This window comes from Pseudoalteromonas sp. SCSIO 43101 (genome assembly GCF_023650775.1).
GTDB classification, from domain to species: Bacteria; Pseudomonadota; Gammaproteobacteria; order Enterobacterales; family Alteromonadaceae; genus Pseudoalteromonas; species Pseudoalteromonas apostichopi.
Map to the genome: position 1 here is coordinate 2,790,293 of NZ_CP072673.1, position 922,746 is coordinate 3,713,038.

General features: G+C 41.5%; 820 protein-coding genes, 6 tRNA genes, 3 rRNA genes, 1 other RNA gene, 8 pseudogenes and 2 riboswitches (2 of these 840 only partly in view). Of the genes and pseudogenes, 297 read left to right on the forward strand and 541 right to left on the reverse strand.

What is annotated here, in order from left to right:
• From pdsS to J8Z25_RS12960, 3 genes are all read left to right on the forward strand, one after another.
• Positions 1-764: the final stretch of a proteobacterial dedicated sortase system histidine kinase gene (gene pdsS / locus J8Z25_RS12950; RefSeq protein ID WP_250661168.1), read on the forward strand. The gene continues 1,363 nt to the left of window position 1, outside the view; 764 of the gene's 2,127 nt are visible here — the last part of the coding sequence; its start codon lies beyond the left edge, outside the window; it ends in the stop codon at positions 762-764.
• Between the two features lie 111 nt (positions 765-875).
• A complete protein-coding gene (locus J8Z25_RS12955) occupies positions 876-1,046 on the forward strand; it encodes a hypothetical protein (protein ID WP_167658756.1) in 171 nt (56 codons plus the stop codon).
• Between the two features lie 50 nt (positions 1,047-1,096).
• On the forward strand, positions 1,097-1,306 hold the full coding sequence (locus tag J8Z25_RS12960; protein ID WP_054551195.1) for a hypothetical protein: 210 nt from the start codon (positions 1,097-1,099) through the stop codon (positions 1,304-1,306).
• Positions 1,307-1,348: 42 nt separating this feature from the next.
• Here the strand turns inward: J8Z25_RS12960 and J8Z25_RS12965 are convergent, their stop codons facing one another.
• From J8Z25_RS12965 to J8Z25_RS12980, 4 genes are read right to left on the reverse strand one after another with little or no spacing between them, the layout of a single operon-like run.
• Positions 1,349-1,849: a DUF1543 domain-containing protein gene (locus J8Z25_RS12965; protein ID WP_130050746.1), complete on the reverse strand. Its 501-nt coding sequence runs from the start codon at positions 1,847-1,849 to the stop codon at positions 1,349-1,351.
• A gap of 8 nt (positions 1,850-1,857) precedes the next feature.
• Positions 1,858-3,201 (reverse strand): sigma 54-interacting transcriptional regulator, encoded by a 1,344-nt coding sequence (locus tag J8Z25_RS12970; RefSeq protein ID WP_167658755.1) that lies wholly within the window; start codon positions 3,199-3,201, stop codon positions 1,858-1,860.
• A 2-nt stretch (positions 3,202-3,203) separates the two neighbouring features.
• Positions 3,204-3,731, reverse strand: a complete 528-nt coding sequence (locus tag J8Z25_RS12975; RefSeq protein ID WP_130050744.1) for a hypothetical protein — start codon at positions 3,729-3,731, stop codon at positions 3,204-3,206.
• Between the two features lies 1 nt (position 3,732).
• Entirely contained in the window at positions 3,733-5,190 is a 1,458-nt protein-coding gene (locus J8Z25_RS12980) for a HAMP domain-containing sensor histidine kinase (RefSeq protein ID WP_250661169.1), read from the reverse strand.
• A gap of 312 nt (positions 5,191-5,502) precedes the next feature.
• Between J8Z25_RS12980 and J8Z25_RS12985 the strand changes: the two genes are divergently transcribed.
• From J8Z25_RS12985 to J8Z25_RS13005, 5 genes are all read left to right on the forward strand, one after another.
• Entirely contained in the window at positions 5,503-5,730 is a 228-nt protein-coding gene (locus tag J8Z25_RS12985) for an EF-hand domain-containing protein (RefSeq protein WP_130050742.1), read from the forward strand.
• A gap of 9 nt (positions 5,731-5,739) precedes the next feature.
• The gene (locus J8Z25_RS12990; protein ID WP_130050741.1) at positions 5,740-5,967 is read left to right on the forward strand and encodes a PLC family EF-hand domain-containing protein; all 228 of its coding nucleotides are present in this window, start codon (positions 5,740-5,742) and stop codon (positions 5,965-5,967) included.
• A 103-nt stretch (positions 5,968-6,070) separates the two neighbouring features.
• Positions 6,071-6,304 carry an EF-hand domain-containing protein gene (locus J8Z25_RS12995; protein ID WP_130050740.1) on the forward strand — a complete coding sequence of 78 codons (234 nt, stop codon included), beginning with the start codon at positions 6,071-6,073 and terminating at the stop codon, positions 6,302-6,304.
• A gap of 4 nt (positions 6,305-6,308) precedes the next feature.
• Positions 6,309-6,542, forward strand: a complete 234-nt coding sequence (locus tag J8Z25_RS13000; RefSeq protein ID WP_130050739.1) for an EF-hand domain-containing protein — start codon at positions 6,309-6,311, stop codon at positions 6,540-6,542.
• Between the two features lie 93 nt (positions 6,543-6,635).
• On the forward strand, positions 6,636-8,276 hold the full coding sequence (locus tag J8Z25_RS13005; RefSeq protein WP_130050738.1) for an amidohydrolase: 1,641 nt from the start codon (positions 6,636-6,638) through the stop codon (positions 8,274-8,276).
• Positions 8,277-8,288: 12 nt separating this feature from the next.
• Here J8Z25_RS13005 and J8Z25_RS13010 read toward each other — a convergent pair whose 3' ends face one another.
• A complete protein-coding gene (locus J8Z25_RS13010; RefSeq protein ID WP_130050737.1) occupies positions 8,289-8,519 on the reverse strand; it encodes a YgjV family protein in 231 nt (76 codons plus the stop codon).
• Positions 8,520-8,787: 268 nt separating this feature from the next.
• Between J8Z25_RS13010 and J8Z25_RS13015 the strand changes: the two genes are divergently transcribed.
• A complete protein-coding gene (locus J8Z25_RS13015) occupies positions 8,788-9,444 on the forward strand; it encodes a Crp/Fnr family transcriptional regulator (protein ID WP_130050736.1) in 657 nt (218 codons plus the stop codon).
• 35 nt (positions 9,445-9,479) lie between these two features.
• Here the strand turns inward: J8Z25_RS13015 and J8Z25_RS13020 are convergent, their stop codons facing one another.
• The gene (locus J8Z25_RS13020) at positions 9,480-10,046 is read right to left on the reverse strand and encodes a phosphoribosyltransferase (protein ID WP_130050735.1); all 567 of its coding nucleotides are present in this window, start codon (positions 10,044-10,046) and stop codon (positions 9,480-9,482) included.
• Positions 10,047-10,243: 197 nt separating this feature from the next.
• Positions 10,244-11,539, reverse strand: coding sequence for an aminopeptidase PepB (pepB, locus tag J8Z25_RS13025; RefSeq protein ID WP_250661170.1), 1,296 nt, complete (start codon positions 11,537-11,539; stop codon positions 10,244-10,246).
• A 149-nt stretch (positions 11,540-11,688) separates the two neighbouring features.
• On the opposite strand from pepB, the gene sfsA reads away from it, so the two are divergent.
• The 10 genes from sfsA to mdoH all read left to right on the forward strand — a co-directional run bounded on the left by sfsA (position 11,689) and on the right by mdoH (position 22,143).
• Positions 11,689-12,408: a DNA/RNA nuclease SfsA gene (gene sfsA, locus J8Z25_RS13030; RefSeq protein ID WP_178927350.1), complete on the forward strand. Its 720-nt coding sequence runs from the start codon at positions 11,689-11,691 to the stop codon at positions 12,406-12,408.
• 254 nt (positions 12,409-12,662) lie between these two features.
• Positions 12,663-13,106, forward strand: a complete 444-nt coding sequence (gene dksA, locus J8Z25_RS13035; protein WP_130050732.1) for an RNA polymerase-binding protein DksA — start codon at positions 12,663-12,665, stop codon at positions 13,104-13,106.
• 17 nt (positions 13,107-13,123) lie between these two features.
• On the forward strand, positions 13,124-14,068 hold the full coding sequence (gluQRS, locus tag J8Z25_RS13040) for a tRNA glutamyl-Q(34) synthetase GluQRS (RefSeq protein ID WP_250661171.1): 945 nt from the start codon (positions 13,124-13,126) through the stop codon (positions 14,066-14,068).
• A gap of 292 nt (positions 14,069-14,360) precedes the next feature.
• Positions 14,361-15,647, forward strand: coding sequence for a polynucleotide adenylyltransferase PcnB (pcnB, locus tag J8Z25_RS13045; protein WP_233786756.1), 1,287 nt, complete (start codon positions 14,361-14,363; stop codon positions 15,645-15,647).
• Positions 15,648-15,649: 2 nt separating this feature from the next.
• The gene (folK, locus tag J8Z25_RS13050) at positions 15,650-16,138 is read left to right on the forward strand and encodes a 2-amino-4-hydroxy-6-hydroxymethyldihydropteridine diphosphokinase (RefSeq protein WP_130050729.1); all 489 of its coding nucleotides are present in this window, start codon (positions 15,650-15,652) and stop codon (positions 16,136-16,138) included.
• Positions 16,139-16,167: 29 nt separating this feature from the next.
• Complete coding sequence (gene panB / locus J8Z25_RS13055) at positions 16,168-16,962, forward strand: 3-methyl-2-oxobutanoate hydroxymethyltransferase (protein ID WP_130050728.1); 795 nt, start codon at positions 16,168-16,170, stop codon at positions 16,960-16,962.
• Positions 16,963-17,814 (forward strand): pantoate--beta-alanine ligase, encoded by an 852-nt coding sequence (panC, locus tag J8Z25_RS13060; protein ID WP_167658748.1) that lies wholly within the window; start codon positions 16,963-16,965, stop codon positions 17,812-17,814.
• Positions 17,815-17,910: 96 nt separating this feature from the next.
• Entirely contained in the window at positions 17,911-18,111 is a 201-nt protein-coding gene (locus J8Z25_RS13065; protein ID WP_372799652.1) for a hypothetical protein, read from the forward strand.
• Between the two features lie 359 nt (positions 18,112-18,470).
• The gene (locus J8Z25_RS13070) at positions 18,471-20,189 is read left to right on the forward strand and encodes an OpgD/OpgG family glucan biosynthesis protein (RefSeq protein WP_250661172.1); all 1,719 of its coding nucleotides are present in this window, start codon (positions 18,471-18,473) and stop codon (positions 20,187-20,189) included.
• Positions 20,161-22,143, forward strand: coding sequence for a glucans biosynthesis glucosyltransferase MdoH (gene mdoH, locus J8Z25_RS13075; protein WP_130050725.1), 1,983 nt, complete (start codon positions 20,161-20,163; stop codon positions 22,141-22,143). Before J8Z25_RS13070 ends, mdoH begins: the two co-directional genes overlap by 29 nt.
• A 51-nt stretch (positions 22,144-22,194) precedes the next feature.
• Here mdoH and J8Z25_RS13080 read toward each other — a convergent pair whose 3' ends face one another.
• From J8Z25_RS13080 to J8Z25_RS13135, 12 genes are all read right to left on the reverse strand, one after another.
• Positions 22,195-23,163 (reverse strand): PstS family phosphate ABC transporter substrate-binding protein, encoded by a 969-nt coding sequence (locus J8Z25_RS13080; protein WP_130050724.1) that lies wholly within the window; start codon positions 23,161-23,163, stop codon positions 22,195-22,197.
• Positions 23,164-23,254: 91 nt separating this feature from the next.
• The gene (gene phoR / locus J8Z25_RS13085) at positions 23,255-24,595 is read right to left on the reverse strand and encodes a phosphate regulon sensor histidine kinase PhoR (protein ID WP_130050723.1); all 1,341 of its coding nucleotides are present in this window, start codon (positions 24,593-24,595) and stop codon (positions 23,255-23,257) included.
• Positions 24,596-24,651: 56 nt separating this feature from the next.
• Complete coding sequence (gene phoB / locus J8Z25_RS13090) at positions 24,652-25,341, reverse strand: phosphate regulon transcriptional regulator PhoB (protein ID WP_036970740.1); 690 nt, start codon at positions 25,339-25,341, stop codon at positions 24,652-24,654.
• A gap of 146 nt (positions 25,342-25,487) precedes the next feature.
• Positions 25,488-26,438: a porin gene (locus J8Z25_RS13095; RefSeq protein ID WP_130050722.1), complete on the reverse strand. Its 951-nt coding sequence runs from the start codon at positions 26,436-26,438 to the stop codon at positions 25,488-25,490.
• 401 nt (positions 26,439-26,839) lie between these two features.
• A complete protein-coding gene (gene fba, locus J8Z25_RS13100; protein WP_250661173.1) occupies positions 26,840-27,904 on the reverse strand; it encodes a class II fructose-bisphosphate aldolase in 1,065 nt (354 codons plus the stop codon).
• 195 nt (positions 27,905-28,099) lie between these two features.
• On the reverse strand, positions 28,100-29,275 hold the full coding sequence (locus J8Z25_RS13105) for a phosphoglycerate kinase (RefSeq protein ID WP_130050721.1): 1,176 nt from the start codon (positions 29,273-29,275) through the stop codon (positions 28,100-28,102).
• A gap of 42 nt (positions 29,276-29,317) precedes the next feature.
• Complete coding sequence (gene epd, locus J8Z25_RS13110; RefSeq protein WP_167658744.1) at positions 29,318-30,334, reverse strand: erythrose-4-phosphate dehydrogenase; 1,017 nt, start codon at positions 30,332-30,334, stop codon at positions 29,318-29,320.
• 532 nt (positions 30,335-30,866) lie between these two features.
• On the reverse strand, positions 30,867-31,328 hold the full coding sequence (locus J8Z25_RS13115) for a methyltransferase family protein (protein WP_239976523.1): 462 nt from the start codon (positions 31,326-31,328) through the stop codon (positions 30,867-30,869).
• A complete protein-coding gene (locus tag J8Z25_RS13120; protein ID WP_130050718.1) occupies positions 31,325-31,948 on the reverse strand; it encodes a 3'-5' exonuclease in 624 nt (207 codons plus the stop codon). Before J8Z25_RS13120 ends, J8Z25_RS13115 begins: the two co-directional genes overlap by 4 nt.
• Before the next feature lie 8 nt (positions 31,949-31,956).
• Positions 31,957-33,795 (reverse strand): DUF294 nucleotidyltransferase-like domain-containing protein, encoded by a 1,839-nt coding sequence (locus J8Z25_RS13125; protein WP_167658570.1) that lies wholly within the window; start codon positions 33,793-33,795, stop codon positions 31,957-31,959.
• A 119-nt stretch (positions 33,796-33,914) separates the two neighbouring features.
• Positions 33,915-35,639, reverse strand: coding sequence for a sodium:solute symporter family protein (locus tag J8Z25_RS13130; protein WP_167658569.1), 1,725 nt, complete (start codon positions 35,637-35,639; stop codon positions 33,915-33,917).
• Positions 35,640-35,649: 10 nt separating this feature from the next.
• A complete protein-coding gene (locus J8Z25_RS13135; protein WP_130050715.1) occupies positions 35,650-35,913 on the reverse strand; it encodes a DUF4212 domain-containing protein in 264 nt (87 codons plus the stop codon).
• A gap of 387 nt (positions 35,914-36,300) precedes the next feature.
• Here J8Z25_RS13135 and J8Z25_RS13140 point away from each other — a divergent pair, with 387 nt between their 5' ends.
• Positions 36,301-39,741, forward strand: a complete 3,441-nt coding sequence (locus J8Z25_RS13140; protein WP_250661174.1) for a PAS domain-containing hybrid sensor histidine kinase/response regulator — start codon at positions 36,301-36,303, stop codon at positions 39,739-39,741.
• 23 nt (positions 39,742-39,764) lie between these two features.
• Here the strand turns inward: J8Z25_RS13140 and J8Z25_RS13145 are convergent, their stop codons facing one another.
• Positions 39,765-42,368 (reverse strand): DUF2339 domain-containing protein, encoded by a 2,604-nt coding sequence (locus J8Z25_RS13145; RefSeq protein ID WP_250661175.1) that lies wholly within the window; start codon positions 42,366-42,368, stop codon positions 39,765-39,767.
• 105 nt (positions 42,369-42,473) lie between these two features.
• Positions 42,474-43,835 carry a hypothetical protein gene (locus J8Z25_RS13150; RefSeq protein WP_167658566.1) on the reverse strand — a complete coding sequence of 454 codons (1,362 nt, stop codon included), beginning with the start codon at positions 43,833-43,835 and terminating at the stop codon, positions 42,474-42,476.
• Between the two features lie 341 nt (positions 43,836-44,176).
• Between J8Z25_RS13150 and purU the strand changes: the two genes are divergently transcribed.
• On the forward strand, positions 44,177-45,007 hold the full coding sequence (gene purU / locus J8Z25_RS13155) for a formyltetrahydrofolate deformylase (RefSeq protein WP_130050711.1): 831 nt from the start codon (positions 44,177-44,179) through the stop codon (positions 45,005-45,007).
• Positions 45,008-45,062: 55 nt separating this feature from the next.
• On the opposite strand, the gene J8Z25_RS13160 is transcribed toward purU, so the two are convergent.
• Positions 45,063-45,713, reverse strand: coding sequence for a response regulator transcription factor (locus J8Z25_RS13160; RefSeq protein ID WP_130050710.1), 651 nt, complete (start codon positions 45,711-45,713; stop codon positions 45,063-45,065).
• Positions 45,714-45,809: 96 nt separating this feature from the next.
• Positions 45,810-47,750: an acetate--CoA ligase gene (gene acs / locus J8Z25_RS13165; protein WP_130050709.1), complete on the reverse strand. Its 1,941-nt coding sequence runs from the start codon at positions 47,748-47,750 to the stop codon at positions 45,810-45,812.
• Positions 47,751-48,032: 282 nt separating this feature from the next.
• Between acs and J8Z25_RS13170 the strand changes: the two genes are divergently transcribed.
• Positions 48,033-49,199, forward strand: coding sequence for a DcaP family trimeric outer membrane transporter (locus tag J8Z25_RS13170; RefSeq protein ID WP_130050708.1), 1,167 nt, complete (start codon positions 48,033-48,035; stop codon positions 49,197-49,199).
• 191 nt (positions 49,200-49,390) lie between these two features.
• Entirely contained in the window at positions 49,391-51,514 is a 2,124-nt protein-coding gene (locus tag J8Z25_RS13175; protein ID WP_250661176.1) for a TonB-dependent siderophore receptor, read from the forward strand.
• 206 nt (positions 51,515-51,720) lie between these two features.
• Here J8Z25_RS13175 and recA read toward each other — a convergent pair whose 3' ends face one another.
• Positions 51,721-52,767: a recombinase RecA gene (gene recA / locus J8Z25_RS13180; RefSeq protein ID WP_130050706.1), complete on the reverse strand. Its 1,047-nt coding sequence runs from the start codon at positions 52,765-52,767 to the stop codon at positions 51,721-51,723.
• Positions 52,768-52,825: 58 nt separating this feature from the next.
• On the reverse strand, positions 52,826-53,323 hold the full coding sequence (locus tag J8Z25_RS13185; protein WP_130050705.1) for a nicotinamide-nucleotide amidohydrolase family protein: 498 nt from the start codon (positions 53,321-53,323) through the stop codon (positions 52,826-52,828).
• Between the two features lie 21 nt (positions 53,324-53,344).
• Between J8Z25_RS13185 and mutS the strand changes: the two genes are divergently transcribed.
• Positions 53,345-55,918 carry a DNA mismatch repair protein MutS gene (gene mutS / locus J8Z25_RS13190; protein ID WP_178927360.1) on the forward strand — a complete coding sequence of 858 codons (2,574 nt, stop codon included), beginning with the start codon at positions 53,345-53,347 and terminating at the stop codon, positions 55,916-55,918.
• A gap of 84 nt (positions 55,919-56,002) precedes the next feature.
• On the opposite strand, the gene rpoS is transcribed toward mutS, so the two are convergent.
• Genes rpoS through J8Z25_RS13245 form a run of 11 tightly spaced genes read right to left on the reverse strand, consistent with a single transcriptional unit; the run spans position 56,003 to position 63,579 of the window.
• Positions 56,003-56,986, reverse strand: a complete 984-nt coding sequence (rpoS, locus tag J8Z25_RS13195) for an RNA polymerase sigma factor RpoS (protein ID WP_250661177.1) — start codon at positions 56,984-56,986, stop codon at positions 56,003-56,005.
• 60 nt (positions 56,987-57,046) lie between these two features.
• Positions 57,047-57,871: a peptidoglycan DD-metalloendopeptidase family protein gene (locus tag J8Z25_RS13200; protein WP_130050702.1), complete on the reverse strand. Its 825-nt coding sequence runs from the start codon at positions 57,869-57,871 to the stop codon at positions 57,047-57,049.
• A 42-nt stretch (positions 57,872-57,913) separates the two neighbouring features.
• The gene (locus tag J8Z25_RS13205) at positions 57,914-58,492 is read right to left on the reverse strand and encodes a YqaA family protein (RefSeq protein WP_250661178.1); all 579 of its coding nucleotides are present in this window, start codon (positions 58,490-58,492) and stop codon (positions 57,914-57,916) included.
• Between the two features lie 11 nt (positions 58,493-58,503).
• Positions 58,504-59,142: a protein-L-isoaspartate(D-aspartate) O-methyltransferase gene (locus tag J8Z25_RS13210; protein ID WP_054551144.1), complete on the reverse strand. Its 639-nt coding sequence runs from the start codon at positions 59,140-59,142 to the stop codon at positions 58,504-58,506.
• Complete coding sequence (gene surE / locus J8Z25_RS13215; protein WP_130050700.1) at positions 59,132-59,896, reverse strand: 5'/3'-nucleotidase SurE; 765 nt, start codon at positions 59,894-59,896, stop codon at positions 59,132-59,134. Before surE ends, J8Z25_RS13210 begins: the two co-directional genes overlap by 11 nt.
• A complete protein-coding gene (gene truD, locus J8Z25_RS13220) occupies positions 59,897-60,925 on the reverse strand; it encodes a tRNA pseudouridine(13) synthase TruD (RefSeq protein WP_167658563.1) in 1,029 nt (342 codons plus the stop codon).
• Positions 60,922-61,404 (reverse strand): 2-C-methyl-D-erythritol 2,4-cyclodiphosphate synthase, encoded by a 483-nt coding sequence (gene ispF / locus J8Z25_RS13225; RefSeq protein ID WP_130050698.1) that lies wholly within the window; start codon positions 61,402-61,404, stop codon positions 60,922-60,924. Before ispF ends, truD begins: the two co-directional genes overlap by 4 nt.
• Complete coding sequence (gene ispD, locus J8Z25_RS13230) at positions 61,401-62,102, reverse strand: 2-C-methyl-D-erythritol 4-phosphate cytidylyltransferase (protein ID WP_130050697.1); 702 nt, start codon at positions 62,100-62,102, stop codon at positions 61,401-61,403. The genes ispF and ispD overlap by 4 nt, the downstream gene beginning before the upstream one ends.
• Positions 62,092-62,382, reverse strand: a complete 291-nt coding sequence (gene ftsB / locus J8Z25_RS13235; protein ID WP_167658562.1) for a cell division protein FtsB — start codon at positions 62,380-62,382, stop codon at positions 62,092-62,094. Before ftsB ends, ispD begins: the two co-directional genes overlap by 11 nt.
• Before the next feature lie 22 nt (positions 62,383-62,404).
• The gene (locus J8Z25_RS13240) at positions 62,405-63,037 is read right to left on the reverse strand and encodes a hypothetical protein (protein WP_250661179.1); all 633 of its coding nucleotides are present in this window, start codon (positions 63,035-63,037) and stop codon (positions 62,405-62,407) included.
• A 59-nt stretch (positions 63,038-63,096) separates the two neighbouring features.
• A complete protein-coding gene (locus J8Z25_RS13245) occupies positions 63,097-63,579 on the reverse strand; it encodes a DUF2947 domain-containing protein (RefSeq protein ID WP_130050694.1) in 483 nt (160 codons plus the stop codon).
• 78 nt (positions 63,580-63,657) lie between these two features.
• Here J8Z25_RS13245 and J8Z25_RS13250 point away from each other — a divergent pair, with 78 nt between their 5' ends.
• From J8Z25_RS13250 to J8Z25_RS13260, 3 genes are read left to right on the forward strand one after another with little or no spacing between them, the layout of a single operon-like run.
• Positions 63,658-63,876 (forward strand): DUF1653 domain-containing protein, encoded by a 219-nt coding sequence (locus J8Z25_RS13250; protein WP_130052252.1) that lies wholly within the window; start codon positions 63,658-63,660, stop codon positions 63,874-63,876.
• Positions 63,877-63,928: 52 nt separating this feature from the next.
• On the forward strand, positions 63,929-64,777 hold the full coding sequence (locus tag J8Z25_RS13255; protein WP_063703233.1) for an AAA family ATPase: 849 nt from the start codon (positions 63,929-63,931) through the stop codon (positions 64,775-64,777).
• Position 64,778: 1 nt separating this feature from the next.
• Positions 64,779-65,966 (forward strand): vWA domain-containing protein, encoded by a 1,188-nt coding sequence (locus J8Z25_RS13260; RefSeq protein ID WP_054551134.1) that lies wholly within the window; start codon positions 64,779-64,781, stop codon positions 65,964-65,966.
• Between the two features lie 78 nt (positions 65,967-66,044).
• On the opposite strand, the gene J8Z25_RS13265 is transcribed toward J8Z25_RS13260, so the two are convergent.
• The 3 genes from J8Z25_RS13265 to ppnP form a co-directional block, all read right to left on the reverse strand.
• Complete coding sequence (locus J8Z25_RS13265; RefSeq protein WP_239976509.1) at positions 66,045-67,232, reverse strand: NRAMP family divalent metal transporter; 1,188 nt, start codon at positions 67,230-67,232, stop codon at positions 66,045-66,047.
• 563 nt (positions 67,233-67,795) lie between these two features.
• Positions 67,796-68,152: a ribosome hibernation-promoting factor, HPF/YfiA family gene (hpf, locus tag J8Z25_RS13270; RefSeq protein WP_130050692.1), complete on the reverse strand. Its 357-nt coding sequence runs from the start codon at positions 68,150-68,152 to the stop codon at positions 67,796-67,798.
• Positions 68,153-68,334: 182 nt separating this feature from the next.
• Complete coding sequence (gene ppnP / locus J8Z25_RS13275; protein ID WP_130050691.1) at positions 68,335-68,646, reverse strand: pyrimidine/purine nucleoside phosphorylase; 312 nt, start codon at positions 68,644-68,646, stop codon at positions 68,335-68,337.
• A 282-nt stretch (positions 68,647-68,928) separates the two neighbouring features.
• On the opposite strand from ppnP, the gene J8Z25_RS13280 reads away from it, so the two are divergent.
• A complete protein-coding gene (locus tag J8Z25_RS13280; RefSeq protein WP_205987941.1) occupies positions 68,929-69,153 on the forward strand; it encodes a type II toxin-antitoxin system ParD family antitoxin in 225 nt (74 codons plus the stop codon).
• A 50-nt stretch (positions 69,154-69,203) separates the two neighbouring features.
• Positions 69,204-69,461 (forward strand): type II toxin-antitoxin system RelE/ParE family toxin, encoded by a 258-nt coding sequence (locus J8Z25_RS13285; protein ID WP_350338345.1) that lies wholly within the window; start codon positions 69,204-69,206, stop codon positions 69,459-69,461.
• A 220-nt stretch (positions 69,462-69,681) separates the two neighbouring features.
• Here the strand turns inward: J8Z25_RS13285 and tkt (J8Z25_RS13290) are convergent, their stop codons facing one another.
• Entirely contained in the window at positions 69,682-71,673 is a 1,992-nt protein-coding gene (tkt, locus tag J8Z25_RS13290; RefSeq protein ID WP_250661181.1) for a transketolase, read from the reverse strand.
• A 266-nt stretch (positions 71,674-71,939) separates the two neighbouring features.
• On the opposite strand from tkt (J8Z25_RS13290), the gene metK reads away from it, so the two are divergent.
• The gene (gene metK / locus J8Z25_RS13295) at positions 71,940-73,091 is read left to right on the forward strand and encodes a methionine adenosyltransferase (protein WP_130050688.1); all 1,152 of its coding nucleotides are present in this window, start codon (positions 71,940-71,942) and stop codon (positions 73,089-73,091) included.
• A gap of 58 nt (positions 73,092-73,149) precedes the next feature.
• Here metK and J8Z25_RS13300 read toward each other — a convergent pair whose 3' ends face one another.
• The 4 genes from J8Z25_RS13300 to J8Z25_RS13315 all read right to left on the reverse strand — a co-directional run bounded on the left by J8Z25_RS13300 (position 73,150) and on the right by J8Z25_RS13315 (position 77,821).
• A complete protein-coding gene (locus J8Z25_RS13300; RefSeq protein WP_130050687.1) occupies positions 73,150-73,554 on the reverse strand; it encodes a diacylglycerol kinase in 405 nt (134 codons plus the stop codon).
• 7 nt (positions 73,555-73,561) lie between these two features.
• Positions 73,562-75,544, reverse strand: a complete 1,983-nt coding sequence (locus J8Z25_RS13305) for an LTA synthase family protein (RefSeq protein ID WP_250661182.1) — start codon at positions 75,542-75,544, stop codon at positions 73,562-73,564.
• A 98-nt stretch (positions 75,545-75,642) separates the two neighbouring features.
• Complete coding sequence (locus tag J8Z25_RS13310; protein ID WP_130050685.1) at positions 75,643-76,296, reverse strand: START domain-containing protein; 654 nt, start codon at positions 76,294-76,296, stop codon at positions 75,643-75,645.
• A 4-nt stretch (positions 76,297-76,300) separates the two neighbouring features.
• Entirely contained in the window at positions 76,301-77,821 is a 1,521-nt protein-coding gene (locus tag J8Z25_RS13315; RefSeq protein WP_167658545.1) for a CYTH and CHAD domain-containing protein, read from the reverse strand.
• Positions 77,822-78,034: 213 nt separating this feature from the next.
• Here J8Z25_RS13315 and J8Z25_RS13320 point away from each other — a divergent pair, with 213 nt between their 5' ends.
• On the forward strand, positions 78,035-78,634 hold the full coding sequence (locus tag J8Z25_RS13320) for a TIGR04211 family SH3 domain-containing protein (protein ID WP_130050683.1): 600 nt from the start codon (positions 78,035-78,037) through the stop codon (positions 78,632-78,634).
• 44 nt (positions 78,635-78,678) lie between these two features.
• On the opposite strand, the gene J8Z25_RS13325 is transcribed toward J8Z25_RS13320, so the two are convergent.
• Positions 78,679-79,161: a winged helix-turn-helix transcriptional regulator gene (locus J8Z25_RS13325; RefSeq protein WP_130050682.1), complete on the reverse strand. Its 483-nt coding sequence runs from the start codon at positions 79,159-79,161 to the stop codon at positions 78,679-78,681.
• A gap of 167 nt (positions 79,162-79,328) precedes the next feature.
• Here J8Z25_RS13325 and putA point away from each other — a divergent pair, with 167 nt between their 5' ends.
• A complete protein-coding gene (putA, locus tag J8Z25_RS13330) occupies positions 79,329-83,132 on the forward strand; it encodes a bifunctional proline dehydrogenase/L-glutamate gamma-semialdehyde dehydrogenase PutA (RefSeq protein ID WP_250661183.1) in 3,804 nt (1,267 codons plus the stop codon).
• 162 nt (positions 83,133-83,294) lie between these two features.
• Positions 83,295-84,503: a cyclic di-GMP phosphodiesterase gene (locus J8Z25_RS13335; RefSeq protein WP_130050680.1), complete on the forward strand. Its 1,209-nt coding sequence runs from the start codon at positions 83,295-83,297 to the stop codon at positions 84,501-84,503.
• Between the two features lie 16 nt (positions 84,504-84,519).
• On the opposite strand, the gene J8Z25_RS13340 is transcribed toward J8Z25_RS13335, so the two are convergent.
• Both J8Z25_RS13340 and J8Z25_RS13345 read right to left on the reverse strand, forming a co-directional pair.
• Positions 84,520-85,575 (reverse strand): general secretion pathway protein GspB, encoded by a 1,056-nt coding sequence (locus tag J8Z25_RS13340; RefSeq protein WP_167658543.1) that lies wholly within the window; start codon positions 85,573-85,575, stop codon positions 84,520-84,522.
• A gap of 13 nt (positions 85,576-85,588) precedes the next feature.
• Complete coding sequence (locus J8Z25_RS13345; protein ID WP_130050678.1) at positions 85,589-86,509, reverse strand: ExeA family protein; 921 nt, start codon at positions 86,507-86,509, stop codon at positions 85,589-85,591.
• A gap of 125 nt (positions 86,510-86,634) precedes the next feature.
• On the opposite strand from J8Z25_RS13345, the gene J8Z25_RS13350 reads away from it, so the two are divergent.
• Positions 86,635-87,744 (forward strand): tRNA nucleotidyltransferase/poly(A) polymerase-related protein, encoded by a 1,110-nt coding sequence (locus tag J8Z25_RS13350; protein ID WP_130050677.1) that lies wholly within the window; start codon positions 86,635-86,637, stop codon positions 87,742-87,744.
• On the opposite strand, the gene J8Z25_RS13355 is transcribed toward J8Z25_RS13350, so the two are convergent.
• The 4 genes from J8Z25_RS13355 to J8Z25_RS13370 form a co-directional block, all read right to left on the reverse strand.
• Positions 87,732-88,253 carry an Lcl C-terminal domain-containing protein gene (locus J8Z25_RS13355; protein ID WP_130050676.1) on the reverse strand — a complete coding sequence of 174 codons (522 nt, stop codon included), beginning with the start codon at positions 88,251-88,253 and terminating at the stop codon, positions 87,732-87,734. The two genes, J8Z25_RS13350 and J8Z25_RS13355, sit on opposite strands and share 13 nt — an antisense overlap.
• Position 88,254: 1 nt before the next feature.
• Positions 88,255-89,931, reverse strand: coding sequence for an Lcl C-terminal domain-containing protein (locus J8Z25_RS13360; RefSeq protein ID WP_250661184.1), 1,677 nt, complete (start codon positions 89,929-89,931; stop codon positions 88,255-88,257).
• An 83-nt stretch (positions 89,932-90,014) separates the two neighbouring features.
• Positions 90,015-90,347, reverse strand: coding sequence for a hypothetical protein (locus tag J8Z25_RS13365; RefSeq protein ID WP_130050674.1), 333 nt, complete (start codon positions 90,345-90,347; stop codon positions 90,015-90,017).
• 33 nt (positions 90,348-90,380) lie between these two features.
• On the reverse strand, positions 90,381-91,088 hold the full coding sequence (locus J8Z25_RS13370) for a DUF2982 domain-containing protein (protein WP_250661185.1): 708 nt from the start codon (positions 91,086-91,088) through the stop codon (positions 90,381-90,383).
• A gap of 241 nt (positions 91,089-91,329) precedes the next feature.
• On the opposite strand from J8Z25_RS13370, the gene J8Z25_RS13375 reads away from it, so the two are divergent.
• The 3 genes from J8Z25_RS13375 (at position 91,330) to msrA (ending at position 96,102) form a co-directional block, all read left to right on the forward strand.
• On the forward strand, positions 91,330-92,382 hold the full coding sequence (locus J8Z25_RS13375; protein ID WP_130052251.1) for an efflux RND transporter periplasmic adaptor subunit: 1,053 nt from the start codon (positions 91,330-91,332) through the stop codon (positions 92,380-92,382).
• A gap of 3 nt (positions 92,383-92,385) precedes the next feature.
• Positions 92,386-95,484 (forward strand): efflux RND transporter permease subunit, encoded by a 3,099-nt coding sequence (locus J8Z25_RS13380; protein WP_130050672.1) that lies wholly within the window; start codon positions 92,386-92,388, stop codon positions 95,482-95,484.
• An 84-nt stretch (positions 95,485-95,568) separates the two neighbouring features.
• Complete coding sequence (gene msrA, locus J8Z25_RS13385) at positions 95,569-96,102, forward strand: peptide-methionine (S)-S-oxide reductase MsrA (RefSeq protein WP_130050671.1); 534 nt, start codon at positions 95,569-95,571, stop codon at positions 96,100-96,102.
• A 147-nt stretch (positions 96,103-96,249) separates the two neighbouring features.
• Here the strand turns inward: msrA and J8Z25_RS13390 are convergent, their stop codons facing one another.
• The 3 genes from J8Z25_RS13390 to J8Z25_RS13400 form a co-directional block, all read right to left on the reverse strand.
• A complete protein-coding gene (locus J8Z25_RS13390) occupies positions 96,250-98,103 on the reverse strand; it encodes a TonB-dependent receptor domain-containing protein (protein ID WP_250661186.1) in 1,854 nt (617 codons plus the stop codon).
• 34 nt (positions 98,104-98,137) lie between these two features.
• A riboswitch (cobalamin riboswitch) is annotated at positions 98,138-98,293 on the reverse strand.
• Positions 98,294-98,466: 173 nt separating this feature from the next.
• Positions 98,467-98,706, reverse strand: coding sequence for a hypothetical protein (locus J8Z25_RS13395; protein ID WP_130050669.1), 240 nt, complete (start codon positions 98,704-98,706; stop codon positions 98,467-98,469).
• Between the two features lie 143 nt (positions 98,707-98,849).
• Positions 98,850-99,332, reverse strand: a complete 483-nt coding sequence (locus J8Z25_RS13400) for a YajQ family cyclic di-GMP-binding protein (RefSeq protein ID WP_063703177.1) — start codon at positions 99,330-99,332, stop codon at positions 98,850-98,852.
• Positions 99,333-99,489: 157 nt separating this feature from the next.
• Here J8Z25_RS13400 and J8Z25_RS13405 point away from each other — a divergent pair, with 157 nt between their 5' ends.
• Both J8Z25_RS13405 and J8Z25_RS13410 read left to right on the forward strand, forming a co-directional pair.
• Positions 99,490-99,840 (forward strand): VanZ family protein, encoded by a 351-nt coding sequence (locus J8Z25_RS13405; RefSeq protein WP_130050668.1) that lies wholly within the window; start codon positions 99,490-99,492, stop codon positions 99,838-99,840.
• The gene (locus J8Z25_RS13410; RefSeq protein ID WP_250661187.1) at positions 99,833-100,726 is read left to right on the forward strand and encodes a ketopantoate reductase family protein; all 894 of its coding nucleotides are present in this window, start codon (positions 99,833-99,835) and stop codon (positions 100,724-100,726) included. The genes J8Z25_RS13405 and J8Z25_RS13410 overlap by 8 nt, the downstream gene beginning before the upstream one ends.
• Positions 100,727-100,819: 93 nt before the next feature.
• Here J8Z25_RS13410 and thiI read toward each other — a convergent pair whose 3' ends face one another.
• Both thiI and J8Z25_RS13420 read right to left on the reverse strand, forming a co-directional pair.
• Complete coding sequence (gene thiI, locus J8Z25_RS13415) at positions 100,820-102,277, reverse strand: tRNA uracil 4-sulfurtransferase ThiI (RefSeq protein ID WP_130050666.1); 1,458 nt, start codon at positions 102,275-102,277, stop codon at positions 100,820-100,822.
• Between the two features lie 108 nt (positions 102,278-102,385).
• Positions 102,386-103,039 (reverse strand): TetR/AcrR family transcriptional regulator, encoded by a 654-nt coding sequence (locus J8Z25_RS13420; RefSeq protein ID WP_130050665.1) that lies wholly within the window; start codon positions 103,037-103,039, stop codon positions 102,386-102,388.
• Positions 103,040-103,256: 217 nt separating this feature from the next.
• Between J8Z25_RS13420 and coaD the strand changes: the two genes are divergently transcribed.
• Positions 103,257-103,739 (forward strand): pantetheine-phosphate adenylyltransferase, encoded by a 483-nt coding sequence (gene coaD / locus J8Z25_RS13425; protein ID WP_130050664.1) that lies wholly within the window; start codon positions 103,257-103,259, stop codon positions 103,737-103,739.
• A complete protein-coding gene (locus tag J8Z25_RS13430; RefSeq protein ID WP_250661188.1) occupies positions 103,736-105,112 on the forward strand; it encodes a capsule assembly Wzi family protein in 1,377 nt (458 codons plus the stop codon). The genes coaD and J8Z25_RS13430 overlap by 4 nt, the downstream gene beginning before the upstream one ends.
• 10 nt (positions 105,113-105,122) lie before the next feature.
• Here the strand turns inward: J8Z25_RS13430 and J8Z25_RS13435 are convergent, their stop codons facing one another.
• From J8Z25_RS13435 to argC, 9 genes and pseudogenes are all read right to left on the reverse strand, one after another.
• Complete coding sequence (locus tag J8Z25_RS13435) at positions 105,123-105,656, reverse strand: hypothetical protein (protein ID WP_250661189.1); 534 nt, start codon at positions 105,654-105,656, stop codon at positions 105,123-105,125.
• Between the two features lie 48 nt (positions 105,657-105,704).
• Entirely contained in the window at positions 105,705-106,106 is a 402-nt protein-coding gene (locus J8Z25_RS13440) for a hypothetical protein (protein ID WP_250661190.1), read from the reverse strand.
• A 144-nt stretch (positions 106,107-106,250) separates the two neighbouring features.
• Positions 106,251-106,778, reverse strand: a complete 528-nt coding sequence (locus tag J8Z25_RS13445) for a hypothetical protein (protein WP_250661191.1) — start codon at positions 106,776-106,778, stop codon at positions 106,251-106,253.
• A gap of 7 nt (positions 106,779-106,785) precedes the next feature.
• On the reverse strand, positions 106,786-106,992 hold the full coding sequence (locus J8Z25_RS13450; RefSeq protein ID WP_130050659.1) for a hypothetical protein: 207 nt from the start codon (positions 106,990-106,992) through the stop codon (positions 106,786-106,788).
• Between the two features lie 251 nt (positions 106,993-107,243).
• Positions 107,244-109,108 (reverse strand): annotated as a pseudogene (argH, locus tag J8Z25_RS13455) (argininosuccinate lyase).
• A gap of 52 nt (positions 109,109-109,160) precedes the next feature.
• A complete protein-coding gene (locus J8Z25_RS13460) occupies positions 109,161-110,363 on the reverse strand; it encodes an argininosuccinate synthase (RefSeq protein ID WP_130050658.1) in 1,203 nt (400 codons plus the stop codon).
• A 9-nt stretch (positions 110,364-110,372) separates the two neighbouring features.
• Positions 110,373-111,293, reverse strand: coding sequence for an ornithine carbamoyltransferase (locus J8Z25_RS13465; protein ID WP_130050657.1), 921 nt, complete (start codon positions 111,291-111,293; stop codon positions 110,373-110,375).
• 7 nt (positions 111,294-111,300) lie between these two features.
• Positions 111,301-112,062, reverse strand: coding sequence for an acetylglutamate kinase (gene argB / locus J8Z25_RS13470; protein WP_130050656.1), 762 nt, complete (start codon positions 112,060-112,062; stop codon positions 111,301-111,303).
• Positions 112,062-113,072 (reverse strand): N-acetyl-gamma-glutamyl-phosphate reductase, encoded by a 1,011-nt coding sequence (gene argC / locus J8Z25_RS13475; RefSeq protein ID WP_130050655.1) that lies wholly within the window; start codon positions 113,070-113,072, stop codon positions 112,062-112,064. The genes argB and argC overlap by 1 nt, the downstream gene beginning before the upstream one ends.
• A gap of 221 nt (positions 113,073-113,293) precedes the next feature.
• On the opposite strand from argC, the gene argE reads away from it, so the two are divergent.
• Positions 113,294-114,445, forward strand: coding sequence for an acetylornithine deacetylase (gene argE, locus J8Z25_RS13480; RefSeq protein ID WP_130050654.1), 1,152 nt, complete (start codon positions 113,294-113,296; stop codon positions 114,443-114,445).
• 33 nt (positions 114,446-114,478) lie between these two features.
• On the opposite strand, the gene panP is transcribed toward argE, so the two are convergent.
• Complete coding sequence (gene panP, locus J8Z25_RS13485) at positions 114,479-116,107, reverse strand: pyridoxal-dependent aspartate 1-decarboxylase PanP (protein WP_130050653.1); 1,629 nt, start codon at positions 116,105-116,107, stop codon at positions 114,479-114,481.
• A 248-nt stretch (positions 116,108-116,355) separates the two neighbouring features.
• Here panP and J8Z25_RS13490 point away from each other — a divergent pair, with 248 nt between their 5' ends.
• Positions 116,356-118,206, forward strand: a complete 1,851-nt coding sequence (locus tag J8Z25_RS13490; protein ID WP_167658532.1) for a bifunctional diguanylate cyclase/phosphodiesterase — start codon at positions 116,356-116,358, stop codon at positions 118,204-118,206.
• On the opposite strand, the gene trmB is transcribed toward J8Z25_RS13490, so the two are convergent.
• The 8 genes from trmB to folB form a co-directional block, all read right to left on the reverse strand.
• A complete protein-coding gene (gene trmB / locus J8Z25_RS13495) occupies positions 118,203-118,868 on the reverse strand; it encodes a tRNA (guanine(46)-N(7))-methyltransferase TrmB (protein ID WP_130050651.1) in 666 nt (221 codons plus the stop codon). The genes J8Z25_RS13490 and trmB overlap by 4 nt on opposite strands.
• On the reverse strand, positions 118,868-119,635 hold the full coding sequence (locus J8Z25_RS13500) for an ABC transporter permease (RefSeq protein WP_130050650.1): 768 nt from the start codon (positions 119,633-119,635) through the stop codon (positions 118,868-118,870). The genes trmB and J8Z25_RS13500 overlap by 1 nt, the downstream gene beginning before the upstream one ends.
• Positions 119,635-120,564, reverse strand: a complete 930-nt coding sequence (locus J8Z25_RS13505; RefSeq protein ID WP_130050649.1) for an ABC transporter ATP-binding protein — start codon at positions 120,562-120,564, stop codon at positions 119,635-119,637. Before J8Z25_RS13505 ends, J8Z25_RS13500 begins: the two co-directional genes overlap by 1 nt.
• Complete coding sequence (locus tag J8Z25_RS13510) at positions 120,561-121,184, reverse strand: flavin prenyltransferase UbiX (protein ID WP_250661192.1); 624 nt, start codon at positions 121,182-121,184, stop codon at positions 120,561-120,563. The genes J8Z25_RS13505 and J8Z25_RS13510 overlap by 4 nt, the downstream gene beginning before the upstream one ends.
• 22 nt (positions 121,185-121,206) lie before the next feature.
• The gene (gene mpl, locus J8Z25_RS13515) at positions 121,207-122,550 is read right to left on the reverse strand and encodes a UDP-N-acetylmuramate:L-alanyl-gamma-D-glutamyl-meso-diaminopimelate ligase (protein ID WP_250661193.1); all 1,344 of its coding nucleotides are present in this window, start codon (positions 122,548-122,550) and stop codon (positions 121,207-121,209) included.
• A gap of 160 nt (positions 122,551-122,710) precedes the next feature.
• Entirely contained in the window at positions 122,711-123,514 is an 804-nt protein-coding gene (locus tag J8Z25_RS13520) for an undecaprenyl-diphosphate phosphatase (RefSeq protein ID WP_130050646.1), read from the reverse strand.
• On the reverse strand, positions 123,511-123,999 hold the full coding sequence (gene folK, locus J8Z25_RS13525; protein ID WP_130050645.1) for a 2-amino-4-hydroxy-6-hydroxymethyldihydropteridine diphosphokinase: 489 nt from the start codon (positions 123,997-123,999) through the stop codon (positions 123,511-123,513). The genes J8Z25_RS13520 and folK (J8Z25_RS13525) overlap by 4 nt, the downstream gene beginning before the upstream one ends.
• A 2-nt stretch (positions 124,000-124,001) precedes the next feature.
• A complete protein-coding gene (gene folB / locus J8Z25_RS13530) occupies positions 124,002-124,358 on the reverse strand; it encodes a dihydroneopterin aldolase (RefSeq protein ID WP_167658529.1) in 357 nt (118 codons plus the stop codon).
• A 229-nt stretch (positions 124,359-124,587) separates the two neighbouring features.
• On the opposite strand from folB, the gene plsY reads away from it, so the two are divergent.
• On the forward strand, positions 124,588-125,190 hold the full coding sequence (gene plsY, locus J8Z25_RS13535) for a glycerol-3-phosphate 1-O-acyltransferase PlsY (RefSeq protein WP_130050643.1): 603 nt from the start codon (positions 124,588-124,590) through the stop codon (positions 125,188-125,190).
• 9 nt (positions 125,191-125,199) lie between these two features.
• Here plsY and tsaD read toward each other — a convergent pair whose 3' ends face one another.
• The 3 genes from tsaD to J8Z25_RS13550 all read right to left on the reverse strand — a co-directional run bounded on the left by tsaD (position 125,200) and on the right by J8Z25_RS13550 (position 127,215).
• Positions 125,200-126,213 carry a tRNA (adenosine(37)-N6)-threonylcarbamoyltransferase complex transferase subunit TsaD gene (gene tsaD / locus J8Z25_RS13540; RefSeq protein ID WP_054560954.1) on the reverse strand — a complete coding sequence of 338 codons (1,014 nt, stop codon included), beginning with the start codon at positions 126,211-126,213 and terminating at the stop codon, positions 125,200-125,202.
• A 62-nt stretch (positions 126,214-126,275) separates the two neighbouring features.
• Positions 126,276-126,866: a YjaG family protein gene (locus J8Z25_RS13545; RefSeq protein WP_130050642.1), complete on the reverse strand. Its 591-nt coding sequence runs from the start codon at positions 126,864-126,866 to the stop codon at positions 126,276-126,278.
• The gene (locus tag J8Z25_RS13550; RefSeq protein WP_130050641.1) at positions 126,850-127,215 is read right to left on the reverse strand and encodes a putative signal transducing protein; all 366 of its coding nucleotides are present in this window, start codon (positions 127,213-127,215) and stop codon (positions 126,850-126,852) included. The genes J8Z25_RS13545 and J8Z25_RS13550 overlap by 17 nt, the downstream gene beginning before the upstream one ends.
• Before the next feature lie 86 nt (positions 127,216-127,301).
• Here J8Z25_RS13550 and J8Z25_RS13555 point away from each other — a divergent pair, with 86 nt between their 5' ends.
• From J8Z25_RS13555 to J8Z25_RS13570, 4 genes are all read left to right on the forward strand, one after another.
• Positions 127,302-127,709 carry a DUF2721 domain-containing protein gene (locus J8Z25_RS13555; protein ID WP_130050640.1) on the forward strand — a complete coding sequence of 136 codons (408 nt, stop codon included), beginning with the start codon at positions 127,302-127,304 and terminating at the stop codon, positions 127,707-127,709.
• 51 nt (positions 127,710-127,760) lie between these two features.
• Positions 127,761-129,287 carry a response regulator gene (locus J8Z25_RS13560; protein ID WP_250661194.1) on the forward strand — a complete coding sequence of 509 codons (1,527 nt, stop codon included), beginning with the start codon at positions 127,761-127,763 and terminating at the stop codon, positions 129,285-129,287.
• 119 nt (positions 129,288-129,406) lie between these two features.
• Complete coding sequence (locus tag J8Z25_RS13565) at positions 129,407-130,294, forward strand: LysR family transcriptional regulator (RefSeq protein ID WP_130050638.1); 888 nt, start codon at positions 129,407-129,409, stop codon at positions 130,292-130,294.
• A gap of 130 nt (positions 130,295-130,424) precedes the next feature.
• Positions 130,425-131,045 (forward strand): 2OG-Fe(II) oxygenase, encoded by a 621-nt coding sequence (locus tag J8Z25_RS13570; RefSeq protein ID WP_130050637.1) that lies wholly within the window; start codon positions 130,425-130,427, stop codon positions 131,043-131,045.
• On the opposite strand, the gene ubiA is transcribed toward J8Z25_RS13570, so the two are convergent.
• Together ubiA and J8Z25_RS13580 are read right to left on the reverse strand one after the other, a co-directional pair.
• Positions 131,046-131,924: a 4-hydroxybenzoate octaprenyltransferase gene (gene ubiA, locus J8Z25_RS13575; RefSeq protein WP_130050636.1), complete on the reverse strand. Its 879-nt coding sequence runs from the start codon at positions 131,922-131,924 to the stop codon at positions 131,046-131,048.
• The gene (locus J8Z25_RS13580; RefSeq protein ID WP_130050635.1) at positions 131,921-132,466 is read right to left on the reverse strand and encodes a chorismate--pyruvate lyase family protein; all 546 of its coding nucleotides are present in this window, start codon (positions 132,464-132,466) and stop codon (positions 131,921-131,923) included. Before J8Z25_RS13580 ends, ubiA begins: the two co-directional genes overlap by 4 nt.
• A gap of 201 nt (positions 132,467-132,667) precedes the next feature.
• Between J8Z25_RS13580 and J8Z25_RS13585 the strand changes: the two genes are divergently transcribed.
• Entirely contained in the window at positions 132,668-133,039 is a 372-nt protein-coding gene (locus J8Z25_RS13585) for a flagellar basal body-associated protein FliL (protein WP_372799653.1), read from the forward strand.
• A 192-nt stretch (positions 133,040-133,231) separates the two neighbouring features.
• On the opposite strand, the gene glpG is transcribed toward J8Z25_RS13585, so the two are convergent.
• The 6 genes from glpG to J8Z25_RS13615 form a co-directional block, all read right to left on the reverse strand.
• Entirely contained in the window at positions 133,232-134,047 is an 816-nt protein-coding gene (glpG, locus tag J8Z25_RS13590; RefSeq protein ID WP_130050633.1) for a rhomboid family intramembrane serine protease GlpG, read from the reverse strand.
• Complete coding sequence (glpE, locus tag J8Z25_RS13595; protein ID WP_130050632.1) at positions 134,044-134,361, reverse strand: thiosulfate sulfurtransferase GlpE; 318 nt, start codon at positions 134,359-134,361, stop codon at positions 134,044-134,046. Before glpE ends, glpG begins: the two co-directional genes overlap by 4 nt.
• Before the next feature lie 54 nt (positions 134,362-134,415).
• Positions 134,416-135,441, reverse strand: coding sequence for an L-threonine 3-dehydrogenase (gene tdh, locus J8Z25_RS13600; protein WP_130050631.1), 1,026 nt, complete (start codon positions 135,439-135,441; stop codon positions 134,416-134,418).
• 55 nt (positions 135,442-135,496) lie between these two features.
• Positions 135,497-136,693 (reverse strand): glycine C-acetyltransferase, encoded by a 1,197-nt coding sequence (locus tag J8Z25_RS13605; protein WP_054560964.1) that lies wholly within the window; start codon positions 136,691-136,693, stop codon positions 135,497-135,499.
• Between the two features lie 149 nt (positions 136,694-136,842).
• Positions 136,843-137,394 (reverse strand): D-glycero-beta-D-manno-heptose 1,7-bisphosphate 7-phosphatase, encoded by a 552-nt coding sequence (gene gmhB, locus J8Z25_RS13610; RefSeq protein WP_130050630.1) that lies wholly within the window; start codon positions 137,392-137,394, stop codon positions 136,843-136,845.
• On the reverse strand, positions 137,394-138,452 hold the full coding sequence (locus J8Z25_RS13615) for a glycosyltransferase family 9 protein (RefSeq protein ID WP_250661195.1): 1,059 nt from the start codon (positions 138,450-138,452) through the stop codon (positions 137,394-137,396). The genes gmhB and J8Z25_RS13615 overlap by 1 nt, the downstream gene beginning before the upstream one ends.
• 124 nt (positions 138,453-138,576) lie before the next feature.
• Here J8Z25_RS13615 and J8Z25_RS13620 point away from each other — a divergent pair, with 124 nt between their 5' ends.
• Positions 138,577-139,299 carry a 3-deoxy-D-manno-octulosonic acid kinase gene (locus tag J8Z25_RS13620; protein WP_178927387.1) on the forward strand — a complete coding sequence of 241 codons (723 nt, stop codon included), beginning with the start codon at positions 138,577-138,579 and terminating at the stop codon, positions 139,297-139,299.
• Here J8Z25_RS13620 and hldE read toward each other — a convergent pair.
• Genes hldE through J8Z25_RS13635 form a run of 3 tightly spaced genes read right to left on the reverse strand, consistent with a single transcriptional unit; the run spans position 139,289 to position 142,838 of the window.
• The gene (gene hldE, locus J8Z25_RS13625) at positions 139,289-140,728 is read right to left on the reverse strand and encodes a bifunctional D-glycero-beta-D-manno-heptose-7-phosphate kinase/D-glycero-beta-D-manno-heptose 1-phosphate adenylyltransferase HldE (protein WP_130050627.1); all 1,440 of its coding nucleotides are present in this window, start codon (positions 140,726-140,728) and stop codon (positions 139,289-139,291) included. The two genes, J8Z25_RS13620 and hldE, sit on opposite strands and share 11 nt — an antisense overlap.
• Entirely contained in the window at positions 140,728-141,318 is a 591-nt protein-coding gene (locus J8Z25_RS13630) for a D-sedoheptulose-7-phosphate isomerase (protein WP_054560969.1), read from the reverse strand. The genes hldE and J8Z25_RS13630 overlap by 1 nt, the downstream gene beginning before the upstream one ends.
• Before the next feature lie 32 nt (positions 141,319-141,350).
• Positions 141,351-142,838 (reverse strand): capsule assembly Wzi family protein, encoded by a 1,488-nt coding sequence (locus J8Z25_RS13635; RefSeq protein WP_130050626.1) that lies wholly within the window; start codon positions 142,836-142,838, stop codon positions 141,351-141,353.
• Positions 142,839-142,991: 153 nt separating this feature from the next.
• On the opposite strand from J8Z25_RS13635, the gene waaA reads away from it, so the two are divergent.
• Both waaA and J8Z25_RS13645 read left to right on the forward strand, forming a co-directional pair.
• Positions 142,992-144,251 carry a lipid IV(A) 3-deoxy-D-manno-octulosonic acid transferase gene (gene waaA / locus J8Z25_RS13640; protein ID WP_250661196.1) on the forward strand — a complete coding sequence of 420 codons (1,260 nt, stop codon included), beginning with the start codon at positions 142,992-142,994 and terminating at the stop codon, positions 144,249-144,251.
• Positions 144,252-144,296: 45 nt separating this feature from the next.
• A complete protein-coding gene (locus J8Z25_RS13645) occupies positions 144,297-144,839 on the forward strand; it encodes a DUF1415 domain-containing protein (RefSeq protein ID WP_130052249.1) in 543 nt (180 codons plus the stop codon).
• A gap of 80 nt (positions 144,840-144,919) precedes the next feature.
• On the opposite strand, the gene J8Z25_RS13650 is transcribed toward J8Z25_RS13645, so the two are convergent.
• The 4 genes from J8Z25_RS13650 to purL form a co-directional block, all read right to left on the reverse strand.
• The gene (locus J8Z25_RS13650) at positions 144,920-145,255 is read right to left on the reverse strand and encodes a YdbL family probable chaperone protein (RefSeq protein WP_130050624.1); all 336 of its coding nucleotides are present in this window, start codon (positions 145,253-145,255) and stop codon (positions 144,920-144,922) included.
• A 9-nt stretch (positions 145,256-145,264) separates the two neighbouring features.
• Entirely contained in the window at positions 145,265-145,447 is a 183-nt protein-coding gene (locus J8Z25_RS13655; protein WP_054551055.1) for a YnbE family lipoprotein, read from the reverse strand.
• Positions 145,440-148,130, reverse strand: a complete 2,691-nt coding sequence (locus tag J8Z25_RS13660; protein ID WP_250661197.1) for an intermembrane phospholipid transport protein YdbH family protein — start codon at positions 148,128-148,130, stop codon at positions 145,440-145,442. Before J8Z25_RS13660 ends, J8Z25_RS13655 begins: the two co-directional genes overlap by 8 nt.
• 71 nt (positions 148,131-148,201) lie before the next feature.
• On the reverse strand, positions 148,202-152,086 hold the full coding sequence (gene purL, locus J8Z25_RS13665; protein WP_250661198.1) for a phosphoribosylformylglycinamidine synthase: 3,885 nt from the start codon (positions 152,084-152,086) through the stop codon (positions 148,202-148,204).
• Positions 152,087-152,396: 310 nt separating this feature from the next.
• On the opposite strand from purL, the gene mltF reads away from it, so the two are divergent.
• Both mltF and J8Z25_RS13675 read left to right on the forward strand, forming a co-directional pair.
• Positions 152,397-153,866 (forward strand): membrane-bound lytic murein transglycosylase MltF, encoded by a 1,470-nt coding sequence (mltF, locus tag J8Z25_RS13670; protein WP_130050621.1) that lies wholly within the window; start codon positions 152,397-152,399, stop codon positions 153,864-153,866.
• Positions 153,867-153,960: 94 nt separating this feature from the next.
• Positions 153,961-154,131 (forward strand): hypothetical protein, encoded by a 171-nt coding sequence (locus tag J8Z25_RS13675; protein WP_167658517.1) that lies wholly within the window; start codon positions 153,961-153,963, stop codon positions 154,129-154,131.
• Here J8Z25_RS13675 and tadA read toward each other — a convergent pair whose 3' ends face one another.
• Entirely contained in the window at positions 154,132-154,629 is a 498-nt protein-coding gene (tadA, locus tag J8Z25_RS13680) for a tRNA adenosine(34) deaminase TadA (protein ID WP_130050620.1), read from the reverse strand.
• Between the two features lie 180 nt (positions 154,630-154,809).
• Between tadA and J8Z25_RS13685 the strand changes: the two genes are divergently transcribed.
• On the forward strand, positions 154,810-156,114 hold the full coding sequence (locus tag J8Z25_RS13685) for an inosine/guanosine kinase (RefSeq protein WP_130050619.1): 1,305 nt from the start codon (positions 154,810-154,812) through the stop codon (positions 156,112-156,114).
• A 6-nt stretch (positions 156,115-156,120) separates the two neighbouring features.
• Here the strand turns inward: J8Z25_RS13685 and glsB are convergent, their stop codons facing one another.
• From glsB to ftsY, 5 genes are all read right to left on the reverse strand, one after another.
• The gene (glsB, locus tag J8Z25_RS13690; RefSeq protein WP_130050618.1) at positions 156,121-157,041 is read right to left on the reverse strand and encodes a glutaminase B; all 921 of its coding nucleotides are present in this window, start codon (positions 157,039-157,041) and stop codon (positions 156,121-156,123) included.
• Between the two features lie 80 nt (positions 157,042-157,121).
• A complete protein-coding gene (rpoH, locus tag J8Z25_RS13695; RefSeq protein ID WP_054551048.1) occupies positions 157,122-157,985 on the reverse strand; it encodes an RNA polymerase sigma factor RpoH in 864 nt (287 codons plus the stop codon).
• 224 nt (positions 157,986-158,209) lie between these two features.
• Positions 158,210-159,196, reverse strand: a complete 987-nt coding sequence (gene ftsX / locus J8Z25_RS13700; RefSeq protein WP_130050617.1) for a permease-like cell division protein FtsX — start codon at positions 159,194-159,196, stop codon at positions 158,210-158,212.
• Positions 159,193-159,870 carry a cell division ATP-binding protein FtsE gene (ftsE, locus tag J8Z25_RS13705; protein WP_130050616.1) on the reverse strand — a complete coding sequence of 226 codons (678 nt, stop codon included), beginning with the start codon at positions 159,868-159,870 and terminating at the stop codon, positions 159,193-159,195. The genes ftsX and ftsE overlap by 4 nt, the downstream gene beginning before the upstream one ends.
• A gap of 54 nt (positions 159,871-159,924) precedes the next feature.
• Positions 159,925-162,243: a signal recognition particle-docking protein FtsY gene (ftsY, locus tag J8Z25_RS13710; RefSeq protein ID WP_250662035.1), complete on the reverse strand. Its 2,319-nt coding sequence runs from the start codon at positions 162,241-162,243 to the stop codon at positions 159,925-159,927.
• Positions 162,244-162,452: 209 nt separating this feature from the next.
• Between ftsY and rsmD the strand changes: the two genes are divergently transcribed.
• The 13 genes from rsmD (at position 162,453) to J8Z25_RS13775 (ending at position 177,752) form a co-directional block, all read left to right on the forward strand.
• A complete protein-coding gene (gene rsmD, locus J8Z25_RS13715; RefSeq protein ID WP_130050615.1) occupies positions 162,453-163,070 on the forward strand; it encodes a 16S rRNA (guanine(966)-N(2))-methyltransferase RsmD in 618 nt (205 codons plus the stop codon).
• Between the two features lie 145 nt (positions 163,071-163,215).
• Positions 163,216-163,431, forward strand: a complete 216-nt coding sequence (gene rpsU, locus J8Z25_RS13720; RefSeq protein ID WP_002957797.1) for a 30S ribosomal protein S21 — start codon at positions 163,216-163,218, stop codon at positions 163,429-163,431.
• Positions 163,432-163,452: 21 nt separating this feature from the next.
• On the forward strand, positions 163,453-163,899 hold the full coding sequence (locus J8Z25_RS13725; protein WP_054551044.1) for a GatB/YqeY domain-containing protein: 447 nt from the start codon (positions 163,453-163,455) through the stop codon (positions 163,897-163,899).
• A 135-nt stretch (positions 163,900-164,034) separates the two neighbouring features.
• A complete protein-coding gene (gene dnaG, locus J8Z25_RS13730) occupies positions 164,035-165,786 on the forward strand; it encodes a DNA primase (protein ID WP_250661199.1) in 1,752 nt (583 codons plus the stop codon).
• A 123-nt stretch (positions 165,787-165,909) separates the two neighbouring features.
• Positions 165,910-167,763, forward strand: coding sequence for an RNA polymerase sigma factor RpoD (gene rpoD, locus J8Z25_RS13735; RefSeq protein ID WP_130050613.1), 1,854 nt, complete (start codon positions 165,910-165,912; stop codon positions 167,761-167,763).
• A 64-nt stretch (positions 167,764-167,827) separates the two neighbouring features.
• Positions 167,828-168,709 carry a 50S ribosomal protein L11 methyltransferase gene (gene prmA, locus J8Z25_RS13740; protein ID WP_130050612.1) on the forward strand — a complete coding sequence of 294 codons (882 nt, stop codon included), beginning with the start codon at positions 167,828-167,830 and terminating at the stop codon, positions 168,707-168,709.
• Positions 168,710-168,979: 270 nt separating this feature from the next.
• Positions 168,980-169,951 (forward strand): tRNA dihydrouridine synthase DusB, encoded by a 972-nt coding sequence (dusB, locus tag J8Z25_RS13745; RefSeq protein WP_054560983.1) that lies wholly within the window; start codon positions 168,980-168,982, stop codon positions 169,949-169,951.
• A 21-nt stretch (positions 169,952-169,972) separates the two neighbouring features.
• A complete protein-coding gene (gene fis / locus J8Z25_RS13750; RefSeq protein WP_002957804.1) occupies positions 169,973-170,263 on the forward strand; it encodes a DNA-binding transcriptional regulator Fis in 291 nt (96 codons plus the stop codon).
• A 228-nt stretch (positions 170,264-170,491) separates the two neighbouring features.
• Entirely contained in the window at positions 170,492-172,078 is a 1,587-nt protein-coding gene (gene purH, locus J8Z25_RS13755) for a bifunctional phosphoribosylaminoimidazolecarboxamide formyltransferase/IMP cyclohydrolase (RefSeq protein ID WP_130050611.1), read from the forward strand.
• A 102-nt stretch (positions 172,079-172,180) separates the two neighbouring features.
• A complete protein-coding gene (locus J8Z25_RS13760) occupies positions 172,181-173,002 on the forward strand; it encodes a class I SAM-dependent methyltransferase (protein WP_130052247.1) in 822 nt (273 codons plus the stop codon).
• Positions 173,003-173,017: 15 nt separating this feature from the next.
• The gene (gene purD / locus J8Z25_RS13765; RefSeq protein ID WP_130050610.1) at positions 173,018-174,304 is read left to right on the forward strand and encodes a phosphoribosylamine--glycine ligase; all 1,287 of its coding nucleotides are present in this window, start codon (positions 173,018-173,020) and stop codon (positions 174,302-174,304) included.
• A gap of 93 nt (positions 174,305-174,397) precedes the next feature.
• Complete coding sequence (locus tag J8Z25_RS13770; RefSeq protein ID WP_250661200.1) at positions 174,398-176,896, forward strand: EAL domain-containing protein; 2,499 nt, start codon at positions 174,398-174,400, stop codon at positions 176,894-176,896.
• 46 nt (positions 176,897-176,942) lie between these two features.
• Positions 176,943-177,752: a DUF2797 domain-containing protein gene (locus J8Z25_RS13775; RefSeq protein WP_250661201.1), complete on the forward strand. Its 810-nt coding sequence runs from the start codon at positions 176,943-176,945 to the stop codon at positions 177,750-177,752.
• On the opposite strand, the gene J8Z25_RS13780 is transcribed toward J8Z25_RS13775, so the two are convergent.
• On the reverse strand, positions 177,749-180,253 hold the full coding sequence (locus J8Z25_RS13780) for an EAL domain-containing protein (RefSeq protein ID WP_250661202.1): 2,505 nt from the start codon (positions 180,251-180,253) through the stop codon (positions 177,749-177,751). The two genes, J8Z25_RS13775 and J8Z25_RS13780, sit on opposite strands and share 4 nt — an antisense overlap.
• Positions 180,254-180,331: 78 nt before the next feature.
• On the opposite strand from J8Z25_RS13780, the gene J8Z25_RS13785 reads away from it, so the two are divergent.
• Entirely contained in the window at positions 180,332-180,625 is a 294-nt protein-coding gene (locus J8Z25_RS13785) for a DUF4144 family protein (protein ID WP_250661203.1), read from the forward strand.
• On the opposite strand, the gene J8Z25_RS13790 is transcribed toward J8Z25_RS13785, so the two are convergent.
• The 6 genes from J8Z25_RS13790 to J8Z25_RS13815 all read right to left on the reverse strand — a co-directional run bounded on the left by J8Z25_RS13790 (position 180,622) and on the right by J8Z25_RS13815 (position 185,561).
• On the reverse strand, positions 180,622-181,542 hold the full coding sequence (locus J8Z25_RS13790; RefSeq protein WP_167659186.1) for a histone deacetylase family protein: 921 nt from the start codon (positions 181,540-181,542) through the stop codon (positions 180,622-180,624). The genes J8Z25_RS13785 and J8Z25_RS13790 overlap by 4 nt on opposite strands.
• Before the next feature lie 68 nt (positions 181,543-181,610).
• Positions 181,611-183,158, reverse strand: coding sequence for a serine hydrolase (locus tag J8Z25_RS13795; RefSeq protein ID WP_167659185.1), 1,548 nt, complete (start codon positions 183,156-183,158; stop codon positions 181,611-181,613).
• Positions 183,155-183,670 (reverse strand): gamma-glutamylcyclotransferase family protein, encoded by a 516-nt coding sequence (locus J8Z25_RS13800; RefSeq protein WP_167659184.1) that lies wholly within the window; start codon positions 183,668-183,670, stop codon positions 183,155-183,157. Before J8Z25_RS13800 ends, J8Z25_RS13795 begins: the two co-directional genes overlap by 4 nt.
• A gap of 7 nt (positions 183,671-183,677) precedes the next feature.
• Positions 183,678-184,298 (reverse strand): LysE family translocator, encoded by a 621-nt coding sequence (locus J8Z25_RS13805; RefSeq protein WP_130050602.1) that lies wholly within the window; start codon positions 184,296-184,298, stop codon positions 183,678-183,680.
• Between the two features lie 6 nt (positions 184,299-184,304).
• Positions 184,305-185,087 carry a hypothetical protein gene (locus tag J8Z25_RS13810; RefSeq protein ID WP_239976835.1) on the reverse strand — a complete coding sequence of 261 codons (783 nt, stop codon included), beginning with the start codon at positions 185,085-185,087 and terminating at the stop codon, positions 184,305-184,307.
• Positions 185,088-185,090: 3 nt separating this feature from the next.
• Positions 185,091-185,561, reverse strand: coding sequence for a CreA family protein (locus J8Z25_RS13815; protein ID WP_167659182.1), 471 nt, complete (start codon positions 185,559-185,561; stop codon positions 185,091-185,093).
• Between the two features lie 103 nt (positions 185,562-185,664).
• On the opposite strand from J8Z25_RS13815, the gene J8Z25_RS13820 reads away from it, so the two are divergent.
• Both J8Z25_RS13820 and J8Z25_RS13825 read left to right on the forward strand, forming a co-directional pair.
• A complete protein-coding gene (locus J8Z25_RS13820; protein ID WP_167659181.1) occupies positions 185,665-186,252 on the forward strand; it encodes an outer membrane beta-barrel protein in 588 nt (195 codons plus the stop codon).
• Positions 186,253-186,262: 10 nt separating this feature from the next.
• A complete protein-coding gene (locus tag J8Z25_RS13825) occupies positions 186,263-186,592 on the forward strand; it encodes a 5-carboxymethyl-2-hydroxymuconate Delta-isomerase (protein ID WP_130050598.1) in 330 nt (109 codons plus the stop codon).
• 1 nt (position 186,593) lies between these two features.
• On the opposite strand, the gene J8Z25_RS13830 is transcribed toward J8Z25_RS13825, so the two are convergent.
• Positions 186,594-188,723 carry a winged helix-turn-helix domain-containing protein gene (locus J8Z25_RS13830; protein ID WP_250661204.1) on the reverse strand — a complete coding sequence of 710 codons (2,130 nt, stop codon included), beginning with the start codon at positions 188,721-188,723 and terminating at the stop codon, positions 186,594-186,596.
• A gap of 330 nt (positions 188,724-189,053) precedes the next feature.
• On the opposite strand from J8Z25_RS13830, the gene J8Z25_RS13835 reads away from it, so the two are divergent.
• Positions 189,054-192,074, forward strand: a complete 3,021-nt coding sequence (locus J8Z25_RS13835; protein WP_250661205.1) for a TonB-dependent receptor domain-containing protein — start codon at positions 189,054-189,056, stop codon at positions 192,072-192,074.
• A gap of 60 nt (positions 192,075-192,134) precedes the next feature.
• Here the strand turns inward: J8Z25_RS13835 and zapE are convergent, their stop codons facing one another.
• Positions 192,135-193,247 (reverse strand): cell division protein ZapE, encoded by a 1,113-nt coding sequence (gene zapE, locus J8Z25_RS13840; RefSeq protein WP_250661206.1) that lies wholly within the window; start codon positions 193,245-193,247, stop codon positions 192,135-192,137.
• A gap of 58 nt (positions 193,248-193,305) precedes the next feature.
• On the opposite strand from zapE, the gene rsuA reads away from it, so the two are divergent.
• The gene (gene rsuA / locus J8Z25_RS13845) at positions 193,306-194,004 is read left to right on the forward strand and encodes a 16S rRNA pseudouridine(516) synthase RsuA (protein WP_178927402.1); all 699 of its coding nucleotides are present in this window, start codon (positions 193,306-193,308) and stop codon (positions 194,002-194,004) included.
• A 154-nt stretch (positions 194,005-194,158) separates the two neighbouring features.
• Positions 194,159-195,733 (forward strand): methyl-accepting chemotaxis protein, encoded by a 1,575-nt coding sequence (locus J8Z25_RS13850; RefSeq protein ID WP_130052246.1) that lies wholly within the window; start codon positions 194,159-194,161, stop codon positions 195,731-195,733.
• Between the two features lie 62 nt (positions 195,734-195,795).
• Here J8Z25_RS13850 and J8Z25_RS13855 read toward each other — a convergent pair whose 3' ends face one another.
• A complete protein-coding gene (locus tag J8Z25_RS13855; protein ID WP_063702994.1) occupies positions 195,796-196,578 on the reverse strand; it encodes a YggN family protein in 783 nt (260 codons plus the stop codon).
• Positions 196,579-196,683: 105 nt separating this feature from the next.
• Complete coding sequence (locus J8Z25_RS13860; protein ID WP_167658686.1) at positions 196,684-199,113, reverse strand: zinc-dependent metalloprotease; 2,430 nt, start codon at positions 199,111-199,113, stop codon at positions 196,684-196,686.
• Positions 199,114-199,273: 160 nt separating this feature from the next.
• Here J8Z25_RS13860 and J8Z25_RS13865 point away from each other — a divergent pair, with 160 nt between their 5' ends.
• Positions 199,274-200,242, forward strand: coding sequence for a class 1 fructose-bisphosphatase (locus J8Z25_RS13865; RefSeq protein WP_167658685.1), 969 nt, complete (start codon positions 199,274-199,276; stop codon positions 200,240-200,242).
• Positions 200,243-200,288: 46 nt separating this feature from the next.
• Here the strand turns inward: J8Z25_RS13865 and J8Z25_RS13870 are convergent, their stop codons facing one another.
• A complete protein-coding gene (locus J8Z25_RS13870; RefSeq protein WP_250661207.1) occupies positions 200,289-200,609 on the reverse strand; it encodes a hypothetical protein in 321 nt (106 codons plus the stop codon).
• A 42-nt stretch (positions 200,610-200,651) separates the two neighbouring features.
• On the opposite strand from J8Z25_RS13870, the gene J8Z25_RS13875 reads away from it, so the two are divergent.
• The 3 genes from J8Z25_RS13875 to J8Z25_RS13885 all read left to right on the forward strand — a co-directional run bounded on the left by J8Z25_RS13875 (position 200,652) and on the right by J8Z25_RS13885 (position 205,214).
• A complete protein-coding gene (locus J8Z25_RS13875) occupies positions 200,652-201,008 on the forward strand; it encodes a DUF5522 domain-containing protein (protein WP_239976829.1) in 357 nt (118 codons plus the stop codon).
• A gap of 181 nt (positions 201,009-201,189) precedes the next feature.
• Positions 201,190-203,622, forward strand: a complete 2,433-nt coding sequence (locus J8Z25_RS13880) for a TonB-dependent receptor (RefSeq protein ID WP_130050588.1) — start codon at positions 201,190-201,192, stop codon at positions 203,620-203,622.
• Between the two features lie 56 nt (positions 203,623-203,678).
• Positions 203,679-205,214 carry a tetratricopeptide repeat-containing sulfotransferase family protein gene (locus tag J8Z25_RS13885; RefSeq protein ID WP_250661208.1) on the forward strand — a complete coding sequence of 512 codons (1,536 nt, stop codon included), beginning with the start codon at positions 203,679-203,681 and terminating at the stop codon, positions 205,212-205,214.
• Here J8Z25_RS13885 and J8Z25_RS13890 read toward each other — a convergent pair.
• From J8Z25_RS13890 to J8Z25_RS13930, 9 genes are all read right to left on the reverse strand, one after another.
• Complete coding sequence (locus tag J8Z25_RS13890) at positions 205,189-206,028, reverse strand: sulfurtransferase (RefSeq protein ID WP_250661209.1); 840 nt, start codon at positions 206,026-206,028, stop codon at positions 205,189-205,191. The two genes, J8Z25_RS13885 and J8Z25_RS13890, sit on opposite strands and share 26 nt — an antisense overlap.
• Positions 206,028-207,098 (reverse strand): capsular polysaccharide export protein, LipB/KpsS family, encoded by a 1,071-nt coding sequence (locus J8Z25_RS13895; protein WP_250661210.1) that lies wholly within the window; start codon positions 207,096-207,098, stop codon positions 206,028-206,030. Before J8Z25_RS13895 ends, J8Z25_RS13890 begins: the two co-directional genes overlap by 1 nt.
• Positions 207,099-207,242: 144 nt before the next feature.
• Positions 207,243-207,650, reverse strand: a complete 408-nt coding sequence (locus J8Z25_RS13900; protein ID WP_130050584.1) for an FAD synthase family protein — start codon at positions 207,648-207,650, stop codon at positions 207,243-207,245.
• Positions 207,647-208,714 carry a CDP-glycerol glycerophosphotransferase family protein gene (locus J8Z25_RS13905; protein WP_250661211.1) on the reverse strand — a complete coding sequence of 356 codons (1,068 nt, stop codon included), beginning with the start codon at positions 208,712-208,714 and terminating at the stop codon, positions 207,647-207,649. The genes J8Z25_RS13900 and J8Z25_RS13905 overlap by 4 nt, the downstream gene beginning before the upstream one ends.
• An 84-nt stretch (positions 208,715-208,798) precedes the next feature.
• Positions 208,799-209,218, reverse strand: a complete 420-nt coding sequence (locus J8Z25_RS13910; protein WP_484581217.1) for a group I truncated hemoglobin — start codon at positions 209,216-209,218, stop codon at positions 208,799-208,801.
• Positions 209,218-210,051: a DUF3034 family protein gene (locus J8Z25_RS13915; RefSeq protein WP_130050582.1), complete on the reverse strand. Its 834-nt coding sequence runs from the start codon at positions 210,049-210,051 to the stop codon at positions 209,218-209,220. The genes J8Z25_RS13910 and J8Z25_RS13915 overlap by 1 nt, the downstream gene beginning before the upstream one ends.
• Positions 210,038-212,353 (reverse strand): bifunctional diguanylate cyclase/phosphodiesterase, encoded by a 2,316-nt coding sequence (locus J8Z25_RS13920; RefSeq protein ID WP_250661212.1) that lies wholly within the window; start codon positions 212,351-212,353, stop codon positions 210,038-210,040. Before J8Z25_RS13920 ends, J8Z25_RS13915 begins: the two co-directional genes overlap by 14 nt.
• Positions 212,343-212,993: a methylamine utilization protein gene (locus J8Z25_RS13925; protein WP_240701301.1), complete on the reverse strand. Its 651-nt coding sequence runs from the start codon at positions 212,991-212,993 to the stop codon at positions 212,343-212,345. Before J8Z25_RS13925 ends, J8Z25_RS13920 begins: the two co-directional genes overlap by 11 nt.
• A gap of 165 nt (positions 212,994-213,158) precedes the next feature.
• Positions 213,159-214,265: a phosphoribosylaminoimidazolesuccinocarboxamide synthase gene (locus J8Z25_RS13930; protein WP_130050580.1), complete on the reverse strand. Its 1,107-nt coding sequence runs from the start codon at positions 214,263-214,265 to the stop codon at positions 213,159-213,161.
• 217 nt (positions 214,266-214,482) lie between these two features.
• On the opposite strand from J8Z25_RS13930, the gene J8Z25_RS13935 reads away from it, so the two are divergent.
• Genes J8Z25_RS13935 through J8Z25_RS13950 form a run of 4 tightly spaced genes read left to right on the forward strand, consistent with a single transcriptional unit; the run spans position 214,483 to position 218,089 of the window.
• Positions 214,483-215,556, forward strand: a complete 1,074-nt coding sequence (locus J8Z25_RS13935) for a CDP-glycerol glycerophosphotransferase family protein (protein WP_250661213.1) — start codon at positions 214,483-214,485, stop codon at positions 215,554-215,556.
• Between the two features lie 16 nt (positions 215,557-215,572).
• Positions 215,573-216,271, forward strand: coding sequence for an ABC transporter ATP-binding protein (locus tag J8Z25_RS13940; RefSeq protein ID WP_250661214.1), 699 nt, complete (start codon positions 215,573-215,575; stop codon positions 216,269-216,271).
• A complete protein-coding gene (locus tag J8Z25_RS13945) occupies positions 216,258-217,592 on the forward strand; it encodes an ABC transporter permease (protein WP_250661215.1) in 1,335 nt (444 codons plus the stop codon). Before J8Z25_RS13940 ends, J8Z25_RS13945 begins: the two co-directional genes overlap by 14 nt.
• An 8-nt stretch (positions 217,593-217,600) precedes the next feature.
• Positions 217,601-218,089 carry a DUF3299 domain-containing protein gene (locus tag J8Z25_RS13950; protein WP_250661216.1) on the forward strand — a complete coding sequence of 163 codons (489 nt, stop codon included), beginning with the start codon at positions 217,601-217,603 and terminating at the stop codon, positions 218,087-218,089.
• 34 nt (positions 218,090-218,123) lie between these two features.
• Here the strand turns inward: J8Z25_RS13950 and J8Z25_RS13955 are convergent, their stop codons facing one another.
• From J8Z25_RS13955 to J8Z25_RS13975, 5 genes are all read right to left on the reverse strand, one after another.
• Positions 218,124-219,521, reverse strand: a complete 1,398-nt coding sequence (locus tag J8Z25_RS13955; protein WP_250661217.1) for an efflux transporter outer membrane subunit — start codon at positions 219,519-219,521, stop codon at positions 218,124-218,126.
• Positions 219,514-222,654 carry an efflux RND transporter permease subunit gene (locus J8Z25_RS13960; RefSeq protein WP_250661218.1) on the reverse strand — a complete coding sequence of 1,047 codons (3,141 nt, stop codon included), beginning with the start codon at positions 222,652-222,654 and terminating at the stop codon, positions 219,514-219,516. Before J8Z25_RS13960 ends, J8Z25_RS13955 begins: the two co-directional genes overlap by 8 nt.
• Before the next feature lie 2 nt (positions 222,655-222,656).
• Positions 222,657-223,883 (reverse strand): efflux RND transporter periplasmic adaptor subunit, encoded by a 1,227-nt coding sequence (locus tag J8Z25_RS13965; RefSeq protein WP_178927412.1) that lies wholly within the window; start codon positions 223,881-223,883, stop codon positions 222,657-222,659.
• Between the two features lie 74 nt (positions 223,884-223,957).
• Positions 223,958-224,767, reverse strand: a complete 810-nt coding sequence (gene mutM, locus J8Z25_RS13970) for a bifunctional DNA-formamidopyrimidine glycosylase/DNA-(apurinic or apyrimidinic site) lyase (RefSeq protein WP_130050573.1) — start codon at positions 224,765-224,767, stop codon at positions 223,958-223,960.
• An 11-nt stretch (positions 224,768-224,778) separates the two neighbouring features.
• Positions 224,779-225,270 carry a hypothetical protein gene (locus J8Z25_RS13975; protein WP_250661219.1) on the reverse strand — a complete coding sequence of 164 codons (492 nt, stop codon included), beginning with the start codon at positions 225,268-225,270 and terminating at the stop codon, positions 224,779-224,781.
• Positions 225,271-225,421: 151 nt separating this feature from the next.
• On the opposite strand from J8Z25_RS13975, the gene J8Z25_RS13980 reads away from it, so the two are divergent.
• Positions 225,422-226,348: a manganese-dependent inorganic pyrophosphatase gene (locus J8Z25_RS13980; RefSeq protein ID WP_130050571.1), complete on the forward strand. Its 927-nt coding sequence runs from the start codon at positions 225,422-225,424 to the stop codon at positions 226,346-226,348.
• 70 nt (positions 226,349-226,418) lie between these two features.
• Here the strand turns inward: J8Z25_RS13980 and rlmB are convergent, their stop codons facing one another.
• Positions 226,419-227,165: a 23S rRNA (guanosine(2251)-2'-O)-methyltransferase RlmB gene (gene rlmB / locus J8Z25_RS13985; protein ID WP_054561023.1), complete on the reverse strand. Its 747-nt coding sequence runs from the start codon at positions 227,163-227,165 to the stop codon at positions 226,419-226,421.
• Positions 227,162-229,642 carry a ribonuclease R gene (gene rnr / locus J8Z25_RS13990; RefSeq protein ID WP_130050570.1) on the reverse strand — a complete coding sequence of 827 codons (2,481 nt, stop codon included), beginning with the start codon at positions 229,640-229,642 and terminating at the stop codon, positions 227,162-227,164. Before rnr ends, rlmB begins: the two co-directional genes overlap by 4 nt.
• 181 nt (positions 229,643-229,823) lie before the next feature.
• Here rnr and J8Z25_RS13995 point away from each other — a divergent pair, with 181 nt between their 5' ends.
• The 8 genes from J8Z25_RS13995 to queG all read left to right on the forward strand — a co-directional run bounded on the left by J8Z25_RS13995 (position 229,824) and on the right by queG (position 237,904).
• On the forward strand, positions 229,824-230,672 hold the full coding sequence (locus J8Z25_RS13995; protein ID WP_250661220.1) for a DUF350 domain-containing protein: 849 nt from the start codon (positions 229,824-229,826) through the stop codon (positions 230,670-230,672).
• Positions 230,673-230,692: 20 nt separating this feature from the next.
• Entirely contained in the window at positions 230,693-231,511 is an 819-nt protein-coding gene (locus J8Z25_RS14000) for a hypothetical protein (protein WP_250661221.1), read from the forward strand.
• Complete coding sequence (locus J8Z25_RS14005) at positions 231,501-233,027, forward strand: polyamine aminopropyltransferase (protein WP_250661222.1); 1,527 nt, start codon at positions 231,501-231,503, stop codon at positions 233,025-233,027. Before J8Z25_RS14000 ends, J8Z25_RS14005 begins: the two co-directional genes overlap by 11 nt.
• A gap of 87 nt (positions 233,028-233,114) precedes the next feature.
• A complete protein-coding gene (locus J8Z25_RS14010) occupies positions 233,115-233,981 on the forward strand; it encodes a DMT family transporter (RefSeq protein ID WP_250661223.1) in 867 nt (288 codons plus the stop codon).
• Positions 233,978-234,676, forward strand: a complete 699-nt coding sequence (locus J8Z25_RS14015; RefSeq protein WP_250661224.1) for a glycerophosphodiester phosphodiesterase — start codon at positions 233,978-233,980, stop codon at positions 234,674-234,676. The genes J8Z25_RS14010 and J8Z25_RS14015 overlap by 4 nt, the downstream gene beginning before the upstream one ends.
• An 84-nt stretch (positions 234,677-234,760) precedes the next feature.
• Positions 234,761-235,978 (forward strand): methyl-accepting chemotaxis protein, encoded by a 1,218-nt coding sequence (locus tag J8Z25_RS14020; RefSeq protein ID WP_167658690.1) that lies wholly within the window; start codon positions 234,761-234,763, stop codon positions 235,976-235,978.
• 60 nt (positions 235,979-236,038) lie between these two features.
• Positions 236,039-236,701, forward strand: coding sequence for a hypothetical protein (locus J8Z25_RS14025; RefSeq protein WP_250661225.1), 663 nt, complete (start codon positions 236,039-236,041; stop codon positions 236,699-236,701).
• Between the two features lie 69 nt (positions 236,702-236,770).
• On the forward strand, positions 236,771-237,904 hold the full coding sequence (gene queG / locus J8Z25_RS14030) for a tRNA epoxyqueuosine(34) reductase QueG (protein WP_250662036.1): 1,134 nt from the start codon (positions 236,771-236,773) through the stop codon (positions 237,902-237,904).
• Positions 237,905-237,918: 14 nt separating this feature from the next.
• On the opposite strand, the gene J8Z25_RS14035 is transcribed toward queG, so the two are convergent.
• The 3 genes and pseudogenes from J8Z25_RS14035 to J8Z25_RS14045 form a co-directional block, all read right to left on the reverse strand.
• Positions 237,919-239,046 carry a response regulator gene (locus tag J8Z25_RS14035; protein ID WP_178927420.1) on the reverse strand — a complete coding sequence of 376 codons (1,128 nt, stop codon included), beginning with the start codon at positions 239,044-239,046 and terminating at the stop codon, positions 237,919-237,921.
• A gap of 19 nt (positions 239,047-239,065) precedes the next feature.
• A pseudogene (locus J8Z25_RS14040) lies at positions 239,066-241,015 on the reverse strand (PAS domain-containing sensor histidine kinase).
• 142 nt (positions 241,016-241,157) lie between these two features.
• Positions 241,158-241,649 (reverse strand): GNAT family N-acetyltransferase, encoded by a 492-nt coding sequence (locus J8Z25_RS14045; protein WP_167658671.1) that lies wholly within the window; start codon positions 241,647-241,649, stop codon positions 241,158-241,160.
• A gap of 75 nt (positions 241,650-241,724) precedes the next feature.
• On the opposite strand from J8Z25_RS14045, the gene J8Z25_RS14050 reads away from it, so the two are divergent.
• From J8Z25_RS14050 to J8Z25_RS14080, 7 genes are all read left to right on the forward strand, one after another.
• Positions 241,725-242,300, forward strand: a complete 576-nt coding sequence (locus J8Z25_RS14050) for a glutathione peroxidase (protein ID WP_130050563.1) — start codon at positions 241,725-241,727, stop codon at positions 242,298-242,300.
• A gap of 72 nt (positions 242,301-242,372) precedes the next feature.
• The gene (locus tag J8Z25_RS14055; RefSeq protein ID WP_054552716.1) at positions 242,373-242,654 is read left to right on the forward strand and encodes a peptidylprolyl isomerase; all 282 of its coding nucleotides are present in this window, start codon (positions 242,373-242,375) and stop codon (positions 242,652-242,654) included.
• A 135-nt stretch (positions 242,655-242,789) separates the two neighbouring features.
• Positions 242,790-244,115, forward strand: coding sequence for an IS4 family transposase (locus tag J8Z25_RS14060; RefSeq protein ID WP_250660967.1), 1,326 nt, complete (start codon positions 242,790-242,792; stop codon positions 244,113-244,115).
• A 49-nt stretch (positions 244,116-244,164) separates the two neighbouring features.
• Positions 244,165-244,743, forward strand: a complete 579-nt coding sequence (locus J8Z25_RS14065) for a glutathione S-transferase family protein (protein ID WP_130050562.1) — start codon at positions 244,165-244,167, stop codon at positions 244,741-244,743.
• Between the two features lie 17 nt (positions 244,744-244,760).
• The gene (locus J8Z25_RS14070; RefSeq protein ID WP_054552718.1) at positions 244,761-245,111 is read left to right on the forward strand and encodes a DUF2750 domain-containing protein; all 351 of its coding nucleotides are present in this window, start codon (positions 244,761-244,763) and stop codon (positions 245,109-245,111) included.
• Positions 245,112-245,489: 378 nt separating this feature from the next.
• Positions 245,490-246,167 carry a site-specific integrase gene (locus J8Z25_RS14075; RefSeq protein WP_167658670.1) on the forward strand — a complete coding sequence of 226 codons (678 nt, stop codon included), beginning with the start codon at positions 245,490-245,492 and terminating at the stop codon, positions 246,165-246,167.
• 112 nt (positions 246,168-246,279) lie between these two features.
• Entirely contained in the window at positions 246,280-248,850 is a 2,571-nt protein-coding gene (locus J8Z25_RS14080) for a M1 family metallopeptidase (RefSeq protein WP_250661226.1), read from the forward strand.
• 39 nt (positions 248,851-248,889) lie between these two features.
• Here J8Z25_RS14080 and J8Z25_RS14085 read toward each other — a convergent pair whose 3' ends face one another.
• Complete coding sequence (locus J8Z25_RS14085; RefSeq protein ID WP_130050559.1) at positions 248,890-249,255, reverse strand: hypothetical protein; 366 nt, start codon at positions 249,253-249,255, stop codon at positions 248,890-248,892.
• A gap of 65 nt (positions 249,256-249,320) precedes the next feature.
• Positions 249,321-250,190 carry a hypothetical protein gene (locus J8Z25_RS14090; protein ID WP_167658668.1) on the reverse strand — a complete coding sequence of 290 codons (870 nt, stop codon included), beginning with the start codon at positions 250,188-250,190 and terminating at the stop codon, positions 249,321-249,323.
• Positions 250,191-250,420: 230 nt separating this feature from the next.
• Here J8Z25_RS14090 and J8Z25_RS14095 point away from each other — a divergent pair, with 230 nt between their 5' ends.
• From J8Z25_RS14095 to yjjG, 3 genes are read left to right on the forward strand one after another with little or no spacing between them, the layout of a single operon-like run.
• A complete protein-coding gene (locus J8Z25_RS14095; RefSeq protein ID WP_054561042.1) occupies positions 250,421-251,320 on the forward strand; it encodes a phosphoribulokinase in 900 nt (299 codons plus the stop codon).
• A 49-nt stretch (positions 251,321-251,369) separates the two neighbouring features.
• Entirely contained in the window at positions 251,370-251,909 is a 540-nt protein-coding gene (yjjX, locus tag J8Z25_RS14100) for an inosine/xanthosine triphosphatase (RefSeq protein WP_130050557.1), read from the forward strand.
• Between the two features lie 11 nt (positions 251,910-251,920).
• The gene (gene yjjG, locus J8Z25_RS14105) at positions 251,921-252,595 is read left to right on the forward strand and encodes a pyrimidine 5'-nucleotidase (RefSeq protein ID WP_250661227.1); all 675 of its coding nucleotides are present in this window, start codon (positions 251,921-251,923) and stop codon (positions 252,593-252,595) included.
• A 72-nt stretch (positions 252,596-252,667) separates the two neighbouring features.
• Here the strand turns inward: yjjG and lpxC are convergent, their stop codons facing one another.
• The 16 genes from lpxC to mraZ form a co-directional block, all read right to left on the reverse strand.
• Positions 252,668-253,579: a UDP-3-O-acyl-N-acetylglucosamine deacetylase gene (gene lpxC / locus J8Z25_RS14110; protein WP_036971181.1), complete on the reverse strand. Its 912-nt coding sequence runs from the start codon at positions 253,577-253,579 to the stop codon at positions 252,668-252,670.
• 104 nt (positions 253,580-253,683) lie between these two features.
• Positions 253,684-254,931 carry a cell division protein FtsZ gene (ftsZ, locus tag J8Z25_RS14115; RefSeq protein WP_054561045.1) on the reverse strand — a complete coding sequence of 416 codons (1,248 nt, stop codon included), beginning with the start codon at positions 254,929-254,931 and terminating at the stop codon, positions 253,684-253,686.
• A gap of 21 nt (positions 254,932-254,952) precedes the next feature.
• Positions 254,953-256,185 carry a cell division protein FtsA gene (gene ftsA / locus J8Z25_RS14120; RefSeq protein ID WP_130050554.1) on the reverse strand — a complete coding sequence of 411 codons (1,233 nt, stop codon included), beginning with the start codon at positions 256,183-256,185 and terminating at the stop codon, positions 254,953-254,955.
• Positions 256,182-256,961, reverse strand: coding sequence for a cell division protein FtsQ/DivIB (locus J8Z25_RS14125; protein ID WP_130050553.1), 780 nt, complete (start codon positions 256,959-256,961; stop codon positions 256,182-256,184). Before J8Z25_RS14125 ends, ftsA begins: the two co-directional genes overlap by 4 nt.
• 1 nt (position 256,962) lies before the next feature.
• Entirely contained in the window at positions 256,963-257,883 is a 921-nt protein-coding gene (locus J8Z25_RS14130) for a D-alanine--D-alanine ligase (protein WP_250661228.1), read from the reverse strand.
• Positions 257,880-259,316 carry a UDP-N-acetylmuramate--L-alanine ligase gene (gene murC / locus J8Z25_RS14135; RefSeq protein WP_502934604.1) on the reverse strand — a complete coding sequence of 479 codons (1,437 nt, stop codon included), beginning with the start codon at positions 259,314-259,316 and terminating at the stop codon, positions 257,880-257,882. Before murC ends, J8Z25_RS14130 begins: the two co-directional genes overlap by 4 nt.
• Positions 259,317-259,333: 17 nt before the next feature.
• Positions 259,334-260,407, reverse strand: a complete 1,074-nt coding sequence (gene murG, locus J8Z25_RS14140) for an undecaprenyldiphospho-muramoylpentapeptide beta-N-acetylglucosaminyltransferase (RefSeq protein WP_250661230.1) — start codon at positions 260,405-260,407, stop codon at positions 259,334-259,336.
• Positions 260,404-261,579 (reverse strand): cell division protein FtsW, encoded by a 1,176-nt coding sequence (gene ftsW, locus J8Z25_RS14145; protein WP_130050549.1) that lies wholly within the window; start codon positions 261,577-261,579, stop codon positions 260,404-260,406. The genes murG and ftsW overlap by 4 nt, the downstream gene beginning before the upstream one ends.
• Positions 261,576-262,901 (reverse strand): UDP-N-acetylmuramoyl-L-alanine--D-glutamate ligase, encoded by a 1,326-nt coding sequence (murD, locus tag J8Z25_RS14150; protein ID WP_250661231.1) that lies wholly within the window; start codon positions 262,899-262,901, stop codon positions 261,576-261,578. The genes ftsW and murD overlap by 4 nt, the downstream gene beginning before the upstream one ends.
• Positions 262,902-263,984: a phospho-N-acetylmuramoyl-pentapeptide-transferase gene (gene mraY, locus J8Z25_RS14155; RefSeq protein ID WP_130050547.1), complete on the reverse strand. Its 1,083-nt coding sequence runs from the start codon at positions 263,982-263,984 to the stop codon at positions 262,902-262,904. It abuts the gene before it with no gap.
• Positions 263,978-265,366: a UDP-N-acetylmuramoyl-tripeptide--D-alanyl-D-alanine ligase gene (locus J8Z25_RS14160; protein WP_250661232.1), complete on the reverse strand. Its 1,389-nt coding sequence runs from the start codon at positions 265,364-265,366 to the stop codon at positions 263,978-263,980. Before J8Z25_RS14160 ends, mraY begins: the two co-directional genes overlap by 7 nt.
• The gene (gene murE, locus J8Z25_RS14165) at positions 265,363-266,841 is read right to left on the reverse strand and encodes a UDP-N-acetylmuramoyl-L-alanyl-D-glutamate--2,6-diaminopimelate ligase (protein WP_178927426.1); all 1,479 of its coding nucleotides are present in this window, start codon (positions 266,839-266,841) and stop codon (positions 265,363-265,365) included. The genes J8Z25_RS14160 and murE overlap by 4 nt, the downstream gene beginning before the upstream one ends.
• On the reverse strand, positions 266,834-268,651 hold the full coding sequence (locus J8Z25_RS14170; protein WP_250661233.1) for a penicillin-binding transpeptidase domain-containing protein: 1,818 nt from the start codon (positions 268,649-268,651) through the stop codon (positions 266,834-266,836). Before J8Z25_RS14170 ends, murE begins: the two co-directional genes overlap by 8 nt.
• The gene (ftsL, locus tag J8Z25_RS14175) at positions 268,648-268,974 is read right to left on the reverse strand and encodes a cell division protein FtsL (protein WP_130050543.1); all 327 of its coding nucleotides are present in this window, start codon (positions 268,972-268,974) and stop codon (positions 268,648-268,650) included. Before ftsL ends, J8Z25_RS14170 begins: the two co-directional genes overlap by 4 nt.
• Positions 268,974-269,909 (reverse strand): 16S rRNA (cytosine(1402)-N(4))-methyltransferase RsmH, encoded by a 936-nt coding sequence (gene rsmH, locus J8Z25_RS14180; RefSeq protein ID WP_130050542.1) that lies wholly within the window; start codon positions 269,907-269,909, stop codon positions 268,974-268,976. The genes ftsL and rsmH overlap by 1 nt, the downstream gene beginning before the upstream one ends.
• 30 nt (positions 269,910-269,939) lie before the next feature.
• Entirely contained in the window at positions 269,940-270,398 is a 459-nt protein-coding gene (gene mraZ, locus J8Z25_RS14185; protein WP_130050541.1) for a division/cell wall cluster transcriptional repressor MraZ, read from the reverse strand.
• Between the two features lie 461 nt (positions 270,399-270,859).
• Here mraZ and J8Z25_RS14190 point away from each other — a divergent pair, with 461 nt between their 5' ends.
• The 4 genes from J8Z25_RS14190 to J8Z25_RS14205 all read left to right on the forward strand — a co-directional run bounded on the left by J8Z25_RS14190 (position 270,860) and on the right by J8Z25_RS14205 (position 272,576).
• Positions 270,860-271,201, forward strand: coding sequence for a DUF883 domain-containing protein (locus tag J8Z25_RS14190; RefSeq protein WP_130050540.1), 342 nt, complete (start codon positions 270,860-270,862; stop codon positions 271,199-271,201).
• Positions 271,202-271,206: 5 nt separating this feature from the next.
• The gene (locus tag J8Z25_RS14195; RefSeq protein WP_130050539.1) at positions 271,207-271,644 is read left to right on the forward strand and encodes a hypothetical protein; all 438 of its coding nucleotides are present in this window, start codon (positions 271,207-271,209) and stop codon (positions 271,642-271,644) included.
• Between the two features lie 9 nt (positions 271,645-271,653).
• Positions 271,654-271,911, forward strand: coding sequence for a hypothetical protein (locus J8Z25_RS14200; protein ID WP_250661234.1), 258 nt, complete (start codon positions 271,654-271,656; stop codon positions 271,909-271,911).
• 89 nt (positions 271,912-272,000) lie between these two features.
• On the forward strand, positions 272,001-272,576 hold the full coding sequence (locus tag J8Z25_RS14205; protein WP_233786762.1) for an AAA family ATPase: 576 nt from the start codon (positions 272,001-272,003) through the stop codon (positions 272,574-272,576).
• A gap of 41 nt (positions 272,577-272,617) precedes the next feature.
• Here the strand turns inward: J8Z25_RS14205 and J8Z25_RS14210 are convergent, their stop codons facing one another.
• From J8Z25_RS14210 to J8Z25_RS14220, 3 genes are all read right to left on the reverse strand, one after another.
• Positions 272,618-273,589, reverse strand: coding sequence for a glutathione S-transferase family protein (locus tag J8Z25_RS14210; RefSeq protein WP_250661235.1), 972 nt, complete (start codon positions 273,587-273,589; stop codon positions 272,618-272,620).
• 9 nt (positions 273,590-273,598) lie between these two features.
• Positions 273,599-274,441 (reverse strand): pirin family protein, encoded by an 843-nt coding sequence (locus tag J8Z25_RS14215; RefSeq protein ID WP_130050535.1) that lies wholly within the window; start codon positions 274,439-274,441, stop codon positions 273,599-273,601.
• Between the two features lie 73 nt (positions 274,442-274,514).
• Positions 274,515-275,492 carry a YihY/virulence factor BrkB family protein gene (locus tag J8Z25_RS14220; RefSeq protein WP_167658656.1) on the reverse strand — a complete coding sequence of 326 codons (978 nt, stop codon included), beginning with the start codon at positions 275,490-275,492 and terminating at the stop codon, positions 274,515-274,517.
• Positions 275,493-275,614: 122 nt separating this feature from the next.
• Between J8Z25_RS14220 and J8Z25_RS14225 the strand changes: the two genes are divergently transcribed.
• On the forward strand, positions 275,615-276,694 hold the full coding sequence (locus J8Z25_RS14225; protein ID WP_250661236.1) for a mechanosensitive ion channel family protein: 1,080 nt from the start codon (positions 275,615-275,617) through the stop codon (positions 276,692-276,694).
• A gap of 13 nt (positions 276,695-276,707) precedes the next feature.
• Here J8Z25_RS14225 and tatA (J8Z25_RS14230) read toward each other — a convergent pair whose 3' ends face one another.
• The 3 genes from tatA (J8Z25_RS14230) to agaR all read right to left on the reverse strand — a co-directional run bounded on the left by tatA (J8Z25_RS14230) (position 276,708) and on the right by agaR (position 280,831).
• The gene (gene tatA / locus J8Z25_RS14230; protein ID WP_130050532.1) at positions 276,708-276,863 is read right to left on the reverse strand and encodes a twin-arginine translocase TatA/TatE family subunit; all 156 of its coding nucleotides are present in this window, start codon (positions 276,861-276,863) and stop codon (positions 276,708-276,710) included.
• A 71-nt stretch (positions 276,864-276,934) separates the two neighbouring features.
• Positions 276,935-279,751, reverse strand: coding sequence for a TonB-dependent receptor (locus J8Z25_RS14235; protein WP_250661237.1), 2,817 nt, complete (start codon positions 279,749-279,751; stop codon positions 276,935-276,937).
• Positions 279,752-280,066: 315 nt separating this feature from the next.
• A complete protein-coding gene (gene agaR, locus J8Z25_RS14240; protein ID WP_130050530.1) occupies positions 280,067-280,831 on the reverse strand; it encodes a transcriptional repressor AgaR in 765 nt (254 codons plus the stop codon).
• Positions 280,832-280,991: 160 nt separating this feature from the next.
• Between agaR and J8Z25_RS14245 the strand changes: the two genes are divergently transcribed.
• On the forward strand, positions 280,992-282,320 hold the full coding sequence (locus tag J8Z25_RS14245) for a sugar MFS transporter (protein ID WP_205987922.1): 1,329 nt from the start codon (positions 280,992-280,994) through the stop codon (positions 282,318-282,320).
• Between the two features lie 32 nt (positions 282,321-282,352).
• On the opposite strand, the gene J8Z25_RS14250 is transcribed toward J8Z25_RS14245, so the two are convergent.
• Genes J8Z25_RS14250 through J8Z25_RS14275 form a run of 6 tightly spaced genes read right to left on the reverse strand, consistent with a single transcriptional unit; the run spans position 282,353 to position 289,053 of the window.
• Entirely contained in the window at positions 282,353-282,865 is a 513-nt protein-coding gene (locus J8Z25_RS14250; protein WP_250661238.1) for a hypothetical protein, read from the reverse strand.
• Positions 282,858-284,552, reverse strand: a complete 1,695-nt coding sequence (locus tag J8Z25_RS14255; RefSeq protein ID WP_250661239.1) for a GMC oxidoreductase — start codon at positions 284,550-284,552, stop codon at positions 282,858-282,860. The genes J8Z25_RS14250 and J8Z25_RS14255 overlap by 8 nt, the downstream gene beginning before the upstream one ends.
• 13 nt (positions 284,553-284,565) lie before the next feature.
• Positions 284,566-285,729 carry an N-acetylglucosamine-6-phosphate deacetylase gene (nagA, locus tag J8Z25_RS14260; RefSeq protein ID WP_250661240.1) on the reverse strand — a complete coding sequence of 388 codons (1,164 nt, stop codon included), beginning with the start codon at positions 285,727-285,729 and terminating at the stop codon, positions 284,566-284,568.
• Entirely contained in the window at positions 285,707-286,630 is a 924-nt protein-coding gene (locus tag J8Z25_RS14265) for an ROK family protein (RefSeq protein WP_250661241.1), read from the reverse strand. The genes nagA and J8Z25_RS14265 overlap by 23 nt, the downstream gene beginning before the upstream one ends.
• Before the next feature lie 17 nt (positions 286,631-286,647).
• Entirely contained in the window at positions 286,648-287,766 is a 1,119-nt protein-coding gene (locus J8Z25_RS14270) for an SIS domain-containing protein (RefSeq protein WP_250661242.1), read from the reverse strand.
• 21 nt (positions 287,767-287,787) lie between these two features.
• Complete coding sequence (locus J8Z25_RS14275; protein ID WP_250661243.1) at positions 287,788-289,053, reverse strand: D-tagatose-bisphosphate aldolase, class II, non-catalytic subunit; 1,266 nt, start codon at positions 289,051-289,053, stop codon at positions 287,788-287,790.
• A gap of 273 nt (positions 289,054-289,326) precedes the next feature.
• Here J8Z25_RS14275 and J8Z25_RS14280 point away from each other — a divergent pair, with 273 nt between their 5' ends.
• Positions 289,327-290,787, forward strand: coding sequence for a Gfo/Idh/MocA family protein (locus J8Z25_RS14280; RefSeq protein WP_250661244.1), 1,461 nt, complete (start codon positions 289,327-289,329; stop codon positions 290,785-290,787).
• Positions 290,788-290,936: 149 nt separating this feature from the next.
• On the opposite strand, the gene J8Z25_RS14285 is transcribed toward J8Z25_RS14280, so the two are convergent.
• The 3 genes from J8Z25_RS14285 to J8Z25_RS14295 all read right to left on the reverse strand — a co-directional run bounded on the left by J8Z25_RS14285 (position 290,937) and on the right by J8Z25_RS14295 (position 296,425).
• Entirely contained in the window at positions 290,937-293,615 is a 2,679-nt protein-coding gene (locus J8Z25_RS14285; protein ID WP_250661245.1) for a M14 family metallopeptidase, read from the reverse strand.
• A 139-nt stretch (positions 293,616-293,754) separates the two neighbouring features.
• Positions 293,755-296,001, reverse strand: coding sequence for a S46 family peptidase (locus J8Z25_RS14290; protein WP_130050522.1), 2,247 nt, complete (start codon positions 295,999-296,001; stop codon positions 293,755-293,757).
• A gap of 181 nt (positions 296,002-296,182) precedes the next feature.
• The gene (locus J8Z25_RS14295; protein WP_130050521.1) at positions 296,183-296,425 is read right to left on the reverse strand and encodes an HP1242/YdcH family protein; all 243 of its coding nucleotides are present in this window, start codon (positions 296,423-296,425) and stop codon (positions 296,183-296,185) included.
• A 246-nt stretch (positions 296,426-296,671) separates the two neighbouring features.
• On the opposite strand from J8Z25_RS14295, the gene J8Z25_RS14300 reads away from it, so the two are divergent.
• Both J8Z25_RS14300 and J8Z25_RS14305 read left to right on the forward strand, forming a co-directional pair.
• Entirely contained in the window at positions 296,672-297,301 is a 630-nt protein-coding gene (locus J8Z25_RS14300; protein WP_239977529.1) for a response regulator transcription factor, read from the forward strand.
• Positions 297,288-298,853, forward strand: a complete 1,566-nt coding sequence (locus J8Z25_RS14305; RefSeq protein ID WP_250661246.1) for an MASE1 domain-containing protein — start codon at positions 297,288-297,290, stop codon at positions 298,851-298,853. Before J8Z25_RS14300 ends, J8Z25_RS14305 begins: the two co-directional genes overlap by 14 nt.
• A 10-nt stretch (positions 298,854-298,863) precedes the next feature.
• Here J8Z25_RS14305 and J8Z25_RS14310 read toward each other — a convergent pair whose 3' ends face one another.
• Entirely contained in the window at positions 298,864-299,385 is a 522-nt protein-coding gene (locus tag J8Z25_RS14310; protein WP_250661247.1) for a hypothetical protein, read from the reverse strand.
• A gap of 195 nt (positions 299,386-299,580) precedes the next feature.
• Positions 299,581-300,219 (reverse strand): response regulator transcription factor, encoded by a 639-nt coding sequence (locus J8Z25_RS14315; RefSeq protein ID WP_250661248.1) that lies wholly within the window; start codon positions 300,217-300,219, stop codon positions 299,581-299,583.
• Positions 300,220-300,363: 144 nt separating this feature from the next.
• On the opposite strand from J8Z25_RS14315, the gene J8Z25_RS14320 reads away from it, so the two are divergent.
• Entirely contained in the window at positions 300,364-300,909 is a 546-nt protein-coding gene (locus J8Z25_RS14320) for a hypothetical protein (protein ID WP_250661249.1), read from the forward strand.
• A 17-nt stretch (positions 300,910-300,926) separates the two neighbouring features.
• Complete coding sequence (locus J8Z25_RS14325) at positions 300,927-302,606, forward strand: MASE1 domain-containing protein (protein WP_250661250.1); 1,680 nt, start codon at positions 300,927-300,929, stop codon at positions 302,604-302,606.
• Between the two features lie 347 nt (positions 302,607-302,953).
• On the opposite strand, the gene rnpB is transcribed toward J8Z25_RS14325, so the two are convergent.
• Together rnpB and rsmI are read right to left on the reverse strand one after the other, a co-directional pair.
• Positions 302,954-303,305: RNase P RNA component class A (gene rnpB / locus J8Z25_RS14330), an RNA gene on the reverse strand.
• A 42-nt stretch (positions 303,306-303,347) separates the two neighbouring features.
• Positions 303,348-304,205, reverse strand: a complete 858-nt coding sequence (gene rsmI / locus J8Z25_RS14335) for a 16S rRNA (cytidine(1402)-2'-O)-methyltransferase (protein ID WP_167658643.1) — start codon at positions 304,203-304,205, stop codon at positions 303,348-303,350.
• A gap of 61 nt (positions 304,206-304,266) precedes the next feature.
• Between rsmI and J8Z25_RS14340 the strand changes: the two genes are divergently transcribed.
• From J8Z25_RS14340 to dolP, 4 genes are read left to right on the forward strand one after another with little or no spacing between them, the layout of a single operon-like run.
• The gene (locus J8Z25_RS14340; RefSeq protein ID WP_250661251.1) at positions 304,267-306,144 is read left to right on the forward strand and encodes a penicillin-binding protein activator; all 1,878 of its coding nucleotides are present in this window, start codon (positions 304,267-304,269) and stop codon (positions 306,142-306,144) included.
• 39 nt (positions 306,145-306,183) lie between these two features.
• A complete protein-coding gene (locus tag J8Z25_RS14345) occupies positions 306,184-306,555 on the forward strand; it encodes a YraN family protein (RefSeq protein ID WP_250661252.1) in 372 nt (123 codons plus the stop codon).
• 32 nt (positions 306,556-306,587) lie between these two features.
• Positions 306,588-307,175, forward strand: coding sequence for an SIS domain-containing protein (locus J8Z25_RS14350; protein WP_130050515.1), 588 nt, complete (start codon positions 306,588-306,590; stop codon positions 307,173-307,175).
• Positions 307,175-307,741 (forward strand): division/outer membrane stress-associated lipid-binding lipoprotein, encoded by a 567-nt coding sequence (gene dolP, locus J8Z25_RS14355; RefSeq protein WP_130050514.1) that lies wholly within the window; start codon positions 307,175-307,177, stop codon positions 307,739-307,741. Before J8Z25_RS14350 ends, dolP begins: the two co-directional genes overlap by 1 nt.
• Before the next feature lie 64 nt (positions 307,742-307,805).
• Here the strand turns inward: dolP and J8Z25_RS14360 are convergent, their stop codons facing one another.
• The 6 genes from J8Z25_RS14360 to J8Z25_RS14385 all read right to left on the reverse strand — a co-directional run bounded on the left by J8Z25_RS14360 (position 307,806) and on the right by J8Z25_RS14385 (position 312,630).
• On the reverse strand, positions 307,806-308,246 hold the full coding sequence (locus tag J8Z25_RS14360) for a ClpXP protease specificity-enhancing factor (protein WP_130050513.1): 441 nt from the start codon (positions 308,244-308,246) through the stop codon (positions 307,806-307,808).
• Positions 308,246-308,872, reverse strand: coding sequence for a stringent starvation protein SspA (sspA, locus tag J8Z25_RS14365; protein WP_054554181.1), 627 nt, complete (start codon positions 308,870-308,872; stop codon positions 308,246-308,248). The genes J8Z25_RS14360 and sspA overlap by 1 nt, the downstream gene beginning before the upstream one ends.
• A gap of 79 nt (positions 308,873-308,951) precedes the next feature.
• Entirely contained in the window at positions 308,952-309,689 is a 738-nt protein-coding gene (locus tag J8Z25_RS14370; RefSeq protein ID WP_130050512.1) for a cytochrome c1, read from the reverse strand.
• Entirely contained in the window at positions 309,686-310,951 is a 1,266-nt protein-coding gene (locus J8Z25_RS14375; RefSeq protein ID WP_130050511.1) for a cytochrome b, read from the reverse strand. The genes J8Z25_RS14370 and J8Z25_RS14375 overlap by 4 nt, the downstream gene beginning before the upstream one ends.
• A complete protein-coding gene (petA, locus tag J8Z25_RS14380; RefSeq protein ID WP_063702692.1) occupies positions 310,951-311,541 on the reverse strand; it encodes a ubiquinol-cytochrome c reductase iron-sulfur subunit in 591 nt (196 codons plus the stop codon). The genes J8Z25_RS14375 and petA overlap by 1 nt, the downstream gene beginning before the upstream one ends.
• A gap of 672 nt (positions 311,542-312,213) precedes the next feature.
• The gene (locus tag J8Z25_RS14385; RefSeq protein ID WP_250661253.1) at positions 312,214-312,630 is read right to left on the reverse strand and encodes a VOC family protein; all 417 of its coding nucleotides are present in this window, start codon (positions 312,628-312,630) and stop codon (positions 312,214-312,216) included.
• A gap of 200 nt (positions 312,631-312,830) precedes the next feature.
• Here J8Z25_RS14385 and J8Z25_RS14390 point away from each other — a divergent pair, with 200 nt between their 5' ends.
• The gene (locus J8Z25_RS14390) at positions 312,831-314,156 is read left to right on the forward strand and encodes an IS4 family transposase (RefSeq protein WP_250661254.1); all 1,326 of its coding nucleotides are present in this window, start codon (positions 312,831-312,833) and stop codon (positions 314,154-314,156) included.
• Positions 314,157-314,211: 55 nt separating this feature from the next.
• Here the strand turns inward: J8Z25_RS14390 and pmbA are convergent, their stop codons facing one another.
• The gene (gene pmbA / locus J8Z25_RS14395; protein WP_130050509.1) at positions 314,212-315,549 is read right to left on the reverse strand and encodes a metalloprotease PmbA; all 1,338 of its coding nucleotides are present in this window, start codon (positions 315,547-315,549) and stop codon (positions 314,212-314,214) included.
• Positions 315,550-315,686: 137 nt separating this feature from the next.
• On the opposite strand from pmbA, the gene yjgA reads away from it, so the two are divergent.
• The gene (gene yjgA, locus J8Z25_RS14400) at positions 315,687-316,208 is read left to right on the forward strand and encodes a ribosome biogenesis factor YjgA (protein ID WP_130050508.1); all 522 of its coding nucleotides are present in this window, start codon (positions 315,687-315,689) and stop codon (positions 316,206-316,208) included.
• 198 nt (positions 316,209-316,406) lie between these two features.
• On the opposite strand, the gene J8Z25_RS14405 is transcribed toward yjgA, so the two are convergent.
• The 7 genes and pseudogenes from J8Z25_RS14405 to secA all read right to left on the reverse strand — a co-directional run bounded on the left by J8Z25_RS14405 (position 316,407) and on the right by secA (position 326,532).
• Positions 316,407-316,853, reverse strand: a complete 447-nt coding sequence (locus J8Z25_RS14405; RefSeq protein ID WP_250661255.1) for an REP-associated tyrosine transposase — start codon at positions 316,851-316,853, stop codon at positions 316,407-316,409.
• Between the two features lie 372 nt (positions 316,854-317,225).
• Entirely contained in the window at positions 317,226-319,298 is a 2,073-nt protein-coding gene (locus tag J8Z25_RS14410) for a M13 family metallopeptidase (RefSeq protein WP_130050506.1), read from the reverse strand.
• A 326-nt stretch (positions 319,299-319,624) separates the two neighbouring features.
• Positions 319,625-321,171 (reverse strand): IS3 family transposase gene (locus J8Z25_RS14415; protein WP_250661090.1). Its coding sequence is split into 2 segments (ribosomal slippage): positions 319,625-320,691 and positions 320,691-321,171, totalling 1,548 coding nucleotides; the frame shifts between segments, so codons are not numbered across the junction.
• Positions 321,172-321,785: 614 nt separating this feature from the next.
• Positions 321,786-321,944, reverse strand: a pseudogene (locus J8Z25_RS14420) (IS110 family transposase); the annotation flags it as partial.
• Positions 321,945-322,185: 241 nt separating this feature from the next.
• The gene (locus J8Z25_RS14425) at positions 322,186-323,220 is read right to left on the reverse strand and encodes an IS110 family RNA-guided transposase (protein WP_250661256.1); all 1,035 of its coding nucleotides are present in this window, start codon (positions 323,218-323,220) and stop codon (positions 322,186-322,188) included.
• Between the two features lie 139 nt (positions 323,221-323,359).
• Positions 323,360-323,761: an 8-oxo-dGTP diphosphatase MutT gene (gene mutT, locus J8Z25_RS14430; RefSeq protein WP_250661257.1), complete on the reverse strand. Its 402-nt coding sequence runs from the start codon at positions 323,759-323,761 to the stop codon at positions 323,360-323,362.
• 62 nt (positions 323,762-323,823) lie between these two features.
• Positions 323,824-326,532, reverse strand: coding sequence for a preprotein translocase subunit SecA (secA, locus tag J8Z25_RS14435; protein WP_130050504.1), 2,709 nt, complete (start codon positions 326,530-326,532; stop codon positions 323,824-323,826).
• Positions 326,533-327,231: 699 nt separating this feature from the next.
• On the opposite strand from secA, the gene J8Z25_RS14440 reads away from it, so the two are divergent.
• Positions 327,232-328,778 (forward strand): IS3 family transposase gene (locus J8Z25_RS14440; protein ID WP_250661090.1). Its coding sequence is split into 2 segments (ribosomal slippage): positions 327,232-327,712 and positions 327,712-328,778, totalling 1,548 coding nucleotides; the frame shifts between segments, so codons are not numbered across the junction.
• Between the two features lie 534 nt (positions 328,779-329,312).
• Positions 329,313-330,722 (forward strand): MBL fold metallo-hydrolase RNA specificity domain-containing protein, encoded by a 1,410-nt coding sequence (locus J8Z25_RS14445; RefSeq protein WP_250661258.1) that lies wholly within the window; start codon positions 329,313-329,315, stop codon positions 330,720-330,722.
• Positions 330,723-330,954: 232 nt separating this feature from the next.
• Here the strand turns inward: J8Z25_RS14445 and J8Z25_RS14450 are convergent, their stop codons facing one another.
• The 5 genes and pseudogenes from J8Z25_RS14450 to J8Z25_RS14470 form a co-directional block, all read right to left on the reverse strand.
• Positions 330,955-331,326 (reverse strand): GxxExxY protein, encoded by a 372-nt coding sequence (locus J8Z25_RS14450; RefSeq protein WP_250661259.1) that lies wholly within the window; start codon positions 331,324-331,326, stop codon positions 330,955-330,957.
• 792 nt (positions 331,327-332,118) lie between these two features.
• Positions 332,119-333,027 carry a UTP--glucose-1-phosphate uridylyltransferase GalU gene (galU, locus tag J8Z25_RS14455; protein ID WP_250661260.1) on the reverse strand — a complete coding sequence of 303 codons (909 nt, stop codon included), beginning with the start codon at positions 333,025-333,027 and terminating at the stop codon, positions 332,119-332,121.
• A gap of 364 nt (positions 333,028-333,391) precedes the next feature.
• On the reverse strand, positions 333,392-334,558 hold the full coding sequence (locus tag J8Z25_RS14460) for a nucleotide sugar dehydrogenase (RefSeq protein ID WP_250661261.1): 1,167 nt from the start codon (positions 334,556-334,558) through the stop codon (positions 333,392-333,394).
• Between the two features lie 142 nt (positions 334,559-334,700).
• Entirely contained in the window at positions 334,701-336,665 is a 1,965-nt protein-coding gene (locus J8Z25_RS14465) for a polysaccharide biosynthesis protein (RefSeq protein ID WP_250661262.1), read from the reverse strand.
• Positions 336,666-336,877: 212 nt separating this feature from the next.
• A pseudogene (locus tag J8Z25_RS14470) lies at positions 336,878-337,150 on the reverse strand (four helix bundle protein); the annotation flags it as partial.
• Between the two features lie 74 nt (positions 337,151-337,224).
• On the opposite strand from J8Z25_RS14470, the gene J8Z25_RS14475 reads away from it, so the two are divergent.
• On the forward strand, positions 337,225-338,124 hold the full coding sequence (locus J8Z25_RS14475; protein WP_250661049.1) for an IS5 family transposase: 900 nt from the start codon (positions 337,225-337,227) through the stop codon (positions 338,122-338,124).
• 1 nt (position 338,125) lies between these two features.
• On the opposite strand, the gene J8Z25_RS20810 is transcribed toward J8Z25_RS14475, so the two are convergent.
• Both J8Z25_RS20810 and J8Z25_RS14480 read right to left on the reverse strand, forming a co-directional pair.
• Positions 338,126-338,257, reverse strand: coding sequence for a four helix bundle protein (locus J8Z25_RS20810; RefSeq protein WP_284693402.1), 132 nt, complete (start codon positions 338,255-338,257; stop codon positions 338,126-338,128).
• Positions 338,258-338,422: 165 nt separating this feature from the next.
• Positions 338,423-338,920: a sugar transferase gene (locus J8Z25_RS14480; RefSeq protein ID WP_250662038.1), complete on the reverse strand. Its 498-nt coding sequence runs from the start codon at positions 338,918-338,920 to the stop codon at positions 338,423-338,425.
• 106 nt (positions 338,921-339,026) lie between these two features.
• Between J8Z25_RS14480 and J8Z25_RS14485 the strand changes: the two genes are divergently transcribed.
• A complete protein-coding gene (locus J8Z25_RS14485) occupies positions 339,027-339,974 on the forward strand; it encodes an IS30 family transposase (protein WP_074989424.1) in 948 nt (315 codons plus the stop codon).
• Between the two features lie 255 nt (positions 339,975-340,229).
• Here the strand turns inward: J8Z25_RS14485 and J8Z25_RS14490 are convergent, their stop codons facing one another.
• The 35 genes from J8Z25_RS14490 to J8Z25_RS14660 form a co-directional block, all read right to left on the reverse strand.
• Entirely contained in the window at positions 340,230-340,412 is a 183-nt protein-coding gene (locus J8Z25_RS14490) for a hypothetical protein (protein WP_250661263.1), read from the reverse strand.
• Between the two features lie 35 nt (positions 340,413-340,447).
• Positions 340,448-342,673, reverse strand: coding sequence for a polysaccharide biosynthesis tyrosine autokinase (locus J8Z25_RS14495; protein WP_250661264.1), 2,226 nt, complete (start codon positions 342,671-342,673; stop codon positions 340,448-340,450).
• Between the two features lie 13 nt (positions 342,674-342,686).
• The gene (locus J8Z25_RS14500) at positions 342,687-343,121 is read right to left on the reverse strand and encodes a low molecular weight protein-tyrosine-phosphatase (RefSeq protein ID WP_130050477.1); all 435 of its coding nucleotides are present in this window, start codon (positions 343,119-343,121) and stop codon (positions 342,687-342,689) included.
• Between the two features lie 8 nt (positions 343,122-343,129).
• Positions 343,130-344,245, reverse strand: a complete 1,116-nt coding sequence (locus J8Z25_RS14505; RefSeq protein WP_250661265.1) for a polysaccharide export protein — start codon at positions 344,243-344,245, stop codon at positions 343,130-343,132.
• Between the two features lie 494 nt (positions 344,246-344,739).
• Positions 344,740-345,855: a non-hydrolyzing UDP-N-acetylglucosamine 2-epimerase gene (wecB, locus tag J8Z25_RS14510; RefSeq protein ID WP_250661266.1), complete on the reverse strand. Its 1,116-nt coding sequence runs from the start codon at positions 345,853-345,855 to the stop codon at positions 344,740-344,742.
• Positions 345,856-345,916: 61 nt separating this feature from the next.
• Complete coding sequence (wecC, locus tag J8Z25_RS14515) at positions 345,917-347,155, reverse strand: UDP-N-acetyl-D-mannosamine dehydrogenase (protein ID WP_250661267.1); 1,239 nt, start codon at positions 347,153-347,155, stop codon at positions 345,917-345,919.
• 51 nt (positions 347,156-347,206) lie between these two features.
• Positions 347,207-347,926, reverse strand: a complete 720-nt coding sequence (locus J8Z25_RS14520; protein WP_250661268.1) for a WecB/TagA/CpsF family glycosyltransferase — start codon at positions 347,924-347,926, stop codon at positions 347,207-347,209.
• Positions 347,919-348,971: a glycosyltransferase family 4 protein gene (locus tag J8Z25_RS14525; RefSeq protein ID WP_250661269.1), complete on the reverse strand. Its 1,053-nt coding sequence runs from the start codon at positions 348,969-348,971 to the stop codon at positions 347,919-347,921. The genes J8Z25_RS14520 and J8Z25_RS14525 overlap by 8 nt, the downstream gene beginning before the upstream one ends.
• Positions 348,968-350,470, reverse strand: coding sequence for a hypothetical protein (locus J8Z25_RS14530; protein WP_250661270.1), 1,503 nt, complete (start codon positions 350,468-350,470; stop codon positions 348,968-348,970). The genes J8Z25_RS14525 and J8Z25_RS14530 overlap by 4 nt, the downstream gene beginning before the upstream one ends.
• Before the next feature lie 11 nt (positions 350,471-350,481).
• The gene (locus tag J8Z25_RS14535; protein WP_250661271.1) at positions 350,482-351,423 is read right to left on the reverse strand and encodes a glycosyltransferase family 2 protein; all 942 of its coding nucleotides are present in this window, start codon (positions 351,421-351,423) and stop codon (positions 350,482-350,484) included.
• A gap of 27 nt (positions 351,424-351,450) precedes the next feature.
• Positions 351,451-352,743 (reverse strand): EpsG family protein, encoded by a 1,293-nt coding sequence (locus J8Z25_RS14540; protein WP_178926276.1) that lies wholly within the window; start codon positions 352,741-352,743, stop codon positions 351,451-351,453.
• A 22-nt stretch (positions 352,744-352,765) separates the two neighbouring features.
• Positions 352,766-353,707: a Wzz/FepE/Etk N-terminal domain-containing protein gene (locus J8Z25_RS14545; protein WP_130050468.1), complete on the reverse strand. Its 942-nt coding sequence runs from the start codon at positions 353,705-353,707 to the stop codon at positions 352,766-352,768.
• Entirely contained in the window at positions 353,704-354,624 is a 921-nt protein-coding gene (rfbA, locus tag J8Z25_RS14550) for a glucose-1-phosphate thymidylyltransferase RfbA (RefSeq protein WP_233786764.1), read from the reverse strand. Before rfbA ends, J8Z25_RS14545 begins: the two co-directional genes overlap by 4 nt.
• A gap of 103 nt (positions 354,625-354,727) precedes the next feature.
• Positions 354,728-355,819: a dTDP-glucose 4,6-dehydratase gene (gene rfbB / locus J8Z25_RS14555; RefSeq protein ID WP_250661272.1), complete on the reverse strand. Its 1,092-nt coding sequence runs from the start codon at positions 355,817-355,819 to the stop codon at positions 354,728-354,730.
• Positions 355,820-355,883: 64 nt separating this feature from the next.
• Positions 355,884-357,662, reverse strand: a complete 1,779-nt coding sequence (locus J8Z25_RS14560; RefSeq protein WP_250661273.1) for an asparagine synthetase B family protein — start codon at positions 357,660-357,662, stop codon at positions 355,884-355,886.
• 1 nt (position 357,663) lies between these two features.
• Positions 357,664-359,082: an MOP flippase family protein gene (locus tag J8Z25_RS14565; RefSeq protein WP_250661274.1), complete on the reverse strand. Its 1,419-nt coding sequence runs from the start codon at positions 359,080-359,082 to the stop codon at positions 357,664-357,666.
• Between the two features lie 6 nt (positions 359,083-359,088).
• On the reverse strand, positions 359,089-360,135 hold the full coding sequence (locus J8Z25_RS14570; RefSeq protein WP_250661275.1) for a TDP-N-acetylfucosamine:lipid II N-acetylfucosaminyltransferase family protein: 1,047 nt from the start codon (positions 360,133-360,135) through the stop codon (positions 359,089-359,091).
• A gap of 5 nt (positions 360,136-360,140) precedes the next feature.
• Positions 360,141-360,713 (reverse strand): acyltransferase, encoded by a 573-nt coding sequence (locus J8Z25_RS14575; protein WP_130050463.1) that lies wholly within the window; start codon positions 360,711-360,713, stop codon positions 360,141-360,143.
• An 11-nt stretch (positions 360,714-360,724) separates the two neighbouring features.
• The gene (locus tag J8Z25_RS14580) at positions 360,725-361,843 is read right to left on the reverse strand and encodes a DegT/DnrJ/EryC1/StrS family aminotransferase (protein WP_250661276.1); all 1,119 of its coding nucleotides are present in this window, start codon (positions 361,841-361,843) and stop codon (positions 360,725-360,727) included.
• A 159-nt stretch (positions 361,844-362,002) separates the two neighbouring features.
• Positions 362,003-363,388, reverse strand: a complete 1,386-nt coding sequence (locus tag J8Z25_RS14585; RefSeq protein WP_250661277.1) for a Slr4 family S-layer protein — start codon at positions 363,386-363,388, stop codon at positions 362,003-362,005.
• A 415-nt stretch (positions 363,389-363,803) separates the two neighbouring features.
• Positions 363,804-365,885 (reverse strand): secretin GspD/PilQ domain-containing protein, encoded by a 2,082-nt coding sequence (locus tag J8Z25_RS14590; RefSeq protein WP_250661278.1) that lies wholly within the window; start codon positions 365,883-365,885, stop codon positions 363,804-363,806.
• Positions 365,886-365,916: 31 nt separating this feature from the next.
• On the reverse strand, positions 365,917-366,414 hold the full coding sequence (locus tag J8Z25_RS14595) for a hypothetical protein (protein ID WP_250661279.1): 498 nt from the start codon (positions 366,412-366,414) through the stop codon (positions 365,917-365,919).
• Entirely contained in the window at positions 366,407-366,973 is a 567-nt protein-coding gene (locus tag J8Z25_RS14600; protein ID WP_250661280.1) for a GspMb/PilO family protein, read from the reverse strand. Before J8Z25_RS14600 ends, J8Z25_RS14595 begins: the two co-directional genes overlap by 8 nt.
• The gene (locus J8Z25_RS14605) at positions 366,970-368,112 is read right to left on the reverse strand and encodes a hypothetical protein (RefSeq protein ID WP_250661281.1); all 1,143 of its coding nucleotides are present in this window, start codon (positions 368,110-368,112) and stop codon (positions 366,970-366,972) included. The genes J8Z25_RS14600 and J8Z25_RS14605 overlap by 4 nt, the downstream gene beginning before the upstream one ends.
• Before the next feature lie 8 nt (positions 368,113-368,120).
• Positions 368,121-368,978, reverse strand: coding sequence for a type II secretion system protein GspK (locus tag J8Z25_RS14610; protein WP_250661282.1), 858 nt, complete (start codon positions 368,976-368,978; stop codon positions 368,121-368,123).
• Positions 368,975-369,655, reverse strand: coding sequence for a PulJ/GspJ family protein (locus J8Z25_RS14615; RefSeq protein WP_250661283.1), 681 nt, complete (start codon positions 369,653-369,655; stop codon positions 368,975-368,977). The genes J8Z25_RS14610 and J8Z25_RS14615 overlap by 4 nt, the downstream gene beginning before the upstream one ends.
• Positions 369,648-370,079: a PulJ/GspJ family protein gene (locus J8Z25_RS14620; RefSeq protein WP_250661284.1), complete on the reverse strand. Its 432-nt coding sequence runs from the start codon at positions 370,077-370,079 to the stop codon at positions 369,648-369,650. The genes J8Z25_RS14615 and J8Z25_RS14620 overlap by 8 nt, the downstream gene beginning before the upstream one ends.
• A complete protein-coding gene (locus J8Z25_RS14625) occupies positions 370,076-370,483 on the reverse strand; it encodes a type IV pilin protein (protein WP_250661285.1) in 408 nt (135 codons plus the stop codon). The genes J8Z25_RS14620 and J8Z25_RS14625 overlap by 4 nt, the downstream gene beginning before the upstream one ends.
• Positions 370,483-371,685 carry a type II secretion system F family protein gene (locus J8Z25_RS14630; RefSeq protein WP_130050453.1) on the reverse strand — a complete coding sequence of 401 codons (1,203 nt, stop codon included), beginning with the start codon at positions 371,683-371,685 and terminating at the stop codon, positions 370,483-370,485. The genes J8Z25_RS14625 and J8Z25_RS14630 overlap by 1 nt, the downstream gene beginning before the upstream one ends.
• Complete coding sequence (locus J8Z25_RS14635; RefSeq protein WP_250661286.1) at positions 371,685-373,334, reverse strand: GspE/PulE family protein; 1,650 nt, start codon at positions 373,332-373,334, stop codon at positions 371,685-371,687. Before J8Z25_RS14635 ends, J8Z25_RS14630 begins: the two co-directional genes overlap by 1 nt.
• A complete protein-coding gene (gspG, locus tag J8Z25_RS14640) occupies positions 373,334-373,729 on the reverse strand; it encodes a type II secretion system major pseudopilin GspG (protein ID WP_130050451.1) in 396 nt (131 codons plus the stop codon). Before gspG ends, J8Z25_RS14635 begins: the two co-directional genes overlap by 1 nt.
• 34 nt (positions 373,730-373,763) lie before the next feature.
• The gene (wecA, locus tag J8Z25_RS14645) at positions 373,764-374,816 is read right to left on the reverse strand and encodes a UDP-N-acetylglucosamine--undecaprenyl-phosphate N-acetylglucosaminephosphotransferase (protein ID WP_250661287.1); all 1,053 of its coding nucleotides are present in this window, start codon (positions 374,814-374,816) and stop codon (positions 373,764-373,766) included.
• Positions 374,817-374,849: 33 nt separating this feature from the next.
• Positions 374,850-377,531, reverse strand: coding sequence for an SLBB domain-containing protein (locus J8Z25_RS14650; protein ID WP_178926292.1), 2,682 nt, complete (start codon positions 377,529-377,531; stop codon positions 374,850-374,852).
• Positions 377,532-377,638: 107 nt separating this feature from the next.
• On the reverse strand, positions 377,639-378,418 hold the full coding sequence (locus tag J8Z25_RS14655; protein WP_130050448.1) for a DUF481 domain-containing protein: 780 nt from the start codon (positions 378,416-378,418) through the stop codon (positions 377,639-377,641).
• A gap of 36 nt (positions 378,419-378,454) precedes the next feature.
• Entirely contained in the window at positions 378,455-379,273 is an 819-nt protein-coding gene (locus tag J8Z25_RS14660) for a mechanosensitive ion channel family protein (protein ID WP_054563554.1), read from the reverse strand.
• Between the two features lie 279 nt (positions 379,274-379,552).
• Here J8Z25_RS14660 and J8Z25_RS14665 point away from each other — a divergent pair.
• Positions 379,553-379,628: transfer RNA gene (locus J8Z25_RS14665), tRNA-His, on the forward strand.
• A gap of 489 nt (positions 379,629-380,117) precedes the next feature.
• Here the strand turns inward: J8Z25_RS14665 and J8Z25_RS14670 are convergent.
• Positions 380,118-381,659 carry a hypothetical protein gene (locus J8Z25_RS14670; RefSeq protein ID WP_250661288.1) on the reverse strand — a complete coding sequence of 514 codons (1,542 nt, stop codon included), beginning with the start codon at positions 381,657-381,659 and terminating at the stop codon, positions 380,118-380,120.
• A 320-nt stretch (positions 381,660-381,979) separates the two neighbouring features.
• The gene (locus J8Z25_RS14675; protein WP_250661289.1) at positions 381,980-382,126 is read right to left on the reverse strand and encodes a hypothetical protein; all 147 of its coding nucleotides are present in this window, start codon (positions 382,124-382,126) and stop codon (positions 381,980-381,982) included.
• Positions 382,127-382,233: 107 nt separating this feature from the next.
• Here J8Z25_RS14675 and J8Z25_RS14680 point away from each other — a divergent pair, with 107 nt between their 5' ends.
• A complete protein-coding gene (locus J8Z25_RS14680; RefSeq protein WP_250661049.1) occupies positions 382,234-383,133 on the forward strand; it encodes an IS5 family transposase in 900 nt (299 codons plus the stop codon).
• Between the two features lies 1 nt (position 383,134).
• Here J8Z25_RS14680 and J8Z25_RS14685 read toward each other — a convergent pair whose 3' ends face one another.
• Positions 383,135-383,935 (reverse strand): hypothetical protein, encoded by an 801-nt coding sequence (locus tag J8Z25_RS14685; protein ID WP_250662051.1) that lies wholly within the window; start codon positions 383,933-383,935, stop codon positions 383,135-383,137.
• Here J8Z25_RS14685 and J8Z25_RS14690 point away from each other — a divergent pair.
• Positions 383,871-384,154 (forward strand): annotated as a pseudogene (locus J8Z25_RS14690) (iron-sulfur binding domain-containing protein); the annotation flags it as partial. The gene J8Z25_RS14685 and the pseudogene J8Z25_RS14690 sit on opposite strands and share 65 nt — an antisense overlap.
• Before the next feature lie 258 nt (positions 384,155-384,412).
• Here J8Z25_RS14690 and J8Z25_RS14695 read toward each other — a convergent pair.
• Genes J8Z25_RS14695 through J8Z25_RS14705 form a run of 3 tightly spaced genes read right to left on the reverse strand, consistent with a single transcriptional unit; the run spans position 384,413 to position 385,812 of the window.
• Complete coding sequence (locus J8Z25_RS14695; RefSeq protein ID WP_203984057.1) at positions 384,413-384,676, reverse strand: hypothetical protein; 264 nt, start codon at positions 384,674-384,676, stop codon at positions 384,413-384,415.
• Between the two features lie 26 nt (positions 384,677-384,702).
• Positions 384,703-385,413 (reverse strand): EAL domain-containing protein, encoded by a 711-nt coding sequence (locus J8Z25_RS14700; RefSeq protein WP_250661290.1) that lies wholly within the window; start codon positions 385,411-385,413, stop codon positions 384,703-384,705.
• A gap of 15 nt (positions 385,414-385,428) precedes the next feature.
• Complete coding sequence (locus J8Z25_RS14705) at positions 385,429-385,812, reverse strand: winged helix-turn-helix domain-containing protein (protein WP_250661291.1); 384 nt, start codon at positions 385,810-385,812, stop codon at positions 385,429-385,431.
• Between the two features lie 613 nt (positions 385,813-386,425).
• Between J8Z25_RS14705 and J8Z25_RS14710 the strand changes: the two genes are divergently transcribed.
• On the forward strand, positions 386,426-387,334 hold the full coding sequence (locus J8Z25_RS14710; protein ID WP_250662039.1) for an IS30 family transposase: 909 nt from the start codon (positions 386,426-386,428) through the stop codon (positions 387,332-387,334).
• 245 nt (positions 387,335-387,579) lie between these two features.
• Here the strand turns inward: J8Z25_RS14710 and J8Z25_RS14715 are convergent, their stop codons facing one another.
• The 3 genes from J8Z25_RS14715 to J8Z25_RS14725 form a co-directional block, all read right to left on the reverse strand.
• Positions 387,580-387,978: a winged helix-turn-helix domain-containing protein gene (locus tag J8Z25_RS14715; RefSeq protein WP_203984074.1), complete on the reverse strand. Its 399-nt coding sequence runs from the start codon at positions 387,976-387,978 to the stop codon at positions 387,580-387,582.
• On the reverse strand, positions 387,971-389,017 hold the full coding sequence (locus tag J8Z25_RS14720; protein WP_250661292.1) for an HD-GYP domain-containing protein: 1,047 nt from the start codon (positions 389,015-389,017) through the stop codon (positions 387,971-387,973). Before J8Z25_RS14720 ends, J8Z25_RS14715 begins: the two co-directional genes overlap by 8 nt.
• A 291-nt stretch (positions 389,018-389,308) precedes the next feature.
• Entirely contained in the window at positions 389,309-390,256 is a 948-nt protein-coding gene (locus tag J8Z25_RS14725) for an IS30 family transposase (RefSeq protein WP_074989424.1), read from the reverse strand.
• 539 nt (positions 390,257-390,795) lie between these two features.
• Between J8Z25_RS14725 and J8Z25_RS14730 the strand changes: the two genes are divergently transcribed.
• The 5 genes from J8Z25_RS14730 to J8Z25_RS14750 all read left to right on the forward strand — a co-directional run bounded on the left by J8Z25_RS14730 (position 390,796) and on the right by J8Z25_RS14750 (position 394,148).
• Positions 390,796-391,971 (forward strand): site-specific integrase, encoded by a 1,176-nt coding sequence (locus J8Z25_RS14730; protein ID WP_250661293.1) that lies wholly within the window; start codon positions 390,796-390,798, stop codon positions 391,969-391,971.
• A 108-nt stretch (positions 391,972-392,079) separates the two neighbouring features.
• Complete coding sequence (locus J8Z25_RS14735) at positions 392,080-392,439, forward strand: hypothetical protein (RefSeq protein WP_250661294.1); 360 nt, start codon at positions 392,080-392,082, stop codon at positions 392,437-392,439.
• 101 nt (positions 392,440-392,540) lie between these two features.
• Positions 392,541-393,047, forward strand: coding sequence for a hypothetical protein (locus J8Z25_RS14740; protein WP_250661295.1), 507 nt, complete (start codon positions 392,541-392,543; stop codon positions 393,045-393,047).
• 80 nt (positions 393,048-393,127) lie between these two features.
• On the forward strand, positions 393,128-393,532 hold the full coding sequence (locus J8Z25_RS14745) for a DUF2787 family protein (protein ID WP_250661296.1): 405 nt from the start codon (positions 393,128-393,130) through the stop codon (positions 393,530-393,532).
• A 169-nt stretch (positions 393,533-393,701) separates the two neighbouring features.
• A complete protein-coding gene (locus J8Z25_RS14750) occupies positions 393,702-394,148 on the forward strand; it encodes a lecithin retinol acyltransferase family protein (protein WP_250661297.1) in 447 nt (148 codons plus the stop codon).
• A 199-nt stretch (positions 394,149-394,347) separates the two neighbouring features.
• Here J8Z25_RS14750 and J8Z25_RS14755 read toward each other — a convergent pair whose 3' ends face one another.
• On the reverse strand, positions 394,348-395,079 hold the full coding sequence (locus tag J8Z25_RS14755; RefSeq protein WP_250661298.1) for a helix-turn-helix domain-containing protein: 732 nt from the start codon (positions 395,077-395,079) through the stop codon (positions 394,348-394,350).
• A gap of 453 nt (positions 395,080-395,532) precedes the next feature.
• Between J8Z25_RS14755 and J8Z25_RS14760 the strand changes: the two genes are divergently transcribed.
• Positions 395,533-397,338 carry an AAA family ATPase gene (locus tag J8Z25_RS14760; RefSeq protein WP_250661299.1) on the forward strand — a complete coding sequence of 602 codons (1,806 nt, stop codon included), beginning with the start codon at positions 395,533-395,535 and terminating at the stop codon, positions 397,336-397,338.
• Positions 397,339-397,425: 87 nt separating this feature from the next.
• Positions 397,426-398,040: a hypothetical protein gene (locus tag J8Z25_RS14765; RefSeq protein ID WP_250661300.1), complete on the forward strand. Its 615-nt coding sequence runs from the start codon at positions 397,426-397,428 to the stop codon at positions 398,038-398,040.
• A 124-nt stretch (positions 398,041-398,164) separates the two neighbouring features.
• Here the strand turns inward: J8Z25_RS14765 and J8Z25_RS14770 are convergent, their stop codons facing one another.
• The 4 genes from J8Z25_RS14770 to J8Z25_RS14785 all read right to left on the reverse strand — a co-directional run bounded on the left by J8Z25_RS14770 (position 398,165) and on the right by J8Z25_RS14785 (position 403,566).
• Positions 398,165-398,950, reverse strand: a complete 786-nt coding sequence (locus tag J8Z25_RS14770) for an endonuclease (protein WP_250661301.1) — start codon at positions 398,948-398,950, stop codon at positions 398,165-398,167.
• A 24-nt stretch (positions 398,951-398,974) separates the two neighbouring features.
• Complete coding sequence (locus J8Z25_RS14775) at positions 398,975-400,018, reverse strand: HNH endonuclease (protein ID WP_250661302.1); 1,044 nt, start codon at positions 400,016-400,018, stop codon at positions 398,975-398,977.
• A gap of 826 nt (positions 400,019-400,844) precedes the next feature.
• Complete coding sequence (locus J8Z25_RS14780) at positions 400,845-402,569, reverse strand: DUF927 domain-containing protein (RefSeq protein WP_250661303.1); 1,725 nt, start codon at positions 402,567-402,569, stop codon at positions 400,845-400,847.
• A gap of 22 nt (positions 402,570-402,591) precedes the next feature.
• On the reverse strand, positions 402,592-403,566 hold the full coding sequence (locus J8Z25_RS14785) for a tyrosine-type recombinase/integrase (RefSeq protein ID WP_250661304.1): 975 nt from the start codon (positions 403,564-403,566) through the stop codon (positions 402,592-402,594).
• A gap of 248 nt (positions 403,567-403,814) precedes the next feature.
• On the opposite strand from J8Z25_RS14785, the gene J8Z25_RS14790 reads away from it, so the two are divergent.
• The 3 genes from J8Z25_RS14790 (at position 403,815) to J8Z25_RS14800 (ending at position 406,277) form a co-directional block, all read left to right on the forward strand.
• Positions 403,815-404,348, forward strand: a complete 534-nt coding sequence (locus J8Z25_RS14790; RefSeq protein ID WP_250661305.1) for a hypothetical protein — start codon at positions 403,815-403,817, stop codon at positions 404,346-404,348.
• A 60-nt stretch (positions 404,349-404,408) separates the two neighbouring features.
• On the forward strand, positions 404,409-405,356 hold the full coding sequence (locus J8Z25_RS14795) for an IS30 family transposase (RefSeq protein ID WP_074989424.1): 948 nt from the start codon (positions 404,409-404,411) through the stop codon (positions 405,354-405,356).
• Positions 405,357-405,461: 105 nt separating this feature from the next.
• Positions 405,462-406,277, forward strand: coding sequence for a hypothetical protein (locus J8Z25_RS14800; RefSeq protein WP_250661306.1), 816 nt, complete (start codon positions 405,462-405,464; stop codon positions 406,275-406,277).
• A 610-nt stretch (positions 406,278-406,887) separates the two neighbouring features.
• Here the strand turns inward: J8Z25_RS14800 and nagP are convergent.
• From nagP to J8Z25_RS14860, 12 genes are all read right to left on the reverse strand, one after another.
• Positions 406,888-408,171 (reverse strand): N-acetylglucosamine MFS transporter NagP, encoded by a 1,284-nt coding sequence (gene nagP / locus J8Z25_RS14805; protein ID WP_250661307.1) that lies wholly within the window; start codon positions 408,169-408,171, stop codon positions 406,888-406,890.
• Positions 408,172-408,719: 548 nt separating this feature from the next.
• Positions 408,720-411,368, reverse strand: a complete 2,649-nt coding sequence (locus J8Z25_RS14810) for a family 20 glycosylhydrolase (RefSeq protein ID WP_130050446.1) — start codon at positions 411,366-411,368, stop codon at positions 408,720-408,722.
• Positions 411,369-411,578: 210 nt separating this feature from the next.
• A complete protein-coding gene (locus J8Z25_RS14815; RefSeq protein ID WP_250661308.1) occupies positions 411,579-413,006 on the reverse strand; it encodes an NAD-dependent succinate-semialdehyde dehydrogenase in 1,428 nt (475 codons plus the stop codon).
• A 104-nt stretch (positions 413,007-413,110) separates the two neighbouring features.
• Positions 413,111-413,449: an ISC system 2Fe-2S type ferredoxin gene (fdx, locus tag J8Z25_RS14820; RefSeq protein ID WP_130050444.1), complete on the reverse strand. Its 339-nt coding sequence runs from the start codon at positions 413,447-413,449 to the stop codon at positions 413,111-413,113.
• 11 nt (positions 413,450-413,460) lie between these two features.
• A complete protein-coding gene (hscA, locus tag J8Z25_RS14825; protein WP_130050443.1) occupies positions 413,461-415,323 on the reverse strand; it encodes a Fe-S protein assembly chaperone HscA in 1,863 nt (620 codons plus the stop codon).
• 47 nt (positions 415,324-415,370) lie between these two features.
• Entirely contained in the window at positions 415,371-415,898 is a 528-nt protein-coding gene (hscB, locus tag J8Z25_RS14830; protein ID WP_250661309.1) for a co-chaperone HscB, read from the reverse strand.
• Positions 415,899-415,976: 78 nt separating this feature from the next.
• A complete protein-coding gene (iscA, locus tag J8Z25_RS14835) occupies positions 415,977-416,300 on the reverse strand; it encodes an iron-sulfur cluster assembly protein IscA (RefSeq protein ID WP_054552502.1) in 324 nt (107 codons plus the stop codon).
• An 11-nt stretch (positions 416,301-416,311) separates the two neighbouring features.
• Complete coding sequence (gene iscU, locus J8Z25_RS14840) at positions 416,312-416,695, reverse strand: Fe-S cluster assembly scaffold IscU (RefSeq protein WP_054552501.1); 384 nt, start codon at positions 416,693-416,695, stop codon at positions 416,312-416,314.
• A gap of 40 nt (positions 416,696-416,735) precedes the next feature.
• Positions 416,736-417,953 (reverse strand): IscS subfamily cysteine desulfurase, encoded by a 1,218-nt coding sequence (locus J8Z25_RS14845; RefSeq protein ID WP_036973293.1) that lies wholly within the window; start codon positions 417,951-417,953, stop codon positions 416,736-416,738.
• 22 nt (positions 417,954-417,975) lie between these two features.
• Positions 417,976-418,467, reverse strand: coding sequence for a Fe-S cluster assembly transcriptional regulator IscR (iscR, locus tag J8Z25_RS14850; RefSeq protein ID WP_250661310.1), 492 nt, complete (start codon positions 418,465-418,467; stop codon positions 417,976-417,978).
• Between the two features lie 192 nt (positions 418,468-418,659).
• Positions 418,660-419,382 (reverse strand): tRNA (cytosine(32)/uridine(32)-2'-O)-methyltransferase TrmJ, encoded by a 723-nt coding sequence (gene trmJ / locus J8Z25_RS14855; protein ID WP_130050440.1) that lies wholly within the window; start codon positions 419,380-419,382, stop codon positions 418,660-418,662.
• Positions 419,383-419,622: 240 nt separating this feature from the next.
• The gene (locus J8Z25_RS14860) at positions 419,623-419,970 is read right to left on the reverse strand and encodes a four helix bundle protein (RefSeq protein ID WP_250661311.1); all 348 of its coding nucleotides are present in this window, start codon (positions 419,968-419,970) and stop codon (positions 419,623-419,625) included.
• Positions 419,971-420,211: 241 nt separating this feature from the next.
• On the opposite strand from J8Z25_RS14860, the gene suhB reads away from it, so the two are divergent.
• Entirely contained in the window at positions 420,212-421,015 is an 804-nt protein-coding gene (gene suhB, locus J8Z25_RS14865) for an inositol-1-monophosphatase (protein ID WP_130050439.1), read from the forward strand.
• Positions 421,016-421,051: 36 nt separating this feature from the next.
• Here suhB and J8Z25_RS14870 read toward each other — a convergent pair whose 3' ends face one another.
• The 9 genes from J8Z25_RS14870 to queA form a co-directional block, all read right to left on the reverse strand.
• The gene (locus J8Z25_RS14870) at positions 421,052-421,882 is read right to left on the reverse strand and encodes a substrate-binding periplasmic protein (protein WP_250661312.1); all 831 of its coding nucleotides are present in this window, start codon (positions 421,880-421,882) and stop codon (positions 421,052-421,054) included.
• A gap of 83 nt (positions 421,883-421,965) precedes the next feature.
• Entirely contained in the window at positions 421,966-423,756 is a 1,791-nt protein-coding gene (locus J8Z25_RS14875) for a GGDEF domain-containing protein (protein WP_250661313.1), read from the reverse strand.
• Between the two features lie 87 nt (positions 423,757-423,843).
• Positions 423,844-424,395, reverse strand: a complete 552-nt coding sequence (locus J8Z25_RS14880; protein ID WP_250661314.1) for a hypothetical protein — start codon at positions 424,393-424,395, stop codon at positions 423,844-423,846.
• Positions 424,396-424,439: 44 nt separating this feature from the next.
• Positions 424,440-425,765, reverse strand: coding sequence for an IS4 family transposase (locus J8Z25_RS14885; RefSeq protein WP_250661315.1), 1,326 nt, complete (start codon positions 425,763-425,765; stop codon positions 424,440-424,442).
• A 132-nt stretch (positions 425,766-425,897) separates the two neighbouring features.
• On the reverse strand, positions 425,898-426,845 hold the full coding sequence (gene secF, locus J8Z25_RS14890) for a protein translocase subunit SecF (RefSeq protein ID WP_130050431.1): 948 nt from the start codon (positions 426,843-426,845) through the stop codon (positions 425,898-425,900).
• Between the two features lie 8 nt (positions 426,846-426,853).
• Positions 426,854-428,713 carry a protein translocase subunit SecD gene (secD, locus tag J8Z25_RS14895; protein WP_167658393.1) on the reverse strand — a complete coding sequence of 620 codons (1,860 nt, stop codon included), beginning with the start codon at positions 428,711-428,713 and terminating at the stop codon, positions 426,854-426,856.
• 22 nt (positions 428,714-428,735) lie between these two features.
• A complete protein-coding gene (gene yajC / locus J8Z25_RS14900) occupies positions 428,736-429,074 on the reverse strand; it encodes a preprotein translocase subunit YajC (protein WP_036973302.1) in 339 nt (112 codons plus the stop codon).
• 29 nt (positions 429,075-429,103) lie between these two features.
• A complete protein-coding gene (gene tgt / locus J8Z25_RS14905) occupies positions 429,104-430,231 on the reverse strand; it encodes a tRNA guanosine(34) transglycosylase Tgt (protein ID WP_058583935.1) in 1,128 nt (375 codons plus the stop codon).
• A 138-nt stretch (positions 430,232-430,369) separates the two neighbouring features.
• Entirely contained in the window at positions 430,370-431,401 is a 1,032-nt protein-coding gene (gene queA / locus J8Z25_RS14910; RefSeq protein ID WP_130050429.1) for a tRNA preQ1(34) S-adenosylmethionine ribosyltransferase-isomerase QueA, read from the reverse strand.
• Positions 431,402-431,616: 215 nt separating this feature from the next.
• Here queA and J8Z25_RS14915 point away from each other — a divergent pair, with 215 nt between their 5' ends.
• Both J8Z25_RS14915 and J8Z25_RS14920 read left to right on the forward strand, forming a co-directional pair.
• On the forward strand, positions 431,617-434,127 hold the full coding sequence (locus tag J8Z25_RS14915; RefSeq protein WP_250661316.1) for a two-component system response regulator: 2,511 nt from the start codon (positions 431,617-431,619) through the stop codon (positions 434,125-434,127).
• 232 nt (positions 434,128-434,359) lie between these two features.
• Positions 434,360-434,563, forward strand: coding sequence for a hypothetical protein (locus tag J8Z25_RS14920; protein ID WP_054563535.1), 204 nt, complete (start codon positions 434,360-434,362; stop codon positions 434,561-434,563).
• Positions 434,564-434,592: 29 nt separating this feature from the next.
• Here the strand turns inward: J8Z25_RS14920 and J8Z25_RS14925 are convergent, their stop codons facing one another.
• From J8Z25_RS14925 to J8Z25_RS14970, 10 genes are all read right to left on the reverse strand, one after another.
• On the reverse strand, positions 434,593-435,501 hold the full coding sequence (locus J8Z25_RS14925) for a hypothetical protein (protein WP_250661317.1): 909 nt from the start codon (positions 435,499-435,501) through the stop codon (positions 434,593-434,595).
• Between the two features lies 1 nt (position 435,502).
• The gene (locus J8Z25_RS14930) at positions 435,503-436,102 is read right to left on the reverse strand and encodes a hypothetical protein (RefSeq protein ID WP_250661318.1); all 600 of its coding nucleotides are present in this window, start codon (positions 436,100-436,102) and stop codon (positions 435,503-435,505) included.
• Entirely contained in the window at positions 436,095-436,637 is a 543-nt protein-coding gene (locus tag J8Z25_RS14935) for an RNA polymerase sigma factor (protein WP_250661319.1), read from the reverse strand. The genes J8Z25_RS14930 and J8Z25_RS14935 overlap by 8 nt, the downstream gene beginning before the upstream one ends.
• A 132-nt stretch (positions 436,638-436,769) precedes the next feature.
• The gene (locus tag J8Z25_RS14940; RefSeq protein WP_130050424.1) at positions 436,770-437,699 is read right to left on the reverse strand and encodes a hydrogen peroxide-inducible genes activator; all 930 of its coding nucleotides are present in this window, start codon (positions 437,697-437,699) and stop codon (positions 436,770-436,772) included.
• A gap of 76 nt (positions 437,700-437,775) precedes the next feature.
• Positions 437,776-439,044, reverse strand: coding sequence for an inorganic phosphate transporter (locus J8Z25_RS14945; RefSeq protein WP_130050423.1), 1,269 nt, complete (start codon positions 439,042-439,044; stop codon positions 437,776-437,778).
• A 42-nt stretch (positions 439,045-439,086) separates the two neighbouring features.
• Complete coding sequence (locus J8Z25_RS14950; RefSeq protein ID WP_130050422.1) at positions 439,087-439,764, reverse strand: TIGR00153 family protein; 678 nt, start codon at positions 439,762-439,764, stop codon at positions 439,087-439,089.
• Positions 439,765-439,915: 151 nt separating this feature from the next.
• A complete protein-coding gene (gene phoU, locus J8Z25_RS14955; RefSeq protein WP_130050421.1) occupies positions 439,916-440,617 on the reverse strand; it encodes a phosphate signaling complex protein PhoU in 702 nt (233 codons plus the stop codon).
• A gap of 47 nt (positions 440,618-440,664) precedes the next feature.
• Positions 440,665-441,492 carry a phosphate ABC transporter ATP-binding protein PstB gene (gene pstB, locus J8Z25_RS14960; RefSeq protein WP_130050420.1) on the reverse strand — a complete coding sequence of 276 codons (828 nt, stop codon included), beginning with the start codon at positions 441,490-441,492 and terminating at the stop codon, positions 440,665-440,667.
• Between the two features lie 26 nt (positions 441,493-441,518).
• Complete coding sequence (gene pstA / locus J8Z25_RS14965; RefSeq protein WP_250661320.1) at positions 441,519-443,168, reverse strand: phosphate ABC transporter permease PstA; 1,650 nt, start codon at positions 443,166-443,168, stop codon at positions 441,519-441,521.
• Positions 443,169-443,183: 15 nt separating this feature from the next.
• Entirely contained in the window at positions 443,184-445,418 is a 2,235-nt protein-coding gene (locus tag J8Z25_RS14970) for an ABC transporter permease subunit (protein WP_130050418.1), read from the reverse strand.
• Positions 445,419-445,766: 348 nt separating this feature from the next.
• Between J8Z25_RS14970 and J8Z25_RS14975 the strand changes: the two genes are divergently transcribed.
• From J8Z25_RS14975 to ppx, 3 genes are all read left to right on the forward strand, one after another.
• A complete protein-coding gene (locus J8Z25_RS14975) occupies positions 445,767-446,273 on the forward strand; it encodes a glycine cleavage system transcriptional repressor (protein WP_130050417.1) in 507 nt (168 codons plus the stop codon).
• A 404-nt stretch (positions 446,274-446,677) separates the two neighbouring features.
• On the forward strand, positions 446,678-448,759 hold the full coding sequence (gene ppk1, locus J8Z25_RS14980; RefSeq protein WP_250661321.1) for a polyphosphate kinase 1: 2,082 nt from the start codon (positions 446,678-446,680) through the stop codon (positions 448,757-448,759).
• Entirely contained in the window at positions 448,752-450,239 is a 1,488-nt protein-coding gene (gene ppx, locus J8Z25_RS14985) for an exopolyphosphatase (RefSeq protein ID WP_250661322.1), read from the forward strand. The genes ppk1 and ppx overlap by 8 nt, the downstream gene beginning before the upstream one ends.
• A 5-nt stretch (positions 450,240-450,244) precedes the next feature.
• Here the strand turns inward: ppx and J8Z25_RS14990 are convergent, their stop codons facing one another.
• The 7 genes from J8Z25_RS14990 to J8Z25_RS15020 all read right to left on the reverse strand — a co-directional run bounded on the left by J8Z25_RS14990 (position 450,245) and on the right by J8Z25_RS15020 (position 459,167).
• A complete protein-coding gene (locus J8Z25_RS14990; RefSeq protein WP_250661323.1) occupies positions 450,245-450,703 on the reverse strand; it encodes a hypothetical protein in 459 nt (152 codons plus the stop codon).
• A gap of 142 nt (positions 450,704-450,845) precedes the next feature.
• Complete coding sequence (locus J8Z25_RS14995) at positions 450,846-453,950, reverse strand: efflux RND transporter permease subunit (RefSeq protein WP_250661324.1); 3,105 nt, start codon at positions 453,948-453,950, stop codon at positions 450,846-450,848.
• Positions 453,947-455,404, reverse strand: a complete 1,458-nt coding sequence (locus J8Z25_RS15000) for an efflux RND transporter periplasmic adaptor subunit (RefSeq protein ID WP_178926318.1) — start codon at positions 455,402-455,404, stop codon at positions 453,947-453,949. The genes J8Z25_RS14995 and J8Z25_RS15000 overlap by 4 nt, the downstream gene beginning before the upstream one ends.
• Positions 455,397-456,719, reverse strand: coding sequence for a TolC family protein (locus J8Z25_RS15005; RefSeq protein ID WP_250661325.1), 1,323 nt, complete (start codon positions 456,717-456,719; stop codon positions 455,397-455,399). The genes J8Z25_RS15000 and J8Z25_RS15005 overlap by 8 nt, the downstream gene beginning before the upstream one ends.
• A 104-nt stretch (positions 456,720-456,823) precedes the next feature.
• Positions 456,824-457,177 (reverse strand): hypothetical protein, encoded by a 354-nt coding sequence (locus J8Z25_RS15010; protein ID WP_250661326.1) that lies wholly within the window; start codon positions 457,175-457,177, stop codon positions 456,824-456,826.
• A gap of 43 nt (positions 457,178-457,220) precedes the next feature.
• Positions 457,221-457,835 (reverse strand): paraquat-inducible protein A, encoded by a 615-nt coding sequence (locus J8Z25_RS15015; protein WP_130050409.1) that lies wholly within the window; start codon positions 457,833-457,835, stop codon positions 457,221-457,223.
• Positions 457,836-457,889: 54 nt separating this feature from the next.
• Complete coding sequence (locus tag J8Z25_RS15020; protein WP_130050408.1) at positions 457,890-459,167, reverse strand: EAL and HDOD domain-containing protein; 1,278 nt, start codon at positions 459,165-459,167, stop codon at positions 457,890-457,892.
• A 104-nt stretch (positions 459,168-459,271) separates the two neighbouring features.
• On the opposite strand from J8Z25_RS15020, the gene J8Z25_RS15025 reads away from it, so the two are divergent.
• The 3 genes from J8Z25_RS15025 (at position 459,272) to J8Z25_RS15035 (ending at position 461,650) form a co-directional block, all read left to right on the forward strand.
• A complete protein-coding gene (locus J8Z25_RS15025; protein WP_250661327.1) occupies positions 459,272-460,036 on the forward strand; it encodes a substrate-binding periplasmic protein in 765 nt (254 codons plus the stop codon).
• Between the two features lie 80 nt (positions 460,037-460,116).
• Positions 460,117-460,683, forward strand: coding sequence for a PhnA domain-containing protein (locus tag J8Z25_RS15030; protein WP_130050406.1), 567 nt, complete (start codon positions 460,117-460,119; stop codon positions 460,681-460,683).
• Between the two features lie 157 nt (positions 460,684-460,840).
• The gene (locus tag J8Z25_RS15035; protein WP_130050405.1) at positions 460,841-461,650 is read left to right on the forward strand and encodes an META domain-containing protein; all 810 of its coding nucleotides are present in this window, start codon (positions 460,841-460,843) and stop codon (positions 461,648-461,650) included.
• 57 nt (positions 461,651-461,707) lie between these two features.
• Here the strand turns inward: J8Z25_RS15035 and J8Z25_RS15040 are convergent, their stop codons facing one another.
• The gene (locus tag J8Z25_RS15040) at positions 461,708-462,547 is read right to left on the reverse strand and encodes a 23S rRNA (adenine(2030)-N(6))-methyltransferase RlmJ (protein ID WP_250661328.1); all 840 of its coding nucleotides are present in this window, start codon (positions 462,545-462,547) and stop codon (positions 461,708-461,710) included.
• A 239-nt stretch (positions 462,548-462,786) separates the two neighbouring features.
• Here J8Z25_RS15040 and J8Z25_RS15045 point away from each other — a divergent pair, with 239 nt between their 5' ends.
• The 8 genes from J8Z25_RS15045 (at position 462,787) to J8Z25_RS15080 (ending at position 468,464) form a co-directional block, all read left to right on the forward strand.
• Entirely contained in the window at positions 462,787-463,017 is a 231-nt protein-coding gene (locus J8Z25_RS15045; protein ID WP_130050403.1) for a DUF904 domain-containing protein, read from the forward strand.
• On the forward strand, positions 463,017-463,304 hold the full coding sequence (locus J8Z25_RS15050) for a cell division protein ZapA (protein ID WP_130050402.1): 288 nt from the start codon (positions 463,017-463,019) through the stop codon (positions 463,302-463,304). Before J8Z25_RS15045 ends, J8Z25_RS15050 begins: the two co-directional genes overlap by 1 nt.
• Positions 463,305-463,372: 68 nt before the next feature.
• Positions 463,373-464,359, forward strand: a complete 987-nt coding sequence (locus J8Z25_RS15055; RefSeq protein WP_250661329.1) for an MBL fold metallo-hydrolase — start codon at positions 463,373-463,375, stop codon at positions 464,357-464,359.
• A gap of 28 nt (positions 464,360-464,387) precedes the next feature.
• The gene (locus tag J8Z25_RS15060) at positions 464,388-465,881 is read left to right on the forward strand and encodes a LysM peptidoglycan-binding domain-containing protein (protein ID WP_250661330.1); all 1,494 of its coding nucleotides are present in this window, start codon (positions 464,388-464,390) and stop codon (positions 465,879-465,881) included.
• A 64-nt stretch (positions 465,882-465,945) separates the two neighbouring features.
• On the forward strand, positions 465,946-466,434 hold the full coding sequence (locus J8Z25_RS15065; RefSeq protein ID WP_130050399.1) for an FKBP-type peptidyl-prolyl cis-trans isomerase: 489 nt from the start codon (positions 465,946-465,948) through the stop codon (positions 466,432-466,434).
• 9 nt (positions 466,435-466,443) lie between these two features.
• Positions 466,444-467,169 carry an SDR family NAD(P)-dependent oxidoreductase gene (locus tag J8Z25_RS15070; RefSeq protein WP_250662040.1) on the forward strand — a complete coding sequence of 242 codons (726 nt, stop codon included), beginning with the start codon at positions 466,444-466,446 and terminating at the stop codon, positions 467,167-467,169.
• Entirely contained in the window at positions 467,166-468,008 is an 843-nt protein-coding gene (locus tag J8Z25_RS15075) for an amidohydrolase family protein (RefSeq protein WP_250661331.1), read from the forward strand. Before J8Z25_RS15070 ends, J8Z25_RS15075 begins: the two co-directional genes overlap by 4 nt.
• 84 nt (positions 468,009-468,092) lie before the next feature.
• Positions 468,093-468,464 carry a hypothetical protein gene (locus J8Z25_RS15080; RefSeq protein ID WP_250661332.1) on the forward strand — a complete coding sequence of 124 codons (372 nt, stop codon included), beginning with the start codon at positions 468,093-468,095 and terminating at the stop codon, positions 468,462-468,464.
• Positions 468,465-468,545: 81 nt separating this feature from the next.
• On the opposite strand, the gene J8Z25_RS15085 is transcribed toward J8Z25_RS15080, so the two are convergent.
• From J8Z25_RS15085 to J8Z25_RS15105, 5 genes are all read right to left on the reverse strand, one after another.
• A complete protein-coding gene (locus tag J8Z25_RS15085) occupies positions 468,546-471,566 on the reverse strand; it encodes a TonB-dependent receptor (protein WP_250661333.1) in 3,021 nt (1,006 codons plus the stop codon).
• A gap of 413 nt (positions 471,567-471,979) precedes the next feature.
• Entirely contained in the window at positions 471,980-473,155 is a 1,176-nt protein-coding gene (locus J8Z25_RS15090) for a mandelate racemase/muconate lactonizing enzyme family protein (protein WP_130050396.1), read from the reverse strand.
• Between the two features lie 9 nt (positions 473,156-473,164).
• Positions 473,165-473,932, reverse strand: a complete 768-nt coding sequence (locus J8Z25_RS15095; RefSeq protein ID WP_130050395.1) for a class II aldolase/adducin family protein — start codon at positions 473,930-473,932, stop codon at positions 473,165-473,167.
• Positions 473,933-474,060: 128 nt separating this feature from the next.
• Positions 474,061-474,384 carry a c-type cytochrome gene (locus J8Z25_RS15100; protein ID WP_130050394.1) on the reverse strand — a complete coding sequence of 108 codons (324 nt, stop codon included), beginning with the start codon at positions 474,382-474,384 and terminating at the stop codon, positions 474,061-474,063.
• A gap of 103 nt (positions 474,385-474,487) precedes the next feature.
• The gene (locus tag J8Z25_RS15105; RefSeq protein ID WP_130050393.1) at positions 474,488-475,027 is read right to left on the reverse strand and encodes a DUF2058 domain-containing protein; all 540 of its coding nucleotides are present in this window, start codon (positions 475,025-475,027) and stop codon (positions 474,488-474,490) included.
• Positions 475,028-475,259: 232 nt separating this feature from the next.
• On the opposite strand from J8Z25_RS15105, the gene J8Z25_RS15110 reads away from it, so the two are divergent.
• Positions 475,260-476,396 (forward strand): MFS transporter, encoded by a 1,137-nt coding sequence (locus J8Z25_RS15110; protein WP_130050392.1) that lies wholly within the window; start codon positions 475,260-475,262, stop codon positions 476,394-476,396.
• On the opposite strand, the gene J8Z25_RS15115 is transcribed toward J8Z25_RS15110, so the two are convergent.
• Complete coding sequence (locus J8Z25_RS15115) at positions 476,363-476,863, reverse strand: prolyl-tRNA synthetase associated domain-containing protein (protein ID WP_130050391.1); 501 nt, start codon at positions 476,861-476,863, stop codon at positions 476,363-476,365. The genes J8Z25_RS15110 and J8Z25_RS15115 overlap by 34 nt on opposite strands.
• Positions 476,864-477,250: a putative periplasmic lipoprotein gene (locus J8Z25_RS15120; RefSeq protein ID WP_130050390.1), complete on the reverse strand. Its 387-nt coding sequence runs from the start codon at positions 477,248-477,250 to the stop codon at positions 476,864-476,866.
• 166 nt (positions 477,251-477,416) lie between these two features.
• Between J8Z25_RS15120 and J8Z25_RS15125 the strand changes: the two genes are divergently transcribed.
• A tRNA-Ala gene (locus J8Z25_RS15125) sits at positions 477,417-477,492 on the forward strand.
• 171 nt (positions 477,493-477,663) lie between these two features.
• Here J8Z25_RS15125 and J8Z25_RS15130 read toward each other — a convergent pair.
• Together J8Z25_RS15130 and proB are read right to left on the reverse strand one after the other, a co-directional pair.
• Positions 477,664-478,911: a glutamate-5-semialdehyde dehydrogenase gene (locus tag J8Z25_RS15130; RefSeq protein ID WP_130050389.1), complete on the reverse strand. Its 1,248-nt coding sequence runs from the start codon at positions 478,909-478,911 to the stop codon at positions 477,664-477,666.
• Complete coding sequence (gene proB, locus J8Z25_RS15135) at positions 478,908-480,014, reverse strand: glutamate 5-kinase (RefSeq protein WP_130050388.1); 1,107 nt, start codon at positions 480,012-480,014, stop codon at positions 478,908-478,910. Before proB ends, J8Z25_RS15130 begins: the two co-directional genes overlap by 4 nt.
• A 918-nt stretch (positions 480,015-480,932) precedes the next feature.
• Between proB and J8Z25_RS15140 the strand changes: the two genes are divergently transcribed.
• Positions 480,933-482,792, forward strand: coding sequence for a cation:proton antiporter (locus J8Z25_RS15140; protein ID WP_250661334.1), 1,860 nt, complete (start codon positions 480,933-480,935; stop codon positions 482,790-482,792).
• 203 nt (positions 482,793-482,995) lie between these two features.
• On the opposite strand, the gene J8Z25_RS15145 is transcribed toward J8Z25_RS15140, so the two are convergent.
• The 15 genes from J8Z25_RS15145 to cutA all read right to left on the reverse strand — a co-directional run bounded on the left by J8Z25_RS15145 (position 482,996) and on the right by cutA (position 498,646).
• Positions 482,996-483,604, reverse strand: coding sequence for a tetratricopeptide repeat protein (locus tag J8Z25_RS15145; RefSeq protein WP_130050386.1), 609 nt, complete (start codon positions 483,602-483,604; stop codon positions 482,996-482,998).
• A gap of 112 nt (positions 483,605-483,716) precedes the next feature.
• Positions 483,717-485,030 carry an adenylosuccinate synthase gene (locus J8Z25_RS15150; protein ID WP_130050385.1) on the reverse strand — a complete coding sequence of 438 codons (1,314 nt, stop codon included), beginning with the start codon at positions 485,028-485,030 and terminating at the stop codon, positions 483,717-483,719.
• Between the two features lie 225 nt (positions 485,031-485,255).
• On the reverse strand, positions 485,256-486,134 hold the full coding sequence (gene hflC, locus J8Z25_RS15155) for a protease modulator HflC (protein ID WP_130050384.1): 879 nt from the start codon (positions 486,132-486,134) through the stop codon (positions 485,256-485,258).
• A 5-nt stretch (positions 486,135-486,139) separates the two neighbouring features.
• A complete protein-coding gene (gene hflK / locus J8Z25_RS15160; RefSeq protein ID WP_130050383.1) occupies positions 486,140-487,306 on the reverse strand; it encodes an FtsH protease activity modulator HflK in 1,167 nt (388 codons plus the stop codon).
• A 91-nt stretch (positions 487,307-487,397) separates the two neighbouring features.
• Positions 487,398-488,687 carry a ribosome rescue GTPase HflX gene (hflX, locus tag J8Z25_RS15165; protein ID WP_130050382.1) on the reverse strand — a complete coding sequence of 430 codons (1,290 nt, stop codon included), beginning with the start codon at positions 488,685-488,687 and terminating at the stop codon, positions 487,398-487,400.
• Positions 488,688-488,704: 17 nt separating this feature from the next.
• Positions 488,705-488,968, reverse strand: coding sequence for an RNA chaperone Hfq (hfq, locus tag J8Z25_RS15170; protein WP_130050381.1), 264 nt, complete (start codon positions 488,966-488,968; stop codon positions 488,705-488,707).
• Between the two features lie 80 nt (positions 488,969-489,048).
• Positions 489,049-489,966, reverse strand: a complete 918-nt coding sequence (gene miaA, locus J8Z25_RS15175) for a tRNA (adenosine(37)-N6)-dimethylallyltransferase MiaA (RefSeq protein ID WP_250661335.1) — start codon at positions 489,964-489,966, stop codon at positions 489,049-489,051.
• A 15-nt stretch (positions 489,967-489,981) separates the two neighbouring features.
• A complete protein-coding gene (gene mutL, locus J8Z25_RS15180) occupies positions 489,982-491,826 on the reverse strand; it encodes a DNA mismatch repair endonuclease MutL (RefSeq protein ID WP_250661336.1) in 1,845 nt (614 codons plus the stop codon).
• 23 nt (positions 491,827-491,849) lie between these two features.
• Positions 491,850-493,157 (reverse strand): N-acetylmuramoyl-L-alanine amidase, encoded by a 1,308-nt coding sequence (locus tag J8Z25_RS15185; RefSeq protein ID WP_250662041.1) that lies wholly within the window; start codon positions 493,155-493,157, stop codon positions 491,850-491,852.
• A gap of 66 nt (positions 493,158-493,223) precedes the next feature.
• Complete coding sequence (gene tsaE / locus J8Z25_RS15190) at positions 493,224-493,697, reverse strand: tRNA (adenosine(37)-N6)-threonylcarbamoyltransferase complex ATPase subunit type 1 TsaE (RefSeq protein WP_054563487.1); 474 nt, start codon at positions 493,695-493,697, stop codon at positions 493,224-493,226.
• Positions 493,698-493,839: 142 nt separating this feature from the next.
• Positions 493,840-495,180, reverse strand: a complete 1,341-nt coding sequence (gene accC, locus J8Z25_RS15195) for an acetyl-CoA carboxylase biotin carboxylase subunit (protein WP_250661337.1) — start codon at positions 495,178-495,180, stop codon at positions 493,840-493,842.
• Between the two features lie 23 nt (positions 495,181-495,203).
• Positions 495,204-495,668: an acetyl-CoA carboxylase biotin carboxyl carrier protein gene (gene accB, locus J8Z25_RS15200; protein WP_250661338.1), complete on the reverse strand. Its 465-nt coding sequence runs from the start codon at positions 495,666-495,668 to the stop codon at positions 495,204-495,206.
• Between the two features lie 30 nt (positions 495,669-495,698).
• Entirely contained in the window at positions 495,699-496,151 is a 453-nt protein-coding gene (gene aroQ / locus J8Z25_RS15205; protein ID WP_250661339.1) for a type II 3-dehydroquinate dehydratase, read from the reverse strand.
• A gap of 348 nt (positions 496,152-496,499) precedes the next feature.
• Positions 496,500-498,326, reverse strand: coding sequence for a protein-disulfide reductase DsbD (locus J8Z25_RS15210; protein ID WP_250661340.1), 1,827 nt, complete (start codon positions 498,324-498,326; stop codon positions 496,500-496,502).
• Positions 498,326-498,646: a divalent-cation tolerance protein CutA gene (gene cutA / locus J8Z25_RS15215; RefSeq protein WP_054552426.1), complete on the reverse strand. Its 321-nt coding sequence runs from the start codon at positions 498,644-498,646 to the stop codon at positions 498,326-498,328. The genes J8Z25_RS15210 and cutA overlap by 1 nt, the downstream gene beginning before the upstream one ends.
• 162 nt (positions 498,647-498,808) lie before the next feature.
• On the opposite strand from cutA, the gene J8Z25_RS15220 reads away from it, so the two are divergent.
• The 3 genes from J8Z25_RS15220 (at position 498,809) to groL (ending at position 501,414) form a co-directional block, all read left to right on the forward strand.
• Positions 498,809-499,285: an FxsA family protein gene (locus tag J8Z25_RS15220; protein WP_054552425.1), complete on the forward strand. Its 477-nt coding sequence runs from the start codon at positions 498,809-498,811 to the stop codon at positions 499,283-499,285.
• 143 nt (positions 499,286-499,428) lie between these two features.
• The gene (locus J8Z25_RS15225; RefSeq protein WP_036973362.1) at positions 499,429-499,716 is read left to right on the forward strand and encodes a co-chaperone GroES; all 288 of its coding nucleotides are present in this window, start codon (positions 499,429-499,431) and stop codon (positions 499,714-499,716) included.
• 51 nt (positions 499,717-499,767) lie between these two features.
• Positions 499,768-501,414 carry a chaperonin GroEL gene (gene groL / locus J8Z25_RS15230; protein WP_217875189.1) on the forward strand — a complete coding sequence of 549 codons (1,647 nt, stop codon included), beginning with the start codon at positions 499,768-499,770 and terminating at the stop codon, positions 501,412-501,414.
• 289 nt (positions 501,415-501,703) lie between these two features.
• Here the strand turns inward: groL and J8Z25_RS15235 are convergent, their stop codons facing one another.
• The 13 genes from J8Z25_RS15235 to J8Z25_RS15295 form a co-directional block, all read right to left on the reverse strand.
• Positions 501,704-502,585: a toll/interleukin-1 receptor domain-containing protein gene (locus J8Z25_RS15235; protein WP_250661341.1), complete on the reverse strand. Its 882-nt coding sequence runs from the start codon at positions 502,583-502,585 to the stop codon at positions 501,704-501,706.
• The gene (locus J8Z25_RS15240) at positions 502,578-504,854 is read right to left on the reverse strand and encodes a WD40 repeat domain-containing protein (protein WP_250661342.1); all 2,277 of its coding nucleotides are present in this window, start codon (positions 504,852-504,854) and stop codon (positions 502,578-502,580) included. The genes J8Z25_RS15235 and J8Z25_RS15240 overlap by 8 nt, the downstream gene beginning before the upstream one ends.
• A 28-nt stretch (positions 504,855-504,882) precedes the next feature.
• Positions 504,883-506,721 carry an LOG family protein gene (locus J8Z25_RS15245; RefSeq protein ID WP_250661343.1) on the reverse strand — a complete coding sequence of 613 codons (1,839 nt, stop codon included), beginning with the start codon at positions 506,719-506,721 and terminating at the stop codon, positions 504,883-504,885.
• Positions 506,722-507,029: 308 nt separating this feature from the next.
• A complete protein-coding gene (locus J8Z25_RS15250; protein ID WP_250661344.1) occupies positions 507,030-508,523 on the reverse strand; it encodes an NAD(P)H-hydrate dehydratase in 1,494 nt (497 codons plus the stop codon).
• Between the two features lie 128 nt (positions 508,524-508,651).
• On the reverse strand, positions 508,652-509,464 hold the full coding sequence (gene speD, locus J8Z25_RS15255; RefSeq protein WP_130050349.1) for an adenosylmethionine decarboxylase: 813 nt from the start codon (positions 509,462-509,464) through the stop codon (positions 508,652-508,654).
• 87 nt (positions 509,465-509,551) lie between these two features.
• Entirely contained in the window at positions 509,552-509,965 is a 414-nt protein-coding gene (locus J8Z25_RS15260) for an OsmC family protein (protein WP_250661345.1), read from the reverse strand.
• Positions 509,966-510,107: 142 nt separating this feature from the next.
• A complete protein-coding gene (locus tag J8Z25_RS15265) occupies positions 510,108-510,455 on the reverse strand; it encodes a DUF3802 family protein (protein WP_054563480.1) in 348 nt (115 codons plus the stop codon).
• Between the two features lie 128 nt (positions 510,456-510,583).
• Positions 510,584-512,053 carry a succinylglutamate-semialdehyde dehydrogenase gene (astD, locus tag J8Z25_RS15270; RefSeq protein ID WP_250661346.1) on the reverse strand — a complete coding sequence of 490 codons (1,470 nt, stop codon included), beginning with the start codon at positions 512,051-512,053 and terminating at the stop codon, positions 510,584-510,586.
• 18 nt (positions 512,054-512,071) lie between these two features.
• Positions 512,072-513,088: an arginine N-succinyltransferase gene (astA, locus tag J8Z25_RS15275; RefSeq protein ID WP_130050346.1), complete on the reverse strand. Its 1,017-nt coding sequence runs from the start codon at positions 513,086-513,088 to the stop codon at positions 512,072-512,074.
• Between the two features lie 80 nt (positions 513,089-513,168).
• On the reverse strand, positions 513,169-514,374 hold the full coding sequence (locus J8Z25_RS15280; RefSeq protein ID WP_054552417.1) for an aspartate aminotransferase family protein: 1,206 nt from the start codon (positions 514,372-514,374) through the stop codon (positions 513,169-513,171).
• A gap of 369 nt (positions 514,375-514,743) precedes the next feature.
• Positions 514,744-515,904, reverse strand: coding sequence for an HDOD domain-containing protein (locus tag J8Z25_RS15285; RefSeq protein ID WP_130052232.1), 1,161 nt, complete (start codon positions 515,902-515,904; stop codon positions 514,744-514,746).
• Between the two features lie 48 nt (positions 515,905-515,952).
• Positions 515,953-516,531 (reverse strand): anthranilate synthase component II, encoded by a 579-nt coding sequence (locus J8Z25_RS15290; protein WP_250661347.1) that lies wholly within the window; start codon positions 516,529-516,531, stop codon positions 515,953-515,955.
• A gap of 194 nt (positions 516,532-516,725) precedes the next feature.
• The gene (locus J8Z25_RS15295; RefSeq protein ID WP_250661348.1) at positions 516,726-517,373 is read right to left on the reverse strand and encodes a LexA family protein; all 648 of its coding nucleotides are present in this window, start codon (positions 517,371-517,373) and stop codon (positions 516,726-516,728) included.
• A 117-nt stretch (positions 517,374-517,490) separates the two neighbouring features.
• Between J8Z25_RS15295 and J8Z25_RS15300 the strand changes: the two genes are divergently transcribed.
• From J8Z25_RS15300 to eexS, 7 genes are read left to right on the forward strand one after another with little or no spacing between them, the layout of a single operon-like run.
• Complete coding sequence (locus J8Z25_RS15300; RefSeq protein ID WP_000451746.1) at positions 517,491-517,742, forward strand: helix-turn-helix domain-containing protein; 252 nt, start codon at positions 517,491-517,493, stop codon at positions 517,740-517,742.
• 55 nt (positions 517,743-517,797) lie between these two features.
• The gene (locus J8Z25_RS15305; RefSeq protein WP_188727000.1) at positions 517,798-518,667 is read left to right on the forward strand and encodes a hypothetical protein; all 870 of its coding nucleotides are present in this window, start codon (positions 517,798-517,800) and stop codon (positions 518,665-518,667) included.
• Positions 518,654-519,316, forward strand: a complete 663-nt coding sequence (locus J8Z25_RS15310) for a DUF6475 domain-containing protein (RefSeq protein WP_001158521.1) — start codon at positions 518,654-518,656, stop codon at positions 519,314-519,316. The genes J8Z25_RS15305 and J8Z25_RS15310 overlap by 14 nt, the downstream gene beginning before the upstream one ends.
• Complete coding sequence (locus tag J8Z25_RS15315; protein ID WP_217875195.1) at positions 519,303-519,851, forward strand: lytic transglycosylase domain-containing protein; 549 nt, start codon at positions 519,303-519,305, stop codon at positions 519,849-519,851. Before J8Z25_RS15310 ends, J8Z25_RS15315 begins: the two co-directional genes overlap by 14 nt.
• Complete coding sequence (locus J8Z25_RS15320; RefSeq protein WP_250661349.1) at positions 519,848-520,147, forward strand: flagellar transcriptional regulator FlhD; 300 nt, start codon at positions 519,848-519,850, stop codon at positions 520,145-520,147. Before J8Z25_RS15315 ends, J8Z25_RS15320 begins: the two co-directional genes overlap by 4 nt.
• Positions 520,144-520,677 (forward strand): FlhC family transcriptional regulator, encoded by a 534-nt coding sequence (locus J8Z25_RS15325; protein ID WP_188727006.1) that lies wholly within the window; start codon positions 520,144-520,146, stop codon positions 520,675-520,677. The genes J8Z25_RS15320 and J8Z25_RS15325 overlap by 4 nt, the downstream gene beginning before the upstream one ends.
• Positions 520,678-520,733: 56 nt before the next feature.
• Positions 520,734-521,165: an entry exclusion protein EexS gene (gene eexS, locus J8Z25_RS15330; protein WP_250661350.1), complete on the forward strand. Its 432-nt coding sequence runs from the start codon at positions 520,734-520,736 to the stop codon at positions 521,163-521,165.
• Positions 521,166-521,197: 32 nt separating this feature from the next.
• Here the strand turns inward: eexS and J8Z25_RS15335 are convergent, their stop codons facing one another.
• The 19 genes from J8Z25_RS15335 to J8Z25_RS15425 form a co-directional block, all read right to left on the reverse strand.
• Positions 521,198-524,767 carry a conjugal transfer protein TraG N-terminal domain-containing protein gene (locus J8Z25_RS15335; protein WP_250661351.1) on the reverse strand — a complete coding sequence of 1,190 codons (3,570 nt, stop codon included), beginning with the start codon at positions 524,765-524,767 and terminating at the stop codon, positions 521,198-521,200.
• 3 nt (positions 524,768-524,770) lie between these two features.
• A complete protein-coding gene (locus tag J8Z25_RS15340) occupies positions 524,771-526,159 on the reverse strand; it encodes a conjugal transfer protein TraH (protein WP_022614439.1) in 1,389 nt (462 codons plus the stop codon).
• A gap of 2 nt (positions 526,160-526,161) precedes the next feature.
• Positions 526,162-527,106 (reverse strand): thioredoxin family protein, encoded by a 945-nt coding sequence (locus tag J8Z25_RS15345; RefSeq protein WP_250661352.1) that lies wholly within the window; start codon positions 527,104-527,106, stop codon positions 526,162-526,164.
• Positions 527,107-527,344: 238 nt separating this feature from the next.
• Entirely contained in the window at positions 527,345-528,772 is a 1,428-nt protein-coding gene (locus tag J8Z25_RS15350) for a 5-methylcytosine restriction system specificity protein McrC (protein ID WP_250661353.1), read from the reverse strand.
• Between the two features lie 3 nt (positions 528,773-528,775).
• Entirely contained in the window at positions 528,776-530,419 is a 1,644-nt protein-coding gene (locus J8Z25_RS15355; RefSeq protein WP_222779019.1) for an McrB family protein, read from the reverse strand.
• Between the two features lie 55 nt (positions 530,420-530,474).
• Positions 530,475-531,191, reverse strand: coding sequence for a hypothetical protein (locus J8Z25_RS15360; RefSeq protein WP_250661354.1), 717 nt, complete (start codon positions 531,189-531,191; stop codon positions 530,475-530,477).
• Between the two features lie 88 nt (positions 531,192-531,279).
• The gene (locus J8Z25_RS15365; protein WP_250661355.1) at positions 531,280-532,347 is read right to left on the reverse strand and encodes a DUF7146 domain-containing protein; all 1,068 of its coding nucleotides are present in this window, start codon (positions 532,345-532,347) and stop codon (positions 531,280-531,282) included.
• 90 nt (positions 532,348-532,437) lie between these two features.
• Positions 532,438-532,779 (reverse strand): plasmid-related protein, encoded by a 342-nt coding sequence (locus J8Z25_RS15370; RefSeq protein WP_250661356.1) that lies wholly within the window; start codon positions 532,777-532,779, stop codon positions 532,438-532,440.
• The gene (gene radC, locus J8Z25_RS15375) at positions 532,779-533,276 is read right to left on the reverse strand and encodes a RadC family protein (RefSeq protein WP_000797298.1); all 498 of its coding nucleotides are present in this window, start codon (positions 533,274-533,276) and stop codon (positions 532,779-532,781) included. Before radC ends, J8Z25_RS15370 begins: the two co-directional genes overlap by 1 nt.
• A gap of 84 nt (positions 533,277-533,360) precedes the next feature.
• Positions 533,361-534,998, reverse strand: a complete 1,638-nt coding sequence (locus J8Z25_RS15380) for a VWA domain-containing protein (RefSeq protein ID WP_250661357.1) — start codon at positions 534,996-534,998, stop codon at positions 533,361-533,363.
• Positions 534,999-535,067: 69 nt separating this feature from the next.
• A complete protein-coding gene (locus J8Z25_RS15385; RefSeq protein ID WP_250661358.1) occupies positions 535,068-535,508 on the reverse strand; it encodes a hypothetical protein in 441 nt (146 codons plus the stop codon).
• Positions 535,509-535,569: 61 nt separating this feature from the next.
• Positions 535,570-536,523: a DUF3150 domain-containing protein gene (locus tag J8Z25_RS15390; RefSeq protein WP_033931126.1), complete on the reverse strand. Its 954-nt coding sequence runs from the start codon at positions 536,521-536,523 to the stop codon at positions 535,570-535,572.
• A 98-nt stretch (positions 536,524-536,621) separates the two neighbouring features.
• A complete protein-coding gene (locus J8Z25_RS15395) occupies positions 536,622-537,386 on the reverse strand; it encodes a hypothetical protein (RefSeq protein ID WP_502934605.1) in 765 nt (254 codons plus the stop codon).
• A 2-nt stretch (positions 537,387-537,388) separates the two neighbouring features.
• Positions 537,389-538,348, reverse strand: coding sequence for an AAA family ATPase (locus J8Z25_RS15400; RefSeq protein WP_250661360.1), 960 nt, complete (start codon positions 538,346-538,348; stop codon positions 537,389-537,391).
• 209 nt (positions 538,349-538,557) lie between these two features.
• A complete protein-coding gene (locus J8Z25_RS15405) occupies positions 538,558-539,574 on the reverse strand; it encodes a YqaJ viral recombinase family nuclease (protein WP_250661361.1) in 1,017 nt (338 codons plus the stop codon).
• Positions 539,575-539,634: 60 nt separating this feature from the next.
• Positions 539,635-539,778, reverse strand: a complete 144-nt coding sequence (locus J8Z25_RS15410) for a hypothetical protein (RefSeq protein WP_250661362.1) — start codon at positions 539,776-539,778, stop codon at positions 539,635-539,637.
• Positions 539,779-539,859: 81 nt separating this feature from the next.
• A complete protein-coding gene (gene bet / locus J8Z25_RS15415) occupies positions 539,860-540,678 on the reverse strand; it encodes a phage recombination protein Bet (RefSeq protein WP_000414662.1) in 819 nt (272 codons plus the stop codon).
• A gap of 79 nt (positions 540,679-540,757) precedes the next feature.
• Entirely contained in the window at positions 540,758-541,177 is a 420-nt protein-coding gene (locus J8Z25_RS15420; RefSeq protein ID WP_250661363.1) for a single-stranded DNA-binding protein, read from the reverse strand.
• 15 nt (positions 541,178-541,192) lie between these two features.
• On the reverse strand, positions 541,193-541,519 hold the full coding sequence (locus J8Z25_RS15425; RefSeq protein ID WP_250661364.1) for a plasmid-related protein: 327 nt from the start codon (positions 541,517-541,519) through the stop codon (positions 541,193-541,195).
• A 367-nt stretch (positions 541,520-541,886) separates the two neighbouring features.
• Between J8Z25_RS15425 and J8Z25_RS15430 the strand changes: the two genes are divergently transcribed.
• On the forward strand, positions 541,887-542,489 hold the full coding sequence (locus J8Z25_RS15430; RefSeq protein WP_250661365.1) for a hypothetical protein: 603 nt from the start codon (positions 541,887-541,889) through the stop codon (positions 542,487-542,489).
• 261 nt (positions 542,490-542,750) lie between these two features.
• Here J8Z25_RS15430 and tnpA read toward each other — a convergent pair.
• A pseudogene (gene tnpA / locus J8Z25_RS15435) lies at positions 542,751-542,969 on the reverse strand (IS200/IS605 family transposase); the annotation flags it as partial.
• Between the two features lie 1,425 nt (positions 542,970-544,394).
• Here tnpA and J8Z25_RS15440 point away from each other — a divergent pair.
• The 8 genes from J8Z25_RS15440 (at position 544,395) to J8Z25_RS15475 (ending at position 554,063) form a co-directional block, all read left to right on the forward strand.
• Entirely contained in the window at positions 544,395-544,868 is a 474-nt protein-coding gene (locus J8Z25_RS15440; RefSeq protein ID WP_250661366.1) for a hypothetical protein, read from the forward strand.
• Positions 544,869-544,881: 13 nt separating this feature from the next.
• Positions 544,882-545,331 carry a hypothetical protein gene (locus J8Z25_RS15445; protein ID WP_250661367.1) on the forward strand — a complete coding sequence of 150 codons (450 nt, stop codon included), beginning with the start codon at positions 544,882-544,884 and terminating at the stop codon, positions 545,329-545,331.
• A gap of 57 nt (positions 545,332-545,388) precedes the next feature.
• The gene (locus tag J8Z25_RS15450) at positions 545,389-546,288 is read left to right on the forward strand and encodes an IS5 family transposase (RefSeq protein ID WP_250661049.1); all 900 of its coding nucleotides are present in this window, start codon (positions 545,389-545,391) and stop codon (positions 546,286-546,288) included.
• A 75-nt stretch (positions 546,289-546,363) separates the two neighbouring features.
• Positions 546,364-547,491: a hypothetical protein gene (locus J8Z25_RS15455; RefSeq protein WP_250661368.1), complete on the forward strand. Its 1,128-nt coding sequence runs from the start codon at positions 546,364-546,366 to the stop codon at positions 547,489-547,491.
• A complete protein-coding gene (locus J8Z25_RS15460) occupies positions 547,484-550,150 on the forward strand; it encodes a site-specific integrase (RefSeq protein WP_250661369.1) in 2,667 nt (888 codons plus the stop codon). The genes J8Z25_RS15455 and J8Z25_RS15460 overlap by 8 nt, the downstream gene beginning before the upstream one ends.
• A 177-nt stretch (positions 550,151-550,327) precedes the next feature.
• Positions 550,328-551,278 (forward strand): IS30 family transposase, encoded by a 951-nt coding sequence (locus J8Z25_RS15465; RefSeq protein ID WP_063528617.1) that lies wholly within the window; start codon positions 550,328-550,330, stop codon positions 551,276-551,278.
• Positions 551,279-551,367: 89 nt separating this feature from the next.
• Entirely contained in the window at positions 551,368-552,654 is a 1,287-nt protein-coding gene (locus tag J8Z25_RS15470; RefSeq protein ID WP_250661370.1) for a hypothetical protein, read from the forward strand.
• Between the two features lie 254 nt (positions 552,655-552,908).
• Entirely contained in the window at positions 552,909-554,063 is a 1,155-nt protein-coding gene (locus tag J8Z25_RS15475) for an Arm DNA-binding domain-containing protein (protein ID WP_250661371.1), read from the forward strand.
• Positions 554,064-554,163: 100 nt separating this feature from the next.
• Here the strand turns inward: J8Z25_RS15475 and J8Z25_RS15480 are convergent.
• The 22 genes and pseudogenes from J8Z25_RS15480 to J8Z25_RS15585 all read right to left on the reverse strand — a co-directional run.
• Positions 554,164-554,334, reverse strand: a pseudogene (locus J8Z25_RS15480) (four helix bundle protein); the annotation flags it as partial.
• A 72-nt stretch (positions 554,335-554,406) separates the two neighbouring features.
• Positions 554,407-555,762, reverse strand: a complete 1,356-nt coding sequence (glmM, locus tag J8Z25_RS15485; RefSeq protein WP_250661373.1) for a phosphoglucosamine mutase — start codon at positions 555,760-555,762, stop codon at positions 554,407-554,409.
• Positions 555,763-556,245: 483 nt separating this feature from the next.
• A complete protein-coding gene (locus J8Z25_RS15490) occupies positions 556,246-558,147 on the reverse strand; it encodes a polysaccharide biosynthesis protein (RefSeq protein ID WP_250662042.1) in 1,902 nt (633 codons plus the stop codon).
• A 66-nt stretch (positions 558,148-558,213) separates the two neighbouring features.
• Entirely contained in the window at positions 558,214-559,113 is a 900-nt protein-coding gene (locus J8Z25_RS15495) for an IS5 family transposase (RefSeq protein WP_250661049.1), read from the reverse strand.
• Between the two features lie 304 nt (positions 559,114-559,417).
• Positions 559,418-559,801 carry a GxxExxY protein gene (locus J8Z25_RS15500; RefSeq protein WP_250661374.1) on the reverse strand — a complete coding sequence of 128 codons (384 nt, stop codon included), beginning with the start codon at positions 559,799-559,801 and terminating at the stop codon, positions 559,418-559,420.
• A 403-nt stretch (positions 559,802-560,204) separates the two neighbouring features.
• A complete protein-coding gene (locus tag J8Z25_RS15505) occupies positions 560,205-561,380 on the reverse strand; it encodes a DegT/DnrJ/EryC1/StrS family aminotransferase (RefSeq protein WP_250661375.1) in 1,176 nt (391 codons plus the stop codon).
• 3 nt (positions 561,381-561,383) lie between these two features.
• On the reverse strand, positions 561,384-562,229 hold the full coding sequence (locus J8Z25_RS15510) for a 3-hydroxyacyl-CoA dehydrogenase family protein (RefSeq protein ID WP_250661376.1): 846 nt from the start codon (positions 562,227-562,229) through the stop codon (positions 561,384-561,386).
• Positions 562,229-562,861 carry an acetyltransferase gene (locus tag J8Z25_RS15515; protein WP_250661377.1) on the reverse strand — a complete coding sequence of 211 codons (633 nt, stop codon included), beginning with the start codon at positions 562,859-562,861 and terminating at the stop codon, positions 562,229-562,231. The genes J8Z25_RS15510 and J8Z25_RS15515 overlap by 1 nt, the downstream gene beginning before the upstream one ends.
• Positions 562,858-563,454 (reverse strand): sugar transferase, encoded by a 597-nt coding sequence (locus J8Z25_RS15520; RefSeq protein ID WP_250661378.1) that lies wholly within the window; start codon positions 563,452-563,454, stop codon positions 562,858-562,860. The genes J8Z25_RS15515 and J8Z25_RS15520 overlap by 4 nt, the downstream gene beginning before the upstream one ends.
• Positions 563,451-564,668, reverse strand: coding sequence for a glycosyltransferase family 4 protein (locus tag J8Z25_RS15525; RefSeq protein ID WP_250661379.1), 1,218 nt, complete (start codon positions 564,666-564,668; stop codon positions 563,451-563,453). The genes J8Z25_RS15520 and J8Z25_RS15525 overlap by 4 nt, the downstream gene beginning before the upstream one ends.
• Before the next feature lie 2 nt (positions 564,669-564,670).
• Positions 564,671-566,485, reverse strand: coding sequence for a heparinase II/III family protein (locus J8Z25_RS15530; protein ID WP_250661380.1), 1,815 nt, complete (start codon positions 566,483-566,485; stop codon positions 564,671-564,673).
• Positions 566,482-568,623, reverse strand: a complete 2,142-nt coding sequence (locus J8Z25_RS15535) for a bi-domain-containing oxidoreductase (RefSeq protein WP_250661381.1) — start codon at positions 568,621-568,623, stop codon at positions 566,482-566,484. The genes J8Z25_RS15530 and J8Z25_RS15535 overlap by 4 nt, the downstream gene beginning before the upstream one ends.
• A gap of 4 nt (positions 568,624-568,627) precedes the next feature.
• Positions 568,628-569,752 carry a glycosyltransferase gene (locus tag J8Z25_RS15540; RefSeq protein ID WP_250661382.1) on the reverse strand — a complete coding sequence of 375 codons (1,125 nt, stop codon included), beginning with the start codon at positions 569,750-569,752 and terminating at the stop codon, positions 568,628-568,630.
• A 1-nt stretch (position 569,753) separates the two neighbouring features.
• Positions 569,754-570,536: a polysaccharide deacetylase family protein gene (locus tag J8Z25_RS15545; RefSeq protein ID WP_250661383.1), complete on the reverse strand. Its 783-nt coding sequence runs from the start codon at positions 570,534-570,536 to the stop codon at positions 569,754-569,756.
• Entirely contained in the window at positions 570,536-571,339 is an 804-nt protein-coding gene (locus J8Z25_RS15550; protein WP_250661384.1) for a GNAT family N-acetyltransferase, read from the reverse strand. Before J8Z25_RS15550 ends, J8Z25_RS15545 begins: the two co-directional genes overlap by 1 nt.
• Positions 571,329-572,444: a glycosyltransferase gene (locus J8Z25_RS15555; protein ID WP_250661385.1), complete on the reverse strand. Its 1,116-nt coding sequence runs from the start codon at positions 572,442-572,444 to the stop codon at positions 571,329-571,331. The genes J8Z25_RS15550 and J8Z25_RS15555 overlap by 11 nt, the downstream gene beginning before the upstream one ends.
• 3 nt (positions 572,445-572,447) lie before the next feature.
• A complete protein-coding gene (locus tag J8Z25_RS15560) occupies positions 572,448-573,644 on the reverse strand; it encodes a hypothetical protein (protein WP_250661386.1) in 1,197 nt (398 codons plus the stop codon).
• Positions 573,631-574,872, reverse strand: a complete 1,242-nt coding sequence (locus J8Z25_RS15565; protein WP_250661387.1) for an oligosaccharide flippase family protein — start codon at positions 574,870-574,872, stop codon at positions 573,631-573,633. The genes J8Z25_RS15560 and J8Z25_RS15565 overlap by 14 nt, the downstream gene beginning before the upstream one ends.
• Positions 574,873-576,144, reverse strand: a complete 1,272-nt coding sequence (gene wecC, locus J8Z25_RS15570; protein ID WP_250661388.1) for a UDP-N-acetyl-D-mannosamine dehydrogenase — start codon at positions 576,142-576,144, stop codon at positions 574,873-574,875. It lies immediately after the preceding gene.
• A 288-nt stretch (positions 576,145-576,432) separates the two neighbouring features.
• A complete protein-coding gene (wecB, locus tag J8Z25_RS15575) occupies positions 576,433-577,554 on the reverse strand; it encodes a non-hydrolyzing UDP-N-acetylglucosamine 2-epimerase (protein WP_284693403.1) in 1,122 nt (373 codons plus the stop codon).
• Positions 577,555-578,051: 497 nt separating this feature from the next.
• The gene (gene rfaH, locus J8Z25_RS15580; protein WP_250661389.1) at positions 578,052-578,537 is read right to left on the reverse strand and encodes a transcription/translation regulatory transformer protein RfaH; all 486 of its coding nucleotides are present in this window, start codon (positions 578,535-578,537) and stop codon (positions 578,052-578,054) included.
• A 490-nt stretch (positions 578,538-579,027) separates the two neighbouring features.
• Positions 579,028-580,053 (reverse strand): IS110 family RNA-guided transposase, encoded by a 1,026-nt coding sequence (locus tag J8Z25_RS15585; RefSeq protein WP_250659740.1) that lies wholly within the window; start codon positions 580,051-580,053, stop codon positions 579,028-579,030.
• A gap of 166 nt (positions 580,054-580,219) precedes the next feature.
• Here J8Z25_RS15585 and J8Z25_RS15590 point away from each other — a divergent pair.
• A protein-coding gene (locus tag J8Z25_RS15590; RefSeq protein WP_502934589.1) for an IS5 family transposase occupies positions 580,220-580,980 on the forward strand; the annotation gives its coding sequence in 2 pieces (ribosomal slippage) (positions 580,220-580,298 and positions 580,298-580,980; 762 coding nt in all).
• 27 nt (positions 580,981-581,007) lie between these two features.
• Here the strand turns inward: J8Z25_RS15590 and traN are convergent.
• From traN to J8Z25_RS15625, 7 genes are read right to left on the reverse strand one after another with little or no spacing between them, the layout of a single operon-like run.
• Positions 581,008-584,700, reverse strand: coding sequence for a conjugal transfer protein TraN (gene traN / locus J8Z25_RS15595; RefSeq protein ID WP_250661390.1), 3,693 nt, complete (start codon positions 584,698-584,700; stop codon positions 581,008-581,010).
• A gap of 2 nt (positions 584,701-584,702) precedes the next feature.
• On the reverse strand, positions 584,703-585,731 hold the full coding sequence (locus J8Z25_RS15600) for a TraU family protein (RefSeq protein WP_250661391.1): 1,029 nt from the start codon (positions 585,729-585,731) through the stop codon (positions 584,703-584,705).
• A complete protein-coding gene (locus J8Z25_RS15605) occupies positions 585,715-586,842 on the reverse strand; it encodes a TrbC family F-type conjugative pilus assembly protein (protein ID WP_502934590.1) in 1,128 nt (375 codons plus the stop codon). Before J8Z25_RS15605 ends, J8Z25_RS15600 begins: the two co-directional genes overlap by 17 nt.
• Positions 586,843-586,849: 7 nt before the next feature.
• On the reverse strand, positions 586,850-587,362 hold the full coding sequence (locus J8Z25_RS15610) for a S26 family signal peptidase (protein ID WP_250661392.1): 513 nt from the start codon (positions 587,360-587,362) through the stop codon (positions 586,850-586,852).
• The gene (locus J8Z25_RS15615) at positions 587,346-587,693 is read right to left on the reverse strand and encodes a plasmid-related protein (protein ID WP_250661393.1); all 348 of its coding nucleotides are present in this window, start codon (positions 587,691-587,693) and stop codon (positions 587,346-587,348) included. The genes J8Z25_RS15610 and J8Z25_RS15615 overlap by 17 nt, the downstream gene beginning before the upstream one ends.
• Positions 587,686-590,085 carry a type IV secretion system protein TraC gene (traC, locus tag J8Z25_RS15620; protein ID WP_250661394.1) on the reverse strand — a complete coding sequence of 800 codons (2,400 nt, stop codon included), beginning with the start codon at positions 590,083-590,085 and terminating at the stop codon, positions 587,686-587,688. Before traC ends, J8Z25_RS15615 begins: the two co-directional genes overlap by 8 nt.
• Positions 590,085-590,777, reverse strand: a complete 693-nt coding sequence (locus tag J8Z25_RS15625) for a DsbC family protein (RefSeq protein WP_250661395.1) — start codon at positions 590,775-590,777, stop codon at positions 590,085-590,087. The genes traC and J8Z25_RS15625 overlap by 1 nt, the downstream gene beginning before the upstream one ends.
• A 374-nt stretch (positions 590,778-591,151) precedes the next feature.
• On the opposite strand from J8Z25_RS15625, the gene abiEi reads away from it, so the two are divergent.
• Complete coding sequence (abiEi, locus tag J8Z25_RS15630; RefSeq protein WP_007105006.1) at positions 591,152-591,688, forward strand: type IV toxin-antitoxin system AbiEi family antitoxin; 537 nt, start codon at positions 591,152-591,154, stop codon at positions 591,686-591,688.
• Positions 591,678-592,598: a nucleotidyl transferase AbiEii/AbiGii toxin family protein gene (locus tag J8Z25_RS15635; protein WP_175080733.1), complete on the forward strand. Its 921-nt coding sequence runs from the start codon at positions 591,678-591,680 to the stop codon at positions 592,596-592,598. The genes abiEi and J8Z25_RS15635 overlap by 11 nt, the downstream gene beginning before the upstream one ends.
• Positions 592,599-592,662: 64 nt before the next feature.
• On the opposite strand, the gene traA is transcribed toward J8Z25_RS15635, so the two are convergent.
• The 6 genes from traA to traL form a co-directional block, all read right to left on the reverse strand.
• Complete coding sequence (gene traA, locus J8Z25_RS15640) at positions 592,663-593,049, reverse strand: TraA family conjugative transfer protein (RefSeq protein ID WP_143692912.1); 387 nt, start codon at positions 593,047-593,049, stop codon at positions 592,663-592,665.
• Complete coding sequence (gene traV, locus J8Z25_RS15645) at positions 593,046-593,618, reverse strand: type IV conjugative transfer system lipoprotein TraV (protein WP_217875230.1); 573 nt, start codon at positions 593,616-593,618, stop codon at positions 593,046-593,048. The genes traA and traV overlap by 4 nt, the downstream gene beginning before the upstream one ends.
• Before the next feature lie 74 nt (positions 593,619-593,692).
• Positions 593,693-594,982 (reverse strand): TraB/VirB10 family protein, encoded by a 1,290-nt coding sequence (locus J8Z25_RS15650; RefSeq protein ID WP_250661396.1) that lies wholly within the window; start codon positions 594,980-594,982, stop codon positions 593,693-593,695.
• A gap of 2 nt (positions 594,983-594,984) precedes the next feature.
• Positions 594,985-595,881, reverse strand: a complete 897-nt coding sequence (locus J8Z25_RS15655) for a TraK domain-containing protein (protein WP_250662045.1) — start codon at positions 595,879-595,881, stop codon at positions 594,985-594,987.
• Positions 595,865-596,491 (reverse strand): TraE/TraK family type IV conjugative transfer system protein, encoded by a 627-nt coding sequence (locus J8Z25_RS15660; protein ID WP_217875232.1) that lies wholly within the window; start codon positions 596,489-596,491, stop codon positions 595,865-595,867. The genes J8Z25_RS15655 and J8Z25_RS15660 overlap by 17 nt, the downstream gene beginning before the upstream one ends.
• Positions 596,488-596,769 (reverse strand): type IV conjugative transfer system protein TraL, encoded by a 282-nt coding sequence (gene traL / locus J8Z25_RS15665; protein WP_040132784.1) that lies wholly within the window; start codon positions 596,767-596,769, stop codon positions 596,488-596,490. Before traL ends, J8Z25_RS15660 begins: the two co-directional genes overlap by 4 nt.
• A 239-nt stretch (positions 596,770-597,008) precedes the next feature.
• On the opposite strand from traL, the gene J8Z25_RS15670 reads away from it, so the two are divergent.
• Positions 597,009-597,293, forward strand: coding sequence for a HigA family addiction module antitoxin (locus tag J8Z25_RS15670; RefSeq protein ID WP_350338346.1), 285 nt, complete (start codon positions 597,009-597,011; stop codon positions 597,291-597,293).
• 201 nt (positions 597,294-597,494) lie between these two features.
• Here J8Z25_RS15670 and J8Z25_RS15675 read toward each other — a convergent pair whose 3' ends face one another.
• From J8Z25_RS15675 to J8Z25_RS15710, 8 genes are all read right to left on the reverse strand, one after another.
• Positions 597,495-598,601 (reverse strand): Fic family protein, encoded by a 1,107-nt coding sequence (locus J8Z25_RS15675; RefSeq protein WP_250661397.1) that lies wholly within the window; start codon positions 598,599-598,601, stop codon positions 597,495-597,497.
• A gap of 152 nt (positions 598,602-598,753) precedes the next feature.
• Positions 598,754-599,389: an IncC plasmid conjugative DNA transfer DtrJ family protein gene (locus J8Z25_RS15680; RefSeq protein WP_250661398.1), complete on the reverse strand. Its 636-nt coding sequence runs from the start codon at positions 599,387-599,389 to the stop codon at positions 598,754-598,756.
• Positions 599,376-599,936: a conjugative transfer protein gene (locus tag J8Z25_RS15685; protein ID WP_153644082.1), complete on the reverse strand. Its 561-nt coding sequence runs from the start codon at positions 599,934-599,936 to the stop codon at positions 599,376-599,378. Before J8Z25_RS15685 ends, J8Z25_RS15680 begins: the two co-directional genes overlap by 14 nt.
• 9 nt (positions 599,937-599,945) lie before the next feature.
• On the reverse strand, positions 599,946-601,766 hold the full coding sequence (traD, locus tag J8Z25_RS15690) for a conjugative transfer system coupling protein TraD (protein ID WP_250661399.1): 1,821 nt from the start codon (positions 601,764-601,766) through the stop codon (positions 599,946-599,948).
• Positions 601,767-601,814: 48 nt separating this feature from the next.
• The gene (gene mobH, locus J8Z25_RS15695; RefSeq protein WP_250661400.1) at positions 601,815-603,965 is read right to left on the reverse strand and encodes a MobH family relaxase; all 2,151 of its coding nucleotides are present in this window, start codon (positions 603,963-603,965) and stop codon (positions 601,815-601,817) included.
• Positions 603,966-604,099: 134 nt separating this feature from the next.
• A complete protein-coding gene (locus tag J8Z25_RS15700; RefSeq protein WP_250661401.1) occupies positions 604,100-604,732 on the reverse strand; it encodes a hypothetical protein in 633 nt (210 codons plus the stop codon).
• On the reverse strand, positions 604,710-604,877 hold the full coding sequence (locus tag J8Z25_RS15705) for a hypothetical protein (RefSeq protein ID WP_250662052.1): 168 nt from the start codon (positions 604,875-604,877) through the stop codon (positions 604,710-604,712). Before J8Z25_RS15705 ends, J8Z25_RS15700 begins: the two co-directional genes overlap by 23 nt.
• A gap of 73 nt (positions 604,878-604,950) precedes the next feature.
• Positions 604,951-605,859 carry a 3'-5' exonuclease gene (locus tag J8Z25_RS15710; RefSeq protein WP_250659728.1) on the reverse strand — a complete coding sequence of 303 codons (909 nt, stop codon included), beginning with the start codon at positions 605,857-605,859 and terminating at the stop codon, positions 604,951-604,953.
• A gap of 645 nt (positions 605,860-606,504) precedes the next feature.
• Between J8Z25_RS15710 and umuD the strand changes: the two genes are divergently transcribed.
• Together umuD and umuC are read left to right on the forward strand one after the other, a co-directional pair.
• On the forward strand, positions 606,505-606,954 hold the full coding sequence (gene umuD / locus J8Z25_RS15715) for a translesion error-prone DNA polymerase V autoproteolytic subunit (protein WP_250661402.1): 450 nt from the start codon (positions 606,505-606,507) through the stop codon (positions 606,952-606,954).
• Positions 606,955-606,961: 7 nt separating this feature from the next.
• Positions 606,962-608,230, forward strand: coding sequence for a translesion error-prone DNA polymerase V subunit UmuC (gene umuC, locus J8Z25_RS15720; protein WP_217875241.1), 1,269 nt, complete (start codon positions 606,962-606,964; stop codon positions 608,228-608,230).
• Between the two features lie 10 nt (positions 608,231-608,240).
• Here the strand turns inward: umuC and mobI are convergent, their stop codons facing one another.
• Positions 608,241-608,666 carry a conjugative transfer protein MobI(A/C) gene (gene mobI, locus J8Z25_RS15725; RefSeq protein ID WP_440590086.1) on the reverse strand — a complete coding sequence of 142 codons (426 nt, stop codon included), beginning with the start codon at positions 608,664-608,666 and terminating at the stop codon, positions 608,241-608,243.
• Between the two features lie 482 nt (positions 608,667-609,148).
• On the opposite strand from mobI, the gene J8Z25_RS15730 reads away from it, so the two are divergent.
• The 4 genes from J8Z25_RS15730 to J8Z25_RS15745 all read left to right on the forward strand — a co-directional run bounded on the left by J8Z25_RS15730 (position 609,149) and on the right by J8Z25_RS15745 (position 611,925).
• Positions 609,149-610,123 (forward strand): ParM/StbA family protein, encoded by a 975-nt coding sequence (locus tag J8Z25_RS15730; RefSeq protein ID WP_217875243.1) that lies wholly within the window; start codon positions 609,149-609,151, stop codon positions 610,121-610,123.
• A 2-nt stretch (positions 610,124-610,125) separates the two neighbouring features.
• Positions 610,126-610,392 carry a hypothetical protein gene (locus tag J8Z25_RS15735; RefSeq protein ID WP_064663272.1) on the forward strand — a complete coding sequence of 89 codons (267 nt, stop codon included), beginning with the start codon at positions 610,126-610,128 and terminating at the stop codon, positions 610,390-610,392.
• Positions 610,393-610,406: 14 nt separating this feature from the next.
• Complete coding sequence (locus J8Z25_RS15740) at positions 610,407-611,633, forward strand: tyrosine-type recombinase/integrase (protein WP_250661403.1); 1,227 nt, start codon at positions 610,407-610,409, stop codon at positions 611,631-611,633.
• 88 nt (positions 611,634-611,721) lie between these two features.
• Positions 611,722-611,925 carry a helix-turn-helix transcriptional regulator gene (locus J8Z25_RS15745; protein ID WP_217875245.1) on the forward strand — a complete coding sequence of 68 codons (204 nt, stop codon included), beginning with the start codon at positions 611,722-611,724 and terminating at the stop codon, positions 611,923-611,925.
• A gap of 288 nt (positions 611,926-612,213) precedes the next feature.
• On the opposite strand, the gene J8Z25_RS15750 is transcribed toward J8Z25_RS15745, so the two are convergent.
• Positions 612,214-612,612, reverse strand: coding sequence for an acyl-CoA thioesterase (locus J8Z25_RS15750; protein WP_130050344.1), 399 nt, complete (start codon positions 612,610-612,612; stop codon positions 612,214-612,216).
• 36 nt (positions 612,613-612,648) lie between these two features.
• Between J8Z25_RS15750 and J8Z25_RS15755 the strand changes: the two genes are divergently transcribed.
• A complete protein-coding gene (locus tag J8Z25_RS15755) occupies positions 612,649-613,353 on the forward strand; it encodes a 2OG-Fe(II) oxygenase (protein WP_054563475.1) in 705 nt (234 codons plus the stop codon).
• Positions 613,354-613,674: 321 nt separating this feature from the next.
• Here the strand turns inward: J8Z25_RS15755 and envZ are convergent, their stop codons facing one another.
• Complete coding sequence (gene envZ, locus J8Z25_RS15760; protein WP_054562852.1) at positions 613,675-614,970, reverse strand: two-component system sensor histidine kinase EnvZ; 1,296 nt, start codon at positions 614,968-614,970, stop codon at positions 613,675-613,677.
• Positions 614,971-614,975: 5 nt separating this feature from the next.
• Positions 614,976-615,695 carry an osmolarity response regulator transcription factor OmpR gene (ompR, locus tag J8Z25_RS15765; RefSeq protein WP_130050343.1) on the reverse strand — a complete coding sequence of 240 codons (720 nt, stop codon included), beginning with the start codon at positions 615,693-615,695 and terminating at the stop codon, positions 614,976-614,978.
• A gap of 157 nt (positions 615,696-615,852) precedes the next feature.
• Between ompR and greB the strand changes: the two genes are divergently transcribed.
• The 4 genes from greB to J8Z25_RS15785 all read left to right on the forward strand — a co-directional run bounded on the left by greB (position 615,853) and on the right by J8Z25_RS15785 (position 619,837).
• A complete protein-coding gene (gene greB, locus J8Z25_RS15770; protein WP_130050342.1) occupies positions 615,853-616,335 on the forward strand; it encodes a transcription elongation factor GreB in 483 nt (160 codons plus the stop codon).
• Positions 616,336-616,449: 114 nt separating this feature from the next.
• Positions 616,450-616,758 (forward strand): hypothetical protein, encoded by a 309-nt coding sequence (locus J8Z25_RS15775; RefSeq protein ID WP_130050341.1) that lies wholly within the window; start codon positions 616,450-616,452, stop codon positions 616,756-616,758.
• Between the two features lie 45 nt (positions 616,759-616,803).
• Positions 616,804-617,385: a CBS domain-containing protein gene (locus J8Z25_RS15780; RefSeq protein WP_130050340.1), complete on the forward strand. Its 582-nt coding sequence runs from the start codon at positions 616,804-616,806 to the stop codon at positions 617,383-617,385.
• Between the two features lie 136 nt (positions 617,386-617,521).
• On the forward strand, positions 617,522-619,837 hold the full coding sequence (locus tag J8Z25_RS15785; RefSeq protein WP_178926340.1) for a Tex family protein: 2,316 nt from the start codon (positions 617,522-617,524) through the stop codon (positions 619,835-619,837).
• 85 nt (positions 619,838-619,922) lie between these two features.
• Here J8Z25_RS15785 and J8Z25_RS15790 read toward each other — a convergent pair whose 3' ends face one another.
• The 3 genes from J8Z25_RS15790 to bioH all read right to left on the reverse strand — a co-directional run bounded on the left by J8Z25_RS15790 (position 619,923) and on the right by bioH (position 621,942).
• Complete coding sequence (locus tag J8Z25_RS15790) at positions 619,923-620,789, reverse strand: putative metalloprotease CJM1_0395 family protein (protein WP_250661404.1); 867 nt, start codon at positions 620,787-620,789, stop codon at positions 619,923-619,925.
• Positions 620,790-620,794: 5 nt separating this feature from the next.
• Positions 620,795-621,103, reverse strand: coding sequence for a hypothetical protein (locus J8Z25_RS15795; RefSeq protein ID WP_130050337.1), 309 nt, complete (start codon positions 621,101-621,103; stop codon positions 620,795-620,797).
• A 101-nt stretch (positions 621,104-621,204) separates the two neighbouring features.
• Positions 621,205-621,942 carry a pimeloyl-ACP methyl ester esterase BioH gene (gene bioH / locus J8Z25_RS15800; protein ID WP_130050336.1) on the reverse strand — a complete coding sequence of 246 codons (738 nt, stop codon included), beginning with the start codon at positions 621,940-621,942 and terminating at the stop codon, positions 621,205-621,207.
• Positions 621,943-622,000: 58 nt separating this feature from the next.
• Here bioH and J8Z25_RS15805 point away from each other — a divergent pair, with 58 nt between their 5' ends.
• Positions 622,001-622,711 carry a ComF family protein gene (locus tag J8Z25_RS15805; RefSeq protein ID WP_130050335.1) on the forward strand — a complete coding sequence of 237 codons (711 nt, stop codon included), beginning with the start codon at positions 622,001-622,003 and terminating at the stop codon, positions 622,709-622,711.
• 12 nt (positions 622,712-622,723) lie between these two features.
• On the opposite strand, the gene J8Z25_RS15810 is transcribed toward J8Z25_RS15805, so the two are convergent.
• The gene (locus J8Z25_RS15810; protein ID WP_130050334.1) at positions 622,724-625,276 is read right to left on the reverse strand and encodes a M14 metallopeptidase family protein; all 2,553 of its coding nucleotides are present in this window, start codon (positions 625,274-625,276) and stop codon (positions 622,724-622,726) included.
• 144 nt (positions 625,277-625,420) lie between these two features.
• Here J8Z25_RS15810 and nfuA point away from each other — a divergent pair, with 144 nt between their 5' ends.
• Positions 625,421-625,996: a Fe-S biogenesis protein NfuA gene (gene nfuA, locus J8Z25_RS15815; RefSeq protein ID WP_054554437.1), complete on the forward strand. Its 576-nt coding sequence runs from the start codon at positions 625,421-625,423 to the stop codon at positions 625,994-625,996.
• A gap of 14 nt (positions 625,997-626,010) precedes the next feature.
• Positions 626,011-626,280, forward strand: coding sequence for a hypothetical protein (locus tag J8Z25_RS15820; RefSeq protein WP_167658426.1), 270 nt, complete (start codon positions 626,011-626,013; stop codon positions 626,278-626,280).
• Between the two features lies 1 nt (position 626,281).
• Here the strand turns inward: J8Z25_RS15820 and dinF are convergent, their stop codons facing one another.
• Complete coding sequence (gene dinF / locus J8Z25_RS15825; RefSeq protein ID WP_130050332.1) at positions 626,282-627,616, reverse strand: MATE family efflux transporter DinF; 1,335 nt, start codon at positions 627,614-627,616, stop codon at positions 626,282-626,284.
• Between dinF and J8Z25_RS15830 the strand changes: the two genes are divergently transcribed.
• Entirely contained in the window at positions 627,593-628,624 is a 1,032-nt protein-coding gene (locus tag J8Z25_RS15830; RefSeq protein ID WP_250661405.1) for a polysaccharide deacetylase family protein, read from the forward strand. The genes dinF and J8Z25_RS15830 overlap by 24 nt on opposite strands.
• On the opposite strand, the gene J8Z25_RS15835 is transcribed toward J8Z25_RS15830, so the two are convergent.
• The 13 genes from J8Z25_RS15835 to J8Z25_RS15895 all read right to left on the reverse strand — a co-directional run bounded on the left by J8Z25_RS15835 (position 628,611) and on the right by J8Z25_RS15895 (position 640,668).
• Positions 628,611-629,645, reverse strand: coding sequence for a protein-glutamate methylesterase/protein-glutamine glutaminase (locus tag J8Z25_RS15835; protein ID WP_250661406.1), 1,035 nt, complete (start codon positions 629,643-629,645; stop codon positions 628,611-628,613). The two genes, J8Z25_RS15830 and J8Z25_RS15835, sit on opposite strands and share 14 nt — an antisense overlap.
• Before the next feature lie 8 nt (positions 629,646-629,653).
• A complete protein-coding gene (gene cheD / locus J8Z25_RS15840; protein ID WP_130050330.1) occupies positions 629,654-630,271 on the reverse strand; it encodes a chemoreceptor glutamine deamidase CheD in 618 nt (205 codons plus the stop codon).
• Positions 630,268-631,086, reverse strand: coding sequence for a CheR family methyltransferase (locus J8Z25_RS15845; RefSeq protein ID WP_130050329.1), 819 nt, complete (start codon positions 631,084-631,086; stop codon positions 630,268-630,270). Before J8Z25_RS15845 ends, cheD begins: the two co-directional genes overlap by 4 nt.
• A 65-nt stretch (positions 631,087-631,151) precedes the next feature.
• Positions 631,152-633,479 (reverse strand): methyl-accepting chemotaxis protein, encoded by a 2,328-nt coding sequence (locus J8Z25_RS15850; RefSeq protein ID WP_250661407.1) that lies wholly within the window; start codon positions 633,477-633,479, stop codon positions 631,152-631,154.
• A gap of 29 nt (positions 633,480-633,508) precedes the next feature.
• On the reverse strand, positions 633,509-633,994 hold the full coding sequence (locus J8Z25_RS15855; protein WP_130050327.1) for a chemotaxis protein CheW: 486 nt from the start codon (positions 633,992-633,994) through the stop codon (positions 633,509-633,511).
• Positions 633,991-636,072 (reverse strand): chemotaxis protein CheA, encoded by a 2,082-nt coding sequence (locus J8Z25_RS15860; RefSeq protein ID WP_250661408.1) that lies wholly within the window; start codon positions 636,070-636,072, stop codon positions 633,991-633,993. The genes J8Z25_RS15855 and J8Z25_RS15860 overlap by 4 nt, the downstream gene beginning before the upstream one ends.
• A gap of 15 nt (positions 636,073-636,087) precedes the next feature.
• Positions 636,088-636,450, reverse strand: coding sequence for a response regulator (locus J8Z25_RS15865; protein ID WP_054562870.1), 363 nt, complete (start codon positions 636,448-636,450; stop codon positions 636,088-636,090).
• Between the two features lie 9 nt (positions 636,451-636,459).
• Entirely contained in the window at positions 636,460-636,759 is a 300-nt protein-coding gene (locus J8Z25_RS15870; RefSeq protein WP_502508692.1) for an STAS domain-containing protein, read from the reverse strand.
• A gap of 142 nt (positions 636,760-636,901) precedes the next feature.
• A complete protein-coding gene (locus J8Z25_RS15875) occupies positions 636,902-637,519 on the reverse strand; it encodes an SCO family protein (protein ID WP_233786766.1) in 618 nt (205 codons plus the stop codon).
• The gene (cyoE, locus tag J8Z25_RS15880; protein ID WP_130050323.1) at positions 637,516-638,424 is read right to left on the reverse strand and encodes a heme o synthase; all 909 of its coding nucleotides are present in this window, start codon (positions 638,422-638,424) and stop codon (positions 637,516-637,518) included. The genes J8Z25_RS15875 and cyoE overlap by 4 nt, the downstream gene beginning before the upstream one ends.
• Positions 638,425-638,433: 9 nt before the next feature.
• The gene (locus J8Z25_RS15885) at positions 638,434-639,423 is read right to left on the reverse strand and encodes a COX15/CtaA family protein (protein WP_130050322.1); all 990 of its coding nucleotides are present in this window, start codon (positions 639,421-639,423) and stop codon (positions 638,434-638,436) included.
• A gap of 20 nt (positions 639,424-639,443) precedes the next feature.
• Complete coding sequence (locus tag J8Z25_RS15890; RefSeq protein ID WP_167658432.1) at positions 639,444-639,938, reverse strand: redox-active disulfide-containing membrane protein; 495 nt, start codon at positions 639,936-639,938, stop codon at positions 639,444-639,446.
• Positions 639,919-640,668, reverse strand: coding sequence for an SURF1 family protein (locus J8Z25_RS15895; RefSeq protein ID WP_130050320.1), 750 nt, complete (start codon positions 640,666-640,668; stop codon positions 639,919-639,921). The genes J8Z25_RS15890 and J8Z25_RS15895 overlap by 20 nt, the downstream gene beginning before the upstream one ends.
• Before the next feature lie 14 nt (positions 640,669-640,682).
• Here J8Z25_RS15895 and J8Z25_RS20865 point away from each other — a divergent pair, with 14 nt between their 5' ends.
• On the forward strand, positions 640,683-640,994 hold the full coding sequence (locus tag J8Z25_RS20865) for a DUF2909 domain-containing protein (protein ID WP_350338347.1): 312 nt from the start codon (positions 640,683-640,685) through the stop codon (positions 640,992-640,994).
• Here the strand turns inward: J8Z25_RS20865 and J8Z25_RS15905 are convergent.
• The 5 genes from J8Z25_RS15905 to lexA all read right to left on the reverse strand — a co-directional run bounded on the left by J8Z25_RS15905 (position 640,894) and on the right by lexA (position 646,129).
• On the reverse strand, positions 640,894-641,769 hold the full coding sequence (locus J8Z25_RS15905) for a cytochrome c oxidase subunit 3 (RefSeq protein ID WP_130050318.1): 876 nt from the start codon (positions 641,767-641,769) through the stop codon (positions 640,894-640,896). The two genes, J8Z25_RS20865 and J8Z25_RS15905, sit on opposite strands and share 101 nt — an antisense overlap.
• Before the next feature lie 37 nt (positions 641,770-641,806).
• A complete protein-coding gene (locus tag J8Z25_RS15910) occupies positions 641,807-642,337 on the reverse strand; it encodes a cytochrome c oxidase assembly protein (RefSeq protein ID WP_054554454.1) in 531 nt (176 codons plus the stop codon).
• Positions 642,337-643,932 carry a cytochrome c oxidase subunit I gene (gene ctaD / locus J8Z25_RS15915; RefSeq protein WP_130050317.1) on the reverse strand — a complete coding sequence of 532 codons (1,596 nt, stop codon included), beginning with the start codon at positions 643,930-643,932 and terminating at the stop codon, positions 642,337-642,339. Before ctaD ends, J8Z25_RS15910 begins: the two co-directional genes overlap by 1 nt.
• Positions 643,932-645,074: a cytochrome c oxidase subunit II gene (gene coxB, locus J8Z25_RS15920; RefSeq protein WP_167658435.1), complete on the reverse strand. Its 1,143-nt coding sequence runs from the start codon at positions 645,072-645,074 to the stop codon at positions 643,932-643,934. The genes ctaD and coxB overlap by 1 nt, the downstream gene beginning before the upstream one ends.
• Positions 645,075-645,511: 437 nt before the next feature.
• The gene (gene lexA / locus J8Z25_RS15925; protein WP_130050315.1) at positions 645,512-646,129 is read right to left on the reverse strand and encodes a transcriptional repressor LexA; all 618 of its coding nucleotides are present in this window, start codon (positions 646,127-646,129) and stop codon (positions 645,512-645,514) included.
• Between the two features lie 161 nt (positions 646,130-646,290).
• Here lexA and J8Z25_RS15930 point away from each other — a divergent pair, with 161 nt between their 5' ends.
• A complete protein-coding gene (locus tag J8Z25_RS15930) occupies positions 646,291-646,728 on the forward strand; it encodes a PaaI family thioesterase (RefSeq protein WP_239977545.1) in 438 nt (145 codons plus the stop codon).
• Between the two features lie 7 nt (positions 646,729-646,735).
• Here J8Z25_RS15930 and J8Z25_RS15935 read toward each other — a convergent pair whose 3' ends face one another.
• On the reverse strand, positions 646,736-647,116 hold the full coding sequence (locus J8Z25_RS15935; RefSeq protein WP_130050313.1) for a hypothetical protein: 381 nt from the start codon (positions 647,114-647,116) through the stop codon (positions 646,736-646,738).
• Positions 647,117-647,274: 158 nt separating this feature from the next.
• Here J8Z25_RS15935 and J8Z25_RS15940 point away from each other — a divergent pair, with 158 nt between their 5' ends.
• Entirely contained in the window at positions 647,275-648,000 is a 726-nt protein-coding gene (locus tag J8Z25_RS15940; protein ID WP_130050312.1) for a PepSY-associated transmembrane domain-containing protein, read from the forward strand.
• On the opposite strand, the gene J8Z25_RS15945 is transcribed toward J8Z25_RS15940, so the two are convergent.
• Entirely contained in the window at positions 647,975-648,328 is a 354-nt protein-coding gene (locus tag J8Z25_RS15945) for a VOC family protein (protein ID WP_130050311.1), read from the reverse strand. The two genes, J8Z25_RS15940 and J8Z25_RS15945, sit on opposite strands and share 26 nt — an antisense overlap.
• Before the next feature lie 114 nt (positions 648,329-648,442).
• On the opposite strand from J8Z25_RS15945, the gene J8Z25_RS15950 reads away from it, so the two are divergent.
• From J8Z25_RS15950 to J8Z25_RS15960, 3 genes are all read left to right on the forward strand, one after another.
• Positions 648,443-649,096, forward strand: a complete 654-nt coding sequence (locus tag J8Z25_RS15950; RefSeq protein WP_372799670.1) for an endonuclease — start codon at positions 648,443-648,445, stop codon at positions 649,094-649,096.
• A 99-nt stretch (positions 649,097-649,195) separates the two neighbouring features.
• Complete coding sequence (locus J8Z25_RS15955; RefSeq protein WP_250661409.1) at positions 649,196-650,821, forward strand: S41 family peptidase; 1,626 nt, start codon at positions 649,196-649,198, stop codon at positions 650,819-650,821.
• Positions 650,814-651,188 carry a hypothetical protein gene (locus tag J8Z25_RS15960; protein WP_130050309.1) on the forward strand — a complete coding sequence of 125 codons (375 nt, stop codon included), beginning with the start codon at positions 650,814-650,816 and terminating at the stop codon, positions 651,186-651,188. Before J8Z25_RS15955 ends, J8Z25_RS15960 begins: the two co-directional genes overlap by 8 nt.
• A 33-nt stretch (positions 651,189-651,221) precedes the next feature.
• On the opposite strand, the gene hmpA is transcribed toward J8Z25_RS15960, so the two are convergent.
• Both hmpA and J8Z25_RS15970 read right to left on the reverse strand, forming a co-directional pair.
• Complete coding sequence (gene hmpA, locus J8Z25_RS15965) at positions 651,222-652,385, reverse strand: NO-inducible flavohemoprotein (RefSeq protein ID WP_250661410.1); 1,164 nt, start codon at positions 652,383-652,385, stop codon at positions 651,222-651,224.
• 20 nt (positions 652,386-652,405) lie between these two features.
• Entirely contained in the window at positions 652,406-653,638 is a 1,233-nt protein-coding gene (locus tag J8Z25_RS15970) for an NnrS family protein (RefSeq protein ID WP_130050307.1), read from the reverse strand.
• A 156-nt stretch (positions 653,639-653,794) separates the two neighbouring features.
• Here J8Z25_RS15970 and norR point away from each other — a divergent pair, with 156 nt between their 5' ends.
• Complete coding sequence (gene norR, locus J8Z25_RS15975) at positions 653,795-655,357, forward strand: nitric oxide reductase transcriptional regulator NorR (RefSeq protein WP_250661411.1); 1,563 nt, start codon at positions 653,795-653,797, stop codon at positions 655,355-655,357.
• On the opposite strand, the gene J8Z25_RS15980 is transcribed toward norR, so the two are convergent.
• Positions 655,354-656,247 (reverse strand): LysR family transcriptional regulator, encoded by an 894-nt coding sequence (locus J8Z25_RS15980; RefSeq protein ID WP_130050305.1) that lies wholly within the window; start codon positions 656,245-656,247, stop codon positions 655,354-655,356. The genes norR and J8Z25_RS15980 overlap by 4 nt on opposite strands.
• A 133-nt stretch (positions 656,248-656,380) precedes the next feature.
• On the opposite strand from J8Z25_RS15980, the gene J8Z25_RS15985 reads away from it, so the two are divergent.
• The gene (locus J8Z25_RS15985; RefSeq protein ID WP_130050304.1) at positions 656,381-656,950 is read left to right on the forward strand and encodes an NADPH-dependent FMN reductase; all 570 of its coding nucleotides are present in this window, start codon (positions 656,381-656,383) and stop codon (positions 656,948-656,950) included.
• A gap of 3 nt (positions 656,951-656,953) precedes the next feature.
• Here J8Z25_RS15985 and J8Z25_RS15990 read toward each other — a convergent pair whose 3' ends face one another.
• Complete coding sequence (locus tag J8Z25_RS15990) at positions 656,954-657,400, reverse strand: tellurite resistance TerB family protein (protein WP_250661412.1); 447 nt, start codon at positions 657,398-657,400, stop codon at positions 656,954-656,956.
• 127 nt (positions 657,401-657,527) lie between these two features.
• On the opposite strand from J8Z25_RS15990, the gene J8Z25_RS15995 reads away from it, so the two are divergent.
• Complete coding sequence (locus J8Z25_RS15995; RefSeq protein ID WP_130050302.1) at positions 657,528-657,893, forward strand: hypothetical protein; 366 nt, start codon at positions 657,528-657,530, stop codon at positions 657,891-657,893.
• Positions 657,894-657,895: 2 nt separating this feature from the next.
• Here J8Z25_RS15995 and J8Z25_RS16000 read toward each other — a convergent pair whose 3' ends face one another.
• The 6 genes from J8Z25_RS16000 to fabR form a co-directional block, all read right to left on the reverse strand.
• A complete protein-coding gene (locus tag J8Z25_RS16000) occupies positions 657,896-658,489 on the reverse strand; it encodes a hypothetical protein (protein ID WP_054562892.1) in 594 nt (197 codons plus the stop codon).
• Between the two features lie 122 nt (positions 658,490-658,611).
• Positions 658,612-659,211, reverse strand: a complete 600-nt coding sequence (gene leuD / locus J8Z25_RS16005) for a 3-isopropylmalate dehydratase small subunit (RefSeq protein ID WP_250661413.1) — start codon at positions 659,209-659,211, stop codon at positions 658,612-658,614.
• On the reverse strand, positions 659,211-660,611 hold the full coding sequence (gene leuC / locus J8Z25_RS16010) for a 3-isopropylmalate dehydratase large subunit (protein WP_130050299.1): 1,401 nt from the start codon (positions 660,609-660,611) through the stop codon (positions 659,211-659,213). Before leuC ends, leuD begins: the two co-directional genes overlap by 1 nt.
• A 58-nt stretch (positions 660,612-660,669) precedes the next feature.
• Positions 660,670-661,746, reverse strand: coding sequence for a 3-isopropylmalate dehydrogenase (gene leuB / locus J8Z25_RS16015; RefSeq protein ID WP_130050298.1), 1,077 nt, complete (start codon positions 661,744-661,746; stop codon positions 660,670-660,672).
• The gene (gene leuA, locus J8Z25_RS16020) at positions 661,743-663,290 is read right to left on the reverse strand and encodes a 2-isopropylmalate synthase (protein WP_250661414.1); all 1,548 of its coding nucleotides are present in this window, start codon (positions 663,288-663,290) and stop codon (positions 661,743-661,745) included. Before leuA ends, leuB begins: the two co-directional genes overlap by 4 nt.
• Before the next feature lie 357 nt (positions 663,291-663,647).
• The gene (gene fabR / locus J8Z25_RS16025; protein ID WP_130050297.1) at positions 663,648-664,277 is read right to left on the reverse strand and encodes an HTH-type transcriptional repressor FabR; all 630 of its coding nucleotides are present in this window, start codon (positions 664,275-664,277) and stop codon (positions 663,648-663,650) included.
• A gap of 117 nt (positions 664,278-664,394) precedes the next feature.
• Here fabR and J8Z25_RS16030 point away from each other — a divergent pair, with 117 nt between their 5' ends.
• Both J8Z25_RS16030 and sthA read left to right on the forward strand, forming a co-directional pair.
• Positions 664,395-665,528 carry an acyl-CoA desaturase gene (locus J8Z25_RS16030; RefSeq protein WP_130050296.1) on the forward strand — a complete coding sequence of 378 codons (1,134 nt, stop codon included), beginning with the start codon at positions 664,395-664,397 and terminating at the stop codon, positions 665,526-665,528.
• Positions 665,529-665,541: 13 nt separating this feature from the next.
• Positions 665,542-666,972 (forward strand): Si-specific NAD(P)(+) transhydrogenase, encoded by a 1,431-nt coding sequence (gene sthA, locus J8Z25_RS16035; protein ID WP_062564769.1) that lies wholly within the window; start codon positions 665,542-665,544, stop codon positions 666,970-666,972.
• A 45-nt stretch (positions 666,973-667,017) separates the two neighbouring features.
• Here sthA and hemE read toward each other — a convergent pair whose 3' ends face one another.
• Positions 667,018-668,082: a uroporphyrinogen decarboxylase gene (gene hemE, locus J8Z25_RS16040; RefSeq protein ID WP_130050295.1), complete on the reverse strand. Its 1,065-nt coding sequence runs from the start codon at positions 668,080-668,082 to the stop codon at positions 667,018-667,020.
• Between the two features lie 612 nt (positions 668,083-668,694).
• Here hemE and rsd point away from each other — a divergent pair.
• Together rsd and J8Z25_RS16050 are read left to right on the forward strand one after the other, a co-directional pair.
• On the forward strand, positions 668,695-669,165 hold the full coding sequence (gene rsd, locus J8Z25_RS16045) for a sigma D regulator (RefSeq protein WP_130050294.1): 471 nt from the start codon (positions 668,695-668,697) through the stop codon (positions 669,163-669,165).
• 143 nt (positions 669,166-669,308) lie between these two features.
• A complete protein-coding gene (locus tag J8Z25_RS16050; protein ID WP_250661415.1) occupies positions 669,309-670,355 on the forward strand; it encodes a S66 peptidase family protein in 1,047 nt (348 codons plus the stop codon).
• A gap of 54 nt (positions 670,356-670,409) precedes the next feature.
• On the opposite strand, the gene fkpA is transcribed toward J8Z25_RS16050, so the two are convergent.
• The gene (gene fkpA / locus J8Z25_RS16055) at positions 670,410-671,165 is read right to left on the reverse strand and encodes an FKBP-type peptidyl-prolyl cis-trans isomerase (protein ID WP_130050293.1); all 756 of its coding nucleotides are present in this window, start codon (positions 671,163-671,165) and stop codon (positions 670,410-670,412) included.
• Between the two features lie 200 nt (positions 671,166-671,365).
• Between fkpA and J8Z25_RS16060 the strand changes: the two genes are divergently transcribed.
• Together J8Z25_RS16060 and J8Z25_RS16065 are read left to right on the forward strand one after the other, a co-directional pair.
• A complete protein-coding gene (locus J8Z25_RS16060) occupies positions 671,366-672,364 on the forward strand; it encodes a WD40 repeat domain-containing protein (protein ID WP_130050292.1) in 999 nt (332 codons plus the stop codon).
• Positions 672,351-672,563 (forward strand): SlyX family protein, encoded by a 213-nt coding sequence (locus tag J8Z25_RS16065; RefSeq protein ID WP_130050291.1) that lies wholly within the window; start codon positions 672,351-672,353, stop codon positions 672,561-672,563. Before J8Z25_RS16060 ends, J8Z25_RS16065 begins: the two co-directional genes overlap by 14 nt.
• A 22-nt stretch (positions 672,564-672,585) precedes the next feature.
• Here J8Z25_RS16065 and J8Z25_RS16070 read toward each other — a convergent pair whose 3' ends face one another.
• Entirely contained in the window at positions 672,586-672,789 is a 204-nt protein-coding gene (locus J8Z25_RS16070; RefSeq protein ID WP_054562906.1) for a YheV family putative zinc ribbon protein, read from the reverse strand.
• Between the two features lie 129 nt (positions 672,790-672,918).
• Here J8Z25_RS16070 and J8Z25_RS16075 point away from each other — a divergent pair, with 129 nt between their 5' ends.
• From J8Z25_RS16075 to J8Z25_RS16105, 7 genes are all read left to right on the forward strand, one after another.
• Positions 672,919-674,838 carry an ATP-binding cassette domain-containing protein gene (locus J8Z25_RS16075; protein ID WP_167658445.1) on the forward strand — a complete coding sequence of 640 codons (1,920 nt, stop codon included), beginning with the start codon at positions 672,919-672,921 and terminating at the stop codon, positions 674,836-674,838.
• Positions 674,825-675,250, forward strand: coding sequence for a TIGR02444 family protein (locus J8Z25_RS16080; protein ID WP_130050289.1), 426 nt, complete (start codon positions 674,825-674,827; stop codon positions 675,248-675,250). The genes J8Z25_RS16075 and J8Z25_RS16080 overlap by 14 nt, the downstream gene beginning before the upstream one ends.
• 245 nt (positions 675,251-675,495) lie before the next feature.
• Positions 675,496-675,636, forward strand: coding sequence for a DUF3149 domain-containing protein (locus tag J8Z25_RS16085; RefSeq protein WP_074989877.1), 141 nt, complete (start codon positions 675,496-675,498; stop codon positions 675,634-675,636).
• A 142-nt stretch (positions 675,637-675,778) separates the two neighbouring features.
• A complete protein-coding gene (locus J8Z25_RS16090; protein ID WP_130050288.1) occupies positions 675,779-676,759 on the forward strand; it encodes a hydrolase in 981 nt (326 codons plus the stop codon).
• On the forward strand, positions 676,756-677,013 hold the full coding sequence (locus J8Z25_RS16095) for a YheU family protein (RefSeq protein WP_167658447.1): 258 nt from the start codon (positions 676,756-676,758) through the stop codon (positions 677,011-677,013). The genes J8Z25_RS16090 and J8Z25_RS16095 overlap by 4 nt, the downstream gene beginning before the upstream one ends.
• 59 nt (positions 677,014-677,072) lie before the next feature.
• Positions 677,073-678,266 carry a dipeptidase gene (locus tag J8Z25_RS16100; RefSeq protein ID WP_167658448.1) on the forward strand — a complete coding sequence of 398 codons (1,194 nt, stop codon included), beginning with the start codon at positions 677,073-677,075 and terminating at the stop codon, positions 678,264-678,266.
• Positions 678,267-678,390: 124 nt separating this feature from the next.
• Positions 678,391-679,275, forward strand: coding sequence for a hypothetical protein (locus J8Z25_RS16105; RefSeq protein WP_250661416.1), 885 nt, complete (start codon positions 678,391-678,393; stop codon positions 679,273-679,275).
• Between the two features lie 101 nt (positions 679,276-679,376).
• Here J8Z25_RS16105 and tuf read toward each other — a convergent pair whose 3' ends face one another.
• The 8 genes from tuf to murB form a co-directional block, all read right to left on the reverse strand.
• Positions 679,377-680,561, reverse strand: a complete 1,185-nt coding sequence (tuf, locus tag J8Z25_RS16110) for an elongation factor Tu (RefSeq protein WP_054564107.1) — start codon at positions 680,559-680,561, stop codon at positions 679,377-679,379.
• 136 nt (positions 680,562-680,697) lie between these two features.
• Positions 680,698-680,773: transfer RNA gene (locus J8Z25_RS16115), tRNA-Thr, on the reverse strand.
• 13 nt (positions 680,774-680,786) lie between these two features.
• Positions 680,787-680,861: transfer RNA gene (locus J8Z25_RS16120), tRNA-Gly, on the reverse strand.
• A gap of 44 nt (positions 680,862-680,905) precedes the next feature.
• A tRNA-Tyr gene (locus J8Z25_RS16125) sits at positions 680,906-680,990 on the reverse strand.
• A gap of 40 nt (positions 680,991-681,030) precedes the next feature.
• Positions 681,031-681,106: transfer RNA gene (locus J8Z25_RS16130), tRNA-Thr, on the reverse strand.
• 120 nt (positions 681,107-681,226) lie between these two features.
• Positions 681,227-681,922 carry a type III pantothenate kinase gene (locus J8Z25_RS16135; RefSeq protein ID WP_250661417.1) on the reverse strand — a complete coding sequence of 232 codons (696 nt, stop codon included), beginning with the start codon at positions 681,920-681,922 and terminating at the stop codon, positions 681,227-681,229.
• Complete coding sequence (gene birA / locus J8Z25_RS16140) at positions 681,919-682,911, reverse strand: bifunctional biotin--[acetyl-CoA-carboxylase] ligase/biotin operon repressor BirA (protein ID WP_250661418.1); 993 nt, start codon at positions 682,909-682,911, stop codon at positions 681,919-681,921. The genes J8Z25_RS16135 and birA overlap by 4 nt, the downstream gene beginning before the upstream one ends.
• Positions 682,908-683,918: a UDP-N-acetylmuramate dehydrogenase gene (gene murB, locus J8Z25_RS16145; RefSeq protein ID WP_130050282.1), complete on the reverse strand. Its 1,011-nt coding sequence runs from the start codon at positions 683,916-683,918 to the stop codon at positions 682,908-682,910. The genes birA and murB overlap by 4 nt, the downstream gene beginning before the upstream one ends.
• Before the next feature lie 145 nt (positions 683,919-684,063).
• Between murB and J8Z25_RS16150 the strand changes: the two genes are divergently transcribed.
• On the forward strand, positions 684,064-685,908 hold the full coding sequence (locus tag J8Z25_RS16150) for a M1 family metallopeptidase (RefSeq protein WP_130050281.1): 1,845 nt from the start codon (positions 684,064-684,066) through the stop codon (positions 685,906-685,908).
• A gap of 53 nt (positions 685,909-685,961) precedes the next feature.
• On the opposite strand, the gene J8Z25_RS16155 is transcribed toward J8Z25_RS16150, so the two are convergent.
• Positions 685,962-686,585 (reverse strand): DUF2057 domain-containing protein, encoded by a 624-nt coding sequence (locus tag J8Z25_RS16155; protein WP_250661419.1) that lies wholly within the window; start codon positions 686,583-686,585, stop codon positions 685,962-685,964.
• Positions 686,586-686,690: 105 nt separating this feature from the next.
• Here J8Z25_RS16155 and J8Z25_RS16160 point away from each other — a divergent pair, with 105 nt between their 5' ends.
• From J8Z25_RS16160 to J8Z25_RS16170, 3 genes are all read left to right on the forward strand, one after another.
• Complete coding sequence (locus J8Z25_RS16160) at positions 686,691-687,062, forward strand: histidine triad nucleotide-binding protein (RefSeq protein WP_130050279.1); 372 nt, start codon at positions 686,691-686,693, stop codon at positions 687,060-687,062.
• A gap of 230 nt (positions 687,063-687,292) precedes the next feature.
• Complete coding sequence (locus tag J8Z25_RS16165; RefSeq protein ID WP_063701100.1) at positions 687,293-687,949, forward strand: helix-turn-helix transcriptional regulator; 657 nt, start codon at positions 687,293-687,295, stop codon at positions 687,947-687,949.
• A 112-nt stretch (positions 687,950-688,061) separates the two neighbouring features.
• Complete coding sequence (locus J8Z25_RS16170) at positions 688,062-690,218, forward strand: ATP-binding protein (protein ID WP_250661420.1); 2,157 nt, start codon at positions 688,062-688,064, stop codon at positions 690,216-690,218.
• Between the two features lie 128 nt (positions 690,219-690,346).
• On the opposite strand, the gene rpsQ is transcribed toward J8Z25_RS16170, so the two are convergent.
• From rpsQ to rpsJ, 11 genes are read right to left on the reverse strand one after another with little or no spacing between them, the layout of a single operon-like run.
• Positions 690,347-690,604, reverse strand: coding sequence for a 30S ribosomal protein S17 (gene rpsQ, locus J8Z25_RS16175; protein WP_054552372.1), 258 nt, complete (start codon positions 690,602-690,604; stop codon positions 690,347-690,349).
• Positions 690,604-690,795 (reverse strand): 50S ribosomal protein L29, encoded by a 192-nt coding sequence (rpmC, locus tag J8Z25_RS16180; RefSeq protein ID WP_054552371.1) that lies wholly within the window; start codon positions 690,793-690,795, stop codon positions 690,604-690,606. The genes rpsQ and rpmC overlap by 1 nt, the downstream gene beginning before the upstream one ends.
• Entirely contained in the window at positions 690,795-691,208 is a 414-nt protein-coding gene (gene rplP, locus J8Z25_RS16185) for a 50S ribosomal protein L16 (protein WP_036974208.1), read from the reverse strand. The genes rpmC and rplP overlap by 1 nt, the downstream gene beginning before the upstream one ends.
• A gap of 12 nt (positions 691,209-691,220) precedes the next feature.
• The gene (gene rpsC / locus J8Z25_RS16190; RefSeq protein ID WP_054552370.1) at positions 691,221-691,922 is read right to left on the reverse strand and encodes a 30S ribosomal protein S3; all 702 of its coding nucleotides are present in this window, start codon (positions 691,920-691,922) and stop codon (positions 691,221-691,223) included.
• An 11-nt stretch (positions 691,923-691,933) separates the two neighbouring features.
• On the reverse strand, positions 691,934-692,266 hold the full coding sequence (rplV, locus tag J8Z25_RS16195; protein WP_004588690.1) for a 50S ribosomal protein L22: 333 nt from the start codon (positions 692,264-692,266) through the stop codon (positions 691,934-691,936).
• Positions 692,267-692,280: 14 nt separating this feature from the next.
• Entirely contained in the window at positions 692,281-692,559 is a 279-nt protein-coding gene (rpsS, locus tag J8Z25_RS16200) for a 30S ribosomal protein S19 (protein ID WP_010376377.1), read from the reverse strand.
• A 16-nt stretch (positions 692,560-692,575) separates the two neighbouring features.
• Positions 692,576-693,400, reverse strand: a complete 825-nt coding sequence (rplB, locus tag J8Z25_RS16205) for a 50S ribosomal protein L2 (protein WP_130050277.1) — start codon at positions 693,398-693,400, stop codon at positions 692,576-692,578.
• Between the two features lie 17 nt (positions 693,401-693,417).
• Positions 693,418-693,720 (reverse strand): 50S ribosomal protein L23, encoded by a 303-nt coding sequence (gene rplW / locus J8Z25_RS16210; protein WP_054552368.1) that lies wholly within the window; start codon positions 693,718-693,720, stop codon positions 693,418-693,420.
• Positions 693,717-694,322, reverse strand: coding sequence for a 50S ribosomal protein L4 (gene rplD / locus J8Z25_RS16215; protein ID WP_062568199.1), 606 nt, complete (start codon positions 694,320-694,322; stop codon positions 693,717-693,719). The genes rplW and rplD overlap by 4 nt, the downstream gene beginning before the upstream one ends.
• A 17-nt stretch (positions 694,323-694,339) precedes the next feature.
• Positions 694,340-694,975 carry a 50S ribosomal protein L3 gene (rplC, locus tag J8Z25_RS16220; protein WP_036974218.1) on the reverse strand — a complete coding sequence of 212 codons (636 nt, stop codon included), beginning with the start codon at positions 694,973-694,975 and terminating at the stop codon, positions 694,340-694,342.
• A 27-nt stretch (positions 694,976-695,002) separates the two neighbouring features.
• Positions 695,003-695,314, reverse strand: coding sequence for a 30S ribosomal protein S10 (rpsJ, locus tag J8Z25_RS16225; RefSeq protein WP_002957900.1), 312 nt, complete (start codon positions 695,312-695,314; stop codon positions 695,003-695,005).
• A 431-nt stretch (positions 695,315-695,745) separates the two neighbouring features.
• On the opposite strand from rpsJ, the gene plsB reads away from it, so the two are divergent.
• On the forward strand, positions 695,746-698,196 hold the full coding sequence (plsB, locus tag J8Z25_RS16230; RefSeq protein WP_167658234.1) for a glycerol-3-phosphate 1-O-acyltransferase PlsB: 2,451 nt from the start codon (positions 695,746-695,748) through the stop codon (positions 698,194-698,196).
• On the opposite strand, the gene tesB is transcribed toward plsB, so the two are convergent.
• A complete protein-coding gene (gene tesB / locus J8Z25_RS16235; RefSeq protein WP_130050275.1) occupies positions 698,193-699,050 on the reverse strand; it encodes an acyl-CoA thioesterase II in 858 nt (285 codons plus the stop codon). The two genes, plsB and tesB, sit on opposite strands and share 4 nt — an antisense overlap.
• A gap of 79 nt (positions 699,051-699,129) precedes the next feature.
• On the opposite strand from tesB, the gene J8Z25_RS16240 reads away from it, so the two are divergent.
• Both J8Z25_RS16240 and J8Z25_RS16245 read left to right on the forward strand, forming a co-directional pair.
• Positions 699,130-699,588 carry an EVE domain-containing protein gene (locus tag J8Z25_RS16240; RefSeq protein ID WP_130050274.1) on the forward strand — a complete coding sequence of 153 codons (459 nt, stop codon included), beginning with the start codon at positions 699,130-699,132 and terminating at the stop codon, positions 699,586-699,588.
• 77 nt (positions 699,589-699,665) lie between these two features.
• Positions 699,666-700,697: a cytosolic protein gene (locus J8Z25_RS16245; protein WP_239977045.1), complete on the forward strand. Its 1,032-nt coding sequence runs from the start codon at positions 699,666-699,668 to the stop codon at positions 700,695-700,697.
• 29 nt (positions 700,698-700,726) lie between these two features.
• Here the strand turns inward: J8Z25_RS16245 and J8Z25_RS16250 are convergent, their stop codons facing one another.
• Together J8Z25_RS16250 and J8Z25_RS16255 are read right to left on the reverse strand one after the other, a co-directional pair.
• On the reverse strand, positions 700,727-700,939 hold the full coding sequence (locus tag J8Z25_RS16250) for a hypothetical protein (RefSeq protein ID WP_130050272.1): 213 nt from the start codon (positions 700,937-700,939) through the stop codon (positions 700,727-700,729).
• A gap of 163 nt (positions 700,940-701,102) precedes the next feature.
• Positions 701,103-702,167, reverse strand: a complete 1,065-nt coding sequence (locus J8Z25_RS16255; protein WP_054563927.1) for a potassium channel family protein — start codon at positions 702,165-702,167, stop codon at positions 701,103-701,105.
• Positions 702,168-702,312: 145 nt separating this feature from the next.
• Between J8Z25_RS16255 and J8Z25_RS16260 the strand changes: the two genes are divergently transcribed.
• Both J8Z25_RS16260 and J8Z25_RS16265 read left to right on the forward strand, forming a co-directional pair.
• Positions 702,313-703,266 (forward strand): chemotaxis protein CheV, encoded by a 954-nt coding sequence (locus tag J8Z25_RS16260; protein WP_130050271.1) that lies wholly within the window; start codon positions 702,313-702,315, stop codon positions 703,264-703,266.
• Positions 703,267-703,380: 114 nt separating this feature from the next.
• A complete protein-coding gene (locus tag J8Z25_RS16265; protein WP_130050270.1) occupies positions 703,381-704,694 on the forward strand; it encodes a short-chain fatty acid transporter in 1,314 nt (437 codons plus the stop codon).
• A 54-nt stretch (positions 704,695-704,748) separates the two neighbouring features.
• Here J8Z25_RS16265 and J8Z25_RS16270 read toward each other — a convergent pair whose 3' ends face one another.
• Positions 704,749-705,765, reverse strand: a complete 1,017-nt coding sequence (locus J8Z25_RS16270) for a metalloprotease (protein WP_130050269.1) — start codon at positions 705,763-705,765, stop codon at positions 704,749-704,751.
• Positions 705,766-705,940: 175 nt separating this feature from the next.
• On the opposite strand from J8Z25_RS16270, the gene J8Z25_RS16275 reads away from it, so the two are divergent.
• Positions 705,941-707,161, forward strand: coding sequence for an EAL domain-containing response regulator (locus J8Z25_RS16275; protein ID WP_130050268.1), 1,221 nt, complete (start codon positions 705,941-705,943; stop codon positions 707,159-707,161).
• On the opposite strand, the gene J8Z25_RS16280 is transcribed toward J8Z25_RS16275, so the two are convergent.
• Positions 707,158-708,222, reverse strand: coding sequence for a hemolysin family protein (locus tag J8Z25_RS16280; RefSeq protein WP_130050267.1), 1,065 nt, complete (start codon positions 708,220-708,222; stop codon positions 707,158-707,160). The genes J8Z25_RS16275 and J8Z25_RS16280 overlap by 4 nt on opposite strands.
• A gap of 144 nt (positions 708,223-708,366) precedes the next feature.
• Between J8Z25_RS16280 and J8Z25_RS16285 the strand changes: the two genes are divergently transcribed.
• Positions 708,367-710,862, forward strand: coding sequence for an alpha/beta hydrolase family protein (locus tag J8Z25_RS16285; protein WP_250661421.1), 2,496 nt, complete (start codon positions 708,367-708,369; stop codon positions 710,860-710,862).
• 165 nt (positions 710,863-711,027) lie between these two features.
• Positions 711,028-711,732 carry a response regulator transcription factor gene (locus tag J8Z25_RS16290; protein WP_130050265.1) on the forward strand — a complete coding sequence of 235 codons (705 nt, stop codon included), beginning with the start codon at positions 711,028-711,030 and terminating at the stop codon, positions 711,730-711,732.
• Positions 711,733-711,740: 8 nt separating this feature from the next.
• Here J8Z25_RS16290 and J8Z25_RS16295 read toward each other — a convergent pair whose 3' ends face one another.
• From J8Z25_RS16295 to J8Z25_RS16315, 5 genes are all read right to left on the reverse strand, one after another.
• Positions 711,741-713,252, reverse strand: a complete 1,512-nt coding sequence (locus J8Z25_RS16295; RefSeq protein WP_250662046.1) for a YifB family Mg chelatase-like AAA ATPase — start codon at positions 713,250-713,252, stop codon at positions 711,741-711,743.
• A 39-nt stretch (positions 713,253-713,291) separates the two neighbouring features.
• Positions 713,292-713,906, reverse strand: a complete 615-nt coding sequence (locus J8Z25_RS16300; RefSeq protein ID WP_250661422.1) for a trimeric intracellular cation channel family protein — start codon at positions 713,904-713,906, stop codon at positions 713,292-713,294.
• 437 nt (positions 713,907-714,343) lie between these two features.
• Positions 714,344-715,759, reverse strand: a complete 1,416-nt coding sequence (locus J8Z25_RS16305; protein ID WP_250661423.1) for a mannose-1-phosphate guanylyltransferase/mannose-6-phosphate isomerase — start codon at positions 715,757-715,759, stop codon at positions 714,344-714,346.
• A 65-nt stretch (positions 715,760-715,824) separates the two neighbouring features.
• Complete coding sequence (locus J8Z25_RS16310; RefSeq protein ID WP_130050263.1) at positions 715,825-716,598, reverse strand: amidohydrolase; 774 nt, start codon at positions 716,596-716,598, stop codon at positions 715,825-715,827.
• Positions 716,586-717,728: a methionine aminotransferase gene (locus tag J8Z25_RS16315; protein WP_284693404.1), complete on the reverse strand. Its 1,143-nt coding sequence runs from the start codon at positions 717,726-717,728 to the stop codon at positions 716,586-716,588. The genes J8Z25_RS16310 and J8Z25_RS16315 overlap by 13 nt, the downstream gene beginning before the upstream one ends.
• A 99-nt stretch (positions 717,729-717,827) precedes the next feature.
• Here J8Z25_RS16315 and J8Z25_RS16320 point away from each other — a divergent pair, with 99 nt between their 5' ends.
• From J8Z25_RS16320 to J8Z25_RS16340, 5 genes are all read left to right on the forward strand, one after another.
• The gene (locus J8Z25_RS16320; RefSeq protein WP_130050261.1) at positions 717,828-718,457 is read left to right on the forward strand and encodes a methylthioribulose 1-phosphate dehydratase; all 630 of its coding nucleotides are present in this window, start codon (positions 717,828-717,830) and stop codon (positions 718,455-718,457) included.
• Entirely contained in the window at positions 718,454-719,140 is a 687-nt protein-coding gene (gene mtnC / locus J8Z25_RS16325) for an acireductone synthase (protein WP_130050260.1), read from the forward strand. Before J8Z25_RS16320 ends, mtnC begins: the two co-directional genes overlap by 4 nt.
• Positions 719,137-719,679, forward strand: coding sequence for a 1,2-dihydroxy-3-keto-5-methylthiopentene dioxygenase (locus J8Z25_RS16330; protein WP_130050259.1), 543 nt, complete (start codon positions 719,137-719,139; stop codon positions 719,677-719,679). Before mtnC ends, J8Z25_RS16330 begins: the two co-directional genes overlap by 4 nt.
• Before the next feature lies 1 nt (position 719,680).
• Positions 719,681-720,022, forward strand: a complete 342-nt coding sequence (locus J8Z25_RS16335; protein ID WP_130050258.1) for a gamma-glutamylcyclotransferase family protein — start codon at positions 719,681-719,683, stop codon at positions 720,020-720,022.
• A 98-nt stretch (positions 720,023-720,120) separates the two neighbouring features.
• Complete coding sequence (locus J8Z25_RS16340) at positions 720,121-722,289, forward strand: winged helix-turn-helix domain-containing protein (protein WP_130050257.1); 2,169 nt, start codon at positions 720,121-720,123, stop codon at positions 722,287-722,289.
• Between the two features lie 5 nt (positions 722,290-722,294).
• Here J8Z25_RS16340 and mtnA read toward each other — a convergent pair whose 3' ends face one another.
• Positions 722,295-723,320, reverse strand: coding sequence for an S-methyl-5-thioribose-1-phosphate isomerase (mtnA, locus tag J8Z25_RS16345; protein WP_178926375.1), 1,026 nt, complete (start codon positions 723,318-723,320; stop codon positions 722,295-722,297).
• Positions 723,321-723,454: 134 nt separating this feature from the next.
• Here mtnA and mtnK point away from each other — a divergent pair, with 134 nt between their 5' ends.
• Positions 723,455-724,672 carry an S-methyl-5-thioribose kinase gene (mtnK, locus tag J8Z25_RS16350; RefSeq protein ID WP_130050255.1) on the forward strand — a complete coding sequence of 406 codons (1,218 nt, stop codon included), beginning with the start codon at positions 723,455-723,457 and terminating at the stop codon, positions 724,670-724,672.
• 57 nt (positions 724,673-724,729) lie between these two features.
• On the opposite strand, the gene J8Z25_RS16355 is transcribed toward mtnK, so the two are convergent.
• Complete coding sequence (locus J8Z25_RS16355) at positions 724,730-726,214, reverse strand: FMN-binding glutamate synthase family protein (RefSeq protein WP_130050254.1); 1,485 nt, start codon at positions 726,212-726,214, stop codon at positions 724,730-724,732.
• A 112-nt stretch (positions 726,215-726,326) separates the two neighbouring features.
• The gene (locus J8Z25_RS16360; protein WP_130050253.1) at positions 726,327-728,105 is read right to left on the reverse strand and encodes a DUF885 domain-containing protein; all 1,779 of its coding nucleotides are present in this window, start codon (positions 728,103-728,105) and stop codon (positions 726,327-726,329) included.
• Between the two features lie 359 nt (positions 728,106-728,464).
• On the opposite strand from J8Z25_RS16360, the gene J8Z25_RS16365 reads away from it, so the two are divergent.
• The 12 genes from J8Z25_RS16365 to J8Z25_RS16420 all read left to right on the forward strand — a co-directional run bounded on the left by J8Z25_RS16365 (position 728,465) and on the right by J8Z25_RS16420 (position 741,126).
• Complete coding sequence (locus tag J8Z25_RS16365; protein WP_250662048.1) at positions 728,465-729,451, forward strand: GGDEF domain-containing protein; 987 nt, start codon at positions 728,465-728,467, stop codon at positions 729,449-729,451.
• A gap of 121 nt (positions 729,452-729,572) precedes the next feature.
• A complete protein-coding gene (ubiE, locus tag J8Z25_RS16370; protein WP_239977036.1) occupies positions 729,573-730,328 on the forward strand; it encodes a bifunctional demethylmenaquinone methyltransferase/2-methoxy-6-polyprenyl-1,4-benzoquinol methylase UbiE in 756 nt (251 codons plus the stop codon).
• Positions 730,329-730,356: 28 nt separating this feature from the next.
• Positions 730,357-730,962: a ubiquinone biosynthesis accessory factor UbiJ gene (locus J8Z25_RS16375; protein ID WP_130050251.1), complete on the forward strand. Its 606-nt coding sequence runs from the start codon at positions 730,357-730,359 to the stop codon at positions 730,960-730,962.
• Between the two features lie 17 nt (positions 730,963-730,979).
• On the forward strand, positions 730,980-732,581 hold the full coding sequence (gene ubiB, locus J8Z25_RS16380; protein WP_130050250.1) for a ubiquinone biosynthesis regulatory protein kinase UbiB: 1,602 nt from the start codon (positions 730,980-730,982) through the stop codon (positions 732,579-732,581).
• Positions 732,582-732,658: 77 nt separating this feature from the next.
• Positions 732,659-732,898 (forward strand): Sec-independent protein translocase subunit TatA, encoded by a 240-nt coding sequence (gene tatA, locus J8Z25_RS16385; protein WP_130050249.1) that lies wholly within the window; start codon positions 732,659-732,661, stop codon positions 732,896-732,898.
• A 5-nt stretch (positions 732,899-732,903) separates the two neighbouring features.
• Positions 732,904-733,236, forward strand: coding sequence for a Sec-independent protein translocase protein TatB (tatB, locus tag J8Z25_RS16390; RefSeq protein ID WP_130050248.1), 333 nt, complete (start codon positions 732,904-732,906; stop codon positions 733,234-733,236).
• A 50-nt stretch (positions 733,237-733,286) separates the two neighbouring features.
• Positions 733,287-734,027, forward strand: a complete 741-nt coding sequence (gene tatC, locus J8Z25_RS16395) for a twin-arginine translocase subunit TatC (protein ID WP_130050247.1) — start codon at positions 733,287-733,289, stop codon at positions 734,025-734,027.
• Position 734,028: 1 nt separating this feature from the next.
• Entirely contained in the window at positions 734,029-734,562 is a 534-nt protein-coding gene (locus J8Z25_RS16400; protein WP_130050246.1) for a hypothetical protein, read from the forward strand.
• Complete coding sequence (locus tag J8Z25_RS16405; RefSeq protein WP_250661424.1) at positions 734,562-735,344, forward strand: TatD family hydrolase; 783 nt, start codon at positions 734,562-734,564, stop codon at positions 735,342-735,344. The genes J8Z25_RS16400 and J8Z25_RS16405 overlap by 1 nt, the downstream gene beginning before the upstream one ends.
• A 1-nt stretch (position 735,345) precedes the next feature.
• On the forward strand, positions 735,346-737,202 hold the full coding sequence (locus J8Z25_RS16410) for a sensor domain-containing diguanylate cyclase (RefSeq protein WP_250661425.1): 1,857 nt from the start codon (positions 735,346-735,348) through the stop codon (positions 737,200-737,202).
• A 12-nt stretch (positions 737,203-737,214) separates the two neighbouring features.
• Positions 737,215-738,225 (forward strand): porphobilinogen synthase, encoded by a 1,011-nt coding sequence (gene hemB, locus J8Z25_RS16415; RefSeq protein WP_130050243.1) that lies wholly within the window; start codon positions 737,215-737,217, stop codon positions 738,223-738,225.
• 132 nt (positions 738,226-738,357) lie between these two features.
• The gene (locus tag J8Z25_RS16420; protein ID WP_250661426.1) at positions 738,358-741,126 is read left to right on the forward strand and encodes an ExeM/NucH family extracellular endonuclease; all 2,769 of its coding nucleotides are present in this window, start codon (positions 738,358-738,360) and stop codon (positions 741,124-741,126) included.
• A 51-nt stretch (positions 741,127-741,177) separates the two neighbouring features.
• On the opposite strand, the gene J8Z25_RS16425 is transcribed toward J8Z25_RS16420, so the two are convergent.
• The 13 genes from J8Z25_RS16425 to J8Z25_RS16485 form a co-directional block, all read right to left on the reverse strand.
• Positions 741,178-741,576 (reverse strand): hypothetical protein, encoded by a 399-nt coding sequence (locus J8Z25_RS16425; RefSeq protein WP_130050241.1) that lies wholly within the window; start codon positions 741,574-741,576, stop codon positions 741,178-741,180.
• A gap of 566 nt (positions 741,577-742,142) precedes the next feature.
• Complete coding sequence (fusA, locus tag J8Z25_RS16430; protein WP_130050239.1) at positions 742,143-744,230, reverse strand: elongation factor G; 2,088 nt, start codon at positions 744,228-744,230, stop codon at positions 742,143-742,145.
• A gap of 210 nt (positions 744,231-744,440) precedes the next feature.
• A complete protein-coding gene (locus J8Z25_RS16435; RefSeq protein ID WP_130050238.1) occupies positions 744,441-745,169 on the reverse strand; it encodes a response regulator in 729 nt (242 codons plus the stop codon).
• A 36-nt stretch (positions 745,170-745,205) separates the two neighbouring features.
• On the reverse strand, positions 745,206-746,828 hold the full coding sequence (locus J8Z25_RS16440) for an ATP-binding protein (RefSeq protein ID WP_250661427.1): 1,623 nt from the start codon (positions 746,826-746,828) through the stop codon (positions 745,206-745,208).
• A 14-nt stretch (positions 746,829-746,842) separates the two neighbouring features.
• A complete protein-coding gene (locus J8Z25_RS16445; RefSeq protein ID WP_167658247.1) occupies positions 746,843-748,381 on the reverse strand; it encodes a tripartite tricarboxylate transporter permease in 1,539 nt (512 codons plus the stop codon).
• A gap of 3 nt (positions 748,382-748,384) precedes the next feature.
• Positions 748,385-748,849 carry a tripartite tricarboxylate transporter TctB family protein gene (locus J8Z25_RS16450; protein WP_063700962.1) on the reverse strand — a complete coding sequence of 155 codons (465 nt, stop codon included), beginning with the start codon at positions 748,847-748,849 and terminating at the stop codon, positions 748,385-748,387.
• A gap of 9 nt (positions 748,850-748,858) precedes the next feature.
• Complete coding sequence (locus J8Z25_RS16455) at positions 748,859-749,824, reverse strand: Bug family tripartite tricarboxylate transporter substrate binding protein (RefSeq protein WP_130050235.1); 966 nt, start codon at positions 749,822-749,824, stop codon at positions 748,859-748,861.
• Between the two features lie 12 nt (positions 749,825-749,836).
• Positions 749,837-751,078 carry an OprO/OprP family phosphate-selective porin gene (locus tag J8Z25_RS16460; protein WP_178926384.1) on the reverse strand — a complete coding sequence of 414 codons (1,242 nt, stop codon included), beginning with the start codon at positions 751,076-751,078 and terminating at the stop codon, positions 749,837-749,839.
• Between the two features lie 226 nt (positions 751,079-751,304).
• Positions 751,305-751,964 carry a 3-oxoacid CoA-transferase subunit B gene (locus J8Z25_RS16465; protein ID WP_250661428.1) on the reverse strand — a complete coding sequence of 220 codons (660 nt, stop codon included), beginning with the start codon at positions 751,962-751,964 and terminating at the stop codon, positions 751,305-751,307.
• An 11-nt stretch (positions 751,965-751,975) separates the two neighbouring features.
• Positions 751,976-752,683, reverse strand: coding sequence for a CoA transferase subunit A (locus tag J8Z25_RS16470; protein WP_130050232.1), 708 nt, complete (start codon positions 752,681-752,683; stop codon positions 751,976-751,978).
• Positions 752,684-752,692: 9 nt separating this feature from the next.
• On the reverse strand, positions 752,693-753,454 hold the full coding sequence (locus tag J8Z25_RS16475; RefSeq protein ID WP_130050231.1) for a 3-hydroxybutyrate dehydrogenase: 762 nt from the start codon (positions 753,452-753,454) through the stop codon (positions 752,693-752,695).
• A 4-nt stretch (positions 753,455-753,458) separates the two neighbouring features.
• The gene (locus J8Z25_RS16480; protein WP_250661429.1) at positions 753,459-754,646 is read right to left on the reverse strand and encodes an E22 family MetX-like putative esterase; all 1,188 of its coding nucleotides are present in this window, start codon (positions 754,644-754,646) and stop codon (positions 753,459-753,461) included.
• Between the two features lie 9 nt (positions 754,647-754,655).
• Complete coding sequence (locus J8Z25_RS16485) at positions 754,656-755,957, reverse strand: GntP family permease (protein WP_130050229.1); 1,302 nt, start codon at positions 755,955-755,957, stop codon at positions 754,656-754,658.
• A 294-nt stretch (positions 755,958-756,251) separates the two neighbouring features.
• Here J8Z25_RS16485 and J8Z25_RS16490 point away from each other — a divergent pair, with 294 nt between their 5' ends.
• From J8Z25_RS16490 to J8Z25_RS16540, 11 genes are all read left to right on the forward strand, one after another.
• A complete protein-coding gene (locus J8Z25_RS16490; protein ID WP_130050228.1) occupies positions 756,252-758,543 on the forward strand; it encodes a TonB-dependent receptor in 2,292 nt (763 codons plus the stop codon).
• 112 nt (positions 758,544-758,655) lie between these two features.
• Positions 758,656-759,318, forward strand: coding sequence for a response regulator transcription factor (locus J8Z25_RS16495; protein ID WP_130050227.1), 663 nt, complete (start codon positions 758,656-758,658; stop codon positions 759,316-759,318).
• Positions 759,319-759,501: 183 nt separating this feature from the next.
• Entirely contained in the window at positions 759,502-760,986 is a 1,485-nt protein-coding gene (locus J8Z25_RS16500) for a serine hydrolase domain-containing protein (protein WP_502934606.1), read from the forward strand.
• Between the two features lie 160 nt (positions 760,987-761,146).
• Entirely contained in the window at positions 761,147-762,424 is a 1,278-nt protein-coding gene (locus tag J8Z25_RS16505; RefSeq protein ID WP_178926386.1) for an efflux RND transporter periplasmic adaptor subunit, read from the forward strand.
• Complete coding sequence (locus tag J8Z25_RS16510) at positions 762,421-763,173, forward strand: ABC transporter ATP-binding protein (RefSeq protein ID WP_130050224.1); 753 nt, start codon at positions 762,421-762,423, stop codon at positions 763,171-763,173. Before J8Z25_RS16505 ends, J8Z25_RS16510 begins: the two co-directional genes overlap by 4 nt.
• The gene (locus J8Z25_RS16515) at positions 763,173-765,623 is read left to right on the forward strand and encodes an ABC transporter permease (protein WP_250661431.1); all 2,451 of its coding nucleotides are present in this window, start codon (positions 763,173-763,175) and stop codon (positions 765,621-765,623) included. Before J8Z25_RS16510 ends, J8Z25_RS16515 begins: the two co-directional genes overlap by 1 nt.
• Before the next feature lie 57 nt (positions 765,624-765,680).
• Positions 765,681-767,057 carry a sigma-54-dependent transcriptional regulator gene (locus tag J8Z25_RS16520; protein WP_250661432.1) on the forward strand — a complete coding sequence of 459 codons (1,377 nt, stop codon included), beginning with the start codon at positions 765,681-765,683 and terminating at the stop codon, positions 767,055-767,057.
• Positions 767,058-768,338: a sensor histidine kinase gene (locus J8Z25_RS16525; protein WP_250661433.1), complete on the forward strand. Its 1,281-nt coding sequence runs from the start codon at positions 767,058-767,060 to the stop codon at positions 768,336-768,338.
• Between the two features lie 100 nt (positions 768,339-768,438).
• Positions 768,439-769,608: a DUF547 domain-containing protein gene (locus J8Z25_RS16530; RefSeq protein ID WP_167658255.1), complete on the forward strand. Its 1,170-nt coding sequence runs from the start codon at positions 768,439-768,441 to the stop codon at positions 769,606-769,608.
• 144 nt (positions 769,609-769,752) lie between these two features.
• Positions 769,753-771,627, forward strand: coding sequence for a DUF3857 domain-containing transglutaminase family protein (locus J8Z25_RS16535; protein WP_250661434.1), 1,875 nt, complete (start codon positions 769,753-769,755; stop codon positions 771,625-771,627).
• A 134-nt stretch (positions 771,628-771,761) separates the two neighbouring features.
• Complete coding sequence (locus tag J8Z25_RS16540) at positions 771,762-772,724, forward strand: hypothetical protein (protein ID WP_250661435.1); 963 nt, start codon at positions 771,762-771,764, stop codon at positions 772,722-772,724.
• Here J8Z25_RS16540 and J8Z25_RS16545 read toward each other — a convergent pair.
• The 5 genes from J8Z25_RS16545 to J8Z25_RS16565 form a co-directional block, all read right to left on the reverse strand.
• Positions 772,721-776,167 (reverse strand): PAS domain-containing hybrid sensor histidine kinase/response regulator, encoded by a 3,447-nt coding sequence (locus J8Z25_RS16545; protein ID WP_250661436.1) that lies wholly within the window; start codon positions 776,165-776,167, stop codon positions 772,721-772,723. The two genes, J8Z25_RS16540 and J8Z25_RS16545, sit on opposite strands and share 4 nt — an antisense overlap.
• Positions 776,168-776,583: 416 nt before the next feature.
• Positions 776,584-777,537 carry a ribosome biogenesis GTPase YlqF gene (ylqF, locus tag J8Z25_RS16550; RefSeq protein ID WP_138558098.1) on the reverse strand — a complete coding sequence of 318 codons (954 nt, stop codon included), beginning with the start codon at positions 777,535-777,537 and terminating at the stop codon, positions 776,584-776,586.
• 108 nt (positions 777,538-777,645) lie between these two features.
• A complete protein-coding gene (locus J8Z25_RS16555) occupies positions 777,646-778,872 on the reverse strand; it encodes a sensor histidine kinase (RefSeq protein WP_233786769.1) in 1,227 nt (408 codons plus the stop codon).
• A complete protein-coding gene (locus J8Z25_RS16560; RefSeq protein ID WP_130050215.1) occupies positions 778,872-779,576 on the reverse strand; it encodes a response regulator transcription factor in 705 nt (234 codons plus the stop codon). Before J8Z25_RS16560 ends, J8Z25_RS16555 begins: the two co-directional genes overlap by 1 nt.
• A gap of 9 nt (positions 779,577-779,585) precedes the next feature.
• The gene (locus tag J8Z25_RS16565) at positions 779,586-781,970 is read right to left on the reverse strand and encodes a TonB-dependent receptor (protein ID WP_250661437.1); all 2,385 of its coding nucleotides are present in this window, start codon (positions 781,968-781,970) and stop codon (positions 779,586-779,588) included.
• Positions 781,971-782,242: 272 nt separating this feature from the next.
• Between J8Z25_RS16565 and J8Z25_RS16570 the strand changes: the two genes are divergently transcribed.
• Together J8Z25_RS16570 and J8Z25_RS16575 are read left to right on the forward strand one after the other, a co-directional pair.
• The gene (locus J8Z25_RS16570) at positions 782,243-782,779 is read left to right on the forward strand and encodes a YaeQ family protein (RefSeq protein ID WP_138558096.1); all 537 of its coding nucleotides are present in this window, start codon (positions 782,243-782,245) and stop codon (positions 782,777-782,779) included.
• A gap of 8 nt (positions 782,780-782,787) precedes the next feature.
• Entirely contained in the window at positions 782,788-783,393 is a 606-nt protein-coding gene (locus J8Z25_RS16575) for a PGAP1-like alpha/beta domain-containing protein (protein ID WP_130050212.1), read from the forward strand.
• 4 nt (positions 783,394-783,397) lie between these two features.
• Here the strand turns inward: J8Z25_RS16575 and J8Z25_RS16580 are convergent, their stop codons facing one another.
• The gene (locus J8Z25_RS16580; RefSeq protein WP_054562952.1) at positions 783,398-783,607 is read right to left on the reverse strand and encodes a hypothetical protein; all 210 of its coding nucleotides are present in this window, start codon (positions 783,605-783,607) and stop codon (positions 783,398-783,400) included.
• Between the two features lie 364 nt (positions 783,608-783,971).
• Between J8Z25_RS16580 and J8Z25_RS16585 the strand changes: the two genes are divergently transcribed.
• Positions 783,972-784,445, forward strand: coding sequence for a Dps family protein (locus J8Z25_RS16585; RefSeq protein WP_167658259.1), 474 nt, complete (start codon positions 783,972-783,974; stop codon positions 784,443-784,445).
• Between the two features lie 58 nt (positions 784,446-784,503).
• Here J8Z25_RS16585 and J8Z25_RS16590 read toward each other — a convergent pair whose 3' ends face one another.
• From J8Z25_RS16590 to J8Z25_RS16610, 5 genes are all read right to left on the reverse strand, one after another.
• The gene (locus tag J8Z25_RS16590) at positions 784,504-784,905 is read right to left on the reverse strand and encodes a hypothetical protein (RefSeq protein ID WP_130050210.1); all 402 of its coding nucleotides are present in this window, start codon (positions 784,903-784,905) and stop codon (positions 784,504-784,506) included.
• Positions 784,906-784,972: 67 nt separating this feature from the next.
• Positions 784,973-787,051: a S9 family peptidase gene (locus J8Z25_RS16595; protein ID WP_250661438.1), complete on the reverse strand. Its 2,079-nt coding sequence runs from the start codon at positions 787,049-787,051 to the stop codon at positions 784,973-784,975.
• A gap of 289 nt (positions 787,052-787,340) precedes the next feature.
• Positions 787,341-787,910: a chitin-binding protein gene (locus J8Z25_RS16600; protein ID WP_250661439.1), complete on the reverse strand. Its 570-nt coding sequence runs from the start codon at positions 787,908-787,910 to the stop codon at positions 787,341-787,343.
• Between the two features lie 105 nt (positions 787,911-788,015).
• A riboswitch (cyclic di-GMP riboswitch) is annotated at positions 788,016-788,099 on the reverse strand.
• A gap of 135 nt (positions 788,100-788,234) precedes the next feature.
• The gene (locus tag J8Z25_RS16605) at positions 788,235-791,372 is read right to left on the reverse strand and encodes an efflux RND transporter permease subunit (protein WP_250661440.1); all 3,138 of its coding nucleotides are present in this window, start codon (positions 791,370-791,372) and stop codon (positions 788,235-788,237) included.
• 9 nt (positions 791,373-791,381) lie between these two features.
• Entirely contained in the window at positions 791,382-792,554 is a 1,173-nt protein-coding gene (locus tag J8Z25_RS16610; protein ID WP_130050206.1) for an efflux RND transporter periplasmic adaptor subunit, read from the reverse strand.
• A 265-nt stretch (positions 792,555-792,819) separates the two neighbouring features.
• Between J8Z25_RS16610 and J8Z25_RS16615 the strand changes: the two genes are divergently transcribed.
• Positions 792,820-795,330, forward strand: a complete 2,511-nt coding sequence (locus tag J8Z25_RS16615; RefSeq protein WP_250661441.1) for a zinc-dependent metalloprotease — start codon at positions 792,820-792,822, stop codon at positions 795,328-795,330.
• Positions 795,331-795,381: 51 nt separating this feature from the next.
• On the opposite strand, the gene J8Z25_RS16620 is transcribed toward J8Z25_RS16615, so the two are convergent.
• From J8Z25_RS16620 to J8Z25_RS16630, 3 genes are all read right to left on the reverse strand, one after another.
• Positions 795,382-795,864 carry a pilin gene (locus J8Z25_RS16620; protein WP_250661442.1) on the reverse strand — a complete coding sequence of 161 codons (483 nt, stop codon included), beginning with the start codon at positions 795,862-795,864 and terminating at the stop codon, positions 795,382-795,384.
• Positions 795,861-796,682, reverse strand: coding sequence for a hypothetical protein (locus tag J8Z25_RS16625; protein ID WP_250661443.1), 822 nt, complete (start codon positions 796,680-796,682; stop codon positions 795,861-795,863). Before J8Z25_RS16625 ends, J8Z25_RS16620 begins: the two co-directional genes overlap by 4 nt.
• A gap of 76 nt (positions 796,683-796,758) precedes the next feature.
• Positions 796,759-797,373, reverse strand: a complete 615-nt coding sequence (locus J8Z25_RS16630; protein WP_130050202.1) for a PQ-loop domain-containing transporter — start codon at positions 797,371-797,373, stop codon at positions 796,759-796,761.
• Positions 797,374-797,644: 271 nt separating this feature from the next.
• Between J8Z25_RS16630 and J8Z25_RS16635 the strand changes: the two genes are divergently transcribed.
• Positions 797,645-798,781 (forward strand): tetratricopeptide repeat protein, encoded by a 1,137-nt coding sequence (locus J8Z25_RS16635; RefSeq protein ID WP_250661444.1) that lies wholly within the window; start codon positions 797,645-797,647, stop codon positions 798,779-798,781.
• 1 nt (position 798,782) lies between these two features.
• On the opposite strand, the gene J8Z25_RS16640 is transcribed toward J8Z25_RS16635, so the two are convergent.
• The 5 genes from J8Z25_RS16640 to J8Z25_RS16660 all read right to left on the reverse strand — a co-directional run bounded on the left by J8Z25_RS16640 (position 798,783) and on the right by J8Z25_RS16660 (position 804,990).
• Positions 798,783-801,605 (reverse strand): TolB family protein, encoded by a 2,823-nt coding sequence (locus tag J8Z25_RS16640; protein WP_250661445.1) that lies wholly within the window; start codon positions 801,603-801,605, stop codon positions 798,783-798,785.
• 85 nt (positions 801,606-801,690) lie between these two features.
• A complete protein-coding gene (locus J8Z25_RS16645; protein ID WP_250661446.1) occupies positions 801,691-801,933 on the reverse strand; it encodes a hypothetical protein in 243 nt (80 codons plus the stop codon).
• Between the two features lie 78 nt (positions 801,934-802,011).
• Positions 802,012-803,544 carry a PH domain-containing protein gene (locus J8Z25_RS16650; protein WP_250661447.1) on the reverse strand — a complete coding sequence of 511 codons (1,533 nt, stop codon included), beginning with the start codon at positions 803,542-803,544 and terminating at the stop codon, positions 802,012-802,014.
• A complete protein-coding gene (locus J8Z25_RS16655) occupies positions 803,537-804,070 on the reverse strand; it encodes a PH domain-containing protein (protein WP_250661448.1) in 534 nt (177 codons plus the stop codon). The genes J8Z25_RS16650 and J8Z25_RS16655 overlap by 8 nt, the downstream gene beginning before the upstream one ends.
• 68 nt (positions 804,071-804,138) lie before the next feature.
• Positions 804,139-804,990 (reverse strand): D-hexose-6-phosphate mutarotase, encoded by an 852-nt coding sequence (locus tag J8Z25_RS16660; RefSeq protein WP_250661449.1) that lies wholly within the window; start codon positions 804,988-804,990, stop codon positions 804,139-804,141.
• A gap of 328 nt (positions 804,991-805,318) precedes the next feature.
• Here J8Z25_RS16660 and J8Z25_RS16665 point away from each other — a divergent pair, with 328 nt between their 5' ends.
• The 6 genes and pseudogenes from J8Z25_RS16665 to J8Z25_RS16690 all read left to right on the forward strand — a co-directional run bounded on the left by J8Z25_RS16665 (position 805,319) and on the right by J8Z25_RS16690 (position 810,311).
• A complete protein-coding gene (locus J8Z25_RS16665; protein ID WP_130050195.1) occupies positions 805,319-805,804 on the forward strand; it encodes a MarR family winged helix-turn-helix transcriptional regulator in 486 nt (161 codons plus the stop codon).
• 105 nt (positions 805,805-805,909) lie between these two features.
• Positions 805,910-807,229 carry a porin gene (locus J8Z25_RS16670; protein WP_130050194.1) on the forward strand — a complete coding sequence of 440 codons (1,320 nt, stop codon included), beginning with the start codon at positions 805,910-805,912 and terminating at the stop codon, positions 807,227-807,229.
• A 511-nt stretch (positions 807,230-807,740) separates the two neighbouring features.
• A pseudogene (locus tag J8Z25_RS16675) lies at positions 807,741-808,130 on the forward strand (YbaN family protein); the annotation flags it as partial.
• 196 nt (positions 808,131-808,326) lie between these two features.
• Positions 808,327-808,959 (forward strand): PepSY-associated TM helix domain-containing protein, encoded by a 633-nt coding sequence (locus J8Z25_RS16680; RefSeq protein ID WP_250661450.1) that lies wholly within the window; start codon positions 808,327-808,329, stop codon positions 808,957-808,959.
• Positions 808,959-809,459, forward strand: a complete 501-nt coding sequence (locus J8Z25_RS16685) for a DUF2271 domain-containing protein (RefSeq protein WP_167658269.1) — start codon at positions 808,959-808,961, stop codon at positions 809,457-809,459. The genes J8Z25_RS16680 and J8Z25_RS16685 overlap by 1 nt, the downstream gene beginning before the upstream one ends.
• Positions 809,460-809,468: 9 nt before the next feature.
• On the forward strand, positions 809,469-810,311 hold the full coding sequence (locus J8Z25_RS16690) for a DUF4198 domain-containing protein (RefSeq protein WP_250661451.1): 843 nt from the start codon (positions 809,469-809,471) through the stop codon (positions 810,309-810,311).
• A 26-nt stretch (positions 810,312-810,337) separates the two neighbouring features.
• Here J8Z25_RS16690 and J8Z25_RS16695 read toward each other — a convergent pair whose 3' ends face one another.
• Positions 810,338-810,874, reverse strand: coding sequence for a hypothetical protein (locus J8Z25_RS16695; RefSeq protein ID WP_130050190.1), 537 nt, complete (start codon positions 810,872-810,874; stop codon positions 810,338-810,340).
• A 128-nt stretch (positions 810,875-811,002) separates the two neighbouring features.
• Here J8Z25_RS16695 and J8Z25_RS16700 point away from each other — a divergent pair, with 128 nt between their 5' ends.
• From J8Z25_RS16700 to J8Z25_RS16710, 3 genes are read left to right on the forward strand one after another with little or no spacing between them, the layout of a single operon-like run.
• Positions 811,003-811,428 (forward strand): DoxX family protein, encoded by a 426-nt coding sequence (locus tag J8Z25_RS16700; RefSeq protein WP_105173868.1) that lies wholly within the window; start codon positions 811,003-811,005, stop codon positions 811,426-811,428.
• 60 nt (positions 811,429-811,488) lie between these two features.
• Positions 811,489-812,355: a pirin family protein gene (locus J8Z25_RS16705; RefSeq protein ID WP_130050189.1), complete on the forward strand. Its 867-nt coding sequence runs from the start codon at positions 811,489-811,491 to the stop codon at positions 812,353-812,355.
• A gap of 54 nt (positions 812,356-812,409) precedes the next feature.
• Positions 812,410-813,297, forward strand: coding sequence for a LysR family transcriptional regulator (locus J8Z25_RS16710; protein ID WP_130050188.1), 888 nt, complete (start codon positions 812,410-812,412; stop codon positions 813,295-813,297).
• Here the strand turns inward: J8Z25_RS16710 and J8Z25_RS16715 are convergent.
• The 4 genes from J8Z25_RS16715 to J8Z25_RS16730 form a co-directional block, all read right to left on the reverse strand.
• Complete coding sequence (locus J8Z25_RS16715) at positions 813,292-814,167, reverse strand: SMP-30/gluconolactonase/LRE family protein (protein ID WP_167658314.1); 876 nt, start codon at positions 814,165-814,167, stop codon at positions 813,292-813,294. The genes J8Z25_RS16710 and J8Z25_RS16715 overlap by 6 nt on opposite strands.
• Positions 814,168-814,203: 36 nt before the next feature.
• A complete protein-coding gene (locus J8Z25_RS16720) occupies positions 814,204-814,911 on the reverse strand; it encodes a sulfite exporter TauE/SafE family protein (RefSeq protein ID WP_130050187.1) in 708 nt (235 codons plus the stop codon).
• 127 nt (positions 814,912-815,038) lie between these two features.
• Positions 815,039-815,818: an SDR family NAD(P)-dependent oxidoreductase gene (locus J8Z25_RS16725; RefSeq protein WP_167658272.1), complete on the reverse strand. Its 780-nt coding sequence runs from the start codon at positions 815,816-815,818 to the stop codon at positions 815,039-815,041.
• Positions 815,819-815,864: 46 nt separating this feature from the next.
• On the reverse strand, positions 815,865-816,587 hold the full coding sequence (locus tag J8Z25_RS16730) for a FadR/GntR family transcriptional regulator (protein ID WP_054552285.1): 723 nt from the start codon (positions 816,585-816,587) through the stop codon (positions 815,865-815,867).
• A 261-nt stretch (positions 816,588-816,848) separates the two neighbouring features.
• Between J8Z25_RS16730 and J8Z25_RS16735 the strand changes: the two genes are divergently transcribed.
• On the forward strand, positions 816,849-818,477 hold the full coding sequence (locus J8Z25_RS16735) for a sodium:solute symporter (RefSeq protein ID WP_167658273.1): 1,629 nt from the start codon (positions 816,849-816,851) through the stop codon (positions 818,475-818,477).
• Positions 818,478-818,531: 54 nt separating this feature from the next.
• On the opposite strand, the gene J8Z25_RS16740 is transcribed toward J8Z25_RS16735, so the two are convergent.
• Positions 818,532-819,560: a glycoside hydrolase family 43 protein gene (locus J8Z25_RS16740; protein ID WP_250661452.1), complete on the reverse strand. Its 1,029-nt coding sequence runs from the start codon at positions 819,558-819,560 to the stop codon at positions 818,532-818,534.
• A 103-nt stretch (positions 819,561-819,663) separates the two neighbouring features.
• On the opposite strand from J8Z25_RS16740, the gene J8Z25_RS16745 reads away from it, so the two are divergent.
• The gene (locus J8Z25_RS16745) at positions 819,664-820,668 is read left to right on the forward strand and encodes an arabinan endo-1,5-alpha-L-arabinosidase (protein ID WP_502934591.1); all 1,005 of its coding nucleotides are present in this window, start codon (positions 819,664-819,666) and stop codon (positions 820,666-820,668) included.
• An 82-nt stretch (positions 820,669-820,750) separates the two neighbouring features.
• Here the strand turns inward: J8Z25_RS16745 and J8Z25_RS16750 are convergent, their stop codons facing one another.
• The 4 genes from J8Z25_RS16750 to J8Z25_RS16765 form a co-directional block, all read right to left on the reverse strand.
• Positions 820,751-821,176, reverse strand: a complete 426-nt coding sequence (locus J8Z25_RS16750; protein ID WP_250661453.1) for an FKBP-type peptidyl-prolyl cis-trans isomerase — start codon at positions 821,174-821,176, stop codon at positions 820,751-820,753.
• Between the two features lie 10 nt (positions 821,177-821,186).
• A complete protein-coding gene (locus J8Z25_RS16755; RefSeq protein ID WP_250661454.1) occupies positions 821,187-823,631 on the reverse strand; it encodes a glycoside hydrolase family 127 protein in 2,445 nt (814 codons plus the stop codon).
• A 77-nt stretch (positions 823,632-823,708) separates the two neighbouring features.
• A complete protein-coding gene (locus J8Z25_RS16760; RefSeq protein ID WP_130050180.1) occupies positions 823,709-825,046 on the reverse strand; it encodes an MFS transporter in 1,338 nt (445 codons plus the stop codon).
• A 270-nt stretch (positions 825,047-825,316) separates the two neighbouring features.
• Entirely contained in the window at positions 825,317-828,133 is a 2,817-nt protein-coding gene (locus J8Z25_RS16765) for a TonB-dependent receptor (protein WP_130050179.1), read from the reverse strand.
• Between the two features lie 598 nt (positions 828,134-828,731).
• On the opposite strand from J8Z25_RS16765, the gene J8Z25_RS16770 reads away from it, so the two are divergent.
• From J8Z25_RS16770 to J8Z25_RS16790, 5 genes are all read left to right on the forward strand, one after another.
• A complete protein-coding gene (locus tag J8Z25_RS16770) occupies positions 828,732-829,694 on the forward strand; it encodes a glycoside hydrolase family 43 protein (RefSeq protein ID WP_054562986.1) in 963 nt (320 codons plus the stop codon).
• A gap of 354 nt (positions 829,695-830,048) precedes the next feature.
• Complete coding sequence (locus tag J8Z25_RS16775; RefSeq protein WP_250661455.1) at positions 830,049-833,474, forward strand: LamG-like jellyroll fold domain-containing protein; 3,426 nt, start codon at positions 830,049-830,051, stop codon at positions 833,472-833,474.
• Positions 833,475-833,526: 52 nt separating this feature from the next.
• Positions 833,527-834,024, forward strand: a complete 498-nt coding sequence (locus tag J8Z25_RS16780; RefSeq protein ID WP_250661456.1) for a hypothetical protein — start codon at positions 833,527-833,529, stop codon at positions 834,022-834,024.
• A 421-nt stretch (positions 834,025-834,445) separates the two neighbouring features.
• Positions 834,446-834,880 (forward strand): DUF4019 domain-containing protein, encoded by a 435-nt coding sequence (locus tag J8Z25_RS16785; RefSeq protein ID WP_130050177.1) that lies wholly within the window; start codon positions 834,446-834,448, stop codon positions 834,878-834,880.
• 173 nt (positions 834,881-835,053) lie between these two features.
• Positions 835,054-835,449, forward strand: coding sequence for a DUF4019 domain-containing protein (locus J8Z25_RS16790; protein WP_250661457.1), 396 nt, complete (start codon positions 835,054-835,056; stop codon positions 835,447-835,449).
• Positions 835,450-835,504: 55 nt separating this feature from the next.
• On the opposite strand, the gene J8Z25_RS16795 is transcribed toward J8Z25_RS16790, so the two are convergent.
• From J8Z25_RS16795 to J8Z25_RS16825, 7 genes are all read right to left on the reverse strand, one after another.
• The gene (locus tag J8Z25_RS16795; protein WP_250661458.1) at positions 835,505-835,651 is read right to left on the reverse strand and encodes a hypothetical protein; all 147 of its coding nucleotides are present in this window, start codon (positions 835,649-835,651) and stop codon (positions 835,505-835,507) included.
• Between the two features lie 57 nt (positions 835,652-835,708).
• Entirely contained in the window at positions 835,709-837,655 is a 1,947-nt protein-coding gene (locus tag J8Z25_RS16800; RefSeq protein WP_250661459.1) for a family 43 glycosylhydrolase, read from the reverse strand.
• Positions 837,656-837,667: 12 nt separating this feature from the next.
• Entirely contained in the window at positions 837,668-838,735 is a 1,068-nt protein-coding gene (locus tag J8Z25_RS16805) for an aldose epimerase family protein (protein ID WP_250661460.1), read from the reverse strand.
• 215 nt (positions 838,736-838,950) lie between these two features.
• On the reverse strand, positions 838,951-839,535 hold the full coding sequence (locus J8Z25_RS16810) for an HAD family hydrolase (protein WP_130050173.1): 585 nt from the start codon (positions 839,533-839,535) through the stop codon (positions 838,951-838,953).
• A gap of 136 nt (positions 839,536-839,671) precedes the next feature.
• Positions 839,672-841,171, reverse strand: a complete 1,500-nt coding sequence (gene araA, locus J8Z25_RS16815; RefSeq protein WP_130050172.1) for an L-arabinose isomerase — start codon at positions 841,169-841,171, stop codon at positions 839,672-839,674.
• Positions 841,172-841,194: 23 nt separating this feature from the next.
• Complete coding sequence (locus tag J8Z25_RS16820; protein WP_063528078.1) at positions 841,195-841,890, reverse strand: L-ribulose-5-phosphate 4-epimerase; 696 nt, start codon at positions 841,888-841,890, stop codon at positions 841,195-841,197.
• Complete coding sequence (locus tag J8Z25_RS16825; RefSeq protein ID WP_250661461.1) at positions 841,887-843,539, reverse strand: ribulokinase; 1,653 nt, start codon at positions 843,537-843,539, stop codon at positions 841,887-841,889. The genes J8Z25_RS16820 and J8Z25_RS16825 overlap by 4 nt, the downstream gene beginning before the upstream one ends.
• A gap of 231 nt (positions 843,540-843,770) precedes the next feature.
• On the opposite strand from J8Z25_RS16825, the gene tal reads away from it, so the two are divergent.
• The gene (gene tal, locus J8Z25_RS16830) at positions 843,771-844,724 is read left to right on the forward strand and encodes a transaldolase (RefSeq protein WP_250661462.1); all 954 of its coding nucleotides are present in this window, start codon (positions 843,771-843,773) and stop codon (positions 844,722-844,724) included.
• A 121-nt stretch (positions 844,725-844,845) separates the two neighbouring features.
• Here tal and tkt (J8Z25_RS16835) read toward each other — a convergent pair whose 3' ends face one another.
• The 3 genes from tkt (J8Z25_RS16835) to J8Z25_RS16845 form a co-directional block, all read right to left on the reverse strand.
• On the reverse strand, positions 844,846-846,846 hold the full coding sequence (gene tkt / locus J8Z25_RS16835; RefSeq protein ID WP_178926412.1) for a transketolase: 2,001 nt from the start codon (positions 846,844-846,846) through the stop codon (positions 844,846-844,848).
• A gap of 118 nt (positions 846,847-846,964) precedes the next feature.
• Positions 846,965-848,110, reverse strand: a complete 1,146-nt coding sequence (locus tag J8Z25_RS16840) for an acetyltransferase domain-containing protein (RefSeq protein WP_250661463.1) — start codon at positions 848,108-848,110, stop codon at positions 846,965-846,967.
• Positions 848,100-850,184 (reverse strand): TonB-dependent siderophore receptor, encoded by a 2,085-nt coding sequence (locus tag J8Z25_RS16845; RefSeq protein ID WP_250661464.1) that lies wholly within the window; start codon positions 850,182-850,184, stop codon positions 848,100-848,102. The genes J8Z25_RS16840 and J8Z25_RS16845 overlap by 11 nt, the downstream gene beginning before the upstream one ends.
• A gap of 181 nt (positions 850,185-850,365) precedes the next feature.
• Between J8Z25_RS16845 and J8Z25_RS16850 the strand changes: the two genes are divergently transcribed.
• Positions 850,366-850,830 carry an energy transducer TonB family protein gene (locus tag J8Z25_RS16850; protein WP_130050166.1) on the forward strand — a complete coding sequence of 155 codons (465 nt, stop codon included), beginning with the start codon at positions 850,366-850,368 and terminating at the stop codon, positions 850,828-850,830.
• An 85-nt stretch (positions 850,831-850,915) separates the two neighbouring features.
• On the forward strand, positions 850,916-851,161 hold the full coding sequence (locus J8Z25_RS16855; protein ID WP_175580416.1) for a DUF3297 family protein: 246 nt from the start codon (positions 850,916-850,918) through the stop codon (positions 851,159-851,161).
• Positions 851,162-851,221: 60 nt separating this feature from the next.
• Here J8Z25_RS16855 and J8Z25_RS16860 read toward each other — a convergent pair whose 3' ends face one another.
• Genes J8Z25_RS16860 through J8Z25_RS16870 form a run of 3 tightly spaced genes read right to left on the reverse strand, consistent with a single transcriptional unit; the run spans position 851,222 to position 852,636 of the window.
• Positions 851,222-851,623: a MerC domain-containing protein gene (locus J8Z25_RS16860; RefSeq protein WP_130050164.1), complete on the reverse strand. Its 402-nt coding sequence runs from the start codon at positions 851,621-851,623 to the stop codon at positions 851,222-851,224.
• A gap of 45 nt (positions 851,624-851,668) precedes the next feature.
• Positions 851,669-852,136 carry a Fur family transcriptional regulator gene (locus J8Z25_RS16865; RefSeq protein ID WP_130050163.1) on the reverse strand — a complete coding sequence of 156 codons (468 nt, stop codon included), beginning with the start codon at positions 852,134-852,136 and terminating at the stop codon, positions 851,669-851,671.
• Complete coding sequence (locus J8Z25_RS16870; RefSeq protein ID WP_130050162.1) at positions 852,133-852,636, reverse strand: ZrgA family zinc uptake protein; 504 nt, start codon at positions 852,634-852,636, stop codon at positions 852,133-852,135. The genes J8Z25_RS16865 and J8Z25_RS16870 overlap by 4 nt, the downstream gene beginning before the upstream one ends.
• A 139-nt stretch (positions 852,637-852,775) precedes the next feature.
• Here J8Z25_RS16870 and J8Z25_RS16875 point away from each other — a divergent pair, with 139 nt between their 5' ends.
• The 3 genes from J8Z25_RS16875 (at position 852,776) to J8Z25_RS16885 (ending at position 859,994) form a co-directional block, all read left to right on the forward strand.
• Entirely contained in the window at positions 852,776-855,202 is a 2,427-nt protein-coding gene (locus tag J8Z25_RS16875) for a TonB-dependent receptor (protein WP_250661465.1), read from the forward strand.
• 28 nt (positions 855,203-855,230) lie between these two features.
• The gene (locus J8Z25_RS16880; RefSeq protein ID WP_250661466.1) at positions 855,231-856,622 is read left to right on the forward strand and encodes a 5-methyltetrahydrofolate--homocysteine methyltransferase; all 1,392 of its coding nucleotides are present in this window, start codon (positions 855,231-855,233) and stop codon (positions 856,620-856,622) included.
• A 156-nt stretch (positions 856,623-856,778) separates the two neighbouring features.
• Positions 856,779-859,994 (forward strand): S41 family peptidase, encoded by a 3,216-nt coding sequence (locus tag J8Z25_RS16885; protein WP_250661467.1) that lies wholly within the window; start codon positions 856,779-856,781, stop codon positions 859,992-859,994.
• Positions 859,995-860,053: 59 nt separating this feature from the next.
• Here the strand turns inward: J8Z25_RS16885 and J8Z25_RS16890 are convergent, their stop codons facing one another.
• From J8Z25_RS16890 to J8Z25_RS16925, 8 genes are all read right to left on the reverse strand, one after another.
• Positions 860,054-861,355: a DEAD/DEAH box helicase gene (locus J8Z25_RS16890; RefSeq protein ID WP_250661468.1), complete on the reverse strand. Its 1,302-nt coding sequence runs from the start codon at positions 861,353-861,355 to the stop codon at positions 860,054-860,056.
• A 169-nt stretch (positions 861,356-861,524) separates the two neighbouring features.
• Positions 861,525-862,652, reverse strand: a complete 1,128-nt coding sequence (locus J8Z25_RS16895; protein ID WP_250662050.1) for an alpha/beta hydrolase — start codon at positions 862,650-862,652, stop codon at positions 861,525-861,527.
• A gap of 169 nt (positions 862,653-862,821) precedes the next feature.
• Positions 862,822-864,408, reverse strand: a complete 1,587-nt coding sequence (locus J8Z25_RS16900; protein WP_250661469.1) for an N-acyl-D-amino-acid deacylase family protein — start codon at positions 864,406-864,408, stop codon at positions 862,822-862,824.
• Positions 864,409-864,728: 320 nt separating this feature from the next.
• Positions 864,729-865,238, reverse strand: coding sequence for a GGDEF domain-containing protein (locus J8Z25_RS16905; RefSeq protein ID WP_250661470.1), 510 nt, complete (start codon positions 865,236-865,238; stop codon positions 864,729-864,731).
• A 27-nt stretch (positions 865,239-865,265) separates the two neighbouring features.
• Complete coding sequence (locus J8Z25_RS16910; RefSeq protein WP_250661471.1) at positions 865,266-866,672, reverse strand: hypothetical protein; 1,407 nt, start codon at positions 866,670-866,672, stop codon at positions 865,266-865,268.
• Between the two features lie 577 nt (positions 866,673-867,249).
• Positions 867,250-869,070 carry a glutamine--fructose-6-phosphate transaminase (isomerizing) gene (gene glmS / locus J8Z25_RS16915; RefSeq protein ID WP_130050154.1) on the reverse strand — a complete coding sequence of 607 codons (1,821 nt, stop codon included), beginning with the start codon at positions 869,068-869,070 and terminating at the stop codon, positions 867,250-867,252.
• Positions 869,071-869,165: 95 nt separating this feature from the next.
• Positions 869,166-869,936, reverse strand: coding sequence for a DeoR/GlpR family DNA-binding transcription regulator (locus J8Z25_RS16920; RefSeq protein WP_054552250.1), 771 nt, complete (start codon positions 869,934-869,936; stop codon positions 869,166-869,168).
• 120 nt (positions 869,937-870,056) lie between these two features.
• A complete protein-coding gene (locus J8Z25_RS16925; RefSeq protein WP_250661472.1) occupies positions 870,057-872,090 on the reverse strand; it encodes a winged helix-turn-helix domain-containing protein in 2,034 nt (677 codons plus the stop codon).
• A gap of 284 nt (positions 872,091-872,374) precedes the next feature.
• Between J8Z25_RS16925 and J8Z25_RS16930 the strand changes: the two genes are divergently transcribed.
• The 5 genes from J8Z25_RS16930 to J8Z25_RS16950 all read left to right on the forward strand — a co-directional run bounded on the left by J8Z25_RS16930 (position 872,375) and on the right by J8Z25_RS16950 (position 877,698).
• Positions 872,375-873,601: an efflux RND transporter periplasmic adaptor subunit gene (locus J8Z25_RS16930; protein ID WP_250661473.1), complete on the forward strand. Its 1,227-nt coding sequence runs from the start codon at positions 872,375-872,377 to the stop codon at positions 873,599-873,601.
• A 4-nt stretch (positions 873,602-873,605) separates the two neighbouring features.
• Positions 873,606-874,334: an ABC transporter ATP-binding protein gene (locus J8Z25_RS16935; RefSeq protein WP_130050151.1), complete on the forward strand. Its 729-nt coding sequence runs from the start codon at positions 873,606-873,608 to the stop codon at positions 874,332-874,334.
• Positions 874,328-876,718 carry an ABC transporter permease gene (locus tag J8Z25_RS16940; RefSeq protein ID WP_250661474.1) on the forward strand — a complete coding sequence of 797 codons (2,391 nt, stop codon included), beginning with the start codon at positions 874,328-874,330 and terminating at the stop codon, positions 876,716-876,718. The genes J8Z25_RS16935 and J8Z25_RS16940 overlap by 7 nt, the downstream gene beginning before the upstream one ends.
• 18 nt (positions 876,719-876,736) lie before the next feature.
• Positions 876,737-877,093: an alpha/beta hydrolase family protein gene (locus J8Z25_RS16945; protein ID WP_284693414.1), complete on the forward strand. Its 357-nt coding sequence runs from the start codon at positions 876,737-876,739 to the stop codon at positions 877,091-877,093.
• A 77-nt stretch (positions 877,094-877,170) separates the two neighbouring features.
• On the forward strand, positions 877,171-877,698 hold the full coding sequence (locus tag J8Z25_RS16950; RefSeq protein WP_250661476.1) for a sugar O-acetyltransferase: 528 nt from the start codon (positions 877,171-877,173) through the stop codon (positions 877,696-877,698).
• Between the two features lie 82 nt (positions 877,699-877,780).
• On the opposite strand, the gene J8Z25_RS16955 is transcribed toward J8Z25_RS16950, so the two are convergent.
• A complete protein-coding gene (locus J8Z25_RS16955) occupies positions 877,781-879,061 on the reverse strand; it encodes an acyltransferase family protein (protein ID WP_250661477.1) in 1,281 nt (426 codons plus the stop codon).
• 181 nt (positions 879,062-879,242) lie between these two features.
• Here J8Z25_RS16955 and J8Z25_RS16960 point away from each other — a divergent pair, with 181 nt between their 5' ends.
• Complete coding sequence (locus J8Z25_RS16960; protein WP_130052221.1) at positions 879,243-880,106, forward strand: LytR/AlgR family response regulator transcription factor; 864 nt, start codon at positions 879,243-879,245, stop codon at positions 880,104-880,106.
• Between the two features lie 114 nt (positions 880,107-880,220).
• On the opposite strand, the gene J8Z25_RS16965 is transcribed toward J8Z25_RS16960, so the two are convergent.
• The 4 genes from J8Z25_RS16965 to J8Z25_RS16980 form a co-directional block, all read right to left on the reverse strand.
• Positions 880,221-882,635, reverse strand: a complete 2,415-nt coding sequence (locus J8Z25_RS16965; RefSeq protein ID WP_250661478.1) for an ABC transporter permease — start codon at positions 882,633-882,635, stop codon at positions 880,221-880,223.
• An 85-nt stretch (positions 882,636-882,720) separates the two neighbouring features.
• Positions 882,721-885,117, reverse strand: a complete 2,397-nt coding sequence (locus J8Z25_RS16970) for an ABC transporter permease (RefSeq protein ID WP_250661479.1) — start codon at positions 885,115-885,117, stop codon at positions 882,721-882,723.
• Between the two features lies 1 nt (position 885,118).
• Positions 885,119-885,820: an ABC transporter ATP-binding protein gene (locus J8Z25_RS16975; RefSeq protein ID WP_062566384.1), complete on the reverse strand. Its 702-nt coding sequence runs from the start codon at positions 885,818-885,820 to the stop codon at positions 885,119-885,121.
• A gap of 11 nt (positions 885,821-885,831) precedes the next feature.
• Positions 885,832-887,085, reverse strand: a complete 1,254-nt coding sequence (locus J8Z25_RS16980; protein WP_250661480.1) for an efflux RND transporter periplasmic adaptor subunit — start codon at positions 887,083-887,085, stop codon at positions 885,832-885,834.
• A 229-nt stretch (positions 887,086-887,314) separates the two neighbouring features.
• On the opposite strand from J8Z25_RS16980, the gene J8Z25_RS16985 reads away from it, so the two are divergent.
• The 5 genes from J8Z25_RS16985 to J8Z25_RS17005 all read left to right on the forward strand — a co-directional run bounded on the left by J8Z25_RS16985 (position 887,315) and on the right by J8Z25_RS17005 (position 892,855).
• Positions 887,315-888,718 carry a sigma-54-dependent transcriptional regulator gene (locus tag J8Z25_RS16985; protein ID WP_250661481.1) on the forward strand — a complete coding sequence of 468 codons (1,404 nt, stop codon included), beginning with the start codon at positions 887,315-887,317 and terminating at the stop codon, positions 888,716-888,718.
• A 3-nt stretch (positions 888,719-888,721) separates the two neighbouring features.
• On the forward strand, positions 888,722-890,026 hold the full coding sequence (locus tag J8Z25_RS16990; RefSeq protein WP_250661482.1) for a sensor histidine kinase: 1,305 nt from the start codon (positions 888,722-888,724) through the stop codon (positions 890,024-890,026).
• A gap of 85 nt (positions 890,027-890,111) precedes the next feature.
• A complete protein-coding gene (locus J8Z25_RS16995; RefSeq protein ID WP_178926430.1) occupies positions 890,112-890,651 on the forward strand; it encodes a hypothetical protein in 540 nt (179 codons plus the stop codon).
• Positions 890,652-890,769: 118 nt separating this feature from the next.
• Entirely contained in the window at positions 890,770-892,047 is a 1,278-nt protein-coding gene (locus J8Z25_RS17000; protein ID WP_250661483.1) for a LysM peptidoglycan-binding domain-containing protein, read from the forward strand.
• Positions 892,048-892,138: 91 nt separating this feature from the next.
• On the forward strand, positions 892,139-892,855 hold the full coding sequence (locus J8Z25_RS17005) for a hypothetical protein (protein WP_178926431.1): 717 nt from the start codon (positions 892,139-892,141) through the stop codon (positions 892,853-892,855).
• 323 nt (positions 892,856-893,178) lie between these two features.
• Here J8Z25_RS17005 and rrf read toward each other — a convergent pair.
• The 21 genes from rrf to mnmE all read right to left on the reverse strand — a co-directional run bounded on the left by rrf (position 893,179) and on the right by mnmE (position 917,387).
• Positions 893,179-893,293 (reverse strand): 5S ribosomal RNA (gene rrf, locus J8Z25_RS17010).
• A 124-nt stretch (positions 893,294-893,417) separates the two neighbouring features.
• Positions 893,418-896,300: ribosomal RNA gene (locus J8Z25_RS17015) — 23S ribosomal RNA — on the reverse strand.
• 278 nt (positions 896,301-896,578) lie between these two features.
• Positions 896,579-898,119 (reverse strand): 16S ribosomal RNA (locus J8Z25_RS17020).
• The 16S, 23S and 5S rRNA genes sit together here, the layout of an rRNA operon.
• 586 nt (positions 898,120-898,705) lie before the next feature.
• On the reverse strand, positions 898,706-900,544 hold the full coding sequence (locus J8Z25_RS17025) for a choice-of-anchor I family protein (RefSeq protein WP_250661484.1): 1,839 nt from the start codon (positions 900,542-900,544) through the stop codon (positions 898,706-898,708).
• Between the two features lie 142 nt (positions 900,545-900,686).
• Positions 900,687-902,045 (reverse strand): bifunctional UDP-N-acetylglucosamine diphosphorylase/glucosamine-1-phosphate N-acetyltransferase GlmU, encoded by a 1,359-nt coding sequence (gene glmU, locus J8Z25_RS17030; protein ID WP_130050138.1) that lies wholly within the window; start codon positions 902,043-902,045, stop codon positions 900,687-900,689.
• A 272-nt stretch (positions 902,046-902,317) separates the two neighbouring features.
• A complete protein-coding gene (locus J8Z25_RS17035) occupies positions 902,318-902,740 on the reverse strand; it encodes a F0F1 ATP synthase subunit epsilon (protein ID WP_054554812.1) in 423 nt (140 codons plus the stop codon).
• A gap of 13 nt (positions 902,741-902,753) precedes the next feature.
• Entirely contained in the window at positions 902,754-904,139 is a 1,386-nt protein-coding gene (gene atpD, locus J8Z25_RS17040; protein ID WP_054554811.1) for a F0F1 ATP synthase subunit beta, read from the reverse strand.
• 32 nt (positions 904,140-904,171) lie between these two features.
• Positions 904,172-905,032 carry a F0F1 ATP synthase subunit gamma gene (atpG, locus tag J8Z25_RS17045; RefSeq protein WP_062568484.1) on the reverse strand — a complete coding sequence of 287 codons (861 nt, stop codon included), beginning with the start codon at positions 905,030-905,032 and terminating at the stop codon, positions 904,172-904,174.
• A 59-nt stretch (positions 905,033-905,091) separates the two neighbouring features.
• On the reverse strand, positions 905,092-906,633 hold the full coding sequence (gene atpA, locus J8Z25_RS17050; RefSeq protein WP_054554809.1) for a F0F1 ATP synthase subunit alpha: 1,542 nt from the start codon (positions 906,631-906,633) through the stop codon (positions 905,092-905,094).
• 14 nt (positions 906,634-906,647) lie between these two features.
• Positions 906,648-907,181 (reverse strand): F0F1 ATP synthase subunit delta, encoded by a 534-nt coding sequence (gene atpH, locus J8Z25_RS17055; protein WP_167659027.1) that lies wholly within the window; start codon positions 907,179-907,181, stop codon positions 906,648-906,650.
• Between the two features lie 16 nt (positions 907,182-907,197).
• Positions 907,198-907,668 carry a F0F1 ATP synthase subunit B gene (gene atpF, locus J8Z25_RS17060; protein ID WP_054554807.1) on the reverse strand — a complete coding sequence of 157 codons (471 nt, stop codon included), beginning with the start codon at positions 907,666-907,668 and terminating at the stop codon, positions 907,198-907,200.
• 42 nt (positions 907,669-907,710) lie between these two features.
• Positions 907,711-907,944, reverse strand: a complete 234-nt coding sequence (atpE, locus tag J8Z25_RS17065; protein ID WP_010561330.1) for a F0F1 ATP synthase subunit C — start codon at positions 907,942-907,944, stop codon at positions 907,711-907,713.
• A gap of 56 nt (positions 907,945-908,000) precedes the next feature.
• Positions 908,001-908,858, reverse strand: coding sequence for a F0F1 ATP synthase subunit A (atpB, locus tag J8Z25_RS17070; protein WP_130050136.1), 858 nt, complete (start codon positions 908,856-908,858; stop codon positions 908,001-908,003).
• 15 nt (positions 908,859-908,873) lie between these two features.
• Entirely contained in the window at positions 908,874-909,254 is a 381-nt protein-coding gene (locus J8Z25_RS17075; RefSeq protein ID WP_239977147.1) for an ATP synthase subunit I, read from the reverse strand.
• A 159-nt stretch (positions 909,255-909,413) separates the two neighbouring features.
• Positions 909,414-910,325 (reverse strand): ParB/RepB/Spo0J family partition protein, encoded by a 912-nt coding sequence (locus J8Z25_RS17080; protein ID WP_250661485.1) that lies wholly within the window; start codon positions 910,323-910,325, stop codon positions 909,414-909,416.
• A gap of 20 nt (positions 910,326-910,345) precedes the next feature.
• Positions 910,346-911,131 (reverse strand): ParA family protein, encoded by a 786-nt coding sequence (locus J8Z25_RS17085; RefSeq protein WP_250661486.1) that lies wholly within the window; start codon positions 911,129-911,131, stop codon positions 910,346-910,348.
• Between the two features lie 13 nt (positions 911,132-911,144).
• The gene (rsmG, locus tag J8Z25_RS17090) at positions 911,145-911,765 is read right to left on the reverse strand and encodes a 16S rRNA (guanine(527)-N(7))-methyltransferase RsmG (protein WP_054554802.1); all 621 of its coding nucleotides are present in this window, start codon (positions 911,763-911,765) and stop codon (positions 911,145-911,147) included.
• A 15-nt stretch (positions 911,766-911,780) separates the two neighbouring features.
• Positions 911,781-913,670 carry a tRNA uridine-5-carboxymethylaminomethyl(34) synthesis enzyme MnmG gene (gene mnmG, locus J8Z25_RS17095; RefSeq protein WP_130050133.1) on the reverse strand — a complete coding sequence of 630 codons (1,890 nt, stop codon included), beginning with the start codon at positions 913,668-913,670 and terminating at the stop codon, positions 911,781-911,783.
• A 428-nt stretch (positions 913,671-914,098) separates the two neighbouring features.
• A complete protein-coding gene (mioC, locus tag J8Z25_RS17100; RefSeq protein ID WP_250661487.1) occupies positions 914,099-914,548 on the reverse strand; it encodes an FMN-binding protein MioC in 450 nt (149 codons plus the stop codon).
• Between the two features lie 586 nt (positions 914,549-915,134).
• Positions 915,135-915,875, reverse strand: a complete 741-nt coding sequence (locus J8Z25_RS17105) for an isocitrate lyase/PEP mutase family protein (RefSeq protein ID WP_250661488.1) — start codon at positions 915,873-915,875, stop codon at positions 915,135-915,137.
• A 147-nt stretch (positions 915,876-916,022) separates the two neighbouring features.
• Positions 916,023-917,387: a tRNA uridine-5-carboxymethylaminomethyl(34) synthesis GTPase MnmE gene (mnmE, locus tag J8Z25_RS17110; RefSeq protein WP_130050130.1), complete on the reverse strand. Its 1,365-nt coding sequence runs from the start codon at positions 917,385-917,387 to the stop codon at positions 916,023-916,025.
• A 207-nt stretch (positions 917,388-917,594) separates the two neighbouring features.
• On the opposite strand from mnmE, the gene J8Z25_RS17115 reads away from it, so the two are divergent.
• Both J8Z25_RS17115 and J8Z25_RS17120 read left to right on the forward strand, forming a co-directional pair.
• Positions 917,595-919,742: a TonB-dependent siderophore receptor gene (locus J8Z25_RS17115; RefSeq protein WP_250661489.1), complete on the forward strand. Its 2,148-nt coding sequence runs from the start codon at positions 917,595-917,597 to the stop codon at positions 919,740-919,742.
• 9 nt (positions 919,743-919,751) lie between these two features.
• Positions 919,752-920,957, forward strand: a complete 1,206-nt coding sequence (locus tag J8Z25_RS17120; RefSeq protein ID WP_250661490.1) for a PepSY-associated TM helix domain-containing protein — start codon at positions 919,752-919,754, stop codon at positions 920,955-920,957.
• 55 nt (positions 920,958-921,012) lie between these two features.
• Here the strand turns inward: J8Z25_RS17120 and yidC are convergent, their stop codons facing one another.
• Positions 921,013-922,644: a membrane protein insertase YidC gene (gene yidC / locus J8Z25_RS17125; RefSeq protein WP_167659032.1), complete on the reverse strand. Its 1,632-nt coding sequence runs from the start codon at positions 922,642-922,644 to the stop codon at positions 921,013-921,015.
• 8 nt (positions 922,645-922,652) lie between these two features.
• Positions 922,653-922,746, reverse strand: partial view of a membrane protein insertion efficiency factor YidD gene (gene yidD / locus J8Z25_RS17130; RefSeq protein ID WP_054563758.1) — the 3' portion only. 179 nt of this gene lie beyond the right edge of the window; only the last 94 of its 273 coding nucleotides appear in the window; its start codon lies beyond the right edge, outside the window; it ends in the stop codon at positions 922,653-922,655.

Below are 922,746 nucleotides of genomic sequence, written 5' to 3' on the forward strand. Positions count from 1 at the left end.
CTGGCAACATAACCTATGCCGACTCTAATGATGAAATTGGCGACCTTTCTCGCAGCTTTGCCAATATTGTTAGTCGCTTAAGTGGTTATACTGATTATTTAGAAAATATGTCATCACGACTCTCCCATGAACTTCGTACGCCCGTGGCTGTTGTGCGCTCATCACTTGAAAATTTACAAATGCAGCCGCAATCTGAACTGAGTCAAAAATACCTCGACCGTGCCAGTGAAGGGGTTGAGCGGTTAGGTAAAATTATTACCACCATGAGTGAAGCAACGCGCCTTGAACAAAGTATTCAAAATGCCGAGGCAGAAGAGTTTGACCTGACCAAGGTGATCACCGGCTGCATGCAGGGCTATCAAATAACCTATGGTGAAAGCCTATTTACTCTATCGCTTGATAAAGAACCATTGAATGTCAGTGGAGCACCAGAGTTTATTGCCCAATTACTCGATAAACTTATCAACAATGCACTTGAATTTAAAACCCCACAAAGCACAATTTCAGTTAGCTTAACCAAGCAAGATCAACATGCGCTATTAACGATTAGCAACCAAGGGCCTTTGTTACCCGATGGTTTAGTTGAACACATTTTTGACTCAATGGTATCTGTGAGGAGCCAACAACATCAGCAGCAGCCTCATTTAGGCTTAGGTCTATACATTGTAAGGCTTATTTGCGATTACCATCACGGTAAGGTATTGGCAGAAAATTTAGATGATGGCACAGGTGTTGTGTTTACTGTGAAGCTGCCTATTAAATAAGCACATTTGCGTTACATATGATTACAGTTTAGAGACGTTATATTCACCAATAATTCAGATTACAGAACGTAATATTTGTATTACAAAAGGAAAATATTTTTGGAGAGCATCATGCGATCTGGATTACAACGTGAAGAGATTGAATTCATTATGGGGCTATTTAACCATAATGAAGTAACAGATAAACAAGCGGCTCCAAAAAAGCAGCCAGTAAAAACTGACACAAAAAAAGTTGATACAGCGCAATATAAAGCAAACTACAAAGCAACTTATTTGACCTGACTAAGCTGACATCATTACAATGGCGCACTTTCTAAAGATGGCATTCTGTAATGAAAAAACACTCACCTAAAAAAGAACTGATTTTACTGCCCGTTTTGTTCGTGGCTATTTTACTTTGTGTTGCAGGTCACTTCCTACTTCAGCCTAACTATCAAGACAGCCACACCGTTGAGTATTTACTCGCTGCACTGCCATTTGCCTTGTTTGGATTGGTGATTATCGCCTTTAAAGTTGCCAGCAAAAACGATAATCAAGAATAGTTAATACCAACTCGCTTAATTAAGTATTATTGAGCATAGATATCACAATACATGATAACCGAACCAGTCGGGCTTCATGGCTTGTGCCTGCCCACTTGGCGTTAATTTGATTGATAAGTTGCTATCAAGCAAATCAATCGCAAAACAATCGTCCACATCGTGTAAATCATCTTTATGAAGATGAGTCATTCCAGCCAATAAAGACTCTTTAGCGCGTTGCTTTGCTTCTTCACTGCTACGCGCAACGTACAAGGCAAAATCATGTTGCTCAGCAAGGCTATCTGCTCGATAGGCACCTAAATTCACAAAATACAGTTTTTCAGCTTGGCTATGTTGAGTATCAACTACTTCAACCTGATAGCCATCGATATGCTGAATTTGCATGTAGCTATCCATATGTACTTTGCTTTTATCACCCACCCACTGTGCTTTAAGCTTTGAATAGGTTTGTTCAATGTTATCGCCTACGACAAATCTAACATCGTGCATTTCAATGTGGCATCCTTGAATACGACCGCCCAAATAGACTAAAAAAAGTGCCATGTTTTTCCTTATATTAAGCTTTCAACATTAATATTGTGCTTTTTAATTAATTTATAAAAATCTGAGCGATTACGTTTCGCAAGCTTAGCGGCTTCGGCAACATTACCCGCTGACATTTTCAGCGTATTAATTAAATAATCTCGCTCAAATTCTTTTTTTGCATCATTTAAAGAAAGCGGCTCAGCAATACTAGCATTGCTGTTTAATGCACTTTCTACGAGCTGAGCTGCAATCACTTTACCGGGTGTTAGGGCTACTACCTGCTCTATCACATTCTGTAATTGACGAATATTACCCGGCCAGTCATAGCGAACCAAGGCATGCATCGCATCATTAGCAAATTGCTTTTGCTCTTGTCCCATACGTTTAGCAATTAAACCTGCAAAATGCTGTGCTAGCAAACTAATATCTTCTCTGCGCTCACAAAGAGGAGGGAGTTTTAAGTTCACCACATTTAATCGGTAATATAAATCTTCACGGAATTGCTGGTTGCTGATTGCCTCAGGGAGGTTCTTGTGAGTCGCTGACACCACCCTCACATCAATTGGGATTTCTTCTTGAAAGCCCACAGGGCGAATGGTTTTCTCTTGTAAAACCCTTAGCAGCTTTACTTGTAAATTTAGCGGCATATCACCTATTTCGTCTAGAAAAAGGGTACCACCTTGGGCTTGTTGAAACAAACCTTGGTGGTCTTTTACCGCGCCTGTAAACGCGCCTTTTTTATGACCAAACAATTCAGACTCTAAAAGCTCCCCCGGCACAGCGCCGCAGTTAATAGCAACAAATGGCCCTTCACTAACATGGCTATGTTGATGTATCGCTTGTGCTAGCAGCTCTTTACCTGTTCCGCTGGCACCGGAAATCAACACATTCACTTGCGTTGGGCCAAGCAATTTAACTTGCTCAAGTAAATGCAACATCGCGCCGCTGCGGGTGACAATATTTGTTTGTGTCGGTGTTTCATCACCATGTACACCATGGATCTCGATAGCTTTAGCAAGGCTGTCGAACAGCTCATCTTTATCAACCGGCTTGGTAATAAACGCAAATATACCTTGTTTAGTTGCTTCAACTGCATCAGGAATCGAACCATGCGCTGTCATCATAATCACCGGCATCGAAGGATAACGACTTTGCAGTTGGCGATGCAGGGCCATGCCGTCCATTTCATCCATTCTTAAGTCAGTGATCACCGCATCATAGGTTTGGCTTTTTAGCGCTTGTAATGCCTCAATGCCACTTTCAACAGTACTTACCAAGTAGCCTTTAGACTCAATTCTAATCGCCAATAACTTTAATAAACTAGCATCGTCATCAACTAATAAAACTCGTGGTTTTGTTACTTCATTCATGGTTACTGCTCCTTGGTTTCTTCACGTAGCAGAAGTTGTTGTTCGATAGTCGCAAGCGACGATAAGGTTTTTTCCATTTCATCACTCAGCGCTTGCTTTGCTTGTTTTGCCGCTAAACTTTGCTGTAAATATTGCTTTTGTAACCAAAGATACTGCTTAATATCATCTGGCCAATAATAAGCACGGTCGCTTTTATCAAGCAGGTTAAGGGCCTTTTCAGGTTCTGAAGCAGCGAATAAACATATCGACTCAAAAAGACGTTTTAGTTCATTCTCACCAACATAATTTACTTTGTCAGATTTTGCTTTAAAGCCACCACACTTGGCAGCATGCCATGCAATAACGGTACTTGCGGACGGATACAAAGGCTCACTTTTTGGTCGAGGTTTAGGGTTAGGTTGCCCATCAGGTTTAACCTCTGCTTTCGGCTCTACTTGTTCTGGCTCAACATTCTTTTGCGTGAGCGTGCACCCAGTTATAAAAAACGTGCCTATAACAAGCATAAAACTGGCTTTATTAGCTAAGCCCATATCAGTTAACTCCTTGGGTTAATTGAATTGGTAAAATGGCTGTAAATACACACCCTTGAGGGTCATTATCAGTAATAGAGAGCTTACCGTTTAATTGCTCAACGGTTTCTTTGACTATGGTTAAACCCAGTCCGCTGCTCATTTCAGTATGTTGTTTTGCATTCTTGCCTTGGTAAAAAGCCCCGAACACAGCGGCTTTTTCAGTATCATCAATGCCTTCGCCTAAGTCGCTTACACTCAAAATTAATTGCCCCTGCTTTAAGCTTGCCTTGATTATCACTGACTCATGTTCTGGCGAAAACTTTAACGCATTTGAGGTCAGCTGAATAAGCACCATTTCAAGTAGTTCTATTGATATAAACAAGGCTTTATTTGGTAACTCGTTAACCCAAACAATGGATAAGTCACGCGCAGATAATCGGTGCTCAAAATGACGCTCAATTTTATTCATCATCACGTTAAAATTAAGCTCGCTCAGGCTTTGCTTACTAGTGCGGATAGCGTTGTAACTCAATAAGCTTTCAATCATGACTCTAAGTCGCACCATACTTTGTGTTATTAGCTCAAGGACTGCTTGTTGCTCGCTATTGATTGGGCCAACAATTTCATCTGCAAGTAAATCTGTGCCTTCAACCATAGAAGCTAGGGGGGTTTTCAACTCATGTGTCACATGACGCAAAAAAGTATCTTTTTGCTGCTCAAGCATATGTAACTGTGCTTGTACCCATTCAAGTTTATTGCCTAATTCAACTAACTCTGAAGAACCACGGACATGAATTTTTTGCTGCCAGTGCCCTTGCCCTAATTTATCAATAACATTGGTAAGCTCTCGTAGGCGTCCGCTTATCCGCCATAGAAATCCACCACCTACCAATAGCGTGAGTGGAATTAATGCTATTAACCAATTAATAAATGAAGCTTGTAATGCTTTTAATTGCTGTTGGTTTTTTGTGATCCGTAATTCATTTTGCTCTTTAAGCCAGTTTGTTTGTTCACTGATAAGCTTGCTAGCAGGAGCAAACAGCTCACCATCTTGCTTTTGTTCAACTAGCAAGTGCTGCTCTGCAAATTGTAATACCTCAGCAAGCTGACGCCACTGCGACACATAATCAGCTGTAGGGCTCAAAAAAATAAGCTCATCAACACTTTGCAAAGAAGATTGCCACTTGTTAGCAATCAGGCTATCGAGAGATTCACTCTTAAGCACCCAATTTTGTCGAGTCGCCCTTTCTAAACTATTTAAGTCTTGTTTAAGATTATTGAATGCTTTGGTAAGTTCGTAATTGTCACCGACGATTTCTTGGGTCAGCGCAAGCTGCTTATTAAGGGCATTTAAAAACAAAATCACCACTAAAGATAACGGCAGTAAAGACAGCAAAATACTACAAACGAACTGACCAATAAGACTAGGCCGCCAGTTGACTAACTGTTTCATTTTTATCGCTACTTTATTTTGCATATTCACTCTCAACATAATTGATGATGCTGATTATTAGTGAATAAACTTAGACACTCGCTGAATCCGACCTTAAAAAGTACTGACTTTTACCCAAAAACTGATACATAGTTGCTATTTAGCAACACGCTAACTCATTGAAACAAGGTGAATAAAGCTTAGTCGCCTAAAAAGCGTTGCAAAAAAGACACAATACTCTGTAACTATTTCGCATTAAAAACCACGCAAAAGATATAACCCACTGATAATTAACACATTTAAAAACTGGCACCAATTTTGATAACTACAAAGTAAATTAGTCATTTAGGACACAAAATGAAGATTACGGCCATTTCAGCCGCAGTGTTGATAAACCTAGTTACGGTAGACTGTTATGCATTCGATCTGCAAACGACTTTTAACGAGCTAGATAAAGACAGTAACGGCTTTTTGAGTGAAGCAGAGGCATCTGAAGATGCATTATTACATAGCAACTTTACTCAAATAGATAGTAACCAAGATGGTCAAATTTCATTTTCTGAGTTTCAGTCGTTTATTCAATAGGAGATTGTAATGAAACAACTTTTAGCAGCGTTTTCACTCATGTTTTTGGTTATCAGCGCTACCGTTTTAGCATCACAAATGGATGTTCGATTTGCTAAATTTGATACAAACGCCGACGGTGAGATTTCTTTAGCTGAAGCGACTAAGCACGATAACTTACTTAAGCAATTTGCCGACCTAGATGAAAACGGCGATCAAGTTTTGTCTGAACAAGAGTTTGAAAAATTCAAACCTTAACGGCTTAAAGTGCTTGCCATAATCCCAGAGGGAATGTGTAAACGGATTTAAATTATGGGAGTTAAATTATGGCAAGCACTTTTATTTATAAAGGAGTGTAATTATGAGAATTTTCTGGCTTGCTTCATGTACCTTAATTACAATAAGCTTCAATAGCTTAGCATTGGATGTAAAACAAAGATTTGATCACCTAGATAAAGACAAAAATGGCTTTTTGTCTTTGCAAGAACTGTCATCCCAACCACACTTGCAAAAACGCATGGCAGAGTGGGATACAGATAAAGATCAACAAATTTCGCTCCTAGAATTTAAACACTATTTAACAAACAAGAGTTAAAGTAATGTCAAAATTAACCTTTGCCAGCCTAATTTTATGTTGTGGATTTAGCACATTGGGTTTTGCTGCAGATAGTATTGGTGAAAAATTTAAACAACTTGACCGTAATGACGATGGCTACCTTACTCGCTCAGAGTCTGCAAGAGATCCTGCTCTATGGTCACGTTTTAAAAATTACGACAGCGATAAAGATAATAAATTATCGCTGAGTGAATTTAAGGTCTACGCAAGTAAATAAAAATGTCTATTTGATTATTTAATTGCTGCTGAGTTGCAGTTTACTGCAACTCTGATAATGTTTTCATAATTCAATAAAAACTATTAGAAGATTATGAAACTCATCATCAGCTTACTGGCAACAGCTTCGATAAGTTGTTTTGCCAATACCACAGTAATTTACAATGTAAATGGTTACACACCAACCTACAAAGGTGAAACTCAACACTTTTCAACACTGGTTTTTAAAGACGGTAAAGTTGTAAAAACCGGTAATGATTCAATCAAAAAAAGCTTTCCTGATGCCACCACGATTGATGGCCAACAAGCCACGTTATTGCCTGGTTTGATTGATGCCCATGGCCATGTGATTGGTTTAGGTAATAACCTTTCACAACTTGATGTTAGAAGTACTCGCTCGGCAGATGAAGTTGGCAAAATGCTAGCTGAGTTTGCTAAAGATAAACAAGGCTGGATCATTGGTCGAGGTTGGAACCAAGAGCAGTGGCCTGGTGGACAGTTCCCAAATGCTGCTGATTTAGACAAGTATTTAAAAGATAAACCCGTAGTGCTTTCTCGAGTTGATGGCCATGCTGTGTGGGTAAATTCAAAAGCAATGGAGCTTGCAGGTATCACCAAAGAAACTCGCTCTCCTGCCGGTGGTGAAATTATAAAACTGGATTCTGGTTTACCTTCAGGGGTATTCATTGATAAAGCCGAAACGCTTATTACTCAGCATGTACCAAAAGCAAGCCATGCCAGCATTAATACTGCATTAGATAATGCAGGTAAACATCTACTTAGTTTAGGGATTACATCAACCCATGATGCCGGTATCGATTATGATACCTGGCAAGTGTATAAGCAGCGCTCTGAACAAAGCACCCTTCCCGTTAGAATAGTAGCCATGCTAAGTGCTGCTGATCCTCAGCTAGAAACAATGCTTAAAGCGGGCCGATATAAAGATATGAATGACATGCTGTCGATTCGTAGTGTCAAAGTGTATGCTGATGGTGCGCTAGGAAGTCGTGGTGCAGCCCTAATCGAGGAATACGCAGATCGAAAAAATCACCATGGCTTAATGCTTGAAACCCAAGAAAAGCTTGAGCAACTATTCAACTTAAGCTTTACCCATGGCTTTAGTGCTAACACCCATGCAATTGGTGATAAAGCCAATCACGTAGTGCTAGATGCCTATGAAAATGTGTTTAAAAAAACCGGTGGAATTTTACTTCGTAACCGAATTGAACATGCACAAATTGTTACTCCTGAAGACATTCCTCGTTTTAAAACGTTAAAAATCATTCCATCAATGCAGCCTGTTCATGCAACATCTGATATGCATATGGCAGAGCAACGTCTAACTGAAAAACAACTTGAAGGGGCTTACGCTTGGAAAACCTTTTTAGCGCAAGGCTCAGTGATTGCGGCGGGTTCTGATTTTCCAGTAGAGCTTGCTGATCCGTTTGACGGCTTATATTCAGCCATTACTCGCATGGATCATAATCAGCTGCCAGAAGGCGGCTGGCGACCACAAGAGCTACTATCGCGTGATGAAGCTTTACGTGCTTTTACTTTAGGTGGTGCATATGCTGCACATCAAGAGTTTAAACTTGGCAGTTTAGAGCAAGGAAAGTGGGCTGACTTTATCTTGATTGATAAAGACTATTACAAAGCGCCAGTCTCAGAGATCCACGATATAAACGTGACACAAACTTGGATTGCGGGTCAGCTTAAGTATAAAAAAGAAGATTAGTATTACTAAGTGTTACTTAGCGTCAGCTTTTTGCTGACGCTTTAATTTTATGATGTGGTAAATATTCACAAATGCTAGTAAACCATTGGTAAAGGCCACAGGAACAGCACCAATTGCCAGCCCGTAGAAGGTAAATGCAATACATCCTGCTAGGTTAAGCCAACGTAGCTTAACAACATCACTCATTGTCAAAGAAGCAACCAAAAGTGCTGACGCTAAATAGCCTAAATATTCCCAACTCAATTGTTCTCTCCTAGGCTTTAGGTTAGCATTGGAGCTTGTCATTTTTTTTGACGCACTCAGTGCTACTTTGACAATAAAATAAAAAAGCTAACTTACTAAAAACCTTGTAAAGCTGCAGAAAAATCTTGGCTTTAAAATCATTACACGGGAAATGAAGGTATCAGTAACGTGAAACACCTTACTAGCAAGTTAGCGTAAATTCTTAGAATCTTAATGCTAACGTCATTAAGATGTAATAAATAGGACAATTGTCCGAAGAGCGGCGTTAATGTTTCAATATCATTTTTCAAGCTATCTTGTTGACCAATTACTGACATTTGCTGGCAGCAGTTTTCAACAAGCTAAAAAAGAAGTGCTGATCCATCAGGATCAACCTTTATCAAAACTCGTATTAGTTAGAAGCGGCACGGTGTCATTCAGCTATGACGTGGGTAACGGCCGACGCCTTCTTTTAGGTCAACTTGACTGTAATAACACCCTGATTGGTGAGATTGAAGCACTGAATAATTATCCCTGTATTTACACAGTAACGTGCTTTAGTGATGTAAGTTATAACCTAATTGAGCTTAAACATTGGCGTGCACTACTATTAGAAAAACCAGAGCTAAGCTTATACACAGCGCAAACAATCGCTGCTAAATTCCAAGAAAACCAAAAAATAAATTTAGATAAGCTGCTATTACCACTTAGCTACAACATAGCTAAAGATTGCTTATTAAGAGCTGAGAATAATAACCCAACATTACTGCGTGCCTACCCTACCGTAAATGCAGAAGCTGAGCGCTTTGCCACCACCGAAAGAGCTTATAGACGCGTTGTAACAGAATTAGTTGAAAAAGGCTTAGTAAAGAGAAGTACTCAAGGCTTACAAGTGGTAGATATCGACAAGCTTAGTGACTACGTCGAAAGTTTTGCGCAGTTATGAGTGTAAGAACACTCATAACTTTGTAAAAATGATGCTTATTTTTCTAAAAGTATGTCGTGAATATTAGCTAAATCAGACTTTCCTTCGATGATTTCGTCTGGCGTTAAGCCTGAAAGTTCATGAGGGAATACTAACCACTCTTCAGACTCATGAATATAATAATCTGGCACCATGTCTACTTTTGAGTTCTTTGGCTTGTAGTATGGACATGCAACACGAATATCACGTGGTAAGTTCAAACGCATTAATTCAGAAAGCTTTTCTTTCAATGCAAAAATACTGCGGCCAGAATCGAACACGTCATCAACGATTAATAATGAGTTATCTGCATTCGCATTTTCAATGATGTAATGCAAACCGTGAACTTTGATCTCTTTTGACTGCTGGTTAATACCGTAATACGAAGAAGTACGCACTGCAATATGGTCAGTTTCGATACCTTTGTAGTCGTAATATTCTTGAACTGCGATACCAATTGGAGCACCACCACGCCAAATACCAATGATGAAATCAGGACGGAAACCATCTTCATAAACTTGTGCCGCAACACGAAATGAATCTTCAAGAAGCTGCTGCGCAGTGATATAGCACTTATCTGACATAAATAGAGACCCCAGTGTGAATGATCATTCAAGTGTAGCTAATTTAATAATAACTAACCACAGGATGAGAAAATGTGGGGCGGGATTTTATACTAATTTACTCAAAAAAGCTTGTATCAGTTTGTGAATTTACAAAAAAAGCGCCTTAACTTCATCTAAGTTAGGCGCTTTTTATTAATCACAGAAAAGTAAATTACTTATGCTTTTTCTAGTAAGGTTCTTGCAACTGTTCGCATACCTTGTGTTGTCGCACCAGCAGCCCACTCACTTGTACTACCCATGTTAAATGCTGCTGCCAGGTCAATGTGTACCCAACCTTTGCCTTCATTTGGCACAAAGCGAGATAAGAAACCAGCCGCATTAGATGCACCACCATAGCCACCACCCTTTTGAGGACGGCTATTTGCGGTATCTGCATATGGTGATGGACAGTTTTGTTGATGCCATTTTTCAAGTGGTAATGGCCAAGCAGCTTCCATTTCCTGCTCTGCAAAGTCTTGTACGTCACGTACAAGCTCTTTATCAAGACCAAATAATGCGTTGTACTCTTGACCAACAGCTACCAGTGCAGCGCCTGTTAGTGTTGCCGCATCAATAATTAATGGCGCACCCGAATCACCTGCAGCCATTAAACCGTCAGCAAGTACTAAACGGCCTTCAGCATCAGTATTAACGATTTCAACCGTTGTACCATTCTTATAGGTTAGGATATCGCCAAGTTTATATGCATGGCCTGAAATAAGGTTTTCCGCACAGCATAAGAATAATTTAATGCGTTTGTTGATACCACGGTTAATAGCAAGTGCTAAGCCTGCAGTTACTGTAGCAGCACCACCCATATCGCACTTCATGCCTAGCATGCCTTCACTTGCTTTGATTGAGTAACCTCCTGAATCAAAGGTAATGCCTTTACCAACCAAAGCGGCAGCAACAGGGGCATTTTCGTCACCAGTTGGGTTGTAATCTAATGCTAATAATACCGGTGGGCGTTCACTACCACGACCTACCGCGTGGATACCAATCCATTGTTGCTCTAATAAAGCATCACCTTTAATGATTTGATAGCTTACGTGTTCAGGCGCTAATGACTGAATGAATTCTGCCGCTTTACCAGCTAGGCTCTCAGGGAAAATATCATCAGCTGTGCCATTGATCATTTGACGAGCCCAAGTCGCAGCTTGCTTTAAAGAAGCCAGTTCTTTGCTGTCTGTTTTTGCATTTTCAACAAACTCAATTGCATCTAAATTTTTTGGTGAAACAAAGCCTTGATAAAAAGCCCATTGTGTTTCTGTACACCAAACATCGCCCACTAAAGCAATATTTTTTAAGCCTTGATTAGCTAACGTACGTGCTGCTTTTTGTACGTTTTTAAGTGTATCTTGCTCAGTTAAATGAACAGTTGCGCCTTGTTCAGTAAAAGAAAGAGCGGCTTTTTCGCCCCAGTGTGCGGCAGCGCCCTGCTCGCTAAGTTGAACTAAAAATTTTTCTGACATGTTAGAATACTCTTTGCGCTAAAAATGTTGCCTGAGTTTACTACAGCCAACGTAAGTTCCCAACAGCTTGCGATAAATAGCATTATGTTGAGTGGTTCAATCCTCGTAATGAATGACATACAATAAAGAAAAACGAAATTATTAGAGCCATGAAGTTCACTCCCGCATTACAATCAGCCACCTTAATAAAACGCTACAAACGCTTTTTAGCCGACTTAAAAACGGCTGAAGGCGAGCAGTTTACAGCGCATTGCGCCAATACAGGAAAGATGACGGGCTGTGCTGAGCCAGGGTTTAACGCTTTTTATTCAACCAGTGATAACACCAAACGCAAATACCCCCATTCACTGCAACTAACAGAGAATCAATTTAATCATTTAATTTGTGTCAATACCGCTATTGCAAACAGAATTGTGCAAGAGGCTCTCAATGCTGGCACTATTGCTGAACTAGCTGATTACCAAACAATTACAGCAGAAGTAAAATACGGCCAAGAAAATAGCCGTATCGATTTTTTATTAACAGATGAAAACAAGCCCCATTGTTATATTGAAGTAAAATCAGTGACTTTACTCTCGCAATTAGAGCCGCAGTCTGGGCAAGGTTATTTTCCAGATGCAAAAACTGAACGAGGTCAAAAGCACCTAAGGGAACTAGTAGAAATGGTGCAACAAGGGCATCGTGCAGTCTTACTGTTTGCAGTTTTACATGAAGGTATTAATCAAGTAAGTGCTGCAGCTCATATCGATCCCAAATATGCGCAACTTTTAGCTCATGCAATAGAGCAAGGAGTTGAAGTGATTGCTTATAAAGCAAAAATTTCAGCCAACGAGATTCAATTGCAGGAAAAGTGTAGTTTTCAGCCTTAAACAACTCTTTTCTTAAAACAGCAGTAAATAACACGATTTAAGTTGTATTATTTTTTTTTGCCCATATAACTATGCAAATTTTAAAAAATTAACGGATAGTTAAGGGCTTACAAAACCGCCCATAATTATTTGAGCAATCATCAGCTCGAGGCCTATAGGATTAATTAAAAATAAATTTGCCTCAACCTAATGATTCTGCTATTTATAGCCGCCGGCTAATGCTGGGCAAAATATTAAGGATTTAGGAGAAAGTTATGCCAGACCAAAAAAGACTAGGGTTATTGGCTCAAGCCGGGTTGGATCCATATCAAGAAAAACCAGGTGAAGAGTATATGAATGAAGCACAACGTGCTCATTTCAAAACAATTTTAGAAGCTTGGCGTAACGATTTACGTAACGAAGTAGACCGTACTAAATCGCATATGCAAGACGAAGCAGCTAACTTTCCAGATCCAGTAGACCGTGCAGCACAAGAAGAAGAATTCTCATTAGAACTTCGTACTCGTGACCGCGAGCGTAAACTGATCAAGAAAATAGAAAAAACGATTCAATTAATCAAAGAAGACGATTTTGGTTTCTGTGAATCATGTGGTATTGAAATTGGTATCCGCCGTTTAGAAGCGCGTCCTACAGCTGATTTATGTGTAGACTGCAAAACGCTTGCGGAAATTAAAGAAAAGCAATCTGGACGCGGTTAATATCCTTTAATTAGCCCATGTCTACCACAGCCGTTAACACGCCAATGCGTGAATATCGTGGCCGCTTTGCGCCATCCCCTTCAGGGCCATTACATTTTGGCTCACTTATAGCGGCTGTGGGTAGCTTCCTTGATGCAAAAGCCAATCAAGGAAAATGGTTAGTACGCATTGAAGATATCGACACAACGCGTGTTGTAAGCGGTGCTAGCGACGATATATTACATACCCTAGAGGCTTATGGCCTATACTGGGACGAGCCCGTCATTTACCAAACCCAGCGTCATGAGCAATACCAAGCAATTGTTGATGAGCTAATTTCACAAAACCTTGTTTATGCATGTCATTGCACCCGTAAAGAAATTAAAGCTATCGGGGGAATTTACCAAGGCCATTGCCGAGATAAAAACCACTCTTTAGCTGATTCAGCACTGCGTTTAACCCAGCAATATGCAACAAGTCACTATCATGATTTAATTCAAGGTGAGGTTAGTGTAAATAGCAAACTTGCCAAAGAAGACTACTTAATAAAGCGAAGTGATGGTTTATTTGCTTACCAACTGGTCGTGGTCGTTGATGATATTGCACAAGATATAACACGAGTAGTTCGCGGCGCTGATTTAATTGAGCCAACTGCACGACAACTCAGTTTGTTTAAGCAACTCAATAAACCTACTCCACAATATGCACATCTACCGTTAGCGGTTGCTAAACCTGGTTTTAAGCTATCGAAACAGAATTACGCGCCAGCAATAGCGAAATCAGATCCAAAACCGGCCTTGTTCGATGCCTTTCGCTTTTTAGGTTTAAAGCCAGAAGTCTCTCTACTGTCATTAGATATAGAACAAATGCTAGCATGGGCAGTCGAAACTTACCGTCTTGAATACATTCCAAAGGTACAAGAAATACAAGTTAACGAGGATTCGAACTCTACTTTTTGTGACTTTGTTCCTATTGAAAAATAAATTGCCAATTTTAAAGGCCGAGTAACTTAATTTTTCAGCCCTGCTGGTATATGATAGCGACCCAAAGTGTGCGAATCATCAACACCTTAATTTAGCGTCATTTAAAACACATTGATTACACGTCAATCTCACATCGGCGAAGTAACAAACAAACGCTATACTTGATGAGTCGCAAAGTCCGCGTCGTAGGAGACAGATTATTATTTCCAAGCTTTTTCAATTTTGTCGGCAAATTATTGGCCCAAATGCCACGACATCAAGTGATGCTTTATCAACGAGCGAATTACCTTTGGTGATCGAGCGCAGTGAACATGGTATTTCACGCAAACAATTTAGCCCAAATGCAATCAAAGTATTATACCGCCTTAAAGAAGGTGGTTTTGATGCCTACCTTGTTGGTGGTTGTATTCGAGATATATTGTTAGGTCAACAACCTAAAGACTTCGATGTTGTAACAAACGCAACGCCTGAACAGATCAAAAAGCTATTTCGCAACTGTCGCCTAATCGGTCGTCGTTTTCGTTTAGCCCATATTGTATTTGGCCGAGAAGTGATTGAAGTGGCGACCATGCGAGGTCACCATGAAGCTGACGAAAGTAAAAATCAAATTAGCCAATCAAGCGAACACGGACAACTACTTCGCGATAATGTCTATGGCAGCATCGAAGAAGATGCCGAGCGACGCGATTTTTCTATTAATGCACTTTATTACTCAATTAACGATTTTTGTATCTATGACTATGCCAACGGTATTAGTGCTATAAAAGCAAAACAAATTGAGCTTATTGGCGACCCTGAAACACGCTACAGGGAAGACCCTGTGCGCATGCTGCGTGCTGTTCGTTTTGCAACAAAACTGGGCATGAGCATTGCACCAGGCACCGAAAAGCCAATTAAAGGCCTTGCTAATTTACTTGACCATATTCCGCCTGCTCGTTTATTTGAAGAATCACTTAAGTTGTTCTTAAACGGCAAAGCTGAAGAAAACTACTTAATGCTGCGCCAGTATGGGTTATTCAAAGCATTATTCCCAGCGCTTGATAAAATCTTAGATGCAAACCCTGATGGCCTAGAACATGCGTTTATCCTGCAAATGTTTAAAAACACCGATAAACGTATTAACGCAGATAAAAAAGTCACCCCAGCATTTATTTTTGCAGCCTTGTTGTGGTTCCCATTACTGAGTATTGCTAAGAAGTTACAACTACGTGATCAACTTTCAGAGTACGATGCATTTGCACAAGCGATGAATAAAGTACTGAGTGAAAACGCACAACATGTCGCAGTACCCAAACGCTTCACACTTGGTGCACGCGATATTTGGCATATTCAACAACGCCTTGATAAACGAGGTGGTCAGCGCGCTTACAGGCTCACTCAACAGCCTCGCTTCAAAGCCGCCTATGACTTCTTACTACTTCGTGTGCAGGCAGGTGAAGAACAGCTGAAAGAGCTAGCAGATTGGTGGACAGCCTACCTAAGCCAAGACATCAATGGCCAAAAAGAGATGGTTAAAAATTTAGGGCACCAAGGCGGTCCTAAACGCCGCCGTCGTCCGCGCAAGAAAAAAGTAGACTAAGCATGCATACCGTTTATTTAGGTTTAGGCGCTAATTTAAACGCGCCACGTAAACAAATTCATGCTGCTGTCGCTGCCCTAAAAGCATTAAAAGATGTTGAGTTTGTTTGTGTATCGCATGACTACGCAAGCAAACCTATGGGGCCTCAAGATCAACCCGATTATGTAAATGCGGTCGCTTGTGTTAAAACTGCACTTGAGCCAGAACAATTGCTTGATTTAACTCAAGCTATCGAACTTGAACATGGCCGTGTTAGAAAAGAAGAACGCTGGGGTCCTCGCACCCTTGATATAGATATTCTATTGTTTGGTAATGACGTGATAGACACCCCTCGCTTGACCGTGCCTCATTATGGCCTAACACAGCGAGAATTTGTTGTTTATCCATTGTTGGAAATTGCGCCAACGCTTGTACTACCGAGTAATCAATCACTTGCTGATATAACAAAAACGTTACCTTTAAACGGTTTACAACAACTCCCTCAGCAGTAATCAACCAAGGCTAAGCCTTAGAGGAAATTATGTCTAAAATCACCGTTTCAACACTTAATAAAATGAAACATGAACAACAAAAAATCACCGCATTAACGGCCTACGATGCCAGTTTTGCTAAATTGTTTCATGATAATGGCGTCGAAGTGATTTTAGTGGGTGACTCGTTAGGTATGGTTTTGCAAGGTGCTGATGATACATTAGCGGTAACCAACACAGATATTGCTTATCATACGCGATGCGTACGAGCAGGTAGCCGTGAGTTATTTGTTATTGCAGACTTACCATTTATGACTTATGCCAACCCAACTGATGCTTGTAAAAATGCTGCTGAACTTATGCGTGCAGGGGCAAACATGGTCAAGCTTGAAGGTGGTGAATGGCTTCACGACAGCATCCGTGCGATGACCCAGCAAGGTATTCCTGTTTGTGGTCACTTAGGCCTAACACCACAATCAGTACACGTATTTGGCGGTTTTAAAATTCAAGGCCGAGAGCAATCTCAAGCAGACAAAATGGTTAGCGATGCTAAAGCACTTGAGGCTGCTGGTGCACAATTACTTGTTTTAGAGTGTATTCCTAGTGAGCTTGCTAAGCGTATTACAGATGAGCTGAGCATTCCTACGATCGGTATTGGGGCAGGTAATCAGACCGATGGTCAAATCTTAGTAATGCACGACCTAGTAGGTATTTCTGCAGGCTATATTCCAAAGTTTTCAAAGAACTTTTTGTTAGAAACCGGCAATATGCCAGCTGCAGTGCAAAAGTATTGTGAAGATGTAAAAAGTGGTGCTTTCCCAAGTGCCGAACACGAGTTTAAATAAATGCAATCAATCACTGAAATAAAATCCTTACGCAGTCAAATCAAGGCTTGGCGTCAAGCAGGCTTAAGCATTGCGCTAGTGCCTACTATGGGCAATTTACATCAAGGCCACTTTTCACTTGTTGAAAAAGCCAAGACACTCGCTGATAAAGTAGTCGTGAGTATATTTGTTAACCCGATGCAGTTTGGGAAAAATGAAGATCTTGATAGCTATCCGCGTACATTAAACGAAGATAAACAAGGTTTAGCTGATCTTGGTACTGATATTGTATTTACACCATCCGTTGAGACCATTTATCCAAATGGTTTAGGCGAGCAAAGTTTTGTCGATGTACCAGGTGTCTCTATGGGTTACTGTGGTGGCTCACGTCCTGGTCACTTCAAAGGTGTCGCAACGGTTGTCACTAAGTTATTCAACCTAGTTCAACCTGATTTTGCCTGTTTTGGTGAAAAAGATTTTCAGCAGCTGCAAGTCATTAAAACCATGACGCGCGACTTATCTATCCCTGTTGAAATTGTTGGCGTTCCAACTTGCCGTGAAATATCAGGCCTAGCGATGAGCTCTCGTAATGGTTACTTATCTGACGAGCAAAAAGACACAGCAAAAGTTCTGTTTGCCACTCTAAACAATACTGCAGCGGCACTTAAAAAAGGTAACGATGACATTGCTGCACTCGAAGCTGCTGCAAAAGCACAGCTTGAAGCTGCAGGGCTAAAGCCTGACTACTACGCTATAGCAGATCGTTCAACACTAAAAGCTGCCACTGCGGCTGACAAACAACTTGTTATTTTAGCTGCCGCCTATTTAGGCTCAGTGCGTTTAATTGACAATTTACAAGTTGAGCTGGATTAAATAGCTGTAATCTGGGTAAGATGGATTGCAAAGAAAAGACATAAACTAGGGATAAGCATGAAAAAACTACCAGCAATTGCAGCTACATTGTTTGCAATGACATTACTGTCTGCCTGCTCAAACAAAATTGACAATCCAGAAATGCAGCAATGTGCTCAACAAAACTATCAATGTGAAGCAAGTTGTGAACAACAAAGTACCGCTGATGGCTTAGTTCATAAAGTCTGTAGCAATAAGTGCATTGAAGCTTACAATCAATGTAAAGCAAATGCAGAAAAATTAGGCGAAGTTAAATAATACCATTGATTCGTTTAGATTAATTTTGAGGCACTGAAAGCCTGTTCAGTGCCTATACTCCCCCCTTCCTCGATTACAATTTCGCTTTCATAATTAAGCCTCTGGTAATTTTGTTCATATTTTTATTTACCCATTAAGCTATTCATATTAGGGCAAGCTTTCGTTCATTAAACTTCTCCATATTGGTGACGAATAAACAACTGCAACCATGTAATTGTTTCTCACTAATTTCAAAATTTTACTCTTCGCATTTAGCTGTACCAACTCAAAGTCATTGAGAATATTATTTTTTATTTGGGTTCAGGAATTGCTAAGGGGTATGAATGAATTAACGTGATTTACGGCTAAAGGAAAATTGAATGAGACCAGAAACCCGAACTAAGCTCTTCAGCGCTGTCAAAAAGAAGACCTTCTTGGGCGTATTATTAGCCATGAGTGCAGGTCATAGTTACGCTGTTGAAGAACCAGACCAGCCAAAAGCGACTAAAACAGAACAAACAGCCGCAGAGGTTCAAGCTACCGAAAATGAAAAACAGCAAGTAAAGGATAATGCTGCTGTTGAGCTTAAGCCTGCAATGATCACTATACCTCAAGAAAAGTTATTTGAAGTTATCACCGCGCGTGCGAAAAAATTAGCATCTGAGCCGTATGTTGCGCCTAAAGAATTAGAACTTGAAGCATTAACTAGCATTGGTTATCAGGACTATCGTGCAATCCGTTTTCGTACTGAGCAAGCAATTTGGAAAGATCAAAGCCTTTATGAAGTGCAGTTATTCCACCCAGGTTTTTTATATCGCTCACCAGTTGCAATAAATACCCTTGAGCAAAATGCTGAAGTAAAAAGTTTACCGTTTAAAACCGATTACTATCGTTACGATGCAACCGCAGCCCCGTTAGAGCAAGAGATCAATACTGCCATTGCTAATACGCAACTGGGCCACGCGGGTTTTCGTTTGCATTTTCCACTGAATAACAACGAATATAAAGATGAAGTAGCTGTATTCCAAGGTGCTTCGTATTTTCGCTTAGTTGGCCCGCATCAAGTATATGGTCTGTCAGCTCGTGGTCTTGCAGTTGATACAGCACTCAGCTCAGGTGAAGAGTTTCCCGTTTTCAAAGAGTTCTGGTTAGTAAAACCGGCACCAGAAGACACAACTATCGTGCTCTATGCACTACTCGATAGCCCATCAGTTTCAGGCGCATATCGTTTTGAGTTAACACCTTCAACGAATACTGAAGTGAAAACACAGATGCAAATTTTTGCACGCAAAGACATCAAAAAGCTCGGTATTGCCCCGTTAACAAGCATGTTCTATCACGGCGAAAACAGTACCAAGTTCTTTGATGATTACCGTCCTGAAGTACATGACTCTGATGGCCTTTTAATGCAATCAGAACAAGGCCAATGGGTTTGGCGTGCATTGAATAATCCGAAGAAATTGAGCGTTACTTCGTTTAGCTACGACAACCCGAAAGGGTTTGGTCTAGCACAGCGAGATCGTGACTTTAATAACTACCTTGATACCGAAGCGCATTATCACAACCGTCCAAGCATGTGGATTGAGCCAGTGGGTAATTGGGGTAAAGGTCGTGTTGAGCTAGTAGAAATCCCTACAGATACAGAAACCAACGACAATATTGTTAGCTACTGGGTGCCCGAGCAGCCAATGAAAGCTGGTGACAGCTTAAGTTTTAGTTACAATCTTTCGACTTTCAATGCCACGCTTGCAGCTCAAGATAAAGCGAGTGTTTTAAGAACCCGAATTGGCAGTGCAGCACTTCCGGGTGAGAAGAACCCACCACCTAAAAGCCATCGCCAATTTACCGTCGACTTTAGTGGGGAAACTATTAACAAATTATCTGCTAATTTCGCCATGCAAGCGGATCTTACACTCTCTGCAGGGCAAATAAGTGATAAAACGGTACAACAGTTACCAAACAATCAAGGATGGCGCGTAGCCTTTAAAGTGGCGCCAGAGGGAGATAAGCCTGTTGATATGCGCTTATCGTTAAAACTACGTGATAAAGAAATCAGCGAGGTATGGAGCTATGTCTGGTATCCAAACGACGTCCAATAGTAAAGAATTAAAGGCAACAGCAATGCCATTTAAGAAAACCCGCGCTTGGCTTTTTTCGAGCCTAGCGCTCACCATTACCGCTTACGGCGTGTGGATCATGTTCGATATTTTAAATTCTAACGGCATGACACCGCTTGAGTACGCTTTACTAGCATTATTTACAGTTACCTTCGCGTGGATCGTTACAGCTTTTTGTAGTGGCTGCATGGGCTTCATCCTGCAATTATTTCGTATTGACCCTTTAACCTTAAAACGTCAAAAGCCAATCGAAATTAATCAGCATGCCTTGAGCCAAACTAAAACAGCCATTGTTATGCCTATCTACAACGAGGATACAGAGCGTGTAATCGCAGGTTTTGAGGTAAGTTTACGCTCGCTGGCTAAAACAGGGCAAATGCCACATTATGATTTTTACTTGCTCAGTGACACCCAAAACCCTGAAATTGCACGTAATGAACTTAAAGCGTGGAATGCACTCACTGAGCGCTTAGGTGATTTAGCTAAGCACACTTTTTATCGTCGCCGTGAAGACAATAAACACCGTAAAGTAGGTAATTTAACTGACTTTTGCGAACGTTGGGGCAGCCAATACGATCACATGATTGTACTTGATGCCGATAGCATTATGACGGGTCAATGTATGCTTGAGCTGACTTCTAGTATGATCAGTAATCCAAAATCAGGTTTGATCCAAACTATTCCCATCCCAGTTCGCCAAGACACTTTTTTTGGTCGCTTTTTACAGTTTGCATCCATTTTATATAGCCCAATGTTGGCAACAGGGTCTGCTTTTTGGCAAACAAACCAAGCAAATTACTGGGGTCACAATGCGATTATTCGCGTTGAAGCATTCACTAAATGCTGCGGTTTGCCTGTTCTAAAAGGCAATGCCCCATTTGGTGGTGAAATCTTAAGCCATGACTTCGTAGAAGCTTCACTTCTACATCGTAGTGGTTGGGATGTGTTACTGCTTAGTGATATTGAAGGTAGCTACGAAGAAGTACCAAGTAACATTCTCGATTACGCAATCCGTGATAGACGTTGGGTGCAAGGTAATATCCAGCATTTAGGTTTATTGCCTAAATCGGGTCTTAAGCTAATGAGTAAAATGCATTTTTTATTTGGTGCCACAGCATATATCTCATCGTTAATTTGGTTATCTATGCTGGCATTAAGCACATTAGATGCGGTGACTCGTGCACTTAATAGCGACGTGTACTTTAACCATGCTTATCAGCTTTTCCCAACTTGGCAAATTGCCAAAACTGACTTAATTGATTCGTTGTTATTTATTACTGCAGTGCTGTTATTACTACCTAAATTAATGGGTGTTATTGTGACTTTAGTTCACCGTAATAAGGCCTTTGGTGGCACTATGAAGCTAATTGCAGGTTCACTAATCGAAACGATTTTTGCGATAGTGATTGCACCGCTAATGATGGTATTTCATAGCTATTTTGTAGTGTGCGTATTTTTAGGTAAAAAAGTAAGTTGGGATGCACAGCCTCGGGAAGGCAGAATGGTGCCGTGGAAAGAAGCGATTGGTTATACATTATTTTCGACTATTACGGCGATTATTTGGGGCTCGGTTGCTTACTATTACACACCGACTTTCTTTTGGTGGTTATCACCGATTTTAGTGGGCCTTATTTTGGCAGCACCAATTGTGCGCTACTCAAGCAGCATCGGCTTAGGTGTTAAAATGCGTAAAATGGGTTTATTTTTATGCCCAAGCGAAGTTGAAAACGATGATACCTTAGCGGCACTTCGTGTACACCAACAAGAAATTGCTTTGCCTAAAGATGAACACGCTAACTTTAGTGTGCCTACATTACCCAATGAATACCCAACGGTAATGCCAATTCAAAGCTTTAAGGCACCATCAGGTAAAAAGCGTAAACAAGTACGCCTCGCTCAAAAGCGAATAAAAGCCAAGCTATTTGCCAAAAGCTAAACAAAAAAAACCGCTCAATGAGCGGTTTTTTCATCTATGTCTGTATGGTTGTTACAGAAGGCCTAGCTTTTTAAGTTCAGCCATTGCCATTTTGCCTGAAAGTGGCACATAACCATCTTTCTCAACAATTTTTTGACCGTCTACAGAAAGAACCATTTTTAAGAACTCTGCATCGATTGGTGAAAGCGGTTTGTTAGGGTGCTTGTTCACATAAACGTATAAGAAACGAGATAGTGGGTATTTACCTTTTGCAACGTTTTCTAATGTTGCATCAACAAAGTTATCGCCTTTCTTAGAAAGTGGAACTGTACGTACACCTGACGTTTTATAACCGATACCTGAGTAACCAATCGCATTCACAGAAGAAGAGATTGACTGTACTACAGATGCAGAACCTGGTTGTTCGTTTACGTTGTTACGGAAGTCACCTTTACACAGTGCTTTCTTCTTGAAGTAACCGTAAGTACCCGATACTGAGTTACGACCGTAAAGCTGGATATCTTTTGCAGCCCAATCACCCTCAAGACCTACTTCGCTCCAACGATTAACTTGTGCATCAGCACCACATTTACGTGTAGAAGAGAAAATCGCATCAACTTGGTCAATACGTAAACCTTTGATTGGGTTATCTTTGTGTACGAATACAGCTAGAGCATCGATTGCAACGCGTACTTCAGTTGGCTTGTAGCCGTAACGCTTTTCGAATGCTTCGATTTCTTTTGACTTCATACGACGGCTCATTGGGCCGAAGTTTGCTGTACCTTCAGTTAATGCTGGAGGAGCAGTTGAAGAACCCGCTGCTTGGATTTGAATGTTTACGTTTGGATAGAAGCGCTTGTACTCTTCTGCCCAGAACGTCATCATGTTAGCAAGAGTGTCAGAACCTACAGATGAGAAGTTACCAGAGATACCACTTGTTTTAGTGTACTCAGGCATATCTTTATCAACTGCAGCTGCTTGTGCTGATACAAATGTTGTTACAGCCACACCCATTGCGGCAACGAGATTTTTGAATTTCATAGGGGTTACTCCGATTTGTTCGTCCCATTTCCTAACTGCGGTCTACTCTAATGACACTAGATGACAGTTAGATTACCCTTAAATGACATTTTTATGACTTTGCCGTTTTTTCGGTTTTTTCCGTTTTATTTGCAATACGCACGATTTTATCGCTACCGAATGCGAACGCAAAGGTCGAGCCTTGTCCTAACTTACTGCTGATATCTAAGCGACTGTCATGCCTTGTAAGTACATGTTTTGTAATAGCTAAACCTAAACCAGAACCACCTGTAGTGCGGCTACGAGCCTTATCAACACGATAAAAGCGCTCGGTTAAACGATTAATATGCTCAGCGGCAATACCATCACCATTATCGGTCACACTAAACGCGGCTTGGTTATTTTTAAACTGCCAATCAACCACAATCTTGCCACCTGGCTTTGTGTAGTGAATGGCATTAAATACTAAGTTAGAAAAGGCACTCCTTAATTCGTCTTCGGCCCCTTTAATATCTAAACTTGCATCAACATTAAAAATAAGCTCATGGCCTTTCTCTTGGTTTAATGACTTTGCTTCGGTTTGAATATAAGTAAGTAGCTGAGGCACATTTACTGGCTTGTCGTTATCTTGCCGACGCGCTCCTTCAATTCGCGATAACGACAGTAATTGATTAACCAAGCTATCCATACGCTGACATTGCTCAAGCATGGTTGTTTGTGCTTTTTGCCACATAGCAGGGGGAGGTAAGCTGTCTGAATCAAGCATTTCTAAGTAGCCTGTCACCACAGTAAGCGGTGTTCTCAGCTCATGAGAAACATTGGCCACAAAGTCTTTTCGCATCTGCTCAAGTTGCTTTAAACGTGTAACATCACGTACCACCATCATCAATTGTGAACTTGCATAGGGCATAACACGAAACTCTAACGTTTGATCGTAGCTATGGCCGCCATCAAGCTCAAGTGGTTCATCAAAACATGCTTTATGCATATACTTTGCAAATTTAGGATCGCGAATGAGATTATCTAAGCGTTGTCCATGATCAGTTGGCCACTGTAAACCTAAAACTTTTAAAGCCAGTTGGTTACACCAAATGATGCTTAGATCTTTTTGTAGTACTACAACCGCATCAGGTACGGCTTCTGCACCATCTCGAAAGCGGCGAATTAAATCTGCCAGCTCATTGCGCTTTTTACGGTTACGATGTTGTAAATGATAAATTCCTTCAAAGACCTGCTCCCAAGCCCCCTCCCCTTCAGGTGGGTTAAAGCTACGTTGATTTAGAAGCCAATCACTAAGGCGATATAATTGATGATAATGCCAAATTAAAAGTGCAAAAGAACCTAAAAATAAAAGCAAAAAAGGCGCACCTACAAGTACGCCAACTAATAACAAGGGTAAGAAATACATAAACAGACGTTTTGCTAACGCCTGTTTATTCACTACTCGATACATACACTCACTTTACCTTAAGTATGTAAATTAGCTTGTTAAGGTCATTCCTATGACACTTATAATTTACTTGAAAAACGATAGCCTGCACCGCGAACGGTTTGCACTAAACGGTCATGCCCCAATGGTGCAATAGCTTTACGTAGACGACGAATATGCACATCAACAGTACGGTCTTCTACGTATACATTTGTACCCCATACATGATCAAGTAATTGTTCACGGCTGTAAACACGTTCAGGATGAGTCATGAAAAAATGCAGTAGTCTAAATTCAGTAGGCCCCATATCTAATTCACTACCTTCTGATGTTACACGGTGTGAAATAGGATCAAGACGTAAACCATGTACTTCAATGGCTTCTTCTAATGAGGTTGGTGAAACGCGTCGAATAACCGCTTTAATACGCGCCATTAATTCTTTTGGCGAAAATGGTTTTGTTACGTAGTCATCAGCGCCAACTTCAAGACCGCGTACTTTGTCTTCTTCTTCGCCGCGTGCTGTCAGCATAATGATAGGAATTTGACGAGTATATTCGCTTTGCTTAAATTTTTTCGCAATTTGAATACCGCTACCACCTGGTAACATCCAATCTAATAAAACCATATCTGGGTATGGCTCTACCATTGCTTCAATTGCAGAGTCATAATCTTCTGCTTCAATTGCTTGAAAACCATTTTGCTCTAAAACAAAAACCAGCATCTCTCTGATAGGTGCTTCGTCATCGACGACTAGTACTTTACGTGACATTCCAATTTATCTCTTTCGTTAGCGAACTGGTTTCATTATTATGACTAAGTATGACATTTTTATGAAAGTCTAACGAGTAATTGAAAAAGCGCAAAAGAATCAATGCAAAAATAGCCATTTTTTACGCTTAAAAGATGAATTCGAGATTAAAAGTCATACCTTAAAGTGACCGCCACATGATCTTCATCAGCATTATTATCTAGTGAGAATTGCGTATACCACATATACATACGTGCTTGTTTTGACAGGCTTCGTTCAACACCAACAGAGGTACCGCTACCCGAGTCTTTCAACTTTCCAAAGCTGCCATCAGTATCTTGATACTGCGCTAGTAACTTATATTTATCGATTTTGTAAGATGCGCTCACTAAAAAACCATCTTCTTTGTCAGAACCTGTTACTTTTTCACTTTGTTGATACATACCGCCTAAAGTTAAATCACCTAATTTACCTTGCGCCGTAAACCGTGTTGTATCGTAGCCGGCTACTTTACTATCGTGGGCAACACTTACGAAGTAAGGCGCTTTTTTAAATTTACTATCGCCATACATAAATGCCGCAGAAACGCCGGTTTCTTCATCTTGTTTGGAATTATCTTCAGCAATATAAGTGACCACAAATTGCATATTGCCGACAACGGGCGAACTATAATGAACCACGTCGCCAAGACGATTTTCACCATTAAACAAGGCTTTAACATCTCCATTAAAGTCGTTCATTAAATCAATTTTACCCTGCGATACCTTTAACGCGGTATCGTGACGACCAAGCACTACCTGCCCATAACTGCCTTGAAGGCCAACATATTGATTACGAGCGGTAATATTCTCTTCAGTTTTACCATCACTATCTTGATCAGCCGCATTTACTGCAAATTCAAACTTATATACAGCTTTTAAACCATCACTTATTTCACCGCTACCCTTGATCCCCATACGTGAGTTATAGCTCTCAATGGAAGTTTCACTGCCATCGCCAGTATCGCTATTAGCAACCCCTAAATGGGCCCGACCATACACATCTACGGCTTCAGCAGCACTATGAAATGAAATAAAGCACATTGCAAAGCTCGACAACATCATGGCAGGTTTATTCATTGTAGCGATCCTTAATTTAAGCAGTAACTTAAAAATCGAACATAAAGGGCTTTTGGTCAAGGCAAGGGGGAAATATTTCGCCTAAAAATTACGGATCACTGATCTACTAACTTAACCAGATCAGGATCAGGTTTTTACTAAGTTGATCAATCTCAGATCAGTTTTTTACTTAGAGAATAAGATAACTTGTTGATTTAATGTTAAGGTGATCTGTAATTCGTTTAAAAGGTGAACAATAAAAAGTCATTGATCAGTATCCAACTAGTAAAATAATGATCTGTGAAAGCCAAGGTTAGTAAAACATTGATCCTGAAATGTACGAGTAAGTATATCGTTGATCCGGCTTGAGCAAGGCATAAAAAAACCGGCATCAGAAGCCGGTTTTTTCAATTTACTATCAATTATTTGATTTGTGGATCAAGTTCACCCGATAAGTATTTAAGGTGCATATCATCTAAAGAGATAGGCTTGATCTTAGCTGCTTGACCCGCAGTACCAAAGGCTTCGTAACGAGCAACACAGATCTCTGTCATTGCTTTCGTTGCTTCAGCTAGGTATTTACGTGGATCGAAGTTAGCTGGATTTAAAGCCAAGTGACGACGAATAGCACCTGTTGACGCTAAACGAAGATCAGTATCGATATTTACTTTACGAACACCGTATTTAATACCTTCAATGATCTGCTCTACTGGCACACCATAGGTCTCAGGGATTTCACCACCGTATTGGTTGATCACTTCTAACCACTCTTGTGGTACTGAAGACGACCCATGCATTACTAGGTGAGTGTTAGGGATACGTGCGTGGATCTCTTTGATGCGATCAATTGCTAAGATATCGTCTGTTGGTGGACGAGTGAATTTATACGCACCATGTGAAGTACCACAAGCGATAGCAAGTGCATCAACTTTAGTTTTACTAACAAAATCAGCTGCTTCTTCAGGATCTGTTAGCATTTGATCAGTAGAAAGTTTACCTTCTGCACCAACACCGTCTTCTTCACCTGCTTCTCCTGTTTCAAGTGAACCTAGAACACCTAGCTCGCCTTCAACAGATACACCACACGCATGGGCCATTTCAACGGTTTGACGAGTCACATCAACATTGTATTCGTAGCTTGAAGGGGTTTTACCATCAGACATTAATGAGCCATCCATCATAACTGATGAAAAGCCTAACTGGATTGAGCGCTGACATACACCTGGTGAAGTACCGTGGTCTTGGTGCATTACAACTGGAATATGAGGCCATTCTTCAACGGCTGCTAAAATCATATGACGAATAAAAGGGGCACCAGCATAGGCACGTGCGCCTGCTGAGCCTTGTACAATTACAGGGCTGTTTGTTTTATCAGCCGCTTCCATAATTGCACGCATTTGCTCTTGGTTATTAACGTTAAAAGCAGGTACGCCGTAACCATTTTCAGCTGCATGATCAAGAAGTTGTCGCATACTGATTAAAGCCATTTGGTATTCTCCAAATTGTATCGACAGTAGTTCCCTACTATCTAGTTTGAACGGATAAGTTATTTTTGATGCATCACTGCATCACGAAAAGCTTGCGCTAACCGTAACAGCTGTAAATAAAACGAGGGTGAGAGGTATTTTATAAACAGCTAAACCAGCGTAATTACTTAATAATTACGCTGGTATACGCACTAATTACTTAGCGCGTTCTTCAAGCATAGCAACTGCTGGTAATTTTTTCCCTTCTAAAAATTCAAGGAAAGCACCACCACCGGTTGAAATGTAAGAAACTTTATCGGCAATGCCGTATTTATCAATCGCTGCAAGCGTATCACCGCCACCAGCAATCGAGAATGCATTTGAGTTAGCAATGGCATCAGCAATAGCACGAGTGCCGTTACCAAATTGATCAAATTCAAATACACCTACTGGACCATTCCATACAACGGTACCTGCATTAGCAATGATTTTTGCTAATTGGTTTGCTGTATCTGGACCAATATCGAAGATCATATCTTCGTCTGTTACTTCATTCACATCTTTTAATGTTGCCACTGCAGATTCAGAGAACTCATTACCTACAACAACATCAGTTGGTACCGGGATTTCACCGTTATTGGCTTTTGCCGCCGCACTTAATTTGTTTGCTTCATCAATTAAATCAGCTTCAAATAAAGACTTACCTACCGGGTGACCTGCCGCTGCAATGAAGGTATTAGCAATACCACCACCGGTTACAAGTTGATCAACCACTTTAGAAAGTGAATCAAGTACAGTTAACTTAGTCGATACTTTAGAGCCACCAACGATAGCTACTAAAGGACGAGCTGGTTTATCAAGTGCTTTACCTAGTGCGTCTAACTCTGCTGCAAGTAGTGGGCCTGCACATGCAACGTCAGCAAATAAACCCACACCGTGAGTAGATGCTTGTGCACGGTGAGCCGTACCAAATGCGTCCATTACGTAAACATCACATAATGCAGCTAGTTTTTTAGACAGAGCTTCGTCGTTTTTCTTTTCGCCAGCGTTAAAACGGACGTTTTCGAAAACAACTACTTCGTTATCAGCAACGTCTACGCCCTCTAGGTAGTCTTTTTCAAGACGAACAGTTTGCTCAAGTGCGTCATTTAAATAATTAACTACAGGGGCAAGTGAAAAGGCTTCATCATATTCCCCTTCCGTAGGGCGGCCAAGGTGTGACATTACCATTACTTTAGCGCCTTTTTCTAACGCTAATTTGATTGTAGGTAATGCTGCACGAATACGTGCGTCAGAGGTCACTTTACCTTCTTTTACAGGCACATTTAAATCTTCACGAATTAACACGCGTTTGCCGTTTAAATCTAAATCTGCCATTTTAATGACCGACATGGACTTCTCCTTTGTTAACGATACTAATATTATATTTATAAATTATTGACTTACAGCCATCATCGCACGCGCGGTATCGAGCATACGATTCGCAAAGCCCCACTCATTATCACACCATACTAACAACTTTATCAGTCGTTTATGACTAACACGTGTCTGAGTGCCATCTATGATACAAGAATGTGGGTCATGATTAAAATCTACTGATACCAATGGCTCTTCTGTGTAGCTTAATATACCCTCAAGACGATCTTTGGCTGCTAACTTAAGTGCTTGATTGACAGTCGCTAAATTGACATCTGTATTCACTGTTACACTTAAATCCATCGCCGTAACATTGATAGTTGGTACACGAACAGCGATAGCTTCAAAGCGGCTATGAAACTTAGGTAAAATACGCTCAATACCTCGAGCAAGCTTAGTATCTACCGGAATGATAGACTGGCTTGCAGCACGAGTACGACGTAAATCATGATGATAGGCATCAATCACTTGCTGATCATGCATCGAGGCATGAATCGTCGTAATTGCTCCAGATTCAATCGAAAATGCGTCATCTAACACTTTAATCACTGGCACAATACAATTCGTGGTGCATGAGCCATTAGAAACAATGGTATGTTCTGCTTTTAATTCATCATCGTTAATACCATACACAATCGTGGCATCAACATCAGCATCTGCAGGCTGTGAAAACAATACTTTTTTTGCACCAGCAGTTATGTGTAGCTCTGCATGTTCACGAGAGTGATACACCCCAGTGCATTCAAGAACCACGTCAACATCAAGTGTTTTCCAAGGCAGTTCTACAGGGTTTTCTTCTGCAAACAAAGCAATAGAATCATTAGCAACCGTTAAAGTATCTTCACCAAGATTAACAGGGAAAGAAAAGCGGCCGTGAGATGTATCGTATTTAAGGAGATGGGCAATGCCCTTAGGGTCGGCTAATTCGTTAATAGCGACAATTTTGATTTGATCTTCAAGCCCAGATTCATACAGAGCACGGACGATATTGCGCCCGATTCGACCAAAACCATTAATTGCAAGTTTGATTGCCATGAAGAAGAAAATCCACTCTATTTGCTTGCAGATAAAGGCAGCTGCCTTTTAGATGGCGGTATTGTAATCGACCTTTGAAGTTTTTATAAGAGGTCAGGTGAAATAAAAGTTGCTTAGCATGTTTTAGATGGCGCAGTTTTGGTAATCGACCTTAGACATTTTTATAAGAGGTCAGGTGAAATAAAAGTTGCTTAGCATGTTTTAGATGGCGCAGTTTTGGTAATCGACCTTAGACATTTTATAAGAGGTCAGGTGAAATAAAAGTTGCTTAGCATGTTTTAGATGGCGCAGTTTTGGTAACCGACCTTTGAAGTTTTTATAAGAGGTCAGGTGAAATAAAAGTTGCTTAGCATGTTTTAGATGGCGCAGTTTTGGTAATCGACCTTTGAAGTTTTTATAAGAGGTCAGGTGAAATAAAAGTTGCTTAGCATGTTTTAGATGGCGCAGTTTTGGTAATCGACCTTTTAAGTTTTTATAAGAGGTCAAGATAAGTCAAACTGCTTCAGCGACCTCATTCTCTTACTTTTTTCCTTTATAGCCAACGACGAACAGATTTTATGTATTGCTGGTAAGCTAATCCAAACTTCTCTGCCATAAACGTTTCTTCTGGCATAATTTGAAATCGATTCATATAGAGAATAAATACCGGCAGCATTAAAAAACTCGCAATATTGCCAAGATAAATTCCCCAACCAACTAGCATTAATAACATACCAACATACATTGGGTTACGGCTAAACTGATAAACACCACTTGTAACAAGACTCGCTGACTGTTCTGGAATTCGAGGATCAACGGTCGTGCCTTGCATGCGAAATTGATAAACACCTAATAAAGCAAACACCACACCTAAAAATGCAATGAGTAGTGCTACAAAAGATGATGCGAAAAACGAGAAGCTAAAACTCATAAACAAGTCTGCTATGCCCCACATCATCAACGCAATGATCAGCAGCAGCGCGACAGGAGGAATTTTTAATTCTAACTGATTCACACTAGCTCCCCTACTTTCAATGCCTTACCACGACTAATTTGATGACACTGGGCTAAGAATAACTCGGCCGTTGCCATGGCATCAGTGAGGGCGTGGTGTGAACTATAATGCGGTAAGCTGTATCGCTTGCGGCATTCACTAAGAGTTAAATCATCGTGGCCTATTTCGTGCCCTTGCTGGTGCAGGCGTTTTTTTTCTATAACAAAGGTATCAAGAATTAAACGCGCTTTAGCATCTAAGCCAAGCGTTCTGCATGCCTGTTTTAAAAATCCCCAGTCTAGCGCCGCGTTATGAAACACTAAAATACACTCATCAAAATGCTCATGCAGCTTGCCAAGGATCATTGCTAAGCTTTCGCCTGTATCTATGTCTTGTTTTGCAATACCGTGATAAATCGGGCTTTGCTCTAAACTTTGCACATCTTTATTTATTAAATGCTTTGCGCCGCTGAGCTTAATGCACTGATCTTCTATCATCACCCACGCCACCGAGACAATTTCGTGCTGGCGAGGGTCAAGGCCTGTTAATTCCATGTCTATCACTACATAGCGCTCTTTATAAGCATCGGCTGCCAAAAGTTGCTTGCGCGCTAAATACCGACTTAACCAGCGTTTAACCATAACGCCTCCTATAAACTACCGCGAGCAAACTTAAATGCGGCGGCTTGCTGCGCCTGTTTAACCAAATAAAATGCTTCTTTTAATTGATGTCGTTCCAATGAATTCAAAGCATTTGGGTTAATGCAGTTGCTAGGCAACCCCTCTTCGTTAATTTGTGTACCTAAACGCAACTGAGTTAAAAAGCGCCAACAATCTTTTAAGTTATAAAGGTCATCTTTATTAAGTAGTGAAAACTTCATTAATGCATCAATACGCTCTTGGGTATTAGCGCGCTGAATACCTGCTTTGAGAGAATATAAACGTACTATGTCGTTGATTATCACCACACCGCGTTTTTTTAAGTCGAGATACTTATGCTGCTTTTCGTCTTTCTCTAATTTAAATTGATTAAACAAACCAATAGGCACAGGGGTATTTTTAATGTCGCTCGCCATGGCCGCATAGAATAAGTCATTTTTAGAAATGCGCTTTAACTGCTCACAAAAGCGCTCATACAAAGTAGTTGAGCCTTCAATAAAACGTAAGTCAAAAAATATCTTACAATTAAGCATCGCCTCTGGAGTCGGTGAGGTGATCCACTTATAAAATTTATTGCTCCACGCGCTTATTCCCATTCGACACTCAGAGTTGCTCGCCATAATATTGCCAGGACAACGCTTTATACCGCACTCGATTAAATGCTCACAAACATATTCGCCCATGCGTTTAAAGTACGCTTGTTGCTCTTCAGTTAAATCATCTGGTAGCAACAGACCATTATCTTGGTCTGAATGGAGTGTCTGCTCTTCTCGTGCTTGAGAGCCAAAACAGATAAAGCTAAAGCTGGTTGGTGCAGCACCATTATCTTCTTGAAACAAACGAATCAAGCGCGAAGTCAGCGCATCGGTTAAGCCACTTAATAACTTACCAATTAAGGAGATGTCATCAATATTGTTCGAAAAGCCTTTTAATAAACCGGGTATCTCTTGCGAATAACGTTTTAAATCAACCACGCTATGTGCTTTATAAATTCGCCCAATCAATTGCACTGGGTCGCTTTTTTGCTGCCGCAGCAAATCGGTACTGGTGAGCATACCAAGTGGTTTGTGATATTCATCAAGCACTGGTAGATGGTGAATATTGTGTTTAAGCATTAAGTGTAAAGCAGAAAACACGCGATTATTTTCAAAAATAAACTTGGGCTTACAAGTCATGATACTGCTAACAGGCTCTTGTGGGTCAACCTCATCTGCCAATACGCGGTTACGTAAGTCTCTGTCGGTGACAACCCCAACGAGGCGATCATGTTCAGTTAACATAATCGACGAAACCCCCTGTTGTTTCATTTTTTTAGCAGTTTGACGGATACTTGCATCTGGCGCCAAGGTAACGGCCTTACGATTCATCAATTCGCAGATTTTTTTCTCGGACCAACTTTCGTTTTGACTCTTATAATGGGACGACAATAAACGATTTTTATGGGCGCGAACAAAGTACTGCTCAAATACCTTGTACTCACGGCGTAAATAATCAAATGCCGCTTGGTTTAACATGTAAACAATGCCTTCCTTTTGCACTGAAATGCTATTTTGAATCGCTTCGCCAGTTAACAGTGAAGGAAAACCAAAGTAATCGCCACTCGATAACTTAGTGATCACATCTCCTTTTGGGTCAACTAAATCGTAATCGCCAGAACGAATTAAAAATAATCTTAAGTTATCTGAACTTAACCACTGGTTTTGATTTTCTCGGGTCAGATAAATAATATCGAGATGGTTAACAAAGTACTCGCATGCAGCGCTATCAAGCTGATTAAATGGCGTTTGTTGCATCACAAATTGGGCGACTTCCTGTTGCTCGGTATTCATGGTCATTCTCGCTATAGAATAGAGACAATATCTACACTACCCCTGTTTGAAATAAATAAAAAGCCCGACTTAAGTCGGGCTTTTGAACTTCAAGAGTGTGTTCTCATAAAATGGTTTTATTAGTGCGCGTGTGCTGCGCTCGAACCTTTAGGGTTACGGATACCTTCAACCATTTCTTGGATTTCAACCGGTGTTTCAGCTGTTAGTTTAAGTACGATACCTGCAACTACAAAGTTAACAATCATACCAACTAGACCGATACCCTCAGGTGAGATACCAAATAACCAGTGTGCCGGTGCATTCAATTCAGGGCTTACGAACTTGAAGTAGATAATATAAGCCGCTGTGAATGTAATACCTGTCACCATACCCGCAATCGCACCTTCTTTATTCATCTTCTTAGAGAAGATACCCATAATGATTGCAGGGAAGAAGCTCGCCGCTGCTAAGCCGAAGGCAAAGGCAACAACCGAGGCCACGAACCCTGGCGGGTTAATACCAAAGTAAGCTGAAATAACAATCGCTATCATCGCTGCTAAGCGCGCAGCAAGTAGCTCTTGTTTGTCGCTAATATCTGGTTTTAAGGTACGTTTTAATAAATCGTGTGATACCGAGGTCGAGATTACCAATAGTAAGCCTGCGGTTGTTGATAGCGCTGCTGCGATACCACCTGCTGCTACTAATGCAATCACCCATGCTGGTAAGTCTGCAATCTCAGGGTTTGCAAGTACCATGATGTCGCGGTCAACTTTAACTTCGTTTGCGCTGTTTGGATCATCAATCTTACCTGCTGAGTAGAACATTTTGCCGTCACCATTTTTATCGTTAAAGGTGATTAAGCCTGTTCTTTCCCAATTTTTAACCCATGCTGGTGCTTCAGCGTACTCTGTACCGCTACCGTCTTTACCGTTAATTGTATCAATCATGTTTACACGAGCGAATGACGCTACAGCAGGTGCTGTTGTATAAACAATTGCAATGAAAACAAGTGTCCAAGCAGCTGAGATACGCGTGTCTTTAACACGAGGAACAGTGAAGAAACGAACGATTACATGCGGTAAACCTGCAGTACCAACCATTAACGCGCCAGTGATTGCGAATACATCAATCATGCTCTTCGAGCCTTCAGTGTATTGCGCAAAGCCAAGCTCAGTGCTGAGTCCATCTAGTTTATCGAGTACAAACTGTCCTGAGCCATCGCTAAGCGTTGCACCAAAACCTGTTTGTGGGAAGAAGTGACCTGTCATCATCATTGAAATGAAGATTGCTGGAACAAGATAAGCAAATACTAATACACAGTACTGAGCTACTTGCGTGTAAGTAATTCCCTTCATACCGCCTAATACAGCGTAGAAGAATACAATCACCATACCAATGTAAACACCGGTCTCAATATCTACTTCTAAGAAGCGAGAGAAAACCACACCTACACCACGCATTTGACCTGCGATGTATGTGAAACAAATAAAGATGGCACATAAAATTGCAACAACACGTGCAGCTTGTGAGTAGTAACGGTCACCAATGAAATCTGGTACCGTGAACTTACCAAACTTACGTAGGTAAGGAGCTAAACAAAGTGCAAGTAGTACATAACCACCTGTCCAACCCATTAGATATACACCACCGTCATAACCCGCAAACGAGATAATACCCGCCATTGAGATAAACGATGCCGCACTCATCCAGTCAGCAGCGGTTGCCATACCATTTGCCAGCGGCGGTACACCACCCCCTGCAACATAGAATTCATTTGTTGACCCAGCACGAGCCCAGATTGCGATGCCGATATAAAGCGCGAAGCTTAAACCGACGATAATAAACGTGAGTGTTTGAACATCCATTGCTTAGCTCCTATTCGTCTACGCCGTATTTTTTATCTAACGTATTCATTTTGAAAACGTAAACAAAAATCAAAGCAACAAAGGTGTAAATAGCGCCTTGCTGGGAGAACCAGAAGCCGAGTTTAAACCCAAAGAAACGTACCTCGTTAAGTACGTCTACCAGTAAAATGCCGAAGCCAAATGACACGACAAACCAAATTGCTAATAATTTAAATAGCAGTGCGAGGTTTTCCGCCCAATAAGCTTTTGCTTGTTCTTCATCTTTAAAAGCCATTTTTTATCCCCTTATGCATTACAAAAAAGTAATGAGTGGTATTAGTTGTCATTAACTAAGTTAGCAAGGGTTCTGATTTATGGAATTGAGACCATAGTCGTAACAGCTAATTTACGTTTACGTAAACTGCAGAACGCCATTTGTTAACAAACAGTAAAAAACAATATTTAACAACGACTTAACCTACAAAGATAAATTTACGAAATAGCGAAAATAGTAAAAACGAATGATCTGCGACATTAGTCTAATAACAACACAAAAAACAACACTATTTATTAAATATCAATAACTTGTATTTTATTAATAATTATTGCAAAAAATCTTGCCATCGAAATCGCTCATAATTCTGGTAAGGTAGTGTTATTACAATAATTACTGAATTTAAACATGACAGCTGCGCTTTTATTTGTTGCACTCGCCTATATTGGCGTGTTGTTTTGGTTGGCAAATTGGGGAGACAAAACCACTCCTCTTGCAAAAAGAATTAGTCACCACCCATTTGTTTATTCTTTTTCATTAGGAATTTACTGTACATCTTGGACTTATTACGGTTCGGTCGGAACAGCAGCCACCAGCAGTTGGAATTACTTACCTATATTAATTGGCCCTGCGCTGTTATTTTTCTTCGGCCAAGGATTTTTACGCAAATTAGTACTAGTAAGTAAAAAGCAAAATATCACCACCATCGCCGACTTTATTTCAGCTCGCTATGGTAAGCGGCAAACCACCGCCATTATGGTGACGATTATCGCTTTATTAGCGACGATTCCGTATATCGCACTCCAATTAAAAGCACTTAGCAGCAGCTTCTTGCTGTTACAAAACGACAATCGTATCTCCGGCTCTATGCTGGCACTTTCAGCAACACTCATCATGGCAATGTTTGCGATATTCTTTGGTACTCGTAAGGTGGATGTAACCGAATATCGCTCAGGGCTGATGCTTGCTGTTGCCTTTGAATCTATGATTAAACTGCTGGCTTTAGTGGCCGTTGCTGGGCTTGCCTTATACACATTATTTAATTTAAGTACGGTGCAAACCGAGCAGCTAACGGGCTCTATTTGGCAGCACTGGCAGAACTTCGACTTTTTTAGTTTTAACTTTATTGGCCAATCACTAATGGCGGCAGCAGCGATTATCTGTTTACCAAGGCAATTCCACGTTACGGTGGTCGATAACCAAGATAAACGCCACCTTTATACTGCCCGCTGGGCATTCCCACTTTATTTGTTGCTTACAGCAGCAATGATTTTTCCTATTGCCACTGCAGCTATACACCCAGGCATTGGCAGTGGTTTTTCACCTGATAGCTTTGTGTTAGCACTGCCGCTAATGCACGAGAACGCCTTTTTAACGACCTTTGTATTTATTGGTGGTCTATCAGCGGCGACGGCGATGATTGTAGTAGCCACACTCACACTCAGCACCATGATCTCAAATGATGTGGTGCTGCCGTTAATGCTGCGTCGTAAGTTTAAACGTAACCTCATCACCAGCAGCTATAAGTCACAAATTCTCTTAGTAAGACGCTTCACAATTGCTGGTATTTTGATTTTGTCGTATTTCTACCAGCAATGGTTTGGCCATGGTAAAGCACTCGCTAGTATGGGTTTAGTCGCCTTTTCTTTGGTATCACAATTACTCCCAGCCATTGTTGGTGGCTTATATTGGCGAAAAGGTCATGCTTATGGAGTTTATGCCGGATTATTAGCAGGCTTCATTTGTTGGGTCTTGTTCTTAATGCTGCCTATTTTAGATGCGGGTAATAGCCTAAACGCAGAGCTGCAACAAACACTTATTACTCGTGGCACCCTAATCGCTTTATTTGCAAATATAGGTTGTTACATTAGTTTTTCGCTCGGAGCGGATGAACGTTTAATTGATAAAATTCAAGCAGCTGCTTTTGTTAATCCTAAAGAGCAAGCAGTATTCGCAAGACGCTTAAATAAAAACGTTAAAGCCACTGTTTATGACTTTAAAGTGCTGCTACAAACCTTCTTAGGTGTGCAGCGCTCACAACAAGTATTGGCTCACTTTGCGTTATCCAATAACTTAGATGATAACAACGCACACCCAGAGCCTGAGTTTATCGCTTATTGTGAACGTGCCTTAACCGGTGTGCTTGGTGCATCTTCAGCACAAGCGCTGATCCACACGGTTGCTTCTGGTAAACGCATGGCCTTTGAAGAAGTCGTTAACTTTTTTGATGAAACCACGCAAGCTCTGCAATTTAACCAAAACTTACTATTTACCTCTCTTGAAAACCTCAGTCATGGTATTTCGGTTGTTGATAAAGAACTGAATTTGGTGGCATGGAATAAACGCTACGCAGAGATGTTTGCCTACCCAGATGACTTTCTCGAAGTCGGCCAACCTATTGAAGACGTGCTCAGATACAATGCCGAGCGCGGCGAATGTGGCCCAGGTGAAGTTGAGCGTCATGTAGAAAAACGTGTACAGCACCTTAAAAATGGCACGCCCCATCACTTTATTCGCCATCGCCGCAATGGCCAAGTGTTCGAAATGATAGGTAACCCACTGCCAGATGGCGGCTTTGTAACAAGTTTCTCTGATATCACCACGCATATCGAAACACAAAATGCACTTGAAGAAGTAAACATGGATCTTGAAAACCGCATTGAAGCGCGTACTCAAGAAATTCGTACTATCAATAAAGATTTACAAGCACAAATCGATAGCCGGGTACAAACTGAGCAAGCACTTACTTTAGCTAAAAAAGAGGCAGAGCAAGCCAATGATAGTAAAACGCGCTTTCTGGCCTTAGCTAGCCACGATATTTTACAACCGCTGAATGCGGCGCGCCTGTACCTTGCCGCTATAGATGATAAAACCCTTTCGAGTAACAACCTAAACAACTTTGAAAAGCTGGGTGCTAGTTTAGATTCGACGGTGCATTTAATGTCGGCACTTTTAGAAATCGCTAAGCTAGAGCAAGGGGCAATGACCCCTACCCCGCGTCACTTTAGTATTGATGACATACTTGCCCCGCTGAAAAATGAATACGCTATTATGTCGAGCGAAAAAGGTTTAAAACTGACAATACGTTCACAGGGGATTATCGTTCACAGTGATATCACTTACCTACGCCGAATTATTCAAAACTTGGTTTCAAATGCAGTTAAATACACCGAGAGTGGTCGAGTTTTAATTGCTTGTCGCAAACGTAAACATCATTTACGCATTGAAGTATGGGATACAGGTCCTGGTATTAGTGAGGTAGAGCAAGCAAAAATCTTCAATGACTTTTATCGTATTGAAGCCGGTGATAACAAAGGAGTTGGTCTTGGCTTAGGGGTAGTAAAACGAATGGCTGACTTACTCTCTTTACGTTTAGATGTAAGCTCAACACCAGGAAAAGGTAGCCGCTTTAGTATTGAAGTGCCTTATGGTGAAAGCCAATTTATCCAACAAAAAGATACTCCTAAGAAAGGTGTTGAGAATCGCAGCGCAATGAACATTATTGCGGTTGATGATGACCCGGAAAACCTTAATGCTATGGCAAGCCTATTACAAAAATGGCAGGCAAATTATCAACTATTTGATCAAGTTGAGACCGTGATGGCCTATGCCAAAGAGCACCGTGCGCCAGATGTGATTTTAATGGATTATCAGCTTGCCCATGATTGCGATGGTATTACGCTTATTAAAACTCTAAGAGAAATCTGGCAAAGCCCAGTACCGGCAATTTTAATCACAGCAGTACGTGATGAAGCGCTAAAGCAGCAAACCAAAAAAGAGCAAATTCATTACCTTAGTAAGCCTGTTAAGCCCGCTAAACTAAAGGCACTGCTTAACCACAGTGCTTAACCAAAGTTTTTAACAACATCGATTTAAGGCAAAGCTGAGGGCTTTGCCTTAAATTTTTGGAACAACCAACTAAGTGCAACTAGCGATAAGCCTAAACCGATAAACGAAATAGCACGCAGTAACCCGGTTAAGTTTGCCATATCAACCAAGAACACTTTTAATACCACCAGCGCCAATATCCCTAGGCCGAACTTTTGTAATACCGTAATGGTTTTTAACTGCCCTACCACGACTACCAAAGCACCGATGATAAGCCAAGCTAAAGAATAACTGTAAAGCTCTGCATCTGAGGTCGGCAAAGCAAGATTTATAAATTCTCCTTGCCAGTTGTGGCGAATTTCCGCATTGATGTATAACACACTCAACACACCTGAAAATACTGTAAACAGCTTATGCAAATAGCGCTGAGATTTTGTCAGTTGGCTTGCCCAAATTGCAATACTAGCAGGAACTAACCAGAGTAAGAGTAACCAGTTAACAATCGGCCAACTGCCTATATTTATCGGCTCAAAAAACGGATTTACAGCGGTAAAGCTTTTCAGTACGAGCAAGCCACTCAATGTTAATAAAGCAAAACCTGCAACTTCATAAAGTTTACCTAATTGCTCAGTAAATCGTGAACGCATTAGGTAGACACATCCCAATATTCCCCAGTTACAAGTCAGCAAAATATATTCATACACAGACAAATCCGCAAAGTCAGGATAGTGCCCTACCAACTGATAGCTCGTCTCTGTGGTAATAAATAAAGCGATACAATGAAGCATGGCACCTTCTAGCCAAACGCGAACAGTTTGCTGCTGCCAGTGCCTTGCTGCCATGTAAAATAAGCCTGCACATACAGGGTACACAACTAAACTCCAATGCATCCCGAGCAACAGCGCATCACTGTAGTCAGCTGACCAAGGAGCAAAGCTTAACCTAACAAGTAAAGCGCCAACTAAGCCTTTAAGGGGCCAAGTAGGAATACTGAGTTTATGTTTATTGACATAAAAACTGACTAACAACACTTGCGCAGCAAGCGCTAAGGTTAAGCTGCTACCCTCTAATAGCATGGTTAACGCTAAACTAATGTTGGCATTACCACCAAGCCAGTAACTAAATACCTGCATTGGATTTGTACTATTGATTGATAACTTAAATAGCCAAGCAGATAGTGCCAATAATACAAAGCACCAAACCGGATACGCCGTCATCAAGGCATGATCGGGAGTAATGACATATAAGCAACTAATAATCACAAAGCCTGAAAGTGAAGCGAGTAAAGCAAAACCTAAGCGTTTAGGGTATTTTCGACCAAACAAAAACCCATAACCAGCAAACAAAGCAATAAAAAATAGCCCTGCTCCATAATTTTTTCTAAAAACAAAAAGCGGCTCAGAATAATCTACTGCATTGTATTGCCCTGTAAGCAAGCACACCACACTCACTACAGCTATTATCAGCCAGTGATCCCATACACTGTTTTTTAATACCAAAAACAACAGTAAAGCCACTAACGACAACATACTAAGCTGCCAGGTTAGTAGCTGGTTACTGCTTATGAGTAAAAGATAAAGTGGCATGACAACAGCTAATAACAGAAGGTTATCGGGCAGTTGTTTCAGTAGCGTTTTAAAGCGGTGTGGGCGGTATTCAACTTGTTTAATAGTCAGCCCTAAGCGTGGAATCGCAATTAACAATACAATGCTAAACAGCGCATAAAGATTAATAAACCAGTGCAGGTTTTTCGCTGCACTCATTGCAACCAAGCAATACCAGCCTAAATGCCCCGCCCATAACAGATACCACAACCAATGCCGTTTTACGTAATGTGCGACTAGCGAAGCTGATACACTGACAAAAGCAACATAAGTAAGGAGTGCAACAAAGTCATTACTCCCAGTATCTACCCATACAGGCACACTGTAAGCGCCAATAATACCAATTACAGCCAGCACGGGGCCAAAACGTAATGCCATCCAGCTTGCAGCCAAAGAGACCAAGGTTAAAATGCTAAATGCTGGTAAGGCTTGTAGTAAGCCATAATGGCTGTAGGCTAGTAAGGTCAATGCAAAACAACTAATAAAGCCGCCACTTGCCAGCGCCGCGGGAATATAGTTGCTAAACCCATCAAAGATAATACCTTTACGATGTAAAACCTCAGCCGCGACAATTAAGCTCAAACCAAAAATAGCGCCAAGTATGAGTCGCATGGTTTCGGATAATAAACCGGCTTCAAGTGAATAGCGGGCCAAAAAGATACCACCAAAGGCAAGAGCAACCGCTCCTACCCAAGTTAGCCAATTGGCTTTAATTTGTGTAACGAGTTGGCTAACTAGCGGATTAAAAGTTGCAGGCTTGGGTTTCGTTTGCTGTGGCTTTTTAGCCATTGCCTCACTTGGCTTATTAATGGCTTCAGGCTTTGGTTCTAGTTTTGAAGTGTCGGTCAGATCTTCGTTTAAACTATCAAACGAATTTACAGTATTTGCTTGTGAATTATGAATATATGGCGCGTTAAGTTTTATTCGAAGAGCAGCCACTTCTCGCTTCAAACTAGACAGTTGAAAAAAGGCAATAATGCCAGCAATTGAGCCACCTACAACAACTAATGCTAGTAATATTAGTAACGCAATACCGTCGTCCATACTCACTCCATGTGTACGCTTTAAACAAAAAAGCAAAAACCTTAATTGTTTATATAATAAACACTTAGCAAGAGTAAAGAAACAACGATATTGCGTTCAAGCCGGTTAAGACTGTTCAGTCACCGTACGCTCTAAGGTCATTTTATAACCTGAATAAGTAGTTTCATCGTGTTCAATCACCAAGATATAGTTACCTTCTTCAGTAAAATCCATATCGCTCTGTTGTAATAGCACAATCTGTTGGCCGTTATCTTCAAACACCACATAGGTTGTATAAACTTCGTTATCAACCACCTGCTCTTTTTGGTCGTATTGATCTAAACCTTCAACGACATTACTAGTATCATCAACGGTTTCACCATTGAGAGTGAAATACACATCGACTTCATCAATCTGTTGCCCTACATAGTTATCAATTAAATTAACCACAGTAACTGTGTGGCTATAGCTGCTAGGTGTTAGGTTTTCTTCAATGGTCATCATACGAGGGCCGTAATCTTTGTCATTGTAGAATAGACCAACCGCACTTTGCTCACGCTCTAATGTCATTAAGAAGTTATCAACAATCTTGTCGCCAGCCTCATCTAACATGGCTACGCTATAACTATTTGGTGACATACTCATGTATTCAGAGTAATTATCGTTGCTTACAACTTCGGTATTGGTAGACGTTGTTCCTCTTGTTACTTTAAATTGGGTTTGTGTGTAATCATCAATAGTATTAATAAATCGCAACTGGCCTTGTGCGTCTTGGTGGTTTAGTTGAGTCACCGAGCTACTTGCCGTCACTACATCAAGGGTAATGCCGTCTTCTTCTGTTGCATAACTTGGGCGGATCATCGCCATGTAAGTTGCTTCATCATTAAAGTACAATTTTGGTGATTCAAAAATCACATCAGTGCTACCACTGGCAGTGACATAAATAGTGTAATAACCTTCCTCAAGCGTAGATAGTTCTGGCTCTACCAGGTACTGCGAAGTCATCAGTAACTCTGCGGTATCAAATAAACCGTCATCAGTGGCAATGTAAACATCGTAAATCTTGTCTTCGCCGACGATATTAAAAAAGCCAACATTAAACTCATCCTCTTCGCTTGAAGATGGCACACTGAGCTCAGTAAACGTTGGCTCAGCAAAATCACCATTCATTACTAGCAACTGGGTTTGATCGTCTTTAATTTTAATGGCTTCTTCATCAATAGTGATATAGCTATCGTTGACATCAACATACTTAAAACTTAGCTCATACTCACCCGAGCTGTAATTATGGCGGGTTGATACATCACCAAAATCTGCGCCCGAACGTTCAGTGTCATCAACAAATAAACGTGTATAGGGGCTATTATAAGAGCCATTGTACAGTTGCACATAGCCGCTGTTGCTATTGCTGCTGTCGTCACTAGAACAGGCAGCCAGCACCGAAAGCAAACTTGTGACAACAATTGTTTTAAGCAGAGTACTTTTCATGGAGTTTATTCCTTATTGTTTGTAATAATCTACTTTGACTCAACTAAAGCAATAAAATTCTATATTTTACAAACGATTACCTTCACTTACAGTTACTTACGTTAAGGTTAAAAAGTGTAGAAAATGATGTAGAAAAGCACTTAATTAATCATAATTATGGACAGAAAATCACATTTATAATGAAAGAAGCCTACTTTTACACAAAAAGTAAATAATGGTTACATTTTAGGCGCCTAAGCAATCAAATAAGATAAATTATTAGATAGTTCAATTTGCGCTATGCAGCGCTAAAAAAATTAGCAAATAATGGTGTTCACACAAACGGGATTAGAATGAGGACTATGAACACTATTTTAACCACACAATGCGATGATGATGTTGGTCTAATTGCCAAGATCACCGGTCTTTGTCATCAGCATAATTTAAACATTACACGTAATAACGAATTTGTAGATAAAGACGCTAAACGCTTTTTTATGCGTACAGAGTTAAGCGGCGTTATTTCAGATGATTTTTTACCAAGCCTTGCTGAGCTACTGCCTGATGGCGCAGAGCTTGCCCTGCATAGCAACGAAAAAACCAAAGTAGTATTGCTTGCCACCAAAGAAGCCCATTGTTTAGGCGGTGTATTACTTAAGCAATTCGAAAAAGCATTAAATATCGAAGTACTGGCTGTGATTGCCAACTATGCAGATTTAGCTCCGCTAGCTGCAGGCTTTGGCGTACCATTTCATGTGGTGTCGCACGAAGGTTTAAGCCGTGCAGAGCATGATCAACAAGTAGGTGATTTAATTGCCAGCTATCAGCCAGATATTATTGGTCTAGCTAAATATATGCGTATTTTAAGCCCCGAATTTGTGGCGCGCTTTGAAGGTAAAATTATTAATATCCACCATTCATTTTTACCCGCCTTTATTGGTGCAAAGCCTTACCATCAAGCATTTGAACGCGGCGTGAAAATTATCGGTGCTACCGCACACTTTGTTAATAACGAGCTTGATGAAGGACCGATTATTTTACAGGATGTGACGCATGTCAGTCATGCTGATACCGCAGAGATGATGGCAAAAATGGGTAAAGATGTAGAGAAAACGGTGTTCTGCAAAGCACTGCAACTAGCATCTGAGCATAAACTGTTTATTAATGGTAATCGAACAGTGGTGTTCGCTTAAGCTATAAAATGAAGAGGCTGTATGGCCTCTTTATTATTTTTGTTATCAGTAATTTTTATGCCGACTCAATAGGCTCTAATTGTAATTTAGAAGCAATTAATACCGCTTGAGTACGATTATACACACCTAGCTTTCTAAAAATTGCTGTAATGTGTGCTTTAACTGTTGCTTCAGAAATATGTAATTCGTAAGCAATTTGTTTGTTTAACAAGCCTTCATGTAAGTATTGTAAAACCTTATATTGTTGTGGCGTAAGTGAGGCCACTTGCGCTGCAATTTCTTTGTCTTCGCCATCAACAGCAGCCACTTTGTCTTTAAGTTCAAGTGGAAGCCAAACATCGCCTTCAAGAATGTGGTTGATTGCCAATGCAATATCATCTGATGAAGATGACTTAGGAATAAATCCCATCGCACCATACCCCATTACTTTAGAAACTACATTGATGTCTTCGCTGCCAGAAACAACAGCTATTGGTAAGCTTGGATAGTCTTCGCGAATGCGAATAAGGCCGTATAAATCGCCATTGCCTGGCATGTGAAGGTCTAGTAGTAAGATATCAAGATCTTCTTGTTCGCTTAGCACCTGCAAAGTGGTCTCAAAGTTTTCTGATTCAAACACTTCTAAATCAGCGAACTTAGCACTCAATGCCCCTTTCAGCGCTTCACGAAATAACGGATGATCGTCCGCTATTAAAAACTGACTCATGGTTCACTCCTAATAAATTCGGCTGACACCTATTTCTAAGTGACAGCCGATATACTACGTTTAGAATCAACTTCTAATCAAGTTTTTAACGCGATTTTAACGATTTAATCGGTTTTCGATTAGCTCATCAACAACACTTGGATCGGCTAGTGTAGACGTATCACCAAGCTGTTGGTGCTCGTTTGCCGCAATTTTACGTAAAATTCGACGCATGATCTTACCAGAACGTGTTTTTGGTAGACCAGGAGACCATTGGATCATATCTGGTGAAGCGATTGGGCTTAATTCTTTACGAACCCAGTTACGTACCTCTTTCGTTAGTTCATCGCTCACTACAACACCTTCATTTGGTGTGATGTAAACATAGATGCCCTGACCTTTAATATCATGCGGGTAACCGACTACAGCAGCTTCTGCCACCGCTTCGTGAGCTACAAGTGCACTTTCGATTTCTGCAGTACCTAGGCGGTGACCTGATACGTTAAGCACGTCATCTACACGGCCAGTGATCCAGTAGTAGCCATCTTCATCACGACGACAACCGTCACCTGTGAAGTACACACCTGGGTATGCTGAGAAATAGGTTTGTTCAAAGCGTTCATGGTCGCCATAAACTGTACGTGCTTGTGATGGCCAGCTGTCTAAAATAACAAGATTACCATCAACCGCGCCTTCTAGTGTATTCCCTTCAGCATCAAATAGTGCAGGGGCAATACCAAAGAACGGACGTGTTGCTGAGCCTGGTTTCATATCTGTCGCACCTGGTAATGGTGTGATCATGATGCCACCAGTCTCTGTTTGCCACCAAGTATCTACGATTGGGCAATTTTCGTTACCAATATGCTCGTAATACCACGCCCAAGCTTCTGGGTTAATTGGCTCACCCACTGACCCCATTACGCGCAAGCTTTTGCGTGTTGAGGTAGCTGTTGGTTCATCACCTTTTGCCATTAGAGCACGAATAGCCGTTGGTGCTGTATATAGGATAGTCACGTTGTGCTTATCAATCACTTCACCCATACGGCCCGCTGTTGGGTAGGTTGGTACACCTTCAAATACCACTTGCGTGCAGCCATTCACTAATGGGCCATAAGCAATGTAGCTGTGACCTGTGATCCAGCCCACATCAGCACTACACCAGAAAATATCATCTTCTTTTAGATCAAACACGTATTCATGTGTCATCGATGCATAAACGAGATAACCCCCGGTTGTATGAACTACACCTTTTGGTTGACCCGTTGAGCCTGAGGTATAAAGAATGAAAAGCGGATCTTCTGCATTCATTGGCTCTGGTTCACACTCAGCAGGTAAGTCAGCGACAAGTTCATGCCACCAAATATCATGGCTATTCCACTCAACTTCACCACCGGTTAACTGATGCACAATAACGTGCTCAACCGTGGTAACTGAATCTTGTGATACCGCTTCATCAACATTTGCCTTAAGTGGTACGCAATTGCCAGCACGACGACCTTCGTCTGAAGTAATTACCACTTTAGCGCCTGAATCATTAATTCGGTCAGCAATCGCTGATGGAGAGAAACCACCAAATACCACAGAGTGAATCGCACCAATACGTGCACAAGCTTGCATAGCGTAAATAGCCTGTGGTGTCATTGGCATGTAAATAGCGACACGGTCACCTTTTGATACGCCTAATTTTTTAAGGCCATTGGCTAGTTTAGCTACTTCGTCATGAAGCTGTTGGTAGCTAATATTTTCGTTGTGTTCAGGGTTGTCGCCTTCCCAAATGAGGGCTGTTTTATCGGCTTTAGTGGCAAGGTGGCGGTCAATACAGTTATAAGATGCGTTAAGTTGGCCGTCTTCATACCAGCGAATGCTGATGTGGCCTTTGTCGAATGAGGTGTTCTTTACTTTATTATAAGGAGTTGACCAATCAAGACGTTTACCGTGCTCTCGCCAAAATCCTTCAGGGTCATCAATAGATTGCTTGTACAGTGTATTATATTTATCGTTATCAACTAGTGCTGCATTCTTGATATGCGCTGGTACTGGATAGATACTTTCTGACATTGTTGTCGTCTCCATTTTAATTACTTGCCTACGGCCTGCTTCAAGGATCACTCAGCAAAGCCCCTGAAAGTATTAGACCTTAGTTGTATATCTTGCCATTTAACAAAAAACTTCGAAATTGCCTTCTATAATCTAGTCCAATGTTAGGTTGGATGCGATTTAACGACCCATTCCACCTTAGTCTAATAGACCAATAGATAATTGAGAGAAGTCATTTCTTAAACAACAGTGATACAACAACATTAATGCAATCAACAAGTAGCTTCGACAGGAATACACATTATGACAACAACAAAAGTAACCGCATTAAAAACACTCACAGCTTCAGCTGTTTTATGTGCACTTGCAGGTACCGCTAACGCCGCAACCATTGGCAACACTGACGTTTCTTATGGTGGCTATGTAAAACTTGATGCCATGTGGAGTGATTACTCTGCAGGCGTACCAGCTGGCGGCAGTATTGGCCGTGACTTTTACGTACCGGGTACAACACCGGTAGGCGCAGACAGCGACAGCGATGCTGTGTTTGACATGCATGCACGCCAATCTCGCTTTAACCTAGGCACAGCAACAAAGTTAGACGATGGTAAAACCATTAAAACTAAAATTGAAATCGACTTTATTGCTTCAGCGCCAGGCGGTAATGAACGTGTTAGTAACTCTTACGCGCCTCGTATTCGTCAAGCATTTGTGACTTATGATGGTTGGTTATTTGGTCAAGCTTGGTCAAACTTCCAAAACGTAGGCGCATTACCTGAAACGCTCGACTTCGTTGGTCCTGCTGAAGGTACTGTGTTCGTCCGTCAAGCACAGGCACGCTACACCACAGGTAATTGGTCATTCTCTATCGAAAACCCAGAGAGTACAGTCACTGTTGGCGGAGCACGCGTAGCTACCGATGATGCATCAATGCCAGACTTTACAGCACGTTACGCACATAAAGCTGATTGGGGTGAATTAGTATTTACCGGTCTTGCTCGCCAGCTAACTTATAAACAAAATGGTATTGATGCTGATACATCATCGTTTGGTATCAGTGCCTCAGGTAAAGTTAATTTTGGCCAAAATAACCTTAAATTTATGCTTACTCAGGGTTCAGGTTTAGGCCGCTACATTGGTCTAAATGTAGCTAATGGTGCTGTTCTTGACGGTGATGATCTAGATGCAATTGATTCAACATCAGGCTTTATTGCCTACCAACAACACTGGAACAGCCAATGGCGCTCAACTTTCCTTTACTCATTCTTCTCAGCAGATAACAACACAGATTTACTTGCTGTGACTGGCGATCCTACAGAAATGAGCCAAAGCTATAGTGCCAACCTTTTATATTCGCCTGTTAAAAAGCTTACATTTGGTGTTGAATTTAAACATGCTGAGCGTGAGTTAGAAAGCGGTGCAGACGGCGATATGGATCGTCTGCAATTCTCTGCAAAATATGTGTTTTAAGATTTAAACTCGTTTTACTTCCTGAAGCGGCTTCGGCCGCTTTTTTTATATCTCCTTTTTATATTTCTATGCCCTTTAAACTTTTTTACAAACAATTATTCACTAAAACAAAAACCCTAATTGCAAATTATTTTCATTTAGATTAAATTACGCATTAATCTCACTATTCATTGAACTAATTGGAACTTTGCATGTCATCAACAAAATTTTTGCGCTTATCTCAATTAAGCCTTGTGACCTCAGCACTTTTAAGTGGCCACGCTTTTGCAGAACAACAAAAAGAAGAACAAGCAATTGAAAAAATTGCCGTTTATGGCCAGCATCATAAAAACTACATCACTGAAGAAGCACAGTCGGCAACCAAATTAGGGCTAACAATTAAAGAAACACCGCAGTCAATCTCTGTTGTTTCACGTGCTTTAATGGATGACTTCTCACTTGATAACATCAATGCAGTGTTAGAAAGTACGCCAGGTGTGACTGTTGAGCAAATCGAAACTGACCGTACTTATTTTAAAGCCCGCGGTTTTGAGATCACCAACTTCCAAGTTAATGGCATGGGTATGCCACAAGACAACGGTTCAATCCAAGGTACTCTTGATACTTCTATTTTCGATAGTGTTGAAATTGTGCGTGGTGCCAATGGTTTAATGACAGGTGCTGGTAACCCATCAGCAACTGTGAACATGGTTCTAAAGCGCCCTACTAACCAAACACAAGTCAATGCGTCTGTATCCTATGGCTCTTGGAACAACAAGCGTTTAGAGCTTGACGCTTCAACTGCTATTAACGAAAACCATGCTGTACGCGCTGTATTCACTAAGCACAAAACTGAGTCATACCTTGACCGCTACGAGCAAGATAAAACAATTTATTACCTAGCCTACGAAGGTCAGCTAACTGATAGTACAGTAGTAACTGCAAACTACGTAAATCAAAAGAAAGATGCTGACAGCCCACTTTGGGGTGCCTTACCGCTTTATTACAGCGATGGTTCAGCAACAAACTTTGATGCTTCAACCAGCACAGCATCTGACTGGTCATACTGGAATAACACGACAGAGCAGCTGTTCTTATCAATTGAGCAAGCAATCACCAATACTTGGTTCTTAAAAGCAAGCTACGCGCACTTAGAAAATGAGCAAGACTCGGAGCTTTTCTATGTTTATGGCACACCAGATAGAGAAACTGGCCTTGGCTTAACGGGTTATGCGAGTGAATATGACCACAAAGATAAGCACGACATTTTAGATATCTACGCAACAGGTAAATTTAATTTATTTGGTATGGAGCATGACCTGTCATTTGGTGTAAACCAAGCAGATATGGATTACAAAGATAAATCATTGTATGACTACACTACCGGTAATGGTTTCCCAGCAATGCCTGAACTAGGTGGCTGGGATGGTGTTGCGCCAGTTCCAACACTTACTGATGGTTTAACAGGTGCTGATATCACTAGCCGTCAACGCTCTGCATATATTTCAACGCGCATCCGTGCCACTGACGCATTTAGTGTTTTAGCTGGCGTGAGCCAGGTAAACTGGGAAACTGAGGGCGAATCGTACGGCGTCGCAAAAGATAAAGACAGTGACCAAACAGTGCCTTACTTCGGTGCTGTGTATGATATCAACGAGCGCTTTTCAACTTACGCAAGCTACACAGAAACATTTGTGCCGCAAACAGAACGTGACATTAATGGCGATTACTTAGACCCTATCACAGGAAAAAGCAGCGAAATTGGTGTAAAAGCACAGCTACTTGATGACGACTTGTTTGTAACAGTTGCTTACTTTGATGCTAAACAAGTTGGCCTTGCTGTAGCTATCCCTGATTCATTACCTGATGACACGCGCTACTATGGCGCAGATGGCATTAACAGCGATGGCATTGAAGTAGAACTTAGTGGTCAAATCAACGAAACACTAAGTGCTAGCTTCAGCTACAGCAATCTAAACATTGATGGTGATGAGTTAGTAAAAGACTACACACCTGAAAACCAGTTCAAACTTGCTGTAACTCATAAAGTGCCTGAGATTGATGGTTTAACCTTTGGCTTAAACTATCGTTGGCAAGACGATACAAAACGCGTACAAGTTCGTGATGCGGCAACAAATGCTGCACTTATCACTACTACGCAAGATGCGTATGGTCTTTTAAACCTAATGGCAACGTACGATATTAATGACAATATGAGCGTTAACTTGAATATTAATAACGTGACCAACGAAAAGTACATCCACAGTCTTTTCTGGGCGCAAGGCTATTACGGTGCACCGCGTAACTACTCAGTGTCTTTCAACTGGCAGCTTTAAGTTTTAAGCTGTAAGTGCATGAAAAGCCGCATTATATGCGGCTTTTCATGAAAGAGTTACAAGAGTAAAGTTAGAAAGGAGAAAGTGATTGAACGCGATATAAAATCGCTGCTACAAGCACCCATAAAAAAACCGCTAACAATGTAGCGGTCTTTTTGTGTTAAGTGCGGGTCAAATCACGCTTAACTGTACTTTTTTAGCGGTACTTATAGCTCGTCTTCAGCTATTAGGCCTGCATCTTCACCATCTTCAGGTTGCACAGTTGCTTGAAGTAATAGCATCTCACGTAACTTACCTTCGATCTCATCTGCGATCTCAGGGTTGTCTTTTAAGAACTTAATTGAGTTTGCTTTACCTTGACCAACTTTGTTGCCATTGTAGCTATACCAAGCACCTGATTTTTCAACAATCTTATGCTTAACACCTAGGTCTATTAACTCGCCTTGTTTAGAAATACCTTCACCATACATAATGATGAACTCAGCTTGTTTAAACGGCGGAGCAACCTTATTCTTAACTACTTTAACGCGGGTTTCATTACCTACAACCTCATCGCCTTCTTTCACTGAACCAATACGACGAATATCGATACGTACTGAAGCATAGAACTTAAGTGCGTTACCACCCGTTGTTGTTTCAGGGTTACCAAACATAACACCAATTTTCATACGGATTTGGTTGATGAAAATACATAGCGTGTTTGAACGCTTGATGTTACCTGTAAGCTTACGTAATGCTTGTGACATTAAGCGAGCTTGAAGACCCATGTGTGAGTCACCCATGTCGCCTTCGATTTCAGCTTTAGGTGTTAAAGCTGCTACCGAGTCAACAATCACAACATCAACAGCACTTGAACGAACTAACATGTCACAGATTTCTAATGCTTGCTCACCAGTATCTGGCTGAGAAACAAGTAAGTCATCGATGTTTACACCCAATTTTTGTGCGTATACAGGATCTAGAGCGTGCTCAGCATCTACGAATGCACAGGTTTTACCTTGCTTTTGAGCTTCAGCGATAACTTGTAAAGTAAGCGTTGTTTTACCTGATGATTCAGGACCATACACTTCAACAATACGACCCGTAGGTAAACCACCAATACCTAATGCGATATCGATACCCAGTGAACCTGTTGAGATTGCTTCAATATCTAGGGCTTTGTTGTCGCCCAGTTTCATAATTGAGCCTTTACCAAATTGACGCTCAATTTGTGATAAAGCAGCGTCTAAGGCTTTTTGTTTGTTATCGTTCATTCTGTTCTCCAAATCCGGCTAATGCAGACAGTATACTGTATGAAATCACAGTATCAAGCTAATTTTCAGATTTTATCAGTTCAATTATACTTTTTAATGAATAAACAATAGCTTGCAGCCTAACTTCAGCTCTATCGCCAGAGAAAACCTGCTGGCTTGGGTAGTTTTTACCTGAAAAATGAATACAAAACCATACTAAGCCCACAGGCTTATCCAGTGTTCCACCACCGGGGCCTGCAATACCAGAAATAGCTATTGCGATATCTGCGTTTGCAGCTTTAGCAGCACCCGATGCCATTTCAACAACTGTTTGTTCACTAACCGCACCGAAACTGTTTAAAGTTTGCTCATTTACGCCAATTAGCTCTTGTTTTGCTTGATTACTATAAGTGACAAACGCTCGATCAATATAGTTAGAACTACCAGGGGTATCAGTTAAGGCATAACTAACGCCACCACCGGTGCATGATTCTGCGGTAGTGATCCATAAGCGTTTATCCGTTAAAATAGATCCTAATTTCGCAGCAAGTGTTTTAATCTCTTGATGTAATTTCATATTCAGCCTTTGGGTAAATACATGTCGTTTGATCTTTATGCACCGCACACTATAAAACAACAAACCCCTATGATGCAGCAGTATCTAAAAATAAAAGCCGAGCATCGGGACATTTTATTGTTTTATCGTATGGGCGACTTTTACGAACTTTTCTTTGATGATGCCAAGCGTGCAGCACAACTTCTTGATATTTCTCAAACACATCGTGGTAAAGCCGGTGGTGATCCAATACCAATGGCAGGCGTACCCTATCACGCAGTCGAAAACTACTTAGCTCGCCTTGTACAAATGGGTGAATCAGTGGCTATTTGTGAACAAGTTGGTGATCCTGCTACCAGCAAAGGCCCTGTTGAACGTAAAGTAGTACGTATTGTTACGCCGGGCACGATTTCAGACGAAGCGCTGTTACAAGAACGCCAAGACAACCTGCTAACCAGTGTTTGGCAAAATAAACAAGGCGCTTATGGTATTGCTTATTTAGATATTAACTCTGGCCGATTCAATGTATTAGAAGTTAATACGGATGAAGCGTTTAGTTCAACATTACAGCGTTTAGCCCCTGCTGAACTGCTTTATAGTGAAACATTTGCAAATGTTCACCTAATTGAGCATATCAAAGGGGCGCGTCGCCGCCCAGAATGGGAGTTTGATTTAGATACTGCTCAGCATTTACTATGCGACCAATTTGGCACCAAAGATTTAGTAGGTTTTGGTGTAGAAAAAGCACACGCGGCTTTAGTTGCTGCAGGCTGCTTAATGCAATACGTAAAAGATACTCAGCGCATTGCCTTACCGCATATTCGTGCTATTACCCTTGAGCAAAATGAACACGCGGTGATCTTAGATGCAGCAACCCGTAAAAACCTTGAACTAACAGTTAATTTATCGGGTGGTTACGAGAATACACTTGCACAAGTACTTGATAAAACAGCGACTGCAATGGGTTCTCGCTTATTAAAACGCCGTATTCATACCCCAGTGCGCAGCAAAACAGAGCTCAATTCGCGACTAAACGCTATCAGCGCAATTATCGATGCTCAATTATGTGGTGAGCTACAAGAATCGTTAAAGCAAATTGGCGATATTGAACGTGTTATTGCACGTTTAGCGCTTTGCACAGCAAGGCCGCGTGATTTAACGCGCCTTCGAAGTGCACTGCAGGCTCTAGCGCCACTACACGAATTACTTATGGATGCTAACGATCCGCGTATTAGCCAAATTATTGCAAAGTCGCAACAGTTACCTGAACTACAAGATTTACTAGAACGTGCTGTAATCGAAACCCCACCAGTGCTTATCCGTGATGGCGGTGTAATTGCACCAGGTTATAACAGCGAACTTGATGAGTGGCGTGCGCTAAGCCAAGGTGCAACAGATATTCTTGAAAAGCTTGAAGAACGTGAGCGTGAGCGTACAGGCATTAGCACCTTAAAAATTGGCTATAACAAGGTCCACGGCTTTTTTATTGAAGTAAGCCGCGCTAATTCACATTTAGTTCCTGCGGATTATATTCGCCGCCAAACGCTAAAAAATAATGAGCGCTATATCATCCCTGAGCTTAAAGAGCACGAAGATAAAGTACTTGGTAGCCAATCAAAAGCCCTCGCGCTTGAAAAACAGCTATATGAGCAATTATTTGAGTTTATCGCTCCGCACATTGAGCAGCTACAAACAATGGCAGCCGTACTGGCAGACTTAGATGTACTGAACAATTTAGCAGAACGAGCGCAGGCGCTTAATTATGCTAAGCCAATACTGTGCGATAACGATAACATCAGTATTAAACAAGGTCGCCACCCGGTGGTAGAGCAGGTTATGAAAGACCCGTTTATTGCCAATCCAGTAGAGCTTAATAACGACCGTAAAATGTTGATTATCACAGGTCCAAATATGGGTGGTAAATCAACCTACATGCGTCAAACTGCGCTTATTGTTCTGATGGCCCACATTGGCTGTTACGTTCCTGCTGATAGTGCAGAAATCGGTAATATTGACCGTATCTTTACGCGTATTGGCGCAAGTGATGACTTAGCATCAGGGCGCTCAACCTTCATGGTTGAAATGACAGAAACTGCAACGATTTTAAATAATGCTACAGCACAATCACTGGTGCTGATGGATGAAATTGGTCGCGGCACCTCAACCTATGATGGGTTATCGCTTGCCTATGCAACAGCTGACTATTTAGCATCAAAAATTGCCGCCAAAACCTTATTTGCGACCCATTATTTTGAGTTGACAGAACTCGCCGAGCAAAAAACAGGACTGGTGAATGTGCACCTAGATGCCATTGAGCATAACGACACAATTGCCTTTATGCATACCGTTCTTGAAGGCGCTGCAAGCAAGAGCTTTGGCTTACAAGTTGCAGCCCTAGCAGGTGTGCCAAAGGCGGTAATCCAACAAGCAAAACAGAAACTTAAAATGCTCGAAAATCACCAACCTGTTACAGCCCCAATTGAGCAGCAACAACAAACATTAAGTTTTGATGATGAACCTTCCGAGCTTGAATTAACCTTAGAACAGCTTGACCCAGATAGCTTAACGCCAAGGCAAGCTCACCAACTACTGTATCAATTAAAAGATTTACTGTAGGTATAAAGTTGATATAAAAAAAGCTGACATTACGTCAGCTTTTTTGTGTGTTCTAGACCCAAAGGCCTATGTATTGTTGTCAAATTAGGTGAATTGATCGAATAGGCTGTCTGTGCTTAAGCCTTCGTGTTGCAAAATATCTTTTAAGCGACGTAATGCTTCCACTTGAATTTGTCTAACTCGTTCACGTGTTAAACCAATTTCACGACCAACATCTTCAAGTGTTGATGGCTCGTAGCCTAGCAAACCAAAACGACGAGCAAGTACTTCACGTTGTTTTGGATTTAATTCCCCAAGCCAATCAACAATGTGTTTATTAATGTCGTTGTTTTGTACTTCGCCCTCAGGACCATAGTCTTTTTCATCGGCGATTATATCTAATAGCGCTTTGTCATTTTCACCACCAATAGGTGTGTCTACAGAGGTGATTTTTTCATTTAAACGCAGCATCTTAGTAACATCTTCAAACGGCTTATCTAAGCACTCTGCAATTTCTTCTGCGGTTGGTTCATGATCAAGTTTTTGCGTCAATTCACGGGCAGTTCTTAAATAAACATTAAGCTCTTTTACCACATGAATAGGTAATCGGATCGTACGTGTTTGGTTCATGATGGCACGTTCAATGGTTTGACGTATCCACCAAGTAGCGTAAGTTGAAAAACGGAATCCTCGTTCAGGGTCAAATTTCTCAACGGCTCTGATAAGGCCTAAATTACCTTCTTCGATAAGGTCAAGTAGCGCAAGGCCACGGTTGTTGTAGCGGCGGGCAATTTTTACCACTAAACGTAAATTACTTTCGATCATTCGCTTGCGAGAGGCTTCGCAGCCTTTCAGTGCTTTTCGAGCAAAATAGACTTCTTCTTCTGCACTTAGCAGCGGAGAAAAACCAATCTCACCTAGATACAGTTGTGTAGCATCTAGATTTTTGGCAACTTCTTCTTTTGCAAAAATTTCATCTTCGTTGTCGACTTCTTCTAATAATTCAGAAGATTCTTCTTCGACTACCGTGTCTTCAAATTTATCGTCAATCGTGTCAGTTTTTTTCTCAAGTTTTGCTGTGTGACCCATAAGCGTCCTCCCGAGCAAATATGTGATTGAGCTAAATCACTTTATCAATACCCTAAATGGCTAAGGTAGATACTTAGCAGGATTGACTGCTTGACCCCGATAACGAATTTCAAATCTCAAAGCCGTAACCGAAGAGTCTGAACTGCCCATTTCTGCTATTTTCTGCCCCGCCTTTACTTCCTGTTTTTCCTTTACAAGCAACTTTGAATTGTGCGCATAAGCACTTAGGTAATCATCATTATGTTTCAGAATAATTAAATTACCATACCCCCTCAATGCGTTGCCCGCGTATACCACAGTTCCATGTGCAGCAGCTAAAACAGAAGCCCCTTGTTTATTAGTAATTTGTAATCCTTTAAAGCCATTCTCTTTATTAGAGAATCGTTGTGTTACTTTACCTTTTGCAGGCCAGCTCCATACAACTTTTGCATTAGAATTACTGTTTTTATCACTAATTATTTTGTTGGCTTGTTTCTGAACATACTCTCGTTGTTTTGGCTGATCAAGCTCTTTCTTTAATTTTTTGTTATTTTTTTGTGTATAAACAGTAGACTTTTTACTCAAATTCGTATATTTTTTCGTCTTTTTTGGTTTTTGTGCCGATTTTTTAAGCAGCACTCTCTGCCCCGGGAAGATAGTATAAGGTGCTGGAATATCGTTTATTTTTGCAAGAGTGCGAAAATCTTGCTGAGCGCTGAAGGCAATTGAGTACAAAGTATCTCCCTTTTTGACTACATATTTTGAGCCAGAGATATTTACTTTGCGAGTGGCTGGTTTAACTTTATTATCTAAACTACTGACAGGTGCCGGTGCTTCGCGAGAAGTACAACCAAAGAGCAAAATACTAAGAAACAAAGTAACATAGACTGTTAACTGCCTGCTCATCGTAAAATGCTCCTTATCGTACTAATTTAATGGTTTTGCGGGTTATCGCAGTAAAAAGTACGCAACCACGACTAAAACAACTAATCCCCAGCCAAGCGCTTCAACATATTGACGTAATTTTTGTTCCATTTTAACCCCCCCCCACTTCATTAAAGCCGACACTAAGAAGAAGCGTGCACCACGGCCTATTGTCGAGGCAATTAAAAACGGCAAGAATGCCATTTGCATCAAGCCTGCACCTATGGTGAAAACCTTATAAGGTATAGGTGAAAAGCCCGCTAAGAAAACAACCCATACACCATAGTTGTCGAACCAGCTTAATGCAGTATCAAATTTAGCTTGCCAACCCATTTGTGTGATGAGTGGTTCAACCACAGGTTCAAATAACCAAAAACCAAGTAAGTAACCTAAAATACCACCGATTACAGAAGCTATGGTGGTAAAGCTGGCAAAGCGCCACGCTTTATCTGGTTGGGCTAGCGACATAGGCGCTAGCATGACATCCGGCGGCACCGGGAAAAAAACGGATTCAGCAAAGCTCATCCCTGCTAAATAGCGCTCTGCATGGCGGTGTTTAGCCCATATAAGCGCCATATCATATAACTTAGTAAACAACTTCAAAGTTTAACGTCCTATTCAATATCACCAGGTACCAAAGGTACAAATCGTACTGGTGCAACTTTATGTTCTGTAAATGTGTCGCCATTTCTAACGACCATCATTAATTGCTGATCTTGCTCACCAATAGGTGCAATCATAACGCCCCCATCAGCAAGTTGTGCAAGTAGCCCTTGCGGCATAGTGGCAGCTGCAGCTGTAACAATAATTCCTTCAAAAGGTGCTTGTGACTGCCAGCCCTGCCAACCGTCTCCGTGTTTCATGGTGACATTGTATAAATCGAGCTTGTGTAAACGGCGCTTTGCTTGCCATTGCAGTGCTTTGATACGCTCCACCGAGCACACTTTAGTAAAGGTTTTTGCCAATATTGCGGTTTGATAGCCGGACCCAGTACCAATTTCAAGCACTTTGTCACGTACCCCAGCTAAGCGAAGTAATTCTGTCATGCGCGCCACAATATAGGGCTGCGAAATCGTTTGTCCTTGACCAATTGGCAATGCGGTATTCTGATAAGCTTTGTGCTGTAAAACATCATCGATGAAAATATGTCTGGGTGTCGAGGCAATCGCTTCAAGCACAGTGCTATCTTCTACACCCTCGCGTTTTAATAATTCAGCTAATGCGAGTGCGCTGCGATTATAATTAGTCAGCACTATTAATCTCCATATTTGCTAACCAGCTATCAACGGCTTGTAAGCTTTCTTTCGCCGTCATATCAACACTGAGAGGTGTGACTGATGCGAAACCATTATTAATGGCGTAAAAATCAGTACCTTCACCAGCATCACTTTCAGCACCTAAAGTCCCATACCAATAAATATCACGACCCCATGGATCTTGTTGTTTAGTCATGGTTTCAGCTTTATGGCGCGAACCTAAACGGGTTACCTTTACGCCTTTTAGCTCAGTTAGCGGAATATCTGGCACGTTTAAGTTGATGATTTGATCTTTCGGTAATGGGTGCGAGGCCAACTCTTTAATAATGCTTACAGCAACGGCCGCAGCAGTCTCAAAATGATTTCCTTCTTTAGAGCATAACGAAACAGCAATAGCAGGTAGTCCTAGATGGCGTCCTTCGGTAGCAGCTGCAACAGTACCTGAATACAAAGTATCATCACCTAAATTTGCACCGTGGTTTATACCGGCTACAACTAGATCTGGCTGCTGTTCAACTAATTCATTAACCCCTAAATGCACACAGTCAGTCGGCGTGCCATTAATCGAAATAAAGCCATTATCAAGCGTGGTTGCACGCAATGGATTCATTAGCGTTAATGAATTACTTGCGCCACTACAATTGCGATCTGGAGCCACTAAGGTCACATCAGCAATTTGCGTTAACGCATGATACAAAACCGCAATCCCTTTAGCATGCACGCCATCATCATTGCTTAGTAAGATTTTCATTTACGCATCCTTTTGTTTTTGTTCTTTAGGGCTAGCGTCTTGATACTCCACCAGCTCTCTTAACAAGGCTGTAGCAAAACAACCTTTTGGCAAACCAAAACTTAACTTTAAAGTGCTTTCGTCAATGGTTTCAACTGCCAATGAGTCTGGAATAAGACGTAACATTCTACGTTCGTTCTTAAGGCCTAACTCGCTTAGCCCATCTATCCAAGATTGATAAGGTTCGAGCCACATTTTTTCGGTCTTGGTCAAACCCTTTTCGCCTTTACCAACCATAGGGGCCGACATCATAATATCGCCAGACGCTAAACGCGCTATATTGTCATCACTTATATTGTCTTCAAAAAACGCATTACTTCCGCTAAGCATAAACACTTCGCGGTGCATTGTTTTAGCAAGGCCATGCTCGGCAACACGCTTGCTTACTATTTCATTAAAGACATAAGAGCGTGCGGCTGAAATAACTAAACCACGCAATTTTTTATCACGGATACGCTCTCCAGCAAACATTCGCTTTGCCATTTCAAGGTTGTGGCCACCATGACCAAAGCGCTGCTCACCAAAGTAATTAGGCACCCCTGCGCGAACCGCATTAATACGACACAAAATATCCAGTGGCTCAGTCACATTTCGTAAAGTAATGCTAAAGCGATTGCCTTTATGGCAGCCGGTTCGAAGCTTGCGATTATGACGCTGTTGCGATACAACAAAAAACTGCTCGTTATTTAACTCACTAAATTCAATGTGCTTTTTAATCGGTACTGGCACACTAAACCATTGTGTACACACACCATGGCGGTCTTTTAAACCCGCATAACTTACATCACGTGGGGATACGCCAGCTTTTTCGGCAATGCGTTTAGCAACAAACTGAGTATTTTCGCCTTTTTTTACAACCTGTAAGCAAACATGCTCACCAGAGCCTGTAAACTCAATACCTAAATCTTCATCAACCATGAAGTCTTCGGCGTGGGTTTTAAAATCAGCCTTAGAAAGGGGTTTACCGTATAAGTAGTTTAACTCACTCATGCGTTTTGTTTGCTCATAATCACTACAGCGTGGCTAGAGATACCTTCTTTACGGCCTTCAAACCCTAACTTTTCTGTGGTTGTTGCCTTCACATTTACTTGAGAAATATCAGCTTCAAGGTCTTGGCATAAGTTTTCACGCATAGCTTGAATATGCGGCAACATTTTTGGCGCTTGAGCAACAATCGTGACATCGGCATTGCCAAGTACGTAACCTTGCTCTTTAGCAAGACCAACCACGTGGCGTAGCAAAATTCGGCTATCAATATTTTCGTATTCGCTGGCGGTATCAGGGAAATGTTTGCCAATATCACCCATTGCTAATGCACCTAAAATGGCATCACATAATGCGTGGATTGCTACATCACCGTCTGAATGAGCTAAGAAACCTTGCGGATAATCTATTTTTTCACCACAAATTACCAGCGGTCCTTCGCCGCCAAATTTGTGTACATCAAAGCCATGGCCAATTCGAATCATGAGGTACTCTCGTTTTGTTGTTTTTGCAGTAAAAATGTTGCTAAATCTAAATCTTCTGGGGTGGTGATTTTAATATTATCACTACGACCAACAACCAGCTTAACAGGCTGCTTAGCCCATTCAATTGCCGATGCCTCATCGGTGATAGTCACACCACTTTTAAGAGCTTGTGATAGCGCATCTGTCAGCGCCTGATAAGGGAAAAATTGAGGGGTTAAAGCCAGCCATAAATCATCACGTGGCACCGTTTGCTCACTGTGCGAATGGCCGCGCTTGATGGTGTCTTTTACTTTTGACGCTAAAATACCGCCTTCATTATCTTTTATACATTCAGTTATTAAACGCTGAATATCAGCCAAACACACTAATGGTCTTGCTGCATCGTGAACAAGCACCCAATCTGGCGGGTTGTCGGCAAGTGATACCAAGGCATTTAGCACAGAATCAGCGCGCTCTTTGCCACCTGAAACGCGTTCAATACGCTTATCAATATGAGGTAAATCAGCAAAATAACCATCATCATCGCTGATTGCTACTTTAATAGTATGTAAATCGTTCAGTTCGGCAAGCTTACTCAGGGTATGTTCTAAAATAGTCTTACCCGCAAGTTCAATATACTGTTTTGGCGCCGAATGCTGCATTCGACTCCCTACTCCCGCAGCGGGAACAATGGCGGTTATAATTTGCTTAGTGTTCATTTTGCTGTTGACCTGGTAATACACGAATAAAGGTTTCGCCAGGTTTGATCATTCCTAATTCATTGCGCGCTCGCTCTTCGATTCCCTCTTGACCGAGTTTTAAATCTTGGATATCGGCTTTGAGGACCTTGTTGCGCTTTAATAATTTTGCATTAGTGTCTTGATGAGAGGTAACCGCCTGTTTTAAACGAGTGTAATCTTGCACTCCATTATGGCCAAACCATAAGCGATACTGAATAAATAAAGCCAAACATAACAAGGCGAATTGAAAAACCCGCATTGAACACTCCTTCGCGGTTAAATTAAGTCAAAGGGCGTTTTAAATTACGCCAATTTATATTGCTTGCAAGTAGCATTTCTCTTAATGACAAACGCTTAGGTGTAGTGCGTTTATTAAATTGCCATTGATGGCCACAGCACGCAGCTGCCATCACCCCTTTTGCAGGCTTTAACAGGTGTACATGTGCGTGCTCTAACGATTCACCTGAATTATCAAACCAACCAAGCTCGTTGCAATGTACCTTATTGTCGCTTACTTGATCTAAGCTGTCTATGCGCACCGTAGTACATTGTTCGTCATTAATTAGCACGGGAACAATTAACCCGCGCTTAGCATGGTGACTATAAAACTCTTCTGAGTCTTTTTTATTATAAACTGGCGGCGTTGTTTTTTGTTTTTCAAGCCAACTACCGTTTTGTGAATCTAGCTGCAATGGCGCATCACCACTCACAATACGCATAGCCAAACGCTCTATGTAGTAGGGCAAGCTTGCTAATAAGCGTTTTAGCCTTGCAGCATCTGGTTCATCAACCAAACGTGGGATCTCACGAGCATAAAATGCGTTGCATAACTGCGCATACAAAGCACGATCGGCATCAGTCTGCCAAATTTCGGCTTGTTGCGAGTGTTCGCTCTGTGAAGTTGGTTTAGACAATGCGCGCTCTTATAAAACAAATGCTTGACTGTTTTATAGCATAGAGCGTTTATTGAGCGCTACTTTACTGCGCCTTTTTTACCCAATTTTGCGTTGCCAGTTTCTAAAAACTGCACCACTGCATCACGCTTTTTACCTAATAACAAACTACCATCAGCTAAAAACATAAAGTTTTGCCAACAACGTTTAAAAACCGCAAAACTGGTTTCAATAATATTGTCGCGAGCCATACAAAAATACACAGTGGTGTTTGCTTCCCACGCTAAGTGGTTAAGGATCTCTTCTGGTAACTGCTCATCACCAGCTTCCCACGCATTTTCCCAGTTAATGGTTTCTGAAAAGCTGTCTTCTTTGCCACACCAATCTGTTTTATCAAAAAAGTCCGGGTGGTCATGCTCACGGCTTACCATAGTGGTCCATAAAACCGCAGCGCGTTCAGCACTCATAGGTTTAATTTGCGCTGCGTCTTCGTTGCTTATAGGCATATCTTTATGACGGAAAACCCAGGCTTTTTTGTATTCATCTAACGAAATATAATTCATAGTTTAGGCAGTTTGTTTCAGCGTATAATGTGCAAACTGCAATTATACCCAAATGACTCCAAGATGCGAGATAAACACATGACAATCAAACCTGGTATTTACCAACATTACAAAGGCCCAAAATATAAAGTTGAATATGTTGCTACTCATAGCGAAAACAATGAGCCACTGGTAATTTACCAAGCGCTATACGGAGAATTTGGTATGTGGGCACGCCCGCTCAGTATGTTTACAGAAACAGTCATTGTAGAGGGGAAAACTGTACCGCGTTTTGCATACCTTTCAGACGTCGTCTAACTGTGGCATCATGACGTTATTAATCACTGCTCAGACCAGATAAGGTGACATCGTGCTTTTTAATTCAACCGATAACTACATTGCCAGTAACTCATTAAAACAAGCGGTTAACGCAGCAATCTTGCTCGAAAAACCCCTGCTTATAAAAGGTGAGCCAGGCACAGGCAAGACCATGCTGGCGGAAGAGCTTGCGAAAAGCTTAGACACCACACTGATTCAATGGCACATCAAATCAACCACTAAAGCGCAGCAAGGCCTTTATGAATATGATGCGGTATCACGCCTGCGCGACAGTCAGTTAGGTGATGAGCGTGTGCACGATATCAGCAACTACATTGTAAAAGGCAAATTATGGCAAGCCTTTACCTATGGAGAGCAACATAATAAACGCCCAGTGCTATTGATTGATGAAATCGACAAAGCCGATATCGAATTTCCAAACGACTTGCTATTAGAACTCGATAAAATGGAGTTTCATGTTTATGAAACCGGCGAGCGAGTGATTGCTAAGCAACGTCCGATTGTGATCATTACCTCGAATAACGAAAAAGAGCTGCCAGATGCCTTTTTACGTCGTTGTTTTTTCCATTACATTGATTTTCCAAGTAGCGAAGAAATGGCACAGATTATCGATGTACACCACCCTCACGTTAAACAAGATTTAGTTCGCCAAGCACTTGAGGTGTTCTTTAATCTACGTGAAGTAAACGGCATTAAGAAAAAGCCATCAACCAGCGAATTGCTTGATTGGTTAAAGCTACTGATGGCTGAAGATATAGACGCTAAAACACTGCATGATAAAAGCCAAAAAGGTGGCTTAATGCCGATGTTTGGGGCGTTATTAAAGAACGAGCAAGACATTAGCTTAATCGAAAAACTTGCTTTTATGAGCCGCCGTTAAGATGTTAATTGCGTTTTTCTTTAAGCTTCGCGAATACCGCTTACCAGTTAGTTTGCGAGAGCTACTTGATTTGATCAATGCGCTCAAGCAAGGGGTTATTTTTGCAGACGTTGACGCGTTTTATTACTTAGCGCGTACCATCATGGTTAAAGATGAAACCCATTTTGACCGTTTTGATAAAGCCTTTGCTGATTACTTTAGTGGAGTCGCTGACCTTGATCTTCTCGAAAGCTTAAAACAACAACATGCCTTGCCTGATGATTGGCTGCGTAAAGAGTTTGAAAAGCATTTAAGCGAAGAAGAAAAAGCGCAATTACAAGCCATGGGCGGCCTTGATAAACTCATGGAGACCCTCAAGCAACGCCTTGAAGAGCAACAAAAGCGCCATGCTGGGGGTAATAAGTGGGTGGGTACTGGTGGCACTTCGCCATTTGGCGCCTATGGTTATAACCCAGAAGGTGTGCGAATAGGTCAAGACGGTAATCGACATCGCCGTGCAGTGAAAGTATGGGATAAACGCAGCTACCGAAACCTTGATAGCGACCGTGAAATAGGTTCTCGCACCATTAAACTTGCTCTTAAAAAACTGCGTAAATTTGCCCGCACTGGTGCCAGCGATACACTCGATCTAACCGAAACTATCCGCGCAACGGCAAAGCAAGGCGGCATGCTAGATGTAAAAATGGCTCCAGAGCGCCACAATGCAGTAAAAGTATTGATGCTGTTTGATATCGGCGGTTCAATGGATGATTACATTCATACCTGTGAAGAGTTATTTAGCGCTGCACACAGCGAGTTTAAACACCTTGAGTTTTACTATTTTCACAACTGTTTATATGAACATGTTTGGCAAGACAACGAACGTCGCCACTCAAATGTGATTGATACCATGACCTTGATTAACAAGTTCACCAGCGACTACAAGGTGATCTTTGTTGGCGATGCCACTATGGGGCCCTACGAAATAGCCTACCCCGGTGGCAGCGTAGAACATTGGAATGAAGAGCCTGGCAGTGCCTGGCTAAATCGCATAACTAATCACTTTGATAAAGTCGCTTGGCTCAACCCACAACCTGTTGAACACTGGCGCTATTATCAATCGATTGATTTTATAAAGCAGCTAATGGACAACCGCATGTACCCACTCACGCTAGACGGGATTAGTAATGCCATTAGGGAGTTGAGTTAGAGCCGTCAGCCGTCAGCCGTCAGCCGTCAGCCGTCAGCTGACGGCTGACGGCTGACGGCTGACGGCTGAAAGCTCCCTTTACATTACCTTCCAAACCAAAAACACCAGTGCAAAGCCAACTAAATAAAGCAAACCCAGCCAGCTTAGGGTACGTAATAAGGGTGAGTGATGAATGCTAGGTTCTGAGCGCACTAAACTAAAGTTCAGCCATGCAAATACGGGAGTCGTTACAAAAGCGAGGGTCATTGCAAAAGTAAGCATTGGCCCAAGGGCTGATTTAAAAAATAAAATCACTGCCATGCCAGCAAATGCTTGCAGTAATAACCACATATTTAAACTATGTTTAGATTGTTTAATCGATAGCAGTTTATGCGACTCATTTAATGTTCTGGCGTAGCCGTCAAGCACTGTTAGCGTGGTACCAAACATACATAAAAAAGCGATACCCGAAACCAGCGGCCTTGCCCACTCGCCCATAGTGAGGGCATACATATCAATTAGCTGCTTAGCAAAGGCCACGCCACCTAATTGCACAGCTTGTGCTTGGCCATATTGCACTAATACACCTAGTGAGAAAAACACGAGCGCCAGTGCTGCGGTAAGCCAGTAACCCAAATTAAAATCAAACAAGCCTTGTTGTTTTGTCACCGCTTGTTGCTGCTGCTTTTCTTTTAGCCACAGTGAGCTAATTGCTGATATTTCGATAGGTGCAGGCATCCAGCCCATCAAAGCAACCATAAAGCCAAGCATGGCAAGTTCATAAGGCGACGGGCCCACATAGTCAACAGACGCCGCTGTTCCATTATTCATAACGCCATTATTAATCGCTACTATCAACGCAGCTACTGTTGTAACCGTTAGCAGCCCCATAATTAGCTTAGAAACATTATCGAGCGCTTTAAAGTGCCCCAATAACAAAATAAGCAAACATACAGCCAAAATCAGCCAGCATAATAAGGTTACAGAAATAGTAATAGGTAATGCGTAGTGCAGCAGGCTAGCCGTTAATAATAAAACCCCTGCAGTGTTCACCACAGCGGCAACAATATTAAGCGCAATAAAACTATAGAAATACCCAGGCCCTTTTTGCTTATAGCCCTCAACTAAACTTTGCTTAGTCGCGAGTGTGTACTCCATGCCAAATCGAAAGAATGGGTACTTCAATACGTTTACTACAATGATTAGCCAAAATAGCTGCCAGCCGAATAACGACCCTGCTTGTGTTGAGGCTACTAGATGTGAGCCACCAATGGCGGCTGTAGCCATTAAAATACCCGGCCCTAGAGCATTTAATTTAGATTGCCAATTTGATACTGCTGATTGCATACGCTTTGTGTATTTTATTCTTAGTTACAAGCAACTTACAGCGTTTTAGGTGAGATTGGAAGCAGAGTAAGTTAGCAAGTTAGCAAGTTAGCAAGTTAGCAAGTTAGCAAGTTAGCAAGTTAGCAAGTTAGCAAGTTAGCAAGTTAGCAAGTTAGCAAGTTAGCAAGTTAGCAAGTTAGCAACACTAGACTACCTTCCACTTGTGTCAAGTAACTCGCTACTCGTTGGTTTTTTTTATCTGACTTCTAACGACTGATATCTAATATCTCCATTTTTGTTCGGCGTTAAAACGTCTCGTATCTCGCCAACTTTACTCTTTCCCCTAGCAACTCGCTAATTTTTGGAACTTCAATCTGACGGCTGACGGCTGACGGCTGACGGCTGAAGGCTGAAGGCTGAAGGCTGAAGGCTGAATAATAAAACTAAAAAAGCCAAGCGTTTCGCAACGGTTGGCTTTTTTAGGTTAAGTTTTAAGGCTAGTCACTTGGACTGGCGAATTATAATTAGCTCAGATTCATTTCCTGAATGATTTCGTGGGCAATTTCCGGTGTAGTACTGACCGGCTTTTCGTGTAGTTTGGCTTTCATTTGCCCTTTACGATGCTTCAGAGATGCATCTAGTTTTTTTGCGGCACTTGCAATTGCTGGGTACATCACATCATCCTCAGCTTTTACTGATAAACTTGCACCTTCATAGGTTGTGCTGATCTCAGCTTGATGTTTGTGATGTTCTTTTGAAAGAATAATATCAAGAGATATTAGTGATGGAAAATGGCTTGCAATTTTCGAGAACTTCTCGTTGATGTGCTCTCTTACAGAGTCAGTAACGTCAACATGATGACCAGAAATATTAATCTTCATAGGGTATCCTTTTTTATTGTTACCTCACAGTTAGTATTGGGGGCGAATTGAATTAACACAAGCGAAAATTGCAGATAATTAGTAATTGATTGTAACCACTGATGATTTAGATCATGCGTTGCGGATAAAGTATGCAAAAGCCCGCACCACACGGGCTGTTCAGAGAGGTTAACATCTGCTCATTAAGTGTACGAGCAACAATAATCTGCGAAATCAGTTACCTTGACGCGGAAGGTAACGTTCGCGTCTACATTAAATGAATCTCCCGCCTTCATGGTTTGCCACTGTGTTTCGCCTGGCAGTAATACTTGCCACTCTCCCGCTAGCAGCTCCATGTGCTCTTTTTGATTTGTGCCAAACTCAAATTCTCCTGGCTGCATAAAGCCCAATGTTTTAGTGCTGCCATCGGCAAATAGCACAACACGGCTCGAAACTTTTCCATCGAAATAGACATTCGCTTTTTTTACAACACTTACACTGTCAAACTGAGTCATACTTACTCCTGAGATGTTTTGTTATTAACGTATAAACATTGCCAGTTGTCGGTTTAGTATTCAAGTAGGGCTGGGTGAGAAATAATCAAGCCGGATTAGCTGTAAGATCGTACAATTGTTGTAGGACAGGCTTTAGCGCGAGTATTTGAATGGATCGTTATAATGGAACCTCAAAGAATATGGCTTTAACGCTTTGTAACGCGCCTTGCATCCAAGCTCAAACCGATACCATATTTAGGTATCTATTGGTATTAAGGGCTATATCATGGCTAAAACACTAGCATTACTTTGGGTGACCATTTTGACAGTTTTATTGCTAATCAACTCCAAAGCGGCCGCTATGGCTCAGCAAGTGAAGTCATACGCGCCGCTTTACGTTTACTTGAAAGCCAAAAAACGAAAATGAACACTTTACGCCAATTACTTATTGAAGGTGAAAATAGTGGAGTTGCGGATTATGACCTTGATTCGTTTATCAATGAATTAGATAAAAATGAAATAAAATGAGGCCATTTTAGTTAACTAACAAGGCAAAATCTGATTTAAAAGATGCAGCCTTGTTTACATCTCGACGCAGGGGTCGTAAACAGCGAAATATTTATCTAAAACAGTTTGATGACATATTCTGGCTATTAGCCGAAAACCCTGAAATTGATAAAGACTGTGACGAAATTCGCGATAGCTACAGAAAATTTCCACAAGGAAGCCACGTAATCTTTTATCGTCAAATCGGCAGTCAAAATATTGAGATTATCCGTATTCTCCACAAAAATTATGGATGTGAATCCAATTTTTGGCGCATAGCCTTCATTTAAAAGGCGAAAGTAGCAAACTCAAATCTGACTTCTGGTATTTAACTTAGAAACATGACTTTTCCCGCCAAATAAATTTCACGCCTACGGTGAGGAATTTTTAAAGCTGACGGCTGAAAGCTGAGAGCTAAACCCTTAGGTTTCACTTTGCTCTAGCTAACCGCAATAAAAAACCCGCGCTGTGGTTATACAGGGCGGGCTTTTAAATTTTAGCGGCTAAAGCTTAGAACAAAGCGTTTGCTTTGTTTACGATGTTTTCAACAGTGAAACCAAAGTGCTTGAATAGTTCGCCTGCCGGTGCTGACTCACCGAATGATGTCATACCTACTACTGCGCCATTTAGGCCTACGTATTTGTACCAGTAGTCTGCGATGCCCGCTTCGATTGCTACGCGGCGTGTTACGCTTACTGGTAGTACGCTTTCTTTATATGCAGCGTCTTGCTCATCAAATAGATCAGTTGAAGGCATAGATACCACGCGTACTTTTTTACCTTGTGAACGAAGTTCTGCAGCGGCATCTTGTGCAAGCTGTACTTCAGAGCCCGTTGCGATAAGGATAAGTTCTGGCTCACCGTCACAGCTAAGTACGTAACCACCTTTTTTCACATCAGCTAACTGCTGTGCAGTTCGCGTTTGTTGCTCAAGGCCTTGGCGAGTGAAAATCAGTGACGTTGGGCCATCTTTACGTTCAATAGCTTGTTGCCACGCAATTGCAGACTCAACTTGGTCACATGGGCGCCAGTTCACTAAGTTTGGCGTTAAACGCATGCTAGCAATTTGCTCTACTGGTTGGTGCGTTGGACCATCTTCACCTAAACCAATTGAATCGTGCGTGTATACGAAGATGCTCGGCTGCTTCATTAATGCCGCCATACGTACTGCGTTACGAGCGTATTCCATGAACATTAAGAAAGTAGCACCGTAAGGAATAAAGCCTTTGTGCAGTGCAATACCATTCATGATCGCTGACATACCAAATTCACGTACACCGTAGAAAATATAGTTACCGCTTGCATCGTTTGCTTCTAAGCCTTTTGAACCATCCCAAAGTGTTAAGTTTGAACCAGCAAGGTCAGCAGAGCCACCCATGAATTCTGGTAATAATGGACCAAACGCGTTTAATGCATTTTGTGATGCTTTACGAGTTGCTGGGTTTGCTGGGTTTGCTTGTAACTCTTCGATGTAAGCTTGTGACTTTTCAGCCCAATCAGCTGGTAACTCACCATTTGTACGGCGTTTAAACTCAGCAGCAAGTTCAGGGTATGCGCTTGCGTAAGCGGCAAATTTTTCGTCCCAGCTTGCTTCTAGTTGCTTACCTTTTTCTTTGCCATCCCACTCGCTGTAAATATCAGCAGGGATCTCAAATGCATCGCCAGTCCAACCTAGGAACTCACGAGATGCTTTAATTTCGTCTTCGCCTAGTGGTGCACCGTGACAGTCATGGCTACCTGATTTGTTAGGTGAACCGTAACCAATCACTGTTTTACAACAAATGAGTGATGGCTTATCAGTAATGCTGCGAGCTTCTTCGATTGCGGCGCGAATTGCATCTGGGTTATGACCATCTACATCGCTTACTACGTGCCAGCCGTATGCTTTGAAGCGTGCTGGTGTGTCATCGCTGAACCAACCTTCTACTTCACCATCAATTGAGATGCCATTGTCATCCCAAAACGCAACTAGTTTACCTAGGCCTAATGTACCCGCCAATGAACAGGCTTCGTGAGAAATACCTTCCATTAAGCAGCCATCGCCCATGAATGCGTACGTGAAGTGATCAACAATATCGTGGCCTTCACGGTTAAACTGTGCAGCTAGCGCTTTTTCGGCGATTGCCATGCCCACTGCATTTGTGATCCCTTGACCTAATGGGCCCGTAGTAGTCTCAATACCAGGAGCGTAACCATACTCTGGGTGACCTGGTGTTTTTGAGTGCATTTGACGGAAGTTTTTAATTTCTTCTAGTGGTAAGTCATAGCCACTTAAGTGCAGTAGAGAATAGATCAGCATTGAACCGTGACCATTCGAAAGAATAAATCGATCGCGGTCTGCCCACTCTGGATTCGTAGGGTTGTGCTTTAGATAATCGCGCCATAGTACTTCCGCGATATCTGCCATGCCCATAGGGGCGCCAGGGTGGCCAGATTTGGCCTGTTGTACTGCGTCCATTGATAAGACGCGAATAGCATTTGCAAGTTCTTTGCGTGATGGCATGAATTCTCCTACCTTTATGTATTTGCGCTGGTTGTTTATGAAGCCCCATTCTTACTTATTGTAAGGGTACAGTGCAATTAAAAATCCGCATTAAATGCACCAATTATGGGCGTTTATTAAGAACAATACGTTATTAGTAATTTTAAATGGACGTCTAGGCGTAAAATTACTATGCAAACATATTTGTTTTAGATAAAATACGCCCCTTAATTTTTTAGCGCTATTACCGACGTTTGTGAAGCGCAATATTTGTGAGCAGAAATACAATGGCAAAACATTTATTTACTTCTGAATCTGTTTCTGAAGGTCATCCGGATAAAATCGCGGACCAAATCTCTGACGCGGTTCTAGATGCTATCTTAGAGCAAGATTCTCATGCCCGTGTTGCATGTGAGACTTACGTTAAAACTGGTATGGTGATGGTTGGTGGTGAAATCACAACTAGCGCTTGGGTTGATATCGAAGAAATCACACGTAAAACAGTACGTGAAATCGGTTACACGCACTCTGACATGGGTTTCGATGCTGACTCTTGTGCAATCCTAAACACTATCGGTAAGCAATCTCCAGACATCAACCAAGGTGTTGACCGTGCTCGTCCTGAAGAGCAAGGTGCTGGTGACCAAGGTCTAATGTTCGGTTATGCATGTAACGAAACTGACGTTTTAATGCCTGCACCAATCACTTATTCACACCGTCTAGTTCAGCGTCAAGCTGAAGTTCGTAAAAGCGGTGAGCTTAACTGGTTACGCCCAGATGCAAAATCTCAAGTAACGTTTGCATACGAAAATGGCAAGCCTGTTGGCATTGATGCAGTTGTTCTTTCAACTCAACACTGTGATTCAATCTCACAAAACGACTTAGTTGAAGCGGTAATGGAAACTATCATTAAACCGGTTCTTCCTGCTGAGCTTATCTCAAGCGCAACTAAGTTCTTCATCAACCCAACTGGCCGTTTCGTAATCGGTGGCCCAATGGGTGACTGTGGTCTTACAGGTCGTAAAATCATCGTTGATACATACGGTGGTATGGCTCGTCACGGTGGTGGTGCATTCTCTGGTAAAGATCCATCAAAAGTTGACCGCAGCGCTGCATACGCTGCACGTTACGTTGCTAAAAACGTGGTTGCTGCTGGCCTTGCTGATAAATGTGAGCTACAAGTTTCTTACGCTATCGGTGTTGCAGAGCCAACATCAATCAGTATCGAGACATTTGGTACAGGTAAATTAGAAGAAGCGCGTCTAATCGAATTAGTACGTGAGCACTTTGATCTTCGCCCTTACGGCTTAATCCATATGCTTGATCTTGAGCGTCCTATCTATCAACCGACTGCGGCTTACGGTCACTTCGGTCGTGAAGAGTTCCCTTGGGAGCGCACAGACAAAGCAGACGCACTTCGCGCAGCAGCTGGTCTGTAATAGGTTAGATAAAATAAAAAAGCGCTTCGGCGCTTTTTTTATTTCTGGCTTATCTGATTTAAAGATAACTTATAATTTTTTCGTAAACTGCCACACCCCAGACTAAGGCTAGAATTAGCAACGCCAATGTCACTGCCGCTGAAGCCATATCTTTAGCACGCCCTGATAATACATGATACTCAATCCCTACTCGGTCAGTCAGTGCTTCTATTGACGAGTTAAGTAACTCGACGATTAATAGTAATAAGTAAGGAATAAACAGCACTAACCAATGATTCAAAGACTGTGCAAGCACGACTGATAAAGGTAATAAACACACCCCTAGGTAGATTTCAGAGCGAAATGCGGACTCTTCTTTAAATGCCGCTTTAAATCCTTTAACTGAACATTTAGTTGCTTTAAAAATGCGTCCAATACCAATACCATTTGGCTTATTAACCAAGGGAATTTTTGGTTCTTTCATGCTTTTCCTACTGCTCGCCTTTTAGCAACAAGTGCCACGCTATGCCCATATATTGGTTATATGCGTTGAATGTTGCGTCATCTATTTTTGCAAAAGGTGTGCTTTGTTTGTTGTAACGCACATCATATCGCTGCTTTTCGTTGATCAAATGATATTCATAAATCCCCGAAAAGTCACCTCGCCATAATTGTTGTCCTTTGCGAGCTGTCTGAAAGCCAAAAATTGTCCGGTCTGTTGTTGGTGATAATAGTGATTTACCAACGCTATAGAATGCACTATTTGGCTTTGCCACCAAATTCAAAATTGTAGGAGCAATATCCATATGGCTGGCCAGCTGCGGTTCTGCCTTTAGTTGCTGTATAGCTTGACCATAAAAAACAATGGGTACATGAGTGAGTTCATATAAATTAGGCTGGTCATGAATGTAACGACGGCTGTAATGATCGCCAGTAATAACAAAAAGTGCATCTGGGTATTGCGACTCCATCTTATCAACAAACTCTCCAAGCATATGGTCCGCATACCAAAGGTGGCCAAGTGTATAGGGCGACAAAAGTTCTGAGTTTAACTCTCGTAATGCTGAAGGGTAATCATCAATAGACTCCAAGGGGTAGCCATACTGTTTTAAATTTAAATTAAAAGGTCCGTGATAACTGGTTGTCATTACAACATTAAAGGTATTTTCTTTCGCTTTATTAGCAACCAGTTCGAATAGTTGTTGATCATCTATACCCCACACACCAGCTGAACCTTTACCTCCCATGTCTGCTGCTGAATATAATCTATCAACACCTTGTGATTTTGCGTATGTCCCAATATTCTGCCAAGACAATAACCCCCCATAAAAAAACTGGCTGCGATAGCCTTGCTGTTCCAATTGCTCGAATAACGACATTGGACTAGCTGGTTTTTGTGGGCCAATCTTGCTCATATTAACGCCTGCATAAGGAATGCCGGATAAGATGCTTGAAAGCGAGTTCATTGTGCTACTCGCTGCAGGCAATGCATCTGGGAAATACAAACCTTTTTCAGCCAGTTTTTGTAACTGTGTTGTAAGACCTAGCCCAAAATACTTTTCTTGCAATGGCCACGAATCATAACTTTCCATTATGATAAGAAATATTCTCGATGGCTGCGTAGTAAGTACGCCAGTTGTAGTATGCTTTAAATTAATTAGCGGTTCGCTAATTAATTGATCATTAGCTAAATAAGGATTCTTGGAGTTAGCGCCATGACTCTGAAGTTCATTATAATCTCTGATTGCGTATATAAAGCTTCTCAACGGATTTATGACTAAGTTATTGGCGAAAGGATCTGGTGTCACTGCAGACCATTTGCGCATTGCAGGGCGAGATTCAAAAGACCCTCTTACAGCACAAATTGTTAAAACAACCATGATTATAACAAGCACTGTGCGCTTGACTTTACAATCCGTAAACAAATTACTCAGTACATGAAGCTGATGCCGATTAATCCAATTGCAAATGTTAAATGAAAAATACAATAAAACACATAATGTAATGACACTACCCCATGGTTTATATTGCATAGCGACTGTCTTGAGAATTGCGGCCTGATCGTCATGCAGCCCTTCAAACATGAAGTAATTAAACTGACTACCATACTCAGCTATGTAGGTCACACTAACAACACATAGTAACACGCTTAAACTAAGATATATCTGAGCACTGTAATGACGAACACTAGCAACCCAATGCGATTTTCGAATTGGTTGTAAGAAACAGTTAAAAATAAATGGAATTGCTAAGCAAACACCAGCAGCAGCAGAATCAAAGGCAAAGCCTGCTTTAAATGTCGTTGCAAATGTATCGAGTGTTAAAGGACTACTAAGATGGTCATAAAAATAGAATAAGAAAAACACTCTAAATGCCATAAATAAAGTGACACCAGCTAGCCATAACATTGCCAACCGAGTATTTTCCTCAACAAAGGCATACCACCGACTTGTAGCAAACGGCTTAAGTTCCATAAATACAATATCCCTGTAATAAAAACGAAACAGAGTGTATTTAAAAAAGGAACAGTTTCAATCAATCTTTTGTAATTATATGTAATATTTTTGTATTACTACTCAAAATGAGGGCATGAACCGATACGGCTGGGTGATTTGATACGAGAAAATTGATTATTAGCTAATTGTTCTCGGAGTGCTTCTAGAGTTTTATAGACGCTTTTTAACGACACTTTATTACTTAACCAGCGGGGAATTGAGCCACTTGGATCTGCATAGGCTTGATGGCGTACCAACAAATTGCTTTGTTGCTCTTCTAAACGCCAATAAGCGGTAAGGTCTTTAATACGCACAATGCCTGCAACTTCGGCTTTTGCATATGGTTGGCTTTTGATTTGTAACTCTGTTTTGTGTTCATCCAAAGCATGATAACAAGAGTAACTCACTAAATCTCGGTCTGACACCGGCCAAGGCGAATTAAAATGGGTGTAAACAAGCGTTTCCGAGGGGCTTAAGCGCTCCATTAAGGTCACGCTTTTTACATTTTCAAGCCAATTTGGTGCATTGTCGGTATCACTTAACAACGCCATAAAGTCACTTGCTTTGGCATTTTTAACCAGCACAGAGGCATTAATTTCTACAATGCCAGTGTCGTGTTTTTTATAGCTAACTTTAATATCGTCTTGCTGTTTGTAAGTTTTCCATTCGATAGGATTAGCAAATGCCGATAAACTCAACCATGCTAACCCAATCCATAGGCCAAAGCGCATTGATTTACAGCCAGTAAGGGTCTGTATTAAATGAAGCGTGGCGACTTTGCTCCATTGCACTCACTAAAAATTCAGACTTTTGATCAAGCCATGATTGAATTTTTGTCAGCTCTAAGTCGTCTTGTCCTGCACATAATTGCTTTAAGTACTCAAGGGTACTTAACTCATAAATACCATGCGAGATATCGACCCACGGCATACGAAACTCATTTCGATCTTCTCTATCGAACAAAGCCCCTAAGCAGTTGCCGCTAAGTAATGAGTTTTCAAGACGCGTGCGCAGTGCCAAATAATCTTTATCTGTAAACACTTGCTGCTCAGGAATGAGCTCGTGCATGTCGTGCCAATCTTTAGCAAATAAACGCTTAGCAATATCGGCAACCGGTTTTTCCGCAGCCTGAAACTCAGCTTGCCCCCATGATTTGCGCCATTGCTTTTCAATTAACCACGTCGTTAGCTGTAATAGCAAGCGGTTGTATCGGGTGCTATGGAATAGTGTTTCAATATCGTCAATGCTTGGCTGTAGTTCTTTTAAGTCATTAATAACCTGTGTGAGCTCTGGCGCACTGTTGATCTTTTTGTAGTATGCATGGCGCTTTGAAGTGTACGTTTTTAGCTGAATTGCATTTTCAACCCAAGCTAATTCACTTAATAACCACTTTAACTCAGTGCGCAATGATTCAGTGTCGTCTTTGCTAACAATGTCGTCAAAAAGCCAAAATGTATGACGAATTAAACGAATACCGTCGGTCACACGCTTAAGCGTTTTTAAACTCGGTTTAATGAAGTAACACGCTTCATGTTTTTGTACAAAACGAATCGCGTAGTTGATACTTTCGATTAATGCTTGCTCTTGCGTAGCATCACGTTTTAACGGCACAAAGCCGATTGATTTACTTGCTTTTAATGGCTTGTCATCGGCAAGCCCATAACCACGTGCAGCTTTAGAATAAAGACCTAAGCGAACATGACTCTCACTAACTAATTTATCCGCTAATGCAAACAGTTCATTGCGGCTACCTTCGATAAGTTCGATTTCAAGTTCAGAAATTGGCTCAACCTGACCCGATGCAGCAACTTCACCTTTATCTAACACCACTTCAATTTTTGCACCATTTTCGGTTTCGAGTAACCATGTACGGCGAATGAAATTTGTACTAAAAATTGGGTATAGATTCTCAGCAATGGCAGACACTTGCATTCCATGCGGCCAAATAGCGGCATCAAAAGCAAGTAAATCAGGGCGATTACCTGTGAGTGGCAAGTTGTATTCAGGGCGCTGATGAAGACCACCAACCACTTCGCCGGCAAGTTTGATGGTTTGCTCACAATCACTATCGCAACAACGAGTACGTAGGCCAATATCTAAAGCACGTAATTCTCGGCTTGGCGTATCGTAATAAGCATTTTGTAAGCTTCGCGACGGTTTATTAGTAACGGTTTTTGCAAATTGGGTAATTAATGCGGGGATCAGTGGAACAACGGCATCTGACACCAAAAACTTCAGTTCTATCTCAGTATCCATTCGTTTTGCGGAGTACATTTAAAATAAATAAGTGCTCAAAATAAACAAAGCAGCTACTTAATGCAAATTTTTTCCTGATTTTTGCGACCAAGTCTAATCACGGATTACAATATCAGCCTTGCTATTGATAGTTGAAATCCCTACTATCTCTATACTTAAAGAAATTATAAATTTAGCCACTTCTAGGCAAGATCACATTAACAAGGTAGATTGATGTTAAAACAGTGTATTTTTGGGTTGCTCCTTGCGGCCACCTCTTTTATTAGTTACGCAGAAGAAGCGCCAAGCAGCGACAGCCAAAACACCGCCTATATAGTCGATAACCTGTACACCTTTATGCACTCTGGTCCAAGCAAAAACTACCGTATACTGGGCTCAGTCGATGCAGGTACACAAGTTATGTTGTTATCGGATGAAGATAATGGTTACTTTAAAATTCGTGATGATAAAGATCGTGAAGGCTGGGTAGAAGCAAAATTCGTAACCGAAAATGCAGGTATCCAACAACAATTTCAAGCCCTAAATAATGATATGACGTTAATGCAAGAGCAACTTCGTCAAGCAGAGATTGAGCTGCCGCAATTACAAGAACAAAATAGAGCACTGACAGATCAAAACCTAGCACTTAGCAAGCAAATCGAAACCCTTAAGAACACCATCGAGTCTGAGCGTAATGCAAAACAAACCGCAAGTGCTAAAGAGAAACGCCAGCTATTAACTTATGGCGGTGCCATTGCATTTATTGGTTTACTGTTAGGCATTATCCTAACTGTAGTGTTATCTCGCCGTAAACGCTATGACGGCTGGGCATAACCGGTAAAACTGCAAAAAAGCACCTATTGGTGCTTTTTTTGTATCTATATATCGAATCTAAGTCCGGTATCTTGTTTAATTTTTTCGATAACCATATAAGTATGATGTGTACCAACCCCCGGAATATCAACTAAATCGCCAAGCACTTGGCGGTATTCATCCATATCTGAGACTCGCACTTTTAATAAATAGTCATAGCCACCAGCAACCATGTCACATTCAACGACTTGAGGAATATTTAAAATATACTCGCGAAACACTTTAAAAACAGATGTATTAGATGTCACCAAGGATACTTGCACGTGTGCTAACAAGCTCTGGTTAAGTTTACCTTCGCTAAGCTTTGCGTAGTAGCCTTCGATGTAGCCTTCTTGCTCTAAACGTTTTACACGGTCTAGACACGGGCTTGGGCTCAGGTTTACCTGTTTTGCGAGGTTTACGTTCGATATTCTGCCATTTTTTTGCAGAGCGTCTAAAATTGCTAAATCGATGCGATCTAACATGCGTAATCTATTCGGACTGGTCATAACAGAATTTTATGCGGCTAAGTTAACGGTATGCCCTGTAAATTATCGTAAATCGAAAAATTTAACCAGCATATTCTGCTGGATTTTAATTAGAATGCACGAATTATATCAATGGTAAGAAATGCAATTAGTTCATTTTTTAGACTCCACACACCAGAGGGTTACATATGCTATTTAATGGCGATTTGACAACTGAATGTCCAATTAGACAAAAGATCCGTGATTTCTACCGTATTGACGAAAATGCGGTTATTGATCACATTTTGCCTTTGGCTGAAGTAGGCGTGAAAGCGCGTAGCCGAGCGTGGGAACGTGCTCGTCAAATGGTTTTAAATATCCGTCGCGATCAGGATGGTCAAAGCGGTGTAGATGCACTATTAAATGAGTTTTCACTTTCAAGTGAAGAAGGCGTTGTTTTAATGTGTCTTGCAGAAGCACTATTACGCGTTCCAGATAAAGCGACGCAAGAGTCACTAATTCGTGACAAACTTGCTAAAGGTGACTGGAGCTCTCATTTAGGTAGCAGCGATTCTTTATTTGTAAACGCCTCATCTTGGGGTCTGTTAGTAACCGGTAAAATGGTTAATTACAGCGACAAATCGAAAGAGCAACAGTTCGGTGTGCTTAAGAAAACAATAGGTCGTCTAGGTGAGCCTGTTATTCGTAAATCTGTGAACTTCGCGATGAAGATCATGGGTAAGCAATTCGTTATGGGTCGTACTATTGACGAAGCAATTGAACGTGCAGCGGATAAAGAGCAAAAAGGCTACGTATATTCATACGATATGCTAGGTGAAGGCGCGCGCACCATGAAAGATGCTGAGCGTTACTTCCAAAGCTATATGACTGCTATCCACGCAATTGGTAAAGCGGCAAATGGCCGTGGTCCAATCAAAAGCCCGGGTATCTCAGTTAAGATATCTGCAATTCACCCGCGCTATGAATTCACTCATCGCGAGCGTGTTATCGCTGAAATCATACCTAAGTTAAAAGAGCTTGCGCTTGCAGCGAAAAGCTACGATATCGGCTTTACTGTTGATGCTGAAGAAGCTGACCGTTTAGATATCTCACTAGATGTGATTGAAGCAGTATTTAGCGATGACGATTTAGGTAACTGGAACGGCTTTGGTTTAGCAGTTCAAGCATATCAAAAACGCGCTATTTTTGTGGTTGAGTGGGTTGCAGAACTTGCTCGTCGCGTTGGTCGTAAATTAATGGTTCGCCTTGTAAAAGGCGCATACTGGGATACCGAAATCAAAACGACTCAGCAAGATGGTTTAGATCACTACCCTGTATTCACACGTAAAGCGACCACTGACGTTTCTTACAAAGCGTGTGCTATCAAACTACTTGAAGCTCGTGATGTTCTGTATCCGCAATTTGCTACTCACAACGCATATACTGCAGCAACAATTTTAGAAGTCGCGAAAGGCGACAACGAAGGTTTTGAGTTCCAACGCTTGCACGGTATGGGCGAGTCATTATTTGATCAAATCGTTGAGAAAGAAAAAATTCAATGTCGTGTTTACGCACCAGTTGGTCAGCACGAAGACTTACTTGCGTACTTAGTACGTCGTTTATTAGAAAACGGTGCTAATTCATCATTCGTAAATGCGATAGTTGATACCACTAAGCCTGTTGAATCACTATTACCTGATCCTGTCGAAACGCTGCAAGGTTTACGTAATAAATACAATACGCAAATTAAAATGCCAATTGATTTATATGGTGAAGAACGTGCTAACTCAAAAGGCATGGACTTGACTGACATCAATGTAATCACACCATTTAAAGAAAACCTTGATACGTGGTTTGAAGAGCATCGTATTGAATTAAGCGATGTGCCTGAAGGTTCTATCCCTGTGAAGAACCCTGCAAACCATAAAGAAATCATTGGTCATGTGAAATTACAATCATCAGAAGAGATGACTGCACTTTTAGAAAATGCAGAGAAAGCATTTGAATCATGGTCACAGACACCTGTTAAAGAGCGCGCAAACTTACTACGCCGCGTTGCTGATATCCTAGAGCGTCACCACGATGAACTTGTCGCTATTTGTATTAAAGAAGCAGGTAAAATTACCCAAGATGGTATCGATGAAGTTCGTGAAGCAGTGGATTTCTGCCGCTACTACGCAGCACGCGCTGAGGAACTATCAGAAGATGAACGCTTTGAAGCGCGTGGTGTGATCTTATGTATCAGCCCATGGAACTTCCCGCTTGCTATCTTCTTAGGTCAAGTTGCCGCAGCAATCGTAACTGGTAACACAGTTATTGCTAAACCTGCTGAGCAAACCAGCCTAATTGCTCTTCGTACCATTGAACTTATGCTATCTGTAGGTTTACCAGAGCATGTTGTACAACCTGTTATTGCTCGTGGTAGCGAAGTAGGTAAAACTATCGTTCCTGATGAGCGAATTCAAGCTGTTATGTTCACAGGTTCTACAGAAACAGGGACTCTCATTTCGCAAACACTTGCTGCGCGTAACGATATTCAAGTACCGCTTATCGCTGAAACCGGTGGTCAAAACTGTATGATCGTTGACTCAACAGCTCTACCAGAACAAGTTGTTGATGATGTGATCAGTTCAGGTTTCCAAAGTGCTGGTCAACGCTGTTCTGCACTACGTGTATTATTCTTACAAGAAGATGTTGCTGATGGCATCATTGAGATGCTTAAAGGCGCTTTAAAAGAGCTTCACGTTGGCGACCCTTCATTACTTTCAACGGATATCGGTCCTGTTATCGACGAAAAAGCACTTAAAAACTTAACTGACCACGTTGAGTACTTAAAAGGTAATGCAACACTTCACTATGAATGTGCAATTCCTGATAACAGCGAAAACGGTGCTTATTTCTTTGCACCTCGTTTATACGAGATCAAAGATTTATCGGTGCTTAAACGCGAAGTTTTTGGCCCGTGTGTACATATCATCCGCTTCAAAGGCACAGAGCTTGATAATGTGATTGATCAAATCAATGGCACTGGCTTTGGCTTAACCATGGGTGTGCACTCACGTATCGAAGAGCGCTGCGAGTACTTAGCGAAAATGTCACGTGCAGGTAACGTTTACATCAACCGTAATATGATCGGTGCGATTGTTGGCGTACAACCTTTCGGTGGCCGTGGTTTATCTGGTACAGGCCCTAAAGCCGGTGGCCCTAACTACTTACAACGTCTTGTGAAAGAAAAAGCATCACCAGATAACGTACAAATGACAAATCTAACACCTGATGAGTTAGATACTCACCACTACTCAGGTGCTGCTGAGCAAGTTGCTAAGCTGATGGATAATTCATTACGTGATGAAAAAATCTGGCGTGCAACACCACTTAACGACCGAGTTTCTGCTGTTCGTCAATTACTTGCAAAAGTAGCGACTGTTGAAATCATTGATGAACTTGCTGATGACTTAGCGTTAACCTTAGCTGATGCACGTGCACAGCTTAACCGTCTTGAAAAACACATGCGTAAACACACTGTGTTGCCTGGGCCAACGGGTGAGTCTAATACGCTGCACTTAGAGCCTCGTGGTTGTGTAGTTTGTTATGCCGACAAGAGCACATCGTTTAACTTCTGGGCAATTTCAATTATCACAGCATTAGCTGCTGGTAACACAGTAATCACGGTTGCTTCTGAGTTATTCTTTGATGAAGCAGTTGCATTTAGAGATAAGTTTATTTCAACAGGTATTGCTGAGGGTGTATTCCAAGTTGCTAAACCTAATCAGTTACAAGCAATTTTAGCACATCCTCACCTTGCTGGTGCTGTTGTAGCTGCACGCTCATCACGTTTAGGCTACTTCAGCCAGCAGCTAGCACAGCGTAAAGGTGCGATTCTGCCAGTGATCAGCTCAGAGTACTACGACACGCTAATCAAGCGTTTATTAACTGAGAAAACAATTAGTGTTGATACAACCGCATCTGGTGGTAACACATCACTAATGACATTGGTTGAAGACGACGAGTAATCGTATTGATTAAAGGAAATTAACCCCTCCTGAGCTAAATAAAAGCCCTCGCAATTGCGAGGGCTTTTTGATTTTTAAAGATACCTTTTCATTATTCTTGTTTACCGAGATACAGATTTTCTGCTAGTTTTATAGTATTGAACTCGATTAGAAGTAAAGGCCTTGAAAACACTCCCTATCAATCAACTTAAGCCGGGCATGTTTGTCCAAAGTGTAACGAAACAGACTGGCAAGATCCGTATTAAAAACCAAGGTTGGGTAAAAACACAGGGAAGCATAGACAAGCTGATCAAGGCTGGCATATTAGAAATAGCTATCGACCCAAACAAAACACTGACTTTAGACAGTGAGAATAAAGTGGTTGAGCAGCAAAATAATCCACAACCTGCTGACGACACCACTGCTTTTGATCCCTGGCACACCACTCATAGTGTGTCGGCAGAAATGAGTAAGGCAAATAGCTTATATAACGAAGCAAAGTCATTACAAAACAAAGCCTTTGACGATATACGTGATGGTAATAAAATTGATATAGCTCCTTTTAAAGACCTAGCAAACGGTTTTATTGATTCGGTTTTTCGTAATCAAGACGCCCTCGCCTGTATCACTCGTATGCGTGAGAAAGATGCTTATCTACTTGAGCATTCAATCAACGTATCAATTTTAATGAGTATTTTTGCCAAACATTTAGGGATAGAAAGATCGATAATCCAAGAAATTGCCACAGGTGCATTACTGCACGACATCGGCAAAATTAATATTCCGGATGAAATTCTCAATAAGCCAGGCAAGTTAACAGATGACGAATATAAAACCATTCAAGATCATGCTCGCTTTAGTAAAGAGATTTTAGAGCAAGCAGGCTTGAGCGGGATTGCTGTTGATATAGCTGGCTTCCACCATGAGCGCCTAGATGGCAGTGGCTACCCATTTGGTAAAAGCGCTGATGAAATAAGCTTGTACGTACGTATGGCTTCAATTGTTGATGTGTATGATGCATTAACCGCTGAGCGGGTCTATAAAGCTGGTATGGAGCCAATAAAGGCGTTTAAGATACTTAAAGATGGCTGCCCAGATAGCTTTGATGGAGACCTAGTAACCAAATTTATACAGTGTATCGGTATTCACCCTGTTGGCACCTTGGTAAAACTTGAAAGCCAAAAATTAGGAGTGGTAACACGTAGTAACCCTACCAGCCCATTGAAGCCCTCTGTAAAGGTTTTTTATAATGCCAAACATGCACACTATACCGAAGTACAAGATATCGATTTAGCAAACAGCCGCTGTCACGATAGCTTAGAAGCAGCTGTCAGACCGACTGACTTTAATATCGATCTGATCCGCTTCTTTAAGAACTCTATTTTACCTTAGCCCTTGGTAAGACTGGCTATTCAGGCCAGTCTTGTAATGCTTTTAATGTAAACTCATAACCATCGTAGCTTAATAAAGTTTGCTCTGGGGTGATTTCAACCACAGATAACACGCCGATGTTATCTCCTTCATATAACTCTCGGCCATTAAGCTTTATCCAACGCTTAGACGTTTCTGAAGCATAGATGTGTGCTTGGTATTTAATTGTTGGAATAAGGCTTTGTAATGCATCTGGCAAGAGTTCAATAGGCTCTGCATAGGACGTGTTTTTAGTACTTCGAGTAATATCGACACTACGTTTGCTGTCAACATCTTCAACAGCCTTAGCAAAAGCGTCTTTCAATGTATCTGGCACATCTCTTAACTCATCATTGGCTGATGATGTAGAAACAGGTTGAACTGGCTGACTACCGAGTGGTTTACCAAGCACCTTATATTTACTTAAATCGACACCGTTACTACTCATTTGTTGAGGATTAATTTGCTGCATTGGTTGCGAGAACTGTGGCTGTGATTGATACGCAGGCTGATTTTGGTATACCGGTTGCTGGTACTGAGGTTGTACTTGATAGCCTTGATTGGCGTACACAGGAGCTGAATTAACTGGCACTTGCACCCATTGATATTGCTGACCTTGCACCGGAACTTGCTGCATCATTTGTTGCTGTACCGCTGCTTGTTGCATTACTTGACCTTGCTGAATCGCAGCTGCTTGTCCTGCATTATTTGTAGCTTGCTGAGGTTGAATTTGTGCTACTTGCTCTTGTTTAGCAGGCTGCTCGTTTTCAGGGCTTGTCTTAATCTCAGTCGGGGTGCTTTTGGTCACTTCATTGTTGTTATTAACGACCTTTGGTTGCTCGGCAAATGGTTTAGTTTTCTGTAACCATTTACCAATCGAAAATCCAGCCATAAGCGTTAATATTGCCGCTAGTAATAGGCCAAATAAAAAAGCTAATCGACGATAACGTTTAAGTTCTTGCTGTTGTTTGAGCGCTAGTGCAGCTTGATCGTGATCAACCGCGGTTTGTTCGTGCTGACCTGACTGTTTAATTGCATCTAATAATAATGACATAAATGTAAACTCGTTATATTAGGTAGGATAAACCAATACCCATCCCTAATACGGCTAAAAATGAAACTGGGTAAAGCCAAACATAACTCGGCTCTTTATTTTCTACTGCAGCAACAGGAGTGCTGGTTGGCGGTAGTGCTTCGGCGGCAGAGCGCATCACAAGCTCACTGTCAATACTCAGCTTTTGTTGAGAAAACGCGCCAACTAGGCAACGCTCACACAGTAAATTGATTAACCTTGGAACGCCTTGAGTAACTTGATAAATCGCTTTTAATGCATCACCCGAGAATAAAGCTTGTTCTGTCCCCGCTTTAAACAAACGATGCTTAACATAGGCAAACACTTGCCCTTCAGTTAGTGGCAATAAGTGATAACGCGCAGTGATTCGCTGAGCAAGTTGTCTTAATTCAGTGCGTTTTAGTAGCTCTTGAAGCTCCGGTTGCCCTACTAACACAATTTGCAGCAGCTTCTTATGATCTGTTTCGATATTGGTTAACAGCCGCAACTGTTCTAACACATCTGGCGCGAGTAGTTGTGCTTCATCAATAATTAAGATGGTATGGCCGCCTGCTTGATTATTTGCCTCAAGGTGTTTTTTGATTACATCAGTGAGAGTCTTTAAGGTCGCATTAGTGCTGTCATAGTCGATATTCAATTCATCACAAATACTGGCAAGCAGTTCAAGCTGTGACAAAGCAGGGTTATGAATTTGTGCTACTTGAGTATTTTCAGGCAGCTGCTCTTGCAGGCTTCTCGTTAGTGTTGTTTTACCTGTACCGACTTCACCTGTTAATAAAACGAAGCCACCCGCTTCACCTAATCCATAGGTAAGGTGTGCTAATGCCTCTTTATGACGCTCACTAAGAAATAAATACTCAGGATTTGGGGCAATTGAAAAGGGTTTTTCTGACAAGCCAAAATAGCTTAAATACACCGTGTTATTCCTTGCGTTTAAAATCACGGTCTATAATGGCAAAAAACCTCGCTACTTAAAACCTTGTTTACATTTTATTGGTTAAATAACGTAAAATAGCCAAAAGGCAAAATTAGAGGTGTTTTATGCAGGTTTATTTAGTCGGTGGCGCAGTCAGAGATGCCCTACTTGGTCGTGACATTAAAGAGCGTGACTATGTGGTGGTTGGCGCAACGCCTGAGCAACTTATTAGTCAAGGCTATCAACAAGTTGGTAAAGACTTCCCGGTATTTTTACATCCTCAAAGTAAAGAAGAATACGCGCTAGCTCGCACCGAGCGAAAACAAGGCCAAGGCTATAACGGCTTTATTTGTGATTTCGCGCCGGATGTGACACTAGAGCAAGACTTAATTCGCCGAGATCTCACTGTAAATGCCATTGCACAAGCTGAAGATGGCAGCTTAATTGACCCTTTTTCTGGCCAACAAGACTTAGAAAATCGCTTACTTCGTCATGTTTCTGATGCCTTTAGTGAAGATCCATTGAGAATATTACGGGTAGCCCGTTTTGCAGCTCGTTATCATTACCTAGGTTTTACTATTGCTCCAGAAACCAAAGCTCTTTTAATTGATATGGTGAAGGCGGGTGAACTTAACACTCTCACCGCTGAACGAGTGTGGTTAGAGTGCGAAAAGTCTCTCAGTGACGGTGCATTTAGCGAGTTTCTAAATGTGCTTGCTAGTATTGGCGGTCTGCATGTCGTAAGCGCGGAGCTTGAAGAAAAGTGGTGCGATGAGCTTTACAACACGCTACAAGCACGCTTTGCCTATGCTAATAAACTGCAAATTAATGACATTGCAGTGTTATTCAGTCAAGTCACCTTATCGCTTTCAAGTGACGAGATAAAGATCATTGCAACTAGCATACGCTTACCTAATGAAGTACGTGATTTAGCGCTATTTAGTCAAATACATCAAACAACGTTAAGCGCAGAAAAACCGACTAGCGAGGCTATTTTTAGCAGCTTTAATCAACTTGATTTATGGCGTCGCCCAGAACGCTTTGAACAGGTATTAAAGGTTTTAGAGGTTAGTCATCAACAGTCAGTTGCCTGCTATGAGTCAATAATAAAAGCAGCAGCGCAAGCGCGTGCAGTTAATCCGCAGCAGTTTATTGCGCAAGGTATTAAAGGGGCAGAAATAAAAACCGCGCTTGAGCAAGCGCGGTTAGAGGTTATTAAAAATTACTTTTCGTAGCGCACCAAACGCAAATAAACATCAGATGTTTTTGCATGAAGGCTATTTATGCCTTTATCAAATTGATACACCCAAGCAAGATCAGTGCGACTGATCCCTGAAGTGCTACTCCAATAGTTTTGCAGCTTAGTTGATAAAAACGCCGTTTCGTTAATACTAGGCTGCACACAACTGTGCTCTAAAATGCTTGCTAACTCCTTAACATTTGGCACATGCCAATCGCTGTAATCAGCAAAGGTTGCATTTTCAGCCCCGCGCAGTGCCTCACCCCAGGTAAGTTGCTGGCTGGTCCCTTCACAGGTATCCGTTTCACTATTATAGCTTTGACCAAATGTACAACGTTGCCACATAAGGCCCGTTGCGCTGTCGCTGACTGTACCATCTTCGTTAATCACAAAACGGCTATCAGGGGTGGTCTCTGTGACGGCGTTATAACATACTTGCGCTGCGACATAACCCGATTGCAAAGCAATAACGGTAAGTGCGGTAATTAAAGGTAACTTTCGCATATTACTCTCCCGGCGTTCTGACTAAGCGCACAAAGGCGGTGTTATTTTTGGGGTACGCTAAATCATTAGCACTACTCATATCAATAATATAGGCCTGCGATAGACTTGTACCATCTGCCGCTGTTTGTGAGGTCCAATATGGCATAAACGAACTGCTACTAGTACTTAGCTGAGTATCACTAGGCTGATTAGGGAAAAAGTCTGTATTAAGTAACGTAGACTCACCTTGTTTGGCATAATCTAATAGCCCTAATAATTCAGTGTAAGTGGGCACACGCCAGTTTGTACCACCGCAAAAGTCGCGGCTATTTACATCATCAATATAAGTTTGCAAGCCACAGTTACTAGTACTTGGGCATGAAGAGCCCGCAGCCCCTTGCACACTGCCAGTTTGCACTCCAGTTGAACCATTTAGATACCAAGTATAATGATTTGATCCAGCACGCTCGGTGGTTGACGGTGGCAATGTTGAACTTGCTTCTTTCACTTCCCATATTAGCCCTGTCACGTTATCGCGTACGCAGCTAAAGCGAGTAGCATCATCAGGTAGTTCATCGGCAAATTCATTCATTTTCGTAAAATCAAACGCCAAGTCACCCTGACCAACTTTATCGAGTTGATTTGCGACGCTGTCACGACCTATATCAGCATCTTGGCTTGGAAAGTCTTCGCTGTCACAATTAATTTTTTGTGAGTTGTTGTAGCAATCACTCATGCCGGTATCATTAATTAAACCCAGAGGTTTTGGACTTATATCTATAATCACAATATCCGTGTCGCTACGTGATTTACTGTCTGTCACGGTAACTTCAAAGCTCAGCTCTGAATCGGTATCAACATCAGGAGCGACGAAAGTTATGATACATTGGTTCTGGTTTGCCAAAGTCACTGTTTCGCCTGTTAATTGCTGCCAAAAACATGATTTTGTTGCCGTCACGATTTCACTATTGCTAGCATCAAGCGTCACGGTATCAAACTCAATAACTTGTTGATCAACGCCCGCATCAGCAATAATTACTTCAACCGTTTTATTTAATGTAAACGACGCTTCAGTACTTGCTGAACCACCTTCATCGTCAGTTACAGTCAAGCGCCAAGTCATCGCTGTATTTGATTCAAGTAGTGGGTGAGTGAAACTAATGGTTTGCTTGTCGTAACTATCAGCCGTTAATTCAGGACCATCAAGTTGAGTCCATAAGTAGCTATCAACCGAACCATTTTCATCGATATCAGCAGACTCTTCGCCACTTAATGTAATCACATCATTGTATTGTGATGGTAACTCTTCTGGCGCGGTTTGAGTAATCACTGCAACAGGCAGTTGATTATTAGAGGTAATAAAAATACTAACTTGATCGGAAACAAGTTGCCCATCAGTTTGATAATTTACTTTTAAAACAAGTTCAGAGTCGAGTTTAATATCAGGAGCGGTAATGGTTTGTTCTGCGCCTTCAGCTGGAAAACCTTCTACTGCTGGGCCACTGACTCGCTCCCAGGTAAAAGTGCCATCTGCTGGAGAGCCTTTGGCAGAGACAGTAAATTCACTTTTTTCAATAATTTGCTGATCTGAGCCTGCATTAACTGTTGCTGCGACTGGATTCGAATCACTCGAACCACCACCGCCGCCACAGGCTGTTAATGTCGTTAATGCAACTAGGGTAAGAGGCACTAATCTCATGTTTACCACCTTAAAATGCAAAGTCGGTCATGGCCGACTGCCAAATAAGCTAATAACAAGCAATTAAAGTGCCAGACTCGGGTTTATAAATAACTTTCTTGATGGATACGAACGAAAAGCTTTGTACCTACTTTACTGTAATCGACTTTGTATTCTCTGCCATCGAGGGCTTGGATAAACAACAAACGTTTTTCTTCTGCAAATACATCAGGGCTTGCTACATACACCATCTCTAAGTAGCGCTCTTTGGCTTCACGACGGTTTTTTGGCAGGTCGTCTTTAAACGGCTCTAAACCATTTTGAGTAACTTTAATGCGTGGGTGATTCTCACCATTCACAACCACTAAGTCGAGTTTTTTATCTTTGTGTATTATTGTGTTTCGACCGCTTTTAATAAAAGAACGTTCTTGACTCATAGTCTTATCCTGCTACTTACTGCACCTAACTGCTTACTTTTTCTGTAAACGCGCCTCAATAAACTCATTAGGATTCAGTTTCCAACGATTTAAATCAGCACTAAATTGCCAAATATCAACATCAAGAACATTGGCTGGCAACAATAAATCGTATCCTGTTAATTGCCTTAAATGCTGCGTACGATTAGCAAACATGGCAATCAATCCTTTGTAAAGCTGACCACTAGGGGCAGTGTAGTCCGTCTCTTCTATTAACCATTCTGATGGGCACTCACCATTTTTGCAATATTTTTGAATGACTTGCATAAATAAATGACGTTGCTCTATCAGTAATCGTCCAGCAATTCTCGGGGAAATCTGAGTTAAAAATTCATCTATGTTATTGAGTTTAATACCAACTGCGTTTAACTCAAGGTATTCTAAGCCTTGTTCCACTTTTGGTATACCACTATGATGAAAATTAGCACGATTTAGCTGCCAATTCCCAATTTTGTGATGATAAATAAGTAAATTCTGAGTAAATGTTAGGCTAAAGTATGGTTCTTGAGTTTTTAAAAAGCCAATAAAAATTGCGGCAATACAGGTTGTTGCTAAAAAAATCTCAACAATGCTAATTTCACCGGGCCTCAATAAGTTAACCAACATAATAATGATTAACCCAATACCGCCAACAATTAAAAACTCGCTGCCATGGCGAGATGCTTGAGCACGCACTTTGAGTGCAGGAAGTTTCTTATCCATATACTGAAAAGTAAAAAATAAACATCACAATTGTGACCAAAACTATCTTTCTAAGCGTTAAACAATAATTACACTTTGGTTCTTTACCCATACTAAAACCTCTCTTTTAGTCACAATAAAGGAACAAATTAGCCGAACTTTTAACTTTTACGCCAAATGCACAAATTTATGAGATACCTGACATACGGGGCACGTACTAATTTTGTACACTACACTCAACTAATTTTCTGGTAACACGATGATGTATTCTACACAATCTGGTAAAGCACTTTTTCCTTTTATTATTACCCTTTTACTTGGGTTATGTATTTATTTGTATTTACCTTCAAGCCAAGGGGAGCAAAGCAACTTTGGCAACCGTGCAACACAAGTAACAGCGCACACTGTTACAGCCGAGGAAAATGCAGTACTCATTGAAGCAATTGGTAGCGCTCGTGCTAACCAAGCGATTTATATTCGCAGCGCGCAAAACGATTATGTTACCGATATCTTTTTCAATGATGGCGACTTAGTGAGTAAAGGTCAAAAACTAGTTCAATTGCAATCTCAAGAAGAAGAATTAGCAGTAAAAGAGCTAAGTATTAATTTACGCGAAGAACGCCGCCAACTTGAGCGCCTCACTGAGTTATCTCGCTCACAAGCGACTGCTAAATCATTACTTGAAGAGCAATTATCGCGGGTTGACGCAACCGAAGCACAACTTGAAAGTGCTAAAACAAAGCTGGCAGAAATGACCATCAAAGCGCCATTTTCTGGCTTGCTAGGCAAGCGCGAAATTTCAATTGGTACTTATGTTAGCAATACAACAAACATTACCACACTTGATGATATCAGCATTATTAAGGTCGACTTTAAAGTGCCAGAAAAATACCTAGCTCAGTTGCAGCTTGGTATGAAAGTGATGACGCAAAATGATGCCTACCCAGAAAAAACCTTTAACGGTAAAGTGACCCACATTAGTTCTCGTATTGATTCTATAACACGTAGCGTTGAAGTAACTGCAAGCTTTATTAATAAAAGTGGTTTATTGCGACCAGGCATGTTGCTGAACACGGCGTTAGAGTTAAGTTCAAACCAAGCGCTAATGGTGCCAGAGAAAGCCGTAATCCCTCAGCAAGACAAACACTATGTGTTCCAAATTGAAGATGGCGTTGCTAACAAAGTAGAAGTACATGTGGCAGGTCGTCACAATGGCTGGGTAGCCATTGATAAAGGCCTTGAAAGTGGTCAGCAAGTTGTGACTGAAGGCATTATTAAGATCCGTACTGGCAGCAAAGTAAGTATCAAGGGCTAAACCATGAAAATTACTGATACTAGCGTTAAACGCCCGGTCTTTGCGATCGTAATCAACCTGTTATTACTTACCTTTGGTTTGGTGGCATTTTCTATGCTCCCACTGCGAGAATACCCGGATATTGAAACACCGATTGTCAGCGTTAGCACTGATTACACTGGTGCCAGCGCAGAGATTATTGAAACCAAAATCACCCAAGTACTCGAAAACCGCATTTCGGGTATCGAAGGCATCAAAAGTATTAATTCATCGAGCCGTAATGGTCGCTCAAATATCACCATTGAGTTTAATATCAGCCGTGATATCGATGCTGCATCAAACGATGTACGCGAACGTGTAGCCCGTGCCCTAGATAGCTTACCTGAGCAAGTTCGCCCGCCAGAGGTATCTAAATCAAACAGCGATGAAAGCCCAATTGCATGGTTCGTACTAAACAGTACTACCATGGATTCATTACAGTTATCTGATTATGCACAACGCTTTATTGTTGACCGATTAGCCGTTGTTGACGGTGTCTCAAACGTGCGTGTTGGTGGTGAACGTAAATACGCAATGAAAATCTGGTTAAACCGTAAAGCGATGGCTGCACGCGGTATAACCAGTAGCGATATCGAAAACACGTTACGAACTGAAAACGTTGAATTACCCGCTGGAGAAATCGAGTCTATCGACCGTGATTTTACAGTACGTACCGCCCGTAGTTATAAAGATCAGCGAGACTTTAGAAACTTGGTTATTAAACGTGGTGAAGATGGCTATTTAGTACGTTTAGGTGAAGTGGCTGATGTTCACTTAGAAGCCGCTGACGACGAAAGTCTGTTTCGCGGTAATGGCAGAAATATGATTGGCTTAGGCATTGTAAAGCAGGCCAAAGCCAATACTCTTACCGTCGTTGATAATGCCCGCGCAGAACTTGAAAAAATCAAGCGTAACCTGCCAGAAGGCACAACCATTCAAGACAGCTATGACTCATCTATTTTTATCAAAGAATCAATTGATGAAGTATATAGAACGCTTGGGATTTCAATGGCACTGGTTGTATTGGTTATCTACCTATTCTTAGGTAATATTCGTGCAACACTCGTACCTGCAGTCACGGTACCAGTAGCGCTAGTTGGTAGCTTTATGTTCTTGCTTGCTATGGGTTACTCAATCAACTTACTGACTCTATTAGCTCTCGTTCTTGCGATAGGTTTAGTCGTAGATGACGCAATTGTAATGCTTGAAAATATTCACCGCCGAATAGAATTAGGTGAACCGCCTCTTCTTGCTGCGTTTCGTGGTGCCCGTGAAGTTGGCTTTGCGATTATCGCCACTACGCTCGTACTAATTGCGGTCTTCGTACCACTGGTGTTTATGGATGGCCGTATCGGCGCACTATTCACCGAATTTGCTATGGCAGTAAGCGCCGCAGTGTTCTTCTCTAGTATTACAGCCTTAACCCTTTCTCCGGCACTTTGCTCAAAAGTACTGAAGCCATCAGAAAAAGAAAGTAAGTTTAGCCAGTGGATGGATAGAACATTTAACAAAATTGAAAACGCCTATCGTAATTCACTTACTTCAAATATGAGTCGTAAGTGGAGCTTACTACTAATGATGATTTTGGCTGGTGTTGCCAGCTTTATGCTATTTCAAAAAGTGCCATCAGAGCTGACGCCAAAAGAAGACCGTGGAACATTCTTTATCATGATGAGCGGCCCAGAAGGCGCTAGTTATGAGAATAATGCGGCTAACATGGCAAAAATTGAAGAGCGTTTGATGCCTTACTCTGAATCTGGTGAATTAAGTCGCGTGCTTATTCGAGTCCCGGGTTGGGGTGGTCAAGGTGGCGTGGCTATCATAGGAATGGCTGATTGGGATAAACGCAAGCGCTCAACTTGGGAAGTAATGGATGAAATTAGCGGTAAGATGACGGAAGTGACCGACGTACGGGCTTTTGCGATTATGCGCCGTGGTATCGGTGGCGGTGGTTCATCACGCCCAATTGAGTTTGTATTGCAAGGTAACGATTACGATCAACTAGCTGATTGGCGAGACCGTATTATCCAGCGTGCAGAGAAAAACCCTGGTTTGGTGAGAATCGACCATGATTACAAAGAAACCTTCCCGCAGTTTTTAATCAACATTGATAAAAACAAAGCTGCAGATTTAGGTGTTTCTGTATCTGATGTAGGTCGCACGCTAGAAACCATGTTAGGCCAACGTCGCGTAACGACCTTTATCGACCGCGGTGAAGAATACGATGTAATTTTAAAAGGGACCAAAGAAGATTTTGCTAACCCGACTGATATTTCAAATATCTACTTAAAATCACGCAGTGGCGAATTGGTTCCGCTAGATAGCTTAATTAGTTTAAAAGAAGAAGCCACAGCGTCTCGTTTGAACCGCTATAACCGTATGCGCGCAATTACGTTAAGTGCGAATTTAGCAGATGGCTATACCTTAGAAGAAGCGCTGAACTTCTTAAATCAAGTTGCGGCTGAAGAAAATGACATAGACGGTGCAATTGACTACAAAGGTGAATCGCAACTATTCTATGAAGGCGCATCAGCAATGACCTATGTGTTCATTCTTGCACTAACTGTAACTTTCTTAGTACTTGCAGCCCAGTTTGAAAGCTTCATTCACCCGTTTGTGATCATGCTTACCGTTCCGCTTGGTTTAGTCGGCGCATTATTTGGCTTATGGTACACAGATCTCACTCTGAATATTTACAGCCAAATTGGTATCGTAATGCTAATTGGTTTGAGTGCGAAAAACGGTATTTTGATTGTTGAGTTTGCTAACCAACTACGCGATAAAGGCGTTGAGTTTGACGAAGCGATAACTCAAGCAGCTACGCAGCGTTTACGCCCCATTATCATGACCTCACTGACCACTGTAATGAGCTCGGTACCGCTAGTACTTGCAAGTGGCCCAGGTGCAGAAAGCCGTATGGTAATTGGTGTGGTGGTATTTACTGGTGTTATTGTTGCAACCTTACTTACCTTATTCGTAGTACCTGCAGCATACAGTGCGCTAGCCAGAAATACCCAGTCGCCTGAGTACTTACAAAGCAAGTTAGAACAACAGGCAAAAGATAAGCCGTTAGAAGAAATTTAAACGAGTTTAAGATGTTACAAAACGCCGTCTTTACGGCGTTTTGTTTTTTCAGCTATAGTCAGCAAAAAGGTAAGGAAGTTAAATATGGATAACAACATACAAATAGCTACTTTTGGCGGCGGCTGCTTTTGGTGTATTGATGCAGCATTTAGACGTGTGAAAGGAGTACTTAATGTCAGCTCTGGCTATGCTGGCGGCGAGATTGAAAACCCAAGTTATCAGCAAATTTGTACTGGCTTAACAGGTCATGCCGAGGTTGTTCAGCTTGATTTCGACAGCAGTGTTGTGAGCTATAACACCCTACTTGAAATGTTCTTCACTTTACATGATGCCACACAGTTAAACCGTCAAGGTAATGATGTCGGCACGCAGTATCGCAGTGTGATTTATTATCATGATGAACAACAAAAAACTGAGTCACAAGCCATGATTGATGCTTTACAAAAGCAAATTCGTGAACCCATTGTGACTGAACTCAGCCCTCTATCAAACTTTTATCCTGCAGAGCAGTACCACCAAGACTATTACAATGAAAACCCGAATCAAGGTTATTGCAGCATACTTATTGCCCCAAAGCTTGCTAAGTTCGAGCAATATTTCGCTGATAAACTAAAATGAAAAAAGCCCGCTAAGTAGGTAGCGAGCTTTTAGACGCAGAACTAATAATGAAGCTGAGCTTGTTTTTACTTATACAAATGACATGAATGGGCAAATTAATGTCAATTACTCGCTTTAAGCAAACAGCTCAGCTGGCCTTAATAACTATTAGAACTGATATCGGGCACCTACAAACAAGCGGCGCTCAGCCGTGTTGTAGTAGTAATATTCATCGTTGATGAAGTCACCATCTAAGTCAGTGCCATAAGCATCAACGGCGTTGTACTCTTTATCGAATAGGTTTTCTATTCGTAGTGACACAGTTAAGTTGTCAGTCGCTTGGTAGTGACCTACTAAATTCCATAATGTATATGAAGGTAAGTGCGTTAACTTACCATCACGATCACCACGGTATTGCATATCGATACCGGCATCAAAATCACCCCATGCTTTGTGCAATGACCAATTCACACTGTGATTTGACACATAGGTGAGTGACTGACCTGTTTGTGTATCTTCCGCTGAAAGGTAGGTAAAGTTAAAGCTATGATCAAAGCCAAATACTTGGTTTTTAAAACTAAACTCAACACCTTCGTGGCGAGCTTCGTTTATATTGGTTGGGATCCATTGCCCTGATGCATTTGGTGCCCAAGCGATTTTATTGTCGATTTCGCTGCGGAAAATCGCAATATCAAGACTAATATCATTCACATTGAGTGATAAACCAAGCTCTTGGTTATCTGATGTTTCAGGGTTTAACTCTGGATTACCTGAGCCTGGGTAATATAGATCATTAAATGTTGGAGATTTAAAACCAGTACTTTGACTAACACGGAATGTGGCGATGTCATTTAAGTGATAGCCTACAGCTGCAGTGTATGTTGTTTCATCACCAAACTGCTGATCATCATCTTGGCGAACTGTCAGGTTAGCGAGTACTTGTTCGTCATCATAATATGCGCCAACAAACACAGCGAATACTTCACGGCTGTCTTTTAAGTATGTACCTGAGTTAGTGTTCACTTCATCTTTATACCAATTCAAACCGCCACTAAGAGTCAGTGCTTGATTGAAAAAGTATTGGCCATTGTAATCGATTTGCTCACGCTCAGTTTCAAACTTATCAACCACCGTTGCACCAGTGTAATCAATACGTGAGTCATCTGAACTATCACTTGATATGGCAATATCGATGGCATGGCTGTGTTTTTCGAAGGCTTTTTTCCAACCTAATGAAGCTTGGTAATTTTCGAACTCGCCTTTTTCTACGGTACTGTTTGCTGGGCTATAAGCACTGTCGTATTTGGCTTCGCCTTCTGAGTACTGTGCTTGAGCTAAAAATTCACCTAATTGCTCATTTTGATAACCTAGATTAAAGCCAAGGTTTTTGTTTTCGTAGCCGTCTTCATCTGGCGCTAGACCTTGAAGAACATCAAAACCATCTGTTTTTTCATAACCAGCATTAACAGCAACATCAACACCCGCAAACTGACCACCCGTCGCTACTTGGTACTCTTGATAAGAGTCTGAGCCAAAAGTCACGTCTAAGGTCGTGTTTTGTGCTTTACGCGTAATGATATTAATCACACCTGCTAGCGCATCAGAGCCATATACAGCAGCACGTGAGCCTTTAATTACTTCAACACGCTCAATACTGTTTAAAGGAATATTGCTAATACTTTTATAACCAAGTGTTGCAGAGCCTGTACGTACACCATCAATTAAAATAAGCGTATGACGAGAGCTTGCACCACGTAAAGAAACACCTGAGCTTTGCCCAAAACCACCATTAGCATTAATTTGAAAGCCTGCTTGAGTCGCCAGTAAGCTTGGTAAGTCACGCACATAGCTTGCTTCAATATCAGCACGGTCAATAACAGTGACACTGGCTAATACATCATTAATTGATTGTTCGAATTTATTGGCAGTAACTGTGATGTGCTCTATTGATTGCTCGTCAGCAGATACAGAAAAAGATAACGCAGCAGCAACCGCTACGCATAACGCAGATTTATTTAGCATGATATCCCCTAGCCTGTGCCCACCGCACACGCGAATAGTAAGTTAATTCAAGGCCGGTCTCCGGACTCTGTACATGCATGGCATATACATTACCGTTGCGGGGGCAGTGTTGGCATTGTTTTCTCCCTGAAAACGCACCGACTTCCCGATTATCTTGCGACTATTTCACCCTTTGAAATATAACGTATCTGAAGATACAGCAAGCACCTCGAAAATAGGCCGTTATTGTGATGATTTTGGGGAAGAAAGTCAATGGACGGCTATACTTCTAAAGCAAAGCTTTAAGCCTAAAGCTTCAAACTGTAAGTGGAGTCAGATCAAAAAAGCCAATCAGCATGGTGATTGGCTTTTATAAAACAATGATTACCAGAAGTACTCGTGAGGTTTTGAATTTCCTAATGGAAAAACAATTCCTTCTGGGTCAGCACCATTCAGCACAAGCTTGCAAAGAGCTTTATTTAAGCGTCTTCTTGGCTTGGTCATCGTCATTTTCACCCACCAACTTGGTGTTTGTTGGTAAAAATAAGTACTGTGTGGGCCTGTGTATTTTCTGTTTATTTTACCGTGTTTATTACGGTCAATTGTTTTGTTCTTTACTGACATAAATATCCTCTAGCTGAAAATAGCTAGAAGATATCTTTTTCTCTGTAACCTAATATTCGTCTCAAAATACGCTCCTTGTAAAGTTCAGAAACTTGCAGGTTTATAGCTTAAAACCTACAGCTCAAAGCTATAAACACAGAGTATTAATCGCGGAAGTTTTTGAACTGGAATGGTTGACCTAAATCAGCAGTACGAACAACTTGCATTGCTTCTTGTAAATCATCACGTTTTTTACCTGTTACACGTAATTCTTCACCTTGAATAGCGGCTTGTACTTTGATTTTTGAGTCCTTGATTAATTTAACGATTTTCTTCGCTACGTCTTTTTCAATACCTTGCTTAAGCGCAACGTCACGCATTACGTATTTACCACTACGCGACTCATCTCTTAATTCTAAGCTAGATACATCTAAGCCACGCTTTGAAATTTTCGCAGCAAGAATGTCAAAAAGTTGCATAACTTGTTGTGGTGCTTCTGCTTTTAACTTGATTACTTTATCACTTAGTTCGATTGATGCATCAACACCACGAAAATCAAAACGCGTCTCTAGTTCACGCTTTGCATTATCTACTGCATTCTGCGCTTCGTTCATTTCTACTTCAGAAACAATATCAAATGAAGGCATGGGGTTCTCCTAACATAGTCTTTTTTAAATTCATTTATGGTTGGCAATTATAACGCTTATTTGTCGATTCTTTCTATTTTTATCCGATTTGTTCAGGTGCGATGCAAAAATTGTTTGATATACTGACCATTCAATTTCGGCATTTTTAGGGTTTATTGTGACAAGGCGTGTTTACCAAGTTATCTTTTTAGCCAGCATTATTGGCTTTACAATTTTATTTGCCAAAGAAATTAAAGGGGTGAGCAACCTCTTTCCACACGTAGATAAAGTGGCGCATTTTGGTATTTTCTTTGTACTGGCTATGGTGATGGACAAAGCCTTTAAATTGCCTCTTTTGGTGCAAATTTTACTATTAGCCGGATATGGTGCGGCCATAGAGTTTATGCAAGATATGCTGCCTTACCGTCAAGCTTCGGTTGGGGATTTTGTCGCTGATTTTATCGGTGCTGTAAGCTATTTTATTATAAAACTTGGTTTTCATGTAGGTAGTAAGCAACGTAATGGCTAACATATTAATTGTTGGCGACGGTGCGATTGGCTTGTTGTTTAGCCATTTTTTATCTGCACAACATGACATTACATTACTGACCCGTAAGCCAACCCTGACCACGCGCTTTTATCAAGCCAGTAATGGTAAATCACATCCAATTAAAGCTCGCCTTATTCACCACAAAGAGCTTAGTCAATCCGCCCCCTTTGACTTAGTATTAATCACAGTTAAAGCATTTCAGGTGCAAGCTGCCTTTGGACAAGTAAAACCTTACCTTAGTAAAAAATGCCAAATCGTTATTTCTCATAATGGTATGGGTAATGTTGATGAAGTTAATGTCCAGTTGTTAGACTCTCAAGGATTAGCGTTTTTAACAACGCGTTTAGCTGGCTTTAAAACAACGCCTTATAGTGTGAGCCATACTGGTAATGGCGAAAGCGTGCTGGGTGCTTGCAATAACGCTGCTAGTGGAAAGCTCAATGAGCTAAAGCAGCTGTTTAGCTACTTACCACACTTTTCTGTTAGTGATGATATCCACTCATTGCGTTGGCAAAAGCTGTTAGTGAATATTGCCATAAACCCGTTAACAGCGATTCACAACATTAAAAATGGCCAATTACGTGCACCGCAATTTAGTACTCGTATCATTAACTTGCTCAATGAAGCATGCCTTGTTGCCAATAAACAAGGTGTTGACGTAAAGCTTAGCGAGGCACTGGACCAAGCCTATTCAGTGATGACGGCAACCGCTGAAAACTTTTCTTCTATGCAGCAAGACATCAGCCATAATCGAGAGTCTGAAATTGATGCAATTTGTGGTTATGTGTGTGAACAAGGCGCTAAATTAGGCGTAAAAACACCTTATAATCAAGCAATGCTTAGCATGATAAAAATAAAAAGTTAGCTAAGGGAAAGAGTAAAGTTACTAGCTTTCGTTTCTCGCAATTATTTTCGGCATTAAAAAAGCGCGAACATGTCGCGCTTTTATCACTATCCCTTACGGGCGATACACTTTTACGTTGCTGTAGCCTTCTTCGTGAAGGATCAGCGCTTGTAGCTGGCTCATCACACCTTTAGCACAATATAAGTAATATTCTTTATCTTTTGGTAAGTCACCAAATTTAGTCGCTAAGCGGAAGAAAGGTAAATGAACAACTTCAATACCTTCAAGCTCTAATGGATTTGCATCTTCTTCTTCAGGTGAGCGAATATCAACAACAACTGCCCCCTCTGGTAAGTCAGATACAGACTCAGCTTCTTTCACTTCTTCTTTTGCTTCGGTGTCGATATCGCGAATATCCATCACACGGGCATTCTCAACAACCGTATTTAGCACGTCGAAGTCAAACTTAGCTTCTTCAGCAAGAATCGTTTTGATTTTTGCTTTAACTGTTGGCTTCTTAGAAATAACACCACAGTACTCAGGCATGCTTTCTGCCATTTCAGCCGTACCAATTTGACGTGCAATATTAATAATATCTTGTTTATCGTGTTGGATTAACGGACGAATAATTAAGGTTTCAGTTACACGGTCAATAACACTTAAATTAGCAAGCGTTTGGCTCGATACCTGACCAATGCTTTCACCAGTTACCAGTGCTTGTACACCTAGCTTTTCTGCAACTTGGCTACCTGCACGCATCATCATACGTTTAAGAACAACACCCATTTGGCTGTTTTCAACGTTTTCTAAAATTTCAGCGACTACAGGTTCAAAATCAACCGTAACGAACTTCACTTTATGAGTAGAGCTAAACTGCTTCCAGATGTAGTAACTCGCTTGCTTAACACCGATTTCGTGAGCCGCACCACCTAGGTTAAAGAACAAGAAGTGAGTACGTGCACCTTTACGGATCATTTGATAGCTTGCAACACCTGAGTCAAAGCCACCCGACATTAGCGATAGTACATCTTCTTGTGTTGGTAGCGGGAAGCCTGCCATACCGTAGTGAGTTTGAGTAACGATATAAGCTTTATCATCACGCACTTCTAAACGAACTGTCACCTCTGGGTGAGATAATTTAACGCGTGCACCTTCAACATGCTGGTTTAAGCCACCACCTACGTAGCGCTCTACATCGCTTGAGGTGAAATCATGCTTACCTGAACGTTTACAACGCACACAGAATGTTTTGCCTGCAATGGTATGACCGATTAGTTCAAGTGCTTTTTGGTAAATATCGTCGATTGAGTCGAAGTCTGTTTCTGTTACTTCAATAAACTGTACGATACCTGGAATGCGTTTTAAGCCATCGATAATATCTAAGCGAACTTGCTCAGAGTCTAGCAAACTGACAACAGAGATATTATCCCAGTTGTTTCTTACCTGAACTTTTTCGTCAACGCGACGCAAAACGATCTTAATATTATTTTCTAATAACTTGGTAAAACGTTTACGAACAGATTTACTCTTGATCGCGATTTCAGGGTGTAGTTTGACGATAAATTTAAGCATAGTTCACTCTTAGACTGTGGATTTCACACGCCCCAAGGTTAAGCAACCTCAAGGGCGCGCGATTATAACAAAAATTATAGCGTCTAGGAAATAAACTGCTTTGCGGGATTATTGTTCGCTTTGCTCTGTTTCAGCAAGGGCTAAATACTTAGCTCTTAATTGGTTAACTTGCTCTAGATGTTGCTCTGTGCAATGAGCTTTTAATAGCAGTAATACTTTTAAAATACCGTTATAAATATCAGCTCTGGCAAGTTCACCACTTAAGCGGCGAGCTTTGATATAAGGCGTCCAAAAGCTCACAGTCATTTTAAGCATATGCGCAAGCTCTGTAACATCTTCGTCTGCAATGCAAATAACACCGCCTTCACGTAATGCAAAAAGTACATCTTTAACTTGCTCTAAAAGCTCAGTTTGAAACGCAATGTAGCCTTTTTTCAGCTCTTCATCACGAGATAAAATATCGCCTAAGTTGTCGTAGAAAAACTGAAAGCGCCACATTTGTTCAAACAACGAATCAAGATAACCCGCTAGGTTTTCAAGCGCATCGTCATCAGGAGTCAGTGGCTTGAAATGAGTGTGTAGATGGTCGCTGTACAAAGCAAATATGTGACGAATAATATCTTCTTTATTTTTAAAGTGATAATACAAGTTTCCTGGGCTTATCCCCATATGCGAGGCGATATGGTTGGTTGTTATGGCACGCTCACCGTGGCGATTAAATAACTCAATGCTGGTGTGTATGATTTTGTCCTTTGTGCTCATAGCCTATTTACTCTGTTTTTTATGATTATTACGTTCCCCAGCCAAGCAGTATAAACAAATGCGTGGCAATTAAATACTACCTTGAAAAATAATAACCTCAATCGGTTTACTACCTTATATAGGTGAAGGTTCCTAATCCGATACGCGTATTTTCTAAGCTGCATAGTCGAGAAAACACTGTTAATATAGCAGGCAAATTTATAAATCGCTGATAGTTATGAACGTTACTGCAATCTATCCGGGTACCTTCGACCCCCTTACAAATGGCCATACCGACTTAATTCATCGAGCTGCAAAAATGTTCGAAAAAGTTATTGTTGCTATTGCACATAACCCTAGTAAGCAGCCGTGCTTTACACTCGATGAGCGTGTTGAGCTTGCCAATAAAATCTTAGCGCATCTTGATAATGTAAGTGTGATTGGCTTTTCTGGCTTATTAGCTGATTTAGCTCGCGAGCATAAAGCCGAAGTACTTATTCGAGGTATTCGTGCAGTGTCTGACTTTGATTATGAATTTCAGTTAGCAAATATGAATCGTCGACTAAATCCAGATCTAGAAAGTGTATTTTTGACACCTGCAGAAAAAAATTCATTTATTTCATCTACTCTAGTCAAAGAAGTAGCACGCCACAATGGTGATGTAAGCGAGTTTGTTGACCCTATCGTAGCCAAAGCACTACAGGAAAAAATTCACGGATGAAATTAAAAAAGTTCATTAGCTTAACTGCATTACTAATGTGCTCTGCGCCAAGTCTTGCAGAACCATGGATAGAAAGCGACGACCCTTTACTTCGCGCTTCAATCGAAATGCTATTTAACCAAGGTGTCATAAAACAACCTATTAATAGTTACCCCTTAATGTGGCAAGGTATTGCACGTGATCTAAACATTGCAGATACCAGTCAACTTGATGAGCAGAGCTTATTTGCTTATCAGCATGTTAAGCATGCCCTTGATAATGCAAAACAAAAGTCGAGCTCAGGCATTCGCCTGAATTACAACAGCGAACCACTCACCCAGCAAGGGTTTGGTAAACGCCACCAGCAAGAAAGTGGCATAAATAGCTATGGTTCTATCACAGGGAAGCGCGTAAGTGCTAAGGTCAGTGTTAATTACGCCGATGATGCACTTGATAAACAACATGTGACCTATCAAGATAGCTATTTAGCAGTTTTACTAGGTAATTGGTCAATCAGTGCTGAACAAGTAAGTCATTGGTGGGGGCCAAGTAACGATAACGCCCTACTGCTATCAAATAATGCCGCGCCAATGAAAGGCCTGCGCTTTACGAGAGCGAATACGCAATATGTAGGCCCAAGTTGGTTATCGTTTATCGGTAACTGGCAGTTAACGGGTATTTACGCCAAACAAAAGCCATTTCTTAATAATTCCGAAGACGGTGACTTTTGGGCGTTAAGGTTTGCAAGTACACCATTAACAGGGCTTGAAGTTGCTATTAATAGTGCAGGCTCTGACTATTTAACTAACCTAAAAATTGACCCTGTTACCCTTGAGAGCATCGAATCAAAACACCGATTAACCAGTTTAGATGTAAAGTATTCTACAACTCTAATGACGCAGCCTGTTGCCTTTTATGCTGAAGTTATGGGTCGAAATAAAAGCGGTTTAGCACCGAGCGAGCCATTCTATACGCTGGGTATTGAAAGCTACTTTGGTTCAACAGAGGATTTACTAAAGAGTTATTTTGAATACTCAAATACAGAGCAAACTTGTGAGCAAATTAGCGATTGCGTATATGGCTCTGGCAGCTATACACAACGCTCACGTTTACTTGGCAGCTCAACACCACTGCAAAGTAAATCTGCTATCCTTGGTGCCTATTACCACACTTTAAATGGCTATGGTGGCCATGCAAAGTTACGTTGGATTGAAAGCGAAACCACACACGCTGAGGTCGCATCTGAGATGAGTCAGTTGCAGTTAGAGCTCGGTTATCAACAATCTATGTTTAATGGTTTGTGGAAAGTGACAGGGCTTATTTCAAAAGATGAAATAGGTGATGAGTCAGAAACAAACACAGCCCTTAGAACCAGCTGGGAATACCGTTTCTAACGAATTGAGGTCAAGCTGCTCCAGCTTGGCCTTGAACTTTCCGATAAAGCTTAACAAAACCCAGAAAATCTTTATTACTGAAAAGTGCAATGAGCATCATAATGTCCATCAGGTTCACTGTGATACTATAGACATTCCAAAACCACCAGCTTCCTGTATAGGCATAGTTAATATCAAAATACATGCCTAAAAACAGTGATGAGTTAACTAAAAGCCCAATGTATACATAAAGCTTTGCAGGAGCCTGAGTAAGATTTCGCTTTCGAGTAATTACCCACACAACTAATAGTATTGTTAAATCAGATAGCGCCCAAATCACATAGGCAAAACTTGAATCTAAAATATTATAGCCAAGCGCTATATTGAGTAATGGGTCACTCATCATGTAAGAAATAAACAGTGCAAGTGAGATCCACATCACTGTTTTGTCACCATTTGGCGCAGATGATTTCTTTACCATGTTATAAAGAAAGGACATCAAGAAACCCCACATGATAAATGCTGCGAGGTACACTCCAAAATTGTCTTGGATTAGTTTAAGCATGAAGTAAGTCTTAAAATTCAGATACTCTTAAAAATAAAACGAGTTTCATTAAGCGTTGGTGGGCTTTTCAGATTCATCTATAAACCACGGCTTAAATTTTTTACCTTTCACAAACCGGCATAGTTTATGAAGTAGTAAAAAGTCGCGATTAGTAATTAATGCTATTAGCATCATCATATCAATAGTATTTACTCCAAACGAATAGATACTCCATAGTGCCCAAGGAGTTCTATTTTCGATAACCACAATATCTACAAATATGCTAAGCATCAAAAGAGCGTTTGAGAACAATCCCAATACAATGTAGTAAATTGCACTACAAGAGCCTATTTTTGCAACGTAAATCCACGCCAAAACAGTTGTTATGGTTAGTAGATCAAAATAAAACCAGTTTAGATAGATATAGATAGATAAGTTAAAAATGCCACTTAGGAAGTATGAAACCATCATTATAAATGCCAAGATTACCAAGCGTTTATCAGGTTTATTAATATGTGTCACTAAATTAAAAAGAAAAACCATTAAGAACCCCCATTCGATGAAGGCTCCTATCAAACTTCCAACAACATCACTTATGTACATAGCTTTGAATTATTAAGCTAATTTATGGTTATTTGCAGAAGACACTACAAAGCTTTTGAGTTTGTTCAATAATAGAAAATCACGATCAACAATTAAAGCAATGATCATTGTAAAATCAACGATATTGACTCCAATCGAATATATGTCCCATAAAATCCAATGGGTTGTATTTTTATAGACTTCCACATCTAAATAAACGGCAAGAAACAATACTGTGTTAATTATCAAGCCTACAATAAGATATATAAATGAAGGTGTAGTTCGTTTTACAAAATAAAAAGAAACAGCTAAAAATGTAAGTGTCGCTAGATCATAAAGAGCCCAATCTAGGAATGTTGTAGCTGTGTAAGTTAACCAATTAAAAAAATAATCCCCTCCTAGATAAGAGAGCATCATAATAAATGAACTTAAGAGCAACGTGGTTTTTCTTTTATTTTCATCTATACAATAAACAAAAATATTAAAAAAGAACGCCATTAAAAATCCCCATGCACTCATTGCGGATAGGGAAAAAAAACCTAGTTGCTCTATAAAAGACATTCAGTTCCTAATACTCTTTCTTGCTAGGTGGAAGCATTGCACCACCGCCACGTTGAATCTCTGCACCGCCTGATAAAGCCAGCGCTTCACTTGATAAAGTTACTGTATCAGATTGCAGGGTTTTATTACTAGTAGTTTGTTCCAAAGCAGGCTTTGTTTGTTGCATTTGGCTGTATGCTTGCATTTGCAACTGGCTATTGTTTGAAATTTGCATGAGTTAATTCCTTTAAGTTAATTGTTTTTTCAGTACAGCTTACAATAGCTTGCAAGCTGAGTTAAGCGTTCTCATTTTTTTGACGCTTTTTTATACTTTAACGCGACATTGTCGCCGCGTCGATAATAAAAGCAATTAACGATCCAACTTTTCTAAAAGTGATCTTTTTTGATCATAAAAGTTAATAAACCAAAATTTCAGGCATAAAAAAACGCACAGGGGTAACCGTGCGTTTTTCTTATCCAGGGAAATTAAGCCACGTGTTTACACGGGATCACCGCGCTATTACTTGGCTTTAAAATATATTCCATCGCTACTTCATCGCAATTACCTTTGCGAAGACAAAGCTCGCAATCTTTGATCACTTTTTCTGGCAAACTATCTTTACTACAAAAGATAAAGCCTTGGCTTGCAAAGAACTCTGGCACCCGCGTCAGAACAATTACGCGACTAAGCGCCAAGCTTTTAGCTTTTTTAAGCAAATGTTCAACAAGTCGACGCCCCTGCCCAGCAATACGTGATTCAGGGCTCACACCAAGCGAACGAATTTCAGCAAGACCTGTATCGTAAATATATAGCGAGGCACAGCCAGCAACTTGGTTTTCAACTTCAGTGACAGCAAACTCATTAATTGAGTGAATCATATCGCTCTTAGCCCGTGGTAGATTTTCACCTACCGTTGCCCAATGCTGAATTAGCTTAGCAATAGACTCAACATCATTTAAGGTTGCGTCACGTACCGCTATCTGCTGTTTTTTTTTGCGTATTTAATGGCACTCGTTACTTGCTCGATAGAGGTGCCACCCTGTGCTTGTCTTGCTTTAATGCAGGCGTCTATTTCTAATACAGCATATACATCTGACTCGAAAATGCTATGCACAGACTTAAATTGCTCTAAACTTAAATCTTCTAAGTTATTCCCTTGTGCAATAGCCATTTGCACGAGCGTACCAACAATATGATGACCTTCTCTAAATGGAATACCTTTAGCCACTAAATAGTCAGCAAGTTCAGTCGCATTTGAGTGACCACCTTTTGCTGCTGCTAATGTTTTATCAGCATTAACTTTGATGCCTTTGATACACGCCTGTGCCATATGAATACATGCCAACCAGGTCGGCATTGCATCAAATAAGCCTTCTTTGTCCTCTTGCATATCTTTGTTATAAGCAAGTGGTAGCGCTTTAAGTGTCATCATCATGGCACTGAATGCACCAAAAACACGGCCTGTTTTACCACGGATTAACTCAAGAGCATCTGGGTTTTTCTTCTGCGGCATAAGTGAAGAGCCTGATGTTACCCCATCAGAAAGCTCAATAAAGCCTGCTTCACCAGAGTTATAGAAAATTAAGTCTTCTGCCATACGCGATAAGTGAATCATTGAAATTGATGCGCAGCTTAGTAGCTCAACCACAAAGTCACGATCAGATACTGCATCAAGGCTATTACGTGTTGCACCGGTAAAACCTAACCCTTCGGCAAGAATTTGCCTATCAATTGGGTACGCCGTTCCAGCTAAAGCACCACTACCAAGAGGGCAATAATTCATACGATTTTTAGCATCGGTTAAACGGCTTTCATCACGTTCAAGCATTTCAACATAGGCCATGCACCAGTGGCTAAATAATACAGGTTGTGCACGCTGTAGGTGTGTGTAACCTGGTAAGATAGTGCCTAGTTCACGCTCAGCCAAGGCAATAAACTCACCTTTCAGCTCTGCGATTGCTTCAAGAATATGCTCAGCTGTATCACGACACCATAAGCGGAAATCGGTCGCGACTTGGTCATTACGACTACGACCTGTATGTAACTTTTTAGCTAGGTCGCCCACTTTATCAATTAGCGCTGACTCAACATAAGAATGAATGTCTTCATGCCCTGCGACAGCTACTGCTTGTGGATTTGCTTTAACCTCATCTAGCAGCTTATTAAGTGCTGCAACTAGGTCATCGTATTCTTGCTGATTAAGTACGTTAACTTGTTTTAACGCTCCTGCCCAAGCAACTGAACCAATAATGTCTTGCTCTGCAAGTTGATAATCAAAAGGAAGTGAATCGTTGAATTGTTTAAACGCTTCATCTGGACCCGTAGAAAAACGTCCGCCCCATAGTGCCATTGAACTGTCTCCAAATTCGGCTATTGCCCTGCCGTGCAGGGCAATAATTAAATTACTTTTTCGTTAGTGCTGAGATTCTGCTTGATAGCGAGAATAAACGAATGAAGCCTTCTGCATGTGATTGATCATATACATCATCTTCACCGAAGGTTGCGAAATCTTCACTGTATAAGCTATTCGGTGATTTTTTCTGTACCGCAGTTACTTGGCCTTTATAAAGCTTAAGCACCACTTCACCGGTTGCTAACTTAGACAGTGATTCAGCACCAGCTAGAATCGAGTCTTTTAATGGTGTAAACCAACGACCGTCGTAGACTAAGTGAGAAAACTCACCACCAAGTACTTCTTTCCACTTACGGCTTGATTTGTCTAATACTAGCTCGTCAATCGCTTGAAGAGCTGCCATGATCACTGTGCCCCCTGGTGTTTCATAACAGCCACGAGACTTCATACCGACTAAACGGTTTTCTACAATATCAACACGACCTACACCATGTGGCGCAGCAATGTCGTTTAATTTAACTAAGCAGTCATATGGTTTAAGTGACTCGCCATTTACAGCAACCACTTCACCTTCAACAACATTTAATGTCACATATTCTGCTTCATTAGGCGCTTGCTCAGGTGAGTTTGTCCAAGTCCATACTTGCTCACTTGGTTGACACCATGGATCTTCAAGCTCTCCACCTTCGTGAGAAATGTGCCATGCGTTAGCATCACGACTATAGATTTTTGTCGCAGATGCAGAGCACGGAATATTACGCTCTGCTAAGTAATCAAGTAATGATTCACGACTTGATAAGTCCCACTCACGCCATGGTGCAATGACTTTTAGATCTGGTGCAAGGGCTGCGAAACATGATTCAAAACGTACCTGATCATTACCTTTACCTGTACAACCATGCGAAAGCGCATCAGCACCTACTTTACGGGCAATTTCAACCTGTGCTTTAGCAATAATCGGACGTGCCATAGACGTACCTAGTAAATAAGTGCCTTCGTAAATAGAACCCGTTTTTAATGTTGGGTAAATATAGTCACTTACCATTTCGTCTTTTAAGTCAACGATGTGGCACTCTGAGGCACCCGAAGCAATTGCTTTTTCTTCAACGCCTTCAAGCTCTTCAGCACCTTGGCCTACATCAGCAACAAACGCGATTACTTCACAGCCGTAGTTTTCTTTTAACCATGGCACAATTGCCGATGTATCAAGACCACCAGAATAGGCTAATACGACTTTTTTAATTGAACTCATTGGTGTTCCTTAAACAAAATTTGGATTTAATAATGTGACAAGTAGAGCATTTTGCGCGTGCATACGATTCTCTGCTTGTTGAATAATTTTTGATGCTGGGCCATCCATTACCTCAGAGGTAATTTCAAACTCACGATGCGCTGGCTGACAATGCAGTACAGTTTGCGCACCCGTTTTCTCTAATAGGGCTTGATTGAGCTGATAAGGCATATATTTAGCTTTCACCTGCTCAAGCGGTGTTTTATCACCCATTGAAACCCAGGTATCAGCATAGACTGCATTTGCTCCGACTGCCGCCTCAATTCTGTCACTGACCATTACCGAAGCACCATTCATCGCTGCAATTTGCTCTGCTTGCTTAAGAATTTGTGAATCCGGTGAGCTACCTTTAGGACAAACAGCTACAAAATCAGTGCCTAACGTGGCAGCTAATAACATTAGAGAGTGTGTTACGTTGTTACCTTCACCTAAGTAAGCAAGCTTAAGCTTACTTACGTCGCCATGTACTTCTTGTAGCGTCAAAAAGTCTGCAAGTGCTTGGCATGGGTGATATAAATCACATAAGCTATTCACTACAGGCACAGATGAATACTCAGCAAGCGTAGTCAATGTTTTGTGTGCATACACGCGAGCAACAATGCCATCAGCCCAAGCTGACATATTGAGAGCAAAGTCTTTAACCGATTCACGACCACCCATAGCACCGTTTTGTGAATCTAGATAAACCGCGTGACCACCCAGTTTATTAATACCTATATCAAATGATAAACGAGTACGTAAACTTGGTTTTTCAAAAAGTGTAACGACAGATTTGCCTGCTAATGCTTGGCTAAAGTCTGCTGGATTTGCTTTAATTTTTTGCGCTAAATTAAGTAATTTAAGAGCGCCCTTTTGGTCTAATTCAAGACCGTTTAAGAAATTTTTTAACATGAAATACCTATGGTGTAATTTTTGTTCCTACATGCTCGCCTTTTAATAAGGCGACTAAATTTTCTGGCTTTAGCCAGCTGGAGATATACACACCACGTCGTAAATGTTGGGCAGCAAGAAGGCTGGTCTTTACTTTGACCTCCATCCCGCCCTGAATAACTCCTTCAAGGATTAGTGTTTCGATTTGCTGCGTATTAAGGTGATGTAGTGGCTGCTTATTTGCATCAAGCACAGCTTCTACGTCAGTCATAAAAATAAGTTCTGCATCTAGTTCTTTAGCAATAGCAGCCGCGGCTTCATCCGCATTGACGTTGTACCATTGACCATCTTCGCCAAAGCCAATAGAGCTCACCAGTGGTAAACGACCTTGCCCAAGTAAGCTTGGCAATACGCTGTCACAACTACCTGAACACTGGCCAACTTGCGCCAATACTTTAAGTTTTTCAGATACCAGTACACCCGCTTCATAAAGGCTTAAACCCACAGGTTTGTGGCCAGCGCTGATTGCTTGACTCATCAATTGTTTATTGGCACAACCTGCCAGGGCGCCAACAATATAAGGCATTTGCTCATTTGGGCTAATACGTAAGCCTTGATGTTTTGCTGTTACAAAGCCTGCGTCTTTAAGCCAAGCATCAACCAAGGCCCCACCACCATGCACAATGACAAAGTTATCTTGTTGCTCAGTGGCTAAAACATCAAAAAGAGCTTTTGCAGCATCAGCGCTATTTAGCACAGCACCACCGACTTTAATGATCCAAGTTTTCATTACAGCGCTCCTACTAAACCAGTGTGGTGAGGTTCACCCATAGCTAAATTAATACACTGTAATGCTTGCCCAGCCGCGCCTTTTAATAGGTTATCAATTGCTGACATAACAATGAGTTGTTCACCTTTTTGTTGCCATGCAATATCAACAAATGGTTGTTTAGCCACGCCTTTAATACTTGGAACTTTATTTCCAAGTAAACGGATTAAAGGCTCATTAGCTAACACTTGATATGCTGCATCCACTTGCTCTGCTGTCACACCTGGCTTTAATTGCACATAAATAGTTTCTAAAATTCCACGGGGGAAATTACCTAAATGAGGGGTGAATAACACAGGGTGACCAAGGTGCTGCTCAATCTCAGGTGTGTGTCTGTGATTAAATAAACCATAAGGGGCAAGTGATACTTCACAAAAATGCGTATTAACACTGGCTTTTCTACCTGCGCCAGTAACTCCAGACACAGCATTAACAATAATGGCTTGCTCAGCTAATAAACCAGCTTCTTTAAGTGGTTTTAAAGAATTGAGTGCTGCTGTTGGGTAACAACCTGCTACAGCAACAAGCTTTGCTTTACTTATAGCATCGCTATTCCATTCAGCTAAGCCATAAGCCGCTTGCTCTAAAAGCTCAGGGTGTTCATGTGCGAAACCGTAATAAGTTAGGTAATCCTCATTCCCAGCTAAACGGAAACCACCAGACAGGTCGAATACTTTTTTACCCATGGCTAAAAATTGTGGTGCAAGGTCAACGCTTACCTTGTGATCTGTACATAGACATACATAGTCCGCATTACTTTCGATATCCTTATACGCTTGGGCAGTCAGAGGCTGTAGTGGATACTCTAACAATCCAAGGTGCTCTGGATATAAATCGCTTAATAATTTGCCTTTATCTAAGCTTCCTTCAGATACATAACATGCTTTCAGGGTCAGTTTTGGGTGCTTAGCAACTAAACTTGCTAGCTCTGCGCCGCTATAACCACTTGCGCCAATAATCACTACATTCATTGCTTACTTTTACCTATTCAATCTATTTATCGATACGCCTAAAAATACTCGCTCAAATGCGAATAAAAACACTGTCTAAAGTAATGAAATCAGGTTATCGTCGTTTCGTGTTCATCGTAAAGCTTTACTAATATTTATGCTTAAAAAGTGAATTGATATTCATCATAAATACTTTTACATTGTTATGCAATTAGATTGAATAATTATTTTTGGATTTTTTTATGTCGCTACCCTCTTTTTTATCTATGTATCAGCAGCTAATTGCTGCTCCTTCAATTAGCGCGATTGAAGATTCTTTGTGCATGAGCAATAAAGGGGTTATTACCTTGCTCGCACAGTGGTGCGAAAGCCTTGGGTTTACATGTGAAATCACAGAGCTTGAAAACGGTAAAGGGCGTTACAACTTATTAGCTAGACGTGGTGAAGGAGACGGCGGTTTAATGCTTGCCGGCCATACTGACACTGTACCATTTGATGATAGTCGTTGGAATTATGATCCGTTCAAACTCAGCGAAGATAACAATAAACTTTATGGTTTAGGTAGTATTGATATGAAAGGCTTTTTTGCTTTCGTACTGCAAGCTATTAGCGAACTTGATGCAAGCAAGCAAACTGAGCCTCTATTAATTCTAGCCACAGCCGATGAAGAAACTACAATGGCGGGTGCACAGCAAATCTGCCGTCACCCGAACTTAAAACCTGCACGCTGTATTATTGGTGAGCCAACAGATATGACTCCGGTATTTACACATAAAGGTCATATGAGTACAGCTATTCGCGTAATTGGTCGCTCGGGCCATAGCTCAGATCCTGAACGAGGTTTGAACGCCATCGAAGTCATGCATAAAATGATTACAAAATTGTTAATCATAAAAGAAGAATTAAAGAATAAATATTCAGTAGAACACTTTGAAATTCCGTACCCTACTTTGAACCTTGGCCATATTCATGGCGGTGATAATGCCAACCGCATTTGCGGCTGCTGTGAAATGCATATTGATATGCGACCGTTACCTGGTTTAAGTGTACAAGAACTACAAGCGATTTTGCTTAGTGCCGCAGAGGAAATAAATACTCAATACCCCAACGCAGTGAGTGTTATCGATATGCATGAACCAATCCCTGCGTTTAGCGGAAGTACAGATACTGCACTTGTGAAACTGGCCGAAAAAGTCTCCGGTCAGCCAGCTGTCGCTGTAAACTATTGTACAGAAGCCCCTTTTATTCAACAACTTGGCTGCGAAACAATTGTCATGGGGCCAGGCTCAATTAACCAAGCTCACCAACCCGATGAGTTTTTAGCGATGGAAAAAATCAAACCTTCGCAAGCGATTATCAGTAACATGATCAAAGCTAGCTGCTTTAACGACTAATTAAAAAAGGAGCATCATGCTCCTTTTTTATCACTAACTCATATATTTACTTAAGTACTTTTTAAATACTGGGTCAGTTTTCGCTAGCTCTTTTTGCTCCGCTAAAATATCTTTTAGAATAGCTTTTGAGGTTAATGGATTGGCTAATACGACACGAAAAACCACGGTGGGTTGATGGTCATATTTTGCTGGTGTTAAACGAGTACGAGATACAAAAGAGCGTCCAGCTTCACGCTGGCGCTTTTGCATACTTGCAGTGAAGCGATTCAACGAAGCGTAAATATCTAATTTAGTTTCTTCGTTAGCACCTTTGAGCTTAGCTTGAATTTCTTTTGGAACGTAACGATATGTTAATAGGCACAGCTCAGGTTCAGAGATTAATTCAAAATCTTCATCTTGTTTGATCATTTCGGCAAAAGTGCGCGCTTTAACAATACTACGGTCAATCAACATCTCGTAGCCTTTACGGCCAATAACACGTAAGCAAGCATGCACTAACATTGCCATACCTGGGCGGCTTCCCTCTAATGTATGACTACCTAAATCTTTAGAGCCTTTACGAAGAATATATTCAGCATGATGCTCAATAGCATCTGTCGCAGCGGGGTCTTTAAATAACACAAGACCCGCGCCCATTGGCACATACATTTGTTTATGCGCATCAATAGTAATTGAGTCAGCACGTTCAATACCGCTTAAAAGATGGCGATAGTTTGAAGAAAGTAAGGTTGACCCACCCCATGCGGCGTCCACATGAAAATGACAGCCAAGCTCTTCGCTTAAATCAGCCATTTCATTTAGCGGGTCTATGCTGCCAGTTTCTGTCGTCCCAGCAACACCAACGAGTGCCATTACCTTTATACCAGACGCTTCCAGTTCATGGGCTTTTTTGCGCATAGCATCGACATCAACTTTATTATTTTCGCCTGTCGCAATTGCGACAATGTTATCGCGACCAATACCTAGCAAATCAACAGTCTTGCCTAATGAATAGTGACCTCGCTCAGAAACCAGTACCGCTAAGCCTTTGTAACCATAGTGCAGCATCCCAGCGATTAATCCCTGTGCTGCAATACCTTTATAATCGCCATCGGCTTTCAATAAGCGGTTGCGAGCAATCCATAACGCAGTAATGTTAGCTACGGTTCCGCCTGAGCAAAATGCGCCTAAAGAGGTTTTTGCACTGTGCATCCACTTGCTATAAAAACTCTCAGCTTCGCCATAAGCAAGGTGATGCATCATCCCTAAGACTTGTCTTTCAAGTGGTGTGAATGCCTTTGAAGTTTCAATTTTTACTAAATTTTGGTTAAGACCTACCATTAACTTAGAAAGCGGTAATACAAAATGCGGTAACGCAGAGGTCATATGACCAATGAAGCTTGGTGCAGCCGTATGAACAGAATGAGCAACTAACTGCTCCATAATGTCTTGAGCATAATCAGAAACAAAAGTTGGCTCTTCTGGAATAGTGGCCGTTTGAAAGTCTTTTTCAATTTCGTGCAAAGGCTTTTCAATTGCAGCTATGTTCTCATTCAAGAACCCAGCTAAATTACTAGAAATTTCAGATTCGATTTTACTTAATGTCGAGTCTGGTGCTTCTGGCACCGTAAAAATACGAATCAAGCTTTCTTTAGAGGCGACGGCACAACGCTTTTGATCCATCCTAATACCCATAATTAGCAGCTAAAAATGCACCCGATGATGGAACACCTAAGAGAGCACTTTTGCGGCACTGTTTCTACGAAATTGGCTAACTTTACTGGAATATCACGAAAATGTCTCGTATAAAGCAAAAAAGCCCTAATTTCGATGACAAAAAAGTGAACCGTTAATGAAATTTACGGTTATTTTCTACTATCAGACAAATGTTTTTTTAGTATAATCAAGTGATAACTGCTAAGGGAACGTCTATGCCCAAAGGATTGCAAAAAACCAGTTGGCTACTATATGGCTTCGCCGCATTTTTTATTAGCTTATTTGGTTATATCTATTACACCTATGAAACTTCGCGTAGCGAGATCATGGCGAATATCGATAGTAAATTGTTCAATGCCGCGGTCAGTGTCAGACATATCCTCGGTGATGACTACCACAATATAGTCAATGCAGGTTTACCTATCTCCGCATCAATGTATAAAGAAAAAAGTCGTGCCCTTTCTGAATATGCAAAACAAATGCAACTTGCCTATGTTTACGCCATGGTACTTCGTGATGACAAAGTGTACTTTAGTGCATCTAGTTACACACAAAAAGATCAAAATAATGGTCGTGTTACACAATTTTTAGATGCCTATCCTGAAGCGACTGAACTTAACAAAGAGGCATTTTTTTCTACTGAGCCTGTATTCGAAATTTCAAAAGATCAATGGGGCTATTTTAAAAGTATCTTTGTGACTTTTGTCGATAATAATGGTCACACCTATATCACCGGGGCCGATATAACTATTAGCGATTTAAACCAGCAACTGCAGCAAAGTGTTTCACGAGCGATGATTACCGGCTGCTTTTTTTTCTTTATTGCAGCACTAATTGCAGGGCTCTATTTTTTACAGTTAAAACGCTCGCTCTCAACTGATGCGCGTACAGGTTTTGCAAATCATGTAGCACTTGAATACTACATAAAAAGAACCACCAAGCATCGCATGGAGCTGGCAGTAATTGTTATTAACGAACTAGAAGATATTAGCAGCTTTTATGGCAGTGAAGTTAGCGACAAAGTGATGGCTAACTTGCTTGGCTATTTTCAATTAAGGATACCTAGCGAAGGAGTTGTCTATCGTTTAGCAACCAATAAAATTGCGTTATTGCAAACTCATAGTGATGAACGCAATATAGATGATGTAATTAATGCCTTTAACTATGCTATTCCAGCGTTAAAAGAGCCTTATATCTACGTGAGCTTGTATGCGGGAATTGCCACAGGTAATAAATCAATGCTTATAGAGAACGCCCACGTTGCATTACAGCAAGCAAAACTGAATAATCAACGTATTGTGCGTTATGAAAATATCTTTAAACAAGTTGAAGAGCAATTTAGAAATAACGTTACGCTTGCCAAAGAAGTGAAAGAAGCCTTCGATAACAATCGCATCGTGCCTTATTTTCAAGCAGTCTATGACAGCCAAAGGAAACATATTAATCATTACCAGTGCCTAGCCAGAATGGCCAGTGCCACAGGTCGTATCCATACACCTGATTACTTTATGATGGTGCTGAAACGCTCACGTATGGATGGTCTTTTAAGGCGTACTATGTTTACCCGATGCATTGAGCAGTTTAGAAAAACCAATGTGTGCTGGAGTATCAATATTACCGCACAAGATATTCTTGATCCAAGTTTAAGCGAGTTTTTAGAACTTCAGCTAAGGCGCTACCCGCAGCCCCACAATATTATTTTTCAGTTTTATGAGCGTGATGCCATTGCTTACTTTAGTGAAGTAAAAACCTTTATTAATATTCTAAAAAATAAAGGGGCTCAGGTTATTATCAATGAATTCGGCACGGGCTTTTCAAGCTTGCCACACATCAGAAAGCTCGAAATTGATGGTTTAAAACTTGATAAAGGGTTAGTGAGCCAAATTCATACTAATACAGATAACTATCTGTTTATTGAGAACTTGGTAAAATATGCTCAGCAACTAAAGTTAGATGTGATTGCTGAGCAAGTTGATAACGAGCAAATAGCACAGGCACTTGCTCGAGCAGGTGTTACTTTAATGCAAGGGAGCCACTTTGCACCGCCGACTCCTTACATTCATTAAAGATTAATCACTAAACGATGACTTTGTTGACCACTAGCCCAATATTTACGTTCAAACGGAGTAATTGCAGTATCGCTTTCATACTGCTGGACATCGCACTTATGCCCTGCAAGTTCAAGTGAGCGAGCAAACTCCTTTACGTAAATATCCCAGTTACTCCTAAGCTCTAAACGACCACCTAGTTTAATGATAAACGGGAAGATAGCAGCGCCGTGCCATCTTCTTTGCAAGTGTTTTGCTTTCGGCCATGGATTTGGATACAACAGGTAATGATGGCTTGGTTGCCAGTTTGCAGCGACCGCTAAACGCCAAAAGTCGTTTAAGTCAGCTTGCACTAAAATATACTGCCCTGCATCAGTTTGCTTATATTCGATATCATGTTTATCTAAACGATGTGATGATTTATCAATTCCAATCACTAACGCATCAGGGTGATGTTTTGCTAAGTTAGCGGTACTTTCACCAACACCACAACACGAGTCAAGAATGATAGGTCCGCTAAACGCTTGCACCTTTTCATTGACCTGATCAAAAGCCGCTTGCGTATGCTCTGCAATCGGCTTTTTAAATTCAGCACTTAAGTGCTTTAAAACTATTTCGTCTAGCTTTTCATGTAAGCCAGGTTGATTCGATACAATACTTCTCGAATTTGCATCCGTCATTAGTGTCTAAGCCCCACACCACGTTTAATAAGGGTTAATGCTAAAGTAAATAAACCCACAATAAATAAAGCAAGTACACCAAATGCTACCGATAAGTCGACATCCGACACACCTAAGAAGCCATATCTAAATGCATTTACCATGTAAATAATTGGGTTTACTTGCGATACACCTTGCCAAAATTCTGGCAACAGGCTGATAGAGTAAAACACCCCACCTAGATAGGTCAGCGGCGTTAAAATGAAGGTCGGGATAATACTAATATCATCGAAGCTGTTAGCATAAATTGCGTTAATAAGTCCGCCTAACGCAAACACAGCCGACGTTAAAATAACCGTAGCCATAATCACAAAAATATTATGAATTTGAATATCAACAAATAGCAAAGAGACACAGCTAACAATTAAACCAACCAGCATGCCACGCGTCATACCACCACCCATGTAGCCTAGTACGATAATGTAATTCGGCACTGGCGCAACTAAGAGCTCTTCAATGCTTTTTTGGAATTTAGTCGAATAAAAACTCGAGGCAACATTTGAGTACGAATTGGTGATCACCGACATCATTATCAGACCCGGTACAATAAACTCCATATAAGTAAAGCCACCCATATCACCAATACGAGAACCGATCAGATTACCAAAAATCACAAAATACAGGCTCATCGTGATTGCAGGCGGAACTAGGGTTTGCACCCAAATACGTAAAAAGCGAATACACTCTTTGATCCAAATACTTTTTAGCGCTACTCCATATTTAAACATTATTCGCCTCGCCCTTGTTCTAATAATCCTACAAACAACTCTTCTAAACGGTTTGCTTTATTTCGCATACTAAGCACTGTGTTACCTTGCTCACTCAGTGCACTAAATACATGGTTTAAGCCCTGAGACTTCGCCACTTCAACTTCTAAAGTGTGGTCATCAGTCAGTGTATATTTGTAACCTGCAATGCTAATAGGCTGCACAGGCTGCTTTAAGTCAAGTACGAAGGTTTCTTTATCAAGCTTGGCAAGTAAGGCTTTAATGGTGGTGTTTTCAACAATCACGCCGCTGTCGATAATCGCGATGTTTCTACATAACAGCTCAGCTTCTTCTAGATAGTGGGTAGTCAAGATGATGGTGACACCTTGCTTATTAATCTCGCGAAGAAAATCCCACATAGAGCGGCGTAGCTCAATATCAACACCTGCTGTTGGTTCATCTAAAATAAGCAATTTAGGTTCATGCATCAGTGCACGAGCAATCATTAAACGGCGTTTCATACCACCTGAAAGGGTGCGCGCTTGCTTATCTTTTTTCTCAAATAAACCTAGCTGCTTTAAGTACTTTTCAGCTCGCTCATGGGCCAGCTTTCTTGGTACACCGTAATAACCTGCTTGGTTAACCAAAATTTGGTTAAGTGTTTCAAATTGACTAAAGTTAAACTCTTGCGGCACTAAGCCAAGTTCAGACTTAGCGGCTTCCAAATCTGTATCAATGTCGTGACCAAACACCTGTACACGACCGGCACTTTTGTTCACTAAAGATGAGATAACACCAATGGTGGTTGATTTACCGGCACCGTTTGGGCCAAGTAAGGCAAAGAAATCACCTTGCTGAACTTGTAAATCAATACCTTTTACAGCTTCAACACCATTTTTATAAACCTTTTTTAGGCCTTCAATATTTAATGCGATCGTTTTTTCGCTCACTGTTTGCCCTCTCCATAACCCCAACGCTTCGTCAAAGTATGTTCAATGTTTAAATGATCTAAAATTCGCGCCACCATAAAATCGACCAAATCTGAAACCTGCTCAGGTTGGTGATAAAAACCAGGTGCCGCCGGCATAATCGTTACGCCTAGTCGCGCTAGCTTCAACATATTTTCAAGATGAATTTCGCTAAATGGTGTTTCGCGCGGGACTAAAATTAGCTGACCACGCTCTTTAATAACTACATCTGCCGCACGTTCAAGTAAGTTATCTGATGCTCCCACTGCAATTGCAGAGACAGACCCTGCGCTACAAGGGCAAACCACCATTTTTTTAGGCGCTGCTGAGCCAGACGCAACAGGACTAAACCAATTATCTTTGCCAAATACTTTAAGTTGCTCAGGGGCTGCTTTAAAAAGCGTGCTGAGTTGTTCTGTCGCTTTCTCTTCGTTACCCGAAAGTTTGATATTTGACTCTGTATCAAGCACTACTCGTGCTGCACTTGAGATCAGTACATATACCTGAAACTGCTGTTCAAGTAATACTTCTAACAACCTTAAGCCATAGGGAGCACCTGAAGCACCACTAAAAGCTAATGTTATTTTATCTTTAAATTGCATACAGTTAAGCTCCTGATACTGATTAGTTTTGTTCAAGTGCTGTGATTAAACGCTGATGAATACCTTCAAAACCACCATTACTCATAATTAACACATGTTGTGAAGGCGCGATACTAGCGATGACTTGAGCAATTATATCCTCAGTGCTTGAGCTACAATGCATCCCAGCTTTATCTGCGTATTCTTTTAGCGACCAGCTTAAATTTTCTGGCTCAAATAAATACACTTCATCGGCCGCTTTCAGTGAATCAATCAAGGTTTGTTGATGCACGCCCATTTTCATGGTGTTTGAGCGAGGCTCTAAAATAGCAATGATCTTCTCTGTGCCCACTTTTGCACGAAGCCCTGCTAAGGTTGTTTCAATTGCCGTTGGGTGATGGGCAAAATCGTCGTACACTTTAATCGAGTTGATGTCAGCTTTGAGCTCCATGCGGCGCTTAGGAGAAATGAACTCAGCTAGGCCTGCAATGCTGACAGATACGGCAATGCCTACATGCCTTGCAGCTGCTATCGCCATAATGGCATTTTTCACATTGTGCTCACCCATGGCTTGCCAGCTGACAACGCCTTGAACTTGTGAATTTAATAACACTTCAAATTCACTACCATCTGCTTTAAGTAAACGGTAATCCCAATCGCCAAAGAGTGTTTCACTCTCGCTCCAAAGGCCTCGTTCAATCACATCTTGTAGAGCTTCGTCTTGGCTAGGCCAAATAACTTTGCCACTACTAGGTAGTGTACGCATCAAGTGGTGAAATTGTTTTTTAATCGCGTTTAAATCTTCAAAAATATCAGCATGATCAAATTCGAGATTATTTAGAATTAATGTGCGCGGTAAGTAGTGCACAAACTTACTACGTTTATCGAAAAAAGCAGTGTCGTATTCGTCGGCTTCAATAACAAAAAATGGTGTTTCGCCAATACGAGCAGACACACCAAAGTTTTGAACGATACCACCAATCAAAAATCCCGGCTTCATTCCCGCATATTCTAATAACCATGCCAGCATACTGGCTGTGGTTGTTTTGCCATGGGTACCCGCTACGGCTAAGACCCAGGAGTTTTGCAATAAATTATGTTTTAACCATTCAGGACCTGACGTGTAAGGCAAGCCTTTATCAAGCACGTATTCAACACAAGGGTTGCCACGGCTCATAGCATTACCAATTACTACCATATCGGGCGCGGGATCTAGTTGGCTAATGTCATAACCTTGGGTTAGGGTGATACCTAGCTCTTCTAATTGTGTACTCATCGGCGGGTACACATTTTGATCAGAGCCTGTCACGGTATGACCTAACGATTTAGCGATTGCGGCAATACCACCCATAAAGGTGCCACAAATTCCAAGAATATGAATATGCATCTACTGTCCTGAGCAAAATGAATGAGAGTTAAAATAAAGCGTTATAATGCCAAATATAAGCTTTACTTACCATTACTACACGGCAATAGACTTTTGCCAAATAGCCAACATAAAAAACACCTCAATTTGAGGTGTTTTTTAATTGAAGTGAGCGCCTATTTTACAGCATTAAGAATGCAAACAAACCAACGCCTAATAGTAAGCGGTAGATAACAAATGGCATCATGCCCATGCGCTCAATTACTTTTAAGAAAAAGAAAATACATGCATACGCTGATACAAATGATAATGCAGCGCCTAATAAAATAGCATGCCAATCAATCGCTTCACCCGCTGTTGCCAATTGATACACATAATATGAACCTGCAGCTGCAATAACCGGAATCGACATTAAAAACGAGAAACGCGCAGCACTTTGCTTGTTAAGACCCAGCATTAAACCCACTGTAATGGTAATACCAGAACGCGATGTCCCCGGAAATACCATCGCTAGCACTTGCGAAAAACCCAGTAATAACGCACTAAAAAAGTTTACTTGGTAAATATTCTTAACTTGTTTTGCTTTAGCATCGGCATACCAAAGCAGTAAACCAAATACGATAGTCGAGGTTGCAATAACCCAGGCATTACGTGAGTAGCTTTCTACAAAGTCTTTAAATAGGTAACCGATTAATAATGCAGGAATAGTCGCAACAATAATCCACCAACCTAAACGGCTGTCATCAGTTGCGCCTTGTGATCCAAACGATTTAAACCAAGCGCCAAGAATATCCACTACTTCTTTACGAAAATACAGTACCACGGCACCTAAAGTACCAACGTGAACCGCCACATCAAATGCTAAGCCTTGGTCGTGCCAGCCTAAAACTTGTGAGGGTAAAATTAAATGTGCTGAGCTCGAAATAGGTAAAAACTCAGTCAATCCTTGAATTAAGGCTAGAACAATTATCTCAATAATACTCATGGGTTAGAAAACTCCACCTTCCATAGTTTTTGTTGCGGATTGTTATAATTTTTCCATAGTTCAGCTAAAGTTAGCTTAGCTACGGGATGAAAAAAGTTAGGGGCTACTTCAGCTAATGGCTGTAGTACAAACGCATTTTTGGTAATTTCGTCACGAGGTAACTGCGCAGGCGAGTCGCAGATAATGTCATCATAAAACAATAAATCTAGATCTAAAGTGCGCGGGCTAAATTTTTTATCCTCGCGGGTGCGACCGTTATCAAGTTCAATCTTCTTCAGAAGTTTACACAGTTCGGTTAATGGCATATCTGTTTGAGCAGCAATCACAGAGTTATAAAAATTGTTCCCTGCAAAGCCAACTGCCTCACTCTCATAAACTGACGAGTGTTTATAGTCAGGAAAGTAAGGCTTTAGGGCAATAAGCGCCTGTCTCAGGTAGTGCTCTTTATTAACATTAGAGCCAAGACTTATAAAAATTTGCGCCATAATCAGTTAGCCTTACGACGGGTGATTTCGACTCCCACCGTTTTAGCTTGTGGTACCGCAGCCGGCTTACTCACACGAATAGTCACTTGACTGGTCGCAAACTCACTAAGGATCATTGCAGCCAATTGCTCAACTAAGGTCTCAAGTAACTCAACAGGCTTTGCCGTAGTATGCTCAATAACTCGCTCGCTCACTTTGGCATAATCAAGTGCTAAATTTATATCATCCGTCGCCGCAGCGGCTGAAATATCACATAACATTTCGATATCAAAATACAGGCTTTGTTTACTTTCTTTTTCAAAATCATACACGCCAATGATGGTGTCTACATGTAGTTGTGATATATATACCTTGTCCATTGATACTCCAAGTGACATAAATATTTTAAAACAATACTCATCCTAAACGCTTATTGATTTCAATAATGCGCTATATAAGCTGTCATACTGTTTTAATATATAAAAATTACCCCTACAATAACGGATAGATGCATTGCAATATGGTGCGTACATTCTACTCGATGAGAGCGGCAGATGGTTTTGCCGCCAATGATAGCCCAAAAGTGCAGATTAAAAAATAAGGAAGCGCGTGTTAGAAGTTTTAATGTTAGTTTTAGCTTACATACTGGGATCGGTCTCTTCCGCTATCCTTGTATCACGGCTGTTTAAACTACCAGACCCACGCAGTCATGGATCGAATAACCCTGGTGCAACAAATGTTTATCGCCTAGGCGGAAAAGTCCCCGCTGTTTTAGTTCTTGTCTTTGATATTTTAAAAGGGACGATCCCAGTTTGGGGTGCCTACTTTTTAAAAATAGATCCTCTAATGTTAGGTCTAATTGGTGTAGCAGCCTGTCTAGGGCATATGTACCCACTGTTTTTTAGTTTTAAAGGCGGTAAAGCGGTTGCAACTGCCTTTGGTACTTTATTACCTATTGGTTTATCGCTAGGTGGGATGTTAATTGCAACCTGGATCTTAATTGTTGCTATCACGCGTTATTCATCACTTGCGGCACTGGTAACAGTTTCATTAGCGCCTCTTTATACCTGGTGGATAAAGCCCTTGTATACTTTGCCTGTTACCTTTCTAACCGTACTGATAATTTTCCGCCACAGAGCAAATATTACTCGCTTGATGGCTGGGGAAGAACCTAAAATAGGGGCTAAGAAAAAAGCCCCTGAACAAGAGTAGTGCTATAAATTAAAGCGCTTCGAGTGAATCAATAGGCCAGCGTGGCTTAGTTTTCATATCGAGGCTCGCGAATTGACCTGCTTTCAAACGCTGCATACCTGCATAAGCAATCATTGCACCGTTATCTGTACAAAACTCTGTGCGCGGGTAATACACTCGCCCTTTCATACCTTGCATAACTCGTTCTAGTTGAGCACGTAATTGCACGTTAGCACTCACGCCACCAGCAATAACTAAACGTTTGATACCTGTTTGTTTTAAAGCTCGTTTACATTTAATAATTAGGGTATCAATAACAGCTGTTTGAAATGCATGGGCAATATCTGCTTTAGTTTGCTCATCGTCATCGCTATCACGAATAGCGAGCGACGCTGCTGTTTTTAAACCACTAAAACTAAAATCTAAGCCAGGTTTATCGGTCATCGGACGCGGGAACACAAAACGCTCTGGTGTGCCTTGCTCAGCAAGCTTTGCTAAACGTGGACCACCTGGATAATCAAGGCCTAACAACTTCGCTGTTTTATCGAATGCTTCACCTGCAGCGTCATCAACTGACTCACCTAATACTTCATACTCACCAATACCAGATACTTTAACCATCATGGTATGACCACCAGACACTAAAAGCGCGATAAACGGAAACTCTGGTTTGTCTTCTTCTAGCATTGGCGCAAGTAGGTGGCCTTCCATATGATGCACAGCGACTGCTGGAATATTCCAGCCATAAGCCAGTGAGCGACCAATTGAGGTTCCCACCAAGAGTGCACCAACAAGTCCGGGCCCTGCGGTGTAAGCAATACCATCTAAGTCTTCTGGACCACAGCCAGCTTGCGCAAATGCCGCATCAATTAAAGGTAAAGTTTTACGTACGTGATCGCGTGAAGCTAGTTCAGGGACCACGCCACCGTAATCGGCATGCACTTTTACTTGGCTATACAGTTGATGTGCTAATAAGCCTTGTTCATCATCATAAATGGCAATACCCGTTTCATCACATGATGATTCAATACCTAAAATTCGCATCAATTACTCCGCCAAGAAAAAACAAATGCGCATTTTACAGTGAAAATACGCATTACTGAATATTAAATTGCAATACCAATGTTGGTTTGGCCATCAGAAACCGCTAGTTGTTTAAGCTCTTTTACGTTCTCTGAAGTAATTCGGCCCATTTGCTCTACAAAATCAATAAGCTCTGCAAGCACATCAATTTCATATTGCATTAAAGGGTGTTCACGGACAGCTTTGTTGTCTGCCACTTCACCATCTACTGTTAGTTGGTACTCAATAAAGCGAGCCACTGAAGCCTGTGAAATTTTACTAATATTCAAAAACTCTTGTTCATCTTTAGCTATTAAACCGTGCAGCATACCAAGCAGAGCTGTAGCAGTATCAATTGCCGGATAAGCCCCAAACATATCAAAGTCAGTGAGCTCTGGCACATTCGGTTCTATTTTTTCAATTTGCTTTTCAAGGCTGATCTTACTTTTTGGCAGTAATATTTTTTCCCAGCAGACACTAAGTGCGCTTCGAAAAACCGCTGCATCACCAAACCCTGTTGCTTCACTAAATAAGCTGTAATTAGGCAGCATACGCTCAAGTAAAGCTCCACCTAACACTGCTTTTTGCAAATAGTTTAATTCTCTAATACGTTGAAAATTATTCGCTTTCGTCATTCTTTACAGTCCCACAAGACCAACATATTTCAAATGTTGCTCCGTTAAGCTCAAGACACTTAGGGCATACCCAGTCAGGAGCCGATTGTTTTAATTGTCGGTAGTTTAGCAATATTTCTTGCGCCTGGCGCTCTTTTAATGCGTAAACAAGTATATCAACCCCCGTTTGTTCAAATGGGATCTCCCCAAGTGCTCCCTGTAAAAGCTCACCTTGTAATTGAGATTCTATCCCCTTACTTTGTAAAAGCCCTTTAATAATATTTGCTTCTAAGCCATTTTCAGCTTGAAATACTTTCACCCAAGAAAATGGGTCCGGCTTGTTTGGTTGATTTAAATTCTTGTTTTGCAAATCACTTCTCTTTTACTTTTTTATCTTTAAATCCTAAACTACGCTAGCAATTGACTTCGCTGCAACGCTTATTTCAAGGTAACCATATGACTTTAACAACACCGGGATTGTTATTCCCTGCAATTTCTTTACTGTTACTTGCTTATACCAACCGCTTTTTGGTGCTTGCTCAGCTTATTCGAGAACTCAATGCACGTGAAGGGGAAAGTATCCGCCCACTGGTTGTTGCACAAATTACCAACTTAAGAAAACGTATCAAACTCATTCGGGTGATGCAGGTCTATGGCGTTGCCTCTTTTCTCATGTGTACTTTATCGATGTTTGCATTATTTATAGAGTTTAATACCACTGGAATCATTTTATTTGGGAGCAGCCTCGCTTGCTTAGCCTTGTCTCTTCTAACCTCTTTGTATGAGATCCACATCTCCTGCCACGCTATCGAAATCGAATTGAAGAATATCGAAAAAAAACCAGTTTCAGATAAGGCAGAGTAAATTTCTGCCTCTATACTTATTGTATGAGATACAACAATAAGTGGTGTTTTTGTGGATGATTTCTTATTTTCTGAAGAACAGTTAGAAGAAAATAATATAGAAACTGAAGAACCTGAATACTGGCATATTCTTGTTGTTGATGATGAAGAAGATATTCACCAAGTTACGAAACTAGTATTAGCTGGGTTCAGTTTTGAAAATAAAGGTCTGCGCTTTTATGACGCCTATTCTGCGGCCGAAGCAAAAGAGTTTTTAAAAAAAGATATTCCCTTTTCTGTTGCCCTAGTTGATGTGGTAATGGAAACCAACCATGCTGGTCTTGAGCTTATTCAATTCATTCGCGATGAAATAGAAAACCACGATATTCGTTTAATACTGCGCACAGGCCAGCCCGGTGAAGCCCCTGAAGAAGCCATTATCCGCGATTACGACATCAACGATTACAAAAATAAAACAGAGCTCACCGCGATTAAAATTAAAACCCTGCTCTACTCAGCCTTAAGGGCACATCGTGATATTCAAATTATTGACCGCCATAAGCATGGTCTTGAACAAATAATTAATGCTTCAGCAAATTTTTTAAAATGTGACAGTGTTCATGAGTTCGCCTCAACAATTTTAAGCCATGTCACTAACGTGATGGGAATTAATGATGCGCAAATCTATTGTGCTGCGGCTGTTAACTTACAATCGTCTCCAGCAAAAGATTTCCAGCTTCTTGCTGCCTCAGGCGTAGGTCCTACACCACAGCAAAATACCATTCCAGATGAGGTAAAAAACTTATTTATAGATGCACATGAGCGTAAGTCATCACTAAAAACAAGCAATGATTACATTGGTTACTTTCCTACCAAAGCTGGCCTAGAAACCATGCTTTATGTACATAAAGGTAGTAAGTTGCAAGCAACAGAGCATCAACTGTTAGAGTTTTATGCCAATAATATCGCGCTTGCTTACGATAATTTAAAACTCAGAGAAATGGTAAAAGAATCACAAAAAGAATTGTCGTACATTCTCGGTGAGGCTGTAGAAAAACGCTCTAAAGAAACTGGTTCCCACGTTAAACGTGTTGCTTTATATAGTGAACTGCTTGCTCAGCTTTCAGAACTAAACCCATTTCAATGCGAAATCATTAAACTTGCCTCACCTTTACATGACATAGGTAAGATCAGCATTCCCGATAACATTTTAAACAAGCCTGGTAAACTCACTGATGATGAGTGGGAAGTAATGAAAACCCATGCAGAAATCGGCTACGAAATATTAAAAAATTCAAGTAACGAGATATTGACATGTGGTGCTTTAATTTCCTACCAGCATCATGAAAAGTGGGATGGTTCAGGATATCCGCAAGGTTTAATAGCAGACGATATCAATATAGTTGGCCGTATCACCGCCCTAGCAGATGTATTTGACGCGCTTTGCAGCGACCGTTGTTATAAGAAAGCATGGCCATTGGATGAGGCTTTAACGCTTATAAAAGATCAACGCGGGAAACATTTTGATCCAATTCTTGTCGACTTATTACTTGAAAATTTACCACTTTTCTTAGAGATTAAAGATCGTTACCCTGATTAGATGTAACTTTTCTGTAAAACACTTCCCAAAAAAGGTACAATAATTTACTATGCCTTCCGTGAAGTATAATAATACCGCCTATATGTAAAAAGGCTTACTTATAACAAGGGACTATTAAAGTGAGATTTGAACAACTTGAACAATTTGTGGCACTAGGCGTGCTGAGGCATTTTCGCCAAGCTGCAGAAAAAACCCAAATCAGCACTTCAGCGTTAACTCGCAGTATTCAGACGCTTGAAGATGAAATTGGCTATGAGCTAGTTACCCGCTCTACACGCTCAGTTAAGCTAACCAAAGAAGGTGAACTTTTCCTTGAGTACGCTAAACAAACCCTCGACAACCTTGAAGAGACCAAAAAACGTTTATTCGAATCTTTAAACGGTTGCACTAACGAAAAATTAGTTATCGGTTATACCAATAAAGCTAGCACGGTTGTTCCTGTTTCTTGCGGCCAATTTTTAGCGCAGTATCCACATGTAAAAATCGAGATGCAGTTACAAGAACAAAGCGAGCTTGTGCGTAAACTGCAGTTAGGTGAAATTGATATCAGCGTATGCTCGCAAGCAATGAACAGCATTGGCAGCGATATTCATTTACCCGATCAACTCATTATTTTTGTGGCTAAGAACCACCCACTTGCCAATAAAAGCGATATCAGTAAACGCGACTTTGCTGACTACCCAATGTACAGCTGCTTTTCTCAATCAAAACAGGTTCAATCTATGCTGAATGATGCAATTGAATCTTTTGATAAAACATCAAGTATAAAAGTAGGTAGCATTGAGCAAGTAATGGATGGCCTTAAAAAGTCAAACCACATCGCAATAGCCAGTATTGAACACACAAGTATTGTCTCTTCAGACCCAGATTTACTGTTATTGAAAACCAATAAAGGTATCGCACACGAGCAGCTGGTGATCCAAACTAACCAACAAATCAATGAAAATTCTCATGTTAGTCATTTACTTGACCTCATTGAAAAAACGGCGTTAGCAAGCCAAAGCTAAAAGCTATTTTATATGCTGTTAGCCTGTAATGAATCAGGCTAGCCCCCCCCCTTTTTTTTATTGCATAAAAAGCGTGCATCGCACATTTTTTCATATACACTTACTCACCTTTTTTTGATTGTGCATATGAATGACCGCACCACTAATTTCCGACTCTTATTTAGATGCCATCGAACAGGCTGGCTATGCTGTTGTTGAAAACGCCATTGATGAAAACCTAATCGCTGATTTAATTGCTGATTGCTATCGAATTAACCCACATTTTCATACTGCTGGTATTGGCCGTTTAACCGACCAACAAATAGATAAAACCGTGCGAAAAGATAAAACTTTTTGGTTCGATAGTTCAAGCCAAGCACAAATTACCTATCTGGCGACCATGGAAGCGATAAAAACACAGTTAAACCGTAGCTTTTATTTAGGGTTATTCGACTATGAATGCCACTATGCAAAGTATCAGCAAGGTGACTTTTATAAAAAGCATTTTGATGCTTTCAAAGGCCGTTCGAATCGAATTTTCACAACGGTTTGTTACTTGAACACGCCAGAATCAGGTGGTGAATTGGTAATTTACAAGCCAAAAAGTAAAGACATTGAAATTGTCATAAAGCCTCAAGCTGGTTTGCTGGTTATGTTTGAAAGTGAGCGCTTTATGCATGAAGTATTACCGGCACACGATGTTCGCTATTCCATTGCTGGTTGGTTCAGGAAAAATGCCTCAATCAGCGGTATTATCGACCCACCAAGGTAATTAAAATGGCAGTGGCAAGGATGCTGCTAAACCAATAAAAACCACCAACCCGACATAGTGGTTATTCAAAAATGCTTTAAAGCAAGGGTCTCTCTCTCGATTATGAATAAGCGTTTGTTGATAGAGTAAAAAACCAATCGCTGCAATTAACCCTAGCCAATAAGGCAAAGCAAGGTTGTTACTCTTACCAATGTAAGCAAGAATCATAATAAACAAAACATTGAGTAAAAAGATGATATGTCTGTCATAGCTGGCAAACAATATTGCCGTTGATTTAACACCAATTTTTAAATCATCATCTCTATCAACCATGGCATACATGGTGTCATAAGCCACAGTCCATACAAGATTAGCTGTAAATAATAACCAAGCTTCTAATGGTACAGAGCCAATTGATGCCATATAGGCCATTGGAATAGCCCAGCTGAATGCAGCACCAAGCACAACTTGCGGTAATTGGGTGTAACGCTTCATAAATGGATAACAAAACGCCAGAGCTAAAGCACCAAACGACAGTAAAATGGTTGGCAATCCGAGTGTTAACACTAAACCAAACGCTACCACGATAAGCAATACAAACAAGCTCAAAGCTTCACCACTTGATACCAAACCTGCTGCCAGCGGTCGCTGGGCTGTGCGCTTAACTGAGCCATCTATTTTACGATCGGCAAAGTCATTAATTACACAGCCGGCACTGCGCATCACAAAGACACCCAAACTAAATACCACAAAATTTAATAAGCTCGGTGTGCCAAGCTCAGCAAGCCACAGCGCCCAATAAGTTGGCCACAACAATAGTAAAGTGCCAATTGGCTTATCGGTACGCATTAACTGTTTATAGTAAGGTATATGTGCGACCTTAAGTGCAGCTAGCTTCATAGGTAAATATACGCTCCAGGTAAGAATACTTCAGCCACGAGAAAATGAGCATTAGATAAGCTAAATACACTGCGTCTTCCCCACAATGGTTGTGAAGAGTAGCCGATTTCAGCTGTTAAAGCTTGAATAGCGTGCTGCTGTGAAAACTCAGCAACTTCGATTTCAGTTCGCGATAAGCTTGGGTCTTGAAAAATAACATCGCCAAGCGGTCTTGTTCCCATACTTAGCAACTGTTGCTTTTTTAATGTATCATCCGCTGGCAACCAGCTTTGAGCATAAACCATTGGTTTACCATCACACAGAAGTAAAACTTCACGGTTTAATGCCTGACTTAAAGAAGTATTTAATAACGCTTGTTGCTCGCAGGTTAAGTCAAAAGGTGCTTCGTTTAAAACTTCAACTGAAAAAGCCTGACAATGACTTTTAAGCTTAGCCGTTAATGACCCAGCTTCAAGCAGCCAACCTTGCTGTTGTTGCGTCAAATCTGGAAATGCTGAAGCAGGCTGCCAATTTGCAGCTAGTGAAACTGGGAATGTGATCACAACGACTCATTATTTAAAAAAAACATGCAAATGATATCATCGCTGCACGTTTCGAAAAAGTCATGATTTAATCTCAAGCAAGGTTAAAAAACACAGAACAGCCTGTATCTTAGGTGAATTTGGGTATAGACTAAAAGTCATTGAAAGGGTGGAATATTCTTAACTATGAAAAAGTCATTGTTATCAATTTACTTGATAAGCATGCTGCTTGTTAGTGCAATAACAAGTTGCTCTGTGCGGGCTGAATCAAATGTTGGCTACTTTGGTTTTGAGCCTGACATCATCACCAACTACATAGGCCAAGGTAATAAAAAGCTTGGATATGTACGTATTACGGTGGATCTGATGCTTAATGATATGTCAGATATTGCTGTGGTAGAACACCACACTCCGCTATTGCGTGATGCGATTGTTGAAATACTCTCTAAAGAGCCAGAAGAAAATATTAAATCGCTTACCGGCCGCGAAGAAATCAGAAAGCGCTGTACCGAGAAGCTAAAATCACTACTAAAACAAGAAACAGGACAAGAGATTGTCCGAGAAGTGTTATTTACTAAGTATTTATATCATTAATTGTAAAATGGCGGCATTAGCCGCCATTTTTATACCAATCCGCTTAATTAAGTAGTCTATTTTGAGGCAATAAAACCTCGTTGATAACAAGGCAAAAATTTCGTTATTTAGTTGTTCTAAATGAGAAATTTTTAACGCAGTTAGCGACAGGTTTAATCCCTCAAAATGATTAAGTATTATTGCGGGTTGGTATTATTTACGCGATAGCAGCTTGTCAGACACGGCGTAAGCCATTCCAGCTAATAACCCCGCCAAATGTGCCCAATTAGCCATACTCACGGGCAACAATTCAACAAAGCCTAAAATAAGCCAAACCAGCATAAAACCGACGATGCTATTACTTACTAATGACGGCTCTGATGGCCTCATTACGCTGTAAATCCAACAAAAACCCAGTAAGCCATAAACAACGCCACTTAAACCACCAAAGTTCGGCCCTACAACTAAAAACTGTGCCCAGTTACTAATGAATGCAGTAACTAAAAATAAACCAACTAAAGTTAACTTACCGCTACGTTTTTCTATATCGTTACCCAGTGTCATCCACCAGATCAAATTAAAAATAAGATGGATAGCGCTAAAATGCACAATGGCAGGTGTAAACCAAGTTAGAGGCTGTGCAGGATTAAACTGCAACATACTATAAATAGTTTCAAAACCACCTAATAAGAAGGCTACAAATATAACAATCGACACTAATGTAACAGTACGATTTAGCCAACTTAATGCTTTAAAGCGAGCTTTTAAGTTAAGTGACTGACCTTGATATAATAGTGGCGATTGAGTGCTTCCTACCTGCCATGAAGCTTGCTGGTATTTTTCGTCATGTGGATTAGCAGCAAACTCCTGCCAAAGTGGTTGAGCTTGATGAAAGTGCTCTGGGGCAACACAAATAATCACGGTTTGTCCATCTTGTGAGCGCAACTCGCCATGTAACCCCTTACTTTTGATGTAATCTATAAAGCCTTGTGCGGCGCGAGGATTATTTATGCTGCCCAACTCAATCATCGTTCAATATGCTCCGGAAGTTGTGTCTGCCAAGCAGTAAAACCACCATCCATACTATAAACGTCTTCAAACCCCTGCTCTACTAAGTAGCTCGCAGCACCTTGAGAGCTCACACCATGATAACAAACGATGATAATTGGCTGATCAAACTCTTTATGCATCATAAAATCACTGATGTTGGCATTTGATAAATGCTCAGCGCCTGGAATATGCCCAGTTTGAAATGAGTTAGGATCGCGAATATCAGCAATCACAACATCTTCTTTATCTAACAGGGCAAAAGTTTCGCTCACTGAAATATGTTTATACGACATAGTACTCTCTAAACTAAAAAGGCGGCCAAAGCCGCCTTATCAAACAACTTGGTATCAATCCCAGTTAAGGATCACTTTACCTGATTGGCCTGAAATCATTGTATCAAAGCCAGCTTGGAAGTCATCCACAGAGAACTGGTGAGTGATAATTGGCTTCAGATCAAGACCTGATTGGATTAAGCTCGCCATCTTGTACCAAGTTTCAAACATTTCACGGCCGTAAATACCTTTAATGATTAGACCTTTGAAAATAACTTGGTTCCAATCAACCGCCATATCTGAAGGTGGAATACCTAGCATGGCGATTTTACCACCGTGATTCATGTTGTTTAACATGCTGTTAAATGCAACTGGCACACCCGACATTTCAAGGCCAATATCAAAGCCTTCTGTCATTCCGAGCTCTTTCATAACATCTTCAAGGTTATCAGTAGCCACGTTTACAGCACGGGTAGCACCCATTTTACGCGCTAAATCTAGGCGGTATTCATTTACATCAGTGATAACCACATGACGCGCACCAACATGTTTAGCAACAGCTGCAGCCATGATGCCAATTGGGCCTGCACCTGTGATTAATACGTCTTCACCCACTAAATCAAACGACAGCGCAGTGTGTACAGCATTACCGAATGGGTCAAAGATAGATGCTAACTCATCAGAAATGTTATCTGGAATTTTAAATGCGTTGAAAGCTGGGATCACAAGGTATTCAGCAAATGCGCCTTCGCGGTTAACACCCACACCAGTTGTGTTACGACATAAATGTACGCGTCCGGCACGACAGTTACGACAGTGACCACATGTGATATGTCCTTCACCAGAAACACGGTCACCTACTTGGAAACCACGTACCTCCTGGCCCATATCAACCACTTCACCTACATATTCGTGGCCAACAACCATTGGCGTAGGAATTGTATTTTGTGCCCACTCATCCCATTTATAAATATGGACATCAGTTCCACAAATTGCTGTTTTGCGGATTTTAATAAGCAGATCGTTATGGCCAACTTCAGGCTTTGGCGCATCAGTCATCCAGATCCCTGGTTCTGCTTTTAATTTAGATAATGCTTTCATGATTCACACTCAATTAAACAAAACCGAAGCAATAGCTTCGGTTTAAGAAATAAAATTAGATAACACCCATTTCTTTACCAATACGGGTAAAGGCAGCAATAGCGGTATCTAATTGCTCTTTTGTATGCGCCGCAGAAATTTGCGTACGGATACGTGCTTGGCCTTTAGGTACTACAGGGAATGAGAAACCTGTTACGTAAATACCTTCAGCAAGTAATTTGTCAGCCATGGCTGAGGCAACTTTAGCATCGCCTAACATAACAGGGATAATGGCATGGTCTTTACCTGCACAAGTAAATCCTGCTGCTTCCATTTGTTCGCGGAAATATTTTGCGTTATCCCATAGTTTTGCGCGTAACTCGCCACCATTGCTAAGCATTTCAAGTACTTTAATTGATGCTGTAACAATTGATGGTGCAAGTGAATTTGAGAAAAGATAAGGACGAGAACGTTGACGTAACCACTCTACAATCTCTTTTTTACCTGATGTGTAACCGCCCGATGCGCCACCAAGTGCTTTACCGAGCGTACCTGTAATGATATCAACGCGATCTAGTACACCACAGTACTCCGGCGTACCTTTACCATTTTCACCAACAAAACCAACAGCGTGTGAGTCATCAACCATTACTAATGCATCATATTTATCTGCAAGGTCACAAACCGCTTCAAGATTACAAATAACACCGTCCATTGAGAAAACGCCGTCAGTTGCGATTAGTTTTGTTTTAGCACCCGCTTCATCAGCAGCAATAAGTTGCTTTTCAAGGTCGCTCATGTCGTTATTTGCGTAGCGGAAACGTTTTGCTTTACAAAGGCGCACACCATCAATAATCGAAGCATGGTTTAGAGCGTCAGAGATAATTGCATCATCTGGGCCTAAGATTGTTTCGAATAAACCTGCGTTTGCATCAAAACATGATGAGTAAAGAATAGTATCTTCTGTTTCTAAGAACTCAGAGATCTTTTGCTCTAAGGTTTTATGAATATCTTGAGTACCACAAATAAAGCGTACAGAAGCAACACCAAAACCGTGGTCGTCAAGGCCTTGTTGAGCTGCTTTAATTAACTCTGGGCTATTTGCTAAGCCAAGGTAATTATTAGCACAAAAGTTAATGACCTTATCACCAGAAGCAACCTCAATTTGAGCCTGTTGCTGTGACGTGATAACACGCTCGCTTTTGTATAAGCCTTCAGCTTTCACTTCATCAATTTGCTGCTGCAACTGATTAAAAAACGCAGATGCTCTCATCTGTAATCTCCACATATTCTTGTACCTAACCAGGAATGATTAGCATGACTTTAAATTTTGCGCCTATTGTAAAAGCTTAGGCGAACAATTGCACTGTTTGCAGTTCGTCGCACACCTTGAGGCGTGCGAAATAAAACTGGTCTTACCTGCTAAGATTGTAAAATCAAAGTAGGTAAATCAGCTAAAGACTCACAGACAATATCGGCATGTTGCTCTGTTGATTCTGCATAACTTTGCCCTGAACGAACTAAAACACGCGTAGCGATATTGGCTCTCTCAGCGGCAATAAGGTCGCCAAGCTTATCACCCACCATTATACTTTGTGATGGGTCGATTTGATGTTCTTTGATAGCTTGTAAAAGCATACCCGGAGCAGGCTTTCGACAGTTACATTCTTGCAAATAGGCAGGTTCCGCTTTGGTTGGGTGATGCGGGCAAAAATACACATCAAGAATAGCAACGCCATGACGTAAAAATTCACCTTTCATCCACTCAGTGAGCTTAGAAAAATCTTGTTCTGAATAATAACCGCGACCAATACCCGACTGGTTAGTAACTATCACAATTTTATAACCCGCATCCGCAAAGGCTTTGCACGCCTCAAATACACCGGGTACAAATTCAAATTCTTGTGGTTTGTATACATAACCATGATCAATATTGACCACACCATCTCGGTCTAAAAATAAAACGTTGCTCATTACAGTTGCTCTTTGTGTATCACGTAGTCAAACATCGAAATTACCTTTTCGACACTTATTTGCGCCATTAAATCAGCCCCTTTAACGCGTACTCCCCAAGGTAGCTCTTGCGCCGTTTTGCCAGTTTGTTCAAGTAAATTTTGGTGATAAACCTCAACAACATAATCTTGATACAAATAAGGTCCTGTGCGTTTTGGGTTTGAATGGGCATACAAACCTATAACAGGTGTTCCTACCGTTACAGCCATATGCGCAGGCCCAGTATCAGGAGCTAACACTAACGCCGAACGTTTCAAAACACATAGCAGTTCTTTTAGTTGGGTTTTCCCTACTAAGTTAAGCACAGGAGCAGAACTATGTGCGATAATTTGATCTGCTAGTTCGTTCTCTAAAGGCGTTGGACCGCCGGTGATAACCACCGAAAAGCCTTGTTGATAAGCATGTTCAGCAAGTGCAGCATAACGTTCGGGTAACCAGTTACGCTCTTTTTTACTTGCCGCAGGTGAGATAACAAAAATACGCCCGGTTAAACGCTCTTCACCTAATAGCGCATCGGCTGCTTGTTGGTGCTGCTCGGTAATTGGCATTTGCCATTGAGGTTTGTAATCAGGCGTACCAATAGCTTGAGCAAAGCCTTTAAAGCCTTCTAATACATGAGCCTCTGATTGCGGGGCAATACGTTTATTAATAAACAAGCTATGTAACTCTTTTGAACGAGCCCAATCAAACCCCACTTTGACTTTTGCTGGAATACAACGGGCTGCTAAATTCGCTCTTAGTGCTACCTGCATATGTAATAGCACATCAAATTTACGACCTTTGAAAGTCTCTTTTAGTTGCTGATAAGCCTGTTTACCCTGCTTTTTATCGAATACAACAAACTCAACACCAGGTAAATCGGCCAATAACATAGCCTCAACTTTACCTATCACCCAGGTAATTTTTGCCTTCGGGTGTGCCTTTTGAATTGCTTGCACTGCTGATACGGCATGACATACATCACCAATAGCTGAAAGCCTTAAAATACAAATATCTGAATAGGAGGTTGATTGAGTCACGTGCGCCCTTAGCTACAGCAAATAATATGCGATCTTAAATTAACTTGATGCTAATGCAAGCACTTATGCGAAAAGCTAAAAATACGGTAAGATAGGGCTAATTTTATTTAATCTTGAAGTTGTTATGTTCGAAACTCAGCATCTACAAAACACCACACTTTTGTGTCACCCAGCCTATAAAGATGAGCTCACGCAACAGTGGTTTGATGCCAGTTATTGGCAACAACAAGAGAAAATAGTCGGAGCTAAAAAAGGCCGCGCAACAGCGTGGTTTTTTAAGCATCAACAGCTTACAGGTGTTCTGCGCCACTATTGGCGTGGTGGTTTAGTAGGTAAGTTGCTGAGCGACCAGTATTTATATTTTGGTTTAGAGCAAACCCGTGTCTATAAAGAATTCGCGCTGATGATGCGTTTGCGTGAGCTTGGTCTAAATGTGCCAAACCCTATTGCGGCAAAAATTACCACCAGTGGCTTTATCTATCGCGGCGATATCATCACCGAGGCGGTGACAGGGGCAAAAAGTGTGTTAGATATTTTAATCAGTCGCTCTCTCAGCCAACCTGAACTCAAAGCGATTGCTGTGACTCTCAGCGAGTTTCATAATCACGGGGTATATCACGCAGACTTAAACATCAATAACATCTTATTCGATGATACAGGAAAGGTGTTTATCATCGACTTTGACCGGGGCGAAATAAAACAGCCGCACGCCAGTTGGCAAAAAGAAAACATTAAACGCCTTGCCCGTTCATTTGCAAAAGAGCAAGGCCGTAACGAAGTGATGCATTGGCATCAAAGTGATTGGCAATCACTGCTGTGTGACTACCAAGCTTTGCTTAAGACTTAATTTTGCTAATAACGTTAGATGTTGAGCACCCATTAAGAAACTCAAGTACTTCGACTTTTCCGCCATGGCGTAGAACATGATCAGCACCTGCAATTTGATCTACGGTGTAATCGCCGCCTTTGACTAGCACATCAGGGCTAATTTGCTCGATTAGCTTTGCTGGTGTGTCATTTTCTTCAATGCTGCCAAACGGAATAACCCAATCAACTGATGCTAGCGCACTTAATACCATGGCACGTTCATCCAGTGGATTAATTGGTCTTTCTGGGCCTTTTAAGCGAGAGATTGATTCGTCATTATTTAAGCCAACAACAAGCCTATCACCACGCGCTTTAGCCTGAGCAAGGTAACGCACATGACCAGCGTGAAGAATATCAAAGCAACCATTAGTGAAAACTATTTTTTCACCATTTTGTTTTGCAAACTCAATGTGCTGAAGCACATCTTCAAATGGTGTTTGATAATGCTCACCGGTTTGCTGTAAATATTGACCAAGCTTACGACTCAACTCTTCTGGCGATACTGTTGCTGCGCCAAGTTTACTTACCGCAATACCTGCAGCAAGATTGGCAATTTCAACCGCATCTTTTGCTGCCATACCCGCACCAAGCATCACTGCAAGCGTCGCGATTACGGTATCACCAGCGCCGGTTACATCACTGACTTCAAGCTGCTGGGCCGCAAAGTCGAATTTATCTGTCTGACTGATTAACGACATACCATGCTCTGAACGAGTTAATAGCATAGCGGCAATACCCGCTTCACTAATTAGCTTACGAGCACTATCAGTTAAGCTTTGCTCAGAATCAGTTTTACCACCAGCAAGCTTAAACTCATTTAAGTTAGGGGTAATGTAATCAGCACCGCAATATAAGCTTAAGTCGGATGATTTAGGGTCGATAAGTACCGTTTTACCTGCTTTCTTTGCAACCTGAACCATTTGTTGAATTAAGCTAAGAGAGCCTTTGTTGTAATCAGAAAACAACACAAAATCGTAGTCATCTAACACCAGCTCTAAACGGTTTAGTAACAATTGGCTGTGTTGCTCAGTAAAGGTCTCTTCAAGATCAAGACGTACAACTTGTTGATGACGGCTAATAACACGCATTTTGGAAATAGTTGGTAAATCGCAAACACTGACTAATTGCGAATCAATTTTTTCTGAACTTAAAATTGTTTCAAGAATTTGCCCGCTTTCGTCTTCACCAACTAAGCCTAACAAGCCCACTTTACCATCTAAACGTGCAATATTTTTTGCTACGTTGGCTGCGCCACCTGCTTTGTCTTCAAACTTACTGACTTTTACAACAGGTACTGGAGCTTCAGGCGAAATACGCCCTGAATCGCCATGCCAGTATCTATCTAGCATGACATCACCAACGACTAAAATACGTGCCTTTGAAAGGTTTTTTAGTAACGCTAAATCCATTACTTTTGCTCCGCTACAACCATATCGATGGCTTCGCATAACCAATGACCGATGAACATATGCGCTTCTTGAATACGCGCTGTTTCATCATTTTTAATGATAATTGGTAACTTAGCGATGTCTTTTACCTTACCACCATCTCGGCCTGTTAATGCGACTGTAAAAGCGCCGATTTCATTTGCAGCTGCCAGGGCGAGGTTGATGTTAGGGCTAGTACCAGAGGTAGTTAAACCAATCACTAAATCTTCTGGCTTACATAACGCCTGCACTTGACGCTCAAATACAGTATCAAAATGATAGTCATTACTGTGAGCGGTTAAAATTGAGGTGTCCGTTGTCAATGCAATAGAAGCTAATGGACCTCGTTCCAATTTATAACGCACAACAAACTCAGCAGCTAAGTGCTGAGCATCTGCCGCGCTACCACCATTACCAAACCAAATTACCTTACCACCCGCTTGCAAAGCACTGTGGCATGCTTCAAGTAATTGCATCACTTCAGGGTGGTAGGTTTCCATCGTCTCAAACAACATTTGATGACGATTTAAACTTTCGAGGTAGCTTGCCGCTACTGAATCAAGATTTGACATAGATATTCCTTAAAAAGTATTAACGGCTTTGCTTACCAAAAATATGCAACAGATAACCAAGTATAGTTATCTCCAAATACATCTTCACCATAAGTAAGAGTTGTCTCTAATGTATGCTCATTTAATTGGCGTGTGTTACTTAGTTGAAGCTCAACGGCGCGTTCATAATCGCCAGTCGTTTGACCCCACTCATTTAGATAGTTACTTTCATTTTCTATCAATGTTAGCTTACTGCGCCAGAATGAGCGGTAGCTTTCACTATAAGTTAACTCCATGCTGTGCACCTGTGTAGGAGGTGCATCTGCGTAAACTCTCGCAACGCCATTGGCATGCAAGTCAGTATATCGCTGATCAGCCGCATAATGTCCCGTTACAAAACCACTAACCGTATTACCATATACTGGGTATATCTCATTGACGTACCACAGACTATGCATATTGGTATATTCGTACCTAAGCGACATTTTATTACTCAGCTTTGGTAAGAAGAAGCCAAAATTACTAACAGTATTACCAAATTGGTAGTTCTTATGATTTTTTGTATCTTCACCACCATATTCAAAGTAAAGTTCAACGGGCATTCCCCAATTAAAATTTACAGTGCTGGTAATTGTTACGTATTGGTCACCTAACTCATTATCTTTACTACCAGTGAGGCCTGAGTTGTCATTACCTGCGGGATCAAAAAATGCGTCAACCACATCACCAGCATCTACTTTACGGGGCCCACCGCCAAACTGCATCATTCTATTAAGGCCAATCTTCCAACCATCAAGCGGCTCAATACTAAAATGCGTTCCAGCAAGCTTTGGTGTGCCACTATGAAGCTCATTTTGATAAAGAATGCCATTATCGACATGTTCAAGTTCAGAATAATAAAGCTCAAAGTCAAAATTCCACCAGTTATGAGCTGGTTTTACCATTCCCAAAGAAATCGAAGGTGCAGTTTTAGCATTGGTAGAAATAATTTGTGCAGAGTGCTTAAAAGGTGAAAACCAGTGCTCTTTATAGCCAAGGTTTAACTGTAAATCTCTCCCTGCGAAGCTGATAAAGGAATTGTAATTTACAAACTTATTTGCTTTTGCTCGATAATCAACACCAACTTGTACTAAAGTGTAATCATTGGCACGCCAAATACCTTCGAAGAAGCCTTGCCCCCATTCATCAGAACTAAGTCCGCGTTGATTAGCTATTTTCTTGGTATTATCTGTATCTACTTGTAATTTTACACCGACACGAGTGATTGCATCATCACTTTGATACGGCTTTATTTTTGAACGAATAACAGCAGCTAACCCCGGCTCGTCCTTTGCTAGTAAAAGAAGTGCTTTTTCGACTTCTGCTAAACGATATGGCTTAGCCATAGGAGTGCCAATTGTTAGTGCAAACAAAGTATCTAATTGATGATCAAGCTGTGCATCCATACCAATAGGTAAATAAGCAGTTGGCGTTGCTAATAAAGGCATTGAGCAACTTAGTAAGGCACCTATTACCGAGGCTTTTATCATTTTAAATTTCATAATTGCTTCGTTGATTTGTTAAGTAACCGAAATACTACCAAATAAGCCAATAGTAAACACTTAAAACTCTCATTGATAACCGTTTTTAACATTTTATATTTAGATCGCGTAGGTTCCACGCTATCATAACGTTTTATCCATATAGGCTAGGCAATGGCGCGCATTTTATACTCTTTACTTTTATACCTACTAAGCCCACTGGTTATTTTCTACCTGTATGTTTTACGTGGTAAAAAGAATAAGGGTTACCGTGAGCACTTTGCTGAGCGCTTTGGCTTTTCGAATTTATCGCATCACGATGTTGTTTTTCATTGTGCCTCTGTAGGTGAAGTGCTAGCGGCAACCCCGCTTATCAAGGCCGTTCAATCAGAAAATCCAGAGCTTACTATTTTAGTAACCTGTAACACCCCTACAGGCCGCGAACAAATAAAAAATAACTTTAAAGACTCTGTTAGCAGCTGTTATTTACCGATTGATTTTTTCTTTGCTACGCGTCGATTTTTAAAACGTATCAAGCCAAAGGTACTGTGTATTTTAGAAACTGAACTTTGGCCTAACCTTATGGCTCAAAGCAACAGCTACGGCACAAAAGTTCTTGTGTTAAATGCCAGACTTTCAGCCAAATCACAGCAGGGCTACCAAAAGGTAATACCTTTAACTAAAGTGATAATGCAGTCTATTAGCGACCTTGCCAGTCATAATCAAGATGATGCCAAACGTTTTATTGAGCTTGGTTTAAAGCCTGAAAAGGCACGCGTATTTGGCTCAATTAAATTTGATATTACGCCAACAAATGAGCAATTAAATAAAGTCGCAGCACTTAAAAACAAATATAACAACGAGCGATTTATCTGGGTTGCAGGCTCCACTCACCCTGTTGAACATGAGCTTATTTTAAGTGCTCATGAAAAGCTGTTAAAAGCCTTACCCAACGCTCTTTTGATTATTGCTCCGCGTCACCCAGAGCAATTTGATAAAGTCGCAGAGATATTAAAAAGCTCAACGATGAACTTTAGTCGTCGTAGTGAAGATAACTATGACAACCAACAAGTTGTGCTAGCTGATACTTTAGGCGAGTTACAATGCTTATATGGTGTGGCAAACATCAGTTATGTTGGCGGAAGTTTAATAGAGCGAGGCGGCCATAATCCATTAGAGTCAGCAGCGTTTTCTGTTGGGGTATTAGCAGGTCCTCATACCTATAACTTTGACCATATTTATCCTGAGCTGATTAGTGCTCAAGGAGCTAAAATTGTCATCGATGAAAACCAACTAGCTGACACACTTATCTCTTTGAGTGCTAATCCACAAAAGACGATTAAGCTTGGTCAACAAGCTGCAAAATGCGTTGCTAATAATCAAGGTGCTATCAGTAAAACGGTCAATTTAATTGAGCTTTACTTAGAAAAGTAATTTAGAGAAATAGAATAGAGAAAGAATGTGACTGCAAAACAAGCGATGAATCGCCCAGAAAAACAAATGCGCGAATGGGTATCAAGCGTAATCGTAAAATACAATTTCTGCCCCTTTGCCCGTAAAGAAGTTGAAAGCAATTGCATTCATTATCAAATCAGTCAGTCTATTACACTTGATGATGCAGTAATGGACATGCTTGAGCAGTGTAGCGAGTTAGATCAGCAAGCACAGCGCGAAACAACCCTTTTGATGTTTGAACAAGGCTTTAAGGACTTTGAAGAGTTCTTAGATTTAGTCGATTTAGCCAATGCGCTTTTAGCAGCGCAAGGTTATGAAGGTAAATATCAAATAGCCAACTTTCATCCTGACTATGTCTTTGCTGACAGTGATGACAGCGATGCTGCAAATTATACCAACCGTGCACCTTACCCGACACTGCATTTGATCCGTGAAGCCAGTATGAGCGAAGCGTTAGATAACTACAATGAACCAGAGTCTATTCCGGAGCACAATATTAAACTTGCAAGGCGCAAAGGCATCGACTTTTGGCAGCAATTGTTACAAAACTGCATCGATAAACGCTAATGTTTGTCAATCGTGTAAATGTAAAAAAGCCAGCAGTGCTGGCTTTTTCTGTTTTGTACTGATTCGTTTAATAAAGTGAGTTATTTTTTTACCCACTGACCGTTCACTTCAATGTAGTGACCCGGCTTAGTTTTCTCGATAGTTTTAGCGGCTGCAAGTGCTTCAACTTGCGCTAAAGAGAGGTTGTTCTTTTTCGCCAGTTTTAAATATTGCTCTTTGCGCTTTGCATTTATTTCTTCAACCACCGCTTTTGCTTCACTGTTATTAACCACTAAACCCAAATAGCCTGAGCTGTTTTCACCCACTAGCCCTTGGCTCTTTGCATCATCAAGGCTGATAGCCCATACAGAGAAAGATAAACAAACAGCACTGATCATGGTGATCACATTTAGTTTTTTAAGTTGTAATTTACGCATGTTTGCTCCTTAGAATAATTCACTATCATCACTGAATAAGGTATCAAGTTCTTTATCCACTTTTACGCGGATCTCATGATCAACTTTTACATTTAAGTTGATTGTAATCGGCTCTTTTGCTGCCACCTCTACACGGTGAGTACAGGCACTCAACATGCCTACAGCCGTCAGCATTACTAACCACTTAGCCATCATTGCTTCCTTTTTTTGCATACTCTTTCTCAACTCTTTGAGTAATTTCATCACTTAAACGCAGTGCCCTAAGTAAAGTAAATACATTCTCTTCATGATTATAATTAAAGTTCACCGCTTGTTGCTGCGCTTCATTATAACCCTCTAAATTGACACCTAAATGTAACCAACCATCTGGTTTGAGATTAACACTACTACGTAGTTTTTTAATATCTAAATTTTCAAGTAAACTCAGCGTTGTGCTCAGTTCCTGCTGCTGTGCCTTTACAGCTTCAAAACCTGCATTATTGGTGATCAGTAATTTACCGTCACCTTGATTAACCAGCTGCCCTTGCTTTACTTCTACCCCCTGCTTGCTTATTACAACAGGTAAGGTGCCCGCTAAGCGGCCACTTAAACTAATTCCAGACTCAGCATCAAGGGTGACCAGTTTGCTGGCATCAATATTTTCAAACTTAACAGTCGCGGTTTGGTTATCACTCAGTGGACAGTAGCTATTCACCACAAATTCCCCCCCCATAACCTGACCGGTTAGATTAGCTGCGCAAGGCTGGTTAGCCGTTACCTGCAACTGACCCTGTATATTTTTCACCACTGCACCTGCACGCAGTTCATTAAGTGTAAATTTAGTCGCTGCAATATTAAGCTGCCCTGAATTAAACTTCCCGTTTAGATCCACAGCAAAATCGTTCGCGAGGTAATCGTTGTAAAGCGCACTGAATTTATCTATGTGCAAACTACCCTGTGCTTGTTGAAGATTTACATCACCTTTAATAATGCCCGAAACAACCCCATCAGTGACAGTAGCAAGGGGCTCAAACTGATAAATTATAGGGTTAAGCTTAGCAATTGTCTGCTCTGGTATCACGAGTTCAAATGGGTGCGCAACCTCAGACATATGGTGGCTAATTAGCACTTCAAAGCCATCTGCAAACACATGATGCGTTGCCTGTAAGGCGCGACTTTGTAGTGCCTTTGTAACGACGGACAACTTATTTAAGGTAAGCTCCGGAGTTGTTAATTTGGCGGCAGAGGTTTTGGCATCAATATCAGCAAATAACTCCCCCACACTTAGGTCTGTTCTGAGAGTTAGCTCATTACTGATTTTTGCTGCGTTAATATCATTATAATTTAATGATTTAACATTGCTGTTAGCTTTAACAATTAAGTGCTGCTGGGCATTATGCTCAGCGTCAATAGTGCTAGTAAAGTCAGCTATCGTTGCATCCGATATAAGCGCGTTTTTAACACTTACATTTGCATTCAATTGAGCAACTATTGGACTCGCAAATAACTCATCAATGTTTAGCTTTCCTTTAGCCTGAATCCCGTCAGCCTGTAAATCTAAAAATGCTGGTAATGAATTCAATGACAGCTGAAAACCTGATTTAACAGTTCCATCATTTAAATGAGCATCAAGCTTAAATTCACTTATATCTTCACTGTTAAAATGAATGCCAACTTGGCTTTTAAGTGATGTGAGCGGGTTCTGTAAAGAAAGTGACGTATTACTTACTTTTATCTCGCTTTGCCCCTCATTTGCTTGCAGCTTAACTATAGGGACTGATAGCAACTCACCATCAACACTTAACGGTTCTGCAATTTGCAACTGCCAAGCAAGCGGCAGCTGCGCTCTAATAAATGATTGGTACTGTTGGTTTGCTATATAGGTAAAACAATCTTGGTGTGCACTAAATTGATTCCGTAAAGCTGATAAATCCGCGTTTAGATGCTGTTGATTTAGTTGGTACTTTGCACTCAGGCTCCCTTCAGTAGCAAAACTTAAGTCACATTGCTCTAAAGCGTGCTGATAATTTACATTTACCATGCTTTCAATAGCAACCGTAATACCATCAAACTTAACCTGTGACTGAGTAGTAAAATGGCTGTTTTTAGGCAGTTTGATGAATCGTTCAAGCACTTTCTCATCAAGGGTGAGATTGGCTTTCACTTCATAATTTGATATTTCAACGTCTGCACTGATATCACGTGAAATCGTAAAGTGATTTAAGCGTTTTTCCTGTATCGCCAACCTAACAGGATTGTCGGTAAACGGTGAGACTACATCAAGCTGCTGAATGCTAATTAGCGGTCTTTGCTCTGGTAATACTAAAGCGAGCTTTGTGAATTCTGTTTGTGAAGAGTCAGGTTGTTTACTTACCTGATTGCTAAGAGTGAGATTAGCGCGAGAAACTGTTATCTGCTGCTTATTAGCAATAATACCAGCCAACTCAATTTGCTGTCCTTGGTAGGTTAAACATAATTTCTCGATATTTAAATCAAGCTTGCTGGTTAATGACCAATCAATACAATGAAGCGCAACGCCATTTTTACTGAGCATAGGTGTTAAGTACCACGATGTCAGTGGCAATCTGAACAGATACGCCAAAAGCACCATGCTTAGCACGATACCTAGCAACCCTACGCTTATCCGTTTAAAACTCAAAAAACTCTCCTTGCTTCTCGCTTCTCGCTTCTCGCTTCTCGCTTCTCGCTTCTCGCTTCTCGCTTCTCGCTTCTCGCTTCTCGCTTCTCGCTTCTCGCTTCTCGCTTCTCGCTTCTCGCTTCTCGCTTCTCGCTTCTCGCTTCTCGCTTCTCGCTTCTCGCTTCTCGCTTCTCGCTTCTCGCTTCTCGCTTCTCGCTTCTCGCTTCTCAGATCATTATAAACAAAAAGGCCACACATGATAGTGCAGCCTTTTTAGTTTAAACGGTTTGTATGAACCTAGCTTGTATAGCTAGGTACATAGCTAAGTTCTAGCCAACGTTTTTGCGTGCGTTGCGGAACATACGCATCCATGGGCTATCTTCACGCCATTCATCTGGGTGCCATGAGTTAGCAACCGTACGGAATACACGCTCTGGGTGCGGCATCATAACCGTTGCACGACCATCTGTAGAAGTAATACCTGTGATACCCTCTGGTGAACCGTTCGGGTTAGCTGGGTATTGCGTAGTTGGGTTACCGTAGTTATCAACAAACTTCACTGCCACAGTACCTGACTCAAGCGCTGCTTTAACTGCATCAGTGTTTGCGAACTCAGCATGGCCTTCACCGTGAGAAACAGCGATAGGCATACGTGAACCTGCCATACCATTAAAGAATACTGATGGGTTTTCTTGCACTTCTACAAGGCTAAAGCGAGCTTCAAAGCGCTCTGACTTATTCGTCACGAAACGTGGCCAGTGCTCAGTACCTGGGATCAATTCTTTCAATGTTGAAAGCATTTGACAGCCATTACACACACCTAAGCTGAATGTATCTTCGCGGTGGAAGAAGCTTTGGAACTGCTCACGAGCCATCTCATTAAATAAGATTGACTTAGCCCAGCCTTCACCTGCACCTAGAACGTCACCGTAAGAGAAGCCACCACATGCCACTAAGCCTTTAAATTGCTCAAGTGTTAAACGACCTTCAAGGATATCGCTCATGTGAACGTCAACCGCAGCAAAGCCTGCACGATTAAATGCAGCAGCCATTTCTAAGTGAGAGTTAACACCTTGCTCACGAAGTATCGCCATTTTCGGCTTCGCACCTGTAGCAATGTAAGGCGCTGCAACATCTTCGTTTAGGTCAAAGTTTAGTTTTACGTTAAGACCTGGGTCTTTTGCATCAAACTTAGCATCAAACTCTTGCTTAGCACATTCTGGGTTGTCACGGCGTGCTTGCATTTGGTAAGTTGTTTCAGCCCAAATAGTACGAAGCTCAGTACGCGTGTGGTTAAGTACTACATCATCACCACGAGTGAATACCACGCGGTCATCAGCGTTTAATGTACCAATTTCATGACTGATAGCAGCTAGACCGTGGTCGGCAAGAACCGCTTTAACTGCGTCTAAATCGTCATTAGCTACTTGAATCACTGCACCTAACTCTTCATTATAAAGCGCTTCGATGTCTGAACCTGTTAAGCCTGCAAGGTCAACAGTTACACCCGTGTGGCCAGCAAATGCCATTTCAGCAACCGTAGTGAATAAGCCACCGTCAGAACGGTCATGGTAAGCAAGTAACTTATTATCAGCTACAAGTGCTTGCATTGCGTCATAGAAACCTTTTAATAATGCTGGGTTATCAACATCAGGTGTCACATCACCTAGTTGCTTATAAACCTGTGCAAGGCTTGATGCACCCATACGGTTTTGACCAGCACCTAAATCAACTAATAATAGTGATGAGTCACCTTTATCAGTGCGTAGTTGTGGGGTTACTGTTTTACGAACATCTTCAACACGACCAAATGCAGTGATGATCAGCGATAATGGTGCAGTAACAGATTTTTGTTCACCGTCTTCATCCCATTGAGTTTTCATAGACATTGAGTCTTTACCCACAGGGATTGTTAAACCAAGTGCAGGACAAAGCTCTTCACCTACAGCTTTAACTGCTTCATAAAGACCCGCATCTTCGCCAGGGTGACCAGCTGCAGCCATCCAGTTTGCAGATAGCTTGATATTTTCAAGGCCACCGATGTTAGCACAAGCGATGTTAGTTAGAGACTCAGCCACAGCTAAGCGAGCAGAGGCACCGTAGTTTAAAAGTGCAGCTGGTGTACGTTCACCTAATGACATTGCTTCACCGTGGTAAGTATCAAACGCAGCAGCGGTTACCGCACAGTTTGCTACTGGCACCTGCCAAGGACCTACCATTTGGTCACGAGCAACTAAACCCGTTACCGTACGGTCACCAATAGTGATTAAGAATGTTTTCTCAGCAATCGTTGGTAAGCGTAATAAACGCTGTGCAGCATCAGCAGCATCGATGTGAGCAATGTCTAATGGTTGCGATTGTGCTTTTTTCGATTCAACTTCGCGGTGCATTTTTGGTGCTTTACCAAGTAATACATCAAGCGGAAGATCTACAGGACTGTTACCGAAGTGGCTATCTTCAACCGTTAAGTGACGCTCTTCTGTTGCTTCACCAATAACAGCGTATTCTGCACGCTCACGTTTACAGATTGCTTCAAAGCGCGCGAAGTCTTCTGCCGCAACAGCTAATACGTAACGCTCTTGAGATTCGTTACACCAAATTTCGTGTGGTGCCATACCCGGCTCATCGTTTGGAATGTCACGAAGTTGGAATTTACCACCACGACCACCGTCGTCTACAAGCTCAGGGAATGCGTTTGAAAGACCACCTGCACCCACATCGTGGATGAAAGCGATTGGGTTTGCATCACCTAGCTGCCAACATTTGTCGATAACTTCCTGACAACGACGTTCCATTTCTGGGTTTTCACGCTGTACCGATGCAAAGTCTAAATCTTCGTTTGATTGACCTGATGTCATACTAGACGCAGCACCACCACCAAGACCGATGTTCATTGCCGGACCACCTAGTGCAATTAGCTTAGCACCTACAGGGATTTCACCTTTTTGAACATGTTCAGAACGAATGTTACCTAAACCACCTGCAAGCATGATTGGCTTGTGGTAACCACGTACTTCTTCACCGTTATGGCTTGATACTTTCTCTTCGTATGTACGGAAGTAACCAAGTAAGTTAGGACGACCAAATTCGTTATTGAATGCCGCACCACCTAATGGACCTTCTGTCATAATATCAAGTGCATTAACGATACGACCAGGCTTACCGAAGTCAGTTTCCCAAGGTTGCTCGTAGCCAGGAATACGTAGGTTAGATACCGTGAAACCAACTAAACCAGCTTTAGGCTTAGAACCACGGCCTGTAGCACCTTCATCACGAATTTCACCACCAGACCCAGTCGATGCACCTGAGAATGGCGCAATCGCAGTTGGGTGGTTATGAGTTTCAACTTTCATCAAGATTTCGATGTTTTCTTGATGGTACGCGTACTCACCCTCAAGATTAGGGAAGAAACGACCCGCTACCGAACCTTTCATTACCGCTGCGTTATCTTTATATGCCGATAACACGTTTTCAGGGTTCTGCTCGTAAGTATTTTTGATCATTTTGAACAAAGATTTTGGCTGCTCGATGCCATCAATTGTCCAATCAGCGTTAAAGATTTTGTGACGACAATGCTCAGAGTTTGCTTGTGCAAACATGAATAATTCGATGTCGTTCGGGTTACGCCCTAACTTTTGGAAGTTTTCTACTAAGTAATCGATTTCGTCATCTGCAAGCGCAAAACCTTGCTCAACGTTTGCTTTAGCAAGTGCTTCACGGCCACCACCTAAAATGTCAACTGATGACATTGGACGCGGGTCATCGTGGCGGAATAATTTAGCTGCATCAGCCATATCTGCGTGAGTTGCTTCAGTCATACGATCATGTAACAACGCTGCAACTTCAGCTGTTTGATCAGCTGATAGATTACCTTCAACGTAGTATGCAATACCACGCTCAACACGGTGAACTTGGCTTAAGCCACAGTTATGTGCGATGTCAGTTGCTTTTGATGCCCAAGGCGAGATAGTACCTGGACGCGGCGTTACAAGAATTAACGTGCCTGCTGGCGTGTGCTCAGCAATCGTTGGACCATAAGTAAGCAGTTTTTCCAGCTTTGTTTGCTCATCAGCTGAAAGTTCAGCAGTGAGATCTGCAAAATGCATGAACTCAGCATAAACGTCAGTAACTGGAAGTTGTGCCTGTTGGCAACGCGCTAAAATTTTCTGAACTCTAAAATCGGAAAGTGCTGGTGCACCACGAAGGATCAACATAGGTATTTTCATCCGGGGTTAGGGATTGAACGATATTTTAGGCGCATATTATAGTGCAAATAACGTCTAGATTTAACTCAAAATTACGCTTTTATTTAAATAATCTCGATAACCGCTATTATGGTCACATCAATTAACTATCTTAGTACTCATTATTTTTCTGCAGGTTCTTGTTCTGTATGACTTATCTACCTTCCCCCTGTTACGATTATTAATTTTTAAATAGATATATAAAACTATTCGCCAAGTGACGTGGCTTTGAAGTTTTGTTATAACGGTAACGTAATGGTTTAAGGGGCATTTATAATCTATGCAAAAGTTACTCGCTATTTTTAGTTTAGTGCTCATGTTATGTGCGTGCGATATGCAACAGCAACCCTCGCAACTCGCTCATATCAAGGCACAGAACAAAATTAGAGTCGGCACTTTAGCTGGTGCGAGTAATTACTATCAAGCACCGCAAGGTGTGCAAGGCTTTGAATATGAACTCGCTCAAGAGTTTGCTGACTATGTTGGTGTTGAGCTTGAAATGGTGCCCTTTTTTAATCTATCCGATATGTTCGCACGCTTAGAAAGTGGCGATTTAGATATAATAGCTTCAGGTCTTACATATAATACGATTCGAGCTGAACATTATCGCTTCGGCCCAACCTATCGCACAATTAGCCAAAAGCTGGTCTATAAACAAGGCCGCACTCGTCCTCGTGAGTTTTCAGATTTAACCGGTAACCTAACTGTTCTAGCAAAAAGCAGCCATTCGTTGGCGCTACAGCAATTAAAACAGCTGAATCCAGAGCTTAGCTGGAACGAAACTGAAGACATGGATGAAGAAGAGCTTCTGCAAGCTGTAATCGACGGTGAAATTGATTATACCCTAGCTGATTCACACACCTTGTCGTTGTTTCGCCGCTACCACCCAAATTTAAGCATAGGTTTCTCGGTTACGCGAAATGACCCTATCGCTTGGCTACTAAGAAAAGATGGTGACGATTCTTTATATGCCTTGATGGTGCCATTTTTTGGTGACGTAAAACAAAGCAACCAGCTTTATGTTCTAGAAGAAAAATACTTCGGCCATGTTCGCCAGTTTAATTATGTGAACACCCTAGCTTATATCGAAGCAATAAAAGAGACCTTACCTAAATACCAACCTTGGTTTGAGCAATACGCTGGCAACATAGATTGGCGATTACTGGCAGCCTTGAGTTATCAAGAATCAATGTGGAACCCAAGAGCTAAGTCACCAACGGGTGTGCGTGGTATTATGATGCTCACTCAAGCAACTGCAAAACAGGTCGGCGTAACTAATCGATTAGAACCAGAGCAAAATATTAAAGGCGGTGCAGAGTACCTTGCCAAAGTGATCTCTTGGATCCCTGAACGCATCCCACAGCCTGACAGAACTTGGTTTGCCTTAGCCTCTTACAATGTTGGCTGGGGACACGTAAACGACGCTCGTATCATCACTGAGCAAGAAGGTGCAAGCCCTGACAAATGGGCTGATGTTAAAAAGCGCTTACCTCTTTTAATTAAAAAGCGTTACTATCGTAAAACCAAATATGGTTATGCGCGGGGCGATGTCGCTGTGCAATATGTTGATAATATTCGTCGTTATTACGATGCGTTAGTTTGGCTTGACGAAAATGATGCTATTGCTAATCCCGAGAGCGAGCAACAAACAGCTGAAGAAGCAAAACCTGCAACAGAGGCAAGCGAAATAAAACCAAGCGACAACACTCAACAAACTAACTCAGAGCAGCAGAAGTCAGAAAACAACTAACTTCAAGCACCGAAATCTGTTTACTTGTCATCAAATGATCATTATCTTCCTGTAGAGATCAATATAATGCTTTACTCTCACTTAAGGAGCACACATGTTAAAAAGAAGACGCAAGACACATAAGTTCAAGCGAAATGTTATTTACTCAACGGCTACACGTCGTCGTATCATGCTACGCAATACACACAAAAAAGTTATCTGGCGTCGCCGCCTATTTGCGATGCAGTTAATGGAAGCACAAGTTCCTGCAACGCCGGTTGTCTAACTAGGCGTTGCGAGCAGCCAGCTTTGCCGCCTTTTTCTCTTCTCTACGACGCTTAAAAAACTTAGAAATCACCGCTCCACACTGCTCACTCATAACATCACTAGTTACTTCAACTTGATGATTAAGCCTAGGTTCTTGTAGAAGATTCATAATTGAGCCTGCCGATCCTGTTTTTGCGTCCTTAGCGCCAAATACAAGTCGCTTAATACGGCTATGAACCAAAAGGCCTGCGCACATCGAACAAGGTTCTAAAGTTACATACAGAGTGCAATCTATTAGGCGATAGTTGTTAAGTACTTTTCCTGCTTCACGGATTGCCATCATTTCTGCATGAGCTGATGGATCGTTATCAATAATTGAGCGGTTATAGCCATAAGAGATCTGTTGATTGTCTTTTACGAGTACTGCACCAACTGGAATTTCATTAATCGCAGCCGCTTCATTGGCGTAGCTCAATGCTTTCTCCATCCAATACTCGTCGCTAAATTGTTCGCTCATATATCACACAAATCTTGTAAAACTGTGAGTAATTATACCTAGTTAGTGAAAAATGTCGGCAATAAATGCTGCTACAATTAAAAATTAACGCAAAATTTAGTGGCTTTTTCATGGCTCAATGGACCCATATTGCGCTATAATCTCGCGCTTTTTTTATTTAGCTTACAACACGGGTAGCAAATGAAATTTCCTGGACGCCGCAGGCATAAACATTATTTTCCGGTGGAAGCCAAAGATCCACTGACGAATCAACTTAACTCAACCGACCGACTACAACGTAGTTATATTACGGGTATCGACCAAATTGTGGTGGATATTGAAGCGAAAGTTGATCAAGCTTTCCTAGATGAATTTCAATTGCGCCGTGGCATGTCGCAAGTGATCGAAAACGATATTACCAATGCGTTATACGACAGACTGAAACTCGATAACATGATCGATTATGAGTTTGCCGGTGGTACGGTAGGTAACACCATGCACAACTATTCAACACTTGCTGACGACCGCTCAGTGTTGTTAGGAGTAATGAGTGAAAATATCAAAATCGGCAGCTATGCATACCGTTTTTTATGTAACACCTCTAGCCGCGTTGATCTTGACTATCTTCAGCCTGTAGATGGCCCAATTGGTCGCTGTTTTACCTTAATTGACGAGACAGGTGAACGCACCTTCGCAATTAGTGCAGGGCTTATGAATCACCTTCGCCCTGAATCAATCGATCAAGCTCTTATTGAAAATTCATCAGCATTAGTGATCAGCGCATATCTGATGCGTACTCAAGGTGATGAAACCATGACAGAAGCCACTATGCAGGCAGTAAAATATGCCAATGATGCAGGTGTTCCTGTGGTTTTAACCCTTGGTACTAAGTTCTTAATTGAACAAGATCCAGCTTGGTGGGCTGATTTTGTTAAAGAACATGTTGATATTCTTGCTATGAACGAAGAAGAAGGTCTTGCTATTACAGGTTTTGAGGATCCGCTTCTGGCTGCCGACAAAGCGCTAGACTGGACTGATTTAGTTATTTGTACTGCCGGCGAAAAAGGCTTATTTATGGCAGGTTACGTAGACGATTCATTCAAGCGTGAAACAGAATACCCATTATTACCAGGTGCAATTGCTGACTTTAACCGTTATGAATTTTCGCGCGCAATGCGTAAAGAGGACTGCCAAAACCCTATCCGTGCATACAGCCACACAGCACCGTTTATGGGCGGCCCTGATAGTATTAAAAACACTAATGGCGCAGGCGATTGCGCTCTTGCTGCGGTCCTACATGACTTGTCAGCCAATGTTTACCACAAACTAAATGTGGCAAACTCAGCGAAGCATCAACAACCTGCAATAACTTACTCATCACTTGCACAAATCAGTAAATACGCTAACCGTGCGAGTTATGAAGTACTGGTTCAGCACTCACCACGTTTATCTCGTGGCTTACCAGAACGTGAAGATTGTTTAGAGCAAGTTTACTGGGATCAGTAACCGCAACTAAAAAATAGAAATATCCAGTTTCTGGGATAAACGCTCAAGAGCCGCTATCCCAGCAACTGAATTCCCATATGAGTTAAGTCTTGGCGCCCAAACAGCCACTGTAAATTGATTCGGTAACACAGCTAAAATAGTGCCCGAAACCCCAGATTTACCCGGCATACCCACACGGTAGCCAAAATCCCCCGCAGCATCGTATAAACCACTAGTAAACAGCAACGAGTTTAACTGCTTGTTTTGTCTAGCACTAAGTACTTCTTGCCCATTGGCATCTTTACCTTGGTTCGCTAAGTAGCTGTAAGCTTTTGCTAATTCTACGCAGTTCAGCTCTATGGCACAGAAGTTAAAGTAAGCCCATAAAACATCATCAACTTCATTATTAAAGTTGCCAAATGACTTCATTAGATGCGCCATCGCGGCATTGCGGTGACGAAACTCATATTCAGAATTAGCCACTTTCTTATCAATAACAACCTGAGCATTACCTGATAACTGGCGAAATGATTCAAGCATAGAGTGCATCGGTGCAGATAAACGACTGTATAAAGCGTCACAGGTGACAATAGCACCGGCGTTAATAAATGGGTTGCGTGGTATGCCCTGCTCAAACTCAAGCTGTGTGAGTGAGTTAAAAGCAGTGCCTGAAGGTTCTTTTCCGACTCGCTGCCATAATTCATCGCCATAACGCTGAAGCGCTAAGGTTAAGGTCATTACTTTTGAGACAGATTGAATCGTGAAACGCGTACTGCAGTCACCAGCGCAATAAGTTTGCCCATCCACGGTATGAATTGCAATTGCGAATTGGTTTGGTTCAACCTCTGCTAGCGCAGGAATATAATCAGCAACCTTACCTTGGCTCAGTAATGGCTGAACTTCTTTTGTGATTTCATCTAATACGTGTTGATAATCAATCTGTGACATACCGCGTCCTTTAAAACAAAAAGCCCCGCATTTGCGAGGCTTTGTAGTCTACTAAAGATGGTTTGCTATAGCGATTGCTATTAGCTCATAGCTGATTGCAGTTTTTTCATCGCTGTTTTTTCTAGTTGGCGAACACGCTCTGCTGAAACATTGTATTTCTCAGCAAGTTCTTGCAGTGTTGCTTTATCGTCAGCTAACCAACGCGCACTTACGATGTCTTGTGAACGCTCATCAAGCGTTTTTAACGCACTGAATAAGCGTGCATGAGACTGTTCTTGCCATTGCTGCTCTTCGATATCATCAGCAAGATCTGCACTGCCATCAGTTAAATATTGTACTGGCGAGTATGTGCTTGTCGGTGCATCGTCATTGTCATCGCCCGTTAAGTCAAAGCCCATATCTTGGCCACTCATACGTGATTCCATCTCACGTACTTCTTTTTCACTTACACCTAGCTCATTAGCAACTGTGCTAACTTCAGCTTGGTTAAACCAACCTAAACGCTTTTTATTTTTACGTAGGTTGAAGAATAATTTACGTTGCGCTTTTGTTGTAGCAACTTTCACGATACGCCAGTTTTTCAGTACGTACTCATGAATTTCGGCTTTGATCCAATGTACTGCGAATGAGACTAAGCGGACACCTACACTTGGGTCGAAACGTTTTACCGCTTTCATCAGACCTATGTTACCTTCCTGAATTAAATCAGCTTGCGGTAAGCCATAACCTGAATAGCTTTTCGCAATATGAGCAACAAAGCGCAGGTGCGACATAATGAGTTGCTTCGCAGCTTCAAGATCACCTTCTTCCTGAAGACGAGTCGCCAACTGCTTTTCTTTCTCTGCATCAAGCATAGGAATAGTGCTAACCGCTTGAAGGTAGCCGTCCATACTTGCGCTCTGTTGACCTGCAGTAAGTGCCATTGCGTATAAATCTTTACTCATTTTTCACCTCAGTGATAAACATTTGAAACCATCTTAGCACTCTTTAAGCGAGAGTGCTAACTTCAATTAAAAACTTTTTTAAAGTTCAAATCAAGTGGTTTTTGTATCTATTTTTAGTCTACGCTAACACGCTGAATAAGCGATGAATTCTAGCTTGGAGTGATATTTTTAAAAATTTACGCGAATACTATTTATCGCTAAAAACGAAGTGTAACAACGAATTGTTACACTTTATCGGGTTCAATTTCTTTTATGTAGCGGTTAACTGATAGGTAAGAACCAACAAATCCTAACCCTGTTGCAAGGGCAACCAAAATGCCAAACTCTTTCAGTGTTAAGCCAATTAAGTCAAAGTTGGTTTCATATACGCCAGCAACATCACTCACCGCAGCGCCAAGCCACCACATCATTAAAGCAACACAAATAAAAGAGAACAAACCACCAATAATGCCGTACCAAATACCCGTCCATAAAAATGGCGCATGAATAAAGGTATTTGTCGCCCCTACTAATTTCATCACTTGAATTTCATCTTTCTTATCCATGATCGATAAACGGATCGTATTACCAATGATCAGGGTAACGGAGGTTAATAATAGTAGAGCGATGGTAATCACGCTTTCTTTTAATAAACTTAAAAGTGCGTTTAAGCGTTCAAGCCAAGCAATATCGAGCTTACCAAAGTCAACTTCTCTTTCGGCTTCCAGCTTTTGTAATAATTGCTTTGCCGTATTAGGCTGACGGTATCGTGCTGTGGGTGTGACAATAACAACATCAGGTAACGGGTTAGCATCTAAATACTCAAGTGCTTGACCAAATCCTGATACTTGTTTGAATTCAGTGAGGGCATCGCCTTTTGATATAAACTCCACTTTATCTACTTCAGGGTAGAGTGCTAAACGCTTAACTAAAGTCTGCGTTTGTTGTTCAGTCATGGTTTCTTTTACGAACAACGAAATCTCTGCAGCATCTTCAAAGCCACTGCTTACTTGAGAGACATTTTTAACTACTAAATAAAGTGTCGCAGGGAGCGTTAAGCTTAAACCTAATACCGCAATGGTCATCAATGAAGCAAGAGGCGTTCGCCACATTTCACCTAGGCTGTGCACTCCTTGACGAATAAGGTTAATAAAGAAGAAATAAGGCGCAGCTAAAAATGACTTTTTCTGACGTTCGTTTTGGCTATTACGACTTTTAAATAATAAACTCATAGCGTCCCCTCAGCTAAAGGGTCCTCAATCATGCGACCATCTTTCAGCGTTAGACTGCGATAACGCATACGCGCAATTAAGCCGATATCGTGAGTTGCAATGAGCACAGTTGTACCATGATTATTAAAGTCTTCAAATAAACGTAATATGTCCATTGAAAGCTCAGGATCTAAGTTACCTGTAGGCTCATCGGCTAGTAAAATAGGTGGTGAATTTACGATAGCTCGGGCAATACCAACCCGCTGCTGCTCACCACCCGATAACGTTGCAGGATTACACTTTGCTTTATCAAGTAACCCAACTTTATCAAGCGCACCATGAACACGCTTAGCTATTTGCTTATGGTGTGTACCTTCTATGATTAAAGGCAAAGCAACATTATCAAACACTGAGTAACGTTCTAGCAAACGATGATTCTGGAAGATGATACCTATATCGCGACGAACATAAGGGATCTGACGGGATTTAACTGCATTTAAATCAACACCATTAATAAGCACCTGCCCCGCCGATGGACGCTCCATCAAGCTAATGAGCTTTAATAATGTACTTTTACCTGCACCACTATGCCCTGTTAAAAAGGCCAATTCGCCAGGTTTAATATGAAAGCTGACTTTTTCAAGGGCACGATGGCCACCTGGATATGTTTTACTGACTTGCTGAAAATTTATCATTTTAGTTATCAATCATCTTGCAGCGAAAAAAGGGAGCAAGCTCCCTCTAATTAATTATGCGTCATCCTCGTCTTGGCTAAATAGCGCATCAATAAAGTCACTACTATTAAAGGTACGTAAATCATCAATACCTTCACCAACACCAATGTAACGAATTGGGATGTTAAATTTATCTGCAACGGCGAAAATCACACCGCCTTTTGCGGTACCATCTAATTTAGATAAAGTGATACCTGTTAAACCAACACATTCATTAAATAGTTTAACTTGGCTAATTGCATTTTGACCCGTACCAGCATCGATAGTTAGCATCACTTCATGCGGTGCATCTGGGTCAATTTTCTTCATTACACGAGCTATTTTCTCAAGCTCCTGCATTAAGTTGTCTTTATTTTGCAAGCGACCTGCTGTATCAGCGATTAACACATCAACATTACGCGCTTTTGCTGCCTGAAAAGCATCAAAAACTACTGAAGCACTGTCTGCACCTGTATGTTGAGCAATAACAGGTATGCTATTACGCTCTCCCCAAACTTGAAGCTGCTCAACCGCTGCAGCACGGAAAGTGTCACCTGCAGCAAGCATCACCGACTTACCTTCACTTTGGAATTGCTTAGCTAATTTACCAATTGTAGTGGTTTTACCAACACCATTTACACCCACCATTAAGATAACAAATGGTTTTTTATCACCACTTACAACCAGCGGTTGCTCCGCAGTTTTGAGCATGCTTGCCATTTCTTGCTTCATTAGCTCGTATAAAGCATCACCATCTTTTAACTGCTTACGATCCGCTGCATCTGTTAGGTTATCAATCAACTTCATAGTTGTATCAACACCTAAGTCCGCTGTCAGTAACTGTGTCTCTAGCTCTTCGAATAACTCATCGTCTATTTTCTTACCACTAAAGATAGAGGCAAATCCTGAGCCGATATTAACGCGAGTTTTTAATAAGCCCTTTTTAAGGCGCGCGAAGAAGCCTTCTTTCTTCGGTTTTTCAGCGGCTTGAGCTGCTTTTTCTTGCTCTAAGCGTTCAGCTTGTGCTTTTTCTGCAGCAATGCGCTCTTGTTCTACACGTTCCGCTTCCGCCTTTTCTGCCGCAATACGTTCTTGCTCTAAACGTTCAGCTTGTGCTTTCTCTGCCGCGATGCGTTCTTGTTCTACACGTTCAGCTTCTGCTTTTTCTGCAGCAATGCGCTCTTGCTCTAAACGCTCAGCTTGTGCTTTTTCTGCAGCAATGCGTTCTTGTTCTACACGTTCAGCTTCTGCTTTTTCTGCAGCAATGCGTTCTTGCTCTAAACGCTCAGCATCGCGTCTTTCTGCAGCAATGCGTTCTTGTTCTAAGCGCTCAGCTTCTGCATTTTCTGCCGCGATACGTTCTTGTTCTAAACGCTCAGCATCGCGTCTTTCTGCCGCGATACGTTCTTGTTCTAAACGTTCAGCTTGTGCTTTCTCTGCCGCGATGCGTTCTTGCTCTAAACGCTCAGCTTCTGCATTTTCTGCCGCGATACGTTCTTGTTCTAAACGTTCAGCTTGTGCTTTCTCTGCCGCGATGCGTTCTTGTTCTAAACGTTCAGCTTGTGCTTTCTCTGCCGCGATGCGTTCTTGCTCTAAACGCTCAGCATCGCGTCTTTCTGCAGCAATGCGTTCTTGTTCTAAACGCTCAGCATCGCGCCTTTCTGCAGCAATGCGTTCTTGCTCTAAACGCTCAGCTTCTGCATTTTCTGTCGCGATACGTTCTTGTTCTAAACGTTCAGCATCGGCTTTTTCTGCCTCGATACGTTCTTGTTCTAAACGTTCAGCTTGTGCTTTCTCTGCAGCAATGCGTTCTTGCTCTAAACGCTCAGCATCGCGTCTTTCTGCAGCAATGCGTTCTTGTTCTAAGCGCTCAGCATCGGCTTTTTCTGCCGCGATACGTTCTTGTTCTAAACGCTCAGCTTCTGCTTTCTCTGCCGCGATACGTTCTTGCTCTAAGCGCTCAGCATCACGTCTTTCAGCTGCAATACGCTCTTGCTCTAAACGTTCTGCTTCCGCCTTTTTGGCTGCAATAAGCTCAGCTTCGCGTTGCGCTTGTTCAGCGGCAACACGTTCTTGCTCTAATTTCATAGCCGCTTCTTGCTCTGCAAGACGGGCTTGTTGTTCTTGACGTTGCTGCTCTGCTGCTTGTTGCTCTTGAGCTAAGCGATCCGCTTCGGCTTTTTCTGCTGCAATGCGCTCTTGCTCTAAACGCTCCGCTTCCGCCTTTTCGGCTTCAATACGCTGCTGTTCTTCTATTTGCTTCTGGTTATCAGCCTCTTTTGCTGCTTGTTCTGCTTGTTGCTTATCTGATTTGCCAAAACCAAACCAAGACAGGAATTTACTTTTTTTTGCCATACTTGCTAATAACCACTTATAAAAATCTGATAAACTTATATGAATAATAGTTTGGTGACAGTTCAGCTTTTTAGCCAAACATAAACAGGTACCATCTATCGCTAAGATCGCAATACTATCACTTTTAGCGCTGTAGAAAAATGACACGCTAGCTATTGCATACAATATTATCTGAGCTAGGGGTCAGTTACCAATAATTAGTGAATTAAATGAGAAAAAAATCAACAGCTAACCGCCAAACAAAAGCAGCGAATAATAAATCATCAAATGGCTTTATTCGTATCATTAGTGGGCAATTTCGCGGTAGAAAATTACCAGTAAAAGATGTGCAAGGCTTGCGCCCAACCACAGATCGTATAAAAGAAACCGTATTCAACTGGCTAATGCAAGATACACGTGGCGCAGCTGTACTCGATTGCTTTGCCGGTTCTGGCGGTTTAGGTTTTGAAGCTTTATCTCGCTTTGCAGAACGTGCTGTCTTTTTCGAGCTAGATAAAGGTGCCGCTAACCAATTACAAGAAAACATTAGCACTCTTAAATTGGATAATGCCGCAATAAAACAAGGTAATAGCCTTTCATTATTGGACCAAAACACGCAAAACGAGCAATTTGATCTAATTTTTGTTGACCCACCATTTCGACAAAATTTGGCTGAAAAAAGTTGTTTTTTACTCGAAAAAAATAACTGGTTAACTGCCCAAGCACTAATTTATGTTGAGGTCGAAAGCGAACTAAGCGACTTAGACATTCCAGATAACTGGATGCTTTTAAAAGAAAAAACTGCTGGGCAAGTGATTTGTCGTTTGTATCAACGCGAGACAAATTAACACTATTTTGCAAACCTAGTTTCTGTTAATATTATTCTTTACATGTGGTGTTGCTTCGGATTACAATACCGCACCATTTTTGAACCACTTGATCGTTATTCGATCAACTTGAGCAACGCTCATTATTTAGGTAGGTGAATTTTTAATGCCAGTAATTAAAGTAAGAGAGAACGAACCGTTTGACGTAGCACTTCGTCGCTTCAAGCGTTCATGTGAAAAAGCAGGTATCCTTTCAGAAGTTCGTCGTCGCGAGCACTATGAAAAACCAACAGCTGAGCGCAAGCGTAAAAAAGCTGCAGCAGTAAAGCGTCACATGAAGAAGCTTTCTCGCGATAACGCACGTCGCGTTAAATTATACTAATCAGTATTTGGTCTTGTATAAATGAGCCTTTTATTAACGCTAAAAGATGCGCAAAAAGATGCGATGAAGGCAAAAGACAAAGAACGTCTTAAGCCTATCCGCATGGTACTTGCTGCAATCAAGCAACGTGAAATTGATGAGCAAATTACGCTTGACGACGACGGTATTACCGCTGTTTTAGTAAAGCTTGTTAAACAACGTCGCGATTCTTACACCCAGTACATTGATGCGGGTCGTGAAGATTTAGCTGAAATTGAAGCCAGTGAGATTAAAGCACTTGAAGAATTCTTACCTCAACAACTGAGTGAAGAAGAAATCATTGCTCTTATTGACTCGGCTATAGCTGATACAAACGCAGCGGGTATGCAAGACATGGGTAAGGTAATGGGAGTTATCAAAAGCAAAGCTGAAGGTCGTGCCGATTTAGGTAAGATTTCTGGCTTAATAAAGCAACGATTAACTGCCTAACCCCCACATACAGATGTATGATTCAAGCAAACCGAGCCTAGTGCTCGGTTTCTTGCTTTTAGTCTTTCATAAACACAGTAATTGTGTTCAAATCTTATTTTAGAACGCATAGATAGTGCAGGAAAAACAACAGCTATGGCCGGAAAGATCCCTCGACAGTTTATTGATGATTTACTCGCTCGCACCGATATTGTTGAGTTAATTGATTCGAGAGTTGGCCTCAAAAAAGCGGGTAAAGACTACCAAGCCTGTTGCCCTTTCCATAACGAAAAGTCACCTTCTTTTACCGTTTCTCAAGATAAACAGTTTTACCACTGCTTTGGTTGTGGTGCGAATGGCAATGCAATTTCGTTTGTTATGGAATACGACAAATTAGAGTTTGTTGATGCTATTGAAGAATTAGCAAGTATGCTCAATTTAGACGTACCTCGCGAACAAGGCACAAGCTCTGGACCGCAGCGCACCGCAGAACAAAAGCGCTCTGATTACGATTTAATGTTGCATGCTGCTCGCTTTTATCAACATCAATTAAAGCATCATGCCAACTCAAAAACGGTTATCGACTATATTAAAGGTCGTGGTTTAAGCGGTGAAACAGCGAAAAAGTTTATGATTGGTTATGCGCCTAGTGAATGGGAAGCACTCTGCCAACAACTTGGCCGCAACAAAGAACAAAAAGAACAACTTGTTGAGTTAAAGCTTGCCTCTGAAAAGTCGCCTGGTCGCCAATTTGATTTCTTCCGTGACCGACTCATGTTCCCTATTCGCGATAAACGCGGTCGGGTGATTGCGTTTGGTGGCCGTGTTATGCAAGCGGATCAAGGTCCAAAATACCTCAACTCACCAGAAACGCGTATTTTCCATAAAGGCTTTGAACTTTATGGTTTATACGAAGCCAAGCAAGCACATAAAAAACTTGAACATATTCTAATTGTTGAAGGTTATATGGATGTTGTTGCTTTAGCTGAGCAAGGCATCGAATATGCCGTTGCAGCCCTTGGCACTGCAACTACCGCAGAGCATATGCACACTTTATTTAGAACTACAGATAAAGTGGTTTGCTGCTACGATGGTGACCGTGCTGGCCGCGATGCTGCTTGGCGTGCTCTGGAGAATGCGCTTCCTTATCTTGCAGATGGCAAATCATTAAAGTTTGTGTTTTTACCAGACGGTGAAGACCCTGATTCACTGGTACAAAAAGAAGGTAAAGACGCTTTTGAAGCAAGGTTAAAGGAAGCCGATGATTTTACCAAGGTGCTGTTTAATAAGCTCAGCCAAGAGATTGACCTTACACAAGATGCAGGTAAAGCAAAGCTACTTAGTGATGCCCTGCCGTTGATTGAAAAAATTCCCAGTGATTTTTACCAAGAAAATATATTGGAACATCTTGGCCGCTTAATAGGTCGAACAAGAGAGCAATTAAATAATCGCGTTAAATCACCAAAGCAACAGCACTCTATTGAACGTAAATTTAAAATAACGCCGATGCGCCAAGCGATTGGTATTTTATTGCAACACCCAAACTTGGCGACCAGCATAGCTTATATGCCGGAATTGGCAGAAATGAAAATAGCTGGTATTGAGCTGTTTTTGCGGATACAGCACTTAGCGCTAGAGCGTGAAGGCATAACGACAGCACAAATTTTAGAGTCATTTCGCGATACCGCCGAATATGACGCGCTGGTTAAATTAGCAACTTGGCAGCACCAAATAAATGACGATCGTTTAGAGACTGTTTTTAAAAATACTTTTAAATTTATTGAAGACCAGTGTTTAAATTATCGACTAGAGACCCTATTAATAAAAGACAAGACCCAAGGCTTAAGCAGTGAAGAAAGGCTAGAATGCCACTTACTGACGCAAGCGTTAAAAGGCAGCAACAGCTAGTCAGAATTGAATAATGCTGTTATACTGTGCTATTCACTGCGTCTAGTTAGTTTTCGTGTCGCTTAATTAATAAGCGAGCTGGCGCCTGTTGTATCAACTTTCAGAGTGGAAGAATAAATCTCTATGGATCCAACTCCTCAGTCACAATTAAAGCTTCTGATTCAAAAAGGTAAAGAGCAAGGTTATTTAACTTTTGCAGAAGTTAATGATCACCTTCCACAAGACATTATCGACTCAGATCAGGTAGAAGATATCATTAGCATGATTAATGATATGGGTATCAAGGTAAGTGAAAACGCGCCTGATGCCGATGAATTAATGATGCAAGAAACAACGACAGACGAAGACGCAGCAGAAGCCGCGGCAGCTGCACTTGCGACTGTAGAAAAAGAGATCGGTCGAACAACTGACCCTGTACGTATGTATATGCGTGAAATGGGTACTGTTGAACTTCTTACGCGTGAGGGCGAAATCGTAATCGCTAAGCGTATTGAGGAAGGTATTAACCAAGTACAGATTTCAGTTGCTGAATACCCAGAAGCAATTACCTATCTACTAGAGCAATGGGACAAGTTTGAAGCAGAAGAAATGCGCTTAAGCGACATTATTTCTGGTTTCTTTGACCCTAACAATGAAGATGAATCACAAATCTCTGCAACACACATCGGTTCTGAGTTAAACGAAGAGCAACTCGACGACGAAGACGACGAAGAGGATGATGATGAAGACAGTGATGACGATGACGATAGTGATGGCGATACAGGCCCTGATCCTGAAGAAGCGCGTATTCACTTCGAAAATTTACGTGAGCTTTATAACAAAGCACGCGATACGTTCGAAGAAAAAGGTCGCTCACATCCTGATTCACAGGAAGCTATTACAGAAATCGGCGAACTATTTAAAACATTTAAATTAGTGCCAAAACAGTTTGACCGCATGGTTAATAACATGCGTGAAATGATGGACCGCGTTCGTGTACAAGAGCGTATTATCATGAAGCAAGCTGTACAAATTGCTAAGTTACCGAAAAAGAACTTCATCAAGCACTTTGCAAACAACGAAACGGATGCTAGCTGGATTGACCTTGAGATTGCTGCAAATGAGAAATACTCTGTAGCTCTTGAAGAAGTTAAACCAGAAATCATTCGTTGCATCAGCAAACTAAGTGCAATTGAAGAAAGCACGGGTCTTAGCATCGAACGAATTAAAGACATCAACCGTCGTATGAGTATTGGTGAGGCGAAAGCTCGCCGTGCGAAGAAAGAAATGGTTGAAGCGAACTTACGTCTTGTAATTTCAATCGCGAAAAAATATACCAACCGTGGTTTACAATTCTTAGACCTTATCCAAGAGGGTAACATTGGTCTAATGAAAGCGGTTGATAAGTTCGAATACCGCCGTGGATATAAGTTCTCAACTTATGCAACATGGTGGATCCGTCAAGCAATTACGCGTTCGATTGCTGACCAAGCACGTACCATCCGTATTCCTGTGCACATGATTGAGACGATCAACAAGTTAAACCGTATCTCTCGTCAAATGCTACAAGAGATGGGGCGTGAGCCGAGCCCAGAAGAATTAGCTGAGCGTATGTTAATGCCTGAAGACAAGATCCGTAAGGTACTTAAAATCGCTAAAGAGCCAATTTCAATGGAAACGCCAATCGGTGATGATGAAGATTCGCACTTAGGTGACTTCATTGAAGATACCACTATAGATTCACCTATTGATTCTGCAACAATGGAATCATTACGTGGCGCTACAAACGACGTATTAGCAGGCTTAACAGCACGTGAAGCTAAAGTACTGCGTATGCGCTTTGGTATCGACATGAACACTGATCATACATTAGAGGAAGTTGGTAAGCAGTTTGACGTAACACGTGAGCGTATTCGTCAAATCGAAGCGAAAGCGTTACGTAAATTACGTCACCCTTCTCGCTCTGACTTACTGAAAAGCTTCTTAGATGCTAAGTAATTTAGTATCGCATTTTTAACTAAAAGGCCGCTGTTGCGGCCTTTTTTCTATTCGAGAGATATTCATGGCTTGGATCCAAATTCGTATCAATGCAAACGCTGACAACGCAGAATTAATCAGCGACTTATTAATGGACACTGGCAGTGCCTCAGTGACCTATGTTGACGCCAAAGATACCCCTATTTATGAGCCAAAGCTTGGCACAGTTCAACTATGGGCTGATACCACTGTCATTGGCCTTTATGACGCAAACCACGATATGGACAGCGTTGTAGAGACTCTAAAAGCTGAAGCAACACTCGCCGATAAACTTGTTTATAAGATTGAACAGCTTGAAGATAAGGATTGGGAACGAGAGTGGATGGATAACTTCCACCCAATTCAATTTGGTGAACGCTTATGGATCTGTCCAAGCTGGCGTGATATTCCAGATCCTAATGCTGTTAATGTATTACTCGATCCTGGTCTTGCTTTTGGTACGGGTACCCATGCAACCACGGCGCTTTGTTTAAAATGGCTAGAAAGCCAAGATTTAACAGGTAAAACCGTTGTCGATTTTGGTTGTGGCTCGGGTATTTTAGGAATAGCGGCAATCAAATTAGGTGCTGAGCGCATGATTGGTATCGATATTGATCCACAAGCCCTTGAGGCAAGCCGCGATAATGCAAAACGTAATGGTGTTGCAGATAAACTTGAAGTGTATTTACCTGAAGATCAGCCAGAGTTCACAGCCGATATTGTGGTTGCAAACATTCTAGCTCAACCACTTCGCGAACTACATGAAGTGATCTTAGGCCTTTTAAAACCGAATGGTAAAATTGCTATGTCAGGTATTTTAGAAGAGCAAGCTCAGTCTGTTGCCGACGTTTATGCCCCATTTTTAGTCCTTGATGAAGTGGCTGCTGAGGGGGAATGGACCCGAGTAAGCGGCATAAAGAAAGCCTAAACAGCCCTAGAGCATTTACTCAAACATAATAGGTAAAGCCAGTATTTAACAGGCTTTACCTTATTTTTACAGTTAGTAGTTTCTCACTTTTTAGTGAGTAAAAATTTTTCTGTTCAAATAACAAACAAATCAACCTACCCGTCAAACTGTTATCAAAAGTCAATACGAAAAGGGCAAAAAAAAGTCACTTTTGTTCAATTTATAGCCTTTGATTTTTGCTAAAAAAGCCGTAAACTTAGCGCCCCTTGAAAAGAGGCCAATTGAATAACAGTGCGTATCGGTTCATACCAACTTGAGAACAACGTAATTGTCGCGCCAATGGCAGGCATTACAGACAGACCATTTAGACAACTTTGCCGTCGCTTAGGTGCTGGCCTTGCTGTTTCTGAAATGCTCTCGTCAAACCCGAAAGTATGGAAAACCGAAAAATCGATGAACCGTATGGATCACAGCGGTGAGTCGGGAATTCGCTCGGTGCAAATCGCCGGTGCCGATCCTGAGCTTATGGCGCAGGCAGCACAATTCAATGTCAGCAATGGTGCACAGATCATAGATATCAATATGGGGTGCCCGGCTAAAAAAGTGAATAAGAAACTCGCAGGCTCTGCCTTATTACAGTTTCCTGAATTAGTACAAGAGATACTCGATGCCGTTGTTAATGCTGTCGATGTCCCTGTCACTTTAAAAATCCGTACCGGATGGGATCAGGATAACCGTAATGGTGTCGAGATTGCGAGAATAGCTGAACGTTATGGCATTGCCTCACTTGCAGTACATGGACGAACACGTGCATGTATGTATAAAGGTGAAGCAGAGTACGCCACAATTAGGGATATTAAACGTTCAGTGTCTATCCCTGTCGTTGCCAATGGTGATATTACTTCACCAGAAAAAGCAAAGCAGGTTTTGGATTATACGGGTGCAGATGCCATTATGATTGGTCGAGCCGCCCAAGGTCGCCCTTGGATTTTTAGGGAGATAGACCACTATTTGCGAACTGGAGAACATTTGCCAGCACCTGAAATTTCAGAAGTGCGTAGCATTTTGATGGAGCATTTAGACAATCTTCATCAGTTTTACGGGGAGCCAATGGGAGCGCGTATCGCTCGAAAGCATGTATCTTGGTATTTGCAAACCCATGACAGTGACGGTCAGTTTAGGCGAGTATTTAATGCGTTAGATAACCCACAGGCACAAGTCGACGCATTAGAAGAATACTTTAAAACACTAGCAGCTAACTAAGAAAGAAAGAGACATATAACGATGTTCGAACAAAACGTGACTTCTCCATTTATCACAAACCCTCATGTACAGTCACACGAGAAACCACAGCCGTTGCGTGATGCAGTGAAAAAAGCTGTTCATCACTACTTAAAGCAACTTAATGGTCAAGACGTACAAGACGTATACGACCTTGTTCTTTCTGAGCTAGAAGCACCATTACTTGAAGAAGTAATGACGTACACGCGTGGTAACCAAACTCGTGCTGCAATCTTACTAGGTATCAACCGTGGTACTTTACGTAAGAAGCTTAAAAAATATGGCATGAACTAATACTGGTTATTGAAACCGTAATCATTCTAACGAGCTATCGTTATAATTGCTTACAGCTTCATAGTAACTGGTAATAAGTTATTTGAAAAAAGCACCTTAGGGTGCTTTTTTTATAGCTGTTAAAAACTATGCAAAATCCTCACGCTTTAAACGTCGTTTTTTAAAGCAGATTCAGTTAAAATACCGCCTTTCTAAGCTAGCTCAAACATTGAGGTAATCAAAACTACAATGGATACACATCGTCCAATTCGTCGCGCACTATTAAGTGTGTCAGATAAAACCGGTATCGTTGAATTTGCTCGCGCTCTTGAAGCACAAGGCGTGGATATTTTATCAACTGGCGGTACTTGCAAATTACTTGCTGATAACGGCATCAAAGTCACTGAAGTATCTGACCATACTGGTCACCCTGAGATCATGGATGGTCGCGTAAAAACACTTCATCCAAAAATTCACGGCGGCATCCTAGCGCGTCGCGGTCAAGATGAAGACGTAATGAACGAGAATAACATCTCTGCTATCGATATCGTTGTAGTTAACTTATACCCCTTCGCAAACACTGTTGCGAAAGAAGACTGCAGCCTAGAAGATGCAATTGAAAACATTGATATCGGTGGTCCAACTATGGTTCGCGCTGCGGCGAAAAACCATAAAGACGTGACTATTGTTGTAAATGCAAAAGATTACGACCGTGTAATCAGCGAAATGCAAAACAACAATGGTTCAACAACTTATAAAACGCGTTTTGATCTAGCTATTGCCGCTTATGAGCACACAGCTCAGTACGATGGCATGATTGCAAACTACTTCGGCAAAATGGTTCCTGACTATACAGAGGAAGCTGCTGAAGAGACTAAGTTCCCACGTACTATCAACATGCAGTTCACTAAGAAGCAAGATATGCGCTACGGTGAGAACTCACACCAAGACGCTGCTTTTTATGTTGAAAACGACTTAACTGAAGCATCTGTTGCAACTGCGGTTCAACTGCAAGGTAAAGCACTTTCTTATAACAATATTGCTGATACTGACGCAGCATTAGAGTGTGTAAAAGAATTCGACGTACCAGCGTGTGTTATCGTAAAACATGCGAACCCTTGTGGTGTGTCAATTGGTGACAACATTCTTGAAGCCTATGATCGCGCATTCAAAACTGACCCTACATCAGCATTTGGTGGCATCATCGCGTTCAACAAAGAACTTGATGCAGACACTGCTGAAGCGATTGTTTCTCGTCAATTCGTTGAAGTTATCATTGCACCTAAAGTATCTGAAGCAGCTGCACAAATCGTATCTGCTAAGCAAAACGTACGCTTATTAGAATGTGGTGAATGGTCTGGTAATGCAACGGGTCACGATATCAAGCGCGTTAATGGCGGTATTTTAGTTCAAGACCGTGATCTAGGCATGGTAACGCAAGGCGACCTTAAAGTTGTATCTAAGCGTCAACCAACTGAGCAAGAATTAAAAGATCTATTATTCTGCTGGAAAGTAGCTAAATTCGTTAAGTCTAACGCGATTGTATATGCTCGTGACGGTATGACTATCGGTGTAGGCGCAGGCCAAATGAGCCGTGTTTACTCAGCGAAAATTGCAGGTATCAAAGCAGCTGACGAAAACCTTGAAGTAAAAGGTTCTGTTATGGCATCTGATGCATTCTTCCCATTCCGTGACGGTATTGATGCAGCTGCAGAGGCTGGCATCACTGCTGTTATCCAACCAGGTGGTTCAATGCGCGATGAAGAAGTTATCGCTGCAGCTGACGAAGCTGGTATGGCAATGGTATTTACAGGTATGCGCCATTTCCGCCACTAATCACATAAAGGGTTAAGCAAATAGCTTAACCCTTTTTGTTTGCCACAAATTCACGTATTCTGATTAATAATAATAATTACCCATATAATGAAGGAACAGATGATGAAATTTGCCGTAAAATCGTTACTCGTTGCCAGCCTTGCGCTAACATCAGCACAGGCACTAAGCCACGCCCATGAATCAGCGCTTACAAATGCTGTGCAATCAAGCGAACGTGATGCTAAAAATAGCGCACGTGATAAATATCGCCATCCAGTTGAAACACTTGAGTTCTTTGGCTTTAAGCCAAACATGACAGTTGTTGAAATTGCTCCAGGCGGTGGATGGTATAGCGAAATCCTTGCACCAGCCGTAAAAGGTCATGGTGTTTACTACGCGGCACATTTCCCAGCAGATTCTGAAGTGGGTTATTACCAACGTTCATTAGCTGGTTTCAAGAAAAAGATGAGCGATGACGCGCGCTTCAGTGAAGTTAAACTGACTGAATTTGCGCCAGTGACACATCTTGATATTGCACCAGCGGATAGCGCTGATCTTGTCTTAACATTCAGAAATGTCCACAACTGGTACATGGGTAAAGATAAAGAAGGCGCGTTAAGTGCATTTAAAGCATTTTATAAAGCACTTAAACCAGGCGGCACTTTAGGTGTGGTTGAACACCGCCTACCTGAGTCTCGCAGCGATGAAGATCAGAAATCATCAGGTTATATGAAGCAAAGCTATGTAATTGAAATTGCAAAGCAAGCTGGCTTTGAACTAGTGGCAAGCAGTGACATTAATGCAAACCCTCTTGATACAGCTGATCACCCTAAAGGGGTATGGACACTACCACCACGTTTAGCACTTGACGAAAAAGACGCTGCTAAATATAAAGCGATTGGTGAAAGTGACCGTATGACGCTGAAGTTTAAAAAACCGCTATAAATAGGATTATACGCCATGAATGTACTTGTCATCGGCAGTGGCGGCCGCGAACACGCTCTTGCGTTTAAGGCTGCACAAAATACTAAAGTAAACACCGTTTTCGTCGCTCCTGGTAACGCAGGTACTGCACTTGAGCCAAAACTTGAAAACGTTGCTATTAATGTTGAAGACTTAGCAGGTTTAGTTACTTTTGCTAAAGAAAACAACGTTGAGTTAACCATTGTTGGCCCTGAAGTACCTCTTGTTTTAGGTGTGGTTGATACATTCCGTGAAAACGGTTTGGCTATCTTCGGCCCAACAGCAGGTGCTGCACAATTAGAAGGCTCTAAGTCGTTCACTAAAGACTTCTTAGCACGTCACGACATTCCAACAGCGGATTATCAAACATTTGAACAAATCGAACCTGCGCTTGCATACCTAAAAGAAAAAGGTGCGCCAATTGTTGTTAAAGCTGATGGCTTAGCAGCGGGTAAAGGCGTTATCGTTGCGATGACTGAACTTGAAGCTGAAGAAGCTATTCGCGATATGCTTGCAGGCAACAGCTTTGGTGAAGCTGGTAGCCGTGTGGTTATCGAAGAGTTCTTAGAAGGCGAAGAAGCATCTTTCATCGTGATGGTTGATGGCAAAAACGTGTTGCCATTTGCAACTAGCCAAGACCACAAACGTGCTTACAATGGTGACCAAGGTCCAAACACTGGCGGCATGGGTGCATACTCACCTGCACCAGTGGTTACAGATGAAATTCACCAGCGCATTATGAATGAAGTGATCAACCCGACAGTTGAAGGCATGGCAAAAGAAGGCCACCCTTACACTGGCTTCTTATACGCTGGTTTAATGATCACCGCTGATGGCACTCCAAAAGTGATTGAATACAACTGTCGTTTTGGCGATCCAGAAACACAACCTATGATGCTTCGTCTTAAGTCTGACCTTGTTGAGCTTATCGAAGCGGCTAACCGTGAAGAACTTGATAAAACCGATATCGAGTTCGATCCGCGCGCAGCTGTAGGTATTGTACTAGCAGCAAAAGGCTACCCAGATAGCTACCCGAAAGGTGACACTATCAACGGCTTACAAGTTACTTATCCTGAAGGTGAAAAAGTATTCCACGCAGGCACTAAGCAAGACGGCGAAAATGTTGTTACGGCTGGCGGTCGTGTGCTTTGTGCTACAGCGCTTGGCAACACAGTTACTGAAGCGCAACAACGTGCTTATAAACTAGTTGATGAAATCAGCTGGGAAGGCATGGAATATCGTACAGATATCGCTTACCGTGCAATTGCTCGCGAACAGAATTAAGGTCAAACCAGTCTAATTCTAATAAAGCGCAGTTTATCTGCGCTTTTTTAATGCTACACTAATAAGAATATTTACCTAGATAAAGAACTAATTTTGAATAATAAAGCACTGAAATATAACTTTGTTTCATTTCTTATTTTAACAATTTTGTTTTTTATCATTGCCACCCTAGCGGCTCATTTAGCCAGCCCTACCCGCTATACCATTGACAAAACGGCGCCTATTTACAGTAAAACGGCGTATCGAATCGACTACAGTAAATCACTAACTCTGGAGCAGTTTTTAGCAGAACCAGAAAAGCTAAAGCAACACCCTTTTAAAGATATTGAGTGGGATTTAGCCGAGCAAGATTATTGGCTAAAGCTTGATTTAGAAAACCGTCAAACAAAGCCAGTAGAGCTGTCTATTCACTTTGACAACCCAATGGTTGATTACCTCACTGTCTATCATGTTGATGATAAGGGGCTGCTTATAGATACAACCGAGCTAGGAGATAAAGTAGCTGGGCTCAGTTTGTTCCAATACAGCACACCGCACAGCATTTTAACAATGCAGGGCAACGAGCAAACAACCCTCATTATTAAGATAGATACTGTTGGTATTAGTAAGACACCTATCAATATTTATGGTGAAAAAGAGTTCCAAGATTTACTTCGTTCACAGTCGGGTATTTGGGGGATCTTTATTGGCGTGCTGATAATGGCAGCCCTCTATAACTTGGTATTATTTTTAGGGATTCGTGACCGTGTCTACCTTATTTACATAGGTTATATAATCTCAGCATTGCTACTTATGGGCTCAGTGCTTGGTTTTGGTTTTTATCTATGGCCTTTGTCATGGCAAATGTTTTTTAATGAGCAAGTGGTCTTCAGTAACTATGCAATAGCCTTTTTCACTGTAGCATTTTGCACTATGTTCTTACGCTACCATAAAGACAATTGCCGCCTTTATAAACTCAGTATTAGTTTTTTAGCCCTGCTCTTCAGTCTCAGCCTGATCAGTTTTTTCATGCTGGAATATCATTCTTCAAAAATCTTTTTTGCCATCATGGTACCGCTTTATATTTTATGTATTTGCATGATATACAAAAAGTTAGTGAGTGGCTTTAGATGGGCAAAGTTTTATGTAATGTCTTGGGTGCCACTGATAGTAGGCGCTGCAATTCAACCTTTAGAGCTTACTGGATTTATTCAGTATAGCTTTGCAGTTAGACATATTTTTTTAGTCGCTATTCTGTGTGAAATTGTGCTCATGGCAATGGCGCTGGCTGATCGAGTCCGGTATCAACGTGAAAAAGCGCTGTATCATGCAACTCATACTCAACAAACAGAGTTACTCAATCAAGCTATGCTCAAACAAGCCTATATGGCGATCACTTCAGAGCACAGGCTCGCTAATCTTTGTTTAGTGAAAATAGAGCAATTTAATGCCCTAATGAGCATCCTTAAGCCAAGTCAGAGTAGCCAAATAATTATCACAGTTGCTCAATCCCTAGAGCATCAAATCAATAAAAAGAGACAATTTATTAATTTAGAGTCGGCTTTAGATAATAGCCCAAAAGTAGCTGATTTAGGGAATGGTATACTCGCCTTTATTTCTACCAAAATTCAATCTCAAGTAGAGCTTTATCAAGAGCTTAACAACCTTTGTAAACAGCTCCCTAAACAATATAAAGTGGCAGGCTTAGACCTACAGCTTTACTATCGCTTTAGCATTACCGAGCCGGTTAGTGATGATGGCTTTGATATTTGGCTGCAGCGTGGCTACTTGGGTTTATCACAAAAACAACAAAATATTGACTTTAACGCACCACATATTGATATGGATGTCAGCCTTGCTGCAGAATTACAGCAAGCAATACGAAGCAATACCTTAGCCATTTACTTACAGCCAATTATCAATTTACACAGCGGCGCTATCTGTGGTGCTGAGGCGCTATTACGCTGGCCTACAGCTGGTAAGTATCTCGATATTGAGCAACTGATTTTATTGGCTGAACGAACAGGTTTAATCAATGAACTAAGCTTATGGGTAATTGATCAGGCTTGCCTTGCTGCTGCACAGCTTAATCGACAAGGTTACCGCGAGCATACTATTAGCGTTAATTTAAGTGCGAAAAATCTCGCTATCCCTAAACTCGTCGAAAAAGTCGAAAACACTATCTTAAAACATGGTATTACCGCGGATCAGTTAAAGTTTGAATTAACCGAGTTTGCGCTTATTAAAAACCATGATGAAATGGTCAGCTTTATCAGCGAGCTCAATAAACTCGGGAGTAAGGTAGTACTCGATGACTTTGGTACTGGCTACTCTTCGTTGAACTACTTGGTGAATTATTCATTTAGCACTATAAAAGTAGATAAGTGCTTTATTCTGGATTTAGTGGATAACACAACTAATCAAGTGGTTGTAAAAACCGCCATTGATATGGCCCATAACCTTGATATGAATATCACCATCGAAGGTGTTGAAAACCAAGCTACAGAGAAAATGCTGATCAAAATGGGGGCTGATCAAGGCCAAGGCTATTATTACAGCAAAGCACTGCCGATTAATGAGTATCTAAGCTTTATTGCCTCACAATTTAAATAGGGCGTGTTACACTGCTCTTTTTAACATCTTTAGGGGCCATGTAAAGATGCAAGGTACGATCAGAAAATTAAAGTCGACACTTACCTCTCCTGTCGAATATCAATTACCTATTGGTAATGAGCTAGTTTCGTTAAATGACTATATTGGTAAACCGCTAACACTCACTTTTACTGGCAATATTTTTTGCTGTAACTGCGGTAAAAAAACCAAGAAAAGCTACTCTCAAGGCCACTGTTTCGTGTGTATGCGCAAACTGGCTAGCTGTGACATGTGTATCATGAAGCCTGAAACGTGCCACTTTGATAAAGGTACCTGTCGTGAGCCGCAGTGGGGTGAAGAAAACTGCATGATCCCGCATTACGTGTATTTAGCAAACACCTCAGGCCTAAAAGTAGGTATTACCCGCCATACTCAAATTCCTACACGCTGGATTGACCAAGGTGCGACGCAAGCTTTACCTATCTTCAAAGTACAAACCCGCCTTCAATCTGGTTTAGTTGAGGTTGCCTTAGCCAAGTTTATTGCTGATAAAACCAATTGGCGAAACATGCTAAAAGGCCAATCTGAAGCAATTGATTTAAAAGCCGCTGCCAGTGAGCTGATCCCACAAATTGATGCTAAGCTGAGTGAACTTGCTGAACTGTTTGGCTCAACGGCAATTGAAAAGCTCGATGAAGATGTGGTTGAGCTAGACTACCCTGTGAGTGAATACCCAAGCAAAATCAGCTCTTTCAATTTTGATAAAGCACCAGAAGTATCGGGGATTTTAAAAGGCATTAAAGGCCAGTACCTAATTTTTGATACTGGCGTAATTAATATTCGTAAGTTTACTTCTTATGAGATAAGCCTTAATTAATCGCTTTTTTCTGTATTAAGGTAAAAGTCATACCATTGCTGTTTCGCTACGGGACGGCAAAAATAATAGCCTTGAATGATATCGCAGTTAAGTGAACGTAAGTAATTTAACTGCTCTACCTTCTCAACCCCTTCGGCGACAACATAAATACTTAAACTTTTCGCAAGACTAATAATCGCCGTTACTATTTCACTATTACCATATTCATCAGGTACTTTTGCTATAAAGCTGGCATCTATTTTTAACGTATCAATAGGCAGTTTTGTTAAATAACTTAAAGCCGAATACCCCGTACCAAAGTCATCCAAAGTAATATGCACACCTAGTTTTTTCAGCGCCAACAACTCTTGCTTGGCCTCACTAAAGTGGCTTATAAAACAGCTTTCCGTCAGCTCAACTTCAAGCTTGTGTGGGTCAACATCATAACGCTCAAGTAAACGCTCAACATTCGATGCTAATTGCCCCTGACGTAAGTGATTCGCCGATATATTAATTGCTAAGCGCCCTGCTTCAATCCCTTGTTGCTGCCACTTTTCTAACTCTTTACAAGCCTGCTCGATTACCCATAAATCGAGTTTTACAATTAGACCAAGCTCTTCAGCAAGGGGGATAAATTTAGCCGGTGAGATCACGCCAAGATTCGGCTCATGCCAACGCAAAAGCGCTTCAACACCTAAAATTTTACCCGAGTTTAACTCTTGCTTCGGTTGGAAATAAAGCTCAAATTCGTCACATTCAATGGCATTTTGCAAACGGCTCATCATTGCCAGACGTTCTAAAGAGCGCGCATTCATAGCTGGTTTAAATAATTGAAATGAATTACGACCGACTTCTTTGGCGCGGTACATAGCAATATCAGCATGCTTAAGTAATGTGGCGCTATCTACGCCATCATCTGGATAAACTGCTGCGCCAATAGAGGCTGTAATTGCAACTACATGCTCGTTAATAGCAAGCGGCATGCTCACTTGCTGTAATACTTGTTCTGCAAAGTTTAATAACGTTTCAACACGATTTACTTCGCATAGTAAAACAAATTCATCACCACCTAAGCGTGCTAGGGTATCCCCTTCAGGTAAGATTGATAAAATTCGTTCAGCAACTTGTTCAAGCAAATTATCACCTGCGTCATGTCCTAAGCTGTCGTTGACCTCTTTAAAGCGATCTAAGTCGATAAACATTACAGCTAAAAGATCATGGTTACGCTTGGCGGTGCTTAGTGCAATGGAGAGCCTGTCATGAAATAAGCGCCGATTTGGCAGGCCGGTCAATTCATCGTAATAGGCAAGCTGGGCAATTTTTTCTTCAGCACGTTTACGCTCAGTAATATCGCTAAAAATAGCTGCATACAGCACCTCATCAAAGTTAGGGTCTTTAATTTGAATGATGGTTAGCCACTCAACAAACTCTTCGCCGCCTTTCTTACAATTACAGATCTCCCCTTGCCACACTCCTTCATATTCAATGGCATGCCACATTTTTTGATAAAAAGAACGACTATGTTTTGTTGAGCTTAGAATATTTGGCCGCTTACCTATTACTTCATGTTCAGCAAAACCTGTCAGCTCAGTAAAAGCTGGGTTAACTTGAATAATGGTGCCGTCTTTGCGAGTTAACATGATGCCATCAAGTGAGGCATCAATAATTTTATTTGCAAGAAATAGGTTACGTTGTGACTTTTGCAAAGCAAGATCACGCTGCTCAATAGCACGCTCAAGCTCGCAACAATAAGCCGATTCAATCTCTGTGATCAAATCAGCAAATGAAATCACCCCACAGATCTCATCATCTTTGACCACCAAATGGCGAACATTATGCTCTGTCATAGTGCGATAAGCATCAAATAAACTACTTTCACAACCAATTTCAATTAACGGATAACTGGCATACTGCCAACAGGGATTTAGCCACTCAGTTTGGATTATCAATTCAACAATGTCGCGCTGAGTAATAATACCGTGTACTTCAAGCTCTCGGTTATAAACCAGCACACTATCAAGCCTGCCAGTTCGCATCAGCTGCACAACCTCTTCAATCGGTGTCTGCGCATCAACGACCTCAAGGTCGGTGCGGTATTGCTCATGAATAGGCCTAAACTGTAGGTAGTGGTCCAGACCTTGGTTATGAACGATATCAGAAAGGTTCAGCATACCAGCAGGTTGGTTCTCACTATCCATTACTAATAAATGGCGAATACCATGTTGTTGAAAACGCAGCGTTGCATCACTGACTGAACATTGGTTAGGCACCGTAATAACAGGTGCTGACATCACCTCATGAATGGCAAGATTCTTGTAGGCTGGGCTGCTGATATCAATTTTCAAACAATCGGCTTCAGTCCAAATCCCAACCACGCACTGTTCATGTTGGATAAAAATAGCCGTTACATTGTGAACATGCATCAACCTTACCGCATCGACCAAAGGCGTATGCGCAGGACATGATACCAATTTATGCGAAAAGACATCACTGACCTTTTGATGTCGTCTTGGTTGATTCATAAGTCGACTTTCCTAGTTCTTGCATGAATTGACAATTATAATCATTTCAATATTGGCAACTTTGACACAGGACAATAAATGCACTCATCATTTCCTAAGATTATTTTTTCAGCTAATGAATTAGCATTAGTAGAAGATGAAGCCGATATTGAAAGCTATGTTTATGGTTTGAGTGAGGAGCAGCAACTCGCAGTTATTATGCTTTTAGCTACAGGGCAGTATGTTAATTTGCAGGGTGAGAGCGTTAAAGCCTTAACTGACGCTGAGCTTGCGACTAAAGTGACTGAGCATCTAGCACAAGAAGGAGTGTGCTGTTTAAGTAAGGTTTCTCGGCTTACACCATCGCAAGCCTTTGCTATGCTGGCAGATTAAGGTGCATCCACCAGCGCTTTAATATGCGCCACAGCACTTCGACCAAGGGCTGATAAGGCATAACCTCCTTCGAGGTAAGAGACAATCCCTTTACAATCTTGCTGTTGGCAAAACTCAGCTAGTTGTGTAGTGAGCCATGCGTAATCATCTTCAACAAACTTCAGGCTTGCCATGTCATCTTCAAGGTGAGCATCAAACCCAGCACTAATAAACAATAGTTCAGGCTTAAATTCATTGAGTTTTGGCAGCCATTGCTCAAGGTACACAGCTTTCAAGTCATTACCATCACTGGCAATTGGCAGCGGTGAGTTCACTAAAGTCGCGTTATTTTCAACCGCAGTATTAGGATAAAATGGGTGTTGAAACAAAGAGCAAAACAACACATTATCATCTTCTAAAAAGATATCTTGAGTTCCGTTTCCATGGTGAACATCGAAGTCTAGAATAGCGATGCGTTTTACACCTTTGCTTTGCGCATATTTCACGGCAATGGCTAGATTATTAAAAACGCAAAACCCTGCAGAGGAGCTGCGGTTTGCATGATGGCCCGGCGGTCTAACCGAGCAAAAAGCTGCATCTAGCTTATCAGCAAGGATCTCATCAACGGCTAATAACCCGGCGCCAACGGCGCGCTCAATCGCTTTCATTGAGTCTGGACACAGCCAGGTATCGCCGTCTAATTCAGCAAGCCCGTCATTAGGAATTGTTTGTTCTACATGGCTGACCAAAGACTCATCATGAGCACGTAAAAAATCGTCGCGGCTAGCTTTTGGAGCTTGTAAATGAGTAATTGCAATATCAACACCGCTTGCTAGCAAACGGTCGGTGATCACATCTAAACGCGCGGGACATTCTGGGTGATCCTCAATCATTTTATGTTTACGACAAAATGGATGTGAGATAACTGCCGTTCTCATAATACGCTCCTTGGATTATTTTCCCCCAGTATAACAAAGCCACCGAATGGTGGCTTTGCGACTTTGGTTTACTTTTTAGCGCGTAAATCTAAATTTCTAAAGTCAAAACTAAAGTCAGTGACCGCCGTTGATACAGCGCGCATTTTCGCACCACTCACTCTGTTTTCTGGGCTCATTTGAAACTCTATGTAAGCATCCGCTTCAAGTAACTTTTCATCCCACTTAACAATAAAGGTATTGCCAGTGTAATGCTCTAGTTGACCTTTTAAGCGCTTTGTATGAGTAAAATCAATACGTAGCTGACCATTTAACTCTTCGATGACCACATCACCATACCAGTTATCATGCAGTGTACCTGTGTAGTTGATGTTTGGTAGTTTCGGTTGATAATCGGCCGGTGTTTCTGGTTTTGCATTTGCGTAAGCTTCTTTTTTACCTTCAAAATGCTTTTTCGCAAGATCTTCAACCCAGTCTTTATCTTCAAGATCTAATGCATCTTCTAACACTTCATAAGTTACTGCTGATAACGCACTAAATGCTTGCTGGTTACTAAGAATCACAATACCGAGGTTTTTCTCTGGTAATAATGTCACTTGAGACACCATACCTAAGATACCACCACCATGGCCTAACTTTTTAATGCCATGGAAGTCTTCAATACTCCAGCCTAAACCGTAGCCTCTAAATTGCTGATGGTAAGCTTCATAAGCTCTTTTTGAGGCCATTGACGTAATATGTGGATGCCACATTTGTTGCTGCTGCTTTTCAGTGAATAACTGATCGCCATTTGGCATTTTGCCATGTGCAAGCTGCGTGCGTAGCCATTGGCTCATATCACTCACGCTTGATGCAATCGCACCTGCACCACGGAAGTCTTCAAGGTAGTTAACAAAAAATGGATGTAGTTGCCCATCCATTGGGATATGACCCGTAGCCCAGTTTTTATTACTGCTAGGGATACGTGAAAAACCAGCTCGCGAGTTTTTCATATCGAGAGGCTCAAGAATATTTTTCTCAATATAATCATTCCAGCTCATGCCAGAGACACGCGCAACCACCTCACCTGCTGTCACAAACATTAGGTTGTTATACGCGTATTTACTGCGAAAACTACTTGCCGGTTTCAAATATTTTAGGCCTGCGATGATCTCATCAATCGATTTGTCGGTATCTGGCCAAATCATTAAATCACCTTGCCCTAAACCCAAACCGCTACGGTGGCTTAATAAATCGCGAATGGTCATTTCACGCGTAACATAAGGGTCATACAAGCGAAATTCAGGTAGATGATCAATGACTTTGTCATCCCAGCTTAGCTTGCCTTCATCAATCAATTTAGCTAACGCTGCTGCGGTAAATGCTTTGGTGTTTGAGGCAATACCGAATAATGTGTCTTTATTTACTTTTTTACCGGTATCAAGGTGAGATACACCAAAACCTTTTGCTAACACGACTTTATCATTTTCAACAATCGCCACAGCCATACCCGGTACATCAAAACGTGCCATCGACGTTTCGATCACTTTTTCGATTTTCTTAGTATCAATATCAGCATAGCTGTAAAACGAACAGCTTGATAACAATGCCGCTGCAACGGCTAATTTACGGAGTTTCATAATATCCCTTGGTGATTTTTATTGTTGTGAATAGCGAACTCTTTCGCTGCTCGGGTTTTATCTGGATCATCGCAACTTTGTCTTGCGAGTATTGCTTCACTGTAATGATTTGGTACACCTGCTTCAAGCGCTCCGCGATGAACATGCTGAAGATACCAGTCGAATGGAAGTAAAGACTCATCAAGGGTGTTAGCAATATAACAATGCGCAGCGAGTTGCTCGCCATCAATTAGCTCAACGGTGATATCTACACAGTCATAACGTGGCCCTTCGATATCATCAAGAATCGACTTTTCCGCTTCGTTAAGCTGATAAACAACGCCATATACCAAGGTATCTGCTTGCGCTGTTTTACGCACGCTGCATTTTGCAGAACCATCGGTACTCACCATATCAAAAGTCAGCTCATAACCCTTTAAAATGGCTGTGCCCACCCGTTTTGCTCCAGGTAGCCTTGCCAGCAATCGACTCGATGACATATTTGAACCAAATGAAAAGTTATACAGCGCCATACTCACCTCACACAACAACGCGAATAGCTAAGGCAATTAAGATCACCCCAATGCCTCTATCAAACCAATATCCGCTTTTTAAGAAAAATGCTCTCACCGATGTTTTTGATAACACCAATGATAAAAATGAAAACCACAACCAAGTTGCCATTGCCATATATACACCATATCCAGCTTGCACTAAAACGGGTGTTTCAGGACTAATCACAAGAGTAAACAGCGACATAAAAAACAGCGTTGCTTTGGGATTAAGGGCATTAGTAAAAAAGCCGCGTCGAAATGCTTTATACACAGATTCAGGCTCAGCAGGTGCAAGAGTTTGCTGCTTACTATCGTTGGGTTTTGCACTGCGTAAGGCTTGTACACCTAAGTAAGCCAGATAGGCCCCTGCAACGTATTTTAAAGCCATAAATAAGCTTGGTGACTGCGATAATATTAACGCCACACCTAATACACAATAAGCAATATGTAACAGAATAGCCGCACCCACACCGGCACTTGTCCAGAGCGCATTTTTACGACCTTGTTGAATACTTTGTTTTAGTACGATCGCAAAGTCAGGGCCTGGACTTGCCACTGCAAAAAAATGAGCAATAGCAATCAATAAAAACTCATCTAAATACTGCACGAAAAATTATCCTACGGCTTGTTCATCTAGAGCCAACAGCAAAGGATTTGCACTATTACTAATCAAAGCGTTAATTTGCTTTTGCGCTTTTTTATATTGGCTGCGTAAATGGGGCTTTAAAAACTTTTTCGACTGACTGTCCCCTTTAAAGTGCGTAACCAGCGCATGCATAAACAGGGTCTGTGGTTCAGTCAGCGCCGCTTGGCGATTGGCATAGGGGTTATAACCGCAGCCACAGCCACCTTTAAATTGATATACCGTATTGCTCATCATTACCCCAAAACCTAAATAGCATGCTAACGCATCACTTGCTTGTGGTAAGTACTCTTTACCGCCAGGAGGTAATACACCCACATGGTGAATCAAAATAGTGGCTAAGGTTCCTGCAAAACTTGCGACTAAATCTTGTGGTTGATTTATTTGGTTTGGGTTAAACGAGATATTCACCGGGTGATTTGCCGGTACGATTAAACTTGCCTCGCTACCGCGTAAATTGTCTTGGAATTCAAAGTGCGGAAACACCTGTGGAGTCAGCCCTGATGGCGCAACTAAGTTAATTGGCCACGCCTTCATACCCGCATAATCAACAACTCGACTAAATACCTTTTCAGCCATTTCACTGACGCTCGACACCCTATCTGGAAAAAATTGTCCGTTGGGTAAAATAACTTGGGTATGCTTTAAAAAATAATCACTATCAAAATGCTCAACCGCCCATAAAAAGGTATCAATTAACCATTGCTGCTCTTGCTCATCAATTAACGGGGCTGATTTAAATAACGCTAACATAAATTACTCTTGTGTTTGTGCCCATTGCCATGCATCCGTGTTGTAAAGGGGCACGGTAGATAAAGCGTGATGATGGCTGCCACTTGACTCTTTGGTTGAATAAGACAAATACAAAAGAGTGCGTGTAGGTGCATCATAAATTCGACGCACTTTTAACGATTTAAACAAAATACTTTTCGATGACTTAAATACCACTTCACCCGATTTACTGCGGTCAATTTGCTTTAATTGTTCAGCCGTAATCGGCCCTGTTTGACGACAGGCAATAGACATATCTGAAGGATCAGCAAAATCAAGATTCGCTTCAATATGACTAATGTGGCAAGTAACACCGCTGATCAGCGGATCTTGTTGTGATACCACTTTAATATCTTTGGTAGTGAATAACCCTAAACTTACCGAAGCAGCATCATCCGAGCAACCGCTCAACAAAACTAGTGGCGCAGTCAAAGCAGCTAATTTTAGTAACTTCATCCTAGTGTTCCTTATTAAAAAGCGATAGTTGTCCGTTTACAACGATTTGCTTGCTATGTTTCAATACTATCTCAAAATATCTTCAACAACGAGCATCTAAACAATGAAAAAATCGTTTGGTTTACTGTGTTTCATGTTCTTAAGTAGTACAGCTCATGCTGGCTACTCTATTAGCGCTGGTTTTGGCAAAAACTTTACTAACTCGGTGCAAACCGAAGAAAACCTTAAAATTGAGCTTGAGGATGACAGCCATTTTACTGTCAGTCTTGATAGAACCATTGATAATGCTCGTTACGGGTTCTTTTATTCAGCAACCGAACTTGATATGAAAGACCAAACCAACAAGCAAGTCGAGATGCAATATCTGCTATTTCAAAGTGCCGTAGAAGTGCCATTGGCTGACCGTGTGGTTGGTTTTGTTGGCGCCCAAATTGGCGCAAACTACGTCAGCACTGACTTTGCCGATTCTGATACATTTTTTACCTCGGGCCTTTATGCTGGCGCTGATTATTTATTTACTGAACAAGCTCGGGTTTATGTTGAAACTCGCTGGCTGGCAACTATTGTAAATAATGCAAGCAATGTATCGTGCACATTGCCAACATCAGAAGACAATCAATGTCTATGGCACTTTGATGGTGATGTGTTAAACCAATTTCAGACAAACATCGGTTTTAGTTACCGCTTTTAAGGAAAACCCTATGCCGCACATTGTTATAGAACACTCAGAAGACTTGCCAATTCTGCCACAAGTGTTAGTTGAAAAAGTTCACCAAGCCGTTTTTGACTCTGGCTTATTTGAGCTTTCGACCATAAAGACTCGTGCAATTGCTTATCAGCATTACGAATTAGGTGAAGGCAAAGATGGCTTTATTCACATCGGCGCATCAATCATGGCAGGCAGAACCATAGAGCAAAAGCAAATGCTCAGTGAGCAATTGCTAAGTTGCTTAAAAACATACTGCCGCCGCTCGTATAGTTTAAGCGTTAATATTTACGATATGGATGCTGATATCTATCGTAAGTGTTAACTCACTTAGGTAAATAGGCTGCAGGTAAGCGCTTGATTTCTGTCTCTGGCGATAGGTATGCGGTGTAAACCAACCAACGCTCATTGGGTATGTAGGTCAGACCCGATGAGCGGCTATAAGCTCGCTCAGGTAAAGCAATTAAATCATGGTGCTGCTTACTCGCTAAGTCATAGTAGCTTATGCGGTAATCACCTAAGCGCTCTTTATAATAATAAATACGCCCATCATGGTAAGCGTTTTTTGCCACCAGCAACCATGCATAATTGCGCGCCAATTTAATATCATTCACAAGCATTTCTTCAACACCCGTCTTATGGTGTTTAATCCAAATAGCATGGCGTGAATTAGTAAATAAAATATCACCCGCTTGTGTTTCAACGCCGAACTGCGCTGGTACATCAACGGCTTTACCTAGGCTTCTTCCTGTTAAGTCATAACGGTATAGGTAGTCGCCATCAGACACCAAAATCCCCTGACTGTCAGCACTAAACTTAGGTTTAACAGCATGACTAAATGGCAGCTTGATTTGTTGGCTTTGCTCTACTTTGAAATCATAAAAATACAAGCGGGTGCTGCCATTATCGTACAATGAAAACAAAATATAGCGTCCATCGGCTGACCAAGTTGGATCACGAATTTCCCCAGTATTATGTGCAAAGTCAGTAAGCTGCTTTCGCGAGCTGCTATCGGGGTTTACAATCCAAAGCTGCGAACTGCCCGATTCATTCGACACATACAGCAGTTTATCTTGCTGCTGATTATATTCAGGAAATAGCGAACTAAAGTTGGTCGACAGCATAGAAAACGGTGAGCTGGCTACTTGCTCGTCTATTTTCAAACGCGTGATCACTTTATCTAAATCCCATTGATGATAATAAACACTGCCATCGCTACTGTAATTAGGCGAGCTCATACCAGCGATTTGCGTGTTAATTAGGGTTTGATCATTAATATCGTAAAAATAGCCATAACGTTTGCCGCCTTCAACTGCGCTAAACGCCAATTGCTCTTTAGATGGATGCCAATCCACACCATGAATATCAACAAAGTCATGAGTTAAGCGTTGGCTTTGCCCTGTCTTTACATCAATTAAAAACAGCGCTTTTTGGTTGTTTTTAACAGTACGAGTAACCACAACTCGCTGAGCACTTGGCGAAAACGATACCGACTCATACACAGTTTCGCAGTCATTATTGCAAGGAATAACCGTTTCACTTGTTTGTTTTGCCTGTAAATCGAGCAGCTTAATACGAGTTACATAATCACCTGACTTACTGGTGTGATCAGCAATGTAAGCCAAGGTTTTACCATCACTACTGATATCAAGATCTGGGGCATATTTATTACTGCACTCCCCTAATACAACACTGGTAGCATTAACCAAAGACAGCTTTACAATTTCACAGACATCTGACGCCATTCGGTAATAGTACAACGTGTTTGCATCTGGGCTAAACACAGAGCGGCCTTCAGTATAGGGTGAGTCTGTTAATTGCTTAGCAGGATGCTCAGGAAAATGTAAATCGCGTAAATATAGGTTATTTGGTTTACCAAGCTGACGCCACGAATACACTAAATAATGCTGATCATCTGAAATTGAAGGGTAAATCTCACGACCAGGGCTTGCCGTAACACTTTCGATGCTATTGAGCGGTAGCACAAAGCTTGAATTTGTTTGTTCTGAAGGCGAAGAAAACAGCCAATACATCACTGCTAGGCTAATTACACATAAAGCTACGAACAGCTGGCGAATCTGCGCAGCAGTGATACTTAAGGGACCAGGTTTATCTTTATCAGCTGTATCTATTGGCTGAGGCTTTAACAAAACGCGATAGCCAGTTTTTCGTAATGTCTCTATGTAAGTTTGTTCTGGGTCGAGCTCTTTAAATGCTTTTCGTAAATGCCAAATAGCATTCGTTAAGGCTTTTTCACCGACATAAAAATTGCCTTCCCATACATGATTGATGAGCTCTTCACGCGTGATTGGTTCGGGGTAACGCGCCACTAAGCAGGCTAACAACTCAATAAACTTAGGCTGCAAAAGTTGTTCACTACCATTGCAGATCAGTTTATTTTCGAGTGGGTTAACAATACATGAGCCCAGCAGATAAACGCGATTAGATGTTTCCATTTACTCTAAATAAAACCCCATTTTAGAAGTACAGCAGTATAAAGCCCTATCAATTTATCGTAAAAGTGGTTCTTTCACCAGCTTTAACGTTGCAAAACAGTTAACAATGACCACTTCTTAAGCCACTGATTTTAAATAAATAGATATTCAATAGATGTAAAATAGAGACATAAACGAGCCACCTAAGATTGTAGTTAAGTTCACATTCCTATAAAAATTTTTACGTCAATACCGACCAACCAGAGTGTTGCTCACTGTAAATTTTAACTGCCCTTAAAAAGAGCATCACTCTGGTTCTAAAAACTAAAAATAAAACAACTAGGAACGCCTGTGAGAAATCTACTAACCAAACCTTGTGCTATTGCACTTGCTGTTGCCAGTGGTTTTAGCCAGCATGCATTTGCCAATGAGGCTGAGATTGCCCGCCCTGCCAACACCACTCCAGCAGCTAATGAACAAACTGAAGAACCTGAAAAAATTGTTGTAACAGGTTCACGTATTAAACGCGATAGTTTTTCAATTCCAACACCGTTGGTCACAATGGACCGTGAAGCCATTGCCGATACAGGTTTAACCAACTTATCAGATATTCTTGTTGATAACATGCCTGCACTGAGTGAGAGCATAGGTAACACCACCAGCCAATCAAGTGTTTCAGCAACCGGTTTATCTACAGTACAACTTCGAGATTTAGGCGCTAATCGTACCCTTACATTGATTGATGGTCGCCGTGTTGTTTCAAATAGCTACAGCGGCAACTATGTAAGCTTAAATACCATTCCGAGCGGCATGGTTGAGCGTGTTGAAATAATCAGTGGCGGTGCATCTGCAACCTATGGTGCCGATGCTGTAGCGGGTGTGGTGAATATTATCACCCAATCAAAAAAAGAAGGCTTTGATTTTAAAGCGAACACAGGTGAAACCACCGATGGCGGCGGTAAAGAATTTACCCTTGATTTAAACTACGGTACCTCATTTGCTGAAGATCGCGGTTACGCCTATTTCAGTGCCAACTGGGACCGTGATTTCGGTATGACTTTTTACGATCGTAAACGCGCACAAATTGAAGATAGTTACGATTACGATCCAGATCGCATGTGTAATGTAATGCAAACAGCAGATGGCGATCAATGTATGCGCGACATCACGCAAGCTGACTGGGTAAGCAAGAGCGACGGCATTCCGGGCGGTGTGTTCTTAGAACACAGCCGCAACGACACACAGTTTTGGTATGACGGTCAAACCTTACGTGATGATTGGAAAGGCAATGAAGAAATTTATGGTATTAACTCAAATCAATACGTGATGCTTGATGTTCCGAGCGATAACGTATCTGCTGCAGTTAAAATTGATTATGACTTAACTGACGATGTGATGTTCTACGCGCAAGTTCAATACAGTGAAAGTGGCTCATTTAACAATAAGTCGCCTGAAGATGAATACGAAGGTGCCTATGTACCGCGTTACGACCCTACCACGGGCGAGCCACTTGCAGATGTGGCACCGGGTTATATTCCAATCGACAACCCATATGTGCCGCAAGAAATTCTCGATGCCAACCCATATAAAGATCGCATTTATTGGGATCGCCGCTTTAGCGAAGTCGGTAATATCAGCACAGATAATACCCGTAAAACTATTCGTAGTTGGGCAGGTCTTCAAGGCACGTTATTTAACGACGAGTGGGACTGGGATCTATCAGCAAGTTATGGTCGTTTTACCCAGCACCAAATCCGCAGCAATGAATTAAATACCGTAAAGCTTAATCAAGCCTTGCAAGCTGAACAGTTAGCAGATGGCACCATTCAATGTATTGATGAAGCAGCTCGCGCTGAAGGCTGTGTGCCAATTAACTTATTTGGTGAAGACTCTATCACCGAAGAGATGGCCGCTTGGATCCGCACCAACCCTATTATTGATACCGAAATAAAACAATATGGCGTGGTCGGCTACGTAGCGGGTGATTTATTTGAATTACCAGCAGGCTCTGTATCCGCTGTATTTGGTGGCGAATATCGTAAAGATAGCCAAGACCTATCAACCAGCGACGACATGAAAGCTGGTGGTATTACCTTCAACTATGTACCAAATTTTTATGGCGAAGTTGAAGTCTATGAAGCTTTTGCAGAACTTGCGATCCCGCTGTTAAAAGATGCTCCTTTAGCAAAAAATTTAAGTGCAGAAACTTCATTACGTTTAGCTAACTATAGCATGGAAAACGTCAACACCGTTGCCAGCTACAAGCTAGGTGTATTTTGGGAACCAATCGAAGGCTATGCATTTAGAGCAAACTACGCTCGCGCTCAACGTGCACCAACGATCACTGAACTTATGTCACCAGCACGTGGCGATTACGACAGCTATGATGATATTTGTGACGGTTTAACAGCAACATCAACTAAACCAGGTCACGATAACTGCCGTAAAGAGCCAACTTTAGCAACACAACTTGCTGCTGATCCAAACTTTGAATTCAGCGATGAGAACAACAGCTATTCTCCAGGGGCTGGTAACGAAAATCTAAAAGAAGAAACCGCTGATACTTATACATTTGGTGTGACAGTGGCTCCTGCCTTTATAGAAAACTTTAATCTTGCCGTTGATTACTACGATATTGCCATTGTTGATGCGATTTCGCAGATCAGTAATGAAAACATCATGCGTGAGTGCTACAACTCAGAAGCTGCATGGGGTGAAGACAACGTATTTTGTAATGACATTACCCGTAATAGCGAAGGTAACATTATCAAAATTCTACAGCGTCAATATAACCTCGATGAGCTAACTGCACGTGGTTACGATGTGGTTGCACAGTACAAACTAGACTTAGATAACCTAGGTCAGTTGTCGTTTAAACTAGATTACAACCATGTAATTGAAAACTCGCAAACTTATCAAGGACTTGATGGCAGCTTAGTGACTAGCCATTACGCAGGTTATGGCAGCAGCAAAGATAAAGCATCAATGTCACTTACATGGCGTAACGATAACTTGCGTATTCGTTGGCGTACAAATTACCTAGGCTCGTTTAAAGCAAGCCAGAGTCTTGAAGAAGATTACAATGAGTATCTTACTGAAAACGATGCCCGCTGTGAGGCTGGTGAAGATACCTGTATCAGTAACCCAGAAAAACTTGCCTACCAAGATTATGGTTCGTTCTTAAAACACAGCCTTTCAGCGTCTTACACTCTATCACTTGGTAAACAGAGCCAACTGCGCGTATTCGGTGGTGTGAATAACGTGTTCGATAATAAAGGTGATTTTTATCCATATGGCCGTGGTAACTACTATAGCGCATACGGCGGTGGTGCAGGTCGCTACGTGTATGTGGGTGCTCAATATAGCTTTTAACCGTTTCATATGAAGATCCCCAGCTAGGCTGAAATCAAAGGCGCATTTTTATTGCGCCTTTTATCTTTTCCAGCTTTGCATCTCAACTAATCGAGATTCAGTTCGCGCATATTCAAATGCCAGTTTTTGTCCTTGATATAAATCGCTAATACCCGCCTGTGCTGAGATCACCAGTAATCGACTACGATCATAAAACTCATCAACTAAAGCAATAAAGCGCCGTGCTTCATCATCTAAGAAGTGTTCTTGTAAGTCTTGCTTTTCTCGCTGATAGCTATCTTCAATGCCATGCACAATTTGTTTGCCCGTTGCCCCGCGCCCCATTACTGGCACATTGACTAAATAAACGCGCTGAAACTGCTCTGCCAAATAAATATAATCCGCCGTGCTTCTGGGTCCTGAGCAAAGCGTCATAAAATCAAACATAATGGCGTCTTGAGCTTGCATTACACAGCTAAGATGGCGATGGCAAATCTCTATCATTGTTTGCCTTTGTATTACTTGCTCTTGTTTTAAAAAGCGCTCTGTTAGGGCATCTTTGTTATTAATAAAATAATGTTCGGTTTGTTTACCAAAGCGAAAGCGATGATCTGTGTCGCCTTCAACACTTAAAACATGGCAATGCTCATTTAATAAATCGATAGTGGGTAAAAATCGTGCTCGCTGTAAACCGTTGCGATATAACTGCTCAGGTTGGCAGTTTGAGGTCGCGACTAACACGACTTGCTGCTCAAACAGGGCTTTGAATAAACCACCCAAGATCATAGCATCACCAATATCAGAGACAAAAAACTCATCGAAACAAATCAAGCGAATGTGCTCTGCCCACTCTTTAGCAATCACCTTTAGAGGATTTTTTTGCCCTTGCAGCTGGGTTAGGCGCTCATGCACTTGCTTCATAAAATGATGAAAGTGCAAACGCTGCTTAGCTTCAATATTGACCAACTTGAAAAACACGTCCATCAACATGGATTTACCACGTCCTACTGGGCCATATAAATAGACCCCTTTTATTGGCTTAGCGCTTTGCCACCAATGTCTTGGCGCAGCCAGTTCTGTGGCTAGATTATCAAGAGCATTAATCGCTGTGCGCTGGGCACGGTCTTCTTGCAAATCACCTTTGGCTATTTGCGCTTGGTAATACTGTAATATTTGTCCTTGCTGTACTGTCATAGGTAACTAGTATCCGCTATACTCGCCGCCATTGTAGCCGACTAAAAATGTGATCCCAATGAAATTTCCATGCCGTTTAGATAAATTTATCAGCCATATTGCCGAGTTACCTCGCAGCAAGACCAGAGCAGGTATTAAACGCAAATACGCCACTGTTAATGGTGAGGTGATCACCTCATTCGATTTGTCTGTAACACAAGATGATGATATTCGCTGGCAAGGCGAGCCGCTGGTCTTTTTAGGCAAGCGCTACTACATGCTTAATAAGCCAGCGGGCTATGTGTGTGCTAATAAAGATGACCTTCACCCGACTGTATTCGATTTACTTGATGAACCAAACATGAGCGACTTTCATGTTGCAGGTCGGTTAGATATCGATACTACAGGTTTAGTGATCATTACTAATGACGGCGACTGGTCACACAAAATTACAGCCCCAAAGCATAACAAGTTCAAAACTTATTTAGTTGAAACTCAAGAGCCTATTGATGAAGAAGCGATTGCAGCGTTAGAGCAAGGGGTACAATTGCACAACGAAAAAGAGCTAACTCGCCCTGCTATTGTTGAAAAACTTGCAAGCTACAGCTTACGCCTTTCAATTTGCGAAGGTAAATACCATCAAGTTAAACGAATGCTTGCCGCTGTAGGCAATAAAGTTGTTGAATTACATCGTGAAAAAATAGCGGATATCACCCTCGATGAAAGCCTTGCAAGCGGTGAATATCGTGCTCTTACAGAAGCCGAACTCAAGCTCTAAATAGGTACTTGAGCAAAAGTCATGATAACGCTGTCATTTTTCCTTAATAAAACCAGACAAACGTGGTAAAAGTTAACAGGGGAAATAATAAAGGAGGCTGACTGTGTTATCAGGACTAGCTTTAAAAACAAAAATCACCTTATTTGCTATCGCTATGTTTATTGCGTTATCTGCGATAGCTTTACTTGGCTTACAGTCTTTACGCCATGCTAGCGAAAGCGACAACATCGCGCGTATCAACCAGCTCATGAAAAGCACTACCAATATTGTTGAGCAATTTGAGTTGATGGTTAAAAACAACCAACTCAAAGAAGCACAAGCAAAGAAACTTGCTATTCAGGTGCTGCGCGAAAATAAATACCACGACTCAGAATACGTGTACGTCGTCGACAACAACTTAAATTTTGTCGCTACCCCACACGACCCTGAGCTGCATGGCACCAGCTTTAATGATTTTAAAGACGCCAGTGGCAACAGCATCGGCCGTATGGTCGAAAATTTAGTGGGTAACACAACCAATAAAATTATCACCTATCATTGGGATTCAGTGCGTGATGGTGAAACGGTAGATTTAACGTCTGTAGTTCAAAAAACACCGCTGTTTGGCTGGTATGTTGGTACTGGTATTAGCGCTAAAGAAGTTGATGAACGTTATTGGAATACCGCTAAGTGGTTGCTGGGCCTTTCCATGCTTATTGCCATTGCGCTGACTTTTGCTATTGCTCGCTTTGGTTCATCACTGACTAATGCCTTAGGCGGCGAAATTGATGAAGTAATTGGTATTGTTAAAAACGTCTCTCGCGGCAACTTAAACTCACATATTCGCCAAGATGCTCCTCCAGAGAGCATTATTGCTGCCATGCATTACATGCAGCAAGGTTTACGTGGCGTTGTTGGCGGCATTAAAGGCGTTACAGATAGCTTAAAGAATCAAAGTGTCGATAATGAGTCACGCTCTGTTGAACTCGATAAACTGACTCGTAGCCTTAATGAAGAAACTCAAATGGTTGCTTCAGCAATTACCGAGTTAACAGCCTCAGCGCAAACGGTTGTTGAACATGCCGAACAAGCAGCCTACTCAGTGCAAGAAGCTGAGCAGCAAGGTCAAAGTGCAAGCCACTTAACCAGCGAGGCTGCTGACACCATCGCGCTTTTAGAGCAGCAAATTGACAGCGCTGGTAATAATATTCAAGTACTCGATGATGAGGTAAATAACATCGCAAATGTACTCAGTGTTATTCAAGGTATTGCCGAGCAAACCAACTTGCTTGCGCTTAATGCTGCGATAGAAGCCGCCCGTGCTGGTGAGCAAGGGCGAGGCTTTGCTGTAGTTGCTGATGAAGTGCGCGGACTTGCCCAGCGCACGCAAACCAGTACAGAAGAAATTCGTAATATGATTGGCAAACTGCAAGCAGCAACCCAAGATGCCAAATCATCAGTGTCCCTAAGTATGACAACCAGCGAACAAACCGTTGAAAAGTCGAAAAAAGCGAATGACGAGCTAAAGCGGGTAGCAAGCTCACTCAGCGCCATAGCACAAATGAGCCATCAGATAGCTATTGCTGCAAAAGAGCAACTAGATGCCGGTGAAGACACAGCCAAACGCATCGTAACTATCTCAGACACAGCTTCACAAACGGCTGATGTATCTAATCAGGCTCATACAGCAACCGATTTGATCAAAGGCCTTACTAACGATTTAGAAACTGAAACCGCTAAATTCAGTTAACCTTCGCTAACTTAAACGAGAAAGCCCAGCAACTGCTGGGCTTTCTCGTTATAAAATTTGCACTAAGACTTTATTTGCACCAAATCAAAATCGGCCATACCAGGCACCATTTGTTGTAAGCGTGATTCAGTGACATCTAACGAGTTCAAACACTCACAGTACTCAGATGCCTTCATCTCTAACTGCTCTGCTTTCTTTTGCAGTGATTTATCAATTTCTTTTGAGATGATATCCATACGCTGCCCCATATCATTGATACGGTCTTCGATATTACCTTCGCGCGACTTAAAAGCATCCCCTAGCGAGACTAAAATAGCGCCAAGTGAACCGTGAACTGCAGAGTGAATTTTTTGGCTGATTTCTTTGGTAAAAAAATCATCGATTTTCGACAGCGACTGCGGGGCAATAAAGAAAAAGTCATCACCACGCTTAAATTTATCCATTAATGCACGTTCAACATATTGCAGCTGAGTTTTTAGCACTTCAGGCTCTTTGTCTGACATGCCCTCAACAACTTGCTCGATGGCACTTAAGCCAAGGTTTACACCATCTGTTGCCAGGTCAACAAGTTCAGGGACGGTTTGTCTGATCCCTCGGCTGAACTGCTCAACGACTTTGCTTTCTTCGGGACTTAAATCAACCCAATAACCTCGTATAAACAATTGGTTATCGTTGTTAATTTGCACGCGAGTTTGACCCTTATCAACAATACGAATGACATCATCGGTAATGATTAAGCCATGGCTTAGCTCTACATCACATTGTTTTTTTTCTAAGGTTGCGTAGCTGGAAAAGCTTGAGAATGTAATGGCCGCTGCTAACAACGAGCGAGAAAAGAACGCCATATACACCTCAAAAAGACAAAAAAGGAAGGCCGCTAGATTAGCAAATATCCAATTTTATGCAAGTAAAACGCCTAGCTATGCTAGGCGCTTTGAAGTAAAAATGGATTAAATTGGTGAGCCCGGTGGCATTGGCAACACTTTAAAGTTTGCAGGCCATTCACCGCTTTCTAAAAAGAGACTGATTTGCTCACTTAAATATTGCTTAAATGCACTGTTCCCAACGGATGCACTGCCTAGCATTGATTCTTGCTGGTAACTCTTTGCGAGTTTAGCTAAGTAATAACGCAATTGAGCTTGTACTTCGGGTGCCACTTCATTGCTTGCAACTAAATCAGCAAATTGTTTCGCTGTTAAAAGCTGCACACGTTGGCTAATTTTACCAGCCATCCCTGAAGCAACCTGTTGTTCGAAAATTTGCTGATAAGTTTGTGCTAATAGTGCATCTAAACCATAAAATGCATCACTTCGTGCTTGTTGCTGCGCTAAACGGTTAATGCGTTGGCTATTAAAAAGTAGGCTCAAACTATGTGCAGCTGCAACCTCTGGCAGTGCCATCGCATCAAGCGTTAGTCCTGTACGACCAACAATGCTCTCCCGTGATTTTGATTCACCATAGGCTTTTGGTGGAATAAGCGCTAATACCGACTCAGGTAAAACAAGGTTCTCAGCTTTTAATGTCGCAAGCATAGCATCCACTGCAGCTTGTTGTGTTTGCTTTGCAACAACCTGTGCCCCTTTAGGTTGTGAGCCATCACGCACTTCGTATTCGTAATTCACGCCAGCAATTAGCTTAACAGCAGCTTCAACTTGATAGCGATGGAATAGATAAAGCGGCACCAGCATTTCTTCTAATTGCGACAAAGCAGTGCCTGTTTTGATGTTTTCTATACCAAAGTTAGTCAGCGCTTGCTTACGAACATCAAGTACTCGCATTAGCTCATCACTTGGTGAACGACCATTATCCCATAAATGCCCTGTTGGGTGAGCACCACCTTGAGCGCGGGCATCACTGTCTGAGATAAACTCCAGCCCTTTGTTTTTATTCTCAGCTAAAATTGCGGCCAATTGCTGTGCTTCATCTTGATTTGTGAAATCGCTATAACCGTATTTAACAACTTGGGTATCCCAAACGCCCATACCAGAAGCATAGCCTCGGCTAACATCTAACTTACCTTGTTCATTAAAGCTAAGTAGCGGGTGTGGATAATCCATCACAGAGGCTCTATCTGCCACTGAGGCTGCAAAGTTATGAGAAATACCTAAAGTATGCCCCACTTCATGAGCACTTAACTGACGAATACGATCAAGTGCCATTGCTTGTAAGCGCTTAGCCACTTCATTCCCTTCAAAATAAGGTGCAGCTAATGCTTCTGCAATTAAGATGTCTTGACGAACACGTAATGAACCCAGAGTCACATGGCCTTTTATAATTTCGCCTGTCCGCGGGTCAATCACAGAGCTACCATACGACCAACCACGCGTTGCACGGTGCACCCATTGGATCACGTTGTAGCGTACATCCATAGGGTCGGCATCATCTGGTAGCACTTTAACTATAAAAGCATTCTTGTAGCCTGCTGCGTTAAATGCATCATTCCACCATTTAGCACCATCAAGTAATGCTGATTTAACTGGCTCAGGTACGCCCGGATCTAAATAATAAACTATCGGCTCAACGGGTTCGCTGATTGGTAGGCTTGGATCTTTTTTCGCTAAACGATGGCGAGGGATGTAACGCACATACATAGACTCACCCAGCGCAGCCGCATAGTCTTTATGTTCAATACTCCAGAAACCTGCTTGAGGGTGGAACTTACGCGGGGTGTAGTTATCATCAGGCAGTTCAATTAATGAATGATGCATATGCACCGTTAGCGCGTAAGGGTCTGCACTCACTTGGCGAACATACTTACCAGGCTTATTACCTTGAAAAGTAAGTACTGCTTCTAATTCAGTATTTTTTTCAAATGCTTTTGAGCGTGCTAAATAAACCGCACTGCGGTTGCTATCTAAGTTAAAACTTCCCTGCCCAGTTGCAAGTAAACGACGGCTCACACCATGAACATCGCTTAATAAATAAGGTGTGTAATCCACTAATACGGCGGTTTCTGACTGAGCAACAACACTAAACCCTGCTAAGATACTTGATGCAAATGCCTCTTTAATACTTTGTTGTTCCGCAAGGTTATTAGTGTTAGCACGGTAATAAGTATTTATGGCTCTTAACATCACCTTATCGCCAAAACGTTCAAACTGAACTAAGTGAGTATCACCTAGCTGACCGCGATCTAAGCCAATATCGTTTGAACCGACACCATAAGGTAAGCTTTGTTGTAATAAAAATTGCTGCTCGAGTTTATCCACCTCAAGATACAATTTGCCGTTTTCTGTATCGTAGTAAAATGAAAAATAGCCTGAAAAATGAGTCATTTTTTCAGTAAAATCATTTATAGACTTAATTGCTGCGTGTGCTTGAGTTATCATAGTAAGTAGCACAGCTAAGAGCAGATATCGTAGTAATGGTATTTTTTGCATAATCTTATCTTTGTTATTCGCGTTTTAAATACTGTATAGGTATTAAGCAGTATAAAGTACCGCCAAGAAAAATCAGCTATTTAAGACGAAATTCAGCGCTTGCTAAGACATTCTCTCTCACACTAAAAATGTCTGGCTACAACGTTATCAGGAAAATAGAATGCGTAGACTCCCACCGGTATTGTTAGAAGATGGTTGCCCTCGTGAACTGATCTCATTGATCAGAACGGTACTTGCGGCATGTAAAGAGATTTCATTTCGTGTTGGTCAAGGCGCCCTATCTGGCGTATTAGGCTCAACCCTAGACGAAAACATTCAGGGTGAAACACAGAAAAAACTCGACGTGCTAACTAACCAACTTTTAAAAGATATTTTATTAGAATCGGGCTACGTAAAAGCCATTGCCTCTGAAGAAGAAGACTTCACCGTTGCGGGTAACCCTAATGCCAACTACATTGTTGCATTCGACCCACTTGATGGTTCATCAAATACAGATATCAACTCACTCGTTGGTACGATTTTCTCAATTATGGCGGCGCCTGAAGGTGCAGATCCGGCCGACCCAAGTATCTTTATGCAACCGGGTAAAAACCAAGTAGCGGCAGGTTACGTGTTATATGGCCCATCAACGGTGCTAGCATTAACAACAGGCAAAGGTACACGCTTTTTCACCTTAGATAAAACTCACGGTACCTTCTTATTAACAGAAGACTTTGCTAAAGTACCTGAAGATACTAGCGAATTTGCTATCAATGCTTCAAACCAACGTCATTGGCAGCCAGCGATGCAAAATTACATCAATGACTTAATTGCTGGTGACACAGGCCCGCGTGGTCGTAACTTCAACATGCGCTGGATTGCTGCAATGGTGGGTGATGTGCACCGTGTATTATGTCGTGGTGGTATTTTTACTTACCCAACCGACACGAAAGATCCAAATAAACCTAACAAATTACGTTTATTATACGAAGCAAACCCAATGGCAATGTTAATCGAACAAGCTGGCGGTATAGCCTCTACTGGTACTGAGCGCATCATGGATATTCAACCTGATGCAATTCACCAACGTGTGGCGGTGATCTTAGGTTCGAAAAACGAAGTTGAAACCTGTTTAAGCTACCATAAATAGCAACAAGCGAATGCCTTAAGCTAAATAAGCTTAGGGCTAAAAGAAGCTATTTCATCACATCTAATAGCTTCTTTAGCGTACTTTTACTCAATTCACCCATTTGCTCGTTATTGCTTAAAGCGTAAACAGCCCCTTCTACGGCACTTTCATCTATGTCTTGTCGTGACTCTAGTACGTTCGCCCAAAGTTCTAATTCATCAATATCTATTTCGCCGTTAATAACACGCTGTAGAACCTGACAGAACACTTCTTGCGTTAGAATATACACATCATCTTGGATGTCAGGAGTGCTTGTAATAACTGAAATTGCCTCAAATCGATTATCACCAAAACGAGCAAACTCTCCTAATGCGTCTAATTTATCCATTTGCTATGCTTACCTTTTCAATCTCAAAGCACCTTTTAATTAATGACAACCCTTACATGCTCACGATGCAAAGCAACCCTTAACTGCCAAGCCGACAATATTAATGCCTGTTGGTGTAATGAGCTACCCAACATTTTACCACTCGATGAGACCGCAACAGAATGTTTATGCCGAGACTGTACTATAAAAAAGATAAATTCATTTTTATCAGAACTTTACCAACAACCTCTTGAACAGCAGCTTGCCTTTGCTAAGCCTTATTTTACTCAGGGTAACTTAATAGAAAACCTCGATTACACTATGCAAAACAATTACATGGTATTTAGCCGCTGGTTCTTTTTAAAACGCGGCCATTGCTGTAGTAATGGTTGTACGAACTGCCCTTATTCCGATAGCTAACACCTAAACAGAGTATTTATTCAATTATTTTGCATTTAATTGCAAATAACGCATGGACGATGAGAATAAAAATACATTATAATTGGATATAAATTCACTAAATCATCAATTTTTAAGCTTAAATTACTAGTAACGTCTATTTTTTGAGCATAAATTTACTGTAACTAACTCGGAATCTATCATGAACACCTTTAAGCCTGCTCTACTTGCAAGTGCAATTTCTGCGGTTTTAATTAATAGCAATATGGCGTTTGCTGCTGAAGATGCTATCGAAGTTGATAAATCAATTGAAACTATCCAAATCACTGCAACACGACGTGCAGGTTCTGTACAAGATGCACCGCTTAATATCACAGCCCTAAATGGCGATGTAATTAGCGACCAAAACATTGGTGATCTTGAAGATGTCGCTCGTTGGGTACCCGGTTTAACAATTTCTGATCAAGGTGGTCGTGAAGGTTCTCCTATTATCGTTCGTGGCCTGAACACAAATACCTCTGACCGTATTTCTGACAGTGGCACAGTGGCAACTTATGTTGGTGAAATTCCACTTAGCATTGATTTACGTTTGACTGATGTTGACCGTGTTGAAGTATTAATTGGCCCACAAGGTACACTATACGGAGCAGGTACTTTAGGTGGTGCAATCCGTTATTTATTAAAACAACCTGAGCTTGATATCACCGAAGGTAAAGTAACAGGCGATGTATTTAGCATTAACGAAAGTGACGGTACAGGCGGTGAGTTTGGCGTGGTATTCAATACTCCGCTAATTGAAGAAAAACTAGCCCTTCGTGCTAGCTTAAATTATTACGATAACCCAGGTTACATTGACTACACTCACGTGGTTCTAGAACCTGGCGTATCAAACCCGAACCCTGATTTTTCAGACAGCAGCGATGTAAATGCCAACTTAAAAAGCGTAAGCGATGTTAACGATGAGCAAATCACCACAGCACGTTTATCACTACGCTGGCTTGCCACCGAAGATGTTGATGCAACGCTAAACTACTTCTATCAAAAGCAAGAAAATGGCGGTAATTCGACGTCTCAATACGGCTCACTTGCAGATAGCAGTGCACTACAAGGTATCCCAGGAAAATACGAAAATGTAGCTCGTGTGCTTGAACCCGGTGAAGAAGAAAACGATTTATTAAGCTTAGAAGTAAAAGCAGATCTTGGTTTTGCTGAGCTGGTATCTGCATCTGGTTGGTCTAGCTATGAGCAATCCGGTCAGCGCGATCAAACTGATCTTCTTTACGATATTTGGTCAGGGTATGCCGACTTTCCTTCTTTTGTTGGCTACACGCACGACACCTCAGATCGCGATACCTTTACACAAGAGCTTCGTTTAGTTTCAAATAGCAGTAGCGCTTTTAACTGGATTGTAGGCGGCTTCTATAACAAAGTAGAAAGTCACTCAGATGATCGTGAGTACACGCCGGGTCTGACTGAGTACTGGGGTGGCGGTATTCCAAATGTTGAACAAGACCTTGAGTACATTCTAATTTCTGATAGCGAAACCACTGAAAAAGCACTTTTTGGTGAAATTGGCTACAGCATCACAGATCAACTTGATGTCACTGTTGGCGCTCGTTTTTATGAATACGATGTATCAACAACATCAGGCTCTGCAACCCCGCTTTATTCTGGTGACTTTGATTCACTAGATAATCTTGTTATGGAAAATGTAAGCGCAAGCGATAGCGGTAACTTATTTAAGTTTAATGCTAATTACACATTCGATAATGGTGTGCTTGCTTACTTTACTGTGAGTGAAGGTTTCCGTATTGGTGGTGGTAACGGTATTGCTCCTTGCCCTGATGTATTACCTGAGCAACAAATTGTTTGTGCCCTGCCAAACGAAGAAGATTACAAACCAGATACAACGGTCAACTACGAGCTAGGCTTTAAGTCATCATGGTTACGTAACCGCCTACATTTCAATGCAGCGCTATTTAATGTTGATTGGAAAGATGCGCAAGTTGGTAGCAGTACAGTAAATGGCCAAGAGTTAATTACTTCGAATGCAGGCTCTGCTAATTCTAAAGGTGTCGAACTTTCTACTCGCGCAATGATTGGTGATAACTGGGCAGCTTATGCAACATACGCATATGCAAAAGCCGAATTAACCGAAGATGCACCTTACTTATTTGGCGTATTAGGTGACGACTTAGCGCAGTACCAAAGCTACTATGATGGCGCTAAAGGCGACCGTTTACCGGGTGCTCCTGAGCATCAATTCTCTTTTGGTCTTCGTTACGAGCAAGATATCCTAGGTGATAAACTATTAAGCGTAAACTACGGTATCACAGCACAAAGCGATGTGATCACCAAAGTAGGCTTAAAAGCAGATGGCGAAGTATTACCAGGTTATGCACTAAGTAACTTATCTGCCAAAATTACTGGCGATATGTGGTCTGCAACCCTTTACGTAGACAACTTATTCGATAAGTACGCGTTCACTTCTGTACGTCGTGATAAGTCTTGGGCTGGTATGTCGCAATATGCTGAGCTTAACAAAGAGCTACCTGAGCTACAGCGTGTTTATGGTCACTACACCACCGCACCTCGTACAATCGGTATGAAGTTTAGCTACAACTTTGAGCTGTAATTAAATACTCGAATAAAAGCCTTGCCGCTTTTAGGCAAGGCTTTTAAGATAATCTCATGCTAAATACCCAACAAGCGCTTCGCGCTAATATCCAACAGTTGTTATCCAACAAGCAACTACATGATGCACATCATCTACTTGTGCAGCGCCTAAAGCAAAATCCTGAAGACCACGTTTGTTACTTTTTACTGAGCGAAGTCAACACTGCAGCGGGCGATATCAACAAAGCCATTAAGTTGCTTGAAAAAGCGCTTAATTTAGCGCCTTTGCCGATATATCATTTAGCACTTGCCAAGCTGTATGTACTGTTAGGTAAAGTAAGTAATGCGGCTGTGCATTATCAAGACGCTTTGCAAACAGCTGACTTTAGTGCCGCTGACTTTGATACACTAGCCAATATTGCTAACCGTTTAGGGCATTATGAAGACGCCTTTAGCTTTCAAAAGTCGGCTTACCAACGCAATAAATATAACCCACAAATTAGCTATAATTTGGCGGTATCATATAAAATTCACGGACTGTTTGATGAAGCAAAAAGTTTGCTACAGCAACTTACTACCCAGCAACCTAGCTTTTATCAAGCTCATTACTCACAGGCTGAACTAAATACTGATGTAGAGTCGAAGCTACATATCCAGAAACTACAAACCTTGGCGAATAAAGAAAAAAGCATTATTGATCAACAAGTGTATTTTCATAGTCTTGCTCTTAATTATGAGCACCTTAATGACTACAAAAATGCATTTAAATACTTTGTACTAAGTAAGCAAGCCATAGCCTATAAACTTAATTATCAAGCCACGCAACATCGCTATTTTTGTCAAAAGCTCATTACTCAAAGTACACAGCAAGTGCTTGAAAGTAGTGACTCTGAGTTCTCACCCGTTTTTGTTGTTGGCATGCCCCGCTCTGGCACAACTTTAGTTGAAAAAATCCTTAATCAAAGTTCACAGCTGCAAGGGATTGGAGAATTAAACGATATAGCGCAATTGATACAACACGCCACGCAATCGGCTCGAGTGATTGATAGCGAAATGCTTGATAAGGCATATGAATCTGAAGCGATAAAGACAGTACTTGCTAACTATCAACAAAGAGCCCAGCTGCTCAGTGATGGCCTTAGAAGCTGTGATAAACAGCCATTTAACTTTTACTATATTGATTTTATATTAGCGGCATTTCCTAATGCTAAAATTGTTTGTATGCAGCGAGACTGGCACGATTGCAGTATCGCCAATTTTAGGCAGATGTATAGTCCGCAAAGTGTGTTTCATCACTACAGTTTTACTCTTGAAGATATTGCCTCATTCCATCAAGATTACTCGGCATTAGTCAGTCACTTTGCCAACAAGTATCCTGAAAACGTTTTTTTACAAAGCTATGAGCAATTAGTGGCAGAGCCGGTTAAGCAAACACAGAAGCTCTATACTTTTTGTGATTTAAGCTGGCAGGAAAACTGCCTAACTTTTTATAAAAACAATGCGGCTTCAGCTACGGCGAGCAAAAAGCAAATTCGCCAGCCACTGAATAAAAACAGTATCGGCAGCTGGCAAAATTACGCTGAATTTATTGATGCGGACCTGTTTCAATAGGTAACTCGTGACGAGCGCCCCACTCACTCCATGAGCCATCGTAAACACGTAAGTTAGAGTAACCACATTCATCGGCGCACAATGCAATTGCACAAGCTGTTACACCTGAACCACAGCTAAATTGCAACTGAGTATGATGCGCTGCAATATGTTGATCAAATAATATCTGCAACTCGCTAAGCGGTTTTAGCTCACCGTTATTTAGTACACTTGCAAGTGATAGACTGCGACTATTTGGAATATGACCACTACGCATGCCTTCACGCGGCTCGGCCTGTTCACCTGTAAATCGCTCATAAGGGCGAGCATCGAGTGTTAGTGTGCTTTGCTCATCAAGTGAGTTAAGTACTTGCTCAGCACTGATAAAGTAATTAACACGAGGGCTTGCAACAAAGTTGCCTTGACCAGAAGCAGCTGAATAGCTGGCTTGTGTTGCAAAGCCAAGTGCCTGCCACTTAGCTAAACCACCACTTAAAACCTTTACGTTATCAAAGCCCATTGCTTTAAACATCCACCACGCACGCGCTGAACTGAATAAACCTTGGTCTTCATAAATCACAATCAGTGAGTCTTGATTAACCCCAGCACGCTGCATATGTTCTGTGAACTGCTCGCTACTGCACATCATACTTGGTACAGGATTGCTGTTATCTGCCAGCGTCTTTTTGAAATCAAAACGCTGTGCATTAGGCAGTATAGCTTTAGGTGCGTATTCTCCCGGTAAACCAGGGCGTACCATTCCAGCATCAAAAATGATCAAATTATCATGGCTTAAATGCTCGTTAAGCCATTCTGGCGAGACTATGTTCTTCATTAGCTTTCCTTTTGCGATAGCTGAGCGAATGTATCTTGTTGAGTTAAGCGCTTTTCAACCGCTTCAACATGCTCAGTTGTACATTCTTTCCAAACACCGGGCAAGCAATACACATGCTTTAAGTAGGTAAAAAATTTATCTCTCAGAATACTGTTGGACTGCCAGCCATTTTGTAGTTTTTCTAAGCACTTAATCAAAGTAGCTTGATCACTTGCGTGTAGTACAAGCTCATCAATGTTGTAACAAGCAAGCCCTAAGGTAAGCACTTTTTTATCAAGTAATAAAGATTCTAAGCCAACGGTCGAGTTAATAGTGATCACAGCTTCAGCGTTATTGATAAGTTCTCGAGTACAATTTCCGTTGGCAAAAACGGCAACATCATCTTTATCGTACAAGTGTTCATAGTGCTTATGCCATGAAGGATGTTCTTTAAAAACAACTTTAAGTTCTGGATCATTTAACTTTTTTACGGCTGAAACAACAGCATCGTAATACTCTTCCATTGACTTAAGCCAAGGTGAGTAACAAGCTATTTGTGTATCGTGTGGAACTTGAAATGGCACAAATAAGTATTTTTTTGGTAACTCAACTGCGTCAAATTTGCAGCGCTTTTTGTGATTCGCTCTAGGGATTAAATCAGGCGCAGAAAATGGCAACTTCCCTTGTGGATCAAAATTTAAATAGAATTGACTATCTCGCGGTACAGAAGCCGCAAAGTTAATACCTTGAGGGTCTAAACTTGTTGTTCCGGGCAATAACCCATTTTCATAAAAATAGGTAGTCACTCCTAGTGATTTCGCAGCTATACAAACAGTAACATTCGGTAGTTTATTACCATTCCAAATAACTAAAGCTTGAGGGGATTCTGACTTTAATAAATCATAATACTTAGCGTACCGACATTGCTCTACAAACTGCATCACTTTAGAGTAAGCTTTGATAAGTAATTGGTTACACCAAAGATCATTTCGGGCTTGCTTACGTAGTAGTTGTTCCGAAATTATTTTACTAAAATCAATTTGAATCGCTTTGCTAAAGTATTTTAAAGCAGTTAACCTGGGGAAGCCCATACAGTGCACTTTACAATTTAAGGGTAGTTTCCTAATTAATTTTTTGTAATAGCGGGCGTGCACATTATTGCGAGAGATAAATAAAAAAGCCATATACTGATCTTAGTTTAGATTGAACTTAAGCGCATACAGCTATTTTATTAATTATAAATGACAGTTTGAAGGCTGCCTTACAACTTCTATTATTTCTGTTGTAGAGATAGAGGGAGTACGCTCTAAATAAATCACATCACAAATTTGCTTAAATTGATCAAACCTACCAGCCCAATCATCCCCCATAACGAGCAAATGGGCTTGATGGTCTTTTATGTACTCACCTTTCAATTCTAGAGAGTGCTCTACAAATACTTCGTCAACACACTTTAAAGAACTAATAATTTTCAGCCTATCAGCTTCACTGTATACAGGCTTTCGACCTTTCTTTGAGAAGTTTAGTTCATCAGAAGATACACCAACTATCAAATAATCTCCCAGTGCTTTAGCTCGCTCTAAAATATTGATATGTCCCACATGAAAAATATCAAACGTGCCAAAAGTAATTACCCGTTTCATTGATGTTCCTCTAAATAAGAAACAATTCTCTTAGCAGAGTAACCATCCGTAAGACCTGCCAGTTTATAAACTATTTCTTTTCTTTTTTCTTTAAATTCGGCAGATTCATTAAAACTTGAACTTAATAACTGCTTTAACTCTTTATAACTTTCAGCACGCGCACATAACTCATTGAAGTATTTGATATCTTCATCCAATCGAGCTTTCAATCTATAAGAAAAAATACCTCTGTATGACCAACGCAGCTTGTAAAAATCACACCAGATAACAGGTTTTTCTAATGCTGCAAATTCAAAAATGGCTGACGATGCATCAGAAACCATAATATCAGCAAGTTCTAAAAAAGGAGTAAGATCAAAATCGAATTCATTTGCAAGGTAAACATTCTTAGCACTAGCCCACTTCTCAAGTTTTAGGCGTTGCTTTTTGTACTTCTGCTTAAATAAGCTAAAGAAATGAGGCTTAACGATAATATTAAATTCATTAAAGTGCTCAGGGAAATCATCGCTAAAGCACTCTAAAGAGCTTGGATAAAAAGTAGGCGCATAGAGCAAAGTTTTCTTTGACGGATCTAAGCCGAGATTTTTGAGGTTAATGCTTTCAAGAGTCTGATTAAAAATAGGGTCTAACTTGGCGTAGCCACTATCAATAAAGTTGCCTTCAGGATAAAGCGTTTTTAAACGTTGAAGCCGGTGCTCTCCCTCAACAAACCGTACTGTCATCTTATTATTCGATACATCGTAATAGCATTGTTTTGGACCTATTCCATGTTGCATCAGTACAGTCTTTTTATTTAGATCCTCAGCGCCAGCAAATGTATTTCCAAACACAACCCAATCTGCATCTGAACTCTGATAAAATTCAAAGGTTTCTCTTGCACTTGTTAACCATTTTGCAACTATTGCATTTTCATAGATAAAGTCACGACATACACCAAGACTACGCTCATCTTGGTCTTCATAGAAAACCATCGAAACTTTGTGGCCTTTTTCCTTCAACTCCTTTAAAACAGGCAAATACTGTGGAATGTAATATAGATGTTGAACATCAAAATATAACTGCATTATTTACAACTTAATAACTTCAACCAATAGCTATTGTACATAAATTACATTTCTGTTTCAGCCCACAATTAAAGTTTGTTCTAGCTAGATATTAATTACCTCAGGGCGAAGTGGCGCAAGTCTGCTAAGGATTTTATTTTGTACCGTTTGCGAAACGTGTTGTTCATCCATCGCATTGATTAAAAGCTCTACCACACGGTTAAAGTCTTTTTTAGAAATATTCATTCCGGTGTGAATATCAACCATATTATCGCCTTCGTATTCACAAGGGCCATCGGTGACACTGCACAAATGAGTGATAAAGCCTTGGCGAAAATGCGCAACATTGGTTTGTTTAAAATAAGCTAAAATTTGTTCGTCACGGCCTATTTGATTGATAAAACTATCAACTAGTTTTTCGATCCCTTGTTCGCCATTTAGTTGCTGGTATAAGGTGCCGTTGTTGCTACTTGCACAGCCGACTAACATCACGGCAAATACAAACGTAAAAAATGTTTTCATCATTACCAATACCCTGTAACAGAAAGATACCAACCTGTTTGATCCTTAGCCCCAGCAATACTTCCTAAGTCTAACCAAGCAGCGGTGACACTAACATACTTATTGGGAAACCAAGCAACAAACACATCCTGCCAATCTTGCTCCCCTAAGCCAAGATTATTAGACTTTTCCCGATACTCAACACCAACGGCTATTTGATGGGTTAAAAACACCGCGGTAGACGCTTCAAATAACAACTCTTTATCGCTATCAGGGCCGCCAAAACCTAACAAACCTAGTTGATTAGCATCGCTATAACGAAAAGTGGTATTCCAAAACCAGTTATACCCAACAAGCGCTCCTAAATGTAATTTACTAGCAGCAAGATAAATATCAGTACCACTGGTGTCTTCTGCGCCTAATAGGTTAGCGATACTGCCGTCATCCAGTGATTTATGTTGTACACCCAAGCTCAACTGCGGCCATTTACTGTAAACGATATCGCCGTATAAGCGTACTTTTGCCCCTGTAATTGATTGTTCGATATCGGTATTTAATGCGGGAACTTCGAAGCGTTGCTCTGCGTAACTAAATTCAACGCGATCATAAATATTTAGTTGCGCGCCACAAACATCTAAGCTGTAATCACTCACATCAGCGCGACTACAAAAGCCATTTATAGCTATTTCATCATCACTTGCATAGCCTGCAAGCTGCGCCCAAGGAACAATACCACCACCCGCACTACCTTCAACCTGGGAGACACCAGGCGTTGCTAATAATTTACCCGATGCTGCGAGCCCTGAACTTGCAAAAGCAAGGCAAATTAACCCAAACAACCAATTAAGACGCTTCATTGTACACCTCTAACCACTGCAAAAACTGCTCTGATTTTAGTGGTCTACTTAAGTAATAGCCTTGTGCATAATCGCATTTATTTTGCACTAAAATATCCAGTGACTCTTTGTTCTCAACGCCTTCCGCTACAACCGAAAAACCCAGCTGGTGACCAAGAGTAACTGTAGATTGCACTATGTATTGATCTTGTCGTGACTGATCTAATTGCAAAATAAAACACTTATCAAGCTTTAGCTCATCAATCGGTAATGACTTTAAGCGCCCGAGAGATGTTTGCCCTACACCATAGTCATCCAACGAGATTTTAACACCCAAGGTTTTGAGGTTTTCGAGTGCCTTAATGCCTTGATCTTCGTTCTCTATCATATCTCGCTCTGTGAGCTCAATCGTAATTAAACGCCCATTAACATCATGTTTCTCAAGTTGTTTAGCAAGGTGAGAGTAAAAGCTAGGGTATGCAATATCTTGTGCAGAGACATTAATTGCAGCCTGCATGGTAACACCTTGCTGTTGCCATGCAGCAACTTGAGAAACCACTGTTTTTACAACCCAAGAAGTTAGCTCAACAATCACCCCTGATTGTTCTGCTAAATCAATAAACAGCTCAGGCGAAACCCACTGACCATCTTTACGCTGCCAACGAATTAACGACTCTACTTTATCAATACAATTGGTTTTAATATTTAGTTTTGGCTGATAGGTCATGAACAGCTGACCGTCATCATCAACAAGGGCTTGCTTAAGTTCATCGATTATTGCAAGGCGCTCAAGGTGCTCTTCGTCTTCACCTTCTTGATAATAATGAATAGTTTTATGCTCGCAAGATGCGGTATCAACAGCAATTAACGAGCGACGCATTAAATCCTCAGGGCTGACATTTTGCGAAAAGCAATGCACCACCCCAACACTAAAGCGTAACGTAATATTTAAGCCTTGAATTAAGTAGCCAGCCTGTAACTGAGCAACTAACTTCATTACCGCATCTTTAAACTGCTTAGTTTCATCTGCTGGAAGTAAAGTTAAAAATTCATCGCCGCCAATCCGAGCATTCTCACCATTATGATGTGCCGAGTATTCACCAATACGCTCAGCAACTGCTTTTAAACAATCATCACCAATACGCGGGCCTAATTTATCATTGATATGACGAAGACCTCTTATATCTATGGCAACGAGTGTGTACTCAGCGCCTTCAGCAAACAAGTTCTCCATGTTTTCTAACATCGCAGAACGGGTATAAAAACCAGTTAATGAATCATGGCTAGCTTGAAAACTTATTTGCTGTTCACGCTCTTTGATGTCGTTACCCATGTTGTTAAAGGCATCGACTAACGTGGTGATTTCGCTGCTTTGCTTTTTACCTACAAATTCAGCTTTATAATTGCCACGAGCAAATTGCTGAGCAAGTAAGGTTAGCTTTGAAAGCGGTGTCGTGAGGTTTTTAGCCAAGATACCACTGGTCAATACGCCTATCACAACCGTAATCGCAGCAAGCACAATAATGGTGAAAAATAGCTGTTCAAACTCACGATAACTCTGGGTTAAATCAGCACTTAACAGCACTGAGACTATGTGCCCGGGCAAGGATGGCAGTTCAACCAGTCGATTTCTATAAACCGGCTTTTCACCAAAAATACGTTGCGTTGTCTCGTTATTAAAATGCGCTAATACTGAATTAGTTTGAGGTTGCTTGGTTAGTGAGGTCTCTACAACACCATCATCTTCACCAATAAAACTCACATCCATTGTGGTAAGGTTTTTTAGCTCTGCAGCAACAAGGTCATTAATTTCAAAGCCCACTAAACTGTAGGCAACAGTACGAGGCGCACGTACCGGCAATAAGATAACTTGGTATAGGGTTTGATCAAGAACAATAAAATTAGATTGCTCTGCATTAATGAGCAATTCATTCATCAGTGCAGAAAACTCATCAGGTGTATGGTTAAATTCAGTATTTGCAGAGACCAATTGCCCAGATAAATCAATGAGCAACATCAAATCAGCATTTATTCGACGACTGTGGTTATTCAATACACTGCTAATGGTATCAGCATCTTGGGTAGCAATAGCTTGTTTAAAACCAAAGTCTGCTGTGAGTACCTTTGCAGCCGTTAATAGCAGGCTTTCTTTAGCACTTAAATATTGCTTAAAAACATTTTCAGCGACATTAATATCTTCACGTAACTTTTGGTCATTAAACCGATTAGTCGACCACCAAGAGCTCGCTAAACTGACTAAACTAGTTAATAAAACGAGGCTTACGCATAAGGCTATGATCCGCCCTCTTAAACTATGTATCATTATCTGCCTTAAACATCTCACCAAACGTATTACGCGGTGCAGGTGCATTTGTTTCAATTGTAATATCAGCTGCTTGTTCAGTTACAGTGACTGATAATTTTTTATTAATTTCACTTGCTTGGTTTGGGTGCCAAATCGTTATATTCGTTGGAACTGAAATATCTTTTAATTGTACTTTGCCATCTTGTGCTGTTTTTAGTGTATTAGCGCCATTTGCTACATAGATATAACCCACCATAGAATCGTGAATATTACAGCCTAGGACTACCACCCCGGCGTTATCAAATAACTCTGGTTTTTCTGGACGGTCAGCATATAGCTTAATATTGAAAGGTTTAGCGCTTGAAAAAGAATAAACATGATGGCGAATATTATCACTATTAGGAAAATCAACAGACTGACCTTGCTGTATTACCAATACATTAGGTGAAAACTGCTTATTAACCTGATCCATCACTGCGACAGGCAACTGCGTGTGCGCTAAATTTTTATTACCTTGTAATTCAATTACAGCATCGGCTAAAGGCTCACCAAATTGATCTCGAACGGTAAATGAAATATCCGCTGCAAATACATTCGCAGCGCAGCACATAAATACAAAAGAACATACCGTGCGAGCACAGTGCGCAAAAAACGTCATAATTGAACCTTGCTTAGCTTAGTTTGCTAATAAGTATAGATTAATCTTAGCTTAAGTTAATGAGAGAAGGTATGAAAAGCAAGAAAAAAGCCAAGCAGTTTTACTAGAAAACCAACTTGGCTTTAATAATATTAACTTAGAGCATAACTAAGTTAAAAACAGCAATTAATCGTGCTTAATTAAGCCGTAATCGTTATCTAATATAGCGATGACTTCACTTCGTGGATCGCTTGGAATAGTGATTTTTTGCCCAATAATTTTACTCGCAATACCAACGTAGGTATCAGACACTTCAAGCATCACTGATTCTGGCAAGGTGTAGTCTTTAGCAAGCTGCTCACGCTCGCCCATACGGTCTTTATTTAATAACACATCGCTGTCTGGCACGTTATTAATTAATAACTGGCGGAAACCCTCTTTTGAGTTTTCAATGATTTTACCGTCACGGTAAGCTGGGCCATCCCAAATACGTGATGAATCAGGCGTGCCCACTTCATCAATGTAGATAAGCTTATCTGAACCATCAATGTCTTCAACATAACCAAATTCAAATTTAGTATCGACAAAGATTTGGTCTAGCTGTGCAAGTTCATCACTAATCAGCTTGAAGCCTTCAACAAGTAATTGCTCATATTTAGCAACATCATCTTCAGACTTAAAGTTAAAAACAGCTAAGTTATTCGTGATGTTTTCACGGGTAATGTTCACATCATCTACTTCAGGAATGTCAGCAACACCTGTGATAATGCCTTTCGTTGATGGCGTGATTAACACTTCATCTAGCTTTTGATTCGCAGCTAAGCCCTCTGGTAAATCAATACCGCAGAAATTACGGGTGCCTTTTGCATAATCACGCCACATGCTGCCAGTAATATATTGGCGCGCAATAGCTTCTACTTTTACAGTGCTTGCTTTACGTACAATCCATACATAAGGATGAGGAATATCAACGATATGATTACCAGCAAGACCTGCTTTATCAAATAACTTAAACCAATGAGATGCCACTGAGTTTAATGCAATGCCTTTACCTGGCACACCATTTAAACCGTTTTCACCTTGCCAAATACAATCAAACGCAGAAATACGGTCAGAAATAACCATAATAGCTAGCTCAGTTCCTTTTGGAACTTGATAACCTTTTTCATTAATTAAACGAGCGCTGTCTTCATCAGTTAACCAATAAACTGAACGCACTTTACCGCTGTGTACTGCACCTTTAGTACGGATCGGTAAATCATCGTTTACGTCTAAAACTTTATAGCTAGTCATGCTATCTCCGAAAGTATTTGGCATGCTCTTGTGAGCACATGTATGGGATTGGGGTTATGGCCGCCTATAATAATCTAGACGCCTTGAAAGCTCAATCATTGCCCGATTATCTACTTACAATTGACCGCACCAAATACAATAAAAACTTAATTATTCTGCAATTTTGCTGTCATAAACAATATTTCGTTATAATATTGCCTCGCAATAGGAGGTTTTCTTGGATTACTTAGCAGCTACAAAAGAAAAAAAATACTTAATGTATATTTCGCAAAACTATTCGTACGCGATTTTGCGCCCATTACAACGGGAGATTTTAGCGCGTGGCGGTGAGGTTAAGTGGTTTTTACATGGCAAGAGTGTAAATCGTGACTTTCTTGATAAAAGTGAGCAAACCTTAGATAGCGTTAAGGCTATACACGATTGGCAACCCGATGTGCTTTTTGCACCTTCTAACATTATCCCCACTTTTATACCTGGCGTTAAAGTTGGCGTATTTCATGGATTTGATGCAGGAAAGTTAAACAGTAAAGGCCAAAATGACCATTTTAAAATCAGAGGTTGCTTTGATTTGTATTGTACTCAAGGCCCAAACACTACAGCTCCTTTCCAAGCTTTAGCTAAAAAATATGGCTTTTTCCAAGTAAAAGAAACTGGTTGGCCAACACTCGATCCTTATTTTAATGAAATTGAAAACAATCCTTACAGAAATCCAGATGACGACAGAAAAACGTTATTGATTTGTTCAACTTTCTCAAAGCGCCTCTCTCTAGCACCTAGATTATACGAACAAATTAAAGCATACAGTGAGCAAGGTAAGTGGCGAATTTTAATGCAATTCCACCCAAAAATGCCAAGCGAGCTTGTTGATAAATACAAGGCTCTACAAAACGAAAATCTAACCTTTGTAGAGACAGATAATGTATTACCGCTGTTGCAAGCGGCGGATGTCATGCTGTGTGATACTTCCTCTATATTGCTTATGTTTATCTTACAAAGAAAACCTGTCGTGACTTTTTGTAACCAAGCACCTGGAGAACACCTTATAGATATCACTGATGCCGATAAGCTAACTGAGGCAATTGATTATGCTTTCACACGACCACCTGAATTAATGGCTAAAATTGAACACTTTTGCCAACAGTTACACCCGTATCAGGACGGCTTATCGAGTCAACGTGTACTTGCTGCAAGCAATGAATTACTATTGAGCAATCCAGCACTTAAGCCAAAACCACGTAATTTTATTCGTAACTTTAAAATGCGTAGAAATTTAAATTACTGGCGATGGTAACAATTGATAGGTCGTTATGATCACGCTTGCAAACGTGCTATTCAAGTGGCACACAAAACAACCTGAGCCAACGATCAATATTACTGAATTACATATTGATCAAGGCGAACATGTTTTTCTTCACGGCCCGAGTGGCTGTGGTAAATCAACTTTATTATCACTGCTCGCTGGTGTTACAGTGCCAACACAAGGGAGTATCGAACTCCTCGGTAAAGCGATAAACCAATTTAATAATAGTAAACGAGACCGTTTTCGTGCCGATCATATAGGCTACATTTTTCAAAACTTTAATTTACTCCCTTATTTATCGCCTATTGAAAATGTGACCTTGGGGTGCCAGTTTTCAAAGCAAAGGCAAAAAAAAGCATTAGAAAATAGTACAACAATAACAGCAGAGGCAAGCCGCTTACTCAGCGCTCTAGGACTAAACGATACCCTGCAACATCAAGCCGTGGCTGAGCTTAGTATTGGTCAGCAGCAAAGAGTTGCCGCAGCACGAGCCTTTATTGGCAGCCCTGAAATTATCATTGCAGATGAACCAACTTCAGCACTCGACACGCAAAATCGCCAAGCTTTTGTAAAGTTGTTATTTGAGCAAGCAAGGGCGGCTAACAGCACGCTGGTGTTTGTTAGCCATGATGAAACTCTACAAACACTATTTAGCCGTAGTATCAGCCTTGTCGATTTACAAGGAGGTACACATGCTACTCGTTAAACTCGCCGTAAAAAGTTTATTAAACCGTAAGGCCAGCGCTCTACTCACATTATTTACAATAGCCATTAGCGTAATGTTACTAATGTCGATTGAGCGCGTTCGAGTTGATGCTAAAAGTAGCTTCAGTAATACAATTTCGGGCACTGATTTAATTGTCGGTGCTCGTACCGGTGACATTCAACTGTTGCTATCTTCGGTGTTTCGTATTGGTCATGCTAACAATGGCGTGAGCTGGAAAAGTTACCAATACATCACTGAACAACGTGGTGTTAAATGGGCTATTCCTATGTCGCTAGGCGACAGCCATAAAGGTCTTGCTGTACTTGGAACAAATAAAGACTATTTTGAGCACTATCGCTTTGCTAAAAAGCAGCAGCTAAGCTTTTCACAAGGTCATGCATTTAATCATTTGTTTGAAGTGGTATTAGGTGCAGAGGTTGCCAATACCTTAGGTTATCAGCTAGGCGATGAAGTGGTGATTGCTCATGGTATGGGCAATACCAGCTTTCATAATCATGACGATAATCCATTTAAAGTGGTCGGTATTTTAAAGCCAACAGGTACACCTGTTGATAAAACATTGCATATTCCGCTAGCTGCAATTGACGTAATTCATGGCAGCCATTCGGATCAGCATGAACCAGCCCTAACAGCTACAGACGACCACGACCACGACCACGACCACGACCACGACCACGACCACGACCACGACCACGACCACGACCACGACCACGACCATCATGATGATGTTGATCTCGTTGGTACACCAAAACAAATAACCGCTTTTTTACTTGGCTTTGATTCACCGCTTTATACCTTACAAGTGCGTCGTAATATCAACCAATACAAAGATGAAGCACTGCTTGCCATCATGCCAGGTGTTACCCTGCGTGAACTATGGGAAATGCTTTCTATCGTGGAAAAAATCTTGCTGTTATTTTCTATTGTGGTGGTACTGATCAGTTTACTTGGCATGTTAACGAGTCTCCTTTCTAGCCTTAATCAACGCCGCAGGGAGCTTGCTATTTTGCGCTCTGTAGGGGCCAGACCATGGCATATTTTCACTTTGATCAGTGTCGAGTCTTTACTCATAACAGGGCTCGGCTGTGTTGTTGGCACCGCTTTGTTCTATGCCTTAATGTTGCTCGGCGCAGATTACTTGCAAAGTCATGCCGGAATAAGCCTAAATATAGCTTTATTGTCATCCTATGAACTCATGTTATTAGCTGCGATAATGGTCGCAGGCTTTATTGTTGGGTTAATTCCTGCAACCCGCGCGTATTTCTACTCTCTTGCTGATGGCATGAGTATTAAAATTTAAGGAATGTTATGCCGTTTTTTCGAAAATTCGTCGCTTTAGTCGCATTATTCGTGTGTGTAGCTGCTAATGCTGGCGCTCCAAAAGAAATCTTCTGGGAAGATTTAATTCCAAAAGGTCATGTACAAATCGACACTCAAGCACAAGCAAACCATGAAGGTAGCGAGCAAAACTGGGTTCAACCTGACCTTGATGCGCCAGTAGTTAAAGAACTTGATGGTAAATCAGTGAGTTTACCAGGCTTTGTTGTGCCACTTGAAGGTGACAGCGAAGTGATCACTGAATTTTTACTCGTACCTTATTTCGGCGCATGTATTCATGTACCGCCGCCACCGCCAAATCAAATTGTGCATGTCACCATCAAAGACGGTGTACCAATCGAGAGCCTATACGATGCAATTGTAGTGACAGGTGTTATCAGCACAGAAACTTGGTCTGGTGACATTGCTCAAGTTGGCTACAAGATGAAAGCGGTGGGTGTAGCACCATTTGAGTTATAAACTTTAAAGAGCATGCTTTAGCATGCTCTTTAAATTAATCAACCACCTTTTCTTTTTCTAATTCCTGATCGCTCAATTCATACCATCCGCCACCAAGAGCTTTATAGAGGGTTGCTAAGCTTTGTAAGCGATCATTTTTCGCTTGTGATAAGGCGATTTCTGCCGAAAATAACTGACGCTGCGCATCCATTAAATCAAGGGAACTGGCAACACCATTGCTATACCTAAGACGTGCTAATCGATAGTAATCTTGACTACTGAGCACCAAACTTCGTTGCGCATCATAGCTTTGCTCTGCCGACTGATAATTAGATAGCTGATTGCTCACTTCTTGCAGTGCCTCCAGCACTGTTTTTTGATATTTAATACTGGCCTGGTATGCCCGCTGTTCCGCTACCGTTAAATTTGCCTGATTGCGTCCCATATTGAATATTGGCATTAACAACTCTGAACCTAACAGCCAAACCTGCGAATTACTGGCGAGCAAATCACTAAAATCAGTACTTTCACTGCCAAGTTCAGCATACAAATTAAGTTTTGGAAATAACGCTGCTTTTGCGACACCAATCTCAGCCATTGCCGCTTGCCATTGATACATTGCTTGCTGCACATCTGGCCTGCGTTTTAGAAGCTCGCTAGGTAACCCTGTTGGTAGTTGCTTAGGAAGGGTTTGCACAGATAACTCATTGCCACCTTGCACATCGGCATTGGCATCACCAATTAGGAACTTCAACTGATTAGTAATGCGCCTTTCATTATGCTGCAAAGGTGGGATTTTAACCTTCGCTGATTCAAGTTCAACTTCAGCTTGGCGCTGCTCTAGCCCAGAAATAATGCCGCCCTTTTTGCGAATACGCGCAATTTCAAGCTCTTTCTCGCGAAGTTTAATTGTACTCAGGCTGATCTTTAATTGCTCTTCAACTTCTTTGAGGGCAAAAAACTGCTGCGCTACATCAGCAATCAAGGCTAACTGCAACGCAGTTCTAGCTTGTTCTTGGCTATAATAATTTGCCAGTGCGGCTTCGCTTGCGCGTCGGTTGCTGCCAAATAAATCTAGCTCCCAGCTTAAGTAACCTTTTAAATCAAACGTGTTTTCTGGACTGCTATTAAGCTCTTCTTCCCGCTCCGAGGTGAGACCTACATTCACATCAGGCCATAAGGCTGCATCAGCAATCCGATACCGAGCACGCGCTTCAATAATTTTCGATTGTGCAATTAACATATCTTGATTATTGATCAGCGCTTGGCTAATCAGCTTTTGCAAATGAGGGTCGCTATAAATTTGCTTCCAGCCTGCTAAAGCCTCCGACTGAGGCGTAGCTGTTATCCCCATAAAATTAACAACTTCACTATGTTCAGGTACTTCAAAATCAGGCCCTACAGCACAACCTTGAATGCAAGCGAAACAAAGCAATGGCAACAGTTTATGCATCAACTTGCTCCTTTACTAATGCTTTATAGGCCGGTGGTGTTTGCTGTTTTTTTACAAAGCCTGCTGCGGTAATAAAAAACAGTGGCACTAAAACGATGCCTATAGAGCTTGCTAATAACATACCTCCTAAAATAGGCATAGATACCGACTGCCGACCAACTGCTCCGGGGCCAGATGCTAGTACTAAAGGCAAAACACCAAGTACAAAAGAGGCTGCGGTCATTAAAATAGGTCGAAACCGTGAACGGGCCGCTTCTATCGCGGCATCAGTGGCATTCATGCCTTCTTGATAAAGCTGGTTTGCTACTTCAACAATCAATATAGAGTTCTTAGCAGCAAGGCCTATCAAAGCAATAAAGGCAACTTGAAAAAATAAGTTATTTTCGTGCCCCGTCATTAAGGTCAATACAGAGGCCCCTAACATGGCAATGGGGCTTATTAGTAGTACAGCAAACGGCAAGCTCCAACTTTCATAGAGCGCTGCTAAAAATAAAAATACAAACACGATAGCAAGAGTTATCGCGATACCAAGCTGACCCGATGAGCGAATTTCTTGATAGGTTAAACCGGTCCATTCATAACCAAGGTTAGGTGGTAGCTTTGCCATTTCTTCTTTGATCACGTTAATTACATCACCCGATGCATAACCCTCAGCAGGCGATACATTCACCATCGCACTAGTAAACATATTAAAACGGTTTATCGCAGAAGGACCGGTTGTTAAATTAAGTTTAGCAAGCACATTTGATGGCACCATAGCGCCATTCTTTGAACGCACATAAAATTCATTGAGGTTTTCAGGGCGTGCTCTGAATTCATCTTCGGCTTGGACTTTAACCCGATAAACCCGGCCAAATAAGTTAAAATCGTTGATGGTTGAAGAACCTGTGAGTACTTTCATGGTACTGTAGACATCCGCAATCGGCACTTCTAATGCCATGGCTTTTTCTCTATCTAGCTCTAAAAACAGCTGAGGTACTGAGCCGCGCAATGAGCTACTTGCTTTAGCAACTTCAGGACGGTTATTTAAGTTAGCGAGCAGTACCTCTAGCGATTCAACCAAACTAGTTAAGTTGCCACCCGTTTTTTCTTGTAATGCGAACTCTACACCAGATCCGGAACCAAGCCCTGCAACTGCTGAGGGTTGAAACACATTAAACTCCGCATCAGGGATAGCATACAGTTGTTTGCGAATATCATTCATCACACTTGTAACACTAAAACCTTGTTCTGCACGCACTTGCCATGGCTGTAAAATGACTTCCATTTGACCATGTGATTGCGCACTCCCAGCACGGCGGTTTTCCCCTGCTAACGTGAATGAATAAGCAACCCCAGCATGGTTCATAACAAATTGGTTTGCTTTACTTATTACCTCATTAGTACGTGAAACCGTTGCCGCATCTGGCAAAGTAATATCAACAAAAAAGCGCCCTTGATCTTCTTGCGGCATAAAGCTGCTAGGTAGTTGGCTAAACACAAAATAGCAGCCTCCTACCATAATAAAAAAACCAATATAACTACGTTTTGCTTTTTTTGAGCATACCTTAACAAGCCATGTATATTTTTTACCCACACTTTCAAGCCAGGTATTAAACTTAACAAATATCTTATTGTTTGAGGGGGAGCTAGGTTTTAAGAAAACCGCACATAAAGCGGGGCTCAAGGTTAAAGCAACTAAGGTTGAAATAAGCACCGCAACCGTAATTGAAATCGCAAACTCTCGATACATGATGCCTGTAATACCTGCTAAAAACGACACAGGTACAAACACCGCGGCAAGTACTAAGGAAGTTGCAACAATTGCCCCTGAAAGCTCTGTCATCGCTTGCTTAGTCGCAGCAACAACATCCATATTTTGCTCATTGATCAACCGCTCAACACTTTCGACCACCACAATAGCATCATCAACGACTATGCCTATCGCCAAGACCATGGCCAATAAACTGACATTATTAATAGTAAAACCAAATGCAGCAAGGGCGATAAAAGTACCAATTATAGACACCGGCACAGCTAAAGCTGGTATCAAGGTAGTTCGCCAGTTTTGCAAAAATAAATAAACCACCAAGATCACTAAGATCAAAGCTTGAATAAGAGTATTGATCACCTCATTAATCGACAGTTTGATAAACTCAGAGGCATCATAAAATAATTGCCACTTCACGCCCTTAGGAAAAGCCGCGCTCAAGCGATCCATTTCGGCTTTAACACGCTCTGTTACAGCTAATGCATTGGAGCCGGGCAACATATAAACCTGCAAAATAGTTGCTGGCTGTTCATTTAGTTTTGAATTTAAAGTATACGCAGAGGAAGCTAGCTCAACCCTTGCGACATCTCGCAAACGGATCATCGAGCCATCACTGTTAACTCGCAGCATAATATTATTAAATTCATCAACCTTATTAAGCCGGCCTTGTGCTCGTACCGGAAAGTTAAGCTTAATTGCATCGCTCATTGGTTGTGCACCTATCTCCCCAGCAGCGGCCTCTTTGTTTTGCGCTTTTATTGCTGCGGTCACATCATTCACGGTTAACTCGTAGCCCGCTAAAATATCGGGCTTTAACCATACCCGCATAGCATACGAACGCGAGCCGGTGTTACGCACTTTACCAACCCCCGGAACACGCTTTAAAGCCGCCTCAACATTGATGCTAGCGTAGTTACTCAAATAGATTTCGTCATAGCGAGGGTCATCAGAGGTCAGTGCCAGTTTCAATAGCTCAACCGAACTTTCATTAGAGACATTCACCCCTTCAGTTTGCACATCAACCGGTAAATTACTGCCAGCTTGGCTTGCGGTGTTTTGTACATCAACAAGGGCGAGATCTGGGTCGGTGCCAACATCAAAGGTGAGTGTAATTCCAACGCTGCCAGAGTTAGTTGCTTTTGACTCCATATACAACATATTCGGTGTGCCATTTAATTCTTGCTCAAGAGGAATGGCTACCGACTCAGATGCTGTCTCTGCCGTTGCGCCAGGGAATGAAGCAGACACTTTAACCGACGGCGGAGCAATATCTGGGTATTGATCAATCGGTAGGGTAAAAAGCGACACCAACCCTGTCAGTAAAATAACTAACGAAATAACGATAGCAAACACTGGGCGCTTGATAAAAAAGTGCGAAAACATAGTTAAGCTCCCTGCTGATTTTTTTCATCATCTTGTTTGTTTGGTTTATCTGGAGCGAGTGGAATATTGTCAGTGTTAGGCGTTATTTGGCGTTTTTCAAACTCTTCTAAAGGAATAGCTTTAACTTGCTGGCCATGGCGAATGCGATGCAAACCTTTAACCACTACTTGCTCACCAGCACTCAAGCCACCGCTGGCAACAATTCCTTGTTCACCGTAATGTTCAACGACAATAAAGCGCCGCTCTATCTCACCTGAATCAAGCACGACCATAACATAAATACCGCCCTGTTCTACTTGTGTAGCTTCCTCAGGAACGACAATAGCATCAGTTAGCTCTGATAATTTAATGCGTGCTTTTGTATATTGCCCAGGTAGCAATTCACTGTTTGGGTTAGGCAGTTTTGCTCTTACTTTGAAAGTACCAGTTTTAGGGCTGATTTTAGGATCAGTAAAGCTCACATCTCCCCAATATCGATACTCGCTGCCATCAGGTAATGAAATTCGTACAAACCCTTCAAGCGCTTTGCCCTTTTGTTCGGCCTGTAATTGTTCCATCATGCTATTCATGCGCCGCTTAGCATTCAAGTAATCAAGTGCCGACATATTAAAATTAACGAAAATAGGGTCTATTTGCTGGATGGTCGTTAATAAAGAAATACCATTACTGCCGACCAAAGCACCAAGATCGGCTTCAGAGCTGCCAACCATGCCGCTAATTGGTGCCGTAATACGGGTATATTCTAAATCGAGCTTAGTTTCTTCAAGTTCAGCTTGGGTTGCTGATAATGACGCTTGCGCTTGCTCTTGAATAGAAATTGCATTGTCATAGTCGAGTTGGCTTGCTGCGTCTTGCTCGTAAAGGGGTTTTAGACGGGTAACATCTCGCTTTGCTTTAGCAAGTGCCGCTTGGTCTTTTTGTAGTGCAGCTTTAACGCGATTAAGCTTAGCCCGGTAAGGCCTATCATCTATGGTATAGAGTAAGTCACCTTCGTTTACCCAGCTACCTTCAACAAACTCAACGCTTTGCACAAAACCAGTAATCCTCGCTCGCACTTCAACATCAAGCGAAGCATCTGTGCGTGCCACGTAATTCCCATACAGAGGCACATCAAACTGCTTAACCTCAGCAGTGACCACTTCTTCAACGATAACTTGAGGTTGTTCTTTAGAGCAACCTACCAGTGCCGCCAAGTACACACATCCTATGACGTATTTGTTTAATAGCATACAACCTTCTCATTCCTTAAGCCTGTCTCTATCTTGCTACCTGTTGCAATACTACATAGATGAAGGGTTCATTGTTATTTTTGACAATTAGAACAATACACTGTGCTTCTTTGTCCTAATCTAATTTCTTTTAATGGTTCTTTACAATTTACACATGGCTCACCCTTACGACCATAAACCAGCAATTGCTGGGCAAAATAACCAGGCTTACCATCACTTTGGGCAAAATCTTTTAACGTTGTGCCGCCTTGCGTTATAGCTGCAGCAAGTGTTTCTTTAATAATAGGCACTAATTGCTGATAACGCTTTAAAGACACCTTGCCAGCTTCTCGTTTAGGATGAATTCCAGCCTTAAATAACGACTCATTGGCATAGATATTACCCACGCCAACCACCACAGCGTTATCCATAACAAACTGTTTAATAGGTACTTTTTTATTTCTAGACTGCTCGTAAACACGCTTTGCAGTAAACTCATCTGTTAGCGGCTCTGGTCCGAGCTTGGTCAGCAAAGTATGGCATTCACCTGGCGCTTGCCATAAGCAAGCGCCAAATCGACGCGCGTCGTTCAGCCTTAATGCTTTACCGGAGGCTAAAATAAATTCAATATGATCGTGTTTTTTTAATGGTTCATCAGCACCCACAACACGTAAATTACCCGACATACCTAAGTGCAAAATTACACTACCTAGCTCACAACCAAGTAATAAATATTTTGCTCTGCGCTCCACTGAAGTAACTTTAAGTCCTTGTAATTGATATACATCATCAGGCACTGGCCAACGCATACTGGCGTTATGAATATTTACTTTGGTCACTGTTTGGTTAAGCACATGCGGCGTTATTCCCAAACGGCTAACTTCAACTTCTGGTAATTCAGGCATCTGTGACTCTCTTAAAACGGATATAACGGAAATAACTTAGCTGCATCAGCTTGTTCAAGCTCAAATACCCGTTGTAATCGCTTATCTAATAAATAGTATTGCTGATCTATATTGTACAATTGGTACACTGCAGGCAACTGCTCCCCGGCTAACCACACTGAAGCAACATAATCAGCCGACGTCTGTGAAATTTTACTAACAGGAAGACTGGCAATAGTTAGTTGCTGATGCTGCCACAGCTCAACAAGTTGCTCGAGCTGCTGCTCATCGCCTTGCCATGTGTTTTCTTGCAGTGATTGGCTACGCCAAGAGGTGCCGATACGCTCAATTTTTAATTCAGGAAAGGCCATTGCCAAAATGAAGCTTTGCTGTGGGAGTAATGCTTGTACTCCTTCTTCAACGGGCTGTGTATTGAGCTTTTTATGGAGGCCATTGAAGAAAAAAATCATCAATAGCATCGAAATAATCACCACATTATTCCATGCTTTTCGGCTCAAGCGCATCAGTATCTTCCTCAGTTTTCAATATCTTAAAGTGTAACCAAAAAGGGCATTAATTGGCAGTTGTAATTGATCAACAAAATTTCATGTCTGTTATGTATCAATCTGTCGATACTTTGCTAAAATATCCGCCAAATTTAAAGGAGTTCCGTCAATGTCAATGTATGTAGTGGGTCATAAGATCCCTGATTCAGATTCAATTTGCGGTGCAATTGCGCTTGCTTACTTAAAAAACCAGATCAATGAACCTGCGATCCCGACGCGTTTAGGTGAAGTATCGCCTGAAACACAATTTATTCTAGATAAATTCGGTTTCGAAGCACCTGAGCTAAAACTTAGCTATGCAGGCGAAGACGTTTATATTGTTGACCACACAGAAAAAACACAAGCACCTGATGACATCGATGAAGCACGTGTTGTGGGTGTTGTTGATCACCACAAACTAGGCGACTTAACATCGTCAACACCACTTGAGTGTTGGATCCGCCCAGTTGGTTGTTCAAACACTATCATCAAAATGATGTATGACTTCTACAACGTAGAAATTCCAAAAGATATCGCTGGCATCATGTTATGCGCTATCTTAAGCGACACTGTGATCTTTAAATCACCAACATGTACAACGGCAGACATCAAGTGTGTTGAAGCACTTGCTGAAATCGCTGGCATCGAAGATTTCAAAGAGCTTGGCATGGAAATGTTCAAGGTTAAATCAGCTGTTGAAGGCACTCCAGCACGTGATTTAGTTATGCGTGACTTTAAAGACTTCAACATGAACGGTAAGCTAGTAGGTATTGGCCAGCTAGAAGTTATCGACCTTGCTGTATTTGATGAAATCAAAGCAGACCTTGAAGCTGACATCGCAAAGCTTAAAGAAGAAGGCGGTCGACACTCAGTATTACTACTGTTAACTGATATCATGAAAGAAGGCTCAGAAATGCTAATTTCGTCTGATGACGTATCAGTAATCGAAGCTGCCTATGATGCTAAATCAGAAGATGGTCGCGTTTGGTTAGATGGCGTATTAAGCCGTAAGAAGCAAGTAGTACCACCACTACAAGGCGCTTTCGCAAAAATCTAATCTAAACTATTAGATACAAAAAAGCCGATGTATCATCGGCTTTTTTTTGTATCTAAAATTTTCGCGGTAGTTAGATTTGCGTTGCATTACGCTGACGTAACACTTCAAATAAACAAATACCGGTCGCAACTGACACATTTAAACTAGATACCGAACCAGCCATTGGGATTTTAACTAATAGATCACAATGCTCACGAGTAAGGCGGCGCATACCATCACCTTCTGCCCCCATAACAACAGCCATTGGCCCAGTTAGATTTGCATCGAATAACTCAGTATCAGTTTCACCAGCAGTGCCAACAACCCAGACACCTGCGTCTTTAATTTCACGTAACGTACGCGCAAGATTAGTGACTTGTACCAATGGCACTGTTTCGGCTGCGCCGCACGCTACTTTACGCGCTGTGCCGTTGAGTTTTGCAGATTTATCTTTAGGAACGATGATCGCGTGTACGCCAGCAGCATCAGCACTACGTAAACATGCACCTAAATTATGCGGATCAGTAATGCCATCAAGCACCAATAAGAAAGGCGTTTCTTCACGGGCTATGATCTCATCAAGATCTTTTTCGTTATACATACGCGCCGCTTTTACATTAGCGATAATGCCTTGGTGCTGCTCACCATTTGCTTTGTTATCAAGCGCTTTACGCTGCATAAATTGTACAGAAATACCGAATTTACGTGCTTGGTCAATAACCGGGTTTAAACGTTTATCTTCACGCCCTTTTAAAGCGTATATTTCTAAAAAGCGCTCAGGCTCTTTTGCTAATATTGCTTCAACTGAGTGAAAACCAAAAATTAATTCATTACTCACGTATTATTTGCTCCTCGGCTACTTTGTTTGCGGGCATTCTTACCCGGTCTTTTTGCCTTTTTGGTGGCTTTTTTCTTACTCTTCTTCTTGCCAGCTTTTACAGCATCAGCTTGTTTACTATTGGGCTTTTTTCGCCCTTTAGAAGAAGGAGAAGACTTGCCACGTTTTTCGTTCTCTTTGTCGCCTGATTTTGCCTCAGGGCGGCTAGATTGTGCTTTTTTACCAGGAATTTTACCTGCTTTAAGCTGTGCACGAACACTTGGTTTTGACGATGCACTACGACGACGCGCATAACGGTCTTGTTGCGCTTCACCGGCTAACACTAAATTTATGCGTCGCTCATCAAGACTTACAGATGAAACCTGAACCGTTACTTTATCGCCTAATCGAAAAACGCTGTGTGTTTGTTCACCAATTAAGCAATGCTTAGCACCATCGTAGTGGAAGTATTCATTACCTAAATTGGTTACATGGATCATACCGTCAATTTGTAAGTCGTCTAAGCGCACAAATAAACCAAAGTTAGTCACCGATGAGATCACCCCACCAAACTCGTCACCAACATGGTCTTGCATATATTCACATTTGAGCCAATCAGCTACTTCGCGAGTTGCATCATCTGCACGGCGTTCAGTGGTTGAACACTGCTCACCTAAAATATCAACTTCGTCATCAGTGTATGCATATTCACCGGATGTTTGCTGACCTTGTGCTTTAAGCACTGCTTTGATTGCACGGTGTACTACCAAATCAGGGTAACGACGGATAGGCGATGTAAAGTGCGCATAGGCCGGTAAAGCTAAACCAAAGTGGCCAATATTATCAGGCTGATAAACCGCTTGCTTCATCGAGCGTAGCAACATGGTTTGAATAAGCTCAGCTTCTGGGCGGTCGCCTAGTTTTGCCAACACTTGGGTGATTTCTTTCGGTGTTGGTTCATCAGAAATCGCACTTTCGATGCCAAGCTCTGATAAAAAGTTTCTGAAAAAGCCAAGCTTTTCAGCATCAGGCTCATCATGCACACGATAAAGCGCACTCGCCTCGTGCTTTTCTAATAAACGTGCTGCTGATACGTTCGCTAAAATCATGCACTCTTCGATAAGTTTGTGTGCATCATTACGAACCACAGGCACAATTGATTCGATCTTACGATGTGCATTAAACACAAAGCGCGTTTCTAAGGTTTCAAACTCAATCGCACCACGGTCTTGGCGAGCAGCTTTAAGTGCCATGTACATTTGCTGTAAGTCAGTTAAATGTGGCACCATTTGGGCGTACTCTTCACGCAGCTTTTCATCGCCTTGTAAAATCGCATTCACTTTAGTGTAGGTAAAACGAGCGTGTGAATTCATCACCGCTTCGTAAAATTTATACCCAGACAACTTACCCGCTTCTGACACCGTCATCTCAGCAACCATACATAAACGGTCAACTTCTGGGTTCAATGAGCACAAGCCATTCGATAGCACTTTTGGCAGCATCGGAATAACTTGCTCAGGGAAATAAACTGAGTTACCACGTTCAATCGCTTCTTTATTCAGAGGCGTATTCATACCTACGTAGTGCGACACATCGGCAATAGCTACCCATAAACGCCAACCACCTGATGGTTTGCGCTCACAGTAAACGGCATCATCAAAGTCTCGGGCATCTTCACCGTCGATTGTAACTAGCGGTAAGTCACGTAAATCAACGCGACCTTGCTTTGCTTGTTCATCAACAAACTCACCTAAATGAGCAACTTGCTTTTCAACCGCTTCTGGCCAAACGTGGGGAATATCGTGATTGCGTAGTGCAACTTCAATTTCCATACCCGGTGCTAAATGCTCACCTAGTACCTCGGTTACTTTGCCCACTGCATTCATATGTCGGCTTGGATTTTGGGTAATTTGCACCTGCACCATTTGGTTGTGGCGCGCACCATTTTCACTACCCGGTAGAATCATAATATCTTGCGTTATGCGTGGGTCTTCAGCCACAACAACTGCAATACCATGCTCAACAAAATAGCGGCCAACAATCGGGGCCCGTTCATTGGTCAGTACCTTAATGATACGTGCATCGCATTTACCACTTGAGCCTTTACGATTGCCTTTAGCAAGCACAATGTCACCGTGCAACACCATATTCATTTGGTGCTTTGCGATAAACCAATCTTTACTCTCACCTTCAACTTCTAAAAAGCCGAATCCGTCACGATGACCAATGACCTTGCCTTTAACAAGGCCTGATTCATCTATCAACGCGTAGCATTTAAACTTATTGAAATACAGTTGACCATCGCGCTCCATAGCACGTAAACGACGTTTAAACGCAATTTGACGCTCTGTATCATTCACTTGTAATTCATCACAAAGTTGCGTGAAGTTTGCTGGTTTGGCGCGAGATTCTAAGTGAGTAAGTATAAACTCACGGCTAGGGACGGGGTTTTCGTACTTTTCTTGTTCTCGACTGAGATTGGGATCCTGTTTTGACATTCACTATCTTGTTAGTTGGTTATGTTGTTATTTTAACCCATAACCTAACAATGAGACAGGCAAAAGCTATGAAACTTTTAAGAAATTGATTAATTCTACCAAAAATGACGCTTTGATATTCTTTGCAATAAACACTCTGTGTTAATATTTTCGGAAAATAACAACAAGCTAACAAAATTATATGGATATTAACTTAACCCACTACCTATCAACTATGGCCTATAACAGCGCCTACATTGGTCTGTTCATTGCAATCATCGCCCTTGCAAAGCTATCGTATAATTTAGCGACCCCTTATAACACCACCAACCAGTTAACCGATAATGCCAACAGTGCTTTAGGTTTATCTATTGGCGGCTACTTAGGGGCAATTACCATTATTTATGGCTTTGTTTTAGCTGGACCTAGCCAAGGTTTGCTAAGTGATTTAATGAATGTATCACTGTACAGCGTATTAGGTATGGTGCTGCTGACTTGCTCACGTATTTTAAATGACAAATTACTGCTGCGTTTGTTCTGTAACCAAGAGCAATTAATTAACCAACAAAACGAGGCTGTAGGCCTAGTACAAGCGGCAAACTATATGGCCGCGGCACTGATTATTGGTGGCGCATTAACCGGAGAAGGCACCTGGTTATCGGCCATTGTGTTTTACTTTTTAGGGCAACTAATGCTGATCATTTTTGCCAAAGGCTATGATCACCTCACTGCTTTTAATCTTCATGAACAGCTCGAAAAAGGCAACAAAGCCGTTGCACTTAGCTTTTCTGGCACCATGTTGGCGTTAGCTATTATCTTGTGTCATGCGCTCATTGGTGGCTTTCATACTTGGCAACAGAGCTTAAGCTTATTCTTTATTGACGCATTATTTGGCTTTTTAATTTTACCAATTGTGCGTTACCTCGTTGATAAAATTATCTTTAGCAAAATTTCGCTCGACCAAGCAATGCACGACAAAAACACCGCTGTTGCGGTTATTGAAAGCAGCATTGCAATCTGTGTAGCTGTTATCATCACTATCGCTATTTAAGCTTATTTATGGAGTAATGGATGAACATCTATAAGCTTTTTATAATTACCGCTATCACATTTGTTGTTTGCTTAGTGATACGTGCAGATCTACAAGCGCCACTTATTAGTGGCCAATATGGCAACTTTAAAGACTACGACGGACAAGACAAAGCCTACCTATTTACAGTGCCAGAAGATGGCCAAATGATGCGCTTAGAAATAAAAGGCAGACTGCCTTTAAACTCATGGAAAGCCATTGATATCGAAATTTTTGACCCTGATGGTCACTATTTATTTAGTTACTCTGATGAGCTTTGGGCTGAAACCGGACACGATTCAGATGGTAAATGGACTGAGTACCGTGACTATACTCACCACGATGTTCACTTCCCTAAAAAGGGACAATATAGCGCCTACGTCAGCAGTACTTTCGGCCCAAATAAACGTGCCGAACATTTCAGCTATACATTTCGTATTATTCCAATCAAAGGTAACAGTAATTTCATGCTTCCGCTGTTATGGATTTCTGGTTTCATTGGCGGTGTAGCGCTGTTTGTAATGCTGCATCGTTTAGAGGCAAAGCGTGAAGGAACTGATATCACTTATAAGCCAATCAATAAGTTAAACCCTGAAGCTATAAAAGCAATGGAATCACGTATCTCAGTTTGGCCTATTGTCTTACTGTTTTTAGCACCCGTGCTCTTCTTTTCTTTCTTGGCATATGGCAAAGGTGACAAAGAGCAAGATTGGCAAGTTTACTCCTATCACCACCTCACGATAAGCGTTGATAAACAATTACGTGAACAAAGTATTGGTAGTGCAGGTTTCCGTTCACGAGGCGGCCCAGGTGGTAAATAAATCAATTCGCGAAAGCCACATTTTACTGTTTAGTATTTTTGTTGCTGGCCTTTGCTCTATTATCTATGAGCTACTGATTGCAACTACCGGTGCCTACTTTTTGGGTGATAGCATCACCCAATTTTCCCTGACAATTGGCGTCTATATGGCGGCAATGGGAGTTGGCTCTTATTTTTCGCGTTTTGTGCCTGATAAGCCATTGCTGGTGTATTTTATTGGTTTTGAGCTACTGCTTGCACTACTTGGCGGCTTGAGTGTGCCATTACTGTATTTCTGTTATGCGTTTGGCTTACCACTGCAAGCAATTAGTATTTTACTCACCACGTTAATAGGGGTTTTGATTGGCTTAGAAATTCCGCTTTTAAGTCGCCTAATGGAAAAACATTATGCGCTAAAAGCAAACCTCGCCAACGTGTTATCTATTGACTACTTTGGTGCACTGCTCGCGACGTTACTGTTTCCTTTTTTATTTTTACCTTGGCTTGGGGTTTTTAAAACAGCCCTAAGCTTTGGCTTAATGAATCTGAGTATTGCGCTATTATTGCTGTGGTACTTTATCGACCATATCAGCCCAAACCGTCGAAAAGTACTGAGGCTCACTCTTGTTTTAGTTAGCTCAATATTGGTGCTTTGTTTATTTGCCAGTAAACAGCTCACCCATATTTGGCAAAGCCAAATCTACGATGACCGTGTTGTACACTCAGAACAAACGCCCTACCAACAAATTGTACTGACTCGTCATAAAGATGATATTCGACTTTATTTAAACGGTGGCTTACAGTTTTCATCGATTGATGAGTATCGCTATCACGAAGCGCTTATTCATCCAGCTATGGTGCGTCATGGCAATGCAAAGCGTATTCTCATTTTAGGCGGTGGCGATGGCTTAGCAGCGAGAGAACTTTTGAAATACCCGCAAGTAGAGTCTATTACCCTCGTCGATTTAGACCCAGCAGTCGCTAGGCTTGCGCAAACTAATCACAACCTCACAACACTTAACAAGCACTCACTCAGTGACCCTAAAGTGACTGTTATTCATCAAGATGCCTATGTCTTTATTGAGCAAAGCGAACAGCTGTTCGATATTATTTTTATTGATTTACCGGATCCAAAAGCAATCAATTTAGCACGGCTTTATAGCCAGCAGTTTTATCAACTGGTAAAAACACGAATGCTAAATAACGGTATTGTGGTAACCCAAGCTACCAGTCCATTTTTTGCGAAACAGGCATTTTGGTCTATCAACAACACGCTCAGTGCTGCAGGCTTTGCTCATACCTTGCCTTATCACTTGAATGTGCCTTCTTTTGGTGAATGGGGCTTTGTTATGGCTTGCAACTTAATGTGTAGCAACCACCAAGTATTGCCTGTTAACACCCGCTATTACCGCCCTGAAAATGACGCACAACTGTTTATTTTTACTCCAGACATTAGCGCTAGCAATGAAAAAGTATCGACACTTGATGAGCCAAATGTGCTGCACTATTACTTACAAGGTTGGAAATATTGGAACTAAACGAATGGATTAGCCCATTTGGGGAGTTTACAAAGTAAAGGATTACCGTTAAAAAGAGAGTTAATAACAACAATAATAAGGTTTGTAATGCAGGCGCACAAACAAAGCCTAATGTACTTACACATTGCAGTACTCCTATTTGGTGGTACTGCATTATTCGCCAAGCTGGTAAGCCTGAGTGCATTAGATATTACCGTTTACCGAACAGCAATTGCAGGCTGTGCGCTACTGGTCTTACTCGCATTACAAAAGAAAGCCATCAAGCTTCACTCTCGTCGTGATTATCTTATAGCCTTATTACTTGGTGTAACTGTCGGAATTCATTGGCTCACCTACTTTGCAGGCATGCAATTGGCAGGTATTGCTGTCGGTATGATTGCCTTTTTTACTTACCCTGTTATCACGGTGTTTTTAGAGCCTTTTTTTCATGGCAGCAAACCGCAGCTCAAGGATATTTTTAGCGCCTTGGTGGTGATGCTGGGTATTTATTTACTTATTCCTGATGCCAGCTTAGGCAATGATGTAACCTTAGGAATTGCAATTGGTATATTATCAGCGTTCTTCTTTGCTTTTAGGAATATCGTTCACAAGCGTTATTTTAGTCAATATGGTGGCCCACAAACCATGCTTTATCAAACGTGGATCGCCTGCATTATGTTATGCTCCTTTGTAGAAGTGCCGCCATTACAAGTTGATACAATTAATTGGCTGTTATTAATTACTGTAGGGGTTATTTTTACAGCAGCACCGCATTCACTGTTTGCAGCAAGTTTAAAAAACTTATCAGCTTCAACCGCTGGTTTGATATCGTGTTTGCAACCTCTATACGGTACGTTTTTCGCTTTTTTGATTTTGCATGAGCAACCTTCAATTAGCACTCTTATTGGCGGCGCACTGGTGATTAGTGCCGCTTTTTATGAAACATGGTCAGTGACTCGCAGGTATAAGCAATGATGAAAGTTTTCGCTCACAGAGGTGCCAGTGGTACCTACCCAGAAAATACCCAGAGCGCCATTATCGCCGCTGTAGACTTGGCAGTAGATGGTATCGAAATTGATGTGCAAAGCTGCCTTGATGATTACATGATTATTCATGACACTTGGCTTGATCGCACAACCTCAGGTCGCGGTAAAGTAAACGCCTGCTCAAAAGAGCAAATTCAGCAATACGATGCAGGAAATGGCGAATGTGTGCCGACTTTACAGCAAGCAATCGATTGGGTTGGTGATAAAACCCTACTTAATCTAGAGCTCAAACATACTTTTTCGTTAGACAAGTTTGTTGAGCTTATTGAGTCAAATGTCAGTACCGGGAAAATTTCTAGGGATAACCTGTTAGTCTCTTCGTTCGATCATCACCAACTGATGTGGCTAAAGCAAAAACTGCCTTGGGTAAAGATTGGCGCACTCACCGCTTCTATTCCTATTAATTACAGCGAGTTTGCGCAAAAACTCCATGCCTATAGCATTCATGTAGATAAAAACTTTATAAACCATGAATTTGTTGCTGATGCAAAACAACGCGACCTTCAAGTTTATGCTTACACGGTCGATAAAGTAGAAGATATCGAATTAATGCTAGAGTATGGCGTAGATGGTATTTTTACTAATTTTCCATGTCATACACAAATGACACTACAGTCACTGTAACTCAACAAAACTAAGCTATACTGTTGAATTATGTGACATTGAATAATAAAAAATTACGCCAAAATGAATCAACACACCACCTTAATGAGTAGCTATATGCGCATTTACAATTTTATCGAACAAACATTCTTTTACACCCTTACACGTAAGATTGTCGGTAATTTAGGTTTTGTGTTTGCGTTTCAAGCGATTACTTTGATCTGGTTATACAGCAGTCTTTCAGAACAACAAGCGAGTATGGGGCTGTTTTGGTTGATGGCGCTCATTATCGTTGCGAGTTTTATTTTTACTATTTTCTACATGCGCTTTTTGATTGTACGACCGGTGCAGGCCATGCGCGATACACTTGAGCAAATCAATCGCCATGATGCTGATTTATCTGCCAAGCTACCGCATTTTACCTACGATGAATTTCGTGATTTAAGTGAGCAGTACAATACATTTACGACTCATTTAGCAAAACTATTAGCCACCACTTATCAAAGTGCACAAGCCAGTGCCGATAGTAGCTCTAAGATGACTCACTCGATGCAGCAAACCGCCCAGATGAGCCACAAGCAAATAGAATTCAGCCAAACAATTACCGACTCAAGTAATCAAATAACATCGAGCCTTGAGAATATCTCTGCCAATACTGACAGCGTTCATCACGTTAATAATGAACACTTAAACTTTGTTAAGCACTCGGCCACTGAGCTATCGGCGCTGGTTAAAAAAGTCGCGATGATAAGCCAAATTTTGGGGAACTTCTCAGCGACAGTATCTGGCCTCAAAGAAAACAGTGAAAATATTCGCACTATTTTAAAAATGGTCGAAGAGTTTTCGGATCAAACCAATTTGCTTGCTCTCAATGCTGCAATTGAAGCAGCACGAGCTGGTGAAGCCGGCCGTGGTTTTGCTGTGGTTGCCGATGAAGTCAGATCGCTATCTGTCAAAGTGAACGACGCAACCCGCCAGATCAGTGACTTTATTAATCAAATGAATAGTCTGGTAAGCGAAACAAATAAAGAATCTGAGCAATTAATTAGCCATTCGAGTGAAGCTGAAACCGCGATTAGTAATACCTCTACAGGTTTTACTAATATGCTTGGTGAATTTGAGCAAAATCAACAGCAACTGCAGCAAATTGTTAGCGCAGTGCACTTATTAGAGCAAACCCAAACCCACACTCATCAAACGGTTGAGCAAATAGTTGCTTTAGGCGAGCAAGCGAAACAACAAATTGATGAATCACTCGCGGATTGCCAACAGTCGCACAAACTAAGCCAACAAACCCAAGAGCAATTAAAACGCTTTGTGTAAAAATTGACTTAATTCATTTAGTTACAGTACTGTATAAGAAAACATAAAAAGGGAATTTAAATGAAAAATGTTTTCTTTGCAGTGCTCACGCTATGCACGCTTTTTATTACTTATAAAGTTGTTAACCTGCTTGAGGATAACACTATACACAGTGTTTCGGCTGTAGTAACAGCAGAAGAAACCACATCCCTTGCTACTGAATCATCAACAGTTCAAGCAAAAATAAACCCGCATTCAACACAAGAGACAGACTCACTAAGTTCTAACGATGCTTTTGCCAACACAGAAACCTCTATCAATGCACTAAGCTCATTGGATGAACTCGTAGCAGACAAAGAAAGCGGTCAAAAAGTGTTTAATACTGAGCCATTAAATGAAATGGGATTTGCACAAATTCAAGATTATGTTTCTGAGTTAGCGAATGGCTTAACTGATGCCAACAAAGCGCAAATTAGAGAACTGGTTTACGATGAAACAATAAAATACCAAGAAAAACACGCAGACATTACTGTGTATGATATGCAGTGCTCAAATCAACTATGCGGCATTATTCTGCAAAGCGATAATACAGATACTATTAGCCAGAGCCTAGATGATTTAATCAGCAACAACACTATGAAGCAAAACACTAGAGGTGGATTATCGCGTGCTTTTTCTGAAAACAACGTCGAGTATGGCTTACTAATCGCTGTTATTACTGACGATGGAATTACCCTACAATAAGTGATTATTGTTCAGAGCCTACCTCAAACTATGTTAAAGTAGCCGCTCCTTGGCTACTTTTTATTGACCGTGACAACACCCACTATTGATTATGAACAACTCGCACTGCAAATAAAGCAATGGGGTAAAGACCTTGGCTTTGCAGAAGTCGGGATCACTGATATTGACCTAACTAAGCACGAAGCTCAGCTACAACGCTGGTTAGATTTAGGCTATCACGGTGAGATGGAATACATGGCAGCCCATGGTATGAAGCGAGCGCGCCCTGCAGAGTTGGTCCCTGGCACGCAGCGAGTCATCTCAGTAAAAATGAACTACCTGCCGCCTGATGCGAGTTTTGCTAAAAACCTTAAACAAACCGACAAAGCGTACATCAGTCGCTATGCATTAGGTCGTGATTATCACAAGTTAATTCGTAACCGTTTGAAAAAGTTAGGCCAGCAAATAGAGCAGCAAGTTGGCCAGCTCGGTTTTCGTCCTTTTGTTGACTCTGCCCCTGTACTTGAAAGGCAACTGGCCGAAAAAGCAGGCTTAGGTTGGCGTGGAAAACATAGTTTATTAATCAATAAAGAAGCGGGCTCTTGGTTTTTTTTAGGTGAGCTGTTTGTTGATATACCGCTGCCTATTGATAAAGAAAATAGTTTTGAAGGTTGCGGTAAATGTGTTGCCTGTATGACACTGTGCCCAACTGGTGCAATTGTCGAGCCTTATGTAGTTGATGCCCGTAAATGTATCTCTTATCTTACTATTGAGTTGCAAGGCGCTATTCCAGAAGAGTATCGCCCGCTATTAGGTAATCGCGTCTATGGCTGTGATGACTGCCAGTTAGTGTGCCCATGGAATCGCTATGGTCAGCTCACCGATGAAGCTGACTTTCACCCAAGAAAGCAGCTTAAAGATCAAGACTTACTGACTTTATTTGCATGGGATGAAGCAACCTTTCTTAAAAATACCGAAGGCAGCCCTATTCGCCGGATTGGCCACGAGCGTTGGTTAAGAAATCTGGCAGTAGGACTGGGTAACGCTGATTACCACGAGCAAATAATCGAGGCTTTAGAGCAAAGATTAACAACAGCCACGCCTTTAGTCGCAGAGCATATCGAGTGGGCACTTGCTCAACAAAAAAATAAGCGCCAGTTAAAGCTTCGTAAAACTGCGCGCTTAATTCGTATTGTTGAAAAAGGTCTGCCAAGAGATGCTTGATAGCTAGCTTTACTCTATCGTTTTAATAATTGCGATAGGTCATTCTCAATCTCTTTAAAAGCCGCTTTTACGCCTTTAACCGACTCTTCACGGGCCACTGAGTTTTGAATGGTTTCGTCGACCTTTTGGTAGATAAACACCTCCTGATCTTCATCTAAGCCCATAGTCGGTATACGTTGCTCTAAATCTTCTTGAAGCTGCTTAAAAATCGCTTCGTTATTGATACGGTTTTCGTTTAAAAGCTCAATCAAGCCAGTAAATTTACTATGCACCTTACTCACGGCATCATTCAATTGTTGTTGCTGCTCAAGGAGCTCTTTTTTTGTAATAATCGCTTTAAGCTGCTGCTCAGTAACACTCACTAAAAAGCAAATATGATCTCGAATTCGACCGTGTTTATCTGGATCTTGCTCCGGCATGTTCAAGATAAGCAAACTAATCATTTCATAGTTAACTAAAATCCGATTTGAGAACTCATGCAAACGCCCTTTACTTTTCAGCATTTCAAATAGCTCGATCACAATTGGCGAACACACACCCGACACCGAAAAATGTAATATTTCATTATGTAACCGAAACTCAACGTTACTTTGCAACTCAAATGCGCTTAGGCAATTTAAAAAGGCTCTACCGAGTTCTTGTTCATTATCAATCGAGCCAATATGCTCTATATAGTTAACAATTTGACCCATTTCGCTGCTATTTGCCATAGCATTAAATGCAGTTGAAGTCGCATCTTCAACTTGCTGTTCTAGCGATTCTTTTTCAATCAGCACTTGATTTAAATGCTGTAGCTTAAGCTTGAGCTCATTATGGCTAAATGGCTTCACAATGTAGTCTTCTGCTCCGACGGAGTAGCCTTCCATGCGCTCCTCAACAGTGCCTCTGGCTGAGACAAACATCACAATAATTTTTTGCGTATTGGGGTTTTCTTTCAGCTTACGGCATACGTCATAACCACTCATTTGTGGCATACTCACATCAAGTAAAATCACTTGTGGGTCGAACTTCTCTACGACTTCTAAACATTCAGGGCCGCTATTAACCATTTTCAACTCAAATTCAAGATCCTCTAAGATCTCTTCAATTATCTCTAAATTAAATGGTTCATCATCTACCGCTAAAATACGTTTCAAGGCCATAATTATCTCTTCCCTTTTATTAATTGATCGATATAGATTGCTGCTCGTTTGCCAAGTGTTGCGGCAAGTCTATTTCTAAGGGTAACCGCACCAAAATAGTGGCGCCCCCGTACTCATTGTTACTTGCCGAAATAGTGCCTTGATGTAAGGCTACAAATTCACGACAAATAGCTAATCCAAGCCCGGTGCCTCACGCACCACTGTTGGTTTTACTACTTTGCTCAAACTTAGCAAAAATCTTTTCGAGCTCTTGTTCAGGAATACCTATTCCTCGGTCAATAACAGCGATTTCGGCCATCTGCTCATTGACCGCTAAACTAATATCAATTTCACTATTCGGTTCACTAAATTTCAGTGCATTACCTATCAAGTTACGCATAATTTGGTTCACTTGTTCTTCGTCGCAATCAAGCACAATACCTTGTTCAAAACCTATCGGCCGAATTGCTATATTTCTTTCAAGGGCTGTGCCTGACACATCATCAATACTAGTTTTTATAATATTGCTTAAGTTATGCTTTTGCGGATTGAACGGGAATTTCTCGACATCAAGTTTCGATAGATCGAGCAAGTTATTTAGAAGCGACAATAATCGTTCACCACTTTGCTCAATTCTCGATAGGTATTTGTTTAACTTGTCTTTACTTAAATCGTCGTTGGCAACCTTATCAAGCCCAAACCGAGCAAAGCTAAGAATTGAATGCATGGGGGTTCTTAGCTCATGAGACATATTAGCCAAAAACTCAGATTTACTATGGCTTGCTGCTTCAGCAACATTTTTAGCATGCTCTAGCTGTGCGGTACGTGCTTTAACCTCTTCTTCAAGTAAGTCTTTAGCTTCAACGAGTAAATCTTCTTTCTCTTTAAGGTGCGTTACATTTTTAAAGATCACCGCTAATGCTATTTCACCATGATGATCAATTTCGTTAAACGAGCCAACTAAAGGTACCTCGCTGCCGTTTTTCTTGAGTAGTCGCAAGTCACAACTAAACTGACGGTTCTTATTTAAAGTCGCGATCTTATCTTTAATTCGCTCAGTTGAAGCAACATCAAAAAACTCAAATACCGAGCAATTCTCAAACTCTTTTAACGGTTTTTCAAAAAGCTGCTCACAGGCGTCGTTAGTTTCTATAACCTTACCACCGCGTTCAAATAAAATAATGGCATCTGGGGTATGTTTAAAAATGACCCGAAGTAAACTGTCTTTTTCAATGAGTGCATCAACGGTATTTTGCAAACGCTCAACTAATTCAGTGTTGTGGCGTCTTAATAATTCGGTTTGCCAAAGTTTATGTACTGATTACAATAAACTATTATCATCAACCGGCTTAATAAGAACATCTTCCACCCCTTGGCGAATAGCCGCTACCATTGAGACTTGGTCAGGCTTTGAGGTATAAAGCAAGCAACGACTATTTGGCTGATGTGTTTTGAGCTTATTAAAGAGCTCAAGGCCTGTACCATTAGGAAAAGTAAAATCGCTGATGAGTAAATCAATATTGTGCTCTTTAAAAACATCCAGAGCTGATGCTGTGTTATCTGCGGTGTAAGTTTTAATATGTGCCCCTTTGAGATTTAGGGCAACTTGAGCCAAACGTTCTGCGCTATGGTCAACAAGAAGTACTGTAGGAAGTTGAAGAATATTGTTACTTTCTAACTCAAGCACCCCCTCTAATAAAGAGCTAATTTCTTTATTTGCAAAAAAGGGGTAAATCACCACAGCATTAGGTAACAAGCGATTTACTTCACTAAAATGTTCAAGTAAATCACTACGCTGCGCTTTAGGCGCTAACAGCAAGAAGTGCTCTTGTGAGAATACCCCCATTAGCGTTTTAATAACTGTGGTTGGCACACCATGAGACGCAGCCACAAGATCAAAGTCTTGCTCTAAAACAGCATCATCGACCATTGCAAAATGTAATAGCTCAACCCTACAACCAATGAGCTCAAGTAGAACCTTGACCCGCATTGCTAAAACACTATTGCTATCAACAATTAAAATTCTTCGCACAGTAGACTAGACTCGCTTAATAATAAATACCTATTTTAGCGTAGCCTAAAATCGCAATGGGTCACAATTTGTACCGCATTTTTTATTAGCTTTTAACGAATTAACTGTCTAAACGCTTACCTAAAATTGTCAGACTGTATGCTTTATTATCCATAATCGCAATCTCAGGAAGTTCTCCCCAGACCTTGTAATTAAAACGATTAAACAGATTTATGCTTGGTAGATTATGACTAAAAATAAAGGCCAACAAAACCTTAATGCCGAGCGTTTTTGCATGGTGTTCTGAAAATGTAAGCAATTGTTTTCCAAGCCCCTGCCCTTGAGCTTGTTGTGTGATATAAATGCTAATTTCAACAGTACCATCATAGGCTGGGCGGCCATAAAAAGACTTATAGCTTAACCAAGCGAGCACTTTACCTTGTTGCTCAAAAACAAAGATCGGTCTTTTTTCTGTGTGACTTTCAAACCAAGCTTGTTTGTCTGCAACCGATACCTCTTCTGTATCTGCGGTTACCATACGCCCAGGAATGGTCTCGTTATAAATAGCGACTATGTCAGTTAAATCGTTTTGTGTTGCTTTTCGAATCGTCATAAATAGCTGAAATTAAATGATCACTTTGCCGCATATTAGCGTATATTCAACACAAATAACTAGCGGGAAATAACTATGTATAAATATGCCTTGTTACTTGCAGCAGGCCTAATAACAACAAACCTTGCAGCACAAACCACTGAAGCCGCAGAAGCGCCTAAAGCAAGCAGCCAATGTGACGATTTCACCAATGTTACGATGAGGAAATTGCGTTCGAAAGAGTCTATTAATTTTTGCGAATTCAAAAACAAACCACTTTTAATCGTCAATACCGCAAGTAATTGTGGCTTTACAGGTCAATTTGAAGGCTTAGAAGCTCTCCATAAGGAATACAAAGACCAGGGCTTAGTTGTATTGGGTTTTCCATCTGATGACTTTTTCCAAGAAGAAGACGATGAAAAAGACACTGCAAAAGTATGTTTCATCAATTATGGGGTGACTTTTAATATGTTGGCTACCAGTGCCGTTCGCGGAAGTGATGCAAACCCCATATTCAAACATTTAAACGAAGTTACAAGCTCACCTAACTGGAACTTTTACAAATACTTAGTGTCTGCAGATCGTAAGACAGTGCAGCGCTTTAACAGTAAAACCAAGCCACAATCGCAGACTTTACGCGATGCAATTGAAGCTGAGCTGACTGCAAAATAAATTTAATTTTTCGTTCGGTAAATATTGAACTAAACTAGTAATTTAATACTAAAACACACATTAGGAGATGTTATGGCAGTAGCCAGTGCAAGACACATTCTCGTAGACAGTGAAGCTCACTGTTTAGATTTAAAACAGCAAATTGAGCAAGGAGCTGACTTTGCAGAACTTGCTCGTGCTCATTCTAATTGCCCATCAGGTCAAGATGGCGGTGCATTAGGTGAGTTTGGCCCTGGCATGATGGTTCCTGAATTCGACAAAGTCGTATTCTCTGCACCAATTAACCAAGTACAAGGTCCAGTGCAAACCCAGTTTGGTTATCACCTTCTCGAAGTAACAAGCCGTACTGACTAATTTACAAATTGATTTCAAAAAGCCGCTTCACAGCTAACACCGATCAGTTAAGGAATTATATTTTTCAGATCAGTTGACCGATCTTTTAGTGGCTTCAGAATACCCTCATTACTATTTTGGAATGAGGGTATTTTCTTGCTTAGTCATTGGTTGTTAGATACGGAGACATTTGTCGCTCCTGACTCCCTTTCTACATTTCAACAGCACATTCCACTTGATTGGATTTCCCAAGTACTTAAACAGACTGATAAAGCCAGTATTCGCAAACGCAAGTTACCTGCTGAGCTAGTTGTCTGGCTTGTTGTTGCGATGGGGCTCTTTCGCGACCGTCCTATTAGCGATGTTGTAGAGAAACTAGACTTAACGCTGACTGAGACGCTTGGCGATACGGTTGTGCCAAGTGCCATTCCACAAGCGAGGCAGCGATTGAGTAGTGAACCGCTTGAAGCACTGTTCAACCTGTGTGCGACACACTGGACGCAGCAAGAAGATAGTTCAGACACTTGGAACGGCTTACGTTTATTTTCTGTCGACGGGACACAGTTTCGTACCGCGGACACACCCGCTCTGAGTGAGCACTTTCACTATATTAAACATAGTAAAACACGCCATACCGAGTATCCCATCGTACGCATGTGTGCGTTGAGCTCATTGAGGAGCAGGTTGATACATCACGTAGCGTTTGGCCCCAGCTATCAAGGAGAGGTGAGCTACGCTAAAGGGTTATCAGAATATGTCAGCGACAACAGTTTAACCATTTTTGACCGATGCTATCTGAGCGCTGAGTTACTGATTAACTGGCGTCTTCGGCATCCGGCATCTCACTGGATGGTACCAATTAAAGGCAACACGCAGTACACCATCATCGAAACCTATTCGGACTATGATTTTAAAGTTGAAATGAAGGTATCTGCCCACGCTAGAAAGCTGGACCCATCATTGCCAGAGCATTGGCAAGCAAGGTTGGTGTTGTACCCTGAGCCTATGGGGCCAGGAAAAATAAGAGGACTATTATGCTCCCTAGAAGACACAAAGGCTTTTAATACCCGTGACATTCTTGATGTTTACTTCGAGCGCTGGGAAATAGAGAATAGTTATGGCGAGATAAAACACCAGATGCTGGAAGATAGTATTCTCCTGCGAAGTCAGACAGTTGAGGGTATCAAGCAGGAACTATGGGGCATATTATTAGCATATAACCTAGTCAGGGTGGAGATAAGTCGCATAGCAAAAGAAGCCAATGTGTCGCCGCTTAGGATCAGCTTCGTTATGGCACTACGCGATATACAAGATGAAATACTTTGGTGTGCAATCGCTTCACCCGGGTCAATCCCCAAAAAGTTGAAGGCGATGAGAGAGAAAGTGAAACGCTATATTCTTCCTGAAAAAAGAAAACGGCCCAAAAGTAGGACCGTTCGCATTTCTAAAACCAGATACACCATTCAATCAAAACATGCTTAACTGAATGGTGTTAGCTTCACAGCGGCTTTTTTTTGCAAAGGATACCATCATGCAATTACTAGGCTCGACCACATCACCTTTTGTGCGCCGTATTCGAATTTGGGCGGCACTTAATAACCTACCTATTGATTTTATTAATTTGGATATTTTCTCTGAGCAAGACAGACAAACCATGATTGCCCACAACCCTGCCAGAAAAATTCCTGTATTAATCGACCATGATTTTACCTTATGTGATTCCAACTCAATTATTCGCTACTTGCTCGAGAAAGCTGATCAGCCGTTACTTAGCTGGCAGCAAGAGAACTATTTAACCATTATCAATGCCTGCAATGATTCACTGGTAGAAATTTTACTTTGTCAGCGTTCAGGGTTTGATACCAACAGCGACAAACTATTTTTTAATTTACAGAATGAACGAATTGTTGAAACATTAGCCTATTTAAATAGTCATTTATCAGAGCCAGTATTTAAAAGCTGTGAATACCTCAACATCAGTTTATACTGCTTGCTAGATTGGATCCGCTTCCGTGAATTAACTGATTTTAGCCAACTAAAAAACTTAGTTGATTTTTATCATAAATTCGCCGATAAAGCGGCGGTACAACAAACAGATCCACGAATATAAAGATAAGGGTTACGCAAATGAGCGATATCGAAATTGAATCAGAATTAGTTAGCTTTGTAGAAAAAGTTCGTTTGAACGAATCTATGTGGGCACTGGGTGCCGAAGATGGTGGTTTTGTTGTCTGTGAATCAAACCAATTTAGCGACACAGATGTGCTATTACTTTGGGGCACTGAAGACGCTGCAAAAGCACAATGTAAAGATGAGTGGCAAGACTATACGCCCGTTGAAATTGGCCTAGACGAATTTCTTGATGAGTGGGTTGAAGACCTTAACGAAGATGATGCACTTGTGGGTTTAAACTGGAACGATGATCAAGTTTGCGTTGAAATCGAACCGGTTGGTCTAGCTAAAGCGCTTTGTGATTAATAGCAATCCTTAGTCTTACAACGACACTGCTACTTTTATAGCAGTGTCGTTAAGCTGGAAACTTGATACTTATACCCAAACCTCCTCAAGATGCAGAATTCAGCGTTTCACAGGTGCTTAATATCAAGGCGTTACTTTGCAACAATGGCAGTCCCTTTTAAAAAGTAACAACGATGAGAGTAAGTGCCTGTGAAGCGCCCGAAGGGTTGGTTTAAAAGCGATTTATACTGCGTTATTGATTTTAACAATAGAACCACTATTACTTGCAATCAATGCCTTGCCTAAATCGCTTTTAATTCCAACTGAAACTCGCATCTTGAGGAGGTTTGGGTATATCAGGTATACTCTTCGACACATCTTTATTATCAAGGTATTAGGTTGAAGTCCCATCTTGGCCGTAGGCCCTTTTCGGCTATGGAATTACATACCCTATATAATGGTTACATTTACGGTGATCAGCGTTTGGTGCGTGAACAAGCTAAGCACTGGCACTTTTGGCTTCCTTTATTTGCCTACTACACCGGTGCATACAGTGATGAAATTGGCCATTTAACCCTTGATAATATTGTCACCCTAGATGGTGTCCGCTGCTTTGATTTTCATACTCATGGCAAGATAAAGCCCCGCTATGTGCCTATCCACAATGCATTACTCGATGCAGGACTTAACCAATACTTAAGCTATTTAAGCGAACAAAACCAGCAACGGCTGATGTTTGATTTACCTGCTAAATCAGGTCGCTATAGCGAAAAAGTGCGTATTTGGTTTTCTGGTGAAGGTGAACGCGCTGGTTATTTACAAAAATGCGCTATTCCCAGTGTTGATCAACAAGGTATGAAAACTGCGATTAGTAGCTTACGACTTAACTTTGAACAACAAGTTCGCATTCACGCACTGCAAGCCAACTGTAAAGACGCCTTTAACTACTTACTTGGTTTTAAAGATTACAATGAGCAACGCTTTACTGATATGCAGTTATTAAATACCGTGCTACAAAATGTGCGACAAATAAACCCACAACTGCATTGGCAACGTTTCATCGACCGCCATAATTAGCTGACAAACTTTGTTACTAACTATTTATTACTGTTCAAATTAAAACCTGATAGCATGGTGATTCGCCCCTCATAGCAGGTGCCTTTCTAACAACAAAAAATCAGGGATACTTATGTTCTTAAAAAGCCTATTAACGGTGAGTGTTGCACTTGCTGTTAGCTCTGCCCATGCCAATGAATATGTTATCGAAAAGCTTGCCAAGCCTAGTTCACAACAAGTAGCACTTACGCTTGATCCTGCAAAGGACAATTTTTCTGGTCATACCGAAATTGCCCTAGAAGTTCTAAAAGCGACAAATTATATCGAATTAAACGGTATTGATTATGCCGTTAGCATGGCAAAAATTTTAGGTGCAGAAAACTGTGACCTAAGCGCTGAAATGCTAAAAACAGGTAAAGTTAAATTTTCTTGTGATGAAAAAATTCAACCTGGTAAATACACATTAAAAGTTGATTTTACAGCACCTTACAACCGTCAAAGTGTTGGTTTATATAAAACTCTAGATCAAGGTACGCCTTATCTTTTCACACAATTTGAAATGAGTGATGCTCGTCGCGCATTCCCTGTTTTTGATGAGCCAAGTTATAAAATTCCATTTCAGCTAACAATCACTGCGCCAACATCACAAAAAGTGTATGCCAATACACCGGTATTAAAAACCAAAGTTGATGGCGATATGACAACGCACTTTTTCGACAAAACACCACCGATTCCTTCTTACTTAGTAGCAATGGCTGTCGGCCCATTTGAAGAGCTCGAAATTAAAGGCATGCCAATTCCTGGCCGTGTTCTGACTCCACAAGGTAAAATTCATCTTGCTGACTACGCAAAAGAAAATATGCCTCGAGTGTTAAAGGCACTGGAAGATTATTTTGGCATTCCTTACGTTTACAAAAAACTAGACTCAGTGGCAGTGCCAGAATTCCCATTTGGCGCGATGGAAAATGCTGGTCTTGTTACTTACCGTGAAGACATTTTACTGGTAGATCTAGCAACAGCAACGCGCAGTAAAAAAGAGCGTAATGTATCAATCATTGCCCATGAATTAGCGCACCAATGGTACGGTAACCTAGTTACCATGAAATGGTGGAATGACTTATGGTTAAACGAAGCGTTCGCAAGCTGGATGGCAGCGAAGATCACTGCGCAAATCAACCCAGAGTTTGAATCACACTTAGACTTACCACAAAATTATGTAATGGCATTAGACGCGCGTTTAAGTACTAAGCCTATTCGTAAGCCCATCAAAACCGAAGCAGATATCATGGATGGCTTAGGCCTTGCTTACAGTAAAGGCAGCGCGGTGTTATCTATGGTTGAAAACTGGATAGGCGAAGAGGCATTCCAACAGGGTATTCGTGCTTATTTGAAGAAATTCTCTTATAAAAATGCAGAAGCAGCCGATCTTTGGCAAGCATTAGGCGAAGCGTCTAATAAAGATGTAGCAAGTGTTCTGAAATCGTTTATCGAACAATCATCTTTCCCTCTTATTAAAGTAACGCAAGATGGTAAGAAAATTAATATCAGCCAAAGCCGCTTTGTAAATGCTGGCGTTGATGCACCTGCACAGCTTTGGAATGTTCCGGTTTCTATTAAGTATGGTGCGGGCGACAAAGTTAAAACCGCAAGTGTACTGCTGAATAAAGAAACACAGCAACTGACTCTCGACTTTGAACCTGAGTGGATTTACCCAGATCAAGGGGCTATGGGTTATTACCGTTGGGTGTTAAATGACGCACAGTTTAATGCTCTATTAGATAACGCTGCTGACAAGCTAACGGTTCGTGAACGCTTAGCCCTGCTTTCTGCGGTTGATTCATTACTTGATGCGGGTGTTATCTCTGCGGCTCATTTAATGCAAACCTTAGAAGCCTTTGTCAGTGATGCTCACCCATTAGTAGCAAATACAGCATTAGGTTATCTTGCTGCTCAAAAACGCGTATTCGAAGACGACAGCAACCGTGACCTATGGCCTAAGTTTATTCGTAACAGCATCGCACCTGCGGCGAAGCAGTATGGCTTAACAGCAAAAGTAGGTGAAGACGCTGCGGTATCGCAATTACGTGCGCAAGTTATTGCCCGTTTAGGTTTTGATGGCCAAGATCAAAAAGTCATTGATACCGCAAAAGCACAAGCGGCGTTGTACTTAAGCAACCCTGAAAATGTTGACCCATATTTAGCATCAACTTACTTAAACCTTGCGGCTTACCATGGTGATGCCAAGTTACTTGAAAAGTACAAGCAAACCTTTAAAACCACCAAAGATCCTCAAGTTCGTACTAAAATGCTGGCAGCGATGGGTTACTTTGGTAAACCTGAGTTACAAAAAGCGGTTCTAGAGTACAGCTTAACAGATAACGTAACAGCCTCTGATATGCGTACGTTATTAGGTGGTTTGGGTTATGGTAAAGAGCTTGAAGCACTGTTTATTGAATGGATTTACAACAATTACGATGCTATCACTAAGAACTTACCTCCGTTCTTCGTACCAAACTTGCCATTCTTCACAACCGCAAGCTGCGATGCGAAAAGCCTAGAGAAAACCAAAACCTTCTTCAACGATAAAATCACTGAAGTACCAGGTTATGCTCGCTCTCTTAGTAAGCTTGAAGAAAGCGTCAATGATTGTATTGCACTGAAAAACCGTGAGCTAAACTCGGTGAATAGCTTCCTTAAACGCTAATTAAAGCAAATACGAAAAGGGCCACAATGTGGCCCTTTTTTATTGCGCTAAAATAGCAGTTAACTTAGTTATAAATTGCTCAGCCGCTTCAGGTGAGGTGACTTTAAATGCAATACCATAATGAATGGGCTGTGCACTTTTATAAATGCGCGTTGGAAAACGGGTCATTTCACTACTGTGAAAGTAGTCTTTGATACGCGTAATGCCCTCTATTGACTCGAAATCAGCACTGAATACTTCAAAAATAGGTCTAATAACGATTTTTGCTTGGCCACTTTGCTCATGAACATAAAATGCCTCTTTTGAGCTAGCTGGCATAAATTCGTTAATATTCTTAATCTTAAAATTACTGCGGCAGCCCGCTTTTACCAGCTGTACACTCACTTGCTCGGCAGAAAAAGACAAAGGCGTTCCTTACATATAACGTGGATAGTTTAGCCACAGTACAGCAATCAGGCTGAAACCGTTACTCATTTATTACATACAAATGCCAGCTTGCTCTGTTTGTAATTTAAACGCGAGATTGAACCTTCACAAAAGCGTCTTAAATCGAGCCACTGTGATACTACTTCAGGCTCTGTCAAACTGCGCTTATGAACTCGGTTATTAACCGCATAGGCTACAGTGTCTTTGTCAATTAAAGCAAAGTCTTGCACCGACTCCGGTAATCTAAATAAATCATTAACTTCCTCAGTTTGCGGCGCAAAGCGTGCAACCCAATGCTGGTTGTTTTTGTTATAACTAAACAAATAACTGTTTGTGTGTTCATCAAAAATTAAAGTACGGCCAATATCACCGGCAATGACACGCGGTTTAGCAGCTGCAACACGAGTGTATTGCAACGTATGCGGCTCACCTAAGATGAACATGATCAGGTCTTCATCAGCGCCCCAAGCGTGGTAGCCAACCGGCTCAATCCATTCAAAAACTCGGCTAGCAACAGATTCTTCTGCTAATGGATACTGCCATAGCTTTTGCTTGCCATCTGCTTCGACCACGATTGCCGACAAGGCTTGCTGATTTGGCATCAGCGTAGGCGAGTATTCACTGACAGGCGTGTTGGTGATATTCACGCTGCTCTTAGATGTAAAGTTATAAAACGCAATATCGGTTTGTGACTGGCCATTTTCGTCAACAACCTCATGGGTATAGTAAAGCCCTGTATCAACTAAAAATGGTTGATTATTATAAGCTTTATCATCTGTTACTCGCGACACCTGCATACCATATGGGGTGTCTAACTCGGCAAGTAATATTTCGCTTTTAGGCATCGCTGCATGTAAGTGACTGGTAAAAAATGTCCCTGCTGCGACGAAAAGTAAAGACGAAATCAATTTCATGTTGTTCTCTCGTTTTAATTTTTATCAGCCCATGATAGCGTTAATTAATCCGCCAGTCACTTGACCTTACCATGCTCGACCTTTATAACTAGGACGTGTTCGTTTTTTATCAGTTTCTACTGATTGATTTTATGCACGATAATACCAATCGAGCTAAGTAACTGACCATTTAACACGCTAGAATGGTTAACAATTTAAGCCGACTGGTATCAACAATAACGAGAATAATTATGTCAGCTAAACACCCAATCATCGCTATTACCGGTTCATCTGGGGCGGGGACTACCACAACCACCAATGCTATTAAGCACATTTTTAGAAGCTTAAGCATTGATGCAGCCTTCATCGAAGGCGATAGCTTTCATCGTTATACGCGTCCAGAGATGGATAAAAAAGTCCGTGAAGCACAACAAGAAGGCAAGCATATTAGCTATTTTGGCCGAGAAGCTAACGATTTTGGCGCCCTTGAGGAGCTTTTTTACCAATATGGCGAAACCGGGCAAGGTAAAATCAGACGCTACTTACATACCTTTGACGAAGCGGTTCCTTATAACCAACTACCGGGCACCTTTACCCCTTGGCAAGATTTAGAATCAAATACAGATATCTTATTCTATGAAGGTTTACATGGTGGTGCTGTCGATGAGAATCATGATGTTGCTAAGCATGTTGATTTATTGATTGGCATGGTGCCTATTATTAACCTTGAGTGGATCCAAAAGCTCATTCGCGACACCTCTGAACGAGGCCACTCTCGTGAAGCGGTAATGGGCTCTATTGTGCGTTCAATGGACGACTACATAAACCATATTACTCCGCAGTTTTCGCGTACTCATATTAACTTCCAGCGAGTGCCTACCGTTGATACCTCAAACCCATTCAGCGCAAAAGATATTCCTTCTTTAGATGAAAGCTTTGTTGTTATCCGCTTTCGCGGCATAGATGACGTGGATTTTCCCTACTACTTGAGCATGATTGAAGGCAGTTTTATGTCTCGTATTAATACGCTTGTGGTGCCTGGAGGCAAAATGGGCTTAGCAATGGAGCTCGTTTTAACGCCGTTAATTAAAGATATTATTTTGAAAAAGCGCGCACTTGAAAATTTAGCCCCGGTTGACTTGCCGATTTAACTCACTCGGGTACACTGCTGACTCTGTCGAAAATAATGGAGTCGTCGGCTTGAAACAAACATTACGTGTTATTGTCGGTTCAAAGAACCCTGTTAAAATTAACGCAGCTAAACATGTCTTTAGTCTTTACTTTCCAAACCATACGATTGAATGCCTAGGCGAACATGCGCCTTCTGGTGTTCCAGATCAGCCGCTAGGCGAAGACGAAACCCGTATTGGCGCTGAAAACCGTGTTAAATATTGCCAAAACCACTTTGATGCCGACTTTTATGCAGCAATGGAAGGTGGCGCAGAACAATTTAGTTATGGCGCAGCAACCTTTGCCTTTGTGGTGATTGCAAACACGCAACAATTTAGCGTTGGTCGCAGTAGTAACCTGCCGTTACCGCAACCTTTTTACGATGCCTTGCTAGCTGGTAAAGAACTAGGTGATGTCATGGATGATGCATTCAATACCGTTAATATTAAACAACAAGGTGGCGCTATTGGCTTACTAACCAATCACCTTGCTACGCGTGAAAGCACTTATGTACAAGCGCTGACACTGGCAATGGCGCCATTTTTACACCCTACTCTATTCAATCAGTAATTAGGATAACCATGAAGTATAGCCACGTATTATTCGATGCCGATGAAACGCTATTTAGCTTTAATGCATTTGAAGGTTTAAAAGTGATGTTCGCTAATTACGGCGTAGAATTTACTGATTCAGATTATCATCATTACCAAGCAACCAATAAGCCGCTTTGGGTTGCTTATCAAAAGCACGAAATTACTGCTAGTGAGCTGCAGATAACTCGCTTTACAGAATGGGCGAATAAACTCGATGTGCCAGCAAAAGCACTTAACGATGGCTTCTTAGACGCTATGGCTTCTATTTGTGTGCCACTACCCGGTGCCGTTGAATTACTAACAAAATTAAAACCACACGCCAAGCTAGGCATCATTACCAATGGGTTTGCTAAGTTACAACAAAAACGCCTAGAGCACACTGGTCTACAGGATATGTTCGATTGGCTTGTTATTTCAGAATTAGTCGGTAAAGCAAAGCCTGCCCCAGAAATTTTTCAACATACATTTCAACTCATGGGTAATCCGCCAAAAGAGCAGATTTTAATGGTTGGTGATACTGCCGCCAGCGATATTTTAGGCGGACACAATGTCGGTATCGACACTTGCTGGTTGCAACATCCTGGGGTTGAGTTACCAGAAGATATTAAACCAACCCATCAAATCAATCAGTTGGTCGAGCTTGAAGCGATTCTTGGCTTATAGTTCTAGATAAATGATTGGCAAAAAAAAATGACGCTTAAAGCGTCATTTTTTATAACTGTAATATGCTTGCGATTAAGCTGTCGCTACTTCTAGGCCTGGTGCTGGCATCGTTACTGGGGTATCGAATGTTGCCCATTCCCATGCTGACTCAGTCGCCATAATTTTACGAAGTAGTTTATTGTTTAAATCATGGCCTGATTTATAAGCCGTGATTTTACCTAGAATGTTGTGGCCAGTCATAAACATATCGCCCACACAGTCTAAGATCTTGTGTTTCACAAACTCATCGCTATAACGTAAGCCGTTTGGATTTAGTACTTTAAACTCATCCAATACAACTGCGTTATCCATGCTACCACCTAATGCTAGGTTGTTAGCGTGCATATACTCGATATCTTTCATAAAGCCGAAAGTACGTGCGCGGCTGATTTCTTCAGTGAAGCTTTGTGCCGTGATATCTAAACCGATACGTTGGCGGCTTTCATTGATTGCTGGGTGATCAAACGCAATTTCAAAATCGATGTGGAAACCATCGTATGGTTCGATCTCAGCCCATTTATCGCCTTCTTCAATACGTACTTTTTCTTTAATACGAATAAAGCGCTTAGCTGCATTTACTTCTTTAATGCCGCCTTTTTGTAACAAATAGATGAATGGTAATGCACTACCATCCATGATTGGTACTTCTGAGCTGTCTAATTCAACAATTAGATTATCAATACCCATTGCCGCTACCGCCGCAATAAGGTGCTCAGTCGTAGATAAACGAACGCCATCTTTGTTTGTTAAACAGGTACACAGTTGCGTATCACCAACGGCTTCTGGTGTTGTTTCAAAATCAACAACCGGATCAAGGTCTACGCGACGAAATACTATCCCAGTATTTGCGCTCGCAGGTCGGAGAGTAATAGTGACCTTCTCACCTTTATGAAGTCCAATTCCTATGGCTTTGACTACTTCTGCAATCGTACGCTGTTTAATCATAGGTTCGCTCACTTATAGTTACAGTTAGACGGCGAATTGTATCATAAATACATCCAGCTGCCAATTTGTTTATTTATCGAACAAAATAACCAGTAAAAGTCTATTTAGTCAGCTTGCTTTCTAAGAAAAGCAGGGATATCGAAATAATCTCCCCCTTCTGACTTATCAGATTTTTTGCTGCTCTCAGTGCTGCTAGATACTGAGCTGCTCGTTGTACTTTGTTGTACTGGCTCTTGCTTTTCAGACGCAGATGACATGCTTACATCATCGCTGCTACCTTGACTTGCAAAGCTTGGTACATACATGCTGCTCGTTGTTTGGTTCATTGAGCTTTGTACATCAGAACCTGATGCTTTCTTAAAGCCATTATCAACAATACCAAACTGTGGACGACGGTCGCCGCCTAAACCTGTTGCAACAACCGTTACACGTAACTCGTCGCTCATTTCAGGGTCAATTACCGCACCTACAACCACTGTTGCGTTTTCTGACGCAAGTGCTTTAACGTGGTTACCAACAATTTCAAATTCTTCAATCGCAATATCCATACCTGCAGTGATATTAACTAGGATACCTTTAGCACCTGTTAAATCGACATCTTCAAGTAGTGGGCTTGAGATAGCTGCTTCTGCCGCTTCTTGTGCTCGGTCAGGACCAGACGCAGATGCTGTACCCATCATCGCAGTCCCCATCGCTGACATAACAGTACGTACGTCGGCGAAATCCACGTTGATTAGACCAGAACGGGTGATTAGCTCTGCAATACCTTGTACCGCACCAAATAAAACGTCATTCGCTTTTGCGAAGGCATCTAATAGTGTAGTGCCTTTGCCTAAAACTTTAAGCAATTTGTTGTTAGGAATTGTAATAAGTGAATCTACAGTTTCTGACAATTCATTAATGCCTTGTTCAGCAGCTGCAGCACGCTTTTTACCTTCAAAGTCAAACGGGCGCGTTACAACTGCAACCGTTAAAATGCCTAACTCTTTAGCAATTTTAGCAACCACTGGCGCAGCACCTGTACCGGTACCACCACCCATACCAGCTGCGATGAACACCATGTCAGCGCCTTCAAGACTGGCACGGATAGTTTCAGCGTCTTCTTCAGCTGAATTACGGCCCACTTCTGGGTTAGCGCCCGCACCTAGACCAGAGGTGATTTGTGTACCTAGCTGTACAGTTACATCAGCTGATGAATTACGTAATGCTTGTGCATCCGTATTCGCGGCAATGAAACGTACGCCTTCAATTTGTTGTTTTACCATGTGCTCAACAGCGTTACCGCCGCCACCGCCCACGCCAATTACTTTAATGACAGCTTCTTCGCTGTGCTGTTCCATCATATCAAACATGTTTACTCTCCGACTTGAGTTTTAAAACTCACCTTGGAACCATTTAGTAATACGGTTCCACCAATTATTATCACCTTCAGCTTTCGATTTTTGTGCATTCATCGATTGCATAGTACGGCCGTATTGTAACAAACCAACCGCGGTCGCGTACGAAGGATCATCTACATAATCTGTCAAACCAACCATCCCGATCGGCTTGCCAATTCTGACTGGCATTTGGAAAATGTCTTCTGCCACTTCCATTGCCCCAGCCATTTTTGCTGTTCCGCCAGTAATGACGAGACCTGCAGCAATTTGGTCTTCAAAACCTGAGCGACGTATTTCTTCCATAGCCAGCTCAAATAACTCTCTAAAACGTGGCTCAACAACCTCAGATAAGGTATGGCGCGACATAATACGCGCAGGTCTGCCACCTACACTCGGTACTTCAATCGTATCTTCGTTGCTTGCCATTTGGCTACTTGCACACGCATATTGTACTTTGAGTGACTCAGCATGTGATATAGGAGTTCTAAATATTTTTGCAATATCACCAGTCACTTGGTTACCAGCTACCGGAATAACGGCTGAGTGGCGAAGCGCACCATTAATATAAATAGTGATATCCATCGTACCACCACCAATATCTAGAACAGCTACACCGAGCTCTTTTTCATCGTCGGTTAATACTGAATAACATGATGCCAATGCCGTGAAGATCAACTGATCAACTTCAAGCCCACAACGCTCAACACATTTTTCGATATTCTTAGCCATATCGTTTGAGCAAGTAATGATATGCGCCCGAGCTTCCATACGTACACCGCTCATACCTAATGGGTTTTTAATCCCTTCTTGCATATCGATGCTGTACTCTTGTGGCAGTGCATGCAGCATTTTTCGTTCTGCCGAAATAGGGACCGAACGAGCAATGTGGATCACATTTTCAATATCTTCGTCAGTCACTTCAGTGTTGTTAATCGCAACGACACCGCTTTCGTTTTGGCACTGGATATGTTTTCCAGAAATACCCAAATAAACAGAGCTGATACGACAATCAGCCATCAACTCAGCTTCGTCTATAGCGCGACGAATCGACTCAGAAACAAGGTTAAGGTCGTTAACGCCACCTTTATCCATACCATGCGATACTTGGCTGCCAACACCCACAATGCTTAGTTTATTATCTGCGGTGATTTCACCAACGGTGGCCACAACTTTCGATGTGCCAACGTCTAATCCAATCACTAGGTTTCTTTCTGCTGACTTGGTCATGCCTTACTCTTATTTTCTAATTGTTCTTCTTGCAATGGCTTCCAGCTCACTGCAAGGCCGGTATCATACCGTAAATCAACAACATCGATTTGTGCATCTGCACGTTGTTCCATGCGCGGATACACGTCAATAAAACGCTGTACACGCTTTGCTTTTTCTTTGCGGCCTAAGTTCAGGCGAATGCCGTTATCAAGCCATAACTGCCACGAAAAGCGCTCAGAAAGCGCTAAACTGGTCAGCTCTAAGTTATTCAATTTTAGCATTTCTTGAAATTGACGAAATGCTGTCCACGCTTCGATTTCACTGCCTTCTGGGCCATATAGTTGAGGCAAGCTAGTGGGTAATTTGTCACTACTTGCTTGAAACACTTCACCAGCTTGATTTAACAGTAAATCACTATTCCAGTGCGCTACAGCTTGGTGCTCTACTACATATACCTGCAAGGTATCAGGCCATTGTTTTCTGACCGATGCCGTAGCAACCCAAGGCAAGCTTTGTACTAAGCGTTGCACATGTTTTACGTCTAATTCAAAAAAACTCGATAAGTCGGCTTTTCTTATTGCACCAATAATTGCTTTTTCATCAGTGTATTGGGGCTGCCCTAAAACTGATAAATGCTTTATTTGCGCGTCTTTGTTCTCTACCAACCAATCTGAGACGCCTGTGGTGATTTTTACTAATGCAAAAATCACCAATAGAAAAAAGCTCACACCAAAAATCAGCGACCAGTTTAACTGCTGTTTTAATTGTTGCACTTTTTCTAAAAAAGAATGCATATTAAAGTGTTTGCTCCAAAATGCGAACAACTAATTGCTCAAAGCTTGAACCATTCGCTTTTGCCGCCATTGGTACTAAAGACTTTTCTGTCATGCCAGGTACCGTATTTACTTCTAATAAGTAAAAGTTACCTTGCTGATCACGCATTGCATCAACACGGCCCCAACCACTTGCACCGACTAAATCAAACGCTTTTAATGCCATATCTTGCAATAATTCAGTTTCTTGCACAGATAAATCTGCAGGGCAATGGTACTGAGTTGTATTTGATTGATACTTAGCTTGATAGTCATAAAAGCCATTTGGCGTCGTCATCTCAATGACAGGTTGAACATCCTGTCCAAGCACAGCAACGGTAAATTCACGGCCTGAGATCCACTGTTCCACCAGTACTTGGCTATCAAACTTAAATGCGGCATTAAGTGCAGTATCTAGTTGCTCTGCGTTATTTGCTTCTGCCATACCAATACTTGAACCTTCATGTGACGGTTTTACCATCACTTTGCCAAATTCATTGATAATCGCTTGGCTATCAAATTCATGGCGGCTATCAACTACAGCATAGGGTGCTGTGCTCAACCCCATTGCTTTAAATAAATGCTTACAACGCACCTTATCCATCGCAAGCGCTGAGCCAAGAACATCACTACCGGTATAGGGGATCCCCATAAATTCTAGAGCGCCCTGAATAGTGCCATCTTCACCACCGCGGCCATGAAGAGCAATAAATACACGTTCAATTTTTAACTCTTTTAATTGCCATAACGGCTGATCTTTAGGATCAAAAGCAATGGCATTAACACCCACACTTTGCAAAGCGCTCAATACGGCTTGGCCTGATTTTAGAGAAACTTCTCGTTCGGCAGATGTGCCACCAAAAAGTACCGCTACTTTGCCAAATTTGTCGCTTAACTGGCTCATACATTTACCTGCTTTAGTTGTTCAATAGACAACTTAGTTGCTGCTAACTTTTTCACTAACTGGCCTATGTTACCAGCGCCCTGTGTTAAAACTAAATCATTATCTTGCAGTGTATTCGCAAGTACACCGGCAAGCTCAGAGCTACTAGCAACATGTAATGGCTCTTTACCTCGCTGTCGTAAGCTACGGCATAAACTCTTGCTGTCAGCACCGACAATTGGCTCTTCACCTGCTGAATACACATCAAGCAATAACAACTGATCAACGTCAGCCAGTACTTTGACAAAATCCTCGTACAAGTCACGAGTACGACTATAACGGTGCGGCTGGTAAACCATCACTAAACGTTTATCCGGCCATCCCTCACGAACCGCCGCAATTGTCGCTGCCACTTCTGATGGGTGGTGACCATAATCATCAACTAACATGACATTGCCACGTTCATTTTCAAACGTTCCGTAATGCTGAAAACGACGGCCTACCCCTTCAAATTTTGTTAGCGCTTCTAAAATTGCATGGTTAGCAATGTTTTGATCTTTAGCAACTGCAATTGCAGCCGTTGCATTAAGCGCGTTGTGCTTGCCCGGCATATTAAGCGTTACTGCTAGGCTTTCACCTTGTTTATTCACCACATTGAATGAGCAAGTATTCGCTGTTTGGCTAAAATCAGCCATTCGATAATCAGCTTCTGCTGATTCACCATAGGTGATAACAGGGCGTCCAAAACGAGGAATAAGTTCTGCCGCAACTTCAGAATCAATACACACTACAGCTAAACCATAAAACGGTAAGTTATGAATGAAATCGACGTAAGTATCTTTCATTTTTTCTAAGCTACCGGCATAGGTGTCCATGTGATCTTCTTCTACATTGGTGATCACCGATACCATAGGTTGTAAATGTAAGAATGACGCATCACTCTCATCAGCTTCAGCTATTAAAAAATCGCTTTTACCTACCTTGGCATTACTCCCTGCACTATTTAACAAGCCACCAATAATAAAGGTTGGATCAAGGCCTGCTTGTGCATAAATGCTGGCAATTAAACTGGTTGTTGTGGTTTTACCATGGGTGCCTGCCACTGCGATACCGTGGCGAAAACGCATTAATTCAGCCAGCATTTCTGCACGGCGAACAATTGGAATACGCGCCGCTTTGGCTGCTTTAATCTCAGGGTTTTGCTCATTAATCGCACTTGATACCACCACAACACTGGCATCTTTTACATTATTTTCGTCATGACCAATAAATACTTCTGCACCCAGTTGAATTAAGCGCTCAGTCATCGCACTGTGCGCAATGTCTGAACCTGTGATGCGGTAGCCTTCAAAAGCAAGTACTTCGGCAATACCACCCATACCTGCGCCACCAATACCAACAAAGTGGATGGTGTCGATACGACGCATCGCAGGGCGAGTGTTGTTTTCTTTCATCGTGCTTTCTTTCACTACTAATCTCTTCTATCTGCTAGTTGCTCACAGCGCTTTGCAACATTGGCTGTGGCATCTAAAATAGCAAGCTGTTTTGCTTTGCTTGCCATTGTTGAAATTTTTTCTGGTGCGCTGACATACGGTGTTAATAACTCCACAACCGCCGCTTGATTAAACTCACTTTGCTGCATAATCAATGCAGCTTGCTCAGCGACTAAATACTTTGCATTAGCAGTTTGATGGTCATCTACAGCATGTGGGAAGGGCACAAATAACGCCATTCGACCTGCAGCAGCAATCTCACTAACCGTTAACGCACCAGCGCGGCAAATTACCAAATCGGCCCATTGATATGCACTATCCATATCATCAATGAATTCAGCAACTTTGCTATTTTCAGCTAACCCTAACTGATGATAGCTAGCAGTCACATTAGGTTCATTATTTTTACCCGTTTGATGCCATATATTAAGCGCTGTTAGCGCTGAAAGTTCACTGAATACAGCAGGTAAAGTTTCATTGAGTACCTGAGCGCCCAGTGACCCACCTACCACAAGCACATTGATTGGCGAAGTCGTTTTTTTAGCAGTGACATTAGCAACACTTACTCGCACCGGATTGCCAACCACTTCACATTGTTCTTTTGCAAAAGCCGACGGAAAAGCTGCCAGCACTTTATTAGCAAACTTTGCTAACCAACGGTTACTCATACCTGCAACTGCATTTTGCTCATGAATAACCAAAGGAATACCTAAGCTTTTCGCTGCAAGTCCAGTGGGTCCAGTTACATAACCACCCATAGCTAAAACAACATCAGGCTTTTGCTTTTTTAAAATTTTACGTGCTTGAAAAATGGCATTCATCACCATAAATGGTGCTTTAATCAAGCGCTTAACCCCGTTGCCGCGCACACCTTTCACATTGATAAATTCAATCTCAATGTTGTGCTTAGGAACGACAGTTGCCTCCATTCTGTCAGGGGTACCAATCCAGCTAACCTGCCAGCCTTGTTGCTTTAAAAAGTCAGCAACCGCAATACCTGGGAAAATATGCCCACCGGTACCGCCAGCAACAACAAGTAACTTTTTACTCATCGCTTACCTCCACGTGAGGTTGCCTGCTTAGTCGCCATTTTGGTTTCAAAATCTATTCGCAAAAGTACACCTGTTGCTATGGTCATAATTAATAAACTAGAACCACCGTATGAAATAAACGGTAATGTTAAGCCTTTCGTTGGCAAAATACCCGCGCTAGCGCCAACATTGACCATGGTTTGAAACGCAAACCAGATACCAATAGCAAAGGCAAAATAGCCTTCGTATTCTTTGCCACATTTCAGCGCTTTTTGGCCAATTAACAGGGCTCTAAATACAAACACACCGAGCACTATCAAAATACTTAATACGCCAAAGAAGCCAAGCTCTTCACCAATCACAGCAAAGATAAAGTCATTATGTGCTTCAGGTAGGTATTGCAGTTTTTGCACGCTATTACCTAACCCTTGACCAAACCAGCCACCTTGGCTGTATGCCATTAGCGATTGTACTAACTGATATCCTTTACCGAATGGATCTTCCCATGGCTCCAAAAAGCCTGTTACTCGAGCCATACGATATGGTTCAGCGATGATCAACACCACAACTGCTGCAATACCAGTTAAGATAAGACCAAAAAATTGCCATAGCTTAGCACCTGCTAAAAACAACAAACCAACAGTCGTCACAAACAGTACAACAACTGTTCCTAGGTCTGGCTGCATCAAAATCAAAAACGCATACACACCAAAGACAGCTAATGGCTTAAAGAAACCTTTTAAGTTCTCTTGTACTTCTTCACGTTTACGCACTAAGTAACCAGCAATGTAGCTAAAGAAATACAACTTGGCGGCCTCAGCAACCTGAAAGCCAACAGGACCAATTGGTATCCAACGCTTTGCACCATTTACTTCACGGCCAACAATAAGCACCAAAACGAGCAAACCTAAACCTAGTAATAATAAGTAGGCGTTACTGCGCTTCCACCAATCCATAGGCACGTTAGTGGCAATCCAAAACAAGAAAAAGCCCATAATTAAGAACATGCCGTGGCGAATAATAATGTGATACGGATTATCAAATAATCGCTCTGCTGTTGGCATAGAGGCACTGGTTACCATCACAAAGCCAACGCCAATCAACATCAACATGCAATACAACAAAGGCACATCATAAAGCTGTGGCGATTGTTTTGGTGTTAATGCTTCACGGATGTCAGCAAATGCAATCATACTGCCTCCGCCAATACACACTGTGTAAAGTCATCACCACGTTGCATATAGTTGTTATACATATCAATGCTGGCACAAGCCGGTGCTAATAATACTATATCGCCGCTCGTGCTTAACTTTTTTGCCAACAGCACAGCTTCATGCATATTGGTTGTTAGGTGGCCTTTATCAGTTAGTGCCACTAACGCTTTAGCGTCTTTACCGAAACAAACAAGCGCTTTCACTTTGTCGTTTAAGTATGGCTTTAAGGCATCTAAATCAGCCCCTTTCGCATCACCACCAGCAATCACAATCAATTGCTTTGCTTGGCCCGCCAAGCTATCAATAGCTGCGATGGTTGCGCCTACATTAGTCGCCTTTGAATCATTAAAATATTTTACTTCATTTATTTCAGCGACAAACTGACAACGATGTGCCAGCCCTGTAAAGGCACTGAATGCTTGCTGATAATGCTCTTTCGCGATAGCAAACGGGCTCAGTAACGCCATGACCGCTAACGCATTTTGTTGATTATGTGAGCCTACTACTTTCAAGCAGCTTGCAGGTAATACAGGATTGCCTTGTGCTGCAAAGTATTGTTCACCTTGATGTTCAACCAAAGCAAAATCTGCATTCGCAAGCGCAAAACTCACTTGTGGTTGCTTTGCAGTATGCGTAGCCACATCAATCGCATTAACTACAGCAAGCTCTGAGCCGTTATAAATACTTTGCTTAGAATCTATGTATGCTTGATAACTTGGATACCTATCAAGATGGTCTTCGCTGACATTCAATACACAGGCACTTTTCGCTTTTAAGCTGTAAGTGGTATCAAGTTGAAAACTAGATAGTTCAAGTACATATACATCATAGTCTTGAGACAGTAAATCAAGCACTGCCGTGCCAATATTGCCACCAAGGCCAACTTTATAACCGGCCGCTTTAAGTACTTCAAACGCCAATGTAACTACAGTCGACTTACCATTTGAGCCGGTCACAGCAACGATAGGTTTATCGGTTAAGCGGGCAAATAATTCAACATCGCCAATTACTTCAACACCAGCAGCAATCGCTTTTGCTACAGCAGGTGTAGCTAGGCTTAGACCTGGACTGATGATAATAATGTCATTACTAGCTAAGTCAGCCTGTTCTAAATCACCAAAGTGGGTTGTTAACTCACTGGCATGCTCATTTAACCAATCAGCTCCAGGAGGAGCCGAGCGGCTATCAACAACGATTGGCTTAATATTCTGAGATAATAAAAAACGCACAATGCCCAGACCGGTTACACCGAGTCCAAGCACTGAAATTTGTTTGTTTTTAATCTCGTTAATGACTGTCATTTACCTGATCTTTAATGTCGCGAGGCCAGCAAGTACTAGCACGATTGAAATAATCCAAAAGCGCACAATAACGCGCGGTTCAGGCCAACCTTTTAATTCATAATGGTGGTGAATAGGCGCCATTCTAAAAATACGTTGGCCACGTAATTTGTAAGAGCCTACTTGTAAAATCACCGACAATGCTTCCATTACAAACACACCACCCATGATGACAAGTATCAGTTCTTGACGAACAAGCACTGCAATAATACCCAGTGCTCCACCAAGTGCTAATGAGCCTACATCACCCATAAATACTTGTGCTGGGTAAGTGTTAAACCATAAGAAGCCTAGTCCTGCACCTACAATCGCAGTACACACAACCACAAGCTCACTAGCTAATGGTAAGTGTGGAATATGTAGATAGCTTGAGAAATTAACGTTACCGGTTAAGTAAGCAATAATGGCAAGTGCCGCCGCCACTAAAATCGTAGGTACAATCGCTAGACCATCAAGGCCATCTGTCAGGTTTACCGCGTTCGACGTACCTACAATTACAAAGTAAGTCATAACGATATAAAACAGCCCAAGCTGAGGTAACACATCTTTGAAAAACGGTACTACTAACGAGGTTTCGCTGCCTTGCTGCGACGTAAAATAAAGTGCACTTGCAACCACTAACGCAATCACTGATTGCCAAAAGTATTTCCACTTCGCAATTAAGCCTTTAGGATCTTTACGGATCACTTTACGGTAGTCATCAATAAAGCCAACCACACCTAACGAGCCCACTACAAATAGGGTTGCCCATACATATTTATTTGAAAGGTCAGCCCACAGTAATGTGCTGGTAAAAATTGCCCCTAGAATCAAAATGCCGCCCATGGTTGGCGTGCCTTTTTTAGATAAATGAGACTCAGGACCATCGTGACGAACCACCTGACCAATTTGCATTTTTTGCAATGCACGAATCAGCTTAGGGCCAAAATAAAGAGAGATAAGCAGCGCCGTTAAAATACCTAAAATCGCACGTAGCGTAAGGTAAGAAAAAACATTAAAACCACTGTAATACTGTGTTAAATACTCTGCCAGCCAAACTAACATGACGATACTCCATTGTTGCCATTTTGCTGGCCATTTACTAAATCTGTGACCACAAGTTCCATACGAGAACTACGTGAACCTTTTACAACGATCGTGGTTTTTTGCATCGATTGAGCAAGCTCACTTTGTAATTGTTGTAATAATTGTTCACGGCTTGAGAAGTGGCGGTTTGGCTTTTCAAATACATCACTGGCTGATTTGCTTAATACCCCTAGGCTGTACAGCTCATCAATGCCTTTTTGCTGCGCGTATTCACCGACTTGTTGATGATAAAAACGAGCTTCTTCGCCAAGCTCCCCCATATCTCCTAACGCAAAAATACGACGGCCCGGCATATCACTTAATAAATCAATTGCCGCTTTAACCGATTGCACATTTGCGTTGTAGGTATCATCAATAACAGTCAAAGTGTCTGATACTTTAAGGACGTTAACACGGCCTTTCACTTCACCCATGGTTGCTAATGCTGATGCAACATTTTCAAGGCTTACACCCAACTCAGTAGTTAAGGCTGTGGCAATTAAAGCATTGGCAATATTATGTTTTCCAGGTAATGCGAGGGTGACAGGCACTTTTTTATCTTTATTACAAATCACAAAAGAAGCACGGGCTTGTTCATCAAGCACCACATCTTCTGCCCAATAATCTAGTTGTTGGCTAGTAGAAAAGCGTTTTACGTTGCGATCATTTAATTTTTCGAGCCAAAAATCGGCAAAATCACTGTCGCAGTTAACCACAGCGACACCATCAGGCTTTAAGCCGTCATAGATTTCACCCTTTGCCGTTGCTACACCTTGTAATGACCCAAATCCCTCTAAGTGAGAAGCTGCAACATTACATACCACAGCAACATCAGGTTTCGTCATTGCAACAGTGTAAGCTATTTCACCAATGTGATTGGCACCTAATTCAATTACCGCATATTGATGCTGTGGCTCAAGGCGTAATAACGTCAGTGGTACACCAATGTCATTATTAAAGTTGCCTTTTGTTGCTAGGACTTCACCGTGATCAGATAAAATCGCCGCACACATTTCTTTAACGGTCGTTTTACCTACGCTACCTGTGATAGCAATCGTTTTTGGTGCGACCTGAGCCATGACAGCAGTACCAATTTGGCCTAACGCAATGCGCGTGTCGCTAACCACAAACTGTACAATATCGACATTAACGGGACGCGCAACAATAGCAGCTATCGCCCCTTTTTCTTTTGCTTGCGCAACAAATTTGTGGCCGTCAAAGTTGGGGCCTTGTAGTGCTAAAAACACTTCACCATCGCACAAAGTACGAGTGTCTGTGTTGATGTTTTTTACCTTTTGATTACCACCTTGGTAATCTGTTGCTAGAACATTTGCTAGCCAATCAAAATCCATAGGGATCATAACTGCGCCCCTTGCGATTTTTCTTTTAGTTGTTGTTGTACATATTGACGATCGCAGAAGTCGATTCGTTGATCGCCAATAATTTGATAATCTTCGTGACCTTTACCTGCAATTAAAATCACATCATCAGCACCGGCTTGTGATATAGCATAACTAATTGCTAGCGCTCGGTCTGCTTCACAATGTGCAAGTTCTGGCTGTTCAAGACCTGCAACCACATCTGCGATAATGGCGTTTGGATCTTCACTACGCGGGTTATCACTAGTAACAATAATACGGTCTGCATTGCCTTCTGCGGCTTTGGCCATCATCGGGCGTTTACCTTTATCACGATCACCACCGCAACCAAACACACAGCTCACTCCACCCGGTACATGTTTTTGTAGTGCTTGTAATGCAAGAGCAAGTGCATCTGGAGTATGAGCATAATCAACAATGCAGGTTGGTTGACCTGGCTCACTAAATGCTTGCATGCGCCCAGCGACTGGTTGCAGTGTTTTACAGGCTTCAACTAACAAAGTGAGTGGGTAGCCCATACCTAATAAAGTGGCCATTGCAGCGGCTAAATTATATAAGTTAAATTCACCGAATAGTGTGCAATTAACCTCAGCCTGCCCCCAGCTGGTATCAAACTTCGCCGAAATACCTGCATTATCGTAAGTCACATCACTGAAATACACAAAGCGTGCATTTTCAGGCGTTAAATTTTTATGACCATAACAAATCAGGTTATTAAAGTCGTACTTTTCCAACCATGCCTCAACTTGAGCATCATCTTGGTTAAGCACCACAAGCTCTGGCATATGATTACGCATTAACATCAACTTAGCATCGCCATAGGCATCCATAGTGCCATGATAATCTAAGTGATCACGTGAAAGGTTAGTAAACACCGCTGCTTTAAACTGACAATGATCAACACGGTGCTGTACTAAGCCATGTGACGAAACTTCCATAGCCACAACATCACTCTGTTGCTCTACGAGTTCAGATAAAATACGCTGCAAATCAACACTTGATGGTGTGGTGTTAGCAAGCTCAGTGAGATTATCAGGGTGCCCATAGCCAAGTGTACCAATCACCGCTGTGCGTTTTTGACAGTACGCTGCTAAATGCGCGATCATCGCTGTTGTCGTTGACTTGCCATTGGTGCCTGTTACACCCACTAAATCAAGTTGCTTTGATGGCTGTTGATAAAAAGCAGCCGCGAGTGCTGGCAACTTTTTTGCTAAATCTGTTACTAAATAAAGTGGTTCAAATTCACAATCGAACTCACATAAACGGTCAGCAATTATTGCCACCGCACCATTTTCAATGGCTTTTTCAATAAACTGTCCGCCATCAAGTTGATGACCTTTAATGGCAACAAACACATCGCCAGCTTTCACATCTCGACTATCAAGACGTAGTTGATTGACCAATAAACTATTGGCCTCAATATCAATATGATTAAGAATCGGTTTTAAATCACGCATCGTTATCTTTGCCTTCTACGTACGCAACCGCATCTTTGTCCGGTGCGACGTTTAGAATTCTTAAGGCATTGGAGACAATCTCTGCAAATGCAGGGCCTGCCGTCGCACCGCCGTAATAAACATCTCCACCCGGTTCGTTAATCAATACTACTACTGCTAAACGCGGGTTACTCGCAGGTGCAATACCAGCAAAGTAACCAACGTATTCGTCACCATAACCACCGACAGCCGCTTTCTTAGAAGTACCTGTCTTACCTGCGGCACGATAACCATCAACATGAACTTTTTGTGCAGTACCGCCTTTTTGGAATACGCTTTCCATCATGTGGACAACAGCTTCAACGTCTTTTTGTTGAAAAATACGTTCGCCTTCAGGTACCGAATCTTGTTTAAGTACAGTCAATGGGCGCATGACACCACCTGAACCTAACATGGCATAAAAACGCGCCATTTGTGCGGTGCTTACTGCTAGATTATAACCAAATGATAGTGCAGCAATTTCATGATCAGACCAACGGCGATTTGGGTAAAATAAACCACTACTCTCACCAACCATACCAGTACCACTATCGCTACCAAAGCCAACTTTTTGATATAGACCAACAAAGTAATCTTTTGGAAGTTCTTGGCTAACCTTAGTCACCCCCATGTTGCTTGAATATTTTAAGATTTCTCTTAAAGTCATCTCACCATGATTACGGGTATCCTGTACTAGACTACCGCCTACTCGCATCCAGCCGGGGTATGTATCAACGATTGAATCCGGTTGAATTGTGCCGTAGTCTAAACCAGCTAAAATGGCTAGTGGCTTAACAGTGGAGCCAGGTTCAAATAAATCGGTAATCGCTCGGTTACGGCGCTTATGCGGTGCGGCATCATTAAGATTATTTGGGTTAAACGATGGGCTATTTACCATCGCTAACACTTCACCTGTTTTAACATCCACAACCATGGCTGAACCTGAGGTCGCTTTGTAAGATAACACCGCTGATTTTACTGCTTTATAAGCAATTGCTTGAATACGTTGGTCGATACTTAAGTGAATGCTCTCTGGCTCTACGCGCTCACGTTCATCAAGCACCTCTACTTCACGACCTTGGGCATCTTTACGAATAGTGCGCTGACCTTCAACGCCCGTTAACGCCTTTTCATAAAGCTTTTCAATCCCTTCAATGCCATGGCCATCAATGTTAGTGAAACCAATAACATGAGCCGTCACTTCACCGGCTGGATAATAACGTTTTGATTCATCCAGTAAATGGATACCCGGTAAACGAAGATCGCCAATATAGTTAGCAACCGCAGGAGTGACTTGACGTTTTAAATAGACAAATCGTCGCTTTGGATTATCACGAAGACGAGAGTTAATTTTGCTAGGTTCAATACGTAGTACATCCGCAAGCTCACGCCAACGAATATCATTATTGTAATAAGCAGCAATACGTTTGTTTAATTCTGCCGTGTTTTCAGCAAGCGCTTGTTGGTCTTCACCGTTTTTGCGTGCTTGACGCAGTACCTTACTGATCAATGACTTGTTTAACGCTTTAGGGTCGGCATAAACACTCACTACAGGCACACTTACAGCTAGTTCTTTACCATTGCGATCGAAGATCATGCCACGTTGCACATGTTGTTTTTCAACACGTACCGTGCGTTTATCACTTTCTGAGCGCGCTTTATCAGGCTCAATTACTTGTAAAAATGCGGCACGTGCGACCAGCGACATGAATACTAAAAATACGACTGAACACACCAGCGAAAAACGCCATGTGATCAAAGTATTTGTTGGCTTTTTCCCTCTGCTTCTCATTGCAGTATTACCACCTGTTCATCTTTGCTTGTTGGCCGCTTCATTTCTAATTGCATGGTTGCCACTTCTTCAATGCGCGCATGCTGCGAATAAAACTCTTCTTCTACTAGCAAGTAACGCCACTCAAGATCGAGTTCATCGCGCTCTTGCAATAATTTATCTTGCTCTATCAATTGTTGACGCGCTAAGTGCGTCACCTGAACCACACTCAAACTAGAAGCAAGAATCACAACCAATAAGGCCAAGGTCAGCTTATTAGCTCCTAGGCCTTTAAAAATTTCCACAAATAAGTTGGGTTGTCGATTCACCGCTTTAGCTTTCATTACAGCCTCTGTGCAATCCTTAATACCGAACTACGTGAACGCGGATTAGCTTCAATTTCCGCCTTACTTGGCTTAATGGCTTTACCCACTGCCTTTAACGTCAGGTTTTTATTTATTTGTGCGTCAGTCAAAGGCAGACCTCTGGGTATCGCCTCTCCCTTACTCTGTTTTTTTATAAACTGCTTAACAATGCGATCTTCTAACGAGTGAAACGAAATAACGACTAAACGTCCACCTGGCTTTAAAACGTCAACAGCGGCTTGCAGTGCAGTTTGAATTTCTTCAAGTTCACTGTTGATATAAATACGGATCGCTTGGAATGTTCGTGTTGCAGGATGCTTATACTTGTCTTTAACCGGCACAGCTTCATCGACTAAATCAGCAAGCTGCTTAGTGCTAGTAATAGGTGTGTGCTCTCGAGTCTCAATGATTTTATGGGCAATGCGACGACCAAACTTTTCCTCACCGTAGGTTTTAATCACATGGGTAATATCTTCAAGTTCAGCTTCAGCTAACCATTGTGCAGCACTGCGACCACTGGTTGGGTCCATGCGCATATCGAGCGGGCCATCTTTCATAAAGCTAAAACCGCGTTCAGCATCATCAAGCTGTGGTGAAGAAACACCGATATCTAACAAAATGCCGTCAACCTTACCGATTAAATCATTATCTTCAGCAACGGCTTTAAGATTTGAAAAACGCGTGTGGGCAATCGAAAAACGTGCATCATCAGCAAATTTTTCAGCAGCTTTAATAGCTTGTGGATCTTGATCAATCGCTTGCAAGCGACCTTGTTCACTTAAACGCGCAAGAATTTGCCCTGAGTGTCCGCCGCGACCAAATGTGCCATCCATATAAATGCCTTCGGGTTTAATATCCAAAGCATCTATGGTTTCGTCCATCAGTACAGAGACATGTTCAAATTGCGCTGTCATTAGCTAGTTTTTGCCTTTTTATTATTGTGGTTAGAGTGAGAAGTTATCGAACTCAGGATTCGCCTCAAAATCGCCTTGGCGTTCAATTTCAGTATCTTGGCGCATTTGTTCATGCCAACGATCTTCATCCCAAATTTCAAACTTGTTCATCAAGCCAACCAACATGATTTTTTTTCCAAGTTCTGCGTGTGCTCGTAAAGACGGCGCCAGCAGAATTCGGCCATTTTTATCTAGTTGATACTCTGTAGCGTTACCAAGCAACATACGTTGCATGCGGCGAGCACGTGGATTCATGTTCGAAATCTTTAATAATCGTTCTTCGATTTCGAGCCATTCTGCTAACGGGTATAACCACAAACAAGGTTCGTTTAAGGCCACAGTGCAAATAACCGTTCCCTGATCTTCAGACAAGATCGCATCTCGGTACTTAGTTGGTACCGCAAAGCGTCCTTTATCATCCAAACTCAGAGAGCTCGCACCCCGAAACATAACTTGCCTTAAAAATAGGTTATTAATCGTTAATGATTATTTCCGATCCAGTTTGATCCACTAAAAACCACTTTTTACCACAGTGCTCCAGTTTAGGGCTTGACAAGCCATTTTGTCAAGTAAGCAGACCATCATAAGCGCCTTGTGAAGCCAGAAAAAATAAGGCCTCAGGCAAAGCCTATGAATTACGTGGGAAAAAGTGGAAAACATCGAAAAAAAATTTTTTTTCAATTTTCTTGGTAATGGATTAGGGAAAAATGGTTAATGAATAACCAATGAATAATTACAAAATTATCTTATGCTGTAATTTTTACTTAATCACCCTGCAAGAGTTACGGGAAATATCTATCCTAGAACTCAACTACAATATTAACATATTGAAAAATATACCTTTTGCAATTTGGTATAAAGGTTGCGACAGACTAGCTACCAATTCAATGGCAATTTTTTAAGGAATGATTATGACTACCGCAACTTCAAAATCGAACACAAGTACAGCAACGGACAGCAGTGCAAACTCGAAAGCGGCTCAAGTAGAGGCGCCATTTACAGAAAAAGCAACTGAAGCAGCACATCACGCTGTAGATGCATTATCAACGCGTGCTGCAAGTGCCGAGCAAAGTGTACGTCAAGGTGCGTCTAGCTCTGCCCAAACGCTTTCTGAAAAACAAGCTGTAGCACGTGCTAAAATTAACGAATACAGTGGTAAAACTCGTCAGCTTGCATCAGAAAACCCACTTGCAACAGCGGGTATTGCCTTTGCTGCAGGCATGTTAGTATCTGCGCTTATTCGTCGTAAGTAATTGTTATGCAGCCTTCTCAATCTACAGATGAGAAAACGCAAGGTGCCACTGATCAGCCGCCAAACGCTGATCAGTGGCAAGATCATCTTGCTAAATTATCTGATTACGCCAAACAGCTATACATTGACTACCGTAAACAAACAGGTACTTGCAAAAAGATTGCAGCTGCTGAGTGGCGCCTATCAACACGCTCTCTCGCCTTAACTATTATCTTACTTGTTTGTTTTGCTGGAGGGTTAGTACTGCTTTGGGCTGGTTTACTTGCTACCGTGGGTATCGCCATATTCAGTTTTAGCCAATCATTGTGGCTATCAGCTATCTCACTGATTGCATTACAACTACTTTGCCTTGCTTGGCTTTGGAAAAACATTGGTTATGTAAGTAGTAAGATTGGTTTTGATCACACTCTTAAAAGTGTTCGTCAATTATTGAATATTAAATAAGGATGAGTGATGTTAATTGATTATTTTATCAATAAGCCACAGCATAAAGTAACTGAGCTTAGTCAACAAATGGATCTGCAAGATGAGATTAAACGTCAGCATCATCAGGCATTTAAGTACAGATTAAAGCGATTTGCTGTAAGTAAAGTCGGTATTGCCAGTGCGTTCACTGCAGGTATGGGCTACGAAACTCTCAATAACTCAGATAACAAAGACGGTAAACTTAAACAAGTCAGTCGCTTTAGCTGGTTATTACGCTTGTTGTGATCTTTATCATGTAAAGTTTGTTTTTTACTTCTCTTTGCAAGCTATTTTCATTACCTTAAACACAAACTAGTTATGTGTGGAAACTTAAGGTGAAAAAAAGGATTGTATTAACAGGTGGTCCAGGTGGTGGAAAAACAACAGCCATCGACTTGCTAAGACGAGAATTTTCTAAACAAATTGTCGTGGTACCAGAGTCTGCAACCATGCTTTTTGGTGGCGGTATAGAACGTAGTGACTCACCTCATCTTATCAAAGCACACCAGCAAGCCATTTTCAGCTTACAAAAACACCTAGAACATATTCAGCGAACTATGCATCCAAATCGTTTGATGCTTTGCGATCGTGGCAGTTTAGATGGGCTTGCCTATTGGCCTGGTGAACAAGATGAGTTTTTTCAATGCTTAAATACCAGCCTACAAATAGAACTCAACCAATACGATGCGGTGATCTTTTTTGAAACTGCTGCTAAATCTGGGCAAAGCATTCACTCTAACAATCCAGTAAGAAACGAATCTGATCAGCAAGCTATCTTGCTTGATGACAAACTACAAGCAATTTGGTCACAGCACCCTAATTTTAATTTAGTGAAAAGTTCAGAGTCATTTATTCAAAAAGTGATGTTTGGCATCGACACAATTAGCAAGGTCATGGATAGTTATAACTAACAGCTTAATTGCTAAATTAAACTGTTAGTTTTAGTCACTTTTTATCCTCGATTGTGTGGGCGCGAGTAGTCTATTGCCGGCCCTTTAGGCACGATCTGCGTTGGGTTAATCATCGTGTGGCTGAAGTAGTAATGGCGTTTAATATGGTAAAAATCAACCGTCTTACTCACTCCTTTAGTTTGATATAACTCACGCAAATAATTGCTGATCACAGGGTAACTTTCGATGGTACGCAAATTACATTTAAAGTGACCCACGTAAACACTGTCGAAGCGAATTAAAGTGGTAAACAGTCGCCAGTCGGCTTCAGTCAATGTATCACCCACTAGATAACGATTATCTGTCAAACGCAGCTCAATTTTATCAAGGGCAGCAAATAAGTGGTCATATGCATCTTCATAGGCTTCTTGCGTTGTCGCAAAGCCAGCACGATAAACACCGTTATTGATATTGTTATAAACAAGATCATTAATTTCATCAATTTCAGTACGCAACGACGCAGGGTAAAAGTCGCGCTCATTGCCTGTTAGATCATTAAATGCACTGTTAAACATGCGAATAATCTCTGCAGACTCATTACTCACGATACGCTGAGACTTTTTATCCCAAAGCACAGGAACTGTTACGCGACCAGAGTAGTCAGGTTTATTACGAGTATAAATTTGGTGCAAATAATCAGTATTGAATAATGCATCCCCCGTACTGTGATTATCTTTGTCAAATGTCCAACCATGTTCAAGCATGTCAGGGCTTACTACAGATACACTAATATAGTCTTCAAGGCCTTTTAAATGACGAAATATCAAGGTGCGGTGTGCCCAAGGACAGGCCAAAGATACATAAAGATGATAGCGATTTTTTTCTGCTTTAAAGCCTGCATCACCGCTTTCTCCCGCACTACCATCTGCGGTGACCCAATTACGTAACTGGGCCGCCTCACGCTTGAATTCACCTTGATTGTTATCGGTGTCGTACCATTTATCTTGCCATTGGCCATTTACGAGTAATCCCACAATAACCTCCTATAGAGTGCCAAATTTACCTAACTGATAGTCACGTACTGCTTGCTGTAACTCAGCTTGTGTTGTCATTACAAACGGACCCATATGCGCGATTGGTTGCTTAAGCGGCTCACCAGCAAGCAACAACACGCCCGCACCAGTTTGAGAGTTAAATTCAATATCACTACCAGGCTCTAAAATAAGTAAACTGCCTGCTTTAACTGGCCCACCCTGCTCAGTATGAATTTCACCTGTGTGGATATAAAGCATCACCTTAGTTTGTGTAAGCGGTGCATGGTAAAACTGTGTACCAGCCGGTAAAGTCACATCGGCAAGCATGCCGTTAGCGGCGAGATCTTGTAGGCTAGAAACCTGATTTTCATCAGCAAACTCCCAGCTTCCAGCTAACGCTTTTAGCTCAACGCCCTGCTCATTTCGAGTCGTTGGCGCCGGCGCTTCAGTGGTATCTTGGTAACGCGGTTTTCTAAGCTTCTCAGCACTTGGCATATTTAACCAAATCTGAAAGCCATGCATACCCTCTTTGGCATCTGCCAAAGGCATTTCACTGTGGATTACACCAAAACCAGTACTCATCCACTGCACATCGCCAGCACGGATGGCTTTTTTGTTGCCCATTTGGTCTTGGTGCTCGAAGCCGCCTTTAATAATATACGTAAAAGTTTCAATACCACGGTGAGGATGCGCAGGAAAACCACCCATAAAATCACTGTGATCATCTGACTTAAGCTCATCGATCATTAAAAAGGGATCTAAATACTTGCCATCAAAGCCCGGAATACGGCTAATGTTTACGCCATCACCATCTTGTGTGGCATGGCTATTTAACTGTTGAATCACATTCATAACTTTACTCCCGTAAATTGTATAAAATAATTGTAGGAGCTAATTTAGTTAACAACCATGAGTAAAATTCGCGCTAATCATTCTGTTTAAGAGAATGTTTATTTTGCTGCTTGGTTAATTCATCCGCCACAGTCGCTCCGCGTTGACCCACCTCTTTCTCAGGCCCTATAGTGCTATCAACCACAGTTTGCTGCTCGGCACTGGCATTGATTGCTGCACCAAAAATAATGATGTATGCGCTGATATAGAGCCACATCAACATAATCACTACTCCACCTAATGAGCCATACGTTTCGTTATAGCTTGCAAATTGGGAGACATAATATGAAAAACCAATTGATGCGATGATCCACAGCAAAGTAGCCAGTATTGAGCCTGGTGTGATCCAGCGCCATTTTGCCGGAGTTCGATGAGGCGCATAACGATATAAAAATGCCAAAGCGCAATTAAAAGTGATGGCTAACAATGGCCACGTAATGAGCTTGATCAACAAATCAATAAGCTCTGTTAAACCAACTAGGTTAAGCACAATCGGTAAAATACCGATGATCAATAAGGCCACCAGCGCAACAACAATGGCACCTAGCGAAAATAAAAAGCGTACCAGTAACGCCATAAAAAATTGTCGTTTGTTATGCTGATGATAAGTGATATTACAGGCTGTTATTAGCGCCTGACAGCCCTTACTGCTACTCCAAATCGTTAACAATAAAGTCCCTATGGCACTAACACTTAACACCTTTTGCGATTGCTGAGTCACCTCTGCAACCTGTAGCAAAATAATGTCTCGACTACTTGTTGGTAAAATAGCTGTGACTTTATCAAGCTGCTCATGGATATCGGTCGGGGACGCAAAATAAGCGTAAACAGAGACTGTAGCGGCTAATGCAGGAAAGATCGCAAGCAGAGCATAAAATGCCACACCCGCCGCCACGAAAGATAAGTTGTCTTGTGATAGGTTGTGATAAACCCGCTTGCTAATGTCCCACCAGCCTCGAATTGGGATCTCCATGGGTGAACGAGCTTTGAAACCACGATTATTCTTAGTCATAAGTGACCTAAAAATTTGCCTTAATGGATATAAAGTAGCAAACAACTTGCCAGTAATAATGGCGTCTGATTTGCATTAAGCTAAGCCTATAAAAACTGCAAATAAACCCATGGAGTGGTGCGATGAATTATTATTTAATATTAAAAAATCAAATACATAACTTAGTTACACCAACACTTTCCGTAGCATCGCAACCAGTCTTAGAAAGCTTATCTTGGCAAGACTTAAATTCTCAGGTTACGCATTTTTTACATACTACATGGCAAATGTTACCCGCCCTGACATTAGGTATTGTAGCCATCATTATCTGCTATTTATTGGCCCGTCCGTTATCCTATCTATTGATAAAACCACTTGGCTTTGTAAGTGAAAGCAAACTCTTACATGTCGTCACGAGGCGCTTTTTTAGTATCATTATAATTTTGTTTGGTGTGTACTTATTTTTGCGTCTAGCTGGGCTCACCAGTTTTGCTGTGGCGATTATGAGTGGTACTGGATTAGTCGGGCTTATTTTAGGTTTTGCGTTTCGCGATATCGCCGAAAACTTTATTTCAAGTATGCTGCTCAGTGTGCAGCGCCCTTTTCGTATTGACGATGTTATCGAAGTTGATGGTCGTTTAGGGGTAGTTAAAAAGGTTACAGCCCGCGCTACCACCTTAGTTGACTTTGATGGTAATCATATTCAAATTCCCAATGCGACTGTATATAAAAACGTTATTAAAAATCTAACTGCTAACCCTAAAATGCGCGGCCACTTTGCAGTAGGTATTGGTTATGATAATGACATTCGCTATGCCCAGCAATTAGCAATGAAAGTGGTCAATCAAAATCCCGCAGTTATTAATGATCCACCCAGCCAAGTTCTGATTGACTCACTAGGTTCAGCGACACTGAATTTAACTATTTATTTTTGGGTAAATAGTGCAGAACATAGTCATATCAAGGTAGCCTCACAGTTGATGCGAGAGCTAGTAAATACCTACTTAGAAGAGCAAATTAGTATGCCAGATGACGCCCGTGAACGTATTATCTTAAATAGCGAGAACGATACAGAGCAACCAAGTATCAATGCAACCGCTGAGCAACAAACACCAAAATCACTCGACGATCATAGCCTTGATGACGTTAGCAGTGACGCCGATGATATTCGCGAACAAGCCGATCAATCTCGCGATCCTGAACAAGGCAGTAATATAATTTAATCGTCATCGCGAACTAAACTTCATCATTGGGTTTATCTTGCATAGCGCGTTTAAACCCTTTGACTGACGTCCCTAAATCTCCACCTATTCGGGATAACTTTTTTGTGCCAAATAACAGCACCACAATTGCAGCAATAATGGCTAATTGCCAAACACTAATTCCTGCCATAACAACCTCATTTTAAAATAAAAGCGCCTTTGCAGGCGCTTGAACAACACTAACAACTGGGAATTCAAAGATTAGAAACTAGCTCGAACACCCAAGGCGACTTGAGTACCACAGCGCTCAAGATAACTCACTTGGTCAGTGCGTTTGGTGTAACCCCAATAACGCTCATTCGTTAAGTTAGTTGCTTCAGCAAACACAGTGAATTGATCACTGATGTTATAGCTCATGCTGGCATCTAACTGACCATAATCAGAGATCCAATAAGGGCCACCCCACGCATCTGGATCCGACAAGAATTTACTACGCCAGTTATAAGCTAAACGTGCTTGGAAACCATATTGTTCATAGTAAACCACAGCGTTGTATGAGTTTTTCGACATACCTCTAAATGGTAAGCCTGACTCTTTCAGTTCTGGCTCATCGTAGCTGCTATCAACATAGGTGTAGTTAAGTTGAAACCCTAAACCATTGAAGGGTTCAGGCAGTAAGTTTTCTAGTGATTGCTGATAAGCAAACTCAGCACCTTTGATAGTCGCACCATATTTACTCTTACCCGGGTAAGATGCAAAGTAGCGCACACCTTCGATTTCAACAGGACTTTCAACGTAATCGATAAATGATTTTAGGTCTTTTACAAACACCCCACCACTTAACGAGCTACTGTCTTCAAAGTACCACTCTAGTGTCATATCGGCTTGATTGGCTTCTTCAGGCGTTAACGATGAATCGCCCATAGAAAGTTGAGGTAAACCTTCACGGTAAGTATCAAAGTTTGGCGCAAGCCATGGGCGTAAATAACCTAACGATGGACGGCTAATAACTTGTGCCGCAGAGAAACGGTAAATCAAATCATCAGTAATACTAAGCTTAAAGTTCATGCTGGGTAAAATGTTGCTGTAATCCCCTTTAAATGATTGCTCAACGGTTTCACGCCAACCATTTTCAAGTGGTTTACCATCATCTTGTAAGTCAATTAATGATAAATCGTAAACAGACCCTTTTGAGCTTACTTCAGTTTGCGAGCCGCGAATACCGACATTTAACATGTACGGCATTTTTGCAAGGGTACTTTCGAGCGTCACTTGCGCATATGCAGTCAAGACTTCTTCGGTTACCTCATAAGTACCCGATGAATTAAGCGATGCAACGATACTTTTATCAGTTGCTTCAGCATTAATTGAACGATAGTAAGCAAGTAACTTATCGTAATCAAAACTTGGCCAAGGCTCAGGTGTAATACTACTTTCGCCTTCTAAGAAGTTATCGAAATTGGCCTCAACAAACACATCGCTTGGAATTTCAAATAGGTTAAAGTCACCTACATTCACAACAGTGCTGTCATCAAATTCATAACCATCGCGTTCTAAATATTGACCACCATTACTAAATTGGCTGGCATTTTTTGATGCATATTCAAGTTGGCTCTTAGTTTGCTCAAGGTAAGTTAAACCAAAGTCGATACGGGTCACCAAATTACTTTCAGGCACAAACGTACCAGTGAACTTAAAGTCATTAACCGTGTCTTCAACACCTGTACCTGTGTTACGGCTATAGTGAGCTCCGTAAGATTGATCCGCAGTCAAGCCTGGCGATAAGGTAACATCAGGCAGCATGTTGCCAGTGTTGTAATCAATACCTATAGAGTCAATAAAACCACGCGCTACAATAAAGCGGTTATCACCACCGTTTTCGTTTTTCGCTTTTGAATGAGCAACATCCATAGCCAGTGTTAGGCCATCCATTGGATACCATTTTGCATTAAGGGCAAACTGATAAGTATCAGTTTTACGTGGGTTCGTTAAGTTGAGTAACTCCACCATAGTGTTACCGGTTTGCGTCATGGAAACAACTCGACCTGTGTCATCAAATTCTGCACCGGTAAAGACTGGCGTGCCTGGCGTCCAGCTTTCATCATAGTTAACAAAACCGATTTGATAGCGATGACCATCAGTGTTGTAACGTGAATAAAGGGCATCGAAGTTAATATCGAGGGTATCAGTTGGGCGCCACTGCATTGCTAACGTCGCACCGACGCGTTCACGCACATCCTGCGCGTTGGCAAAATACATGTAACTCGGGATTTTTGAGGCAAATATTTCACTTTGCCCATCAATTTCTCCGTTGCCATTCATGTCGACTGGCACACCCGCGCTGTCTGCCCCCCAACCTTCTTCTTCATCAAAAAAGCCGCTTGCTGAGTAAGTATCTGCACGTAAGGTTTTCTTTGAATAAGCACCAGAGAAAAGCACACCAAAGGTATCGTCATTAAAATTGTCACCTATGATGAATGAAGCATGTGGGTGAACATCGCCGGTTCGCGATTCATAAATCCCTTTTGCAGAAGCACTCAAAGTAAAGCCATCTTGATCTAATGGTTTACGAGTTTCGATATCAACAACCGCACCAATGCCCCCTTCAATTAAACGTGCTTCTGGCGACTTATAAACCTGAAGCGCTCCCACTAACTCTGAGGCAATTGTGTCAAAGTTAAAGTCACGTCCTGAGTTTTCAGAAGCCAGTTTACGACCATTCAAAGTGGTAATGTTGTAGCCGCCACCTAAGCCACGCACGAGGATATTTTGCCCTTCCCCCCCATTACGAGTAATCGTAATTCCCGGAATACGCTGTAATGCCTCGGCTAAATTTTCATCAGGGAACTTACCGATGTCATCTGCAACAACAACATCTACCACTGTCGTTGCTTCCTTCTTTCGAAAGTTTGATTCTTTAATACTGCTACGGATCCCTGTGACCTCAATAACCTCAACATCTTCTTCGGCCTTACTATCGTTTTCTTGTTGTTGAGCAGTTGTGGCGAAACTGACTGATGAAGCCAGAATTGAGCTTATCAGCACACTCAAATATTTTTTTCTAGTTGTTGTTGCCATGATGATTTCCTGTTTTTAAATGTTCAGATTTCTTCACCATAAAAATGGTAATGAGTAAGGCCTTACATTTAATTTATAACAAAATGAAACAGTCCATCAACAATTAATTACCTATCGAAACTTTCGACAGTTACGAAATGGTATTTCAAAATAATAAAAAAGGCGCTGAACGCCTTTAAAGATAAGGTTTTAATTTCGAAAGTTTCGATAATATTTTTTTTCGAAGATTTTCTGTGAGGTGGGCTAGTTTGGTCTTTTTAGATAATAAAAAAGGCAGCTAAAGCCACCTTTTTGCAATTATTTTTAACTGGAAAGTTAAACTGTAATCACCTCGATACCTAAGCTCGTTAATGATTCAATGAACTCCGCTGGCATATTTTTGTCTGTAACCAGCACATCGATTGATTTTAGAGGTAGTACATTATACAAGGCACGCTTACCAAATTTACTTGAGTCGGTCACAGCAATAACTTTATCTGCACGGGTACACATAGTTCGATTCAACATTGCCTCAGGCTCATAATGGGTGGTGATCCCCGCTTCCGAGTCGATACCATCAACCCCTAAAATAACCTTTTTAAAGTTATACTTACTGAGTGCTTGTTCAACTTCATTTGAATAGAAAGACATTGATTTCTTTCGTAATTGTCCACCCAGCATAAACACATTTGCATCATCAATATCAGCCAGCACATGGGCTATATTAAGGCCGTTTGTCATCACCGTAAGGCCCTGCTTATTGGTTAATGCTTTGGCAACTTCTTCTGTGGTGGTGCCAGAATCAATAATTAATGAGTCGCCATCATCAACTAAGTTTGCTACAGCTTTAGCTAGTAGCACTTTCACAGCGTAGTTTTCATTATGCTTATCTTTCACCGAAAGCTCTTTAGCGAGTTTATCGCAAGCAATTGCTCCGCCACGCGAACGAACAACTAAGCCACGTTTACCTAGCTCGTTAAGATCGTGGCGAATGCTAACCTCCGAAATATCAAAGGTTTTAGCAAGTTCTTTAACGTTTACTTTGCCATGTTCCTCGGTCATCAGGACGATTTTTTGTCTTCTTTCTATTGTGGTTAGCATAGCTGGCCTGTTGTTTTAATAGCTGCTTTCAAATTTGTAGTTCAATATTACACAATTTACAGTTTTAAAGCCAAACTTAGTTTCGAAATTAAATAAAGCTTTCAAAACTTACGAAATTTGTTTTATGATTGTTTCACAATAAACTTATTTGGTGACAAAAATGACAACACAAAGCTCACTGTTAGAGCAAACAGAACACACCAACCGCACGCAGTTACTGCCGATGTTGATCATTGGTGGCTTGTTTTTCTTATTTGGCTTTATAACTTGGCTTAATGGCTCCTTGATCCCATTTTTACAAATGGTCTGCGATCTCAACCATATAGAAGCCTACATGGTGACTCTGGTGTTTTATATTGCCTATACCGTGATGGCACTGCCAAGCGCTAAGATATTACAAATCTTCAGTTATAAGCATGGTATGTCGTTTGGTTTAGGCACCATGGCATTAGGCGCACTGCTGTTTATTCCTGCGGCACAAACTCAAGCGTATTGGTTATTTTTAGTTGCTTTATTTACCCTAGGTAGTGGCCTCACCTTACTACAAACCGCTGCGAATCCTTACATCGTGCTAATTGGATCTAAAGACACTGCAGCCGTGCGCATTAGTATTATGGGTATTCTTAATAAAAGCGCAGGTGTGGTGGCTCCACTTCTCTTCTCTGCGATTGTGTTTAGCGATATTGCTAGCTTTAGTCCAGAAGCCCTTGCTCAATTGAACAGCATTCAAAAGCAATTACAGTTACAAGAACTGGCAAATCGTTTAATCACACCTTATTTTGTAATGGCAATTGCGTTAGCCATTTTAGCAGCTTTAATCATGCTAGCCCCCTTACCTGATATCGAGCAACCACAATCAAGTAACAACAGCGAGAGTAAATCAGTTCTGCAATTTCCACACTTAGTTTTAGGCGTGATAGCCCTATTCTTTTACATAGGTGCCGAAGTCATTGCTGGCGACACCATTGGCCTTTACGGCAAAGAGCAAGGGGTATTGCAGTTCGCTGAGCTCACCTCTTACACCATGGGCTTTATGGTGCTAGGTTATGTTTTAGGTATTGTGTTAATTCCTCGCTTTTTTAGTCAGCAACAGGCGCTGATATTTTCTGCGTTAAGTGGTTGTGTGTTTTCACTTGGTATCATTTTGATTGAACCGCAACAAACAGCGATTGCAAACGTAGTGCTCTTTTGGCTTGCTGATAACAGTTTTCCAGATACCGTGTTATTTGTTGCATTACTTGGCTTATCGAATGCGCTGGTATGGCCAACGATTTGGCCTATGGCCCTTGCAAACCTTGGCGATAAAACCCAAACTGGCGCGGCATTACTCATTATGGGTATTTCTGGTGGTGCTTTGTTACCTTTGGTATACGGTGTATTTGCACAGTACACAGGCAATGCACAACAAGCTTACTATTTGTTGATCCCCTGCTATGCGTTTATTCTTTATTACGCGCTGATTGGTCACAAGCTAACAAGTTGGCGTTAGTAACGTCTTCGCAGGCTCAGTTGTTTTACTATTTAACTAGCCTGCAATTTTTCTGATGTGAAATAGCCCAGTAGCAAAAATTCACGCACAGTAAAAATACACTTATAAATTAAGTACTCGTCACGCTTATCAGGGCTCACTTCTGAAAGAGGTAAGGCTTGCTGCGCTATTATGTGCTGTTGCTGCTGCAAAGAGATAGTAAATAAACCAGTGAGTTTATCTGCTAATTGCGGCAATGAAAGATCACCTGCAGCAATCAGCTCTGCGCCTTTTAAACATGAAGTGCGTTCAGCCGCATTTAGCGTATTTGCTAGCATTAAATCTGTAAATGCGACTAAATCAAAGTACAGCTGCTCATTTGGCTCTAGCTCTAAAATAACCGCCTGCATTTGCGTGACCACATCCCGATGCGCCGCAGCTTTAAGTACCTCAAAATGGCTATCATCCGTTTTATCAAATAATTGAGTCGCAGCCACTGGCGTAATAGCGACACCTAATAATGCTGCTAAACATTTAATCGCATTTCGCCTTTGTAGATCAGCCATTAAACACTCCATTTTGATAATGCCGTACAGCATGATCAGCGGCTCTTGCAGTAAATGCCATATAGGTTAACGAAGGATTCTGATAAGCCGACGAGCACATAAACGAGCCATCAGTGACATAGACGTTACGCACACTATGAATTTGGTTATAACGGTTAAGCACTGAACTTGTAGCATCATGCCCCATTCGCGCGGTTCCCATCTCGTGAATAGCTTGCCCTGGCGCTGAACCTTTATCGTAAGCTTGCACATTTTGGTAACCTGCTTTGGTTAGCATCTCGACAGCTTGCGCTTTCATATCCTCGCGCATTCGCTGTTCGTTTTCACCAAATTGGCAATCGAAATTAACTAAAGGTAATCCCCATTGATCTTTTAATACCGGATCTAAGCTCATTTTATTGTGATGATAAGGCAGGCATTCACCAAAACCTATCAATGCAACTTGCCAAGGCCCTGGTTTGGCAAGCTCTTCTCGAAAAGCTTTACCAAAGCTAAGCTCTTTAAAACCGCGTCGCCAATCTTTACGTGTTGCGTACCCTTGATAGCCATAACCACGAATAAAGCTATGTTGCTCTTTATCATCAAGGTTTCGAAATCGCGGGATATGAAAACCAACGGGTCTGTCGCCATCATTAAAGTCATCAGCAAAACCTTTTGGTTCACCCGTTGCACCAACCCTAAAATGGTGATCCATGAGGTTATGGCCAAGCTCTCCACTATCGTTCCCTAAGCCATTTGGAAAACGTGCAGAGGTTGAATTTAATAACAAGGCTGTTGTAGCTACCGTTGATGCACAGCAAAAAATGATGTTCGCTCGCTCGATACGCTCTTTTTTAGATTCAGCATCTATCACTGTCACACCCGTGGCTTGCCTAGTTTCTGGGTTGTAAATAATCTCTTTGGCAATGGAGTGAGTCTGAATAGTGAGTCGCCCAGTACGCATCGCTGCAGGTAAGGTCGAGGCTAAACTACTAAAATAACTACCGGTTGGACAACCTCGCATACAACGGTTGCGCTTGCTGCATGGGGCACGACCTTGTTCAGGCTTTGCCTTGGTTAAATGCGCCACTCGCCCGATTGTTAGGTGCCGATTAGTGTAGTGGGTTAATAAACTTTGTTTAAGTTGCTGTTCTACTGCATTAAGTGCGAAGGGAGGCAAGTAAGGTCCGTCAGGTAGCTGAGATAAGTTCAGCGCTTCGCCAATAACCCCAATGTAGGCTTCGACTTTATCGTACCAAGGCGCAATATCTGGATAACGCACAGGCCAATCAACACCGTGACCATCTTGTTTGTTGGCTGCAAAATCTATATCACTGAGGCGTAAGCATTGCCGTCCCCAAGTTAATGAACGCCCGCCAAGGTGGTAACCTCTGATCCAATCAAAACGCTGTATTTCTTGATAAGGGTGCTGTAAGTCATTTACAAACCAGTGCTTTATTGACTGCTTGGTGGCATAGCCAGTGCGCGCTTGTTTAGCTTGATTCTGTTTTTCTAGTAAGCTGGGCCTATCGCGAAATGGCAGTTGCCAATCATCTTTAAAGGCAGTGATATAGTCAGTACCGTGCACAACCTGCCTACCACGTTCCAGTAGCAGTACATTGAGCCCTTTTTCGGTCAGTTCTTTAGCAGCCCAGCCGCCAGTAATGCCACTGCCAATAACAATGGCATCAAATACTTTTGCCTGCATTCTCACTTAACTTTTAAAAGATTTGCTTACCCGCACAGATCGTTGCTTGCACAGAAAAGTCTTTATCGAGCAGGGCAAAATTAGCTTGTTTACCTACCGCAATACTCCCTATTTGCTCCGCTTTATTTAAAAACTCAGCGGGTACTAAACTCGCCATTTTAGTTGCTTCAACTAGGCTCGCGTCGGTTAGGCTATAGAATCGTTCAACGCCCACTTCCATGGTTAATGTGCTGCCAGCTAAAGAGCCGCTTTCAGTTCGCGCAACACCTTGCTCAACCACAATAGGAAGCTCACCTAAACGGTAGCGACCATCTTGTAAACCTCCAGCGCTCACACAGTCTGTAATTAGAGCAATTTTATCTGCTCCTTTTAAACGATATACCATGTTCATTATGCTCGGGTGCAAATGAATACCATCAGGAATAAGCTCAACCATTGCATCCTTGTCCATTAATAGTGCGCCGGTACAACCGGGGTCACGATGATGAATACCGCGCATACCATTAAAAATATGCACACCACCACAAGCACCATGAGCAAGTGCTTGTGATGCTTGCTCAAAATTAGCATCTGTATGACCCAGCATGACACGCACACCTTTATCAGTGATATAGCGGATCATGTCGGGTGATTTAAGTAGTTCTGGCGCTAACGCAAATGAGCTTAAACAACCTTCACATGCTGCATAAATTTCATCAAATCGCTGTTTAGTGAGCTCTAAAAAAAATGACTCGTTATGCGCCCCTTTATGCGCTTCTGCAAAGAATAGACCTTCGTTATAAGCTCCCAGTAACTGTGCACCAGCCAAGCCTTTTTTATAAGCAGTCGCCATATTTTTATAAGCTTGAATTGATACGTCCCAGTCTGCGGTCACCGTTGTGCCAACAAAACCCGTAACGCCGTGCTTTGCTAAAGAACGAGAAATAGTCTCAAGCGATTCAGGGGTACCGTCCATAATATCGCAGCCTTCACGGCCATGAATATGCAAATCGATAAAGCCCGGAAATAAGCTATGTTCGCCTAACTCTATTACCTCGATCTCGGGCTCTATTTGCGTGGTAATAGCACTAATTTTGCCTTGCTCGACCAATACTGCATGATCGAGTAAAACGGCATCATCAGTAACAACTTTTGCGGCTTTTAAGTAATAGCGATTAAGATGCTTTGGAATTAGCATGAACACTTCCTATTATTGCAGCGCCCCGCACGCCGCTAGAATCACCAAATTTTGCACGCTTCACTTCGGGCACGGCAAAACCTGAAAATAAATGAGTTTGAATAGCGTCAGGTAGTTTTTCTACTATTGCATCAATGAGCGACAACCCACCCCCAAGCACGATAACTTCTGGGTGCAAACTTTTACTAATGGCAGCAAAGGTTTCACCAAGAATGTCTAAGTAACAAGCGAGCACCTTTAAAGCTTGCTCATCTGAGCGCTTGATATCGTTCGCCCATTCAATCGCTGATTTAGGAGATTGCGTAATATGCTGATACAAGGTTTGTACACCGGGCCCTGCAATATAACTTTCGACACAGCCATTTAAACCACAGCCACACTTCAAAACTGGCAATTGATATTTTTGTTGCAGATACGCAGACAGTGGTAAATGACCATACTCCCCCGACATACCTAAGCCTTGGTTAAACAAGGTTCCATCAATACACATACCGCCCGCCGCACCAGTGCCAACAATGGCACCGAATACTCGGCTATAACCTTCACCAGCTCCGCCATTTGCTTCTGATAAGGCGAAACATCGGGTGTCATTTAATATCGCAACAGGGCGTTTTAATAATGCTTGAAGATCTGTAGCAATCACTTTGCCTGTGGCACACGGCACATTAGCCGACAACACTTTACCTGCATCATTAACAATACCAGGCATCCCTATGCCCACAGCACCTTGGCAACCTGTCAGCTTATCGGCTTTGAGCACTTGCTGATAAATTGCTTGCAAAAATTGCTGATAGTCATCGGTTGGCGTGGTAATACGCCAACTTTGCTGTTGCTCTAAATTATCATTAAAAATGGCGGTTTCGATTTTTGTACCGCCAATATCAAGTCCGTAAACAGCCATGCTTTACCCAATACTACTTAGCGAGAAGTTAATGGGTAAATAGTTACCCCTTTTACAACACGGTTAACTTCGCCCGTAGGGCAAGGATTATCAGGTGTTAAACCGAGTGACATTGATTTATAAAATGCAAAAATCTGACAATAGACAATATAATACAGACCTTGCCAAACATCATCTAGCTCGACCAGTTCACTATTTAAAGCCAGCTTTTTGACCGCAGAACATTGTTGGTCATTTAATAGTTCATTATATAAATCAGCATCATACAAACTACTATAAAAATCACTCGAGGCCATCAACAACACTGCTGTTTTATCGTTAATAATAGTTTTAGGGCCATGGCGAAAACCGAGTGGCGTTTCAAAATAACTAATTAAGTCACCATTCGTTAATTCTAAACACTTTAAGGCCGCTTCTTTTGCGTAACCAATTAAGGAACCAGCCCCTAAAAACACCAAGCGTTCAATATCAGTTTGCGCAAAGTTCCTAACCTCATCGAGTTGAGTTTCGAGCAGCTGCTCTGTTTGCCTTGTCACTTGTGTAAGCTGATTAACATCAGGGGTAAAAATACATAACGTTGAAAGCAACATCGAAGTAAAACTACTGGTCATTGCAAAGCTTTCATCAAGGGTTTCTTTCGGCATAAGTACACTAAAGCTATTGCTTTTAATCGCAGCTCTTTTAGCTAACTCACCGCTTTCATTACAGGTAATCACTAAGTGATAGCATTTTTCAACGACTTGCTCAGCGATATCGACCGCAGCGACACTTTCAGGGCTATTACCTGAACGCGCATAAGAAATAAGTAAGGTTGGCGTACCCTTTTGTAAAAAACCATGTGGGTTAGACACAATATCTGTAGTGCTGACTGCGCGCACATTTAAATCTGTTTTGGCAGTTAAGTGTGGTGCTAATACTTCGCCAACATAAGCTGATGTGCCAGCGCCAGTTAATACTATTTGTAATTCCTTTAATAGCAGAAGCGGGGCTAAAAATGCGTTTATTTCTGCTCGATGTGTTTCGATAATAGCGGCGGTATTACACCATGATTCTGGCTGCTGAGAGATTTCTCTTGCTGTCCAATAAGCGTTCTTTTGCTTAAGTTCTGTTTCGTTTAATAATAAATACTGCGTCATAATAAATTCTCTCAACACCACCTATTGATTACAAGCAAGCGAATAGGTATTCGTTACTTCCATTATTTTATTAAGTACTAACTCACGCGGTGATGAGTTAATTTGGCCATTGATTAATGCTTTGTATTGCATTGGCATAAACTGACTAAGCAAGGTTTGTGGAATGATTTGCTCTTCTAAATTATCAAACAAGGTTTCTACCGTTTGCTTTATTTCATCTTCAGGCCAGTAGTAACGAATACGGTCGCTATAACTGTAAGCTCTAAATAACTTCGCTTGAGCGCCTTCTGTTGGGTAAAATTTATTCCAGTAATGCGGTTTTTCAAGCATGATCCGCTCACATACATCACGTAAATTAGAACGCTTGGCAGGATCAATTAACTGGTCTTCAATATAAGATAAAGCAAATAGGCCTTCACGAAGTGCATAAGTAAGCTGTGGGCCTACCTTCAATATTGCAAAGTGATCTTTCACTAGCTCATGGTAGCAGTGATCAGGCTGATAATCCGTTGAGTGAGCCTCATAAACTAGGTTGTCGACATGGGTTATAAATTCTTTCAGTTTTTGCGCCTCATTACGTTGATAGTTAAATACTTGATGATTATCAAACTCAACCCCTGGCTGCACAACAACAGCAATAACACGCGACCACACATCACTAATATTAAATTTAGCAAACGCAGCCTGATGTAATTCTATTGTTTGCTGTACACCTTCAACATGCGACACTTCAATCGTATCATGCTCCTCAGTAGCGCCACCCGGAGGAGGAACCTCAGTACCCACTACATAGACAATATCGTTATCTTCTGAGACCGACTCGGCAGCTTGACACATCAATGCTGCACGCTCGGCAATCACAGCATCAGCCAAACGCTCTCCATCGTCATCACATGGCATACTGGCATCTAAATGAATTTTCTTAAAACCAGCGCTTACATAGGCTTTTACTAGTTCAACAGCTTTTTCCATCGCAACCTCTGCAGGCTCATTCACCCAACACACTGGGCCTAAATGATCCCCACCTAAAATAATGCGCTGGGTACCTAACCCTACCTTTTCGGCTATTGCATGGACAAATTCAACAAAATCATGGGGCTTCATACCTGTGTAACCGCCAAACTGATTAACTTGATTCGCCGTAGCTTCAATTAAAACTTCAGTGCCATCATTGAGAGCTTGCAACATCGCTGCTTCGATAACGAGCGGGTGTGCACAGCACACAGAATAAATTCCCTGCGCTTGCCCTACTCGATTGTTATTTATAATCGTTTTTAATGCATTCATGGTTTTCTCCAAGCAGCTTACGCTATTGGTTAGATACGTGATTTGAAATTACAGTAGCACAGCGCGAAACACTTCGCAATAAAACGAAAGACAACGAAAGGCTAGGGTAAGTTAATAGCACGCTTAACATAGGGTTTAATAAGACTTCAAATGATAAACCCTGCAATTACGAAAGATTTTGAAAGCATTTAATTGTAATTAACTTTGAGTTGCGATATAACAGAAATAACTGAAACCCACTATTAAAATAATCTCAGTGATTTAGGTATCGTTATGACAATAGATAGACGTAGTTTTTTAAAATCTGCCGCAGCCATTACCGCCGCGACAGTCGTGACTGGCTGTGCGAAAAGCCAACAAGGTGATAATCAAAGCACCCCACTTGCTGCACAAGGTAAAAGCGTAATGGGCTTAGCTGTGCCAGCAATGGATGTGGTACGTGTTGGTTTTATCGGAGTTGGTCAACGTGGTAGCGGCCATGTAAAACACCTTTGCCATATTGAAGGTGTTGAAATTAAAGCTATTTGCGATACAGATCAGCTAATGCTTGATAAGTCTGTTAACTATGTTGTTGAAAAAGGCTTACCTAAACCAACTGCTTATACGGGTTCTGATAAAGCCTATTTAGACATGCTTGCTCGCGATGACATCGACATTGTGATCATTTCAACACCTTGGAAATGGCACACACCAATGAGTGTTGAGACCATGGAAAGTGGTAAAGATGCCTTTGTTGAAGTACCAGCAGCCACCACAATGGAAGAATGCTGGCAACTAGTGAACACTGCTGAACGCACACAAAAGAACTGTATGATGATGGAAAACGTTAACTACGGTCGCGACGAGTTAATGGTATTAAACATGGTTCGAAAGGGCGTATTTGGCGAGTTACTACATGGTGAAGCCGCTTATATTCATGACCTGCGTTGGCAGATGAAAGAAATCGACCGTAGCACCGGCTCTTGGCGCACTTACTGGCATACGAAAGTAAACGGTAACTTATACCCAACTCATGGTTTAGGCCCGGTTTCTCAGTATATGAACATCAACCGTGGTGATCGCTTTGACTTTGTTACATCAGTCAGCTCTCCTGCTCTTGGCCGCGCAGCCTACGCAGAACGTGAATTCCCTGCAGGCCACGAACGTCGTTCACTTAAATTTACTGCTGGCGACATGAACACCAGCATTATTAAAACAGTGAAAGGTCGTAGCATTATGGTTCAGCACGATACCACTAGCCCTCGTCCGTATAGCCGCCATAACCTAATTCAAGGTACTAATGGTACATTTGCAGGTTTCCCTAATCGTATTGCCCTTGAAGATGTGCCACCAGCTATCGCGAAAATTTATCAACAGCAATATGAAGCAGAGCTCGCTGCGTGGGAAAAAGCCGGCTCGCAAGGTCGTAAGCCACATATGCAAAATTTCCATAGCTGGGATCAAGATATGGAAAAGTGGCGTGCCGAGTTTGATCATCCACTTTGGAAACGCATGGGTGAAGAAGCGGTTCGTAACGGTGGTCACGGCGGTATGGACTTCATTATGCTTTGGCGCATGATCTACTGCTTGCGCAATAATGAGCCACTTGATCAAGATGTATACGATGCTGCAGCATGGTCATCAATCTTCCCGCAAAGTATGGCATCGGTTGCTGATAGAAGTAACAGCAAAACAATTCCAGACTTTACCCGTGGCGCTTGGCAAACAGGCAAGCCGCTGGGGATTGTGTCTTAACACTTTCTCTCCTTGGAATACTAAAAAGCCCGCCCTTTGCCCTGCGGGCTTTTTTATTTTCTTTATCATTACCTTTATAGCTGTTTTAGCAAAATTTTACCTACAAAAAAGCCCGCAACATCGGCGGGCTCTTTGATTAGACTATGACCTTATTGAGCATGTGCTGCAGCACGGAAAATCGTGTTAGTTAAAAGTACATTCATGCCTTCAAGGTAGGCACGATAGGTTGGTGATTGTGTAAAGCCAATCACCATGCCTTTGCCTTGAGGTTGATGCACAAGCAATGGTTTATATGCAAGCTGCGCTTTATTTTGCTGCCAAAGGTAACCACTTGCCAGCACATCGTCTTTACCTGTAAACCACGCTAAGTTTTTACCTGAGTTAAGTTTTATTGGCGTGTAAATATCATTACCATAAGCCACCGCAACGAGGTCTTTATCAACCCCAGCCGTTAACCAATGCTCTTGATCTACTTCAACATTAGCAAGTACACCGGCTACATAGTCCGGCGATGTGTGTGGCTCGATGCTTGCCGCTTTCAAATCATCACGAGAAGTGAATAACTGTCCTGCCACTTTGCTGCTTTTATTATCGCTGCTATCGGCTTTATCTTCTCGGTAAGCTTGCTCTCGCTTCACATCTAATAAGCCGTAATCAACATTAGTGGTAAAACGGTTTGCATTACCTAGGGCAATCAACACGCCGCCCGCTTCAACCCAGCTTTTTAAATTAGCTGCGCCAGATTTACCTAATGCTTGCTCGTAATTACCTTCTGGTAAAATAAGCACTTGGTAATCACTTAAATCAGCCCATGCAAGCATTGGCGTACGAATCGCGGTTACTGGGTAGCCAAGCTGCCTTTCGATAACAAAACGAGTGTTACCGGCGCTTAGCTCACGAGTAGCGGCATCCCATGCAATCGCCACTTTTGGTGCCACCATAGGCACTGTTTTGTTACTACCAAAGCTTGGGCCTTCAATCACCCAGCTTGAATCCACACCATCAACAATTGCACCAGTTTGCTCAGCAATTTGGCTAATTTTAGTTAGTAAGTCCTTTTCGTTTAGGCGCTTCTCGATTACTAAGCTCCCCGCTGGGTAGTTAGTTTTATCACCTAATACAAATGCTTGGTCAGCACTTTTCAGTTTAATGCCAGCTTGTAGTGCCGCTGTTAAAAATCGTGCTGCGGCCGTATCGCCCCAGGCAACAATATAAGCCACTGAGGCATCTGGGTTATTCACTTTACCAAGCAATGTGTCGTCGGCCTTAACTGCTTTACTGTCTGCGCTAACAGCGCGACCACAACTATCGCTATCAACATTAAACATCATCGGCAGTGACCAACCTGTGACATCGTAAATTTCATCACCTAGGTTACGAGCACGGCGTCTTTCTTGCTCTTTTACAAATGCCTCAGCCATATCTACTTGGTCTGTAAACGTGGTGCGTACAAATACCCCACGTGGCTGCGCGGTATCAATAAAGTAGCTACCCGCTTTATACTTAACACCACAAGCTTTGAAATCTTCGGTTGCTTGTTTAACTTCAACACCATGTTCAGCCATTAAGGTTGCTAGTCTATGAGCTCCTTCACGGTTACTTTGCTTAGGTAAAATATAAACACGATCTTTGCTATCTTTACCCGAATCAATTGCATCAACTTGATATTGATAAAAGTCACCCAGTAATTTTTCGCGTTGATTGGCTGCACCTTCGGCGGTCGAGATTGAGGCCACAAATTGACGTTTTACAGTATTAAAATAAGTGAGCAGCTCACCAGTGTTTTTCTCAAATACATGACCTCTGGCTGAGCCGACTTCGTAGGTTGATGCAGACGCACCATAAAATACTGGCCAGCTATCGCCGTAGCCAGGATAAAAGGCGTCAAAAATTTCTCGGGTAAAATAATCAAAGCCAAACTCATCAAAATACTTCGCATGATTTTGACCAATTGCATCCATGTTGGCGATTTGAGTTTTCGTCATATGCGGGTTAAATGGTTGAGCAGCTGGTGCAAAGTAGTAAGATTGATCGCCGCCCATTTCATGAATATCCACCACCACTTGTGGTTTATATTTATTGATTGCTGCCACTTTTCCCTTACTTTCAGGCTGAGTAAGCGCTAACCAATCACGATTCATATCAAACAAATAATGATTTGTTCGGCCTCTTGGCCACGGCTCATTATGTTCTGCACTTAACCTATCAGCACTGTGCTCAAGACCGACGCTTGCATAGTAACGTGTAACAAAGCGCTCACGACCATCTGGGTTTTGTAATGGGTCGATAAAGACCACGGTGTTGTCTAAAATTTTGCTGTTAACGGCATCATTCGGAGCTGCTAATAAGTGATACGCTGTAAATAATGCAGCATCGGTTGAGCTAATTTCATTACCGTGCACTGCATATTGAAGCCACACAGACGTCGGTAAATTTTTTATTAGCGACTTCGCTTCTTTTTCAGAGGTAATACGCGGATCAGCCAAAGCTTGTGTGTCATTCGCAAGGGTTTCTAATGAACGAATATGCTCAGCGGTTCCAACCACCGCATAAACCAGCTCACGACCTTCCCAGCTGTTTGCGTACTTAAACACTTTAATACGATCAGGCGCAGCCTGTTCAAGGGCGCTAAGATAACGGCGCATATCGCTGTAATTAGTGATGCGCTCACCTACGTCGTACCCTAGTACTTGTTTAAATGTCGGTATTTGCTTTTCGTAAGCTGTGCCCGGCCACATTGCTTCAGTATTCGTTGCACTGGCATTAAAGCTTGCCGTTATTGCCACAACACTCACTGAAATGGCTTTTATTATTTGTTTGGCGCTCATTATGTTTCCCAAATAAAAGTATCTATTTTGTACATTACAAAAGTATTGAAAATAAACAAATTAAAAACGTTAGATTGGCATAAATTAAAGACATAAAAAAACCGCAGCGATTGCTGCGGTTATTTTCAAAATAGCGGGGCTATTTAACTAGGGTCATTTCATCAAGTAGGTAACCTGCGTTATCAACTTCTTCCATTAACCAAAGCATATATCGAATATCAACGTGGATCGCACGGGTGATCTTCGCATTAAAGTACCAATCTTTGGTGATTGATTCATAAGTCGAGTCAAAATTAAGGCCTACTAATTCACCTTTACCATTCATTACTGGCGAACCTGAGTTACCTCCAGTGGTATCAGCGCTACTTAAAAAGTTTACAGGAACTGAGTTTACTTCAAGTGGTTTAGCCGCTTGTGGCTCACAACCAAAGCTGAATAAACTACAGCTGACACCTGGTAAACCTAAGTCACCGCGGTAGTACGCACCAAACGCTTGCTTTTTATATGCTTCAAGTACTTTATCTGTAACAACAAATGGTTTTTCACCTGTGTGTTTAGCTACTAAACCACGTAGTGATGTAAAAGGTGTTTTATACACAGCATCTGCTGCTGGGTAACCATCAACTTGTGCATAGCTTACGCGTAAAGTGCCATTTGCATCTGGGTAAACTGGCTTACCTTTAGCATTATTAAAGGCGATGACTGCTTGCATATATTGCGGACGAATTTCAGCTAAACGACCGGCCATTTCTTTTTCGTCAGCCTCTTGTGCCATATTGGTATCGTATAGCGCAACAGCTAATTTAATGAATGGGTCATTTGATGCTTCAAATTCGGCTACTGATTTACCTATCCAGCTAACACGCGTTGCTGTATCTGTAAGTTCTGTTTTAGCGTAAAAAGAAGCTACAATCGCATCAAGTTCGGCTTGTGTTGTAGTGTCTGTGATACCTAAGCCATTGTTTAATGCCGCTACTTGCGCAGCTTTGTCTTGTGCTAAATAGTTACCTAAGTAGCTTAACCATAAAGCTTTATCGACCTCAGGTGTAAATTGCTTTTGCAAGCGCTCTAAACGGGCTTTAAGCATAGGAAGATCGCGCTCTTGGTAGCCCATTTCGCGCTCTGCATTAGGTTTTTCGCTCTCTTTTGCTAAGCGGTATAAACGAATTGCAGTGCTTAGTAAGTCTGCTCGTTTTGCATAATCAAAGTAAAAGTGACTTTGTTGCTGAGCATGTGCTTCAACTAATAATGACTTTAATGCGTGATATGAATCTGCATAGGCTTTACGTTCAGCACTTTGTGCAAACCAAGCTAGGTATTCTTGCTCTTGCGCAGCTTTAATTCCCGGAATATCCGTTACTTTAAAACCGTCTTGTAAACCTTCGAGTTTCTTTAAACGGTTGTTGGTGCTTTTTACACGAGAGGCATATTTTACCTGTGCTTGCTCATCGCCTTCACTCTGCTTGGCAATCACATCAAGGGTCATGTTGTAAGTATTAAGCAGTGTCGGGTAATACCAACTCGCTGAATAATTTACTTCGTCTGCTAGTTTATAGCGGCTTGTACGACCCGGATAACCTGCCACCAACACACCATCCCCTAAGCTTACGCCGCTCGCATTCACTTTTAAGAACGACTTTGGCTCATAAGGTACGTTATCTTCGCTGTAATCTGCAGGTTTACCATCTTTACCGACATAGCCACGTACAAACGTAAAATCAGCTGTATGACGTGGGTATTCAAAGTTATCGATGTCACCACCAAAATTACCCAATGCTTCTGCTGGGGCATAAACTAAGCGCACATCTTTGATCATTAGTTGCTTGATCATGAAGTACTCTAAGCCATGGTGAAAATCTCGAACCGTACAACGGTAGTTAGGATCTGATTCACACTCGCTGATCAACGCCTTGCGGTTCGCTTGAATCGCCTCATAACGCGCTTTGCCGTGTAGTTCTGCGGGTAAGTTACCCAGTACGCGCTCAGTGACATCATCCACTTGTTCTGTTACATACAAACGCTCTTGTGGGCCTGCAGGTAGCTCTTTTGATAAGTCAGCTGCTAAAAAGCCTTTTTCAATTAAGTTGTTTTCTGGTGTGCTGTTATTTTGAATCGCGCCATAAGCACAGTGATGATTAGTTACCGCCAAGCCTTTTGGTGACACAAATGACGCAGAGCAATAACCTAAACCAACCACTGCATTGAGTGGGTATTGGTTGAGATCTGCCACTTGTGAAGCCGGTAATTCGATACCAACGCGGTCAAACTCGCTTTGTAATTGTTTTAATTGATGCGGTTGCCACTGCCCTTCATCAGCGTATGCGCTACCTACAGCGACAACACCCATTAGTGCTAATGAAGTAGTAATAATATTTTTTTTAATCATGTTAATCCTAGTCAGTGCAAAGCACTATTCTATTGTTGCCTGAAAAAATCGCGCTAAGACTACCATAACCTTGATTGAGTAAAGGGATATTGCGATTAACTACGATTGAGTAGTAAAAACAGAAAATAAAAAGCCCCTACTATGAGTATGCAATTGGTAGGGGCATTAGCTTTTTAAATTGTTAAGTGTTGGCTTTTAAAAAGTCATAAAGTTCATCTTTTAGCGCGGCGCGTTGGTGTTTCTTTTCATGCATATCCGCATCTTCAATTGGCGAATTTTGCAATTCAAGCTCACGAATTTCTTTATCCATCTCATCATAACGCTGCATGGTTTTCTTGAAGTGAGCATCATTTTTAGCAAGATTATGGATTAATTCATTAAACTCCGGGAATTCGTTCAATAACGAGTGTTTTTCGCCTAGCATGGGCAACTCCTTTGGCTAGAATTTAAGTTCAAATTCACTGTATCACTGTAACAAACAGAGTCAACGCAGCAACCTTGTCCGAGATCAATAATCACAACGATTCAGAACATGGAGTAGAACTAGAAACACTCCAAGAGTTTCGTTGCTTTAAAATGACAACATATAAACGCAAATTTAATATATAAGAATAATTCCTAGACATAACTCATTGAACTGGGGATATAATAAAAATTCTATGGAGGGATTATGCGTATTGGAATCATTGAAGATCATCAGCTTGTTAGGGATAGTTTTAAAAAATTATTAGAGCTACAAACAGGATGGCAAGTTGTAATAGAAGCCTGCTCAGTCACTGAAGCAAAACTTGCCGTTAGCTTAGAGACACCTGATATATTTATTGTTGATATTTCAATGCATGATGGTGAAAACGGACTCGCATTTCTTTCTTATTTAAACACTCACTTCCCCGACATAAAAACGATCGTTGCTTCTATGTACGACTACGAACCTTATGTTAGCAATGCTCTAAAGTTGGGCGTACAAGCTTATGTATCTAAGCGCTCAGCATCAGAAGCTTTAATTGATGCGGTCAATTCAGTCATTAATGGAGGGCGTTACATCAGTGAAGATGTGAAATTTAATACCACCTCTCCGTCAAGTAAACTCACACTTTTAACACCCAGAGAGAAAGAAGCACTTCCCTTATTTGCCAAAGGCTTGAATGCCAAACAAGTGGCACAACAACTCGATATGATGCCCAAAACAGCCCATGTGCATAAAACAAATATATACAACAAACTTGAAGTCAGTAATTCATTTGAATTATTAAAAATTGCTATAGATTCCGGGATTATCACAATTGATGAACTGGCATAAGCTCGTCTCAAAAGAGTACCCTTCACATAGCTTTATAACTGAAGTATTTAACCAGTTATTGGTGTTTGCGCTTTACTTTCTTGCTTTATATTTATCCTCTTGGGTGAGTAATCATTTAGAAACCGTTACCCAAAGTAGCGCAATTTACCTGCCTGCGGGGGTGAAGCTTGCATTCTTTGTTATATTGCCTGTGCGATTTTGGCCAATGCTTTGGATTGCCTCTAGGCTTTATGTGTCATATTCAGGTGTCTATTACAATGGCGAATGGAGCTTTGATTTATTTCATGGTTTCTTTCAAGAATTAACCTATATGGCTATTGTCTACAGCTTTAAGAAAAGCCGCTGGCCACCAAAAGTTACCTCCAATTCAGGTGCTTTGTCGCTAATTCTACTTGCCGTTTTTTCAGCTTCTTTCAAATGGTTTTTGTTCTCGAGCGCCTTTGAATTCACAACCTGGTTAGAAGGTAAGCAAGTATTACAATATCAACTCAATATGACATTAGGCGACCTGACGGGGACATTATTAGTCGCCCCCGTATTATTGTTAATCAGCCAAAGTTATAGCCGTCTGTTTTCTCGTCATCATGCGGTTATTTTTTTAAGCTTATTCACACTGGGGTTTCTTTACATAGTGAGTTACCTAAGTCACTCAGATCTTTACCCCTTGCTACGCCTTTGCTCCCTTCTGCCGGTAATTTGGTTCTCTTATAAATTTGGTATTAAAGGTGCTATAGCAAGTGCATTGGTAAGTAATGTGCTGATCGTTGCACAAGCAGGCCCCACACAAGATGCGACCAATACTTACATTAGCCAATTATTCATCTTAGCGAATTCAGTAACAGGCCTGCTAATAGGGACTGCCACTAACGAGTTAAAGATCAAAAATAATCAACTACAAGCCAGCAACGAAAAACTCACGGCACTTCTTGAGAAAAATAAACAACTCGCTAAACGTATGGTGACTGTTCAAGAAAATGAGCGAAAGTACTTGTCTCAAGAACTACATGACGAATTAGGCCAAAACCTGACAGCTCTCAAAACAGACTTAACTGTGCTTTCTATCGCACAACAAAATAATGAAAACGCACTCGTTGATGGCCTAAAAGAAAATGCAAAAGCGATGTATGATTCTGTCTATCAGATTATGCATCATCTCAGACCAAGGGAGCTTGATGAACTAGGCCTTGTGCAGGCACTTAAAGAGGGCCGCTTTAAGTCTTTGCTAAATAAAGCATCTATCAATTACATAGCTGAAATAAGCTTAAAGTCAGCAATATCAGATGAACATCAAACAGCTATCTACAGAATTTGCCAAGAAGCTGTAACAAACTGCATCAAACACAGTACAGCCACAGAGCTAAGGCTTAGCTTGGCCGCTCACGAACAGTATATACACCTTAATATTACAGATAATGGCAAAGCGAAAGCCACACAACAACAATCTGGTGGCTACGGATTATCATTTATTGAAGAGCGAGTTATTGCACTTGATGGCACGTATACAGTTACTGAAATAGATGGATTTAAAATTGAAGTGCATTTTGGTATTTGAATGCAAAAATTTACATTAAATAAACTTGCTTGGTAAAAAATTTTTTCTTCATATTCGCAAGCTGAATTTCAGCTTGATTGCCAATAAGCTGTAACAACAAGCCATGCGCTATTTCCTTTTCCCCCAACCTAGATTTAACAACCACCTCTTTACCAATCGCACCCTGCAGCCTCGGTTTAGGAAAGTTCGCTTTGCTAACAGGTTTAAGGCCTTCATTTTCGACAAACAAGTTAAGACAGTGCTGCTTAGCAGCACAGATCCAGTCATCATGTGATTTAACAATATCGACGTTATTTAGAAAGTGTATTAACGCGCTATTTCGGCTGCTAAATTCACTCGAAACATCAGACATTTTTTTCACTTGCGCCCATTTACGAATAACGACGTATTTACCTTGCTTGAGCCTTGCTAAACTCGTCGATGCGCCCGTCATCCTGCTATACCATTCAATTCTGTAACAAGAAGAACCCAAACTATGAAGCAGGATAGTGGTATTGCCAAACTCCTTAGTACTTCCCTCAATAACACTCATTTTCAATCCTTTAAACATAAGTAAATTAGATTTAAAGGATATAAAGAACAAACCGTTATGGTAATTAGCTACTTTCTTAGTGTGCCTAAGAAAAATTCATAGTTTGCAGGCTATAGCTATTAAGTGAGCTAGTTAGGTATATATAACTAACTAGTTAAAACCTGTATATTTTTAGTATTACTGACGCTGTCAAAACTACCCTATTTCATCAATAAGAATTACCCCTTTTTCAAGAGCTAGTTTAGTAATTTGAATTTGCGAAGTTAAGTTAAGTTTGCTCATAATGCTAGCACGATGAACATGAGCCGTTTTAGGTATTATATCAATCACTTGTGAAATTTGTTTCGCATTAAAGCCCTGCGCAAGTAGCTTAAAAACTTCTAACTCTCTTCGCGTAAGCTTGTTTAATACATTGTCAGTTTTTTGAGGTTTCAAGAAATGCGTGTTAATTGATGGGCTTAAAAATAGTTGGTTTTTAACGATAGAATGTATTGCAGTTATTAGCTCTTCAGCTGCATCTCGTTTCGATAGATAAGCATCAACACCTAAGTCTAACGCTCTTTGAATGTAAGACTTTTCCTCATACATACTCAAAATGATACGCCTAGCACTTGGTAACTTCTTGCCAATTAGTTGAGCGACTTCTAACCCATTTCTATCTGGCAGAGAAATGTCGATAACGAAGCAATCGATATCAATATCATCTATTTTGTGTAGACACTCACTGTAGCTACTAGCTTCAAAAGAAACTTGCCAATCAGGGTCTTCTTCTTCGATAAGAGCCTTAAAACCTTCTCTTACCATTTGATGATCGTCAATAAGCGCAAATTTCATAACAACTCCATGTATTGATTAGTCCCATTATAACGCGGTAGTGGCGCACTAAGGTAAGAAAAATTCTTATAAGCCTAAGAAAAGTGGAAATAATTTTTTTGATGCCCTCCTAGTAAGCTTACCCAAAATGACAAGGAAATAGCCATGAAAAAGATCGCAGGGGAAACAAGCCACTTTCAAAACATCACCGTATTACTACATTACATAGGTGAGTCAAATTATCGTATTGAGTGGACAAGTAAAATGACAAAAGGGTCTACTAACCTAGTCAAAACAGGTAAAAATAAATACGTAGTAATGCGAAAATGGCCAGAAGCGAAAGCCTTAACGGATGTTGCAGCTAACTTTACTTCACGTAATGCCGCTTTTGTTCATTTCATCAAAAATGTGGACATAATTAAAAGTAACGATGAAACCATCAATAAAGCCAAACAGCGATGTTTAGATTATTTTACTCAGTGCGAGCATATCAAGCCAGTAACCAAAACAGCTTTCCCTAAACCACGCTTGCAAGGGGCTCTAGGCCGTGAAGTGATTGTGAAGCATAAGCGTAATATGTCTGATATTGCTAAAGGGCATTTATTACAACTTATTGGTAATAAAGCTGAAATCCAAGTTACACAACGTTATACTTTGTGCAACCCTAGCGCCAAACAACAGTTTGATACGACGCAAGTTTACATATTATAAAAAGGTTATGCTTACTCATGGATAGAGTCTTCAACAAAAGTTCTTTTGGTACTCTTGCTTCTCACTTTAAAAGCATCAAGCGCACTGAAATTGTAAAGTTTGTACTGTTATCGTGCTTAATCGTTTTAATTGCACCCATTATCGAAAATAGTCTTTATTTATTTTCCTTTAACTATGTTGTGTATGAGGACTTTGTTAGCTGGTACTTTCCGGTTGGCTTTAGAGTAGTTTGTTATCTGTTTTTTCCTTTGCGTTATTGGCCAGCATTAGCAGTCGGTTTTACATTAGGACAAATCAGTTATGTTTGGTATTTTTATGATGTTCCTCTTGATGATGCCCTCTATAGGCTTGTTAGCTTTGCATGCCGAGAGTTTTTGATTCTTACTCCTCTTCTGCTGGCAAAGCTTTTCAAAGTTCGATTAGATATTCAAACTGTTAAAAGTGCTGTTACAGTATTATTTATTGCAATTTCATATCGCTTTATACGATCAATGCTCATTATCTTACCGAGTGATAGCCAAAACAAGTACCGGCTTATTGCTGATGAAGATCGTTTTGAAATGATGTTAGCTCATCAGCTTGGCGGTATCATAACGACACTTATCATGTTGCTTTTCGCGTTTCATGCTAAAACAATTTACCAGCAATTAAATAAACTCATAACTAAAGAGGTTAGTACTCTCTTAGTGCAGCTGTGTTTTTGCCTCACTGTTTTTATTGGGGTTTATTTGTTTGAACCTAAATCACTTTATCTCTTGCGAATGCTCGCTATATTTCCATTGATATGGTTTAGCTATCGATACGGGGCCTTAGGGGCTCTGAGCTATGCAAGTGTAACTGTTATATCCTTACTCATTAACGTCTATGGTGTGAATGAAACCGAGTTACTCCTGACTACGCAACTTTACATAATAAGTTACAGCGTTCTGGCTCTTTTACTCAGTGCATTTGTTACTGAATTAAATAAGTCTAAATCCGCATTATTAGAGCAAAATAAAGAATTAATTGAACTTAGCACGCTAACTCAAAACTTAGCCACTAAAGTTGTCAATGTTCAAGAATCTGAGCGAAGCCAGCTTTCACAAGAATTACATGATGATATAGGTCAAAACCTAACAGCTTTAAAAACAAATATTGCAATATTAGAAAAGAAAACAGCCAACCATAACGAGCTAGCATCGACAATTACACGACTCCAAAACGTTTCAAGCCATATGTATGACTCGGTATATAGGTTAATGCACTGGCTGAGACCTCGTCTATTAGACGAATTGGGTTTAGAAGCAGCATTAAAAAGCGAGTTATTCTCTGAGCACCTAAATGAAGCTGGAATAGCTTATCAATGCAAAATAAGTGGACCGATAGATAACTTAAATGATGATTTTAAAATAGCTATATTCCGTATATGCCAAGAGGCATCAACCAATGCTGTTAAGCATTCTCTGGCCACAGAGTTTTCAATCGATATAACTTATCTACAAAATAAGCTTGAAGTAATCATTAATGACAATGGTATTGGCTTATCTGCACAGCTAAATTCTAATTCAAAAGGAGGGTTTGGAGTGTTAGGAATTGTTGAACGTGTTTCAGTTCTTAATGGTAAAACACAGTTTAAAAATGGTGAATTTGGTGGTTTAACAATAATGATAAATTTCACTACTACACATAATGGTTACTACGCAGTAGCCATAAACTAAACAGTGAAAACTCGTCACACTCTCCCTTTAATACTCTTATTCAAAGCCAGTAAACCACTTTTTGTATGAGCGGAGTGGTTTTTCTTAATTACGTAAAGATATAGAAAGAAAAAGCCCCGCATTGCTGCGAGGCTTTTATGATATTTGGTGAGTCAGCCAGTAAGCCGCTGTTTTGTATGAGCGGAGTGGATTTTCTCCGCCCAAAAAACAAAAAGCCCACAGTTTTCACTGTGGGCTTTCTTTAATTTAGTGAGTCAGCCAATAAGCCGCTGTTTTATATGCGCGGAGTGGATTTTCTCCACCCTAAAAACAAAAAGCCTCGGTAAATACCGAGGCTCTTGTATAATTTGGTGAGTCAGCCAATAAGCCGGGTTCTGTCGTGGATAATCATTCGTCTAGGCCATAAATTGCTCTATGGCTCAAGCAACCTACCCGGTTCCAACGTGGGCCACGCCATAAGGAACCCTATTTGGTCTTGCTCCGGGTGGAGTTTACCTTGCAACCAACTGTTACCAGTGGCCCGGTGCGCTCTTACCGCACCCTTTCACCCTTACCAACCGAAGTTGGCGGTCTCCTCTCTGCTGCACTTGTCGTAGGCTCGCGCCCCCCAGCCGTTAGCTGGCACCCTGCCCTGTGGAGCCCGGACTTTCCTCCCCCTGCGCATTTTCGTTGCAGGCAGCGATTATCTCGGCTGACTCGGCGCGCAGTATACCTGAGCGCGCACGTCTATGCAGTAAAGAATTAGTCTTTTTCGTCAATAATTGCTTTATAAAGTGCGTTTTTCTTCAAACCAAAATACTCAGCCACCACACCGCAAGCTTTTTTCAGTGGCATTTCAGCTTCAAGCAAACCTAGCATACGACGCGCATCTTCTGGAATATCATCACTTTGCTTTACCTTACCCGGTAACATCAATACGATTTCGCCGCGCTGCTTAGTTGGATCATCCGTTAAAAACTGTTTTAGCTCGGCAACAGTGCCATTGAAAAAGGTTTCGAAGGTTTTAGTTAGCTCTTTTGCAAACACTACAGGCTGCTCTGTACCGAGTGCTTCCTCTAAATCATCAAGGCTCGCCATAATACGGTGGGTACTTTCATACATGATACTAGTAATACCTGAGTTTACCGCTTCGATAAAAAAGGTTTGCCTTGCTTTACTCTTTGCAGGTGTAAAACCAATAAACTGAAAGCGGTCTGTCGGTAAACCAGAACAACATACAGCGGTAATTGCTGCACATGCCCCCGGTACTGGCGTGACATGCGCGCCCTGTTCACGGCATAAATTGACTACCGCATAACCTGGGTCGCTGATAAGTGGCGTGCCGGCGTCAGATACCAGAGCAATATTCATTCCTTGCTCTAGCCAATCAACAATTTGTTGCGCTTTTTGTTTCTCGTTATGGTCATGTAAAGCAAAGGTTTTTGCTTTGATATTAAAATGGCTTAACAACTTTCCTGTGTGACGAGTATCTTCAGCGGCTATTAAGTCAACCTCAGATAGGGTTTGAATGGCACGCTGGCTGATGTCGTCAAAGTTACCAATAGGCGTGGCAACAATGTAAAGAGTGCCGATTTTATCTGAATTGTCCTCATTTAACATTGAGGTCTCCTGCGTCAGTCAGTAATATAAGCAAATCGCGTTAACGTATCGGGAAATCATTGTGCGACTTAAACTTGTTAGTCTATTAATTGTATTGTCAGGGTTATCGGCTTGTAGCACAACCGAAAAACAACGAAATAATACAGAAAATCAATCGAGCCAATCGAGTATGGCTCAATCACAACTAACCGACGCACAATCTATGTACCAAGCGGCACTAAATCGTCACGGTGCTGATAAAATTCAGCTTTTATACACTGCACGAGATGCTGCCATTAGCGAAGAGCGCTGGTCACTTTTAGAAAAGGTCTGCCTTGAATTAGAAGCGACTCCGAGCGTAGACCAAATTCAAAACAAACTTTATATTGCACTAGCTCAAGAGCATCAAGGTAAGAGCGACTTAGCTCTGGCACAATTACAACAACTTGAGCCACAGTTAAGCCAACCTGAGCATCAAGCATGGCATCAATACTTAACAGCGCGTGTTTATGCATCGCAAGGCATGCCAAAACAAGCAATGACTTACTTTTTTAAGGCATCAACACTTAGCAGCAAAAACAACTTTACCGTTGCGAATCTCAATAAAGATTTATGGCAAAGCCTAACCCAGCTTTCTTCGTACGCACTCGAACGCTTTAATCGTGGTTCTGTGGTACAACAAGGTTGGGTTAATCTAGCGCTTTACCACCAAGTGTATTTGGGTGCGCCGGTCGAATTACACCAAGCAATGAATAACTGGTTGCGCCGCTACCCTGGTCACCCGGCAGCTGAAGTGCTTCCAAAAAAAGTAACTGAGCTGGTACAAATTGAGCCTTTAAATGTAAAACGCCTAGCTGTATTGCTTCCACAATCAGGTGCCAATGAGCGATTAGGTGATGCTTTAAAAGCGGGTGTTCTCGCGGCCCTCGATGGACAATCATTAGAACAAACATTATTTATTGATGAGTCACTATCTGCGGCAGAAATTGCAATTAAACTCAGCGAGTTTAAAGCCGACTTTGTTATTGGCCCATTATTAAAAAGTAACATTGAAAAGTTGACTAGCGCGCAAACGCTTGTTGATTACCCGGTAATGCATTTAAACACCTTTGATGGTGAGCGTATTTCTCAGCAGCATTTTTTCTTTGCATTAAACCCTGAGCATGAAGTTCAACAAGCCTTAGAACGTTTCTTAACTGCAGGCTATCAAAAACCTATGCTTTTGGCACCGAATAACAGTAACGGTCAACGCTTAGTTGAATACTTCAATGCGCAATGGCAACGCTACAGCGAAGTTAAACCACAAATCGGATTTTATTCTGACAAAGACGATATGCCTAAGACTATTACAGGTCTATTAGAAGTAGACCAAAGTAAAGAGCGCATAAAAGTCGTAAAATCATTATTTAAACAAGAAGTTGAAAGCGAAACCCGCTCACGCAGTGATATCGATGTAGTTTATATTTTAGGTGATGCCACCGAAACACGCCTAATTAAACCATATTTAGACGTTAACGTGAGTACTTTTGCTGATCGTATTCCGCTTTATGCCAGCTCAAAAAGCCACAGTAAACAAATCGATAGAACCGATAAAGGCGATTTAGATGGCCTTTATTTTACGGAACTACCTTGGATGCTTGACGGTCAAATTGCACAACATAATTTACGCCAGCAATACGATAGTTTATGGCCAGAGAACGCTGATATAAGTCAGCGCTTATTCGCAATGGCATTCGATGCAGCCAGTATGTTGGGTGATGTAAAGCAGTTGAGCATGGTACAAGGCAAACGCTTTAGTGGTATTAGTGGTCAATTAAGCATTGCCAGCAATGGTTATGTAACACGCTCTTTAGATTGGGCACAGTACAAGAACAAAAAAATTATTGCTGTTGATTTAGCAACAGAGCAACCAATTCCACTATTCATGCAATCTGCTGTTGGGATTAACGCTGCTGAATAAACGGTTATTTCAAAATACTACTAGCTCAAGGATGAAGCTATGTCGTGGTTTAACCAATTGTGGCAAAATAGCCGCGAAAAAGGCCTGTATTACGAAAAACTGGCTGAACAGTATTTAATACAACATGGCTTAAAGACCATTGAGCGTAATTATTTTTGTAAATACGGTGAGCTCGACCTGATAATGCGCGACGGGCAAACACTTGTATTTGTAGAAGTAAAATTTAGGAAAAACGCCCTTCGTGGCGGCGCAAACTACGCGCTAAGCAAGCTAAAACAGCAACGATTAAGGCGAACGATTAGCCATTATCTTGCCGAAAAAAAGATCTCAAATCAGTTAATGCGGATAGATTATGTCGCTATAACGGGTGAGCTTAATAGCAGCCTTAACTGGTTTAAAAATGTTTACTAACGCCTTCTGGCGTCGGCTTAATTTGGTAGGTTATGCAAGAAACGATTAAAAAAATCTTTACCGAAAATATTCAAGTTCAAATAGCTGCAGGTGAAGTACTTCCGAGCGCACTTGAATCAGCAGCGTTCACCATCGCGCAAAGCCTAATTAACGGCAATAAATTACTATGCTGTGGCACCCCTAGCTGTCATATGTTGGCACAGCACATGGCAGGGTTATTAATTAACTTTTATGAGACCGAGCGCCCTTGTCTTCCAGCAGTTGCGCTTGCACAAGATCAAGTTAACTTAGGCTCAACGGCAAATAACGATGAGCACGAAACTTTTGCCAGACAAATTCGAGCATTTGCACAACAAGGTGACCTTTTACTAGCAATTGCGGTGAATGGTAATGAAAAGCAGATTATCTCAGCAGTCGAAGCTGCACTGACTCGTGATATGAAAGTCATTGTACTTGTTGGCGATGATGGCGGTGAATTAGTCGGTTTACTTGGGCCAAATGATGTTGAAATTCGTGTGCCTTCAAAACGCCCAAGCCGCATTGTTGAGTCGCACTTAGTCAACTTACACTGTCTAAGTGAGCTTATCGATTTAACCCTATTCCCACAGGAAGAAAATTAATGTTTAAACAGTCTTTAATTGTATTTGGTACCGTTTTATTGCTGCAGGGCTGTGCAGCTGCTGTCGTGGCTGGTACAGCGGGTGCTGTAACAGCCGCAAATGATCGCCGCACAATTGGTTCACAAATCGACGATAACAATATCGAAATTAAAAGCTCAATTGCTATCAGTGAAAATGAGCGCTTACATAAATATGCTAACGTTAACGTCATTAGCGTTAATGGTATTGTGCTTATGATTGGTCAAGTTGCCAATCAAGAAATGAAAGACGAAGCACAACGTGCTATCGAAGGCGTTGATGGCATTCGTAAGATACACAACCAAATTCGCATTGGTTCAAATATTGGTATAAGCACACAAACTCATGACTCATGGCTTACCTCTAAAGTTAAAACCCAATTACTCACCACAGAGAGCATCAGCAGTAATAACATCAAAGTAGTTACAGAGAATGGCGAAGTCTTTTTAATGGGCTTAGTGAGCGACTCTGAAGCAAATTTAGCAGTTGATGTAGCACGTAACGTATCAGGCGTTGAACGTGTTATTAAAGTGTTTGAATATTTATAATCTCAAACCGTAAATTGATAATAAAAAACCCGCTGATAAGCGGGTTTCTTGTATTTGAATAAGGTTACTTAATCACTCGTAAGTGAGCACCTTTTTTCTTCTCTGGTTTTGTCGGTGGTTCATCATCTGGCGTAATATCGTCAGGTGTTTCAACACTTTCTAATACCGGAGTAAAATCGTCTTCGTCCTCGATGAATTCTTCTGCAGTAAATACAGTCCCTTCACCATTCTCACGTGCATAAATTGCGAGCACAGCACCCATTGGTACGTAAACTTGCATTGGTTGACCACCAAAACGCGCATTAAAGCTAAGTTGTTGGTTGTCCATTGCAAATTGTGTTACCGCTGATGGGCTTATGTTCAAAACGATCTGGCCGTCTTGCACAAACTGTGTTGGTACTTGTACAGCAGGAAAATCAGCGTTAACCACTAAGTGTGGTGTGCACTGATTATCAACAATCCAATCAAAGAAGGCGCGTAGTAAATAAGGACGATTAGGCGTCATTATAAACGGATCTCACGCTCAGCTTCAGTTAGTGAAGCTTGGAATGATTCACGCTCAAATAAACGTAACATGTATTCTTTAAGCTCTTTAGCGCCAGCACCATTAAGCTCAATGCCAAGCTCAGGTAAACGCCAAAGTAGCGGTGCTAAATAACAATCAACTAAGCTGAACTCTTCGCTCATGAAGTAAGGAGCTTCAGAGAAGATTGGTGCAATTGCAAGTAACGCTTCTGTAAGCTCTTTACGTGCTTGCGCAGCTTCGCTGCTACCGCTAGTGATTTTGTTAGCTAGGCTATACCAATCAGTATCGATACGATGCATCATTAGACGACTACGGCCACGCATAACCGGATAAACTGGCATTAGTGGAGGATGAGGGAAACGTTCATCAAGGTATTCCATGATGATGTTTGCCTGATATAAACCAAGCTCACGATCGATCAGTGTTGGTACTGTACCGTAAGGGTTAATCTCATGAAGTGCTTCTGGCAGGTTATCCTTTTCAGCCAGGTGAATGTCAACACTTACACCTTTTTCAGCAAGTACGATACGTACTTGATGGCTATACATACAGTTAGCACCAGAAAACAGGGTCATTACAGGGCGCTTATTGGCAGCTACGGCCATGCCTACCTCCATTATATTACAAAAACAGCAATAGGGGCTTAAGCCCCTATCACAAAATTACCTTTCAAAATGCCCAGGATTAGTGAACATCTCTCCAGTATTCTTTCTTCAGCATGAATGCCAAGATAAATAGAATCACTAAGAAACCAATTACCTTAAGACCTAACGCTTCTGACTCTAAACGTGACGGTTCGCCAACGTAAGCTAAGAAGTTAGTTAAGTCACGAGCAGCACGATCGTACTCGTCGTCACTCATTTCACCAGAACCATCTGTTTCAGTGCCAACAACTTTAGTCACAGTGTGACCGTGTTCTTCCACTTCTTCAGTGATTGGTGTTGGTAAACCTTGTAGTTCTTGAAGAACGTGCGGCATACCTACCGATGGGAAAACAATATTGTTTACGCCAAACGGACGAGATTCATCTTTGTAGAATGACTTCAGATAAGTGTAGATCCAGTCAGTACCACGAACTCGCGCTACAAGCGTAAGGTCCGGTGGCGCTGCGCCAAACCATTTAGCTGCGTCATCTTTACCAATCGCATTTTTGATGTGGCTACCAACTTTTGAGCCATCAAAAATTAGTTGCTCTTGACCAATCTCAGTAGGAATACCGATATCGCGGAACGTACGCTCATAACGTTGATACTGCATTTGGTGACAACCAAGACAGTAGTTCATGAACAATTTAGCACCGCGTTGTAAAGACGCGTTATCTTTAAGGTCAATGTTCGCATCCATTAAAGGAACCGAAGGACCTGCTGCCATTGTCAACGATGGCAATAATGCGAATAAACCGATAATTAGCTTTTTCATCATTTCGTCAACCTCGTTGGTAATGGCTTAGTTTTCTCATTCTTGCTGTAAACAAATAACAATACGAAGAACATGAAGTATGTCACAGTCGTGATTTGTGATAACAGCGTTTTGAAATCAGTTTGTGGAGTAGCACCAACCCAACCTAAGATAACGAAAGTTACCACAAATTGTGCGATGTTTAACTTGTGTAAACCACAACGATAACGAATAGAACGAACCGAGCCACGGTCAATCCAAGGTAGTAACGCAAGCACTACGATAGATGCACCCATCGCCGCAACACCCATTAACTTGTTAGGGATTGCACGAAGGATTGCATAGAATGGCGTAAAGTACCAAACAGGGAAAATGTGCTCTGGTGTTTTCAGTGGGTTAGCTGCTTCGAAGTTTGGCGCTTCTAAGAAGAAACCATTCATCGCAGGCATAAAGAATACAACCCAGCAGAATAAGATTAAGAAACCAACCACACCCACAATATCTTTCACTGTGTAGTAAGGGTGGAACGGGATTGCATCAACAATGTCTTTCTTGTTGGTGTAATACTCGTGGAATTTGAATTTAGGCTTATCTTCTTCAGCTACAGAACCTTTCTTACGCTTGATTTCAACACCGTCAGGGTTGTTTGAACCCACTTCGTGTAGTGCAACAATGTGTAAGAATACTAAGATAACAATAACTAAAGGTAATGCAATTACGTGTAGTGCAAAGAAGCGGTTAAGCGTAGCACCTGAAATTACGTAGTCACCACGGATCCAAAGCGTTAAATCATCACCAATAACCGGAATCGCACCGAATAGTGAAATGATTACCTGTGCACCCCAGAAAGACATTTGTCCCCAAGGAAGTAAGTAACCCATGAAAGCTTCAGCCATAAGCGCTAAGAAAATGAACATACCGAATAACCACAATAATTCACGTGGTTTTTGGTAAGAACCGTAGATCATGCCACGGAACATGTGCAGATATACAACGATAAAGAACGCTGAAGCACCTGTTGAGTGAAGGTAACGAAGTAACCAACCGTATTCAACATCACGCATGATGTATTCTACAGATGCGAAAGCACCTTCAGCAGACGGTACGAAGTTCATTGTTAACCAGATACCAGTTACGATTTGGTTAACAAGTACTAACATGGCTAGTGAGCCAAAGAAGTACCAGAAGTTAAAGTTTTTTGGTGCTGGATACTGTGCAATATGCATGTTCCAAACACGTGTCATTGGAATACGATCGTCGATCCAACCAATAATTTTACCAAACATTACGCCACTCCTTTTTCTTCACCGACTAAAATAGTCGTGTCATCAAGGAAGGTATATGGAGGGATTTCTAGATTTAATGGAGCAGGTACAGATTGGAATACACGACCAGCCATATCAAATTTAGAACCGTGACACGGACAGAAGAAACCGTCGTCTGTGCCCTCTACTTTTTCACCAAAGCCACCTTGTAGGAAGCTAGGAGAACAACCTAAGTGCGTACAAATACCAACAGCAACGAAGATCTCAGGACGTTGCGAACGGTATTCATTGGTTGATGATTCAGGTTGTTGAGGCTCTTCAGACGCAGGATCACGAAGTTGACCTTCGTGTTCTTTCATCTGTTCAAGCATTTTAGGTGTACGATTAATAACCCAAACAGGTTTTCCTCGCCACTCAACACGTATTAATTGTCCAGGCTCAAGCTTGCTGATATCTACTTCTACAGGCGCACCCGCAGATTTAGCTCGCTCACTTGGATTCCAAGACGCAATAAAAGGAACAGCAGCCCCAGCCGCACCAACACCACCAACAACAGAGGTAGCTATGGTTAAAAAGCGACGTCGGCCATTGTCTACAGGCGCATTGCTCATCCACTTATCTCCACTATGATTCCCAACACTTGCCATATTGAGAACATCAGTTACAGCAGGTTAATTTTTAGAAATTTCAAAATAGTCGCGATCATAATTAAAAGCCTTGATTAAAACAAGGTTATTCACAGTCTCATGCTCGAATAAACCCTATTTAATGAATTATTAATTTAGGTTAGCTCGAGTATGAAGCCGCTGGTTATGATAACGCATATAAAAAAACAATATACTGACCAAGATCAACCTCACTAAGAGGAAACAGAATTCTGCATTAGCTGTTGTTGAACTCACTCACATTACTTGCCCTCCAATTGTAGCAAAAAAATTCATCAATTAACTGATGGATTTAAGCTAATTTTGCTAAATCTTGAAGTTTTTTTACTGTAATACGCAGTAATTATTACTGATGGTTAAATATCGAACGAAAAAAAGCTAGGTTTTTGCTAGTAGATATAAGCAGGCATTACAAACACTATTCTGGATTACGCATTAAATAACAACTTAGCGCGAAATAAATTTCACGCCTATATCAAACGTAGGAGTACGCCGTCTGACAAAATTAACGAAGGGTATTCATGCAATAGGAGGAGTTCATATAAACGGCTATAGCCATGCAAAGCAATCTCTTTTTCAGCACTGAAGAACCTCCTACGACGTATTTAGCTTAAAGCTTCAAAGCTCATTATTCCTTTCGCTTGGGATATCGCTGAAATACTCGACAAATTCCACCTCGAAACCTGCAGGATCAATGAAATATACATTTTTACGATAAGGGTTGTCTGGGCCGTGCTTATCAATCTCATAACCGGCTGAAACTAGACGTTTAATGACAGCATTAATATCGTTTGTCACGTAAGCAAAATGGGCAAGGCCAACTTGATGTCCTGCTAAATCACGGTTTTCAGCTTCACCGTTATCGCTTAATGCTAGATACTGGTAATCATCACCAAAGTGCAACCATTTACGCGGTTTGCCAGACCACTTGCTATCGCCTTGGCTACGCACACGCCAGTGCGGGAATGCCGCTTTATAAAAGTGCAGCATGGCATCAACATTACTAACAACAAGGTTTACGTGTTCTAAATACATGGCAGTTTTCCTTTTTATTTTTAAACTACCACTAAGATAAAACCTCAAGTTAAGTTTAGGTAAAGCACTTTTTCAAATAAAAAAGCCCCACTAAAGTGATAACACCGATCAGTTAAGGAATTATATTTTTCAGATCAGTTGACCGATCTTTTAGTGGCTTCAGAATACCCTCATTACTATTTTGGAATGAGGGTATTTTCTTGCTTAGTCATTGGTTGTTAGATACGGAGACATTTGTCGCTCCTGACTCCCTTTCTACATTTCAACAGCACATTCCACTTGATTGGATTTCCCAAGTACTTAAACAGACTGATAAAGCCAGTATTCGCAAACGCAAGTTACCTGCTGAGCTAGTTGTCTGGCTTGTTGTTGCGATGGGGCTCTTTCGCGACCGTCCTATTAGCGATGTTGTAGAGAAACTAGACTTAACGCTGACTGAGACGCTTGGCGATACGGTTGTGCCAAGTGCCATTCCACAAGCGAGGCAGCGATTGAGTAGTGAACCGCTTGAAGCACTGTTCAACCTGTGTGCGACACACTGGACGCAGCAAGAAGATAGTTCAGACACTTGGAACGGCTTACGTTTATTTTCTGTCGACGGGACACAGTTTCGTACCGCGGACACACCCGCTCTGAGTGAGCACTTTCACTATATTAAACATAGTAAAACACGCCATACCGAGTATCCCATCGTACGCATGTGTGCGTTGAGCTCATTGAGGAGCAGGTTGATACATCGCGTAGCGTTTGGCCCCAGCTATCAAGGAGAGGTGAGCTACGCTAAAGGGTTATCAGAATATGTCAGCGACAACAGTTTAACCATTTTTGACCGATGCTATCTGAGCGCTGAGTTACTGATTAACTGGCGTCTTCGGCATCCGGCATCTCACTGGATGGTACCAATTAAAGGCAACACGCAGTACACCATCATCGAAACCTATTCGGACTATGATTTTAAAGTTGAAATGAAGGTATCTGCCCACGCTAGAAAGCTGGACCCATCATTGCCAGAGCATTGGCAAGCAAGGTTGGTGTTGTACCCTGAGCCTATGGGGCCAGGAAAAATAAGAGGACTATTATGCTCCCTAGAAAACACAAAGGCTTTTAATACCCGTGACATTCTTGATGTTTACTTCGAGCGCTGGGAAATAGAGAATAGTTATGGCGAGATAAAACACCAGATGCTGGAAGATAGTATTCTCCTGCGAAGTCAGACAGTTGAGGGTATCAAGCAGGAACTATGGGGCATATTATTAGCATATAACCTAGTCAGGGTGGAGATAAGTCGCATAGCAAAAGAAGCCAATGTGTCGCCGCTTAGGATCAGCTTCGTTATGGCACTACGCGATATACAAGATGAAATACTTTGGTGTGCAATCGCTTCACCCGGGTCAATCCCCAAAAAGTTGAAGGCGATGAGAGAGAAAGTGAAACGCTATATTCTTCCTGAAAAAAGAAAACGGCCCAAAAGTAGGACCGTTCGCATTTCTAAAACCAGATACACCATTCAATCAAAACATGCTTAACTGAATGGTGTTACCACTAAAGTGAGGCTTTTAAAAATGATTTGTTATTTATGAATTAACTACCAGCAACTTGCATTTGTTCAATCAATACAGAGCCTGTTTGAATACCGCCACGACGCTCGATGTCACCACCTAAGCCAACTACCGCTTTAAACATATCTTTTAAGTTACCAGCAATCGTGATCTCACTCACTGGATATTGGATTTCGCCATTCTCGACCCAGAAACCAGCCGCACCACGCGAGTAATCACCAGTTACGGTATTTACACCTTGACCCATAAGTTCAGTTACTAATAAACCTGTCCCCATGGTTTTTAATAATGCTTTTAAGTCAGCATGAGTTTGCTCAACTAGCCAGTTATGAATACCACCAGCATGACCCGTTGGTGCCATAGACAGTTTGCGTGCTGCGTAGCTTGCTAAAAGGTAAGTTTGCAGCTCACCACCTTGAATAATTTCACGGTCTACAGTTTTTAAACCCTCAGCATCAAACGGTGAAGACGCTAAGCCTTTTAATAAATGTGGGCGCTCAGAGATATTCACACAGTCACTGAATACTTTTGTGCCTAAGCTATCAAGCAAAAAGCTTGATTTACGATAAAGCGCTCCACCACCAATCGCCGACACTAAGTGGCCAAATAATGAGTTAGCAATATCTGCTCTGAAGATAACAGGCACTTTCATGGTTCCAAGCTTTTGGCTATTAAGCTTAGCCAAAGTTTCTGTTGCCGCTTCTAGGCCTACTTTTGCAGCGTCATTCAAATCATCTTTATGACGCGCTACGGTATAAGCCGAGTCGCGCTGCATTTGCTCGCCTTCTTTACCAATCACCATAGTGCTAATGCTATGGCGAGTGCGCGGGTAACCTGCAATCATACCATGGCTGTTACCATAAACACGTAAACCTTGGTGAGAAGAAAAACTCGCACCATCCGAATTTACAATGCGCTCATCGGCATTCAGCGCAGCTTGCTCTGCTTGATGGCAAAGCTCAATACCTTGCTCTGGGCTTACTTCCCACGGGTGGTATAAATCTAAATCTTGCGGTGCAAACTCAAGCAACTCTTTATCAGCGATGCCATTAAATGGGTCGTCAGAAGTGAACTTAGCAATATCAATGGCTTTTTCTACCACTGTACGTAATGTTTTAGGGTTTAAATCGGCTGTAGATGCAGAGCCTTTGTTATTACCGACATAAACACTGATACCTAAGCCACCATCTTGGTTAAACTCTATTGTTTCAACTTCACCCATGCGCGTGCTGACAGACAAACCTGAAGTACTCGACATTGCCGCTTCAGCCGCAGTAGCACCTAACTTTTTTGCATGCTCCAGTACTTCGCTTACCGCGTCTTTCACTTCAGAAATGTGTTGATAAATAGGATCTTTCATCTTGTGTGTCCTAGGTTCTGATATTTTTTATAGTGTAGCGAATGCTAACACACTGAGAGACGTGCATCAGCTAATATTAATCATTAACTAAATGACGTATAATAGTGAATAGTTAAGTTTACTGAATGAGCATCCTTATGGCGAAGAAGAAAAAGCCACTAATTGAAGAAGAAATTATTTACGTATCAAAAAGCGAATTAAAACGTGAAGCCATGCAATATCATGGTTTGGGTGCTGAAATCGCAAAAATGCCGAAAAAGCAACGCGATCGTTTGCCACTCAATCATGAATTAAAAGAAGCGTTAGTTGTTTCGGATAAAGTCAGTGATAAAAGTGATGCTTATCGTCGTAACTTAAACTACATCGCAAAAGTATTACGTACAACAGAAAACGTTGATGAAATCCAAGCAATGATCGACATCATGCTTAACAAAAACAATCAAGCCGATGTTTTGATGAACAAAATCGAAACTCTGCGCGACAATCTGATCAAACAAGGTGATGAGTTGATCAATTCAACAATTGATCAATACCCTGCTCTTGAGCGCCAAAAAATGCGCCAATTAGTGCGTAGCGCCGCAAAAGAAGTGAAAGCAGAAAAGCCTGCCAAAGGTTACAAAGAGTTATTCCAGTATCTAAAAGATGCGATTATGGTTTAATCTCCTTCGCGCGAAATAAATTTCACGCCTACATCAAATGTAGGCGTCACGCTTGCTTCGGGCGTCTTAAACATCACGCAATACTCAAACTCCGCGCGAAATAAATTTCACGCCTACATCAAACGTAGGCGTCACACTTGCTTAACGCGTCTGAAACATCACACAATACCCAACCATCGCGCGAAAAAAGTTTCTCGCCTACAACCAAATACAATTCCAAAACGGGTTATCGCCAACGTGCTTAACTAATTTTGCGCGTAGAGGGTTTGCCACTACATATCGAGCTTGATGTATTAGGTCGTTTTCATCTCTGATTTGATGATCATAAAAATTACTTTGCCAGACCACGTCTTTACGCCCCTTTCTCTTACGAATAGACATGGTTACCATGCTTTTATACAGCTTAATTACTGCTGATAAGTTTTGCTGAGGGCGAAGTTGAAATATCCAATGCAAATGATCTGGCATGAGGACAAAGCAGATTGTCTCTACTTTATCTTCTAAATAGTAAATTGCTTTGGAAGCATCAACTGCATATGAGTAGTTGGCAAATATAGGTACTCGATTCTCACAACAAAGTGTTACTGAATAATAGCAATTTGAATGTGAGGTACGCCCTTTAAGTCTCTTCCTTGACGAAAACATAAACCTATCAATCCTGAAGGTAAAACCTGATCTTAGAACTTAATAATACACCTAGCCAATTTACACCAAAAATGTTTGAACCTCGCAATACAAAAACTCCGCGCGAAATAAATTTCACGCCTAGATCACCGTAGGCGTCACGCTTGCTTGGCGCGTCTTAAACGTCACACAATACTCAACCATCGCGCGAAATAAATTTCACGGCTATCTCAAACGTAGGCGTCACGCTTGCTTGGCGCGTTTTAAACATCACGCAATACTCAACCATCGCGCGAAATAAATTTCACGCCTACATCAAATATCGGCTTAAGCCTCTCCAAACAAAAAAGGCTCTGAGCGTTCACTCAGAGCCTTTTTTAAATCGATAATCAATTACCAAATTTTTACGCGATCTTCTGGTTTGATATACATCTTGTCACCTTCTTTCACATCAAATGCCTGATAGAACTCTGGCATGTTTGAAAGAATACCGATTACACGGTAATGGCTTGGTGAATGAGGGTCTGTCATTAGACGGTTACGTAACTCTTCGTCACGATATTTACGACGCCAAATCTGCGACCAACCCATGAAGAAACGCTGATCACCTGTGTAGCCATCAATGATAGGCGCTTTTTCATCACCAAGTGATAACTGGTAAGCAGTATAAGCAACGGTTAAGCCACCTAAGTCACCAATGTTTTCACCTAATGTAAGCTGACCATTTACGCTTGCATCTTCAAATGGTTTGTACTCATTATATTGAGCAACTAGCTGACCTGTACGCTCTTCAAACTGTTTAAGGTCTGATTCGCTCCACCAGTTACGTAAGTTACCGTCACCATCGTACTTCGCACCTTGGTCATCAAAACCGTGACCTAATTCGTGGCCGATTACCGCACCGATTGCACCGTAGTTAACAGCATCATCAGCTTCTAGATTGAAGAATGGTGGTTGTAAGATAGCCGCTGGGAATACGATTTCGTTGTTCACAGGGTTGTAGTAAGCGTTTACTGTTTGTGGTGTCATGTGCCACTCAGAACGGTCAACTGGCTTACCTAGTTTGTCGGTCATATCTGCATATTCCCACTCACTGTGGCGAATGTAGTTACCTACTAAGTCATCACCTTTTACTTCAAGTGCTGAGTAGTCTTTCCATTTATCTGGGTAACCAATTTTTGGCGTGAACTTATCAAGTTTTTCTTTTGCAGCAATTTTTGTTTCTGGGCTCATCCACTCAAGGTTTTCAATCGCAACTGCGTAACCTTTGATTACGTTATCAACTAACTCTTCCATGCGTGCTTTCGCTTCAGGTGGGAAGTTGTCTTTCACGTATACTTTACCAAGTATTTCACCTAACACACCGTTTGATGCATCAACTGCTTTTTTCCAAAGTGGTGATTGCTCTGTTACACCGCGCAGTGTTGTGCTGTAGAAATCAAAGTTAAGGTCTACTAACTCTTTATCTAAAAGGCCTGCATAGTTACTAACAAAGTGGAACTTAAGGTAGTTCTGCCAAGTAGCTAAGTCTGTATCGCTGTAAATACCCGCGAACTTTTCTAGGTAGCTAGGCTGGCGAATAATTACGTCTTCTGTTTTTATACCAGACGCATCAAGATAAGCAGCAAAGTCGAAGTCACCTGTCAGTTTGTTCGCATCAGCAACGCTCATCTTGTTGTAAGACTTAGTTGCATCACGGCTTTCAACACGGCTCCACTGCGCCTCGGCAATACTTGTTTCAAGATCAATAATAGCTTTAGCCGCAGATTCTGCATCAGCTACACCCGCTTTGCTTAAGATAGCTGTTACATATTCTTGATAAGCTTCACGAATTTTTGTGAATTTCTCATCATCTTTTAAGTAGTAATCACGATCTGGTAAACCTAAACCTGATTGATAAACATACATCGCGTTTTCGCTAGAGTTTTTCGCATCGTTGTTTACGTACCAACCAAAAGGTAAGCTACCGCCTTTAATGCGAAGTTCAGCCATTAAAGCAACAAGATCAGATTTGTTTTTTACTGCATCAACACTTTCAAGAACTGGCGATAATGGTTTGATGCCTGCCGCTTCACGACCCGCTTCATCCATATAGCTGTTATAGAATGCAGCTAATTTAGCTTCATCAGAGCCCGGCTTAACATTTTTGTTTGCCGCTGCTTTTTCTAGCACTTCTTTCATCGCTTTTTGCGAATCATCGTAAAGCTGAGTAAATGAACCGTAGTTTGATTTATCACCTGGAATTTCAGTTTTCTCTAACCATTCGCCGTTTACGTGATAGTAAAAGTCATCTTGTGCACGAACAGATTTGTCCATGTTCGCAAGTTCAATACCTGAATTTAAAGGTGCTTTTGCTTCAGTTACGGCCGCAGTTGCTGGTGCTTTAGTTTCTTGTTCTTTTTCACCACAACCAACAAGACCGAGCGCAAGTGCGATACTTGCCGCGGTAAGTGTTACTTTTTTCATGGGAGTCCCGTACTAATTATTTTTGAAGTATTTATCGAAAAACTAGTAAACATAATTAATCATTAGTTTTTCGCTTTCCCCATAATAAACCTCTCGCGCTAAACAATAAAACCTAATATGTAACAATTCTTATCAAAACAAGGTGAGCCGCATTTTTGAGCGGTGGGAGGGGAAAATAAACAGTAAGTGAGCATTGTAGGCGCGATTTTATATCGCAAAGTGCTCTTAATACTCACAAAGAGGATAAGAGACGCTCCGCTTAAGAGAATTTGTCTTTTGGCTTGCTCACGGAGTTTTTCAAGTTAGTTGTCGCCTCAAGTTAAATTTTATGCCGCCCGCATTTCTTCTTTTTTCTCAGGGTTTAAATTTACTTCATTTATCATTGACCAGTCTCGTGACTTTCCTGACCAACGACTTGGGTTATTCAATTTAGCTGCGTCGTTTACCTGCTGACGCTTAGCTAATATTTCTTTATCTAAACCTGAATGACGTTGGTTTGGCGTCACAAATTTTATACCACTGTGTAGGTGCTCATTATTGTACCAATCAACGAACCCACTTACCCATTCTCTTGCTGCGCTTATATCTTCAAATGCCTTTTCTGGGTATTCTGGGCGATACTTTAACGTTTTAAATAACGACTCAGAGTATGGATTGTCATTACTTACTGACGGTCGACTAAATGATGGCACAATCCCTAACTCCTGTAATGTTGCCAGTAATGTCGCGCCTTTCATTGGGCTACCATTATCTGAGTGCAACGTGACTTGCTCGCGCTTTATTTGCTCCCGACTGCAAATATCCTTCATTAAATCTGCGGCTAATTCACTTAACTGTGTGTCGTAAACCTGCCAGCCAACAACCTTTCGACTAAAAATGTCCATCACTAAATATAAGTATAAAAATTGCCCTTTTACGCTCGTTGGTAAATAGGTGATATCCCAAGTGTATACTTCATTTGCACGCACTGCTTTCAATGCTCTTGGCTTTTTCATCGGCTTAGCTGGCTTTACTTTTTCTCTATGCGTTAATAAGTTATGTGCCTTCATGACACGATAAAACGAACTTTCAGACGCTATCCATATGCCCTTATCAAGCAGCTTAGGGACTATTTTACTGGCCGGTAAATGCCCATATTCGGCTGAATTAACCGTATTAATAATGCGCTGCCGCTCTAACTCTGTGAGACGGTTTGGCGGCTGTTTTTTCGTACTCGTCCGTTTGTCAGTCATATCGTCTGCTTCAATCCATCGCTGAACGGTTCTTAGTGTCAGTCCAAGTAACTCACATGCCTTTTCTTTCCTTGCCCCTGAAGCCTGTGCGTTTGTGATAAGCGTTATTAATTCATGTCGCTCAGTCGCTGTTGTTAATCGTCCTCGTTGAAACCCCAAAGTGCATCCGCTTTTTTTTTGAGCACAAGCAGAGCGGCAGTTTCAGCTAAGGCCTTATCTTTGCGATTCAGTTCTTTTTGCAGTTGCTTTATTTCTTGCTTAAGCTGTTTACTGTCTGACTTTACTGTTTTATTTGAAGGTGGTGTTACTAAGTCTTTCTTCCATTGCTGAATATGATGCGGATAAAGCCCTATATTACGGCAGTATTCATTTATGGCGGCTTCATCTAAACTTCCACACTCAATGACCGCGTTGAGCCTTTCTTCTAAACTCCAGTCTTGTGGTCGTTTTTCTGCTGTCATTTGGCTACCCGTCTGGTGTATTTCAAGTTGATGCTTTTTTGCCAGTGCTATCCAACGTTGTAACGTTGAATAACCGACACCTAAATCATCTGCAATATCTTCTAAGCGAACATCATCACATTGAGATAATGCTTTTTCAACAGCTTGAACTTTAAATTCTTGTGTAAATTGACGTCTCATTTTATTTGCCTCTGCTAAATGTTAGAGGCGACAACTATCCTGACACAGGGGGCTCATTACCTTCTCATTCACTTCTCTTTGTGAAAAACTTATTTGAACCACAGAGACACCGAGGCGCTGCGCGCTACACAGAGAAACCAATATTTAAAAGAGGTTTGGTCTCTCCTTCTCTTCCTCTATGTTCTCTATGTACTCTGTGGTCAGAAAAAGTTAAAAACTTAAAAATAGTTATAAATCCTTCGCTTAAAAGAAAACAATATTAAGGTTTCCTCATTCTTTACTCATTCACTTCTCTTTGTGTAATTATTTTCGCGTGAAATAAACTTCACGCCTACATCAAACCGTAGGAACGGCTTTAGCCGTGAAGTATTTTTCGGCACTAAAGTACCTTATATGGACTCCTCCTATTGCACAATACCCTTCGTTAATTTTGTCAGACTGCGTGCTTATATGCGGGCTCATACTCGGCCCTTTGATGTATTCGCGCCCTTGTGCCTCTTCTCCTACTCGGTGTTTTAACACGCCAGGTACTTTACAGGCTATCAAGGGTGGGTCTAACCGCTTAACGCAGGTTCTTGGTCAATACTGTTGTTTCTGTTATCGAAGGCTAAATATTAATTTGCCAGTAGCATTGGTTCATAACTCGTGCCCTTTTTCAGCATGGCATACGCTGTCCTAACTGTTTTATTTGCTAACGCAATGGCGGCGCACTTCACACCGCGTCTTTCAACTAATGCTTTGAGCCATTGTTCTTTTTTCGTTTTTGGCTCGCGATGCTTATATGGACTCCTCCTATTGCACAATACCCTTCGTTAATTTTGTCAGACTGCGTGCTTATATGCGGGCTCATAATGAGGAGCTACCTCGGCCCTTTGATGTATTCGCGCCCTTGTGCCTCTTCTCCTACTCGGTGTTTTAACACGCCAGGTACTTTACAGGCTATCAAGGGTGGGTCTAACCGCTTAACGCAGGTTCTTGGTCAATACTGTTGTTTCTGTTATCGAAGGCTAAATATTAATTTGCCAGTAGCATTGGTTCATAACTCGTGCCCTTTTTCAGCATGGCATACGCTGTCCTAACTGTTTTATTTGCTAACGCAATGGCGGCGCACTTCACACCGCGTCTTTCAACTAATGCTTTGAGCCATTGTTCTTTTTTCGTTTTTGGCTCGCGATGCTTTAGCTGACTGATGACTGCTCTGGCTCCGAGAAACAAGTGGCTCCGTAATGTTATCTCGCCACGGTATTTGGCTATATGACCTATTCGTACTTTTCCACCACTTGAGTGCTGGCGCGGGGTGACACCAACATTGGCTGCCGCATTACGTCCACTCGTAAAATGGGCTGTGTCACTTAAGCTTATTAATAAACCAACCGCTGTGATAGGCCCGACACCCTCAAGTGCCAGTAAGCGTTCACATTGCTCATCTTGTTTTACTAAACCTATCAGTAACTCATTTAATGTTTCTTTTAATGTTGATTGCGCTTTAAATAATTCATAGCACTGAGCTATACACTGCCTTAAACCAGCGGTTAATCCATTATCGCTATCTTCTAGAATCTCAGGGATAGCTTGCCTAAACGCGCATTCTGACTGCTTGATTACAATTCCAAATTCAAGTAACAGGCCCCTGACTTGATTAGCCAACTGCCGTTTTTGCTTTTCAGCTAACGCACGCATTCGCTCGATTGATTGTAAGCTTTGCTGTGCTTGTGTCAGTGATTTACACGGGCGAACATTGGGTGAGAAAGAAGCCGCAGCTATTGCAATGACATCATTTGCATCCGTTTTCTGGCCAACTCTAAATGCTTTGACAAATCGAGGGTCTAGAATCACGACTTCATGACCAACACTACGCGCTTTGCGTGCCCAATAATGAGCACCGCCACATGACTCCATGACAACTTTACAACGAGGTGACGTAGTGAGTATGGTTAGTAGCTCTTTTCTGCTCACCGCTTTATTACTTTGTAGTTTTTGATGAAAAAACTTACCGACTTGAAAAACATTTTTTGCCAAGTCGATACTAATTAGGTTAAATTTTGACATGTATGGATTCCTTATTGGTAAAAGTAATTGTCCAATCTCTTTATACCGTACTCACCCTATTTGGGGGAGGAGTCCATACATCTCCTATGAGGTTGGCCTACAAACAACACCGTTCGGCTCAAAACTGAAAGCTGAAAGCTTATTGCTCAAACCTCTGCTTTATCTTTTCGATAATCTCAACATTGGCAGCTGGGAAGCTGTAATCATCAAGCTCGTTTAGTGCAACCCATTTGCCTTGTTGGCCTTCTGCGCCATGAGCAATGCCTGAGAAATCATCTACAATGTGCACATCTAAGCGCACACATTTATCGCCATAGTCGTGCTCAATAACCATCAGCTCTTCACTGCCATTAACCGTTAGGTTTACTTCTTCTAACAGCTCACGCTTTAGCGCTGCAAATACGCTCTCGCCCTGCTCTACTTTACCGCCGGGAAATTCCCATAAGCCGCCTTGGTGTTTGTCATCTGGACGCTTACAAATAAATAACTGCTGATCTTTATAAATAACGCCAACAGCAACATGCACTACTTTTTTAGTCATTTGTTGTTTCCTTAATCATAAAAAAAGCGACGCAAGCGTCGCTTTTTATCACCATGTTTTGGTTATTTTAATTTACCGCAACACTGCTTATATTTATTACCTGAACCACATGGGCACGGCTCGTTACGGCCAACTTTAGGCTCTGCACGTTGAGTAACTACTGCGCCTTCTGGTGTTTCGCCACCGATGTGCTCAGCTTCTTCGTGTTGATATTCACGAGGTGCATTTTCGCTACGACGATGTTGCTCTTCAACTTTCTCAACATCTTCTTCAGCGCGAACTTGTACTTTACTTAAAATACCTACAACGTCGATTTTTAAGTTCTCAAGCATTTCAGAGAATAGCTCGAACGATTCACGCTTGTACTCTTGCTTAGGATTCTTCTGTGCGTAACCACGTAAGTGGATACCTTGACGAAGGTGGTCCATCGCTGCCAAGTGATCTTTCCAATGTTGGTCTAGGCTTTGTAGCATAATCGCTTTTTCGAATTGACGTAGAACTGACTCGCCTACCATCTCTTCTTTTTGCTTGTAAGCTTGCTCAACCGCTTGTTCGATACGCTCACGAAGTTTCTCTTCGTATAGTTTGCTATCGTCAGCTAGCCATTGTGAAATTGGCAGCTCAATTAAGAAATCTTGTTTTAAGCGCTCTTCAAGACCTGGGATATCCCACATTTCCGCTAAGCTTTGCGGTGCAATGTATTGGTCAATCGTGCCGTTTAGAACATCGCTGCGAATTGCTGTGATAGTTTCTGAAATATCGCCTTCTTCAAGTAGTTCGTTACGCTGTGAGTAAACAACACGACGTTGGTCATTTGCTACATCATCGTACTCAAGTAATTGCTTACGAACGTCGAAGTTACGTGCTTCAACTTTACGTTGTGCGTTTTCGATTGCGCGGTTAACCCAAGGGTGCTCAATTGCTTCACCGCGTTGCATACCTAGTTTACGCATCATGTTAGTCATGCGCTCACCAGCGAAGATACGCATTAGCGCGTCGTCCATTGATAAGTAGAAACGGCTTGAACCTGCATCACCTTGACGACCTGAACGACCACGTAACTGGTTATCGATACGACGAGACTCGTGACGCTCAGTACCAATGATGTGTAGACCACCCGCTTCGATTACCGCATCATGGCGTTTTTGCCACTCATCTTTAATCGCTTTGATTTGTTCATCCGTTGGGTTTTCTAGCTTTTCAACTTCGCTGTTCCAGTTACCACCTAACACGATATCGGTACCACGACCGGCCATGTTAGTTGCAATGGTTACTGTGCCAGGTAAACCAGCATCGGCGACAATGTCTGCTTCTTGCGCGTGGAACTTAGCATTAAGTACGTTGTGCTTAATTTTTTCTTTACGTAAGAACTGCGATAAGTACTCAGAGCTTTCGATAGAAATAGTACCAACAAGTACCGGTTGACCTCGTTCTTGACAATCTTTGATATCAGCAAGGATTGCTTCGTACTTTTCTTCTTGTGTTAAGTACACAAGGTCAGCACGATCGTCACGGATCATCGGTTTGTTAGTTGGCATTACTACTGTGTCTAGACCATAGATAGACTGGAATTCAAACGCTTCAGTGTCTGCAGTACCTGTCATACCCGCTAGCGTGTCGTATAAACGGAAGTAGTTTTGGAATGTGATCGATGCCAGAGTTTGGTTTTCATTTTGAATGCGTACACCTTCTTTAGCTTCAACAGCTTGGTGTAAACCTTCTGACCAACGACGACCTTCCATTGTACGGCCTGTATGCTCATCAACAATAATAACTTCGTTTTCTTTAACAACGTAATCAACGTCTTTTTGATAAAGCTTGTGAGCACGAAGTGCTGCATACACATGGCTTAATAAAGTGATGCTTGATGCAGAGTAAAGTGAATCACCTTCTTGGATTAAGCCACGCTCAATCAGTAGCTCTTCAACTTTAATTTGGCCACGTTCAGTTAAGTGAACTTGTTTCGACTTTTCATCGATAGTGAAGTCGCCGTCGCCTTCAACGCCTTCTTCATCTTCTTTTTCTTGTAGCTCAAGTTCTGGCACAATTTTATTAATTTCGATGTAAAGCTCAGAGCTGTCTTCAGCTGGACCTGAGATAATCAGCGGCGTACGCGCTTCATCGATTAGAATTGAATCCACCTCATCCACTACTGCGTAGTAAAGTGGGCGTTGCACACGCTCATCAATGCTAAATGCCATGTTATCGCGAAGATAATCAAAGCCAAATTCGTTATTAGTACCGTAAGTGATGTCAGCAGCGTAAGCTACTTTCTTTTGCTGTGGCATCATGCCAGGTACGTTACAACCGACTGTTAGGCCTAAAAATTCAAATAGTGGGCGGTTAGTTTCGGCGTCACGTTTTGCAAGGTAATCGTTCACGGTAATAACGTGAACACCTTTACCTGTTAAACCACGAAGGTATGCAGGTAATGTTGCTGTTAGTGTTTTACCTTCACCAGTACGCATTTCTGCGATGCGGCCTTGATGTAAAACCATACCACCTAGTAGCTGTACGTCGAAGTGACGCATGCCATTTACACGCTTAGATGCTTCACGTACCACAGCAAATGCTTCTGGTAAAATATCATCTAGGCTTTGTCCGTTATCGTAACGCTCTCTAAATTCAGCTGTTTTTGCTTTTAAATCTTCATCAGAAAGCGCTTCTAATTGCTTTTCAAGCGCATTAATTAGAGCGACCGTCTTTCTTAGGTTTTTAATAGTGCGGTCATTGCGACTACCAAAAATCTTGGTAAATAAATTAGATATCATGATAAAACCGTTACAATATGTTCTTTGTTAGCTAGTCATTAGCCAACCCATTTTCTTCAATTGATAATTAATATGCGCTTATGCTCATGATGTAGGGCATATTAATTAGCAATTTGTCAGTACGCTGTTTAAAACACCGCTTATTTCGTGCGCTATCATACCAGAGTCTGCGCAACATCAAACCTTCTGTGTGTGAAGATATGGAATTTCGGCAAGAAAATTTAAAAATCAGCCATAATCTTTGATCTAACCCCATAAAAAAGGTGAAAACAAGACCACTGAGTAGATATGGCGACAATCGAAATAAAATCAAGATCAGCGAAGAAAAAAGGCGATTAGAGTGACGAAATTCGATTTTGTAAATGTAGGTAGTCATTTATGGCGACAATATATTATATCCTTCACCAATGACGTGCTAAAGCACGACCTACTTGCTCAGTCTGCGAAAAAAATATTTGAACCACAGAGAACACAGAGGCGCTGCGCGCTACACAGAGAAACCAATATTTAAAAGAGGCCAAGAGGCGCTTCGCTGAAGAGGAAGTAAAAATAATCTCGTGGTCTCCTCATTCTCTTCTCATTCACTTCTCTTTGCGTAAAAGTTTTTAAATTCGTAGGAACGGCTTCAGCCGTGAATTGCTCTAAACCCCCCTGTGTCAGGATAGTTGTCGCCTCTAACATTTAGCAGAGGCAAATAAAATGAGACGTCAATTTACACAAGAATTTAAAGTTCAAGCTGTTGAAAAAGCATTATCTCAATGTGATGATGTTCGCTTAGAAGATATTGCAGATGATTTAGGTGTCGGTTATTCAACGTTACAACGTTGGATAGCACTGGCAAAAAAGCATCAACTTGAAATACACCAGACGGGTAGCCAAATGACAGCAGAAAAACGACCACAAGACTGGAGTTTAGAAGAAAGGCTCAACGCGGTCATTGAGTGTGGAAGTTTAGATGAAGCCGCCATAAATGAATACTGCCGTAATATAGGGCTTTATCCGCATCATATTCAGCAATGGAAGAAAGACTTAGTAACACCACCTTCAAATAAAACAGTAAAGTCAGACAGTAAACAGCTTAAGCAAGAAATAAAGCAACTGCAAAAAGAACTGAATCGCAAAGATAAGGCCTTAGCTGAAACTGCCGCTCTGCTTGTGCTCAAAAAAAAAGCGGATGCACTTTGGGGTTTCAACGAGGACGATTAACAACAGCGACTGAGCGACATGAATTAATAACGCTTATCACAAACGCACAGGCTTCAGGGGCAAGGAAAGAAAAGGCATGTGAGTTACTTGGACTGACACTAAGAACCGTTCAGCGATGGATTGAAGCAGACGATATGACTGACAAACGGACGAGTACGAAAAAACAGCCGCCAAACCGTCTCACAGAGTTAGAGCGGCAGCGCATTATTAATACGGTTAATTCAGCCGAATATGGGCATTTACCGGCCAGTAAAATAGTCCCTAAGCTGCTTGATAAGGGCATATGGATAGCGTCTGAAAGTTCGTTTTATCGTGTCATGAAGGCACATAACTTATTAACGCATAGAGAAAAAGTAAAGCCAGCTAAGCCGATGAAAAAGCCAAGAGCATTGAAAGCAGTGCGTGCAAATGAAGTATACACTTGGGATATCACCTATTTACCAACGAGCGTAAAAGGGCAATTTTTATACTTATATTTAGTGATGGACATTTTTAGTCGAAAGGTTGTTGGCTGGCAGGTTTACGACACACAGTTAAGTGAATTAGCCGCAGATTTAATGAAGGATATTTGCAGTCGGGAGCAAATAAAGCGCGAGCAAGTCACGTTGCACTCAGATAATGGTAGCCCAATGAAAGGCGCGACATTACTGGCAACATTACAGGAGTTAGGGATTGTGCCATCATTTAGTCGACCGTCAGTAAGTAATGACAATCCATACTCTGAGTCGTTATTTAAAACGTTAAAGTATCGCCCAGAATACCCAGAAAAGGCATTTGAAGATATAAGCGCAGCAAGAGAATGGGTAAGTGGGTTCGTTGATTGGTACAATAATGAGCACCTACACAGTGGTATAAAATTTGTGACGCCAAACCAACGTCATTCAGGTTTAGATAAAGAAATATTAGCTAAGCGTCAGCAGGTAAACGACGCAGCTAAATTGAATAACCCAAGTCGTTGGTCAGGAAAGTCACGAGACTGGTCAATGATAAATGAAGTAAATTTAAACCCTGAGAAAAAAGAAGAAATGCGGGCGGCATAAAATTTAACTTGAGGCGACAACTAACTTGAAAAACTCCGCTTAAGAGAAAACAACTTATAAGATTTATAGGATCCCTCATTCTCTTCTCATTCACTTCTCTTTGTGTAAAAACAATATTTGAACCACAACACCGAGGCGCTGCGCGCTACACAGAGAAACCAATATTTAAAAGAGGTTTGGTCTCTCCTTCTCTTCCTCTAAGTTCTCTATGTAATCTGTGGTCAGAAAAAGTTAAAAACTTAAAAATAGTTATAAATCCTTCGCTTAAAAGAAAACAATATTAAGGTTTCCTCATTCTTTACTCATTCACTTCTCTTTGTGCAAATGTTCTTTAAAAATGAGGCTGAATTCAGCAACCCATTAACAAATTATCACATCACCAACAAGCAACACCATTCAGCCTCAAACTGACAGCTGAAAACTGATAGCTCGTGATTTATGAAAATTCCATCACTCCATGTTGAACTTTGCTCGTTGCCGTTATTATCAATAACCTCTATGCTGAACATGTGCTTCAAAAATAAGGATATAATTATGCATATCAAACACCACGGAGCAGTTAAGGGTGTTACAGGCTCGTGCCACCAGCTTATTATTGACGACAACAACTCAATACTCATTGATTGTGGGTTGTTTCAGGGCGAAGACAGCCACGAAGATCTCAACATCGACTTTGATATATCTACAGTAAAAGCGCTTATAATTACCCACTGCCATATTGATCATGTAGGTCGCATACCTTACCTATTTTTAGCTGGCTTTAAAGGGCCTATTTATACATCTATCGCTACCGCAAAACTATTACCAATGGTGATTGAAGACGCCTTAAAACTAGGCGTAACACGTGATGAAACCATAATAAATACCTGTATAAGAAGACTAAAACAGCAACTTGTTCCCCTCGATTTCAACAAGTGGTACCCCATCCCAGTAGGAGTGGGCTTTAGCCCCGAAGAAGTTATATCGCAAACCCAATACAACGAAGCTTTATTTAAACTCCGCCTACAACGCGCAGGCCATATTCTTGGCTCTGCCTATGTAGAAATTGAGCTTGGTAAAAAGCCAAATAACCACAGAGTGGTATTCTCTGGTGATTTGGGTGCGCCTTACACACCGTTATTGCCATCGCCTAAACCGCCCTATCGTGCCGATACGCTTGTGATTGAATCTACCTATGGTGATAAAAACCATGATGGCCGTAAGGCACGGGTAAAGGTTTTAAAAAATATTATAGAGCGAGCCGTTGCAGATAACGGCGTGGTGCTTATTCCTGCGTTTAGTATTGGCCGTACGCAAGAGCTACTATATGAGCTTGAGCAAATTATTCACTCTGCACGCAAAAATTCAATGTGGCATACGCTGCAAGTGATTGTTGACTCGCCGATGGCTGCTAATTTCACTGCTGAGTACCAACACTTTAAAACCCTTTGGGATAACGAGGCAAAAAGGCGCATAAAACAAGGCCGCCACCCGTTAGACTTTAGCCAACTGCATACTATAGATACTCATCAAGAACACATGGCACTCATTAACTTTTTAAGTTCAAGGCAGCAGCCAGCAATTATAATCGCAGCCAGTGGCATGTGCACCGGAGGCAGGATCGTTAACTATTTAGATCGGTTTTTACCTGACAAAACAACCGATATCATTTTTGTGGGTTATCAAGGCAAGGGCACGTTAGGGCGCGATATTCAAACTTATGGGCCTAGTGGTGGCTACGTTTATATTAATAACGAGAAGATTTATATAAATGCAGCAATACATACTATCAGTGGCTACAGCGCCCACGCAGACCAAAACGGGCTAATTAGGTTTGTAACGGGTATGAAAAAGAAGCCTAAGTTAATCAAAATTGTTCATGGCGATGACGAAGCTAAAGCAACCTTGGCTAAAAAATACCAAGCCCTACTGGGCGATAAAACCAAGATTGAAATAGCTACTTAGATTTATCTATTTATATTGCTTTGAACCACAGATTACACAGAGAAATAATTGTAATAAGAGGTTTTACCTTAGAGAACAGTCTGTGCCGCCTGTGGTGTAATTCGATTTGAATAATTTGAACCACAGAGTACATAGAGGCGCTGCGCGCTACATAGAGAAGAAAACTCTAATTAAGAGAACGTTTTACCTAATAAATCTGAGGTTACAATTAGATTTGAAGCCAAGAGAAAAACTAAACTTGAATTCGCTTAATACCATCCACTAACCTTGTAACATTAAAGTTAATAAGCAAATCTGTTTTGATGTCGGTTAATTTTAAATATGTAATTAACTGTGCTGTGTGAATGGGTAAAAGCTTTTCTACTACTTTCAATTCGATAATTAGCGACTTTGGAAGCAATATGTCAAGTCGATACCCAGCATCTAAACAGACACTCTTGTATGAAATAGGTAACTCAACTTGGTTAAGTGGTGAAAAGCCAACTTGCAGCAATTCATATACCAAGCAACTTTCATAGATAGACTCTAATAAATCTGGCCCTAATTGTTTATGTACCTCAATAGCGCACACTATTACTTTACGGGTAATTATATCCATTTCCATATAGCCATCCTTGCTAATATTGAACATTTAAAAGCTGTTTATAATGTAAGAATAGCTTAAATTATCTTACTAATAATACGAAAAATACTTTTTGAACTACAGAGCACACCGAGGCGCTGCGCGCTACATGGATAAATAAAATATTAAACAGTAGGCGTCACACCTGCTTGGTGCGTCTTATATACAACACCATTCCATCAACCAATGTCTGACCCACAAACAACACAATTTAGCTGAAACCTAACGGCTGAAAGCTTAAAGACCTCCTTCTCTTCCTCTGTGCTATCTATGCTATGCCCTCTGCGGTTCTAATTAGATTAAAGACATAAACACTCTGAACCACAGAGCACACCGAGGCGCTACGCGCTACATAGAGAAAATTAAATTAATTCTAAAACTCATAAAACACCGGGCTGAAGATAAAGCACCTTATACCTCTTTCTCTTCCTCTGTGCCCTCTGTGGTTCAAAGCTCTTAAAATTTTGGTATCCAAAACATCCCACAAACTAACATAACACTACCAAACAGCTCTTTCTGAGTTTTTAGTCTTGCCGTATTTACCTCTGTGTTCTCTGTGTCCTATGTGGTTCAAAAGAGATCTTACGTGCATAATAAATTTCAGACCTACGGTATCAAATATCACTTTAGTATAGAGTCTACACATTCACCTTAAGTCTATTAATTATCTCAATCTGTAATCCTCACCCCCTTTGTGTTTAAAATTCTATCTAATAAACAAAAACGCCTACACAATGTGTAGGCGTTTGAATATTTCAGAAACTCAAAAACAGATTAAACTGCTTTCAAGCGACTCACTTTAGGTGTAACGATATCGTTTAAAAACTCAGAGAACTCATCACCAAGTTTTTCATCACGCATACCGTACTCAATAATCGCTTTTAAATAACCTAGCTTGTCACCGCAGTCGTGAGCTCGGCCACTCATGTGGAAAGCCTCAACAACTTCTGTTTTCATTAGCTCATCTATGGCATCTGTTAATTGAATTTCGCCACCAGCACCTGCAGGTGTTTTAGCAAGTAAGGGCCAAATAGCTTTTGATAAGACATAACGGCCAACAACCGCTAAGTTAGATGGTGCTTCTTCAGCCTTTGGTTTTTCAACCATAGTTTTAATTGGTGCGCTTTCGCCCGCTTTAATTTTAACGCCACCGATATCAGCTATACCGTACTTATGAACACTTTCTTGCGGTACAGGTTCAAGCATGATCTGGCTTGCTTTAACATCTTTAAAACGCTTAACCATCGCGGCAATGTTTTCGGTTTTTTGATCCGCGGTGTAACCATCTAAAATCACGTCTGGCAGTACTACAACAAAGTCGTCATCACCCACGATAGGTTTTGCACATAACACTGCGTGACCTAGGCCCATAGCTTCGCCTTGGCGAACATGCATAATGGTTACATCTGGCGGGCAAATAGAGCGGACTTCTTCAAGCAGTGTACGTTTAACACGCTTTTCAAGTGTTGCTTCTAGCTCAAAGCTGGTATCAAAGTGGTTTTCAATGGCGTTTTTAGAGCTGTGGGTTACTAATACAATTTCTTTTATACCAGCCAAAATACATTCGTTAACGATGTACTGAATAAGCGGTTTATCAACTATAGGTAACATTTCCTTTGGAATAGCTTTAGTCATTGGAAGCATACGAGTACCAAGGCCCGCAACTGGAATCACAGCTTTCATAATTAGTCCCTTATTTAATAATTTAATCTACAATAACACCAAACTAACAGTACCAAAGTAGATACAAGCTGAATGGTTTTTAATTTTATTTTTCGTTAAAACCAGTAATCACAAAGAAATCCTGAGGCGCTTCGCTTTAGAGAAAACAAAAAGCATTATTATCACTTCCTCATTCTCTTCTCATTCTTTTCTCTTTATGCAAATTTTGTAAAAACACTTTGAACCATAGAGTACACCGAGGCGCTACGCTTTAGAGGAAACAACAAACATTATTATCACTTCCTCATTCTTTTCTCATTCACTTCTCTTTGTGAAAAATATTTTCGCGCGAAATAAATTTCACGCCTACGATACCGCCTTTTCCTTAATCACTACCAAACAAATCACGGGTATAAACCTTGTCGGCTACATCTTGCAGCTCATCAGCCATGCGGTTCGATACAATTACATCAGAGATACTTTTAAGCTCATCAAGATTTTTAATTACACGCGAATTAAAAAATGCTTCGCCCTCAAAGGTTGGTTCGTAAACTACTACCTCAATGCCTTTTGCTTTAATACGCTTCATAATGCCTTGAATGGCAGACGCTCTAAAATTATCAGAGCCCGACTTCATTACTAAACGATAAATACCAACTACCTTAGGGTTTTGTTTAATAATTGAATTTGCAATAAAATCTTTACGGGTCGTGTTGGCATCTACAATCGCGCGAATCATATTGTTAGGTACGTCTTGGTAGTTAGCGAGTAGCTGCTTGGTATCTTTAGGTAAACAGTAACCGCCATAACCAAACGATGGATTGTTATAGTGCTTACCTATGCGAGGGTCTAACCCTACGCCTTCAATAATTTGTTTTGCATCTAGGCCATGGCTTTCTGCATAGCTATCTAGCTCGTTAAAATAAGCTACACGCATTGCCAAATAAGTATTCGAAAATAACTTAATAGCCTCTGCTTCGGTTGAGTCTGTATATAAAATATCGATATCAGTTTTTACAGCACCTTCTGCCAATAAATTTGCAAATGTTTTTGCTCGCTCACTTTGCTCACCAACAATAATGCGTGATGGATGTAAGTTATCGTAAAGTGCTTTACCTTCACGTAAAAACTCTGGCGAGAAAATAATATTATCTGTGCCAAAGTGCTCTTTAACCGATTTAGTGTAACCAACAGGGACGGTTGATTTAATCACCATGGTTGCAGTAGGGTTAATTGCTAATACATCGCTAATCACCGACTCAACTGAGCGAGTGTTAAAATAATTTGTGTCAGGGTCGTAGTCTGTTGGGGTAGCAATTACAACAAATTCAGCATTTAAAAGGGCTGATTCTTTGTTAGTGGTAGCAGTAAAATTAAGCGGCTTATTAAACAAAAAGTCGCTTATTTCAGTATCAACAATCGGTGATTGCTTGTCTTGTAATAAACTAACTTTTTGTTCGTCTATATCTAGGGCAACTACTTCGTTATGCTGCGCAAGCAACATTGCATTCGACAGGCCAACATAACCAGTACCCATTACTGCTATTTTCATAAGGTTATCCATTAAAGCTGATTAAAAGTAGAGCTATTCAAGCTCTCAATATGAATAGCTCATACTTTACCACTTTTATGTTTATAACCACTAATATCCTTTAAAATTATGGTTAATAATTTCAAAGAATAACAATCTGAAGTTAACCCTTTAAATTAACGACTTTACTCATTGAAAGTTCATGAATTGTGTTCTGTTCTTTACTTTGTTTAGCATTCCATACTAAATCGCATATGCCATCGGTAGGGTTAAAGCCTGTAGGTGCGTCTAATAGTAGCTGACGAATTGTTTCGTGATCAAAATTATGGCAAGCAATATCAAATGCCTCTAAAAATACATTAATTTCGGCAAGCGGCAGCATTACTTCATTGGCGGTCATAATTCGCTCGTGGCAAGTTTCGCCCACATTACTGCCTATTAATAACTCTTCATAGAGTTTTTCGCCCGGGCGTAAGCCTGTGCACTCTATAGCAATATCACCATGTGGGTTAGTACTGCTTTTAACCTCAAAACCCGATAAGCGAATCATTTTTGTCGCAAGGTCTTTAATTTTTACGGGTTCGCCCATGTCGAGTACAAATACATCGCCGCCTTTCCCCATAGCGCCGGCTTGTATTACTAATTGGGCCGCCTCTGGAATGGTCATAAAAAAGCGTGTTATATCTTGGTGAGTTAAGGTTATTGGTCCGCCTTCTTTAATTTGCCTACGGAATAATGGCACTACAGAGCCGCTTGAACCCAATACATTACCAAAACGAACCATGCAAAAACGGGTATTATGCTGTTTACCTTTATTTTGCGCTAAACCTTGTAAGCATAACTCGGCCATGCGCTTAGTCGCACCCATAACATTGGTTGGGCGTACAGCTTTGTCGGTAGATATAAGTACAAAGGTTTCGACTTTAGCATTCATAGCCGCCTTAGCCGCATAGTAGGTACCAAATACGTTATTACGTACACCTTCAACCACATTGTGCTCAACTAAAGGTACATGTTTATAAGCGGCAGCATGGTAAACAGTGTGTACACCAAAGGTGGTCATTACCGTCTCAATGCGGTTAATACGCTGCACAGAACCCATAATTGGCACAAGTTCAATACCAAGCTCATTCGCTTGAATATATTCGCACAACTCTTTTTCGATTGAGTATAAACCAAACTCGTTTACCTCAAACAAAATAAGCTGTTTAGGTTGCTGCTTAATAATTTGCCTGCATAGCTCAGAGCCAATAGAGCCACCAGCCCCGGTAACCATAACTACTTTATTTGTTATATTCGCAGCCATTAGCTCAGGTTTTGGCTCTACCGAATCACGGCCTAATAAATCTTCTATTTCCACTTCTCTAAATTCAGAAAGCTTAGCTTTACCCTCAACAATATCGGCCATGCCAGGAATCGACAGAATTTGTATTGCTAAAGGCTCAAGTAAAGCTAAAACTTCTTTACGGCGAGAGCGACTCTCGCTTGGCATAGCCAGTAATATTTTACCAATGTTGCGCTTATCAATTAGGGTATGTATGTCGTTAAATGCATATACAGGCACGCCTTGAATAATTGAGCCTTGCTTTGTTACGTCATCGTCTATAAATGCGCGTACATGGTACTCTGGGCCAGCCTCTAGCGCCGTTGCTAATTGCCTACCTGATGACCCAGCACCATAAATAATCACTTGCTCTTTATGTGAGGTAGACATTTTTCCAATCATAGCGCGCACTACAATACGTGAACCACCCACAGTTAATAAACAAAGCCAAGCAAAAATAAAAGGCATAGAACGGGGCATCATCACCCCTAAAAAAAACGAGAATATAACCAGCGCTACAGTGGCAACTAAGGTGCCAATAACAATCGCCCAAAGAGCTTGAGCGTTCATATAACGTAGCACCGCACGATATAAACCAAGGTTAACAAAAGTAATTAATGAGGTAGGCAACAGTAAGCCAAGTACAAACCAGTACTCAAGCACATATAAAGGAGCCATGCTGTCGAGCCGTACAACTAAGGCTAGCCAAAAGGCCGAAAAAATAAAAAATGAGTCAACAACTAGAGTTATAGCGCGCTTTTTAGAACGAGGCGCGTTAAAGATAGAGTCTATTATTTTATCCACTTGAAATCCCTTTTGTATTAAGCTTGAATTATCAGTTGTCCTAACTGAGCAAAAGCTTAATGATTGTTATACATCCATATAATATAGCTAGTGAGAGTAAAAATCACCAAAAACTAATACATTTTCACTAATTATTGATTTTTAAAGAAAATCAAAGGTCAAAGGTCAAAGGTCAAAGGTCAAAGGTCAAAGGTCAAAGGTAGCATACTAACCTAACCCCATGACTCAATTGATTTCATTAATCCTGATAACATTTTGGAGAGCTGCTTTGTCTCTTCAATCCAAAGTTCAGATGTTTTTATGTCAATTTCGTCAATTTTAACTGCAATATAAATTTGAGAACGTAGTTCACCGCAACTACCTTTTGAGTATGATAGAAAACGCGCATAATCTTTAGAGGTTTTCCTCTCATACCCCTCAGCAATATTTGATGAAATAGATAAAGCTGAACGTGTTATTTGATCTTTCAGTCCAAACTCGGCGTTGTTTCCTAAAAGTTTGAACTATCTTGCCAGCCTGTGATCAGATCATCTATATCCTACTAGCCCGTGCAACAACAATGAGCAAAATCACAAACTGGTCTCACTATAATCAAGCCCTCGTTAACCGCGGTAATATTCGCTTCTGGTTTGACGAAAAAGCAACGCGTCATTGGTATAACGAATGTACTCACGGTGGGCGTGGCCGCTCTAATCATTTCTCTGATCTTGCTATTGAAACTTGCTTAACACTCAAAGCTGTCTTTGGCTTGTCGTTCAGGGCACTACAAGGGTTCACACAATCGGTATTATCTTTGATGAAGCTTCCGCTTGAAGCCCCAACCTACAGTTGTCTGTGTAAGCGCAGTGCTGAGTTGAATATTAAATTTCGCAGTAAAGTCCGCACCACTGGATTTGTAGATATTGTAGTTGATAGCACAGGACTTAAGGTGTTTGGCGAAGGTGAATGGCATGCACAGAAGCACCACGTAAAGGCAAGAAAAAAGTGGCGAAAACTGCACCTTGCGGTGGATGCCAACACGCATGATATTGTGGGGGCGCAAATGACGCTCAGTAACGTCACCGACGGCGAGACCCTCCAAGATTTGATAAGACCATTACGCCGGCGTATAGATAGAGTGAGCGCTGATGGTGCTTATGATAGCCGCCGCTGCTATGCAGAAATTACTGAAAAAGGCGCGATACCTGCTATCCCGCCGAGAGAGAATGCACGGCTGTGGACTGATAAGCATCCACGCAATGAGGCTGTCATGTTGTGCAATAAGTTAGGAATCGCACAATGGAAAAAGCTCAGTGGATATCATGTGCGCTCATTAGCAGAAACAGCGATGTACCGTTTTAAACAGTTGATGGGGGCTAAGCTAAATGCGCGTGATTACAATCGCCAGCTGGTTGAAGCGATGATCAAAGTGAAGGCGCTAAATAAGATCAACACCCTTGGTCTGCCTAAATATCAGTAAGTTAAGTGAGTTTGTTAGAGAGCTGTATTTGATCAACAAGGCCTCCAAACTCTTTACTTGCTTTAAAGTGTTTATAAATATCACATGCTAAGTCAGCAGATCGCTGCCATACAGCTAAATCTTCAAATTGCATAAAATCTCTTTTACCTAGCTTAAGCCTTTTAACTTTAGAGTATTATTTTTGCCTATAACTTTTCCATTTATAGCCTGAACTCGTGTCACTTTTATCTTTTATCTTTTATCTTTTATCTTTTATCTTTTATCTTTTATCTTTTATCTTTTATCTTTTATCTTTCATCTATTTAACCCTATCCCCACTACCACTGCCAGTCACTGTCATGAGTATATATTTAAAATAATTGCTTAAATTTAGAGTATCAATCATTTCACGATCTGTTTTTGCTAATAACTCTGGGGTAGACATATCAATTTCGTTCACTTGTGCAAGGCCTGTAATACCTGGGCGCACTGCAAAAACATTTTTAGCATCACGTGCTGCTATTAGCTCTTGTTGGTTAAATAAACCAGGGCGCGGGCCAACCAAACTCATTTCGCCTTTTAATACATTCCATAATTGCGGTAGCTCGTCTAACTTTGTTTTACGTAAAAAACCACCAAAAGGCGTGATAGATGCGGTACTTGCTAAGTGGCTTGCAACCGATGCAGTATCAACCTTCATGGTTCTAAACTTAACTAAAGTAAAAGGCTTTTTATTTCGGCCAACACGCTCTTGAGTAAAAATAGGTGAGCCAGTATCAAACAAGCCAATAATATATAAAATAACCAAAAATGGCAGGGCCCGAATTCAGATAATAAGTGCACCACTCATGGTTAAACGGTGAGAAGAGATCAACTGCCTGTTGGTGGTACTCTGTAATCGCCAAAAAACAAGAGTAGATACCATGAGTTACAAGCAGTTGATCGAAGGGCAAAGATACCAGATTGAGGCCTACTTACGCGAGGGTTTTAGCTATCGAGAGATAGGGAAAAGGCTAAAAGTGAGCCACAGCACTATAAGTCGTGAAGTTAGGCGCAATAGTACTCGAAGTCATTACTTGCCTGAGGTTGCACATTCAAAGGCATGTAAACGAAAACATCTAGCTGCCAAGTATTCCATGCCAGCACTTACAATTGCGTTCGTTGAGTTTGGATTGGAGCAAAAATGGAGCCCTGAGCAGGTTGCGGGTGTAAGCAAAATTATCGGGCATCCTGTGAGTCATGAATGGATTTATGGCTATATTCAAAAAGATAAATTGAGTGGTGGCAAGCTATACAAACACCTGCGACAAGGGCACAGACGTTATCGTAAAGGCAGCCGAAGCAAACGTGTCATCATCCCAAATCGTGTTGGCATTGAACATAGACCTGCGATTGTTGACACTAAGACACGATTTGGTGATTGGGAAGCGGATACAGTACTTGGCAAGCATGGTACGGGAGCAATCGTTAGTTTAGTCGAGCGTACAAGTAAGTTTTACCTGATACGCAAAGTGCCAGCAAAAAGTGCAGCGCAAGTGAGCAGAGCAATGATAGGTATGCTGTGGCGCTATCGACGCCATGTTCATACGATAACCGCAGACAACGGGAGTGAGTTTTGTGAACATGAGCATGTTTCAGACAAGCTAAAAACCGACATCTACTTTGCTAACCCCTACTCATCATGGGAAAGAGGGTTAAATGAGAACTTTAATGGCTTGTTGCGTCAATATATTCGCAAAGGCACTGATTTACGAACGGTGACAGATAAGCAAATTGCGCACATAGAAAAGGCGCTCAATGCGAGGCCGAGAAAATGTCTAGGGTTTAGGCAACCAGCGGTAATATTCGATGAATTACGCAAAGCAGCCTAATTTAGCGAGTGGTGCACTTCGGACTTGAATTCGCGAATAGAGCGCCATTAAAAAAATGTTGGTATAAATCCAACCCCTGAAACAAACCGGCCAACATAACGATAACTATAATTTGAACATTGTTAGCTTCTACATCACTAATAACCAAAAATATTAATACAAGAGTTAAAACTAGAAGGTAAGATAATAGTCTAAAAACTAACGTACTACGTATGAATAATGCGATACGCCTGATATTGCTTGAGTTATTAAAAGTTATATAGCCCCCCCCCATTGAGATACCGCCACAGGCAAAGCCGTTAATGTCACAGCCAGAGAAAACACCCCAAACTGCTCAGCACCTAAATACCTAGCAACTAAAATTGATGTTATTAGCCCCCCACCCAATATTATGATTTTTTCAAGACAAAACCATGCTACATTCTTTAATTTACCCAATTTTTATTACCTTATACTATGAAATATTTAGCATGTTATTTATATTCATAGTTGTAATACCCATAAGCATTACTGGCTTTTTTAAGTATGCCGTTAAATACCACGCCTTTTACATCAATACCATTTTGTTCAAAGCGATTACGAGTAAGTTCTAACTCACGTACATGGTTTTGGCCAAAACGTGTTACTAGCAAGGTGCTGCCAGCATGGGCACTTACTATTGCAGGGTCTGTCACTGCTAAAATAGGCGGTGTATCTATAATTACTAGGTCGTAATGCTCTTTAATGGTGTCTACCAGCTTTGAAAAGCGCTCATGCATTAATAGTTCAGACGGGTTAGGTGGTACTTGGCCGCGAGTAATTAAATGTAGGTTTGGTACTTTGGTTTGTTTAATTACATTTTTAAGCTCTAATCTGCCCGATAAAAAGTCACTTAAGCCGTTTTCCCATTTTTCGTTAAAAGCTTTTTGTAAGTAACCTTTACGCATGTCAGCATCAATTATCAGTACCTTTTTATCACTTTGTGCCAATACGGTTGCTAGGTTAACCGATATAAATGATTTACCCACACCTGGGCTTGGGCCAGATATCGCAATTACGTTGTTTTTTGCCTCCATCATAGCAAAATGTAAGCTGGTGCGTAGGCTACGCAGTGCTTCTATTGCTAAGTCAGCAGGGTTTTCAACCGCCAATATCGTATTTGCTTGGGTCGCTTTTTTATTTTTTAATTTACCAAACGATACCAACTTATCTTGATGTTCAGAATACGGTACGCTTGCATAAACAGGTAAACCCATTGCTTCTATTTCGCTTGGGTCTTCAATCCCTTTATGTAGCGCTTTTTGCACTAATACAATTGCCACTGCAAGCATACCACCCAGCATTGTAGCCATAACCACTATTAGCGCTTTTTTAGGTTTAACCGGTTTTGATGTGTTTACCTCTGCGTGGTCAATAATACGTACGTTACCTACGGTACCTGCACGCACAATATCGAGCTCTTGGGTTTTAGCCAGTAGCATGGTGTATATCTGGTTGCTTACCTCTACATCCCGCGTTAAACGTAATAACTCTTGTTGGGTAGACGGCAAGTTAGTTACTTCGCCGGTTAAGTCATCCTTTTGCTTTTGAACCGCTTTAATTTGCTCTAATATACCTTGGTAAGCAGGGTGGCCTTTTTTAAACTTACGACTAAGCTCTAAGCGTTGTAACTCTAACTCTTGTAATTTAGTTTCTAGCTGTACAATTTGATCAAGCACACCCTGTGTTTCAAGCGTTATGTTTACTGATTGCTGTTTAATTTGGTAATCGTTAAAGCGCTTTTCAGCAAATTCAAGTTGCTTTTTAACCTCGGGTAGTTGTACCTCTAAAAACTCAAGTGACTTTTGTGCTTCAGCACTGTTACGCTCAACGTTGCGGCGTACATAAATGCTCGCAACTTGCTCAAGTACCTTTTCGGCGTATTTAAAATCTGTATCTTGCAAGGTTAAGTTAATAATGCCCGAGTCTTTACCTTTTTCGCTGGCTCCAATGGCTGCTTGTAAATCTAAAATGGTATTTAATCGGTCACGCTTGGTAATAATAAACTCAGTACCCGGGCGCGCATTTAAGCTACGCACTGTTAACTCAATAATACCGTTAGTAAGCTCTTGCCCTACTTGCCCTGTTAATACTGTTTCGCCAGCTTCGTTTAACAATACCAATTGGTTATTTTGCTGCGCGACAATTACAAAGCCAGTACCAATATTAAAGTTTGGTACATCAAACCTAAACACATCGATACTCTCACCGCCCCATGCGTAAGAGCTTGCACCAAAGCTCGGCTCTGCCAGTTCACCCGGTAAGCTTGGTTTAAAGCTTCTGTAGGCTCGGTTACCAATTAGCGGGAATAGTTTTGGTTCAACTACTGTATCTAGGTTTAGTTTGTCGACCGCTTCACCAATAACAGAGCGTGATTTTAATAGCTCGATTTCGGTTACCGCGGCCGAGGTACTTTCGAACATGCCGCTCATGTCATCAAAGCCAGGTACCGTAGCGCTATTGTCTTCTACCTGTATCATGGCGGTTGCTTGGTAAACAGGTGCTGCATACATAGCATAAATAACACCTAGCACCATAAACACGCCGGTGATGGCCATAATAAATAATTTACGGTCGAGTAAAGCCCCCAATAGGGCCATTAGGTCTATTTCTTGCGACTCTTGCTGACTACTCTGAGTTGTTCGGTTGCTGTTATTAAGCGATGAAGGCTGAGCATTCATTAATGCAGTTTCCTTATAAATACTTTTGCCAAGCGCTACATGCGCTGTCTATTAGCTCATAAACATGGGTAAATGCTTCTAAGCTTTGACGATATGGGTCGGGGATCTCGGCGTCGTTTAACCATTTGCCTAACAAAAACGTTTTACCTCTTGCTTGAGGGTAACGCGTGCATAAGTCAGTTAGATGACGTTGTTCCATCACTAAAATAACGCTGTTGTTCTGTACTAATGCTGAATTAATTTGTTGGCCACGGTGCTCTGCCATGTTAATGCCATGCTGCTCAGCAATTTGCTGAGCAGTAGCATCGGCTGGTTTACCTTCTAATGCAGTTAAACCAGCTGAAGTAACAGTAATCCCTTTGTTTTGTAACTTACTTTTAAGTACATACTCTGCAGTTGGGCTTCGGCAAATGTTGCCAGCACACACTACTAATACTGAGTCAAACATACTTATCCTTAGTTTGTATTGGCTACGTCATTAATTCTGTCAACTGTTGAAATTGACGGTAATAATAAACTGATTACGCGGTTCCAGCGTGCAAGTGGTGCAGCAGTCACATAAACAATATCGTGCGGTTTAAGTTCAAATTGCTCCGCTAACACCAGTGCTGCCACATTTTTGGCGTGTAATTGATATACATCTGCAATTACGCCATCCTTAGCTAAATCGCGCTTACGTAATACAAAAATACCGTTTGCATCGGCAGTTGCTTCTCTAATACCACCCGTGTCGCTTAATGCTTGTGCTAAATTTAAGCCATAACGGTCAATATCTACGGTGCCAGCTTTAATAACATCGCCTAATACATACACTTGGTGTTTATCGTTACGGCTAACATGCACAATATCGCCATGTTTTAATAAACGGTTTTGTGAAATATCACCATGGCTGTAAAAGTCATCTAAGCGGATAATTTCTGTTTTATTGCCTGATGTATAGGTTACTTCACGCCAGTCAGCACGGTCAGTTATACCGCCGGCATTATTTAAAACATCAATTATTGTGAGTGGTATTTCGGTAATTGGGTATACACCAGGGTTTTCTACTTCACCTGTTACATAGGTTTTTTGGCTTCTAAAACCAACTATTTTTATATCAACTTGTGGGTTTTCTATTACACGGCTTAAGCGCTTTACTAAGTCTGCGCGAACTTCAGCCACAGTTCTACCTGCAGCTGGTATTTTAGGAGCATAGGCATAAGTGATTGTGCCATCTTCAGCGACACGAAAACCATCAAACTCTGCCGTACGTTGTACAGCCGCAGGAATCGTAAGCTCTGGATGATCCCATACACCAATTGTAAGTACGTCACCTACCCCTAAACGATATTGGTAATCAGATGTATCAATACCTTTTCGGTTTGTAGTATTAACCTTTTTAACTTCGCGTTTTTGAATATTAATCAAAGAAGAATCAATAACTTGAATGTTTACTTTTTCTAGATCTTTTTCTAAGTTTTCTACTTGAGCACCTGAATCAATGCCTTCGTAATGACTACCCGGTATGATCGTACATGCACTTACAGAGAGGAGAGATAAAGTTGCTGCAAAGAGCTTAAATTTGAACGCCATTCTTCTTCCTAAAAGATTATTATATAAGTTTTACACTTACTTATTTTAAAGCTGATCAATTAAAGCATGACGGCTTGTTATACGCAAGTTAACAAGGCCCTGAATCAAGGCTAAACAGACCTATTCATATACAAAAGCATAACCGCGCTAATAGCTAAAAAATTGTCAATAACATCGCATTTTAAGCGCATTAAAAAGTAAGGCTTTTACAATTTCTATGGAGTTCTTTTTTGAAGTAATTAAAGTCGAAGGCATATCTGACTTGTTTATTCGTAATTTAGCAACTTTACATTACTATCCATTTACATTGGAACATCCTTAAGTAGGAGGGCATTATACAGGCGGCTCGCGATATTTCAAGCTTGGTTTTGTTTCTAAAGGAGGTTTTAAAATGGGTTGGTAAAAAAGCTTGTTAGCATAAACCTTTACGCTAACAAGCAGCCAGGATCTTACCATAAGAAAAGAAAGGCTCTTACTCTTTTAGGGTAACTCTCTTACTTAGTAAATAAACCCTCAATGATACGTTCGCACGCTTTTCCATCACCGTATGGGTTATGTGCAAAGCTCATTTGTGTATATGTTTCTTTATTATCAATTAGCTCACTAACCGCTGCTATAATTTTTTCGCTGTCTGTGCCTACTAATTTAACTGTGCCTGCAGCTACTGCTTCTGGGCGTTCTGTAGTATCACGCATTACTAACACTGGCTTACCTAAGCTTGGTGCTTCTTCTTGCACGCCACCCGAGTCTGTTAAAATTAAGTATGCTTGGTTCATTAAAAACACAAATGGCAAGTAGTCTTGTGGGTCGATAAGTTTTACATTGCTTTTATCTGCAAGCAAACGCTTAACTGGCTCTTGTACATTTGGGTTTAAATGCACTGGGTACACAAAATTATAATCAGGGTACTTTGATGCTAACGACGAAATTGATTGGCAAATTCGCTCAAAGCCGCCACCAAAGCTTTCGCGGCGATGGCCTGTAATAAGTACATAAGGTTTATCAAGAATATCTGCAAATTTTTCGGTTAATTGTTGTTGCACATCTACTTTTGGCAGTACGTTATTTTTAACTTGCAGTAATGCATCTATTACCGTGTTACCCGTTACAAAAATAGTGTTTTGTGGTACATGTTCACGTAATAAATTGTCGGCAGAAGCTTGTGTAGGAGCAAAATGTTTTGCTGTTAATACGCCCGTTAATGTGCGGTTTGCTTCTTCTGGCCATGGGCTATACAAATTACCTGTACGTAAACCGGCTTCTACATGACCTACTTTAATTTGCTTGTAAAACGCGGCCATTGACGCTGCAAATGTCGTGGTTGTATCGCCATGAACAAGCACCCAGTCAGGTTTAAACTCATCAAGCACATCACGTAGGCCAAGTAAGATCTTACTCGTAATATCGTATAAATCTTGCCCTGCTTTCATTATGTTTAAGTCATAATCTGGCGTTATTTGAAAAAGATCCAGTACTTGGTCAAGCATTTCTCGGTGCTGTGCTGTAACACACACTTTAGCTTCAATTCTTGCATCGTTTTCGAGCGCAAGAACTAACGGCGCCATTTTTATTGCTTCGGGGCGAGTACCAAATACGGTTAAAACTTTCATCTATTATCCTAAACACAAAAGCCTGCCAAAAATGGTAGGCTTACTAAATCTACTTATTGAGTTAAAAAATTCCGCGGCTATCAACAACCACTTTTCTGGCTACTTGCTCTGCAGGTATGGCCTTAAATTCTTTATGATCAACCAACACTGCTAGTGTATTACTGCGCTCAAGCGCTTCTTCAATTGAAACCAATTTAACGCCTAACGCTGCTAGAGCTTCTGGTAGCTCGTTGATATTTGGTTCAACAACTAGCACTTCTGCTTCATTGTTTTGAGCTAGCATCTTGGTAATATCGAGTGCAGGGCTCTCGCGTAAATCATCAATATCAGCTTTAAATGCAATACCTAAACACGCTATCACTGGCTTTTTAAATTGATCGGCTGCATTGGTTATTTGCTTTAAAACATAATGAGGCTTTGCGTCATTAACTTCACGAGCCTGACGTATTAACTTTGCAGTTTCTGGCGCAGAACTAACAATAAACCATGGATCAACAGCAATGCAGTGACCACCCACACCAGGGCCTGGGTTTAAAATGTTTACTCGCGGATGACGATTTGCAAGCTTTATAAGCTCCCAAACATTAATATCTAACTTATTGCATATCATTGATAGTTCGTTTGCAAACGCAATGTTTACATCACGAAATGAGTTTTCTGTTAGCTTTGCCATCTCTGCTGTTCTGGCGTTTGTTAGTAAACATTCACCCACAACAAATGTTTTATACAAGGCAACCGCTTTTTTCGAGCACTCTTCCGACATACCGCCTATAACGCGATCATTCTCAACAAGTTCACGCAAAACGTGACCTGGCAATACACGCTCAGGGCAATGTGCAATGTTTATATCTGCTTCGTTGCCAGCGGTTTGTGGAAAAGTTAGGTCTGGGCGTGCTTCGGCTAACCAGTTTGCAAGCTCTTCTGTTGCTCCAACAGGCGAAGTTGACTCTAAAATAACTAAATTGCCTTTTTCGAGTACTGGCGCTATTGCTTTTGCTGCAGCTTCTATGTAGCTCAAATCTGCTTGGTAGTCTTCTTTAAAAGGGGTTGGAACAGCTACCATAAATGCTTCTGCTTTTTCTGGCTTTGTTACTGCCTTTAAGTTACCGGCTTTAACTGCGCTGCGTACCACCATATCAAGGTCTGGTTCAACAATATGTACGTTCCCTGCATTAATTGTATCTACAGCATGTTGGCTTACATCAACCCCAATAACATTAATTCCGCGTGATGCAATAACAGCTGCAGTTGGTAAGCCTATGTAACCAAGCCCAACGACTGATACAGTTTTAAATAACATTTAAACCCCTAATTTAAATTAACTTTTGTAAAAACCCAGCCCTGGGCAACTTTAAACTTTTTTTGTAAGGTAGTAATAAAAATACTTAATTAAGTTACTTTGCCTCAATATCCTTGTTGGCTGGCTTAATAATCTGTAGAGCCACTCTAAGTTCACGGCTCTAAAAGCGGCAGGTGCTCGTTTTACATTTTCGGTAAACACGTCATAAGTGCCACCTACTCCCATAAAAAAGGTAGTTGGGCACGACTTCTGACACTCAAAAATAAATAACTCTTGACGAGGCGACCCTAGAGCAACACTTACAAGCTTAGCTCCTGAGCTAGCTATTTCTTCAATAACTTGCTGCTCTTCGCTAGCAGAAAAATAACCGTTTCGATAACCAACAACATTTACGCCTTGCGCTAGCAATTTATTGCGAGCTTCAAGCACCACAGACTCTTTCGCGCCTAATAAAAATACTGGCACATTATTCTCTGCAGAACGTAACATTAAACGCTCCCAAAGCTCACAACCTGGAATGCGCGCCACAGGCTGTTTTAATCGCTTTGACATTACATAAGACACACCAATACCGTCTGGGTATCTCAAAGTAGCTTGTTGCAATGTGCTCATAACCTGTTGATCAATATTCGCTGCCATTACCTTTTCAGGGTTTATTGCAACTGCAACACCTGGCTTTACGCCCTCAGGCACTAAAATTGAAGTATCAATAAGTTCATCAATTGATTGGTAGGCTAATACGTCAATCCCACCTACATTTACACTATTCATTATCAACTCTCAATTTAGCGTATATCTTTAAAACTTCCTCTGTTACAGAGGATAACTGGTATGGTGCGGCAGAGTTTATTGCACAGAGGCGCATTGTTAAATAGTCTTGCTCTGATAAGTCCAAAACTTGCTCTATTGCAGACGTTGCGTTAACACATACGTTTTCGTCATTTGGAATTAAAAAGCCATTTTCGCCATTAAGTACTTGCGCTGTGCTGCCGTCGGTCTGTGTCGCTATTACAGGTAACCCACACGCCATTGCTTCCGCCATTACCAAACCAAATGATTCATTATATGATAAATTAATCAACATGTAACTTTCGTTATAAATTGTAACCAGCTGTTGTGCACTGCAATACTCAAAATAACGAATGCTCACATTCTCGTTTTTAGCGAGACGCTCTAAAAACGAACTATCACCTGACCCTACTATCGCTACCGTTAACTTACGCTGAAAATTTTCTAAAATTGCTTCGAGCCTATCAATACCTTTGTTTTTATTTAAATTCCCTACAAAAACAAAATCGAACTGTTTTATTGCGGTTGTCTGTGGCTCATAAAATAGGTCATTCACACCCGCACTTAGCACACTTGCAGAAACAGGCTTAAAAAATCGCTGCTTTAATTTGTCACTCACAAAAATAAACTTATCAACAAAACCTGAGCTATACCGATAAACAGGTCCAGGTGTTGGATACAAATAAATATCGCTACCGTGGAAAGTAACAACGATTTTTGCTCGCCAATTTCGAAAAAGCTTATAAGCAATAGCTAATAAAACATTCGGAAAATAAAAATGAACATGAATGATATCGTACTTTTTAAATGAAAAAATATAGCTAAGTACAAAGCGCAAAAAGAACAAAGGATAACGCAATAACTTAGCAATACCCGACTTTTCTTCTTGATCTAAATAATAAAAGTCAACATAGCAATTACCCTGCTTTTTTAAGCTATCATATTGGTTATAAACAAACCGCCCTGAATTCGGCTTGTTTTTACTTGGCCCCATGTTCGATAAGAGTAATACACGAAAATCGCTCACTTCTTTTGTTTCTCCATACGCTTGAGCTTAACGCCATAGTTGGCACGCGACGGTATAAAGTGAAACATTAATCGGTATGTTAGCTGTATAAAAGGTATAAAAGCTGCTGGTGTCTGTGGGGAATAGCCCGACTCTACAACCTGACTCTTATACTTTGAAGCTGTTTTTGACCATATTTTCTTTAAATTACGATAAGACACCGCTCGTGAATAGTCTTGTTGAATAAATGAGTCAAATACTATTCGAGAGGCAAACGGTGAGACTATTGTAAAAAATTGTGCGGCTAATACATTGCTACCAAATACGGTATAGCGACCACCTCTACCATACACAAACTCATAGTAAGTCACTTTTTGATAATCATTTAATGCTAAGTTAGCAGTTTTAACTTTATAATCTTGCCACAGTATCTCAAATTCGCCGTTAGTCAGTTCTTTATAGCGTAACCGAAGTAACTTATGTGCGCTAAAGTTGATAAAACGATAAACAAATGGTACTAATTTTAATAGCTCACCTCGCTTTCCCTTAAAGTTAATGTAGGTGCCGCGCTGAAATAAATCACCTAAGTAACCGTCATAAAAAGTAGAGGCTTGGTTATAGTGCTGTGCAATGTAGTGATAATTGGTATACAAGCGATTAATAGGCTTTAATGTGGCAAACGCCATTTCGTCCAAAATTGCTTGTTCTTGTTCATGAAGCGGCTGCTCATTAAAATCAAAAGCATGGTAGTATTCAAAGTCTTGCTGGTAATGCCCTGCTATTTTGCGCTCTGGCGAACCTTCGGGTCCGTAAGTAAAACCATATTTATAAGTACCATTCGCTAATAAATAACGAGAATCAAGGCCACTACTTAAAGGTAAAATGCGAGTATCATAAGCCCAGAATTCAGTTAATGTATTTACATACTCTCCAAGGTCTTCTATTGCTTTGCCGTCATAAAATGTAAAGTAACTCTGCTCTGCTCCAGAAGTAATTGCCGCACCAGGTTGTAGGCGCTCAATTTCGTTATAAAGCGTGAAATTACCAAACAAATGCTGCTTTTTACCAAGAATGCTTTGCATATCATTATTTAATGTATGCTTGTCAGTAAGAAGTGCTTTAACACTTGGCGCAATACGAAGTTCACTCGCTAGTCTATCGATATAGTGAGTTGATAAACCTAGTGCATCCGTTAGCAAAGTAGTTTGCTCACCATTTTTCCAATAAATGACAAATACACCTGCCAAAATATCGTTTAATACGCTTGGTCCGTGTTCAACAATGTCTTTAGCAAGTAAAGCAAGCGGGTTTAACTTTTGTTTATAGATAAACCAACCTGAAGCAATAAATACTTGCTCTTGATATATCTCTATCGGCGGAGTCGACCAAGCATTGGTATCGTAAATCAAATAACCTTGGGCTATATTTTCAGGAAATTTATATAGCTTGCTATTGTCGGACATTGCAGCAAAAGAAGCCGGTAATGACTTTGGATCGCAATTTAAATACATGCCACGCATTTTATTTATCCTTATGACGCTGCATTTGTATTAACAGACGTACGTTGTTGACGTCGTTGTAGGTAGGCTTCAAGAGGCTTTTTACCAAACAACGTCCCAATCATTAATTTAACTATTACGCGTGGGTTTAATAACTTTAACTTTAAAGCATGGGTGTATTTTTTTATTGCCATCATTCGGTTACCGCTACGTAATTCAAAGTCTGCCAAACTTTCGAACTGTCTTGATAAGCCAGTATTTAAGCCAAGGTGAAGATACTCTGCCTCGTATTTATCTATAATTGCACGATGACCATTCGCTTTTGATACCGGGTTACATGAAATACCATCATCAGCAAGTTGGTACGTAATAAGTGCTTCGGCTAAGTGAATTGCAGGGTATTTTTTTGATAAACGTAGTAGTAAATCATAGTCTTGCATGCTTGGTAGACTGTTATCAAAGCCTTCAACATCGCGGATAGCATCCGTTGCAATTAATAAGACGGATGTGCAAATACCATAACCTTGATTTAGTAACGATTCGTATAAGTTATCGGCTCCAAGGCAGCCAAAGTACTTTTTCCAGCCTTGATACTCTAAATACATATCGGAATAACAAATAGCTGCATTGCTTTTCTCTAATGCGTCAATTTGTTGTTCAAGTTTAGTTTGTAGCCACAGATCATCATCATCTAAAAATGCTACATATTCGCCTTGTGCAAAATCAACACCGGTATTGCGCGCTTGGCAAGCTCCTTTGTTCGCACTATGGCGAATATATTTAATTCGCTGTTCATCAGCATATTGTTCCATTACAGCTTCGGTTTGGGCACGCGCATTGCTACTAGGATCATTATCATCAACAATCACTATTTCCCAGTTCTCATAGCTTTGAGCCTGTACACTTGCGATTGCTTTAGGTAATGCATGCGCACGTTTGTACGTTGGTATGATGACAGTAATTAATTTATTCATTTTAAAAGCCTAGGTAATATATCGCGCTTACTTATTTCGATAACCATCGTAATAAGTAATATCTGTTTCGCTATAGTGCTTAAAGGTTAAGAAGTAATCTAACCCTTTGTTTTCTATCGGATGTCTATGTATTTCATCTTGATAAAAAAAGTTACTTTCATTAATCAGGAGCACATAAGAAAATGCGGCCATATGAAAAGCGATAACTAAAAATAAAAAGGTGCCTGTTATTATTTTGGGTGTTATGTACTGAAATGCTAACAACATTAAAGGGGCATACAAAAGATACAACGGCAATAAAATGCGATGTAACTCATCACCTATAAAAAACAGCGCAATAAAGCTGAGCAATGTCAAAAAGCTCATCATATTAAATAATCGAATATACGTTGGGCTTGTTGTTTTTATATAGCCAGGTAATGCGATAATCGTGACGAAAATAAAAAACAACAAAGAAGGTAGTTTTGAAAAACTAGGTTCAAAAACTAAACGCGTTAAAATTTTATTAATCATGTAATGATTAATAACAGAACCTACCCCTTTAATTGCTAACACCCCAAAAATTGCTGCAAAAACAAACCCTAAGATCAACAAGATTAATTGTTCAATGTTCCAACGTCGATTTAAATGCTTACTAAAAATAAGCAAAGGGAGTAGTAAAAAGCTTGTTGAAAAGTGCATTAAACTTCCTAAGAAAAAAATGGCTATGCCATGTTTCTTATTCGTTTGTGAGTACCAAATTCCATAGAGTAAAATTGGCACAGCCATACACGCTCTGATCAAGTGCCACTGACTTTGAAAGAACTTATAAAAAAATACAATCATTAAAAAGCACAGAAGTGGGCTAGGATTATCAACTAACTTACAAAATTTCCAAATTAACAGATAGGTAACCGCTAGCGTTGTAAAGTAGTAAAGGAATGAGTGATTATTAGTTAGGCTCGCTACAACCCAGCTATATAAAGCAAACAAGAAATCTGCATGCTTTGCATACAGTAATGAGGTGGGTAACATACTAGAAAAGCTGCTATAACGCTCATAAGCCATTAAGTAAGAGGGCATATCATCTGCTCCCCCCCAAAGATAGCCTATATGACGCGAAGCGATCAGCACAGATAACGAGAACACAACAAAAAAGACGATTGCACTATCAAGCTTGGTTTTTTGTACTGCAAAGGCGTAAATAAATACGCCTGCAACCCAAGCTAAAAATGGCAAAAATAACCAGCCTGCAAGCAACAGGCAGCCAGTGATTAATAGCTTGGTATTTACTACTTGCTGTTGTTGTTCAGCAAAGCAGAGAGAGTCGTCAGCGTTCAAGTTATAACCTTATCACTTTGGCTTAATCACCTTTGTGCTGACGATTATTAATACGAACAAAATGTAGCAATAAGATGCTTACACAAACAAAGAACCCTGAAAAAATAGCACCAAGAATACAAATAACCGCTCTGTTAGGAGATGACTTTCGTTCTTCAATGATAGGGCTTTCAATAATCTTGAACGCAAAATCCTTACGAACCTCGGCAAGTAACATTGCTTTGGTTTGCTCTTCTACAATTGTGTAGAATACGTTTTGCATTTCGGCTACGTTGGTTTTTGATAGCTGTTCGTTTAAGTACTTTATGCTTTCTTTTTTCTCAGCTATTTCACGCTCTCTAACCGATTTGTTAATCAATGCAACGATATTTTCTACATACTGCTTAGAAATGCGAGGATCGATATGCTCAAATGAAATTTTAACTAAACCATTTACTTTGTCTTGTTGTACAGAAAGCTTTTTAAGTAGTCTCTCGTATGTTTCGAACATTGAAGGTTCTAGACTTTCTTTTGTCTCTTCGTCTACTTTCCATTTTCCGTCGCTATAAAGCGCAGGATCGATTACCAGCTGCTGAGAATCTCTATTCCATTCTTTTACAGCGAATAAATTCACTTTTACGTTATTTTGCTCAATAAATTTATATAGAAAGTCTTTTGATTTGATGATCTCTAAATACACAGCAGTGTCGTCACCAGCACCACCTAAATTGATACCTGCAACACTTGCTAAGCTACCCAACTGCCCTAGTGATGCTAAGGCACCACTTTCTTGCTGCTTTTGCGGCGCTAACAGTACCGTCGACTTATACATATTTGGCAAGGTTAACGAGTAGGCTAAAATTGCTGCACTAAAAACGATTGATAAAAATATGATTAACCACTTTTTGTTCCAAAGTACTAACCAAAGCTCAATCAGATCAAAGGGCTTTTGTGAACTTACGTTCTGATTTACAGTGCCTGTCATTGCGCTTTCCCTGCTGCCAATTTTAATAAATACTGACCATAACTTGTTTTACTTAAAGCTTGCCCTTGCTCTATTAAAGACTCTTTAGTGATCCACCCCTGCTTATAAGCAATTTCTTGCAGACAGGCTATTTTGAAGCCTTGGCGCTTTTCAACTGTTTGTACAAAGAGCGACGCCTCCATCAGACTATCGTGCGTGCCTGTGTCTAGCCATGCAAAGCCTCGCCCTAGCACTTCAACTTTAAGGCGGTTTTCGTCTAAATATGCTTGGTTAATTGCTGTAATTTCTAACTCACCACGAGCTGAAGGAGTGACCTTTTTGGCTTTTTCAATCACGGAGTTATCGTAAAAATACAATCCTGTTACTGCATAGTTAGATTTGGGCTCTAACGGTTTTTCTTCAATTGAAATACCATTAAAGTTTTCATCTACTTCAACAACCCCAAACCTTTCAGGGTCGTTTACTTGATATGCAAAAATACATGCTTCTTGGTCAAGTTTTGCATGGGCTTTTAACTTTGGTGAAAAGTTAGAACCATAAAAAATATTATCACCCAAAATGAGGCAAACGTTATCGTCGCCAATAAATTCTTCACCAATAATGAAAGCTTGTGCTAGGCCTTCAGGTTTTGGCTGTACCTCGTAGCTCAAATTGATACCAAAACGGCTGCCATCACCTAATAGAGTTTTAAACTGCGCTTGATCTTGAGGTGTAGTAATGATGAGTATATCTTTAATTTCAGCAAGCATTAGCACCGATAATGGATAGTAAATCATCGGTTTATCGTAAATCGGTAATATTTGCTTAGAAACACCTTGAGTTATCGGGTGCAAGCGTGAACCACTACCACCGGCAAGTATGATGCCTTTTGTTTTGCGTAATGATGAATTGTCATTGTTCATTTGTGAATTACTCATTTCCATACTTCATTTAATGGTCAGTTCTGAGCGCTTAGGTATACTTACTTTACACTCAACTTTCTTTATCGAAACGTTCTATTTAGGCTGCAAAAGCTAGCAATTATTCTTCGGCTGCACCTAGTCGCTCACGTTGATATGAGCCATCCTGAACATTTTGGCACCAATCTAGATTGTCTAAATACCATTGCACTGTTTTTCGAATACCAGACTCAAACGTTTCTTGAGGTGTCCAATTTAGTTGGTCAGCAATTTTAACTGCATCGATTGCATAACGACGGTCATGGCCAGGACGGTCTGTAACATAGGTGATTAGTGAAGCATACCCTTCTGCTAAATCTTTATTTGGTGCTAACTCATCTAACAAACTACAAATAGTTTTTACTACTTCAAGGTTTGTTTTTTCGTTATGTCCACCAATGTTGTATGTTTCACCTACTTTACCTTCACTCGCAACGGTGTATAAAGCACGCGCGTGATCTTCAACAAATAGCCAATCTCTAATTTGTGACCCATCACCGTAAATAGGTAATGCCTTGCCTTCTAACGCATTTAAAATGACTAGTGGGATCAGCTTTTCAGGAAAATGAAACGGGCCATAGTTATTCGAGCAGTTGGTAACAACGACAGGTAAACCATAAGTGCGGTGCCACGCTCTCACTAAATGATCAGAGCTTGCTTTACTGGCAGAATAAGGGCTACTAGGCGCATACGATGTTTGCTCTGTAAATAAAGGCAAACTTGAGCTATTTTCGACATCATCTGGATGAGGTAAATCACCATAAACTTCATCTGTCGAAATATGGTGAAATCTAAAGGTTTGTTGCTTATTGGTATCTAAGCTTGCCCAATAACCTCGTGCTGCGTCAAGTAGGGTATATGTACCAACAATATTTGTTTGAATAAATTGGCCAGGCCCATCAATTGAACGATCAACATGCGATTCTGCAGCTAGGTGCATTATAATATCAGGCTGATATGATTGGAAAAGTGAGTCGACAGTTGCACGATCACAAATGTCACCTTGAATGAAGGTATAACGTTCGTTATTTTCTACGCTTTTAAGTGACTGTAAATTTCCAGCATATGTGAGCTTATCTAGGTTTATAACTTTATGCGCTGTTTCGTTTATTAAAAAACGTACCACGGCACTTCCAATAAACCCTGCACCACCTGTTACTATAATCGTTTTCATCCACACCCTTTTTAACTAAATTAATTAGCTTTTCAACAGCAGCGAATTATCGCAAATATACAGCCTATTTGCTATAACCTGCCGATTTTTTGCCGCTTTCTAACTGTTCTAAATACAATTCTAACGTTAATAAACTGCCTATTTTTTCAGGGCGAATTGAGTCGTCCATTGCAAAGAACTTGGATAGAATTTTATTAACTTGGTCATTGCCAATTAATGTTGCTACTCGGCTATTTGGCATACATAACATATCTGTAAGATACTGCTTAAATTGCGTTTCTCTGAGCCAAGTGTCGTAGGCTACATAGTGTCGCTTAGGGGCAATTGAGCGATATAGCTTGCGTGCCACTCTTTCAAACAAAGAACCTTTTATTAGCTTTACTAATTGTTGCTTAACTGGATTTACCTTTGGCTCAGCTTGATTTTCGGTCAATGAAATTGGTTTTCCTGTTTGTTGCCAAGGGATCGCTGCAAAATATTCAGGATAATAACGTAACAACATTGCGTGGTATAACTTACCATTACGTCTAAAGCTTTCTGGTAGAGAATAAAGAAACTCAACCAAATCGTTATCCATAAACGGTTTAAGGTTATGTAACTGATGACTCAATAAATCACTTCCAGCGCCAATAAAGCGTACTCCGCGATTATAGATAAGCACTGGATCATCATTTTCATGTGTAAAGTAGTCATGATCAATGTTTGCATGTTGAACATGCTTAGTGTAGCGAGTTGCAATTCTTTTCTGCTTTGAGATTGTTGCTTGCGACTCAGGGAATAAATAGCTCCCGCCAAAAGTCACATCACCTAAATAACCATTGAGTAAATAATTAGACTCTTGCGCAATCAACTCTACAGAGCTAAGTGCATGCATGTGTAAAATATTCTTTAAGCCATCAGTCAACCAAACACCACGTTCTCTGCCAGAGAACCAATTGCTTTGATCAATTGCAACCAACTGGTTAGATACCCCTGCGAAATCTGCCACTTGTTTGGCTATAACGGCGTCATCACAGCTTGGTTCACCAAAGGTAAATGTTTTAATTTCGCCTTTATAATGCTGCTTGGCTCCTGCTAGTAAAACTCTAGAGTCAAGGCCTCCGCTTAGCGTGATCGCTAATTTAGGCTGTTTTACCACACTCATACATCGAGCCATACTAGCATCAAAAAGCTGATAAGATTTATCAACAGCCTCATCAAACGAGATGTCATTTAGTGGTTTAATCTCTGACCATTGCCAATAGAGTTGCTGCTGATAGTGTTCTGCTTGGGTATTAATAGTGACTAATGTTGCCGCTGGCACACGTCGTATATTCTTAAATAAAGTTTGCTCACCAAGCATGTGCCCTACATCAACATAGGTATCTAAAGCCGACTGATCGATCTCTTGTGTGTAGTCTGGGTGCAGTAGTATGGCTTTTGGCTCACTTGCAAACCCTTTTATACGATCACCTTCAACCCATAGGTAAAGTGGTTTAATACCGAAGCGATCTGTTGCCAAATGAAGTGCTTGTGTTTGTTTATCATATACCGAAAAAACAAAGTAACCATTTAAACCATGACAAAACTCAAGTAGGTTATCAATTAGGTACTGCTCGCAAAGATTCTGTAGCGTATCTTCAGTTTTACAGTCATTGCCATTGATTGAAAAGATATCGCCCCAAATTGTGACGTGCAAACGATCATCGCTATATTCGTAGCACGCTATATGCTCAACATTTTTAAGCATGTGCTGATAGTGCTGCGAAACAAAATAACTATGTTTATCGCCTGCTACATTCGCAAAGCAATCATGATCTTCTGCTACTTGGTCTGGGCTAATAAAACCGATCATACCGGGCATACTAAGAACCTCGAATAAAACTGTAAAACTTGAGTAGTTGCGGTGTAATTGCGATTAAGTAACCTACACAAATAAGCACAAACAAATATACTGGAGCTAATATTAATAATGGCTGTATAAGTAATAACAACAAGGCTGCTATCGCAAAAAATGCTATGCATGCTGGCCCGAGTGCGGCAGCAAACTGGAAAAAAGACAAACCACTAATAGGCTTAATAAGAAGTTTCCAGTGCAGTAAAAATAATAAAACCTGTAACGCAACCAGCGCTTGCACCATTACCGTAATACCTTCATTAATTGAAAGTACGATAACTAAGGGACGCACAATTGTTACAGCAATATTCCACCAAAAACCACGCTTTACTTCACCACTAGCACGCAACAGCACACCGATAGGGTTCATCATAGATATGATAAGCATATATAAGCCAAGCCAACGAAGAAGCTCAGCATGTTCCAGCCACTCATTTCCATAAGCCATTCCTAAAATAAACTCAGGGAATAGAGCAACTAAAGAGTACAAAGGTATATTGATTAAGCTAAGTAGCCTAATCACCATGCCATATAAAATAGCTAAGCTATGCGTTTCTTTATGCTTAACAATAAGCGGGAAGGCCACTTTATTTACCACTGGATTAATCAATTGTAATGCAGGTCTAAATACAAGGGCTTTAACGTAAGCATAAATACCAAGAACTTCTGGCCCTAGTAATTTACCGATCAGCAACTGATCAAGCTGGGCACTTATAAAGTTTACGAAGCTCTCACCTGTTTGATATAGACCATACTTAATTGGTGCGATAATGCTGTTTAAACTTAACTTGCTAAACCCAGGCCTTAAAAGGGGGAAACCAACTAAAAAGCAAGCACTTAAAAGCAAAGCATTCAGTATTTGAGAAAACACAACTGACTCTAATCTAAGATCAACTATTAACAATATGATTAATGCTATAAAACTTACAACGCTGGCGAATACTTCAATTTTGGCAATACTATTAAAATGCATTTTTTGCTGTAACAAAGCTAATTGTTGCTGCCCTAAACTGCGAATAAAAAACACCGGAGACAAATAACATAACAACAAAGAGAGCTGTGGCATGTTGAAGAAAGATGCAGTGGGAACTGCCATCACAAGCACTAACAAAGAAATAACGATACCTAAAATTACATTGACTAGGTATAACTGGTTGAGTTGTGATTTTTCTAACTGTTTATGAAATATCAAGGCGTTGGAAATACCTGCATCGCCAAATATTTGAGCAAATCCTACCACCAACTGTATAATTGCCAGTACACCGAGCTCTGCTGGTGTTAAAAACCTAGCAAGTACAATTAGCTGCGCTAACTGAAGGCCACCTTTAATAAGTGTGGCAGAGGCAGTCCAAGATACGCCAGATACAGCATCACGTGCGACACTCATACTAATTTATCCATGGAGCTGCTCTAACATATTGCGCCATTTAGGTGCTAATGCTTGCTCAGTAAAATGTTGGTTCATCAAGTCAGGGTTACGGTTATTATCTTTGCTAATTAAATTATTTAGCTCTGAATAACTCATGCTGGCTACTTCATCAGTTTTGTAAATTTCAAAGCCAAGCTCAGTTAAGTAGTTATAACTAGATGTGTCTGAAAGCAAAAACATCGGTTTACCCATTAATAACATGGCATATGCAACATATAACCCTTGTTGACGATGTTGAGCGAACACCGTTAAATGCACATCATTTAGTAATTTATCGTAGTCTTGCTTGTTAAGCATTTCAGTGATCGCAATAAATTTATCACCAAATAGTGTCGTTGCATGTTTAACCACTTCATCAATGTAACTTTGCTCACCACCATAATTAAGTGGCATGATAATTTCGATATTTTCATTGGCCAAATGAGCAAGCTTGTTTAAAGCGTCAATATGGTTATTACTCGCTGATGCCGAATTACCTACGAGTATTTTAAGTGGTTTTTCAGACGTTAATTGCTCGCGGTCTTGTTCAACTTTCATCCCGATGAGTGGATATGGCAGCACTTTAACATTTCGCTTAAATAATACGCGTTGAGCAAGTGACGCATCTCCTTTATTTAAAGCAAATACTTGCTTATATCGGTTAATCACTAATGCATGTAAAACATGGACGACACGTTCTTTTATTGTGCGCTTCGGCCTTGTATGACGATAGAGCTCAGCCCCCCAAAGTACACAACTACAGCGTTTTGTGACCGAACTAAGCAAGATTTTTTTCCAAACATGCATGTCAAAAGAGCCGTGAAATACTATTTGATCTTTCTCGGTCGTCTTACCAAGCAAAGCAAAAAGCTCTGCATTATTCTTATAATTTACAAAGTTTGGAATCGATTCGGGTGTTTTAACCCAAAACAATTGTTCAGCGTCTGGTCTACATTGTTGTTCAAAAAATTGTTGCATCGGTTTATAGTGATGCGGCGTATCAGCAAATATATGGATTATACGTTTTGTCATATCGATTATTTAGTTTGGTAGGCTGCTAGGAAAGATTTTTCATGCGCAAGTAAGCCATCTTCTCGCGCTTTAATATATTTTGCAGGCTGACCTGCGTAAATCCCCCAAGCAGCTAAAGAACGATTCACCATAGTTAATGCGCCAACAGCAACGCCTTGCTCTAACGTAACCCCTGGGAAAATAACACTGCCACTTCCAACAATTACATGCTTAGCTAGTGTTACAGGGGCATGTTCAACGTTAGTAAACTCACGATCAATAGTCGGGTTAGTTAAAAAAGCCCCTGAATAATCATCACTGCTTGAGTAGATAGCAACCCTTGAAGAAATATTACAAAAATCGTCTAATTGAATATGCCCAGTGCCAATAAGGCAGCTGTATACAGCTAGATGAATATGACTTCCTAGTGTAATACCGCCCTCTCCTGCTGAAAGAACACAAAAATCATCGATACGGACGTTGTCGCCTATAGAGATTCTTGAAGCACCGTAAATAGACGCTTTTTTTGATATTTTTACGTTCTCACCGAGTTTTGAAAGACCCAGGCTGAGTAATTCATCTCGCGTATAAATTGCCATCTAGCTTCCTATTAAATGGGTGTATATTGACAACTGCTTTCAAGTGCTGAAATTAAACTACTACAAATCTGTTCAACGCCTTCTAATGTCAAATCAGTAAACATAGGTAAACATAAAATTCGTAAACTTAACTCATTACCATGTGGCGTGCTGCCCTGCATTCCATACGCAGGAACTGTAGACAAGCTTGGATAAAAGTAACGTCTTGTTTGAATACCTTGTTTGAGCAACTTAGCCTGTACTTGTAACAATTGTTGTTCACTTTTAAATACAACAGGCATATATGCTCCATTATTATTACCTTTGGAGTGCCACGTTTGCAAACTCAACAAACCTTGATTGAGAGGTCTCGATAAGCACTTTTGATAATGTCCGATTAGTTCGCACCTTTTTCGGGTTATAAAAGGCAAATACTCTAGTAAGCATAATCCCATAGCGGCATGCATTTCGCTCATCTTGGCATTGATACCCACTAATTCAGGATAAAAGTCAGAATTAAAGCCAAAGTTTATTAACTGTTTAGCTTTTAAATAATCAGATTCATGCTTAAAGATTATGGCACCGCCTTCTACACTATGGAATAACTTTGTAGCATGTAAGCTTAACGTTGCTACATCTCCATGTTCAAGCACTGTATTCCCGCTGATATTGCTCGCAAAAGCATGAGCAGCATCATATATAACTTTTAAGTCATATTCTTTTGCCTTTCTATCTATCACCTCTACATCACATGGATTGCCAAAGACATGAACACCGACTATTGCACTTGCCTCAGATAATTGTTCAGCCGTTGCTTTATTTAAATCTAAATTATAAGTTTCTGGATCTATATCGACGAATTCTGGTTCTATACAAGCGAATTTTAACGCGCTAGCAGTTGCTGCAAATGTGAATGGTGTTGTTATTGCTTTCCCTTTGATATTTAGCGCAGCAAAAGCGACTTGTAAAGCAAGTGTACCATTGGCAACTAGTAATAAATGCTTTACACCAAAATAGCTAGCTAATTGACGTTCAAACTCTTGTAAACACCGGCCATTATTTGTTAACCAGCAGCGCTCAAATATACCATCAATGTGCGCTTTGTACGCGTCGATTGAAGGCAAAAACGGTTTTACTATTGGATACTTCACTCATCATGCTCACAAAACAAAAACAGTGTCGAAGTGTAGCAAACAACGATTACAGGGGCTAGCGGAGAAAGGAACTTTTGATTGAACAATAATTAGTAAAGGTTACATAAAAAAAGCGAGCCAGGGGGCTCGCTTTTATAAAAACATCTTAATTATAAATTAAAGAGTTTTAACGCGGTCACCATCAGCTTTATGATAGTAAACAGCATTTACATTACTGCTTGGAGCATTAATTGTAATACGTACTCGTGCATCACCAACCACTGAGTTTTCAGCTGCAAGTGCAGCGATCTCAGCAGAGATATTTGTTACACTGTTTGCAGCTGCTTTAGCAGTAAGTACTTTAGTGTACTTTTGACCATTAAAGAAGATTTCAGCAGTGATATCACCAACTACGTTACCTGAGTTAGTAACTGTAACAGATTGTGCGTATTGTGGACCGAATGGTAAAAACTTAACATCACCAGTTGAACCATCAAGTGTCCATGCACCTACTGAAGTAGCATCAAGACCTTTAACCGTGAATTCACCGTTAGCATGCTTAACTTTACCTGTTAGAGCAAATGATTGCGGAGCTGTTAACTCTGAACCTGATTTTGCATTACCAATTACAGTGAAAGCAAGGTCAAGAGGATCAATCGCACCTGTTGGTTTATTTTTAACTGCTAGCTCTGTGTAACCTTCATTGATTGATAGAGTAAGAGTATCATCAGCTGTAGTTGGTACAAATGCTTTAGCTAACTCTGTAGAGCTAAGTTTGCTGTCTGCGTTACCACCATTATCTTTAACATCATAATCAGCAGCAAACGCTAAGCTTGAAGCTGATAATGTGTAGTTAACTTCAGTTGCAGCAATTGACGCTGTTAGGCCAGCTGTTTTAGCAATAGTTACTTTCAGTTGATCTTTTAAGTTGTCAGTACCAGTAAACTCTTGACGACCTTTACCAGTAGAAACTTCACCATTAAGCTTAACGTTAACTGTTGGTACGTACTCTTGTGAAAACTCTGCAACAGTTACTGCAGTACCTTTATCATATGTACCGATTGTTGAGTTTGACGATAATACGCTAGAGTTTAACTTTACTAATGCTTTATCTGCAATTGAAGTAGGAGTAATTTTCAGACCAGCAATACGGATAGCACCGTCTTTAACAACCGCGTCACCTAAACGAATGCGTAATGTAGTTGCATCTGAAAAGTCAAGGAAAGTTGCTTTAGCAGTACCATCAGCAGCACCAGTTACAGTTGCAGCTGTAGATACAGAAGGAGTTACAGTCGTATCGAAAGAACCACCCTCAACAGTTACGATTACAACGTCATTTGCAACATATGCTGTGTCAGCTTTAACTGTTACCATAGTATTCGCTGCGAAGCCATTACCTGCAGCAATTTTTTTATCAGTTGCAACAGACCAACCTTCAACAGAGATATCTGGCGCTGTAACTGCAGCAAAAGGAGTACTATTGTTGTTAAGAGAGACAGTACCAGCAAGAGAAGTTGTTGACACACCAGCAAGTGCTAAAGCAACTAGAGTTTTTTTGAACATTATATATTCTCCAAAGTTTCATGAAACAGGAACGTTCATTGTTCCTTTTTTTTTAGTTTGAATGACCATGCACTATAGGCCGTCACCTAAGTGACTACTAGTCAGATTCAGAATTAGTCTAATGAATGTTAGTTTATTGTCAAGTAATTAACAGTCGTTACACTAACAAATTTATATTACAGTTTTATGGATTCTATGTACACCTTTTAAAAACCTTAATTTTCATAAACTTAAATATATCATGGATTTTTCAGTTGAAAAAAAAGTCTTTCGTTACAATTGTTTACACAAGCCATTTCGGGTGTTTTTTGTACACACTGCATTTCGCTGAATATGCTATATTTTAAATAAATCAATTAACCAACATTTCAAACAACCAAATTTTTAACTAAGCTGTTTCTGTGTAGTTATTTTTCTAATTAACACCCACATTTTTTAGGGGGGTTGATAATTTTAATTCTGATAGACCTTCTTTAAACTGTTCGTAAACACTTTCCCATTCAGCAGTATTACCTATGATACGAGGTGTCACCAATACAACAAGTTCTGTTTTAGTAGAGTTATTATTAGTTTTATCAAACAGCTTTCCTAATAACGGAATACTTGAAAAGAAAGGCACTGAGGTATCACTTAACGTACTGTTTTCGCTAATTAGCCCACCAAGCATAATTGTTTGACCGTTTGCAGCAATTACTTCTGTCTGTAAACTACGTTCAAACACAATTGGGTTACCCTCTGCCCCGGTCCCTTCTGCTTGAGTACTTATATCTTGGCTTATTTCTAAAACTACTACACCTTGCGCGTTAACTGTTGGCGTTACTTTTAAATCGATACCTGTTTCTAGGTAGTTCACAGATGTACGAGAACCATTAGTTGAATCACTAACAATTTCTCCTACAACAGGAATACGGTCTCCTACACTAATATTTGCTTGAACACCATCTCGTACTGCGAGTGTTGGCCTAGATAGTACATTTACATAATCATTAGTCTGCAATAAGTTAATAGCCAAGCTACCAGCAGTTCCCGACAAAGCATAAGTTAGACCTGGGCTACTTTCATTTGCGTTTAGTGTAAACCCACCTTTCGTTGATGCTCCTAAGTTTGTAAGAGCAAATTCAACCCCCTGCTTAAACACATCGGTCAAACTGACCTCTGCAATCATTACTTCTAACATGATTTGTTTAGGCATAATATCTAAACGCTTAACCATAGGAAGTAAGTTTCGGTAGGCATCACCTGTTGTAAAAAAAATCAATGAATTAGAACGCTCATCCACTACCATCTTAATACCATCAGATTGAACTGATACATTTGCAGATGCTGATTTTTTTGGCTGACTAGAGGTATTTAATTGTTGATTTTGGTTCGCTGCTGAGGTGCTATTCGATAAAGCCTGAACGTTACCTCCTCCTAAAAGGTTTTGAATGCTTGTACCTAAATCTACAGCTCTTGCAAACTCTGGTACAAAAACAAAATATTGCTCTTGATTACCGTCTGCTGGTTTATCTAGTTGTTTTGCCCAAAACGACACTCGGTTTAAAAAGTCTTTATTGTTTGTAAAAAAGACCATGGTATTGGTGCGCTCAAGCGGCACAATAGATATTGCTTGCTCACTTGACGCATTTATACTAACTGATATGCCTTCTTGCTTAAGTAAATCTTGTAATTGTTTACTCAATTCATCGACTGGGACAAAACTTGATTTGTACATGCCTATTGAACGGTCACGAAACACTGGCTGATCAACAAGCTGCATAAACTCAAGGGCCTTAATAATATCGTTTCGCTTACCTTTAAACATTATCGCTTGCTGCTCAAATAGCGGTCTGGCATCTACTTTTGTAAGTTGTCTGATCGTGTTTGCTAACGAGGTCTGCATACCTGCTTTAAAAGGCGCTAGTTGTACAATTTCACTCGAGGTATTGGGCACATCTTCAGGGTTAGCACCGTAACCGTACACCAAATTATTTGATATACCATCCTCTGATTGATGGATGTAATAAATACCATCTTGAAAACGAATAACAATGCCTCTTTCTTGCAGCATTTGCTCACTGATTGTGAACAACTTACGCTTACTTAACGCATCTTGAAGATTTAATGTAACTTGAGCTTTACTCGCATTTAGCTGTTCACCCAAAATGTAATTAACATTTAATACCTCACCAAACACATAATGCAGGTAATCTTTAACTAGTAAGCTATCGGCAGTTAACTTAACTTGCTCAGTATCACTAAATTGGCTTGCAAGGTCTGTTTGACTTGATTTTAGGCTGCTTTTATTTTGTAACGGCTCTACATAAACAATTCCTTGGTTTGCTTTTTTAGCTTGCTGCGTATCTTCAACTTTGTCTACGGCTGTTGCTATAACATTATTTGTCTGTGCTTTTTCTAAATACGATGGTGCCGCGGTAATACCGCTATTTGATCTTGCGCACCCTGTAAGTACACTCATCGCAACCACGCCTAAAAAAATGGCCTTGCTATGTTTCATAAATTTTCCGTACACTATAACTAGTTGTTTATCAACCACGTTGATACATGATTAAAGTAATTTTTTGTTGACCTTTAGTAAGCTCAACTTCGGTATTTGACAATACTTTTAAGCTATACCCATGCACTGTTTGCATATCGCCATACTTAACAAGTTGTGTATTATCGTCATTTATATTTTTTTGTTCTATTAATACATAAGGTTCATTTGTAGTGATTACAGCCTTTAGTTTAAGTTCATAATCGCCAGCAAATACGCTAATTAGTTCACCATTTTGCTCTGCTTGTTCAGCCGCAGATAAGCCTTTTTCTGCTACTTGTGTATTTTGTACGGGTTGGCTGTATTTTTTGTACACTTGCTCTAGTGTTTGCCTTGTTGACTCAGATAGTAATGGCAAAGGCATCGCCTTTAAACTTTTCTGGTTGAAGTCGTTATCTGCTTTGGTACTTTCTAAAATTAAACGATTGCTAAAATCTAAAGTTAATAACAATAAAATAAGAACGCTAGGAATAAGTATTGCTCTATTCATTAGGTTCTCCTTGTTGCATATAAAAGCTTAGCTGAATTGTACCATCAACCTGACCAAGCTCTTGCGCTGTTTGACCTTTCATACGCATATTAAAATCACTAACTTGCATTAATGGCGTGTTCGTTTCTAGTTGCACCAACACAGTTTGAAAGTTTATCAGTTTACCACTTATGTTTAATCTAAGTTGATGACGCATCAAGCTGTCATTAGCTACTTTAAGGCTGACTAACCAGTTGCTGTTGTTTATCTGTAGGTTATGCTTTGCCATCAACTGCTCAACTTTTTGCTGCATAGCAAGTTTGAACTCTGTATCTTTTTGTGGCTCGACAAATAATCGATTAATACTCTCTAGCTGCTTACTAATTTGCTGTTGCTGAGAATCAATAGTAGCTTGATTATCGATTACAGTTTGCGATTTTGTAGCACGCTTTTGTAAGTTGTTAATTACGCCTATTTGCTCATCTTGCCAATCAAGTAGTGGGACTACCGCAAACTTAAGCACTAATAAAACCGCTAACAATACTAAAGCTATTTGCTGCTTTGGTTGTAACTGACTCATTGCACCCCCTGCTCAGGCACCGCAGGTATCACTTGATCATTACCTGTATTTAGAACAAAACTAATAACAAAGCTTTCACCACCGCGTTCTTTACGCGATGGGTAATCAAACTTAGCATCTTCCACTCGACTATCTTGCATAACAGTCGCAAGTGCATCGGTCGCTTTATTTGCCTTACCTCTCAAAACAAAGCGTCCTTCTTGCCAGCTTATACTACTCAATTCTGCAGAATTAAATAAATCACTTATAACCATAAAAACCGGGCTAGTTATAGGAAGTTGTTGCAACAATTGCTGTCGCTGTTGTAAAGCATCACGACTGGTCATATATACATTCAATGTATTTAGCGCTTTGTTGACTGTTGCTTTGTTAGCGTCGAGTTGACTTTCTAGCTGATGCATTTTGAAAACTAAGTAGCCACTAGTTAATAAACCATAGACAACAAATATACCGCCAAAAATAGCACTGTATCGAAGAGCTAGGCGTTTGTTAAATATGTTGACTGAAATATTTAAGAAGGCTTGTAAATATTGCTTAGGTACAGCATACAACCCATTGATTACCCGCTCTAAATATTCTTGCTCTGTATTAATATTGATTACTTTGCTTAACGGAATACCAAACATACTAGCGAAGCGTTCAGGGCTATTTATTATTTTACTTTGCAATGATGAGCAAACATTCTTCTGATGTTTAGTGATGAAGCTAGCATTATGATGAGTATTTAAAATCACTTCTCCATCATTGACTGTTTGGCTCATTAATAACGACTCAGGTAGCGTAAACCACGCTTTAGGTAAGTCTTTAGCAAATTGCCATTGCATTACTTGGCTTTGTTCTGCCGCCATCACAGTTACTAAGGTCTGGGTGGTAGCTTGCTGTTTATCTTTACTTTTTTTCTCAATCTCTAGTAACTGCTTTAATTCTTTTTTATTACCAATAGGGTAAGCATTGAGTTGCTCATTGTAGTGTTGACACCCAACAACTAATAACCACTTCGTTGATTGTGTGTCTGATGATGGTTTTAAAGCAAATTGATTGTGCTCATTTAGCACAAGTTCATAGGGTTGATCAGTATAAAAAGCAACCACTTTACATAGCCATTTTTTAAACAATAGCTTAATTTTATTATTAATCATTATGCTCTCTATCGCGTCTTCACAGCTACTTCATTGATCACCGGATCTTTTGTTGGTTGCAAATGAAAGTATATTGTTTTATTTACTACCGCCTGCCCAACTCTCGATGTTAACGATACCCTGAATAAATTAGATGGGTACAAAATAATATCATCACTTTCAGTTATGCCAGTTGCTTGGACAAAGTCTTTAACCGTTAACCTATTGGCTTTACGTTGCATAATAACATACTCTGCAACTTCGTTACTTAATAATGCATAAAGTAACGTATTAGGCGAATTCATAGGGTTGAATGAGCCTTTTTTATATTGCGTTGTGTTTTCAGCAAGTACTGCTAATTGCTTCGACGGCAACCCCAAATGCCCAAGCTCTTCAATATCATGAATAGCTGCATTACGCGCAACAGTGCCATCACTAATGTAGTCTGAACGCTTCTCTAAACTCTGCCAAGCTATAATCTGCAACATCGCAAGCTGGGCATCATAATCATTTAAGCCGCTGTAGGTCAACAATCGCTTTAAGCGTGCTTGATTTGGGTAGTGAATATTTAGCAAACCACGTAAATCTTGTAACCGAACTTCAACATTGTTGGTTGTTTTAAAAGGCTCACCATAAAAGTTCCACGTTGTAATTTGAGGATTGTTAGCCGGAGGACTAGGGATAGGTGTTAACTTTTCAGTCAGCAGAGAAAATACGATATTCGCTTGGGCGTTATTTAACTCAACTAAGGCTTGGGCCTTATCAACCATCATAGTTGCGCTTTTTACTTGCTGTCGGGCTGACTGCGTAAAGTATAAGGCTAAAATAGAAACGACTGCGACGATTAATAATACCTGTACAAGAGCTATTCCACGCTGCTTTGTCATAATTCACCCGTTTGAATGTAATTACCAAACCAACGATTAGGCTCTTTATCTAATTGGAAGTAAAATTCCATTAGCTGCTGTTTTTTGACTAAGGTTAGCTTGATTACTAGAGGTGTTAACTGTTGATCTAGACCTGAATAAGTCGGTTGCCAAAAAGGTTTTTCGCCTGGCTCTTGCAGTGCTTTTTGCTCAAGAGAACTCCAACCATAATAACTGAAAGTAACGCTATCAAGATCGTTCAAGAGTGTGTACTTATTTGAAAATTCGATGTTTTGTTCAGAGTTAATTAATAACATGTCAGCACTTGAAATCGACTGATAAACTAACTCAAAGCGACCTTGTTGATTTTGAACAGCTGTTAATCTCACAAGCTCAGGATTTTTGGTATCTGTATAACCATTTTTGGTCATCATCAGTAGGCTGTCTTCAGCGCCAACAAAAAACATCTCTGGGCGTCCTCGATTATTCTTGATCAGGTACGGTTCTACACCCTCTAAGATGTTTTGCAATATATAGATTGATTTTGTCTGTTCAATATCTTGCTCAAAGCTACCAAGCTCCTTGTCCCAACGAGAAGCCAATTGCATGTATACATAGTTTCCAGTAAACATTATGAGGGAAAGCAACGTCACGGAAATCAGCAGCTCGATTAAAGTAAACCCTTGCTGTTTATGCATTGTGCCAACTCACTTCATTAAATGTATAGCTTTTTTCAATACCATTTCGTTTAACTATGAGAGTGACTTGCCACAAATTTATTTGTTTTTTTTCAGCAGCCTGTCTACCAAATTCAAGAGTCATTGCCTCATCTACAACAACTTTACTTTGCACAATTGCAGCCTGCCATTGATATTCAACTCCCCAGCCGACTCCACTGCCTGACAAGGTAGACTGTTCTGAAGTTGATAACTTTATTTGTTGTTGGATTTGCGTTATCAGTGCAGGGAGGTTAGCAACCATTTTTACATGGTTGCTCGCTTTTTCACTGGCAATAAAGGCGCCCCTATAAATAAGCGAAACGGCTGCAAGCGAAGAGAATAAAATAATAGTCGCGATAAGCAGCTCAACTAATGTAAAGCCTAACTGGTGCTTTGTTTTCATTTTGATGAGGACTCTAAACTTATCATTAGCGGTTCATCTCGAAAATAGCCTTGGATCTGTGTAGGTGAAACGATTCCATTATTATTGAAGTTTACTTGCAGTGCATCAAACCGTAATGATTCTAATTTTTTTGTTTTTATTAGTTGGTTTGTATCACTTTGATATAAATAAAGCATATCGCCTTTGAGCTCAAGTTGATACGAACGCGATTCTACAAAAGATTGAAATGCAATACTTTTAATCCAATTCCGTGTTGTTAGAAGCTCAGTTCTTGCTGCACTTTTGTCTACTGCTTTGACTGAAATTGGCGCCACAACCGACAGTAATAATGAAACAATACTTAAAACGATAATAAGCTCGATAAGGGTAAAACCATATGCAAATTTATTATTTGCGCCCGTCATTAGAAGCCTACGTCGTTTAAAGAGATCATGCTCATCAACATTATCACGACGATACCACCGACGAAACCACCCATAAATAAAATCATTAATGGCTCAATTAACGAGGTCATATTGTCTGTCCAGGTTTCAAAATCTTGCCGTGAACGATTTGCTATTTCATCGAAAACGATATCTAAATTACCTGACTCTTCCCCCACCTCAAGCAGTGAAATATAAAATGGTGGATATAAAGAAGTTTGCTGTAATGCTGGAGTTAATTGACTACCACGTTTTACTTTTTTTCGCGCAATTGTCATTTCATGATGTAATACGTGATTTTTGATATTACCCGCAGCCAGTTCTAATGCTTGGTCAATAGGTACACCAGCTTTCAACATCAAACTTAAACCACTATTAAAACGTATGCGCTCAACTGTGGCGCTCGCATTCGCTATTACAGGTAATTTTAGTGCTGTTTTATGCCACCAATGCTGAAAACCTTTACGTTTACTTGCCCAAATAAGGGCAGGGACTGAAGCAATAACCGCCAATGCCAAGAACACTTGATAGTCATTCATCCACTCACTAATAGATAACATGAGCTGAGTATACCAAGGGAGCGAGCTTAATTGACCAAACATATCAGCCATTTTTGGAATGATGAAATTAAATATGAAAAAAATACTTAAAATACAAACAAATAAAATAACGCATGGATAAGTAAGTGAACCTACAATTTTTCGTTGTAGTTCACGTTTAAACTTAAGATCTTTGGCGATACCAGCAAATATTTCGCTTAAGTTTCCTGAAGCTTCACCTAATTCAATTAAGTTACAATAAAGGTTATCGAATACATCAGGATAAGCTCTGAGTGCTTGAGAAAGGCTACTTCCTTTTTTTATGCTACTGCTAATATTAGCAAGCATTTGTGCTAATGCAGCTTTAGCTTTTGTTCGCCTAATAATGTCTAGGCCACGATCAATCCTAACTCCAGTTGCAAGTAACAAACTTAACTCTGCTGTTAAAAATTCTAGGTCGGCTAAGGATACCTTGCTTTGAAAAAGCACACCGGTCGTTGCTCTTTTTTGCTCTTCTTTAACTTCAAATGGCAGTAACTTTTGAACTTTTAATTTGTTAATTGCATCTTGCTCAGAGGTTGCTTCAATAAGCCCCTCTGATTTTGCGCCAGATGAATCATAGGCTTTGTAATTAAAAAGCGCCATTAACCTGCGACCCGTATTACTTCATCAATAGTTGTATGACCTAGTACCGCTTTGTGTAAACCATCCTCGAGTAAGGTTCGGCGATTAAGCGAGTGGTTATGATTTTTAGCTTTAGGTATGAAATCAGCATCTTTTGGCATTGCTTTAATTTCATTATCACAGCGTAAATACTCTGTTACGGCCATTCGGCCTTTATACCCAGTATGAGAACAATGCTCACACCCTTTCCCTCGAACTAAATTAATCGTATTGATACTAAAGCGCTCCGCAAACTGATTCAGGTTATATTTTTCTATAAGCTTTTGTGCATCGGGATCAGGTTCACTGCAATTGCTGCATACTTTTCGTGCTAAGCGCTGTGCAACTATCGACACCAGTGCGGCATTGAGCAAGAACTCTTCTACACCAAGGTCAAGTAATCGAGTATAAGCACTTGCAGCATCATTTGTATGAACAGTACTAAATACTAAGTGGCCAGTTAATGCAGACTGTAATGCAATTTGAGCAGTTTCTTTATCTCGTATTTCACCCAACATAATTACATCAGGATCTTGACGAACTATAGAGCGCAGGCCCGCTGAGAAGTCAAAACCTATATCACTATTAACTTGCACCTGATTTATACCTGGTAATTGGTATTCTACTGGGTCTTCTAAAGTAATAATTTTTACATCATCATTATTTAGTGCGTTCAAAAATGTATATAAGGTTGTTGTTTTACCAGAACCTGTAGGGCCGGTTAATAACACAACCCCTGCTGTTGTTTTAATATCTTCGCGGATCAATTCATCAATGTCATCTGATAAACCCAAAACGGACATATCGTAACGTACGTTCTCTTTTCTTAGAAAACGCATAACGACTGATTCACCATCATTTAATGGTAATGACGATACACGAATATCAAGCTCTTGATTGGCAATTTTCATTTCGATTTTGCCATCTTGCGGGCGGCGCTTTTCAGCGATATCCATTCCCGACAAGATTTTCAAACGCGTAATTATTGGCAGTTGTTTACGAGCCGAAATAGTTTCAGCTTCATGCAACACACCGTCAATTCTAAAACGCGCCCTGTAGCGGCCTTGGTAAGGCTCTAAGTGCATATCTGATGCACCTTGGCGTAATGCTCTACTAATTAGTGAATTTAGTAAGTTTACAGTAGGGGCTTCTGTAGCTAATTCTTTTAGGCGTTCTTCCTCATCTAAAGGACTATCATCATCGATATCTGTTAGAGGCTCTTCGTACTTTGCTGCTAATAATTGAATATCAACTTCATTCGCAATGAATAAAGAATAAGATTGATTATTTTTACTTAACCAATCATTCATTACTTGATTAAGTGGATCCTTACAAGCAAAGGAAATGTGCTCTTTATTGTCAGTTATTGGTAACCAGCTTTGCTCAACAAACATATCAAGCATAGGCTTATCGATGTCTAGTGCAGAAAAGTTAGCGTATTGTTCACTAGTAAACAGTGGGATACCTAAATATTCACTTAGTAACAAAGGAACTTGATCTTCTGGCAAGCTCCCCATGTTTACAAGTACTTGTTCTAACCTTCCGCTATATTTTGCCTGATAATTTAAGGCTCGTGTAAGATCTTGAGGGTCAACACTAAACTTTTCTGTTAATAAATCATGTAATTGCATTATTGATGTATTATATCCGCATTGTTGTCGGTACCACCCTCTTTACCATCACTACCGTATGATTTTAGCGAGTATGGATTGCCATTTTCACCTGGGGTCTTGTAGACATAAGGGTTTCCCCAAGGATCTAACGGGATATCTTTTGGTAAATAAGGACCATCCCAACGTGGATCATCACTTTTACGTAACTGAGAAAGTTCTGTTGGGTATTTACCTAAATCAAGTCGATAAGTATCAATAGCGGTTTCAAATGATGACATTTGTGCTGCTGCTATTTTACGCTCTGATGAACTTAATTTAGAAAAAAACTTAGGCGCGACCAGTGACATTAAAAGCCCTAAGATGACAATAACAACAAGTAGCTCCATCATCGTAAAACCATTATTTTTTTTCATAAAACTCTCTTTAAATTTAGTTATTTTTTGACGTCTATTTTTTTCGTCTAAGAAATCTTGCTACTTTCCAACAGTGTTGTAGTGCTAAAGAATAAAACACAAATACAATCAAAAATAGGGCAAGCATTATCCATTCAGGAACATTTAAAACTTCCCCTAGAATGCCAACACCGCTCAAAATTATGGCAAAAAACAATATTGAGCTCAACGCCCTGCGAGAACTAAATCCTACCCGCATAAAGATATGGTGCAAATGATCGCGGTCAGCACTAAACGGGGATAGCCCCTTACGTTTACGGCGAATTATTATTGCCATCATATCCATTAAAGGCACACCAATAATCCATAACGCTGTTACAGGTCTAAATGCTGATTCGGTTGTCTGAGTGCCTACCATTAGAAACCAAATAACACTCAAACCAATAAACATAGAACCCGCATCACCCATAAAAATTTTCTTATTTCTATGGCCTTTAATACCTAGATTAAACGCTAAATAAGGTAGTACGGTCGCAACAATAATAAGCGGTAAATAAACCAAAGCATAGTTACCACTAAACAGCATTAAAATAAAGACAGATAATAAGGTGAGAATACTAAGTGAGCCAGCTAAACCGTCAATGCCATCGATCATATTAAAGGCATTAATACAAGCTATGACACTAATCACTGTAAATATTATACCAAACCAACCAAGATCAATATCACCCATTAAAAATAGATTGCCCAGATTATGAATGTATATTTCACTACTGTAGATCATCACAAGAGCAACTAGAACTTGGACGCCTAACCTAATTTTTACACCTAATTGACGGTAATCATCTATAACCCCCAAAACTACAATCACCGCAGCACAAGCTAAGTAACTTACAATTTTCACTGTTAGTGGATGAAATGCCATAATCGAAATTGCCACAGCCAAAAAGATTGACAATCCACCAATTAAAGGGATGGTGCCGGTATGCTGTTTACGCAGGCATGGTTTATCGACTAAGCCAAATTTTACAGCTAATGGCGTAATCGCCAAAATTATGATGTATGAAAAAACAAATGCAAACATCAATGTTATGAATTCAAAGGTCATTATGAAGCCTTAATTAAGAAACATACTTCATTGTTATAATGAACTGATAGCCGCTACAGCTACGCCCATTTGATACACTATTTGTGTTGCTGTACTCCAAAGAGTCAGGTTATCAATATAATCAGAATCTAAAGGTACTACTATAGTATCACCTGGCGATAACTGAGAATTATTATTAACCGCAAACCAAGACCCTTCATTTGGCACTTCAATTAAACCACTTGCCTTAATGATATAAATACGGTCTTCATCAGCACGTTGCTTTAAACCACCACTGCGGCTTAAATAGTCATTAAGGCTTAGCTCTTCCTGATAAAGGTGTGAGCCTGAAAAGTTAACCTCACCTACAACACTTACACTTGAGCGTTTTGAAGGTATATATAGTACATCTTGATCTTCTACCTCTAAATGACGCTGGCCATTCATAATTGATGGTAGATCTATAACCAAACGACCAACAGCCCTAACATTCGCTAAGTCATTTATTAAATTATTCATATCTTGATACGATAGTGACGCATCCGTGATAGAGTTGTTAAAACTTTTAGAAGCAATATCTCGGCGTAAGTCTTCAGATAACTTCTTTAGTTGTTGCTGCTGTTGTTTTCGAGTTTCCTCACGCGTAAAAATAGCACCCTCAGGATAAGAAAACTCAGTAAAACCGCCTGCTCGCTCAATTACTTCGGCTAACGTTTCGCCTTTTGAAATACTATAAACACCTGGGAATTTTACTTCGCCAACAATATTAATTTTTCTATCTTGCTGCCAATTTGGAATCGGGTAAATATTAATTGTATCTTTGCTTTGTAACTCAAATGATGAGCTTGACTCATCATTAACTAATCTAGCTAAATCAATACTAATGTGTTCCAAATTAGACTTTCCTGCAAAGCGAGTTATTTCAGCACTCTTCAAATAGGCAGATTCTTTTAGGCCACCAGCAGCTAGCAGCGCTCCTTTCACTGATGCATTCACAGGTTTTGGATATACACCTTCGTAAAATACCTCACCACGAATACCTATAATTTGTAATCCGTCATCAGAATTTGCTTGCTGGTTCAGTTTAGCCAAAATAGGTTTAAGCAACCTTTTTCTACTAAAAACAGCATACTCATGCTCTTCTAATTCTTCCTTACTTGTGAGCAATTCTGTGATAGAAAGAACTTCTTGCTCTTTTTCTTTAGAGAGTGTCTCAGCTAGTTCCTTATCCAAAGCTGAACCAAGATCGATAAATTCATAAAACTTTCGCTCTTCGTACTCATCCCAAAGCTTGATTTTTTCTTGTTGTTTTAACTGCTCTTTAGTCAAAGCCATGCCTGCGAGGGCATTTTCTTCACTTTCTAAAGATTGGAAACGACTAAATACAACAACAATATCGCGAGGCTTTAGCTCTAGGTCTTCTTCACCACTTACTGCATTTATGAGGGAAAACTGATGTAACTCAATATCACCACGTAAGTTAGTCTCGCGAACAATTAATGAATAATCATAGTCTGCAATTGGCAGTAAATCTGCTTTTAGAGAACCAAATAGCTGACTGACAGTTTTTCCTTCATGCCACGCGTAGTTACCTGGATGAGCAACAGCACCAAGCAGAGTCACTGCATTGTCTAATTCTTTACTAGAAGATGGAACGCGAATTACATCTCCATCATTTGGTTTATATGCATCTCTTTTAGATAAGTTAAGTTGCAGGACGGTTCTCGAACTATTACCTGTGTAGCGTTCTACAACTGTTTTCTGCGGATATGCAGCTGCATTAAAGCCACCTGCCATAGCTATTAAATCTTGACTAGATTCATTTTTTTTAAGCTCAAAAATGGCTGGTCTACGTACTTCACCTTCAACACTCACTCGCATACCAACTGGTGGAATAAATACAACATCACCCGGCTTTAAAATGACATCGTTACTACTATCACCTTTTATCAATAGGTTATATAAGTCGAGAGTTGTTACTGTTTTTCCTGCACGCTTTAATTGTATATTTCTAAGTGAGCCAATATCAGACACGCCACCACTCACAAATAATGCATGTGTAATTGAAGCTAGAGAAGGAACTGTATATGCACCAGGCTTATAAGCTTCACCTAAAACCATTATGCGGATTGAGCGCGTTTTTCCCATTGATACATAAGCCTCTGTACCAATGATTTCCTGTTTAACTTTCGCTTTTATTAAGCTCACGACATCACTGTACTGCATGCCACTAACTGTAACCGGCTTAAGATTACTTATAGTTAAGCGACCTTCGCGATCTATAATAACCTCTTCTGCGGACGTTTCTTTACCAAACAAGTTGATAGTAAAAGTATCACCAGGCCCAACAATGTAACTATCAGGTACAAGTGCACTTTCTGACGGAGCAAAAGTGGTTGGTTCGCCAGAAAAAAGCTCATACCCAAATGGTTTTAACTCATCTTCTTCTGGTTTGAACTTCTCTTCTGCTGTAATTTTTTTGTTATCTTCGTTATCGTCAAACATGCCTCTAGGCATTACAGTATCTGAGACTTCATTCGTAGATTGATTTTCGTTTTGGTCTGCCGAGACTAACATACTGAGGTCTAAGCCGTACTTCTTAGCAAGTGCTTCTTGTTGAGATTTGGGGAGTTTTTTAAATTGTTCGATTTGTTGCTTAGTTGGAGTGACTGAATGAGCTTCAGTAATAAATAAAAGCGAGATAAAAAGCGCAATTACAAGTCTAAAAAACTTCACAAAGTTTCCCTTCTAAGAAAATAAAGATAACCGCGGCATACTACATCATTTTATAAACAAAAAAAATGGGTAAACAAGTTTACCCATTCATTCTCAACTGAAAAACATTAGAAACTATACACTAGCGTTAGTGACGTTTCTGTATCTGTGTTTTCTTTATCATCCGCAACATCTGAGTTGTGGGTGATGTTGTAAGCCACTTTCATTTGTAATGAGCCGTTGATCTTAGCAAGGATTGCAGACTCTGAACGTGTTTTAGTGTTGGTATCACCATATTCAACTGATACTAACTGAGTAAAACGTGCACTGTCTGAAATTTGCCAGTTATAGTCAACTTTACCTAAAGCGATTACTTCGCCTTCACGCTCACCAGCAAGTGATTCACCGTTGTCATCAACTTCTGTGCTGTTATCAGGGTATTGGAAGTATTTATAACCCGGACCAATTTCAGCGTTTAACCACATATCAGAGCGGTCGATTAAGCGTAAACCGTAACCCGCTGAGATAACAGATTCGTTGCGGTATGCACCAAAGTAATCAGATACGTGCGAACCGTAAATGAATAGGTGTGAATGCTTTTCGTTTAACTTGTAGTTACCTTGTGCAGAGATTGAGTACTTTTCGTTAGTGCGCTGTGTTTCTTTAACGCCTTGGTCGTTTTCGATCTCATCTTCTTTATAAAGACCGTCTAACTTGTACTCGTTATTCCAGTTTTCTAGGTTATGTAGAACCTTGATACCACCTTTAAGTGTGGTTGTTTCAGTGTTACCGCTTGTTACGATAGCACCTAATTCACTGGTTACATCCCAAGTTTTGGTTTCATCTGCTGCGAATGCGCTAGTTGCAGCGCTTGCTGCAACTAAAACTGATAAAGCTTTTAATTTCATTAAAAAATAACCTTTACTACTTGTAAGTTAGACTTATTAGTCTTCTTTGTGCAAATGAACATCCATTTGCGGGAATGGGATTGTGATGTTGGCATCATCTAATGCGATCTTAATGTTTTCCATTAAATCGAAATACGTTGGCCAGTAATCAGCTGAGTTAACCCAAGGGCGAACGACAAAGTTTACGCTTGAATCTGCAAGCTCAGATACAGCTACTGTGTATGCTGGGTCTTTTAATAAGCGCTCTTCCTTATCTAAAACTGATTTAAGTACTGCTTTCGCTTCTTTAAGATCTGCATCGTAACCAACACCGATAACTAAATCGATACGACGAGTTGATTCACGAGAGAAGTTAGTAATTGGGCTGCCCATAATTGATGAGTTAGGCATGATAATTACTTTGTTATCTGGTGTACGTAATTCTGTAGAGAAAATTTCGATTTTCTTAACTGTACCCGCTTTACCACCAGCTTCTACATAGTCACCTGATTTGAAAGGACGAAGTAAGATGATTAAAACGCCTGATGCAAAGTTAGAAAGTGAACCTTGAAGTGCTAAGCCTACAGCTAGACCTGCCGCACCTAAAATAGCAATGAACGATGTTGTCTCAATACCAAGTTGAGATAATGCCATTAAGATTGTTGCAGCAAATACAATTGCATAGACAATGCTAGCAACAAATGAACCTACAGCTTTATCGACTTTCTTTTTATCAAATGCTTTTTCGGTTAAGCCTTCGCAGAATTTAGCGATGCGACCACCGATGAAGAAAATGATTAGCGCTAGAACCGCCTGAACGGCGTAATGTATGATTAAACCTGAATTCTCGTTGATCCAGTTCATTATTGTATCCATGTTCTCTCCTGAAGTTCATTTGTAGCATGACGCTGTGCAAATTATATATGATCTTTGGTTAAAAAATCATTAAATTACACGCAAAACTAAGAAATGATTATTTGCTCAATTACAAAAAACGCAAGTCTAATCTGCAAAACTGAATGCCAGCTGACCAAAGGGTTATTTCTGAATTTTCTGAGACAAGTAAGTTTTTTCGACTTTTTTCATTTTAGGGGTTCACAAGCTAAACTTAATTATGTAATATGCGCGCCACACCAAACGAGGTGTATCTCAGTGGCGGCTGTAGCTCAGTTGGTAGAGCCCCGGATTGTGATTCCGGTTGTCGTGGGTTCAAGCCCCATCAGTCGCCCCACTCTTCCCCCTTAGTAAATCTAAAAATTAGAATTTTTTCAACAATTTAAATTTATTTAAATAATGAAACTGCTTCTAGCTTTCAATATTAAACTGACTACAAACTAACAGCCCGGTTTATTTACTGTGAGTGGCTAGGAATGGATAGTTACTGTTTAATCTATTTACTTCCAATAAAGTTCTTATCAACAGCAACATAACTTAAAGGCAATAAGAAGAGATTCAAAGGTAGGTTTTCTTGTCCCTTTACTGCCTTCGCGTTCAATGCAATTCAGAGCGTTTTGATAATATCCCTAATCATATTTTACTAACTATGAAAACTGACATTGAACTAACTCATTTATAAGTGGAAACGTTTGGGGCAGGAGAATAGCTATATTCTGTTAGGTGAAGTGGTAATTACTAACCTATTATGTTTTACATCCGAGCTTCCGATTAATTACCTAGAGGTTAATACAAATTAAAACTCTTAATCTGAATGTGCTCAGGTTCACTTATATTGCGTTACAGACTTTATGTATTGGCTGCTATCACTCATCTGTAATTCTAGCTCTACTTCAGTGTTTTCAATTAACTCTTCATTAGTTGCAACACCCACATTGTTGTATTGATGGCGAATAAAATACTCAGGAATAGCCTGATTGAACAATTGCTTTAAACTTCCTGGCCCGTAAATTCGTATACAAGTATTAGGAGTACCTATGAAACTTTCATCTTCGCAAAAACCTTCACAAAGTAACACTTTTAACTTTGGATTGGATTCAATTTGATCAGCTGTAATTATAACTGGGCTACCTATTAAATCACTGAGTTCATCTAATGCTTTTACTTCTTCTTCCGAAGCATTGAAGTACTGATAAGTAAGATCTGAGTTTAAATAGTTGTTAACAATACGAGCTTTGTGAACATACTTCAGCAAAGATACTACTTGCCCAATAAATACCTCCCCCTTATCCGACAAATTAGTTTGTGCAATGATAATTTCACCAAGTTCAGGGTGATCATGCACAACTTTCAATTTCCCTGACTTGCTCAATATATCTATAGCCTTAATCAGCTTTGGAAAAAATGGAAGCTTACTTAACTTCTTACCTAACCACGAACTAGTTCGGATAGAAAATGTTGACTTACTTATATCTGACATCTCGGTCGAAAATGATAAAAAGCTATTAAGTGCTAAACCCTCTATAATGGTCTTCTTAGTACCTCCATAAATGTGCGCTCTACAACTTGCCAAAAATAAATTTTCATCATTGTTAGTTGCGTATAGTTCACATTGGATTTTTTGTTTTACCGCTCCAGCTTGAAAAACCCCACCAGGTCTTGCAATCATCTGCTCAAAAAGCGGTGAACCACTTATATTTATTTTGCTAGTGTCGATAGAAAACTCTCTACCTTCTTCTTCAAGCCCTAAAAGACAGCTGTACAAAGTATCATCATTTTTGTCTGCGGCAGCTATTTTGAGCTCAATATCATGATACTTTGGCTCAATAAGAGAACTAACTTTACCGTCTATGATATTGGTAGTAACATTAAAGCGTGAATCCAAACTAGATAATTCAGCTTCCTTTATCTGTATAGCTTTGATAGCTAAATCTGACGATGACGAACCGCTCCATCCAGAAATATGCTCTATAGTACTTTTTATAATCTCCTTTTTAACAGTGTGTTCATCATATATCTTCTTACCAATATTAGTGTTTGAAAACTCTTCAGCTTGAGCCCTCCACGACTTAAGCAACGATACTGAATATTTAGCAACATCTACGTCTATGATCCTAGCGCAGCTCTGACAAAGCCAGATACCATTATCGAAGCTTTTACGTTGTTGTTTTGTTAGGGATGCATCATATCTAGGTCCACCAATAGCGGCAGCTGTAATATGAGCAGCAACCCCTATTCCAACAGTACCATTAGAATCAGTTTTTGCACCCTTTGTTAGTACTCTGCACTCAGGATTAGAGCACAAATGGCCCACTCTCTCTGCCAGCTCCTTCTTAGTAGCCTTTGAAAAATCATCTCTTGACTTCATTCCACCCACATACTTCCATTCGACTATATAAATATTAAAACTAAATCATGTAATATTGAGCATTCCAAAAACTATTTTGACTCATAGTGTCTCCATCACACTAAGTTTGAGGTGTAGTTGGTGACAGACCAGAAATTTCAGGCCTAAATAATTGATGGACTATCAATTAGCACAATCAAAAGCTCAATTATGTTCCAAAAGCGAGATTGCATACAAATTCGCCAACAAACAGAAACGCTTTACAGAGGAAAGATTCCACCCTATTTTCTGACCTTCGTGGATGTTAATAGCCCTTACAAATATGATTTCTATTCAAGTACTTAATCGTAATTTAGCTCAATAAAATTACCTGAATACTCTGGTGATTCGTAAATAAAACCAAAATCTAATTCTATAAATTTATTAATATTTTTAAAAAATTTGAAATCAGTATCAGTTGGTTCAACCCCTCCTGATACTACAATCAACTTTTCACCTTGTTTTTGTATATTAGGGGCGTTGTTTCCTAAAAGTTTGAACTATCTTGCCAGCCTGTGATCAGATCATCTATATCCTACTAGCCCGTGCAACAACAATGAGCAAAATCACAAACTGGTCTCACTATAATCAAGCCCTCGTTAACCGCGGTAATATTCGCTTCTGGTTTGACGAAAAAGCAACGCGTCATTGGTATAACGAATGTACTCACGGTGGGCGTGGCCGCTCTAATCATTTCTCTGATCTTGCTATTGAAACTTGCTTAACACTCAAAGCTGTCTTTGGCTTGTCGTTCAGGGCACTACAAGGGTTCACACAATCGGTATTATCTTTGATGAAGCTTCCGCTTGAAGCCCCAACCTACAGTTGTCTGTGTAAGCGCAGTGCTGAGTTGAATATTAAATTTCGCAGTAAAGTCCGCACCACTGGATTTGTAGATATTGTAGTTGATAGCACAGGACTTAAGGTGTTTGGCGAAGGTGAATGGCATGCACAGAAGCACCACGTAAAGGCAAGAAAAAAGTGGCGAAAACTGCACCTTGCGGTGGATGCCAACACGCATGATATTGTGGGGGCGCAAATGACGCTCAGTAACGTCACCGACGGCGAGACCCTCCAAGATTTGATAAGACCATTACGCCGGCGTATAGATAGAGTGAGCGCTGATGGTGCTTATGATAGCCGCCGCTGCTATGCAGAAATTACTGAAAAAGGCGCGATACCTGCTATCCCGCCGAGAGAGAATGCACGGCTGTGGACTGATAAGCATCCACGCAATGAGGCTGTCATGTTGTGCAATAAGTTAGGAATCGCACAATGGAAAAAGCTCAGTGGATATCATGTGCGCTCATTAGCAGAAACAGCGATGTACCGTTTTAAACAGTTGATGGGGGCTAAGCTAAATGCGCGTGATTACAATCGCCAGCTGGTTGAAGCGATGATCAAAGTGAAGGCGCTAAATAAGATCAACACCCTTGGTCTGCCTAAATATCAGTAAGTTAAGTGAGTTTGTTAGAGAGCTGTATTTGATCAACAAGGCCTATATTAGGATGAAGTGTGTATCGTAAAAGCTGCCCAATGGCCATCTCGATATTTTGAATTACAGAGTTAGTGTACTTAAGCTCCGCAACTACATACCTATTATCCTCAGTATAAACAACATCTCTTCTAAATAAACCATCTGTATCTTGAGAGCTAGCATCTATACCTTTTGAAGATTTAAGCCATCTAACAAATCGCTTCTCCATTTCTTGTTCACGAAGAACAACGGAGGTAAATTCAGATAGTTTTCGTCTAACTATTTTAGTATCCGCATCATTACTCCACATATCTGTCGAGCATTCAGCAGAGGGAGTTCTAAAATTATCAAACTCAAACCTATCAAGGACTTTATCAATAATGGCTAAACATGATTGAAAGTCGTTAGCATTTTTAGGTATGTAATAATCAAAAATATTATCAACCTCTCTAACTTTTATCGCGCAACCACTAGGCAGTTTACCTAAATCAAAATTGATAAATTCTTCATTTATAATTTTAGAGCTATTTAATGGTGCAAACCTTATGCGAACATTATCCTTATTTGGTGTGACAGAAACCCTTCCTTTAGATTGGTTCTTACCAAATATTAACTTCACAGTGGCATCTTTACGCCAATTAGTTGAACCTGTGTAAAATTGAGATAGATGAACATCCAATATCATACATACTTTCTTGTATTCTGGATTAGCATCAAACCAAGCTTTTGCTTGGCTAAAAGATAATGAAGGTAGATACTTCTTAGCAGTTGACACCCACATCCAACGCCTTGCTAATCGTACTGGTTATGCTAAAGGTAAGACAGTGGATCAAACAGAACAAGACATCATAAAAAAACGCCGAATAAGACAGAGTTCATGTTTAACTTGCATCACTGGTTTATCCTTCATGGTAGATACGTCTGTACTGCACGCAAACCTAAGTGTGGTTCATGTATCATCGAAGATTTATGCGAATTTAAAGAAAAAACAAAAAAGTAAGCATAGTGTGGGATTGAATATTAATCAGGTATCATATATGTTTTTTAAATTACAGAGCTAGCACCCGTAAATTATGATTGTTTAAAACTGTATAGAAAATTAAGATGGTTGAATATACCAACTTTGTAACAAGGGTATAAAAATTTTAAAAATAACAATAAAGACCAAAACTATAACACTAAAAACTTTTTTAACTTTGCTATGCTTCTAATTAATTTTAAGTTACTGCAATATATTTGCTACAAGTTTTTGTATTGCTCAATGCAAAATCGTATTTAAGAAAGACTTCTCCTCATCAGTAAGGATCTCACTACAATTAGTATGTTCCTTTTTTTTACCTAACTCATTTACTAATACTTTCAATAAATTCAAACATACAGTTAAATAGCATAAATCGATATCATTTTCTTTATTAAATAAATTTTTCAGTTGCTCCAAATTAATACGAGTATCTTGTTCATTTATCTCATATATGAGATGCTGAATCTCTGCAATAATTTTTTTTCTGATATTTTTATTCATAATAAACCTGATAGAGTCAATAAATTCTAATCATTAAGCACAAACTCATCTTTATGCATGAATATGAATCCTTGCATAAAGACATTATTAATTTGAGACAAGAAGTCAAAGTGTTTAGTAGAACAAACCCCCTCAACAACTACTTTATGCCTCTTCCCTAAATAAATTAATAAACTTTGCAAAAACTTCTTATCACTACTAAATAACTCCCAAAACAACTCTTTTGATACTTTAATAGCGCTGAAAGATATTTTGTTAGAAATCACAATCTCGAAATTTGATTGACCAGTACCAAAATCATCAAGCCATAAAAAAATATTGGAAAAATTGTTAATTGAATTTAATGTGTTAAAGTCAGTCTCTGTCAGGTGGTCAATGTTTCTTTCATTTAGCTCAAGTGCTATCTTTTGCTGTGGGTTGCATTCAAAAATTTTAAAAAATTGACTAAGATTCTTAACTACCGAATCAGGTGTATTTAAGCTGATTGTGTACTTAAGATTTCTTATGTCAGCTAATATAATGTTTAATAGCAACCTAAAAATTTCAACTTGTTCGCAATTGCTTATACTAGAAAAAAAGATTTCAGCATTAATTTTTCCCTTTTGTGAAGTTACAGAGCAAACTATTTCAGCACTGTCATAACTGCTATAAGAAGCTGATATTTTTTCGAGACGAGGTTGAAGGTCTACACTCCCCCAAATATCTGAATGAAAACTAAAACTTTTTAGGTAATGCATAATATTATCCAAATATTAAGAAACTGTTTGATGGTCAGTAAGCATATAGCCCACACCTCTAATATTTACTAACTCAAAACTAGAAAAGCGCAAGGCTGTTCTCATTTCTGATATGGTTACTGTAAGGTTGTTCTTAACGACGCTACAATCTGGCCAACCGTATTCAATTAAATATGAAAAACTAAGAGGCTTGTTAATATTATTTATTAATGCGCAAAGCAACCTAAACCCCCGATTTGATAAAACAACCTTAATACCATCGATAAATATATTCTGGCTATTTGGGATTAATTGGATTTTTTTTTCATAGTTAATCTCATTATTTAACGGGCACCTTTTACAAAAATGGATGCAGCTTTGTGCACTTGAAATTTTGATTAAATCTACAGAAGCGTTCATGATAACTATAACCTATTTATAAAAATTTACTGACTCTCAAATGGCAAACTTGGAAATTAGCTGATTGCTCTTAAAATTTGAAGGTAAACTATGGTATTCATAAATGGTTTCATTATATATCCTTCCATTTAGTGCTATTAATAAAGACTTCATTTCTTTATCTAAATTAGAGGTAATAGGAAAGTAAAATCCAATTGATAAATTACTGCATATATCCCTTAAAAGATTTAAGTAAATTGGAAAGAATATCCGATCATCATTTTCTAAAAGTTTTAAGCATTGTTCAGATAAATCAAATGCCAAATCCAGAAAGAACTTTTTTTCAATACTACAACTTGTGTTAAGTATACAATTCATTGCTTTTTCCCTTAGCTTTAAACTTTGTTGAATATAAGATTCAAACCTTGTTTACATTTTATTACAAATATTCACAACAATAAGAATTATAAAATTTATAATTAATCTTAAAGCCCGAATTCAGATAATAAGTGCACCACTCATGGTTAAACGGTGAGAAGAGATCAACTGCCTGTTGGTGGTACTCTGTAATCGCCAAAAAACAAGAGTAGATACCATGAGTTACAAGCAGTTGATCGAAGGGTAGAGATACCAGATTGAGGCCTACTTACGCGAGGGTTTTAGCTATCGAGAGATAGGGAAAAGGCTAAAAGTGAGCCACAGCACTATAAGTCGTGAAGTTAGGCGCAATAGTACTCGAAGTCATTACTTGCCTGAGGTTGCACATTCAAAGGCATGTAAACGAAAACATCTAGCTGCCAAGTATTCCATGTCAGCACTTACAATTGCGTTCGTTGAGTTTGGATTGGAGCAAAAATGGAGCCCTGAGCAGGTTGCGGGTGTAAGCAAAATTATCGGGCATCCTGTGAGTCATGAATGGATTTATGGCTATATTCAAAAAGATAAATTGAGTGGTGGCAAGCTATACAAACATCTGCGACAAGGGCACAGACGTTATCGTAAAGGCAGCCGAAGCAAACGTGTCATCATCCCAAATCGTGTTGGCATTGAACATAGGCCTGCGATTGTTGACACTAAGACACGATTTGGTGATTGGGAAGCGGATACAGTACTTGGCAAGCATGGTACGGGAGCAATCGTTAGTTTAGTCGAGCGTACAAGTAAGTTTTACCTGATACGCAAAGTGCCAGCAAAAAGTGCAGCGCAAGTGAGCAGAGCAATGATAGGTATGCTGTGGCGCTATCGACGCCATGTTCATACGATAACCGCAGACAACGGGAGTGAGTTTTGTGAACATGAGCATGTTTCAGACAAGCTAAAAACCGACATCTACTTTGCTAACCCCTACTCATCATGGGAAAGAGGGTTAAATGAGAACTTTAATGGCTTGTTGCGTCAATATATTCGCAAAGGCACTGATTTACGAACGGTGACAGATAAGCAAATTGCGCACATAGAAAAGGCGCTCAATGCGAGGCCGAGAAAATGTCTAGGGTTTAGGCAACCAGCGGTAATATTCGATGAATTACGCAAAGCAGCCTAATTTAGCGAGTGGTGCACTTCGGACTTGAATTCGCGAGTAACTTATCATATGAAGGTTATGATTATAAAAAACTAGTGTTCAATTAAGGCTCCACAATAAAATTGAATATGAAGTCTAATAACAAGAAATATTTTTAACTAATACAAGCACGATATTAAATATAAATAGGGTCTGCCTAGTTTCTATTTTAATTAGAGCTATTTAAAGCAATAGCTCCAATTAAAGTAAAAAGATAAATTATAATATTATAACGATAGGGCGTAACCTTTTTTTCTGTAATTAGTAATATTAATGCTGGTATCTTTGAATAAAATGCGTAGATCAGAGATTGCAACATTTAAATTATTGCTTACCACTTTGGAATCTGGCCAAGCATATTTTATTAAATATTCTTTAGACAAAATACTATTGTGATGACGCACTAGTGCGCAAGTTAGTCGATACCCATGTGAGCTAACTTTATATTGCTGGCCAAAGATTTGAAGTGTGCGAAGTCCGGTCGTTTTAATTATTCCTTTACTACTAAGTTTGTCGTAGGGGAATAAATCGCATTTATTGCATCTTTTACTGCATAACTCTTCGTTATTATCTAATAAAGAGTCGTTTGAAGAGGTAGCATTGATGACAAAATTTAAACTATTCATTTATAACCTTTATCGATGAATTACTTTTTAAAATGTAAGCGTCCTTAGTATTACTTTTGCAAGGTCTAACAAAATAATGATTTTCGTGAGTTCGCTTTAAAACTTCAACTTTTTCACCATTGATAATCTGAAGTTTAGTGCCGACTGGGTATATACCCATCATCTCAATAAATCGAGCAACAAGGCGAGGATCAAACATAATTCCTGATGACTTCAGAATCTCACTTAGAGCATCAATAGGTTTTAATTGAGGTCTATACCCTCTTACACGCGTCATTGCTTCGTAAGCACAAGTTAACGAAAGCATTCTGGAATAAAGATTTATCTGTCGCCCTTTGAGACCGTTAGGGTAACCACTACCATTGTAGTTTTCATGATGAGACCCTATTATCTTGCATACAAAGTCAGAAAATTTTGTGTTACTTTTTATGTGCTGTACTGCAAGAACTGTATGAGATTTTATTGCTTCCTTCTCACTAGTATTCAGTCTTTTCTGATTATTGATATCAATTGGTAGATACAACATCCCAATATCATGTAATAAAGCTGCATAGCCTATAATTTTTAATTTATCTTTATTTATTCCGAGGTACTTACAAAATGTCAAATAAATAATCAAAACTCGTAAAGACTTTTTAGCAATTCCTGAGGAATTAAAATGTATATTGTCTAGGTAGACATGTGTTTTATCATCTTTTAAGACTTGAATAACAAGTGAGTTCACGACTAATTTAATTTTATACGAGTTGAGATAGGAGCTAGCCCGATTTTCATTAAGCACAATACTCAACAGTTTAAAAGAACGCTCAATTAACTTAGTACCACTTTGTTCAGGTGAGTGTTTTTTCAAGCCTAGTATGTTTACATCTTTTTTTTCATCAGCAATATAAAGGTTCAAGGAGGCTCTTTTAAGCTCACTTAGCTGTTTATCAGTACTTATCACAAAACGATGTCTAATGAAAGGAGTGCTTAACCAACTTTTATCGATCTTAACAACTTTCATTCCTAGTTTAACTTGGGATGAGTGTATTTTTTTCATTTGAATTTATCTTGGTAGATGCCACAGAAGGGCTTAACAATTTTTTTTGTGAGGCACCATCCCATTGGTATCTTAAATCCTCCACAAATTTTGACAGGTATTTAATTTAAGGTCAATTCTTTGGCCGGTGTTTTTTATTTAATAGCCTTTCGAGTAAATAAATTTAAGGATGAAAATTTAGGTAGTCCAAAAATCAAAAATCGTCTAGTATAATTATCCTTTGGCTTCTCTGTCGCAGTATTTGACATTACTTTCCCGCGAATTCAAGTCCGAAGTGCACCACTCGCTAAATTAGGCTGCTTTGCGTAATTCATCGAATATTACCGCTGGTTGCCTAAACCCTAGACATTTTCTCGGCCTCGCATTGAGCGCCTTTTCTATGTGCGCAATTTGCTTATCTGTCACCGTTCGTAAATCAGTGCCTTTGCGAATATATTGACGCAACAAGCCATTAAAGTTCTCATTTAACCCTCTTTCCCATGATGAGTAGGGGTTAGCAAAGTAGATGTCGGTTTTTAGCTTGTCTGAAACATGCTCATGTTCACAAAACTCACTCCCGTTGTCTGCGGTTATCGTATGAACATGGCGTCGATAGCGCCACAGCATACCTATCATTGCTCTGCTCACTTGCGCTGCACTTTTTGCTGGCACTTTGCGTATCAGGTAAAACTTACTTGTACGCTCGACTAAACTAACGATTGCTCCCGTACCATGCTTGCCAAGTACTGTATCCGCTTCCCAATCACCAAATCGTGTCTTAGTGTCAACAATCGCAGGTCTATGTTCAATGCCAACACGATTTGGGATGATGACACGTTTGCTTCGGCTGCCTTTACGATAACGTCTGTGCCCTTGTCGCAGGTGTTTGTATAGCTTGCCACCACTCAATTTATCTTTTTGAATATAGCCATAAATCCATTCATGACTCACAGGATGCCCGATAATTTTGCTTACACCCGCAACCTGCTCAGGGCTCCATTTTTGCTCCAATCCAAACTCAACGAACGCAATTGTAAGTGCTGGCATGGAATACTTGGCAGCTAGATGTTTTCGTTTACATGCCTTTGAATGTGCAACCTCAGGCAAGTAATGACTTCGAGTACTATTGCGCCTAACTTCACGACTTATAGTGCTGTGGCTCACTTTTAGCCTTTTCCCTATCTCTCGATAGCTAAAACCCTCGCGTAAGTAGGCCTCAATCTGGTATCTTTGCCCTTCGATCAACTGCTTGTAACTCATGGTATCTACTCTTGTTTTTTGGCGATTACAGAGTACCACCAACAGGCAGTTGATCTCTTCTCACCGTTTAACCATGAGTGGTGCACTTATTATCTGAATTCGGGCCTTAAATTTTTCACAAAAATAGTTCTATTCATTGCATCGAGTGCTTTTGCTCTCGAATATCAATTATGCAAGCGTTCTCTGTCCTGGCATTCGATTCAGATAAACCAGCCCTAACAACCTAACTTCCATCAATAAAAGGTTGGTAGTATTAGGGATTTTAAATATTTAAAAAACAACAAACCTCTATGAGCTTTATTAAATTCTTGTGTGAAGTATCCATTATGGCTCCATCAAACTATCCCAAAACTTTCCTAGCGACACAAGCTAATCCGACCAAAAAGCACTATGAGCCGTTCGTCTGATTTGTAGAGCTAAATTCCTAACATAAAATGAATAAAACAGCCTCTTTTCGATCTTTTGATTCACAGATAAAACCGAATTAACCATTATTTTCAAACATATATTAACCATTTGAATATATTCAGGAGGTTAATATGAATAAACAATTTAAGTTCAACGATAAACAAATTGCATCACTTCCATCTAATCCCAGAAACTCAAAGTCAACCGAGTCTGAATACAGTGATACGCAGATTACAGGCTTGAAGTGCTTAGTCGGCAAATCAGGTAACAAACGCTTTTTATTTCGCTATACCTATCAGGGTAAAAAGCAAAGCATGGCGCTCGGTAAATTTGGTGATATCAACGTTGCTACAGCTAGAAAAGTCGCACAAAAGCACCGATTAACTTTATTAGAAGGCAAAAATCCAAAGTCTAGCAATGACAAACTATTGCACATGACTATGGGAGAGTTTTTTAAAGAACATTACCTACCCATGATTAAGAAACGAAAGAAAACATGGGTCGATGATCTTTACCGTTGGGACTCGATATTACACAAGCGTTTTGCACTCTTGGAATACAGAGACCTAACGACTATAGAGGTCCAGAAATTACACATTGAGTTAACTGAAACCCTCAATAAATATGGTAAAACCTATGCTCCAGCGACCTGTAATCAAGTTCTATTGCTTTTGAAGTCTATGACTCGCTATGCAAAAGAGCTTGGCGTAGTAGAGAAAGATGTATGTAAGCCAGTAAAGCTATACAAATTAAACAACGCAAGAACCCGCTTCCTAACTAAACACGAAATAAAGCGCCTATTAGCTGAATGTAAAAAATACTCAAATAAAACCATCTCTGGATTTATTGCGACTCTTGCATTAACAGGACTTAGACGCTCTGAAGTGTCGAATATTAAAGTAAAAGATATTGATATCAAAAATAGGATTATTTATATCCCTACCACCAAGACAGGTAAGCCGCGCACTGTACATATTACTGACCTCTTATTATCTTTTATTGCTCTAGTTCCGCTCAAAAGAAACAACCCTTACTTGTTTGCAAGTAAGGTCGCTGGTAAGCCATTGCGCTGTGTAAGAAAGACATTTAAAAAGTTACTAAAGCACGCAAACATCGATGATACAGATGTGTGTATTCATACCCTACGTCATTCTGTTGCATCAAACCTAGTTAGCTCAGGTGTCAGCTTGAGATTAGTACAAGAGCAATTGGCCCATGCATCAATTGTGAGCACGCAACGCTATGCCAAACTAACATCTGAATCACTTAAGCGCACAAGTGAACACTTATCTGACCTATTTGAATAGTAAAACCCTCACTATTTGGATTATCGACTCTGTAAAAGTCAATGCACAATCAATTATCAATTTAGCCCATTCCTTCTATTGGAATGGGCTTTTTATTGGAGAAAACCAATGCAATTATTCAATCGAATACCAAATGGAAATGAGTTATCACTTAAAGACGAAATCAGTGAGGAGCTTGTAAAACAACTCTACCTCCCCTTTTCAACTGAGCATGAAGCAAATGAGTTTTGGCAAACGTGCTCAACAATTTTAGTCATATTTACCCACCACGACGATATAGAACTCATTAAACACACCCTGAGTAAACAGTTCATAAGCGTTTTAAAAGAAGCGCTGGATAACCCTGAGTTTGTTGAAAAGTTTAATTATGACTTAAGTGTTTACTTACTTATTACTCAAGACAATGGAGGAGGTATTTATGTGGTTATATCAGAACCCATCAAAGCTCATTTTCTTGCCTCTTATTAACGGGCTTATACATGTCATCTGTGATGGTGACAAACCCTATATAACCCGCTATCTCGCACAAACAACCCTAACTATGTTAATTACTTTATTAAGGAAACATTATGTCTACACAAAATAAAAAAGATGCTAAAACTAACTCTGACGTTATTGAACAAAGTGAAGTTAGCATTGAAAAATCAGATGCAGCTGATCTCGATTACCACACAGTATTAGTCGGGCTCACGGGTAAGTTATCAACTAAATCAAATGGAACGATTGGATTTGAGCTTGCTAGAAATAAGCAAGATAAAGAACTTTACATTCGTGCCACCAGCAATAGTGATGCAGGACTATTCTCTAAAGAGTGGATAAGCATGGAAGCTATTTACACGTTGCTAGATAAGCACAAAGACCAACCTTTTAAATCCAGTATATTTAAGTCAGTAATAAACGGAGCTTCTAGTAACAACACATCTTTCCTGGCGGCTATTTTAAGAGACAAAGATATCGCATTGTTGGTACCCGCTGAAAAAGGAATTTATTCACATCAAGTAAATCCCCTCATCACTAATCAGCAAGATGCTTTAAACAAGTTAAAGCCGCTGCCACAACCAACGGTGGCAAGCTAAGTAACACAACACCTCTGTAGTTAACGCATACCAGCTTGCTTAACACCTACCCCTCAACTTTTTTCAATTAGAAGCACACTATGAACATAACCAAGCCAACTTACTTCACTGTAAGCGATGACTTGTTGGTGATTATTAGAAAAGTAGCCATCAATAGCATAAAGCCCACGGATAAGTGTATAAACCTTTCTTTTCAAGATACTAATTATTCTTATGAAAAAGGTGGCTTTCACCCCGTGTTTATTAACCTAGAAAAGGCAGAGGAGAATTGGCAACTCGTAACTTTCACGGACTGCCACGCAATAAACCATGCAAGTGAATTGCGACCAGAAATAAACCTAAACTTTAATGAAGGTGAAGTTTATTTAGCAGGTTGCGGATTACTTAAAGGTGACACTGCACAGTCGTTATGTGACTTAAGCATCAGTAACTTTATCACTTATTTTAAAATGGATGTTTACACAACAACTGTCTACGTCAACTAGCCCAAGTATAGACAGTAACTAGGGCGCTTACTTTCTTCTAGTAAGCGCCCCTAACTCACCAAGCCAACGACGGCGTCAATCAATGTCAGTAGCTCTAAAAACCTCAAATCAATGGTAATCGAGTTACTAATCCGGTTGGCGCTATAAACTTCAATTTATGGATATTAAAATGATAGGTCTTATTCATCAGTTAGATAAGTTTGAGAGAAAATGTGTCAAACCAGTTATAGGTAGTGTTGTCTACTGTGACTTATTCTCAAACTTAGCAAGTCACTCAGGCATATACATAGGTAGCAACCAGATTGTTCACCTAAACGGTAAGGGTCAAGTAGAAATGGTAAGTCCAGAAAGGTTCACAGCAGGCACTACGGCTTCAACGATACATGTGTCATGTTGTGGTGAAAAGCCCGTAGGGTCAAATATAGCGTCTAATAGAGCCAAAAAGAAACTTAATACATCACGAAAATATAACTTGTTATTCGATAACTGCCATCAATTTGTGGCAGGGTGTTTGACTGGTGACTTTGACGGGAATGCGAATAACTTTTTATGGATACTTGAGATGACCATGGAAGAACAGATTAACTTTAATAACTGGCGTCCTTGGAGGTTCTAAAAACTGGATAATACAGTAACCATAAATTACTAAATAGTACTACTGTCAATAGAGCATAGTGTGCAATAAGTTTTTTCAGTTTGTTTAATTAACTCATTTGGGTCAACTCTTTAAGTAAAGTCTAGAGTACCGCATTACTGCATCAATAGACCAGAAACTAACCTAGTAAAGAATAGGCTAGCTTCTGGCTTGATTTAAATTATTTGTGAATGACTACAGTTTTGACAACTCCAAGTATTTCTATGTTTAAATGATTCGCTTTTATTGGCGTAACGGGGTGTAATGAATCAGCCGGAATGAGGATTGGTTCCCCCCCTGGCTCTTTTAAAAGCTTTCTTAAGCCAGGTGTATTTTCCCCTGCTTTTAGTTTGTAAATAACATCACTGCCTGAAGGAATTTCTTTGATCCCCCACTTCTTTGAATCAAAAATAATAATTGCACCTGGTGGATATGAGACATTAAATGGCAAGGCTCCAGGGTATTCTACAGCTTTAAATTGCTCTACCGGTGAAGTCGAAATAGAAACAAACTTATCTAAGTCAGAACATTGTGATTCATACTTAGGTGATGCACTGTAAGTAATAGTTTTTTCTTGTCCTATATGATCCCAGCTTTCTATATAAAGAAGTTCGATTCTTTTTACAAACATCGAGGTATCGGAATTATTTTTCTCGTTTAGTTGTGCTTGGAAATTTCGGCTTTCCTCTGTTTCACCATTCGCTAGCCAGTCCGGCTCCGTGTTTAGTTCCAGTGCCAAACGTTTGATGGTGTCTTCTCGAGGGAAAGTATGACCATTTTCGTACATTGAAATAGAACGCTTATCCACACCAATAGCTTTAGCTAACTCTTCTTGTGTACATTTTTTTTCACGTCGAAGTTCTATTAAGCGCATAGCAAACTCGTAATTAGGGCCGTCAATAAAATGTGCCATTCCTTACCATACCTCATTTTTATGTAGTTAAATTAGTTTCAAGTGATGCACCCACTGATTAAAAATCATAATATGAACAAACAAGTTTAATGTAAAGACATTTTTATGATCAAATACCACTTTAAGATATTCATCATAAACCAACAAGACCAGCTAAATTTGGAAAAAGCGGCAGCGCTTTCGCTCGATATTGAGTCAAAAATAAAGGAACAAACCAAATAAAATCAAACTTTTAACCATATTGAAAATATGTTTTTAGTTATACTCTGAAAATAACTTTCTCTTTTAATAATAAAGCAGTCTATATGAAGAAATGGATTTATAATTGGCAAAAATTCAATCAATTTGATATTAATAGAATCTTGTAAAATAAGGACATTTTCAAAAAGGAAAGTGCCCTCTAGCTAAATTATTAGATCATCTGTGATTTGAGCCAATAGTAGAGGTTATTAATTGGAAGTCATAACAATTCAAGAAATAGATTTACATCGTTTCAAAAGATATAGAAATAAAACTATAAGTACACCTAATGGATTTTGCCTATTATCGGGTTCGAACAATTCAGGCAAGTCCACTTTTATGCAGGCATTCGCCTTATGGGAGTTTTGTAAGAATCTGATAAAGCTAGAACACGGTGATAGCGGTTTACTAAATGAGCATATTGGTAAGAAACAAGGAGTAGGTGTTAATATCGAAGACTTTCTTCCATTAAATATTCCATCATTAAAACATTTATGGACTAACTTAAGAATTACACCTGAAGTAGATCGTCAAGGAAATAAAGAACCTGATGGTTATACATTGTGGCTGGAGGTTAAGTGGATTAATAGTTTATATGATGACCCCCGCTGTTTACGCTTCTCTCTCTCTTTAGCTAATGAACGACTATTTGTAAAAACTACAAAATCTAATATTGAAAAAAATGAAAAATTACCTCAAGTTGCTTATATACCGCCCTTTGCAGGCATTTTAAATAGAGAGCCATTTCATACTAAAGCAATGAGAGCTCGTCTTGTAGGACAAGGTTTAAGTGGTTCAGTAATGCGCAACACATTATTAGAACTTTATAAAATCAACCAAGCAAAGAGAAAGCAACTACAAGGTGATAAAAATAGAATCCCACTTTCAGATCTAATACAGCTTCGCGAAACTGACCGTTGGGAGCACTTACTTGAGGTAATGCGGAGACTTTTTGATATTGAATTAGTAGTTCACGATTTTAACGAAGACTACCATAGCTATATTAAAATAGAGTATTGGAAAGGTGCATATAACGAGGCTGGAACTAAGTTTATCAAACACTCAGGGTTTAATAGACGAGATATTATGGTAGAAGGTAGCGGCTTTCTCCAACTCTTAAACGTGTTGTCTTTGGCCTTAGACCCACTTTACCAAGTTATATTTTTAGATGAACCAGATGCACACTTGCATCCTTCATTACAGTTTTCACTACTAGCTGAGTTGAACATTTTAGCAGAAAAATACCAAAAACAAATATTATTTGCTACTCACTCCACAGAGCTCATAGCATCCCAACCACCTGAAAATATAATGAAATTTGAGGAGGGCAAAGTCAGCTTATTAAATGAAGAATCTCAAAAAATAGGCTTAATAACTGGGCTTGGCTCTGAGTTTTCTCCTCAATTGCACAAGTTACAAAGAACAAAAAAAGTACTGTTTGTTGAAAATAAATCAGATGCAGTGACATTAGGAATCTTAGCAGAAAAAATTGGGACTCCTATACCTAAAGATATAGTTATTTGGGCTTGGCCTGGCAAACATGTAGAACGTCAGCATTTATTCAAACAATTGAAGCGAGTTATAAGTGGTTTAACTGGTATAAGTATAAGAGATCGAGATGGTCAGCCATTTGAAACTATTACTGAAAGTTTATTAGATAAAGACAATTTAGGTTGTGATAAAGATGGACTATTAGCTAGAACTTGGAGATTTAGATATATAGAGTCTTATTTACTTTCTCCTAAAGCTATTGCTAAAGCAGCTAAAAGCACTGAAAAAGAAATAATTGACAGTGCTAAAGTTTTTGGTGTAGACCTAAGTGCTTACGATCCTAATAAAATAATTAAGGCATACCAAGAATTACCCTCAAAACCAATTTTAACTGAAGGGGCTGATTGCTTAACGAGCAAATATAAAATTTCTAAATATGATATTGCCAATGCCATGGAAGCGGACGAAATACATGTTGATATTAAAACATTGATATCTCAGATTTTAAAATTGTGTCATAAAATATGACAAAACCCTCAAATCAAAACAATCGTATTTGCTACGATTAGCAGCAATTATTACCAGTTACTTATACTAAAGTCCCAGGAGAACACTATGACGTTCGCAACACATACAAGCAATGCTTTATTAGCTACGCTAAAGCTCAAAGAGCTTGGGATATCAATTGAGGTACAACAAAAGATTGGTGTTTTCGCAGTTACTTGGGGATTGTTTGAATCTCATCTAGAAAGGGCTGTTTGGGTCTTAAGAAATGAACAAGTTGAAGGTACTAGGCCTTCAACAGATAAAACCTCCGCTCATAAGTGGATCGAAGTATTAGAGAGTGGTAGAAACGATTTAACTCCTAAAGCAAATTATGTGCTAAAAACAGCAGCCTTGGCAGCAAAAGATTTGATGAGTTACCGCCATTCATTATTTCATGGATACTTGGTTCCAGGTGATACGGCAATGTTTATTAGAAATCCAAGCTGGCACGGTGAGGTGAGAAATAGAGAGTGTGGTGATGCTTATATTGACGACAATATGATTGATTTAGCAATTGATGCCTCATGGGTCTTATTTACTATTATTATGTCCATTACTAAATTAACTGAAGATGTTAATACTGTTATATTAATTGAAAGTTTTGAAAAAGAAGCCAAACGAATTCGTAGTAATGCAAATGAAATTAGACATATCGCAGCACTAATGAATTACGAAAGATATTAAAAATGGTGCCATTAACTATTTAATTTTACCAATACGCACATTAACATTAACCCTAATCAGCAATTATCCAAAACGTACTTAGATAGTTAAGTGAATAATAGTCATAACATAACGGGCTCTGAAGTTACTGACACACTTTAGTTACAAAACTATTGGCTAATCCTTGCGTAGCTTCTATTCGCTTATTTCTTTCACACTCCCATTCATCAACAGGGTCAACTTTATCCCATGAGTTCATCATCTCCATTTCTTCATTTGAAATGATAGCACCGTGCTCTTTAATCATGTGAAAATAAATACGAGCAATGTTACCTTTCACAAAATCAGCAGGCTCAGCCAAATCTCTGTCAAAATCGACTTCAAAATCACATTGACCATAAGCTCTCTGCTCACCTTCAATGACAGCAAAACTAAAATTAGACCTATCCCCATTAAGTTCTCCTACTGCGGGGGTTAAGTTATTCATATCATTGTGAGCTTTTTTAAACGAGGGAACCAATTTATAAGCACAGTCTCTGCCTGACAAATATTTACCATTAGCTCTTTTACACTCGTTATAATTTTCAGGATCCTGCCATTGATCCAAGTGACCTCCGATCAAATGGGCTGGCATTACATGTTCCCATTCTATACGTGATACTCGTTTATTCTCTTTACCTGATGATGTAATCGGGTTGCGTGGGTTATATCCACAGCTCTGCGGGTTAACTTTTGTTTCTTTTACATCGCCATCGTTATCAATATCTGCGATATCATCAAAAACAAAATCACACTGACAATAGAATGTCTTATCTCTATCGTAATAAACATACTTTTCAGCTTTACTCTTCGCACTTGAAAAGCTTGATGGATAATTTGCTACCGCTGGTAGCGACAATATGATAATTATTATTGCAATTAACTTTTTCATAAAAATCCTTGTAATTAAAGCTAGTTAACCGTAATGAGCTTCTCTGTGGCAGTTGGGGCAAAGAGCAATTGCATTCTCAACGGTATCCTCTCCCTCGTCAGCTAAACGAATAATATGATGAACTTCTAGGTATGGTGTGCCATCTTTTCTTTTTATAAATGGAGCATCGCTCAGACATCTTTCACACTTTCCACCAGCCCTTTCTAAAACTTCAACTATTACGTCTGGGTTTCTATCGTAGACAGGAGTCATGATATACTTTTTCTTTGGCTTCTTATCTGCTTTTAATAACCTTTTTTTCCTTGTTTGTGTCGAGTCGCTTTTTGACTTATTGATAGCCTGATTAAGTTCCTTATAGACATCTTCGGTAGATAAGACACGATTATTAAGTTCGCTTTCTAATGTAAACCATTTTCCTGAATCATCATCTGTTACATGGCTTAAATATTTAAAAACACCATAATACTTAAACAGCTTCTCCGAGGCATTTTCGCGAACAAAAGCGTGTATTGGTATATCAAATGAATTCATGATTGCCTGATTATCTTTATAATCTTCACTAAACACACCCGATATGCTTTTCATATAGTACTTTAATAACTTGCCATGTGATAACCACTCATTAGGATATTTGCCGTCATTTAAAGTTGCTTTAATAACAATTTCTTTGATAACCCCTTCGCTCTCATGTAACTGTATTCCCCCCAAACGAGTGTCATACTTACCAATAGACATCAAAAGCTCACGAGACATATAAGATTCTCTGTGCTTAAAGTCTGCGAGCTTTGTCACCAACGTTAATTCAGATCTATACTGCTTTTCAAACTTACTGATTATAGAATCATAAGTATTTATATTATTGTGCTCTAGTTCAACTCTTAAGCTTTTCCCAGAGTTTGAATTTATTGCCCACTGCAAAAATCGATAAATGTCGCCAACTGTTTTGAAGCTATCTAGCCACGTCTTATGGCTTTTAATTACATTCTTTGTTTTGGTAGTTACATCAGGTGACTTTAACGCCTTATCATAGATACTATTCTGTATGAGTTTTTTTGCGTCTTTAAACATCAATTTCCTTAAGATTTTAATCTACATATTTGGTACCCAAAGCAAGTTAAAACTACACCATATCAGTTTTATTTTGTAATTTACTCACTACTAATTTGACGGAAAGCTCAAAATTACAAAATAAAACTGCTATTTAACTATTGATGAAGTGCTTAGCTCACATCTTCCAATGCAACTATAACCATAAGAAAATTAAAGAAAAAATAAAACTCCCGAAAATTTAAAATTTATAAATATAATTAGGTTTAAAAATTCAAATGTAGAATTTTTTGCGGGAAATGCGGGAGATAGTTTGAAACAAGAAACTCTGAGAGAGTATTAAAAATATGGTTTGCTCACAAGGAATATAGTATCTAGCACTAATCATTCAACCAACGGAGCAAACCTACCAAAAATCTTACACTATGGAAACCAATAACATCTTATTACTCCATTGATTGCTTTTGATCCCAACATTTTTTTATTCCTACATGAAGAGCCAATATTTTTCCTTGAAGAATTTGATAATATCGAAGATATGCTACTCTCAGCGAAATTAGCTCCATCATGCTTCGTAGTCCCATACACCCTAACCCAATTTTTGACATCCTTAGTCGTGAACACCCTGGGTAATGCACCATCTCTTACAGCTTTTCTTATTTGATTAATTAAGTAACTTTTACAGCTCACTTTAGCCCCAAAATGATTAAATTTAACAGTTAAGCTTGATCTTATCTCTCATAGTTAATTACTCTTCTCCATCATATGTGAGTAAAACCAAGTTGGAATAGAGCAAGCCGATACATAAAAACTCCGCCTGTTTCATTAGTTATTGTCAGCTTCGATATTAATCAAACTCTAACGATATAATTTCACGGGCAATACAAAAGAAGGTCTCTCTCCTATGATTGTGGCTATTGGCGCCTCTAACATTAGCTTGCTTTGGTAAATGTTCTGTTGTTCTTAGGGTGTTTCTCCCAGGCTCATTTTTGAGAAGATTTTTATCTACTAAAAGTTGAATAACTTCGGATTCATTGGCAGAGCTAAGCCAACGCTTAAAGGTCTCTGGATAAATGTAATAATGAGTATCACTAATATACCCATAATGTTTATTAGGCACTGAGGTCGATTTGACTCGAATAAAATTACCTTGCTCAGATTGTAACTTTTGTTTTATGAGCTTTAAGGCAATCTCTGCATCACTCAGCCTATTAGGCTCATAGCTGTAGTAACGTTCATATACAAATGAAATAGCATCCATAATTCTCTCCTTGCTCCACAGTAATACACCAAACTCATTTGCTAACTGACCTGCAACTACTAATAAAGCAAATCGTTTAAGAACTCGCGACTCAATCGAGCCATTACTCGGGAACATAACCTTCATTTCAGCTAAGGTAGATTCAAATCGTTCTCTAACATCTTCTCTTAGTTCACTATATGTTGATTTATGATTGAGAAACGCTGTTATAAAACTTGTGAATAAAATCCCACTATTTTCATTAATAGCATCATCAAATGCTTTCGAAGCTATTTCTGAATCAGGAAATAATGCTGGATAATTAAGATCACTGCTATTTATAGGTATCCCAGGCATCCTAACCGATTTACCTTGGCCTAAAGAAGACCCACCTCTTCGCATAATTAACTCTTGCGCAGAAAGCTCACCACTAGATAAAAGCATGAAGCTAACAGGCTTTGAAACGGCTGACGATTCAAGCTCTGAATTCATTCTTTCCTTAAAAGCACCACCGGCAAGACTATAAACATCTTCCCCAAAGTTATTAGATACATACTTACCAAGTTCGTCTAAAATTAATAATCCATTATTGTAAAGATTGAACTTAGCCTCTATACCGTTTCTCGTTGCTCCCCAACTCAACATATAACAACCATCTTGAGAGCCTTGATCAGGTGCAGCAGATGACCCTATAACTGATGCAGCTATTTTTAGTAGTATCGTTTTACCAACACCAGATGGGCCAAAGAAATGAAAGCCTCCCCCATCAATGTTTACAAACTCAACAAGACAGCCTGATAATGCGATTAATACAGTAACAACGACAAAATATGGTGCTAGCTTATTAAGGATGATATTGTAATAAGCCTCTTTACATCCTTTCGGTTCAAATGCCGAATCTAATGTTCCTGGTAGTTCGAAGGGCAAAGCTTTACACCCCTTTGCTTGTTCATCATTTATAAAAACACGACGACCTAAGACATATATAAGGGAGTGTTCAATAAAACCATTTCGTATTGGATTTATATATTTATTCAATAAACTTTGATTTTCTGAGTTAAGCCATTTAGGAATATAATCCAGAAGCTCCTTCACCTCTTTATTCTGTATAGCAACACCTTGCTTTAATAATTCTGTATGTACTTTTCTTATAGGGCTATTAATAAGGGCAATTTTTAAAGGAAACTTTTTACCACCTAAAATAAATTGAACCCCTTCAATTCGACCATCACTTGTAGTGATAAAACCTTCAGGGATAATAGCTCCAGCAGAACTATTCTGTACTAAATTTCTCTGATAAAGCTCTATTAACCGACTCTGCTCAATATTCACCTTTTTATCTCCTCAAACTAAATTAATTTAATTTTTCCGATTCTGATTTAGCTAACATTGTGTTAGCCGCTAATTGACTAGCGTGCTTTAGGGTGTCTGGCACATGATAGGCATAACGCTCTGTCGTGCTGACATTTGCATGCCCAAGCATTTGCTGGACTAAGCGGATGTCTCCCGTAGCCTTTAATAAGTGTGATGCAAATGAACGTCGTAAATCATGAATAACAAAGGGGGCGCTCAAACATCCATCTTGCTTCATTCTGTTAACGACTCGGGCAAATAATTTAGTAGGCTTGCTCATGTAACCAGATCCCCTAGTAGCGGGAAATAAGTAGCCGTTACGCACATATTCTTTAGCTTCTTTAACGACCTTTTGAGCCTCAAAGCTTAAAAACGCGGTATATGGTTTACCCGACTTGGTGAGTGGGATTTCAAGGCATTTATCGCTGTCACTCAACCAGTCAACTTTGATTGAGCGGATGTTGCCAAAGCGAAGACCTGTGTATAAACATAATTCGAGTGCTAGCGCATGTGATTGGTTGGAGTCTGCTCGACATGCCTTGATGAACGACGACACTTCACTTTGACTCAACAAACGCTCTCTAGGTCTACTTTCTTTAGGTTTTGCAATTAACTTACAAGGATTGAAAGTGATTAACCCGTTATTCACCCCCACTGTAAATGCGGTTGATAATGCGGCTATATATCTTGCAACTGTAGGTGGCTTTACAGATTGCGATAGCTCAAGCAGTTGGGCTCTTATAGCACGCAATAATGATGTGTCGTTAACGGAGTATGTACCTATATGCTTGTCCCAATAATGAGCCTTTGCAATATAACCTTTAAAATCACGATGGTTTTGCAAGCTATAACCAATAGCATGGCTCAACAAGTCTCCAACAGTTATATCATTTGATTCTAACAATGGGTTGCATAGCCCATTGTAGCTTCCTCCATTTAAATAGTTTCGTTCAATGGCACTAGTTTGAAATCGCATAATATTTTTCTCTTTATCTTCATAGCATGCGAAAATACTAACTAAGTAATAACAGCAAGTAACGGACCCCCCTCCCTGTGGACTTCCTTAAGAAAATGACGCTAGCTCAGTATCCCGAGGTGGATAATGAAAAATAACTATATGATATATATGAAAAAAAGTTAAAAATAAACTAATTACGAATTAAACCATTGATTTTAAATGATTATTTCAATTTTCTTTTTGTATACCTTTATAGGAGCTTTTTAATGACAAAAGTAAGATTTCACTGGAGCTACTTATCGGAAAGTGCGGTAGAGGGGCCTGAAGATAAATGTTACCTTAACTACCTAGCGACAGCTCATTTCAATGAGACCCCCTTTAAATACAACCAAACATTTTATTATTTAATAGAACTGTTACATGTAGTTTTTAAAATAAGTAGATCTAATGCACACTTAAAAATGAGCAAAGCTTTCCCGATTGACGCTCTACCTCGCTCAACGCCAACAAAAAGTGGGTTGAAAAAAAGTGCTGATAAAATACCCTCGAATTTCATAGATAAGTTGAGAGTACTCAATCAAAAAGTCCAAAACTCAGCAGTCCCTGAAATCTATCATCTGATAATTACAAATTCCGATAAATCACTTCCTAATATTGAAATTCAAAGCAGTTCTCCACTACAGAGAGTCTTTTATTCATCGGGGACGTTAACTTTTGATAAAAAAAGGTTTTACAAGAAAGGCGATGATAATAAGTCCCGAATTCAGATAATAAGTGCACCACTCATGGTTAAACGGTGAGAAGAGATCAACTGCCTGTTGGTGGTACTCTGTAATCGCCAAAAAACAAGAGTAGATACCATGAGTTACAAGCAGTTGATCGAAGGGCAAAGATACCAGATTGAGGCCTACTTACGCGAGGGTTTTAGCTATCGAGAGATAGGGAAAAGGCTAAAAGTGAGCCACAGCACTATAAGTCGTGAAGTTAGGCGCAATAGTACTCGAAGTCATTACTTGCCTGAGGTTGCACATTCAAAGGCATGTAAACGAAAACATCTAGCTGCCAAGTATTCCATGCCAGCACTTACAATTGCGTTCGTTGAGTTTGGATTGGAGCAAAAATGGAGCCCTGAGCAGGTTGCGGGTGTAAGCAAAATTATCGGGCATCCTGTGAGTCATGAATGGATTTATGGCTATATTCAAAAAGATAAATTGAGTGGTGGCAAGCTATACAAACATCTGCGACAAGGGCACAGACGTTATCGTAAAGGCAGCCGAAGCAAACGTGTCATCATCCCAAATCGTGTTGGCATTGAACATAGACCTGCGATTGTTGACACTAAGACACGATTTGGTGATTGGGAAGCGGATACAGTACTTGGCAAGCATGGTACGGGAGCAATCGTTAGTTTAGTCGAGCGTACAAGTAAGTTTTACCTGATACGCAAAGTGCCAGCAAAAAGTGCAGCGCAAGTGAGCAGAGCAATGATAGGTATGCTGTGGCGCTATCGACGCCATGTTCATACGATAACCGCAGACAACGGGAGTGAGTTTTGTGAACATGAGCATGTTTCAGACAAGCTAAAAACCGACATCTACTTTGCTAACCCCTACTCATCATGGGAAAGAGGGTTAAATGAGAACTTTAATGGCTTGTTGCGTCAATATATTCGCAAAGGCACTGATTTACGAACGGTGACAGATAAGCAAATTGCGCACATAGAAAAGGCGCTCAATGCGAGGCCGAGAAAATGTCTAGGGTTTAGGCAACCAGCGGTAATATTCGATGAATTACGCAAAGCAGCCTAATTTAGCGAGTGGTGCACTTCGGACTTGAATTCGCGGGCACTTAAATTCAAAAATTTAAAACTTTTCTATATTAATAATATAAGCCTAATAACCAAACTGAGAAGTATGTCTTATTTAAAAGAAAAAAAAGTAACGCAAGAACTACTAGCTAGACTTTTAAGCCCTTTTTGGCTCGCTGAAGACACACATACAACACTTGAAGTTCAAAAAAGGTTACTTAAAAAAGTGTTAGAGGAAAAGAAAGTATTAAGTAAAAGCCGAGTAAATTATCAATTTCATCAAGAGGCGTCACTCCCTAGGACTGCACGATATAACAAGGTGAGGTTGATAAAAGTTATTATTGATAATGAAACAGTTAAGTATGCACTTCACATAATGAACCATATTGAAGGTATTTTTATTGTTATTCTAGCTGATAAAATTCATACAACAGAAGTCTCGAGGGATCCAGAAAAAGGAAATAGGCCTACTTATTCTGTAGAAAGCAGCCTTAAAAATTGGTTGCAAAATTTGAATAGTGGTAAAGAGTTTATGAAAGTATATTTTCATTACCAACAAAATGAAAATGAAGGTTGTTACCCTAAGTGCAAAGTCGAAGTAATTTATAACGTAAATAAAGATGAAGGTGACTATAATTACATGCTTCAACAATCTTCACGTGTTTGCGGTGGTAAGACTCACTATACATCGAGTGAAAGGGAGATATATCTAGCTAATAACTCTCAACCACATATGGTAGACAATCCATCTTACGTGGTTGAGAGTGAAATACTTTTCAAACCTTGTGAGATTATCGAGCTTAACCTAGTTCATTTAAAAATAAATCAAATGCATGAAGTTACTAGCTTATTACAGAAATGGGCAAATACTCTAGATACAACTCCCAGACATAAATACACACCACCTATTTTTGAGCCATGATAATGTTGTGTTAACAAAGCCTAAGAATAGTAACTATACAAACCGTGAATTAAGCAAGCCCCGGATTGTGATTCCGGTTGTCGTGGGTTCAAGCCCCATCAGTCGCCCCACTTCTCCCCCTTAGTAAATCCATATATTTTTCTATTTTAAGTTCCAAGATTTATCTTTAACACCTGCTTCAATTCAAAAAGCCGTCAGCTTTCAGCTGTCAGTTTTGAGCCGAACTGTATTGTCTGTGGGTAATAGCTTTAAGCGGTTGGCTGTAAGCTAGATTGTTTTGTTTGTTGGAACCGTATTGTTTTGCCGCCTGGGTATTGAATGGAAGACGCGCCAAGCAAGCTTGGTGCCTACATGGTAGGAGGCGTTTTAACGCCGAACAGATTTGACCTATTCACGGCTAAAGCCGTTCCTACGAAATGCGAAATACGAGGTGCGAGATATTGTAGGCGTGAAGTTTATTTCGCGCGAAAGCCTAGAACCTAATCTCTCAAATCCCAAACAAAAAAATGCCACCTTTCGGTGGCATTACACACGGGATTATTTCTATTTACTAGAAATGCTTTTCAAAGCTCAAGGCCATTAGGTTTTACATCTAGCCTCAAGCTCATAATTACTTCCAACTTTTCATCTTGTGGCCTTTCACAGCATAGAAAAGTATGAATAAATAACAAGGCAACATAACAATGTAAGCCATTTGTTGCGCTTCAGCGCTTTTTACACCACCACTTGCAAGGCCCCAAAATAATGGGCCAAATGCGCCACCGGCTATACCCATAACAAGCAGACCAGAACCTACGCTTGTAAGTTTGCCTAAACCAGATAGTGCTAACGGCCAAACGCCTGGCCAAACAATCGCATTAGCAAAGCCTAGCACAGCAATGAGCAATAGGGTATCAGGCAGTACCGATTTTAGGCCAAATAATGTTGATATAAATACAGATTCATTACTACCTGTGACTATCGCTAACGTTAACACACAACCCAATATTGCTGAGATAGTCAGCGCTGTTTGCTGCGACAGTACTCGTGGGATAAGTAAAATCCCTAAAAAGTAACCTAACACCATACAACCCATGGTGTACGAGGTCATCACGCTATATTTTTCAACACCTAACGACAACGCAAAACTGCCTATTGTGTCACCTGCTATCACTTCAACAGCAACATATACGAATAATGCTACAATACCTAAAGCAAGGCTTGGATGCGCTAGTGCTTCTTTTACTTGCCCTGGTTTTTGTTCATCAGCATCATCAATAAGTTCTGGCAGTGGCATTTTCGTTACTGCAAAACCAAGTATACCAATAAAAAGTGCCATTCCTAAATAGGGGTATATTAAGCCATTAGCCATGGCATCAATATCAGTTTGGCTAAGTTCTTTACCGACAAAACCTTTAAAATCACTCAGTATTAATGCGGTAAATACAATCGGCGCAACAACACCAGCACCTTTATTTAATATACCCATAATACTTACTCTGGCTGCAGCTGACTCTTCTGGGCCGATTCTTACAACATACGGGTTAACTGCTGTTTGTAGCAATGTCTGCCCAGCTCCCATAACAAGTTGCGCAAATAAAAATAGCGCAAACACCTGCGTTTTTGCAGCAGGAATAAATAGCAAGCCTGCCACCATCATAGTTGCCATACCCAGTGCCATACCATTTTTATAGCCGACCTTTCTGATGATCATTGCTGAAGGTAGGGCAGTAAAGGTCACTGCAATATAAAATGAGAAAATAATCAGCGATGCCTGAAAAGGTGACAGCTGTAAAACTTGCTGTAGAAACGGCATCAATGAGCCATTTAACCACGTAGCAAAACCCAATATAAAAAACAGCGTGGCAACAATTGCCATAGGCACAACACTGCTTTGTTTATTCATTTCAGACATAACATTTCCCGTAACAGCACAGTTCAATTCTATAGCGCTGCTCATTTAGATGATTATATAAAAGGTATATTAAATATTTATAACACTACTGCAACAAAAATGACAGCGCTGACATATTTCTTTTAAGTGGTTTCTAGGAGCGGTCAGCTTTCAGCTGTCAGTTTTGAGCCGAATGTGCGGATACGTAACTGAAGTGATAGTCAATACCGTAGGCGTGAAATTTATTTCGCGCGAAGATTTATTCACAAAGAGAAGTAAATGAGAAAAGAATGAGGAAGTACTAATAATGCTTTTTGTAGCGCTCTCTTACCCTCTTTGTAATCATTTGGCTTTCTCTGTGAAGCGCGCAGCGCCTCCGTGTACTCTGTGGTTCAATAATTTTTTGCACAAAGAGTAATGAATGAGAAAAGAATGAGGAAACCAAAACATTACTTTCTCTTAAGCGTAGCGTCTCTTATCCTCTTTGTGAATATAAGTGGTTTAAAACAAAAAATGACGCCTGCGGTTTACTGCAGGCGTCATGTTTATTTATCGCAAAAACAAAGATATTACTCACCTACAACTGTGGCGCGGCTGGCTTGCTGTGCGTTTAAGCGAGTGCGTAACGTAACTTTTGCATTGCTATCAACTTTGACTGGTTCAGCGTAAGTTTGCCAGCTTTGGCCGTTATCTAAGCTGTATTCAATGCTCAAATAAGCAAATGCACTGTTGGCATATAACTTACCATTTTCAATCACACCACCCGGTATTGGTAAATGCAGGTTGATGCCGTCTTTAGCTAATTTATCAAGCTCTTTTAAGCCTACTGCACTTGAGAATTCAGCCCAATCTTTTGCTTGTTTTTTAGTATCTACACTTTCACCTTCCCAATCGGCTTTATGCCATGCGCGCTCTGCTACTGACAGAATACGCGGGAAGATCATTGCTAATACTTGATCTTCAGTGCGAATCGTTTCTGACCATACCTGACCTTGCATACCTAAAATGTTCTCAGGCTTTTCAAGTTTAGGTAATGGACGACCAACCAAAGCTTCTAAATTAACGATTGGCTCACGGGTGCGCGTGTAATCAGCATTTGCATACACGTCATCTGGCATATAATTAAACGCTTTTTTAGTATCTGTGTAACGGGTTGCCCAGTAATAACCTCGTTCTTCTGGGCTTGCTTCATATGGGTGGTCAAAATACAAGTGCGTACCATGTGATAGCACCACTTGGTAACCTGCATTGGCTAGGCGGTATGCTCTATCTGCAACACCCCACTCCCAAATATTATCCCAGGTATTAACGGTAAAAGTTTTATTAGGGAACTCATCACGTTTAAACGAATTTTCGCGGTCATACATGATGCCGTCTTCCCAAATACCCGGAGAAATACCGCGCTTTTCAAGTAAGGTTGCAACACGCTGGGTAAAGTAAGGCTTTAAATCAGCGGGGCCAGACACACCATTGTTAGGATCTGCAAATAGCGCCTGACAGATTGGTGAGCCAATCCACGAACCAGCACCTACTTCGTCACCACCAATGTGCAGGTTCTTTAACTGAACACCTGCTTCGCGATACATCTGCTGAAGCTCATAGGTCACTTTATCTAAAAATGCGTAGGTCGAGTCCATACACACATTCATTGAGTTATCTTTGTAGTTTTGTACCGTCATGTACACAGAGGTATCTTTAGGATCGGTTAGCAAGTATTGTGTTGCTGGTCCCATATCGATGTGCTGAACTTCTTTGTTCGCTGAACGAGTTTTAATATTATTTTTAGCGGCTTTTTCAGCTTGCTCTAGCATGTTGTGATAGCGTGCTTCCATCGCTTTGATTGAGGCACGCGCATGGCCCGGGCCTTCAACTTCAGGAATAATTTGAATATGGCGATCTTTGGCAAACTTTAGTAACTCGACAAACTCTTCACGTTTCAGATAGCCATTACCTGAGCCAGATTTAAATGGCCCAGTACCAAGCTGAGTTAATAAGCACTCGCGCTCTTCTAAATCAAAACAGCGATAACCGCCAACGTCAGTGAGCTCAGGTAAACCAGGGATCTCAAGTCGCCAACCTTCATCTTCTGAAAAGTGCCAATGCAGCTTATTCATTTTGTAGCGTGCCATTTGCTCAACAAGCTTGAACATGGCTTCTTTGCCATGATAGTTACGACCGTTATCATAATGCATGCCACGCCAGCCATAGCGCGGTGAATCTTCTAACTCTAACTGCGGTAAACTCGCACTACCTTGGCTGTTTGCAGGGATCAGGTTCAATAAACTTTGCATCGCATAAAATACACCTGCGTTATCACTACCCACGATTGTGATTACTTCATCATCAATCTCAAGGGTATAGCTTTCTGCTTTTGCATTATTGAGCTTAGGGTCAACTTTCAGGCGAATAACTTTGTCTTTGCCTACATTAATATGGTCAGGTTGTGCTTTAAGGCTAATGCCATAGTCATCTTGTAAGTCTTGCATAAACACCATAACTTCGTGTTTAAGCTGACCTTGATAACTGATTTGCCAATTATTGTTTAGCGTCGCGCTGCCACGGTTAAAATCGACTTTACGTGGTTTAGGAATAATACGCTTTAAAGCATCGTCTTTACTGACCGAAAACTTATCAGCACTATTACGTTCATAGCGGATCTTAGCTGTTGCTAAAACCGATAAATCTTTTGGCTCATTGTAACGGCGTAACTGATTTTCACGGGTAAATGGCGTCACAAACTGTTTAAAGTCTTCAGTATCGGTATTGGCAAATACAGCAGGTTTATTCTTACCTGAAACAAAAAATGCCCGAGGCATAAAGTCACTGTAAGCAACAATCCACACTTGTGCATCGAACGGCAGCTCTAAGCTCTCGCCAGCGGCTAAACCTTTAAATGAACTGGTTGGTACAATGCGATGTAAATCGCCATTAACGTGCTCGATATTAAGGCCAGCAACATGCTCTGTCGAAATTTTACGCACTGAGTGAATATAAAGTTGCCAGTCGCTTTCACCCGCAGGTAATGGCACATCAGAACGATTATTGAGGGTAATTTTCCCTAAAAAGCCCGCATCTTTATTACGAAAGTTATCTTCAACCGAAAATAATAACTCGGTATCTTTAGCAAAGTGATTAACTTGCGATTGGGTCAACGCTGCATTTGCCATCACAGGCGCAGTTGCTAGCATTACCGCGAATACTGACCTTTTAAAGCCCATTACATTCTCCTCGTTTAAGCCCTGAGTGTACGGTATTTCTGCGTACTATTTGTCATTTTTGTTAATAATTCGTTCCTATCATATAAAAACTAAAATGACAGCGCTATCATTTTATGAAAAATATAGGTGAGGAGTTAGCTATCAGCTATCAGTCTGACGGCTGACGGCTGACGGCTGACGGCTGACGGCTGACGGCTGACGGCTGACGGCTCAAACCTTAACACAAAGATACTTCTCTTCTAGGTACTCATCTAACCCTTGATGGCCACCCTCTCGGCCTAAGCCTGACTGTTTAACACCGCCAAACGGCGCTACTGGATTTGAGATTAAACCTTCGTTAATACCAATCATGCCGTATTCGAGTGCTTCACTTACGCGATAAACTTGTTTGATATTTTCACTATAAAAATATGCAGCTAAACCATAAGGCACATCATTTGCTAACTTCAACACTTCTTCTTCATCATCAAAAGCGATAATGCTTACCACTGGACCAAATACTTCATCATGATAGATATCCATCTCTGGTGTTACATCCGTTAAAATCAGCGGTGCTTGAAAGCTGCCTTCAAGTTCGCTGTTATCGCCGATCAATGACGCGCCTTTATTAACTGCATCATCTAAGAGAGTTTGTACTTTCTCTTTAGCCTTAGGATAAATTAGTGGGCCAATATCCACCCCTTCATCAAGGCCATTGCCAACTTTTAACTCAGCCACTTTGTCTGCAAGTTTTTCAAGCACCGTTTCAAGTACTGAACGTTGCACAAAAATTCGGTTAGCAGCTACACAGGTTTGGCCGGCGTTTCTAAATTTTGCAGCCATGAGGCCAGCAACAGCTTCATCTAAGTCAGCATTTTCGAAAATAATAAACGGCGCATTACCACCAAGCTCCATCGAAGTTTGCTTAATAGTTGAGGCACATTGCGAAAGTAACTGCTTACCTACACCAGTTGACCCCGTGAAGGTAAACTTACGCACTCGCTCAGATTCTGTCATGATTTCGCCAACCATTTTTGCATTTTCAGAGACCACAACATTCAACGCCCCTTTCACAAATCCAGCCTTATCAGCAAGGTATGCCAAGGCAATGGCGCACAATGGTGTATGCTCAGAAGGTTTAATCACAAAACTACAACCTGCCGCATATGCTGGTGCCACTTTACGGGTGATCATCGCGATCGGAAAATTCCAAGGTGTGATCCCAACAACCACACCGATTGGTTGTTTTATGGTTGATAAACGATGTTGGCTGTCGGTGGCAGGGATATTATCGCCGTAACTACGCTTAGCTTCTTCACTAAACCATTTAATAAAGCCCGCACCATATTCAACTTCACCTAACGACTCTTTTAATGGTTTGCCCTGCTCTTTGGTCATTAGTTCAGCGAGCTGTTGCTTGTGCTCAATGACTAACTCATACCAACGGCGTAACGTTTCACTGCGCTCTGTGGCAGTTGTTTTCTTTAGCTTGCTAAATGCCTCGTCAGCACTTTTTATTGCTTGCTCAACGCCAGCCTCATCAATATTAGAGACCTGCGTAATTGCTTGTCCAGTTGCAGGGTTATCTACACTAAAACGCTGGCTTGTAGAGTAAAAGTCACCGTCGATAAACGAATCAGAAAAAACCAAATCAGACATAGAACCTCCAAGTAAAAGCTGTCAGCTATCAGCTCTAAAAACAAAAAACCGCTGTAGAGACCAAGCAACTACAGCGGTTTTTACGAAATCAAAGCCGTTAAAAATTAATGCTCTTCATTAACGATATTGAGATTATACTTTGGAATTTCAACCACTAAATCTTCATCTTTAATCACTGCTTGGCAACCAAGGCGTGACTCTGGCTCAAGACCCCATGCTTTATCAAGCATGTCGTCTTCTAACTCATCACTTTCATCTAGAGAGTCAAAACCTTCACGGATGATTAAGTGGCATGTTGTACACGCGCATGATTTTTCACACGCATGTGGAATGCTAATACCATTTTTTAGCGCAACATCTAATACTGTTTCACCTGCAGGAGCTTCAATTGCAGCGCCTTCTGGGCATAACTCTTCGTGTGGAAGAAAAATAATTTGTGGCATACCTTACCTCGTTAAACTTCGTCTACTGACTGCCCTTGCAGCGCTTTTTTGATTGATGCATCCATTCTGCGAGCAGCAAATTCGCTACTTGCATTGTCTACAGCTTCAATCGCTGCTTTAATTTCTGCAGGTGTTGTTGCGCTTTCGCGTACGGCAACAAGTTTAGCAATTTCTGCTTTTAACGCACCTAATTCTTGTTCATCAAGTAATGCACTGTCGGTTGCGAGTGATGCTTCAAGCGCTTCAACAACACGTAACGCTTCAACTTGTTGCTCTTTAAGCATCCGCGCTTGCATATCGTCTTTAGCGTTAGTCATTGATTCTTTAAGCATGTTTGCAACTTGGTCGTCCGATAAACCAAATGATGGTTTCACCTGAATTTCAGCTTGTACACCAGTTGATTTTTCCATTGCCGATACACTTAATAAGCCATCAGCATCAACTTTAAAGGTTACGCGAATATGCGCAGCACCTGCAGCCATTGCCGGAATACCCTTTAAGCTAAATTTAGCCAATGAACGACAATCATCAACTAGCTCACGCTCACCTTGTAATACATGCAGTGACATAGCTGTTTGACCATCTTTGAAAGTGGTGAACTCTTGCGCACGTGCAACAGGAATCGTGGTGTTACGTGGAATGATTTTCTCAACCAAGCCACCCATAGTCTCAAGACCTAGCGACAGTGGTAATACATCTAATAGCAGCATGTCTGAGTCAGGCTTATTGCCAACCAGTACATCTGCTTGAAGTGCCGCACCAAGTGCAACCACGCGATCTGGGTCAATAGAAGTCAGTGGCTCTTTATCAAAAAATGCAGCAACTTGAGAGCGTACAATTGGCATACGAGTCGAGCCGCCAACCATTACGACTTGTAGTACTTCTTCGTTCTCAATACCGGCATCTTTTACGGCACGGCGACAAGAACGGAGTGTTTTCTTCACAAGGCTAAGAGCGAGCTCATCAAAGGTTTCGCGGGTAACTTCAACTTTGTGGCTTTGACCATCAAACTCTAAACCGACATTAACAGTTTGGTATTGGCTTAATGCTTCTTTACATGCTTTGGCTTTGTTGATGAATAAACGTAATACCGATGCAGAAAGCTCACTCACACCAGTTTGTGTTTTAAAGTAATCAACTAATAGCGAGTCAAAATCGTCACCACCAAGGCTCGAGTCACCGCCAGTGGCAAGCACTTCGAATACACCTTGGTGTAAACGTAAAATAGAAATATCGAAGGTACCGCCACCTAAATCGTATACAGCGATAATACCTTCTTGACCCGAATCAAGGCCGTAAGCAACAGCCGCAGCCGTTGGCTCGTTTAATAAACGTAAAACCTTAATACCGGCAAGCTCTGCAGCATCTTTTGTGCTTTGTCGCTGCGCATCATCAAAATACGCTGGTACAGTAATTACCGCACCTAGAATATCTTGGCCTGCAAAGCTGTCTTCTGCACGCAGTTTTAATGCTTTTAGAATTTCACTCGATGCAGTGACAGGACTAATTGCACCCGCAACTGTGCTGATTGCTAATGAGCCATCATGCTCACAAAATTCATAAGGCAGTTGACCATAGCTTTTTTCGATTTCAGCCTGCGTTTTACCTAAGAAACGTTTCACCGAGATTAATGTGTTTGCAGGGTCTTGAGTAGCAGCAGCCGCTGCTCGTTCACCTACAATAATGCTATCAGTTTGGTATTGCACAACCGATGGAAGCATCGCATTGCCCGCTAAATCAGTCAGTGTGCGAGCTTCGCCGCTTTGCACTGTTGCAACTAACGAGTTAGTCGTACCAAGGTCTATACCGACTGCTAATTTGTGCTCATGTGGTGCCGCGCTCTGCCCCGGCTCAGCAATTTGCAATAATGCCATAATGCTCTTTTTAAACTCTTAAATAGCTGCTTTAAAACAACTAACGATTAATCATCAAATAAACTGTCTTCAATACGCTCTAGTTCATCGCGTAACTTATAAACAAACTTCAATTTACGAATATTGTCAGCGGCAGCTTGCCATTGTTGCTCGTCGTTACTTGCCAACTGAGCGGCTAATTCGCTGCTGTATTGTTTATCGAGTTGTTTAATTTGCGCTTCAAACTGGGCAATTGCTGCATCAGGATCTGCGGCATTTTCAAGTTCTTCTAATTCTTCGCGCAGTTCCATTTGCTGCATTAAGAATAACGGATCTTGCAATGTTTGTTGCTCGGCGCGAATATCAACACCTAGTTCACTTAGCATGTATTCAGCACGTTTTACCGGGTGTTTTAAAATTTGTAATGCATCATTGATTTCAGCTGCATTTTGCACAGCGAGTAGTTTATCGCGGCTACTGGAGCTTGCGTGGCGATCTGGATGAACTGCGCGTTGCAGCTCGAGGTAGTTTTTATTAATAGTCGCTAAATCAATGTTGTAATCTACTGGAATTGCAAATAACTCAAAGTAACGCATTACATAATCCAACTCGGTAAACAGGAAATAACAAAGCCCTACATAGGCAGGGCTTCAAGCAAAGAAAGTTTGTTAAGCTTAAACGGTGAAGCTTTCGCCGCAACCACACTCATCGGCTTGGTTCGGGTTGTTAAATTTAAACCCTTCATTCAAACCTTCTTTGGTGTAATCAAGCTCAGTACCATCAATGTAAACTAAGCTTTTGGCATCAACGATAACTTTCACGCCACGGCTTTCAAAAATTTCGTCGCCGTCAGCTAACTCATCAACAAATTCAAGAACATAAGCAAGACCTGAACAGCCCGTCGTTTTAATGCCAACGCGTAGGCCAATGCCTTTGCCGCGATTTGCTAAAAATGATTCTACGCGGTTTGCTGCCGCATCTGTCAATGTCACTGCCATGAATTTATCTCTTACTTCGCTTGTTTGCTTTTGTAGTCAGCAATTGCTGCTTGAATCGCGTCTTCTGCTAAAATTGAACAGTGAATTTTCACTGGTGGTAATTCAAGCTCAGCACTGATATCAGTGTTTTTGATTGTTGCAGCTTCATCTAATGTTTTGCCTTTTACCCACTCAGTTACAAGTGAAGAAGAAGCGATTGCGCTACCACAACCATATGTTTTGAATTTTGCATCTTCAATTACACCTTCTGGTGATACTTTGATTTGCAATTTCATTACGTCACCACATGCTGGTGCACCCACCATGCCTGTTGCAACTGACGGATCATTTTTGTCTAAAGCACCCACGTTACGTGGATTTTCAACATGATCGATTACTTTATCACTATAAGCCATAATACTATCCTCACTACCTGCTAGCGGCGGCAATCACTGATTAGTGATGCGCCCACTCAACTGAATCTAAATCAATACCTTCTTGATGCATTTCCCATAAAGGAGACATCTCACGTAAACGGCCGATCGAGTTTTTGATTAGTTCAACGGTGTAATCAATCTCTTCTTCAGTCGTAAAGCGGCCAATGCTGAAACGAATTGAGCTGTGTGCTAACTCGTCATTACGGCCTAATGCACGTAGTACATAAGAAGGCTCTAAGCTTGCTGAGGTACAGGCTGAACCTGATGAAACAGCAATGTCTTTAACAGCCATTAATAACGACTCACCTTCAACAAAGTTGAAGCTGATGTTTACAATACCCGGAACTGACTGGCTTGGTTCACCATTGAAGTAAACTTCGTCCATATCAGCCATAATGCCATCAACCAAACGCTTACGAAGTGCGCTGATGTGTGCATGGTCTTTTTCGAAATCTTCTTTAGCGATTCTAAATGCCGCACCCATACCTACTAACTGGTGAGTAGCAAGTGTGCCTGAACGCATACCACGCTCATGACCACCACCGTGCATTTGCGCTTCTAAACGTGCGCGTGGCTTACGACGAACATAAAGTGCGCCTACACCTTTCGGGCCGTATACTTTGTGGCCAGAGAACGACATAAAATCTACTTTTAACTGTTGCACGTCGATAAGTACTTTACCTGCGCTTTGTGCAGCATCAACATGGAACATAATTTTACGCTCACGGCACATTTCGCCGATTGTCGCGATATCTTGGATAACACCTAGCTCGTTATTTACGTGCATTACACTCACAAGCACCGTGTCGTCACGCATCGCAGCTTCAAGCTTTTTAAGGTCAAGTAAACCGTTTTCTTCAACGTCCATATAGGTTACTTCGAAACCTTGGCGCTCTAGTTCACGACACGTATCAAGCACTGCTTTGTGCTCAGTTTTAACAGTGATAACGTGCTTGCCTTTCTTTTTATAGAACTGCGCAGCACCTTTAATTGCTAGGTTATTTGATTCTGTAGCACCTGAAGTGAAAACAATTTCACGCGGGTCAGCGTTGATCAGATCAGCAATATCTGTACGCGCTTGATCAACCGCTTCTTCTGCTTGCCAACCAAAACGGTGTGAGCGTGATGCAGGGTTACCAAAATTACCGTCCATAGTCAGGCATTGCATCATTTCTTTTGCCACACGTTCATCAACAGGCGTGGTTGCTGCGTAATCTAAATAAATCGGTAACTTCATTTCTCTCTCCGCTTTCGTCAAGCTACAGTTGACAGCTTACTTGAATGTTTTCCAGTTGCTTAATTGCAGTGTTGATGCTGTTATCTTGGCGAGATGCGACTTCTTTCACATCTGACTTTTCCACCAATTCAGCAAGGGTAATACTATTTAAAAAATCTTCGATACGTGCGCTTAAGTCCGACCATAGGGTGTGAGTCAAACAGCGCATGCCGCTTTGGCAACCACCCGTTGCATTGTGACAACGTGTTGCATCAACAGACTCATCTACGGCATTAATCACATCGCCGACAGAAATTTCGTTTGCTTCTCTACCAAGTAAATATCCGCCACCTGGGCCACGCACAGAGGTCAAAAGGCCGTTTTTACGTAAACGGGCGAATAATTGTTCGAGATAAGATAGCGAAATCTCTTGGCGTTCAGAAATATCGGCAAGGGGAACTGCACCCACATTTGTATGTAGTGCAACATCCAACATGGCGGTTACTGCGTATCTGCCTTTTGATGTTAACTTCATAGAGCCCCCGATGTTACTGCACGCTAAGGTGTGCAAATTTTAATTACCAGACCAAAATAGTCAAGTATTATCACTTGATAAAAATTGATACTTGCCACTGATAAAACCTAATACCTGACAAAAATGGTCAAGTACTAGGTCTATTCTAATTACCTGAGTAATTTAGTCAAGTATTATACTTATAACCTGTGATTATTTTATAGACTTATTAATTGAGGTAAGAATACCGCGTAAGATGTTCATCTCTGCTTCTTCTGGGCGTGCGCGGTTGAATAAACGACGAAGTTTTGTCATCACCATACCTGGGTGTTGCTTGATGATAAAACCTGTATCATTTAGAGTTTGCTCTAAGTGCTCGTAAAACAGCTCAGTTTGCTTTGCATTTGGGTAGGTTGCTTCGTCTTCTTCTTGTGCTTTTGGCTGTTTGTTTAAATAAGCCATACGTGTTTCATAACACAATGTTTGCACAGCCATTGCTAGATTTAGCGAGCTGTATTCAGGGTTCGCAGGGATACATACGTGGTAGTTACATTGTTGTAGTTCTTCGTTAGTTAAACCACTATTTTCGCGGCCAAATACCAATGCTACTGGACCATGCTCAGCTTCAGCCACTAGTTTTTCACCACATTCACGCGGCTCAACCATAGGCCAAGATAAAGTACGTGAGCGTGCACTCGTACCAATTGTTAAACTACAATCAGCAATTGCATCAGCTAGCGTATCAACAACCACAGCTTTACCTAAAACATCCGTGGCACCTGCAGCAAGCGCACTCGCATGACTATCAATTTCACAAGCAGGATCAACAAGATATAAATTTGATAAGCCCATCGTTTTCATAGCACGTGCCGCTGAGCCAATATTACCAGAATGTGATGTGTTTACTAATACGATACGAATATCATCAAGTGTCATTGCGTTGTTACTTACTGAAAGTCAAAAATTGTGGGGATTATAACATAGCTATCAGCTATCAGCTATCAGCTATCAGCTATCAGCTATCAGCTATCAGCTATCAGCTATCAGCTATCAGCTATCAGCTATCAGCTATCAGCTATCAGCTATCAGCTATCAGCTATCAGCTATCAGCTATCAGCTATCAGCTATCAGCTATCAGCTATCAGCTATCAGCTATCAGCTATCAGCTATCAGCTATCAGCTATCAGCTTCGATCCTATGCATAAGAGATGTCAACATTTTTGATAGCTCTTCCGTTTCACTCACCCAAGCTCTACTTATGGCAGCATCAATATATTTAATCTCAATTCCGATATAAATTTGCGTTCGTGTTTCTGCTATTGACGATCTTGATATATCTAAAAAACGTACCCGCTCTTTTTTGCTGACTCTCGCCATACCTTCTGCGATATTACTCGGTATTGATAAACCAGAACGTGTGAGCTGATTGCGAAAGCCAAAATCATTTAGATCTGTCGTTTCTTTGTAGATTTCAGCACTTAATCTTGCTGAACGCTTCCATACCTCTAATTTTTCAAAATTCATACTTGCATCCTTTTAAGTATAAAAGCTTTATATAGGCACGATTTTTTCAGAATGCAAATTTCAAACCTGACGGCTGACGGCTGACGGCTAACCCATTCTTCTGAAATTAAATCAATAACAAAATCAGAACTGTACAAAAAACAACCTAATTTATTCGAGTTTATTGTTTACTTTACGCTAGAAATCGCTAGAATACGCCGGCTTAAATATATTCGTTCTTTTACAACCCAAAGGTAATGCTATGCATCCAATGTTAAACATTGCGGTTCGCGCTGCGCGTAACGCAGGCAAAATTTTACTTCGTGCAAGTGAAGATTTATCAAAAGTTGATGTACAACAAAAAGGCACTAACGACTTAGTGACTAACATCGATAAAGAAGCTGAAGCCGCAATTCGTGATACCATTTTAAAATCTTACCCTGATCACTGTATCGTAGGTGAAGAGCTTGGTGAGCACAAAGGTAAAGATGCAGATTACCAATGGATTGTTGATCCACTTGATGGCACAACTAACTTCATCAAGGGTATCCCTCATTTCGCAGTATCAATTGCACTTAAAGTTAAAGGTCGTTTAGATCAAGCTGTTATCTATGATCCAATTCGCGGTGAATTATTCACTGCTTCACGTGGTCAAGGCGCACAGCTTAACAGCAAGCGTTTACGCGTAACTAAAACTAACGAGTTAGCAGGTTCTATACTTGCAACTGGTTTCCCATTCAAACAAAAGCACCACTTAGACGCATACTCTGAAGCGTTTAAAGCACTTTTCATTCAAACTGCTGATATCCGCCGTGCGGGTTCTGCTGCGTTAGATATGGCTTATGTAGCTGCGGGTCGTGTTGATGGTTTCTTTGAAATTGGCCTTAAGCCATGGGACACAGCGGCAGGCGAGCTTTTAGTTAAAGAAGCTGGCGGTATGGTTGTTGATTTCGCAGGTGGTATTAACTATAACCAAAGCGGCAACATCATTTGTGGTGCACCTAAGTTAACTCAAGCGATCATTCGTGAAATTCGCCCAGTGTTAACTGAATCACTACTTCGCTAATAGCGGTTGTAATACAGATTTACATACAAAAAGGAGCTAAGGCTCCTTTTTTTGTGGCTGAAAATAATCGTTATCGAGTTCTATCTCTGTTACTTCACCTTCTTTAAATGGCAATTTGGCTAAGTCCTCAGCAAAGTAGCTCGCAAATAATTGCTCAAACTCGCCCGTGCTTTTCATCTTGGTGAGTCCTTTCAATAATACCTCAGCGAGTTCTGGCCTGTGGTTGCTGACAAAAAAGTAAAATGCTGTTGGGTAACTAATATAAAGGTCAGGCACTATAACCAGCTCGTCACTCTTTACTTGTTCCATTTCTGAAATGACTTCAATGAACGAACGCGGAAAATAATCAACTCGCCCTCTGATCACTAAACTAAACATTGCTTGATAATTTGCTAACGGCCTGACAGATAGACCATTTTGCGCAAGAATTTTAGTATCAGGCCAATCATGACCCTGTATGGCTGTAAACGGTGCTAAATCTTGTTTCGTTTTTACATCTTTAAAACGAGGCACAAACGCTCGTTTGGTAAGTAGCGCTCGTTTGCCTATGTAACCCTTAAACAAAGGGACGGGTACAGCAATGGCTAAGTGTTCACGCTCTGGGCTTGTCATACTCCAAAACAAATAGGCTTGCTTTGCATCAAGCATAAGCAAAGTACGCTGTTGGTGAGGATGAACAAGTACTTCATTGATTTCTGCTTGGTAATTACCGGCACGTAACGCCGCTGTCAGTAATTCATGAAGATAATAATCACGTTTATAAAATGGGCGTTGCTCAACCGCTAAATTCACCACATTGTTAGCTTCAGTAGCAAGGCTGTATCCTAGGCTCAGCAATATTAATATTGCACTACATAGTCGCTTCATTGTTATTTTTGTTAATGTGTTTTTTTTAAGCTACACCCAGTTAAACAGGGACACAAGTAAAATTAAGCAAACTTCAAATTTCTTCATGAGTTAATAGTAAGTGCTTCATCTTTTTGACAGCTTAAACGCACCACTGCAGGAGCTGGCCGGCTGCGTTTACATACAAACAAGTGGCTACTCTGATAGCGCTTGGCCTCTTTTTTCGCATCAGTAGCCAGCGCTGCAACTTGGTGGCTGTTGATGCAAAGCTTCAAATCAGGCTTAACCAAACCTATTGATAATGTAAGTAATGGCACAAACTGCTTTTTACCTTCTCGGTTACTTGCCCAGTAACCCCCTTGCTCCATATGATCTGGGGTGAAAAAGGCGCGAGACTGCAGCTCAAATTTATCGATAATGTCATGGCATACTTGCTCTGCATCATTTTTATCAAACACTACCATAAAGTCATCACCACCAATGTGACCCACAAAGCCTTTGCTAGTACTACAGGCCTCTACGATTACTTCTGCAAGCAGCTTTATAACGCTATCACCACTGGCGTACCCGTACAGGTCATTGAATTGTTTAAAGTGGTTTAAATCAACGTATGCGAGTGAGAACGGATAATTATTGCGAAGTCTCAGCTCAATTGCTTCGTTAATCGCAACATTACCCGGCAGCATAGTCAGCGGGTTGGCATGTTGCGCATGGCGGATTTTTTCTTCTGTAATGTGTTTTAAGATATTACGTAGTGGTGCCAAACCTAAGTATTCACCACTTCGGGTAATCACAATGTGGCGTCGAATATCAAACTCAAATTCGGTAATTTGCTGACTCACCGTATCGAGTAACTCGTTTTCGTCTACCACTAACGGCTGTTTATCCATTAAAGAAGTAACTGGCTGCTTATCATAAAGTGCATGGCCATAGGGCGCGGCAAACACTTCAGTGAGTTGATCTCGGTGCAATAAACCAACAGGAATATTGTGCTCTAATACGGCAAGACTAGTTAGCGCTTTATCTTGTTCAAAGATACTGTGGGCATCTTTACAGCGGGTTGTTGCTTCAATGCTGGCGTGTTCTACCGCTAACCAACCAATCGCCATAGACTGCTCAAAAGTATTGCTATTGTCTGATGACTCTAAGTGTTTTAAGCAGTGGATATTAATTTCGTAACTTGGCTGTAAGCTCGGCCGTTCGAGTAAAAAGCCTTGTGCGTGCTGCACGCCTAAGCTTTCGAGTAAACGAAGCTCCTCTGCCCGTTCAATGCCTTCTGCAATAACTTGCGTATTGGTGGCTTTTGCAAGCTCAATAATTGACTTTAAAAACTCTTTTTTAACTACACTCTGGTCACAATGATCGATAAAGTAGCGGTCTATTTTTACAAACTCAGGACATAACTCAGACCATTGCTTTAAACCCGAATAGCCAGCGCCTAAGTCATCAATGGCAATCGAAAAACCTAACTCACGATAATGGGCAATGGTCTTTAACAATAAAAAGCCATCATCCACTTTTTCTTGCTCTGTAACCTCAATAACCACGCGATTAGTTGCAAGACCAAAGTGTTCAACTAGATGTAATGTTTCACCCTTAGGGTGGCAAGGGTCGAGTAAAGTTTTAGGACTTACGTTTAAGAACAACTTACCCTCAAGATTGAGCTTAACAAAGTTTTCAATTGCTCTACTGCGGCAAAGTAGCTCTAATTCAGAGATCTTATGGCAATCAATGGCTGCGCTGAACAATCTACTCGGCATTTCTAACTCAGACCCTTTCGGGCCGCGACTTAACGCCTCGTAGCCCAAAATATGTTGATTAGAAATGTCAAAGATAGGTTGAAACAAGGTTTCAATTGCACTGTTATCTAAGATCTGCTGTAGTTGTGCGTTCACCTTACACCTAGCCTAAAAAATACAAATAGGAGGCTAAATTAGCAACCTTGTATGACAATTTTATGGCAAGGCGATGACGAGTGCAGACTAGTCAATGGCAGTGATCAGCTCAAGCTGTTTAATACGGGCAAAACTATCAATCATTTTTAGTTTGGCGCTCTGGTAATCATCCTTTGCTAAATCAGCTTGTTGCGCTAATTTATAAATTGCAAGCGGATTAAGTAATAACTGCTGCGCGTGATAGCAACTTGCAGCTGCAAATTCTGGAAGCTCCGGTTCTAAGTTAATCGTAATTTCATTCTTCAACGCTTCTGTATCATCACTTTGCTGTTGCTGAAACTCTGTTGCGTTTGCCATCGCTTGCAAACTTGCCTCACATTCTGGCAGCTGTGCTTTAAGGTTTAAAAACAAACCAGTTGATGAACTAATTAGCTTAAGCGTCAGATCTTGTAATTGCTGAGCAGTTGATTGGTTTTGTAATGCTACTACAACTTGCCAAGCCAACCCTTGATAGCTGTCGAACTGCTGCCTTAGAGTCACCTCTGGTGATTGTTGTATTTCAGTCTGTTCTGGCTCTGCTTTTTTGCCACAAGCGCTAAGCATTAAAAGTATAAACACACTAAACATCAGGTGTTTCATAATTTCTCCCATAAAAAAACCGCCCTAGGGCTAACACCATTCAGTTAAGCATGTTTTGATTGAATGGTGTATCTGGTTTTAGAAATGCGAACGGTCCTACTTTTGGGCCGTTTTCTTTTTTCAGGAAGAATATAGCGTTTCACTTTCTCTCTCATCGCCTTCAACTTTTTGGGGATTGACCCGGGTGAAGCGATTGCACACCAAAGTATTTCATCTTGTATATCGCGTAGTGCCATAACGAAGCTGATCCTAAGCGGCGACACATTGGCTTCTTTTGCTATGCGACTTATCTCCACCCTGACTAGGTTATATGCTAATAATATGCCCCATAGTTCCTGCTTGATACCCTCAACTGTCTGACTTCGCAGGAGAATACTATCTTCCAGCATCTGGTGTTTTATCTCGCCATAACTATTCTCTATTTCCCAGCGCTCGAAGTAAACATCAAGAATGTCACGGGTATTAAAAGCCTTTGTGTCTTCTAGGGAGCATAATAGTCCTCTTATTTTTCCTGGCCCCATAGGCTCAGGGTACAACACCAACCTTGCTTGCCAATGCTCTGGCAATGATGGGTCCAGCTTTCTAGCGTGGGCAGATACCTTCATTTCAACTTTAAAATCATAGTCCGAATAGGTTTCGATGATGGTGTACTGCGTGTTGCCTTTAATTGGTACCATCCAGTGAGATGCCGGATGCCGAAGACGCCAGTTAATCAGTAACTCAGCGCTCAGATAGCATCGGTCAAAAATGGTTAAACTGTTGTCGCTGACATATTCTGATAACCCTTTAGCGTAGCTCACCTCTCCTTGATAGCTGGGGCCAAACGCTACGCGATGTATCAACCTGCTCCTCAATGAGCTCAACGCACACATGCGTACGATGGGATACTCGGTATGGCGTGTTTTACTATGTTTAATATAGTGAAAGTGCTCACTCAGAGCGGGTGTGTCCGCGGTACGAAACTGTGTCCCGTCGACAGAAAATAAACGTAAGCCGTTCCAAGTGTCTGAACTATCTTCTTGCTGCGTCCAGTGTGTCGCACACAGGTTGAACAGTGCTTCAAGCGGTTCACTACTCAATCGCTGCCTCGCTTGTGGAATGGCACTTGGCACAACCGTATCGCCAAGCGTCTCAGTCAGCGTTAAGTCTAGTTTCTCTACAACATCGCTAATAGGACGGTCGCGAAAGAGCCCCATCGCAACAACAAGCCAGACAACTAGCTCAGCAGGTAACTTGCGTTTGCGAATACTGGCTTTATCAGTCTGTTTAAGTACTTGGGAAATCCAATCAAGTGGAATGTGCTGTTGAAATGTAGAAAGGGAGTCAGGAGCGACAAATGTCTCCGTATCTAACAACCAATGACTAAGCAAGAAAATACCCTCATTCCAAAATAGTAATGAGGGTATTCTGAAGCCACTAAAAGATCGGTCAACTGATCTGAAAAATATAATTCCTTAACTGATCGGTGTTAGCCCTAGGGCGGTTTTTCTTTGTAACACTGGTTAAGGCATAGGATCGAGATCCGCACCTTCTTTTTCTATTACTTCTGGAATTAAGTCTTCTTTACTTACACCCATTGCAATTGCTACAGCTGAGGCAACATAGATAGATGAGTAAGTACCGATGAATACACCAAATAGTAATGCAGTTGCGAAACCGTGGATCGTTTGACCACCCCAGCCAAATAACGCAATCAATACTAAGATAGTGGTGATTGAAGTTACTAGGGTACGGTTTAACGTTTGCGTTAATGAAATATCGATAATTTCAATCGTGTCATCAATACGCACCTTACGGAAATTTTCACGGATACGGTCAGATACAACGATGGTATCGTTGAGTGAGTAACCTATTACCGCCAAAATTGCCGCAAGAATCGTTAAGTCAAACTCAAGGCCAAGCACTGAGAATAAACCTAATGTAATGATAACGTCGTGTAATAGTGCTGATACTGCACCGACCGCAAAACGCCATTCAAAACGAAACGCAACGTAAATTAAGATACAGATAAGCGCAGTTAACATGGCAAGACCACCCTGCTCTTTCAGATCTTCACCAACACTTGGGCCAACAAATTCGATACGACGCATTTCTACTGTCGACTCAACTTTTTGTAATGCCGTAATGATTTGGTTACCAATTACTTCTGCTTTTACGCCAGGACCTTGCGGTGCAAGACGCACTAGAATCTCTTTACTTGAGCCAAACAGTTGCACCGAAAAATCTTCAAAGCCACTTTCAGTGATTGCATCACGAACTTCTTTAAGATCAGGTGCCTGTGTAAAGCCTACCTCAACAGCGGTACCGCCAGTGAAGTCGAGACCAAAATTTAAGCCTTTAGTAAAAAACGATACGAAAGAAGCCAAAATCAACAAAGTTGATAGTGCCATGGCAAACTTTCTTAACTTCATAAACGGGAGTGTTTTACCACCGAGTTTTAAAATTTGCATGCTGACTCCTAAATCGACAACTTCTCAACGCGCTTACCGCCAATAAACAAGTTGATTACCGCACGGGTACCAACAATGGCTGTAAACATAGAGGTGATAATACCAATCGCTAGCGTTACTGCGAAACCAGCAATAGGACCAGTACCCACTGCAAATAGGATCACTGCTGCGATAAGCGTTGTGATATTAGCATCTAAAATTGTGCTAAACGCGCTGTCGTAACCAAAATGAACCGCTTGTTGTGGACTGCGTCCATCTGCAAGTTCTTCACGAATACGTTCGAAGATAAGTACGTTGGCATCAACGGCCATACCTACGGTTAGTACGATACCGGCAATACCCGGTAGCGTTAGCGCTGCACCAGGGATAAGCGACATTACACCGACGATTAGTACTAAGTTGGCACCTAGGGCGATATTCGCCACCATGCCGAAACCTTTGTAATAAACAAGCATAAATAAAAGTACAAACACGAAACCAAGCACAACCGCGGTCATACCCGCTTCAATGTTTTCCTGACCTAAGCTTGGACCTACCGTGCGCTCTTCAACAATTTGAATTGGCGCAACAAGTGCACCCGCACGTAGTAATAAGCTAAGATTATGTGCTTCAGCTGGGTTATCGATACCAGTAATACGGAATGAACGGTCAAGACGCGCTTGAATCGTCGCCACGTTAATCACTTCTTCAACTTTAATTGGTGGAAGTGCTTTACCATTTTCATCTGTTTTACCTGATGGCTTATATTCGATAAATACCGTTGCCATGCGTTTACCGATCGCACGCTTAGTGAACGCATTCATTTTCGCGCCACCTTTACTGTCTAGCGTGATGCTAACTTGTGGACGTTGATACTCATCCATACCTGATTGCGCGCCAGTAATGTGGCTACCTTCAAGGATGATGCGTTGCTTAAGTACCACAGGGTAACCTTCACGAGCCATAATCATTTCAGTACCAGGCGGTAAACGGCCCTGAAGCGCAGCACTTGCATCTGCGTTTTCATCAACTTCGCGGAATTCTAATGTTGCTGTTGCACCAAGAATTTCTTTTGCACGAGCTGTATCTTGTACACCCGGAAGCTGCACGATAATGCGCTCAGCACCTTGACGCTGTACGTTCGGCTCTGCAACACCAATCTGGTTAATACGGTTACGAATAATCGTTTCGTTTTGTTTGATAGCGTAATCACGAATTTCTTTAAGCTTTTGCTCGCTCATGCTGGCATAAAAAGCATTATCGCTGCTGCTATCATCAACATAAACGTTTAATGGGTAACGTGTTGATAAGAAACGCTCTGCAGCGTCTTTATCTTCTTCGTTACGCATTTCAACACGTAATCGCTCACTATTCGCTACACGGCGAATAGTACGATAACGTAGTTTTTCTTCACGTAAGTCACTTTTGAAATCTTGTTCCATTTGCTCAAGCTGAGTATCAACCGCCGTCGCCATGTCGATTTCCATAGTAAAGTGAACACCACCGCTTAAATCTAGGCCTAGCTTCATTGGGTTACCACCCAGTGACTTTAACCACTCTGGTTGAGCAGGAGCCATATTGATTGCAGAGATATAATCTTCACTAAGGGAATCACGCAGTAGATCTTGCGCTTTTAGTTGGTCTTCAACATTCTTAAAACGAACCAGAATTTGTCCGTCTTCAAGTTTACTTGATTTAACAGTAACGTTATGTTCTTTGAGAGTCGCATTTACTTTATCGAGTACGCTGAGGTCAGCATCAGTACCTTTAGTGCCCGATACTTGTATGGCCGGGTCACGGCCATACAAGTTAGGAGAGGCATATAAAATACCAACGACTAACACTACAAGAACAAGTAAATACTTCCATAATGGAAACTTGTTTAACACGTGTGAGTCCTTATTTTTATTGTTATAGCGACTTCATAGTGCCTTTAGGCAATACTGCAGAAACAGCTGATTTTTGTACTGTTACTTCTGCTTGGTCATTTAATGAAATCACGATGAAGTCTTTGTCATCAGCGATTTTAGCAATCTTACCCACTAAACCACCTTGCGTTAGTACTTCGTCGCCTTTTGCCATTGCGCTCATTAGTGCTTTATGCTCTTTTACGCGCTTAGCTTGTGGACGGTAGATTAAGAAATAAAATACCAGACCGAAAATACCCAACATGATCAGCATTTCCATGCCACCACCTGCTGGTGCTGCACCTGCCGCACTTGCGTGGGCGTTTGAGATGAATAAACTCATTTCACTTCCTCTTTAATTTTTCTAAAAATTTAATCTGATGTATCTGCAAGCTCAGGCACTTCTTGGCCGCGGCGTGCATAAAAATCTGCAACAAATTCGTCTAGTTTGCCATTGCTAATGGCATTACGTAAGCCTTCCATCACGCGTTGATAATAACGTAAGTTATGAATCGTGTTTAGACGTGCGCCTAAGATTTCATTACATTTATCAAGATGATGCAAGTATGCACGTGAATAGTTTTTACAAGTATGACAATCACACTCAGGATCCAGTGGACCGGTGTCTGTTTTATGGACTGCATTACGGATTTTAACAATGCCGCCAGTTACGAATAAATGACCGTTACGAGCATTACGCGTAGGCATTACACAGTCAAACATATCGATACCACGGCGAACCGCTTCAACTAAATCTTCTGGTTTACCAACGCCCATTAAGTAACGAGGCTTGTCTTCAGGCATTTTGTAAGCACAGTGATCAAGAATATTGATCATCTCATTTTTCGGCTCACCTACCGATAAACCACCTAAGGCATAACCATCAAAGCCGATTTCTTCTAGGCCTTTTTGTGATTGTGCACGAAGCTCAGGATACATACCACCTTGAATAATACCAAATAGCGCAGCTGGGTTATCGCCATGACCTTCTTTTGAACGTTTAGCCCAACGAAGTGATAACTCCATAGAATCTTTAGCTTCTTTTTCTGTCGCAGGGTATGGCGTACATTCGTCAAAAATCATCACGATGTCAGAGCCTAAATCACGCTGAACTTGCATCGCTTTTTCTGGCGAAAGCATGATTTTTTCACCATTAACTGGTGAGCTGAACATTACGCCTTCTTCAGTGATTTTACGCATTGCACCTAAGCTGAATACTTGGAAACCGCCTGAATCAGTTAGGATTGGACGATCCCAATTCATAAAGTCGTGTAAATCACCGTGTTGCTTAATGATTTCTGTACCAGGGCGCAGCATTAAGTGGAAAGTGTTACCTAGGCAAATTTGCGCGCCGGTATCTTTCACTTCGTCAGGCGTCATGCCTTTAACAGTACCGTAAGTACCTACTGGCATAAATGCTGGCGTTTCTACAACACCACGTTCAAAAATCAAGCGGCCGCGGCGCGCTTTACCGTCAGTGCGGTCTAATTCAAATTTCATATTATCCTCAGTGTCGGAAAAACAGTCCAACAAGCTATAATTTAACCGCTCGATTCTACCCTGTTTGCGGGTTTATTACTATAAATTGGGCTAAATTCGAAAATAAAAAGCCCAGTTAAAAAACTGGGCTTTTTATAGTTATTTGCGCGTTAAGAACATCGCATCACCATAACTAAAGAAGCGATACTGCTGCTCAATAGCCGTATGGTAGGCACCCATAATGTTCTCTTGGCCAGCAAAAGCACTCACTAACATGATTAACGTTGATTCAGGTAAGTGAAAATTTGTCACCATGGCATCAACCACATTGAACTGATAACCCGGGTAGATAAAGATATCGGTATCACCAAAATATGTATCTAATTTGCCGCCGTGCACTTTAGCAGCTGACTCTAACGAACGCACTGACGTAGTACCCACCGCAATTACACGACCACCTTTTGCTTTCGTTTCAGCTACCGCTTTAACCACTTCATCTGGTACTTCGATGTACTCTGAGTGCATGACATGCTCATCAACTGAGTCAACGCGCACAGGTTGGAAAGTACCTGCACCAACATGCAAAGTCACAAACGCCATGTTAATGCCTTTATCTTTTAAGGCTGCCATTAACTTATCGTCAAAATGCAGGCCTGCAGTTGGGGCTGCAACTGCACCTGGCTTTTCACCATATACTGTTTGGTAACGCTCACGGTCTGATTCGTTATCAGGGCGGTCAATATAGGGTGGCAATGGCATGTGCCCAATGTCATTAAGAATATCAAGTACATTTTCGTCTTTGGCAAATTCAAGCTCAAATAGCTCACCGTGACGGGCAACCATGATTGCTTCAGCTTTACCTTCAAGAATGATTTTTGATCCTGGTTTTGGTGATTTGCTGGCACGTACATGAGCCAGCACTCGGTGCTCATCAAGCACACGCTCGACCAATACCTCTAGCTTACCACCCGACTCTTTTTGCCCAAACATGCGAGCAGGGATCACTTTGGTGTTATTAAAAACTAATAAGTCATTTTCGTTAACGAGCGATAAAATATCACTAAATACTTTGTGCTCAACTTGCCCTGACGGGCCATCAAGCGTCAGTAAACGGCTGCTAGTTCGATCTGCTTTAGGAAAACGAGCAATTAATTCATCAGGAAGGTCAAAGCTAAAATCAGCTACGCGCATGGAGCATATCTCTCATTAATAAAAACGCGCCAAGTTTACTCTGATACGCCCACTACCTCAAGCAAAGCACTGCACCATCTTAGCGCTCGCTAAAGGCGATTTTAGACTTAAGTGCTTAATAACCGCTTTTAGGTAAAGTTTGCTTGTAGATTAGGCAAAATGTCATTATTCTAGCTTATTCACTAAACATGGGTTAAGTAAGAGGTAGTAGCGCCATGGCAAAGCAGTTAAAGCTGCTAATTTTGAACGCGAGCGTTGCTGAGCGTGAAACAATTAAGACTACATTAAATAAGCTTAATGTCTTCACCTTTATCGAAGCTAGTGACTCTCAAGATGCGCTAAAAATTCTCAAAAGCCACCCTGTGGATATTATCATTACAGGCCTTGAGGTCGGTAAAATTGATGGCTGGCGCTTCTCGCGCATGATTCGCTCTGGGTTATTAAAGACCCCAAAAAACACACCGATTTTACTTACTCCTCCAATTTATTGTGAACGTATAGCCGAAACCACTGCACGAAGCTATGGTATTGATGCCGTACTGCCGTTTGAGCGCCAAGATATGCTACCGCAAGTACTGGCAAACGTGTTATCAACTCACCTTGAAAAAAGTAGTCGCCTTAATTTATTACTACTTGAAACAGATAACCGTAAAGCAAATGACATTAGCGAACAGCTAAAACTCAGCTTCGCTATTACCCATACCACATCAACAAAAGCGGCCCTTGCCACCTATTTGCAGCAAAAGTTTGCCATTGTACTGATAGATGCCACTGAATCTCACTCTGATACCGCAGCCGGATTGATTAGTGAAATTTTACAGCACAACCCTAAACAAGCAATTGTAACCATCATAGATAACAATGATGCAGATTACGCTGAGCAATTGTTACTTTCTGGCGTCACTGATTTTATTCGCGCACCTTACGATCATTCGTTATTGAATAAAGTCTGCGACCATGCCGCCCGTCGTGAAGACTTTATGGTGAGCTATGCAGAGTTTGCGCAAAAAGTAGAACAACTAAGTCAGAGCCAAAGCCGTTATAAAGAGCTTTTTTCAGCTCACCAACGTATCTTATTACATCTCAATACCGTGGTGCTTGAGTTTAACCAAGAGGGTAATATTCGCTTTATTAACCCAGCATGGGAGCATCTGACGGGCTACGGCATTAAGTCTAGTTTGGCGAAATCATTAACTGACTTTTGTTTGCCTGAGTGCAAAACAAAGCTGCAGGCTACAATTCAGAGTATCTTGCGTGGTGGCGAGTTACAGCAACAAGTTGAAATTCAGTTAAAACACAAAAATGGCAATGCAATTTGGGTTGAGTGCCGCTTACAGCTGATTAAAAATAGCCAAAACTCAGCGACGATAACTGCTACTATCGATAACATCCATGAACGTAAGCAAGCTGAACTGCAACTACGTCACTTAGCGCTCCATGATACGCTCACAGAGCTGCATAACCGCTACTACTTTGACCAACAATTACAACGTATTTGTAAAGCTAAATACACCAGTAATGATACCGAGCATGCGCTCATTTATATCGACTTAGATCACTTTAAAATTATCAATGACAGTAAAGGTCACCAACAAGGTGATATCGTTTTAAAAGAGGTTGCTCAGTTATTCATTACAAATATCAGTGAGGAGCACCTGATCTGCCGTATAGGTGGTGATGAATTTGCCGTGATCTTAAAAAATACCAACTTACTCGATGCGCACTTAGTTGCAGAAAGTATTTGTATGGCGATTGAAAAACACCGTTTTCACTCAGAAGGTCAAGAATACTCAATTAGCTGCTCGATAGGTTTAACCCAAATAACCGCTGAAAATAACGATCCAAGTGAGTGTTTAAAGCAAGCTGATATTGCTCTGTATGTGGCAAAGAGCTTAGGCCGAAATCTAGTTCATTGCTACTCGAAGGAAGACTCTAGCCACAACAGTTTACAAGCTGGCCTTGAGTGGGGCCACAGTATTCGCCAAGCATTACAACATGATGCTATCGAATTACACTATCAACCGATTTGGGATTTCAAGCAAGGTCACGTTGCCTATTTTGAAGCTTTATTACGCTTAACGCTTGATGATGAACTCATCTACCCTAACCAGTTTATTCCTGCACTAGAGCTTTTAAACGATACCTTTTTGATGGATCAATGTGTAATTCGTAATGCTATTAAAAGCGTTGCCAAGTACCCCGAACTAAATCAAGTTGCGATTAACTTGTCTGCACAGTCATTTTTAGATGAGCGCTTGCTGCCACATATTGAGTCGAGCTTAAAAGAATACAGTGTTGAACCAACACGCATTATTTTTGAGATCACTGAGTCTGCAAGTATCAATAACCTTGCTGCTACCCGTGCCATGATCGAGCGATTAAACGGCTTAGGTTGCCACTTCTCAATTGATGACTTTGGAACTGGCTTTAGTACTTTTAACTACCTTAAACAATTACCTGCTCAGCATGTAAAAATTGATGGCTCATTCGTCCGCGACATGTTGAATGACCCCATCGATTTAGCGCTTGTGAAAGCGATTAATGACATTAGTACTTCTTTAGATAAACGCTCTGTTGCTGAATATGTTGAAAATAAAGAGATATTCTTAGCGCTAAAAGAGATTGGTGTCGACTATGGTCAAGGTTACTTTATTGCTCGTCCTGTACCGGTTGAAAAAATAAACGACGAGCTTAAAAAAATATCTGAAAATAATCTGTTTAACTAACAATTATCTAGCCTTAAAAAGCTTAAATTAAATACATTTTTAAACATTTTTTATTAGTTTTTAAACTTCCATACTGACAATACTCATCTATACTTAAATCCACAGCAAGATGAAATGTCATGCATTTATGGTGATTATCCAAAAAAACATGACATTGCATATTATATTAAACATACATAATATAACTTAACATCGTTAAGTCCATGTATTGACGGTATAAAGGAGAAAAGTGATGACACAACTAATCGTTTTGTTACTGATTGTGAATCTAGGGATAGCGTATCAATGTTACCGTAATGCGACCTTTAAAGGGTATCCGGTAAAAACATTTACAGGGCTAGGGTTAGTACCTTACTTTAATTTAGTCGTGTGGGTTTACTTGTTGTTTTTACCCGACTTAAAACCATTTTCAATGAATGAAAAGCAGCCACTTTAGGCTGCTTTTTTAGTTGGGAGTGTGAAAGCTTAAAAGCTATAACTTGATGCTTTATCAAGTAATTGTGCGGCTTTTATATCACCAACCACACACTTTTTAATATCTGATTTTTTAAACACTTTTACTTGCTCACTTTTACCTTCGCTAACACCACGAATGATAAAACTGACATGCTCATCATTAGGTAGACTTCTTAAGCCGCTACCATAATCACATAAGGTCAGTGATAAACTTTTATCTACTTGCAGAGCTAAGGCGGCCAATTGCTGTTTTTGTTCTTTAACACGCGCTTGCTTCTTCTCAGCTAACTCTTTGCGCATTTCTTGCTGTTTTAATGACAACTTTTGCTGCTGTTTTTCAAGCTCTTTGATAGATGCTTGCAAAGCCTGTTTACGCTTTTCGAGCTCTTGCTCTTTCGCATCTTTATCGTGACGGCGGTCAAATTCAAGGTCGCGCTTTTCACGTTCAAGGTCGCGGATTTCACGGCTAACATCGCGCTCTTGTTCAGCTACTTCACGAACTCGTTCAGCGCTTTCTCGCATTAATTCCATGGCTTGTTGATAGGCCTCTTGGGTTTTCACTACGACAGCATCGCTAATCACTTGCACATGTTCGCCCAGCACTTCTATTTCAGCCAGCTCTTCAAAATCGATATCTGGCAGTGGTGGAAGGGGGGCATCAGGCACAGTCGCAAATACTGGAGACCAACGTGAGCTACCTCGCACATCAAAGCTAAATACCACGCCTTGGTGCTGCAAATAACTTGAAGACACGTTTCTTACCTTGTTATCGGTATCTTGTTTTAATGCGGCTGTTAGGATTTTTTCCATTATGCCTACTTCTCGCTGAATTTGCTCTAATTCATCACTTGCTTGTGCTGATAAGCTTACTGCTGTGCAAAGCAATAAGGCAGCCGTGGTTGATTTGTATTTTGACATCTTAATACTCCAAGTTATTGGCAACGGTTGGCAATGGGCTACTATCCACTTGCTCTGCTAAATCATTTAATTGCATACGTAAGTACGCTTGGTCTTGGGCTCGCTGCGTTTTAATATATGCAAGCACACTGGCAATATCTTCCTGACGCTCTACTCGCCCCGTCTTAATAGCTTCTTTTGCTAACTGATACATTTGTTGCTGCTGCACTTCATTTTGCGCAGTGATAATATTTTGCAATTGATCTATTTGCTTTTGTTGTGACTCTAATAAATTGGTTTGTTTGGCCACTTGCTCGAGTAATTGCTGATTTCCTTGCTGTGGATTACTAACAAAAAGCCACGCGCAAAATGCAATTGATGCAGCCACTGCCCACATCCCTGAACCAAAAAACAGATTCGATTTTTGTACTTTTGGCATACTGGACTCTCGATCCCAGTTTGGTACTGACACCGTTTCATAATTCTGACTTTGCTGTTGCCATTGCATTGCATTACTCATCATTAATGCATATTCAGCATTGGCCTGTAGCAACGCAATTTGCTCATCTGTAAGACTTTCGCCTTCTAACCATGCGCTAAACAATGAATCTAAATTAGCCATCTACGGCCTCCAAATGCACTTTTAACTTACCAAGTGCACTGTATAGTCTCGATTTAGCTGTATTGGTTGAAATACCTAATTGCTCAGCTATCTCTTCAAACGTACAGTGCTGAAAAAATTTTAACTCCACCACCAAGCGTTGCTCCCAGGGTAATTTATTCATCATTTCTTTGAGCTCATAATGCTGCTTGGATTGCAGTCGATTGGTTTCTAACTCACTCTGCTCACAACTTTCTTCTGGTACAGAATCCAAGCTCTGATGCAGCTTACGGCGGCGATAATATTCAACACTGCGCCTGTGCACAATTTGATAGAGCCAAGTGTTAAAACTCGATTCCCCGCGAAAACTTGGCAAGCTTTTATATACAGAAATAAACACTTCTTGCATCAAATCCATTGCATCATCAGGGTGGCTTAGCATCCTTAAACAATAGTTATACACCTGTGTTTCGTGCTGCTTGACTAATTTCAACCACGCCCGTTTATTACCTTGCTGCGCTTTAGCAATTAATGTTTCAAGTGATTGAAAAAACACACTAGCCTCGTCATCTGATCTGCCTTTTATGGTTTTGTTATTATGTTAGTCGAGGGAAGGAAAAAAATAGTTTGTTTAAATAATAAAAAACCCCAAATTTTTTATTTGGGGTTTTATTTAGAGGTAGAGGCTTTATTCGTTGTCACACTGACCGTCTAAGCTACATTGCTTGTTAAGAAATAGCTCTAACTGTTGGCTAAACAGCCTAAAGTCTCTGATCCGGCCTGTGGTTTTACGCCACACGATACCTATTTCTCGGTAAGCATCGCCTTGAGATGGCGTTGCGACCATATCTTTCTTATCTAAAATGCCGGCATTTATGGCCATTTGAGGTAGGAAAGTAACACCCAGTTGGTGTTCAACCATACTTAATAAAGTATGTAAGCTTGCCGCTTCAAATGGATTAATACAGCTTGAGCGATTTAAATGACAGGCACTTAGCGCGTGCCCAGTCATACAATGCTCACGTTCAAGTAAAAACACGCTAGCATCAGGTAACAGATTAAAATCTTCTACACCATCCGCTGGAGTGTAATCTTTATGATGCACTAGACTGAAGTGATCTTTGGCAAGTACTTGGGTATGAAACTTTTCAGTATCAAATGGCAAGGCCAGTAAAGCCATATCAATTTGTCCGTGCTCTAGCTTATCGAGTAGCTTGTCGCTGGTATCTTCAACCAAGACTAACTCTAACTCAGTAAAGGTTTGTTTGCAGAAATGATATAAGGGCGCAGCAATAAAGCTGGCAATCGTTGGGATCACACCAAGAGTAAGTGTCCCGCTTAAAGGCGTTAAAAAGCTCTTTGTAAGCTCTTTTAGACTAAGAGTGTCGTCAATAATTTTACGGGCTTTCTCTACAACTTCCTCACCAATAGCTGTAAACATTAAACTGCGGTTTTCGCGCTCTATGAGCTGGCAACCTAAAGTTTCTTCTAGATTTTGAATTGCACTACTTAATGTAGATTGACCAATAAAACAGGCGCTGGCTGCGCGGCCAAAGTGTTGATGTTGATGGACTGCTAGTAAATACTGTAGTTGTTTTATACTTGGTAAGTTATTCATACTCTACCTGAAAATAAAAAGACCCCAATACCTAAGGCATTGAGATCTTTTCAAGCTAAAAGTCTTTTAGTACTTTTTATACCCCGAAGGCAGTTCTCAGTACGTAGAAAATAACAATAGCAAGGGCTGCGCCAACTGGCAATGTAATTACCCAAGAAACTACAATGTTTCTTACAACACCCATGTTAAGTGCCGCAATACCACGTGCCATACCTACACCTAGTACCGCACCCACCAGTGTTTGCGTAGTAGAAATAGGTAAACCAGTACCTGAAGCGATAACAACTGTAGAAGCCGCAGCAAGTTCTGCAGCAAAACCACGGCTTGGTGTTAAGTGCGTGATACCTTCACCGATTGTTTTAATTACTTTCTTACCTAAGATAGCAAGACCAGCAACAATACCTAAACCACCTAGTGGTAAAATCCACCATGCGATAGCCGCTTTCTTAGCGATTTCACCGTTGTGCTCAACAATGTTTACAACAGCAGCTAGTGGACCAATCGCGTTAGCAACATCGTTTGAACCGTGTGCGAAAGCCATACAACATGCTGTTAGTACCATAAGTACTGCGAACACTTTCTCAACGTTGTTAAATTGCATTGCTTTGTCAGCTTTAGGATCGATTTTCAGACGCGCAATAGCAATCTTACCAATAACAGCTACGACAACTGCAATCGCGATAGAAAGCGCGTAGCCTTCAACAGCACCTAAATCAATACCAATGTGCTTCAAGCCTTTCTTAATTGTTACCAGTGACATGATAAAGCCTGCTAGACCCATATACACTGGTACGAAACGCTTAGCATTTTTAAGTGGTGCATCAGTGTCAAAAATTAGCTTTTGCGCACTCATAAAAATCAGGTATGCAATAAAACCAGAAATAGCAGGGGTAACAATCCAGCTACCAACAATACCCATTACCTTGTTCCATTGGATTGCTTCGCTACCGACAGCAACTAGAGCGAAACCAATGATGGCACCAATGATTGAGTGAGTCGTAGATACAGGCCAGCCTAAGAAAGAGGCAATCAATAACCAGCTACCCGCAGCGAATAGTGCGGCAATCATACCAAGGATCATAAGTTCCGGTATGTCCATAAATGGCGTCGCATCAATAATTCCTTTTCGGATTGTAGATGTAACCTCACCACCAGCAAGGTATGCGCCAGCGAATTCAAACACCATCGCGATGATGATTGCTTGTTTAATTGTAAGTGCTTTTGAGCCAACTGATGTACCCATCGCATTGGCAACATCATTTGCACCAATACCATAAGCCATGAAGAAACCAACTGCGGCGGCAGTTAAAACCAGTATCGTGCCGTAATTTGCAATGATATCCATTGTGTGAACCTTTAATTTTTTCGTTTTTGAACTGATTTGAAATTAACGAGCTAACATCAGCTCAAGACGAGAACCTACGCGCTCAGCAATATCTGCAAGCTCGCCTACCCATTCAATGATCTTGTATAAGAACATTACGTCGACAGGATTAAGTTCATTTTCGATGGCGCGCAATTGACGGCGAATTTTGATTTGCATGTCATCCGTGTCTTGTTCAATAGCGTCCAATTCAACGAGCATTTTCTCAACTAAAGTAACTTCGCGACCTTTGAAGCCAGTTTCTAGCAGCTCATCTAGCTCATTGATTGCTTTTGATGCTTGTTTAGTCGCATCAACACAACGCGTTAAATAAACAAGGAAATCTTCTTGTATTTCAGTGGGAATAGTCATCTCACGACCAACTACACGACCTGCAATGTCTTTTGCTTTGTTAGCAATTTTGTCTTGTTGGGTAACAAGCTCAAGCAAATCGGTACGCTCAACGGGCATGAATAAACCACGTGGTAGTTGAAGGCGGATGTTACGTTTCATTTCATCAGCTTCACGCTCTAAATTGCGAATGTTTAGGCGGATTTCTTCCGCTTCTTGCCACTCAGCTTTAAAAACGTGATTAAAGAAAGGTATCAATGCTTTACTTGCTTGATGTGCTTTCTTAATGTGATCTTCCATAGGCTTAATAGGTGATTTAGCAAAAACCCCTAAAAATGCATTTGTAGGCATAACTGACCCTTTATAAATTAGTATGCTTTGGCAGCTGCGAATTTTACAGCATTGTGTTCGATTGTGAACGCTTTTTCTGCCTTACATCACCAATAAAACACAAAGCGGCCCAAGGGCCGCTCGATTTAATAATGAAAAGGAGCGGCTTAATTTACAGCGACTTTTCTATATCTTCTTGAGATGTATGACGAATATCTTTACCGTTTACAAAATAGATGATGTATTCAGCTATATTTTGGCAACGATCGCCAATTCGCTCTAATGAACGAACTGACCACACTAAATCCATAATTTTCGGAATTGAGCGTGGATCTTCCATCATGTATGTCATGATCTGACGTGTAATTGCTTCATATTCACGGTCAACTTTGGCATCTTCTTTGTGTACTTCAAACGCACACTGCACATCCATACGTGCAAATGCATCAAGAACATCGTGAAGCATTTTCGATACTTGGCGACCCATGTTTTCAATGTTCACCAGTAGGTCTTGCTGATCTTTTGTGAATGAGTCCAGCGCTACTTTAGCAATGCGCTCAGCTTCATCACCAATACGCTCTAAATCAGCAATTGTTTTAGCAATTGCAATCACAAGGCGTAGGTCACTTGCTGCTGGCTGACGACGAGCAATGATGCGCGTGCACTCTTCGTCGATGTTCACTTCCATTGCATTCACTTTATAGTCGTTTTCACGTACTTTTTGTGCAAGTTCTGCATCACCATTGCTAACAGCATCTAGTGCACTGTTTAGTTGTTGCTCAACTAACCCTCCCATGTTCAATACATGGTTTCGCACATTTTCAAGCTCTTCATTAAAACGGCCCGAAATGTGTTTATTGATATTATGTTCCATTGTCTACCTCTATAAATTTCGTCTACGAGACCAAGTGACTTTATTGACTAACCGTAACGGCCTGTAATGTAGTCTTCTGTTTTCTTCTTGCTTGGTGTTGTAAATAACGTATTGGTATCTGAATACTCAATCAACTCACCCATGTACATAAACGCAGTTTGGTCAGATACACGAGCGGCTTGTTGCATGTTGTGAGTAACGATTACCACGGTAAACTTGTTCTTTAAGTCGTTAATTAGCTCTTCGATAACTAAAGTAGAAATTGGATCTAGTGCCGATGTAGGCTCATCCAGAAGTAGTACTTCAGGCTCGATAGCAATTGAGCGAGCAATAACAAGACGCTGTTGCTGACCACCAGATAGACCAAATGCGCTATCGTGTAAGCGGTCTTTCACTTCATCCCATAACGCTGCGCCACGTAAAGATTGTTCAACCACTTCGTCTAGTTTACGCTTTTCTTTAATACCTTGTAAGCGTAGGCCATAAACGACATTTTCGTAGATCGATTTTGGAAATGGATTAGGACGTTGGAATACCATCCCGACATTTCTTCGTAGTGCAGCAACATCTACATTCTTATCATAGATATTGTGACCATGTAGTAAGATCTCACCATCTATACGACAGCTATCAACTAGGTCATTCATACGGTTGATACAACGTAAAAGTGTTGATTTACCACAACCCGATGGACCGATAAATGCCGTTACCTGACCCTTCGGGATGTTCATATTTACGCTGCTAAGTGCCTGTTTATCACCGTAGTATAGATCTAAGTTTTTAATTTCTAACGCAGTTTGTTCTGCAGTTAGGTTATCTAAATCTAGCTTTGCCGCGCTTTTCGCTTGGTTTACTTGTGGTGCAACTGTAATCATCTCTGTCTACCTATAAAAATTCTGTATTAATGCTCAAGAGCTCTAAACTTTTCGCGTAAGTGGTTACGAATACCAATCGCGGTGATATTCAGGGCGATAATTACTGATACCAGTAAGAATGCCGTGGCATATACCAGCGGGCGTGCCGCTTCTACGTTAGGGCTTTGGAAACCAACATCATAAATGTGGAAACCTAAGTGCATAAATTTTCTATCTAAATGTATGTATGGGAAGTTACCGTCAAGTGGCAGTGTTGGCGCCATCTTAACAACACCAACAAGCATTAGTGGTGCTACTTCACCGGCTGCACGTGCAACCGCTAAGATTAAACCGGTCATAATCGCTGGGCTTGCCATCGGAATGATGATACGCCATAGCGTTTCTGCTTTTGTTGCGCCAAGTGCAAGTGAACCATGGCGCACTGTACTAGGAATACGTGATAAACCTTCTTCAGTCGAAACAATTACAACGGGTAGCGTTAGAATTGCTAGCGTTAATGCTGACCAAATAACACCTGGCGTACCAAATACAGGGCTTGGCGACGACTCAGGGTAGAACAATTGGTCAATACTGCCGCCTAGCATGTATACAAAGAAACCTAGGCCAAATACACCGTATACAATTGAAGGTACACCGGCAAGGTTGATTACCGCGATACGGATCATCTTAGTAATGGCGTTTTTTGCTGCGTATTCATGTAAGTAAATCGCTGCGACTACACCAAATGGCGTCACAATCACTGCCATTAGTAAGACCATAAACACAGTACCGAAAATCGCAGGGAATACACCCCCTTCAGTGTTGGCTTCACGAGGGTCATCCGAAACAAATTTACCAAGTTGTACAAAGTAATGACTAAGCTTAGCAAAGAAGCCCATGTCATTAGGGAACCACACATCAAGAACTTGATAAAGTGGCAAAGTAACCACTTCACCACGCATGTCTTTAACCGTTACTTGGTCACGCTTAGCTGCTTTGCGAAGTGCGAATAACTGTTTTTCTAATACAGTGTACTCAGCGCGTAGCTCAGCACGCGCTTGTGCAAGCTCTGCAACACGCTCATCTGTTAGTTCGTTATCAAGCTGGTATGCTTTTTCTTTTAAACGTAAACGCTCAAGCTCATAGTTGATATGGCCAATTTCACCATTTTGTAAATCTAAGGCTTGGTCATTCAGGTCAACTGCGCGGTCAACAAGATCATAAAGCTCTTCGATTTTGTTATCTGTGATAACTTCACCGTCTTTAATAACCTGTTCAACATAACCGTAAAAGTTACCGTTTTTGCTACGCTCGAATACAGCAAGCTCAGCTGGCGTAGTACGTGATGTAATATCTGTCTCTAGTACCCAACGGAAATCTAGATCTACATACTCTCGGTTACCTGTTTTAATGAGTAAGCGCTCTAGTTGCTCTTTGTCGTAATCAGATAAATCAACGCCCGTCGCCTCAATACGTGATTTTGCAACTAGTTCTCGGTCATAAACTTCACCGATCACTGTTTGCTTTGCTACTGAACCTTGCAGCTCAAGTTGCACTACTTCTGATGGCCAGAAAAAGCTTAAACCTTTCCAAGCAATCATGGCTAGTAAGCCAAGAACCGAGATTAAACTGATGCTTACCGCACCGCCGGTCATCCAAATCCAAGGAGAACCAGACTTAAACCACTGCTTTACCATGTCGTGTTTCTCCACCTACATTGAACTGTATTTTTCGCGCAGTTGCTGACGAACAAACTCAGCCACTGTGTTGAAAACGAATGTGAATATGAATAATACAAATGCTGCTAAGAATAGGATGCGATAATGCGAGCTGCCTACCTCAGATTCTGGCATCTCTACCGCGATATTCGCAGCAAGTGTTCTCATACCCTGGAAGATACTCCAGTCCATAATAGGTGTATTACCTGTAGCCATTAGAACAATCATTGTTTCGCCTACAGCGCGGCCTAGACCCATCATCACTGCTGAGAAAATACCTGGGCTTGCTGTTAGTAGTACTACGCGAACCAATGTTTGCCATTGCGTTGCACCTAGTGCTAATGAACCGTTTGATAAGTGCTTTGGAACACTGAATACCGCATCTTCAGCAATTGAGAAAATAGTTGGGATTACAGCAAAGCCCATTGCAATACCAACAACTAACGAGTTACGTTGGTCGAATGTCATACCTAATTCATTGGTTAAGTACTGACGCACATTACCGTCAAACATCCATAACTCAATTGAGTTACTCATCGCAAACGATAGCCAACCAATAAAGATAACAACTGGAATCAGTAATATTGAGTGAGAACCTTCAGGAACACGGTGACGGATAGACGCCGGTAATTTGTTCCAGCCAAATGCGGTTAATAAGATACCAATTGGCAGCAACACTAATAATCCGACAATCGCTGGTAAATGTTCTTCAATTAATGGTGCTAACCAAAGACCTGCTAAGAAGCCTAGAATTACCGTTGGTAATGCTTCCATGATTTCTACAGTCGGTTTAACTACTTTACGTAGTTCACTCGACATAAAGTACGCCGTGTAAATTGCCGCTGAAAGTGCAATGGGTACCGCAAATAACATCGCGTACATTGCAGCTTTAATCGTACCGAATGAAATTGGCACTAATGAGAACTTAGATTCAAAGTCATCACTTGCCGACGTTGACTGCCAGATATAACCCGGCTCTGGATAACCTTCGTACCATACTTCTTGCCATAGTGCAGACCAAGTTACTTCTGGATGCTCATTATGAATTTCAATTACTTTCAACGCGTCATCTGCAAGAATCAATGCCGCGTTAGAACGTGGTGCAATTGCAAAGTTTTGAATTGGACCTTCACTTACTTTACCTTGCCACAGTTTGGCATCGCTAGTTGTGTAATAAATACCTAGCTCACCGTTAGCACCTGTTGTGAAGAAAGTACGTCGGTAGAATTCTGTAAAAATGTTTAGTTTAGATTGCTTGCTGGTTTCAAATGCACGAATCTTTTGGAACTCACGGCCATCTTCAGTGTTTACTTCAAACCACTGAGATACTTCACCATTATCGTTGGCAAGCATCAGTGAGTTTGCACCAGCTAATAGTTGAGTTGAAACTAGGTTCGCGTTTTCTTCGTTCGCAGCAAGCAGTTGGATTTGCTCAACCTCTGAAGGGTAACGCGTATCGTATACGTAAATTTGATTTGCTGAACGCACGAATGTACGTGTTGTATCAGGTGAGATTAATAGCTCATCAACACGACCTTCAATATCAAGCTCAGTTCGTTCAACAACCCACTCAACTTCGCCAGTGAACATGTTTTCTTCACCCACAAAGCTGCTAAACAAAACGCGCCTATCAGCCGTTAAAGCAACAACCGCTGTTTTATCTTCATAGTGGCTAAATGCAAATTTAGTGATTGCCGCACCTTGGTCATCGACCTCAAGCGCCAAATCACCCAGCGGGTAATCTAAACGTGGTGTTAATTGACGTTGGTTGTTAGGGAATGTCACTAAGAATTTTGGTGCAACCACAACAACAGAACCATTTTCAAGGCCATATGCGTATTGACCTTGGAACGGTGCAGAGCTTGCAAAGCTGCTTACATCGCTAGGTAATTCTGTATTAAGAGTGGTGATCTTTTTACCAAACTGCTCTTTTTCAACACTGTAAAAGTCAACATTACCTTTTTCACCAAGTAAAAAGGCAACTTCTGTTTGCTCTTCAATGCCAAGACCAACAACTTCTGACGCATTTTGTAGTTTTACACTGTTACGTGTCTCTACTTTTGCTGACTCAAAAATAGGTTGAACAACATAAAGAAGGTAAAAGAATATGAGTAGTAGTGCTACTAGCACCATTACGCCACCTGCGGAAATACCCCACTTGGCAAACCTGTCTTTAAATAGACGGCTTCTATCCGTATGAAAGGTAGGTTTATTCGGATTGGAAGTCATCAAAACACCCTTAAAACTTAACGTTGCGCGCATTATATTTCACCAAGATGACAGTAATGTTACAAACGTCATAATTCAGTGTAATAAAGCATGTATTTAAGGAACGTATTTTAACGTTAACAAATGACCAAATTGCGACATTGTTCTGCGTATTTATAACGACCAAATTCACAAGCTAACAAATTGTTATAACTAATTTTTTATAACTATATGGAAAAAATTGGACAAACAATAAAACTACATCAATACTCAATAAGACTTATTTTTTCGACAATAAGAATCATTTTTAAACCAACGCCTCCTTCCTTTTTTCGCATTTTTCAGAGGCATTTTTATAGAGATATAAGTATGAAGCAGTTAGTAATTACTATTTTAGGACCAGATAAACCCGGCCTGGTTGAAGACCTCTCAGCTACGATTTTAAACCACCATGGTAATTGGTTAAGCAGTAACTTGAGCCATCTTGCAGGCCACTTTGCAGGAATTATTGAAGCCGCAGTCCCCGAAGAACATCTGCAAGAGCTGCAAGATGCACTACATAGCCTGCCGTATTTAGAAATTAGAATTGAACGCGGTGCCGAAATACTACCTGAAGAAAAGTCTGAACAGATTAATTTTGTTATCACAGGAAATGACAGACCAGGCATTGTGCAAGAGTTAGCCAGCGTTATTCGCCATAAAGGTGCGAATATCACTCATCTAAATTCAAAACAACAAAGTGCACCTAACTGGGGGGTACCTATTTTTAGTGCTGTTGCCACCGTTGCTTTACCAATAGGCATGAACAAAGACGAAGTAATCACTGCACTTGAGTCTATTACCACAGACCTAATTGTTGATATTGAGGACGCATAACAAACAAGTTTATAGGGACATCCGAGCTTAAACTAAGCTTTAAAATTAATGACATACATGTCACAAAACCGACATGTTGAATACTCAAACTACCTCTAGATACAGAATTCAGCGTTTCTCTGGGGTTTAATATCAAGGCGTTACTTTGCAGGAATGGCATTCCCTTTTAAAAAGTAACAACGCAGAGAGTAAGCCCCAGAGAATCGCCCTATGGGTTGGTTTAAAAGCGATTTATTCTGCGTTATTGAATTTAACAAGGGAGCAACCATTCTTTGCATTCAATGCCTTGCCTAAATCGCTTTTAATTCCAACTGAAACGGTATCTAGAGGCAGCTTGAGTATTTTAATACAACCGTCATCTGCATCCTCTATATTCTAACTAGCTATAAACGTTGGAAAACCAGATGAACGCATCACATTCTTCTTCTCAAGCTGTAAACTACTTTGCTAAAGAGCTTAGTTGGCTGTCTTTTAATGAACGCGTGCTGCAAGAAGCCAAAGATAAATCGAACCCGATTATTGAGCGCATGCGCTTTTTAGGTATTTACTCAAACAACATGGATGAGTTTTTCAGAGTACGTGTAGCCGATGTAAAGCGTCGAATTTTACTTAATAAAATTCCTGATGCGAACTTTGAAGAAGACGAAATACTACTTCATCAGATCCAAAGTAAAGTGCTACTGCTTGGTAAAAAGTTTAATCAAATTCATAAAGATATTTTGAATGATTTAAACGAGCATAATATTCACGTTGAGCTACCAGAGAAACTATCTGAATTTCATTTAACCTGGCTGAAAAAGTTTTTCCACGACAATGTGCTACAACATATACTGCCAATTTTACTCACTGAAAAGAAAGACTATTCAGATCAAATAAACGACACCATGACCTATTTGTTTGTCGAAATGACCAATCAAAAAAGTCATTATGCCATGATGGAGGTGCCAACTGACCGCGTATCTCGCTTTGTTATTTTGCCACCAGAGAAAACACGCCGTCATAAAACTATTGTGATGCTTGATGACATCATCGCCTACTTTATTCGCGATGTGTTTAGCAGCTTCTTTAGCTTTGATGATATTCAATGTTATGCCATTAAACTAACTCGTGATGCCGAGTACAATTTAGATGACGAGCTTGAAGAAGGCTTGCTCGATAAAATGTCGAAAGGACTAAAGCAACGTATTTATGCTGAACCTGTGCGTCTTGTTTATGACGAAAGTATGCCAGCTGAAATGCTTAAAGTGATGAAAAAACGCCTTAATATTAGTCAACATGATGCGCTGATCCCCGGTGGTCGTTACCGTAACTTCCGCGATTTTATTGCGTTTCCGAATGTTGGCCGCCAGTACTTAGAAAACAAACCACTACCAGCGTTACAAAGCACGGCCTTTAATAATCACTCGAGTGTGTTTGATGCCATCTCAGAGCAAGATATTTTGCTGTATTACCCATATCACACTTTTAACCATTTACTTGAGTTTGTACGCCAAGCAGCCTTTGATCCGGATGTGACACAAATTAAGGTCAATATTTACCGTGTAGCCAGTCAGTCTCGTCTAGTTTCTACGCTCATTAATGCCGCCAAAAATGGCAAGCATGTAACTGTCATGGTCGAGCTTAAAGCGCGCTTTGATGAACAAAATAATATCGAATGGGCAAAAACACTCAGTAATGCTGGTGTTAAAGTGATCTTTGGTATCCCAGCACTTAAAGTACACAGCAAGTTATGTGTCATTCACCGTAAAGAAAAAAACAACATAGTGAAGTACGCACACATTGGCACAGGTAACTTTCACGAAAAAACAGCCAAAATATACACTGACTTTAGCTTATTCACTAAGCATGAAAGTATTAGCGAAGAATGCGATAGCGTTTTTAAATTCATTGAAAGTAGTTATAAGCCATTTCAGTTTGATCATTTGATGATCTCGTCAGTCAATGCAAGGCAAACTATCATCTCACTGATAGATGCAGAAATTAGCAATGTAGAGCACGGTAAGGCTGGGCGAATTACTTTAAAAATAAACAACCTTGTCGATAAAGAGCTGGTTGATCACCTTTATTTTGCCGCAAGACGTGGCGTAAAAATTCGTATTATAGTGCGTGGTATGTGTTCGTTAGTACCCTCTGTCGCAAATGATAACATTCGTATCATTAGTATTGTTGACCGCTTTTTAGAGCATCCGCGGGTTATGGTGTTTCATAATAATGGTGATGAAAAAGTATATATTTCATCAGCTGACTGGATGACCCGTAACCTAGATCATCGTGTTGAAGTGGCCACTCCAATTTATGATAAAAAATTAAAACAGCTTATCATTGATATTCTTGAACTACAGTTTAAAGATAGAACAAAAGCACGCATAATCGATAGTGAGCAAAAAAATAGCTATGTGCGCCGTGGTAATCGTAAGAAAATTCGCTCACAAATTGCCATTTATGACCACCTTAAAAAATGGGAAAGTAACTATAATAATGAATGATTATCCCTCAATAGCTGCCGTTGATTTAGGCTCAAACAGTTTTCATTTAGTGGTGGCAAGAGAGGTCGATGGCTCTTTGCAGATCTTACACAAAGAAAAGCAGCGCGTTTACTTAGCTGACGGTTTGGATGATAAAAATCACTTAAGCCAAGAAGCTATTGAACGTGCTCTAGCCATCCTTAAACAATTTGCGACCACCTTACAGGACTTTCCCATCGAGAATGTCAAAGTTGCCGCGACGTACACATTACGCCGCGCTAAAAACATTCATTCGTTCTTAACCCAAGCAAGTAGGGTATTTAATTACCCGATTGAAGTGATCTCAGGGCAAGAAGAGGCGCGCTTAATTTATCAAGGTGTCGCCCATTACATTCATCATGATGAAAATCGCTTAGTTATTGATATTGGTGGTGGCAGTACTGAGCTCATAATTGGCAAACATTTTAAACACAAGCTACTAGCTAGCCGAAACATGGGATGTGTCAGCTATACCAAGCAGTTTTTCGCTGATGGGCAAATTTCAGCTAAGCGCTTTGATAAAGCAGAGGTTCGCGCAGAACAAGAACTCGAAGTGATCTTTGCCAACTACTTATCGGCTGGCTGGCAATCTGTAGTAGGGACATCTGGCACAATTAAATCAATCCTTGCCATGATTAACGCCAATGATGCCGAGCAACAGTTAATCACGCTTGAGAGATTACTAGAATTAAAAACCCAGTTTATTGCTGCTAAACAAATTCAGGCGCTACAAATTGAAGGTCTCACAGCTGAGCGACAAGTCAGTATTTGTGGTGGTTTAGCGATATTGATTGCAGTATTTAAGCTATTTAAAATAGAAGCAATGCAATACAGCGACTTTTCTCTTCGTGAAGGTTTACTTCATGAAATGCAGCAAAAGCTCGCCCATAAAGATATTCGCACTAATACCATAGAGAACCTGTCTGAACGTAACGCCATAGATAAAGAGCATGCTAACCGCGTATCTAAAACTGCAAAATGGCTGTTTGAACAAGTAAAAGGTGCATGGCAATTTACTGATCCGGACTATATCAACTTACTGGATTGGGCCGCGCAGCTGCATGAAATTGGCTTAGGGGTAAATTCATCAGGAATACATAAGCATAGTGCGTACATCGTTGCGAATAGCCAATTACCAGGGTTTACGCAGCAACAGCAAACCTTGCTCAGTTGCATGATCCGCTTTTATCGGAAAAAGATCCGTTTAGAAGAGTTTCCGGCACTGCATACAATGCAGCATTATGAAATATTACAACTTATTGTGATTTTGCGCTTAGCGGTACTGTTGAATCAAAAGCGTATTACCGATCAAGGTTTTAAGCTTGAGATAACAGCTAAGCAAAATAGTATGTTCCTAAAGTTTCACAATAAGTGGCTCAAAGAACATACCTTGCTTTTAGCTGACTTACAGCAAGAGCAAAAATACCTTAAGAAGGTCGGCTTCTTACTCGATTTTCATTAAGCTGATTAATATATACCCATATGGCGGTTTGAGCTTTGCATCATTTGCTTAAGGCCTTGATGCTCAAGCTCTAGCAATCGCTCAAGCTTTTCTTTGCTTTGCTCTGTATCAGCGCGCGATACCAAGTACTCGTATAAGTCGATTACTTTTTGGTGTTGCGTGGTTAAGTAAACCTGAATCGCCTTTTCATCAATTTGCTGATCTGTGCTGATATCGTTGAAGGTAATTAGCTCAGGGTTTTCAGCAAAATACTCATAGCAATACGTATCTAGCGTGTTTATCTCAGTAATTGCTTTAAAGCCAACGAGATCTTCTGCTAGTTTCTTCTCATATTGCAGATAATAATCCACCAGCATTTGATTATGCTCGTCCAGTAAATCTTTAACGCTGTGGAAATTGGCTGCCATTTGAGTATGAAATAACACGGTCCAATCATAAACTTGTTGTATTGTTTTAACTTGCATGTGTATTCCTTATCAAAATCAATTTAATATGACTTTGCATAAATCACACCATTAGAAAAAACATTAATTATCAGCGTCTTAAAAATAAAAAGTGTAACTTGAAGCAAGTAAAAGCGTACAAGTTACACACTGACTGTAAAATTTATAGGTGGCGTTTACGCCATATAAAATAAAGTGCAGGTAACACGAGTAGCGTTAAAACAATGGCACTGAGCATCCCGCCAACCATCGGCGCTGCAATTCGGCTCATCACCTCGCTTCCCGTTCCAGTACCATACAGCACAGGTAATAAACCTATGATAATAGTGGCAACTGTCATCATCACAGGCCTAACCCGAAGGCCTGCACCATTGATAATTGCTTGGCGCAGCTCTGTAACCGTAAACTGTGCTGATTGCGCTTTGGCATCTTGATACGCTTGATTGAGATAAACCAGCATGATCACGCCGATTTCTACGGCAACCCCTGCTAGGGCAATAAAGCCAACCCCAACAGCGACCGAGAAATTAAAGCCTTCAAGGTACATCAACCAAATACCGCCTATCATCGCAAGTGGTAAGGTCAGCATGATCATTGCCACCTCAATAAAACTTCTAAAATTGAGATATAACAGCACCACAATAATTGCCAAAGTTAGTGGCAATACGTAACTGAGTTTGGCTTTTGCGCGCTCCATATATTCATATTGCCCCGCCCATGTAATTGAGTAACCAGCAGGTAGCTCGAGTTGCTCATGCAGTGCTTGTTGCGCACGCTCAACATAACTGCCGATATCACTGCCTTCAATATCAATTAAGCTCCAGCCATTGATACGTGCATTTTCACTTTTAATACCCGGCGGACCATCTTCAATAAAAACATGAGCAACGTCAGCCAATGCAATACGTTGTCCATTTGGCGTCACAATGGGTAACAACTTAAGCTCTTCTGGCGAGTCACGATAATCTTGCGGGTAACGCAAGTTAACAGGGTAACGCTCTTGCCCTTCAACTGTTTCGGTCACATTCATACCACCGATAGCGGTGGCAACGACCTGTTGCACATCAGCAATGTTCAAACCGTACCGTGCTGCTTTTTCACGGTTGATATCGACTTTGATGTAGCGACCACCGGCAACGCGCTCTGAGTAAACCGAAGCTGTGCCCGGTAAATCTTTTAAGATGACTTCAATTTGCTCACCGATTTTTTGAATTTCACTCAGCTTTGGCCCTGCAACTTTGATCCCCACAGGCGTTTTAATACCAGTGGCAAGCATGTCGATTCGCGTTTTGATTGGCATAACCCACGCATTGGTGAGCCCTGGGAACTTAACCAGATTATCGAGCTCTTTTTTAAGTTTCTCGGTTGTCATACCCTCGCGCCACTGTGACTTTGGCTTTAACTGAATAAAGGTTTCGATCATGGTTAGCGGCGCTGGATCTGTCGCAGTATCTGCACGACCAACTTTACCAAATACCGACTCAACCTCTGGCACACTGGCAATTAATTTGTCGGTCTGTTGTAAAATTTCACGGGCCTTACCAATTGAAATACTAGGATAAGTAGTTGGCATATACATCAAGTCCCCCTCATCAAGAGGAGGAATAAACTCACTACCAATTTTATTAACCGGGTAAAAGCCGATAACTGCCAAAACTAAAGCCAGTACCAGTGTTGTTTTCGGCGCTTTTAACACCGCATTTAACAAGGGTTTATACGCTGCCACCAATAAGCGGTTTACAGGGTTTTTCTGCTCCGAAATAACCTTACCGCGAATAAAGTAGCCCATTAATACCGGCACCAGTGTAATCGCTAGACCAGCCGAGGCCGCCATTGCATAGGTTTTTGTGTAAGCCAGCGGCGAGAACATACGCCCTTCTTGTGCTTCTAAAATAAACACTGGCATAAAACTGACTGTGATAATTAATAAACTAAAGAATAACGCGGGCCCCACTTCTGCGGCTGAGTCCATCACTACTTGCCAGCGGTTTTCGTCGGTCAGTGGAGTTTTCTCCATATGTTTATGCATATTTTCTATCATCACGATAGCGCCATCTGTCATTGCACCAATCGCAATCGCTATCCCGCCAAGCGACATGATGTTGGCATTTATACCTTGCCAATACATAACCACAAAAGCCGTTAAAATCCCCATTGGCAGCGTGATAATGGCAACTATCGATGAACGTATATGGAATAAAAACACCACACACACTAAGGCCACGACAATTAATTCTTCAATTAGTTTTGAACTTAAGTTATCAAGTGCCTGTGTAATAAGGTTTGAACGGTCGTACACAGGGATGATTTCAACGCCCTCTGGCAGGCCTTTTTTAAGCGATTCTAGCTTTTCCTTTACTAGTTTGATGGTCGCTTCAGCGTTTTCTCCAAAGCGCATCACCACCACACCACCTGTCACTTCGCCCTCGCCGTTAAGTTCGGCAATCCCACGGCGCATTTGCGGCCCAAGTTTAATATCGGCTACATCGCGTAATTGCAGTGGTGTACCATTGGCATTGGTACCAAGCGGGATGGCTTCTAAATCGGCAACACCTTTAATATAACCTGTGCTTGATACCATGTATTCGGCTTCAGCCATTTCGACCACTGAGGCACCGCGCTCTTGGTTACCTTTTTTAATCGCTGTTTGAATTAAACTCAGTGGAATACCATATGCTCGTAATTTGTCGGGGTCGACATTTACCTGATACTGCTTAACCATACCACCAACAGAAGCCACTTCTGATACACCTGGCACAGTTTGCAGTTCAAACTTTAAAAACCAATCTTGCAGACTTCGTAGCTGGCTAATATCGTGTTTGCCAGTTTTATCCACCAGCGCATAAAGGTAAATCCAACCCACACCTGTTGCGTCTGGGCCAAGTTCTGGCCTAGCTGAATCGGGTAAGCGAGCACTTACTTGACTCAAATACTCTTGTACTCGACTACGAGCCCAATAAAGGTCGGTATCTTCGTTAAAAATAACGTACACGTAAGAGTCACCAAAGAACGAAAAACCCCTGACCGTTTCAGCCCCCGGCACCGACAACATTGCCGTAGTGATCGGAAACGTCACTTGGTCTTGCACTACCTGCGGCGCTTGTCCTGGGTAAGAGGTTTTTACAATAACCTGTATATCAGATAAGTCAGGTAAGGCATCAACTGGGGTATTCTTTAAAGAAAAAACCCCAAAACCTGCCAACATTAAAGACAGCAGTAATACAAAGAAGCGATTCCCGACTGACCAACGGATCACGGCTGCTATCATTGCATTTCTCCTTGCATAGGATGGCTCATGGTCATGATGTCAAAAATCATAAACTCACCGTCCACTAACTTAAAAGTAAAATGCACTTCATCATCGCTTTGCAAACTAGACATATCAATGCGCGGCGAAAAGTGAAATTCCATGGTTGCGGCCTCTCGGCCCCACTTGGGGATGGCTTCACGACTGATTACAGCAGTTCTGGCTTCACGGTCAATGCTGTTGATCACGCCATTCACCATTGCGCTGTCACTATCTGGTTCTTGCATACGCATAAAGTCAGAGCTTTTGCTTGATTCTGAGTCGATTAAGAACTGCGCTGAAATAACCACCTTATCGTCTTTCAGTAAGCCTGATAAAATCTCGACGTCATGATTATCACTGCGACCTAACGTCACAGCGACTGACTTAAAGCGGCCTTCGCCTAAATCAATCACGACACGGTCTTGGCTACCAGTGCGGATCACCGCTTCTTTTGCGATGACTAATTGCGGCTCAGTCGGCCTAGTAATAATACTCACTTCAGCAAACATATTCGGTTTTAGTAGGCCATCTTGGTTAGCAAAGCGAAGGCGTACACGAAGAGTACGGTTTTTCTCATCAAGGGTTGGATAGATGTAATCGACCTTCCCTTGCCAACGTTTACCCGGTAAATAATCTAAGCTCATGGTAACTGGCAAGCCTTTATGAATAAGGCCAGCTTGACGCTCAAAAACTTCTGCCTCAACCCACACTTCTTCTAGGTGAGCGATACTCATCATGGTGGTGCCCGGTTTCACATAAAAACCTTCGCGGATATTTAGCTCATCCAATACGCCACTTTGCTTGGCATAAAAGGTTATGTTTTGCCTAACCTTTTGGCTTTGCTCTAATCGCGCAATAAAATCGTCAGAAACATTTAATGAGGCTAAGCGCGCTTTAGCCGCACGAATAAGTACCGCATTGTTACGTTTAAGGGCAAGCAGTAGCTCTTCCTGTGCATTCACTAACTGTGGAGAATACAAGGTATAAAGAGGCTCGCCTTGCTTAACTTGGTCACCCGCAGCCTTTACATATAAAGTTTCGATCCAGCCTTCGACACGAGGATGAATATGCACTAATTGGTCTTGGTCATATTGCACATAGCCAACCGTATCAACTGTGCTTTGTAATGATTTAAAACGCACTGGCGCTGTTCTTACCCCTAAGTTATTCACTACGGCTGGTGAGATTCTCACAGTACCTGGGCTGTCTTCAGCGCTGCTTTGTTCCTCATAAACAGGCACCAATTCCATACCCATCGGTGATAAACCTGGCTCATCACGACGGTAGTTGCTATCCATAGGTGCCACCCAATATAGCGGCTTTTTTTCAGCGCTAGGCATAGTTGCATGATCTGGCTCAGCAAGTTTGTTTACAGCCGTTGCCAATGCAGCACCTACCGCCAAAGCGACAACTAATTTGACTGTGTTATTCATAGGTAACTCCTTGGCTTTGTGCCGCATTTATTTGGCTATCTTTTGCCGCCGCGTAATAGTTAAGGCGAGCGAGGGTTATTTGTTTATCTACTTCGATATTTAACGCATCAATTTTCGCATTAAGTTCGCTGATGCGTGCACGCATCACTTCTGAAAAGTCACCAGCATCGTTAGTGTAAGCATTTAATGTCGCCTCAGCTTGCTCTGCCATTTGCGGTAATAGCTTTTGCTGATACAGCGCTTTGCGCTGGGCTAGCCGGCTTAACTGGCTTAACTCTTTAAAATACTGACCTTGTAGTTTTTGTAGGGTAATAAGTTTGTTAGTTTTTACCGCCTCTGCACTAGCTATCGCAGCATTAACTTGTTGGTCCTGACGGTTATCTGTAAAGAGAGGTAAATCAACACTAACCCCTATTGAGAGTAAGTCAGCGCGCGAGTCCCCCATAGGCGTGTTTTCACGATAGCCATAGCCTAGGTTCATTCCAAATTGAGGCTTATACGCTTCTTCTGCCACTTGCACTTGTGTATTCTTAGCACGCAAAGCATGCTCAATAGCAATAATTGCGGGATGAGCCATCAACACTTCTATCACCCCTGATGGAGCAAGCTCTTGATAAGGCATTAATGCGGCCACCTTTATATTTTCATCGCTTACAGCACCGTTTAACATTTCAATCGGTAGCCATTGAGCTAGTCGCTTTTTGGCACTATCAAACTGCTGCTCTAACATCACTAGCTTATCTTCAAGACGAGTGAGCTCTAGTTGAGCGCGAATAATATCCTGCTGGCGAGTCGCACCAAGTGTATTGGCGTAACTTGCCTCAGTAATATCAATTAATTGATTGAATAAAGCTTTATCTTGGTTGATCAGTTGAATACTTTTTTGCGCGCGATAAGCATTTAGCCAGGCTTCGCTAACAATGGCTTTAACCTGGGCTTGACGATCTGCTCTAAGCCAAGGATATTGCTCAGCTGATTGCCTTAATGCCTGCTGCTGCAAGGCAAGGCTATCACCTCGACTAAACTGCTGTGACAAGCCCACTTTAAATTGCGTCATACCTTCTTGATCAAAGGCAAAGCCATCGGTTGGTAAATTCATTAGTCCGACAGTTAATACTGGGTCTGGTAAAGTGCCTGCAGCAATACTTTGCGCTTCTATCGCCTGCTGCTGGTATTTATTCGCCTGCAACCAAGGTTCGTGAGTCAGTGCATAATCAATCACCTGATTGAGTGCCAACGGCTCTGCTTTCACTAAACTTGTGGTTATCAATACTACGCCTAGAGAAAGCGCCTTAATCAATTTGCTGTGAGTCATCACATGCTCCAAAAATCTTAAAAATGGTTAAAAAACAATAGATTTTGGGTGCAGAATGAGGTGTATTTCAGCGTTTTACTGAATTTTAGACAGACCTATCCTGCTTAAGCAGTAATAGGTGGACGATATAAAGAACTTGCGTGGAAACTAAGCTGGCTGGCGCCTAACACTGTGACTTTTTCGGATTGCTTAATTGATTTAACAACTAAATCATTTAACGGAAGGAGTGAGTGAGCTGTACAGGCATTAAACGGACACGCGCAATCGCTGTTATCCATTGCATCTTCATGGCAACAATCCATATCACTCATGTCGCTGTCAGCATTCATATTAGCATGATGATCCATTTGCATGCTGCCATGTGGCATATCACATACCATAGCAACAGACGCAACTGACTGACCCACAAAAGTGAGCAGCATCATAGCTATCAATAAGCAGCTTGAAAGTCGCGTCATCATCATACCTTAAAAATTAATTGCCCAAATTGTAGCCCGAAATTTACGCGCTCGACAAGGGTTTATCTATTTTAATACTATTGCTGGCAGCAATAGCAAACAGGCAGTAACCAGTAAAATACCAAAATCCATCCCCCAGTTCGGCATGCATTTTTATAAGTTCGCCCATTTGCCCATCGGCGTTGCCAGCTAAATAAGACACGATCAATGCAATCACAAACACATCGACCATGCTCCATTTACTTAGTCCTTGTATGAGTTGACCGAGTAAATGTTTAATTTTATTCATAGGTAAGAAACAATAAAACAATTGCATCAGCAATTTTAAAGTGGGGATCACTATGGAGAACACGGCAACAAGCGCGGCGACAAGGTAGTTTTTGTTATTAGCAAGCTCATTCACGGTACCCCAAATGCTGCGTGTTTTTTTATAGGCATCAATTTCACCTTCAAGCCTATCAAGCCCCAACATGCTTGATGCCATCATTAGTACACTACGGGTATTCCGGTCGCCTTCATCGGCAATCATTTCAATACCTGTTTTAGCAAGCTTAGATTTATCGATTTTTCCTTCAAGGGTAAGTACCGGCTGGGTTACTCCTGGTATAAGTAACGCCAAAGCAACTAAGATGGTCACTACCTGTAAAGCTAAACGCATTATTTACAAACCTTTTTGATACACAGAGCCCGCATCATAGCGAACTCTGCACTTTTAGTCTGTAACCGAAGATAAGCTTACGAAAACGTCATCTGCATATGCACGAGCATCGTACATGGCTTGAAAAACTACATCCATTTTTGAGGCAGGACGAATCATCATTAGCAACTCATGAGCCGTTTCCCATTGCTCTTCCTCTACCGCTTTCGTGAGTTGTAAGCTTGCACCTTGCATCCCATTAAAGTTTAAAAGAGCGCTAGAGAGCTCACTACCAAGCGAAAACTCTTTTGCTATGGTATCAAGTTCCATATCTAAAATAGCATCAAGCACAGAAAGTAGCCCAACCAAATACCCTTGCTCAGCAAGCTCTTTCCCACCTGGCTCAAGCATCAAAGAGATAAATTTTGCCCTTGTTAAACCAAGTTTTGTCAGCTCCTGCGGTTTATCATTACCTAATTCGCTAAGTGCTAATACACGCACAAATTGCCTAATCGCATCTTCACCAAGATAAATAACCGCTTGCGAGATCGAACGAATAGTTTGTTGGGTGCTGCTAGCTCGCGCATTAACTAACTTTAAAATGCGTGCGGTAAGCCCTAAATCTTTAGCAACTCGTTGTTGAATAGCATCAAAATTTAAATCAGTTTGTGCGGTGCAATTGAGTAATTCAAGTACGGCAACTTTTGATGGTTCAACATTTCCAAAACTTAAAAGTTCTGGTTTGGCAAAAAAGTACCCTTGGAACAGATCACAACCAGCGGTTTTTAACTGCTCAAAGTCTTCATAATTTTCAATACGTTCAACTATGATAGTGGTATCAGGGAAGCTGCGTTTTAGTTTTTTGATCATCATGTTGGTTTTGATAATCGGCTGCGTTACTTCAAGCTTAATAAAATCCATCAAAGGTAAGATATCTTGCCATTTATCAGTGCCATCGTAATCATCTAAAGCGAACAAGTAGCCTTCTTGCTTTAACTGCTTAACGCGGTTCACTACTTTAGGAATACTCGTCGCTCGTTCAACGATTTCGATAACCGCACTGCGTGGTTGCAACAGCTTTGGAAAGTCATCCAAAATAGCGTCGGTTGATAGGTTGATAAACGCGGGTTGAAACCCCGTTAGCTTTTCGAGCCCCATCAGCATCAACGCATTAAAGAACAGCCGCCCTGTCGCTTGACCATCACTCGTGCCTACCGGAAAAACATTGTCGCTCGATTCTCTGTACAGTAATTCGTATGCATACAAACTTCTATCAGCATTAAATATTGGCTGCCGTGCTATATACTGAGTCACACTCTGACTTTTGTTACCTTCAATACTTAATTCTGACATTCTACTTCTCACTTAGATGTGGCTATCTCCACATTACTATTGTTATAAGTATAGTGAAAGATGTTTACCTTGCTAAAAAACAAAAACCCAACCAAACTAGGTACATGAAAACGTATTCAATCAGACCATTGAACTTTTTTAACTCGACTTTATTAATTTTACTTTTGCTCTCACCAGTAGTTTTTGCTGAGCAGCAACCGGTATTAAAATACAATGTTACTGGCTCGGGTAACTATTATCCTTATTACATCAACGACAACAACACCCCTGGGATCCTACCCGAAATGATTAAGCAAGTTATGCGGCTTGCTGATATTCAAGTGCAGCATATCGAACTTCCTGCAAAAAGGACTGTAAAATACCTACACCAAGGAGACATCGACTTTGATGTTCTTAGCCCTGAATGGCTAAGCCAAGCAGAAAAACAAAACCCGCAATTTATTTATTCAGACACCCTGTTTCTCATTGAGGAGTACCTGGTCAGTTTAAAAAACTCTGTGACTCAATGGCAGCAACTTAACAATATTAATAATCAGCCAGTGGGCACTGTCTTAGGCTATTACTACTACGATGACAATCGCTTTAAGCGCGTTGATTTTCATTCTGAAAAACAACTAATAAAAGCATTAAAAATGCAGCGTATCGAAGTTGTCATAATAGACAAACTTCCGGCACAATACTGGGCTGAGCAATTTAATGTTGATATTGGCTTTGGCGCTTTACATTCGCTGGGAAACTTAAAAATTCGCCTGCGTAGTGAACATCAGCTATTGCTACCAAAAATAAATGCAGCTATTAAAGAGCTTAAAAACTCTGGCAGCTTAGATGCCATAATCAATAAATACACAAAAAGCATATCCCTACAATAATTAGGGATATTCCGCTTTGGACCTGCTTTTGCTATAATGCGCGCTGTTTTTCTTACCTTGTTAACTAAAAAGAGTCTCCTATGAGCATTGAACAAGCACTAATCGAACGCAGTAATAACCAATGTGAACTTTGCACCGCTACAGATAACCTATCTGTTTACGAGGTGCCACCTGTTACAGAGGCTCATTCTGATAAATGCATTTATGTTTGCCAAACTTGTAAAGATCAAATTGAGAATAATGCCGATCTAACTGCAAACCACTGGCATTGTTTAAATGATAGTATGTGGAGTCAAACACCTGCAGTACAAGTAGTGGCTTATCGCATGTTAAAACGTTTAGCGGCTGATAACGGCTGGGCACAAGATGCTCTAGACATGATTTATTTAGAAGAAGACACGCTAAAGTGGGCACAAACAGCACTTGCGGAAGACGATGATATTAAACACATCGACAGTAATGGCGTTGTACTTCAAGCAGGTGACACTGTAACTCTAATTAAAGATCTTGATGTTAAAGGCAGTAGCCTTGTTGCTAAACGTGGCACAGCAGTAAGAAACATCGGTTTAACAAGCAACCCTGAGCACATCGAAGGTCGTGTTGACGGGCAGCGTATTGTTATCCTCACTAAATACGTGAAAAAGTAACGATTACTCTAATACGCTTTATTTTCATAAAGCGACTCGTTATGACGAAAATGGGCCTAGTGCCCATTTTTTGTTAATTAAGCTATGATTAAGTCAGCGAACTTTATGCTAACTTTAAAACAAAGACGCATACCCCTAAAAACGCAAGGAAACAATCATGGCTTCGGATACCATCTCATCTTTCAAACGCGCTTCTCTATGCAGTTTAATGATCTTAGGGAGCAGCTTAGTATTAACAGGTTGTGGTGAAGACTCAAGTGCACCACAGGCTGAACAATCAACAATGAAAACCCTAAATACTCAAGTTACTTATTTAGACCGTAGCATGCTCCCCCCTGGTTCGGTATTAAAAGTACAGTTGGCTGATGTTTCAAAAATGGATGCCAAAGCTGACGTACTCAGCGAACAAGAAATTGAATTAAACGGCGCCCCACCATACAGCGTGGAACTCGAATATGATGAAAGCAAAATTGCTGACCGTCACCGTTATAGTGTAAGTGCGCGCATAGAGAATCAAGGTAAATTACTTTACATTAGCACCACTCACAATAACCCATTTGCTGAAGATGTATCGGGCGATGTTTACAAGGTAACAGTGACAAAAGTATCGGCTAAAAAACCCGATGTTACTTTAACAAATACCTACTGGAAAGCAGTTACAATTAGCGGTGAAACAATCACTGTTGAAAATAAAGAACCCTTCGTGCAGTTTAAAGACGATGGTTCAACCAGTGGTTACTTAGGCTGTAATAACTTCTCAGGTAATTACGAAGTTAATGAGCAAATGCTGACCTTCAAACCATTAGCTATCACCGAAAGAATGTGTGTAGCACAAATGGATATCGAAGCAGCCATGTCAGCAACACTAGCAGCCACTGCTAAATACTCTATCAATGGTGAGCAATTAACCTTGCTAGATGATAGTGACGAGCCACTAGCGACCTTTGCAGCTACTTACATGAATTAATAGCGGTAAAATTAAAAACGCCCAGCAATTGCTGGGCGTTTTTGTATTGAAAAAGAATTATTCTTCAACTAATTGCTCGCTACGATAAAAACCACTGCTGTCGCTTAATAATGAAACAAGTTCTGGTAATACCGCATCCATTGTTTGCTTTAATTTCCATAGTGGGTTAATCACTATCATACCCGACGCTGTCATTCCATGAACGTCAGTATCGGCCTGTGTTGCGAGCTCGAAAAGCTGAATGTTACGCATACCCGATGCAATTAAACCCGCTTCCATTCTATCGATTCGTTCACGGTCAACAACCGGATACCAAATCATATATGTTCCCGTTGCAAAGCGCTTATATGCTTTAACAAGGGTGTTAACAACCGTGTCGTAATCATTTTTAATTTCGTATGGAGGGTCAATAAGCACGCAAGCTCGACGTGACGCTGGAGGTAACAAACCAACTAAGCCTTGAAAGCCGTTTTCGCCACGAACACGAATAGAACGTTTACCTTTCATATTGTCTTGCAGTAATTGTAGATCTCGTGGGTGTAACTCAAAAAACCAACCGTTATCTTGGCGACGCAAAAAGTGCTCGGCAATTTTTGGTGAACCTGGGTAAAAATCTAAATTACCGTTTTGGTTAAATGATTTAATTAGCTCAATATATTCATTAAGTGCATCATGCTCACTATTATGCTGCCAAAGCTTAGCAATACCCTCTAAATATTCTTGTGTTTTTTGTGCGTCACTGCCTGCAAGTTCAAAAAAACCAGCACCTGAGTGCGTGTCTACATAATCAAGTGGCTTATCTTTGATTGTTTGGTATTTAAGTACTTCAGCTAGAACAAGATGTTTTAGCACATCAGCAGGGTTACCCGCATGAAAAGAGTGTCGATAACTAAGCATATTTATAATTCGCCAGATGCAAACTGCGTTAAAAATGAATAGTCTTATTGTACATGATAAACAACAAATGATCCTAAGTTCAGGCTATTCCATGAACCATAAATGAATAAAAAAGCCATTACGCTGAATTAAGCCTTAATAATAAATAAAAATACGCTAAAACAGCCGTAAATGCTGGCATATCAAGACACTTTCCTTTACATTTGCATGACAATAACCACAGTTTTATGAGCGCATTTATGAATAACGAAACTCTTTCCCAACTCGAACAACTGATCGACAAATTAATCCTTCGCAATAGCGAACTTGAAAGCGAAGTTAAAAGCCTACAAGAGCAAACAGCTAAGCTTTTAGATGAGAACGAAACTCTGCAACTTGAAGTGCTAGAAAACGAAGAGAAGCAAAAAGATGCAAGCAGTACATTAACAGGCCTGCTTGAGAAATTACAAAGCGTACAACAGGCTAGCTAATGAGCAGCCCACAAAGTCAGCGGGTCAGCGTAGAGCTACTAGGTAAAGAACATGAGTTCTCTTGCCCACCTGGGCAAGAGCACGCCCTAGTTGCTGCTGCACAAAATTTGAATGACTTAGTGGAGCAAATGAAACAACGCTCATCGGTTCGAAATGACCAAAAAGCCCTGCTGATGGCCGCATTACATTTAAGTCATGAATTACTCGAAGTTAAATCGCAACAAGCAGAACAAGAGCAACAACATGACAAACTAATAGATAAGCTCAGCCAACATCTTAGTATTTAGAAAAAAGCGCATCCAGCGCTTTTTTTGTTTACAATCAACTGCACTGACTATTATTCGAGCGGAACACCATGCGATTTTGTGCTTTTTTGATCTGTCTTTTTGTAAGCTATAGCGCCCAATCAAGCGTTAGCTGGCATAGCATCACTCCCGAAATTCAATTTCTTCAACAACAAAATAAACTGCGCTTTTACGATTCGAATCAAGTGCTAATTGAAGGTAAAGAGTGCGCCTTAATGTTTGATGCCAGCGGTAACTTTGCCGAAGTAGAAATGCTCGCAGAACAGCTAAAAGAACACCTAAAAACACCATTATGTTATTTAGTGGCCAGTCATTATCATGATGATCATCTACTAGGATTAGCGGTTTTACAGGCTGAATTCCCTAAAGCCAAACTGATAGTTCATCAGCAAGTAGAAACTGAGTTTGCCGCCATGCAGCAAGCATTAACTGATAAATTAGATGGCTATGAAAAAAGCATAGAGCTGAGCTATCAACGCCTTGCCAATCAACCAGAAGATCAACAAGTGATTTGGCGCGACAAACTAGAACTTGCTAAAAAGCGTTTATTTCGCTGGCGGGAGTTAGCCTTAAACCCGCCGGCTATTAGCATTACTGAATCAACACAGCTAGACCTTGGTGATTATCCCGTAGTTATTACACCTTACCAAGCGCACACTAAAGGCGATCTTACTTTAAGTGCAGATCAAGGCCGCGTTCTGTTAGGCGCAGATATAGTCGACAGCTTACCCTATCCCGGGCATGGTACCTTTACTAGCTGGATCACAGTACTGCAAGATATTCAAAAAAATACCACGCTCGTAACTATTTTACCTGGTCATGGCAAGCCACTATCGCCACAAGATCTTGCGCTCCCTTTAAGGTTTTTAAAAACGATTAAAGAGATGACAAAATCAGCGCCAGATAAATCAGTTAGTGAATTAATTCCGCTTTTTCCTGCCGAGATAAAACAGCAATATCAGCTTGATGAAATAGGTGAAAGGGCTTTCTCTATGTTTCTAGAGGCTGGACTAAAACAGAGCAAGTTGTCAAAATAGAGCTAAAATAGTAAAAGGATTTTATTATATGGCTCGAGTAAGTTTGAGATATTTACTTTGGCTGAGCTTAGTTATTGGTCTACAGGGATGCCAACTAACTCAGCAGAAAACAGATGAGCGGGAAAGACCAGCGGTTTTTAACCATTATGAGCCCGACTTAGCAACCCAGCAAGCAACTAGTGACTATGTGGCTTCAACGGCTGTTGAACTACCCGCTACAGTTGCGCCACTGCCAGCTGGTGACACTCCGTTACCAACACCTCGTTCGAACGATCTTTGGCAGCATATCGCCAACAATTTAACACTCGTCTTTCAAACTAATAAGCATACTTCTGCACGTATAAAATGGTATTTAAAACAGCCTCATTACCTCATAAAAGTAAACAAACGTGCAGCACCTTACTTGTATCATATCGTGACACGGATCGAACGACAAAAGCTACCTATGGAGCTGGCCTTGCTGCCATTTGTCGAGAGTGATTTTAGACCGACAGTAAGCTCATCAAAGAATGCTGTAGGTGTTTGGCAACTTGTTGGCGCAACAGCTTATCATTTTGGCGTACAAAGCGATCAATGGTATGACGGACGCCAAGATATTCTCGCCTCAACCGATGCCGCTTTGGCTTATTTAAGTTACTTACACAAGCGCTTTGATGGTGACTGGTTACATGCACTTGCCGCTTACAACAGTGGCGAGGGACGTGTAAAAAAAGCCATTGAAAAGAATAAAAAAATAGGTAAAAAAACTGACTATTGGTCGTTATCTTTACCAAAAGAAACTGCCGATTATATTCCTAAACTATTAGCACTAAGTTATTTACTGAAACATCCTGAGCAAGGCTTAAAACGGCCTAAATTGGTTAATAAAGCACTCACTACTGAGTTTGATGTTGGCCAGCAGTTTGATTTTTCAGTAATAGCTAACTTATCTGGCGTGGGACATAACCAGCTCCATAAATTAAATCCAGGATATTTAAAAAACCAAAGCTCCCCGAATGGTCCACATACCCTGCTATTGCCTCTTGACCAGCGTACGCTATTACAAAGCAAATTGTTTCGCAATAACTTTGCTGGTGAGTATATAGTGCAAAAAGGCGATACTCTTTACAGTCTTTCTAGACGCTTTAATATGTCTGTAAAGGATCTAAAAGCACTCAATAGCAAAACAAGCAACCTAATCAAAGTAGGTGAGCAGTTGCGTTTATCACAGCCACAAACCATGCCAGAATCATTACTGGTTGATTACAATATTAGCCCCTACCTCGAACAACATGAAGAAACTATCGCAACCATTGCGGTTGATTACCTAGTAAAGCCAGGTGACTCAATTTGGAGTATCAGCCAATTATACGATGTGCCACACAAAGACATTGCAACTTGGAATAAACTGAGTGCCACCAGCATATTAAGACCAGGCACGATTTTGACACTTCACTTACCGCAAGCAAAACCTGCTGAGCGACAAACGCCAACCAGTGAGGCCATGCTGTCAAGAATAGAAGGCTCGTTGAAAAAGCCTTGATTGCTCAGTCTTAACGGTTAGCGTAAAATCACCGCCTATATTTTAAATTCTAAAGAGAAATAACATGCAAATCAGTAAAGACGCAGTGGTTGAATTTCACTACACACTTAGTGAAGCAGGCGAGCAAGTCGAATCAAGTAAAGATGGCGAGCCACTTTCATATATCCATGGTACTGAAGGCATGCTTCCGGGTCTTGAAAAAGCGCTTGAAGGTAAAGCAGCTGGTGATAACTTCAGCGTAACACTTGAGCCTAGCGAATCTTACGGTGAGCGCGTTGACAACCTAATCCAACGTATTCCACTTAAGCACTTACAAGGCAACACAAAAGTGTGGAAGCCAGGTATGACTGCTATTGTTCATTCTAACCAAGGCCGTCACCAAGTGACTATCGTTAAAGTGGGTCGCTTCAATGCAGATTGTGACTTAAACCACCCATTTGCAGGTAAAACCCTGACATTTGATGTTGAAGTAGTCAATGTTCGCCAAGCAACAGCCGACGAATTATCACACGGCCACGTGCACGGTGAAGGCGGTTGTGGCCACAGCCACTAAGGGTAAATGATGACAAACGTTGCAATTGTCACAGGTGGCAGTAAAGGCATAGGCAAAGCTATAGTAGAGCGTTTAGAACGTGAAGCATACACCGTTTACAACTTAGATATCACCCCGTCTGAGGGCAATTATCACCACTGTGACGTCAGTGATACTCAGCAGGTGATATCGGTTATCACCGATATCATTGCACAGACGGGCCGTGTCGATGCCTTAATCTCTAATGCGGGTCGTCATCTAAGTGCCAACATTGAAAACACCGATGAAGCAACGTTTGATGCCCTGTTTGCGCTCAATGTGAAAGGTGCCTATGCAGCAATTCAAGCCGTATTACCTAGTATGAAAATCCAGCAAAGCGGCAGTATCGTGTTGGTTGCCTCTGATCAGGCAATTATTGGCAAACCAAACTCGTTTGCTTATAACCTAACCAAGCACGCGCTAGCTTCCATGGCAAAAACGACAGCACTCGATTATGCCGCGTTTAATATTCGTGCTAACGCAGTGTGTCCGGGTACAATAGAAACACCACTGTTTCATAATGCGATTGATGCCTACTGTAAACGCAGTGGTGCCGATAAAGCAGAGGTTGTTGCTGAAGAAGCCGCGCTGCAACCGCTAGGGCGTTTAGGTCAACCAGAAGAAATTGCTGCTTTGGTGAACTTTTTAATAAGCCCAGAAGCGAGCTTTATTACTGGTAGCTTACAAAGTATTGATGGTGGATACACCACGCAATGAGCGACAAAATAATTGACCCCCATGTGCACTTTTTTAACCTCACTGAGGGTCAATACACTTGGCTACAAGGTAGCAATCCCCCCTCTTGGCCAAATCTAGATAGAATTAAAAAGCAAATTACTAGCTCAGAACTTAAAGCCGCTTGTCCATTTCAACTAGAAGCCTTGGTGCATATTGAAGCTGGCTTTGATAATCAAGCGCCAGTGAATGAGCTTAATTGGCTTGCAACGCATTTAAATGACATTCCCTATCGAGCAATCAGCTACAGTGTGATTGACGCATCTACCAAACACTTTGAAGCGTCACTCAATGAGTTAGATCATCCATCTTTGGTTGGTATTCGCGATATAACCGAAGGTGATGAAGCCAAGCGCTTATTAACTCCTCACTGCCAAGACAACCTAGCCATGCTCGCAGGCGAAAATTTACACTTTGAAGCACAGTTTGAAATTGAAAACATGCAGACAACTGAGCAGCTTATTAAGTATTGCACAGCCCTGCCATCATTACGTGTGGTTATTAATCATTTAGGCTTTATTAGTGATGAGAAAACATGGCTTGAAGCAATCATTAAACTCAGCCACTGCGATAATATCGCGATAAAGTTCTCAGGCTTAGAATTCACGCAAATAGCCGTAAACAAACACCTTTGGCTGGTTAATAATTTAGTTAAGTACTTTGGTGAACATCGTGTGATGTTTGCAAGTAATTTCCCTGTTTGCCAAATAAATACCAGTTACGAAAACTGTTGGCATCACTATCACTCATTGTGCTCCGAGCCGAGTTTATGGCAAAAACTAAGCTATAAAAACGCCCGTGAAATCTATCAAATTGTTTAAAAAATAGCTATATTCAATAAAGTTAAAACTTATAAAGCGAACAAGCATCAAGTCTAAAATCTGTTTGCTTGTTCAGGAGTATTAATGAAAGCCTCTATTACCAGCCTTTTACTAGTTAGTGTCTTATTTGGCTGTAGTTCTAAGCAAGAACCCACTCCAAAACTACAACATGCACGGCTAACAGAGCCGCAAAGTGAGCTAATAGCACTTGGCATAGCAAGGCTAATGCACAGTAAGCCTATTAACGTAGCCGAAGATGCGTTTATCAATAGCAGCATACTTGTTATTGAAAGCTTGAATAACGCTGCTATACCAGAGAAGTCCAACCATGGGTCTTACCCAGATATGCCTGAACGTTTTGAGCTGTTAATAAAAAACCAAATGTGTTTTGTACGCCATTTAGATAGTAAAGCCACCGAGCCTCTTCCTTTGGTAAAATGCAAACCGACAGACTAATCTAAACTAAATAAACAGATATAAAAAAAGCCCTTACGGGCTTTTTTAGTCGGGGGACAATCAAATTGATTGTTCTTATGATTAGAAGCGAGCTTCAAATCCTAAACGAACAGAGCGAGGTGCTTGCCATGTATACGCAGAACCATAATAAGAGTTAACTTCACCCTCATTTTGCTCATAATGCTCATTCGCAGATGTCATCTCTTGGCTATTAAGTACGTTAAATACGTTAATAGTTGCACGCATATCAATATCAGATACTGTAAAGTCATATGCAGCTGATAAATCTAAGTTAAACGTCCAAGGAGTACGACCCGCTGTACCACGAGAGTGCTGCTCATAGATTTTTTCGTCTTGTTGACATTCGCCATCACCATTTGTGTCTGGACAATCATTGGTATAGATGTAGAAAGTATCACCCCAGCCACCATTTAGGTTTGGATCTTTTGATGGATAACCTTGACCGAACAAGCTTTGTGGACGACCACTTTGTAGTGTTGCATTCCAACCAACAATTAAGTTTTCAACTGGTTCCCAGCTACCGAAGAACTTAAATGTGTGACGACGATCGTTAGGTTGATAACCTTGTGAACCATCCATTACTGCTGGGAAGTCGAAGTCTTGTGTAATACCCGCATCAGCTTGGCCGATGTCAGACTTAACAGCACCTTCGAAGTTACCTACACTACGTGCCCAAGTATAACCAAATTGGTAACGAATAGTTTCCGCGCGGTAATCTAGGCTAAATTCAACTGACGTATACTCATTATTTGCTTTCGGTAAGCCGATTGTTTCAGCTGAGTAAGTTGTTAGTGAACCTGCATCTGGAACACCGTCATTATCAAAGCTTGAATCACCCCAATCAGTACCATTCCAGTAATAACCATCGCTGTACCAGCTTGATGTAGAGCCAGGGTTGATCATGACGCAGTATGGATATGCGTAACGGCCACAGTAATCATCAAGTGCAGTTGCAACTTCACGATACGTACCTTTTAAACCAACAGTGTATTCATCATTAAGTGCTTGTTGCACACCAATGATGTACTCATCTTTAGAGAACGGATCCGCTTCTTTTGCTTGGAAAATATCTTTTTCCGGAATAACAGGTACACCACTCACTTGTTGTGAGTTTGCTAAACCACCACTACCGATAGTATCAGCTAAAGGAGCAAGGCCTGTTGGTGCGCCTGTTGTTGGATCAACACCCGTATACGTATAAGCAGTCGTGATATCACTTACACCTGATGCCGCACGGAAAATCGTATTATTAGCAACTGGTAAATAGTAACGACCATATGTACCGTACACTTTCGTATCACCCGTACCTGTTGGATCCCATGTGAAACCTAAGCGAGGAGCAATGTCTGTTTTAAAGCTTGTTAATAACTTGCCTGTCGTACCCCAGCTATCGAATTCGTCGATACGTAGGCCAACTTTAACAGCAAAATCATCAGTTACTTGCCAGTGATCTTCAAGGTAGTAAGCGGTTAATTCTGACTCAAAGCTACCACCACCGTCAAAGATACGATCTTCAACATAATCAAGTGCAGCACCTGTGTTATTGGTTAGTGCACCATTATCAGCTTGCCAGCTACCATTATCTGCAAGCGTACGATAATCATAGCTATGGCCACCAATTGGTTGGCTGATTCGCTCTGATTTACGCTCTTGATAATCGATACCAAAGCTAATTTCGTGTGCATCCCACACATACTCAACATCTAAGCGGTATTGTGTGTTGTCATCGTTATTTGCTCCAAAACTACCACCAGCACCACAGCCAGTGATTGGGTTTGAAGTACCACGCGAGTCAGTGACACTTGGACAAACTAGATTTTCAGACTGAGTTTCATATTCAGTTTTGATATTACCAGCCATTGCTGTAACTACTAGGTCTTCTGTTAAGATACCTGTATAGCTTAAGCTTTGTGCTTTACCACCACGTTTTAGAAGTGCGCCATCAATACGCTCACCAATCGCACCATTGTCATACTCAAAAACAGAGCGCTCAATATCACGACGGTTTGAGTAAGCAAAATAGCTCAAGCGATGGTTATCCGTAATATCCCAATCAAGCTTACCACCCCAGAAAAGGTTATCACCGCCTGATGCTGATTCTTTACGATATTGATCGTTTGGTGAGAATTCGTCACCTCCCCAAGTGTATGTAGACTCTGTATCACGAGGGTTTACTAAGCCATAGAAGAATAAAGTATCTTCAATTAACGGACCACCCACTGCTAAAGTGACATCCGCGCTATTATCAGAAGCTACGCTTTCGTCTCGGAAAATTTGTCCGGCGCCTTGGTTACCACGTGAAATAGAACCCTCTTCTTGAAGTGAGTCAGGAGAATATTGTACAACTGCAGAGAATTCCCATTCATTGGTACCACTTTTGGTTGTGGTGTTAATCGTACCACCCGTCGCACGGCCAAACTTCGCTGAGTAACCACCCGTTTTTACTTGGAATTGGTCATAAAATTCGAATGGTACTTCACCACATCCTAGACCTTGACGTGTATTTGTTACTTCAAGACCATTGATATAACAAGCATTTTCCGCAACAGATGAACCACCAAATGACGCAGTGTTACCAAATGCACTATCACCTTTAACTGCACCAGGCGCTAATAATGCAACCGAAGTAAGATCACGACTGATAGGCATACGATCGATTTCAGCATCGGTAATAACCAAGCCTGAGTCAGCTGTCGATAAATCTATTGATGAAATACGTGCACCAACAACTTGAATAACTTCAGGGCCTGAGCTTGCAACACTTGCTAAATCAAAGTTTGCCTTTGAGTTAGCACCTAAAGAAACACGCACTTTGTCTTCAGCAACAATATTACCGTCTTTTAGAATCTGAATGTCATAGTTACCTGAAGGTAATGATGCAAAGCGGAAAGTTCCATTTTCTGAAATATTTAAAGTACGTTCTAAACCTGTTGCTGGGTTTTTAACTTTTACAGTGTAAGAAGAGGTATTTGCCACATTCTGAACAGAACCAATTACGTCCGATGCAGATGCAGGAAGGGCTAAACCTAGCGATGCAGTAACTGCTATCGCTGTTATGCTTTTCCGAAACATTGATTTCATTTTTGTATCCCTGTTTAAATTATAATTATTTGCGCCTATAAAATAGGCACAATTACATTAGTAAAATGAAACAAGAATGTAAATTAAAAAACACAAATATATTACAAAAAAACCATATTTATTAGAATCTGGGACTAAATGTAACTTTATGTAATCACAGGGTTTTAACTGGTATAATTTCAGAAACATAAACAATACAGAGATGGATTATATTAAAAACATCAAAATAAACCAAAACATTTAACATTAAAACTAGCAAACTTTGATTCGGCATTCAGCTTAAACATACCTATTATTTAATAAAAAAGCCTAATGCATAAATATTAACAATTACATTTTTTCACAAAAAAGGCCCTAACGGGCCTTTTTCAATATTCAACATTTAATTTTAACTCTGATATTGTGAATTAGTATTACTTAATCTCAACACGTTGTGAGCGCATAATAACTTCGTCATTCAGCTCAATACCGATCCCTGGCTCTTCTGATACTTGGAAGAAACCATTTTTAGGCTGTGGATCTTGAATACATAACTCACGGTTCCACTTTTTAATCGCATAGGTGTGATGTTCGTGAATTAAGAAGTTAGGAATTGCGGTTTCTAGGTGTAACGAAGCTGCGGTTGCTACTGGTCCACCACACACGTGAGCTTGAATGCGCACATCGAAAATATCTGCATAATCACACACTTTTTTAGTTTCTGTGAAACCACCACATAGACCTAAGTCTGGCTGTAGCACATCAATACTTTGATCTTCTAAGTATGGACGCACACCCCATCGGTTATACAAACGTTCACCACCTGCAATTGGCACAGCAACTTTGTCGGCAACTTTTGCGTGTAATGAATGATTTAAGTAATTCACAGGTTCTTCGTAATACATACAATCGAACTCTTCAGCAATCTCACCAATTTGAATTGCTGATGTTGCACCAGGTAAGCTGTGACACTCAAAAATAATATCAACTTCGTCACCGACCGCTTCACGAATAGCTTGCATACGCGCACGATATAACTTCATTTCTGCACGAGAAATAATGTTAGTACGATCATAATAAGTATTGCCGTTTTTATCGTACTGAATTGGATCAACTTTTACCGCATCATAACCTTCAGCCATCGCCTTAAGCGCTGCTTCTGCGTATTCTTCTGGGTGAACAAGCGCTTTAAATTCGCTGTCCCAGTCAAACTGTAATTGTGATGCGTAAGTACGTAGCTTATCGTTAACTTTACCGCCTAATAGCTGATAAACAGGTAAACCTAATGCTTTACCTTTTATATCCCAAAGCGCAGTATCAATGGCGCTCATTGCTGCATACACAACAGGACCACCACCTAAACCCCAAAAGCTTTCGCGTAGCATTCGTGACCACAGTTTTTCTGTTTGAAATGGGTCATGACCAATTAAAAAGGCATCAGCCATTTCTTTGATCATTGCCGCTGCTGCGCTATGACCTAAATCATAAGCAAGACCCGCTTCCCCCACACCGCTAATACCTTCATCAGTGTGAATACGCACAAAAACAGGTGTCCAAGCTGGTCTTTCTGGACAATGAATATCGAACACTTCGACGCGATTAACTTTCATGGCTACTCCTTACTGAGCAAAACTAGGATCAAGACGATAAGCTTTACGTAGCATTGCTGGCCAAGCTAACTGGCCACCGGTGCTGCCGCTATGCACGACATTCGCTTGATTATAAATATTATCGATAATAGGTTGTGGTACTGGGATTGCCGTTTGGCCACTGGCTTGAATAGCCAATTGAATTTCACAGGCGCGCTGCAAATCATAAAAGCGCATAAAGGCATCACCTACTGTTGGTCCCACGGTTAAGCCACCATGGTTAACCAATAGCATGTGATTAGTGGTGCCTAAGTCATCCTGTAAACGCTTTTTCTCGTCACTGTTTACCGCTAACCCTTCGTAGCCATGATAAGACAATGATGGTAATGAGAACATTGAGTATTGGCTTAGTGGTAACAGGCCTTTTTCTTGCGTTGCAACGGCAATGGTCTCTTTTGTATGTAAATGAATTACACAATGAGCGTCATCACGTACTTCATGAATAGCACTGTGAATGGTAAAACCTGCCGGATTAATTTTAAACGGCGTGTCATCAAGAATATTGCCAGCTAAATCTACCTTCACAAGATTTGATGCAGTCACTTCGTCAAAACTTAAACCAAATGCATTAACTAAATAGTGATCTGTGCCTGGTAAACGCGCCGATAGGTGGGTGTAAATTAAATCACCCCATCGAAAATGATCAACTAAACGGTAGCATGCAGCTAGATCAACACGTAGCTGCCATTCTTGTTCAGATACTTTATTTTTTAAATCGAGTTTTGGTAAGTCAAACATGGAAAACCTTGTATATGTGACACTGCACAAATAGATGTATAGAAGTCTAAATTACTATTAATGGATGATCAATAGTTGATACAAAAAGGCCACATCAATTGATGTGGCCTTTTTCACTCAATTAGCGCTTATTTTACTTGAGATAAGTAATCAGCAATTGCAGACATTTCTTCTTCAGATACATTTGCAACCATCGCTTTCATTGCAGCAGTCATACCGTTACTACGCGCACCTGATTTGATATCTTTCATTTGGGCTAGTAAGTACTCTTTATTTTGACCGTTTAACTTAGGGTACTGAGGCATGATAGGTGCTTTACCTTCTGCACCATGACAAGTTTGACAAAGCTTAGCTGTGTAAAGTGTTGCACCATCGGCAGCCATAGTATTAAAAGATAGGCTTGCAGCCATTGCAATGCCAGCCCCACATAAAATTTTCGTGATCTTGCTCATTTGTATCTTCTCTTTTTTGACGGGTTATTAAACATTTTCTTTAGTGTAGACCATGATTTAACAATATTGCACCCGAAAATTGTAATGGCAATCGAAACAATAACTACCAAATTAAATCATCAGGTACTTCAAAATCAGCATACGGATCATCTTCATCCTTTTGCTTATCTTCAGGCTCAACATGGAACACTATATAATCTTCGCTGACTTCAGCGACTTTTCGTGCTGGTTCGTCTTCCAGTACAAAAAATTGGCCTTCTAAAACACAAATTGCTAAACGGCCACCAGCTAGGGCCTTCTGTGTTTTTTCGTTTACTTCGAGCTCTTTCACTTTATTTTGATAAGTGAAGTTAAATGTACGATCTCCACGGATCTCTTCTTGATTGTGATGCTCTAAAATCTGCTTAACGCGAGCCACTTGCTCACGTTGTTTCTGCTCTTCTAAACGCGCTTGATTAAGCTCATCAGCTTTTTTCTGTTGCTCTAGCTTAGTTTGCTCTATATGTTTTTGTAGATCGCTAGGATTACTCGTTGCGCCTTTCTTTTTCTTCTTTTGCTGCTTGCGCTTCTCTGTTTTGGCTACTTTAGCTTTGTGTGACGTAGTAAGGCCAGCCTTAAGTAATTGATCTTGTAATGAACCCATGACGAAATTCCAATTTATTAATGCGTATTAGGGTTATTTTAATCAGCTCTGCCAACAAATAACAGTACTGAGCCCACTTGATTCACAGCAATCGAGTATATTGCAGTGAGATTAACACGCGATGAAATCATGACATATTGATTTAACGCAAGATTTATAATTTTAGTCGCCTTTGAACTTGTAAAAAACCCTGTACCCGATAAGCTAGGGCTTTTCCTCTCGGGAGCTTAAAATGCAGCTGCGACATTTGTTACTTTGCTCTGTATTTATTTTCTTTGTTTTATACGCCCCACAACCCTTGCTTGGATTATTTGCCAACTATTTTTCTGTATTGCCAGCCACTGCAGGTAGCTTAATGACAGCGACCATGCTGCCATTGGCTATCGCCCCTTTAGTGTATGGCTTGTTTTTAGCAAAACGAAATCCGTTAACAATTTTAAAGATTGCTATGTTTGTGCTAGCAATAAGCTGTGTCGCTTTTACCTTAGCACCTAGTTTTGAATTGCTATTACTGGTTCGCTTTATTCAAGGGCTCACTCTCCCAGCGGCTCTCACAGCCATGACCAGTTATATTGGTGTAACTTATCAGGCCGACCAATTACAGCGTAATATGACCCTATACATTGGCAGCACCATCGTCGGCGGTTACTTTGGACGTATACTCGCGGCCTTATTTACTGACTTTTTGAGCTGGCAAAGCTTTTATTATGTGATTGCGTTAGGGTTAGTACTGTTTGCAATCACCATTCCAAAATCAAGCAAAGGTGCGAGCATTCATGCAGCCAAATCGCCTCTGTTGTATCTAAAACAATTAAAAGATCCGCAGGTATTAAAGCTATATGGAGCGATTTTTTGTATGTTCTTTTGCTTTGCAGCGCTATTGAATTATTTACCTTTTATCCTACAAGACAGTTTTGCTATCACTAATACCCGAGATATCGGGCTGGTTTACAGCGGTTACTTGCTTGGTGCACTCGCATCCATAGCTACACCTTGGCTGTTACGAAAGTCATCAACACCTTGGCGTTTATTAACTTGGGTATTTGTATTCTATAGTCTGACCATGGTGCTACTGATGAGTCAGCAGTTAATACTTTTTGTTATTGCTTTTACCGGCTTTTGTGGCGCAATGTTCGTGATCCACTCAAGTGCGGCGCCATTAGTAAATAAAATCAGCAGTGCACCTGCAAGTGTCACCAATGGGGGTTATGTATCGTTTTATTACAGCGGTGGCGCACTCGGTTCGTTATTGCCTGGACTGGTATATCAGCAACACGGCCAAGTTGCCTTTATGACCGTGCTACTTTTAGTTTGCTTAGTGGGTTTAAGCTTAGTTTATTTGGCTGGAAGAAATACGATACGAGGCTGATGCCCAGTACTTGCAAAAAATAGCTCTAAGTCATCTTTTTTCATCAACCATGTCGCGGTATTTTCAAAAGGGTGACAATGAAAAAGCTCGTTGAACCAAATTTCTTGGTCTAGCCAAAGGGTAACATTATTTTGTTTGTCGTTTAAAAGTGCCAGCATAGAAACACAGCCCGGTGGCACTTTCAGATAACGCGCTAACCGCTCATCAGATGCAAATCCTAAACGAGATAACCCTTGCTGCTGAGCAATGGCTTTTAAGTCAAGCTGCTTGTCATGGGCAGTGATCACTAAAAAATGCCGCTTGCCTTCGTTATCTCGTAAAAACAGGTTTTTTAATCGTGTGCCCGGTCTATCGAGCATAAATTTATCGGCATCTAAACTACCATGTAACGGTGGATGCTCAATCACATCATAGTTAATATCTAATTGAGCTAGCGTAGCAGCTAACTTATTTTTATCTGCATACATTTACAAACAACGTCCTCGTAATTGCACACTTAAATCACGCCATAATACTTCGTCAATAACGTGTTTATCGTCGCAGTACTTTCGTTCTTTAAGCTCTTTATTTAATAATTCGACCGCTTGATCTTCGAGCATAAGTTTTAAGTTGCTCGATTCTTCAAATACTTCTTGCTCGGCAAAGTCTTTAAACTGCCTGCGTGTCATTGGCTTATCAAGGTTAATTGGCTGTCTTCCTTGTGCTTTAACTGACACCACATAGGCAAAAATTTTATTGCCTTGGTCGTCATTTTTTTCATAAAACTGCTTATTATTAATTTCAAATGGAGGTGCTTCTCCTTGGCTTGCGCAACCGGTAAGTAAAACAACCAAAAGCCATGCTATTTTTTTCATTATTGGATAAGCCTTGTACAGTGAATGCGCTTTAGTCTACCAAAAATAAAACAATAGAGTAAAAATTCGAACATTTTAAAAAAAATACTTGACCAAATATGTAAAAATATTTAAAGTTCACCCCGCTTGAGACGCAAGACTTAAGCATCCTGTATTTTAGGAATGTGGGGCTATAGCTCAGCTGGGAGAGCGCCTGCCTTGCACGCAGGAGGTCAGCAGTTCGATCCTGCTTAGCTCCACCACTTTCCTACCTTTCTTTAGGCAACCTGCCGAATTTAATAATCAAAACTAAGTTATCTAACCAATTTTTATATTTCTAGTCGTTTATACGTTTTACTTTATTAAAGTAAACTTGTTTTAGACATAAAAAAACCGAGCAGAGCCCGGCTTTTAAAATGATCACCTGTTATCGGTTACTCACGAATTTGACCTTCGCCATTCACTAAGTATTTTTCAGTCGTAAGTGACTCAAGACCCATTGGACCGTAAGCATGTAGCTTAGTTGTCGCAATACCAATCTCAGCACCTAGACCTAGCTGTGAACCATCAGAAAAACGCGATGACGCATTAACCATCACAACAGAGGCATCAACGCTGCGTTGGAATAGCTCAGCCGCAGCTTGGTCTTTAGTACAAATCACTTCAGTGTGGTTTGAACCAAACTTAGCAATATGATCAATTGCACCAGCAAAATCAGGCACAACTTTGATTGCGATTTCTAAATCTAAGTACTCTTCACCAAATTCATCATCAGCAAGCACAGTAGCATTATCAAAGTATTCAGCAGCTTTAGCATCTGCGTTTACTTTTACGCCTTCTTGACGAAGTACCACTGCACATAGATTTAAAAACTCATCTGCAATATCTTGGTGTACCACTAAACCTTCTAGGGCATTGCACACACCGGTACGCTGAGTTTTACCATTTAATAATAAGTTGATAGCGACATTCAGATCAGCGTCTTTATCGACATAAAGGTGACAAACACCTTTAAAGTGCTGAATTACTGGAATGGTACTGTTTTCTGTTACAAAATTAATTAAACCCTCACCACCACGCGGGATGATTAAATCAATAGTGTCACGTTGTTGCATCAGTTCCATTAGTAGACCACGGTCTGGATCTGGGATCACTGAAATCAACGCTGCTGGTAAACCATGCTTCTCAAGTACTTTGTGCATCACGCTAGCGATCGCTTGTGAACTACGTAGTGCTTCTTTACCACCACGTAAAATAACACCATTACCTGATTTAAAGCATAATGCACCAGCATCAGCCGTCACATTTGGACGTGCTTCATAAATCATGCACACAACACCAAGTGGTACGCGCATCTTGCTGATCTTGATACCATTCGGGCGCTCTGAAATTTCGCGTAATTGACCCACAGGATCATCAAGACTAACAATGACTTCAATACCTTCAGCCATAGCTTCAATACGCTCATCGTTAAGCGTTAATCGGTCAATCATAGATGCAGCAAGGTTATTATCACGTGCTGCCGCTAAATCGCTTTCGTTTTCTTTGATGATAAAGGCTTTGCTTTCACGTAATGCCTGTGCCATCTCAGCTAAAACTTGATTCTTAGTAGCAGTATCAAGTAAAGCTAACTGGGTTGCAGCTTTGGCAGCTTGACTCGAAATATCCGTAATTAAACTCATGACTTCTCCAATAATGCGATATCTTTCTCTGAAACAACTGGGCCGATTGAATCTTGCATTTTTTCGCTAAATTCACTTTGCTCGTTGTCAGCAATAAAATTCAATAAACAGCTACTGTAATTCGCTGTTGCTTTTGCTAGACGCGTACCATCATCACTACGAACTAGTATAGTATCGCCTACGCCAAATTCTCCGTGCACCGCAACGATCTCGTCGCTACGAATACAGCCGTCTTCATCTTTTAATGATTCATCAAATGAACCTTCAACTACAACCTCACCTTGCTCATTCGCTGTGTGAGTCATCCAATGCACAGCCTCTTGCATTGGTTTTTCATATGGTGTGAAGATAGTACCTGGGTTGTCACCCGCTAGTAGTCGATTAAACGTCTCTTCTTTAAAACCATTTAAGATAAAAGTTGTAATACCATGTGAAGTGGCTTTTTCAGCCGCTTCAATTTTCGTTTTCATACCACCTGTACCAACGGCACTGGTTGCACAACCGGCCATGGCATAAATTGATTCATCAATATTTTCAATTTCAGGAAGCAACACAGCATCTTCATGTAAATTCGGATTTTTGTCATAAAGACCATCAACATCCGAAAAAATCATCAATGCATCTGCATCCGCAGCTGCGGCGACCATTGCCGACAGGTTATCATTGTCGCCAACTTTTAAATCATCGGTCGTTACCGTGTCATTCTCATTAATGATAGGTAATACACCATGTTCAAGTAAGGTGAAAACTGTTTCACGAATACTGGTGTAACGCTCACGGTCACGTAAGTCACCGTGGGTTAATAAAATCTGTGCCGAAGGAAAATCAAAAAATCGATCCCACATTGCCATCATTTCTGTTTGACCGGCAGCAGCCATTGCTTTTTTCATCGTCACTGAACGTTTTTCTTGTTCTGGGAATAAATGCGAACCAGCAGCTACCGAACCTGATGATACTAAAATCACTTCGATACCTTGCGCTCGACAGCGAACGATGAACTGTGCAATGGTCAGTAAATAACGTGAGCGACACCCGTCTTGTTCGGGTGCGATTAATGCGCTACCTACTTTTAGTACTATACGTCGCCAATTTAACTTTTGCATAACTGTTCAACTTTCCATTTTACTATCTGTTCAGTGCCAATTTGCCACTGATTAAAAGACTCGCGTTTAGCACAACTAAACGCACTGACTATTATCACTTTGCCAAACGACTTATCTATGCACACGACTACGCCACGCAAATACTGCGATTAGATATAGCACAACTTTTATTCAGTCAGTAGACCAAACGGTTATAAACCATAAGTTGATAAAAAAAGATAAGTGTTGTTTATGTATCGCTGTAAAAAGCTGTGTGCGGCTTTTATTAATAACAACATACATAGAGCCTATACAATCTGGTACACCAACAGATAGGGTGTAGATTGTATGACCGAGATTTAGCTGCCACGATGGGAGCTAAACATTGACCAGATAATGAACTTTAATTCTATTCAACACGTAATAAATACACACTGAACACTAACAAGCTCATTTCTATTTAATTAGAAAACAAAGTGTATAAAACACTAAAACTGTTACAAACAATTGATTATTTAGAGGTAGAACTCTGAAAGTATAAGACAACGCTTATAAATATTTAGATATCAAATTGTTTGAACACGAAATATAATACGGGAAATCAGGGTCAAAGATCAAGTGTAAAAAGTAATCATGGCTTTTATACTTACCATAAATAGTAAAAATAGACATTTTTTAACAGTAACTTAGGACGCAACATCTTCGATCTGATGATTTTTCATTAACAAATCAGATTTTTGTTTTCAAAATAGTCCAAAAAGTAGTAATAACGACTAAAATCGTATTTGAAGCAACAAGTTTGCTTGTATCCATGACGGTGAGTAGGCTTTAATAGATAAGTATTTTTTAAAAGTTCAGCGGCTGTTTATCGTCTTCAAACACGATTATCTAAGGTGTTGGTATTTTTTAAATAGTAGTAACTAAAGGATAATTCATTCTATGTCAGCAATTTATATAGCAGGGATCGCCTTGTGCTCTGTATTAGCACAGTGGGTAGCATGGGCGTTTCGTGTACCGGCTATTTTATTTTTACTACTAACAGGTTTAATACTTGGACCATTTAGTGGTGTGCTTGAACCTGACGCACTGTTAGGGGATTTATTATTTCCTGTGGTTTCTTTAAGCGTAGCGGTGATCTTATTCGAGGGTTCACTTACCCTGCACTTTAGAGAGCTCAAAGGTATCGGCAAGGTTGTTCGCAACCTCTGCTCCATCGGGATGATCACAACATGCTTGGTGGTAAGCCTAAGTGCTTATTGGATTTTAGAGCTGAATTGGCGGGTTGCCGCTGTACTTGGTGCAGTTCTTGTCGTTACTGGTCCTACGGTTATCGCACCGCTGTTAAACTCTATGAGACCTACTCAAGATATCGATCGTATTTTACGCTGGGAAGGCATAGTAATAGACCCAATTGGCGCATTATTCGCTGTACTCGTATTCGAAGCTGTAATGCTTGTAGGTCAAGGCGAAGTACTAAGCCATACCATTATCGCCCTATTTAAAACTTTAGGGGTGGGTTTAACAATTGGTGTGGTTGCAGGTTGGCTTACTACATTACTGATACGCCGCGAATGGCTCCCTTTCGAATTACATAAATTTGGTATTTTAGCTTTAGTATTAATTAGTTTTACTGTGTCTAACCACTTAAGTCATGAATCTGGTCTATTGGCTGTAACCGTATTTGGTATTTGGCTTGCTAATCAAGATGAGCTCGAAATTGACTCAGTACTTGAGTTTAAAGAAGACCTTTCGATGATCTTAATTTCATCGCTATTCATCTTACTTGCAGCCCGCCTACAGTTATCTGATTTAATGATGCTACATAGCGATGTATTTATTTTCTTAGCTATCGTGCTCTTCGTGGCACGTCCAGCATGTATTGCAATATCAACCTTTAAAACCGATTTACCGCTAAAGTCTCGCTTAGTGCTATCGTGGATTGCGCCACGAGGCATTGTTGCAGCAGCGGTAGGCTCTGTATTCGCTTTGAGTATGGTAGAAGCAGGCATTGCCGACGCCGAAAAAATAGTGCCACTCATATTCACTGTGATCATAGTAACAGTGGTACTACAAAGCCTGACAGCAACGCCATTAGCTAAACTATTAAAAGTACGCCAGCCTGCTCCAAATACCATATTAATTATTGGTGCAAACCATGTAGCACGTGCTATTGCTTGTGGCTTAAAAGATCAAAACATTCCGGTGCACTTGTCTGATCCTGCATGGGAAAACTGTAAAATGGCGCGCATGGACGGCTTACCTTGTTACTATGGTAACCCGCAATCAGAACATGCAGAGCGTTATTTACCATTAACGACGATTCGTAGCGTATTAGCGCTATCGCCTAACCGTCATCACAACGCATTGGGCGTGCAATATTTCTCGCATTTACTCGACGAAAAAGACGTGTTTTCACTGCGCTCTTCAACTAACCATGCTAAAGCAAACAAAGACAGTGCGACGTTCTTATCACGTCAGATTTTGTTTGGAGACAATGGTGCGTACGCTCGCTTAAGTAGCTTAATAGCCAAAGGCGGCAAAGTCAGTGCAACTCGCATTTCTGAGGAATTTAGTTGGGAGCAATACAAAGAGATCAATAGCGAAGCAATCCCACTGTTCATTTTAAATGGTGAAAAAAATGATGATGACGATTCACCAATTAAAATTCGCCCATTTACGACAAGTATGGAAAAGACACCACAAGTAGGTGAGCGTATCGTTGCGCTACAACCACCTAAGTTGTCGGTGTTAAAAGACCCAAACAACGGCAAACCAAAAGAAAGTAAAGAAGAGAAATAATACCAATTCGCTTAATTAAATAGTCTATTTTGAGGCAAGAAAACCTTGTTGATAACAAGGCAAAAATTTCGTTATTTAGTTGTTCTAAATGAGAAATTTTTAACGCAGGTAGCGACAGGTTTAATCCCTCAAAATGATTAAGTATTATTGCGGATTGGTATAACAATAGGCCAGCATCAGCTGGCCTTTTTATTTGTATGTTTCTACATAGGTAAACGCGCGCGCTCAACGACGCTGTCTGGCATCTTTTCGGCAAGCTTCGCTAGTAAGTTTTCGATTTTTTTGTGAGTAGCTTTATCAGCAACCATTGAATGAAATAACCAACGGTAGGCATCTTCATAATCACGTGGACTGCCATAACCTTGGTTAAACAGATTTACTAAACGCATTTGCGCTTTTAAGTTGCCTTGCGCAGACGCTTCACGCAGATAGGTTACCGCCATGGCTTTATCTTGCTGTACGAGCCGTCCTGTATCATAGTAGCGGCCAAGTTGCTCTAATGCAGCGCTTAGCCCTTGTTGAGCGGCCTGACGCATATAATAAACCCCTAATTCTACATTGCGGTCTACACACACCGCATAAGCTAACATATCACCATACAAGAACTGATACGATGGTAGTGCCATTTTATTGGCTCGTGCTTCGATATCTTGTACTAACTGGCAATCATCTGCCTTTACACGTGCTAGGTGTGCATTTTTATTGATCAAGCCAATTAACTCGCTCTCTGAGTACAGAGGTACTGCTGCAATGGGCTCTTCAGCCATGCTCAGGCTGGAAAAGAGTAATGTTAAAGGCAATAAAACACGCATCAAAATCACTTAAAAAAAGTCGGTCTTAGCAAATAATATACAATTATCATTCCAGAGTGAATTTTAGGCACAAAAAAAGCTGCCGAAGCAGCTTTTTTAGTCACTATGGCAATTATGCAAACGGGTTGCGTAATACCATCGTCTCTACACGGTCAGGACCTGTAGAGATAATATCAACTGGAACACCAGTGATTTCTTCAATACGTTTGATGTAATCAAGTGCCGCTTGTGGTAATTGATCAACTGACGTTACACCTACTGTGTTTTCAGACCAGCCAGGCATTTCTTCGTATACTGGCGTTACTTTCTCGTAACCTTCAGCAGCTAATGGTGTAACGTTCGTTACAGTGCCATCTTCTAACTGGTAACCAGTACAGATTTTTAATGTTTCTAAACCGTCTAATACATCTAGTTTAGTTAAACAGAAGCCTGAGATGCTGTTGATTTGAACTGCACGGCGCATTGCTACTGCATCTAACCAACCTGTACGGCGTAAACGACCTGTCGTTGCACCGAACTCATGGCCTTTATCACCTAAGTGCTTACCAACTGGATCTTGTTTATCAAGACCGTCATAAAGCTCTGTAGGGAAAGGACCTGAACCTACACGTGTCGTGTATGCTTTGATAATACCTAATACGTAATCAAGGTGTAGTGGACCAAAACCAGCACCAGTTGCTACACCACCAGCAGTCGTATTTGATGATGTTACGTACGGGTATGTACCATGGTCGATATCAAGTAATGTACCTTGTGCACCTTCAAATAAGATGTTATCACCAGCTAAACGAGTTTGATCAAGAAGCTCAGTAACATCAACAACCATTGCTTTTAAGATATCTGCGATAGCCATTGCATCGTCAAATGTCTTTTGGAAGTCAACTGGTTCAGCTTTGTAGTAATGCTCTAATGTGAAGTTATGGTATTCCAATACTTCTTTAAGCTTGCTAGCAAACTGTTCAGGGTTGAATAAGTCACCTACACGTAAACCACGACGTGCTACTTTATCTTCATAAGCTGGACCGATACCACGACCTGTAGTACCAATTGGCTTATCGCCACGTGCTTTTTCACGGGCTAAATCTAATGCAATGTGGAAAGGTAAAATTAATGGACATGCTTCGCTGATTAATAAGCGCTCACGTACTGGTACGCCACGCTCTTCTAGCATGCCGATTTCTTTCATTAATGCTTCTGGTGATAAAACAACACCATTACCGATCACACACTTAACATTGTCACGTAATACACCCGATGGAATAAGGTGTAAAACCGTCTTTTCACCGTTGATTACCAGAGTATGGCCTGCGTTATGACCACCTTGATAACGAACTACTAAAGATGCTTTGTCTGTAAGGAGGTCAACTACCTTACCCTTACCTTCGTCACCCCATTGGGTGCCTAGTACAACAACGTTTTTACCCATTGCAAATTCACTTAGAAAAAATTAGGACGAGATTTTATCAGAAAACGAGGTGAAAGATCACCCCGTTTAGCTTATTTTTTCTGCGCCTGAATTTTTACCTTCTTTAATAATTCAACAACTACAGGCAGAACAGAGGTTTATAAAAAAGTTGAGGATGAAAATTAATCATTCACAGAAACAAAAAAGCCCTACAAAATGCAGGGCTTTTCATCACACAAATTTTAATTACTGTGCTTTTGTACCTTTCATATAATTAAAGAAGTCGCTATCTGGTGAAAGCACCATCACGTCTTGTTTATCTTTGAAAGTCTTCTTATACGCTTCTAGGCTACGCACAAAACCAAAGAATTCTGCATCTTTGCTATAGGCATTCGCGTAAATAGCAGCGGCATCTGCATCACCTTGACCACGAACAGTACGCGCATTACGCTCAGCATCTGCAAGCATAACTGTGACTCGACGGTCCACTTCGGCACGAATCGTTTCAGCTTTTTCTTGACCTTCAGAGCGGTGCTCTTTAGCTACCGCAGTACGCTCAGCTCGCATACGTTGGAAGATTGAGCTACTCACTTCTTGCGGTAAGTTAATTTGCTTTACACGCACATCAAGTACTTCAATGCCTAGCTCTTGTGCACTTTCAGAAGCTTGTACTAATGCTTCTTCCATCAGTTCACTACGCTCACCTGAGACAATTTCTCTGATAGTACGAGAACCAAAGTTAGTACGCAGGCCATTATTCACTTTTTGCTTTAGTAGTGTTTCTGCATATTGCTTATCACCACGAGCACGAAGATAAAAAGCACTAAAGTCATTAATTCGCCATTTTACATATGAATCAACGATTAAATCTTTTTTCTCACTTGTTACAAAGCGATCTGGTGCACCATCTAGCGTTTGAATACGTGCATCTAAACGACGTACTTGGCTAAAGAAAGGCACTTTTAAGTGTAATCCTGGACCATATACCACCGCGTTGTCATTACTATCTTTTTCAACTTTGCTGAATAACAGAACGATTGCCTTCTCGCCTTCTTGTACAACAAAAATCGAAGAAAAAGACAGCACAACTGCAAGGGCAAGTATTACTAAACTAAAATTTTTCATCTTGCTTATCTCCCCTCATTGAAACGGTCAGTTGCGAAACGGTCATTACTTGAATTTACCGTACTGTTACGTGAAGTGTTTATTTTGTTGCGAAGATCTTTAATATCACTTGAGCTTGGTAATGCAACACGTGTCGCTGTACCTTGTTTTTCCATGATTTTATCAAGTGGTAAATACAGCATATTGTTACCACCTTTCACATCAACTAACACTTTAGAGCTGTTACTTAGCACTTCTTCCATTGCATCAATATATAAGCGATTACGTGTAACTTCTTTTGCCGCTTGATACTCTGGTAATAGCTTTTCAAATCGAGCCACTTCACCTTGTGCTTCAAGTGTAATACGTTCACGGTATGCTTCGGCTTCTTGTGTCATACGTGTTACTTGACCACGAGCACGAGGTTCAATTTCACGAGCGTACGCTTCGGCTTCACGGATGAAACGCTCTTCATCTTCTTGTGCAGCGATAGCGTCATCAAAGGCATCTTTTACTTCACCCGGCGGACGTGAATCTTTAAAGTTCACATCGCTCACAATAATACCTAGATTGTAAGGCTCGATGATTTTGTTAAGCTCATCCCACGTTTGTTGACGCACTAACTCACGACCAGTCGTTAACACTTGGTCCATTTTTACATGGCCAATAACATAACGTAGTGCACTATCAAGCGCTTGTTGTAAGCTGTGGTCAGCATCAGTAACACTGAACTTGTAAAGGTGTGGATCGATAACACGGTACTGTACTTCAAACTCTACATTAACCACGTTTTCGTCTTCGGTTAGCATGAAGCCTTTTGCAGACAGAGAGCGAACCGCTTCTATATCAACCGGAATCACACGTTCAATGAAAGTCATTTTCCAACGTAAGCCAGGCTCTGCAATACGGTCATATTGTCCAAACTGTAAAACAATACCGCGCTCAGCTTCTTTTACCGTGTAAATACCACTTAATGCCCATACAATGATGGCAATAATGAGGATGAAAGAAATGCCTGCGCCGCCAAGTCCGCCGCCGCTTTTACCTGGTTTATTACCACCAAATAAACCGCCAAACTTGTTGCCGAACTTACGCATTACCTCGTCTAAATCAGGTGGGCCTTGATCTTTTCCGCCTTTATTATTCCACGGATCTTTATCATTGCCATTATTACCCGGTTCATTCCAGGCCATAGCTATACTCCATTGTTATCTAAATGAATTAGGTTAAATCTATCAAATCTACAGCGTTTCTCATACTAAAAAAGACAAATGCCGGTGATTTTTAATTAGTCACTACGAAAGAGTCGAGCTCTTGTCCCATCTCTTTTTTCAAGCGATTCCAGTCTGCCATTGGTAAGCGTACCGATAGTAACCAGTTTCCTTGTTCATCGAAACTCTCTTGATGAACTGCGTTTAAGTTAAATAATGCTGCACGAATACGACCATATTGTGGTGCTAATTTTAGTTCATCAGCAAACATCTTCTTGGCAAGTAACTCATTAATTGCCTCAGACAGTAGCTCACAGCCTACGCCTGTTCGCGCAGATAACCAAACTCGTACCGGTTGACCTTCATCGTTTCTATCTATACGTGGCGCAACGTCATCTAGTGCATCTATTTTGTTATAAACCAATAACTGAGGCACTTCATCTGCTTCAATTTCTTTTAAAACAGACTGTACTTGCTCAATATTTTCTTTTCGACGAGGGTCTGCCACATCAATAACATGTAGCTGCAAATCAGCTTCACGGGTTTCTGTTAAGGTTGCTTTAAACGCTGCAACAAGGTCATGCGGTAAGTGACGTATAAAACCTACCGTATCAGCTAAAATAACCGGACCTATATCACCAATATCCAACTTACGTAAGGTTGGATCTAGGGTTGCGAATAACTGGTCGGCTGCATACACATCAGAATCTGTAATGCGGTTAAATAACGTTGATTTACCAGCATTGGTATAACCAACTAGTGAAACCGTTGGAATTTCATTTCGCGTTCGTGCACGCCTACCCTGCTCACGTTGAACAGCGACTTTATCTAAACGGGCACGAATATTTTTAATTCTTGCGCGCAATAATCGTCTATCGGTTTCGAGCTGGGTTTCACCCGGACCACGTAAACCTATCCCCCCTTTTTGTCTTTCAAGGTGGGTCCAACCACGGATCAATCGAGTAGAAATATGGCGTAACTGAGCTAACTCAACCTGAAGTTTACCTTCGTGAGTACGCGCTCGCTGCGCAAAAATATCTAGGATCAAACTCGTACGATCAAGAACACGACACTGGCAAACGCGTTCTAAGTTGCGCTCCTGTGACGGGCTAAGTTGATGGTTGAAAATGATGACATCTGCATTGTGGATTTTGACAGTTTCAGCGATTTCTTCTGCTTTTCCGGTCCCGACGAAAAGTTTCGGATGTGGTGCTTGACGACTGCCTTGCACAATCGCCAAACTACTAACACCAGCAGAAGATACCAACAACTCTAATTCGTGGAGATCTTCACGATCCCCCTCTTTAGGTAAGTCGATATGAACTAAAACTGCCTGTTCGCCGGCTTCATAACGGTCAAACAAGCATTACGCTCCTAAGTTTAAAAATTTCCAGGTTCTTGCTCTTCTGAATCATCACTTCCTTGAACACCTTGGAAGTTAACAGAACGCGCTGGAACAACAGTTGAAATAGCGTGTTTATACACCATTTGATTAACGGTGTTTTCAAGTAAAATAACAAATTGGTCAAATGACTGGATTTTACCCTGCAATTTAATGCCATTAACCAAAAAGATTGATACTGGAATGCGCTCACGACGTAACGCATTTAAAAATGGGTCTTGTAACGACTGGCCTTTTGCCATGTTATTTTCCTTCGTTCTAGGTGTTATTATAATTAAGTAGCTGAACTAATTTAACAAAGCTAAAAAACTTTCAGCTACTACTAGCTTAGCGAACTTACTACACGTTGCAAGTTTTCTTCATCACCCGAAGTCAACCAAGTTACATCAGGCCAACCTCTTAACCAAGTCAGTTGTCTCTTGGCTAACTGCCGTGTGGCTGCAATACCGCGAAAGACCATTTCATCATAGTCAATTTCGCCAGCAATGTAATCCCACATTTGTCTATAACCCACACAACGAATCGAAGGTAGGTCTGGGTGTAAATCCTTACGTTTATATAGGGATGAAACTTCATTTTCAAACCCCTGATCGAGCATTATTTTGAACCTTTTCTCAATTCGCTGATGTAATTCACTGCGATCATCAGGCGCAATGGCAAATTGATGGAAAGTATAAGGAAGCTCAGGCTGTTTTTGTTTTTGCAGCTCAGTCATTGTTTTACCTGTTATACGATACACTTCCAATGCGCGATTAATTCGTTGCGAATCATTTTCGCTTATTTTTTGTGCTGCATCAGGATCAATTTTCACAAGCTCTTTATGCAAATGTGGCCAGCCTAACTGCTTTGCTTCTTTTTCAAGCTCGGCACGTACTTCAGGTGATGCCTCTGGTAGCGGTGATAAGCCATCAATAAGCGACTTAAAATACATCATTGTACCGCCAACCAATACAGGTACTTTACCTTGCTTATGAAATAGATCAATCTTTTCAATGGCATCACGGCGAAAATCTGCTACTGAATAACTATCTGCTGGGTCAATAATATCGATCAAATGATGCGGCGCACGAGCAAGCTCTTCGGCATTTGGCTTTGCCGTGCCGATGTCCATATCTTTATAGACTAATGCTGAATCAACACTGATTATTTCTGTGTTTAAATGCTCACACAGCGAAATTGCTAAATCTGTTTTCCCTGCAGCGGTTGGTCCCATTAAAAAAATGACGGGTAAGTTATTCAAGCCTAAATACCTTGCTTAGTTTAAAAACTGAGATAGTTCTATTTTAACTGCTTTTTGACGTAAACGTTGCATAGTTTGTGGATTATTTTCTAACCTAGCCACTTGTTCCAAAAAGGCTTGGCTTGCGTAATAGCGTGCTGGAATTTGCTGAGCTAACCAATCTAACCATTCATCGAGGGAACTTGGCGAGGTTTTGCAACCACTGATAAGCCGCTCAATAGCATTACTGACATCAAGTAAATACACACAAGGCGGTAGCTTTTTCACCATCACAAATTGTTTTTCAATGACTAAATCAAAACCAAGTAAGGTAAACCACGACTGCTGATCATTTAGCGCGCTAATATCATCAGCACTTGCATTTACTCGCACAGGTAACAACAAGGCTTTACCATCAAGGCTACCTCCTTGCTCTACGTGCGCTTGCCAGTCCAGTGCTAAAGCATTTTTAAAGTGAGCTGCAAATAGCTGGTTGTCTTCACTAAATACGCACTCACCTTCACGGACGTGGATGAGTTTGGCGAGTTTTGCTTGCTCAACAACCGGCGCTGCAATGCTTGGCTCTGGGCGTACTTGGTCAAAATGCGCAGCATGTTGCTCACTGATCCCTTGATAAAATGCATTTACATCTTGATGCGATGTTTTACTGCGGCCTTGGCTGTCGCTACTAAAACCGCCGCCTGAGCGCCCAGCTCCTGTTGCTCCAGAATAACTCGGTGTTCTCGTCAGCTGTAATTCAGATTTGGGGTAATCATACTGCTCTGTTGGCGCTGATTGAGTAAAACTAGGCTGCATGCTGCTTAGGTGTGTCTCATCAAGCGGGGCATGCTTAAAAGCAGTGTCATTGTGCTCTGTAAAACCGGCTTCATGCTGAAGCGGCACCACCACTTGTTTTATTGCCTGCAGGATAAAGTCATGCACTAAACGGCCTTGATGAAAACGCACTTCATGTTTAGCAGGGTGCACGTTTACATCGACCTGACGTGGGTCAATATCAATATAAATGACAAAACCTGGTAGCTCTTCTGAGCCTGCGACTTCTTCAAAGGCTTGGCGGATTGCATGCAAAATGAGTTTATCGCGCATCATGCGATTATTAACATAGGTATATTGCGTGCTATTCGTTGAGCCCACGGGTAATACCCAACCGCGCAACATCAAACCAGCTTCACCTGATTGAATATGCAGCCCCTGCTCACTAAACGCTTTACCAGCAACTTGAGCGACACGCGCTATTGCTTGCTCAGGGTTCGGTTTAGCACGGTATTGACGCACTACTTTGCCATTATGAGTCAGGGTGATAGAGACATCAAAACGACTCAGCGCAATACGCTTTATGAGCTCATCAATATGTGAAAACTCGGTTTTCTCGGTGCGAAGAAATTTACGGCGCGCAGGGGTATTAAAGAATAAGTCTTTCACCTCAATGGTGGTGCCATCAGGGTGTGCGGTTGGCTTGACTTGCACCGCCATATCGCGACCTTCAGCAAACGCTTGCCATGCAGCCTCTTGCTGTTGTGGTTTTGAGCTTAAGGTTAATCGCGACACTGAGCTAATAGATGCCAGTGCTTCACCACGAAAACCCAGTGAGCAGATGTTCTCTAGGTCATCGAGTGACTTAAGCTTACTTGTGGCATGGCGCGACAAGGCTAATGTTAATTCATCTTTATTAATGCCAGAGCCATTATCGCGGATGCGAATAAGCTTATGACCACCACGTTCAATATCTATTTGAATGCGCGTTGCGCCGGCATCTAAACTGTTTTCGACCAGCTCTTTAACAACGGATGCAGGGCGTTCAACCACTTCACCCGCTGCAATTTGGTTAGCCAATCGCGCGGGTAGTATTTCTATACTCATAGTGTTCCTAACACGAAAATTGACTAGCTTTGAGGAATATCAAGCTCTTGACCAATAAACAAGGTATTCGATTTTAAGTTGTTGGCCGTTTTTAGCTTACTAACAGAGGTGTTATATCTGCTTGCTAAAATACTTAACGACTCACCTGGACGAACTTTGTGTTTAGTCGGAAACTGCGACTTTAACTTAGCGAATAGCGAGTCATCTGGCGGGTTTTGCATGTAGTAATTTTTAATCGAGGTAAAAATTGCCTTTGCTAAGCGCTCCTGATGCTGCGCCGTTTTTAGCATTCGTTCTTCACGTGGATTCGAAATAAACCCTGTTTCGACCAAAATAGACGGAATATCCGGTGACTTTAATACCGCAAGGCTCGCCGCTTGTGGGCGTTTTTTATGCATTTTAGCCACTTTTCTTAATTCGCTAACCACTTCTTCTGCGACATTAAAACCTGTTTTCATCGAGTGATCCATCGACATATCTAGCAGTGCTTGTGCTAAATATTTTTCGCTTGCGGTATCTTTTAATACCCCAGCTGCACCACCTAAAAGCTCCGAGTGCTTTTCTTTATCCTCAATCCATTTACCTATTTCTGAATTAGCACGGCGCAGTGATAGCACCCACACTGAGGCACCGTTTGGTTGTGGGCTAGTAAAGGCATCCGCATGAATAGACACAAAGAAGTCAGCTTTTTTCTTACGGGCAATGCTAGTACGGGTGTTTAAATTTACAAAGTAGTCACTGCGGCGCACCATACGCGAAATCATGCCTTTTTCAGCATCAATCATTCGCTCTAAGCGCTTCGCTATTTGCAGCGTAATGTCTTTTTCATAAGTGCCCGATGGACCAATTGAACCTGGGTCTTCACCACCATGACCTGCGTCAATGGCAATAACAATATCGCGCTCTTGATTGAGTTCGCGTTTTTTCACACTGGTATTGGTCGAAGCAACGGGTTCTGCTTTCGGTGTTTTATCAACAAGGTCAACCACTAAACGATGTTTGTATGGATCGGTAGGTAGTAAAGCAAATACCACTGGTTTGCTGGCTCGGGCTAGCTCAAAAACAAAGCGCACACTTTTGCTATCTTTGGGTTTTGAGTAACGCAGTTTTGAAACAATCTGATGCTTTTTAGGAATAGCAGGCAAGCTATCTAGTTTGTCTGTATTTTTTAAATCAATGACTAAACGAGCTGGATTTTTCAGCATGAAATAGCTGAAGTCTGGCTTATCGTTTAAATCAAAGACCACGCGAGTGCTGTCAGGTGAGGGCCACACACGTACGCTATTAATCGTATTTTGTGCAAGCGCAATCTGGCTCACAACCAATAACATCAAAGTAGTTAATAGTTTAAACGTACAACGACCCATTTTTACTAATACACCTTTATTTTTATATGTTTATTCTTGCGCGCTCTTAAGTTGCTGAACAATTGCCTGACCACGCTTGGTTAAGCTGTTAATTGCAATAGCACGCGCCTCGCCTTCATAGCGTAGGGTGATATCAAGATCCGGTGTTGGAATAAATTCGCCGCCTTTTTCAGGCCATTCCACAACACAAATAGCCTGTGGTGAAAAATAGTCGCGAATTCCCATATATTCAAGTTCTTCAGGATCACCTAAGCGATATAAATCAAAGTGATAGACATCAGCTTTAGCTAATTGGTAAGGCTCAACCAGTGTATAAGTTGGACTCTTAACCTTACCTTGATGACCGAAACCTTGCACGATACCACGGGTTAATGTCGTTTTACCGGCACCTAAATCACCATGTAAATAGATGACTGCCCCTTGCTCCATTAAGGTTGCAAGTTGCTTACCCATATTAACCGTTGCTGCTTCATCAGCGAGTGGAAAACCAACACTGTCGGTCATTATTACCTCATGAAAAACTAAAAACACATTACTTTGTTAATCATACCAGAATAATTTTGTAAGGCGAGAGCCGCTCTTATGCCTAATTTGACAAAAAAAAGCCGGCAAAGTTGCCGGCTTTTTAGCTTAAACAGAATTTTGTTTACAGACCTAGTTTCTTCTCAAGGTAGTGGATGTTTGTACCACCATTTTGGAAGTTCTCATCTGCCAAGATTTTCTTGTGCAGTGGTGTGTTGGTCTTGATGCCATCAATCACTAATTCGTTTAACGCATTGCGTGAACGAGCAATGGCTACATCACGGTTTTCACCGTAACAGATCAGCTTACCAATCATTGAATCGTAATGAGGTGGTACTGTGTAATCTGCGTAAATGTGGCTGTCCCAACGAATACCTAAACCGCCAGCAGGGTGGAATCGCGTGATTTTACCTGGTGATGGAATGAATGTTTCTGGATCTTCCGCATTAATACGGCACTCAATTGCATGACCACGAATAACCACATCTTCTTGTGTGAATGATAATGGCTGACCCGCTGCAATTTTTAGCTGCTCTTTGATTAAGTCAACGCCAGTGACCATTTCTGTTACTGGGTGCTCAACCTGAATACGGGTATTCATTTCGATGAAATAGAACTCGCCGTTTTCGTATAAGAATTCGAACGTACCTGCACCGCGATAACCAATTTCGATACATGCACGAGTACAACGATCACCGATGAACTTACGCATTTCAGCTGTGATACCTGGCGCTGGCGCTTCTTCAACAACTTTTTGGTGACGACGTTGCATTGAACAATCACGCTCACCTAAGTGAACTGCATTGCCTTGACCGTCAGCAAGTACTTGAACTTCGATGTGACGTGGGTTTTCAAGGAATTTTTCCATGTAAACCATACCATTACCGAAGAACTGCTTTGCTTCTTGCTGAGTAAGAGCGATTGAATCAACCAGTTCTTTTTCGCTGCGAACAACACGCATACCACGACCACCGCCGCCGCCTGCTGCTTTAATGATCACAGGGTAACCAATACGCTTAGCGATTTGAATGTTGCGCTCGCTGTCTGCCGTTAATGGGCCATCAGAACCTGGTACACAAGGTACACCTGCTTTACGCATCGCTTCGATTGCAGAAACTTTGTCACCCATTAAACGAATTGTGTCGCCTTTAGGGCCGATAAATACAAAGCCACTTTGCTCAACTTGATCAGCAAAGTCTGCATTTTCAGAAAGGAAACCATAACCTGGGTGAATAGCAACCGCGTCTGTTACTTCTGCCGCTGCAATAATGCGCGGAATATCTAAATAACTTTCGCTTGCAGCTGGTTTACCAATACAAATTGTTTCGTCTGCCAGTAACACGTGCTTAAGATCACGGTCTGCCGTTGAATGCACAGCAACAGTTTTGATCCCAAGCTCTTTGCAGGCGCGCAGTACGCGAAGTGCAATTTCACCTCGGTTTGCAATGACTACTTTATCTAACATAGAGTTGGCCTTTTGTTGCGCTATTATTCAATGATGAATAAAGGTTGATCGAATTCTACTGGCTCGCCATTTTCAACTAAGATAGCTTTTACTGTGCCTGCTTTATCAGATTCGATTTGGTTCATCATCTTCATTGCTTCAACGATACATAACGTATCGCCAACATTTACTTTAGAACCTACTTCTACGTATGGTGCTGCTTCTGGAGAAGCTGCTGAGTAGAATGAACCAACCATAGGAGATTTAACTTGATGACCAGTTGCTGCAGCTGGAGCAGCCGCTTCTGCTGCTGGTGCCTCTGCTACTGGAGCTGGTGCCGCTGCTGGCGCAGGTGCTGCAAACTGTTGTGGCGCATACTGCATTGCAGGTGCTGCAGACATGTTGTTACGATTGATGCGTACTGACTCTTCACCTTCAGTGATTTCTAATTCAGCAATACCAGATTCTTCTACTAGTTCGATAAGTTTTTTGATCTTGCGAATATCCATTGAACGACCCGCCTGTTAGTTATTTAAAAATTAATGTGTGTTTTGCAACCGGCTAACAGCAGCTTCAAGTGCCACCTTATAACCCATTGCTCCTAATCCAATAATGACGCCTTGTGCCACATCCGAAAAATACGAATGATGACGGAATGCTTCTCGAGCATGCACATTACTTAAATGCACCTCGTAAAAGGGAATGTTTACACTGAGTAATGCATCCCGTAAGGCTACGCTTGTATGCGTAAATGCAGCAGGGTTGATAATAATTGCATCAACCGCTTGCCATGCATCGTGAATGCGTTCTATTAATGCAGCTTCACTGTTACTTTGGAAATGCGTTAAATCAACATTGAGACCGGCAGCAACCTCACTAAGTTCAGCTATAATCTCATCAAGAGATTGAGTGCCGTACTTTTCTGGTTCACGCTTGCCAAGCATGTTTAAATTTGGCCCATTTAGAACTAAAAGTTTGAATTTTGCAGCCATAATACGCGATATATCCTATAAGTAAGCAGTTTAACCATGTTCACCATAAACCCACGCTTAACCTAAGCGTGCTGATGTAAAATAGCAACTATTTCTCACGTTAACCACCTATTATAGATATTTCGACGTAAATAGCAGCAAAATACTGGTCTAATCACTACCAACTCGGGGCAAACTCAGGCATAGCAAGGCACACAACAGGGTCATTCCAGGTGTTTTGCTGCTGATAAATTGAACTTCACTGAGTGAATTTGCTATTTTTCACTTAAAATAAGTATTTTTTACGATGCAGATACAAAAACGCCACTCAGATGAGTGGCGTTTTGCTATTTTCTTGCACGTTTGCGTTTATTTAGCGGTATTTTGTACTTTTGCTAAATGTTCGGCAAAGTCTTTGGCATTTAAAAAGCCAGTTACACGTTGCTCTAAAAGCTCATTACCTTGGCTATCAAAGAACAAAATGCTCGGTAAACCGAATACCGTGTATTCTTCCATTAGCTCTATGGTTTTTGCATCGCTTTGTGTTAAATCGATTTGAATTAATTCAAAGTGAGCAAATTGCTCTTGCACTTTAGCGTCAGGAAACGTGTAGTGCTCAAACTCTTTACACGCAACACACCAGTCGGCATATAAGTCGACCATTACTAAGCGCCCTTCACTGCTCGCCTGTGCAATTTCTTCTTTTAATTCACTTAGATTAGCAACTTGTCTAAAACCATGTGTTTGTACAGCAGCTTCGGCAACCACCGCTTTGCTAGGCCAAAAATAATTTTTCGTTAAACTCGCCCCAGTCACAACCAATAAGGTTGCTGCAAACCACAATGCTGTTTTTAGCTTGCCTTGTGATTGACCACTTTGCCAATGGTGTAAATAAAGCGCTGTAGCAAGTGCTAATAATCCCGCCATTAACCAAATGATTTCAATATCAACAATACGCTCAAGGAGAATTAGCGGCACAACTAGCATGATGAAACCAAATAGGGTTTTCACTTGCTCCATCCAACCACCGGCTTTTGGTAGTAATTTACCGCCAGAAGTCCCCAACAATAACAGCGGTAAGCCCATGCCTAAACTGAGTACATAGAGCGTTAAACCACCGACGAGATAGTCACCACTTTGCGCCACATAAAGTAAAGCAGCAGACAAAGGTGCTGTTGTACACGGTGAAGCTATCAAACCAGACAGTACACCCATCATAAATACGCCAACATAGTTGCCGCCTTTTTGCTGGTTACTAACCTGAGTGAGTTTATTCATCATGCCGCTAGGTAATTTGATTTCGTACCAGCCAAACATCGACATTGCCAGCAATACAAATAAGATACTAAAACTGATTAGTACCGTCGGATGCTGTAAATACCCTTGTACTTGCCCACCTAAAGATGCAACCACTAAGCCCAGTGCCGCGTAGGTAACGGCCATACCTTGTACATACACAAACGACAGCGAGAACGCTTTTTTAGTCGATAAATTCTGCTGACCTGCTATGAGGCTCGACAGAATCGGAAACATTGGGAATACACATGGCGTAAAAGCAAGGCCAATACCAACTAAAAAGAAGATTACTAGGTTCGTTAATAAACCTTGCGATGCCAACTTATCGGTATATGACTGCTCACCAGCTGGTTTTGATTCTGCTTGAGAAGGGGCTGATGACGCTTCATTAGCATCAGCAGCTTGTGTTAATGCTGCCAATGCGTTCCCCGCATCTGCAGTCTGTGATACTTGCTCACCTGCAATCACAGATAAAGGAATGGTTCTAACTTCTGGTGGATAACATAACCCCGCCTCGGCACAGCCTTGAAAACGTACTTTAACAACCGCACCTTCTGTGACGTTACTGAGCTTAGAAACAACACTTAACGAATCAAAGAACACCTCGGTCTTACCAAAAAATTCATCTTCAATAATCACGCCCTTGCCAAGCTCAGGAACTTCAATTTCAGCGCCTTTGGCAATAATTTCGACTTTCTTTTTATAAAGGTAATAATCAGGCGCAATATCCCAGCCAATAAATAACGTTTTGCCTTGCTGGTCAAAATCGAAAACAAAAGCCTGATCAACTGGGAGAAATGTTTGCTCCGCAGGTTGTAGTAGATTTCCAAGTAAATTGTTATTACTTGCGCTTGCTGGCATAAGCCACAGTGCACATAGTAATAAAAGGAACGATCGCATTAATTAAGTACCTCATCCATCCAATTAAAATAGGCTAAATTGCCTGTAGCCACATCAACGACCTGAATTTCAGGCACCTCATAACTATGCAATTTCTTGATAGTTTGGATCACCTCATTCATTTTTTCTGACTTAGTTTTGATCAGTAACTTACTCTCAATTGCTTGAGTCACCTCGCCTTCCCACATGTAAATAGATTCAATAGTAGGCAAAATGTTCACACAAGCAGCTAGCTTTTCTTTAACTAGATGTTGTGCCAACTGACGGGCTTCAGCCTCATTTGCACAAGTAGTAAAAATAAGTCGAAAATGCGTAGTCATAAGGAACCTTTATTTGATTACGTGAGTCGCACCATAGTAGCCGATAGTAACTATAATGTGTAGCGAGCAAGGTGATCCTAGGTTCCGTCTTGAAAAATGACCTGCTCACCCCAATTTATATTTCACTGACTCGAAAGAGAATGACATTTTTTAGAGAGCGTTATGTTTAGATTTTTGTTTTTGTTATTTATTTTAGTGCCGATTGTGGAGATCGCGTTACTCATCCAAGTGAGTGAAGTGATCGGCGGCTTTGCCACCATAGCGCTTGTAATTGTGACCGCGATTGTCGGTGCGAAATTAGTGAAGCAGCAAGGTATGGGCGCGATTCAAAACGTGCAATTACAAATGGCACAAGGGCAAATGCCTGCAAAAGAATTATTTACTGGATTATGTGTCATTATCGCCGGTGTTTTATTAATGACACCAGGCATCATGACTGACTTTTTTGGCTTTTTACTACTCACGCCAGCAATTCGCAACAAACTGGCTGCAGGCCTTGCTAGTCAAGCAACTGTGCGTATGAGTTCGCAGGCAAATCAAGGCTCTGCACACTTCCAATATCATAGTAAAACAACCACTCATGAAGAGCCAAACCATCAACCGACAACTATTGATGGTGAATTTGAGCGAAAAGATTAAAATTTTTTAATTTTTGTACTTGGATTTTTTTAAGCCACCCCCATTAATGAATGCAATGAAACGCAACGGGTGGCTTAGCACTCCCCTGCAATAACACAAGATTTTTTCTGTACTGTTCAGAAACTGTTAGGAGAACTAAATAAATGAACATTCGTCCTTTACATGATCGCGTCATCGTTAAGCGTCTAGAAGAAGAAACTAAGTCTGCTGGCGGTATTGTATTAACTGGCTCTGCAGCTGAAAAATCAACTCGCGGAGAAGTTATCGCTGTTGGTAATGGCCGTGTTTTAGACAACGGTGAAGTAAGAGCATTAGAAGTTAAAGCCGGTGACACTGTGCTGTTCGGCTCTTATGTTGAAAAAGCTGAAAAGATCGAAGGTCAAGAGTACCTGATCATGCGTGAAGATAACATTCTAGGCATTGTAGGCTAATCCTACTTTTCGTTTAGCAACCCGTTTACAGAATTTAAGAGGAATTTAATCATGGCAGCAAAAGAAGTACTTTTTGCAGGTGACGCACGTGGCAAAATGCTAACTGGCGTAAATATTTTAGCAAACGCAGTAAGAGTAACTTTAGGTCCTAAAGGCCGTAACGTTGTATTAGATAAATCATTCGGCGCGCCAGTAATCACTAAAGACGGTGTATCTGTAGCTAAAGAGATCGAGCTTGAAGACAAGTTCGAAAACATGGGCGCACAAATGGTTAAAGAAGTAGCGTCTAAAGCGAATGACGCTGCAGGTGACGGTACAACAACTGCAACAGTATTAGCGCAAGCTATCGTAAACGAAGGTTTAAAAGCAGTTGCAGCGGGCATGAACCCAATGGATCTTAAGCGCGGTATCGACAAAGCAGTTATCGCAGCAGTTGAAGAGCTTAAAGCGCTTTCTGTTCCATGTGCAGACACTAAAGCGATTGCACAAGTAGGTACTATTTCTGCTAACTCCGATAAAGAAATCGGTGACATCATTGCTGAAGCAATGGAAAAAGTGGGCCGTGATTCAGGCGTTATCACTGTTGAAGAAGGTCAGTCGTTAGAAAACGAACTAGACGTAGTTGAAGGTATGCAGTTTGACCGCGGTTACCTTTCTCCATACTTCATCAACAACGCTGAAAAAGGCGCTGTAGAGCTAGACAACCCATTCATTCTACTTGTAGACAAAAAAGTATCTAACATCCGTGAGCTACTACCTACATTAGAAGCCGTTGCTAAAGCTAGCAAGCCACTACTTATCATTGCTGAAGATCTTGAAGGTGAAGCACTGGCAACACTTGTTGTGAACAACATGCGCGGCATCGTTAAAGTATCTGCGGTTAAAGCACCAGGTTTTGGCGACCGTCGTAAAGCAATGCTGCAAGACATCGCAGTATTAACAGGTGGTACTGTAATTTCTGAAGAAATCGGTTTAGAGCTTGAAAAAGCAACAATCGAAGACCTAGGTACAGCGAAGCGCGTTGTGATCACTAAAGATGATACAACAATCATCGACGGTGCAGGCGAAGAAGACGGCATCAATGGTCGTGTTGCACAAATCAAAGCACAAATCGAAGAAGCGACGTCAGACTACGATAAAGAGAAACTACAAGAGCGTATGGCTAAACTAGCTGGCGGTGTTGCAGTAATCAAAGTTGGCGCAGCAACTGAAATCGAAATGAAAGAGAAGAAAGACCGCGTTGAAGATGCACTACACGCAACTCGCGCAGCGGTTGAAGAAGGTGTTGTACCAGGTGGTGGTGTTGCACTAGTTCGCGTAGCAAGCAAACTTGTTGAACTTGCTGGCGACAACGAAGACCAAAGCCACGGTATTAAAGTTGCACTACGTGCGATGGAAGCACCACTTCGTCAAATCGTAACTAACGCAGGTGACGAAGCATCTGTTGTTGTTAACTCAGTGAAAGGCGGTGAAGGTAACTACGGTTACAACGCAGCATCAGGCGAGTACAACGATATGATCGAAATGGGTATCTTAGACCCAACTAAAGTAACGCGCTCTGCACTACAGTACGCAGCTTCAATCGCGGGTCTTATGATCACAACTGAAGCAATGGTTGCTGAAATCCCGAAAGATGAGCCAGCTGCTCCAGATATGGGCGGCATGGGCGGCATGGGTGGTATGGGCGGCATGATGTAATTATTGCCAAACAGCCTAACCATTGAATTTATAAGGGTTTATTCATCCTCTGTAGAGACATTTATAGAGACATGGGTAAACCCTTTTGTATATTTAGGTATACACTTACCACTTTTCTATATCTTTTTAAGAAATATAATTAATTCTCACAGTTCATCCGTAAGACATTCTCTCAAAAGCTAAATAACATCTGCCTTTAATAAACACCTACTCAATCATAGGGGAGAGGTGTAGATGTTGAAACTTCTCACTTCTCTAGAGAAAGTTTGTAGTTTTTCCCCTAATAATGTTAAAAATCCCAGTCTAATGAAAAGCGGTTATTCGCAGGTAAAATCGTTTCTGCAACTCTTTTATATTTTGCTTTGACTCTCCCACTGCTTCTAGCCTGTGCTCTTAGTTTTTCAAACCCCTCTGTAGCATCTGCGATGCAATTTTCTTCATAAAAATGACGTGAAAGTATAGCCAAACTATAAGCTGCAGCCGTCATCATGTTAGTTTTCATGAGGGTATAAAACTCGCAAGCACAGTTATCAACGAATATCTTTGTTAGCCGATTTAACGGCTTTGCCTTTAGCTGAGATTGCAATTTTGCCATTAAAAATAAGTATTTTACTTCATCCTTATTCTCGCCCTGAAAATGGTGTGACTCTAAAATAGTTAATGCTTCGCTTGTATTTTTCGTTTTAAGTGCGCTGATAACTTGCTTTATGTAGAGGCTATCTAAACTTTCTGTATTTTCCCCAGTGACCCTATCCATAATTTTTGGAACAATTGACGTATAGTCACCCAGAGCAACAGCAGCACAAATATCTTCCCATTGAATGATTGATAGGTGGTATTGATATGCATCATCAAAAGCTGAATCTGGCGTATCGTCAGCTTTCAGTCGCAGTATTTTTAGGCCCAATCTATTTGCAAGTTCAAGTTCTTTAATTATTTCTTTTGAGCCTTTAAAATTAATCCGAGCATCACCCATTGAGTTTTTAGTACATAATACTAAAAACAAATCAGACTCTTTTAGCCCCTTTGGAATACAATCAGCATAATGATCACCCGTGGCGATATTCGCCTGATCAAACCAAACCTGATAGCCATTCCTCTCAAAGCTCGCTTTAAGAGAGCTGGCAATAACTTTATCTGCAGAACTATAACTAAGAAATAATTTATTCATTGCCTTCCTGTTTATGATTACGAATATGAGCACGAATATTTTTAATCGCTTCGTCCGCTTTATTTGTTGAAACAACACTATCTAAAATCGAATTATCCCTGTTCATTGATTCGAATTGAGTTTGAATATCCGCTAACTCTTCTGCTTTTTCCTCATCATCCATGTCTGGATCTTGCTCTACTTGTTGCTTTCTTGCTTCTAGTTCGAGATGTATAATTCGATTACTTTTTTTCTCATTTTCGTCATGCTTTTTAGCAGCCTGAACGATATCTTTAAAACTCTCTTCATTAAGAATTGTCAACCTGATTTTATCGCTACTTGCTACAGATAATGAGATTTCAGTTGCAGTAATTCCATCGCTTACGTTCCAGTTTTGGCGCTCAACTTCACGCTTAGAGATATTAGTGACATCTTTGTAGTAGAAAGCATTTGCTTCTTTACCTATGCACTTTTGGCTTATGAAGTCATAAAATGTAGTAAATAAGTCTATTTTCTCATTCGTCAGAAAGATAAACTGAATATATTGAACTGCAAAGATTAATGAGCCATTTTCATCACCCCAAAAACTCCACTCATTTCCACTGTTTAGTTTATTAACAATGTTCTCTCGCTTTTCATCAGACTGAATTTGCGCCCAATCACTCAGGATTATCGCTTCGTGACCAGAGTAAGTAACATCTTCTTTATCTAACCCACACTCTTCTAAGGCTAACTTTTCAAGCTTGGTCTTAATAACATGTTGAATAATTTTATTTGCAGACTCACCGTTGTAGAGTTTGCTGTTTTGTCGGAGTGGAACACTGCGCCATATTTTTGTTCTATGTGCTTTTACAGTATCAATAACATTTAGAAATGTGGGTAAGAGTGCATTTAATAATGTTAAGTTACTCTTTTGTATCAACTGTTTATTCTTCTGAGATCTATTCTTTAAAAAGAAAATAATACACAATATTAATGTAGCTCCAGCAAAAGAAATGAAAGTCGTCAATAAATCATCAAGTCTCATTAAACGATAAGATTCTATATACTGCTTAGCTAATTGATTAAATTTATCTGGAGCATTACTTTCTAAGGTGAAATAGGCACCAATTGAAGTAATTAGAAGGGTTAAAAACAACATCGCGAAGCTAATAAACTTATTATTTCGACGTTTTTTCTGGTGAAACTCGAGATCAGCTTGTGCAGTTTCTATTTTATCATTTAATTTCTTTTCTGCTGAACGCGCTGTTTTGATCTCTGTTTTCATTGCGGTTGTAAGTAATCGCGGTATCGGGCGATTGAAAAAATCCCATAACTCTTTCTGCTGAGGGTCATTTTCAAAATTAAGTTTTTGCTCGGACAGTTCTTTATTTGGAACTAAAACACAGTCTTTTTGTATAAAGTTCCTTAGATGCTTGTAATAATTAATAGTAGGATGTTTCTTTATATGATATTCAACCTCGCTTTTAGTTTTCGCTAACAATGAAAATAAATCTTCAATTTCAATATTAGGCTCATGCTTATCTATAAACACACCATTAATGTCCCACAGCGAAACGAGTCCATTTTCATTTTTAATAAGTAATTGTTTTTCTCTTATAATAAACCCATCTTGGTATGAGAAATTAAAATTAAAACGCTTAAGACATGACCCTTGTGCTGACCATAAACTCGTGTTTTCTTCGTCACCCCAAACAAGCCAATTACCATTACTTAAACCATAAACATAATTTAATGCTTTTTTCTGTCCTCTTAGTTTAAGTACATGCTCGCCAGAAAAGCGCCAGATGCTCACCCCATCCGGCTCCGTGACCGCCAGCTCTTCAACATTTGAGAAAAACTGTACTGCTTCAACGTTTGGAGCACTGGCTTCGATAGATGATTTATAAAGACCCGTTAAAGGCTCATAGAATCGAAGCGTATTATCCTTACAAACAGTAACAATATCGCCATTTTTTAATTCGAATACACCAAGAATGAGATCCTCATGATCTTGAAGTGTAGCAATATTTTCACCATAATAAGTGAACACCTGAATCGTATTATCCAAGCCAACTGTTAAAAACCCCCCGTCATTATCTCTATGTTGGAGCGCCATAACCTGTGATATGGTATCTTGGTGTTGGGATATTACTTTATTAACATCTTCATCTTCACAAATCAGGTTAAATTCCTGACTATTTTGCCATTCAACGTGATAGCCATTTATTAAATTAACTCGTTGTACTTTTTGCTGTGTGATTTGAGAAACGTTTTTTACAGTGCAACATCCTAGTACTGGTGAATTCATGCTTTTTTATTCCTTTCATTTTTTTTGTTCATTGCTTATTCTTTAAATCATTTTTCATTTCTGCTGTTGTCCACATAACATGCTCAACCATCGCCTCATGAGCTAAATCTAACAACATCTGTTTTTTTGATGGAGTTAACTCATCGGTCAATAAGATCTGAGCTCGCTTATACAACTCTTCTAAACTCTCATACCCCTTTGCAGTCACTTCATAGCCAGCAAGCTCACTCCAAAGCATTATCAAACCTGAGATCATAAGGTTGTATTGAAGCAATAACATCAGCCACGTATTTAAATGCAGAAAAAGCGTTACCTTAAACATATATTGAATTGACATTAATACCATCAAAGCAACGCCTGTAAAGATAGCCCCATAAAAAAAGCCTCGCGAAAACTTACTTGCTAGATTAGCGGCATAACTTGGTCGTTTATATAGTAATTCGCTAAAGGAATTAGCGCTTTGTTGAAGTCTGGAATTTAAAAAGTTAAGTTGGTCATGCAACCACTTCTGTTCTATGTACTGTTTATTAAATTCGCTAGGATGTCGCCACCAATCAAATTCAGCTACGCTTACAGCATGGTTTAGTAACGGAAAATGTAACCTGAAACGGCGAGGAATTAATGTCGTTGCTGAGGGCTCAACATTAGCGATATTCAAAAAGCCTCTAACTCGCATTGCTTCTGCAACTCCTCGGGCAAGCTGATACTTCCATTTTATATCCTGATTAGTTGTTTTTTTGATCACCCACCAACAGCTTAAGATCACCATAAAAATAATAGAAAAAATACCTAGTCCAACTCCCGTATTAACCCAATTACTTGAGATTTCATACAAGCAATAACCAGGTATTGCGAGTAAAAAAAACACCAAAACGAAGTTTCGGTAAGTTGTCTGGGTTAATAAGGCTAGCGCATCTGCAGCTTTGAAAATAGATGCGGTCTCTTCCAATCCAACGTCATTATCATGCTCTTGGCCAATCTCTAAGTCTCTCGCCTGACGATTAAATAAAGTCAAATCAGAGGTAAGTTTTTTAAATTCCCTAGACAAAAAACTTTGCAGAAAGCTATCAGCTTTTTCTGATTTGCCTATGCTTGAATACAACTCGCCTATTGGAATACTGATATTCGTTATATGCTGAGTAAATTCAGTTTTACAGTTTATAGTTAATGATTCGCCCGAATTATGACGAGAAGCTAAAAGGTGATGAACTAAACCTGGTGTTTGTCCATCAAAATCAGAAGTTGACTGCAAGGCAGGGTTTTCAGTTCCAACAGGCCAAGACACCTTATCACCAAGTTTATATCTAACAATATCTGCAGTCCCGCCAATCCCCTTAGCCTCTTTACCATCCCACAAAGAAATTAATACATTACTATATTTTGCAATAAAAAGGCCCTGATTTAAGTATAAGCTATTTCTCGCAGAGCTATATGATTTATCGTGTATAGCTGAGTGGTAAGTTTCGTGACTAAGGCTATGACGTACTTCTATTAGCTCATTTTCATCTTTTTTGAGTTGAGCGATCACATTATAGAGTTTTTCGCGTGCAGCAGGCGCATATTGAAGCCCCTCAAAATCCATTGCATAATTTTCTAAGGGCATTGGTAAACAACCAATGATTTTCAGCTTTTTATCTTTAACTGTTTCCTGTAACTCTAGTGCGACTTCCGTTGCAAGTAAATCTGCACCAATAGCCAACCCAGACAAAAACCAAATAGGTGTGCTTGGATCGACTTCATCAAGCCAAAAAGTCAGTGCTTTACGAATATCATCTTTATAGCGTTCCGGCTGGTCTAAATCACGATGACCTGTAACACCAATAATAAAAGGTAAACAATTTTCAAAAGGTACATCCTTATTAAGCATTAACTCAATCCATTAACAATTTACATATGCCTACTAAAACAATAAAAAACTATCAAATCAAGTGATAATAAAGCAAAGCAGTAGAAATTAATTAACGAGATAGAAAACTCCCTGTTAATTAAAATTTAACTTTTATTCTCTTTTTATGAAATTGATATGAACACACCATAATCAACTGGAATTAAGAGCTTTTTATTAAATAATTTCAGTAAACAAAACTGCTTATACTTTAAAGTTCTCTTAGATTATATGTTACCACTAACAAGCTAATCACCTATACCTCAGTTGACAATATTCAGCCACTAAAGTTAGCCAAAAAAGCTTCTATTAACTAACTCCCTCACTATCGCAAACAAGTCACTCGCTAACATCCCTCTTTCGCCTTCACGCTCTGCGGCAATATCACCGGCTTTTGCATGTAATGTTACGCCCAAACACGCTGCTTGCTGAGGAGTTAGCCCCTGTGCGATAAGTGCCGCGATAATACCTGTTAAAACATCACCACTGCCGCCAACCGCAAGTGCAGGGTTACCGTCGGTACACACCCATGTTTGGTTATTATCAGCAATTAAACTGCCAGCACCTTTGAGCACACAAGTAGTGGTATAGCTACGTGCGAGCTGCTTTACCGCATGAAAGCGATTTTCTTCAATATCGCTAGCGCGACAATTAAGTAACCTTGAAGCCTCACCGGGGTGTGGTGTGATAACGGTATTCGCTAATGGAAATGACGAAGCATGTTGAGCCATTAAATTAAGTGCATCAGCATCAATAACCAGTGGCTTGTTATTAGTAAAGCAATACTGCATGGCTGCTTCAAAGGTTGTTTCCGACCAAGTGTCTTGGCCAAGGCCTGGGCCAATAGCAACACAGGTTGCCCACTCTAGGGCGCTAATCAGGTTTGTATCTGTCACCATTAATTCTGGCCGGCCAATACTCACAGGTAGAATAGAGCTACTATGGGTATACACTTTGACCATGCCCGCACCGCTGCGAAGCGCGGCCTCTGCAGTTAAACGAATAGCACCTGCTGTGCCAGCATTACCACCAACACACAGCAATTTACCATGGTTGGTTTTATGGCTGTTGTTATCGCGCTCAGGAAGCCTAGCTTGGCTCTGATAATTGATAAGCTCAGCCGTGGGTGATGTCTGTTTTAAAAAAGCATCTTCAATACCTAAATCATTAAACTCTAGTACCCCTGCATGTGCTCTACCTTGCCCTGTCACTAACCCCTGTTTAATCCCCACAAAAGTCACAGTGAGCGCGGCTTTTATTGCAACTCCTTGTATGATACCTGTGTCGGCATGAATGCCTGAGGGTAAGTCAATAGCAACTATCGGCACTTGGCTTTCGTTGGCAGTTTTAATCAAGGTTGAAAAGGGCTCGCGCACCTTGCTTTGAATACCCGTGCCGAGCAAGCCATCAATAATGATATCTGCTTTCTCAATAGCACTGGCATTAGTGGTTATTACCCCTCCAGCGTCGAGCCAAGCTTGCTGAGCACTTAGCGCATCACCTTTAAGTGGTTTATCAGGTATTGCTGCAATAACCGTAACCTGTTTGCCCGCTTGTTTAGCTAAGCGAGCAACAACATAACCATCACCTGCATTGTTACCAACGCCCGCTAGCACAACGAATGTACTTGCTTTAGGAAAATAGCTGATAGCTTGCTGATAAGTAGCCAGCCCTGCTCGCTCCATAAGCTCATATAAAGTTACACCAGAGCGCTTAGCTGCTGGGCCTTCATTTTCACGAACTTGTTCTGCTAAAAATACCGACTGCGAGAGCACAACTGACATGTCTATCCTTAAATTGGCCTTTTAACCAGCATATAAGTACAGGCTAATGTAGTCAATGAGCAACTCTAAGGAATAAAAAACGGCGCGTAACTTACATTACGCGCCGTTTCTTTAAAGCTTGTGGTTACTTACTCTGTATCTGGCAAGTTACGACCGTAGAAGATTTCTTGCATCTCGCGAGTCAGCTTTGAGTAGATAACTTCTTCTTCTTCTTCAGACAAATCCGCTGTAGAAACACCGAATAAATAAGTATTCAGGTCAGTTTCTTTTAACATCATCTTAGTATGGAACAAGTTCTCTTGATACACATTCACGTCCATCATTTGGTACGCTTCTTTAGTATCTTCAGTCATGTAGTTCTGAATTGAGTTAATCGCGTGATCGATATAGTGTTTAACACCATCTACGTCACGCGTAAAACCACGTACACGGTAGTCAATGGTTACAACATCAGACTCAAGGCTGTGAATTAAGAAGTTTAACGCTTTTAATGGCGAAATTATGCCACATGTTGATACTTCGATATCAGCACGGAACGTACAAATACCATCATCAGGGTGTGCTTCTGGATATGTATGAACACAGATGTGGCTCTTATCTAAGTGCGCTACAACTGTTTCAGGAAGAGGGCCCGGCGCTTCATCAACTTCATACGTCGTTTGCTGTTCAATTGGCTCTTCTGAGATCAAGATTGTCACGCTAGCGCCTTGCGGATCATAATCTTGGCGAGAAACATTTAGAATGTTTGCGCCAATAATATCCACAACTTCACCTAAAATATCGGTCAGGCGATCAGCACTGTACTGTTCGTCGATATATTCGATATATTCCTTACGCTGTTGTTCAGTCTTTGCGTAACAAATATCGTAAATACTAAAGCTTAAGCTCTTAGTTAAGTTATTAAAGCCATGAAGCTTAATTTTATCGAAGGGTTTATTCATGCTAAACCAACCTTAAAACGAGTGAACCTGCACCAGCAGAAATAAAAGTTCGCGGATTTTATACGAATTTTCTGCTCGGAAAAAGCGTTATTTTACCTGTTCTTCTACAACTTCGTGACTATGAGTAATTTCTACTGTTTTATCAAGCATTAAGGCTACAGAGCAATACTTTTCTGCTGACAATTGAACGGCACGAGCAAGGTGCTTTTCTGAAACATTATCACCAGTGACCACAAAGTGTAGATTAATCTTGGTAAACACGCGAGGAGCTGACTCAGCACGCTCTGCTGTTAGCTTAACTTGCACATCAGAAAATGATTGTTTTGCTTTTTTTAAAATACTAACAACATCAACAGATGAGCAGCACCCAGCTGACATTAAGACCATTTCCATTGGGCTTGGCGCTGCGCTATCACTACCTGCATCAAAAACTACATTATGACCTGAATTTGAAAGGCCAATAAACGTATCGCCATCTACCCATTTTACATTCGCTTGCATGTGTTTTATCTCTTAAAGTTATTTTGTTTGATTGTAAGCAAGTCACTCACAGATGCAAGGGATAAAAGGTAAGCTATATGAAAGCGAGTAGCTTATTTCAAGCTACTCGCTGAAAGACTAGAATTTTGTAGTTATTTATAAATTAGGCGCTTTCTACAACAGCGCTATCGAATAAGTTTTTCACTAATCCGGCAAATTCGTCAATAAAGGCATGTTGTTCAACGGTTACTGTGTGATTTGTAACGCTACTTAGCACTTCTTGTAAGTCGTATACGATACCGTCGACTTCACGGACAATTTGGCTGCGTTGTTCGGTATTAAGCTCTGTGTGTTGTTCGCAAAGTAACATGACGTTTTCTGCTATCACGTCTTCAATCAGCTCTAACACTGTTGGAGCTCCTGGTTTAATTTGACCCGGCTTCTCAAAAAGCGCTAAATTTTGAGTGAGATACATGACAAGATCATCATACCCTTGCCTATCTAAAACCATACGACTTCACACCTAATAAAAAACTACCTCTTTAGATTTAAGCAGAAAGCGCTTTTAATTGCTACCTTTGCCACGCATCTCATACAAAAAAAGCAGCCAAAGCTGCTTTTTATAGTTATTTACGATTACTAATCGATTTTTAAGCCTGGACTTAATGTCGCTGGCATCGCTACTTTTTCAAGCTCAACTGAAGCTACGGGGTATGCACAATAGTCAGCAGCATAATATGCGCTTGCTCTGTGGTTACCCGATGCTCCAATACCACCAAATGGAGCTGCACTTGATGCACCTGTGATAGGCCTGTTCCAGTTTACGATACCCGCACGAATACGACGTAAGAAATGGTCGTAATCTGCTGCGCTGTCACTTAACAAACCAGCTGATAAGCCAAAGCTAGTATCATTAGCTTTATCAATAGCGGCATCAAAATCGGTAAAACGGAATACTTTAAGGAGGGGTCCAAAGTGCTCTTCGTCTGGGAAGTTAGCGACATTCGAACACTCTAAAATACCCGGTGTTACAAAGCCGGTATTTTCTTTGTGCGTAAGCTCAACAAGCACTTCTGCGCCAAGCTCAACAAGCTGCTGTTGCGCTTTAACCATACCAGCTGCTGCCGCAGCAGAAATCATTGAGCCCATGAAAGGCTGCTCTTCAGCGTCGTAGTCACCTACTTTGATTGCTTTAGTTGCTTTAATAAGACCCGCTAAGATTGCATCACCTTGCTCGCCTGCTGGTAAAAATAACTTACGTGCACAGGTACAACGTTGACCTGTAGAGATAAACGCTGATTGAATAATATCGTGGATAGCCGCTTTAGTGTCAGCAACATCAGTAACGATAAGCGGGTTATTACCACCCATTTCTAGCGCTAAGATTTTACCCGGCTGACCAGCAAACTGTTCATGTAAAATATGGCCAGTACGCGAAGAGCCAGTAAAGAATAACCCGTCGATACTTTTATGCGCAGCAAGCGCTTTACCGGTTTCAACTTCACCTTGCACAAGGTTAATTACACCCGCAGGAAGACCCGCTTTTTCCCATAACTTTAAAGTTAATTCAGCAACCGCTGGCGTTAACTCTGATGGTTTAAATACCACAGTGTTGCCTGCTAATAATGCTGGCACAATGTGACCATTTGGTAAGTGACCAGGGAAGTTGTAAGGGCCAAACACAGCTACAACACCATGAGGCTTGTGGCGGATCATCGCACGACCTTGTGGCATTGGGTTTTCAACATCACCTGTACGCTCTAAAAATGCTTTTTCAGAGATAGCAATTTTACCCACCATAGCACCTGCCTCAGTGCGTGTTTCCCAAAGTGGTTTACCCGTTTCTTGTGCGATAGCAATCGCTAATTCTTCACTGTGCTTTTTAAGTGTTTCTGCGAATGTTTTTACAATCGCTAAGCGCTCTGCAAATGTTTTATCAGCCCAGCTGTAAAACGCTTCGCGTGCAGCAGCGATTGCGCCGTCTACTTGTTCAGCTGTGGCAGTATTTGCTTGCCAGATAACATCATTATTTGCTGGGTTTACAGATTGAAAAGTATGACCAAGGCCTGCTTGCCATTGACCATTAATAAATTGCGCTGCATGAGTCATTAATATGTCTCCTGAATTCTATAGTTCTGCTAGTGATACTGAATCACCCGCTTCTAAGTGAAGTGCTTTTGCTAATTCACTTGAGATTGTGATGCTCTCGGCATCGCATGATAGGCTAACTTGAGTCACGGTTGCTCTAAAATCAGCAATTTTATCATTTGCTAACAATACCGTGGTGTCGCCTTGGCTTTCACCTATTTCAACTTTAACCGTGTGGGCATTTCTTACTGTAGCAATGTTATCTACTTTTGCTTCAACAGTTGGGCCTGCATCAAAAATGTCTACATAACCATTAAAGGTAAAACCTTCGCTCTTTAATAGTTCAATCGCAGGGCGTGTGTTGTCATGCACTTGACCAATCACAGCTTGTGCATCTTTGCTCAGTAAGTTAACGTAAATTGGGTATTTAGGCATTAACTCTGCAATGAATACTTTCTGGCCAATACCCGTCAAGTAATCAGCCGTTGGAAAGTCCATTGAGAAAAAGTGCTCTTCTAGCCATTGCCAGAATGGGCTTTCGCCACTTTCGTCTGACACACCACGCATTTCTGCAATTACGGTATCAGCAAAACGCTCTCTATGTTGGTTAATAAACATAAAGCGCGCTTTTGAAAGCAATTTACCGTTATTGTTTTTACGGTAGCCATCTTTTAAGAATAATGTGCACAGCTCTGTTGCACCGGTGTAATCATTACACAGGGTTAAAATATCAACGGCTTTATACACGTCTAGCGTCCGAGATGAATGAATCACTTTGCTTAAATGATAATGATAAAAAGCATCATCTAAACCAACGGCGGCTTCAATACCCGAAGTCCCTACGACTTCTCCCGTTTCGCTATCTTCAAGAACAAACAAGTAACCTTCATCACCTGGCTGCTGGGCTGCTTTAGCAAATGAGCTGACAGAATGATCAATTTTCTTTTGTAATAACTCTTCATTATTAGGCAAAGACGTAAAGCCATGGCCTGACTCATCAGCAATCTTTACTAACGCTTGGTAATCGCTTTGCTGGATTGGGCGAAGGATCATCATAAGTCCGCTTGCTCCCTTATAAATAACGGTAAATTAAGAAATGTGGGCAAGCTTAGCTTGCCCTGAAATGACAGTTTCGTTTAGCCGTTAACGACTTTTGCAACTGCTTTTTCGAAACGAGCCATACCTTCGCGGATATCAGCTTCTGGAATTACAAGTGACGGAGTGAAACGAACAACATCAGCGCCAGCAACTAAAGACATAACGCCTTCTGCAGTACCAGCCACTAAAAACTCTTTTGCACGACCTTTGAACTGCTCTGTTACTACAGCACCAATTAATAGGCCTTCGCCACGGATTTCAGTGAATACATTGTACTTTTCGTTAATCGCAGTTAGTAACTCACGGAATAACGCTGACTTTTCTTTAACGCCATTAAGTACTTCTGGCGTATTAACAGTGTCGAATGCTGCTTCTGCTACTGCACATGCTAGTGGGTTACCACCGTAAGTAGAGCCATGAGTACCTACTTTTAAGTGCTTAGCAATATCAGTTGTGGTGATCATCGCACCGATAGGGAAACCACCACCTAACGCTTTTGCAGTCGTTAAGATATCTGGCGTTACATTTAGACCTTGATAAGCATAAAGCTCACCCGTACGACCAACACCTGTTTGTACTTCATCAAAGATTAGTAGTGCATTATGCTTAGTACATAACTCACGAACACCTTCAACAAACTCAGCGGTTGGAGAAATGATACCGCCTTCACCTTGCAGAGGCTCCATCATTACCGCACACGTGTTGTCTGAGATAAGCGCTTCAAATGCCGCTAAATCGTTATAGTCACAGTGAACGATATCACCCGGTTTAGGACCGAAACCATCAGAGTATGCAGCTTGACCGCCTACCGTTACAGTAAAGAATGTACGGCCGTGGAAACCTTTGTTAAATGAGATAATTTGTGACTTTTGCTCACCAAAGTTATCAAGTGCAAAACGGCGTGCTAGTTTAAGTGCTGCTTCGTTTGCTTCTGCACCAGAGTTAGCAAAATACACTTTTTCTGCGAATGTTGCGTCAGTTAGCTTTTTAGCTAAGCGAAGAGCTGGCTCATTAGTCATTACATTTGATAAGTGCCAAATTTTTTCGCCTTGTTCTTTTAATGCACTTACAAGAGCTGGGTGACAATGACCAAGACAGTTAACAGCAATACCACCAGCAAAATCGATAAATTCGCGACCTTCTTGGTCCCATACGCGAGACCCTTCGCCTCGAACTGGAATAACACTTGATGGTGCATAGTTAGGAACCATTACTTGATCAAATAATTCGCGATTGACTGTCATTTTATATCCTCTTAATTGTAAGCACACACAGAGCAAGGTGGCGCTCTAAAGCCAAACCAAGCCATTTTACTTAGCCGATTGAGCTTAGCGCAAAATCACCAAAATAACTCTTTGGTTCAATTTTCATTCATCCATTATTCCAGAAAATTTTCGTCCTGTCTCTTAGAAAACTTTCATGTAGCCCTTGAAAATAAAGGGCTTGAGATATTTTTTCATGGATAGTGAATAACTATTTGAAGGCTGTTTTTTGGTCTAATTACTATAAAAAGGCGTACGGCTAGTGAGCCAAGCACAGGCTAATGACAAAAAATTTGTCGCTGCAGATTGATAAACAATGAATGAATAGTCGCAAAAAAATTAACAATTTTTTTAATTAATTTGAATATGAAAGCGATCAAAATTGCATTTTGCTAGCTGATTAAGCTCTTCCTTGGTGAAATCGAAGTGCGTAAACCAACGTTCAGTTTCGTCATTTTCGACCAATTGATGCTCATTTAAACTTAAATACTGCGCGTAACAACGAGCTTTTAAAATCACCTTAGTAAGTGGCAAATATTCATCGTTTTTAGCTAAGGGTGTAGTTAATTGCTGCATTACCGCATTAAATGGCAAATATCTAAAGTCCATTTGCTCAATCACGGTCGCTGTTACCTTCATCGACTGCTTATTTAGCAAGGTGCTTAAAAATAATGGATCAGGTTTTAGTTCTAATAAAGCAGTGTGTAAGTCTTTCTTTTGCTCATCACGGGCTTTCGTTACTTGACGCTGCCAAACTAACTCGAAAATACGAAGGTATATGCGAACTAGCGCTATCTTACCCACGTCGAGTAGCATACCTAAGGTAAACGCGTGCACCTCATTTACACCATTTAATTTAGCAAGTTCTTGAGCTGCAATGGCACACGCCATTGAGTTATCACGAAGTCGACGTTTTAGTAGTGGAAATGGCTCTGTGCTGTGTGGCATCCAATGGCGTACCGCAAATGTCGGCACCACAAACTTTAAATTGTCTAAGCCTATGTAACGCAGCGCTAATAATGGATTATCAACTTGAACTGAAGTGTGTTTATTACGTTGTTTTCGATAAAAAGGTAAATTCACAAACGCAACGAGCTCACGACCTAACCAACTTAAGTCTTTAACTAATGGCTCTAGTCGACCCACTGAGGCTGAACGCACAGCTAGAATATCTAGAATAGCTGGTACACTGTCTTGGATACCGATAGTTTCGTGGATAACTGAATCAATATCTTCAAGCTGCTTTTGCATGGCAGCTTCAATTACTTGGTGTAACTGTTTACTCGCCTGAGCACGGTATTTATGGTGAGCTGTACTGCTCTTTTGACGCTTTTTCTCGGCAGCGACCTCTACTTCTAATAGAGTACGCTGCTCCATTGACTCGCCATAATCAATTTCTAAGGTATGAATAAAGCCAATTTGACGCTGTGCAAAACTGTGACCAAGCAAAAGATCGTGTGCGCGCTCATTAAGCACCATCGCAGTCCTTTGTTGTCGGGTTTCTTCGGTCATTTGCACAGGCGTATTGTCGTTCATATTTGTTAATTCACTAGCCTAAGGTTAGAAGCGAGTTAAAAAGTTAGCAAGTAATTCAAGCCCTTGTTGGGTCAAAATTGCTTCGGGATGAAATTGTACTCCTTCAAGTGCTAAATCATTATGCATGATCCCCATAATTTCATCAAAATCAGAATTTTGTTCTGTCCATGCGGTAATAGTGAAGTCACTAGGCAGGCTTTGTTTATCCACCACTAAAGAGTGGTATCGGCATACCGTCAGCGGGTTGGCCAAACCGCTAAACACACCTTGATTGTTATGCTTAACTAACGAGGTTTTCCCATGCATCACTTGCTTGGCACGAATAACATCAGCACCTAGAGCCTGAGCAATAGTTTGGTGCCCTAAGCAAATACCAAGAATTGGCAACTGCCCTTTTAATTGTTCAACCACTTGCAGAGAAATACCTGCTTCATTTGGTGAACATGGCCCGGGTGAAAGTACGATATGCTCTGGGTTAAGCTGTTTAATTTCAGCAATGCTAATCTCATCGTTTCGTTTAACTAATACATCTTGGTCTAAGCGCTGAAAATATTGCACTAGGTTGTATGTAAACGAATCATAATTGTCGATCATAAGTAGCATACAGGCATTACCTCATTGTTTTAATTGTAAATTTTATCACAGCGATGGTAACCATACCCGCATTCATACCCGCAATTTCAATCAGTGCTTATTTACACACATATCAATAAAAATTTAAAAACCGGAGTCCAACATTGAGCTACAACCGGTTCGCTCAGAATCAGAGTTCAAGGACAAAACTTACTAGGGCCATACTACCAGAAATCGATGATAGCTTGTCGTACTACACCGATGATGGTGCAGTTGCCGTTGATCGGTATTGCCGGGTATTGCGGGTTCAAAGGTTTTAGATACTTCTGTTCACCATCAATAACCAACTGCTTAAAGGTTGCTTCTTTCGAATCATCCAAACGCGCAACAACCAATGAACCTGAAGAGTAAGGTAACTCAGGATCAACAACGATCACTGCCCCCTCAGGTATGGATTTTTTTCCGCTTGGATTTTCCATACTGTCGCCTTTTACGCGAAGTGCGAAACAACCCTCATGTGCTTTCCCAGTGACTTCACGCCACTCCTCAGCATCTTCATGGGCAAATCCCTCCGCTATTTCAGTCCAATCACCGGCCTGAACCCAGTTGATGAGAGGAATTCCTCCCTTAATATCAGGCCCGACTTCTACATTACCGACCCCCAAGCCAATCTCGCCATCACCTGTGGCGAGCCAATGAGCATTCACGCGAAGCGCCTCCGCGATCTGCATGGTGTAACGAGACCTAGCCGATTTACCAGAGCAAATCTGGCTGATCGACTGCTGTTTGATACCAATGCGACGAGCCAACTCAGACTGAGTCACCCCAGTAAGCTGCAAGGCATGGTTTAGTCGTTCGGATAAAGTTTTCATAAGCCCGTATTCTACAAATAAAACTGTAGCCTTTCAACAATTTTAACTGTTGACTAATCTACAGTTTAAACTGTAACATTCAATCTTGTAACAGTTATTATTGTAACAGGAGACGGTATGGAAGTGTTCAACACGACACAAAAACATCTCCGCCGTGCCATTGACTTGGTCGGCGGGCAATCAGCATTAGCACGAGCCATCAACTCAAAACAGCAAAACGTCTGGTTTTGGTTGAATAAATCAGGGCGTGTTCCCGCTGAATTCGTTTTACCCATCGAACAAGCTACGCAAGGACAGGTAACCCGATCTCAGTTAAGACCGGACATCTATCCCGAATGCCCAAGCGAGCTGAAAGCTAGTAACCAGTAGGATTAAGGGCAAATAATGGTGAGCATTTTACGTAAACACAAAAGCGAGTTCCTCCATGCGTGATTATGGCAAGGTCTATACCCGCTTTTGGCTAAAGCAAAACGTTTTGTCCTGGAGTGACTCAGCGAAGTTGCTAGGACTGTATTTGCTTACATGCCCACATTGTAATTTGCTTGGCTGCTTTCGATTGCCGATTGGTTACGTTGCTTCTGACTTGAACTGGGATGAGCAACAGGTTGCCAAGGCTCTGAATGAGTTAGAACAAGATCAGTTCCTCATTCGTTGCGAGGGATCTGGTTGGACTTTGATTCGGAGCTTTCTGAAGCACAACCCAATCGAAAACCCGAACCAAGGTAAGGCAGCCTTTCGGTTACTTAAAGATGTACCTGCCGACTTCGTTGGTATGGCATCGCTTTTGAAGTCACTTGCCGCTTTCCAAGCTCGGCTTCCAGAAGAATTTTCATCATTGTTTATGCCTGATGGCAACCCGGTAAGGGACTCTCAACGGTCGGATGGCTCTGAGAGAAGCAATAAACCAACAGTTAAAACTGTTGACCACATACAGTTTGAAGACTTCTGGGATGTACAAATACGCAAAGAAAAAAAAGCGAAAGCCAAAGAAGAATGGCTACGCATGGGCCTCAATGAAGACCATGAACTCGCCTTGGAAGTGCTAACACGCTGGAAAGAGCAACGAGACAACAGATTGCAGTATCAAGATCGGACTAAGACCCCTATGCCACATAACTGGCTTTTAAACCGGCAATGGGAAGACGAGTACGTTCGCATTGATGAAGTACAGCAATCATCGACGAGCCTAAAGGGCAGCAATCACCAATTGAATATTGAAGAAAGCAATCGTCGCATCGCTGAAAGCTGGGCCGGACCAGGTATTCGGGAGGTTCGTTCAAGTGCAGGAGGTTGATAAACGCGAGTTTGCTGAAGTTTGGGGAGCAGCTTGGGCCATGTATGGCAAAAGCGTATCACCGCAATTGCTATCCATCGCATTTGAAGCCCTTCGAGCTTATAGCATTGAAGAAGTGCGAATCGGTCTGACTCGGCATATTCAATCACCGGATACTGGGCAATTTTTTCCAAAGCCCGCTGACGTCATCAAGCATATCGATGGCAACTCGGGTTCAAGAGCCATGGTTGCTTGGAACAAAGTTGACAAGGCTGTTCGTCAGGTTGGCGCTTGGACATCCGTGATGTTTGACGATGCACTTATCCACCGCGTGATTTCAGACATGGGGGGATGGGTTGAACTCTGCAAAGTTGATGACAGGGAATACCCCTTTAAGCAAAAAGAGTTTTTAACACGCTACCAGGCTTATTTACTGCGGGACGAAGTGGGTGAATACCCAAGGCTATTACAGGGTATTGCAGACCATCAGAACCAGCAAAAAGGATTTGATATGCAAGCGCCTGTTGCCGTGGGTGACTGGTCAAAAGCGGCACAAGTTTACACGAGAGGCATCGCCAATTTTAGCGCAGTGCCTTTGAAAAGAATAAGCCCGAAAGCCATTCAGGCGCTTCTCGGAAATCAATTAGAGGACAAAAATGAAAACGATTAAAGCAAAAACCGTTGCCCTAGTGATAGCCATGTCCGCAAGCACTTCAGTCTATGCGTTTCCGGGCTATCACTGGGAAAAAGCAGCACAAAGTGTTGGTATTGATCCAGTCATGCTCTACGCCGTTGCCTTGGCTGAGTCAGCCTCACATCGAGGTCTTAACATGACCAGTCCATGGCCATACGCAATTCGCAATGGTTCAAACGCAACCTACGCCAAATCTAAGACAGAAGCGGAGCAACTGTTAAACCAGGCACTTCAAGAGAGTGAAAAATACCAGCTCGATATTGGCCTTATGCAAATCAATTTGCATTGGCATGGGCATCGAGTGAGCTCAGCAGCAGAACTGCTAGACCCCATCACCAACCTTACTGTCGGCTCCAGTATTTTGGCCGAAGCAATCAAGTCTTCACCAAACGATTTAGAGCTTGGCATAGGCCGCTATCACAGTTGGAACGAAGAGCGTGCTCGCTGGTATGGGCAAAGAGTGCTTTCTATCTATCGCAATATTTTACATGAACTGGAGGTCCGTCAATGACAACCAATCTACAAGACTTCTATCAATTAAATTTGGCGTACCTACACGCAGCACGTGAATTAGCGCGAATTGATCCGCAAGAGGCGGTCTTGCGCTTTGGACTTACACGCGACGTGGTGGATGCACTGATTAATGCCGGTGTTGACGACCTGCAACGAGTGGCGACCTCATCATTCATGCTGTTTCAACCAAGGGGTAACCAAAGCCAACTGATTGAGATGGTGAAGAGCAAAGGCACAGGTATCCCAAGAATCGCTTATTTATTGTCAACCCTAAACAACAAGGGGGATGCATGATTGATAACCTGTCCAAAAGTGAGCTGTTTACCCGAGCCTCGCTGCTTATTAAGTACGGATTTCGAACGACCATTATCGCGCTCGATACAGGTTTGCCAATCCACATTATCAGAAGGCTGCACAAAGAAGTGACTGGCAAGTCACCTTGTCCTGGTCAATTGCCAGAATCTGATGCCATCGTTAAAAGCAGAAGAGCCCTAGTTGAAGGCTCCCTGCTGATGGCGCTTTATGTCAATATTGGTGGTGATAATGTCTACAAGCAATTAAATATCGATGCTTTGATGAAGGCTTACGATGCGTACTTGGTTGCAAGAGAAGAGGCAGATCTTCCAGCTAAGATCCCCTGGAAAAAACTAACCATCAATGAAGGTTGGGTTCTAGCTCGTGATTTAAGATCACAGCTTGCATCCTTACACCGGTGTCGATGCGGTAGTCTGTATTTGACGGTATCTCAACAGCGCATTCAGCTTAAATGTCCTGTGTGTGAGATTATGGCCGAGCAAACCACTAGAACACTTTTTGAGAACTAACATGCTGATGCATGATTTGATTGTGCACCGCCCGTGCACTTTGAGAGTACCAATAGATGACAAACTTACTTAAATCTTTACCAGCACGCTGCTGGTTTAGATCACTGGGGCTTTTTCTGGCGACTTTGGCTGCGGCTCATTTTTTTCCATCAGAAATATTAACGGCATCTGCCAAGTTAGCGGCTTTGCCATTTCTGTTCTGCACCGTCGTTTTTTTCAGCTACTTGGGATTCAAAGCGACCTGTAGCCCCATCGGCCTTATAGCCATCACCACTATGTTTTTAGTAATCGCATATTGGCAAACGAGTTGTACAATTGTTGGTTTGGGACTCTTTTTCATAGCTAGTTGTACTGGAATTAGATTCTTGAGCAGCCAAGTTAAAGATTCGGGTAGAACTTTGAGCATTGAAGAAAAATGGTATTGGTATAAGCTCCATTCGTTTTTTGATGGCTTTTATCCAAGGTATCCCAAAAAGCCAAAAAAATAGCCAGCTCACCACAAGCTGGCTACCTTCTATTTTCAGTTCCTTCCTGATGCCTGGTTATAGGCCCTAATATCGATCAAGTTGTTCTGAGCATAATCTCCCGCAAGGGATGCATTTGAGATCACCGCTATCTGCTTATCCACAAATGATTTATCTTCTTCGGACACACTATCAGGGATGTAAGCGCCACTCTCATCCTTTTGACGATAGTCATTTAGCATTTGCTCCCTTAGACCAAGCATTTCAGGCGACCAACTCGATGAGTCTTCAGAGTTGAAAACGCGCCCCGCCAAACCTTCATTGAAAGCTTGAGCGAACACTTGACTTTGAATCGGGGTCAATCCCATTCTCTGCCCTTCGCTGTATGCTTCCTGTTTAAAATCATCAGCATACTGCTCTAGGAACTCACCATATCGATTGTTAACTGCCGCACCAAATGCCCCCGCCAACATGGCTTCAGACTTAGTGCCCCAGTTTACTTCGGAGGCATACTGCGAACTCGATCCACTGTATGCATCATTAAACGCCTTCAATGGGTTTTCCAAAGAGGTTCCGGCATCAACGGCGGCTTTTAAGCCATCCCAGGTTGATTTGCTGGCCACCGTTGCGTTGTGCAAGAAACCTCGTGAGCCAGGATCTTCAAGCGCTTGTTCTTTGTAACTCTCATAGTCTTCGCCAAAGTGATTCAAGGTATGCAGTGCTGCATCAGTATGCTTGCCACTGAAATCACCAATAGCACTGGCGCTGTTGAAGAACATTTCAGCACCAGAAACTCCGCTATCATCAGCCATAATGCGTGATCGCCACTGAGATCCAGCTTCACTGTTTAGTCCAGATTGATAGGTACTTGTGTCAGAAGCTACGGCCTGCTGAGCTTGCTGCTGATGCGCATTCAACTGTCCATCTATACCAGACAGATTGGTTTGGTAAGCCGATTGAGCTGCGTTGAACTGAGTTTGAACTGTTGCTGCATCCTCGTATCCGCCCAATACACCCGATTCAACTTGGCTTTGAATACCACCAAAAGTAGGTGCAGCTGATGACAGGCCTTCATTAGAGCGCGGCTGAATTGATCGTAAATCGGCTCCGGTAGCCATGGCCATAACCGTCATTGCTGCTTGATAATCATTGTCGCGTTCAGCGGGCGTTGAAGAGTTGCTATAGGTTAAAGACTCCATAGCTGCGGCCACATACGCCTGATTATCATCAGGTAACAAGCGCTGATACATTGGAAGGTTTTCACGTAAACGGTTACCTGCTTCAACATGCTGGTTCATATAGCGACCTAAATAATCCATGACTTCAGGATTGTCCGCCGCTAATCGGGTTAACGTCGCACCATCAGTATTTCTTTGTCCTGATAGACTGTAGCTGGCCTGATCAAGCTCACTAAAGCGATTTGATGCCGTGACAACGTCTTGTGCTGAACTCTGAAGTGACTGATAGTCTTGGTTAGACAAGGACATCTCAAAGCCAGAACGTCTTGAGTCTGAAAGGTCCTTAACCATTGCATCGCGATACTCAGCACGTCGTGAATCACTCGATGCCAAGCTTTGCATCTCCCCAGTGAGCGTATTTGCGGTCGTAGATCGAGAACTGCCTTCTGACGACTCAACTTGGCCACTAAAGTTACCACCTAAATCCAGCCCTGCTCGTACCCTTGATAGTTTTGGTACACGAGATGAGTCTGGCTTATCGACTCCTGGCAAGTTGCCCTGTGGAGAATCATTGCCGCCAGTACCAAGAAGCCTTCCAAGAAAGCCCTTATCAGCAACTTCTTTCTCACCGGGATTAGTAATGGTTCCATCGCCACCGACCCTTAGGCCTCCCGATAGCACGCCCGATACCAAGCCACGTACAGCATCTTTTTTATCGTCTCCAAAACCATACCGAGTATGCAGGTCATCAGTAACCTGATTAACAACGGCGCTAGATGCGGAGTTAGATGAGCCGATCTGACGTCCAACCGAAGACAGGTTGTCGTAACTTAGCTTTTCACCAAAAGTTCGACTCATGGTATTCCCAACCTGACGACTAAAGGCTTGGGTTGCCTGGGTCATGGATTCTTTTGCAGATCCGACCATTGAACCCACTGCGTTTCCGACAGAGAAACTGCTTAGTAGGTTTGACGCGCCGGTCATAGCAGAACCAGTGAGGGCTGAATTTTGGAACATTGACTGTGATTGCATGACCGGGGCATTTTTCGCGACATCTGGACTTGCCAGCTTTTCATCAATGGCATCACCGTTTTGAAGACGTCCAGCCAAGTGGGTTGCAGTTATTGCTGAGCCATACACGAGCATGAGCGAAATTGCAGGAACACTCGACGCCAACATGCCGCCAGTAGCTATCCAGGTTTGCAGCACTGAATCCATCTGCATCATCCCAGCAAAAGATGGCACTTCTGTACCTGCAAAGGCATCAAGAGCCGACATTTTCCCTGCAACGGTTAAATGAATATACAGGTTAATGATGGCCATGACAGGCATCCAAAGTTGAATCCAAAGCAGGATTAACAAGTACTTCCCGGCCATTCGCATCCCGATTTGGCCAAGGGCTATCACAAAGGCCATCAATGGGGTGATGGCGTAAATGAAGCCCTCAAAAAACGTCATCATCGGACGAACAATACTTTGGAACAGCGTCTGCTCCGCCGCCCATTGTGTATTGCGCTGCTCAATCGCTTGGTTAACCATAACGGCTGCGGTGAAAGCTTGATCATCCATATACTTGCCCGTCACGCTTTGCTCATAAATAGGCAAAAGCACTGACGCGGCCATGTACTCTTGGGTGTTAACCGAAGCCAAACCAAGGTTATTCAGTGCATTTCGGATCACGTCATCAGTGTCAGTGGCTGACGAAGTTCCCAATGAGGCTGACAGAACCTGTTTAAGCCTTGGAATGAAGGTTGATTCTGTCATGAGTTTCAGCTGGCTATAGGCATCGGTGCAGTCCAGATCGCTACTGCTAACACTGAGCATAATGCGCGTGCCATAAATGCGCGAATCAAACCTAAGCGCAGTCATCGGGTTAGGATCACTCAGCACCTGATCGAGGTTCTTTTGGCCAATGTCGATACCAATCAAGGTGCACTCTTTGATGTAGTTAAACCACGATTGCTCTATGTCCGAACCGCCGACACGATTTGCATCACCCAACCCAGAGCGATCCATCACCTGTTTTCTCACTTTAATCAGTGACTGTAAACTGGATGCAAAGCCGTATTCCGTCATCGCGGGAGTTGAGAACGCCGTTTCAAACAATCGCGTGATTTGAAAGCCAACTGTAGAAATCGTACTGCCTGCGGCAGCAACACCGATGGGCACATTATCAACCACTCGAACTTGTCCCGTGTACGCATCCTCAATGCTCACTCGGGTACTGGGCCCAAACATGGTTGCAAAGACTAGCCATGAGACTAAAACGTGTTGAAAGTTAATCCCACGTCCACCTTGCATTAAGGCCTGAACAGAGACCATCAATACCCCAATGAGCAAGCCAATGCGAACCATTGAAGTAAAGTCGCCTGTACCAGTGATCATCGCGACAGCATTCAGGACCTGTTCTAAAAAAGCCGAATCCCCGATGGAATAGATTTCCCACATTATCTATTCCCCCAGCGCCGTAGATTTAACGGTGTAATAACGCTGTTTGCGAATGGTCTGAATCACCTGATTAAAATGCGCCAGCAACTCTTGCTCTGAGCCGTATCTTCGCTGTAACGCGGCGTACTCCTCATTGATTTGGCGACGTGCACGTTCGAGGTCTTCAGTTAACAACTTCGCATAGGCATGATCTTCTACACCAGAGGTGCTTCTAGCTGCATTGAGCATGTCTTCAACCAATGCTCGGGCCATCTCAACAGCAATAAATGGCGCAGCTCTTGAAGCAAACGACCTAGCAGCCCCTTCATTTAATGCAGAAAGTGTTCGAATCATGCCGCCAATGCTCGCAGGAGCCGAGGTCATAAAAGCCTTTTCGATGGTGCTAGCAGCCCCTGTATTTCTAGCAAACTTAAAAATAATGCCGTTACTAGAACCTGTACCAAGAAGTAAATTTTCTACCTGGGTTGATAACCCGGTTAGGGTCATGTTAGTGATTGTCGGATTCAGACAGCCGTCTTGTGTCACTGTGTCACATCGGTACATAGCGACGTTACCGCCATGAATTAGATGCTCAATAGTCACTTTATTGCCATTCAGTCTGGTCAGTTTTGGGGCTTTACCTTGGCCATCAGCGGCATTCGCTAAATCACCAACGATGATCGAGCCCGTCACGGACATAATCGCTTCAAGAAAACGGTCATCTCCCGATGCAAACCAGCTTGATGCCGAATGACGTTTCAGTGCTCGCCAGACCAAATTACCTTTAATCGTTTTGTTCACATCAGATGCCGCGACACTTGAAGCATTCTCGTAAGGGTTCTTACCGTTGGATTCACTCCAACTGGTAAAAACGTCTCCAGCCCCTTTAAGTGAGCTCAACATGCTGGCTTCTGTTTGCCCCTTTTTACCAAAAGCAGCCAGAGTATCGTTCACGACTCCCTGAGCCATTTGACAGGAATTACCAAAATATTCGTTCAACTGCTGGATTTTCTTTTGCAGTGTCTCCATGTGCTGGGAGCATTTCTCACACATAGCACTGAGCGCCAATTGGAATGCGTACCCCTTGGCGTTTGCAGCAACAGAACGAAGTAATTGAACAAACTGATCCGCGTTAACAAATGACAAACTTCCAGCGAACATATCAATGCCGCCACAACCAGCTTGGAATGACGGAGGCACCATAGAGACGAGGTTCTCGTTCATGATCCTGTTACGAACAACAACGCTTCCGCCAGATATAACGCCACGCCGTTGACTCTCAAATACACCAGGCGCAGTGGTGTTGGTCATTGAACCAAACAACTGATTCATCTCCTGTTGCAAGCTTGCTTGGCTCATAGATGAAAAACCAATCGCACAGGCGATTAGCGATACTTGGAATACTTTTTTCATCGTTATAACCCTCCTTGTGCACGCAGATAGCGAACAAGGAACTCAGGGTCCTGTAATATCTTTTCGTTAAGTTCTTGGGCTGACATCGCAAGTGAAACTCCGGGCTGAACAGGTCTGGTGGCATAGTAAGTTTGATCGTCAATCCAACCGGCTTGATGGGCTGCGAGAATGATTCGATTATTGAGCTCATCAAGGCTCATTGCGCCTTGGCCAATGGGAGTGATGACATTAGGCGGGTCTACTAAGAAGACCGCAGGAACAGTCGTAACGGACAACGATTGTGCTTGTCCTGAATCGACTTTGTAATTTGGAAACTCTCCACTTGGTAAAGGTAAGCCATCGACAGCAATAGCAAACACCTCGAAACCGTAGTTCAAAGCCATGGATTCGATGATAGGCGCTTGAGCATGGCAATAAGGGCAATCCGAACGATAGAAGAAGAACAAGCCAGCCCGTTTTGCTACTTCACCTAAAGCTACATCACGTTGAGCGCCAGCTTCTCGATCCATCCGATTGGCAGCATAAGTCGCCAAGGGTCTGCGACTGATTTCATCCAAAACAGGATCACCCATGACCACCTGCTGACTAACATCAGCAAACTGTGAGCTCTTATCCATCATGACTCGCTGGAGATACAGATAGGCTCTGACATTCTCATTCGTCGGCTCATCAATTGCCTTGTCCATGAACGACTGCATGTGCTCACGAAACCAGGCAGCACTGAAGGGCTTTAGCTCGTCCTGACTGGGCTCAACGGAACCAAGTTCCGGCTTTATAAGCTCTTCAGCCTCCGTTGGTTCAGGAATGACCTGATACCAAAACCAGCCTTCCTGACCACGCTGATAGAATGGACCATCACTGGCATGGGCGGGCAAGATGAATAGAAAGAAAATAATGATTGGGATGGTCACCCACAGGATAAACCAAGGTAACAAAGGGGTTCTCATTGTCAGCTCCAGAAAATTTCATAGAGCTAACATGCTAAAGATCCCCGTTAGAGCGATTGGACAGATAGATGAAGGAATTTTGTGTGTTTCTGACTATAGGGAACTGTCAAACAAACTCAGCTGACTTGTCACTATCTCGATAATGCCTATGATATAAAACTGATACCCAACTCAATAAACAATCTCGACTTCAAAACAATGACTTTCGTTGAACAATGGCCTTTCTCCACAAAAAAAGTCACCGATTAAAAACCTTAGAATAAAGGGAATTAATAAAAATGCTGCACTGCTCTTTCATTTTCCTATTAAAATCAATATACGTATCTTCAGGGATTTTTAGAAAAAGCACATGGAACGGTATCTCTTGTCCTTGCTGGTGAATAATATCTGAAATCACACCCTGTGTTTTTTCAAGGTTAAGTGAAGCCCATCGTTCTTCTGATATAGGGTAAATAAATCCACATCCCTTGATTGCGGCAACATTTCCATACTGCCCTATGTAAGTATGTAGCTGAAAAAGATCTTCACGCTTCACCCCAAATTGTGAATCAAATGCTTTATACTTCACATCAAATACGAATAAACTCTCATCGATTTCTATAACAAGATCAGGTTCAAGTTTTCTCATATAACCACTGAGAGCACCAGATGCTATTTGCTGACGTTGCTCGAACTTACCTAGCAGGCGTAGCCCATCTCGCTTGATGAGCTTACGAATGAAATATTCAAACAACATCGAAATATCGAAAAAGAAAGCACTCGAATCCTGCTGCGAATCAAAATCAGAGCCCTTCCGGTCAATGACTTGTTTAGATAAGTCAATGAGCACGTTATAATCATTGTAGAAAGGGTTGGTGAAATGAGAAGTCCTCAAAATTTCTTGCTGTGACCTTTTAACCCCCTGATTGGCAGTCAGAAATGCACTATAGATATTTCGTGTTTGGTGACAAAATGAGTAATGTGCAACTGCTTCATAAGCTTTTATAAAAAGTGAAGTTGCAGGGCTGTCGTAGCTGTGCTCTCGGTACGAGCATAAATATTTTCCAGATGATTTATTCTGGAAATAATCTGTAGCATTTATAGTTCCCCTTACGCGGGAAATACGATCATTTCTTGTAATATAAGTCTTTGGCAAGCCCAGGCGGTAGGCTCTCTTAAACTTAATGTTCCATAGATATGCTAAAAGCCACTCGTAACCGTCTGCGTGACTTTCTCCTCCAATGTTTTCTAATTCGAGAAATCCATCGGCATCTGCAATGATGTATTGAAGGAAAGCATCACCAAAACGTGAGCTGATCTTCAGAGAGTAATCTCCTCGCTTAACAAATCCGATTAGATTGCCCGTGTCGAGATTAAAATTTCTGGCATCCGTACCAGAGACACCGATGAAACCACCATCTGTATTGTGTTCGTAATCTTCATCATTGAAGAGTATTAAAGCATCGGAAATATTATCATTCAGCGTTTTTTCGACATCACGAGATACCGAATTCAAAAAGTGCCAAATTGCAGACTCGTTGTTATGAGGATAGGTCCATTGTCCTTTTGATTTGGCACTAAGGGTTATCGACTTCCCTAAACGTCTATTTGTCAAAATGCCTTCGCTGACAAAATAGGACTGGTTATCGACCAGTGTGCCGTTCTTAATGATATCGAAAAGCCACACAGTTTAAACCCCAAATGCCTTTCCGAAGGAGCTAATCAGTTCAGTCTCCTTACCTGTTCCACGAAGATACTCCTGTAATAACGGACGAATACAATCATCCCATACGCGCTCTCGTACCTCCGAAACTGTAAGGCTAGTTGCATACTTCAAGTCCATCAAATAGGCATGACCAATTTGGTAATCATTACCAAGCAAAGGTTCTTTAACTATCAATTCATTCAAGCGTTCAAGGTTATCCACCAAGGGCAGCCAAGCTTTGCAAAATTGGTTCAAATGGTATTTCAATAGCGCCATATCAGGCACCACTTCTTCCCAACGGAATCTTCGACGCAAAGCAAAGTCAAAACTTTCGACACTTCTGTCTATCGTGTTCATCGTTCCAATAAGATAGATGTTTGTTGGAATGAAGAACAAATACCCTTGTGCGTCTTTAAGCATACCAGTATGTTCATTGTTCAGATTGGAATATTGGGTTTTAACGCAACCTCTAGTGCCTCGGTATTCCAGACAGTACATTAACTCACCAAAAACGCGAGACAACTCAGCCCGGTTTACCTCATCAATTATGAAGAAAAATGGTGGTACTGCTTCCGATACAAGCTTGGATATATCTGATATTTCGAAAATATCCTGCCAATGCTCGCCTGATAACTTTTCTCTGAACGGGAGAAGTTCCTTGATAGTAAGAGACTCCCACTTCTGAGTAAGTCCAAGCCCATATACATCGATTTCCCACTTACCAGCGCTTCGGCAAAACTCTTTAAAAACACCATTTTGCAACGTTAATTGAGAGTTCCCATCATTGTCCAAAACCGGACGTAGCCCTTCCATAAAGTCTTCATAACTGAAAGAAGGATGAAATTGAACCAACTCAATCTGACTTGCATGTGTGAGTCGGCTGTAGGGAGCAAATTCCTCTTTCCAGATGTCAAACAAAAGCGAAGTTTGCAGGCGTGCTTGATAAGTTTTCCCTGTCCCCGGCGCACCGTATTTAACAACCTGCTTCTTTAAACTGAATGGGTTTGACAAATTCTCGTAAAGCACCCAAACAAACTGACTAAGATAAAACTCATCAGTTTTACCTTCCCTAAGCTCACTATCAAACTCGCTTTTGATGCTCTTTAATAGAAAAATGTTTTTAGCAAACCAGCTTTGATTTTCTTCTGCTGGGTATACTGGAATTATCCCTTCGCGTATAAGCCAACTAAAAACCTGATTGAATTTACCGGAATCAACCGTTGTGGAGACTTCGAGCGTACAAGCTGCTGCCACTCGATTAACGAGAACAGGGTTGTTGGATTTACCTTGGTTAGCCCACGTATCAGCAAAAACCGTGAAGTTTTCACTGTTTGGAATCAATATAAATTGTTCTAATGCGGATATGAAATCCTTGTTTTTAATGAATGACTGGAAATTGTCATTGCTCAACACAGACTGTCCGCGAGAAGCGATACCGTTGCTCTTCTCATAGATTAACTGCTTCAGAAAAGCTTCATCATTTTGAGACAAGCCTTCTCCAGATGTGATTCGTTCACGGATTTGAGCGACCTGACTGTAAAAGTCTCGATAGGCTTTGTGCCATCCATTGACTTCATGCTTCCTGTTCTCAATAAGATATTTATATAGGTTTTTCAGTCTACTTTTCATTTATTCCCTTGTTACTCGATTACCGGACACACATCTTGAATTCATTTGGAGCTTTTTAGAGAGACTTATTGAGTCTGAAAACAGTAACCAAAGTCTTCATTGCTCCTGACGGAACGACTACAAAATGCAAATCACTGTTACTGTGCCGCCAAATATCAGCTTTGTTACTATATTTTTGGTTCTTATGAAGTGTTACCTTTTCAGGCAAAATTGCTTTTGTCAATGATGAGCTAAATAACTTTGAAATCAAAGCCTTCCAAGGATGCTTGGGCACTCCATCAGAAAGCCGTTCCACGAATCTTTCAAGCGCGTGACGAGTCACCACGACAGGTCCAATGTTCGGAACGTTGATAACCTCATCGATTTCTCTCACTGTAGCATTATCGACGCTGTATTCTTCGAAGGAATGTGAGAGCCAATCGTCCCGCTTCTCTACCGAGATCTGTGCTTCCTGGTATCGAGTGAGCAAAAACCTAGTCAGGCTGTAAAGTGAATGCTGAGTTGAGCGTTGTTTCTGTAACTTTTTGATAGCTCCTTTACTGACCCGGATTTGAAGCCCATTGCCGCTTCGGTTACTCCCCATCACCTCTTTCACTGACAATAGGTGGTGAATTGCATAGAGCTCAGCTGCAATTGGCTTTTGCTGCTCAGGTAGCTTGTCGTATTGCTCACCTAAATCGACCTTTAGCTCACCACCTCTTCGAAGGCCGGTCTTCCAGTAAACCGTAAACTCACCATCAATCTGCTTTGTTAACAGGGTTAATACCATCATGTTTGTTCTCCTATTGGTTATCTATTTTTCATTCTCCATGTTTTTTCAAATATGCAAGGCGCAAAAAAAGGGGCCGAAGCCCCTTGGATCAAATATGAACTTTCGGAAAGCCCATGGCACCGTAAACATTCAGCACATCATTCCAATCCCAACTTTTCACGCCAAGTGACGTTGGTATCGGGGGGATCAGCACTTGTGTCAGAATGCCTTTCTGCCAGGCTTTTTTCTTGAGTTCATTCGCTGCATTCAGGCCAGTCTCAGAGAGATCGTGATCTGCCCAGATGTACAGCATTTTCACATTACTTGGTGGTTCAAACCTAGCCAGTAGCGTTGCGTTCACAACCGACCAACATGTTTGCCCCGTTGCTCTGGTAACCGCTAAAGCCGTCTCTATACCTTCAGAAACACCTAGTACATCACCAGGCTCACCTATCGGAATGGCACCACCAGTGATTGTTCTGTCACTTGGTATCGGCATCATCTTTTTAGGCTTTTCGACCGGTGCTTTGAATCCATCTTCACTTAGGTAGATCCGATGGAACGTAGCCGAACGCCCTTGCTGAGTAACGATTTTACCTAGCAGAGCTGGGTAACTATCGATAAACAGACCATCTTCATCATGGTAAGGCAAGTTTGGATGAAACCTCAGCACCGAATCCCATTCAGGACGAAGCCGCGTAACAATGCCACGACGATGCAAGTAGTTCCAAACCGGTTGCGCACGAGTATCTGCAAGGGATAAGGTTTCTCCCCAGGTTTGATTCAAGCGATGGATAATCGCTTTATTCTCGTCCTGCTTTTTAGTCTTCCAGTTAACAGCGTTACTCGGTATTACCCGAGTTGGTACTTGTCCGGGTTGAATACCCAGAACTTGGCCGATTGCTTCAATAGACTGAGCAAAGTTCCATCCATTAATCCAAGACAACAGTTCAAAGCCATCATGAAAGATACCGCAGGTGTTACAAACGCCACCTCCGGTATATTCAGCATCTTTGAATAGCCTAAAGCCATCACGACCGCCATGAACAGGACAAGCCACATGACGTCCTTTTCGAGCAATAGCGGCATCAAGTTCTGGCACCAATGCCGCCAAGACTTGAAGCCATTGGCCATTGAGATATGGCCTTACTGTGTCAATTTGTAAAGGTAACGCCATATAACCTCCTTAAGTAAAATGCCGACTCCTACCACAGGTGGTAAAAGTCAGCTTAGGACCTGCATTAGCCGTTTGGTTAATGCAGGAACGTTAGTCAAGCTGGGTACCATGTCGTCTTAATAGCCACATGATGGAATCACGAAGCACATCAGGATCGACAACCGCAGCCATCGCGCAAACACGAAAGCAAAATGGCGCTATTTCGTCATTTTGAATCCACGACAACACATCCTTGCGCAACCGAGTACTGACACGACCGTCCAGCAACACACGGATCGCATCCAAAAGAATGCCTTCGCGTAACTGCCAGATTTCTGTGTCAGACCAAGTGACAGGGGCATCATCAAACTCAAATAGAAATTCGAGCTGTGCTGATGTGTGCTGATGGGACTGCTTTTGTGATGTAGGAGAATGGGCAATGTGCCCATTCATCAAAGATAACCGCGTTCGGCAAGCGAAACGCAGCCCTCGGATGCGACCACGACATGGTCAAGCGTTCGAATATCAACAAGTGACAAGGCGTCACGGAGTCGATGAGTAATGCGTTTATCAGCTTCACTGGGTTCAGGATCACCCGATGGATGGTTATGAACCAATATCACTGCTGCTGCATTAAGTTCTAGCGCTCGCTTTGTTACTTCCCTTGGATACACGCTCGCTGCATCTAAAGTGCCTTTGAACAGCTCTTCAAATCGAATAACGCGATGCTTTGTATCAAGAAACAGTACGCCAAAGACTTCGTGCTCATACTCGTGCATCAGTGTTTGCAGGTATGAGAACGCCGACGATGGCTGTTCAATTTTGCGACCTTTACTCAATCGACCACGAGCAAGTTTAAGCGCCATATCTAATATATCCGCTTCGGTCACCTGCTCAGGAACGATGTAAGTACCGGCTTCTTCGCCAGCTAAGAACTTTCTGTTTTTCATAGGAGTCTCCAAAAAAAAAGCGGAGACGAACCCATGCCCTGACGGGGACGGAATCGTCCCCGCAGGGTGGTAAAGTTGAGGTGGTTACTGAATTAACAGTTGTTGTGTTACTTCGAATAACTCACGCTTCAGATCTTTGACGTCGTTAATCACGATGCTTTGAGGAAAGAATTTCTCAACACTGCGTGTTTGAATCCCGATCCCCAGCAGCTCAAAGCCACTGCGTCTGCAACGGTCAACAATGTCATGCGTAGCAGCCCAGTCATCTGGGTCACCATCGGTTAGCACTATCATTAGCTTTCGCTTCTGTTTTTGTCCCAACAAATTGTTTGCCGCAAACCACATAGCTTGTGCCATAGGCGTACAACCTCGTGGTTTTTGGTCAAAACAGGCGGCCCGATGTCGAACCGATTGCTTGGGCAATAACGCGATAGAAACTTCCTGATGAATACCAGGAAAATAACTGACCGCAGGTACAACACCCGGTATACCTTCCAATGCCATGGCCAAAGCCAAAGCGGCTTCATTGGCAACATGAAAGTACTTGCGATTACCTTCGCCAATGGGTTTACCCATTGAGCCCGATATATCGACAAGCAAGTGCACAGCAGCATTAGGCGCAATGCGCGGCTGTCTTTGAATAAACAATCTCGACTCACCTGCTTGGGAAGCGGCAAGACGATGGGTTGCAACTCGAAGACCGTGCCGTTTGGCATGATTCCGATTGTCCTGACTGGACTGAACCATACCTCTAAGTCGGGCTCGAATTTGAGCCGACTCAGACGCCGATAAGGTCAAGATGGCCTCATCACCCAACATAGCTTGCTCTGCTTGGGGCAAACTGAGTGGAGTGACGCCCTGATGTCCTTCAGCTTGTTCCGACAACACTTCTGCCACTTGTGCAAAGGTATCGGGTTCAAACTGAGCGGCACTGGCCTCTAAGGCTTGTCGCAAATTGTCAGCTTGATCAGAGTTATCTGAATCACCCGTTGCAGACGAGTCTGTTTCTGGGGTTTGACTACCACTACTGTTATTGCTGTCATTACTCGCATCTTGTCCAATGTCATTACCGCTATCAGCATCCGACTCATCCTGTGGTGGATGAGATTCTTCTTCCAACATGGCAACGATGGCATCGACAAGTTTTAGCACTTCACCTGTAGATGCAAGGCTAGGCACTGCTGTCAGCATGGCGCTTAATCGGCTCATCGCTGCAGCAGGAAAGAGTTGTCTCACTCTTTCATCGACTGCTTGATACAAAGGCGTCAGCGCTTTCTGACCCAGAAAATGGCATCTCAAGCGGAACAACAACCATGCTTGCAAGTTAGATGCAGGCTCAGGCTGTTCAGGTACACACATTTGCTGTGTGTCCACCATGTACTCAATCACTTGCGAAATACTGCGCCGGGTTCCGGGGTAATCCTTTGCCAATTCGTTTTCAATGCGAACGTCCTCAATGATATTGAGAAGTGCCTTACGGATCGGCTTGGACGACGCCTTCTGCACCATGTCAAAATTGGTATGCCGAATATGCGCCGCTTCATGAGCCAGATAACCCCAAGCTATCTGTTGATAGTGTGGGTCGTCTGGGTTTGCTGTTGGGATCACAATCCGCTCACCATCGGTAAACGCATCTTGTCCTTGAATAAGCACCTTCACACCAAACTTTTCGCCATAAGCGGCGGCAACGATTGGCAATGCGTTTTTTAATGGATGATTCATGGGAGTCTCCTAATCATTAGGGGGAATACTCCCTCAGCGGGAGCGTTTCCCCGCTGGGAATGTAAGTGTTTAAACCTGTGCTTTTAGCTTATCCAGGTCGTATTTTTGACCTAACCAAGCCACCAATTGGGCTGGACTCTCGTGCTGCTCAAATGACGTTTTAAGCTGGTCTAAACTCAGGATGTCATCCAATGTCAGACCGTAATGGTCTTGTAACTGAGTAGACACCTCGTGTTGATATTGCAGCCAGGCCCGCTCATAAGCGGTTTGCTGCAATACCATGTTTGGAACAAATACCATGGCCGTTACCCAAGCTCCACATGCGTCCGCATCTGCGATCAGCACAGGGTTCTTAGGGATCACGACACTATGTGTTGAGTACGACCGTTGTACTAACGTTCGACAACACGCCACTTCTGGGATCGATTCACTTTCAACCGCATCAGTCACACCACGAAAATGCGGTTCAAACTGCTTCAGTTGGCTGGGGTTATGGATGGTTGATTGCATAATTTCCTCTTATATAGTTCAGAGGACATGCGCCCTTCAGGGCAACATGCCCTCAAGGACGTTAGAAATAAAATGAGTTTGGTACAGTCGAACCAAGGTTTGGTCTGACGGTTGGTTGTGGTATTGCACTTAAGTTATCTGCCTGAGCAGATACTGGCTGTGCGGGTTTAGGTTCAGGTTTGGGCATCAGTTGTCTGATATCCAATTGACCTTCACCGTGCATTCTCATCTTGTCTGGATCAGACAAAATTAAAATGGTCGCCATCAGTTCGTGATAGAGATTGTCTGTCACAGGGCCGGTCTTCGGCAGACGAACAAATAAATTGTCCATCGCTTCAACCATCGGCTGAACTCGATGATCCAGGAAGGACAAACCATCCAACTTGTCTCTTAACCGTTTGAGAGGATTAAGGGCTCGCTGGCTGATTTGATTCTTACCTGCAACGGAACGCTCAAACAGTTCGTTGGCATCACGAGCCACCTCCCTAAAGAGGGTGTGCCCCATGCCATTGACCTTGTCATCTAAGCCACCAGCTTGGTCAGCCGGTTGCATTCGATAGATGGCATAATCGAACTGAAGCCGTTGTTCCACGTCTTCGATGGGTGATAATGCACGCCGGATTGCATCTGCAAATTCCGGGTGTTTTGCAACCCAGTCAAAAGTCACCTGATCATAGTTGTCCAAGAACAACTGCTTGCACTGCGCAAACTCCTGACCGATCCGGTCAAGCTCTGGAACAATCTGATCAATTCGGTCTTCAGGGACGGCATAGCCACCTAAGAACCGCACACCGACTTGCTCACACAAACGCTGCGCTTCTTTCTTAAGCCTTTCAAAGTTCGCCAATGCCTCAGGGTCGCAAATTTTTTTACTCCCTAAGCTGGCAACATCCTTCGGTGGAAGTTGGCTGCCATTGGCTAATCTGAAATCTTCAGGCCTTAGTTTTTTTCTACCGCTCCAGATGGAACAGTCGATGTGACAAATCAAAAGTTTGTCGAGGGTTTGAATACTCATAGTGCATCCTCATACGAGATGGGGACGCACCACTCCCAACAGGAGCAATGGCCCCCGTTTGGGTGAAAGTAGTTGACGCGCTAATGGCAATACCACTATCAGAAATAGTAATTTTGCGAATCAGGCGACGATTGGTTGAGATCGATTTTCACAGGCATTAAGTCCAGTGCTTCAGCTATCGGGCGAACCCGCTCTAAATCACTGCCTAGCAACCGCAATACATCTTTTTCCAACTTCAGTTGGTCGGATACTTCTATCCCTTCAGGACTCGCTACTGTGAGCGAACATAGTGGTGGTAATTGACGCTTAAAGGCCAGTAACAGCAACAATGGCCACGGGCCATCATCAGTATTAACAATGCCAGCGCCTTCACCTGACACCATGCTGATTTGATTGGTACTAGGTAATCCGCTTTTGCAAAACCCTAATGACCATTCTCCAATCCTGACCTGGTTATCATCAATCACAGCCAAGCCATAGGCTTCAAGCAGCTTTGCCATATCGAACAACGCTTTTTGCGCCAGCGAGATTTGGCCATTGACGTCCTTGCGAGTACGAAACTCCCAACTGACGTTATTGGCACACACGACGCTATCTAGCGCATTTGAGAGTTCAAATGGCCGCCCTTGATGATCAATGCCGACTTGTCCAACAAGTCGATAACCCTTGTTGATTTTCTCATTGATTCGTCGGTCTGCTTCAGCGTTAGGATCAGTCGAATCAATCAATCGCTGCTGCGACAGTTGACCTGCTTTTCCAAATCGAACTTCAATCTCCTGGTTATCTGATCCAACATAAATGGCCCATTCTTTGGCTGTCCCATCAGAATGACTGTAACGGTAAAGAGCAAAGCACTTTTCCATCATCAATCCTCCCAGTGATCACCGAAGACATCAGCGGCAATACGGTGAATGGCTTCACGTTGCTCCAACTCAGCACGAGCCGTCAAAGACCGAACCAGTGCATATTCCACTGCGTTAGGAGCGCCTTTAAAAGCAAGTGTTAACTTTGCCCAGCGCACCAAGGTCCTTGTGGACATGGTGATACTGAGTTCTGCACCTCCATCCGCGCCCCCAATAAAAAGACGACGAATGTCACCAGCCACTTTCACCATTTTTTGGCGAAAGACTTCTGGCAAGCCCGGCGCAACGTTCTCCAGAATGGCCTCCTCTACAGATGGTTCTGCATAGGTCGCTTCAATGATTCTAAAGCGATCAAGGAAAGCCAAATTCTGTTGGAGCACACCTTGATACAAGCCCGTTTGGTCACCGCTGCCCGCACTGTTGCCGGTAGCGATAAAACGAAACTTGGTATGTGGCATGATGATCTCACCGCCATTTTGTGCGATGACCAACGGGGCACCTTCCAAAATGTCATTGAGTCCAGCCAGTTCAGCAGGCTCAGCAAGATCCATTTCATTAATGATCAGCAAATGGCCATGCTTTACAGCCAGTGCCAGCGGTCCATACACAAAGGTCATGTTGCCATTAACCAGTGTGTGGTGACCGATAAGATCGGACAACTCCAATCGACCGTGCGCAGTAATTTGCTGAACAGGCCAATTCAATCGAGAAGCAACTTGACAAATTAGCGAGGTCTTACCGCATCCAGTGGGGCCTGTAATATACAAACCGTCACTGTCTGGGTTAGACAAGAACGCCAATACGTCACGTAAGTCTTCTTTTCTAAAAACATACTCGTCCTTGCGAACGGGAATGTTTGGATGGGTAGTGTCGGCACTAAATCCTTCCAGAACGAAAGCATCAGGAGCCGGGACATTAAACGCTTGATTCACTTGAACCAAAAATGGGGAATGTTCAGTCATGGTAAACCTCATTAGTTTTAACGAGGCCCCATGCCCCAACAGGGAATGAAGTCCCCGTCGGGTGGTGAGTTGATTGTGGTATGGCTGTGTATGTAAGAGTTCAGCTCGCTCTATCATTCGTACCCAGCATTGGCTACGAGTGAAACTGCTTTCTGATGCACTCGATGTAAGCGCATGAGAAAGGAGCCGAAATCGGCTCCAAGTGAACGTTAAAAATAAAATGAGCTCGGCGAGTCACCTGGCAGAACCAAGTTCTCTTGCTCAAGGCTGATTTTGATTGGTGTTTCAACGGGCTGCTCTGGCTTATTGGTACTGATACGCAACCGCTCTTGTGGCGCTTTTCGGTAAGCGGCTAAAACCTGTTCGTCCAGTTCGCCTAATTTGTCGGTGGCCAATTGCTTATAGTCCACAGTGCCCGCCATCATGTAGCGGCTGAGTTTGACCCCAGCATAATCCGCATGAGCGTAGTTACCCATCATGGCGACCAATTTTGACTGAGCGTCTCGCATGTCCTCTTTCAAAGATTTAATGTGATTTTCCAGTCGAACCACTTCGGCATGTGCTGAGCAATACTGGCGAGACAGCGATGTCCAGCGGTATTGGGCTTCACCCTTGGGAACAAAACAATCTTGCTCAGGGCATTTTGACGGTTCTTTTTTAGTTTGAACTAACTCCCAAAACTGAAGCGCCGTTTCTTGCAATTCAGTTAAGAACAATGCGTCTCGTTGTATTTCAAACTCAATCAGTTGATCCTCAAAATAGAATACCAACCAACCACGCGTGCTATTGGCGACCAGTATTTGATGTTGTACTTGCACCCAATACAACTGGTACGCCTCACTTTGTTCTCGGTGAGCTTGCACATCCTCAAAAACTGACTGACAAGGACATTTCAATTCAACGGGTTCGCCCGCATCGTTGATGCCATCAAAGCTGGCTCGAAAGATTGCGTTATGATCGGCTTCAGCACATAACGGCAAAAGAAAGTCATTATGCGCATTCTCAAATGCTCGCCTTGCTTGAGGCTCCAACCGAATACCGCGAAGTACATTGGGATTATTCGACAGGTCTTCCGGTAATACGAATCCGGTTTTTTCTGCCCATAATCGCCACGGTGTTTTGTAGGGTGAACGCCCCATAATAATTGGGGCTTCAGATGCCGTAACCCCTGCAATGCGCCACTGGTGCCATGCAGGAGTACGTTGTGATAGGTCGATAACCTTCATATTGCCTCCTTTGTGGGGAGACTCCCCCGAAGGAGAGAACTCCCCTTCAGGGTTAAGTGGTTACTTTGCAGCTTGTGCTAACGCTGTTTGGTGCTGAACAACACTTGCTTGAACCAAATCAATTGCCGCTTTACCGGCTTGAATCGAACCTAAGACAAGGGCAACAACCAATACCAAGCGAAAAAGTGAGGCTGATTTAGTCATGGAAGATCTCCAAAAAAAGACGAGACCTTCCCCCTGACGGGAGAATAATCCCGCCAGGGTTAGTAAACTAAATGCGTGGCGCTAAGAAGCTAAAGGCTGTGTGAGCGCTTTCGCTGCTTGTTGCTGTGCATTAAATATTTCTTGTTTCGCAAACGTCAGTTCAACACCTTGAAAATGTTCATTGGCATATTCCAATGCACTATTCCAAGCGTTTGAAGCTTCCGCCCGCTCGATAAGCTTGTAAACAAGCCCTCGGGTTCGATCATCAACTTGCTCGGGTGGAATCACAGATGGCTCAACAACATGTGTTGCTTGGCCTTCGATAATTCGCTCCGCTTCGTCTTGATCGAAAATTCCCACAAAGCCAAACGCAATGCGAGAACACTGGATCATGGATTTATGTCTTAGCATTCGCTTAGTGTGCGTCTGCCATGGACCATCTACACGATAAGGGCCATTTTTGCCGTTACCTTCAAAAGGCGGTCGATAGACTTCATCCAGATACTCAGTGATTTTGACTGGGTGCGAACGGTCGCGCCGGTAGATGATGCATTCCATCCATTCCGGGCATTCTTTCGCGCCATCCAGTGAGACTTTGTTTTCTGAAGTCTTAAACTCCATGCCATCAAACTGGTCGTGTTGATTGATGATGCGAGACCAGCCATCGACACCTACCACTGGAATAATCCCAGCTTGTTTATCAGGGAATGCAAAAATCTCTTTGGTGAAAGGGTTCAAGCCGTACTGATCTGCAACCACCAAGAGCGCCATCATCTGCTCATTGGTCGGTGCACTACCGTCACGTTGCTTAAATGCTGTTGCTTTTAGGGTATCGAACAACTTGTTTGGATCGACACTAAAGCGCTCAGCAAAGCGTTGGATTAGCTTTGGTTTTTCCATTATGGACTCCGACAATCAAAGTGGGAGTCTGCCCCTGACGGGAAAGTACTCCCGACTGGGTTAAAGCGTTCTTGCTCGGTTAAAAATCTGGTTCAGGATAAGTTTGTGCCCAATTAGCTTGGGAGCCCGCATCATCCGCCGCTGATGGCTCAGATGCTTTGTTCACACTATCAAGAAGCAGAAACTCGTCCGCGTCCACTTCGGTCAATCGATGCTTAATGCCATCTTTCTCCCATGAGCGCGTGCGCTGAGGCCCTTGAACAAATAGCTTCGCTCCTTTTTGGATTAAATCTTTTGTTCTTAGCCCTAACTTAAATCCACCACGATCTCGAAAAACGACCCGATGCCATTCCGTATGCTCTTTGAGCTCATTGGATTGACGGTCGCGCCATTTCTCAAAAGTGGCCAGTGAAATACTGGTCACTAAATCACCTGATGGATAGGCTCGTGTCTCTGGCTCAGAGCCAACGTAGCCTATGAGTGTTACTTGGTTTTTCATGATGTTCTCCTCGTCTTAGTTGAACTCTGTGCACACAGTCGTTTCTGCCCGGCTGGGCAAAGAAGGCTGACGGCGCAGATAGGTTGGTATTTCGAGTAAAGCCATATCGTACTGATGTGGCTCTTTGTAAAACGCAGATGTCAAACGGGGCATACCAGGAGCTTTAGGCACTGCCATTGGACGACGTTTTGGTGTTGGTGTGAGCGAACGCTTGATTTGAATAAGTACAAATCGATACGGTCGCACGCTTTGACGAGCAAGCAATCGCAAAAGCGACAAGCTCAGCTTTGCAAGCAACATAATGCCTGCGATTTGGATAATAAATCCGAAGATATATTCCATTGGTGACTCCTTAATTAGGTTGTGAAGGAGTCACCCTCAACTGGGGAAAACTCCCCCAGTTGGGTGGTGAAAAGGCGAACCGCAAGGAACGCATGGTTGAGCATGTAAAAACATGCAGGCTATTTGTTTAAGGAGGCTAGCTACCTCTTAGTACCACTGAGAAAACTCAGCAGCGGGCTTCCTTTGAACTCATGCTCTCAGGCGCAGATATCACTGAAACAGATCAGCAATATTTGATAGTCAGTGTAACCGTCTTATCCAGACAGGATAGTTAGAAAGATGCTCAATTCTTCCACCTAGCTGAAAGGCCATTACCTCACAGAGGATTAGTCTAGGGACTGATTATTGTCATATCAGGAGCAAACTTATGGCCCAAGCAAAACCCAATTACTCAAAACCCACCTTTGAACAATCATTCACAATTAACAGCTTACAGGCGCAACGTGTCGTTGACCGTGTTTTTAGACGGACGGTCAGTGCGCTTTATGGAATCGATGTCATTTTGCGCATCATTGGCGATGAGAACGAAATTGATGAAGTGGAACAAATAATTAGCCAGTTGATCGAGGATTGCGCTAAGGCGGTAGACAACGAACAAGCTCGTTTGGACAAACTGATGGAGTCCAACGGCATCGATGAAGTACCTGACTACACAGACCCGATAAACTTCAACGCAAAAATAAGTTCGCCCCAGGTTGGCCAGTTTGTCGGCTTAGTTCGCAAACTCGATGCGTTGATGATCTCAATGGACACACTCTGGTTATCTAGCGTGCTTAGCAACAAGCAACGTGTTGATGGCAACTACGCATGGCAACAGCGCATCATCAAACTGGCTCGACGCATTATTGATATCGAAATTCGAGCACGAAAATCAGCTCAAGCTAAGGGTAAAGAAGCAGAAGTTGAGCAAGCGGTGCCTTCAACCGATGACGATATAACTGAAGAGGAAACATATTCTCCCTCCAACTAGCCAGCTAGGCTCCCATCACACAGCCGGTGATGTGAGGGAGGTTTTTCGAGGTCCCCTTTTATCAAAGAGTGGCTGTTTTCGGCGATTTACTGAAGTTGTACAGGCCCCTTTTTTCTTATATTCTTGTCAAAATCATGGCTTAGTATTTCACTTTACTAAGCATTAATTCCTTTTAGGGTGTTACAGATGAGAAAAAATGAGTAAAAGATCCACCTTCTAAAGAAGGTGGCTTTGCATTAGCCCCCTAGAAGGGGGCGTTGTTTACTGCAGTGTTAACTGCGCCTGCTCTTGCACCTCTTCCTTTTCTTGGTGCCTGACATACCGTCTTATTATTTCTTCATTTATCCCTACTGTATCTACGAAGTACCCTCTCTGCCAAAAATGGTTTCCCCATAACTTGTTTTTCCTTAAGTATGGATATTTGCTAAATAGCTTTAACGCTATTTTTCCCTTTAAAGCACCCATTAGTTTCGAGACTGTTCTGGTCAACTAAAACTGGACACTTTAATTTGATAATTCTCAAACTCTACAGGCGATAGATCATTATTCGCTGAATGCAGAGGTAATCCCCCCATTTTTAATGGAGGCTATCTATAGAATTTCTATTGTTTAACTTTTCCAGTTTTGTATGTGTGTGAGTTCTAATGAGAGAACCTTTAAACCAGCCAAATTAATTGACGCTAGATACAAGTCAATATTTCTGTTTATTTCATGACCAATGCAACCTAACCACCTACTTAACATAATAATAGCTATCGTAAATTGGGGTTTACGAGAGTTATTTCTCACCCATGATAGGGGCTATCTGCATACTTGTAGCAACATACAAGAAGGATGAAAAAGCGCGGACACTGACAACAGGTATTGATCTATGAGGTTAATAATTTGAGCAACCTAATACTTATAATAAGAGCTGGTACTCACAAACCGAATTTCTCTTAAATACATCCACTTAAATAAAGTGCTGCATGCGTATTCATTACGCAGTATTAAATTTATAGCCCAAGATTTCATTGAGTCATTATTTATGATGATAAATCAGCGCATCAGTATAAGTCCTCATTGCTTTCCCACTCCCAACCGTACCCAAAAAACCACATTTATTTCCTTAAAATAACATTGTCAACTTATAAATAATAAAAAAAGCGAAAAAAACGTTTTTAACGAATAAAAGAAAGGTGACTTGTAACGCATTGAAAATAAATGAATTATACATTTAAAGCACGCTACTTTTTAATCACGCAAAGTTTAGAGGGCACAAAAAGGGGTGCTCTAATTTTAGAACTATTAAGAAAACCTGTTTAAAGTTTTCAAATATTGATGACAGCTAAAAGCGTGAATGGTCTAAAAGCTTAATTTTTATAAAGCGAAGTGTAAATACATACCATCACCCTTCCCAAAATCTCAATAACCACTTGTTTTTAAGGTTAATATTTTTGGGTTTCGGTATTTTTGTGAGGTATTTCACACATTCAATCATCCACGCTTTCTTAAGATTTTATTTTCACTTATTAATAAAAACCTAAAGCGCTGGCTTAATTACTAAGAGCTTTTATAGCTTACTAAGAAGCAAAAATTGTACTTGTGAAGCATGCCGACTTTTAGGTAATAGAAGCTTTTTACCTACTTCAAATAAGTAGGCCTAAATAGTAGGAGTAAATCGCCACTGCGGCAAAACGTTAGCTTTATGATTATGCAGCTGTGTTGATAACTGTAACAACTTAACTCCTATAAGTTTTTTGGGTGACCTTGAACATGAGAGCGCTTTTTAAACGATTGCTTTTTGTTTTTCAGCCAAATCCGAATAAGTAGGTCTACATAGTAGGACATAATCAACACTGAAAAAAAGCGGAAGGATTATCATAAATTTAAAAATTAATACGTTATTTTAGAAGAGTAAGTCATATGAAATATAAGCAAAAAGTTATTCAGCTTGATAAGGCAAAGTTAAAAGCTCACCCATTAATGAGTGAACTGACAATAAATGATGTTGTGCAATTAAAGCAAAGTAAGAGCATCGATGAATTACCCATTGAGGTTATACAAACGTTATTAGACTTACGTCCGCTGCCAGTGACGCCTGATACTGATGATGATTGTTACCTCACACTTTCACCTGATGGGATACTTGAACGCTTTAAAGCACACCCGCTTCAATCGAAATTAAACTTAAAATTACACGTTTATCAACAAGCTGATATCGAGCAGGTACTTATCACTACATTGCTATACAACTCGGCATTAACGCTTTATTTAAAAAACAGCTTAAGTAGCAATATTCAACACCGGCTTAACTGTTTTAAAGCGCACGATATACATGCTCCTAAAAAAACGATATTGGCAAATTTAGCTAATACCTCACCTTCTACTTTTCGATAATGGAGAAGTCGATATGAGTATGTTTACACACATAGCTAAAAGTAATCGTTTAAACAATGCGGGTGGCTGTTATCCAGATGCAATGGCATACGCCACAACGCTTGCTATTATGTTAGGTAAATTAGCCAAAGTAGACGCCAAAGATCGGCCAGCCATGACCGCTGTGGCACTATTTATGTGGTTAACACAGGATTGGTCACTCATTGGTAAACCAAGCGATATTCCAGATTTTATTAAGATCTCCGGCGCAGCTTCGTGTCATGAGCATACCTTTCGCACTTTTTATGATGGCACTGTATCGTGGGCTGAGTATGCGAGACCCTGTAAATACAAAAACCGTACTGTTTATCTATGGCAACCCATGCCCACTTACCTTAATACATTTTTTCAAAAGTTTATTAGCGAAGAAACTTACAATATTCCTTTTTTAACTCAAGAAGGGCGTTGTTTCCTAAAAGTTTGAACTATCTTGCCAGCCTGTGATCAGATCATCTATATCCTACTAGCCCGTGCAACAACAATGAGCAAAATCACAAACTGGTCTCACTATAATCAAGCCCTCGTTAACCGCGGTAATATTCGCTTCTGGTTTGACGAAAAAGCAACGCGTCATTGGTATAACGAATGTACTCACGGTGGGCGTGGCCGCTCTAATCATTTCTCTGATCTTGCTATTGAAACTTGCTTAACACTCAAAGCTGTCTTTGGCTTGTCGTTCAGGGCACTACAAGGGTTCACACAATCGGTATTATCTTTGATGAAGCTTCCGCTTGAAGCCCCAACCTACAGTTGTCTGTGTAAGCGCAGTGCTGAGTTGAATATTAAATTTCGCAGTAAAGTCCGCACCACTGGATTTGTAGATATTGTAGTTGATAGCACAGGACTTAAGGTGTTTGGCGAAGGTGAATGGCATGCACAGAAGCACCACGTAAAGGCAAGAAAAAAGTGGCGAAAACTGCACCTTGCGGTGGATGCCAACACGCATGATATTGTGGGGGCGCAAATGACGCTCAGTAACGTCACCGACGGCGAGACCCTCCAAGATTTGATAAGACCATTACGCCGGCGTATAGATAGAGTGAGCGCTGATGGTGCTTATGATAGCCGCCGCTGCTATGCAGAAATTACTGAAAAAGGCGCGATACCTGCTATCCCGCCGAGAGAGAATGCACGGCTGTGGACTGATAAGCATCCACGCAATGAGGCTGTCATGTTGTGCAATAAGTTAGGAATCGCACAATGGAAAAAGCTCAGTGGATATCATGTGCGCTCATTAGCAGAAACAGCGATGTACCGTTTTAAACAGTTGATGGGGGCTAAGCTAAATGCGCGTGATTACAATCGCCAGCTGGTTGAAGCGATGATCAAAGTGAAGGCGCTAAATAAGATCAACACCCTTGGTCTGCCTAAATATCAGTAAGTTAAGTGAGTTTGTTAGAGAGCTGTATTTGATCAACAAGGCCCTCAAGAAGCCAAAACAACTTTGTTCGAGTTAATGTCTAAGCCTTGGAAAACACCTCATAAATTACGGAGCCAACCTCGTGTACGTAAAGACAAACTGCAAAATTACTTTATAAAATGCGCTCAGAACGATAATACATTAGGTGCAATTGTAAGAGTGCAAATTATTGCGCCGCAACAAGCACATCACACTAGCGCAATGTATTACCAACAACTTAATAGTGACCGTATCCGCTATAAACTATTTGAAGCACATAATCGATACTTATCGCGTCTTATTGACGCAGCAAGGAATGCTAAATTTCACTCACATTTTGAGCTTTACTTGAAAGATTTTTCTTTAAACCTGATTAAGGAGCTCACAAAAAAGGCTGACTATTTATCGCAGCCGGGTGAAATAAGTCAGTTTGAACTTGATACCACACAAAGTGGCATTAATAAAAAGCGTATTCCCGCTATTTTAATAGGTAGCCGTCGATCGCTAGATGATAACGATGTAAGCCATTTTTTCCAAAAGCTACATAACTTAGTTGAAGACGCCAAAAAGAGTATTTCTGTTAAGGGCCCGAGCAAAAAATCGTCGTCAGCCAGTCAAGCTGCGTTACGCGATTACTACAATAAAGCAACCTACCGTATTGCATTACTGTTTATTGTTCTTGCCGGTGCAAGGCCTACACATGGCATTAGTATTTTATCCAGTTATTACTCAGGTGGTGATATAACCTTCATTAAAGACAAAGGCGTCCTTAGACAACTGATACTTTGTGATTACTTGCAGCTAGAGGTTAAGCAGTACTTATCATTTAAAGCAGTTATTCGCTCGCAACTTAACATACATACAGAATTAGATGAGCTTTGGTATACATGTAATGGAGAAAATATGCCAATAGCTCTCACATGTCGTGGGCTTCGCTTATTCATGCATCAACTATGGCCTGGTGTAGTGCCTTATCAATTGCGTCACTTTTATTGTCATTGCGCTAATACTCATATGTTTTCAGGCAAGCTGTTCGATAACGATATTGATCGTCTCATGGGCCATGAAAATCTAGGGGAGCGCCTCGGAAGTGACAGGTTATCGCCAAGACGTTTTGCGTTAATGAAGGACTATTTAAACATGCTTCCGCAGCGCCTTCGTTTGAAGGAGTTTATTTATGTCTGAACAATTCTTAAAGCAACAAGCAAATAAAATAGACGATTACTTAGTGCATGCTTGGCCATACAGTACGACGCAGGAGGCTATTTTATGGGTATTAAATAATTTACCCGTGGTGAATACACAAACGCCTAGTTTAGATCATAAAGAGCTAAGCATAATCAATAAAAAGATTAAGACTATCCCAACGGGAGAGCAACGAGTCTATCAAAAGGCACTTGAGGGCGTTCTTTTTTATTTAAGAAATGAATGCCAATGGCAACTGCCTGAAGAACTAGAAAAAAAGATAATAGATACAGATCACGAGTACTTTGATGACCTTACAAAGGGTACTGCGCATACACAGCAAGTTTTTACTCGTTACCAACAGTTTAAAGCACATTTTTTTGCGACAAGATCGCCATTAACACCATGCTTTACTGCACTAATGATAGGGTTTGAAATCGCACCTTTATCGTTAGCCCATATTTGTGCAATCTTGAACAACACTGATTCAATCACGGATGAAGTACACAACCCGCGGCTTGCTGTAACGCACTTTGAATGTGGTACTGATAAGCCACAAGTAACGCATTACCATCTTCCAATAATATGCTACCGACTATTGCATGATTATTATGCTCAACCCCCTGAAAAGATAACAGTGACTAGGCTATATAATCACTTAACTCAGTGGTTAGAAAAGGAAGGCTTACCTGAGATTAAACAAAGTGAGTGGCCAAGGCGTTTTCAAATAAGCTGGTACATCCGCTTTAAACTACCGTTTATTTTTATAAAGGATTTAGCCTATCCTGAACGCCACGTCGGTATACCTCGTGACATCAGCCAGTCCACAATAAAACCCGCTGATATTTTCGCTATCGACTGGGATACCACGTGGTTTGACTCACTGAAAAACTCAAAAAATAAAATACGCTGGCCACATGAAATATTACTTAAGCATTCAGAAAACCCGAGCTCTGTAGAGCCTCCTTCATGGGATGCAGCTAATATTTTACCGCGTTTGCTGTTTAATTATACTAAACAGTTAATCGTGTACGGTGGCGTTAAAAAAGCAAATCTTGCCTTAGGTTCAATTAAAAATTATACCTCGCTAAAAAGTAAGCTTGAACTCTTCCCTTTGTCTTATGCTGATGCAATTAACGAAGAAGCCATTAATAAGTGGGCTGAGACTGTTTATGATTCAATAGACTCCGGTATAGTAAAAGTTACCTTTTATAACTTTTTACGATTTTTAAAGCACCAAGAACAAACAGACACGCTTGATTTGTCTCTCTTCAATAGTCCGTTAATACCACCATCAGTGAGCCCCGCACGTTTAGGTGTTGATGAATGCGATTTACTGGTTAAAACGCTTATCGACAATGGCACTCACCACCCTTTTCGAAGTTTATTCTGTGTGCTTGCTGCTTTGCTCGGTTTTTACGCGATGCTGCGCCGTGGTGAAGTCCTAAGGTTACGCCGTAAAGATATTCGATTTAAGCCAAGTACTGGCCTTATAACGATAACCGTTACCAATACCCCTGAAGGTAATACTAAAAGCGGCACCACGCGCAAGGTATACACTATACTTCCTAAACAGTATCACTCGTTATTCAAATATCTATTTGAAATAAGAAAGAACACACCGCGCGAGCAGCCTTTGTTAGGCTTTGAAGGTGAGAAGTATCATTCACGACAACTTTATTATTTATTGCCTGTGTCACGTGCTTTACGATTCTTGTTCGGTACACACCTTAATTTTCATCACCTTCGCCACAGTGGCGTGCATCTATTTATGCTGCAAACTCTGCACTGCTTAGATGATACACCTGATGAACAACGAGGAAAAACAGCGCTTGAGCAAGAGGTGCTATCGAGTACGTCAGTGGCTACTCGCTTTGATTATTGGTTTGAGGGTCGAGCTGTTCACGAAGTGAATGATGCCGCTTTTTTAGATGAAATGGGAAAACAAATTGGCCATATTTATTATGGCACTACACGCTGGTCATACTTGCATGACATAGATTGGCTATTGCCTATTATTAGCCGTGATCATTCACTATATACACAACGCGAATACACCCACAGTGAACTGCGTTATTTGTTTGGCCTAAAACCTGGCTCTAATGATCTTTCTCGCATATTACTTAACCTAAGCCCTGAGTACGCTAATAAAACTCTGGGGCAAAAACGCAATCAGACAATAATGCTGCGCGATTGTGAGCTTAGAGAAGCACTATTTGGGAAAGCTATTCATACGAAACATACGTCCTTAACAGTTGACCAAAGTTTAGCGTGGCAAACATCAATTCAAAACAGTACACACACGTTACTCGGTTTTATATTTAAAGCCATGCTCGATAGTAAAGCGCTTGACCTATATGCGCTCAATTTTATTTGGGGTAATGGCAGTAAGCATCACATTAAACCGATAAGTAAAAAGCAGCGCACAGCTCTGAAAAACTTACCTCTCGTTGAGCTTTCTGATGATGAGCAGTCATTACAAATTTCGCTTGCCTGCAACAGCAAAAATGCACACGCATTTACCACCTTGTTTAGGCATACCGACTGGGGCTGGTTGAGTATTGCATTTACTCTTTCTGTTAATCGAAAAATCAACAGCGAACGACAAATAATGTTGCTTAAAACGTTGTTTGTTCAAAAAACGACGTTATCCAAATAGCTAAACATTCTAAAGGAAAAACACAATTGACTATTTATTTAACACCTAAAAAAACGCTTTCACCTAATGTGCCCCGAATTCAGATAATAAGTGCACCACTCATGGTTAAACGGTGAGAAGAGATCAACTGCCTGTTGGTGGTACTCTATCGTCGCCAAACAAACAGAAGCATTTACCATGAGTTACAAGCAGTTGATCGCAGGACAAAGATACCAGATAGAAGCCTACTTACGCGAGGGCTTTAGTTATCGTGAGATAGGCAAACGCCTGAAAGTCAGTCATAGCACCATTAGCCGAGAAATCAGACGAAATAGGATCCGGGAAAATCACTATCTACCCGAAGTCGCCCAGGCAAAGACACTCAAAAGGCGCGTTCAAGCCGCAAAGTCGTGTCTATCTAAGCTGACCATCACCTTTGTTGAGTTCGGATTAAAACAAAAGTGGAGTCCCGAGCAAATTGCAGGCGTGGGCCGGATTATTGGGCTTTCAGTGAGTCATGCATGGATTTACGGTTATGTGCAACGGGATAAATTGAGTGGCGGCAAGTTGTTTAGGCACTTACGACAAGGCCATCGACGATATCGCAAAGGTCGTCGTGCGAAGCGTGTCATTATCCCGAACCGAGTGGGCATTGAGCACCGCCCAGCGATTGTTGACAAGAAAAGACGGTTCGGTGACTGGGAAGCTGATACCGTACTGGGTAAGCATGGAACGGGTGCCATAGTCAGCCTAGTTGAACGCCAAAGCAAGCTTTATTTAATACGTAAAGTGCCAGCAAAGAGCGCGGCAGACGTAAGCAGAGCCATGATAGGCATGCTGTGGCGATATCGCCGTCATGTGCATACGATAACCGCTGATAATGGCAGCGAGTTCTGTGACCACGAGCTAGTTGCAGATAAGCTCAACACTGATATTTATTTTGCGAATCCGTATTCCTCATGGGAGCGCGGATTGAATGAAAACTTCAACGGTTTACTGCGCCAGTACATACGCAAAGGCACGGATTTAAGAACGGTAACGGATAAGCAGGTGGCCGATATAGAACGTGCGCTAAACGCCAGACCTAGAAAGTGCCTAGGTTACAAACAGCCTGTCGTTGTGTTTAACGAATTACGCAATGCGGCCTAATTTAGCGAGTGGTGCACTTCGGGGTTGAATTCGCGGCTCAAATTTACACAAAGTTTTATTCAATTATTTCAATGCAATAAGGAACAACCATGAAAATCATTATTTCTAGTAACAAAAAAGCACTATTAAAAAACATAACTGAGAATATTGATACCCACTATGCTGACAGCCTAGCAACCGTATTAATAAGTAAAAAAGAAGGTTCCATTACATTAATAACGGGTAAACCTCCTTTATGTTCACATTGTACATTTATACTTGATACGTCCTCTACACATGTAAAAGACACACAGTTTTCTATTGACGGCAGCTTTGCAAAGCAGCTCCCATACTATTTTAGTGAGAATGGAGATATTGAATTAAGTATTCATACTTTGTCTTCTAGTGCAACCTCAATTGAATTAATTCATAAAGACACTAAAAGCAACGAAAACGCACTGCGTCGGTGTGAGTGTGTTGATGTATATCAAGCGCATTTAACTTATCTTAAAGAAAGTGGACAGCGCCCAACTTCAGCTGTTTCTAAAGCCACTGTAGAGCGCGTTATATACGAGTCAACTGAAACAATGCCTTTTGAACTTTTTGAAATGAACGTAGATAAACAACATTGTAAAATACAACGCGATGGCGATGTTGAGGTAGTGCACTTTCCTGACAACCTAAAATTACCGACTTCTATTGTTTTGACAGAGAAGATTACCCGTAAACTTGATAATTTATGTAAGGCTACAGATAGCGATGAAATCGAAGTCGCCCAGCAGGGCGAGTTACTCACTTTTAAAACGCCTGAAACCTCAGTCACTTATTCATTGGCCGGCGTTGAGGAGTTTTTCGCAAAGAAGCCCCTTAAATTTACTAACGAAAAACATGTTGTAGTAAACTTCTATGGACTTAAAACGGAAGTTAGGCACTGCTTAGCTGAATATAAAACCATTAAAAAAGCGGATAATGCACTCTTATATTTAAGCGATAATAAAGCCGCCATTGCATTTATTACACCACCTTATGATTTTGTACACCCAATCACTGTAACTGAAACGTGTAGCAAAACAAAAAATAGCGAGTCGCTATATAGTTTTTCACCAAAATCTTTACTAGGCATCAATATCGGCGACTTAACACAAGCCAAGAGTACGCGACTCGACATTCTTAAGTACGAAAACGGCGAACGTAAATTAGGCGTGTACTTTTCACTTGAGAACAAATTGCCACATCGTACCATTCCAATTGAAAAAGATGAGAGCCAACTATCTCACGTGTTAGCGTTACTTGAGGAGCTATATCAAAACCAAGGCGATACAAATACACAGAGCATAAAGCAAGAAGTACAAAAGGATTTATTTGCAGGTGTTATGGAAGAATGTGATGAATATTAAAACCCAAAAGCACTGGACAAATAGACAGTTACTGTTATATTTATTAGTGAAATTTTAAACAGTTGTGCGTTTTAATACTTGTTATATAGTGTTAGCACAATTGAAGAAAGCAGTTGGGGTAAAGAGGCGGCAACCTCCCTACCCCCGTACCGGCTGCTCCGAGTTTAACCACACCAGCCGATGATCCAATTCTAACGAATTCCATCGGTGAGGGATAGATCTATTTATAGATCCATTAACTGATGGAGGCCTTTATGGCTCACATTCGCATTCGCCCCAATGGGCGTATTCAATTTGACTTACACATTTACGGGCAGCGCTTTCGTGAAGGCACTAAGCTCATGGCAACCCCTGTTAATATAAAAAAAGCCAATGCTACGCTTAAAAAAATCAATGCTGAAATTGACTTAGGTACGTTTCAGTACCGCGATTATTTTCCTGATAGTAAAAAAGTCGCTAAGTTTGAAGCGCTGCAACGCGAAAAGCACCCCGATCGCCTTTATCCGTTTTTTAACGATTACGCCAATGAGTGGTTTGATCGTCAAAAAGCAAAATGGAAAAGCAGTTATCAAAGCGTGGTGCGTAATACGCTCGACCGTTATCTCATTCCAGAGTTTGGTAATATGTTAGTCAACGAGATCACGCTGGCTAATGTCGACTACTTTCGCGAAAGCTTAATGGTGTGCAATACCAAAGGGGCTCGTAAACTTTCTAATAAGCGTATTAATGGCATTCTTTGGCCCTTTGTGGCTATTTTAAGTTTAGCCGCCGAAGAGCACGACTTTCCTTACCCATTACGCCGTTATAAAACTCTAAAAGAGGAACGTGCTAATTCACTGCCACTAACCGCAGATGAAGTACAACGCTTTTTAGAATGTACGCCTACTCAATGGCGCGATTATTTTACGGTGCGCTTTTGGACCGGTATGCGAAGCTGTGAAATACATGGCCTTCGCTGGGAAGATATCGATTTTAATCATCGGCTTATTCGTATTCGTCACAATTGGGTAAATGGTGAATTAGGTGATGTAAAAACACCTAAATCGCGCCGCGATTTAAAAATGTGCGATACGTTATTTACATTGTTTAAGCGCTTACAAAAACAAGCAACCAGTGAGTTTGTGTTTACACATAAAGGCAAGCCGTTAGATACCCACTTTGTAAGTACTCAACTGTGGTACCCCACACTTACTAAAGCGGGGCTTGCACGCCGCCGCCCTTACGAAACACGCCATACTGCTGCTGTACTGCATATTGCTGCACATGAAAACCCGCTGTACATTTCGCACATGCTGGGCCATAGCGATACACGCTTGCTGTTTGACGTATACGCACCGTACGTGGCTAATGCCTCAAGGCAAGATGGTTTTGCGTTTAATGAAATGATGCTTGAGCGAGGGATTGCATAAAGCCTAAATCATGCGCCCTTAACCTCTTTACACAAAAGCGAATATGAAGTTAAGGGCCAGACTTTAAGGCTAAAGATTCAAGGAAAAAAGTTAAAAAATTCTACCAAGACTCTATTGATTTCATTAACCCAGTAAGCATACACGAAATCTCTTTTGCCTCAGCCAACCATTTATCAGCTTGCTCTGCTTCAATTTCGCCTATTTTGACTGCGATATAAATTTGAGATCTCAGTTCACCACAACTGCCTTTAGAATATGACAAAAAACGAGCATAATCTTTTGGCGTTTATCTTTCCCTTTAACCTTTTCCCTTTCCCTTTAACCTTTCCTTTAAACCTTTCCCTTAAACCAGCGCTTTTATAGCAGCAGCTATATGCTCAGCTTGCGCTTGTGATACATCAGGAACAGTCGACTCAACCATCACTCTAATCAGCGGTTCAGTGCCCGATTTACGCAGTAAAACACGCCCTGTATCGGCAAGTACGGTTTCGGCTTCGACTACGGCTTGTTTAACCCCATCGGTATTGAGTATTTCATCGGCATTGTTTTTTGTTAAACGCACATTTAATAGCACTTGTGGTAGTTTTTGCATACCAGCTACATACTCTCTTAACGATTGCTGTTGCTGAATAAGCGCTGTTAATACTAATAAAGACGCGACAATGCCATCACCTGTAGTCGCATAACCTAAATGTAAAATGTGCCCAGAGCCTTCACCGCCTAGTTTCCAACCGGTGTTTTTTAGCTGCTCAACTACGTAGCGGTCACCTACTTTGGCGCGTTTAAACGGAATATCCATATCGTTAAGTGCTAGCTCTAACCCGAGGTTAGACATTAACGTGCCCACAACACCACCTTGCATGTTCCCTTGCAGTTTTGCGGCTTTTGCTAATATATAAAGAATTTGGTCGCCATCAACTACGGCACCTAAATCATCGACTAGCATGAGCCTGTCGGCATCGCCGTCGAGTGCTATGCCTAAGTCGGCTTTGTGCGCTAATACTGCGGCTTGTAAACTATCGAGGTGAGTGGCACCACATTGCTCGTTAATGTTTAAACCATTGGGTTTATCATTAATGCTAATGACTTCTGCACCTAGCTCGGCATATACATTAGGGGCAATATGGTAAGCAGCGCCATTGGCACTATCTACCACAATTTTTAAGCCTTCAAGGGTTAACTCTTTAGGGAATATGGCCTTACAAAATTCAATGTATCGACCTGCAGCATCGTTAATGCGCCTTGCTTTACCTAACAACTCAGAGCTGACACATTGCATGGCATTGTTGTTAAGTGCTTGCTCAAGTAATGCTTCAATTTCTAGCTCTTGCTCGTCGTTTAGTTTAGTACCAAAATTATTAAAAAACTTAATCCCATTATCATAAAATGGATTATGCGAGGCACTAATTACTACACCTGCATCGGCTCTAAAGGTTGATGCTAAATACGCAACGGCAGGCGTTGGCATTGGGCCAACAAAGGCTACGTTTACGCCAGCGGCAGAAAGCCCAGCTTCAATAGCCGACTCAAACATATAGCCGCTATTACGGGTGTCTTTACCGATTAAAATCTCTTTCGTGCCACTTGAGGCTAAAACCGTGCCTGCAGCCCAGCCTAGTTTCATTGCAAAATCAGGGGTAATAGGAAACGTACCCACTTTACCTCTTACCCCATCGGTTCCAAAATACTTACGTGCCATAGTTATTCCTTTATAAATTGAATAGGATTTTGTATCAAAAATAAAATTTAAAAAACAAAAAGCGCGAGTAAAAACTCACGCTTAAAATTTAAAATATACTGCTAGATTTACGTGGCAAAAAACCCCGCTATTAAAATCAAACACCGTGCTTGGCTTAATCTCTGCCTAAAACCTAAACCCTGTTTTTACTTCTCTAAAGCGCAGCGCCTCCTAGCCTCTTTGTGAATAAATCAGTTAAAGATCTTTTTGCACAAAGAGAAGACAATGAGAGTAAATGAGAAGCCATTAAACATTTTAATACTTGGCTACTACTTTCTCTTCTCTAAAGCGGAGCATCTCTTAACCTCTTTGTGAGTAAATCACTTAAAAAGCAAATGCACAAAGAGAAGGCAATGAGAGTAAATGAGAAACCAAAAGTCACGGGCTACATTGTCACTTCCTTAAAACCTAGCCCCTTTGCCTTTTAAGTCTTTTCACTTAACCCTAACTTTTTAAATTAACAACATTGGTTTGTTGCTGGGTTTCAACTGAAGTTTCTTTTTTGGCACTCCATACTAAATCACAAATACCATCGGTAGGGTTAAAGCCCGTTGGCGCATCCAGTAATAGCTGGCGAATCTTTTCATGCTCAAAGTTATGGCAAGCTTTGTCGAGTAAATCGAGCAGCTCGTTTAGCTCAGTTAACGGTAGCATGACTTCTTTAGCCGTCATAATACGCTCGTGACTGGTTTGCGCTACGTTATCACCAATAAGGAGCTCTTCATACAGCTTTTCGCCCGGGCGTAAACCGGTACATTTTATTTCAATGTCGCCATGAGGTGTGTGCTCAGTAATTACTTCAAGCCCCGAAAGACGTATCATTTTAGTGGCTAAATCTTTAATTTTTACTGAATCGCCCATATCGAGCACAAATACGTCACCGCCTTTACCCATAGCACCAGCCTGAATAACAAGCTGTGCGGCTTCGGGTATGGTCATAAAGTAACGAGTTATATCGGGGTGGGTAAGCGTTATTGGGCCACCTTCTTTTATTTGGCGGCGAAATAGTGGCACTACAGATCCACTAGAACCCAATACGTTACCAAAACGTACCATGCAAAAACGGGTGTTATGCTTTTTACCTTGCTCTTGTGCTAGCCCTTGCAATACTAACTCAGCTAAACGCTTAGTGGTGCCCATTACATTGGTTGGCCGCACGGCTTTATCGGTAGATATAAGTACAAAAGTATCTACTTTCGCGTTAACCGCCGCTTTTGCTGCATAGTAGGTGCCAAACACATTATTACGCACGCCTTCTACCACATTATGCTCAACTAAAGGCACATGCTTGTAGGCCGCTGCATGGTAAACGGTTTGCACACCAAAGGTAATCATTACCGTTTCAAGGCGATTAATGTGCTGCACCGACCCCATAATAGGCACAATTTCAATGCTGAGCTTAGTATTTGTAATGTATTCGCCAAGCTCTTTATCTATTGAATATAACCCTAATTCACTGAGCTCAAATAATACTAATCGGCTCGGTTTTAGTTTTACTATTTGCCTACACAGCTCTGAACCAATAGATCCTCCCGCACCGGTAACCATCACTACTTTTTCTTCAATATTAGCGGCCATTAAATCGGGTTTAGGGGGCACAGGGTCACGCCCTAGTAAGTCTTCAATACCCACTTCTTTAAACTCTGAAAGCTTAGCCTTACCTTCAACTACATCGGCCATTCCCGGAATAGACAACACTTTAATTGTTAGGGGCTCTAATCGCGCTAAAATTTCTTTTCGCCTTGCTCTCGAAGAGCTTGGCATTGCCATGAGTACTTTGGTTGCTTTATTTTTATCAATTAAACGATAAATTTCATTAAATGGCCCTACTGGGATCCCTTGAATTATTGAACCATGCTTAGCGATATCATCATCAATAAACGCAGTTACAAAATACTCTGGCCCCGAACTTAAGGCTGTAGCTAGCTGCCTACCAGCAGAGCCCGCACCATAAATAATAACCGGCTCTTTATTTTGCGTGGTAATTTTACCTATCAGTGCGCGCACAAAAACACGCGAGCCACCCACAGTTAACAGGCATAACCAAGCAAAAATTAATGGCATGGTACGGGGTATATTCACGCTGGTAAAAAATGCAAGTAATACTAAAAGCACAGTCGTGATAACGGTCCCAAGCACAATAGCCCAAACTGCTTGCGAGTTCATGTATCGCAATACTGCGCGATACAAACCTAAATTAACAAAGGTAAATAGGCTTAAAGGAATAAGTAAGCCTAATAAAAGCCAGTTCTTTTCGTTATACAAAGGCGACAGGCTATCTAGCCTTACAATAAGCGCCAACCAAAATGCAGAGATAATAAAGAGTGAGTCAATAAAAAGCGTAATAAGGCGCTTTTTAGGTCTAGAAGGGCCTTGTTGATCAAATACAGCTCTCTAACAAACTCACTTAACTTACTGATATTTAGGCAGACCAAGGGTGTTGATCTTATTTAGCGCCTTCACTTTGATCATCGCTTCAACCAGCTGGCGATTGTAATCACGCGCATTTAGCTTAGCCCCCATCAACTGTTTAAAACGGTACATCGCTGTTTCTGCTAATGAGCGCACATGATATCCACTGAGCTTTTTCCATTGTGCGATTCCTAACTTATTGCACAACATGACAGCCTCATTGCGTGGATGCTTATCAGTCCACAGCCGTGCATTCTCTCTCGGCGGGATAGCAGGTATCGCGCCTTTTTCAGTAATTTCTGCATAGCAGCGGCGGCTATCATAAGCACCATCAGCGCTCACTCTATCTATACGCCGGCGTAATGGTCTTATCAAATCTTGGAGGGTCTCGCCGTCGGTGACGTTACTGAGCGTCATTTGCGCCCCCACAATATCATGCGTGTTGGCATCCACCGCAAGGTGCAGTTTTCGCCACTTTTTTCTTGCCTTTACGTGGTGCTTCTGTGCATGCCATTCACCTTCGCCAAACACCTTAAGTCCTGTGCTATCAACTACAATATCTACAAATCCAGTGGTGCGGACTTTACTGCGAAATTTAATATTCAACTCAGCACTGCGCTTACACAGACAACTGTAGGTTGGGGCTTCAAGCGGAAGCTTCATCAAAGATAATACCGATTGTGTGAACCCTTGTAGTGCCCTGAACGACAAGCCAAAGACAGCTTTGAGTGTTAAGCAAGTTTCAATAGCAAGATCAGAGAAATGATTAGAGCGGCCACGCCCACCGTGAGTACATTCGTTATACCAATGACGCGTTGCTTTTTCGTCAAACCAGAAGCGAATATTACCGCGGTTAACGAGGGCTTGATTATAGTGAGACCAGTTTGTGATTTTGCTCATTGTTGTTGCACGGGCTAGTAGGATATAGATGATCTGATCACAGGCTGGCAAGATAGTTCAAACTTTTAGGAAACAACGCCGTCTAGAAGCACTTAAAATAGAACGGATAAAATTATCCATTGATAGTTCCTTTATTTATTATTTGATTAAAGCTGCAAAGTTAAAAGTGAATTTTAAAGCTTTTATAGAGCCCATATCACATAGAGAAGCGAATGAGAGTAAATGAGTAAATACTAGACATATAATATTTCAAGCCATGAGCTTTCACTCATCTAAAGCGCAGCGCATACCTAGCTTTTTATAGTTATTCGCTTTTAGCTAAGTTAAACCGTTTAACACCATCTACTAGCTTATTAACATTAAAGTTTATTAAAAGCCCTGAGTTTATTTCCGCAAGCTTCATATAAGTTAACAGCTGCGCAGAATGGATTGGCAGCAGTTTATCAACTGCCTTTAATTCAATTATTAACTTATTAGGTAATAAAATATCTAATCTATAGCCTGCATCAATTTCAACATGCTTGTATGTTATAGGTAGTAATACCTGACTCTTAGCCAATAACCCAGCTTGAGTAAGCTCATACATCAAACAGCTTTCATAGCTAGACTCTAATAAACCAGGCCCAAGCTGCTTATGCACTTCAATAGCACAACCAATCACTTTTTGCGTTAATAAATCAGCTTCCATAATCATACTTAACTTTGCAAAATTTAATAAACCCAACCTCACAAAGAAAAGCGAATGTAAAAACATAATAACTGTATTTTATTACTTCTCTAAAGCGTAGCGCCTCATAACCTCTTTGTGAATAATTTTACTTAAACACGTTTGCATAAAGAGAAAAGCATGAGGGTAAATGAGAAAAGATTAAACAATATAATACTTTAAGCCATTACCTTTCACTTCTCTAAAGCGTAGCGCCTCATAACCTCTTTGTGAATAATTTTACTTAAACACGTTTGCATAAAGAGAAAAGCAATAGGGTAAATGAGAAAAGATTAAACAATATAATACTTTAAGCTATCTACCTTTCGCTTCTCTAAAGCGCAGCATCTCTTAACCTCTTTGTGAATAATTTACTTCACTAGCCTCACTTTGATGATAATGAAAAAACTTCTCTCATCACTTGTGTTGTTTTAGCTACTTCAGCTTCAGTCAATGTTGGGTGTACTAAAAACATTAGTGATGTTTCACCAAGCTCAACTGCATTTGGTAAACGTTTTTCTGGTCGCCATGGAGTGCTATCAAATGCTTTTTCAAGGTAAACCTCTGAACAGCTTCCTTGAAAACATGGTACACCACGTTCAACTATTTCGTTCACTATACGATCGCGATCCCAACCTTCAGCTAGTTGCTCAGGCTTAACAAACATATAGTGTTTATACTCAGCGTGTTCAATGTAACTAGGTACTTTAACTAAACGAATACAGCCAAATTCACTGGCTGCTTTATCTAGTTCAGCACCATGTGCTTGGCGCTTTGCAGTCCAATCACTCATACGTGTTAATTGAATACGGCCAATAGCAGCTTGCATTTCGGTCATACGCCAATTGGTACCAAAGCTTTCGTGTAACCATCTAAATCCAGGTGGATGCTCACGATTATAAATTGCATCAAAGCTTTTACCGTGGTCTTTATAGCTCCACATGGTTGACCACAGCTCTTTTGAATTTGTGGTTACCATGCCGCCTTCGCCGCCCGTAGTCATTATTTTATCTTGGCAGAAACTCCAGGCACCTACATGACCAATACTCCCCACTGAGCGGCCTTTATATTTAGCACCATGTGCTTGAGCACAGTCTTCTATCACATAAAAGCCATGCTCTTTACTTAGCGCCATTATATCGTCCATTTCAGCAGGCATACCTGCTAAGTGAACAACAATCACTGCTTTTGTTTTTGGAGTAAGTACCGCTTTAATACTTGCAGCAGTAATTGCTTGGCTATTTAAATCAACATCAGCAAACACTGGCGAAGCACCTGCAGTAACAATACTTGATGCCGAGGCTAAAAAAGTACGTGGTGTAGTGATTACTTCATCGCCTTCACCTACCCCCAACGCCTTTAAGGCTATATCGAGCGCTAGCGTACCGTTACCTAACGCTACTGCATATTCACAATCAGCCCAAGTCGCGAATTTTTTTTCGAATTCACGACCTTCTGTGCCGGTCCAATAATTTACTTTATTTGATAAAACAACGCGGCTTACGGCATCGGCTTCTTCTTGAGTAAAGCTAGGCCACGGAGAAAATGGGGTATTTAACATATATTAATACTCAAAAAAGCCTTTTTTAGTTTTACGACCTAAGTGGTTAGCTCTAACCATTTTTCTTAGAAGTGGATGCGCTCTATATTTAGGATCCCCTGTTTCACTGTAAAGAGTTTCCATTATAGATAAATTAACATCATTACCGATTAAGTCAGCAAGTGCTAAAGGTCCCATAGGGTGGTGAGCGCCAAACTTCATTGCCTTATCAATATCTTCAGCAGTAGCAACACCTTCGGCTAAAATACTAACAGCTTCATTTATCATCGGTATAAGCATTCTATTTACAACGAAACCAGGAGCTTCTTGAACAACTACTGGAGCTTTCCCTAAAGCCTTAGTTAAAATTTGCAACTTATCCACTATTGTAGGATTCGTTTCATGACCCACAACTATCTCAACTAACTCCATTATCGGTGCTGGGTTAAAAAAGTGTAATCCGACTACATTTTGAGGATTAGGTAATACACTAGCAAAAGCAGTAATAGATAAAGAGGATGTATTAGAAGCTATAATTACAGATTCACTTATAAACCCGGCAAGTTTAGAAAAAAGCTCCATTTTAGATGTAAAATCTTCAACTATGGCTTCTATAATTAAATCAGAATGAACTACAGTAGCTAATTCAGCACTGCAGTATAGCTTTTCTAGAGCACAACTTGCTTGCTCATCTGAAATTTTACCTTTACGAGCAAGGCGGGATATATTTTTTGCACAAATATTTTTTGATGCTATAGCTTTTTCTTCAGTTCTCGCGATTATATTAACTTTAGAAACTTCATGACTCACACATAACACTTGAGTTATGCCTGTTGCCATTGTGCCTGAACCAATTATTGATATTTCCATTACTCAACAATTTCCTTTAATTTTTTTGCTGGATTACCTGCATAAATCATTCGTTCCGGAATATTCTTAGTCAGAATGCCACCCATACCTAACATTGAACCTTCTGCAAGATTAAGGCCTTGGCGAATAACAGCCCCAGTACCAACCTCAACTAGATGGTGTAGTTTCACATTACCTGATACTGCTACCATAGGTGCAATAGTAACGCAATCAGCAAATTCACATTCATGACCTACTGTTACATTCAAGTTTAAAATATTATGTTTACCTAGCGATATATCTGCTGTGAGTATAGAGCCAGCACAAATTATAGAGCCATCACCAATGCTAACTGTATTAGAAAATCTCACACTAGGGTGAATTAAAGTGGCAAAATCAGGTTCCCCAAAAGTTAGCATCTTATCTAATACTTTTTGTCTTGTTCGTGGCGAACCAATTGCAATAATAAACTCGCAATCTTTATAATTTACCCAACTAGATACATCACCTAACACTGTAGCGCCTTGCACTTGTGTATTATGCGTTTGAACTGAATCATCTAAAACGCCTTTAACCTTACGGTTACAATCATTGGCGAGCCAAATAACTTCCTTAGCAAAACCACCACCGCCAATTATTATTAAATCTTTCATTTTTTATCACTTCCTTTAAAAAGGGACATAGTGGCTTCTCCATCAGCACTTATACCTTCACGTACAAATACTTTTTTTACTGTCAAAAATAATATTTTCATATCGAGCAAAAAGCTTTGGTTATCTACATACCAAACATCAAGTTTAAACTTTTGTTCCCAGCTAATAGCATTGCGACCATTTACTTGTGCCCAACCAGTAATACCTGGGCGCACATTATGGCGTCGTGCTTGCTCAGTACTATACAAAGGTAAATACTGCACTAGTAAAGGACGTGGGCCTACTAAGCTCATGTCCCCTTTTAATACGTTAAATAAACCAGGCAGCTCATCTAAACTAGTAGAGCGTAAAAAAGCACCAAATTTAGTCATACGTTCATTATCGGGCAGTAAATTTCCCTGCTTATCTTTACCATCAAGCATTGTTCTAAACTTCATCATTTTAAATATTTTACCATTCAAGCCAGGTCGGTTTTGAGTAAATAAAATAGGTGACCCCAATTTAAAACGAATAAGTACCGCAACAACAATTATTACTGGTAATAAAGTAAGTAATGCGCAAAGAGCAACTATAAGGTCAAAGAGACGCTTCATTTCACAGCTCCAGCTACCCAAGTTACCCATTTATCAGCTAGGTTATGTCGATTAAAGTCGCGCTTAGCTAAAGCCTGTGCTCTTTCACCCATTGCAGGTAGCAATTCTTTATTATCTGCCGCATTTTCTAAAGTATCAGCAAAAGCTAGTGCATTATCAGGCTCAATTGCGTAACCACAGTTATTACCGTTAATCATCCCCGCTAACCAACCAGGATAATTATTAAGAACGGGCAAGCCTGCTGAAATATAATCAAAAAATTTATTTGGTGATGTGCCGTAATAAAATGCAGGAATATTAGCCAACAGCTGTAAACCAATATCTGCGCCTTTCATTAACTCTGCTAGTTTGCTTTTATTAACTGGAGGGTGAAATATTACATTATCCAACCCTTCTATTTTAGCTCTTGCTTGCAAGCTATCTTTCAACTTACCTTGACCAACAAAAACCAGTTTAATATCATTACGCCCGCGCGTTTTCAGCTCTTTGGCTGCATCCAATGCAGCATCTAAACCATTAGCTAAACCGTGAGTGCCGGTAAATACAGCCATTAAATCAGTATCTTCAACACCATCAGGTCGCCAAGGAGTAACAGTGTCTGCAAATATTGTTAAATCACACCCATTTGGGACTATTTCAACTTTACTAGCTTTAACACCACGCTTTTTTATGCCTTCAACAATACCCGGCGACAAACCAATACAACGATGAGCAGAACGATAAGAGCACCATTCAAGCATAGACATCGCAGTTAACACTATCGGGTTTTTTATCACTCCCATTTCTTTTGGCAATTCTGGCCATAAGTCACGAACTTCAAATACAAAAGGCTTACCTCTCAGCCAGCGCGCAAAGATCCCTGGAATTCCTGCCGTTAAAGGAGTTGTAGTTGCAAAAAGCACATCGTATTTATGCGTTAACGCAATACCAATGCTTTTAATAGCAAACTTTAAAAACGTTCCTGCGCGCTTAACCAATCCATCAGCATTCGAATAGGCTAAGTCAAACTCTATTATATGAATACCATCAACCACACCTTCTCGACGCCCTTTAACAAAATCTAGAGTTAAACCGGTTTCGCCTCCCCCATAACTACCACACACCATAGAGACTTGATGCCCGTGTTTTAGTAAACGCTGTGCCATTTCATAAGAACGGATACCTATAGAACCACTTGGTGTAGAGAAATGTTGGTGAAAATATAAAATATGCATAATTAAAACTGTACTTCCGTGGTAAGAGTTCCAGACTCGTGAACTTCAATTTCGAGTACGGGAATTTCAGATTCTTGATAATAATAACGAGACTCAAAACCAATAGTTAATTCAACGCGCTTTATAGTTACATCTGCTGAAAAGTTAATTGAGCACAACTCACTGATAATAGAATTGCCAACTAACTTCCAATCAGCAGGAGCAAGTCTAAACCGGAGAACAGCTTTATCATTAAAACCACTAATCATATCTTGTATTATTAGTAAATTAGGTCGAAATTTAATTTCTCTTGCATGCTTACAACCAAAGCGGTCTTTATAACCTGCGGTGATCGTTTGCTCTGTATTTGTAACTATAAGCTCTTTTTTAATCGACGTTTTTAACCAATCGCCTAATAAAAAACGACTTAAACGCGGCATCTGATCATGTTCATCGAATTCAATAGTATTATGGCTTTTTACTCCACCATAATAATCAATATATTTTTGCCCAGCATTGTAGCTAAATGTACCAGCATCTCGAAATATATTTTGGCCGTTTAACCAAAAATCTATATGCAATGCATCATTTTGGCTTGGCCGAAACTTAAACTTAGGATAGTTAAAATAAAGATCTGCATTTTGAGTTGTTAAACACGCATAGCCACCATCAGTAAAGTCTTTTGGAACCTTACTTAAAATGAGCTGTTCAGGTATTTTCAACTCTAGCCATTCAAGTGGGGTATTAAACTCGCCACTAAACTCAAATGCAGTCTTATTAAGAAATAAGGCACTAGCCAGTTGAACACTCGGCCTAAAGTCTCTGTAATCTGTACCAGTTAAAGGAATTAAACGCGCACCGTCATTTGCACCAAGGTTAGGTGCATCGCCGGTACTAGAGTTGGTAAAATAATACAACCAATTTGTAGCTGCCTTTAACTTTGTATATAAGCGTTCACTAAAGGAAGGTAAGCTATGCTTTTGCCGCCAAACCTCAACCAAACTATATGTATCTAACATAACACGATGATAAGTTACAGAGTATTGGCTAAAGCTACCATCGTCCTCAATTAATCTAGCAGCTCTATTTTCAAGCCATTTTAAACCTTGCTTTTGCCATTTAACACCATCAACGTCACCATTTAACGCAAGCCATGAACCACCTATGTAGAGTGCCGCTGCTTCCGAAGTTCCATGATTATTATCTTGCGCAATCGCATACATAATAGTGGGTGATACTCGCTTTAAATGAGCTTTTATCAAGCTCAGCAATGCAGGGGTGGTATTTTGAGTTTGCTTTAATAGTAATGTGGCCAATGCTAAATGCATCACTCTTATTGACGCCTCTTGGCCGCACTTCCAATTAACCCCATTATAGGTCGGGTTACTTTTCATCCAGTCAGTTAGCCATGCGTTTAGTTTTAATAACGCACTTTCATCCCCATTTACTATTTGTTGAGCAAAGCAAACTACCCAATCAAAGCGCGAAGCCTCCCAAACTCCTTTTATATCACCTAATTGGTTATTGAAATCTCCAATTAAATGCCAAAGCTTGTCTGAAGGAGCTAACTCGCTATTCAAACAGCTTTGATGCCAATTAGGAATCGCTAAACCATCCTTTTCAACACCAAAAAAAGTGTGTTTATCGTTCCACTGAGTGTTACAAGGAATATTAAAGATAGTCCCCGTATACGGAGTAAAAAGGTCACCGGGCTTAATTGCGCTAGTAATACTTTTCACTTTATTAAACCCAGCTTTAACTCCTAGCTGATACACAAACACTCGAGCTAGATTTGGTAAACCTAACCCAAGTGCTGTTTTCACTTTAACTAAACTCATTTTTGTTCGCGCAACTGCTCAGCAATATCAATAGTTACTTTCGCTACTTCAAATAATTCGCTCGCAGGTATTGGTGCTGCTGTACCTTGTTTTACCGCGTTAATAAAAGCAGCTGAACAAGCTGTTTGTCCTTTATCTTGTTTCCATAGGTTAAGTTTTTTAAACCCTTTCCAGCCAAAGCCCTTTAGTTTAATAAAGTTATCTAACTGTAATGTACCACCAGCGGCAAACACTTCGATTCGCTCTTTAGGGAAACTAGCCGCACCATTTGCTAAGTAATGAATAGTACCAAATGATCCATCAGCGAACCCAAGTATAATAGCGGCTTTATCTTCAGTCACTTCAACTGTAGCTGTATCGCCCATTCTACGCGCTTGAACACTTACAATTTCACTATTTGCAAGGTAACGCATTAAATCAATAAAATGGCATGCTTCACCAATTATACGGCCGCCACCTACATTGTTATCTTGTGTCCAATGATCAGCAGGAATTGCTCCCGCATTCATGGTCATGATAAACGACTTAGGCTCTTTAATTGGTGCTAATAGTGCTTTCATTTTTTGTATTTGTGGTGAAAAGCGGCGGTTAAAACCAACCATTAATTTAGGTGCTTTTTCGGTTTTAATTGCTTCATCATAGGCAGCTTGCACATCTGCAAGCTCTTCATGAGTAATAGCTAAAGGTTTTTCTACAAATACATTTTTACCCGCTTTAAGGGCTTGCTGTACAAAATATGCATGGCTATTATGCCGAGTAACGATAGCAATAGTGTTAATGCTTTTGTTCTCAATCATATTTTGAGTATCAGTGGTTGCCTCACTAAAGCCCGCTTTTTCACCGTGTATTACACCATTAATGCCACCAGAAGTAGCAATACTATGAAATTGCGCACCTGCTTCTTTAAAAGCGGGGATCAACATACGAGATGCATAGTTACCAGCACCAATAAAACCAACCACAGGTTCATTCGCTTGATAGTTAGGCGCATCATTTAACTTTATTATTTTTTCATGACGGCTTGCTACATCAGATTCAAACTGTAATAAAATACCTAAAGCGCTTTTATCGGTTGTTAATAAATCATAAGCGTCACTTGAATTTTCAAACTTAAAGCGGTGAGTTATTAATGGTTTAACATCAATTTGCCCACCCGACATCATGTCGAGTATCGCTTCAAAGTTACGTTGTTCGGTCCAACGTACAAATGCTAGTGGGTAATCATTACCTTGCTCTTCATAGCTAGGATCATAACGGCCAGGCCCATAAGAACATGAAACCTGAAAAGTCAGCTCTTTTTCATAAAAATCAGCACGACTTAACTCTAGACCAATTACACCCACTAAAATAATACGGCCACGTTTTCGGCTCATTCTAGCTGCTTGTGTTACAGGATCATTTGATTTAGTTGAAGCTGTAATAATAACACCATCAACACCTACACCACGGCTAAACGCCATGCCTGCTGCAACCGGATCTTCCCCTTTACCTGGGTTACATGTCTCAGCACCAAACTGCTTAGCTAAATCAAGTTTAGATTGGTCAAAGTCAATAGCTAATACTCTACAGCCTTGTGCTCGTAGCATTTGTACTGTTAATAAGCCAATTAAGCCAACACCAGTAACAACAAAGCACTCTCCTAAAGTCGGGTTAGCTAAGCGTATCCCCTGTAAACCAATACTCGCCACAACAGTAAATGACGCTTCTTCATCTGAAACATTATCTGGTATTTTAGCAACTAAGTTTTTTGCCACTCGCACCACATCGGCGTGAGGTCCATTAGATACCACTCTATCGCCAACTTTAAAGTCATCAGCGCCTTTACCTACACTGTCAATAATACCAACATTGCAGTAGCCCAATGGTAAAGGCTGGGCTAGCTTAGATTTAACTGCATCAACTGTTGTCATCAAACCATCAGTTTGTACTTTTTCAAGTACCATTTTTACTTTATCGGGTTGGGCACGTGCCTTATCAATTAGATTAGCTTTACCAAAATCTACAAGCATTCGCTCTGTGCCTGCTGATATAAGGGTAGTAGTAGTGTTAATCACTACATTATTTTTTGTTGCTTGAGGCGCAGGTGCTTCAACAATAACAGAGCCTCCTTTAGCCATATCTTGAAGTATTTGTTTCACTTCATTAACCCCTAATTATCTCTAAAATTTTATTTAGCCTAGCTTTTGAATTAGGCATACTATTAAGTACAGATCTCGCTTTATTTATTTTTTCCTCTCTTAACTCTATATCCGCATAACACAAATAAACCTTTTCAGCTATATCGTTAACGTCTAAAGGGTTAAAGTAAAGAGCCGCGTCCTTACAAATATCTTTGGCAAAATCTAAATCCGAGGTTAAGATTGGCTTACCCATAAACATTGCTTCTGGGTAGGATGCACTAAATGTTTCTATTAATGTAGGTAAAAAAAGCGCATCTGTACGCTCGTATATTTGTGGACATTGACTTGGTTTTACAGGACCCAAATTCACAGTATATTTTTTGAAGTTATCGGACTTTAACTCATATGAGTCGTGGGGTAATGTCACAAAAAAAACCACTTTCACACTATATTTGCTTTTAAGAATTTCACCCACTTTACCAATTACATCTAAATTTTTATGTATATAGTTACTTGATATGGTGCATAAGGAAAAGTCCACTTCGACATGGGGAATTTTTATTATATCCCATTTATTTTTATCTAAATATAAACTTGAATGACAATTGCTTGCAACATTAACTTTTTTATTAGTTAACAACCAATCATCAGCCATTTTTGATTTCATTAGTTCAGTTTCTGTAATAATATTATCAGTTTCAAAACTCAAGCTTAGCTTATATAAAAAGTATTTTAGCTTACTGAACCACTTTGTTTTAAAATCCATCAAGCTATACGCTAAACAATCAGGTGTTACTAACCAAGCATTAGCAAAGCCAATATAGTGAGTTACAGGCAAACTATAAAGATATGTTGGACCAAATATAGAAAAGACAGTATCAACTTCATACTTTTCTACTACATTTATAAGTAAGCTTCTAAAACTCACCCCACCACTCGGGCCATAATAATTACACTTTTTTATTATAATTTTTGGTAATGGATTCACATAGGGCTCTAAAGAGTCATAAACTAAACTAGAAGCTAAAATAATAACTTGCTCAAGTTCATCTCCATCTTTTCTATGCAGTAAGTCATTTATAATAGCACTAGCTACTTGAACACCACCACCAACATGTAGATTAGCTGCGTTTATAATTAGTTTCAATTCAATTGTACTCGCGAGATTTGGACAAAAAATACTTTAAGTGACTTGGTGGCCAACTTGCCTCAAAGTGCCTTCTATTAAAGTACTTTCTCCCATTTATACATGAAGTATATGACCGGAAGTTACACCCACTAAACGCATATTTATGGGTTGATGTTGCAACTTCTAATGATAAATCACAAATATCAGAATACTGACCATAAGGCCAGGCAAAGAATTCACAAGGACTTGTTAACTTTGATTCTAAAATCTCTTTCGCCAAAATAATTTGCTTCTCGATATTATTTTTGTCCAACTCACTTAACCTTAAGTGATCAAGAGTATGGTTACCAATAATAAAACCAGAGTCGTGTAAAGATTTAACCTCCTTCCAAGACAAAGGCTTCTTATTATTTGTTTTCACTAGTTGATTATTAAATCTTTGAATATATTCGGCATCACCATCTATATAATTTGGATTAACAAAAAAACATGCATTAACTCCAAATTTATCCAAGCTTGGTGCAAGAGAGTGATAGCAGTCATCAAAACCATCGTCAAATGTGAAAGCGATAAAAGTTCCGTCTACATCTGCAGCTTCACCACTTTCTATTAACTGTACAGCATCTTCAATATTAATGAATTCTGCAAATTGCCGACACTCATTTAAGAAGGTGATGAATAACTCAGCTTTTGCATTGTGCTTTCTAGTCAAATAATGTCCATTCAAAATGTAAACACCTTTTTTAGGCTGAGATACTTTGCCAAAAAGAGACAAATATAAATTTCTCGAAAAAGCTTTCATTAAAATGTATCCATAATAGCTAGAGGTGAATAAACATCAAAAACGTCAATAATATCAATATTATCACAAGGGTAATAAGCAACTCTAGCTTGTGAGGATAGGGTAAATGTCAGTCTACACTTTCGAGTTAAAAATGGAGCTTTATGCATTGAATACTGCACCCCATTTTTAGTACCATTTTTATTATTACCATCACTAAAACTAACTGTTGCATACTGAAATTTTTTACCTATATATAAGTGGTTTTGATCGAAATAATATGAATAAACATTATTTGGCTTATCATAAAAACGCCAAATTAAATAATCAGCAAAAGCTTTATTAAAGTTTTTCTTAACAAAAGAAGTTAATTCTCTCGCTTTAATTTTTTTAACACTAGGAAATCCAAAGCTATACTGTTTACTCAATAATGAAAGATGCTCCCACCCAAGTTTAGTATAGGCTGGATAGCTACTATTATTTGGAAAATTGAGTATTTGTGTAACATTTAGATCTATATTTTCAAGACAAAATTTTGTAAGCTTTGAAAATAGTCCCATACGTCTAAACTTTGGATGAGTCACTGTGTCGCATGGCTGATATATTGAAAATTCTTGATGGTAAACTGGTAACATAGCTCGTGCTGCTATCAATTTTTTATTTGAATAGGCAAGATATATGAGTGATGGCCCGAGAGGCGACCTTTTGTGTTTCCAAATGAACTCATCTAAGCTAAAGTTTTGTTTATATACTTCCGACATTAAACTTAAATAATCAGATAAGTGCTGTTCATTACCATCCCATTTAATATATTTAATTGACATTTAAAATCTTCTCAACATACTTACTGATTTGATACTTTGGCTCAAAATTTTGAACATATATTACTCTACTTTTCTCACCAAAAGACTTTCGCTCTAAGCTAGTTAAATCAAGAGCTTTTTTCAAACTACTAACGACACTCTCTTGGCTGTATATATCGAATTTATAGCCATTTTCTCCCTCTTTTAGAACATCGTCAACATTGCCAACTTTATCCGAAATGAGTAATGGCTTAGCCATATATACAGCTTCAATGCAACTCAGTGGTGACGCATCCCTTTTACTCGGTAATAAAAAAATATCTGCTTCCTGCAGCCAAGCAGATACCTGCTTTGAGCTAGTATTTCCAACTAATGTAATTGGTAACTTATAGCTCTCAATTATACCAAGTATATACTCATATAAAGTTCCGCCACCAACAACATAAATATGAACATTAGATAAATCAACCTCTTTAACTGAGCGAATCCATTCTACAATACCTTTCATTTCTTCTAGCCGCGCTACACATACAATATTTATTTTTGATTTGTCAACATTTATAGGGCTACCTACCGATTTAAAATCTTCTTCGTTTATTAAATTTCTAAAGAATAAAAAGTTTTTATCTGTAAGTTCACATGGGTAGTAGCTTTTAACATAGTCAGCACTCCTCTGTCCTGTAACCTGGAATCTCTTATATTTGCTAATAATAAAACTTTTAACTTTGCTGAAGATTAATGATTTGTTTTTTATCGAGTCTAAGTTTGACTCAACTGAAAGAGTTAAATCACTTTGTTTACAAAAAAATGGAGCTAAGATATGTGTAGGGCTAGATATCCCTCCAACGACTACAAAATCATACTTTTCTCGATAAAGATGAAATAACAAGCTTGGGTTAAAATGAAGAAAGAAACGTTTACCTAAATTAACACCAAAGTTTTTAAAGAAGTGGGAGCAGTACCCTTTACAAAGTTCATTAGCATCCCAGTCTCTATTAGGCTCAGTTTTAGCCATGTATAAAACAACAAGCTCAACGTTATATTTTTTTAATTCACTAGATAACAACCTGAACCTAAAGTCCCTGTATGGAGTAGGTATATTCGTTACGTATGCAAATTTTCTCATTTATTAGTTTTTCCTAAATGTACTAGTGAGTAAAAATAGTATAATAACCATAAACAATGTTTTTATACTATAAAAGACAGAGGAGCTAATAGTCCAAAAAACTAAAGGTAAGCAAAAAGTTGGTACACTATAAAATCGATTTAAAAAGAACAAAGAAATGATCAGCCATACAAGTCCAATGCCCCCTAAAAAGTAAATTATAAATCCAAGATCACTGTCAAACCCTAAATTCACACCATATACAATTAATGTGTCATAGGAACTTTTATCTTCCATAAAACCATGCCCAAACCAAAAAGTAAGTGGCGACTTATCAAGCGTTAATGATATATACTCATAAATGAAAGAAACTTTATAATCAAGACTACCCACCCCATTACCGGAAGCGAATGAAAATACTCTTAATTCTGAATAAAAAACTATAAATCCACCACCAATCAAAGTAAGAAAAAAAAACAACACTTTTTTCTTTAGGTCTAAAATTGGAAAAATAAATAAAAGTATTATCATCACAGATATTAAAAAACCTGTTCTGCTCCCTGAGAGTAAGATCGCTAATAAAGCTACTCCGATAAAAATAATATCAGTGACTTTAAAAAGGTATTTATTCTGCGTATCTCGAATTATAAGAAAGTAAGCCACTAGGAAGGTCACAGCTTTTGATAATTGATTAGGATTTCCAAACAATCCCCCATTTCTAACATCAAACGCTATAACTTCTCTTTTATAAAAATTAGATAAAACTTCACTCTTAATATAATAACTCTTAATGAAGCTTGAAAATGGTGACAAATTAAAACTAATTGCTATCTGACTCATAAAAACAATAAGTAAAATAAAAAAAAGCAATTTCTGTAGCTGTAGCCTATCTAACTTATTAAGAGCTCGCTCTCCTGAAATAATAAATGCTACAGATATTAAAAAGAACTTAGTTAAATGTTCAACTGAAAGAACTGCACCATTAAATTCAATAAAATTAGTGATTACTGTTGATAATAAAACTAAACAAATGCCAAAAAGTAAAATAAAAAGCATGCTTTCTTCAATTTTAATCACTGTTGGTGAAAGCATCCCCAATAAAAGCAAAGTTAATATATAACTCTCTGTCATTGGCGGTAGCAGAAAAATAGATAAAACAAAGCAAACTATCAAAATCTTCCTGTTGGATCTCATTAGTTTCATATAGTTAATTTTTTCCATTTGTATATCTAATTTTAATATATATAACTTTTACTAAGTAGCTTACCCCTCTAGATAGAAAAATATTAACCACTGGGTTTAAATGCGATATTAAAATAAAAAAGACGCTCAAGCATGTAATCCCCCAAACAAAATTAGCTTTGAGCAGAATGTTCGGGGAACCTGCTGCAACTATTAAGTTATTTTGTAGGTTGCTAATTACCATTACACTTGCAGAAACTCCCATTACCAAAACAAATAAATGGATTGGAAAATTTAAGTAAACTTCGTTATATGTGTTTATTAACTCTTGTGATATTAACATAAGTACTAAGCTTAAAGTTACTGTGATTATTACTACTACCTTGAGTATAAAATTAAATATTATTTCCTTATTATTTTCCTTTGAAAGTATTGGCATAACAGCTGTCGCAATACTTACAGGAATAAATATTAAAATGGCTTGCCATTGATTCAGTATATTTATTAATCCCACCTCAATAAACCCAAAGTTTTGTGCAACACTATTTAATAATACCCAATTTATAGGCATAACTAAAAAGCCTGACAAACTAATTGGTAGAGTAAATTTAAAAACATTCAAAGTACGTTTATAAACTGTAACTTTTTCTTTTTCCTCAGATTTAGGCAAACTTTTAACATAGCACAATATATAAAACACCGTCACTACTTCAATAAATAGTATTGATACAATCCCTCCAAACATTCCATATTTAGTTATCGCTATGTATATAAATGGTAAGCAGGTAAAAACAGAGAGTATTGCAGCCTTAGATAAAATAAAAGCCTTCTCAACGCCTACAAAGTAACCACTAATAACTGTTTTAAAAGACGAAAAGAACATTGCAAATGCGATTAACTTAAGATGTTCTGTATATGTTCCGTCAGAAAAAAGGTACAACGATATATTGTTGGACATCCAATAAGTTATGACTAAAGTAGGTATAGAAAAAGAAACCCATGAAATAAACACAGCCGAAGCTGTAGATAAATTATGCCCATAAGTTGCTGAAAATTTTGAAGCTGTAGTCCCTAGCCCCATAGAGGAAAATATTTGGAAAGCAATGAGTGTGCTCTGAATTAACGTAAGCTTACCAAACTCATCCGCAGATAAATTACGCGCAGCTACCCACAAGAGGAAAATGGCACAAATTTTAACAAGGAAACTAGCAACCAAATTCCAAGCACTTTGGCCAGCTAATCTTCGAAGGAGTCTTTGACTTAACATTTAGTTACAGCATATGTTAATTAAGTATTCACTTTTAATTTTTAAACCATAAAACTCTTTATGGTTAACTAAAATCAAATGTATGTCTGCGGTGTTAACAATATCTTCCAAGCTTTTTAATTCGACTTTGGAAGCGTCACTAGGAAGTTTTTCAATATTTGGTTCTACAGCAAGAACTTTGCCCGAATGCAATCCAGCTATTTGTTTTGCGATATTTAGAGCAGGGCTTTCTCGTAAATCATCGATATCTGGTTTAAAAGCCAAGCCATAACAAGCAACGGTTACATCTTTCGTTGTTTTAGTTGGGTTAGCTTGTAAAAAGTCAGCAATTGCTAACTTAACTTTATTAATTACCCACTGCGGCTTGGCGTCATTTACTTTACGAGCTGTATGTATTATCTGTGCCTGTTCTGGTGTTTTACTAACAATAAACCAAGGATCTACCGCGATACAGTGCCCACCAACTCCCGGGCCAGGTTGTAAAATGTTAATACGCGGATGACGGTTAGCTAGAGAGATAAGCTCCCACACGTCTATATCTAATTTATCGCAAATTATCGAAAGCTCATTAGCAAATGCAATTTGTACATCGCGGCATGAGTTTTCAGTTAACTTTGCCATTTCTGCTGTGCGAGCATTTGTTATTACACACTCACCTTGTACAAAGGTCTTGTAAAGCTCAACAGAGCGTGCAGAACACTTAGCGGTAATACCACCTATTACACGGTCGTTTTCTACCAACTCACGAACAACATGGCCAGGTAATACTCGCTCAGGGCAATGCGCTATATTCACATCTATGTTTGTATCTGTATAACTACTTTCAGGACCTGGAAATGTTAAGTCTGGTCGAGCAGCGGCTAACCACACAGCCATTTGCTCAGTCGCACCAACCGGGGAGGTAGATTCTAATATAACTAAATCACCTTTTTTAAGCGCTGGCGCAATAGCTTCGCTAGCTTTTTTGATATAGCTTAAATCAGGCTCAGGTATTTCAGAATCATTATTTTTGAACGGTGTTGGTACGGCTATTAAAAAGGCGTCCGCTGGTTCTGGTACAGTTGTCGCTTTTAAATACCCTTCAGTAACTGCAGCATGAACAATCATATCTAGATCAGGCTCTACGATATGTATTTCACCACGATTTATAGTGTCAACTGCATGTTGATTTACATCAACCCCTATTACTTTTATTTTTCGTGATGCGAACATTGCGGCAGTTGGTAAGCCAATATAGCCCAAACCAACAACTGAAATAGTATTAAATGACATGGTGATCCTTTTGTATGTAGGTTCTAGGTTCTAGGTTCTAGGTTCTAGGTTCTAGGTTCTAGGTTCTAGGCTCTAGGCTCTAGGCTCTAGGCTCTAGGCTCTAGGCTCTAGGCTCTGCTCTAGGCTCTAGGCTCTAGGCTCTAGGCTCTAGGCTCTAGGCTCTAGGCTCTAGGCTCTAGGCTCTACAAAATTCTAATCTTAAATCTTTGATGCAAGCATTACTTATGTTCTTATAACTTGCGAATGTATTCTTTAAAATATTGTGACGCGATATAAAATCGCTACTACCTATTTATCTTTTGCTAAAATATCGCAAATACGTTGGCACGCTTTACCGTCACCATACGGATTATGAGCGCGGCTCATTATTTTATATGATTCATCATTAGTTAAAAGCTCATTTAAAGCTGAGGTTATTTTAGCTATATCGGTGCCAACCAACTTAACTGTACCCGCCTCGACTGCTTCAGGGCGCTCCGTGGTATCACGCATGACGAGTACAGGTTTACCTAAACTTGGTGCTTCTTCTTGTATGCCGCCAGAGTCGGTTAAAATAATGTGTGCGCGATTCATTAAATATACAAATGGTAAGTATTGTTGCGGCTCAATTAAGTGCACATTATCAACGTCTTTTAATATACGCTTTACAGGCTCTTGTACATTAGGGTTTAAGTGTACAGGGTAAAGTATTTGGCAATTTGGGTGCGCTTTAGCTGTTTGCGCTAACGCCTCACAAATGCGCTCAAACCCGCCACCAAAGCTTTCTCGGCGGTGGCCGGTAACTAAAATAAGCTTTTTGCTTTCATCAAGCATTGGGAACTGACTAGCTAACGTATTACTTAAATCGGTGTCATTTTCTATTTGTTGTTTAACCATTAATAGCGCATCAATAACCGTATTACCTGTTACAGATATATTTTCAGCTGCGACATTTTCTTTAAGTAAGTTAGCCTTAGAGTTTTCTGTTGGGGCTAAATGGTACTTGGTAAGAGAGCCGGTTAATTTACGATTACCCTCTTCTGGCCACGGTGAGTAGATATTACCTGTACGTAAACCTGCTTCTACATGCCCTACAGCTACTTGCTCATAATATGCTGCTAAGCTTGCAGCAAAGGTGGTTGCCGTGTCTCCATGTACCAGTACTACATCGGGTTTGAACTCTTTTAGTACGGGAGTGAGCTCAAGTAAAATACGGCTGGTTATCTCTTGTAATGTTTGCCCTGCTTTCATTAAATTCAAATCGTAATCAGGCGTAATTTTAAACAGCTCAAGTACTTTATCTAGCATTTCACGGTGCTGCGCTGTTACACAGCATTTTGATTCAAAGCGCTTATCTGCGGCAAGAGCATGAACCAGAGGAGCCATTTTAATCGCTTCAGGGCGAGTACCAAATACCGTTAATACTTTCACTTTTATATCCTTTAATAAATCAAATTTAGCTTTTAGCGTAACCAAATTTAGTTACGTTTATATGTCAACTTCAAGGATGCTAGGCACTATTTTACGGTGTAAAACACCACAGCATTCACACTATGAGCAACCGATTGCTCGTTATGAAGTTGCATTTTATCAGTTTAGTATCTCAGCTTTATTACACCCCACTGAGACACTTTTTTCTAAATTGAGACAGTCAATTTTAACTATCTCATTGTAATTGCTTGTTTTTGTACTTTTATTTAAAAGTGCCCAATAGGCCCTAGGTAAAATTCAACCGAAATACATTTTTCTTGTCTAGCCCTTCGGGCACGCTTCACGTTTCAGTTCGTCGCAGAGCTCCTCTCGCTTCAGCTTGAAAGCAAAAATATTTGCTTATATAGCTCTTCGGGCACGCTTCCGCCCCTAGGTTGCAGTTCCTACGTACTGATACTTAATAAAATTTTCGCATAAAGCCGAAGCTGTGTATTTTGCTAGTATTGTTTTATGTCTTTGTTATCTACGCTCATTTCTACTTGTTTATTAAGTAGATTGATCAGCAAAATACTACGCATATCGCCGTCAGACTCTTTGTAAATAGCTTTGATATTATTAAACGAACTGTTATTTACGCTAACTACATCACCCGTTTTAGGTATAGTAGAATCATTAGTCTGTAAACGCTCACTCTTAAGCTGTTCTATTAGGGCTGTAGGTACAATTTGATAATTTGCCCCATAAGATACAAAGCCGCTAATTCCGCGCGTATTTTTTACCGCAGAAAAGTTACAGTTTTGTGACTCAAGGCAAACAAATAAGTAGTTAGGGAATAAAGCCGACTGTTTAACGGTACGTCGACCTTTAACCAGTTTTTCGGTGATTAGTTTGGGGTAGAACACCTCAATTCCTTGGTTAAGTAAGTTGGTGGATGCTAGCTCTTCTTGACGAGGCTTACACGTAACTAAATACCAACTTTCCATAGCAATCCTTACTACAATATAATTGTAAAAAACACAACGCTAAAAAAACACAACGCTATATCCAATTACGCGTAATTATAAACAATTTAAGCGCATTAAGTAAATAAGTTCTTATTGTAAATATTTACTAGAGCCTGTTGATCTTTGGTGTACATAATTCAATCAACCCACATGGGTAGCCACATTAATGAGAAGGCTAAAGCAACGACGCTATGATAATTTCTAGCTAGGGCGTGTATATGGTCTCCTCCAACATTGCAAGAATAAACAATGAGTTTTGACAGGGATAGGTTTGCGTTCGTATATCCGGCTTCTTAATTGAAACACTTTGGTTTCGAGCCTCGATGAACTTCGCACATATCGTCCTTATCGTTGACACGAGTTTATCAAACTCACACGCCCTATCAGGTTTTCGATATGTCGGTTTTACCTGTTTGTCATCACTTGATGTTTATTCAGCAATCCTCTGAAGTGAACTCGTTATTCATTGTTAAGCCGTTACCAAATCATCGTTGTAACGACCGCCGTGTTTTAATATCGCCCAACCAACGCGAGCTAACTTATTGGCAAGCGCAACCGCAGCTTTGTTCCTGCCTCGCGTTTGCTCTATTCGCTTTATCCATTTTGCCAGTGGCGTATCTTTGTTCGCACTGACTCGCATAACGGCTCTGGCACCGTGTATCAATAAGGTTCTTAAATACCCATCGCCCCGTTTACTGATACCCAGTAAATTTTGTTTACCGCCGGAACTATGTTGCCTCGGAACTAAACCTATGGAAGCTGATACCGCTCGTCCATTGTTAAATTCACTGCCATTGCCCACATGTTGATAAAACGCACTGGCAATCAATGGGCCAATACCCGGAATACTCTGTAATCGAACACAGGCATCATCTTTACTTAAGTCATGGATTTTTTGAGTATAAACATCCAGGTGCGCTTTAAGCTCTGACAACTTTTTATAGTGTTGTTCCAATAATTCCTTGAACAACTCACTCAACCCATTATTTGCTTCTCTATCGTATAACTCAGGCAAGGCCTTATAAACATTATGTACTCCCAATGGAATGACAATCCCATACTCATACAATAAGCCTCGTATTTCATTACTATTCGCTGTTCTGTCTCGCTCACATTTCTTGCGTAGTACATGCAGCGATTGAATATCTTGTTGGGTTTGGGTTTTTGTTCTAACAAAACGCATTTCTGGTCGCACAACAGCTTCGGCTATGGCTAATGCATCATTAAAATCTGTTTTGTTACCTCTGACATAAGCCTTTACGTGTTGAGGCGCTATTTGTTTTACCCGATGCCCCAGTTTTTCGAGTTCTCTTGCCCAGTAATGTGCACTGGCACATGACTCGACTCCAACTAGGCAATCATCTAGTTGAGCAAAATAATTCAGTATTTCTTTTCTTCTCAGGATTTTTTTCTTAACAATTTTACCTACTTGATTACAGCAAACCACATGACTCACATTCTTTGCTAAATCTAATCCAACTGTTGTAATATTCATCTCGGTCTCCTCGCTTTATTACTTGAATCGTTCAATTCCAAGTTTGGCACATTGCGATGCCGAAAGGGAGGAGACCATTTCATCGTTGATCTTTGTGGTATGAAAAACAAACAGCATGAAGATAAGATATAATTGAATTCGCCAGAAAACTTTACACCGAACCTACATGCCAAGATTAATGTTAACAGACGGGACATGGAGTGTTTTATCAAAAGTAATGTACTTAAGTGGTCGAATTTATAATTAGCCCGCCATAGAAAAACGCTCGAAGGCATACTGTATAAGATGCGCACAGGTATTCCATGGCGAGATTTACCTTCTGATTTTGGCCGTTGGAGTGCTATCTACAGACGGTTTAATTTTTGGTCCAAAAAAGGGATTTTGAATGAACTGCTTCGCGCATTATCTCGTGATGCGGACATGGATTGGGTCTTCATTGATGGCAGTATTGTCAGGGCTCATCAACATAGTTGCGGTGCAAGAACTGCTGACAATGAATCAATTGGAAAGAGCCGAGGTGGAAATTCTACGAAAATTCATCTTGCAGTCGATAGCGGAGGGTTGCCTGTTTATTATGAATTATCCTGTGGAAATACGCATGATATCGTCCATGCAGAGTCACTCGTAGCTAATTGCCCAACAAGTAATATGGTTGTCGCAGATAAAGGCTACGACAGTGAAAAACTGAGAGCGTTTGTTCGTGATAATAACGCTACACCCGTTATTCCACGTAAGGGCAACAGTTTAGTAGGCAATGAAGATATTGACTGGTGCATGTACAAATATCGGCACTTGGTTGAGAATGCATTTGGCCGTATTAAGCAATATAGAGGGATAGCCACGCGGTATGAAAAGCTTGAACGAAATTATCATTCAATGCTCGCTTTAGCATTTACTATGATGTGGCTACCAATGTGGGCTGATTGATATATGTACTACAAAGATCAACAGCCCCTAATTATTTCCAGAAATTTCTTCCGTCGCCTCCTGACGCAGTTTCTGAGCATCCATTCCGTTTAGCCTTCCAATAGCTCTGTCTGGGGCACTTTGACGGTTTCCATCCACGTTTAGCGTACTTCCTGAGCCTGTGAGTCGTTCCAGATCCAGTGACGGTACTTCGGGTAGGTTGCCTGTTATTGACAAGATACCTATCCATTCATCCAGATTGACTTGGCTCCAATCTACCTGGTTTAACTGACTCGCAGTCAAACCTTCACAGTTTGGAGACTTCGCACTACCCCAACCAAGGCCTAATTGCGGACGTACTTGTTCTTGAATGATCCGTGAAAGTGGCGAAGTAAAGCAGCAATATGACTGCCGTTTTTCAACACAGGCTCCTAAGAACTTAGACTTGCAGTAAGAGCCTACATAGTGGCAACTCTTCAATACCCGCTTGGCGTTCATTTCAAACTCACTCTGCTCACATTTCCAGATAAGTTGAATGAGGATCATGGTGACCGAATAAATCATGTAGGCCGTCATAACCGTACTCAGAACCGCGCCCGCAGCCCCCCCCAGGGCAAAGTTACCACCCGAAACGACACCATCGGCTCCAACTGCGCCACCAACGTTACTAAACAGTGCCGATTGTGCCCCCGAACCAAAGGTCGTACCTACCCATTCAGCCGTTTTGTTGGTCAACACCTGCATAAAGCCAGTCGCAGCTTGCTCCGCTCCCGCGCCAGCAGCCGTTGATGGCCCTGCTCCCATAAGAGAGTCCCATGCAGACACAAAAGGCTCCTTGACCGCACTCCAGGTACTCGTGATCGGTTCCCTAAGCGTATTCCACGAACCATAGATTGCAGAAGACGGATTCATGGCCATGACTGCCGTATCAAGCTTGTTGACCGCCACAATCATTGTGATGTAATCCGATAACGACACGCCACTTGGCTTTTCACAGCAATCTACTATGCCGCCAACGGCTTTTTTGCACTGGCCAGCATTACCTTTAAAGACCGTACACTCAACGTTATCTTGGCTATCAGCTCCCGTGCATGACATATCATTGGTCATAAACTGCGCCGCATTAAGCATCGCCGCGGCTTCTGCAAAGTTAGCCTGCTTGATTGACTCTGGCTCTAAACAATCTGTGCCCATGCAGCGAACTGGCCCCTCACAGTTGTATTGAGTTTCCATTCGTGCATTTTGCACTTCAACGCTTTGTCCGCAGTCATACACCAAACTTTGGATATAACAGAAGCCTTCATGACCAGCTCCGCCTTCAGTGCATTCGGTTCTGACATACTGGCAGGCCGGGTTTTGTTCTAGCGCGGCACACGTATTGGTGGTCGTGTTTTGTCCGTTATTGACGATGGTTTGCGTATTACCATTGGCATCTACCCAGCTATCTGAGCTGCCCATGTTGAACTCTGGATGAGCAGTCGAAGCATTGTAGGTCGCTCTTGCCCTCCAGCATGAGAGCCCCAGTCCATCAGAGCTGCCACGACTGGTTAAATGAGCAGGAGACGAAACAACCGCCGGATAAAGGCTTCCAAGATTGGCCAACTCGCCACTACCAACCATTAACCCGTCGATTCGTTTTGTACCCGTATCCAAACACTGCCACTGCACCGCAGTGAACTGATCCGTTTGCATCAAGCATTGCTCTATGCCCGGATCACTTGATTGATGAACAACATCTTGCTCTAAGTATTTGCCAGAGAAGGCCAATGAAGCGCTCAGTCTCGCAGGAGCCAAGCACTTCTGAACTTCTCGGCTGCAAGTATCGAAATCGACTTCGTTCCAGCCGGACTCACATTTGGAACGAGTGACTTCCTGAGGTTCATGCCACGAAATAATCGACCCATTAACGACCTTGCACAATGAACCAACCAAGGTTCCTTTTGGACAGGTCATTTCAGGGTATTTAATGGACGGTTTCGTCTCAGTCACCGTCCCCTTATTGCCCGTCAATGAGAGTGTCGTTTTCCAACCATTTGCCTTGGATGGCGACTCGGTGATTTTTATCTCAGTATTTTGATTATCAAAAATCCTCAGCGTCGCGTTTCCAGTTTGCATAGTACTGCTGTGCTGTGGAACAAAACTGAGCGTTTCAGAGCTAAAGCAACCGCGCTCAATGGACCAGCTTTGTTGATGGGTTTCAGCGGATACACGTCGCTCTAACTGACACTGAGTAAGCGTGCTGATCTTTTCGCACACCTGGTAATCCGGTACATGCTTGGTTTCAGTAAATGGCGTAATCGTCTGAGTAGGCTCACAGGCCTCAAAACTACTCGGCATAAGATTGGATACCACGCACTTTGGATCACTGGTTTGCAATCCACAGTCATAGGTATCGGTAAAACGCATGCATTCACCTTTATCATTGGTTTCGGCACATTCTGACGACATGAAGCCACAGGAAGGGTTCGCTTCAAGCACTTGGCAGGCCTGATTTTCAATCCCCTTATAGCTTTCATCATCCACACTGACTTGTACACGCCGACACAAAGGCGATATGCCAGCCACTGGGCTTGGGGCAAAGTAGGATTCACAAACTGAAACACCATTGACCACCGTACATCCGTTGTTTGAAGACGGCTGATCCGTGCATTGAATGCTGTAGTCTGAAAACTTCGTCGGGATATCCGCTGCTTGTTCGATACAGGATTGTGGCGACCAACTATCATTCATCACCACCTTGGTTGGATCAAAGTGCACCTTGATGCGTGCATACCCCTCACCACTCCCCGTTACCGATACGCGAATTTTTACCGGCACGTCTAAACCGGGCTCTACCGCTTTTAGTTTAGCGGTTAAGTCGGTATTAGGATTGCGCTCCCAACTGGTACTGAGCTCGCAGCGACCGGCCGTTTCTGGTGGAAAGTTATTGTTCGGTCCAGACCAGAATTTCTGATCGCCAAGCCACACTTGCATGTAGTCATCCCATTTGGCGTACTCAAGTACGGCTGAGGTAATCGCATCAGGGTTCACGACTTTGAGTGTGATGGCCTGCTCGAACACTTTACAACGGCCACTCCAGTAGTTGTCACCAATTCGTCCTATCCAAACTTCAAGACACCCCTCACCACAAGAGCGAAGGTTCATCGGTCCTGAAACATGTTCAATAATGCCTGCCGTGTAATCGTGAGTAATAGTGCAGCTGTTAACCGCTGTATTGAGCCTGTCACATTGCTGGTAGTTTGGGCTTCCTTCACCTTGAGACTCACAACCTGGGAAGCTTTGCGTCAATAGATTGGGGTCAGTTTGAACCGCATCAGTTAATGCCCAAAGCGGATCATTGACCATATCTGGCCGAGACCTGTCTTTGATTTGCTGTAGCGAGCGAAACGCCTCACCCGTAGCGCCACTTTCGGATGCCATACTCTCTTGGTGCTGCGTCCCCAATTGATTCATGCTGGCATCAGAGCCATAAACGCCTGTTAAAACATCCAATGAGCCCTGATCCATACCTGGGAAAAGCTCTTGCAAGTTAATGGACTCATTACCACTGCCATTCGGCACCGACAATGTATTGCCATTGAGTGCGGGCATCGTCCAGTTTTGCAGCAATTGCTTACCTTCTTGTTGTCCGCTTAGGCCGGATTGGCGCTGCACATCAGCGGCCACACCATGTAAGGGCAAGCACGCCATAGTGATAGATAAAATACCCGCTAACACTCGGGTAAAAAATGTTGGTTTCATAGTTAACCTCCCGAGTTACAGCAGTCTTGCCAGCGCCACAAAATGTAGAGCGCATCTTCTCCGGCACCGGGGATCGATCGCCACTCTCCCCATTTCATGGTGCTTTCACCGATGACATGCGCACTTTCAGTTTCTGGTACAGGGAAGAACATACTCATCTTGTATTGGGTTTTCGGCAGCATGGGTTCGATAACAGGTCGGCATAGCGCACTGTTCCCCATTGTTCGCCTTGCAAGACCACGCCTGTGTTGAGCCGCGATTGCTCGCGCCGCTAAATGGCTGGTGTTTTCTGCTAATGAGCCAAAGGCTAAGGTGTGGCCAGATAACGGGTAGAGATGGCCCCAACTGCCAGCACACCAAAACAACTGATCGATGGGTTTACCAAGCGTTGATGAGGCAGCGTCAGCGGTACAAGCCGAAATAGCCAATGGATTAGCAACAGCAGCCGCTTCAGGCTGAGTAAAAAAGGCCAGTTCATCGTTCAGCCATGTTGGGTCCAATTCCGACAAATACATCAAGTCAAAGTCCATGTAACCATCGGCATTGCAATTGCCATCCATGAACAAATCGAGCATGACCAAAAGCGGAAAGGCGTAATAATGGTAATGGTAGAACGCAAGATCGCCGGTATCGTATTCACCTTCACCATGACCACCTTGCAGTCGTCTATCACCTAACGGTAAACGGATCCCTCCCAGGGAAGGCGAACAACCCGGCGTTCTGACCAATTCAATCAGACGCGCTGGCTCCCACATGCTGGTAACAATACCTGGCCTTGGCACGCCTAAGTTGTCTTCACACAAGCAAAATGACTTGTTTGATGCGCCGCTTGGGACATTGCCAGAGCCAAGAGGAAGCCCTGCAACCCGGATAGGAAAAATGCATGACCAGCAAACATCCGTCAGCAACTTGCCCGACAATAAACCCGCGTCTGGGCAGGTCAGTTCGGCTTTTGCAGGAATAGATGCGCCCAGGACAAGCATGACAACGAGAGTCCGCATCAGACGATACGTGTTATTGAGCTTTTGCATGAACAAGCTCCTTTGCTGGAATTTCTTCTATTTCAAACGCGAGCCCCTTTGCTTGAACAAACGATGGGGTGACTTGCAAATCAAAGCGCTGCTTTAGCGAGGCATTGAGAAGGTAAACCGGACTGTCCAATGTCTTTTCGAGCACATTGAGGCGATTCCAACCTTGAGCACGGTCGAGCTGCGTGGTGATAAACGTAATGCGGCGTAGTGTCCTATCTTGGCCCTCAAGCCAATGCGCAACTGCGTTTACTTCCTCAGCGTTCGACGCATTAAACACCACGAGCTGCTGAGTAAATGGTAAGGCTTTTAGCGGGTTAATACGCGTTCCTGCTGGGATCAATGTTCGGCCATTGGCATCCAATAGTGGCCGCTGCATGACGATGGTTGGATCAACCATTCTTATCCGATACTGCGTGGCTTTGGGTAAGTTAGTAAATGTTTGGCGAGACCAGAAACGCTCAATGGCTTTTTTCTTTAACGCGCCGAGGTCAAGCGACTGTAAACGCTGCATCGCCACTTGCATCAAATCCGGTTCTAAAATCGAATGAATCGGACCGCGTTGACCCAATGAACCGCTATTGCCAGTTTCAATTTGGCGCTGCAACCAGTCCTTGCTGTAAACCCCTAGTGCACTTGCAGTCACCTTGTCATCTTCTATACGGAAAATGGCAGGCACGCTAGTCACCCGCCAGTGCACAAAGGCTTTCGGATCGATTCGCACCTGAGGAACAGGATCAAGTCCCGCCATCAGGGTATGCCAATCACGGATAGCCGCCCCCAAAGTCTTTCCTTCAGGAATTCCCCGAAACAACACAATAGCGCCGGTAGCACTGGCCTCTTTAAATAGCTGCTTCAGTGACGAATCACCCAATGAGGACGATGCAAATATCACCCATTCATCGCTGTGTTTGAGCGACACAGGTTGTTCAACCGGTGCAAAAGGCTCAATAAATTCAGATGAACCATCCACAGCACTTTGTAAAATGCTGCGGCTCATTTCGACGATCTTTTTGTCCTCGTCAGACAACGGAAAAGGCTCTTGTGCCCAGGCAACTTGAACCCAAGACAATGGAGCAACCAACAAAAATAAGAGACATAGTCTTTGCATCATCCACCTCCTACCAAAGCGGCCAAGCGCGACCGACAATCTGCTCGCGCTTAACGGCATTCCAATAGCGGGAGTCGAAACTCGTTGCAGCCTCACCGGAAAACCAATATTCGTTTTCTTGCAGCGTCAATGAGCGGCTAAATTGTGATTCCGCGACACCAAGACGCTGGGCTAATGCCATGCCGGTAGAGACTTCAGTACCATTCACCAGCACATGCTCAGGCGTCACCTTGACTTCATCCCCAGGCATCCCTGTTAGGCGTTTCAGCATCCGAGTACCGTCGTGATATAACGGAGCGAGTCCTTTTGAGTGGAAGGCATACAAACCATCCTTAACGGGCTCTTTATTCCATAGGTCAATCAGGTACACCGTGGTATCAGGCAGGCAGCGCTCTTGCTGGGTATCAATACCTATTCGGTAGCGCATCATGGCGTAGGTGCCTACCAAGGCCATGATTAACGCAAGAACGGTCAACCGAATGAGATATGGCCGCCAAGGCATTCTTTTACGGAGTATCTGCATGAGACACCTCCTTTGAGCCTACTGGCACAAATAAAGAATCATCAGCACCCACCACCGCTTGGGCATCCAGCACGATAAAACCGGCTGCTTTTAGCTTTTCAATTTGCTGATTGGTCTGAAGCAACCTGGATTCGATGTCTTGTTCGCTGGCATTGGGGCCCAGTGACAACACCGCCTCCCCAAAATCCACGACCGCAATGGGCGTACTTAACGCCAACTGGCTGTGGATGGGTTCGAGTGTTTTCATTAAGAGCCAGCTGGTCATTAAACCGCTACCAGCAATAGACAAAGTAATAGAGGCCATAAATGGCCAAAGCGTGGACTTATTCATAGCCTCGCTCCTTCAACAACTGAGAGATGGCATCAGCAACAGAAAGGCCTTTGCGCGTTAACTGCTTAATCGCGTTTACATCTTCTGCACGGGACGAGTACAACAGCTTGTGAAACGGATCGACGATAAGGCGGCCAATCCCGGTGCCCATTTCGGTAATAAAGAAAATTTCGGAATAGACACCCGTGACGGTATGAACGGTTTTCAGGTATTCGTAGCCGCCTTCACCTAGTGGCAAGCGACCTTCTTTTTTGAGTGCGTTGATGGTTTCAGCTTTTTGGCCAAGCAGGTACATATTGGCCGAGTTTTCAGCGATGGCTTTACCTGTTGGGCTGTCATACAAATCGTTGACCGACTGCGTTACCGTTACAGCACTGCCGCCATATTTTCGAAATCGACGGTAACCCGTCTCGATGAACTTACCGACATCACCTTGAGTCAGCAGATCCCAAGCTTCGTCAATGAACACAATCTTGCGTCGATCCCGCTCACCTAAGTACATCTCTTGTTGGATTTGGTAGATAAGCTGAAGCAACACCACTTGTTGTAGATGCTTACGCCCCTTGAGTTCTTCTAACTCCAAAACGGTGAAACGGTTTTTGAAGCGAATATTGTTGTGGCCATTAAAGAAGCGGCCATATTCGCCCTGTGTCGTAAACGGATAGAGCTGCTCACCCACGTCTTGCACACGTCGGTCTTCATGATTTTTTAAAGCCTCTGCCACATCATCAACCAACATCGCACGACCTTTTTTCTCCCACAGTTCACGGGTCTGACGTTTTAGGTTGGCCATCTGAAAATCGGTTAATGACTGCGTAGGTGCGGCCATTGCGGCCAATAACCCAACCAGTACATCCGCTTCTTCGTCATAGTCCTCAACGATTTCAAACGGGTTTAAGCAAATGCCACTGTCCCGCCCGAACTGTAAGAACTCTCCGTCATAAACTTCACACAGCTTTTCATAGGAGCGGCCAACATCAATCACCCAGCATTGCCCGCCTTCTGATAAGTAGGAGGAGATGATTTCGTTCACCAGGAAAGACTTGCCCGACCCCGATTGCGCCGCTATGCAACAGTTGTAATTACTGCCCGAGTCATAAAGGGACACACTCATGATCTGGCCATTACGGGAAACAAAGTTAATCACTGGCGTGCCTGTACCTTTCCAATCCGCAAACAAAGGCAACAGAGGGATCACATGCCGTGTCGCCATAGTCTTGAATCGAAACAAGTCGTTCATCGCCTGGCGGTCGGCACCAAATGGCAGGGCATTCAGAAAAATGGGCAAACAGAAGTACTTGTCTTCCATCAGCTCAAATCCGAGTTCTTTGAAATAAGTTCGAGCATTTGAAACAGAGCTGATGGACGCTTCTTCAGTTGGTGAAAACAGCGTCAAAGTCATATTTGCCCGAATAGGACGATCACCTTCTTGCAAGGCTTCAAAAAGAACATCAAATCCTTTTTTCTTGGCTGCAAGCACCGGCACAAACTTGAGCATCGGGCCATAGGCCTGATTGACCGCCCATTGACGCTTCGTCTCTAAACGAGATCGCATCGCCTCAGCTGAAGGAAAGTGAATGGTGACATTCAGCAAAAAGCTTCCGCGTAAACCGCGACTGCCCGTCATCATATCGCCCGCAAAACTTGCGGCATGACCAAACCAGATCCGCTCAGGCAAGCGCTTAAACGATAAGGTTTTAACTCGGTAATCACCCAGCATCAGACCTTGGCTATCCACCTTGATAGCCCGGTCATAATCCAACACTTGCTCTCGAAGTGGTTTATCTGCCTCACTGCGGATTGGTGATGGATTGCGCCAGGAAGCATCTTTTCCCCAGTTAAGCTGCGCACTTAATGCCGCGAGCCAATTTCGGTCAGTCATCTCAGTGATGCGAAAACCAACCGTTGCCAGCGCTTGCGAGAAAGAAGCCCGAAGCGCGGATGCTCGACTCAACTCACGCTCCGTCGGTATAGGACTTTCCAAAGGCAATTTGCAGGTGACGATCAATTGAAAGTTGCGTACCTGAGTCTGGGTCGATTCTTCTATCGGTTGAACCGTGCCGCCATCGAGAAAATCCGCACGTTTACGTATCGACGCCCTGAGCAATGGGTCGGATTGACGATGCCGCAAGCCCATCATGCGCTGAAGGTCGGTTTGAATATCAGGCGAGGCGTACAGGCCAAATTGCAGCAAAGTGTCTTTTGGCCAGTCGTTGTTAAGTAGAACATTAACCCTGTCTGCAACAGACTCATCACCACCCGGCAATGGGTCACATAGAAAACCAAAGCCAACACTCTGGTCTTCCATGAAAAACAGTTGCTCATCGTCTGAATAGGCCAATACAGGCAATAGCTCAGAAGCGCGTTGCCCTGAATACAGAGAGGCTTTCATTAACGCCCCTCCAACCAAGCAGAAAGGTCATAAGGACGGCCTCGGCTGATGCGACCATCATTGGCGACAATGAAAGGCACACCTTGAATGCCCAGGATTTGAGCCGTCACCAAAGTACGCTGCATTGGTTCTAAGTTGCAGGCATCATCCTGTTCTAGGTTACCAATCCGGCCATTCAGCAATGCATCGGTGGCCGCTTTTTTGTCACGCGCACAGCCAAGCTGGCGAACCTGACGCTCTGAATCAGGACCAAGCACTGGCACAGGAAGTATTTGGAAGGTGTATTCTTTGGTTAGCGGTAAAGCTTGTTTCAAAAGCCCATGGCAGTGCGGGCATCGTGGGTCAACAAAGACCACCACTTTCTTTTTGCCTTCGCCTAAAGTCAGTGGGTTCAAATCATCCATTTTTAAGCCAAGGCGACTTAAATCCAGCGTGTTTCCCGCTTCTCGAATTTCATCAAGGCTGGTAAGCGGCTTTTTGGACCAGGCATCATAGAGTGTGCCATCAATGACGAACCGGCCACTGTCTGACATGAAAACAATACGGCCATTGCTTTCGACCGCTTTCATACCCGTGACAGGTAAAGAAACCATGCCGTCAATTTTGCCAACGGGCGACACTTCAGACACAGGTTCGGCTTGAACCAATGGAGACAGCGCAAGCGCCAGAATAATTGGAGATAGTTTTCGCATGAGGAGTCCTCGTTAATGTAAATCGAGGCTCCAGTCTATGCAGTTGTCCTATGTGGACTCGGTTAGATAGATTGAAGAATTGGATGCCTTGCTAGGGTGCCACGTGTTGTTACGCACTATTAGTAGAGGTATAGCTCTCATTCTGGCAGCCTTACAGGCTTCCCCTAATTTATCTAGTTTATCTAAATCCTCTTTTTCACACTCTGGGTGTTAAATTTCATCACCGCGTAAACTAACCAAGCCCTTTCCTCCCAGAAGTCAAGTTTACAAGTTTGACATTTTTTAGTGTCGTTATTGTATACTTGCACTCCGCAAGGATTAAGTCTACACTTATGACATGTTTAAGTGTCATCCTTGATAACTAGAGGCGTATTGTGAAAAAGGCTGAGGCAATTAAAAAGCTCTTAGAATACGACAAGCGTGGTCGCTGTGTTTTTACTAATTCAGATCTGGCGAAAATCTTTCATCAAGATAATGAACGAGCATTGCGTGCAGGAATTAAACGTTTGCAAGACGATGGCTTACTCACCCGTATCATTAATGGTGTGTACTTATACAATTTAGCGCAGTCGAAAGGCAGCGATACGTTGGAGCAAATTGCTAAAACCATTCGGCGTGGAGAATATAACTACATTAGCCTAGAGTCTGCACTTTCTGATTTTGGAGTTATTTCGCAAATTCCAGTAGATCGCTTAACTGTTATGACAACGGGACGTTCCGGTGAATTCAAAACACCTTTGGGTACAATTGAATTTACGCATACGAAACGAGATCCAATGGATATTTTAGAAAATACCAGTTTAGTCGGCAGACCGCTTAGGTTAGCAACGAAACAAACTGCATACAGAGACTTAAAACGAGTTGGCCGAAATACACATTTAGTAAGCAAGGATGGGCTATATGAAAATTGATCAAGAAAATTTCGCGCAATTGGTAAATAAAGCAATGCAAGTTGAAAATGTATCTCATATGCGTTCAGTGATAGAGAAAGAGCTCTTACACTACGATATTTTATTTGCGCTAGAGAAAGGTGGACTTCTAGACAAACTAACTTTTCAAGGTGGCACTTCATTGCGCCTTTGTTATGGCGGCAATCGTTTCAGCGAAGATCTGGATTTTGCTGGCGGGAAGGATTTCAGCTCAGCAATGTTGGCAGACATGAAATATTGTATAGAAAAGTACATTGGCGAACGATACGGGCTTGAAGTGACAGTAAAAGAACCAAAGGATCTAAAGCAAGATCCTAAATATTCTGAATTGAGCATTGATAAGTGGCAAATAGCGGTAGTGACTTCTCCTGAGAGAAAAGATCTGCCAAAACAAAAAATCAAAGTAGAAGTGGCAAACATTCCAGCCTATACAAGAGAGCCGCAACCTCTTCAAATAAACTACGATTTTTTGCCTGATGGATACAGTGATACGCTAATTCTGACAGAAAGCTTGGATGAGGTCATGGCGGATAAAATCATTTCTTTACCTGCCACTACAAGGTATGTCCGCCACCGAGATATATGGGATTTAGCTTGGTTACAGCAACAAGGCGCGACACTCAATATGGACTTAGTTAAAAACAAAGTGTCAGATTATAAACTTGAGCACTTCAACAAAATGTTGGAAAACTTTCTCGAACGACTTCCTGATATTGTGTCTAGTGAAGCGTTCATTGCAGAAATGAAACGTTTCTTACCAACAGATGTATTTGATAGAACCCTAGCTCAGGATAAGTTTCAAGTTTACCTGCAAAATACTTTGGCGAAACTATTTAAAACTGTGAGTAACGAGTTACTAGGCAACGTTACAAATAATGAATTTAGAATGTAAAAATTGGGTCCACAAAGCAGTGACTTTGTAGACCCAAACCTTTTAAAGGTCTCTATAGAGTTTATCAGGTGCCCAGTAAGACGGCGCTGATTGCTGGAACTGTTGTGCCAACGACTTCTTGAGTGCTGGCAACAACAGGTAAAGTTGCAGACATGACACTTTCAACGACTGTTGGCGTATTGTAGAGACCCATACCGCCTCCAATGCCCAAGGCAAAAGCCATCAAGCTTTGGCGAGCGATACCGCCCACAATACCCACCAGAACCATGGCTCCCGCTACGATCCGTCCCAAAGTACCTTGGGTCCAATCTTTTAGGGTATCCCACACATCGGTGAAAGCATCACCACCGGTGCCCGCAAATGAGGGCTCCGAAATCATTAACGCCATTAAACCAAGCGCACCAATGGTCATTAGGCGCTGAGTTTGAATGGTGCGAACTGCATTTGTCATTCGTTAGTTTCTCCGTAGATACTCAAGTTATCGCGCTTACCAGCAGCTCCCGCTGACGCTGAATCGCTTTGAGTCTGAAGTGGACGTAGCACTGGCGAAACTGTTCGAGGTGCTGACACCCCAATATCCCACCGGCGCGGTTCAATTTCGGTAAACACGTAGCTGGATAAATTCAGATCTCCACGGTCATCCTCCCAAGGCGCAATCCAAATCCGCATTACCCTTGAAGGAATGCGAATAGGTGCAGATTGCTGCGTCTCGGGTAATGCTGGATGGCTCAGCAGTCCTGTCTCTAAATCAGATTGTGAATACCCAGAGGGAGAACCAATTCGAGTCGCCACAGCATCAATCGTCTTGGGTGCAGCTCCATTACTGGTAAGCTCATAGACTTCATGAGCGGATAAACAGCGCACACCGTCAGGCATACCTGGGCATCCATATTCACTACTCCCAAGACCCAATGAACTACAGCCAGACAATAAGGTTGAGCAGACTGCCAATAAAAGTAATCCAGCTTTAGACCACTGTTTTGACTGGTGCTTTGGGTTGTTCTGCATTGATGTCGTCATGATTCACTCTCCTCTGGATACACATCTTATTGTCTGAAACGGACTTCGATCGGTTAGCAACATGCAGGATTTTTTCATCTTCTTGCACCTCCCCCTTGCGAAGTGGCCAACGATAACGAGGCCCCACGAGTGACTATGACTTCAATCTTCCTTGCAGCGTCTACCTCTATGACTGGGAACATATTTTCAGCCATGTCCAAATAGAACTTGGCCACGCGATCCAATGCTTTACCTGTGCCTTTAATCGCAGCGCCTTGCAATGCTTCTTGGCTCATGACTTGCTGGTACAGCTGAGTATCACCGGCATTACCCGTCTGAATCGTCGGAACAGGATTTACATCAAATGCGCCAGCCAAGCCCTGAAGGAATCCAGCCATCATTGATTTGGCCACCAGCTGGCCTTGTTTCGACACTAATCGGCCACGAATACCGGCTTTGCCGTCTTCACCCACGGCATAAGAATCCAGTCGCGTTTCAATGACGCCACCATCTTCTCTCACACATGAAATGGTCTCGCCTCGCAAATAGGCACGCTCAGAGCTCAAATCACCGTAACCTGCGGCGATCAAGAAACACTCTTTGATATCCGCTCTAAATCGGTTGGGTAAAATGGCTTCCTTTTGAATCCTCAGCAATGCAGGAAAAGGTTCACGTCTTGCAGACTCGTGAGTAGGTGCATCCAAACCTGTGATCAAAGTACCTGAGATGATGCTGCCCGCCGGTAAATACAAAGGCGGCGCTTCTTGCACTACAACGTCTGGCTCGACAACCACTTCAGGCCCAATCATACGAATCGTGATTGGCGGCAATGGAACATCTCGTGCTCGTGTACCTTGGCCATTGGCTGGCTGCTGATAGAGCGGATCAGGCAGCGGCGCATTGGCAAAATAGTCGTCTGGGTTAGACGGCAGAGGCTTTTCGTCTTTGGGTAATTCCATGGCAGATAAAGGCACTTCAAAACGGCTATTTGTGCCTTCAACTGCTGCATCACCTCCTGCGCGAACATCATCAAGTTCCGCTCTAAGGCGAGCCAACTCCGCATTGACCTCACTTGGTATAGAAGGCGAACCTGAGCTTAGCCGTCCTGAATCGACGTCACGACGCAAGCGCTCAACTTCACGACGTAACTGTTCATTGCGCTCACTGAGTAGTTTTACGTTCGCAGCCAAACTATCGACCCCAACATCACGAGTATTGGTATCCGTAAGAATGTGCCGGATCGTTTCCTGTCTGTTCCGACTACTTGAGCCATCGTCAGGATTAGGTGAAAACACCATCACCATAAGAATGAGACCACCAGCAATACCAGCAACCGATAGGCCACGCTTCATGTTCGGGCTCATTTGTTCCCATAGTGCTTTCATCGTTATTCACCTCCCACAAGAAGCGAAGGTCGCTGACTTTCCACCGCTTCTTCACGATGATTGCGAACAACCACATACAACTCAGTCTTTTCACCCGGCAACAAGATATTGCGAGGCCAGTAGGCGCTTGCCACTATATCCGGTGCATGACAGGCTATTTCACTGGCTTCTATCGGCTCATCGGCAAAGCTTTCAACCAGACCTACGTAGACGGTGAAGTAATGTCCCGTCACAATTTGCCCCTGCTTAAAACCAAACTTTAAACCTGGCTGAAAACATTTCGGGCTTGTGTCAGTTTGGCCAGCTAAACGGATGTCATAGCCTTGTGGCAACTCATTTAGTGCAAGGCGTCTGAGTAAATCACGTAAGCTATCGACGTATGGCTGAGCCGTTTCCCAAGTGGCGGCTTTTCGGTTAACGACGCCCTTAATAGGCCACTGCTGACCATCAATAGCTAAGGTGATTTCACGCGGTGGAATACGACGAGGTACTAATGTGACAGATAATGCGGGCGCTTCCTGACCAGGCGGAGTGATGTAAAGTGAAACCGGTGATTCTTTGTCCGTGGCCACATATACAACATTCCCCTTGATTTGCGTCTGAGCATCACTGGTTGTTCTCACCTGAGGCGATTCAAACGGCGTCACAATCCGATTCAGATGGCCAAGTGCCACAGGGATCAGTTCATTAACTCCCGGTGTCATCAGTAGCGTTGTTGGCGCATCCGTTGAAACCGTATTGCTTTGAACCGGTGGATTTGCAGTAGCAGACTGCTTCATCACACTGGCTGGCACAATTGGCAATTCCACGTCTGCATACGACGCTTGAGATAACAGGACGCCACTCAAGCTGATTGCAATTAAGCTTGGTGTCATCCATCGACTAATTTTGGTTCGCATCATTCACCCTCCGGTTTTGCTCTTGGGTCAACTTTTCACGAACGCGCTTCGTTCTAGCTTGCCCCTCATACGTATCCATCCAGCTAAGTTTTGGACGGTATTGCTCAATATCGATGTCAAACTCATAGGTGCGAGTTTGGCGCTGCTCATCGCCAGATGGTCCAGAGACCAAGGAATAACCGGTCACAAAGACATGGCCGGTTTCATACTCGTATTCCACTTGTCTGGGTTGGAATTTGAGCGTGACTCGGTCTTCACGGATTTGTCTTGCCTGAATCTCCAGTGCATCGACCACTTGCTGGTACACCGCTGGAGAAAGTAGCGGCTCAATGGCAACCCGGATGAAAGACACATTACCCGGCGTCACGTTGCCCATAAGCTCAGCCAGGTATAGCCCCCAGGATTCCAGGTAATGTTGAGTAGCTTGGTTTCGTGACACTTCAGCCGTTTCAGATAAGGTTGGCGGTTGAATAGCTACCACGGTATTGCGAGAAAATGCCGCTACCGCAAGCAGCAAATTAGATAGCACCAGCACCGCAATCAGGAACCGTTGCCATCGGTTCTCTAATTGCGTGCCTTGCCATGATTTTAAAAACACGTCGAACTTCACGGCAGATAGCTCCTGATAAATGGGTTAGGGATCGTCTTGGCTTTGGTTGGCAACAGTCCGACCCAGTAAATGGCGTGAAGAATAAAACCATCTGGGCGACCATCACGAAAACGCCGATAGAGCTTGGTTGTCACCAACCCCAACAGGCATAAAACCAAGGCATTACCGGTAAAAATGCCGATCACTAGCCCCAACAGAATGGGAGCCATCTCATCGGCACTCCAAAGCAGGAAGTGCGGCGGGTCGTCGATATAGGATGGAATATTTACAGGTTCCATAGTCACTCCTCGTTGTTTAATTTGAGAAGTGAAGAATGCCTTGGGATTGGCAGCTTCAGTGGTCAGCTAGATGCCGAATTCTTGAAGGTTTTGAGGTGGCTTAGTGATTCTGTACTTACAATCAGATTGATATCGCAACCTTAAGGGTTACAATTAGCTCATGGTAATTCGCACGTTACATTCAGATTCAATGGACGAGATGCAGAAATTGTTAACTACGAGTTTTATAACCAATGACTATGCATAACCCTGCTCACCCTGGTGAGATATTAAAAGAGATGGTCATCGAGCCGTTGGAGTTGACGATTACCGATGTTGCAGAACACTTGAATGTAAGCCGTAAAACCCTATCCAAGGTATTGAACGGACGAGGTGCAATAACTTCGGAAATGGCTGTACGCTTGGAGCTGGCTTTTGCTAAACCCTCTGCTGACCACTGGTTGCGCCTGCAAAATGCTTATGATTTATCAGCTCTCAGAAATCAAAAGACAACGCTGCAAGTCCAGTCTTATGAACTAGCGTAGGGATAAAATTGATGTCTCTAAAAACATTGAAAGAAAAAGCACTCAAAAGCCCTAGTGTTGCAAGAGAATTTCATAAACTAAGTCGCGAATTTGCTCTAATCGAACGGAAACTTACACGTAAAATCGCTCGAACACACAAACCTTAAGCTAGTTGAAAACTGTCGCTAGTTCTATTGGCGTATTCTCTCAATGTTCGTATTTTTAACTCAAGTGTGCGAGCTTATAACGTGTGCTCCTCCCTCCCGCTTCACTTTTTACCAAGCAACCAATCTCGACCAACACCGCTAAATGACGAGAAGCGGTTGGCTTACTCACTTTTGCCACTTTATGGTATTGCGACGTATTAATGCCTTGGTCAAAATCTCCACCAAGCATTCGATTGAGCACTTTTACTTGCTCTGAGGACAGTCGCGTTTGATCGACATTTCGCCAGAAGTTTGTTTTAAAAACCGTTTGATCGATTTCTTCGAGCACATTGGTGAAGGTTTCACCTAAGGTGTTTAAAAACCACATAAGCCAAGCGGTAATATCAAGTTCACCTTTCTGGGATTGCTCTAATATTTCGTAGTAGCTTTTACGGTTGGCTAGAATCGCCACTGACATTGCATAGAATCGGACAGATTGGCGCTCAGCCTGGGCCAGCGCCAAATCAGTGAGTAAGCGGGTGATCCTGCCATTGCCGTCATCCAAAGGATGGAGCGTCACAAACCAGAGATGTGTTATCGCAGCTCTAAGTAATGGATCTAAAGTTGGGTCCTCACGAGAGTCATTAAACCAGCGAATAAACACGTCTAGTTCGGACTCAAGTACATCTCGGCTCGGCGCTTCAAAATGCACCGTGGGTTTATCAATCCTACCTGATACAACCTGCATAGGCTCTTCGCCGCGTAACTGCCCTCCTATAACAGGGTTGAACAAGGTGTAGCCCTCAGGAAACAGTCGTTTATGCCATTGTAATATTCTCTCAAGTGAGAGCGGCGAGTCTAAATTCTCCACCGCATCTAACATTATTTCTGCAAGGCCATCAGTGCGTTCAGTGGTTGGAAATGGTTTTTCTTCAGAAAGACCAAGTTTATTAGCCAACGACGAGCGAACAGAAAAAGCGTTGAGCTTCTCACCTTCAATGGCACTCGAATGAGTAATGTTCGCCAATAGCGTGTCTAACATACTTTGCTTTTGGTCTTTAGGTTGGCTCGACATCTTGCCCACCAACACCCCTTGGTGAAAGCGAATGTCTCGTAACTTGGGGTCAATAACCTTTTCATCCCAGATAAAGTTTGGCCAGTCAGCTTGTTGCCAGATCCACATCTTGTCACCTTTTGATTTAAATAACAGCACATTCAAATCATAGCACGATTCGAATAAAACCAACAATCACATCCAATAATGATGCGAATAATGCAGGTATTCATATCATCTTTCGATGTTATCACCTGTCTTGGCAGTCATTAACACTGGCCTCATATCTTCTTCTGCAAGTGACTTAACGCCAATCCCGCCATTAATGCCAAGCCGATGATCAGCGACGGTAACACCACCGGTGGAATAGCCAGCGGGGCGAACAATCCCATAAACAGCAAAATGACGCCTGAGCCCAGGATAATCATGCTGTAGCGGTGAATGATAGGGCTCGAAAAATCAAAGGTTGTCTTCTTAATTTTCCAGGTCATCAAGCCGTCCCACAGCGCCGGTAACATGAGAATAAGCGCAAAGGGCAACCAGACCATCAGCAAAGCAAATCGAGTGAACACCTGGTACAACACATCAAAAAATGCCTGAATACGGTCTTCTACCCAGACAAACCAAAAGCCTCCCATGTTCTCCATCCCTTTAGAACGAAGTCGCTGTTCTTCAGTGGGGATTAGAAAATCTCGCACAGATTTCTCCATCTGCGTATCCACAATCCATGACTGATACCAGCCATGGCTAGTTTGACCAATCCAATAGCTTGTTTGTGCGCCCAATTGATTTTGGATCATCTGCTTCTCTTTACTAATAACCCGGCCAGTCCAATCACCGGGCACTAACACGCCAATGGCAATAATCTCTAGCATCAGTGCCAGACACAGCAGCCAAACCGACTTATGCTTGCTCATGCCAAACATCCTCTTCTACTCGCGCCAGCATGGCTGCAACGGTTGGCGTCATAATCCGGGCTTTAATCACTTGTTGAAGCCGCTTTGTCGTCGTATGACCACTTTCATAACGCACATCGATGCGTCCTTCAGCTAAATACGCCATCCGATTCGGACGATTACGCATCCAGGTGTGGAAAAAGACACCATCCACAGCGGCCCACTCGAAATGGTCAGGATCACGCAGGCGAATCCCCGTTAAAGCACTGGCGGCAGTCCAAGTCAGTGCCTCAATGAAATGCCACAGGCGCACACTGTCATCATCACAACTGACTTCTTCATAACTGCCCAAGCCATTACACAGACACAAATCAAAGATGGAATGGCCATCTAACGTGAGCGCATCCGTTAAATAGTCCGCCAAACAGTGCACTGAAGCCAAAGCGTGAGGCCAATCGGTTTCAAGCAGTCTTAAAGCTTCCTTGAACTGAGGGTTATGTTGCTGCCACTGAGCGAGCATTTCTTTACTGGTAAGTGTTGTCATTTTCAGACAGACAGAATGATGCATACAGACTCCTTATGCTGCCTGTGTAGAGCTGGTTAAAATAGGAATGCGGCCTTTGATCACGCGGCCACCTGAAAGCTTGGCGATGTACTCCAGGTTGGGAAGCTGGCCTAATAACTGCGGTGGAAGCATATCGCCTTCTTCCTCCATCAAGCGTTCGCCATGATTGCCGGTAAACAACGCGGGGCTGTCCGAGTTGGACGACATACCTTGAGTTTGCATGATGTACTGCAACCGAGTTTTAGGCAGATTGTCGGTAATGTATTGCTGCGTTTCGGCATCCATCACCCGAAGGGATATCAAGTTGTTGATATTACCTAACACCTGGCGAGCTTTAGCTTCACTGCCTGTACGAGCGGCAAAGTCAGCAAAAGTCTGAGTAGCAATCACACAACGCATTTTTGCGCCACGGCCTTTGTTGAGCAGTTGAATGAAGGGATCGTTGACGACTTCAGCCGCCTCATCGATGAAGATATTTACGGGGCGATTTTCAACACCATAGTTATAGCGGTCACCGGCCACAGCCGTGAGATCGGATAAAAGCAACGAACCAATGGCGCTGCCAACCATGGCGTCGGTTAATGAATCCAACCCGATATAGGCCACTTGGGCATTGTTGATAATACGGCCAGAATCCGTAATTAACCGGCTGTCATCTACATCATTTGCAATCGGTGATAGCAATGGGCCTAGTTCACTTGATGTGAGCATATTGAGCACCGGCATCAGTGAGGCCACCATCTTGGAATAGTGGGTTCTATCATGTTCAAACATGCTCAAAAGGCCTTCCAAATCAGTATTGGCGGCAACGGGCTGAATGCGTTCGTAGTAAAAAAGCAGCATCGCCATAGCTTGTTTAGCCAAGGTATTGGCCTTTTCGGTAAAGCGCTTAATCTCCACACTAAAGTTCGGATACACCTGCTCCCCCCAGGCTGTGACGGCTTTTACTACTAAGCCTTCTGGGCCACCTTCCAAGAATCGTCTCAGTGTTTTCAGATCAGGACGCTGTGAAGTAAGCAACAAACCTTGCACGATGTTATTCAGTGCCATTTGGCCAAATGCTTTAAATGGATCAGCACCGGTTTCGGATGGGATTAATGCCGCAATACGACTGGCAATTTCAGTGCCCCGGTTAAAGTTCCTCAGGGGATTAAGACGTACTGAATGCTCAGGAAAACCCGGATGAAAATACACAAAGCGCTCAGGACTACCGGCGGCAATACAGGCTCGCTGCGCATTATCCTTAAGTTCCTTGTCTCCCTTGGGGTCAATAATAATCACGGCTTCATTGCGCAAAATGGCCTGGGTGATCATCGCATCAAAGCATCGGGTTTTTCCGGCACCGGTCGTACCGACAATTAAGGTATGGCCTTCTGTGTGACCAACTGGCTGGTACACATCTTCTTCTTTGGGCTCAACACCATGAATCCAGGTCGAACCCATTTGCTTGCCATGACCTTGGTTAAGCAAGGTTTGCTTATCCCGCTTTAAGATTTCATAAGCGCGTTGAGCATGACGTTGGTCCCACTCAAAGCCATACCCTAACCACAATTCATCTGGATGTTTTGCCATCACCTTTTGCAAATGCGACAGCGCCATAAAAGCCAAAGGTTTGCCTTTTAGTCCCTTCTGTAACTTATGAAGACGGTAAGCCTCAGGCAGGCGGTACAACGCCATGCCCGAGGAAATCCCTGTCATCCACCAAAATGGCTCAGGTGGTAGCTCAGTCAGCACTTCTGCGGCAATTGCCCCAGTGGCCCCAACTAGCCAACCTGCTGCTGCCATGGCCTCATAGTTCGTACGCCAGGGCATTTCGTATGCGTTTTCTTTCATTCATGCTCCGCAAAATAACCGTTTACAATCCGATTAACTTCAAATGGATTAACGTTTAGCGTGAGCGGTAAACAGAACCGTTTCCCCCTCATCAAACTGGCATTGGTCACTGGCCGAGATCCCCCGAAGCAGCTGTCCGGCTGGAATGCCATGCTCATTGGCGACTTGGCGTAAGGTTTGAATCGTGACGCGAACACCATCGACACTATGATCCACGTCTGGGTAATCGCCATCGGTCAGTAAGATGGGCAAATCTTTCACAAAATTAACCATCTGTTGGCGCTGCGCGTGTTTAGGGTCTGTACTTAAGTTCGCATTGGCCGCAATCGGCTTTTGCTTACGCTCCGCTGTTGTGGCGGGCTCTTTTGCTTGAGCATTGCTTGTATTAATTCGACTCGGACGCAGTGAAGTCTCTTCGTTCTGAATAGCTGCCGCCGGTTCTGCATCTTGTTTGGAGAGGTCTATCAGTGCAGTTAGTACTTTTGAAATCGATACCTTCAGCAGTAACCCTTGCTCCTGAACGCCATTATTCGAGGTCACAGTTCTGGCCTTACGTGTTGGGTTTGCGGGATCTAATTCAAGCCAATCTAATTGACTGAGTTCAGCAAGCAGTTTTCGAGGAGCACACCAAGGCCTTACGGCATCGGGATAGCGGATCAGTATCTGTTCACCAACCACAACCAGCGCACTGCTGGCTTCTGGGAGCCACGCCAAAGATTCAGGTAGATTCAATGCCTCTGCAACGTGCTGGATTACGTTATTTGAGATAGCGCCATCATTTAAATTGTTAGGCTTTTCATATCCATCACCCGGAACATTTTCATTTGCCTGAAGGTGATTAACGTCACTGGCATGACGAAGTTCATCATCTTGTTCGGACGATTTTGTCGATGGTGACTCAGTTGAATTGCTGTGATCGATTGATGATGACTCTTCAGGCAAGTCTGAATGCTCACTGGAACGACTCTGAGGCTCTGCTTGTGTTTGCTGTGTTGCTTCCCACTCAGGTTTGCTGAACAGTCTCACGCTACTTGGTACATTCGAGCTGAACAATAAATCGACCTCAGATATATGCAGCATGGGTAGCCAGATTGGCTTGTCGTCTTTGATCAGCACTTCAGGGGCAAGGCTTTCATATCGCTCATTTGAGGCGGATTTCGTGGCCAATCCTCGCTCAATGAGGATGTCAGCAAGGGTATCGGGATCTCTTGGGATGCCAGGTATCTTGTCTTTGGCCAATAACTCAATGATGTCCTTAGCCGCGCTTTTCCAGACCAGGTAAAGATAGGTTGATTGATTTGATTTTCGTACCCAAACTCTGGCGTCTCGCTGATTGACCAGCCATTGCGAACTGGCAACTAATCGCCTCATGGCATCAAGTAGATAGCGCTCTACTGGGACACCAAGCGCGTTGTCGTCAACGGAAATTCGTTGAGCTTTAAGGTCTCGCTGGACACTGGTTTGGTCGGCTTCAATGACCAATTTAGACAGGACATGCTCGGGATCGGTATTGCCAATCGCTTCTAGCATGGCTTGCAAAATTTCAGGGCCAGGTTGAGTTAACCAGGCGAGCAACTCAGGTGTCATCACCCGGTTTAACACCAGAATTGAGAATTGCTCGTGCCGCTTGCACCGTCCGTCGCGCCAGCGAATAAAATAACGTTCAATGCTATTATTAGTGGTCCACTGAGATAATGTTTCTAAAAAAGGGTTCCACTGATAGCGTCCATCTTCGTCTGTGATGGACAGGTCTGAAACGGGTTTACCAATATCATGGAACAAACCGCCTAATGCCGCCGCAACACGCCACCTTGGTTCCAGTTCTTTTTTTTCAACCGGGGTGCCACTGGCAACAAAGATGATCCCTTCAGCTGCTTGTGCCGCCCAGAAAGCAACTTCCAACGAATGACGAAATAGACCGCCAGCACCACTGTGATGATGATGCTCAGAAGCTGGCAGCAAGTGGACATACGCAGCCAGATGATCAATGCAGGGCTGAATCAACCGTTGAAAATCACGCTGGTTGAAGCCAAGTACCTGGCGAAGTTTGGCAATTAGCTCGTCTTGTGTGGACTGCAAATCCTCGGGTGATGCAGCTGGCAACCCCTTCAGGAATGGCGGATAGCGTGGAATGTCCGTGTCCGGTTGCGATGACAGCTCTGGTAGTGCTTTGGTTTGAAAAAATAGGTTTTTGAACATAGTGAACCTCCGACACGATAGTGTGAAGGTTCAATCTGGTGTTGTCGGTTGATTAGACTCAAATAAACTATATCTTTTAGTACACCCTCATTTTACCTGAACCACCCACCAATTGAGCTACAACGAACTAACACCTATCGCTGAACTACTATATAACTGTCATGATCAGCTGATTTTACAGTAAAGTTCCATTTGCAGGCTTCTGTCGCTTCATAGTTCACATCAGAAAAATCGAAACGCTCACGTGAATATGCCCTTCGACTCGTCCAATAACCCATGCCCTGATCTAAGATTATTTTTACGATTGAAGTGTCCGACAGATGAATAACTAGAGACCTGCCATGTGGCATATTTCGTGGTTCACAAACCTCACTATAAACCTCCAAGTTCAGCTGTCTTCCTAAAGTGTTAATAAAATCAGCTAGAGATCCATCATCGTAAAAATTGTCAGCAACGCAATATGGACTGCGCCCTCTATGATCCTGCTTCGGCTGTGCAGTCATGATTTCAGCAGTAAAATAACCTATCGCACGCTTTAAACTTGCCATTAAACTGACTATTAGATGGGCACTAATTGGGCTCACAATATATTTATCAAAATATTCTATTCTTTCAACACGATTATGAAGCTTTTCCTTTAAGCCTTTTACATGATCAAATAAGAAACCAACAAACTCTTCACCAAAACACAGAACATTGACATCTAGACGGTCGTCAATGTTCTCTATGATAGTGACCCCACTATTATTTAGCCGTGAATTCAGCAATCGCGTCTGGAGCAGACTCTTGGCCAAAGGACATCAAGTGCTTCCATGGATCTTTAAGAAAGCGCTCGAATGTGATGCCAAATTCAATGATGCGGGCAGAGACGAGGATTTCGCCCCAGTATTCAATGTAGGTGTCTTGGTACATGGAAAGATTCCTCTTGTTGGTTAAACCATGAGTTCACTTTCCATTTTCCAGAGGTTTTCAAATATGCAAGAGGCTATGACAAAGCTTTAAATCGATTGCGGGCATCTTTGTAGTCATAGTGAGCATGTTCTGAGCCACGATGGTACAAATCATCCAGGTAAGTTTGTTCCTGCGGCAGCTCGTCTTCGCTGATTTCGCGCCACCAATGCTTGTTGGCACCTTTAACACCGTCATGCCAGCGGTAACCACGCTCTTTTAGATAGTCCTTTACATCAAACGACGCACCAAACGCACGAACTAGCACAGTACGCCTGTCTGCTTCTGACAATAAGTTTGCAACGGACTCGGACAACAAATGGAACAACCAGGCCATCGCCAAACAATCGGTTGCAGCTCGGTGTCCTTCATAGAACCAACCTAAGCGAAGCAGCAGGTACTCAAGTTTTCGACTTTCAAAACCCAGCGCCTTCCAATCTATGCCACTGGCTGAACAGGCCCAAGACAGATGTCCTAATGCAGCAAACCGCTTTTCAAAGAAAGGACGATCAAACTGTGCATTGTGTGCAACCACCAGCGGATCATCGGATAACCAACTCGCTACCAGTGAATCATCAATGTGCTGGCCTTGCACCATATCATCGGTGATACCGGTTAACTCGGTAATCAGCTCGGGGATTGGCTTGCCGGGATCTTCATACAAGCTGATCACATCAACAATCGACACAATCCGCTTAGCCGAGGGGCTGTAAAGCACCTTAACCATACCAAGCTCAATAATGGACTCGTCATCGGCAGACAGTCCGGTTGTCTCTGTATCGAGCAGCACCATTGGCTGTTCATCACCGACCACAGGAGAGAGTTCAAGTGGCCAGGACTGCGGCTCACGCGTTAATGGAATACGCTCCAGCAATCTAAAATCTTCTGGTCTGTCAGGGATATCCGCGAGGCGCTCTAGCGGAAATAGCGCAGGGGCTCTTGTCATTGATGGTTCCTCTTCAATTCTATTGTTCGCTTTAGGTGATTTCACTGTGCCACAGGTTGTACAAAATGCACCTTGGATACCTCAGCGTTTTTTTAATCTTTCTACTGGGTGAGCCCATGTATGAAGGCTTTGGCTAAGCCTTTCAGAAAGTCAAAGTCTTAGCTAAACCCTTTAGGTAACCCTTACCGATACCCTTAACGTATGGCTTAGTCAACCCCTTTTCAAACGGTTGCAAAAGGCTTGAACCGAGTTCGACTGAGCATTTTAATGATGCTTCTGACTTCGCTTTAAGCCTGTAAATTCAATACGAAGCAGAATTTTACTAACTGTTTTGAAACCCTTTGCGAAGGGTTCAACAAGCCTTATCTGACGGTTACTCGACCCATGCGTTAACCAGTAGCAGTAACAGGATCAGTAACAGAAACAAGAGCAGTAGGCAGAAGCAGTATTGTCCAAGCCTTGCAGGCTTTGACTAGGGCGAGCGATCCCCCACATCAAGCTTTTCAACACAAAAAAGAAATCACCCACGACACAACGTCTTACTCGAACAACTACGTTTTACCTACAATTTTACTTGTAGAAATCAGCATAGCATTAGATACTGTATAAACAAACAGTGTTAATTCTATTTTTTCGAGGTTCGTCATGAGTGTCTCGCTGATAGGCCGTAGCGGCGCACTTGCCTTCATCAAAGCCAAGCGCCTTCGTATTCCATTGTTCATGGAACGTGTTTCTGCTGGTTTTCCCTCACCAGCGCAGGATTATGTTGAGCAAACGCTCGACCTCAACGAGCTGTGCATCAAGCGACCGGCTGCAACGTTCTTTGTACGTGTTGAAGGTGATTCAATGATTGATGCCGGGATTCACCCAGATGATATTTTGGTGGTTGATCGCTCTGTCCAAGCAGAACACGGTGACATTGTCATCGCGGGTATCCATGGTGAACTCACGGTAAAGGAGCTTCAACTGAGGCCGAGCGTCAAGCTGCTCCCAAGAAACCTAGCATATGAACCTATCCATATTCCTGAAGGGACTGAGTTAGAGATATTTGGTGTGGTCACCAATGTAGTGCGAAACATGCGCCGCAAGTCGTGACTATCCCATGCCTGTATTTGCCTTGGTGGACTGCAACAATTTTTACGCCAGTTGTGAGAAGCTGTTTCGTCCTGATTTAAAAGATACGCCAGTTGTGGTGCTGTCCAACAATGACGGCTGTGTGGTTGCACGCTCGCGTGAAGCCAAGTCACTCGGTATTAAAATGGGCGTACCCGCCTTTCAGATCAAAGCTGAAATACAGCGTCATGGCATTTTGGCTTTTTCGTCCAACTATGCGCTGTATGCAGATTTAAGCAGTCGAGTGATGCGCACTTTGGAAGAGATGGCGCCACGAGTAGAGGTTTACTCCATTGACGAAGCGTTTTTGGACTTAACCGGTATTGAGTCTGCCATATCCCTTGTCGAGTTCGGACAACAAGTGCGAGAGCGGATAGGTAACTGGATTGGGATCACCGTCTGTGTAGGCATTGCACCGACTAAAACACTCGCCAAACTGGCAAACCATGCCGCCAAAAAGTATCCAGCCACTCAGGGCGTTGTAGACCTGACCAATCCAGATCGGCAACGTCGATTACTCGCATTAGTTCCGGTTGATGATGTTTGGGGAGTTGGTAGACGGCTTTCTAAGCGTTTAAATGCGTTGGGTATCACCACAGCCTTAGACCTAGCCAATGCCTCTCCTAGAGCCATCAGAGACCAGTTTTCGGTGGTTTTAGAGAGAACCGTCAGAGAGCTCAATGGCGAGTCGTGCATTGAGCTTGAAGAGATCCCGCCAACTAAGAAACAAATCGTCTGTAGCCGTTCATTTGGCGTAAAAGTAACGCACTTTGAATTGTTACGTGAAGCTGTATGCGAATACGCTACCCGCGCCACTGAGAAGCTTCGCAAAGAACAGCAGCAAGCCAAAGTGCTGACCGTGTTCATACGTACCAGCCCCTTTAAGGACAACGAACCGCAATACAGCAACTCTGCATCGGGCGAGTTGCTGATCCCCAGTTACGATACACGAGATTTTATCGAACTGGCCAATCACTTACTCAAGCGGATATGGAAGGATGGTTTTCGTTATGCCAAAGCGGGCGTCATGCTGTCTGACTTTTACGATCCAGGCATGTTTCAACCAGGACTATTCGATGACGTATCGACCCGCTCTAATAGCCAACAGTTAATGTCTGTATTGGACACCATTAACCAAAGTGGTGCCGGAAAGGTTTTCTTTGCTGGACAAGGTACGAAGAAAGATTGGTCGATGAAGCGAGAGCATTTGTCTCCCGCCTACACAACACGCTGGGACCAGTTGCCGCGAGTGAAGTAGCGCAGTTAACTCAATAGACATTCACTCTGCGACGCAGCATGTTGAGCTTATCAACCTGGCGTCGAATATCACTGAAGAATTCTTCTTTCTCCATGGCCAGCGCTAGCTCCCATTCTTTGGCCAAACCTTGGCAGTCCAAAAATGCGTATCTCAGCTTCGTCTTTGAAATACGCAGCCCTTTACTAAAGACTACACGCTTGCCTCGTTGACCGTGAAAGCTGTTGATATACCACTCTATGCCAAAGCCATACTTAAAGTCTCTGATACGGACACCAAGCAGCCCCCAGTCTTTAAAGGGCGCATTCTCGCGAACCTTGTAATGGGTAACCCAAAAGTCATCAACTTCAGCTCGTGCCAGTGCTTTTAGCCTGTCCGTTTCTTGCTGAAGTAAATCTGATACCTCTGCTTTCCATTGTTCATTGACGATTTCTACCAAACCAATTTCCCCATCCAATTAACCCCAAAAGCCAAAACCACTATCCGTTTGGCTTTTGGATCGAAACGCCAAACGTAAAACTGCCGTAACAATCACTGTTTGGCGTCTCGATATAAATCAACTCGCGCAATCCCATACCTGACAAGGGATACAGGCCGATTTTACTTAAAAACGCCTAAAAAGACGTATTGCCATGAAAATACAAACCGTTTGGCAAGTTCAGGCCAGAATGCAAACGACGTTTGGCGTCTCGATTTTTTTGGCTCAGTCATCCGCCGCCAAACAGAGCCTATTCTCATACTTTTGCGAAAATGCAATAGGCAGATAGATGAAAGGATTTGTCACCTTTCTGCCCACCGCCAGTACACCGAATCCTGATAATGACATTTGAGTGAACCGCCAGAGCACTTGGACATGCCCAAGCGTGAACAGCGCGGTTAGTTGAAAACCGTTAGAGCACTTTGAGTGCACAGGAGATAAGTATGTTTGTACTAGGCGTAGATATCGGTTACTCAAACCTGAAGCTGGCAATTGGCCAATCAGGCAGTGAACCGAAAACCATTATTCTGCCTGCGGGTGCCGGTCCTGCGGATCGTATGCCGGAGCGTATCGGTGGAGGCGATGATGAAACTTGTTTGTATGTGTCTGTCGATAATGAGCGTTGGGCCGCTGGAGTGCCTGCTGGACGCCTTCAAGGCTGGGAGCGAGAGCTTCACCCGGAGTATCCCACCACAAAGACCTATAAGGCGCTTTTTCATGCCGCCTTGTTAATGGCTGAAACTGACTCCATCGATTTGGTTGTCACTGGATTACCGGTTTCCCAGTTTCATGAACCACAACGTAAGTCTGACCTTGTGCAGCGTTTAAAAGGTGTCCATCAAGTGACACCTAAGCGCAGCATCACTGTTCATGACGTCAAAGTGCTGCCGCAGCCTGCCGGTGCCTACATGGATCTGGTTCAAACAGGTGGTGATTTGGGCTTGATTGAAGAAGGTCGCGTCGTCGTCATCGATCCCGGCTTCTTTTCTGTTGACTGGGTTGCCCTTGAGGCCGGAGAAATTCGCTACAGCTCATCAGGAACCAGTCTTCAGGCAATGTCCGTACTACTGGAAACGATTGATAAGCTGATTTCGGAAGATCATGGTGCCAAAGTGGGTATGGATCGACTTGAAAAAGCCATGAGAACCGGCGACTTGCAGGTGCTGCTATTTGGAGAAAAAGTCGATATTTCACCTTATCTGAATGCTGCCATGAAAAAGGTAGCGCCTGTCGCTCTTACAGCCATGCGCCAATCCATGCGTGACGAAAGCATTAATGCGGACTTGGTATTGATCGCCGGAGGTGGAGCCTTGGCTTATAAGGAAGCGGCCAAGGAGATTTTTTCACGAAGCAAGATTATCGTGCCGGAACAGCCGGTTTTGGCGAATGTCCGAGGCTTCTGGTTTTATGGGGCGTGATCATGAGAGTCGTCGTCAACATTCCCCCAGGGAGCCACCCTGAACTGCTCAAAGAATTAGAAAAGACGCCGCCACGGGAACGCGCTGAGCGCCTGCGGATGCTGGCCACCTTTGGCTTAATTCACATGAGCCAACCCAATCTATCCACGTCATCTGCACCGGTGGATGGCCATGCTCCAGAAGTTGAAATTACTTCTGTGAGTACAGCGCCAGAACCCAAAGCAGAATCACGTAAACAATCATTAAAATCAAAACTTCGGTTTGACTAATTAGGGGGGTATTTATGAAGTTGTCAGATGCAAAATGCAGAAATATCAAACCTACCGAAAAAATACAAAAATTAACCGATGGCGCAGGTCTGTATTTAGAAGTTAAACCATCAGGAGCAAAAAAATGGCGTTACCGGTATCGCATTGCTGGGAAAGAAACAGTTTTTACAATTGGTGATTATCCTACAATTAGCCTTAGTGAAGCCAGAATTAAGCGCCAAGAGGCGACTGAACTAGTAAAAGAAGGTAAACATCCAACGACAATCAGACAGTCTCGAAAGGTTAAAAACGAATGGGAAAGCGTTAATACCTTTCAAGCGTTGGCTCATGAGTGGATAGAAAAGAATAAGTCCAAGTGGTCCGAAAACTACAAGCGCCAGATTGAAATCAATTTACGGCGTTATGTGTTTCCGTCAATTGGCAAGCTGCCAATCAAGTCTGTTGAATCAGCCCATATTTTGGTAATTGTCCAAAAAATAGAGAAACAAGGTGTTGATAAAAGAAAAGGTAAGAAAGGATCACCTTCAATTGCATTGCTTGTAAAGCAATGGTGCGGAGCAATTTTCCGGTATGCAGTAGTAACATTAAGGGCTGAATACGATCCGGCAGCCCCCATTCAAGGAGCTATTACAAGACCGAGAGTCAGGCATCATCCTCATTTAGAAGGCCCAGAACTAAGCGGTTTTATGAGAGCGTTAAACGCCTATGAAGAACGAGGAATGCGACAAACCATAATTGCATTGAGGTTACTACTGCTTACCTTTGTTCGAAACGGCGAGCTACGTCTTGCAATTTGGGATGAGTTTGATCTAGAAAATGCGATATGGCGAATTCCTGGCGAACGTATGAAAATGCGGGAGCCTCATGTCGTACCATTATCCAAACAAGCCATGCAACTTTTAAGAGAGCTTAAAACTTTTACAGGGCCATTTGGTTTTATTTTTCCAAATCGCTCTACTGCAAATACGGCGATGAGCAACACCACGATAAATAGAGCCATAGAGTACATGGGCTATAAAGCCCGTATTACTTCGCATGGATTCAGGGGTACGGCATCAACAGTGCTTCATGAGCACGAATGGCAACACGAAATTATTGAGAGGCAACTCGCGCATGCCGAACGAAATTCTGTAGTAAAAGCTTATAACCATGCTCAGCATCTATCTAAGCGCAGAGAGATGATGCAATGGTGGGCGGATTATTTGGATGAAATCGAATCTAAGGCACTGGAGGTCGATTGATTAAGTGATGAATTTTTGCATCTTGCTGACCTGCACTGGTTCTCCTCACACTTCATAATACTCCTGAATTAAACATTAGGAGTTAGTCATGGATAATCGAATTTTACGTTTACCCCAAGTTATTGAGTTAACTGGTTTCAGTCGAAGCTCAATTTATGCACTCATGAAGACTGGAGAATTTCCGCTCAACATCAAGCTTGGACAAAGGGCTGTGGGGTGGAAGGAGCAGGATATCACCAACTGGATAAATACCAGAGCATCATATACTCAACACTATGCACTCAGTAACTAAAGATAGTACGGGTATGGCCAGAATCATACCCGCATTCATACCCGCATTCATACCCGCATTCATACCCGCAATTTATCAAGATGGTGCTAGAACGCAATAAACGCTACAGGAAAAAAACGTTTTGTAATCAACTAAATGACTTGTAACTACTGGACGTTTATACACCACGCTAGATACTCATGCAGATTATCGATCATTAACAGCATTGCGTGTAACCCAAAATTACTCAGTCAAAATAATGAAGGCGCATTTTACCCCAAGCACTCATAAATGTCGGCAAAAAATGGTTTATTTCTCAGCGATTAAATGCGCTGTAAGGGCAGCTCTTTCTTGCTCATCAAGTTTTTTCGAGCATTTATTTGCAAAGTCATAACGAACTAATACCGTTTTACCAACTGCACAGCAATTATCTTGCTGCCAAGCTTCTTGGCGAAGTACAAATGAACTAGAACCGACATGCTCAACACTGGTTTTCACTGTAACATCGTGACCATAAAACAACTCACCCACAAAGCTTACTTCAACCTTGGCAATGATCAGTTTCCACTCATAAGGGTTTAAATCGGGCGTAAAAAACCTGAAAATAGGCGCTCGGGCGGCTTCAAACCATACAGGGAGTACGGTATTGTTGATGTGCCCTAGCACATCTGTTTCGCTAAAGCGTGGTGTGATAGTTTCAGTAAACATAGTAACCCTATAAAAAATATAAACTAAAGGTAGCTCATGACGGACTTTATTCGCGTATACGAAAACGCCCTCAGCAAAGAATTTTGCGACAACTTTATCACGGTATTTGAACAAAGCCCGCATTTAAAACAAGGCATTACCTCAGGTGGTGTCGATCTAGCGAAAAAAGACAGTCGCGATTTATACCTTAATAACCACCCTGAATACGCTGAGCAACTAAAGCATATTCAACAAACGACCGCGGGTTACGTCTTCAAATACCTTGAAGAGCATATTTTTATGATGATTGGTGCCTTTGGTTTAAAGGTTTACCATCCGCAAACGGGCAAACCTGTTGACCTAACACAAGACAATTTTGAAGAAGTCGGTAAACCACAGTTGCCACTATTAGTGCAGCAAATTTTCCGCATGGGTCCAATTCAAGCACAAAAATACGATATCAATAAAGGTGGCTACCCTTATTGGCATAGCGAGGTATACCCGCAAGCTGGCCATAACGAGGCCCTACATCGCGTGCTGTTATTTATGTTTTATTTAAATGATGTAGAGGAAGGTGGGGAAACTGAATTTTACTATCAACAACGAAAAATATCACCCAAACAGGGCTCTATGGTCGTAGCACCGGGCTACTTTACCCACACTCACCGTGGTAATAAGCCTATTTCAAATGATAAGTATATTTTAACGTCGTGGGTTTTATTCAACCGCGCAGAACAAATTTATGGACAACCACAATCCTGACGGTAAGCAATAATAATCTAAGCTAAAAGCTGTAAGTTTTAAGCTTTAAATTAAAAGAGCGCGGCATTTGATGCCGCGCTTTTTGTTTGCTTTGATAAATGAGAGCACAAGTAATGGCTATGTTCACTTGGAAATTTCTGTAACTACTAAATTTATGAAAATAAAATTTTAATTGCCGATTTCATGCATTTTGCACTTTATGAACCAGCTGTTCTCATTCAAATGGCTTTAAACTGGCTAACTATCTTAATAGTTATCTTGTTACTTCCTTTAAATTTCATCATTGCTTCAGCACCTTTCAAGGCTTACAGCTTAATACTTTTAAAACGGCAAATAAATCTGGGCGCTGAGACCACCTTCTGGGCGGTTAAGTAGTTGTACTCGGCCGCCGTGCATATCGACAATACGTTTAATTATCGCAAGACCTAAGCCACTGCCTTCACTACCGCGAGCGGCATCACCTTGTTTAAACGGTTCAAATACAGTTTCAAGTTCACTTTCGGGGATCCCCGGGCCGTGATCATTAACTACTACCATGGCAAACTTTTTATTACTGCTCACGCGGGTTTCGACCTCTATATCACCATCTGAATAGCGAATTGCATTTTCAATCATATTAGTAACAACACGCTTTATCGCCACCATACTTACTGGCACTTCGCTTAAGCTTGGATTCTCTTTAAAGGTAATAGTACGGTGATGTTTTTGCTCAGCCTCAACGACTTCAGAAACGATCGCATTTAAGTCTTCTAGCTCAAGTTCTTCGCGCTTGTGGTGACGTAAATATTCAATGAATTGGTCGATAATGGCGTTCATATCTTCAATATCATGAATGATCCCTTCTCGAAGGTAATCTTCATCATCCGACATCATTTCAGTCGCTAAACGAATCCGTGTAAGCGGCGTACGCAAATCATGAGAAACGCCTGCCATTAATAATCGACGGTCATTCTCAAGCGCAGCAATACCCCGTGACATTTGGTTAAATGCACGGGTTACTTCAATGACTTCAGTAGAACCTTGCTCTTCTAATTTGGTAGAAAAGTCGCCTACTCCCACTTTAACAGCCGCTTGTTGCAACGCTTTTAAAGGTCTATTTAGATGGCGGGCAAACAACCAGCCACCGAGAACACTTAAAAAACCAATACTTGATAGATAAAAGGTTAAGAACTTTAGGTTGTTTTCTTGCAATCCAGTGAGCGGCACACGCACCCAGTAGCCTGGTGCTTGCGGTGCTTCAACCCAATAAACAAGAGGATCTGTTTGGCTAATACGCACCCGTGCAGAGCCGTTAAGCTCTTTCGACATGCTTCGCGATAGCATCGAGTATTCACGAGTTTCAGCCAAGCCTTCACTCATTGCTTGGCGCTGGGTCATGACTTCAATGCCAGTGATCTCAAAAAACTTGTCAGAGGCTTCCTTACTTACCTCAACCCCCTCTTCCCATTCAATAAACACGGTTTTCACCTGTTTAGATAGGATCAGGTTTACTTGTTCTATAGTTGGTTTAACAACATAAAAACTGACCGTGATATAAGAGACAATTTGATTGATTAACAGCAAGGCCGCAACCAAAAATACTGTTTGTCCAAACGCACTACGTGGAAACATGCCCATTACTATTATTTTTCACCGTCTGGCACAAATACGTAGCCTAAGCCCCATACTGTTTGTATATAACGCGGATTAGCCGCATCGACTTCAATCATACGGCGTAAGCGTGAAACCTGAACATCGATACTGCGCTCAAGCGCACTATAATCACGACCACGCGCTAAGTTCATCAGTTTATCGCGACTAAGCGGTTCACGAGGATGAGTTACCAACGCTTTTAATACTGCAAACTCACCACTGGTTAACGACATTGTTTTGTCACCATGGCTCATTTCGCGGGTCGCAAGGTTTAGCGTGAAGTCGCCAAAGCTAATTTCGTTTTCTTCAGCAGCTGGAGCCCCCGGCACTTCTTTAGCACGACGACGTAAAATTGCTTTAATGCGCGCTAACAGTTCACGCGGGTTGAATGGTTTAGGAATGTAATCATCAGCACCTAGCTCTAAACCGATTATGCGGTCAACTTCATCGCCTTTGGCTGTAAGCATTACAATTGGAATGTCATTTTCTTTTTGACGTAAACGACGGCAAATTGATAACCCATCTTCACCTGGTAACATTAAATCTAATACAATCAAGTGGAAATTTTCACGCTCCAGCAAGCGATCCATCTGCTCTGAATTTGCTGCTGTGCGAACAATAAAGCCTTGTTCTACAAGGTAACGCTCTAGCAAACTGCGTAAGCGCATATCGTCATCAACAACCAATACTTTTGTCGTTTCGTGTCCCATAACTTTCATTCTTTTTGTAATATGTTACTTATTAATATAAATGAAAAAGTTAAGAATAAAAATCGAATTACGCGCTTAGATTGTTACTGAACATTTCAAAATCTGACTCGACAAAGTTTATACTTTGCGGCTGGTTTTCTTTTTAGGCTAAATAAAAATGGCAAAGACAAATTTAATAACCCGAGAGGGGTATCAGCAATTACAACAAGAACATGATTACTTATGGCATGAAAAGCGCCCTGAAATTACTAAAATTGTTACTTGGGCAGCAAGCTTAGGCGACCGCTCTGAAAACGCAGATTATCAGTTTAATAAACGTGTTTTACGACAGATAGATCGCCGTGTACGCTATCTTCGTAAACGTATGCCAGATCTTAAAATCGTTGACTATAACCCGCAGCAAGCGGGTAAAGTGTTTTTTGGCGCTTGGGTCGAAATTGAGAATGAACAAGGCGATACAAAGCGTTTCCGCATTGTCGGTCCCGACGAAATTTACGAGCGCAAAGATTACATTTCTATTGATGCACCTATGGCTCGAGCGCTACTTGGTAAACAGGTTGATGATGATTTTTCGGTGATGACGCCTGAAGGCGCAAAAGAATGGTATATCAACGAGATAACTTATCCTGATGCGAAATAATTTTTCCCAGAAAATTCAGAAAGCGTTAATTATTGATTGTTTAGTCTGAAAATGTGATCTATAACTAAAGGTACTCAAGATAAATCATTACTTGAGTTTTAGAAGGTAGTAAGTATGTCAAACGCAATACAACGCATCATGAGTAATGCCATTGTATTCGCACTATTAATAAGTGTGAGTTTGATATCTTACGCCAGTGATATAGAAAGCCATTCAGACAGTGTTACGCCAACCGCTCACTTTATTGCGTGCGATAGTGCAGAGCCTGCCAACTTAGATACCGACCTCGATAAGCATACTCCTGCGTTCGTCGCTAATGTAGCCCAACCACTGCCAGATGCACGTATGGTTTCGTATGTTCACTCTTCTAATAAGGTGTCTGTTTATAGCGCGCACCAGCGAGGGCCGCCTGCTTTTAATTAACTTAAATTTTCAATTTCAGTTTTATTAAAATGTATGGTGACCAAAATGAATAATTTCAAAGAATTACGTCTTCAAGATATCTCTAATGGCGCATTATCTAATGCAGTGAATGAAGTTGAGCCAACACTAGATCTCACTTCTCCAGCTTTAAAAGTACTTAATAGCTTTACTAAAAAAGACCCTTTACGTGCACATTACGGCACCACAATTGTCGATGCGTTAAAGCAAACTAATAGCTGTTGCTCAGATTTTATTTTAGTTGTAGATAGCGAGGACAAACTGCTTGGCCTTACATCTAGCGCTGACTTACAAAGCTCAAAAATTATGATTCTTGCACAGCGCTTGAACTTACACCGTGACGAAATCACCTTGCATGATGTGATGACTCCTCTTGGCAATTTAGCGGGAGTAAGCCTGCAAAGCATCAGCTATGCATGTATTGGTGATGCTCTACAAACAATGGAGCACCAAGGTATGATGTTCCTATTAGTAACCAGTGCTAAACAAGAAATTTGTGGTTTGATTTCAGCTCGTGAAATTGCTAAAAAACTACATATCCCAGTTAATATCAACCCAATTGCTAATAGCTTTAGCGAAGTATTACAACATGTGGATCACCCACACTAAGCATTAAAATCTGCGTTGTGTAAGACTATTTTTGCAGGCCTTAAAAGCAGTGCTTTTAAGGCCTTCTTATTGTGATATTATTCAGGCAATTAATCTTCAGTTTTACTGATTTTCTATTTTTAAAAAAGGTTTATGCATGAGCAATATCTCTGCACGCTTAGCGACCGAGCTAAATGCCCAGCAATCACAAGTTGTTGCTGCAATCAAACTACTTGATGAAGGTGCCACAGTCCCTTTTATCGCCCGTTATCGTAAAGAAGTAACTGGTGGCTTAGATGACACGCAATTACGTTTACTTGAGCAGCGTTTATCGTATTTACGTGAATTAGAAGAACGCCGCAGCTTTATCCTTGCCACTATCGAAGAGCAAGGTAAGCTAACTGCCGAGCTAAGTGATGACATTAATAACGCTGACAGTAAAACTGAGCTCGAAGACTTATATCTGCCTTTCAAACCTAAACGCAGAACGAAAGGACAAATAGCTATTGAAGCAGGCATTGAACCGCTTGCCGATGCGCTATTTAATAACTCAAGCCTTGACCCAGAAGAACAAGCTAGTAGTTACATTAATGCTGAAGCAGGCTTTGCTGATACAAAAGCAGTGCTTGATGGCGCTAAATTTATTCTAATGGAGCGCTTTGCTGAAGACGCCAAATTACTTGCTAAATTTCGTAGTCATATTGCACAACACGGTCAAATTGAAAGTGCTGTAATCGCAGGCCATGAAAATGAAGGCGTGAAGTACCGCGACTACTTTGAGCATCAAGAACCGCTTAAGAAAGTACCATCACACCGTGCACTTGCTATGCTTCGTGCTCGTAATGAAGGCGTATTACAACTGAGTATCAACCCTGAGCCAAGCGCAGAAAATCCAGCGCAAGTATGCGCGCAAATGATTGCTGATCATTACCGCTTAGATGTTAGCAACTCTGCTGCAAGCAGTTGGCTAATGGGCGTAGTGCAATGGGCATGGAAAATTAAGTTAAGCCTACATCTAGAGAATGAATTTTTAGGTGCAATGCGCGAAAAAGCAGAAACCGGCGCAATTGACGTTTTTGCTAAGAACTTAAAAGACTTATTAATGGCCGCTCCTGCAGGCCCACGCACCACGTTAGGTCTCGATCCTGGTTTACGCACAGGTTGTAAAATTGCCGTTGTAGACAGCACTGGCAAGCTGTTAACAACACAAACGATTTTCCCGCACGCTCCACAAAATCATTGGGATAAATCGCTTCGTACTTTAGAACAATTATGTCGCCAGCATAAAGTTGAGCTAATTGCTATTGGTAATGGTACGGCTTCACGTGAATCTGACAAGTTAGTAGCAGAACTGATTAAAGCAAACAGTGAACTAAAACTAAATAAAGTAATGGTCAGTGAAGCAGGCGCATCTGTTTATTCAGCGTCTGAATTTGCAGCCAATGAGTTCCCTAACCTTGATGTTTCACTACGTGGTGCGGTGTCTATTGCGCGCCGCTTACAAGACCCACTTGCCGAGCTGGTAAAAATTGAGCCTAAATCAATCGGTGTAGGTCAGTATCAACACGATGTATCGCAAAGCCAACTAGGGCAAACGCTAACTTCAGTAGTCGAAGACTGTGTAAACTCTGTAGGTGTAGACTTAAACATGGCATCAGTGCCATTACTTACTCGCGTATCAGGCTTAAACAAAACGTTAGCGCAAAATATTGTTAGCTACCGCGATGCGAATGGCTCATTTAGTAAACGTTCTGAACTGAAAAAAGTTGAACGCTTAGGTCCAAAAGCCTTTGAACAAGCTGCCGGTTTCTTACGTATCAGTACAGGTTCAGATCCTCTCGATAACTCGTCAGTTCACCCTGAAGCCTACCCTGTTGTTAAGCGTATTTGCGAGAAAAACAGCTTAGATGTAAACAGCCTAATTGGTAACTCTGATATCCTAAACAAGCTCGTTGCTAACGATTACACAGACGAAAAGTTTGGTTTACCTACCGTTACCGACATTATCAAAGAACTTGATAAACCGGGTCGTGACCCGCGCCCTGAGTTTAAAACAGCGGAATTTAAAGCCGGTGTTGAAACCATTAACGACCTTAAACCTGGTATGATTTTAGAGGGTGTGGTGTCTAACGTTGCTAACTTCGGTGCCTTCGTTGATGTGGGCGTACACCAAGACGGTTTAGTGCATATTTCTGCTATTACCAATAAGTTTATTTCCGACCCACGTGAAGTGGTTAAAGCTGGTGATATTGTAAAAGTAAAAGTAGTTGAAGTAGATGCTGCACGTAAACGTATTAGCTTTACTATGCGTTTAGACGATGATGTTGATACCAGCAATAAAGCCGCACCAGCGAGCAAACCTAAGCCTGCAGCTAAAGCGAAAAGCGCACCAAAGCAAAAACGCGAATTTGGTAATGTTGCGATGGGCAATGCGTTTGCAGATGCATTTGCCAATGCAAAAGTGAAAAAGTAATCCCCAAATAGATTAATCAAACTGGTATCAATCGATAATAAAAAACCGCGTGAGTTTAAACTTACGCGGTTTTTATTTAAGGATGTTAAATAAAAGCAGAAAACTGATTTTGATTGGTGGGCGAGGTAGCTGCTTGATACAAGTTAGCAATACGTGTGGCACGCTCGTCTACTTCTACATCACGCTTTGCTGTTTTTGTTTCACTGCTTTGAGTTGCGCTATCTTCGGCATAATCACTATTTATTTTGAAGGTCGATTTGCCTGAATCAGCATCGCTATCTGCTGATTGACTGGCAAGCTCAGCTTGTGCTGCCATAAGTTTTTGTGTGGCATCGGCCGCGATAGAACGATCAGCACTCGATGGTTCTTGTGGTGCAAGCGCTGCTGCACGCACTGTCTGCATTTTTTCGATTGTGGCTTTTGGGTCGCCTTTTATTTCAGCAACATCAATTTGCACTTCGCCGCCTACGGCATAGTTTGTACCGTCGGGGCCGCGTTGATACTCATAGCTTGGCGAGCCTGCATATTGACCACCAACTGTCGCATGCGCTTGCTCATGAATACGCACCTCGGTATCTCGTGCTTTTAACTCTTTAATTTGTTCAGCATCTTGCTGTTCTTGCTCTGCAACCTTTTGCTCTTTTTGTTGTTCTTGTTTAGCTTCCTGTTGTTCTTGCTCTGTTTGCTCAGACTCGCCTTGTTCGCGACCTTGCTGACGCTCTTCAATTACTTTGTCTTCAGCAAGACGCCCTTTAGCATCATAAGTACCGGCCTCAGAACCAGGCTGCTTGGTTTTGTCGCCATCATTAAGGGTTTTGTTTTCCGCGTTACTCGGCTTGGTAGCAGCAGGAGGTGGGATCACTTCACGTAACTGATTATCACGGCGAGCACTTTCAGTGTGCACATTCGCCGTGTTGATATTAATCGAAGGAAACGGAGTGACGATATTCATAAGTACTAAACTTTAATATCTATTAGTGTACCGAGCACTTCATCAGCAGTTTGAATCGTGTTGATATTGGCTTTTGCATTAAACTCTTCAACTTTCAAATTGACAAGCGACTCATCGATTGGGGCAGGTTGTGAAGCTGGCGGAGTAACAGCTTCATTTGGACTCGCCGCTTGTAATTGCCGTTGTTGAGCTAATTGGGCATCATCTTGCTGATCAATTGAGGCACGGCTAATCTCTGCGCTCGCCTTTTCGATACCTTGACTAGCACGGTTATAACCTTCTACCGCATTATTAAAAACAGAACTGATTGGCATAACACCCTCCAACAGTGAGATCTACTTGTTAATTATCGCTCATAAAACGAGCAAAATAAAGCTAAATCCCGCTATTTTTCTGGCCTCTCAGCGAGTTTTGCTTAACACATTGATTTCAGTGCTGATATAAATGCTGCTTTATGAGAAATAAATGGCGCATGTGAGGCTTTATCTAAAACCTCATATTCAAACTGAGGCTGTAAAGCATGCATTTTTTCAATCGCACGATAAGGTACTAATGAATCTAAACGGCCGAAAATACCACGCACAGGTACGCTAAGGTTAGCGAATAGCTCACGCAAATCATCCTGCTGTAAAATGTCTAAGCCAGCACTTAAAGCCTGCTCTTGTGGCGCTGGATACTGGTTTAAAAGTGCTTTTAGCTGCTTAATATCGTCCCGAGCTGATTCACTGCCCATCGCTTGTATCGCCAAAAACCGTTCTATCGTTTTTTCTCTGTGGCTAACCAGCTGATCTTTAAAGGCGTTTAATACTTCAGGCTTGATACCCGGCCATTCGTCGGTTTGCGCAAAAAATGGCGTTGAAGAAACCAACACAACCTTTGCTACCTTGTCTGGCCAATGTGCAGCAATATACAAAGCAAAAAGACCACCTAAAGACCAGCCAACAAGAATAGAGTTATTATTGAGCTGGGCGCTTAATTGCTGAGCTGCATCATGCAAAGAGTAAGGTGTTGGAATTGACTGCGCATTACCAAATCCAGGTAAGTCAAAGCAACGGACTTCACCATCATGGAAAAACTCAAGCTCAGGCTTGATCACTTGCCAAACCCCCTGGTTCATTCCCCAGCCATGTAATAGCACCATATCATTTTGCATATTTTGTATTTCCCAACCACACTTAGCGCTCATAATAGCGTTTAAAGGAATGAATGCAATGTCTCACTTCTCACATACCTTAAAACTAGGGCTAGACGCACTGTTCCCTAACTTTTGTATTAGCTGCCAAAGTCACATACAGGCTAATCAAGCCTTGTGTCAGTATTGTTTAAATGACCTCAATTTGTTCGATCTTACACGCCACCCAAACTTGTTACACAGACCTGATATATGTGATGCATTTCCTGATAGTAATTTTGATTATTTAATTGCCTGTGCTTGGTATCAAGCGCCTTTGAAACTTTGGCTCAAGCAATTGAAATTTAACGATCAGCAGTATTTTCGTGTGGCACTACAACAAGTAATAGAGAGGCAGCTGCAATTAGCTCGTCAGGTTAATATAAATTGGCCCGATCTTTTTATTGTGCTACCACTGCATAATCAGCGCTTTTTAGCACGCGGTTTTAATCAGGTAAGCCAAACTTGGCTGCCTGTTTTAAAAAAGCAGCAATGTACTGTTAGCTCAGCTCTTTACAAGCAAAAAGCAACCAAAGCGCAATCACAGTTAAGTAAAACGAAAAGAGTTAAAAATCTACAAAATGCGTTTGTTTGTCAGCAAGATTTAACAGGAAAAACCGTGGCAATTATTGATGATGTGATGACCTCTGGCGCAACCATAAATGCTGCGACAGAAGCCATAAAAAATGCAGGGGCTAAGCAAGTGTGGGCTATGCTCACTTGCTTAACTGGATTAGACAACCTGCGCTAAGATTAATTGTGATTATTTATCACCTGAGGCATGAAAGGCATTACCAAAGAATAATGCATTGCTCAGTAATCGGCTGGTACCATACCAATAACCACGGAACACTGGGTTATCGGTCATGCCTATCACACTCCCTTTACCATAAGAGTGCGCAATTAAGCCTGCCGCACCAGCTACTTGTTCTACGTTTACGTCATCAGTAAAGCCAGCTAAAAGCGGTTTATCTGTGTAAGTAAGCACGTTCACAAAAGGTGCGTCTGATTTCTCAAGTAGCCAAGTACTATTCTTAAACACAGGTAATGTATTGCGATTCAGCGAATACGTAAGTGGGTGAGATAAATCCACTGAAGTATTAAAAATTGCACCGGCAATACGCTGACGACCAGCTAAGTCATCTTTATCGGCATAGGTAAGCCCTGTTGTATCAAATGCACTGGCTACATCACGACGAGATAAGTAATTAGCCTTTAGTAGTTGCTGATCAGCTAAGAATTTAGCACCGCCTTTATGTCCCCAAATAACACCGCCTTTACGAACCCACGATTTAATAGCCACTTTAGTCGCATCATCAAGACGATTGAAATTTCCGTGCGCTAGAATAATATGACTGTAGTTTTCAAGGTCGATGCGATTTAAGCGCTCCATTTCGATAATGCTTGGCGCTGTGCCAACGAAACGATCTAAGTAATACCATACTTCACCAAGTTCATACTGGCTGGTTCCCTGACCTCCCACTAGTAATACTTTAGGCGCTTTCACAACCGCCATTGCACGAGAACCTAAATCAGCACCTTTAACCGTTAAGCCCGAGCTAATTGGTGTTATTTCAATGCCAAACTCATTCTGCGCTTGGTTTAAATAGCTAACCCAGTTGCTATCAGTTTGCAGACCTGCAGGAACAAGAATACTACCTGGCTCAAAAGCTATTTCACCTGAAGGCGTTTTTGCTGTAAGTGGGCTTAATGCCACCCGTGCTTTCACACCTTGTTCGAGTAAGCTATTAAGCATTTTTGGCGCTAGGTAATCATCCCATTTGAATGCATAAGCATAGCTTTGTGGTAAAGCGGCAAAGCTTGATTTAACACTTTGCTGCCAAGGCATTTTGGCAACCTTTAAGCCCCAATTACTGCTTACCTTTGCAAATTCTAAATTAAAGGCATGAGCAAGTGTCCAGCCAGATACATCATAAAATGTATTATCGACAAAACGCTGTTGCTCACTAAAAATCGCTTTAATTAAACGAAATTGCGGCTGTGCTAATGGTACATAATAGCTCTGCTCAGAAAAGCTTTGACCGTTCACTTTTAGCGGCTCTTCTAACATGTACGCATTGATTTGATGTTGTTTTAATAAATCAAGGAAGTACTTCATGCGACTTTGATCAGCGCCGCCTTTCACCACATACCCTTTAAAGTCTTCATCACCAGCAAGGTCAACAGCTTTGTTGTAAAATTTTGCTTGATAATCAAGTAAGTCTGTACGGTTATCAAGCGCGGCTTGGAACGTCGATAGGCTCGTTAATAACTGATTTTTAATCGTAAACGGGAAGCTTAATGGGCCGTTGATGGTTTCTTGTAAGTGACCACGTGAGCTCGCTTGTTCAAATAAAATACCTACACCGCCATTTACATCTGGGTAAGTTGAGCCTTTACCATAGTAAAAGTCATCGAAGCTTTCTTCAGTGAAATAAAGAGCATTATGCTCATCAAGTGTCTTTGCATGATAGTTTGCAATTGCTTTAGTTAGCGTGACATTTTCTTCAGGAGTGATTGGGTGCTTACGAGTTGGGATCCCAGGCTGGAAAAAGTATGTGCTGTTTGGGCCCATCTCATGGAAGTCAGTTAGGATATTGGGCTTCCATTGATGAAACTGCGCAATGCGTGCACGTGATTCAGGGTGCTGTAGTAACAACCAGTCACGATTTAAGTCAAATAAATAGTGGTTAGTACGGCTACTCGGCCAACTTTCAATGTGCTCGCGAGTTTGTGGATCTGATGATAACTTCATACCACGGTTACTATTCGCCCAATTTGCAAAACGTGCTAAACCATCTGGGTTCAATGATGGGTCTAGTAAAATAACCGTGTTGTTTAGTAAGGCATCTATTTCTGGGCCTTGTGCAGCGGCAAGGTAGTAAGCAACGAGTAGCGATGCATTACTACCTGATGACTCATTCCCATGAACACTGTAACCCATCCATACAACCGCAGGTTGTTTGCTTGAGTCACTCGTTCCACCATTTAAGCGAGCTAAGTGAGCCTTGCGGATTTGCTCTACCTGACCCAGCTTTTCTGGTGCTGTGATGGTTAGCATCACAAGCGGACGCTGTTCATGTGTGCGACCGATTACTTTGAAGTTCATTCGATTACTTTTTTCAGCAAGAATTTGCATATATTGCACAAGCTGATCGTGACGTACATGCCACTCACCCACTTCGTAACCTAGCACCTGCTCTGGGGTAGGAATAGTTGGGTCAAATTTCACATCTTCTTCAAAGTAATAAGAAAGAGGTTTTGCTAATGCGCTGACGCTCACTAGCATGGTTAATATTGTTATTATAAAACGCATAGATAGCACCCGTAATTATTTGATGTTTTAACGCTACCATTCGATAAAATAGATGCAACTTTTTACGCTCAACACTGGCGACAATACGATGAGCGGAGTATGATACTCAGTATCCGAGTAATTTAGTCAAGTATAGTCCGTTTTATGATCTCTATTTCTGAATCTGCACAATCTCATTTTGCTAAACTTTTAGCAGACCAAGCTGAACAAACGAACATTCGCGTGTTTGTAGTAAACCCAGGTACTTCGCAGGCTGAGTGTGGTGTTTCTTACTGCCCAGAAGACGCCGTTGAAGCGACTGATATTCGTCTACCATTCAATGGCTTTGATGCCGTTGTTGATGCAGAAAGCGCCCCTTTCTTAGAAGAAGCTGAAATCGATTTTGTAACTGACAAAATGGGAACTCAGTTAACACTTAAAGCGCCAAATGCAAAAGCACGTAAACTTAGCGATGATGCGTCACTGCAAGAGCGTGTTCAACACATGCTTGAAACTGAAGTTAATCCACAGCTCGCTAATCACGGCGGTCAAGTTAGCCTAGTAGAAATTACTGCTGACGGAATTGCAGTACTACAATTTGGCGGTGGCTGTAACGGCTGTTCAATGATTGATGTCACACTTAAAGAAGGCATCGAAAAAGAAATGATCGCCAAGTTTGACGAAATCAATGGTGTAAGAGACATTACTGATCACCAATCTGGTGAACACTCTTACTACTAACTGGTATTTAAAGCATGCTTAAAAAATGGGTATTTCGCTTAGGTAGCGACCCCAAGTTAAGCTTAAAACGCTTTCTTCGCGGCCTAGCACTATTTGTGCTGGCCGTGATTTTTATTGCTATAGGTTATTATGGGCCCGCACTATTTCAATTAATTGGTCTGATCATTTTAGCTGTGGCGATATTCTTTGCAGCCTGGGGCTACTTAGGTATTTTTGCCAACCGCTTTGCACAAGTCTTAGAACGATCTTCACCGAAAGATCACGACCCGGATCTATGGAAGTGATTTAATCTAATAATTGCTGATTATTGATAATTTTACGGTAGCGAATCCACAGAGTTAACCCTCGCATCAACATAAAGCTCGTCATAGCAAACCACAAACCATGGTTCTGCCAGCTACTTACCAGCCAAAACAGTCCAAAGAAGCCCACCAAAGCACTAAATAGCATTGTATTTCGCATGTCTTTGGCACGTGTTAAACCCACAAATACGCCATCAAATAAGAAGCAACCCATCGCCGCAATAGGTAAAATAATGACCCAGGGAAGGTAAACAGTTGCGAGGCTGATAACCTCTGGCACATCGGTAAGTAAACGAATGATTGCCTTGCCAAAAAATAAAAATATAAGACTATAAAACACGGCAAATAACCCGCCCCAAAACAGGCTCAAATTAACCCATAGCTTAATCTGCTTAGTGCTTTGTTCTCCTTTAGCTTTTCCGACCTTAGCTTCACTTGCATAAGCAATACCATCAAGTGCAAAGCTCACCAACATTAAAAAGTTCAGCAATACAGCATTGGCTGCTAAAGTTGTTTCACCGATACGTGCGCCATAAAAAGTCATAAAGCTAAAACACAGTTGTAGCGCCAGTGAACGAATAAATATATCACGATTTAAATTCACTAAATCAAGTAACTTAGCAACACTTAACCATGCTTTCACGGCAAGGTTAACACCCTGCTTTTTGGCAAGTTGTGCAACTAACATAAGTGCAAAAACAAGGGCAGTATAATCAGCAATTAAAGATGCCCACGCAGCTCCAGCCACACCCCAATCAAGAAACACCACAAAATAAATATCAAGCACGATATTAGTAATATTGGTGATAAGTAATAAATAAAATGGCCCGCGGCCATAATGCACCCCTAACATCCAACCAAGTAAAACCAAATTACACAAAGCAGCAGGCGCACTAAAAATACGAATTGAAAAATAGCTATTTGCTTGTTCTAAAACAGCGTCATTGGCATTTGATAAATATGCCATTAAGGATTGAATAGGTATACTCAGCGCTATTAATAACAGCGCAACCGCTGTTGCTAGTAACAAGCTGCGCTTTAATAGCTCAGCGAGTAAGGTGTGATCGCTTTTACCATAGGCCTGTGCAACCAACCCTGTGGTGCTCATCCGTAAAAAACCTGCTAGCCAAAATAATAACGAGATAACTGCTGAACCGAGTGCTATACCAGCCAAATAGTGAGCGCTTCCTAAGTGACCGATTACAGCGGTATCAACTAAACCTAACATTGGCACAGTAATATTTGATAAAATCATCGGACCGGCTAATAACAGTAAACTTTTATGGTGTGCCTTATGACGTTTAAGAAAATGTTTCATTTAGTATTTGCAGTCCTGTTAGGTTTATCTTTGCGTGCCCATGGCGCTGTCATTCTACAGTATCACCACGTCAGTGAAACCCTTCCTGCGGTAACCAGTGTCAGCAGCGATACATTCACAGAACATATGCAATATTTGCAAGATAATAACTTTAAAGTTATTCCATTAGATGAACTCATCACCGCATTACAAGCCGGCCAGCCTCTGACAGATAAAACCGTCGCGATTACCTTCGATGATGGCTATAAAAATAACTATGAAGAAGCGGCACCAATCTTAGAAAAGTTTGGCTATCCATATACTATTTTCGTTAATCCCGAGTTGATTGATGAAGGCAAAAGCTATGTTATGACATGGCAACAGTTAAAAGAGCTATCTAATAAAGGCGCCATAATCAGCAATCACACACAAGTCCATAATTACTTACATCGCAAACAGCCAGGCGAGATTGAAGAGGCGTGGTTAGCTCGCACTAAAAAAGATATTCTATCTGCTCAGCAACGCATTAAAGAAGAAATTGGTCATGATTACAAATATCTTGCTTACCCTTATGGCGAGTTTAACAATTCATTACAACAGTTAGTTAAATCTCTAGGCTTTGTTGGTATAGGTCAACATTCGGGTGCTGTAGGTATCCATTCTGACTTTACCCGATTACCACGCTTTCCGGCGTCGGGCTTTTATTCAAAACTTGATACGCTTGCCACTAAACTAGACTCGCAAGCATTCACTATCAAGCAGCTCACCTACTCAGATAGCGTAACGCATGAAAACCCGCCAAGTTTAAGTATGCAATTTGATATGCAAGACTTTCATAAAAGTCAGTTTGCTTGTTATGTCTCTGGTATTGGCCAAGCAGACTTAACTTGGCTTAGTAAAGATACGGTGAAGATCACCTCACCTGAAAAACTGAAAAAAGGCCGCTCTCGCTTTAACTGCACAGCCCCTTCTATCGCGAAAAAAGGCAGTTACTACTGGTTCTCTCAACCTTGGGTTATTGTACCTTAGCAGCTTGTTTTAGCATTTGCGCTGCAACCTTATCAAGGCGAACCACTTCATTAGCCGCATTAAGCTCTACTGCGGCTTTAGGCATGCCCCATACCACTGACGACAATTCATCCTGTGCTATGGTGTAAGCCCCAGCTTGATTTAATGCAAGCATGCCTTTGGCGCCATCGCTGCCCATACCGGTCAATAACGCAGCCACCGTTACTTTAGGGCAAGCCATAACCAAGGAATTAAATAGCACATCAACCGCTGGACGATGGCGATTAACCAACTCACTCGAGTCAAGCTGACAAAATAGAGCCCCTGCTTTTTTCACCACACTTAAATGCTGATCGCCTGGTGCAATATATGCCCAGCCAGTTTGTAGCTTATCACCATGTTCAGCTTCTTTAACGTTGATTTTACAGGTTCTATCCATGCGCATCGCAAATGAAGTACTAAATACAGGAGGAATATGCTGTGTTATAACAATAGGTGGGCAGTTTTCTGGCATGCGTACTAGCACTTCTTTAATCGCTTCTGTGCCACCTGTTGAAGCACCTATTGCAAGCACGCTATTAGCTTTAAACTCAAGTGTTGCTAAAGAGCTATCGTCTTCAACTTTTGACTCTTTAAAGGCACGCACTCTAGCACCAGCTGCTGTACGCACTTTTTGATGTAGTAAATGCGCATAACGTTGCAAATTTTCAGTGACATTAATAGTTGGCTTGGCAATAAAATCAACTGCGCCAATTTCGAGGGCTTCCAAAGTGATTGGGGAGCCTTTTTGAGTAAGCGTTGAAATCATAACAACCGGCATAGGACGAAGACGCATCAAGTTTTTTAAAAAGCTTAATCCATCCATTTTTGGCATCTCGATATCAAGGGTTAAGACATCTGGATTAAGGCGCTTAATTAAATCTCGGGCTTGATAAGGGTCTTCTGCCGCACCAACGACTTGAATGTCTTGCGCTTGCTCGAGTACCTCCTTGAGTAAACCACGGATCAAAGCAGAATCATCAACTATGAGTACTTTGATCATATGCTCTCCTAAAATAATTCAATATCCGTTTCTGCATCTTGTTGCTCAATATCGTGTAAGTATTTAATTTCACGTTTCTCGAGTTGATCAGAGTGCAATTCACGCATCTTTTTAACCTGTGCCTTGCCTGTTTGTGGATCAAACATCACCTTACGTGGCCAAGGCCCGCCAACATCATGGGATACTAAATCTAAACCTTCTTCAAGTACATAGGCATTTGCAAAACGAATATTGCCAACACCAATATCTGTCATTGAACGAATAATTTTTCCACCACCAAATAGTTTAACTTTGAGATTGCGTCTAGAAGCACCATTTTTTAGGATTTCATTGATCAAGTATTCCATTGCCCAGTTGCCATAGCGGCAGTTAAGGCTGTGTGCGTTGCTAGGATCAACGCCTTTTTCTGCTGGTAGCATAAAATGGTTCATGCCACCAATGCCTAAACCTTCATCGTAAATACAGGCTGCAATACAAGAACCTAGCACGGTTGTGATCAGTTCATCTGATTTTGAAACATAAAACTCGCCAGGCAATACCTTAGCAACGACTTTGTGGCGCTTACCATCCCAAAACCGCTTAACGTGTTCAAAACCAGGCAATACAGGTTTAAAATGACTACTCATAGACCACCTTTTTGATAGATCGTTTGGCCTAAATTCTTAAACTCTTTGTGGTCCTTACCCAGTGTTTCGGAATGCCCTAAGAATAAGTGACCGGAATCGGTCAACAAATCATAATAACGTTTAAATAGGGTATCTTTGGTCGGCTTATCAAAATAAATAACAACATTGCGACAAAAAATAACATCAAACGGCCCTTTCATAGGCCAGCTCTGTAATAAGTTTAGACGTTTAAAAAAAATATTTTTTTGTAGTTCGGGTTTTACTTTATATAACTGTTCATCATGGCTTTTTAAAAACCAGCGTTTAAGTTGGCTTTTGTCTAAACCATTCACATTCGCTGCTGTGTATGTACCAGCCTGCGCTTTAGCGAGCACATTTGAATCTAAGTCAGTGGCTAGGATTTTCACATCCCAGTCAGATGGAAATAAACTGCTTAAGGTCATAGCAATAGTGTAAGGCTCTTCGCCGGTTGAGCAGCCTGCAGACCACACCCTTACACGTTTTTGCTTAGCATTACTTACCAGTAGTTTTGGTACTATGGTATTTTTTAGATAACTAAAATGATGGGGTTCACGAAAGAAAGAAGTCAGGTTAGTCGTTATTGCATTAATAAACTCACTGAACTCTTGCTCTTTGTGCTCTTCGAGAAAATCTAAGTATTCTTTAAAGTTCTTAAGCTTATGTTGGCGAATACGTCTTGCTAAACGCGAGTAAACCATCTCGCGTTTATGCTCCGCTAAGACAATGCCGCAAGCATCGTACACTTGTGACGAAATAGCTTTAAAATCACTATCCGTTAATAAAAACTCTTTCATGTGTTTGACCCTGCAGCTGTAACATTAGATGCAATTAACTAGTTAGAATTTTGTTGGGAAGAGTTTTAAAACTCTTCCCACTCATCACTAGGGTCAACAAAGTTATTGCCTTTTGGCGCCGAGCGTACTGGTGAGCTTGACTGTTTAGCGGCAGGCGCTGAACTTGCACGGCTGGTTATATCCATCTCATTATTTGATAACGAGAAGAAGTTTAATAAGCGGCGCATATCATTCGCTTGCTCTGCCATTGATTCTCCAGCGGCAGATGCTTCTTCAACCAAGGCAGCATTTTGCTGAGTCATTTCGTCCATTTGGGCAATAGCTTTATTAACCTGCTCAATACCAGAGCTTTGCTCTTCAGATGCTTGGGCAATATCAGAAATCATCGCTGTAACTCTTTGCACCGCTGTAACAATTTCTTGTAATGTTGAACCTGATTCATTAACTAGTAATGTACCATCTTCAACTTTTCCAACACTGTCTCGGATCAATTCTTTGATTTCTTTTGCTGCAGCTGCTGAACGTTGCGCTAAGTTACGCACCTCACCAGCAACAACCGCGAAACCACGGCCTTGTTCACCTGCTCGCGCAGCTTCAACAGCCGCATTCAACGCTAGTAGGTTTGTTTGGAAGGCAATTTCATCAATTACACTGATAATGTCTGCAATCTTCTTACTTGATTCATTAATTGCTGACATACTGGTGACAGCGCGATTTACCACTTCACCACCTTTTTGTGCCTTAGTGCGTGTTTCTTCAGCAAGTTCATTTACTTCTTTTGCATTATCAGCATTTTGACGAACCGTACTGGTCATCTCTTCCATGCTTGATGCTGTTTCTTCAAGTGATGAAGCTTGCTCTTCAGTACGTTGACTTAAATCAGCATTACCTTGTGAAATTTCTTCTGCGCCACTTGCAACCAGCGTTGCTGAGGTATTAATGCGATTAATTACTTCAGTAAGCTTATCAGCCGTGGCATTTGCATCACGTTTTAGCTTGTCGAACGAACCTTGGTAGTCTTGCTCAATACGTTTTGATAAGTCACCGTTCGCCATGGCATCCAGCATGTTGCCAGTGTCTTTTACTGCATCATCAACAATGCTAACAAGGCTATTTAAGCCCTGCGCTAGACGTAAGAAGAAACCTTGTTTACCCGCTTCTTCAACACGCGCTTCTAAGTCACCACTCCCCGCAGCAGCGACGAGGCCTGCAATTTCTTTTTCAATAGCGACTTCCGCGGTTCTATCTTCCCACTCCACTACCGTACCAATACGTTCGTTTTCTGGGGTGAAAATAGGGTTTGCAACCAAGCCAAAAGTACGCCCACCCACTTGAATTTCAGTGCTATAAGTATCACTTAACTTAGCAAGCATGTTGCGTTGATGTGCTGGGTTCTTATGGAACACATCAATATTTTGACCAATCAAATTATTACTGTTGAAATTAGGTAAATCTTTTCTTAAATCACTTTCAGCAATCTTCATCATGTTCAGAACAGCTTCGTTCATGTAAATAATGTTGTTGTCAGAATCAGCAATCATGGTATTCGTTGCTACACGGTCAAGTGCACGACGTACTCGCAGGTTTTCTTCTGCTGCACGCTTTTCAGCTTCGGCTTTATTTACGCTATCAGTAATATCTTGCCACTCAACAATAGTACCTAAACGCTTACCTGATGCGCTCACCCAAGGTGTTGCAATCAAGCTAAAAATAAGCCCTGCTAAACGCAATGTCGTTTTGTATGGTTCAGATAATGTTTTTAGCAGCTCACGTTGGTGTGACGGTTGTTTATGAAAATCATCAACGCAGGTTCCAACTAGGTTTGCAACTGAAAAGCTAGGTAGCACAGTTTGTAACGTTGACTCACGAGCTTGCAGCATTTGCTTTACTTGCTCATTAACGAAAATAATTTTCAAATCGTTATCGGCAATCATCACATTTGCTTGGCATACACGCAGCGCATTTGATAAGTCAGCATCACGTTTTGACTGACGTTCAAGCTCTTTTTGTGGTGTAATATCGGTAGCAAGCTTGATGACTTTAGTGACATTGCCATTGCTATCAATAATCGGGTTATAGGTGCCTTGAATCCAAACTTGCTTGCCATTTTTACCGACACGCTTAAATTCATCAACAAAGAATTCACCGCTGCGTAATCGTTGCCAAAACTGTTGATATTCAGGGCTTTGCGACTCTTCTTCAGCAACAAACATAGAGTGGTGTTGCCCTTGAATTTCTTCGAGTTGGTACCCCATGGTGTTTAAGAAATTAGCATTGGCAGTAATGATCTGCCCCGATGGTTGAAACTCAATCATCGCTTGCGACTTTCTCAGTGCCGCAATAACTAAATCATTTTCCGACTCAACATTTTTAGGACTGCTAAACCATCCCATACCCTTCACCTTCTTGTTAATCTACCCAGTTAAATGTCCATTGTTTTTTGTAGGTCAAGTAATGCGACCATCTTCTCACCCACATTGACTAAACCCGCAACAAATTGCGCGTTGTCTGAGTCAGACAAATGTGGCACTGCCTTCGCTTCATGCTCTGCAATGCTATAGACATCCGAGACGGCATCAACTGCGATGCCCATAATTTTACATGTATTTTCAAGCTGTACTTTTAGAACGATTACAACGGTTAACGGCCCGTACTCTATGGCTGATATACCAAAACGAAGCCTTAAATCAATAATTGGCACTATAGTGCCGCGCAGATTAATAACCCCTTTGACGAAATCCGGTGAGTTAGGGATCACCGTAATTTCTTCCCAACTGCGAATTTCTTGCACCGTTAAAATATCTACACCGTACTCTTCTTCGGCCATAAAGAAGGTTAGGAATTGTTTTACATCTTGATCTTGTTCAAGAGTTAGCTTGTTATGCAGGTCGTCGTGTTGTGCAATCATGACGCCTCCAAATTCGCTTTTGATTCTATAATCAATTCCTGGCTCCCTGGCTTTCTAAGCCCAGATAATTTAATCAAACCACTAATATCAACAATCAAAGAAACACGACCATCGCCTAAGATTGTAGCCCCAGAAACGCCATCAACTTTTTGATAGTTTGCCTCCAAACTTTTGATTACGACTTGTTGTTGAGATAATAAGTCGTCAACTAATAAACCTACTTTTTGATTGTCGCTTTCAACAACAACCAGTAAGGTTTTATCAAGCGTTTCAATTGCCCCTTGGTGGTTAAAAATATTGTAAAGCCTTAAGATTGGAATATATTCATCACGTAAGCGCAGCACATCTAAGTCTTTACCAACCCGACTTACCTTACTGATATCGATTTGCAATGATTCGATAATCGAAATTAGCGGGATAATATAAGTATGCTCAGCAATCCGTACTAACTGCCCATCTAAGATAGCCAATGTTAGCGGTAGGCGAATTGTAAATGTCGAGCCTACGCCCGGTGCTGAAGCCACTTCCACAGAACCGCTCAACGCTTCGATATTGCGCCTTACTACATCCATACCAACGCCACGACCCGATAGGTCGCTTACTTGATCGGCTGTAGAAAACCCTGGTAAGAAAATCAGCTCGTTTACTTCGTTATCAGACAACTCATCAGTTTCTGAAATTAGGCCGTTTTTAATTGCCTTTTCACGAATTTTAGTGGTGTTAAGACCTTGGCCATCATCCATAATTTCGATAACAATATTGCCACCTTGATGAAACGCATTGAGCGTGACAGTACCAACAGGGTCTTTACCCGCAGCAACACGCTTATCAACAGTTTCTAAGCCATGGTCTAGGGAGTTTCTCACTAGGTGAACCATAGGATCAGAAAGCTTCTCCATCACGGTTTTATCTAGTTCGGTTTGCTCACCAAGTAACTTTAGCTCAACTTGTTTATCAAGCTTTTGCGAGATATCTCGCACTAAGCGAGGGAAGCGACTAAACACAAAGCTTATTGGCAACATACGAATACGCATGACGTTTTCTTGTAAGTCACGAGTATTATGTGCCAGTTGCGCTAAGCCCTCTTGTAGAGAAGCAATCGTCGCTTCAGTGATTTCTTGCTCACCCAATTGGCTTAACATCGCTTGGGTAATAACTAATTCACCCACCATGTTGATGAGTGAGTCAACTTTATCAATACCAACTCTGATTGAGGTTGATTCTGCATTGGCAGTAGTTGCTTTAACTGGCGCAGGCTTTTTGGTATCAGAAGTTGGTTTAACTGCTGCAGGCTCAGCCTCTTTCGCTGGTGCTGCATCTTCTGTAGCAGTTTCAGCTGCCGAAATATCTTCATCACCAAACAAACCACCGCATAGCGTGATGGTAATATCAGCGTCATCCTCAACCCATTCAAAAATTTCTTCTATACAGCTTTGCTCTTTGTCTGTGGTTAAGAAAAAACGCCACGATAAGAAACAATCTTCAGGGGCAAGGTTAGTGATATCAGGCACATCATCTTGAAAAGCTTGTGTTTCAAGTTCACCCAACTCCGCTAATTCACTGATCATGTACAGTGGTTCATTACCGGTTTTAAATAAATGATGGTGTGGTTTGAAATCGATTTGATAGGTATTAAAACTGTTTTCGCTGACAGCTTCTTGCGCTTGAGCAGGTTCTTTACTTGCAGCACGCATGCCGAGAATTTCTTCAAACTTAATACGAAGTTCATCAGCTTCAGTTAGGTCTGGCTGCTGCTCAGCTTGCAAAGTTCTAAGTAAAGCTCGTAAACAATCAACTGATTTTAAAAGTAAATTTACATGCTCAGCAGTAAGATCACGTGAGCCTTCACGGATTTGATCTAACAGGGTTTCGAGAACATGAGTAAAATCTGCAACGGCACTAAAACCAAAGGTTCCACTGCCTTCTTTTATCGAATGCGCAGCGCGAAAGATTGTATTTATTGTCTCTAAGTCTTCTTCGCCAGGTACTAAGTTTAATAACTCAGCCTCCATAGCATCGAGTCCTTCAAAGCTTTCTTCGAAGAATACTTCAAAAAATTGGCTTAGATCTATACTCATGCCCCGCTCCTATTATTAGCGAATCACTTTTTTCAATACCGCTAACAATTGCTCAGGATTAAATGGCTTAACAATCCAACCAGTTGCTCCAGCAGCTTTTCCTTCAGACTTTTTATCAAGCCCCGACTCTGTGGTCAGCATCAGTAAAGGTGTGAACTTATAATTAGGTAAGCTACGTAATTCACGAATAAGGGTAATACCATCCATTACCGGCATATTCACATCAGAAATAACTGCATCAAAGCCTTGTTGCTTTGCGATGTTTAATGCTTCACTGCCATCTTTTGCCTCTGTAACATCAAAGCCAGCTTTTTTAAGCGTAAAACCAACCATTTGGCGCATAGATGCAGAATCGTCTACTGCTAAAATTCTTTTCATAAAAACCTCTTAATTGGCATTCTCAAGCACAAGGTAATGACTTAAGCCCAAACTATTAATTGCCTGTAGCAAAGGTTTGCTCTCGCCAACCCAAATAATTTTGTGTTGCACAGAAAGCAAGTGCTTCTGTAATGCACATAAAAGCTGAATTGATGCTGTGTCAGCACGTGTCACTTCACTGATATCCAGACAAATATCATCATTTGCTGACAACTCTTGTAGCAAATCTTGATGGAGCGTTTCGACCTGACTAATAGCTAATTCTGTAGGGAGCTTTAACATTACTTCTTCTTTCCCTGCTTTAAACAATTCATAACAAAAGCTTAGACTGACTAAATAAAAATGCCATAATTTGAATCAAAAAATAGTAAAATTTTTTAGTAGCTTAGACATATATGTCAAAAAAGGAAGCTTTTCTTTTGCTGAAATTGACTCACCAAGCAAAGAAAATTTACTTTGCGTAATAATCTGCTATTTTTTTGAACTCATCAGTCAAAGTTGTGGCATTAATCAAGGGCACACTTCCTTGTTTAAATTCAGGCTTAAAAATGGCACGCACAGAACCATCACCATCAACCATCACCACAGAAGCACTATGATCAACGGCATACTCTTGCTGATCACTGTCGTTAATTGCGTAAATTAAGCCAAGCTCTCTAACAAAGGGGAAAAGTTGTTTGTGTGGGCCTGATACAGCAAGAAATTCAGGGTTAAAGTAATCAATGTAAGCTTTGCGTTTTTCGGTTGTATCACGCTTTGGATCAACAGCAACAAACCATACTTGCACTTTGTAACCTTGGCTTAATTGCTTTTGCACTGCAGTTAATTTCGCCAGTGTCATTGGGCAGATATCAGGACAGCTAGTGTAGCCTAAAAAGACCAAGTTCCAATGCCCCATAAATTGGCTATTATCTGCAGGTTTACCATGTTGGTCAGTTAATAAAAACGGACTAATCGGCTTTGCTGGCTCGTAAACGAGCGCTTCAACTTTAGGAGCGGTGTTATTTTTGCCACAACCGGTTACAAATAATACCGCACTGAAACATAAAAAAGCGACGATTCGTGTCATAAAACTAACCATTTATCAATAAATAAGGCGATAAAGAGTAGCATTAAATGCACAATTGAAAAACGAAATAAATCCATTGCGGTATCATCTTTTGGGGCAATTTTTAGTTTTAATGCCTTATAGATGAAGACCGCATTTAGAGCGCTTGCCCCTAGCAAATAAATTAACCCTGACATACCAATTAGATAAGGCAGTACACATACCAAAGCTAGCAAAATGCTATAACCAACAACACAGGTTTTACAAAATTCAATACCGTGAGTAACAGGCAGCATAGGAATTTTTGCACGCTCATAGTCACTTTTACGCGCAATTGCTAATGCCCAAAAGTGTGGTGGAGTCCAAGTAAATATAATCATCACTAATAACCATGGCGCAGCAGCCATATGGCCCGTTTCAGAAACCCACCCTAAAAGCGGCGGCATCGCACCAGCTAACCCCCCAATAACAATATTTTGAGGTGTCGCGCGCTTTAAAAACGAAGTGTAAATAAAGGCATAACCAACGAGTGCAAACAAAGTAAGGATTGCCGTTAATGTATTTGCCCACACCATAAGCATAACAAAACCTAGCACACCGATGGTCGCCGCAAAGCTCAAAGCATGCTGTTTGCTAAGGCGCCCTTTTGCCACAGGGCGATGACGTGTACGTGCCATTTTACTGTCGATTTCACTATCAACAACATGATTGATTACAGCAGCAGCGGCCGATAACAAACCAATACCAAGCAAACTTGCAAGCTGTACAAACACTCCACGCCCAACATCGGGAGCCAATGCCAAACCAACCCAAGCAGTTAGTACAAGCATGGCAACTACTTTAAATTTACTGATAGCTAAGTAATCTTTAAGTAACTCTGAGCTTTGGCTAAATAATGATTTTTCTGTGCTTAGTAATATTGCCATCACAGCCTCCTAGGTTCTTATTTTTAAATGGAAGCATAGTCTTACCATGCTAAGCAGTAGTAGTGCGGCCATTAGATTGTGCGCAAGCGCAACACTTAATGGGAAGTGCCAATGCACAACAGCTAGGCCTAAACAGATTTGGCACAGCAAAGCGATTAATACGGTGACTGTGCAGTGCTTAATTTTTCGAGAGTAACATCTTGAATATATGCGCCACATGATCAGTGCTAACACCACACAAGTAACCAACGCCCAAATACGATGCAGTAAGTGAATTGACATACGCGCTTGCTGCGATAACACACCATATTCATAGGTACTGTGCTCGAGCGGCAGTTGAAAAACGCTCTTCAAAGAAAACGGTTGTCCGTAGCTACAAAGCGGTAAGCCATTACAATGCGGAGCGGCATAATTTGCAGCAAGCCAGCCACCCAACGCAATTTGCAGTATTAGTACCACCAAACCCACAAGCGCTAGACGATAGTATGGCTTTGCACCGCTATCATTACTCGCTACGGGTTTCGTTTTTAAGCGTAGATACAATAAAAACACCAACGACAAAATACTAAAACCGCCAAGTAAATGTCCCATTACAACCAAAGGCTGTAAGTTCATAGTCACAGTCCACATGCCCAATGCGGCTTGGAAGATCACCAGTAGTAATAGTGCCAGTGGCAATTTAACCGGCGTATTTGGATATTGGCGTTTTAACCATGCAAAAACAAACAAAGCTAAAATTAATAGGCCAAGGGCACCAGCAAAATAGCGATGGATCATCTCTTTCCAAGCTTTTGCTGCCTCAAACATCATATCAGGGTAGTTTTGTTCAACATGTAACAGAGCAGTTTCATGTTTTGGCACAGTTAAAAACCCATAGCAACCAGGCCAGTCTGGACAGCCAAGCCCAGCATCACTCAGCCGTGTATAAGCACCAAGCCCAACAACCAAGATAGAGAAGAAAACCGTAATTAAGACTAAATATTTATAATTTTTATACATCTTTATCCCCTTAATGAGGTTTAACTTGAACGCGCGTAGTTAAGTAGTTTTTTTAAGTCTTTAAGTAAGCCTTTTTGAATAAGTCTGTTTTGTTCAGGCTCAGCCTTGTAGGGGTAATGCAAAACCACTAAGCCCATGTGATCAACCAAGTATAAATCTCCCGCTTTGAGCGCTGGACTTACCACCAATTGACGCCAGTTTGCCGATATCTGCTGTTGATTTGTCAGTACCGCTACATCCACTTTTTGCTGATTTTTACCTAAAGCGACGTATAGGTTATCTAGGCTTGCTAATTGGTTTTCACATACTTCATTGCACTCCTTTGGATAATTAAGCGCAATAGTCCATTGTTTGGGCTCACCTTGTTGCCAATCAGCTAATTTAACTTCTTCGCTTAAAAGCTCACCATGATTACTCGAACCACTTGGTAACCACTCAAGCTTCAATGCTGCATAAGCAAGTGCCAGCGGCACAAAACAGCATAAAACGAATAAACTAAGCGGGTTTATTTTCATAACCTCTCCTTCTCATCGCAAAATAAGCAATAACCACACAAGCTAAGCCAATTAATAACCACTGTACGGCATAGGCGTAATGTTTATCTGGCCCCATCACAACACTCTGATAATGCGGAGTTGCGATACCATCAGCTTCATTGCGATAACCAATAAAGCCTTGTAAGGGCATTGCTAATTGAGTACTCAAAATTGCTAAATCAATACCTTGAATTCGCTTTGGCCACCCTTGTTCTGCACCAATCTCATCGGCAAGCGTAAAACCTTGCAAGTTGCCTTGTTTCAATTGCACTGTGGCTGTAAAACGTGTTGATTCTGGCCACACAACTGTTGGCAATTGGCTCCGGTTTGTAGGGGCTTTTAGCCAACCAAAGTTAACAATTAAAGGGGCGGTTTCACCTGCAATAGTCATAGCTACAAGTAAGTCATAGCCCACTTGTCCCTGATAAATTTGATTATCAAGCAGCCAGTACTGTTGTTTATTTACCTCGCCAGAGACCTTAACTTGCAAACCCGTTTTATTTAGCTCTGTAGGTAGACTTTGCAGCGCTTGCCAGCTCAAAATTCCTTGTTCTTTCGAAACGGCCAACTGGCTTAGTTGCTGCTGTTTTTGCTCGCCTCGTTGGTATTGCCAAACGCTTAGTCGTAAACAAATAAGCACTGCTAGTATCACAACGCAAATTGCGATAATTGAGCTAAGCTTTTGTTTACGCCATAAAATTAACTGCATTTGGATTACCTAATATGATTAAAATCATTATTGTTTTGTTATTACTTTATATTCTGTTCAACCTATTTAGAGCGCTGTTTGTGATGATGTCAGCAAAAGAGCACTCGAAACCTATGTCGCATTACCTAGGTCGTCGAGTGCTGTTTTCAGGTATTGTGCTGATCCTTATCATTGCCGCGTTAAAGCTTGGATTTATACATACAAATCCGTCGCCGCTTCACAAAGCTACAGCACGTACACAAATACAAATAAGCACAACCACACCACATCAACAAAGTGCCAATACCAAGCAGCTGCTTGAAAGGCAAAATGCTTTTCACTCGTAAAGTGACCTTTAAAAATTCTTAGCAAAACCACGAATAAAATGATGGTTCCTAAAGTCACGTGCATACCATGGAAGCCTGTTAACAAGAAAAAGGTATTTCCGTACACTCCCGCATCAAGGGTTAACCCTAAATCACGATAAGCATGCATATACTCGTAAACTTGTAAGCCAAGGAAAATCACACCTAATAGCACGGTTAAAGATAAAAACACCTTAAGAGCGCCACGCTTATTGTTTTCCATAGCAACATGAGCAAAGTGAATTGTGACCGAGGAGGTAAGTAGAATAAGCGTATTGATCAGGGGGAGACCTTGCCAGCCCATAGCCTGTGTTGTCTCGCCCGATGGCGTGGTTAACAGCGGCCATACAGCTTCAAAGGTTGGCCAGAGTACTTCGTTGGTCATGGCATTATTGCCTGCACCACCAAGCCAAGGCACTGAAATCATTCGAGCGTAAAAAAGAGCGCCAAAAAATGCCATAAAAAACATGACCTCAGAGAATATAAACCAGCTCATACCTTGTCGGAATGAGCGGTCCATTTGTGCTGAGTAAAGCCCTTTATGAGACTCTTCAATAACGTTTTTAAACCAACTAAAAACCATATAAATTAATATGGCAATGCCAAGATACAATACATACTGGCCATTACTGCCTTCACCACTGACTTGCATCACAGTTAAACCAGCACCGACAGCAATTAAAAACATCGCGATGGCGCCCACTATTGGCCAAGGGCTTTGTGCTGGAACATAGTATTTTTCGTAGTTTTGATTCATTTTGTTTGCTCCCAATTAGCAATTAGCTTGGCGGCTTTTAATCGTTTTTAGCCACAACATGCCCGCTAATATCAAACACGGTATACGACAATGTCAGTTCCTCAACATCGTCGGGTAACTCAGTATCAACATAAAACAACAAGGTAAATTCCATTTCTTCACCGGCTTTCATTGGCTGCTGATCAAAGCAAAAACAGGCGATTTTATGTAAATACTTTGCCGCTTTTCCCGGTGATACCGATGGAATTGCTTGCATGACTTTGTCTTCATTACTGGTATTTTTTGCTGAGAATTTAACTTCACGCATGGCACCAGGTTGTACCGCCACGCTGTATTGCTCAGACTGCACCTTAAATGGCGCGCCGCTTTGAGCGTGAGTGGTAAAGCTGACATCAACTTGACGCTGTGTATTTATTGATTCACTCGCGCTCGCTTTTTCTAATGATGGCTTACCATTCAACCCTGTAACGTCGCAAAACACGTCGTAAAGCGGCACCATTGCAAAAGCAAATGCGAACATGAGCAAGCATGTAATCAGCAGTTTTTTTAGCAAAGGTGCATGGTTCATTACTTAATCTCCGGCGGTGTTTCAAAAGTGTGATAAGGCGCTGGAGAATCTACTTCCCACTCTAAACCTTCAGCTCCATCCCATACTTTGGCAGGCGCTTTTTCGCCACCTCTAGCACATTTAAATACCACCAACACAAACAACAGTTGTGATAAGCCAAATGCAAAACCACCAATACTGATAATGGCGTTAAAGTCAGCGAATTGCAGAGCATAGTCAGGAATACGACGCGGCATACCGGCAAGGCCAACAAAGTGCATAGGGAAGAACAGCACGTTGACACTGATTAGCGATAGCCAGAAATGCCATTTCGCCAGCGTTTCGTTGTACATGTTGCCAGTCCATTTCGGTAACCAATAATAGGCTCCCGCCATAATTGAGAACACGGCTCCTGTCACGAGCACATAATGGAAGTGTGCCACCACAAAATAGGTATCGTGATACTGGAAATCTGCCGGTGTAATGGCAAGCATCAAGCCAGAGAAACCACCTAAGGTGAATAACACAATAAAGGCGATGGCAAACATCATCGGAATTTCAAAGCTAATTGAACCGCGCCACATGGTGGCTACCCAGTTAAACACTTTAACGCCCGTTGGCACCGAAATGAGCATTGTGGCGTACATGAAAAACAACTCGCCGGCTACAGGCATGCCTGTGGTAAACATATGATGTGCCCAAACGATGAAGCTCAGCAGCGCAATGGATGAGGTTGCATACACCATAGAAGCATAGCCAAATAACTTTTTGCGTGAGAAGGTCGGCACAATAGTCGAAATAATCCCAAAGGCTGGCAAAATCATGATGTACACTTCGGGGTGACCGAAGAACCAGAAAATGTGCTGGAACATCACAGGATCACCACCACCTGCCGCATCAAAAAAGCTTGTTGCAAAGTATTTATCTGTCAGCACCATAGTGACAGCCCCAGCTAAAACAGGCATAACAGCGATCAATAAGAATGCTGTGATTAACCAAGTCCAAACAAATAGCGGAAGCTTCATCCAAGTCATACCCGGCGCTCTTAGATTGACGATAGTCACGATAACGTTAATCGCCCCCATAATTGAGCTAATACCCATGATATGTATGGCAAATACAAACAGTGCAGTGTTATCGTTACTATAAGTGGTGGAGAGTGGTGCGTAGAATGTCCAGCCAAACGCAGGACCACCACCTGGCATCAGTAACGAAGCCAACAGGATTAAAAATGCGAAAGGTAATATCCAAAAGCTCCAGTTGTTCATGCGTGGCAGTGCCATATCAGGTGCACCAATCATCATAGGCACCATCCAGTTAGCAAGCCCAGTAAATGCGGGCATAACGGCGCCAAACACCATGATCAAACCATGTACCGTGGTCATTTGGTTAAAAAAGTGCGGATCAACTAACTGTAATCCTGGCTGAAATAGTTCAGCGCGGATCACCATAGCCATCGCTCCACCAATCAAGAACATGGTAAGAGAAAAAATCAGGTATAAACTCCCGATGTCTTTATGATTGGTGGTGTAAAGCCAACGCTTAAAACCTTTAGCAGGATGATGATGGTCGTGATGCGCATGCCCAGTTGCTTGCTCATTAATAACGTTACTCATTATTTCGCCTCCGCTGCTGCATCAATCGCGGCTTGAATTTGACTCGGTTGGATCACATCGCCGGTATCATTACCCCATGCATTTCGCTTATAGGTAATAACCGCAGCAAGTTGCTTAATTGAAAGCTGCTTATCAAACGCTTGCATCGCCGTACCAGGGCGGCCATGTAACACGATATCTATGTGATCTTTTACATCACCTAATACAATGGGACTGCCTTTAAGTGCAGGAAACACGCCTGGTAAGCCCATACCAGTAGGCTGGTGACATGCAGCACAACTTGCCATATACACTTGCTCACCTAAGACCATAAGCTCTTCTTTAGGTAATGTTTGATCAAGCAAAGCAGCATCAGCGGCTGCTGCATTAGCCTTTTCTTCCTTAGCATCTGCAAGCCAATTAGCAAATTCATCTTCAGGTAAGGCTTTCACCACAACAGGCATAAAACCATGATCTTTACCGCATAGTTCTGCACATTGACCACGGTAAACACCTGGTTCGTTAATACGTGTCCACGCTTCATTGATAAATCCCGGGTTTGCGTCCTTTTTAACTGCAAAATCAGGAACCCACCACGAATGAATAACATCGTCTGAGGTCATTAAAAAGCGGACTTTTTTATTGATAGGAAGCACTAGCGGTTTATCTACCTCAAGCAAATAATGCTCCGTTTTTTCTGCCTGATTGTCTATTTGATCTTTTGGTGTAGATAGGATTGAGTAATAGGCTATATCTTCACCCATATATTCGTAATGCCACTTCCATTGCGAGCCTGTCACTTTAATTGTGATATCAGCTTTAGAGGCATCTTCCATAGCAATGAGAGTTTTTGTGGCAGGCACAGCCATGGCTATTAAGATGACAAATGGAATGGCAGTCCAAAGTATTTCAACTTTTGTACTTTCATGAAATTGGGCAGGCTTGGCCCCTTTAGATTTACGGTGGTGTATTAAAGCCCAAAACATCACCGCAAATACGATGATGCCGATTACACAACAGATAATAAATATCGTCATGTGTAACTCATAAACATTATTACTTATATCAGTCACCCCTTTTCGCATATTGTATTGACTATTTGCCAATACAATTTCTGGGAGTGCAACCAATATAAGCCACAAGGCGTAACGCAGTTTACCCATGTGACGGCTCCTTTAGATGCTATTGCAAGACGCAAAGCGAAAAGGCGATACAGCAAGGTGCCCATTCGTTTTTTTTATTGTTCAGAGCGACTACGTATCATTTTAACTCACTTATGATACTGGCCCCCTGTCTAACACCTCGCACATTTTTGTGTCTTTTTATTAATCAGGTGTTAATACATTGCTTTAACCAATTAGTTAAAAAATGACCAATAAGCAAGTTTTAGTGATAATAAATGTTTATTTTGGTGCAGAAATAACAACTATAATCAGCGCGTTATTTAATGTTGTGGTATACGAAGAATATACAAAAAGAGAGGAAAACTGCGCCATATAAGGCTTTAAATAAAGAGTAAGGATTCACAAATCCTAATTAAGTGGCAAAAACACAATGGCGCACCAAATTGAGTCAATTTAGCGCACCAAATAAGGGACAACTACATCCAGTCAGCGTTACGAATGACTCCTACAGCTAACCCTTCAATATTGAAAGATTCATGCTCAAGGTCAACCTCAATAGGTGAGAACTCTTCGTTTTCAGCGTGTAAAAGTACTTTCCGACCTGCTTTTTCTAGCCGCTTAACAGTTACATCTTCATCAACTCGAGCTACAACAACTTGCCCATTTTCAGCAACTTGCGTTCTATGTACTGCAAGCAAGTCACCGTCCATAATACCAATATCTTTCATACTCATGCCATTTACACGTAGTAAAAAGTCAGCGGCTGGTTTAAATAACGTAGGGTCAACTTGGCAATGACTTTCGACATGCTCCTGAGCCAAAATTGGCTCACCAGCTGCAACACGGCCAATCAAAGGTAAACCTAACTGCTCAGGTTCATCTTCTTCAATCAACTGAATACCACGACTCGCTCCAGGCTTCATTTTGATCATGCCTTTTTTTGCCAGTGCTTTTAGATGTTCTTCAGCGGCGTTGGCACTTTTAAAACCCAATGTTTGAGCTATTTCAGCGCGTGTTGGCGGCATGCCTGTATCTTTAATAAAGACTTTAATTAGTTCTAAGATTTGCGATTGGCGTTTAGTTAATGGGCGCATACAACTGGTTTTCCATACAGTACATTTAACTGTGAGTATATACAGTTATTTGAAAATCGCAAATTTAAATTAACTCCATCATATTGCTACAAAACTAACATTGAACCGCAATGAAAGATGCCATAAGGTATTAGCTTTAATTCGCATGTTAAGGAAACACAATGAGTATTTGGCACCATCCAATCACGCTGGAGCAATGTAAAGACTTGGAACAAGGAGTAACCGGGCAAGGCACTTTAATGAAAACGATGGGTATTGAGGTGACTGAAATTGGCGATGATTATTTAGTGGCCACCATGCCTGCAATTCCTGAACACCATAACCCTATGGGCATGGTTCATGGCGGAGCAAACGTTGTGTTAGCAGAAACAGTGGCAAGCTATGCAGCCAACTTTGTGATTGATTTCAATAAATTCTATGCTGTTGGTCAAGAGATTAATGCCAACCACATAAAAGCGTCTCGAAAAGGGACATTAACGGCAACGGCCAAACCACTTCATTTAGGTAAGCGCACCTCTGTTTGGGATATCAAAATTACCAATGCTGCTGGGGAGCTGTGCTGCGTATCAAGAATGACCGCAGCAGTCGTAGAGCGCTAAATTCAGTTTACTTTTCGACTGGATAAATAGTAATTTCAATCCCTGCGCCAATTGCTGAGATACGTAACAAGGTATCTGCATGCAGGGGTTGGTTAAAGCACTTTGGCGAGTTACCCGATTCAAACCCTAAATCAAATGTACGTTTTGAACAAGATAACCACTGCTTTAATGCATTGCGCGAGCAAGATTCAATTAATTCGCAAAGCTGGTTAATCGCTTTGTCTGGAGAGCTGATATCTGCAGTTGCTTCAATGCGTGCAAGTTGACGGTATTCATCTTGGTCATAATGTAAAACCATAGCGTTTTTCTTCAAATCAGCAACAAGCGCACTAATATCGTGCTTTGATTCAAGCTCCAGATCTACATTTAAAAATTGAATTTCCGACATACTCTCGTTTTTATCCTCTATTGATATCGACTGAAACTTTAACTCAGTTTTGTATATATACCAAATCTAGAATACAGTTAATGCGACATTTTGCCGCATTGGCAATACAGCTAAACAACCTAAAATAGCGCCCATATAACAATAATAACGGGGTGGTAATGAATAAACGCATGTTCAAATATGCTCGTAAAGGGCATAAATGGCTAGGCTATTTACTTGCTTTGCAGATCTTTTTTTGGCTATTAGGTGGGCTTGTAATGAGTTCATTGCCGCTTGAAAAAGTGCATGGAAAACATCTAGCAAATCGCAGTCTAAGTAACCCTTTCTTAGTGTCAGACTACTCTGCTTCTATCGATAAAATAACGGCACAATTTGAACAAATTGAAAGTATCAAGTACAGCCACTTTTTAGAGTCGCCAATCATAGAAGTCACGGCACCGAGCGGCTCCTTTAATTTTGATGGCAGAACAGGTGATAAAATGCCTGCGCCGAATAAAGCACAAATAATTGAAAACGCGAGAACTCACTTACTTATTAACGCAAATATCACGCAAGCACAGCTGTTAACCAAAGGACCAAGAGAAGTGGCTCACAAGGCCAATGTTTGGCAAGTGAGTTTTGATGATTGGCTGACAACAACCTTATATTTAGATAGCCAAACCGGTAAAGTCATTACAGTGCGCAGCTCCCTATGGCGCATTTTCGACTTTTTCTGGATGCTACACATCATGGATTATGATGAGCGCGAAAACTTTAATAACCCACTTCTAATTAGCTTTTCGGCCACCAGCGTACTGTTTTGTATTACGGGGATTATTTTATTGCTACAGAACATTCGTTTAAAACGTAAAAAGCCTGCTAAACGTGCTGGTCAATCAAAATAGGGTTGCCATCTGGGTCGGTGATAATAAAACTCGCGTCACCGGCTTTTTGTATTTCTAACCCTTGTTGCTGAAAATGCGCGGCTAATTGCTCAAAAGTGGCAAACTCTACCAGTGCCTCAGCATTTTGATCCCAGCCTGGGTTAAAGGTCAGCATGGTTTTATCAAACATGCCTTGAAACAAACCTATTAAATGTTCGCCGTTTTTCATAATTAACCAATGCTGCTCGATTTCGCCGGCAAATTCTTTAAAGCCAAGTTTTTCATAAAACTGCTTTGAAGCATGGATATCTTTCACATTTAAACTCACAGAAAAAGCACCTAATAACATAGTTGTAATTCCTCTAATAAACGGCCTAACAACTATAGCTGAGTTGAAAAACTTTTCCTTTTTAGAATAGTAGCTCTAAAATGGCTGCTCCTGTAGTTCACTGATGTGATGGATATGCGTTTATTTCTATATTTAACCCTTTGTTTAATTTTTACTTCCCCTGTATCCGCTAAACAATTTTCGAGCTTTTACAGTGCAAAAAAGCACTTAATTAAGAATCTACCAAGCAATAGTAAAAGCTTATATTGTGGCTGCGATATAAAGCGCCAAGGTAAAAAGCTTGTACCAGACCCTGAAGCTTGTGGTTATATTCCAAGAAACGCCATTACCCGCTCAGGAAACGAAAACGCTCGAGCAAAAAGAATAGAATGGGAGCATATAGTACCTGCGTGGGAGTTTGGTCATCAATTACAATGCTGGCAGGATGGCGGACGTAAAAACTGCATTAAGGTCAGTGAAAAATTTCGTCAAATGGAAGCCGACATAAATAACCTCGCTCCAGCTATTGGCGAGATCAATGCAGACCGTTCTAATTTTCGCTACGGAATAGTCGCAACATCTAGTGCCAGTTATGGAGCTTGCCCAGTAAAAATCGATTTTAAGCAACGTGTATTTGAGCCACCGATTTATGCAAGAAAGCAAATAGCCGATACCTACTTTTATATGCAAAAAACCTATGGCTTAAAAATATCTAACAAACAACGTAAGCTATTTGAGTCATGGCAGAAGCTCAAAGTAGCTGAAATTAGTAACCGTAAGTCTTTATAACTAAAAGCACATTCATTTACATTTGAGGCGCTACAATTTATTGCTTTCAGATACAGTAATTGCTAATTTTTAAGAAATACTATCGGAAAGGAAGCAAATATGTTTAACAATAATAAACTCGCCTTAGCAATATTTTTAGCAGTCTCAGGCGCGTCTCTATCTGGCTGCGGTGGCGGCGGTGGCTCTTCGAGCAATAACAACACAACAAACCCGCCACCAACAAGTTCAGAACCCACTTGGACCGCTGGTGTTTTTGAGCCATCAAGTGAATTTAAAGATCAATGCGCCGTACCACGAACAGGCAATGATCCTTATAACAATAATCAGCCTTACCCAGATACTGCTGGCTCTGAGTTTACCGAGAAGATGTGGTTACGTTCATGGAGTGACGAAACCTACCTTTGGTACGACGAAATAGAAGACAACAATCCTGATAATTTCAGCTCTGTCGCCGCTTATTTCGACCAGTTAAAAACATTCGAAACGACGGACTCGGGTTCTTTTAAAGATAACTTTCATTTTAGCAGACCTACTGAAGAGTATTTTAAAGAAGCTCAATCTGGGGTTGTTTCTGGTTATGGAATTAATTGGGTATTTATCAGTAATGTTCCGCCACGAGAGCTACGTGTTGCCTATTTAGAGGATGACTCACCTGCTGCAAATGCAGGGTTACAACGCGGTGATACTATTTTAATGGTTGACGACGTTAGTATTGACACTAATACCCAACAAGGCGTAGATATTTTAAATGAAGCGCTATTTAGACCTACGGCTGGTGACGCCCATAACTTTGTTGTACGCAGTAATGATGGTACTGAAAAGTCGTTTACTCTAGTAGCCGGTAATATTGCTCAAACGCCCGTTCAGAATGTTGATACCTTAACAACTGAGAACGGTACAAAAGTTGGGTATATGCAATTTAATAGCTTTATCAGCATTGCTCAACCTGAACTGATAAGTGCTGTGAATAAGTTCAAAGCTGATAATATTGATGAGTTGGTTATCGATTTTAGATATAACGGCGGCGGTTTATTAGCGCTTTCATCGCAGCTTGCATATATGGTTGCGGGTCCTGCTAATACCGATGATTTCTATTACTATCAAACGATTCAAAACGACAAACAGCCGCAAGAGGCTCCTTACCCATTTATTGACCGTGAAATAGATTACTCTACATTTCAAACAACCAATAGCCGACTTCCTGATCTCAACTTATCTAAAGTATATGTACTAAGTACAGCCGGAACTTGTTCTGCGTCAGAAGCGTTTATAAATGGTTTAAAAGGTATAGATGCAGAAGTCATACTTATTGGTGATACGACCTGCGGCAAGCCTTATGGCTTTACACCAACACATAACTGCGCAACCACGTATTATACAATCCAATTTTCAGGCGCAAACTATAAAGGCTTTGGGGAATACGCCGATGGATTTAAACCAACACCTTCCCCCCAGTTTGATGCAGACATAAAAGGCTGCGAGGTTACAGATGACTTTGATCACAAACTAGGTGATAGCGAAGAGAGCTTATTAGCAACCGCGCTTTATCACATTGAAAATAATACCTGCCCAATTGTGGTTGAGTCCTCAAGTGCTAAGCAACCAAGCTTTACATCACAAGCAATTCAAGAAACAGGGCTACCACTTACAATTAAGCAACCGCTTTACAAAAATAATATGGATTTAACCCGTCCGCTACCAGCGAAGGAAGGTAATAATGAATAAAACACTGTTATTAACCTGCACTTTACTGGCAAGCTTAGCGGGCTGTAAAAGTACCCAAGCGGAGCAACCGCAAGATGCTACGCTTGTTCGCGTAAATCCAGGTGTGATTACGGAGTTACAGCAGGCTATTCAATCCGCCAAAGGTGGTGCTATCGTCACACTAGCCGACAATGTTTTTACTAAAAGTTCAGAGCTATTGATTGATCACGGCACCAACAAAGGGCCGGATGGCCTCCCTATTATGGGCGCTCATGCAATTCCTTCTGAGAAATTTGTTTTACAAAAATCAGGTGAGCAATGCCTACTTTACTACCCTAAAAAAGAGCTACGTATTCCACTACCTAATGTAGAGTGCGAAGTAAACTAACAAAAGGCGCAGCAAAAGCTGCGCCCTTTTTCATTATAGCGCTTGGTGAGGTCCAAACACCTCATAATGAATTCGTTCACTTGCAACCCCTAAACTTAGCAGCTGCTCTTTTATCATTGCCATAAATGCGATTGGACCACATAGGTAAAAGTCAGCCTCGCTAATTGGTAAGTTATCAGCAATGTGATTTACATCCATTAAGCCCGCAAAGTCCCCTCCCTTGCCATCCTTAAACCAGGTAACACAATGTAATGAAGCGTGCGCTTGCTGTTGCTTAAATAAATACTCTTTAAAGGCAAACTGCGTTTGACTATCACAAGCATGCAAGTAATGGATTGGCTTGCTATGTTGATTGCTCAATAATGTTTCAAGCATCGCCATCATCGGGGTTTGACCAACTCCCGCTGAAATTAGCACAATAGGGGAATCAATTTCACGAAGCACAAAGTCGCCTGCGGGTGGATAAATTTCTACTTCATCACCCTCACTTAAACTGTGTAAATAATTAGACACTAAACCTTCTTTTTTCACGCTAATGCGATAATTGCGGCCATTACTTTGCTGCGATAAAGAGTATTGCCTAACTTGAGTTAAATCACTCTTCGCTGGCGTTACTTTAATCCCTAAATATTGACCCGGTAAATACGCTACAACAGGCTTTGCATCAGTAGGCGTTAATGTAAAACTACAAATTTGCGCAGATTCCATACGTTTTTCTGTAATGGTGAAAGTGCGGGTACCAAACCAGCCGCCCGTTGCCTTTTTGTTTTTTTGATATAACGCCATCTCCTCGTTGATACATACATCAGCCAATAGTGAATAGGCTTCACGCCAAGCATACTCGACCTCAGGCGTAAATTGCTCAGGCAGTAACTCTTTTAAAGTTGCAATCAAATGCCCACCAACAATGGGGTAATGTTCTGGCAAAATATGGTAACTGGTGTGTTTATGGTTAATACGCGCAAGCGTACTTTTCAATACTGCCAAATTATCAATATTTGCAGCATAGGCAGCCAAGGCATTAAACAACGCAAATTGTTGAGTACCTGATTGCTGGTGAGTCATATTAAAAATATTTTTAAGCTCTGGATTGTAGATAAACATACGATCATAAAAATACTCAGTAACTTGAGGTCCTGCTTCTGCAAGCAACGGCAAAGTACTTTTAACAATCTGGATCGTTTTTTCAGATAACATAGTTTTTCCTATTAGAGAGTTTAACCGCGGCGACCATCAACACGACGATTCACTAAGATGGGCGCACAATGAAATAAAAATAAGCTAAAGCCAACAACCCACAACAAAGCACTTAACTGCCATGTAAGATGGTGACCTAAAAAAGGAGGAAGTACCGAGCGTACAATGGCAGCGAAAGCAATTAATACGAATGCCATACTAATAAACGTAGGGACTTGCAGTGCCCTGCCAGTATGGCCATGAGATACACGCACCATCATGGCAATTATCATCAAGCCAATGGTGCCGACAGTGATCAGGTGAAGTGCGTCTTTGAATAAAATACTGGCACTATAAAAACTTAATGCAATGAGTCCTAAACCCACAGATAAAGCCCAATAAGCTAAGTGCAATGACCAAAGCAGAGGTACTTTTAAAACCCCTCTTTGCCACCACAAAACACACCTTGTGGCATGTAAACTAGCAAGCCAAGCAAAAATCCAACCAGTGCTCATCGCACTAAAAAACAGCTGACTCATAAAGAACCATGTAATGGCAAAAAATGAGCTAAACACAACTAATTTATCAAGCTTTGGCGTTCTAACTTGCTCACTCAAGTTAAGACCTCGCGCGGTAAAAAACGGTACGACTCGACCAGCTAGAACGCCAACTAGAAGAGTCATGATCAGCACGCCAGTATCAACAACACTAAGCGCAAGCGACATTTTATTAAGCACAACTAAGCTCAAAAAAATCATATTTAGCGCACAAAGCAAAGATGTGATAACGATAAATAAATAGTTGTGGTTACTTTTCGCTTGTATCAGCATGTCAGCTAGAATAATAATCCCAGCCAGCCACCATGCTAGCTGCAATATACTTACAATATAAAGGTTTAGCTGTTCGACCCCAGCAATATCAATAAAAAAACTAAGCCTTGCAGCAAGCCAGATAACACTGAGCAAACAAAGCTTAATGCCACTGACACTAGGGACGCCTGTCCATGTTTGCGCAGCGGTTAGCAAAAATCCCATAGCAACTATGCCAGCAAAGCCAAACAACATTTCATGAGCATGCCAAAGGGTTGCCGGCAATGCTAAATACCAATGCGCAACTCCCGCCAAAATTAATAACCAGTAACTCATTGCAAACACAGCTAGAACACTAGCAGCCAAGAAAAAAGGCCTAAATGCTAATGCCCATAACGGCCACTGATTGATTTGATAAAATTTAATACTACTTGGCATAGGTTCAGTTAAGTTAATGACTTTCATTAGGGCTCTCAGCGTTTAATTTCCTTAGCTATTGCACAGTTCGAGCCAAAAATAAAAACCAATTAATATCAATACATTAAAATTAAATACTTGATAAAAATGTCAAAATGACACACTATCAAAAGCATCAAAAAAACATATTCAGGTCAAATTGACATGCCACTCAAAAAATCAATTCTTGATGTTGCACTTGCCCTTACGAAAGCAAGCAGTGTTGATCACAATTTCAGCTATTTATTGAGTTGCATTAATGATTGGGTTGAATGTGATGCAGTCGCCTTATTATTAAAACAAGGCGATGTATTAAAGCCCGTAGCCCAGCAAGGACTCTCGGACGATACGTTAGGAAGGCGTTTTAAAATTATGGAGCATCCTCGCTTATTTGAAATATGCCGTGGTACTGAGCCCCTTAAATTCGCCAAAGATTGTGGTCTCCCTGATCCCTATGACGGCTTATTAGAAAGCCAGCATGGCGACTTTCCAGTTCATGCCTGCATGGGCGTGCCGCTATTTAGCACAAAAGCTAGCAGCGAACTGCTTGGCGTTTTAACCTTTGATAGCTTAGATGAACATGCCTTTGACGCTTTAACTATTAACGAGCTCAACCAATTGAAACAACTTGCAGCAGGCTATGTTGAGCATGCCCTGACCTTGCAGCACTTTAGGCAACACGCACAGCATAGCCACCAAGTTGCACAGCAGCTTAATATCGAGGCACTCACGCGAGAAGGTGTTGAAATTATTGGCAATAGCCAAGCCATGACGACTCTTAAAAATGATATCCAGCTGGTTGCTGCCTCAGAATTTAGCGTATTAATTCAAGGAGACACTGGGGTTGGTAAAGAATTGGTTGCGCGTAATATCCATTTAAACTCTAAGCGCCGTGATATGCCGTTGATCCACCTAAACTGCGCATCATTACCTGAAAATTTGGCAGAGAGTGAGTTTTTTGGTCACAGTAAAGGGGCATTTACTGGCGCACATACTGCTCGTCAGGGTAAGTTTCAACTCGCCGATGGCGGTACCTTATTTTTAGATGAAATTGGCGAACTTCCGCTCGCTATGCAAAGTAAGCTATTACGCGTTTTACAAAGCGGTGAAGTACAAACGGTGGGGGAAGACCAAAGCCGCTATGTCGATGTCAGAGTGATTGCGGCAACCAACCGAGATTTAAAGCAAGAAGTAGCTGCAGGACGCTTTCGTGCAGACCTTTATCACCGATTAAGCGTCTACCCATTGCATGTTGCACCATTAAAAGAGCGCGATAACGATGTTATTTTACTCGCGGGTTTTTTTATTGAGCAAACGTCTAAAAAGCTTGGCATTAAACAACTTAAGCTCAGTATTGATACACAATTACTACTACGCCAATATGATTGGCCTGGAAATGTGAGAGAGCTTGAACATGTCATTAGTCGTGCTGCACTCAAAGCAAAGCAACAGCAATGGCAACAAAGCATTGTCACAATCGAGCCTCAGCATTGTGATATTGATAAAACTGCGATTGCTACACCAAGCCCAGATGCTGTTAACGAACAAAAAATCACTGGCTTATCGCTCAAAGAGGCAACCGATGCTTTTAGCTATCAGCTTATCATGCAGCAACTTGAACTACACAACCTAAACTGGGCTGCCACAGCGCGCAGTTTAAGCGTTGATAGAGCCAACCTTGTGCGCCTAGCCAAACGGCTAGGCATTAGCATTAAAAAATCTGTTTAAGCTTTTAACGCTTTAAAATAGGCTTTTAAAAGTTGGCTAAATGCTTGTACTTTGGCTGTGCGATGTACCAAATGGTGTGTCACCAGCCAAAGGTCTGTTGGCCAGCTCAGCTCTTTAGGAAGTACAGGCAGCAAATCAGGGTATTGGCTCGCCACTTCATGCTGTAAACCACCGATCCCCAAGCCCCTAACAATAGCCCGCGTGGCTTCCGAGGTTTCAGATACACGTAACTTAATTTGCGCTGATTCAATATGCTGATCAACCCATGCAAAATAAGGCACTTTACCGTTATAGCCAGCCACTCCAGAAACAAAACTATGCTGCTGTAACTGCTGAATATTCTTTGGCATGCCGTACTTTTCAATATAACTTTTTGAGGCATAAAACCCCGACGAAAGCTCAGCTAAATGCTGAGCAATATAGTCGCCTTCATCAGGGCGAGGGCCTGCTCGCACAGCGATGTGCGCCTGACCATGATCAAGGCGTAAACGGTTTTGATCAAGAATAACTTCGAGCTGCACTTGTGGATGCAGATTTTGAAACTGCTCACACACATCACTCAGCACATCAATAAAACCACTGACAGTGGTTAATAATAAACTCCCTCGCAACTGACTGTCAGCAGCAATTATATCGTTGTGAAGTTTATCAAGCTCAACGTTAATCGATTTAGCTGTAGCAAATAACTTAGCGCCAATTTCTGTCACTGTATAACCACGGGCATGGCGGTGGAATAGCCGCGCATCAAGGTTGTCTTCTAAATTATTAATTCGTCTTAGAACCGTGCTGTGATGAACCCCCAGTGATTCGGCAGCAGCGGTTAACGTACCGAGCCTTGCCACCTCGTAAGCAACTTTTACATCTTGCCAATCATCAAATTGAATCGCCATAGCGGCTCCTTGTGTGCATATACGCACATAAGTTTTGCGTTTATTGGGCTTTTCTGCAAGCTGTTTTTTGCTACAGTGAACGTATCAGCAGTGAGTGTATCAACAACAGTGAAGCTTAAAAAAGGAAGCCATCATGACAGCACCAAAAATTATTGCCCTAGCAGGCAGTCTACGTAAAGACAGCTTTAATCAAAAACTGATTAATGAAGCTGCACGCTTCGCCCTCGAAAGTGGTGCAGAAGTAGAAGTGATAAAACTAAGCGATTTAAACTTGCCTTTATTTGATGAAGATATTGAAGCGCAAGGCACGCCAGCCGGCGCACAATTGTTAAAAGATAAGCTTCGCGCTGCTGACGGCATTTTATTAGCTAGTCCAGAGTATAATGGTTCAATTACAGCACCACTTAAAAACGCAATCGATTGGGCATCCCGTACAGAGCAAGGCGCGGTTCCAGCATTTCGTAATAAAATCACGGCGCTTTATGCAGCTTCGCCAGGTGGTTTAGGCGGCTTACGAGGTTTAAATCACGTACGTGATATTTTATCAGGAATTGGCAGTATCATACTTGCTGATCAATTAGCAGTTTCTGCTATCCACACAAAACTAGATGAACAAGGCCGCATCAGCGATGCTGATACAGCCGAGCAAGTTGCCAGCCTTGCCCAGCAACTTGTGAGCGTAGCGAGCAAATTAAATAAATAATTGCTAACTTAGTTTTGTCGCTGCTAGCTTAGCAGCGATAAAATCTTCGTGGGTTACATACAGTAAGCTTGCAACGCGGCGAATAACCATTTCTTCATGCTTATCTAAATTGCCATCTGCGTAGGCTAAACGCCACAACAGCTCGATGATATCAATACGCTGCTCGGCAATGCATTGGGCATTGATTTGTTTTGAAAACTGAAAATAATCTATCGCATCATCAAGGTGCTGAGACGCACTTGCAACTAACTCTTGAACCTCTTCATCGGTAAGAGAAAAGTACTTCTTTAAGGTCTCATTCAGGGTCTGTTGCTCATCATCTTGTAACTCATCATCTGCTCGCATAACCTCAATTAATAACGCAGCAACGGCGGTTTTTAGGTCATGCTCAGAAATATTAGATTGGGTATCGTTCAAAGCTGAAAACAGCTGTTTTATTTTATTGAGCATCACATTTTCCCTTTTTGGGTGTTAAACTACATGTAAGACATAACGTTACCTTAGTTTGACTATGGATGCTAATTCAGGTTCAACATCACGATGAAACAAGGTATTAATCACATGGAGTTAAGTGTTTATGAGTGAAGTGAGAAGTACACAAGCACTATTAATCAGCGCCTTTTTAATATTAGCGGGGTGCAGTTATGCGCAAGCTGCAAAAGGCGAAACAGAAAAACTCTATGATTTTGACGAGAAAGTCCATTATAACCAAACTGCATTAGCCGACGGCCGCTACCACCTCGAAATTCAGTCTGACGACTACAAGCACTTTCGCAATCAAAGCGTATTCTTACTGCGCCATGCAAACCGCTTATGTAGAGACAAACCATTTATGCTAAGAGTGACTGATGGGGTGCAGGAGTATGAACGTTTTCCAACTAAACCACGCGCCTATCAGCCACCTTTAACGGTTGTTTTACAGTGTGAAGACGAAGCTAAATAATACTAGTCTTCATATCCCCACGGCGCGCTTGGCGGCGTGATAGGTTTAGTTAAGTCAAAATCAACGCGAAACTCACGTCCTTCACGTACTAAGCGATAAGTAAATTGCTTAGGATAAATATACATTTGCCACGTGTTACCCATTGATTGGGGAATACCTTGGCTAACAAACAACTCTTTTGAATATTGATCAGCCGGGAACGACTGCGCGTTAGCAAAGCCAGCATCAAGGGTATGACCACCATACATGGTTGATTTATCATCGCTGCCATCTTTATGGCGATGGTCATGCTTTAAACTCAAACCACTGCCAGTTTTTGTGATGATCCAAGTACGAGATGCATCATCACCCACATGAAATGGCACTTGTAACTCACGCTCGTTACAACGACGTACATGCATTACTAACTTTTTGCCCGCAAACGAGCTTGGACCAGCCGCGTTATCAACGCTCACTTTACCTTCGTAAGCTTTACCGCAATGGGCTGCAATGTTGTCAAAAAAGCCATCATGGCTTGGAATTGACACTAACGGCGCAGGTCGTGCAGCCGCTACTGATGATGCTGCCACGAGCATCGATGCCACTAAGTATTTCATGGTGTGTTCCCTAAATAAAATTTTGCTTAGGCTAATGGTTTAAAGCTTAGAAAGAAAACAATTACGATAAATAACAAAAAACGCGGCCTTGGCCGCGTTTAGGTTCACATGGAAAAACCAGGTTATTGCCAAGGGCGCTCAGCTTTTAGCTTACTTTCAAAGACGTCAATTTGGCTGTTAAGTGTTTCAGTCACACCGATAAAGTCTAAGCCGCTTAATAAACGCTCTTTAATGTCCTCGCGAATATCAAAGTGAATGGTGTCAAACTTATCGCTACGAAGTTGTTGGTTTTCTAAATCCACTTCGATATGAATATCATCATGCTGTTCACTCAGCACAAATAATTGCTCAAGCGTTTCTGCCGGTAATGCGATAGCAAGCATTTGGTTATTACCGCAGTTATTGAAGAAAATATCGGCAAAACTTTCCGCTAAGATAACTTCAAAACCATATTGCTTTAATGCCCATGGCGCGTGCTCACGCGATGAACCACAACCAAAATTATCGCGAGTTAAAAGAATTTGCGCACCTTGGTAACAAGGACGGTTCAAAATAAACTCAGGGTTTGGCTCGCCATTATCTAAATAACGCCAATCGTAAAAAAGCGCCGCATCAAAGCCGTCACGGCTGGTCGAAGTTAAAAACTGCTTTGGAATAATTTGGTCAGTATCAACATTGTTTTTATCTAACGGGGCCATTAAGCCACTAAAAAATACGCTCATTAGGCTTCTCCTCTGATATCAACAAAACGACCATGAATTGCAGCTGCCGCAGCCATTGCAGGGCTCACTAAGTGGGTGCGTCCACCGCGACCTTGGCGTCCTTCAAAGTTACGATTTGAGGTCGACGCACAGCGCTTACCAGCTTCTAATCTATCATCATTCATTGCTAAGCACATTGAACAACCCGGCTCACGCCATTCAAAGCCAGCTGCTTTGAAGATATCTGCAAGGCCTTCGTCTTCGGCTTGTTTTTTTACAAGACCAGAACCTGGAACAATCAGTGCTTCAACACCTGCTGCAACCTGTTTACCTTCAACAATCTGTGCAGCAGCACGTAAATCTTCAATACGGCTATTCGTACATGAGCCAATAAATACGGTATCAACAGTTGCTGAAGACAATTTATCGCCAGCCTTTAAACCCATATATTTTAGTGCGCTGCGAATTGCATCGGCTTTAATTAGATCTGGCTCTTGCTCAGGATCAGGAATGAATTCATCTACGCCAATGACTTGCTCAGGGCTGGTACCCCAAGTAATTTGCGGTTGAATATCAGCAGCTTCCAATTCAACAACATGGTCAAATTGTGCGCCTTCATCTGTTTTTAGCGTTTGCCAGTAGGCAACAGCACTATCAAAGTCAGCACCTTTTGGTGCAAATGGGCGTCCTTTTAAATAATCATAAGTTGTTTGATCTGGTGCGATTAAACCCGCTTTTGCGCCCATTTCAATACTCATATTACAAAGCGTCATACGGGCTTCCATAGACAGCGCTTCGATTCCTTCACCACAAAATTCGGCAACATAGCCAGTACCACCAGCAGTTCCTAATTTACCGATCACTGCCATGATTAAATCTTTGGCAGTAACGGTTGGACGAAGGCGACCATTAATTTGAATTTTTAACGACTTGGCTTTTTTCTGCTGTAGCGTTTGAGTGGCTAGTACATGCTCAACTTCTGAAGTACCAATACCGTGCGCTAGTGCACCAAATGCACCATGGGTAGAGGTATGGCTGTCACCACAAACAATGGTTGTGCCAGGTAAAGTTATGCCTTGCTCAGGCCCCATTACATGCACAATACCTTGGTTAATAGAATTTAAATCATAAAGTTGAATACCAAACTCTTTACAGTTTGCATCCAGTGCCATTAATTGGTTTTTCGACACTTCACTGGCTGCATCTAATGAGCGGCTTTTTGTTGAAACGTTATGGTCCATGGTTGCAAAGGTCTTTTCTGGGCAACGTACTTTGCGGTTTTTCTCACGTAAACCAGCAAAGGCTTGCGGCGAAGTAACTTCATGAACTAGGTGACGGTCGATATAAAGTAAATCGGTTTGATCATTAATACTGGCGACTACATGAGCTTGCCAAATTTTATCGTATAAGGTTTGGGCCACTTGCTATTCCCTCATTTTAGTTACGCTGAGTGACGAGCTCAGCGCAAACAATTTTTAATTAAATACGTGCCACAATTGCCGCAGCAACATCACTGGTGGTGTATCCTGCATTTGGGTAGATATCTGGCGTACCAACACCGGCCTCAACCGCTTCTGCTACCGCTTTTTCAATCGTGCGAGCCGCTTCATCTTGACCTAGTGAGTAGCGCAGCATAAGCGCAGCACTTAAAATTTGTGCGATTGGGTTTGCAACCCCTTTACCCGCGATATCTGGTGCTGAGCCACCAGCAGGTTCATACAAACCAAAGCCAGACTGATTTAAACTCGCTGATGGTAATAACCCCATAGAGCCTGTGATCATCGCGCACTCATCAGACAAAATGTCACCAAATAGGTTATCGCAAAGAAGTACATCAAACTGGCTTGGCTGTTTCACTAACTGCATTGCCGCGTTATCAACATAAATGTAGTCTAGGCTTACTTCTGGGTAGTCTTTGCTCACTTCAGAGACCACTTCACGCCAAAGTACGCTGGTCGCTAATACATTCGCTTTATCAACTGAAGTAACGTGATTACTACGCAGCTTTGCAGCTTCAAATGCAAAGCGTGCGATGCGCTCAATTTCTTTACGTGAATAGGTCTGGGTATCGAAAGCTGCTTCTTGATCACCTTCGCCACTACGGCCTTTTTCACCGAAATAAATACCGCCGGTTAACTCACGCACACATAAGATATCAAAGCCTTGTGCACTGATATCTGCACGGAGCGGTGACGCAGCACTTAGTGCTGGTAATAATTGTGCTGGGCGTAAATTACAGAACAAACCAAAATGCTTACGCAGTGGCAGCAGTGACGCGCGCTCTGGTTGCTCGTTCGGTGGTAAGTTTTCCCACTTAGGGCCGCCTACCGAACCAAATAAAATCGCATCAGCATTTTCGCATGCGCTCAATGTGCTTTGCGGCAGTGCCTGACCAAACTCATCGATGGCAGCACCACCAATCGCGTGGTGATGACGAGTCAAAGTAAAACCAAATTTTTCGCTTACAGCATCCAAGACGGTTTCTGCTGCAGCCATAACTTCTGGACCAATCCCGTCGCCTGCTAATACTGCGATACTGTAATTCGATTGACTCATCCTGCTTTCCTCTGTTGTTTTAAATCAGACACTTTTTGTGCACGATAAATTAAGTTATAAACACGGATCATGGCGCGTACTGACGCTTCAACCACATCCGCTGCAATGCCCGCACCGTGATAAGGGCGACCATCGTATTTAGCAATAATGTTCACTTGCCCAAGCGAGCTGGCGCCTTGGCCTGTTGCTTCTAGGTTGTATTCAATCATTTCGACCGACATACCCGTTAAGCGCTCAATTGCTAAGAATGATGCTTCAACAGGGCCATTACCTGTTGCCGCCTCTTGCTTAGACTCGCCATCAATTGTCATACCGATTGTTGAGCTCGCTACTGATTGTGAGTTAGACGTAGAGTTAACAAATTCAAGTTGATACTTCTCGTCTTTATCTTTGATTTGATTGAAGTAAATCATCGCTTCTAAGTCGTAGTCATACACAGTGCCTTTTTGGTCTGCTAATGCTAAGAAGCTAGTGTATAAGCTATCCATATCGTAATCAGATTTTTGATAGCCTAACTCTTCTAAACGATGCTCAATAACATGACGACCTGAACGCGAAGTCATGTTTAATTGGTTATTAGGTACACCGACACTTTCTGGCGACATAATTTCGTACGTGTTTTGCGCTTTTAATACGCCGTCTTGGTGAATTCCTGAACTGTGTGCAAAGGCATTTTCGCCAACAATTGCTTTGTTTGGTTGCACAGGCATATTACAAATCTTCGCGACTTGGCGCGAAGCACGATAAATTTCTTCACTGCGAATATCGGTATGCACTTTTAAGTGGTCTTCACGCATCTTCATGATCATCGCCACTTCTTCAAGCGAACAGTTACCTGCACGTTCACCAATACCATTAATAGTACATTCGATTTGACGCGCACCGGCTTGTACCGCAGCAATTGAGTTAGCAACCGCTAAACCTAAATCATTATGGCAATGCACACTTAAACGCGCCTTGTCGATGTTTGGTACATTGTTCATTAAGTGATGAATCATCGCTGCATATTCGTCAGGTGTTACATAGCCTACGGTATCAGGTAAGTTGATGGTTGATGCACCCGCATCAATGGCACTCTCAACGATGCGGCATAAATCCCCGTGTGGCGTGCGGCCAGCATCTTCACATGAAAATTCAACGTCATCCGTGTAGTTACGAGCAAGTTTAATCGACTTAACAGCCATTGCCGTTGCATCGTCTAAACTCATACGTAATTTGTGCTCAAGATGTAATGGGCTGGTTGCGATAAAAGTATGAATACGGCCCTGCTCTGCCGGGCGAAGTGCTTCACCACATGCTTCAATATCTTTTGCTACAGCACGTGCTAAGCCACAGATAATTGGCCCTTTCACTTCAGTCGCAATTCGCTGTACAGAGCGAAAATCTGCCGGGCTAGATACCGGAAAACCTACTTCCATTACATCCACATTTAAGCGGCTAATGGTATGCGCAAGTTGAATTTTGTCGTCTTCGGTTAGGCTTGCTTTTAATGCTTGCTCACCATCACGTAACGTTGTGTCAAAAATCCAAACCTTATCTTTCATAAACTGTCCTCGTTCCCAATGACCCATTAGCGAGATAAAAAAAACCCCGCGGTTGCGGGGTTTTTTAATGTTCTACAAATGCAAATACACTAAGCCCCGCTCACTGATTTAATCAGTAAGAGGTTTAGTTTTAATGTAATTGAATGTGTAATTTGCATCTTAATTTACTAAATGTGTGTTCAGTGGCTGTATTTTTAACATTCAAAAAACCAGCTTGCAAGCATAATTTTTCCACAAAATCGATTTTCAAATCCCAATTTTAGAAATAAAAATCCACAACAAAGCAATTGATGGGTTAATTAACCCAACTTAAATGTATTGAACGTTTAAAATTTCGGACGGTAAAGCTTCTATTGCTTAGATTAACTTTTGAGATTGATTACTATCACGTACATATAAAGTGGCACCGCGCGCAATGTAACGTAATTGCCAGATCAGGCGTTCAACCAGCTCTTCGCGCTGCGCCCCTTCAATATCGAGGGCCTCGGCACCGGCGTTAAATACCAAAGTCACCATAGCTTCAGCTTGGATATATGCATGAGTTGGATCGCATGGTGTTTCGCTTTCAAGATAATGTGCGAGTTCTAAAATGAAATGTTTAATCTCACGAGCAACCGCGGCACGAAATGCTTTTGAAGTCCCTGAGCGCTCTCGCAATAACAATCTAAATTGGTTGCTCGAGTTATCTATAAATTCCATAAAGGTAACGATTGATGTGGTGATCACACTGCCGCCACTCTCAATACGACGGCGAGCTTGGCGCATAAGTTGGCGAAGTGTTAAACCAGCTTCATCAACCATGGTTAATCCGAGCTCATTCATGTCTTTAAAGTGACGGTAAAAAGAAGTTGGTGCAATCCCTGCTTCGCGGGCAACTTCACGCAAGCTTAAATTAGAAAAACTATGATCAGCACTCAATTGATTGAATGCTGCTTCGATCAGTGCTTGTCGTGTTTTTTGTTTCTGTTGCGCTCTAACACCCGACATGGAAACTCCCAGAGTGAACTTTTAATAATTTTTTCGGTTAATGAGACAGTCTAATACTTGACGCGGAGAGAATGAAACACTATTTTAGCGTACAACTGTACGCCGAGATTTATTCAGATGAAAAAACCACCGATTATTTGGACCAATGTGCTATTTTTTAGCCTTACATTTTTGGCCGCGATCACCCTTGTTCCTTGGTATGGCTTTAGCTACGGATACACCAGTACACAGTGGATAGCCTTCGTTGGCTGTATGTTCTACGCCGGACTTTCTATTACTGCCGGTTATCACCGTTTATGGGCACACAAAGCCTATGATGTGCACCCTGTTATTGAAGTATTTTTTGCTTTAGGCGGTGCTTTTGCTCTGCAAAATAGTGCGTTGCACTGGAGTAGCGATCACCGTATTCATCATGGTCAAGTCGATGATCCAATTAAAGACCCATATGCCGCCACAAATGGTTTTTGGTATAGCCACATAGGTTGGATGTTACGTGATTATCAAGGCGAGCAATACGGGAACTATAGTAACTGTCGCGACTTACAAAAAAATAAAGTTGTTATGTGGCAACACCGCCATTATATGAAGTTAGTCGTCGCGACTAATTTTGGTATTCCTTTATTGCTAGGTTTAATGCTTGGTGATGTATGGGGGATGTTATTACTGGTTGGTTTACTGCGCTTAGTATTAAGCCAGCATTTTACGTTTTTTATCAACTCACTTGCACACATCTGGGGCTCACGTCCATATACAGAAAAGAACACGGCGCGTGATAATGGTTTTTTAGCGCTATTCACTTACGGTGAAGGCTATCATAACTTCCACCACATTTTTGCAAGCGACTACCGTAACGGCATTAAGTGGTATCACTATGATCCAACGAAGTGGATGATCCGCTCTTTAGCTGCAATTGGCCTTGCTTCAAAATTAAAGCGCACACCTATTGAGCGAATTGAAAAAGCCAAAGCAGAAACCTTGATGAATAAGACCCAAGGTCGCCTCGCAAAATTGCCTTTAGCGCAAGATAAGCTTACATTATTACAATCTGAGTACGATTTACTGCTGAAAAGACTGCAACACTTCTGTGCCCTGCAAAAACGCGTGTTAGAAATCAAACGAAATAAAATGATGAAGCAGTGCGAAAAATCAGCATTAATGACACAATATCATGAGCTTGAAGCCGCTTGGGAAAACCAAAAGCAGGCTTGGCTTGCACTAAATGCGAGGTTGTTAAAAGCCTCTTTTAGTTAACATAGGAGCGGCTGTGGCCAAACAACAAGTAAAGCAAAAAGATACTCCATCTTATCAATATGATGCGATCATCATAGGTACAGGTCCTGGCGGTGAAGGTACCGCCATGAACCTATCTAAAAGCAACAAAAAAGTCGCTGTTATTGAGCGTCAAGAAGCAGTAGGTGGCGGTTGTGTTCACTGGGGTACTATCCCGTCAAAAGCATTACGTCATTCTGTGAGCCGTTATATTGAATATAAAGCAAACCCGCTTTTTAATATTAGTGAGCGCCCTAACCGCTTAACTTTCCCAGATATTTTGCGCCACGCAAGTAACGTCATTTCAAAGCAATCTAATTTACGTAGCAGCTTTTATGAGCGAAACCGCATTCATATGTATCAAGGTGATGCTGAGTTTATTGATAAACACACTATCAAAGTGACGCACCTAGACGGTTCGTTTGAAACTCTTACTGCACAAACGATTGTTATTGCTACTGGCTCGCGCCCTTATCGTCCACCGGGTGTAGACTTTAAACACCCACGTATATACGACAGCGATACGATTTTAGGCCTTGAAGATGACCCTCATCGTGTGCTGATTTATGGTGCCGGTGTGATTGGTTGTGAATACGCCTCTATTTTTAAAGGCTTAGGTGCCAAGGTTGACCTGGTGAATACCCGCGACCGCCTACTGGCCTTTATGGATGCAGAAATTTCAGATGCTCTAAGCTATCACTTTTGGAATAGCGGTATTGTTATTCGTCATAATGAAGAGTTTGATCGCGTAGAAACTCGCGATGATTGTGTGGTAATGCACTTAAAATCAGGTAAGCGCGTAAAAGCTGACTGTATTTTATTTGCCAATGGTCGTACTGGTAACACAGACACACTCAATCTTGAAGCTGTTGGCCTAAAAGCTGATGGTCGTGGCCAGCTTAGAGTGAATGAAACATACCAAACAGAAGTCGACAACATTTATGCTGTCGGTGATGTCATTGGTTACCCAAGTCTTGCCAGTGCAGCATTTGACCAAGGCCGTATTGCAGCCGATGCGATTGCATGTGGTAACTGTGATGAGAAGCTGATCATTGATATTCCAGCAGGTATTTATACAATTCCTGAAATGAGCTCAGTCGGTAAAACAGAGCAAGAGTTAACAGCAGCAAAAGTCCCTTACGAGGTAGGTCGTGCTCAATTCAAGCATTTAGCGCGTGCGCAAATTGCGGGCACTGAGGTAGGTAGCTTAAAGATTTTATTCCATGTTGATACCAAAGAAGTACTTGGCGTGCACTGCTTCGGTGAGCGTGCCTCTGAAATCGTTCACATCGGCCAAGCAATTATGGAACAAAAGAACGGCGGTAATAACATTGATTACTTTGTAAATACCACGTTCAACTACCCGACCATGGCAGAAGCCTATCGTGTAGCCGCATTAAATGGTTTAAATCGTTTGTTTAAGTAACGAAAAAGCCCGCTTAATGCGGGCTTTTTTATGACTAGCTTTTGCTTATTTGTGGTATTTACCACTGAATTCATGAACGGCGTTGATAAATACACCTGCGTTTTCTGGGTCTACATCTGGTGTAATGCCATGACCTAGGTTAAATACATGGCCAGAGCCTGTACCAAAGTCTTCTAGGATAGTCGCAACTTCTTGGCGAATTCGCTCAGGCGTGCCATGCAGCATGGCTGGGTCCATGTTACCTTGTAGCGCTACTTTATCGCCAACACGACGTTTTGCATCACCGATGTTAATTGTCCAGTCTAGGCCTACTGCATCACAGCCAGTTGCTGCAATTGCTTCAATCCACTGACCGCCATTTTTAGTAAATAACGTCACTGGCACTTTACGGCCATCGTATTCACGAATTAAGCCATCAACAATCTTGTGCATGTATTGTAATGAAAACTCGTTGTAGTCACGTGGGCTTAATACACCGCCCCATGAGTCAAATACCATTAACGATTGCGCACCCGCTTTAACTTGCGCGTTTAAGTAGTCAATCACTGAGTCAGCTAATTTATCAAGTAATAGGTGCAGGGTTTGCGGCTCTGCAAAGGCCATTTTCTTGATTTTACCGAATGTTTTGCTGCTACCACCTTCAACCATGTAAGTAGCAAGTGTCCAAGGTGAACCAGAGAAACCAATTAGCGGTACTTCACCTTTTAATTCGCGGCGAATCGTACTTACCGCATTCATCACATAACCAAGCTCATCAGTTGGATCGATATTTGGGATTTTTTTAACATCTGCTAATGAAGAAATCGGACGTTCAAATTTCGGACCTTCACCTGTTTCGAAGTAAAGACCTAAGCCCATAGCATCAGGAATAGTTAAAATATCACTGAATAGAATTGCAGCATCAAGCGGATAACGACGTAATGGCTGTAACGTTACTTCACAAGCAAGTTCAGCGTTTTTACATAAACTCATAAAGTCGCCTGCTTGGGCACGTGTAGCACGGTATTCAGGTAAATAGCGGCCAGCTTGGCGCATCATCCATACCGGTGTGACATCAACAGGTTGCTTTTGTAGTGCACGTAAATAACGATCGTTTTTTAATTCGCTCATGCGTATAGAATCCTAGAACTGAATGAAATTGAGCAGATTGTATCACCATATTGCGCGTCTCACTATGGATAGATAATCAAGGCTAGATATAGATCATGTTTTTTAAGCCAGTCTAAGCCTACCGTGCGTTTTTTGCACAAAAACAAAATAAATTTAAAACTTTTCATTAATAAATTTGCAACATCCAAAAAAGCTTGGTATAACTTACCCCGCGTTAACAAAAACAATAATAAAAATCTTATAACAATAAGAACAACAATCTTCCCATAATAATAAGAACGCTTGTTTAACAAGTCTTAGAAAAAGAATTAAACCACCAATTTTGGTGGTTTTTTCTTTTCTAAATCAGTAATTTACACACCCATTCCTTAGATAAAAATTGCAAAATTAATACTAGTAGTTTTGAATCAATTCCCATACACTGCAATTAGAGAAAAAAAAGTCCACTCTAAAAAACAAGGGTGCTTCTTAGCCTATTCAATGCTAAAAAATATGCCTTTAGGATGACTTTTACAATCTGTTGCAATTAGACACTAAGAATTTAGTTGATCTTTGTGTCATATTTCCTTTTTATATATACAAAGGAAAACCTACTCAGCGAGGAGATGAAATATGCTGACGCGTTTGGAAAAAGCTCAACAAAAGTGGGGCGGTAGTCACTCTGTAATCGACAAATGGCTTACAGAACGTCAAGAGCTGCTTGTGTTGTTCTGCCGTATTGCAGGCTTTTCACCGTATGAAAAGAAAGATCACGCCCTTCCTGATCAACTGCAAATTCAAAACTTTTGCCAAATTCTGATGGATTACCTTTCTGCTGGCCATTTCGAAATTTACGACGACATTGCCAAAGCGTGTGAAGAAAAAGGCCCTGATAGCCAAAAGTTGGCTAATACCTTATATCCTCGCATTTCTGAAACCACAGATGTAGCACTCGATTTTAACGACAAATACGCAGAAGTAGAGCAAGACGACCTGCTTGATGAGTTTGATAAAGACTTATCAACGTTAGGTGAAGCCCTTGAATTACGCTTTGAATTAGAAGATGAGTTAATCGACAACTTATATTCAAATCACACCAGCTAACATCAGTTACACAGCAGAGAAATACTCTCTGCTGAAAGTTTCTTTTTGCCATCTCCAAAAGAATCATCTATTCCATTTCGTAACAAATATTTGAAATATTTTTTTCAATGCGATACTCATACTATAAAAACATGAGGCTCGCTATGAATAAACGGTCATTTTTAAAGTCACTCTCAATCCTTGCAGCAGGCGCAAGTCTAACATCAACTCCCTTAATGGCTGCACAAAATAGCAGTACCCAAACATTAATAAAGCCAAAAATACTGGCAAAGGGAGGCACTATAGGTGTGTGCAGTCCATCAGCAGCCACCGCGCAGCAGGCTGATATCGTACTAGCAAAGGGCGTTATAGAAGCATTAGGCTACAAGGCTAAGCTTGCACCAAACATTCTGGCAAGACGAGGGCACTTAGCTGGCACAGATGCAATGCGAGCTGGCGATTTGAATAGCTTATTCAGTGATAAAGAAGTTGATGCCATTTTGTGCTTACGTGGAGGTTCAGGGGCCGCCCGTATTTTACCTTTGCTTGACTACGCGATGATCCGTAACAATCCAAAACCACTGATGGGGTATTCGGATATTACTGCTCTGCACAACGCGTTACTCTCTCAAGCTGGATTAATCAGCTTTCATGGCCCAAATGCATCAAGTGACTGGAACCCTTTTCACGTAGCGCAATTTAAGAACATGTTCGAAGCGCGTAAGCTGATGTATTTCCAAAACTTACCAAAAGCCGATGATGAGTTAGTTAACACACAATATTTGACCCAAACGATTACTCCAGGTAAAGCTACTGGACAATTAATAGGTGGCAACTTAACGGTGCTGACTGCCCTTGCAGGTTCGGACTATTTACCTGACTTTAATGGCGCAATTTTATTTTTAGAAGATATCGATGAAGCACCGTATCGAATTGACAGAATGATGAGTACACTAAAACTCATGGGCGCACTTGATAAGATTGCAGGATTTGTATTTGGTGATTGTAATGACTGTAGGCCTGGCCGAGGTTATGGCTCATTAACCCTTGACGATATTTTTGCAGATTATATAAAACCGCTGGGAATTCCTGCTTATCGTGGAGCCATGATTGGCCATATTAAACGCCAATTTATTTTACCTGTTGGCACTTTGGTTGAGCTTGATGCAAATAACGGCACATTAAAAATGAAAGAAGCGGCATTTAGTTAATAAACTTCACGCGTAAAAAAAGGGCCTATAGGCCCTTTTCTAGTGAGTTAAATATTACTCAGCTGGAACAGCTTTATCATCGCTTTGGATTTCAAGTAATTCTACTTCGAAAACAAGCGTTGAGTTTGCTGGGATCTTACCAAGATCACGCTCACCGTATGCAAGATCAGATGGAATCGTGAACTTGTACTTAGAGCCAACTGGCATTAATTGTAAACCTTCAGTCCAACCAGGGATCACACGGTTAAGTGGGAACGTTGTTGGTTCGTTACGTGAGTAAGAGCTATCAAATTCAGTACCGTCAATTAAAGTACCTTTGTAATGTACTTTAACAACGTCAGTTGCTACTGGCTTTTCGCCTTCACCTTCAGTGATTACTTCGTACTGTAAGCCAGACTCAGTTACAGTAACGCCTTCTTTCTTCGCGTTTTCAGCTAGGAATTTCTCGCCTTCAGCTTTGCTCTTTTCAGCTTCTACTTTCGCTTTTTCTTCTTGCTTGGTACGAATGCTTTGATCAAGCGCCGTTAATACTTCACGAATTTTTTCGTCATCAAGTTTAGCGTTACCTGCTAGTGCGTCTTCAAAACCACGCTTAAGAAGTGCTTCGTCTAGTTCAACACCCAGTGCTTTTTTATCTGCAAGATCTTGGTTTAGGAAGTTACCAACCGACGCACCAATACCGTATGCTTGTTGTTGAGCTTCAGTCTCTAGTTTAACTTCAACTTGCTGTTCTTTTTTTGCTTCCTGATTACAAGCTGTTAGCGCTAAAACTGACGCTGCAATCAATGACAATTTAATCGTCTTTCTCATTTTATATCTCCGACACACTTTGCAGTTGTCAATTATTGTATTATTACTAGTTAAAGATTAACGACCTACATGGTAGGCTGCTTGTCTAATAACTAACGTCATGCAATTGCATGATCAGCGATTAGACTAACAACCTAGGCCTTCAACGAGACCTAGTCTAACCTCTCAATCACTAAGAGTTAAGGGGAAATACTCGTAATATGTCGATATTTCGTACTTTTTTGTATCTGCTCAGCCTTTGCTTAGTTGCAGGCTGCTCTGAGCAACATGAGCAATCTACTGCACGCTATGAGCATGCGGCTAGAGGAGCATTTGCTTCCGCGCTTTCGCACGATGGCAAATACAGCCTAATCTCATCAATACACCATGGGGTTGCACTGTGGGATAATCAACAGCAAGTGTTAAAATACCAATGGTTCCAACAACAAGCTCAAGATAGCCTCGTTCACACCGTAGCTCTTTCTTACGACAATAGCCATGCTGTTACCGCCGAGAAGTCCACATTCGCAGTGTGGGACATTGCTACGGGAAACAACACAGGTTATTACAAAATTCACGCCTCAACCATTAGAGATATCGCGATAAGTAACCAAGGGCGCAGCGTATTATACGGCCGCGCCGACGGTGTAGTCGTTTACCTCGACTTAGAGAGTGGAAGGCGCATAGAGTTCCTTGGTCATCAAGAAAAAGTTAATGTTGTTGACCTATCACCTAACGGCCACTACGCCATCAGTGGTTCAAATGACTACGTTGCTTACTTTTGGGATACTCGTACAGGGCAGGTGATCCATCGCTTTAATCATCCAAGTCGCGTTACTCAAGTCGCCCTTGATCCACAAGGTCGTTACGCATTTACCGCAGACAGTATGAAGCAAGCAAATGTATGGCGGCTGACTACAGGTGATCTTGTTAGCAAACTGGCGTATATTGCGCGTCAGAAAATTTTTACCGCCGTCCGTTTTAACGATGAAGGCACTTTAATTGCCACCGGTTCACCCAATCGATTAGTCGATTTATGGCAGCTTGAGTCTGGTAAAAAATTACAAACGTGGCAAGTTATTCCTCGTGAAGGAAGCCGCCCGAAATCAGCCGTGGTGTTAGATGTTGCGTTTACTGATAACAACCAAGCGTTATTAACCGAAAGCTCCAGCGGATTCGCTGAAAGTTTTAATCTAAGAGAATCAAATGAATACAATTGAAAATCGTCTAATGGAACTTGAAGCGAAAGTCGCTTTTCAAGATGAAACAATTGAAATATTGAATGATGAGCTTAAAGCGCACCAACAGCAGTTGGCAAAAATGAAACGCCAGACTGAGTTACTTGCAGAGAAGATCAAAGAATCACAACAGCCTTCTTTGATGTCGCAAATGCAAGAGCCGCCACCGCCGCACTATTAATTAGGTAGGATAGAGCCGGGAATTAATCGCCCGGCTTAAATACACCAATCACTTGCTCAAATTGGCGTGTTGAGGCTTGCACAGCCTGTTCTGGTTGCGTCATTTTGTGGCCACACTGTACGCACTCCACTTTTTCCACATCATGTTCTTTATAAAGCATCATGGTGTCCATAGCCTTACACTCAGGGCATGATGCGCCAGCAATAAAGCGTTTCTTTTGTCTCATAGATGATCTCCCGTGGCATGTAGGTGGCTATTTTAGCCTAATAACTCTCTGTTTGATACGATTGCGAAGCCTAATGTGATCCGTGTTATGATAGCGGCAATTTAATTAGTGCTGTGCAAGTAAACTTTCATGATCCAAATTTCAGACATCGAACTTCTACGTGGTGGTAACGCCTTATTAAAAGGTGCCTCTGCAACCTTATTCCCAGAGCATAAAGTCGGCCTTGTTGGCGCTAATGGCTGTGGTAAATCAACGCTGTTCGCGCTATTAAAGTCTGAATTGCAACTCGATGCCGGTGAATGCCAAATTCCTAAAGACTGGTCAATAGCCTCTGTAAAGCAAGAAACACCCGCGCTCGAAATCAGTGCCCTCGATTATGTATTACAAGGCCATCCTGAATATTACGCGCTAAGAATTGCACTACGCGAAGCTGAGCAAAATAATGATGGCGATGCGCAAGCTAAAGCACATATTGGCCTAGAATATATTCAAGGCTACAGCATTGAAGCAAAAGCCGGCGAACTGTTACACGGTTTAGGTTTTAGTAATGAGCAAATAGACAACCCGGTGAGCGCCTTTTCGGGTGGTTGGCGTATGCGCTTAAACTTGGCGCAAGCGCTTATACGTGATGCCGATTTATTGCTGCTGGATGAACCAACCAACCACTTAGACCTAGATGCCGTGTATTGGTTAGAACGTTTTTTACGGGCCTACACAGGCACTCTGGTGCTCATTTCCCATGACAGAGAGTTCCTCGATGCCGTGGTTGACCAAATTTGGCACATAGACTCACAAAAAATAAACGTTTATAAAGGCAACTACTCGCAATTCGAACGTCAAAAAGCAGAGCGCTTATTACAACAACAAGCGATGTTCGAAAAACAACAAGAACAGATTGCTCACCTTGAAAAGTTTATTACTCGCTTTAAAGCAAAAGCCAGTAAAGCTAAGCAAGCACAAAGCCGCGTAAAAGCGCTAGAGCGTATGGAAAAATTGGCCCCAGCCCATGTTGACTCACCCTTTGATTTTGAGTTTGCTGAGCCAACGGCCCTGCCAAATCCATTAATGACACTCGACCAAGCCAAAGCAGGTTATGGCGACATCACCATTTTACATAGCATCAAGCTAAATCTTGTTCCAGGTAGTCGCATCGCCCTGCTTGGCCGTAATGGCGCGGGTAAGTCAACACTCATTAAATTATTAGCCGGCGATTTACAGCCTCAAGCTGGAGAAGTATTTCAGCATCAAGGCTTAAATATTGGTTACTTTGCTCAGCATCAGCTTGAGTCACTTGATTTAAAAGCCAGTGCTGTGACCCATTTACAACGTTTAAACCCGCAAGCTCCAGAGCAATCACTGCGTGACTTTTTAGGTGGCTTTGCTTTTTTTGGTGATAAAGCACTTGAGCCAGTTGCGCCATTTTCTGGCGGTGAAAAAGCCCGTTTAGTATTAGCCATGCTGGTGTATCAAAAGCCAAACCTTCTGTTACTGGATGAGCCAACTAACCACCTAGATTTAGAAATGCGCCATGCCCTAGTGATGGCACTACAAGGCTTCGAAGGTGCTATGGTTACCGTATCGCACGACCGTCACATGCTAAAAAATACCGCTGATGAGTATTACCTCGTTGATAACGGCGAAGTAACACAATTTGGTTATGACCTTGATGCCTATTACCAATGGCTACTCAATGCTAACAAAGAAGCTGCTAAAAGCACTGAAGACAATGCCTCTAAAGCACATTCAAGCGTTAACCGTAAAGAGCAAAAGCGCTTAGAGGCAGAATTTAGAAAGTCAGTACAGCCGTTGAAAAAGCAAATCGAAAAGCTTGAAAAGCTACTTGATAAGTATTCTACAGAGCTTGGAGAAATCGAAAATGCACTTGCTGACAATGACTTATACAATGATGAAAATAAAGCCAAACTGACAGAGCTGCTTAGTAAACAAGCAAACTTAACCCCGAAGCTAAATGACGTTGAAGAAGAGCTACTCATGGCACTTGAAGAGCTTGAAGAAAAAGAGCAGGCCTTTGCCGATGAAAACGCTTAACAGCGAGGAATTTTGGCAGTTTGCATGTCAGCTTTACAGCAAAGATGGCATGCAAACAAAGCTACTAGACTATCAAAACCAGCAAGGCAAAAATGTGAACCTTTGCCTACTGCTTTATTATCTGGACTCATTAGAGCTTGCTGTAACCCCACCTCAACTAAGTGAGCTTGAGTCATGCATAGCCGAGTTTGACCAGCACGCTTTACAACCCTTACGTGCAACACGCGCCTACCTTAAAACTATACAAACCGAGCTTCCAGACTACCCCACTATTCGCAAAGAGTTACTCAGCGCAGAACTCAAGCTCGAAAAACAGCAACAACAATTACTTATAAACACATTAAATAGCATGGCACTCTCTCGGTATCCTAATACTAACAATATAATGCTATATATAAGCGATAAGCGATAAGCGATAAGCGATAAGCGATAAGCGATAAGCGATAAAATTTCTCCTACCATTTAATTAAAAATCAAGCTAACAACATTAAAAGACCATCCAATCGCTCTGCTTAACTCTCAACGCCCCCATTAAACTTGATCCAAATCAACTATTAAATCGCCTTAGTTAGCATCAGGAAAATTGCTTGATCTGGATCATATCAGCCGTCCTCAAGCCAGCCTATGATTAACTCATAGACATTAGGAGGCACAACCATGAACGTATTCTTCAGAGATTTTTTTAGCGACCCAGTTTTATTTATGTCATTCGGCATTTTGGCAGTTGTTATCGTTTTATGCCTTTTCTATGTTGGTTACTTTATTAAAAAAGTTCACGACGCAGAAGTTCCTAAGTAAGAATTAAGCACGACGCACAAAGCCCCTATTCAATTTATTGTTTAGGGGCTTTTTATTTGTATATAGCTAAAATCTCGCAGCGGTTCTCAAAAAGCAAAAACTTGCTACAATAGGCGCTTATTTTGTTTCGAAAGTGTCAGCTATGTTACCTGAGTTTAAGCCTGCGTGGTGGATGCGCAATCGCCATTTACAAACCATAATGCCGCGCTTTTTTCGCCCTTTTCATAATACCCGCTACGACTTATCGACAATCGATACCCCTGATGGTGACTTTTTAGAACTAGCTTGGGCAATCCCTCATAACGAACAAGCCCCACTCGCCATTGTATTGCATGGTTTAGAAGGCAACATAAATAGTTTTTATGCTAAAGGCATGATGAAAAAACTAAAGCAGCAAGGCTTTGCAGTGGTGTTAATGCATTTTCGAAACTGCTCACGCGAAGTTAACCGTTTAGCACGCGCTTATCACAGTGGAGAAACAGAGGACCTACGCTTTTTCATCAGCCACCTTAAGAGCAAATTTCCAAAACGCCCGCTTTTTGCTGTGGGCTTTTCATTAGGTGGTAATGTGCTTGCAAAATATTTAGGTGAGCAAGGTGCTAAATCGAACTTAACAGGCGCAGCAGTTGTGTCTGCGCCATTTGACTTGTCATCGTCTTGTGAAGTTATTCGCAAAAGCTTGGGCAAAATATATCAAAAGTATTTGCTCGACCGTATGAAAAAATCAATGCAAAGAAAGCTGCCACAAATCGAACAGCAAATTAACTTAACACCTGAAAAACTAATGGCGATTGATGACTTATGGCAATTCGATAACATGCTCACAGCACCACTACATGGCTTTGCTGGCGCTGAAGATTATTATCAACAAGCTAGCGCAAAACCATTTTTGAAAAGCATTGCAACGCCGACGCTTATTGTGCACGCCAAAGATGACCCTATGTTATCAATAAAAGCTGTGCCAGATAGCTTAGATGTGAGTGAACATGTTACGCTGCGCATCTCTGAACAAGGTGGTCATGTTGGCTTTATTAGCGGCAAAAACCCTTTTAAACCCAAGTATTGGCTTGAAAGTATTGTTCCAGAGTATTTTCAACAATTAATTAAGAAAGAGCAGCTATGATCATTCCTCACGACCGCCTTGATAAAGAAACCCTACATAATTTAATCGAAAGCTATGTTTTACGTGAAGGTACTGATTACGGCGAACAAGAGTTTAGTATTGAAAGCAAGGTCGCGCAGGTTCACCAACAACTTAAAAGTGGTGAAGCTATGGTGTTTTTTTCTGAGTTACATGAGTCAGTTACGATTATCTCTAAAGCTGAATTCATCGCTTTGCAAGCCGATCCAGAGTACCAAGCGTCGTTTAACGACTAAACTTGTAAGTTATACAGTAACCCTTCACAATGACTTTTTAACTTAAAGAGCCATTAAAAATGAAAAAACTAAGCTCACTGGTTGCTGCGGTTTCTTTGGCCCTGATTGGTCAAGCAAACGCAGCTCAGGTTACTGCATCAGATAAAGCCATTAAGCTGGCAAAAGAAACTATTTTAATCGATACCCATATCGATGTGCCTTACCGTATTCATAACAAATGGGCAGATGTAACAAAAGCCACAAGCGACGGAGACTTTGATTATCCACGTGCAGTGCAAGGTGGTTTGAATGCCCCTTTCATGTCAATTTACATTCCTGCAAACCTAGAGTTTGAAGGCAAAGGTAAGAGCTATCAATTAGCAAATCAGCTGATCGATTCTATGGAAGCCATTGTGCAACGCGCGCCAAATAAGTTCGCTATTGCAGACTCTACTGCCGATATTAAAGAGCAATTTAAACAAGGCAAAATGTCGATTGCTATGGGTATGGAAAACGGCTCGCCTATCGAAGGCGACATTAAAAACCTTAAGCATTTTTATGAGCGTGGCGTACGTTACATCACTCTAGCTCACTCACAAAGCAACCATATTTCTGATTCATCTTATGATATTCGTCGTAAGTGGAAAGGCCTGAGCCCATTTGGTAAAGAACTAGTAAAAGAAATGAACAACATTGGTATGCTAGTTGATGTTTCGCATATTTCTGATGATGCGTTTTACCAAGTAATGGAAATTTCAAAAGTACCAGTGATTGCTTCACACTCGTCACTTCGTAAGTATACGCCTGGTTTTGAGCGTAATATGAATGATGACATGCTATTGGCGCTGAAAAAGAATGGTGGGGTTATTCAAATTAACTTCGGCTCAAGCTTTGTTACAGCAAAAGCTGGCTCTTGGTACGATCAACTAAAATCTGCAAAAGCCGATAAGAAAAAAGACGGTACTAAACTAAGCAAAGATTTTGACGCAGCTTATCGTGCTAAAAACCCATTCCCATTTGCAAGCTTAGAGCAAGTACTTGATCACATTGACCATGTAGTTGAACTAATTGGCATCGATTATGTGGGTATTGGCTCAGATTACGATGGTGTAGGCGACTCTCTACCTACTGGCTTAAAAGATGTGTCTAGCTATCCGAACCTAGTGCAAGGTCTAATGGACCGTGGTTATAGCGATAAAGACATCAAAAAGATTTTAAGTGGCAATATGCTACGCGTATGGCAACAAGCCGAAGCATACGCAAAAGCCCATTAATCAGCTTTAACTCTATTTAAAAGCGCAGCTAACTAGCTGCGCTTTTTTATCAATATAAGTAATTGATAATACAAATAGCCTGTTTTAATCTGCTAGTATTACAAAGCAATTTGGGTGATGTGATATGTCGACTTGGCAAGGGAATATTGCGTTGGTTTTTGCAAGCATTGCACTGGGCTTATCAATTTATAGCCAAACAAAATCAACTCCTACTGACAAACCTTTTCTAATTCAACCAGCAAAATCTAACTTAAAAGAGTTAGCTATTCCTGAGCAAGACCGAGAAAATCTCATTGCTTTACATGGCTATATTTTAGACCTAGAAACACGCATTCACGAGCTTGAGCATCAAACTCCAACCATTGCTCCTGAGCTACTTGCCTCATTGGTAAAGCAAGCAATCGAACAACAAGAAAGTGAGCGACGTGCCGAGATTGAAAAGAGAAACCCAGCTCTTGGTTGGCTAAGTAATTTACCTGACGACTACCGCGAACGCATTAAAGCAGACCCACAATATGCTGACTCTTCGATAAATGAAGCACTCGCAACATTGCTTAATTTAAGCAAATCAGAAAATGAGCGTTTAGCAGCATACGGCCAACTAAAAATGACCTTAAGCATGCTCAGGCGCGACCTAGATGAAAGCCAAGCAAATGCAGTAATCGATGCCATGATAAGCATCAGTGAATACACTAATGATGCCAAGATCCGAGTTAGTGCCCTAGAGAGTTTATCTCGGCAAACAAACGTTTCGCCAAAACTCGCTGAGCATTTTCAGAAGTTACTACAAACGGACGATAATAATTATGTTCGCAATATTTCTGCTACTGCACTGATTGGACAATTTTTCCGTGCAATGCGAGACGGAAATAATAGTTTCGCCACCGATTTAGCAGAACGAATAACTACTCTTGAAAATAGCAGTAATGCAAAAGTTGCCGAAATTATGGCTGAAAATCTAAAAAGCCCACGCTTAAGAGAAGAGCTAGACAAAGCGTTAGGGAAATGAAAAAGCGGCTTAAAGCATACAGCTGATAGCTTTTTCACCCATAAAAAAACCCGAGACTAAGCTCGGGTTTTTCTTAATGCTTGATGCATTACTATAGTTGATTACTCAACGATAGTTGCAACAACACCAGCACCAACTGTACGACCACCTTCACGGATAGCGAAGCGTAAACCTTCGTCCATCGCGATTGGGCAGATTAGTTCTACAGTCATCTTGATGTTATCACCAGGCATTACCATTTCAACGCCGTCTGGTAACTGTACGTCACCTGTTACGTCAGTTGTACGGAAGTAGAACTGTGGACGGTAACCTTTGAAGAATGGAGTGTGACGACCACCTTCATCTTTAGAAAGTACGTATACTTCTGAAGTGAACTTCGTGTGTGGAGTGATTGAACCAGGCTTAGCTAGTACTTGACCACGTTCAACGTCTTCACGCTTAGTACCACGTAGAAGTGCACCGATGTTCTCACCCGCACGACCTTCGTCTAGAAGCTTACGGAACATCTCAACACCTGTACAAGTTGTCTTCGTAGTTTCTTTGATACCTACGATTTCAACTTCGTCATTCACGTTGATGATACCAGCTTCAACACGGCCAGTTACAACAGTACCACGACCTTGGATTGAGAATACGTCTTCGATAGGCATGATGAATGGCTTATCGATGTCACGCTCTGGCTCTGGGATGTAAGAATCTAGTGCTTCTGCAAGCTCAACGATTTTGTCTTCCCACTCTTTCTCGCCTTCTAACGCTTTAAGCGCAGAACCTTGGATTAGTGGTAAGTCATCACCTGGGAAGTCGTACTCTGAAAGAAGTTCACGAACTTCCATCTCAACTAACTCAAGTAGCTCTTCGTCGTCAACCATGTCACATTTGTTCATGAATACGATGATGTAAGGTACACCAACCTGACGAGAAAGTAGGATGTGCTCACGAGTTTGTGGCATAGGACCGTCAGTCGCAGCAACTACTAGGATTGCGCCGTCCATTTGAGCAGCACCAGTGATCATGTTTTTAACATAATCGGCGTGTCCTGGACAGTCTACGTGTGCGTAGTGACGAGTAGGAGTATCGTACTCAACGTGTGAAGTTGAGATTGTGATACCACGCTCACGCTCTTCTGGAGCGTTATCGATTGATGCGAAGTCTTTAGCTACACCACCGTATACTTTTGCAAGTACGTTTGTGATTGCTGCTGTTAGAGTTGTTTTACCGTGGTCAACGTGGCCGATTGTACCAACGTTTACGTGCGGTTTTACGCGTTCAAACTTTTCTTTTGCCATGACGGAACCTATCAGTTTTGTGTATCTAGATTACATATGAAAATAATCCACCGAGGGTAGATTAATTTAATTTTTTCAAATTTCAAATAGTTTTTTCTGACAGATAAAGGAAGATATTAAGATGAGTTCTCGATACTGGTGCTGATAGGCAGATTTGAACTGCCGACCTCACCCTTACCAAGGGTGCGCTCTACCAACTGAGCTATATCAGCAACACCAGAAGTCTGGAGCGGGCAGCGGGAATCGAACCCGCATCATCAGCTTGGAAGGCTGAGGTAATAGCCATTATACGATGCCCGCATAGGAACCTGTTCTTAAACTACCTCTAACCGTCAAGAATAAAGTGGTGGAGGGAGCTGGATTCGAACCAGCGAAGGCTGAGCCGTCAGATTTACAGTCTGATCCCTTTGGCCGCTCGGGAACCCCTCCACGAAAATTCTTTACTAAGTCACTTCCGGTAAAAGGAAAGTGGTGCCGACTATCCGAGTTGAACGGATGACCTACTGATTACAAGTCAGTTGCTCTACCAACTGAGCTAAGTCGGCACTGCTTTAGTACGGGGCGAGATTCTAAGGTAAGGTTTATTGTGATGCAACCATAAAATTAAAAAAAATGTGATTTTATGTGTTAAACGCTCACTATTCAGACAAATACCCATACTTTTACTATTTTGTGGCTATTTCATGCCAATAATTCAGCCCTTTAAAAACCAGTAAGCTGTCAAATTTAGCATCTATAAATGAATCTGCTAACAGTTTGCCATAGCCACCAGCAAATAATAGCTGACAATCTTGTTGGTTAAGATGTTGTTTTGCTAGCTCGATTGCACCTAGGGTAGCAACCATGGCACCATTTTTTAGACCATTTGGAGTATTACGCCCTAAATCTGTAGTAAAGGGTATTTGTTTATCATCAAATACCCGCTGCGTGTTTTGGGTAAGTGAAGACGTCATTAAATCAAGACCGGGTAAAATCCAGCCCCCTAAATGCGCCCCTTCTTTGTTGAGCACATCGATTGTCGTTGCGGTACCGGCATCGATAATGATGCAGTTTTGCTGAGGATATTCTACATACGCAGCTATCACCGCGAGCCAGCGATCAATTCCTAAGTTTTGAAACTGCTGATAGGCGCAGGTTAACATAGCGAGTTTAGCTGTCACCTCTGCTTCAAAGTAAGGAACAGCATGTTGCTGCGCCTGTGCCAATAAAGGTTTAAGTAGCTCAGCGCTACCCACGCAGCCATATACCAGCTCTTTTATTTGTAACCAAGGTAAATTGCTGAGCTCACATGCTTGATAACCCTTACCATCAAATAAAACGGCTTTAATTGCGGTATTGCCAACATCCACTAATAGTTTCATAGCTCAGCCTTACGTAATGAAATTTCACCACCATAATAACTTTTTACTTCGCCATCTTGACGAATGCGCACGCCACCTTGGTTATCAATCCCTTCGCAAATGCCACGCCAGCTTCGATGACCAGTATTTAGCTCAACGCACTCGCCTGCAAATGCATTTAACTGATTCCACTGTAGATACATACCGTTTAAACCTGATTGCTGATACTGGGCTAAGCGTTTTTCTAAATAAAAGCACAAATAAGCCACCAGCTTGTTTTTATCTAACCCCTTTACATGCTGGCTTAAGTCAGTCCATGCTTGATCTATGTGTTGACTAACACTTTCTGGCATATGTAAGTTGATACCTATACCTATTACAAGCTGGCAAGGTCCTTGTGGTTGACCATCAAGTTCAACTAATACACCTGCTAATTTTTCACGGTTTAAGTAGATATCATTTGGCCATTTAAGCTCTACATCCAATTGGTACAAGGCTTTAAGTGTATCGTAAACAGCCAGCCCAACAGCAATAGATACCCCCATAGCAGCTTGCAAACCATCATCCAAACGCCAAAAATAACTAAAGTATAAGTTTGCACCAAACGGAGATTGCCAAACGCGCCCACGGCGTCCTCTTCCAGCTTGCTGCATTTCTGCAACTAACACGCTACCAGATGGCAGTGGTACCTCTGTTTGCAAACGGCGCATAAGCTCACTGTTAGTTGAATCAATAATTGGCTGCACTTCGACCTCAGCGGTGCTGCCACCCAATACAGTATAATACTGGCCGATTTTATCTTTGTTCAGTAAGCCTGCACTATTGTTAAGGCAATACCCTTTACCAGTGACCTTGAAAATATCGAGCCCCATTTCCTGTAACGAGTGAATATGTTTACCCACTGCTGCGCGGCTAATACCAAGTTGCTCACCCAATTGCTGACCAGAAATAAAACCACCAGTATTCAGAGCATGTAAAATAGCGAGCTTATTACCGTCTGGTGCTTTCATAATGAAGCTCCTAATTCAATGTGACACTCATGAACGGCATTAATCAGTCGTACTTCGTGTTGTAGAGCAATCTGATATTTTTGCCAAACTTGTTGTTGAACATGTTTTACCATGGCAATTAAATCATCGCCTGTACTATTACCATGATTGACTAGCACTAACGCTTGCTGTTGATGAACCTCAATACCTGCGATTTTACAACCTTTTAATCCTGCTTGTTCAATCAACCATCCTGCCGCAACCTTATGGTGCTCAGCATCAACAAAGTAATGAGGTAACTCAGGATACTGTTTTAAAAGTAACGCAAGTTGCTCATTACTGATCACTGGGTTTTTAAAAAAGCTGCCAGCATTCGCAAGTTTGTTTGGATTTGGTAATTTACTGCTTCTAGTTGCGATGATTTGCTCAAACACCTGCTGAGGAGAGGGAGCTGAAAGCTGTTGCAATGGTCCATAACTAAGCACTGGCTGCCATTTTTTAGGTAACAGCAACCCTACTTGGGTGATCACAGCTTTATTTTTTAAGGCATGTTTGAATATAGAATCACGATAGCCAAATTGGCATTCATTCTTAGCTAAGCGGTTTATCGTTTTGGTTGCAATATCAAAGTACTCAACATAACTAACAAACTTTTCAAGCTCCACACCATAAGCACCAATATTTTGCACTGGCGCAGCCCCAACAGTACCTGGAATTAAAGCAAGGTTTTCAAGCCCAGGCATTTCATTGGCAACGGTCATAGAGACTAATTGGTGCCAGTTTTCTCCGGCTGCGATGTGCAATAAAAAGCCATCACTTTGCTGCTCTATATCTATGCCCTTCGTGTTCATGTGGATCACAGAACCTTGGTAGTCAGATAAAAACACCGTATTACTACCTTCACCTAAAATACAAAATGGCTTAGAAAAGTCTGTGCTTAAAAGCTGATCCACTTCATCAATTTGATAAAAATGCTGGCATTGGCTAGGCAAAGAAAAGGTATGAAAAGATTGCAGGGACTGAGCCACAAAACGCCTCAAAGGTTACCGGTAACTAATCGCATTAGTGTAACCTATCGTCGCAAAATACGCATTAGATTGTAAAAATCACTCAACCCACTGCACTAATCATGTTATAAAACGAGCTCTTTTTCATTTCCGTTCCAGGGTTATTATGAAGTTTAAACCATTACTTTTAAGTCTTGCTATGGCCGGTGCTTGCTCTCAAGCAACTGCAGATGCAATCAGCCAGCACACTTACGCAAACTTAGATGACGTAACAACCACTCACCTACTACTAGATTTAGATGTTGATTTTGATGACAAACAACTTGAAGGTTTTGTTGAGCACACGCTAGATTGGCACAATGCAACAAGCAAAACGCTAGTACTTGATACACGCGATTTAGATATCGACAAAGTAATGTATCAAGATCAAAAAGGCAGCTGGCACAAGGCTGACTTCACCCTTGCTGCACGTGATGACGTGAAGGGCTCAAAATTAACAATTAAATTTAAAAGCCAAGCGGTTAAAGCTCGTATTTACTACAACAGCCGCCCAGAAGCTTCAGGTTTACAGTGGTTAACGCCAGAGCAAACAGCCAGTAAATCACACCCATTTATGTACAGCCAATCACAAGCAATTCATGCTCGTAGCTGGATCCCAGTACAAGATACGCCAGCAATGCGCGTAACATACTCGGCACGTATTCACACCCCTAAAGACATTCGTGCGGTAATGAGTGCTGATAATAAAGATGCTCTTTATAAAGACGGCGATTACTTATTTAATATGCCACAACCAATTTCGCCATACTTAATCGCAATTGGTGCTGGTAATTTAGAATTTAAAGCCATGTCTAAGCAAACAGGTATCTTTGCTGAGCCAACAATTTTAGATGCATCTGTTGCTGAGTTTAACGACACACAAGCGATGATCGATAAAACTAACGCTATGTATGGTGAATACGCATGGGGTCGTTATGACTTATTAATGCTACCACCAAGCTTCCCATTTGGTGGCATGGAAAACCCACGCTTATCTTTCATCACCCCAACAGTTGTTGCTGGTGATAAAAGCTTAGTAAACCTAATTGCTCACGAGCTTGCTCACTCTTGGTCTGGTAACTTAGTGACTAATGCGACGTGGGAAGACTTATGGCTAAATGAAGGTTTCACGTCTTACGTTGAAAACCGCATTATGGAAGAAGTGTTTGGCCGTGACCGCGCAGTTATGGAACAAGCGCTTGATGCAGCCGGCTTACGTGCATTACTTAAAACTCTGCCAGCACCAGATACGCGCCTTAACTTAAAACTTAATGGCCGCGATCCTGATGATGCATTTAGCTCAGTGCCTTACACTAAAGGTCAGCTTTTCTTAATTTATCTTGAAAACAAATTTGGCCGTGACAAGTTCGACCCATTCGTAAAAGGTTACTTTGACCAGTTTGCGTTTAAGTCCCTTACAACAGCTCAATTTGTTACTTACTTAAAAGCCAACCTTATCGACAAATATCCTGGCGTAGTGAGCATGGATAAAGTCAATGAATGGATCTTTGAGCCTGGTTTACCAAGCGATGCACCGAATCCAACCTCTGATGCCTTCGATAAAGTTGATGCAGTAACCAAAACATGGTTAAACGGTGAGATCAGTGCAGCCCAATTACCAACAGCAGATTGGTCAGTTCATGAGTGGCTACACTTTTTAAATAATCTTCCTCGCGATTTAAGCATTGCAAAAATGACTGAGCTGGATAATCAATTCAACCTAACACAGTCAACTAATGCAGAGCGCGCTTTCGCATGGTTTATGCTAGCGGTAGGTAATGGTTATCAACCTATCTACCCTGCTTTAGATAAACATCTATCAGGCATCGGTCGCCGTAAATTAATTGTGCCACTCTATAAAGCACTTATTAAAAACGGTAGAAAAGACTGGGCACATGATGTGTACTTAAAAGCACGTCCGGGTTACCACCCACTTGCACAAGGTACTGTTGACGACTTATTTGCAAAGTAAGTCATCAAACACAAAAAAGGCGCTGAAAATCAGCGCCTTTTTTAATTCTTTTATTAGTTACTTACTTTTTGTAAGAAGGCACGGCGCTCTTCAGGGCTTGCTTGTTGCCACCAAAATTCAAGCATAGCAGCCGCATTTGGCATATTTTTAAGTCCTGCTTGTCCGCCGGGTACTTTTGCAGGCAATGTAACAGGTTTTGCAGTCGCAGGCTTGTTGCTTGTAGCAGCAACTGGGGCGCTTGCCACAGCTTGTACTGGCGTGCTTGCTACACGATAGCTAACTATAGATAAAGGCACAGCAAGTTCACTGCCCTTGGCTTTTAAGCTTACTTGCGGTGATTCAGCAAATACTTCTGCGGCTACAGCATTATTGGCACGATTGAACACTAAATCATAGTCTTTGCCACTTTCCACCGTGAGCTCAACCCAAAACGGCTCAGACTCAACAACTTGATGGTCATCGTATCCTTGTTCGTATAGATCTGTGTATTTCATCTTCACTTTGTATGTACCAGGAGCAAGCTCAACATCGTCAACACGACTGAAAAACGACTGCTCAATAAGGCGCTCTCCAACTTGTAAAGGTACAAACTCTTCTGGAAAGTGAATAGTCTCAGCTACACTGCTAAAACTGTTAAATAGCATTAACGCACTACTCAGTAATACTAACTTACGCATGTTCACTCCTTGGTTGTTCAACTTGCGGCAGTTTCAGTTTGACACTGCAAATAAAGTTTGTCATTAGTGGGTGGTCATTTAACCACATTTATAAGAGAGCTAAGTATGAGCCAAGAGACTATTTTTACAAAGATTATTAACCGAGAGATCCCAGCTGATATTATTTATGAAGATGAGCTATCACTGGCTTTTAAAGATATCAACCCGCAAGCCCCTTTTCATGTACTGATCATCCCAAAAACTCCAATAGCGACAATTAACGATGTTACAGAAGAAAATGCAGCTTTAGTCGGTCACTTATATGTGGTTGCAGCAAAGCTCGCCAAGCAATTTGGCTTTAGTGAAGACGGTTTTCGCGTCGTAATGAACTGTAATGACCATGGTGGACAAACTGTGTACCATATACATCTACACATGCTAGCAGGTAAAGAAATGGGCTGGCCTCCATATCAAGATAAGAAAAAACAACCGATCTAATACTTTGATATGTAAACAATTGTAAAAACTAGCACAAACATATTATTTTCGGCTATAATAATTATATATCAGTTAGTTAACATACTGCACTTTGTTAACTAACTGTAATTTTTGACAGAAAACAGACACAAACTGTACTTTTCCTGCACAACTCTCAGAAATTTCTAATACGAAAGGGGTGGATTGCGTGATAGGATTTAACTGTCAACTTTATTCAAGAGTGTATATATATGAGTAGTTCAGCCTTTTTATTATTAGATCCAGAGCCAATTAACACTATTGGCATAAACGTATTAGAGCCATTGTTAAAAACACAAGGACTTGCAGTGACATCTGGTACTGATATCTCTGAAGTACCAGAAGGAACACGCTTGTTATTTATTGAAACTTCAAGCACTGATCCGTGGGGTAAGTTAAAAGAACAACTAGTTAATCTTCGAATGAAATGCGATATCGTACTGTTTAACTTAGATGAAAACCCTGAACTTGCTAACCGTGCTCTATTAAGTGGTATTCGTGGTGTATTTTACACAACAGATAATGCAGATGTGTTAATGAAAGGCATTCGTTTATTACTTGAAGATCAACTATGGTACCGCCGCGATATCATGTGTAACGCACTAAATCGTATGTTGCAGTTCAATAAAGATGCACTCCACAAATTGACAGATGGTGATATCGAACCGGTTAAACTTACTAAACGTGAAAAAGCAATTATCTCACTAATGAGTAAAGGTTCGAAGAATAAAGAAATTGCTGAAGACTTAAGCATCAGCCCACATACAGTTAAAACTCATTTATATAGTGCATTTAGAAAAACTAAATGTCGTAACCGTATCGAGCTATTGTCTTGGGCACAGCAAAATATTCCAGACGAAATTCGTTAAACCAAACATCCTACTAATTAAAACAGACGCAGCCGCGTCTGTTTTTGTTTCTGGTTGCTAAACACTGCAATTGACTTTATGCTCAAACTGATTGCAAAACACCGGAAATACAATGCTCGATTCTGTTACTTTATATTACGCCAGTGCAGCCATGATGGCAGTGATGACCCTTCTTAACTATCTTACATGGCGAACCAATAAAAAAACTCCGGGTACTTTACTTTATATTTTCTATCCTTTAGTGATGTTTGCATCAGTAATGAGTTTTGCATTACATGGCCACATCAATAATATTGCCAGTGTTGGCATTGCAAATACGTTGCTCTTTAGTGCTTCCATTATTCATGTACTCGCTATTTGCCAGTTTTTAAATGCCAAATGCGTTGGCTTTAAAACCTTTATTGCTATTACCGTCGTACTAGCTATCAGCATAATTTACCTTGCCTCCGACAGCGCAGAATTACGTAGTCGAATTCTGGTTTCAGACCTTCAACATATCGTTGAGGTACTATTTTTACTGGCTTTATTCATTCGTAATGGTCGTAAAAGTTACCCAAATGGCAGTATTGTTTATATTTTAATTCTCAGCATTCTTCTAGCGGTTTTCACAGGCCGTACTGTAATGATGGAAAATGTCACTGCAGCTAATCTACTATCTACAAATTGGTTTAGTATCCCTTTGTTGATAAATGGCGTCATCGCGCCGATCTTTTACGCAACAGGTATGGCACTTTTATGTAATGAACGTCGCGAACAAAACTTAAACCAATTAGCCGAAAAAGCGCATAAAGATCTAGAAATACGTGGCTTATTCTTATCAACTATCAGCCATGAGATACGCACACCATTAAATGGAATTTTAGGAAGTGCACAGTTAATAATGAATCAGTCGAGTGACCCACGAGATAAGCCTTACTGTGAGGCGATAATTAACTCAGCTGAATCACTAAACCTATTGGTAGATAAAGTACTCGACTATGCAAGCCTCGACCAACGTGATGAAGCGCTTTACGAAGAAGACGTAGAGTTTAAAACCTGGCTCAATAACCTCTGCCTTTTACTAAGCCCTTTAGCAGAGCAAAAACACTTAAAATTTGAACTTATTTACAACCTACCCGAACAAGCATGTTATTACTGCGACCAACAAAAACTCAGGCAAGTAATTATTAATCTTGTTGGAAATGCGATTAAATTTACCGACCACGGTGCCGTGAAAATCCATGTTAAACTGCTAAATGAAGGTCAATTAGATCACCTTGTGCGTGTTAGTGTAATAGACTCAGGTCCAGGTATTGAAGATGAAGAGATTGCATACCTAACAGAACCTTATGTACAAAGCAGCGCAGGTAAAGAAAAAGGCGGAACGGGCCTTGGCTTAGCGATCACCAGTCGTTTACTCGAAAAATTAGGCAGTAAACTGATTATTGAAAGTGAACTAGATAAAGGCAGTACTTTCAGCTTTGATATTCCTCTTGCTATTGGTGAACTCAGCTTAGTTGAACAACGCCATCAATCAAAAGATTACGTAACCGGTCTTGATGTTTTATTAGTTGAAGATCTCGATTTAAACCAGAAAATTGCCATTGAATTTATGGCCGATGATGAACACAAAATTAAGCTTGCTAAAGATGGTACCAGCGCAATTGAACTGATGCAGAAACATCACTTTGATGTAGTATTATTGGATATGAATTTACCAGATCTAACTGGCCAAGAAGTGCTGAAAAAGCTAAAAAATATTGACCATTTAAACCAACGAATCCCTGTATTAGCGTTTACCGCAAGCCTTAGTCCGGATGAAATTAAAGAGTACTTAGCACTCGGTATTAAAGACATTGTAGGCAAGCCAATAAAGCAGCAAAAACTTCGCCAAGCGCTCAGTGATTCACAAACGAATCAAGCAGCAAGTATTGCCGTAGAACTGCGTGATACACTTTATGATGAAACGGCCGCAGCCACTCTTGTAAGTTCATTCAATGAAGATGAGATGTCATCAATTTACAACGAGTTTGTACTCTCAGCTAGAAACAAACTGATCCGCTGCCAGCAGCTCGTCGAAGACGATAAAGATCAGTGTATCAAGCTACTCCACCGCCAAGCTAGCACAGCTTTGCAACTAGGCTTTAACCGCTATGGTTTAGAACTTAAGAAAATTGAGCGTAGGCTACTCGATAACAAACCTTTGAAGGATTCATTAACTGATGCCATGGTACTTTGGCAAGAAAGCCTACAAGCCTATTTAAAGCATGTGAGAAATGAATTGGCATAGCGGTAACAAACTTGAGTTAATGAACTCAAGTTAAAAAGCCACTCTCTCGATCAGCATATTGCTGTATTTTAAAAACAAAAAGCCCCAGCAGATGCCGGGGCTTTTTAGTAAGGAAACTTAATTAAAAATTAAGCTTTCTTTGGACGCTCAACAACGTCTACTAAAGTCCAAGACTTAGTCTTAGAAATAGGAGCGCACTCAGAAATAGTAACTACGTCACCAGTTTGAGCTGTGTTGTTTTCGTCATGTACGTGTAGTTTAGTCGTACGTTTGATGAATTTACCATATACTGGATGCTTCACGTAACGTGCGATAGCAACAGTGAAAGATTTGTCCATCTTGTCGCTGATTACACGGCCTTGAAGAGTACGGATTTTATCGCTCATTATTGACCTGCCTTCTGGTTAATAACTGTTTTTACACGCGCGATATCGCGACGTACTGTTCTTAGCGTGTGTGTCTGAGCTAACTGACCAGTGCTTGCTTGCATGCGCAGGTTGAACTGCTCACGAAGAAGTCCTAGAAGTTCAGCATTTAGCTCTTCTACGCTTTTGTCTTTTAGTTCGCTAGCTTTCATTACATCACCGTCCGAGTTACGAAAGTTGTTGTGAATGGTAATTTACGCGCTGCAAGGTTGAATGCTTCACGAGCAAGCTCTTCAGAAACACCTTCCATTTCGTAAAGTACTTTACCAGGTTGAATTTCAGCAACCCAATATTCAACAGAACCTTTACCTTTACCCATACGAACTTCTAATGGTTTGTTCGTAATTGGCTTATCTGGGAATACACGAATCCAGATTTTACCTTGACGCTTTACGTGACGTGTCATAGCACGACGAGCTGCTTCGATTTGACGAGCAGTCATACGGCCACGGCCAGTAGCTTTCAAACCGAAAGTACCGAAGCTTACTTTGTTACCGTTTTGCGCTAAACCGCGGTTGCGGCCTTTGTGCATTTTACGGAATTTTGTACGTTTTGGCTGTAACATTACTCGCTACCTCTACTTAGCACTTTTTTTGGCTTTCTTTGGCGCGCGTTTAGCTGGCTTCTCTTGCTCTTGTACTAGTGGTAAACCACCAATAACTTCGCCTTTGAAGATCCAAACTTTAACACCAATGATACCATAAGTGGTTAAGGCTTCAGAAGTTGCGTAGTCGATATCAGCACGAAGAGTATGTAGAGGTACACGACCTTCACGATACCATTCTGAACGTGCGATCTCAGCACCGCCAAGACGACCGCTAACTTCAACTTTGATACCCTTTGCACCAATGCGCATTGCATTTTGTACCGAACGCTTCATAGCGCGACGGAACATAACACGACGCTCTAGCTGTGACGCAATACCGTCAGCTACTAGTTGTGCATCAAGTTCAGGCTTACGAACTTCAGCGATATTAATCTGAGCCGGAACACCTGCAATCTTAGTTACTGCTTGACGTAGTTTTTCAACGTCTTCGCCTTTTTTACCGATAACAACACCAGGACGAGCTGTGTGAATTGTTACACGGATAGATTTAGCTGGACGCTCAATAACGATTTTAGACACAGAAGCCGCTTTTAATTCCTTAGTAAGGAATGTACGTACTTTGTGATCGCCAAAAAGCTGATCAGAGAAATCTTTTGAATTCGCGTACCAGGTAGAAACCCAAGGTTTAGAGATACCTAGGCGAATACCAGTAGGATGAACTTTTTGTCCCATTACTTATACTCCTAGCTATCTGAAACCACAACAGTGATGTGGCTTGTACGCTTAAGGATGCGGTCTGCGCGTCCTTTAGCACGTGGCATAATACGCTTCATTGTTGGACCATCGTCCACAAAGATCGTAGTTACACGAAGCTCATCAATGTCAGCACCTTCGTTATGCTCTGCGTTAGCAATAGCAGACTCAAGTACTTTCTTAACTAATACAGCCGCTTTTTTAGGGCTGTACGCCAGGATTTCTAGAGCGCGATCAACCGGAAGTCCGCGGATCTGATCTGCAACTAGACGTGCTTTTTGCGCCGAACCAGAGGCGAATTTATGTTTAGCTAATGCTTGCATTTATCATTCCCCTCTTAACGTTTCTTCGCTTTCTTATCCGCAGCGTGACCGCGGTAAGTGCGAGTTGGTGCAAATTCACCTAGTTTGTGACCGATCATTTCGTCTGTGATGAACACAGGAACGTGCTGACGACCATTATGGACAGCGATGGTCAATCCGATCATGTTAGGTATGATCATTGAACGACGGCTCCAAGTTTTAATTGGCTTCTTGTCACCGCTTTCCAACGCTTTCTCTACCTTCTTCAGCAAGTGTAGGTCAATAAAAGGACCTTTCTTGAGAGAACGTGGCATGGCTATTCCTCAACTATTATTTAGTACGACGACGTACGATAAATTTATCAGTACGCTTGTTCTTACGTGTCTTAGCACCTTTAGTCGGTTTACCCCATGGAGACACAGGATGACGACCACCAGATGTACGACCTTCACCACCACCGTGCGGGTGATCTACCGGGTTCATGGCAACACCACGAACTGTCGGACGGATACCACGCCAGCGATTTGCACCAGCTTTACCTAGTGAACGAAGCATATGCTCAGCATTACCTACTTCACCAAGTGTTGCGCGACAGTCAGATAGAACTTTACGAACTTCGCCAGAACGAAGACGTAGAGTTACGTATTGACCTTCACGAGCAAGGATTTGAACGTATGCACCAGCAGAACGTGCGATTTGCGCACCTTTACCTGGTTTTAATTCTACGTTGTGAACAGTCGAACCTACAGGCATGTTACGCATTGGTAACGTGTTACCAGCTTTGATTGGTGCATCAATACCAGATTGGATTGAATCACCAGCTTTTAAGCCTTTAGGTGCAATAATGTAACGACGCTCACCGTCTGCATATAATACAAGAGCGATGTTTGCGCTACGGTTTGGATCATACTCTAGACGCTCAACAACAGCTGGAATGCCATCTTTAGTGCGTTTAAAGTCGATTACACGGTAATGATGCTTATGACCACCACCGATGTGACGAACCGTGATACGACCTTTGTTATTACGACCACCAGACTTAGAGTTTTTCTCTAGTAGTGGTGCGTAAGGTTTACCCTTATGTAGATCTGGGTTAACCACTTTAACCAGGTGACGACGACCCGCAGAAGTTGGTTTACACTTTTGAAGTGCCATAATTCTAACTCCCCTTATTACTCGGCGCCGCCGACAAAGTCTAGCTCGCTACCTTCTTTAAGAGTAACGTAAGCTTTCTTCCAGTCTGAACGACGACCGAAACGCATGCCAGTACGTTTTGTTTTACCCTTAACGTTTAGTGTGCGAACACCAGTTACTTCTACTTCAAAAAGCTTTTCTGCTGCAGCTTTGATTTCAGCTTTAGTTGCATCAGAAGCTACTTTGAAAACAATCGTGTTGTTTTCTTCAGCAGCGATAGTGCTTTTTTCAGAGATGTGTGGAGCAAGGATCACTTTTAAAAGACGTTCTTCACGGATCATGCTAGCGCCTCCTCAAGTTGCTTAACAGCAGCAGCTGTAATAAGTACCTTATCGAAAGCGATTAGGCTTACAGGATCGATACCAGCTACATCACGCGTGTCAACCTTGTATAGGTTACGTGCCGATAAGAAAAGATTCTCATCTACTTCTTCAGTCACGATTAGAACATCTTTAAGCTCAAGTTCTTTAAGCTTAGCAACTAGTTCTTTAGTTTTTGGTGCTTCAAGACCAAACTGTTCAACAACGATTAAACGCTCTTGACGAACTAATTCAGATAAGATGCTTTTGATCGCACCGCGGTACATTTTACGGTTTACTTTTTGGCTGTGATCTTGTGGTTTAGCTGCGAAGCTAACGCCACCTGAACGCCAAATTGGGCTACGAATTGTACCAGCACGTGCACGGCCAGTACCTTTTTGAGACCATGGTTTTTTACCACCACCGCTTACTTCAGAACGTGTCTTCTGAGCACGAGTACCTTGACGAGCACCTGCTGCGTAAGCAACAACTACTTGGTGTACTAATGCTTCGTTAAACTCACGTCCAAAAGTAGCTTCAGAAACTTCAAGAGCGCCAGAAGCGTCTTTAATTGCTAATTCCATCACTAAATCTCCAGGACTTATGCTTTAACAGCTGGTTTAACGATAACGTCACCGCCGATAGCGCCAGGTACTGCACCTTTAACTAAAAGCAAGTTACGCTCAGCGTCAACGCGAACTAGTTCTAAGTTTTGAGTCGTTACACGCTCAGCACCCATGTGACCGGCCATTTTCTTACCTTTAAACACCTTACCAGGTGATTGGTTTTGACCGATTGAACCAGGAGCACGGTGAGATAGAGAGTTACCGTGAGTAGCGTCTTGCATGCTGAAGTTCCAGCGCTTAACACCACCTTGGAAACCTTTACCTTTAGAAGTACCGGTTACGTCAACTTTGTTGATTTCGTTGAATAATTCAACAGTAAGCTCAGCGCCTACTTCAAAATCGCCTTCACCACCATTTAGGCGGAATTCCCACAGACCGCGACCCGCTTCAACACCAGCTTTAGCGAAGTGACCCGCTGCTGCTTTGTTTACACGGCTTGCTTTTTTAGTGCCTGCGGTTACTTGAAGCGCGTTATAACCGTCAGTTGCTTCAGATTTGATCTGAGCAATACGGTTAGGAGTCGCTTCGATAACTGTCACAGGGATAGATACACCATCTTCAGTGAAGATACGTGTCATACCCACTTTACGACCGACTAGACCTAATGCCATTTTCCTAAAACCTCTCTAATCTTCCGATTAACCCAGGCTGATTTGAACATCAACACCAGCAGCAAGATCTAAACGCATAAGAGCGTCAACAGTCTTGTCAGTTGGTTCTACGATGTCGATCAGACGTTTATGGGTGCGGATTTCGTACTGATCACGCGCGTCTTTGTTAACGTGCGGTGAAGTTAGTACAGTAAAACGTTCAAAGCGTGTAGGTAGTGGGATTGGACCACGTACTTGTGCGCCAGTGCGTTTCGCAGTTTCCACGATTTCCGCCGTTGATTGGTCAATCAAACGGTGGTCAAAAGCTTTTAGGCGAATACGAATGCGTTGATTTGACATTCTTAAACCTCAATATAAAGAGCATTTAAAAAGAGCATAAAAAAACGACCGAAACATACTTATTAATTAAGATGTCGGCTGTTCTCTTATATCTACGTTGAATTCCAAATCGGAATTCCTGTTTATTAGCTTGAAATCCAAGCTTAATTTTTCCTTCCAAGTTCCCGAGGGAATTTTGAAAGCCTGCGTATTATAGATAGATTGGTGATAAATGCAACAACTATTTTGAAAATCCCCAAGGTCTAAATTAAATTTTGTTTATTTTTCGAACTTTATCAATAACATTAGCGTCTTTAAATTATACTTGGTTCGGTAAAGGAGCTAGAAAATCGCTTTTAAATGGTCAGTCCAGTTAATAATTGTTATTCTATGCTGCTTATTTTTGACCACACTCGGTCTATTTAATATCTACTAATAACTTTGGTGAGTTGATGCGTATCATTAATCGTTGTTTAAATTTCATTTCTGCCGGTATGAACCGCTTGTTTGTAAAAAGTAAGGTGCTACCAGAAAACCCGATTGAACAATACAATCTAAACCCAGCCAACCCGACCTTCTATATTGTTAGGCTTAATGCGCGTTCTGATTTAGCCGCACTCGCACGGGTATGTAAGAAATACGGTTTACCAGACCCAACCGAAGAACAGTTATTAGGTAATGCTGAACTTGATCGCTTTATTGGTATTCAAAACCCGCCACCGCTAATTGGTAACAAAAGCAAACCAAGCAATGCCCTGCAACAAGGCAAACAGATTATTGACCATCTGATGCAATCAGGTGAGAAAAACGTTCAAGTTATCCCAGTGACGATTTTATGGGGCAGAAACCCAGGAAAAGAAAAGCCAGGTTTGGGAACTTTGGTATCTCACTCATTAACACCTAGCTGGTTTCGTAAGTTCTTTGTGCTGCTATTCTCTGGGCGCGATAACTTTATTCGTTTTAGTCAGCCGCTCGACTTATCTTTATTAGTAAATGAAAAAGCCGATGTTGATGAGCTTCCGCATAAATTATTACGTGTAGCCCGTGTACACTTTCGCCGTCAAAAACTAGCAGCGACAGGCCCGAAGATGCCATCGCGTGAGCAGCTTTTTAATTCGCTACTTGCATCACCAACAATTAAAAAAGCAATTCAAATAGAAGCGAAAGAAAAGAACATCAGCCAAGAGCAAGCTCGCCAAAATGCCCTTAAATTACTTGATGAGATTGCCGCCAATTACAGCGATGCAACTATTCGTGTTGCAGACCGTATTTTAACTTGGCTTTGGAATAAACTTTATAACGGTATTGATATTAAGTTTTCTGAACAAGTGCATGAGCTTACAGATAAAGGTCACGAGATTATTTATATGCCATGTCACCGCTCGCATATGGATTACTTATTGCTGACCTACTCTATTTACCATTTGGGCTTGGTTCCGCCGCATATCGCCGCAGGTATCAACTTAAACTTCTTCCCAGCAGGTGGTATTTTCCGTCGTAGTGGTGCTTTCTTTATTCGCCGCTCATTCGCGGGCAATAAATTGTATTCATCCGTATTTAAAGAGTACCTGAGCCAGTTATTTATCAAAGGCTATTCAGTAAAGTTTTACACTGAGGGTGGCCGTAGCCGCACTGGTCGCTTGTTACCCCCAAAAACAGGCATGCTCGCCATGACGTTGCAAGCCATGCTACGTGGCATTGATCGCCCTATTTCGATTGTTCCTGTATACATTGGTTATGAGCACGTAATGGAAATTAATACCTACTTAAAAGAGCTTGCTGGTAACGATAAGAAAGGTGAGTCGGTATTAGGTATCTTTAAAGCGATAAAAAACCTAAAAAACTATGGCCGTGGTTACCTAAACTTTGGCGACCCTATTTCGATTAATCAATACCTAAATGATCAACAACCTGATTGGCGTGAATCTATTCACCCAACTGATGTTCAGAAACCACAATGGCTTGGACCGCAGGTCGCCGAACTTGCTGATAAGGTAATGGTTAATATTAATAGTGCTGCTGCACTAAATGCAGTGAATCTACTTGCCATGATTTTATTAGTTAATGATAAACATGCATTGAGTAGACCTAAGCTGATTGCTCAACTTGAGTTTTATCTTCATTTACAACGTAGCGCCAGTTACAGTGAAAAGGTGACCACACCAGACGAAAGCGCAGAACAGCTACTAGAGCATGCACTCAAACTTAATAAGTTTGATGTTATCAGTGATGAATTTGGCGAAATTATCGCTATCAACGATAAAGAAAAAACACTGTTTAACTACTATCGAAATAACGTATTGCACTTATTTGCAGTTCCAAGCTTATTGGCGCTGCATTTATTCAAGGCACACAAAACGACCTTAGCAGAGTGCCAAGCCTTAATTGCGCGTTTTTACCCGCTGTTTGCCAAAGAGTGGTTCCTACATGAGTTAGATGAAAACTACATTACTCGGGTTCTAGCAAGCTTCGTTGATCAAGATCTCATTGAAATTGATGGCGATAACATCAAGATCACCAACAGCAACGACTGTTTAGCAAAACTCGAAATGCTAGGTCGTGCCTTAAACCTAACGCTACAGCGTTACGCTATCGTGGTTGGCTTTATTCAAACTAGCAGTGGTATTGAGCGTGAAGAACTTGAACACGAAAGCCAAGTGTTAGCAGAGCGCTTAGGCACCTTGCATGGCATTAAAACCCCAGAGTTCTTTGATAAAAAAGTGCTTATTGGTTTTATTTCAAGCTTACGTGAGCAAAAGCTAATTACCGAAACAGAGCAAGGCTTAACGGGCAGCAATGAGCTGTGTGAAGTGTATTTATATCTTAAAGCATTGCTGCCAGCACGGGTCTGGCAGTCAATTGATGATATAGTGCAAAGCCAAGCTCAGCATTCAGAAAATTAACGCTGGCGCATGACCCCTTCTTGGATCGTTGAGGCAACCAAATTGCCTTGACGGTCAAAGAACTGACCTCGTACCAAACCACGACCAGAACTCGCACTTGGGCTATCAACCGAATATAAAATCCAATCATCAAGTCTAAAAGGACGGTGGAACCACATTGCATGGTCAATCGTCGCAACCTGCATATTCGGCTGCATAAACGATACACCGTGTGGCTGTAATGCGGTTGGTAAAAATTCAAAATCAGACGCGTACGCAAGTAAGTAATTATGAATACGCTGGTCATCAGGCATCTCACCATTTGCTTTAAACCAAATATGCTTAACTGGCTCCATAACTTGTGGTTTGAACGGGTTATGGAAAGTCACAGGACGCATTTCAATCGGTACTTCACGGATGAACTTATTACGAATTGGTTCAGGAATAAGCTCTGCATTTGCTTGGTAAAATTCAAGAGATGATTTTAATTCTTCAGGCTGAGGTACATCAGGCATCTGCGCTTGATGTGATAAGCCCTCTTCTTCACCTTGAAATGAGGCGGTCATGTAAAAAATCGGCTTACCGTATTGAATTGCTTTTACACGGCGAGTACTAAAGCTTTTACCATCACGAATATTCTCGACATCATAGACAATCGGCTTTGCAGCATCACCTGGGCGCAAAAAGTAAGAGTGTAAAGAGTGAACAATACGCCCTTGTGGTAATGTTTCTTTTGCTGCAGATAGGGCTTGCCCCATTACTTGACCACCGAATACAGCTCTAAACCCTAAATCTTGGCTTTGCCCGCGATACAAGCCTTGCTCAATCTCTTCTAACGACATTAATGACAGTAGGTCATCTAATACTTGGCTCATTTATTTATCCTCAATCCCGACAAGCGTTTAATGATACTATAGACTAATTGGAAGTAAATCTTTGTAAGAGCACCTCATTATGGCTTATTGGCTTTTTAAAACCGAACCCGATGCATTTTCAATTGATGATCTAAAGAACGCACCTGAGCAAACCTCTATGTGGGATGGCGTGCGTAATTATCAAGCCCGCAACTTTCTTCGCGATGGTATCAAGCAAGGTGACTTGGTGATGATTTATCATTCAAGTTGCAAACAGGTGGGTGTTGCAGGTATCGCGACGGTAACTCGCGAAGCCTATGCCGACCCAACACAGTTTGATTTAAATAGCGATTACTACGATGCCAAAGCAACCGCTGATAACCCGCGCTGGTTTGTGGTCGATGTGAAATATCAATCACACCTTAAAAAGCTAGTTAGCCTGCAAGCAATTAAAGCCAATGAGTCAATTACCGAAATAGCCCTTAAAAAAGGCGGACGACTGTCAGTAATGCCGGTAACCGAACATGATTGGCAACAGATCATAGCAATGAGCTATTAAAGTAGCGACCATTTTTAATGAGCTGCTATTTTTGCTATAATTTCGCCCCTTTATTTTAGAGGTACTAAGGGGGATGTATGAAATTACTGTATTGGTTAGAGGAATGGACCAGTCTCCCCCGCGATGAGCAACAAAGCCTTATGCCTATGACTGGCGGTGACTTGCTCGGCGATGTTTATGTAAAATACCATATCATTGATGCCAATAAGCCCCTGCTAATTACCTTCTCTCCTGCTGGAACAAATTATCAAGAACATGATATCACTGATGATTTTTCGCCTTGGGCTTATAAGCTCGCGAAAAAGCAAGATGTGAATATTATCGCCTTTCAACATTTAGGCATTAGTAACTGGTTTAGACACCGTAATCTGTTGTTTTTCATTGAGCAGCTAGCACCACTGATTAGTGGGTTTAAAGAACGGTTAGGTTATGGCTTGAGTCGAGGAGGCTTTGCCGTTGGTGCATTTGCCAATCTATTAAAGCTTGATAAAGTTTTACTCTTTCACCCTGTTAGCACAAAAAACAAAGAAAAAGCGCCATGGGATGATCGTTCAAGCACCGAAATCGCGCAAAAATTCGATTGGAACGGTGACTACCACGATTTAGATTTAGGCCATGCAAAGGGTTATATTATTTACGATCCAACGAATCGCATCGACCGCGCTCATGCTAAACGTTACCCACAACTAACCCACTTACGCGTGTTTGGTATGGGCCATAGTGTTCATGCAACATATTTAAATAAGTTTGGCTTTTATAAAGATGTTGCTGTTGATTTTATTAGCCACCAGCAAGTTGATATAGCCCAGTTCCGCCAACAAACAAAAACCCTGCGCTTTAAAGAAGACTATTATCGTCGTCTAAATAAAGCAAACAAGAGTTCGCCACATCGTTTAGCCTTACTAAGCACCGCGCATACAATTTTAGCAGAAGAAAAAGCTGAGCATATGCAAGAACAAAAGGATGCGATTGATGTGCAACCGCTGATTGATGTTGCAATCAAACATCAAGATGAACACCCAAACGATGCTATTAAGGTATTAGAAGTAGCGCAGCAACTCTCACCGGATGACCCTGTGATAGATCATAAACTAAAACAGTTGAAGTGATACAGCAGCTTGAAGCCTTAAGGCGTAAGTTAACCCTTGGGTTTTACTTTGCGGTGTTTTTTGACCCGTCCGTGTTTGGGGATAATTGTTAAGTACATCACTAAAGCTAACCACGAAAAGAAGATGATACCTATTAACCAAGCATTCTTTTCGTGGCCCTGAGTGCGTTTACTATTGAGCACAATGACCACAGGTAAGATGTAGGCACTCAATACAATAATTAAAAACGCAACTTCACTCATAAATACCAATTCGCTTAATTAAGTGGTCCATTTTGAGGCAATAAAACCTTGTTGATAGCAAGGCAAAAATTTTGTTATTTAGTTGTTCTAAATGAGGAATTTTTAACGCAGTTAGCAACAGGTTTAATCCCTCAAAATGATTAAGTATTATTGCGGATTGGTACTATACCAACGCTGACCAATCAACTTCGTCGCTCAAAACACGCTCCGCAGCAATATAATGCAAAATATCTCCCTCACTTACTACATAATCAAGTGGCGGGTTTAAGTCCATATTTTTTGCACTCAAGTTATGTGCGACACCCAGTAGTATAGCATCGTGACTATATTTAAAGTGATGAAACAGCTTGCCAAATTCCATTGCTTGCACGCCTTTTGGAATTGGTAAACTAAATTGAGTATCCCCGTGTAGTGTCGATAACAACTCTTCTTGCACGCGGCTTGAACCTGGGTCTTGCATTGAACGCACTAATATCTCTGCTGATTTAGCACTGCTACATTCTACATTGTGGCAATGCTCATGTAGCATTTCGATTTTAGTTTCATCAGTAAAGTGCGCACTGATGTGGCACTGTTCATTGACCAACTTGCTAATACGCAGGGCTGTTGTAAACGTTTGGTCATCATCTTGGCCATCAATTATAATTTTGTCGGCGCGATCAATGGCGATTCTTTTCAACTCATCTAAGTCAGTAAAGCTACTTAGCCGAGCAAAATCAACCATCGGATTTGCTAAAAATGGATGTTCCATTTGCTCTGTGACCGCCAATAGAATACGACGATCTAAACGTTTATGATCGGCCAAAATATAGTCAACCATCTTCTTAGTCCGTGTATCGTGCCAACCAAAGATAATTATGTGATTGTTTATATGTGCGAAGCTTTTATCACCCGTCATAGCGCGCCTAATTAAATAAGTTACTGTTTGCCCTGTTTTTCCTAACAGAACGCCAAATAATGCTAAACCAAAAGGTATTTGTAGTAATGCGACAATCCAACGGCCAAGCTCTGTGCTAGCGCTAAAGTCGCCATAGCCAACTGTTGATGTTGTTACTACATAATAATAAAAATAAGTACTGAGTGGTGTGAGCGCTTGCTCTCCTGCAAGCATAAGTAGCCACCAAATAAGTAGCATATGCAAAAGCGTAGTAAATACCACAGCCTGCCAACTTACTTGATCTATATGACTGCGAATAAGTACCACTAAACGATTAAATATATGATGCATAATCCTTGCGATTTATAGTGGAGGAAATTATCGATACGGTACTGTAATGCTTGCTCTTTGGCAACTGATGGAAAATTCCTAATGCATGTCGATGAAAAATAATAGTAGACTATACTATCTCTGTATTAGGTATTTAGGGTGAAATATGTCAGGTGTTCTTGCTTCTGTTGATAAGCGTACGCAACTGGTCGGTGAAAACCGCTTAGAGCTTTTGCTATTTTACCTACACAGCCGCCACTTATTCGCACTCAATGTGTTCAAAGTGAAAGAAGTGGTCAAGTTACCGCAAATTAGTAAAATTCCCCATGCGCATCCTAAAGTGTCTGGGGTCGTAAATATTCGCGGCGAATCCATTCCGGTGATTGATTTACGCAAAGCGATAAACATGCCAGAAGCTAAACACATCGAAGATACAAACCTCGTTATCACTGAGTACAATCGCACCGTGCAAGGCTTTTTAATTGGTAAAGTTGATCAAATTGTCAATATGACATGGTCAGATATCATGCCGCCGCCAACTGCTATTGGTAAAAATCACTACCTAACTGCCTTAACGAAATTGAAACGTGATGACCAAGAGCAGTTGGTTGAAATTATTGATGTAGAAAAAGTGCTCGCCGAAATCGTTGAATACGAAGTCCAAATATCTGAAGATATTCTTGATAAAAGCATCGTGAACGAATTTGCAGGCCGCAAAATTCTTCATGCCGATGATTCACCTACAGCACGTAAGCAAGTAAGCGATACATTATCGCAACTTGGTATCGAAATCATACCTGCTCGTAACGGACTTGAAGCACTTGAGATGTTAAAAGGCTGGGCTGATCAAGGCAAAGATGTTGAGAAAGAACTACTTATGGTGATCACCGATGCTGAAATGCCAGCAATGGATGGCTACCGTTTAACACACGAAATTCGTAACGACAGCCGAATGAAGAACTTACATATCGTTCTTAATACATCCCTAAGCGGAAGCTTTAACCAAGCTTTAGTTGAGAAGGTTGGCTGTAATGCCTTTTTATCCAAGTTCCAGCCAATACTATTAGTAGAAGAAGTTCAAGCTCGCTTAAAAGCCGTGCTAGAGCAAGACTCACAGTAATCGCTATAGCATCTGTTTTTAAACGCATCAGCTAAAGCAACGGCGTCGCAATTTGCCAATTATCGTTATTCATGATTTATTGGCATTATCGATTCGACGACAACAATAAAAACTATGCTAAATCGCGTTGCTAAACCATTCACTAAACTAGTTGAGCGTTATCTACCCGACCCGTTTGTATTTGTTATTTTACTCACCTTACTGAGCTTCATCGTTGCAAGTCTCTTTACTCCGTCAACGCCCACGCAGGTACTCGCGGCTTGGGGAGGTGGGTTTTGGAACCTATTACAATTTGCCATGCAAATGCTGCTGGTGCTGCTAACGGGCTACATGCTAGCGAGTACCCCTGTTATGCGCAGCATACTCAACAAACTTGCAACTCTCGCCAACAGCCCTGCCAAAGCGATCATACTCGTTACGCTCGTGTCTTTATTGGCTAGCTGGCTAAATTGGGGCTTTGGTTTAGTGATTGGCGCTTTGTTCGCCAAAGCAATTGCGAAACAAACCCGCGTTGATTACCGTTTACTAGTTGCCAGTGCTTATTCTGGTTTTATTGTTTGGCATGGCGGCTTAGCCGGCTCAGTACCGCTGACTATCGCAACCGATGGTCACTTTTCACAGCAAAGCATTGGCATAATAGGCACCGAGAACACGATCTTTTCAGCATTCAATATCGCCATCGTTGTGGGCTTATTTATTATTATGCCGCTGGTAAATCGCTATATGTTGCCAAGCGAAAAAGACAGCGTTTATGTTGACCTAGCAAAGCTTGAAGATGAATCACAACAAATAGCGACGCCTACCCGCCCTGCCGAAGTCATCGAGCACAGTCGCTTACTTGGTATGGGGGTAGGTGCCGTTGGTCTTGCCTATTTATTCTATTATTTTGTGCTAAACGGTGGCGGCTTAAACTTAAATAGCGTGATCGCTATTTTCTTATTCAGTGCAATTTTACTGCATCAAACACCACATAATTTACTAAGCAGCTTACAACAAGCAATCCCCAGCGGCGCTGGTATTGTCATTCAATTTCCATTTTATGCTGGGATCATGGCGATTATGGTAAAAACGGGACTCGCTCAACAAATCTCTGAAGGGTTTATTGCCATTGCAACCGCCGAGACGCTGCCATTTTGGAGCTTTGTAAGTGCAGGGTTTGTGAATATATTTGTGCCATCAGGCGGCGGCCAGTGGGCAGTGCAAGCGCCGATTGTCATTCCAGCCGCACAAACACTTGGCGCTGATATGCCACGAGTTGCTATGGCGGTTGCATGGGGCGATGCCTGGACCAACCTAATTCAACCGTTCTGGGCACTCCCTGTGCTTGCTATTGCAGGCCTAAAAGCAAAAGACATCATGGGCTTTTGCCTTGTACAGCTGATCATCACCGGCGTGTTTATATCTTTGATGCTGAGCTTTTATCCTTAACTCAAAATTAGGAAGTGAAAAAACACTTCCTAATATTTAATATTGCAATGCTTATTAACTTGCTAAAATCTTCATTGGTAAGCTTAGGATTGCGCTTTCTGAATCGGCAAAGTGCATCATCACTGCCACATGACCTGCAACAACCAGTGCGTACATTACCGCAGAGAAGCCTTGCCCATAAGTATCAAGAGGGATGAGGTGTGAGTAGTGACGTCCGCGCCACTCAAAGATAATCTCAAGTGCCCCTACAAATAAGAAGAACACAAGTAGCATCAAACCAAAGGTGTAGCTTAGCCATAAGCCAAATAACACACCTAACAAACACACACTTAGACCTATCCATGAACGCATCGAAAAACTAATACTTTTAAGTACATGGCCGCCATCTAAGGGCAGAATAGGTAACAAGTTGAATAGGTTTAACAGTGCACTGAGTACCGCCACACCAGCGAATATTTCCATTTCAGTGGCGTAGTAAAGCACGACTCCCAGTACTGAGGTAATTAAGCCAAAAGCGGGCCCCATGAGTGAGATCACCACATCTTGCCATCGCGTGGTAATTTTATCATCGGAAACAGCCAAACCACCAACAAAGGGAATAAGGTAAATACCTTTAGTTTTAATGCCAAAATATTTCATAGCACGCACATGACCATATTCATGTACAACCAAGCAAGCAATTAACATTAAGGCAAATTCAATGGAAAATAACCAAGCGTAGCCTGCCACCGAAGCGCCCGCTAAAGCTGCTTTCACTACTTTTGCACTTTTGAATAATTTAAAACCCAGTGCCAGCAAACCTATAATGCCGCGTTTTGGTTCAGCTTCTTGTAACTCAGGTAAAGCAAGTTGGCTCACCTGCTGCTGGTTAACAAAAATTGCTAAGCTTTTTTCGTGCACTTTACTGGTATCAAGACCAATACGCTGCCCCTGAAAATCAAACTCATAAAGTTCGAGCTCTGGGTTATCGAAGGCAATTGCTTGTTGTTGATGAAAAAGCTGAATTAACTGTGAGCCATTTAAATGCAAAATAAAGGTTTCGTCTGCGAGACTCAGCTGAAGTCTGACCATAGTTCTTATATATACGAATAAAAAGTGCGGCCATTATACTTAGGCCTTGCAAAATTACTAATTTCCTTTAGGGACAAGGTTGTGTATTTTTTACGCTATAAAACAGGTAAAAAACATGACTAAATACCTTTTATCTACTACTTTTAACTTTAGCGTTCTTGTTCATGGAGTGAATATGGTGAAGTCAAATAGACACATTCTCGTAGTAGATGACTCTAAAGCCATCTTGATTGTTATGCATGCCATTTTAAATGAGCTTGAGGTTCCGCATATAACAACCTGTCTAAGTGCCGAAGAAGCATTAGAAAAGGTGAAAAAAGCCCCTCACTTTTTTGATGCTATTTTTACTGATCTCAACATGCCAGACATGGATGGTATGGAGCTTATTCGTCATTTAGGCTCTATGAAGTACCATGGAGCAATTGCTATTATTTCGGAAATGGATCCTAAAGTTATTGACCTTGCTGCTGATCTGGCACGTAAGCATAACGCCCACTTAATTGGTAATGTCACTAAACCGGTACAGCTAAATCAGGTTTATTTACTACTGCAAAAACTTGAGCACTTTGCTATTCATGTTGAGCGCACCAAAACCCCTATTTCTGAGTCACTGTTACTACACGCTATCAGCCATAATGAAATTATTCCGTTTTATCAGCCTAAGATTAATCGCCATGATAATCGGGTCGAAAGTATTGAGGTACTTGCCCGTATAAATACTAGCCAAGAAGAGGAAATAATCTTACCGGATCGTTTCATTTGCATAGCTGAAGACCTAGATTTAATAAACCTCATCACATTTCAATTATTTGAAAAGGCGACTAACGACTTTGCAGAAATCAAAGAGCAGTTTGATCCTAACTTAAAATTGGCGTTTAACTTATCACCCTCACAGCTCGAGGACTTAAGTTGCCCAGATAAACTCGCTTTAATACTTCACCTTAACAACTTAACACCAAGTGAAGTAATTTTAGAAATTACCGAACAGTATGCGCTCCGTAGTACTGCTCAACTTGAAACACTCAACCGCCTGAGAATGCGCGGTTTTGGTATTTCACTTGATGACTTTGGCACAGGGTTTACTAATGTTCAGCAGCTAAAAACGCTGCCATTTACCGAAATAAAGATCGATCGCACCCTGATTAGCAATATTGAAACCGACCAGTTTTCCCAAGTGATTGTTAGTAGTTTGGTGAATATAGCAATTCAAGAAGACCTTGCCATTGTTGCTGAAGGCATTGAGCGTGTGGAAGAGCTTGAGTACCTTGACCGCTACAAAGAGTTTATTTTAATGCAGGGCTTTTTACTGTGCCGCCCGAAGGCCAAAGAAGATTTTTTAAATTGGTCACTCTCATGGCGGCAAATGGTAAAGACGGCAGCAGGACACCGCCGTTAAGGATTACGCTTATCGTCACTAACGATGGTATTACTCGATGCTAAACGTTGTCGCCAGCGCTGTTTGGCGACTTTTTGCATATTAGCTGATTGATCATGCTCATCAACAATTTCGAGCCCCATTAATGCTTCAATTAAATCTTCAAGAGTGACAATACCTTGTACATCACCGTACTCATCTACCACTAAACAAATGTGAGTACGCTCTGACAGTAAAGTCTCGAGTAAGGTCGGCACATGCAAGGTTTCTGGTACGGTGTAAATAGGCTTAACAAGCTTGCTAATTTTATAGTCTTCACCTAAGCGATGATAAGCCAGCATGATGTCATTTTTATGCACGAAGCCAATAATATCGTCACCATTTTTGTCATACACCAATACCCTTGAAAACGAAGACGAACCATGTTCCGACAAGTATTGGTTTACAGTTAAATCTTTATGTACTTTAAAAAGCACCGTACGTGGCGTCATTAAGGTATCGAGTTTGGCATGACGAAAATGCAGCAGGCTGCGAATGATTTCAGATTCATCTTGCCCAAGCGCTCCTGACTCAGAGCCAATATCAGCCATTGCTTCAATCTCTTGGCGGATGTAATAAGCTTCATCGTAATTACGCCCCAAAAAGCGCGTTAAGATATCTGCAAACCACACAAAAGGTTTTAAAATAAATACCAACCAAATGAGGCTCACACTAACAATGGGGGTTAATCCTCGCCAATAATTAGCGCCTAATGTTTTAGGAATAATTTCAGAAAGCACCAGTACTAATAACGTCATAATTGCGGAGGCAACGCCAACTGCTGCATCTGAAAACACCACTGCAGCTTGTGCGCCAACGCCAGCGGCGCCTGCCGTGTGCGCTATGGTATTTAACGTCAGTATTGCTGCTAAAGGTTGGTCTATATTATCTTTAAGCTTACCAACACGTTTTGCCAGTTGCGGTTGTTGCTTTCTGAGCATGGCAACATAACTTGGTGTAATACTTAACAGTACCGCCTCCATCACTGAGCACAAAAACGAAACCGCAATGGCAACAAACATATAAACAAGTAACAATGTCACTGTAAGCCCTCTTAAAAAGTTAACCTGCTCACCATAGCAATTGAAAACCACAAGCTCAAACCCGACTGCAATCTAACGCAGAGCACTTTTTGGGTAATTTGCAGCGTGCTATATTGGTTTAAATTACCTTCAACAGGCGAAACTATGACACTTTCAACTACTTGGCTAAGCCAATCAGCCAAGCTAAAAACAACATTTAGTGCATTAGCGCTATGTGCATTAAGCAATACTGCAATGGCCGCTGCCATTGATAAATCAGCGGTGCAATTTATTGGTCCTCTTGGCGAAGATATGCAACTTAAGCCATATCAAACGGACCATCGTGATGCCATTATTGCCAACCTATTACCTAGCTTACAGAAAAGCAGCAATAGCATTCGTGTATTTGGTAATGAGCTTGACTGGCAATCATTCGACAAAATTAGTGCGCTAACACTTGGTGGTTTACAAGCCCTTAAATTTACCGCCTCAGCTGAGCGCTTTAGCCAAGGCTCATTAACGCTTAAAGGCATTGAAAACGCACAGCTATTTATTGATGGTGAAAAGCAAACAGAAAAGAATAAAAGCTATGAGCTAGCTTTAAGCCAAGGCGATCATCAGTTTGTTATCATTACTGAACAAGTTGCCAACAGGAATGAGGTTGAGCTTGATTTTACAGCTAAGTCTGAACTAGATGCTGTGCAATTTAGCGCTAAACAACAACACGGTTTGTCTGCTAAGCAATTATTCGATGCGCCAACGGTAAGTTATATTTCAATGGCGCCAAATGGCGATTACTTCATTACTAGCCAACGTCATTACGAAGATGCAACCGCTAATCAAGCGCAATATGTTACTGAGCTTAAAGACGCCAAAAACAACACCCTTTATCGTTTTGAGTCAGCCCAACCGAGTAACATTACTTGGAGCCCAGATAGTAAAACTTTAGTGTATCTATTAAATGGCGAGCTTAAACGTTTAAACCTAAAAACCATGCAACTTAACGTGATTGCTAAAAACCTTGCTGGTGCAAATGGTTTTCAGTTTTTTGATAACAACAGCTTAATTTTTAGTTGGTCAAAATCTCCAACAGATAATGGTAAGCTCACTAAACATTATCAAGGCCTGCAAGACCGTTGGTCTTATGCTCGTACTACATCGCAAGTATATTTACTCGATATCGCTACAGGTCTAAGCAAAATCTTAAGCCAAGGCCCGCTTAGCCATTCACTTGAAGATTTTGATGCTAAAAACGGCCACGTTTTAATGAGCCGCTCAGCACAAGCAATGCAGCTATCACCACAACCCGCAACTGAACTTGTTGAGTTAGACCTAACTACATCGGCCCTCACAGTACTTGGTCAATACAATACCTTTAATCAGGCTAAATATACTGATGACGGTATTTATGTCACTGCCGGCCCTGATTTTAATAATGGCTTAGGTCGTAATCTTCCTGAAGGAATGCTTGCTAATAACTATGACGGTCAACTTTATCTACTGAGCCGTGACGGTAAAAAAGCCAGCGCTCTAAGTAAAGAGTTTAACCCAGCTATCGGCCAGTTAAATGTGCTTGATAATGGTGATGCACTAATTAAAGTTACCGAGCGAGACACTGTGCAGCTTTATCAATTCGACTTGAGTAAAAAACGTTTTAATAAAGTGAATACGGGCTTTGATGTTGTTGAGCAAGTTAGCTATTCACACGAACGCACCCCGCGGATCTTGGTTACCGGCACCACAGCGTCAACACCTCAGCAGTTAAAACAACTACACTTAGGTAAGAATCGCGCTAAAGTATTGTGGGACTCTAAGCCAATTGGCTATGAAGATACTCAAGTAGCCTCACTGGAAGAGTTTAACTTTACTAATAAAGATGGCATTGAAATTAAAGGCCGTGTTTATCTGCCCCATGATTTAGATAGCAATAAACAATACCCTGCACTGGTTTATTACTATGGCGGTACATCGCCTGTAACACGTGGTTTTACGGGTCGTTACCCATTTAACTTATGGGCTGAGCATGGCTATGTTGTTTACGTTGTACAACCTACTGGTGCAACAGGTTTTGGCCAAGAGTTTTCAGCTAAACACGTAAACGCATGGGGTGAGTACACAGCCAACGACATCATTGACGGCACAAAAGCCTTTTTAGATAAATATAGCTTCGTAGATAGTAAACGTGTGGGTAATCTAGGTGCATCTTACGGTGGCTTTATGACCATGTTATTAGCAACCAAAACGGATATGTTCAGTGCATCGATTGCCCATGCGGGGATTTCAAATATCACCTCGTATTGGGGCCAAGGTTGGTGGGGTTACTTATACTCAGCTGAGGCATCTAAAAATAGCTACCCTTGGAACAATCCTACACTTTATAGCCAACATAGCCCTGTGTTTCATGCTGACAAAGTAACAACGCCGTTATTACTACTTCACGGTGACTCAGATACCAATGTACCTGTTGGTGAAAGTCACAATATGTACACGGCATTAAAATTATTGGGTAAGGATGTTGAGCTGATTGAGTACAAGGGTGCTGATCACCAAATATTTGCTCGCGATAAGCGCTTTGATTGGTGGAATACGATGTTGGCTTATTTTGATAAAAACTTAAAAGATCAGCCACAATGGTGGCAATATCTTTATCCTGAAAAGTAGTTTAGTTATTTAACTGGGCACTCGTTGAGTGCTCAGTTTTCCCTCTATTTAAAAAACGCTAAGCCATTAAATTGTAAGAAATAGTTACAAACTTCGCCATGACACTTCTCAGCCTTTGCCATACAGTGCTAACATAACAACAAATCAAGTGTGAAATTAAAGCGAATGACTATTCAAGTTTTATTGGTTGAAGACGACGAATTACTCGTTAAACGCATTCTTAATCATTTTAAAGAAACTGAGTTTAATATTGAGGTAGATTCAACGGGTGCAGATGCACTAAGCATTGTGCAATCACGTGCTTCGTCTAAAGAAGCAATTTCTCTAGCAGTTATCGATATTGTATTACCAAAGCGCGATGGGCTGCTTCTTGCCAAAGAACTTAACGCCTTAACTGATATTGGTGTTATTGTACTGTCTAGTCGTGACTCGCAAGCTGACCGTATTGCCGGACTTGCACAAGGTGCCGATGACTACATTTGCAAGCCAGTTGACTTACTAGAACTTGAACTAAGAATGCGCGCCCTTTTTAAACGTATAAAAGGCTCACAGCATGATGATGAAAGTGAAGAATTTATAGAATATTCCGACTTTAAACTGCACCCAGATAACCGCACATTGATCACTCCTAATGGTGAAGAGTCTCGTCTTACAGAGGCAGAGCACAAGGTACTTATTTGTCTCATTGCAAATGCTGGTAAGGCCACATCACGTGAAAAAATTTCCGAAGAAATTGGTCAACCTGACTGGAGCCCAAGCGATCGTACCGTTGATGTACTTATTGGCCGCTTACGTAAAAAGTTAAGCGATGAAAAAGACCAAAAACGTATCGTTACCGTTCGCGGCAAAGGCTACATGCTATCTATTTAGCAAGCTTGCTAATACTGCGTTAATTGGCTAATTAACCTTTCAAAGGCGCGATAATTCAACGCCTCTTTTAGTTCGTTTAAGGTAATTGAAGGCTGCGCTTTTAAGTCGCTAATGGTACGCGCAACTTTAATAACACGATGATATGAGCGCGGTGAAAGTGCCAGTTTTTCACTGGCTTTTGCTAAAAACTGCAGCTCAGCAGCTGCCAACTCACAATGAATGCTCATTTCTTTATTATTCAAGCGCGCATTCACTTTGCCTTGTCGGTTAAGCTGAATTGTATAGGCTCTTTCGACTCTGGCTCTCACCTCTTCACTACTCTCTTCCACTTGCGTGCTCTGTAATTGGCTACTGGTAAGTCGCGGCAGCTCAATTTGTAAATCAATCCTATCGATAAATGGCCCAGACACCCGAGATAAGTACCGCAGAACTTGATCTGGTGTTGCACGTTTATCGGTATGACTTCCTGTGGGGCTAGGGTTTAATGCGGCGATTAGCTGGAATTGCGATGGAAATTCCATTTGTCGTGCCGCTCGCGATATTGTTACAACACCTGTTTCCATTGGTTCGCGCAATGAGTCGAGCACTTTTCTTTCGAATTCGGGCAGTTCATCTAGAAACAGTACGCCATTATGAGCAAGGGAGATTTCACCCGGCTTAGGGTTCGAAGAACCACCGACTAGGGCAACTGCAGAGCAAGTATGATGAGGGTTTCTGAAGGGGCGTTCACGCCAATTAGATAAATCAACCGATTGACCAATAATAGAATATAACGCGGCAGTACTAATTGCTTCATCATCGGACATAGTTGGCATAATCGTTGGCATACGCTGGGCAAGCATTGATTTACCAGTACCTGGAGGACCAAGAAACAGCAAATTATGGCCACCAGCGGCAGCAATTTCGAGCACTCTTTTTGCGCCAGGCTGGCCTTTCACATCGCTTAAATCGAGTAGTGAATCACGCTGCGACTGCTGTTCTGGATAGCTAATATTAAGTGGTAAAGGTTGCTGATTTAATAAGTCATTCCAGACATCTTGTAAGGAGTAAACGGCTTTTCGAGAAACGCCCGACACTAGGCTTGCGAGGTTATCGTTTTCCGCGGGTAAGAAACAACAGCGGCCCAGCTCTTTTGCTCCCAATACCGATGGCAAAATAGCATTTACCCCTCTTACTTCACCATTTAAAGCCAACTCTCCGTAAAACTCATATCGATGTATATCAGGGCAGTTTATTTGCCCAGAGGCGACTAAAATACCCACAGCAATAGCCAGATCAAAACGACCACCCTCTTTAGGCAAATCGGCAGGCGCAAGGTTGACGGTTATACGTTGGTCGGGAAAACCAAACTGTGAGTTTTCAAGAGCGCTACGCACTCTGTCTTTCGACTCTTTGACTGATGCCTCTGGTAAGCCAACGATATGAAAAGCTGGCAAGCCATTTCCTAGGTGTACTTCAACAATTACTTCAGGGGCTTGCACACCTACTTGTGCACGTGAAAATATTCTAGCTAAAGACACAATCCATGATGTCCCTATCATTAATCCTTAATACTAAGCTTAGTCGGGATATTTAAAAACGTGAAGTGTAAGTTGCCACTTCATTGCCGCTAAACGAAGCGATAAGGTCATTAGCATTGCTAAAATCATGGCTACTTCGGTTACTAAACCAAGCGAGATAGTTAATGTATAAACGATGCCACCAGCAATACAAGCAATAGCATAGAGCTCACCTTTTAACAGCATCGGCATATTTCCAGCAAGCACATCACGGATAACGCCACCAAAACAGGCTGTTATTACACCCATAATAATCGCCGTAGTGTCTGGCATACCTGCAAGCATGGCTTTTTGTGTGCCCATCACCGCAAAAAATGCCAAACCAAATGCATCTGCAACTTGCAGCGCATTAAGTGAAATCGAGCGCTGCTTATTGATTAAACGAGTGGTGACAAATACAGACAATAAAATAGCCCAAAAGTAGCTTTGATCATGCAGCCAAAATACAGGAACATCTAAAATAACGTCGCGTACTGTACCACCGCCAATAGCAGTGACTGTGGCTAACACAACAACCCCAAAGCCATCCATTTTTTTGTTGTACGCCAGTAGCGTTCCTGAGACAGCAAACACGGCTACGCCGAATAAATCAAACCAATGGTAAAGTTCAGTCATGTTTGTAACTAAAGAGTATTGTTAGTGTCGTTGTAACATAAACTTTTCAACCTTTTAAGCAAAGTTGTAATAAAAATAGGCTCTGAAAATTGATCATTATGTAATGCTAGCAGCTTAACGCCACTATTTAAGTACCAATAAATAACTGCGATTCGTTATCGAGTGCCGAAGAATAGATACTGTGGATACAGTAAACTCATAACCATCAAACGGTTTAAAGCTGCCTGTGATTAAAACCACATGAGGCCTTGAAGAACTTGCAGAATATCAAAAATGACACTTTGCGATAGACCATCATCATTATTGAAAGTTTGAGATGCAGGCCAAGCTGAAGGTAAAAACATAAGCGGTAAAAAGATATACTCCAATTCACGATAGCCAAGCTATCTCTATCAAAAAGCAATTCTCTCGATCTGCTTAAAACTTATAGCTTTCAGCTAGCCTCTCCCATACCTGTCATCAAATCGCTCGATATCGCATTCATCAAGTATTGCACCAGTTTGCACTTCAATAACGATCAGTGGCGTGCTTTGTTGATTAGCAAGACTATGCAATTGCTTAGCGGCAATATAACAAGATTGATCGGCTGTTAATTCAAATTCTTCATCGCCAACTCGTACACTTGCGACACCAGATACTACAACCCAATGCTCTGCACGATGCTGATGGCGTTGAGTTGAGAGCTTTGCGCCACTGTTGACGATTATTTTCTTTACCTTAAAACCTGTACTTTCAATTAAAGTTCGATAGTTTCCCCAAGGTCTAAATACGGCTTGATGGTGAGTCAATTTATCACTATCAACTACAGCAAGCTGTTTAAGTAAATCAGGAAGCTTATCGAGCGAGCTTTTGTCTGCCACTAAGGTGGCATCATGAGTATGTATAATTGCTTTATTACTGACGCCGAGCGCCGCAATGGTGTGATCTGCTTCACTTATAAGTAGATTATTTTCACTATCTAAACTCACTCCTTGCGAGCCCAGATAGTTACCATGATGGTCTTTTTCAGCGATTCTCGATAATGCTGAAAAGCTGCCAACATCACTCCAAGTTAAATCAACAGGAATAACTGCAACGTTAGCACTACGCTCCAAAATAGCATAATCAATAGAATCACTTGGACATGCTGTGAGCGCATCCGCAACAGGCCTTTGAAACCCTAAGTCTTCAGTAAAGCTAGCCGCTTTTGCGACACTTTGTGCAATCTTTGGCGCAAAGCGATTAAGCTCGTTTAAATACACTTCTGGCAGAAATAAGAACATGCCGCTATTCCAGCCATACTCACCACTGGCAAGGTATTTTTTAGCTAATTGCAGGGCTGGTTTTTCTTTGAATTCAGCCACCTTAAAGCAGCCTTCCTGGGCTAACTGCTCACCTTGGCGAATATAACCATAGCCGGTATGTGGCTCAGTAGGTGTAATTGCAAAAGTCACTAATTGTTGTTGCTGACAAAGCGCTATAGCCTTATTTAAGCATGCAATAAGCTTATCAAAATCACTTATGTGGTGATCAGCTGGCATCACCAATAAGGGATCGGTTAGGCCATTTTGCAATGCAAATTCAGCGGCTAACGCAATCGCTGGCGCGGTATTTTTACCTTCAGGCTCGAGCAGTAACGTATAGCTATCTGTGATTTCTGCAATTTGCGCTTTAGCGATAAAGCGATGCTCTTCATTGCACACTAGAATTGGCGCATTAAATCGTGAGTCAGCCACTCGTAAAAGCGTGCTCTGTAACAGTGATTTTTCGCTGATCAAAGATAAAAACTGCTTAGGCATCGCTTTACGCGACAAAGGCCATAAACGAGAACCTATGCCACCAGCAAGAATAACGGGGGTGATTTTGCGACTCATGATTGCTTATAGTAAATAATCCAACCATGAGTTTAACAAATTTTTGAGTATGCGGCTTCGAGCAATTACAGTAACTGAAATTGATCAGCATCTAAGTGAGCAGGAAACGCTCTTCGAAAATCATCAAGCGGTGATTTTTCTAAGCGCTGAATAATGATACCCGATTGGTTATCCTCCAGCTCAGCCAAGGTATCACCTTTATAGTCATATACAGCAGTGCCTCCGCTGTGGGCAACATCATTACCATCAGCCCCAATGCGATTCACACCTACGACAAAGCAAAGATTTTCCATCGCTCGTGCTTTTAGAAGGGTATCCCATACATGGCGACGAGCTGCTGGCCAATTGGCTACGTTGATCATCACATCGTAATCGTTGCAGTTTCGCTGAAATACAGGAAAGCGTAAGTCGTAACAAACTTGCGGTAAAATGCGAAAGTCATTAATCGTAAATATCTCACGCTGCTTACCCGCTACAACAAAATTGCCTTCGTTACCTAAGCAAAATAAATGACGTTTGTCGTAATACTTTACTTCGCCATTTGGCCAAACCCAATAAAAGCGATTGGCCTTTTTATCACCTTTTGCGACTAAAACAGAGCCTGCAACCACAGCATTTTTTTGCTTAGCTGTGGCTTTTAACCAGCTAAGTACCTCGCCTTGTTCTGGTTCGCTGCAATCTAGATTAATCGCAAAACCAGTAGCAAATGTTTCTGGTAAGACAATTAAATCAACTTGCTCTTTTAAGCCATTAAGCTGCTCTGTAAAGTGGGCAAGGTTAGCGCTTTTATCAAGCCAATGCAGTGATGACTGCACTAAAGCTAAGGTTAAAGTTGGCATAAAATCTCCGCGGCACGTTTTAATGTGTCATCATTTTTTGCAAAACATAAACGAATCACCTTATCGCTGCTTGTACTGTTATAAAACACACTGAGTGGTACAGCTGCAACACCCGCTTGCTCAACCAGCCATTGGCAAAACTCAACATCATCAAGATCAGACACATCACTATAATCGAGTAGCAAAAAATAGGTGCCTTCACTTGGTAAAATTTTAAAGCGACTGTGTGCTAGTGCTTCGCTAAGTAAATCGCGTTTTTGTTGATAAAAAAGGCTCAGTTCATCAACATGCTCAGGCCCTAACTCAAGCATATCGGCTAGTGCATGCTGGGCAGGCGTAAAGCTTGAAAAAGTCACGTATTGGTGAATTTTACGAAACTCCACCATTAGCTGAGCAGGCGCAACACAGTAACCCATCTTCCAGCCAGTGCTGTGAAAGGTTTTACCAAAACTTGAGATCACAAAACTACGTGCAAATAACTCAGGGTCGGTCAGTGCGCTTAAATGCAAAGCACCATCAAAGGTAATGTGCTCATACACTTCATCGCTGATTACATATAAATCATGCTTAGCAACAAGCGCTTTAAGGGCGTTAATATCTTCTGTTTTAAAGATTTTCCCGCTTGGGTTATGTGGCGTATTGATTATAACTACACGCGTTTTGTCTGTAATGACATCGGCTACGGCTTGCCAATCGATTTTGTAGTCTGGCGCACGCAAGGCAACGTGAACTGAGCGACCGCCAGCAAGTTCAATTGCTGGTTGGTACGAGTCATAAGCGGGGTCAAACACCACAACTTCATCACCCTCTTTAACAAGCGCTTGAATTGCTACAAATAATGCTTCTGTTGCCCCTGAAGTGACAGTGACTTGTTGCTCGTAGTTTATGTTGTTATGGTATTTTCTAGCAATCAGAGCAGCTATTTGCTGTTGTAGCTTTGTAACCCCACTTGAAGGCGCATATTGATTTACCCCTTCAAGTACATAGTGATTGAGTTGTTTTTTTAACAAATCAGGTGCATCAAACTCAGGAAAACCCTGAGATAGATTAATAGCTTGGTACTGATTTGCCAGAGCGGTCATTTGACTAAAAATACTAGTGCCTAAATTCGGCAATTTACTTTCAAACACAGAGGTTCCTTAAAGATGGTTTTGCGCCCAAAGCGATGCTATCATTGCTTAAAACAGATGTATAGCCGTCTAAATAACTTTTAGAATGTCGAGGAATATATGCACAACAATACCGCTATTTCAGAACTAATTGAAGCTGGTAAATGGGTAAGCCAACGTGGCTGGGTCCCTGCTACTGGTGGTAACTTTTCAGCCCGCACTGCAAGCGGTTATGTTGTCACGGCAAGTGGCTTCGATAAAGGTCAACTCGGCACTCATGCATTTATCGAATTTGATCATGAAGGCAATCGCACCAAAGGCTCTGGTAATCCATCAGCAGAAACTGAGCTACATCTAAATATGTATAAGCTAATCCCATCTGCTAAATTTGTTTTGCACACTCATTCTGTCGCAGCAACCGTGCTATCTCGTGTTATTAAGGGCCATACTATCAACTTAAATGGCTACGAAATGCAAAAGTCTCTAAGTGGTGTTAAATCGCATTTAGATACGCTAAGTATTCCAATTTTTGATAATGACCAAGACATCGACCGTTTAAGCTTACTTGTTAGTGATCATCACCTTCACACCCCTATTGAGCATGCTGTATTGATTCGTGGCCATGGTTTATATGTAGTAGGTCGAAATATCAAAGAAGTACTTCGTCATTTAGAAGGCTTAGAGTTCCTATTTAGCTGTGAACTTGAGCGCTTAAAACTAGAAGGTATTCAAGCCGGAGTTCAGCCATGATCAAAGCGATTTTAACCGATATTGAAGGCACGATTACCCGAATCTCATTTGTTAAGGACGTATTATTTCCATACGCGGCTGGGCAGTTACCTGAGTTTGTAAAGTCACATCAAACAGACCCAGAAGTAGCAGCCCAAATTGAGGCTGTTAAAGCACATATAGAACAACCAGAAGCCGATATCGAGACGGTTATTAAGCATTTAATTCATTGGATTGAAACAGATCAAAAAATTACCCCACTCAAGCAATTACAAGGCTTAATTTGGCAAACGGGCTACGAAAATGGCGATTTTACTGGCCACCTTTACCCAGATGCTTATGACTTTTTACAAGCCCAAAAACAGGCTGGCAAAAGTTTATATGTCTACTCATCAGGCTCTGTGAAAGCCCAGCACCTGATTTTTGAGTTCTCTGATTATGGTGATGTGAGACCTTTGTTCAGTGATTACTTCGACACTAAAGTCGGTGCAAAACAACAACAAAGCTCTTATGAGAATATTATTGCTGAACTGCCTTTTGACGCTGAAGAGGTGCTATTTTTAAGCGATGTGGTAGCAGAGCTTGATGCTGCAAAAGCGGCAGGTCTGCGAACGCTTCACCTTATTCGAGATGGCCAAGAAGCAAGTGATATCCACCCATATATTAACGATTTCACAGCATTCAGCGCGGAGCTTTTAGTATGAGTCAATTAACTATTTTTAATGATACAAACGCAGATAACATACTGTTTCATAGTGAAGATTTAAGCGCTATTGCTAGAGAGCTTAATGCAGTTGGCGTTCGCTTTGAGCAATGGCAAGCAACTGCAAAGATTGATCAGGATACCAGTCATAACGCTATTTTAAGTGCCTATGCTAACGATATAGAGCGTCTTAAAGCAGAGGGTGGTTATCAAACAGTCGATGTTATTTCACTTGCCAAAGGTAACCCCAATGCCAGCGAGTTACGCAGCAAATTTTTGTTTGAACATACTCATAGCGAAGATGAAGTACGTTTCTTTGTAAAAGGCCAAGGTTTATTTTGCTTACACTTAGGCGATAAGGTGTATCAAGTGCTTTGCCAACAAGGCGACTTAATTTCAGTACCAGAACTCACACCACATTGGTTTGATATGGGCAGCGACCCTGAATTCACAGCAATTCGCTTATTCAATAATACCGAAGGTTGGGTCGCTAAAAGCACTGAGTCAACCATTGCGACCAACTTCCCACTGCTGGATTAACATGGAAAAGCTATTTTCGTACGGTACCTTGCAGTACCGACAAGTTCAATTGGATACCTTCGGGCGCTTGCTAGAAGGTATTCCTGCGACATTATCAGGGTATATCATTGGCGAGGTCGAGATCACCGACGAAGCAGTTCTTAAAAGTAGTGGCCAGCGTTTTCACCCCGCTTTAATCAAAACGGGCAAACAAAGTGATACGGTTAATGGCACAATTTACTTAATCACCGAACAAGAGCTTGCTCAGGCAGATGCTTACGAAGTTGACGATTATCAGCGCATTGAAGAAACATTTCAGTGTAGCAACCAAGCTTGGTTATATGTTGCTAAAAAGAGCCTTTAATTTACAAAATTAAAACAAAAAAACCCAAATAAAGAACAAAAGCTGTTATTATTCTCCCTCATCAAGATCATTACTAATTATTAGTTAAAGGACTAAACATGGGGTCGGCATTTTCACCCTTACGCGATACTGTTATTTATGTGGGTGAGTGGCAATTTAACACACAGCAGCAAACCATCAGCGATGGCACTCATACGCGCGAACTAGAACCTTTACTTTATAAACTATTATGCTTTTTCATTACCCATAATGATCGCATTATTACTCGCCAAGAATTAGTTGAGAACATTTGGCAACAAAGCTTTGTTGATGACAATGCCATCAACCGTGCAATCTCAGAGCTAAGAAAAGTACTCAAGTCAGAAAAGCAACCTGGGCAAACCATTAAAACCCATTACCGCAAAGGTTACAGTTTATTTATTGAAGTTAAGTCTCTTGATCACGCTGTGAGTACAGAACAGCTAAAAACAGAAAATGTAATAACAGTAGATAAAGACGCTGAGACTCAAGTTAATACAGCCAACATTAGTCCACAAAAAGATCATACTTCACGCTGGCCGTGGCCTTTTGCAGCCTTAGTATTGAGTTTATTGCTTGCTGCTATTTGGTTGTTCTTACAACAGCCTAAAGCCACTACTGAAGAGCAAAGTGAAGTACCTCATTTAGACCTGCAAGCAGAAACTATTTCATGGCATAAAGGCACACACTATCGCTTAATGCTCAATCAAGACAAAACAAAATTAGCCTACATACTGCAAAATGATACTGATAATAAGTACCTTTATGTTGTCGACTTAACCACTAAAAAAGAATATGTGATTGCCTCTGGCAATATCTTTTTACAGGGTTGGTCTGAGGATGGAGAACGATTATTTTACGGTTCCTGTGAAAACAAAGACTACAGCGATTGTATCACTTGGCAAGCAAGCAACCTGTTATCAAGTGAAGCGTTAATAAAACCACGTATTAACCAATCTTTACTTAATTCTCAGCCAAGTCAGTACATCGAAGTGGGTGATGTCGCAATTTCAAGACGTAATAATTACCGTGGCTTAACTCATTTATATGCTTTATATGCACAAGATTTAAAAACCGGTGAAGAAATTCGCATTAGCACACCCAATATCACTGGCACTGGGGACTTTATTTTAACAACTATTAAAAACCCGAGCCGCATCATCTTCGAGCGCCATAATGTTGGCCAAGTAGAAATATACATGGCGAATTTAGATGGCAGTTCACTTAAACTTTTAACGACGAACGATTACCGAGCTTGGGCTGCAACTTATGATCAGCAAACTAACTCTCTTGTTTGGTATAGCCGCGGCACCTCAACTATTGAATCATTCTCTTTTGATAGTATGAGTCGACAACCCGCTATAAAAGCGCCAGTAAAGCGAGCAAACTATGCTTACCCGTTAAGCAAAGAAAGTGTTTTGATCAGTACTGACCTTCACGATAAAGATGCCGCAATATTTGACCTTAATTCAAAAACAATGAGTTACATCGCCACAGCGAATAAGCACGAAGACGACTTAGTCGCATTAGCCAATAATGATGTGTACTTCTCTGACTTTGAGTTTGCAGAACACCAACACTGGCTCAGAAAAGCAAACCAATACATCAATATAACTGGCAAAATTGGTGAAGATAGCTCAGTAATTGCAGTAAATAGTGACAGTAGCCGACTTGTTAGCTTTAATAAAACCAATCAGCAATTAACATTATTAAATGCAGCTGATTTCTCAGAAATTAAGCACTGGACACTTCCTGGTAGTACCAAGTTGGCAGCTATAAGAGGTAACAAGATTGCCGTGCTATATACCGATCTTAGCAATCAGCTAAATCAAATAATGATTCTTCACACCAACAGCGATGAAGTGATCAAAAGTACTATAGATACACCTCTAGCTATCGCATGGTATGACGATACACAGCTGATTGTTCATTCTAAATACGATAAATACCTGCTTTTAGACAGCGATAACAATACCTATAGTGAGCTGACTACACCAGACAAACTAACTGAGTTAAAGCCTTCTATTGTGTCGATGGCAAGTAACCTACATAGCTTGTATATCGCCACTGATACTGAAGTTTTCAGCATTAATTTAGCCAAAATGCAGGGCGTTGAGTCAATACTTCAAATGAAGCCTTCTCACTATATATCGCGCCTTAATGCTAAAAACGACAAGCTGGCAGTGACCTTCTTAACTGCCAACAATCAAAATAGCATTGAGCTCTACACTAAAAAAAGCGCTGAATAAATCCGCTATTTTAACTGCTTTAAAATACCTTGCTCGATATCTGCTTGGTTATAAACCCCGGTATCGAGCACCCAACCTGTTACTAAGTTAGCAGGTGTTACATCAAACGCTGGGTTATAAACCTGTGCATTAGTCGGTGCCCACATTGCTTCACCAAAACTACCACTAACACCGCGCACTTCATTTACACTGCGCTGCTCAATTTCAATGTCATTACCACATATCGTTTGCGTATCAAGTGTCGTGAGTGGCGCTACAACATAAAATGGAATGTTATGGAAATGCGCTAACACAGCGAGGTTATAAGTGCCTACCTTATTGGCAAAATCTCCGTTTGCAGCAATACGATCTGCGCCCACAAATATCTTATCGACTTTGCCCGCAGCCATTAAACTGGCCGCCATGTTATCGCAAATCAAGGTGTAAGGAATTTGCCAACGCTCGAGCTCAAAAGCAGTTAAACGACCGCCTTGCAGTAACGGTCGTGTTTCATCAACCCAAACATGAATATCACCATAGCGTTGCTGCGCTTTATAAATAACGCCTAGTGCAGTGCCAACACCCGCAGTCGCTAACGCACCTGTATTACAATGGGTTAAAATGTTGTCGCCTTTATCAACCAAGGCAGCACCACGTTCAGCCATACTATCGCAAAGGGCAATATCTTCTTTAAATAACTGCTCAGCTGTAGAGACAACAGCAGCAACATAATTCGTCTCTGCAAGCGCTGCACGTAACTTGGCCATACAGTGCATAAGGTTTACCGCTGTTGGGCGGGTTGCTTCAAGTTCATCAATGGCAGTAGAAAGTGCTGATTGACTCATGCCCTGCTCAGCTAAATGTGCAACCAATAAGCTAGCACCTAAGCCGATTAAAGGTGCGCCCCGGATTTTCAAAGTCAGAATCAAATCTTTCATCGTTTCAACATCGTTACATACATGCCAATGCTGTTGATGTGGCAACAAATACTGATCAAGCACGGTTAGCGTACCTTGCTGATATTTAATACTGCTCGCGATGAGATCTTGCATACAAAATCCAGATAACTAATTTAGATGAGTCGTTATTTTACATCAGTTTTGAGAACTAACAAGTTAGATGTATGGACATCTAAACGGTTACAGGTATAGAATGCTTAAAGTTAATTGTATTACGAGATTAAGCCATGGCTAAATATACTGCCTTCACTGCAGAGCATGCTGTTGATTACATTAAAGAACTTATTGAAAGTAAGCGAATTTCAGTATTCACTAATGATGCAAAGCTTAGTGCATACGAATTTGGCGACGGAAACTTAAACTTAGTTTTTCGTGTTGCTGATCAGCACAACAATAGTGTAATTTTAAAACAAGCACTTCCTTACGCCCGTTGTGTAGGTGAGTCATGGCCGTTATCTTTGGACCGCGCACGCATTGAAGCCGAAGTATTGATTAATCATGGTCAGTTATGTCCAGAGCATACAGTGGCGATATTGCATCATAATGTAGAACTGGCTTTAACTGTATTAGAAGATTTAGGTGAGTTACAAATTTTACGTGGCGCACAAATCAACGCAGAGCAATTTCCATTATTGGCAAGTCATGTTGCGCTCTATTTAAGCCGAACAGGCTTTTATAACTCAGACTTTTACTTATCTGCTGAAGATAAAAAAGCCAAAGTCAGTCAATTTATTAATCCTGATTTATGTAAGATCACAGAAGACTTATTCTTTACTGATCCGTACATTGAGCATGAGCGCAATAATTTCCCAGCTGAGCTTAATGAGCACGTCGAAAGTATTCGTAATAATGATGCTTTAAAACTAGCAGCAGCAAAATTAAAAGCTAAATTCTTATCTTGCCCACAAACTTTATTACATGGTGATATGCATAGCGGCAGTATTTTTGTTGATAGCAATACCACCAAAATGATCGATCCAGAGTTCGGCTTTTTTGGTCCTGTTGGTTTTGATATCGGCTCATTTATGGGTAATTTGTTACTAAATTACTGCGCCCAAAACGCCCGTATCACAGAACAAGCAAAACGCCGTCAGTATCAAACCCATTTATTAACTTGCTTACAAGACTGTTATAGCCAATTTGAACAACACTGGCTAAACCTAGCAAGTAACGAAGCAACTGATATTAGCTTTGCAAATCGCGCTTTTAGCGAAGATTACTTACAACAAGTACTGCGAGATGCGATTGGCTACTGTGGCGCTGAACTTATTCGCCGTACTATTGGTTTAGCCCATGTTGCTGATATCGATGGAATTGAAGATGAACAAGCGCGTTTAGCAGTACAACAACAAACACTTGTACTCGGCGAGCAACTGATGCTCAATGCCACAAGCTGTAATAATAAAGACGAGTTCTTTTCTTTGTTAATCAGTTTATTAAACTAATAGTCAAAAATTTAAAAAGGCGCTCAATGCGCCTTTTAATTATTCAACCCAACTAGATTATTTATTGTAGTGCTCATACATTTTATCGAGCGGTTCTGATAAGCCATTTTCTTGTACCACCCGCACATGCTGACGAGCCAGCTCTCTGGCACTTGATACGCCACACGAATGGGCTATAAGCCCTGCGCCGTAATGAATGTACTTATTATAGTTAGCAACACGCTGGGCTTTGTCTGTTACATCCAAGCCTCGTTGTAAGCGTTCATTATGCGTAGTAATGCCGGTTGGGCAGGTATCTTTATTACATTGCAATGCTTGAATACAACCAAGCGAAAACATGTGACCACGAGCTGAAACAATAAAGTCAGCGCCCAATGCCAATGCCCAAGCAACTTTAGATGGTACAATCAACTTACCCGAGGCAATCACTTTCACTCGCTCTCTAAGCCCATGTTTCTTCAATAAATCAACAACCAAAGGTAAGCTTTCTCGCAGGGGCAACCCCACAGAATCCATCAAAGGCTGAGGGGCAGCGCCCGTACCACCATCGGCACTATCTATTGTGATAAAATCTGGGGCTGATTCAATGCCACGGTTATTAATTTCACTGAATAAGGTTTCGAGCCAAGTGTATTCACCAATCACCGCTTTGAAACCTGTGGGTTTGCCCGTGGTATTGCGCACCATGGCGACCATATCAAGTAGGTCAGCTGGTGATTTAATCTCAGGATGACCATTTGGACTAATTGAGTCTTGCCCTTCAGGAATCCCCCGAATTTTTGCGATTTCTGCAGTCACTTTACGTCCCGGCAACATACCTCCCTTACCGGGTTTTGCGCCTTGGCTCATTTTAATTTCGAACATTTTAACTTGTTCGTGATCAGCAATTGCTTTGAGTTTTTCGGTGCTTAATTTACCGTGCTCATCTCGTACACCATATTTTGCCGTGCCGATCTGAAACACGATATCAGCACCACCTTCAAGATGATAAGAGCTTAGCCCGCCTTCACCTGTGTTCATCCAACAGCCAGCTAATTTAGCACCTCGAGATAGTGCTCGAACAGCCGGCTTAGATAGTGCACCAAAGCTCATGCCTGAAATATTAAATAATGCATTTGTGGTATAGGGTTTAGGACAATAAGGTCCTAAAGTGACTTCACTAGGATCGAGCGCCTCTTCATCTAAGGTAGGAAACGCGCAATTCATAAACATTACGGTTCCTGTCGCTTCAAGACTCTGAGTTGAACCAAAGGCCGTCGTACGGTCAACATTCTTCGCAGCACGATACACCCAACTCCGCTCTGCACGGTTAAAGGGTAATTCTTCTCTATCCATAGCAAAGAAGTACTGACGGAAAAATTCCCCCTGGCGTTCAAAAAAGTAACGAAAGCGGCCAATCACTGGGTAGTTACGGCGAATAGCATGTTTAGATTGCGTTACATCACTAATGTAAAAACACACAATCACTAGCAAAACGATGCCTAATGCAAAAATAAATAAACTGGCAAATACATCGATACTAAAAATTATAAAATCACTCATCCAAGGCCCCTTTGTGAAATGACATCTATCAAATCATATAAGTTGTTTATATTAGGTGCAATAAACAAAAAAGGCGTGATTTAAATCACGCCTTTTCGTTTCTTTTATGCCGCTATGCTGCTCGTTTGGCTAACTCAGCTTTAATATAAAGTTGAATTTGCTCTTCAAGTACTGACATTGGCACTGAGCCATGACGTAATATTTGATGATGAAATTCGCGAATATCAAAATCTTGACCAAGCGCTTGCTCAGCTTCGTGGCGTAAACGTTTAATTGTTAACTCACCAATTTTGTATGACAAAGCTTGTGCAGGCCATGAAATATAACGGTCGGTTTCGGTCTTCACATTATGCAATGAAAGCGCGGTATTTTCGCTCATAAACTTCATCGCACGCTCGCGGCTCCAGCCATACATATGCATACCTGTATCAACCACTAAACGAGCTGCACGCCACATTTCATAGGTCAAACGACCAAAGTCACTGTATGGGTCTTGATAAAAACCCGCTTCGATACCTAAAAACTCTGAATATAAGCCCCAACCCTCACCAAATGCCGATAAATAAGCATTACGGCGATAACTTGGCAGTGACTCAAGTTCCGCATTAAGTGAGATTTGCAAGTGGTGCCCCGGAACAGCTTCGTGCAAAGTTAATGCTTCAAGAACATACAATGGACGCTTGTCTAACGCATAGGTATTAACCCAATAATAACCCGCTTGGTCATCGCGACGAGAACCTGAGTAACGGCCAGTTGTATATTTAGGCGCAATACTCGCTGGCACTGGCGCAACACCATAAGGCATTCTTGGTAAGGTGTGGAATAACTTAGGTAATTGAGCATCCATTTTCTTAGCGATGTAAGAGGCTTCTTTTAGCAGTTCTTTTGGTGTTTTTGCGTAAAATTGCGGATCAGTACGTAAAAAGTGGACAAAATCAGCAAATGAGCCTTCAAAACCTACTTTCTTAATAATTTTTTCCATTTCGGCACGAATGCGTGCCACTTCTTGTAAACCCAGCTCGTGGATTTCTTTTGGCGTCATATCTGTGGTGGTATAGTATTTAGCACGGTTTTCGTAAAACGCTTTACCGTTTGGCGTACTAGAAATACCAATGTCTGTTCGTGCACCTGGCTGATATTCATTATTAAAGAAAGTTAAGTAACCTTGATAAGCCGGAATAACCTGCTCTTTAATGATAGTTTGCGCTTGCTTTTGCAATGCTGCAAATTCGCTGTCACTAATACCTGCGGTATTTTTTAAAAATGGTTTGTAGAATTCTGACTCTGTTGCATCATCAACAATATACGCAGTAATTGAGTCTTGATACCCTTCTAAAACAGCCTTAGGTTGAGTCAGCCCCACCTCAAGACCCTTGCGCATCCAACCAATATTTTGCGAAAAATAGCGAGGAATTTGCTGTAATTTAGCAAGATATAGTTGGTAATCTTGTTCTTTTGTGTAGTCAGAGCTTGAAATCATAAATGATAAGCTAGAATGAAACCCATACTCAGACGTTAGTGGCATATAATGCGTGTTAAACACATATTCATCGACACTATTTTGCACTTGACCACGTAAAATAGTTAGGTTGATGCGGTTTTCTTCAGATAATTTATCACGGTCTATAGCATCTAAATCGGCGAGTAACGCTGTATTTTTCTTATATTTTTGCTCTAGAAACTCTGCTGATAGGTTTTCTAATAAATAACCATCTACGCCATTTTCTTTACCATATGGACTGATACTTTGACGGTAATTAACAATATTTTCGGCTACTTGAGTAAATTGCTGATCAGCATCAATATTTGTTACCTGGCAAGCGCTTAAAGTACAAGCTAAAGCAACCGCAATAACAGAACGGTTTAAAGTTCGCGACAGTGTTTGTTTCATAGCATTCTTTTTAGTTTTAATCAGTATTGCTAAAGTAGCGCAGCACTGACTAAAACCCAAGCAAATGCGACCAAGCTCAGTTTAAATGCGCTCAAATTAGCATCACTGGGGAAGCATCAATGTGCAAGCTTTAAGCAATTTTTAATTACACTTGTTAAAGTTGTTGAGAAAATCAGCTAATAGACACAAACAGAACAAATTTAAGTTCCAAAATTAGCGATTTTGCTTTTAAATAGGCTGATTACAGATTACTGTAGACTCAGTATTTATGCTTGGAAGCAAATACACTTTACGGAAGAGATGATTAATTGGTTGATATGCGTATTTAGTGGTATTGAAAAATGATGTTCCATGATCCCATGGCTATTGCTCAAGAAAAAATGACAAAGGTATGTATCTTTTTAGAACACCATGCATTACCGCCGTCACCACTTAACTACCAAGTTGTTTACACCTACGTCAGCCAATCTAACCCCAAACTTAATGCCACAATTGACCGCGCCATTGCACAAAGAAAAGCCATTGATTGTGTCTATGTAGAACAGCTGTATTTCGATTTTATAGAACAAGGCCATAAAATGAAAACCGCCATTGTTCGCAACGTTGACTCAGTCATTAACACCCTTTCGCGTAATGCTAGCAATAACGAGCAAAATATTGTGCGCTTTGCTGATCAAGTTAGTGACTGTGTGCATTCAATCGATGAAAACAATATTGAACAAACGCGTCACGCATTAAAAATGCTCAGTAAGCAATCTGAAGTTCTGCTCAACCAGCATCGCCAATTTAAGCAAGAAATAGCAAAAGCCAAATCAATACAAGAAAAAACCCAAAAACAGCTCACTCAATTACGCAAGCAACACATTACCGACCAACAAACTGGCTTATACAAGCGCCATTACTTAAATCAACAAACCCAACTCTGGGTCGGCCAAAATAAAGCGGTTTGTGCTATCTCTATTCACATAGAAAACTTAAATCATTTTATTGAAAACTATGGTGATGTCATTGGTGAAGTCATTTTAAGTAAAGTCGCGAAGCAAGTGCAAAAATACGTACAAGAAAGTGGTTTGCCAGGGCGCACAAGTAAGGATGAATTTACCATCTTACTTGCTGACATAGAGCCTGAAACTGCCAACTTAATAGCTGAAAAAGTACGAAATGGTGTCGAAAAGCTACGCTTTGTAAGCTCAAGAAATGGCACCAAACTACCTGCTATCACCCTAGCCCTTGGTATTGCCAAGCATGAAGGCGATGGTGACTTTAATAGTTTAGCCCGTAAAGCTTCTTTAGCAGCAGCTAAAGCCAAGTCGCTTGGACAAAGTAGTTTTATTGCCGGTCAATAAAGTTTAACACTGCGCTAAGTCATGAAAAGCCACGCTAATCTGATGATTTAGTTATAATCAAATTGCACCCCACAGCCACAATCAAGTACACTAGTCTTTATTGCCACGATAGAGATTAATCATGAACGAGAATCAAGAAAAGACCACGCATTTTGGCTATAAAACCGTTGCTGAAAACGAAAAAGCATCAATGGTTGCAGATGTATTCCACTCAGTCGCTGCAAAGTATGACGTAATGAATGATCTTATGTCGTTCGGTATTCATCGTTTATGGAAACGCCAAACTATTGCAAGTTCAGGTGTTCGTAAAGGTCACTATGTATTAGACCTTGCGGGCGGTACTGGTGATTTAACCGCTAAATTTAGTCAATTAGTTGGTGAAACGGGTCAGGTTATCTTAGGCGATATTAACTCTTCAATGCTGAAAGTTGGCCGCGAGAAACTTCGTAACCTTGGTCGTGTTGGCAATATTGAATATGTACAAATGAATGCAGAAGCATTGCCATTTCCTGATAACAGCTTTGACTTGATCACTATCGCATTTGGTCTTCGTAACGTTACCGATAAAGATAAAGCACTACGCTCAATGTATCGTATTCTGAAGCCTGGCGGTCGCTTATTAGTACTTGAATTCTCTAAACCGGAACAAGAAATACTGAGCAAAGCCTATGACTTCTATTCATTTAATATCTTACCTAAAATGGGTGAGCTAGTAGCGAATGATGGCGAGTCTTATCAATACCTTGCGGAATCTATCCGAATGCATCCAGATCAAGAAACGTTAAAAAGCATGATGGAAGATGCAGGTTTTGAACAAACTAATTATCAAAATCTTACTGGCGGTATTGTTGCCCTCCATCGTGGTTTTAAATACTAAAAACTCTATTAATTAAGTAGGTAACGCGATGTTAGCAAACGCTCTGTTATCACTCGTCGAACGAATCATTAATCAACTGCTGCAGTTAGACCCTCAGTTAAAAGGCAAACTTGCAGCAATTGCTGATAAACAGCTGTTGGTTGAGATACGTGATTGGCAACAGTCAATTTTGTGCGTATACAGCGACGAGCAAATTCATTTATACAGTACGCAAGAGCGCAATTTTGACTGCATGATCAGCGCTGATATCAATACCTTGTTGGCGCTTAAAGATCCGTCAATGCTAACGCAACTCATTCGCCAAGATAAGCTCGACTTGCAAGGCGATTTAAATCTTGCACAAGGCTTTAGCAATGCTTTTGCAGAGCTTGATATTGACTGGCCAGAGCACTTTTCTCGATACATTGGCGATGCCCCAGCACAACAGTTGTGGCTCTCTTTACAAACCTTAAAACGTCGTGGTTCACAAACAAAGAGTAAGTTAGAAAATACCTTAACAACACTTTGCCAAGATGAGTTAGCAGTGACCATACACCCTCTTGAGCTTGCTGAGTTTAAACAGCAAAATCGCCAATTAAAAAGCCAAGTATCTCAATTAGAGATGCGAATTAACGCGCTGTTACAGTCACGCTAATGCGCTAAGGAACTTGTGTGTCGTCTGCTCGTCTTTATTACATCACTAAAACCCTTCTGAGCTACGGCTTAGACGAATTAATTCCGCGTAAAAGAGTGCCTTGGTTTGCAAAGCTCGGACGCGGAAGCTTATTTTGGTTACGCAACCAACATAAAGATAAACCTGCAGGTATGCGCTTGCGACTTGCTCTACAAGAACTTGGCCCGGTATGGATCAAGTTTGGCCAAATGCTTTCAACACGCCGTGACTTACTCCCTCATGATGTCGCATTAGAGCTTGCACTACTTCAAGATCAGGTTGAACCTTTTGAAGGTGAACTTGCCCAGCAGCTTATCGAAAAAGCGCTGGGTATTAATGATATTAGTGAATTGTTCAGTGACTTTTCGCAAACACCTTTAGCATCAGCATCGATCGCACAAGTCCATACTGCTACCTTAATTGATGAGCATGGCGCAGCTCAAGATGTGGTAATTAAAGTCATACGCCCCAATATAAAAGAGCAAATTGATGCTGACTTAATGCTGATGCAAAAAGTCGCTCGATTAGTTGCAAAGTTATTAAAAGAGGCTAAACGTTTACGTCCTATTGAAGTCGTAAACGAGTACAAAAAAACCTTGTTGGATGAACTCGACTTAATGCGAGAAGGGGCGAATGCAATACAGCTACGTCGTAACTTTGAAGACTCAAATTCACTTTACATCCCTTTTGTATACAGTGATTACAGTCGAAGTAATGTATTGGTAATGGAGCGTATTTACGGAATTCCTGTATCAGATACTGAAGCATTGCTTGCGCAAAATACCAATATGCAGCTACTAGCCGAACGCGGAGTAGAAGTCTTTTTCACGCAAGTATTCCGTGACAGTTTCTTCCATGCAGATATGCACCCGGGTAATATTTTTGTTTCTCGTGAAAACCCACATAACCCAAAATATATAGGTATTGACTGTGGCATTGTAGGCACCCTTAATCGCGAAGATAAACGCTATTTAGCAGAAAACTTTATTGCCTTTTTCAATCGTGATTATCGCCAAGTAGCGCAACTACACGTTGATTCTGGCTGGGTACCAGCCGATACCAGCATCGAAGAGTTTGAGTTTGCTATTCGTACTGTGTGTGAGCCAATTTTTAATAAACCATTAGCTGAAATCTCTTTTGGCCATGTGTTAGTCAACCTGTTTAATACGGCTCGTCGCTTTAATATGCAAGTTCAACCGCAATTAGTGTTACTGCAAAAGACGCTGTTGTATGTTGAAGGCCTTGGCAGACAACTGTATCCGCAGCTTGATCTATGGAAAACTGCTAAACCTTTCCTAGAAGATTGGGTCAAAGAACAAGTTGGTCCGCTTGCAGTAATGAAAAAAATGTATGCGAACTTGCCATTTTGGGCAGAAAAAATGCCTGAATTACCTGATTTAATTTATCAAAACTTAAAACGTCAACAACAACCTGTACAATTGCCTGCGCCGCAATCTGCTAAACCTTTGTTACTTAGCATCTTTGCTGGTAGCTGCTTGATTGTTTCAGGCTTATGTTATTTACAGCATGATTTAGTTGCGAGCGCAATTACAGCTGGCTTTGCTGTAGCGGGCTTTATTGCTGCATGGCGAAGCACATAAACTAAGTGCTATTTATGTTTTGGTGAGTATAATCGAGACAAGTCTATTCTAAAAATTTGATAAAAACGGAGTAACCCATGGGTTTTGGTGGTATCAGTATTTGGCAATTAATCATTATTTTAGCAATCATCGTTTTGTTATTTGGCACAAAGAAACTTCGTGGCATTGGCGGTGATTTAGGCAGTGCTGTAAAAGGCTTTAAAAAAGCAGTGTCTGATGAAGACCAAACTAACGCAAAAAGCGAGCAGATAGAAAAATCTTCTAACACGCAAAGCAAAGAAACCGTAGAGAAAAGCAAAGACGACCATAAGGCTTAATCAACATGGGGATGTGGGAACTTGTTGTCGTACTGATCGTAGGTCTGATTGTATTAGGTCCAGAGCGCTTGCCTGTGGCAATTCGCACTGTGAGCCGCTGGGTAAAAACATTAAAATCAGTCGCCAACTCAGTGAAAGCTGAAGTGAACGAAGAACTCCGTATCCATGAGCTTCACGAAAACTTAAAAAAAGCAGAGCAACAAAATTTGCAAGAACTCTCTCCAGATCTGCAAGACTCTGTAAACGAACTACAAAAGGCTGCCCAGTCAGTCACCCACAGTTACAAGAAAGACACGCCTGAAAAAGCAGAAATTAACAATAATGATGAAAAAAAGTGAATTTAATCTCTGCTTTTGTGGTCAATAACAACGATGATGAATAGTAAATTATGACCGAGCAAGCTCACACAGGCTTTGTTGGCCACTTAATTGAGTTGCGAAATCGACTCATGAAAGCTTTGTTAAGCATTTTGCTAATATTTATCGGCTTGGTTTATTTTGCCAACGATATTTATAGCTTTGTTGCAGCACCTCTTATTGCAAATTTGCCAAGCACTGCCACCATGATCGCAACGGATGTAACAGCACCCTTTTTTGCACCGTTTAAACTCACTCTATTTGTGGCTTTATTTGCTGCTATTCCAATGATACTGCACCAAGTTTGGAGCTTTATAGCACCCGGCTTGTATCAACATGAAAAGCGTATGCTAATGCCGATTTTGGCCTCGAGTATTTTGCTATTTTATAGTGGTATCGCATTTTGCTACTTTGTAGTGCTGCCAATCATTTTAGGGTTTTTTACTAACGCTGGCCCTGATATGATGACATTAGCGCCTGATATTAGTAGCTATTTAAGTTTTGCTTTAAAACTGTTTTTTGCTTTTGGTATTGCGTTTGAAATACCCGTCGCCATCATGCTGTTATGCTGGAGTGGTGCTACAACAACAAAAAGTTTAAAAGAAAAACGACCTTATATTGTGGTAGGTGTATTTGTGGTTGCCATGTTTTTAACACCTCCTGATGTACTGTCACAGACATTACTAGCATTACCCATGCTGTTATTATTTGAATTAGGTTTAATTTTGGCTGCATTTTATACCGCCAAGCCTCAACAGGAATCCGAGGAATAAAATGAAAAAACAACTCATTCCCTTCGTTGCTCTTTTAACAATTGCTGGTACTACTCAAGCAAACGAAGTTAACTTACAAGCACTACAAGCGTGTACTTTTGTTGAAAATGATTTTAATCGCTTACTTTGTTACGACAACGTAATGGCTGGTAAATCGCTGTCTAAACCAGCAACAAAACAACAAATTAAACAACCTGCAGCAAGCTCTACAGCAGCTGTTGTCGCGGCGCCTGTTGCAGCTGCAACAAGCGAACAAATTGTAAAAACAAAAAATGAAGACTTTGGTTTAGAGCATAAAGAAGTTGCAAAAGTTAACGATGACCAAATAAGTTCCTTAGTAAAAAGCGTAAAAAAAGCACCTTATGGTGAACTGATCATCGAGCTTGATAATGGTCAGCAATGGCGTCAAGTTGGCTCTGATAGCTTACGTTTAAAAGCACAAGATGTTGTCATAATTGAACGAGGTATTTTCAATTCTTTCCTCCTAAAAGTTAAAGGTCAAAACCGTTCGATTCGTGTAAAACGTACTAACTAATGAGCACTTCGCTAGTTGATGCTGGTGTCAACTTAAGCAATCATCAATTTGATGATATTCATGACGCTGTGTTACAACGTGCCGCTGAGGCAGGTGTAACACAGATGCTGCTTATTGGCTGCGATCTTCAGAGCAGCCAGACTTCTTTGAAACTCGCCAAACAGTTCAATCAGTATTGCACAGCAGGAGTTCATCCTCACGATGCAAAAACAGCAGATAAACACCTTGAAGAACACTTAATGACTCTTAGCCAAAACATCGAAGTGGTTGCCATTGGTGAGTGTGGTTTAGATTACAATCGTGACTTTTCTCCTCGAGATGTGCAGCGTAGCGTGTTTAGACGCCAACTGAAGCTTGCTGAGCAGCTTGATATGCCAGTGTACTTGCATGAACGAGATGCCTGCGAAGATATGCTCGCAATTTTGAGTGACTATAAGGTGCGAGGTGTATTGCACTGCTTTACTGGTGACCAAGATGCATTACAAAACTACCTAGCTATGGGGCTTTATATTGGTGTCACGGGCTGGGTATGCGATGAGCGCAGAGGTGAGCAACTACAGGCCTTGGTACCGTCAATTCCTTTGAATCGTTTGTTAATTGAGACCGATGCCCCCTTTTTGATGCCGAGAAATATCAGACCAAGACCGAAATCTCGCCGCAATGAGCCTCAGAACCTTCCTTATATATGCCAGCAAATTGCTGATTTGAAAGGATGCGAATTTACTGATGTTGCAAAACACACTACACTAAACTTTTGGCAATTATTTACCACTAAGGGTTAAGATGAAGCGCCTATGGTCACTGTGTGGCGTACTCTTCGTTGTTGTTTTTACTCCCTGCTTGCTGGCTAACCCGATTACTGTTAGCCCACACTTTAAATCTCTGCATTCTCTTGATGTTGAGTACACGCTTGATCCTATTACAAAACAGCAAGCATTAACGAGTGATGCTGTACCTTGGCAAAAAAACCATGGTAACACTCTTAACTTAGGCATGAACTTAAGTCCTTTGTGGTTAAAAATGTCGATTCAGAATACATCACTACATGACTTACCACTGATCTTGTCAATTGATAACCCTTTACTTGATGAAGTGGATGTATTCCACCTCCAAGCTAGCCATGTTTTATTTAGCACAAAAATTGGAGATGCTCTTCCCTTAGAAAATCGGCAAATAAAAAATGAATCACTGCTTGTATCTCTAACAATTCCCAAAGCAAGCCATTCTATCGTTTATTTGAGAGTTAAAAATAACGGTGGCCTTAGAGTACCCTTAAGCCTTTGGAAGCCCGCTGAATACCTAAAACATAAAAGTAAGTTCAATTTATTGTACGGTTTATTAGTCGGTTTTATTTTATCGCTCGCACTCACTAATTTAGTACTTTATGGCTTTTCTAGACGCCGCTATTTCGCATACACAGGTTTATTACTTACCTTACTTTGGTTGTCGTTAGTGTACCTTTATGGCTTTGGTTATCGTTACTTACAACCGAGCGGTTCATCGTTTCAACAATTGACTATTCCGACCCTATTTTTTATCTGTGGTGCGTTATTTGTGCCATTGCAAGGGTATATATTTGGCTTTGCCAAATCTCGCTTAAATCGCTTTAAAAATTGGTTAGCGTGGGTCGTAGTGCTTGTCACTGTAATAATGTGGTTCTTACCAATTCATATTGCAATTACACTTTGCTTATTAAGTTTACCTATGGTTCTTATCATCTTTGCAAGTATTGCTCTAAAGCAGTTTAACCGTGAGTATAAACAGCCTTGTAGCGCTTTTCTAATCGCCCTATTCGCTTTTTTCTGCGCCATTATTTACAGCGCACTAGGAGTATTTAACCCATTTAATTTAAATATCGGCGTGCTTTCACTCACCTTCATTTGCTTTTTGGTTTGTAGCTTGAGCTTGAGTTATGCAGTCATAAAATTGTTTTTGATGCAGCGCGATGCTGAAGTCGCAGCACAACAAAATGCATTAGCAGAAAGCAAAGCTAAAGATACCTTAATGCGCGAACGCCTTGAACTGCAAGAACAGGCGCGCCAAGACCTTGAAGCAAATATCGAGGAGCGTACCTTTGAGTTACAAGTGACGTTACGCGAGCTTGAAGAGAAAAACCGAGAGCTTGAACAACTTAATATGGAAGACGCGCTGACAAAAACCAAGAACCGCCGTTACTTCGATAAAAAGCTACTGATGGATATTCGTCGCTCGCGACGTGAACAAACACCTTTAGCCATAATCATGTTAGATATTGACCATTTCAAAGCAATTAATGACACCTACGGTCATTTAAGTGGTGATCAAACCATTCAATCTGCTGCCGATGTCATTAAACAGCACTTGAAACGACCTCTCGATGAAGTGGCCCGCTACGGCGGCGAAGAATTTGTCGTGCTGTTGCCTAATACGCCACTGACAGGTGCATTAGAAATTGCCGAACAAATACGCAAAGCCGCAGAAAAGACTGATATAATAGTTGCCGGAACAACGATTAAATTTACTTTGAGTGCAGGTGTTTACAGCGCAATTGCTGAAGACATTAATAACCCAAGTTTATTCACTGACTATGCCGACAAAGCCTTATATCATGCTAAGCAATCAGGTCGAAATCGCGTAGTGAGTTATCCTCTACCAAACTAGGAGTATACAAGCATGGCCCAATCAGGACTCGACCTTTTCCCTTATACACGTATGCGCCGCATGCGTCGTGATGGCTTCTCTCGTCGCCTAATGGCTGAAAACCAACTGACCGTTAATGACCTTATTTTTCCTGTATTTGTTTTAGAAGGTAAAAACCGCCGCGAAGCTATTGAGTCTATGCCAGGCGTAGAGCGCCTTTCTATTGATTTACTACTTGAAGAAGCAAAAGAACTCGTTGAATTAGGTGTACCTGCCGTTGCTCTTTTCCCCGTAACACCTAGCGATAAAAAATCTTTACTAGCTGAAGAAGCCTACAACCCTGATGCATTAGCACAGCGTACAGTTCGCGCATTAAAAGAAGCGTTTCCTGAGCTTGGTGTGATCACTGATGTTGCACTTGACCCGTTCACAGTACATGGCCAAGATGGCATAATTGATGAAGATGGTTACGTGATTAATGATGTAACAACTGAAATCTTAGTTAAGCAAGCGCTATCACATGCCGAAGCAGGTGCCGATATAGTCGCACCTTCAGACATGATGGATGGACGCATTGGTGCAATTCGTGAAGCACTCGAAGCCGAAGGCCATATCCACACTCGTATTATGGCTTACTCTGCAAAATACGCTTCAAGCTACTACGGTCCGTTCCGTGATGCAGTGGGCTCTGCAGGTAACTTGAAAGGCGCCGATAAAAAGACCTATCAAATGGACCCTGCCAACTCTGATGAAGCTATTCGTGAAGTAGCCCTTGACCTTCAAGAAGGTGCAGACATGGTTATGGTGAAACCTGGCATGCCATATTTAGATGTTGTACGTCGCGTAAAAGATGAATTTGGTGTACCAACATTTGCTTACCAAGTCAGTGGTGAATATGCCATGCATAAAGCAGCCATTGATAACGGTTGGCTTGCAGAAGAAGCAATAATCATGGAGTCATTATTAGCATTTAAGCGTGCTGGCGCAGATGGCATCCTAACTTATTTTGCAAAACAAGCAGCAGTTTGGTTAAAAAATAACTAATCTAAAGTAAATATTCTAAAAATTGGAAATTATTCCTATTTTATTAACATTTTGCATTTAATTTGTCATAGATTTTTCTTAAAGTACTGTGTCCCATATTGGGACTTTAAAAATACATACACGGGAAAAATAATGATAAATACAAAATTAACGCCGCTCGCGCTTGTTATTGCAAGCCTGAGCGCGCCTGCTTCTGCCAACCTAATCATCTCTGAATACGTTGAAGGAAGCTCTAACAATAAAGCGGTAGAACTTTACAACAACTCTGGCGCTGAACTATCGCTTGATGGTTACACTATCTCTTTATACTCAAATGGTAATGGAGACCTAGCAGATCCAAACAACAGCTTAGCTTTAACAGGTACACTTGCAGCAAATGCGACCTACGTTATTGTTAACGCTGGTTCTGTTGATGAATTGAAGACAAAAGCCGATATAGAATCAACAATTACTTACTTCAACGGTGATGACGCGCTAGTCCTAACTAAAGACGGTGAAATAGTTGATAGCTTTGGTCAACTAGGTGTTGATCCTGGTTCAGCATGGGATGAAGGTGGTGTAACAACAGCCAATAAAACACTACGTCGCAAAACGACTGTGACTTCAGGTCGTACTGATGCAACATCAGCATTTAACCCTAGCGAAGAGTGGGAACAATTCGACCAAAATGATTTTAGCAATATTGGTCAATACGGTGAAAGCACAGCACCAACTCCTGAGCCAGAGCCAGTTACTCCGCTTGAGTGTGGAGCAACAAAAACATTAATCAACGCAATTCAAGGTGAAGGCGGCGACAGCCCACTTATTGACACTGAAGTTGAAGTTGAAGGTGTAGTGACCGCAGACTTCCAAGCTGATGATCAGCTCAAAGGCTTCTTTATTAGCTCACTTGCTGCTGATACTGATACAAACCCACTTACCTCTGAAGGTGTATTTGTTTATTTCGCAGATACTAATGTTGACGTTGGTGATCATGTACGTGTTAAAGGTAGCGTAGCTGAATACTACAGCGCGACACAGCTAGGTGATGTAAGCCAAGTTGAAATCTGTGCTACAGGCCTATCTACAGATCCAACCGTTGTTACTTTACCAGTTGCTGAAGTTGCAGAACTTGAAGCCTATGAAGGTATGTTAGTAACCATAGATCAACCTTTAGTTGTCAATAACAACTACGGTCTTGGCCGTTATGGTGAGGTTGACTTAGGTACTGAGCGTTTATACCAAGGTACTCAAATTGCACTACCGGGTGATGCAGCAAATGCTGTTGAAGCTGAAAACCTGAAAAAACAAATCTTACTCGACGATGGTTCAACAAAACAAAACCTTGATCCAATCGCCTACCCAGGCACAGGTCTTGATGCCTATAACACATTACGTTTGGGTGACACAGTAAACACTGTTACAGGTGTGATGGGTTACAGTTTCAACCGTTACCGCATTCACCCTACAGTGCAACCTGAGTTTACAGCAACAAACCCACGTACCGATGCGCCAGAGCTTAACGAAGATGCAGATCTTCGTGTAGCGAGCTTCAACGTATTAAACTATTTCAATGGTGATGGCCAAGGCGCAGGTTTCCCAACTAGCCGTGGTGCAGACAGCGAAGAAGAGTTTATTCGTCAGCAAGCAAAAATTGTCAGTGCAATTACAGCTATCAATGCTGATGTCATTGGCTTAATGGAAATCGAAAACGATGGTTTCGGTGAAAACAGTGCTATTGCAAGCCTAGTTTCAGCACTTAATGACGAAGATGCAGAAAACACTTACGCATTTGTTGATTTTGATGTTGAAAAAATTGGTACTGATCAAATCACAACAGCTTTAATTTATCGCTCAAATAAAGTATCAGAAGTCGGTAAGGCAGCTCATACAACTGCTGAACCTTTTGATTACAGCAATCGTCCGCCTATTGCCCAAAGCTTCCAATCTCTTGAAAGCGAAGAAATCTTCACAGTTGCAGTTGCCCACTTAAAATCTAAAGGTGGCTGTGGCAGCGCTGAGGGTAATAATGCTGACTTAGGTGATGGCCAAGCCTGTTGGAATGAAATCCGTGTTGCGGGTGCTAATGCTTATGCAGATTGGTTAGCAACTTACCCAACTGAAGTTGAAGATGAAGATATCATCCTAGTGGGTGACATGAACTCTTACGCGATGGAAGATCCTATTCGTGCATTTGCAGACAAAGGTCTTAAGAGTGCGGTTGCTGAACTAGACGGTGATACATTAGGTTACTCTTATAGCTTCTCTGGCCGCATTGGTAGCCTTGACCACGCGCTAGTAACAGAATCTATGCTTGATAAAGTTGTTGCTGCGACTGATTGGCATATCAATGCCGATGAGCCAATCAGCCTAGACTACAACCTTGAGTATAAGTCAGCAACACAACAAGCAGGCCTTTATGCAGATAACGCATATCGTGCATCTGATCACGACCCTGTGATTATTGATATTCAATCTGCAGAGCCTATTCCTGCAGAGCAGGCGCCAGTAATCGAAGCAGATCAAGCATTCGAAATCGTAGAAAACAGTGAAATTGGCGCAGTTATAGGCCAATTAGTTTTCTCTGATGGCGATGCTGATTACACACCTGTAGTAAGTTTTAGTATTGTTGGTGAGCATGCAGATGCGATTGCAATCAGTGCCGCAGGTGAAATCACAGTTGCTAAAGAGCTAGATTTCGAAGAAGAAGACAAGCTTACGCTGATGATCCGTGCACAGGATAGCGCAGGCAACTTATCAGAAGCGCAACTGCTATACATCAACATTACTAACGATGAAGCAGATGATGTAACTGAAGAAGATGAAGCAGAGAAAGAGTCTAAAGATGATGATTCTGGTTCACTTGCTTGGTTAAGCTTACTAGCTTTACCATTTGCACTGCGTCGTCGTCTAAAGAAATAAACGACACAATATGAATAAATGGCCGCTTTCGCGGCCATTTTATTTGTATCGTTAAGCGATTTGTTCTTCTTTATTGTCAGGTTGGTAAAGTGCTGTTATCGAGCCCTGTTGCTGCTCATCAATTTGCCAATTAATAAACCTTAATACTTTGCCATTTTTAAGGAAAACCCTAAAAACAGTCAAAAATGCCACCGATTTAAACTCAATTTCCTTAATGTCCTCAGCATTTATATAACGCTTTCCTAAGCCTAATGAGTAACATATCCCTGCCTTATAACAATATAAAGAGCGCATCCCTAAATAGCTCAGCACAAGAAATATAAGTAATACAGGCAAAATAATAATTAATAATGATGTTCCAAAGGAGTTGGCAACTAATGCAATAAGCATAGCCAACGCGATCTTGATTCCTTGTAAAATCCAGTTTGGACTTAACTTGATCATTTTCATAAATATAAATCTTAATTTGATAGCTTTAGAAAATTAATACTAAATAACTAAAAATGGTTGTTATCACGATTCTACATTGCTGAAAATAGGTACACAAGTGAATAAAAATACTTTATAAGTGCATTTCAATATTTGGATTGCAACCTGCTAAAAACACAGTCTTTTATGAAATATTAATTTTGTATGAAAATAACACTTAAAAAACCAACACCAAGACTTTAAGCTTAATGTTAGAGATATATAGATACTAAAGAATGAGATTATTGGATTGCGACAATTAATACCAATCCGCTTAATTAAGTAGTCTATTTTGAGGCAATTAAACCTCGTTGATAACAAGGCAAAAATTTCGTTATTTAGTTGTTCTAAATGAGAAATTTTTAACGCAGTTAGCGACAGGTTTAATCCCTCAAAATGATTAAGTATTATTGCGGGTTGGTATAAGAAGGACTGAACAAAAATCAACCATTTACATTGAATAGTTTTGTTTATATCAATTAAATATCTTTTTAGAATATAAAAAACCCGCAACTAGTGCGGGTTTTTTCAAAGAATTAAAAGGCTAATTACTTAGCAGCTTTTTTCTCTTTTTCTGCAGCGATTACTGTTTCAGCAACGTTTGCAGGACATGGTGCGTAGTGTGAGAACTCCATAGAGAACTGACCACGACCTGACGTGATTGTACGTAAGTGGCCGATGTAACCGAACATTTCAGAAAGTGGTACATCACCCTTGATGCGAACGCCCATTGCGCCAGCTTCTTGGTCTTTGATCATACCACGACGACGGTTAAGGTCACCGATTACGTCACCTACGTTGTCTTCCGGAGTGAATACGTCAACTTTCATGATTGGCTCAAGAAGTTGTGCACCCGCTTTAGGGATAGACTGACGGAAAGCGCCTTTAGCAGCGATTTCGAACGCGATTGCTGATGAGTCAACTGCGTGGAAAGCACCGTCGAAAAGTTCAACTTCAACGTCTAATACTGGGAAGCCAGCTAGAACACCTTCTTGCATCATTGATGCGAAGCCTTTCTCAACTGCAGGCCAGAATTCTTTAGGTACGTTACCACCAACAACTGATGAAGAGAACGTGAAGCCTGAGTTTTGCTCGCCTGGCTTGATGCGGTAATCGATCTTACCGAATTGACCAGAACCACCAGATTGTTTCTTATGCGTGTAGCTATCTTCGATTTCTTTCGTGATAGTTTCACGGTAAGCAACCTGAGGTTGACCAACAACTAGGTCTACGCCGTAAGTACGCTTAAGGATATCTACTTTGATATCTAAGTGAAGCTCACCCATACCTTTAAGGATGGTTTCGCCTGAATCTTCGTCAGTTTCAACTTGGAATGAAGGATCTTCTGCAACCATCTTACCGATCGCGATACCCATCTTCTCGTTACCGCCTTTGTCTTTAGGAGCAACAGCGATTGAGATTACTGGATCAGGGAAGATCATCGCTTCAAGTGTACATTCGTGCTTAGGATCACAAAGAGTGTGACCAGTTTGAACGTTCTTCATACCAACAACAGCGATGATGTCACCCGCTTGTGCTTCAGTAAGTTCGTTACGCTCGTCAGCTTGCATCTCAACCATACGGCCGATACGCTCTGTTTTACCAGTTGCTGAGTTAAGGATTGTGTCACCTTTCTTCATGCGACCAGCGTAGATACGGATGAACGTAAGTGCACCGAAACGGTCGTCCATGATTTTGAACGCTAACGCTTTAAGTGGCTCATCTGCAGAAACAGTTGCTACTTCACCAGTTGGCTCACCTGTTTCAGGATCAGTTAGAGGTTGTGGGTCAACTTCTGTAGGCGAAGGTAGGTAATCTACAACCGCGTCTAGTACTAACTGCATACCTTTGTTTTTGAATGCAGAACCACAGTATGTTGGGAAGAACGCAAGATCACGAGTACCTTTACGGATACAACGTTTGATGTCTTCTAGAGAAGGCTCTTCACCTTCCATGTAAGCCATCATTAGGTCTTCGTCTTGCTCAACAGCAGACTCAACAAGCATTTCATGGTATTCATCAACTTTGTCTACCATGTCAGCTGGAACGTCTTGTACTTCGTAGTTTTCAGGAAGACCAGTCTCGTCCCAAACGTATGCTTTTTTCTCAAGTACGTCTACAACACCACAAAATTGGTCTTCGATACCGATTGGTAAAGTCATAACTAGTGGGTTAGCACCTAGTACTTTCTCAACTTGACCTACAACGCGGTAGAAATCAGCACCCATACGGTCTAATTTGTTTACGAAGATTACACGTGCAACTTCTGATTCGTTCGCATAACGCCAGTTAGTTTCTGACTGCGGCTCAACACCACCAGAACCACAGAATACACCGATACCACCGTCTAGCACTTTAAGTGAACGGTATACTTCTACTGTGAAGTCAACGTGTCCCGGAGTATCGATAACGTTTAAGCGGTGGCCTTTCCACTCACAAGTTACAGCTGCTGATTGGATTGTAATACCGCGCTCAGCTTCTTGTTCCATGAAGTCAGTAGTAGACTCACCGTCGTGTACCTCACCAGTCTTATGAATTTTACCCGTAAGCTTAAGGATACGCTCAGTGGTGGTAGTTTTACCCGCGTCAACGTGGGCGAAAATACCAATATTTCTGTACTTCGATAAATCTGCCATTATTTTACTCTTAATAAAGTCGAAAAATTATTCGGCGGGAGTATAGCATTACTTAAAGCGAACATCACCATCGAAGTCGCTTAAAATGCAATCAATTTTATAAAATTTTTCTATGCTCAGGATAAGCGGCACTTTTTAACGTGCCGAACAGTAAATTTATGCTACTAAAATCGCTAATTTAGCGGTAATTTGGCAATTAAATGATGCGATTTAACTGCTTGTCATTTTATAACAGCGTTCGGGTCGACCGATACTTCCGTAGCTCTGATCAGCACTGACTTGCTCAGCTTCAAGCAAGTATTCGAGGTAACGGCGGGCTGTTGAGCGACTTACGCCCACTAAATCCCCCATTTGCTGAGCAGTAAAAGCCGTGCCAATATTCGCTTTAAAAGCTTTTAAGATCTTTTGCAAAGTAAGCTGATCCACCCCTTTTGGTAGCCTTACTGGCGTTTTTAACTGTTCTTGCGATCCAAATAAAGTATCGACCATAGATTGGGTTACTTCATCGGCATCTGAGAAACATTGTTGTCTTGCTTCGAATCGTGCCAATGCTTGATCTAAGCGATTTAGCATTAATGGCTTAACCAAGAAGTCACAAGCGCCAAGCTGCATGGCTTTTTCTAGTGTTTCTACTTCTTTTGCTGCGGTTAAAAGCATTACTTCGCTTTTCATTTCCTCGCGGCGCAACTCATTAAGTAAATCAAGACCATTGCCATCGGGTAAATGAATATCGAGCAAAATTAAATCGGCATTAACGGCCGATAATAACGCTTTCGCAGTGGCAAGATTGCCTGCAATACCAACAACCTGATATTGCCCTTGACGCAGTGTTTGCCGCGCCCCTTGTTGGCCAGCTACGCCATGAGGAAGTAATAAATATTGCGCCAATAATTGGGCAACTTCTACTTCATCTTCAACAATGACAACTGAGTAAGTCATGTTCTTTACCTTTTATTTATAGGCTGATCATTTTTATTATTTTGGAATGTAGACACTTAAACGTGCCCCCATCAGATCAGACTCACCTATTTCTAAACTACCACGACACGAATCTAAGTTGGTTTTGACTAAATAAAGGCCAATACCATGCTCAGCCCCTGACTTAGAACTGTATTGTGGTGTAAATATCACATCCTTGTCATCGCCTAAACCAAAACCGCTGTCTTCAACATCAAACAATAATGTTTTACTGGTTTCATCAACCGTAACACGAACCTTAGGGGTACGTGTATCGCTAGCTCGAATAGCGGCTTCAATTGCGTTATCAATCAAATTGCCAAGTATCGAGACAACCCGTTCCAGCATATCTTTACGGGTGATTGATCCCAATAAGCTATCTGGATTAAGCTCAAGTATTACGTTTAATTCACGGGCTTTATGGTATTTACCAACAAGTAACCCAGCAAGTACCGGATCTTGGATCCTTTCGAGTAAATGATGGATCTGTGCTTGCGAGCCCTTGCTTTCTTGTCCAATTAACTCAATAGCCTGCTCAGTTTGTCCCATTTGAATTAATGCACCAATCAAGTTTAGCTTGTTTGAGTAATCATGAGTTTGTACTCGTAATAGCTCAGCAAAAGCTTGCACTTTAGTTAATTGCTGCGATAAATACTCAAGCTCATCCGCTGGGCGCATACTCAATAAAATCCCATCAGCCTGATCTTGCACTTGCAGTGCATATCGCGACAACACAATGCGTTTATCTGCAGCAAATAATTCAAAACCTACAATCGGACGCTGTTGGTTATGCATCAAAAACTCAGTATGTTCAGGAAGTAAATCTTCAAGCTTAAGTGGCTGATGAATGCAGCTGATCGGTTTACCAAGGATTTCGCAAGCACGTTGGTTTAAGTTACGCACGTTACCTTCTGGATCGAGGGCGATAATGCCGCTACGAACAGTATTCAAAATAGCATCTTGCTCTGAGAACAGCCTTGCAATTTCGTCAGGTTGTAAACCAAAAATAGCATTACGAACCCGTTGCCCGATATACACCGCAGCCAAAATACTTAAACCGACTAACAACAAGCCCCAAAGCATGATTTCAGCACTACGAGCACGAATGAGCGGTTCAATTGATTGTACTAAAAAGCCAACCGATACCAAGCCGATGACTTCGCCTTGTTCTGAGAGTACAGGGACTTTGCCACGGATAGACTCGCCCAAACTCCCGTTTGCAATCGACACATAACGCTCACCACGTAGCGCCGCTTTACTATCCCCACCCACCATAGGTTTACCCAGCTTGTCAGAGTCGGGGTGAACAATGCGACGGGTATTCCTATCACCGATAACAATAAAACTAGCTGCGGTTAGTTCACGAATATGCTCTATTTGCTTATTTAACTCATTAAGCCCTTGCTTCGTTTGTAATGCGTTTAGCACGTCATCTCGTGAAGCAATACTGGTTGCTAGCGAAAGCGCTTTATCACCCATGTGGTTATGTAAGCTTTCTGCAGTGATCTGATACACCAAAGCGCCAAACAACACAGCCTGTAAAACACATAGACCGGTAACCCAAATGATGAGCCGCGTTTCTAAGCGCTTTGGTTTTTTAACCACATGCTGAAATGGGTTTAGCTTATTGGTGTATCTCATATCAGTGCCTTGTACTACGCATGTTGCCCTGTTTGCGTAGCTGCTTTGTCTTTACGACGTTGGACAATATAGTCTTTCAGTGGGAACAACAACACTAAGATCGAAATCACAAAAATACTCAGTGTTAATGGGCGGTCCCATAAAAAGCTCAGCGAGCCATCTGAAATCATCATCGCACGGCGGAAATTTCGCTCAATCATATCACCGAGGATAAAGCCAAGTAATAAAGGCGCCATCGGGAAAGCTAACAATCTAAGCACCAAGGCCACCAGCGCAAAGCCCACCATCATAAATAAATCAAAGGTGTTAAATGACACTAAATACACGCCAATTAAGCTGAAGAATAAAATCATTACTGTCAGCACAGATTTAGGCATTGCCAGCACTTTGGCAAAATACGGGATCAACGGCAAATTCAAAATAAGCAGTACAATATTGCCAAAGTACATACTGACAATTACCGCCCAAAACACACTTGGATTTTCTTGCATTAGCATAGGACCCGGCTGAATACCGTAGGCAATTAATGCACCTAGCATAATCGCAGTAGTGCCCGAACCCGGAATACCTAAAGTCAGTAATGGTACAAATGAGCCCGTACAAGCAGCATTATTAGCAGACTCAGGTGCGGCTAAGCCACGCATTGAGCCCTTACCAAATTTATCTTTCAGTGCCTTTGGAGCAAGGTTCCGCTCAGTGGCATAGGCCATAAAGCTGGCAATGGTTGCCCCTGCGCCCGGTAAAACACCGACAATAAAGCCAAGTAAAGATGATCGGCCAACCACAGGAGCCATGTCTTTTACTTCTTCTTTAGTCAGTTTTGTTGAGCCAATTTTTGGCGTATCAGGATCATCAATTTTTTTATCTGGTTCAGCTTCAGGGCGTGCCACATTAATCAGAGCTTCAGCCAACGCGAACGTTGCCATTGCTACTAATAAAAAGCTAATACCATCTAATAAATCAGCTTGGCCAAAGGTAAAGCGCTCGGTACCTGAAGAGGGATCAATCCCCACTGTTGCCAGCATTAAACCAAATACCGTCATCATCATGGCTTTTAGAAATTGCCCTTTATTAGAGAACGCGGCAATGGCCGTTAAGCCTAAAAACATCAGTACAACATAATCAGGCGATTGGAAACTTAATGACACTTTTGCTAATAAAGGCGCAGCCACCATCAGTAAAATGGCCCCAATCGTACCGCCTATAAAGGATGAATAAGCTGCAATCGCAAGGGCTTTACCTGCCTTCCCTTGCTTTGCTAACGGGTAGCCATCAAACGATGACGCTACCGTCCCCGCCACACCCGGCGCATTAATCAAAATAGAAGAAGTAGAGCCACCGAATATAGCCCCGTAGTAAACACCGGCCATTAAAATCATGCCCGAATCAGCACCGATGCTGTAAGTGATCGGGATCATCAACGCAATCGCAGTAATTGGACCTAGACCAGGTAACATACCGATGAACGTGCCAACAAAGCAGCCTACAATCACATATAACAAGTTGTTCCAGTCGAGTACGGTCGACAAACCTAACATAATTCCATCAAGCATAACTTAACTCCACAGATTGCCAGGTACTAAGTAGATGCCCAGTACTTGTGTCATTAAAAACCAAAAAACCACGGCCACAGGCACTGAAGCAAACAACAACACCTTCTTACGGCGTTCACCCATAATAAAAAAGCCAGCAATTAAAAATGCACTGGTGGCAATTAAAAAACCAAACGGTTCAAGCATGGCGCTATAAGCAACCATTAAAACCAACAGTGCAAAGGTACGTAGTAAGTTGCCTTTACTGAGTAGCTCTGCTTTTTCTGCAGGCGCCTGCTTTAATAAGTTGGCACCAATCGAAAGTACACACACCACGATACCGAATACTGCATACACTTTTGGTAAGGTTGCTGAAGTAACACTTTCGTACTCTTCAAATGGCATAAGTGGAATTTGCCAAGCCACAAGGGCGTAGAGGGTAAAGAGGACCAAGAATAAACTTGGTCCAATTAGTTCACGGTTTAACATTGTCTAACCTTAGCCTCGGATAAAACCAAGTTCTTTCATTACAACGCGTAATTGCGCTTCTTGCTGCTCAAGTGATTTAATAAACGCGTCTTTTTCTTGAAACAGATTTAGCCAACCATTACGGGCACGAACCGCTTCCCATTCAGGGGTTTGTTGCAGCTTACGCAGCTTTTCTGTGTACTCTGCTAGCTTATCTGCAGGTAAATCTGGGGTCGCAAAAAAGCCGCGCCAGTTTACGAACTCCATGTCGTAACCTAGCGACTTTAAGGTTGGAATTGCTGGGTAATCAGGAAGTTTATCTGCAGAAGTCACCGCTAAAATCCGTGCCTGACCGCCATTAGCGACTTCGAGTGCCTCACTTAAGCCTGTCGAAAGTAAGTTGACCTCACCCGACAATAAACCTGCTTTCGCTTTACCACCGGCATCGTAAGGAATGTAACGTAATCGACGACCATCAATACCCGCTGCTTTCACCGCTTGTGCTGCTACTAAGTGATCCATGCTGCCGCGCGCTGAGCCACCCGCTACTTTTACAGAGCCAGGGTCTTTTTTCATTGCATCAATAACGTCTTGCCATGTTTTAAAAGGTGAGTCATTACGGACAACAAACGCACCATAATCAGCAATCATGCTGGCAACTGGCGTTAAATCGCGATAACTGTAAGGGATTTTTCCTGATAATGCGCGCAGTACGATAGGCGTTGAGTTAACCATCAACATATCGCCTTTTTTAGTGCCCGACTCAATCAAATAAGCAATCGCACGGCCACCGCCGCCGCCCGACATATTCTGAAACGATGCATTATCTTCAATGCCCGCTTTCACCATTGCTTCACCGACACCACGTGCTGTGGTATCCCAACCGCCACCAGGGCCACCCGGTACCAAAAAGTGTAAGTTTGCCAATGCTAGCGGGCTGGTTACTAATAACGAAACTGCTAAAAGAGAGCTTTTTAATGATTTAAACTTAGTCATAATGCACGACTCCTAAAATAAGTACTGCATACGAGCACTGATGCCCATACCTGAATCTTCATCACCTACCAGCGTAGAAGCACCGGCACCATCAACATCGCTGTAAATCAGGTTGCCCATAAATTTGATATCGCTGCTTAGGTAATATGATGTGCCTACTGTGTAAGTGGTTACGTCGGTACCTTGCTGTTTGCTGCTGGCGTTCATTTGTGACACACGTGCAACAAGCTCCCATGCATCTTTAATCCCTTTTGGTTGCACAAATAATGCTGAACCTGCTTTGTAACGGCGCTGCTCACCGCCTAAGAAATAACTTGCCGAAACATGAAAGCCATCAAAACGCTCTCCATCAAGTTCATTGCTGCTATCAACCGTATCGAGATAACGGCTGGCATATTCAGCCTCTAGAGTGAATGCATTCGCTTGGTAGGCAAATTCAAGACCGCTTTGCGACATGCTATCAAGCGCAGCCGTTTCACCACCGACCGCGTAATCCACTAAGCGAACATTGGTTTCACGCACTTCACCACGGGCAAAACGAGCGCTTAAATCATTACCACCCATATCACGATAAGAGTGCCAAGCACCTAAATGAATCACATCACCTGGTGCTGCACTAGACCACGTTAAGCGACCTGTTACAGCCAATGTCAGTTTGTCATCTTCGTCGTGGCCTGAGGCACCAAACGCATCGTTCTTGTAAACACCCACGGCATAACGTAAACCTGAGTCTTTAAAGTATTGATAAGCCGAGATACCCCAACGGAAGAAAGGTGAGAAAGAATTAGCAAGGGTGCTGCGCTCAATAGTATTAATATGTTTTGAACTGGTTAGTGCATTTAATGACATATCTTCGCGGATTTTACCGGCTTTTACTTTTAAGCCGTTGTCGAATGCATAACGTACACGCGCTAACACGATTTCAGCCGTGCCTTCAGCAAATTCGAGTAGTAGTTTGTGATCCCACTTGCCATGTTCACTTTCAACATAAGTACGGATACGACGAGGGAAGAATTCACTCCCCCCTGTACCTTCATTATTGGCATTGTAGGCACCATCAAAGTAGTTGTAGTCAAGTTGAACGCGACCGCCAAACTCTAAGTTAAAGCTACTTGATGCTTTCAATGAGTCCACTTCTTTTTGAAGTGCGTCGAGTTGTTGCTGTAATTGTTCAGTGTCGCTTTGTGCGAATGCTGATGTACTTGCTAACGCCGCTACAAAGGCTAAAGCGAGCTGTGTGTTACTTGCTTTCATGAATTACTCCACACCAGATTATAATTATTTGTTGTCGTTGATCGGCCTACTGCAAATGGCGATCTGGTTTGGAGCATAGTGTTAACGATAGATTAACGAAATGTTTAGGGGGTAAGTTGCATTGATGGTGATAAATGGCTTTTTGTTCATAAAAGTCATGAACAAAAAGCACATTATTGGGGTTTAGTATAAATTCTAGGCAAATTAACTGCTTAAAGTCGTAAAACTAGCTAAAAGTCATCTCAGGAATGTCGCCAGAGACAATAAGCTTGCCCTGTGTCTTAGCAATAATCTCATCAACCGAGACACCCGGGGCACGCTCTAATAAATGAAATGCACCGTCTTTAATTTCTAAAAGTGCCAAATCGGTAATCACTTTATTGATACAACCAACACCTGTTAACGGCAAACTACATTCGGTCAGCAGTTTTGATTCGCCATGCTTGTTGGAATGGGTCATGGTACAAATAATGTTTTTAGCACCGGCGACTAAATCCATCGCACCGCCCATTCCTTTAACCAACTTTTTCGGGATCATCCAACTGGCAATATTGCCGTTTTGGTCCACTTCAAACGCACCCAGTACGGTTAAATCAACGTGGCCGCCGCGGATCATGGCAAAGCTTTCAGCAGAGCTAAAAATAGCCGCCCCCGTTGCAGCAGTGACCGTTTCTTTGCCTGCGTTGATCATATCGGCATCAACTTGGTCTGCACTTGGGTATGGCCCCATACCGAGTAAACCATTTTCAGATTGCAGCATCACTTCGATGCCATCAGGGACATAATTAGCGACCAAGGTTGGAATACCTATACCTAAGTTAACGTAGTAACCATCCTGTAGTTCCATCGCCACGCGTTTAGCGATTTGTTCTCGTGATAATGCCATCAGCGTGCTCCTTATTGATTCTCTTGCTTAGTGGTAACTTTCTCGATGCGCTTTTCAAATTCACCCTTAATCACCCGATCAATATAGATACCCGGCGTGTGAATTTGGCTTGGCTCCAGCTCTCCTGGCTCAACAATTTCTTCAACTTCAAGAACCGTAACTTTGCCTGCGGTTGCTGCCATCGGATTAAAATTCATCGCCGTATGACGATAAATGCAGTTACCGTAGCGATCTGCTTTCCATGCTTTAACTATCGCAAAATCGCCAGTAATGCTTGGCTCTAATAAATAATCGCGACCATTAATATTGCGGGTTTCTTTACCGTCAGCTACCGGGGTCCCCACCCCTGTTGCGGTATAAAATGCAGGGATGCCCGCCCCGCCAGCACGCATTTTTTCAGCTAAAGTGCCTTGCGGTGTTAGCTCAACTTCAAGTTCACCATTTAATAGCTGCTGCTCAAATAGTGCGTTTTCACCAACGTAAGAGGCAACCATCTTGCTGATCTGTTTGTCTTCAAGCAGCACACCTAAACCAAAACCATCAACGCCACAGTTATTCGATACCACAGTTAAATCACGGGTGCCTTGACGTTTAATTTGTGCAATCAGACCCTCAGGAATACCGCATAAACCAAAACCACCCGCTATCACTGTCATGCCATCTTCAAGGCCTGCCATCGCTTCGCTGTAACTTGTAACTACTTTATCAAAACCTGCCATTGGCTCCTCCTATTGTGCAGTCCAACCGCCATCAATGGCGATTGCTTGGGCGGTAATATTGCGTGCTGCATCGGCCATTAAAAAGCTAACGGTATGCAGGATCTCATCTAAACCGATAAATGCTTTTTTCGGCATTGGTGCCAGCATAATCGTGTCAATCACTTGTTGCTCTGAAATACCGTGCTCTTTTGCTTGTGAGGCAATTTGTTGCTCCACTAGCGGCGTTTTTACATACGCTGGGCACACAGTGTTAATAGTGATATTGGCATCGCCAGTTTCCAGTGCCATAGTTTTAGCAAAGCCGATTAAGCCATGCTTCGCAGCGATATAAGCTGACTTATATTTGGACGCCACCATGGCGTGGATTGAACCAATATTAATGATGCGACCAAAGTCTTGTTCACGCATTCGTGGTAGCACGGCTTTGGTCATCATCGCCGGGCCAACGAGCATAACTTGCTGTAAAAACTGCCACTTATCAGCCGGAAAATCTTCAAGCTTTGCAACGTGCTGAATACCCGCATTATTAATAAGCACATCAATCGGCTGATTAAGCTCATTGAAAAACTGCTCTATTGCATCACTATCTGCCACATTAAGTGCATACCCTTCGGCGCTACCACCTTGCTCAACAATACCTGCTGCCGCCTGTTTTGCAGCTTGCTGATTTAAATCAGTGACAATAATAGTGTGGCCTTGCATCGCTAGTTGCTGGGCAACATATAAACCAATACCACTGGCTGCACCAGTAATTAAAACTGTTTTGCTCATCGGGTTACTCCTCTAAAAACTCACTGATAAGCTGCGCTTTAGGGGCGATTGAGAAAATGCCATCAAGGTGTCCCCAGCCCCCTTCAATTTCTGAAATCTCAACGTCTTTACCTGCTGCTTTCATGGTGTCAAACACGGTGCGCATGTTTTCAGGGCGAAGCAGTAAGTCGTTCGTTGCGGGTAGTAATAATGTTTTGGCGGATACATTTTTAAGTGCAGTTGTTAAATCGCTTTGCATGCCAGCGGTAAATAGTTGTGATGCCCGGACCAAATAAAGTACATGATTTGCATCTTGGGTTTTCGCACGCGCCATTGCACGTTGTGCTAGTACTTGGTTTAACTTAGGCAAGGTACGAATGTCTTTTAACGCGCCTTCATCAAGCACGTTAAAGTCAGGGAAGCTCGCGTTATAAATAATTGGATGCATCGCATCTTGCGTAATATTAAGCATGGTTGCCGCTAAGCCATCTAACGGACGCTCTTTGCCGTAATAATTACCTTGCTGCCAGTTTTTATCTAAACGAATTGGTAACGCCCATTTTTCAAGTGCTGCGACTGTCCATGCATCCATCGTTGCAGCGCCAATCACATGAATTAAACGCTCAACTTTATCTGGGTAACGCGTTGCCCACTCAAGTGCTTGAAACGACCCCATTGATGCGCCCATCACAGCATGTAACTTAGTGATACCTAGGCTTTCAAGTAAACGCTTTTGCACATTCACAAAATCAGTAATCGTAACCACAGGAAAATCTAAACCATAAGGTTTGCCTGTTTTAGGATTAGTTGACGCAGGGCCTGTGGTGATTACATTTTCATCATGCCAGTTGGCATTCACTAACGTATCTGAACTAATCACATAATATTTATTCGTATCGATAGCTTTGCCTGAGCCGATAATCGCATCCCAATAACCCGGTAGGGCATCATCCGCTTTATATTTGCCTGCGGCATGAGAAGTGCCAGAGAAATAATGAGTAATTAAAATCACGTTATCTTTATTGGCGTTTAGTTTTCCGTAACTTTCCCAGCCAATATCCACTTGCTCCAAGGTCACGCCAGACACAGTGGTAAAATCCTTTGTCGTAAAATGCTGTTTTTCCACTAGCATGGTTTCGGCTTTGTTTTCGGCGCCAAACGCAGTACTACTAAATACAACCAGCCATAGCAAAATTATTAATTTGGTTTTCATTGCTGTTCCTTAAAAGAAAATAAAGAGTCCAAGTGCCAATGCGACACCGATAAGCGGAACGACCGCAGTAAGTGCTGCCATTGACCAATACGCTCGTTGATGCGTTTCTTTACAGATAGCGCGTATTGTTGTCACTACATAGCCATTATGCGGCAAGGTATCGAGAGCTCCAGAACTAATTGCCACCACGCGGTGCAGCTGTTCAGGATTAACTCCCATATCTAAATAACCCGGTGCTACAAGTGGTAATGCAATAGCTTGCCCGCCAGAAGCAGAGCCCGTTAAACCAGCAATTACACTCACTGCCACTGCAGCGCCAACCAGCTCATTCCCAGGCATATGAGTCATCACATCTACTGCTGCGGTAAATGCCGGTGATACTTTCGCTACAGCTCCAAAACCAACCACTGCTGCAGTATTACCGATTGCCACTAAAGCGCCTGTTGTACCAACATTAATTGCATTTCCCATATCGTGAAAATGCTTGAAGTTGATAATCACAATACTCAATACGCCACCAAGCAAGGCTACAATAAGTGCTGTTTGCTGCAGTACATCATGTAGAGTAAATGATAAAAGTAACACCACGATTAGCGGGATCACACCAGTAATTGGGTGCGGACGACGACGCTCAATAATGACAGGATCATCATCACGAGCTTCAAAAGTTTCACCATTGGCAACGGCTTTTTTGATCATCTTGTTTAACCAAAAATAACCTACTGTTGCCATGAAAATGGCCACCACTAAGCTCACTTCCCATGCTGCATATGGCGACGTGCCAAGGTGCTTAACCGGGATCCAGTTTTGAATTTCTGGCGAGCCTGCCGAAGTCATGGTAAAGGTCACCGAGCCAAATGCCAGGGTTGCTGGAATAAAGCGGCGCGGTAAGTTTGCATCTTTAAACAAACTTAATGCCATTGGGTAAACAGAAAACGCAACAATAAAGACGCTCACGCCGCCGTAGGTTAAAACTGCACAGGCGATCACCACCGCAAGAACTGCGTGTTTCATACCTAGTTTGCCTACAATATAGCTCGCAACACTGTCTGCAGCACCGGTATCTTCCATGAACTTACCGAATAAAGAACCCAGCAAGAACATAAAGAACCACGCACTTAAGAAACCAGCAAAGCCATCCATATAGGCGTTAATAAAGTTTGTATCTGCCGATACAGGGAAAATGGCCATGCCACTACTAAGTGCGACTAACAACGCACAGATTGGCGCGGCGATAAATAAATTTACCCCACGCAGCGTTAAAATGATCAGCAGTATTAAACCGCCTAACAGTCCTATCATGCTCAGCATAGACATTCCTATAATTATTGTTATTACACAGATGAGGTGACATCGGAATAATGCTATCAGTCTTACCTTAAGCGCCTAAAAAATACATAACACTAAGGTACTATCTGCTTTAAAAATAGCTTAATTGCTTGATAAATAAAGAGCTGTGGTGGGTATAGCACTATGGTACTAATTCAATTTTTGCAACTATCTTCTACATTAACTGACAGGTGACACGGGCAAACTTATTAAGTCTTCGGCAACATCAACGAGAGTGGCCATAAGACTAATGACAACAATAACAAGGAATACAACATGATAAAGCTTAACCCAAAAGTCGCGCCACTTACTCTGGCTGTATCACTTGCATTAGCAGGTGTCAGTGCTCAAGCGGCAGAACAAGCCGAACCTGCAGCAAAAAAAGGGGAACTAGAACGTATTCAGGTAACAGCGCGTAAAACCGTTGAAAACCTGCAAGAAGTTCCTGTTGCTGTAACTTCAGTTGGTGCTGAAGAGCTTGCAGAAAACGGTATCGTCGTCATGACCGAAGTTCAGCAGTTCTCGCCAAATACCACCTTGCAAGCAAGCCGTGGTACTAACTCTACAATTACTGCGTTTATTCGTGGTGTAGGTCAGCAAGACCCATTGTGGGGTTATGAGCCGGGTGTTGGTATCTATATTGATGATGTCTATCTTGCTCGCCCACAAGGTGCGGTGCTTGACCTTCTTGATGTGCAACAAATCGAAGTATTACGTGGTCCACAAGGTACGCTTTACGGTAAAAATACCATTGGTGGTGCAATTAAATACGTCACCAAAGAAATGAGCGGTGATGCAACTTTAAATATACAAGGCACTGTAGGTAGCTATAACCAAAAAGATTTAAAAATTACTGGTCAACTGCCAATTATTGACGAAAAACTCTATGTAGGTTTTGGTTTTGCAACACTTAATCGTGATGGTTTTGGTGAGTTTTTAACATCAGCTCTTGATAACCAAGACCGCGAAAACTACAACAAAGACGTTACCGCAGCTCGTGTTACTTTAGAATACACGCCTACTGATGACCTATTTTTCCGTTTTGCGTGGGATAAAACAGAAGATAAATCTAACGCGAAAGGTGGCTACCGCTTACTTCCTAGCCTACTAACAGATGCACCAGTTCCAGACAGTGTGTATGACTCATACACCAGCTTACCAACATGGAACAAAGTTGAACTAGAAGGCTACAGCTTAACTGCTCGTTGGGATATGACTGACAGCACGAGCATAAAATACATAGGCTCAAGCCGAGAGAGCTACTCACCAACTAATATCGACTTTGATAATACGTCGTTGCCGATTTTCGATGTACCCGCTATTTACGATGATGAACAAACTACTCACGAATTACAGCTAAACCATCAAGGTGATAACTACAAATTTGTATCTGGCCTTTACTATTACGATGGTGAATCATGTGGCCAGTTTGAGGCAATTTTAGGTATCTTAGGTCAAAGCTTAGGCGCTCCTGGCCTCACTCGTGAAGTTAGTGGTTGTAGTAACTCAAATAGTAAAGCTGCGTATATTCAAGGTAGCTATGACTTTAATGATCAATGGTCAATGACATTGGGTGCACGTTACACCAAAGACAAAAAAGAGGCGCTTGTTAACAACGGCCTAATTTTTGACATTGTATATCCAGAATCAGGTTGGATCCCTGGTTATACTCGCCCAGAAGGTCAACTCGTACCAACCGTACTAGATGATGAAGAAGAATGGTCACGCTTCACACCACGTGCTGGTGTTGAATATCAGTATTCAAACGACATCATGTTCTTTGCAAGTTATGCGCAAGGCTTTAAGTCAGGTACTTTCAACCCGCGAGCAACAACCGCAGAGCCTGCAGCAAAACCTGAAATCGTTGATTCATTCGAAATCGGTATGAAGAGTGAGTGGAATAATAACTTACGTGCGAACGTAACCTTGTTCACCCTTGATCATAAAGACCGTCAGTATATTTCGGTGTTACCGGGAGACAGTGCATCTGATCTAAACCAACGCTTAGGTAACATTGGTGAATCAACCTCAGATGGTATCGAACTTGAACTTAACTACGTAGCCACAGAATCACTAAGCTTTGATGCATCAATTGGCTATATAGACAGTAGCTTTGATAACGTAATTGATTACGACCCTGAAACAGGTGAGGCATTCGACAAATCAGATCGCTTCACAGTATCAAACACGCCAGATTTGACCTTCAATCTAGGTGCGACCTATCGCATGTACACAGAAATGGGTGATTTTGTAGTAAATGGTAACTACTACCACCGAGGCGACTACGCTCTATTCGAAGAAGATAGCCTACTCACTCAAGATGCTTACGGTATCTTTAACATGGGCATTACTTGGTACAGCACGGACGGTCACTGGACTGCTGGTCTTTACGGCAAAAACTTAACGGATGAAGAGTACATGATTGGTGGTTACCAATTCGTAGCACCTGATCCAACAGATCCAACTGATACGAGCAAATACACCCCTGGTTTAGGTGGTGATAATACGCTAATCGGTTACTACGGCGACCCTCGCACTGTTGCCTTCACTGTTGGTTACCGTTTCTAAAAAAGAACCTAAATCCTTGTGTGAGAAAGGTTTGTCTGAAACTTCCCTTCAGGCAAACCTTGTTTCAAAGCGCAAAATCACTTATAACATAACGCATTGGAGAATCGAGGGAATGTCTTTAGCTGTGAACACTATAATCGCCGATGATCACCCGTTATTTAGAAGTGCACTGCGTCAAGCCGCCGCGACATCAGTGCCCGAAGAACATATTAAAGAAACAAGTGACATTGATGGCTTGTTCGCACTATTAAATGCACATCCTGAAATTGAACTGATATTCTTAGACCTAACTATTCCAGGTGCAAATGGCCTACAAGCCCTTTCGCAATTACGAAATCACTACCCAGATATCTTAGTGATTATGGTCTCTGCCAATGAAACCCCCGCCATAATCAAACAAGCCATGAGTCTTGGCGCTGCAGGCTATATTCCTAAGTCATCTTCTTTAGATGTCATCAGTGAAGCAATTAGCCATGTATTAAATGGCGACACTTGGCTACCACCCGAAGTTGATTTAACCGATGTAGTGATAAACGACGAACAAAGCGAATTTGCTCGCAATCTTGAAAAGCTTACACCACAGCAATATCGCGTATTGGCGATGATTGCCGACGGTTTATTGAATAAACAAATCGCTTTTGAAATGTCGATTCAAGAAACTACTATCAAGCAGCATGTTTCAGCGATTTTACGCAAGCTTAATGTTTATAACCGCACCCAAGCGGGCATTTTGTTTAATCAACTTTCACAGGTTGGCAAAATCGAAGAAAGCTAATTTAAGCTTTCACTCCCAGTTTTAATTTGAAATTCCCATAAATGGGAATTCCCAAATCAAAAAACAAAATAAAAACTATAAATTTCAAAACGTTAAACATTGGCATACTCCTCGCTTTAGTGCTCACATCAAAACTATCTAAGTAAAAAATAATAGATAAAAATGAACACTAAGGACAACATCGTGTACACAGCTTGCAAAAAACTAGCAAAAAAATTAATTCTTCCGACCATAACACTGCTATCAGCCAGTTTCTGCGCCTTTTCTGCACATGCAGATGAGCTTGACCAATGGGTGGTTCAGTTAATGCAAAAAAGAAATATTCCAGGGCTACAACTCGCCGTCGTTCGAGATAATAAAGTAACTAAAGTTGCCAGCTACGGAGTTGCAAATATTGAAGATAATATCGCCGTTGATGGCAACACTTTATTTGCCATTAATTCTGCAACAAAAGCTTTTGTTGGTGTGGCGCTGATGCAGCTTGTTGAGCAAAAGAAATTAGATCTTAATGCGCCTATTGGCACTTATCTGCCAGAATTGCCAACTGAGTGGCACGCTATATCAACCAGAGAGTTAATGAGCCATACATCAGGCTTACCTGACATAATAAAAGGTGAAGTTGCTGATTTAATCTCAGATCAAGGACCCGATGATGCATGGCAACTAGTTCAAACCAAGCCATTAGAATTCGAAACAGGCACTCGCTTTAAATACAACCAAACAAATTACGTTATTATTGGTAAGTTAATTAACAAACTATCGGGGATGCCATTTCAGCAATTTATCGAAAAAAACCAATTACAGCAGGCTGAAATGAGCAGAACACTTGAAGCGGGCTTTAATAACCTCAACAATGTTGTAAAGCACTCAGCAAGACGATACGAAAATCAAGGCGATGAACTGTTCAACTCAAGAGAAGCCATTTTTTCTGAAATGTTACAAACCGCCGCAGGCATGGCATCAACAGCAGCAGAATTGGCAAATTGGCTAATCGCTTTACAAACAAATCAATTTATTAGTGAAGACAGTATACAGCAAATGTGGACTCCGACTCGCCTAAGAAGCGGTCACACTCAAGGCTTCAATCAACGTTTAAACGGCTACAGTCTTGGCTGGCCTGTTATGGACCGAGAAGAGCATCCTGCATTAGCCGCTGTGGGTGGTAACAGGGCTGGTATCTTTGTTTACCCAGAAGATAATATGTCAATTGTGATCTTAACCAACTTAATGGGTGCAATGCCATCGCAATTTGTAGATGAAATTGCTGGCTTTTATATTCCAGAAATGAAACAAGAGAATGGCTTTGGCCTGCCCAAAAATATAAAACGCTTATGGCAAGTTCTTGAAGTACAAGGCTACGAAAATGCAATTGCGGCTGCGGATCAATTAAGCAAAGAAAAGAAGATTCAATTTGCTGAAAACGATATTAACTTATGGGGTTATTCGCTTATCAACCAAGACAAACTCAATGAAGCATTAGCGGTTTTTAAGCTTAACACACACCTTTACCCTAATAGTTACAATACCTTTGATAGCCTAGCAGAAGCGTACTGGTATCTCGGTAACCTTAAACAAGCAATAGCCAACTATAACCAAGTACTCAAGCTTAAACCTGATAACGCACATGCTAAAAAGCAACTGGCTAAACTTGCAGAATTAACCCAGTAAACACTGCATTATAGTTTGTCCCACTTTTGATTTTATTAATCCCAAAAGTGGGAAAGCCCACCTAATCACAAAATTAAAAACGATAAAAATCAATAGATTAAACCTTGGCACGTTCCTCGCTTTTGTGTTGCTAAACTTACAACACAATGAAATATAGCCAATGGATTTAGACAGCACTCTAAAACGTAAACCTCAGCAATCAAAAGCTAAAAAATGGCTTATTGGTGCAGCTATTAGCGTGTCAGCGCTTGGCGCTATAATGGTTTATCAATGGGCGACACCCACAGTAGTTTCTGCCAGCCAATTGCAAATAGCAACCGTAGAACAAGCCGATTTTGTAGTAAAAATACGTGGCTTTGGCCGTTTAAAACCGAAGTATCAACGCTATTTAACCAATACTGACACCGCAATGGTCGAAGCTATCCACGTTTACCCCGGCACTATTGTTAACAAAAACACGGTGATTTTAAGCCTAGTAAACCCTCAGCAAGCGCAGCGTTTATCGGTCGCTCGGCTAGAACTCGCTCGCCAAAAAGCCAGTGTTAATGAGCAAAAAATTAACCAGCAAAGTGAGCTACTTGAACGCCAAGCGAATCTCGCCATTTTAAAAAGTGAGCTACAAAGCGCAGAGCTTAGAGTCGATGCCGAAAGTAAACTGATCGAACAAGGAATTGTTTCAAGCCTAGATTATAAACGAAGCATGCTAAACGTTGCACAGCTTACAGAGCGCGTAAGTATCGAGCAGCAACGCCTCGCTCAGCTCAAAGAAATGCACTTACAACGTAGCAAAATACAGCAAGAGCTATTAAGCCAATTTGAGCTTAATTATCAAGTTGAGCAACACGCTTTTGATCAGCTGCAAATAACGGCAGGTATCGATGGCATGCTACAAGAATTGAATGTTGAACTTGGTCAGAACCTAGTGCCGGGCACCCGCCTTGCTGTGGTTGGCTCAAACAAAGCACTAAAAGCAGAGCTGAGTGTGAAGCAAGCTGATGCCGAAAAAGTGGCACTCAATATGGCAGCAAAAGTAAACACCTTTAGCCAAGCAAGCCACGGTGAAGTTGATGCCAAAGTCACCCGAATTGACCCTATCGTTACCGATGGTCGGGTTATTATTGAACTTGATTTACAAGGCACACTGCCTGCCAATGCTCGCCCAGATTTAAGCATTGAAGGTTATGTTGTTAGCAACATTATTCCCGATGCGTTAACCATTAACGTGCCGCAAAAAGCGCAAGCACACAGCGAAGCCACGCTATTTAAACTTAATCCAAATACCCAGTTAGCAACGCCAACTAATATCGAATTTGGTACACTCAGTGACAATCAAATTCAACTTTTGAGCGGTGCCACCGTGGGCGAACAGCTGATCATTTCTGACCTTTCTAAATGGCAGCATTTGGCAACAATAAAAATCGAACAGGACAGCTTATGAAAACCAACACGCTTATCTCATTAAACAAAATCGCCAAAGTTTATCGCGGCCAAAATGTTGAAACCTATGCATTAAAAGACATCAGCCTGAATATTAACCAGGGTGACTATATTTGCATTAGCGGCCCATCTGGCTGTGGTAAATCGACGTTGCTGTCATTACTAGGCTTACTAGATAGCCCAACTGCTGGCGACTATTTCATTAAAGAAGTCGACACAAAAACCCTCGATATGGATCAGCAAGCTGAACTTAGAAACCTTCACATTGGTTTTATATTTCAGTCGTTTAACCTAATTGATGAATTATCGGTGTTTGACAACGTGGCACTGCCGCTCACTTACCGAGAGCCAGCCATGAGCCCGAGCGAAATAGAGCTTGCGGTAAAACAAGCCCTTGATGAAGTTGAAATGGGCCACCGTGCTCAGCATAAACCAAACCAATTATCTGGTGGTCAACAACAGCGTATTGCCATTGCCCGCGCATTGGCTGGCAAGCCAAGCATTTTATTGGTGGATGAGCCAACCGGTAACTTAGATTCAAAAAATGGTGATGCTGTCATGGACTTGCTCGATGAGCTAAATAAAAAAGGCACCACGATTTGTATGGTAACCCATGACTTACGTTATGCCGGGCGCGCTAAAACGCAACTTAAATTGTTAGATGGTGAAATTGTTTCCTACTCTGAAGCTCGCCAAGCACCTAGCAGCGACACTGCAGAGCAAGTTCTCGAAAGCGCCGAGGTGATGTGATGAAATTAACCAAAACACGCGCCCAATTAAGCTTAGCGTGGGCATCATTAATGAATGCACCGGGTTTTGTCACTGCGGTTATCGCAACGCTTGCTTTAACACTGGCCACCATGTTTGTGGTGCTTAGCCTTGTTAACAGCTACTTTTTAAAGCCCCTTGATGTGTACGATGAAAGCCGCATGGTGGTGGTTGAGCAATCACTTACCTATGATGACTATGATGCTACTGGCTTTCAAAGCTATCAGTCGATGGTGCATTGGCTTAAGCATAATCAAAGCTTTGAACAAAGTATGATGATCAATGCAGGTGAGCAAATTTTTGCAAACCTTGATGGCGAACCGAAAGAGCCTGTGCTGTATGTTGGCGGCAACTATTTTGACTTATTAAACACGCCATTTTTAATGGGACAAGGTTTTGACCTTGGAGAAACGCTAGAAACTCCTGATGACCGGGTTGTTATATCTGCTAACTTCTGGCGCAAACATTACAACAGCGACCCGAACATTATTGGTAAAACACTCTCAGTCATGGCTGGTGAAACCGATTATGTTCACCGTATCGTCGGTGTTGTTGATGACTCATTCAGCCCACCTTACATGTTTAAAGCAAGTGATGTTGAAGTGTGGTTTCCATCCAGTGCTGACCGCCGTTTCTTTCACAATGACGATTGGCAAAGCCCATGGACAAACACGTTCAAAAACCTAAAACTAATTGCTGTTTTAAAGCCTGGGGTCACCATAGATCAAGTTAAAGTCGATTTAAAACAGCAAATTGATACGGTTAAATCAGAATGGCTAAACAACGGGGGGATCACCGATGTAAAACCTGAAGTAACCCCTTATCGTGACGTTGAGCTGGGTAATAACGATGACTTAAGCTTGATGATGTTAGCCGGTGCGGTAGGGCTACTGATTATTGCAGTACTTAATGTAAGCACTTTGTTCTTCTCACGCGCTTTTGCTCAACATAAAACCCTCGCCTTGCAGGCGGTGTTAGGTGCAAAACGCAGCACGCTATTTAAAAGTATCTTTTTACAATCACTGATTTTAATGACCTTATCGGTAAGCATTGCGCTGTTTTTATCGGTATGGGGCATACGTTTATTTAAAGTATTGGCAGAAGGGCGTTTACCACTGGTGAATAGCTTAGCCGTTGATACCACGTTAGTTATTGTTGCCATTATACTGTGTATTGCTCTTGCTTATATTTTCTCTGTAATTACAGCACGTTTGGTAAATTACAAAACCCTAAATACGCAAATGCAAAACAGTGGTAAGGGCGGTGTTTCGCAGGTATCTGGCCGCACAGTGCGTATTTTAATTGGCTCACAAATGTTTGTTGCCGCGCTGCTTGTAAGTTTTTCTGTGATGGTAGTCAGTAAAGCCATGGGCACGATTAACCGCCCACTCGGTAGTGATACCGAAAACCTATATTTTGCCAACCTGTTCCAGCCAAATAATCAAATGTCATTGGCTGAACGCTACGAACACATGCTGCAATACAAGCAGGTTTTGCTTGATAGCCAAGGTATTGATGATGTTGCCCTAGGTCACAGCCCTGTTTCGCAAAGACAAAACGCCAACACCTTGACTGATGTAAACGGTAAAAGCTCAGTTTTCTTCCCTAGTCAGTGGGTAGGGCCTGATTACTTTGCTTTAGTTAATACCAAAATTCTCGCCGGCCGCACCTTTACTGAACAAGCAATACGAGGTGAAACCAACGAGATACTGGTATCAGTCAGCGTGGCAGAGAACTTATTACCAGGCCAAGACTATAGAAATATTATCGGCAAGAGCTACCAAGGCTTAGAAGAAAAGATGTATGAAGTGGTGGGTGTAACCGAAGATTTTAATCACCCTAAATACTACGATGAATCGTTTGGTCGTCACATTTGGTGGCCTGCAACACCGTATAGCTACATGTTTACTATCAAAGCTTCTGAAGGCGTTAAGCTGACTAATAAACAAATACTTAATACGCTAAAAGAAAAGAACAGCGACTTAACCATGTGGCAGTTTAATGACCTGCAACAAGAGTACGACAATTTACTGTATATGAGCCGACTGACAGTGGTTCTGTGTAGTACCTTAGCGCTATTTACTCTATTATTAGCAGCAATCGGTATTTTTGGGGTACTGAGCTACAACCTGGGTCTACGCCGTTATGAGTTTGGTATTCGTATGGCATTAGGTGCGAAAAAAGCGCGCTTATTCAAGCTGATGAGTGTTGAAGCTATTATCCCTGTGCTCATTGGCTTTGCGGTTGCTCTCGCCGCGGTAATGGTGGGTTTTTACATGTTACAAGGACAGCTAATGTCATGGCTGATACTTGATGTAAGACTGCAATTACTCGCTTGGAGTATTACCTTATGTATTGCGCTATTCGCTTGCTTTAGACCTTTGGTTTTACTGCTTAAAGCAAAACCTATGGCCGCACTACGTAACGATTAACAGCACAAAATGGTGGCTTAAATTTAAGCCACCTCAACAGGATAATAAGAAAACATCATGGACAAAATCTTAGTCATAGACGATCAAGCTGATGTACGTCTGGCTGCTACTGTTGCATTACAACAATTAGGCTTACACTGCCATGAGGCCGAAGGCCCTGAACATGCCCTTGAGTTATTAAAATCGGAGCACATTAGCCTGATTTTGCTTGATATGAACTACAAGCTCGACACCACCTCTGGTGAAGAAGGGTTACGCTTTTTAAAGCAACTAAATCAATTAGGTTCGACCATACCTGTCATTGTGATGACCGCATGGGCCAGCATTGACGTCGCTGTTAAAGCCATGCAATTAGGGGCAGTCGACTTTGTTGAAAAGCCATGGAATAACTTGCGCTTAACCGCCGTTGTACAACAACAACTCAAGCTCAAGCAAAGTAATCACGACAACGCGTGCTTAAAGGCGCTTACCAGTGACACACAAGCACATTACATAGCTCAATCAGAAATCATGCAGCTGTTGCTTGCCAAAGCTGAGCGCGCAGCTAAAACCGATGCCAGCATTTTAATTACCGGCGAAAATGGCACTGGCAAAAGCTTATTAGCACATTATATTCATAAGCATTCTCTCAGATGTGATAAACGCTATGTAAGCGTGAATATTGGCGCTATTGCGCCAACGCTATTCGAAAGTGAATTATTTGGCCATAAAAAAGGCTCTTTTACTGATGCCAAAGAAGACCGCTTAGGGCGTTTTGAAATTGCCGAAGGCGGCACCTTATTTTTAGACGAAATTGCGACTTTAAGCCTTGAGCTGCAAAGTAAAATGCTCCGCGTGCTAGAAAGCAAAGAGTTTGAAGTGCTAGGCTCAAGCCAAACCAAAACCGCCGATGTTCGCATTATTTCTGCCACCAATAGTGAATTAGCTACGGCCATTGAGCAGGGTGAGTTCCGCCGTGACTTATTATTTAGACTCAATACCATTGAACTGCACATTCCACCGCTTCGCGACAGAAAAGACGACATCGCCCCCTTGGCAGAACACTTATTATTGGTGCATGGTAAAAAATACCAACGTGCAAATATGGCGCTAAGTCCTGATGCTCTAAACGCGCTAAAAAACTACAGCTGGCCTGGTAATATTCGTGAGCTAAGCCACTGCATTGAACGCGCGGTGATCATGAGCGATAACAACAATATTCAAGCCAATGATCTCATTTTAGATCAACCAAGTTGCGAGCAAACAAATAGTAATGCTGAACAAGCCTTGCCACTATTGCCCCTTGAAGAGCTTGAGAAACAAATGATTCAAAAAGCGCTGCTGCAATTTAATGGTAATGTTATCGCCGCAGGAGAATTTTTAGGATTAAGTAAATCGGCGATTTATCGTCGCATTGATAAACATCAGCTCGATTTAAAAGAAGTAGAACGCTAAATGAGTAGCAAGTTGTCGTTAGAGCAGCGTATTCGACGCTATTTTTTTATGGTTATAGCGGTGCTATTTACGCTTGGTATTGCCCTTTCGCTCAGCTTAAAACTAGATTGGTTTGCCAGTATTAGCCTATTATTGCCGTTTATCGGGATAAGCGCTTTTGCTTTAATTAAAAGCTACCGCGTGATCATCGATGTGATTGAACGCTTTGGTCTGCAACTAGATGCACTGGCAAATGACGAAAGTAATAGTTGGCATTTAGCGTCTTATCAAAGTGGACGAGTCGCAGCGCTTAAGCAAGATTTTGCCAAGCTCAGCAATAAAATAGCCAAAAATAAGCGCCATTATATGCAAACAGAAGAGTTTGTGTTTGAGTTTGCCAGCATGCTGGACTTACCCATCGTTATACTAGACCCCCATGGCTTGATTTACTTTAGTAATAAGGCGTTTAAAAACAGTATTATCCATCGCCAGATTGAAGGTAAATCGGCCAGCGACTTAGGCATTGCCCTGCATGATGGCGAATGGCAACAAAACAACGACTCACTGTTTAAACAACGCTTTCAAATCTCATCGCAGACTTTTTGGCGGACCGGCAGAAACTTTGAATTACTGACCTTCTTTTCAATTGAGCAACAGCTTCGCGATAATGAACAACTTGTTTGGCAACGGTTAATTCGAGTGTTAAATCATGAAGTGCGTAACTCACTCACGCCGATTTATTCAATGAGTCAATCATTGCAAACCCTTAAGCGCCAAGGACAAATTAGCAGTCACGATGATCTCGCCCAAGATATGCTGCAAGTTATAGAAAAACGCGCTCAGCACTTGCTTGATTTTGTAGCCAGTTACAGTGCGTTTGCCAAGCTACCCCCCGCACAAAAACAGACAATCAGTAGCGAGCAACTAAACACACGTTTAAGCGCTATATTTCCTGAACTAGTGATAAATAGCAGTGAAGAATTATATGTTGATGCCGACTTAGGCCAGCTAGAACAAGCATTGATCAACCTGATAAAAAATGCCTTTGAAGCAGGCAGCAATTCAGCCCCTAGCCTCACTTGGTCAAGGCAAGGTGATAGCTTAAATATTGCAATTAGCGACCAAGGTTGTGGTATTCAAAACCCTGATAACTTGTTCGTGCCATTTTACTCAACCAAAGCAAATGGCACAGGTATAGGGCTTGTGATCACCCGAGAACTTGTGCGCAACCAAGGTTTTGAGTTATCGATAAACTCAAAACCCCAGCAAGGCACAGAAGCTAACATCACCGTATCTACTTAAGAAACGAAAAAGGTTAGTACTTTAAACAAAAACAACAGATTGTTGCGCTTATAAAAAAACCACGCTATGTTTATTTTTTAAACTACGGAAGGTCATAAAAATGAAAAACGCTATAAAACCCATCGTATTAGCAACATCACTTATTCTAGTTACAGCCTGTAATTCAACGGCTCCTATTAATAAAACAGCAACAACAGCTATTAACCAAGAAAAATTTAGCCAATTTCATCAGTACGATGAAAAATCAAATATCACCCTTGAGTACACTGACTACGGGCAAATATTAAATGCCTCGGTGATTGATTTAGGTATGTCAGACCGCTATCGCATTTCACAAAACACAACCAAAATTGGCACGCGGTTGTCGTCGAACCCAAAACCGTCGACTGCAACAGAAGCAAACCGCTTTTATTATGATTCGTACAAAAAGAATCCTCAGATGAAGCAAGACTTGCAAATAGTGCAAGAAAATATGGCCGACCTGCCAAACAAAATTAATTTAAGTAACTTACCAAAATCAGAGTTACTCGCTTACTGGCTCAACCTCTATAACGTGACGGTACTCAATGAATTAGTGCAGCAGTACCCTGTTAAAAACCTGACCAAGTTATTAAACGAAGAACCAAATTTTTTTGATAAGCCACGCTTTAACTTTAATGGTAACCAGTATTCATTAAACGATATTGAGTACAACATTGTTGCACCGCTATTTAACAATGACCCGCTATTAATATATGGCTACTACCGTGGCTACATTGGCAGCCCAAACTTGCTTGACCACCCATATACAGCAAAAAATGTGTTTACCGCCCTGACCACCAATGCAGTGCAGTTTGTTAATTCAAACCGCGGTAGTGTGATAGGTAACCATAGCACTCGTGTTTCTTCTTTATACCTTGAAAAGAAAAACTATTTTCCTAACTTTGAAGAAGATTTAGCTGACCACCTTCAATCGTTAGTAATTCAAGAGCCAGATAAAGACCAAGTTGTGCAAAACCTCTCTTTTAGTATCGATAACTACGATATTACCGACATTCTAGGTAGCGATGTTGAATATGGTGGAGGTAACGCGACTGTCGCCGATCCGAGTATAGTAGCAGAGGGCTTCGATACTAATTTTGTTACTTATGGTGAAAACTTAACCAAAGAAGTCGGCCATGTAAGCCCGTTACGCCGCGAGATTTTGCAAAAAATCACGCAAAAATACTATGAAGCAAATACTCGCGTTGAAATAAAAGACTTACCAACTAAAGAGTCTGAAGATAAATAATATAAACCTAAAGCGGCTCGCCGTGGGCCGCTTAGACTCACCTCTTCCTACGAGACCTACCTATAAATATTTAATTTTTATTTGGCTCATGCCGTGAAATTCAGTAATTTGTCATATAAAACTAAACGTAATTAGAAAATAACAATGAAATGGATGCACTTACAACTTAAGGTACTGGCTGTTTTTTTATTCTTTGTGAGCTGCTTTGCAGCCGCTGAAGATTATCAGATTGCACCTGCAGCTAACTGGGTAAAACAACATAAGTTACTAACCCCTGAGATTCCTCGAGACCAAATAAAAGACGGGACTTTCTACCTGATGCTCGACACTCAGCTTCAGGTATCTGAACAAGCCCCACAGCAACGCTTTAATCGCACTGTAATGCAGGCAGTCAATCAGTCTGGGGTTGATTATATTAGCCAGCTAAATATTGATTTTGACCCAAACTACCAATCTCTTACGCTCAATAGTTTAGGCATTATTCGTGACGGCCAATATATAGATAAACTAAATAGTGCCGAGCTTCAGGTGTTACAGCGCGAGACCGACTTAGCAAGTCGTATATACAATGGCACCTTAAGCCTAAATGTCATTATTGATGATATGCGGGTCATGGATATTTTAGATTACAGCTATACGGTTTCGGGCAGTAACCCGGTTTATCAGCACTTCAGCACCATGCGTACACTTAATTGGTCTGTGCCGATAGTGCAGCAATTTATGCGGGTAAAGTGGCAAAAGCCTACGCCCTTATATATCAACTTTATGAATGGCGAGTCGCCAGTTACTAAAACCAAGTTAGATACGGGTTTTGACTACCAAATTAGCCAACACAATGAGCCGACCCTTAGCTCTGCAAGCGAAGTACCGCATTGGTATTCGCCTTACAAGGAAGTGTATTTTTCTGAAGTAAATAATTGGCAAGAGGTAGTCAATTGGTCGTTACCTTTGTACCAATCTGCCATCGAAGTTAGCCCTGCTATTGAAACAATTGCCCGTCAAATTAAGTTTCAACATGCCGATTTAGAGTCTCAAATTGTGGCTGCCCTGCGCTTTAGCCAAGACGAAGTACGTTATTTGGGCCTAGAAATGGGCACCAACTCGCACCAGCCTACTCCCGCATCAGAAACCTTGGCACTGCGCTATGGCGACTGTAAAGACAAAACCGTCTTGCTCATTTCTTTACTTAAAGCGCTCGGCGTAGAGGCTCACCCTGCTTTAGTTAACACTGAAGACAGAAAACGTACTGCTAGCTTACCGGTCTCCCCTAGTTTATTTGACCATGTCATTGTCACCTTAGAGCACCAAGGTAAACGCTATTGGCTTGATCCAACCATTTCGTATCAGCGCGGCGATTTAGAACATTTAGCTCAACCGAACTACGATGTCGCGTTAATCATAAAGCAAGGTGAGACAGGCTTTACAGATATGTTCACAGAGCCTGCCCTAAAACGCATACAGGTTTTTGATAGTTATCAGATCCCAGAAGGTATTGATGAGCCAGTTAGTTTCTCAACTCAATATAAATATGGCGACTTTGAAGCAATTAGCCGCCGCAGCTCAATCGCTGAAAACAGCTTAAAAAGCATAGAAGATGATTACCGCGAATATTATCAAGATACCTACAAAGGCTTACAAACAGCCAAACCTATGCTGGTTGAATCTCCAAAGGACACCGGTCAGCTAATTACCAATGAGCACTATACTATCGATGACTTTTGGCGACCTGAGGGTAATGATTTTCAAAACGACTTTTACGCCAGTGAAATTCAAAACTCAGTTTATAAGCCAGAACAGCGAGAGCGTAACAATGCACCAATGTGGTTTCGTTACCCAAATAATATCGAAACAACCATAAAGGTTACGTTTACGGACTCTAATTGGCAGTTTGATGATGAGCAGGTCACAGTCGACAACCCATTTTTTCATCTAGAAAAACGCGTGACATTTAAAGACTCTGTGTTGACCTTATACTTTGATACAGTGCTAAGCAGGATCATATTCCAGCCGATCAAATAGACCTTTACCTAAGCGAGCGCAAAAAACTCAATAACGCGACCCATTTCGGCATCATTAAATACGGCACAAATAGCTCAACAACCACACCAGCGGATGACGAAACCAATTGGTATAGTGTTTTTATTTTAAGTTACTTGGCGGCAATCATCTTTTTCATCGCGGCTTGGCGTATAGAAGCAAGTAACCGCCCAGTTTTTGCTGAGCAACAGTTCTACCCTGTCAGTAACAGTAAGTTTGTTATTTACAGCTTATTAAGCTTAGGAATATTCATTAACTACTGGAGCTATCGCAACTGGAAAGCGATAAAAGAGCAACAACAAAGCCATATTATGCCGATTGCCCGAGGGATATTTGCACCACTGTTTTTTATTCCGTTGTTACTTGAACTTTGCAAGCACAGCGAACAAACCTTTGGCAAAAATAAGATCATGCCCGTCGCGGTTGGGTTCGTGTTATGGCTGGCGATTATCATTTCTGAAATCGTAAGCTATAACTGGGAATATGGTAGTTGGCTGTTTTTAGTTATACCTATTCTATGGTTGCCACTGGTTAATTACATTCAAAACCTCAAGCAACCACAGCAGGCTCTTGAGTACCACTCTCAGTGGCGAGCGAGGCAGGTTATCATTTCGATATTCATGTTGCCTTGGTTATTTTATGGCTTAATTTATGAGCTATATTTGTTGCCAAGCTCAACCATAGTAACCGGTGACAAGCTTTGTTCTTATCAAGTTAACTTTTTAAAAAGAAAAGAAATTATTCCTGCCAACGAGAATGTGCACTATTTTTATAGTGACGCATTTTTCGATTTTAAAACTGATGGAAACGGCATCACAGAAAACACCATTTTTAGTTACTGGGAAAATGAGCAAGGTGTGCTCGAAAAAGATCAACGCCGCTTTAGTGACATTAAAGAGATCAACGTTGATTATGCTAAAAGCGCCCTACTAACCTCTACGCTAACGGTCATTGACCACAATGGCGATGAAATGCTGTTATTTTTGAGCCATGAAGATGACTTAGATAAGAAGTTTGTCGCTGAGGTAGAGCGCTTAATTAAAGCTAATACCCCAGCAACTGAGCAAAACGCAGATTAAGTCAGTCGCTTAATCATGCGTTTTAAAGCGGGCGCTTTCAGAGGCTTATAAAGCAATGGATAGCCCGCATCGAGCACTAACTCGCGTATTCCTTCGTCATGATTCGCGGTATTAACGATGGCAGGTAAGCGTGTTAGTGCAGCTTGCTCAATCACTTCAAGGCCCGTTACCCCATCATCAAGCTGATAATCAATAATCAACAATTGCGGCAGGGCTTGGCTTGCCTTTAACTGCTCAAGCTCCGCTAAGTTAGTGGCCGTTGATATTTCGCAGCCCCAATTTTCGAGTAACTGCTTTAATGCCTCTAATACGTTTCGGTCGTTATCAAGCAGCCAAATGCGCAATTGCCCCAGCTCTGTTTCTTGTGATGCCTCTGCCCCTTTCGCTTGCGCTGGCGCAGCGCTCACTCTACAAGGCAGAGTGAGGGTAAATTGCGTGCCTTTACCAAGCTCAGATCCCATCACTAAGGGGATTTTAAGTAAGTCACATATACGTTTAGTGATTGCCAGCCCTAAGCCTAAACCCTCGGCGCTTGGTTTTGCGCCAAGCTGTTTAAACTCTTGGAAAATAGTTTGTTGATCGCTCGATGCAATACCAATTCCTGTGTCTTCAACAATAAAGGATACATGGTCGTCGTACTGCATTTTTAAGCGCACTTCACCTTGCTCGGTATAACGAATCGCATTACTCAAAAGGTTACGCAGCACTCGTCGCAGCAGCGCTTTGTCGGTATGCAAGCGCACATCGCAGGTTTCAATAATAAACTTTAAGCCTTTTTCGCGGGCAAGGGCTTCGTAGTCATTACGCAGCGGCTCAACCAACGAGCTGGCAGCAAACTCACTCATTTGTACTTTAAACGAGCCTGAATCGAGCTTGGTTAACTCTAAAATACTCGATAGCAACTCTTCGGCACTGCCCAGTGAATTCTTAATATTCATCGCCAGCTCTTTAAGTTCAGTATCTTGGGCTTTTTCATTCATTAAAGAACAAAACAAGCTCGCAGCATTGAAAGGTTGCAGTAAATCATGGCTGGCAGCGGCAAAAAAGCGCGTTTTACTGACCGTTGCTTGCTCCGCCACTTGCTTTGCCATCGACAACTCTTGGTTTGCTTGGGTCAGAGCTAAGGTGCGTGCCGCTACTTTTTCTTCAAGGCTAACATTTGCTTCGGTTAACGCTTTTTGTTGTTTTACGAACTCGGTGATGTCGGTATAGGTTGTTACAAAGCCGCCACCAGGCAGTGGGTTACCTTGCATTTCAAACACACGGCCATCATTGTGCGAGCGCTGATATTTATAAGCACTACCTTGGCGTAAATAAGCTAAGCGTTTTTCGACTTCGCTGGTCATGCTCTCACCGCTAAATAAGCCGCGCTCGGCATTAAATCGAATAATATCAGCTACTGGGCGGCCAATGTATAAAGCATCGTCAGGATAAGCGAACATGCTTTTATAACCCTGGTTCCAAGCAACAAGACGCAGCTCACTATCAACCACACTAATCCCTTGTTGAATATTTTCGATTGTTGACTGCAATAAATCACGATTAAACTTAAGTACTTGGCTCGCTTCATCAACAAATTCAGCAACCTGCTCTAAAGGCTGACGCTGCTCATTTTTAGCCACATCTAAAATAAGCCGTGCTGATGCGCCCCCAATCACCGCTGACATCTCGCGCTCAACTAATAGCTCTAACTCAACATTGGCAGGACGCTTCCACTTACTTTTATCATCCGGAAAGTAATGATTTACCAAAGACTGTGCAGCTTCTTTTTCGGCAAATCGCTGCATTAGCGCGCCTAAGTCATGGTAACTCAAAGGCTGTAGATGATTACTCACTCGAGAATCACTAAGCTGAGAAACAAACTTATTGCTCTGCAAACGCTCAGCCAAAGTTGCACGACTAAATAACGGCACTAGGAAATACACTAAACAGTTCGCACCTAACGATAACAGTAGCGCCTGGCTGATGCTTTCCATACCTAAAGAGAATAAATCAGTAGGTGCTAACCAGCTTATTCCCCAAGGTCCATTCTCAAGCCATAAGCTATCGCTACCTAAACCTCCAGCGATATTCGGCAGTAAAAGTGTGTAACCCCAAATAATAAAGCCGCTCAAAATCCCCAGTTGCGCACCACGACACGATGCTTGTCGCCACCATAAGCCAATGATCATGGCCGGTGAAAATTGCGCGACTAAGGTAAACGACATCAAACCCACATTTGCAAGGGTTGTGCTTTCACCCAGCACTCGGTGAGTAAAATAACTAAGCAATAAAATCAATACGATAACGATTTTACGAGCATGTAATAGATTGTTTTTATCAAGCCCGCGGCTACTCGATGTAAGTTGAGAGCGGCGTAAAATAAACTGGTTAATAAAGTCATTGGTGATCATCACTGAAAGCACAATTGATGACACTATCACCATACTGGTTGCCGCTGAAAAGCCACCTAAAAAGGCTAATAACGCCACAAAGGCATCATCAGCTGCCATAGGTAAAGCTAATACAAAGGTGTCGTAACCGACTTCTTGGCCTTGAAAGTAAATTAATCCGGCGTATGCAATCGGTAGAATAAACAGATTAATGAGTAATAGATAAATCGGAAATAGCCAACGTGCCGAGGCCAGTTCTTTATCGTTATTTTTTTCGATAAAGCTCATGTGGAATTGTCTTGGCAAACATAAGGTCGCCAAAATACCGAGTAAAGTATGGGCAACATACACATAGGTTGGACTTTGCGTGGCAGCCACTTGCTGATCAATATTTAGATCTCGGGCTTTTTCAAACAGTGCTACAGGACTGTCGAACAAAGCAAAACAAACATACAAACCCACCGCTAAAAACGCCAATAACTTAACCACTGACTCAAAAGCAATACTGGCTATCAGGCCTGGGTTATGCTCACTGGGTTTTAAGCGCCGAGCACCGAACAAAATAGCAAAAAGTGCCAACACGATGGTGATATAAAAAGTACTATCGGCCCACACTTCGTGGCTTTGCATCATTGAGCGGTTAGTTAGTAAATTAATACTTTGTGCAGTTGCACTTAGCTGTAAAGAGATATAGGGCACAATCGCAATCACTGAAATAAGTGAAATTAGCCCAGATAAGCTAGACGACTGACCATATCGCGTAGCGATAAAATCAGCCATCGAGGTTATTTTTTGTTGCCTACAAATATGCGCTATACGGCAATACACTTGCCAACCAAAAATAAATAGCAAAATGGTGCCGGCATAGGTCGGTGCCAACCACCAGCCGTTATACGCAGCTTGTGCGGTAGTACCAAAAAACGCCCATGAAGTGCAATACACCCCAAGAGACAAACCATAAGTTAACCCTTTGAAGGGTAATACTTTTCTTTTATCAGCCCACCCAGCAACCGCAAATAAAATTGCCAGATACACAATTGCAAGAAGGCTTATTGACCAAATTGAGAACATCGTATGTGATTATTTTAATTGTTATAGCCCCCAGCATAGTTTTTATTGCTAGTAATTTACAGCCTAACTTTAGTGCTAATGCACTGTATTACAGAAGTTTAAAAAACAGACACAAAGAAATGAGAATTATTTTCAATTGAGTGTTGACAGATATGCAAATCTAATTGATAATCAATATCAACAAGGCGGCGAAGTACTTGTTCGGAATAAACTGATTTGTTTCTCGACCCTGAAACACGTGTGGCCCACGATAAAGCTAAGATCGCCTGTTGCTAATCGCAACGCCCCTTGATGTTGGCAACAGGTGGTCGCCCTACTATTTTACTTGCTACATTGCTCATATCGGTGACGGTAGATATGAAACTAAAAAAGCCCTTATCGGGCTTTTTTTATGTCTAAAACAAAACGACGAGTTATTAACGGCGGTTTTTACGCGCACGTGCTCGGCGTTGCTTTTTTTCTTCTTCTTTAGCTGCTTTTTTAGCCTCAGCAGCAGCGCGAAGCTGAGCAACCATTTGCTCTTCTTCTTCTCGCATAGCCGGGGTTTCCATGGTAATACGGCCAATAATGCCATCGCGTAATTCATTAATAAGAATTTCAGACATTTTGTAAGTATCGATTTGATTACCACCGCGGATACAGCCACGCTTTTTACCTGCCATTTCAACAAACTCCCAGTCAGACTCTGGTAGCTCATCAATTTTATAACGGCTTTTTAAAAGCTCTGGGTATGCATGCAATAAATATTCAGCGGTGTAACTTGCCACTTCTTCATAATCGATAGCGGTATCACGAATAGCACCGGTTGCACCTAAACGATAACCTGAGTTTTCGTTCTCTACTTTCGGCCATAACATACCCGGCGTGTCGTAAAGCATAATACCATCGTCAAGCTTAATACGTTGCTGCGCTTTTGTTACCGCAGGCTCATTACCTGTTTTTGCCACAATACGGCCAGCTAAAGTATTAATAAGTGTTGATTTACCAACATTTGGAATACCCATGATCATGGCTTTAATTTGTTTATCGGCACCCACTTTATGCGGCACTAATTTTTTACAAAGCTCATTAATACGGTGCACTTCACCTGCTTTATCATTACCAAAATCAATCGCTTTCACACCACTTTGCTGCTCAAAGTAGTCTTTCCAAGCTTGCGTTAACTTAGGATCAGCCAAGTCCGCCTTATTCATGATTTTGATCACCGGCTTATCGCCACGCAGCGCAGTAACCATTGGGTTTTCACTACTATAAGGAATACGGGCATCAAGTACCTCAATGATCACATCCATCTGTGGCATGATTTCTTTAATTTCGTTGCGGGCTTTGTTCATGTGACCCGGGAACCACTGTATTCCTGCTCTACTCATTAGATTATTAAGCTCTTTATTTTAAAGGCTAACGCCATGGGGATTTTGCTGATAGGTATAGTTTACTACATCAAGCAGGATTGTTTAAAAATAAAATCACGCCTTCCATCACCACGAAAGACGAGCGACTACATGCGCTGTATCTGCATGCAGTGAGAATGACCAACCATTGCGCTCACATAAGCGTTGCACAATACCTAAACCTAAGCCATAGCCGTGAGAAGCTGTTTCAGTCGCCGTATGCTGGGCATCACCGCCACTGAACTGATTGGTGATTAATAATTCATGCTCTTTAATCAAAATTGCAATCGGTACCTGTCCTGCAAGGGTATGCTCAAACGCATTTCGCACCAGGTTATTAACCGCAATAGAAAATGCCTGTGCATGCCCATAAATTATGGGGTTGGCAAGCTCATCAAGTTCAACACCAACGAGTTTACCGTTTAACAAATAGCGTTGCTGCTCTACTGCTTTTCTTACCAGTGGCATTACTAAAAACTGCTCATCATACAAGCCATCATCAGTTTCACGAGCAAGACACAAAAACATTTCGATCATTTTATTCATGTCGTATGTTGCCCGCCTTACACGATCTATCACCTTCATATCGGCAGGAGTCAATTGGCTTTGTTCTAAAAGCTCTAGGGCGCCGGTAATGACTGTCACTGGCGTGCGCAATTCATGGCTTGCTGAGTCTGTAAAATAGCGTTCTCTTGCGATGAATGCACTAACTCGCTCAAAAGCCTGCTCTATTGTACTTGCGAGCATGCCAACTTCATCATTTGTATATCGGTTAGCATCTATACGCTTGTAATCTTCGTTTGATAATTGCTCAGGATCAATGTCGGCCACAGCTTTAGCAAGTTGAGTTACGGGAGCCAAAGCTCGACGCATCACAACAATTCCAAGCCCAAAGCCTAGTAACCCCAATGTTCCTACAAGGCTGCTAATAATGAATAATAACCACCAATCCTCTGACGAAGAAGCCTCAATCTGCGCGACATCAAACACTACAAACCCATGTGACTGCTCATTACCTGTATCAATAACGGCAACATGTAATTCTTCGCTATCAAATTCATACAACCCAACTGCTGGATTTGTTTGCGCCCACGTTTGAAGTGATTGAGGTAAGTTATCTACTTTATCGTACGCCTTAAGATTTGTAGTAATGGCAGGGTAGTTATCTGATGCAACTTGCAATTGCTGGGTTAGCACTCGATCTTCACTCAATCTTATTGCAGCAAAGAAAGCAAAACCCCATGCAATACTCAGCACAGCCACACACATTGCAAATGCGATAGCGACACGTTTGTGCAAACTATGCCGATACATTATTGGAAGTCCTTTGCAATTCGATAGCCGATACGGTGCACAGTATGAATCAATGGCGTATCAAATGGTTTATCAATTGCCTGTCTTAACTTGTACATGTGCGAACGAAGCGCATCACCATCAGGAGGCTCATCTGCCCATAATAAAGTTTCGAGACTATCGCGTGTAACAACAGAAGGAGATACCTCCATTAACCGCTGCAATAACTTCATACTTGCAGGATTAAGCTCAATAAGCTGGCCAGCACGATATACTTGCAAGGTGGACTTATTCATCGTTAGATCAGACACAGTCAATACTTTGTTGGTATTGCCGTGACTCCGCTTATAAAGAGCTTGCAGGCGCACATGTAACTCTTGCAATGCGAATGGCTTTACCAAATAATCGTCGGCTCCTACTGCAAATCCTCTCAGTTTATCATCAAGCGTGTCTCTCGCAGTGAGCATAAGTACAGGTGTTTCAACGTCAGCTTCAGCTCGCAACTTTTGACAAAAGTGTAAGCCATCCATCCCTGGAAGCATTAGGTCTAAAACAATGACATCAAACTTGTTGTTCATCGCTAGTTGCATTGCACTTATACCGTCATAAGCAAAGTCCAAGAGATAACTGTGCCTTTCTAGATACGCAGCAATATTCGCACTAATGTCACGGTTATCTTCAACAATCAAAGCTCTGATCGGCTCAGTATTCAAAGCATCTAGCATTTTTATTCCTTACCAAGCGTAATCAAATCGCAACCCGATCAGCGGTTCAGCTTCGCTATCGTCAACGACTTCAATTCCTCGGCGGTAATCAAACTCAGTGTCATCAGCTGATGAAGCTGCCGTGACATTTATAAAATCAAGAAAGGCGGTAACATCAATAGGACCAAAGGCACGTCGGTAATCTACACGAACATTCAATGAGCCTGATCCTTCTTTGCGGCCAACATTACGCTCTGTAATTTCCTTAGAGTAACGTAAAGGCTGTCCTGGCCCCAAAACATCTTCATGTACAATAAATATGTCATCTGGTCTGCCAGAAAGGTATTTATATCGTCCAGCAAGCTTCCAACGGTCACTTATCTCCCATGTCAGCCCTAACGTGGCAACATGTTCACGACTAAATTCAGCAGCTACGTCACCAAAACCATCCTTTCGGTCTACGACCGCATCATTGTAAGAATAGGTTGCACTGGCGTAAAGACCTTCGAAAATAGTAGCATTAAGCACAAAATCAGCACCATATGAAGTACCATCACCATCATTTGCATAAGTTCCACTGGTACGGTCTAGGTCAACCACTAAGTTGCTAAGCTGCTGATAATAAACTTCCGTTAGTAATGACCAGTTGGCATTAGGGAAATATTTAAAGCCAACACTCGTATGGGTTATTTTTTCAGTTTTAAGATTATTAGTCTCGTTAGCCGCGAGTTCTAAATATCGCGGTGACTGATGAAATAACCCCGCCGTTGCAAAATACCTTACCTTTTGACTTGGCATCCAGTTAATGCTGAATCGAGGTGATATAAAACTTTCATCAGCAAACCCATCTCGTTCAAATCGTAAACCTGTACCAAAATCCCAATCACCCATTTCAAAAATTTGTTCTATATAGCCTGCATAGTTTACTTCTTTCAAAGACGTGACTGAATTAAGGCTTTCAGGTGTTAGTACAATAAACTTTTGCTGTGAGTCAGGTCTATAATCGTCACTATCATAAACAAACCGATTCCATTCACCATCTAAAAATGTGCTGTAATCTAGTTCAATTTGCGTAATTCGGGCACCGACGCTCAACATCCCTAATTGATTTTCTACCTCAAAATCACTTCTCCAACCAATTTCTGTTTCACCTTCAGATATAGTAATAATGTCTTCTCGACTAGGGTATTCAGAAGCTGGCGTTCCCTCGGGCACAAGATCTGGATAAGCCTCACCTTCAGAGCTCAATTTATCACTTTTTCGGTAGTAAACTTTATTAGTCAAAACAGCGGTTTCACCAAGCAACGTGGTCAATGTTAAACCATACAGGTCACTATCTTGCTCGGCATTTTGCAATGCAGTATCTTCAAAATTAGGTGATTCAGAAACATGCTCAACGCCACGAGTATATTTCTCATGCGTATCCATGAGTAACACTTCAAAAGTGTTATTTTGATTAATGGGTATCACTGATTTAAAAATAATATCCCTTAAAACAGGTTCACCAATATCTAGCTCTTCGATAGTTTCAAACAAGGCACCAAAATCTAGCCGCCTTGCAGAAAAAAGCATAGTTGCTTCATCAGTGATATTTATAGGGCCGTCATAACCAACTTCATAACCAGCAAGGTCGTAGCGAAAACTTGCAGATGGGCTAGGGTTACCATCGGCCACTTCTAGCTTCAGCAAAGATCCTGCACGACCACCATAAGCTGCTTGCCACCCGCCGGGGGAAAATTCTGCTCCATTTATTACATTTGGGGCAAATATAGAAAAGCGACCACCGCCTCCTACATCTTCCTCTTCACCTAACGTCGCATCAAAGTGAATAGCTTTATCAAAAGGAAAATCATCAACAAAGAGTAAATTATCTCTTGGGCCTCGACCACGCACACTAAAACTTGCAAATTCACTGTCAGATGCGACACCTGGCAATCCATCTAGAGAAAGTAGTGGATCTGCACCTCCTCCCACGGCACTTCGCAGAGATTCTCTGTCGAGATAGGTGCTAGAACCTGAAGTAAATGTATCAGCTTGTTGGGCTCTTACTTCAACTACCTCTATGGCTTGTTCTCTAAGGTCAAATTCAACCTTCGTATTTTTTCGTGTTACAACGCGAATACTTGGTTCGTATAAAGCCGCAAAACCACTTTTTGTAATCTTTATTGAGTAAAGGCCCGGATCGAGTTGTTCAACAACAATACGCCCTTGTAGATCAGTTTGTAAGGTTTGTATTGCAGAGGTTTCTCGTTTCTTAAGTATGACTTGTGCGTTTGGAAGTGGTCGATCTGTAGTCTGATTTTTGACAATAACCGTTATTGCCCCCGGCTCTTCTACTGCGTAAGAGTAAAATGCCAAACTACTCAACAATAGCCATGCAAGTGACCAGAGTATCTGTCTAAATTGTTCTCTCATAATTGCGTCCCTCTTGGCATCAACCATGATCTTGATTTCAATAACTTGCACATACTTTCATCCTCCCAAATAGCCCTAATTATTGAATTCGAGTTAATCAACTTTAGACGTTAGCAAAGTAAATGTGACTAAAATGTCACCGAAGTAATTTAGGTTTACGAATACCGCTTGTGATAATAAATAAGGATTAACCTAGAGTTTCGCTGGAGATATTTAAGTGTCGGTAAGATTAATTGCGCTATAATGGCGCAAATTTTTTCAAATAAGCAATTATGGCTCTTAAATCAACCATTATTAAAGCGCAATTATCGTTAAGCGATATGGACCGCCACATTTATCAAGATTTCAATTTAACACTGGCACAACACCCATCAGAAACCGAACAACGCTTGATGATCCGCTTGTTAGCTTTTGCACTTAATGCTCGTGAAGGCTTAGAGTTTACGAAAGGCTTATGCGCAGATGACGAGCCTGAGCTTTGGCACATTAACTACAGCGAAGAAATTGAATTATGGATTGAGCTTGGACTGCCTGACGAAAAGCGCTTGAAAAAAGCCTGCAATAAAGCCAAGCAAGTTGTTTTGTATACTTACGGTGAAAATAACCAAGCAATTTGGTGGCAAAAACATCAGCCTAAGTTGTATGATTTTAAAAACTTGAGTATTTTTAGTCTCGATTATGCTGCTACTCAGGCATTAGCAGAGTTAGCCGATCGCAATATTAAGCTCACTATCACAGTTCAAGATGGCGAAGTATGGGTTAGCTCAGATACAGCAAATATCGAAATTAAACCGCAACAGTTAATGTAAGGAATGCGATGGCAATTAGGCAGGTTGTAGTATTACACGGACTTTATATGTCGGGCTTTGTGATGCGTCCACTTTGCGCGCGCCTTGAAAAGTCAGGTTTAAAAATACTCAATTTGACCTATAACACGCTCTCTCCCGATAGAGCGGCAATTTTCGATAAGATTGATCGCTTTATCGGTGGTAAGCCGACCGCCTTAGTTTGTCATTCTATGGGCGGCTTGGTTGCTCGCGCTTACTTAGAGGCCAATTCTCTTCAAAGTCGCCATGTCGAAAAGGTGATCACCTTAGGCACCCCGCATAAAGGCAGTCATATTGCTAAGCAAATGCAGCAAAAGGGCTTTGAAATGCTGTTAAAAAACAGTGTGGAATTTTTATTATCAGAGAATGGGGATTGGCCGTTTGATGCCAAGCTTTATAGTATTGCAGGCGATTTACCAATAGGTCTAATGCCGCTTATTGCCAAAGGTAGTATCTCTGATGGTACGGTGTTGATGGATGAAACTAAGCTCCATGGCATGGCAGAACACAAGGTGTTTCATTTAAGTCACACCAGTATGATCTACTCACGCCAAGTGATGGATTACATTATTAAGCTTATAAATCAAAGTGAGTGATACTTTAATCTTCAGCACTTGCAGCCACTTTATATGAGATTAAAACGATGATCCCTAAGATCAGTGGCACAGGTGCAGCAATGTAGCCAAAGGTATCAAAATTTGCGAAGCTAGCCCCAGCTAGATGACCTACCAAACCGATAACAAATGCAAGTAATGCAATCACTACAACAACTATTTCAGCTTTGCTTTCTTTAACTGTTTTACCGTCCATTTTTCTTCTCCTGGTTAAATGCGGTAAAGTCATTATGCGCTTCTGGTTCGTTGATTTTTTGACCTAAATCAAGTTCTAAATCAGCGTGTTTGTAAGCAGGTGCAAACTTTGTTTTAGATCATACTTTCTGCCTAATTTTTGGATATTTATTAAATAAGGTAGATTTTTTGCTCAGTTGCCCCAAGTCTATATAAAAGTAATTCAAAGTTATGTTGATAGTGCATAAATGGAAAAAACCAACCTTTGATAGCTAAAACCTATCACCGTGTTCGAATTAAACCATTTTACAGATTAATCAAGATGACTAATACTTAACGTCAAGCACTAGCAAGTTAACACTTAACGGTTTTTTAAGGAGCAATCTATGTCACAGGTAAATGCAATTGGTTTAAACAGCGCAAAAAGTGAAGACATCGTAAATTCACTAAACTCTTTACTAAGCTGCTACCAAATTCAATACATGAACGCACGCGGCTTTCATTGGAATATCAAAGGTCGTAACTTTTTTGAATTACACCTTAAATTTGAAGAAATTTATAACTTACTACTTGAGAAAGTAGATGAAATTGCAGAGCGTATTTTAACTTTAGGTGGTACACCTGTACATGCATTCTCTGAGTACATCGAAGATAGCAAGATTAGTGAAGCAAAAAACATCACTGAAGGCACTGCTGCAGTAGAAAATCTATTAGCAGGTTACAGCACGCTTATCCAAATGCAGCGTGAAATCTTAGCACAAGCAGGTGATGCAGACGACGAAGGTACAGCATCATTAATGGGAGATTACATCAAAGAACAAGAGAAACTTGTTTGGATGCTAAAAGCTTACCTTGATTAATATTCAGAATTGACACGAAAAAGCCCTCAAATGAGGGCTTTTTTATATTCAGGAGGTATTACTTTAACCACTTTCTTAAATTATCGTACTCGGGTCTTGCTTGAAAAAAGCTTTCAGCATCTGGGTGAAAATTAATATCCATCTCTACACCTGACCAAACGGTTTCTAACAAATTGCGAGCAATAATATTTGCTTTAATATAGTCAACACGTTTGTAACCCCGCGCTTTTACGGCCTGAAAGTAAGCCCTTGCAATCTCAATACTATCAGCAGTCGCTAATTCAAATTGCTCCAAATTAACCACGGCATACTGAATTGAATGTTCAGGGTATTTCATGATTTCTTGACCAACTTCGATACTAAATGAAGCAACAGCTTCTTTGTTAAAGCTGCCACTAATTTCCACATAAATCACCGGCGGCTCAACAAAATAACGCCAATCACCATGGGCTTTAAACATGCTCACCCCTTTGAAATACAACTTAAGTTTTATGCTTATAGCATCTATTCACTTATTTATCTAAGTCTTAATTTGGTAATAAAGCAATAAAAAATGCCATTTCTAATGCCTTTTCTTCAAGACTTTTAAAGCGTCCCGATGCACCACCATGACCTGCATCCATGTCGGTTTTGAACACCAAGATGTTGTCATCGGTTTTAAATTCACGCAGCTTTGCGACCCACTTCATTGGCTCCCAATATTGTACTTGAGAGTCATGGAATCCGGTGGTGACGAGAATATTAGGATAAGCCTGGGGCTCGATATTATCGTAGGGCGAATAGGCTTTAATCACATCATAAAACGCCGGGTCATTTGGATTCCCCCACTCGTCATACTCATTCGTTGTAAGTGGAATACTCTCATCAAGCATAGTGGTTAACACATCTAAAAATGGCACATGGCAACCTATCCCTAAATAAAGCTCAGGCGCTTGGTTGACCACAGCTCCCATTAGCAAACCACCAGCACTACCGCCCGATGCAAATACCTTATGCAGGTGTGCATAGCCTTGCTCAGTAAGCGCACGAGTAACATCAATAAAGTCACTAAAGCTATTTTGCTTATGTTGCTTCTTTCCTTGCTCATACCAATGGCGACCTAGCATTTCTCCACCACGAATATGGGCAATCGCATAAACAAAGCCACGGTCTAGTAAGCTTAATGAGCTACTTGAAAAGCTGGGATCGATGGTAATACCGTAGGCACCATAGCCATACTGTAACAGCGGGTTCGTGCCATTTTTATTAAATTGATCAATACGGTAAACCAATGACACTGGCACTTGCTCGCCATCTCTTGCTCTAACCATTAAACGTTCTGAGCGATAATGCTCTGGATTAAAATCCCCAAGCACTTGCTGTTGTTTTAATAAGGTTTTGTTACCTGTTTTTAAATCAACATCATACAAAGAGCCCGGTGTTGTTAAGCTTGAATAATAAATACGTGCAGAGCTCACATTCGGCTCAGGGTTCATTGCAATTGCAGCATAATAACAAGGGTCATCAAACTCTAACGTTAAGCGCTGAGCATGCTGATTGACCACCACAAAACGTGTTTGACCTAGCTCTCGTTCTGTAAGAATAAGGAAATTATCAAAAATCTCGACCCCTTCTAACAACACGTTTTCACGATGTGGAGTATGCTCTTGCCAACGCGTTTTATCGGCAATAGTGCTTTGCGTTGCAGTCATTAAGCGAAAGTTTTTCGCTTGCCAGTTCGTCACAATATAGAAGGTATCACCCAGTTTATCGACATCAAATTCATGGCCTTCTTCGCGTGGCATTAATGCGCTGAATTCACGCTCTGGGTTATTAGCGTCAAGCACCCACATATCATTTGTTTCTGTGGTCGCAAGATCAATAATAATTAGGCTTTCATCACGGCTTTTTCCTAGTCCCATAAAGAAGCTTTTATCTTGTTCTTCGTATACAAGTACGTCATTTGCTTGTGGCGTACCTAAAACATGGCGGTAAACTTGAAAACCCAACAGGGTTTGCAGGTCCTTTTTCACATAAAAAACTGTTTTATTATCATTAGCCCACACCACTTGGCCTTCGGTATTTTCGAGAACATCGTTAAACATTTCACCACTGGCGATATTTTTAAAACGCACAGTATAAATGCGGCGGCCTTCAGTATCTTCAGAATAGGCAAGTAGTTGCTCGTCAGGGCTAATTGCAACCTCGCCTAGTTCATAAAATTCGTAGTCAGCGGCTAATTGGTTTACATCTAACAATAACTGCTTATCACGCGCTTCAATTGAACTGCTGCGATAATGACGTGCATATTCATCATCGCCACGAACTTCTGAGTGATACCAATATTTGCCATCTTTCACGGGTACCGTGTTGTCATCTTTTACAATACGGCCTTTTAACTCATTGAATAACTGCTCACGAAGTGGTTTTATGTCGGCTAGTTGCTTATCGCAATAGTCATTTTCAGCATTTAAATGCGCTAATACATCTGTATTTTCACGCTCATCATCACGCATCCAATAATAATTATCGGTGCGCGTCAGTTGGTGAGTAGTTAATTGGTGTGGCTGTTTTTTTGCAACAGGAGGGTGCGCTAATAAAGACAAAGAATACGAATTTGACGACACAAGAAAAAACCAAAATAAAAAACGAATTGCTGGCAGTTTATCACAGAATTATACCAATCAGCTTAATTAAGTAGTCTATTTTGAGGCAATAAACCTCGTTGATAACAAGGCAAAAATTTCGTTATTTAGTTGTTCTAAATGAGAAATTTTTAACGCAGTTAGCGGCAGGTTTAATCCCTCAAAATGATTAAGTATTATTGCGGGTTGGTATTAAAAAAGCCCACTCAAATTGAGTGGGCTAAGCAATGCTAAAATAGCATTTAGGGGGAAACTTTTAATGCGCTACTTGCTAATGCGATACTTGTTGCCAAGCCATGGCCCAGCTTTTTCCTACACCCGGTTCAAATAGCGGATTGTGTGAATCTTTAACACGACAAAACTCGCTAAATGGCCATGGTTTACACATATAAATATGGCCTGTTTTGGGCTGTAGAACTTTAACACCCGCACTGTAATCGCTGCATGCTTGTGGGTATACATAGTCGTAATCTTGTAGACTATCTTGCACTCGCTCTTTACATTTTGCGATGCAATTAAACGCCACTTTCACATGCGTAATGCCCGAGCCTTCAAGGGCATAAATTTGGTTTGAACGGTACGCAACCACTAAACCTTGTTCAGTCATTTTGCCCGCTTTTACTAGCGGAATATGCACGTTTATATGCTCAGCAACAGAACGTGGCCAATTATGAGGCTCACCCTGATCGGAACTACTGATCGGGTATTCGAATGATAAATCGACTAGCTCTCCTTGCATGTCATAAAAGGTCACAATCACCCTATCACCAACAAACAGTTGGGTATGATGATTCAAGCAACCAATCGGCAACCACTTCCCGGAGGCCATTGACGTATGCATAAACAAAATATCACCCTAAGAACAACTAATAGGTATTATCCAACAACCGAACAAAAAATACTTTTAGTTTGAGGCAAGTGAACCAAAGCACTAGATTATGTGCTTATCAGCGGCCCCGCTATCATAGTATAAAACCTTAGACCGGAAACTTTGCGTCCTAACCTTTCAGTTAGTTTGCCAAAAACAAGATTGAGTATAATCGTGACCGAATCACAAATCAAACAAAAGAATGTAACCAAACATCTTATATAGCAAATAGTTACTAGAAATGCATGAGATACAAAAAAGCCAACCGCTTGGTTGGCTTTTAAACTGATGAGACTTTTAATCTCTTGCTAGATTTCTTCTGGTCACTACTCTGTGGCCTGCACGGAATATATTCAAGAAGCCATTACCTATATCACTCATAACAATATACAAACAAGGTACTAGTACTAAAGTGATTAGGGTTGCAAACATAACCGCAAAACCAAGTGCGACAGCCATCGGAATTACAAATTTAGCTTGCAGACTAGTTTCGAACATAATTGGTAAGACACCGGCAAAGGTTGTAATTGAAGTCAGGGTGATTGCCCTAAAACGCGCACAACCTGCTTCAATAACCGCTTGGCGAATTGAAATACCTTCGCGGCGTGCTTGGTTCACAAAGTCGGTCATAACTAACGAGTCATTAATTACAACACCCGCTGCAGCAATCAAACCAAAGCCTGACATCAAGCTAATATCTAAGCCAAACCAGAAGTGGCCCCAAATAGCACCAGTTAAGCTAAATGGAATAACCGACATAACAATAAGAGGTTGTGAATAGCTTTTAAGCGGCACTGCAAGCAAGATATACACTAAAATCATACCGCCTATGAAGAACATGATTTGCTCGTTAGCTTGCGCTTGTTGTTCTTCAATAGAACCACCTAGCTCAGTTTTAACTGATGGGTATTCTTCTTTTAACTGCGGTAATAAGTTCTCATCAACTTGCTTAACAACTTCACCCGGTTCAATCGCTTCTTCATCGATACTGCCGTAGATATACACAGTACGATAGCCACCTTCACGGCGAATATAGCTAATACCAGGTTTTTCGTTCAGTTCAACAACATCACCCAGCATCACCTCTTGGCCGGCAGGCGTTGTAATCACGGCATGCTTTAATGATGCAAACGCTTCACGGGTTAGTTTAGGGTAACGAACCATGACACGCACTTCTTCGCCGCGACGAATAACACGCTGTGCTTCACCACCATAGAAGCTTGCGCCTACTTGGTTAGCAATATTGGCAAGGTCTAAACCTAGATCGTATGCCACAGGTTTTAAGCTTAATTGTACTTCTTTGCTCGCCGGATCGATGGTCGAACTAATATCAAACAAGCCTTTTTGCTGTTGTAATAGTTGGATAAAACGACGACCAGCATCATTTAAGGTATCGATATCTGGGCCGTACAGTAAGTAACCAAACTCACCATCCATACCACCACCATTCACGTCATCGTAAATTTGCAGTGATTTCACGCCAGGGATACTTGGCATTTGTTCACGCCAACGACGAGATAATTCAAACGCGTTGTACGGACGCAACTCTTCGTCTACCAGCGGAGCAAGTAACTGTGCTTCAGTACGACCTTGGTTGAACACTAAGATATCGCGAATAAGCTTTTGACCAAATTCTCGCTCTGTCTCTTGATCTACTTTTTGCACCATGGCTTCTATGTCACGAATAGCATTGATTGTTTGTATATCAGATGCATTTTCATTCATTTCTAGGCGAATTTGCGGGAAGTCATGAGGTACTTTTGGTGTTGGCACCACTCGCACTTGGTTTGATGAAATTAAGCCAAACGTCAAAATCAATAAACCGATAAATGCAAATAGAACAAACCAACGCCACTCTACACAAAGCTCAATAAAACGTTTATATGGACCATTAACAAAGCTAAAGAAACGTTTGTTAAAACGAGCTCGCCAGCTATTGGGGTTAATTGGTGGAAACTTAGTATGAGCAATGTGAGCGGGTAAAATAAGTTTCGATTCAATCAAACTAAATATTAGGCACAAAATTACCACAACCGCGATACCGAAGAAGAATGCGCTCTCTGGTCCACTTGATAATGTAAATGGTGCGAACACGGCAATTGTTGTTAAAACACCAAATGTTGCCGGGGTAGCAACACGCTTTGCGCCATTTACCACGTTCACAACACCACCGCCTTTTTTCTCAATTTCGGTATAGGCGCTCTCTCCTATTACTATGGCATCGTCGACCACGATCCCGAGTACCATAATAAAGGCAAATAACGACACGATATTAATACTGATACCAAATAATGGCATCATCATCATTGCACCTAAGAAACACACAGGTAAACCAATCATTACCCAAAGTGCTAGCTTAAAGCGTAAAAAGATAGACAACATAATGGCAACCAAGATAGCACCTTGAATTAGGTTGGTTTTCATCATGTCTAAACGTGCGTTAAGGTAGTAGGTCATGTCCATTAATGGCTCTAGACGTAGACCCGCTGGTAACTCTTTATTCTTTTGTTCGATAAACGCTTTAACCGAATCAGCAACCGGGATCATATTTTGTTCTTTGGTTGCTTTTACTGATAAATAAACGGCATTTTCACCATTAAATTTAAAGTAACGCTCACCTTCAATGAATTGGTCTTTGATTACAGCAATATCGTTTAAAAGCACTTTAGCGCCATTAGCACCAATTTTTACTGGGATCTGGCGGAACTCATCACCGTTATAATATTGGTTTTCAACGCGCACCGAGATAATACCTGCGTCAGTACGTAATTGACCTGCTGAAATATTAGCAGAGTAACGACGCACAGCACTGGCCACATCACTCAGTGTAAGGTTGTATTGACGCAGTGAGTCAGGATCGATTTCTATCGCAATTTCATCGAGTGGTACATCATTTTGTACAAGTGATACATTTGATAATTGCAGTAATTCATCTTCAATTCTGTTTGCAACTGGCTTTAGCTCAGTAAGCGGAATATCACCAACGAGCGTCATACCGATCACGTCCTGGCGAAATTCAACCTGGCTGATGGTGACAGGCTCCATTCCCGCAGGGAAAGTAGCAATACTGTCTACACGTAGTTTCACTTTATCGAGAACATCAGTAAGTTCTGCGTCAGTGTTGATCTCTAAACTCGCACGGCCACTATTTCGAAACGAGCGATATACACCACGCTTAATCTCGGTAACGTCTTTTAGTGACTCTTCAATTTTGATCAGAATACTTTCTTCAATTTCCTGTGGCGAAGCACCCGGATAATTGGCCTGTACTTCAATATAGTTAATTTCAACATTCGGGAACATCTGGCGTTGAATAGTGAAATAACTAATAATCCCCATGATGATGATAAACACCATCATTAAGTTCGCAGCGACCGAGTTATTGGCAAAATAGGCAATAAGGCCAGACTGTTTTTCTGTGTTTGTATCAGTCATAATGCTACCTTAAAGCTTTTCAACCGCTGCAGTTTCTGCATCGCTTGTCATTTCTTTCATACCAGCAATCTTCACTTCCATACCCTCTTGAGGATACTCAGGTAAAGTAAGAACCAACTGGTCATTCACTTCAAGGCCATCACTAATATAAAAGTACTCACCTTCTTCACGCACTACGGTTACTTTGCGTGGTTCAAGTTTATTCTCATCGTTAACAATCCACACTGTTTGGTTGTTCACCAAAGACTGCGGTAAACGGTAGATGTTTTGTAATGTTGCACCAGCAAAGTTAACTTGTACGTAAGCACCAAATTTAATTGGTTGCACGTCGTGCTTTAAGCCATATGGGTCATCAACACGAACTACTAGGTTGCTCATACGAGTCGCGTTATCAACAACACCTAAGTCACGATCAATTTCAGCTTCACGAGTAAAGCTGTTTAATCCTTTATTGATAATGGTCGCTTTTACGCCTTTTAAGCGTTTTGGTAAAAATACACTATCGAAACCAGCGATTGGTACGATGATTTCTGCGCTTTCAATATTATTAATTTCAGCAACTTGGCTGCCCACATTAATGTATTGACCGACACCTATTTCACGGCTAATCACAAGTGCATCATAAGGTGCTTTCACTTCGCAGCGAGCAAGGTCACGCTCGGCACGTTTTAATGCAGCTTGCGCTGATTTAACAGCGGCTTGCGCGCTTAACACTTGAGGTTTACGTAGGAATAAGTCAGTGCGCTCACGTTCTGGGTAACGTCTTGCTTCATCTTCTGCTACTTTAGCTTGTGCTTGCTCTTCAATCAGTGCCGCTTGAGCACTGGCAAGTGCTGCTTCAGCTTGTAGTACAGCCGCTTCGTAGTTATCTTTTTCGATGGTGAATAACACTTCACCGCGAGCTACGATACCACCAGCAACAAAGTTTGGATGCCAGCTCGTTACTTCACCTGCCACTTGCGAGGCAATCAAAGTACTTTCTAGCGGTTTAACTTCGCCGTAACTGTTAATGATCACTTGATGATCATCGCTTGCTACTGGCTCAACCTGCACCAAAGGACGCACATCAACTACATCCTTGTCTTTAGGCTCTTGAGCAATAGCGTTGATTGCCATAAAACCAGCAACACCAACAATTAATGCAACAAATGGTAAGATCCATTTTAATAAACTTGTGCGCATAACTTACACCTATAATATTTTAACTGGCTCTATCATACCAAAGCTGACAGAAACATTAATGCGACATTTGTAAGGAACTGTTACAAAAACGGTTAAATAAAAAATATAAATCAGAAAAATGACTTAAGAACAATTTGTTACAAACAAAACAAAAGAAATATCAAAAACTTACAACCATACTTTCACACTTGTTAACAAATGACCTTTTATCAAAGAGTTAATTCATTAAACTTGATTGAGAAATAATTAAAGGAACGAGTTAACAATGAAAATAACAAACATTGCGCTGGCACTAAGCCTAGCACTTGCCATGAATGGCCACGCAGCCGAAGCTAAAAAAGAAGAAAAAAAGCCAAAGACGCTGGCTGAAATGATCAAAGATAAAAGCGAGTTTGCTGGTGTTTTCAGCATTTACCAAGATGCGAAAACGGGCGACAACTTAATGGTGATCGACCAATCACAACTAGATACCCCGTTTGTGTATTTTGCTCACACGGTCGATGGTGTTACTGATGCAGGTCACTTCAGAGGGGCATACCGCGAGACAAAGCTCATTGAGTTTCGTAAGTATTTTGACCGTATCGACATTATTAGCAAAACGCCACGCTATAAATTTGATGAAAGCTCTGCCCTAGCACGCTCTGCAGATGCCAATATTAGCGAAGCTGTACTTGCTAGTATCAAAATTGAAAAAGAAGAAGATAGTAAAATCGCATTTAATGTTGATAAGCTATTTTTAAGTGAAGCACTTCATAAAGTGTCACCTTGGTCGAACCCAAAAGATAAAAATGCCAGCAAACGCTTTAAACTTGGTAAATTAGATGACAAAAAATCACGAATTGTTAAGCAACGACCTTATCCAAATAATCTAGATGTTGTGGTTGATTACGTATTTTCTAATGCCAACCCAACAGTACGAGGTTCAAACGCCGTAAGCGATCCTCGTAATGTTTCAATTAAAGTACAGCATTCATTTGTCGCGTTACCAAAAAATGATTATCAAGCTCGCCAAGATGACGCGCGTATTGGTTATTTCACTAACGAATTCGACAATATGACATCCGCTGATTGGGCACCTTATGAAGATGTAATCAAACGCTGGGACTTACAAAAGAAAGACCCAACAGCGGCACTTTCTGAGCCAGTTAAACCGATTACTTGGTGGATTGAAAATACCACGCCAGTTGAGTGGCGAGACACTATTCGTGATGCAGTGCTCGCGTGGAATAGCTCATTTGAAAAAGCGGGCTTTAAAAACGCCATTGAAGTAAAAGTACAACCTGATGACGCTGATTGGGATGCAGGCGATATTAACTACAACGTATTACGTTGGACTGCATCACCACGCCCACCATTTGGCGGTTATGGTCCTGCCCTTGCGAACCCATTAACCGGTGAAATCTTAGGCTCTGACATCATGTTAGAGTACGTTTTCATGAAAAACCGTTGGATGTACGACACCTTATATACCCAAGGTGCAGCTACGCTTGAAACTAGCCAAAGCAGCACAGAATTACATTGCTCACTAGGTCACAGCATTCAAGAAAACATGTTACTTGCAAAAGGCTTAGGCACAGGTGCAAGCATTGAAGACAAAGAGATTTTACGTCAAGGTTTAACTCAGCTTGTTTTACACGAAGTGGGTCATACCCTTGGTCTTAACCACAATATGAAATCATCTATCTTGTGGGATGAAAAAGAAGTTCACGATAAGAGTAAAACGCAAGGTATCGTAACGGGGTCAGTTATGGACTATGCCCCAGCAAATATCGCCCCTATTGGCATGCAGCAAGGTGATATCTTCCAAACAAAACCAGGCCCTTATGATGATTGGGCAATTGAATATGGCTATAGCCAAGCTTTAGCTGATAAAGCCGCAGAGCAGCAGCGTCTTGAAAAAATTCTCGCTCGCTCATCAGAGCATGCTTTAGCTTTTGGTAATGATGCTGATGATATGCGTGCCCCAGGCCGCCATATCGACCCACGTGTAATGATTGGTGATATGTCATCTAATCCTGCCGCTTATGCTGATGATCGCATGGAGCTTATCAATAAGTTATTTACTGAGCTTAAAGACAAAGCCACTGTTAATGGTGAGTCATACCAACAGCTTGTTACCTCCGCGAACATTTTATTTAGAAGCTACAGAACACAAGCCGGCGTAGTATCTCGTCAAATTGGTGGTGTTTATGTAGAACGTAATGTGGTGGGCGATGACAAAAATGGCGCACCATTTACGCCAGTGCCACTTGAGCGCCAGCAACATGCAATGCAAGTGTTAGCCGACAAAGTATTCTCGCCTAATGTACTTGCTAACATGCAACCGCTTTATAACTACCTGCTACAGCAACGTCGTGGTTTTAATCATTACGGTAAAAATGAAGACCCTAAACCACATGGCATGATTTTAGGCATGCAAAAGCTGGTACTGGCTCAGTTATTACACCCGGCTGTAATGCTGCGAATTTCAGACAGTGCATTGTATGGCAACGAGTACTCACTTAATCAATTTATGAATGACTTAACGGCAAGCATTTTTGTAGATAGCAAAAAAGCAAATACTCTAAGTCACAATCTACAAGTTGAATATGTGAATCAGCTAATCGCGATTGCTGGTTTAGGTAAAGCGAGTAAGCACGACAACCTAGCCAAAGCTGCCGCGCTTTATCAGTTAAATCAAATTGCTGATATGAGCGTGCCATGGGGTGCAGACACCGCAGCAAAAGCGCATAAGCAATATATCGATCGCTTAATTAGTAAAGCCCTCGAAGCATAAGTAAAACAACACAAAAAAGGCTGCCAATTGGCAGCCTTTTGTTTTTAAAAGTTAGCGCCGATCAATGCACGACGAAGGTAATATATCTTTTGGCACGGTCGTTTTATTCTCACCAACCGCTTGCATACCAGTTACAGGTTTATCGAATCCGCAAAGCCAAGCGATAGGGCTTGTAGGGCTTCCGACAACAACGGCAGGACGAAAAGTCAATACTGTATTTTGCAAAGGCATAGATACCTTATTGCCCAAGCTAATATGAATCGCTCCGCCTTCAACAGAAATCCCGGTAACCCGATTACCAATTAAAAACTTACTTGCAGGGACACCTGCTTGCTCATTGTTTTTTGGAAAGCGGCCGTGCTCCAAGTAAAAAGCTGTAACATCTTCTCGAATTGTTGAAGCCATTGCTAAGGGATCAACGAGTTCACTACGCTGAATATATTGACTGTATTGTGGTAATGCAACCGAAGCTAAAATACCAATGATGGCGACTACAATCATTAACTCAATCAAAGTAAATCCTTTATTTTTCATACTATCTCTCCTATCAAGAATAGAGGCTCATATGCTCCCACTAAGAAATTGGCAATTAATATAACCAATAAAATACTAAATATAGTGATGAGTCTGTTAATGTGCGCTGTGATATCGCCTCGTAAGCTTTCAAGATTATTGGCCACAAGGAGCTCTAGCTCTTCGGTAATATCCAAGCCATTACTTTGGCATGCTTTTAAATGAGATAACTCACGATTATCTTTCTGTAATGTTCCGTATAGTGGGAACTCAATTAGAGCGACTAAAGCATCATAATTTTGCCTAATTTTATTGGGGATTATTAACCCAAACTGGGCTGATGAAGCACTCAGTAAAGACAGGTTTGCAAACTGTCGAAGCCCATTTATAGTCAATAAAATGATCACCAAGAATAAGCCGAGCGCAATGCTTGCTATCAGCCAGAACCTGGCTAAATTAGCCATATGTTCTATTACTTGCACATCAAATTGACCAAATACATCAGAGAGTGAAGGAATAACGAATTGCTGGTAAATAAAGTTAACGAGGATGAAAACTGAGAAAAGTACACACAAATAAAGCAACTTGGTTTTATAGTCGAAAGTGTGCTCTTTGAGTGTTGATGATAACTTTACATAATTTAACGCTAACCTTTGCAGCTGTTCACCTTCTGCAGCTTTAAGTTCTTTTGCGATTTTAGTGGCTAATGGGCTGCTCTTTTGTCCATCATTATAAATTTCTAAGTGCTGCGGTGCACTAAGCGCTTCTTGTTGTACTTTGTTTAAGCCACTTATTGGCGACATTAATCGACATAAATAGCCTAATTGAATCCAATTCATATCTTATCCTTTCAATAGCGATAAGATAATCGTGCCATAAAGCGAAGAGTTAATAAATAGTTCATTTATTAATCAATCAAGCCATTGCAGGGCGCGATTTATAATACTGAATACAACCTAATTGAGCGGCATTAGTTAGTAAAATCATTACAAAGGTCAGTATGTGAGACACGCTCGGTGTGGCCATTGAAAGCTCGGCAGCGAGGCCGCAGCTACCTGCAACAAATTGCAGACTAAAATAACGAGCACTTAAATTACTAATATTACCGCTTTTGATGGTTTTATAAGTTTGCGGCATAACACGAATAGAGCTCATCACTAAACCCACATAGGTTAGCCAGTTCAGCACCGTTGCTGTTTCATAATGAGGATTAAGCAACAAACTAAAAGGCACGACCGACATGGCTAATAACCCGGCTAGTTGCATACGTTGCTTTCGCGCAGCATTGTAACGAACAAAGTAATAAAGAATCACACCACTTAGCATGCCTGTTACAACAAACGGCATGGCCATGTAAAAACGCTGGAAATACAGGTTAAAGGTGATGAAATACAAGCTTTGCGCGACACCAAAGCTCATCATTAACAGCGAAACGCCCGACACACTGCGATTTTTACGGATCTTATTTAAAAGCGGATAAAAGCTAAACGCCAAAATAAAGCATGAAATAATCGGCAAAAAGTGCGCCAAAACAGACCTCTCTCGTTACAATTTAGTTAATAAGTTAGCAGTTTATAAATCGCCCACAAAATCAATGTAAACATTTGTTTTTTAAGCGATTTAAAAGAGTGCGGCATTGTAATGAGAGAATATTAGAATGCAATTAAGAATAAAAAATAAACAACAGTCTATTGGCAAGATATCCATACAGGCTGTTTAGAACTGATGACACTAATTACTAACTTGAATAATCAAAGTTAACTGGGTAAATTGATTAAATAGCACTCAATAGGGTAAAGCCATGAAGTCAGTTTTATATGCACTTGTTTTGAGTGCCTTTTTAGTTGGATGTAAGAGTACGAAACAACCTACGCCACCGCCTAGTGTGGGCAGCTTACTCAACGCCGCACATTTTACTCAAGTTGAACTAAGCGACCCTGAGCTATTTACACTCCCTGCGGATGAGCAAAAACGTTTTCTTGATTATTTTACCAAACGTCAAGGTGGTGATTTTAGAGATGACCAAATCCTTTATCACTATTTAGAAAAGAAGCTCACCAATTTTAATTACTTTAGTGCCACACTCAATGCCCAGCAGACTCTTCAAGGTCATCAAGGTAACTGTATTAGCTTGGCAATTTTGACCCATGCATATGCTCAACTAGCAGGACTTCAAACGGGCTTTCAAGCGGTCTCAAGTGAGCCTGTTTATAGCAAACAAAATAACATAGTGTATGTGTCAGGGCACTTTCGCACCAAAGTCTACGCCCCTTTAAATGAGGACGATAATTACTTGGTGCCGCCAGGTACTGTCATTGATTACTTTCCTGCTCGCGGCAGTTTTTACTCTGGCCGAGCTGAGTTAAAAGACTTAATTAGCCGTTATTACAGCAACTTGGCTGCAAAAGCATTGGCCTTGCAACAATTCGATTTAAGCTACAGCTATATATTAAAAGCCAATGAATACACCCCAAATGCTGCATCACTTTATAATCTAGCTGCCGTATTACATCGCCAATCGGGTGATTTAGCTGGAGCAAAACATATTTATCAAACAGCAATGCAGTATGGCTTTAGCGATACGAATTTACTACATAATTACGCAGTTCTGGCCGAGCAACTTAATGATCAGGTTTTGGCAGAGCAACTCAATTCACAGTTAGCGATGCTTGAACAAGATCCATTCGAGTTGCTGGCAACGGCAATTAACGCCCGTAACAATGGTAAGCTTTACAAGGCAAAACAACAGCTCGAAGACGCGATTGCATTAGCCCCTTATTTATCTGAACCCTATATAGAGTTAGCGATTATTAGTTATCAGCAAGGAAATGAACAAAGCAGTAAGGAATGGCTAGAAAAAGCCATTGAGATAGAAAATAAAGACGAAAAGCTAGCGCTATACCACGCCAAGCTTTTCGCCTTAAAAGACCAACAATAGGCTATAACGAGTAATAGAAGCTTAGCCAAGCCCGTAAATCATTTTCAAAGTCGTCGCCTTCTACCCAGGCGACGCCAAAATCAAGGTTTACATCGTTCAAACCTGCAGGCCCCATACCAAAGCTAAAGTCTCCTCGCCATTTTAGCCCGTAACTTTGTGCATAAACTCGGTTATCGACTTGATGCTGTTGGTAGTAAAGCCAAGGTAATGAATCTTTGTAACTAATCCCCCCGCCATAGCCTTTATAGCGGTTACCTAATTGGCTAATAAACGGCAGTTCAGGGGCAACAACAAAGCCGCTTTGCGTGTCTTTATTAATTAAGTTTGACTCATATCCTCCAAGCGTAAGGTTACTGTCATCGCGATATTGCTGAGCAAAATTAACATAAACAGGAATATCAAAGGCATAACCGCTCAATACTGTGGCAAAGTTATAGCCCTGCCAATTATTCGAGTCAGCATCACCGGATAGCCACTCGGCATTTACAGACTGAGCAAAACCATATCGTTGTCTGTCATGTTGCCATTTTTGTTCAAGTCCAAACTTTAACCATTGATCATCACCTTTACTAAAATCACTGTAGTTATAGCTCAAACTCGGTGTAATACTGAGCTGCTGAAACTGCAACGGGTAGCTCATGGCAAAATGTGCCCCTGTATTACTTATGTTCAGCGACGTTTGTGAATGGTACTGTTTTGCTGATTCGAGGTCGTAATCAAATAGCAGCGCTTTAAATTTTAAATCAAACGCAGAATACTTAGCGGCCGCGAACATCCCTTCTAATGCTTTGTCATGTAAATCAGCACTATAGCCGGCTTGTAAATCGAGCTGTTTCAAGAAATCACTACTTTTCAGGCCAAGGGTAAGAAGCGATGATGAAGCCGAATAATACTGAGATGCCAACGAAAAGGTTGGTTTTTGCTGCCATATATCATAATTGATTGGCTCAGTTGGGCTTTGCGGGTAGATTTTCGCCTCAGGTAATACTTCGCTCGTTACCTGTCCTCGCGGTGGCGCTGCACTTTTAGCAAATTCAACAACCTCTAATCCTTGTGGTTGCTCAGCAAAATGCTTGATATTCGGCCCTTGTGCAGTGATCGATAAATACAAAAGTTCACCATTATGCATTGCCATTGGGTGCGCAACAGCTTCTTGGCCTTGTGTTAATTGGCGTAGTGAATTGCTATTAAGATCATAATGATACAAATCGAGAGCTTTATTTTTACCCGCGACAAAATAAATCCCTTTGCCATCTGCTTGCCAATTAGGTTGTGACACATATTGATAGCCTGCGGGCATAGGCACAGCGAGTGATTGCTGAGAGCTCACATCTTGTATATACAACTGCCAATTGGCATTCAATGTCGCTTTTAAATAAGCAAGTTGAGTTTTATTAGGGCTTAGTAATGGGTAGTCATAAACCGTTTCTAGGCTTTTCTCAAATAAAGGCGTAGCGACACCCGTATTGAGGTCAAGGCGCACTAGCTCTGAGAAGCCATGCTTAGTTTGCTCAGCATAAACAGTTTGCCCGTTATCACTGATACTAAAGCGGCGAAGCCCTGCATGATGCGTCAATGCGCTCACTTTTCCTGTGTCGATATCATAGCGGTATAGATCAGAAATACCTTGAATAGAGCCTTTAGCAACGGTTGTTGTGGCTGTGAAAAACAGTGTATTTTCATCTAACCACTGCGGGTTTTTTATACCCTGCCTATTAATTTGGTGAAGCACGTGTTTTTGCTTACGCTTAAAAACACTGGGGGCTTGATCAGCAATATCGACGGGATCATCATCAAGTAACGCTTGTTGCTGCTTTGCAAAATCATCGGCAGCCTGTTGATTGTCACCAGTACTGTAAATAACTAAACGCGTTTCACCATCTTTGTTTCGCTCAACGATGGCAAGCTTACTGTTATCTAAACTTAAAACAGGGTTCGAAGCATATAATTCAAGCTCTAACCAAAGCTTGCTTGTAAGTGCTTGCTCACTTACTTCTTTAGCCATTGCTTTATAGGTATACTCGGCAATAAAACGACGATAAAGACGCTCAGGAGAATTACCAAATACACCGCTGAAGGCTTCATTAAAATCACGCGATTTAACTGCTTGCATACGCGTCCAAACTGCATCAAGGGTTTGCGGTGAATGATTCTCTTCAAGCCAAGCAAGAAAGCGAGAGCCTATTAAATAAGCCATTGAGCCAGCTAAAAAACCCCCTTCGGTACTATTTAACTGGCTATATCGGGGCAATGCACCCTGCTGTGCAAATTCAACTAGTATTGCCTCTGATAGATTATCGTATAAACGGCCTCGGCCTGTCATTTTCGACTCAAGTAAGGTTGCATATCCTTCTGCAGCCCAGCGCGGCATGTCACTTTCGATTAAATCATAAATATCCCAACTATCGCGAATAGCTTGGCGCAAATCGCTACGAGTCGGTTGAGCAAGGTGCACTAAATGAATATATTCGTGCAAAATCAATAACTGCTGCCAGCTATCGGTGTTAGAAATCACGGTGTCAGATTGCGGAGGCGTTGTAAACAAGGCCATTAAAGGCTTATTCGTCACCGGCAAAGCGAACCCATTAGAAGCATTAAACGGGTCGAAAACCAGCACATCGACTACTTCATCAAGGGCACGGTTTTGCTGCTTTAATACCTTATCGCGAACAATTTCAAGCTCTGTAGCAGCAGAGCGTGCCCATTGTTGATTCTCAGTACTAAAATGCACGTTAAAGTGTTCAGTATGAATAGTTTGCCAAGTCTCTTGGCTTGAGGCATGGCCAGCGGCAAGTAACGCCACTGATAACAGAGCTTTTTTCATCACAATCCTTGATTAGCAAGTTGCTTAATTTAAGAATTAGTATGCGATGCTTTTTTAAAAGGCTGAAGTTAAAAAGTGTAAGAAATTACTCGATTTTAATCGGGCGAACCAAGTCTAATAATTGATAAATAATAAAAATAGTCACGGCAAACATCAGGCTGCTTCTTAATGCACCGATCCCCGCGATGATTAAAGCCGCGGTTACAAGTAACGCTATTACTGTAACAGCGACACTCACACACAAGCCTTTACACTCTTGCTGAGAACGTGCATAACACAATAAGGCAACAACACCTGAAATAGCTAAAATAGGTAGAAAATAAATCATTGAGCACCGTTGTTATTAACGTTGCGTTAGTATACCTGAATAACAATACGAATAAACGGTATTGATAATTATTTTCATTTAGAACCAGTTACGCTCGACACCTTCGATTTCATATAGCGCAAAATCAGTAAACCGCTCAGCCAACTCAGCTTTTAAGTAAGGCATTGATACTGAACCAGAAGCAAGTTGTATATACAAGCTCTTAAGCTGCGATCTTCGCATTAAGTAAGTACTAGTTGTTGTGACGCTTTGCGCTTTGTAGATTTCAAAAACACGATATTGAACACCCAACATGCCCGTTTTAAATACAGCGAAGAAACGACCGTCGTGTTGATACATTGCCATACCGGTTTTTTGATAACTTAAAAACACACCGAGCATCAAAGTTAGTCCAACCGCAACGCTCCAAAGCATCGTAGCAGCATCAAATAAGCTATTGAGAATTAGTGCTGAAAGTATGGTTGGCAACATAACATATAAAAGCGTATTTTTATAAAGTAAGGCCCGCTCAGGCTTAATAAAGTTAAGCGCCGTTAAATCAACAAACCAAGGAAATAACCAACGACACACAACTTGTATTTGCTCTTTAGTTAATACCGGCATTACTAAAGTTTGTTTACTTTTATGTGCGGCAACCCCTGCGGCCATACCGCCACTACTCACTTGCGGGCAAATTAAGGTAAAGCGATTAAGTAGCCGAGCAATAATATTTTGTTTAATTTGCACACTTTGAATTTTCGAAACACTTATCGAGAGTTGCTGACGCTCAAATAAACCAGCTACACGCTTAAATTTATCATCCTGAAAATAGAGCTGAAAATTAAAAAAGCGCACTAAAGCCATAACAACAGACAGTAAAATGGCACACAAAACAATTGTGATAACCATAATTAACACGGCTATTGCAGCAGCACTACCAACAAAGGCAGCTTGCTCATTCAGTATGGCCTCTAGGCGATTTATAATAGTTTTTTCGAGATACTCAAAAATCACATTCATAAATGGGGCAAGTGCAGCCAATGCTAAAATTGCCATGTTCGACATCAAACCAAATTTAGCAATTTCACCATTGCTGATCGTTAAGCTTTGCTGCTTGTCTGTTGCTTCACTCTGCTCAATAGGCTGCAGATCTTCTTGTTGTAACTGAGCTTTAAATGCCATGACTTGTTCGCGCACTTGCTCGGCATAGCTAAGCTTTACTCCCGGGATCACAGCTTCTTGAGCACTACTCCCAGCTGCATCAAAAATACAATTAACTAAATTAACCGGCTGAAAATAAAAAGGCTCAGCAATATTTACGTTTTGCACTCGAGCAAACTTTAAGGTTAATCGCTCTTTTTTAAACACCCCTTTATTTAGCAGTATTTCGTTGTCATCAGTAATTCGGTATTTAAAATTACGGTAATAAGCAAAGGCATACAGCACTAAAACTACAGAGGCTGCGGCAACTACTATTTGCCCCCAAAACAGCTTTTGCTCAACTTGCGTGACAAATAACACTAAAATTGGCAGTAAGTTAAGTAAGCCATCTTTTATAAAGCGCAGTGCAAAATGAACAATAAAATACAGTAGTGCCCATGGCGACACGCGTTGCCATTGTTGATTATTCATCGGCAAGCTCATTATCTTGAGTTGTTGTATTATCACCATAACTTTGCACGAACTGTCGGACATCATTACATTGTTCGTCAGTTAAACCACTGATATGTAAATCAGCACTCATGCCACCGGCACTGTAGAGTCTAAGTGTTGCCAAGCCTAACTTTCGTTCAATTGGACCGCGATGAATTTCGGTGTGTTGCACGCGAGAAATAGGTAATAAGGTGATTTGTTGCCAAATTAAACCTCGCTTAAAAGCGATATCGTGCTCTCTTACTGCAACTCCTTTGGCGCGTATACTGTAGAGGTTGTAAACCATTGATAGGATTACCAGCAATGGCAAAGCCAGCAGCCAAGGTGTAGCAATAGCTTCGCTAACGGCTGGATTAAAATACCTTACAGCTATAATCACAGCCATGAGAGGCACATAAAACAACAACCAATTTAGTTGTACATGCCATATCGCATTATCTGCAAGTGGTTGGAATTGAATAGTTTGATGCTTTGGGAGGGTTTCTATTTGTTGATTACTAAACACGGTAATTCCTTGTAAAGGCCAGCGGTGCCGGCCTTACGTGCTAACACTAAGTTGTTATATGTTATAAATTATACCCAGCGTAGTTTTGTTGCAAGTGTGTGGCTTGCTCCAGGTGCAAGTTCAACACTGTCATCAAGGACATTAGCCGCTTCTAAACACAGCATTACGTGGTATTCGTCATCAGCAAAATTAGAAAGGCGTTTTGATTTATCAATCCAAGGATTCCAAAGCACACACGATGTTGAGTTTTCGCGTCCCACTTCAATAATGCCATCAGGCGTGATGATACGCTGAGTATCTTTCGCTTCGGTGTAAACCATGTCTGTTTCACGAGCGAACGACACTAATTCATTCTGCTCAAATGGACCTTCAGCAAATTCAATGTATTTCGCACCTTGCAAACCATCTACTTTTGTTTCTTCAATTGCAGGTGTTGGGAAATACGTGTGCAGTGCTTGAGTAAACTGTACAGTTTGATTATCTAAGTTAGTGGTTGTTAAACGCAGTTCTAAACTAGAGGTTAATATAAACTCAGCTAACAACTTAGTTTTGTAAGGCCAATACTTTTCATCAACTTGCGTCATCGGCAGCGACAAACTGATATAAATAGAATCGTCTTGCTCTTTCACTTCTTCTGCGCGCCACAAACTTGTGCGAGCAACACCATGAGCAGGCCACCCTTCATTTTGGCTTACTCCGAACCATGGCCAACAAATCGGAATACCACCTCGCACACCTTTGCCTTCTTGGTAATCTTCTAGTTCAGAGACCCATAATAATGGCTTTTTATCGGTTGGCGTGAACTCAGTGATCTGCGCACCTTGCAGAAAAATAGTTGCGCTACAAAACTCACTAGCAACTTTAATAAATTCAAGCCCGGTTTCACTTTGCTCAATCGTAACTGATGGCGATAACTTCATAATTCGTCCCATTTAATGAAAGAAAAATCCACCATACCCAATGCAGTGGCTATTAGTAAATAATATTTAGTTATTTGTATGAATTGTTTTACTACAAAGTGATGATGTCACCTCGAGTAGCATTTTAAGTATTAACAACAATTACTCCATCTAATTTTTAAACTTTACCTTTTAATTTCTACTCTAATTAATCACCAAACACGATAATAAGCATTATCGCCGAAAATTATAAGCTACATAGTTATTATTTATTTGAACTCAATTTATTAGATGTGTAATATTTCGCGATTGCGGTTGCCTCATGCCGCCTTTTTTAAGAGACAGAAACATGCAAAAGTATGACGAGTTATTAGTGTCGCTGCGTAAAGTGATCAGAGCCATCGACCTTCATTCAAAACAGCTCAACAAAACCTCAGGCCTAACCGGCCCACAATTACTTATCATGAATGAGGTTGCACAAACCGATGGTATTACCGCCAGCCGCATCGCACAAAATGTAAACTTAAGCCCGGCTACGGTTACCAATATATTAGATCGTATAGAAAACCGTAATCTGATCACTCGTGTGCGTAGCCAATTAGACAAGCGTAGAGTTAGTTTGCATCTAACAGAAGCGGGAGAACAGCTACTAGAGCAAGCACCTCAACCATTGCAAGAGCACTTCATCGAAAAGTTCTCAGCACTAGAAGAGTGGGAGCAAAGTTTACTACTATCATCAATGCAACGCATTGCTGCAATGATGGATGCAGATCAACTCGATGCTTCACCGCTGCTTGAGGTTGGCGCAATCACCAAGACATTAGAAGCACAGTAAAAATTAAAACTGATTGATTAATATTAATTTTCTGTGTCTAGGCTTGGGTTCAGCCTGAATATCAACTATTCTTAACAGTACCCATTCCAACACTAGCGAAAATTCATGCTTAAACTATCAAAGTTAGCCCTTGCTATAGCCTTGGGCACAACTTCAAGTCTTAGTCAGGCATCTGAAATTGATGACCTTCAAGAACAACTGCAATTACTGAAACAGCAAATGCAGCAACTGCAAAGCAAACTTGATGCTGCCGAAGCAAAATCGCAGCAACAAGCCGAGAAACAAGCGCAAATTGATGCACAAGTAGCAAAACAACAAAAGCAACTTGAGCAGCAAACAGCGGCCGTAGAAGCACCTAAAAAAGAATCTGGCATTAAAGTCGGTGGGGCTGTACGTACCAACTTCAGCCATACGTCGTATAACGATGGCAATAAAAACCGCGGTGGTGACTTCGATTTTGACATCTTCAGGCTAAATTTTGCAGGCGATGTCGGTGATGTGCAGCTTAACGCTGAGATCCGTTTTTTCGATTACATGACCGCAGTTAAGTATGCCTATGCAGCCTATGACTTTGCCGAAGACTGGCAGGTGCAGGCAGGTATTACCAAAGTGCCTTTTGGTAACTGGCCTTATAACTCACACAACTACTTCTTTGGCACCACTTATTATATTGGTCTTGAAGATGACCATGACCTGGGTGTGCTATTCAAACGCAAAATTGCTGACAACTGGCAAATTGACCTTGGCTTTTTCAAAAATGATGAACTAGGTGGCGTTGACGGCTATGTGGACGACAGAAGCGACCGTTACTCATACGACGTAGTGGGTTTCCGCTCTGCAGGTGAAGGTGTATACGCCGAACCAACCAATGCGATTGGTGAGTACAACACCTTCTCTGGTCGTTATGGTTATCACTTTGAGCATGATGGCGGCACCACCGAGCTAGGTGTTTCAGCCTTATCTGGCGGCTTACATGATGGTGAAGATAAAGCTGGCGACTACTACGCTTGGGCTGTGCACTTAAACAGCACAATTGGTCCATGGAATTTCCAACTTCAGCATGGTGAATATAACTACGATATCGACAACGTCGACCGTATGGCCGTGGGTGCTTATGCGTTTTACGATAGTATTGCCGCAGAAGCGACCATGACTAATGCTAATATCGCTTACAGCCTTCCTGTAGAATGGGGTCCGGTAACAAACCTACAGTTTTACAATGACTACGGCATTATTTATGACAAGTCAGACAACAGCGAAGATACATGGATGAATGTAACCGGTGTATCTGTTGCTGCAGGCGGCTTATTCACTTACTTTGATTTTGTACAAGCGAAAAACCAACCATTCGTTGGTGGTTCAATTGCTGGCGACAGCGATGAGACTGAAACCCGCTTCAATATCAATATAGGTTATTATTTCTAATAGTAATATACCCGCTTAATTTAGCGAGCTATTTAGAGGCAAGGAGATGTTCTCCTTGCCTTTCTTTACTTTACTCAAAAACTCACAATAATTTCACGATCTTCTTAGCTTGAGTAATAACTAGCTTAATTTATACCTTACTCCTTGATAGCCACTATGCTCATATTTCAGGTCCGTTCTGTACCTTTGCAAGCACGTTTTTCTGGCTATACAAATGTAAATCATTATTATATTGCGCCATTCTAAACATGGTTTATTGACAAAAGCTGTATGTAATTGAAGGATCGCAATTTTCTGCAGCTACATTAGGCAAAGAAGTTGAAGCTGAGCTAAAGTTAAATAATCAATGTGGTGCAAGCTACCTTGCTAAAGCCAGTGTGTACAAAAAGGGCTGTCAACTAAGTCATCTTATTGATAGCCTTGAGCTCTGTGAACAGCAACAAGCCACTTTGATAGAGGGTGCCGAGCAAGCACTGCAACGATTTAAGTTTTATCAGGCCCAACTTTATTGATGAATGTGAAAGCGGCGTTTACCGCCTATAAAAATGGCTGCTATCAATTACTCGGGTTATTGATGGTGGGTTTAGGTATCATAGGTATTGCATTACCTGTGATGCCTACAACTATCTTTTTTATACTAGCATTGGCGTGCTTTAGCCGCTCATCACCTAAGCTCTCTGCCTGGCTGCTACACCATCCAAAGTACGGCCAGCCTTTAAGGTTTTGGCAAGAATATAAGGTCGTTCCTACTCGCGCTAAGTTCTTAGCAGGTTTGGGCATGGCTATCGGGTATGCTTTTTTACTACAAAGTGCCGCGCCAATTTGGGTTATGTATTTGGTGGCGGTGATTGAATTAAGCGTTTTAGCCTATTTAATTAACCGCCCATCAGCGCCAAATAAACCAACCCTAATTCAAGTTAATATAACCACACACACCCGCTTAATGTTGCTTGCTTGTTTTCTCAGCTCGCAACTTGCGGTAATGGCTTATCTTGCTATTCATTTCTAACGCAAAGAAATGTAAAGAACGTAAACTTGCTTGTTATCACTAATGCAAATCATTATCATATGCGTATAACAAACAAATACACCTAATTATGTTTTCTTTAAATAAACGCAGCTTTTATAGTGTAAGCCGCGCCTTACATATATACCTTTCAACTGCCCTATTCTTTTTACTTATTATATTTTGTGTCAGCGGCATTATTCTGAATCACGTTAGTTGGCTCGAAAATGATAAACATAATGGTCAGAACCAACTACTTGTTTCTGCAAAGTTATTCGAAAAAGCACAAGCTAATCTCGACACGTTACCGAGCCTATACCCTGAAATAGAACAGTACATGCAGCAGCAATTTTCACTTAGTAATGTAAAAAGTATTGAGTGGGAAAAAGAAGATGCGTTAGTAATGCTCGACTACCCGCTGCCAGCAGGCTTTGCCTACGCCGAAATCGATTTTCAAACGGGCGAGCTCAATATTGATTATCAAACCGGTGGCTTTATGAGTCTGATTGGCGACCTACACAAAGGCCGCCATACAGGTAAAGCATGGAGCTGGGTCATTGATATCTCGGCTGTTTTGATGATTCTGTTTGCCATCACCGGATTAATTATTCTCTTTCAAAACCGTAAAAAACGGGCCGCAGGCCTTTGGTTAACGCTTCTTGGTGTTGCCACGCCTTTGGTCATTTATCTAGTTTGGGTGCCTCAACTTAAAGGAGTATCTTAATGAAACAAGCCCACTTAATCGCAGCTCTACTAATTGGCTGTTTATTCAGCCCACTGAGCTTTGCAAAAGATCCCAATCTAACCATTGAGTTCACTTTACCTGAGCTAGATGTTTCTCCATATCATCGCCCTTACGTGGCGCTATGGCTAGAAACACCTGAACGTAAACACGTTACCACTATTGCACTTTGGGTCGAAAAAGCTGAATGGTTTAAAGACTTACGTCAGTGGTGGCGAAAAGCAGGTCGTAGCAACGACAGCTTTGATGGTGTAACAGGTGCAACAAAACGCCCAGGCACTTACACCATTGAGTGGCAAGGTAAAGATTTAAAAGGTAATCCAGTTAAACCTGGTAGCTACCTGCTTAATGTTGAAGTTGTACGTGAGGAAGGTGGCCGAGATTACACCCGCGTTGAAATCGACTTAACGAAAGACGGCAAAGTCACAATTAAAGGCGAAAAAGAGTTCGCGACTAGCTTTGTTACCATTACCAGTAATTAAGGACAAACAATGAAATTAAAATTATTAAAAACGGCGCTGATTGGCGCAGTAACCTTCACAGCACTTGCCTCTGGCTATGCACAAGCACACGCCCGTTGGTTAATGCCATCTCACACTTCTTTATCTGGTGAGAAAACTCACTATGTGATGATCGATGCCATTATTTCGAATGAGTTGTTTAGCCCAGATAAAGCATACCGCCCGAAAGAAAAAGGCGCAGAGTATGACGACAACTTATTAATTGCCCTTGCTCCAAATGGTAAGCCGGTTAAAGAAACGATCCGCGCATACTACTTAAAACGCAAAAACTCAGCGGCAGTGAGTTTATCTCAAGACGGTACTTACCATATTGCTATGCAGCAAAAACCAATGCTAATGACTTTCTATAAAGACAAAGATGGCAACCGTGGCCGTGTGTTCGCAGGTAAAAAAGAAGCAGACCTACCAGCAGGCGCAACCGATGTACGCACTGTAAAATCAATCGCAACGGTTGATACTTTTGTAAGCCGTAATGGTACTTCTAAGCCAACATTGCTTGGTCAAGGTTTAGAAATTTCAGGCCCAACTCACCCGAACGATCTATTTGCTGGTGAAGAAGCTAAGTTCCAATTATTAATGGATGGCAAACCAGCCGCTGACGTTGAGCTTGCTATTGTTCGTGGTAGTGCACGCTACCGTAATGAGCGTGACGAAGTGAAAGTAACAACCGATAAAAAAGGCTTCTTTACTGTGACATTCGCTCATGCCGATATGTATCTGATTGAAGCATCTGTTGATCAAAAACCAACAGAGGCCGATATCGATAATGTACGCTACTCATTATTCACAACGCTTGAAGTGGCGCCTGAGTAGTTTGCTAATTAGGCCTTAAAATTGGCCTAATTCGACTTTCGAGGAAGGCGGTAGTCAACAGTGTGATCGCAGCTACCGTCTTTCTCGCAATCATTAACCCCATCACCATCGACATCCCAGCTTGGGTGCATGCCTTTTAATGTACTTTTTACGACGCTAATATCGGCAGTAAATTCACTTTGCTCATCACGGCGCGCGGCATTGCGCATCAAAAAGACCCGAATCACATAATCGCCATCATCAGAGATTTTAATCTCAGCATGATCACCTTTTACCGGGCCAACAAACAAAGCAGTTGGGTTGCCTTTTGGTAAAATATTAAAGTAGTTGCTTGAATTTGATGGAGCAAAATCAACCGTTAAGGTAGTGCCTTTATTAAGGTTAATTTGATATTCCAGCATCTCATAACCTTTAATTGTGTCTTTAACTTGCCAGCTTTGCTGCACCGCAATATCTGAAGCTAGCAACTCATAATGACGACTATTTGGTAAATTTTGTTCAGCAAACACCAAGCTACTTGTAGCCACCGAAAAACAAAACCCTATCAATAACAACAACTTCATATTCAACCTCTTTTTGGATTCTTTTTTAGAGAATGATAAATGCTGATTTTACAATTTTTAATTCTTTTAAAGTGAACTTATAGTTACTCCATCGCAGACACACTGCTTAACGAAACAGGATACCTACTATGAAACTTTTTACTTTAATCTCAGCTCAACCACACTTACAAAATATTAGCACTTTATTGGCACGTATTGGTTTATCGGCCATCTTTTTACTAACCGGCTTTAGCAAAATAGAGTTTTTCGATGCTACAGCGCAATATATGAGTAGTGTCGGTTTACCAGAGTTCTTACTGCCGTTTGTGATTGCCTTTGAAATTGTTGGCGGATTATTTATTTTACTAGGCTTTTTAACACAACTAACCGCTGTCGCTTTTGCTGGTTTCAGCCTAGTTAGTGCTTTGTTATTCCACTTTCAACTTGATGATCAAATGCAATTTTTAATGTTCTACAAAAACATTGCAATGGCAGGCGGCTTTTTAGCATTAGCCAGTGTTGGTGCAGGCAAAATCAGCCTAGATCAACTAGTGTTAAAACGTAGTCAGGCTTAACATTTATCCCAGCCAATAACCTAGGTTGTTGGCTGAATTTGTTTTTAAGAGGGCGCGAATATGGCAACGTTATTAACAGCAACCAGCCATGATATTGGTGGGCTCGATGTAAAACGCATCTTGCCTCATTTTGACAAAAAAATGGTTGGCCCATTTATCTTTTTTGACCACATGGGACCAAATCACTTTCCTCGCGGTGAGGGCATAAATGTGAAGCCTCACCCTCATATTGGCCTATCAACGCTCACTTATTTATTTACGGGCAGTATTTACCATCGCGATTCGCTAGGTAATAGCCTGCAAATAGAACCCGGCGATGTTAACTGGATGACCGCAGGTCGCGGGATAGTGCACTCAGAAAGAGAAAGCCTTGAAGTGCGGGCGAGCGAGCACGACATCAATGGTCTGCAATGCTGGGTTGCTTTACCTGAGAGTATAACCGAAATAGCACCGCGTTTTGAACATATCAAAAAACAGCAATTGCCTGAGAAAATCGAAAAAGGCGTGCTGATGAGACTCATTGTCGGTGATGCCTATGGCTTAAGCTCCCCTGTGAAAAGCTACTCACCGATGTTTTATGTCGATACGGTAGCAGAGCAAGGTAGCCATATAACTAAACCGCATCCTCATCATGAAACCGCAGTGTATGTTATTTATGGTGAAATTAGTGTGGGTGATACGCGCTATACCCAAGGCGACTTTGTACTACTTGATGACAGCGAACACGAAATAACGACTCTGGTGCACAGCCGCTTTATTTTACTCGGTGGCAGTAAATTCAATAAAGTCCCGTATTTACACTGGAATTTTGTTGCTTACAGCAAAGAGCGCATCGAGCAAGCAAAACAAGATTGGCAAGCACAGCGTTTTGCTAAAATCCCCGGTGATGAGCTTGAGTATATTGAGTTGCCCTCACCTAAAAAGTAAACTTTTTCAGTATTTACAGGTACTATTAGGTAGTTAAGTAAGCAAAGGAACATCATGCTAAGAATTACGCTAGAACAGTGGCGCATGTTTCGTGCTGTTGTTGAATTTGGAGGCTTTAACCAAGCCTCACAAGGTATTCATAAAAGCCAATCGAGTATTCATAATGCAGTTGGCAAAATTGAATCTGCACTCGATGTAAAGTTATTCAGCATTCAAGGCCGCAAAACCGTGCTCACTGAAGCTGGCGAAATGATGCTGCGCCGTGCTAATTACTTACTCGATGAAGCCGCAAAAGTTGAGGCAATAGGCCAGACGTTAGGTGAAGGCATCGAAAGCAAATTACGAATTGCTGTTGATGCTATTTTCCCACAGCAATTGCTTTATAAAGTGCTTAACGATACCTCGTCACAATACCCGCAACTGCGTATTGAACTCCATGAGTCTGTGCTGATGGGGGGGAATGAACTGCTCGAAAACGATCAGGTTGATATTGCTATTACCGGCTTTCCAATTGCGGCAAACTTTCACGAAGAATTATGTGATATTGAGTTTATTGCCGTTGCACACCCAGATCACCCTTTGCATGCAATAGAACGTGAAATAACCCTCGAAGATTTAAAATCACACCGCCAAATTGTTGTCCGCGATTCAGCCAATAAACACAAGCAAGATGGTGGATGGTTAGGTGCCGATCAGCGCTGGACGGTAACTCATTTGCGCACTTCTATTGATATGATCAGTAATGGACTTGGCTTTGCGTGGTTGCCAAAAATAGCAATAGAAAAACACCTTGCGGCGAGGCAAATGAAAGCACTTAATTTAACCCATAACAGTAGTCGCAGCGCTAAGTTACACTTGCTCTTTAAAGATGGTGATAAGCTTGGTCCAGCAGCACGCGCTTTCCTTGGAGAATTGCGTTACCAAGTGATGGAGAACCTATAGTTTCAGGGGCGTTTCAGCAATGCCTTTAACGCCCGGCTCGAGAATAAACACGCCACCACTGTGCGGGTAATCAGCGAGAACTGAGTCCTCCAGACCCACTGCAGCGGTAGTCACAGCTAAATGCATTAGCTCCTCGCCAACAAATGCGACACTCGTAACACGCGGTGCGGGCAAGCGAATAAACTGCACCTGCTCGCCGCTTGGTGAAAAACGATAAACGCCATAGCCATTCCAAGCGGCAACCCATAAATGGTCTTCGTTATCAACGGTCATGCCATCTGGAAAGCCCATACTTTCACTAAAGCGAATAAACTCTTGTTTATCAGAAAGCTCGCCCTGCTTATTCAGAACAAAACGATAGATAGTTTGTTTATCTGAGTCAGTAGAATATAGAAAATAGCCATTTTTACTCACCGCAGGGCCATTGCTGATGGTGTAGTTATGATCAACAGAAATCGGAGCTTGCCCATGTCCAAAACGATATAACTTACCACTATTGGTTTGCTCTTGAGAGTCCATAGAGCCAAAAAAACCAAAGCCTTGGCGAGACGTTTTGCCATCGTTTAAACGATTTTGTGAGGGTTCATGGTCTATTGAATAAAGTAGTTCGCGGCTGAAATTTTCACTACAAAGTTTATAAATACCTTTGGCAAAGCCTGCAACTAGTTCACCCTGCTCGGTTTCCATAACCCAGCAAATAGGCTCTGGCATGGTAAACTGGCTAACTCGCATTGATTGGCAATCTAAGCGAAACAAGCGCTGCCCTAAAATATCTACCCAAAATAAGCAGTTATGTGCTTTTGCAAAATAGGCCCCTTCGCCTAATTGGCACTGGCTAGAAATAATCATTTTGATGGTGTCATCGAGCATTGGCTTCACTACACGAACAGCTGAACTATTCTCATTCTATCTATGTATGAAAATAAGTGCTAGGCCAGACAACCCCGCAACGAGTAAGATTATGCCGCGAATGGCCTTCTCGTTGAGGTTATTGTTAATCACAAACGACAAGCCCCAGCCAATTAAAATTGCTGGCAAACAAAAAAAGAATAGCTTTACATCAGTCATATCGGCGGAACCTGTAAGCATCAATACGATAATGCCAAACAGGTTTATAAACACGAAAAATGCACTCAAGTTAGCTTTAATTTTTTCTTTATCTTCAGCTTGGTAGAGTAGCCCCATTGGTGCACCTCCTGCAGAAGTTGTGGTACCCAAAAAGCCCGACGACATTGATGCTAGTAAACTAGTAATTGTTGAGATTTTCGGTTTCATACCTATGATAGACAAAGCCACCACCACCAAAATACTCACCCCTAGCAGAAGCTGATACTGCTTCGCATTGACATACCACATCACGACAGCAGCTAAAATGACACCTATAGCACCGCCAATAATAGATATACCAGTTTGCTTCATGTCTATCGCGCCACGGTGCTTAATCATTAATACCGACGTTAAAAACAGCGCATTCAAAATCATTGGCCCAGGCACCAGATCTGGCATTAGCCAGTAAAGCACAGGCACACATAACATTCCTAAACCAAAGCCAATAACACTTTGTAGGCAAGCACCAATAATCAGAATTAAATAAACAAGTACAAAGTCGGTCAAACTTTCTTACCACCTTCCTAAGTATGAGCTCTGCTGAGCCTAAATCGTATATTTTATTATTATAGTATCATTTTAATTATGTAAAATTTTTATTTCACGCTAGTCATTTTGTTATCGTTTCGCAAGATTATGTCCAACCCGCATCCACTATCAATGATTGTGCAGTCATCATACAGCTGTCATCTGCGGCCAAAAATAGCGCGGCATTCACTACATGGTCTGGTTGAATAGTTTCGTTAATACACTGACTTAAACGAACATCTTCAATCATTTCTGGGGTTAGCCAATGCGTAATCTGGCGCTCTGTCATCACCCAACCCGGAACCAGTGAGTTCACACGAATATTATCTTTACCATATGAAGCAGCTAATGAACGGGTTAAACCTTCAATACCCGCTTTTGCGGTTGTGTAGGCTGGCATGCCGGTCTGCTTAATACGCCAGCTTACCGACCCCATATTGATAATGCTACCACCGCCTAAACGCTGCATCTGCTCAACCACTGCTTGAGATGAAAAGAAACACGGGCGTAAGTTAACTGCAAACTTGTCTTCCCAATATTTCACATCCATATTCTCTGCAGCATGACGAGTGTCATCGGCTGCGTTATTAATTAACACACCAATATCACCTTGCTGCTGGCGAGTTTGCTCAATGGCCGCTTTTAAAGCTTCAACATCACGTATATCACAATGGATAAATTGTGGGTCAAATTCATATTTACCAGCTAATTTTGCGCACAACGCATCGCTTTGCTCAGTTGCAATATCAACAAAGGTGACTTTCGCGCCCTGCTCGCAGAACCGCCTTACCATTACTTCACCAATTCCCGATGCACCGCCAGTAATAAACACACTCTTACCAGCAAGGCTTGGGTAAACTGTTTTTAGCTCGTTTGAATTTGGCATGATAACCTTATGTTTTAAAAGTCATTACAACGTAAAGAAGCGATACTTATTGAGCCGCTTCTTTATCAGCGATTTCTTTTTCAATAAACGCCATTGCTTCATCAATCATGTACGTCATCATGTTTTTAGCACGCTCAGGATCGCCGCTCGCAATTGCGTTATACACTTTAAAGTGCTCCTCAGCGATGGCCTTTTTATTGCCTTTAGCTGGCGTAGTATGCTGAATACTCACGTGCAGCGCTGTGCGAATAAAATCACGTAATTGGTAGAAAAAACGGTTACCACTGGCATGTAAAATTGCCGTGTGAAATGCAAGATCAGGCTCATGCATCACGCCTTCAGGCTCTTCTGCCGCTGCTTGCATTTTATCTAGTGCCATTTTAATTTCTGCAATTGCCGCTTGGTCGCCTTTTCTTGCTGCAAGTGCTGCTGCTTGAGGTTCGATAGCCAAGCGCACTTGTAAGAATTCTTTAAGTACGTAAAGTGAAGGGCTGCTTTCTAGTAACCATTTTAATACGCTTGTGTCGTATAAGTTCCAGTTCTCCGCCGATTCAACACGAATACCTTGTCGTGGACGAGAAGAAATCAGTCCTTTTGCAGCAAGCATTTTCACTGCTTCACGGACAGCTGTGCGGCTAATACCATACACTTCACATAGTTGTGCTTCAGTTGGTAGCCCCGTTTCAGTGTTATAATCACCAACAATAATTGCTTTACCGAGCTCATTGGTAACTTGTTGTGATAAGTTTAAATTTTCTAAACGCGCCATGTGTGTTCCTCAAAAGATCTGAGTAATATGATACATCTATAAAGCTATTCCGTCATCCTGCAAATAATCTATTAAAATCAATAGCAAACAAAAAACAACCTAATACAAGTGTCTAAAATTCACACAGCATAGTCACCATTTAGAACACAGACTGTCACCTTATTTTAACAAATCTCTTTCACTCGGCCCATTTATAATATAATATTTTTATTCAACAATTATAAAGCTAAACTCTCTTTTCAAAATTAGGTGGAACACACGATGGTCGAACTAAGTACCTTAGACTGGGCAGTGCTAGCAGGATTTTTTGTCCTGTTACTTGGCGTTGTCGTGATGTCTATGCGACAAAAAGAAGAAGACACCGCTGATTACTTTTTAGCGGGTCGTAATGCAAGTTGGTTAGTGATTGGTGCCTCTATTTTCGCATCAAACATTGGCTCAGAACATTTAGTGGGTCTTTCAGGTTCAGGTGCACAATCGGGTATGGCACTAGCTCACTGGGAGATGCAATCGTGGATCATTCTACTACTCGGTTGGATTTTCGTGCCTTTCTATTGGAGTAGTAAAGTCTACACCATGCCTGAATTCTTAGAGCGCCGCTTTAACTCTAAATCACGTACTTTCTTATCTGTAATCTCATTGATTAGTTATGTATTAACCAAGGTCGCAGTAACGGTTTATGCCGGCGGTATCGCATTTAAAACAATCTTAGGTATTGAGAGTATTTGGGGTATCGATTTCTTCTGGATCTCAGCCATTGGCCTTGTAGTGATCACGGGTATTTATACGGTGCTTGGTGGTATGAAAGCCATTATGTGGACCTCTGTGTTGCAAACTCCGGTGCTCATTATTGGCTCCTTAGTCATACTCGTTGTTGGTCTAGATAAAGTAGGTGGCTGGGCAGAAGTTGAGCGTATCAACGATGCTAATATGCACCTTATTCGTAGTGCTTCAGATGCTGAGTTCCCTTGGCCTGGCATTGTATTTGGTTCATTCATTATTGGTTTTTGGTATTGGTGTACCGACCAATACATCGTACAACGTGTTTTATCTGCAAAAGGCATTAAAGAAGCACGTCGCGGTACCATGTTCGCTGGTTACTTAAAATTACTTCCTGTATTTATCTTCTTAGTGCCGGGCATGATTGCATACGCATTGAATGTTAAAGGTATTATTAGCTATGACAGTGCTGACCAAGCATTCCCAACTCTCGTTGCTGAGCTATTACCAGCTGGTGTTAAGGGGATTGTAATTGGTGGTTTAGTAGCAGCCCTTATGAGTTCTTTAGCATCATTATTTAATTCGTCAGCGACCTTGTTCACGATTGATTTCTATAAAAAATTCAAACCTGAATCATCTGAGAGGCACCTTCTTAAAGTAGGCCGTATTGCCACTATAGTTATTGTTATATTAGGCTTGCTGTGGATACCCGTCATGAGTTTAATAGCCGATGTGCTTTATGAATACTTGCAAAGTGTGCAGTCTCTTATTGCACCGGGAATTGCAGCAGTATTCTTACTAGGTTTATGCAGTAAACGCATCACTCCAACTGCTGGTTTTGTGGGTTTAGTATCAGGTTTTGTGCTTGGTATGATCCGCTTAGTGTTGCTGCCATTTAAAGATGATTTAACAGGTTCATCATTTGCGTGGATCACCACAATGAACTGGTTATATTACTGTATTCTGCTATTTGTTGTGGTCGTTGCGATTATGATTGTGGTGAGTATTTTCACCAAACAAGCAGACGAAGAACAATTGAAAGGTCTTACTTTCTCAAGCCTAGATAAAGCAACCATGAAAGAAGTAGCTGCCGGCTTAGATAAGTGGGATTACATTCATACCGCGGGTATTATTGGTATTACTGCCTTTATTTACTACCGCTTCTGGTAATCGTTCGTTCCCAAAGTTGTAGGGCGCCAATTGGCGCCCTTTTTTTAAAAGTTGTTAATCGGCGAGTTCTGGTGAGAACACTGGAAAACCGTTTTTATCCCACGTAATAATGCGTGCTCGCGCATGGCGATTTGGATCTGTAAGCGGTGTGCCTTTCAGCTCTTTATAATCACGACTGTGATAAATCATTAAATCGGTTACACCATCTTCAGCCTTTACAAAACTGTTGTGCCCAGGGCCAAAACGACCAAGCTCAGCATTGGTGGTGAACACCGGCTCAGCCTTCTTATGCCAACTTGCAGGATCAAGTAAATCAGCATTCACATCTGCCCATAGCAAACCCATCGCATATCGATGATCGGTGGCACTGGCTGAATAAGTAACAAATATTTTATCGCCATGGGTAATAACTGCGGCACCTTCGTTAACCTTATAGCCTTGCACTTCCCAATCAAGGGTTGGCTCTGTAATCGTGATAATAGGCTCTTTAATTGATGTTGGTGAGTCCATTTCAGCTAACCATAAAGCTGAGTTATAGGTTGCAGGCTGGTTCTGCTGCGCCCAAATCATATAACGCTTACCCTTGTGCGTGAAACTTGTGGCATCAAGCGAAAAACTATCAAGGTGGCTGGTTACTTGCCCCATTTCTTGCCACTCACCTTGCATCGGGTTAGCACTGTCGTTTTTAAGCGCATACATACGAATACTGAACGGCTTTTCGATATCACCTGCGGCGAAGTAGATATACCAACTGCCATCAATCTGATGTAGCTCAGGGGCCCAAATATTGACACTCATTGGGCCTTTATCGCGCTTTTGCCAAATAACTTTCGGCTCTGCTAATTTTAAATCGTTTAAACGACAAGCTTGGCGCAGCTCAATTTCATCAAATTTCGGCGAACTACCAATAAACGTGTAACAACCACTTTTATCATCACGAACTAACCATGGATCAGCACGTTTGAGTACAATGGGGTTATCAATTGGCGCAAGAGTCTTGCTACTATTAGCATCAGCAAAGGCTGACAATGACGAGGCGCTTAACGCACTAACAAGCGTTAGCCGAGATATTTTTTTGAGCATAATGTGTCCTGTATTTCGTCTCGATTTTATTGTTAATATTGTATTACATATTATATAGTAGCTGAATGAACACAAGAGTTAAAACAACAAAAGGTATTCAAGCATGAGACTCGTAAGTAACGTGACACAAGCGATGAAGTGGCTTTCAACAGGGCTACTTTTTTCTGCCGCAGCCGTATCTGCAAAGCAAGTTGAAGTACACGACCCGGTCATGGCCAAAGAAGGCGACACGTATTATGTATTTAGCACAGGCCCTGGCATTACTTATTATGAATCGAAAGATTTAACCAACTGGAAACTCACAGGTCGCGTTTTTAAAGATGAGCCAAGTTGGGCAAAGCGTGTTTCCCCTAATTTCGGGGGCCACTTATGGGCACCCGATGTGTACGAGAAAAATGGTAAATTTTACCTTTATTATTCAGTCTCTGCATTTGGCAAAAATACCTCTGCAATTGGTGTAACGGTTAACGAAACCCTTGACCCATCATCACCTGATTACAAGTGGATTGACTACGGTATTGTGGTTGAATCAGTGCCAGAGCGTGACGATTGGAACGCTATCGACCCTGCGATTATCGTAGATGAAAAGGGTACACCATGGATGAGCTTCGGTTCGTTTTGGGGGGGCTTAAAGCTAGTACAACTTGATGATGACATGGTTCGCTTAGCAAAGCCTGAAAAATGGCACCACATTGCGAGTCGTCCAAACACGGAGCATGGTCCGATTGAAGCACCTTATATCTTTAAAAAGAACGGCTATTACTACCTATTTGTATCATTTGATAAGTGCTGCCAAGGTGTAAAAAGTACTTACAATGTTCGCGTAGGTCGCAGCAAAAATGTTGAAGGCCCATATTTAGATAAGCAAGGTCGCTCAATGATTGATGGTGGTGGTAGCTTAGTTATTGAAGGTAACAAAGATTGGGCAGCCCTTGGTCACAATGCTGCATATACCTTTGATGGTAAAGACTATTTAGTATTACACGCCTACGAAACAGCAGATAATGGCGTGCAAAAGCTACGTATTTTACCTATGAGTTGGAAAAACGATTGGCCTGTTGTTAACCCAGCCGACCTAAATAAGCTTACAACCAAGCTTAAAAAGTAATTATTCAAACGTAAAAAACCTGCAAAATTGCAGGTTTTTTATTTACTTAAGTGACCTAGTTTGAGGTTCCAAGAAGGTACTATTAATTAAAATCAAGCAAAGTAATATCAACTAGCATGGGGCTTTGACAGCCTTGCTGATGCTTCTCGTCAATAAAAGAGCTATACACATCACGTGCAAGGTGCGCAGGTATTAAAATCTCAAAGCGACTGCCTTTATTCATTAATTGCAGCGCCTCTTGTAAGCCCACTATCGCCTCTGCAATTTCGTACTCTACAGCAGCACCTTGCTTGCGAGTATCGAATAACACCCGACCATTTTTAAGTGTAACCCGTTGATGCACAACCACTGTGGCATCCCAACTAGGTTTATCCCCCTGACCTTGCTCAATTATTCGATAACCAAGCCCTGTGGGTGTGTGATAAAAACTGTGTTGCTCAGCGTTGTTATCTAAAAGCGACGGTAAAACATGCTCTTTAGCCGTCGCAAACACATTGTTGCTTAACATAGCCAACTCTTTATTGTGTGTTGATTAAACGAATACCATAGATACCACCAGCAACAGAGTCTTTGTCGGCAGCAAAACGTAAGGTAAGCGTTTTCGACTTTTTCATTGCCTCTGTTAATGGGTAATCAATGGTGTAGAACTCATCAGTTGGCTTGCCTACGGGCAAACTAACTGCAGCTAATTGCTCACCATTTAAATTAATAGAGAAATGACGGTCCACATCGCCAATAAAATAGCGAACACGCAAAGCAACCGCTTTTTGTTCTGGGTTACTAAGCTGATACTCAAACCAACCTGTCGCATCGCGCCAGTGATGACCATTATTGACACCTGCACGGGTTCCTTCACCTTTAAAGTCGTGTTCAACTTCAGGTTGTTGCTCACCCGGCGTAATTTGATCAACGGTTAATAAACGAAGTTGCTCTTTCGCTTGTTCAACAGCTTTTGCATTGGCAACAAATTGCGTGAACTGAGCTTTGCTTTGCTGCGGCCAATACACTTGATAGCGGCTATCGTGTAAACGGAAGAACGGAATTAGCTCAGTACTTTTGGTGTTATCGATACCTTGTTTAGCAATCGCCACATTTTTATCGGCGATAAATGCAAGCTCTTGGCTCGGTTTACGAGTGAGATCGGCAATAAATTTTTCTGGCTCACTCAGCATGATTGGCAGAGCCTCTGGCGGACAAGTTGGTCCTGCGGCTATGTGGCCCATGCGGCTATTGTCAGCAACAAAGTTAAGCTTTTCATTTGCAAAAGCGTGTACTTTAGTAGCCATTACAACAGGTCCGTACATCACAGAATAATAATGCTGACCATCAGGTAGCTGCTCAGTATAAAGCTTAGGGCTAAGTTCAAAAGCAAGCTTATCACCGCTTTGCCATGCATGGCTGATACTGTAATAACCGTCATTTTCGGTTGCGCTTACAGCCTGTCCATTTAAAGTAAAGCTCAGCTCACCCTGTTGCCAAGACGGTTTACGAATATGAATTACCGACTCAGAGCTTTGCTCTTCAGACAAGCGATTCACAGTAAGTGAGACCTTGTTATCATCTGGGAATTGGCTGTCTTGCGTGATCTGTAAACCCTGCTGCTGCCAATTTAACGTGCTTGGAATAAACAAGTTTACCCATAACTCTTTACCGGTATTGCTATAAATCAGCTCACCATATTTGCTGTGATTTTCAATACCTGAGCCTACGCAACACCACATAGAATCTTGCACTGACGAATACATGCGGTAATGCCCAGGGCGCATTGAGGTAAAGTAAACAAGACCACCATGCTCTGGGTGTTGTGACGATAAAATATGGTTATATGTGGCGCGCTCATAATAGTCTAAATAGCGCGTATCACCGGTTTTTAAGAACAATAATTTACTCAGTTTCATCATGTTGTAAGTGTTGCAGGTTTCTGGGCCTTCAACATCTTCAACCATGGGCGTGAAGTCACTTTTATCATGAAAATGCTCACGTACCGAGTTACCGCCAATAGATACTGAGCGCTCTTGGCTTACTGTTTTCCAGAAAAAGTCAGCACCTTGCTGCCATGCTTTATCATCGCTGGCATTAGCCACTTTCAACATACCAATAATTTTTGGTATTTGTGTATTGGCATGCAGGCCAGTTAACTTATCTTCTTTATGTAACAACGGTTCAATAATGATGTTATGAGAGAACTGTCGGGCTAGTTTTAAGTAGCGCTCATCGTCACTGATAAAATACATATCAGCAAAAACATCATTTAAGCCACCATGCTCTGAATACAGCATTTGTTGAACTTGCTCATCAGTTAGCTTAGCAGTGGTCGCTAAGAACCATTCGCCTAACTTAAATAGCATTTGTTTGGCTTTATCACTGCCTGCCACGTCGTATGCATCACGCAAGCCATGGAAGATTTTATCTATGTTATAAAGTGGTACCCAGCGGTCGTTTAAGCTGAATAAATCGGCTTTTATTTCACCTCTTTCAATCTGCTGCCACATTTCATCGCCATTTGGGATACCGCCTAAGTAACCACCTGTGGCTTGTTGAGTGCGATCCAGCTCACTCAGCATATAATCTAAACGCTGCTTTAATTCTTCATCACCTGTGGCAGCCCACGCAAGGCTCAAGGCAGAAAGATAATGACCGCCAATATGCCCATCAAGTCCTGTACTTTCCCAGTTGCCATAGTTTGGCGCTTTTGGCTCAAGGCCTGCTTCACGCAGATAAGGAGCAAGCAGCTGATCAGGATGAAGTGCTAATAAATAACGCACATTCGTTTGTTGTGCATGTAAAAACGGGCTGGCACTTAAACTTATTTGCTTGAGGGCAAATAAATGTTGTTCGCTGGTATGTTCAGCATGCTCAACAGAAGCAGCTTGTTTACTGTCAGTTGGCATTTCACTGCAACCGCTCACAGTTAATATTGCAGCGCAAACGCTTGCCAAATAGCTAACTTTGAATGTGTTCATACTGTTGTCTCCCAGCGAATTGTTATTTTAAAGAGCAAAGCGCACACACTTTTTAAGTGTGTGCGTTTAAAGAGTAGTTATTTTGGTAGGCGTTTATGAATAACCATATCCGTATAGTACTCATCGGTAATTTTGTATTTTTTCAAGATCAGACCTAGCAAGGCGTGGAATACACCAGGAATGATAGTTAGCATCAGTGCTAAGCCCATTAGTGTAAATTCGGTTTGCTCAACGTTAGGCTTGTACTCAAAAAATGCCAGTAATAAACCACCCGCTAAACCAGCTAAACCGCCCCCTGCTTTTTGGCAGAATGAAATACCACCAAACGATAGACCCGATGCACGGACGCCGTCTTTAATTTCACCGTAATCTACGGCTTCAGCAATAGCAGACCAGAACACAGGTGCATGTAAATCAACCACAAATGACAAGATGATATAAAGCACAAACGCCATCATTACATCGCCCGGTTGCACCACAAAGTACATTAGCAATGAGATGAATAGCACGGCAATTTGTGATTGACGGAATAGCTTCATTTTACAGTAACGCTGGGTGATCCACGTACTTGCCACCATTGAGACAATAGATGCTGCAATACCCGCACTCGTAAAGGCCCCCGCTAAATCTGGTACACCTAAATAATACGTTGCGTAATACATAGCAACACTGCCACGGATCGCATAGCCAAGCGTACCAAGCACACATGCTGCACACAGTAGTAACCATTGGTCATTTTTAATAAGTACTTTTAATTGCGTAAGTACACCTTCGGTTTGTGGCTCATGAGTAATACGTTCGCGAGTAGTAAAGAAGCAAAACAAAAATAGTGCTACGGCACATGCCGATACCAATGCCATTGCCAGTTTATAACCATACGACAAGCTGCCATCACCCCAATATGAGGCAAGTAGCGGCACTGAAAATACGATTATTACATTAGCAATTTTAGCGAAGAACATACGGTAGCCGTTGGCTGACAAACGTTCTTTAGGATCAGCGGTTAATACACCAATGTAAGAAATATAAGGAATGGCAACACCGGTAAACATCAAGGTTGCAAACAGGTAAGTGGCATAAGCCCAAGCCAACTTCATGTTGTAGTCGAAATCAGGCGTAGTAAATAACAGTACGACCGACAAACCATATGGCACAGATAAAAATAAGAACCAGTGACGGAACTGACCCCAACGAGTTTTCACTTTGTCGGTGATCACTCCCATTAATGGATCGGTAAAGGCATCAACAAAACGCGCCACTAAAAACAACACCCCCATATCAACCGGATCAAGCCCGTAGATATCGGTGTAAAAGAAAGACATAAAATAGAATAACGCTGCAACCATGACATTCACTGCCATGTCACCGGCACCAAAGCCGACCTTTTCTACAACGGATAACTTTTGAGATTCCATACAACAACACCCTAATTGGTCAATAATGAGTCGCAACTCACTATTTCAAGCAATGTCGAAAACCATCAACATTGCGCATCAAATAAATTTACAGCCTTAGATATTACACAGCTTGGCCATAGCGTTCGTTATTTTTGTAAATTTAATGCCAATCTAATTAATAGTATTATCATACTTATTAAATCGCAACTCTTTTCGACCGATAGTTTGGTTTATAAAAACCAATAAAAAACCCCAGCAAAGCCGGGGTTTTGGGTCTATTTTAGAAATTTAGAAAGAATAACGTGCGCCAAGTGCAAACGTTCGTGAGTAGATACCATTACCAAAGTTAAATAGGTTGTCGTTACCTTCACCATAGTAGTTTTGATATACGTCATCTAGGATGTTCGTTGCATCAAAAGTAACCACTAAATCATCATTCACATTGTAGCTAAATTGGAAGTCTAAGCTTTGCTCAGGACGACTCCAAAACTGAATTGGATTAGCAAAGATTGCCGCTTCGTTACCTGTGTAGAACTCAGAACGCCACACATAAGATAAACGCATGTCGAATGAATCACGCTCGTAGATACCTACGATGCTGTACGATTCATCAGAAACACCGGCCATTTGCGAATCAACATAACCAGAGATTTCACCTAGCTCATTGAATTCTGGTGTATCCTGTTCTGAATCAAGCATCGTGTAGCTTGCTTGCACACCAAAACCGTTTAAGTAATCTGGTAAATTTTCAGGGAAGTAAACTAAACCAATTTCTAAACCAGACAACTCACCGTTTGAAGCATTCACTGGTGCGCTTAATACATATGGACGTGTTACGCCGTCATCACCTTCGCGCACAACTTGCTTACGACCCGCAACAACTAAGCCTTCAATTTCACGTTTAAAATAAGCAGCATAAAGTGAGCTTGTATCTGCGAAGTACCACTCAAGTGATACGTCGTAGTTCTTTGATTCTGTAGGTTTAAGCTCTGGGTTACCACCATTACCTGTACCGTATGTTGCACCTTCTGTTAGAGGATCGTACCAGTATTGCAGCGCGTTTAAGTCAGCAAAGTTAGGCATACGTAATGTTTCTGTGTACGCAACACGACCCACTACATCATCTGTGATGTTCCAGTTAAGCACAAAGCTTGGTAGTAATGCGCTGCTATCAGCACTTGCTGAGCTTTCTTCAAAAACGTTTGAGTTCATTCCGCCAGATTCAGCAACAAAGTCCATATCTTGCTCGTAGCTTACATAACGTAAGCCAAATTCACCGCTAATATCTTCCGTTAAGAAGAAGTTAGTTGTTGCATAAAGCGCGTATGAATTTTCTTCGATATCAAATGTTTTGTATACGTCCTCAGCTTCAATGCCATAAACACTACGAACAGCATCGCCGTTATCTAGCATGTATCCACCATCAGCAGTTATAAAGCTGTTGAATACGTCAGCGCGGCCATCGAAATAATCATCAACCTGGAATACAACGCCTGTACCATCGCCGGATGCACCCGCAGCTGCTAGCTGTTCAATAAAACTTGCTAAAGAAGTGTTAGCAATGCCAGCATCTTGACCACGTGTGTATTCTTGCGCTGTACGTTTTTCGTAACGACCACCAAACTTCACTTTATCGAAGATAGCGCCGCCAATAAGATATTCTGCATCAAATGTGAAGGTTAGTGCATCACCGGCATTACCGCCGCCATTGTCATAAATAGTGCCGGCATTCCAGTTTTCGATAGCAGCCATATCTGCTTCGTTTACCGCTGTATTTGGGTTATCCCAAAACGCGATACCTGGTACACCGTCTTTATCGTTAAAGTCAACGTCTAAGCCATAAGCTCTACGGTCAAAGCGCATTGCAAAAAAATCTGTTTCGTACTCACTGTCTTGGTAAACAACTTCAGTGTTGATGGTGAGATAATCGCTTGCTTGCCACTCGGCTCCTAGAGCATATAAGTAGCTATCTGTTTTACCGTATGAAAAATCGCCACTTTGGAAGCCACCTGCTCCAATTGCTTGCTTTTCTTTAATTACGTTAGTGCCATCAAACACGGTTGGCGTTTCAATAAAGCCGTTGCCGTTTTCAAAAGTATTTGAGAACCACATCGCATTTTGCGATTCGTTTTCGTAACCTGTATAGAAACCTTCTGCTGTAATTTCGAGGGTTTCATCTGGTGCCCACTGTAAAGATACAGACGCGGCAGGACGTTTACGAAGACCTGTGTATGAAGCACCAAAAATTGCATCACGCGCTAGTAAATATTCAGTTGGCTCACCATTTACATCTAAAGTAGAACCTGATGCAGTAGGTAGGCCTAACTCAGTACCTTGAGTCCAAAATTCATTCGGTATACGTGAATACGGCGAATAATTAGCCTGCGGTTTATCAGTAAAGAATGGAAATGCAGCGCCCGCAGTCATAGAATCATCGCGGTAATGTGTTTCAGCGTATGAAATATTAACTAACGCACCAAACTCACCAGCACCGTCGATTTCCCAACGGTTAGAGAGTAATGCACTGATATTTGGATCAACTTCATCGGGTTGATCAGAGTAAATCGCACGTGCCGCTAAAACAACTTTTTCACCTTCGAAGTTGAAAGGACGGTGAGTTTTAATATCAATCGCACCTGCGATACCACGTTCGATTTGATCCGCCGAACGGGTTTTATAAACTGTTACGCCTGAAAGTAAACTTGCAGGAATGTCTTGCAGTGCCACATCACGACCCGCACCTGTAAAGATAGCACGACCATTAACTGTGGTATTAACATCAGTAAGACCACGGATTGAAACCGCGCTTACTTCACCAGCACCACGGCCCGTTGTTTGTACACCTGTTACACGTTGTAGTGCTTCAACTACGTTGTTATCAGGGAATTTGCCAATATCTTCAGCAACAATTGCATCCACGATTTGAACGCTTGCACGTTTTTCATCTAGCGCTTTGTTTAAACTGCCGCGAATACCTGATACTTGAATGACTTCCATCTCATCGACGTTATTATCAGGAGTTTTTGGTGTTTCCTCCTGCGCAAAAGCAAATTGACAGGTAAATGCCATAACTACAGCACTGGCTATGTGTGTTCTTTTAAACATAAGCGGTGTTCTCCAAATTATAGTTATATCGGTCCGCTGAACTTTCCCCATTCAGTTACCGAAGAGTGACCACTGCATTGTGCATCGTGTGTTGTCAAAACGGTGCGCGAGTGTGTCTATATTTTTTATGTTAATACATTGCTGCCTGAACTTTAATCATATTGTATGATTATTTAACAGTCAACTCAAAAAGCCAAATTAAAATAACTGTCATTATGTTTACAAAAAACGTTGCAATTATAACATGTTACAAACTCAAAGCGTGCTGCGTTTTTGTTTTGGGAATTTATTAAGACCCATTATTATCAGCCACTTAGCGTTTACTGGTTTGCTTATTTAATTTGTCTTTCACTCATCTAGAGCAACAAAAAAGGGCTAACAAGTTATTTACTCGGCGTATTTTGGTGCTACCATGATTAAAATACAATAATACAATATAGAGCTATTTTTTGCTGCACTTTTGCTGATTTGTTTTGATGTAAACAATCAGTTACTCAGTATAATCAGGCGTACACTGTGTATTATCTGGTCACTTAGAGCGAGCCTTAAGTACAAAAGCAGCAGTTCGAACAACAATTATTAATCACAGAGGACACTCATGAAGAAATTGAAAGCGTTAGCGCTGCCATTGCTTTTTTCGAGCAGCTTAGCCGTTGCACAAAACCCATTATTCACCGATGTATTTACTGCAGATCCTGCAGCACTTGTTCATAACGACACCGTATACCTTTATACAGGTCATGATGAAGCACCTAATAATGACGTATTTTTTGAAATGCATGACTGGTTAGCCTTTTCATCAACAGATATGGTTAACTGGAAAAAACACGGTCCAATCATGAAAGCAACAGACTTTAAATGGGCAAAAGGTGAAGCATGGGCTTCACATATGATTGAGCGTGATGGCACTTTCTACTTCTTTACAACTGTTCGCCACAACGATACAAAACCAGGTTTTGCAATTGGTGTTGCTACTTCTAAATCACCAACGGGTCCATTTAAAGATGCAATTGGCCATGCACTGGTTACCGATGACATGACCAAGCATACGCCAAATGATTGGGACGACATCGACCCTGCTATATATACAGAAGAAAACGGCGATACTTACATGTTCTTTGGTAACTTAATGCCAAAATACGTAAAGCTAAGCGACGATTTACTCTCTCTTGATGGTGAAATTAAAACGCTAGACTTACCTAACTTTACCGAAGCGTTATGGGTTCATAAGAAAAACGACAACTACTATGTATCGTACGCATGTGAGTTCCCTGAGAAGATCTGTTATGCCATGAGTAAAAGCATTCATGGCCCGTGGGAATATAAAGGTATCTTGAATGAGATCGCAGGTAACAGCGAAACCAACCACCAATCAATCATCGAATACAAAGGTAAAGACTACTTTATTTACCATACTGGTGCCGTACCACCAATTGATGGCAAACCAAGTGGCGGGCGTTTTCGCCGTTCAGTGGCGATTGAGCCGCTTTATTACAACGAAGATGGCACACTTAAACGTATTATCATGACCACTGAAGGTCTAAGTAAACAAGACAAGTAATCTCAAGAGGGGCTCTTAAAGAGCCCTTTTTAGTGCTCAAATGTAATACAAATAAACAAATTTACCGGAAAATCCTCACTTGCAGATAAGCAAAAAACTTCCCTAATAGAGCAAAAACAGCGAAAAAAACGCCAAAACTGGCAACTTGAAAAAATTAAAATCACGCTGTACATATTGTAAACACTGACACCTCGTGTTTACATATCAATTACCTTTGCAAAAGTATTTGCACATTTTAAATCGTACTATAAAATTACAATACTACGTTCTTATTAGTTTGATATAGGCACGCGGCAATTTTATTGACAACAATCGAATAAAAAAATGAATCCCAGTTTCAAGAGGACACATAAAATGAAATTAAATAAATTAGCCATGGTCATAGCCTGCTCTTTGGCTGTTACAGGTTGTGGCAAAGAAGATGGTACTAAGCTTGACACAGCACCAGCGGTTGCCGACCCGCAAAGTGCAAAACCGACAGTAAGCAGCAGTGTTGAATACACTGAATCAGGTAGCGTAATGGTTACCAATGTAAGCGTGCACGATCCTTCTGTCGTTAAAGTTGACGACACTTATTATATTTTTGGTTCACACCTTGCTGCCGCTAAATCAACTGATCTCTTGAACTGGGAAATGATTTCGAGTCTTTCAGCTAACGAAGCTGTTAATGAAAGTCCGCTATTTGATTACAACTACACAGCTGAAATTGCCGAAGGCATCGAATGGACAGACGGTTTCACTGGAAACTGGGCTGCTGATGTTATTCAGGCACCAAATGGCAAGTTTTGGTTCTACTATAACCACTGTGCACAAGACAACCCAGATACACCGGATGTTGTTGATGAAGTGTGCTGGAATCGCTCTTACCTTGGTTTAGCTGAAGCGGACAATATTGAAGGCCCGTATAAAAACAAAGGCATTTTCTTACGCAGCGGTTATCGCTCAGAAGCAGAATTTACAGCATACCCACTTGATAACGGCCAAACAACATGGAACGGTGCCGTTGATCCTAATGCCATTGATCCTGCTGCCTTCTACGATGCTGACGGCAAACTTTGGATGGTTTACGGCTCTTACTCTGGCGGTATTTTCGTGCTAGCAATGGACGAAGAAACGGGTATGCCAGAAGCAGGCCAAGGGTATGGTAAAAAGCTTGTAGGCGGTGACTTCCGCGCAATGGAAGGGGCATTTGTAATGTACAGCCCAGAAAGTGAATACTACTACCTATTCTTCTCAGTTGCAGGGTTTGATCTTAACGGTGGTTACAACATCCGTGTTGCTCGCTCTAAAACACCTGATGGCCCTTACTTAGATAACGCAGGTAATGACATTGCAGCTATAGGCGGCCTAGAGGTCGGCGAAAAACTAATGGGCGGCTTTGAGTACACGCAAGAACTTGGCGAAACAGCACCAGCGTGGGGCTACCAATCACCAGGCCATAACTCTGCTTACTATGATGAAGCGACAGGTCGTCATATCTTAGTAACGCATACACGTTTCCCACAAACGTCTACTGAGTTCCCTGAAAATACTGCAGCGCACCAAGTTCGTGTACATGAAATGTTTATTAACTCATTAGGTTGGCCAATGGCTTCACCGCAACGTTATGTGCCGCTTGAAGGCGACAACATGGTTGTTGCTGATGAACTTTATGGTTACTACAAATTTATCAACCATGGTAACGATGTAAACACAGATGCTATTCGTTCAATGCATATTGCTTTAAACGAAGATCACTCAGTAACCGGTGATGACCCAGGTATCTGGTACATGATTGATGACTCAAATATTAAACTTGAGTTAGATTCTGGTACTTACTTTGGCGTAGCTAAATGGCAATGGGATGATGCAACTAAAGCGATGGCGGTCACTGTATCGGCCACATCAAGCGAAGGTGCTACCATTTGGGCAAGTAAACGTGATGAAATCACAGATACTGCTAACGTACTGGGTACTGTTCAAGAAGCGCTTGATATTAAAACGGAATTATCAATTGCAGACGAAGGCTATTCATTACCAACAAAAGGTAAAGATGGTGCTGCAATTAACTGGGAAAGTAGTGATGAATACTACATCACCAGTGAAGGCTCTGTATTTATTCCAACACCAGACCGCGGCGATAAAGCGGTTACTTTAACGGCTAATATCTCTTTAAATGGCGAGAGCACAACCAAGACTTTTAATGTAAACCTTGAGGCGCGCCCTGAGTTTAAAAATGCGATTGCACACTATGCGTTTGAAGATTCGTTAAGTGATGGCTTAGGTAACCTTGATGATGCTGGTGTAACAGATAACAACCTGTTAAATGTGGGTGCTGGTACAGCTGCATACGCAGAAGGTCAAACAGGTAAAGCCTTTAACTTTGATGGTGCAACCGGCGTACGCTTACCTGATGAAATCATTAACTCTGACAGTTTTACCGTTTCTTTTTGGTCAAAACCAGACACACTCACTCCTTACACACCACTATTCTTTGCAGCAGAAAATGCCAATCGTTGGATTAGCTACATACCTGGTGGAGCTGCTCATTTTACCGAAAACCCATTAATTTGGAGTTTTTATCTTGGTGATAATGGTGAAGAGCTATGGAATCAAATAGTTCATACACAAAAAGCAACTCAAAGCGAATGGACTCATGTGGCCATTAGCTATGATGAAGGGATTATGAACTATTACTCGGATGGGGTCTTAGTTGGCTCTATGCCTCGCCCAGATATGTTCAGCCATGAATCTAGTAACTTTGCTCTGGGTGTGAACTACGGCTGGGATTTACCTTTCCAAGGTCAAATTGATGAATTCATTGTATATGACTATGCCCTTAATAGTTTTAATATTAATGCTGCAGCAATGACAAACCAAACCAACCCAGATAACTTCCCTGCATTCATTAAGAGTGCACTTGATTTAGGTGACTTATCTGCAGTACGTGAAAGCTTTGAGTTACCACGTGTAGGTCCATTCGTGTCTGGTATTAGCTGGACGTCAAACAACGAAGAGTACTTAAAACCTGTTAATGGCACTGCTGTTGTGACACAACCTAGCGCGTCTGCTGGCGACCAAGTTGTGACATTAACTGCAACCATTAAGTACAAAGACTTTACTGATACTAAGTCATTCGATGTAACCTTAAAATCACTTGCGCCTGCTGAATACAGCTTTGAAGGTGACCTAAGTGCATTAAACGGCGCATACGCGGCAGGTAAATCAACCGGTGGTTTCATCAATAATACAGGCGGTAGCGTGAGCTATGTTGACGGTATTATTGGCCAAGCAGTATTCCTTGAAGGTTCAGGTGTTCGTCTACCGGATAACCTAATCACTACCAATGACTACTCTGTATCTATGTGGCTTAAACCTGAAAGCTTCACAGATTACACATCCGTATTTTTTGCCGGAGCAAGTGCTAACGCTTGGTTAAGTTATGTGCCATCTATGGCTGGTACAGGCCTAACTCGTTTATGGGCAAATAACGGGGCCTTCTTCGATAATGCAGAACTAGATAGCCGTATTCCTGCAAAAGAGTGGACTCACGTTGCATTCACTGTTGATGGTACCAACGGTGACGTGTTGAAGATGTATGTTAACGGTGAACTACAGCTAGAAACCGGTGGCTTCCCGCGCGTATTCACGGTTCCTGGTGAAACAAATGAGTTTGCACTCGGTGTTAACTACTGGGATACACCTTATAACGGTGCTATCGATGAACTGAAAATTTTCAACGGTGCGATTAGTGCTGAAGAAATAAAAGCACTCTACGATGCAGCTGCTGCACAAGAGTAACAAAGTGAGGTGAGCTGCCTCACCTCAACTATTTGTTGTCTGGAAAGGCCGGGTGAAAACCCGGCTTTTTTCTAAAGCTTTAGTACCCCTTGCCGATACGTACATATCATTCACTTTCATCGCTATCATTATGGCTATTAACTCATTAGCAAGTGCGTTAACTATCTCAAACGCAGATACAGCAAGCAGTAATAACAGTTCAAAAGTAGACTACAAACTCAGCAGCCAAGAGATGAATACACTCTCTGGTCGTGAAGTAGAGCCCACTAAAAAAGATGAAATAACCAGAGAACTCCCCGCGCATATTCGCAAAATGGTTGAGCAACTAGAAAAGCTCAAAGAGCAACTCGAACTTGCCAAAGAGCAATTAGCCAAACTGCAAGCGCTCAAAAACCAAGAAGATGAAGCTGTAAAAGTGCAAGTTGAAACGCAGACCAAGATGGTTATGGAAATTCAAACGCAAATAATGTCTCTTAGCCAATCAATTAGCGACGCGCTAAAAGAAGCAGGTATTAGCGACCCAGGAGTGCTAATGAGTGTGCTGGTTTGATGGAAGCTGTAAGTTTTGAGCTATAAGCTTTACGTCTCAAGCTTTACTCTTGTCGCTTTCCCCTCGCTTATTTCTCCCATAAAACCCAAAAAAGGGTCAAAAACCCAGTAACTATGCGGGCTCTGAAATATCGAGCACGCAAATACGAAACTTCCTTAGCAGTAAAAATAAGCGTTATTTATGGTCATTGTCGTTACATTTAGCAGCTGTTAAAACGACTTTTTTTGCTCAACAAATCAACAGTATAAACTTAATAATTTAATCTACATCGCCACTTTGAGGACTCAGTTGCAAAGATCGTTCAAATAAAAAACAACACTTAAATCTCACCAAAACACCTTTACTAACACTTTTTTAGTATAGAAATTGACCAACTCATTCGTATTATGAATTCACCCTATGAACGAAGTGAGGGCGTCTTATGCGTCAAATTTTATTACTTTCTGTAAATGGATTTACGCTACAAAAACTATTTTTACTGACATCATTATTGGTTTGTTTATTTGCCAATGCTGAAGAGGAAAACCCTATTGCAACTGCCAGAGCATGGTTAAACTTGGTTGATTCGGGTGAGTACCACGAGAGCTGGCAGCAAGCTGATCAGGTCTTTCAAAGCACCACGCCCAAAGCTCGCTGGCAAACGGCCTTAAATCAAATACGCGTTCCTTTAGGCCGAGTTATGTCTCGCACCTATTTTGGCACAGCAAAATATGACTCATTACCCGGTCTGCCAAATGGTGAGTATTTAGTGGTCAAGTTTCAAACCGAGTTCATGAATAAAGAAGCTGTGATTGAAACGCTAAGTCTTAGTAAAGCTGCTGACGGCTGGCATCCGCTGGGTTACTTGATCAATTAGTTTAAAACAGTACAAAGCACCTTGAGCTATGTGCTGTAAGATTTATCGGCAGTCAAAATGCTTATCTGCGGGAAAATAAACCGCACAATTGATGAATAGTATTTATTGTTCGTCGCCGTAACATAAAAACACTTCAAGACGAATTCAATAAACAACAAGTAAATGGAATTGCTATGAGAAAAACGCTCTTATTGATCACTTTTTTAAGCTGCTTTTGTGCAAACGCTAAAGAACTCGAGGTTATAAATCGCGCTAAAAGCTGGCTCGTATTAATTGATAATGGTCAGTATCAGCAAAGCTGGCAGCAAACAGACTCATTGTTTAAACAAGCAATGCCGCAAAGTAACTGGAGTAACGTGTTAAAACAAGTTCGTGTCCCACTTGGCAAAGTGATTTTACGTAAGAATTTAAGCCTGATGAAGTACGATTCTTTACCCGGAACACCTGATGGCGAATACGTGATCATTCAATTTCAAAGCCAGTTCATGAATAAAGAGCAAGCGGTTGAAACAATTAGCCTAAGTAAAAATAGTGGCCAGTGGCAACCTTTGGGTTATTTTATTAATTAAAAGATTTGCAGAGGCTTAGATGGGGTATGTTGGGTTTCGCTTCGCTCAAACCAACCTACCCGAGAATGAGCAAGGCAAGTAGTGTGGTAGGCGTCACGCTTGCTTGGCGCGTCATGAAATCAACACCCATCAAGCAGACAAACATATCACCAACATACAACATCGCTCGGCTAAAAACTGACAGCTGAAGGCTGACAGCCACAAAAAAAGCCACTCATAAATGAAGTGGCTTTGGTTGAGTCGATTTTTTACTTATAACTTAATTTGGTTCACGCAGATGGAACACTTGGCACTTGTTACCTAAATCAGGTTGTTGTGCGAAGTTAGTGTTTTCAGCTAAACCACAGTTACTTAAACCAAGCGCTTGTTTTGTGTAGCGGTTGATTAGCATCACGCCACCACCTTCTACCGGAGCAATACGCCACTGTGCTGTTTTCGCCGTACAAGAAGCCATTTCTACGTTGGCACCAGGTACTAAGGCGTTATCAGCTACCGCAGCACAGAACTCGCTGTCAGCGCTTTGTTTAAGGCTCACATAACCTGTATCTGTTGGTGTGAAGAACCATTGTTGTGCATCTTTATGCGTATAGGCTTGTTGCTCAACATTGGTACCCACTTTATCCGTACCGGCCACACTAAGTGCTTTACCGCTTTGTTGGCTTAATACTACAACACTACCCATAGGGCGTAATTGCCAGTCGCCACACGCTGTTGCGTCGCTTTGCTGTAAAACTGCTTGGTTTTGTGCAGCAGAACAGCCCGCAACCGCTAATGGCTTGCCTGTGTAACGGTTAGTAATAGATACATTACCATCTGTGCTTGGTGCTACTTTCCATTGCTGGCAGAAGTTATTGCGCCATGCTGCAGATTGCACTTTAGCGTTATCGGCATCATTACAGCTTTCAAGCTCTAAAAACTTGCTATCTTCACGGTTAGCTAAACGAACAAAACCATCTGTTGTTGCATCAATAACCCATTGACCATTGGTGCTCGCACACTGACGTTGCACAGCACGTGCATCTTGTGGATCAGCTGCAATATCTAAACATAAGCCGCTTGTTGCATTCACTAATTGGTAGCGCTGACCTTGCACTCGTGTTACCAGTGGACCGTATTCACCTGATGGCGGTGCTACTTCAACGCCTGGTGTTAATGGTTTACCAAAGCTTGGCGTGCCATCGTCATTCCAAGTAAATTTTTGTGCGCGTAATGAGCGAGTCGCACTACAACCGTGCTCTACCGAATCATTACCGTGATAAACTAACCAATCTTCTGTGCCGTCTGGCGATGTGAAAAAGCCGTTGTGGCCAGGGCCAAACACTTCTTCTGTACGCTCAAATACTGGCTTGTCGTATTTTTTCCAGCTGCTCGCTTTAAGCGGATCGTCACCAACAAGCTCAAGCATACCTAGTTTGTAATCTGGCGTATTACAGAAGCTTGCTGAGTACGTCATAAACGTACGGCCATTGTGCTGTAAAATTTCAGCGCCTTCAGTTACTTTACGACCACTGATTTCCCAATCTAGCTCAGGACGCGTGATCACCGTATGCGGTGAGTTCTCTTTCAGTGTCCATGGGTTTTCCATTTCAGCAATAATGTTTAATTGCTGATCGCCTTGCCATTGTGAGTAGATCACATATAGCTTGTCTTTATACGTTAGGTAGTTACCGTCGATGTTCCATACGTTAGGCATTAATGCGCCCTTGTATTCATATGGGCCCATAGGATCATCACCAGCACTTTCTAATACATTTAAGTGTTGGTTATCTAGAGTGCCATCAGTACCAGCTGTGTACATCATGTACCAACGGTAACCGTTTGGCCCTTTTAGACGATGGAATTCAAACGCCCAGAAGTTACAACAACGCTCAGGGTTTGAGTCAGACCAAACATTGACTGGGGTTGCATCAGCAAGGCCAGCTAGTGTTGGTGATTTACGCATCACTAACTCAGATGTCCATGTTGTTGTGGTCAGGTAATAGTTACCATCCCAGTACTCAAGCCATGGATCGGCGCCATTTGGAAAAAGAGGATTGGTAAAAATACCATTATCTTGGATTGGTGCTTTTGCTGCGGCTGCGACATCTGCTTTGGCTGTGTTGTCTTCAGCCGTAGTCTGACAGCCCGTCAGAGCACCAAACGACAAGGCAAATAGGCTAGCTAAACCAGCCTTTTGCATTGCGTTTTTAAGCTTTGTTGTTTTCACGATTGTGTTCCTTTATTTTGTACCAAATTCGTACACGATGCGTGTTGAATACACTTCACCCGGTAATAATGTTGTGCTTGGGAACGTTGGCTGATTTGGTGCATCAGGGAAATGCTGTGGCTCTAAACAAAAACCACTTCTAAAATTATGCACTAAGCCAGACGCTTGCACAGTACTACCGTCTAAGAAGTTACCTGAATAAAACTGTACTGCAGGCTCTTCTGTGTAAACTGTTAACGTACGGCCAGAGTTTGCTTCGTAAACCGTAGCAGCTTCAATAAGCTCATTGCTTGGCGTGTCTTTAAGCACAAAGTTATGGTCATAACCTTTACCAAGTTTCAGTTGTTCGTTGCTTGCTTTGATATCTTGACCGATTGCTTTAGCTGTACGGAAGTCAAACGGTGTGCCAGCCACATCCATCACCTCACCAGTTGGGATCAAGCCGCCATCCACAGGCGTAATTGCTTTTGAGTTAATTTGCATTTGGTGATCAAGAATGTCGCCTTTACCCGCTAGGTTGAAGTAGCTGTGCTGTGTCATATTGATGATAGTAGGCTTGCTTGTTGTAGCAATAAACTGCATATCTAGCGTGTTGTTGTTCGTTAGCGTGTAAGTCACTTCTGTCGTCACTTCACCCGGGTAGCCTTGGTCACCATCAGGGCTCACTAAGCTTAAGGTAACACCTGCGCTGTTTTGCGTCGTGAACGGTGTCATGTTCCACACTTTTTTATCGAAACCTTGCACACCACCGTGTAAATGGTTGTCACCATCGTTGGTTGCTAATTGGTATTCAGTGCCATTTAACGTGAATTTACCGTTTGCAATACGGTTACCAAAACGACCGATGATTGCACCGTAGTAAGTTGTCGCTTTTGTGTACGCTTCTAGGTTATCTAAACCGAGAACAATATTACCCATTTCACCTTTTGCATCAGGTGTTTCAATACGCGTGATAATGCCGCCGTAGTTGATTACATCAACACTAATACCATTGCTGTTAGTCAGCGTTACTTGATTAACTGGCGTTTGATCAGCGAGTACGCCATAGGCCGTCATTGATGCTGAAGGGGAAGTAGTCATATTGTCTCCTTGATGAGCACAAGCTGGTGTAAGGGCAATCCCACATGTCACCAACAATGCATAAAGCCCGCGCGACTTTTTCGTGTTCGAACTGGCTGTTTGATGAGTTGTTTTTAAACCTTGGAAAACACATTGCAATGACATATGAATAACCTTTTTGTAATTGTATTTATAGTTTTATAATACAAATAAGGGTGCCATTGCAAATTTAATCGCTAAAGTTGGATTTTTCCGTCTTTCACCATGATGCAATCCATTCCCGCACTTTTGGCAGCTTGATAGCCAATTTGCGTGTCTTCAAACACCACACACAGGCTTGGCTCAACACCTAATTGCTCTGCCACTTTTAAGAATGTTTCAGGGTTTGGCTTGCCTTTACTTACATCACTGGCAGTCACTAACGCTCCAATTTTATTTATTAAATTGGTATCAGTTAAATGATCAATTGCATGTTCGCGGTCAGCACCTGTGCCCACACCCATCGGTAATACACCATGGTACTTTTCAAGTACTGCGACGGTTTCGTCAATCACTAGCGGTTGGTGCTGTAAATCAACCCAAAATTGGTGTTTATCTTTTGCCACAACTAGAGGGTCATGATCTAAGCCAAATTTTTCATTAAGCATTTCAATTGTTTTAACGGTCGGAATGCCACCTAAGCTGTACATGTAGTCGTAATCGAATGGATAGCCATAGGCTTCGCAAGCTTTCTGCCATGCCTGTAAGTGACTGCCCATTGAGTCAATTAAGGTGCCATCCATATCAAAAATTATGCCTTGGTAGGCGCTTAAATCGATCATATCTACTCCTAAAAAGTTTCGCTTCACAATAGCATAAGCCAGCGAAGAGCGTGGCTCATCACTGGCTTAATCGACAACAAAATTTGGGGTGAACGTGCTCACACACAGCACGTTCTAGTACATAAAGTACTAATTCTTACAGACCACGTTTTAGCATGTAGTAAGCTGCGTTATGACGAAGCTCTGTTTTGAAACCACGGATCGTCGTATCGTTATCGATGATCATCGTTTCAACGCCAGCCATTTCAGCAAAATCGACAATCATATCGGTTGTTACTGCTTGGCTGTATGCAGTGTGGTGTGCACCACCGGCGTGGATCCATGCAGCTGATGCTACAGATAGATTTGGTTTTGGTTCCCAAAGCGCTGAAGCAACCGGTAAGTGAGGTAAATCAGCTGGCGGAGCCACTGTATCTACTTCGTTAATTAGAATACGGAAACGGTTACCCATATCAATTGGTGATACGTTAATTGCTGCACCCGGTTTTGCAGTAAACAATAAACGACCTACATCACATTTCACACCGATCGTGTGCTGGTGAACTTCAAGGCGTGGTTTTTGCGCTGCAATTGAAGGACACACTTCTAACATGTGCGCGCCAAGTACTTGGTCAGTCTCACCCATGTTGTAAGTGTAATCTTCCATGAATGAACAACCGCCGTCACGGCCTTCACCCATTACTTTCATGATGCGAACCATAGCAGCTGTTTTCCAGTCACCCTCACCACCGTAACCATAGCCTTTCGACATTAGGCGCTGTGTAGCAAGACCCGGAAGACCAGAAAGACCTGATAAGTCTTCAAAACAGTTTGTGAATGCTTTAAAGCCGCCTTTCTCTAAGAAGCGCTCCATACCAAGCTCTAAACGCGCTTCGTTGCGTAGCATTTTCACTGCGTAATCGTCTTGTAGCGTTTCGTCAGCAATTACGTAGTCTTGCTTATAAAGCTCTAACTGTGCATCAACTTCTTCTTCAGTGATAGTATCAACCACTTTCACAAGCTCAGCGACACCAAACGCGTGTACTTCATAACCAAAAGTAATTTGCGCTGAAACTTTGTTACCTTCAGTCACCGCAACTTGACGCATGTTGTCGCCAAAACGCGCAACTTTTAGTGTTTGGCTTTCTGCCCAACCTTTCGCCGCACGACACCAGTCATCTAACTGCTGTTGTACATCAGCACGTTGCCAGTGACCCGCAACAACTTTACGCTCTTTACGCATGACAGTACCGATGAAACCGAACTCACGGTCACCGTGTGCACTTTGGTGCGTATTCATGTAATTCATGTTGATATCAGACCAAGGAAGGGCTGCATTGAACTGAGTATGAAGGTGTAACCAAGGCTTACGTAATTCGCTTAGGCCAGCAATCCACATTTTCGCAGGTGAGAAAGTGTGCATCCACAATACTAAACCAACACAGTTAGGATCCGTATTTGCCGCCTGGCAAACAGCATGAATTTCTTCAGGTGACTTAACGGTAGGCTTACATACCAAGTTTACCGGTAGATTCGCTTCGCTGTTTAAGCCCGCTACAATTGCTTCGCTGTCTTTGGCAACCGTTTCTAACACCTTAGGACCATAAAGATGTTGTGAGCCGGTAACAAACCAGACTTCTTTCGTCATCGTCGTCATGTTAATAATCCTCTAAATTCTTGCTATTTGCTCTGACCGTAATACGCGTTTTTACCGTGCTTACGTAGATAATGTTTATCCATCACTGCTTTTTTAAGTTCAGCTGCGTGTGGATCTAAAGTGCGTGTTAAATACGCCATGCGTGCAATCTCTTCGAGTAGCGCGGCATGGTATACAGACTGAGCGGCATCTTTACCCCACGTAAAAGGCGCATGACCCGCAACAATCACCATAGGTGCAGCTTTCGGATCGCGGTCTTGATACGCATCAGTAATTTGAATACCGGTTTCTAATTCATAATCGCCATTCACTTGCTCATCGGTTAGCTCACGAGTACAGGTGATGTCACCGTGTACATAGTCAGCGTGAGTTGTGCCAAGGCAAGGAATGCTTTGTTTTGCTTGCGCCCATGCAGTTGCATAGGTCGAATGGGTGTGTGTTACACCGCCAATTGAATCAAAGTGGCGATATAAATGAACATGTGTTTTGGTGTCAGAAGATGGACGCATAGACCCTTCAACAATGTTGTTTTCAAGGTCGACGATCACCATGTCGTCGGCTTTCATTTGGTCGTACGAAACACCACTTGGTTTAATCGCAATCACGCCTTTGTCGCGGTCGATTTGCGATACGTTACCAAAGGTATAAATTACTAAGCCACGACGTTGCAGCTCCATGTTCGCTTCATAGACTTCACGTTTTAGTTCAGTAAAACTCATGCCTTGTCTCCGTTTACATAGCTTGCAAGTGCTTGGTAGCTAGCATAAAGCTCGTCATACACAGCAACGCGCTCAGGGTTTGGTAAGTACTGATGACATACTGACGACGCCATCACTTTTTGAGCATCTGCCACTGTTGCGTGCTCACCCGCAGCAACCGCAGCCATAATTGCCGCACCTAATGCACAACTTTGCTCACTTTCTAAAACGTCAATTGGGCAGTTCCAAACATCAGCACAGGTTTGCATTACGTAGTCTGATTTTTTAGAAATACCGCCGATAACAACTACTGACTCGATTGGCACGCCCTCGCTACGAAAGCGCTCAGTGATAGCACGTGCGCCAAAGGCTGTTGCTTCAACAAGCGCTTTGAAGAACTTAGGTGCATCAGTGCCCATTTTTAAGCCTGTTAATGCCATGGCAACGCTTTGGTCAGCATCTGGCGTACGACGACCATTTACCCAATCAAGCGCAGTTACGTCGCTGCTTGATACAGGCAGTGCTGCCGCCGCTTTTGATAAATCAACTAAGATTGAGTCTTCTAGCTTGTTAACTAACGCTTGCTCAGCGTCAGATAGATTTGTAAGTTGGCGAGTTGGCCAAAGTACTAAGTTCTTGAACCATGCGTATAAATCACCAAATGCAGATTGACCAGCTTCTAAGCCAATTAACCCTGGGATCACCGAGCCATCAACTTGACCACAAATACCCTTAACGCAAGTATCACCTAGCTGCTCTTGAGACGTTACTGTGATGTCACACGTTGAGGTACCCATTACTTTGGTTAGCACACCAGGGCGAACATTGGCTGCTACTGCCCCCATGTGACAATCAAATGCACCGTAACCAACAACGATACCTTGTGGTAAACCAAGCTTCTCGGCCCACTCAGCAGTTAAGTTGCCAGCAACTTGGTCGCTTGGCTCTGTCGTTGTATTTAAAGTATCAACAACACCATCTAATAGTGGATCGATATTGCTGAAGAAACTGTTTGGTGGGAAACCGCCCCACTGCTCGTTCCACATTTGTTTGTGGCCGGTAGCGCAACGCCCTAGCTTTAATGCTTCAGGGTGTGTTGTGCCGCACATTAGCGCGGTCATCCAATCGCAGTGTTCAACCCATGAATAAGTGGCTGCTTTAACACTGCTATCAATGCGGAAAATATGTAATGCTTTGGCCCAGTACCACTCAGAAGAGTAGATACCGCCCATGTGTGAAAGGTAGTTCACATCGTTGTTAGTTGCAGCTTCAGTGATTTCATTTGCTTCTTTAATAGACGTATGGTCTTTCCACAAAATGAACATTGCATTTGGGTTTTCTGCAAATTCTTCAGTTAATGCCAGTGGTGTACCTTGGCTATTAATTGCTACAGGTGTTGAGCCAGTCGTATCAAAGCTCATACCCACTACTTTGTCTGCAGTACCTGCTGGAACTTGTGACCAAAGACCATTTACTACTTCTACAAGGCTATCGATATAGTCTTGTGGATGCTGACGAAACTGATCTTTACTTGGGTCACAATATAAACCTTGTGCCCAGCGCGGGTAGTTTACTAAATGGCTGGCAAGTTCTTCACCAGTCGCAACATCAACGAGTAATGCTCTTACCGAGTCCGACCCGTAGTCTAATCCCAACGTATAACGAGACATAATTACCTTTCACTAATTGCTTACTAACATTGTTAGTCATTATCTTTATTTGTATGATAATATCAACAATACCAGATTGTAAAGGTATTATAAAAATATTATTAACAGGATTATTTGCTGCTGGCGGGCGATTTATTGCGCAGTTTCTCTGGTAGATTAGATTGTTTTTTCAGCACAAATAATAGGTTAAAGCCACTACATTAACTTTTGTATGATAAGAATGGGATAACTATGTCTAGTCAATTAGAACAACTTAAAGCAGTGACAACCGTTGTTGCTGACACGGGTGATTTTGAAGCAATCAACGAATATAAACCGCAAGATGCTACAACAAACCCATCACTAATCTTAAACGCGATTCAAATTGAGAAATATCGCCCACTTGCTGCAGAAGCCGTATCATGGGCAAAAGCACAAAGCAGTGACGCAGCTGAAGTTGTAACAAAAGCAGCTGACAAACTAGCGGTATTAATTGGCTCTAAATTAATGGAGCAAGTGCCAGGTTTAGTTTCAACAGAAGTTGATGCGCGTTTATCATTTGATACTCAGGCAACCATTGATAAAGCACTTGAGCTTGTTGCTCTATATAAAGAGCAAGGCATCGACACATCGCGCGTGTTAATTAAAATTGCTTCAACATGGGAAGGTATTCAAGCGGCTAAAGTACTTGAAGCAAAAGGTATTCGTTGTAACCTAACGCTGGTATTTGCATTTGCTCAAGCACGTGCTTGTGCCGAGGTGGGCGCTTACCTAATTTCACCATTCGTTGGCCGTATTCTTGATTGGTACAAAGCACAAGATGCAAGCGCTGATTTCGACGGTGCTAACGATCCGGGCGTTAAGTCAGTAACGCATATCTACAACTACTTCAAAAAGCACGGCTACGACACGATTGTTATGGGCGCGAGCTTCCGTAACATCGGTGAAATCCAACAATTAGCAGGTTGTGACCGTTTAACTATCAGCCCTAAGCTACTTGCTGAACTAGCTGCAACTGACGCACCATTAACTCAAAAACTATTACCAGCAACAGAAAAAACAGAAGCGCCAGCAGCAATGACTGAGCAGGCTTTCCGCTGGGAAATGAATGAAGATGCCATGGCAACTGAAAAACTAAGCCAAGGTATTCGTCAGTTCGCAATTGACCAAGAGAAACTAGAGTCAATCTTAAGCGAATTAGTTTAAACAGACGATTTGAATAGAAAAAAGCCCGCAAACCTAGGTTTGCGGGCTTTTTTATTACCTGCACATCATTACAAATGCAGGCTTATCGTGTTGCGATTACGATAATTTTTCGCAAGCCCCATTATTCAGCAAGTAATGCGTTTGCTTTTGCAACTAGGTTTGCCACTGTGAAACCAAAGTGCTCAAGCAATACTGCGCCAGGCGCTGACTCACCAAATGTATCCATGCCTAGTACATCACCATCTTGGCCAACATACTTAAACCAGAAGTCACGGTGCGCAGCTTCAACAGCAATCTTTGGTGTACCAGTTGGTAGCACGCTTTGACGGTATGCTTTGTCTTGGCTGTCAAACTGATTCGTTGATGGCATAGATACCACGCGAACTTGCTTGCCTTGTGCTGTTAATTCAGCAGCGGCATTCACAGCTAGTTCAACCTCAGAACCCGTTGCAATAAGAATAAGCTCTGCAGCTTGTTCGCTATCAACAAGTACATAACCCCCTTTTGCAATGTCAGCAACTTGCTGTGCATCACGAGCCATTGCTTTTGTACCCTGACGGCTGAAGATCAGTGAACTTGGACCGGTTTCTTTTAATAACGCTTGGCGCCAAGCTACCGCTGTTTCAGTTTCATCACATGGACGCCATGCAGTCATATTTGGTGTCATGCGAAGGTTAGCAATTTGCTCGATTGGTTGGTGAGTTGGACCATCTTCACCTTGACCGATTGAGTCATGGGTATACACAAAAATGCTCTGTGCTTTCATTAATGCTGCCATGCGTACTGCATTTCGTGCGTATTCCATAAACATTAAGAAGGTTGCGCCAAATGGGATAAAGCCACCATGTAATGCAATACCATTCATGATTGCGCTCATACCAAACTCACGTACGCCATAGAATACGTAGTTACCATCAGCTGCATCTTGTAAGCCTTTTGCTTCTGGCCATAAGGTCAAGTTAGAACCTGCAAGGTCAGCAGAGCCACCCATTAGTTCAGGAAGCTGGTTAGCAAAGAAAGTGATCGCATTTTGTGATGCTTTACGTGTCGCAATGTTTTGCATGTCAGCTTGGCATTTAGCAATGTACTCATCAGCTAATTCAGCAAAGTTAGCTGGTAATGCTTTTTCCAAGACACGACGAGTATATTCTTTTGCAAGTTCAGGATGTGCTTTGCTATAAGCTGCAAACTTTTGCTGCCATGCACCTTCAAGCTCTTGTCCTTTCGCTTGATTATTCCACTCGTTATAAACCTCTTGTGGAACTTCAAATGCTGGGTGTGGCCAGTTTAGCTGTTCACGTACTGCGGCAATTTCGTCGTGACCAAGTGGTGCGCCGTGACAGTCGTGGCTACCTGATTTATTTGGCGAGCCAAAACCTATCACTGTTTTACAACAGATTAGTGTTGGTTGCGTGGTGTTGCTTTGTGCCGCTTCGATTGCACCCGCAATCGCATGCATATCGTGGCCATCAACATCACGAATAACTTGCCAACCGTAAGATTCAAAACGTGCAGGTGTATCGTCAGTGAACCAACCTTCTACTTCACCATCGATAGAGATGCCATTGTCATCCCAGAATGCGATTAGCTTGCCAAGACCTAATGTACCTGCCAGCGAACATGCTTCGTGCGAGATACCTTCCATTAAACAACCATCACCCATAAAGCAGTAAGTGAAGTGATCAACAATATCAAACTGTGGCTTATTAAATTGCGCTGCTAAGGTTTTTTCAGCGATGGCCATACCAACCGCGTTAGCAATACCTGAACCTAATGGACCTGTCGTTGTTTCAACACCCGGAGTGTAACCATATTCTGGGTGACCCGGTGTTTTAGAATGAAGCTGACGGAATTGCTTAATATCTTCGATGCTTACGTCGTAACCGCTTAGGTGTAACAATGCATATTGAAGCATTGAACCATGGCCATTTGATAACACAAAGCGGTCACGGTTAGACCAGTCTGGATTTAGTGGATTATGACGGTGAAAGTTTTGCCACAATACAGCTGCAATATCAGCCATACCCATAGGCGCACCTGGGTGGCCAGAGTTAGCTTGTTGAACGGCATCGACAGCAAGTATGCGAATAGCATTTGCAGATTGAGAACTAGGCAGAGTCATCTAATTAGCTTCCTGTTAATATTATAATATAATTAATATCGCAAAAACTCACCCAAATAGCAACTTAATAAAGCGCCAGCCCCCGTACTAGGAGAGCTAGCTGTCTATTTATTGTTAGTTATAAATACTTTAACCAAGGCTTATTAGCCTTACGTTTATATTCACTAAACTTCTTGGTTGGCCAATAAAGCCCTATTGCCAACAGTAAAGTAATAAACCAAATACCGGATATATCACTTACTCCCAAATACTGTCCTTGATTTGCACCCCATATCAACATACCAATTTGATACATAATTAAAAGCACATAGAGGTGTAAAATATAAAAGAACATAGGCACAGATCCATATACACGTAGTGCATTGGTAAAGCGATTAAGCGGCCTTTCAAAGAACCATAAACCAACAAACATGCCTGCTAAAGTGATAAGCAAGAAGCTTAGTGATGGAGGGTACTTAGTCACGTTAAACACCGACATCATAGTTTCTGTTGTGGTGCTAAATATTTGCCAAGGCAGGGTTTCACCATAAATATTAAAACCACGCAGCACAGCAAATAATCCCACACATAACACCGCTAATAGCAGCAATGCTCGTTTACGCGAATCCGCCGTTTGAGTGTGCGCATATAAAGGACCTGCACAGTAACCCAATAAAATAACGCCAATCCAAGGCAGCACTGGGTAGCTAATTTTTACGTCGATTAAACCACCTTGAGATAGATAGCCTCGGTCATGCAAAATCGTCCATAGCGAATATCCAAACTCATCAGGAGTAAAGCTAATTGGGGTCAGTAAGTTATGACCAAATACAATAACTAAGCCAAGTACCAGCAATAGATTACGTGGCAGCTTAATCAATAATGCTAACACCAGCATACAAAGGCCAATCGCCCACATCACTTGTAGCCAAATGGTGTGGTAGTAACCCATCCACGAAAAACAAATGAGGGTTACTTCTAGCGCGATTAAAAATAGCCCTCGCTTTATTAAAAAACTTCGTGCAGAGCGCGCTACACCACTTGCTGGGTGACTATAAAGCCACGCCGATAAACCGGTTAAAAAGATAAAGGTCGGCGCACAAAAGTGTGCAGCAAAGCGACTCCAAAAAAGCCCCGGCGATGTCGTATCAATCACCATAGGGTCAGCCACCTGCATGTGCAAGAAAAAGCGCTCTCGCACATGATCAAGTAACATCAGCAAAATAACGACACCACGTATGATGTCGATACTGTGAATACGGCTTTTAACGTGCTCAGAAGTCATAACTCACGCCAAGTTTAAATTGCGTAGGAGCGCCCGGGTAGGCCCACAATGCATTGTATGAGCTTGCGATGTACTCTTCATCAAACACATTATCAACATTTAATGATACCGTTGTACGTTCAGTCGCTCGCCATTTAGCAAATAAACCAACGGTTTGATAGCTCGGCAGACGAAAAGTCAAATCAGCAGGGTCGCCTAAACGGTCAGACACATATTGGTAATGACCACCAATCTTTATTTCTTGTGCAAATACACTTAAGTCATGGTTTAAACCAATTGAAAGGTTATTTTTTGGTACGTTAACAAGTGGGCTGCCTTTCGGAATTGGTACTAACCAGTCAACATTTAAACTGTCTGTTGCTGTCTCGGCATCTACATAGGCATAAGACAGGTTGTACTCGGTATTGTCACCCAATGAACCCGTTAAATCTAACTCAAAACCTGTACTATTTGCTTTACCTACTGGCGTTGAATAACCCACATTGACTGGGTCTGCCACCAGCATATTGCTCTTGCTTGCATCAAAGTAAGCAAGCGTGCCGCTGATATTGGCATAGCTAAATTTAACACCGACTTCAAACGAGTCGCTTTCTTCAAAACCGAATGGCTTACCTTCTGCGTCGGTGCCGCTAAGTGGTAAAAAGCCTTCTGAGTAGCTTGAGTAAAAGTTAATATCGTCATTAAGAGCGTAAACCACACCCAAACGTGGGCTAATGCGATTTTCTTTACTGTTAGAAGCAACACCTGACTTAGTTTCAAAGATGTCTTGCTCAATTTCATCAAAACGCAGACCTAGCATCACTTTTAGGTTATCGGTTAAATCAAGCTGGTCTTGCAAATAGATACCATAAGCATTTTGCTCTTCTTTATTCTCGTATTGCATGCCCATTTCAGGGCCTTTGCCAGTGCTGTAATCTGGCTCATAGATATCAATAGTGTAGGTACCATTACCACCACGATAGCGATATAACCCCGTGCGTAATTCATAATCATACGCATCAGCACCAACGAGTACATGGTTCGTAATACCTGCAAAATCAAAATGACCACTTAATTCAAAGCGTACAGAGGTATCTTCAGACTCATAATCACGGTAACGATGTTGACGAGTTAACGTTCTACCATCATCAAACAAAGATTGGCGAGATGGCGATAGTTCAGCATCAGATGATTCTCCTGTCAGGGTTGCTGAACGATAGTTAGCCCCTGCTAGTAATGACCACTGACTATTAAAATCATAATTATAATTAATCTGATGGCCTCTAGAGTGAACTTTAGTTGGCGCATCATTTGGGTTACCTAAAAAGCGTGACTCAGGAACGGTATCAAAATCATCATTAAGTACCACAATACCGCGATCATACATTTGCTGTTGGTCAACATATTCAAATTCATAAGTAAGCGATGACTTGTCGTTAACCTGGTAATAAAGAGAAGGCGTAATGACGAATTTGTCGTGATGTACATAGTCTCTAAAACTGTCGCTATCTTGCCATGCACCGTTGATTCTAAATGCTAAATCATCGGTCAGATCATTGGTGTAATCACCTTGAATACGCTTGTGGTCATCACTGCCAAATTCGGCTTGAAGTTGGCCTTGCTGATAAAACTGCGGTTTTTTAGTGATGATGTTAATTGTACCACCCGGCTCTGAGCGACCATAGAGTGCTGAGCCAGGCCCTTTTAACACTTCAATATATTCAATGTTTGATACATCACGCGGACCTGCAAAACCGCGACCACCACTAAAGCCGTTAACTAAATAGCCAGATGGCATATTTTCGTTACCCGACAAGCCACGAATAGAGTAGCTGTCCCATAACGCACCGCCATTATTTTTACGACTAATACTGGCAGAAAAATCGAGTGCATCGCGAAACTTAGTGATACCGTTATCAGTCATCATGTCTTTACTTAATGTGGTGATCGATTGCGGTAAATCTTTTGTTGGAATATCACCACGAAACGCTTGTTTATGCTCGATAGTGATCGTTTCCATATCGCTGTTATCAGCTGCATGTGTATTTGCTGCAAATGCCGCAGCTAAGGCTAAACTAAGAGTTGAGTACTTCATAAGGTCTAATTGTAGAGATTAAGGGAAAACGTTTTGTTATAAAATAACATAAATAACCAAGCTGATATAGTATAACAAATCATTTAGTACCGAATTTTTACTATCTTTTTATTGTTTACATAATACAAGTTCATCATTAGTATTAATAAATGACCAAAAAAAAAACAAGTTAAGGAAAACTATGTATAAATCACTTTTAGCATTAACGCTTACATGCGCATCAATCAGCTCATTCGCAAATCCTGACTTATCACGTAAATTTCCATTTGTTGATATTCAAGCCCAGGTACTCGATACCACTACGGATAAGCCTAGCTGGCAACGACTCCCACCAATGTCTCATGTACAATACCCGACAGGGCTGTTGAATCGACAAGGCAGTGGCTGCGCAATTGTCAACTTTCAGGTAACACCACAAGGCGATGTGAAAAATCTAAATATAGAAAATTCAGCACCTAAGCGCTTTAGTAAAGATGTTAGAAAGGCAGCAAGACAAATAGTGAGAGACTGGCATTGGCCAGAGCGTAAGGGCGAACAAGTGATTGAGTTAACCATGCGTTTTGACTACTGCTTAACACACGACTTCGACAAAAAGAGTGAAGCCGTTGCCATGTGCGTCGAACATTCAGAACAAGCCTGCGAGTAAACAATAAATTTGCCATGCAGATACTTGAGCCAATGCCAGCTATTGCCTACAATGGCGCACAATTTATTCAATGCAGATCGCAACTATGACTGATACACAAAAACCAGAATTACCAAACCAACTTTCTATCAACCCACGTAGTAAATTTTATGTGGAAGAAGTTTTCGAACATGAAATTGGTGTAAAACTTAACGGCAAAGAGCGTTTTGACGTTGAAGAATATAATATCAGCGAAGGCTGGATCAAAGTCGCTTCTCCAAAAGCGCTTGATCGCCGTGGCCAACCTTTACTATTAAAAGTAAAAGGCTCTGTAGAAGTCTTCTACAAGTAATTCAGTTATTACTGAATGAGCTTGTTGGCCAATCAATGCTTGGCCAACAAGTTTATATCTCTACGAACTAAGGCACTCATTCCCTCGTTTTTTTCCGCACAAGCGAAAGTTAAACCAATGCCCAATGACGACAAATAGCGAGCCCAATAAAGTAAGTATTTTTTCTCCCGCCTCACCAATAATATTTTCGCCAAGCAGCACTGCCGCAGACAACAACACCAGCCCTGCACCGCCTAGCATCAATAATCGGTAACGCTTATGTTTTTTACAGCCTAAAAACAGTGCTAATAAGCTACTTGGCAGTACCGCAACCAACATCCAAAAATGAAACTGTTCGTTACCTAAACCCAATGCTGCAGCACTTGGTAATAAAACCAATAACACAGGCACAGCTAAGCAGTGAATAGCACACATAGCTGATAACCCTATGGCAAATTTGTCCATCTTTTCTTGTAATTTCACTGAATAATTCCTATAAAATTGAACACATGAATTATTAAAAACGCATCAAGCAATTTTTGCTTGGCACTCATTGCATACACCCATCATTTCAAATTGCTTTGTTTGTGAGGTAAAACCTGCATCATCAAAATGAGGGAAAAGCTTTGCAACATCACTCTGTGAAACCGCTAAAGTCTCTACTTTTTGGCAATGACGGCAAATCAAAAACAAAGAAATCTCACGCTTAAAAACCTCACTGTCGGTACCGTAAGCGATATATTTGTTAGCACTATTAAGTCTGCGAACAAGGTTTACCGATTCTAAAAAGCTCAAGATTCGATAAACAGACATGACAGATACACTCGAGCTTGTGCGCAGCTTATAACAACTGGCCAACTCGTAGGCCGATAGCGGTACGTCTGTGGTTAGTAATATTTGCAGTATTTGCTTGCGCTGAATGGTGAATTTTCTGCCATGTTCAAGGCAAACCTGCTTTGCTTTATTAAGTGTGCTGGTTAATCGCTGTTTATTCATAGCGGCCACTCAATATAAGGTTTTGTTGCTGTAAGCTCGGCTATCCCTTGCGCTTGCTCTGTAATCCACTGCGCTTCAATAACAGATATCGCTTCAGCCCATGCAAACAAAGTAACAGTGACTTTAGAGACCGGTTTATCACAACTAAACGAGTATTCAACTTCAAGGTCTTGATGTGAATGATGAGAATGATGCTCAAATGGGTTTTCAAAATTTGCATGAATAAGCTTACATTCGCCGTTAAATGTCACTAACTGCTCTGAATTTGCTAACTGGGCTAATGTTTGTTTGATAATTTGCTTTTGCTCAGCGGTTTCAGGCTGATGCTCAAAGCCAAAAATATCTCCAGCCGGCAAAATTAACTTAACTTGCCACTTACCTTGGTCATGAACCACAAAAAGCACTCCCTCACCATGTGAATGATGATGGTGTTGATGCCCTTGAGCTGAAAAAATACATCCAACCATCAAGCATATCACTACCAATTTTGCTGCTTTCATAACCACAATCACTCCATTTACCTCTCTTTAAGCATACTGTTACAAAAAAGAATAAAACTCATTCGTCGATTCATACTTGATACATTATAACAATTAAAGCACGATTGATACATTATAACATACCAAAGAGTGATGCATAATGAATAACATCTCAAGAGTCGCTGTCGTCATAGCAGCGTTATTACCAGCCAGTGTTTTGGCACAATCAATCAAAGGCGTTGTTTTAAATAACCAAGGTAAAGCGGTGGCTAATGCCACAGTTGACCTTGAAGGGTCTGATCAAAAAGTAACAACTAACGACAAAGGTGAGTTTGAAATCAGCGGCTTAAATAACGGCTTAAAAGAGCTACATATTTCAGCGCCAGGTTATGCTCACTTGCACCGAGATATCACACTTGCCAATGACCAAGACCACACTACAACTTTTAATCTAAAACGTTCACCCATTGAAGTTATTGATATTGAAGCAACACCGATTCATATGTCGGCAATGGAATCTGCTTCACCAGTTAGTGTGTTATCTGGCGAGCAATTAAGACGCCAACAAGCATCAACGCTTGGTGATAGCCTTGAAAAACTACCCGGCGTTAACACAAACTTCCATGCCAAGGTTGCCAGTACCCCTGTGATCCGTGGTTTAAGCGGCCCACGTGTTTTAATAACGCAAAATGGCCTAGATGTGAGTGATGTGTCACGTGTTGGTCCTGATCACTCAGTTGCATCTGAAGCATCAACGGCGCAGCAAATTGAAGTTTTACGTGGCCCAGCAACTCTTTTTTATGGCAGCGGCGCAATTGGTGGTGTCGTCAACGTGGTTGATAGCCGAGTGCCAACTGACAGCACTACACGTGGCGAGTGGAACCTAGAACATAACTCTGTAGATGAGCAAAAAATTGCTTCGTTTAATGCTACTACAGGAACAGAGTCGTTTGCCTTTTATGCTGATGCATTCTGGCGTGAATCAGACGATTACGAAGTACCTGTAGCTGCCGATATTGACGACACCGAGCGCAGCTCAAAGTACGTAGTAGAAAACAGTAATGAAGACTCAGATGGCTTTACTGTAGGCACTAGCTACTTATTTGAGCAAGGTTACGTTGGCGTTGCGGTTGAGCAGTTTAACCGCCAATACGGTATTCCTGGCCATACACATGGTGAAGAAGAGCATGAAGAACATGACCACGAAGAGGTGCACAGCGAAGAAGAAGCCGTTTTTGCAGACCTCGAGCAAACCAAAATCCAGCTACTTGGTGAATACAATATCGACAGTGAATGGCTAAGCAAAATTAACTTACGTGCTGGCCACACAGACTACGAACACGCTGAAATCGAACACGGTTCAGTAGGCACAACCTTCAAAAACGAAACCAATGAGCTTCGCGTTGACATTCTGCATAGCCAATTTGATGAGTGGAATGGTGGCGTTAGCTTTCATTACAAAAAAAGTGATGTTGAAGCACAAGGCTCTGAAGCCTTCACCCCCCCTTCTGTTACTGAAAGTATTGCCTTTGCAATTATGGAAGAAAAGCATTTTGGTGATTTTTTAGTGCAATTAGGTGGCCGTGTTGAGCGAGTCACTATTGATGCTAGCAATGTGCTGTTACCAGAAATTGACGCCCATGCTCATGATGAAGAAGGCGATGAGCACAACCATGACCACGAACATGAACACGAAGAATCAAACTACACACGTGTATTTGATGTTGCCCAAGAGTTCACACCGGTGAGTTTATCAACAGGGGTGGTATGGGATTTTACTGCGGGTTATAACCTTGGTTTATCGGTATCGCGTTCTGAGCGAGCTCCGTCTGCTTCTGAGCTGTTATCTTTCGGCCCACACATAGGCACAGCAACCTATGAAGTCGGTGCGCTTTTCGATACTCATGACGGTCATTTTGAGCTTTCACAAGAAGCTATTGATTTAGAAACTGCAAATAATATCGACCTTACATTTCGTAAAACCGAGGGTGATGTTGGTTTTATCTTCAATGCATTTTACAACCAAGTAGATAACTATTATTACCAGATCAACACAGGTTTTTACGCTGAAAGCGGTCATGACCACGACCATGGTGACGAACATAACCACGAAGATGAGCACGATCATTCATCTGAACTACCCGTTTATTTATTTAAAACAGACGATGTTGTTTTACATGGTTTTGAAGCGCAAGTTGCTTGGCAGCTAACCGACGAATTAAAAGTCGATTTATTCTCAGATTATGTACGTGCTCGTCTAAAAGACGGTGGAGATTTACCGCGTACTCCACCACTGCGTTTTGGTACCGAGTTTAGCTATCAAACAGAGAATCTAACGGCAAATATTCACGTTACACGCTACCAAGAACAAGACCGCATAGCGCATGAAGAAACCACAACTGACGGCTACACCCTCGTTGATGCCAGCATCTCTTATGACTTATCGGTACTGAACCAAGACCTATCGCTGTATTTAAAAGGCACAAACTTAACGGACACAGAAGCTCGCGTTCATAGCTCATTCTTAAAAAATATTGCACCACGTCCTGGGCGCAGTTTTGCGCTTGGTGTTCGCGGCTACTTCTAAAACAAAATTACAAATAAAGGAAACCTACATGACACACTTATTTAGATTAAAACTATTGGCACTGGCAATTAGTAGCACCCTGATCACCGCATGTGGTGACGCAGAAACAAATATTGTTGAGAAAGACCCTATCGAGGTTCCTGACGACAGTGGTGATGGCCATGATCACGATCATGACGATGGCTATACCATTGACTCAATGGGCCGTTTAGCGGTTTTAGCAGCAAATAGCAACGAAGCGAATATTTTTGATTTAGATGACGACTCACTACTAGAATCGTTTACGCTTACTCATGAATCAAGCTCATTAAATGTTTCACCAAACTACCGTTATGCCGTTATTGCTAACCGCAGCCAAGATTACTTAGGCTTTATTGATAGCGGTTTATGGCGCGAAAATCATGGCGACCATTTACATGACTATAAACAAGGCCCAGCATTTAGTAACTATGAGCTAACAACCGGCAGTCGCCCTACTCACATCGTTAAACATGATGGCCAAATGGCCGTGTTTTACGATGGTAATGCCGATACAGGTACCGTTGCCTCAGTAGAAGTATTAACCGATAACGACATTGCAAACGAAACAACAACACTTACTGGTATTCAGTACGAAATCAATATGCATGGTGTTGCAGAGCCACGTGGTGAGCACCTCGTTGCAACATTGCGTCGTGCGGATAGCGAAAGCACTTCTAATGCGAAAATCCTGCCGGATCAAATTGGTGTTTTCCATCTACATGATGGTGAATATGAGCTTGAACAAACAATTGAAGTTACCTGCCCTGATTTACACGGTGCAGCGCAAAACCATGATTATGTAGCATTTGGTTGTGGCGACGGTGTTCTGGTAGCACACCAGCATGACGATGAATACCATGCAGAAAAAATCGCAAATATTGAAGCGGTTGGCGATTTAAGAATCGGTACTTTATATGGTCATGAATCAAGCAACGGCTTTATTGGTGTTGCATCTGGTCATGGTGGCGGAGCCGCAGTTTTTGTGAGCATCAATCCGAGCGAAGCTGAAATGGAAGCCCTAGAGTGGCAACTTGATGAAGGCGCAAGCGCTGTTTCTTACTCATTCTCAGGAAGCGGTGAGCACTTTTTGGTTCTTGATAGCTTAGGCTTTTTAAACGTGCTTGCAGCCCATGAGCACGACGGCCACATGCACTGGGAGCTTGCAGGTAAAGTAGATATTACTGAAGAAGACATAACAGCGATGCCAGAAGGCATGAACTTTAGCATGACTGTGTCACAAAATAGCGAGTTTGCTTACGTTGCTGACCCGATTGCTCAGCACGTACTAAAAGTACATATCGAAGACCTTGAAATTGAAGGTGATCTTGAACTGACTTTTGCACCAAGCGCCATCACTTGGTTAGGTATCGCAGAAGAAAGTGACGATCACGACCACTAAGAAGTTATGTTTTATGGTATGACATAGCTCGCAAAGGTTGGCATTTACTGCCAACCTTTTTTATTCATATTTTGTAACAGACTTTCATCGCATCAGCATCGCTATTTGAAACTGAATAGTTATGATGTAACAGTTCCCAAAATAGGATGTAATCCCATGAAAAAACTAACAACGTTGGCACTGGCCATGGCTGCGACACTGGCACCTTGGGCATCAGCTTACGAAACTAAAGACACGCGCTTACTGCGTTTTCCAGATATTCATAATCAAAATGTTACCTTTGTTTACGGTGGCGATATTTACATTGCTAATACGCAAACAGGCGAGAGCAAACGCTTAACTGACCATATTGGCTTTGAAACCTTCCCTAAGTTTTCACCTGACGGTAAACGCATTGCCTTTGCGGCTGAGTACAATGGCAGCCGCCAAATTTATGTCATTAACAGCGATGGCTCAGGCTTAAAACAACTGACTTACTACAACGATGTTGGCCCAATGCCACCACGCGGCGGTTTTGATTATCGTGTTCTCGATTGGACACCAGATGGCAAAAATGTGGTATTTCGTGCTAATCGCACACCGTGGGGTAAGCGTATGGGTCGTCCATACATGGTGCCTGCTGACGGTGGCCTTGAACAGCCTCTAGCTATTCCAGAAACGGGCGGTGGCATGCTTTCGCCAGATGGGAGTAAATATGTTTACACGCCAATTGATCGTGAATTTCGTACATGGAAGCGCACCCGTGGCGGTCGTGCACAAGATGTCTGGGTTTACGATTTAAAAAGCAATACCTCAGAGCAGCTAACCAGTAACCGAGCTACCGATCAGCAACCAACCTGGGTTGGCGATAACATTTACTTTGTATCTGATCGTGATTACACCCTTAACCTGTATCAATACCAAAAAGGCGCTGAGCCGAAAAAACTAACCAACCATAAAAACTTTGACGTACTGTGGCCATCAGCTGGCCCAAATGCCGTTGTCTATGAAAATGGTGGCTACCTTTATCGCTTTGACCCACAAACTCAAAAAAGCACTAAGCTGAGCATTAACATTGCTGGTGTGCGTCAATATGCCATGCCGTACACAAAAAATGTCAGCGACTTTATCGACTCAATGTCGATTTCTCATGACGGTAAACGTGCGCTCTTTACTGCCCGCGGTGAGCTATTTAGCGTACCAGTTAAACAGGGCCCAACGCGTAACTTATCTTACACAGCAAAAGGCCGCGAAATTGACGCAAGTTGGTCGCCAAATGGTCGTTATATTGCTTATATGAGCGATGAAAGTGGCGAATACGAAATTTACTTAAAAGATCGCAGTAAAAATAATGCCACCAAGCAGCTAACCAGCAATGGAACTATTTGGCGCTTTACGCCAATTTGGTCACCAGATAGCTCAAAGCTGTTATTTGCAGATAAGAACCACACACTCTGGTGGATAGACGCAAAATCGGGTAAACAACACAAAATTGATACCAGCATCTACGATGAAGAAGGCATTCGCCAATATACTTGGTCGCCAAATAGCGAAGACATTGTGTTTGTGAAAAACAATGAAAACCGCTATGCCTCACTGTGGCACTACAATATTGATAAAAAGAAAGTGACTCGCTTAACGGATGAAATGACCAATGAGCAAAACCCAACTTTCTCTCCTGATGGCCAATACCTCTACTTTAGCTCTGAGCGCGACTTTAACTTAGCCTTCAGCAGCTATGAGTTTGACTACATGTTTAATCGTGCAACGCGTATTTATGCCGCTGCCGTAAATGACAGTATCAAACCGCTTATCGCGCTACAAAGTGACGAAACAGCGATCGTCAGCGATAAACAAAAAAATGAAGACAAGAAAGCGAAAAATACCCTGCAAAGCAGCGACTTTATGCAACGTGTAACCGCTTTAAATGCACCAGCAGGGGATTATCGCAGTTTAACGGCAGTCAAAGATGGCGTGCTAACACTGGCTAATGGCGGCCTACAATTAATAGGCACAGCTCACGACAGCGAGCTTGAAACTGTGGCTAAAGGGGTAAGCAGCTACACTATTTCAAGCAACGGTGAACACCTGCTTGTGCATGCGGGTAACGATTACAGCTTAATTGAGCCAAAAGCAAAACAAGACCTAGCAGCAAATAAGCTAGATCTTAGTAAGATGACCTTAAAAATTGAGCCACAGATTGAATGGCAACAAATGTATGTTGAAGGCTGGCGTACATTGCGTGATTGGTTCTACGATGAAAACCATCACGGCCAAGATTGGGACGCAATTTTAGCCAAGTATCAACCTATGGCTGATGCTATCTCACACCGTAGTGACTTAGATTACATTCTCAGTGAAATCGCAGGTGAAATTAACTCAGGCCACATTTATGTGCAGTCGGGTGATATGCCTAAAGCAGAGCGTAAAAAGCATGGTTTATTAGGTGCAAAACTTGCCAGCGATCCATCTGGATACGTAAAAATTGAGCAAATCTTCCAAGGTGAAAACTGGCATGAAGACTTCCGCTCACCACTTGGTACAACAGGGGTAAAAGCACATAACGGCGACTACATCATTGCCGTAAATGGCCGCTCAGTAAAAGACGTAGCTAACTTCTACGAATTACTAGAGAACACTCAAGGTGAGCAAGTTGAGCTAGTCCTTAACAGTAAACCGCGCAGCAAAGGTGCATGGCAAGTTACCGTTAAGCCTGTAGCTAGCGAGCAAGGCTTGCGCTATTTAGACTGGGTTAACTCTCGTGCAGCCTACGTTGATAAGCTATCAAATGGTCGTATTGGATATGTTCACTTACCAAATACAGCGTTTGAGGGTAACCGCGCCATGTTCAAAAACTACATGCCGCAAACCACCAAAGACGCCATGATTATTGATGACCGTTACAATGGCGGCGGCTTTATTCCTGAACACATGATCACTTGGCTTGCCCGTAAACCGCTTAACTATTGGAAGCGCCGCGGCGTTGAGCCAACGAAAACACCACAATTTGCTCATGATGGTCCAAAAGCCATGCTGATCAATGGTTACTCAAGCTCAGGCGGTGATGCTATTCCTTACTACTTCCGTCAAGCTGGGTTAGGTAAGCTCATTGGTACCCGTACTTGGGGTGGTTTAATTGGTATTTCGGGTAACCCAAGTCTTGTCGACGGCGGCCAAGTTATCGCGGCAACATTCCGCATTTTAGATAACGATGGCAACTGGATCATCGAAAACGAAGGTGTCACCCCTGATATCAAGGTAGTTGACCGCCCAGAGCTAATCTACCAAGGTAAAGATCCATCGATTGAACGTGCCGTAGAAGAGCTTTTAAAAGAGCTAAAAGACAATCCGAAAAAGCCTCTCACCGTGCCACCAGCACCGACTGACTTTTAATTCTTAAATGGTTGTTAAAAAGTAAAAACCCCGCAAAGATGCGGGGTTTTTTAGGGTTTTTAATGTTTCTTCCAGCCACTCCAAACATCGTCTTCTTGGTTGGCTTTGTTTTTTTTCTTTTTCTTACCTGTTCCCGCAGGTTTCGCTACGGGCTTGTCGTTTTTAAGTGCTTGTGCGGCATCGAGGTTTGCTTGATTTACGGTAAAACCAGGGACTTCTTCGCGCTCTAAACGAAATTTATTTTTCTTTTCGATAATTTTAAAATGATGAAAGTCTTCGTAATCAATCAGTGATAACGCTAACCCAATTTCACCGGCGCGACCACTTCGGCCAATACGGTGCATGTAATCGGCAGGGCTACGGGGTAAATTGAAATTAATCACTACAGGCAATTTAGCAATATCTAAACCACGAGCAGCAATATCAGTGGCAATTAACACCTCAATTTCGCCATTTTTAAACTTTTCGATTACGCGAGTACGTTCACTTTGGCCCTTATCACCATGAAATACCTGCGCATTAATACCACGCTTTTCAAGCTTACTCGCCAAGTGCCCACAATCTTTCTTTGCATTCACAAAAATCAACACTTGGCGCCATTTATGGTTTTTTATTAAGTGCGCTAAAACAGTGGTCTTCTCACCTTTATTTACGGTAAAGACACGCTGTACTAGAGTGCTCTCCTGTTTGCTTTGAACTTGTATTTCTACAGGGTCATTTAACAGCTTTTGGGTTAATAGCTTAACTTGATCTGGGAACGTCGCTGAAAACAGCATTGTTTGTTTTTTAGCGGGCATAAGTGCTAATAGCTCAGCAAGTTCTTCGGTAAAACCAAGACTCAACATGCGATCTGCTTCATCAAGCACTAAGGTGTTTACGTTATCAAGCTTAATAGCATTGCTTGAAATTAAATCAAGTAAACGCCCAGGGGTTGCCACAATAATATCGGCACCGCCTCGCAATGCTTGCATTTGCGCATTCACCGACACACCACCGAATACCGCGACAGTTTTAATCGCACCATTAAAATTTGCAGAGTACGATTTAACGCTATCGGCCACTTGCACCGCGAGTTCTCGGGTTGGCACTAAAATAAGCCCTGATACAAAGTTACCTTTGCCTTGTGCTTTTTTAAGTCCCTTATTTAAAAAGCACTTTTGCAACATAGGCAGAGCAAATGTCGCTGTTTTACCTGAACCTGTATTTGCTCCTGCAATTAAGTCACTACCCGCTAAAATGCTTGGAATTGCTTTTGCCTGAATAGGTGTAGGCTGGGTATATTCAAGATCAGCCAATCGAGCAAGTAGCTCTGGAATAAGGCCAAGTTCGTTGAAATTGCTAGAGTTTACGGTTGAGGTCATAAAAGGTGTAGGCTCATTACTAAAATAGCCTGCGATTTTAGCGTATTTATTGGCCGTTAAGTAGGGATTAGTGATTTTAAATACCTTTTAAATAACAGAAACTGGTTTATGATAATTGCTCAATATTAAAATGAGTGCTTTAAAGCCAACATTTAAGTTGGCCATATTTTTAACTCTTGCTCAACTGTGCTTGCAACCTCGTTTTTGTCTCTTTTAAGTAATCAGGGTAAGGATAAGAGTCATCTGCAACGGCTATTGCAGCCTCGATTTGAACTAATGCTTGGCGAATATTACCTTGCATTTCATAGCCATATGACAAAGCTGACAGTGCATACGCTGATTTAGGGTAGTTTTTGATATTGTACTTAAACACCTCAATAGCCCGCTCAAATTGCTGGTTATCCGTTAAGCTGTAACCCAGCATCCTAACAGCACGGTCTGGTGGCGCTATTTGCTCGCCCCATTGCTGAGATAAACGTTGATAATAGGCATCAATTGATGAAACATCATCGCCCAATGCACTCAGAGGCATATGTTTAGATAAAAATAAGCCATGGTACGCATTAAATGCCCCAGCAGCTGAGGTTAGGTTATGCGAAACGCCTACAAAGGCATCGCTCTTAAAGCGCAGATTTTGCACCTTACTATTTTGCATTGTTTGCTGCATATCATCGTATCTTTCGCGCATAATGCCAGCTTCTTCGCCGATATTCATATATACATAGCTGTTAATAGTTTTGGCTTTAGTAACAAAGGTTTTTAGGCTCTTAGCCGGGGCGCCATAGTTCCACCATACCGCAGGGCTATAAGCAATATGCGCTTGAAATAGCTCAGGGTCAGCCTGCATTGCGTAAAGAGCAAATACACCCGCAGCTGAGGCGCCTGCGATAACTCTATAATCATGAGTACGATACTGTTTATTAACCAAAGGCATCAGTTCTTGCTCTACGAAAGCTAAAAACTTTGCTGCACCACCGCCTTCACCAACAGGCCCTTGTGGTTCTTTGTTCACTGTGGGATAAAAATCTCTAAGTCGATTGGTGCTTTCAATCGCAACTACAATCACCTCTGGCGCTTGATCATTTTGTTGTAAGCGTTCAAGCACAGCATTAATCAATGGTAAATTACCGACCCCATCTAAACGGTAAATAACGGGATATCTTTTGTTTGGATCTGTTTGGTAGCTTTTTGGTAATTGCACAACGACTGTGCGCTGCTCACTAAGATTACTTGATTCGATAGTATGCGTATGTTGGCTGTAATTTGTAACCGCATCATCTGCAGCTGGTTCAGCCATTACATGACTAGTACAGAGTAAAAAACCACTAATAAAGAGTAACTTAAATAGTCGCACGACTTATCCTTAAGAAATATTGGTAATTTTTTAAGCTAACAGAATTGCAGGTACAAACAAAGATAACTTATGTACTTTTTTCGTAAAAAAGTACATGTAAGTCATTCTTTTACTAAAGCGTATGACGCAATATTTGCCCGGCACTTTTACCCGTCATGCCATCCGGTGATTTAATGACTTGGCCATTAATAATGACGTATTGAATTCCTTCTGCGTACTGATGAGGTGCGCTAAACGTTGATTTATCAGCAACCGTCTCAGGGTCGAGTATGACAATGTCAGCAGCATAGCCTTGTGCTATCACTCCTCGGTCAGTTAGGCCCATTCTTGCTGCAGGTAAACTGGTCATTTTACGTATTGCATCAGGTAACGAAATTACCCCTTGTTCACGCACATAATGACCTAGTACTCTAGGAAAGGTGCCGTATCCTCTTGGATGCGGGTTGCCTTTACCAAGTTCTGAACCACCCGCATCGGTGGCGATTGCGGTAATTGGGTAAGCCATAATGTACTTAACATCATCTTCATTAATAGCGTGGAAGATCCCCTGAGCACCGCCATTTGCTTGAATTTCAATGGCAAGTTCAGCGGCTTCATCAATACTTTGCGCTCGCCCTTCACGCTTTAATACTTCAGCAAAGGTTAGCCCATCCCATGTAGGGTTTGCCGCATAATGCGCTATTTGCAGCCTTGCGGGGTCACCACCGCCTCTATCTTCACGGATATTTTTGATCAAACCTTGTTTTATTTTTTGCCTTAGTTCTGGATCTTGTAGACGCTTTTCAACTTCAGCTTGGCCACCAGCCAATGACCACGCCGGAAATAAAATAGCAAACCGCGTAGAAGAAGCCGTGTAAGGATACTGATCGAGAGTGACATCTAAACCCGCTTTGCGAGCATCACGGATCATTTGAATAGTTTGCTTACTCTCACCCCAATTTGGATGACCAATCAGCTTATGATGAGAGATATGCACAGGAATACCGGTCTCTTTTGCAACATCGAGCACTTCATTCATCGCCGTGACAATCTCTGCGCCTTCATCCCGCATATGAGAGGCAAAAAATCCATGCTGAGCATGAGCGGTTTCGGCAAGCACCTTTACTTCAGCAAAGTTTGAGTACACACCAGGAACATATTTAAGCCCAGTCGATAAACCAAACGCCCCCTGCTGCATCGCTTTATCTACCAGCACTTGCATTGCTTTTAGCTCATCAGCGCTGGCAAGCCGCTGCTCTTCACCCATTACAGCTTTACGAACATCATTATGGCCAATTAATAAGGCTAAGTTAGGCCCTAGAGGTGAACGCTCGGTTTGCGCAAAAAATTGCTTAAAGTCGACAGGAGAAAAACCACAGTTACCGCCCAAAATAGTGGTAATACCCTGCTGTACTAAGTTATCGAGCCGAGGCAGCTCTGCAATTGAGCGCTCAGCATGGGAATGTAAATCAATAAAGCCAGGGGCAACAATCTTGCCTTTGGCATCTATAACTTGTTGAGCTTTCTCAGCCGTCATGTCACCAATTTTAGTGATCTTGCCGCTTTCAATGCCAACATCTGCGTGAACCGCTTTGCCACCAAGACCATCGAGCAACATAGCGTTTTTGATGATGAGATCAAAAGATTGCCCATAAGCAATGCCGGAGCTGAGCACTAATACGAACAATCCTATTGAGGTTAAAACACTGCGCTTTTTCATTGTTATTATCCTTAGCCTGAGTGTTTAACCATCCTAATCAATTGCAATACAAATTGCATCAGTGAACAGTAATCAAACAAGTTACAGTCACAAAAAAGCCGGCTAATTAGCCGATGTAGATGCTTAACAAAGTCAGAAACAAAAATAACGCGAGCATTTGAGTGAGCAAAAATCGCTCTAATTTTATATATCAAAGTTGGAAACAAAAACTCTGTTGATATATCTTACGTCAGATGATTTCAACTGAAAAAGTTAAACGTATTCTATTTTGCATTGCTAATTACGATCGATTTAAACGCCATTAACAATACAATCTATTTTTATGACTCTGTCTTTGCTCGTCCATTCGCCTTGGCTTTGTATAGTAAGCCGTCACATTGTTTAATAATACAGTCTATATTAGAAACCTGATTGATTTCGACAACACCTGCTGAAAAGCTAACATTTGTCGTAGAGTCCAATTCTTTCCAGCTATTAATACCTTCAAATTTTTCTCTAATGCCATCAACGAGCGTAACCGCTGTCTTTTTATCTAAGTTGTTTAATATTAATAAAAACTCTTCACCGCCATAACGACAAAATAAATCTGTTTCTCTAATACGTTCTGAAACTACGTTACTAAACCCTTTTAAAACTTCGTCACCGGCTAGGTGACCATAGGAGTCGTTTATTTGCTTAAAATGATCCAGATCCACTAGAACGAAACAGGTCGAGTTATTAACTTGCAGTGCCTTCTCGGCCAATTTGTACATTGCTCTTCTTGTTTTTGCACCAGTCAATGTATCTGTTTCTGCTATTCTTTTTAAGGCCCTCTTATCACGCCAAAACATAAATGTAGCTGTCGCCAGCAAAGAAAATTATAGAATAAAAATGATGAGCTGTAGGTTAAGGTTTTCCTTCTTTAGTTCTGCCTTTTCCTGCATGGATAATTCATTTCTAAACTTTGCTATTTCAATATCCCTAGTTAAAGAATCAATCGGCGTAATGTTCCCTATCCCAAAATGTTCTGAGTTGTAATTTACCCTAGCAGATTGGTATAACTTACCAAAGTAAAACGCTTTATCATAATTACCATTTAACTCATATAATCGTCTTAAGTTATGATAAATAGTTAAACTTACATCCCCCGGGTGATTACTGTTATTCATGAAAGAATTTGCCTGATCGGCATAGTCTTTAACTATACGCTCAAATTCGACTTCTTTGCTTTCCTCTATTGCCGATGCTAGAGCTCTAGCAAGCTTTAAATACATAACTAATGATTCATTTGGTTGATTACCAATGAGTTGTTCCATTTGTTTAGAAAGCTTTAAAATAGTTACCCCATCCTGCTGTTGATTTCGATGAGTTAATACAGAAATTTTCAACATCTTAGAAATAAACAGTTCGATATCATTTTTATTGCGTTCAGCTCTTCTAATTGCTTCGTCACTTAATTTAAGCGCCTCGTCAAACCGACCCAGTTTATTAAGTGCATAAATACTGGGATTGATGTATAGAGGTTTTTTTTCTTCTTCACTTAATAATGATAACAATACATTACCGTGCTCTAAAGCAGCCATATGCAGTTGCAAATCGTTATAAATGTCTGCAATCCAGTGATGAACACGGATTGATGACATTTGGGTTTCCATAGGCCTCAACGGGTCAAATTTTCTCAAATAAGGTAAAGCATATTCATATTCAGATAACGCTTTGAGCAATGAAATTTCTTCTATTTCTTCTCCTAAACGAGCACTAACAATTGCAATTGCATGCTTGTCTCCAAGTTCAATAATCTGCTGTTTCAAGTTTTGTAACTGTGGGATAGTGATGGCAACTCTTTTATTAGGAGTTGATTCGACATTAACACCATGAATATAAATGTAAAAACTTCTATTCGCAGCGTATAACTCTGTATCAATAGATTGTAAATAAGCCCAGTTTTGCTCAGATAAATTATATTGGTTGATTGTTAAAGTTGAAGATAACAGGCCCCGAGAAGCAAGAGTTTCCCTAATTATCGTTTGAAATATTTTACCAAGTATAGAATCGTCCGCTAATAAGTTTGAATTCTCTATTTTTTCAATAAGTTCAACACGTCCAGCCCCATTGACCTCTTCAATAACCTGCGATGCCAAATAAACAAGTTTGCTGTATTCCCCAGCAATTTGCTGCGGTGTTTGAGGTTGAGCTTTGCAATTCGCAAAGAATAGAGTTAGTGCAATATATGCCAACCAAATACTTATTTTTTTGATAACTTGCTGCTCCGAACGTTTAATCATTTCTATCAAAACTTATAACAATATCATTAAGCTATATAATATAAAACCACATAAAATCCCCCTTATTACTTATCAACCTTGTGATAAAAACAAGTTAACAATAAGGGTAGTAGATTGTGCTCTGAGGGGTGGGAAGTCCACTTGTTCAAATAAAAATGGCTGCCTTAATATTTGAAATTCAATTTTTTGGACTTCATCTAATGTTATTGGGCATCTTTAACTATAGCATCATCACGATTTTTATATTTTCAATATTCAGCTTTATTGGACTCTTCGTTATGTGAATCGTTAAACTTAAACTGCGTGCGCAGCCAGAAATCGAATGGCATGGTAAGCCAGCAGCTTTAGCTGCTGCCATATTTTAGATAAACCATCTTCCAAAAGACAATTTAGGGCTGTTTATGACTTTCCTACAAAGAAACAAGGTAAGTCTGGAGGTGTGGGAGAGGTATACGAATACTAAATATCATTAAAGTAATAAAACGGCCATGAAATTGGCCGTTTTAATATATTTCAAACTTTGTTCTGTAGTTTCCAACTTTATTTAGAATCCACAGCCGGCTCTTTATACTTTAACTTACTCAACCGTTACCGATTTTGCTAGGTTTCGAGGTTGGTCTACGTCGGTGCCTTTAATAACCGCAACATAGTATGAAAGCAGCTGTAGTGGAATTGTATATACAACTGGGGCAATCACGTCATCGACATGATTTACGTTGATTACACGCATCGTTTCGTCAGAATTGAACGCTGAGTCTTTGTCTGCGAATACATAAATAATACCGCCACGGGCACGTACTTCTTCTACGTTTGATTTAAGCTTTTCTAGTAGTTCGTTGTTTGGTGCCACAACAATGATAGGCATGTCGGCATCAATCAACGCAAGAGGGCCATGCTTAAGCTCACCCGCTGCGTATGCTTCGGCGTGAATGTATGAAATTTCTTTCAGCTTGAGCGCACCTTCCATCGCGATTGGGTATTGTGAACCACGACCTAAGAATAGTGAGTGGTGCTTGTCAGCAAATTCTTCAGCTAAATCTTCAATCCCTTCAGCAAGTAGTAATGCTTCTTCTAACTTGTTAGGAAGTGTTTTAATTGCATTCACAATCGCACTTTGATCTAGGCCTTTTTCTTGCGCAATAGATGCCGTTAGCATTAATAAGCCAACAAGCTGTGTGGTGAAAGCTTTAGTTGATGCAACACCAATTTCAGCACCTGCTTTTGTCATAAAGGCTAAATCAGATTCACGTACTAACGATGAACCCGGTACGTTACAAATGGTCATTGACGCCATGTAACCTTGCTGTTTTGCAAGACGAAGTGCAGCAAGCGTATCGGCTGTTTCACCAGACTGTGAAATGGTCACAAGTAAGCTGTTTTCATGTACAAATGATTCACGGTAACGGAACTCAGAAGCAATCTCGACATTACAGCTTACGCCTGCAAACTGCTCAAGCCAGTAACGAGCAACCATGCCTGAGTGATATGATGTACCACAGGCAATAATTTGTACGTGTTTTACATCTTTAAAGATTTGCTGAGCACTATCGCCGAAGGCATCAATCGCTACAGTATCATTAACTAGGCGGCCATCAAGCGTGTTACGTACAGCAAGTGGCTGCTCGTAAATTTCTTTCAGCATGTAGTGACGATATTCGCCTTTACCTGATGCATCTTGCGTAATGTTTGATTCAATCACTTCGCGCTCTACTGCATCGCCGTTTGCATCAAAAATTTCAACACTGTCGCGAGTAATACGAGCAACATCGCCTTCTTCAAGGTAAATAAAGCTACGTGTAACAGGTAATAGAGCAAGTTGGTCAGAGGCAATAAAGTTTTCGCCAAGACCCAAACCAATCACCAATGGGCTACCAGAGCGCGCTACGATGATTTCGTTGTCGTTCGCTTTATCAAAAACAACGGTACCAAATGCACCTTCAAACTGCTTAACTGCAGCTTGTACTGCTGCTAAAAGCGTATCGTGCTGTTGGCGAAGTTGGTGAATAAGGTGCACCATTACTTCAGTGTCTGTTTCTGATAAAAACTCATAACCGTCGCCTTTAAGCGCATCACGTAGACTGGCATGGTTTTCGATAATACCGTTATGAACTAGGGCAATTTCGCTGTTCGAAACATGTGGGTGAGCATTCGCTTCAGTTACGCCACCATGAGTTGCCCAGCGTGTATGTGCGATACCTGTAGTACCATTTACTGCTGCATCATTCAGTGCCGCTTCAAGATTAGCAACCTTACCCACTGACTTTACAGTGTTTAGCTCAGTACCTTTAAGTAAAGCCACACCAGCCGAATCATAACCACGGTATTCAAGACGCTTTAGGCCTTCAACAAGTATTTTGTTTACTGGGCGTTCTGCAACAGCCCCAACGATTCCACACATAATTTCTCCTTTTGCACATGCCAAAGCGTTTTACTTTGGGCGGTATGTGTTGTCATAAATTTAATGTAATAAGGTGTTGTCGGTCTTATTACGGGTTATTCAATTTCTGCACAGATCAGCTGTACTCCACATGCTGTTATCGCCTCACGCTTATCTGCGCTTAGATTGTTGTCTGTGATAACAGTGGTAACACGCTGCCAAGGCAGTTCTAAATTAGGTATTCTTCGGCCAATTTTTTCTGACTCTACCAGCACCACTACCTCTCGGGCAGCTTCAGCCATTACTTGGCTAAGCCCCACTAATTCATTGAAGGTTGTGGTACCTCTATCAATATCAATGCCATCGGCACCAATAAAGAGTTGGTCAAAGTCGTAAGAGCGTAGAACATTCTCCGCAACTTGGCCTTGAAACGATTCTGAATGCGGATCCCAGGTTCCCCCAGTCATCAATAATGTTGGCTCATTTTCTAATGAAAGTAGTCGGTTAGCGACATTAATAGCATTTGTCATCACCACTAAACCGCGTTTACTCGCAAGCTCTGGGATCATCGCCGCGGTAGTGCGACCGCTATCAATGATGATGCGGTTATGATCTTTAATCAGCTTTGCAGCGGCCTGTGCGATTGCCATTTTGCGAAGCGAGTCGCTTTTCTCATTGCTATTTGCAACGATTTCTTGCGGCAGTGCAATAGCACCACCGTACCGGCGCAGTAATAAGCCACTTTTTTCAAGTGCTGTCAGATCTTTACGAATGGTCACTTCAGAAGTTTGAAACTGCTCAGCTAACGCTTCAACAGCAACTTCACCAAGTTCATTCACTTGGCTTAAGATTGTATGGCGACGTTGTTGAGTGTTTCGTTTTGTCATTTATATGATCACATAAGTTTCGTTTCGAAAGTTTTTGGATTTTAAACGAAACAATATAAATGGCAAGTCAATGTTTTGAGAACACACCTTATTAAGATATGTGGCCTATAGAGCCATTGATTAAATGCTTAAAGAAACTATTTCTGTAGATTGCTTTCCTAACCTTTTAATAATAATTAAATTATTTATCTTATCCACATAGAAATAAGGCCAAACTTCATTAAATGGAAACTCCTGTGTTAACAGAGTGCTGCCATCAACATCATTTATATTCATTTCATAGAAAGTTGTATTGCCAATAAGGTTATAATTACTCCATAACACTCTATCTTCAACAATAGCCCAGTTTACAATTGCATCGTTAGGCAGCGTTATCGGTAAGGCCGTAAAGCTATTATTATAAGCATCAAATCGAGATAAATTCCCCCACTCGTCACCCACTATGTACCCTCCTTCAAATTCGCGAATATAACGATAACCTTTAAAAAGGAGCGTATTCGTTCTATCTGCCATAGTCTGTTCAAAAATCTGCCACTCCCCATCTGTTTTGATAGAATAGAGGATAGAGTCTTCATTATCGGAAAAGCTGACATCCCCGATCAATTCATCTGTTTTCGATACGTAATTCAATGTATTCGTTATGACATTGAATATAGCGGTTCGGTTATGATGCTTGAGTAATACATATTGTCCAGATTTTGAAGGACTGATCAATTTAAGTGGCTGCTCGGTTTGAAATAATTCAACTTTACTTGCAGAGTTATGCTTTTCATGTAGAGTTAAATAATTAACTTTATTGCGTTTTTCTATCACCCACACTTTATTGCCTAAAGAGTGATAGGTGGTAATACGCCCCTGTTCAGTGTTATTACTTTGTATCACTTCTGTGGTTTTAAATACCTCCATAGGAAGCTTTTTTTCAATAAAAGTATTAAGTCTTTCGCGAGTTTTAATCGCCAATAAAGTATGTGGGTCAAGTACGTTTAGAGCTGTAACAGTGGTATTCATAACCACTTCTGTATTGCCTGTTTTAATATTTAACTTTATCAGTTGTTTCTTATCAGCAAAAACAAGGTGCTCATCATTAAGCCATTGCAAGCTGTAAATCACATCATGATGATCATAATTAAAAAGCGTGTTGCCGGTTTCAGGATCAAGAATACGTATGTTATTACGTTTACTGTCTAAAAATACTCTAAGCACAGCAACTTTACTCATATCAGGTGAAATATCAGCATATGAGTCATACACCCCTTTTTGAGCCACAGATGTCACTTCTTCTATAAGGCCGCCTACTCTATTTAACTTATAAAGAAGCATGCTACCGTGAGGTTGCTTTTGCCCTGTAAAAAATAGGCTATTATCATTTTTATTAAAAAATACACTGGTAATAAAATGAAAATCGGAAACTAACACCTCTACGTTATTCGCTGGGTTTATTAGAGATACCCTCTTAATTTTTGCAGAGCCAACATCATTATCCGAAAAGTATAAATATCGATCATTATTTGAAAATGCTAATCCAATAGGCAAGGTTGCAGTGTCTGTGAGAGGTTTAATTGACTGATTATCTAGATTTTTCAAGTAAATTTGATAATTACTCTCGTGACTTAATCGATTGCTAAAAGCGATGTACTTACCATTATTCGATACGCCAAGTGATCGCTTTTCAGAAGTAATAGTGTCAATAACTGTCAGGGGATCGTCATGGTTTTTTTTAGGTAGAAAATATACAAACAGAGCGCAAATAAATGCTATCGAAAAGGTTGCTAATATAAGGTTATATTTTTTTCTTTGACTAGTTGGGATGTTTGTATTCGAAGGTTGCTCTGTTTCTATAGAGGACACTTCTTCAATAGTGCAAATAAGCTTATAGCCCCGTTTCGGAAGAGACTGAAGAAAAGTAGGTTCTTTGTGATCATCACCTAATACACTACGGATTTTACTAATAACTCGTCTAACAGCAGCATCAGAAACACAACGATCTTGCCATAGGTTTTGGTGTAAATCAGCCATTGAAATGTAACGGTCGTTATGCTCAATAAAATACATTAAAACAGCAAATACCTTTGGCTCTAATATAATTGACTGTTCATCAACCAGAAGAGACATCTCTTCTGTATTTAAATAGCACTTTCCAATCCGAATAAGCATACAACTGAGTCACTCATCTACCTTAATGATCCCTCTACAAAATATTGTACTTTACTATTAACTAGGTTACTACAAACAATATAAACACTTGATAAATAAAAAAGTTACAGTTTAGTCACAGTAAAATCAGAGGAAGATTATTGGTTTCATGATTACCTTTACGTATTTTACCTTCTCGACTTCAAGCCTTTTGCCACAGCATTAGTAAGTTAAAAATATTTATATTGATAAAACGTGCATTGATAGCAGAGAAATGATCACATGAGTTAGGAAGGAAAAAAATAATGAAACTCTCATCTAAACTTGTTTATCAGGGGTTAATTGGTTTGTCAGCCATTATGCTTTTATCTGGTTGGCGGTTAGGGTTTGCAGATAATGCAGAAGTGCTCTCTCTTGAATCTGTAACGATGGCAAAAGTAGAGCGAGGTGACTTTTCTATTAAAGTTGAAGGTTATGGTTCTCTTCAATCAATTAATAAAAGACTGCTCACAGCCACCAGCAATGCTGTTGTCGACGAAATAAAGCTAAAAGCAGGGGCCGTTGTAGAGCCTGATACAGTTATCCTGACATTAAACAACCCTGAGCTTGAGAGTAAGCTTCGTCTAGCTTTAGCAAAGCTCAAAAATGCAAAGACACAGAAACGTCAAACTTTGTTAGTGCAACAACGGGAGCTGTTAAACAATGAATCAAGTATCTCTGAGTTAAAAGCACAAGCAGAAATTGCCATGCTCCAAGTAGAAGCCGAACGCTCTTTAGCTAAGTCGGGAATAGTCTCTGGGATTAGTGCTAAAAAAAATGAATTGGAAGCGAAGCAGTTACTTAAACGCATCAGCCTCGAAGAATCAAAATTAGACAAGCTCACTGAAATGCAAAAAGAAGCACTTTCAATTCAAGATGATCTTATTTCTCAAGCAGAAGATGAGTTCAACGTCGCAAAACTTATGGTCGAGCAATTATCTGTAAAAGCAGGAATGAAAGGGGTCATCCAGCGCCTTCCTCTCAGTTTAGGGCAAAGTGTAACAGCAGGCTCTGAGCTTGCACTCATTGGCAGCCTATCGCCATTAGTTGGGGAAATAAAAGTTCCGCAAATTCAAGCGCACTTAATTCAAATGGGCATGAAAGCCGACATTACAACACTCAATGAGCAGGTGCATGGACGAGTCGTTCGTGTTGACCCTGTTATCAATGATGGTGCTGTACAGGTTGATATTGAACTTGAAGCAATTGAGCATGGCAGCATGAAACCAATGCAACAGGTTGATGCAACCATCTACGCTGACGTACAAAAAGATATGAATTACATAAAACAACCCAGTGATGCTAAAGAGGGAGCCTATGGTTCACTATTCAAGCTAACGAGTGATAACAGGGCTGTTAGAGTTGATGTGCAATATGGCAAAACATCAGGACAGCTAATTCAAGTGTTATCAGGCTTAGAGCCTGGCGAGCAAGTTATTATTTCCACCTTAGATATTCCTGCTGAAACAAAAATGATAAAAATAGAGAGCTAGAAGTATGAACACTGAAATTTTAAGGGTTAATAACTTAACTAAGTCCTTTACCAATGGCGATCAAGTTAGTCAAATTTTAAAAGGAATTAGCTTCACTGTTTATGATGGCGAATTTATTTCTATTTCAGGCCCATCAGGGTGCGGAAAATCAACTCTGCTGAATATTATGGGATTACTCGACACCCCACAAAGCGGTGAATATTACATCGACGGCTTACTGGTTTCTGATATGGACTCAACGCAGCGCTCTAAAGTTCGTGGAAACAGAATCGGCTTTGTATTTCAATCTTTTAATCTAATAGATGAAATGACCATCTTAGAAAATGTAGCACTGCCTTTAAAATACAGAGGGGATTCGCTTTCAACGCGCCATGCACGAGCTTTAGATTGCTTAGAAAAAGTAGGCCTTGCAGATAAAACTGATTTATACCCTAACCAAATATCAGGGGGTCAACAGCAACGCGTTTCCATTGCTCGCGCTTTAGCTGGTGATTCAGGAATTATGCTTGTCGATGAACCAACAGGTAACTTAGATTCTAAAAACGGTGATGCCATCATGGCATTGATCAAAGACCTTAATCAGCAAGGCACAACTATCGTTTTAGTGACCCATGACCCGCGTTATGCCAACATGGCATCTCGTAATATTCAATTAAAAGATGGCTCTGTAATAGCTGAAAATGATGATATCAATACGCCAATAGAGGCAAATCGAGTTGCTCAGCCATGTTAAAAGTAGCCTACAATACCTTCAAACGTGCTAAACAGTACTATTTAACTACCGTATTTACATTAGCGCTCACTCTTTGCATGGTACTAAGTGCATTTAGCTTAGTGGATTTAGTCTTTTTCTCCCCCTTACCTTATCAACAAAGTGATAATTTATATTTACTGGAAGGCACCGTAAACTCAAAAAGCTATTCAGGCCCTGCTAGTAATTCAAAAGTAATGAGTTATATAGAGAATGAAAATACTCTCTTTACTGACATGGCTACCTACCATAAGTGGACCAGTTATAAATTATTAGACAGGCCAACTAGACCCGCTGTAGACGTTATTCTTGCATCTAATAACTTGTTTGACCTGCTTGGTGTAAAACCTGAACTTGGCAGATTATTTAATAACACCGAGGCGCTCGGCAGTAAACACATGTCTGTCGTTTTAGGCTATAGGGCATGGCAAGAACTTTTCCAGGGGCGAGGTGATATCATTGGTCAAAAAATACAGTTAAATCAACGCCGATTTACTATTGTTGGTGTAGCTCCAGATAATCTTGTTCTGCCCCACTACAAAAATATAAACGATGCAATATGGTTACCTATTGATGTCGATGAGGTATTTGATCCCAAAACAGCAAATGGGTTTATGGGTGCATACAAAAGTGTGGTTAGATTAAAAAGTACAGTATCAGAATCTGCAATCACACAACAGTTATCAGATCTATCACTGAAAGGCGCTCAGCTCTATGCTCCTAATATTCTGAAAGACTTTACTGTTAACGCACGTATCACGACATTTAGTGAAGCATTAAAAGGTGATAGCGGAAAAATAGTACTTATGTTGCTTTTAGGCGTTTGTTTATTATTAATCATTGCACTGATCAACCTGTCTAGTATGCAACTTGCAAAAGCAATTACCCGTATAAAACCTATTGCTATTAGCTTTGCATTTGGGGCAAGTACAAAACAACTCATTGTTGAAACACTAAAACATAACCTATTACTCATTAGCATTGCTGTCATACTAGCATTAACACTCACCCAAATAGGGTTTATGGTTATTCAAAGCTTAGCCGCAAACGCCATACAACGATTAGATACGCTTTCGCTAAGCATTAATACGCTTCTCTTTTCAACATTTTTGATTGTTACTATTGCTGCACTGTATTCATTTATAGAATTGAGTGTCGTAAAAGAGAAAAACTTAATTAGTAGCTTGCAAAGCAGCGGTAAAGGAACCGGAAAACAAATGAGTTCAGCGACAAGCCACTTGTTAGTTGGCTTACAGATCTTATTCTCCTTTTTAGTATTAACTGCCGCAAGTCACGTTGTTTTGGTTACACTCTCTGAAGCACTGAGAGATAATGGCATAAACACTAAAGGTAAATACTCACTTACAATAAATTACAGTAATATCTACAAATCTAATGAGCGAATCAATATTCATAAAGCGGTTATCCAGCAGTTATTAAACCTCAATAATGTGAGCAGTTTGGCAACTTCATCAGAACAGCGCTTACCCGATACGGTTAACGTCAATCAAATATATGATGAAGCTGGTCAATATATTGCGCAAGCGCGTAATAGCTTAGTTTCCAACAATTATTTTGCAGAATTAGATCTTAAATTAACAGGCAAGGGCTTTAACAAAGGTGATGAAAAACTCAAAAATCCGCCAATTGTAGTCAATCAACGCCTTGCGGATATGTTGGATAAAAACACACAAAATGTACTAAATAGTAAAGTCAGCTTTGACAGCAAAACGTTTTATTCTATCGTAGGTGTAGTCAGTAATACCTACGTACCAGGAAGACCTGAAAGTGAAAACTTTGAAGTGTTCACACCCAACGATTATCCAGGTTGGAGTCAATATACCTACCTTCTAACAATGAAAGATTCCGCATCAATATCGCAAATTCAGCAACTGATCTACGGGATTGATAAACGCTTAGATATACATTCATTAGCGTCATTAACAACTCAATTTGATGAGCAACGACAACGCCATTTAAACGCTGCCTGGCTTGCTATTGTCCTTGCATCAACGTCATTGCTTATGGTGTGTATTGGCATAAACGGCATTGTTAACTACCTAATTAAAGTACGCAAATATAGTTTAGGCGTTAAGCTTGCTATGGGCGCTGATAACCTAAGATTGTTAAAAGAAAGTTTACTAGAGCTTATGCAACCCATAACGATGAGCTTGGTACTCGCCTTTTCATTAGCATTTTTAATCATTGGTTATTGCTTTTCACTACCAAATGTAACCCTGACTATAAACTGGTGGCTGACACTATCCATCTGGCTTGGCCTTTTAACTATGGCTGTCATCACGAGCTTTTTTCCAATCAATAAAACACTTAGACAAGATCCAATAAAGGCATTACGCAATGAATAGATTTCTTATATTTATAGTATTGCACGCAGTGGCACTTACAACAGAACATTAACTCCTTTTGGCTTTCAGGGTGAAAAGCGTACGTTATGGCAAGCAAAAGAGACATATATAGACTTATCACCAATCATGCTCGCAGATAAAATAGATGCGCCATTACTGCTTATTCATGGCGAAAATGATCAAAACTCCGGTACTTACCCCATGCAATCCATGAGAATGTATCAAGCATTGGTTGCGAATAAAAAGACAACTCAGCTAATTATGCTCCCTTATGAAGGCCACTCTTATAGAGCGAAAGAGAATTTAACATACTTACTTAAAGAGCAGTCTGCTTGGCTCAATAAATGGTTAAGACCTCCCAATGCAAGGTTATGACGTAATATCACATGCTCTTTTGCAATCGGTAAAGGACAACGTAAAATGTGACTACTCTACGCATTACATAATGAATTATGAAAGCATTTAATAGTTTAGAAGAGTCATTTATAAAACAACGAAAAAATGCCCATGAAATTTGCCGTTTATTTGCCAAAAGCCCAAGTAAAGGCAATTTAAAACGACTAAGAAGCATGTTTGCTCACTGTGGCGAACAGGTTGTTATTGAAGCTGGTTTTCATTGTGATTATGGCAGTGGTATTAAAATAGGTGATCGCACCTTCATAAATATTAACTGTACAATGCTTGATGCGCCGCTATCTGATGCGAAAATTACGATAGGCGATGACTGCTTAATAGGCCCTAATGTGCAAATACTCGCGGTATCGCATGCAGTAAACCCTACCGAGCGTTTAGCAAAAGCTAATTTTGCAGCGCCGATTAGCATCGGCAACAATGTATGGATTGGTGCAGGCGCTATTATACTTGCGGGTGTTACAGTTGCTGATGATGCCGTGATTGGCGCAGGGGCAATAGTTACCAAAGATGTCGCGGCAAATACCCTAGTAGCAGGAAACCCCGCGGTGAAGATAAAAGATATTTAAGTACACACTTAAGTCACATCGTTCGCTAAAGCACATACTACACGAGCCCGCTACGTATATTTTATACCAATGGTATAGTTGTTTAGATTAACCTGATAATCAATGGGCTTACTAGGATTAGTCCACAACCAAAACCAACTTTTACTTGCCATGCTTTATATTTACCTGTGACTTTAATCCCTAAAAATGGACTTAATAAATCGACGCGACGCACACCTATAAACACTAGCCAACAAAGAATAAAAGTAAGACTTAGTATAAGTAGTGACTCCATGAAACCACCTAATTGCAGCTTCGATAAATAAAAGGCAAGGCCAATAATCACACTTTGATGTAAGAGATAAAAAGGAAATACCGCTGAGTTCAATAAAGCCAATTTAGGGTGATCGTGATTTAAAAAACGTTGTGCTAGTGCCAGCATCATTAACACACCAACTAATCGTTGCGCGGTATACAACATATCCATGCCCGTAATTTGCCACTGACTGGCAGCTGAGTTTTGCCAAATCATGTTATAGCCCGCCACTACAATCAGGTAACCTACAATAAATACCACGCATAATGCCCTCCAATGAAGAAGTAGCCGACTATAAAATACTGAGTGCCACGCAAGTAAGTAACCATAAAGTAAAAATAAAGCACCCATGGGGTATCGAAATGTATCGCTCGGCCAGCTCAACTTTAAAATACAAAGCGGCAATAGCAATACGATAAAAATAATTAATAACGACTGTTCACATAGACGTGTAATCACTGTTTGAACATAATGGTGATGAAGCAGTGGCAGAGCAAACACGAGCAATAAGGTAAATTGCCATAACGAGCGTAAGTACCAAAGATGGTTTACATCAACATGAGGCCAAATACCTGCTTGATAATATTCAAATAGAGGGTTTGTCAAATCAAAAAACTGCAAGTAAAACTGCCAGTAACTTATCGCTAAACCGGTCTCTTGGCTCATTTGCGCATATAGCTGAACTGGCACAATAAACCAAACTCCAATTAATAATGGCAGTAATATTCTGACACTGCGTGATATTAAAAAACCACCTAAGCTAGCGCGCGCAATTATGAACCTCAGTGCAGCACCTGAGATAAACCAGATTAACCCCATCCGCCAAGGCGACAATAAGAGCATGATGTTTTCTATATTGCTGGATAAATACTGACTTTTAAAGTGAAAGCCCCAATTTTGAGTGTATAACATACCTGTGTGGTAAAAAATTAATAAGCCAAAGGCAAGTACCCTTAGCCAATCTAAATCATAACGACGCGGTGGTAACTCAACGGCTTGATTAAACGCATTTTGCCATGGCTGCAATAACGTGCGTGTTGTGTTTTTAATTATTATTTTAAGTTTCATGATTGATTATGGTTACGACAAGTTAATAACAACTATGAACAACACATAACGTTAAGCTATCAGAAAAGGTCGATAAAACAATCAGTAGGGATAAACGGTGGATATCAGGGATAGTATGTTTGGTGATTTATCACTATCTTGTTAGTCTAATTACGGTCTTCAAAGAGTAACAATAATAATGATCACCTTAATGCATTTTCAGCGTAACCGAACTTGGTATGCGACATTATTTTTATTTAGTTATATTTTTATAAATAACACTATTAATGCCAGCTCAGATATCATGGAAGCCCAACGCGATGGTGAACTGTCATTTTTGCTTTGGGAGCCCTTTGTCTGGGAATATTCAAGCGCTATAGGCACCTTATTATTATTTCCTGCTTTAGTTTGGTTATTGCAAACCCAACCCTTTAATTGGCAAAAGATCACTCGCTCATTGCTCACTTATTTATTCGCAAGCATTATTTTTTCCTTATTACACGTAGGGATCATGGTCGCTATCCGTGAGTTCATTTACACAATTCAAGACATGCAGTATGACTTCGGGTTGCTGTGGTTTGAGTTACTTTATGAATACCGTAAAGACTTATGGGGGTTTTTATCTTTAATTGTGATTATTAAAACGTATCAATACATTGTTAGCCAATTAACCGGCGAAGCCAAGCCAATCAATCATGAAGAAAACGCCCAACAGGATTTGAATTTCGACCGATTACTGGTTAAAAAACTAGGCAAAGAATTCATCATCTGTACAGATCAAATTGACTGGCTTGAATCTAGCGGCAATTACGTAAACCTACATATTGGCTCACGTATTTATCCGCTACGTACAACCATGACCCATCTTATATCTCGGTTAGAACCGCAAGGTTTTTGCCGTATTCACCGTTCTCATGCTATTAGACTCGATGTGATTGAATCAATCACGCCATTGCCAAGTGGTGATAGTGAAGTGAAACTTACAACGGGAAAAATACTTAACTTATCACGTCGTTACAAAGAGCAATTTAAAAAACAGGTTAATTCGTCTGCCGCTCATTTTTAGCTAACTGTATATGACGTTTTTCTGCATAAAGAATTTGCTGGACTTGGTGGCCATTTAAAGGTGTAAAAAAGCCCAGCTTTATTGCTAGGCTTGGAGTGGATCATGAGTTAAGTGTTACTCATAACGAAGGATTAATGATGGACGGGTGCTGGCCGCCTTGAAGGCAAGGGTTGCGACAGTCAGCCAAGTAAAGAGTGCGACCAAAAGTGCCGCAGTGCCATACACCCACACGGCTTGCTCAATACGGTCGTTAAAACCTTGCAACCAGTCATCCATTAGCCAATAAGCTAGAGGCAAAGCAATTGCCGCTGCTGCGAATACTACGATTAAAAACTCACGGGCAAGTAGGTTAACTAAACTTAAACGGGTTGCACCCAATACTTTTCGAATGGCTAATTGCTTTTGCTGACGTTTCGCTGCAAACGCAGCAAGTCCAAATAAACCTAAGCAACTTAAAAACATGGCCAGCACAGAGAAGTTTCGAATGAGCACAAACAAATCATGCTCGACGCTATAAACCTTGGCTAAGTCTTGCTGCATCAAGCTAAATTGCGGATCGGCGGTTAAATTAAACTGCTTTAAAAGCTGGCGTAACTGATTAAATAACTGAGAAAAGTTTGCTTGTTCGGTGCTTACCACCAATCGAACGGTTGATTGCGAGCTATACCCTGCTGAAAATGACACAGGCAGCCAATCATCTTTCGCCGAACCGACTTTAATGTCTTTTACCACACCGACAATGGTTGCATTAATATTGCGATAAAGCCCCTGAACATGCAGACCTACCACCTCATCCACATTATCGTAGCCAGCACGCTTTGCCATTTGTTCGGTCACCAAAATAGCCATTGCTTGAAGGTTACCTTCGCCCTGCTGCGCCTCAGTATGCTCATCGGTAGAGTGCAGCCAATCGCTCTGAAACTGTGGTGAAAAATCTCGGCCTGCAAGTAGTGTCAGACCCAAGGTTTCAACGGCATGGAAACCTGTGCCTATGGTCGGTGGCAGTTCGCTTTCTTCGTAGCCATTGGGCCAACGGAAATAAAAGCTTTCAAGAATACTGTCGGTTAAATCTGTGTCTGTAGTGGTCACTTGCATGACACCTGGCAGCGCACGGATCTCATTAAGTATCGCGTGTTCTTTTTCCATCAATTGCTTGCTGCTTAAATCATGTATCACAATGCGATCTGTCGCATCATAACCAAGCGACAAGTTTTGCAAGAACGTTAACTGTTGTAAGCTCACCATAGTACAAACAATTAAGGCCATTGCCATGGCTGCTTGAAATACTAACAGGCCTTTACGCACCGCTTGACCTGTTTGCAATTGCCCTGCAAGTAAACTTTTTAGCGGTGCGCGTGCGACACAAAAAGCCGGATAAGCACCAGATATTAAAGCCAATAAAAACACCACGCCCAATACAGCTAGCAATTGTGACCAGTCCCAAATAAGCTGCAATGGTCGATTCGCAAAGGCACTAAAACTTGGTAATAACATCTCAACCCAACACAACGCTAACAACGTAGCAAGGATCACCAATAGCAAGGCTTCTAACAAAAATTGCAGTATTAATTGTCGCTTACTCGCCCCCAAGGTTTTGCGCATGGCAATTTCTTTGATGCGATAAAGCAATTGCGATACCGCAATATTAATGTAATTGGCTGCAGCAATAGCGAGTAGTAAGACACTTAGCACCAAGCTCAAGTTCACTAAAAAAGCCGAGCCGCCTGGTTTAAATTCAAAGGGCGAATGGGCTTTAAAGTACACCTCTCGCATCGGCACTAAACGATACTCAAGTTGGCTATTCTTTAACTGATATTTTTCGATAAGACGACTAGCTAACAGCTTTTCGATGTCTTTTAAATCAGCTCCTTGCTGAGTTTTTAGATAAACATAACTCGATATATCGTTATGTATGGTGAAATCAACAGACACTAAAGCATGGAACAAAAAGTGACTGTTATCGGGTAAATCATCAAAAACAGCACCCACAGTGACACTTTGCTCGCCCATCAATAACGTTTGTCTGAACGCTTTACTGGCGCTACCAAACAGCCTTGTGGCTTCACTGTTACTCAGAGCTATTTGATTGGGCACAGAGAGTACTTGTTCTAGGTTGCCAAGCATCACCTCTAAGTGAATAAAATCGCGAATATTAGCCGATGTACCATATAAATTACGCAGCTTAAATGCTTGCCCTGCAACATTAATATGAGCGGAAAGCAAATCGCTATCAACCACATCTGCCAACACCAATAAATCGCTTACATCGCTGCGTGAAGACACTGTTTGCGCAATGCTTACAACCGTTAATGGGATCTCTTCTAAGCCGGGTACATTTACATCAACATGCAAACGATATACTTGCTGATGATCGGGCTGCATTTTATCAAACGACAATTCGTACTCTGCGAATAACGCCACTAAAAGCGCCCCAGCAAGACCTATGCTTAGTCCAAAGACATTCAAAAGCGCGTACAACTTATGCCGCTTAAATACCCTAAATGCCGTGGTAATGTGTGATACTAACATGTTTTACCTTTAGACCTTACCTGTTCTACCTAAAAATGCCCCATCAGCTACGCCGATAGAGCATAGTCTTGACTAAAAACTCAATTTACTCATAACGAAGGATTAATGATGGACGGGTGCTGGCCGCTTTAAATGCTAGGCTTGCCACCGTTGCCCATGTGATAACCGCAACGACCACAGCCGCAGCGCCATACACCCACACGGCTTGTTCAATGCGGTCGTTAAAGTTTGCTAACCAATCTCCTACTAAGAAGTAAGTAACCGGGTAAGCAATAGCAATACTCACGCCCACCAGCACTAAGAACTCTTTAGCAATGATATTTACGATACTGATGCGAGATGCACCTAGCACTTTTCGAACTGCCACTTCTTTTTGACGACGCACTGTTGCAAACGAAGCCAAACCAAAGGTACCTAAGCAAGTTAAGAACACAGCAAGAGCGGTAAAGATTAAAACTACATTCGAAATTCGCTCATCACCTTTTAACAACGTTTTGTAGTTGTCTGCGAGTAAATTAATTTTCGGCTCATAGATATTGGCTGTGCTTGCTAATACTTCAGCGATCTCAGCTTTAATATAAGGCAAGTTTTGCTGATCAATGGTTAAGATTAACTCTGATACTGGTGATAAGAAGTTAAAGCCACATAAGAACATAATATTTGAGTTGGCATCTTTAGCATTACCTACTTTTACATCTTCAACCACACCCACAACACGCATATCTACGCCGCGACCTGAGTCTTTAATTACCTTACCGATAATGTCACTCATGTTAGTGTAACCTGCTTGCCTTGCGACAGATTCAGTCACAATGGTACCCGTACTTGTTACCCCATTTTCACGGCTTGCCCAATCACCAGCAAATTCACGACTAAAGTCACGACCAGCAACCAGTTTTAATCCTAGTGTTTTTACAACATCGTAGCTTGCGCCAACAACAGGCGTTAAGCTGCCAGACGCTTCACCATTTGGCCACGTTGGCATAAGTGTATTATTGATTGAAACAGTTAAACGAGTATCAATCACTGTTGTTTGCTGTACGCCTTGAATCGCACTAATACGGTTAACTAAGGCATTTTTTTCTTTTGTGAATACTTCGCCTACAGGTAGCTCCGAAATAACCAATCTTTGTGTTGTTTCATAGCCTAAAGGTAAACTTTGTAAGTAAGTTAATTGCTTTAACAAGGTAATAGAGGCAATGATTAAACCTATTGCTAGTGAAGCCTGCAAGGTTAGTAAGCTCTTACGAACCCATATTGCAGTATTACCACGCTGTAAGTCACCACTTAAAACGCGTTTTGCACTGAATGACGAAATAAAGAATGCAGGATAAAGCCCAGCTAATATGCCCACTGCAATTGCGACCACAATAATTGCAATGCCAAATTCAGAGGCATAATTCACGCCCAATTCGCGGTCTACTAGCTGATTAAAGCTTGGTAAAAATAGCTCCACTAAAGCACATGCAATCACCATTGAAAGCATTGATACCAACACAGATTCAGATAAAAACTGCGTTACTAACTGGCCTTTACTTGCGCCAAGCGCTTTACGCACACCCACTTCTTTTGCACGTTTAGTCGATTGAGCGACGGTCATATTAATGAAGTTAAAACCTGCAATAAAAATAAGTAACACACTTAAACCAACACAGATCATGACCACTTGTTTAGCGCCACCCGCTTTCATCTCAAATGGTGATTTAGCCGTTAAGTGCAAATCAAGTAATGGATGCAGCTCTAAACTAACTTGTTCCAGCATCGAACCGCTAAAAAAGCGCTCTGTTAAGGTTTTAGCTAATGCATCGGTATCGGTGCCCTCAGCTACACGCATATAAACATAACTACTGTTGATGTCTATTTTGCTTGGATCATGCTTAACATAAACAAGGTTTTTAAAAGCAAAGTGAGTGTTATCTGTTAAGTCTGCAAACACGGCACGCACTGTGTACTGTCCTTGTTCATGTGTTAGTGTTTCACCAATCACATCGGTGCGACCAAAAATGCGCAGTGCTTCTGATTCACTAAGCGCTAGGCTATCTGGTGTACTCATTGCTGTTGTTAAGTCACCTGCAAGCGTTTCTAGAGCAATAAAGTTTTCAATATTAGGAGTCGCGCCATACAAAGCATTTAACTTATAGCCTTGGTTTCGATAACTCACATCAACCATAGCTTCACGGGTCAGCTCGACCATAGTTAATCCGAACACTTCTTCAACTTGGCTGTAATCTTCGGCCTGCTTTGACTGCACAAAATTAAAAATAGGCACCACAGCTAAACCAAGTTTTGAGAAGTCCTGGCCAACTCGATAAACACGCTCAGCATGAGGCTGTTGGCTATCGTACGAAAGCTCATTTTTTGCAAACAAAGCAACTAGAATTGCCGCAGCTAAGCCCACACTCAAACCCAGAACATTTAAAATAAAGTGCTGTTTTTGGTTTTTGAACGCGCGCAGCGCGGTGATCAAATAACTTAAAATCATGTTATGCCACCTCTGCTGTTTGTTGAACACGGTTAGCTTTATCTACCATCACTTGGCCATCAAGTAAGCGCACTAAACGGTCAGCATAATTGCCTTCTTTTTCTGAGTGAGTAACCACAATTACCGTGGTACCTTCGCGATTTAGCTCACGCAGCATCGCCATGACTTCATCACCATTTTTTGAATCAAGGTTACCCGTTGGCTCATCCGCTAAGATGAGTTTTGGATTAATCACAAGAGCTCGGGCTACCGCTACACGTTGCTGCTGACCACCCGATAACTGCTGCGGTAAGTGATCTGCTCTATGGTCGATTGCAACACGTTTTAAGATTGCGTCTACTCGCTGTTTACGTTCACTTTTTGAGATGTTTTGATATTGTAGTGGCAGCTCAACGTTTTCAAATACTGTTAATTCATCAATCAAGTTAAAGCTTTGAAAAACAAAACCAATCGACGCTTTTCTAAGTGCCGCTAATTGTTTTTCACCAAACCCTGCGATGTCTTCGCCTAAAAATTCAAAACTGCCTGCCGATGGCGAATCCAACATACCTAAAATAGAGAGTAATGTTGATTTACCACAGCCAGATGGCCCCATAATGGCAAGAAACTCGCCTTCGTTTACATGTAAGTTAATATTGTTAAGCGCTGTTGTTTCAACATCTTGAGTACGGAATACGCGTGATAAGTTAGTTAATTTAATCATTGTTTTTATCCTTAAAATTGTAGTTGTTGGGCTTTATCAAAGTTGCTGTAGCTAGAGGTGATCACGCGATCTCCGGCGCTTAGGCCACTTAACACTTCATAATAGTTTTGATTCTTTTTGCCAAGACGAATGTCTTTTCGTACTGCACGATTGCCATCTTTATCCATGACATAAACCCAGTTACCTCCTGAGCTGGTAAAAAATGCGCCGCGTTCAAGTAATAAAGCAGTGCCTTTGCTATCACCTAGCATCAACTGCACATCAAGACTTTGTCCGCGTTTTATGTTGCTCGTGCAGTTTGGTAAATCGACTTCAACCTGAAACTGTGATTGCTGAACACGGCTATCAATTTTGCTAACTGTTGCCGCAATTTCGCCTTGTTCATGTTCAATAAGCACTTGCATACCTGCTTGAACTTGGCTTAGGTAAAACTCATCTAGTCGCACAACTAGTTTGTATTCATTAGGAATATCAATCTGCCCTAGGCGAGCACCACGGCCTTTTGATTCACCAATTTCAACATCAAGCTCACTTAAATAACCGTCTGCTGGTGCTGTTACGAGTAGGTTTTCAAGGTTCTTTCGCGCAAACTGTAGGTTTTTCTCTAGCATGTCGGCGCTATCTTTTAACTGAGCTACTTGAACTTCACGAATGCTGTTTTCTTGCTTTTGACGCTCAAGGGTTAGTTCTTTACGAGCTTTGTAATACGCTAAGTCTTCTTGAATTTCAGATAATTGCTCTTGCGCTAACACACCCGTTTTCACTAGCGGCTGAGTTTGTTTTAAGCGACGCGATAAATGTGTGATTTTAAGATCGATTTCAAGCAAATCACGACGTAAGTTTAAACGGCTGGTTTCCATATTCATTTGCGTGTTACGTAAAAAGTTAAGCTGCTCAGTCACCTGTGCTTCACGGCTCATTACATCAAGCTGCAAGTTAGTATTGCTTAAACGCACAAGTGGTTGACCTTTTTTAACAAACTCCCCCTGCTCAACAAGTCGCTCTTCAACTTGGCCTCCGGCAATGGTGTCGAGATAAATGGTAGTGCGAGGCATAACCTGACCACGAAGACTTAAAGCATCAACAAATTCACCTTGTTGTACTGTGCTAATCGTTAAGCTTGTCGCGCTTACTTGCTGGCTTCGACCTGTTTGCTCAGTTTGCGTGAAACCATAAGCTGCAGCCGCAACAGCTAAGCACGCAGCTGCAATTACTGATTTCTTAAAAAATGCTTTGTTATTTGAGCGTGTAATTTTCTTATCCATGTTGACGCCTTTAAGTTATCTAGGTGCTAATTACCTATAGATAAAACAACTCTTGTGCCAACTTTTTTTTTATTAAATTACAACAACTTACATAAAAACCAATAAAGATATATATAATCAAGTGTCCGCTTATAGAACACTTCAAAACCCATATATCGTCCATAAATGGACACTCTTACTATTTTCAATTAGTCTTAGTGTTCCCATAAAGGAATAATAATAAATAGCTATGAAACAAGCAGGATCAATTCTTATCGTCGATGATAACCCCGACGTACTTATCGCCGCACGATTACTTTTAAAGCAGCATTATCAGGTTGTAAAAACCACAGATAACCCCTTTGATATTGAAGGTATTATTAACGCACAGCATGAGGCGGATCAGGCTATTGATGTTGTGTTACTCGATATGAACTTCACGCAAGACTCAATTAGTGGCAAAGAAGGATTCTACTGGCTAAAAAAAATCATGAGCCAAGACGCTAACATTGCGGTACTGCTTATGACGGCCTACAGCGATATTCAGCTAGCTGTCGAAGCAATTAAAGCTGGTGCCTCTGACTTTATTGCCAAACCTTGGCAAAATGAGCAATTACTTGGTGCTGTTGCAGCGGCATTTTCACACGCTAAAGACAAACAGCAAGTTGGTAAGCTCACAAAACAAAAGCAGGCCTTGCAGCAGTCAATCGGCAATCAACCATTTGAGTTTTTAGGCCAAAGTGATGCCATGCAGCAGGTTTTTTCGGTTATCGACAAAGCAGCCAACACAGATGCCAACATATTGATTAGTGGCGAAAGTGGCACAGGTAAAGAACTCACCGCACATGCAATCCACAATGCAAGCCAGCGCCAAAGCCAACCCTTCATAAGCCTAGACATGGGCTCACTAGCCGAAAGCCTGTTTGAAAGCGAACTATTTGGCCATAAAAAAGGGGCGTTTACTGGCGCGAAAGAAGATCGCATTGGCCGATTTGAGCTGGCCCATGGTGGTAGTTTATTTTTAGACGAGCTAGGTAATTTACCGCTTAACCAACAAGTTAAACTACTTGCGGCACTACAAAACAGGCAAATAACACCGGTTGGTGGCTCAAAAGTCCTCGATATTGATATTCGTTTGATCTGTGCAACGAATGAAAACCTCGAACAAGCAGTGACTGAAGGCAAGTTTAGGCAAGACTTACTGTACCGTGTTAATACGGTAGAGATCCATTTGCCAGCTCTGCGTGAGCGCAGTGAAGACATTCCATTACTGTGTAACTACTACTTGCAACACTTTGCACATAAATACAAACGAGAGTTATCAATTACGGCATCTGATATGACACGTTTAAGTCAGTATCATTGGCCAGGCAATGTCCGTGAACTTGCCCATGCAATTGAGCGTGCAGTCATCCTCTCAGAAGGTTCAGAGCTCGATATAAGCTCAGTGATAAGCTCACCAAGTACCAGTGTAAGCACAAATGAACTCTCTACAAACGCTGCTGACTACGACACTTTTAATCTTGAAATCATCGAACAGAGAACCGTTCGTGCAGCTTTAAAGCATTTTCAAGGCAACGTTAGTCACGCAGCTAAAGCACTCGGCCTGACACGCGGAGCCATGTATCGTCGTTTAGAAAAATATGGACTTTAATCTATGCGAAATTTCATTAGCTTAGCTGGCCTATTAGCTGCACTAATTGGTTTCTCAATTGCTTTGTTTTGGCAAGTACAGCAAAGCGGGTTTTCTGCAATTTCGGCACTTTTAGTTATTTTAAATTTGGTATGTGCCGCGCAAATTTTTAATTTATTTAAACGCCAAACAAGGCGTGCAGATATGGTTTTTCGCGCTTTAGCAAATGGAGACAGCACATTAGGCTTTGGTGACCAACACCCTATGCAGCAAAAATTTGAGCAGGTTAAACAACAAATTCAGGCTGCGCGTTTTAATGCAGAGCAACAAGCCCAGTTCTTACAAGCGCTATTAATTCATATCGATTTAGCAGTATTAGTATGTGACGAACAAGGCACTATTATTGAAAGCAATCCGGCGGTTAGTCGTTTGCTTGGGCAAGCTGTAAAGCACATCGATGATTTAGGTGTAATAGCCAACCTAGTCCAAGACGCTAAACAAAATAGCCGTAATACCGTGCCATGGCAAAATGGTGAGCAGCACGATACGTTATCTGTGCAGATCAGTATTGCCGAAATCCAAGGTAAAGTTCGTAAAGTGATCAGTTTGCAATCTATTCATGATCAGCTGCAATTAAAAGAGCAACAAGCTTATAAGCGCCTCACCAAAGTACTGACTCATGAAATTGCTAATTCGATTACGCCACTCTCTTCGTTAGCACAAACTTGTACGGCACTGCTGCCAAATGAGCTTAGTTTTGATGATCAGGAAGATAAACAAGACTTGCAACTCGCCCTAACAACACTCGCATCACGAACCGAGCATTTAGGCGAGTTTATAGCGCAATTTAAAAAGGTTAGTAGCTTACCCGCCCCACACTTACAGCCACATATTCTGGCAGATCTTGCCAAGCAAGTTGTCGCTCTGCACTCACAACAAGCTAAGCAACTTAATATTACTTTGAATTTATCGGTGCAAAGCCAACAGTTAGTAATGATAGATAGAGGCCAAGTTGAGCAAGTGATAATAAACCTGCTTAAAAATGCCCTTGATGTACTTAAACAATTAAATAATCCAGAGACAACTAAATGCATAGAGGTAAATATTGCACAAAATGCTAATCAGCAACTGTATTTAGAGGTCAGCGACAATGGTACAGGTATCAGCGATCATGTGATTGAGATGATTTTCGTGCCATTTTTTACTACCAAGCAACAAGGTTCAGGAATAGGCTTAAGTTTATCGCGCCAGATCATGCTCAATCATGGCGGCGATCTGGTATATATCAAACGCCAGCAAGGAGCCTGCTTTCGTTGCGTGTTCGGTTAGCTTACATAGTTAGAACACTTACTTACAATTTGCTAAGGCGCTGTTTGGTATCATGTACCCATTAACGTTTAATGGATTAACCAATATGAAGTACCTCGCCTTAGCACTGCTCTCATCACTTGCCTTTATTCCTACAAAAAGCTTTGCTGGTATTTATGACAGCCCTAATATGAACCTGTTTGTTAAGTCAGAGCATAATAGTACTGATTCAATCACCTCAGCCGGCATCGAATTTATGGCTAAAAATAACTACAGCAATTTCGGCGCAGCATTTACAACGGCACTAGGCTCAGCAGAAGTATTTACTAAAAAAGGTGATCGGGAGACATTTCTAACCTTAGATAGCGGCATCAAATTTGGTTATTTCAGCGACTTTTTTGTCTATGGCGAAGTGGGCTTAGATTTAATTGAACTTGCTGTATACGACGACCGCGATGACCACGACTACAGCGACCGCTATGATGACGATCACAATAATATTGATGGCTATGTTGGTGTGGGTATGGGCGTGGACTCAAAACCATTTAGAATAGAGGTCTATGCCAGAGCCAGAGAAATAGACAGCCGCTATTGGGAAGCACAAAACCATGGTTATGCTGGGTTACAAGTTAGTATTTCGTTTTAATTTCAATTGGGTGAGTAAGTTAGCGAGCTGTTAATCTAATGGTCATTTTTAGCTCACCCTATGTTAAGCTTAGGCGCTTTAGTTTACCCGCACCTAAGTTAACGGAGTATTTTAATACGTGTTTTTAAATCGATTTTTAGGCCTTGTTGTTGTTTCTCTCATTGTAACAGGCTGTCAGACTGCCCCTGAGTCTCTTCCCGAAAAGAAGCCCACCATCAAAGCCAATCCTGGTACTGTGGTTGCAGAAGCTAAAACAAAACAAGTAGACGCGGTGACACCGCTCAAACCAAGTGAGCTTGATGACGTATGGCAACGTATTCGCATTCAACTGCAGTTTAGCGATTCAAGTCACCCAGATGTACAAAAGCGCATTGCTTGGTACCTTACTCATCCAAATTACATGGAAGAAATAAGCCGCCGTGCAGCGCCGTATTTGTATCATATCGTCACAGAAGTAGAAAACCGTGACTTACCAATAGAACTCGCTCTAATGCCGCTTATAGAGAGCGATTTTGATGCCAGTGCCTATTCACACAAACATGCATCGGGTTTATGGCAACTCACCCCCTCAATCGCCAAATACTTCAAAGTAAAAATTACCCCTTGGTATGATGGTCGCCAAGATGTGGTCGACAGCACCCGTGCAGCTTTGGATTTTATGGAATACCTTTATAAACGCTTTGATGGCGATTGGTATCACGCTATTGCTGCCTACAATATTGGTGAAGGGCGAGTATTACAGGCAATTGCTCGTAATAAAAAACAAGGTAAGTCGACGGACTTCTTTAGTTTAAAACTACCATCACAAACCAAACAGTACGTACCTAAGTTACTGGCCGCAGCACAATTATTAAAACACCAAAGAATGGTATTCCCTGCGATTAAGAATGAGCAAGCTATTGCAACCTTACCAGTGACTGGTGCAGTGATCTTAGCAGATAAAGCGAAGTGGCAAGAGCTTGAAGAGCTAAACCATGGTGTTATCCGATACCCAGCGGTGATTGATGCGCCACATATTGTGGTCCCCAAAGATCAGCAAGCAAGTTATCAAACTCTATTAGCTAATCAAAAGAGCAATGATTATAGCCAGTGGCAACATTACACAGTTAAACGCGGTGATAGTTTAAGTGTGATTGCAAAGAACTATAAAGTAACAGTTAGCCAACTGAAAACCTTCAATAACCTAAAAACAAACACCATTCGTATTGGTCAAAAGCTGATATTACCGCAATTAGCGGATCAGCAAATCGAGTATAAGGTGAAATCTGGCGACAGCCTTTGGAAGATTGCAAAGCAATACAAAGTCAGCATCACTAAACTCAAACAATGGAATAACCTTTCAAGAGATAATTTAAGAGTAGGTGAAAAGCTCACGGTGTTTATCTCAAATAGTTAATACCAAATCAGGGAGTTTTACTCCCTGTCTCTTTTATCTATCCAATTAAAGTTGTATCTTTATTAGTCTATAAAAACAACAATCAATAATTATGGATAATCAGCAACAGGACGTAAGCTGTTCAACAGTGAAAACAGAGCAAGACTCTAACGTTGAAGAGCAAACAAAGACCACCCAGCAAAAAACTCAACCTGCTAGCAACCAGCATAAGGCATGGTTTACCAACGAGCGACTAAACCTATTTCTCGCACTCTGTGCCATTATTATCTCCGCAGCCTCCTTTTATGCCACTTACTTGCAAGCCAACGCTGCAGAACGACAAGTAAAAGCCGCCACATGGCCTTGGCTTGAAGTGATAACGGGGAATTTTGATGAAGAAAAAAACCTACCTGAAATCACCTTTGAACTCACTAATTCAGGATCAGGACCTGCGATAGTAAAGTACGTGAAGTATCACTATAACGACCAATCATATTTAGATATCTATAAAGTAATTTCTGCATGCTGTTTTGATACACAAGCATATGAAACACAGCTACAAACTCTGCAAGAAGATTCTCCCGACATAAATATTTTCGAAGCATTTGGCTGGATTATGACGAGTGCCAGTGATAACCGGTTGCTGGCATCTGGCAGCGAACTTAAACTTTTTCGTTTCAAGCGAACGGGATTTAATGAAACTCAATGGGACAAAGTAAACAAGCAGCGTAATAGCATTAAAACCGAGATCTGCTACTGCTCGTTGCTAGAACAATGCTACCTAAGCGATGGCCGCGGCGATGTGAGAGAAATACAGCAGTGTGAGTGACACCGAGCTATCAGCTTTCAGCCGCGCGGTGAAGGTGTTTGATACTGCGTCTCCCTCTGCCGGAGGCTCTAGGCTCTAGGCTCTAGGCTCTAGGCTCTAGGCTCTAGGCAAAGTGTAGTTGTAGGAATGGCTTACCATGAATATATTGGTTATGGCCTAGATACGGCACTGACGTGCCTCCTACAGGGGTTTGTTGCTGAGGGAGTCTCTGCAAAAAACACCCCCACATTTCAGTTGACGTCTGACGTCTGACGGCTGAAAGCTGACAGCTCCCAAACGCAAAAAAGCCCGACTCTTTCGAATCGGGCTTTCTTTAATTTGGAGCCTGGCAATGTCCTACTTTCACATGGCAAATGCCACACTATCATCGGCGCTGTTTCGTTTCACTACTGAGTTCGGCATGGGATCAGGTGGGTCCAAAACGCTATTGTCACCAAGCAAATTTGGGTCGTTAATCGCCTTAGCAATCAACTAAAATTCGGAATTCTGATATCAAGTAAATGTCTACTTTAGTTTCTTAACTTCTGTCTGTTACGCTGTCACAAAACGCGTTTGGCGTTGTATGGTTAAGCCTCACGGGTAATTAGTACAGGTTAGCTTAATGGCTCGCACCACTTCCACATCCTGCCTATCAACGTTGTAGTCTTCAACGGCCCTTCAGAGACTTTAAAAGTCTAGTGAGAACTCATCTCGAGGCCTGCTTCGCGCTTAGATGCTTTCAGCGCTTATCAGTTCCGAACGTAGCTACCGGGCAGTGCCATTGGCATGACAACCCGAACACCAGCGGTTCGTTCACTCCGGTCCTCTCGTACTAGGAGCAACCCCTCTCAATTCTCAAACGCCCACGGCAGATAGGGACCGAACTGTCTCACGACGTTCTAAACCCAGCTCGCGTACCACTTTAAATGGCGAACAGCCATACCCTTGGGACCGACTTCAGCCCCAGGATGTGATGAGCCGACATCGAGGTGCCAAACACCGCCGTCGATATGAACTCTTGGGCGGTATCAGCCTGTTATCCCCGGAGTACCTTTTATCCGTTGAGCGATGGCCCTTCCATTCAGAACCACCGGATCACTATGACCTACTTTCGTACCTGCTCGACGTGTCTGTCTCGCAGTTAAGCTGGCTTCTACCATTACACTAACCGTACGATGTCCGACCGTACTTAGCCAACCTTCGTGCTCCTCCGTTACTCTTTGGGAGGAGACCGCCCCAGTCAAACTACCCACCAGGCACTGTCCGTAATCCCGATTAGGGACCAACGTTAGAACATCAAAACTACAAGGGTGGTATTTCAAGGACGGCTCCACAAAGACTAGCGTCTCTGCTTCAAAGCCTCCCACCTATCCTACACATGTAGGTTCAATGTTCAGTGCCAAGCTGTAGTAAAGGTTCACGGGGTCTTTCCGTCTAGCCGCGGGTACACAGCATCTTCACTGCGATTTCAATTTCACTGAGTCTCGGGTGGAGACAGCGTGGCCATGGTTACACCATTCGTGCAGGTCGGAACTTACCCGACAAGGAATTTCGCTACCTTAGGACCGTTATAGTTACGGCCGCCGTTTACCGGGGCTTCGATCAAGAGCTTCGTCCGAAAACTAACCCCATCAATTAACCTTCCGGCACCGGGCAGGTGTCACACCGTATACGTCATCTTGCGATTTTGCACAGTGCTGTGTTTTTAATAAACAGTCCCAGCCACCTGGTCACTGCGGCTCCCGTCCGCTTAGAGAGCAAGTCTCATCACAGATAGGAGCGTACCTTCTCCCGAAGTTACGGTACGATTTTGCCTAGTTCCTTCACCCGAGTTCTCTCAAGCGCCTTAGTATTCTCTACCTGACCACCTGTGTCGGTTTGGGGTACGATTCGGTATAATCTGAAGCTTAGAGGCTTTTCCTGGAAGTATGGCATCAACAACTTCACACCCTTAGGTGCTCGTCTCGTGTCTCAGTCTTAAGAGTCCGGATTTTCCTAAACTCTCAACCTACTCACTTTCACATGGACAACCAACGCCATGCTTGTTTAGCCTGCTCCGTCCCCCCATCGCAATTATACCAAGTACGGGAATATTAACCCGTTTCCCATCGACTACGCCTTTCGGCCTCGCCTTAGGGGTCGACTTACCCTACCCTGATTAACATGGGATAGGAACCCTTGGTCTTCCGGCGTGCGGGTTTTTCACCCGCATTATCGTTACTCATGTCAGCATTCGCACTTCTGATACCTCCAGCATACCTCCCGGTACACCTTCAACGGCTTACAGAACGCTCCCCTACCACTCAAACAAAGTTTGAATCCGCAGCTTCGGTGCATAGTTTAGCCCCGTTACATCTTCCGCGCAGACCGACTCGACCAGTGAGCTATTACGCTTTCTTTAAAGGATGGCTGCTTCTAAGCCAACCTCCTGGCTGTCTGGGCCTTTCCACATCGTTTCCCACTTAACTATGACTTTGGGACCTTAGCTGGCGGTCTGGGTTGTTTCCCTCTTCACGACGGACGTTAGCACCCGCCGTGTGTCTCCCGGATAGTACTTTACGGTATTCGGAGTTTGCAAAGGGTTGGTAAGTCGGGATGACCCCCTAGCCTTAACAGTGCTCTACCCCCGTAAGTATTCGTCCGAGGCTCTACCTAAATAGATTTCGGGGAGAACCAGCTATCTCCCGGTTTGATTAGCCTTTCACTCCTAGCCACAGGTCATCCCCTAACTTTTCAACGTTAGTGGGTTCGGTCCTCCAGTTGATGTTACTCAACCTTCAACCTGCCCATGGCTAGATCACCGGGTTTCGGGTCTATACCTTGCAACTAAACGCGCAGTTAACGCTCGCTTTCACTACGGCTACCCTAATCGGTTAACCTCGCTACAAAATATAAGTCGCTGACCCATTATACAAAAGGTACGCAGTCACCCTCGAAGGGCTCCTACTGCTTGTACGTACACGGTTTCAGGTTCTATTTCACTCCCCTCACAGGGGTTCTTTTCGCCTTTCCCTCACGGTACTGGTTCACTATCGGTCAGTTGGGAGTATTTAGCCTTAGATGATGGTCCACCTATATTCAGTCAAAGTTTCACGTGCTCCGACCTACTCGATTTCACTTAAGATGCATTTTCGTGTACGGGACTATCACCCTGTATCGTCAAACTTTCCAGAATGTTTCACTAACACATAATAAGCTTAAGGGCTGGTCCGGTTTCGCTCGCCGCTACTTCCGGAATCTCGGTTGATTTCTGTTCCTACGGGTACTTAGATGTTTCAGTTCTCCGCGTTCGCCTCGTTAACCTATGTATTCAGTTAACGATACCTGCAAGCAGGTGGGTTTCCCCATTCGGAAATCCTAGTCTCAAGCGCTTTTTACTAGCTTGACTAGGCTTATCGCAAGTTAATACGTCCTTCATCGCCTCCAACTGCCAAGGCATCCACCGTGTACGCTTAGTCACTTAACCATACAACCCAAACGGGTCTTTGTTAGTGACAGCTGTTAACTTCGCCAGAAGTTAATTCATCAAATAATGATGAGAATACTAAAGTAGATACCAATTAATCTTTCGATTAATGGCATATTTTTTACTTTTGAAAACTCTTTATAGATACAAGTATCTATAAGAATTTTAATATCAGCTTTCCAAATTTTTAAAGAGCATATTAATTAGTTAAACCAACTGGTTTAGCTAACTAACAATCATCTGTGTGGACACTACGAACAAATAAGTTCTAAATCGTATAAGGAGGTGATCCAGCCCCAGGTTCCCCTAGGGCTACCTTGTTACGACTTCACCCCAGTCATGAATCACTCCGTGGTGAACGTCCTCCCGAAGGTTAGACTATCCACTTCTGGAGCAACCCACTCCCATGGTGTGACGGGCGGTGTGTACAAGGCCCGGGAACGTATTCACCGCATCATTCTGATATGCGATTACTAGCGATTCCGACTTCATGGAGTCGAGTTGCAGACTCCAATCCGGACTACGACGCACTTTAAGTGATTCGCTTACCCTCGCAGGTTCGCAGCACTCTGTATGCGCCATTGTAGCACGTGTGTAGCCCTACACGTAAGGGCCATGATGACTTGACGTCGTCCCCACCTTCCTCCGGTTTATCACCGGCAGTCTCCTTAGAGTTCCCGACCGAATCGCTGGCAACTAAGGATAGGGGTTGCGCTCGTTGCGGGACTTAACCCAACATCTCACAACACGAGCTGACGACAGCCATGCAGCACCTGTATCAGAGTTCCCGAAGGCACCAAACCATCTCTGGTAAGTTCTCTGTATGTCAAGTGTAGGTAAGGTTCTTCGCGTTGCATCGAATTAAACCACATGCTCCACCGCTTGTGCGGGCCCCCGTCAATTCATTTGAGTTTTAACCTTGCGGCCGTACTCCCCAGGCGGTCTACTTAATGCGTTAGCTTTGAAAAACAAGTCCGAAGACCCGAGCTTCTAGTAGACATCGTTTACGGCGTGGACTACCAGGGTATCTAATCCTGTTTGCTCCCCACGCTTTCGTACATGAGCGTCAGTGTTGACCCAGGTGGCTGCCTTCGCCATCGGTATTCCTTCAGATCTCTACGCATTTCACCGCTACACCTGAAATTCTACCACCCTCTATCACACTCTAGTTTGCCAGTTCGAAATGCAGTTCCCAGGTTGAGCCCGGGGCTTTCACATCTCGCTTAACAAACCGCCTGCGTACGCTTTACGCCCAGTAATTCCGATTAACGCTCGCACCCTCCGTATTACCGCGGCTGCTGGCACGGAGTTAGCCGGTGCTTCTTCTGTAAGTAACGTCACAGCTAAGTGCTATTAACACTTAACCTTTCCTCCTTACTGAAAGTGCTTTACAACCCGAAGGCCTTCTTCACACACGCGGTATGGCTGCATCAGGCTTGCGCCCATTGTGCAATATTCCCCACTGCTGCCTCCCGTAGGAGTCTGGGCCGTGTCTCAGTCCCAGTGTGGCTGATCATCCTCTCAAACCAGCTAGGGATCGTTGCCTTGGTGAGCCATTACCTCACCAACTAGCTAATCCCACTTGGGCTAATCTTATGGCGTGAGGCCCGAAGGTCCCCCACTTTGGTCCGTAGACATCATGCGGTATTAGCAGTCGTTTCCAACTGTTGTCCCCCACCATAAGGTATATTCCCAAGCATTACTCACCCGTCCGCCGCTCGACGCCAGAGGTGCAAGCACCTCTTCGTTTCCGCTCGACTTGCATGTGTTAGGCCTGCCGCCAGCGTTCAATCTGAGCCATGATCAAACTCTTCAATTAAAAGTTTTTTCTGTCCCGAAGGACATGCTCAATGAATTCTGAATTTTGATTCTTTCGAATCGAATTGACTGTGCTGAAACAAGTAAACTTGTTTCCGTTGGTCACTCAGTTCAATTGAGACTCTAAATTTGTTTGCGTCATCTAGCGAACTAGAATCTGCTGTTAGAACTCAATCTGTACGAGTGCCCACACAGATGATTGCTTTATATTGTTAAAGAACGTTGCGACGTTGTCGCTAGGGATGCGTATAATACATCCTTAATTTTTCGAGTCAACACTTAATTTCAAACTTTCTTTTTAGACCGTTTTAAACCGAAGTTTTACTTAACTCTCTGCTACGTTGTTCAGCGTCTTTCGTTGCTGCCCGCCGTGTCAGTGGATGCGCATTATAGGGATGCGAAGAATTAACGCAAGCACTTTTTGCAGGTTTTTTTGATTATTTTCAAATTAGTACAATAACCATACAAACAAAGGGCTACAAAGGGGTTTTAGCTCAAAAAGCAGTCATTTTTGTGAAGGTAAAATGGCATAGAAAAAGCGACATGCTTTAAATTAGCTATGTCGCTTTTTATTTTTATAAGGCGGATTAGTTAGTAGAAATTTCCCAAACAGCGATTGAACCCGAAATTTCATTACCAACAACTAGCAATGCTTCATTCGTTGCACTTTGTTCTGCTGGTATAAATGCCATACCTTCAGGGGCAAGATCACCCGTAATATCTGCATCAGCTTCTAGACCACGATTAAAAAAGTAATCTTGGAATGTCACATTGTATGGATTAGTAATATCAAACACCATAATGCCACCCATACGCTCTAAACCAATAAATGCAAATGTACGCTCGCCAATAGTACCGAGTGCTAATGCTTCTGGTTCTGCACCTTTGTCATCAGAGCGACTATCACCGTCATTTTCATCTTCGTTATTATTGAATGCTGCTCCGTGAACTGATGCAGTAATGCGTGAAATTTGATCGCCAGAGTCAAAAACTACCATGCCGTTATTATCCCAGATGGTAAAGGAGCGGGCACCATATGCATAGAGTGATTCGTATTCGCCATTATTATCTTCATCACCTTTAACAGTGGTCACTTTTAAACGGCCAATATCACTGTTGTCATTGTTCAGGTAGTCAAAATTGCTTGCTAGTGTTAAGTCTTTAGCTCTTGTCTCATCTATATATGATAAACAACCGTCATCTTTATCATAATCAAGACCACCTTTAGCTATACAATCAGCTTCGTCGTTTGTATCAAAGAAGTATTCTCGTGCATCACCTTCGTTCGCTGTGACAATAAAGTTAGCACCTTTCCAGGTAAAGCTTGAAATAGTATCTGGTTGATACATGCCATAGAGGCCAGGGTATGATTTAAAGTTAACCCCACCGTCTTTATCAGATGCATCAAAAAGCAAATTAGACCAATCTTTAAAACCTAAGCCTTTAAGCTCTAGGCTATTATCTTCAAGATTGACGATAGCAAGGGCGTTATTTTCTTGTAGTGACACGTAGGCAAATTTATTATCTTTCGAAACGCTGATGTATTCAGGTTCTAAATCCATAGCCACGGTTGTATTAATCAAATTACCGTTGATTGTTCGACCTGTCGGGTTAGCAAATACAATCCCTCGCTCTTCAAGCTCTGCTTGTTTGTCGTTATAAGCTGAAAAAGTAATGCTAATAGCAGTATCTGCAATTACACCATCATTGATATTAATAGTGCTAATTGAGCCTTCAGGGTCAATACTGTAATCACCATTAGGCTCACCTTCATTTGCAACCAGTACCTTATTGCCATCATGGCTAAAAGTAACCATGTCGGGTAGGGCGCCTACCGTTACATTCTTAATAAACAGAGGCTCATCGCCACTGATATCATAAAATGCGATTAAACCTTCATCACCGGTAATATCTGCGGCCATTGCAACTGCAAGAAGTTCATTATTAGCATCAATAGCGATACTGTTTGCATCACCCGCACTGTGCTTATTAAGTGCAAGGGTAATCTCTGAGGTTAAATTAGTGCCATTTATAACCCCTTCGTTATCTTTAACTAAAGCTGCACGGTCAAAGCTATCGGCTTTCATGATATTCACAACTGCCGAATCACCGGAACTATTGATCGCAAAAATGCGTTGTTTAGAAGCTTGATAAGCGACAATCTCTGCTGCACCTTCCGGACTTTCTGCGTTAAGCACTGCACGACCGATAAGGTTTATACTTAAAGCCGCGTTTGCATCTGTACCATTTGCTCCGTCAGCTCCGTTAGTACCATCGGAGCCATTTTCCCCATCAATTCCGTTAGTACCATTTTGACCTGCAGGACCTTGTTCACCTTGTAGGCCATCTTTGCCGTCGTCACCGTCTAACGAGCAACCTGTAAGAATAGTTAAAAGTGATAGCGCAATAATTGATCTTTTTAACATTATTATTTTTCCTTGGTATTGTATTGAGGCAATTACAACACGCAGGCATTACAACTATATGGCACTTTTATGAGAACAAAATTTAGCCACAAAAAAAGCGAGTATAAACTCGCTTTTATTTATAAATTAGTAGGGTAGCTCACTACTTTTTGGTTGGACGCTTCCAGCCAGTTAGATTACGTTGTTTGCCACGAGCTACTGCAAGCTGCTCGTCTTCAACAGTATTAGTAATAACAGAACCTGCGCCAATCGTTGCCATTGAGCCAATATTCACCGGTGCGACTAGTGATGAGTTTGAACCGATAAAGGCGTTATCACCGATAATAGTTTTTGATTTGTTTACGCCATCATAGTTACAAGTAATAGTACCTGCGCCGATATTCACTTTTTCACCAACTTCAGTGTCACCTAAGTAGGTAAGGTGATTTGCCTTTGAGCCTTTGCCTAAGCGAGTCTTTTTCATCTCAACAAAGTTACCGATATGCGAGTCTTCTTCCATAATCGCACCAGGGCGAAGGCGAGCATAAGGGCCTAAAGTACATTTAGCAGCAACACTCGCTTCTTCAACAAGTGAGTTAGCTTTAATTACAACGTTATCACCAACAGTACAATCTTTAAGTACGCAGTTAGGGCCAATTTGCACGTTATTACCTAGTGTTACTTTACCTTCGAAAATAACATTAACGTCGATTAGTACATCTTCGCCGGTAGTAACTTCACCACGCACATCAATACGCGCAGGATCAGCAAGTGTAGCGCCATTAAGCATTAGCTCTTCGGCTTGCCATGCTTGGTATGCACGTTCAAGAGCTGCAAGTTGAACGCGATTATTTGCGCCTTCGACTTCCATCGGGTGCTCGGGCTGTGCAGAAGTAATTTCAACACCTTCGCTATGTGCCATAGCAACGATATCTGTTAAATAGTATTCACCTTGAGCGTTGTTGTTCGATAGGTTACCTAACCAACGTTTAAGTAGCTCACCATTGGCAGCCATAATACCGGTATTAATTTCTTTAATTGCAAGTTGCTCAGCAGAGGCATCTTTTTGTTCGATAATACCCACTAGCTTGCCATTTTCACGGATCATACGACCATAACCTGATGGGTCATCTAAGGTAACGGTTAATACAGCTAAGCCTTTTTCTGGTGTCGCCGCGAGTAACTTCTCTAAGGTAGCGCGTTTTGTCAGTGGCACATCACCATAGAGAATTAATACAGTGTCGTCATCAGCAATGTGTTCTTTAGCAACTGCCACGGCATGACCCGTACCTAGTTGCTCTTCTTGTAATACCCAGTTTACTTGATTGTGCGATAGGGCATCTTGCAGCTGTTCACGGCCATGACCGTAAACAAGGTTCGTTTCACGAGCGCCAAGGGCAGTGGCATTATCAATAACGTGCTGCACCATAGGTTTACCAGCAACTTTGTGTAAAACCTTTGGTAGAGCAGAGCGCATACGAGTGCCTTTACCCGCAGCAAGAATAACGGTAGTCAGAGACATTAAAACAATATCCTTCTTTCTTTGTTTTAGGTGTGCAATATTTTGTGAGTTCTGGGAAACATACAAAGTTGTGTAAGTCACATCATGTGTAAATACGCAATCCTAATGAGTTGGACTGAACCTTGGATGAAACAGCTATTCACTATTAATTTACACTATTGTAGCGAGCTTTGATGAAGGATATAAGTATAAATATTAAGTAGGGTAGAAAGCCGTGAATTTCGGGCACAAAAAAGCCCACATTAAGTGGGCTTTTTGAAAACCGAGTAGGCTTACTTTTTACGTAATTGTTGAATTACGCGAAGTTGAGCGATTGCTTCAGCAAGTTGCACTGCAGCTTGTTGATAATCTAACTCAGCAGTTGACGTATTCGCCATTTGCTCTTCAGCATCACGTTTAGCTTTTTCAGCCGCTTGCTCGTCTAGGTCTTCACCACGTACTGCAGTATCTGCAAGAATCGTGATGCGATCCGGTTGAACTTCTAGCGTACCGCCAGCAATATACATCACGTCTTCGTGACCAAATTGCTTAACCAAACGTACCATACCAGGTTTTAGGGCAGTTAATAATGGAGCGTGACCATAGTTAACACCAAGGTCACCTTCACTACCACTCACTTGAATCGATTCAACCAGACCAGAGAACAAGCTCTCTTCTGCGCTTACTACGTCAAGATGTACAGTCATAGCCGCCATACTACCCTCCTAATTACATGCTTTTGGCTTTTTCTTGAGCTTCTTCAATAGAGCCAACCATGTAGAACGCTTGCTCTGGCATATCATCAAACTCACCGTTTAAGATACCTTTGAAGCCAGCAATTGTGTCTTTAAGTGACACGTATTTACCAGGCGCGCCTGTGAATACCTCAGCAACGAAGAACGGCTGAGATAGGAAGCGCTGGATTTTACGTGCACGAGATACAACTTGCTTATCTTCGTCAGAAAGCTCGTCCATACCTAGGATTGCGATGATGTCTTTAAGTTCTTTATAACGTTGAAGAACTGTTTGAACGCCACGCGCTGTATCGTAGTGCTCTTGACCGATTACTAATGGGTCAAGTTGACGTGAAGATGAATCAAGTGGGTCTACCGCAGGGTAGATACCAAGTGAAGCGATATCACGAGAAAGTACTACTGTTGCATCTAAGTGAGCAAACGTTGTTGCTGGAGATGGGTCAGTTAAGTCATCCGCAGGTACGTATACCGCTTGGATTGAAGTGATTGAACCCGTCTTAGTAGATGCGATACGCTCTTGAAGTACACCCATTTCTTCAGCAAGAGTTGGTTGGTAACCTACTGCTGAAGGCATACGACCTAGAAGTGCTGATACCTCTGTACCCGCTAGAGTATAACGGTAGATGTTATCAACGAAGAAAAGTACGTCACGACCTTCGTCACGGAACTTCTCTGCCATAGTAAGACCAGTTAACGCTACGCGTAAACGGTTACCCGGTGGCTCATTCATTTGACCGTATACTAGAGATACTTTATCTAGTACGTTTGAGTCGTTCATCTCATGGTAGAAGTCATTACCCTCACGAGTACGCTCACCAACACCTGCGAATACTGAGTAACCGCTGTGCTCGATTGCGATGTTACGGATAAGTTCCATCATGTTTACGGTTTTACCAACACCGGCACCACCGAATAGACCAACTTTACCACCTTTAGCGAATGGACATACAAGGTCGATTACCTTGATACCAGTCTCTAAAAGTTCTACTGAACTTGATTGTTCTTCATAAGAAGGTGCTGCACGGTGAATAGACATACGCTCTTCTTCACCAATTGGACCAGCTTCATCAATAGGGTTACCTAATACGTCCATGATACGACCTAGTGTCTTCGTACCTACAGGAACGTGGATTGGCTGACCTGTACCTTCTACTGCAGTACCACGACGTAAACCGTCAGTAGTACCAAGTGCGATACCACGTACCACACCGCCACCTAGCTGTTGTTGAACTTCTAAAGTTAAACCAGCTAAGTCGCCATCTGTTACTTTTAGTGCGTCATATACGGCTGGCACGTTGTCTTGTGGAAATTCGATATCCACAACGGCGCCGATAATTTGGACGACCTTACCTAAACTCATGTCTATTCCTCTCATTAAACTTTGCCGAAGCGTTAAACTGCTGCCGAGCCGCCAACAATCTCACTAATTTCTTGTGTGATTGCAGCTTGACGAGCCTTGTTATAAACAAGCTGTAACTCATCCATAAGGTCGCCTGCGTTATCTGTTGCAGCTTTCATTGCAACCATACGGGCAGCCTGTTCAGAGGCAGCGTTCTCAACTACACCTTGGTATACTTGAGACTCAATAAAGCGTACTAACAGAGCTTCTAAAATCGCATCTGGGTTTGGCTCATATAAGTAATCCCAAGAATGTTGAGATACTTCTTCTTCAGCTTTTGGCAAAGGGAGTAACTGATCGATTGTTGGCTCTTGCTTCATAGTATTAACGAACTTGTTAAATACTACGTATAAGCGGTCAATTTTACCTTCAGAGTATGCATCTAGCATTGTCTTTACAGGACCAATAACGTCTTGTAATGAAGGTGTATCTCCTAAGTTCGCTTTTTTAGCGACTAACTTACCGCCAAAACGTTGGAAAAAGCCAGCTGCTTTGCTACCTAAAGTAGTAAACTCAGCTTCAACGCCTTTTTCTTTCCACGCTTTCACGTCTAGGGCAACTTTTTTGAACTCGTTTGAGTTCAAGCCACCACATAGACCACGGTCAGTAGAGATAACAATATAACCAACTCGTTTTACTTCACGCTCTTCTAAGAAAGGGTGAGTAAAATCAAGATTTGCTTGAGCAACACGACCAATCACTTGGCGTAAGTTTTCAGCGTATGGACGGCTTGACGCCACACGTTCCTGCGCTTTTTTCATTTTAGACGCAGCAACCATTTCCATCGCGCTGGTGATCTTCTGAGTATTCTTGATACTCCCGATCTTGCTTTTAATCTCTTTTCCGCTGGCCATGACTCTCTCTCCGAATCAGGTGGGCTTTAGTTACCTAAAGCTCACCATTCATAACTAAATTACCAAGTTTGCGTCGACTTGAACTTCTCTAGAAGTTCTTTAAGTTGAGCTTCAATCTCAGCGTTGTAGTTACCAGTTTCATTGATTTGAGCCATTAGCTCTGCGTATGTGCTGTTTGCATAAGAAATTAGGCCAGCTTCGAAATCCATGATTTTCGCGATTTCGATGTCTTTTAGGTAGCCCTTTTCAGCAGCAAATAGCGACAGAGACATTTCAGCAACAGACATTGGTGCGTACTGTTTCTGCTTCATTAGCTCTGTTACGCGCTCACCATGCTCTAATTGAGCACGTGTTGCATCGTCAAGGTCAGACGCGAACTGCGAGAACGCAGCTAATTCACGGTACTGAGCTAACGCTAGACGGATACCACCACCTAGTTTCTTAACGATTTTAGTTTGCGCTGCACCACCAACACGAGATACCGAGATACCAGCGTTAACAGCGGGACGGATACCTGAGTTAAATAAGTCAGTTTCTAAGAAGATCTGACCATCGGTGATAGAGATAACGTTTGTCGGTACGAACGCAGAAACGTCGCCGCCTTGAGTTTCAATGATTGGCAATGCCGTCAGTGAACCTGTTTTACCTTTCACTTCACCATTAGTGAACTTCTCAACGTAATCAGCGTTTACACGTGATGCACGCTCTAGAAGACGTGAGTGAAGGTAGAATACGTCACCTGGGTATGCTTCACGACCTGGTGGACGCTTAAGTAGTAATGAGATTTGACGGTAAGCAACAGCTTGCTTAGATAAATCATCATATACGATTAGCGCGTCTTCACCACGGTCACGGAAGTATTCACCCATAGTACAACCAGAGAATGGTGCTAGGTACTGAAGTGCCGCAGATTCAGAAGCAGATGCAACAACAACGATAGTGTTTTCAAGTGCACCGTGCTCTTCTAATTTACGTACTACGTTAGCGATTGTAGATGCTTTTTGACCAACTGCAACGTACACACACTTAACGCCTGTACCTTTTTGGTTGATGATTGCATCGATTGCTAATGCAGTTTTACCAGTTTGGCGGTCACCGATAACAAGCTCACGTTGACCACGACCTACTGGGATCATCGCATCGATAGATTTATAACCAGTTTGTACTGGCTCATCTACTGATTGACGTTCGATAACGCCTGGTGCGATTTTCTCAACAGGTTCAAAACCGTCGTTATCTAAAGCGCCTTTACCGTCGATAGGTGCACCTAGTGTGTTTACAACACGACCAAGTAGACCACGACCAACAGGAACTTCTAGGATACGACCAGTTGATTTAACTTTTACGCCTTCTTTAAGGTCAGCGTAAGGACCCATTACTACAGCACCTACTGAGTCACGCTCAAGGTTTAGTGCGATAGCATAACGGTTGCCAGGAAGCTCGATCATCTCACCTTGCATACAGTCAGCAAGACCGTGGATGCGGATGATACCGTCAGTAACAGATACGATAGTACCTTCGTTACGAGCTTCACTTACAACTTCGAACTGCTCAATACGTTGTTTGATCAGATCTGAAATTTCAGTGGAATTAAGTTGCATGCTCTTTTTCCCAATTACGATTGTAGTGATGTAGCTAAGCGGGCTAATTTGCCACGTACTGAGCCGTCAATTACAGTGTCACCCGCCTTAATGATAAGACCGCCAACAACTGTAGTATCTTCACTACAATTCAGCTTAACTTTGCGTGCGAAACGTTTTTCAAGTGCCGCTACCAATGATGCTTGCTGCTCAGCAGCTAGCGGTGTTGCAGAAACCACATCAACGTCGATTTCTTTGTCGTAGTCCGCTTTAAATTCAGCGAATAACTCTGCAACAGCAGGCAGTGCAACTAAACGTCCATTTTCAGCCATCACCTTGATTAGGTTCTGACCTTGTTCGTTGAGCTGCTCTGCACAGATCTTGATAAACAGATCTGCTTTTTCAGTAGCAGTAGGCAATCCAGCTAGCGCGGCAGCGGCTTGCTCATTGCTGGCAACATGGCCAGCAAAGAACAGCATGTCGTTCCAACTTTCAACAGTGCCTTTTTCAACGGCAAGTTCAAAAGCCGCTTTAGCGTATGGGCGAGCGATAGTAGCCAATTCAGACATGCTCATACCCTCCTAATTACAGCTCAGCGACAAGTTTTTCAACGATGTCACTGTGTGCGGCTTGATTGATTTCGCGCTCTAAAATCTTCTCAGCACCAACCACGGCCAGCGTCGCTACTTGTTTACGTAGTTCTTCTGTTACACGGTTACGCTCTGCTTCGATTTCAGAGTGCCCTTGAGCAATAATTTTTTCACGCTCTTGTTGACCACGAACAGTTTCTTCGTCAACGATTAGCGTGGCACGCTTTTTAGCTTGTTCAATGATATCAGCCGCTTGAGCTTTTGCCTCTTTAAGCTGCTCAGCAGCTTTCTTTTGCGCAAGTTCTAAGTCTTTTTCGGCTCTATCAGAGGCAGCTAAACCATCTTCGATTTTCTTCTGGCGAGCTTCAATTGCACCATTTAGTGGTGGCCATACGTATTTCATACAGAAAAGTACGAAAACCGTAAATGCAATTAATTCACCGATAAGAGTGGCTGTTAAGTTCACGACCGCTCCTCCTTAAAATAGTAAGCTGTTCAAAAAATAATATTAAAGTACGAACAACAATACCATTGCGATACCAACACCGATCATAGCTACGGCATCGATTAGACCAGCAAGGATGAACATCTTAACTTGTAATGAAGGTGCAAGCTCAGGTTGACGTGCACAAGCTTCTAGGAATTTACCACCCATGTTACCGAAGCCGATAGCAGTACCGATTGCACCGAAGCCGATAAGTAGAGCAACAGCGATGTACTTAAGACCAATCATTAGTTCCATTTTTTTCTCCAAAGTTTCAATTGTAAATTAAAGTTAAAATTTAAAAGTGTAAAAAATTAGTGATTATCTGAGCTTGCCATGCTTAGGTAAACGATTGTAAGCATCATAAATACGAATGCTTGCAGTACGATTACTAAGATGTGGAATACAGCCCAAATAAAGTGCAACGGTAGTTGCATTAAACCAACTGCGCCGATCAAGATGAAAATCAACTCACCAGCATATAAGTTACCGAATAAACGCAATGCTAACGAGAACGGCTTAGCAACTAAAGCGATTGTTTCTAGTAATAAGTTACATGGGATTAAGAACACCATCGCTAGCTTGTTTTTAGAGCTGAACGGGTGAAGCGTTAATTCAGCTAAGAATCCGCCAATCCCTTTGATTTTGATTGCATAACCGATCATCAGAATGAATACACCAATAGCAAGTGCAGCAGTCATATTGATGTCTGTTGTAGGTACAATCTTCATGTAAACGTCGTGAGAATCCATACCAAATGCTTGCTCGCCAACAAAGCCAGCTAATGCAGGTAGGAAATCAACCGGAATCAAGTCCATTAAGTTCATTAAGAACACCCAAACGAAAATCGTTAGAGCTAATGGAGCGATTAATGCGCTTTTACCATGGTATGTGTCACGTACGTTGTCGCCAACGAACTCAACAATCATTTCAATGAAACACTGAAATTTACCCGGTACACCGGTATTTGCTTTTTTAGCGGCACCACGGAAGATCCATAAAAATACCAGACCTAAACCGATTGACCATGCGAGGGTATCTATATTCCATGTCCAGAAACCACTGTCTGCACACGCTTTGTTGAAGGCAAGACCAGCGTCGGTCGAGCACATCTTAGCGTTAGTTAAGTGGTGCTGAATATGGCTTGATAGAGTTACTTCTTCTGCAGCCATGTTATATCCCAAAAGTTAATGATTAAAAAAAACGGGCGCAAACAATCCGCTAAATAACACCAATACATACACACAGAAAAACGGTAATAAAACGACCGTATAAGACTTCAGTATCAGTGCAAACAAAACGATTGTTAGCATAAATTTTAATCCGTTGCCGCGCTTTAGCGAGGCATACACTTGATTTACTCGACTTGCACCCATATAACGGAATGCATAGACAGCAAATACAAAATTAGGGAGTAGTGCAACAGCTCCGCCAGCAAGCGCTGACTGGCCGGCATTGACTCCCCAACCTATAAATACAATTACTGCAGCGATAAATGCTACGATACCCTGAAGACAAATTAATTTAAATGCGGCAAGCCTATACGGCCTTGCTAACCTATTAGTCACGTTTTGTTAACCTTTAGAACGTTAAATTGTCAGGGTATGAAAACTGGCGAAATTATACTGATTCCTACCAGTTTTGCAACTTGAGTCGACCCTTTGTAGTGCAAAAACACCACAAATGTCTCTTTTTGGACATGTTATTAATTAATGACGGGAATAGTCTTAATTTATACGGCTTAAAATGCCATCTAACTCATCAAGAGTTGTATAAGAGATAACCAGTTTGCCTTTGCCTTTTTTATTGTAGTTTATTTCTACTTTAGCGCCTAAATTTTCAGCAAGCTTTTGTTCTAACTGTTTGACATCAGGATCTTTTTCTTGCACTTCTTTCTTTGGGGCTGGTTCTAAAATAGAACGCACTAGCTTTTCAGTTTCACGAACAGTTAAAGCTTTAGCAACGGCTAATCGAGCAGCATCTGATTGCGCTTCGCCTTCAAGTGCTAATAAACAACGTGCATGACCCATTTCAATGTCGCCATGCTCTAACAAAATTTTAACATCTTCATTGAGATTATTTAGGCGTAGTAAATTAGTCACAGTAGTACGAGATTTACCAACTGCCTCGGCGACTTGTTGATGAGTTAGTTCAAATTCGTTAAGTAAACGATTTAACGCAATCGCTTCTTCCATCGCATTTAGATCTTCACGTTGAATATTTTCTATAAGCGCGATAGCAACGGCCGCCTCATCAGGTACATCTTTGATGATACATGGAACAGCATCTAATTTTGCAAGTTGAGCAGCACGCCAACGACGTTCACCGGCGATAATCTCATATTTTTCTGCACCAATTTGGCGCACAACAATCGGCTGAATGATGCCTTGAGCACGTATTGAGTTAGCTAACTCTTCAAGCGCTTCTTCAGACATGTCTTTACGCGGTTGATATTTACCCGATTGTAAAAACTCAATCGCTAACTTTTGCAGCTCACCTTTACTTTGCTCTGCAACGACCTCAGAGACTTGCTCTGGTGTTGCAGTCGCTTGTTGCTGATTATTTGCACTTGAGGCAGGTTTTGATGAACTTAATAAAGCGTCGAGTCCTCGGCCTAAACCGCGTTTTTTAGCAGACATGTTATTTTTTTACCTCGAAGTTAGGCTACTGCTGAAGATGTTTTCTCTTTTCTACGTAACATTTCGCCGGCTAGGGCTAAGTAAGCTTTCGCACCACTTGATGCACGGTCATAATACATGGCAGGGGCACCAAAACTCGGCGCTTCTGCTAAACGGACATTACGTGGGATAACGGTACGATATACTTTATCGCCAAAATGTTGTTTGAGTTGTTCTGATACATCATTTGCAAGGCGATTGCGCGGATCATACATGGTGCGTAAAATCCCTTCAATTGTTAATGCTGGATTTACTAGCTTAGACAACTGGGTAATGGTATCCATTAATGCCGTTAAACCTTCAAGGGCATAATACTCACATTGCATCGGAACTAAAATTGAATCTGCGGCAGCCATAGCATTAACAGTAAGCATGTTAAGTGAAGGCGGGCAGTCGATAAAAATGAAATCGTATTGGTCTTGAATTTGTTCAAGCGCATTACGTAAACGCACTTCACGCGCAAACAATTCCATTAATTTAACTTCAGCGGCAGTCACATCGCCATTAGCAGCAATTAAGTGATACTCACCTGAGGTTTCTCTATTGATAACTTCATCGATTGGTGTTTCTTCAATCAATAAATCGTAAATAGTCGCAACATCACCGTATTTATCGACACCACTACCCATGGTAGCGTTTCCTTGCGGATCAAGATCGATTAATAACACTTTACGCTTCGTCGCGGCCATCGATGCCGCAAGATTCACAGCGGTGGTTGTTTTACCAACACCACCTTTTTGGTTTGCTAATGCGATGACTTTTGCCACAGTGCTCTGATCCCTAGTCTTTAGAAAGAATGATTAGATGTCTTTGCGCATCTAACTCAGGTACTTCCAAGCTGATTTTTTCATCAAACTTAATACCTTTAGGTAATGAGTCTAGTTCTTCGCTCGGAAATACGCCTTTTAAGGCGATAAATTTACCTGAATGATCAATCAAGTGCGCACACCAGTCAACCATATCTTGTAAAGAGGCAAATGCACGACTTAATACACCATCTAATTTAACACTTGGTTGATATTCTTCAACTCTAGACTGCACTGGGGTTACATTTTCAAGGCCAAGTGCATGTTTTACCTGCATCAAAAAGCGCACGCGTTTACCTAAACTATCTAACAATACAAATTGTGTATCAGGTAAAGCGATGGCTAATACGATACCCGGTAAACCAGGACCCGTACCAACATCAATGTAATGTTTGCCTTTAAGGTGTGGCGCAACAACTAAGCTATCCATGATATGTTTAACCATCATTTCTTCAGGTAAACGAACAGAGGTTAAGTTATATGCTTTGTTCCACTTGTCTAATAATTCAACATATTGTACAAGTTGTTGTTGCTGCTTTTCTGTTAGCGCAATATCAGTTTGCGCTAACAGTGAAGTTAATTGTTGTTGTAACACTGTATTCCTCACCAACTACGCAGTCTTGCGCAGTAAGCCTTGCTTTTTCAGATAGACTAATAATAGCGAAATAGCTGCAGGGGTGATACCTGAAATACGTGATGCTTGGCCAATTGTATCTGGACGACTATCAGTAAGTTTCGCGATAACCTCATTTGATAAACCAGAAACAGTTGAATAATCAAAGTCTTTTGGTAATACAGTTTGTTCATGACGTAGCTGCTTATTGATCTCATCTTGTTGACGAGCAATATAGCCTGCATACTTAGTATGGATCTCAACTTGCTCAAGTGCAGCTTGGTTATCGAACTCAGAGCCTAAACCATCGATCGCCATTAGGTCGTTATAACGAACTTCAGGACGACGGATCAGATCTTCAAGGCTCGCTTCACGAGTCAGTGGTGTTTTTAATAACGCATTTACTTGATCAACAGCCACGTGATCTTTATGGATCCAGGTTTCTTTTAAGCGTTGTGTTTCTTTTTCAATGATTTCCATTTTTTCGTTGAAGGCAGCCCAACGAGCATCGTCAACTAAGCCAAGTTCACGGCCTTTAGCAGTTAAACGAATGTCGGCATTATCTTCACGAAGTAATAAACGGTATTCAGCACGGCTGGTAAACATACGGTACGGTTCTTTAGTACCTAATGTTGCTAAGTCATCAATCAGTACACCTGTATATGCTTCATCACGACGAGGTGTCCAAGGTTCTTTACCTTGTACTTGTAATGCTGCGTTCATACCAGCAATTAAACCTTGCGCACCAGCTTCTTCGTAGCCTGTTGTGCCATTGATCTGGCCTGCGAAGAATAAACCATTAATAAACTTAGTTTCTAATGATTGTTTTAAGTCTCGTGGATCAAAGAAATCATACTCAATGGCATAACCAGGACGACAGATATGTGCATTTTCAAAGCCAGTAATTGATTGCACAATTTCAAGTTGCACATCAAATGGTAAACTCGTCGAGATACCATTTGGATATAATTCGTATGATGTTAAGCCTTCTGGCTCAACAAAGATTTGATGTTTATCTTTATCAGCAAAACGTACGATCTTATCTTCAATTGATGGGCAGTAACGTGGACCAATACCTTCAATAACACCAGAGTACATAGGTGAACGATGCAGGTTATTACGGATCACATCATGTGTTTTTTCATTTGTATAAGTGATGTAACACGGGATCTGCTGTGGGTGATCCGATTGTTTACCCATAAATGAGAATACTGGAGTAGGAGTATCACCAGGCTGTTCTTGCATCTTGCTAAAATCAACAGTACGCGCATCAATACGAGGAGGCGTGCCTGTTTTTAAACGATCAACACGGAACGGTAATTCACGTAAACGCTCTGCAAGTGCAATTGAAGGTGGATCACCAGCACGACCCCCTTTGAAGTTCTCTAAACCAATATGGATCTGACCACCTAAGAAAGTACCCACAGTAAGAACCACTGAAGGCGCACTAAAACGAAGACCCATTTGAGTTACAACACCGATTACTCGATCGCCTTCAACGATTAGATCGTCACATGACTGCTGGAAGATCTTTAAATTTTCTTGATGTTGTAAAGTGTGTTGAATAGCGGCTTTATACAAAGCACGGTCAGCTTGCGCACGTGTAGCACGTACTGCAGGGCCTTTAGATGAGTTTAAAGTACGAAATTGAATACCACCTTTATCGATAGCCTGAGCCATTGCACCGCCAAGTGCATCGATCTCTTTAACTAAATGGCCTTTACCAATACCGCCAATTGCCGGATTACAAGACATTTGACCAAGAGTATCCATATTATGAGTTAGCAATAGGGTATTCATGCCCATGCGAGCAGATGCTAATGCAGCTTCAGTACCTGCATGCCCACCACCTACAACAATAACATCAAAACGTTCGTGAAAAATCATTTATGGGATCCTACTAATCAACCAGCAAAACTTTGTAAAGGGAGCGTATTCTACCTAGAAATTTAGAGAAGATAAATGATTAAACAGTGCTCAAGATCTAAGTGGGTGATCTCTAATAATATAAAGGATCTTTTAAAGAGATCTTTTATTACTCTTACTACTAGTGAGGGCTAGATCTGTTGATAATGTTCAATTTGCTTTTTAAAACATTGCTTTAAGGCAGATCTAAAGGTGTTAGTATGATCGGATCTTCCGGCGTAAAAGCTTTGATCAAAAGGGCTATTTATACACAGGGCAATATCGGTTGGATCTTATCCAAGGGATAAACTAGGTTAAAATCGCAGTTAGATCAGTGTTTATCCACAATCCGATCTAAATTATCAGTAAATTGTGGGTAACTTTTATTACAACGATCAACACCGATCGGCTTAATTGAGTCCTACAGCCTCGATCCAGCTTGGTAACCAAGCTAAAGCTGTGTCTTCTGGTAACGCTTCATCAAGAATATTTAGCTCTAAGCGTTCTGCCACGCGGTTTGCACCTTTATTTGCTAATAACTCATCTAGATTACGGCCTGCATAGTTATAGGTGTCGTAGCTAGTGTCGCCTAATCCGATCACACTGTAGTTTAATCCTTTAAGATCAGCCTGTTGGTTAATAGATTCAACAAATGGCAGTAGGTTCTCTGGGTAGTCTCCCGCGCCATATGTAGAAGTACATAACAACCAAATAGTATCTTGCTGATCAATATCATCAAATACAGGCTGTTCATGAAGCTGCACTTGGATCCCTTGTTGTTCAAGGGCTTCTGTTAGTTGCTCTGCCACGTATTCAGCAGATCCCATTTGGCTGCCAACGATGATATTTACTGATTGCATGTGATTGATCATGTATAGAAATAAGTGGCCACATGATAACTAAGTTAGGGTGTGAGTAAAGCGTTGAATTACGATCTGAATAAGTTTTTCTGCCTAAAATAACGGCTTAAATTCAATGTTTTTTATAATTTACTGTTTTTAATGGTTTTTTATATTTATTCGTAAATTAAACCCTTTGATCAAGCTGTTAATAAATTTGGGGAAAGTTCTGATCAAGCTCGAATTTAGAAATTGTATAACTTTGCTAAGTTGTTGATCTTTAATTGTGTGTAAGCGCTTTATTTTTCAGATCTGATAAAAATGGACAGTATGATCGTTTTGTGGATAGATCGCTTGTTGATAACGATCGGTTTGCAATTTGCGATCAATAAAATAGATCGAAAAAAACTAAAATAAGCGCTAATTAAAGGGGTTTTTAAGAAAATTAGTTATCAAAAAGGGGAGTTGTATGAAAATAAATTCAAATTTCAGCGTTTTTTTATGATCAAATCAGCCTTTAGATCTAAAAAAGCCTCAAATGTGGATAACATTTTTAGCTAAATTCGATCTTAAAAGCTGTTTTGATCTGATTTTTTAGCTCGCTAAGTTAGTTTTCGATCTGAGTTAAACTGTTTTTTATCGTATTACCGACTAGATCATAGAGCGAATTACCCAATGAAAATCGTTTTGCGCCACCAGCGAAAGCGGCTTTTGCTGAGTTAAAATTGTTCATAGCCATCACATTTAGTGGCATATCTATCGCGCTAGCTAAGCTGGTTATGTGCTCTATATTAGTTAAGCCAGGTACAAAAAGACCATCTGCACCTGCATCTTGATAAGCTTTTGCGCGCTTCAATGTGACTTTAAAAGGGCTGTCACTAACAAAGTAGGTATCGGTTCTGGCGTTAATAAATAAACTGCCGAAGCCATTTTCGTTAAGTACTTTCTTTATCTCACTAATAATAGTGCATTGCTGTTTGATAGATCTGAGTGCATTCGTGTCTTTGTCTGAGTCTTCAATGTTGATACCTGCAACCCCCAATTTTGCTAACGCAAGAACGTTTTGGCTAATTTGCAGCGGATCGTTACTGTATCCTGATTCTATATCGACAGAGAGTGGAATATGTATGTATTTGGTCAAGCTTTTAACCAGCGCTAACTGAGTTTGAAAAGAGATGTTCTCACCATCAGCTAAACCTAAACTTTCAGCAATGCCCCAGCTGGTTGTTGCTACAGCTTTAGCTCCTGCGGCCTGAATGAATTGTGCTGAACTAAGATCCCACGCATTAGCGAGTACAAAGCCTATTTGCTGGTGGTGTAATTGATGAAAGAGTTGATATTTGTCCATGACGTCCTCCGTTTAATGACATCGCTAGACTAATTGATTTGGGTTTAATTACTGGCTGGTTTCGGCCCTGAACCGATAATTGATTGCTGAATTAAAAACAAAAGAAAGAGTCTTGCGACTCTTTTTTATAATATTGATGACCGGAATTTATTTACCGATACAGAACGAACTAAAGATTTTTCCTAGCAAGTCATCAGAAGTAAATTCACCCGTTATCTCATTTAAGAACTGTTGTGTTAGGCGTAACTCTTCAGCCAGGATCTCACCAGCAATATGCATCTCTAATTGCTCTTTGCCTGTGTTTAAATGATAGGCTGCGTGATCAAGTGCATCTAAGTGACGACGGCGTGCCATAAATCCACCTTCAGTTGCCCCTTGGAAACCTATACATGCCTTTAAGTGAGTACGAACTAACTCTATACCTTCTGCATTTTTGGCACTTAAACGGATCACCGGATATTGTTCATGTTCATCCATTCCGACATTTTCACCTGAAATATCGGCTTTATTTCGGATCACAGTAACGCCCATACCCTCTGGTAACTTGGCCATAAATTCCGGCCAAATATCATGAGGGTCAGTGGCTGATGTGTCTGTGCCGTCTAACATAAATAGTACGCGATCGGCTTGGTTAATTTCTTCCCATGCGCGCTCAATACCAATTTGTTCAACTTTATCAGGGCTTTCGCGTAGGCCTGCGGTATCGATAATATGCAGTGGCATACCATCAATGTGAATATGCTCACGCAATACGTCACGTGTTGTACCGGCTATTTCGGTAACGATAGCTGCATCTCGGCCAGCTAATGCATTTAATAGGCTTGATTTACCAGCGTTAGGGCGACCTGCAATAACAACACGCATACCTTCACGCATGATGCTACCTTGTTTAGCTTGTTGAGTTACATTCTCTAATTGATCAATAATGGCATTGAGATCTGCTGATACTTTACCGTCTGATAGGAAATCGATTTCTTCATCTGGAAAGTCAATAGCGGCTTCAACGTACATACGTAGGTGAATGACTTTTTCCACCAGCGTTTCGATGTGCTTAGAAAATTCACCTTGCAGAGATTGGAGGGCACTTTTTGCTGCCTGTTCGCTGGTTGCATTGATGAGGTCGGCAATTGCCTCAGCTTGAGTTAAATCAAGCTTGTCATTCATAAATGCGCGCTCAGAGAACTCCCCCGGCTTTGCTAAACGAACACCGTCAATTTGGCTAATTTCTTTTAATAGCATATCAAGTACAACAGGACCGCCATGACCTTGCAGCTCAAGTACGTCTTCACCGGTAAATGAATTTGGTCCTTGGAAGTATATAGCAATACCTTGGTCAAGCTGCTCACCGCTCAAGCTTTTAAATGGCACATAGTCTGCGTAACGTGTTTTAGGACAACGGCCAATAATGTGCTCTGCCACTGTTTTAGCTAAGCTGCCAGAGACGCGAATAATACCAACCCCACCACGTCCTGGTGCGGTCGCTTGTGCTGCAATTGTGTCTTGATTAATCATGCGATGAAAAATGCCAATAAAAGAATGAATGCTGGCTCTATTGTAACCTATGGCTTAATTTCATGCGAATAGCTGTTTAACCAATGAAGTGTTAAAAGCGCATTGTAAGTAATACTTTATTTAGCTCCGATTAATAAAAAACGGCATTGCAAATGATAATTATATTCATTAACATGTTGCGCATTATTCATTTTGTCCCTTTTTATTATGCGTCTTTCTGCTGTTTTTATTGCACTTGCTGCTGGTTTTTCGGCCATTGTCCATGCTCAAACAGAAGTTACTACTTCTGATCAAACCAATTCTAAAGAGATCGAAAAAATAGAAGTTGTTGGCCGTGCGTTTTCTTTATATCGCCCAACCGAGTCAAGCTTTGCAACTCGTACAAATACACCTTTAGAGAAAATTCCTCAGTCAATCCAAATTCTGCCGCAGGAGCTGATCAGCGATCAGGCTGCTCGTCAAATTACCGACCTTTATAGCAATATTGCTGGCGTTAATGCTTTTAGTTATTCGGGCGTGACATTCCGTGGTTTTCGCCAAGATGAGATTTTATATGATGGCGTAAAGGGCGACCCTTTCAATGGTTTTGCTGTACCGCAATTATTTAATATAGAACAAGTTGCGGTTTTAAAAGGGCCTGCTGGCGCTATATACGGTAGCGGTAATCCAGGCGGTATTATTAACTATGTAACTAAGAAGCCAAAATTCACCAGTGAGCACAGTATTGAAGTTGAAGTGGGTAATGATGACTTCTTCAGTGGGGCATTAGAAAGCACAGGAACATTGAGCGAATCACTTGATAACCATGCTTACCGTGTTGGCATTTACCGTGATACTGAAAAACCATTCCGTGCTAATACTAGCAGCGATAATACTATTGTTGATCTTGGTTATACTTGGCTCATAAATAGTACAACCGAATTGACCACTCAGTATACCTATATAGAGCAGGAGTTGGGTGGAGCACGTTTACGTGGAGTCCCTGCTGATGATAATGGCAATTTTTTAACTGATATTAGCTGGAATCATAACGAGGCGACAGACTTTCAAAATGTTGAAGCGCATGTCTATCAGGCGACTTTAAAACATGAATTTAATGATATTTGGCGAACAGATGTCACAACACGCTATTTTGATAACAAAGAAGTACAAAACTACCATGAGCCAAGAGGGCTTGTAGATACTGATGACGACGGTATTGTAGATTGGAGCCATCGTGAGTTTCGTGATCAAGTACGTGAAAACGAAGGCTTTAGTTTAACTGCTAATGCGATTGCAGAATTTATAATTGCAGACATGCAACATCAAGTGCTGCTTGGTAGTGACTGGTATGAGCATGACTTTGAAAGTGCTTACCGCACAGCAAAGCAACAGAGTAAAGGAGGTCCTGTACCAGGCCTTGCTCTTAACGATCCTGAATATGGTTTAACCTCTGCTGATGATTATGATCTTGATAGTATTAAACCAAGGTTAGGTAAAACAAATAGCACTCGCTTTGGTGCGTACTTGCAAGATCAGCTTGATATAACTGCAAATTGGAGTGTTACTGCTGGCTTAAGATATGACCGTTTTGAAGATAAAGATCTGTTAAATCAAACCGAGTTTTCTGATAGCGACTTAACCTACCGTATTGGTACCAGCTATAGCATTAACAATATGTTCTTTCCTTATGCGCTTCATGGTACTGGCTTTGTACCACAGGGTGCCAGTGATCAAGAAACAGCAAAAGGCGGACCATTCTCGCCAGAGACTAGCCGTATTAATGAGTTAGGTTTAAGAACCAAATTATTAGAAGACACACTTGCTGTTAATATGGCTGTGTACGATATTGTACGTAAAAACATTCTGCAGCCTAGTTTATTGGGTGATGTTGCAGGCGACGGCGTTGATGACTTAGTTGCGGTGGGTGAAGTTCAAAGTAAAGGTTTTGAACTAGAAGTGGTTGGTGATATCACTGAGCGCTGGGTGGTTACTGCAAGCTACGCCTATAATGATGCCCGTATTACTGAAGCAAATGACAGCATTCGTAACCAAATTCCTGATAGCGATAAATTTGCCAACGCACCGCAAAATACTTTAGGTATATGGACACGCTATGAGCTAGCTAGTTTATCGTCATCTATTTCTGCTGGTTTAGATTATGTTGATGAACAGCTTAGTTTAGGGGGTCAACGCGTTAAACCTTACACTATTTACAACATGGCGTGGCAAACAACCGTTGATAACTGGCAATGGCAGCTATCAGTTAAGAACTTGTTTGATAAAGAATACGCAAGCAGTGGCTTTATCGAGCGAACAGGGCACTTTCCTGGTGAACCACGCCGTGTCTATTTAAGTGCTAAATACAACTTTTAATGGTGGCGTGTGAACGCTAAAAGTTGGTTTAACTTACATTCATGGGCAGGACTCTTTGTTGGAGTCCTGCTTTTTGTTACCTGCGTATCGGGGACACTCGCTACGTTAAGTCATGAACTCGAATACTTAACAGACGCTAAGTACCGTGCTTTAACTTCTTCTGCCTCTACTAACTACCAAGCTCTCGAAAACACCCTTAATAAGCATTATCCGCAAGCTCAGTTACTCTATATACAACGTCATAAGCAAGATTACCTAGCCACTGAAGCGGCCCTTAAAGTCGGTGATTCATTTCGTTTTGTGTATTTAGATGCAGCAACGGGTCGCTTACTCGGTGAAGGTGAGTGGGCGCGGATATCGCGGTTTTTACGTAACTGGCATATGAACTTGTCGATGGGCTGGACGGGTAAACTAATCGTCACCAGTTTGAGTGTTTTACTCGTTATTTTATTGGTTTCGAGTTTTTATGTGTATCGGCGCTGGTGGCAAGGTTTTATAAAAAAACCTGCTGCGCTTAGCCTTGATAAGCGCAGTAGTTGGTCTGATTGGCATAAGCTGTTAGGGCTTTGGAGTTTATGGTTTATTGCTGTGATGGCCATCACAGGGGGTTGGTATCTGATAGAACATGGACTGCAAACCGCGAAGGTACCTCACTATGTATCTAGTCCACAAGCCTTGAGTGAGTTTAAAAAACAAAGTCCTCGCAAAGGTCTATCGCCAATTAGTTTAGCTGCTGCTTATGAAGCCGCTCAACAGGCATTTACTAGCCTTGATATTCGCTATATTCGTTATCCTAATGAAGCAAATCAGCCTATTGAAGTGCGCGGTTATAACGATGATATTTTACTACGCCTGCGTGCTAACAGGGTTTATTTAAAACCAAGTTCCGGTGAAGTTCTTGGTATACAAAAAGGGGAAGAACTAAACCTGCTTCCACGAATTAAAGACACCGCAGATCCGCTGCACTTTGGTAACTTTGCAGGAATTGGTACCAAGCTTATTTGGGGATTATTTGGTGCATTGATGAGCTTTGTAAGCTCTGCTGGCATCTATATGAGTTGGCTTAGGGTTAAGCGTAAAACAACGACTGGAAAGTGGCTTGGTTTATCTGGGGTGATTGCAATCGGTTTGGTGGTTGCTTCGCTGCTAACTACAAGTTTGAGCTTTACTGAACGTAGTATGCCCAATCAAGTTTATTCACCTATACTCGGTTAGCTATTTTCAGGCATTAAAAAAGGCGCAGTTTGCGCCTTTTTGTTGGGTAGAGAGTTTAGCCTCTTACCTTAATACCTTTTTTCTCCATACCGCGGTAGATGATTAGCATCTGTGCGATTGAGATAAGGTTCGATACTAACCAGTAAAGTACTAGGCCAGATGGGAACCACAAGAAGAAAATAGAGAATACTACTGGCATAAAGGTCATCATTTTTTGCTGCATAGGGTCAGTAACCGTCATAGGTTGCAGCTTTTGAGTGATGAACATACTTAAACCAAATAAAACCGGTAATACGTAGTATGGGTCCATTGCTGATAAGTCATTTAACCATAAAAAGAATTCAGCATGACGTAGCTCTGTTGATTCTAAGAATACGTAGAATAATGCTAAGAAGATTGGCATTTGTAGTAACAGCGGGAAACAGCCACCCATAGGGTTCACTTTTTCTTTGCGGTACATTTCCATCATAGCTTGACCGAATTTTTGACGGTCATCACCATACTTCTCTTTTAGCGCAGCCATTTTAGGCTGTAATGCACGCATCTTCGCCATTGACGTGTATTGTGCTTTTGTTAGCGGGTACATTGCTGTCTTAACGATAACCGTGATTGCAATGATAGCTAGACCCCAGTTACCTAGAATGCTGTGTAACCACTTAAGTAATACGAATAGTGGTTGTGAGATAAACCATAACCAACCGTAGTCTACGGTTAAATCTAAGTCAGGGTGAATTGCTTCTAGTACGTCAGACTCTTTCGGGCCCATATAGTAAGTTGAGCTAAGTGTTGCTTGCGTACCCGCTTGTACGTTAACTGCTTCACCTTTAGTACCAATAATTGCCGCATTACCAGATACAAGCTTAGTGTAAAGAGTGTTTTGTTGGTCTTGCTTAGGTACCCATGCACTTACAAAGTAGTGTTGAATAAATGCAATGTAGCCGCCAGATGTAGTGATATTAAGGTTCTTATCAGCCATATCTGAGAAGCTGTACTTTTCATATGGCTCTTCTTCAGTACCATATGCGCCGCCTAAGTAGTTTTGATCTACTAAACTACCTTTTTCTTGTACTGTGCGTTTTACTTGCGTGTATAACTGAACTTGAATTGGATCAGCTGTTACGTTGTTTACTGTGTACTCTAAATCTACAGCGTAGTCGCCTTTTTTGAAGATATAAGTTTTAGTAAACGTCACACCTTTACTGTCAGTAAACTCAAGTGGTACACGTAGCTCATCACCCGTTAAAGTGAATGCTTTTTGTGTGGTTTTATAAACAGGGCGGCCTTTCAGGGTTGTCTCTGGGCCATTTAAACCAATTAAGCCACTTTGCGAGAAGTATTGGTTACCGTCAAACTCACCAAGTAGCATGAAAGGTGTTTCACCGCCTTTTACCTCTTCGTACTGAAGTAAGTCTGCTTCAATAATGTCACCACCTTGGGTGTCAATTTTAACAGTGAATACATCAGTTGTTACATCGATAACTGAGCGCTTTGCTGTAGTAGCAGCTGGAACTTCACCGTCAGATGATGCAGGAATAAAGTCATCAGATTCTGGTGTTGTTGCGCCTAGTGTTTGTGTTGTGGCACTTGGATCAGCCTTTGGTGCGTTGTAGTCGTTATTCCATTCTTGAAATAATAAAAACGACACAAGCATCAAGCCGATTAATAAAAACGTGCGTTGCGATTCCATAACAGCTCTTATTTCTCGTGTTGGTGGTTAATATGATTTTTTGCCGGTACGGGATCATCCCCACCAGCATGTAAAGGGTGGCATTTTAATATGCGTTTAACA

Bases quoted from the DNA above. Each gene is read 5' to 3' on its own strand.
- J8Z25_RS12955 (WP_167658756.1), top strand. From the start codon at position 876: ATGCGATCTGGATTACAACGTGAAGAGATTGAATTCATTATGGGGCTA.
- J8Z25_RS12960 (WP_054551195.1), top strand. From the start codon at position 1,097: ATGAAAAAACACTCACCTAAAAAAGAACTGATTTTACTGCCCGTTTTG.
- J8Z25_RS12965 (WP_130050746.1), bottom strand. From the start codon at position 1,849: ATGGCACTTTTTTTAGTCTATTTGGGCGGTCGTATTCAAGGATGCCAC.
- J8Z25_RS12970 (WP_167658755.1), bottom strand. From the start codon at position 3,201: ATGAATGAAGTAACAAAACCACGAGTTTTATTAGTTGATGACGATGCT.
- J8Z25_RS12975 (WP_130050744.1), bottom strand. From the start codon at position 3,731: ATGGGCTTAGCTAATAAAGCCAGTTTTATGCTTGTTATAGGCACGTTT.
- J8Z25_RS12980 (WP_250661169.1), bottom strand. From the start codon at position 5,190: ATGCAAAATAAAGTAGCGATAAAAATGAAACAGTTAGTCAACTGGCGG.
- J8Z25_RS12985 (WP_130050742.1), top strand. From the start codon at position 5,503: ATGAAGATTACGGCCATTTCAGCCGCAGTGTTGATAAACCTAGTTACG.
- J8Z25_RS12990 (WP_130050741.1), top strand. From the start codon at position 5,740: ATGAAACAACTTTTAGCAGCGTTTTCACTCATGTTTTTGGTTATCAGC.
- J8Z25_RS12995 (WP_130050740.1), top strand. From the start codon at position 6,071: ATGAGAATTTTCTGGCTTGCTTCATGTACCTTAATTACAATAAGCTTC.
- J8Z25_RS13000 (WP_130050739.1), top strand. From the start codon at position 6,309: ATGTCAAAATTAACCTTTGCCAGCCTAATTTTATGTTGTGGATTTAGC.
- J8Z25_RS13005 (WP_130050738.1), top strand. From the start codon at position 6,636: ATGAAACTCATCATCAGCTTACTGGCAACAGCTTCGATAAGTTGTTTT.
- J8Z25_RS13015 (WP_130050736.1), top strand. From the start codon at position 8,788: ATGTTTCAATATCATTTTTCAAGCTATCTTGTTGACCAATTACTGACA.
- J8Z25_RS13020 (WP_130050735.1), bottom strand. From the start codon at position 10,046: ATGTCAGATAAGTGCTATATCACTGCGCAGCAGCTTCTTGAAGATTCA.
- pepB (WP_250661170.1), bottom strand. From the start codon at position 11,539: ATGTCAGAAAAATTTTTAGTTCAACTTAGCGAGCAGGGCGCTGCCGCA.
- sfsA (WP_178927350.1), top strand. From the start codon at position 11,689: ATGAAGTTCACTCCCGCATTACAATCAGCCACCTTAATAAAACGCTAC.
- dksA (WP_130050732.1), top strand. From the start codon at position 12,663: ATGCCAGACCAAAAAAGACTAGGGTTATTGGCTCAAGCCGGGTTGGAT.
- gluQRS (WP_250661171.1), top strand. From the start codon at position 13,124: ATGTCTACCACAGCCGTTAACACGCCAATGCGTGAATATCGTGGCCGC.
- folK (WP_130050729.1), top strand. From the start codon at position 15,650: ATGCATACCGTTTATTTAGGTTTAGGCGCTAATTTAAACGCGCCACGT.
- panB (WP_130050728.1), top strand. From the start codon at position 16,168: ATGTCTAAAATCACCGTTTCAACACTTAATAAAATGAAACATGAACAA.
- panC (WP_167658748.1), top strand. From the start codon at position 16,963: ATGCAATCAATCACTGAAATAAAATCCTTACGCAGTCAAATCAAGGCT.
- J8Z25_RS13065 (WP_372799652.1), top strand. From the start codon at position 17,911: ATGACATTACTGTCTGCCTGCTCAAACAAAATTGACAATCCAGAAATG.
- J8Z25_RS13070 (WP_250661172.1), top strand. From the start codon at position 18,471: ATGAGACCAGAAACCCGAACTAAGCTCTTCAGCGCTGTCAAAAAGAAG.
- mdoH (WP_130050725.1), top strand. From the start codon at position 20,161: ATGTCTGGTATCCAAACGACGTCCAATAGTAAAGAATTAAAGGCAACA.
- J8Z25_RS13080 (WP_130050724.1), bottom strand. From the start codon at position 23,163: ATGAAATTCAAAAATCTCGTTGCCGCAATGGGTGTGGCTGTAACAACA.
- phoR (WP_130050723.1), bottom strand. From the start codon at position 24,595: ATGTATCGAGTAGTGAATAAACAGGCGTTAGCAAAACGTCTGTTTATG.
- phoB (WP_036970740.1), bottom strand. From the start codon at position 25,341: ATGTCACGTAAAGTACTAGTCGTCGATGACGAAGCACCTATCAGAGAG.
- J8Z25_RS13095 (WP_130050722.1), bottom strand. From the start codon at position 26,438: ATGAATAAACCTGCCATGATGTTGTCGAGCTTTGCAATGTGCTTTATT.
- fba (WP_250661173.1), bottom strand. From the start codon at position 27,904: ATGGCTTTAATCAGTATGCGACAACTTCTTGATCATGCAGCTGAAAAT.
- J8Z25_RS13105 (WP_130050721.1), bottom strand. From the start codon at position 29,275: ATGTCGGTCATTAAAATGGCAGATTTAGATTTAAACGGCAAACGCGTG.
- epd (WP_167658744.1), bottom strand. From the start codon at position 30,334: ATGGCAATCAAACTTGCAATTAATGGTTTTGGTCGAATCGGGCGCAAT.
- J8Z25_RS13120 (WP_130050718.1), bottom strand. From the start codon at position 31,948: ATGGTTAAACGCTGGTTAAGTCGGTATTTAGCGCGCAAGCAACTTTTG.
- J8Z25_RS13125 (WP_167658570.1), bottom strand. From the start codon at position 33,795: ATGAATACCGAGCAACAGGAAGTCGCCCAATTTGTGATGCAACAAACG.
- J8Z25_RS13130 (WP_167658569.1), bottom strand. From the start codon at position 35,639: ATGGATGTTCAAACACTCACGTTTATTATCGTCGGTTTAAGCTTCGCG.
- J8Z25_RS13135 (WP_130050715.1), bottom strand. From the start codon at position 35,913: ATGGCTTTTAAAGATGAAGAACAAGCAAAAGCTTATTGGGCGGAAAAC.
- J8Z25_RS13140 (WP_250661174.1), top strand. From the start codon at position 36,301: ATGACAGCTGCGCTTTTATTTGTTGCACTCGCCTATATTGGCGTGTTG.
- J8Z25_RS13145 (WP_250661175.1), bottom strand. From the start codon at position 42,368: ATGGACGACGGTATTGCGTTACTAATATTACTAGCATTAGTTGTTGTA.
- J8Z25_RS13150 (WP_167658566.1), bottom strand. From the start codon at position 43,835: ATGAAAAGTACTCTGCTTAAAACAATTGTTGTCACAAGTTTGCTTTCG.
- purU (WP_130050711.1), top strand. From the start codon at position 44,177: ATGAACACTATTTTAACCACACAATGCGATGATGATGTTGGTCTAATT.
- J8Z25_RS13160 (WP_130050710.1), bottom strand. From the start codon at position 45,713: ATGAGTCAGTTTTTAATAGCGGACGATCATCCGTTATTTCGTGAAGCG.
- acs (WP_130050709.1), bottom strand. From the start codon at position 47,750: ATGTCAGAAAGTATCTATCCAGTACCAGCGCATATCAAGAATGCAGCA.
- J8Z25_RS13170 (WP_130050708.1), top strand. From the start codon at position 48,033: ATGACAACAACAAAAGTAACCGCATTAAAAACACTCACAGCTTCAGCT.
- J8Z25_RS13175 (WP_250661176.1), top strand. From the start codon at position 49,391: ATGTCATCAACAAAATTTTTGCGCTTATCTCAATTAAGCCTTGTGACC.
- recA (WP_130050706.1), bottom strand. From the start codon at position 52,767: ATGAACGATAACAAACAAAAAGCCTTAGACGCTGCTTTATCACAAATT.
- J8Z25_RS13185 (WP_130050705.1), bottom strand. From the start codon at position 53,323: ATGAAATTACATCAAGAGATTAAAACACTTGCTGCGAAATTAGGATCT.
- mutS (WP_178927360.1), top strand. From the start codon at position 53,345: ATGTCGTTTGATCTTTATGCACCGCACACTATAAAACAACAAACCCCT.
- rpoS (WP_250661177.1), bottom strand. From the start codon at position 56,986: ATGGGTCACACAGCAAAACTTGAGAAAAAAACTGACACGATTGACGAT.
- J8Z25_RS13200 (WP_130050702.1), bottom strand. From the start codon at position 57,871: ATGAGCAGGCAGTTAACAGTCTATGTTACTTTGTTTCTTAGTATTTTG.
- surE (WP_130050700.1), bottom strand. From the start codon at position 59,896: ATGAAAATCTTACTAAGCAATGATGATGGCGTGCATGCTAAAGGGATT.
- truD (WP_167658563.1), bottom strand. From the start codon at position 60,925: ATGAGTGAGTTAAACTACTTATACGGTAAACCCCTTTCTAAGGCTGAT.
- ispF (WP_130050698.1), bottom strand. From the start codon at position 61,404: ATGATTCGAATTGGCCATGGCTTTGATGTACACAAATTTGGCGGCGAA.
- ispD (WP_130050697.1), bottom strand. From the start codon at position 62,102: ATGAACACTAAGCAAATTATAACCGCCATTGTTCCCGCTGCGGGAGTA.
- ftsB (WP_167658562.1), bottom strand. From the start codon at position 62,382: ATGCGGGTTTTTCAATTCGCCTTGTTATGTTTGGCTTTATTTATTCAG.
- J8Z25_RS13245 (WP_130050694.1), bottom strand. From the start codon at position 63,579: ATGAATTATATTTCGTTAGATGAATACAAAAAAGCCTGGGTTTTCCGT.
- J8Z25_RS13250 (WP_130052252.1), top strand. From the start codon at position 63,658: ATGACAATCAAACCTGGTATTTACCAACATTACAAAGGCCCAAAATAT.
- J8Z25_RS13260 (WP_054551134.1), top strand. From the start codon at position 64,779: ATGTTAATTGCGTTTTTCTTTAAGCTTCGCGAATACCGCTTACCAGTT.
- J8Z25_RS13265 (WP_239976509.1), bottom strand. From the start codon at position 67,232: ATGGCTACAGCCGCCATTGGTGGCTCACATCTAGTAGCCTCAACACAA.
- hpf (WP_130050692.1), bottom strand. From the start codon at position 68,152: ATGAAGATTAATATTTCTGGTCATCATGTTGACGTTACTGACTCTGTA.
- ppnP (WP_130050691.1), bottom strand. From the start codon at position 68,646: ATGACTCAGTTTGACAGTGTAAGTGTTGTAAAAAAAGCGAATGTCTAT.
- tkt (WP_250661181.1), bottom strand. From the start codon at position 71,673: ATGCCATCACGCAAAGAACTTGCAAATGCTATTCGCGTCTTATCAATG.
- metK (WP_130050688.1), top strand. From the start codon at position 71,940: ATGGCAAAACATTTATTTACTTCTGAATCTGTTTCTGAAGGTCATCCG.
- J8Z25_RS13300 (WP_130050687.1), bottom strand. From the start codon at position 73,554: ATGAAAGAACCAAAAATTCCCTTGGTTAATAAGCCAAATGGTATTGGT.
- J8Z25_RS13305 (WP_250661182.1), bottom strand. From the start codon at position 75,544: ATGGAACTTAAGCCGTTTGCTACAAGTCGGTGGTATGCCTTTGTTGAG.
- J8Z25_RS13310 (WP_130050685.1), bottom strand. From the start codon at position 76,296: ATGCGCTTTGGCCTATGGATTGGGTTAGCATGGTTGAGTTTATCGGCA.
- J8Z25_RS13315 (WP_167658545.1), bottom strand. From the start codon at position 77,821: ATGGATACTGAGATAGAACTGAAGTTTTTGGTGTCAGATGCCGTTGTT.
- J8Z25_RS13320 (WP_130050683.1), top strand. From the start codon at position 78,035: ATGTTAAAACAGTGTATTTTTGGGTTGCTCCTTGCGGCCACCTCTTTT.
- J8Z25_RS13325 (WP_130050682.1), bottom strand. From the start codon at position 79,161: ATGACCAGTCCGAATAGATTACGCATGTTAGATCGCATCGATTTAGCA.
- putA (WP_250661183.1), top strand. From the start codon at position 79,329: ATGCTATTTAATGGCGATTTGACAACTGAATGTCCAATTAGACAAAAG.
- J8Z25_RS13340 (WP_167658543.1), bottom strand. From the start codon at position 85,575: ATGTCATTATTATTAGATGCAATTAAACAGTCAGGTCAGCACGAACAA.
- J8Z25_RS13350 (WP_130050677.1), top strand. From the start codon at position 86,635: ATGCAGGTTTATTTAGTCGGTGGCGCAGTCAGAGATGCCCTACTTGGT.
- J8Z25_RS13355 (WP_130050676.1), bottom strand. From the start codon at position 88,253: ATGCGAAAGTTACCTTTAATTACCGCACTTACCGTTATTGCTTTGCAA.
- J8Z25_RS13360 (WP_250661184.1), bottom strand. From the start codon at position 89,931: ATGAGATTAGTGCCTCTTACCCTAGTTGCATTAACGACATTAACAGCC.
- J8Z25_RS13365 (WP_130050674.1), bottom strand. From the start codon at position 90,347: ATGAGTCAAGAACGTTCTTTTATTAAAAGCGGTCGAAACACAATAATA.
- J8Z25_RS13370 (WP_250661185.1), bottom strand. From the start codon at position 91,088: ATGGATAAGAAACTTCCTGCACTCAAAGTGCGTGCTCAAGCATCTCGC.
- J8Z25_RS13375 (WP_130052251.1), top strand. From the start codon at position 91,330: ATGTATTCTACACAATCTGGTAAAGCACTTTTTCCTTTTATTATTACC.
- J8Z25_RS13380 (WP_130050672.1), top strand. From the start codon at position 92,386: ATGAAAATTACTGATACTAGCGTTAAACGCCCGGTCTTTGCGATCGTA.
- msrA (WP_130050671.1), top strand. From the start codon at position 95,569: ATGGATAACAACATACAAATAGCTACTTTTGGCGGCGGCTGCTTTTGG.
- J8Z25_RS13390 (WP_250661186.1), bottom strand. From the start codon at position 98,103: ATGCTAAATAAATCTGCGTTATGCGTAGCGGTTGCTGCTGCGTTATCT.
- J8Z25_RS13395 (WP_130050669.1), bottom strand. From the start codon at position 98,706: ATGTCAGTAAAGAACAAAACAATTGACCGTAATAAACACGGTAAAATA.
- J8Z25_RS13400 (WP_063703177.1), bottom strand. From the start codon at position 99,332: ATGCCTTCATTTGATATTGTTTCTGAAGTAGAAATGAACGAAGCGCAG.
- J8Z25_RS13410 (WP_250661187.1), top strand. From the start codon at position 99,833: ATGGCTAACATATTAATTGTTGGCGACGGTGCGATTGGCTTGTTGTTT.
- thiI (WP_130050666.1), bottom strand. From the start codon at position 102,277: ATGCTTAAATTTATCGTCAAACTACACCCTGAAATCGCGATCAAGAGT.
- J8Z25_RS13420 (WP_130050665.1), bottom strand. From the start codon at position 103,039: ATGAGCACAAAGGACAAAATCATACACACCAGCATTGAGTTATTTAAT.
- coaD (WP_130050664.1), top strand. From the start codon at position 103,257: ATGAACGTTACTGCAATCTATCCGGGTACCTTCGACCCCCTTACAAAT.
- J8Z25_RS13430 (WP_250661188.1), top strand. From the start codon at position 103,736: ATGAAATTAAAAAAGTTCATTAGCTTAACTGCATTACTAATGTGCTCT.
- J8Z25_RS13435 (WP_250661189.1), bottom strand. From the start codon at position 105,656: ATGCTTAAACTAATCCAAGACAATTTTGGAGTGTACCTCGCAGCATTT.
- J8Z25_RS13440 (WP_250661190.1), bottom strand. From the start codon at position 106,106: ATGATGGTTTCATACTTCCTAAGTGGCATTTTTAACTTATCTATCTAT.
- J8Z25_RS13445 (WP_250661191.1), bottom strand. From the start codon at position 106,778: ATGTCTTTTATAGAGCAACTAGGTTTTTTTTCCCTATCCGCAATGAGT.
- J8Z25_RS13450 (WP_130050659.1), bottom strand. From the start codon at position 106,992: ATGCAAATTTCAAACAATAGCCAGTTGCAAATGCAAGCATACAGCCAA.
- J8Z25_RS13460 (WP_130050658.1), bottom strand. From the start codon at position 110,363: ATGAGTTCAATTAAAAAAGTCGTATTAGCCTATTCTGGTGGTCTTGAT.
- J8Z25_RS13465 (WP_130050657.1), bottom strand. From the start codon at position 111,293: ATGTTAAAAAATTTCTTAAACGGTCTTGAATTAGACCAAAAGGGCGCT.
- argB (WP_130050656.1), bottom strand. From the start codon at position 112,062: ATGAAAACTTGGATCATTAAAGTCGGTGGTGCTGTGCTAAATAGCGCT.
- argC (WP_130050655.1), bottom strand. From the start codon at position 113,072: ATGAATGTAGTGATTATTGGCGCAAGTGGTTATAGCGGCGCAGAGCTA.
- argE (WP_130050654.1), top strand. From the start codon at position 113,294: ATGTCGCTACCCTCTTTTTTATCTATGTATCAGCAGCTAATTGCTGCT.
- panP (WP_130050653.1), bottom strand. From the start codon at position 116,107: ATGGATCAAAAGCGTTGTGCCGTCGCCTCTAAAGAAAGCTTGATTCGT.
- J8Z25_RS13490 (WP_167658532.1), top strand. From the start codon at position 116,356: ATGCCCAAAGGATTGCAAAAAACCAGTTGGCTACTATATGGCTTCGCC.
- trmB (WP_130050651.1), bottom strand. From the start codon at position 118,868: ATGACGGATGCAAATTCGAGAAGTATTGTATCGAATCAACCTGGCTTA.
- J8Z25_RS13500 (WP_130050650.1), bottom strand. From the start codon at position 119,635: ATGTTTAAATATGGAGTAGCGCTAAAAAGTATTTGGATCAAAGAGTGT.
- J8Z25_RS13510 (WP_250661192.1), bottom strand. From the start codon at position 121,184: ATGCAATTTAAAGATAAAATAACATTAGCTTTTAGTGGTGCTTCAGGT.
- mpl (WP_250661193.1), bottom strand. From the start codon at position 122,550: ATGCATATTCATATTCTTGGAATTTGTGGCACCTTTATGGGTGGTATT.
- J8Z25_RS13520 (WP_130050646.1), bottom strand. From the start codon at position 123,514: ATGAGTATTATTGAGATAATTGTTCTAGCCTTAATTCAAGGATTGACT.
- folK (WP_130050645.1), bottom strand. From the start codon at position 123,999: ATGGCGCAAATTTTTATAAGTCTTGGCTCTAATGTTAATAAAGAGCAC.
- folB (WP_167658529.1), bottom strand. From the start codon at position 124,358: ATGGACAAGGTATATATATCACAACTACATGTAGACACCATCATTGGC.
- tsaD (WP_054560954.1), bottom strand. From the start codon at position 126,213: ATGCGAATTTTAGGTATTGAATCATCATGTGATGAAACGGGTATTGCC.
- J8Z25_RS13545 (WP_130050642.1), bottom strand. From the start codon at position 126,866: ATGACGAAAGCGAATAATTTTCAACGTATTAGAGAATTAAACTATTTG.
- J8Z25_RS13555 (WP_130050640.1), top strand. From the start codon at position 127,302: ATGACTTTAACAACACCGGGATTGTTATTCCCTGCAATTTCTTTACTG.
- J8Z25_RS13570 (WP_130050637.1), top strand. From the start codon at position 130,425: ATGACCGCACCACTAATTTCCGACTCTTATTTAGATGCCATCGAACAG.
- ubiA (WP_130050636.1), bottom strand. From the start codon at position 131,924: ATGAAGCTAGCTGCACTTAAGGTCGCACATATACCTTACTATAAACAG.
- J8Z25_RS13585 (WP_372799653.1), top strand. From the start codon at position 132,668: ATGCTGCTTGTTAGTGCAATAACAAGTTGCTCTGTGCGGGCTGAATCA.
- glpG (WP_130050633.1), bottom strand. From the start codon at position 134,047: ATGATTGAGTTGGGCAGCATAAATAATCCTCGCGCCGCACAAGGCTTT.
- glpE (WP_130050632.1), bottom strand. From the start codon at position 134,361: ATGTCGTATAAACATATTTCAGTGAGCGAAACTTTTGCCCTGTTAGAT.
- tdh (WP_130050631.1), bottom strand. From the start codon at position 135,441: ATGAAAGCATTATCTAAATTAAAAGCAGAACCAGGGATCTGGATGACT.
- J8Z25_RS13605 (WP_054560964.1), bottom strand. From the start codon at position 136,693: ATGAGAGCATCTGCGTTTTTTAATCAGTTGCAGCAGCAAATTGATGAA.
- gmhB (WP_130050630.1), bottom strand. From the start codon at position 137,394: ATGAGCAACGTTTTATTTTTAGACCGAGATGGTGTGGTCAATATTGAT.
- J8Z25_RS13620 (WP_178927387.1), top strand. From the start codon at position 138,577: ATGTTCGAAACTCAGCATCTACAAAACACCACACTTTTGTGTCACCCA.
- hldE (WP_130050627.1), bottom strand. From the start codon at position 140,728: ATGGATTTAGCGTTACTAAAAAACCTTTCAAAGGCACGTATTTTAGTC.
- J8Z25_RS13630 (WP_054560969.1), bottom strand. From the start codon at position 141,318: ATGTCAAATCTTGATTCAGTAGCGGCAAGCTACCTCGAAAGTTTAAAT.
- J8Z25_RS13635 (WP_130050626.1), bottom strand. From the start codon at position 142,838: ATGAAATTTAAAATGATAAAAGCCTCGGTAATAGGTGCCTTACTAAGT.
- waaA (WP_250661196.1), top strand. From the start codon at position 142,992: ATGGCGCGCATTTTATACTCTTTACTTTTATACCTACTAAGCCCACTG.
- J8Z25_RS13645 (WP_130052249.1), top strand. From the start codon at position 144,297: ATGAATCGCCCAGAAAAACAAATGCGCGAATGGGTATCAAGCGTAATC.
- J8Z25_RS13650 (WP_130050624.1), bottom strand. From the start codon at position 145,255: ATGCGTAAATTACAACTTAAAAAACTAAATGTGATCACCATGATCAGT.
- J8Z25_RS13655 (WP_054551055.1), bottom strand. From the start codon at position 145,447: ATGGCTAAGTGGTTAGTAATGCTGACGGCTGTAGGCATGTTGAGTGCC.
- J8Z25_RS13660 (WP_250661197.1), bottom strand. From the start codon at position 148,130: ATGTGTGGCCTTTTTGTTTATAATGATCTGAGAAGCGAGAAGCGAGAA.
- purL (WP_250661198.1), bottom strand. From the start codon at position 152,086: ATGTTGATCCTTCGTGGTGCACCAGCACTTTCCGATTTTAGAGTTCAG.
- mltF (WP_130050621.1), top strand. From the start codon at position 152,397: ATGCAAAAGTTACTCGCTATTTTTAGTTTAGTGCTCATGTTATGTGCG.
- J8Z25_RS13675 (WP_167658517.1), top strand. From the start codon at position 153,961: ATGTTAAAAAGAAGACGCAAGACACATAAGTTCAAGCGAAATGTTATT.
- tadA (WP_130050620.1), bottom strand. From the start codon at position 154,629: ATGAGCGAACAATTTAGCGACGAGTATTGGATGGAGAAAGCATTGAGC.
- J8Z25_RS13685 (WP_130050619.1), top strand. From the start codon at position 154,810: ATGAAATTTCCTGGACGCCGCAGGCATAAACATTATTTTCCGGTGGAA.
- glsB (WP_130050618.1), bottom strand. From the start codon at position 157,041: ATGTCACAGATTGATTATCAACACGTATTAGATGAAATCACAAAAGAA.
- rpoH (WP_054551048.1), bottom strand. From the start codon at position 157,985: ATGAGTAAAGATTTATACGCAATGGCACTTACTGCAGGTCAACAGAGC.
- ftsX (WP_130050617.1), bottom strand. From the start codon at position 159,196: ATGAGTTTATTATTTAAAAGTCGTAATAGCCAAAACGAACGTCAGAAA.
- ftsE (WP_130050616.1), bottom strand. From the start codon at position 159,870: ATGATAAATTTTCAGCAAGTCAGTAAAACATATCCAGGTGGCCATCGT.
- ftsY (WP_250662035.1), bottom strand. From the start codon at position 162,243: ATGGCAAAAAAAAGTAAATTCCTGTCTTGGTTTGGTTTTGGCAAATCA.
- rsmD (WP_130050615.1), top strand. From the start codon at position 162,453: ATGAGAAAAAAATCAACAGCTAACCGCCAAACAAAAGCAGCGAATAAT.
- rpsU (WP_002957797.1), top strand. From the start codon at position 163,216: ATGCCAGTAATTAAAGTAAGAGAGAACGAACCGTTTGACGTAGCACTT.
- J8Z25_RS13725 (WP_054551044.1), top strand. From the start codon at position 163,453: ATGAGCCTTTTATTAACGCTAAAAGATGCGCAAAAAGATGCGATGAAG.
- dnaG (WP_250661199.1), top strand. From the start codon at position 164,035: ATGGCCGGAAAGATCCCTCGACAGTTTATTGATGATTTACTCGCTCGC.
- rpoD (WP_130050613.1), top strand. From the start codon at position 165,910: ATGGATCCAACTCCTCAGTCACAATTAAAGCTTCTGATTCAAAAAGGT.
- prmA (WP_130050612.1), top strand. From the start codon at position 167,828: ATGGCTTGGATCCAAATTCGTATCAATGCAAACGCTGACAACGCAGAA.
- fis (WP_002957804.1), top strand. From the start codon at position 169,973: ATGTTCGAACAAAACGTGACTTCTCCATTTATCACAAACCCTCATGTA.
- purH (WP_130050611.1), top strand. From the start codon at position 170,492: ATGGATACACATCGTCCAATTCGTCGCGCACTATTAAGTGTGTCAGAT.
- J8Z25_RS13760 (WP_130052247.1), top strand. From the start codon at position 172,181: ATGAAATTTGCCGTAAAATCGTTACTCGTTGCCAGCCTTGCGCTAACA.
- purD (WP_130050610.1), top strand. From the start codon at position 173,018: ATGAATGTACTTGTCATCGGCAGTGGCGGCCGCGAACACGCTCTTGCG.
- J8Z25_RS13775 (WP_250661201.1), top strand. From the start codon at position 176,943: ATGCAAGGTACGATCAGAAAATTAAAGTCGACACTTACCTCTCCTGTC.
- J8Z25_RS13780 (WP_250661202.1), bottom strand. From the start codon at position 180,253: ATGAATCAACCAAGACGACATCAAAAGGTCAGTGATGTCTTTTCGCAT.
- J8Z25_RS13785 (WP_250661203.1), top strand. From the start codon at position 180,332: ATGCACTCATCATTTCCTAAGATTATTTTTTCAGCTAATGAATTAGCA.
- J8Z25_RS13790 (WP_167659186.1), bottom strand. From the start codon at position 181,542: ATGAGAACGGCAGTTATCTCACATCCATTTTGTCGTAAACATAAAATG.
- J8Z25_RS13795 (WP_167659185.1), bottom strand. From the start codon at position 183,158: ATGAAACTCCGTAAATTAGCCGTTGCAGCGGCATTGTTATCAAGCTGT.
- J8Z25_RS13800 (WP_167659184.1), bottom strand. From the start codon at position 183,670: ATGGCGCTGTATAACTTTTCATTTGGTTCAAATATGTCATCGAGTCGA.
- J8Z25_RS13810 (WP_239976835.1), bottom strand. From the start codon at position 185,087: ATGTTAGCGTTATTTAAATCAGCCCCGTTAATTGATGAGCAAGAGCAG.
- J8Z25_RS13815 (WP_167659182.1), bottom strand. From the start codon at position 185,561: ATGAAGTTACTAAAATTAGCTGCTTTGACTGCGCCACTAGTTTTGTTG.
- J8Z25_RS13820 (WP_167659181.1), top strand. From the start codon at position 185,665: ATGAAAAAATCGTTTGGTTTACTGTGTTTCATGTTCTTAAGTAGTACA.
- J8Z25_RS13825 (WP_130050598.1), top strand. From the start codon at position 186,263: ATGCCGCACATTGTTATAGAACACTCAGAAGACTTGCCAATTCTGCCA.
- J8Z25_RS13830 (WP_250661204.1), bottom strand. From the start codon at position 188,723: ATGGAAACATCTAATCGCGTTTATCTGCTGGGCTCATGTATTGTTAAC.
- zapE (WP_250661206.1), bottom strand. From the start codon at position 193,247: ATGACAGTACAGCAAGGACAAATATTACAGTATTACCAAGCGCAAATA.
- rsuA (WP_178927402.1), top strand. From the start codon at position 193,306: ATGAAATTTCCATGCCGTTTAGATAAATTTATCAGCCATATTGCCGAG.
- J8Z25_RS13850 (WP_130052246.1), top strand. From the start codon at position 194,159: ATGTTTATTGCGTTATCTGCGATAGCTTTACTTGGCTTACAGTCTTTA.
- J8Z25_RS13855 (WP_063702994.1), bottom strand. From the start codon at position 196,578: ATGGCGTTCTTTTCTCGCTCGTTGTTAGCAGCGGCCATTACATTCTCA.
- J8Z25_RS13860 (WP_167658686.1), bottom strand. From the start codon at position 199,113: ATGCAAAAAATACCATTACTACGATATCTGCTCTTAGCTGTGCTACTT.
- J8Z25_RS13865 (WP_167658685.1), top strand. From the start codon at position 199,274: ATGCGTAGACTCCCACCGGTATTGTTAGAAGATGGTTGCCCTCGTGAA.
- J8Z25_RS13870 (WP_250661207.1), bottom strand. From the start codon at position 200,609: ATGGATAAATTAGACGCATTAGGAGAGTTTGCTCGTTTTGGTGATAAT.
- J8Z25_RS13875 (WP_239976829.1), top strand. From the start codon at position 200,652: ATGACAACCCTTACATGCTCACGATGCAAAGCAACCCTTAACTGCCAA.
- J8Z25_RS13880 (WP_130050588.1), top strand. From the start codon at position 201,190: ATGAACACCTTTAAGCCTGCTCTACTTGCAAGTGCAATTTCTGCGGTT.
- J8Z25_RS13885 (WP_250661208.1), top strand. From the start codon at position 203,679: ATGCTAAATACCCAACAAGCGCTTCGCGCTAATATCCAACAGTTGTTA.
- J8Z25_RS13890 (WP_250661209.1), bottom strand. From the start codon at position 206,028: ATGAAGAACATAGTCTCGCCAGAATGGCTTAACGAGCATTTAAGCCAT.
- J8Z25_RS13895 (WP_250661210.1), bottom strand. From the start codon at position 207,098: ATGGGCTTCCCCAGGTTAACTGCTTTAAAATACTTTAGCAAAGCGATT.
- J8Z25_RS13900 (WP_130050584.1), bottom strand. From the start codon at position 207,650: ATGAAACGGGTAATTACTTTTGGCACGTTTGATATTTTTCATGTGGGA.
- J8Z25_RS13905 (WP_250661211.1), bottom strand. From the start codon at position 208,714: ATGCAGTTATATTTTGATGTTCAACATCTATATTACATTCCACAGTAT.
- J8Z25_RS13910 (WP_484581217.1), bottom strand. From the start codon at position 209,218: ATGATGAAAACATTTTTTACGTTTGTATTTGCCGTGATGTTAGTCGGC.
- J8Z25_RS13915 (WP_130050582.1), bottom strand. From the start codon at position 210,051: ATGAAGCGTCTTAATTGGTTGTTTGGGTTAATTTGCCTTGCTTTTGCA.
- J8Z25_RS13920 (WP_250661212.1), bottom strand. From the start codon at position 212,353: ATGATACATAGTTTAAGAGGGCGGATCATAGCCTTATGCGTAAGCCTC.
- J8Z25_RS13925 (WP_240701301.1), bottom strand. From the start codon at position 212,993: ATGACGTTTTTTGCGCACTGTGCTCGCACGGTATGTTCTTTTGTATTT.
- J8Z25_RS13930 (WP_130050580.1), bottom strand. From the start codon at position 214,265: ATGACTAGCTATAAAGTTTTAGACGTAAACGATGATTTACCGATCCGT.
- J8Z25_RS13940 (WP_250661214.1), top strand. From the start codon at position 215,573: ATGATCACGCTTGCAAACGTGCTATTCAAGTGGCACACAAAACAACCT.
- J8Z25_RS13945 (WP_250661215.1), top strand. From the start codon at position 216,258: ATGCTACTCGTTAAACTCGCCGTAAAAAGTTTATTAAACCGTAAGGCC.
- J8Z25_RS13950 (WP_250661216.1), top strand. From the start codon at position 217,601: ATGCCGTTTTTTCGAAAATTCGTCGCTTTAGTCGCATTATTCGTGTGT.
- J8Z25_RS13955 (WP_250661217.1), bottom strand. From the start codon at position 219,521: ATGCATAAACTGTTGCCATTGCTTTGTTTCGCTTGCATTCAAGGTTGT.
- J8Z25_RS13960 (WP_250661218.1), bottom strand. From the start codon at position 222,654: ATGTTTTCGCACTTTTTTATCAAGCGCCCAGTGTTTGCTATCGTTATT.
- J8Z25_RS13965 (WP_178927412.1), bottom strand. From the start codon at position 223,883: ATGCTATTAAACAAATACGTCATAGGATGTGTGTACTTGGCGGCACTG.
- mutM (WP_130050573.1), bottom strand. From the start codon at position 224,767: ATGCCTGAATTACCAGAAGTTGAAGTTAGCCGTTTGGGAATAACGCCG.
- J8Z25_RS13975 (WP_250661219.1), bottom strand. From the start codon at position 225,270: ATGCGCTTGAGCCGAAAAGCATGGAATAATGTGGTGATTATTTCGATG.
- J8Z25_RS13980 (WP_130050571.1), top strand. From the start codon at position 225,422: ATGTCAATGTATGTAGTGGGTCATAAGATCCCTGATTCAGATTCAATT.
- rnr (WP_130050570.1), bottom strand. From the start codon at position 229,642: ATGTCAAAACAGGATCCCAATCTCAGTCGAGAACAAGAAAAGTACGAA.
- J8Z25_RS13995 (WP_250661220.1), top strand. From the start codon at position 229,824: ATGGATATTAACTTAACCCACTACCTATCAACTATGGCCTATAACAGC.
- J8Z25_RS14000 (WP_250661221.1), top strand. From the start codon at position 230,693: ATGAACATCTATAAGCTTTTTATAATTACCGCTATCACATTTGTTGTT.
- J8Z25_RS14010 (WP_250661223.1), top strand. From the start codon at position 233,115: ATGCAGGCGCACAAACAAAGCCTAATGTACTTACACATTGCAGTACTC.
- J8Z25_RS14015 (WP_250661224.1), top strand. From the start codon at position 233,978: ATGATGAAAGTTTTCGCTCACAGAGGTGCCAGTGGTACCTACCCAGAA.
- J8Z25_RS14020 (WP_167658690.1), top strand. From the start codon at position 234,761: ATGAGTAGCTATATGCGCATTTACAATTTTATCGAACAAACATTCTTT.
- J8Z25_RS14025 (WP_250661225.1), top strand. From the start codon at position 236,039: ATGAAAAATGTTTTCTTTGCAGTGCTCACGCTATGCACGCTTTTTATT.
- J8Z25_RS14035 (WP_178927420.1), bottom strand. From the start codon at position 239,046: ATGGCCTTGAAACGTATTTTAGCGGTAGATGATGAACCATTTAATTTA.
- J8Z25_RS14045 (WP_167658671.1), bottom strand. From the start codon at position 241,649: ATGACGATTCGAAAAGCAACACAAAACGATTTAACTGACATAGTCGCT.
- J8Z25_RS14050 (WP_130050563.1), top strand. From the start codon at position 241,725: ATGTATAAATATGCCTTGTTACTTGCAGCAGGCCTAATAACAACAAAC.
- J8Z25_RS14055 (WP_054552716.1), top strand. From the start codon at position 242,373: ATGGCAGTAGCCAGTGCAAGACACATTCTCGTAGACAGTGAAGCTCAC.
- J8Z25_RS14065 (WP_130050562.1), top strand. From the start codon at position 244,165: ATGCAATTACTAGGCTCGACCACATCACCTTTTGTGCGCCGTATTCGA.
- J8Z25_RS14070 (WP_054552718.1), top strand. From the start codon at position 244,761: ATGAGCGATATCGAAATTGAATCAGAATTAGTTAGCTTTGTAGAAAAA.
- J8Z25_RS14080 (WP_250661226.1), top strand. From the start codon at position 246,280: ATGTTCTTAAAAAGCCTATTAACGGTGAGTGTTGCACTTGCTGTTAGC.
- J8Z25_RS14090 (WP_167658668.1), bottom strand. From the start codon at position 250,190: ATGAAATTGATTTCGTCTTTACTTTTCGTCGCAGCAGGGACATTTTTT.
- J8Z25_RS14095 (WP_054561042.1), top strand. From the start codon at position 250,421: ATGTCAGCTAAACACCCAATCATCGCTATTACCGGTTCATCTGGGGCG.
- yjjG (WP_250661227.1), top strand. From the start codon at position 251,921: ATGAAGTATAGCCACGTATTATTCGATGCCGATGAAACGCTATTTAGC.
- lpxC (WP_036971181.1), bottom strand. From the start codon at position 253,579: ATGATTAAACAGCGTACGATTGCAGAAGTAGTCAAAGCCATAGGAATT.
- ftsZ (WP_054561045.1), bottom strand. From the start codon at position 254,931: ATGTTTGATATGATGGAACAGCACAGCGAAGAAGCTGTCATTAAAGTA.
- ftsA (WP_130050554.1), bottom strand. From the start codon at position 256,185: ATGACCAAGTCAGCAGAAAGAAACCTAGTGATTGGATTAGACGTTGGC.
- J8Z25_RS14125 (WP_130050553.1), bottom strand. From the start codon at position 256,961: ATGCATTCTTTTTTAGAAAAAGTGCAACAATTAAAACAGCAGTTAAAC.
- J8Z25_RS14130 (WP_250661228.1), bottom strand. From the start codon at position 257,883: ATGAGCCAGTTAAGCGACAAATTTGGCAAAGTAGCGGTACTTTTTGGT.
- murC (WP_502934604.1), bottom strand. From the start codon at position 259,316: ATGAAAGAAAACAACACTCGCCCTGCGATGCGTCGTATCGACACCATC.
- murG (WP_250661230.1), bottom strand. From the start codon at position 260,407: ATGAGTAAAAAGTTACTTGTTGTTGCTGGCGGTACCGGTGGGCATATT.
- ftsW (WP_130050549.1), bottom strand. From the start codon at position 261,579: ATGATTGCATTTGCTGACATCCGTGAAGCATTAACACCAAAACAATCG.
- murD (WP_250661231.1), bottom strand. From the start codon at position 262,901: ATGACAGTCATTAACGAGATTAAAAACAAACAAATTTCAGTGCTTGGA.
- mraY (WP_130050547.1), bottom strand. From the start codon at position 263,984: ATGTTAGTTTGGCTGGCAGAGTATTTAACACAGTATTACAGTGGTTTT.
- J8Z25_RS14160 (WP_250661232.1), bottom strand. From the start codon at position 265,366: ATGATCCCTATGGATTTTGATTGGCTAGCAAATGTTCTAGCAACAGAT.
- murE (WP_178927426.1), bottom strand. From the start codon at position 266,841: ATGCGTGATTTAAAACCGATTCTTAATCATATTGATATTGAGGCCAAT.
- J8Z25_RS14170 (WP_250661233.1), bottom strand. From the start codon at position 268,651: ATGAGAAGCAGAGGGAAAAAGCCAACAAATACTTTGATCACATGGCGT.
- ftsL (WP_130050543.1), bottom strand. From the start codon at position 268,974: ATGAAAGCTAAAGCGGTGAATCGACAACCCAACTTATTTGTGGAAATT.
- rsmH (WP_130050542.1), bottom strand. From the start codon at position 269,909: ATGACAGCGCAATTTGAACATGTCTCTGTACTGATGGACGAAACCATA.
- mraZ (WP_130050541.1), bottom strand. From the start codon at position 270,398: ATGTTTCGGGGTGCGAGCTCTCTGAGTTTGGATGATAAAGGACGCTTT.
- J8Z25_RS14190 (WP_130050540.1), top strand. From the start codon at position 270,860: ATGACTACCGCAACTTCAAAATCGAACACAAGTACAGCAACGGACAGC.
- J8Z25_RS14195 (WP_130050539.1), top strand. From the start codon at position 271,207: ATGCAGCCTTCTCAATCTACAGATGAGAAAACGCAAGGTGCCACTGAT.
- J8Z25_RS14200 (WP_250661234.1), top strand. From the start codon at position 271,654: ATGTTAATTGATTATTTTATCAATAAGCCACAGCATAAAGTAACTGAG.
- J8Z25_RS14215 (WP_130050535.1), bottom strand. From the start codon at position 274,441: ATGAATGTGATTCAACAGTTAAATAGCCATGCCACACAAGATGGTGAT.
- J8Z25_RS14220 (WP_167658656.1), bottom strand. From the start codon at position 275,492: ATGACTAAGAATAATCGTGGTTTCAAAGCTCGTTCACCCATGGAGATC.
- J8Z25_RS14225 (WP_250661236.1), top strand. From the start codon at position 275,615: ATGAATTATTATTTAATATTAAAAAATCAAATACATAACTTAGTTACA.
- tatA (WP_130050532.1), bottom strand. From the start codon at position 276,863: ATGGCAGGAATTAGTGTTTGGCAATTAGCCATTATTGCTGCAATTGTG.
- J8Z25_RS14235 (WP_250661237.1), bottom strand. From the start codon at position 279,751: ATGGCAACAACAACTAGAAAAAAATATTTGAGTGTGCTGATAAGCTCA.
- agaR (WP_130050530.1), bottom strand. From the start codon at position 280,831: ATGCTAACCACAATAGAAAGAAGACAAAAAATCGTCCTGATGACCGAG.
- J8Z25_RS14245 (WP_205987922.1), top strand. From the start codon at position 280,992: ATGACAACACAAAGCTCACTGTTAGAGCAAACAGAACACACCAACCGC.
- J8Z25_RS14250 (WP_250661238.1), bottom strand. From the start codon at position 282,865: ATGGCTGATCTACAAAGGCGAAATGCGATTAAATGTTTAGCAGCATTA.
- J8Z25_RS14255 (WP_250661239.1), bottom strand. From the start codon at position 284,552: ATGCAGGCAAAAGTATTTGATGCCATTGTTATTGGCAGTGGCATTACT.
- nagA (WP_250661240.1), bottom strand. From the start codon at position 285,729: ATGCTAATTCCAAAGCATCTTAATCGCTATTACTTAAAAGCCGCAAAA.
- J8Z25_RS14265 (WP_250661241.1), bottom strand. From the start codon at position 286,630: ATGGCTGTTTACGGACTTGATATTGGCGGTACAAAAATCGAAACCGCC.
- J8Z25_RS14270 (WP_250661242.1), bottom strand. From the start codon at position 287,766: ATGACGCAGTATTTATTATTAAACGAAACAGAACTTAAGCAAAAGAAC.
- J8Z25_RS14275 (WP_250661243.1), bottom strand. From the start codon at position 289,053: ATGAATGCATTAAAAACGATTATAAATAACAATCGAGTAGGGCAAGCG.
- J8Z25_RS14280 (WP_250661244.1), top strand. From the start codon at position 289,327: ATGACAATAGATAGACGTAGTTTTTTAAAATCTGCCGCAGCCATTACC.
- J8Z25_RS14285 (WP_250661245.1), bottom strand. From the start codon at position 293,615: ATGAGCGCCAAACAAATAATAAAAGCCATTTCAGTGAGTGTTGTGGCA.
- J8Z25_RS14290 (WP_130050522.1), bottom strand. From the start codon at position 296,001: ATGATTAAAAAAAATATTATTACTACTTCATTAGCACTAATGGGTGTT.
- J8Z25_RS14295 (WP_130050521.1), bottom strand. From the start codon at position 296,425: ATGCTAGGCGAAAAACACTCGTTATTGAACGAATTCCCGGAGTTTAAT.
- J8Z25_RS14300 (WP_239977529.1), top strand. From the start codon at position 296,672: ATGCGTATTGGAATCATTGAAGATCATCAGCTTGTTAGGGATAGTTTT.
- J8Z25_RS14305 (WP_250661246.1), top strand. From the start codon at position 297,288: ATGAACTGGCATAAGCTCGTCTCAAAAGAGTACCCTTCACATAGCTTT.
- J8Z25_RS14310 (WP_250661247.1), bottom strand. From the start codon at position 299,385: ATGAGTGTTATTGAGGGAAGTACTAAGGAGTTTGGCAATACCACTATC.
- J8Z25_RS14315 (WP_250661248.1), bottom strand. From the start codon at position 300,219: ATGAAATTTGCGCTTATTGACGATCATCAAATGGTAAGAGAAGGTTTT.
- J8Z25_RS14320 (WP_250661249.1), top strand. From the start codon at position 300,364: ATGAAAAAGATCGCAGGGGAAACAAGCCACTTTCAAAACATCACCGTA.
- J8Z25_RS14325 (WP_250661250.1), top strand. From the start codon at position 300,927: ATGGATAGAGTCTTCAACAAAAGTTCTTTTGGTACTCTTGCTTCTCAC.
- rsmI (WP_167658643.1), bottom strand. From the start codon at position 304,205: ATGTTAAATGAGGACAATTCAGATAAAATCGGCACTCTTTACATTGTT.
- J8Z25_RS14345 (WP_250661252.1), top strand. From the start codon at position 306,184: ATGTCGTGGTTTAACCAATTGTGGCAAAATAGCCGCGAAAAAGGCCTG.
- J8Z25_RS14350 (WP_130050515.1), top strand. From the start codon at position 306,588: ATGCAAGAAACGATTAAAAAAATCTTTACCGAAAATATTCAAGTTCAA.
- dolP (WP_130050514.1), top strand. From the start codon at position 307,175: ATGTTTAAACAGTCTTTAATTGTATTTGGTACCGTTTTATTGCTGCAG.
- J8Z25_RS14360 (WP_130050513.1), bottom strand. From the start codon at position 308,246: ATGACGCCTAATCGTCCTTATTTACTACGCGCCTTCTTTGATTGGATT.
- sspA (WP_054554181.1), bottom strand. From the start codon at position 308,872: ATGGCCGTAGCTGCCAATAAGCGCCCTGTAATGACCCTGTTTTCTGGT.
- J8Z25_RS14370 (WP_130050512.1), bottom strand. From the start codon at position 309,689: ATGATGAAAAAGCTAATTATCGGTTTATTCGCATTATTGCCATCGTTG.
- J8Z25_RS14375 (WP_130050511.1), bottom strand. From the start codon at position 310,951: ATGTTTGGTAAAATTATTGGTTGGATCGACGATCGTATTCCAATGACA.
- petA (WP_063702692.1), bottom strand. From the start codon at position 311,541: ATGAGCAATGCGCCTGTAGACAATGGCCGACGTCGCTTTTTAACCATA.
- J8Z25_RS14385 (WP_250661253.1), bottom strand. From the start codon at position 312,630: ATGTATTTAGAACACGTAAACCTTGTTGTTAGTAATGTTGATGCCATG.
- pmbA (WP_130050509.1), bottom strand. From the start codon at position 315,549: ATGAAAGATCCTATTTATCAACACATTTCTGAAGTGAAAGACGCGGTA.
- yjgA (WP_130050508.1), top strand. From the start codon at position 315,687: ATGGCGAAGAAGAAAAAGCCACTAATTGAAGAAGAAATTATTTACGTA.
- J8Z25_RS14405 (WP_250661255.1), bottom strand. From the start codon at position 316,853: ATGTTTTCGTCAAGGAAGAGACTTAAAGGGCGTACCTCACATTCAAAT.
- J8Z25_RS14410 (WP_130050506.1), bottom strand. From the start codon at position 319,298: ATGAAAAAAGTAACACTTACCGCGGCAAGTATCGCACTTGCGCTCGGT.
- J8Z25_RS14425 (WP_250661256.1), bottom strand. From the start codon at position 323,220: ATGTCAAAATTTAACCTAATTAGTATCGACTTGGCAAAAAATGTTTTT.
- mutT (WP_250661257.1), bottom strand. From the start codon at position 323,761: ATGACTAAAAAAGTAGTGCATGTTGCTGTTGGCGTTATTTATAAAGAT.
- secA (WP_130050504.1), bottom strand. From the start codon at position 326,532: ATGATATCTAATTTATTTACCAAGATTTTTGGTAGTCGCAATGACCGC.
- J8Z25_RS14445 (WP_250661258.1), top strand. From the start codon at position 329,313: ATGCATATCAAACACCACGGAGCAGTTAAGGGTGTTACAGGCTCGTGC.
- J8Z25_RS14450 (WP_250661259.1), bottom strand. From the start codon at position 331,326: ATGGAAATGGATATAATTACCCGTAAAGTAATAGTGTGCGCTATTGAG.
- galU (WP_250661260.1), bottom strand. From the start codon at position 333,027: ATGAAAGCTGTGATTCCAGTTGCGGGCCTTGGTACTCGTATGCTTCCA.
- J8Z25_RS14460 (WP_250661261.1), bottom strand. From the start codon at position 334,558: ATGAAAATAGCAGTAATGGGTACTGGTTATGTTGGCCTGTCGAATGCA.
- J8Z25_RS14475 (WP_250661049.1), top strand. From the start codon at position 337,225: ATGAGCAAAATCACAAACTGGTCTCACTATAATCAAGCCCTCGTTAAC.
- J8Z25_RS20810 (WP_284693402.1), bottom strand. From the start codon at position 338,257: ATGCAATTTGAAGATTTAGCTGTATGGCAGCGATCTGCTGACTTAGCA.
- J8Z25_RS14485 (WP_074989424.1), top strand. From the start codon at position 339,027: ATGAGTTACAAGCAGTTGATCGAAGGGCAAAGATACCAGATTGAGGCC.
- J8Z25_RS14495 (WP_250661264.1), bottom strand. From the start codon at position 342,673: ATGAATGCTCAGCCTTCATCGCTTAATAACAGCAACCGAACAACTCAG.
- J8Z25_RS14500 (WP_130050477.1), bottom strand. From the start codon at position 343,121: ATGTTTGACTCAGTATTAGTAGTGTGTGCTGGCAACATTTGCCGAAGC.
- J8Z25_RS14505 (WP_250661265.1), bottom strand. From the start codon at position 344,245: ATGGCGTTCAAATTTAAGCTCTTTGCAGCAACTTTATCTCTCCTCTCT.
- wecB (WP_250661266.1), bottom strand. From the start codon at position 345,855: ATGAAAGTTTTAACCGTATTTGGTACTCGCCCCGAAGCAATAAAAATG.
- wecC (WP_250661267.1), bottom strand. From the start codon at position 347,155: ATGTTATTTAAAACTGTATCAGTCGTTGGGCTTGGTTACATAGGCTTA.
- J8Z25_RS14520 (WP_250661268.1), bottom strand. From the start codon at position 347,926: ATGAATAGTGTAAATGTAGGTGGGATTGACGTATTAGCCTACCAATCA.
- J8Z25_RS14530 (WP_250661270.1), bottom strand. From the start codon at position 350,470: ATGCGTGGCATGTATTTAAATTGCGATCCAAAGTCATTACCGGCTTCT.
- J8Z25_RS14535 (WP_250661271.1), bottom strand. From the start codon at position 351,423: ATGAATAAATTAATTACTGTCATCATACCAACGTACAAACGTGCGCAT.
- J8Z25_RS14545 (WP_130050468.1), bottom strand. From the start codon at position 353,707: ATGACAGGCACTGTAAATCAGAACGTAAGTTCACAAAAGCCCTTTGAT.
- rfbA (WP_233786764.1), bottom strand. From the start codon at position 354,624: ATGAGTAATTCACAAATGAACAATGACAATTCATCATTACGCAAAACA.
- rfbB (WP_250661272.1), bottom strand. From the start codon at position 355,819: ATGAAAACGATTATAGTAACAGGTGGTGCAGGGTTTATTGGAAGTGCC.
- J8Z25_RS14560 (WP_250661273.1), bottom strand. From the start codon at position 357,662: ATGCCCGGTATGATCGGTTTTATTAGCCCAGACCAAGTAGCAGAAGAT.
- J8Z25_RS14565 (WP_250661274.1), bottom strand. From the start codon at position 359,082: ATGAGTGTCGCACGTGATGCTGTATCTGGCGTATCTTGGACTGCCTCT.
- J8Z25_RS14570 (WP_250661275.1), bottom strand. From the start codon at position 360,135: ATGACAAAACGTATAATCCATATATTTGCTGATACGCCGCATCACTAT.
- J8Z25_RS14575 (WP_130050463.1), bottom strand. From the start codon at position 360,713: ATGGCAATTTATACGCGAGATGAATTACTCAGCCTGGGTCTTTCAAAA.
- J8Z25_RS14585 (WP_250661277.1), bottom strand. From the start codon at position 363,388: ATGTTCAAAAAAACTCTAGTTGCTTTAGCACTTGCTGGTGTGTCAACA.
- J8Z25_RS14590 (WP_250661278.1), bottom strand. From the start codon at position 365,885: ATGAAACATAGCAAGGCCATTTTTTTAGGCGTGGTTGCGATGAGTGTA.
- J8Z25_RS14595 (WP_250661279.1), bottom strand. From the start codon at position 366,414: ATGAATAGAGCAATACTTATTCCTAGCGTTCTTATTTTATTGTTATTA.
- J8Z25_RS14600 (WP_250661280.1), bottom strand. From the start codon at position 366,973: ATGAGTCAGTTACAACCAAAGCAGCAAATAGCTTTAGTATTGTTAGCG.
- J8Z25_RS14605 (WP_250661281.1), bottom strand. From the start codon at position 368,112: ATGATTAATAATAAAATTAAGCTATTGTTTAAAAAATGGCTATGTAAA.
- J8Z25_RS14610 (WP_250661282.1), bottom strand. From the start codon at position 368,978: ATGACAAAGCAGCGTGGAATAGCTCTTGTACAGGTATTATTAATCGTC.
- J8Z25_RS14615 (WP_250661283.1), bottom strand. From the start codon at position 369,655: ATGCATAAACAGCAAGGGTTTACTTTAATCGAGCTGCTGATTTCCGTG.
- J8Z25_RS14620 (WP_250661284.1), bottom strand. From the start codon at position 370,079: ATGAAAACAAAGCACCAGTTAGGCTTTACATTAGTTGAGCTGCTTATC.
- J8Z25_RS14625 (WP_250661285.1), bottom strand. From the start codon at position 370,483: ATGACGGGCGCAAATAATAAATTTGCATATGGTTTTACCCTTATCGAG.
- J8Z25_RS14630 (WP_130050453.1), bottom strand. From the start codon at position 371,685: ATGGCGCTTTTTAATTACAAAGCCTATGATTCATCTGGCGCAAAATCA.
- J8Z25_RS14635 (WP_250661286.1), bottom strand. From the start codon at position 373,334: ATGCAATTACATGATTTATTAACAGAAAAGTTTAGTGTTGACCCTCAA.
- gspG (WP_130050451.1), bottom strand. From the start codon at position 373,729: ATGAAAAAAAATAATGGTTTTACGATGATGGAGCTACTTGTTGTTATT.
- wecA (WP_250661287.1), bottom strand. From the start codon at position 374,816: ATGACCTTTGAATTCATAACATTGATGTTTGCATTTGTTTTTTCATAC.
- J8Z25_RS14655 (WP_130050448.1), bottom strand. From the start codon at position 378,418: ATGAAATTAAAAGCTTTATCAGTTTTAGTTGCAGCAAGCGCTGCAACT.
- J8Z25_RS14660 (WP_054563554.1), bottom strand. From the start codon at position 379,273: ATGGATACAATAATGAACTGGATCAACGAGAATTCAGGTTTAATCATA.
- J8Z25_RS14670 (WP_250661288.1), bottom strand. From the start codon at position 381,659: ATGAAGTCAAGAGATGATTTTTCAAAGGCTACTAAGAAGGAGCTGGCA.
- J8Z25_RS14680 (WP_250661049.1), top strand. From the start codon at position 382,234: ATGAGCAAAATCACAAACTGGTCTCACTATAATCAAGCCCTCGTTAAC.
- J8Z25_RS14685 (WP_250662051.1), bottom strand. From the start codon at position 383,935: ATGTGGGTGTCAACTGCTAAGAAGTATCTACCTTCATTATCTTTTAGC.
- J8Z25_RS14695 (WP_203984057.1), bottom strand. From the start codon at position 384,676: ATGAATAAAAATATCAGAAAAAAAATTATTGCAGAGATTCAGCATCTC.
- J8Z25_RS14700 (WP_250661290.1), bottom strand. From the start codon at position 385,413: ATGCATTACCTAAAAAGTTTTAGTTTTCATTCAGATATTTGGGGGAGT.
- J8Z25_RS14705 (WP_250661291.1), bottom strand. From the start codon at position 385,812: ATGAACGCTTCTGTAGATTTAATCAAAATTTCAAGTGCACAAAGCTGC.
- J8Z25_RS14715 (WP_203984074.1), bottom strand. From the start codon at position 387,978: ATGAATAGTTTAAATTTTGTCATCAATGCTACCTCTTCAAACGACTCT.
- J8Z25_RS14720 (WP_250661292.1), bottom strand. From the start codon at position 389,017: ATGAAAAAAATACACTCATCCCAAGTTAAACTAGGAATGAAAGTTGTT.
- J8Z25_RS14725 (WP_074989424.1), bottom strand. From the start codon at position 390,256: ATGAGTTACAAGCAGTTGATCGAAGGGCAAAGATACCAGATTGAGGCC.
- J8Z25_RS14730 (WP_250661293.1), top strand. From the start codon at position 390,796: ATGAATAAACAATTTAAGTTCAACGATAAACAAATTGCATCACTTCCA.
- J8Z25_RS14735 (WP_250661294.1), top strand. From the start codon at position 392,080: ATGCAATTATTCAATCGAATACCAAATGGAAATGAGTTATCACTTAAA.
- J8Z25_RS14740 (WP_250661295.1), top strand. From the start codon at position 392,541: ATGTCTACACAAAATAAAAAAGATGCTAAAACTAACTCTGACGTTATT.
- J8Z25_RS14745 (WP_250661296.1), top strand. From the start codon at position 393,128: ATGAACATAACCAAGCCAACTTACTTCACTGTAAGCGATGACTTGTTG.
- J8Z25_RS14750 (WP_250661297.1), top strand. From the start codon at position 393,702: ATGATAGGTCTTATTCATCAGTTAGATAAGTTTGAGAGAAAATGTGTC.
- J8Z25_RS14755 (WP_250661298.1), bottom strand. From the start codon at position 395,079: ATGGCACATTTTATTGACGGCCCTAATTACGAGTTTGCTATGCGCTTA.
- J8Z25_RS14765 (WP_250661300.1), top strand. From the start codon at position 397,426: ATGACGTTCGCAACACATACAAGCAATGCTTTATTAGCTACGCTAAAG.
- J8Z25_RS14770 (WP_250661301.1), bottom strand. From the start codon at position 398,950: ATGAAAAAGTTAATTGCAATAATAATTATCATATTGTCGCTACCAGCG.
- J8Z25_RS14775 (WP_250661302.1), bottom strand. From the start codon at position 400,018: ATGTTTAAAGACGCAAAAAAACTCATACAGAATAGTATCTATGATAAG.
- J8Z25_RS14785 (WP_250661304.1), bottom strand. From the start codon at position 403,566: ATGCGATTTCAAACTAGTGCCATTGAACGAAACTATTTAAATGGAGGA.
- J8Z25_RS14790 (WP_250661305.1), top strand. From the start codon at position 403,815: ATGACAAAAGTAAGATTTCACTGGAGCTACTTATCGGAAAGTGCGGTA.
- J8Z25_RS14795 (WP_074989424.1), top strand. From the start codon at position 404,409: ATGAGTTACAAGCAGTTGATCGAAGGGCAAAGATACCAGATTGAGGCC.
- J8Z25_RS14800 (WP_250661306.1), top strand. From the start codon at position 405,462: ATGTCTTATTTAAAAGAAAAAAAAGTAACGCAAGAACTACTAGCTAGA.
- nagP (WP_250661307.1), bottom strand. From the start codon at position 408,171: ATGTCTGAAATGAATAAACAAAGCAGTGTTGTGCCTATGGCAATTGTT.
- J8Z25_RS14810 (WP_130050446.1), bottom strand. From the start codon at position 411,368: ATGGGCTTTAAAAGGTCAGTATTCGCGGTAATGCTAGCAACTGCGCCT.
- J8Z25_RS14815 (WP_250661308.1), bottom strand. From the start codon at position 413,006: ATGTCTGATTTGGTTTTTTCTGATTCGTTTATCGACGGTGACTTTTAC.
- fdx (WP_130050444.1), bottom strand. From the start codon at position 413,449: ATGCCACAAATTATTTTTCTTCCACACGAAGAGTTATGCCCAGAAGGC.
- hscA (WP_130050443.1), bottom strand. From the start codon at position 415,323: ATGGCATTATTGCAAATTGCTGAGCCGGGGCAGAGCGCGGCACCACAT.
- hscB (WP_250661309.1), bottom strand. From the start codon at position 415,898: ATGCGTTACTTTGAGTTATTTGCAATTCCAGTAGATTACAACATTGAT.
- iscA (WP_054552502.1), bottom strand. From the start codon at position 416,300: ATGGCAGTGACATTGACAGATGCGGCAGCAAACCGCGTAGAATCATTT.
- iscU (WP_054552501.1), bottom strand. From the start codon at position 416,695: ATGGCTTATAGTGATAAAGTAATCGATCATGTTGAAAATCCACGTAAC.
- J8Z25_RS14845 (WP_036973293.1), bottom strand. From the start codon at position 417,953: ATGAAGTTACCGATTTATTTAGATTACGCAGCAACCACGCCTGTTGAT.
- iscR (WP_250661310.1), bottom strand. From the start codon at position 418,467: ATGAAGTTAACATCAAAAGGCAGATACGCAGTAACCGCCATGTTGGAT.
- trmJ (WP_130050440.1), bottom strand. From the start codon at position 419,382: ATGACACTTGATGATATTCGTATCGTATTAGTAAACACATCACATTCT.
- J8Z25_RS14860 (WP_250661311.1), bottom strand. From the start codon at position 419,970: ATGAATTTTGAAAAATTAGAGGTATGGAAGCGTTCAGCAAGATTAAGT.
- suhB (WP_130050439.1), top strand. From the start codon at position 420,212: ATGCATCCAATGTTAAACATTGCGGTTCGCGCTGCGCGTAACGCAGGC.
- J8Z25_RS14870 (WP_250661312.1), bottom strand. From the start codon at position 421,882: ATGAAGCGACTATGTAGTGCAATATTAATATTGCTGAGCCTAGGATAC.
- J8Z25_RS14880 (WP_250661314.1), bottom strand. From the start codon at position 424,395: ATGAAACACCTGATGTTTAGTGTGTTTATACTTTTAATGCTTAGCGCT.
- secF (WP_130050431.1), bottom strand. From the start codon at position 426,845: ATGCAAATTTTAAAACTCGGTGGTAAAACACTCCCGTTTATGAAGTTA.
- yajC (WP_036973302.1), bottom strand. From the start codon at position 429,074: ATGAGTTTATTCATCTCAAACGCCCACGCAAGTGCGGCAGGTGCAGCA.
- tgt (WP_058583935.1), bottom strand. From the start codon at position 430,231: ATGAAATTTGAATTAGACCGCACTGACGGTAAAGCGCGCCGCGGCCGC.
- queA (WP_130050429.1), bottom strand. From the start codon at position 431,401: ATGCGCGTAGCTGATTTTAGCTTTGACCTTCCTGATGAATTAATTGCT.
- J8Z25_RS14915 (WP_250661316.1), top strand. From the start codon at position 431,617: ATGGCAAAGCAGTTAAAGCTGCTAATTTTGAACGCGAGCGTTGCTGAG.
- J8Z25_RS14920 (WP_054563535.1), top strand. From the start codon at position 434,360: ATGACACAACTAATCGTTTTGTTACTGATTGTGAATCTAGGGATAGCG.
- J8Z25_RS14925 (WP_250661317.1), bottom strand. From the start codon at position 435,501: ATGTCAAAATACAAATCAACCACGGCTGCCTTATTGCTTTGCACAGCA.
- J8Z25_RS14930 (WP_250661318.1), bottom strand. From the start codon at position 436,102: ATGGCTAATTTAGATTCATTGTTTAGCGCATGGTTAGAAGGCGAAAGT.
- J8Z25_RS14940 (WP_130050424.1), bottom strand. From the start codon at position 437,699: ATGAATAACTTACCAAGTATAAAACAACTACAGTATTTACTAGCAGTC.
- J8Z25_RS14945 (WP_130050423.1), bottom strand. From the start codon at position 439,044: ATGGATATCATTGCAAATTACGGCACGATACTGGTTTTAACTGCCGCC.
- J8Z25_RS14950 (WP_130050422.1), bottom strand. From the start codon at position 439,764: ATGCCTACAAATGCATTTTTAGGGGTTTTTGCTAAATCACCTATTAAG.
- phoU (WP_130050421.1), bottom strand. From the start codon at position 440,617: ATGGAACATAATATCAATAAACACATTTCGGGCCGTTTTAATGAAGAG.
- pstB (WP_130050420.1), bottom strand. From the start codon at position 441,492: ATGATTACAGTTGCACCACAAGTAAACCAAGCGAAAAGCGCGGCAAAG.
- pstA (WP_250661320.1), bottom strand. From the start codon at position 443,168: ATGGTAAAGCAGTGGTTTAAGTCTGGTTCTCCTTGGATTTGGATGACC.
- J8Z25_RS14970 (WP_130050418.1), bottom strand. From the start codon at position 445,418: ATGACTTCCAATCCGAATAAACCTACCTTTCATACGGATAGAAGCCGT.
- J8Z25_RS14975 (WP_130050417.1), top strand. From the start codon at position 445,767: ATGAAGCAGTTAGTAATTACTATTTTAGGACCAGATAAACCCGGCCTG.
- ppk1 (WP_250661321.1), top strand. From the start codon at position 446,678: ATGAACGCATCACATTCTTCTTCTCAAGCTGTAAACTACTTTGCTAAA.
- ppx (WP_250661322.1), top strand. From the start codon at position 448,752: ATGAATGATTATCCCTCAATAGCTGCCGTTGATTTAGGCTCAAACAGT.
- J8Z25_RS14990 (WP_250661323.1), bottom strand. From the start codon at position 450,703: ATGCAAGTTAAAACAATACAACAAGTTTATGATTGGACCGTGTTATTT.
- J8Z25_RS14995 (WP_250661324.1), bottom strand. From the start codon at position 453,950: ATGATAGCAGCCGTGATCCGTTGGTCAGTCGGGAATCGCTTCTTTGTA.
- J8Z25_RS15000 (WP_178926318.1), bottom strand. From the start codon at position 455,404: ATGAATAACACAGTCAAATTAGTTGTCGCTTTGGCGGTAGGTGCTGCA.
- J8Z25_RS15005 (WP_250661325.1), bottom strand. From the start codon at position 456,719: ATGACTCACAGCAAATTGATTAAGGCGCTTTCTCTAGGCGTAGTATTG.
- J8Z25_RS15010 (WP_250661326.1), bottom strand. From the start codon at position 457,177: ATGACGCGACTTTCAAGCTGCTTATTGATAGCTATGATGCTGCTCACT.
- J8Z25_RS15015 (WP_130050409.1), bottom strand. From the start codon at position 457,835: ATGCGTTTAGCTTTACAGGTAGTGACCATCTTAGTTGCTTTGGCGTTA.
- J8Z25_RS15020 (WP_130050408.1), bottom strand. From the start codon at position 459,167: ATGTCAGAATTAAGTATTGAAGGTAACAAAAGTCAGAGTGTGACTCAG.
- J8Z25_RS15025 (WP_250661327.1), top strand. From the start codon at position 459,272: ATGAAAACGTATTCAATCAGACCATTGAACTTTTTTAACTCGACTTTA.
- J8Z25_RS15030 (WP_130050406.1), top strand. From the start codon at position 460,117: ATGAGCATTGAACAAGCACTAATCGAACGCAGTAATAACCAATGTGAA.
- J8Z25_RS15035 (WP_130050405.1), top strand. From the start codon at position 460,841: ATGGCTTCGGATACCATCTCATCTTTCAAACGCGCTTCTCTATGCAGT.
- J8Z25_RS15040 (WP_250661328.1), bottom strand. From the start codon at position 462,547: ATGCTTAGTTATCGACACTCTTTTCATGCGGGTAACCCTGCTGATGTG.
- J8Z25_RS15045 (WP_130050403.1), top strand. From the start codon at position 462,787: ATGAATAACGAAACTCTTTCCCAACTCGAACAACTGATCGACAAATTA.
- J8Z25_RS15050 (WP_130050402.1), top strand. From the start codon at position 463,017: ATGAGCAGCCCACAAAGTCAGCGGGTCAGCGTAGAGCTACTAGGTAAA.
- J8Z25_RS15055 (WP_250661329.1), top strand. From the start codon at position 463,373: ATGCGATTTTGTGCTTTTTTGATCTGTCTTTTTGTAAGCTATAGCGCC.
- J8Z25_RS15060 (WP_250661330.1), top strand. From the start codon at position 464,388: ATGGCTCGAGTAAGTTTGAGATATTTACTTTGGCTGAGCTTAGTTATT.
- J8Z25_RS15065 (WP_130050399.1), top strand. From the start codon at position 465,946: ATGCAAATCAGTAAAGACGCAGTGGTTGAATTTCACTACACACTTAGT.
- J8Z25_RS15070 (WP_250662040.1), top strand. From the start codon at position 466,444: ATGACAAACGTTGCAATTGTCACAGGTGGCAGTAAAGGCATAGGCAAA.
- J8Z25_RS15075 (WP_250661331.1), top strand. From the start codon at position 467,166: ATGAGCGACAAAATAATTGACCCCCATGTGCACTTTTTTAACCTCACT.
- J8Z25_RS15080 (WP_250661332.1), top strand. From the start codon at position 468,093: ATGAAAGCCTCTATTACCAGCCTTTTACTAGTTAGTGTCTTATTTGGC.
- J8Z25_RS15085 (WP_250661333.1), bottom strand. From the start codon at position 471,566: ATGAAATCAATGTTTCGGAAAAGCATAACAGCGATAGCAGTTACTGCA.
- J8Z25_RS15090 (WP_130050396.1), bottom strand. From the start codon at position 473,155: ATGAAAGTTAATCGCGTCGAAGTGTTCGATATTCATTGTCCAGAAAGA.
- J8Z25_RS15095 (WP_130050395.1), bottom strand. From the start codon at position 473,932: ATGTTTGACTTACCAAAACTCGATTTAAAAAATAAAGTATCTGAACAA.
- J8Z25_RS15100 (WP_130050394.1), bottom strand. From the start codon at position 474,384: ATGAGCAAGATCACGAAAATTTTATGTGGGGCTGGCATTGCAATGGCT.
- J8Z25_RS15105 (WP_130050393.1), bottom strand. From the start codon at position 475,027: ATGGGTTCATTACAAGATCAATTACTTAAGGCTGGCCTTACTACGTCA.
- J8Z25_RS15110 (WP_130050392.1), top strand. From the start codon at position 475,260: ATGCAGCTGCGACATTTGTTACTTTGCTCTGTATTTATTTTCTTTGTT.
- J8Z25_RS15115 (WP_130050391.1), bottom strand. From the start codon at position 476,863: ATGTATGCAGATAAAAATAAGTTAGCTGCTACGCTAGCTCAATTAGAT.
- J8Z25_RS15120 (WP_130050390.1), bottom strand. From the start codon at position 477,250: ATGAAAAAAATAGCATGGCTTTTGGTTGTTTTACTTACCGGTTGCGCA.
- J8Z25_RS15130 (WP_130050389.1), bottom strand. From the start codon at position 478,911: ATGAGTTTAATTACGGATATTTCGAGTCAAGCTGCCAAAGCTGCAACC.
- proB (WP_130050388.1), bottom strand. From the start codon at position 480,014: ATGCAAAAGTTAAATTGGCGACGTATAGTACTAAAAGTAGGTAGCGCA.
- J8Z25_RS15140 (WP_250661334.1), top strand. From the start codon at position 480,933: ATGTCAGCAATTTATATAGCAGGGATCGCCTTGTGCTCTGTATTAGCA.
- J8Z25_RS15145 (WP_130050386.1), bottom strand. From the start codon at position 483,604: ATGCGTGTTTTATTGCCTTTAACATTACTCTTTTCCAGCCTGAGCATG.
- J8Z25_RS15150 (WP_130050385.1), bottom strand. From the start codon at position 485,030: ATGGGTAAAAACGTTGTTGTACTAGGCACCCAATGGGGTGACGAAGGT.
- hflC (WP_130050384.1), bottom strand. From the start codon at position 486,134: ATGAAAAATTTTAGTTTAGTAATACTTGCCCTTGCAGTTGTGCTGTCT.
- hflK (WP_130050383.1), bottom strand. From the start codon at position 487,306: ATGGCCTGGAATGAACCGGGTAATAATGGCAATGATAAAGATCCGTGG.
- hfq (WP_130050381.1), bottom strand. From the start codon at position 488,968: ATGGCAAAAGGCCAGTCGTTACAAGACCCATTTTTAAATGCGTTACGT.
- mutL (WP_250661336.1), bottom strand. From the start codon at position 491,826: ATGAGTATAGAAATACTACCCGCGCGATTGGCTAACCAAATTGCAGCG.
- J8Z25_RS15185 (WP_250662041.1), bottom strand. From the start codon at position 493,157: ATGTTATTGGTTGTGAGCCAGATTGCGCTTGCACAAAATACGATTAAT.
- tsaE (WP_054563487.1), bottom strand. From the start codon at position 493,697: ATGACCGACAGTGTTGGTTTTCCACTCGCTGATGAAGCAGCAACGGTT.
- accC (WP_250661337.1), bottom strand. From the start codon at position 495,180: ATGTTAGATAAAGTAGTCATTGCAAACCGAGGTGAAATTGCACTTCGC.
- accB (WP_250661338.1), bottom strand. From the start codon at position 495,668: ATGGATATTCGCAAGATCAAAAAACTTATCGAACTAGTAGAAGAATCT.
- aroQ (WP_250661339.1), bottom strand. From the start codon at position 496,151: ATGGCTGCAAAATTCAAACTTTTAGTTCTAAATGGGCCAAATTTAAAC.
- J8Z25_RS15210 (WP_250661340.1), bottom strand. From the start codon at position 498,326: ATGCGATCGTTCCTTTTATTACTATGTGCACTGTGGCTTATGCCAGCA.
- cutA (WP_054552426.1), bottom strand. From the start codon at position 498,646: ATGACTACGCATTTTCGACTTATTTTTACTACTTGTGCAAATGAGGCT.
- J8Z25_RS15220 (WP_054552425.1), top strand. From the start codon at position 498,809: ATGTTTAGATTTTTGTTTTTGTTATTTATTTTAGTGCCGATTGTGGAG.
- J8Z25_RS15225 (WP_036973362.1), top strand. From the start codon at position 499,429: ATGAACATTCGTCCTTTACATGATCGCGTCATCGTTAAGCGTCTAGAA.
- groL (WP_217875189.1), top strand. From the start codon at position 499,768: ATGGCAGCAAAAGAAGTACTTTTTGCAGGTGACGCACGTGGCAAAATG.
- J8Z25_RS15235 (WP_250661341.1), bottom strand. From the start codon at position 502,585: ATGAATAAATTATTTCTTAGTTATAGTTCTGCAGATAAAGTTATTGCC.
- J8Z25_RS15240 (WP_250661342.1), bottom strand. From the start codon at position 504,854: ATGAATTCACCAGTACTAGGATGTTGCACTGTAAAAAACGTTTCTCAA.
- J8Z25_RS15245 (WP_250661343.1), bottom strand. From the start codon at position 506,721: ATGCTTAATAAGGATGTACCTTTTGAAAATTGTTTACCTTTTATTATT.
- J8Z25_RS15250 (WP_250661344.1), bottom strand. From the start codon at position 508,523: ATGTCAGTTGTGCTCTCGCAGTCGGTATTTTTAGCAGAACAAGTTCGT.
- speD (WP_130050349.1), bottom strand. From the start codon at position 509,464: ATGAATAAACCCTTCGATAAAATTAAGCTTCATGGCTTTAATAACTTA.
- J8Z25_RS15260 (WP_250661345.1), bottom strand. From the start codon at position 509,965: ATGCAAGCGAATGTAAAATGGGTAGATGGCGATACGTTTATTGGCCTT.
- J8Z25_RS15265 (WP_054563480.1), bottom strand. From the start codon at position 510,455: ATGGTTTTAGATAGGCAAGGGTATGATGATCTTGTCATGTATCTCACT.
- astD (WP_250661346.1), bottom strand. From the start codon at position 512,053: ATGACTCATGCAGCGCAATTTATTAATGGTCAATGGCAAGCAGGCCTT.
- astA (WP_130050346.1), bottom strand. From the start codon at position 513,088: ATGATGATCCTTCGCCCAATCCAGCAAAGCGATTACCAAGCGTTAGTA.
- J8Z25_RS15280 (WP_054552417.1), bottom strand. From the start codon at position 514,374: ATGACAGTCAATCGCGAATTATTTGATCAAGTAATGGTTCCTAACTAT.
- J8Z25_RS15285 (WP_130052232.1), bottom strand. From the start codon at position 515,904: ATGACCGAAGAAACCCGACAACAAAGGACTGCGATGGTGCTTAATGAG.
- J8Z25_RS15290 (WP_250661347.1), bottom strand. From the start codon at position 516,531: ATGCTACTTATGATCGACAATTATGATTCGTTTACATACAACCTAGTG.
- J8Z25_RS15295 (WP_250661348.1), bottom strand. From the start codon at position 517,373: ATGAAAACTTTATCCGAACGACTAAACCATGCCTTGCAGCTTACTGGG.
- J8Z25_RS15300 (WP_000451746.1), top strand. From the start codon at position 517,491: ATGGAAGTGTTCAACACGACACAAAAACATCTCCGCCGTGCCATTGAC.
- J8Z25_RS15305 (WP_188727000.1), top strand. From the start codon at position 517,798: ATGCGTGATTATGGCAAGGTCTATACCCGCTTTTGGCTAAAGCAAAAC.
- J8Z25_RS15315 (WP_217875195.1), top strand. From the start codon at position 519,303: ATGAAAACGATTAAAGCAAAAACCGTTGCCCTAGTGATAGCCATGTCC.
- J8Z25_RS15320 (WP_250661349.1), top strand. From the start codon at position 519,848: ATGACAACCAATCTACAAGACTTCTATCAATTAAATTTGGCGTACCTA.
- J8Z25_RS15325 (WP_188727006.1), top strand. From the start codon at position 520,144: ATGATTGATAACCTGTCCAAAAGTGAGCTGTTTACCCGAGCCTCGCTG.
- eexS (WP_250661350.1), top strand. From the start codon at position 520,734: ATGACAAACTTACTTAAATCTTTACCAGCACGCTGCTGGTTTAGATCA.
- J8Z25_RS15335 (WP_250661351.1), bottom strand. From the start codon at position 524,767: ATGTGGGAAATCTATTCCATCGGGGATTCGGCTTTTTTAGAACAGGTC.
- J8Z25_RS15340 (WP_022614439.1), bottom strand. From the start codon at position 526,159: ATGAAAAAAGTATTCCAAGTATCGCTAATCGCCTGTGCGATTGGTTTT.
- J8Z25_RS15345 (WP_250661352.1), bottom strand. From the start codon at position 527,106: ATGAGAACCCCTTTGTTACCTTGGTTTATCCTGTGGGTGACCATCCCA.
- J8Z25_RS15355 (WP_222779019.1), bottom strand. From the start codon at position 530,419: ATGAAAAGTAGACTGAAAAACCTATATAAATATCTTATTGAGAACAGG.
- J8Z25_RS15360 (WP_250661354.1), bottom strand. From the start codon at position 531,191: ATGATGGTATTAACCCTGTTAACAAAGCAGATTGATGGTGAGTTTACG.
- J8Z25_RS15365 (WP_250661355.1), bottom strand. From the start codon at position 532,347: ATGGCGTTACCTTTACAAATTGACACAGTAAGGCCATATCTCAATGGC.
- J8Z25_RS15370 (WP_250661356.1), bottom strand. From the start codon at position 532,779: ATGAATGGGCACATTGCCCATTCTCCTACATCACAAAAGCAGTCCCAT.
- radC (WP_000797298.1), bottom strand. From the start codon at position 533,276: ATGAAAAACAGAAAGTTCTTAGCTGGCGAAGAAGCCGGTACTTACATC.
- J8Z25_RS15380 (WP_250661357.1), bottom strand. From the start codon at position 534,998: ATGAATCATCCATTAAAAAACGCATTGCCAATCGTTGCCGCCGCTTAT.
- J8Z25_RS15385 (WP_250661358.1), bottom strand. From the start codon at position 535,508: ATGCAATCAACCATCCATAACCCCAGCCAACTGAAGCAGTTTGAACCG.
- J8Z25_RS15390 (WP_033931126.1), bottom strand. From the start codon at position 536,523: ATGAGTATTCAAACCCTCGACAAACTTTTGATTTGTCACATCGACTGT.
- J8Z25_RS15395 (WP_502934605.1), bottom strand. From the start codon at position 537,386: ATGGAAAAGTGCTTTGCTCTTTACCGTTACAGTCATTCTGATGGGACA.
- J8Z25_RS15400 (WP_250661360.1), bottom strand. From the start codon at position 538,348: ATGACTGAACATTCCCCATTTTTGGTTCAAGTGAATCAAGCGTTTAAT.
- J8Z25_RS15405 (WP_250661361.1), bottom strand. From the start codon at position 539,574: ATGAAGGTTATCGACCTATCACAACGTACTCCTGCATGGCACCAGTGG.
- J8Z25_RS15410 (WP_250661362.1), bottom strand. From the start codon at position 539,778: ATGACTAAATCAGCCTCACTTTTTCGCTTGGTATTGGTTGTTGCCCTT.
- bet (WP_000414662.1), bottom strand. From the start codon at position 540,678: ATGGAAAAACCAAAGCTAATCCAACGCTTTGCTGAGCGCTTTAGTGTC.
- J8Z25_RS15420 (WP_250661363.1), bottom strand. From the start codon at position 541,177: ATGAAAAACCAAGTAACACTCATAGGCTACGTTGGCTCTGAGCCAGAG.
- J8Z25_RS15425 (WP_250661364.1), bottom strand. From the start codon at position 541,519: ATGGAATATATCTTCGGATTTATTATCCAAATCGCAGGCATTATGTTG.
- J8Z25_RS15430 (WP_250661365.1), top strand. From the start codon at position 541,887: ATGGCCCAAGCAAAACCCAATTACTCAAAACCCACCTTTGAACAATCA.
- J8Z25_RS15440 (WP_250661366.1), top strand. From the start codon at position 544,395: ATGAAATATAAGCAAAAAGTTATTCAGCTTGATAAGGCAAAGTTAAAA.
- J8Z25_RS15445 (WP_250661367.1), top strand. From the start codon at position 544,882: ATGAGTATGTTTACACACATAGCTAAAAGTAATCGTTTAAACAATGCG.
- J8Z25_RS15450 (WP_250661049.1), top strand. From the start codon at position 545,389: ATGAGCAAAATCACAAACTGGTCTCACTATAATCAAGCCCTCGTTAAC.
- J8Z25_RS15455 (WP_250661368.1), top strand. From the start codon at position 546,364: ATGTCTAAGCCTTGGAAAACACCTCATAAATTACGGAGCCAACCTCGT.
- J8Z25_RS15460 (WP_250661369.1), top strand. From the start codon at position 547,484: ATGTCTGAACAATTCTTAAAGCAACAAGCAAATAAAATAGACGATTAC.
- J8Z25_RS15465 (WP_063528617.1), top strand. From the start codon at position 550,328: ATGAGTTACAAGCAGTTGATCGCAGGACAAAGATACCAGATAGAAGCC.
- J8Z25_RS15470 (WP_250661370.1), top strand. From the start codon at position 551,368: ATGAAAATCATTATTTCTAGTAACAAAAAAGCACTATTAAAAAACATA.
- J8Z25_RS15475 (WP_250661371.1), top strand. From the start codon at position 552,909: ATGGCTCACATTCGCATTCGCCCCAATGGGCGTATTCAATTTGACTTA.
- glmM (WP_250661373.1), bottom strand. From the start codon at position 555,762: ATGGCACGTAAGTATTTTGGAACCGATGGGGTAAGAGGTAAAGTGGGT.
- J8Z25_RS15495 (WP_250661049.1), bottom strand. From the start codon at position 559,113: ATGAGCAAAATCACAAACTGGTCTCACTATAATCAAGCCCTCGTTAAC.
- J8Z25_RS15500 (WP_250661374.1), bottom strand. From the start codon at position 559,801: ATGGAAGCTGATTTATTAACGCAAAAAGTGATTGGTTGTGCTATTGAA.
- J8Z25_RS15505 (WP_250661375.1), bottom strand. From the start codon at position 561,380: ATGTTAAATACCCCATTTTCTCCGTGGCCTAGCTTTACTCAAGAAGAA.
- J8Z25_RS15510 (WP_250661376.1), bottom strand. From the start codon at position 562,229: ATGGAAATATCAATAATTGGTTCAGGCACAATGGCAACAGGCATAACT.
- J8Z25_RS15515 (WP_250661377.1), bottom strand. From the start codon at position 562,861: ATGAAAGATTTAATAATAATTGGCGGTGGTGGTTTTGCTAAGGAAGTT.
- J8Z25_RS15520 (WP_250661378.1), bottom strand. From the start codon at position 563,454: ATGAAGCGTCTCTTTGACCTTATAGTTGCTCTTTGCGCATTACTTACT.
- J8Z25_RS15525 (WP_250661379.1), bottom strand. From the start codon at position 564,668: ATGCATATTTTATATTTTCACCAACATTTCTCTACACCAAGTGGTTCT.
- J8Z25_RS15530 (WP_250661380.1), bottom strand. From the start codon at position 566,485: ATGAGTTTAGTTAAAGTGAAAACAGCACTTGGGTTAGGTTTACCAAAT.
- J8Z25_RS15545 (WP_250661383.1), bottom strand. From the start codon at position 570,536: ATGAAAGCTTTTTCGAGAAATTTATATTTGTCTCTTTTTGGCAAAGTA.
- J8Z25_RS15550 (WP_250661384.1), bottom strand. From the start codon at position 571,339: ATGTCAATTAAATATATTAAATGGGATGGTAATGAACAGCACTTATCT.
- J8Z25_RS15555 (WP_250661385.1), bottom strand. From the start codon at position 572,444: ATGAGAAAATTTGCATACGTAACGAATATACCTACTCCATACAGGGAC.
- J8Z25_RS15560 (WP_250661386.1), bottom strand. From the start codon at position 573,644: ATGGAAAAAATTAACTATATGAAACTAATGAGATCCAACAGGAAGATT.
- J8Z25_RS15565 (WP_250661387.1), bottom strand. From the start codon at position 574,872: ATGTTAAGTCAAAGACTCCTTCGAAGATTAGCTGGCCAAAGTGCTTGG.
- wecC (WP_250661388.1), bottom strand. From the start codon at position 576,144: ATGTCATTTAATACTATTTCAGTTGTTGGTTTGGGCTATATTGGCTTA.
- rfaH (WP_250661389.1), bottom strand. From the start codon at position 578,537: ATGGAAAGTTGGTATTTAGTTACGTGTAAGCCTCGTCAAGAAGAGCTA.
- J8Z25_RS15585 (WP_250659740.1), bottom strand. From the start codon at position 580,053: ATGAATATTACAACAGTTGGATTAGATTTAGCAAAGAATGTGAGTCAT.
- traN (WP_250661390.1), bottom strand. From the start codon at position 584,700: ATGAAACCAACATTTTTTACCCGAGTGTTAGCGGGTATTTTATCTATC.
- J8Z25_RS15600 (WP_250661391.1), bottom strand. From the start codon at position 585,731: ATGCAAAAGCTCAATAACACGTATCGTCTGATGCGGACTCTCGTTGTC.
- J8Z25_RS15605 (WP_502934590.1), bottom strand. From the start codon at position 586,842: ATGATGCAAAGACTATGTCTCTTATTTTTGTTGGTTGCTCCATTGTCT.
- J8Z25_RS15610 (WP_250661392.1), bottom strand. From the start codon at position 587,362: ATGCAGATACTCCGTAAAAGAATGCCTTGGCGGCCATATCTCATTCGG.
- J8Z25_RS15615 (WP_250661393.1), bottom strand. From the start codon at position 587,693: ATGAATAAGTCCACGCTTTGGCCATTTATGGCCTCTATTACTTTGTCT.
- traC (WP_250661394.1), bottom strand. From the start codon at position 590,085: ATGAAAGCCTCTCTGTATTCAGGGCAACGCGCTTCTGAGCTATTGCCT.
- J8Z25_RS15625 (WP_250661395.1), bottom strand. From the start codon at position 590,777: ATGCGAAAACTATCTCCAATTATTCTGGCGCTTGCGCTGTCTCCATTG.
- J8Z25_RS15635 (WP_175080733.1), top strand. From the start codon at position 591,678: ATGAAAATTGATCAAGAAAATTTCGCGCAATTGGTAAATAAAGCAATG.
- traA (WP_143692912.1), bottom strand. From the start codon at position 593,049: ATGACAAATGCAGTTCGCACCATTCAAACTCAGCGCCTAATGACCATT.
- traV (WP_217875230.1), bottom strand. From the start codon at position 593,618: ATGACGACATCAATGCAGAACAACCCAAAGCACCAGTCAAAACAGTGG.
- J8Z25_RS15650 (WP_250661396.1), bottom strand. From the start codon at position 594,982: ATGAAAGCACTATGGGAACAAATGAGCCCGAACATGAAGCGTGGCCTA.
- J8Z25_RS15655 (WP_250662045.1), bottom strand. From the start codon at position 595,881: ATGCGAACCAAAATTAGTCGATGGATGACACCAAGCTTAATTGCAATC.
- traL (WP_040132784.1), bottom strand. From the start codon at position 596,769: ATGGAACCTGTAAATATTCCATCCTATATCGACGACCCGCCGCACTTC.
- J8Z25_RS15670 (WP_350338346.1), top strand. From the start codon at position 597,009: ATGCATAACCCTGCTCACCCTGGTGAGATATTAAAAGAGATGGTCATC.
- J8Z25_RS15675 (WP_250661397.1), bottom strand. From the start codon at position 598,601: ATGTGGATCTGGCAACAAGCTGACTGGCCAAACTTTATCTGGGATGAA.
- J8Z25_RS15680 (WP_250661398.1), bottom strand. From the start codon at position 599,389: ATGAGCAAGCATAAGTCGGTTTGGCTGCTGTGTCTGGCACTGATGCTA.
- J8Z25_RS15685 (WP_153644082.1), bottom strand. From the start codon at position 599,936: ATGCATCATTCTGTCTGTCTGAAAATGACAACACTTACCAGTAAAGAA.
- traD (WP_250661399.1), bottom strand. From the start codon at position 601,766: ATGAAAGAAAACGCATACGAAATGCCCTGGCGTACGAACTATGAGGCC.
- mobH (WP_250661400.1), bottom strand. From the start codon at position 603,965: ATGTTCAAAAACCTATTTTTTCAAACCAAAGCACTACCAGAGCTGTCA.
- J8Z25_RS15705 (WP_250662052.1), bottom strand. From the start codon at position 604,877: ATGTACCAAGACACCTACATTGAATACTGGGGCGAAATCCTCGTCTCT.
- J8Z25_RS15710 (WP_250659728.1), bottom strand. From the start codon at position 605,859: ATGACAAGAGCCCCTGCGCTATTTCCGCTAGAGCGCCTCGCGGATATC.
- umuD (WP_250661402.1), top strand. From the start codon at position 606,505: ATGAGTGTCTCGCTGATAGGCCGTAGCGGCGCACTTGCCTTCATCAAA.
- umuC (WP_217875241.1), top strand. From the start codon at position 606,962: ATGCCTGTATTTGCCTTGGTGGACTGCAACAATTTTTACGCCAGTTGT.
- J8Z25_RS15730 (WP_217875243.1), top strand. From the start codon at position 609,149: ATGTTTGTACTAGGCGTAGATATCGGTTACTCAAACCTGAAGCTGGCA.
- J8Z25_RS15735 (WP_064663272.1), top strand. From the start codon at position 610,126: ATGAGAGTCGTCGTCAACATTCCCCCAGGGAGCCACCCTGAACTGCTC.
- J8Z25_RS15740 (WP_250661403.1), top strand. From the start codon at position 610,407: ATGAAGTTGTCAGATGCAAAATGCAGAAATATCAAACCTACCGAAAAA.
- J8Z25_RS15745 (WP_217875245.1), top strand. From the start codon at position 611,722: ATGGATAATCGAATTTTACGTTTACCCCAAGTTATTGAGTTAACTGGT.
- J8Z25_RS15750 (WP_130050344.1), bottom strand. From the start codon at position 612,612: ATGTTTACTGAAACTATCACACCACGCTTTAGCGAAACAGATGTGCTA.
- J8Z25_RS15755 (WP_054563475.1), top strand. From the start codon at position 612,649: ATGACGGACTTTATTCGCGTATACGAAAACGCCCTCAGCAAAGAATTT.
- envZ (WP_054562852.1), bottom strand. From the start codon at position 614,970: ATGGGCATGTTTCCACGTAGTGCGTTTGGACAAACAGTATTTTTGGTT.
- ompR (WP_130050343.1), bottom strand. From the start codon at position 615,695: ATGGGACACGAAACGACAAAAGTATTGGTTGTTGATGACGATATGCGC.
- greB (WP_130050342.1), top strand. From the start codon at position 615,853: ATGGCAAAGACAAATTTAATAACCCGAGAGGGGTATCAGCAATTACAA.
- J8Z25_RS15775 (WP_130050341.1), top strand. From the start codon at position 616,450: ATGTCAAACGCAATACAACGCATCATGAGTAATGCCATTGTATTCGCA.
- J8Z25_RS15780 (WP_130050340.1), top strand. From the start codon at position 616,804: ATGAATAATTTCAAAGAATTACGTCTTCAAGATATCTCTAATGGCGCA.
- J8Z25_RS15785 (WP_178926340.1), top strand. From the start codon at position 617,522: ATGAGCAATATCTCTGCACGCTTAGCGACCGAGCTAAATGCCCAGCAA.
- J8Z25_RS15790 (WP_250661404.1), bottom strand. From the start codon at position 620,789: ATGAATATCGTCACTCCGTTTCCTTCGATTAATATCAACACGGCGAAT.
- J8Z25_RS15795 (WP_130050337.1), bottom strand. From the start codon at position 621,103: ATGCCAATCAGTTCTGTTTTTAATAATGCGGTAGAAGGTTATAACCGT.
- bioH (WP_130050336.1), bottom strand. From the start codon at position 621,942: ATGCAAAATGATATGGTGCTATTACATGGCTGGGGAATGAACCAGGGG.
- J8Z25_RS15805 (WP_130050335.1), top strand. From the start codon at position 622,001: ATGTCTCACTTCTCACATACCTTAAAACTAGGGCTAGACGCACTGTTC.
- J8Z25_RS15810 (WP_130050334.1), bottom strand. From the start codon at position 625,276: ATGCGTTTTATAATAACAATATTAACCATGCTAGTGAGCGTCAGCGCA.
- nfuA (WP_054554437.1), top strand. From the start codon at position 625,421: ATGATCTCTATTTCTGAATCTGCACAATCTCATTTTGCTAAACTTTTA.
- J8Z25_RS15820 (WP_167658426.1), top strand. From the start codon at position 626,011: ATGCTTAAAAAATGGGTATTTCGCTTAGGTAGCGACCCCAAGTTAAGC.
- J8Z25_RS15830 (WP_250661405.1), top strand. From the start codon at position 627,593: ATGACGTTTAAGAAAATGTTTCATTTAGTATTTGCAGTCCTGTTAGGT.
- dinF (WP_130050332.1), bottom strand. From the start codon at position 627,616: ATGAAACATTTTCTTAAACGTCATAAGGCACACCATAAAAGTTTACTG.
- J8Z25_RS15835 (WP_250661406.1), bottom strand. From the start codon at position 629,645: ATGATCAAAGTACTCATAGTTGATGATTCTGCTTTGATCCGTGGTTTA.
- cheD (WP_130050330.1), bottom strand. From the start codon at position 630,271: ATGAGTAGTCATTTTAAACCTGTATTGCCTGGTTTTGAACACGTTAAG.
- J8Z25_RS15845 (WP_130050329.1), bottom strand. From the start codon at position 631,086: ATGAAAGAGTTTTTATTAACGGATAGTGATTTTAAAGCTATTTCGTCA.
- J8Z25_RS15850 (WP_250661407.1), bottom strand. From the start codon at position 633,479: ATGGGATGGTTTAGCAGTCCTAAAAATGTTGAGTCGGAAAATGATTTA.
- J8Z25_RS15855 (WP_130050327.1), bottom strand. From the start codon at position 633,994: ATGATTGCACAACACGACGACCTGCATAACAAGCTAACTCTTGAACAA.
- J8Z25_RS15860 (WP_250661408.1), bottom strand. From the start codon at position 636,072: ATGAGTATAGATCTAAGCCAATTTTTTGAAGTATTCTTCGAAGAAAGC.
- J8Z25_RS15865 (WP_054562870.1), bottom strand. From the start codon at position 636,450: ATGAAAAGAATTTTAGCAGTAGACGATTCTGCATCTATGCGCCAAATG.
- J8Z25_RS15875 (WP_233786766.1), bottom strand. From the start codon at position 637,519: ATGACACGAATCGTCGCTTTTTTATGTTTCAGTGCGGTATTATTTGTA.
- cyoE (WP_130050323.1), bottom strand. From the start codon at position 638,424: ATGGCAATATTACTAAGCACAGAAAAATCATTATTTAGCCAAAGCTCA.
- J8Z25_RS15885 (WP_130050322.1), bottom strand. From the start codon at position 639,423: ATGTATAAAAATTATAAATATTTAGTCTTAATTACGGTTTTCTTCTCT.
- J8Z25_RS15890 (WP_167658432.1), bottom strand. From the start codon at position 639,938: ATGAAAATAAACCCGCTTAGTTTATTCGTTTTATGCTGTTTTGTGCCG.
- J8Z25_RS15895 (WP_130050320.1), bottom strand. From the start codon at position 640,668: ATGCAGTTAATTTTATGGCGTAAACAAAAGCTTAGCTCAATTATCGCA.
- J8Z25_RS20865 (WP_350338347.1), top strand. From the start codon at position 640,683: ATGATTAAAATCATTATTGTTTTGTTATTACTTTATATTCTGTTCAAC.
- J8Z25_RS15905 (WP_130050318.1), bottom strand. From the start codon at position 641,769: ATGAATCAAAACTACGAAAAATACTATGTTCCAGCACAAAGCCCTTGG.
- J8Z25_RS15910 (WP_054554454.1), bottom strand. From the start codon at position 642,337: ATGAACCATGCACCTTTGCTAAAAAAACTGCTGATTACATGCTTGCTC.
- ctaD (WP_130050317.1), bottom strand. From the start codon at position 643,932: ATGAGTAACGTTATTAATGAGCAAGCAACTGGGCATGCGCATCACGAC.
- coxB (WP_167658435.1), bottom strand. From the start codon at position 645,074: ATGGGTAAACTGCGTTACGCCTTGTGGCTTATATTGGTTGCACTCCCA.
- lexA (WP_130050315.1), bottom strand. From the start codon at position 646,129: ATGCGCCCATTAACTAAACGCCAATCGCAAATCTTAGAACTAATTAAA.
- J8Z25_RS15930 (WP_239977545.1), top strand. From the start codon at position 646,291: ATGAGTATTTGGCACCATCCAATCACGCTGGAGCAATGTAAAGACTTG.
- J8Z25_RS15935 (WP_130050313.1), bottom strand. From the start codon at position 647,116: ATGTCGGAAATTCAATTTTTAAATGTAGATCTGGAGCTTGAATCAAAG.
- J8Z25_RS15940 (WP_130050312.1), top strand. From the start codon at position 647,275: ATGAATAAACGCATGTTCAAATATGCTCGTAAAGGGCATAAATGGCTA.
- J8Z25_RS15945 (WP_130050311.1), bottom strand. From the start codon at position 648,328: ATGTTATTAGGTGCTTTTTCTGTGAGTTTAAATGTGAAAGATATCCAT.
- J8Z25_RS15950 (WP_372799670.1), top strand. From the start codon at position 648,443: ATGCGTTTATTTCTATATTTAACCCTTTGTTTAATTTTTACTTCCCCT.
- J8Z25_RS15955 (WP_250661409.1), top strand. From the start codon at position 649,196: ATGTTTAACAATAATAAACTCGCCTTAGCAATATTTTTAGCAGTCTCA.
- J8Z25_RS15960 (WP_130050309.1), top strand. From the start codon at position 650,814: ATGAATAAAACACTGTTATTAACCTGCACTTTACTGGCAAGCTTAGCG.
- hmpA (WP_250661410.1), bottom strand. From the start codon at position 652,385: ATGTTATCTGAAAAAACGATCCAGATTGTTAAAAGTACTTTGCCGTTG.
- J8Z25_RS15970 (WP_130050307.1), bottom strand. From the start codon at position 653,638: ATGAAAGTCATTAACTTAACTGAACCTATGCCAAGTAGTATTAAATTT.
- norR (WP_250661411.1), top strand. From the start codon at position 653,795: ATGCCACTCAAAAAATCAATTCTTGATGTTGCACTTGCCCTTACGAAA.
- J8Z25_RS15980 (WP_130050305.1), bottom strand. From the start codon at position 656,247: ATGGCGATTCAATTTGATGATTGGCAAGATGTAAAAGTTGCTTACGAG.
- J8Z25_RS15985 (WP_130050304.1), top strand. From the start codon at position 656,381: ATGACAGCACCAAAAATTATTGCCCTAGCAGGCAGTCTACGTAAAGAC.
- J8Z25_RS15990 (WP_250661412.1), bottom strand. From the start codon at position 657,400: ATGCTCAATAAAATAAAACAGCTGTTTTCAGCTTTGAACGATACCCAA.
- J8Z25_RS15995 (WP_130050302.1), top strand. From the start codon at position 657,528: ATGAGTGAAGTGAGAAGTACACAAGCACTATTAATCAGCGCCTTTTTA.
- J8Z25_RS16000 (WP_054562892.1), bottom strand. From the start codon at position 658,489: ATGAAATACTTAGTGGCATCGATGCTCGTGGCAGCATCATCAGTAGCG.
- leuD (WP_250661413.1), bottom strand. From the start codon at position 659,211: ATGAGCGTATTTTTTAGTGGCTTAATGGCCCCGTTAGATAAAAACAAT.
- leuB (WP_130050298.1), bottom strand. From the start codon at position 661,746: ATGAGTCAATCGAATTACAGTATCGCAGTATTAGCAGGCGACGGGATT.
- leuA (WP_250661414.1), bottom strand. From the start codon at position 663,290: ATGAAAGATAAGGTTTGGATTTTTGACACAACGTTACGTGATGGTGAG.
- fabR (WP_130050297.1), bottom strand. From the start codon at position 664,277: ATGTCGGGTGTTAGAGCGCAACAGAAACAAAAAACACGACAAGCACTG.
- J8Z25_RS16030 (WP_130050296.1), top strand. From the start codon at position 664,395: ATGAAAAAACCACCGATTATTTGGACCAATGTGCTATTTTTTAGCCTT.
- hemE (WP_130050295.1), bottom strand. From the start codon at position 668,082: ATGAGCGAATTAAAAAACGATCGTTATTTACGTGCACTACAAAAGCAA.
- rsd (WP_130050294.1), top strand. From the start codon at position 668,695: ATGCTGACGCGTTTGGAAAAAGCTCAACAAAAGTGGGGCGGTAGTCAC.
- J8Z25_RS16050 (WP_250661415.1), top strand. From the start codon at position 669,309: ATGAATAAACGGTCATTTTTAAAGTCACTCTCAATCCTTGCAGCAGGC.
- fkpA (WP_130050293.1), bottom strand. From the start codon at position 671,165: ATGAGAAAGACGATTAAATTGTCATTGATTGCAGCGTCAGTTTTAGCG.
- J8Z25_RS16060 (WP_130050292.1), top strand. From the start codon at position 671,366: ATGTCGATATTTCGTACTTTTTTGTATCTGCTCAGCCTTTGCTTAGTT.
- J8Z25_RS16065 (WP_130050291.1), top strand. From the start codon at position 672,351: ATGAATACAATTGAAAATCGTCTAATGGAACTTGAAGCGAAAGTCGCT.
- J8Z25_RS16070 (WP_054562906.1), bottom strand. From the start codon at position 672,789: ATGAGACAAAAGAAACGCTTTATTGCTGGCGCATCATGCCCTGAGTGT.
- J8Z25_RS16075 (WP_167658445.1), top strand. From the start codon at position 672,919: ATGATCCAAATTTCAGACATCGAACTTCTACGTGGTGGTAACGCCTTA.
- J8Z25_RS16080 (WP_130050289.1), top strand. From the start codon at position 674,825: ATGAAAACGCTTAACAGCGAGGAATTTTGGCAGTTTGCATGTCAGCTT.
- J8Z25_RS16085 (WP_074989877.1), top strand. From the start codon at position 675,496: ATGAACGTATTCTTCAGAGATTTTTTTAGCGACCCAGTTTTATTTATG.
- J8Z25_RS16090 (WP_130050288.1), top strand. From the start codon at position 675,779: ATGTTACCTGAGTTTAAGCCTGCGTGGTGGATGCGCAATCGCCATTTA.
- J8Z25_RS16095 (WP_167658447.1), top strand. From the start codon at position 676,756: ATGATCATTCCTCACGACCGCCTTGATAAAGAAACCCTACATAATTTA.
- J8Z25_RS16100 (WP_167658448.1), top strand. From the start codon at position 677,073: ATGAAAAAACTAAGCTCACTGGTTGCTGCGGTTTCTTTGGCCCTGATT.
- J8Z25_RS16105 (WP_250661416.1), top strand. From the start codon at position 678,391: ATGTCGACTTGGCAAGGGAATATTGCGTTGGTTTTTGCAAGCATTGCA.
- tuf (WP_054564107.1), bottom strand. From the start codon at position 680,561: ATGGCAAAAGAAAAGTTTGAACGCGTAAAACCGCACGTAAACGTTGGT.
- J8Z25_RS16135 (WP_250661417.1), bottom strand. From the start codon at position 681,922: ATGAAACTATTAGTGGATGTTGGCAATACCGCAATTAAAGCCGTTTTA.
- birA (WP_250661418.1), bottom strand. From the start codon at position 682,911: ATGAAAGCACCAGACGGTAATAAGCTCGCTATTTTACATGCTCTGAAT.
- J8Z25_RS16150 (WP_130050281.1), top strand. From the start codon at position 684,064: ATGAAGTTTAAACCATTACTTTTAAGTCTTGCTATGGCCGGTGCTTGC.
- J8Z25_RS16155 (WP_250661419.1), bottom strand. From the start codon at position 686,585: ATGCGTAAGTTAGTATTACTGAGTAGTGCGTTAATGCTATTTAACAGT.
- J8Z25_RS16160 (WP_130050279.1), top strand. From the start codon at position 686,691: ATGAGCCAAGAGACTATTTTTACAAAGATTATTAACCGAGAGATCCCA.
- J8Z25_RS16165 (WP_063701100.1), top strand. From the start codon at position 687,293: ATGAGTAGTTCAGCCTTTTTATTATTAGATCCAGAGCCAATTAACACT.
- J8Z25_RS16170 (WP_250661420.1), top strand. From the start codon at position 688,062: ATGCTCGATTCTGTTACTTTATATTACGCCAGTGCAGCCATGATGGCA.
- rpsQ (WP_054552372.1), bottom strand. From the start codon at position 690,604: ATGAGCGATAAAATCCGTACTCTTCAAGGCCGTGTAATCAGCGACAAG.
- rpmC (WP_054552371.1), bottom strand. From the start codon at position 690,795: ATGAAAGCTAGCGAACTAAAAGACAAAAGCGTAGAAGAGCTAAATGCT.
- rplP (WP_036974208.1), bottom strand. From the start codon at position 691,208: ATGTTACAGCCAAAACGTACAAAATTCCGTAAAATGCACAAAGGCCGC.
- rpsC (WP_054552370.1), bottom strand. From the start codon at position 691,922: ATGGGACAAAAAGTTCATCCTACTGGTATTCGCCTAGGTATCTCTAAA.
- rplV (WP_004588690.1), bottom strand. From the start codon at position 692,266: ATGCAAGCATTAGCTAAACATAAATTCGCCTCTGGTTCGGCGCAAAAA.
- rpsS (WP_010376377.1), bottom strand. From the start codon at position 692,559: ATGCCACGTTCTCTCAAGAAAGGTCCTTTTATTGACCTACACTTGCTG.
- rplB (WP_130050277.1), bottom strand. From the start codon at position 693,400: ATGGCACTTCAAAAGTGTAAACCAACTTCTGCGGGTCGTCGTCACCTG.
- rplW (WP_054552368.1), bottom strand. From the start codon at position 693,720: ATGATCCGTGAAGAACGTCTTTTAAAAGTGATCCTTGCTCCACACATC.
- rplD (WP_062568199.1), bottom strand. From the start codon at position 694,322: ATGGAATTAGCAATTAAAGACGCTTCTGGCGCTCTTGAAGTTTCTGAA.
- rplC (WP_036974218.1), bottom strand. From the start codon at position 694,975: ATGGCATTAGGTCTAGTCGGTCGTAAAGTGGGTATGACACGTATCTTC.
- rpsJ (WP_002957900.1), bottom strand. From the start codon at position 695,314: ATGTCAAATCAACGCATTCGTATTCGCCTAAAAGCTTTTGACCACCGT.
- plsB (WP_167658234.1), top strand. From the start codon at position 695,746: ATGCGTATCATTAATCGTTGTTTAAATTTCATTTCTGCCGGTATGAAC.
- tesB (WP_130050275.1), bottom strand. From the start codon at position 699,050: ATGAGCCAAGTATTAGATGACCTACTGTCATTAATGTCGTTAGAAGAG.
- J8Z25_RS16240 (WP_130050274.1), top strand. From the start codon at position 699,130: ATGGCTTATTGGCTTTTTAAAACCGAACCCGATGCATTTTCAATTGAT.
- J8Z25_RS16245 (WP_239977045.1), top strand. From the start codon at position 699,666: ATGAAATTACTGTATTGGTTAGAGGAATGGACCAGTCTCCCCCGCGAT.
- J8Z25_RS16250 (WP_130050272.1), bottom strand. From the start codon at position 700,939: ATGAGTGAAGTTGCGTTTTTAATTATTGTATTGAGTGCCTACATCTTA.
- J8Z25_RS16255 (WP_054563927.1), bottom strand. From the start codon at position 702,167: ATGCATCATATATTTAATCGTTTAGTGGTACTTATTCGCAGTCATATA.
- J8Z25_RS16260 (WP_130050271.1), top strand. From the start codon at position 702,313: ATGTCAGGTGTTCTTGCTTCTGTTGATAAGCGTACGCAACTGGTCGGT.
- J8Z25_RS16265 (WP_130050270.1), top strand. From the start codon at position 703,381: ATGCTAAATCGCGTTGCTAAACCATTCACTAAACTAGTTGAGCGTTAT.
- J8Z25_RS16270 (WP_130050269.1), bottom strand. From the start codon at position 705,765: ATGGTCAGACTTCAGCTGAGTCTCGCAGACGAAACCTTTATTTTGCAT.
- J8Z25_RS16275 (WP_130050268.1), top strand. From the start codon at position 705,941: ATGGTGAAGTCAAATAGACACATTCTCGTAGTAGATGACTCTAAAGCC.
- J8Z25_RS16285 (WP_250661421.1), top strand. From the start codon at position 708,367: ATGACACTTTCAACTACTTGGCTAAGCCAATCAGCCAAGCTAAAAACA.
- J8Z25_RS16290 (WP_130050265.1), top strand. From the start codon at position 711,028: ATGACTATTCAAGTTTTATTGGTTGAAGACGACGAATTACTCGTTAAA.
- J8Z25_RS16300 (WP_250661422.1), bottom strand. From the start codon at position 713,906: ATGACTGAACTTTACCATTGGTTTGATTTATTCGGCGTAGCCGTGTTT.
- J8Z25_RS16305 (WP_250661423.1), bottom strand. From the start codon at position 715,759: ATGAGTCGCAAAATCACCCCCGTTATTCTTGCTGGTGGCATAGGTTCT.
- J8Z25_RS16310 (WP_130050263.1), bottom strand. From the start codon at position 716,598: ATGCCAACTTTAACCTTAGCTTTAGTGCAGTCATCACTGCATTGGCTT.
- J8Z25_RS16320 (WP_130050261.1), top strand. From the start codon at position 717,828: ATGCACAACAATACCGCTATTTCAGAACTAATTGAAGCTGGTAAATGG.
- mtnC (WP_130050260.1), top strand. From the start codon at position 718,454: ATGATCAAAGCGATTTTAACCGATATTGAAGGCACGATTACCCGAATC.
- J8Z25_RS16330 (WP_130050259.1), top strand. From the start codon at position 719,137: ATGAGTCAATTAACTATTTTTAATGATACAAACGCAGATAACATACTG.
- J8Z25_RS16335 (WP_130050258.1), top strand. From the start codon at position 719,681: ATGGAAAAGCTATTTTCGTACGGTACCTTGCAGTACCGACAAGTTCAA.
- J8Z25_RS16340 (WP_130050257.1), top strand. From the start codon at position 720,121: ATGGGGTCGGCATTTTCACCCTTACGCGATACTGTTATTTATGTGGGT.
- mtnA (WP_178926375.1), bottom strand. From the start codon at position 723,320: ATGCAAGATCTCATCGCGAGCAGTATTAAATATCAGCAAGGTACGCTA.
- mtnK (WP_130050255.1), top strand. From the start codon at position 723,455: ATGGCTAAATATACTGCCTTCACTGCAGAGCATGCTGTTGATTACATT.
- J8Z25_RS16355 (WP_130050254.1), bottom strand. From the start codon at position 726,214: ATGAGTGATTTTATAATTTTTAGTATCGATGTATTTGCCAGTTTATTT.
- J8Z25_RS16360 (WP_130050253.1), bottom strand. From the start codon at position 728,105: ATGAAACAAACACTGTCGCGAACTTTAAACCGTTCTGTTATTGCGGTT.
- J8Z25_RS16365 (WP_250662048.1), top strand. From the start codon at position 728,465: ATGGCTATTGCTCAAGAAAAAATGACAAAGGTATGTATCTTTTTAGAA.
- ubiE (WP_239977036.1), top strand. From the start codon at position 729,573: ATGAACGAGAATCAAGAAAAGACCACGCATTTTGGCTATAAAACCGTT.
- J8Z25_RS16375 (WP_130050251.1), top strand. From the start codon at position 730,357: ATGTTAGCAAACGCTCTGTTATCACTCGTCGAACGAATCATTAATCAA.
- tatA (WP_130050249.1), top strand. From the start codon at position 732,659: ATGGGTTTTGGTGGTATCAGTATTTGGCAATTAATCATTATTTTAGCA.
- tatB (WP_130050248.1), top strand. From the start codon at position 732,904: ATGGGGATGTGGGAACTTGTTGTCGTACTGATCGTAGGTCTGATTGTA.
- tatC (WP_130050247.1), top strand. From the start codon at position 733,287: ATGACCGAGCAAGCTCACACAGGCTTTGTTGGCCACTTAATTGAGTTG.
- J8Z25_RS16400 (WP_130050246.1), top strand. From the start codon at position 734,029: ATGAAAAAACAACTCATTCCCTTCGTTGCTCTTTTAACAATTGCTGGT.
- J8Z25_RS16405 (WP_250661424.1), top strand. From the start codon at position 734,562: ATGAGCACTTCGCTAGTTGATGCTGGTGTCAACTTAAGCAATCATCAA.
- J8Z25_RS16410 (WP_250661425.1), top strand. From the start codon at position 735,346: ATGAAGCGCCTATGGTCACTGTGTGGCGTACTCTTCGTTGTTGTTTTT.
- hemB (WP_130050243.1), top strand. From the start codon at position 737,215: ATGGCCCAATCAGGACTCGACCTTTTCCCTTATACACGTATGCGCCGC.
- J8Z25_RS16420 (WP_250661426.1), top strand. From the start codon at position 738,358: ATGATAAATACAAAATTAACGCCGCTCGCGCTTGTTATTGCAAGCCTG.
- J8Z25_RS16425 (WP_130050241.1), bottom strand. From the start codon at position 741,576: ATGAAAATGATCAAGTTAAGTCCAAACTGGATTTTACAAGGAATCAAG.
- fusA (WP_130050239.1), bottom strand. From the start codon at position 744,230: ATGGCAGATTTATCGAAGTACAGAAATATTGGTATTTTCGCCCACGTT.
- J8Z25_RS16435 (WP_130050238.1), bottom strand. From the start codon at position 745,169: ATGACTTACTCAGTTGTCATTGTTGAAGATGAAGTAGAAGTTGCCCAA.
- J8Z25_RS16440 (WP_250661427.1), bottom strand. From the start codon at position 746,828: ATGAGATACACCAATAAGCTAAACCCATTTCAGCATGTGGTTAAAAAA.
- J8Z25_RS16445 (WP_167658247.1), bottom strand. From the start codon at position 748,381: ATGCTTGATGGAATTATGTTAGGTTTGTCGACCGTACTCGACTGGAAC.
- J8Z25_RS16450 (WP_063700962.1), bottom strand. From the start codon at position 748,849: ATGTTAAACCGTGAACTAATTGGACCAAGTTTATTCTTGGTCCTCTTT.
- J8Z25_RS16455 (WP_130050235.1), bottom strand. From the start codon at position 749,824: ATGACTAAGTTTAAATCATTAAAAAGCTCTCTTTTAGCAGTTTCGTTA.
- J8Z25_RS16460 (WP_178926384.1), bottom strand. From the start codon at position 751,078: ATGAAAGCAAGTAACACACAGCTCGCTTTAGCCTTTGTAGCGGCGTTA.
- J8Z25_RS16465 (WP_250661428.1), bottom strand. From the start codon at position 751,964: ATGGCATTATCACGAGAACAAATCGCTAAACGCGTGGCGATGGAACTA.
- J8Z25_RS16470 (WP_130050232.1), bottom strand. From the start codon at position 752,683: ATGGCAGGTTTTGATAAAGTAGTTACAAGTTACAGCGAAGCGATGGCA.
- J8Z25_RS16475 (WP_130050231.1), bottom strand. From the start codon at position 753,454: ATGAGCAAAACAGTTTTAATTACTGGTGCAGCCAGTGGTATTGGTTTA.
- J8Z25_RS16480 (WP_250661429.1), bottom strand. From the start codon at position 754,646: ATGAAAACCAAATTAATAATTTTGCTATGGCTGGTTGTATTTAGTAGT.
- J8Z25_RS16485 (WP_130050229.1), bottom strand. From the start codon at position 755,957: ATGCTGAGCATGATAGGACTGTTAGGCGGTTTAATACTGCTGATCATT.
- J8Z25_RS16490 (WP_130050228.1), top strand. From the start codon at position 756,252: ATGATAAAGCTTAACCCAAAAGTCGCGCCACTTACTCTGGCTGTATCA.
- J8Z25_RS16495 (WP_130050227.1), top strand. From the start codon at position 758,656: ATGTCTTTAGCTGTGAACACTATAATCGCCGATGATCACCCGTTATTT.
- J8Z25_RS16505 (WP_178926386.1), top strand. From the start codon at position 761,147: ATGGATTTAGACAGCACTCTAAAACGTAAACCTCAGCAATCAAAAGCT.
- J8Z25_RS16510 (WP_130050224.1), top strand. From the start codon at position 762,421: ATGAAAACCAACACGCTTATCTCATTAAACAAAATCGCCAAAGTTTAT.
- J8Z25_RS16515 (WP_250661431.1), top strand. From the start codon at position 763,173: ATGAAATTAACCAAAACACGCGCCCAATTAAGCTTAGCGTGGGCATCA.
- J8Z25_RS16520 (WP_250661432.1), top strand. From the start codon at position 765,681: ATGGACAAAATCTTAGTCATAGACGATCAAGCTGATGTACGTCTGGCT.
- J8Z25_RS16525 (WP_250661433.1), top strand. From the start codon at position 767,058: ATGAGTAGCAAGTTGTCGTTAGAGCAGCGTATTCGACGCTATTTTTTT.
- J8Z25_RS16530 (WP_167658255.1), top strand. From the start codon at position 768,439: ATGAAAAACGCTATAAAACCCATCGTATTAGCAACATCACTTATTCTA.
- J8Z25_RS16535 (WP_250661434.1), top strand. From the start codon at position 769,753: ATGAAATGGATGCACTTACAACTTAAGGTACTGGCTGTTTTTTTATTC.
- J8Z25_RS16545 (WP_250661436.1), bottom strand. From the start codon at position 776,167: ATGTTCTCAATTTGGTCAATAAGCCTTCTTGCAATTGTGTATCTGGCA.
- ylqF (WP_138558098.1), bottom strand. From the start codon at position 777,537: ATGAGTAGAGCAGGAATACAGTGGTTCCCGGGTCACATGAACAAAGCC.
- J8Z25_RS16555 (WP_233786769.1), bottom strand. From the start codon at position 778,872: ATGTATCGGCATAGTTTGCACAAACGTGTCGCTATCGCATTTGCAATG.
- J8Z25_RS16560 (WP_130050215.1), bottom strand. From the start codon at position 779,576: ATGCTAGATGCTTTGAATACTGAGCCGATCAGAGCTTTGATTGTTGAA.
- J8Z25_RS16565 (WP_250661437.1), bottom strand. From the start codon at position 781,970: ATGAGAGAACAATTTAGACAGATACTCTGGTCACTTGCATGGCTATTG.
- J8Z25_RS16570 (WP_138558096.1), top strand. From the start codon at position 782,243: ATGGCTCTTAAATCAACCATTATTAAAGCGCAATTATCGTTAAGCGAT.
- J8Z25_RS16575 (WP_130050212.1), top strand. From the start codon at position 782,788: ATGGCAATTAGGCAGGTTGTAGTATTACACGGACTTTATATGTCGGGC.
- J8Z25_RS16580 (WP_054562952.1), bottom strand. From the start codon at position 783,607: ATGGACGGTAAAACAGTTAAAGAAAGCAAAGCTGAAATAGTTGTTGTA.
- J8Z25_RS16585 (WP_167658259.1), top strand. From the start codon at position 783,972: ATGTCACAGGTAAATGCAATTGGTTTAAACAGCGCAAAAAGTGAAGAC.
- J8Z25_RS16590 (WP_130050210.1), bottom strand. From the start codon at position 784,905: ATGTTTAAAGCCCATGGTGATTGGCGTTATTTTGTTGAGCCGCCGGTG.
- J8Z25_RS16600 (WP_250661439.1), bottom strand. From the start codon at position 787,910: ATGCATACGTCAATGGCCTCCGGGAAGTGGTTGCCGATTGGTTGCTTG.
- J8Z25_RS16605 (WP_250661440.1), bottom strand. From the start codon at position 791,372: ATGACTGATACAAACACAGAAAAACAGTCTGGCCTTATTGCCTATTTT.
- J8Z25_RS16610 (WP_130050206.1), bottom strand. From the start codon at position 792,554: ATGCGCACAAGTTTATTAAAATGGATCTTACCATTTGTTGCATTAATT.
- J8Z25_RS16615 (WP_250661441.1), top strand. From the start codon at position 792,820: ATGAAAATAACAAACATTGCGCTGGCACTAAGCCTAGCACTTGCCATG.
- J8Z25_RS16620 (WP_250661442.1), bottom strand. From the start codon at position 795,864: ATGAAAAATAAAGGATTTACTTTGATTGAGTTAATGATTGTAGTCGCC.
- J8Z25_RS16625 (WP_250661443.1), bottom strand. From the start codon at position 796,682: ATGAATTGGATTCAATTAGGCTATTTATGTCGATTAATGTCGCCAATA.
- J8Z25_RS16635 (WP_250661444.1), top strand. From the start codon at position 797,645: ATGAAGTCAGTTTTATATGCACTTGTTTTGAGTGCCTTTTTAGTTGGA.
- J8Z25_RS16640 (WP_250661445.1), bottom strand. From the start codon at position 801,605: ATGAAAAAAGCTCTGTTATCAGTGGCGTTACTTGCCGCTGGCCATGCC.
- J8Z25_RS16645 (WP_250661446.1), bottom strand. From the start codon at position 801,933: ATGATTTATTTTCTACCTATTTTAGCTATTTCAGGTGTTGTTGCCTTA.
- J8Z25_RS16650 (WP_250661447.1), bottom strand. From the start codon at position 803,544: ATGAATAATCAACAATGGCAACGCGTGTCGCCATGGGCACTACTGTAT.
- J8Z25_RS16660 (WP_250661449.1), bottom strand. From the start codon at position 804,990: ATGAAGTTATCGCCATCAGTTACGATTGAGCAAAGTGAAACCGGGCTT.
- J8Z25_RS16665 (WP_130050195.1), top strand. From the start codon at position 805,319: ATGCAAAAGTATGACGAGTTATTAGTGTCGCTGCGTAAAGTGATCAGA.
- J8Z25_RS16670 (WP_130050194.1), top strand. From the start codon at position 805,910: ATGCTTAAACTATCAAAGTTAGCCCTTGCTATAGCCTTGGGCACAACT.
- J8Z25_RS16680 (WP_250661450.1), top strand. From the start codon at position 808,327: ATGTTTTCTTTAAATAAACGCAGCTTTTATAGTGTAAGCCGCGCCTTA.
- J8Z25_RS16685 (WP_167658269.1), top strand. From the start codon at position 808,959: ATGAAACAAGCCCACTTAATCGCAGCTCTACTAATTGGCTGTTTATTC.
- J8Z25_RS16690 (WP_250661451.1), top strand. From the start codon at position 809,469: ATGAAATTAAAATTATTAAAAACGGCGCTGATTGGCGCAGTAACCTTC.
- J8Z25_RS16695 (WP_130050190.1), bottom strand. From the start codon at position 810,874: ATGAAGTTGTTGTTATTGATAGGGTTTTGTTTTTCGGTGGCTACAAGT.
- J8Z25_RS16700 (WP_105173868.1), top strand. From the start codon at position 811,003: ATGAAACTTTTTACTTTAATCTCAGCTCAACCACACTTACAAAATATT.
- J8Z25_RS16705 (WP_130050189.1), top strand. From the start codon at position 811,489: ATGGCAACGTTATTAACAGCAACCAGCCATGATATTGGTGGGCTCGAT.
- J8Z25_RS16710 (WP_130050188.1), top strand. From the start codon at position 812,410: ATGCTAAGAATTACGCTAGAACAGTGGCGCATGTTTCGTGCTGTTGTT.
- J8Z25_RS16715 (WP_167658314.1), bottom strand. From the start codon at position 814,167: ATGCTCGATGACACCATCAAAATGATTATTTCTAGCCAGTGCCAATTA.
- J8Z25_RS16725 (WP_167658272.1), bottom strand. From the start codon at position 815,818: ATGCCAAATTCAAACGAGCTAAAAACAGTTTACCCAAGCCTTGCTGGT.
- J8Z25_RS16730 (WP_054552285.1), bottom strand. From the start codon at position 816,587: ATGGCGCGTTTAGAAAATTTAAACTTATCACAACAAGTTACCAATGAG.
- J8Z25_RS16735 (WP_167658273.1), top strand. From the start codon at position 816,849: ATGGTCGAACTAAGTACCTTAGACTGGGCAGTGCTAGCAGGATTTTTT.
- J8Z25_RS16740 (WP_250661452.1), bottom strand. From the start codon at position 819,560: ATGCTCAAAAAAATATCTCGGCTAACGCTTGTTAGTGCGTTAAGCGCC.
- J8Z25_RS16745 (WP_502934591.1), top strand. From the start codon at position 819,664: ATGAGACTCGTAAGTAACGTGACACAAGCGATGAAGTGGCTTTCAACA.
- J8Z25_RS16750 (WP_250661453.1), bottom strand. From the start codon at position 821,176: ATGTTAAGCAACAATGTGTTTGCGACGGCTAAAGAGCATGTTTTACCG.
- J8Z25_RS16755 (WP_250661454.1), bottom strand. From the start codon at position 823,631: ATGAACACATTCAAAGTTAGCTATTTGGCAAGCGTTTGCGCTGCAATA.
- J8Z25_RS16760 (WP_130050180.1), bottom strand. From the start codon at position 825,046: ATGGAATCTCAAAAGTTATCCGTTGTAGAAAAGGTCGGCTTTGGTGCC.
- J8Z25_RS16765 (WP_130050179.1), bottom strand. From the start codon at position 828,133: ATGTTTAAAAGAACACACATAGCCAGTGCTGTAGTTATGGCATTTACC.
- J8Z25_RS16770 (WP_054562986.1), top strand. From the start codon at position 828,732: ATGAAGAAATTGAAAGCGTTAGCGCTGCCATTGCTTTTTTCGAGCAGC.
- J8Z25_RS16775 (WP_250661455.1), top strand. From the start codon at position 830,049: ATGAAATTAAATAAATTAGCCATGGTCATAGCCTGCTCTTTGGCTGTT.
- J8Z25_RS16785 (WP_130050177.1), top strand. From the start codon at position 834,446: ATGCGTCAAATTTTATTACTTTCTGTAAATGGATTTACGCTACAAAAA.
- J8Z25_RS16790 (WP_250661457.1), top strand. From the start codon at position 835,054: ATGAGAAAAACGCTCTTATTGATCACTTTTTTAAGCTGCTTTTGTGCA.
- J8Z25_RS16805 (WP_250661460.1), bottom strand. From the start codon at position 838,735: ATGACTACTTCCCCTTCAGCATCAATGACGGCCTATGGCGTACTCGCT.
- J8Z25_RS16810 (WP_130050173.1), bottom strand. From the start codon at position 839,535: ATGATCGATTTAAGCGCCTACCAAGGCATAATTTTTGATATGGATGGC.
- araA (WP_130050172.1), bottom strand. From the start codon at position 841,171: ATGACGACGATGACGAAAGAAGTCTGGTTTGTTACCGGCTCACAACAT.
- J8Z25_RS16820 (WP_063528078.1), bottom strand. From the start codon at position 841,890: ATGAGTTTTACTGAACTAAAACGTGAAGTCTATGAAGCGAACATGGAG.
- J8Z25_RS16825 (WP_250661461.1), bottom strand. From the start codon at position 843,539: ATGTCTCGTTATACGTTGGGATTAGACTACGGGTCGGACTCGGTAAGA.
- tal (WP_250661462.1), top strand. From the start codon at position 843,771: ATGTCTAGTCAATTAGAACAACTTAAAGCAGTGACAACCGTTGTTGCT.
- tkt (WP_178926412.1), bottom strand. From the start codon at position 846,846: ATGACTCTGCCTAGTTCTCAATCTGCAAATGCTATTCGCATACTTGCT.
- J8Z25_RS16840 (WP_250661463.1), bottom strand. From the start codon at position 848,110: ATGACTTCTGAGCACGTTAAAAGCCGTATTCACAGTATCGACATCATA.
- J8Z25_RS16845 (WP_250661464.1), bottom strand. From the start codon at position 850,184: ATGAAGTACTCAACTCTTAGTTTAGCCTTAGCTGCGGCATTTGCAGCA.
- J8Z25_RS16850 (WP_130050166.1), top strand. From the start codon at position 850,366: ATGTATAAATCACTTTTAGCATTAACGCTTACATGCGCATCAATCAGC.
- J8Z25_RS16855 (WP_175580416.1), top strand. From the start codon at position 850,916: ATGACTGATACACAAAAACCAGAATTACCAAACCAACTTTCTATCAAC.
- J8Z25_RS16865 (WP_130050163.1), bottom strand. From the start codon at position 852,136: ATGAATAAACAGCGATTAACCAGCACACTTAATAAAGCAAAGCAGGTT.
- J8Z25_RS16870 (WP_130050162.1), bottom strand. From the start codon at position 852,636: ATGAAAGCAGCAAAATTGGTAGTGATATGCTTGATGGTTGGATGTATT.
- J8Z25_RS16875 (WP_250661465.1), top strand. From the start codon at position 852,776: ATGAATAACATCTCAAGAGTCGCTGTCGTCATAGCAGCGTTATTACCA.
- J8Z25_RS16880 (WP_250661466.1), top strand. From the start codon at position 855,231: ATGACACACTTATTTAGATTAAAACTATTGGCACTGGCAATTAGTAGC.
- J8Z25_RS16885 (WP_250661467.1), top strand. From the start codon at position 856,779: ATGAAAAAACTAACAACGTTGGCACTGGCCATGGCTGCGACACTGGCA.
- J8Z25_RS16890 (WP_250661468.1), bottom strand. From the start codon at position 861,355: ATGACCTCAACCGTAAACTCTAGCAATTTCAACGAACTTGGCCTTATT.
- J8Z25_RS16895 (WP_250662050.1), bottom strand. From the start codon at position 862,652: ATGGCTGAACCAGCTGCAGATGATGCGGTTACAAATTACAGCCAACAT.
- J8Z25_RS16900 (WP_250661469.1), bottom strand. From the start codon at position 864,408: ATGAAAAAGCGCAGTGTTTTAACCTCAATAGGATTGTTCGTATTAGTG.
- J8Z25_RS16905 (WP_250661470.1), bottom strand. From the start codon at position 865,238: ATGTTTTGGCGTGATAAGAGGGCCTTAAAAAGAATAGCAGAAACAGAT.
- J8Z25_RS16910 (WP_250661471.1), bottom strand. From the start codon at position 866,672: ATGATTAAACGTTCGGAGCAGCAAGTTATCAAAAAAATAAGTATTTGG.
- glmS (WP_130050154.1), bottom strand. From the start codon at position 869,070: ATGTGTGGAATCGTTGGGGCTGTTGCAGAACGCCCAGTAAACAAAATA.
- J8Z25_RS16920 (WP_054552250.1), bottom strand. From the start codon at position 869,936: ATGACAAAACGAAACACTCAACAACGTCGCCATACAATCTTAAGCCAA.
- J8Z25_RS16925 (WP_250661472.1), bottom strand. From the start codon at position 872,090: ATGCTTATTCGGATTGGAAAGTGCTATTTAAATACAGAAGAGATGTCT.
- J8Z25_RS16930 (WP_250661473.1), top strand. From the start codon at position 872,375: ATGAAACTCTCATCTAAACTTGTTTATCAGGGGTTAATTGGTTTGTCA.
- J8Z25_RS16935 (WP_130050151.1), top strand. From the start codon at position 873,606: ATGAACACTGAAATTTTAAGGGTTAATAACTTAACTAAGTCCTTTACC.
- J8Z25_RS16940 (WP_250661474.1), top strand. From the start codon at position 874,328: ATGTTAAAAGTAGCCTACAATACCTTCAAACGTGCTAAACAGTACTAT.
- J8Z25_RS16950 (WP_250661476.1), top strand. From the start codon at position 877,171: ATGAAAGCATTTAATAGTTTAGAAGAGTCATTTATAAAACAACGAAAA.
- J8Z25_RS16955 (WP_250661477.1), bottom strand. From the start codon at position 879,061: ATGAAACTTAAAATAATAATTAAAAACACAACACGCACGTTATTGCAG.
- J8Z25_RS16965 (WP_250661478.1), bottom strand. From the start codon at position 882,635: ATGTTAGTATCACACATTACCACGGCATTTAGGGTATTTAAGCGGCAT.
- J8Z25_RS16970 (WP_250661479.1), bottom strand. From the start codon at position 885,117: ATGATTTTAAGTTATTTGATCACCGCGCTGCGCGCGTTCAAAAACCAA.
- J8Z25_RS16975 (WP_062566384.1), bottom strand. From the start codon at position 885,820: ATGATTAAATTAACTAACTTATCACGCGTATTCCGTACTCAAGATGTT.
- J8Z25_RS16980 (WP_250661480.1), bottom strand. From the start codon at position 887,085: ATGGATAAGAAAATTACACGCTCAAATAACAAAGCATTTTTTAAGAAA.
- J8Z25_RS16985 (WP_250661481.1), top strand. From the start codon at position 887,315: ATGAAACAAGCAGGATCAATTCTTATCGTCGATGATAACCCCGACGTA.
- J8Z25_RS16990 (WP_250661482.1), top strand. From the start codon at position 888,722: ATGCGAAATTTCATTAGCTTAGCTGGCCTATTAGCTGCACTAATTGGT.
- J8Z25_RS16995 (WP_178926430.1), top strand. From the start codon at position 890,112: ATGAAGTACCTCGCCTTAGCACTGCTCTCATCACTTGCCTTTATTCCT.
- J8Z25_RS17005 (WP_178926431.1), top strand. From the start codon at position 892,139: ATGGATAATCAGCAACAGGACGTAAGCTGTTCAACAGTGAAAACAGAG.
- J8Z25_RS17025 (WP_250661484.1), bottom strand. From the start codon at position 900,544: ATGTTAAAAAGATCAATTATTGCGCTATCACTTTTAACTATTCTTACA.
- glmU (WP_130050138.1), bottom strand. From the start codon at position 902,045: ATGTCTCTGACTACCGTTATTCTTGCTGCGGGTAAAGGCACTCGTATG.
- J8Z25_RS17035 (WP_054554812.1), bottom strand. From the start codon at position 902,740: ATGGCGGCTATGACTGTACATCTTGACGTAGTAAGCGCAGAAGAGAGC.
- atpD (WP_054554811.1), bottom strand. From the start codon at position 904,139: ATGAGTTTAGGTAAGGTCGTCCAAATTATCGGCGCCGTTGTGGATATC.
- atpG (WP_062568484.1), bottom strand. From the start codon at position 905,032: ATGGCCAGCGGAAAAGAGATTAAAAGCAAGATCGGGAGTATCAAGAAT.
- atpA (WP_054554809.1), bottom strand. From the start codon at position 906,633: ATGCAACTTAATTCCACTGAAATTTCAGATCTGATCAAACAACGTATT.
- atpH (WP_167659027.1), bottom strand. From the start codon at position 907,181: ATGTCTGAATTGGCTACTATCGCTCGCCCATACGCTAAAGCGGCTTTT.
- atpE (WP_010561330.1), bottom strand. From the start codon at position 907,944: ATGGAACTAATGATTGGTCTTAAGTACATCGCTGTTGCTCTACTTATC.
- atpB (WP_130050136.1), bottom strand. From the start codon at position 908,858: ATGGCTGCAGAAGAAGTAACTCTATCAAGCCATATTCAGCACCACTTA.
- J8Z25_RS17080 (WP_250661485.1), bottom strand. From the start codon at position 910,325: ATGTCTGCTAAAAAACGCGGTTTAGGCCGAGGACTCGACGCTTTATTA.
- mnmG (WP_130050133.1), bottom strand. From the start codon at position 913,670: ATGATTTTTCACGAACGTTTTGATGTTATTGTTGTAGGTGGTGGGCAT.
- mioC (WP_250661487.1), bottom strand. From the start codon at position 914,548: ATGCAATCAGTAAATATCATCGTTGGCAGCCAAATGGGATCTGCTGAA.
- J8Z25_RS17105 (WP_250661488.1), bottom strand. From the start codon at position 915,875: ATGGACAAATATCAACTCTTTCATCAATTACACCACCAGCAAATAGGC.
- mnmE (WP_130050130.1), bottom strand. From the start codon at position 917,387: ATGATTAATCAAGACACAATTGCAGCACAAGCGACCGCACCAGGACGT.
- J8Z25_RS17115 (WP_250661489.1), top strand. From the start codon at position 917,595: ATGCGTCTTTCTGCTGTTTTTATTGCACTTGCTGCTGGTTTTTCGGCC.
- yidC (WP_167659032.1), bottom strand. From the start codon at position 922,644: ATGGAATCGCAACGCACGTTTTTATTAATCGGCTTGATGCTTGTGTCG.